Raw genomic sequence first — 922,746 nt, 5'->3', positions numbered from 1 at the left:
CCAGATGATTCCGTCCAACGACAAGACGCAAGGATGCGTCGCTACAACCTGCCAACTCCATTCCCTTTCAGCCCCAACCGGCGCGTGCCGGCCCTCGTTTTTGCATGAATAAAATTCGCGTACTCCCCGCTGCTTCCCTGGCGATTTTCCTGATAGCAATGCTGGCGGCCTGCACCGCTACCAAACCCGTAGCCAACCCCAAGCTGGTGGTGCTGGGCCACGCCGGCTCCGGTTTCTACACACCCATCAGCCCGTTCAATTTCCGGCCGCCGAGCAGCTGGCGCGGCATCCGGCGCGCCCTGCTGCGCGGGGCCGACGGCGTGGAAATCGACCTGCAAATGAGCCGCGATAGCGTGGTAATGCTCTACCACGACCAGCATTTGCAGGACGGCAGCACCGGCACCGGCTGCGTGAGCGAGCGCACGGCCGCCGAAATCACTCAGTTGCGCTACAAAGGCGGCTTTCCCTACGACCTCATTCAGAAGGAGCGGCCCATCACCTTCGATACCCTGCTGGCCCGCCTCAACCGCCGGCCCACGTTCCCATTCATCCACCTCGATTTGCACGAGGACGACCATTGCCTGCCCCCCGGCCGCCAGCACGAGCAGGTGCCGCTGCTGGTGCGCCAGATTGCCCGCACCCTCGCCCGCAACCACACACCGCTGGACAAAGTCCTGTTCATCACCCAGGAAGGCTCCACCGTACGGCTGGCCCGCGCTGCCATGCCGGGCGTCCGCATCGGCCTCGAAATTGCTTCCGACGAATTTGCCTTCGGCCTGAAAGTGGCTAAAACGGAAAAGGTGCACACCGTGGTGCTCGATGCCGACCGTGTGACGCCCGAGCAAAGTGCCCAGGCTCACGCCGCCGGCTTGAAAGTGGTGGTGTTCGGCGGCCGCTCGCCCAAAGACCTGCGCCGCGTACTGAAAACCCAGCCCGATGAGATTGAGGTAGATAACGTGAAGCGCCTGCTGATAATGCAGGGTCGGGGCCAGTAGCAGGGGAGCGTTGCAGAAGGCCGGCCATCAACCTGAAAAATGCGCGGGTTAAAGCTGTGTATTTGAGTGAGGCTTCTACCTTTACCGGCGTACTCCCACTCAAATCCTGCACTGCATGAAATCAACTCTTCTATTTGCCCTGATGCTTGGCGCGACGGCGGCCATCCCGGCGCTTGCCCAGCAGCCCGGCCCCGCGTACCCGGTATGGTCCGAGGTCGAAAAGGCCCGCTATGCTACTGTGATGGCCGATACGGCCTATATTCAGCAGCACTACAAAAAGACGGAGCACCAGGTGGCCATGCGCGATGGCGTGAAGCTCTACACCATCGTGTACGCGCCCAGCGATGCCGACAAGGTGCGCTACCCCGTCATGCTCAACCGCACGCCCTACGCCATCGGCCCCTACAAGTCGGCCAGCATGAAAAAGAGCCTGGGGCCGAGCAGCGAGATGATGCACGAGGGCTACGTCTTTGTGTATCAGGACGTGCGCGGGCGCTACATGAGCGAAGGCACCTTCGTGGATGTGCGCCCCGAAAAGGAAGTGCACAAGGGCAAAACCGACATCGATGAGGGCACCGACACTTTCGACACCATCGAGTGGCTGCTCAAGAACAAGCAGGCCCCCAAAAACAACGGCCGCGTGGGCCAGTGGGGCATCAGCTACCCCGGCTACTACACCGCCACCGGTCTGCTGGCCCGCCACCCGGCCCTGAAAGCCGCTTCGCCCCAGGCCCCCATCGCCGACTGGTTCTGGGACGATTTTCACCACAACGGCGCGTTCTTTCTGCCCCACGCGTTCAACTTCCTGGCCAGTTTCGGCCTGCCCCGGCCCGAGCCCACGCCCACCGGCAACCCCGGCTTCCAGCACGGCACCCCCGATGGCTACGACTTCTTCATGAAGATGGGCCCGCTGAAAAACGCCGATGCCCGCTACTACAAGGGCCAGGTCGCGTTCTGGAACGAGATGATGCAGCACCCGAATTACGACGAGTACTGGCAGGCCCGCGACCTGCGGCCGCACCTCAAAAACCTGCAAAAAGGCACCGCCGTGCTCACCGTGGGCGGCTTCAACGATGCCGAGGACCTGTTTGGCGCGCTCAATATCTACAAGAGCATTGAGAAGCAGAACCCGGGCATGCGCAATGGCCTCGTGATGGGCCCCTGGGTGCACGGCGGCTGGGCGCGCGGCTCGGGCGAGATAGTGGGTAATGTGGCCTACGGGGCTGCGCCGTCCATCTATTATCAGCAGAACATCGAAGCCCCGTTCTTCAAATCCTACCTGAAGGATGGCCAGACGGCCAACCTGCCCGAAGCCACCGTGTTCGAAAGCGGCACCAACCAGTGGCGCACCTTCGATGCCTGGCCGCCCCGGCAGACGCAGGAAAAAACGCTCTACTTCCAGCCGGGTGGCAAAATCGGTTTTGAGCAGCCCGCCGCCGGCTCCGAGTTCGACCAGTTCCTGAGCGACCCGGCCCACCCCGTGCCCTTCACCGAAGCCACCAACGTGGGCATGACCCGCGAGTACATGACCGACGACCAGCGCTTCGCCAGCCGCCGCCCCGACGTGCTCACCTACCAGACCGACGTGCTCACCGCGCCGCTCACCCTGGCCGGCCCCATCCAGGCGCTGCTGCAGGTGGCCACTACCGGCTCCGATGCCGACTGGGTCGTGAAAATCATCGACGTGTACCCCGACAACACCCCCGACAACCCGCGCCTGAACCCCAACGTGCACCTCGGCGGCTACCAGCAAATGGTGCGCTCCGAAGTAATGCGCGGCCGCTTCCGCAATAGCTTCAGTAAGCCCGAGCCCTTCACGCCCGGCCAGGTCACCGCCGTGCCCTTCACCGTGCAGGACCTCATGCACACTTTCCAGCCCGGCCACCGGCTGATGGTGCAGGTGCAAAGCACCTGGTTTCCGCTCGTCGACCGCAACCCGCAGAAATACGTCGATAATATCTACAACGCTGAAGAAGCTGATTTCCAGGTTGCCACGCACCAGTTGTACCACTCGCCCGCCCACGCCTCGCAGCTGGTGGTGAAGGTGCTGCCCTAGCGGTACAACGGCCCGAGTCCCTCACGAAGCCAGCACGCGCCGCCAGGGGAGGAGGCAATACATTGCGCCGGTCTGACCGCCTAGGGCGGTCCGACCGGTTGAAGTGGGCACGATATCGCAACAACGACAACCGGTCAGACTGCCTAGGGCGGTCAGACCGGCGCAATGACCCCAGGTTTGGAAAAGCCCGATTCCGCATGGAATCGGGCTTTTTGCCTTCTATGTAAGCAGGCTACACCCTGCTTTGGGGGAGAAATGAAAGACTTGCACGAAATCAGCGCTATTGCATAGGCGAAACTCTATGAATTTCAACTGTTTGATTTTCAATAATATATAACAATAAATATTTAATGATTATATTAACATAGTAAATCAATCTAACCTAACCCCAACTGCTATGAACGACCAAACCGCCCTGATTACCGGTGCCTCAAGTGGCATCGGTTTCGAACTGGCCCGTTGTTTTGCCCGCGACGATTATCGGGTAGTGCTCGTAGCCCGCCACCTCGCTGAGCTCAAAGAAGCGGCCCGACTGCTGCACCAGGAGTTTGAAGAAGTTGAAATTTTGCTGCTGCCCTTCGACCTCAGCCACCCCGAAACGCCCGCCCAGCTCTACGCCGAAACCACGGCGCGTGGCCTGCAAATTGACGCGCTGGTTAACGACGCCGGCTTTGGCGAAACCGGCTACTTCACCGATACCGACCTGACCACCGAGCTCGCCATCATTCAGGTAAACGCGGCGGCCCTCGTGCAGCTTACCAAGCTCTACCTGCGCGATATGGTGGCCCGCAACGACGGGCGGATTTTGCAGGTCGGCTCGCTGGCTTCCTTCACGCCCAGTCCGTACCAGGCCGTGTATGCCGCCACCAAGGCCTTTGTGCTCAGCTTCACCGAAGCGGTGCAGCACGAGCTTAAGCAGCAGAAATCGGCCGTGACCATGACCGTGCTCTGCCCGCCCCCCACCGATACCAACTTCTTCCAGGTTGCGCACGCCGAAAACACCCGCGCTGCCAACCACACCGTATCGGCACGCACCGTGGCCGAAGAGGGCTACGACGCTTTAATGGAAGGCGACGCTCGCAGCCTGCCCACCATGAGCGCCAAAGTCAACTTCTTCACCAGCCTCGTGCTTCCCGATTCCATGCTGGCTACTATCATGAACAACCAGCTGCATGCGGCGGAGAAATAGAAAAAAAGAAGGCCGCAGCACCAGTGCTGCGGCCTTCCATGGCTCGCTGATAGTCGGGTGGCTGCAACTTTCGCGAAAGTTGCTCCCTTGCCCTAATCAGGGTGCGGAGGGGATGCTTACTTACCCATTTTCTTCGCCTCTGCCATCAAATCCTCATTCATCTTCACGTACTCGCCGTTGGGCGGCGTGGCGGCCAGCGCGGCTTTCTTCGAAGCCTCAGCGGCTTTCGTAGCGCCGGCGTAGTCCTTCATTTTCAGGCGAATTTTGGCTTCCGTGTTCAGGTTCCAGAACTTGGTGGGCTCGGCGGCGTTGGCTTTTTCCATCCAGGTCAGGGCCTGCTTCAGGTCCTTGTTGTTTTCGTAGTAGTACACGGCAGCGGCGGCGAGGTCCGTCGAGGCGGGGTTGTCGTTTTTAGTGACTTTCTCCTCAATCTGGGCCATCACTTTGCTTTCTACGTCGGCCATTACCTTGAACTTGGCCCCGGTCATTTCCCACTCCATAGCCACGTTGGTAGTGGCGGGGGTGAGGTCGGTGAAGTTGATGGTGAACGTTTCAACCTTGCTGCCCAGCTTGTAGGGCTTGATGGTGAAGCGGGCCACATCCTGGTCGTCCTTAAAGCCGTCCACGTCGGCGCCCAGCTTGGTGTTTTTGTTGAGCACCACCATCCATTCGGTCTTGTTCGGGATGGTGTAGATGCCGTATTCGCCGGCCGCCACCTTCTTGCCCTCAATCGTCACATCATCCGAGAACTTGATGCTGGTAGTGGCATTTGCGCCCGTGCGCCAGCGCTTGCCAAACAGCACCACTGTGCCGAAAATTTGCCGAGCCTTCACGCCCGGCCGCGAGTAGGTGATGGTGATATCCGTGAGGCCCACGCGCTGCGAAACGGTGCTTTGGGGGCTGGCAGCGGGCGTCTTGATTTGGGCGTAGGCGGCCGGGGCGGCCAGCAGGGTAGCAGCCGCTGCAACAGCGACGGAGAAACTTGCGAAGTGCTTGCTCATCAGTAAGGAGAGAGTGAGGGAGAGTTGTTGAAGGGCTAAAAATACGAAACCCGCGCTTGGGGCGCGGGCTTTGGGGGATTCGCAACCTGCATTATTACGTAGCCCTGATAATAATTGGCCCCGGCGGCAGGTTGCCCGCTGCCAGCAGCACATTAATTTGAGCAGAGAGCTTCGTTAGTTCGGCGTAGGTATTGGAGTTGTTTAGAAAGTCACAAAAGGTACTCAAACGGTCATGCAGAGCGCAGCATCTTGCTCGCCTCGTTGAACGGGCCTGACGATGCGAGCAAGATGCTTCGCTGCGCGCTGCATGACCGTTCGGGGACTTTCTAAACAGCTTCATTGATAGGCGCATTCAATAAACCTTATTCGGATTGATTAGGGATTTTCGCGGGCGGGTGCAGGTTTTTATCAAACGTCAGCAGGGCATGGAAACCATCGGCCAGCATCAGTTCCAGCAGTTCGCCATCCTTGGTGCCATTCCACTGTTTCTACCACACTGTATATACTTCATGGGTGTGAAAATCCGACTTCAGGCGCTTCGGTAGGTTTTCATCAAGCAGCAGCCGCATATAGTTGGGCTACATTGGCGGAGGTAAGCAATTTGGTTGCGGTTTCGAGCAGCGCAATGGCCTGCGCTTTGGAAACACTCGGAAAGTCATCCAGAAACTCGTCCAGCGAAACGCCCGCCTCCAAATGGTCAAACAGCGTTTCGATGGGCACGCGGGTACCGGCAAAAACGGGCTGACCGCCGAGGATTTCGGGGTCAATGGTGATGATGGCGTGAAGGTCCATTGGAGAATGTGCCAGAGCTGAAAGTGTCGGGAAGACTAAAAATACGAAACCCGCGCTTGGGGCACGGGTTTCGTGGCATGGAAGAATGGCTATTGCTTCATTTTAAGCTCTTGCACCATCCAGTTTCCATCTTGCTTAATTAGCCTCGACTCAGCGTCGAAATTGCCTTTTGCGCCAATAATTGTGAAGAATAATTCGGTGCTTCCATCATCATTAGACTTGTTGCGAAGTGAGTGAAGTGCGGAATTTTCGACAAACTGTACTTACATTTAGAACATGAACTTTTCCGTAAAAAACCTCACTACTTCGCGTAAATGGCGTGCTGCCACGGGACTCACGGCGGAGCGTTTTGCGCAGCTTTTGGCGCATTTTAAGCAGGCGTATTTTCGGTTGAATGGAACAGATATGATTGAACGTGGGGCTTTTGCGCCGTATGAAGTAGCCCTTAAAACAGAAGAAGAATTACTGCTTTTCACCCTATTCAGCTTCAAAGCAAACTTGACGTATGATTTGTTGGGATTGGTCAGTGGGATGGACGGTTCCAACGCGAAACGCAACCAGGAATTAGGCATTACGGTGCTCCAAGAAGCGCTGGAGCAAACCGGGCATGCGCCAAAGCGGGAATTTACGACAGTGGCCGAATTTGAAGCCTATTTTCAGGAACACGAGACGTTATTGGTCGATGGAACGGAGCAACGCAAGCAACGACCAGGAAATAAAGAGATGCAAAAAGACTACTATAGCGGTAAAAAAAAATGCACGCCGTAAAAGAGATAGTTATTTCAACGACCATTCGCTGGATTGGTTTTATCAGCCGTTGTTACGGCGGAAGACACCACGACTATAGTGTACTAAAAAGCATTTTACCAGTTGATAAAGAGTGGTTTAAAAAGTTCAAGGTGCGGTTGGACCTGGGGTTTTTGGGCTTCGCGAAAGACTACATTTGCCGGAAATTTTTTATTCCTATCAAAAAGCCGAAAGGGAAAGAACTCACCGATGAACAACGAGAAATAAATACAAAACAAGCAAGTGAACGAATTACCGTAGAGCATAGCATTGGCGGATTGAAACGTTATCGAATTTTGGAAGACCGATTACGTTTGCATAATTTGAACCTGTACAATGACGTGCTGGGAGTGTGTGCGGGCTTGTGGAATTTCAGCTTAAATCTTTGATTAATAGCTCGCAACAAGTCTATTATGCATTCTAATATTTCCGCCAATTAAAGGAGAATAATACTTTATTCTTCCAGTATTTGAAAGGATACTACTGTTTGTTTCACAGTATTGTTGGGTTGCTATAAATGCATCTGAATTGCCAAAAATGCCAAACCCTAAGAATGAAATTCCTATCCAGAAAAGGGTGATAAGAGTCCAGAATTGTAGTAAATGACTAAATAGGAAACCTATCCCAAAGAATGGGTTTTTCGTCATGCCGCTGATAACCATACTAATAGTGTGCCCTATTCTGGGGTAATGTCCTCTGGTTTTATAATAATGCAGGACCCAACCAAATATTCCGACAACTATCAGAATAGGTGCAATAACTAGTCCAACGGTGGAGTAGGGTTGTAAGCCTGATTCTTCACAAAAAAATGAAGCGTACCAGAAAAAGCAACCAAAAGCAATGAGCCACTTATGTTTCAAGAGCTTTACTATTAAATTCTCAATAGCAATGAAAAACCCTACGTCAGCTCAAACTGCAGGCGCAGCAGGTTCGCATACAGCCCGCCTTCGCGCTCGCTCAACTCCTCGTGGGTGCCGGCCTCTACGATTCGGCCACCGTCAATCACCAGGATTTTATCAACCTTCCGGATGGTGGAGAGGCGGTGGGCGATGATGAGGCTGGTGCGGTGCTCCATTAGCTCATCGAGGGCGCCCTGCACCAGCTTTTCGCTTTCGCTGTCGAGGGAGGAGGTGGCTTCGTCCAGGATGAGGATGGCAGGGTTTTTCAGGATGGCGCGGGCAATGGCCACGCGCTGGCGCTGCCCGCCCGAAAGCTTGATGCCGCGGTCGCCCACCACCGTATCGAGCGCCTCGGGGAAGGCTTGGATGAACTGCCAGGCGTTGGCCCGCTGGGCCGATTCAATGATTTCGGCATCACTCGCGCCGGGCTTGCCGTAGGCGATGTTCTCGCGGATGGTGCCACCGAAGAGCAGTGTTTCCTGCGGCACAATGCCGATGTGGCGGCGCAGGCTGGTGAGGTCGTAGTCCTGCACGTCGTGGCCGTCCACGATGATGCGGCCGCCGCTGAGCGGGTAAAACTGCATCAGCAGGCCCGCAATGGTGCTTTTGCCCGCGCCGCTGGGGCCTACGAGGGCAATTTTCTCGCCCGCCGCGATGTGGAAGTTGATGTCCTTGAGCACCGCGATATCGGGCCGGGTGGGGTAGCGGAAAGCTACGTGCTCGTAGCGAATATCGCCCTGAATGCGGGCCGGCACCAGCCCCCGGGCCGGCTCAATGTGGGTGGGCTCGGGCGTTTCATCCAGAATTTCGAGGATGCGCTCCGATGCGCCCAGCGTACTCTGCACCTTGCCGTACATCTCGCCCAGACCGGCGATGGACGCGCCGATGAAGGCTGTGTAAAGCAGAAACGTAAGTAGCTGGCTTACTTCAAGATGGTCAGGGCCGGGGTTGTACACCAGCGTGGCAGCGCGCCACAGAATGAGGATGATGCCGCCGGTGAGGCCAATGATGACGAACGACACGAAGCCACCCCGGAACAGATTGCTGCGCAGCGCCGCCGCCACCACGCGGTCGAGCGCCGAGCCGTAGCGCTGGGCCTCAAACTGCTCGTTGGTAAAGGCTTTCACCGAGTTGATGGCCTGCAGGGTTTCCTCCACAATGGTGTTGGTGGTGGCCAGCTCCTGCTGCGTATTGCGGGCCAGCGTGCGGATTTTGCGCCCAAACAGCCCCGCCGCCAGGATGATGGGCGGAAACGTGAGCAACATGAACAGCGAGAGCTTCACCGACACCACCATGATGGCCGTGATACCAATAACGAGCGTAAAAATCTGGCGGAACAGCTCGGCGAGCGTCAGCGAAAACGTGTCCTGAATCTGGCCTACATCGGAAGTAATGCGCGAGGTGATGGCGCCCACGCGGTTCTGCTCGAAGAAGGGGATGGGCAGCTGCACGAATTTGGCGTAGAGCGCTTTGCGGATGTCGCGCACCGTGAACTCGCTCACCTGCGTGAAGAACCAGATGCGCCCAAATGAGAAAAAGCCCTGAAATACGATAATCGCAAACAGCAGCATGGCAATCCGGTCGATGCCCAGCTCGATGCCATTGGGCAGGATAACGGGCTTGTGGTTGGCCGCGTCGATGAGCTTGCCGGCCAGAAACGGAAACGCCATGAAGGTGCTGCTGCTGAGCAGCAACATCATCAGGCCCACGGAGAACAGGCCCTTATAAGGCAGCACATAGCGGAAAATCCGCAGGCTGCGCTTGAGTGATTCCTTGTTTACTTTCGGTTTGGGCAAGTCGGCGGTTGCGTCGTTGCCGCTGGTGTTGAGTCCACTACGGGCCATCGGGTCTTATCTAATTCTGCTAATTATAACACGGCAATTTCGGTCGCCGGGCATGAGGCGCGGGTGAAGCGCCCCTTGAAAGTCACGCTAGAACGTCATGCCGAGCGCAGCCGAGGCATCTCGCGTGCCATCACTAATCAATAACGCTTTCACGATTGAATTACTTCCTCACGCGAGATGCCTCGGCTGCGCTCGGCATGACGTTTATTTACTTATTGACGTTTTCCGTGCACCGGCTGGCGCTTCACCTGCTCCACGTGCATCACGCCGGCCGCGCCGAAGGGCACGGGCAACTGCACCAGCACCGGCAGCGGGCGGCTGCGCCGCATGGCCGGCTGCCAGCCCGCCAGCAGGCTCACCACGCGCAGGGCTTCGGCGTCGCACTCGGGCGATAGCGACTGGGCTACTACGGGGTTGCTGGTGGTGCCATCCTCATTCACCGTGGCATTCACTAGCACTTTGCCGGTGATACCGGCGGCTTTAGCCGCAGCGGGGTAGTTGATGTGTTCGAGGAAAAACAGGCCCATGGCCTGCTCGCCGCCTGGGTACACCGGGGCGCGGTCGGGCCGGTTGGCGGCGGGGTTGCGCTGCACCTGCATGTTGCCGGGCTTCAATATGATGGTCTGGCCGGTGGCCGGCGCGGCGGGCGTTTGGGCGTGGGCGGTGAAGGTGGCCAGCAGCGCGAGGGGAACAAATAAAGTCTTCATGAGCGACGAAATGCAAAGACGGGGCCGGATGCGCGTGGGCGCGGCCCGCCGGTTGGGCGATAGACGAATCAACCCCCGGAATACCTCAACCCCGGATTACGCCGTCAGGTTCGCGGCTTGGGGTACGGTATCGCCAGGGCGCGAAATCAGCAGCAGGCCGATATACACCAGCGCGCCGTTCAGCAGCAGGATTTCGAAGCCGAACTTATAGCCATTCAGCCACTCCACGGAGTGCGACACGATGAGCAGTGTGAGCAGTACGGCCGTCGTGCAGGTAGGCAGCACCAGGCGGTCGCGCAGCTGCCGCCCGGTGAGAATGCCGAAGGCGAACAGGCCTAAAAGTGGCCCGTAGGTGAAGCCGGCGGCTTTATACACCGCATCAATCAGGCTCTGCTCATTGAGGACGCGGAAGATGAGGATGATGACGATGAGCACCACCGACCAGCCCAGGTGCGTGAGCTGGCGCAGGCGCGTCTGCCGGGCTTCGGGGTACTGCTGAATATTCAGAAAGTCGACGCAGAACGAGGTGGTGAGGGCCGTCAGGGCCGAATCGGCCGAGGCGTAGGTAACGGCAATGATGCCCAGGATGAAGATGATGCCCGCCGTGAGCGAGAACTGTGTGGTAGCCAGGAAAGGGAAAACCTTGTCGGTATCGAGGGTGCCTCTGAGGTTGAGGAGCTGGGGCAGCTCGGCCAGCTTGAGGCCGCGAGCGGCGGCGTATTGGTACATGAGCACGCCCAGCGTGAGGAACAGGATGTTGACTCCCACGATGACCGGCGTGAACCAGAACAGGTTCTTCTGGGCCTCGCCGAGGTTGCGGCAGCTCAGGTTTTTCTGCATTAGGTCTTGGTCGAGGCCGGTCATCACAATAGTGATGAACATGCCCGAGGCGAACTGCTTCCAGAAGAATTTATCGTCCCGAAAATCAGCGAAATAGACCTGCGACATGGAGCTTTCGCGCACCGACGTGACCAATTGCTTGAAGGAATAATTCAGCGCATCCGACATGAAGTAGATGCTCAGGGCCACGCAGCTCAGCATGGCCAGGGTCTGGAAGGTATCGGTCCAGAGAATGGTTTTCAGCCCGCCCTTGAAGGTGTAGAGGTAGATGAACAGGATGCTGACCACCACGGTCACGGCAAAAGGCACGCCCATCGCATCAAATACCGCTAATTGCAGCACGCCCGCCACCAGGTACAGCCGCAGGGCCGAGCCTAGTGAGCGCGAAATCAAAAAGTACAGCGCCCCCGTCTTATAGCTCCAGTAGCCAAAGCGCTGCTCCAGATACGAATAGATGCTCACCAGTCGCAGCCGGTAGTAGAGCGGCAGCAGCACCGTGCCGATAACGACGTAGCCCGCCACAAAGCCCAGGGCAACAGCTAGATAGCTCCAGCTTTTGCCATACACGTTGCCCGGCACTGAGATGAAGGTGACGCCCGACAGCGAGGTGCCAATCATGGCAAATGCCACCATGTACCACGGCGCGTTGCGGTTGGCCACGAAAAAGCTTTCGCTGGTGGCACCCCGCGACGTGAGCATGGCAATGACGATGAGGACGAGGAAGTAGCCCGCAACCAGGCTCAGAACTAAAGTTGGCGACATTCAGAAGGGTTGAGTGTTGAATGTTGAGGGTTGATTGAGCTTGCTAAATTCCTCTCAATCCGAAATCAGGGTCAAAGCTACCCCGCAACGAAGCATTCCTCATTCAACCCTCAACATTCAACCCTCAAAACTTCCCTATTCCCAGTCCGGCCAGCGCAGTACTTTGCCCACGGCGGGGGCGTGCAGCTCGCCGCGCAGCATGCCGCCGGCCGCCACTTCCCGTAGCTGGCGCAGGGGTTCGGAGGCCGGCTCGTCGGCTAGGGCGAAGGTGCCGTAGTGCATGGGCACGACGTGGCCGGCGCGCAGCACGTTGGCAGCTTTGGCGGCTTCGTGGGGGTTGACGTGGCTTTTGGCCATCATGTAAGCCGGCTTGTAGGCTCCGATGGGCATCAGGGCAATGTCAATGGGGCCGAAGCGGGCTTCGATTTGTTCGAAATGGTCGGCGTAAGACGTATCGCCGGCGAAATAGATGAGCCGGTCCTGTACCCGAATCATAAAGCTCCCCCAGAGCACGCGGTTCACGTCGGCCAGGCCCCGGCGGTGCCAGTGGGAGGCCGGCAGGTAGGTGATTTCGAGCGGCGCGGCCGGGCCCAGGTCGTACTGCTGCCACCAGCCAGCCTCCTGCACCGGCAGGCCCGGCACCATGCCGTGCAGTAGTGGGGCCATGCGCAGCGAGGAGAGCACCTGCATCTGCGGGTTCTGGGTCGCCAGCAGCTTAATGGATTTCTCGTCGAGATGGTCGCGGTGGCCGTGCGAGAGCAGCAGGTAGTCGATGCTGCGCATGGCCTCGGGCGGGCAGGGCAGGGCATGGCGCGGCCGCAGCCCAACCGACGAAAACAACATGGGGTCGAAGAGCAGCGACACGCCCGCCACCCGCAGCAGAAAGCATGAGTGCCCCAGCCACACCAGCATGTCCTCCGTCGAGGAGAACGCCGCCGCGCAGTCCACCACTTCCGGGGCCCAGGTGTCGCGCTTCTTTGCCTCTTTTTGGGGGTTGGTTGAGAGCTGCCACCTCAGCAGATTAGCAAAGCTGGGCTCAAACAATTCCTCGCCGTTGGCGAATTCGTTGCCAAACAGCTTGTTGCCGGGGTAGCCGGGCCGCACGGTGGGCAGGGCCTCGTTGCGGAGATAAGAAATGCGTTGGGCCATGAGGCGAGAATCGGAGAAGCTTGAGGAGCCAAAGAAACGGGTAGAAGGCCCAAGTGTTTTGTGGTGATAGTGGGACGGTAGCCCCGGCGGGGCGACATATCGGTAGTAAACGGCATAAACAGAACAACAAAGCCCCGGCGGGGCGACATTCGGTGAACGAGTGTCGCCCCGCCGGGGCTTTGTTATAATAGAACCAGATATTGCTACCGACCTGTGCCCCACCGGGGCTGTTTCGCTGCCGCCGCTACTTCGGCAGCGTGAGCAGGTAGCCAATCGTGAAGTTAGCGTCCCAGTCGAACACGAACTGCTGACACCCGGTGGCCTCAGCAATTGACTTATAGATGTTCAGGCCGGCTTTCGACTTGGCGTTGTCGAGTTGGTAGGCGCTGGGCGCGTCGAGCACGGTGTAGCGCTCCTTGCCTTTACGCACCTTTTTGGCCATCTCAAACGGTACCCCGCCGATGATGAAGCAGGTGGCCCGCAAATCGGCCGGAACCTGGGTGGCTTTCTGCTTTACTTCGGCCGCTACGGCAGCATCAGCGGTTCCTTTTTCGAAGTATTTGGCCCCGTAAGTTTCCACCGAGCGGGGCTGGTTGCCGTCAAGCCACGAAATCTTGGTGTTGCCCGAGCCGATGTCGGCCACGAAGGCGCGGTCGGAAAAAGAAGCCGGCAGCACCGAGCGCAGGCCCAGCACGCCTTCCTTCTCCGGCGTCACGGTGTTCACCACGTAGCCCAGGCCCTTCAGTACCTTCACGATTTTGCCCGTGCCTTCGGCCTTTAGCGCGCCCGAGCTCACCACGAAATGAATGTCGCGTCCGCCCACGCCGAAGTCCAGCATCTGGGCAATGTAGGCCTTAAGCCCCCGGCGAATGTCATCGTCGGTGGCCATGTTTTCCATTACCAGGCTGTTGCCAAAATCGGCTTTCTCCAGCTTCCAGGTGCGGTTCTGGTCGATGCGGACGATGAAGGAGTTGAAGCCGCTGGCCCCCAGTTCCACCACGCCCTTCAGTTTGCCATCAACGGGCGCGGGGGCTTCGTAAGCAAAGGCCGGGCGAGTGCCGGTGCCCGTAGCAGACGTTTCGGAAGAGCCCGCAGGGGCATTCGAGCGGCTGGTGGTATCGGCAACGGGGTCGATGGCCGAGCGGCCCGATTGGGCCAGCTCCGGATTGGTGGCCGTGAAGCGGCGAATGCCGAAGTACAGGCCGATGAGGATGATGGCCGCGATAATGGCCTTGCTGGCGAAGGTGAGCCGCATGGTGAGGGCAGTTAAGGTGATGAAAAGGGGGAGAGTCTGGGGTGGTTTTATCGAGGCAATGTTACGCGGCGGGAATTTGGAAGCAGCGCAAAGCAGGGTTGTCATTCCGCCGCAGGAGGAATCTGATATTATTCGTCCAATGGGTGTACTCAGATTCCTCCTGCGGCGGAATGACAACCGCTAATCCAGCAGCTTGCCATAAGCGTCATCAGTGGCCTGTCGGGTGGTGGCGGCGCTCATGGGTACGGGCGGCTCATTGTTCATAATGGCGCTGAACTCGCCCTTCTGGTACTGGTCGAGCAGGTGCTGGCCCTTCTCGCTCATCACCCCGTTTTGGATGTCCATCTCCTTCACGAACTCCTGCGAGTAGCGCATGGCCTGCTTAATCTGACCCAGCTGCTGGGCCATGTCCTCGGCCACGCGGTCGGTGGCCAGGTCGAAGAAGTACTTCTTGTCGGGGTCGCCGCGCAGGATGTTCATGGCGGCGCGCATGCCCGAGCTGGTGCGTTTCACCAGGGCGTACTCATCCTTCAAGAGGTTGACTTTGAATTTGGAGTTGTCAATCTGGCGCAGGGCAGCTTTCAGAATCTGGCGCATTACCAGGCTCACGTTGGCCGTGGTGGTGGCCATGGGCTGCAGGCGGCGGTTGTAGTCCTCCAACTGGGCGGCACGACTGGCGTAGGAATCGGCCGAGTCTTTTTCGCCCTGGCGCTGGGCCGAGGCGGCCAGAGCCAGGTACTCTTTCATCTGAACGGTATTGGTCATTATCTTGCGCTTCACCAGCTCGTTGGCCCCTTCAATGTGGCCCACTTCGGCGTCCATGTTGCGGGCTTCCTTCTCGGTGTTCGAGATGTAGTCCTCCATGATGCCGATGGGGTTGGTGTTGACGAAAATGCTGGCTGCCGTCCGGAAAATACGCTGCCCCATGTACCATAGCCCGGTCTGAATCCGCTTGTTCGTCGCCAGCAGAAACAGCACGAACAGCACGCCCAGCCCAACCCCCAGCTTCACGGTATCAAAAACGATGTCAATCAGAAAAGGCAGGATTTTGCCCCAGTAATAAATGCCGGCCCCCACCAGCGCGGCCATGAAGACCCAAGCGGCAGCTTTCTCAGGTTTTTGCCAGGAGGGCAGGCCATCGGCCGGCGAGGGCGGGCCCAGTAACGGAGTGTTCATCAGCAGAAAAAAGAAAGAGATGGAAATTTTCGCCTAAGCTTTCGCTTGTCCATACATACGCATCGTTGGTAAGTATAAGCGGAAGCTTGTGCAACGAGACTACTTTGCGCCGTTCAGAAACGTTTCAGCAGCCTTGTGGTGGGTCTGCAATTCTGCCATCGCGGCCGCATTGGCCAGCTCGTAGGAGGCCAGCGCGCTCTGGGTTTTCTGGCGCTCCTCGCCCAGCTGCTGCTGCGTTTGCAGCAGCTGTTGCTGCTTGGCCTGCAGCTGGCGGGTGAGCTCGGCCAGGTCTTCGGCCAGCTTTTTTTCCTGCACCATGAGCAGCGCCACCGGGCCCGGTGCGGCCCCCGGGGCTGCGCCTTCTCCCATCTTTTCGCGGTGGCGGGCCAGCACTTTTGCGCGGTCATCAGCCAGGGTTTGCTCAAACTGGGTGGCCGAGGCCAGCAGCGCCGGCACGGTGCCGCCATTCACGGCCGAGAAGGCGTTGAAGGCCGTTTGGTAGAGCATGGGGCCATTCAGGCCGGCGGCGGCCATACTCTTTACCATTTTCATGTAGGCGGCGAAGTCCTTGCCATCGCCGGATAGCAGGCCGGTGATGTGGTCGAGGTGGCGCTGCTCAGCCTGGCCGGGAGCCGGGGCGGCAGGGGGCGTTGTATTGGACGTAGCGGGAGCAGCTGCCGGCGGGGCAGCGGCCCCGTACTGCGGGGTGGGCGGAGTCGGTGCGCCTGCCTCGGGCTCAATAAAAAAGTCCTTGGCAGCGTGGGCGAGCTTATCGAAAATTGCCATGACGAAACGGAAAAGGGAATGATGGAAAGGGCCGGGCTGATGCGCTGGTACCGCCGGAACGGCATAAAAACGGCCACCAACCGTCCAAAGGTAAAGATATTAGCCAATCAGCCGCCCGTGACCACCGCGCAGCAAAAAGCCCCGGCGACCCGGGCCGCGCTACGCGACTCCGGCCCGCCGGGGCTTTTTCCTTATTGGTTGGGCTTAGTTGGAGGCCTGGCTGGCCAGCCACGCTTCGCGGAGGACTTTTTGTGCAGGCAAATACACCATTTTGTCCACCGATTCTGCGGGTTTCACCTGCACGTTGGGGTCTTCAGACAGGATGAGCTGGGTGGTGCGCTCCACGCCGCCCCGGGTTTTCACCTTCACAAATACCACGTCGCTGGGCGAGTGCTTGTGCAGCACGCCGTCGAGGTCGCTGGAACTCTTAATGGTCTGGCCATCAAGCACCATTAGCTGGTCGCCCCGGTCAATGCCGGCCTTGTACAGGCCCGAGCCAATCTGGGTATTGTAGGCCACCAGGCAGCGGCCTTCTTCGTCAAACTCTACCTGGCTGGGCAGGGCCGCGCCCAGGGCGCGGGTCGGAATCACGGCTAGGCCAGCCACCAGCAGGTTCTCGCTGAAGCGTGGCTGCTCGCGGCCGTACACGTACTGCCGGAAGAAGCGGTCGGCAAACACGGTGTCCTTGCTCACCTCGCCCAGCACGCGCTGCAGGTCGCGGGTCGTGTAGGGGTTGGTGGGGGCGTAGCCCGCCTGCTTTTTACCGTACTGCTGCCACATGGCCTGCATAAACTTGTCGAGCGAGGAGCGGTGGTGCTGGCGCAGCTGCAAATCGAGCACCAGCGCAATGCCCGCGCCCTGGTCGTAATACGACAAGTTGGTGTTTACCAGGTTCATCGGGGCGCCGGTGCCGGCCCCATCGGTGTAGGCGGCTTGGCGGCTCATGTCGATGGCCGAGGCGTAGCGGGCACCGGGGCTGTTCTGGCGCAGGTTCACCCAGCGGCTGATGTCGTCGTAAAACTCCTCGTCCTCAATCAGCTTGGCGCGGCGCAGGGCCAGGCGGCCGTAGTACTGCGTGAAGCCTTCGGCAAACCAGAGGTTGTCACTCATGTTTACACGCTGGAAATCAAAGGGCTCCAGGTCTTTTGGGCGTAGGCGCTCCACGTTCCAGGCGTGGAAGAACTCGTGGGCCACGGTACCCAGGTTTTTGGTCGCGTCCTCGTCCTTCAGCGTGCGGGGGCTGGTTACGGAAGTGGAGTTGCGGTGTTCCATGCCGTCGCCGGAAGCCTGGCTCAGGTAGTCGGCCACGAAGGTGTAGCGGGCAAAGTCAAACGTGGGCAGCTCGCCAAAAATGGCCTTCTCCTCCTTCACCACCTTCTGGATTTTCTTGGCATAGGCATCAATTTCCGATACCGGACCCATATACAGCGTCGCCAGCTCAATGGTCTGGTCGCCCTCCTGCCACGACAGCACCTGCTGGGCACCCAACGACACCGGGCTATCCATCATGTACTGCATGTTGGGGGCGGTGTACACGGCCTTATCACTGCCCTGGCGCAGCTGCGAGGCCACTTTCCAGGTAGCGGGCAGGTCAAACTTGATTTCGGTGGCGCGGCCTTCCAGGCCGGTGGCGTAACATAGGGCCGCCGGTAGGTTGAGGTGGGCGTGCTGCTGGTCGATGCCCACGTTGGTACCATCCGTCTGGTCGCCGTACAGCGTGTAGCTGAAAATCACGGTGCCGTCGGCGGCGGGCATCACGTCCCAGCCGTAGGGGTCGGGGCGATTCAGCGGCAGGGGATGGTTGCTGCCATCGGTAGCCACCACGTAATACACGTTTTTGGCAAAATCATGAATCGAATAGCGGCCGGGCGAGCTGCGGGCCATGCGTACGTGCAGCGGTCCGCCGCCGGGCAGCCCCGAAAACGTCGCCGTCACCTTCGCCTCGTGGTGCACCGCGTTGGGAAACGCCATGGTGTAGCGCACGGCCGGGCCCGTATCGGCCTTGGCCTGAACCGGGGCGGGGGGCGCCGCCACGATGGGGGCCGCCGCCGGGGCCACTGGCGCAGCACTTACCGGGGCGGGCTTGGGGGCCGCAGGTTTGGCAGGTACTGGTTTGGCGGGTGCTGGTTTAAGAAGAACAGCTTTGGCTGGCGCGGGCTTGGCTAAGGCGGGCTTAGCTACGGCCGGAGCGGCCTTGGCCGGCACAGGTTTTACCTGCGCCAGCACCGGAAAAGCGCCCAGCCCTAAAGAAAATAAAATAGCGGTTGTGGCGGTGTGTTTCATGGGCAGAAATAATAAGGAAACAAGTAATGCAATAGAAAGTCGCGAACGATGTGGAATACAAAGTTGCAGAAAATTTACAATAAAATAAGGGTATTCATTGCAAAAAACGGTCTCGGTAATGATAAAGTCATGTTTCAACTATGTGAAACAGTGTTAGTAAATATCAAGGTTGGGCCGTAGCCGGGTTTTCCCTAAAAACCAGGGCTTCTATCGCTCCGCCAAAAAAAAGCTGCGGGTGTCCGGCCACTAGCCCCAACCGGCCTAGGGCCGTGCGCAGGTCGGGCATCTCCTGAGCGCGCAGCCCGGTCGTGAGCCAGAAAAACGTGTACATCGATTGGAGCAGCCAGTGCCGCCAGCCGCGCCGCGCCGGCCGGAAGTCTGCCACCAGCCACGGGGCTCCGGGGCCTTGGGCAGCGCGCAGTTGCGCCACGGCCGCCTCAAGGTCGGCCAGGGGCACGCAGTCCAGCACGAAAAAGGTGATGATGGCCCCAAACCGCTCGGCCGGTTGCAGGGCCGCCTGGGTGCCGTGCCGGAACTCAACCCGGCCCACCGCCTGCGGATGCTCGCGCACCAGCCGGGCGCGGGCGCGGGCCAGCATCCGGGGCGATGCTTCCAGGTACAGCACCGTGGCCGCCGGTGCCCGCCGCAGTACTTCGCCCAGTACCCAGCCCGTGCCCCCGCCCAATATGAGAACGTGCGGAGCCCCACCCGGCAGGCCGCGCAGGGCCGCCCGCTGGGCCGCCTGCTGCGAAGTCCCGAACACCAGAGCGGCCAGCGCATCATAAAACCAGGCGGCCCGGTCGAAGCCAACCAACTTTTCGGGGGCAATGAGGGCTGAAAAAGGGGCTGTGGGGGGTGAAGCCATCCGAAAATAACAGGTGCAGGAAAATAAATTAGGCCGGCAAGTAACTGAAAAACAATTGCCGGTGCTGTTTAGCACTCCTGCCAAAAGGAAAAAAACGGCCTATATGTTGCGTGGCGGCAAATCGGCACTGTATCTTTGCAGCATCAAAAGGCCACCATCCTTCTAGGATGAGCGGTTTTTTAGCCCAGCTTGCGCTTGTGGCGAAATTGGTAGACGCGCTGTCTTCAGGCGGCAGTTCCGCAAGGTGTGGGAGTTCGAGTCTCCCCGAGCGCACGTGTTAAAAAGCCAGCCCCACCGGGCTGGCTTTTTTATTTCCCGTATCTGGAAGCAGCTGCCGGCTTTTCTGTTATCAGCCTTTTTGCCCGCTATGAATCGGTTGACCTCCCGCTTGCTGGCCCTGGTTGGCTTGCTCACCGTCGAAGTGCTGTTTGGCCTAGTGCTGTTCATCGTGGCATTCGCGGTGTTCTTTTACCTGGCGCGGGTGGTGTTCGTGCATCATTCGGTGGCGCTCGACAACTGGGCTTCGGGCATCGTGGATGGCTGGCGGCTAGCCCACCCGGGCCTGACCGGGCCGGTGCGGATGGTCACGTTTTTCGCGGCGCTGCCGTTTCTGCTGCCGGCCAGCATTATCGCGCCGCTGCTCATCCGCCGGGCCGGCCACCCGCGCGGGGCCTTGGAAATGCTGCTGGCCATGGCCGGCAGCGTGCTGCTCAACCAGCTGCTTAAGCTATACTTCAACCGCCCCCGCCCTTCCAATGCCCTGCTGCACACATTCGGTCTGAGCTTCCCCAGCGGCCACGCCATGCTGGGCTTCACGTTCTACGGGTGCCTGGCGTGGCTGCTGGCACGGCATTTCAAGCGGCCGGGGTGGGTGGTCCCGCTGCTGCTGTGGGCGGGGCTCATTGGTCTCACGCGGGTGTATCTGCACGCGCACTACGCCACCGATGTGCTGGCGGGCTTCGCGGGCGGCGTGGCGTGGCTGGTGGCTTTCCGGGTCGGCCTAAAGCTGTTCTGGCGCGAGGAAGCGGCGGTGATGCAGCAGGAAAGAGCATCGTCCTGATGCACTTTTGCTTAGCCCGATGGCGTTGGACGCCGTGTTATTCTACCAGCCGCACCCGCACCCGCAGGGCCAGCAGGCCTTTCACGCCCTGCAGTTCTTCCAGCTCCAGCTCCTCCACCTCGGGCTCCAGCATGCCCCGGTCCTGGAGGTAGTCGATGTACTCGTAGTATTCCATGGCCTCCCGGGTCTGGGCGTACACCAGGGCCAGGGTGCCGGGCTGGGTCAGGCGCTCGCCGGTGCCCATCACGGTGGCTTTGTCAATTCGCTTTTTGATGATTTCGTAGCGAATGTTGTAGGCTCCGTCCACGTCGAACTGCCGCTCATCCTGCCGGAACCGGATGCTCAGCGACTGCCCGTGAATGAGGATAAGCTGCGTCGTTTCCAGCGGTACGGGCAGGGTTGCTTTCAGCACATGGGTGCGGCGCGTGATTTCTACCATCGTCAGCAGCTGCCACAGGCGCAGGTTTTTCAGGAATACCAGGTCGAACGGCTTGTCCTGCACCAGCGTGCTGCCCACGTAAATGTTGAACTCCACGCCATCGGTCTTGTTGCGCTGGAAGTAGTGCGGGAACATCAGCTGCGCCTTATCTTCCTCTTCATCAAGGTAGTCGCTCACGGCATCGTTGAGCGTCGTCACACTGATTTCGAAGTCCTGGCGGCGCTTGTAAAGAATGCCCAGCTTGGGGTCGATGTTGTTCCAGTAGCTGGTGATGATGGGACGCAGCTCGGGCGTGTGCGTGGCCAGGTACTCGAACAGCGGCTCCACTTCGCGCTTCAGCGAATCGTAAATGTTGGCCTCGTCGCCGGTGAGCATGCCCTCGCGCAGGCGCTTCAGGTTTTTGGTGACGTAAAATTTCAGCTCGTCCAGAATGGGCAGCTGCTGGCATTCAGAGGCCTTATTCAACACCTTGTTGGCCAGGGTAAGGTGCTCGATGAGGTCGCCCTGAATGGCCTCGTTGCGCACCGTGCTGCTGCCCCGAATGTCGCAGGAGCCGTGCAGCGGGTACACGTCCTCAAACACGATGGCTTCCATCTCGGCCGTGCGGTTGCCGGCATCCAGCTGGGTGAGCAGGTTGCGGGCCGCATCGGCAAAGCGCCACTCCATGGTGGGGTGAATGGCCGTGAATTTCTGCTGAATCACGGCTTGAATGCGGGATTGCAGGTCCTCGGCGTTGCGCTTCACGGCCACTGCAAACAGCGGCACAAACTGCGCCACCTTGTCCATATCAAACTCATCGAGGCCGTTCACATCGGGCGTGCCCAGCTCCAGCAGGCCCACCGTGTCGGTGCCATAAGGCAGCAGGGCCAGAATGGCCGACTTAATGCCCAGGGTGATGATTTGCTGGCGCAGGTCCTTCGGAATGTCCGAATTGGCTACGTCTTTGAGCACCAGCGGCTCGCGCTCGCGCAGCAGGCGCTCATAAATCTGGCGGAAGCTGCTGTTGGCCGACTGATTCTGCACCTGTTTGGCGAGAAAGCTGTGGTTGATTTTGCGTCCAAAATCCACAAAAGCCCGCTTCTTCTCATCGTAAGCCGCAATGCCCAGCTGCAGAGCCGGCATCGCAAACAGCACCCGCAGCTTCTCCTGAATCTGCTCGAAGCGGGCCGGGTTTTGCAGCACGTCGCGCTCCAGCAGGTCATACTTCAGCTCCGACAGAATTTCCTGGTCGGTCACATCCACCAGCTGCAACAGGTTGAATCCTTCCAGCTCGAAGTTCTCGGCCGGCAGCAGCTCGTGCCAAACCTCCGGCCGTTGGCGGTTATGCACCAGGAATTCAATTTGCTCGGGCGTGAGCGCGGGCAGCTCGCCTACCACCCGCACCGTCACAAAATCGGAGTTGAAATCGACCCCGTAGTGCCGGTACAGTCCAACTTTGTAATCGGGCACGGTGAACACAATGGTACCCAGCGCCGGCATTTCGGCTCCATACAGGCGGTGCAGTATCAGGTGGTAGGCCATCAGGCCCATCTGCCGCTCCATGGTTGGCATGTCGATGTTGAGCGGCTGCTTCACGGTGCGGTCCTTGTTTAGCAGCACCTCCTCAAACAGGGGCGTAGAGTAGAAGCTGTGCCGTTGGAAGGGGGCCACCACCCCGCTGATGTCGGTAGCGAACGAGGCCGGTGGAAAAATGGCCAGCATCAGCGTTTCCACCAGGTCGCAGTTGCACTCCAGCACCGAATAATCGGTGAGCAGTCCTCGGCACCACGCGGCCTGGGCCACCTGTTCGCCAATGGTGCGGGCCAGCAGCGCCACGCCGGCATTGCTGGCGCTTTCGCGCGCATGCCAGTAGGCAATCAGTGGCTCGAGGCTGAGCGTAGACCGAAACGGGAAAGCAGAAGAAGCAGGGGCGGCCGGCTGGGGTGCAACGGGCACCGCCGGAGCCACCGTGAGAGTAGGTTCAACAGCCATAGAAACGAAAACAGGAATGCCCGGCCAAACGTTGCAGCCCGACAATAGCTATACGCAAGCCAGTGCCAGGCGGGCTACTTGGTGATGATAAAGACGGGTTTGTCTTTGAGATTGGTTGTCTCGGCTGTAGCGATGCCGGCCGTGCTGTCCTTGCGCGTGGTGATGACCTTCTGCGTATTGGTGTAGCAGGTGCAGCAGCCGTTGCCATCCAGGTTTCCCTTCAGCGACACCTTATCGATAACTACCGCGAAGACCGGGCGTTTCTTGCGCGGGACCGGCAGCGCCGGGTAGTAGCGCACGTAATACTGGTACTGGTCGAGCTTGGCGGTGCTGACCTGGGAAAACGGTGTAGTATTGTTGATAACAATCGTGTCGTAAGCCTGGGCTGCGGAGCGAATCAGGGTCGCGGTTTCGGGCTTGGTGCCCGGGTTGGTGCCGCTGGCCGGAATGATTACCAACGGATAGCGCTGAATCACAATGCTATCCAGGTCGGTATTCGTGGGGAAGTCTTTGCTTGAAAAAACCAGCTTGATGGCATCGGCCTGGGATTCGCCCGGGCAGTCGCACACATTATTGGCGCAGCAGCCGGGCAGCAGCAGCCCAAGGCCCAACAACAGAATGGCAGAAAACCGGAAAGACAGGAGGTGGGTCATGGCAAGCCCAAAGATAAGGCCCGTAGCGCCCATCTGCCCGGAACCGGGAAGGAGGGGCACTACGGGCCTTTTATAGTAGTCAGAATGGGGGGGAGCTTGCGGTAGTCCGTGGTTAGCGGCTGCCCGTTACCACCGACGAGGCCGGTAGGGTGGGGTTTTCTACGGTGCCGCCGGCCATCAGCAGGGGGCGCAGGCGGGTGGTGGCGGTGTCGAGCTGGGGCCGAATCTTGGCCATGGCACCGCGCAGGGCGATAACATCGGCCAGGCGGGGCGCGGCCGTCTGCGAATAACCGTGGTACATGGCCACTTTCACCTCCGAAGTGCCCGTGCCGAGGTACGAGCCCAGCAGGTTGCCGGCTGCGTCGCTTACCTGCACTTCGGCTTGCAGCGTGGTCTTATACCATTCCAGGGGCACGCCCACTATGGCGGGAATCATAAATGTGAGCACCTGCAGGCCCTGCACGGCACGGCCGGTGCGCAGGGTGCGTACCTTCTTCACGATGAGCTTGGCGTAGCCGTACGTGGCCGAGTCGGTGGGCTCGGTCAGGTTTATGCGGCACTCCTGCTGAAATAATTTCAGTGGGTCCTCCGGCAGCGCGCCGTCGTTCATGGCCAACGGGCCCTGGTCGGCCAGGATTTCCAGCGGGGGCAGGCGCTTGGAAATGGCGGCCGACGGCGTGCCTTTCATCATGCTCTTGACCGATACACAAGCCGGAGCGAGCAGTAGCATCGGCGAAAGTGCCAGCAATGCGAGGGGACTAGCAATTTTCATAGGAGTAAGGTAGAAATTTGTATAGTAAAAACCAAATATTAAAACCAAAAAATGCCTTTTTAAAATCGGTAGCACTAACCTGCAGAGGATAGGTGTAAAATTAGATGATTTACATCAACCTGTTGGCATGTACTCGGTAAAAAGCCTGAAAAAGCCCCTAAATAGTAGAGGATTAACCGGCCAAGCTAACTATTGAGCTTGGCCGTTATTGAAAAAGTTCTATTGTGTGATAGCCGTAGGGTCGGGGCCCTGGTAGTCGTCCACAAACTCGCCTTCCCAACGGGCCACGACGGCTGATGCCAAACAGTTGCCGAGCACGTTGACGGCCGTGCGGGCCATATCCATCAGGGCATCAATGCCCAGGATGATGAACACCGGCCAGGCCGGCAGGTTGAACGACGCCACCGTGGCCAGCAAAATTACCAGCGAGGCGCGGGGCACGCCTGCCACGCCCTTGCTGGTGAGCATCAGCGTGAACACCATGAGCAATTGCTGGCCAAAGGTGAGGGGGATGCCTGCCGCCTGCGCCACAAATACGGCGGCCAATGAAAGGTACAGCGTGGTGCCGTCGAGGTTAAAAGAATAGCCGGTGGGCATCACGAAGGCGACGATGCGCCGCGGCACCCCGATGCTTTCCATGGCTTCCATGGCGCGCGGCAGCGCCGCTTCCGACGAGGTGGTGGCGAAGGCAATGCTAACCGGCTCGGCCACGGCCGCAATGAAGCGACGCAGCGGCAGGCGCGCCAGCAGCGCCACCGGCAGCAGCACCAGCAGCACGAAGGCAATGAGCGCCCCATAAAGAGTGAGCAGTAGCTGCAAGGCATTGAGCAGCGGGGCAAAGCCCATTTTGCCCACCGTGTAGGCCAGGGCTCCGCCCACGCCCAGCGGCGCGAAATACATCACCACATTGGTGAATTTGAACATGACTTCCGACAGGCTTTCGCAGACTTCCAGCATCACGCGGCGCGGGCGCTCCGGCGTCATGGCCAGCCCGATGGCGAATAGAATAGCGAAAATAACGACCTGCAGGACCTGGCCCTCGGCTACCGATTTGGCAATGTTTTCGGGGAAGATGTGCAGGATGATGTCGGCGGCGGTTTGGGGGCCGGCCACGGCCAGGGTTTTGGCTTCATCGGAGGTGTTGGCGGCGCGGGCAGCGGCCAGCACATTGGCATCCAGCCGGCCGGCGTGGGTGAAGTTGATGGCCGCCAGGCCGATGAACAGCGCAAACGTGGTCACAACTTCAAAGTAAACCAGCGCTTTGAGGCCCATGCGGCCCACCTGCTTGAGGTCGGCGTGGCCGGCGATGCCTACGACCAGCGTAGCAAATACCAGCGGCGCGATGATGGTTTTCACCAGGCGCAGGAAGGCGTCGCTCAGTACTTTAAGGCTGATGGCTACGGCGGGTGCATCGTGGCCCAGCTCAATGCCGACCAGCATGCTCACCACAATCCAAAGGGTGAGGGAGCGGCGGGGGGCCACCGCGGCGGCAATGGTCAGCAGGGCCAGCCAGCGGGCGGCCACGGGCACAGCGGGCGGCAGGACCAGCATTTGGTTGGCGACGAGCACGGTGAGCACACCAGCCAGCAGCACCATAATAGCAACGAGGAGTAAACGGGATTTTGCCATGCAACTAAAAAAGGCCGTGAATACGGAATGAGGCATCAAAGAACGGCATTATCCCGCCAGCAAGCCCGGTGCTCCGGAAAACGCGTTCGGGGCCGGCCATAAAAAAACGCCCCGTACCAATGGGCACGAGGCGGTAGAGGCAGGTAGCCGCCGATGGACTAGGGCAGCGAAAGCAGGTAGCCGATAGTGAAATTGGCATCGTAGCCGAATACGAACTGCTGGCAGCCAGTAGCCGCCGCCACGGCCTGGTAGATGTTGAGGCCGGACTTGATTTTGGCCCCCGAAAGCTGCGGATAAGCATCAGCAGCTTTCAGTACGGTGTAGGGCTCCTGGCCCTGGCGTACGGCTTTAGCCAACTCGTAGGGTATGCCGCCGATAACGAAGCAGGTGCTGCGCAACTTGCCCGGCACCTTTGCCGCTTTGGCCTTCACATCGGCGATTACGGTGGCATCGGGCACGTCTTTTTCGTAGTATTTTGAGCCGTAAGTGTCTTCTACGTGGGGCTGGCCGTCCGCCAGCCACGCAATTTTGCTGTTGGCCGAGCCCATGTCGAGCATAAAGGCCTTATCGGCAAAAGGCATCGGGAGGGCTGCTTTGAGGCCCAGGGTGCCTTCGCGCTCTGGCGTCACGGTGTTCACCACGTACTTGAGCGACTCCAGCGACTTCACAATGCGGCGCGTCACGTCCGACATAGCTGCGCCGGAGCTCACCATGAAGTGAATATCGCGCCCGGCTACTCCAAAATCGAGCATTTTGCCGATGTAGCTTTTCAGGCCGTTGCGCACATCTTCCTCCGTGGCCATGTTTTCCATCACCAGGCTGTTGCCGAACTCTGATTTTTCGAGTTTCCAGTTGTGCTGGTTATCGGCCCGAACAATAAACAGGTTGAAGCCACTGGCTCCGAGCTCTACCACGCCTTTCAGCTTGCCATCAACGGGCGCAGTGGGGCGGTAGGTGAAAGTCGGCGTAGCTGCCGGGGCCACGGTGGGCACCGGGGCCGAAACCGGGGCTGGCGCGGCGGCTGCCGGTGCGGCCGAGGCCGAAAGGGTAGCAGGTGCCGGAACTGCGGCAACTTCTGGTTGCGGAGCCGCGTTTTTCCGAATAAACTCGCCGTTCAGGCTTAGCATATCGCCTTCCTTGAGCTTCACGCGGTTGCCGTTGGTAAGCACGATGGAGCGCGAGAGATGTTCGATCCGAATTCCGTTCGGCAGCGTTACATCTTTATCCAGTGTCTTTGCTTTGTCGCCGGTTTGCACCACTATGGTGCTGTTCTTTACCGCAAACCACGGAATGACACTGACGGCTTTGGTTGTTTGGGCTTGTACCGGGGCGTGCTGAAATGGCGAAGTAACCAGCAGGGCACCAAGGAAAAGGGAGGTGATTAACGTTTTTTGCATGAAAAAGATGATGAGTAGAGGTAGAACATAATTGCGAAGAATTATGACGTGACAAAGCTCGGCTTATTTCCCATTTATCCCACTGTTTTTAGCCCAATGGCCTTAGAATCACGTTGAATTGTCATAATTATTCAGTCGGTCCTTATATGCTCGAATCATTCTGCCTGCTTTTATAGCCGGCTTATCCGGGCATTCCGTTATTTTATTCATGCCAAACTGGACTCTCACCCCGTACCTGCTTCCGCTTCGCTACGTGTGGAAAATATCCCGCAACGCCTCGGCCACTAAAACCAATCTGGTGTTGCGCGTAGCCGGGCACGGCCAGCACGGAACCGGCGAGGCCGCGCCCAATGTGCGCTACGGCGAGTCGCCCGAACTGCTTCGGCAGCAGTTTAATGAGCTGTTGGGCAATGGATTATCCGAAACAAATACGCTGCCGGAGCTGGATGCGCTACTGGCCACGCATCCCGTGGCCCATGCCCTGAGCTTTGCCCTTGAAGCCGCCCTCGTGCGGTGGCTGGCCGCCTGCGCCGGGCAGCCGGTGTGGCAATGGCTGGGCGTGCTGCCCCCTGCCGCCGCTGTGCCCACGGCTTTTTCCCTGCCCATTATGGCGCCGGGCGCGGTGGCGGACTTTCTGCGCGAGCAGGATGCTGCCCGCTTTCAGCTCTTGAAAATCAAGGTAAACCAAGCCGAAGGACTCGACCTATTGCGCGAAGTATCGCGCGCCCTGCCCGGCCACGCCCTGCTGGTGGATGGCAACGAAGCCTGGCCCGATGCCGACAGCGTGCTACGGTTTCTGGAAGAAACGGCCGCAGTGCCCGGCCTGCACCTGAAGCTGCTGGAGCAGCCCCTGCCCGCCGCCCTGGCCGATGACTACCGCTACCTGCGCCCCCGCAGCAGCGTGCCGCTCATCGCCGATGAATCGGTGACCGACGCGGCCGATTTTGCCGAAATCACCCAGCAGTTCCACGGCGTGAATGTGAAGCTGATGAAAGCCGGCGGCTTCCGGCGGGGCATCGACCTGCTGCACCGTACCCGCGCCCACGGCTTGCTGCCCATGCTGGGCTGCATGGTCGAAACCAGCGTGGGCATCGCGGCCGCCCTCGAAATCAGCGCCCTGGCCGATGTGCTGGACCTCGATGGCTTTCTCATTATCAAGGACGAGCCGTTTGGCCTGGTGCAGGAACAGGCGGGGCTGTTGCGGCGAGTGTAGCTGGCACTGCTCATGAACCCAAAAGCCCCAGCAAGGCGGCACTCATCAACCGAGTGCCGCCTTGCTGGGGCTATTCCGCCGCTTGGGGCTATTTCGGAGCGTTTAGCTGCGCGTCGAGCTGCGTGAGCTGGTCGTCGATGGCCTTGGTGTTGGGCAGCGTGGTTTGGCCCTGGCTGAGCGCCCGTATTTTCTGGTTGAGCAGCTCAACCTTTTTAGTGAGCAGCGATACCTGCATGGCGGGGTCGGAGAAGCCGGGGTCGTGCTGCACGTAGGTATCGTACTTGGTGCCGGGGGGCGTGGTGGGGGGCGTACCTTCGCCCCGGGCGGCGGCGGCGCTGGCCGGCGTGGCGAATACTACGCCCCCGTCGGGCCTCACGTAGTCGCCTTCCTGCAGGGTGATTTTTTTGCCCTTGGGGCTTATTTTGTCAGCGGGCATCTCTACGATGCCGTTTTTGTAGTTGATTTTCACACCGCCGAGCAGCTTCACGTTTTGGGTGAGGGGCATGGTTTGAGTGCCCTCGCGGCGCACTACTTCGCCGTTGGTCATCACAAACTGGGTGCGGCTGGTGGTTTGCACCGGAAAGCCACCGGCCTGGGCTGCGGCCAGGCGTGGAGCGCTGGTCAGGCAGCCGGCGGCGAATACGAGCAGGAAGAAACGAGTCATGGTAATAAAGAAAATGGTGAATGTGCGGGGATACGGATTTTAAGCCCCGGCGGTAGGGCGGAAGGGGAGGAGCACAGCTTTTTTCTAAAATACCGAGGAACAATGTTGTGACATTAAATGTATGTACATATATTTGTATCCGATTCCACTACCTGCCATCTATGCCTGCTATGCGCATCGAAGACGAAATCAAACAGCCCATTTTCCGCAACGAGTACCAGAAAGCCCATATCAACCTGATATACACGGCTGGCTGGTTGCAGTTGCGCCAGGCAGCAGCCTTCAAACCGTTCGGCCTCACCTCGCCGCAGTTCAATATTCTGCGCATTTTGCGCGGGCAGCACCCGCTGCCGGCCACCGTGGCCCTGCTCATCGACCGAATGCTGGACAAAACCAGCAACGCCTCGCGCATCGTGGACCGTCTCGAAGAGAAAAAGCTGGTGACCCGCACCGTGTGCCCGGCCAATCGCCGGGCCGTTGATATCCGGATTACCAAGGCTGGCCTGGAATTACTCGATAGCATTGAGGAAACCGGCATTCTGGACTCTAACGAAAACGCCCCGCTGAACGAGGACGAGATGCGCCAGCTGAACGACCTGCTCGATAAAATGCGAACGGTGGAATAAGCCATTTTCAATCTCTGCTGTTGCCCAGGTTCCGGCACGCTTTTTCGTTGCAGCCGGGCCATACCGCTTGTTTCAAATTATACTTCTTACCTTTTTTCCAATACTTGCTTAAGATGAAAAAAATCCTCTTGCCCGCCCTGTTTGCCATTGCCACCATTGGTGCAACTTTCGCTGCTTCGGCTCCTAAAGTGGCTACCGTGGCAGCTCCTGCCCCCGCCTACAAGCTGCAGCCGCAGCTGAGCACTCTGGGCTGGGAAGGCAAAGCCGTAACCCACGGCCACAATGGCACTATGCAATTTTCCGACGGCGAATTGCTCGTGAAGGGCAACTCCATCGTGGGCGGTACCGTGACCGTGAACATGAAAACCATGGTGGCCACCGACATCAAAGATGCCGAAAGCCAGGGCAAATTTGTGGGCCACATGAGCAGCGACGATTTCTTCGGCGTGGAGAAATTCCCCACCTCGACCTTCAAAATCGTCAGCGTAACGCCCATCAAAGGTGCCGCCGCCAATGCCGATAACGCGACCATCGCCGGCGACCTGACCATTAAGGGCGTGACGCAGCGCATCAGCTTCCCGGCTAAAGCCGGCGTGAAAGACGGTGTGGCCGCCGCTACCGGCAAAGTAACCATCGACCGTACCAAGTTTGGCCTGAAATACGGCTCGAAGTCGTTCTTCGACAGCATTGGCGACAAAGCCATCTACGACACGTTCGACTTGACTTTCAACGTCATCGCCAAGAAAGCCTAACTGCGGTTTTCAACCCGAATAAATAAAAAAGCCCGCCGATTCGGCGGGCTTTTTTATTTATTCGGGGATTTCAAATTTTCGGGGCAGGTTGAATTTTAGGTTGTGGCTCTTTTTGCGGCGGTGTAGCTCGCTCAGCACATCGTCTAATTCTGATTGGTATTCGACCCACAGGTCCTCGTGCAAGCTTTTGAGGACGAGGGCGGGCAGGCGGGCAGCCAGGCGCGCGGTGGCGTTGTAAAAGCCGTCCCACACGCTGTCGAACTGGCCCGAGTAATTATCGATGCACTGCCGCAGAATGTAGAGCAGCAGGTCGATTTCGAGCTGCTTATTTTTGGTGATGCGGCGGGCGCGGGCGGCTTCCTGCACGCCGGCGCGCACGGCCTTCACGAGGCTGCGGTTGAGTAGGCGGCCGGTCACAGCCACGGTAAACAGCTCGTGGATGCGGTCGGCGGTTTCTTCCTGAATCTGGTCCAGGGTTATATCGGCCAGCAGCTCGAAGCGGAAGGTTTCGTAGAGCTCGGCGTCGCGGCGCACGGCGCGGAGCAGGAGGGCTTCCTTTTCGGGTTCGGAGAGGCGTTTGAGGGCTTTTTTGAAATCGGCGGAGGGAACGGGCATGAGGGGCGGGGGCTAGGAGCAAAGTTCGCGCTACTCGTTCGCATAATGGCGGGGTAAGGTTTGCGTATTTGCCAGGATTTCACGAAACGAAACGGGCGGGTTTGGGGTTATCAGGAGCTGCCTCACACGGGCTTTCTGCGTAAATTTGCCTTATGAATACCCGTCCGCAAACCGACTACGATGAAGAGGTTCTACTGCTCGAAGAAGAAGCCGAGCTGCGCAACCTCGTCGTGTACAACGATGAAATTAACACTTTCGACCACGTCATTAAAACCCTGATGGACGTGTGTGGCCACCAGCCCGAGCAAGCCGAGCAATGTACCCTGCTCATCCACTACAAGGGAAAGTGCGCCGTCAAAATGGGTACTTACGAGGAGTTGGAGCCCCTTTGCACCGCCATTCACGACCGCGGCATTGCCGCCGATGTTATTTGATGTGGAAATGTGCTGATGTGAGAATGTGCTGAATTATACGATTAGCACACCTTTCATTTTGCATATTTTCACATCAGCACATTTTCACATTTTTTGAATGGAATTTCCCTCCAAACTGATTGAAAACGCCGTGGGCGAGCTGTCGCGCCTGCCCGGCATCGGCCGCAAAACGGCCCTGCGGCTGGCCCTGCACCTGCTGAAAGCCGAAATGGACACCACTGCCAGCCTAGCCGAGGCGTTGGCCAAGATGCGGTTTGAAATTACCTACTGCAAAACCTGCCACAGCATTTCCGACGCCGAAGAATGCGGCATTTGCGCCAACAAGCTGCGCGACCACAGCCTCGTCTGCGTAGTGTCGGACGTGCGCGACGTTATTGCCATCGAAAACACGGGCCAGTACAAGGGCGTGTACCACGTGCTGGGCGGCGTTATTTCGCCCATTGAAGGCATCGGGCCTTCCGATTTGCACATTGACTCGCTGGTGGAGCGGGCGGCGGGTGAAGACTCGGAAGTGCGCGAGGTTATTCTTGCCATCTCGCCCACCATGGAGGGCGACACCACGGCCTTCTACCTATCGCGCCGCCTGCGCGATTTGCCCAACGTGCACATCAGCACTATTGCCCGGGGTATTCCGATGGGCGGCGAGCTGGAATACGCCGACGAAATCACCCTCGGCCGCAGCATCGTGGACCGCCTGCGGCAGGTCCGGTAGTTTTTTAGCTGTTAGCCATTAGCTGTTAGCTTTGTCGGCACTTCCCGAGGAGCCGCTCGGTCGCCACAAAAAAGCTAACAGCTAACAGCTGATGGCTAACAGCTAAAAATTGAAGCTCTCCGTCGTCATTGTCAATTATAACGTCTGCTATTTCCTGGAGCAGGCGCTGCTTTCGGTGCGGCGGGCCGTGGAGAAGCTGGGGCAGCCGGTAGAAGTTTTCGTGGTCGATAATAACTCGGCCGACGGCTCGGTGGCCATGGTGCGGGCGCGGTTCCCGGAGGTTGTGCTCATTGCCAACCGCGACAACCCTGGCTTCTCGAAAGGCAACAACCAGGCCCTGCGCCGCGCCACCGGCCAGTACCAGCTGCTGCTGAACCCCGATACCGTGGTGGAGGAAGACACCTTCCGCGCTTGCTGCGACTTCATGGACGCGCACCCCGACTGCGGCGGCCTCGGCATAAAAATGCTGGATGGCCAGGGCAAATTTCTGCCCGAAAGCAAGCGCGCCCTGCCCACGCCGGCCGTGGCGTTCTATAAGATGTTCGGGCTGGCGGGCGTATTTCCGAAGTCGCGCACTTTCGGGCGCTACCATCTGGGCTTCCTCGACAAGGACGAAACCCACGAGATTGAGGTGCTGAGCGGGGCCTTCATGCTGCTGCGCAAGGCCGCGCTGGACCAGGTGGGCCTGCTCGACGAAGACTATTTCATGTACGGCGAGGACATCGACCTCTCGTACCGCCTCACCCAGGGCGGCTGGAAAAACTATTATTTTCCCGGCACCCGCATCATTCACTACAAGGGCGAAAGCACGAAGCGCACCAGCGTGAATTACGTGTTTGTGTTTTACCGGGCGATGGTGATTTTTGCTCAGAAACACTTCGCGCCGGGCCGGGCGGGCCTGTTTTCGCTGCTCATCAACGCGGCCATCTGGCTGCGGGCCGGCGTGGCCGTGGCCGAGCGCCTAGCAGTGCGCGCCGCCCCGCTGCTGCTGGATGCCGGCCTGATTTGGGGCGGCATGTACTTCCTGAAAACCTACTGGGAGCACAACCACAAGTTTGTGCCGGGCGCGTACCCGCCGCAGTACATGGCGGCGGCCGTGCCGGCCTACATCGCGGTCTGGCTCACGTCGACCTATCTCAGCGGGGGCTACGACCAGCCGGTGCGGACCTCGCGGGTGGTGCGCGGTATTTTCATTGGCACGCTGCTGATTTCGGCCGCCTCGAATTTTCTCGATGCCTGGCGGTTTTCCAAAGCCCTCATTATTCTGGGCGGGGCCTGGGCCGTGGCGGCGCTGGTGGGCCGGCAGCTGGTGGCGCACTTCATCAAGTATAAAAACCTGCACCTGAGCGAGCGCCGGCAGAAAAATATTGCCATCGTGGGCTCGGGGCCCGAGAGCCGCCGCGTGCGCCAGCTGCTCGAAGCCGCCCACGTATCGGCCCGCGTGATTGGCTACGTGAGCGTGGGGGAGGAGGAAGCCGTTTTAGAAGAAAATTCACCAATTCACCAATTCACCGATTCGCCACTGGGCGAGCTGCGCCAGCTGGATGACATTATCCGTCTATACGGGCTGAATGAACTGATATTCTGCGGTAAAGACCTGCCCGCGAGTCAGATTATCGCCCTCATGCTGGGCCTGCCCGCCGAGCCGCCCGTGGCCTACAAAATCCTGCCCGAAGACAGCCAGTACATCATCGGCAGCAGCAGTAAAGACTCGCCCGGCGACTACTACACCCTCGATATTGCCCTCAACCTCTACCAGCCCCAGCAGGCCCGCGCCAAGCGCCTGCTCGACCTGCTCACCAGCGCCGGCCTGCTGGTGCTGAGCCCGGTGCTGGTTTGGTTTCAGCCGAAAAAGGCCGGTTTCCTGCGCAACTGCGGGGCCGTGCTGCTGGGCCGCCGCACCTGGGTGGGCCTGCGCCACCTCGAAGGCCCGGCCCGCGCCGTGCCCGCCGTGCTCTCGCCCGCCGATGCCGCCCACACGGCCACCCCGCTCAATGAGGTGACGCTGCGAAGGCTGGAGATGCTTTATGCAAAGGATTATGAACCGGGCACCGACTTGAGCGTGCTCTGGCGCTGCTGGCGGCGGCTGGGGCAGTAGACCAGTACCGTGGACTCGGCAAGTCCGCGCTTTAAACAGTGCAAGAGCGGACTCGCCGAGTCCACGGTACAGCGTTACGCTGCCACTTCCGTAGCTTTACGCCGCCACTTCCGTAGCTTTACGCCTTCATTTACCGTTGCTCGATATGCCCGATACCACCACGCTCGCACCCGTTTCCCCGCTCTCGCACCGCCTGCTGGCGATGAACGAGTCGGCTACCATCGCCATGGCCAAGAAAGCCCGCGAGCTGATGGCCACGGGCATCGACGTCATCAACCTGAGCTTCGGCGAGCCCGATTTCCAGACCCCGCAGTACATCAAGGATGCCGCCAAGCAGGCCCTCGACGACGGCCATACCTTCTACACACCCGTGCCCGGCATCCCGGAATTGCGGCAGGCCATCTGCGATAAATTCAAGCGGGATAACCAGCTCGATTTTCAGCCCAACCAGATTGTGGTGAGCACCGGGGCTAAGCAGTCGCTGGCCAACGCCGTGCTCAGCCTGGTGAATCCCGGTGAGGAAGTCATCGTGTTTGCGCCCTATTGGGTGAGCTACGAGGAGATGGTGAAGCTGGCCGAGGGCGTACCCGTGACGCTGGTGGGTACCCTCGAAAACGAGTACAAGGTGACGGCCGCGCAGCTCGAAGCGGCCATCACGCCCCGCACCAAGCTCATCATGTATTCGTCGCCCTGCAACCCCACGGGCGCGGTTTTCAGCCGCGAGGAGCTGGGCGAAATTGCCGAAGTGCTGGCTCGTCACCCGCAGGTGTACGCCCTGGCCGATGAGATTTACGAGTACATCAACTTTGTGGGCGAGCACGCCAGCCTGGCCCATTTCGATGAGATAAAAGACCGGGTCATCACCGTCAACGGTTTCTCGAAGGGCTACGCCATGACGGGCTGGCGGCTGGGCTACCTGGCCGCCCGGGCCGACATCGCCTCGGCCTGCGAGAAGATGCAGAGCCAGATTACGTCGGGCACCTGCTCCATCACCCAGCGGGCGGGGCTGGCGGCTCTGCGCGGTGGCCGCGCCTCGGCCGATGAGATGGTGGCCGCCTACCGCCGCCGCCGCGATTTGGTACTGGATATCGTGAAGGACATTCCCGGCTTCAACACGCCCACGCCCAGCGGCGCGTTCTACATTTTTCCGGAAGTATCGGCCTATTTTAATCGTCTCGCGCCCGATGGCAGCACCATCCGGGACTCCTCAGACCTGGCTCTGTACCTACTGAACGACGCGCACGTTTCGGCCGTGTCGGGCGATGCCTTTGGTGCGCCGGAGTGCATGCGCTTCAGCACCGCCGCCGCCGATGACAAGCTGGTGGAAGCGTTCCGGCGCATCAAAGCCAGCCTGGCGAAGCTCTAAACTGTGCTGAAAAAGAACGTCATGCTGAGCGGAGCCGAAGCATCTCGCGTGCCGAAGTAATCCAATCGATTGAGTTACTGCCGCAAGCGAGATGCTTCGGCTCCGCTCAGCATGACGTTCTCTTAAATTGATCAATACCTTGCCTACTTCCGATTCTTCCCTGCAAACGCTGTTCAACGACTTCAATAACCTGCGCGTCCTCATCATCGGCGACGTGATGGTGGATGCATATGTGTGGGGCCGCGCCACGCGCCTCTCGCCCGAGGCTCCCGTGCCCGTGGTGCACGTAGCCCGCACCGAAAACCGCCTCGGCGGGGCCGCCAACGTGGCCCTGAACGTGCAGGCCCTTGGGGCTACGCCGCTACTATGCGCCGTGATTGGCAACGACGCGGGCGGCGACCAGCTGCTGCAATTGCTGCACGCTCACGACCTGCCCGCCGATGGCCTCATCCGCAGCGCGGCGCGGCCCACCACGGTGAAGCAGCGTATTCTGGCCCACGGCCAGCAGCTGCTGCGCATCGACTCGGAAATTGAAACCGACCTTAACGCCGAGGAGGCCGCCCAACTCCTGGCCGCCTACGACGACCTGCTGGCCCGCGCCGACGTGGTAATCTTCGAGGACTACGACAAAGGCGTGCTTACCGAGGCCATCATCACGGAGTGCATTGCCCGCGCCCGGCAGCGCGGCATCCCCACGGTGGTGGACCCCAAAAAGAAGAATTTCCTGGCCTACCGCCACTGCACCCTCTTCAAACCAAACCTAAAGGAGCTGCGCGAGGGCCTGAAATTGGAGTTCGGCGAGCCCAACGCCGACCGCGTCGGTTTCGAGGCCGCCGTGACCCGGCTGCGCGAGGTGCTAACGCCCGAAATCGTGCTGGTGACGCTATCGGAATACGGTGTGTTCGCCCAGCAGGAGGCCGAGAAAACCTATCTGCCGGCCCACCTGCGCACCATTTCCGACGTGTCGGGCGCGGGCGATACCGTTATCAGCATTGCCGCGCTGTGCGTGGCGCTGGGCCAACCGGCCGCTTTCACGGCGGCACTGGCCAACCTGGGCGGCGGGCTGGTGTGCGAGCAGGTGGGCGTGGTACCCGTGGAGAAGCAGCGGCTGCTGGAAGAAGCGGCAGAGGCGGGGCTGTAACCCTCGTTGCTGGCGCGAGTTTAGCGCAGCGTAACTCGTGCCTCGCATACGGTGGAGGCTGTGCCTCCCGTGGAACGATTCCGCCGGCGCGGTTCCAACTTACCGCTGGCGCGGCAGGGGAGGCACAGCCTCCCCATCATCATTTGTCACGAGTTACGCTGCGCTAAACTCGCGCCAGTGAAAGCGCTTTTTACTTTAGGCCTTCTTCAGAAACTCGGTCTTCAGCACCATGGTGCCGCCGCCGGCGCGGCCTTCGATTTCGGCGGTGCTGTTGGTGAGGCGGATGTTTTTGACCACTGTGCCGCGCTTGAGCGTGAGCGAGGAACCCTTCACTTTGAGGTCTTTGATGAGGGTGACAGAGTCGCCTTCGGCGAGCAGGGTGCCGTTGCTGTCTTTTACGTCCACGAGGAAAGGAGCTGTTTTAACGGATGCTGGTGCCTTGAGCCAGCATCAGGTAGAGTAGGAAAAATACCGGGGAGAGGCTGCCAATCGAAATCAGAACAACCAGAAAGGTTTCCACTTTGCTGCGCTCCGGTCGGCTTAGAAACCAGCGCCACATGAAAAACAGCAGGCCCAGCAGCAGCGCCAGCGTGAGGTAAAAGACGGGACCGAACATAGGGAATCGTTATAAAATTACCCCCGCCAAGCCTTCACCGTTTCCACAAATACCCGCACGTTGTCCGGATTTGTATCCGGGTAGACGCCGTGGCCAAGGTTGGCGATGTGGGGGCCGCCGGTGAACTGGCGGAGCATGGCTTCGGTGGCGGCTTTTACCTGCTCGGGGGTGCCGTAGAGGGCGCAGGGGTCGAGGTTGCCTTGCAGGGTTTTGCCGGCGGCTTGCAGGCGTACCTGGGCGGGGTCCTGGTTCCAGTCGAGTCCTATGGTGCGGCAGGGCATGGCGGCTAACTCGGGTACGGCCCACCAGGCACCTTTGGCGAACACGGTGACGGGTACGAGCGGGGCTAGGGCTTCGCAGATTTCGGCGATGTAGCGGGCCGAGAACTCGGTGTAGTGCGCGGGCGGCAGGATGCCGGCCCACGAGTCGAACACCTGCACGACCTGCGCGCCGGCCGCTACCTGGGCTTGCAGGTAAGCGATGGTGGTGGCGGTGATTTTGGCCAGCAGGCGGTGCGCTAACACTGGCTCTTTATACAAAAAGCCGCGCGCTTTGCTGAAGGTCTTGGAGCCGTGGCCCTCAATCATGTAGGCCAGGATGGTGAAGGGCGCGCCAGCGAAGCCGATGAGCGGCACGCGGCCGTTCAGGGCTTTCTTGGTGATGCGCAGGGCTTCGAGCACGTAGCCGAGGCCGTCTTCGGGGTCGGGGATGCGGAGCTTGTCAATATCCGCCGCCGACTTGATGGTGGTGGGAAACAGCGGGCCGCGGGCTTCCACCATTTCGTAGGGCAGGCCCATGGCGTCGGGCACCACCAGGATGTCGGAGAAGATGATGGCGGCATCCACGTCCAGCGCGTCGATGGGCTGGATGGTGACTTCGGCGGCCAGCGCGGGGGTTTCCACCAGCTCTTTGAAGCCGGAGAGGCGGGCGCGCAGGGCGCGGTATTCGGGCAGGATGCGGCCGGCCTGGCGCATGAGCCAGACGGGGGTGCGCTCGGTGGCTTCGCCCCGGGCGGCACGTAGGAAAAGGTCGTTTTTCAGCATAATGAAGCGCAAAGGTACGGCTTACGGCCGGTGCTTACCGCGTTAAACCAGGGAACAGCACGCCGATGGCCGAGGCCAGGAAGTTCACTCCAATGGCCAGCGTAATAAAGCCGATGATGCGTGCCATGGCCGCCATGCCGGGCTTGCCAAGCAGGCGCGTGAGCCGCAGGGAGAACAGCAAAATTAAAAATGCCGCCAGCGCCACTAGCGCAAACCCGGCAATGGTCATGGCCTTGTCCACGTAGGTAGGCCGAATCAGGCCAATGCAAATGGCCATCGAGCCCGGCCCGGAGAGCATGGGCATGGCCAGCGGCGTGAAGCTGATGTCGTCCTTCTGCTTGCTTTCTTCGAGGGCGGCGGGGCCCACGCGGTCGCGGTTGGCTCCGGGCGTGAGCAGCTCGAAGGCTGAGCGCATGAGCAGGATGCCGCCCGCAATGCGCAGGTGCTGGATATTGATGCCGAAAAAATTCAGAATGTACTGCCCGCCAAAGAACGCGACGCTCAGAATGCACACCATGTAGACGCAGGCGCGCAGGGCCGTGCGGGCCCGTTCGGGGGCGCGGTCGTCGGCCGTGAGGGTGAGAAAAACCGGCATCGCCCCGAAGGGATTCACGATGGAAAACAAGGTGGTGAAGGTGGTAAGTAGAATTTCCATAGGCAACAAAGGTAGGAGAAGGGGCGGACCGGATGGAAAAGCTCTATTTTGTCGCTTCAACGGCGGCCTTCGCTTCGCCCGGTGCCGGGATAGGCCGGCTTTTCGCTCTTCTCGTTCTTTTGCTGCATGATTCCTGACACTACTGCTGCCGCTCCGAGCGGAACCGACGACCGACCAACCACCGAAACGCCCCTGGTAGGCATTATCATGGGCTCAAAATTGGATTTGAAAATTATGGCGGCTGCTACCGAGGTGTGCCGCCAGTTTGGCGTACCCTACGAAATTACGCTCGTGTCGCCGCACCGTACGCCGCACCGCACGCCGCACCGCACGCCGCACCGCATGGTTGAATATGCCGAAAATGCCCGCAAGCGCGGCTTGCGCGTGCTGATTGCCGGCGGGGGCGGGGCGGCGCACCTGCCGGGCATGGTGGCCGCGTTCACCACGCTGCCCGTCATTGGGGTGCCCATCAATAGTACGCTGTCCATTTAGGAGCTCGATTCGATTCTGAGCATGATTCAGATGCCGGCCGGCACACCCGTGGCTACCGTGGGGCTCGATAATGCGACCAATGCGGCCATCCTGGCCATGCAGATGCTGGCCATTGGCAATGCCCGGCTGGCCGATGCGCTGGAAAAATACCGCACCATCCTCAAGGACCGGGTGATGCGGACGATTGAGGAGCTGCGCAAGGGCGGGTCTCAGGACGCGACGTATAGGGCGTGTCAATGCGCAATACAGCACGTCATGCAGAGCGCAGCGAAGCATGACGTGCTTTTGATGTCAATTGCCCTTTTACAAATCCCACCCGCCTCCTTTTTAGATGCCCACTTTTCTTTCTGCAATGCTAACCACCGGCCATTGGGTGGTATGGATAATCGGGAGCGCGGGCCTGCTCGTGACGCTGCTGCCCGTGTTCCGCCAAACCGCGTGGTGGATTCGCATCTGCGACTTTCCACGCCTGCAAATTGTGGCTGCCCTGCTCCTGAGCCTGGGCGCGGCGCTGGTGCTGCCCACGCCGCGCAGCTTCGGCAACAGCCTGTTTGTGGTGAGCCTGGGCGTGGCGGTGATGTACCAGTTCAGCCGCATCTGGCCCTACACGCCGCTGCACCGCAAGCAGGTATCCGATGCCAGCCGCCCAGACGATGATGATGCCCATCACCTGAGTATTATCGTGGCCAACGTGCTGATGTATAACCGCGACGCCTCGCGCCTGCTGGGCCACATCACGCACCAGCGGCCCGATGTGGTGCTGGCCGTGGAAACCGACGACTGGTGGCTGAGCCAGCTCAAGCGCATCGAAAAAGACTACCCCTACACCTGCCACGCCCCGCTGCCTAATACTTACGGCATGCTGGTGTTCTCGCGCCTGCCGCTGGTCGAGCCGCAGATTCGCTACATCCTCGACCCCGATATTCCGTCGTTTCACGGCTGCGTGCGGTTGCCCAGCGGCCTTACCGTCAACCTGCATTTTCTGCATCCCAAGCCGCCGGCCCCGCAGGAGTCGAAAACCAGCGCCCGCCGCGATGCCGAGCTGCTGGTGGTGGGCAAGCTCATTCAGCACCACGACGGGCCGACTATTGTGGCCGGAGACCTCAACGACGTGGCCTGGTCGCATACTTCGGAGCTGTTCCGGCGGCTCTCGCGCCTGCTCGACCCGCGCATCGGGCGCGGCCTGCTGCCCACCTTCCACGCCGACCACAAGCTGCTGCGCTGGCCCCTCGACCACGTTTTTCACTCGGCCCACTTCCGCCTGCAGGAAATCAAGCGCCTCACCCACATTGGCTCCGACCATTACCCCATCTACATCCGTCTCAGCTACGAGCCTAAGGGCTGGCAGGAGCAGGAAAATGAGCTCGAAGCCGCCGATGCCGACGACCACGACGAGGCCGAGGAAAAAATTGAGGAGGGCGTGGAGGATGTTGCCGCCGGCAACGAGTAGCGCGAACAGGTATTAGTAACAGGCAACAAAAAAGAACGTCATGCTTCGCTGCGCTCTGCATGACGTTCTGTTATAATTTGTTATCAGCAGCGCACGGTACTTGCGCGTTTCGCGTTACTTGGCCGCCGCTACTTTTTTCTTCGTCACCAGCTCTACGGTTTCAAAGTCAGTGGGCAGTACCTGGCGGCCGTTGGCACCCACGTACAGGGGCCGGATGCGCATGGTGAGGCGGCGGTTGGCAGCCGTGAAATCGGTGAGGCCGGCGGCGAAGGCGGCCGGGGTGCTGCCGGCCAGCTGGGCGGCCTTTACGTTGAGGTCCACTGTAACGGGCAGGGTTTCGATGGCGCTGAACTCCAGGGCAGTATTGGCACCGGTGGTACCGGCGGTCAACTCCTTGCCATCGAGCAACAGCTGGTAATCGAGCCGCTTGAGCTGGATGCTGGTGGTGGCGCTGGGGTTGCGGGCGTACACGCGCATTTTGAGGTGCAGGGGCAGGTTGCCTTTTTGCAGCGCGGTTTGGAGCTGGGCTTGCTGGGGCGAGGCAATGTCGGAAGCCTGGCGTACGAACAGGATGTCCTGGCCGCCGAGCGTGGCTTCATCCATAAAATTGAGGCGGTACTGCATCAGGCTGTACGCCTCGTTTTCGAGGGCTTCGGCCGATGCTTTTTTGCTGGTGGGCTTGTCTTTAACTTGTTCGCTCACGCTGCACGAATTGGCTGCAAGCAGCAATGCGCCCAAAGCCAGAGCGCGGGCGGGAAACAGAAGAGAAGAAACTTTCATGAGAATAAATGGAATGCGAGATAGAAAGCCGCGATAAGAGCAACGACTTTAAGGCAATGCGCTGCTTACGCGAATGGTAACGCAGGGTTAAAGGTAAAACCCCAACAATAAAAAAGGCCAGAAGCATAAGCTTCCGGCCTTTTCCAATCGTCCACAAAATCCGCGAAGTCCGAAAAAATCCGCGCTAATCCGTGGTCTATTTGCCGTCTACTTCTTCGTAGTCGACGTCGGTGACGTGGTCGCCGGCCGGCTGGCCCTGGCCGCCATCAGCCTGACCATCGCCGCCGGGGAAGCCCCCGCTGGGCTGGCCGCCTTCGGCCCCACCAGCAGCATACATCTCTTGCGAGGCAGCCTGCCAGGCGGTGTTGATGGCCTCCATAGCGGTGTCGATGCGGGCCAAATCTTTCGATTCGTGGGCCGATTTGAGGTCAGCCAGTGCGCCTTCGATGGCGGTTTTGTTGCCACCGCTCAGCTTCTCACCATACTCTTTCAGCTGCTTCTCGGTCTGGAAAATCATCGAGTCGGCCGAGTTCATCTTGCTGATGCGCTCGGTTTCGGCTTTGTCCGACTCAGCGTTTGCGGCGGCTTCATCACGCATGCGCTTGATGTCGTCATCGGTCAGGCCCGAGCTGGCTTCGATGCGGATTTTCTGCTCCTTGCCGGTGCCTTTGTCCTTGGCGGTTACGTTCAGGATGCCGTTGGCATCGATGTCGAAGATTACCTCAATCTGCGGCACGCCACGGGGCGACGGCGGGATGCTGTCGAGGTGGAACTTGCCGATGGTGCGGTTCTGGCTGGCCAGCGGCCGCTCGCCCTGCAGTACGTGGATTTCCACGGAAGGCTGGTTGTCCGAAGCCGTCGAGAAGGTTTCTGATTTCTTGGTCGGGATGGTCGTATTCGACTCGATGAGCTTGGTCATCACGCCGCCCATCGTTTCAATGCCCAGCGAAAGGGGAGTCACGTCGAGCAGGAGCACGTCCTTCACTTCGCCGGTCAGTACACCGCCCTGGATGGCGGCACCGATGGCTACTACTTCGTCGGGGTTCACACCTTTCGAAGGCTTCTTGCCGAAGAACTTTTCCACTTCCTCTTGGATGCGGGGAATACGGGTCGAACCACCCACGAGGATAACCTCGTCAATGTCCGAAGTGCTCAGGCCGGCGTCGGAGAGGGCTTTTTTCACCGGGTCCATCGAGCGGCGCACGAGTTCGTCGGCGAGCTGCTCAAATTTAGCGCGGCTCAGCTTCACCACCAGGTGCTTGGGGCCCGAGGCCGTAGCGGTGATGTAGGGCAGGTTGATTTCGGTTTCGGTCGAGCTGGAGAGCTCTACTTTGGCTTTCTCGGCAGCTTCCTTGAGGCGCTGGAGGGCCATGGGGTCGTTGCGCAGGTCGAGGCCTTCGTTGTCCGACTTAAACTGGTCGGCTAGGAAGTTGATGATGACCTGGTCGAAGTCGTCGCCGCCGAGGTGGGTGTCACCGTTGGTGCTCAGTACTTCAAACACGCCATCACCAAGCTCCAGAATGGATATATCGAACGTGCCACCACCGAGGTCGTACACGGCAATTTTCTGGTCCTTGTGCTTCTTGTCGAGGCCGTAGGCCAAAGCGGCGGCGGTGGGCTCGTTGATGATGCGCTTCACGTCGAGGCCGGCAATGGCACCGGCTTCTTTGGTGGCCTGACGCTGGGCGTCGTTGAAGTAAGCGGGCACCGTGATAACGGCTTCGGTTACGGGCTGGCCGAGGTAATCCTCAGCGGTTTGCTTCATTTTCTGGAGCACCATGGCCGAGATTTCCTGCGGCGTATAGTTGCGGTCGCCAATTTTCACGGCTACGGTGCTGTTGGCACCGGCTCCCAACGCGTAGGAAACGAGCTTCTGTTCGGCGGACACCTCGCTGAAGTTGCGGCCCATGAAGCGCTTGATGCTGGAGATGGTGTTCTGGGGGTTGGTCACGGCCTGGCGCTTGGCCGGGTCGCCCACTTTGCGCTCGCCCTTGCCCCCGTCGAGGAAAGCGACGATGCTGGGGGTGGTGCGGCGGCCTTCGCTGTTGGGGATGACAACGGGTTCGTTGCCTTCCATTACGGCCACGCACGAGTTGGTGGTGCCGAGGTCAATGCCGATTATTTTGCCCATGAGGAGGGTGTGTTGGTTAAGAAGAGTGGAATATGTCAGGTTCAAAGCAGCTTTCCAGCCGCTATCCAAGGATTACAAGCAACGTACCAGCGTCGTTTTGGTGACAGATTGTCACCGAATCAGGGGCCGGGCGGGGGTTTATCCGACGCGGTGGCTGGGTTTGGTGCGGACGGGTGTAGTTTCCCTGACAAGGGGACGGAAAGAGCGGCTGCTGAAGTTTCAGCAGCAACTCAAGCATTATTTCTTCTCTGGCGCAACTAAGAAAGTGCGAAGCATATTGTTCGGTGATTGATATACCGTAGGCTCCACTACATCTCCTACTTCAAAAGCGGGGCGCATATCAGAAAGGTTGGATGCTATCTGATTCAAAAGCTCCGCTTCTGCGTCTAGATTCCATTCATAGGAATTAGGAAGTAAAGGATTAGAAAGAGAGACAATTTTTAATGTTGACTCGGATACTACTCTACCCTACTATTTTTAGTAATTGATTTTTAGCAAGTTGCCTCGTAATCCAGTTCAGTAGCGTTTCAACCAAGCAGGCCAATGGGTCCTCGGGCAGGGTCAGCGGGCGGGCGAGTTGGCGGAGCAGATTGAGGCCGTGGCGGCTCAGGCTGGCGGCCCGGTAGCCGTGGTTTTTGCGGGCAATGGGCTGGCGGCCGCCGTGGGCGGCCGCGCCCACGCCCAGACAAAACGCGTAGGCCAGGCTGACCAGGGCCACGAGCTTGCGCAGCTTTTGGAAACAGCGCAAGTGGGTGGCTTCCAGGTTAAAGCCCCGCCCTTTCAGATTTTGAAAGCATTGCTCAATCGTCCAGCGCTTGGCATAGAGTTGCTCGAGGTGGTTCAGGCCGGCCGTGGCAAACAGGAAGACAAACGCGTCCGCCGCCACGGCCTTGACCCAGACCTGCCCCCAAACCCCGTCGACCTGCACGTGAGCGAAGCGGCGCACCTGCCCCGGCACCAGGCCCAGGTCGGCCACGGCCTGCCGCCGGCCGTCGGCGTGGGTCAGGCAGTGGTGCTTGGGCAGGCGCATGACAAAATTAAGCCCGTTGTCTTTGAGCCACTTGAACCACGCATGGCCGACAAATTCCCGGTCGCCCACGACCAGGCCGATGCGGTCTTTGCCCAGCAAGGCCACGCATTTTTCGAGCACGGCGATGCGGTCGGCGGCGTTGGAGTTGCCGCTGCGGTTGTCGAGTAGGTGCCAATAAAGGGGCACGTGGACCTCGCCCGTGCCGACGGTGACGAGCAGGATGTTCACCTGGCACTGGCCGAAGTCCCACTCCGTGCGGTCGAGGCATAAGCGCAGCTTGCCCTGCGCAGGCAACAAACTCAGTAAAAGTCTGGCCAACAGTACGTAATTGAGGTCTACTTCGCGGAAAAAGTCCTGAATGCGCGTTTCGTTCGAGGCGGGCTTGGCCGCGTCATTGAGGTGCTGGGCCACCTCGCCGAATTGCACGTTGCGGCTCTTTATCAGGCCAAGAATAAACTGGCCCACAAACTTTTGGCGGGACAAGTGGCCCACAAACGGGGCCTGTTGCAAAAGCGTCGTAATTTTGGCAGCGAAGTGTTGCTTCACGGGGCAGAACGGGTTTTTGGTGGTTGGAACCCCAAAGGTCGGGCTGCCCCGTTTTTATGCCCTAAAATTTAGTAGGGTAGAGTTCTCGGATACAACACTTGCATCAGCTTTTAACCACAATTGTCCTTTATGTGCAAGCATAGGGAGATGCAAAGGGTATGTAAATTCTGAGTCGATGAAGCTGTTTAGAAAGTCGGCTTTTGGTTGATTTTTCGCAAAAAGATGACGACAAAGGCGAGCCAGTGCCAGGCCAGCCAATTGCCGACGCTGGTTTCGTAGCGCACGAGCAACGTTTTAAAGCCGTCGAGCCAAGCGTTGGCGTGTTCGACCACGACGCGGCGGCGGTAGAGTTCGGGATCGAAAAAGGTGTCGTCGTCGGTCTGCCAGTCGGCGGCGCGGCGGTTGCGGGGAATGTTGGCCTCGATGTCGCGCCGGGCGCATTCCTGACGAAAGCCTTGGGTGTCAAAGGCTTTGTCGGCGTTCAGAAACAGCCCGGCGACGGGAATATTGGCCGCTTCGAGCGAGGCGCAGATTTCCCCGAACAAGGCGTTGAGCTGGTGGGTGTCGTGGTGGTTGCCCGCCTGCGGGCTGGCGCAGGCCAGCGGCTGTCCCCGGTTATCGGCCAAGAAGAGGGCTGTGGTGGTACGGGCTTTCTTGCGGCCCTGATAGCCGACGGCCTCCCCGCCGTTCTTGGCGGGCGTGTGGCTGCCGTCGAGTTGGACGCTGGAACAGTCCAGATGGGCCCCGTTTTCGCGCAACAAGCGGAGCCATACCCCTTGCCAGGACCCGTCCTTGCGCCACGCATTAAAGCGGGCGTACACGCCCTGCCAGGTCAGCGATGCGCCCGTAAAAAACTGTTTAACAGGCAATAATCGCCATTGACAGCCGCTTTTGAGTTTGTAGAGAATGGCTTCCACCAACTCGGCCGGCTCCACGATCGAGGGGCGGCCATGGGCGGAGAAGGTGAGCGCGGGCAGAATCCATTGGCGAATCATATCTTTGGACAGGACTTCCATTAAAATGCGAAAAAAGGAGTGTTACACCTCAAATTTCGCGCTTTTTTGGGAGTCCTTTGACTTTCTAAACAGCTTCGATATGTTCAGGTAAGAATTCGTCTAAGAAATAGGTCAGTATCTCCGAAAGATTCTCTGGCCCACCAATTCCATTGAAGCTTCCATCTTTAACAGTGCATCCAATCCAGTTTGTAGGGCTGCGCTCAATCAACTTGTACTCTAGTTGCGCATTGCGCAAACATGTGTCTTCCAAATTGATTTTGACATCCCATCCAGGGTTGTCTAAAGTTGAAATTGAAACTCCGTATTTGTGTTCCCAATCTCCGTCACAGTGAATAGTATACCAGCGTTGAAGGCGTTGTAATAATTCCATGCAGCGAATAACGACGAATCGGGTGACTTACCGCCCCAGAAACGCCCGCGTCTGCCGCTCCCAATCCGCTGGATAGCGTTTCCAGTACGGTTCGTGGCCCACGTTATGAAAGTCGTGGCGGGCTTTGGGGCCGGTGAGGTGGGTGAAGATGGCCTCGGTTTCGGTGCGGGTTACGCGCGGGTCGGCGGTGCCCCAGAGCAGGAGGGTAGGCGTGTGGATTTGGCTGGCGTAGTGCTCGGCGTTGAGGCCGAAGGCCCAGAACCCGTTTTGCACGCCGCCCCAGAACACCAGCAAATCGGCCATCGGAAAGCCGGGGACGTGCATGGATTCGAAGCGGTTGTAGGCCGTCTGGCGCATGTTGCCGTAGGGGCATTCCAGGATGTTGGCGGTGGGGCGGATGCCAAGTTCGGCTTCGGCGCGGAGGATGGCTACGGCGCCCATGCTCACGCCATATAAAATCACCTCACCTGACGTCGGAACCTCACCCCCGGCCCCTCTCCAAAAGAGAGGGGAGCCTGACGGTTTACTTGTGGAGTCTTTTAGCCAGTGGAATGTAGCCGCCACGTCATCAGCTTCGTGGTAGCCCACGGTGGTGCGGAAACCGGCTGAATTGCCATTGCCGGCCTGGTCCACGAGCAGCACGTTGTAGCCGAGGTGGCGGAAGTAGCCGGCCTCGTGGGTGAGGTGCGACTTGCTGCTGGTGTAGCCGTGAAACAGGGCCACGGTGCCGCGCGTCTGGCCACTGTCGGGGCGGGCCAGCCAGGCTTCGAGGGGGCCGTTGGGGCTGGCAATGGTTACGGTCTCGACCGGGAAGCTGGGTTTGGGGCCGTTGTGGGGCTTGGGGTTGCGGATGCCGGTGAGCAGCAGCCACACCTTCCGGCCGGGGCCGAGCTGCTCGGGGTTAGGCGAGTGCAGGCCGGGCTCGTTGGAGAAGTGGGTGAACCGCCAGGCGTGGAAGAAGGCTACGGCATTCATGGCTCCAAAAGCGGCGAAGAGGAGCAGGAGCAGGAGCAGGAGCAGCCAGCGGCGGCGGGATGGTTGACGTTGGCTCATAAGCGGAAAAATCGCCTAGTAACGGCGTGGCGCGCCCGATATTTTGCGCAGCTCAGCTACTTCCGCCGCTGTTAGCTCGCGCCACTGGCCGGGCTGTAATCCGCCTAATCCCAGCGGGCCGATGGCGGCCCGCACCAGGCGCAGGCAGGGTAGGCCCACGGCGGCGCACATCTTGCGTACCTGGCGGTTCATGCCCTGCGAAATGCGGATTTCCAGCCAGCTGGCGGGAATGCTGGCCCGGTAGCGAATCGGCGGGTTGCGGGCCCACAGGCCGGCCGGCTCGGGCATTTCGGTCGCCTCGCCAGGGGCGGTTAGGCCTTCTTTTATCGGCACGCCGCGCCGTAGCTGCTGTAAGGCTTCATCTGTAACGGTGCCTTCCACCTGCGCCCAGTAGGTTTTCGGGACTTTAAATTTAGGGTCGCTGAGGCGGTGTTGGAGCTGCTTGTCGTCGGTGAGCAGGAGCAGGCCCTCGCTATCGAAATCGAGCCGGCCCACGGGGTACACGTCGGGCACGGGCACGAAATCCTTGAGCGTGGCGCGGCCGTGCTCATCGGTAAACTGGGTGAGGACTTCGTAGGGCTTATTGAGGAGGATATAACGCATAGTAGCGCGGACTTTTAGTCCGCGAGTAAGAACGGTACGAAGGCGCGAACTGCCGGGAAATGCGGCGCGGTCGCGGACTAAAAGTCCGCGTTACTCCCACCACCGCGTCTGCGGCAGCGCAGCCCCCAAAGTTACCGGTTCGCCCAGGTGCGGGGTGGTCATCACCTGGCCCAGGCGCGTGGCCTCGGCGGTGGCACGGGTCACGGGTTCGTTCCAGGCGTGGAGCGATTCGGTGAACGCGCCCCAGTGCACGGGCAGCATCACGGCGGCGCGCACGTCGCGGGCGGCCTGCACGCTTTGCTCGGGCACCATGTGAATGTCGGCCCAACTCTCGTTGTACTGTCCGCATTCCACCAGGGCCAAATCGAACGGCCCATACTGCCGGCCGATGGCGGCAAAATGCGGCCCGTAGCCGCCATCGCCGGTATATAAAACCCGCTTGGTAGGCGTTTGCACCACCCAGGAGCACCAGAGCGTGGAGTTCCGATTGGTGAGGCCCCGGCCCGAAAAGTGCCGGCTGGGCGTGCAGCGCAGCGTGAGGCCGGGCAGCCGCACGCTGTCGCCCCAGTTCATTTCGGTGATGTGCGCCGGGGCCACGCCCCACGCCCGTAGGTGCGGCCCAATGCCCAGCGGCACGTAGAACCGGCCCACCTTGTCCTTGATTTTGCGAATGGTTTCGTAGTCGAGGTGGTCGTAATGGTCGTGCGAAATCAGGACGGCGGCGATGTAGGGCAGCTTCTCGGGCGTAATGGCCAGCGCGGGGTTGTAGCGCTTGGGCGTGGCCCAGCTCACGGGGCCCATTTTCACGCCGAGCATGGGGTCGAGCAGAATGTTCTGGCCCGCTATTTCGAGCAGGCTGGCCGAGTGGCCGAACCACGTGACGCGCACCATTTCGGGCGTTTTTTGGGTGATGGCCAGCGAATCGAGGGGCTGCTGGGGCAGCGGGCCGGGTGGGGCGGCCTGGGGTGATTTATGAAACAGGAATTTCCACATCACCGCCGGTATGCTGCTGCCCGTCATTTGCCGGGTCGGAATCAGGTTCACAAATTGGCCCGCTTGCGCATTGTAATGGCCCGATTTGGCGTAAATGGCCCGGTCGGCTTTGGTAGGCGTGCCGCCCAGCTGCGGGCTGAGGCCCGTGAACGCTACCACTGCCACTAGCAGGGTGCCGAGAATGCCGCCGGTTGTCACAAGGATTTTTTTTAGGGGTTTGGGCACAGGGAAAGTTAAAAGTTAGGTGTTAAGAGGGAAGAATTGGGGAAAGCCGCGCCATCCGGTTTCGACCCTTCACTTTCAACGCCTAATGCTTAACTGATTTGGCCTGGGCCAGCGCCACGATGTCGCGCACTTCGAGCACCGGTTTGGAGTAGCCGAAGTCGGCCGCGTTTATCATGGCCCGGCCCACCTCCTGCATGGTACTCACGAAGTTCGGGGCCAGCTTGCGGGCCATGGGATAGAGCCAGGCAATGGCCCCGTACCACTTGAGAATGTTTCGCTGGCCGGTAGTAGCTTTCATAAAGCCCGGCCGGAACATGTAAGCGGCGCGGAAGGGCAGGGCCAGTAGCTCGTTTTCGGTGCGGCCCTTCACGCGGGCCCAGTGCTGGCGGCTGGTTTGGCGGCTGTCGGTGCCCGCGCCGGATACGTATATGAACGTAATCTCCGGGTTGAGGCGCAGCAGGGTTTTGCCCACGGCCAGCGTCATGTCGTGGGTGATGCGCTCGTATTCTTCCTTCGAAATGCCCACCGATGACACGCCCGCGCAGAAAAAACAGGCATTGTAGCCCGTCAGCTGGCTTTCTACGGCGCTGAGGTTGGACAGGTCAGGCACCAGCAGCTCGGCCATTTTGGGGTGGGTGCGGCCAGTGGGCCTGCGCGTGAGCACCAGTACGTGCGCCACGACGGGGTTCTGCAGGCATTCGAGCAGAACGCCCTCGCCCACCATGCCGGTGGCTCCGGTGAGAATAACTCGTAGGTTCATGTTGGTTCGGTGATGTAGGAGGGAAGACGTAGCGGCAGCTGCTTTGCTTTATTGAATGTGCGGTAAGCTTTAGCTTGCCGTCTGTTTCATGCACTCAAACTCGCCACGGTAAGCTAAAGCTTACCGCACAGTTACACGCTGCCCGAATACTTCCGCACGGCCCATTCTACCGTCAAAAAGCCCAGAATCACGAAGAAAATCCACTTCAGATTGATTAAATCCTTCAAATCTTCCTCGGCCGTAATCACCGGCTTGTAGTTAGCCTTGATGATGTCCTGGGCCAGCTTGTCCATTTGCGCCGGGTAGTACAGCTGGGCGCCGCTGCGGCGCGCGATTTGCGCCAGCAGGTTGTGGTCGGCTTTCGACTCCAGGGCTTCCAGGGGCTGCGCCTGCACCAGCAGCTCGCCCGCATCCTGCTGGGGCTGGCCGCCCAGCGTAGCGCGGGCCTGGATGCGGTAGCGGCCGGCTGGCAGCGGCCCCAGGTGCAGGGGCGAGCCGTCCTCAGGGTTGGCGAAAGAAAAACGGCGGACTTGCTTTTTTTCGTCGGTTAAAACCAAGTCGATTTGCTGGTTGTAGAGGCGCTCGAAGACGGCATTGTAGGTTTCAGCCCCAAGGGTCACGTCGTCTTGGGTGCCGAATACGTCCTGCGTGGGGTACACGTCGAGGCGCTTTTTGTTGGCATTCTGGGTGAGGAGCTGGAGCGTCCGGATAACGAGGCGGTCGTAGGCTTCGGGCTTGTTGTCGTGCTCCACGGCTTCCTGCAAGCGCCATTGCCAGCTGCCATCGGTGAGCAGCGTGGCCTGGCGGCGGTCCGTTGGGCCTCCAAAAACCAGCAGGGGCTTTTGGGTGGGCACGCGGCCCACGCGCTGCCAGAGCGCGGCTTCGGCCCCGGCCCCAAGGCGGTAGTCGCCAAACGGCACCGGCGCGGGCGGGTACTGCGCAAAGCGGCGGGTCGATTCCTCGTCCGTCGCAAACCGGGCGAAGCCGGGATTGGGTACGGGCGTCACCTCATCGGTCTGCGCCCCGCGCGGCTGAATGGTGAGGCCCGCGCCCAGCTGGTTGTAGGCCGGTAGGTCCGACTGTGCGCCCAAAATGTAGAAAGCGGGCGTTTTGCGGGCTTTCACCTGGGCCAGAATCTCGTTGCCCAGCCCGCCCTGGGCCGGCAGCTGGTGCAGAATGGCCACGTCGAAATCGGCATCGGCCCTGAGCGGCTGCACGCCGGGCAGGGCCAGGGTGAGGTCGAAGTTGTCGTTGGCCAGAATGGCGGCGCGCAGGGCTTTCAGGTCGGGGTGCGGGGCCGCGCCGGCCAGCAGCACGCGCAGCTTGCCCTTCACGACTTCGATGAAGGCCGTGCGCTCGTTGTTCAGCTCGGTAAACTCGCCGGGCTGGGGCACAATGCGCACCTCGTAGCGACGCTTGCCGGGCGCGGGCGCGGTGAGCTGGAAGGTAGTGCGCACCCGCCGCCGGCCGGCGGGCAGGGCCACGCGGTGGCTGTCGAGCACGCGGCTGCCCTCGCGCAGCTCTATCGTGGCCGCGCCGCCGGCGTAGCCTTCGAAACCCAATTCAGCCTCAATGGGAAATTTATTGCCGCTGAAGGCCACGCGGTTGTAGGTGAGGCCGGTCAGGCGCAGGTCGCGCTTGGGCACGGTGTCGCCCACGGCCACGGTGTAAATCGGGAAGTTGAATTCCGAATAAGCGGGGCTGCGGCCCTGGTTCACGAGGCCGTCGCTGAGGAGCACCACGCCGGCCAGGTTGCGGCCGTCGTAGGCCTCGCGGGTGCTGCTGAGCAGCTGGTCGAGGTCGGAAGTGGCGGCGGAAAAGCGCAGCGAATCAGGCCGGTCCGGGCGGCCAGGCGCGGGCGTCAGCGTTCGGGTTTCGATGGTGAAGCCTTTGCCTCTTAGGGTTTCGGCCAGCCGGGCGAGGCCGGTGGTGGCCTGGCCCAGCACGTTTTTGGGGGTGAACAGCTCCACCGACTGCGAGTTATCGATGGCCAGCACCAGCGTGGGCGCTTCGGTACGCGTGGTGGTGGTTTTGATGAACGGGGCCAGCAGCAGGTAGCACAAAAAGCTCACTACAGCGAAGCGCAGGGCGGCCAGCGCGTAGTTGCGCTGCTTGCTCCACGGGGCTTTGGCCGAGTACTGCAGGGCCGCGTAGCCCGCGCCCACGGCCAGGCAGAGCAGGATAAACCAGGAAGAATAGGAAGTAGTCAGCAAACGAAAGTCGGATTGAATCAGGGCTAAAGGTCGGCCCGCGCCGCCAAAGTTTCGGCCAGTAGCCGGCAGCAGCGGAAGTAGCCGGGGGAGAAGGCGTGCAAAAAGAGCAAACTTACCCGACGAAATTACGGATTTCGGCCTGCTAAGCTTGAGCCGTTGTTTTCAAGTGTTAAAAAATAAATAATTGAACATTAATTCATATATATCGTAACTATGATTTTTCCCGTCAAAAACCAATTTTTGGCTGATACAATCATCTCGACTACTGCGTGTTATTCGGTTTGTCTGCCGTGAGCAGTCCGGTAAGCACCGTAGTGCGGTCGAAAGTGAAGTCGATTATTAGGTCCTGTTAAACAGGGTATTAGGTGGTGCCTTATTGCTGGTTTTTCACTCTTGAGCCCTTTTGTAGGACGAAAACCAACCAGCAACGAGCAACGAGCTGAAATACCTGGCATAAGAGCGACCGGTGTAAAATCAGTTACTAATTTGATTCCCATTCGATTGGGAAGGAGAATTGAAGTCTGCATAGATTCAATTTGCTAGTACGCACTACCTGCAGCCACCGGCAGGAACGGACCTGCCTGGCCCAGCTCTTTGCCGGGCAGTATGAAAAATCAGTTGTTAAATACTTGTCGGCTGCTCATGGGCGCAGTGCCCGGCAGGCTGTGTGCGGCTACTACTACCCCGCGTTTTTTCTGCTGTGCCGATTTGGCCTGGTTGTCAGAGCCCCACTGGCATGGGTATGCTCCTGCGCATCGGGTAGCCGGGTGGGCCACTTGAAGGGTGTCGGGGAATAGCTCGACCGGTCGTGCTCCGGCACGCGCCTGCCATGCGAGGCAGGGTATTTTATTGCCTGATGAATAGGTGCTTAACTGACTTTTTTACCTGTGATATGCTTTTGCTATGCTAGTCAACTTTCTCCCTCCGCGTTGCAGTACCTATTATCTGCTGAAGCTTTTGCTGGTTGTGGGCCTGCTGCTGCCCGCCGCGCCAGCATTGGCACAAACCCGCATTTTGTTTGTGGGCAACAGCTTTACGCACGGTAACCTTGCCCCGGTGCTGAACTACAACACCGCTGCCGTGACGGACGAAAACTACGGACTGCCCACCAGTTCTCCCCGACACGAAAGCGACGACTCGGGGCCTTGGGGCGGTGTACCGGGCATTTTCAAGAAGTTCACCGACGAGGCCGGGCTGGCCTATGAAGTGCACATCGAGGCCATCAGCGGGGTAGACCTGACCTACCACTACACCAATGCCCTCATGGTTATCCGGCAGGCCCAATGGGACAAAGTAGTGCTGCAGGAATTAAGTACGGGGCCGTTGCCGGCGAATAAAGGCGGCAATCCGGCCGATTTTTTTACCTATTCCACGCAGCTGGAGCAGGCCATTCATTCAGTGAATGCCGCCTCAAAAATCTACCTGTACCAAACTTGGGCGCGCGCCGACCTGACGTATCCCGCCGGCCAACCTTATTCGGGCCAGCCCATTACGGCCATGAGCACCGACCTGCACAATGCTTATTACCAGGCATTTGCGCAGAATGGGCGTTTCGAAGCGGTGGCTCCCGTGGGTGATGCCTGGCAGTTGGCCATGCAAACGGGCGTGGCCATGTCCAATCCCTACACGCCCACGGCCGGGCAGCTCGACTTGTGGTCCAGCTACTTCCACGCCAGCAAATGGGGCTCATACCTGAGCGCCTGTGTGTTGCTTCAACAAATTACGGGGGTTGACCCACGCTCCCTGGGGGCCGGGGAACTCGCCGCCGCCGACCTGGGCATTGCGCCGGCCGATGCCGTGGCCTTGCAGCAGGTGGCCTATAACCAGGTGAGCGGCAGCACTAATCCGACCACGTACTCGCTCACGGTCGCTGCCACCGGCAGCGGCACGGTGAGCAAGAGCCCGAACCAGGCGGCATATGCCAGCGGCAGCAGTGTGACGGTAACGGCCACCCCAGCGGCCGGCTTTCAGTTCAGCGGCTGGAGCGGCGACGCCTCTGGCACCACCAACCCCCTGACGGTGACGATGACGGCCAACAAGAACATAACCGCCACTTTCACCGCTGCCCCGGCCGCCAGCTACACGCTGACCACCAACACTACCGGCAGCGGCACGGTAGTGAAAAACCCGAATCAGGCCACTTACCCCAGCGGCAGTACGGTGAGCCTGACGGCCACGCCCGCTGCCGGCTTCACCTTCGCCAGCTGGAGCGGCGATGCCACGGGCAGCACCAATCCGCTCACGGTGACCATGACGGCCAACAAAAGCATCACGGCCACCTTCACCGCCGCACCGGCCGGGCAAAGCGTGACGAGCTACACCCTGGTGAATGCCGACACGGGGGGCGACATTCAGGCCCTGGCCCCCGGAACCACCCTCAACCTGGCTACCTTGCCAACTATTCGCCTGAACATTCGGGCCAATACCAACCCGGCCACGGTGGGCAGTGTCGTTCTCGTCCTCGGCGGGGCCGCGGCCCGGAACCAGACCGAGTCGGTAGCGCCCTACGCGCTGTTTGGTGACAACGGCGCTGGCGTTTATAATTCCTGGACGCCGGGAGTCGGCAACTATACCCTCACGGCTACGCCTTACACCGCTGGCGGTGGCGGGGGCACGGCTGGCACGCCCCTCAGCATCGGCTTCAGCGTCACAAACCAGACGGCCGCTGCCAGCTATACCCTCACCATCGGCACGGTGGGCAGTGGCACGGTAACGAAAAACCCGAATCAGGCCACTTACCCCAGTGGCAGCACAGTAAGCCTGACGGCCACGCCCGCCGCCGGCTACCAATTCAGCGGCTGGAGTGGCGATGCCTCGGGCACAGCCAATCCCTTATCGGTGCCAATGACCGGGAATAAAAACATCACGGCCACCTTTACCGCCACCCCAGCCACGACCTACACGCTGACGGTGACCACGGTGGGCAGTGGCACGGTAACAAAAAACCCGAATCAGGCCACTTACCCCAGCGGCAGCACGGTGAGCCTGACGGCCACAGCCGCTGCCAGCTTCACCTTCGCCAGCTGGAGTGGCGATGCCACGGGCAGCACCAATCCGCTCACGGTGACCATGACGGCCAACAAAAGCATCACGGCCACCTTCACGGCTATTAGCGGCACGGGCTTAGTGTTTTACCGGGCCTTAAATATCAACGGCAATGCACTAGTGCTCGACGGTCAGAATTGGGAAGCCGCCACGGGGGCGGCCAACTTCACCGTCACGGGCACTCGGTTTGCGAATCAAAATATCCCCCTTAATCCGGCCACCGATGCCCCACGGGCCAGCATGATTCGCTCGTCAGTGTATGGCCCCAGCCTCGATGCGACGCTGCGCAATGTGCCGGCGGGCACCTACGCCGTGTATGCCTACGTGTGGGAAGACAACAACCCGGAAATCTTCGATATTCGCGTGCAGGGCCAGCTGGTGCTGTCTAACTACAACAGCGGGCCGGCCGGCAGCTGGAGCCGGCTGGGGCCCTACACCACCACCGTTGCCAGCAATGGCACGTTGGTGGTGAGTACCGCCGGTGGCTATGCCAACCTCTCGGGAATTGAAGTGTGGCGTCAAAATGCCGTCGGCGCAGCCAGAACCACCCTGGCCCCTGATTCCGGTAGCCTGGCGCAGCCAGGCCCGGCAATCGGCAGCCGCCTGCCCGAAGACCGGTTGAGCGGCCCCGCAGGCGTTGCCACGCCCCAGGTATACCCCAACCCCACCAGCGATGGCCGGTTGTGGGTGCTGCTGCCCAATAATTTCCAGGGACCGGTAGCGTACTCGCTGGTGTCGGGCATAGGTGCAACGCTGGCGAGTGGCCAATTGGCAGGGCCTGCCCAGCAGCTCGATTTCTCCCGCCAGCTAACTGCTTCCGGCCTGTATTACCTGCTGCTAAAGGGCCAGAACCAGCGTGCCCAAATCAAGCTGGTGCGGCCTTAACGAGTCAGTACCGTCACCAGCTCGGGACTATTGAAAATGCTGACCGGCGAAATCACGGTTTCGTTCAGCGGCAAGCTGTCGTCGTACCGCTCGCGCAACTTGGCCTGCACGGCAGGGTGGCTCAGGTCGAAATCGCGCAGGTGCTGGAGCTGCCCCAGCCGCCGGCCGAGCCCGCGCTCATACACTTTCCAGATAAGCTCGGAGCAATAAATCCGGTCATCGGACCAGCCGAAATACAAGTCGTAATTGTGCCCCAGCATGGGCCGTCCGGCTGCTTTGAGACGGGCCAGCGCGGCGGGTGTGAGCACGGTGGCCGCATCGCGCAGCCGCTTAGTCACGAAGTGGCCGCCCTGGCCCCGCGCCACCCAGTCGGCCAGCGGCGTGCGCTTCACCGGCTGCACGGCTTCGAATACCTGCCAGCTTGCGCCATCTTTATACACGATGCCGCAGTGGCTCCAGGCCGAGTGCGTGGCCAACTGAATGGCCCGGCTCTGAGCCGAGAGGGAGGTGTGAAAAATCAGGTCGCCGTCGCGGAGCTGGGGCGCGATTTGGGCGGTGGCGGCTTCAGCGGCGCGGTGGCTCTGGTAGCGGAGCAGGCGGCGGTGCAGGCGCGGGTAGGCGGCGATGGCGAGGGCCGCTAAAATCAAAAGGTAGAAATAGTGCTTAATAGCTGATTTTGTTTAATTAGTTCATTGACTTGCTCAGGTGAAAAGCTGGCCGTTGAATTACTGCCATGAATATCAAGCGAACAGTTTGCAATCAACCCGTTATTTAGAATTTCAAGTAGCATTTCTTTCTCATGGACTGTGTATCTCATGTTATTTTTATCGCTTGAGTAATAGCAAGTATTGCTTTTAGAATACACTTCCACCTTCTTGATATCTGGAATGGCAAAAAAGAAGCGTTGAAGAAAGGAGAATGCTGATTTGTTAAGATTTGCTATTGAATTTAAATTAGAAAAATGTATTGCCGAATCGTATTTAGTTATTATTTTATTTATAATATCAATTTTGGCCTTTTCAGCCTGCGCGTGTTCGTGGTGCATACCTGATTCTTCAATCAAGCGCTTTTGTTCATAACCACTCGTGTAGCCTCTGTCTCTATAAAGAGATGAATTTAAGCTTACGTGACGTAAAAATCCATTTATCAAAAAATAAGGGTCTGATTCTAATCGGCTTGATAAAGACAAATCGACGCCCCAAGAGTCATCATCGCCCACTTTACAATTATACCATGCTCTTGGGGTAACGGATATTTCATTCAACTCTTTTTGTAAATCAAAAGAGTTGAAATACTCCTCAAAATTTGATATGGCCTTTAATAGACTTGTTGCGAAGTGAGTGAAGTGCGGAATTTTCGACAAACTGTACTTAAATTTAGAACATGAACTTTTCCGTAAAAAACCTCACTACTTCGCGTAAATGGCGTGCTGCCACGGGACTCACGGCGGAGCGTTTTGCGCAGCTTTTGGCGCATTTTAAGCAGGCGTATTTTCGGTTAAATGGAACAGATATGATTGAACGTGGGGCTTTTGCGCCGTATGAAGTAGCCCTTAAAACAGAAGAAGAATTACTGCTTTTCACCCTATTCAGCTTCAAAGCAAACTTGACGTATGATTTGTTGGGATTGGTCAGTGGGATGGACGGTTCCAACGCGAAACGCAACCAGGAATTAGGCATTACGGTGCTCCAAGAAGCGCTGGAGCAAACCGGGCATGCGCCAAAGCGGGAATTTGCGACAGTGGCCGAATTTGAAGCCTATTTTCAGGAACACGAGACGTTATTGGTCGATGGAACAGAGCAACGCAAGCAACGACCAGGAAATAAAGAGATGCAAAAAGACTACTATAGCGGTAAAAAAAAATACACGCCGTAAAAGAGATAGTTATTTCAACGACCATTCGCTGGATTGGTTTTATCAGCCGTTGTTACGGCGGAAGACACCACGACTACAGTGTGCTAAAAAGCATTTTACCAGTTGATAAAGAGTGGTTTAAAAAGTTCAAGGTGCGGTTGGACCTGGGGTTTTTGGGCTTCGCGAAAGACTACGTTTGCCGGAAAGTTTTTATTCCTATCAAAAAGCCGAAAGGGAAAGAACTCACCGATGAACAACGAGAAATAAATACAAAACAAGCAAGTGAACGAATTACCGTAGAGCATAGCATTGGCGGATTGAAACGTTATCGAATTTTGGAAGACCGATTACGTTTGCATAATTTGAACCTGTACAATGACGTGCTGGGAGTGTGTGCGGGCTTGTGGAATTTCAGCTTAAATCTGTGATTAATAGCTCGCAACAAGTCTAATATAAAATATTGCATATCGATTACGCTTTGTGGTAGATGAATACAATTCAGAAACATCTCTGCCATTAAGCAGAGATGTTTCTATGTAGTTCAGGAGCACTTACGTCAGCATCCCGCCATCCACCTGCAGCACTTGCCCGGTGATGTAGCTCGAATCATCCGAAGCCAAAAACGCCGTGGCCTTCGCCACGTCCTCCGGCCGGCCGCCGCGCTTCAAAGGAATTGCCTTGCGCCACTCATCCACCTGCTTGGGGTCGAGAGCATCGGTCATTTCGGTTTCGATGAAGCCGGGGGCTACGGCGTTGCAGCGAATGTTGCGCGAGCCCAGCTCCAGGGCCACCGATTTGGTGAAGCCGATGATGCCGGCCTTGCTGGCGGCGTAGTTGGCCTGCCCGGCGTTGCCCTTGATGCCCACCACGCTGGTCATGTTGATAATGGAGCCGGCTTTGGCGCGCATCATCGGCTTGGTGGCCGCTTTGGTGAGATTGAAAACTGACTTGAGGTTCACGTTCATCACGTTGTCCCACTGCTGCTCGCTCATGCGCATCAGCAGGCCGTCCTGCGTGATGCCGGCGTTGTTGACGAGAATATCGAGCTTGCCGAAATCGGCCACCACGTCCTCAATCAGCTTTTCGGCCTGGGCGTAGTCGGAGGCGTCGGAGCGGTAGCCTTTTACCTTGGTGCCGGCGGCCGACAGCTCGGTTTCGAGGGCCTGGCCCTTCTCCACCGAGGACAAATACGTGAAGGCGACATCGGCGCCAAGCTGGGCAAAATGCGCCGCGATGGCGCGGCCAATTCCTTTGGAAGCACCCGTTACGAGGGCTACTTTTCCGGTGAGTGTGTTGGTCATGGGGCGAAGGTAGCTATTGTCAGCTATTAGCTTTTAGCGGATAGCTGTTAGCTTTGATAACTGTTTGGCGTGGCTAGAAGGCTGATTTTAGAGAAAGCTAACAGCCAATAGCTTTCAGCTAACAGCTCCAAAATGATTGATATTTGCATCCTGGGCGCGGGCCCCGGCGGGGCCGCCGCCGCCCTGCACCTCGCCAACGCCGGCCAGCCTTGCCTGCTATTGGACCGCGCCGCGTTCCCGCGCGACAAAACCTGTGGCGATGCCCTCAGCGGCAAGGTCATCAATGAGTTGAAGCGCATCGAGCCCGGCCTGCACGCCAAGCTGGCCGCCGCGCCCATGCAGATTCCGAGCTGGGGCATCGACTTCATCGCGCCCAACGGCCGCAAGCTCAGCATCCCCTTCAAGCCCAAATTCGACAAAGCCGCCGATGCTACCGCCGGCCACGTCGCCAAGCGCATCGACTTCGATAATTTCCTGGTCGAAGAAGTGCGGCAGCGTCCGGAAATCGACTTTCGCGAAAACGTGGACGTGGCCCGCACCGAGCGCACGCCCACCGGCTGGCAGCTTTTCAACAAAGCCGGCCAGGAAATCGCCACCTGCCGCCTGCTGCTGGTGGCCAACGGCGCGCAATCCGAGTTTGCCCGCAAAGTGGCCGGCCATGCCTTGGAACCCGACCACCACTGCGCCGGCCTGCGCACCTACTACGACGGCGTGAGCGGCATGAGCCCCGATAATTTCATCGAGCTGCACTTCATCAAGGATTTCCTGCCCGGCTACCTCTGGGTGTTTCCGCTGCCCAACGGCCAGGCCAACGTGGGCGTGGGCATGCTCTCGAAAACCGTGGCGGCCAAGAAAATCAACCTGCGCCAGCGCCTCGATGAGATTCTGGCCACGCACCCCACGTTGGCCCCGCGCTTTGCCGGGGCCACGCGGCTGGGCTCGGTGAAAGGCTTCGGCCTGCCGCTGGGCTCGAAGCGGCGGTCGCTGTCGGGGGCCGGCTACTGCCTGCTCGGCGATGCCGGCTCGCTCATCGACCCGTTTTCGGGCGAAGGTATTTCGCACGCCATGGTGAGCGGCCGGCATGCGGCCATATGGGCCGTGGAGGCGGTGAAAAAGCAGGATTTCAGCCCCGAATTTCTAAAGAATTACGACAAGGCCGTGTACAACCGCCTGTGGCAGGAGCTGCGTATCAGCACCGTTATGCAGCGGCTGCTGAATTTTCCCAGCCTGTTCAATATCGTGGCCAACCGCGCCGCCCGCAACCCCACGCTGGCCGCTACGCTCTCCATGATGTTCATGGATTTGGACCTGCGCGAGCAGCTGCGGAAACCGAGCTTCTACTTCAAGCTGGTATTTGGCGGGAAGTAGGCAAGTGGAGAAAGAACAAAAAAAGAACGTCATGCTGAGCGGAGCCGAAGCAGCTCTACCGCAATAGTAAATCCTTTCGATTGGATTACTTGCGCGGTAGAGCTGCTTCGGCTCCGCTCAGTATGACGTCCAGGCTTGGGTCGTCAGCTGACAATAAACCGGCGCTAGTGCTGGCCGGGCCGGGGGTGGTAGCCCGTGCCGGGGCGCGCCACCGGGGCCGGCTTGATGGGCGCTTTGCCCTCCTCATTGCCCACGTAGCGCTTCAGGCTTTTGGCGGCTTCGGGGTTCAGCGTGGCGGCTTTCTCGAGGTCGCGGCGGGCCTCGGAGAGCTTATCAAATGACGAGTAGCTGATGCCCCGGTACTCCCAGGCATCGGCGTAGGTCGAATCGAGCTGGATGGCTTTGGTGAAATCAATTACCGCCGACTTGTACTGGTACATCTGCATCTTGGCCACGCCCCGGCCGAAGTATGATTCCTTGTCATCGGCGCGGTACTTGATGGCGCCCGAAAAGTCGCTGGTCGCTGACTTGTACTGCTTCATCATCAGGTGGTTAACGCCTCGGTTGTAATAGGCATCGGGGTTGTTGCGCTGGTATTTGATGGCCGTGGCATAGTCGGGCAGCGCCTGCGCGTAGTCCTTGAGGTAGCTTTTAGCCTTGGCCCGCTGCAGGTAGGCAGCCGAGTTTTTGGGCTCTACTTTGATGATGGCATCGGCGTTGGCCAGCATGTTGCGGTAGTCGAGGGCCGTCATTTTCTTCTCCTTTTCACGCTCGGCCGAGGCAGCCGAGGCCGACAGCGCATTCGGGTCGGGCCGGTCGGCGGCCAGCGCAGCGGCCGAGGCTACGGCCGTGGCGGGCGTGGCGGCAATGCCATTGGCCTCGCCGGTGGTGCGGGCATCGGGGGCCGAAGTGGCCGCGCCGGTCGAGTCGGGCCGGCGGGCGTCGGAGGCCGCCGGCATGTTCATCAGCTGGCTGGTGTTGGACGGCTTTTCCTTCTCGGTAACGGTCGTAGCACAGTTGGTGAGGAAAGCCAGCAGCCCGAGCGCCGCCATAGAAGGGCGAAAATGTATTTTCATAATATGCGGAATATGTAGCGCCGGCAAGCTGTGCCGTAGCCCGGCATTATACGGGGCAATCAGAAAATTGGCTGCCGGCCCGGTCCGCGCCAAAATCTTGTTGGTAAGATTACCCATCGGCAACAACAATCCCGACGCGGCGCGGCGGCTATCTTTACGACTTATAATGGGTGGGCCCCCCAGCCGGGCCCGGTATACATTTATCTTTCGCAGCATTCTATGGCATTGCAATTTGATTTGGTCGTGGTCGGCAGCGGCCCTGGTGGGTACGTAGCTGCCATTCGGGCGTCGCAACTGGGTTTGAAAGTGGGCGTTATCGAGCGCGAGTCGCTGGGTGGCATTTGCCTCAACTGGGGCTGCATCCCCACCAAAGCCCTGCTCAAATCGGCGCAGGTGTTCGAGTACCTCAACCACGCCGCCGATTACGGCCTGAAGGCTGAAGGCATTGGCTACGACTTCGGAGCCGTTATCGGCCGCAGCCGGGGCGTGGCCGACGGCATGAGCAAGGGCATCACCTTTCTGTTCAAAAAAAATAAAATCGAAACCGTGATGGGCACCGGCAAAGTGCTGGGCCCCGGCAAGGTGGAGGTGACCAGGGCCGACGGCAGCAAGGAAATGGTGGAAGCCAAATCCATCATTCTGGCCACCGGCACCCGCGCCCGCCAGCTGCCCACCATGCCCATCGATGACGTAAAAATCATTGGCTACCGCAAGGCCATGACCCTGGAGCAGCTGCCCAAGCGCCTTGTGGTGGTGGGTTCCGGTGCCATCGGGGTCGAGTTTGCCTACTTCTACCGCACCATGGGCTCGGAGGTGACGCTGGTGGAGTTTCTGCCCCGCATTGTGCCCGTGGAAGACGAAGAGATTTCGCGCCAGATGGAGAAGTCGTTCCGCAAAATCGGTGTCAACGTGCTCACCAGCGCCGAAGTAACCAACGTGGACACCAGCGGCGCCGGCTGCCACGTCACCATCAAAACCGCCAAGGGCGAGCAGGTAATTGAGTGCGACGTGGTGCTGAGCGCCGTGGGCGTGACCACCAACCTCGAAAACATCGGCATCGAGGAGCTGGGCATCAAGGTAGAGCGCGGCCGCCTGGTGGTCGATGACTTCTACCAGACCAACGTGCCCGGCATCTACGCCATCGGCGACATCGTGCCCGGCCCCGCGCTGGCCCACGTCGCCTCGGCCGAGGGCATTATCTGCGTGGAGAAAATCGCGGGCCATCACCCCGAGCCGCTCAACTACCAGAACATCCCCGGCTGCACCTACGCCTCGCCCGAAATTGCCAGCGTGGGCTACACCGAAGCCGAAGCCAAAGCCAAAGGCTACGACGTGCTGGTGGGCAAGTTTCCCTTCTCGGCCTCGGGCAAAGCCAGCGCCGCCGGTGCCAAAGATGGCTTCGTAAAAGTCATCTTCGACAAGAAGTACGGCGAGTGGCTCGGTGCCCACATGATTGGCATGAACGTGACCGAACTGATTGCCGAAGTAGTGGTGGCCCGCAAGCTGGAAACCACCGGCATGGAAATCATCAAGTCCGTGCACCCGCACCCCACCATGTCGGAAGCCATTATGGAAGCCGCTGCGGCTGCTTATGGCGAAGTGATTCACTTGTAGTTTTTTAGATTCTTACGAAGCAACGAGGCCCGGCTGATTCAGCCGGGCCTCGTTGCTTCGTAAGTTGCTGTCAACTGTCAAGTAATTCCTGACAGTTGTGCAATGCGTAACTAAAATGCAGTTGGTAAGAAATCCTTACTAACTGCCAAGGAAAAGCAGTTGTCCGGAAATACTGGATAACTGCCAGCGATGTATTCAGTTGTCAATGCACTGGTGGCCCTCACGCTGCTCATCGCCGAGAGCAAGCCCGAAGACAAGGCCACGATGGTGACCCTGCTGGTGAATCTGATTAACCAGGACAATTAGCTCAGGCACCAGGTCGGGAAAATCCCGAATTCCGGGGGACCTTTGTCGAACCGCGCCAAACGTTTTTCAGCGCTTGGCGGGTTCGGCAGCTTTCTCCACCGTCATCTATCCCATGCGTGTCCTTCACACCGCCGACTGGCACCTCGGCCAGCACTTCCTCACCGGCCAGGAGCGCACCACCGAGCAGCAGGCTTTCCTCGACTGGCTACTGCTGACCGTGCAGGCCCAGGGCATTGAGGTGCTGGTGGTGGCCGGCGATATTTTCGATACCCAAACGCCCTCCTACACGGCGCAGGAGCTGTATTATACCTTCCTGGTGAAGATGCAGGCCACCGGCTGCCGCGACATCGTGGTGGTGGGCGGCAACCACGACTCGCCTACCATGCTCAACGCCTCGCGGCAGCTGCTGCGGCAGCTGCGCATCCACGTAGTAGGCGGCGTGCCCACCGACCCGGCCGAGCAAATCCTGCACCTGAACGCGGCCGACGGCCGGCCGGGGCTGGTGGTGTGCGCCGTGCCCTTCCTGCGCGACCGCGATATCCGCCTGGCCGTGGCCGGCGAAACGCCCGACGACCGCCAACTCCGCATCCGCCAGAGCATTGCCGACCACTACGCCGCCCTGGCCGACCACGAGTCGGTGCTGCGCCAGCGCGAGCAGAATGTGCCCGTGCTGGCTACCGGCCATCTCTACGCGGCTGGCGGCGAGGCCCGCGAAGGGGCCGAGCGCGACGTGCACATCGGCGGGTTGGGCCTGATTGGGGCCGAGCACTTTCCGGCCGCATTCGACTACGTGGCCCTGGGCCACCTGCACCGCCCGCAGATGGTCGGCGGCCGGGCGCACATCCGCTACTCGGGCTCGCCGGTGCCACTGTCCTTCACCGAAGCCGATGATAAGCAGCAGGTGCTGCTACTGGAATTCAACGGGGCTGGTGCGCCGGCCATCACCAGTATTCCGGTGCCCGTGGCGCGGCGCTTGCAGCGCTTCCACGGCACGCTGGAGGAGGTGGAGGCCGATATTCTGGCTTTCGATAATGCCGCATTTCCGTTGGTGGCCTGGGCCGATGTGCTGGTGCGCTCCGACGAAACCCCCGCCGAAGTGCAGCGCCGTGTGCAGGCCGTGCTGCAGCTGCAAAAAGCCCAGGTGCTGGCCCCGCGCGGCGTGCGCCACCAGCGCGCCACCGATGCCGCCGACCTGGCCGAAAGCACGATACCACTGGCCCTACTGCACGAATTGACCGTGGATGAGGTGTTTGGCCGGCGCGTAGCCAGTCTGCCGCCCGAGCGGGCCGCCCTGCTCACCGCCACCTTTGGCGAGCTGCGCCAGCTGCTGGCCGAAGCCGACCCGCTGGCCTGGGGCGGCACCGCCGAATAAGGCCGGCGCAGTGACGTTTCGGCGGTACTTTTGGCCTTCACATTCATTCTACTCATGAAAAAGATACTACTGCCTGCCCTCGGCCTCGCTTTCCTGCTGGATACCACCACGGAATCCTGTGCCCAGGCCAACCTCATCCACGGCATTACGGCGGGCATTGGACTGGCCCGCATGGCGGCCAACAAAAAAGACGCTTCGGCGGCCAAAAAAGATGCCCCAGCTGCCGCCACGAGCACCTACCGGGGCCAGGTGTTTCCGATGCAGCGCACGCCGGCCGACCAGCTGCCCAAAAAAGGGGCCGAGCAGGTGACCGAGGTTGAAACCCAGCTCGACCGCTTTCACACGGCGCTGCTGGCCGACTCGGCCAGCGCCCTGTGCACGCCCGAGCAGCGCACGGCCATCCAGACCGCGCTGGTGGGCCTGGCCCGCGCCCAGTCGCGCTGGGACCTGCAGCCCTACCAGCAGGAGGCCACGTTTTACCTGGCGGAAGATGCCCGCCGCCAAAAAGCGGCCTCCACCAAATAGCCCGGCGCTTGCCGGCACCCCGTTTTCCGCCCGCCGCCGCCCGCTTACTGCCGGGGGCGGCGGGCGTAATTTTATGCTATGAAAATTATCAGCGTCCGCTTCGCTAACCTGAACTCGCTGCCCGGTCCGTTCCTCATTCGCTTCGATGAAACGCCGCTGGCCGACACGGGGCTTTTCGCCATCACCGGCCCCACCGGCGCGGGCAAAAGCACGCTGCTCGATGCCATTGCCGTGGGCCTCTACGGCCGCGTGCCGCGCCACGACCGCCAGGTGGGCGAGATGGTGAGCCGCCACGCCAAAGACGCTTTTTCGGAGGTTGAGTTTGAAGTGCACGAAACCAATCCCGATACCGGTGTGGTGGACCGCGTGCGCTACCGCTCGCGCTGGGAGGTGAAGCGCAAAGTGCGCGGCGACGACAAAGGTGCCCTCAATGCCGACGCTATGACGCTGGTTATGAGTCCCTCCAACGTGGCCGTTATCAGCGGCAAGGAGGCGGTGCCGAAGCGGGTGGGGGAGTTGTCGGGGCTGGATTTCGGGCAGTTCGAGCAGTCGGTGCTGCTGAGCCAGGGCAAATTTGCGCGCTTCCTGCATGCGCCGGAGAAGGAGCGGAGCGCCCTGCTGGAAAAGATGACCAACGTGGGCATCTACTCGCGGCTGTCGGTGGCGGCGTTTGAGAAGGCGAAGGAGGAGGAGCTGAAAACCAAGCTGCTGCGCGCCAAGCTGGATGCCACCAGGTTGCTGACGGACGAGGAGCGGGCGGCGCTGGAAACCCAGCTCGATGTGCTGCACCAGCAGGCCGAATGGCACCACCTGGAGCAGCAGGAGCTGACGGTGTGCCTGACCTGGCGCACCATCCTCGACCAGCTGGATAAGCAGCTATCCGAAACCGAACGCGAAGCCGAGCGCCTGCGCCGCCACGACGAAACCCTGCAACCTGAGTTTGCCCGGCTGGCCGGCCACATCCGCGCCGCCGCCGTGGATAAGCCGCTGGAGCTGGCTGCTGCCGCCGAAAAGGAAGTCGTCAGCGACGAAACCCAGCTGCGCGAACTGGCCGAAGCCCTTCCCCGCCTGCGCCTGGCCGCCGATGCTGCCACCACTGCCCACACCGCCGCCCACGCCACCCACGCCACCGCGCTGGCCGATGAAAACCGCCTGCGCCCCCTGCTCAGCAAAGCGCAGCAGCAGGATGCTGAGATTGCCGCCGCCCAGCATCAGCTCGATTTGAAGCGCGAAGCCCACGGCCAAAGCCGGAAGGCTTACGACCAGGCCGAAGCCGTCCTTAGCAGCGAGACGCAGCAGATTGAAGCCCTGCAAACCCGCAACGCGGCCCTGGACCACTGGCTCATCGAGCACAGCGTTGAAATCGACCTGAAAAACCAGGTGCTGGCGCTAGACCGCGAAATCATCGACCTGCAAAACGCGCAAAAGGAAATCGCCACCCGCGAAGCCAGCCGCGCCGAGTTGCGCAAAAGTCAGGACCAGACGGCCCTCGACCTGCGCCGCCAGCGCGGCCTCGAAACCGAGGCCCAGGCCCGACAGCAGTCCATTAAGGACGAAGGCCAGCCCTGCCGCACCGAGCGTGATGCCCTGCTGGCCGGCACAACTGCCGCCGCCCTGGCCCAGCGCGCCGACGACCTCACCGTCCACCGGCAAGCCCTGCAACAGCTGTTGCCCAAAGCCGAAGCCGCCCACGAGTACCAGACCCGCGCCGAGGCCCTGACCGCTGAAATCGACCAGCAGGCCCCGGCCCTCGCTACGGCCGAAACAGCCGCCGCTCACCTCGAAACCCGCCGTGCCGACGGCCAGAAGCTGCTCGACAGCTACCGCCGCGAGCTGCGCGCCCAGCAGGCCCTGGCTGACCTCAACGCCCACCGCCAGCACCTGGAGGCTGGCCAGCCCTGTCCGCTGTGCGGCGCGCTGGAACACGCCTTCGCCCCCGATTTTACGGCTGAAGCCGATGCCCAGGAGTTACGCGTGACCCAGCAGGAGCAGACCCTGGCTGCCCTCGACGAAGAGCTGCGCCACGCTACCACGGCCCTCACCCGCCACCAGACCGAGCAGCGCCAGCGCCAGCAGCTGCACCAGGAAGCCGTCACCGCCGCCGAAACCGCCCGCCAGCAAGCCGCAGCGCTCGGGGCGGCGCTGGTGCCCGCGCCCGCTCAGCTGGCCGACCCGTCTGCGGTGCGTGCGCTGCTGGAAGCAGCTGCTGGTGAGCAGGATGCTGCCGTTGCTGTCCGCCGCCGCCTGGCCGTGCTCGATGAAAAGCTGGCCGAGCTGCGCGAAAAATACCTGCAGGCCGGCGAGGCCATCACCGCCGCGCAGCGCGAAATTCCGCGCCTGCTGGACCGGCAAGCGACCACCGAGGCAGACTTAACCCGGCTGGCTGATGAGTTGGGATACTGGCAGGAGCAGGCCGGGATTTTCCAAAGCTCGATTCGGGATTTCCTGCAGCCGCACAAGTTGGAGCTGCCCGCCCGGCCGCCCTACGACGGCCTGCTGGCCACGCTGCGGGAGCGAGCCGACCACTACGAAGCCCAGGTTACCACGCTCAGCGAGCTGGGAAAACAGCTGCTGGAAAAAACCAGCCAGCGCACTGCCCACCAGCAGGCACTGCAGCGGCAGCAGGCACAGCTTGCTGCCGCTGCCGCTGTTTTGGTCGCCGACCAGGAGGCCCTGCAACAGCAGCAGCAGGCCCGCCAGAGCGCTTACGCCGGCCCCGACCCCGCTACCGAAGCCGAGCAGCTCCGCCAGAATACCCTACGCCTAGCCACTGCCCAGCAGCTCAGCCAAAACCAGCTGGCCGACCAGCAAAAAGCCTTCGAAATTCAGCAGAATCGGCGCGATGGCCTGCAAACCCAGCTGGCCACCCACCGCGCCACGCACGAGCAGCGGCAGGCCGAGCTAACCACGGCGCTGGAAACCGCCGGCCTGGATACCGCAGCCGAAGCCCGCGCCCTGCTGCTACCCGCCGCCGAGGCCCAGCGCCTCCAGCAGGTGCGTCAGGAGCACCTCACCAACCAGACTGCCGCTGCCCGCCGCCTCGCCGACCTCACCGCCGAGCTCAGCCACCACGCCGAGGCGGGCCTCACGCCGCATTCGGCGCCCGAGCTCACGGCCCAGCTCAACACCCTTTCGGCCGCCGATGATATTCTGCAGCAGAAGCTGGGGGCCGTGGGCAACCAGCTGAAGCTGGACGACGACGCCCGCACCCAGCAGGCCGCCGGCTTGCAGGAACTGTTGCTGCGCCAGCAGGAAGAGCAGCGCTGGCAGGACCTCAGCGACCAAATCGGCTCGGCGCGGGGCGACAAGTTCAGCCAGTTTGCCCAAGGGCTCACGCTCACGCACCTGGCGCGGCTGGCCAACCTGCGCCTGCGCCAGCTCACCGGCCGCTATACCATCCTCAAAACGCCCAACCGCAACCTGGAGCTGCAAATTATCGACCACGACCAGGCCGATACCGTGCGCCCCATGGCCTCGCTCTCGGGCGGCGAAAGCTTCCTGGTGAGCCTGGCCCTGGCGCTGGGCCTGAGCGAATTGGCCGGCCACAAAGCCCGCATCGAGTCACTATTTATTGACGAGGGCTTCGGTACCCTCGACCCCGAAGCCCTGAACACAGCCCTCGACGCGCTGGAGCGCCTGCAGCATTCGGGCAAGATGATTGGCATCATCTCCCACGTTTCCGACCTCAAGGACCGCATCGGCACCCAGATTCGGGTGCGGCCCGGCGCGGGCGGCAACAGCTCGGTGCACCTGGTAGACGTGCGCGGCGAAGAAACCGACTGCGCGGTGTAATTGTACCGTGGACTCTGCGAGTCCGCGCGTGGGAACGGTCAAACTCGCGGACTCGCAGAGTCCACGGTCGCTAAACAGCCTTCACTTCAGCCCAACTCCAGTAGCTCTTCGCCTCAACCCCGGCATACCCCGCCCGGAAAAACGCCACTACCTCCCGCTCCAGCACCTCCGGCGCGATGGACGACGCATAAATTGGCCGGCCGTCGGGGTCGGCGTAGCGCTCGGCTTTGCTGAGCTTTCGGCCGGTGAGGCGCAGCAGCGGGCCGGTATCGGTAATTCCGTCGGCGGCCCAGGTTTTGCCACTGGTTTCCAGCGCGTTGAGTTGGGCTGCGAGTGGGGCCAGCGGCAGGCGCGGTAGGGTAGGGCGGCTGGCCAGGTCAATCCAAGTCGTGTATTTGTATTCGAGCTCGTAGCGGTTGCCTTCGTACTGGCTCAGCACGATGTCGTAGCCGGCGGTGGGGCCGAACAGGGCGTAGTAGGGCAGCGGCGCGGGCGTGCGCACCACGGCCAGTCCGATTTCGGGGTAGTCCTGCCGCGTGGTTTGGTGGCTCCGAATAATGGCCGCCGCCCGCTGCACCCGGTCGTATTCGGGCTGCCAGGCGGCGCGGCCGGTTGCCAGGTTTTCCAGCACTGCGGCGAAGTGGGGCAGAAACCAGTCAAATTTCTCCGCCGAGGCCTCATCCTCGCGCCGGCGCCGGGCGGGCGCACCGAACGGCTCGTAGAACCGAGCCTTTTCTTCGGCATTCAGCCAGCACACCAGCTTTAGTGCATCATCAGCCAGCGGGTGGGCCAGGTCGATTTCGCGGAAGTCGCCCAGCACGGCCACCATGCGCAGTAGTTCTTCGTGCTTCATTGCCAGCCCTTTATTCAGCAGGCTCCATACGCCGATAAAGCCGTCGATATCAAAATGATTGGCCGTGACAGCTGCTGCCTCCAGGCCCGGCGTGGTGGGCTGGTGCAGCGCCCGCAGGGCCGAGCCGGCGCTGGTGTCGTCGCGCAGGGCTGGGGGCGTGGCCGCCCCGCGCCAGTGCGCCAGCGTGAGCACGGCCCCAAGGCCCACACTATCCACCACAATAGTAGGCTGCTGCCGAAGCTGCGCGAAAGGCACGAAATAGCGGTTCATCCGGCAAAGCTCCGTCAAAAATGCCGGGCGGGGCAATCCCGCCTACCGCCGCCCGCGCCGGTTGCTGATGCGCTCCACGCGCTGCCTCCGAATCCAGCGCAGGTAGGTTTGCAGCTCTTCGGCCGCCCGCAGCGCTTCCACCGAAGAATATTGCCGGGCCAGGGCGCGGTTGCTCAGAAAGCGGTGCACGCTGCTGTGGCAGGGCTGGCACAAGTCCACGGTGGGGCCGTACTTGCCGCCTTCTTCGCGCGGAACGAGGTGGTGGCGCGAGGTCGATTGCACCTCCCGCTCGCAGAGGCCGCAGCGGTGGCCGGTCGGGGCCGACATTGAATTATTGGGTGGCCATGAGACGGACCGCGAGCGTGGCCTGGGCATTGCGCAGATAGTAGTCAAGCTTGAACAGTTTGTCTTAAACCCCAACAGGATTCGCCCGCTGCAAGTTGCGGATTCGTTATCGGCGTACTATCTTAGCCAGTAATGTGCGGTGGTTTTGCATATTACTACCCGTTCTGTTCAGCCGCGTTTCACCATTTTTCTCCAAATCTTTTAACCGTGATGATAACTGTACCCTCATTTTTACAGCTCAAACAGTGGCCGCTGGCCGGCTGGCTGGGCGGTGCGCTGATGATGTTGCTGCTGCTGGGGCCGGCCCCGGCTGCCCACGCGCAAACCTGGATGGTGAGTACTACCGCCCAAATCAAGCTGGGCATCCTGGATAAATACGGCCAGCTTGGTCCTTACACGGCCAATTTTATTGTGCATAGCGAAAAAACCGGCAAAGACTATCTGCTGGTGAAGGAGTTGGCCAAAGGCCAGACCGGTGTAGACGTGCTTTTTCCCACCGACCCCTCCGACCCCGAATATTTCAAGGCTGAAACCGGGGAAGCAGCCAGCGCCATCCCCGGCCGCTACACCTGGGAATGCCGCGTGAAGGGCCTGAAAGCCGTGGGTGGCCGGTTCATGATTCCCGAAGTGGCCAATGATATGACGATTATTAACAAGTAGCTGAGCCGGTTCCGACCGCAAAATTCAAAAGCCCGGCCCCGCGCCGGGCTTTTTGCGTTATAGTCAGGTCAGAAGTCCTGAATTCTCGCTTAACCGTTACGCATCATGCCTCGCAAGTCTTTTCCCGAACTCATCAATAGCCCCGGAATGCCGGTGCTGGTCGATTTTTTTGCCACCTGGTGCGGCCCCTGCAAAACCATGGCCCCCATTCTGGAGCAGGTGGCGGCTCAGCACGGCGGCAAGGTGCGCATCATTAAAATTGATGTGGACCGCAACCAGGCCGTGGCCCAGCAATACCGCGTGCAGAGCATTCCCACGCTGATTCTGTTTCATCAGGGGCAGCCGGTGTGGCGGCAGGCGGGCGTGGTGCCGGCCACCCAGATTGCGCAGGCTTTGCAGCCGTTCGTGGGCAAGTAGGCCGGGCGCGCGCGGGCGCTAAACTATCCGGCGGATGCCGGCGTTGGGGAGGACGCTACCTTTGTGCGCTCTCCCATTGCTACCGTATGATTTTTAGATTTTCCCGGCGTTACTACTTATTACTGTTCATATTGGGACTGGCTTGGCCCCGGGCCGGCTGGTCCCAGACGGCGGCGCGGTTCACCATCAGCGGCACGGTGCGCGGCGGGCGGGGCGAAACCCTGCCCGGCGCCAGCGTGGCCGTGCCCGCCCTCGGAACTGGCGTGGCGGCCGACTCGCTCGGCCACTACTCGCTGAGCTTGCCGGCGGGCCGCCATCAGCTGGTAATCGCCTTCATCGGCTATCAGCAAATCACCCGCGAGGTGACTTTGACTAAAAACCAGCGCATCAGCCTCAACCTCGAAGAAAGCGGCAACGAGCTGGGCGAAGTGGTGGTGGAGGGCACCGTGACCCTGGCGCAGAAGCTCAAAACCACGCAAATGGGCGTCGAGCACCTCAGCATCAACGAGGCCAAGTTGCTGCCGGCCTTGTTTGGCGAGGTCGATATTCTGAAAACGCTGCAGCTAAAGCCCGGGGTGCAGAGTGGGGGCGAGGGCACCAGCGGCCTGTTTGTGCGCGGCGGCTCGGCCGACCAGAACCTGGTGCTGGTTGATAACACGTTGGTGTACAACCCCAATCACTTGTTCGGGCTGTTTTCGGTTTTTAACTCCGATGCCGTCCAGAGCGTGGACCTCTACAAATCGGGTTTCCCGGCGCAGTTTGGCGGGCGGCTGTCGTCGGTGGTAGATGTGAAGCTGCGCGAGGGCGACCGTCAGCACTACGTGGCCACCGGCGGCGTGGGCTTGATTTCGTCGCGCCTTACCTACGAGGGGCCAATTAATAAGGGCAAAGGTTCGTTCATCGTGAGTGGGCGGCGCACGTACTTCGACATTTTCACGCGGGCGCTCAACAAGGCCAACGAGGGCAAGGAGGACTACAGCCCCATTCCCGACTACTATTTCTATGACCTCAACGCCAAGGCCAATTATACCCTCGGCGAGAAAGACCAGGTGTTTCTAACCGGCTATCTGGGCCGCGACATCTTCGGCTTCAGCAGCCCGAACGGCTTCAAATTCAGCTTCCAGTGGGGCAATACCCTCGGCTCGCTGCGCTGGAACCACACTTTTTCGCCCAAGCTGTTCGTGAATACTACCGTGTCGGTGTCGGATTACAAATACACGCTTACCAACCAGTTGGCCAACGTGTTCAGCTTCAACCTGGGCTCGCAAATCACGGACTACACCGGGCGCACCGACTTCGAGTACATGCCCAACGACCGGCACCAGATTAAGACCGGGGCCATGTTTACGCAGCACCACTTCGGCGTGGGCCGCCTCAGCGCCAGCACCGGCGATGGCCGCCTCGACATCGGTTCCGACGTGCGGTACGATGCCCTCGATGGGGCCGTTTACGCCTCCGATAATTACAAGGCCACCGACAAGCTCCAGCTCGAAGGCGGCCTGCGCCTGACCGGTTTCCGCAGCGGCACCAACCAGTACGGCGGCCTGGAGCCCCGCGCCGCCGCCCGCTACGCCCTGAACGATAAGACGTCGTTCAAGCTCAACTACGCCATGATGTACCAGTACGTGCACCTGGTCACGAATTCGGGCGCGTCGCTGCCCACTGATATCTGGTACCCCTCGCGGCTGTCGGTGAAGCCGCAGCAGTCGCAGCAGGTGAGCGGGGGGGCAAGCTTCCTGCTGGGCGGTGGCAAGTACTTGCTCACCAATGAGGTGTATTATAAGTGGGGCCGCAATCAGGTCGATTTTCGGGATGGCGCGCAGCTGTTCGTGAACCCCGATTTGGACCAGGAATTCATTTTCGGTAAGAGCTGGGCCTATGGCAACGAGCTTTATCTGGAGAAGAAAACCGGCAAAACCACCGGCTGGATTGGCTACACCCTGGCCTGGAGCTGGCGCAATTTTCAGCCCCAGAATGGCACCAATGGCGTGAACGGCGGCCAGGATTTCCACCCCAACTACGACCGCCGCCACAATTTGACTGTGGTAGTAATACACAAGCTCAATACCCGTATCAGCCTCACAGCCAGCTTTATTTATACCTCGGGTAACCTGACCACGCTGCCGCTGGGCCGGTTTGGGGTGCAGGATATTCCGGGCTCCAGCGTAGGCATCGACCCGCGCCCGGTGCCCGTGTACCCCGACCGCAATTCCTACCGCCTCATCCCGTACCACCGCCTCGACCTCGGCGTGGTGTACAAAATCGGCGCCCGGCGCGACCAGGACCTCACCCTGAGCATCTACAACGCCTATAACCGTCGCAACGCCTACTTCGTGTTTTTTGATACCGTGAAGGACAATGCCAGCGGCCGCACCACGGGCTTCCAGGCTAAGCAGGTGTCGCTGTTTCCGGTCATCCCGTCGCTGACGTATAATTTCCGCTTCTGACCACGGATTAGCGCGGATTTTAGCGGATTCCACGGATTTTGTGGACGGTATTGCAGGGTTTTTTTATGAGTGTTTTTAACAGCATTTTTTATGAAAAGGAAGATGAACCGGCTTGTTTTTGGTAGTGTCCTGCTGGTGCTGGCCGGTTGCGGCAAGCTGCAAAACGACATCAACGTGCCGCTGCCGGCTTTCTCATCCGATTTGGTGGTGGAATGCTACCTGCAGCCGGGCAAGGTGCCGGAGCTGGTTGTCACCACGTCGGTGCCCTACATCAGCGTCGTGCTGCCGCAGGTGCCCACCGATGTCACCGTTACGCTCACCATGCCCAACGGCACGCTGGTGCCGCTGGCCTTCAACCCCAATTACCGGGCGCTGGTTGACACCACTTCGGGCGTGAAATTCCACTCCCACATCGGCCGCGACCCGCTGGTGGCCAAAGCCGGCGACGTATTCAAGCTCGACGTGGTGGACACCAAAGGCCGCCATGCCACCGCCACCACCACCATGCTGGCCCCCGTGCCCATCGACTCGGTGAGCTACCAGTTCAACGACAAAACCGGCTCCGAGCGCAAGGCCCTTTTCCTCACCAGCTTCCGCGACCCGGCCCCGCTCGACGACTGTTACCGCCTGCAGCTGCACAAGGGCAACCCCGCCAAGGGAGCCCTGCTCAAAAGCCCGGAAATGGACATGTCGGTAGAAGACCGGCTGCTCAACGGCCAGGAATTCGTGCTGGGCACCAGCTACCGCTTCCACCCCGGCGATACCGTTACGGCCACGCTCTACCACACCGAGCGGGCCATGTACCGCTTCCGGCAATCGGTGCGCGACGCGCGCCAGGCCAACGGCAACCCCTTTGCTCAGCCGTCCGCCATTTATGGCAACGTGCAGGGCGGCATCGGCATCTTCGGCGTGCTGAGCGGCGCCACCGCCCAGAAGATCATAGCGAAATAAGGACTTGTAGCATATGCTTCAGCTTGTGCCGGTAAGTGACCGGCCGTTCAACGACGCACAAGCTGAAGCATGTGCTACAAGCTACAAGCCCGCCACCACGGCCTTTATCAGGGCTGTGAGGCGGGGCTCGGCCGCGCCGGCGGCAGCGAAAATGTCGGCCAGCACCACGGGCTTGAGGTGGCCGGGGGCGCACAAATCGGTGATGACCGACACGGCCAGCACCGGCAGGCCCAGGTGGCGGGCAGCTATCACCTCCGGCACCGTGCTCATGCCCACGGCATCGGCCCCGATGGTGCGCAGGTAGCGGTATTCGGCGGGGGTTTCGAGCATGGGGCCGGGCACGCTGGCGTACACGCCGCGCCGGGTGGTGCCGGCCTGCCCCAGCGCCTGGGCGGCGGCTTCGGCCCGGCGGAGCAGGTCGGCATTGTAGGGCGCGAACATATCCGGGAAGCGCGGACCCATTTCGTCGAGGTTGGCCCCGATGAGCGGGTTGCCGGGTTGCAGGTTGATGTGGTCGTCAATTAGCATCAAATCAGCGAGATTGAAATCGGGGTTGAGGCCGCCGGCGGCGTTGCTCACCAGTAGGCGGGCAATGCCCAGCAGCTTGAGCACGCGCACGGGTATGGCCACCTGCTGCATGGTGTAGCCCTCGTAGTAGTGGAAACGGCCTTGCAGCACGGCTACTTTTTTGCCGCCCATGCGGCCCAGCAGCAGCCGGCCGGCGTGGCTTTCCACGGTGCTGAGGGGGAAATGCGGGATGTCAGCGTAGTTGATTTCGTATTCAACGTCGACTTCATTCGCCAGCGCGCCCAGCCCGGTACCGAGGATGATGCCCGTTTCGGGCTGGAAGGCCTGGGAGCTGGCTTTGATGTAGGCGGCGGCTTCTTGGAGGTGTTGGAGCATTGGTGGGGTAGGAAAAAAACGGTCACCCTGAGCATAGCGAAGGACCTTCTCACGGCTGAACAAAGTATTCTGGCGTGATAAGGTCCTTCGCTGCGCTCAGGATGACAGCCGAGTCAGGATGACAAATGATGAAATAAACTACTGGATATCCAGCGAATACGGCAGGCGGGCCTGCACGCCGCGCATCTGCATCAGTTGCTGGTACTGGGCGTAGGCGGGGTACAGCGGCCCCAGCTCGGTCTTGATGGCGCGGGTTTTGGCCGCATCGTCGTCGCTGAACATGGAAATGAAGCCTTCCAGCGCCGATTTCTGGCGGGGCAGGCGCTGCACGTAATAGTCGTCGGCTTTGAGGTGGGCGCGGGCGGCGGCAATGTTGAGCGCGTCCTGGTAGTCGCCGAGTACGTCCACGAGGCCGTTGTTTTTGGCTTCGAGGCCGCTCCAGACGCGGCCCGAGGCCAGGCGGCGCAGGCGCTCCAGGGGCATATGGCGGCCCAGGGCGGCCTTGCTGGTAAAGTCGGCGTAGATGCGGTTCACCTCCTCCTGCAAAGTGCGCTTCTCGAAGTCGGTGAGCGGGCGCGTGATGGTGGGCAGGTCCGAGAACTTGCCCGTCGTCACGCGGTCCACGGTGATGCCCAGCTTGTCGGCCAGCAGCGGCTGGATGTTGGGCAGCACGCCAAACACGCCAATGGAGCCCGTAATCGTGTTCGGGTGGGCCACGATGGTATCGCAGGCCATGGCAATGTAGTAGCCGCCGGAAGCCGCCACGTCGCTCATGCTGGCGATAATCGGCTTCACCTTTTTGGTTAGCAGCACTTCGCGGTAGATGATGTCCGAGGCCAGCGACGAGCCGCCCGGCGAGTTGATGCGCAGCACCACGGCCTTCACTTTCTCATCGAGCCGGGCCTTGCGGATGGCTTCGGCAAACTTGGTGCTGCCGATGTTATCGTCGGAGCCCTTGCCGGTCACGATGTCGCCCTCGGCGTAAATCACGGCAATGCGGTTGCTGGTGCTGCTGCTCACGCGCGCCTCCGCGTCGCCGTTGTCGACGTAGTCGGAGAGGCTCACCAGGCTGGGCTTTTTGTCTTTGGCCACACCCAGCTTGCCGCGCATATAATCCTGCACCTCATCGAAGTAGCCGATTTTGGTGACGAGCTTCAGGCGCAGGGCATCGGGGGCGTTGTGCACCAGCATCGAGTCGGAAATTACCTTGAGGCGGGCCGGGGCGATGCCCCGGGTTTTGGCCACCTCGCCAATCATATAGCCGTTGATGGAGTTCAGGAACGACACGGTCTGGTAGCGGGCCGAATCGGAGAAGTTCTCGCGGAAAAACGGCTCGACGGCACTTTTGAAGGAGCCCACCCGAAAAATATAGGGCTCGATGCCTGCCTTTTCGAAGAGGCGCTTGTAGAACATCACCTCTGTACTCAGGCCGTTGAATTCGAGCGTGCCCTGCGGGTTGAGGTAGATTTCATTGGCCATCGAAGAGAGGTAGAAGCTCTTTTCGGAGGCAATTTCATGGTAGGCTACCACGAATTTGCCGCTCTTTTTGAAGTCGAGCAGCGCGTTGCGCACTTCCTCCAGCGAAGCCATGCCGCCCTGCACAATGCCCAGGTTCAGCAGAATGCCCTTGATGTCGTCGTCGCCCTTGGCCCGGTAGATGGCCTCCTTCAGCTCAACCAGCCCGGTGCTGCCGCCCCCGCCCAGCCCGCCGAAACGGCCTTCGCGCCCGCGCTCATTGAGCGGGTCATTCAGCTTGAGCTCCAGCACCGAGTTGGCGGTGGTTTGCTTCGGGCCTTTGGAGCTGTTCACCGTGGCCCCGATGAAGATGGCCACCCCCACAAAACATAAGAACCCAAACGCAGCCAGCCCCACGATGGTAGCTAGCACATATTTCAAAAATTGTCGCATGAGACCACAGATTTAACGAATTGAACGGATTTTTTGTGGTTCCGTGCCACTCAGATTGTCTAATCAGCTGGCAAGTTACACGCGGCTGTATCGTTTGGCCTTCGTGGGCTGGCTGTGGACTGGCGCGAGTTTAGCGCAGCGTAACTCGTGACCGTTATTGTGGGGGAGGCTGCGCCTCCCTGCCGCGCCAGCGGCAAGCCATGTTCGCACCGTTCAGGCTAGCCGTTCTGATGTGAGGCAGAGCCTCGCCCGATAAGCAGTCACGAGTTACGCTGCGCTAAACTCGCGCCGGTTGCGCCAGTTGCGGGCCTATAACGCTAATATCCGTATTTCTCGCCCCACCAGCCGCGCAGGCGTTCCTGAATTTTGGCCTCGCTGGCGTTCAGGCCCGGGGCGTAGAAGCGGGTGCCGCTCAGGGCATCGGGCAGAAACTCCTGGGCCTCAAAATTGCCCTCTCCGTTGTGCGAGTAGGCGTATTCCTGGCCGTAGCCGAGCTGCTTGAGCAGGCGGGTGGGGGCGTTGCGCAGGGGCACCGGCACGGGGTACACGCCATTGGCCTTCACCTCGGCCTGCGCCGCGCGGATGGCCATGTAGGCGGCGTTGCTCTTGGGTGAGGTGGCGAGGTAGATGACGGTTTGGGCGAGAATCAAATCCGATTCGGGCAGGCCGATGACGGTGCAGGCCTGGAAGCAGCTGGTGGCCAGCATCAGGGCGTTGGGGTTGGCATTGCCGATGTCCTCGGAGGCCAGGATGAGCATGCGGCGGGCGATGAATTTCACGTCTTCGCCGCCTTCCAGCATCACGGCCAGGTAGTAGAGCGCGGCGTTGGGGTCGGAGCCGCGCATGGACTTGATGAAGGCCGAAATCACGTCGTAGTGCATTTCGCCGCCCTTGTCGTAGCGGGCCAGTGGGCGCTGGGCCACGGTTTGCACCACGGCATCGGTGATTTCGATGACGCCTTTTTTGTTGGGCGGCGTGCTTTGGACTACGATTTCTAAGAGGTTGAGCAGCTTGCGGGCATCGCCTCCGCTGAGGGCCAGCAGGGCGTGGTCCTCTTTCAGTACTACCTTTTTCTGCTTGAGCGCGGCATCTTCGGTCAGGGCTTTTTGCACGAGGCCGCGCAGGGTATCCGCGCTCAAGGCCTCCAATACATATACCTGGCAGCGCGAGAGCAAGGCCGGAATTACCTCGAAGGACGGGTTTTCCGTAGTGGCCCCAATCAGCGTCACGGTGCCGTGCTCCACCGCGCCCAGCAGCGCATCCTGCTGCGCCTTGCTGAAACGGTGTATTTCATCGATAAACAACACCGTTCCGCGCTGCCGCCTGGCCTTTTCAATCACGTCGCGCACGTCCTTCACACCGGCATTGATGGCGCTCAGGGCCGAAAACGGCTGTTTCAGCTCCGAGGCCAGCAGGTGGGCCAGGGTGGTTTTGCCCACGCCCGGCGGACCCCATAGGATGAGGCTGGGCAGACGCCCGGAATTCAAATAGCGGCGCAGCACGCCGGTTTCGCCCACCAGGTGCTGCTGGCCGGCGTAGTCGGCCAGGCGGCGGGGGCGCTGGCGCTCGGCCAGGGGCGCATCGGGGCCGGGCGCGGCGGCGGGGGTGAAGGCAGCGGGTTCGTCGTCGGGGAAGAGGTTCATGGTGCGGTAAGCTTTAGCTTGCCGTATCGGTAACAAGCCCGGCAAAGTTCGGTTGAATCACCGCAGCTTGCTTTGCTTTGTACGTAATGTCAAGCTAAAGCTTACCTCACTTTATGTCCAATCAATTCCGCGTCCACGCGGCCCTTTTCTTCGTCACGGTCATTTACGCGGCCAATTATTCCCTGTCGAAAGACGTGATGCCGCAGTACATGACCCCCTTTGGCATCGTCACGCTGCGGGTGCTGGGGGCGTCGAGCTTCTTCGCCCTCATCAAATACTTCGTGGCCCCGCAGGACAAAATCATCGGTTGGGCCGACAACTGGCGCTCCATTATCTGTGGCGTGTGCGGCATTGGGGTCAATCAGCTGCTGTTTTTTTCGGGGCTGAACCTGACTTCGCCCATCAGCGCCTCGCTGCTGCAAACCATCGCACCCATTGTGGTAGTCATCGCCTCGGCTGTTTTATTGAGCGAGAAAATCACCGTGCCGCGTGCGCTGGGCATTGCGGTGGGGGCAGTGGGCGCAGCCTCGCTCATCCTCAGCCGCAACGCGCAGGCGGCCATCTACCCGCACGCCACGCTGGGCAACCTGTTCATCCTGGCCAATGCCACGGTTTTTGGCCTCTACCTGGTACTGGTGCAGCCGTTGATGCGCAAGTATCACGCCTTCACGGTGTTGGCGCGGGTGTTTCTGGTGGGGGCCATCGTGGCGGTGCCCTTCGGCTGGCGCGAGGCGCTGGGTACCAATTATGCCAGCTTTCCGCTCAAAATCTGGCTCGAAGTGGGTTACATGGTAGTTTTTCTCACCATTGTGGCCTATTTGCTCAATAACTGGGCGCTGAAATATGCCTCGCCGGCCCTGCTGGGCGTCTACATTTATTTGCAGCCGGTGTTGGCGGTGCTCTTCGCCGTGGCCCTGGGCAAAGACCATCTCACCTGGAGCAAGGCTGGGCAGGCCATGCTCATTTTCGTGGGCGTGTGGCTGGTGAGCCAGAAGCCCAAAGGCGCACCAGCCGCGGCCGTGGTGCCGGAAACGGTGATGGACTGAGTGGGGGGAGCGAGCGTTTCATAAAACCAGAACGTCATGCTGAGCGGAGCCGAAGCATGACGTTCTTTTTTATTGTGATTTCCGGAAGCCAGTCGCTACGCTAATGCGCCTGCGGCTGAAACTCCGTAACCGCCTCGCCCAAATCCAAAACCTTCGCGTCTGGCAATGCCTGCTGCACAATACTGGTCCCTACGGCCGAGCGGTAGCCACCCGCGCAGTGAACCAGAATCGGCTTATCAGTGGGGATTTCGTGGGCGCGCTCGCGCAGCTCGGGCAGGGGAATGACCAGGGCATTCTGAAAAACCGGCGTTTGAGCTTCGGCCCGGTTGCGGATGTCGACGATGGTAAAGGCTTCGGGGTGCTCGCGCACGGCCGCTACGTCTACGGTGGGGGAGGTGGCGGGCAGGTCGGCCGGGGCCATTAGCGCGCCCTTGATGTTGCCTTCGTAGCCAATTTTGGCTGTTTTGCGGATGACCGTGTCCAGCGCGATTTTGGAATCGGCCAACAGGTAAAACGGCTCTTTGGGGCCAACGATAGAGCCCAGCCAGGTTTCGAATTTGCCACCATCCTGCAAGTTGAGGGCTCCCGGCAGATGGCCGGCCCGGAACTGGGCCGCCGGCCGCGTGTCGATGAGCAGTACGCCGGGTTCCAGCACCGCGCCGGTGTTCGGGTGTGGTACCGCCCGAATGCTGTCCTCGAAGCTGGGCGCGCCCTGCTTGTTCAGGGCCACGTTGTGGCCGAAATACTTGGGTACGAAGGGCTGGTCTGCGAGCAGCACCTTAATAAACTCATCCTGCGACATGGGTTGCAGGGCGTAGTTGGTTTTCAGCTCTTTGGCGATGGTGGAATCGAGGTCGGGGCTGGTGGTTGTGCCGCAGAGCGAGCCGGGGCCGTGGGCGGGGTACACCCTGGTGCTGCCGGGCAGGGTCATGAGCTTGTTGCGGGTGCTTTTATACAGCTGCGCGGCCAGCTCCTCGCGCTGGTGGCCGCCCACGGCTTCGTCCTCGCGCAGGTCGGGCCGGCCCACATCGCCCACAAACAGGGTGTCGCCGGTGAATACGGCGCGGCTCTGGGCTAGCTCATCCATCAGCAAAATGCTGATGGAGTCCGGCGAGTGGCCGGGGGTGTTGATGGCGTGCAGCTCGTAGCTGCCCAGCTTGATGCGGTCGCCGTCGTCGAAATTCTTGTGGGGATATTTGGCTCCTACCAATTTGCTGCAGTAGATGGTGGCCTCGGTTTCCTCAGCAATTTCCAGGTGCGACGACACAAAATCGGCGTGCGGGTGCGTCTCAATCACGGCGATGATGCGGGCCTCGTGCTCGTCGGCAAAGTCGTAGTACGGCTGCGGGTCGCGGGCCGGGTCGATGATGGCGACCTGGCGGCCGCAACGCACGGCGTAGCTGGCGTGGGCCAGGCCCTTGTCGTAAAACTGCTGGATTTGCACGGCCGAGGCTGTGCTACTGGGAAGGGGAGGCATGGGGGAACGAGGGGGGATGGTGAGGCGGGGCCTTTCTTGCCCGATGTGGGTGGGTAAGAATCCAAATATAAATGCTGGGGGTAGAACCTCCGTTGCTCTAGCCAGATTAGGGCAGGGCTATCTGTTCGAATTCGGAACGGGCACCGGCTGGCTTAACCGACCAGCTGACGCTCACGCGGTCGGCTTCGATACAGCGTACTGTGGGAATGGCATTGCGGGCGGGCGTAAGCGGCCGCAGCTGCTGGGTGGCAATGTCATAAGCCAGCACTTGGCGACTGGTATTCAATATTACGTGCTGATAGTCAGCACTGATTCCCCGAAAACGAAAGCTGGCTGGATAACTTGGAAGGGGACCTTCGAGGTTGAGAGCTGGGGCGGCATCGTTCACTATTTCCGGAACCGCCAGCTCGTGCACGCCTGCCAACTGGCCTGCATTGCCGAGCTGAGCCAAAATTAACCCTACTGGTTGCTCATTGCTGTAGCCACTCAGCGGAATTATACCCGTGCCGCCAGCTCCAATAATACCTATGCCAATCATACCCCGGACAATAGTGATTGCATTGGGTATGTTGCGGTAGGTTTCGCCAATTAGCTGGTAGCTGCCATCGGGTAGTTGGCCCGCCGACTGCCACCGGTAATGAGCCGGCCGGCCGGATAACGGCCATGCCAGACCGACCCCAAATTGGCGTTGGCCCACGGGGCTTAGCAGCAGGGCAAAGTCGCGCCGATACTCCCACGCTTTGCCTTGCTCGGCAGGTGCCGTGTAAGAAGTGCGGCGGTCTGAAGTGCCCAATAGCAGCAGCCCGGCTGGTACTACCGCCGCTACATCCAGCTCATCATTGGAAGCCAGCGGCTGGTTGCATTCGGCATCTCCGGTTGTCAGGCGGAAGCTCAACACGCGCGGCCGCATGGCCAGGGCCAAATACTCCCTGAGCACAAGCCATAGGTGGGTATCGCTGGCTACTATATGCTCAACAGTAGTTAAGCAGGCAGGGGTGAGCTGCTGCTCCCACAGCGGGGCCAGTGTCGGACTCAGCGCCCGTACCTCAAGGTTGGGCCGGCCCGATTTGCCCGAAGGGTAAATGAGCACGAAACCCTTTCCGTCTGGCAGGCCAAACAAGCGGGGCGGCACTAGCATTTTGGCGTCGCCACCCAGCTGAGGCATGTACTGTCGAGGCAGTTGCAGCGTCCGGCCCACCGAATCAGTGAGCAGCAGCATCACTGAGTCTTTTCCGGTTTTGCACAGCAGATACAAGTTGCGCGTTCCGCTTTGCGCTGCTGCTGCCAACTCAAAGCCTCGCGGTATTGCCGCAACGGGATGCGTTGCGGTGCCGTCGGTGCCGAGCACGCCTTGTTCCAGCACAAACCCCGCTCCCGGCTTTTTCATCGTCTGACAGCTCATGACGCGAAAGCTCGCCGCCGCCGATGACTGGGCAAATAGCGGTAGGCTTGGAGTAGCAGCCTGCAGCACAAAGCCGCTGATAAGCAGCCACAAAAAGCGTGATGCGTTTCGGTAGAACACGTTTCTATAAGGCCTTGAAAGTGGTTAGGAAAGGTTAGATTAATGCGAATTTGGGGCTACATGCCCGGATTGGTCCCGCCCGGGCCTCACGAAACAGCGTTTATTCTGGCATAATGGGGAAACAGGTGCATAAAAAAAGCTCCCGCCTCGAGGCGGGAGCTTTTTTTATGCGGCGGGCAGGGTATTACGCCTTGGTCTTCATTTTCATCTTGCCGCCATCACGGCCGTGGCCGTGGTGCTCGGCTTTCATCTTGTCCATCTTGGCGAATTGCTCGGGGGTGAGGATGGTCTTCATCTGGGCCTCATAGCGGTCGTGGGCGGCTTTCATTTCGGGGCGGCCGGCTTTTTTGTCGGTGCCGTACTTGGTTTTGAGGGCCGTCATTTCCTGCTGGCGGGCCAGCATCAGCTGCTCTACTTTGGCTTCCTGGTCGGCGTTGAGGCCGAGCTCTTTGGTCATTTTGCCGGCGCGGTGGTCGGCCATCTTGGCGGGGTCTTTCGGCCCCTGTTTGTCTTTGCTGTAGTGGCGGGCTGTCTGGTTGGCATCGGAGCCAGTGGTTTTCACGACGGTTTGGGCGAAGCTGGTGCCAGCGGTAGCAAAAGCGAGGGCGGCGAGCAGAAACAGGTTCTTCTTCATGGCGGTAATAAGCAAAAATGGGTTGGTTAAGGATGAGGGGAGCACCAGGCCCGGTGCGGGAGTGGCTTTGGTGCCTGCCGGGGTAATTACAAGCAGTATGCCAGCATTTCGCCAACCGGCTTCCAGAGCCAGTTCATCGACGCAAAGCCGCTTTTTATTGACGAAGCGCCATCTTATTCGGGCTGGGCAGCCGGGGCGTTGGCATTAGCAGCGCGGTGCTCGCGCATCTTCTCGCGCTGCTCGTCGCGCATCTGGCTGAATTTGGTGAATTGCTCCGGGGTAAGCACGGTTTTAATCTGCTCGTCGGTGCGGGTTTCGCTGGCTTTCAGGTCCTGGGCGGTGCCCAGTTTGCGGCCGCCGGTGGTGCGCTGCTCGCGCAACAGCTGCAGTTGCTGGCGCTGGGCCATGAGGATGGGGCCCAGGCGGGCCTGCTGGTTGGCAGTGAGGCCTAGTTCTTTGCCGAGGTACTGGGCGCGGCGCTGGGCCAGTTGGTCGGGGGCGGGGGTGGTACCGGCCTGGGCCGGAACGGTAGCAGTAGCGAGAGTCTGCGCAAGGCTGGTACCGGCCGTGGCCGCGCTGACAGCAATGATAAAAAGGAGCTTTTTCATGGTAGGCAGGGGGGGGGCTGATTAGGGTAACGAAAGTAATATCGACGCTGGAATGCACGCGGCTAAACCGGCTTGGGCGCGGGGATTTCGGCCGTGGGCCGGCCCGTAGAACCACGCTCACGCGGGGGCAGTGCCTCGGCGGTGGGAAAATGCTGCCTATATTTCGGCTCCGCCACTAGCGCCCGGGAGTATTTTCGTTGCTCAACGGGCCGGATGGGGATTTTTAATTCTTTCATTTATTTCAAACTTCTTCCTTCTTTACATCTAACACATGGCAAGTATTTTCGCCAAAAAACCACTGGCTGTGCTCTTGGGCGAGGCCAACTCGACCGGGCACGGCACCCTGAAACGGACGCTGGGCGCGGGCAACCTCGTGGCGCTGGGCGTGGGCGCCATCATCGGGGCGGGCCTGTTTGTGCGCACCGCCGCCGCTTCGGCGCAGGCCGCCGGGCCGGGCGTGACGCTGGCCTTCATTCTGGCCGCTTTCGGCTGCGTGTTTGCGGGCCTGTGCTACGCCGAGTTCGCGGCCATGATTCCCATTGCCGGCTCGGCCTACACCTATGCCTACACCACCATGGGTGAGTTTGTGGCCTGGGTAATCGGCTGGGCCCTGATTATGGAATACGCCCTGGGCGCGGCCACCGTGAGCATTGCCTGGAGCGAGTACCTCAACAAGCTGCTGGAGGTCTTTGGGACCAGTATGCCGTACAATCTTTCCCACTCACCTTTCGAGCACGCCATTATTAATGGCGTAGACCAGCACGGGGTTGTCAACCTGCCCGCGCTGTTCATTATTGTGATGCTCAGTCTGTTGCTGGTGAAAGGCACGCAGGAGTCGGCCATGTTCAACGCCGTGATTGTGGTGCTGAAAGTGCTGATTGTGGTCGTGTTCATCGCCGTGGGCTGGCAGTTCATCAACCCCGCCAACCACACGCCCTACCTCATTCCGGCCGATGCCGTGGTGAAAAACGCGGCCGGCGAAGTGGTGCGGACCTACGAAGGGTTCTTTAAGCACGGCATTGGCGGCATTATCGGTGGGGCGGGCATTGTATTCTTTGCCTTCATCGGTTTCGACGCCGTGAGCACGGCGGCGCAGGAAGCCCGCAACCCCAAGCGCGACATGCCCATCGGCATTCTGGGTTCGCTGGCTATTTGCACAGTGCTCTACATTCTGTTCGGACACGTACTGACGGGCGTAGCCAGCTGGCGCGAGTTTGCCGACCCGGCTTTAGGCGGCGAGGCGTCGGTAGCTTATGCCATTCGGGCGCACATGCCCGGCTACGGCTGGCTGGCCACGGGCGTGACGGTGGGCATCCTGCTCGGTTTCACGTCGGTTATCCTGGTGATGCTCATGGGCCAGAGCCGCGTATTCTTCTCGATGGCCAAGGACGGCCTCATGCCCAAGGCATTCTCGGAGCTGCACCCGCGCTTCAACACGCCCTACAAATCCAACCTGATGTTGATGGTGTTCGTGGGCTTGTTCGCGGCCTTCGTGCCCGGCTCGCTGGCCGGCGACCTCACCTCGTTCGGGACGCTGCTGGCCTTCGTGCTCGTAAGCCTGGGCGTGTGGATTATGCGCAAGTCGGACCCCGCCCAGCCGCGGCCTTTCCGTGCGCCGCTCTCGTCGCCCAGCTTCCCGCTGGTGCCCATCATGGGCGCGTTGGTGTGCACGCTGCTTATCGTGGGCCTCGATTCGTTCACGCTGCAAGTGGCAGTGGGCTGGATGCTGCTGGGCTTCATCGTGTACTTCCTCTACGGCCAGCGTAACTCCATGCTCCAGAAGGGCGTGGTAGTGGTGCCCTCCGAAATGGAAGAAGAAGCCTTCATCAAGCCCGATAAGAACAACCGGTAGTACTGAGTTAAGAGTTAAAGGTTGAGCGTTAGTCTTTTCAACTTTCAACTCTTAACTCAACAAAAAACCCGCTGGCATTAGCCAGCGGGTTTTTTTGTTGATGCTGCCTTCACCTCGCTTTTGAGCTTGAGCACCCGGTCGCCGTTTTCCTGCACGATGACGAAGGCGGGGTCATCGGCCGAACCGTTGCGGTGGATGACGCTGCCCTTGATGGTGCGGCTGATGGGCTCTTTGTGTGCCGATTCAATCTTGCCGGTGGCCGTGCCGGTGCCGTATTTCCAGGAGACTTGGGTGCCTTTGCGCATAAAACCAGGGAGAAAGTGCGGGAATTCAGTTACCAAAATGAGTTGAGAGTACGTGTACTGCCAACGGCAGGCTGTCGTTGCAGGGCGGGTTGGGGCGCGGGCACTGGGCCATTGGTGGCCCTACTCCGCCATTTCGCCGTTCTTTTGCGTAGTTCAACCATGCGTGCTGCCATTCTGCGCGCCCCCCATGATGTTTCGATTCCTGTCGCTGCTGCTGTTTCTGCCCTTCTTTGCCTCCGCCCAAACGCCCTTCGTGCCCGATGAGCGGGCTTATTACGGACTAATTGACCGGGGCAGCGGGCGCTGCCTTGATATTGCCAGCGCCAGCACGGCCAGCGGCGCGGCGGCCGTGCAGTGGGAGTTCACGCACGCCCCCAGCCAGCAATGGCGCTTCGTGCCCATTCGGACCGGCAGCGAATATTACCGCATCGAAGCCCGCCACAGCAGCCAGTGCCTGACCGTGGACAAGCCCGGCGAGGGCCTGGGCCTGGTGCAACGCCCCTTCCAGGGCAGCGAGCAGCAGCAGTGGCGGCTGGTGCCGGCCGGCCCTTTGGGGAGCTTTCAGCTCGAAAACCGCAGCGAAGCCCGCTGTGCCGCGCTGGCCGCAGCCGATAAATTCAACGGTACGCCCGTGGTGGCCCAGAAGAACAACGGCCGCGCCAGCCAGCAGTGGCGCCTGTTTCGGCTGCGCCTGAATGTGCTGGAAGGGCCGTCGCCCTTCGGAGCGCCGCTGCCGCTGGCCGGGGCCATCAACTCGCCCGGCAACGAGGTGCACCCCGTGCTGAGCCCCGATGGCAAGACATTGTACTTCGCCCGCACCAAGTTTGCCGGCAACACCGAGGGCAACACCGACTCCGGCGATGCCTGGCTGAGCCAGAGCCCCGACCAGGGCAAAACCTGGGGCGCGCCCACCCGCCTCGACGGCCTGAACACGCCCCAGAACAACGCCGTGGAAGCCACCACCGGCACCGGTGGCCAGCTCCTGGTGGTGCGCGGTACCTACGAGCGCGACGGCACCTTCCGCGACGAGGGCCTGAGCCGGGTGGCGCAATCTGCCGCCGTGGCCCCCGGCGCTACGCCCAAAACCACCCGGCCCGAGGCCCTGCGCATTGCCAATTTCTACTCGGCGGTGACGGGCACGGGGTTTTATATGTCGGCCGATGGGCAAACGCTGCTGCTCTCGCTGGAGCGCGGCGACTCCGAGGGCGGCAACGATATTTACCTGAGCCGCCCCGATGGCAGCAGCGGTTACACCGAGCCCAAAAGCCTGGGGCCGGTGCTCAACTCGCCCGGTTTCGACTTCGCGCCCTGGCTCACGCCCGATGGCAAAACGCTGTATTTTGCGTCGTACGGCCACATGGGCTACGGCTCGGCCGATATGTTCGTGAGCCAGCGCCTCGACGACAGCTGGACCCGCTGGAGCGAGCCCCGCAACCTGGGCCCGGCCCTGAACGGCCCCGGCTTCAACGCCTACCTGACGCTCACGCCCGACGGCAAAACGGCCTATTTCTCGTCCTCGGCCACGCCCAACGGCACCAAGGATATCCTGCGCACGGGCCGCGCCACACCGCCCGACTCGCTGCCCAAGCCCGCCGTGGTGGCCGAGGCCAATGAGAATTCGGGCCGTGCTTTCCTGAGCGGCCGCGTGCTGGATGCCCGCACCAAGCAGCCGGTAGCAGGCGCGGTGGTGAAGGCCAACCTGCTGGGTACCAGCAAAACCAGTCCGCAGTTCCTGGCCACCAGCACTGCCGACAACCAGGGCAACTACCAGATGTCGCTGCTGCCCGGCCGGTACTACCTCTCGGCCAACGGCGCGGGCCTGCTCACAATGGGCGACACGCTGGTAGCCGCTGGCTCGCCCCGGCGCGATATCCTGCTGCTGCCCGCCGCCGTGGGGGCCAAAGTAGACCTGCCCAGCATCATCTTCGCCCAGGGCAAAGCCACGCTGCTGGGCTCAGCCTACACCGAGCTGAACCGCCTCGCCATTGCCCTGCAAGCCGCCACCGCCACCGAAGTGCGCCTCGAAGGCCACACCGATAACGTGGGCCCGGCCGACAAAAACCAACAGCTTTCCGAAGACCGGGTAGCCGAAGTGAAGCGCTACCTCGTGGGCCGGGGCGTGGCTGAAAGCCGCATCACCACTGTAGGTTTCGGCGGCTCGAAGCCGAAATTCGGCAACGACCGCGAAGAAACCCGCCGCCTGAACCGCCGCGTGGAGCTGGTAATTGTGAAGTAGCGCACAGGTTGTTTCCCCTAATTAAACGTACATAGGACTTGCGCAAACCCCTGTTTACGAAGCCCTGCCGGGTACAACCCCGCTGGGGCTGGTAAAATGCACCCTTGCGTAAGTTCTATTGCGTAAAGCACCGTGATAATGCCCCGCCCAGCGGGCCAGTCAAGCTACATAAAATCGAACTCGACAAACCAGTTGAAATTAAACCGTTAGGCTTTTCTGCTCCGCAGGAGAGGGGGGCTGCGTTGATAATTTCTGCGTCAGGGCACAACCATCGAGGGGCGCCAGCAAACGCCCAAACGGATTATCCGAGAACAAGCGCATACTAGGCCTGCTAACGTACTGGTAGATATATAGAAAGCGCAATAATGGCTCAGCCTGATGATAATGGCTGCCCGAAACTGATTCAGGCAAGCAGGTATAATTTGTTGGACGGAGGCTGAGTAGATCGGTCCGGGCGTAATTTTGTCTGGTTCCGAAACCGCGCACTATCGCCGCTGGTATCGGGTGCCCCTCCCTTTTATGCCATTGCTGTCGCGCGCTCAGGAAACGCTGTTTTTTCAAAATACGGCCGGCAAGGTTTTTTACCAGCCGTCAGGCTTTGTGCGTTTGGTGTGGGCCCCCGAGCGGGCGGTGCTGGAAGCCATCCAGACCTTCTACGAGCAGGTGATGACGCTGATGCTGCGCACGGCCACCCGCAAGATTCTCTCCGAACACGGCCAGCGGGCGCCCCTCTCCGGTGCGGCCCAGGAGTGGCTCACCGGGCACTGGATTCCGCGGGCCATCAACGAGGTGCGGGCTCAGTACTGCGCCATCGTGGAAGGGGCCGACCCCATGCACCGGCTCTCCACGCAGTCGGTGGTGAGCGGCGCCCCGGCGGGCCTGATTTTCCAACGCTTCTCCACGATGGGAGATGCTGAAAAATGGCTGCAAGAGGCCGAGATGAGTCGTTAAACAGCTGTGCAGAAGAGGGTTTGTTGAAGCAAAGCAAGGAGCAGGAGCAGTTATTCGTGCCGTTTGCACGGCTACTCAGGCCGCCTCAATCTCCGGTACCGTATCCCCTTTTTCGGCGGCTATCACGCTCTTTTTGGCGGGGTTGATTTTGCGGCCGCGCGGGGTTTCTTCATCACCCAGCACCATGCCCCAGGGCTTGAGCGGCCCGATGCGGTCGAACACGATTTTGAGGATGGCGATGACCGGCAGGGCCAGAAACATGCCCGCCACGCCGCCAATGGCATTGCCCACTAGCACGCCCACAATGGCCACCAGGGCATTTACCCGAATTTTGGACGCTACGATGCGCGGAATCAGGTAGTGGTTGTCGATGAACTGAATGAGCATATAGGCTCCCAGCACCGCCAGGGCGTGGCCGTAGCCATCGTTGGCCACAAAGGCCATGAGCATGGGCAGGGCAATGGCAATGAGCCCGCCGATGTAGGGAATGAAGTTGAGCAGCGCGCCCATCACGCCCAGCAGCAGGCCGTAGGGCACCCCAATAATGAGCAGGGCCGTAACGTTGAGCGCGGCCACGATGCTGCCCTCAATCAGCAGGCCCACCATGTAGCTCTGAATGGCGGTTTTGCTTTCGCGCAGCACTTCGCTCACGCTGGTATCGCGGCGCCGGCCCGAAAAGGCCTGCACCAGGAAATCGACCAGCCGCTTCTGGTACAGAAACAGCAGGAAAATATAGACTGGAATGAGGGTGAACGTAACGAGCAGGCCCGATACCGCCGAGAGCGTGCCGCCCAGCAGGCCCTGGGCCTTGGTGCCGGCCTCGCTCATCCAGCCCTGTAGCTTCTGGTCGCTCAGGCCCACGCGCGATTGCAGCCACTCGTGCACCTGGGTTGCGGTTTCGGTGAATTTCTTCTTGAACATCGGCATCTGGTCCGATAGCTGGGCGGCCTCCACGCTGATGAAATACACCAGCCCCAGCACCGCCGCCACGCCCAGTACCACCGTAAGCAGGATGGCCAGCAGCGGCGGCACCCGGTGGCGCAGCAGCCACTGCTCCACCGGATGCAGCATGATGGCAAAAATGGCCGCGAAAAAGAGCGGAAATATGATGTCGCTGGCAATGTGCAGCGTGAACACCAGCAGCGCCAGCCCCAGCAGGATGAGCGGAGCTTTCACGTAGAGCGGAAACCGGAGCTCGCGGGGTTGGGAGTCGGAGGGGGAAGGCATCGAAAGGGTAAAAAAAGAGCCGGCTGGGGCAACATGCCGGCCGGTTTGCCCGCTTACGTGCCCTTGGCCGCCACGTTGTCGGGTTTCGGTGGGGGGAGCGGAATTCCCGGCCAGTGCATTGGTTGTCATTCCAACGAAGGCGGAATCTGAGAAAATCCATTTGAACGGTTTTCCCCAGATTCCTCCTTCGTCAGCATGTCGACCCGGCCTACCGCCCGAAATCCTCCGTCACCTGCAGGAACATGGGCGAGGGTACCTCCGTGCTCTGGCCGGTGGGCGTGAGCAGGCCCGATTGCGGGTCAACGTGGTAGCTGAAAATGTTGTTGGAGTTCTGGTTGGCCACCAGCAGCAGACGGCCGCTGGGGTCGAGGGTGAAATTGCGGGGCGTTTTGCCCTGCGTGTCCACATCCTGGATGGGCACCAGCGTACCGTTGCTGGTATCGATGGCAAATACCGCGATGCTGTTGTGGCCCCGGTTAGAAGCATAGAGAAACAGCCCGTTACGCGAAACATGAATGTCGGCGCAGGAATTTTCGCCCGTGTAGCCGGCCGGCAGCGCCGACAGCGTCTGGAGCTCGCGGAAGCGCCCGGCGGCCGCGTCATACGCCAGCGCCGTCACGGTGGAGTTCAGCTCGTTGATGAGGTAGGCGTGCTTGCCATCGGGGTGAAAAACCAGGTGGCGCGGCCCCGCGCCGGGCTTGGCCACGAAAGCTGGCTCGGCCGCGCGGGTGAGCTGGGCCCTGGCGGGGTCGAAGCGGTAGCCGTACACCCGGTCGGTGCCCAGGTTTACGGCGAAGGCAAACGTATTGGCGGGGTCGGGGAGGAGGCAGTGGGCGTGCGGACTGGTTTGGTTCTTGTGCGGGCCGCTGCCGGTGTGCTGGTCCGTAGTGGGGGCACCCAGCTGGCCGTCGGCGGCCACGGGGAGCGCGCTCACGTTGCCGCTCACGTAGTTGGCCACCAGGGCTGTATGGCCGGTGTGGTCGAGGCTGATGTAGCAGGGCGCGGCCCCGTTGGAAGGCTGCTGGTTGAGCAGGGTCAGGTCGCCGGTGCGCGGGGCCACGGCAAAGGCACTCACGCCGCCGCCCGGCGCACCCCGAAACGTCTGGGTTTCGCTCACCGCGTACAGGAAGCGGTGGTTGGCCGAGAGGGTGAGGTAGGTGGGGCTGGCGCCGCCGTGCTGCGCGCTCACCTTGGTGAAAGCGCCGGTAGCGGCATCCACGCGGTACAGGAAAATGGTGCTTGCCTGCTCATTGCCCACGTTGGTGCCCACGTACAGCCAGTAGTCCTTGGCGATAGCGCTACTGCTCCCGGCCGGCCGCGCACAGCCCGCCAACAGCGTGATGGAAAGCAGCCCCAGCCCGCTCAGGAAGCGCATCCGGCCGCGAAATACAGGAAAATTAGTCATAGAGAAGTCAAAATATAAGGTGCAAAAATGCACAAAACCCGCCGTGCCCAGCGTTCCGGACGTAAAAAATCGGCTCCAACCACGAAAAAAACTGCTTCACTACCAAAAATAAAAGTCCAGCAGGTGGGCCCACCGCCGGAAGCGCCCCGTCGCCGCGCCTCATAAAATATTCACCTGACGCGCCTTAATCTTGCAGAAAAAGCACCGCCGGCCCATCATTCAACGCCGCTTATATCTGTTGCTAATCAGACTGTTGCCCAGTACCTCATCATGCCTTTTTTCACCCGCCTCCCCACCGATACCAACCTGATTGAAGCCCGCCAGTGGTTTCCGGGCCTGCAAGTGGCCGGGGTGGCCGATGAGGTCCCAGCCTTTGCGGGCAACGACAGCCTGCTGCCCATGTCGCCACACGCCTACCTCACCAGCCGCAAGGGCCGCATCACCGTGTTTGCGGGCGACTGGGTCATCACGGAGCCCACCGGCGACCAGCACATTTGCCAGGACCGCCTGTTCCGGATGAGCTATACCCCGGCCGAAAACAAGTTTGCCCGGTTGCCACTCCCTGGCCTTGCGCCCGGCGAATAAGCCCCGCCGCGCTAAAAAGCCCAATACCGTTGGCCCCGCCGTGCGCCGTGGTCCTACCTTTGCCGCATGGAGTTTCAGAAAAAGAAGTACACGTTTCGCGGCATGGATGGCTACGCTGGTTTCCGCAACGGCCAGGAATACGAGCTTGAACTAGGCCTGAGCCCCGCCGACGATGAGCGCCCGGCTGAAATCATTATCATCAACCCCGTTTCCCGCCTGTGGATGCATTGCAGCAAGCAGGAGTTCGCTGTGAGGTGGGATAAGGGGTAGGGGACAGACCTTCCAAGAATCACCCCGTTTCGTTACTGTTGCATCGGATAAGGCCTTCTTTCTGTTTGCAAGCGACTGGCAATCTTTTGTAAATAAAAATACCAGAAACAGGGCCGACACCAAGTGTCTAAGCTCCATTTCTGGCGTTATTTTATCGAATGTACCCGGAGCCGGGGTAGCGTCCAGCCTCAAAAACGAGACGCTAACCCTTTGATTGACTGCCGGTAATCTTCAAATAAATTTGGTGCTATTTCAAACAGGTGGCACACCAGGGCGCATAACCCACTGAACTGCCTTTTCAACCCTGCAATAGGGGTCAGGCTACTTCAGCCGCAGCTGCTCTTCTGGCCGCGTCGTTACCCGGTCCATCAGTTCCAGCAGCCGCCCGCGCACATCATGGGAGTCCCGCGCCATCACCTCCAGCAGCCCCGCCACCCGCTCAAAAGCTTCTTCCTTGTTAGCCGGTACCCGCGTGGTTAGGATGCCGCGTACCTCCCAGATTTCCCAGATAGTTTCGCGGGGAATAATGTGCGGCGAGAAGTACGCGTTATCCGACAGCAGCTCCACTTCCTGGTCTTCGTCCTGAATCGGCCGCGGAATGCGCTTCACCATCATGTTTTCCTCAGTCACCACCACGTACACGTGGCGGGGCTTTACCATGCGCCAGTTGTCCACGCAGCGCGCCACCACCACGTCGCTGGTCCACAGCGTCGGCTCCATGCTGGAGCCTTCCACCTCAAACGCCCGGTGCGACTTGCCCGAAAATTGCGGCATGGTTAACATCTCCAGGTCCATTTCGGTCAGCACCTCCGGCCGCTCCCGCGACAGCTGGTAGCCAGCCTGCGCCGGCGTGGGCACCAGCATAATACCTTCCTGGCCCGACTTGTCCAGCGTGATAACCGCGGGAGCATGAAGACCCCCGTACCGGTGCCCCTCCTTGTGCTCGGGTTGGCTTTTAGGCTTGGCCATGCCCGGTTTCGCGTCGGTTGGAATGTCTAGCATGGCACCCTTGCCCAGCAGCAGCCAGCCCGGGTTCACCTCCGGGTAATGCTCCAGCACCTCCACCAGCGTGTCGAAGCCGGGCTTGAACTTATGTCCAATAAAGTTGTAGAGTTTAGTGGGTCGGTCGTGTCCAAGTTTCTTTGCGGCACCGTAGACAGAGTCGCCATAATGCTCAATTATAGACGCCAAACGGTCACCAATTTGCTTTTGCTGTTCCATTTTGTTTTACTTGTCTGTTAAAACTTATTTGGCAGTTCAAACTTGTTGTCGTAAAATTGCCCTGTCTCGAAAACAAAGTTAAACAACCGGCAAACAAAATGGAACACATAGCAAAGAAAATTTCAGAGCAGCGCCATCTTTTTGGCAAGCGCAGCAACTACGCCGCTCGTATCCTGACAAACTTAGAATGTAAGGGTAAGGCTTTTACGCGCCAGCAGGTCTACAATGTCGTGTCCGGCCGCTACTTCAACATGGACGTGGCAGAAGCCTTTTTTGAGGAACTGGATGCCGAAGTAAAGCGCCGGGCCGACCTCGAAGCCCTGGCCAACCGCCAAAACCTCGCCGCTGCCGCCATCCCAACCCCCGCCTAAGCCATGCAAATCGCCCTGCTAGTTCCCGAACAGGAGTGGCGGCAGCTGCTGGCCGACGTGCAGCGCCTCAAATCCACCGAAGCCGATGTTGCCCGCGCCCCGCAAGCTCTGCCGCCCCCGCCCGACCGCATCCACACGGTGCGCGAAGCGGCCCACTACATGCGCCTAAAGCCCGAAGGTGTCCGCAACGCTCGCCGCGCCGGCCGCCTGGTCGGCCTGCGCCTCAACGAGAAGGAGTGGGGCTTCCGCCAGTCGGAGCTCGACCGCTACCTGTCCCGCTACAACCGCCGTCCGCTCGACGGCCTCCCGCCCACGGCGTCCCCGACCATGAAGGTCGCCGCCTAATCATTTTCTCCCATGTCCCAGCTACTCCCCCTGGTTGGCCCTGCCGGGCACGGTCCTGCCGAGGCCGAACCCAACCCCGCCGCGGCCACCCGCTCCATCATTGCTATTCAAAAGGTGAGGCTCAAAGACCAGCACCTCACCTGCGAATTCACCGAGCAGCGTACCGACGATGCCCCGCCCCGCACCTTCGCGCTCACCTGCGCCGAGCACGTCCATCCCGACCTTACCCACCGCCTCAGCCGCCTGGTGCCGCACCTGTGCCTGCTCGCCGAGCAGCTGACCGAAACGCCCGACTATTGGCCCGACGCGGCCGAAGAGCTGCCGGCACTGTTCGGGCAATTCACCGTCACCGGCTTCTCGATGGGCCGCCACCAAAGCGGTGTCACGCTCATCGGCCAGCGCGAGCTAACCGGTGGCCGGGTGCTCAACCTCACCACGCCTTACCAATCCTTCGACGACGAGCAGGGCAACTACCCCTACGCGCCCTTGCTCGAAACAGAGCTGCTGGAGGCCCTGGCAGAGGTCGAAGCCGCCCTCCGCGGCAAATGCACCGACTACCGCCAGCTCGACTTGTTCGAGCAGCCGGCCGCCGGACTCCGCCTGGCCCAGTAGCCCCCGTCTACCCCGCCATGAACTTTATCCGTCACATCCGAACGGCCTTTGCGCTGCTGGCTCGGCACCCCGACGCCACCCCGTACCACGTCAGCCTGTACGTGGCCCTGTTTAGCCGGTGGAACGAGGAGCGGTTCCCCGAGTCGGTGATGCTGGTGCGGGCCGAAGTCATGCGCGCCGCCCACATCGGCAGCGCCAGCACCTACCTTAAATGCCTGCGCGAACTCTCTGCCTACGGCCTCATCACCTACCTGCCTTCTCGGTCCGAACACCGCCCCAGCAGCTGCCTTATGCACGAGCTGCAACCCGCCCAGCTTGCACCAGAAGTGGACCAAGCACTGTACTCAAATGAGTTCACCGCTCGCACCACATCTAGTGCAAGTACTAGCCCCACAAGTGGTGCAAGCACTGGTGCAAGCCGTGGTCAAGCCGTAGTCTCTTTGTATAAACAGGTAGAAACAGTAGTAAACAAAAACAAACCCGTTCTATCAATCAAACTAGATGAGGCGGCAGCTGAAAAAAAAATAGGGGAGGAGCATTCCTCGGATGAGGAGCTTTTAGGGCAGGAAGACTCTGAACTACCCGCTCAGGAGCCACCCCCCAATGCAAAAGTTGCGCGAAAAGGAAAGGGCCCCACTCGACACCAGCGCCCGGAAATTCCCTTTGCCGAATCTGAGCTGGCCGACCTCTCGGCTTTCATGACCGCCTTCGCCGGCACCGACTACGTCTTGGCCGACCTGTGCTTCTACCACGAGAAAATCCTGAACTGGCGGCAGAAGGGCGAAGTCCCGCTGCGCCGCGACTGGCTCGCCACCTCCAAGCAATTCTTCCTCAACGATGCCGCCGACAACCGCCTTAAGCTCGCCCCCGGTACCCAGTCCCACCAGCTTGGCGCCGACTCCTACGCCAACACCGGAATCCCAACTACTGGCTACCGTTCAAGCCGCTACGACTAGCGCCCTGGCCCGCAGCAGCACCCCCGAGCTGCGCGCCATGCTGGCCGACATCAGCATCGGCCTCACTTCGGCCCAAGCCCTGGCCGCCCCCAAGCTCTTCCAGCTCACCCACCGCCTCGGCGAGCGCGAAGTCGTCAAGCTGCTCGTCGTCATCCTGCGCGCCTTCGTCGACTCGCTCCGCGTCAAGGAGAAGCCCGACGCCGCCGACCTCATCGAGCTGGCCGGCACCCTGGCCCAAACCTACACCCACGACAGCCTCAAGGACATCATCCTGGCCCTGAAGGAAGCCCGTACCCAGGGCACCAATTTCTTCCAGGCCCTCGACGTGAGCACCCTTTACCGCCTGCTCACCGAGTACTTCGACCGCAAGGCCCGCTACCTTGAACACCGCCACCTCGACCAGAAAGCCACCGGCGCCAGCACCGAAGCCACCGCCGTGCAGCTACTCGGCCAGGCCGCCCCCCGCATGCTCGAGCACGTGGCCCAGCAAATCCCCTCCGACCACCCGAACGCTGCGGCCCTCCGCCAGAAGCTCTCCATCACCAAGGCCCGCGAGACTCGTGGCCTCATCACCCCCGAGCAAGCCGCTGAGCAACGCGCCGAGGCCCGCCAAGCTACCCAGCGCAAGGAGCGCGCAGACTGGTAGCACATCCATCATTCACGTTGAAGCTGTTTAGAAAGTCGGGTTGGCCGTCATTTTTCGCATGAGTTGAGCCACTGAAACGGGGCTGATGAAACCGGCCCCCGTTTTGAGGCAAATTTCGGGGGTACCAGCGGGGAATTAGGAAGGAATTGAAGCCGTCAAAACAGTTATTGGCGGCTTTTTGCAAAAAGTAACTGCCAATCCGACTTTCTAAACAGCTTCGTTGTTTCACGGATAAAATAAAGCTTCCTTGATGCTCAATACGTTAGATTTTTCTTTTACTTGCCCGTGCGAGGAGCCTTATCTTAGCAGAAAAAAGGAACTGCCATGTTGGGGGAAAAGCTTATTTTTCAGGGTCATAACACGTTCTTGTGTCGCCACGGGTGGTTGAAGAAGGGGTACGATTTTATCGAAGGCGAAGGGGGATTCAATGACGCCGATGCCGTCGTTAAACTTGGAGTTGGTAAAAACATGGTGGACGCTGTCCGTTATTGGATGCGTGCATTTGGCTTGATGAATGAGGCTGACGAGTTGCTGCCTGTTGCTCATCAGTTGCTAGGGGCCAACGGCTACGACCCCTATATTGAAGACAATGCCACCCTGTGGTATTTGCACTACCTACTCGTAAAAACGGGCCGAGCTTCAGTATACCACCTCGTATTTAACGAGCTTCGCAAGGAAGGCTTTTCCTTTAGTAGAGCGCAACTACAGCAATTCATAAATCGGCGTGCGATTGAGCTAGGTGCCAAATCGGCAGTAAATGCCACCACGTTGGATGCTGACTTAACCGTTTTGATTCGCAGCTATGCGCCTTCGGGCAAAGAGAAGGATAAATTCGACATTGAAGAAGAGTCGGCTGGCCTGCTACAAGACCTAGGATTGCTCATCGTTACCAAGACGGATGGTATTCGTTACTACATTGAGAACCTAGAGCGCCGAGAAATTCCGTGGCAGGTTGTTCTCCAGGTTATTTTAGAAAACGAGCATTTTGGTGAAGTAATCAGCTTCAACGATTTGGAGGTAGCACCTGATTCCCCGGGTTTGTTATTCGCTTTGAACGAGAAGGGAATATTTAATAAAATCGAGGAAATGCGGGAGCATTTGCCTGGTGCTATTATCTATTCTAGCACCGCTGGCAACCGTGTACTTACCATTAAGAAAGAATTAATCAACCTCGATGAGGTGATGCAGCAATACTATGGCCACCTCGTTTAGCCCATCCGTCAATATTGTGCGCGATGCGTCGCAGCAACTATTATACATACCCACGCAAAATGCACAGACGATTTATGGGCAAATAGTTGATAACTATCTGTCTGGCATTCATTGCTTCAACATTGTCGGTGCCTATGGTACAGGTAAATCTGCTTTTCTATGGGCATTTCAGCAGACACTAAATAAGCAAAAGGAATACTTTCACACTGAGGTTGGCTTCAAAAACGTCAAGGCATTTCGATTTCTGCATTTTGTAGGGCAATACGCTTCTTTGAAGCAAACTCTTGCGCAACATTTCTTGGGTGAGGCGGCAGTTGATGTTTCCTCAAAAGAGGTTATTGAAGCCATAGTTCAAGAATACCGGCCGCTGGCAAAAAAGCAGTTTGCGCTTGTGCTGGTAGTTGATGAATTTGGCAAGTTCCTGGAATATGCTGCCAAGGAAAATCCGGAAGAAGAACTCTACTTCATTCAGGAACTGGCAGAGTATATCAACGATGCCAGCAAGGATATTCTATTGCTGACCACTGTTCACCAGGACGTGAGCTCATATTCTGTCGGTTTAACCCGTACGCAGCGGCAGGAGTGGGAAAAGGTGAAGGGCCGGTTGAAGGAGCTGACTTTCAACGAACCCGTGGAGCAACTGCTTCACCTCGTGGCACAGCAACTAACCGAAGGAAATAAATTCGCCTCTATCCCGGCCGTGAACCAACAACTGTTCGCAGCCATAGAAGCAGCCCACGTTTTCCCATTGCGCGATTACGGTACTGCCGACATGCAGCAGCAATTGTGGCCAATGGACTTGCTCTCGGCCGGCGTACTGGTCCAATCGCTGCAGCGCTACGGGCAAAACGAGAGGTCACTTTTTTCCTTCCTGTGCTCCAACGATTACCTCGGTATTGAGCAGCATACAGGCCAGGGCACGTATTACAGCGTCAGCCAAGTCTACGACTACCTGAGCTACCATTTCTATTCGCTGCTAACCTCTCGTTACAATCCCAACTTCTTTCAATGGGGCATTCTAAAAAGTACCCTCGAACAGTTAGAGAAATACTTCGATAACGAAGCAGAATTGAATGCAGCTCGGCAACTAGTTAAAACCATAGGGTTGCTCTCCATCTTCGCGCCAGCTGGAGCTGAAATTAGTCCTGAGTTTTTGGAAACCTATGCTCAGCTGAGCCTCGGACTTCCCACAGCTAAAACGGCTTTGCAAACCCTGCAGCAGCACAAGCTAATTCGGTTTCAGCCCCACAAAAACAGCTTCATTCTGTTCGAAGGCACCGATTTAGATATCGAACTGGCTATTGACGAAGCGGGCAGCCTCGTAGAGCAGGTAACAGACGTAGCCACGCGTCTACGCGAGTTTTTCAGCTTTCCTTATATCGCGGCAAAGCAAGCTTCTTACGAAGTAGGCACACCGCGGGTATTCGAGGTCCGCATGACTGACGATGTGTTACTGGAGGAGCCCGAAGCTGAAATAGATGGTTTTGTAAATCTGATTTTTTCGGATACTATTTCGCTCGATAAACTGCACCAAACCGTGGGCGACCGCCACAATGCGGTTCTATATGGCATCTACCGCAAGTCGGGTGAAATCAAGCGGCTCATTCGGGAGATTGATAAAATCCGGAAGGTGCGCAAGGAGAATGTAAACGATAAAGTAGCTGTGCGCGAACTTGACGGTATCTATGACCACCAAGTAGCGCTACTCAATCACTATGTGCTGGATAGCTTGTACGAAGCTGACGGCAACATCACCTGGTATTTTAACGGCGCCGCCGAGGTTACATTCAACAATCGCCGGTCGTTCAACCGCTGCTTGTCAGCTATTGCTCGTGAGGTGTACGCTGCAACTCCAACCTATCGGAGTGAGTTGGCGAACCGCACCAAGCTTACTACGCCCATTGTTACGGCGCGTAAAAGCTTTATCCGGGCGCTGTTCGATAAGTGGCAATATCCAGACCTGGACTTCCCGGCCAAAAACTTCCCGCCCGAGAAAACTATCTACTTGTCCCTGTTGCAGGATACCGGCATACACCGTCGTTTCAACGGCGAATATGCCTTGATGCCGCCCACCGCGCCTACGTTTCAACTACTATGGGCGGCGTGCGACAACTTTCTGCAACAATCGCAGACGGGCAAGCTGAAGATTTCAGAGCTGATGAATCTGCTGTTGAGCAAGCCATTTAAGCTGAAGCAGGGCCTGATTGATTTTTGGGTACCCGTGTTTCTGTTCATTAGGCGGCATGAGTTTGCGCTTTATGGTGAGCAGGGTAAATACATTCCCGACCTGAACGCCGATGTGGTGGACCTGTTCACCAAAAGCCCCGGCCTGTACACAATAAAAGCGTTTGAGCTGCTGCCCGAAAAACTAGCGCTGTTCAATGAGTACCGCGACCTATTGCAGCTTGGAGCAACCGAGCGGCTTTCCAATAAGTCCTTTATTGAGTCCATCAAGCCATTCTTGACCTTCTACCGGCAGCTACCGGATTACGCACAACGCACCCGCAATCTGCCCGCTGCAGCACTCCGCCTGCGCGAAGGCATTGCCACAGCCAAAGACCCCCAGGCTGCGTTTTTTGAAACCTTCCCTGGTGCCCTAGGCTTCAATTTGCTCGAACTGCAGGGTGACACGGCAACGCGGGAACGGTATGTTCAAACGCTGCAACATAATATGAGTCTTATTCGGCAGGCCTATTCGGCTCTGCTGCTGCGTATGGAGCAAGCAATCAGCAGCCATATCTTGGGCCGAGCAGCCGATTTTGAACAATACCAACAGGCACTGCAAGAGCGGTTCCGAAGCCTTGAGCCTCACCAGTTGCCGAAGGAGCTTGTAGTATTTCGGGAGCGCATCATGTCAAAGCTAGACGACCGCGAAGCCTGGCTGAACTCCATGGCCAATGCAATGCTGAGTAAGAGCCTAAAAGACTTCGACGACAACGACGAGCGGATTTTCCAGGACCGGTTTCAGCAGCGCATTCACGAGTTGGACAACTTATGCGAACTGACCAAAACTGTCATCGACCCCGAAGCCGAAGACATCCTACGTGTGGGCATTTCAACGTTTGGCACCAAAGAGCGGGCCCGAGTCATTCGCCGTCCCAAGCAAGCCAGTGCCGCTGAAACAGGGTTGGCAAACGAAATTCGCAACTTGCTCGGCGACGACAAACCACGTAGCTTGTCTATCTTGGCTCGTCTACTACAGGAATACCTCTAAACTACCATGCAGAATAAGCCTCTCCGGCACGTAATGGGCATTTCTGGCGGCAAAGACAGCGCTGCCTTGGCCATCTATCTGCGCGACAAGCACCCTGAGCTTGACATTGAATACTATTTTTCCGATACAGGCAAGGAGCTGGATGAGACCTACGAGCTTATCAGCAACCTGGAAAACTATCTAGGCAAAACGATTACCCGTCTGGAAGCAGCCCCTGATAGTCCCGAAGATTCCTTCGACCATTTCGTAAAGGTGTACGGCGGCTACCTACCCTCATCTAGCGCCCGGTGGTGTACCAAAAAGCTAAAGCTGGAACCCTTCGAGCAGTTTGTGGGCAACGACCCAGTAGTATCCTACGTGGGCATTCGGGGCGACGAGGACCGCGAAGGTTACATCTCGCGCAAGCCCAACATTCAATCCATCTTCCCCTTCCGGCGCAACATCTGGAGCGAAGACGTGATACAGAAGGTGCTGCAAGCTGATGCCCTACCCCGCCTCCGCAGCCTTTACAGGGAATTGAGCGACCCAACCCAGCACGCACGCCTGCTGCCGCTAGTAGATGCCCCGTTGTCACGCGGTTTCAGTCAGACGCAAAAGCTCAACGCGCTACTCGATGCCGATGTGCGGCTGTTCAACCGCGTTGTATTTGCCTTCCTGCGCGATACAGCCTACCCATTGGCGCAAGCTGCCGAATTCTCACTGCTCGAAAACGACGAGAACCTAGTGCGAGCCGATATTTTCCATCTGCTGCGCAAAAGTGGGGTGGGCGTGCCGGCCTATTATGAAAAGATAACCTTTGAAGTAGATGGGCAGAAGGGCGAATACGCCCGCAGCCGTTCCGGCTGTTTCTTCTGCTTCTTCCAGCAAAAAATCGAATGGGTATGGCTCTATGAGCAACATCCTAAGAAATTTGCCCTTGCCCAAGCCTACGAAAAGGACGGCTACACTTGGATGGAAGAGTCGCTGAATGACCTCATCAAGCCTGAGCGCATCCGTCGCATAAAGCTGGACGCTTTAGCAAAACAACAGAAAAGCAGTTTCTCAACCAGCGCTTACCTACTTGATGTCCTTGATGATGAGGAAGAGGTTGGGTGTGCTTCGTGTTTTATTTAAAAAAGCATCATGGATTTTAATGTTGAATCTTGGCCAATAGAGAAACTTCTTGCTCTGTATAAAGAGAAGAAACTCAATCTTAATCCCCCATATCAACGCAATCCAATTTGGAGTAAAGGTGCGCAGAAATCATTGATTGAGTCAATAAAATCTAATGCCCCACTACCAACATTTTTTCTCTTGAAAAAAGGTAAAGAGAATTATGAAATGGTTGATGGTCAACAAAGGACTAGAGCGCTAATACTTTATAATAACACTAATGAGCTTGATGAAAAAGGCTCACTTGAACCTTTTAAGAGCACGGGTTTCCCGAAATACCCCTTAAACATCACAATAATCACGAGTCTCAGTAGTGGTGAACATATTGAAGACTACTATGCAAAAATCAATTCCTCAGGCCTGGCTTTGAATCGACCAGAGACATTCAAGGCTAGATACTTCAATACTAAATTCCTGGAACTAGTCGAAGGAATTGTTAAGCGCAATGATTTTGCGCTTCTTAAGCTGGTTCCAGAGAATTCTAAAAAGAGAATGCTTGACCGTGATTTAGTTGAAGAATTAGTTGCTTTGACAATACATAATATCACCGACAAAAAAGAGCAAGTCGAAAAGATGTATGAGTCAGACTTGTCAAAAGCTGAGATAGATAAAGCAACAACTTTATTTAATAAGGCAATGGATGTTGTCACTGAGTTTAATAAAATTAAACCAATATCTACTACCCGATATCGTCAGAGGAATGATTTCTACACCCTATTCGGTTTTATAACAGCGCACACAAATTATGATAATGCAACCTTTAAGCATTTTTACAATATTCTACTTGCAGTAGAGCTTGGTATTAAGCCTGATAGAACAGGCTGCCCCCCTCTTTATGAGTATGCGCTCAATTGTATTACTCAATCCAACTCTTCAGTTGCAAGAGAAAGAAGACTAAATAGACTTGTTGCGAAGTGAGTGAAGTGCGGAATTTTCGACAAACTGTACTTAAATTTAGAACATGAACTTTTCCGTAAAAAACCTCACTACTTCGCGTAAATGGCGTGCTGCCACGGGACTCACGGCGGAGCGTTTTGCGCAGCTTTTGGCGCATTTTAAGCAGGCGTATTTTCGGTTAAATGGAACAGATATGATTGAACGTGGGGCTTTTGCGCCGTATGAAGTAGCCCTTAAAACAGAAGAAGAATTACTGCTTTTCACCCTATTCAGCTTCAAAGCAAACTTGACGTATGATTTGTTGGGATTGGTCAGTGGGATGGACGGTTCCAACGCGAAACGCAACCAGGAATTAGGCATTACGGTGCTCCAAGAAGCGCTGGAGCAAACCGGGCATGCGCCAAAGCGGGAATTTGCGACAGTGGCCGAATTTGAAGCCTATTTTCAGGAACACGAGACGTTATTGGTCGATGGAACAGAGCAACGCAAGCAACGACCAGGAAATAAAGAGATGCAAAAAGACTACTATAGCGGTAAAAAAAAATACACGCCGTAAAAGAGATAGTTATTTCAACGACCATTCGCTGGATTGGTTTTATCAGCCGTTGTTACGGCGGAAGACACCACGACTACAGTGTGCTAAAAAGCATTTTACCAGTTGATAAAGAGTGGTTTAAAAAGTTCAAGGTGCGGTTGGACCTGGGGTTTTTGGGCTTCGCGAAAGACTACGTTTGCCGGAAAGTTTTTATTCCTATCAAAAAGCCGAAAGGGAAAGAACTCACCGATGAACAACGAGAAATAAATACAAAACAAGCAAGTGAACGAATTACCGTAGAGCATAGCATTGGCGGATTGAAACGTTATCGAATTTTGGAAGACCGATTACGTTTGCATAATTTGAACCTGTACAATGACGTGCTGGGAGTGTGTGCGGGCTTGTGGAATTTCAGCTTAAATCTGTGATTAATAGCTCGCAACAAGTCTAATATTATGCAAGGATTATTTGGAGACAATAATCCCAAGAAATTGTCAACTATACAATCTACTGTTGCGAAATACTATTCAGTGCCCAAAAGTGGATTAGAGGTCATAAATAACAACTTGACATTTACTCCATCAACACTCTCGTCAGCAGTAGTCGCTAAAGAAAAACCTTCCTTAGTTTCGCAAGCTGCAATATGAGGATTGGTGACAAAGGAAGCCCGACACTTTCACCAGGGGTAGATGATAATTTCGTTGACTTCTTGGATGAAAGATTTTTTGTTAGTTATCTATCTGGAGATAAAGCAGCCGAAGGGGGCAATGGGCTGGTATTTCAAATAAATAATCAAAATGGGGATGTGTATGCGCTAAAATTATCCAAAACTTCTCGTCAAGCTGCTTCGAGGGATGAAGAGAAAGAAAAAAGGTTAGCAAGATTTAACAGGGAAATTTCAGCGCTTAACGCCATTAAGTATGATTACAATGAAAATGTTGTAGGCCTTATTGGAACAGGCAATATAGTAATAGGCCGAAATACGTATGACTTTTTTGTGATGGAAAAGTGTGATTACTCTTTGAGCTCATACTTAAAATCGCAACCAGATTTAGCTCCATCGCAAAGAATAGCATTATTTTCAAAAATCCTTAATGGGATTAAATACCTTCATAGATACGGGATATATCATCGTGATATAAAGAGTGACAATATCTTAGTTCAGGATGATGAGCCTAAAATATGCGATTTAGGGCTATCCACCTTTAGAAATGATGACTTAGACCTAGATGATGTAGGTGAAAGGATTGGACCGACTGGATGGTTTTCTCCCGAAGCAACAAACAAATTTTTGGTTGAAACCACACTTAATCCTTTTAATCTTAATTGCGTAATTGGCGCAAAATCAGATGTTTTCCAACTCGGAAAATTATTCTGGTATATAATGCAAGGTAACCTTCCTTTGGGTCAAATTGCTAAATCTGACTTTGTCGCTTCGACTAACCCTTTGTTATATTCAATAATACGAAAGTGTTTGTTACATTCTAGTCAAAGGAGACCATCTGTAGATAAAGCTATTAAACTTATGGAAGATTTATTCTTTGAGTTTGGCTTGTAAACACTATTCTCCTAGCCCCTGCATCATTTCTTCCATTCCACCAAAATTCAGAATAAACTCCGAATAGAAGTTTTCAAACAAGTCCTTGATGTAGTCGGCTACGTCTATTAGGTCTTGTTCACCCGCTTTCATCTGAAACATCTGGTACTTACGGTTCTTGGTGATGCTGTAGAGAAAGAGTGTGTGCATATACACAGCCGTCCAGTATTTGCGGCCAGTAATTTCTAGCTGCTCTTCATTGATATTGCGGTACTTGGAGCGGAAATTCTTCAGCACCTTACTATCCATGTTGATGTAGATTTTCTCAAGGTTGTCGCCCGTAGCAAAAGGATGGACGATGGTGTCGTGGTTGACCGTCACTCCGACTCCTTCCATTTGCTCCCAAGTGGCAGCACCGTCTTTGTGCTCTCTGTACATAAATACGGGTTCTGGTAAACCTTGCAGTGGTTCTTCTTCAGGCTGAGGCATTGGTTTGGGCGGTGCGTCCTTATCGGAAATTTTCACCCAGAATATTTCCTCCAGCTCCTCGCCAGGCGCAGTTAGTGACACCTTCAGCTGCACAGCGTCGCCCACTTGCGCGTCTTTCTGCGGGTTCATCGTAATGCGGATGGTCCCATCCTGCGGGCTGCTCACGTTCACGTTCAGCACGTCTTCCACCGCCAACGCGGTGCCCTCGAAACTGCCTCCGTGGCCGTTGCTACTGCCATTGTTGTTTTTACCAGCTCGCTTCACGCTAAGCAGTGCAACCTTCAGCTCGCCAGGTTCTTCTACTCGGTTGAAATATTGGTTTTCAACGTCGGTATCGAAGCGTACCGTCTTCTCACCACCCAACGGAATACCGGTTAAAGCTTTGTCGCCATCATTGTGGCCTCTCACCTTCAAAAAAGTGGGAAAGCGTTGCGGCTTGAACGGGTCTGGTGCCGGTTTCGATGGCGTTTTCTTCTCCGGTTTTTCCTGCTTATCGGGTTGCGCCTTTTTCTCTTCCAGCTTGAACGTGCTACCCAGCAGCTTCAGCAGCTCTGGGTTCATCTGAATGTTTTTAGTGACGTTTTTCAGCAGCTCTTTGGAATCGCCGCCATCCACAGCAATGGCATCCTTGCGCTTCTTCTCAATCTCAGATAGTCGCCCGCCCGCCTTGCCCAGCTTCGAGGCCAGAAACTTGCGCAACTCTCGCGTTTCCTCACCATCCTTCAATCGGTCCCGCGAAGCCATGAACAGCTCCTTGCGGAATTCATAGCTCATGTGCGTGCAATCAATGTGCAGCAGCAAGTGGTTCTTCAGCAGGTTCAGCTTCAGCGAGCGGGTAATGAACTCGGAAGTGTAGTGCCCGTGCACCTGCCCGTTCATAGAGAAGAGCACGGTCATGTTGTTCTTGAAAAACTCGCGCTGAATCGAGTCCTTCGTATCCTTGGCCGACTTTCCACCGACCTTAGCATTGAATACATAGCCGGCCACGCGCATCTTGCCAAACAGCGCATCGGTGAAGTCCTCCACGAAATTCACCTCTACGTAGTCTTTATCATCCTGCTCCAGGCGTCGCTTCAGACCAAAAAGCGGGCGTTCCAGGTTTTTATCGTCAGGGTACCGCTCCTTTGTGTCTACCGTCAGAATGGGCAATGCTGGCTCGAACAGAAACTCGTTCAGGCTTTGATTCAAGTCGCGCGAAATAACCGAGCGCGACCCCGCCGGCAATCCATAGGAGTAAAGCTTGATAATGGTACCAGTCGTGAACATGCGACCTACCAACCCCAAATCCAATTCAGTTATTGGGAATGATGGAATCTTGCCATCTAGAACCAGAAACTCATACCACGTATTCTTGCGTGTACCCTGCTCTTCTTTCGTCAATGGGTGCTCCCGAATCAGTGTGAAGCCCATTGGGCCGCTACCATCGTAGCGCCGTGAAGCCACCAACTGATAACCCCGCTTCCCGCAGAACACGATGGCCCCACTGCCGCCCATGTTGTACTTGCCCTGGACGAAGTGGATTTCATTCTTGTTTCCCCGCAGCAACGATAGAAAAGTGTTTTCGAAATGCTCCGGGTGTTGGCCTTCGCCATTATCGTAAATGGTAAGCGACGTATTCATCCGTTGTCCCGAGGCCACAATCTGGATATTCTCGGCCTGCGCTTTTCGGTGCGAGCTTAAGTCCCAGTTTGACGCCTTGCCCGCGTAAAACTGCTTAACGGCATCTTCCATTGTTTTTGGTGCCTCTGCCCCTTTAGGGTCGACGCCGGCCTCGTAGCACTTACGCATGAGAGTGGCATCAATGGAGTTAGTTATTTTCTCTACCAGAGCCGCAATGGGCGAAGCCTGTTGGTTTTCGATAACCCCATACATATTCTCGCTCCCACCAAGAGGCTTCCAATTGCTAGTGGGCGTGAACACCGCCGGATACTGTTGGATGAGTTTATCTACAGCCTGCTCGTCGGGGCAGTTGAATAGCTGGAGATAAAGAGCTTTAAGGTCTGGCGTTTGGGTCGAGAACAGGTTCATGCAATAATGGAAAGGAGTATTCTTAATAACAATTGGGAAAGGTAGAGTCAGTACAGTAATAATTCAAACAATGAGATTGGCCCCAGATTGCTTTGAACCATACAATCCTCCCTAGCGCACTACAGAGGATGTTTTTGTAAACTATATCCTCCCCAATTTTCTAGTGTCTCATCAATTTTGCTCCTGCCATTTCTTTGGTATTGCCAAATCTGAACTACTTACTTTCTCAACTAAACGGCTATGGTTTCGCCGCTTCCTGTATTGTAGCACTCCAATAACAAAGCAGCCTCACTTCATCGCCCCAAACGCCCGCGTCCATCATTGCGCACCACAGCCCCGGGGGCAGGGGCTGAGGCCGTGCGCTTTGCCTGCTCCCGGAAATAGTCCTTTACATCGTAGTCATCGCCCTGGTCTACCGTCCAGTAATTATGCTCAAAACGGGCTTTGTGGCGCAAGTGCTGCAAATACGAATTGTAGCGCCCCTGCCGGAGAATAATTGAAATTTCCGTGCGCCCGTTGCGATACACATGCTGCACCGCGTCCACGTAATAAGTAGCCCAGCTGCGTCGGAGCACAAAGGGCAGCTCCACGGATTCGCCCACCTGCGGCGTAACTCCCAGGCGGCATCGAAACCAGACGCTTTGTTCTTCGCCATGCAGCTCAAACACGTGCTCCACGGACGAAAAATCCAGGAAGCCCGTGTCTTCGGCTTGGGCCAGCTCCCAGAAGTCCGCCGACCAAGTTTCCAGCCACCGCCGGTACACAGCGGAACTGATGCCCAGTTGCTGCTGCAGGGTCTTGCCCGTGGGCTGCTTGTCCGTGTCCGGTAGGGCCAGCATCAACCGCAACAGCGGCTCGTACACCTTGCTCATGGCCGCCAGTTTTTCCACGGCGGGCCGTTCGTGCATCAGGCTGTACAGCAGTTGGGTCGACGGCAGCGGTTCGTTGCGGGAAGAATCAGTTTTCATAGTCCACCTAAATTACCGTTCCCGCCCGAGAAGCAACCCGACCCAGCCTACCGCTTCCGCTGTCGCCGTCCCTTCAGCTGCTCATAGCACGACACCGCCGCCTCAAACGCCTCGGCCGTGAGCTGCACAATGGAGTACCGCGCCCGGTCCCGCAAAATGAAGTCGTCCACAGCGTCCCGGTGCCCGAGCCGGCGCAGCTCGGCCGCCTCGCCCGGGGCCAGCGCCTTGGCAATCTGTATCTGGTAGTCGCCCTCCGGCGTGATGAGCATCATGACGCGCCGGTTGTGCAGGCGCCGCACCACGCCGCGGCGGGTTTCATAATGGGGCAGGCTGCCGGGCAAGTGGGCCGGAGGAGTGGGATGAGCCATGAGAGTACGATTGGTTGAGTGAAAATCTGTTTTCTGGTTCTATTCAGCGGGCAGCGCCAGCCCCGCCGCCCGGTCGGTGGCCGCTTCGTCCGCTTCCATTAGCGCCGTCCGCACCAGCGCGTATATCGTTTCCCAGCCCAGCTTAATGCCCGCCGCCGGCACGTCCACCAGAAACTGCGCCGTCACAAAGTCCACCAGCGCCGCTGTCACCGGCACCTGGTCCAGCGCCGCCGGCAGCTCCAGCTGCCAGGGCTTGCTCCGCGGCCGCGTCAGCTCTATAGTCCGTGATTGTCCCACTTGCCCGGCTATCCGGACATTCATCAAGTAACGTGCATTTGCCATCTGCTTGTCTGGTATTAAGTTTTACCTGCTGCCATCAGCATTTCACGCCCCACAGCTCCACCCACTTCGTCGTAAACGCCGGGCTTTTCGCGTCCCGCTTCATGGCCCAGGGCTCCGGCTTGCCCGGCGCCGCCACCGCCGCGCCCACCTTCACCGCGCCCGCCCCGTACCGTCCGTTCAGCGCATCCAGCGCGGCCATCAGTTTCGCCCGCTCCGGTATCCGCTTCGCTTCCTCAAACAGCATGGCCTGTGGCCCGCTGCCCGCCCGCTCCAGCCCATCCAGCAGCACGCCCGCTTTCACGTAGCGCAGGCCCGGCCGCCAAATCCGCTCCAGCCCCCGCCGGGCTGCCCGCGTTAGCGTCAGCGTATCATCCGTGGCCATCGTCAACGTCAGCTGCGAAGAGTACGAGTAGGGCGGGGGAGTGCCGGCAAACCGGCTGGTTTCCACGAACACCGTCAGCAGCTGCGCCGCTAAGTTCTGGTCCCGTAGCTTCTCACTAGCCCGCGCCGCGTGGGTGGCCACCGCCCCGACCACGTCTTCAAACTCCGTCAGCACCTTCCCAAACGACCGCGAGCAGCACAACGACTTGCGCGCCTCGTCCTCTACCGTCACCCGCGAACAGGATATGCCGCGCAGCTCGTGTAGCAGCCGCGCCCCCACCACGCCGCCCAGGTTCTTGCGGGCCCAGGCATCGCCCACCCCCGCCAGCTGCGCGGCTGTACGTATCCCCACCGCGTAGAGCTTGCTGGCCGACTGCCGGCCCACGCCCCACACGTCTTCCACGGCCACCCGCGCCAGCGCCTCGCGCCGCTGCGCGTCATCTTCCAGCACCAACACCCCCGAGCCCGAACCGGCTATGGCCTCCTTCTTCGCCAGCCGATTCGCCACCTTGGCCAGCGTCTTGGTCGGAGCCACGCCCACGCACACCGGCAGGCCCGTCCGTTGGCGCACCGCCCCGCGCACGTCCCCGGCCCAATTGGCCAGGTTGAAATGCCGGGTCATGCCGTGCAAATCCAGAAAGGCCTCGTCCACCGAGTACACTTCCACCGCCGGTGCCACCTGCTGCAGATACCACATCAAGCGCCGGCTCAAATCCCCGTACAGCTCGTAATTCGAGGAACAAGCCACTCCGCCCTGACGCTCAAACTGCTCCCGCACCTGAAAGTAGGGCACCCCCATTTTCAGCCCCAGCACCTTGGCTTCCTGCGACCGGGCCACCACGCAGCCATCGTTATTCGAAAGCACGACCACCGGCCGCCCCTCCAATGCTGGTCGAAAAACCCGTTCGCACGAAGCGTAAAAATTATTAGCATCAACCAAGCCGAACATAAGGCAGTAGAGTAGCGGACTCCTTCGATGGAAGGGTACCCGGTCAGAATAATTCGTTAGTTATCAGACGTCCCTCACTTTTGGAGAGGGGTCCGCCCCGCAGGGGTCCCGTGGGGTTACCCGCGTTAGGTTACCGGGCCCGCACGTAACTCAGCCCTCGCCGCCCTTCCGACACCAGCGGGTGCAGCACCAGCACCACCACCCCAAAAATTCTGAGCTCATCGGGGTTGCTAACCACAATAGGTTTGTACCCCGGATTCTCCGCCTCCAGCACCACTGAGTCCAGCCGCTTGCGCAGCCGCTTCACCGTGTGCTCGCCTTCCACGCAGGCCACCACAATGTCCCCGTCCTGCGCCTGCATGCTGCGGTCCACCGCCAGCACGTCACCGTCGTGGATGCCGGCGCCCGTCATGCTGTCGCCGTGGGCCCGCGCCAGAAACGAGGCGTCCGGGTGCCGCAGCATCAGCTGGTTCAGGTCCACCAGCTCCGATTCATAGTCCGCCGCCGGCGAGGGAAACCCGCACGAAAGCAGCGTATTGATAAAGGGCAGCAGTACGGCTTCCATCCGGGCTTCACCAAGTAAAATCACATTTTCCATATGCTTGCGCCCTGTTTGGGGATGCAAGTATACGGCATTACTAATAATATTAGTTGTGTTTATGTCAATAATATTAGTAAAATGCCACAGACGCTGTCAAATTAGCTTGCCCATGTGCAAAGTTCTTCTCTGATTCCTATTGTCATCAACCCAATTTAGGGATAAAGCAGGTGAGATAAGCTTGACTTTAGCCCTTTGAGTAAACGCATTTTTTGAGTACCTGATTACTCGCTTTGCTCTGGAGCCTGTACGGGTAGTTTTGTCAGCGCTTGTTGCCGCTATGAAGCCGTGCAGTAACTCAGCAAGTGTTTTTGAGGGAGTCCTATCTGACTCGAACCTGTCAAAAGGGAATGGAAAAGGTCGCGTGTTTTCTCAAACGGTTAACACGCACTTTGTACGCCTAAGACACACATCCTGCTGTGCGCCAAAAGGGCTAAAGTCAAGATAAGGTACTACGGAAAATGCACCGCAGGCTTAGACAACTCCATGGCAATGCAGAGCTCAAGTCGTTTCTTGGAGGAAAAAATGGAAACTGTGGCAAACGGCTTGCTACCTTGCTCAAAGCATCGCTCTTACTCATCGCCAATCATGACGACCAATCAAATACTTAAGGAGGCCTGGGCTATTCTCAATGATGAAATTCCGCAGGGCCGCTTTACCGAGATTTCCGATACAGTCATAGATGCACTGGTCAAAAAGCATGGTCAAAGTGCTGTTGCACATTATGCGGGGAGCGAAGCTGATAGCGAAATAAACAACGTACTCACTCACATCATCGAGGTCGGCAGCGTGAAATGCCTTCATGAGGCCGGTTTGATAGTGCAAGGTGATGCGATGCCAGACCGCGCTTTCGCAGCTGTCTTCATTATGAATGTTAGTGTAGCTCTAGCTCTCAAGGCCAAAGGATTGTTTCCTCCATCTAGCGAAATTTATTTTGGAAATGCTGGTGTACAAACTATTGCCGGAAGAACATACGAATTGTGCCGTAACCACTTAGTTTATAGTCGACTACCCTCAGCGCTACAAGCGGAGACATTTACTGTGGACGAGCTATTTGAATTTTATCTAGGAGACTATTACCAGAAGGCTTATGTAGCCCCGTTCACCATAAATGCGCAGGTACTCATAACGTCTGTGAACAAAGGAAGCATTGTCGCGGAGCAACACCTTTTCGAAACTATGCAAGGCTGGAATAATTGCCATTTTGCCGTTACCAATAACGTCATGAAAGTGAATCAGCATGACCGTGTCATATTTGAGAGCAAAATGGAATTTGTTGAGCAAGATGCCATGTCTGACACTTTTATTTGCCGTTTAGGGAGTTTCCAAAAGTTCAGATTTGTGAAAACCAAAGATTCAGTGTCACCAATCTTGAAAGCAATGGGTGAAAATAACATGTTCACATTGGGCAGTATGTCTCCTAATGGCTTTGCCGTGACCTTTGAATACTAATGGAATGAAACCCGAATGCACCATCAGCTTTCTGGTTTACCTGACTTCGTTTACAAAAGGTCCATCCGGACTTTATCCACCAGGCTTTGTAGTAATCAACCAAGTGCGGTTGGAGGAGATAGAGTTGCCGTTTTCCAACATGCCGTACAATTCAGCCGTCTCTCAATTCAGCCAATGGGAGCAGTTTAACTCAGCAAAAGCTTCTTCAAGAATCTTTTTACTCGCCCAAACTATGCTTAGCTATTGTTGGAACTACTGGCTGATTCCTATAGAATTCTGCTCTAGCCATTATGGCGGCGATTGGTGGTATGACAGTGACACCTGCAGGTTTAGAACCATCGACTATGAACTGCAATGGCGGATGCTATTTACTGTCTCTCAATTATTAACCACTAGATGCGCCCCTCAAGGTTATCACTTACTGAATCCCTATAAAATTACCCTTGCGGAAGGTGCAAAGGTGGCAGCTGTAATGCTGATGCTGGGAGTTAATTTCGACCTAATTATTGATTATTTGTCGCGGGATGTTATTAAAGATGCCCTGAAGACTATACATAATAGCAGGACATATATTCGAGCGACAAATTATAAGGTAAATTACCGGACCACAATAAATAAACTAATCAGTTCAGAAACATCGGCTGATAATATCTATTTATTACAAAAGCTTGGTAATTTCTTTGAAGTGTATTCGGATATCTATAAATTTTATCAAATTATAAGCATTGAGCAGAAGGGGGTAGGCACCAGTTTTGCTCAATTGGACACGCTGAAAAATCATAATAAACATTTGAGGGACCATAGTATCTTTTCGCTTACTAAAGCCAATGAGGAAACATCATCGTGGTACATGCAACGTGAGTTATACTTGGGGCATAAGAAATACTACGGTTATCCTACTGAATAAGGGCTGAACGTGACACTGCTATTTGTATTGCAAAGCCTAATGGTTTTGCTTAAACTAAAACGAGCGGGCCAGATGGTCCGCTCGCATCGTTTACACCCTACACCTCAAAATGCGGCCGGTCCTTAAACCCCGGCCAGTCACCACCCCAATGCACCCGCGCATCGGCCGCCTTCATCAATCGCGCAAACTTGCTCAACAACAGTCCCGACCACGACACCGACCCATCCGCTAGCAGAAACGCCACGTCCAGCGCCGGGCAGGGGAGTCGGTTGTGTTTCGATTCCCCGCCGCGCTTGTACGTCACAATGGGCCCCGGCTTGCTGCGGCCCTGCTTGTATAGCTCATCCTGCCGCTCCGGGCTCCGGTAGCACTCCGTGATGAAGGGAACCCCGGCCAGCCGCAGGACCGGGTCGCCCAGCCACCGCGCTAATGCCTGCGCATACGCCGCGCCCAAACTCGGAACCACCTGCGCCAGTCGCGCCACCTGCACGCGCTGCTGCGTGCTGCTCAGTTTGGGCACCGCCCGCGGCCACGCTATCGGCCCAGCCGCGGGGCTACTTACCGTCGTGCCCATTGCTCGCACCGTCGTTACCAGTCCTTTCCACCGGTACCAACTCCACCGGCACCTTCACCACTTCTTCCGGCTTTTGCAAGGCCTTGCGCACCGTCGCCCAAATAGTAACCAGCGCCACCAGCGCCTGAATTATCAGGTGCCCGTAGTTCTCAATCGTCGTCGGGTCGGGCGGTGTCAACCCGCTGTTCACCACCTGACCCAGCAACGCCGTGCTCACAATATGGGTCATGTGTCCTGCTTTCGTGCTGCTGAATAAGGTCATGGCTGGCTTCGTTAAATTTATTTGCACAAAGGTATGATGTGTCAAGTTTATTTTACGAACCAGTTTGATAATTGGATGCCTCTAATTTTGCACTATCACAAGTAGCCTATTTATTGGGGGCTGCCCCTTGCCCTCCGCGCTGCTGCGGGCCGGGGTCGGGCTGTCCAGGGGTGCGCTGCGCTCCCGTGCTGCGCACCGCTTCCTTCGGTCGCGCCCTTCCCATCCCTCAGCTCAACGGCCGTTTCAGCTGATTCTCCAGCACCATCCACCCATGCTACCAGGCCACGTAGGGCCCGAAAAAGGCCCTACGCCGCCCGTCAGCTACCATGCCCGCCCGGGGCCGGCCGTTGCTTCCATTCCCTGCACTCCCTCCGCCCCGCGGCGCTCCGTTCAATCGTCGCTGCGCCCTGTTGCGCTCCTCATTCCCTGTGCTTGCTGAGCTTCACTCGCTTCAGTCATTACAGCCCCGTCCCGCCCCTTTCCCCACCGCACCGATTCCCAAGCCACCCCTGGCACCCAAGAACCGTCCCACGGCCAACCACCCGCACCGCCGCCGTGCCGCGCAAGGCCCGAAAAAAGCCATTACGCCGCCCGTCACCACCCCCTGATTCGGCAGCAGGCCACAGGCCGAAAAAGGCCTGCCACCCGCCCGTAAAGCTTGCGTTCCAGCCACGCAGGTAGAAGCAAGGCCCGCTTCGCGGAGGTTTTGTTAGGGAGCACCCCAAACCCCCACCATCATGCCCCGGCCGAAAAGGCCCGGTCATCCTCCTCGGCCTCCGCAGCTGAAAAAGCCGCTCCACCCTCAAGCGGTCGGCTCCGCCGAGTAACAGTTGGGGCCAGCCCCAAACCCCTCAAAAAGGATTTTAGTGGTTGTTCTGGCGCCTGCTCGGGGCCGTTGCCGGTCGGGTAGGGGCCGCCTTAGTCCAGGGGCAGCAGCTCCACCAGGCGGCCCAAGCGCCGGGCGGCTTTCAGTGTGCTCAGTGTGCCCTTGCTCCGGCCGTCCCACACCACCAGCACCAGGGCGGCCCGTTTTATTATCTCGGCGTTGCGCACGTGGGTAGCCGCCGTGGGGCCATGGGCGGCATAGTCGGGCCGCAGCTCGGTCAGGGGCACTCCGTGGGCTCTGGCCCAGTTGGCCGCCAGGGCATCCACGCCGGCAGCCCCGCCGCTCACCACTTCCGCCGGCGCCAGCTCGGCCAGCCGCCGGGCTAGGGCCGCGCAGCTTTTCACGCCCCGGCTGCCCACCACCGCCACCGCCTTGTTTTTGTGTTTTTCCATACTATAAGATACGACAAATAAAGTTGGCAAACAAGCATATTTATTTGTCAAAGTAGTTGTTATAGTTCAATTAAGTTTGTATCTTTGGTTTGTAGTCGGGAAGGACTTGACTACACGCCCACCCGGAGGCCTACGGCGCGGGCACCCCACGGCTAACCCTTACAGCCATGCAACCCAACCAACTTTTGCAGCTCGCCGCTGCCGCCTGGAAAGGCCCCGCCCTGTGTTCATTCTCGGGCATCTACATTTCACAGTCTGCCGCCAGCTACGGCAAGGGCCGCACCTCCTGGCACGTCATGCTCAGTCTGGCCGCCCGGCCGGAGTGCCAGCCCGCCGGTGGGTTTGCCGGCATGTCCCCCTGCCCGTTTGAGGCGTTGCGCCTGGCGTTTCGCGCCTTGCGGGCCGCACACCCGGCTTATGCCTTCGCCGCCGTGTGGGAGGTAATGAAGGCCGAGGATGAGTTTGCCGGGGTGCTGGCCCATGCTTAGCCTCGTCCTTGCCCCAGCCGCGCCCACCATGGGCGCGGCTGCTGGCCAAGTCGCTGGCAAGCTGGCCGCCTTGCAGGCCACCCTTGCCCGGCTGGCGGCCAAGTATCCGCCCCGGCCCGTGGCAGTTCTCACGCCCGCGTCGGCTCCCATCGACCCAGCCACCACAGCAGTTCGCCACGCGTTGGCCCGTGCTCATTCGGCCATGTTCGATGCCCGTGCCGCCAAACACGCGCTGCGCAAGGAGTACGGCCCCCAGGCCGGCCGCTTCTGCCGCATCCGCGCCGTCATCATGCGCTGCCGCGAGGCCCGCGCCGCTTACGCCGCCGCTGCCGCCGCTTTCCACGCCAGCCCCGCTGGTGCCGCTTTGCAGGTCGCCCGCGCCAAGTACCCCCGCTTTTAGTCACCAGGCCCGCGCCGCTACGGCACGGGCCCCAAAGCCCACCCGTCATGCACTATGAACCAACCGAGGCCGAGCTAAACGGCTTGAGCGGCGATGAAATGGCCGCTGATGAAGCTCAGGCCGCTTTCTCTGAGCAGCAAGCTGAATGGGAGCGCCAAGCCTACTACCACCACGAAGAAGACCAAGAAGGGTGGGAGGATGGCGAATACGAGCAGATGATGTTCGAAGTCGAAGGCTACTAACCCAATTATTCACCAGGGGCCGCCCAGCCGGGCGGCCCCACAACCCCGCCCTATCATGCCCAAAACTGCTACTGCCTATCAGCCCCACTTGCTCGACCCGCACAGCGCCCAGCCGCAGCCGGTCAGTCCCGCCAACGGCCGCAGCTTCAAGCTGGCCGAGTTGTACCAGCTGCTCGATTGCCAGCTGGTCGATGTCATCCGCCTCAGCCCCGAGCTGATTTTGATAATCGACGACGAGGGCAAGTTCCGCAACCCCGCCTACCTCAACCTGGTGGCCACCTATCTCTGGTACCACCACCAGCCGGCCGCCCGCGGCCAGGATTCCATCGTCGGCCGCGCCATTCTCTGCCACGATAAGCAATTCAAATAGCATTCGCACGGCGCAGGGGCCGGCCGCCAACAGGCCCCACCTTTTTCATTTCCAATCCCCAACCATTTCCCGTTATGTCCACCAAAGTAAAACCCCAGCGTAGCGCCACCACCGAAGCCGGTGCCGCATCCACCACCGCCCCCGAGGCTCTCGTGTTCACCCTCAGCGGCCCCATCACGGCCGTGCCCGCCTATCTCACCGAAAAGCTGGACGAGGCCACCGGCGAAGTCGTGCAGGTGTCCCGCTTTCGTTACCTGCCCGGCCACCCGCGCCAGGTTCGCTTCGATGCCAAGGCCGGCCAGTTCAACATTGGCGGCGTTACGCCCCTTGGCAACTCGCTTTCCTTCATTCCGCTGGCCTGGCGCATCTTCCAGGACGACATTCTGAACATGGGCCGCAAGCTGTGGGCCGAGCTGTTTTTTGCAGACGACAAGGGTGCCATCTGCGCCGTGCTCTTCCACGGCTACAGCGTCGAAAACCTGTACCGCCTGATTGAGCCGCTGTTTTACGACGACCTGACCCTGGCCGACGTCACGGTAAAAGTCACCGCTGAGAAAAAGGAGACGACCAAAGACGGCAAGAAGGCCACCTACTACATCGCCCAGTTCAGCTACGAAGCCGCCGACCCGGCCGAGGTAGCCGCCCGCCGCGACTTCGCCCGCGACTTCCCCATCTGGCGCGCCGAAACCTACACCGGCAACGCCGACCTGCGCATCCAGCACGCCTACACCGTGCCCGTCGAGGACGAGCCCATTAGCCCCGAGCCGGCCGCCGAGGCGCTGGCCCTGCCTCAGGCCGCCTGATGCCCCGGCCCCTACGGTGTCCGCCGTGGGGGCCATTTGGCTACTCACTTTCACAATGCCACGCCATGAATCCCGCCGACCCGCCCCAATTGCTCATCGAGCAGCCGCCCCACGACGCGGCCGAAGCCGCCTGCCTGGCCCAGCTCACCAACCTGGTGGCCACCACCGACCCCCGGCCCGACCTGCGCGACCTGGCCCCGGCCGTGCGCCAGCTCTTCCCCGAGCCCGCCTACCGGGTCGGCTGCGGTGGGGCCCACATCTGGCTGGCCCGCGCCAACGACCCCCAGCGCCTGGCCCTCATTTGCTAACTCTTTATTCCTCATCCTTCAATAAGCACCGCGTCATGTTTCACGCCCTCACCCATCGCCCCGCCCTGACCCAGGCCCAGCACCGGGCTTTGCCCCAGGTCAGCAACACCGACCTCTCCGAGCTCAAAGCCGGCATCATGGGCCAGCTCCGCCGGCTCAACCCCGTGGCCCTGGCCTACGGCAGCCACTTTCACGCCGCCGTACTAGAGCCGGCCACTTATGCCCGCACCGAGGAGCGCGGCATCAAATGGGCCGACCTGGAGACGTTGGCCCGTCAGGTGCGCCGCCAACGCTACTGCCGCGACCTGCTCTATCGGGGCCAGGCCGAGCAGTCCTACACCGCCACCCACACCGCCACGGGAGTAGGGGTGAAGCTGCGCCCCGATTTGCTAGTGCGCAGCCGCGCCGGCCGCCAGCTCACCCTCATCGACTTCAAAACCACCAGCAGCCCCGACCTGCCCCACTTCCTGGCCACCATCGAGAAGTACGACTACGACCGCCAGGCCGCCCTGTACCTCGACGTGCTCGGTGCCACGCGCTTCCTCATCATCGGGGTGCAAAAAAAGGCACCACACGAAGTGTGGCGCGTCGAGCTAACCGCCATGCCCGGCCTCATCGAGCAGGGCCGCAAGAAGTACGCAGCCCTGCTGCGCCATCATGCCCGGCAAGCCACCGGCTTGTCTATTCCCCTCACCATGTCCGCGCCGCTGGCGCAGGCCGCTTGATTTACTGACATTCATTTCACCATACCCCTATTGTTTCTCACCATGGCAACCTTCCAAATCTTCCAGAGCAGCGGCCAGTACTGGTACTACCTGCGCGCCGACAATGGCGAAATTGTCCAGTCCGGCGAAGGCTACACCAGCAAAGCCAGTTGCGAAAATGGCATTCAGAGCGTCAAAGCCAACTGCCAGCCCCACCGCTTCGAGTCGTTTTTTGAATCTGGCCAGTACGGTTTCAACCACGTGGCCGCCAATGGCGAAATCATCGGCCGCAGCGAAAAGTACACCACTGCTCAATCTCGTGATAATGGCATCCAAGTAGTGCTGCGCGAAGCTCCGGAGGCCCATATGCAAGACCTGAGTTAATCATGTTGTTGAATGCGAAAAAGCCCGCTGGCAATTTGCCAGCGGGCTTTTGGTTTTAAGAAGATGTACCACTAACTCTGATACAGTATGAGTACAGGTTTAACTCAACTTAGCTCGCTTATAGGCTGATACAAGTTTTTTGAAGGCAGTATAAGCTGGCTTTGCTTCGTCAATAATTTCCTCTATTAGCCTGGCTCGTTCTTCATCACTATTCGCCATGATGAACAATGTTTCAAGTGGCAGGGCCTCAAAAGCCGGTGACTTGATGAAGTTCTTCCAGCCTAACCACCAGCCATTACTCTTAAATTTTGGGTGTACCTCCTTTACAAGTGCAACAAAGGGAGCCAATGCTTTATCCCTGCAAACCTCTGTTGTATCGCCTTTGCTGGCAGTAAAACCGTAGTAACTACTGTGCTTCCAAAAGGTAATAGAGTAATTATCAAGCGGGCACAAATCACCTTTGAAGACCTTGCCCCATCTTTCATGTAATTCGCTGTTAAGTAGCGTCACGGTTTCAGCCTTTACCTCTTGTAGCATTTCTGCTAAATAAGCGGCACTCTCTATGTTCGCTCGGTCATGCAAGAGTAACCGCTTTACCTCCTCTTTCATAAAGTTGTCAGGTACATTTCCAACCAAGCTGGAAATCAGATTTAAGTATTGGCCAATAGTCTCACGTACTGTTGGGTAGGCGGCAGCTTCTTTATAGCATTTGTCTAGCCATTGACTTATCTCGACGCGGTACGAACATACAGTGTACTGCTCGGGTGCCAGCTCACCCGCACTCCAATCACTTGGGGCAGTTCCATCTAGTGTAAGATAGATGAGTTTGGCCCGTGGCTCATAATTATGATAGCGGGCAAGCTGATTCCGCTGGTCACCTGCGTGGATTTTGTTTTCTATGAAAATGAACTGGCCGGCCCGCCCCTTTAGATGAATATCAATTCGACCTCCCTCTAAATAATGCTCATCGATTGGTCCAGCATATTTCTCAATTTTAACGGCTGCATGCTCCGTGTCAAAGTCTTCTATTTTCAATGTTTCAAGAAACAAATACAAGAAACGACTCTTCAGGCCGTGGCACCCACGGGGGTTAAGCAATTCTCCAATAAAAGCTGAATGGGTACGAACCTCATTCGTATGTAAGCCAAGTATTTTAAATACGTTGAACTCGGCTCCGCCAAGAAGATTTAGTTTTTCCTGCGTTCGGTTGATTGCAGTGACTTGGTGCAGTAATTTCTTAACGGCCTGAATTTCCATGCATGAAGTAAATATCTAGGCAAGATAGAGGTTAAAGTAGATAGGTATTGTAATGGAGAATACGAGAGAAAAACCAAAAAGCCAACTGGCAAGTTGTCAGTGGGCTTTTTGGTTTAATTAAGGGTGCATTAGGTGCTAATTGCTCACTGTTTCCTGCAGGCTTGGTGCGGCTGAATCAGTCGTAGGCGCTTCAGTCGCTGGTAGCACTTCCAGTACGGGAGCTGTTTTTACAGCTAAAGCTTTTGCTGTTTGCTCAGGCGCAGTAATTGGCGTACTCGTCACCACCTCACCAAACAGTGGGTTCGCTGGCAGCAGTTGCCCGCCGTTGGCGTCCGGCACCTGATTGAAAATTACCGCCTCTTCGCCGGGCGTACTCTGCGCTAGGTGGTCTTTCAGCACTTCCTGCCCGCTGTTAGCGTGCAGCGCCTGCGTGAGCAGCGTGTAGGTGCTCACGTCCACGTTGTAGAGCTGGTTGAGCGCATTCATCTGGGTGGCTGCGTCCTCGGCCGCGCCGATGGCATCGGTCAGCAGTTGAGTGTAGCGCCGTGCCTTCCGGTCGGCTTTGGCCCGCAGGCTGATGGCGCGCTTCATGCGCTGCTTAAATTGGGTTTGATAGGCTGTAAGTGCCATAATGAGGGAAGAGTTGGAATGAAAAGAAAGACTTAATCCAGGTCAACATCGGGCGGCAGCATCACCCCGCCCGCGTTAACCGGCAGGTTGACGAACACGGCCGCCGGGGCCCCGCCCATGCTGGCCGCCGCCACCTGATTCAGCGCCACCGCCGTGCCGGCCAGCCGGTAGCCGTCCAACAGGTCCGTGCGCAAGCTCATGCTGGTCCCGTACAGCATGCTAATCCGCTCGATGCGGCCCGCCGCCGTTTCGCCCAGCGCCAGCACCGTGGCCAGCCGGGCCACCAGGAACCGGGCCTGCCGGTCGGCCTTGGCCCGCAGGGCCAGCGCCTTTTTCATGCGCCGCTTGTACTGCAGCTGATAGCCCGTGAGTGCCATTGAAAGGAGAGGGGGTGAGGTAAGAAAAAACGGCCAGCCGGTGATGGCTGGCCGTTTCGTGCCACTTGCTACGGCTTAGGCCACGTACTCAATCGCCAGCGGGTTGGTGCTGTTGTTGTTGAGGGGGTAGAACTTGCCGTTCACCTGCTGGTAGAAGTTGATGCCCACCACGCCCACCACCAGATTAGCCGCGGGCGGAGCCGTTGGGAAGCTAGCCACCACCGCTTGGTTGGCCAGGGCCACGCTGTTCACCGCTAGGATGCCGAGCGGGGCCGCTACCACGCCGTTCGTGTAGGTCAGTGTCTCCATGTCCAGCGACGACGCGGCGAACACCACTTCAAAGTGGGTCGTGCCCTGCGGAGCCGCGATGTCTGAAACCGGGTTCAGGGCCGGAATGGTCATCGTCACGTCCGCGCCGGCCCCCGTTACTTCGTAGGGGAAGTACATGGTCTGGCCGATGCCCGCGCCCGCGTTAAAGTTGAAGCCGAGCAGCGGAGCCGAGTTGGACGAGTCGAACACGCGCTGGCCCCGGTCGTTCGTGTCGTCGAGGCCGACGATGGCCCGCATCGTAGCCGTGAGGCGCGAGGCCACGCGGCTGTCGCTGGCCGCAGCAATGGCCACGCGCAACGAGTCGCGCAGCACCTTGCTGTAACTGGCCGCCAAGCCAAATTCCGAGGCGTTTTCACGAGTCCGTGCCATGCTGGCCGCGTTCATGAATTTGGCCTTGTTCGAGGCCGGCTTTTGCGCAACTGAGCCATCCTTTCGAAAGACCAGCCCGCCCACCATCCCCTGCAGGCCCAAGATACCAGTTTGTTGTGCCATTGTGAAAAGTAAATTGTTCGAACGCGCCTATTTGCCAATATCGGCCAACATCCTATCCCGCATTCATAGCCAGGGTGCTGTTTGTAATGCCGAAATACTTCAAGTAAATTTGACAATCCTATCGCAACGCCCCGTATAACCCGGTCTGCCCTTTCATACCCCGCTTAATTCACGTGCCTCGCATCTGCCTGTATCCGAAAGACGTAGCGACCCTCACCGGCCGCAGCTATGACGCTGCCAAGCGCTTGGTGCGCCGCGCCCGCCAGGCCGCCGGCAAACCCGCTGGGGCCCTCGTTACGGTGCAGGACTTTTGCCGTCTCACCGGCCTCGATGCCGCTGAGGTGAGCGCAGCTATAAACAGTCTCGCTTCTCGGTAACTCACACCGTACTCCAAGGCACCTCGGAGCGTACTCAAAGTCTACATGAAGGCAATTCTTCACAAAAAAAGCCCGGCTCAGAGGACTCTCTGGCCGGGCAATATTTGATACGAATTGGGTGCTACTCAATTCAGGGTCGTAAAAAAAGCATGACGATTAAGCCAACCAAGGCAGCTAGTATCAATGCCTGAATAATAAGCTGCTGTTGGCCAGACTTCTTATTTTGTGCGTTCATCATATCCAACGCAGTTTGAGTCTCAATCTGCTGTTTCTGTTGGCTTTCTTGTAGCTGTGCCAGTCCCTTGCTAAGGTCCGCCTGCTGTTGTTTCGATGAGCTTATAGCCTCTTGCCGAATTGCCTGCAAGCCGGATTCGAACAGCTTCTTTTGAGCCTCTGCTGCAGTCTCCAGCTTGCCGAAACTACCTGCCGTTGCTTTATTGCCAGCTGTGATGCCGCCCAAAACCTCCTGCTGACGGGATTCAATACCCTCCAACTTGGTCAGGAATTTCGCTGCATTCATGGCTTCGGCAAATGCCGTGATGCGGCCCGTGGCCACTTGCAGCTGATTGGTTACCGTACTTAGCTCATCATGCTGGCTCCGGGTATTCTTTTGCAGAGTCTCAATTGCTTGGTGCAGTAGCTTGAGTTCGGTCTGCATTTGCTGGTCGAGCAAAGTTGCCCAGGCCTGCGAAGCCTTATGCAGTATTTCCTGTTGTTCGCTCAAACCGCGCTTGTGCTGCTCACTTATTTCTGCTAGTAATAATGGCTGTCGCTTAAGAACCTTGTTTATAACTTCTTGAACATCAGTTCCAGCTTGTTTGAGGCTGCCGAGTTGACGGGTTGTTTCGCTACTGGTGCGCTGGGTAAGGTCGTCTAAATGGGTCTGAAGCAAGTTTGTCTGCTCTCCAAGGCTGGCTTGGTGCTGCTGGCCTAGTTGCTCAACCAGTTCCCGCTGGGCTTCTACTACATGCTTGCTGGCGTCAACGGCATCCGAAGCTGCCTGCTGATTTTGCTGGGAATTCTTGTGGGCCTTCTCAATCTCCTTAGAGCGTGAGGACAATTACCTTTGCTTTGGCAATCGTTTATAACGAAGAAATTATTTATGCGAAGACATGAGATTAGCGATGCTCAATGGCTGGCGGTGAGCCCCCTTTTGTCGGGCAAAGCCACTGATTGCGGGGTAACGGGCAAAGACAACCGCTTGTTTTTCAACGCGGTCGTGTGGATAATGCGCACCGGCTGCCCGTGGGCCGACCTACCCGAACGCTTCGGCAAATTCAACACCGTGTGCAAGCGCTTCCGGCGTATGGCGACCAAAGGGGTTTGGGAGCGGGCCTTCCAGGCCCTGCAAGCCCCCGAACTGGACTGGGTCATGCTCGATTCGACCGTCGTGCGGGCGCACCAGCATTCAGCAGGCCAAAAAAAAGTACCGCCGCCACCGAGTGCCTCGGACGCAGCCGCGGGGGCATCGGCACCAAAATTCACGCCTGCGTGGAGTCGCTGGGCAACGCCGTGCGGCTGATTGCGACCGAAGGCCAGGCGGGCGACAGCCCGCAGGCGCTGCCCTTGCTGGCGGACCTGCAGCCGGGCAAAGTGCTGGCCGACACGGCTTACGACAGCGACGCGACCCGCGCCTATTGCACCGAAAAGGGCATCGAAGCCGTCATTCCCAGCCATCCTAACCGGGTAGAACCCTTGGCAATGGACGAAGAAACCTACCGCGACCGCAACAAAGTCGAGCGCTTTTTTGGCCGCCTCAAGCAATACCGCCGCCTAGCCACCCGCTACGAAAAAACCGCCGTTTCCTTCCTCGCCTTTTGGCATATTGGTGCTACGCTAGATTGGCTTAGGTAAATAGATAAATCTTTGATTGTCCTCACGCTCTAGTGGCAGTATCTAATTTGCCCAGCTTCTCTTTAAGCTCTTCAAGCAGTGGTAGGGCAGCGGTAAATGCAGTTGACATTGAAAGGGGGTTACTACGCGAGCGTAGGTGATGTTGAAATATCGCAGAAGCGGGTGGTGAAGTCCGTTAACCAGCGGGTGTGTAGTTGGAGCTGTAAGGGCTCTTCTATGTTAGCCGTTACATAGTCTCCGATGCTTGTGTCGTAGCGCCCGGTTTCCTTGGCGAATTTTTGCACAAAAGCCACCAACTCCGTGAGCGTCATGGTACCCAATTTATCGTAGCTCAAAAACCCGTCGAATAATTGTTTCTGGGCTGACGCAATCAATGATTCCACCCGGTCTTCTGGGTGCTTGGTTAGTTCAAGAAACAGCGTTGAGAAGGCACCCAAAAGAAGGAAGGCACCATTGTGCGGTGAGGCAGCAAGCAGGCGGGAGCAGGCCCCACGCAGGTGCTTGATATTGTCACGTTCCTTTCCTGTATTGTCTGGTGGTCTCACCATGAAATCCAGGTATTTCCAAACAAGGTCTTGGTCGAAGTATTTGCCTTGTTGTGTATCGGTTGGTAGATATTGAATTCGGGCGTACTTCGAATTGAAATATAGGTCGAAGTACTCGCTTAGATTTTCATCGGGATTTAAGCCCGCGTCGCACGCTGCTCCCATTTCAATAATTGACCGCTCCCGCTTCGCCCTGATTTCGGTATCATTGAAAACGAGTAGCGCTCCGATGTATTTTTCAATGAGGCTATTTTCTTTTTGGTTTTCTACAACGGCCTGCGCCTGAGCTTTGGCGCTCTCCGGGGTGGTATATCGGGCCAGATACCGTTGAAAAGTGTAGCGCAGCTCCTCGGGCGTTTGCTTGGGCGCCAGCACTACACTGAATATTTTTTTGGTGTATTGGATGGTGTAGTCTTCAATAACTCCCAGCAAGCAAAGCCGGTGAATAGCGCGGGCGGTATCAGCTTCAAGTCGTATCCGGTCGTGTTTTTTAACGAATAGTTTAACTAACTCGGCAGGCATACCCCGCTGACCAGTTGGACCGGTAATATCCCGGCCAGCAGCATTGGCAAAACTAGCCCCACTAGTAGCACCGGCATGCTGCTCAAGCGCCTTCTCAGTAAAATGGACGTTAAATCTGGCTGCATCTTCACAGAGCTCCCAAATGGTACCGTTGCCAAAGCCGATGACTAACTCACCGGGTTTCTCACCATCCTTAACGCGTTCCAATCGCGGAAGAATACCCTCGACGCTGCCGGGAGCTACTCCGCCGCCCAGTGCCTCCACCAACGCTTCAGATGTGCTACGGGCCTCCGCTGGTAAGCTCATTAAAAAACTAACGGCGGTATTAACTACTCTTTTTAATAACGCAGAGTCAGCCGCTGGTTCCTTGTCTTCGATGTAGCCTAGTAGACTTTGGGGGTTTGAAACAACTATCCGACCATACTTTGCGCCCTCGGCAGTTTGCAGGTAGAGGGCTTCGGGACTTTTTGCTCCTTTCCGGGTATAGAGCCGCGCAGTAATTTCCTTTTCCGGGAAGGCTTCGCTTAAAAGGGCATTGAGCGCGCTGCACTCCCGCGAAGGAAAGGTAATTAGGGTCAGCAGCTCGTGTAGTACCTGCACTTCCTGGTTACGGGCTTTGAATGAGCGCTCGAAAAAGAAATTGTTCGTGTCGAAATCTACCGTGGGATGGTAGAGAATGTAATTGAGCGCAACTGCCCGGTCGCGCCCGGCTCGGCCTGCTTCCTGCACAAAGCTTTCAATGGAGCCAGGAAATCCGTAGTGCACGGTAAATCGCACGTTGGGCTTGTCGATTCCCATACCAAAGGCTTTGGTGGCGACCATCACATTTAGCTCGCTATTGACAAACTGCGTCTGCATTATCTGCATATTCAATTGGTCGTCATCTTTTGTGACGCTGTCATCATCGGAGCCCATAAAGTAGCCTGTTTCCAGTTTCAGACCTTTCTTGCTGAGCTCCTCCAAGTTCGTGTGTACTTGCCGGACTCCAATTACTCCCTTCTTGTGCGGGCAAAAAATGAGTCCCGCCTGCGCCAGTTTGTTGGTGCCAGGGGTTGGCGCATAGAACCCTGCTGGCCATGCCGCAAAGGGGGGTGGAGGCATAAATGGAGGCACAGAGTCCTTTTCGCGCGACTCATCAGCAACCGGAATAAAGGATGGCTGCCCATTCAACGCGAGCAAGGCAGCGGGCACCTCAGCCAATAGTTTTTCTAAACGCTCGTGCTTAGCGTTGCCAACGTCCTTACTGTTTACTCTTACTTGCTCTTCTTCCTCTTCCCCTGTATGATTCATTACCGGCACTATTCGCACATGTAGCTCGGGCCGGGCCATGGTTGCCGTGCGAATAATTGCCGACTGGTCTTCATCCAGATGTAACTCCCGTTGCACGTCGGCTAGCACATCAAACGAGGCCGTGGCGGTGAGTCCATATAGGGGCACTTCTTTTCCGGAATAGGTGCCGCAAAAGCGTCGGGCATTCTCGCCTAGCTTCAGGTAGGGCGTGCGGAAGTCGTGTCCCCATTCCGATACGCAGTGCGCTTCGTCAATCACGCAGTATGTAAAGCCCACTCGCGTAGAGCCCACTCGCGGGGTTGGTTTACTCATCGTAACAAGATGGTCTCGGAAGTCCTCCTTAATAACTAGGCGTTCAGGTGATACGAAGAGGAACAGTAGTTCTCCCTCGCGCAACTGGCGAAGCCGGTAGTCTTTTAGTTGACGCCCAATAACTGAGCTATTGAGGTAAGTGACACCATCTATCCAGTTGCGGACCAGGCCTTCGTACTGGTCCTGCATCAATGATTTAATAGGCGTTACAACAAGAGCAACGCCAGGCTGTAGCAGCACTGCCAACTGAAAGGTGAGAGATTTGCCACCGCCCGTTGGTAATAGGCCCAGAACGCTTTTCCCCTGCAGGCCCCGGCTGATAATCGGGAGCTGGCCCTGTCGCAGAGCCCGCTTACGAAAGATATCCTGCACCAGGGATTCCAGAATACGGCACCGTTCCTTTTGCTCATTCGTATTCGCTATGTACGACTCATTGGCCGGGTCGTAGTCTACCAGCGGAGGGTACTCAATTAGCGGAGCCGAGCGGAAGCGGCGAGCCCGGCGGGCACTGTGGGCCGTGCGTATTGTCAGGCTCTTAGTTCCGACGAGCACAGGGGCCTGCGAGAAACCAGGGCGTTGCAAAACCGATACATCGAGTAGTAAATCGTACCCATCGTCGGTATTCGGCGCAATACCGGGCTCCATGACGATAGTCCCCGGATGGGTTAGCTTCGTTGGCTGGGAAAATTCCGCAGTAGGAAAGATGTGAAGCTCGATGGTTGGCACCACTCGTAGCTTTCCTTCCAGCTTATAAAGCCTTTCAAGCAGCTCCAGTAGTAAGGCAACCCCTTGCTGCGCGCAAGGCACGTCACGTTCGATGACAGCCAGGCGTAGTGGCCGGGTTGAGTCTCCAGCAGTGGTGGGTAATCTCTGGGGAGAGATGGTGCCGTTCATCAGCGCCTCCAATAGGGTGCGTTGCACCCGGGCCACTGCTAAAGGCCCTAACGTGAGTTGCAAGGCAGATAGGCCTTCAACTGTTTGTAGTAACGACTCGTGATAATTAGCGCTGAGCTGGGCAAAATACGGGTGTTCGCTCACGACTTCGCGAAGGGGAGCCATACGATGCGTGGCGTCGGCAAATCCATTGTCTGCCACTGGCAGACGTATCGGAAACCAGCTAGCGGCCAGGGCCGCACTGTCGCGTCGATTATCCTTTTGCGCTTGCGCATCCTCGTTATGATGCGGACCGTCCACTTCCAGCACTACGCCCGCAACCCGGTTGGGCCACATATATCGGCTGCCCTCCGGTTTCAATCCGGCATTGTCGGGTTGCCATGGATAAGGAAAGGCAATGGTGAAATCGGCTGCCTGAGCCACGAAATCACCGAGCCGTACCTCTTTCTCCTTGCGCAGGTGTTCGACCTCGTTGGCGCTCCAATCCAATAGCCCAGAGAGCTGGGTTTGGGGGCGAAGCAGCTGCGTTAAGTACGCATCGCCGCCTTGGTCGGGTAACAGTAGCGCGGCGAAGTCCTGCTCCGCTTTGCTGTCAAGTAATCCATCGGTACGCCAGAGCCCTATCTGCCGATTTAAGGCTGGACCTGGTTGAAGCCTTGGGTCGAGGGGATGCAGAGCCCGCCAGAGTAGCCTAGCCTCTTTGGCTCGGTCGTCAATATCAGGCAGGATAAACCGCAGGCTTCCTTGTTTATGCTCATCAATTGTATCGAAATCTAGTTGACCAGACTCATTGAGCCAGTTTGTCTTAGCCGGCCAGTTTTCCGAAAGTATTGCAGCCGCCAGGCTTAGCGGGGCCCGGGTCGGTAGTCCACGCATCATCAGATTGGCCGCCACGGTCCAGACAGCATAGGGGGCTACAGCATCGTATTCAGGGGCTGCAGCGTTGAATGAGGTGCTGCCGTGCACCTCAAACCACGATAGCTCATGAAGTAGACTTTGTAATTCTGTCTTAGCCTGTTTGCTGTTAGTAGTTGCTCCTTCAAGTAGTATGGACTCTAATTCTTCAATAAAATAACCCGCTTGTAATTGCATAATAGGGGGTAAAGAGACGAGTAACTTGGCAGTCTGCAATATAAAATTTGTATTGCAGGCTGCCAAGTTACTCATCTGGTTCTAATTCAAAATCTAACTTTGAATTAAGCGGCCATTACCGTGCAAACCGCCCCGTCTAAGGTGGTGCTGGTCACCGCCATGGCCGGCCCATCCCAAGCCGCTCGCATGGCTTGGTGCTGAAGTTCTTCCACCACCTGCGCGTAGCGCATCGTATTCTGAATCTTGGCGTGGCCCATCACCCGCTGCAACACCGTCACCGGCATGCCCCGCAGTAGGCTTTGCACCGCAAACGTGTGGCGGGCCGTGTGCATCGTCACCAGCTCGTGCAACGGCACCGCCGTTTTTACCACTTGTCCGCCGGCTGTACTCACCACTTCCACCGGCCGCGACAACCCCGCCAGCTGCGTTATTTTCTTCAAATACCGATTCATCGGCTGGTTGGCCAGCACCGGCAGCAGCCGCGCCCCGTCAAATTGCCGTTCGGGCGTCGCGTACCGGTCCAGTATTTCAGCCGCCAGCTTGCTCAGGTAGATGCTTACCGTGGCCCGCGTCTTGGTTTGTATCAGCCGAAGCACCCGGTCCCCGTCGCCATTGGCCCCCAGCAAGTGCAGGTTGCCGGCGTGCAGCGCCGCCACGTCCGAGTAGCGCAGGCCCGTGTAGCAGCAAAATAAGAACACGTCCCGCGCCGGCTCCAACGTCTTCGAGAGCTTCACCGCCACCAGCGCCGCCAGGTCGGCCCCGGTCAGATACGTTTTTGCCTGGTCCGTGTACTTCACTTCCAGCCGCTTCAATTCTAGCCCCAGCGTCAGCCCCCGCTCGTCCTGCGCATGCCGCAAAAACGTCTTCAAGTCCTTCAGCAACGTATACACCCCGTTGGCCGATAAGCCGCATACCGTCCGCAAGTGGCTCACGTAGTCGTCGTGCACCGCCGAAGTGTAGCCGGCCAGCAGCAAACCCTTGCGCCGCGTCTTCTCCAAAAACGTCTCCAAGTGGTTACACGCCGTTTTGTAGTGCCGCAGCGTGTGAAAGGCATACCCCCGCCCAGCCAGCACGTCCCGAAACTCCGCGAACCGGGCCACGAGCGTAGGCTCTTCCTTCACCACCACAATCACCGGATTCACCACCTCGCGCATCAGGGTCACGTTCGGTGCCACGTTCGCCGTCCGCAGCTCCCGGTACTTGTCCTCCAGCCGCCGCACCAGGGCCACTAGCCCCAGGTTGGCCGAGGTGTAGCCCGGAAACGACCGCCGAAACTCCTGTTCCTTCTCGTTCCACTGCCGGGGCTCGCACCGCTCCTTCGTCGAGCAGCGCAGCCGCACCCCGTCAAAACAAGCCACTACATAGATGGGCACCGTGCCCGTCTTATCCTGTTTGTCATTCCGCAACTCAAATGAGATTTTCATGGGGGCTAGAAAAATAGGTGGCAGAGGAGGTGGCAGAAAGTCGTTGGTAAGTCCAGGTACTAGCGTTGGTAAATGCCATTTGGGCGGAACGCAAAAAAGCCTCAAAAACTGCATCTGCGAACAGATTTACAGTTTTTGAGGCTTAATTTATCGGCGTTCCTAGCGCCATTCAGTACCCGGAGCCGGAGTGTGACCGATTGCTATAAAGTGCTATAAATTAGGTGATAGGAGGGGAGATGCTAGGTGTTGGGGCCAGAAATGGGGCCGCTTTCCGCCAAATGCCGCCGCACCTCCCCCTTATCAAAGCCAAGCTGTTCAATCACCTCCCACAGCCGCTCAATGGTCACGTCGGGCGAGCTGGGCAGGTAGGAGGAAATGTAGCCCCGTACCCGCCACAGTTCGGTAATGTCGGCCGCGTCCATCGGGTAGGGCTTGCAGTGGTGGTTATCGGAGTAAAGAAGCACGGTCATGTCGCGCCCCGTTATCCGCTCCCGGATGCGCTTGAGCATGACGCTCTCGCTCGTCACCACCACGTACATTTCCCCAGGGTGCAGCAGCCGCCAGTTATCGACGTAGGAGGTCACCACAATGTCAGAATGATTTACAGTTGGCTCCATACTGTCACCAGATACCTCAAACGCCCGGAAGGTGCCACGCTCAAACCGAGGAATTCGATACTTCGGCAGTTCACGTACAAACACCGCTTCGTTATGCTGAAGAGTATAGCCGGCCTGCGCGTTGACCGGAACCAGTTCCGTGTTTTCTTGCCCGTCCAGGCCAACCGTCACCGCCAATACCTTACCGCTGTTGACCACGCCAGAACCGAATGACTCCGGTTTGCAAACTGCCACTGAACCGCGCAGCATCGGCCCCTCACCCAAAACCAACCAATCCAACGACAATTCGGGCCATTTGCGCTGAAAGTCTACCAGAGTAGGAAGCGAGGGCTCCGACCCCTGCAGGATTTTATACAACTTACTCGTGGTATTGTAGCCCAGGGCCTTCGTTGCGCTGCTGGCATTCAAGCCTAAGTGGTCAAACAGCTCTTGCACCCGCACCGTGACCGGCGGGAGTTTTTCTACTTCATTACTAAGCCGTTCCATAATTTTTCCGTCTTTGGTGCAATAATTATACCGAACTAGGGATATGTTTGTATAGCAAAGCAGATGCTTTGGTCCACAAGATACAACAAATACGGGAAAGAACATGGAACAAAACAGAAAAGATGGGGTACAAGCCGAAAAAGAGGCTACCCCGCTACAGCTCGTACTACAAAAACTCGGCGGCAACAACACCGTAGTGCAAGACACGTTGGCCCGCCTCATCGCCGCCGGCATCAAAACCAGCCGCAGCGCCTTGTACCAAGCCATTGCCGGTCGCAGTCACCGCAAGGAGCTGGTCGATACGTTCCTGGAAGTGGCAGAAGCCGAGTTTATCCGCCGCCGCCAAGTGGAGGACCGCGCCCGCCAGCTCGTAGCCAAAGCGTAGCCATGCAGCCCGCCGTCATCCTGCAGCCCGCCGACTTCGCCGAGCTGATGCAGCGCATTGCCCGACTCGAAGCCGCCGAGCAGGCCCGCATCCTGGCCAGCACCGCTACCCCCGACGAAACCCTGACCACCGCCCGCGCCGCTCAATACATCGGCCTGAGCACCGATGCCCTGCTACGCGCCCGGCGTGCCGGCCGCATCGTCGGCGTCCGGCTCAATGAAAAGGACTGGGGTTTTCGCCGCTCTGTCCTCGACAAATACCCCCGCCGCTGCCACCACGCAACCGCATGAGCCAGGTCGTAATTTCTCTTTTCGACCACTCCGGCCGATTTGTAGAGCCGTGGGCCGCCGCCGGCTACACTTGTTACTGTGTGGACGTGCAGCACCCCGCCGGCGAAACGTGGATGGGCAACGTCTGCCTGGTCGGCGGCGACGTGCGCCACTTCTCCCCGCCGCCCGGCCCCATCGCATTCGTCGCCGCTTTCCCGCCCTGTACCGACCTGAGCAACGCCGGCGCGCACCTGTTCCGGGTGAAAGGCCTGCGGGCGCTGGCCGCTGCCCTCGACCTGGTGGGCACGGCCGCCGACCTGTGCGAACGCCTGGGCGCGCCCTACTTCATCGAAAACCCCAAGGGCCAGCTGCGCCACTACTGGCGGGAGCCCGAGCACCGGTTCAGCCCCTGCGAATACGCCGGCTGGCTTACCAACCCCACCGACGAAGCCTACACCAAGCATACCTGCCTGTGGACCGGTCACGGTTTTCAGATGCCGGAGAAGCGCCCCGTTTTCCCCATTCACGGCTCCATGGTCGACAAGGTGCCCGGCTCAAAGAACCGCGCCAATATCCGCAGCCTCACCCCGCGAGGATTCGCCGCCGCGGTATTTACCACTCACCACCAAACAAGCCCAACCCCATGAGCACTGAGCTTACCCCCATTGTCGGGCCACAGGCCCTACCGGGTACGACCCATAAGTCCCTTCTCACCATCCAGAAGGCCACCGTCAAAAAGCAGCTGCTGGCCGCCGAGTTCAGCGAACAGGTGGACCTGCAGAGCAAACCCCGCGAGTTCACGATGCAGGGCACCGAACTCGTACACCCCGCCCTCGAACGCTGCTTTGCCCGACTCGTCCCACATTTCTGCCTCCTGACCGAGCAGCTGAGCGAGAGCGCCGACTTCTGGTCCAACGACGGAGCCACCGAGCCAATGCCCGAGCACTTCGACAGCTACGGCATCACCGGCCTAATCATCGGCAAGAAAGACGGCGTGACCCTCATGGGTTTCCGCAAGCTCGAAAGCGGCAAGGTCCTTAATCTGACCGGCCAGTACGTCAGTTTCGCCGAGCAGTCCGACGAGTTCGAAGAATCCAACGCCTGGCACTACCCGCATACCGACGACCTGAAAACGCTGGTGGATGAAGCCCTGGCCGAGATTGACGCCGCCCTACGTGGCAAGTGCAGCGAGGCCGGCCGCCAGCTCGATATGTTCCAGCAACCCCAAATCGGCGAAATGGAAATGGGCGAGGTCGTGCAATCGGAGCAGCCCGCAGCCCTGCCGGGTACGACCCTGCCAGGCGCGGCATCCAAGCGCAAAGCCAAACGTGTAGCCGCCGAGTAGTGAGCCCGCGCCTTGAATTACGTCCAGCACACCCGCGCCGCTCACGAGCAGCTGCTCACCCACCCCGAGAGCCGCCCGCACCACTTCACCCTGTATTGGGCGCTGTTCTTCGCATGGAACAGAGCCCGGTTTCCCGCTGCCCTCACCCTGAACCGGGACGAGCTGATGGCCGCCGCACGCATCGGCAACCGCGACACCTACACGGCCACGCTGCGAACCCTCGAAACCTTCGGCCTGCTCATCTACCAACCCAGCCACAGCACCAACGGCAGCCGGGTACTGATGACGGAACTAACCGGGGAGGTTGCAGCACAAGTGAGCCAACCCAAGGACGGCGGTTACCCCATAAATGAGGCAACCGCCGCCCCCGAGGTTGCCGCACAGGTGGGCCAACCGGTTGCCGCACAACCAGGGCAACCCAGCCCCGAAGTTGCCGCACAAGTGAGCCAACACTCCTTATTAAGTAAAACAGTTGATGTAAACGGTACTGTAAACAGCGCCGCCGCACCTGAAAAAAAAAGGGAGAGGGTCTTTTCCGACGACGGGCTTTTAAGTGCGGAAATTCTCGATGACAACCGAAGGACAGCGCCAGCTACCGCCCCGTCTGACGGTGCAGTACCGGACCCAGGCGCGGCCCCAAAGAAAAAAGTTGCGCCAAAAAAGAAAGGGGTGCAGGCCGAAGCCATCCGCGCAGCTGCCACCCCCCAGGCCACCGAGCTACCCGTGCCCGGCAGGGGCCGACAGAGCAGAGGTCGACAGACCCGGCCCGAAACCACCTTCCAGGAATCGGCCATCTACCACAAAGACAAGTTCATCGCTGCTTTCGAGGGCACCGACTACGCCCTGGCCGACCTCAACCACTACCACGAGGCCGTCAACCTCTGGCGCGACAAGCAAACCGGCGAACTACCCCGCCGCGCCGACTGGGTAGCCACCGCCAAACGCTTCATGTTCAACGATGCTACTGATAACCGCCTCAAACTTGCCCCAGGAGTCCAGCGCCACGAGCCAGGCAATGGAACCAGCTCCGGCACTGCTAACCCCGGAGCATCAACTACTGGCTACCGTTCGCGCCGCTGGGATTCGTGACCTAGCTCGCGCCACCACCCCCGACACCCGCGAACTGCTGGCCGAAATGTCCTTCGGCCTCACCAAACAGGTAGCCCTGGCCGCTCCCAAGATTTTCCAGCTCAACCAGCGCCTAGGGGAACAAACTGTGGTCAAGCTGCTGGTGGCCGTGCTCCGGGCCTTCGTCGACTCGCTCCGCGTGAAGGACAAGCCCGATGCCACCGACCTCATGGAACTGGCCGAAACCCTGGCCCAGACCTACACCCACGACAGCATCAAGGACATCATGCTGGCCCTGAAAGAAGCCCGCACCAGCGGCCACAACTTTTACCAGGCCCTTGATATCAGCACCGTTTTCGCCATCATCACCACCTACTTCGAAGCCAAAAGCAGCTACCTGCAGCACCGCCACCTCGACCGCAAAGCCACCGGCACCAGCACCCAGGCCGCCGACGTGCAGCTGCTCGGCGATGCCGCCCCCCGGATGCTCGAAAACGTGGCCCAGCAGATTCCCGACGACCATCCAAACGCCGCCGCCCTGCGCGAAAAGCTGTCCATCACCAACGCCAAAGCCCGTCGCGGCCTCATCACCCCAGACCAAGCGGCCCAGCAACGCGCCGAAGCCCGGGCCGCCGGCCAGCGCAAGGACCGCCACGACTGGAAAGCCAACCCCGAAGCTCAGCGCGCCATCGACCAGCGCCACGCCCAGCAAAACCGCGACATCATGGACCGCTACAGCACATGAGCACCACTCGCTACTACCGCGCCCGCTGCGGCAGCCTCTACCGTGTCACCCACACGCCCGCCCGGCCCGCCACCAAAACCAGCAAAGCAACCGCCACCAAAACCAGCAAAGCAACCGCCACCACCATCCAGGCACGCCGCAGCACCCGCGCCACCACGTTTAGGGGACCCCTCTGGGGCAAGTCTACCCTACTGAACCCGCGGAAGTCGCCCGCCTGGTTAGCATCGGCTCATTCACTGAAGTACCCGCCCCATGAAGCCCACCGCCCAAACCACACTCGACCTTTACGTCCTGAAAGCCGACGAGATGACCGCCCATATTCTCGGCTACCTCCGGGCAAAAGGCTACGTCGCCTGGGCCCAGGACAACCGCGGCCGCTACCACCCCAAAACCGGCCGCTGGTACCCGCACCCCAACAACCGCATCGGCGTACCCGATATTCTCGGTTACCGCAAGTCCGATGCCCGCTTCATCGGCGTGGAAGTGAAAGCCGGCCGCGACAGCCTCAGCAGCTTTCAAATCGACTTCCTGAACGAGTTGAAGGAGTACGGCGGCCTGCCATTCGTGGCCTATAGCTACGAGGGTTTCGTGCAGTCATTTGAGCGGCGCGGGCTGCACCTCGCGGGCACCCCAAACGCTGCTCCAGAAGCGCCCTACCTAACGAGCCTGCCAGGTCTCACCATCACCTCCGACGAGCCCGCCCCTTACCAGATGTTTAAGATTCCCAGCCTCGATACCTGCTTCGGCGGCGAAAAGTCCCAAGGCTATAACAGTGTGCCCGACATCATCGGCTTCCGCCTCGCGGACGGGATGTCTGTCGGTGTCGGAGGACCGCAAGATGAAAAGCCGGCCGCGACACCCTACGCGACGACCAGAAGCAGTTTCTAAACGAGCTGAAGCAGGCCGGCGGCGTGGCCTTCGTCGCTCACGATTTCGCCCAGTTCCAACAGTCATTCGATGGCAGAGGTCTACAGTTTCGCAACAACAGCTTAAATGCTCATTTGCAATAGCCTTTTAGCATTACACCTTGCAGTAAGTAGCGAAGGCTGACGGTTTGCGCCACATATTCTACTTTTGAGGGCTGTAGTAGACGAATATCTGATACAGTACACCATTATGTGGTTACCTTGACAGAACGAGGCTGCTAAGAATTCCGAGCTGAAAAATCGCCCTAGTTTCAATACATGACTATCATACACCAAGTCAACGACTTCCTATATAGCCTCTTCCCAGAGACCGAAGTCTTCGGTCAAAATCCTGACCGCCTGACCGAGTACCTGACCGATTTTTACACCTATGGGCCCTTCAGACCCAAAGTCACCATTGACAAGGATATAGTAACCGTACAGATTGACACCCAGGCCATCAGCAGCCAGCAGGGCGAATACAACAAGGTGCTCAAGATGTGCCAGGAAGGCCAGTTTCAGCAGGCCCTGCCGCGCCTTCGCAAGCTGATAGAGCAGAACCCCACTGTCTCCGAGTACCACCGCGTCCTAGGCCAGATTCTGTCCGAAACCGGGACCAGCGACGACGCCATCGACGCGCTGATTGATGCCCTCCGCTGGGAACCGCGCAATGGCTACGCCCTGATTATGCTCGGTAACATCTACGCCCGCACCAAGAACGACATCACGGCCGCCAACAAGTTCTACGACCAGGCCCTGGCCGTCAATCCCAAGGACTTTATTGCCATAAACAACATCGGCGGTAATCTCATGCAGCTCGGTCGGGCCCAGGAGGCCCAGCGCTACTTTGAGATTGCCCACGAAATCAACCCCGACTACCCCAACGTGCTCTACGCGCTGGCCATGACGCGCCAGCAGCAACGCGATTACACCGGTGCGTTCGGTTTCGCCTCGCAGGCCCTGCGCAACGCCGGTGCCGGCGACCCCATCCGTAAAGCATCCCTGGCCTTACTGCTGCAAACGGCCAAACAACAGACCGGTAGCACCAATACCTTCTCGCTGGCCGATGCGTACCAGGAGCGGTTGGAAGCCGCCTCGGGCAAGGAAATACGCGTCGACGCCGACGAGCACATCCCCACTGCTGCTAAGCTCGAGATAGCCGAGAATTACAGCCGGCTCTACCACCAAATCTGGTTCAAGCCTAGCTACCCGGCCGTTGACCACCTGGTCATGCACGAGATGGTGCACCTCGATTTCATGGTGCAAGCCCGCGAGGAAGGCAACAACCGGCTGTTCACCACCACGAACACCGCCAAGCAGTCCTTCATCAAGTTGGCCCTGCCGCAGCTCAAGAAGCTGGAGAAGTCCGGATACAGTGACAGCAACATCACCGGCTTCATTGAATCCATATTTGACGGAATGATGCGCCAGATTTACAACGCGCCCATCGACCTGTTCATTGAGGATTTCCTGTACCGCGAGTACGTGGAACTCCGGCCCACCCAATTCCTCTCCCTCCACAAGCTGCTGCTCGAGTACATCGATGCCGCCCGCAACAAGCAGGTAGCCACTTTCTCGCCGCCGTCCGTGCATCGGGCTAACACCGTCCTGAATATCGTGGCGGCCATTCACTTCAAAGAACTGTTCGGCTACGACCTGACCCGCGAGTTCCAAGCCTCCGTGGCCGACCTGAAGGAAGCCCAGCGCTTGTGGAAGGAGTACGAGGAGTACCGCGTCGACCGCCAGCCCGGCGAGGAATACGAACTGGTGCAGCACTGGGGTAAAGACCTGGGCATGGCTGCCTACTTCGAGTTGAAGGACGAAGCCAGCGTCCGCGGCGACATGGCCGCCGGCCGGGCCCAGCCCGAGGGTGCCCGCAACCAGCCTACTCCCAACGCCGACTACACCGCTGAGCCCAACGGCGAGCAGTCCCCCGAGGAGGTGCTGGCTGCCATTGAGCGCGACCCGCTTGGCTTCGATACACCGCCGCCAGCCGATGCCCTCAAGGAGCCGCTGACTTATGGCGACAGCCCCGCTGGCCAAATGGCTGTCATGTTCTACTGCCTCGATGCCCTGAAGTATTTCGCCGAGGTTGCCCGCGAACAGCTTCAGGCCGTCACCTTCGAAATTGCCTTGCTGGGCCGCTCCGGACTTGACCCTAACAACCGCACCAGCAAGTACAACCTCGCGTCCCTCCCCGGCAAGACGTTCTCGGCGCTACAGTTGCTGGCTTGGATGTACACAGGCTTTCAGGAGCTTGAGCCGGGCATGGATACCGGCCTCGATTTCGCTAAGGAGCTTCAGATGGCCCGTGCGATGGCCGGCGGCAAGTAATGAGTCCCGACTTCGAAGCCATCTTGGTGCAGCTGCGCCAGTTCCGCGACGAGCGGGACTGGGCGCAGTTCCACAATGCCAAGGATTTGGCGCTGGCCATTAGTATCGAAGCAGCCGAGTTGAATGAGCAGTTTCTGTGGAAGCAGGCGGACCAAGCAAACCCTGACCGGGTGCAGGAAGAATTAGCCGACGTGCTGCTTTATGCTTTTCAGTTGGCCGACCGCTACGGCTGGAACATTCCGCAGCTCATGCAGCAAAAAATAGCCCGTAACGCTGAGAAGTACCCCGCCGACAAAGCCCGTGGCAACGCCACTAAACATACCGAACTCTAGCTCTTTCAATGATTGTCTACCAGAAATCAAAGGCCGAATTCCGCGAAGATGTCTTCTCCAACAACGTCGAGAACATCATTCAGGCCCAAGTTCTCCAAAAGCTGGGTAAGCGTACCGCTCAGTCAGAAATCAACTCTTGGCGTAACTCCATGCAGTACATGGACCGCGTACTCAGCGACAGTCAGATTCCTGAAGACAGCGGTGTCAGTATTGAATACCAGCTACCATATTCGGGCTTGCGCATCGATTTCGTCCTAACTGGCCAAGACGACTCCGGCACCGACAAGGCAATTATTATTGAGCTAAAGCAGTGGTCCACCACTACTGCCACTGACCAGGATGGTGTAGTCGCAACCTTCCTTGGCCGTGGTATCCAAGAAGTCAACCATCCGTCCTATCAGGCTTGGTCCTACGCTGCCTACTTAGAAGGCTTCAACGAGACGGTTTACGAGGAAAATATAAAGCTGCTTCCCTGTGCCTACCTGCACAATCATTCCGATGATGGTGTGCTGACCAGTGGCCAGTATGCCGGTTACGTCGAGAAAGCACCCCTGTTTTTCAAGTCCGATGCCGCCAAGCTCCGCGACTTCATTCGGGAGCACGTCAAGCAGGGCGACCGCACCGGTATCATGTACCGCATCGACGGTGGCCGCATCAAGCCCAGCAAGCAACTGGCCGAAGCGTTGGCCGGCTTGCTGAAGGGGAAACAAGAGTTTATACTTCTTGATGAGCAGAAGGTCGTGTATGAAACGGCACGCAAGCTGGCTGCCAAGGCTACGAATGACAACAAGCAGGTCCTCATTGTGCGTGGCGGCCCTGGCACCGGCAAAACGGTGGTGGCCATCAACCTGCTGGTGGCTCTCACAAAACAACCACTGAACGCCAAGTACATCAGCAGGAACTCGGCACCGCGCCACGTCTACAAGCGAAAGCTTACAGGTACTATGCGCGGCTCCCGTTTCGATTCTTTGTTTGTGGGTTCTGGAGGCTTCACCAAAACGTCCGACAACACTTTTGATGCGTTGATTGTGGACGAAGCGCACCGTTTGAATGAGAAATCAGGCATTTACCGTAATCTGGGCGAAAACCAGATAAAGGAAATAATCACATCCGCTCGTTGCTCAATATTCTTCCTTGACGAAAATCAGCGTATTGCTGTGCAGGATATTGGCAGTGAGGATGAAATACGGCATTGGGCCGCTCAAGCTGGGGCAGAAGTGCATGTCAAAGATTTGCACTCACAGTTCCGCTGCAATGGTTCTGATGCTTACATGGCGTGGCTCGACAGCGTGCTGGATATTCGCGAAACAGCTAACCCGACACTTGATGCCACAGACTACGACTTTAAAGTTGTAGAAACGCCTGATGAGTTGCAGCAGCTTATCTATAAAAAAAACGCACTAAACAATCGTGCTCGAATGGCTGCCGGCTACTGTTGGAAATGGAACAGTAAGAAGGATGATAAGAAGATGGACTTTCAGCTTTCCCCAACTTTTCAGCATCGTTGGAACCTCAGCAAGTACGGTAATAACTGGATTGATGACCCTGGCTCTGTGACCGAGGTTGGCTGTATTCATACCACGCAGGGACTGGAGTTGGACTACATCGGCGTTATCATTGGCCCCGACCTAGTAGTGCGGGATGGACAGGTCATCACAGATGCAATGGCTCGGGCCGGAGCGGATAAAACAGTAGAGAAGAAGAGGGAACTCATGAAATCGGCTGAAGGGCGGACTCTGCTCGATGAGGTGATTAAAAACACCTATCGAACTTTGATGACGCGAGCCATGAAGGGCTGCTACGTGTACTGCACGGACCCTGAGACTGCAGCCTATTTACGCCGCCGCACCACTCAACCAAGTTAGGCTCCTCCACGCCAGGTCCATCCACGAGACTCTACGCCGGCTCTTCTACCGACTTCATCACGGCCACTGCCCACAATGCCATTGTAGGCCAGCTCAAAACGGCCTTCTTTGACTACTACCGCACCGAGCCCCAGCCCAACGAAGTTACATCTTGGCATAACTCGTTGAAGTGCGTCAGTCGGGTCTTTGAGCAGGCCCAGCTACTCGACCATGGTGTATTGCTCGAGTATCAGTTACCCTTGACTTCCAAGCGGCTCGATTGTCTCATTTGCGGCCACGATGCACAGCAGCAAAGCCAAGCTGTCATCATCGAGCTAAAGCAGTGGTCCGAAAGCCAACCCTCAGCTGGGACTAACGAAGTAGTCACTTGGCTAGGTGGCCAGCTGAGCGACGTACTACACCCATCTGCCCAGGTGGGCCAGTACAGCCAGTACCTGACTGACGTCCACACTGCTTTCAACGGCACAGATGCTGCCATAGGTCTCCACGCCTGTGCCTTTCTGCATAACTACATGTTTAAACCAGCTGATGCTATACTGGAGCCGAAGTTTGCTAACCTACTGCAGCAGTATCCAATCTATGGGGCACAACAGGAAGAGGAATTAGGGACGTACCTGCAGCAGCGTTTGGCTGGTGGCAACGGCCAGTCCATTCTTCAGCGAATTGACGCTGGCCGCTACCGCCCCAGCAAAAAGCTGCTCGAGCACGTCGACAACATCATGCGCAAGAAAAGCACTTATGTGCTGCTCGATGACCAGTTGCTCGTATACGACCGTGTCCGCACTGCGGTGCTCGATGCTCAAGAGAACCAGGTAAAAACGGCGATACTTATTCAGGGTGGTCCCGGGACTGGTAAGTCAGTTATAGCGCTGCACTTGCTTAACGACTTGTTGCGCCGCGATGTAAAGGCCCACTACGCTACCGGCTCCAAGGCCTTTACCGAGAACCTGCGTAGTCAGTTCAGTTCCCGCAGCAACGGCTTCTTCACCTACTTCAACGCCTACGGTCAGGCCATTCCTAATTCCCTCGACGTCGTCATCTGCGACGAGGCCCACCGTATCCGCAGCTCCAGCAACTCCCGCTTCACCCGCCCCGAACAGCGCAGCGAACTGCCCCAAGTGGAGGAGCTGCTTCAGGTGGCCTGGGTATCAGTATTCTTCATCGACGACTATCAGCGAGTGCGCCCCGGTGAGATTGGCTCCTACAGCTCACTCAAGCAGGCGGCCGAGCAGCAGGGTGTCATAATAGCGGAGTTCAAACTCGAGGCTCAGTTTCGGTGCGCCGGCTCCAGCGGCTTCATCAATTGGCTAAACAACACCTTGGGCATCCAGCGCACTGCCAACGTGCTTTGGGGCACCAGTCAGGGCTACGATTTTCAGATAATCTCGTCCCCCGTTCAGATTGAGGAAATACTTGAACAGCGCCGTCAGGAAGGCCACACCGCCCGCATGGTGGCCGGCTTCTGCTGGCCCTGGTCCGACCCATTGCCCGATGGCCAATTAGTCGAGAACATCACTATTGAAACCGACGAGTTCAGCTACCACCGTCCGTGGAATGCGAAGGACAACGCTGGCCGCCTCGCCCCTGGCATTCCTAAGACTTCGCTGTGGGCTACCGCTCCTGGCGGCATTAACCAAGTGGGCTGTATATACACTGCTCAGGGGTTTGAATTCGACTACGTCGGTGTCATCGTCGGCACCGATTTGGTCTACCGTCAGCAACAGGGAGGGTGGGTAGCGCAAGGAAGCGCTTCTTCCGATACTGCCATTAATAACTACCGTGTGCGGCCCCAGGAGCAATTGGAGTTCTTGCGCAACACATACAAGGTGTTAATGACCCGTGGGACCCAGGGATGCTACGTTTATTTCCAAGATGAAGAAACAGGCCGGTTCTTCCAGACCCGGATGGAGTAGTCGCGCATGTGTAAATACTGCAAGGTGCTCTAGGCCACTTGTAAATAGCCTCTTTCTGAAGTGGATTAATAGCTCTTTGCTCACGCCCGCTTGCGCTGCTGCTTCCCTTTCAGTTGCTCATAGCACCACGCCGCTGCTTCGAACGCCTACGCCGATAACGTCACGAACGTGTACCGTACTCGGTCCCGCGAGATGTAGTCTCTCATCGAGTCGCGCTGTCCATGCGCCCGCAGCTCGGCCGCTTCGCCTAGCGCCAGAGCCTTAGCAGTGTTCCTGTTGAAGACGTGTGGGGCATCGGCCACCAGTACGCTACCAAGCTCTACGCCCAGGGCATCACCGCTGCCGACCTAGCCAGCTGCTCCGAATGCTTACGCCCGCAAGCACCTCGGCGGCGTAGTGGGAGCAAGGCTGGTGCGCGAGCTGCAAGGTTTCCCCTGCCACCAAATAGCCCACAGCGAAGACGGCACCCTGAGCCGCCAAAGTATCGCCTGCACCCGCACCTTCGGCTGCCCCCTCACCAAACAGTCCGACCACCCCAACGCCGCCGCCCTACGCGAAAAACTCAGTATCACCAACGCCAAAGCCCGCCGCGGCCTCATCACCCCCGACCAGACCGTCAGCCTCGGCGGGTTAGCAGGTCGCCCAACTGACCCTCTATGATACCCTAGCGAGGAAATACCCAGCTCCCGGAACGAAGGGAGATGAGCGGACGTATTTCTTGATATGCTAGACGTCACGACTACACCCGCCCGGAGCTACAACATGTCCCAAGTGAAGGGCAAGAATACGAAGCCTGAAATGCTGGTAAGAAAATACCTCCACGCTCAGGGCCTACGATTCCGTTTGCATGGCAAAGACCTGCCTGGAAGTCCTGACATAGTATTCCCCAGCCGTAAAGCGGTGGTCTTCATTCAAGGGTGCTTCTGGCACGCTCACGGCGCGGAATGCCTAGTGAAGCCGCTCAAACCGAAGTCAAACGTACAGTTCTGGCAGGCCAAATTCGACCGCAACGTTAGCCGTGACGCTAGGCAGCAGGCCGAATTACAGGAGCTCGGTTGGCACGTGTTCGTCATATGGGAATGCTATCTAAAAAAGCAGGTCCGCGAAGCGACCCTTACGGACCTGCGTGATGCGCTGCTGTCCTTACCTAAATCCTGACGGAGCCGCTAAACCGGATTCAGGAAGAAAGCCGCTATTTCAGCGTCTCGCAGACTGCCGCCGTTCACATAATTAGCGAACGCCTTGTTCGCCGACACGGTCGCCATCATTATGCGCTTGTCTTTGAACGCTTGCAGGTCGTAGCTGATGAAACCCAGATGTGTCAGCGGAAAACCACCGCTTTCTTTATCTGTAGGAAACAAGAAGCAGTTGCGGATTTCAATCTCCTCTCCCTCCATCGCTTTGGCCACGGCGTCCTCATAGATGAACTGCTTCAGCACGTCCCCGATACCCGGCGCGCCTTTATATCGCAGCTTGGGCGCCGCCTGAGCCTTGACGTTATAGTATTTCGCGTCGATGATGATGATGGCCGGCTCGCTCTGACAACGGTAGATGGAATCGGGTATCAGCCTAGTAGCCTTATCCGTGTACGTATGAGCAGCGTAGTCATGCCAGAGAGGCTTTAACAGTTCACGCTTCCAAGCTCCACCGGCAGGAAGCAGCGCGGCGCATACTCTCTCCCACACCACATGGAAAAACCGTGTCCCGAACACGTTAGGTCGTGATTCGTCCGCGTTAACTTGTTCGATGAAGCTGATTAGATTACGTATGGTCCGCAGTCTGCTATCCACGTAGGTCTGATTCAACTCTTGGCGCAGCGTCTGCAAAAGCTCATCGTCATAGGTCCCCAACTCAACCGTCGACTCAAAGTCAGCGGTGATTTCGTAGTCGGATGCCCACCCGTAGCGTTCGACGCAGACGTTCAGTACGGCCTTATGTATTTCCGTCAGCTTAAGCGAGTCGATGCTACGCCGCGCCGCCGTATGAGTCACCGGATAGAACGCTCCGCTGGTGGATACGAGCGCGTACTCACGTTGAACGGTGGTCTCCCAATCTATCCGACCGGGGCCGTTCAGTTCGTTAAATCTTAATTCATGATTGAGCAGACCGTTCGCGAGATAGTCCGTAATCAAGTCGCGGCCCACCGTGAGCTCATCGAACAGCGGTGACCGGTCGGCAGTGAAGCCAGGCTCATCCGATGGGACACCTCTTTCCGTCACTGGACCATGCTTTTCCATCGTCTGTAGTAGTAGACGAGCTACTTCATCGGCGTTGACGGGAGGACCAGATGACCGGTGAAATTTCGGCAGTACGCAAATCAGGAGTCTTCCGAATGACAGGAAACCGACGAAATCGAACTTGAGCAGCGATGCGCCGTTCTTCTTAGGCCTTACTAGTAGTCGATTATCTTTAAGAAACGTTAACGAAGCGAATGGTAGTGCTTCGATAAGCTCCGCCACCGGATAACGGCGCCCTTCAACATAGTATGAAATGTTGCGTTTCATCGGCCTTATGGAAGACTATAGAGCGTTAATGAGAATTAGCCTTCATCTTGGCTCCCGTCTTCATCCTCCATCATTTCCCCTTCCTCGCTCGTTTCCTCATCCTCCGCCATGCCTTCATCGCCGGGGGCGCCCTCAGGTGCGGTGGGGGCTCCGCTAAGGGCATACTTATCGTTAAGTTCGATAAGGCTTTTTATAAAATCCATCTTAAAGAGCCCAGCGCCTCCTTTATCATACGCCTCAGCTATTTGAGAGAATGTTGGTCGTTCAAAAAGAGCTGTATGGTTGTGGCGTAGCACGTCCTCACGAAGGTAAAGCAACAGCTTATTCTTAATGGCGTCTGGGTCGCCTAGTTCGCTCTTCTTCATGTAGAAAGCTCCCAACAATTTGTCCTCGGAGACTTTAGCCCTATCCGTCAGAAAATCATTGAGGGCTTTCCTAAATGGCACCCAATAGTATTTCTGACCAAGGAACGTCACCTTCAGTTTACGCAAAAGGAAGTCCTGCTTCGGTTGGTTCAGCGGCAGGTATTCAAATGACCAACGGCGTTTGAAAGCGGAATCCATCGGAAACACGCCTTGGTCCGCGCTGTTCATCGTAGCCCAGATGTACATGTTAGCTGGTAGGCGCATTTTCCCCGAGAATCCCTCTATTGTCGCCTTTAGGAAGGCGCCGATTTCATGGTTCGGGGTCACGTCATACTCGCTTACTCCGCTGTCGTCTCGGTCCAGTAGTTGGAACACGTCCCCGAAGACTGCGGCCACGTTCGCTCTATTGATTTCCTCAATAATTAGCAGGTAATTCTTCGTCTTATCGTTCAACGCTTTAACGAGCACGTCCAGAAACGGCCCTGATGCCAGCGCGTAGTCGATTACTGGCTCCAACTGCGGCACGACCTTATCCCTTTTAGAGACATCGAATATCTTAACACCTTCAGCCAACGTCCGATAAAGAGTAGCCGGTCGATAGCCGCCAACGAACTGGCTATAGGTATAATCTGGATGAAACATGACCCGCGTTTCCTCAAACCCGAGCGCCTCCGTCTTCAGCTTATTGCTCTTTCCGGTACCAGGCGCGCCGTAGATGATTCTGTTTCTGGGGAAATCGGTCGCGTGGGCTTTCGGCTCATTCCCACCTTCGTCCTCGTCCTCTCCTTCAGATAGTTCTTTTAAAAGTGTTTCATAGGGGAAGGCATCAAACAGACTTTCTTCAGAAAACCAGCCGGCCCATTTATTAAAGTCCGTCCTCTCAATAAGGAACTCGGCGACCTCATCCGTAAGTACTGCTTTTAGTGCGGCGGTGATAACATCTTCCGTATCGCTTATCACCTCCTCAGCGAATACTACGTCTCTTAAGATGAATACGATGAGAGGCCCCAAGTCGGGATTGTCTACATCATACTCATCTAAGTTGCGGTTCTCTGCTAGTGATAACAGTCCCGTACTCCAATCGTCGACTTTTGACGCTTCCGTCTTATCGGCGCCTTTGCCCACTTCAAGAACAGCGGTGCCACGCTGCCCCCCAGGATATGACATTGGTTGTGCGGCTGTGCTCGCGGCCTTCACCTTTCCAGTCAAAAAATTGCTGCTTAAAACGCCTTTCGCGTCCTTATCTGACCAAGTAAGCCAGCCTAGCTCGCGCGCGAGCAAGTAACGTCTAGGAGTTTTGGAGGTGTCGAAAGTCATCAGCCCGCCGAAGACTTCTCCTAACTTTTTCCTCTCAGGGCCTTTATTTCTCAAATCCAATCCTGGTTTACCCAGTGACCGCTCAGTCATATCGAATGAAAGGAGTGTGCAGAGAATCGAGGTTAATTCTCCAGCTTTCTTTCCATCCTCTCTAAGATACCTTAACTTCTTATACTGCTCAATGAAAGCGGCCTTCGTGAATTGGTAACCCATAATGGTTTTAAGCTAAAGTAGCCAGCACGGCGGGACCGTCATAGAAAATCGGCAGGTCACTAGGACGCACCGGCTTTTTAGCTATGTCGAAGCTTGACGAATTCACCGGCACGATACGGTTCTTGCGCGTCTTGCCCTGCAGCACGACTTTTATTTCTTCACCCAACACTTGGGCCAGACGTGGCGGGACCGCGTTGCCTATCATCGCATACCTCGACTTTACGTTAGCGCCGTAGAAAATGAAGTCGTCCGGGAACGTCTGAATCCGCGCGATTTCCCGCACCGAGAAGACGCGTGATTCCACCGGGTGCCACACTCCGGCGTTTTCCGGTTTAAACGCGGCGGTGATTGTACCCGCGACTTCGTTGCGGTGGAACCGCCGGTAGAAGTTAGGCCAGCGGTACTTCTCCATATTGTCTCGAATCAGCTTCAGACGGTCGGGCAGATGCTCGGTAGGAATATTCTTCCATGAACCACCCTCAGGGACGAAGGTACCGAGCAGAACGGCCTGCGGGTTCAGCTGCATCAGCTCACTTTGGTTTGGAGCGTCAGCGGGAATATCCAATATGGTTGCCCCGAGCGTAAGGTCTACGTCCTTGACGAGCTGCGGGAAGCTGAAATGGCCTAATCGCACGTTCTGCAAGGTTCCGACGATGATGAGACGGATGCGGTGTTGCGGCACTCCGTAATCACTGGTCTTGACTAGCTTGAATTGGACTTCATAGCCGAGTTCTGATAGCTCCCGGCATACTGTCTCAATCAATAGTTCGTCGCCGTTCTTGAATGAAAGAAAGCCCCGGACGTTCTCGAACAGAATGACCTTCGGGTTTAGCGTTCTGATGAACCGCAAGCACTGGTGGTATAAATTTCCACGGTCATCATCCGTGCCCTTCCTCGAACCGGCGTTGGAAAATGGCTGGCACGGAAAGCCGGCGGTCAGCACGTCCAAGTCATTGATAAGCGGAACCGCGACATCACAGACGTCACCTTCTTCTATATGACCTATGTTTTTGCGATACGTGTCGCAGGCGTCTTTATTTAAATCATTAGCCCATAGCACCTCATAGCCGGCATCGATAAAGCCCTTATCCATCCCACCGCACCCGCTGAACATGCTGAGGACGGTATATTTATTCTTTCCCATTAGTAGGCCCGTTGTAAGATTTTGTCGACCTAAAGTTAGTCGGTTTGTAATCGCGTACAATCTACGGACCCTGGTTAAGGTCGTGCCGGCCTCCCTACCGATGCCCTGATGTTAGCCCTCAGCAGACGGCAATACCATAAAGCTTAACCAGGTAGCCTGACCCGAGTCGCTTTTAAAAGACTTGATTTTTTTTCTACCAGCCCACGAGCCAGCCCATTACTAAACTAAGAAAGTTAGCTTTCATATATGATTAGTACCGGCCCTGCTAACGTCTGGTCCTCGTCAGCGGCGTCGAAATCATGTCCGCTGATTTCAGCTACAGCCTCCATCGCCGCGAGGTTGACTTCACCTTCGAAGTCGAATATTGAAAACGCCACGTAATCAGGCCCGCTTGCTAACACGTCGACTAGAGCAGTTTCCAATTCAGTGTACATGATAGCCGCAATGGTCAAACCAGTTTTTGGCATCGTGCTCGCTTATCCATTCGGCCGCCGTGCGAATGGCTTCTTCCAGCGCATCACGGGTGCGGGCCTGGGCCTTGCGCAACCAGGTTTTAAGTTTGCTGAAAGCCAATTCAATCGGGTTAAAATCGGGGGAATATGGGGGCAGATATAGCAGCCGCGCCCCGTATTTTTGGACCACCTGCTCCAGCCCGTCTACCTTGTGCACGGACAGGTTATCGAGCACCACCACGTCGCCCGGCCGCAGTGTGGGACCCAGCACCTGGTCGAGGTAGGCCGTAAACACGTCCCCGTTGACGGCGCCGTTCACGCTTAACAGGGCCCCGAGTCCGTTGGGCGTGAGCGCGGCGATGAGCGTCACGTTGGGGCCGCCGTGCAAGGGCACGGCCTGGTCCACGCGCCGGCCCTGCGCGGCGCGGCCGTAGCGGCGGCAATAGGTCAGGTTGGTGCTGGTCTCGTCCACGAACACGAAGCGCGTCCAGTCTTCCGCTTGCACGGCCTCCACGAACGAGCGGCGCAAGGCTACGACCCGCTCCGTATCGCGTTCGGCGGCGTGAACGCTTTTTTTTTGCGGCCCCAGCGCATGCTTTCCACGGCCCGCCACACGGCCGTGCGACTCAGGGCCGGCCCGCCGGCCGCCGCCAGAGCCGCTCGCACCTCGTCGAGCGTCGCGTCGGGCTGCTGGCCCAGGCAGACGAGCAACTGCGCCCGGCCCGCCGGGTCCAGCCGTGGCGCAGGACCGCCGCTGGGCGGCAAGGCCGCCACCGAACCCGTGGTGCGCTGCCGGCACAAGAGTTTGTCCACAAAGGAGATGGATACCCTAAATTGGGCCGCCACCTGATAAATGCGGACCCCTGGCAGGGCACAGGCGGCCACCACGCGCTCCCGCAAATCAATCGAATAGGCTTTCATACCGAAAAATAGGTGAAAATCTGTACACGGAACAGGAAACCGCTCTAAGCTATGCGCGCACTCTAGTAACTCAGCCGCTTGGGGCGGAACACGGACCAAACCCGTAACAGGGTCGGGCATCGTGAATCCGGTTGCTTGTACAGACCGTTCAAGTTGGGACGGCAGGAATAATTTGGCGCGCATGAGTCGAAGGCGGTTGTTTGAACAAATATCGCTGCCGCTACGCGACAGGAAATGACCAATCGCACAAGACGACCGGCTACGGTGCTCCTGCTGATATATGGGCCGGCTAATTTGTGGCCCGTTCGTTATTTTTTATTAGCGGACCGCGCCGTGCCGGCTAGTTTGATTACCGCTTTGCCGGAGCCTTCGAAGCTGAAACTTCTGCACGACCCGCACCCCGATAAGGAGCACGATTAGCCCAGGAATCATCACCAGCAGTATCCAAGCGTTAGCCTCCGGATAAGAGGAACCGCTGATACGACCCAGATTCACCATGAAATCGACGCAATACCAGAAAATAGAGTCGGCTGCTTGGTTAGCCACGTGAGCCAGGGCGTTAAACATGATGGTGGAACGCCCCCATCTCACGGATTCTTCGAGCGTCCCGTAGTACCCCATAAGTCAGCCAGAGAAGCAAGACCGGAACCAAAATCACGAAAAAAACCAGATTCGCCGTCACGTACCATCTTCTGCCGCCCGCCGATAAGCCCCTGATGGTGGCCGCGTACACGGGCCGGAGCCGGAAGTACGCCGGACTATTCGCCCTGGTGGCGTGAGGACAGGCATGAAAGTAGCAGTAGCGCGTGCACCGGGACGCCGACCGCGTACGGGTGGGAGAGAGAAGAAATTGAGGCCGATACCGACCAGCAGCGGTAGCAGGGCAAGGAGCAAGGTCAGTCGCACGGGGCGCATTAGAGAAGGGTTAGTAGCAGCGGTAAAATAAGGGCGGGCAGCCACGAACGCAAGGAGCGTCAGTCCTCTGCTTTGCCCTTGCACGTGCCGGAGACGTCTCCGGCGACCGACCGCGCCGGCATGTCACGATTCTCTTCGAGTGAACGGGTGAACTATGGGGCCGGGGGGCGGCTCGCTCCCCATGAGCTCCCGCACGGCTACGCCAGCCGACCGAAGATTATTGGACGGCGAACGGCCCATTACAAAGAGCCCGAGAGTCTCCTTCGCTCTTTGGATTCGGCATCCAGCAACAGGTGGCGCAGGCGCCTGACCAAGTCGTAGACGCGAAGGTTGTCGCTGGCGCGTTTCGTGCATACCAGAATATGGTGCTGGTCCTCATACTTCGAAACATCCAGCACAAAGTTCGTCGTGCCAGATGAGGGGTCATGAATCGAGGGGCGATGGATGTCGTATAATAGCAGCAATTTGAGACCGTTCTGCTGGTCCACCACATGGTAGCGGTTAAAGTAAGGGTCCCGTTCATACGGGGTCAGGAGCCGGTAAAGGTCCTGCTCGTTGCGGATGAGCTTGGTGTTTTTTACCACGGTGATGGCAGGGGGGGCGCAGCGGATGAAACCGTTCTCCAGGATAATATCCCCGCGATTGGGAACAACGGGAGCTGTCTTCTCACCGCCTGCTTTCCCCTGCCGGGCCTGCCATCGCGGACGGCTGGCTACGAGTCGGCTGACATCACCGCGAGGGACGTGCCACTTGAGCATCTGTGCAAAAGACGGTCGGCCGTTATCATATTCCTCGCCGTCAATGAAGCAGCGCGCTCCCGGAACTGTCGTTATGCCCCGCCACTTGCCAAAGGTCACTTCATAGGCCATTCGCCGGGAGTTGGCGACCATCCAGATTTCTAAAGTGCGTAGCCTGCCGTCTACCTCGGGGCTGGGAGGCCGTTTCCAAATCACGTGGTAGACGGCGTAGCCAGAAGGCGGAAGCTCCAGCATCGGACGGGATATGAGGTCAATCTCACCGCAGTGCGTGCAAGTCATGTACCTGGAGAAGAGGATTTGGGATGACCCGGTGGGCAACGCCACTGAATCGACGGTGAAGAACCGGCAATCTTCTGTTCCGTAGCGGCAAAAATTCTCAATGACCAGCGTGCCGTCGGGGCGAATAATCCAAGGCTGGAAAGGGACGCTCATACTCTTGGGAAAAGCAAGGAGCGGACCAACCAGCGCTCCGGCCCGGCAAGATAACGGGGCGAGGCCGCTGAACGCTCAGTTCCGGGCAAAGGGGAAAACCGGACGTTGAAACGTGCCCGCCGTGCGTAGTTTCGCCCCTCATGTTCATCAGCTTTTCGTCCGAAGAAAATTACCTCCATCCGGAGCTATTGCTCACCGCGCTCGAGCACCTGCGGCCCGCCATCGGGCCCCTACGCTTCCGGGTGGAAGTACCGGGCGGCCTCAACGGCACGATACCGTTCCGCCGCCGCCGCGACGGGCAGGCGCTCAAAGGCGGCCTCGGGCTGCTGGTCGGGCTGCCCGGTCTCGATTGGGAAGCCTGGCAGACCCTGGCGCTTGACCCCGCGGAACCCAACCGCGCCCGCATCGCGGTGCGCTGCGCATCGGACTGGTACCCCACCCGGGGTTCCTGGCTCCTGGCCTGGGCGGTGCTCCAGGCCACGTTGCGGCTGTTGCTGGGGCCGGAGAGCGAGCCGCACCCCCTGCCCAAGACCTGCCTGAACCACGCCGACCCGACTGACCGCGTGGGCGCCTTCGCCCACATCCGGGGCGGCTACATCTGCAAAGGATGCTGCACGGCCCTGCAGGCGCGCGGCATCGACCCCTTCGCGATAGACCAGCTGCAGGAGGCGACCCAGCTCGTGCGCGCCGGCCTCATCCGCCCGCAGCACTACCGGCCCCGGCCCGGCCGATTCCGCCTGGTCGAGCAGCTGGGCAAGCTGGAGGCCGAGCTGCCCGACTACGGCCCTGAACGCTTAGGGCTGGAGCCGTTGCAGCTAGCGCTCTACGTGCTGCTGCTCACCTGCCCGGAAGGCCTGCCGATGACCCGCTCGCAGGCACAGACGGAGGCGTTGACTCAACGGCTGGCCGCTCTCTACCGGCGGGCCAACCCGAACGTGACGGCTGCGCAGGCCCGGGATAAGGCGCTGGCCGCCCTTAATTCAGCCCGGCTAAGCGAGCTGGTGTCCTTCATCAACGCCCACCTGGCCGAGCGCACCCCCTTGGCAGTCGTGACCCAGTACCAGATTGTCCGCCGCCGGTGCGAACGCACGGGCCAACAGGTGCGCCGCATCGACCTGCCGCGTGAGTTAGTGGAGGACAAAGCCGGCGCGCTCACGAGCTCTTGAGCGAAAGCGGAGATGTGGGGAAGGTAGTCAGCCACACGGGGTTTTAACGCCTTTTCCCAATCTTGGGATTGCGGTGTTTTCGCTTAGAGGGGCCGGTAGTTTTGTATCATGCAAGACGTTCACCCCACCTCCGTACCCTCTCCTGTTCTCCCTTTTGACCGCGCCTACTGGGTGATTCCCGGCCGCCTGCTCATGGGCTACGTGCCCGTCAAGCCGGAAGCCGGCGGCACCCGCCAACAGGTACGCGCCCTGCTCGAGCAGGGCATCCGCGTGTTCATCAATCTGATGCACGACGACGAAGAAAACCACGACGGGGCCATCATTCCCGGCTACGAGCAGGAGCTGCAGGAGGAAGCCGCGGCGATGGGTGTGGAAGCGCGGCACTACCGCCTCCCCATCGTGGACGTGAGCGTGCCCACCCCCGAGCACATGATTCGAATACTGGACAAGATTGACATGGCCGTGGGCGAAGGGCTGCCCGTGTACGTGCACTGCTGGGGCGGACGGGGGCGCACCGGCATGGTGGCCGGCTGCTACCTGGTCCGCCGCGGCTACGCCACGGGGCAGCGAGCCCTCGATTTCGTGCAACATCTACGGCGCACCGATGCCAAGGCCTTCGCCGATTCCCCCGAAACCTCCCGCCAGTGCCAAATGGTGCGCTGCTGGCCGGTCGGCTGCTGAAATCTTTTGCCGACGACTTCGATTGCTTCTCTTTTTTCTCCATTTCACGAACCCCCTTTCCCTTCATGCCTGAACCGACCATCCGACCTTCCTCTTTCAATCCTCCGGCCTTCCCTCACGCCCAGGCCCGCGCGCTGCTCTTGGGCGTTGCCCTCGGTGATGCCCTCGGCGTGCCGGTGGAGTTCCAGCCACGCACGGCCCGGCGACAGGACCCGGTGACGGGGATGCGGGCCTACGGCACCTACAATCAGCCGGCGGGCACGTGGTCGGATGACGCTTCGCTGACCTTCTGCCTCGCCGAGGCCATGACTGAGGGCGTGACGGGGGAGCTGTTCCTGTTATTCGTGGCCGAGAACTTCCTGCGCTGGTTTCGCCGGGGCTGGTGGACCGCGCACGGGCGGCTTTTTGACGTGGGCATCACCACCGCCGACAGCCTGAAGCGGGTGGAGCGCGCAGTAGCGCTGGCGGAGGCGGGCCTGCGCGGGGAGCGCGCAGCAGCGCTGACGGAGGCGAGCCTGCGCGGCGAGCGCGACAACGGCAACGGGGCGCTCATGCGCATCCTGCCGCTGCACCTTTGGCTGACCCACGCCCCCGAGCAGGAATCGGCAGAGTTCCTGCTCGTGCGGAACGTGGCCGGCATCACCCACGGCCACGTCCGTTCAACGGCGGCCTGCTGGCTGTACTTGACGATGGCCCACTGGTTGGCGCAGCGGCGTACCCCAGCCGGAGCCTACGCCCGCCTGTGCGAGGATGGCTCGGCCATGCTGGCCCGCCAGGGCGTGCCGCAGGAGGAAACCGACCACTTCGCCCCCCTGCTGGCCGGTGACCTGGCGGCCTGGCCCGAGGACCGGGTGCGGAGCAGCGGCTACGTACTCCACACGCTGGAAGCGGCGTTGTGGTGCCTGCTGCGTCACGATACATACGCCGCCACGGTGCTGGCGGCCGTGAACCTGGGCGAGGACACGGACACCACGGCGGCCGTGGCCGGTGGGCTCGCCGGCTTGTATTACGGCGAGTCCGGCTTCCCGGACGAGTGGTTGGAGACCCTGGTCCGCCGGGCTGACATTGAGGACCTGGCGGCCCGCCTGGCGACAACGTCAGGCCGGACAGAGGGCCCGCTGCAGACGTAATCCCGTTGGCGACCCGCGGCGCCCGGTCCGTAACCAAGAGCGTCAGAATACGCCCTTCACCTCTTCACCCCGTTTATCGCGTTTATGACCGAACCGTCAGCCTATTTAGCACCCGTTTCGTTGCCCTTCGCGCGCCGCCGTTGCCTGTCACCCGCCGGGTGGTCGTTGGCGGTGCCGATAATGTTGCTGGCCGCGCTGGGGGTTCTCGCGTCCAATCTGCGGTCTGTTTATCCGGCCTGGTTCTACCGGGTCAAATACTACACGGCCTTGGAAGGCCAGTCAGACCGGGTCGCCGCCGCCCGCCGCATCGTGCGGGCCAATCCCTTCTACGACCATCGGCACGCCCTGCTGCTGGACATGAGCCAGTCAGCCGCCCGTCCACGCCTGGGCTTGTACGACCTACGGCGTCAGCGCTGCCTGTTTCGCACCCAGGCGTTGCACGGGCGCGGCAGTGGCCAGGAGTTCGCCCGTTCATTCTCGAACCGGACGGACAGCCGCCAGAGCTCGCTCGGCCGGTACGTGGTAGTGGCGACTTACAAGGGTCGGTATGGCCGGGCGTACCGGCTGGCGGGCCTGGAGGCCTCCAACGACCACGCGCTGGCGCGCGGCATCGTGTTGCACTCTTCAGCCTACGTGCGGCCGGGCGGACTCGCTCGCAGCGAGGGATGCCCCGCCGTATCGGAAGCGGCGTTGCGGACCCTGCGTCCTTACCTGCGGGAGGGAACGCTGCTTTGGATTTACCGCTGAAGCACGCCACGGGTAGTCGACGTGCTTTCCTCAGGCCACTCGCAGCGGGCCATGTAAGGCCGGGGGTGAAGTACGTGCACGAGGCCGTCCGGTACCGTGAAGCGCAGCAGGCCCAGGTCCAGCACGGTGCGGGCCGCCGGCCGCGGGTCGAAGGCAATCCATTGGTAGATGACCACGCGGTGGGCCTCCCGCCGCAGCCGAAACGGGTTGAGGGCGTAGGACAGCCGCCAATCCTCCCGTTGCCGCAGCGTGACCACCGCCGTTTGGTCCAGGGGCAGGGCGGCGAGCCGCCGGCGCACCACCGGGGAACGGCGGATGTAGTCGCTCGCCAACTGCAGGTCCCGGCCCCCGCCGTGCAGGTAGTGGTCGATGACGGCGGCGCCCTCGGGGTAGCGCAGCCCGCCCAGCGTCACGATGCCGCCATACAACAGGCGGCACTGCCAGCGGTCCAGGGCCGTGTTGCGGTCCGCCAGCTGCCGGCGGTGCATGCCCGCCAGGTGCGCGTCGACGCCGCGCTCCACCAGCCGCCCCACCGGACTCCACAGCACCAGCAAAAGCAATAAAAAGAACAGCGCGACCCTTTTCAGATACCTCATGCCGAACCTGCGCTTATTCGATTACGGCCACCAGCGACCCGCCCTTGATGAGGGAGATGAGGCGGCCGTTCACGTCCGGGGCCGTCATGAAGCAGCCGGCCGAGTACGTGAGGCCCGGATGGAAGATGATGGCCCGCTGGCGTGCGTTGCCGTTCACGCCCGGGCTCAGGCCGCGCACGCGCAGCGAGGGCCCGTACCGGCCGGCGAAGGTTTCCTGAGTTAGGAATACCCCCGGTGAGGAACACCGGCTGCCGTTCACATCGGAGAAGCGCGTGGCGTACAGCAGGCCGGAGTTCCAGGCGTGCGACACCCGGGCCCGCAGCACCACGCGCCACGCGCCGCGCGTGTCCACCACGGCCAGCCGCCGCGCCAGGATGCTGCGGCGGTAGTCGATGAGCGTGACGTAGCGCGGGCGGCTCACCGGGTCGCGGTGCGCCTGCGCCACTTCCCGGGCCCGGAATATCAACTCCGCGTCAGAAGGCTGGCCAGCCAGCGTCAAAAAAAGACCGGCGGCCAGCGTCACGCCGGTCATCCCCACCAGTAACCGTTTCCACATGAAAAAAGAGCAGCGTAGAAATAAAACGTGGGGTGCGCCCCCGGGTCCGGCGGCAAGGATACGCACGGATGACGCTTCAGCGCGCGAACGCCCCGCGCCGCCGCTCGGTGTATGTCTGAATCGGGAGCAAGGTTTTGCGAAAGCGCGCCATCTGCTCCTTGTTCGGAGCGCGCGGCGAGGAGGTCAGCCGCACTACGAAGAAGTCGTTGAGGCAGCTCACGCTCACGAAGCGCAGGGTCGAGTCGCGCTGAGTGGCGTCGTGCGGCGGCGAACCGTGGAAGCGCGTCCAGATATAGCGAGCCAGCTCGCGCGGCTTGCCGCGGTAGGGGTCCATGTCCACCATGGAGCCGCACATTTCGGCGTAGCTGTAGCTGTTCATGTCATGGTAAATGCTGTCGCGCTGCTCCATCTCATAAGCGTGCAGAAAAGTCCCGGGCAGCAGGTGCGGGTCGACTCGGGCCAGCGGGGCACCCGGCTGCCGCTGCTGCCGCTTGTAGTTGAGCGCCAGCAGGTACTCCCGGTTGAGGGCGCTCAGGTCACAGGGCAGCTCCAGCTGGCTCATGGGAACGGAGCGAAAACGGCCGGTGGACGGTGCCTGTCCCGCCGGCATACTCCCCGTCAGCGCCCCGGCCAGCAGGACCGCAGCCAACCACCTTCGCGCGACCACATTTTGGCCGTGAGCGGCCTGCGCTGAACCTGTCTTTCCCTTTCGCATCTAAACTTAATTTTATGACCTACAGGTCCCGCAACGAACGTTTCCCCGCGATAGTATTTCGTCGATTAAAGCATTGGGCGCCCAGTCTGGGGCTGTCGCTGCTCATCGCCTGCACGCCCGCGCCCGGCAGCCCTGTGCGGGCCACGGAGGCGCTGGCCGCCGGCCGGTACGCGGCCGCTGAGGCCGCCCTCGATACCCTTATCCGAGCCGCGCCGGACTCTGCGGCCTTGTGGTTGCGGCTGCGCGGTTACTGCCGGATTCAGCGCGGACAGCCCCGGGCGGCGGTAGCCGACTACGACCAATCGCTGGCGCTGAATTCAACAGATGCTATCACCTGGCACAACCGCGGCATTGCCCACTACGAGTTGAACGAGCTGGCAGCCGCCGGCCGGGACTACGGCCAAGCCCTGAAGCTGGAGCCGCGCCGGGCCGCCACGTACCTGAGCCGGGGCCTGCTGTATGTGCGCGAGCAGCGGTATCGGCTGGCATTGGACAACCTGCGCCGCGCCCTGGTCTTGGGCGACACGGCCAACTCCAGCGCCTTCAACCTCAAAGGCTACTGCGAGCTGCAGGCGGGCGACCTGAACGCGGCGGTGGCCAGCTTCGACCGGGCTCTGGCCCTGGACGGCGACTACTCCGATGCCCGCGCTAACCGCGCTGAGGCGCTGTGGCTTCTCGCCAGGTAAGGCCCGGTTTCTTTCTGCTTTTTCCATTCCTCATCCACTCCTCATTCCATGTCCGACCGACCCGCCACCCGCTACAAAGTATTTCACCTCCTGCTGCTCGACGAGAGCGGCAGCATGAGCGCCATCCGACAGCCCGTCATCGATGGATTCAACGCTACGGCTCAAACCGTAATGGAGCTCGAACGACAGTTCCCCGACCAGGAACACCGCATCTGCCTGGTGACCTTTAAAGGGACCAGCGTCCGCATGCCGCTGTTCGATGAGACGGCCAGCGAACTTCCCCGCCTGAACGCGGAATCTTACCACCCCCGGGGCGCCACCCCGCTCCATGACGCCATGGGCCAGGCCATCACTCGCCTGCGGGTCCTGACGGACGGCCACGCCGACCACCGCGTGCTGGTCACCGTTCTCACGGACGGCATCGAGAACGCCTCGTGTGAATACAGTCAGGCGGACATCCAGGTCCTGGTGGAGGAGCTGACGGAAAAGAACTGGACGTTCACTTACTACGGAGCGAACCACGATGCCCGGCGCGCGGCTGACTCGCTATCCATCCGGATTTCGTTTGACTTCGCCGCCGCCCCGGAGGCGATGCCGGCCCTGTTCGCCCGGGACCGGGAGTCCCGTCTTGCTTACAGTCGCCGGTTGCAAGCCGGTAAGGACGTCTCCCGCGATTACTTCTCCACCGACCCATCCGCCAATTAGCCTCCCGCACAGGAGGCGTAAGCAGGCTCCGCCAAACCTGCCGAAGGCTGCCAAAACCCTGCTGGAACAGGAAATTTATTCCCCACTTTGTCTCCGACCACCATGTTCATGTTTCCGAATTACAATTTCCCGGGCCTGCTCCGAAAATATCCGCCTCTGTACCCCTACACGCGGCTTTTTGACCCGAGCCGACCCGTTTACAGCTACGACTTCGACGGCGTGCTGCACCTCGATATGGTGCCTGATGAACGGCAGCCCGGTCTGTACCACAACCGTGAGTTCTGGCAGCCCGACACCTGGCCCCCGTTCGAGGCCATTCACCGGCAGCTGCGCGAGCAGGCCGCGCACGCCACCATCGTGGTGGTGACGGCCCGTTGCCAGGACAACGCCTCGGAAGTGTGGGCCTTTCTCCGGCTGCACGACCTGCCGGTTCAGGCCGTGTTCTGCACGGATGACGGACCCAAGCGTGACGTGTTGGTGAGTATCGGCGCCGAGCGCCACTACGATGACCGGGACTACAGCCAGGAGCTTGCCGGCAGCGACGTGGAGTTCATCCGTGTCGACCCCGGCCCCCACCTGCCCGGCGCGCGTCCTTCCGACCCCTGACGCCTGCCTGCTCATTCGCCTGAATCATATCTAGTTCCTTTTTCCATCGCCATGCCCCATCCTGAGCTGACCACCTTCGAGAAATACGGCCGCTTCGGCCTTCGTCAATACGACCAAGTAGTGCTGGCCGCCGGTTTCGACAGCGTGTGGGAATTGGGCCACGGCTTTTGGGCGGCGCGGCGAAAACGGTATTACTGCGTGGTGGCCCCCGATGGGCGGCGCATCACGGACTGCGTCCTGCCGGCATACTTCATGGGTTATCAGATGCTTGAATGGCAGCTTCAGCAGTTCTTCGTGCAGCGCGGCGTGCGCGGCCTGGCCCATATGCTCGCCATGCACCGGGGCCTGCGCCAGTACCTGCGGATGCCATGCGTGCCCCGGCGCTGGCAGGCGGAGGAGGTACTGCCCTTCCTGTGGGAGCGCGACTGCGGCGAGGAGCTGAGGCTACCCGGTGGACGACAAGACCTGATACTGTATGAGAGCGGAACGTGGGAGTGGGAGCCGTGCCCGACAGTGCCGCCGGTCATCTGCTCCATGGAGCGACCAGGCGAGTACCGCCTGCTGGAGCCGCACGTGCTGCTGACGCCGGACACCGAGTCGCTGCTCTGGTGGCAACTGCGGTGCCAAAGACGCATGAGCCACGGCATCCTGTGGGGAAACGACTGGCCTTCCCCGCTACGACAGACCGTGTACGAAGGCCGGGAAGAAGCGTGGTACGAGCTAAGTATGCACGCGGTACTTCGGGCGGCAGGAGTCGCGTGCCCCCCGGAGATTCCCTTGTTGCCTTACGACGAGGAACGGTTGCCTGCGCCCGCTCGCGCGGCCTGCCATGCCTACCTCAGCCGCTATCTGGAACGCCCAGGCGCTTGCCCGTCTTCGGCGCGCCAGCTCATCAAGCTGGCTTGGTTATGGGCTCAGGGCTTTGTAAAGGTGGATTTGGATACCGGGTGGGCGTTGGTGGACGTGCGTTACCGCGCGACGGGTGATTTTGACCCGATTCGTCAGGAGCCCACTACTCCATTGGAGTTGTACCGCCGTTACAAGCTGCATCGACTAGTGGTGGAGCTACACGCCGAGCCAGGCCCACCCTCAGCTGGCCCTTCCGCACGATGAGTGTAGGTCATGGCTTTTGATTACCGGAACCCTCCCACCAATCGATTTTATGGATGCTGATTTCATCTTCTGATAAGCCTTCCCAATCGACGGTGTCTGCCATCAGATGAGCGTTGTTAGCGTTTATGACTTTGAAGACAGCGGCATATACCTCTCGGCTTTCAGGAATGGTACTGATTTCGCGGAGCACGTTCATGGGAATGTACGCGCCGTGCCGGTCATCAAAGCGTATGCGGCTGATGTAGTAAGCCTCGCTATCGGAGTTGGTCACGCTCATATGATTGGGTTAAGGCTTATATTTTTATGTTGGACGCACATTTGGCAGTGGCCACGATATAAAGCCACCGCCTGATTCAAGCTACAAAGACGGGGACAGCCAGTCGGACATCACGCCCGGCCAGCTGGCCCCGTTGTTTGTGGTGGTGCAGGTCTGGGCTACTTGCCTGCCCGGTCGCGCTTCTTGTCCACGAGCTGCAAAATCACATTGACGGCCGCGTGTACGAGTATCTGCCAGAGTTTCATAAGTGAAAATGGTTAAAAGGGTGAAGAGAAATAAAAGGTCCAGGCTTAGCCCAGCACCTCGAAATGCGGCCTGTCCTTGAACTTCGGCCAGTCGCCGCCCCAATGCACCCGCGCATCAGCCGCCTTCACCAACCGGGCAAACTTGCTCAGCAGCAGCCCCGACCACGACACCGACCCATCAGCCAGCAGAAACGCCACATCAATGGCCGGCGTCGGCGGCCCGATGTTGTGATTCGATTGCCCGCCCCGCTTGTAAGTCACCACCGGCCCCGACTTGCTGCGGCCCTGCGCATACAACTCGTTTTGCCGCTCCGGGCTCCGGTAGCACTCCGTCACGATGGGCAGCCCCAGCAGCAGCAACACCGGGTCACCCGACCACCGCCCCAACGCCTCAAGATACGCCGCCCGCAGGCAGGGTACCGCTTCGGCCAGGCGCGCAAACTGCGTAGCGGCCTGCTTGGGCGTGAGCTTCGGGGCCACCCGAACCGGCACCGCAGCAGCACCAGCGGCAGAACGCAGCGAGGTGTTAGCGGATTCCATCGGCGGGGTCGGAAGGGGTAGCGGCGGGCTGCTCTGTCACCGGCACGGCAAGAGCAGCAGTAACAACCACCGCGGCCGGCAGCTGCACCACCGTTTCAGGGTGCTGGTACATCTTGCGGACAGTGGCATAAATCGTCACCACGCCCACAATCACCTGCACCACGATGTGCACGAAGCTTTCAATCTCCCCCGCGGTCGGCGGCGTGAACGTGTTAATACCAATTTGCCCGAGGGCACCGGAGGCCAGTATCTGAACCGTTTGACCAAACTTTGAGCTACTGAAGAACATGGGATAAAATTTGTAGTGAAATAGAACAATACGCCAAACATAACCCACTACACTACAATCGAGTTAGTCAGTCGTCAAATTCAGACATCTTGCATTATTCTGGGCGCATCCCCCTCCGCTTCCGTTGGTCGCTCCGGGGGTCGGGCTGTCCAGGGGTCCGCTTCGCTCCCGTGCTGCGCACCGCTCCCGTTGGTCGCGCCCTTCCCATCCCTTGCGTTGCTACTACCGCGACGAGCAGCTACTCGTGAAGCCCGCAGCGCCAGGCCAGAAAGAGGCCCCGCGCTGCCCCGATTCGGTTTCGATACATGGCCGCCGTGCCTCCAAAAAGGCACCGCGCCCCGATACGGTAGCCACCGGTGATACAGCTCGCCCACGGGCCAAGCCGCGCCCCCAAAAGGCGCCACCAGTCCCTACCACCCCAGCGGCCCGCCTCACTCCGCGCCCTCCGCCCACGCTGCACTGCGCTCATTCGTCGCTGTCGTTCCTCCGCTCCTCATTCGCTACGCTTGCAGGGCTCCGGTTGCTCCGTTCTGCCAGCCTACCACACCCCGACGACAGACCCCGGCGGTGCGAACGCCAGCAATCGATACGGCAGTTACAAAGGCCGTTCAGGTATGGAAATGTGGAAAAGTGCCGCCGCAACCAAAGCGGCAACAGCGGCACAGCAACAGCGGCACTTTACCACATTCCCACACCACGGGCCGCCCAACGCTCCGGGGGCCAACTTATGCCTCCGGCAGCGCCCCCTCCGCTCACCGCCCCCTCCGCTCACCGCCCCCTCCGCTCACCGCTTCCCTCGCTACAAAAGATTCGGCACCAGCCGCAAGCCCCACGGCCCGGACGCAGGGCCGCCAGCGGCTTGAAGCGGCAACAGCAGCCACAGCAGCACAAGCGGCGGCAGCCCCCAAACGCTCAGCCAACCGCCCCCAAACGTAGGCTCCAGCTCACAGCCGGCGCGCCGATGCCGGCGCTTGGCATTCGGCTCATGTCGCTTCGCGCACATTTCCGCCTAGGGCGTCCCCTGCCGGGGGCTAAAAGTATTTAAGCATCCGCTGGTCCGGGGCCGGGCGGCAGGGTAGCCGTTTTTGCTGGCTGGCATCGTGCAGGCGGCACGTTCAGGCGGCAGGCAGGGCCCGCGTCGCACAGTTCGGCGGTCTGCGTTGCGTGGCGGGCCTTTTTTCGCGTGGGCCGCAGCTGCCACCAGCAGGCGCGGCGGTGGGGCTGCCATGCCCCAACCGCAGGCCCCGGCACTACAGGCCCAGCCCGCCAGGCACTGGGGCCGCGGTAGGAGCGGGGTGCGCCAGCCACTCCACCCGCTTGCCCAGCCGGGCCGCCTTGCGGGCCGCATCCAGCGTCCCACGGCTTTGCCCGTCCCACACCACTAGCACCAGGTCGGCAGCGGCCACTATCAGCCCGTTGCGCACCAGCGGCGCGCCGGCTCCGTGGGCGTGGTAGTCGGGCCGGTGCGCCGTGTGGGGCACCCCCGCCCGGTGCGCCCAGCAGGCCGCAAGCCAGTCAGCGCCCACGGCCCCACCGTGCACCACCCCGCCCAGGTCGCCGGCGGCGTGCAGCTCATTTAGCCGCTCAGTCAGCGCCGGGCACTTGGTGCAACTTCGGCTACCCACTACTGCTACCACTTTTTGCACATTTTCCATACCACAAGTTACCACTTTCTTTCCTGTTTTCCTACACTTATTTTCCTATATTTTTCTCATTTGGTATAGGTTATTAGTGTAGTTTGGTGTATCTTTGTTATGTAGCAAAGGGGGAGAGGCCCCCGGCGCGTTCAGCACCTAGCCCATACAGGTCATGTTCACCCCGCAGCAGTTCTCCACGCTTGCCGCCGCCGCTTGGCCGTCGGTCGCATTTGCCGCCACCACTTGCGCCACTTGCAGCGCACTGGGCCAGGTCAGCACCACCTACAAAGCGGGGTATTTCAGCGCAGAGCGTGAGCAGTGGGGCGGCAGCCCATACGAGTATTGCGGAGAGGGTGCCACCATTTTTGAGGCAGTTGCAAACGCCATCGGAGAGGCATGGGCCTGCAACGATATGCGCCCGCAAGCCTATTGGGCGGCGCTGGCCACCATTCAGCAGGCCGAGGAGCAGGCCAGCGGCGCAGCAGCGGCTTGCCACTTCTGCCAGTCCCCCATCGACGCGGCTAGCCGTTGCGCCTGTTTCGGTCCCGCTCCTGTTTGCCCCGCCACCCCGCCAGCCATATCCCGTGCCTTGGCATCGGCCCACCGCCGCACCGTCTGGGTCAGCTTCGCCTACCGCGCTGCCGGCCGCCGCCTAGGCGCTGTTGCCTCCATCCTTGCCGGCCGTGTCTACCATGCGTAGCCCCGCCACCTCCGCGCAGGCGGCGGCGCAGGCCCGCACCGCCGCCGCTTTCGCACGCTTGCAGGCCACCATCGCCGCGCTGGATGCCAGCACCGCCCGCATTAAGGCCGCCAACCTAGCCGCCGCCGCCGCGCAGCCGCCCCGCCCCGCCCGCACCCCCTCACCGCTTGCCCTGCTCGTCTGGGCCGCCCAGCAACCCAAGTAGCCATGCAAGCCCGCCGCATCAAAGTAGTCCCGCACTACAAGTCCCTCAGCCCCCGGCTCGCCATCACGTCCAAGCTCATGCTGCAAGGGGATTGGCTGGCCGCCGCCGGCTTCGCTCCCGGCACCGTCGCCGCCATCGAGGTGCAGGCCGGTCGCCTCATCATAACCGCCGCCCCCGTCCAGTAGCCACCCGGCCCGCGCCAGCTCACCAGCAGCGCGGGCCATAATATCCCCCGCCATGATTGCCCGCATCAGCCACACTTTCGAACAGGTAGCCGCCGCCATTTTCCCCTTCCCCGGATGCACCGTGCGCGGCTACAGCTTCGCCAAAGGCACCCGCTACAATATCACCATCGGCACCCCCGGTCTGGGCCTGCCCGCCGAGTACCACGCCATCGGAACCACCTGCCACCAAGCCCTTGCCGCCGCCGTGCAGCTATTCCACGACACGGCCCACGCCTACCCCGGCGCGATGGCCTACGCCCCCCAATAGTCTGCTTTTCAACTCTCAAAAATCCCTGACCCATGCCCCGCACCGCTACTACTTACCAGCCTCATTTGCTCGACCCGCACAGCGCCCAGCCGCAGCCGGTCAGTCCCGCCAACGGCCGCAGTTTCAAGCTGGCCGAATTGTACCGGCTGCTCGACTGCCAAACCGTTGACGTGGTACGCCTCAGCCCCGAGCTTATTCTCATCATCGACGACGAAGGCAAGTTCCGCAACCCGGCCTACCTCAATCTGCTGGCCACTTACCTGTGGTACCAGCACCAGCCCGAAGCACGGGGCCAGGATTCCATCGTGGGCCGCGCCATCCTGTGCCACGACAAGCAATTCAAATAATCAGTCACAACGGCCCAGGGGCCACGCCGCCAAGTGGCCCCACCTTTTTCACCCCCAACCCCAACCACCGCCCCAATGGCAACCACCACCAAAACCGCCGCCAGCGCCGCACCAGCCGCACCAGCCGCAACCGTTACCCCAACCCGCGCCTACCTCACCGCTACGGTGGACGAGGCCACCGGCGAAGTCACCGAGGCCAGCCGCTTCAAATACCTGCCCGGCCACCCCAAGCAAATCCGCGCCGACCTCAAAGCCGGCGTGTTCAACGTCAACGGTGATAAGGTGCTGGGCAAAACCATCAGCTTCATCCCCGTAGCCCTGCGCATTTTCAGCGATAACATCCTGAACATGGGCCGCAAGATTTGGGCAGAACTGTACTTCGTGGACGAGGCCGGGGCCGTGTGCGCCGTGCTGTTCCACGGCTACAGCGTCGAGAACCTGCAAAAGCTGAACGCCAGCCTGTTTTACGACGACCTAAAACTGACTGATGTAGTGCTCACGGTTACGCCCATCAAGAAGCAGACCGAGAAGGACGGCAAGCCCGCCACCTACTTCATTGCCGAATTTAGCTACGTAGCCGCCGACCCCGCCGAGGTACAGGCCCGCCAGGAGTTTGCCGAAGATTTCGACCTCTACCGCGAGGAAACGCTAACCGGCACCGCCGACATGCGAATTGTGCAAGGCTACCGCCTGCCGGCCGGCTACCACGCCGAACTGCCCGCCCAGCTCACCGCCGCCACCGAGTAGCCCAGCAGGCCCGCGCCGCCACCACGGCGCGGGCCTCAGCTGCCACAGCCATTCCCACCGATGTAACCCGGCCACCACCACCGCACCATGCAATCACTGCAAAACCCCGAAAAGAAGCGCCCAGCCAATCGCAAGGCCCCGCGCCGGCCCGCAGTCGCGCCAGCCGCAATAGCCGCAACAGCCGCCCCCCATTGCGCACGGCTCGACAAGTGCCCCACCGGCTCCTGCCACTATCCGCAGCCCTGCAACTACCAAACCCTGCAATTCAACCCCCCACGCTGATGGAAACGCCCGAACTCCGCCAGGAGCAGCCCGCCGCCGACGCGGCCGAGGACGCCCGCCTCACCGAGCTGGCCCAGCTGCTGGCCACCACCGCCCCGCTACCCGACCTGCGCGACCTGGCCCCCGCCGTGCGCCAGCTCTTTCCCGAACCCGCTTATCAGGTCGGCTGCGGCGGCTCCCACATCTGGCTGCACCGCGCCGACGAATCCGCCCGCCTGGCCTGCATCCTCGACGCGAACCAGTAGCCCCCAACTATTAACTCTTAACTCAAAATGTTCACCAACCTCCAGCACCACCCAACCATCACCCAAGCCGAACACCGCGCCCTGGCTGCCATCAGCAACACCGACCTGAGCACCCTGGCCGATGAATTGCTGGGCCGCCCGCGCCGCGACTGCACCGCCGCCTTCGCCTTCGGCTCCTATTTCCACAGCGCCATTCTGGAGCCCGACCAGTACGAGCAAATAGCCAGCGGTTTTCCGTTCGATGCCAGAGAGCACAGCCGCTGCGCGGAAGCCGGCAAGCTGGCCCGCACCGTCAAACGCCAACGCTACCCGCGCCACCTCATCTACTCCGCCCACGGCCAGGCCGAACAGTCCTACACCGCCACCCACGAGCCCACCGGCCTACTGGTCAAAGTGCGCCCCGACCTGCTCATCGACAGCCCCAAGCGTCAGCGCCGCACCGTGGTGGATTTCAAAACCACCAGCTGCCGCGACCTTGCCCAATTCCTGACAACCGTCGAGCAGTACGGCTACGACCGCCAGGGTGCTTTCTACGCCGACGTACTACAGGCGCAGCGCGTAGTGCTAATCGCCGTACAAAAGAAGCCACTCAAAGGCCAGGAGCCTCAGGTATGGGTAGTAGAGCTAACCGCCGGGCAAATGGATAGCGGCCGGAAAAAGTACGGCAAGCTGCTGCGGTGCGCCGCCGAGCAGCGCCAGCCACGCCAATCCGGCGGGCAGCTGGCCACCGCGTTGGCCCAGGATTTCGGCCGGGCCACGCTCACCCTCAACAAACCCACCCGGCACTTTGCAGCAGCGTAGCCATAAGCCCCCCCGCCCGCCCAAACCCAGCTGCAACAGCGGCAGGCGCGGCGGGGGCGGCTACCAGCTAGTAATATTGAACCCATGATTTTAGGATTCAAGCCCGACTTCGCACCCCTGATTATTTCCGGCACCAAAGTGCATACCATCCGCGCTAGCCGCCGGTGGGTAGCCGGCCAACTCATCAGCTTCTGTACTATCCTTGGCCCCGACAACTTCGCCAAGTTCCAGCCCGATGGAGTAGCGCGAACCGTCCAGACCATCCGGGCCACTCAAATTAACGGCACCTACCTTATCGAAATAGATGGCCGCCAGCTCCCAGGTTCCGAACTAGTCGAGTTTGTCCGCCGTGACGGATTCGAGTCGGCCGACCAGCTTTTCCACTTCCTGGCAGGCTACCACGGGCTGCCTTTCGTGGGCCAACTCATCCACTGGACGGACTTGGTTTACTAGCCCAAAACGTCCAGTGGGCTCAGATTGAGGAACTAGCCGCCGTACGCCGCCGCAGATGATACGGCCCTGACCAGAGCCACCGAGCTCCCGCACCGCTGGGAAGGCCTAAGGCACGACGGCCAGCCGATTGAGCCCGCCCTGACCACCGCTCCCTGCCTCATAGCCACCACCGCAGCCGGCGAGGACGCGGCGCCGCGCCCGCCACGTTGCCCATTTCTATAAGGCCTATCCCCGCAACTCTGGCAGCGAGAAACCGCCGTTCTGATTTTTGCACCGTTGCTACTGAGGAGCATCGCAAGCCTTGGCCAGCAACCTGCAGGCCTGGGCATTTCTGTTTACATCACTTAAGAAATAGCACTACTGTGGCAACTGCCACAGCACCAAGTGTAACCAATTGCCATAGGCGCTGCTGCTGTCCTGCTTGTGCTAGCTGTACCATCAACTGCTCTACTTGCCCTTGCAAACCATCCACGCGTTGCTCATAGGCCTCCCGATGCGAGTCGGCGGTATCGGCTGCCTCCTGCTGTCCACGTTGCAGTTCAGCTATAAAATCAGCTCCCTGCTTCTCATGAAGCTCAGTCATTCTCGCCGCTGTTGCTTGACTGTCTTTGCTGCTTTTTGCCAAATTAGCCAGCGTATCTTTCTGCTGTTGCTCGATGCTTTCCAGCCGAGCCGTGAACTTTGCCGCGTTCATCACCTCTGCGAAGGCTGTGACGCGACCCGCCACAACCTGTAGCTGATTAGCTACCGTGCTTAGCTCATCATGCTGTTGTAAGGTGTTTTTTTGTAGCGTTTCAATAGCCTGACGCAGAAGTTTTAGCTCAGTTTGCATCTGCTGATGCAGTGAGTCAGCCCAGGTCTGAACTCCTTTTTTTAGTGTTTCCTGCTGCTCATCTATGCCCCGCAGGTGTTGCTCCCAAATAGCTGTTAGTAGTTGTGGATGCTCTTGGAGTAGACTGTCGATAAGGACTTTAGTAGAAGTAGCGGCCTGTTTCAGGCCATCAAGCTGACGTGCAGTTTGTTCCGAAGTTTTATTTGACAACTCTTCTGCGTGGACGCGGAGCAATAATTCCTGCTCTCCCAACCCGACCTGTTGTTGCTGGCTTAGTTTCTCTACCAGCCCTTCCTGAGCTGTAACCATCCGCTTTGCTGCCCCTATGACTTCAGCCACTGTAGCTTGGTTTTGCTTCGCCACATTCTCATTTTGTTGAGCTGACGCTTTCGCTTTAGCAATTTCATCAGTGACTGATTTTAGTTTAGTTAGGTGGGTTTTCAGCTCTTCGATTAGGGGTAGAGCAGCGGTGAATGCTGTTGACATGTAGGGAGATTATGCGGCCGAAACCGGATGAGTGGAAATATCAATAAATCGAGTGTTGAAGTCTTTGAGCCAGCGCGTATGCAGTTTTAGCTGCAAAGGCTCCTCAATATTAGCTGTTACATAAGTCCCGATGCGACGGTCATATTTACCAACTACTTCCGCAAACCGCTGCACAAAGGCCACTAATACAGGTAACGGCATAGAATCGAGTTTGTCATAAGCCATGAACCCATCAAAAAGCTGTTGCTGTGCCGAGGCTATCAACTCGGGTATTTGGTCCTCTTTATCCTTGGTCAGTTCCAAATACAGCGTTGAAAAGGCTCCTAGCAGTAAAAAAGCCCCGTTACCCGTCTGAGCACTCAGTAGACGCGTACATGCCCCGCGTAAGTGCTTGATATTATCCCGTTCCATTCCTCTGCCGTCAGGCGGCGAGGTCATGAAGCCAAGGTATTTCCACACTATTTCCTCGTTGTATATCTTGCCGTCATTAGTATCAGTTGGCAGGTACTCCGTGCGGGCATACTTCGAGTTAAAATACAGGTCAAAGTAATTGCTAAGGTTCTCCTTCGGATTCATACCCCTTAGGCATGCATCGCGCATTGCCTCAATGCCTCGTCGCCGCTTTTCCTTTATCGTCTGCTCGTTAAAGTCCAACAACGCTCCAACGTACTTTTCAAGCAGTGAAGAGCCCTTCTCTCGTCCTGCCACGGCTGCAGCTTGGTCCCGCGCATTGTCGGGCGTTGTGTACCGGGCTAGGTAATCCTGATAGGTGGCTCGCAAGGCGGTGGCTTGCAAGTCCAAGGTTGTTTGCGGCGGGGCCAGAACCACCCGTACCGACGAAGCCGAATAGTCAATAGTGTAATCGGCAATCACGCCCAGTAGGCACAGCCGATGAATCGCCCGAAAAGTATCCTGCTCTAGTCTGATACCCGCGAACTTTTTCCTTAATACCTCGCCCAACTCTGCAGGCAAGTCCAGCCCAGTGTCTTTCCAAAACTTTTCGCTTACCGTACCCGCAAAGGCTTGACCGTCCATAGCTCCCTGGCAGCACCCCAGCAACCACTTTTCCGACAATTCGACGCCGGCCAATGTCGATGCCTCGCTCATATCACGTAGCGTTCCATTCCTAAACCCGATTTCAAACGCTTCATTTGGGGCACCCGCCCGGATGGCTTCAAGGCGGGGCAGAATTCCGTCGATGCTTCCAGGAGCCACGCCACCTCCTAGCGCATTGCCCAGCAACGCAGCACTTAGGCGCGCTTCAGTTGGCAGTTGAAGCAAGTAGTTCATAGCGAAACTAACGACTTTGCGCAGCACTGTTGGCGGCCCAGCTGGCTTTTTATGCTCCTCATACCCTTCCAGATTTGGCAGCTTTAAAAGAGTAATTCTGCCATAGCTCAAACCGTCGCTCCCATTCAAATACAAGGTTTCAGGCGCTGCGGCCCCCTTTTTTTTATGCAGACGCGCCCATACTTCCAATTCTGGAAATTGCTCTTCAAGCACTGCATTCAATACTCCGCATTCGCCCGCCGGAAATGTTATTCGCGTCAGCAACTCGTGCATCACTCTATCCTCCTGCTCCCGCGCTTTGAAAGTTTTATTGAAAAAAAACTCCTGAGTTTCCGCGTCGGTCTTATGGTACAAAATGTAATTCAGGGCCACTGCCCGGTCACGACCGGCCCGGCCAGCCTCTTGCACAAAACTCTCAATGGAGTCCGGATAGCCATAATGCACAGTAAAGCGCACGTTGGGTTTATCAATGCCCATCCCAAACGCTTTGGTGGCCACAAGTATATTGCTATCCCCTTCCACAAATTCAGTCTGCATCTTTCCCATTGCCACTTGATTTGTAGCCTGAGTGGCGCGGCTGTCGCCGTCGTCGGTACCCATGAAGAAGCCCGCTTGTAGCACCGGTCCTGGCCGGCCAGTAGCCGTAAGGAGCCTAAAAATCTCAGGCACCCCGATAACGCCTTTCGTATGCGGGCAGAACACCAACCCTGCTTGCTCCAGCTTACCAGTGGTCGCATTTGCTTCAAAGAAATTCTCCGCCGTCCATGCACCAAGTGATACCGGGAGTCGGGCCTTCTCGGGTAGCGGGTCCATCGAAGGCTTCCCATTTATTGCTAGTAGCGCACCTGGCACCTCTGCCAGCACCTGTTCCAACAACTCATGTTTTGCCCTGCCTACTGCATTACGCTCCTTCAGCTTTTCATCAACCGCCATAATTCGGACATGCAGTTCCGGCCTCGACATCGTTGCTGTTCGGATAATAGCTGCTTGGTCATTATCAATATCTAACTCCCTTTGTACATCAGCCAATACATCAAATGAGGCCGTGGCGGTAAGTCCGTACAAGGGCACTTCCTTGCCAGTATACGTATGGCAGAAGCGCCGGGCATTGGCCCCCAAACGTAAATAAGGCGTTCGGAAATTATGCCCCCACTCCGATACGCAGTGTGCCTCGTCAATTACGCAATAGCTGAACCCCACTCGCGGAAGGGCCGTTTGCTTTGCCTCCAACCGGCCTACTCGCGGCAAGGCCTTCTCCATTGCTTCCAGCCGGTCCCTGAAATCTTCCTTAATCACCAGTCGCTCCGGCGAAACGAACATAAAAAGGACTTCTCCCGCCTGCATTCGCGCCAGCCGTAGCTCCTTGCATGGCCGTCCCGGCACAGAGCTGTTGAGATAAGTGACGGCATCTATCCAGTTGCGCTGCAGTCCCTCAAATTGGTCCTGCATCAGTGATTTAATTGGGTCTACTACTAAAGCTATTCCAGGCTGTAGCAATACTGCCATCTGGTAAGTCAGCGACTTGCCTCCTCCTGTTGGCAGAAGCCCTAGCACGCTCAATCCTTGTAGCCCTCGGCTAATAATGGGTAGTTGCCCTTCCCGCAACCCGCGCTTGCGGAAAAGGTCCTGAACCAATTCTTCAAGCACTTGCGCACGACTCTCTTGGTTGTCATCAAGAAATTTGTATGTCTCGTGCGCTGGGTCGTACTCCACCAAGGGCGGGTAGGCAATCAATGGTGCCGACCGGAAACGACGTGCATTCTTTGGCATGGTTGCCGTCCGAATGGTCAGGCACTGCACTCCCGGTAATTCCACGGCTTTTGAAAAGCCTGGTCGCTGCAATACTGATATGTCTAGTACCAGATTGAATTTATCAGCCGGAGTAGGCATGCTACCAACAGGCATTACTTGCGCTTCCAAATGATTGAAATATGCCGGCTGCTCAAACTCACCGGTAGGATAGATAGTCAGCCCCACTACTGGTACTGTCCGCCCTTTTCCCTCTAGCGCATACAGTCGTCGCAGTTGCTCAAGTAAAGCAGTCACTCCCTGCTGCCCACAAGGCAAATCACGCTCGACTATTGCCAGCTTTACATGGATAGCCACTGGAGATATTGTCCCATTTAGCAAGGCCTCTAACAGCGTCCGTTGCACCCGCGCCACCGCTATCGGACCTAATGTGAGTTGCAATGCCTTTCGCCCTTCAGCATTTGCAAGCAGCGAATCATCATAATTTGCCTTCAACTGGGCAAAGTAAGAATGTACTTTCAGCAGTTGCCGTAAAGAATCTAATCGCTCCTCTGGCTCTCCAAAGTCATCCGTTGGCAACCGCACTGGCCACCATCCTACATCCCGAGCTGCCTTATCACGAGCTGCATCCTTCTGAATTTGAGGAGGTATTTTATGGTGCGGCCCGTCTACTTCCAGTATAACACCTCTTACGGCTATTCCACCCTTTACAGCTTGTGGCCAGGCCGGTACATTTCCCGCTGGTGCCGGGGCTTCAGGCCCAGGTTCCCAGGCGTATGGAAAGGCTAACGTGAAATCAGCATCTTGCTTTGCGAAATCAGCCACCGTGACCAATTTGGTTTTACGCAGCTGCTCTTCCTCTACTGCGTCCCAGCGCAGCAAATCCTCCAATGATGTTTGAGAATCAACCAACTGCGGTAAGTAATCTGCACCTCCGTATCTCGGCATTAGTACAGCTGCAAATTCAATTTCAGCCTCACTTACCGTTCCTGTCTTCCATGTTAAAAGCTGCTGGCGCAAATCTTGGCCGGGGCGTAATCGAGGGTCTAGCGGATGTAATGCCCGCCATAACAGTATAGACCAAGTTGAACTATCAGGAATTTCAGCTAGCGGAAACTTTAGACTTCCCTCATTATTCTTGTCAACCTTCTCGAAGTTTACTCCATCCTTAGCATCCAGCAGGTCTATCGCCCCCGGCCAATTTTCTGCTAGTACGGCAGCCGCCAAGTTGAGTGGTGCGCGAGTAGGCAGCCCCCGCGTTAGTAAATTGACCGCAACCGTCCATATCGCTTGGTGTGAGCTGGTAGAAATATCGTAGTCTGGTTCAGCTACTACAAAAGACTGTGAGCCTGATACTTCAAACCACGAAACGTGGTGCAGTAAGTCCCGGACCTGCTGCTCGTTTCCTCCAACTGCCGTGGCTCCCGCCACCAGCTCTGGCAATAGCTCCTCAATAAAGTAACCAGCCTGTAACTGTAATTTAAACATACGTAGGGTTGAAACGAGTACAGCAAAGTACATATTTCAAGACAGTGCTTGCCATTATCACTTGCGAAAGCCTGACGCTACCCTTCCTTCAGCAAAGAAAAAAACAAGCTTAGCTCATGGTCGCGCAGATGGGCCAGCCATCGCTCAGCCGCTTCTACACTGTCCATCTCCGATTGTGGCAGTGGAAATATCGGCAATATGTCACTGCCTTTTCCGAGCCGCATCCGCAGCCCGTAGCCGCCCATTTCAGGCGCTGGCACTACTTCAAACTTGCACCCGCGTTGCTCATACGCGCCATAAAACTCGGTGATGGATTCTGCGTCTGGGACAAAATGTGGCATTTCAATAAAGGAAAAAGGGTGTAGAAAATGGCCAGCCGCCGGCCGACCAGAAAGAAGTTATTTGACTATCATCAAGTCCTCCAGCCGCGTAGTGTAGGCCGGTGTGCGCCAGGCCGCCTGACCCTGCCACGGGGTGGGCCCGCCACCATTCGGCCCCAGCGCCGTCGCCAGCTGCACGGTCCCGCGCCCGAACCGCGCATTCAGCCCATCCAGCGCCGCCATCATCTGCGCACTACGGCCCTCCACCGCGGCCCATACCGGGCACTGCCCCGCCGCCAGCGGCGCAGCCTCCCCGAAAAGCCCCAGCTGCTGGTCGCCCGGCGCTTCCAGCCCGGCCATCACCACGCCCGCCTTCACGTACACCGCCCCCGGCTCCCAGAGCCGCCCCAGCAGTTGCGCGGCCCGCGCCGTCAGCTCCCGGGTGTCGCTGGTGGGCACCGGCAGCGTCAGCACCGCCGAGCGCGAATGCCCGCCCTCATCCGACCCAAACCGGCTTTTGCTGATGAATACCGTAAGGACGTGCGCCAGGTCACCCTGCCGCCGCAGCTTTTCCGCGGCCCGCGCCACGAACGCTGACACCGCCCCCAGCACCGAGGCCCGTTCCCGCAACGGCCGCCCGAACGTGCGCGTACAGCTGATGCTTTGCCGGCGCAGCGTCCCGTCCTCGCTCGGGGCCAGCCCCGCGCAGGGGTAGCCCTGCAGCTCGCGCACCAGCCGCGCCCCCACCACGCCGCCGAGGAACTTGCGCGCCCAGGCCTCCGACACCCGCGACAGGTCCGCCGCCGAGTCGATGCCCGCCGCCGTGAGCTTCTGCGCGTACTGCCGCCCTACGCCCCACACGTCGCCCACCGGCACCTGCCCCAGCGCCCAGACCCGCCGCGTGTCCGAATCCAGGTACAGCACCCCGCCCAGGCCGGCATCTTTCTTGGCCAACCGGTTGGCCAGCTTGGCCAGCGTCTTGGTCGGAGCCACACCCACGCACACCGGGATGCCCGTGCGCGCCTTCACGCCCACCCGCAGCCGTTGCGCCAGGTCGGTCAGGTTGCCGAGGTAGGGCGTCAAATGCTGCTCCAGCCCGCCCAGGTCCAGAAAGGCCTCGTCAATCGAATAGATTTCCACTGCCGGCACCGTCGCCCCCAGGTAGTGCATCACGCGCCGCGACATATCCCCATACAGCGTATAGTTCGAGCTGAACACCTGCACCGAGTCCCGCCGCAGCTGCTCTTTCACCTGAAAATACGGGTCACCCATTTTCAGCCCCAGCGCCTTCGCCTCGGCCGAGCGCGAAATGATGCACCCATCATTATTGCTTAAAATGACCACCGGCCGCCCTTCCAGCCGCGGCTGAAATACCCGCTCACAACTCACGTAGAAGTTGTTGCAATCTACCAGCCCGAACATCGCTAGTCGCGGCTGCGCAGCAGCGCCGTTAACCGGCCCGGCAGCAGCTCATGCACCACATGCGTCACAACGCCCCAGATGTGCAGTTCCTCCCCAGTCCGAATAGGGTAGGGCTCAAAGGCCGGATTAGACGGTACCAGCCACCACGATTCCCCCCGACGCTCCAATCGTTTCACCGTGCAGTCGCCATCCACCACCGCCACCACGATATGCCCATGGTCGGCCTCCAGGTGCTTATCCACCGCCAGCAGGTCGCCGGCATGAATCTCGGCCCCGCTCATCGACTCACCCGACACCCGCACCAAGTACGTGGCGTCCGGGTGCCGGAACAGCAGCCTGTTCAGGTCGAACAGCCCTTCCAGCTCATCGGTGGCCGGCGAAGGGAACCCCGCCGGCACCCGGCAGCTGAACACCGGCAAATAAGCTTCCATCGGTGCTTCTAACACCGGAATTAGCAGTACATCGTGCATAGGGGGATAACGATAAATGGAGCCCTCAAATAAACGACTGCTAATGTCATTAGTTTATATTTCCGCTAATAAAATTAGTGCTGTGTGCTGATGCTCAGCCTGAAAACTTTTCTACCATCCGTGTAATATCCTGATAATATAGTGGTATTGTAGTTGATAAAAAATGTAATGATTAGGAAGCACAAGTTTGTATTCGCAAAGGTCACTAGCTAGATTAGCAGTGTTTTTCGCTTGTTACCGCATTGCCTATCCTTATGAAAGTATCTAAAAGCGCCACCCGCACCGTGACCCTAGACCCTGTGCCAGCTCAAGAGCAAGACGGTGATACCGACTCCTATTCCAACGACTTGAGCCCCGACTACGAAGCCGAAACCGTTGCTGGCCTATGTCCCGTCTGTCACGACCTCCTGGCCTGGCACGAGCAGGCCTGCGAAGTTGCCGCTATCCCAACAGCTACCGCCGAGCCCGAATACGATACCCCCACCACGCCACCGCCGGCCCCGACGGCCACCTTTGCCTTCGCCATCGGCCACCGCGTGCAGCCCGCATACAGCGCCTCCGCCGCCATCACTTGGCGCGGCCAGCATAAGGAGCGCCACCCCGCCACTGGCCTGGTGCAGCGCATCAACGTCTACTACCTCGATAACGGCTACTGGGACTGCTACCGCGAGGAAGAGTTACAAGCCGCCTAACGCATCATCATTCACCGCACTACCTTCATTTTCCCCTCATGGCAACCTTCCAAATCTTCCAGAGCAGCGGCCAGTACTGGTACCACCTGCGCGCCGACAACGGCGAAATTGTCCAATCCGGCGAAGGCTACACGGCCAAAGCCAGTTGTGAAAACGGCATCCAGGCCGTGCAAGCCAATTGCCAGCCCCATCGCTTTCAATCCTTTTTAGAATCCGGCCAGTACGGCTTCAATCACGTCGCCGCCAACGGCGAAATTATTGGCCGCAGCGAGAAGTACACCACCGCCCAGTCCCGCGACCACGGCATACAGGTCGTGCTGCAGGAAGCACCCGAGGCCCCCACACAGGACCTGAGCTAACGTAGTCCATTTCCTCCATATTCTGATTATTGCCAGACCCCGCCCCAACGCTAAAACATTGGGGCTTTTTGCTGCCCTAATTATACCGGGACGTAACACGCTCTTCACAATTAGTACACCCACAAAAACATTTTTGCACCGCCGTTGCCGACCTTTGTAGCTACCTTATCAACTCCGATGCGAAAAATTTTTACTGTCCTCACCAGCAGCTTGCTCCTGGTCACCGGAGCCGCCCAGGCCCAAGCCCCGGTCACGTACCAATTCTATTACGGCAACCTGCACGCCCACACCGGCTACTCCGACGGAAACCAGGACTCCGTAGCTTCCGGCCGCAGCACCCCGCTGCTGAGCTACCAGTTTGCCGCCGCCAGCCAGCATTTCGATTTTCTTGGTATCTCCGAGCACAACCACAGCCAGGCCGGGATGCGTCTGGTCGATTACGCCCGTGGCCGGGCGCAGGCTACCCAGTCCACCACACCCGCGTTCGTGGCCCTGCACGGCACCGAGTGGGGCGTGATTTCCGGCGGCGGCCACATGCTGGTTTACGGCGTCAACAAGCTCTACGGGTGGGAATCCGGCAACTACGACGAGTTCGTAGCCCGCAACGACTACCAGGCACTGATGCGGAAAATCAATAAGGTGACGGGTGCGTTTGTCATCTTCGCTCATCCACAGTCCGGTGATTACGGTAACCTAGCCGGCACCGCCACTTTCAGCCCCACCGCCGACAGCGCCATCGTCGGCACCCCCTTTCGCAGCGGCCCGGCTACGTCTCCCAACGTTACCTACTCCAATCCTAGCACCGGCAACTACGAAAGCGTTTACCGAGCCATGCTGGCACGAGGCTACCATGTGGGCATTTCGCTCGACCACGACAACCACCTGACCACCTTCGGCCGCACAACCAATGCCCGCCTGGTCGTGCTGGCCCCCACGCTCACCGAAGCCAACCTCCTGACCGCGCTACGCGCCCGCCGCTTCTATGCGTCTGATGACTGGAACGCGCAGGTTTCCCTTACCTGCAACACCCAGCCAATGGGTAGCATCCTAACTAGCCCGGCCGCCGCGGCCCTCACTGTGAGCTACGCCGACGCCGACAACGAGCCCGCCGCCAGCATCACCCTGATGCGCGGCGTCCCCGGTTCCAGTACCCAGCCCGTGCAGGTCGCCACCGCCACCCCCGGTGCCGTCGCTCTCAGCTACAACGACCCCGCCGCCATCGGCACCGCCTACTATTACGCCCTCATCACCCAAACCGACGGCGACCGCATCATCACCTCGCCCATCTGGTACACCCGCTCGGGGGCCCTGGCCACCCAGCCCGCCACCGTGGCGTTGCAGCTCGACGTATTTCCTAACCCTGCCGATGCCGGCCGCCCCGTCACCCTGTCCTACTTCTTGCCCACCGCTACCACCGTCAGTGCCGAACTACTCGACGCGCTCGGTCGTCCCGTCCTCACCCTGGCCGCTGGCCAGCCACAGCCCGCCGGCCCGCACACGCTCGACGTGCCCACCCAGGGCCTAGCCGCCGGCCTCTACACCGTGCGCGTTCTCGCCACCGGTGCGCCCGTGTACCGTAAGCTGGTGGTGGGCCAGTAGCCAACATACTGGCTTTTCCAATTCCGCAACAAGCAAAAAGGCCGGCCCCATTATCTGGAGATTGTCCTTACCCAAATCTTTTCCAGCTTCCCCGAGGCAATGCCAAGGCCCTTTTGGGCTGGCTGGCTGGCTGGCTGCGCCCGAAAAGCGGCAAACCCAATAATCGCACAAAAACGCCCTTCCAGCCACACGGCCGGAAGGGCGTTTGAGTTTTGGATAAGGACAAGCTGCTGTGTGCTGGCGAGGCTTTTTTAATTTATTTGTTAGTAGGATGATTGCCCAACTGGCTTAACATCAAATCCGAGTTGTTCGTCATCATAAAATACATCCATTGCGCCGTCATTGTCTTCTAGACGAAGCGGCTGACTATGCTCACGCATGATTTTTATCACGCTAAACGGAATCAAAACCAAGAATTGCCGCATAACGTTTTTAAGTTCACTATCGCATGCGGCGACGGCTTCTGTTAGCTCGTTTACCTTGGCGAAGCGCACGAAGTCATTGCTCGAAAATGCCTGGAGATTTTTGAGTGTTTGAAGATATAGATTAATTTGTTCTTCAAGTTGGCCCTTTCTTGCCTTCGTTTGTAAGGCTTTTCGCGCAACAGAAGGCCAATTAGTTGTCTCTGGCACTATCGGTACTAATGGAAGGAGATTGCTGAGGTCAGTAGACATGTAATGTGGGGCTTGTTTGTTCAAAACGAATGTACAGTTATATTTTCTGCTTTATTCTACAATATCCTCAATGCGGGCTATACTCAGGAAAAACTCTTCGGCCAGGTGCGCGATGGCGCACTCGCGGCTGTGAAGTAGTGGCCGCGGCTTGTAAGTAAAGCGCGGATGAAAGGCATTGCGGATGCGTTCGTTGCGCTTCTGAACGTTAACAAGCCAGGTTTCGCTTTTGCTCATAAGAGGTACGAAAAAGCCCCGCCAGTAGCTGGCTTGTCCTTACCCAAAACTCAAACGCCCTTCCGGCCATCTGGCTGGAAGGGCGTTCTTGCGCGGTTGCCTATCCGGCTTACCACTTTTCAAGCGGGGACAGCCAGCAAAAAAAAAGACTTGGCGTTACCTCGGGGAAGTCGGAAAAGATTTGGGTAAGGACAAGCCCATTATCTGGAGCCGGGCTTTTGGTGCCGCAAAACTGTCTGCGCAGCTAATCCAGCAAGGCGTTGGCCGGGAGCACCGCACCGCCGTTGGTATCGGGCACCGTCACCAGCAACAGTACTTCCTCACCGGGCCCACTGTCCATAAGCATATTTTGTACGTTTTCCTGAAAAGCATTTTCCAGGGCCGTATGCACCAAAATGGTTTCGGTGCTGATGTCCTGATTGTACACCCGGTTGAGTTCGTCGCACACCCGCGCCGCCGCGTCCCCGGCCGCCATCGCTGCCTGCAGCTGCTCGGTGTAGCGCCGGACCTTACGGTCGGCATCTGCCCGCAGCTTGATAGCCCGCTTCATACGCCGGCGGTGTTGCAGCTGATAAGCCGTCAGAGTAGCCATAATTATCATTTTTAAAAAGGTGAAAGATTAATCCAGGTCGGCATCACCCGCCAGCCCGGCCCCGCCGTTGCCGTTGGCGATGTTCACGTACACAACGGCCGGCGTACCGTCCAGGCTGGCCGCCGCCACGCTCGTCAGCCCGGCCGACGTGCCAGCCGTTGAGAATCCGTTCAGCAAACCCGTGCGCGTACTCACGGTCATGCCATATAGCGTATTCAGGCGGCCAATATGCGCGGCGGCCGTGGTCCCATCGGCCAGGGTTGCCACCAGCCGGGCCGTCAGGGCGCGGGCGCGGCGGTCGGCGCGAGCCCGCAAAGCCAGCGCCTTTTTCATGCGCCGCTTGTATTGCAGTTGATAAACAGTAAGTGCCATTGTCAAAAGAGGGGTTGAAGGGACGAAGTAAAAAAAGAAAGGGCCGGCCGCTGCCGGCCGGCCCTAACATATCAAGGATGCCTAAGACTAGGCCACGTACTCAATCGCCAGCGGGTTGGTGCTGTTGTTGTTGAGCGCGTAAAACTTCCCGTTCACCTGCTGGTAGAAGTTGATGCCCACCACGCCCACCACCAGGTTGGCTGCGGCAGGAGCCACCGGGAAGCTGGCTACCACCGCCTGATTGGCAAGTGCCAGACTGTTCACCGCTAGGATGCCCAGCGGCGCGGCCACTACAGCATTCGTGTAGGTCAGCATCTCCATGTCCAGCGACGAAGCGGCGAATACCACTTCAAAGTGCGTAGTCCCTTGCGGGGCGGCGATATCCGAAGCCGGGTTCAGCGCCGGAATCGTCATCGTCACGTCAGCACCGGCTCCCGTCACCTCGTAGGGGAAGTACATGGTCTGGCCGATGCCGGCCCCCGCGTTGAAGTTGAAGCCGAGCAGCGGTGCCGAGTTGGTTGCGTCAAACACGCGCTGCCCCCGGTCGTTCGTGTCATCGAGGCCGATGACTTCGCGCATTTTCGCCGTGAGCCGCGACGTTACCCGGCTGTCGCTGGCGGCCGCAATGGCCACCCGTAGCGAGTCGCGGAGCAACTTGCTGTAGTTGGCGGCCAACCCAAATTCAGCCGCGTTTTCCCGCGTTCGCGCCCGGCTCGGGGCACTGGCAAAGGCGGCCTTGTTACTAGCCGGCTTCTGCGAGATGTTGCCGTTTTTGCTGAACACCAGGCCACCCACGGTGCCCTGAATGCCCAAAATACCTGTCTGACGTGCCATGACGTTATCGGGGTGAGGAGTGAATAATGAACTGTGCTGACTTGCATTAGCCGGCCTTGTTACCAGGTGCAGCTGCCCAGGTAACGCCGCTTATTTCGTGCATCGAAAGACCGCCACAACTTCGGCGAAACCGCTTGGCTGTCCCCGCATTTCCACAGGCCCCGGCCCCGCTGGGCCGCCTGAGCTTGCTGGACCGCCCATCCTGCCACCCGCCGGTCGGGGTCGTAGGCCCACGCCCACCCCCGCACCACCAGCAGCGAATCCAGTGATACCGGCCACCCCGCAGCTGCCACCGTCGATGTCGGCAGCAGCACCGCGCCCAGCGTCCGGCCGTACAGGTCCATCCCGGCTTTGGCCACCAGCACCACGCGGCCCACCGGCAGCAGCTTAGCCACCGAATCCGCCGCTTGCGGTCCAAACGCCTGGTCCGGCTCCGGAGCGTCCGCGCCCAGCAACCGCAGCCGGTACGTCGACCCACCGCTCAGCATGATGTACGTATCGGCATCAATCACCCGCACCACCCGGGCCGCTTCAGCAGCGGCCGCCGCACGAGCTGTAAACGAGGACATCGGCAGCTCGTCACTCCGCAATCCGGCACAACCCGTCAGCCAGGAACCAACAGCCAGCGCAGAAGCGACCCGAAAAAATGTAGCGAAGTAGAACATGCCACGAACCTACGGCTGGTCCGCAAGCGTTGTATCTTCGCATGTCCGTTTTACGCATTGCCAGCCCATTATGCAGCAGGTTTGCATCTACCCCAAAGAAGCCGCCGCCGTCACCGGCACCAAATACAGCACGGCCCGGGCCCTGCTGCAGCGCATCCGTGCCCACTACGCCAAGCCCGCCCGCGCCTACGTTTCCATTGCCGAGTTCTGCCAGTATACCCACTTGCCCGAAGCTGAAGTGACCCGCGCCCTTAACCGTAGCTAGAGCATAGCTGGAGTATGGCTGAAGCATACCTGGAGTACCACTGTTCCCACCCATCAAGGAATGTGTACTTTATTTGCTGTCGTTGCTAGCCAGTAGCGTTGCTCTTGTTCCCAGGATATCTCCTTAATGCGCCGAATTCTTATTGCCTCAATACTCTGCCTTGCTTTCGGCATTTCCACACAAGGAGTAGCCCAGCAGGTCAGGCGCGAGGCCGTTGTGGACTCGTTGACGGCGGAGTTGGAATCCATTCTACGACAAGGTCATTTCAACGGGTTTGGGGTGGCAGTCGTGAATGGACGAGGCGTCCTCTACCAGAACGGCTTTGGCTTTGCCGATGTGCAGGCCCGCAAAGCCTACGGCATCCACACCGTGCAAAGCGTCGCCTCGGTGTCCAAGACACTGGTGGGTCTGGCCTTGCTCAAGGCGCAGGAACAGGGCCTGCTCACCTTGGACGACCCCGTTAACAAGTATTTGCCCTTCCCGGTCGTCAACCCAGCGTTCCCTGACGTGCCGATTACGCTCCGGCACCTGGCCACCCACACGTCCAGCATCCGCGACAACGACTTCTACCTGAGCCATAACTATTTCCTCACGCCCGGTCAGCAGGAAAAGGGGCCGATGGCCTTCGAGGACATGCAGACGTTTATTCCCGCCGATTCGGCGGTGAGCCTGCCGGTGTTTCTGCAAAACGTGCTGACCCCGCAGGGCAAGTGGTACCAGGCAAAGGGCTATTTCGCCCGCCGGCCCGGCGAACTTTACGAGTACTCCAACGTGGGCGCGGCCCTGGCGGCGTACGTGGTGGAACGGGTCAGCAAGCAGCCGTTTCCAGCCTTCACGGCCCGCTACATCACCAAGCCGCTACGTATGCGAGATTCGGGCTGGCGCTTTGCCGATGTCGCTTTCTCCCAGGTTTCGCGGCTTTACCAATCCCCCACCGTACCGCTGCCTTACTACGGGCAGGCCACGTACCCCGACGGCGGCTTCCTTTCGTCCGTCGCCGACATGAGCCAGTATCTGCGCGAGCTGATTCGGGGCTACCAAGGCCAGGGCACCGTGCTGCGGCCGGAGAGCTACCGCGAATTGTTCCGGCCCCAACTGGCAGCCAGCAACTTTGAGGAGCGCAACGAGCGCAACCCCTACAGCGAATCCTACAACGTGGGCGTTTTCATGGGCTTCGGTTACACCGGCTTCATCGGTCACACAGGCGGCGACCCGGGCGTAGTGGCATTATTGTTTTTTGACCCGAAATCTGGCATCGGCCGACTCTTGGTGATGAAGCTGTTTAGAAAGTCGGCTTTTGATTAATTTTTCGCAAAAAGATGACGACGAAGGCGAGCCAGTGCCAGGCCAGCCAATTGCCGACGCTGGTTTCGTAGCGCACGAGCAAGGTTTTAAATCCGTCGAGCCAGGCGTTGGCGTGTTCGACCACGACGCGGCGGCGGTAGAGTTCGGGGTCGAAAAAGGTGTCGTCGTCGGTCTGCCAGTCGGCGGCGCGGCGGTTGCGGGGAATGTTGGCCTCGATGTCGCGCCGGGCGCATTCCTGACGAAAGCCTTGGGTGTCAAAGGCTTTGTCGGCGTTCAGAAACAGCCCGGCGACGGGAATATTAGCCGCTTCGAGCGAGGCGCAGATTTCCCCGAACAAGGCGTTGAGCTGGTGGGTGTCGTGGTGGTTGCCCGCCTGCGGGCTGGCGCAGGCCAGCGGTTGTCCCCGGTTATCGGCCACGAAGAGGGCTGTGGTGGTACGGGCTTTCTTGCGGCCCTGATAGCCGACGGCCTCCCCGCCGTTCTTGGCGGGCGTGTGGCTGCCGTCGAGTTGGACGCTGGAACAGTCCAGATGGGCCCCGTTTTCGCGCAACAAGCGGAGCCATACCCCTTGCCAGGACCCGTCCTTGCGCCACGCATTAAAGCGGGCGTACACGCCCTGCCAGGTCAGCGATGCGCCCGTAAAAAACTGTTTAACAGGCAATAATCGCCATTGACAGCCGCTTTTGAGTTTGTAGAGAATGGCTTCCACCAACTCGGCCGGCTCCACGACCGAGGGGCGGCCATGGGCGGAGAAGGTGAGCGCGGGCAGAATCCATTGGCGAATCATATCTTTGGACAGGACTTCCATTAAAATGCGAAAAAAGGAGTGTTACACCTCAAATTTCGCGCTTTTTTGGGAGTCCTTTGACTTTCTAAACAGCTTCGATGAATACCAGCCATTCTACCAGGGCCGGTGAGGTGGCGATGTATAAAATCTGGAACACGTTAGAAAAATACCAGCACCGAGTAGGCATCTGAAGGCTAAGCAGCCGGCCTGCTGAACGTAGAAGTGTAGAAGTAGCGCTCAGTTAAAAAACGCCCCGTTACAGTGAGAAACCTGTTGTCAGCCCCGCGTCTATTGTTGCTGGTAATAGCCACAGCCGCCCTCAGTTCCTCGACGACACCGCCAGAGCTGTCCGCCGCCAAGGCCGCCGCCCACCCCGGCCAGTACGTGCACGTCCGCGCCACCGTCGCCGCTACCCGCACCACCCGTACCGGCTACACCTTCATCAGCCTCCAACAGCATAGGCCAAAGTGCCCAATAGAGGTAGCCGTCAGGTCCGAACTGCTGCCCAACCTGACGCGCTACCTACAGCTGCAACCGCTTGAGTTGACGGGGCGCGTGGTGCTGGTGCAGGGCGTTCAGGCCACCGCCAACGGCTCCACCGCGCAAATTTGGCTTGACCGCGCCCCCGCGCTCTCCGTTACCCCGCTCTGACCGTCCCAAATCCGCCGCATCGTCTGATGCTGAAAGTCCTCCACAATCTTCGCGTAGATGAGCGTGGTCTTAATGTTGGCATGCCCCAGCACCTTCTGCAGCACCTCAACCGGCATGCCCCGCATCAGGCTCTGGGTCGCAAACGTGTGCCGCGCCGTGTGCATCGTCACCAGCTCCCACTTCGGTACCGGCCGCTTAAAAATGTGCCCGTCGATGGTTTCCACCACCTCTACCAGCCGGTCCACACCCGCCAGGCGGGCAATACGCTTCAGGTACCGGTTCATCACCGCGTTTTCAAACACCGGTAGCAGCCGCGCCCGCGTCCCGTCATACTTGGCCAGTAGTGCCAGCGCCGGCACGGTCAGATAGATACTCACGCCCGTTCGCGTCTTGGTTTGAGTGAGCCGCAGCACCTGCCCGCCGTCCCAATCGTACAAGTTGCCGCTGTGCAGGTCGTGTAGGTCTGAGTAGCGCAGGCCCGTGTAGCAGCAGAACACAAAGGCATCCCGCACCAGCGCCAGGTTATTCGGCAGCAACGCCCGCGCTATCTTCTCCAGTTCCTCAGCCGAAAGCCAGCACTTTTCAACGTCCTCCCATTCCACCGGCAACTTCCCAGGGTCCACGGCCAGTACTTGGTCCCGCTCATCCCGCGCCCAGCTAAGGAAAGGCTTTAACTGCTTCACAGCACCCGCAATGGTATTCTGGGCGTGCCCCATTTCCTCCCGCATCCACGATTGGAGCGAGTCGTGCGCCGGCAAGTCGTAGTCGACCACCGTCATGCCCGACGGGAGCGTAGCCACCCATTTTGCTACCGTGTTGCGCGTCGTCTTGTAACCCTTTACCGTGTTAGCCCGAAACCCACGCGCAATCAGTACAGCCCGATGCTCGTCAAGCAACTCAACCAATCCAGGTGCCGGACCAGCGGGCGCGTCCACAGCAGCCACCGCCGTCCGCAACGCTGCTCCAGATACTGGACCCGCTAGTTTCGTGCGCAAACCACTGTAGACATCTTCTACCTTCGTCCGCAAGGCCCGCAGCCGCAGCGTCGCATTGTCAATATCACCAAACGACTTTCTAAACCAGCCCGTTTTCTCGTTCCATTCCGAGGCCACGCACTTTTCACCAGTCGCAAATCGCAGCCGCTGGTTATCAAACGTCGCAACCAATCGGATAACACAGCGGCCATGCGCGTCGGGCCGTTCAATGCGTCGCTCAAAGCAAATATTCATGACAGCAGGGGAGGGGACAGGTGGGGACAGGTCTGGGGGCAGGATGGGGGCCAGAACTCACGCCGTGAAGTGCAAGAACACCATCGCGAAGGCATAAGAAAAGCCCCCAAGAAACCGCGTCAATTGCTTGATTCACGGCTTTTTGAGGGCTTAACTACACCCTCACATCGTGAAGGGTCGTACCCGGAGCCGGAGTCGAACCGGCACATCTTGCGATATTGGTGTTTGAGACCAACGCGTCTACCGGTTCCGCCATCCGGGCAGGATAAGCTTTTAGAACAATTCCGCTCTGCCGGTATCAGGAGCGGGTTGCAAAGGTAGCAACTTGCTGCTGGATGCGCAACAGATACCGCTTTTTTAGGTAGTAGGTGCGGATTTGCTGGAGCGCGGCCTGGTGGTGGTCGGTGGGGAGCTGCTCATAGCCAGCGAGAACGGGCTCGATGCCCGCGTCGAGGGTACCGGCCAGGGCGGTGACTTCGGCGGCCACTTTGGTGATGCCGGCCGGGTCGGCGTCCATTCCCAGCTCCATAAGCTCCTCGTTGAGGTCCATCATGTCCATTAGGAAATCGGGCGGGAGCTGCTCTTGCTTGCCTTCTTCGAGCAGGCCATTTTCGCGCAGCAGGTATGCCATGCGCTGGTCGGGGTCGGAAAGGGTGCGGTAGGCGTTGGTGTTGAGGGTGGCTTGGCGCAGCATCTCGGCCTGGTTTTCGGGCGAAGTGGTGGCGTGGAAATCGGGGTGCGTTTCGCGGCTTTTGGCGTAGTAGAGGCGTTTGAGGGCGGTCTCATCGGGCCGGAAGGAGTGGGGCAGGCCGTAGAAGGCGAAGTAATCGGGGGACATAGAAAACGAGAATTAGTCAGGGGGGAATACGGCTACAACACCGGATTCACCGAAAAGGCCACGGGCGGCGCGGCAAATAGCCGCTTGGTGGCCGGCCACACCTCGCCGAACAGGCCCGACTTACGGTAGGCATTGAGTGCGGCCGCATCGTCCCAGTGGCTGTGGGTGCAGTAGGTGGCCGGGTGGTCGGCATCCTGCCACAGCTCCAGGTAGCGGCAGCCGGGCTGTTGCCGGATGCGGTGCTCGGTGGCCCGGAAAAGGGCAAGAAAGGCCGGTACCTGTGCCGGTTCAAAACTCATGCGAACAATACGAATCAGCATTCGGAAAGTGAGAGGGTAAGCAACAAAAGTAAAAGACCCCGGCTCCGCAAAGCCAAACCAGCGCCCGAGGCGAATAGCTTCTAAAGCAGTTCTCAGGTCTGTCCAACGGCGGGCAATGAAGCATGATGTATTTTTCATCAGCCTGTAAAACCAATGGCGCACCATGTGCAGACGCTCCCGAAACGTGGTGCCACTATTTGACCACCTACGCCGGCAAAGAGTGACATTCTCTTATGAAGTGGGTAGAGCCTCATATTTGTCGATATTCGGGTGTTGATACTGAAGCTGTTTAGAAAGTCCCCGAACGGTCATGCAGCGCGCAGCAAAGCATTTTGCTCGCATCGTCAGGCCCGTTCAACGATGCGAGCAAAATGCTGCGCTGCGCGCTGCATGACCGTTTGAGTACCTTTTGTGACTTTCTAAACAACCCCACTGATTAATTACTTGATTATTAAAATAATAATATTGGTGTATTTGTATTATTTCTGATACCAGAATGCTGCATCAGGCGTCAAAACTCGGGCTTATACCAACTATGTGTACTGCTCAGCGTAGAACCTGCCGCAAACACCTGCTCTTTATACCGTCATACTTTACCTATTCTTTTCCATGAAAAATTTCTTCTCCCGTTCATCAGCATTTGCGTGGCTCACCGCTCCTGCTTTAGCTGGCGGCCTGCTATTTAGCAGCTGCAACAGCCAGCCCATCGCCACCGAAACCGACAAAACGGCCACGGTGGTTTCCGGCGAAACCAATGCTGTCTCCGATAGCTCGGCGGTAACGGCCATTGCCGATGGCATGAGTGCCGTGAAGCCAACCGGCCCCAATCCGGCTTGGGGTCCCAACCTCAAGCCCGAGATGGCAGCCGTGATTGAGCAGTTGATGAGCTTCAACCCGAAGCCATTGCCCTCGCTTACCGCCGCCCAGGCACGTAAGGGGCCTAATTTTGCCGATGCCCTTAAAAAGCAGATGCAGGTGAGCAACATCGCCATGCCCCCAATGAACTGCGACACGATGAGCGCAACGGTGGCTCCCGGCGTGAAAGCCCGTGTGTACACGCCCAAGAGCGGTACGGCCCCGTACCCCGTTATCGTGTACTACCACGGCGGCGGCTGGGTAATTGCCAACAATGATACCTACGCCGCATCGGCCCAGGCCATGTGCGAGCAGGTGGGTGCCGTACTGGTGTCGGTGGAGTATCGCAAGGGCCCGGAGTACAAGTTCCCCACCGCCCACGACGATGCCTTCGCCGCCTACCAGTACGTGCTGAAAAATGCCGCTTTGATGAAGGGCGACCCCGCCCGAGTGGCCGTGATGGGCGAAAGCGCTGGTGGCGGCCTGGCTTGTGCCGTGAGCATGATGGCCCGCGACCGCAAGGTGGCCCTCCCCAAGTACCAGGTGCTGGTGTACCCCATTGCGGGCTACGACATGACCACGCCTTCGTACCAGAAATTCACCGACACCGCGCCTCTAAACGCTCCGGCGATGGCCTGGTTCTTCAAAAACTACCTCCGCAGCCCCGCCGATGGCAAAGACCCGCGCGTGAACCTGGTGGCCGCCAACCTGAAAGGACTGGAGCCAACCACCGTCATCAGTGCTGAGTACGACCCGTTGATGAGCGAGGGCAAAACCCTGGCCGATAGGCTTACCGCCGCCGGCGTGAAAACCAATTATAAGCTCTACGATGGCACCACGCACGAATTCTTCGGCATGGGCGCCGTGGTGCCCGAGGCCAAAGAAGCCGAAGCCCTGGCCGCCAGCGACCTGAAAGGTGCCCTGAAGTAGGAGCATTGCTTTCTGAGTGAACCGAATTCTGTGGTTCAAGCCGTCATGCTGCGCGCAGCATGACGGCCTTTTTTTGCCTGTTACCTACTCTGTCTGAAACCGCACGTCCACCTGCGAGTCGAAATTTAACCCCAGCAGCTCCGAAGCGTTGCCTTGGCAAATACCCAGACACAAAAAATCCTGGCTGTTGAACACCACCACCGCCTCGCCGGGTGGCACGGCCGAGAAGTGCGGGTGCAGGTCGCGCACCACGTCGCGCCCGAAGTGGATGGCCAGCGGCCGGCCGTGGCCCACGGCTTCCACCGCCGTGCGCGAAATGTTGGTGACGAGGTTGCCGTAGTGGTCAACGTGCGCTACGTGGCCCGTGACGCGGTGGTCCTGCAGCCGCAGCTGGCGGTTATTGAGTTGATGCAGCGCGGTAACGGCCGGGCCGAGGTCGCTTAGCATAGCGCCCTGGGCCAGGGCTACGGCGGCGGGTAGCAGCACGTCGCGGGTGGGCGAGGCAGTGATGGCGGCCGGCAGGGCCACCATTTTTTCGGGGATGCCGTTGGCCAGCAGGGCCAGAATGCCGTTGTCGCCGGTCACGAAGTAGTGGCCGTCCAGCTCGGCGGCCAGCCAGTTGGGCTCGGGGCCCGCGCCGTGGTCGGCCACGCCGATAACGTGGACCGTGCCCAGCGGGAAATCCCGAAATACGCTTTGGAGAACGTGAACGGCGTGTGCGATGTTAAAGGATTCGACGCCGTGGCTGATGTCGACCACCGGAACTGCCGGGGCCAAGTGCAGCAGCCGCGCTTTCAGGGCTGCCACGTAATGGTCGCGGTAGCCAAAATCTGTGAGCAGCGTAATCAAACCCATGCTTGCGTTCCGTAGTTATTCGTAGTATTGTTCCAGCGTCCGAACCGGGGCAAAAGTAGCCGGTTCGGGTCGAAAACAGCCCGTTTTTCCTACCCCCTTTCTCTTTCCCCCTCTCTTCCAACTTGGTCGAAAAAATCATCACCCTCGAAAACATGTCTTTGGTCGATTTCCTCGGCCCCGACAATCAGAATATCCGCCAGCTGGCGGCCGCGTTTCCCGGCTCTAAAATCATTAGCCGCGGCAACGAAATCAAAATTCAGGGTCAGACGGAAGTCATCTCCCGCATCAATGACATCTTCTCCTCGCTCATCGAGCACTACCACCAATACGGTCAGATTACCGACAAAACGGTAAATCAGTACCTCTCAGCTACCTCTGAGGAGGCCGAAGGTCGGGTGCTGGCTGCCTCGCCCGACGTCATTTTGTTCGGGGCTAAGGGCGGCGTCATTAAGGCCAAAACGCCCAACCAGCAGAAGCTGGTGGACACCGTGATGTCGCATGACCTCACCTTCACCCTGGGCCCGGCCGGTACCGGCAAAACCTACATTTCGGTGGCGCTGGCCGTGCGGGCGCTCAAAAACAAGGAGGTCAAAAAAATCATTATCTCGCGCCCCGTAGTGGAGGCCGGCGAAAGCCTGGGCTTCCTGCCCGGCGACATGAAGGAGAAGGTCGACCCCTACCTGCGGCCGATTTACGATGCCCTGGAAGACATGATTCCGGCCGAAAAGCTGAAGTTTTACCAGGAAAATAAAATCATCGAAATCGCTCCGCTGGCCTACATGCGTGGCCGCACGCTTAACAATGCTTTCGTGCTTCTCGATGAAGCCCAGAACACCACGCCGAGCCAGATTAAGATGTTTCTGACCCGCATGGGCCCCACGGCCAAGGTGATGGTGAACGGCGACCGCAGCCAGATTGACCTGCCCACCCGCCAGAAATCGGGCCTGATGCAGGCCATGGACATCCTCAAAAATGTGCAAGGCATCGGCTACGTCGAGATGACCTCCGAAGACGTGGTGCGCCACCGCCTGGTGAAGGAAATCGTGGAGGCCTACGATAAATTCGACACCGAGGAAATGACCCGCACGGCCCAGGCCAACGGCACCCCGCGCCGCGACGAGCGCCACGAGCGCCGCTTGCGCGAGCAAGGTCTGGCCGAAGACGGCCAGCCTATTTCGGATGAGCCCGAACTGCCCGTAAACCACGAGCAGCCGCTGTAGTGGCTGCTGTCTGATATTTTCAACATCTGTCATCCTGAGCTTGCGAAGTACCTTATCACAGTCGAACGACAAGTTCACTCGTGGCAAGGTCCTTCACGGCGCTCAGTATGATAATTTTATAGCCTTGCCACCATGCCCGCCACCGCCTTCCGCATCACCGACCTGCGCGACCTGGACGCCGCCTTCACCATCCGCGAAAAAGTATTTGTGGAAGGTCAGGGCGTGCCCGCTACCCTCGAAAACGACCTCCACGACCGCACCGATGCCCGCCACTACCTCGCCCGCACCGACGACGGCACCCCCGCCGGCGCCGCCCGCTGGCGCGAAACCGAAAACGGCGTGAAGCTGGAGCGCTTCGCCGTGCTCGAAGGCTTCCGCAACCAAGAAGTAGGGGCCACTATTCTACATGCCGTACTGGCCGACGTACGCGCCGAGCTACCCGATGCCGAAGTGTACCTGAACGCGCAGCTGCGGGCCGTGCCGTTTTATGAGCGCCACGGGTTTCGGAAGGAAGGGGAGATGTTTGAGGAGGCTAATATCCAGCACCATAAAATGGTGCTGGAGTAGCTTAAATAAATTAATTTAACGGCAATGAATAGTGGAGACTTAGCGGCCTATGCGAAAAAATCGGCTATAACAATTATCACAATTGGCTTTTCACTTGTGATAATTGTTAGACTTGTTGCGAGTCAATGACGAATGAAAAATATCAATAGACCTCTTTCCTAAATACGTATAACTTTTTCAATATTAAGATTTATGAGTCCGCATACGATGAGCCAAATTTGCGCAACGTGATTCAATCGGTTCCGGTAGGTTTCTTTAACCATTCGAAAGCACTTGCACAGCCGGTTAACGTGTTCAATTTTGACTCGTTTGCTCCTAAAAGCCTTTTTTTGCCTCTTTTGCTTGATGGTCAATTCCCCGTTTTTCGGTTTTTTGTGCGGGATTTGGCTGCGGGCATGCACTTTTTGAATGCCAACGTATCCTAAATCGCCTTTCACCTTGATTTTCCGATGAATTTCCAGGGGCGTCTCCTGAAAAATGCGAATATCTAACTTGCGGCCTTCCAGTTCTACCCGGCAATGCTCAATCGTTTTATCCTTTTGACTAATAGACATCTTTCATGCATATATTTATAAAACAAACAAGTTATAACATGTAAATCACTGGTTATGAATGATAAATACAAACTACTTCAGGCTAACCCAACCATTTGCAAACGGCTTTTTGGGGTTGATTTTGTTCAACTGCAACAAGTGCTGGTGAAAGTGCAAAACCGGATTGACCAGTATTTGCGGGAAAATCCGCTCTCCAAACGTGGAATTGAGGCAGAATTGAGCGTTGCGAATCAACTGCTGCTGACATTCGAATACCTGCGGCAATACCCCACTTTTTTGAGCCTGGGGTTTTCGTACGGAATCTCGGAAAGCTATTGCCACAAGATTTTTCACAAGATGCGACCCATTCTAGCCGACGTAATCGGGCTCAAAAATCCGGAGAAATTAAAATATACCCACGTAAAAACAGTTGTCGTTGATGTTACCGTGCAGCCCATCGAACGACCGAAAAAGAATCAGGAAGTCTACTATAATGGCTCTAAAAAAACATATCATTAAGTCATAATTAATTATTAGTCAAAAGGATAAAACGATTGAGCATTGCCGGGTAGAACTGGAAGGCCGCAAGTCAGATATTCGCATTTTTCAGGAGACGCCCCTGGAAATTCATCGGAAAATCAAGGTGAAAGGCGATTTAGGATACGTTGGCATTCAAAAAGTGCATGCCCGCAGCCAAATCCCGCACAAAAAACCGAAAAACGGGGAATTGACCATCAAGCAAAAGAGGCAAAAAAAGGCTTTTAGGAGCAAACGAGTCAAAATTGAACACGTTAACCGGCTGTGCAAGTGCTTTCGAATGGTTAAAGAAACCTACCGGAACCGATTGAATCACGTTGCGCAAATTTGGCTCATCGTATGCGGACTCATAAATCTTAATATTGAAAAAGTTATACGTATTTAGGAAAGAGGTCTAATAATTAATTGTGACTTAATAAAACTTATGCGGCTTAATTAGCGGGATTCGCGCGCTCGTGTGCGAGATAAGCCCGGTGTGGCCTGCGGGCTGCATAACCTGCGCGTCCGCAGCCCACACCGGGCTTATCTCGCACACGAGCGCGCGAATCCCGCTAATTAAGCCGCATAAGTTTTAATATATTTCTGGTTGTCTGACAATTTTAATGGAGACGGTCTTTTTAGAGAAGGTTACGCTTAGTAATTACCTGTTTTTTTTAAGCAAGTAATTCATTGAGAAAACCACTTCTTCGGCTCCTTCATTAAAATTGTCAGACAACCTAAAAAATTAATTTAGAACCAGACGGCGCAGGTCGGTATTACCTGCGCTGCGGGTGCGGAGTAGGTATACACCGCTAGCCTGGCCGTGCAGGTCGATTGCCTGGCGAATGGTACTCGTGGAGTTAGCGGGTACACTCAGGTGCAGCACGGCTTGGCCGAGCACGTTCATCACATCAACTTCTACCGCCTTGGTGTAGCCCGTCAGCTCCAGCGTGAGGCGACCGTCGGGGGTAGGGTTGGGGTAGACCATGAGCGACGAGCCAGCCAGCGGGCGCAAGGCGTTCGTGACTATGGTAGCGGCCGAAGCCGGCGACACGCAGCCATTGGCGTTGGTCACGACTACGGAATAGCTGCCCAGTTGGGCCGTTGAGTTGGCTACGTAGGTGTTGGCGGTGGCACCTGCCACGGGCTGCCCGTTCTGGTACCACTGATTGCCGGCCGGGGCCGAGCTGGTGAGCGTGGTGGTTGAACCATTGCGCACCACTGTAACGATGGGTGCGGCCGGGGCGGTATTTACAATCAGCACGGTGGTGCCAGTGGTGGCGGCGCACCCATTGGCGGCGGCCACCGCATTGGTGATGGTGTAGGTGCCGGGCTGGCTTTGGGCCAGGTCCACGGTGCCGGTGCTGGCGCTCAGGCTCAGGCCCGCAGGTGAGGCCGTGAACGTACCGGCCGAGCTGCCCGAGGCCAGAGCAATGGGAGCCGTGGCCTGAGCACCCGCGCAGAAGCTGGGCGCGGCGTAGGCGAAGCTGGCCGAGGCCGGGTCCGTGACGGTCAGGGTAGTGGTGCCCGTGCTGGGGCAAGAACCCGGCACGCTGTAGGTCACAGTATATGTGCCGGGCTGGCTCTGGCCCAGGTCAATGGCCCCTGTGGCCGCATTCAGCGCCAAACCATTAGTGCTGCTAAATGCCCCGCCGGTCGTGCCGCTAACCGTGGGCGTGGGTATAGCCGCGCCGCCCTGGCAATAGGTGCTGCCAGCGTAGGCAAAGGTGGCTGTGGTCGCGGCGTTCACGACTACGCTAGTTGGTGCGGTGGTCATGGCAGTGCAGCCGCTGGCATTGGTTATCCTCACGGTGTAGCCGCCGGCCGCGGTGGGGCTGTAAGTAGTGCTGGTTGCGCCGGCAATAGCCGTGGCGTTCCGGAAAAATTGGTAGCTATAGCCCACACCAGTGGGTGCCGTGAGCGTAACAGTGCCGCCTTGGCAGAAAGTGAGCGGGCCGCTGGCCGTAAGCGTAGCGGTGGGTAGGGAATTGATTACCAACTGCGCCGAGGCCGAAGTTGGCGTGCAGCCGCTGCTAGTCGCGATGGAGTTGATGACGGTGTAGGTGCCGGGCTGGCTCTGGGCCAGGTCCACAGCACCGGTGCTGGCGTTCAGGCTCAGGCCCGCGGGCGAAGCTGTGAACGTGCCGGCCGAGCTGCCCGAGGCGAGTACGGGGGGCACGGCGCTGCCGCTGGCGCAATAGCTCGCGGCAGGATAGCTGAATGTGGCCTGCGCGGCCTGCGAAACAGTGAGGGTGGTGGTCGCCGTGCTGCCGCAGGTGCCGCTCACGCTGTAGGTAATAGTGTAGGAGCCGGGCTGGCTTTGGACCAGGTTGATGGTGCCGTTATAGGGGTTGATGTTGAGGCCGATGCCGCTGGTTGTGAATGTGCCACCTGCCGTACCGCTCACGTTAGGGGTGGGGTTGGCACCGCTCTGGCAGTAGGTGTTGGTGGCGTAGGCAAAGGCAGCCGACGTACCGGGGTTCACCGTCACCGTCACCGAGCCCGAAGTGCTGGTGCAGGCGCTGGTGGTAGTCACGGCCACGGTGTAATTGCCGCTGGTGGTGGCTGAATAAGTGCTGCCGGTAGCACCACTGATGGCCGACCCGTTGCGGTAAAACTGGTAGCTACCGACCGACGAGCCGCTGGTAGTCAAGCTCACCGCCCCCCCTTGGCAGAAGGTGGTGGCCCCACTGGTGGAGATAGACGCTGAAGGGGTGTTGTTGATGCTGGCTAGCGCGTAGCTGCGACTGCTTTCGCAACCTGCCGCGCTTACTGTACTCACGTAATAGTAGACCGAGCCGTAGAGGTACGGAGTGGTGAAGCTGCTGCCCGTAGCCAGCGCCGTGGTGCTGGTGGAGGAGCTGTACCAGCGATAGGAGCCGCCGCTGGGCGCGCCGCTGACCCCGAGCGTAACGGGGCCGGGGCCGCAGTTGCTGCCGTTGGTGGTGGTGGGCGCGGTGGGCGCGGCCGTCGTAGCTACCTGCACGGTGCGCGAAGTCACTGCGCAACTGCCGCTCGTCACGGTGAGGACGTAAGCTCCCGCGTTGCTCGCCGTGGCATAAAAAGCCGGGTTGCTATTGTAAGAAACGTAGCCGTTGGGGCCGGTCCAGTTGTAGGAGGCGCCACTGGGAATACCGCTCGCCGTGAGGTACACCGGCTGGCCCACGCAGTACGTGCCGTCGCCACCCACGGTCGGCGTGGTCAGGTTGCAGCCCACCGAAATGGTGTAGTCGCGGGTTTCGCCCGAGCCAAACGTCGTGCAGGCATCAGTCGAACTGTTGGGATTGCCGGCAGCGCGGGTTCTCACCCGCAACCGGGTGCTGCCCCGAACGGCTCCGCTCGGCACGTAAACGGTAGCGGTAGCGGCCGAGTAAGCCGTCGCATTTGCACTGAGCTGCGTGTACTCGCTGCTGCTGAACATGCCGTCCTGGTTCCAGTCGGCCCAGGCCGAAATAGACTCCCCTGAGATGTTGGTAGTCAGACCCATGGTATAGCTCTGGCCGGGCTGCACCGTCAGGCCCGAAGAATAGGCCGAGTAGTTGTTGCTGGAAGTGCCAGGGCAGCTACCGGCGGTGGAAGCTATCGTTGCGCCCGGCAGCTGCACCGAGTAGATGTCGCACGACCCGCCGCCGAGGCTGCTCGTGCAGTAGGTGCCGGTTCCGGTCGTGCTGCCGGTCAGAGTGTACGTATAGGCCTGAGTGCTAGTATATTGGCTAAAATTGGGGGCGAAGCCGGGGTTAGTTGTTGTCCCTGATTCCGGAATAAAGTCGGTGCTTACATAGCCTGAATTACCGCTGCCGTACAGTACGAAAACCCGCACCTGCTGGCCGGGCAATACTCCCAGGCTGGCCAGGTCGAGCTCCATTTCCCAGGCTTGCCCGGTATTATAGCTTACCAGATTGGGCGAAGGCACCGTGTAGGCCATCCGGGCACCGTAGAACCGGCTTTGTGCGGCCGAGCTGTAAAAAGTGCTGGGCGTGCCGCTGGGGTACATCGTGCCGAGCGCACCGGAAACGCCCGTGCTGGCACTTTGGGTATAGTCAACGTACTGCGCCGTAAGGGACCCGTTGCTGTTATATCCCAGCGCCAGGCCATAATCCGTTTGCATGTCCATAACCGTTCCGTTCATGGCGTCGAACGAAGTAGAGCCATAGGCCGCCGGCAGGGGATAGCCGGCCGACACGCCCGTGCGGTTGGGCAAGTCTAAGTACACCTGCATAAAATTACCGACAGGCGTAGTCCCACTCACCGGCTCGACCGACCCCCGGACACCGATAACGAGCTTGGTGGCACTGCTAGAGATATACGCCTGCTGCAGCCCCCAGTCGCCGAAGCCCGTTGAGCTGGAGTGGGGCCGCGTGTACTGGCCCATCGAGCCGTAATAGCCCGAGGTGCCGGCTCCCAATTCAGAGCTGGCCACCCGTCCGTCCACAACCACCTGGGCTTGCGCCTGGCCAGCCAGTACGGTCAGCAGTGAGGCTGCGGCCATGCGCGCCAAGCGGCGGGAGTCAGTGAAAAAAGTAGAAGTTTCTTTTAACATCAGAGAAGTGAAAATGAGAAAAATGAATTGAGTAAATGGGATAAACGAAAGCGTTATGAATGCGGCAGCTCCGGACAAAATCCAAACCGGCAGGGCGTTTTCCGAGCGGTTGTCGGCCGTTGAGCGGTGGGGCTTCACAAAGTGCCAGTAGTGTTTGGGTGGGCCGGCCGTGCGCAGGAGGCTGTAGCGGGCCGTTTCATCGGTCTTGGCTGTCGCTCTTTTCTGGAGCCCGGCAATGCTGGCGCAGGAAGCTCAAGCACGGAGCTGGCGTGCCGTGCCAGGTGTTTTTTAATGGTTCAAAGCCCTTGGTAGCGCCCGACTGAGCTGAGCCCCGGACCTATCCTTAAAGGCTTGGATTGCTGCATGGAAAGCAGGCGTAACTGCAGCGCTGTAAAAGAAACGGAAACCATGAGGGGGTATCAATAATGGAATCGCAAACGTACTCGGTGGGTCGATGCCTGCCCAAAGTTCAAAAAAATCTTTTATTTTCGCATTCCGATAATCCCTTTTCCACTATCTACCTTGCCCCGCTTACCGCTACCCTTACACGCCGCTCTGCGCGAAGCCGTCGCTACCCGCTTCGGCCAGCCGCTGCGCTACCCCAGCCACTGCGACGCCCTCGAAACCGAATTAGCCAAAACAGCCGGTTCCGGCGGCCGGCGGTTGAGCCCGAGCACGTTGCGCCGGTTTTTTGGGCTGGTTGAGAAAGAAGGCGGCTACCACCTGCACACCCTCGATACGCTGGCCCGCTACGCCGGCCACGCCGACTTTGCGGCCTTCGGGCAGGCCGTGGCGGGCTTCGCGCAAGCCGCTGCCGCTGCCCCCGATTTTCCCACTGACATTCCCGAGCTGCTGGCGATGGCACGGCTGGCCCCGCCCGAGCGCCTGCTGCTGGGCTACTTTCTGGGGCGCGTGACGCGGCCCGTTCAGCCCGGCGGCGCGGCGGCTCCGCTTGCCCTACGGCTGGCGGCCCACCCGGCCGGCCAGGAGTTTTTTGTGGAGTCATTTGTCGACCTGGCCCACCTCAACGGGGCCTACGGCGAAGTGCTGTGCGAATACCTGCGCCACAAGCCTACGCCCGAAGCCCAACTGTTCGGACACGGCACCTTGTTTCTGGGTGAGTTTCTGGCCGAAGACGAAGCGGCCTGGCGGGCGCGGCTACCGCAGCTGCTGGCCCTGCCCGTGCCGCCGGCCGTCCACGCCTTCCCGCGCGGACGGCGTGCGTTCGCCGAAATCGTGGCCGCCTGGCACGACGCGCCCGATGCCGCCTTGTCCCCCGAGTTGTTGCCACGCCTGCGGCGGGAAGCCGCTGCCGCGCCCTGCGCCACCGCCGCGCCCGCCCCGCCGCTGCCAGCGTTCTACAACTCGTTTCCGGCGGGCTACCACTTTTTCGTGGCCGAGGCGCTGTTTCTCACCGCTCAGTTCGAGGCGCTGGTTGAATGGATAGCCGAAACGAACACCGCCTTTCCCGAACTAGCCACGTTGGAGCTTAACGTATATAACGAGCTATTACGGGCGTTTCTGCGCGTGGCCCGGCTGCGCACCGGACGGGCGGCTCCCGGTTGCCCACCCGCCCAAACGCACCCGTTGGCGCAGTTCGAAACTCACCACTGGCTGCTCGATTACTACCAGGTTCATATCGATTTGGTCGACCTGCATCTGGCCGTGATGGCGGCCGATGCGCCCGCTGCCGCACAGGCCCAGCAGCGCGTGGTGCAGTATGCGACTACTCACCATACCCCGTTTTTTCGGCGCGTGGCCGAGCGGGTGCTCGCGGCCTGACAACCGCACTCGCCGCTAAAGCAGCGCCGGCCGCTGCGTGATTTCGTGGTAGCAGATGTGGCCCTGGCTGAAGTAGTGGAACACCATGCTCTTACGGGTTTGAAACTTGTCGAGGTGCGGTTCGCCACCGTGTATCAGGTTGGCGTGCCAGATGAATACGTCGCCCTTGCGGGCCAGGAAAACCTGCTTGGGAATGCCGGCTTCGAGGATTTTCTGGTTGATGTAAGCCTCGTATTCCGTGTAGGCTTTGTCGCCGATGAGCCACTCGGTGCCTTCGTTCTGGTAGTCGGCGTTGAGGTAGTAGGGCAGCTGGTGGCTGCCGGGGTAGTAGTGCAGCGGGCCATTATCGGGCGTGATGTCTTCCAGCGCTACCCAGGCCGCCGCCATGCCGCCCAATGGGAAGGTGCTCATGTGAATGCTGTCGGAATGGGTGCGCTGCTGGCTGCCGGTGAGGAAGTTGATGCTTTGGAAGAGCTTGGTTTCGTGGCCCAGCAGGGCAGCCACCAGCTCCCGGAGCGCGCCCTCGCCCGCCGCCCGGATGCGGGCCGACTTCCGAAACGCAAACATGAATTTATTGACATAGCGCACGCTGATTTCCTGGCTGGCAATAAGCTGGTGCAGCTCCTGGTTGATACCATCGACGGTATCGCTGCTGAAAAACCCCGGTAGAATAGCAAATCCCTGGTCCTCAAACGCTCGCAGGCTGGCCTGGCTGGCGGCGGGCTGCGCCGCGAAGGCTGGCGTAGCCGCTAGGCGCTCGGCCAGGGGCAGTACGGCGGGCAAGCCGGCATTAGTAGGCAAACCCGCAAAATCGCGGCTGCTGATGGGGGAGAAGTAGCGCTTGCTCAGCCCCAGCTTCTGGTAGATGGGCAGGTTGTGGGCCAGCCGGCGGCGCTGGAAAACGTTGTAGACGGCATAGCTGAGCTTGAGGCGGCGGAGCAGGGAAAGCATGAGTGGGGTAGGAGTTTTTCAGGGAGCCAAGATACGGCTGCGGGCAGGCGTGGCCGGGCCGCAGTTGGCTGTTTCGGCCCAAACCGCTACATTGCCAGCCCAATATCCTTTCCTTCTTCTACCCGTCTGATGATTGCCTGGGCTACCTTTCCCTTCGTGCGCTATACCCCCGCGCTCATTCTCGGCATCGTGGGCTACCTCTACCTCGGCGCTGGTTGGCCGGAGTTGTGGCCCGTGGCCGTGTCCCTGGCTGTGCTGAGCATGGGGCTGATTTTCTGGGCCGTGCGGCAGCGCACGCCGGCCGCCGCCGACATGGCCGGGGTTGTGTCGCTGCTCACTATCGTCGTGCTGGGGGCCACGCTCACCCAGCGCGCCACCGAAAGCCGCCGCGCCGACCACCTCTACCGCTTCGGTGATAAAGTAGAAAGCTACCAGGCCGTGGTGGACGAGGCTACCGTGGTGCGGGCCGCTACCTATGCCACCACCCTGAAAGTGCAGGCTGTGCGCGTGGCCGGCCGCTGGCGCCGTGCCACGGGCGGCGTGCGGGTATCGCTGCCCCGCGTGGCGGGCATCGCGCAGCCGCAGTACGGCGAGGTATGGCTCATTCGCGGCCACCCCGACCCCAGCAAGCCCCCGCTTAACCCCGGCGAGTTCGACTACGCCCGCTACCTGGAGTACCGGCAAGTCTATCACCAGCAATATATTCACCCCGACCAATACCGGATGCTGCGGTTGGCCCCGCCCAATATCCTGGTGGCCGTCAGCATGCGGGCGGCCACGCAGCTCGACGGCGTTTTTCGGCACTACATCAAGGCCAAACGCGAGTACGCCATTGCCTCGGCACTGGTGCTGGGCATTAAGGACGACGTGGATTTGGCCACCAAGCAGGCCTACACCGCCACCGGCACCACGCACATTATGGCCGTGAGCGGCTTGCAGGTGGGCTTGTTGTTCGCGGCCATGTCGTGGGTGCTGCGCAAGCTATTTGGGCGGGTGCGGGGCTTTTTGCTGTGGTCGTCGCTGGTGGGGCTGGCCGTTATCTGGAGCTACGCCTTTCTCACGGGGCTGTCGGCATCGGTGCTGCGGGCCACGGTGATGTTCACGGTCATCATCATCGGCCGGGCCCTGGGGCGGCAGGATTCCATCTTTAATACGCTGGGCGTGGCCGCGTTTGGCTTGCTGATGTGGAACCCGTTTCTGGTGGCCGACGTGGGCTTTCAGCTTTCGTTTCTGGCGGTGCTCAGCATCGTGTACGTGCAGCCGCGCATTGCCCGCTGGGTGGATGTTGAAGCATATTTCTATGCCCGCCGCCGGCCCTGGCAGCCCAAGGCCGTGCAGTGGGCCTGGCGCGGCAGCGGCTGGTTTCTGGATAAGGTGTGGCAGGCGGTGGCGCTGTCGCTGGCGGCGCAGGTGGCCACGTTTGGGCTGGGGCTGTATTACTTTCACCAGTTCCCGTTCAGCTTTTTGCTTTCCAACCTCGTGGCCGTGCCCATTTCCAGCGGGGCGGTGTATGTGGGGCTGGCCTTGCTGGCGGTGAAGGGCATTATGGCCACCATCAACCTGCTGTTGCCCGCCGGCGCGGCGTGGTGGCTCGATTTGCTGCCCCGGGCCGTGGCGCAGCTATTCGAATGGATGGTGTGGGCCTTCAACGAATACATCTTCCTGATAAGCCGCTACTTCTCCGGCTGGGTGGTGCGCGATATCCACGTTTCGGCGCTGCAAACGGTGCTACTATTTGGTATAATCGGGGCCGGCCTGGCCTGGCTGAACACCCGCCGGCTGGGCTGGCTGCGCGGCATGGCGTTGCTGCTACTCTGCTACGGCGGTAGCCGCGTGGCCGAAGCCCGCGCCGTGGCCCCCACCGAAGAATTCATTGTGTACAGCATTCCGCGCCGCTCGGTGGTGGGGTTCTGGCAGGGCGCGGCGGCCGAGTTTGTCACGCCCGACTCGCTGCCGCTCACCGAAACCGAGCGCACCTACCGTCTGCTGCCGGGCATCATCCGGCGGGCGGCGCGGCGCACGGCCTACCGCGTGGGCTGGCGCGGCTGCACCATCCCCGTGCAGCGCCTGGCCGACCCCGATAGTGCCAACTCAGCCCTATACTTCAAGCCCGGCCCCGTGGTGCTGGCCCGCTGGCACGGCTTGCGGGTGGCTTTCGTTTCCAACCGCATTTCGAGCGCTACCCGGCCCGCGCCCGTCGATGTGCTGGTGCTGCGCCGCAACGCCCGCCTGAAGCCCGAAACCGTGGCCGCCGTATTCGGCCCACAGGTGCAGGTGGTGTTCGACTCGAGCTGCAAAATCTGGTACGTGGCCCGGCAGGATTCCCTGCTGCGCGCCCAGGGTTTCCGCACCTGGGACGTCACGGCGCGGGGTGCTTTCTCCTGTGCGCCGCCGCTGGGGGGGGCGGTAGGCGGGGCCCGCGAAAGCCTGGCGCACAAAAAAAGTCGCGCCCGCTCCGGGTTGACCCCAGCGCCGCCAACGGACCGATAGCCAGCGTGTTTCGTCGTTTTGGTCGGGCGTTTAGTCGAGCGGGGCAGTCCATCCATCCACTTTTTGCGTTAATTGCCCCAAGAGATGCCACCATTGCCCCGCCGGCGGTATCCCTGCTGAAACCATCCGTCTGCGCCAAACCCGCCCCTATGGAAAACCTGCTCACGCCCGAACTCGAAGCCCTCCGCTACATTCAGTACGAAGCCCAGGACCGCATCGGCTACATCACCCTCAACCGTCCCGACAAGCGTAATGTCCTGAACGCCGACGTAATAACCGAGTTGAAACAGGCGTTCGAATTCGCCGAAGATGATGAGGAAACCAAGGTTATTGTGCTGCGCTCGGCCGGCGATGTGTTCTGCGTCGGGGCCGATTTGGCCTACATTCAGGAGCTGCAGGGCTACGGCTACACCGACAACCTGGAAGACAGCACGCACCTCATGCAGCTCTTCCACCAGATTTATACCCTCAAAAAAGTGGTGATTGCCCAGGTGCAGGGCCACGTCCTGGCCGGCGGCTGCGGCCTGGCCGCCATCTGCGACCTGAGCTTTGCCGTGCCCGAGGCCAAGTTTGGCTACACCGAAGTGAAAATTGGCTTCCTGCCGGCCATCGTGAGCGTGTTTCTGCTGCGCAAAATCGGCGAGTCGCGCACCAAGCAGCTGCTGCTCACCGGCGACCCCGTTTCGGCCCAGGCGGCCCTCGACATGGGCCTTATCACCTTTCTGGCCCCCAAAGAGGAGCTGGCCGCGAACGTGCACACCTTCGCCCAGCGCCTGTGCCGCGAAAACTCGGGCCAGAGCATGGAAGTAACCAAGGAGATGCTGGCCCACCTGCCCGAGCTCGACCTCGAAGAAGGCCTGCGCTATGCCGCCCAGCGCAACGCCGAAGCCCGGGGCTCGGAGGATTGCCGCAAAGGCATTGCCGCCTTCCTCAGCAAAGAAAAGATTGGCTGGTAGCTTGAATAAGCTGTTAGCTGATGAAGCTGTTTAGAAAGTCCCCGAACGGTCATGCTGCGCTGCGCTCTGCATGACCGTTTGAGCACATTTTGTGACTTTCTAAACAACTCCAATAGCTTTGCAACAACGCCGTTCCGTCCCGGAATTTATTGGGGACGGAACGGCGTTTCCGCGTTATTTCCAAACAACCCTTTTCCGGTTCCGGTTACTTCCACATGACAACACTGGCCGCCATTGGCATCACCCTCGCCACCTTCGGATTCATGGAATTCTGGGCGTGGTTTATGCACAAGTTTGTGCAGCACGGGCCGCTATGGTTTCTGCACCGCTCGCACCATGTGCGGCACCCGCACCCAGTGGAGCGCAACGACTTGTTTTTCCTCATTTACGGGGCCATTTCGGCCGTACTGTTCATTACCGGCGACAATGGCGGGCGCTGGTGGTTCTGGGTGGGCGTGGGCATTGCCTGCTACGGCACGGTGTACTTCTTCGTGCACGACGTACTGATTCACGGCCGGCTGCGCTTCTGGAAAAAATCGCAGAATACCTACCTGCGGGCCCTCAATATGGCCCACAAAACCCACCACAAAACCACGGGCCGCGATAGTTCGGCCGAGTTTGGCCTGCTGTGGGTTTCGCCAAAATACTTGCAGCTGGCGCGGAGGAAAAAAATAAAGACGGGAAATTAAAACATGACCAATAGAACATTGGTTTTAAACTGGAATAATTATAGGTTTTATCAGGTGATTCTCGATTTATAAGGTTATAATTTTTAATTAAAAAAATGGGCCAATTCTCTATCAGTGACTTAGAGCAGCTTTCGGGCATCAAAGCGCACACTATTCGCATGTGGGAACAGCGCTACGGCCTGCTGCATCCGGTACGCACGGCCACCAACATTCGCACGTATTGCGATGATGACTTGCGGCGGTTGCTCAACGTAACCACGCTCTGCGGCCGGGGCCAGCGCATCTCGCAGGTGGCCCGCCTTACGGATGCTGAAATCAGTGAAGCCGTGCTGGCCTGCTGCGATGACTCGCATGACTACCACCGCCAGGTAAACGACCTGCTGGCCGCCATGCTGGGCTTCGATGAGCCCCGCCTCGACCAGCTATTAAGCGAAGCCTCCGTCCGCCTTGGCTTCGAGAATACGATGCTGCGCGTGGCCTACCCGCTGCTGCAGCGCATTGGCCTAATGTGGCTGGCCGGTACCGTGGACCTGGGCCAGGAGCACATGCTGGCCCACTTGCTGCGCCAGAAGCTGCTGGCCGCCACCGATGCCCTGCCCAAGATACCCACTACGGCCCGCCGCTGGGTGCTGTTTTTGCCCGGCGATGAGCTGCACGAGCTGGCCCTGCTCTTTATGAACTACCTGCTGCGCGCCCGGGGCCAGCATACGCTCTACCTGGGTCAGAACCTGCCTACGGTCGGCCTCACCAATGTGAACGCGGCCTACCGGCCCTACGCCGTGGCTACGGTGCTTACTACCCAGCCCGAGCGCGGCCGGGTGGCCGAGTACACCCGCGAGCTGCGCACCCTGTTTCCCGAGGCCCAGCTGGTGCTATATGGCCCGCTGGCCCGGCAGGAAGGGCTGGAGCTGCCCGCCAACTGCGTGTCGCCGCTGCTGATGACCGATTTCCTGGCCCTGATTTCTGCCGAGGCGACCGAGTCCGAGGCGGCCTGAGTAGCAATTTGCCGTCCAGCAAATCCCGTAGGTGGGCGCAGCCTTCACAAAACGATAATAATAAAACCGGACCCGAACCGCTGCCAAAATGCTTGCCAGGTGTAATTTGCCGCTCCTACCCGAAAGAAGTAGGCGTGCCGAGTAAAATAATTTTGGCCGGAGCTGGTCGAATTTGCGGTTGGTACGTATATTTGTTTAACAATCGGCCACGAAAAGCTAAACAGTATGACTTCGCTAGAATTCACCTCGCAAGTGCAGAAGATTTCGCTCACCCTCCGGCCCGCCGCCATGAACTTGACGCGAGACGCTGATGATGCTAAAGACTTAGTGCAGGAAACCCTTCTCAAGGCCCTGCTTAACAAGGACAAGTTTAAGGCCGGTACCAACCTGAAGGCGTGGTTGTATACCATCATGCGCAACACCTTCATCAACAACTACAACAAGATTACCAAGCGCAGCTCCAACATCGATTCGACGGAGTATTTCCAGTATTTCAACACTGACCAGAACTACATCACCCACAACGGCGCTACGTCGGATTTCGTGGTGCGCGATATCAACGAGGCCATTTCCAGCCTCGGTACCGACTACCGCACGCCGTTCATGATGTACTACATCGGCTACAAGTACATGGAGATTGCCGAGAAGCTGCAAATCCCGATTGGTACCGTTAAAAACCGCATCCACATTGCCCGCAAGGACCTGAAAGCAGCCTTGCAGGTGTATGCCCCGGTGGGTGCCTCTGCCGCAACCGAAGCGGCTGAAGTTCTGGAAGACTAGCCAGTTTCTGCCCGTGCGATGGCCGCCGGCTCTGCTGCTGCACTTGCGGCGCTGGGCCGGCGGCTTCTTTTTTGGGCGTACTTCGCCCGTCCGTTCAACCAAATCTGTTCTTACCTGCCTTTGCCCTCCAACCCCACTATCCCGAAACAGGCCGTCGTAATCGGGGCCGGCTTTGCCGGACTGGCGGCCGCTACCACCCTGGCCCAGGCCGGCTGGCGCGTCACCCTCCTCGAAAAAAATGAGGGCCCCGGCGGGCGGGCCCGGGTTTTTCACGCCCAGGGCTTCACCTTCGACATGGGCCCGAGCTGGTACTGGATGCCCGACGTGTTTGAGAAGTACTTCGCCCGCTTCGGCCGCAAAGTGACGGATTACTATGAGCTGATACGCCTCGACCCATCATACCAGGTGATTTTTAAGGGGCCCGAGGCCGTGGATATTCCGGCTAAGATGAGCGAGCTGCGGGCGCTGTTCGAGCACTACGAGCCCGGCAGCGCCGCCCGCCTCGACGAGTTCCTGAAGCAGGCGGCGTATAAGTATGAGGTCGGCATCAACCGGCTGGTGTACGCGCCCAGCCGCTCGGTTTTCGAGTTTGCCGACCCGAAATTGCTGGTTGACATGGTGCGGATGGACGTGCTGCAAAGCATGCACAAGCACGTACGCCGTTTTTTCAAAGACCCGCGGCTGTTGGAGCTGGTGGAGTTTCCTATCCTCTTTCTCGGCGCGACTTCGGAAAACACGCCCGCGCTCTACTCGCTGATGAACTACGCCGACCTGGCGTTGGGCACTTGGTACCCCAAAGGCGGCATGCACAAGATTGTGGAAGGCATGGTGCGCCTGGCCGAAGAACTTGGCGTTGAAACCGAATACAACCAGGAAGTGACGGAAATTGTGGTCGAAAACGGCCTCAGCACCGGCGTACGCACGGCCAGCGGCTTTTTTGCGGCCGATGCCGTGGTGGCCGGTGCCGACTACCACCACATCGAGCAACAGGTGCTCAAACCGGAGTTCCGGCACTACGATGCCAAATATTGGGATTCGCGCACCATGGCCCCGTCCAGTCTGTTGTTCTACCTCGGCGTGAACCGCAAGCTCGACAAGCTGCGCCACCACAACCTATTCTTCGACGAGGACCTGACCCAGCACGCCCGCGAGATTTACGAGCAGCCGCAGTGGCCCACGCGGCCGCTCTACTACGCCTCGGTGCCCAGCAAAACAGACCCCACCGTAGCGCCCGAAGGCCAGGAAAACCTGTTCTTGCTCATTCCCGTGGCCCCCGACCTCACCGACGACGAGGCCACCCGCGAGCGCTACTACGACCTGCTGATGGACCGCCTGGAAAAGCATTGCGGCCACCCCATCCGCGAGCATGTGGTGTACAAGCGCAGCTACGCCCACCGCGACTTCATTGCCGACTACCACAGCTTCAAGGGCAACGCCTACGGCCTGGCCAACACCCTCAAGCAAACGGCTATTCTAAAGCCCACGCTCAAGAGTAAAAAAGTAGCAAATTTGTATTTCACCGGCCAGCTCACTGTGCCTGGTCCCGGCGTGCCGCCTTCGCTCATTTCGGGGCAGGTAGTGGCGGGGGAAGTATTGAAAGAGAATTAATAATTGATAATTAAGAATTAAAAATTGAGCTTGCCGGCAGGTTTCTGGTTATTCTTAATTAATAATTCTTAATTCTTAATTCATCAAATGGACCACGTTAAACTCTTTGCCGACACCAGTCTGGCATGTAGCAAGCTCATTACGGGGCGCTACAGCACCTCGTTTACGCTGGGCATTCGCACGCTCGACGAGCGGCTGCACCTGCCGGTGTATGCCGTGTATGGCTTCGTGCGCTGGGCCGATGAAATCGTGGATACTTTTCACGATCACGACAAGGCCGCGCTGCTGGCCGACTTTCGCCGGCAGACCTACGAGGCGCTCGATACCCGCCTGAGCTTCAATCCGGTGTTGCACGCGTTCCAGCACGTAGTGCACCGCTACGGCATCGACCGGGAGTTCATTGAGGCTTTTCTGCACAGCATGGCCCTCGATTTGGAGGACCAGAACTACCATCCCGGCCTGTATCAGGACTATATCTACGGCTCGGCCGAAGTGGTGGGGCTGATGTGCCTGCGCATTTTCTGCGATGGCGATGTGGCCATGTTTGAGCGGCTGCGCGAGCCGGCCCGGCGGCTGGGCTCGGCGTTTCAGAAGGTGAATTTTCTGCGCGATATTCGCTCCGACTACGAGGACCGGGGCCGCGTGTACTTCCCCGGCGTGGTGTACGCCCGCTTCAACGACGCTGCCAAAGCCGAAATTGAAGCTGATATTAAAGCCGATTTTGAGGCGGCCTACGCGGGCATTCAGCAGCTACCGCGCAGTGCCAAGCTGGGCGTGTACCTGGCTTACGTGTACTATCTCAAGCTGTTCTATAAAATTAAAAAGCTGTCGGCGGCCCGTATTCTGAGCGAGCGGGTGCGCGTGCCCGACAACACCAAGCTGCTGTTGCTGCTGGGCTCTTATTTCCGCTACCGACTCTCGCGCATTTGAGGCAATTTTGGGCCTGGCTTTTGCCTGAGAGCATCTGCATTGCGGCCTTACGCCGTAGTTTTGCTGATATGCGAATTCCCGGGTTCTTGTTTCTTGCGCTGGTTTTAGGGGTTGGCTCGTCGTCGTCGGCGGCCGGTTTGCGTAGTATTGCCGGGCGGGCCGCTGCAGTCGTTCGCCCCTTTTTCTTAAACTTCCCCATTCCTCCCGTGTCGTCGTCTCCTTACCATCCCGCCAACTTGCGCCGCCATTACGAGCTGGCGGCCGCCGATAAGTCGGCCGGCGAAAAATTCTACCAGTTACTGGCCGAATACAAAGACCGCGACGGCTTGGTGCTGGCCTATAAAGGTGCATCAGAGGCCATCAGGGCCCGCGATGCCTCAATGTTCAACAAGCTCACCTACGTGCAGGACGCGGCCAAAACGTTCGACCAGGCCGTGAGCATCGACCCGCAAAATCCCGAAATCCGCTTCCTCCGCTTCTCAGTCGAAAGCAACCTGCCCGCCTTCCTGGGCCTGAGCAAGCACGTGGATGAAGACAAGGGGCTGCTGCTCAACGCCGCGCTCAAACACCCCGGCACGGGGCTCGACGCGGAAGCCTTCCGCACGGTGCGCGGCTTCCTGGTGGGGCGTGGGCACGTGAGCGAGGAGGAGGCCCAGCGCCTGAACAAAGTAAAGGAGTAGCCAGCCGGCCTAATCCCTTGTATCACAAGCTTCAGCTTGTGACGAGCATAGCGAGTATTAGCGTTGGCACCGTTCAACAAATACCCCCGCTGCGCGCATAGTACAAGTTTAGGCATTTGCTTCATTTTGGTCCAGGTTGAACGCATATAAATGGAGTCATGGGCCTACATTGTCTCACAGGGTATTTTAGGTTTTAAAAAAGCGTCAGGTCCAAAATAAAAAAGTACCCTGGCAGGCTGGATTCAGTTCTCAAAATTTATATGCGTTCAACCTGATTTTGGTCTAAGGCAAACTGAATTAGGTAAGAATTACGTATTTTCGGCCATCCGGCCTTCTTTACGCAACCTTGCGGGTAGGTTACCGGTTACCGAGGTCCTATGCCGAACCTGTCGCTCAGCGTCCGAATTGACCCTAACTCCGGCTTTTGCTTTGGTGTTATATACGCCATTCAAATGGCCGAAGACCTGCTCGATGAGCAAGGCTACCTCTATTGCCTGGGCGATATCGTGCACAACGATGAAGAGGTGCAACGTCTGGAAGCGCGCGGCCTGCGCATTATCTGCCACGAGCAGCTGGCCGAGCTGCGCGACGAGGCCGTGCTCATCCGGGCCCACGGTGAGCCCCCGGCCACCTACCAGATGGCCCTGGAGAACAACCTGACCTTAATTGATGCCAGCTGTCCGGTGGTGCTCAAGCTGCAAAACCGCATCAAAACCAGCTACGATAAAAAAGAGCAGATTTTCATCTACGGCAAGCACGGCCACGCCGAAGTGCTGGGCCTGCTAGGCCAGACCAGCGGCAACGCCGTCGTTTTCGAAAGCCTCGACGAGCTGCTGAGCCATGAGCTGCCCGAGAATATCACCCTCTACAGCCAGACTACCAAGAGCACCAACAGCTTCTACAATATCAAGAACCAACTGGAAACCCGTGGCTACCAGGTGAATGCCAATGACACCATCTGCCGGCAGGTGAGCAACCGCGACAAGGACCTGCGCCGCTTCGCCGCGCAGTACGACCAGATTGTGTTTGTGTCGGGCACCAAAAGCTCCAACGGCAAGGTGCTCTACCAGGTCTGCAAGGAAACCAATGCGCAAACGCATTTCATCTCCAACTTGGGCGAAATCGACGCGGTCTGGTTTGCGCCGGGGCAGTCGGTGGGCATTTGTGGTGCTACCAGTACCCCCATGTGGCTAATGGAGCAGGTGCGCGACCGGCTGCTGAGCCTGTAGGGCTTTAACGGATTAACCATGCAGATACTGGACTTGCCTTTCGGCGTAACAGATTGGTCGACAGTAGCGGGGGTGGAGCATGCCGGCACTACTGGCGTGGCTACCTGGCGCACCCGGCAGTTTGGCCCGGTGCGGGTGCGCATGGTGGATTATAGCCCCAACTACCTGGCCGACCATTGGTGCCAGAAAGGGCATTTCCTGCTGGTAACGGCCGGCGAGCTACTGACCGAGCTAGCCGATGGCCGCACATTCTCCCTCACGCCGGGCATGAGCTACCAGGTAGCCGACGGTGCCGAGGCGCACCGCAGCCGCAGCCTGGGCGGGGCTTCACTTTTTATTGTCGACTGAATGGAGGCGCTGGCAACATCGGCCCCGGTGGCCGCCCGGCGTGTAGCCCCCACGCCCATTGGCACTACCGGCGCGGTCATTGGAGAGCTGATTCTGGTGCTGTGGGCGGCGCTGCTGGGCTTTCTGCTGGCGTGGTACGAGCCCGACTGGCACTCGCCCGCGCCCTACCTGCTGGCCCTGTTGCAAACGCACCTCTATACGGGCCTGTTCATTACGGCGCACGATGCCATGCACGGCGTAGTGAGCCCCAATAAGCGCCTCAATAACGCGCTGGGTACGCTGGCCGCCGGCTTGTTTGCCTTCAACTGGTTCCCTGGCATGCTGGCGAAGCACCACGCCCATCACCGCCACGTCGGCACCCAGGACGACCCCGATTTTCACGACGGTCGCCACCCTGGTTTCCTGCCCTGGTTCCTGCGCTTCGCCTGGAACTACGTGACCTGGTGGCAGGTGCTGCTGATGGCCGCGACCTACAACGTGCTGAAGCTGTTTTTCCCGCAGGCCAACGTCATCGCCTTCTGGATGATACCGGCGGTGCTGGCTACGCTTCAGCTGTTCTTTTTCGGTACCTACCTGCCGCACCGGGGCGAGCACGCGGTTGATAATCTGCACAAGTCGCGCAGCCAGTTTCGGCACCACCTATGGGCGTTTGTAAGCTGCTATTTCTTTGGTTATCACTACGAACACCACGACCAGCCCTATTTGCCATGGTGGCGGCTGTGGCGGACGAAGAACACGGATTAGCACGGATTTTAGCCGATTTCACGGATTTTGTGGACGGTAACTGTTGACTAAAAAAAGGCTTGCCATTTGGCAAGCCTTTTTTTGATACACAAGACGGCGGGGAACGTTCACAAAATCCGTGAAATCCGCTAAAATCCGTGCTAATCCGTGGTCTAGTGAGTTGGGTTGGTTTTCTTGCAGCAGTCGGGCAGGCGGTTGTAGGCGCGGGCATCGGCGGTGAGCTCGTCGGCATCGTAGCCGGTTTTCTGCACGGCGGTGCGCAGGGCGGCCGGAGTGGTTTTGTCGGCTTTGTACGTCACGGTGAGAACTTTGGTGGGCACGTCGAGCACGGCGCTTTGCACGCCTTTTTCATAGGCGAGGCTCTTTTCGATGCGGGCTTTGCACATGTCGCACACGGCCGAGGTTTTGAACTGGGCCGTGGCGGTGCCGTTAGTGGCGGCTTGTACGGCTGCGGGAACGGTTTGGGCTTGGGTCTGTGCGGTAGAAGTGAGGCTGAGGAGGGCGAAAAACGGGAGGGCGAGGAGGGATTTCATATGCAGGAATGAAGTAAAGTCGGGGTGATGGTCAGCTAACAAAATTGCTGCCGGAAAAATTGGTTATGCGGTGCCAGATAAAGCTTGCCGCACACTGCTATTCAATGCGATAGCGCAGGCCCGCGTAAGTCACGCGGCCATACACTGGCCCCCACACCATGGCGGCATCAAACGTGGGCCCGAAGGGGTTAGCCGCGCCTTCAATGGGGTTGGGCTGGCGGTAGTTGCTGATGTTTTCGACGCCCGCGTACACCTCCAGCCGCTTGAAGGCGCGCGTGAGCTGGGTGTTGAGCAGGGCGTAGCGCGGCGCGGTTTCGGGCGCGTATTCCTGGCCTGTGCCGTGGGCGTGCGTGCTGCCGATATGCGCCACTGGCCGCTGCCCAAACCACTGTACCGTGAAATCGGCCCGCCACTTATCGAAGGCACTGGCGTAGCCCAGGTTAAGGAAAGCGCGGTGGGCCGGGGTGAGGGGCTTGGGCAGCAACACGTTGTCGTAGGTCGTGCGAACGTCGAGGTACTTGTAGGCACCCTTCACCTGCAGACCTTTCAGCGGCTCCACCTGCAGCTCGGCCTGCATGCTGCGGGCGAAGGAGCGGCCGCCGGGCTGCAGGTTATCAAGGGCAATGATATCGGGCGAGGTGTACATATCTGCCACCACCTGGTTCGAGAATTCGGTGTGGTAGTAGTCGAGGATGAAGGTGGCCGGGTGGCCCAGCGCCGTGAAGTACTGCGTGGCGCTACCGCCCATGTTCCAGGCCTTTTCGGGCCGCAGATTGGGGCCGATGATGAACTCGCGGGCGCTGGCCAGCATGGCGGCATTGTCGGCAACGGGGTTGGCCACGCGGAAGCCGCTGCCTGCGGCGGCGCGCAATACCGTGTTTTTCAGCACGTCGTACTTCACGTTGAGGCGGGGCGTAATTTGCCAGCCGTAGAGGTTGTGGCGGTCGGCGCGCAGGCCGGCTACTACGGTCAGGTTGCGGCTGTTCTGGTAGGTGTATTCGGCAAAGGCCCCGGGCACCAGCTCACGGCGCAGGCGGTGCTCGCGGGCCTCGGTTTGGGCGGGCGTTTCGGTGCTGTAGCTACGGCCGGCGGTCAGGCGCTCATCGTAGTTGTCGTAGAGAAAGCTCAGCCCCGTGCGGTAGACGTGGGCCGTATTGCCGAGGGCGCTCTGGAACAGCAGCGTGGCCAGGCCGGTGCGCTGATTTCCATCGTAGGCCCGCGACGTACGGTTGCTGACGAAGTAGGCCGGCAGGCTGGGGTCGTGGTTGGTATGAAGCGTCTGGTAGCCGTAGGAGTAGCGCGAGGTGAAGTCGTGGTCGGTGCCGGTGAGCAGCAGGCCCAGGCTCTGGAAGGGGCGTGCGGGCCAGGTGTAGGACGTTTTGGCGTAGCCGGTGTAGCGGGTAGTGGCCTGCGTGGTGCCATAATTCTGCGTGAATGCGGCTTTGCCCGTATCGCGGAAATCAAGCTGCCCGCCCTGCCGGGTTTCGCGTAGCGCGCCCAGGCCCACCTCGCTCACAATGCCGTGGCCCGAGACGTACTTCCACTTATTGAAGGCGTTGAACTGCGTGGCCAGCGGCAAATCGAGGAAGCCGTCCTTGTTCCGGTCCAGGCGGTTGCCGAGGTGGTCGGTGTGCAGCAGCAGCACCGTGCTCCACTTCGGACTGATGCGGGCCGAGGCGTTCAGATTGACATCGAATTTGCCGAGGTCGTTGGCGTAGGCATTGAACAGCAGCTGGTCCGTCTTTTCCGGCTCTTTCAGCTTCACGTTCACCTGCCCCGAGATAGCCTCGTAGCCATTCACCACTGAGCCCGTGCCCTTAATGATTTCGATGTTCTCAATCCAGGGGCCGGCCAGGTAGCCCAGGCGGTAGGGAGCGGCCAGCCCGCGCAGGGCCGGCTGGTTGTCCACGGTCAGCAGCGAGTAGCTGCCATCGAGCCCGAGCAGCTGAATCTGCTTCGCCCCCGACACGGCATCGGAAGTTGTGACTTCCACCGAGGCGTTGGTTTCGAAGCTTTCGGCCAGGTTGCAGCAGGCCGATTTGGTGAGGTCGCGGCCCGAAATCATCTGCACATTGGCCGGCGTGAGGGACGAGTAGGTCGGGGCGCGGTCCGTCACCACTACTTCGCCCAGTTCGGCCCCAGCGCGCAGGCCCACCCGCAGGTAGGGCGCGCCGGTGGCGGGTACGGCCAGCGTATCCGGCCGGTAGCCCAGGGCCTGCACCACCAGCCGCGAGGTCGCCCGCGCCGGCCGCACCAGCGTAAAGTGTCCGCCCGCGTCCGAAGTGGTGGTGATAACCGGCGCACCGCCATCGGCCGCGTCGTAGAGCCAGCGCAGCACCGCGCCGGGTAGGGGAGTGGCCTTGCCGGCCTCGGTCACTTCGCCGCGCACCGGCGCAATGGCCGACGACTGCGCTGCGGCCTGCCCGGCCGGCAGCAGTACCAGCAACAGGGTCGAAAGCCGCAGATGCGGAATAATGCCGCCGATAAATATCATAATGTCTGGAAGTTAGATGTTTCTGATGAATCAACGCGATAGATGCCGCGACACCTCCCTTCGCCGTCAACGCAGCAAGGGAGTTGCTCAGAAAAAACCTAGACTTCCAACGTGCAGGCGAAGGTCAGCAGCGCCCGGCCCCCGAGGGGCGGGGGCGAGGCATCGGCTGCAAACCAGCGCGGGCCGGCATTGGCTCGCACGGCCCCGGCGGCCGGGGCTACCGGCCCGCCCAGGGGCGGCACGATACCCGTCAGCGCCGGAGCCGGCACCAGAGTTTTGGTGGCCAGCTCGTGCACCGGGCTGCTCAGCTTGTGCTCGAGCTTGCTAAAATCGCAGCAGCCATCCGAGGCTTTGGGGGTGGCCGGGGCCAGCTCGCCTACGCAGCCGCGCAGCTCGGCCCGACCAGCTACGGAAACGGCCACCATGCTCCGGCCGCTCATGCGGCAGGTCAGGCGCTGCACCGTGAGGCCCACCGAGGTGATGAGCACCAGCACGGCCAGCAGAACACTGGCGAGGCGAAGGGACAATGAATGAGGGCGCATAGCTACCCGCAAAGGTACGGTGGGAGCCCGACGACTGGGGCACCGGCTTCGGCTTGTTTATCGTGGCGCGGTCCCGGCACAAGCTGAAGGCGGTGCCCCAAGTCGCCGGGCTTCATCTGTTGCCCATAACCGCCCTGACATTCTGGTAAACACTCTGCAAACGCAGTCCCATAATGCCGGCAGCACCAGTTGAAGTATTCAAAAACTGCATTTAAACGCTCTAAAGGCAGTTTTGCATTTGTGGTAGGAAATGGTAAATCGTGGTTGGTTTTTGAGGGGGTTCCCGTACATTTGCTAATGTCGCCGCTTCTCCACCCGGCCACCCGTGCCCATGAACCTGCTCTCCGGCGAATACGAATGCAAGCTCGACCCGAAGGGGCGGCTGGTATTGCCGGCCAAAGTGAAGGGGAATCTGCCCGAGGAATCGGGCAACCAGCTGGTGCTGGTGCGGGGCTTCGAGCCCTGTCTGGTGCTGTATCCGCGGGCCGCCTGGGGCGTGATTCACGAAAAGGTGATGGCGCTGGACGAGTTCAACGAGGAATACCGGCAGTTTCAGCGCAATTTTTTCCGGGGTATGACCGAGGTAGAGCTCGACAGCATCAGCCGTTTTATGTTGCCGCGCAGCATGTTGCGCTACGCTGGTATTGAGAAGGAGGCCATTATCGTGGGCCTGGGCAACCGCTGCGAAATATGGGACCCGGCCCGCTACGACGAGTTCCTCATCAAGGACCAGCAAAGCTTTAGTAAGCTGGCCCAGAAGTTTTTATCTGTTGAAACCCCGCCGCTCGCCGGCCTGGCCGCATGAGCATGACCGAATACGATAACGACCAGGCCTATCACCGCCCCGTAATGCTGGCCCAGTGCCTGGCCGCCATGGACTTACAGCCTGATGGGCGCTATGTCGACGTGACCTTTGGCGGTGGCGGCCATTCGGCCCGCATCCTCGAAAAACTCACTACCGGCCATCTCTTCAGCTTCGACCAGGACGCCGATGCCGAAGCCGAGGCGGCCAAGCTGGCCCGCCCGCAGTTTACGTTTGTGAAAGCCAACTTCCGGGACTTATTCGCTGAGCTACAGCAGATTGGCGGGCTACCCGTGGATAGCCTGCTGGCCGACCTGGGGGTGAGCTCGCACCAGTTCGACACGCCCGAGCGCGGTTTCTCGACCCGCTTCGACGGCCCGCTGGATATGCGCATGGACCCCGATGGCCCGCTCACGGCCGCCGATATCCTCAACGATTATAAGGAAGCCGACCTGCACCGCATTTTTGGTATGTACGGCGAGGTGACCAACGCCCGTACGCTGGCCGCCACCGTGGGCGCGGCGCGGCGCGGCCGCCGCCTCGAAACCATTGCTGAGCTCAAGCAGGCCATTGTGCCCTGCACGCCGCGCGGCAAGGAAAACAAGTATCTGGCCCAGGTTTTCCAGGCCCTGCGCATCGAGGTTAACCAGGAAATGCAGGCCTTGCAGGAAATGCTGCTGCAAACGGCCGACGTGCTGCGCCCCGGTGGTCGGCTGGTGGTGATGAGCTACCATTCGCTGGAAGACCGACTGGTGAAAAACTTCATCGCGAAGGGTAAATTCTTCGGAACCGTCGATAAAGACTTCTTCGGCAATGAAAGCAAGCCCTTTGAAGCCGTGAACCGCAAACCTGAAGAAGCCGACCCGGCCGAAGTCGCGCTGAATAGCCGCGCCCGAAGTGCTAAATTGCGGGTTGCAATCCGGACAGAGAATTAAAAATTAAAAATGACCAATTAAAAATGGATTCAACCCTAGTCCTGTTGCCCATCAATTTTTAATTTTTAATTGAAGTCAATGGCCGCTAATACGCTCCGTCCCACCGATGCCCCGCGCCGCGCAAACGTGCCGCGTCCGGTAGCCGCGCCCGAGCCGGAGGAAGCCCCCGCGCCCCCCGTGGCCGAATACGTGGCCCCCGCGCCGGAGCCTGCCCCGGCCCCCGCTGCCCCAAAGCGTGAGAAGCCTCGCCGCGAGCCTGCTACCGAAATAGCCCCGCGCAGCTCATGGAGCCTGTTTTCGCTGCTCGACCGCGCCACGAGCGTGGACGGCCTGTTTCGGGAAGGCTTGCCCGTACGCTTCCTGCCGCATCTGCTGTTTGTGATGCTGCTGGTGCTGCTCTACATCGGCAACACGCACTACGGCAACCGCATGAACCGCAACATTCAGCGCCTCAAACAGGAAACTGAAGACCTGCGGGCCGACTACACTACCCTGAAATCGGATTACATGGAGGCCAGCAAGCAAAGCGAGGTGGCCCGCAAAGTGGCCGCCATCGGGCTGGTCGAAAGCTCGTCGCCGCCTTTCCGCATCACGGTTCCGGCCGGCCATCTCGACGCCGCCGAATTGGAGCTGATGCCCGTGCTCACGGCCGATACGCTGGCCGCCCGCGCCGCCCGCGACTCCACCGCCGCCCTGCGCGCCGACCAGCTGGCCGGCCGCCGCCGTCCGGTCGATGGCAGCGACGAGGATAGTGGTCCCGAAATCATTGCTCCGCCCCAGGCGCTGGACGGCGACTCGGTGCCGACCCTGGTAGCAGCGCCGCAAGCTTCGCACCGTGCTGTCATTAATAAGCCCGACCATAAGAATAAGGCACAAAAAAGCACAAGCTCGCACAAGAAACAATCGGCAGATAAGCAGGCCGTTAAAGCCCGTAACCGATGAAAGGTAGCGTTAAGAAGTCGATAGTTACGCGGGTGCGGCTGGCTTTTTTGGGGGTGGCCGTGTTTTCGTGCGCCATTTTCTGGAAGGCAACCAAAATTCAGTTTCAGGAGGGGGCCAAGTGGCGCGCTCTGGAGCAGGAGCGGCGCATCAGCTACCAGTCGGTGCCAGCCACGCGGGGTAATATTTACTCCGATAATGAGAGTATTATGGCGACTTCGCTGCCATTTTACCGCGTGGCCTGGGACCCGGGCGTGGTGGAGGACGGGGTGTTTCGGGCTGGAATTGACTCGTTGGCCTGGCACTTGTCGCATTTTTTCGGCGACCGCAGCGTGCAGGAATATCGCCGCCGGCTGGTGAACGCGCACTCGGCCAGGCAGCGCTACATCCGCCTCAACTCCCGGCAAATCAATTTTCAGGAGAAGAAGCTGATGGCCACCTGGCCGGTATTCCGTGAGCGGCGTAACCGGGGTGGAGCCATTTTTGAGAAGGTGGATAAGCGTTTTCGGCCATTTGGCGGGCTGGCGCAGCGCACCATCGGCTTCGTGAACGAGGACAAGCACGGCGCGGGCCTGGAGTACACCTTTGAGCAGAGCCTGGCCGGGAAGTCGGGCGAGGCGCTGTTTGAGCGTGTGCCCGGCGGCGTGAAGCCGGTGTACGACGGCACTGAAATCAAGCCCCTGCCGGGCTACGACGTGAAAACCACGCTCGACATCAACTTGCAGGACGTGGCCGAAAATGCTCTCTACAAGTCGCTGGTTGATAACAATGCCCAGTATGGCTGCGTGATTCTGATGGAAGTGGCCACCGGTGAAATCAAGGCCGTGGCTAACCTCGGTAAGGCGTCGGACGATACCTATAAGGAGGACTACAACTACGCCTTTGCCGACCAGGGCCGGACCGAGCCGGGCTCCACTTTTAAGCTGGCCTCGATGATGGCGCTGTTTGAGGCGCATCCGGAGCTCACGCTCGACGACATTGTGGACACCGGCAACGGCCGAATGTACGTGGGCGGGGCCGTGAAATCAGACTCGCACGGCTACGGCCGCATCACGGTGCAGCAAGTATTTGAGAAATCGAGTAATATCGGCGTGGCCAAGCTGGTCGATAAATACTTCTCGCGCAACCCCAGTGAGTACACCGATTACCTGAAGAAATTCGGCTTGGATAAGCCGCTGGGTTTCCAGATGACCGGTGAGGCGCTGCCCTACGTGAAGGACACCAAGGACCGCAGCTGGAGCCGCACCTCGCTCACCACCATGAGCATTGGCTACGAGCTGAAGCTGGCCCCGCTGCAAACGCTGGCCCTCTACAACGCCATTGCCAACGGCGGCGTGAAAGTGCAGCCCATGATTGTGCGCGAAATCAAGCAGGCCGACCAGGTGCTGATGCACAACGAAACCAAGGTGCTGAACCCCAAAATCTGCTCGGACGCTACGCTGATTAAGGTGAAGTCGATGATGGAAGGGGTGGTGACGGCCGGTACGGCCCGCAGCATCCGCCCCAAGGACTACAGCATTGCCGGCAAAACCGGCACGGCCTGGAAATTCAAGAACGGGCAGTACACCAAGACGTATTCGACCAGCTTCGTGGGCTATTTCCCGGCCGATAAGCCGAAGTACAGCTGCATCGTGGTGGTGGACTCGCCCCGCAACGGCCGCATCTACGGGGCCGACGTGGCCGCGCCGGTGTTCCGCGAGGTGGCCGACAAGTGCATGGCCCGCGACCTGCTCAGCCAGCGCCCGCTGCTGGCCAAGGCCCGCCTGAACAAGAGCCACGTGCCGCTGGTGCGCGCCGGTATGCAGGACGAACTGGCCCTCGTGTGTCAGCGGCTGGGCCTGGTGGGCAACACCCAGGCCACCGGCGGCGAGGAGTGGGTACGCGGCGCTTCCGACACCGCTTTCCACGCCCGCACTGTGACGTTGGTAGTGAATCCTGTGCGCCCCAACCGCGTGCCGCAGGCCCGGGGCCTGAGCCTGCGCGATGCTCTTTTCCTGCTCGAAAACCGGGGCCTGCACGTGCGGGCCGTGGGCTCGGGCCGGGTGCGTGAGCAGTCGCTGGCCCCGGGCTCGCCCATCAAGCGCGGCGACCTGATTACGCTGAAACTGGAAGAATCCGGCCCCCGCATCGCCGCGCCCGTAGCCCTGCCCGAGCCCGAGCACACCGACCTGGCCGAGAACAAGCTGCTGGTGCCCGTGGATATGGAGCCCGCCAAAGCCCGCCGTTCCTTCTCCGATGGCGAGAAGGCCCACGTGCAGGCCGCCGTGGCTGAACGCTCGGCCGGCGTGAAGCCCAATGCTAAAGCCGGCAAGCCCACGGCCAAGCCCGCCACTGTCTCGCCAGCTGCCCGGCCAGCAGCAACCGGAGGCGCAAAAGCTACCGATAAATCCAAAGATTCCCGCCAGTCCGCTGCGGGCAAAAACCCCAAAAAGCCCGCGCCGGCTAAACCCGCCGTGCGCCGCGCTTGAATCAGTTAAGAGTTAAAGGTCAAGAGTTAAAAGTTGAAAAAATCAAATCAGACAACCCATAACTCTTGACCTTTAACTCTTAACTCCTAACTCAAAGGATGATTTCTCTGCCGCTCTTTTCCCTGCTTACCGACGTGAACGTGCTCGCCCAGCACGGTTCCACCGACGTGCCCATCACCGGCCTCACCCTCGACTCGCGCGAAGCCGGGCCGGGCGTGGCCTTCTGCGCCCTGCGCGGCACGGCCACCGACGGCCACCGGTTCATCGAAGGCGCGGTGGCAAAAGGGCTGGCCGCCGTTATCTGCGAAGAGCTGCCGGCCGTGCTGAACCCCGCCACGACCTACGTGCTGGTAGCCGATTCGGCCGAGGCACTGGGCCATGTGGCGGCGGCGTTTCACGGCCATCCCTCGCGCCAGCTCACGCTGGTTGGCGTAACGGGTACCAACGGCAAAACCACCTGCGCCACGCTGCTGCACAAGCTATTCCGCGAGCTGGGCTACCACGCCGGCCTGCTGAGCACGGTGCAGAACCAGATTGACGAGGAAGTCATCCCGAGCACCCACACCACGCCCGATGCCATTCGGCTGAATGCGCTGCTGGCCCGCATGGTAGGGGCCGGCTGCACCCACGCCTGCATGGAGGTGAGCAGCCACGCCGTGGCGCAGCACCGCATCACGGGGCTGCGCTTCGCGGGCGGCGTCTTCACCAACCTCACCCACGACCATCTCGACTACCACGGCACGTTCGATAATTACCTGAAGGCTAAAAAGGGCTTCTTCGACGCGCTGCCCAAAACCGCCTTCGCCCTCACCAACGCCGACGACAAGCGCGGCCCGGTGATGCTGCAAAACACCGTGGCCCGCCGCGCCACCTACTCGCTGCGCGGGGCTGCCGATTTTCGCGCCAAGCTGGTGGCCAATGAAGTCCACGGCCTGCACCTCGAAGTCGACGGCCGCGAAATTCTTTTCCGCCTCATCGGCGTGTTCAATGCCTACAATTTGATGGCCGTGTACGGCGCGGCCGTGCTGCTGGGCGAGGACCCCACCGAGGTTCTCACCATCCTCTCGGGCCTGACCACCGCGCCCGGCCGCTTCGAGTCGGTGCTGTCGGGCCAGCAAAGCATCACGGGCATTATCGACTACGCCCACACGCCCGACGCGCTGGAGAACGTGCTGCAAACCCTGCACGAAATCCGCCAGCCCAGCCAGCACATCATCACGGTGGTGGGCTGCGGCGGCAACCGCGACGCGGCCAAGCGCCCCATCATGGCCAACCTGGCCGCCCGGCTTTCCAACAAAGTCATTCTCACCTCTGATAACCCCCGTTTCGAGGACCCCGCCGAAATCCTGGCCCAGATGGCGGCCGGTGTGACGGCCCCCGATTCGGCCAAAGTCCAGACCGTGCCCGACCGCCGCGCCGCCATCGAAGCCGCTGTGCGCCTGGCCGGTCCGCACGATATTGTACTGGTCGCCGGCAAGGGCCACGAAAATTATCAGGAGATTAGCGGCGTGAAAATGCCTTTTGATGACAAGCTGATTCTTGTCGAAGTTTTTGCTGAGCTGAATAAATAGCGCGCCGCTTGCCGGTCCGACCGCCCTAGGCGGTCGGACCGGTTGAAGCGTGAACAATTCCCGAACGACAACCCCCGGCCATCGTTCGCCCAATAATCGGTCCGACCGCCTAGGGCGGTCGGACCGGCAGACGACATCCGCCAAGAACCGCTTACCGAATGCTTTATTACCTCTTCCGTTACCTGCACGAACATTACCACCTGGCGGGAACCGGCGTGTTCCAGTACACCACATTCCGCGCCGGGCTGGCGGTTGTCATTTCCCTGCTCATCGCCCAGATTTTCGGGCACCGCCTGATTCGGGTGCTGCAAATGAAGCAGGTGGGCGAAAGCATCCGCGACCTCGGCCTGCAAGGTCAGAACGAGAAGAAAGGTACGCCCACGATGGGCGGCCTCATCATCATTCTGGCCATTCTGGTGCCGGTTATTTTGCTGTGCCGGCTCCGCAATATCTACATCATCCTCATGATTATGAGTACGGTGTGGCTGGGTCTGATTGGCTTCCTGGACGACTACATCAAGGTGTTTCGCAAGAACAAGGAGGGGCTGAGCGGCCGCTTCAAAGTGCTGGGGCAGGTGGGTTTGGGCATCACGGTGGGCTGGGTCCTGTTCTATAGCAACGAAATCACGGTGCGCGAGTATCTGCTGCCCAACGGCACTTTTTCGGCGATTGAATCCAGTAAAGTATTCAAAGACGTGCACCTGATGATTACCACGGTGCCGTTTATGAAGAACAACGAGCTGAATTACGGCGATTTATTCGCCTCAGCGGGCACAATTTTCAACGGCCTCTACGGACTGCTCTACATCCCCATCGTCATTTTCTTGATTACGGCCGTGAGCAACGGGGCCAACATTACCGACGGCCTCGACGGGCTGGCGGCAGGCACTTCGGCCATCATCGGTATCACGCTGGCTATTTTCGCTTTCGTGAGTGGCAATGCATTATTGGCTGATTATCTGGATGTTATGTTCATTCCCGATTCGGGCGAGCTGGTTATTTTCTGTACGGCTTTCGTGGGAGCCTGCATTGGGTTTCTTTGGTACAATAGCTACCCGGCGCAGGTTTTTATGGGCGACACGGGCTCGCTGGCGCTGGGCGGCATCATTGCCGTGCTGGCCCTCATCGTGCGCAAAGAGCTGCTGATTCCGATTCTGTGCGGAGTGTTTCTTGTTGAGAACCTGTCGGTTATTGTGCAGGTTGGGTATTTTAAATACACCCGTAAGAAATACGGCGAGGGCCGCCGCCTGCTGCGCATGTCGCCGCTGCATCACCACTACCAAAAGCTGGGCTACCACGAGTCGAAAATCGTGTCGCGCTTCTGGATTGTCGGCATCATGCTGGCAGTTATTACCCTGGTTACCTTGAAATTGCGCTAATTATCTTTCTCGCTGAGGTTCGCGGAGCTCGTCCACTGCGAACCTCAGCGAAACCCTCAGCGGACCTCAGCGAGAAATTACTTCCCCTATGCACATTGTCATTCTAGGAGCGGCCGAAAGCGGCGTGGGCGCGGCCCTGCTGGCCCAGGCCAAAGGCCACACCGTTTTCGTGTCGGACCGCGGCCCCATCCAGCCCGATTATAAGCAGCAGCTCACCGAAGCCGGCATCGAATTCGAGGAAAACCAGCACTCGCTGGATAAAATTCTGACGGCCGATGAAGTCGTGAAAAGCCCCGGCATTCCGGAGAAAGCACCGGTTATCCAGGCGCTGCGCGAGAAGAAAACCCCGATAATCTCCGAGATTGAGCTGGCTGGCCGCTACACCAGGGCCCGGTGCATCTGTATCACGGGCACCAACGGCAAAACCACCACCACGCTGCTCATCCATCACCTGCTGAAAAGCGCGGGCCTGAATGTGGGCCTGGCCGGTAACGTAGGTTACTCGCTGGCCGAGCAGGTGATTGAGGATAAGCACGACTACTACGTGGTGGAGCTCAGTAGCTTCCAGCTCGATGATACCCACGACTTCCAGCCCTGGATTGCCATCCTGCTCAATATCACGCCCGACCATCTCGACCGCTACGGCTACTCGCTGGAGCAGTATGCGCAGGCCAAGCTGCGCATCGTGCGCAATCAGGACAGCAGCGGCACGTTCATCTATAATGCTGATGATGAGAATATTCAGCGGTACTTTAAGTCGGCGTTGCGGCCGGTGCACCAAATGCCGTTCAGCCTGCACCACCGGCCCGATATTCACCTGGCAGCCTACTACGAAACCACCGACCTGATGTGCGTGGACATGCTGCCCGGCTACTACAGCAAAACCAATAAGGTAAGCACCGCCAACTCGCCCCTCATTGGCCAGCACAACCGCCAGAACACGCTGGCCGCCGTGCTCGCCGCCCGCGTGGCTGGCCTCGAAACCGCGCAGATTGAGGCTGCCCTGGCCACCTTCCACAACGCCGACCATCGCCTGCAGTCAGTGGGCGAAATCAACGGTGTGCGCTACATCAACGACAGTAAAGCGACCAACGTGGAAGCCGCCTGGTACGCCCTCGACGGCATTCAGCAGCCTATCGTCTGGATTGCCGGCGGCACCGACAAGGGCAACGACTACAGCAGCCTGCTCAACCTGGCCGAGCACCGCGTGAAAGCCCTTGTCTGCCTTGGCGTCGACAATGCCAAGCTCCGCGCCACCTTCGACCCCATCATCCCGCACGTCGAGGAAACCCAAAGCATGGCCGATGCCGTGGCCCGTGCCACCGCCCTCGCCGCCCCCGGCGACGTCGTGCTGCTCTCGCCCTGCTGCGCCAGCTTCGACCTGTTCAAAAACTACGAAGACCGCGGCCAGCAGTTTGCGGCGGCGGTTGCAGAACGGCTGAAATAGCACGTCATGCCGAGCGCAGCCGAGGCATCTCGCGTGCCATCACTAATCTAATCGTTGAACGATGCGAGCGAGGTGCTTCGGCTGCGCGGACGCCAGATAAAGCATGACGTTCTAAAATTACCCACCAGTTCACCACTCACCATTTTACTCATGAAAGACTGGCTGCAACGCAACCTCAAAGGCGACCCCATTCTGTGGGCCATCGTGCTGCTGTTCTCGTTCATCAGCATTGCCGTGGTGTATTCGGCCACCGGCACGCTGGCCTACAAGAAGATGAACGGCAATACCGAAGCCTTCCTCCTGAAGCACACGGGCCTGATATTGATGGGGCTGCTCTTCATGTGGCTGGCCCATCGCATCGATTACCGGCACTACTCGCGGCTGTCGCTCTACGCACTGCTGATTTCGGTGCCGCTGCTGCTGTTCACGTTTTTCATGGGCGGCGAAACTAACGGGGCCTCGCGCTGGATGACCATCCCGGTAATTAACCAGACCTTCCAGCCCTCCGATTTGGCCAAGCTGGCGCTGATTTCGCACCTGGCCAGCATGCTCAGCCGCCGCCAGCAGCACCTCGACGACTTCAAATCGACCCTGCTGCCGGTGATGCTGTGGGTGGGCACCATTTGCAGCCTCATCATTCTGAGTAATGCCTCCACGGCGCTGCTCCTGTTTGCCACCTGCATGCTGCTCATGTTCATCGGCCGGGTGCCGCTTCGGCACATGGCCGTGATGGTGGGCATTTTCGTGGTGCTGGGCGGAATTGGCCTGGCCGCCGGCCAGCGCCTGGGCACGGTGATGTCGCGCGTTACCAACTTCACCGACAAAACCAAGAAAACGCCCTTTCAGCTGGAACACAGCTACATCGCCATTGCCACGGGCGGCATCGTGGGCAAGGGCCCCGGCAAAAGCACCGAGCGCAATATCCTGCCGCACCCGTATTCCGACTTCATCTACGCCGTCATCATCGAAGAATATGGCCTGCTGGGCGGGTTCGTCATCCTGTTCCTCTACTTGGCCTTCCTCTATCGAGGGCTGAAAACGGTGATGAACAGCTACGGCGCGTTTGGCGGCCTGCTCTCGGCGGGCCTCAGTTTCAGCCTGGTTTTGCAGGCGCTGGTGAACATGGGCGTGGCCGTGGGCCTCGGGCCCATCACCGGTCTGCCGCTGCCGCTGCTGAGCATGGGCGGCACCTCGCTTATCTTCACCGGCATCAGCATCGGCATCATTTTGGCCGTGAGCCGGGGCGAACGCGAAATCCGCCCCATGACCGGCGAGCCGGAGGACACGGCCCGCATTCCCAAAGTATCGGTCAGCTACTAATGAAACCTCGGCAAGTGCTGGCCGCCGAGTACGGTGGAATAAGGTTTGAAATTGAGAATGACTCATCAGGGGTAGGGTCTTATTTGTACTGTTACCTCAACGGAAGTACTCAGTTTGATTACCTCCAAGACACCGAATTAGACGCTCAAGAATTTGCGTTGGAAATGTTTGGCGTACCGATGACACGCTGGAAACTTGAAGAATCAAATTATATGGCTGTGAATTCAACCGAACCGTTGCGCATTATTATCAGCGGCGGCGGCACAGGCGGGCACATTTTCCCGGCCGTGGCCATCGCCAATGAAATTCGGTTTCGTTACCCCAACGCCGAAATCCTTTTCGTCGGGGCCAACGGCCGCATGGAAATGACCCGCGTGCCCGATGCCGGCTATAAAATAGTGGGCCTCGACATTACCGGCCTGCAGCGCCGCCTCACGCCCCAGAACCTGATATTTCCGTTGCGGGTAATTCGCTCGGTGCGTAAGGCCGGGAGGCTGATTGAAGAGTTCCGGCCCGATGCCGTGGTCGGGGTGGGAGGGTACGCCTCGGCCCCGGTACTGCTGGCCGCTACTTCGCGGGCCATTCCCTCGCTCATTCAGGAACAGAACTCCTACGCCGGCCTCGTGAATAAGCTGCTGGCCAAGCGCGTAAATCGCATCTGCGTGGCCTACGATGGCATGGAGAAATTCTTTCCCGCCGATAAGCTCGTGCTCACCGGCAACCCCGTCCGCACCGAAATTTCCCGCGGCGACCGCGCCGAGGCCCAACACTTCTTCGGCCTCGACCCGAACAGGAAAACCATTTTGGTTGTCGGGGGCAGCCTCGGCGCGCGCACCCTCAACCAGGCTACGGCCGCCGCGCTGCCGCGCCTGCTCGAAGTCGGCATCCAACTGCTCTGGCAAACCGGCAAGCTCTACTTCCCCGAAGCCCAGCAGCAGGCCGACCAGGCCGCCGGCCTCCACGCCCTGGAGTTCATCCAACGCATGGACCTGGCCTACGCCGCCGCCGATATCGTCATCAGCCGCGCCGGGGCGCTGTCGGTGTCCGAGCTTTGCCTCACCGGCAAGGCCAGCATCCTGGTGCCCTCGCCCAACGTAGCCGAAGACCACCAGACCAAAAACGCGCTGGCCCTGGTCAGCAAAGGTGCCGCCGTGCTCATCACCGACGAGCACGCCCCCGCCCGTCTCTACGACGAAGCCCTGCGCCTGCTCGCCGACCCCGAGCGTCAGCAGCAGCTCAGCCTGCGCGTGCATGAGCTGGCCCGCCCCGATGCAACTGTGACGATTGTGGACGAGCTATTGAAGTTAATTAATAAGTAGAACGTCATGCTGAGCGTAGCCGAAGCATCTCGCGTGCAGCAGTAACTGAATCGTTGCAACGAAGCGAGCGAGATGCCTCGGCTGCGCTCGGCATGACGTTTCGACAAAATATAAAGCAACGAATTTGAACCAGTTTCCCTACGTTTTCTTCCTCGGTATCGGTGGCATCGGCATGTCGGCCCTGGCCCGCTGGTTCCGCGCCAACGGCCACCAGGTGAGCGGCTACGATAAAACCGAAACGCCCCTCACCCGCGCCCTCACTGCCGAAGGCATTGCCATTCACTACGCCGACGCGGTAGAAAATATTCCCGCCGAAATCCGCGAAAACCGCGCCCAGACGCTGGTCATCCTCACGCCCGCCATCCCGGCCGACAGCCTGGAATGGGCCTGGCTGCGGGCCGAGGGCTACGACATCCGCAAGCGCAGCCAGGTGCTGGGCGTGCTGACGCAGGGCCGCTACACCATCGCGGTGGCCGGCACCCACGGCAAAACCACCACCAGCAGTATGGTAGCCCATCTGCTGCACCACGCCGGCCTCGATGCCGGGGCCTTCCTCGGCGGCATTTCGGTGAACCTGGGCAGCAACCTGCTACTGCCCGCCACGCCCGAAGCCCCCATCGTGGTCGAAGCCGACGAGTACGACCGCAGCTTCCTGACCCTGTTCCCCGACGTGGCCATCGTGACCAGCACCGACGCTGACCACCTCGACATCTACGGCAACCAGGCGGCTCTCATTGATTCGTTCCGTCAGTTTGTGGCCCAGATTAAGCCCGGCGGCACGCTTCTCCTCAATCATACCGCCGATACCAGCGTGGCCGCCGCCGTGCCGCCCGGCACCCGCGTCATCCGCTACGGTCTCTCGCCCGAGCAGGGCCCCGAGCTGTACGCCGCCAACATCACCGCCGCGGGCCACCGCTTCCATTTCGACCTGCATCGCCCCGAAAGCACCGTGCCTGGCCTGGAACTTGCTGTTCCCGGCTTCCACAACGTCGAAAATATGCTGGCCGCCGCCGCCGTAGCCCAATTGCAGGGAGTAGGAGAGGAGCTGCTCCGCGCCGGCGTGGCCGCCTATCGGGGCGTGAAGCGCCGGTTCGAATTCGTGGTGACCGCGCCCGAAAACGTTTATTTAGATGATTATGCCCACCATCCACGCGAAATCGAAGCCTTCCTGCGTTCGGTGCGGGCACTCTACCCGAACAAGCGCCTGCGCGTCATTTTTCAACCTCATCTGTTCACTCGAACCCGCGACTTTGCCGCCGGCTTTTCCAAGAGCTTGAGTATTGCAGATGAGGTGTTTTTGTTGGATATTTACCCCGCCCGTGAGAAGCCGCTACCCGGCATAACTGCCGAAATGCTTCTGGCTGAAATTACCGCCCCCACCAAAGCCCTCGTGACCAAAGAACAAGTCCTTGCCGCCGCCCAAACCGACACGTCTTTCGATGTGCTGGCCACGGTAGGCGCGGGGGATATTGATACGCTGGTGCCGCAGCTGAAACTGATGCTTACGGAGCGCTGGAAGTAGTCAATGAACGGCTTATAGACCGTCATGCTGAGCGCAGCTGAAGCATGACGGTCAACCCACCAATCCATAACCCCACCACTCCACCATTTGGAACGCACCGTTAGAAACTTACTTGTTGCCGCCGCCTGCCTGCTGGTGCTGGGTGCCCTCGGCGCTTTTGCTGCCGTGCGCCAGTCCAACCGCTCGGTCAATGCCGTGAAGGTGAACATTGCCAACGAGTTCGATAACTATTTTATCTCCGAGCGCGGCGTCACAGCCCTGCTCACCAAGGGTGGCAAGGAGCCCGTGTTGGGCACCCAGCCCGAGGGCCCGCGCCTACGCGAGCTGGAGGCCCGCCTGAAGGCCCACCCCTTCGTGCGCGACGCCCAGGTGTACCGCGACCTGGCCGGCAACCTGCACGCCGACGTGCGCCAGAACCGCCCCATTGCCCGCCTCACGCACCCCGATACCCGCCTCGATACCTACGTTGATGCCGAAGGACACACCCTGCCGCTATCACCGCTGTTTACGGCCCGTGTGGCCACCGTGGCGCGGCCCGGCGGCGGCAGCCTGCCAACTGGATTTTTCCAGGATAGCACCGGGCAACGCTACCTGGAGTTTTTGCGCTACGTGGATGAGCACGAATTCTGGAAAGCGCAGGTCTCGGAGGTATTTGTTGAGCCCGGTGGTAAGATGTCGTTCACGCAGCAAGTAGGCGACCAACGTATTGAATTCGGGCTCCCCGAAAATATTTCGGAGAAATTCGCAAAGCTTATGGTATTTTACCGTCAAATTCCGTCAGTTTTGGGGTGGGACACGTACCACCGCGTAAACGTCGAATATCAAAATCAGATTATTTGCGAATAGCAATTCGCTGAAAAATAGGCCGTTAGGTCAAAAAAAGTTCACTTCCAATCCACCGCTTCTTCACTGCTCGCCAGCACCGCATCCTATGCAACAAGACAAAATCGTCGTCGGGCTCGACATTGGTACCACAAAAATCTGCGCCCTGGTGGGCCGCAAAAATGAGTTCGGCAAACTCGAAATCCTGGGCATGGGCAAAGCCGTTTCCGAAGGGGTTTCGCGGGGCATCGTGCTCAACATCGACAAGACCGTAGACGCCATCAAACGGGCCATTCGGCAGGCCGAAGAACAGTCCGGAATTAGCATTGGAGTGGTAAACGTCGGCATTGCCGGCCAGCACATCAAGAGCCTCCAGCACAACGGCAGCATCACGCGCAACTCGCACGACACCATCGGGCCGGATGACGTGGCGCGCCTCACGCAGGACATGTACCGCCTCGTGACCCAGCCCGGCTCGCAAATCATCCATGTGATGCCGCAGGACTACAAAGTGGACTACGAGGAAGGTATTTCCGACCCCGTGGGCTACGAAGGCGTGCGCCTGGAAGGCAACTTCCACATCATCACGGCCCAGAGCACGGCCATCAACAACATCAACAAGTGCGTGACCAAGGCCGGCCTCGAAATCGCCGACCTGATTCTCGAACCCCTCGCCAGTTCCATGTCCATCCTCTCGGAGGAGGAGAAGGAGGCCGGCGTGGCCCTGATTGACATTGGGGGCGGCACCACCGACTTGGCGGTGTTCAAGGACGGCATTATCCGCCACGCGGCGGTGCTGCCGTTCGGGGGCAATATCATCACGCAGGACATCAAAACCGGCTGCAACGTGGCTCCCGGCCAGGCCGAGCAGCTGAAGGTGAAGTTTGGCAAAGCCATTGCCCAGGAAGCCAGCGACTACGAAATCGTGAGCATTCCCGGCCTGCCCAACCGCCCGCCCAAGGAAGTTTCGCTGAAAAACCTGGCGTATATCATTGAGGCCCGCATGTCGGAAATCATGGAGCTGGTGTATGCCGAAATCTACCGCATGGGCCTGCACGACAAGCTGTCGGCGGGCATCGTGCTCACCGGCGGCGGCTCGCAGCTTCAGAACCTGGAGCAGCTCACTGAGTACATTACCGGTCTGGATACTCGTATCGGCTACCCCAACCAGCACCTCGGTAAGAGCCGCATCGAAGCCGTGAAATCGCCGATGTACGCCACTACTGTGGGCCTCGTGCTGTCGGGCTACCACTCGCTCGACGAGCGGCAGGTGACGCGCCCCAGCTACGAAGAGGAGCAGGCAGCCGTGCCGTCCTACTATGCCGCCGCCGCGCCCGTAGCCCAGGCCGCGCCCGCGCCGGTAGAAACCCGGGTGGCCGCTACGCCAGCGGCTCCGGCCCCCGCACCGCAGCCTGCCAAGGCCAAGGAGCCCGGTGCCGCCAGCCGCTTCTTTAAGGACATCATCTCCCGCACCAAAGGGCTGCTGATTGACGATTACGACGATAAATCCTACTAGGAAATAATTATAAATTATAAATTATGAATTATGAATTGGCCAAATGAACCAGGTCAACCCATGATTTATAATTTATAATTTATAATTTATAATTCAAAAATATGAATTACAAATTCGATATTCCCGCCCAGAGTAAGTCCATCATCAAGGTGATTGGGGTTGGTGGCGGTGGCTCCAATGCCGTGAAGCACATGCACAAGCAGGGCATCAAGGACGTGGAGTTTATCATCTGCAACACCGACCACCAGGCGCTGCAAAGCTCCACGGTGCCCAATAAGCTGCAAATTGGCGTCGACCTCACCGAAGGTCTCGGTGCGGGTGCCAAGCCCGAGCGCGGCCGCCAGGCGGCCATCGAGAGCAAGGAGCAAATCCGCGACCTGCTGAACCAGGGCACCAAAATGCTCTTCATCACGGCCGGCATGGGCGGTGGCACCGGTACGGGTGCTGCTCCTGTGATTGCGCAGGTGGCGCAGGAACTGGGCATTCTCACGGTAGGTATCGTGACGGCCCCGTTTATGTTTGAGGGCAAGAAGAAGCGCCAGCAGGCCGAAGAGGGCATCAAGGCGCTGAGCGAGCACTGCGATACGGTGCTGGTGATTCTCAACGACAAGCTGCCGCAGATTTACGGCAACCTGACGATGGGTGCCGCCTTCGCCAAAGCCGATACCGTGCTGACCACGGCCGCTAAGTCCATCGCTGAAATCATCACCGTAACGGCCGATGTGAACGTGGACTTTGAGGACGTGAAAACGGTGATGAAGGACAGCGGGGCCGCCGTGATGGGCAGCAGCGTGACCGAAGGCGAAAACCGCGCCCGCCGCGCCGCCGAGGAAGCCCTGAACTCGCCGCTGCTCAACAATACCGACATTCACGGTGCGCAGCGCATCCTCCTCTCCATCATGTCGGGCGTCGAGCACGAGTTGGAAATGGACGAGCTGACGGAAATCACAGAGTACATCCAGGAGAAAGCCGGACAGGACGCCGAAATGATTTTCGGCCACGGCATCGACGATACGCTGGGCCAGAGCATTCGCGTGACGGTGATTGCCACGGGTTTTGCCCGCGACGCGCACTCCATCACTACGCCCACCATGGGCGCTGCTAGCACCTCGCACGAGCCAATCGGGGCCCCGGTGGCCGAAACGCCTAAGCTGGAGGCGACATCGTACACATCGGCTACTTCGGCCCCGTTCGTGCCCAGCTTTGGCGCGCCGGAGCCGGCCCGCGTGATGCACGATTTGAACGGCCCTTCGGCGCACAATGTGCCGCCGCTGGCCGGCATCCCGGCCAGCGCGCCCACGGAGCCCGTGCTCACGTCGAGCGCTGCTGCGCCTGCGCCCGCCGCCGGCCCGGATTCTCACCGTCCCCGCCCGGCCATGGATGCCCAGGCGCTGGAGCGTCGGCGCCGCTTGCAGGAGCTGAGCAACGGCCTGCCGCCCGAGGCGGTGAGCCAATATGATACGCCCGCCTACCTGCGCCGCCAGGTGAAGCTGGAGAACGTGGAGCCTAGCTCGGCCCAGAATATCTCTCGCTTCAACTTGTCGGACGATAATGAGCTACTGGGTGATAACCGGTTTCTGCACGATAATGTGGACTAGGTAATTGGTCGAATGTCAATAAAAAGGCCGCCGCTGAAATTTCAGCGGCGGCCTTTTTATTGGTGTTAAATAGCCAAGCAGAAGCACCCGTAAGCTCCGGTCCGACCGCCCCAGGCGGTCGGACCGGAGCTTACGGGTGCTTCTGCGCAAGTACTTAATTATTGCTTTTAAGCACTGGGCGTGGCGTAGAAATCGAAGTGCTTGTATTTCAGCATTTCCTCCTTGCGCTTGATGGTGATGATTTCCGTGGTAGCGACAAAGTCGGTGAAATAGAACAGCGAATATCCCAGGGATTCCAGCAGGTTGAACTGCTCGAATTTCTCCTCGTCGGAATTCTTGCCGAAGCATTCGGAGATGATGACGGGCTTGTATTTGGTGATGAGGCTGGAAATGGAGCGGATAATTTCCTTGTCGTAGCCTTCGGTATCGATTTTAATCAGCGTGAGCTTTTGGAGGAAATCGGGGTATTGTTTTTCCAGAAAGCCTTCGAGATTAACGCCCTTTATCTTGGTGCTGAGGGAGTATTTGCCGTGTTTATTCGTTGGTGTTTTGGAGATGCCGCCGTTGTTGAAGGAAGCTTCGGAGGAGTTGTAGTAGAATTCGTCGTCCTGCTCGGAAATGGCCAGGTTGTGGGCTCCGATGCGAACCAGCTCGGGGTTGAGCGCGGCGTTGCGTTGCAGAATTTCGAAGACATAGAGATTGGGGTCGAAGCCGAGGGTGGGGCCGGTGGGGCCGGTAGCCAGGGCTATCTGCACGGTGGTGTGGCCGATGTTGGCCCCTATGTCGATGGCGAAGTCGCTGGGGTGGAGAAATTTCTTGAAAAAGTCGACCGTTTCTTTGGTGAACACCTTCTTCTCAATCAGCGGATTTTCCTGGTTGGCAAACTGCACCTGCCCGCTGCCGGTGCCGGGAATGGTGAACGTGTCGAGCACCATCGGGTGCTTTTGGGTGATGCGGCGGGCCATTTTCCGCTTGAAGGAATTGATGAGATAGTTGAGTATAGTAGTAGGAAATGGGCGGTGGAAGCAGAGAATAAGGCCGGGGCGCTGGGTTGGCAGGCCAAATGCAGGAGGTTTTATCGGGTCTTTTCGGGATGGCAACTGGCCAAAATGGAAGGCTGGAACCGGATAATTAAACGAAATACCGCCCGAAAAATGCGCGCTGAAGCGCTGGGCTATTAGTGAAGCTGTTTAGAAAGTCGGTCTGGCGATATATAGACACAAAGTGCGTCGCTACGCCTTCAATCGTAAGCCAGCCGGTTTTTCCAATGGTTGAGCGGGGTTTCGAGCCAGTGCCAGGAAGCGGCGGCCAGCAGCAGCATGGCGGGCAGTAGCAGCATCACCGTTGGCAGGGGGCTGAGCCAGAAACTACGGGTTTCGGGGGCGGCAAACAGGTGATAAATGGCCCGCTGGTAAAATACCGGCAGCATCAGGTGGTAGAGGTAGCAGCCGTAGCTGCGCTGGCCCACCCAGCGCAGGGCGGTGAGCACGGGCTTTTCGTGGGCGGGGCGTGTGGCCTGATGCACGGCCCAGTTGAGGGTGATTACGGCGGGCACGCAACCGGCGCTGCCATAGATGAGCAGCCAGACGTAGTGCAGTTCCGTGAGGTAGAGGATGCCCCAAAGGGCGCTCCAGGCCAGCCAGGACAGCGCTACCCAGCGGAAATGGGCAAACCGCCGCACCACCGGCAGCTGCTCGACGTGGCGCAGAATGGCTCCGGCCGCGAATAAATCGAGGCAGCCGGGAAGCAGCGCAAAAGCCAGCTTGGGCCGTACCCAGGTGCTCCAGGCAATGCGAAAAATCAGGCCACAGGCGGCTACCAGCAGCAGCCAGCGCGTTCGCTTGGGCACCACGGCCAGCAGCACCGGCCACAGCAGGTAAAACTGCTCATCGACGGCCATGGTCCAGTAGTGGCCCACGCCTTCGCCCCAGTGCTGCAACCGGTAGAACAGGAGGTTGGAAACCGGCACCAGAAACCAGCCGGGGTATTGGTGCAGCGTGACGAGCGGCAGCGCAAACCCCAGCGCCACCGACATATAGTAGGGGGGGAGGGTACGTATCAGGCGCCGGAGGAAAAATACGCCCAGCCGCCGCTCCCAGCGCCCGGGCGCGCCCACATACACCTCCTTTTTCCAGACGATACCCGAAATAAAATAGCCGCTCAGCACAAAAAACGTCATGCTGCCCATCAGGCTCATGGGGAAGGATGGCAGCGTCCAGTGGCCCACCACGACCAGCAGAATGGCCACGGCGCGCACGGCATCCAGCCCGGGACGGTAGGCAAGGGGGCGGGCGGGAGAGGACATGGCGGAGGAGGGAGGTTGATGGAGGGGGCCTGTCATGCTGAACGCAGTGAAGCATCTAGTGTAATCGTCCAATGACTTTTACCCAGATGCTTCACTGCGTTCAGCATGACAAACAGCCTTAGCCCACGGTGTGGTACACGGCCTGCACGTCCTCGTCGTCTTCGAACTTCTCGATGATGGTCATGATTTCCTCCAGCTGCTCGTCGTTGAGGGCAACGGTGGTGTTGGGCACGCGCTGCAGATTCACGCTTACTGCGTGGCGGCCCTGGGCTTCGAGGGCTTTCTGCATCTGGCCGAAATCGGTGAAGGCAGTCTCGACCACGATGAACTTGTGCTCGGCGCCGTGCTCGTCTTCCTCGGTGGTTTCGTACACGTCTTCGGCACCGAAGTCAATCAGCTCCAGCTCCAGCTCGTCGCGGTCGAGGCCCTCGGCGGCCAGCTTGAACACGCCCTTGCGGGTGAAAGTGTAGTCGCTGCTGCCGGCGGTGCCCAGGGTGCCGTCGTTGCGGTTGAAGATGAGGCGCACGTTGCTTACCGTGCGGGTAGGGTTGTCGGTGGCGGTTTCGATGACGATGGCCACGCCGTGGGGCAGGTAGCCTTCGTACACCACTTCGGCGTAATCTTTTTCCTCCTTGCTGCTGGCGCGCTTGATGGCGGCTTCTACCCGGTCCTTGGGCATGTTCACGCCCTTGGCGTTTTGCATGGCGGCGCGCAGGCGGGCGTTGGAATCGGGGTTGGGGCCGTTTTCCTTCACGGCCATCACGATTTCCTTGCCGATACGGGTAAAGTCCTTCGACATTTTATCCCACCGCTTCATTTTGCGGCCTTTGCGAAATTCGAATGCGCGTCCCATTTGCTGTGACTGAGTAACTGAATGAATGAGTGTTGGGGGTGCGAAGCCGTAGCTGCGCGGGCTTCGCCGAAACCTATCCCGGCGAAACGGGCCGCAAGTTAGCCAGAAGGCGCGGGGGGAGCCAAATGCGCGGGGCGCGATTGGCTTCAGGGGCGGCGCTTGCCGTGGGCTTTGGGGCGCGGAATGGGGGCAGGGGCAATTGGCTCCGTCGCCTCCAGCTCGTACACGCCCCGGTTGCCGGTCGGGTAGCCGAGGATGGTGATGGTGAGGTGCCGGGTGGCGGGGTCGAAGCGGAAGGTGCCGCGCTGCACATCGGCCCCCTTTTTATCCTCAAAGGCGAAGCTGATGCTATCGTCGGCCAGCGTGAAGGTGCCATCCTGCCGGAACAGCATCGGGCCATCATTGCCGGGGATGGTGAGGCGTTTTTCGTAGGTGCCGGCCGGGCGCAACGTGAGCGTGCCACCCACGCCGCCTACCAGGGTGGGCGGGTCGAGGCTGGTGGTATCGTGCACGGTATAAGCCGTGTAGCGATAGGTGGTGTAGAACGTGGGCGGAGACAATATGGCGGCCGGGGCCGGAGCCTGCGCCTGCGCTGGCAACGTTAGGAGCAGCCCAGTGGCAACGAGAAGCGGGTGCAGTGAGAAACGGAAAAGCATGGCGGCGGGGAAATAAGCAGCGTCCGAAAACGGAGGCCGAAGGTAGGAGCGAATGGGGTTTGGGCGGGCGGAGTGCGGTGGGCACTGGCAAAGACAGTGCCCGGGCGCGTTGCCAAGCCGGCCCATGCCGCAAACGGCACGGAGCACTGCTTTTGGCTTTATGCCAACGTTTCTCCGCGACCTCATCCGCCCCGCCGCCGAGCTGCCCAAAGCCGACGTGTGCCTCGTGGGCCTGCCCCTCGATTTCGGTACGGTGCTGGAAGGTGGACGGGCCGGTGCGGCTGGTGCGCCCGCCGCCATTCGGCGCGAGCTGCGCCGCTACCACAAAACCTATAATCTGGAGCACGACATAATCCTTGATAATCTGCGTATTGCCGATGCCGGTAATCTCGGCCTGCGCCACCCCGAGCACGCCCAAAACCATACCCACATCCGGGAGCGGCTGGGCCAGCTGCTGCGCCAGTACCCGCGCGTAGTGGTGCTGGGCGGCTCGCACGATGGGACCTACTCCACGGTGCGCGGCCTGTTTGATGCCAATTAGGGGCGGCCGGTGGGCGGCATCAACTTCGATGCTCACGCCGACGTGAAGGACAAGCCCGAAATCGGCAGCGGCACGCCGTTTGGGCGGCTGCTGCGGGAGGGGTTTTTATCGGGTGAGCGGTTCACGGAAATCGGCCTGCATTCCAACCTGAATACCCGGGAAGATATTGTATTTCTGCACCAGCAGCAGGCCCATATTGTGCCGCTGGCCCATGTGCAAGAGGCTGGCATGGAACTGTATGCCAGCCGCGCCCTGGCCCGCGCCACTGCCGCCGGGCCCGCCTTCGTGAGCTTCGATATTGATGGCTGCGCCGAGGCCTTTGCCCCGGCCGTATCGGCCCCGAGCGCCGACGGATTCACACCCCGCCAGGCAGTGGAAGCTGCGTTTCTGGCGGGCCAAAAAGAAGCGTTCCGGCTGTTCGAAATCGTCGAGCTAAACCCGCTCTACGACCGCGACAACCAGACCGCCCGCTTAGCCGCCACCATCATCACCGCCTATCTGACAGGAGTGGCGAGGGGAGAGTTAAGGGTTAGGAGTTAAGAGTTGATAGTATAGGAGTTGCAAATGAGCTTTCTTAACTCTTAACTCCTAACTCCTAACTATCAACTCCCCACCCCGCTCCGGTAGAGTGGTGGGGGGGGGGAGCGGCTGGTGCTTGCCGGATTTTTTGGCCGCTTTGTAGGCCTTCTTATAGGCTTTCGACTTCTTGATTTTGCGCCGGCCGCCGGTGAGTAGCCAGGCCGCGCCGGCTGCCAACAGGCTCCCGCCGATGATAGCGGCCTGTATTAGCAGCTTGTCTTTGGGGGCGGGTGGGAGGTGCTCTACGCCGCTGGCATCGGTGCGGGCGGGCTCGTGCACGTAGCGGCCGTGGGCGGGCACGGGGTAATTATCGGCTAGCTGGTGCAGGCCGGCGGCCGCTTCCGAGCCGATGATAACCGGGCCGTGGCCGCAGCCAATGGCCTTGGGCTCCAGCGCGGCCAGGGTTTGAACCGAGATGCGGGCCGCCTCCCAGTCGTAGTTGAACGGCGTGCCGGCCCGGCTGATTTTGGGAATGCCGAGCAATACGGCCGGTATAGAGTCGTGGTGCGTGGTGGCGAAGGCATCGGCCCCAATCAACACGCGGTCGGCTTCGCGGAAGAAGGCCAGCTGGCCGGGGGCGTGGCCGGGCACGTGTAGCCACTGCCAGGCCATGAGGTGGGGCGTGCTGGGGTCGTCGGGGTCGAGGGCCTGCACCCGGTTGCCGAGGTTGGGCAGCTGGGTGGGTAAGAAGCGGCTCATGAAGGCCAGTGAGCCGCCCACGGTGGGGTCGCGGGGCGGGTAGAGGGCCTGGGCCGGTCAGGTAGGGTAGCTCCAGCGGGTGCACGATGACGGGCACGTTCCAGTGGTCGGCCAGCTCTTTGGCCGCGCCCATATGGTCGAGGTGGCCGTGGGTGAGAATGATGGCCTCGGGGTGGGAGCCCGGATAGAACAGCTTATCGGCGGCGGCGAGAATGGCTTTCTTGCTGCTGGGCAGGCCGGTATCAATCAGCACTCATTCGTCGGGGGTGCCGGTTTCGACGAAGTAAACATTGACGAAGCGCTGAATGCGCAGCTGCGTGACGCCGGCGGCTAGGGTATCCATAGGGCAGGAAAAGGGTTGGTGGAACAAATCTGTACGCAGATTTGGCCGGCGAGATGCTCTTTACTCCACTTTGGCCCCCGGCGAATCGTGCCCGCCCTGGTGCAGAATCAGCTTCTCGACGGCCCCGCTGGCGTTTTTCACGAATTCAACTTCGGCCGGTACGCCTTGTTCCGTGAAGCGGGTGGGGGCTATGGTCACTAGCACAAACGGCGGCTGCCCGGTGGCCTGGGCCGAGAGCTGGCTGCCTTCGGCCTTCACGGTAATGAAAAACGTGGGCGACAGCTGGTATTTGCCCACGTAGGGTGCTACCGTGGCGGCGTCCACGGCTATGGGTTTGGGGGCCGGGGGTGCCGGTTTGGGGCCGGTGGTGGGGCGGTGGTAGAGTACGCGCAACAGGTCCAGACTCACTTCCTGTACGGCCGGGCCGCCCTCATTATCAAGCACTACCACCAGATTGTGTTCTTTGGGCGTGCGCAGCAGGTAGGTGCCAAAGCCGTTGACGTGGCCGCTGTGGCCCAGCAGCGCCACCGTGTCCGGGCCGATTACGGCCTTTGAGTTGGTCCAGGCGTAGGCGTAGTTGTTTTTATAAGCTTTGAACATCAGGGCTTTGCTGGCCTCGGATAGCAGCTGCGTGGTGTACAGCGCTTGGTCCCACTTATAGAGGTCGAGCACGGTGGAGTAGAGCGAGCGAGCCGCGTAGGGTACTGCCATATCGAGGTAGGAAGTATTGTAAATACCGGTTGGGCTGTGGTCGTAGCCGCTGGCGCGCCTGGGTAGGATGATATCGGACTGGTCGTAGCCGGTGTCCTGCATGTGTAGCGGCTGCAGGATATTTTCAGTCAGCACTTGGGCGTAGGGCTTGCCCGTTACTTTCTCAATAATGGCCCCGAGCAGGAAATAGCCGGAATTACTGTACCGAAATGCCGTGCCCGGCTCAAAATCGAGCGGTAGCTCGGCAAACGTGCGGACGAAGGCCGCCGGCGTAGTAGGCAGTATGCTGAGGGCCTTAAAACCAGGCTGGGCCGTGTAGTTCGGGATGCCCGAGGTGTGGGTGAGCAGGTGGTGCAGCGTGATTTTATCGCCGGTAGCTTTGGGGTAATCGGGCAGGTAGGTGCTGATGGGGGTATCGAGCCGGAGCTGGCTTTTTTCCACCAGCTGCATCACCAGCATCGAGGTGAACTGCTTGGTGAGCGAGCCCAGCCGGAACTTGGTATCGGCGGTGTTGGGCTGGTTCCACTCGCGGTTGGCCAGGCCGTAGCCTTTGGCAAACACCACTTTGCCGTGCTCGGCCACCAGCACTGTGCCGTTGAGCTGGCCGGCTTTGGCATATTGCGTGGCCAGCGCATCGAGCTGTTTGGAAACGTTCTGGGCCTGAGTGGCCGGCACCTGGAGCAGCAGCGAAGCCGCGAGAAACGAGCAGAAAAAAGGGGTTTTCATGAAAGGAGGCGGAAATATGGTGAGCGGAAAATTATGGGACAGCAGCAATCTGGCGGCAGATTCCTGGCGTTAGCCGTCGTCGGAGTGGGCAATGGGGCCGTCGCCGGGCACGTATTCCAGCAGGTCGCCGGGCTGGCAGTCCAGCGCCTGGCAAATGGCTTCGAGGGTGGAGAAGCGCATGGCCTTGGCCTTGTCGCTTTTGAGAATGGAGAGGTTGGCCAGGGTGATGTCGACGGCGGCGGCCAGGGCGCTGAGCGACATTTTGCGCCGGGCCAGCATAACGTCGAGGCGAACGATGATGGGCATGGTAGTCAGGGATTAAGTAGGTAGTCAGTAATAAGTAGTCAGTAGTCAGATTTCAGCTATCGAAGCTGTTTAGAAAGTCCCCGAACGGTCATGCTGCGCTGCGTGCTGCATGACCGTTTGAGTACCTTTTGTGACTTTCTAAACCACTCCATCTAAAAATCAGTCAATTGATTTCTGTCTGACTACCGATTACTGACTACTTGATAAGAAAATAAAGGTGGCCTCAGACCGTGAATTCGGCGTCTTCGGCCAGCTCCACGCCGCGCTGATAGCCGGCGGCTACCATCGGCAGCATCAGCCCAATGAGCCAGTTGGCCACCAGCGAAGCGCCGAAGGGCGACACCGGTTGCAGGCCCGCCAGCCCGGCCGGAGCCACGGCGGCCAGCTGCCGGGTCAGCCACCAGGTCAGGGTCTAGTGGTATACGTCGCAGCCAATCAGCAGCAGGCCAAGCCCGCGCAGTCGGCGCACGTTGGCCGGCGTGAAGGGCACTCCCGGCCGGACATCGCTCATAATCCGGTACACCAGCAGGCAAAAGAGCATGGTCGCCAGCACGTAAGGCACCGACTGTGGGCGCGAGGAAATGAGGCGTAGCGCAGGAGCTTGAGCAGGAAAATGGTGGAGCGGGTCATTGCAGTAAGGCTTGGTCTGTGGCGGGTGAAAGCGTGAGGCAAAAGAAGGAGATATTTATTGAATAACAATAAATATTATCTGTTTTAAGGAAAATTATTTTTGTTTATCAATCTAATGCCCCCCTTTGGATAGCATCCTCGAAACCTCGCTCTAAAAAAAGCAGAGCCGTGTAACGAATCAGCTCCAACCTGGTAACCCTCCCATGTCTACTCCCGGCATCTGCTCATTCCACTTCTCAAACCATTAACCCCTTGCCCCATGAAAACCCCGATTTCCACGCTGGCCCTGCTGGCTGCCGCCCTCAGCACCCAGGCCCAGACGGCCCCCAAGCCCACCTTCAAAACTACCTGCGATAACAATAGCTCCTGGAGCAAAGGCAAGGCCCTGAAGTAGTTATGCGAAACCCGCGACCTGGCCATGGCCGCCCCCGCCGGCCAGCCCCTCACCGTGAGCGCCGACCCCAACGGCGGCATCACCGTGCACGGCTGGGACGGGCCCAATGTCCGTATCCGCGCCAAAATTCAAACTTGGTCGAATACCGAAGCCGAGGCTGCCGCCCGGGCCCGGCGCCTGGTTGTGAGCGCCAGTAATAATAGTGTGCGCACTACCGACCCCGAAAAGGAAAACAACTGGAGCGTGAGCTATGAAATCTTCGTGCCCCGCACTACTGCGCTGGCCCTCAATACGGTGAATGGTGGCATCAGCCTCGATAACCTTCAGGCGGCTATCACCTTCGAAACCACTAACGGCGGCGTGAACCTCGCCAATCTGGGCGGCCACGTAAAGGGCGAAACCACCAACGGCGGCGTCAATATCACGCTCAGCGGCAGCAAGTGGGAGGGCAAGGGCCTCGACGTGGCCACTACCAACGGCGGCATTCGCTGGAAACTGCCCCGTACGTATTCGGCCCAGCTCTTCACCAGTACCGACATGGGGGGCATCCGCACCAGCCTGCCGGTCACAAAATCGGGCATGTTTCACAAGGAAGGGACGGCCAGCCTAGGCCAGGGTGGTGCCACCGTGAAGGCCGTGACCACGAACGGCGGCATTGATGTGAGCCAGGAACGGGATTAGTCGCGGCCGGTTGACCCGTAAAAAAAGAACGTCATGCCGAGCGTAGTCGAGGCATGACGTTCTTTTTTTGTTCTACGGAATCAACACCCGCAGCTGAAATCCGGATAATCCGCATACAGCGGCGCGGGCGTATCATCGAGCCGGATAATGTGGTCGAGCCGGATTTCCTCGCCCGATTTCAGCTGCATAAACTCCACTTTGTCGCGCACGAAAAAGGTGTGAATCACGCCCGAGCCTAGGCAGAGCTGGCGCAGGTCGTTGAAGTATTGCAGGGCTACGCGGCGGTGCTGGGTAGCGGCGGCTTCGAGCAGGTCGTAGAAATGGCAGTCGATGGGCGTGTAGTCGGGGCTCATGGGATGAGGGGAGTAAAGGTGTGAAGATGGCCGGGCGCGGGTCAGGTTGCGGCCGCGACGCGCGGGTTCATTACCCGAAACCAAAGCGGCGGCATGGTGGCCAGCAGCATCATGCCGGGGTAGCCGGTGGGCATTTGGGGGGCGGCGGGCTGGTGGCGCAGGCTGTGGTAGGGGCGGGCGGCTTGGTAGTGGTGGTCGGAGTGGCGGGTGAGCTCATAGAGCAGGATGCGGCCCAGCGCGTGTTCAGAGTTCCAGGAATGGTGGGGCTGCACCCGCTCGTAGGTGCCGGGGGCGGTTTGGCGGCGCAGCAGGCCGTAGTGCTCCACGTAGTTCACCAGCTGAAACAGCACGTAGCCCACGGCAGCGGCCGCCAGCCAGGCCAGTAGGCCCGCCGGCCCCACCCAGGCCAGCACCAGCGCGGCCAGTCCCGCCTGCGCCGCCAGCAGCTGCAGCAGCTCGTTGTGACCCGACCACGACGACTGCCCCACGCGGTGCAGGCGCGTGGCTTCCAGGGCCCAGGCCGAGCGCAGCTCGCCGACCACGGCGCGGGGTAGAAAGCGCCAGAAACCCTCGTGCAGGCGGGCCGTGGCGGGGTCGTGCGGCGTAGCTACGTGGCGGTGGTGGCCGCGGTTGTGCTCGATGAAAAAGTGCGGGTACCAGCTGCTCAGCAGCAGTGCCTGCGCCAGGCGCTGCTCCCAACTGCGGCTGCGGTGGCCCAGCTCGTGCGCTACATTAATGCCGAGCGCCCCGCAGCAGATGCCTACGCCGAACACTGCGCCGGCTATTTCGGCGGCCGAAAAGTTGCGGTGGGCCACCGAGTAGAAAAAGTAGGCCAATAGGGCATATTGCAGCGGCACGTTGAGGTAGAGCAGGCCGTCGAAGAAGGGATGCCGCTTGGCCTCGGAGGCAGCGGGCACTCCGGCGGGTATCAGGGCCCGGTTGGGCGGCCGCAGCCATTCGATTAGCGGGATTAGCCCAAACGTGTAGCCCAGGGTGAGCCAGGTAGCGGCTCCGCCCAGGGCCAGGCCCACTGCGGCTGTGAGGGGCAGGGTGTAGGCCACCAGGTAGCGCAAGTCGCGGTAGGTGAAGGACATGAGGACGGGGCCGGACGGGGAGAGTACTACCGCCACAAGCGCACCGTGAAGGTACGGGCTGGCAGTGGGTTGCGTGCTGGTCGGGCTGCGTGCCGGCGCACGGCCTTGCAGCGACCCTGCCGGGTACGACCACGGTACATTTTTCTATCTTCGCCGCCCACCCAAACTGCTTCCCACCCGATGATGCCCACAACCACGCCCGAGCTCAACCTCGAAGCCAATTCCCTCTCTACGCCCACCGGCGCGGCCCCGCAACAGACGGCCGGCCAGCGCCCGATGTTCTACGAGTTCAAGCCCGAAGAAACCGTGAAGGCGGCCCACGGCACCACCCTGCGCTGCAAAACCTGGGAGGCCGAAGCCGCCCTGCGCATGCTGGAAAATAACCTCGACCCCGCCGTGAGCCTCGTCTATGATGAGCTGATTGTGTGCGGTGGGGCCGGCCGCGCCGCCCGCAACTGGAAGGAATATCAGATTATCGTGAAAACCCTGAAGGAGCTGGAGGCCGACGAAACCATGCTGGTGCAGAGCGGTAAAGCCGTGGGCGTACTCAAAACCTGGCCCCACGCGCCCCGCGTGCTCATCGCCAACAGCAACATCGTGCCCGCTTGGAGTACCCAGTAATACTTCGACGAGCTGGACAAAATGGGCCTGATGATGTACGGACAGATGACGGCCGGCTCCTGGATTTACATCGCCACCCAGGGCATTTTGCAGGGCACGTACGAGACGTTTGCCGCGATGGCGGACAAGCATTTTGGCGGTAGCCTGCGCGGTACTATCACCGTCACGGCCGGCCTGGGCGGCATGAGCGGAGCCCAGCCCCTGGCCGTGACCATGAACGACGGCGTGTGCCTGGTCATCGAGCCGATTGCTGAGCGTATTTATCGGAAGGTGCGTGAAGGGTACTTGGACAAAGCCGCTGTCAGCTTGAACCATGCCTTAGAACTGTGTAATAAAGCCAAAGCCGAAGGCAATGCTTGGTCAATCGGCCTTGTTGGCAATGCGGCCACCATTCTGCCTAAGCTCGTAGAATTGGGCTTCCCGGCCGACATCGTGACCGACCAAACCTCGGCCCACGACCTGATGGATTACCTGCCCGAAGGCGAAATTGGGGAGGTGCTGGCCCTGCGCGAAGCCAACCCCGAGGAGTTCAAGAAGCAGGCCCTGGCCTCCATCGTAAAGCATGTAGAGGCTATTCTGGAGATACAGCGGCGCGGTGCCATCGCTGTGGACTACGGCAACAACCTGCGCGGCCAGGCCGAAAAAGGCGGCCTCACGGTGCGCGACGAAGCCGGCCAGTTCCTGTACCCCGGCTTCGTGCCCGGCTACATCCGCCCGCTGTTTTGCGAGGGCAAGGGGCCGTTCCGCTGGGCCGCCCTCAGCGGTGACCCGGCCGACATACTGCGAATCGACCGCGCCCTGCTCGAAACCTTCCCCGACAACAAGCTGCTGGCCCGCTGGATTGAAAAGGCCCCGGCCAAAGTCCCTTTTATCGGCCTGCCGGCCCGCGTGTGCTGGCTGGGCTACGGCGAGCGTGAGCAGTTCGGCCTCGTGATAAACGACCTTGTGGCGCGGGGCGAAGTATCGGCCCTCATCGTTATCGGCCGCGACCACCTCGACTGCGGCTCGGTGGTCTCGCCCAACCGCGAAACCGAAGGCATGAAGGATGGCTCCGACGCCGTAGCCGATTGGCCCCTGCTCAATGCCCTGGCCAACTGCGCCAGCGGGGCCGACTGGGTGAGCCTGCACAACGGCGGCGTGGGCATCGGCAACTCCACCCACTCCGGCATGGTGATAGTAGCGACAGGAACCCCCGAAAAAGCCGAACGTCTGAAATGGGTATTAACCACCGACCCCGGCATGGGCATCTTCCGCCACGCTGATGCTGGCTACGAGCTGGCGCAGGACGTGGCGCGGGAGCGCGGCGCGAAGATTCCGGGGCTGAAGTAGGGTAGCGTTAATTAAAAGCACGTCATGCCGAGCGGAGCCGAGGCATCTCGCGTGGGGTAGTAAACCAATCGCAATGATTAGTGACTGCATGCGAGATGCCTCGACTCCGCTCGGCATGACGTGCTTTTCCAGCGGTCCAACCCCCTTTGGCCCGCCGCCATCCCTAACAACTGTCCGCCGAACAAAAGCAACTGGCCGCCGTAGTTGTTAAGCTACTTGCGGCAGCGCATCGCCGCCGCGCAAACCCTAAACTTTCCCACTATGAACATTGGAATCATCGGCGCCGGTCACATCGGCAGCGCGCTTGCCGTGCGGCTCACCAGCCTCGGCCACTCAGTTAAAATCGCCAACTCCCGCGGCCCCGAAACGCTGACGGACGTGGCCCAGAAAACGGGCGCTACCCCCGTTACAGCCCGGGAAGCGGCCCAATACGGCGAAATTATCGTGGTGACCATTCCACTGAAAAACATTCCCGACCTGCCCAAAGACCTGTTCGAGGGTGTGGCCGCCGACGTGCCCGTCATCGACACGAGCAATTACTACCCCATGCTGCGCGACGGCCAGATGCCGGAGCTGGAAACCGGCGACCTCACCGAAAGCGAATGGGTGCAGCAGCACCTGGGCCGCCCGGTGGTGAAGGTGTTCAACAACATCTACGCCGACCACCTCGAAAATAAGGGGCAGGCCGCCGGAACCCCCGGCCGCATTGCGCTGCCCGTGGCCGGCGACGAGCCAGCCGCCAAGCAGAAAGTAATGGCCCTTGTAGAAGAGCTGGGTTTCGACGCCGTGGACGACGGCAGCCTGCACGAGTCGTGGCGGCAGCAGCCTGGCACCCCTTCGTACGGGGCCGACCTGCCCGCCGACAAGCTACGCGAGCACTTCGCCAGCCTGGGCACCAAACGCACCGAGGCCCAGCACGCCGAGTACCTGGCCAACCACGCCAAGGCGGAGCAGCAAATGGCCGACCAGGGCATCCAGCTGAAGTAGCCTACTGCTGCCGGATAGCCGGCAAACTAAGTAGTTAGTTATCAGTAATCGGTAGTCAGACAGAAATCAATTGACTGATTTTTAGATAGCTGAAATCTGATTGCTGACTACCTACTTAAAACGTCATGCCGGGCATAGCCCAGGCATGACGTTTTTTTGTGCCCTTTGCTATTGCCTCAAGCCAGTGCGGGGCTGCCGTTATTTCGAGTAGGTGGTTTCGGGGCTGGCTGGCCCGAAACCCAGGCGGTTTGGCGCGGGGGTAGCTACTTCGGCCCGCACGCGGGGCAGGCTACCGGGGTAATCGCGTTGCAGGAAGGCGACCAGCTGCTCGCGGATGTCGCAGCGCAGGTCCCAGGCGTCGCTGCCGTTGCGGGCGCTCACCAGGGCGCGCAGCTCCAGGGTGGTTTCCTTGGAATCGGTGACGTGGAGCTTGCACACGCGGCCGTCCCAGAGCGGGTGGTGGGCGGTGAGGCGTTCCAGTTCGGCACGCACCGCGCCTACCGGCACCGAGTAGTCGGTGTGGATGAATACCGAGCCCAGGAGCTCGGCGTTGCTGCGCGTCCAGTTCTGAAAAGGCTTCTCGATGAAGTAGTTGAGCGGCAGTACCAGCCGGCGCTGGTCCCAGATGTTGAGCACCACGTAGGTGAAGGTGATTTCCTCTACGCGGCCCCACTCGCCCTCCACCACCAGCACATCATCGATGCGAATGGGCTGGGTGAAAGCAATCTGGAAGCCCGCCAGAAGGTTGCTGATGGAGCGCTGGGCGGCAAAACCTACAATCACACTGGCAATACCGGCCGACGTGAGCAGGCCCGTGCCCAGGCGGCGTACCGTTTCGAAGCTCATAAGCACCAGGCCCACCCCGATGAAGGCAATGAGCGAAACGGCAATTTTTTTGATGAACTGAAGCTGTGTGAACAGCTTGCGTACCCGCAGGTTGTCGCTGCCGCTGAGTTGGTAATACTGCTGCACGAGGTCCTGCACCACGTCGAGGGTGCGGATGAGGCCCCAGGCGAAGGAGAGAATCAGGGTGAACTCCACCACGCGGCGTAGTACCTCAAAGGGCTTGGGCGGCAGTGGCACCAGCGGCAGCAGCAGTGAAATGGCCAGCACCGGAAAAAACCAGCTGCTGACGGAGCTCAGGTTGCTGCTCACGGAGCGGGCCAGGGCCGAGTCCTCGCGCCGGTTGTAGGCCCGCAACAGGGCAAAAACCATGAGCCGGGCCACCAGGCCGGCCGCCAGGCCGCCCAGCAACACGGCCAGCGTGGTCAGAATATCAGGAAAATTTGAGAAGATTGGGGCGAATTTTTCGGTCATAGCCAACGGCGGAGCAGCCCGTCGGGCCGCTGCAACATGAGCAAGGTGTACCTTCGATTGGCTGTAAAGGTTCGTTGCTTCGGTGCCTGCCCCGGGGGCGTGCAGCGGGCTGTTTGCAAAACGGAACGCCTGTTTGTGGTCTAACCCGGAGCTCTGCCGGCGCGGTGCTTTCAGTTTGCGGATGGCTGCTGGCGCGGGGTAGCGCGGCAACCGTTCCAGGTGCGCCAGCCGCTGCCGCCGCAACCAGCCGCAGATAAGGTACCGAACCGTTACCCAGCCCCACCGGCCGCGTACCTTGCGCCTCATGGTTGTATAAATGGTTGATTTACAGTTTTATGAAGCTTCGTCCTACGCTGTTCCTCGCCGGGGCGCTACTGCTGGGCTGCCGCCCGCCTGCCCGGGTCCAGCAGGCCACTTCGCCCTACACCACCCGCTTCGCCGTCGATGCCCCCATCACGGCCGGGCTGCTGGGGCTGAGCGCCGCCGGCCTGCTGCTGGTGCAGCACAAGCGCACCGCCACCGAGGCCGACCTGGCCGCTCTGGACCGGGCCAATATTCCCCGTATCGACCGGTTTTCGGCCGGCCGGTTCAGCAACCGGGCCCAGGTCGTGAGCGACGGTTTTTGCTACTGCACCCTGGCGCTGGTGCCCGCGCTGCTGGCTTTCCAGCCCAACGTGCACGGGCGCTACGGGCAGGTGGCCGGCCTCTATCTCGAAACCATGAGCAGCACGGCCGCCCTGTTCACGCTCACGGTGGGCACCGTATACCGCTACCGGCCCTACCTCTACGGCCCCGAGGGGGGCGCGCGCTGCGCCACGGCCCGGTGACCACCGATGCGTTTTTTGGCGGCCACACGGCGCATACGGCCACGGCCACGTTTTTCGCGGCTCAGGTTTTTCACGATTTTAACCCTGGCTCCCAAGCCGAGCCCTACGTGTGGGGTGTGGCCGCCGCCGTGCCCGCCGTGGTGGCCTACTTCCGCGTGCAGGCCGGCAAGCACTTCCTCTCCGATAACCTGGTGGGCTACGCCGTGGGGGCCACCGTGGGCGTGATGGTGCCGCGCCTGCACCGCAACGAAACCGTGTTTTACCCCGCCAACGTGCCGCCCCAGCGCTTCCTCGATTCGGCGGTGGGCGTGGGGGTGGGAGCGGCGGCGGGGCTGGTGACCTTGCATTTCTATAAAAAGCTGCACGGCACGGGTGTTTCGCTGGGGCCGGTGCAGGGGCAGAACATGAACGGCTATGCCTACGGCGGTGTGCGCTTTGCACGGGCGCTGTAGCGCAAACTTTGCGGCTCGTATCCCTGACTAAGACCAAACGGGCGAGGTTGGCCCGGTAGCTGGCGCGAGTTTAGCGCAGCGTAACTCGTGCCCGGTTTTGAGTGGAGGTTATACCTCCACTGCCGCGCCAGCGGCAAGGCGGAATTGCGCAAGATGGGTCGTTCTATGGGAGGCACAGCCTCCCCCGTAAGGCCGGTCACGAGTTACGCTGCGCTAAACTCGCGCCAGCAAGGGTTATGCTGCTCTAAACTGGCAGGCATGAGGGCCCGCGCCATTTGTTCAATACCCCGCAAATAGCCGCCCACCCGCCTGATTCCGTAAGCCCGATTTCCCGCCAACCCCGCCAGCCGCGCCCGCGCCGCGTTTGTCGCGCCCGGCCCCGCTCGCGTCCGTCCCTGTATGCAAGAACAAATCCGCCTCCTCGAAGCCCGCGCCAAAACCACCGACTGGAAACAATTTGGCCCCTATCTCACCGAGCGCCAGTGGGGTACTGTGCGCGAAGACTACAGCGCCAACGGCGACGCCTGGAACTACATCACCCACGACATGGCGCGCGCCTACGCCTACCGCTGGGGTGAGGAAGGCCTCGGCGGCATCAGCGACGACCAGCAGCGGCTGTGCTTCGGTATCGGCCTCTGGAACGGGGTCGATAACCAGCTGAAGGAGCGCCTCTTCGGCCTCACTAACGGCCAGGGCAACCACGGCGAGGACGTGAAGGAGCACTACTACTACCTCGACAGCACCCCCACGCACTCCTACATGCGGATGCTGTACAAGTACCCGCAGGCTGCTTTCCCTTACGATGAGCTGCGGGATGAAAATGCCGCCCGCACCCGCCAGGAGCCCGAATTCGAGCTGCTCGACACCGGTGTTTTCGCCGAAAGCCGCTACTTCGACGTGTTCATTGAGTATGCCAAAGCGGGCCCCCAGGACGTGCTCATTCAGCTCACCATCCACAACCGGGGTCCCGAGGCCGCGCCGCTCACGGTGCTGCCGCAGCTCTGGTTTCGCAATACCTGGACGCTGGGCTACGACGACCACCGGCCCGAAATCCGTCGTACCCAGGCCGCTGCGATGGAAGCCGAGCACCGCGACCTGGGTCGCTATCAGCTGTATTGCGACCGCGCCGAGGAGCTGCTGTTCTGCGAAAACGAAACCAGCCCCACGCTCTTTGGCAAGAAGCGCGAGAAGAAAAACAAGGCCGGCCGCTACTTCAAAGACGGCATCAATGAGTACATCGTACAGGGCCAGGCCACGGCCGTGAACCCCGCCGAAACCGGCACCAAGGCCGCCGCCCGCTACCAGTTCAACATTCCGGCCGGCGAAGCCCGCGTGCTGCGCCTGCGCCTCAGCCAGCCCACGCACGAAGCGCCGTTTGCCGATTTCGACCCCCTTTTCGCCACCCGCCGCGCCGAGGCCGACGAGTTCTACGACTGCATTCAGGAGGGCCTCCGCAATGCCGACGCCCGCAACGTGCAGCGCCAGGCCTTCGCCGGCATGCTCTGGAGCAAGCAATATTATTACTACGATGTGAGCCAGTGGCTCGACGGCGACCCTGGCCGCCCCGTGCCGCCGCCCGAGCGCCTCACCGGTCGCAACGCCGCCTGGCGGCACCTGCACAACGCCGACATCGTCTCGATGCCCGACAAGTGGGAATACCCCTGGTATGCGGCCTGGGACCTCGCCTTTCACTGCCTGCCGCTGGCCATGGTGGACGCCGACTTCGCCAAGCAGCAGCTCCGCCTGCTCTGCCAGGATGGCTACCTGCACCCCAACGGCCAGATGCCCGCCTACGAGTGGCATTTCAGCGACGTGAACGCGCCCGTGCACGCCTGGGCCACCTGGCGCGTGTACCAGATGGACCGCAAACTGCACGAGGGCCGGGGCGACACCGCCTTCCTCGAAGCCGTGTTCCAGAAGCTGGTGATGACTTTCACCTGGTGGGTGAACCGTAAGGACCGCGACGAGCGCAACATCTTCGAGGGCGGCTTCCTGGGCATGGACAATATTGGGGTTTTCGACCGCTCGTCACCATTGCCCACCGGCGGCAAAATCGAGCAGAGCGACGGCACCAGCTGGATGGCCATGTTCGCCCTCAACCTCATGCGCATGGCCCTGGAGCTGGCCCAAACCACGCCCGTGTACCAGGAAATGGCCAGCAAGTTCTTCGAGCATTTCCTGTACATCGCCGAAGCCATGACCCGCGGCGGCGGTGGCCACTTCAATCTCTGGGACGAAGAAGACCAGTTCTACTACGACGTCCTGCACGCCCCCGACGACTCGCGCACCCGCCTGCGCATCCGCTCCATGGTGGGCCTCATCCCGCTGTTTGCCATAGAGGTAATTGACGATGAGCTGCTGGCTACCGTGCCCGAGTTCCACGCCCGCGCCCTGGCCCTCATCCAGCGTCGCCCGCGCCTGGCCGAGCTGGTGAGCCGCTGGCAGGAGCCCGGCCAGGGCGCGCGCCACCTTATGGGCCTCATGCGCCAAAGCCGCCTGCGCAGCGTGCTTACCCGCATGTTGGATGAAACCGAATTCCTCTCCGAATTCGGCATCCGCTCGCTCTCGCGTTACCACCTCGACAACCCGTACTATTACCACATGGGCGAGGCCGACAGCTTCTCCGTGACTTACGTGGCCGGCGAGGCTGAGTCGGACATGTTTGGCGGCAACTCCAACTGGCGCGGGCCGGTGTGGTTACCCGTCAACTGCCTCATCATCGAGTCGCTGCAGCGCTACCATAGCTACTACGGCGATGCGTTTACCATTGAGTACCCCACCGGCTCGGGCCAGCTGCACACGCTGGCGCAGGTGGCCGATGCGCTTTCAGCCCGCCTCGCCCGCCTGTTTCTCAAGGATGAGAACGGCCGCCGCCCCGCCCTGGGCGATACCGAAATCCACCAGACCGACCCGCACTTTCGCGACAACCTGCTCTTTCACGAGTACTTCCACGGCGACGACGGCCACGGCCTCGGCGCCAGCCACCAAACCGGCTGGACCGGCTTGGTCGTGCGTCTGCTGGAAAAGGCGGGCGGGTAGATTGGGGAAGCTAAATCAGAACGTCATGCTCATCTGGCGTCCGCGCAGCCGCAGCGGCTGCGTAAAAGCACTAAGTACTTGAATAATTGCTTACGCGGCAGAGATGCTGCCGCTACGCGGACGCCAGATGAGCATGACATTTCCCGGCTCGTTTCTGCTTGTGCTACTGCGGCAAGGCCCGCAGCGCCGCCAATGCCTCCTCCGTTTCCGGCCGCTTTTTCTCCACCTTGCGTTCGGTTTTGGCGTCGCCGTGCTTGGTTTCCTGAGTTGGGGTGGGTACCCCCTTGGCGTAGTAGGCCAGCAGGGCCTGGCGCAGGGCGGGGGTGAGGTGCTCGAACTTACGCTTGTGCAGCTCGCGTAGCAGCTCGTTGTACGTTTGGTCGGCCAGGGCGTAAGTGATGGGGCGGGTGGGTTTGCCGGTGTCGAGGTTGGTGTCGGGCAGGGGCCGGGTGCGGGCGGTGTCGGTGGGCTGCTCGCGCACCAGCGTGGCGAAGCGCACCAGCACCGCCCGGTAGCTGGCGCGGAACTTCGCCTCGCCCGCCGCATCGGGCAGCTTGAAGGCATAGGTTTTCAGCGGGCCTATTTTGGGCAGCAGGTTGATGAAGAAGGCCATTACCCGCGCCCCGAAGCCGGGCCGCTCATACCCATCACCAAATTCCTTGCGAAACGCCCGGGGGCTGGCCTTGTAGCGATAGTCGCGCCGCCGGGCCTGGGGACTCATCTTCCTGATTGCCTTGCGTTGGCTGTGCCAGGCGGCGCGGGCCGTGGCCGGCAGCAGCTGGTTCACGGCGAAGCGAAAGGTGGCAATGCTCACATCCACGTTCAGAATTACCTGCCCCAGCTCCAGCCCGTAGGTTTGTTGAAAAGCGCGCTCCAGCACCGGGTTGCTCACCCGGAAGCCGATGAATTTGTGGTACTCCTGGCTGCGGTAGCGTCCGGCGGCCACCTGCACCACATCAAACGAAAATTCCAGCTCGGTGTGGCGCTTGGTGGCCTGCTCGTAGGTGACGACCGGTCCGAACTGCGCCCGCAAATCGGGGTACACGGTGGGCATAATCTGGTTGGTGCCCTCGGGGTGGCCCACATTGTCGGTGGCGTAGTGGGCCAGCGCGCCCAGGGCGTAGGCATACTCGTTGCGGTTGTGGGCCTGGCCCAGCAGGTTGCGCACAAAGTCGCCGGACCGCACGTAGTGCATGAGGTTGGTGAAGAGCGTGGAGCCCAGCGGGTAGTAGCCCATATCCTGCAAAATGGAGCCGCCGTAGGCGTAGCTTTTGGCCTCTTCGAGCTGCTCGGTGGTGGCCCCGGGGTAGTGGTGGCGCAGCAGCGGCACCAGAGTTTTGTCCCAGGTCGAGTCGATGACGGCCTGATGGGTGAGCACGGCATAGGCGGCGGCAGGGGCCAAAGGCGCGGCCAGCAGCAATAGAAGGAATAAGCGAAAAATCATAAGAAAGTTGGTGCAGAGCAAGCGCCTTCGTGGCAACGGGAAAAGCCGTCCGGCCGTTGCAAAGGCCCGGCGCCGTTCGGGCCGGTGCCAAAGGCGCAGGGAAGCAGCCCCAGCCTTTCGCGACCATCACCACCCCGAAACCCAGGGCGCAGAATTTCGTTTTGGGCCATATTACCCAGTTGCGGTTACGCAGGGCTTTCTGCGGTATGTGTTGCTGTTGCTGGTTTAACGCGTTTGAGCCGTTTTTAAGACGGGGACCAGCAACGAGAAACCAGTAACTAAAAACGAGTTAAACCACCTGACGCAAAAGTTGCCTGCGTAACCGCAGTCACCCAATTATTTACCTATGAAATTTTTTTCCGCGCTCGCTCTTGTGGGCTCCCTGCTTACCGGTGCCGCCCCCGTCGCCCAGGCGCAGCACTCAGCTTCGCCCTATCACACCCGCTTCGCCGTCGATGGCCCCATCATCCTGGGGCTGGGCGCGACCAGCGCTTTCGGTCTCTACCGCGTGCAGCAGAAAAGCGGCCTGAGCGATGCCGAGCTGGCCGCGCTCAACAAAAACGATATTCCAAAAATCGACCGCTTCTCGGCTGGCTGGTACAGCGACCGCGCCCAGACCGCCAGCGACTTGCTCTGCTACCCCACGCTGGTCATCGCGCCCGCCCTGCTGGCCCTCAACGACAACGTGCGCGGCCACTACGGCCAGGTAGTAGGCCTGTATATCGAAACAATGCTGGCCACCGATGCACTGTTCACTACCTCGGTGGGCAATATCTACCGCTACCGGCCCTATCTCTACGGCACCGAGGGCGGCGGTGGGCGCTCGGGCAAAATCGCCACCAATTCCTTCTTCGCCGGGCACACCGGCCACACAGCCACGGCCACCTTCTTCGCCGCCAAAGTCATGCACGATTTCAATCCCGGCTACGCCGGCGAGCCCTTCGTGTGGGGCGCGGCGGCCGTAATACCCGCCGCCGTGGCCTACTTCCGCATCGAAGCCGGCAAGCACTTCCTCACCGACAACCTCGTGGGCTACGCCGTGGGCGCAACCATGGGCGTGGTAGTTCCGCAGCTGCACAAAGTGGCCGGCCGCCGCGGCCTGTCATTGATGCCCTTGCAGGGGCTGAATGCCAACGGCTATGCGTATTCGGGCATGCTGCTGAGCAAGCGGCTGTAGCTTAAACTACTGCTAGCTTTATAGCAGCGCTTACTTAAACTGCGGCTGATAGCAGGACCGGGCTCGCCATAAGGCAAGCTCCTTTTGCTTGCAAATCGGCCTGCGCTGCTGCCCAGCCCTCGGCCGAGATAGCGCGGGTAGCATCGGTGACGACGGTGGTGGCAAAGCCGGCGGCCAGCGCGTCGAGGGCCGAGTAGTACACACAATAGTCGGCGGCCAGGCCGGCCACGAAAACTTCGGTCACGCCCCGGCCGCGCAGGTAGTCGGCCAGGCCGGTGCTTTTGCGGTGGCCATTGTCAAAAAATGCGCTATAGCTGTCAATTTCCGGGTGCATGCCCTTGCGGAAGATGGCTTCGATGCGTTCCGTATGCAGCGCGGGGGCCAGGGCCGCGCCGTTGCTGGCCTGGGTGCAGTGGTCGGGCCAGAGCACCTGCGGTAGGCCGTGCAAGTCAATCTGCTCGAACTGGCTGCGGCCGGCGTGGTTGCTGGCGAAGCTCTCGTGGCTGGCCGGGTGCCAGTCCTGGGTGGCCACCACCAGGTCGAAATGCGCTTGCAACGCATTCGCCAGCGGTATAATGGCGTCGCCCTCGGGCACGGCCAGCCGGCCGCCGGGCAGGAAATCGTTTTGAATATCGATGAGCAGGAGGACTTTCATGGGTAGGGGAGATGGGCAATGTGGTTTGAATAGGGAAGGGCACAAAAGAACGTCATGCCGAGCGGAGCCGAGGCATCTCGCTCGGGGTTATTTGGGGTCGTTCAACGACTCACGCGAGATGCCTCGGCTGCGCTCGGCATGACGTTCTTTTTGATTGCGACCGGAAATAAACCAAGCATTCTGGCCGGAGTTACGTTTACCCCAGAACAAACCTACGCTCATCCCTCATGCCCGACCTTCAAAATCAGATAATCCTCGTCACCGGAGCTACCTCCGGCATCGGCAAAGTCACGGCCACTGAGCTGGCCAAAAAGGGTGCTCACATCGTCATTCTGGCCCGCAGCGCCGAAAAAGCAGCCGATACTCAGCAGGAAATTAAAGCCGCCGCCGGCCACAACCATGTCGACATCCTGCTCGCCGACCTCGCCGACCTCGACCAGGTGCGCCGCGCCGCTGCCGAGTTCAACGCCCGCTACCCGCGCCTCGACGTGCTGGTGAATAACGCCGGGCTGATTTTCGGGGCCGAGCGCCAGCTCTCGCCCGATGGCAACGAGCTGGGGGTGGCCACCAACCACCTCGGCCCGTTCCTGCTCACGGCCCTGCTCTTCGATAAGCTCAAGGCCAGCCCCGCCGCCCGCGTGGTCAACGTAGCCTCCGAAGCGTACCGCATTGCCCGGCCGGATTTGGCTGACTTTCAGTCGGCCAGCGGCTACGGCGGCTTGCGCGTGTACGCCAACACCAAGCTCTACAACATCATGTTCACGCAGGAGCTGGCCCGCCGCCTGCGCACCCACGGCATTGCCAACATTACCACCAACGTGCTGCATCCCGGCGTGGTGGCCAGCGGCTTCGGCAACAGTTCGGGTGGGCTGATGGGCTTTCTCACGCAGCTGGGCCGGCCCTTCATGATTTCGGTGGAAAAAGGGGCCGAAACCAGCATTTTCCTGGCCTCCGCGCCCGAGGTGGGCACCGTCAGCGGTGGCTATTTCGACAAGAAAAAGGCCGAGCCCGTGAAAAGCTCCTTCAATACGCCCGAAAATGCCCAGCGGCTCTGGGCGCTGAGCGAGGTGCTCACGGGGGTGAAATTGCTGGATTAGGACACCGCAGGCTTGTCATTCCGACGAAGGAGGAATCTGGGTAAATTCCACCCTCAGATTTCTCCTTCGTCGGAATGAAAACGCCCTGTTCGGGTAACTACTAAACGGCATGAATTGCCGGGTACAGCGCCCGCCACTCATCCTCCAGAATGCCCATTTCGATGAGCGTCCAGTAGCCGTCGCCGTGGCGCACCACGTCGCGCATGCGGCCCTCCTCCTGGAAGCCGCACTTGAGGTAGCAGTTGATGGCCGCGTGGTTGAAATCGTAGACGCCCAGGCTGATGCGGTGCAATTTCAGGTCCTCGAACCCGAGGCGCAGCATGGCCTTCACCATGGCCTGGCAGATGCCCCGGCGGCGCTCGGTCGTGTTGCCCACCAGCACGCGGGTGATGCGCCCGGCCCGGTCGCGCTCGCTGATGCCGCCCAGTGAGATGTGCCCGACGGTGACGCTGGTTTTCGAATCCACTGCTTTGTAGATGAAGACGTTGGGGTCATTCATATCATTGGAGCCTTCGATGTACCAGCTCAGGCCGGCCTCGGTAAGAGGGAAGGAGAACATCGAGCCGCTCCACTCTTTCATCAGCCGCTCGTCGTCGACCCATTCCATGAGCTGAGCGAAATCGTCGGACCTGAAGGGTTCCAGTATAATCATATAAAAAAAGAGACGCACCGGGCCGATAAGCCCGGCAATAAGCCCGCAAGATAAGGCCCCGCGGGGGTGCTTTGCTAACCAACCGGGCGGCTGGCTTGTTAGCCGCCTGCTTCTCAAACCCTCTATTTTTCTCCATGAACTTAGCCACCAACACCATCCTGCTCACCGGCGGGGCCTCGGGCATTGGCTTGGCACTGGCCATCCGTTTTCTGCAGGCCGGCAGCACCGTCATTATCGTGGGCCGCCGGGCCGATAAGCTGGCCGAAGCCCAGCAGCGCTACCCCGGCCTGATTACGCGCCAGGGCGACATTGCCACCGCCGCCGAGCGCACCGAGCTGGTGTGCTGGGCCACCACCGAATACCCCGCCCTCAACGTGCTGGTGAACAACGCCGGCATCCAGAACCGCATTCAGCTGGCCGATGATGCCGCGGCCGACTGGGAAACCCGCCGCCAAGAGCTGGTTATCAACGTGGAAGCGCCCATTCATTTGGCTATGCTGCTGGTGCCGCACCTGCGCCAGCAGCCGGGCGCGGCCATTGTCAACGTCACGTCGGGGCTGTCGTTTGCGCCGGCGGCGTTCGTGCCCATCTACAGCGCCACCAAGGCGGCATTGCACTCGTTCACGCTCTCGCTGCGCCACCAGCTGGTGCCCACGGGCATTGCGGTGTTCGAAATTGTGCCGCCAGCTGTGAATACTGACCTCGGTGGTCCTGGTCTGCACACCTTTGGCGTGCCGGTTGATGACTTTGCCGATTCCGTAATGGCGCGGCTGGCGGCCGGCGAGCAGGAAGTGGGCTACGGCAGCTCCGAAAAGTCGCGCCTGGCCTCGCGGGCCGAGCTGGACGAGCAGTTTCGGGCGATGAATAACCGGTAGGCATTTCTACCATTAGGAGTTGTTTAGAAAATCCCCGAACGGTCATGCAGAGCGCAGCGCAGCATGACCGTTCGGGGACCTTTGTGACTTTCTAAACAACTCCTTATGCTGAACGCAGTGAAGCATCTGAGTACTCTACCCTACTATTTTTAGTAATTGATTTTTAGCAAGTTGCCTCGTAATCCAGTTCAGTAGCGTTTCAACCAAGCGGGCCAATGGGTCCTCGGGCAGGGTCAGCGGGCGGGCGAGTTGGCGGAGCAGATTGAGGCCGTGGCGGCTCAGGCTGGCGGCCCGGTAGCCGTGGTTTTTGCGGGCAATGGGCTGGCGGCCGCCGTGGGCGGCCGCGCCCACGCCCAGACAAAACGCGTAGGCCAGGCTGACCAGGGCCACGAGCTTGCGCAGCTTTTGGAAACAGCGCAAGTGGGTGGCTTCCAGGTTAAAGCCCCGCCCTTTCAGATTTTGAAAGCATTGCTCAATCGTCCAGCGCTTGGCATAGAGTTGCGCGAGGTGGTTCAGGCCGGCCGTGGCAAACAGGAAGACAAACGCGTCCGCCGCCACGGCCTTGACCCAGGCCTGTCCCCAGACCCCGTCGACCTGCACGTGGGCGAAGCGGCGCACCTGCCCCGGCACCAGGCCCAGGTCGGCCACGGCCTGCCGCCGGCCGTCGGCGTGGGTCAGGCAGTGGTGCTTGGGCACGCGCATGACAAAATTAAGCCCATTGTCTTTGAGCCACTTGAACCACGCATGGCCGACAAATTCCCGGTCGCCCACGACCAGGCCGATGCGGTCTTTGCCCAGCAAGGCCAGGCACTTTTCGAGCACCGCGATGCGGTCGGCGGCGTTGGAGTTGCCGCTGCGGTTGTCGAGCAGGTGCCAATAAAGGGGCACGTGGACCTCGCCCGTGCCGACGGTGACGAGCAGGATGTTCACCTGGCACTGGCCGAAGTCCCACTCCGTGCGGTCGAGGCATAAGCGCAGCTTGCCCTGCGCAGGCAACAAACTCAGTAAAAGCCTGGCCAACAGTACGTAATTGAGGTCTACTTCGCGGAAAAAGTCCTGAATGCGCGTTTCGTTCGAGGCGGGCTTGGCCGCGTCATTGAGGTGCTGGGCCACCTCGCCGAATTGCACGTTGCGGCTCTTTATCAGGCCAAGAATGAACTGGCCCACAAACTTTTGGCGGGACAAGTGGCCCACAAACGGGGCCTGTTGCAAAAGCGTCGTAATTTTAGCAGCGAAGTGTTGCTTCACGGGGCAGAACGGTTTTTTGGTGGTGTCGTAACCCCAAAGGTCGGGCTGCCCCGTTTTTGTACCTGAAAAATAGTAGGGTAGAGTAGCATCTGAGTAAAGTGCCTGGATAAGTTCCGGACGCTTTGCTTTACTCAGATGCTTCACTGCGTTCAGCATGACAGTTGGTTACTCCCGGCCGCGCAGCGGGTACTGCGCCGGAATGCCCTGCGACTTGGCCGGCTGCTTGGCCAGGTCCTGCAAAATCACCTCAATGGCTTTGGCCAGCTGCGGGTCGGCACCGTTCTGGGTGTCGGCGGGGCGCACGTCTACTTCGATGTCGGGGGCCACGCCTTCGTTCTCAATTTCCCACTTGCCATCGGGGCTGTACACGGCAAAGCTGGGCGAGGTTACGCTGCCGCCGTCGATGAGCGGCGGGTAGCCAGAAATACCCACCAGGCCGCCCCAGGTGCGCTTGCCGATGACCGTGCCCAGCCCGCGCTGCCGGAAAAACGCCGGCAGCGCATCGCCACCGGAGCCAGCAAACTCGTTCACCAGCATCACCTTGGGTCCGTAGATGGACGAGCCCGGCGAGGTAAACGGCCGGCCCTCCCGCGGGGCCCAGTAGCTGAGTAGGGGCCGGTTGAGCAGGTCCAAAATGTAGTCGGCCACGAAGCCGCCGCCATTGAACCGCTCGTCCACAATTACGGCCTGCTTATCGAGCTGGCTGAAATAGTAGCGGTTGAAAAACTCGTAGCCTTCGGCTCCGGTGTTGGGCAGGTACACGTAGGCCACCTTGCCACCCGTGAGCCGGTCTACGGTGCGGCGGTTATCCTCGACCCAGGCAATGCGGCGTAGGGTGGCTTCGCTGGCCACGGGCACCACGGTTACCTCGCGGGCTCCTTTGGGGCCGGGCTTATCGTTCACCAGCAGGGTAATCTGCTTGCCCACGGTGTTCTCGAAGAAGCTATACACGTTGTCGGTGCCGCGCAGCGGGCGGTTGTTCACGGCCAGCAGGTAGTCGCCGGCCCGCACGCCCACGCCGGGGCCGGTGAGGGGGGCGCGCAGGCTGGGGTTGAAGCTCTCGCCGTTGAATACCTTTTTGAAGCGGTAAACCCCGTCCACTACCTCGTAGTCGGCCCCGAGCAGACCCACGGGGTTGGCCGTGAGGCTGGGCATGTCGCCGCCGCTTACGTAGTTGTGGCCCACCACCATCTCGCCCATCATCTCGGCAAATAGGTAGTTGAGGTCGGCCCGGTGCGCCACGTAGGGCAGAAAGCCGGCGTACTTCTTTTTGGTGGCGGCCCAGTCGAGCCCGTGCATGCCGGGGTCGTAGAAGTAGTCGCGCTCCAGGCGCCACACTTCGTCGAACATCTGGGCCCATTCGTGGCGCGGGTCCACGTAGGCGTCGAGGCTCGTCAGCGCCATTTTGCCGTCGTTGGCCACTGGTTTGCCGGCCGCTTCCACAATGCCGTAGGCATCGTGCGGCGCCATGTAGAGCAGCTTGTTACCGTCGGTGCTCACGGCGTAGTCGTTCACTTCGGCCAGGTACAGCTCGCTTTTGCGCTCTTTCAAATCGTAGCGGTGCAGGCGGTGGTTGGGGGCAGTAGGCGTGGCATCGGGGCCGGCGGCCACGCTGGCGGGCACCTGCTCCAGGTAGAATATTTTGTCGCCGTCGGCCACCTGCACGTTGCTGAGCTCACCCACCACCGAGCCGGGCAGGGCCAGAATGCGCTGCCCCAGGCCCACGGTATCAATTACGATTTTGGCGGTGGCAACGGGCTTGCGCGGCTTCAAATCCTTCACGGCCACTTTGGGCGCGGGGCGGTTGCCCACCGGCTTGCCCACAATAATCGAGTCGGGCTTGCTGATGGCCTCTTTTTCCTCGTCGCTCTGCGGGGCGAAGGGCGAAGTGTCGCGGCGGTTGAGCACGGCCACATACAGCGTGCGCTTGCTGTTGCGGTCATACGACGACATGTCCAGCCAGGTAGCGCGCAGGGCCACGTCGTTGCTGGCCGTAAAAAACAGGTACTTGCCGTCGCGGCTGAAGGCGGGCGCGGTGGCGTCGCTGCGGCCGTCGCTCACGGCCACGCGGCGGCCGCTGGGCAGGTGGTACATCCACACGGTACGCATGTGGTTGGGCATCTGCTGGGCGTAGGCCAGCCACTGCCCGTCGGGCGACCAGGCCGGGTCGAGGGCCGGCTCGTCCAGCAGCGGGCCGTAGGTATCGGCGGCCACGCGGGTGGTTTTCTTCGAAGCCAGGTCGAGATACCATAGGTTCAGCTTCTTGTCGGTGTAGGCAATTTTCTTGCTGTCCGGCGACCACAGGGGGCGGAAGTAGAAGGAGTTCGGCCCCAGCGAATACGCCTGCGCCGGTTTCAGCCCGCGCTGGTCCTGCACCATCAGCTGGTACTCGCCTGAAGCGTCGGACAGGTAGGCGATGTGCGCGCCGTCGGGGGCCCAGGCCGGGTAGCGCTCGTGCGAGGTATCGGAATGGGTCAGGTTGCGGCTTTCGCCTTTTTTGGCCGGCACGGTGAACACATCGCCGCGCGCCTCCACCACGGCGCGCACGCCTGTGGGGGAGATGGCTGCCCCGTGCAGCATGCCGGCCACGCTGCGGTACTGCGGCCGCAGGGCCAGCACCTCGGGCGAGATACTGATTCTGAGGTCGGTCGTCTGGCCCGAGCCGGTATTCATTAGGTGCAGCCGGCCGGCCTGCTCATACACCAAATCGGTGCCGTTGCCGCTCAGCGCCTTCACGTCATAATCGGTGTGGCGGGTCAGCTGCTCCACTTTTTTGGTGGCCGGGTCATATACGAACACGTTGTTGGTACGGGCGCGGTCACTCAGGAAATAGACCTTGCCGCCCAGCCACAGCGGGCTGGTGTCGGTGGCGTTCTCGTGCGGAATCCCCTCGGTGGCTAGCGTCTGCAAATCCGTCAGCCAGATGGGGCCGGTCTGGCCGCCGCGGTAGTGCTTCCAGGTAGTGGTGGGGTTGGTAATATGCGTGTGGGCCAAGGTTTTGCCATCGGGCGAGTAGCTGCCCTTCTCACCCATCAGCAGGGGTAGGCGGGTGGGCAGCCCCCCGCTCATCGGCACGGTGAAGAGCTGCAACGAGCGCGCATAGGCTTCCTGCGAGCTGCTGAAGAGGATGCGCTGCCCGTCGGGCGTCCAGTCGCGCACCACCTCGGCCGAGGGGTGCCACGTCAGGCGGCGTGGCTGCCCGCCGCTCACTGCTACCACGTACACGTCGGCGTTGCGGTCGTAGTCGCCGGTGAAGGCAATGAACTGGCCATCGGGTGAGAAGTGGGGGTTGGTTTCCACACCCGCGCCCACAGTCAGGCGCTGCGGATTCGAGCCGTCGCGGTTGGCCAGCCAGATGTCGCCGGCGTAGCTGAAGGACAGCTTGTCGCGGCTCAGGGCCGGCTCGCGCAGCAGCAGGGTTTCGGGGGGTGGGGTTTGGGCTTGGGCCGCGCCGGCCAGCAGCAGCAGTGGCGCGAAGAAGTAGGTTTTCAGCATGTTTGCGCAGAATTGAGGTGTTGCGCAAAGCTAGCCGGATTTTGGGACTTTCGATGGGATAAATTGGATGAAAATCGAACAGTCATGCTTCGCTGCGCTCTGCATGACCGCCTTTTTATTATCGTTTAGGAAAGCGCTTTACGCCTCCAGCCGCAGCACCGCGCGGCTATGCTTGCGCACGGCGGCGGCCAGCGCTGGGTTATCGGCCAGCTTCTGGCCGAAGGAAGGCACCAGCTGCCGGAACCGGGCCTGCCATTCGGGCGAGGCGGCGCGGGCGGGGAAGCACTTCTGCACCAGCTCCAGCATGATGGCCACGGCCGTGCTGGCCCCCGGCGAAGCGCCCAGCAGCGCGGCGATGGAGCCATCGGCGGCCGTCACCATCTCGGTGCCGAATTCGAGCACTCCGCCTTCTTTCTTGTCCTTTTTGATGACCTGTACGCGTTGGCCGGCCACTTCGAGCTGCCAGTCGGCGGGGTTGGCTTTGGGGTAATACTCGCGTAGGGCGGCGGTCCGCTCCCGGGGCGTTTGCAGCACCTGGCCGATGAGGTATTTGGTGAGGCCCAGGTTGCGCGCCCCGGCATAAAGCAGCGGCCGGATGTTGCCCAGCTCGATGGATTTGAACAAGTCGGTGTACGAGCCCTGCTTCAAAAACTTGGTGCTGAAGCCGGCGTAGGGGCCGAACAGCAGCTCTTTGCGGCCGTTTATCTGGCGCGTGTCGAGGTGGGGCATCGACATGGGCGGCGAGCCCACTGCCGGCTTGCCATACACTTTGGCCTCGTGCCGGGCAATTATGTCCGGGTTCTGGCACTTCAGCCACTGCCCACTCACGGGGAAGCCGCCGAAGCCATTTGCCTCCGGAATGCCCGACTTTTCAAGCAGCGGCAGCGAGCCCCCGCCGGCCCCGATAAACACGAAGCGCGCGCGCTCGATGCGGCTCACATCGAGCCCCAGGTAATTGACTTTCAACCGCCAGATACCGTCGTCCTTTTGCCGAAAATCCTCAATCTCGTGGCCTAAATGAAACTCCACGCCTGGCTGCCCCTTCAAATAATCAAACAGCGCTCGGGTGAGGGCCCCAAAGTTCACGTCGGTGCCAATGGCCATGCGCGTGGCGGCCACGGGCGTGGCCGGGTCGCGCCCGTCCATCACCAGCGGAATCCACTGGGCAATCTGGGCCGGGTCGGTGCTGAATTCCATGCCCTGAAACAGGGGCGAGTACAGCAGCGCGGCGTGCCGCTTGCGCAGGTATTCCACGTTGCCGGCACCCCACACGAAGCTCATGTGCGGGATGGTGTGGACGAACGCCGTGGGGTCGGGCAGCTGCCCTTCCAGTACCAGCGTCGACCAGAACTGCTTGCTCAGTTCAAACTGCTCAGCAATTTTGTCGGCCTTGCTGATGTCGATGGAGCCATCGGGCCGCTCGGGCGTGTAGTTCAGCTCGCAGAAGGCCGAGTGGCCGGTGCCGGCGTTGTTCCAGGCGTCGGAGCTCTCGGCGCCCACGGCGTCGAGGCGCTCGAAGACCGAGATGGTCAGGCTGGGGTCTAGGGCCTTAAGCAGCACGCCAAGCGTGGCGCTCATAATGCCCGCGCCAATAAGGATGACGTCGGAAACGGGTTTGGCAGGGTTGGAAATAGCTGGGGTCATAGCGAAAAAGAGAAAATAGTCGCTGGCAATACGGGGGACAGTCGGCCAGGGCTGTTTGTTGGCGAAGAAAACTGCTCGGGCCTACCTTGCGCCCCCGAACTGGTGGGAGTAACCGACGCGTTGCCGTTTGGCCCGCTTCCCAACCCCACGCGTCGCTTCCCCCAATGCCCGACCTCAACCTGCCCCTGCTGCCCCTGCCCACCCGCGCCGATGCCACGGCCCCGCGTCTGCTCATCATCTACACGGGTGGCACGGTAGGCATGGCCCTGAACAGCAGTGGCGAGCTGGTGCCCATGGAATTTGGCCACCTCGACCGCCAGATGCCCGAGTTGGCCCACCTGCAGTTTCGCCTGGAACTGCTGAGCCTGCCCGCGCCCATCGACAGCAGCAACGTGACGCCCGCCGACTGGCTCTTTCTGGCCGGCCTCATTGACCAGCACTACCTCGATTTCGACGGCTTCGTGGTGCTGCACGGTACCGATACCATGGCCTATTCGGCGGCGGCGCTGAGCTACGTATTGGAGCATTTGGGCAAGGCCGTGGTATTCACCGGGGCGCAGGTGCCGGTGGGGGCCAACCGTTCCGACGCCCAGCGCAACCTCATCACGGCCCTGGAAATTGCGGCCGCCCGTCACCCCCGCGTCCACACTGTGCGCGTGCCCGAGGTGTGCGTGTTCTTCAACGATGTGCTCATTCGCGGTACCCGCGCTAAGAAGGTTGAAAGTCAGCAGTTTGCTGCTTTCAAAAGCGAGAATTACCCGCCCCTGGCCCGTGCTGGCATCAGCCTGGAATTCGACGACAATAGCATTCGCCTGCTGCCCGGCGCGCGCCTCAAGGTGCACGGCCAGCTCGAAACCGGCGTGGCCGTGCTGCGCCTGTTCCCGGGCATTACGGAGGCGGTGGTTTCGGCCATTCTGGGCGTTCCGGGCCTGCGCGGCTGCGTGCTCGAAACCTACGGCTCGGGCAATGCGCCCACCGCGCCGTGGTTTCTGGCCTGCCTGGCCGAGGCCCGCCAACGCGGCGTGTGGCTCCTGAATGTGAGCCAGTGCGAAGAAGGCCGCGTGGTGCAGGGCAAGTACGAAACCAGCGCCCGCTTTGCGGAAATGGGCATCGTGGGCGGCGAAGATATTACCACCGAGGCGGCCGTGACCAAGCTCATGTTCGTACTGGGCTTGGGCGTGAGCGAAGCCCGCACCCGCGAGCTGCTGGCCACCGACCTGCGCGGCGAGATAACGCTTTGAAAATGAGCTAAGAGTTAGGCATTAGGCGTTAAAAGTTAGCAGAACGGCAACTCTTAACTCCTAACTCTTCACTTTTAACTCAATTCTTCCCCTATCTTTGCCCCACGAACCACCATCCTTGAGGGGTGTCCGAGTGGTCGAAGGAGCACGCCTGGAAAGTGTGTATGGGTCTCAAGCTCATCGTGGGTTCGAATCCCACCCCCTCAACATAAGCAAACAAAAGCCCGTTTTCAGATTGGAAACGGGCTTTTGTTTGCCTTGATGCGAAGCTATTTTACTACTTCGAGCCAGCCTTTCCAGGTTTGGCCGGCGGCTACGTCGGGGGCGCTGCCCCAGTCCTGGGTGTAGTTGGCCTGCTCGAATACCTTGCGCTGCCTGCGAAACGACGAGCTGCTGGCGCGACTCTGCGATTTCGACCCGGCTCTTGTGGATTTGGAGAAGCTGATTAGCGTACGGCTCCGAGGAAAAGCTTCGCTGGCATATAATCCAAGCGACGCATGCGTATCAGCAGGCCGCCTTGGCCTCAGCCGAATACGCCGGTATGGTCCGCTTGCTCGTATCTGCTGCAACGCTAAAGCCTGAGCCGCCCTTCCTCAGCGTATCATCATATCCTTTAGCGAAATGATATATTCCTTGGTGCCGGCATCGTAGCGGATAGTGTAATTGGTGGGGAAGTACTTGCCCGTTACCTCATACACCGTGGTTCGCGGAATGGCCTTCACCACGTTCACGCTGGGTACCAACATGGCCTTGGTGAGCATCGGTTCCACGAAGGTGACGTGGCCATCGTAGGTGCCGTAGACGAAGGTGTGGGTGAAGGCCGTGCCCGGCGTGTATTCGGGGCTGGTGGGGTCTATCCAGTGGCGGCCCATCATGGGCATGGTGCGGCCGGGCACCACGTTGGGCGGCGTGCTGTAGCCGGCCAGCAGCTTGTTGGTGGCCGGGAAAATGTCGTCCTTGGGGTCGTCGAGGGTGATGGTATGCTGCGCGGCCATGGGCTGCATGTAGAAGTGCGCATCGAAGTGCGGCACGCCGTAGATGGGGATGGGGTCGTGGCCGTTGGGGTTCCAGCCAAAGGAGAGGTGGTCGAACGGCATTTGCGTGGCGGCGCTGCTGCCGGCGGGCAGGGTCATGTCGTATATCGTGCCCGTGGCCGGCGTGGCGGGCAGGCCGGTCAGGGCAGTTTCTGTGAGCGCCATGTCGATTTCCGTGGGCTTGCCACTGGCATCGGCCGAGATAAAGCTGCGGGCCGAGCCGCTGCCCACCTGCACGGTGGGGCCGTAGGTGATGGAGGGCTGGGCGGCAGGGCTGTCTTTGCTGCAAGCCAGCAGCAGCGGTAGGCCAAAGGCCAGCAGGGCCGCCGAGCGACACCAGCCGCTAAAGGAGATACAAGGGAGGTTTGCCATAGCCAGAGGAGTTGAGCGGGAGCGGAGTTGCCAGGGCTATGAAAATATAATAAAAAGTGAATATTTATCACCGTTCACCAAAATGCCCCTTCCGGGCAGGGGGTAAGTCCGGCCTGCCGGTGGCTGGCAGTGCCCCGCCGGCCGCCGGCATTGCCGCCCGGCCCAACCTGAGCCGTAAAAACCCGTTACCTTCCCCGGCGCAATCCCTCACCTTCCCGGCGCTCACTTATGACCCCAACTCCGACGCTTCCCGCTGCCGCCGCTGGCGCGGTCGAAAAAGACAACAAGCGCATCACCACCGGCTGGACCTTCTACGACTGGGCCAACTCGGTGTATCCGCTGGTGATTACCAGCTCAATTTTCCCGATTTACTGGGGCAGCATCACCAAGGCTATTAACCCCACCGACGTGGTCGATTTCCTGGGGTTTAAGGTGCCGGGCTCTTCGCTGCTCACTTATGCCATTTCGTTCGCCTTCCTGCTCATTGCCTTGGTCAGCCCGTTTCTCACGTCGCTGGCCGACTACTCGGGGCGTAAGAAGCTATTCCTGCAAATTTTCTGCTACATCGGGGCCATTAGCTGCGCGGCGCTGTACTTCTTCACCGAAGACAACCTCACGCTGAGCACCTTCATTTTTATTGCGGCCACGGTAGGCTTCAGCGGCAGCATCGTGTTCTACAATTCCTACCTGCCCGAAATTAGCTCCGAGGCGAATTTTGACTCGCTCTCGGCGCGGGGCTTTTCCATGGGCTACATCGGCTCGGTGCTGCTGCTGGTTATCTGCCTGGGCATCATCATGGGCCCGCACATCGCGGGCGGCCCCGAGGGCGTGGCCCTGTTTGGCATGAGCACCGGCAAGGCCACGCGGCTCAGTTTCCTGCTCACGGGCATCTGGTGGGTGGGCTTTGCCCAAATCCCGTTCTTCACCCTGCCGGCCGATGCCGGCCGCCCCGCCGATGCCCCCGTCAGCCAGGACGGCTGGCTGCTCAACGGCTTCCGCGAGCTGGGCAAGGTGTGGGACCAGCTCAAGCAGCAGCCCAACCTCAAGCGCTTCCTGCTGGCCTACTTCACCTACAACATGGGCGTGCAAACAGTGATGTACGTGGCCACCATCTTCGGCGACAAGGTGCTGAAGCTCGATAGCACCTCGCTCATCGTCACCATTCTGCTGCTCCAGATTGTGGGCATTCTCGGCGCCTGGATGTTTGCTAAAATCTCGGACCGCATCGGCAACACGCGGGCGTTGAGCATCGCGGTGTTTATCTGGATGCTGATTTGCGTGGCCGGCTATTTCGTGCAGGCCGGCTGGAGCTTCTACGCGCTGGCCTCCGTCATTGGCCTCACCATGGGGGCCGTGCAAAGCCTGTCGCGCAGCACCTATTCCAAGATTATACCCGAAAACACCCCGAATTCGGCCGCCTATTTCAGCTTTTTCGACGTGGTTGAGAAGCTCGGCATCGTTATCGGCACCCTCTCCTTCGGCCTGATTGCGCAAATCACGGGCTCGATGCGCAACAGCATTCTTTCGCTGATTGTGTTCTTCATTTTCGGCCTGGGCTTTCTGCTGACGTTGCGCGGCAAGAAGTTGCGCGAAGAATCCCTGGGGCCGATATCGCTGCCGCCGCCGCCGCCCGCCTCGGCCGGGGCCGAAATGGGCGCGCCCATGTCCCGGTAAAGTATTTCCGCCGCTGGAGCGTCCTGACCCTACGCGAGGGCCGCGCCCTCATCCGTTCACCTTCCATCTCCCCATCTTTCTTTATGAGCGACCCCACCACCGCCAATCCTTCCGTGCAAGCCCTCCTCAGCCAGGAGCTGAAGCGCGAGCTGGCCATCACCCGCCGCCTGCTGGAGCGGGTGCCCACCGAGCAGTTTGGCTGGCAGCCGCACGCCAAGAGCATGAAGCTCGGGACGCTGGCCTCGCACATGGCCAACCTCATTGGCTTCCTGCAAATGTCCCTCAGCGCCGATGCCACGGACATGGCCACCATGCAAATGCCCGAGTCGCCCACCACCACCGACGAGGTGCTCCGGCGCTTCGACGTGAACGCCGAGAACATCCACAAAGCCCTGGCCGACGTGGACGATGCCACTTTCAGCGCCATGTGGACCATGCGCCGCGGCGAACAAACCCTCATGGCCATGCCCCGCACCGCGGTGGCCCGCGTGCTCGTGCTCAACCACCTCATCCACCACCGCGGCCAGATGAGCGTGTACCTGCGCCTGCTCGACATTCCGGTGCCCGCCATCTACGGCGGCTCGGCCGACGAGGCCCCGCAGCGGTAGAAGTGGCCAGCTTCTAAGCCAGAAAGGCCTGCTGAACATTGTTCAGCAGGCCTTTCTGGCTTAGAAGCTGGCTATTTGCGGTCAAAAACCAGTTGCCCGCCAATCCAGGTTTGCAGCACGGCGGCACCGCGCAGCTGCTCCTTGGGCGCGGTCAGCAAGTCTGTATCCAGCACCACAAAATCGGCCAGCATGCCGGGCTTGATTTGCCCTTTGCGCTTCTCCTCGAAGCCGGCGTGGGCGGCCCAGGTGGTCATGCCGCGCAACGCCTGCTCGCGCGAAATGGCGTTTTCCATCTGGAAGCCGTCTTTGGGGAAGTTCTTGGCATCCTGCCGGGCCACGGCCGAGTGAAAGCCAAACAGCGGGTTGATGTCCTCCACCGGGAAATCGGAGCCCAGGGCCAGCTGGCCGTACTGCTTCAGCAATTCGGCGTAGGCGTAGGCCGTTTTCAGGCGCTCGGCTCCGAGGCGCTCGCCGGCCCAGTACATATCGGACGTGGCGTGGGTGGGCTGCACCGAGGGCACGATGCCGAACTGCCCGAACTTGGGCATGTCGGCCGGCGTGATGACCTGGGCGTGTTCAATGCGCCAGCGGCGGTCCTTTTGCCCCTTCAGCGCCTCGCCGTAGATGTTGAGGATGATGCGGTTGGCCGAGTCGCCGATGGCGTGGGTGTTCATCTGAAATTTCGACGCCGCCAATTCTTTGGCCAGGTCGCGGAACTGCTTTTCGGTAGAAAGCAGGAAGCCGGTTTCCTTGGGCTTGTCGGCATACGGCTTCACCAGGCAGGCCCCACGCGAGCCCAGCGCGCCATCGGCATACACCTTGAAGGAATTGATGGTGAGCTGGTCGGTGAAAACCGGGCCGTTTTTAAGGTAGTAGGCCCGGTTTTCGGGCGTGGGGGCCAGCATGGCGTAGAGGCGCAGCTTCAGCTTCTTTTGCTGCTGGAGGGCGGCCATCTGGTCGATGTCCGCTTTGTCGAGGCCGGCATCGGCGAGGCTGGTGAGGCCCACGGCCAGGCAGTTTTGCTGGGCCTGCAGCAGCAGCTGAGCGGCTTCGGCCGGGGCCGGGTCGGCGATTTTACTGCTCACCAGGCGCGTGGCATTGTCCACGAGCAGGCCGGTGAGGCGGCCCTGCGCGTCGCGCGTAATGGTGCCGCCGCTGATGGGCGTGCGGGCCGTGACGCCGGCCAAATCCAGGGCCTTCTGGTTCACGAGGGCGGCGTGGCCGTCTACACGGGTGATGAGCACGGGCACGTCGGGAAACAGCCGGTCAAGCGTGTCTTTGGTGGGGAACTGCTTGCTCGGCCAGTCGTTCTGGTCCCAGCCGCGGCCCGTGAGCCAGGCGGCCTGCGGGTATTTCTTCCGGTTCTCCTGCAGCTTCTCAATCACCGCTTTCCACGAGTTGGTGCCCACCAAATCGGCGCTCGGCAGGGCCAGCGCGTAGCGGTAGAAGTGGCAGTGCGCGTCGTAAAAGCCGGGGTAGATGAACTTGCCGCCCGCGTCTACTTCTTGCGCCGCCTGGTACTTCGCCTTGAGCTCGGCCGCCGAACCCACGGCCACGAATTTGCCATTCTTCACCGCAAAGGCTTCGGCTTTGGCGAAGGTCGAATCGACGGTGTAAACTGTGGCGTTGGTGACCAGCAAATCAACGGCTTCGCGGGGCGACTGGCAGCCGCTGAGCAGCGCGAGCAGCAGCAGGGGGGCGAAGAAATGGCGGAGCGAAGAATGGTTGGAACGAGACATTAATGAGTGAAGTGGGATGAAAAGAAAACGTCATGCTGAGCTTGTCGAAGCATCTCGCGTGCAATAGTAGTCAATTCGTTTGGGCGATTGAATTACTGCCTGATGTTACGCAGCCGGGTCGTTCTACTGTTCGCCTCACCCCCTAGCCCCCTCTCCTTTTCGGAGAGGGGGCTAGGGGGTGAGGCGAACGTGAGGCGCGAGGCTTGCTGCGTAACATCAGTTACTACTACATGCGAGCGGCTTCGGCAGCGCTCAACATGACGTTCTTTTTGTTGTGGACTTTCAGGATTATTCCACCACCACCTGCGTGCCCAGCTCAAAATGGAGGTGCGGGTTGAAGCGAACCGGGAATGGCTGGGCCTCATGGGCCTTGCCCTGCAGGAGCACGCGGCTGCGGCCGTATTCCATGCCATTGTTATCCAGCAGGCGCACCCGCACGGTATCACGGAAGGCCCGCTCGAAAATGACGTAGAGCGACAGCTGCGGCCGGCCGGCGCGCACGCTATCGTCGCCCGCCACAAACGACTTGCCCAGCCGCAGGCCCCGCGCCCGTAAGGCCGGGCTGAGGTTGGTTTGGGCCGTTTCGCGCCGGGCACCGGTGGCCAGCCCATCGGCCAGCGCCGTGGCCGATGGGCTGGCCGATGGGCTGGGTTTGCGCAATGTTTCTGTGGCCTCGTGCTTCGTCCGGTCGCAGCCCACAAGGCCGAGCGCCAGCATAAAAATTGCCCCGCCCCGCATCCGAAAATCAGTAAAGCTCCACATACGAAAGGGTCAGTTTGAATCTGCGAAATCCGTCAAATCCGTTAAAATCTGCGGTCCTTAGTCGAAGCGCATGTGCTTCACCGACTCGCCCGAAAACTGCAGCTCCTGCAGCGACTCGATGCCGATTTGCAGGTGGCGCTTCACGAAATCGGTGGTCACTTTCGAATCCGACTCCGAGGTTTTCACGCCCTCGGGCGTCATCGGGTTGTCGCTCACCAGCAGCAGGGCGCCGTGCGGGATGTCGTTCATGAAGCCGCACACGAAAATGGTGGCCGTTTCCATGTCCACGGCCAGGGCGCGCACGCGGCGCAGGTAGTCCTTGAACTCGGTATCGTGCTCCCACACGCGGCGGTTGGTGGTATATACCGTGCCGGTGTAGTAGTCCATCTCGTGCTTCTTAATCATCGACGACACGGCGCGCTGCAGGCGGAACGAGGGCAGGGCCGGAATTTCCTTGGGCAGGTAATCATCCGAAGTTCCTTCGCCGCGAATGGCCGCGATGGGCAGCACCAAATCGCCGAGCTTGGTCTTTTTCAGGCCGCCGCACTTGCCCAGAAACAGGGCTGCCTTGGGCTTGATGGCCGACAGCAAATCCATAACCGTGGCCGCCATGGGCGAGCCCATGCCGAAGTTGATGATGGTGATGCCGTTGGCCGTGGCTGACTGCATGGGCTTGTCCAACCCGTTCACCTTCACGTCGAACTGCTCGGCAAACATGTACACGTAGTTGCTGAAATTGGTCAGCAGAATGTACTGCCCAAAATCATCGAGGGCTACGCCCGTGTAGCGTGGCAACCAGTTATTTACAATCTCTTCTTTGGTCTTCATAAGCAAGTGCTTGGTTATTGGTGCTTAGTGCTTGGCTGTTTTGTACAGTAGACCTCCGTCCGCCGGTGCTTGGCTGGTGAGAATCCCGGCTTTTGAAACCCATTGGCACGAGGCGAAGAACACCAAGCACCAGGCACAAAGCACCAAGTACTATTTTTGGAGGTGATGCAAGCCTTGGACCTGCCGCCTTTCGAAGCCAAACTTACGCAATCGGCCACAAATCAGCCGCTCATCTGGGATGGGCTGCGGCGTAAGCACGTCGTGCTCACCCCCGAAGAGTGGGTGCGTCAGCACGTTGTTCATTATTTGATAAGCCACCTGGGCTACCCGCGCGGCCTGCTGGCCCTGGAGCGCGGCCTGCGCTATAACCAGCGCCGGAAGCGCACCGACCTGCTGGCCCTCGGCCCCACCGGCCAGCCGCTGCTGCTGGTGGAGTGCAAAGCGCCCTCCGTGGCCATCGACGCGGCCGTGGCCCGCCAAGCTACCACCTACAACCAAACCATCGGTGCGCCGCTGCTGCTGCTCACCAACGGCCTGGTGCACTACTGCTGGCGGGTCGATTTCGCGACGCGAACCAATGAGCGGCTGGAGGAGATTCCGGCGTTTTCGGTTGCAGTGGGGCTGTAGGTTCCCCGCTGCGCTGCGCGCCGGTTGCTTCCCCGGGGAATTCGTGAGCCGGTTTGGCCAAATCCGGCTGCACCCCTGGTTCCAGGCGTAGTGCGCCAGCCGGAAGCAGTATGCCGGCCGCTTCCGGCCGCATTCAAAAACGCGGAGGTTAGCTATGTGGAGCAATACGGGACATTTTTTTAGTGGCAGAAGCGCGGCGGTATTATTAATATATAAAATATAATATATTTAAATTACTGCTGGATAGCGCCCTAACAGGCCTGCAGTGGCCTGTTGGAGGAAAGCTGAGCATTAGGAGGATTTTTTCCACCTGAAAATAGCATTCTTATGCCACCTTAACTACACGTTTTCCCGAATTGAATCCATCATCAGGGACGAATAGCATATTTTTCATTCCCTGATGAGGCCGGAACCTCCCGGCCCCCAAAGCGGTAGCTTATTGCTTGCTGCATCCCGAAAACACCGCCGCGTAGCGCCCGCCAGCGGGGATGCTGAGCCAGCGTTGCACCCCCGCACGCAGCCCCTTAAGGATTGAAAGCCGCTCTCCCGGCTCTGCTTGGTAACTGGGGTTTCTGTTTCTGGTTGCTCGTTGCTGGTTTAACGCGATTGAGCCGGGTTGCCGGCCGAAAACCAACCAGCAACCCGCTTAAACCAGTAGAAACTTCTGGTTCAAAAGTTACTGGCGTAACAGTAGTTGGTAACCAATCCCCATTCCAGCTGGTGCTGCCCTGGTAGCGCCCCACGCGCTTGCGCCTGGCGGCCCCGCCGCCAGCCTGGCCGTGTATTGCGCCCAGGCAAGGGCGCACCCCCCTGACTCCGCATTTTAGAATGGTGTTGTGGCTACCGGCACCGCAACGGCTGCCGGGCACTTGCTCTATTCATCCACTATTTTTTGTCAGCTGCCATGAAAAACCATGAATCAATTATCTCATGTGCCGGTGCCCCGGATAAGCCTCGGGGCGGTGTCGTATTGCCTTGCCGGCACGAGCCAGCGAACCATGCACAAAGCCTGAAGACCACGGCCGGTTGGCAATGGCTTGTGCTGGCGGTGATGGCCGCCGTTTTCTCTTTTTCAACGGTGAGCTTTGGTCATGCCGCGCCCTTGGATATGGTGGCTGGCGCTGGCACAGGCGTCAGTGCCAGCCATTGCCCTTCGCCCCCGGTGCTTTCGAGCGCCAACGTTAAGGTGACGCAACCTACCTGCACCAATTCAACCGGTTATATACAAGTGCTCAATGCGCCGTTCAACAGCGTGGCCCAACTTACGCCGAACGCGCCCAAGCCTTCCGGGGGCAACCCCTATCTGTTCTCCTACCTGGTGCCCGGTACCTACCGCCTCACCCTGACGGTGAACGGCTGCACCTCGGCCCCGCGCACCATCGTCATCAATCCGGCTCCTGCACCGGTGCTCACGCTGGCCAATGTTAGGGTAACGCAACCTGCCTGCACCACCACTACCGGCTATATTCAGGTGCTGAATCCGCCGGCGGGCGCCACGGACCAGCTCACGCCGAATGCGCCCAGACCGTCCGGGGGCAACGCTTTTCTGTTCTCGTTCCTGCCGCCGGGCACCTACAGCCTCACGCTGACGGCGGCGAACGGCTGCACCTCCGCTCCGCTGTCGATAGTCATCAATCCGGCCGCGCAGGTCGTCACCAGCTTCACCTTAGTCAATGCCGATACCGATACCGACCCGCAGCCCTTGACCGACCGGATGGTGCTCAACCTGCCCACGCAGAACCTGAACGTCCGGGCCAATACCAGCCCGGCCAACGTTGGCAGTGTCGTATTTAGCCTTAATGGGCCCACCAGCCAGAACCAGACCGAGCTGGTAGCCCCGTACGCGCTGTTCGGCGACGACGGTGCGGGCGACTACTTCGGCCGGACCCTGACCCTGGGGCGTTACGTGTCCTTGTTGGCCCAGCCGTACTCCACCACCGGCTGCGCGGGTACCCCGTTGGAAATCACCTTCACCGTAGTCAATGAGCCAGTTACGGCAGGCAATATCGCCTACACCCTGGTCAATGCAAATACCGGCCTCGATATTCAGGCGCTTGTGAACGGGGCCACGCTCAACCTGTCTACGCTGCCCACGCGCAACCTGAACATCCGGGCCAACACAAATCCTGCTACGGTGGGCCGGGTCGAATTTGCCCTCTGCGGCGCCCAGACCTGGAGCCAGACCGAAATGGTGCCTCCATACGCACTGTTCGGCGACAATGGTGCGGGCAACTATTTCGCCTGGACTCCCACGGCCGGCGGCTATACCCTGACCGCGACATCCTACACGCCCGGCGGCATCGCGGGCACCCCGCGCTCCATCGTCTTCAGCGTGACCGATGGCGTGGCCCGTACCACCCTGGCTTCTGCGGCTGCCAGTCCGGCCACCGCTGCCCGCAAAGCAGCGGTCGGAACGGAGTTTACGGCGCTGGTGAAGGCGTATCCAAACCCCTCCGACGGGCAGGTAAGCCTGCTGTTGCCGGAGGCTTTGCAGGGCGAGGTTTCCTACACGCTGGTATCGGCGCTCGGGGCAAAAGTGAGCAGTGGCACCCTTTAGGCCGCCAACGGGACCACGGCCCTGCGGCTCGATTTCTCCCGGTAAATGCAGGCCAGCGGCGTTTACATGCTGCACCTAACCAGCGGGCACACCCAGGCCCACCTCAAATTGCTGCGCCGGTAGCGGTAGTATCTGACACGGGAATTACCTGCGCAACGCCGGCAACTACATCGAGAGCTGTTCAGCAAGTTGCTTTCTGAATAGCTTTATTGCAAAAAGCCCGGTCGCAACTGCATGCGGCCGGGCTTTTCAAGCTAAAAACGAGGGCTGAAAGCCCTGGTTTTTGGGTTTGATTTTCGTCTTGTTGCTCTTTTTCTTCACCTTGGTGTCGGCAGGAATTACGGTTTCGGCAGGGGCGGCCTGGACTACCGTGGTAGAGGCCGGGTCCGTGGTGGTCGTGGTCGACTCCGTGGTGGTTGAAGTAGCCGGGGCCGGTGTAGCGGTCGGATACGTGGCCGGTGCGGGCGTCACCGTGGTCTGGCGCGTGGTGGCGCGTGGTGGCGCTCTGGGCATTGGCCGAGAAACTGCACACGGTGAGGAATAAGGCGATAATGAGGGGTTACTTTTTCATAGGACCAAAAAATTGCGTGAAACAAATTGCCCGCGCTGGCTAGAGCACGGCCAATTGAGGTGGCTTTAATGAGGAAAAGCAATTCCGGGTTCTGATAAAGCGCAAATAGGTAGCCTGAAATCCTCCGAACAAGCATTTGCGCTCGTCGTTGTAATCCCGCTAAGCCACTATTTATAAAGCCTGTTATCCAGCAGCCCGTTCACGTAGAACTGCACGTTGGCCCGCAACTCATCACCGTATTGTTGAACCAGGGCCGGGTCGGGGTTGGCAACGGGTTCATTGGGAATAAAATGGGTCTGGTAGGGGTAGAGGCGCACTTCATTCTTGTTGGTGAGCTCGGTCACGAAGTCAGAATGCACGAGGAAGTACGAATCGCCGTCGCGGAATATGGCGCGGCCCGAAGCGGCGGGGTCGAACACCGACGCACCGAAGGGCAGCAGGGCCGGCTGCTCCTGCGCCAGGCCCAGCACGTCGAGCACTGAGGCGGGCACATCTACCTGCTGCGTGATGCGGTGCGGGTTGGCGGCCGGCAGCGGCGGGCCGGGCCGGAAAAATAGCAGTGGCGTTTTGTGCACGCCCAGCGGGTTCTGGTAGCCGGCGCGGTCCGACTGCGATGTGTGGTCGGCCGTGAGCACGAACAGCGTGTGCGCGTACCACGGCTCGCGGCTGGCCGCCGCAAAAAAGCGCCGCAACGCCATATCCGCGTAGGCAATGGTGGGGTGGATGGGCTGCGTGCCCACCGAAAATTTGCCCTGGTACTTGGCGGGCAGCGAGAACGGCTCGTGCGCGCTGAGCGTGAATACCGTGGCCATAAACGGCTGTTTGGTGGCTGTGAGCCGGCGGTTGAGATACTGCAGGTAGGGCTCATCAAAAATGCCCCAGTGGCCGTCGTAGTCGGGGCTGCCGGCCCCGCCGGGGTATTCATTCAGGCCGTAGTAGTGCTGCATGCCGGCAATGCCGGCAAACATATCGAAGCCCATGGTGCCGTTGGAGCCGGCGTGGTACATGGCCGTGTTGTAGCCGTGGCGGCCCAGAATTTCGCCCAGCCCGTGCAGCTCCGCCGTCTGAAAGCTGGAGGTGATAAACGGCTCATCCATGAGCGAAGGCAGACCCGAGAGCACGGCCGGCAGCGCCTCGATGGAGCGGCGGCCGTTGGCGTAGTTCTCCCGCATGAGCCGCGCCCCGGGAGCCACCGCCAGCGAATCGAAAAAGGGCGTGAAGCTAACCTGGCCCCCGTTTTCCACGCCGGTGTATTCCGAGCCGAAGCTTTCCAGCAGCAGCAGCACCACGTTGTCGGGCGGGGTGGGGGCGGCGGCGCGGGCGGGTAGCGGGGCAGCATTCAGGGCCGGCCGCAGCGCTGTGGTGGTGGGAAAATAGTTCACCCGGTCAATCTGCACTTCATCAAATGATTTCAGGACCGTGAACGCGCTGTTCAGGGCCAGGTGGCCGAGCACGGCGGGCTGCTGCTCGAAGGCAATGCCGGTGCGCAGCGGCTTCAGCTGCCAGCCGCCGCGCAGGCCCAGCACCACCAGGCCCACCACCAGCAGAAACTCCATGCCGCGCTGCACCCAGCGCCCGCGGCCGGCCGGTGCCGCCAGCTCGGCCCGCGTGGGCATGGGGCACAAGCGCCACAGCAAATACACCAGCCCCGCCAGCGGAATGGCCAGGTACCAGTAGTGCAGGCCAATCTGCCCGGCCTGTTGGGCAATGTCGTGGCCAATGGTGTTCCACTCGTTGCTCAGCCGCCGCCCAATGAACTTAAAGTATTCCCAGTCAATGATATTGAGCAGGATGCCCGGCACGTTTAGCAGCACAAACAGGCCGCGCAGCCACTGCTGCCCGCGCCGCGATGCTACCGGCATCAGCAGCGAAGGCAGTACCAGCAGCAGGTTAAGCCACAGCAGCGCGGCCACATCAAACCGCAGCCCGTGCACGAAAGCCGCCGCCACCGCCCCCGGTCCAATTCCCCGGAACGTGACCAGGTTGAGGCCGTAAAAACCCAGGCGGAGCAGCGTATAAACGGCCAGCAGCAGCGCAAAGCGACGCAGCAGTAGGCGGATGGCGGGAGAGGGAAGCAAGGTGGAGTTGAGAGTTAGGAGTTAAAAGTGAAGAGTTAAAACCAGCGCGAGAGCATCAACAAAGTAAAGCCTTCCCAACACATGGTCGGGAAGGCTTTTAACTTCTAACTCTTAACTTTTAACTCAAACAGCCGCCAGTTCCAGCACGGTTTCCACGTTCACCAGGGGCAGGCCCCAGGCATCGGCCACGCCTTTGTAAACCACCTCGCCGTGCACCACGTTCAGGCCGAGGCGCAGGGCCTCGTCGCGGCGGCAGGCTTCCTGCCAGCCCTGGTTGGCCAGTTTCACGGCGTAGGGCAGCGTGGCGTTGGTGAGGGCCAGGGTGCTGGTGTAGGGCACCGCGCCGGGCATGTTGGCCACGCAGTAGTGCACCACGTCGTCGATGATGAAGGTCGGATTTTCGTGGGTCGTGGGATGGCAGGTTTCAATGCAGCCGCCCTGGTCCACGGCCACGTCTACCACCACGGTGCCGGGGCGCATGGTCTTCAGCATGTCGCGGGTGATGAGGTGCGGAGCCTTCGCGCCGGGAATCAGCACCGCGCCCACAATCAGGTCGGCAGTTTTGATGGCTTCGCGGATGTTGTACTCGTTTGAGTACTGCGTCACCACATTCTTGGGCATGAAGTCGTCGAGTTCGCGCAGACGGTTCAGGTTGATGTCCATGATGGTAACCTGGGCACCGAGGCCGGCGGCTACTTTGGCCGCCTGCGTACCCACGATACCGGCCCCGAGCACGAGTACGTGCGCCGGCTTCACGCCGGGCACGCCGCCGAGCAGAATGCCACGGCCTTTCAGGGGTTTCTCCAGGTACTTGGCACCTTCCTGGGGGGCCATGCGGCCGGCCACTTCGCTCATCGGAATGAGCAGGGGCAGGGCACGGTTGCTGAGCTCCACCGTCTCATAAGCCAGGCAAATAGCCTTGCGCTCAATCATGGCGTGGGTCAGCTCCTCGCCGCTAGCGAAGTGGAAGTAGGTGAACAGCAGCTGGTTCTCCTTGATGAGCGGATACTCTTCCGCAATCGGCTCCTTCACTTTGATAATCATCTCCGCTTGCCCGTACACGTCGGCAATGGTGGGCAGCATGGTCGCACCGGCCGAAGTGTACTCCTCGTCCGAGAAGCCCGAGCCTTCGCCGGCAGTGCTTTGCACCAGCACGTTGTGGCCGTGCTTGCGCAGCTCGGCTACGCCGGCGGGCGTGAGGCCCACGCGGTTTTCGTTATTTTTAATCTCCTTAGGAACGCCAATAATCATGAGCGAAGGTGGGAATAAGAGGGATGAGGTGAGGTTAGACTTCGAGCCGCAAAGATAGGGCGCGGGGCTACTACCCGGCGCGTCAAGATTTGGTTCAGGCTACGCGGTTGCCAGCAGCGCATTCAGGTCGAGGGCGCGGGTGTACATCTGCACTTCGCCGTTGGCGGCCAGGGGCCACTGCGCGCGCGGCCGGTCCCAGTACAGCTCCACGCCGTTGCCATCGGGGTCGTCGAGGTAAATGGCTTCCGACACGCCGTGGTCGGCCGAGCCGGTGATGGGGTAATTGGCCGCTGCCAGCTGCCGGAGCGCGCCCGCCAGCTCGGCCCGCGTGGCGTACAGAATGGCCGTGTGGTACAGCCCCGCGCCGTGCTTGCGGGCGGGCGGCCCACCCAGGCTGTTCCAGGTATTGAGCCCAATGTGGTGGTGGTAGCCCCCGGCCGAAATAAAAGCCGCCTGATTGCCAAACCGCTGCATGACCTGGAAGCCCAGAATGTCGCGGTAAAAACCCAGGGCTTTGTCAATGTCCGTTACCTGCAGGTGAACGTGGCCGATGCGCGTCTGCGCCGGTGCTTCGTAAGAGGCGCTGGCTGCGGGAGCGGCACCGGAAACTGCGTTTTCCATAAGATTTCAGTTGATTGACAAGTTACCAATGTACCAACATCAATCCAAAAAAAGGAGCCCCGCCACAATGGCAGGGCTCCAAAAACAAACCGGCTACAAAATCCGTGAAATCCGCTAAAATCCGGGCTAATCCGTGGTCTTATTTGAAGGGCACGGCCGTGCCGCTCTCCTTCACCATGCTGTTGCCGCTGAGGTCGCGCACAATATTGGCCTTGAGCGTGATTTTGGCGTCGCCGCTCACGTCGTTGGACGTGATGGTGACCACGTCGCTCACCTGCCCGAGCTGGCGCTGGCTATATAGTAGCTCCACCATGGCGCTCTGGCCGGGCGCGATGGGGGCGGGGTTATTTTTGTAGCCCACGCAGTAGCAGCCCGACGACAGGGCCCCAAGCACGAGCTCGGTTTTGCCGGTGTTCTTCACCGTGAAGCGGGCGGTGGGCTGCTGGCCGGCTTCCATCTTGCCAAAATCGTGGGCGCTTTGGTCGAGTACCAGGTGGGGCGAGGCGGCCAGCTGGGCCGGCGTGAGCGTGGGCTTAATCTGGTCTTTGGTGAGTACCGTGCCTTTGATGCTGAGGACTTTGCTGGCCTCGGTGGCGTTGCTGGTTACGGTCACCGTTTTGTTGAACACGCCGGGGCGGCCGGCGCTGCTGTACATGGCTTTGATGACGCCCATTTTGCCGGGCAGCACCGGGGTTTTGGTCCAGTCCGGGGTGGTGCAGCCGCAGCTGGCCTGCACGTTGGAAATGATAACGGGCTGATTGCCGGTGTTTTTAAACTTGAACTCGTGGGTGGCCATTGTGCCCTCGGGCACGTTGCCGAAGTCGTGGCCGTCGGTCGTGAACTGCATCACGCCCTGGGCGTGGGCCGCGCCGGCCAGGGCCAGCAGGCAAATAGTAAGGAATTTCTTCATGATTTCTAAACCCTGAGCCGGTAATCAAAAGCCAGCGCGGGCGGTTTTGAAGGAGAAAAACAAAACCGGCAGTAACAGTGTCGGGCTGAGAATCAGCCCCCAAAGTCTGCCACCACCGTACCCCAAATATACGTCCAAACCCCACCACGCCACCTACCCGGCCCCGATTCCGTATTTTTGCATCACGGCTCCGGCCGTCCGCCCTTCCTGCTTCAAAATTCCTACGTATCCTGACCCCTATTATATGTCCGTAGCCGAAACCGTCGTGCCCGCGCTAGCCGCGCCCCTCACCAAGGCCGACTTTCTCACCGATTACCGCCTGGCCTGGGAAAGCCGCCACGCCTCGCTGGCCGGCCGTAAAGAAGTATTCATGGGCAAAGCCAAGTTTGGTATCTTCGGCGATGGCAAGGAGGTGCCACAGCTGGCCATGGCCCGCGCCTTTCAGGACGGCGATTTCCGCGCCGGCTACTACCGCGACCAGACGTTTATGGCCGCCATTGGCCAGCTCACCTGGGAGCAGTATTTCTCGCAGCTCTATGCCAACCCCGACGTGGAGGCCGAGCCCGCCACGGCCGGCCGCGCCATGAACGGCCACTTCGCCACCCGCATGCTGGATGAGGACGGCAACCTGACCGACCTCGCCCACACCAAGAATTCCTCGGCCGACATCTCGCCCACCGCCGGCCAGATGCCGCGCCTGCTGGGCCTGGCCTACGCCTCCAAGCTGTTCCGCCAGAACCCCGAGCTGCATCAGTTCGACACGCTTTCCACCAACGGCAACGAGGTGGCGTTCGGTACCATCGGTAATGCCAGCACCTCGGAGGGCATGTTTTTTGAGGCCCTGAATGCGGCCGGCGTGCTGCAGGTGCCCATGCTGGTGAGCGTGTGGGACGACCATTACGGCATCTCCGTACCGGCTGAATATCAGACTACCAAGCAGAGCATCAGTGAAATTATGATGGGCTTGCAGCGTGAGGGCGAAGGCCAGTCGGGCTTCGAGATTTACGTAGTGCGCGGCTGGGACTATGCCGGTTTGGTCGATACGTACCAGCGCGCCGCCGCCGTGTGCCGCGAGCAGCACGTGCCCGTGCTCATCCACGTCACCGAGCTCACGCAGCCGCAGGGCCACAGCACCAGCGGCTCGCACGAGCGCTACAAGAGCAAGGACCGCCTGACCTGGGAGGAGGACCACGACTGCCTGCACAAGCTGCGCGAGTGGCTGCTGGCCGAAGGCCACGCCACCGAGCTGGAACTCGACGAAATTGAGAAACAAGCCGCTGCCGTTATCAAAGCCGCCCGCACAGCCGCCTGGGCCGCCTTCTTCGACCCCATCAAAGCAGAGCGCGACGAGGCTGTGGCCCTGCTCGAAAAGCTGGTGGCCGACACCGGCACCGAAAACACGCTGCACGAGCAGGTGGAGCAGCTGAAAACCAACCCCACGCCCATCCGGGCCGACATTGTGCGGACCATGCGCCGCGTGCTGCGCCAGGTGCGCAACGAGAAGCGCAGCTTCGGCCGTCGCTCGGTGCAGCGCCACCTGGAGCAATTGCTGGCCGAAAACGCCGACCGCTACAACTCCAACCTGTTCAGTCAGAGCGAGCTGGCGGTGGGCAACATTGAGGAAGTGGCCGCCACCTACGCGCCCGATGCTCCCGTGGTGGACGGCCGCGAGGTGCTCCAAGCCTGCTTCGACGCCAACTTCCAGCGCGACCCCAAAATCTTCGCCATCGGCGAGGACGTGGGCAAGATTGGTGATGTGAACCAGGCCTTTGCAGGCTTGCAGGACAAGTTTGGCGAGCTGCGCGTGACCGATACCGGCATCCGCGAGTGCACCATTGTGGGGCAGGGGATTGGGGCGGCCCTGCGAGGCCTGCGGCCGATTACCGAAATCCAGTACCTTGATTATCTGCTATATGCCATCCAGATTCTGAGCGACGACCTGGCCTGCCTGCAATACCGCACCAAGGGCGGCCAGAAGGCCCCCCTCATCGTCCGGACGCGGGGGCACCGGCTGGAGGGCGTGTGGCACTCCGGCTCGCCCATGCAGATGATTCTGGGCAGCATCCGGGGCATTCATTTGTGCGTACCGCGCAACATGGTGCAGGCCGCCGGCTTCTACAACACGCTGCTGCGGAGCGACGAGCCCGCCATCGTGATTGAGTGCCTGAATGGCTACCGCCTGAAGGAAAAAACGCCCAGCAACGTGGGCGAATTTACCCTACCGTTGGGCCGCCCCGAGGTGCTGAAAAAAGGCACCGACGTAACGGTGGTCACCTACGGCTCGATGTGCCGCATCGTAATGGACGCCGCCAAGCAGCTGGCCGACGTGGGCATTTCCGTCGAGGTAATCGACGTGCAAACCCTGCTGCCCTTCGACACCGACCACCTCATCGCCGACAGTCTCCAGAAAACCAACCGCGTGCTGTTTGCCGATGAGGACGTACCCGGCGGCGGCACCGCCTTTATGATGCAACAGGTGCTGGACGAGCAGCAGGCCTACCGCTTTCTCGATGCGCAGCCGCGCTGCCTGGCCGCGCAGGCCCACCGCCCAGCCTACAGCTCCGACGGCGACTACTTCAGCAAGCCCAATGCCGAGGACGTGTTCGACACCATCTATGAGATGATGAGCGAGGACGCGCCGGAGCAGTTTCCAGCTATCTACTGAGGAGGTGACGCTGTAGGCCGGTCCGGCCTACAGCGTCACCTCGCTGGTGGTGATTTTGTTGCTCTCGTGCAGGCCCCGGTCCAGGATGCTGATTTCGAACCGGAAAACCTGGCCGGGCGCGAATACCGTGCCGTCGAGGGAAAGAGGCAGCTTATAGCGCAGCTCGCCTTTCAGTGGGGCGGCGCGGCCGTCGGCCCCGTTGAGGCGGGGGTACTGGCTGTCGTATTCGCCCGCGATACCGGCGGGAAAAGGCGGCTGGGCTGGCGTCACAAAAAAATCGAAATTCTTAGTAACGGCGTTCTTTTTGTAGGGCTGAATGAAGTAGTTGTAGCTGTAGCCCCGGTTGTTGTGCCCGCCGGTTTTGGTGTTGAAGGGGGCCATGGCGAGGTCTTCCGGGCCCAGGCCCAAGTCGCCGTCGCCATCGCGGAAGCCGAGCACGAATTCCAGCGTATCGCGGCCCACGTTGCCATTCACGGCAGGAATGCGTGTCACCTTAACATCCCGGAACTCAATTTCGGGCGTATTCGAGTAACTGGGAGCGCTGAGGCAGCCGCTGAGGCCCGCCCCGGCCAGGCCAAAGAAAGCAATTCCGCGCAGGGTACGAAACAGGTTCATAAAGACAGGAAGTGAGAAGTCAGAAGCACAACGGCCGAAGTGGCCCCAAAGTACGTTCTTCCCAACGAATAGCCAAGGTGGTTGGTTCGGGGGTATTCGCTAAACTGGTTATTGGCTCATGAGTTTCCGTTCTGATTTTTTGCAAGGCTTGCCTTCCGTTACGGTCGCCACCTTTGAGACGGCTGCGCTGGCGCTGTTCCGGTACCAGGCCGCGCACTGCCCGCCCTACACGGCCTACCTCGCGCAACTAGGGCGCGACCAGGCTGCCGTGACCCGGCTGACGGATATTCCGTTCCTGCCCATCGAGTTTTTCAAAACCCACGAAGTCTGCACCAACCCGGCCGCATGGGAGCCGCAGGAGCTGTTTCTGAGCAGCGGCACCACGCTCCAGCAGCGCAGCCGCCACCTCGTGCGCGAGCCGGCCCTGTACCGCGAAAACGCCGCCCGCATCTTCGAACAGTATTACGGCCCGCTCACGGACTGGACGTTTCTGGCGCTGCTGCCGTCGTATCTGGAGCAGGGCAATTCCTCACTGGTGGCGATGGTGGACTATTTCGCGCAGCAATCGGGTCAGGCGCAGCCGGCGTTTTTTCTGCACGACCACGCCGTCCTGCGCACCGCGCTGGCCGAGGCGAAGCAGGAACCCGGCCGCCGCGTAATGCTCATCGGTGTGAGCTACGCGCTGCTGGATTTCGCTCTGGAAGCCGGCCCCGCGCCGGAGCTGCAAGGCCTCACCGTGCTCGAAACCGGCGGCATGAAGGGTCGCCGCCGCGAGATGATTCGGGAAGAGCTGCACGCCGAATTGCAGCAGGCATTTGGGCCGGCCGGCATTCATTCCGAATACGGCATGACGGAATTACTCAGCCAGGCCTATTCGTTGGGCGATGGCCGCTTCCACAGCCCCGCACCGTTGCGGGTGCTGCTGCGCGACCCGTCGGACCCGTTCTCGATTGGCGGTAGGGGTGACGGGGCTGTTAATGTAATTGATTTGGCGAACGTGGATTCCTGCGCCTTTGTCGAGACAAAGGATTTAGCGCGGATGCACCCGGATGGGAGTTTTGAGGTGCTGGGCCGGATGGATAATTCGGATGTTCGCGGGTGTAATCAGATGGTGTAGAAAGTGACGTAAAAAAACTACATAGGCATTATCTTAGTCAAACAAAATTAATTTATATAAACTAAAAAAACTTTAGACTTGTTGCGAAGTGAGTGAAGTGCGGAATTTTCGACAAACTGTACTTAAATTTAGAACATGAACTTTTCCGTAAAAAACCTCACTACTTCGCGTAAATGGCGTGCTGCCACGGGACTCACGGCGGAGCGTTTTGCGCAGCTTTTGGCGCATTTTAAGCAGGCGTATTTTCGGTTAAATGGAACAGATATGATTGAACGTGGGGCTTTTGCGCCGTATGAAGTAGCCCTTAAAACAGAAGAAGAATTACTGCTTTTCACCCTATTCAGCTTCAAAGCAAACTTGACGTATGATTTGTTGGGATTGGTCAGTGGGATGGACGGTTCCAACGCGAAACGCAACCAGGAATTAGGCATTACGGTGCTCCAAGAAGCGCTGGAGCAAACCGGGCATGCGCCAAAGCGGGAATTTGCGACAGTGGCCGAATTTGAAGCCTATTTTCAGGAACACGAGACGTTATTGGTCGATGGAACAGAGCAACGCAAGCAACGACCAGGAAATAAAGAGATGCAAAAAGACTACTATAGCGGTAAAAAAAAATACACGCCGTAAAAGAGATAGTTATTTCAACGACCATTCGCTGGATTGGTTTTATCAGCCGTTGTTACGGCGGAAGACACCACGACTACAGTGTGCTAAAAAGCATTTTACCAGTTGATAAAGAGTGGTTTAAAAAGTTCAAGGTGCGGTTGGACCTGGGGTTTTTGGGCTTCGCGAAAGACTACGTTTGCCGGAAAGTTTTTATTCCTATCAAAAAGCCGAAAGGGAAAGAACTCACCGATGAACAACGAGAAATAAATACAAAACAAGCAAGTGAACGAATTACCGTAGAGCATAGCATTGGCGGATTGAAACGTTATCGAATTTTGGAAGACCGATTACGTTTGCATAATTTGAACCTGTACAATGACGTGCTGGGAGTGTGTGCGGGCTTGTGGAATTTCAGCTTAAATCTGTGATTAATAGCTCGCAACAAGTCTTTTGTTTTGATACAGCAAAAGTCATTTAGATTAATTGCAGTTGTTTCCTATCTGCTTATCATGCTAATGGGGCAAATGATGGCACTGCCATTTTTTCTTTGGCTGCTGTTTACAATGTTTGATGTTGGCAGTATTGACCAGCTATATGGACTTTTGGCTATTACAGGCCTTGTGACGATTTACATAAATCATAATAAAACACGAACATCAAGAATCTTGATACTTGACTTTTTGTGTTTCATTTTATTAGCGTCGCCTCTTGTAAGTAGAATGAACGCAGTGCCAATTGAACTCTTCAATTACTTTGCTTTCATTAGACTTGTTGCGAGCTATTAATCACAGATTTAAGCTGAAATTCCACAAGCCCGCACACACTCCCAGCACGTCATTGTACAGGTTCAAATTATGCAAACGTAATCGGTCTTCCAAAATTCGATAACGTTTCAATCCGCCAATGCTATGCTCTACGGTAATTCGTTCACTTGCTTGTTTTGTATTTATTTCTCGTTGTTCATCGGTGAGTTCTTTCCCTTTCGGCTTTTTGATAGGAATAAAAACTTTCCGGCAAACGTAGTCTTTCGCGAAGCCCAAAAACCCCAGGTCCAACCGCACCTTGAACTTTTTAAACCACTCTTTATCAACTGGTAAAATGCTTTTTAGCACACTGTAGTCGTGGTGTCTTCCGCCGTAACAACGGCTGATAAAACCAATCCAGCGAATGGTCGTTGAAATAACTATCTCTTTTACGGCGTGTATTTTTTTTTACCGCTATAGTAGTCTTTTTGCATCTCTTTATTTCCTGGTCGTTGCTTGCGTTGCTCTGTTCCATCGACCAATAACGTCTCGTGTTCCTGAAAATAGGCTTCAAATTCGGCCACTGTCGCAAATTCCCGCTTTGGCGCATGCCCGGTTTGCTCCAGCGCTTCTTGGAGCACCGTAATGCCTAATTCCTGGTTGCGTTTCGCGTTGGAACCGTCCATCCCACTGACCAATCCCAACAAATCATACGTCAAGTTTGCTTTGAAGCTGAATAGGGTGAAAAGCAGTAATTCTTCTTCTGTTTTAAGGGCTACTTCATACGGCGCAAAAGCCCCACGTTCAATCATATCTGTTCCATTTAACCGAAAATACGCCTGCTTAAAATGCGCCAAAAGCTGCGCAAAACGCTCCGCCGTGAGTCCCGTGGCAGCACGCCATTTACGCGAAGTAGTGAGGTTTTTTACGGAAAAGTTCATGTTCTAAATTTAAGTACAGTTTGTCGAAAATTCCGCACTTCACTCACTTCGCAACAAGTCTATTATTCCGACAGCATTGTTTGCTTTGTTTTATGCGGCTTCATTATTTCTTGGTTATAAACAATATTCACAAGTTGAGACAGACTGAATTTTCCATAATTTAGATATCAAATAAAAAAAGCAGCGCCAGAATCAACCGATTCTGGCGCTGCTTTTTTTATTTGCAAACAAACCCTGCTACTTCCCCGCAAATGCCTTCGCGTCGCCTTCCGTAATCGTGTCGTCGCTCATAATGACTAAGCGTTCCACCACGTTGCGCAGCTCGCGGATATTGCCGCGCCAGTCGAGGCCTTTCAAATACTCCAGCGCAGCAGCGTCGATTTTCTTGGGCTTGTTGCCGTAGTCGGCGGCGATGTCGTTGAGGAACTTCTGAATCAATTCCGGGATGTCTTCGCGGCGGTCATTCAGCGAAGGAACCTGGATTAGAATGACGGAGAGGCGGTGGTAGAGGTCTTCGCGGAAATTTTTGTCGGTGATTTCCTGCAGCAGGTCTTTGTTGGTGGCGGCGAGGACGCGCACGTTCACCGAGATTTCTTTTTCGCCGCCCACGCGGGTGATTTTGCTCTCCTGCAAGGCCCGTAGCACCTTGGCCTGGGCCGAGAGGCTCATGTCGCCGATTTCGTCCAGGAAAAGGGTGCCACCGTCGGCCTGCTCAAACTTGCCGATGCGCTGCTTCACGGCCGAGGTGAAGGAGCCTTTTTCGTGACCGAACAGCTCGCTCTCAATCAGCTCGGAGGGGATGGCGGCGCAGTTTACTTCCACCATGGGGCCGTTGGCGCGGTTGCTGAGCTCGTGGAGCTGGCGGGCCACCATCTCCTTGCCCGCGCCGTTGGGGCCGGTGATGAGGACGCGGGCATCCGTCGGGGCGACCTTTTCGATGGCTTTGCGCACGGCCCCAAGGGCGGCCGAGGACCCCACCATTTCCGAGCCTTTCGTGACGGAGAGCTTCTTTTTCAGCGTCTTGGTTTCGCTGACGAGTTTGGTGCGGTCGAGGGCGTTGCGCACCGTCAGGAGGAGGCGGTTGAGGTCCGGGGGCTTGGAAATGAAATCGTAGGCCCCTTTTTTGGTGGCATCGACGGCGGTTTCGATGTTGCCGTGGGCCGATACCATGATGAAGGCGGCGTCGGTGCCCATGGCCTGGGCGCGGGTCAGGACTTCGAGGCCGTCCATTTTGGGCATGCGGATGTCGCAGAGCACCACGTCGTATTTTTGCTGGATGAGCAGGTCGAGGCCGGCGGGGCCGTCTTCGGCCTGGTCTACTTTGTAGTTTTCAAATTCCAGAATCTCCTTCAGCGTGTTGCGGATGGCTTTTTCGTCGTCGATGATAAGGATGCGGGGCATGCGGGGCGGAATACAGATGGAATGCGAACAGCGAGCAGCGAAGGTAATGAAAAGCGCCGCGTGTAGTTTAAGGACGTAACAAACAACAACTGCGGCCAGCCGTTTCTACACCGAGCTGCAAACAGCTTTACCTTCGCTCAATCCAATCTAATTTCCTGCATGAAAAAATCGATAACCCGCCCGTTGCTGCTCACGGCAGCCCTGGCCGGCAGCTTCAGCCTCTACTCCCTCACCAGCAAGCCCACCGTGGCCCCCGACGCTGATAATGCTGGCCTGAAGCTGCCCGCCGGCTTCGGCGCGCTGGTGGTGGCCGAAACAGGCGGCCGCGCCCGGCACCTGGCCGTGACGCCGGAAGGCAATATTTTTGTAAAGTTGAACCGGCCCAAAGACGGCAAAGGCATTCTGGAGCTAAAGCCCACCGCCACCGGTAAGGCCACTGTTTCGGGCGGCTTCGGTAGCTACGGCGGCACGGGCATTTATGCTAAGGACGGCTATCTGTACGCCTCTTCGGATGAGGACGTGTACCGCTATAAGCTGGATGCGAAAGGGGAGGTGACCAACCCCGCGCAGCCCGAAAAAATCATCACCGGCCTGCTGAACCGGGGCGAGCACGAGAGCAAATCCATTGTGCTGGATAATGCCGGCAACGTCTATGTCAACGTCGGGGCGTATTCGAATTCCTGCCAGGTGAAGGACCGGGAGAAAGGCTCGATGGGCCGGCCCGACTGCCCGATTCTGGATTCGGCGGGCGGCATCTGGCAGTTCCGGGCCGATAAGGCCAACCAGACCTACGGCTCGGGCACGCGCTACGCCACCGGCCTGCGCAACGTGGTGGGCCTCGACTGGAACGCGCAGAACAACCAGCTTTTCGTGATGCAGCACGGCCGCGACCAGCTCCACGACATCTTCCCCGCGATGTACGACACCAAGGAGTCGGCGGAGCAGCCGGCCGAGTGCCTCTACGAAATCACGAAGGGCGCCAACGCCGGCTGGCCCTTCCTGTACTATAATGGCCTGACGCACCAGAAAATACTGGCCCCCGAGTACGGCGGCGACGGCAAGAAGCTGGCCGACCCCAAGTACCTGGAGCCCGCCGCCGCCTACCCCGCCCACATGGCCCCCGATGGCCTGCTGTTCTACACCGGCACCATGTTTCCGGCCAAGTACCGCAACGGCGCGTTCATCGCCTTCCACGGGTCCTGGAACCGGGCTCCCGAGCCCCAAAAAGGCTATTACGTGGTGTTTCAGCCCTTCAAAAACGGCAAGCCCAGCGGCCAGTGGGAAGTGTTTGCCGATAACTTCGCCGGCTCGGATGCCAAGGCGGCCGCCGGCCGCGCCGACCACAAGCCCTGCGGCTTGGCCCAGGGCCCCGATGGCTCGCTCTACGTGAGCGACGATAAGGCCGGCACCATCTACCGCATCGTATACAACCAGAAATAAGCGTGTTCGTGAAGAAGTCTTTTGTGATACTGGCCCTGCTGGCCCTGACCAGCGTCCCGGCCTTCGCCCAGAAAAAACCAGCCGCCAAAGCCCCGGCCAAAAAAGCCGTGTCCGGCGTTTCGGCCGCCACGCTGTTGCAGGGCAAGTCCATCTACACCCAATACTGCCTCACCTGCCACCAGGCCGATGGCCTCGGTGTGGACGGCATGAACCCGCCCCTAGCCAAAACCGACTACGTGCTGGGCGACAAAACCCGCCTGATAGGCGTACTGGTCAACGGCCTGAAAGGCGTGGACATCAACGGCGAGGAATACCACGGCGTGATGCCCTCGCAGAGCTACCTCAACGACCAGCAAATGGCCGACGTGCTGACGTACGTGCGCAATTCGTTTGGCAATAAAGCCAGCGCCGTGACGGTGAGCGAGGTGAAGGCCGTGCGGGCTACTAATAAGAAGTAGCCGTGCCGGTCCGACCGCCTAGGGCGGTCGGACCGGCACGGCATCAAAAAAGGCCACTCCCATACAGGAGTGGCCTTTTTTGATGATTGGTGATGGGTCTGTAAGCCGGGTTTTGTCCGTGGCCGAAGCCACTGCCTCACCATTTATCTAGGCCAGTCCTCGCGGAAAGGCTCAATCAACCTACCCGCTGGCGCCGGACGAGCCGCCCGGAGCCGATGCGGCCGAAGCCGCGCCGGCGTACCAGCTTATTTGGTCTTTCAACCCCTGAGGTTTACCCAGCCGGGACGGTTGCCCGCCCGCTGGTGCGCTCTTACCGCACCTTTTCACCCTTACCGGCACCGGCCCGAAGGCCAACACGTAGGCGGTAATTTTCTGTGGCACTCGCTGTCTTGGTTCGCATTATGCTTGCCAGTCCTTCCCGTTAGGAAGCAAGGTGCTCTGTGTTGCCCGGACTTTCCTCGTCGCCCGAAAGCGCCGCGGTGAGGCGACCCATCACTGCGGGCAAAGGTAGCACACGAATAAACTAGAACGTTATCCTGAGTGAAGTCGAAGCATCTCTACCGCGCAAAGATTCTCCCAAGTTTTGTTAGGAATAGCTCAAAGCCTGGAATCGGCGGGGCAAATTGGCAAGTTAAAAGTTGCTGGCTCCCATTGTAATTGTAGTCGGCAAACCAATAGTGGTAATCATCAATCTGATTAAATGTGACTTCTGACGGCATATCGTGCATTCTACTAAACTTTCGTTTCAGTGCAATGAATAATTCACAATCAGGAGGCCAGCCTGGGTTAGCTACTATTTCCATAATCTCATTACCAGCAGCCAATTCCTTTTTAAGTATGTGCCGCAGAGGAGGCGCTAGTTTGTCTAGAGGTGCCATTACTTCCCCTCCCACACATTATCCTTAGGGTAGCTATCCGGCACCAGCGTGCTGCCCAGCGTCACGCGTTTCAAGGGCTGCTTGGTGGCGACGGGGACGGTGACGGAATTGGCCCCGGTTTCCCAGACGCCGATGCTGCGGTGGATTTTTTGGGTGGTGTTGTCGGCGAAGGTGATGGTGAGGTCGACGGGGACGGGCTTGGTGCCTTTGGCCTGCACCTGCACGTCGTAGCCGGCGCTGCTTTTCGTGACGCGGGCGATGGCCAGGTCGGGGTAGCCGGCATCGAAGAACCAGCGCTGCCAGAACCAGTTGAGGTTGCGGCCCGCCCCGGCGTTCATGCTGTTGAAGAAGTCGTGGGGCAGGGGGTGCTTGCCGTTCCAGTTGCGGATGTAGGTGTGCAGGGCCTTCGTAAATAGCTCATCGCCGAGCATATCCTTGATGTAGAGGTAGCCCAGGCCGGGCTTGGGATAGGAGTTGAGGAAGAAGGGCAGGCCGGTTTGCTGGGTGCTGAGCGTGGTGATGGGCAGGTCGTTTTCGGTGGCGGCGTACTGCGCGTAGCGGGCAATGCCGTAGTCGTCGTCCAGCTTCGGGTCGATGATGCCCGATATCAACCACTCGCCGATGGTGGCCCAGCCCTCGTCCATCCAGCTGTATTTGGTTTCGTTGATGCCCATGTAGAAGGGGAACATCGTGTGGAAGATTTCGTGGTCGGTGAGGGTGATGGCGTCCTCGCGGGTGGCGGTGGGGTTGTCGTTCACCATCATGGGGTACTCCATCTGGTCGAGGCCGTCGAACACGGTTTCGTGGGCGTAGGGAAAGGGCCACTTCGGGAAGGTGTAGCTCATGGCCTCCACCGTTTTGCGGCTGAAGTTGATGACTTCCTTGTAGTCTTCGTGCTTGGGATTGTACACGGCATCGACGCGGGTGCGGCGCTTGGTGGCGGGGTCCACCACCAGGCTGGTGCTCTGCCACACGTAATGGTCGGCGGTGGCGAATACGAAATCGGTAACGTTTTTGGCCTCGAAACGCCAGGTATTCTGGTCGGTCTGGGCGGTGATGTCGCGGCGCTTCGCATCGTCCTCGCTGATGATGCTCACCACGGTGTCCTGCTGCTCGGCATCGCGCAGGCGCTGGGCGTACCTTGGGGCCAGCACTTCGGCGGCGTTGGTGAGGTCGCCGGTGGCCCAAACCACGAAATTCTTGGGCACGGTGATGGTGGCTTTGAAATTGGCGAAGTCGTTGTAGAACTCCTGGTCGCCGGTGTAGGGCACGCGGTTCCAGCCGTCGAGGTCGTCGTACACGGCGATGCGCGGGAAGAAGTAAGCCACGAAAGCGGCCCCCGGCTCAACTTCGCCGGTGCGCTGGTGCGAGCCCTTGTTGAGGGTGTAGGCGTAGGTGGCACGCACCGTGGCAATCTGGTGCGCCCTGAGGGCACGGCGCAGGGTTATGGGCAGGTTGGTGGCGTCGGGGGCCAGCTTGCTCACATCGAATTTTTCGCCGTTGATGCTGAGGTTGAATATTTTAACGCCGTCGCTCACGTCTTCCGGGGCAATGGCGCGGCTGCGGGGCGCCCCCTTCTGGTAGAGGTTGGGGTAGAGCTTGAACCAGAGCTGCTTGAGCGAATCGGGGCTGTTGTTGACGTACTTGATGTCTACCGTGCCCGACACGAGGCGGGTATCGGGGTTGAAATTCACGGCCAGGTCGTAGTCGGCGGTGTTTTGCCAATAGTTGGGGCCGGGCAGGCCGGTTTCGGCGCGGGTGCCTTTGGCGTAGGGGATTTGCAGGTTGCGCGGTACGGGCAGCGCGGGCTGGGCGCGGGCCACTGAGACCAGTAGAAAAAGGGCAGCGGCAATCCGACCAAATGGTTTCATAAGCAACAAAGTAGCAGCAGGCGCTGCGAAAGGAATAGGCACAAAGAAAATAGCAGCTACGAATTGGCCCGAACCAGGCCAGTTGGCGTCAGCGTCTGCTCCCCGTGCCAGCGGTAGGCCATCAGCTCACCGCCTTTTGCCACGCTGTAGTCGAGGCACACGGAGTGCGGTGTGAGCAGCTGGGGCTCGCCCCGCAGCCAGTAATGCCCGAAGAACACCGGCGTTTCGTCCTGGTAGTAGCTGGCGTTGGGCAAGGTGGCCACATCCACGGGCTGGTCGGCCAGCGCCTCAACGGATTCCAGGTAGTAGTTGTGGTAGGTGGAAATGGCCGGGTCGCGCCACCACGCGGTGCGCACCATGGTGCGGCGGTGGCCGTCTTTATCGAAGAAATGGTGGCCGCCGGGCAGCTTTGTTTCGTGGCCTTTCAGCGTGACTTCGATGGCATTGAACTCGTCGGAACCCACCCGGCTGGCCGCCAGTAGAAATTCCGGCGTGAGCCGGGCATCGGGCAGCCACCCGCGCAGCTGGGCAATGTAGCGGGCATCCCAGCAGGCGTGCACCACGCGTAAGCCCGGCAGCTCCAGAAACAGCGGCAGCGTGCGAAACCACGCCAGGCAGCCCTGCCATTCGGCAAATAGCTCCTTGGTGCTGAACTCCTGAATGGTGGCGAGGTGCTGCAAAATGTGATGCGGTCGGTGGGGCCGCAGGTGCCCGCCGGCGGGGTCGGAGGCCCAGAAGGCGAGGGCGTTGTACTCGTGGTTGCCCATCACGGCCAGGGCCGCGCCGCCGTCTACCATGGCGCGCACCACTTGCAGCGTCTCACGAATGGCCGGGCCACGGTCAATAAAATCACCAACGAAAATGACTTGCCGGCCCGCCGGGTGCCGGTAGGTCCCGAGGGCATCGGGCGCGTACCCAAGCTGCTGCAGAAGCTGGCGGAGCTCCGCCGCATGGCCATGAATATCGCCGATAAGGTCGTACATGGAATGTAGGAGTGGAATGGGTAGAAAATCAGAACGTCATGCTGAGCTTATCGGAGCATTTCTACCGCGCGACTAAATCTGATTAGTTGCGCGGTAGAGATGCTCCGACAAGCTCAGCATGACGTTCAAAACAGCCGTCACAAAACTTGAGAACCTACTTCAGCCGCACCAGCGTGGCACCGAAGCCGAACTTCTCCTTGCGGGCGTCCTCGAAGAACTTGATGTCCTTGTTCCGGCTCAGCTGGCGGTGGATTTCCTTGCGCAGTACCCCATTGCCCATGCCGTGAATAAACACGATTTCGTGCATGTTGGTGGCCAGGGCGCGGCTCAGCGCGTCCTCAAACGCATCGAGCTGCAGGCGCAGAATGGCGGTGTTGCTCAGCTCCTCGGTGTTATCGGGGCGCAGGGCTTCGAGGTGCAGGTCGAGCTCGTGGGGCGGGGCCACGATAGGGCCGGCCGGCTTGGCTGGCGTGGCGGCGGCTACCACAGCGGCCGGCTTGGCCGGTGCGTCGCCGCTGAGCTGGGCTTTGAGGGCGGCAATATCCACACCGGCGGGCTTGGCCGGGGCGGTGGGAGCCGGGGCAGGAGTTTCTTCGGCCAGCTGCTCGGGGGCGATGGCGGCGGCCGCTTTCTCGTCCAGCTGGAAGAGGTAGGCATCCTTGCCAATCACCGGCGCGGGCTTTTGGCTACCGTAGAACGTGCTGGCCTTGAAGGCCTGCCGCTTGGTGAGCAGCTCGTAGGCCGCGTCGCCATTCGGCTTGCTGGGCAGCAGCTGGAAGATGACCGCGGGCCAAGCCTCAAAATCCTTCATGTGCAGGAAGGAGAGGGGCTTGGTGCTGGTTTTGGGGCCAAGCTTGTCGGCGGCCAGGGCGCGGTAGGGGCGGGCGCTGGTTTCCTCGCCATAGGTGAAGAGCACGTCGGCCTCGGTGTTGTTGATGAGCGTGACGCCCAGCAGCTCCGGGGACTGGTGCACCAGGGCCAGGAACAGGCCTTTGGCCGCCGCCGGCTGCCTGGCCCCGGCGGCCGGCCCGCTGATTTTGGCCACGCCTTTGCCGCTCGAAGCCACGGCAGCCAGGGCCTCCTGCAACGAAGGCTGCACCGGCTTGGGCGCAGCCGGCGTAGCCGACGGCCGCTTGCTGTTGTCCTTCTTGCTGGCGTTGGCATTTTTGCCGGGCGTCTGGCCGGGGCCGTAGTCCACGGCGGCGCGGTCGAAGTTCTTGCCTTCTTCCTGGGCCACTACCACTACTTCGCGCCGAAGCACGGGAATGGTAAAATCGTTGTCAATAGCTACTTCTACCAGCTCACTGTCGAGCAGGCGGGTAACAATTCCTTCTTCGGTGCCGGTCAGGAGCCGGACTCTATCTCCTACGTTCATAAATCACGGATTTGGCAGATTTAAACGGATTTCACGGGTTTTGTGGACGATTATCGGCCGCCGGAAGTAGTCCGTTTTTCTTCATTTTGACCCGCCCGGATGGGCTGGGTCTACAAAAGTACGTTTTTGGCGTGCCGACAGATGCCTTACCTCTTTTTTAAGGTAGAAAGCCTCCCATCATGCCACACAAAAATGCCCACAAATACCAGTGATAATGTGCAGAATATCATTAGCATACTCACCTAAAAAATCCGTAAAACCCGCGTAATCCGTGATTTACATGTATAGGCCGTGAAAGCCAAAACCGTCGCGCCCGTTGTACTCCAGCGCCGGGGCTGGCAAGTGGAAAATGCTGAGGGTGTAGAATATCTTTTTCAGCAGCGGGCTACGGGTGGGAATGCGGCGCAAATCTACGTCGAGCGAAAGGTAAAACTGGCGGTAGGGGCGCAGGCCTTTTTCGGCGTTGGTGCCGTCGTCGTTATACACCATGTCCTGGCCGCCGTAGCCCACGGCGGGTTGCAGCCAGCGGGGCCAGCGGTTGCCGGGCTTTAGGAACGCGCCTACATCGGTGCAAAGCCAGTAGGTCTGGCCGTTGTAGTCCTTCAGCCAGCGCTCAGGCACGTTGCTGCCCAGCACGTTGGGGCGCATGGCGGCGTAGCTGGTGAGATGAAACGACCATTTGGGCATGATGCGGACATCGTGCCAGGCCAGCTGCTGGGCCAGCAGGGCCGAGGAGCCCAGGAAATTGGCCGCCAAATCGGTGGCCGACGCGCCGTAAGCCGGGTCGAAGCCGTCGAGGATTTCAATCGGGCTCTGCACCACGAAGCCCACAAACGAGCCGTACCAGATGGCCTTTTTCTCGCTCAGGCCGGCCCAGCGCAGCATATCCACCGCGCCCCGGCTTTCCTGAAACGCGCCCCAGAAATGCCCGCACTTGTCGAGCTGCTGCCACTCGGGCAGGTCGTTGAACCAGTGCAGCTGCACCCGCTCGCCGGTGTACCAGGCCGTGGTGAGGCCGGTGTAAATAACGCCGTAGCTCAGCGCCGTGCCGCTCACGAGTAGACGCAAGCGGCGCTTGCGCAGTGCCACCGAATCAACCGGAAAGTTGCTGCGTGAGGAGACATCAACCGAGCGAACCGGCGGGCCACTCGCACTGTCGGTACGGAGCGGCACCTGCCCGCGCCCGGCCAGTGGCACCGCCAGCGCACCGCCCATGGCCAGCCCGGCCAGACGCCCGCGCCCGAACAAATCTAAAATCAACGAGACAAGCGCCATGCAGGCTATAAATAGTGCCTAAAGGTATGCCCCATAAAGCCGGCTGCTGGCTCCAATGGCGTATCTTGCGACTTGGTTTGTCAACAAAAACAATTAATTACAGGCTTGGCAAACGTTTCCGCAAGCTTTTATTTCAGCTATCTAAGCAATTTTTAATCAACCACTTCCTTCTCATTTCGCATCCTAAAAATTCCCAATGCAAAAACTTCGACACCTCACCGCCCTGCTGTTGACCCTGCTGGCCTGGACCGCCCAGGCGCAGGTAACTACCTCGCCGGTTTTCTTCACCGATACCACGCCCGTCACCATCACCTACGATGCCAGTCAGGGCAACGGGGCGCTGGCCAATTTCACCGGCAACGTCTACATCTGGACCGGCACCGTGACCAACCTGAGCTCCAGCAACACCAACTGGCGCAACGTGCACAGCCCCAGCTTCGGCGTGGCCGACCCCTCGGCGCAGATGACCCGTAGCGCCAGCAACCCCAACATCTACACCATCACCTTCACGCCGCGCACGTTCTACCCCATTCCGGCGGCCGAAACGCTGCTGCGCCTGGGCATGATTTTCAAGAATGCCGACGGCTCCACGGTGGGCCGGGCCACCGGCGGCGGCGACATTTTCGTGGATGCGTCCACGACTGCCCTGTCGGTCCGCATCACCAACCCGACTTCCAACGCCAGCGGCAACCCGCTGTTCGTGGCCCTGGGCGCACAAGTAAGCGTAACGGGTACGGCCTCCGCCACGGCCAACCTGGCCTTCAGTCTCAATGGTACGCAGGTGGCCCAGCAGGCCAGCGCCACCACCCTCACCACCACCGTCACAGCGGCCACCGGCCGCAACGTGGTGCGCTTCAGCGCCGTCAGCGGTACCAACCAGGCGGTCGATTCGCTGATTTTTGTGGTGCGCCCCACCGTTACCGTTGCCGCGCTGCCCGCCGGGGCCAAGGACGGCGTTACGTACCTGAATGGCGGCACGTCGGTCATCCTCAACCTCACGGCCCCAAACAAGCAGTTTGCTTATGTCCTGGGCGAGTTCAACAACTGGCAGACAACCAACGCCAGCTACATGAACAAAACGCCCGACGGCAACCGCTGGTGGGTGCAAATCAACGGCCTCACCGCCGGCCGCGAATACGCCTACCAGTACCTCGTGGACGGCACCCTGCGCGTGGCCGACCCCTACTGCGAGAAAATCCTGGACCCGAACGACGACCAGTACATCCCGGCCGTGACCTACCCCGGCCTCAAGGCCTACCCCACGGGCCGCACCACGGGCATTGTGTCGGTGCTGCAAACCAACCAGACGCCCTACGTGTGGACAGCTACCACCTTCCAGCGCCCCAACCGCACCAACCTCGTGGTGTATGAGCTGCTGATGCGCGACTTCATCGCCCGCCACGACTACCAGACCCTGCGCGACACCCTGAACTACCTCTCGCGCCTCGGCGTGAATGCCATCGAGCTGATGCCCATCAATGAATTCGACGGCAACGACAACTGGGGCTACAGCCCCGATTTCTTCTTCGCGCCCGATAAATACTATGGCACCAAGCAGGCCTTCAAGCAGTTCATAGATGAATGCCACCGCCGCGGCATCGCCGTAATTCTGGACATGGTGCTCAACCACTCCACCGGCCAGAGCCCAATGGTGCAGCTATACGCCGGGGCTAACGGCGGCCCTTCGTCCGATAACCCGTGGTTCAACGTGACGGCCCCGCACCCGTATAGTGTGTACAACGACTTCAACCACGAAAGCGCCCTCACCAGGTCCTTCTCGAAGCAGGTGATGTCGTTCTGGCTTCAGGAATACCACATTGATGGCTACCGCTTTGACCTGGCTGGCGGCTTCACGCAGCAGCCCAGCACGGGCAACACCTACGGCAACTACGACCAATCGCGCATCAACATCTGGCTAGATTATTACCAACACATGATTGGCGTCGATGCTAACCTGTACCCCATTCTGGAGCATTTCCCCGAAAACCGCGAGGGTAAGGCCCTGGCCGACGCCGGCTTCATGATATGGGGCAACGCCGTTAATAACTACAACGAGGCCACGATGGGCTACCTGCCCAATTCGAACTTCAGCTACGGCTACTACGGCAGCACCGCCCAGGGTGGTCGCGGCTGGAACAGCCCCAACCTGGTAACCTACATGGAAAGCCACGACGAGGAGCGCCTGATGTACAAGAACCTCACCTTCGGCAATTCGGCCGGCACCTACAGCACCCGCGACCTCAACACCGCCCTGGCGCGCATCGAGCTGGCCTCGGCCTTCTTCTTCACCGTGCCCGGCCCCAAAATGGTGTGGCAGTTTGGCGAGCTGGGCTACGACAAGTCCATCTTCGCCTGCTCGAATGGCACCGTGCCCACGCCCTATGGCAACGACCAGTGCAAGCTGAGCGCCAAGCAGCCCGTGTGGGCCTACTACCAGGATGCCAACCGCCGCCAGCTCTACGATGTGCAGCGCGCCCTGATTGCCCTCAAAAAGCAGGAGTCCGCCTTTGCCAACCCCACCGGCTACACGCAGCAGCTGGCCGGCGCCGCCAAGTCCATCCACGTCAGCAACGCCACGCAGAACATCACCATCATCGGTAACTTCGACGTGACCAGCACCACCATCGACCCCGCCTTCCAGCGCACCGGCAAGTGGTACAACTACCTGTCCGGCGACAGCATCACCGTGACCAACGCCAATGCGCTCATCACGTTGGCTCCCGGCGCCTACGCCGTTTACACCACGCGCCGCCTCAAAAAGGCTGTTCTGCTGGGCACCAAAGCCAGCCGCACCGATGCCCTGCGCCTCGTGGCCGTGCCCAACCCCAGCAGCAGCACCGCCAGCCTGCAGTATGAGCTGGCCACGCCGGCTGTCGTCACCGTCACGGTGCACAACGTGCTCGGCGCTACCGTACGCACCATCAGCAGCCGCGCTACGCAGGCCGCCGGCGCGCACGAGCTCGCCCTGCCCGTGCAGGACCTGGCCAATGGCATTTATGTGGTGCGCCTCAGCACCGGCCAGCTTATGCAAACTACCCGCATTGTAGTGCAGCACTAACGCTGCCTAACCAGGGCCACGAAAAAGGCCGCTTCCAGTTGGAAGCGGCCTTTTTTTGTGAAGCGGTTATTCAGAACGTCATGCTGAGCGCAGCCGAAGCAGCTCGCGTGCCATAGTATCCAATCGATTGAGTTACTACCACACGCGAGCTGCTTCGGCTGCGCTCAGCATGACGTTCTGAGACGCATCTCAGTACTAACAAAACCAGCGTTTACCGCACCGGCAATTCGTCGTGGTACGCCACCAAATCGTCGATAGGGGAGCGGATAATCTTGCCCACTTCCATGCCGTGGGTTTTGGCCACCTGCGTCAGCACATCGCGGAAATTGTAGCCCACCGAGCCCACGCAGTTGAAGGTGTATTCCTGAAAGCGCGGGTAGTGCAGCACCAGGTTCTGGAAGAAGGTTTCGAAGCCTTCGAGTACGATTTCGCGGCAGTAGCTCACGTTGTTGTGGTCGTAGGCAAACTTGGCGAAATTGGCCAGGTAGCGGTTGGGCAGCGGCTGGTTGTAGAGGCGGTCCAGAATGTCGTTGCGCGAGCCCAGCGCGTATGTCTCCTTGAAAATCTCCTGCAGGCCATCGGGCAGCAGGCCACGTAGGTAGTCGCGCAGCAGCCGCTTGCCGAAGTACGAGCCCGAACCCTCATCGCCTAGGAAATACCCCAGCGAATCCACGTTGTACGTGATTTTCTCGCCATCATACAGGCAGGAGTTGGTGCCCGTGCCCAGAATGGCCGCGAAGCCGGGCTTGTGGCCCAGCAGGGCGCGGGCCGCGGCCAGCAGGTCTTCGGTTACGTGGGTCTTGGCCTTGGGAAATACCTGGCGCAGGGCCGCCGCAATCACCTCCGCCTTCTGCGCCGACGACACGCCCGCGCCGTAGAAATGCACGTCGGTCACCTCCTCGCGGGGCAGCGTACTGGGCAGGTGCTGGTTGAGCGAGGCCACAATGGCCGCCGTGTCCATGAAATCAGGGTTATAGCCCTCCGTGTTAAAGTACACGCGGTTGTGCGCGTCGTCGAGCTGGCACCAGCTGCATTTCGTTGAGCCGCCGTCGGCAATAAGTATCATAGGAGAGGGAATTATGAAGCAGACAACGAAAGTAGCAAGTAGTGTGGGAACCGGCTGAGTGGCCGAAAGCGAACAAACGATTGCAGAAAACTTTTTTTGAAAAAACCGTTGTTCTTGGTTTGAAAAAAGCCGGGATGACGCCAGATAACCTGTTTTGGCTGTGTCCTTCCCCGGCTGAAACCTTGGTCAGTTTCGCACTTGGGTGGGTAACATCCTCAATGCTTCCGAAATCTGAGCGGCTTCGGCCGGTAAGTAAGTAGGCCGTGGCTAGCTCGTCAGCTTTCACGGGGCTGGCTCCTCCATTTTGCTGAATCTGTGCACGGCCGATACGCCCTCTAAAATGCGTTTTTTCGTGGCCGGTGCCTGCCCGGTGCCTGCCCGGTGCATGTGCAGGAAGAAAGGCAGCAACATAGTGACTTCGCCACGCGAAGCATAGGCCGCATACTGGCGTAGCCATGCATCCGGCGGGACGTTGCCATTGCTTTCACGATTGGAATCACTTCCGTACGCACGATGCTGCGCCCGGAGCAGTATGCAGCCGCTTAGAGCGTATCCAAACAGGAGGTAATACTGAGCTTGTCGAAGCATGGCGCACTACTTTAATTACGAAACCGTTACTTACTCAAAAGGCTGTTTTCAATCCAGCGGCTGCCAGCATACGCTCTGCTTCGTTTCGGAATCGAACGGACATAGGACTTACGCACTTCAAAAGCTATGTAACCTGAAAATCAACGACTTGCATTCAAGACGCATATTTGTTATATTGCTGTTTTTCAGTTTGTTAGTGTTTCAACTGCGTAAGTCCTAGGACATAAAAAAGCCGCTGACATGGCCAGCGGCTTTTTTATGTCCGTTCGATTCCGAAACGAATGCTTTTAATTAGGGTGTGACGGTGAGCGTACCGGCCGTCACGTTGGCTCCGCTGCCGGTTATCGTCAGCTTCACCGTGTAGGTGCCGGCCACGGCAATTGACATGTCTTCGCCGTTAATCTTCAGCGTAGTGGCGGTGGCGCCGGGCATCAGGGGCTTGGTCAGCGCGCCCAGGTTGATGGCCCAGTCCTGGTTCTTGCGGAACTTGAAGTCGCCGACGTTGAGGGCCGAGCGCAGCACGTAGGCATTGGCCACACAGTCCCACTTCAGCATGCGGTCAGTGGCGGTAGCACCGGGCCAGCCATCGCCGGCCGGGCCCACCAGGCCCCAGGTGTCGGCGTTGGGGGCCGTGCACTCGTCGTAGGGGGTGGCCGTGAGCTGTTTCGTGGTGGAGTAGAGGGTAGGCAGGTTACCAGCCACGAAGGTTTTCAGGCGTACATCAACCAGGCCCGGCTGGCCAAACGGCAGGCCCAGAAACAGCAGGGCCGAGTTCAGGTCAATGGTTTTGATGGTCAGGGAAGAAGCCGTGCCCACGCCGCCGCTGATTTCCCGTACCGTGGCGAAGTTGGTGCCCGCCTTGGCAATCTGCAGGGTGTAGGTTACCGTGGAGGCTACTTTGGAATCGTCCGACGTCGTGATGGTGTAGGGCGTCCAGGTGTAGGTCACGGCCGTGTTCTGGGCATTGGCCTTCGCCAGGGCCCCGGCGTTGGTGGTGCTCGCCGTCAGCACCGGCGGGGCGCTGAACTCGGAATTAACCCGCACCTCGTCCTTCTTACAGGCTGTGAGGCTGAGGGCCAGCAGGCCGGCCAGGGCCGCCGTTTTGGAAAATAAGCGATACATAAGAATAAGTGAGTTGAGTGAGAACAAAGGATACTGCCTGCCCGGAGTTGCCGCCGGGCAGGCAGAAAAAGCTTAGTAGCCGGGGTTCTGCTTCAGGTTCGGGTTGGCCGTGAGGTCAGAGGCCGGAATCGGAAACAGCTTGTACTTGTCATCCACCGCTTTGCCTCCCGAAATGCCGCCTTTCCAGGGCCAGAGGTAGGCGCCGGTCACAAACTTGCTGTAGCGGATAAGGTCGGTGCGGCGGGTGCCTTCCCAGTGCAGCTCGCGGGCGCGCTCGTCGAGGATGAAGTCGGAGGTCAGCTGGGCATCGGTGATGTCGGCCGTGGCGCTGGCCGTGGTCGTGGGCAGGCCGAAGCCCCGACGACGAATCTGGTTCACGTAGCCCAGCGCCAGGGTGCGGTCACCGCTGCCACGGGTAGCGGCTTCGGCGTAGATGAGCATCATGTCGGCTAGGCGCAACATGGGGAAGTCCACGCTCGAAAAGTTGAGCGAAGCCCCCTGCGCCACGCCTGCCGAGTTCACGTTGCGGTACTTCACCACGCCCAGGCCTTGCGTGAACTGGCTCAGGTCGGTGATGGCCAGCGTCTGGCCCTTGGTGTAGAAGCGGCCCCGGCGGTCGCGGGTGGTGTCGCCGCCAGCCAGGAAAAACTTGTCGAACAAAGCACTAGTGGTACGCAGACCGCCCCAGCCGGTGGTTTGGCCTACCAGGCGCTGCCAGCTGGCATCAGCCCCACTTGTGGCACCGTTGATGAGGAACGTGGTGCCGCCGTAGCTCTGCACGCTGTTTACATCAAAAATGACGGGCCAGATGATTTCACTTTTGGCCGACGCCAAGTGATTGTCGGCCAGAAACAGGCGGCCGTAGGCTGAGGCAACCGCCGGCGCAGCCGTGGTGCTGAGCGTGTAGCCTGCGTCAATCACGGCCTTGGCTTCGGTGGCGGCCTTGGCGTACTGCGGGGTACCGGTATACACGCCGGCATTGAGGTAGAGGCGGGCCAGGAAGCCGTGCGCGGCGGCCTGGTCTACGCGGCCATACTCATTGGTGCGGGGGGTAGCCAGGTCGTTGGTGAGAGCGAGCAGCTCGCTTTCCACGAAGCTATAGAGCTGCTGGCGGGTGTTGTACACGGGCAGCGGGCCACCCACGGGGTCTTTCTCGGTCACGAACGGGCCGTTGCCGAACAGGTCGATGACGTGGTAGTAGGCTACGGCCCGCAGGAACCGGGCCTCGGCCCGGAACAGCTTGCCCTGTTCCTGCTCGCTGCTGCTCAGGCGGCTGCTGAGCTTGTCGTCGGTGGCTTCGCGCAGGAATTCGTTGCAGATGGCAATTTCGTAGTACAGGCGGCTGTAGAAACCCCGGGTCAGCGGGTCGCTGGCATCCCAGCTCAGCTTGTGCCACTCCTGCACGCCCGGGTCGTTCCAGGCAATCACGGCTTCGTCGGTGGTCAGCTCCTGGGCACTCCACCACTGGCGGATGTAGTCGGAAGTGCCGGCGTCGATACCGGTGATGTCGCCCGAGCCGGGGCCCGAAGCCCCGGTGAGGGCGAAGCCGCCGTAGAGCTTGGCCAGCACCTGCTTATAGCCGGCCAGCCCAACGTACACCTTGTCGCCGGTGAGCTCATACTTCGGCGTCTGGTCCAGGTCTTTGGTGCAGGACGTGCTGAAGCCCGCCAGGGCGGTGCTCAGCGTGAGGGCCGTTAGCCCCCGGTATAATGCGTTTTTCATGAGTACTGGTGGGAATTAAATGCCGAGGGCGAGGCCGAGGGTGAAAGTACGGGCACGCGGGTAAAAGTTGCTGTCGATGCCACCGGATACTTCGGGGTCAACCCCTTTGTACTTGGTCACGAGGAAAGCATTTTGCACGTTGGCCGTTACGCGGAGCGATGAAGCGCCGAGCACCTTGCCAACGTTGTAGCCCAGCGAGATGTTTTCGGCCCGCAGGAACGAAGCATTCTGGACGTAATAGTCCGAAAACAGCTGCTGACGGGTGAAGCCGGTGTTCAGCACGTCGGGGCTCAGGTTACTTACGAAAAGAGTGGAGCCTTGGGCGTTGGCATAGGTACCAAAGTTTGCGGCGTTGGCATTATACACGTAGTTGCCCAGGTTGCTGCGCAGGGTGAAGGCAAAAACCAGCTTCTTGTACGTCAGGTTCGAGCTGAAGCCCAGCGTAACGAGCGGCGCGGACTGCTTGTAGGAAACGTAGTCGGCGTCGTTGATGATGCCGTTGCCGTCTTTGTCTACATACAGCCCTTCCACGGGGCGGCCATCGGCACCGTACACCTGCTTAGCCACGAAGAAAGAGTTGATGGGCTGGCCCACGCCCTGAATCTGGATGGTGTTGCCGGTGCCGCCGCCAATGCCGCCCACCTTGTAGCCGTTGAAGTTTTCGGCCTGCTGGCCGAGGTCAGTGATTTTGTTCACGTTGTAGGCGCCGTTCAGGTTCACGTTCCAGTTCAGGTCAGAACCCTGCAGGATGCCGTAGTTCAGGCCTACCTCGATGCCGCGGTTGCGCAGCGAGCCGATGTTGGCGTCGAGCTGGTTGGTAAGGTTGGAGCCGGCCGAGAAGTTCACGCGGGCCAGCAGGTTGCTGGCGCGGCGCTCATACACGTCTACCGTAGCCGTCAGGCGGTTATCCAGGAAGCCCAGGTCCAGGCCGGCGTTGTAGGTGTTGGTGGTTTCCCAGGTTAGGATGGCGTTGTAGCCCTGGGGGCTATAGGTCGGCACGGTCGTGCTGCCCGTGTTGCCGAGCGGGTAGGTCGTCGACGAGCCGCTGAGTACGTAGCGCGGTTGCGTGTCGTAGTAGCCCTGGCCCAGGTCCTGCTGGCCCGTGCGGCCGTAGCCGGCCCGCAGCTTCAACTCCGAAAACAGGTTGTTATCTTTCAGGAAATCCTCGTTCTTCACGCGCCAGGCCAGGCCTACGGCCGGGAACAAGCCGCTGCGGTAGCCCGGACGGAAGCGCGAGGTCTGGTCATTACGCAGGGTAGCCGTCAGCAGGTACTTATCCTTCACGTTCATCGTGGCGCGGCCGAAGTACGAGAGCATCACCAGCTTGCCGTAGTAGTTCGGCACAGTCAGGGTATCGCTCGAGTTCACCTTGGTCTTGCGGTCGTAGCGGTAGTCCAGGAAGTTAGGGCCCTGGTACACGAAGGTTTGGTAGGCATAGCCGCCCTGCACGTCGAATTTGGTGCCGCCCACTTGCTTGCCGTAAGCCAGGTAGGCTTCGAGCAGCTTCATGTCCTTGTCCTGGGCGTACTGAGTATAGCGGCCGTTAATACCGGCGTTGGTGGCGGCGGCGGCGGCCGTGTTGTAGTTACCGAAGTCCGTGGGCTGAATGATGTTGCTGCCGCGTCCGCGCGACACATCCAGGCCCAGGTTCAGGTTGGCGCGCAGGCCGTCAATGCCGTGGACTTTGTAGTCGAACTGCACGTTGCCGATGAGGCGCTTCACCTGACTGGTGTTGTTGGAGTTGTTGAGGGCGGCCACCGGGTTGCCGGGGGCGTTGCCCAAGGGCTGGCCCACCGAGTTGGTGAACTGGGAGTAGCCGCCGTAGCGCGTAAAGCGCGACTCGGTCGACGTAACCGATTGGGTGGGGTCGTAGAGCGCAGCCCCGGACACGGTGCCGTAGTCCACAAAGCGGTTATCCACAACCGAACCTTTGGCGTTCACGTCGATGCGCAGGTGGTTGTCGAGCAGCGTGGGCGATAGGCTCACCGAGCCCGAGTTCCGCTTCAGCAGGTTGGTGATGATGATGCCCTCCTGGTAGAGGTTGCCGTACGAAACCCGGAACGGCACCTTGGCCACCGAGCCAATCAGGCTCACCGTGTTGTCGTAGGTGGCGGCAGTGCGGGAAATTTCCTTCTGCCAGTTGGTGTCGCCTTTGCCCAGCGTGGCAAACTGCGAAGCCGCGCCATTGGTCTGAATCAGGCTGCGGAACTGGTCGGTGCTCAGCGTCTCGTAGCGGCGGGCCACGGTCGAAACGCCCACTTGCGAGTTCAGCTCCACGCGGAGCTTTTCGCCCTGCAGGCCTTTTTTGGTGGTGATGAGGATAACGCCGCCCGAAGCTCGGTTGCCGTAGATGGCGGTGGCCGAAGCGTCTTTCAGCACCGTGAAGGTCGCAATGTCGCTGGGGTTAATCAGGGAGAGCGGGTTGGAGGCGCCGCTGATGCCTTCCTTGTCTACGGGCACGCCGTCAATCACGTACAGCGGGTCGCTGTTAGCGTTCAGCGACGAGTTGCCCCGGATGCGGATAACGCTGCCCGTGCCGGGCGCGCCGCCGGCCGTGGTGATGCTCACACCGGCCACTTTGCCCTGGATGAGCTGCTCGGGGTTGGTTACCTGGCCCTGCACAAACTGCTTGGCATCAACCGTGGCCACAGCCCCGGTCACGTCCTGGCGGCGCTGGGTGCCGTAGCCTACTACCACGGCCTCGGCCAGCTGGGTCGTATTCTCGCTCAGGCCGGCCGATACTTCGGCGTTCTGGCCAGCAACTACCGTCACGGCACGGCGAACGGGGTTGTAGCCCACAAACGAAATCACGACTGTGTGCGGTCCGGCGGGCACGCTCTGGATGCTGTAAGTTCCGTCTATGTTTGAAGAGCTGCCCAGCGAAGTGCCCTCGATGAGGACCGTAGCGCCGGGAATGCCTTCGTTTTTGCTATCGGTGACCCGGCCGCTGACCGAACCGGTCGACTGAGCAAATGCAGTCGAGGGGAGGAAGCCAAATCCTGCTAATAATAGCAGAAACAGGAGCTTCGCTAAATAAGGTTGTCTCATGGGAAACTTCTTAAATGTGTTGGTGGTGGGAAATTTTTAAAAGAATTGGGGCTGCAAGTTACCAAAAACTTGCGTTACAGAAGGTTTAAAGGCATTTTTGGAAAAATTCCAGCACATCTTAAAATCGAAAAAACGTTTGCTCAAATTCGGCGACTTTTTGTCGATATTTAAGTAGGAAGTAGTTTAAAAATCATATTAATTTTGTGAGCTATGTATTGTTTAATAAGTCTTTAACTGGTGTGGTGGCATGCCTACCAACCGGGTGCGCAATGCAAACGATTCGGATATGGTGCGCATAACGCGTTGGAATGAGGCTTTTTTAAAGATTTTTCAGCAAAAAATAAGTTTAAAAGGCCCGTATTTTTTGGGTGTGTGTTTACTCATCGGGGGTGTGTAGTTACTCATTAGGTGCGTTTTTGGGGTGCCGTGTGCTTTCCTTTGTCCTGGGCTGCCGCGGGCAAAAAAACAGCGGCTGGGCAAGTGCCCGAAGGCTCGGGGCGCGGTCGGCAATTCCGGATTAACCACCTTTGCCCTTACCACATTTCGGTATGGCTCGGCTGATAATGGTACTGTTGTTCGTTAATTACCGCAGTAATTGCCTTGCCGGGCCATATTCTCCTAGCTAATTTTGGCTTTTCCTTAGAAAATGAAAAAGCACCTACCATTACTCGCGTTGTTGCTGGCCGGTACCGTAACCGGTGCCACGGCCCAGTCCCGGCCTGGCTCGCGCAAGCCGGCCCCCAAGCCCGCGCCCGGTGCCCGTGGAGTGGTGAAGCCGCCGCCGGTGTACACGCCCATCACCACCCAGCGTGTCAGCGATACCGAGGACGCGCCGACGCCCCTGGTCGTGAGCAAGATGAAGCTGAAGAAGCCTGTGCTGGTGTATTATGAGGAGCCGGCCCCCGGCAAATCGGTGCAGCAGCTCATCCTGTCCGAAGAAAACCTGGGCCTGCTCAAAACCCTGGACCTGGAGCACCTCATGGCCCGCCGCGAAATATTTGTGGATGGTCTGGGCAACCTGACCCTGCCGGGGAGCGACGTGGCCAAATTCCGGCTGCTGGGTACCAGCGCCGTGGCCGAAACCACGCGCCGCCCCGCCGGCGATGGCCGCAGCTTCTTCTCCCGCCTGAAAGTGCCGTCGCCGGGCGTGTTGTACGTGGTGCGCGAGTCGGCCGAAGAATACCGGCATTTTGTGAAAGGCCCCCAGAAGAAGGGCGCGCTGCTCGACTTCCAGGCCAACGGCCTGCCGGGCGTCGATTCGGTGCGGGCCGTGTACACGCTGCGCAAAACGGATTCATCTGAACGCGGCGCCGGCAGCGGCGAAACCATTCGATAACTGATGAGCCAACGATTCTTGCTGAAACGCCCGGCGCTGCTGGCCAGTGTCCTGGCCTTGGCGTGGGGAACTGCCAACGCCCAGGTTATCCTGAAAATAACCCAGGTGCCGGCTGCCACGCCGCCCCGGGATTCCCTCTTCGTGGCGGGCTCTTTCAATGACTGGAACCCCCGCAGCCCCCGCTATGTCCTGCAGAAGCAAGCCGACGGCACGTACCAAATCAGCCTGCCGCCCAGCCTGGGCAGCATCGAATACAAGTTTACCCGCGGCAGCTGGCCAACGGTGGAGGTAGACGGCAAAAACCAGCAGATTGCCAACCGCAAAGCTGACCTGACCATGGCCCGCGAAATCGCCAGTCAGGTGCTGGCCTGGGACGACCAGAGCGGCGCAGTAGCGGCTCCCAAAAAGCATACTGCTACGCCGCAGGTACGCCTGCTGTCTGCCGCGTTTGCCATGCCGCAGCTGGGGCGGCAGCGGCGCATCTGGCTGTACCTGCCCGCCGACTACGTGGCCAACCCCGCCCGGCGCTACCCCGTGCTATACCTGCACGATGGCCAGAACGTATTCGACGACGCCACCAGCTTCGGCGGCGAGTGGGGCGTAGACGAAACCCTCGACCGTCTGCGCCAGGCCGGCCAGGATGCCACCGGCAGCATTGTGGTGGCCGTGGACAACGGCGACCAGTTCCGGTCCGACGAGTACATTCCCTGGCCCAGCGCCGCGCTCAAAGACCAGCCCCACCCGGGTGGCCAGGGCGGAGCCTACGTCGACTTTCTGGCCCTCACGCTCAAGCCTTATATCGACGCGCACTACCGCACCCGGCCCGAGGCGGCGCACACCGGCATCGCCGGCTCCAGCCTGGGCGGGCTGATATCGGTGTACGCAGCCCTGAAATACCCGAAGGTTTTCGGGGAAGTAGGGGCGTTTTCGCCGGCCTTCTGGGTCTGCAACGACTCGTTGCGAGCCTATGCCAAAACCCACCCGGCGGCGCGCACGGCGCGCTTCTATTTCGTGTGCGGCCCGAAGGAATCAGAAACCATGCTGCCCCTGATGGCGCAGTGGCGCGACGAGCTGCGGGCCGAGGGTGTGCCGGCGGCCAACCTGGCTTTTTCGGCTCCGGCCGATGGCCAGCACCGGGAATGGTTCTGGCGGCGGGAGTTTCCAGCGGCTTATCGGTTTCTGTTTAGTTCGGCGGTGAAAACCAGAGACTTTGCGCCGCATAAATAGTGATATGGGGGTGCTCATGATGGTTGGGGTGGTTGTGAAATTGGTGGCGTTTGCAACAACCAGTTGACAGGCTCGTATAGTTTTTTGTCTGCGGTTGCCGGAGTTTTAAAAATGCAGCCTTATCTTTGCGTCGCGTTTCAAGAAAAGCGCTTGCTCAACATGAATTCACATCGTACTTCCCAGGCTTGGTGGTGGCAGCTCCGAAACATCGGACCGGCCTGCCTGTGCGCCTAGTGAAGTCATCCTGATTTTGCTATTAGTCACAAAAAGCCCGGCCCACAGCCGGGCTTTTTTTGTTTCTGTTTTTCTCTGAGGCAACCCATCCGCCTCATTTGCTCCCTTTTGAATCTCGTGCCTTACCAACTCATCACCCGCTCCCGCCGCCTGCTCGCCGATACTGTGACGCCCGTGGGCCTGTTTCTGCGGTTGCGCGACCAGTACGCCAACTGCCTGCTGCTGGAAAGCGCCGACTACCACGGCCAGCAAAACGCCTTCAGCTACCTGGTGTGCGAGCCGCTGGCCACGTTTGAGCTGCGGCGCGGCGGGGTGCTGCGCCAGCTGCTACCCGGCGCGCCCGAAACCATCGAAACCCTGGCCCACCCGCGTGAGGCGCTGGGCCGGCTGCGTGACTTTGCCGCCGCCGGCACGCCCGATGCGGCATCGGCCAAGCTGCCCTTCATCAATACCGGCCTGTTTGGCTACATGGGCTACGAGGCCGTGCAAAGCTTCGAAGACGTGCAGCTGGACCCGGCGAAAGTGCCGGCCGGCGATATTCCGCTGATTCGCTACGGCGTGTACCGTTATGTTATTGCCTTCAACCACTTCCGGCAGGAGCTGCATTTGTTTGAGCACAGCGTGGCCGGTGAAGCCCCGGTAGAGAATGACGGCCTCGACCGCCTCGAAAACCTGGTGCGCCACCCGAGCGTGCCCGCGTTCGATTTTGCCACGGTAGGCGAGGAGCAGACCAACCAGACCGACGAGGAATTTCTGGCCCGCCTCACCCAGGGCCAGGCCCACTGCCTGCGCGGCGACGTGTTTCAGATTGTGCTGTCGCGCCGGTTTCAGCAGGGCTTTTCGGGCGATGAGTTCAATGTGTACCGCGCCTTGCGGTCCATCAACCCCTCGCCCTACCTGTTTTATTTCGACTACGGCGACTACAAAATCTTCGGCTCCTCGCCCGAAGCGCAGGTACTGGTGCAGGGCCGCGAGGCCACGCTGTTCCCCATCGCGGGCACCTACCGCCGCACCGGCGACGACGCCGCCGATGCCGCCGCCGCCCAGCGCCTGGCCGCCGACCCCAAAGAAAACGCCGAGCACGTAATGCTGGTGGACCTGGCCCGCAATGACCTTGCCCGCCACGGCACCAAAGTAGAAGTGCGCACGCTGCGCGAAATCCAGTTCTACTCGCACGTCATTCACCTTGTGAGCAAAGTCACGGCCGAACTGGCCGAGGGCACCGATACCCTGCAAGTGGTGGCCGATACCTTCCCAGCCGGCACGCTCTCCGGCGCCCCCAAGTTCCGCGCCCTCCAACTCATTGATGGACTGGAGCCTACCGCGCGCGGCTACTATGGCGGCTGCCTGGGCCACCTGGGTTTCGATGGCAGCTTCAACCACGCCATCATGATTCGCTCGTTTCTGAGCACCGGCAATCAGCTTTATTTCCAGGCCGGCGCGGGCGTGGTGGCGGCATCAAAAGTGCAGTCGGAGCTGGAGGAGGTGCACCACAAGCTGGGCGCGCTGCGGGCCGCCCTGAAAGCGGCAGCGGAGGTGCGGTAGTCATATTAGAACGTCATGTCGAGCGCAGCCGAGACATCTCGCGTGCTATCACTAACTCAGTAGTTGCAACGAAGCGGGCGAGATGTCTCGGCTGCCCTCGACATGACGGTCCTTCTCAAGTTCAAAGTCAAATGAAAATCCTCGTTCTCGATAACTACGACTCCTTCACCTACAACCTGGTGCACCTGCTGCGCGACCTCGGCCACGGCCCCAACCTGACGGTTACGCGCAACGACCAGCTCACCCTCGAAGCCGTAGACGCTTACGATGCCATTCTGCTTTCGCCCGGCCCCGGCATTCCGCTGGAGGCGGGCCTGATGCCGGCCATCATTCAGAAATACGCGCCCACCAAGCGCATTCTGGGCGTGTGCCTGGGCCATCAGGGCCTGGCCGAAAGCTTTGGCGCGGAGCTATACAACATCCCCGCCGTGCTGCACGGCGTAGCCAACGAAGCCGAAGTGACGGTGCCCGGTGAACGCCTGTTCGCGGGCCTGCCGACGCGGTTTCAGGTGGGGCGCTACCATTCGTGGGCGGTGCGGCCCGAGTCGATGCCCGCGACGCTGGAAGTAACGGCCCGCGACGCCAACGGCGAAGTGCTGGCCTTCCGCCACCGCGAGTACGACGTGCGCGGCGTGCAGTTCCATCCCGAAAGCATCCTCACCGAGCACGGCGCGCAAATGCTGGAAAACTGGCTGAAGTAGGGGCGGGGCTTGTCCCCGCCCGGATATCTGGCCCGTTGAAAAAGCGGCTTCCATAATAATACAATCAAAAACAAACCCGTTCAACGACGGGCGGGGACAAGCCCCGCACCCTACCTCAACTTGAAACAGATTCTCACTAAGCTTTTCGACCACCAGCCCCTGACGCATGCCGAGGCCCACGCCGCTATGCGCCAGCTGGGCGAGGGCGGGGCCAACCCGGCCGAAACGGCGGCGTTCCTGGCCGTGTACCGCATGCGGCCCATCACGGTGGTCGAGCTGGCCGGCTTCCGCCAAGCCTTGCTCGACCTCAGCCGCGACCCCGAGTTGGGCACGCACGAATTGGTGGACATTGTGGGCACGGGTGGCGATGGTAAGAACACGCTCAACATCTCCACGCTGGCCTGTTTCATTGTGGCCGGGGCGGGCACGCTGGTGGCCAAGCACGGCAATTTCGGCGTGTCGTCGGTGTCGGGCGCTTCGAATGTGCTGGCACATTTTGGCTACAATTTCGAAGCCAGCTCCGACCAGCTGCGGCGGCAGCACGACCGCGCAGGCATCTGCTTTCTGCACGCGCCGGCTTTTCATCCGGCCATGCGGCACGCGGGGCCAATCCGGCGCGAGTTGGGCCTGCGCACCTTCTTCAACATCCTCGGCCCGCTGGTGAACCCGGCCCGGCCGGCGGCTCAGCTGCTGGGTGTGTTCAGCCTGGAGCTGCAACGCATCTATCACTACCTCATGCAGCCCACCGGCGCACGTTACGCCGTGGTGCACGCCCTTGATGGCTACGACGAGCTGGCCCTCACCGGCCTGGCCAAAGTGGTGTCGTCGTTCGAAGGCGAGCGCCTCTTTACCGCCGACACGCTGGGCTTGCCCGCTTGCACCGCCGGCGACCTGGCCGGTGGTAGCACCGTAGCCGCTTCGGCCGAGCTGTTCAAGCACGTCCTCGACGGGTACGGCACAGCCGCCCAACGCAACGTAACCACCGCAAACGCCGCCCTGGCCCTGCAGTGCGCTCGCCCCGGCCTGGGCTGGGAAGAGGCCCTGGGCCTCAGCCGCGAGTCACTGGACTCGGGCGCGGCCCGGCGGGCGTTTGAAACCATGTTAAATACTCAATAAATTTTCTGCATGGCGCGAAGCAAATCCTGCGCGCTGTTGTTTTTCAAGTCATGTCTCAATCAACGATTCTCGATACCATCGTCGCCTACAAGCGCAAGGAAGTAGCCAGCCGCCGTGAGCTGGTACCCACCAAGCTGCTCGAAACCAGCTTGTATTTCAACTCGCAGCCGCTGTCGCTGCGGAAGTACCTGCTGCGCGAAGGCGGCAGCGGGCTCATTGCAGAGTTTAAGCGCAAGTCGCCCTCCAAGGGCTGGATAAACCAGTATGCGCCGGTAGAGCGCACCACGCTGGGCTACATGCAGGCTGGGGCGGCGGCCCTGTCCATCCTCACCGATACCGAATTCTTTGGTGGCAAAAATGAGGATTTGACCACGGCGCGCAAATTCAATTTCTGCCCCATTCTGCGCAAGGACTTTGTGGTGGATGAGTACCAGATTCTCGAAGCCAAGGGCATGGGGGCCGATGCCGTACTGCTGATTGCGGCCGTGCTCACGCCCCAGGAAATCGATTCGCTGGGCCGTCTGGCCCGTTCGCTGGGCCTCGAAGTGCTGCTCGAAGTGCACGATGGCGAAGAGCTGGCCCGCTCGGCTAATACCGAAGCCGTGAACCTTATCGGCGTGAACAACCGCAACCTGCACGACTTCAGCCTGAGCCTCGATACGTCGATGACCTTGGCCGAAGCCATTCCGAATGAGTTCGTGAAGGTGTCGGAGAGCGGTATTTCGACTGCCACGGCCATTGGCCAGCTGCGCGAGGTGGGCTACCGGGGCTTCCTGTTGGGCGAGGCTTTTATGCGCCACGCCCGGCCCGAGCGGGCCTGCGCCGCATTGGTGCAGGAAATCGCCGCGCTGTCGAAAATCGAATCGGTTGTTGCCTAGTTGTCGGATATGAAAACGCCCCGCCCCAACCTGCCTGCGCTGGCCCTGGCCGCCGGTGTGCCCGGTGCCACGGCCCCCGAGCCAGCGGCTGCCGCTCCGGCGCGGTTGCTGGTGAAGGTGTGCGGCATGCGCGACGCGGCCGCACTGGCTGCAATCGCCGCGTTGGGGCCGGATTTCCTGGGGTTCATCTTCGCACCCAAATCGCCCCGCTTTGTGGGCGACGTGCTGGCCCCCGAGCTGGTGCGGGCCCTGCCGCCCACCATTTGGAAAGTAGGGGTGTTTGTGAATGAAACCACTGAAAACATCCTTGCCACGGCGCACCGCTTTAGCCTTGCCGCCGTGCAGCTGCACGGAAAAGAAACTCCCGCCCAGTGCGAGGAGCTAAACGAGGCCGGCCTGCTGGTAATGAAGGCATTTTCGGTAGGGGAGGCGGTCGATTTTAACGCGTTGCTGCCCTACGTACCGTATTGCGACTTCTTTCTTTTTGATACAAAAGGGGCTGCGCCCGGCGGCAACGGGGCCATTTTCGACTGGAATTTGTTATTAGCCTACAACCTGCCCGTGCCCTATTTTCTGGCCGGCGGGCTGGGCCTGGAACACGCCGCCGAGCTGGCGGCGCTGCGCCTGCCCGGCCTGGTTGGGGTTGACCTTAACAGCAGCTTCGAAACCGCGCCGGGCGTGAAAGATGTCGGGCGGCTGGGCGAAATGCTAAGGGCATTGCATTTGAACCGTGTAAACGAATAAAAAAGAAAGCCATGCTTCCGCAAGCTCAGCATGACAAGCCGATACAAATCAAAACAGAAACTGATATGACCCCCACAATCTCCTATCAAAAGCCCACGGCCCGCGGCTACTACGGCCAGTTCGGCGGCGCATTCGTGCCCGAAATGCTTTATCCCAACGTGGAGGAGCTGCGCACGCAATACCTGGAAATCATGGCCGAGCCGGATTTTCAAATCGAGATGCAGGCGCTGCTGCGCGACTACGTGGGTCGGCCCACGCCGTTGTTTGAGGCCAAACGCTTGTCGGCCAAGTACAACACGCGCATTTTTCTCAAGCGCGAGGACCTTTGCCACACCGGCGCCCACAAAATCAACAACACCGTGGGGCAGATTCTGCTGGCCAAGCGGTTGGGTAAAACGCGCATCATCGCCGAAACCGGGGCCGGGCAGCACGGCGTGGCCACCGCCACCGTGTGCGCCCTGATGGGCCTGCCCTGCGTGGTGTACATGGGCGCGGTCGACATCGAGCGCCAGGCACCCAACGTAGCCCGCATGCGCCTGCTCGGGGCCGAGGTGCGTCGCGCCGAAAGCGGCAGCCAGACCCTGAAAGACGCCACCAACGAGGCCATCCGCGACTGGATTGCCAACCCGATTGATACCCACTACATCATCGGCTCGGTGGTGGGCCCGCACCCGTACCCCGATTTGGTGGCCCGGCTGCAGGCCGTTATCAGCGAAGAGATGCGGAAGCAGCTATTGGAAAAAACCGGCTCCGAGCTGCCCGATTTTGTGGTGGCCTGCGTAGGCGGCGGCTCCAACGCGGCCGGCGCGTTCTACCACTTCCTGGATGAGCCCTCGGTGCGCCTGATTGCGGTGGAAGCGGCCGGACACGGCATCAATTCCGGCCACTCGGCGGCCACGTCGGTGCTGGGCACGCCGGGCATCATCCACGGCAGCCGCACCCTGCTGATGCAGGACAAGCACGGCCAGATTACCGAGCCCTACTCGCTGAGCGCGGGCCTCGACTACCCCGGCATCGGTCCGCTGCACGCCTATTTGGGTGAAGTAGGCCGGTCCGAGTTCATTGCCATCACCGACGACGACGCGCTGGCGGCCGTGAGCGAATGCAGCCGCCTCGAAGGCATCATCCCGGCCCTGGAAACGGCCCACGCGCTGGCTGCCCTTGGCCAGCTGGGGGCGGGCCCGGACGATATAGTGGTGGTGAACCTGTCGGGTCGCGGCGATAAGGACCTCGATACCTACCTCAAGAATATGGATAAGCTCGTTTAAAAATTTTAGCCTGCAGAGGGCGCGGAGGGTTGCGCAGAAGACGCTGAACGTTCTGCGACTTCTGCGCAACCCTCCGCGCCCTCCGCGAGAAACCAACTCATGAACCGAATAGCCAACGCCTTCGCGAGCAAAACCAACCTGCTCAATACCTATTTCACCGCCGGCTACCCCAGCCTGCACGACACTATTCCGCTGGCCAAAGCCCTGGTTGAGGCCGGGGCCGACATCCTCGAAATCGGGATGCCGTTCTCCGACCCGCTGGCCGATGGCCCGGTCATCCAGGGCAGCAGCTCGGTGGCGCTGGCTAATGGCATGAGCATCCCTGTGCTGTTCGAGCAGTTGCAGGGCTTGCGCGCCGCCGTGCCCGAAACGCCGGTATTTCTCATGGGCTACCTCAACCCGGTGATGCAGTTTGGGGTGGAAGAGTTCTGCCGCCAGGCGGCCGCCGTGGGCGTCGATGGCGTCATTCTGCCCGACCTGCCGCTTGCTGAGTACGAAGAGTTCTACCTGGAAACCTTCAAAAAGCACGGCCTGAAAGCAGTTTTCCTCATCACGCCGCAAACTTCAGCGGAACGGATTCGCCACCTCGATAGCCTCTCCGACGCCTTCCTCTACCTCGTGTCGGGCCCTGGCACCACCGGCGGCACTACCCAGCCCGATGCCGTGACCCAGGCCCAGTATTTCGAGCGCATTACCGCGCTGAAGCTGCGCAACCCCCGCCTCATTGGCTTCGGCATTGCCGATAAAGCTGGTTTCGACCGCGCCTGCGAGCATGCTGAGGGGGCCATCATCGGCTCGGCCCTCATCCGCGCGCTGGAGGATGTGGACGATGCGCCGGCCGCCGCCGGGCGCTTTGTGCGGGGCATTAAGGCGTAACCTCACCCCCCGGCCCCTGCCGGGCACGGCCCCTCTCCTTATGGGAGAGGGGGAGCCAGACGATTTCACTTAACGAGATTTATAATGACCGCGCCGCCGTGGCTCCCCCTCTCCCAAAGGAGAGGGGGCCGGGGGGTGAGGTGACCCCCGAAACGATGATAATCCAACTCGAAAAAAATGCCTCGGTAGCCACCATTACCGAGCACCTGAAGCAGCAGGGCTACAAAGCCACCGAAGTCACTACCCAGCACGCCCATTACCTGGTGGCGATTGGGAAGAAGGAGTTCGACATTCGCACCATCGGCCAGCTGCCGGGCGTGCGCGACGTGCACCGCGTGAGCGACGACTACAAGCTCGTGAGCCGCAAATGGCGCGTGAAGCCCACCGTGCTCGACCTCGGCGACGGCGTGAGTATCGGCGGCAGCTCGCTGGCCATCTGCGCCGGCCCGTGCAGCATCGAGAGCGAAGCCCAGATGGAAAAGGTGATGGACCACCTCGTAGCCAACGGCGTGCGCCTGATGCGCGGCGGCGTATTCAAGCCCCGCTCGTCGCCCTATGCCTTTCGCGGTCTGGGCCTCGAAGGCCTGCGCGATTTCCACCGCATGGCCCGGGCGCGCGGCCTCAAAATCGTGACTGAGGTGATGCAGGTATCGCAGGTAGAGGAAATGTACGATTTCGTGGACGTGTTCCAGGTGGGTGCCCGCAACACCCAGAACTTCAACCTGCTCGATGCCTTGGGCGGCGTGGATAAGCCGGTACTGCTGAAGCGGGGTATCTCGGGCTCGATTGAAGAATTGCTGTCCTCAGCCGAATATGTGTTTTCGGGCGGTAACGAGAAGCTTATTCTTTGTGAGCGCGGCATTCGCACGTTTGAAACGGCCAGCCGCAATACGCTGGATTTGAACGCCGTGCCTATTCTCAAAGCCAAGAGCCACCTGCCCGTGATTGTGGACCCCTCACACGGCATCGGCATTCGCGAGTACGTGCCCACGATGGCGCTGGCCGGCGTAATGGCCGGGGCCGACGGCATCGTGTACGAGACGCACGAAACGCCCGAAACCGCCGCTTCGGATGGCGCGCAGACGCTGGATTTCGACGAGTCGGGCCGGCTGATTCGCAACCTGCGGCGCGTGTACCAGCTGCGCCAGGAGCTGGAGTAAAGAAAAATTAATGTAGGCAAATGCTTGCATTTCCAAAATCGGTTCTTAAATTCGTCTCACTCATGCGCCACCAACTCGTCAATTGCATTAACATCCTAATGACTGCCCCCAAACAGGGTGGGTACGGGCTGCGATTGGCGCTAACGGAAGACGAGGCATGAAACCCGAACTTCTCTAGAAACTTTCAAAAGCCCGAATCCGCCAGGATGTCGGGCTTTTTTTTCGCCCTGTTTTAACCACACTTTCCCCAATCGTTACGCTATGTTTACCACGCCCAACTCCGTCAGCCAGGACCAACTCATTTGGAAAATGTTGTTTGACCGCCAGACCGCGCTGCTGCATCGGCGGGCGGCCCCGGCTTTCAGCCAGGGCCTGGCCCGGTTGGGTTTGCGGCGCGAGGCCATCCCCGACATCCGGGAGCTGAGCGCCGTGGTGGAGGCCGAAACCGGCTGGCAGCTGGCCCCGGTGGGCCGGCCGTTCGAACCGGCCGCATTTTTCGCCCTCCTGGCCGAGCGGAAGTTCCCGATTGTGACGCGCATCCGGTCCATGCAGGCGTTCGATTTCAGTCCCGAGCCCGACTTGTTCCACGATTTGTTCGGGCATGTGCCCATGCTGCTCGATGAGGGCCTGGCCAACTTTCTGCACGAGTTGGGGCAAGCGTACATAGCCCAGCCCGCCGGCTCGCCGGCCCGCGAGCAGCTCTGGGCGCTCTACTTCTTCACGGCCGAGTTTGGCATGGTGCAGCACGAGGGCAAGCCGTGCCTCTACGGGGCGGGCCTGCTGTCGTCGGCTGGCGAAATCCACCACTGCGTGAACGAGTTCACCCCGCGCCCGGCCTTCGACCTTGCTACTGTATTGGGCACGCCCGTTACCGGTGCCCGCTACCAGAACCAGTATTTCATGCTGCCCGTCTGGGAGCAGCTGACCGAGTGCGTGGAGGAATTGGCGGGGATGCTGGCTGGAGTGCGGTAGTGGGAGCTGGATTTTCCAAAACATCATGCTTCGCTGCGCTCTGCATGATGTTCATTTTCTGTTCGTTATTAGCATAATAAGGAGCGTTAATACTCCCAGCCCAGCCGGCGGTACACGAAATGCAGCAGCCACAGCGGCCCGATAAGTAGAAACTGCAGGTCCTTGAGGAAGCTGGGTTTCTTGCCCTCCACCTTGTGGCCCCAGAACTGGCCCACCCAGGCCAGCGCGAAAATGATGAGGCAAATAGACCACAGCGGCAGCACCGCCGCACCCGCCACCACCCGCAGGGCCAGCGCCATGGCCACCCACACCAGCACCATGCCCAGGGCCAGCCGCCCGCTCAGCCGCACGTAGTAGAGCAGGGCCAGGGCCATGACCAGCGTGCCCCAGTTCAGCCACGGGCTGATGCGCTGCACGAAATCGGGTACGGGAATGGACCAAAGCAGGCCGATGAGTGAGAACATAATCAGCGGTACGCACACCCAGTGCACCAGCTTGTTGGTGGAGTTTTGGTGGCTTTCGCCGTATTCGGACAGCAGGGCGGTGAGCGGGGCCATGGGATGAAAGTAGCGCGGGCTTTTAGTCCGTGAGTGAGAAGGATGCCGGCGCGGACAAAAAGTCCGTGCTACAGGCCGGAATTCAAGCTCACCAAAGTAGCAAAAAAAACGCCTCCCCGAGCGGGGAGGCGTTTTCGTTTGATGCGAATAACTGCAGCTTAAGCTTTCAGCTTGAAGCGGCCGCGCAGGTAGTTCAGCGCCTGGCCGTGGGCTTTGGCAGCGTATTCCTTGTTGAATTTGGGGTTGGACGGGTTGGCGAAGGCGTGGTCGGCATCGTAGCTTTCGATGGTGACGCTTTTGCCGGCGGCCACCATGTCCTTCTTGAACTGGCCCACCACCTCGGGGTTAATCCACTTATCCTGGCTGGCGAAGATGCCCAGCACGTCGGTGTTCAGGGTTTTGAGCTTGGTCACGTCCTTTTCGGGCATGCCGTAGTACATCACGCAGCCCACGGTCTGCTTGCCGCCGAGCAGGGCTTCCTGCAGGCTCCAGCCGCCGCCGAAGCACCAGCCGATGCTGGCCAATTGGGCCTTGGGGCCAGCGTACATTTCCACCCCTTTGAGGATGGCCGTGGCGCGGTCGGTTTTCACCTCGCCCATATATTTGCCGGCTTCCTCGGGCGTGGTGGCAATTTTACCATCGTAGAGGTCGACGGCGATGACGTTGACACCGGGCATTTCGGCGGCGAAAGTGGCGGCTTCCTTCTTGATGTAATCGTTCAGGCCCCACCACTCGTGAATTACGAACAGGTACTTGTTGGAGGGCTTGGCGCTCTTGATTTCGAAGCCCTTGCCGGTGCTGCCATCGGGGGTTTTGAACTCAATCATTTTGCCTTCGCCTTTGAATTCGTAGGGCAGGGGCGCGTCGTGGCCGCCCGAAAAATCCTTATCGGCGGCGAGTTTGGCGAAAACCTCGGTGGCCGAAGCCGAGAGGTTGCCGGCTGGGCGGGCGCAGCAGCTGGCCATCTGTTGGGCCGAAGCCGAGAACGAGAGGCTGAACAGCGCCGCACCGAGGGTAAGAAACTTTTTCATTAGTTGGGGAGGAAAAATAGATTGAACTCATGTACCAACAGCTAATTGGCAAAATGTTCCCGTATCAAGCGACGAAGTTCGGGTAGTTCCCGGCTGGCCCGGCTGTGTAGGGTAGCTGAATGACTGGTAGCAAGGGCATTATCAGCTACAAGAATTAATTCGGCCGCTAGTTCCGGATAGGGGGTCGCCAGGCGTGCCGCAGCAGTAAGGGCATAGGCGCGAATGGCGACCGGCTCGCTGGGCGCATGCAGCAATGCCAGGCAGGTATCGAAGGCCAGGGCCTGCCACTCTGCGGGCACGGGCACGAATTGCAGCACCCGCGCCACGGCCCGCCGCACGGCCGGGTGTTGTCCGGGCGCGGGCTGGGCGGCGGCCAGCAGGCCCGGCAGGTGCGGCACCAGCCACCTGGGTCGGCGCTGGCCCACCCAGTCCAGTACATCGGCGGCCAGCTGGCGCTCGCGCTCCGCGCCGTACCAGAACAGCTGAAGCAACTCGGCCAGAGCCTTGGGGTGGGCGCAGGTGTAGTCGGCCAGCCGCTGAGTCTGGCGGGCCGAGTGTTCCCGCAGTAGCTCTTGGCGGAGGTTCACAGGGCCGAAATGTAGCACACGCTTCAGTCTGTGCCTGCCGGAACGACCAGCCGGGCACAAGCTAAAGCATGTGCTACATGATACCGGTCTGAATTGAAGCGCCCAACTCCGTGAGCAGCGCAAACAGCCCCACGTAAGTCCGGTTCAGGTATATGAAGTGCTCGGAGCCGCGTGGCTCGCGCTGCTTGCGCAGCTCGGGGTCGGCCATCAGGTCGTCGCCGAGGGCGTAGAGGGCGGCCATGTAGGCGGGGTCGCCGAAATCGAAAGTGGCCTGACGGAAGGGGCGGCCCACAAGCTCCAGCGACACGCGCATGGTGCGCATATACAGCGCCCGCATGGCCGGGGCATCGGTGGCGCGAAGCACGCCGCCTTGAGTGAGCAGGGCGGCGAGGCGGTTTTCGTCAGTAAAGGTTTCGGCGGCCAGCAGGTCTTTGAACAGCTGGTACACGTCCATCGGCACGTCTTTCACGCAGCCGAAATCGAGTACGCCGAGGGTGCCGCCGTTGTCGGCCCGCATCAGGAAATTGCCGGGGTGCGGGTCGGCGTGCAGCTGGTGCAGCTCGTTGAACTGAAACTGGTAGAAATCCCACAGCGCCTGGCCGATTTGGTTGCGGATTTCCTGCGATGGGTTGGTGGCCAGAAACTCCTTCAGGTGCTGGCCGGGGAGCCAGTCCATGGTCAGAATGCGGGCCGTGGAGAACTCCGGATAGTAGGTTGCGAACTCCAGGTTGTGTAATTCCTGGCATTTGGCGGCGATTTCCTGGCCGCGCCGCAGCTCCAGCTTGTAGTCGGTTTCTTCGAGCAGGCGCGTTTCTACTTCCTCCAGGTAGGGACGCACCTGAGCTTCGTTCAGGCCCATCACGCGCAGGGCAATGGGCTTAACGAGGCGGATATCGGACTTGATGCTGTCGGCCACGCCGGGGTATTGCACCTTCACAGCCAGCTCCTTCCCATCCTTGCGGGCAAAGTGCACCTGCCCGATGCTGGCCGCCTGCCGCGCCTCGGGCTCAAACGCATCGAATAATTGGTAAGGCGACTTCCCAAAAGCATCGCGGAAAGCCTTGGTTACCAGCGGGCCGGAGAGGGGCGGGGTCGAATACTGGGCTTTGGCAAACTGGTCGGCGTAGGCCGTGGGCAGCATGTTTTTCTCCATGGCCAGCATCTGGGCCACTTTCAACACGGAGCCTTTCATCTCGCTCAGCGTGCCGTAGAGCTCGGCGGCGTTGGCGGCATGCAGGCTTTCGGTGGTCGACTCTGCGCCAACGGCCTTTTTGGCGTAGTGCTTAATGTAGTTGGTGCCCACATTGAAGCCGGTTTTGGCAAAGCGGGCAGCACGGGCCACTTTGGTGGTCGGCAGGGAGGTTTGGGGTTCGTCCATCTGTGAGGTAAGCTTTAGCTTGCCGTGATGTATAGTGTAATGAGATACAAATAATTACAGCTGACGGCCCTGCGGTGCCAGCTAACGCTTACCTCACAAGCTACCGCCGCACCAGAAACCGCACGAAATCCACGGCCGCGTCCAGTGTATTGCGGCCCACCAAATTGAAGCTCAGGGTCACGGCTTTTTCCACGGCGGCGTCGGTGCGCTCGAAGTTCACGGTATCGTCTTTGGCAAAAAAGCCGAGTACAAATAGCACCTGCTGCCAGAAGAAGCGGGGGTAGCCCTCCTGTACTAGCGGGCGGTTGGCGATTTCGCCCGTTACGCGGCCATCGCGCAGCAAGTCGCTCACGAATAGCTCGAAATCCTGCCGGAAATCGTCGAGTACGCGGGGCGATAGCGCCGGGATGCGGTGCTGCGAGCGGCGCAGGCTCATCAGGGCGTAAGAGCGATTGCCCTTGAGGATTTCGAGCAGCGTGTAGTAGAAGGCCAGTAGCTTTTCGCGGCTGCCGTAGCCCTCCCACACGGGCTCGGAGGCGGCGGTTTCGCGCGCCTGCCGGCCGAAATCAGCCCATATCTCGCGGTCGATGGACTCGAAATTGGGGTAGTGCTGGTAGAATTCGGCTTCGGCCATGCCCAGCTGCTGGGTGAGCTTGAACACCGATTGCGGCGGGTGGCCTTCGTTGCGCACGAAGTCGAGATAGGCTTGTTTGATGCGGTCCTTTTCCATGCCGGTATAACCGCTTCGGGGGGGGTACGGTTCGGCCGTAGTGCGGACTTTTAGTCCGCGAGAGAACTTGTTGAAACTTGTTTCCTCGTGGACTAAAAGTCCGCGCTACGAAGCCGCAATGCGCGCCGCCCGAATGGCCTCCACAGCCCGCTCGCGCCCAAACTTGTGCTCTACTATCGGGGCCGGGTATTTCGAGGTTCCCACTTCGGGCACCCAGCGCTTCACGTACTTCATCTCGGGGTCTACTTTTTCGAGCTGACTCTCGGGGCTGTACACCCGGAACCAGGGGGCCGAGATGGCGCCGGTGCCGGCCATCCACTGCCAGTTGCCCACGTTATTGGCCATGTCGTAGTCGAGGAGCTTATCGGCGAAATACCGTTCGCCCCAGCGCCAGTCGATGAACAGGTGCTTGGTGAGAAAGCCGGCCACGGTCATACGCACGCGGTTGGGTAGGTAGCCGGTTTCGTTGAGCTCGCGCATGCCGGCATCTACCAGCGGGTAGCCGGTGCGGCCCTCGCACCAGGCCCGAAATTCGTCCTCGTTGTTGCGGTAGTCGATGTGCCGCATCTTGGGGTCGTAGCTCTCGGTGGCCGTGTTGGGGAAATGCCAGAGCAGCATCATAAAAAAGTCGCGCCAGATAATTTCGGCCAGCAGCTTTTGATTCAGGGCTTTGGCCTGGCGCAGCACCTCGCGCACACTCAGGGTTCCGAAGCGCAGGTTCAGCGATTCGCGGGTGGTGCCGTGCTCGTCGGCGGGCGTATTGCGGGTTTGGTGGTAGTGGCGCACAATGCTTTCCGCCGGCAGCTGCACCGGCGGGAAGTATTGCTCTTTGGGCTCGAACCCCATGCTTTCCAGCGTGGGCCGCTCACCGGCTTTGGCAGCAGAAACGTGGTGCAGATTTTCCCGCTTGAAATCGCCTTGCGAGCCGTAGGGCAGCAGCAGCTCATCCGTCAGCTTCGCGGTGTAGGCCTTCAAATAAGCGCCAAAAACCTTGGGCACCGTGCCCGATTTGGTCATAATCTCCTCCTTGGCGAAAATGACCTGGTCCTTGTATAAGTAGAAATCTGCTCCGTGCTTTTGCAGCAGCTCACCCACGGCGGCATCGCGCTTCGTGGCGTAAGGCTCGTAGTCCTCGTTGGTGTGCACGGCCGCCACTTCGAAGTCCTTAACTAGTTGCTCCAGCACCGCCAGCGGCGTGCCGTAGCGGGCCAGAAAAGTGCCGCCCGCCGCTTCGGTTTCCTTGGCCAGCTTCTCCACCTCATCAAAAATGAAGGTGAGCCGGGCATCGGCTTTTTCCGGCAGATGGTCGAGAATGTCCTTGTCGTAGATGAATAGCGGCAGCACCGGCAGGCCGCTGGCCAGCGCGGCCGCCAGCCCGGCATTGTCGTGAACGCGCAGGTCGCGCCGGTGCCAGAAAATGCAGATTTTCATAGTAGATGATTTGCGTATCGCCCTCCGCGTCAACCTCACCCCCTGACCCCCTCTTTTTTGGAGAGGGGGTCAGGGGGTGAGGTTGACGCGGAGGGCGGCGTCCAGAGAAAACTTACTTCAATTTCCCCATTCCGCCGTCCACGGCCAGCACCTGGCCGGTCACAAACGAGCTGTGGTCCGATAGCAGGAACGAGGCCGTGTAGGCCAAATCCTCGGGCTGGCCTATACGCTGCAAGGGGTGGCGCTTGCCACCGGCTTCCATCTTTTCGGGCGAGTTGAGCAGGGCGGCGGCCAGGGGCGTGTTGGTGAGCGAAGGGGCAATGCAGTTCACGCGCACGCCGGTGGCGGCGTACTCGGCGGCCAGGGCGCGGGTGAGGCCTTCCACGGCCGCCTTGGCGGTGGCAATACTGGCGTGGAAACTCATGCCCGTATCGGCCGCCACGGTGCTGAATAGTACGACGGAGGCCGTGCCTTCAGCCTTCTTCAGCCGCTTGATGGTGGCCTGAATTACGCGCACCGCGCCCAGCACGTTCAGGTCGAAATCGGCGGCGAAATCGGCCACCGGAATGCGCTCGAAGGGCCGCAGCTTGATGCTGCCGGGGCAGTATATCACGCCGTGCAGCACGTCGGGCAGGGCATCAAAGGTGTTGTCCACGGCCTGGGTGGCATCGTAGTCGAAATGGGTGGTTTGCAGGGCTTCCAGCTCGGGCGACTGGTGGCGCGAAGCGGTGAATAGGTTGGCTCCCAGGCCGTGCAGCAACGTGGCCGTGGCCAGGCCAATGCCGGAGGAGGCCCCGATGATGAGAATGTTTTTGTCGGAAAACTGCATGGTCCGCGAGATAATAAGTGAGTGCTGCCATAACGCTGTTTTGGCCTACTTGTTTGCCCGGGGCGGTGCCAAGGGCTGCATTTTGAGTGGTTTTACGGGCGTGAGTAGGTCCCCACGTACTCCGTCTTCGGGCCTGGGGGCGGGTGATTTCTGTGGATTGATATGTTTCGGTCGATTCGCAAGATTGCCCGGCACATTCATCATAGCCGATTATTTGGGATGCCAACGCGGACATGGCGCCGTGATTAATCAGGTAATAAATTGATAACATACCAGCTTCTCAACTGGTCTGGTGGCAATTGCAACAGGTGCAAACGATTGTTTAAAAAAATACACAGCCTTTGGCGTAGTTTCGCCGTATCCGCGCCAAATGGATTCCTGCTTCTATGAACATAACTAAACTTCTGGTCGCCAACCGTGGCGAAATTGCGATTCGCGTAATGCGCGCCTCCAACGAGCTCAATATTCCCACGGTGGCCGTGTACACCTACGAGGACCGATACTCGCAGCACCGCTACAAGGCCGACGAAGCCTATCAGATTGGCCGCGACGATGAGCCCCTGAAGCCCTACCTCGACATCGAGGGCATCATCCGCGTGGCCAAAGAGAACGGGGCCAATGCCATCCACCCCGGCTACGGCTTTCTCTCCGAAAACGCTACCCTTTCGCGCCGCTGCGCCGAAGAAGGCATCGTTTTCATCGGCCCCCGGCCAGAGGTGATGGAAGCTCTCGGCGACAAAGTGCGCGCCAAGGTCGTGGCCCAGCAGTGCCAGGTGCCCCAGATTGAAAGCAGCGAGGCCGATTTGGTCGACTTCGAAACTGCCCAGGCCGAGGCCCACCGCATTGGCTACCCCGTGATGCTGAAGGCGGCCAGCGGCGGCGGCGGGCGCGGCATGCGCATCATCCGCGACGATGAGCAGATGGAAAAGGGCTTTTTTGAGGCCCGCAACGAGGCGCTGAATGCCTTCGGCGACGACACGGTGTTCCTCGAAAAATTCGTGGAGCGCCCCAAGCATATCGAGATTCAGCTCGTGGGCGACCATTACGGCAACCTCGTGCACCTCTACGAGCGCGACTGCTCGGTGCAGCGCCGCTTCCAGAAAGTGGTGGAGGTAGCGCCCGCTATGGACCTGCCCGACCACCAGCGCCACCTTTTGTATGAGTATGCCCTGCGCATCGGCCGGGCCGTGGGCTACGACAACGTGGGCACCGTGGAATTTCTGGTAAACCCCGAGCACGACCGCATCTACTTCATCGAGGTGAACCCCCGCATTCAGGTGGAACACACGGTGACCGAGATGATTACGGGCGTGGATTTGATTAAAACCCAGATTTACATTGCCGCCGGCTTCAACCTGGCCGACCCCGAAATCGGCCTCGGGCCCGATGTGGTGCCGCTGCGCACGGGCTTCGCGGTGCAGTGCCGCGTAACCACCGAAAACCCGGCCAACGACTTCAAGCCCGACTACGGCACCATCGTGGCTTACCGCTCGGCCGGCGGCTTTGGCATCCGGCTCGATGAGGGCTCCGTGTACCAGGGCGCGGTGGTTTCGCCGTTTTTCGACTCGATGCTGGTCAAAATCTCGGCCCACGCCCCCACGCTGCACGGCGCGGCCCAGAAAATGCTGCGCGCCCTCGACGAGTTCCGGATTCGCGGCGTGAAAACCAACATTCCGTTCCTAAAGAATATCGTTGGCAACAAGGAGTTTCAGGAGGGCCACGCCACCGTCGATTTCATCAAGGACCACCCCGAGCTGTTTGAGTTCGAGAAGCGCCAGGACCGGGCTACGCGCCTGCTCGGCTTCATCGGCGATACGGTGGTGAACGGCAACCCCGATGTGCGCGACCTGCTCGACCCGCGCGCCAACCCGCGCCAGCCGCGCATTCCCGCCTTCGAGTACACCGCGCCCACCCCCGGCACCAAGCAGAAGCTCGACGAGCTGGGCCCCGAGAAGTTTGCCGAGTGGCTTCGCAACGAGCCCCTCATTCACTACACCGACACCACCCTGCGCGATGCTCACCAAAGCCTGCTGGCTACCCGCATGCGCACCTGGGACATGCTGAAAGTGGCCCGCGCCTACGCCCAGCAGCATCCCCAGACCTTCTCGCTCGAAGTCTGGGGCGGGGCCACGTTCGACGTGGCCCTGCGCTTCCTGCACGAAGACCCCTGGGAGCGCCTCGCCAAGCTGCGCGAAGCCATCCCAAACATCCTCCTGCAAATGCTCATTCGCGGGGCCAACGGCGTGGGCTACAAGGCATATCCGGACAACCTGACGGAGCGGTTCGTGATGCAGGCCGCCGAAACCGGCGTCGATGTGTTCCGCATTTTCGACTCGCTGAACTGGATGAAGGGGCTGGAGGCCTGCATCGGCTTCGTGCGCAACAAAACCGACCGGCTGGCCGAAGCCAGCATCTGCTACACCGGGGACATCATGGACCCGAACCGCACCAAATACACCCTCGACTACTACCTCAAGCTGGCCAAGCAGCTAGAGGATGCCGGGGCGCACATCCTCTGCATCAAGGACATGGCCGGGTTGCTGAAACCCTATGCCGCTACCGAGCTCATTGCCGGCCTGCGCGATACCGTGAAGCTGCCCATCCACCTGCACACCCACGACACCTCGTCGCTGCAGTCCGCCACCTACCTGCAAGCCGTGGAAGCCGGCGTCAACGTCATCGACGTGGCGATGGGCTCGCTCTCGGGCCTCACCTCGCAGCCCAACTTCAACTCGGTGGTCGAAATGCTGCGCCACACGCCGCGCCACCGCGAGTTCAACCAGCATTCTCTCAACGAGTTCAGTAACTACTGGGAGGCAGTGCGCGAGATGTATTATCCGTTTGAGTCGGGCCTGAAAGCCGGTACTTCGGAGGTTTTTCAGCACGAGATTCCGGGCGGGCAGTATTCCAACCTGCGCCCGCAGGCGGCCTCGCTGGGCCTGCTCGATAAGTTTGAGGAAGTGAAGCAGCGCTTCGCCGATGTGAACCAGATGTTTGGCGACATCGTGAAGGTGACGCCCAGCAGTAAAGTAGTGGGCGATATGGCCCTGTTTATGGTCAGCAACAGCCTCACGCCCCAGGACGTGATGGAAAAGGGCGAAACCCTGAACTTCCCGGAGTCGGTGCGCGAGCTGTTTCGCGGCGACATCGGCCAGCCCGAGGGCGGCTGGCCCGCCGAGCTGCAAAAGCTCATTCTCAAGAACGAAACGCCCTTCACCGACCGGCCCAACGAGCATCTGGCCCCGATTGACTTCGATGAGGAGTGGACGGCGTTTCAGGAGAAATTCCCCGGCGGCAAGTTCACCGATATGCTGTCGTCGCTGCTCTACCCCAAGGTATTTGAGGACTATTGGGCCTTCCGCCAGAAGTTCGGCAACGTGAGCAAGGTGCCCACTTCGGCCTTCTTCTACGGCCTGAAATCGGGGCAGGAAACCATCATTGAAATAGCCCGGGGCAAGTCGGTTATCGTGCGTCTGGAGTCGGTGGGCGACATCAACGAAGATGGCTGCCGCACCATCTTCTTCACCCTCAACGGCCAGACCCGCAACCTGCAGGTGCGCGACCAATCGGTGGAAGTCACCAAAATCAGCAACGCCAAAGCCGACAAGGCCAACCCGCACCAGCTGGGGGCCCCGTTGCAGGGCATGCTGAGCAAAGTGCTGGTGAAACCCGGCCAGGCCGTGCCCAAAAACACCCCGCTCTTCGTCATCGAAGCCATGAAGATGGAAACCACCATCACCGCCCCGCAAGACCTGACCGTGGCCGATGTGGTGCTGGCCGAAGGTGCCCGCGTGAGTGCCGATGACCTGGTCCTGACGCTGAACTAGCTTTTGCCTTGAAAAACCTGCTTCTCGCCGGCTGCCTGCTGGCGGCGCTGCCCGTAGCCGCGCAATCCAAATTCAAAGTTAAAGTGAAGCCCGGCCGGGCGGCCGAAACCGAAGTTTCGGCCGCCACGGTAAGCCGCGTCATGCGCACGCTCGCTTCGGACGATATGCAGGGGCGCGGCACCGGCCAGCCCGGCGGCCTGCGGGCGGCGCAGTTTCTGGCCGGCGAGTTTGCGCGCATTGGTCTGCAGCCGCTGCCGGGCCTCAGCGGCTTCGAGCAAACGTTTAAGGTGTACCAGACCAAGCCCGGCGCAGCCACGGCCGTGCTCAATGAGAAAGCCTTGCCGCCAACCCAAGTGGCGGTTATTTCCGGCGCGCCGGCCCTGAGCTGGACGAGTGATGACGCTACGCCCGTTGCAGTCGTAACAATAGGGCCGGACCAGACGGAGCGGTGCAAGCTGCTCGCGCTTCGGCGGCCTACTGCCAATACGCTTGTTTTTGTTGATACCGCTCACACCAAACTATTCGGCCAAATTGCCCAATACGCGGCGCGCCCCAAAATAAGCCCGGAGCAGGCGGGGCCATATTCTACCGTGTACGTGCTGGGAGCCAGGCCCTCAACCCTCACTTATCGCATCAGCGCCAGCACTGTCGGGCAGCCCATTGAGCTTCGCAACGTGGTGGGCGTGCTGCCCGGCCGCGACCCGCAGCGCAGCAAAGAAAACGTGGTTTTTTCGGGCCACTACGACCATCTAGGCATCGTGAAGTCTTCGGCCGAAGGCGATTCCATTGCCAACGGGGCCGACGACGATGCCAGCGGCACCACCGCCGTAGTAGCGCTGGCCGAGTATTTCAAGAAGAAAAACGACAACGCCCGCCCGCTCATGTTCGTGGCCTTCGCGGCCGAGGAAGTGGGCGGCTTCGGCTCACAATTCTTCTCGAAGCAGCTCGACCCGCAGCAGGTGACGGCCATATTCAACATTGAGATGATTGGCAAGGAAGCCAAATTCGGCCCCAACACCGCTTTCATCACTGGCTACGACCGTTCCGATTTCGGCCCGCTGCTGCAAGCCAACCTGGCCGGCAGCAAGTTCCGCTTCGAGCCCGACCCGTACCCCGAGCAGAACCTGTTCTACCGCTCCGATAACGCCACCCTCGCCCGCCTGGGCGTGCCCGCCCACAGCATCAGCACCGACCAGATTCCGACCGACAAGCTCTACCATTCCGTTGATGACGAAGTGGAAAGCCTCAATTTGCAGAACATGACGGCCGTCATTCAGGCCATCGCGCAAAGCGCCTCCGGCCTCGCTTCGGGCCGGCAAACGCCCACCCGCATTGCGCCCGAAAGCACCAGCGGCAAGTAGCGGCTACCGCAGGTACACGGCCTCCAGCCGGACTACGGCCGCCCCGGTGGCATCCAGCATCCGCAGCGTATCGCCGCATGCGGTAAGTGCTGGCCTGCCCCAGGGCGCGGGTAAAGGCATTTTCCGTGTCAATCGCCGGGCAGGTCATCCGTGTACTCATCAGCGGCGTGAATTTCAGCTCACTGGGATTTTCGCTGAAAAAACTGCCCCGGAAGCGGTTGCAGCTGCCATTGTCCTCGGCCGTGCCATCGGCGCGGAGTAGCAGGTAAGGCTCCCTGGTATCGGCTGGCACGGTGATGGGCTGGCCAGCCAGCTGGCTACCCAGTGCGTTTCGCGCAGTGGTGCGTCGGGCGCGGCGCGGGCGGGTGGGGGAGTGGTGGCGGCCGTTTCCGCAGCGGTGCGGGTTTGGCAACCGGCGGCCAGCAGGGCCAAGGGCAAAAAGGAAAGGTGCATAGCAAACGCGTTGAAAGACTGATTTTATGCAAAAAGGCCTGCGTTACTACGCAGGCCTTTTGCTGAACGTTATTTGCGTAGCGCTTGCCGCCGGTTCTACTTGCCCACTTTAAACGTGAGCCCGGCCCCAATAGTGGACGTGCCGGCCGCCAGTCCGCTCATGGCCTGGCCGGCCGTGATATCGAGGCGCATGGCCGGAATGGGACGGAAATACATCCCCGCCGTGGTGCCGGTAGTAAGGGCCTGGCGGCCATAGCCGTAGGCTTCCACAAAGAAGCCGGCCTTCTCGCTCAGGGGGCCATTGAGGGCCAGCGTGCCTAGGAACTGGCCTTTTTCGATGTCTTTGGTAGTGAGGCCGCGTTGGCTGAAGCCGAAGTTGGCTTCGAGGCCGAACCGCTCGCCCAGCTGCTCGCTCACCAGTAGGCGGCCGCCGGGGCCCCAAGTGGTGCCGCGCAGGCCCGGGCTGCCCGTGCCGGGCACCGCCGACTCTACCAGAATGGCTACCTGCGTGCGGGTGTCGTAGTTGGGCGACAGCATGAACTTGGCCCCCACCATCACCGGAGCCCAGCCGCTGGAATCGACGCGGCCGGCTTCGGCCACCCGCGCCGGGCTGTTGTGGAAATAGGGCTGGCTCACGCGCAGCTCCATGCTGTTGAAAAAGCCGATGCGCAGGGTGGCGGCGCTCAGGCTCTGGGCCAGGCCCACGCCGCCAAACTGGCGCTGGAAGCCCGTTTCGAGCTGAAAGCGGCCGGGGCGAAGGACCTGGGCGGTGATGGTTTGGCCGGGCCGGTCGGCGCGAATGTTGCGCACGAACGGGGCATCCACATTGGGGTTGTTTTCGTCCGGCGTGTTCTGGGCCAGGGTGAGGCCGGGGCTGCCCAGCAGGGCGGCGGCGGCCAGCAGAGTGGTCTTGCGCATTGCCATAAAGACCTTCGAGGCTACGGAATAATTCAAATCGGGTTGCGCTTACATAAATTTCTTCCGATAGTACCACGAGCTTGTTTAATAATGCCACCATATGGCTGCATGACGTACTTTTGCGTAGAATACTTCGACGTATGAAAATAACCGCTACTATTGCCTTTGTGGGACTTCTGCTGGCCGCCGGGCCTTTGTTTGCGCAGCAGACTTTCCCGATTTACACGGGCACCGTGCCCGATTCGCAGCCCAGTGCGGTGCAGGAAACCAGCATTACGCTGGCCAACGGCGGCGTGCGAATTTCCAACGTGGTGCAGCCCAGCCTCACGGCTTTTTTGCCGGCGGCGGGCACGGCCAACGGCACGGCAGTCATCATTTGCCCCGGCGGCGGCTATGCCCGGCTATCCATCGACAGTGAGGGCTACGATGTAGCCAAGCGGCTGAATGAGTTCGGCGTGACGGCCTTCGTGCTGAAATACCGCTTGCCCAACGACCAAAGCCAGCCCGATAAGTCTATCGCCCCGCTGCTCGATGCCCAGCAGGCGCTACGCCTCGTGCGCCAGCAAGCCGTCAAATACAGCATCAACCCCGAGCGCATTGGCCTGATGGGCTTTTCGGCGGGTGGGCACCTGGCGGCGTGGGCGGGCACCCAGTTTGCCAAGCCGGTGGGCGATAATGTGGGGCCGACCTCGGTGCGGCCCGCGTTTCTGGTGCTCATGTACCCGGTCATCAGTTTCAGCGATACGCTCCGGCACCCGGCGTCGCGGGATAATTTGCTGGGTAAAATGCCTTCGGCCGAGCAAATCCGGCAGTATTCCAACGAGCTGCAGGTGACGGCCCAGACGCCGCCCACCTTCCTGGTGCACGCTGAGGACGACAAAACGGTGCCCGTCAACAACAGCATCGTGTTTTATCAGGCCTGCCTGCGCCACGGCGTGCCAGCCGAAATGCACCTCTACCCCAAGGGCGGCCACGGCTTTGGCCTCAACAATAAAACCACCAAAGACCTCTGGACCGACCGCCTACGCAACTGGCTCGACGCCAACGGTTGGCTCTCAAAATAATGCGCAATATCGTTGCCGTTGGGCTGCTGGCACTGCTGGCGGGCTGCGAGCAGAAACTTCATTCTACCAGGTCGGATGCGCGGGCGATGCCCAGCGTGGCAGTCGCGCCTGCGCCGGAACCGCCGCCCGCCGCCCTGCCGCCCGTGGCCAAACCCAAGCCGCCGCCCGAAATTCCCGGCTGGGCGCTGCCCGCTGCCGCCGATACGCTTGTGCTGCTCAACGGCCAGCCCTACCACCTGCTGCTGGCCGCCGAAACTGACTCGACCCACCGCCTCACGGCCACCTACGAGGAAACCCCCGGCCACCCCCGGCGGGTGCGCGGCTTCGAAGGGTACTATACCGTGACGCTGCGTGAGAAAACCGGCCGCCAGATTTTCAGCCGTAAGCTGCGCAAAGCCGCTTTTTTCAAAAAGGCCGGGATTGATGTCGTGACCGAGAGCGAAGCCTACCTGCCGCAGTTTCTGGGCTACAGCCGGCCGCTGGGCGCGCTGGTTTTCACCCTCGATTTTATGGTGCCCGACAGCGACGTGGGCGGCCAGGTAGTGCTGCTGCTGGACCTGGCCGGCAACGTGCTGCGCCTGAGCGAAGGCCGGGGCCCCGGCGGCGGCCCCGAGTGCGAGCCCGCGCTCTCGCCCGATGGCTGGGCCCTGCTCACGGCCTCGGAGCTGCTGCGGCCCGGCCGCCCGCCCATGCGCCTGGAGCGGCCCGATGCCGAACTGGTGGGGGCTTCTTTTCTTAGCGATAGTACTGTGCTGGTGGTGTATGCGCCTGGCAAGGCGCACCTCATCCGCTTTGCCGATGGCCTGGAGGGCTACGGCCGCACGCCTACCGTGCAGCAGCTGCGCGCCCCCAATGCCTTCGTGCGCAATATCCGGACCGGGCGCGTGCTGCGCCGCTTCCACTACCACGGCTTCTACGAGGAAATGGGCTACACCATCCCTCGCTTCCAGCTGCGGGCCACCGCCACGCAGTATTTGCTCGATGACAAGCGCGGCCTGTACCTGCTGCCGCTGGGCGGCACGGGCGTGCCCGTCGAAATGCGCTTCGCCGCCATGCCGCGCTTCACCCCGCCCAAACGGCTGGCCGAAGTGCGCTTCGAAATCAACAGCGCCGAAACCACCTTTGCTTTCTACGTGGACACCAGCAGCGTGCAGCCGCGCATCCGCTACCAGCGCCTGGCAGAGTAATGTAGCGCGGACTTTTAGTCCGCGTGTGTAGTCCGCGTGTGCGCCATCCACTCGCGGACTAAAAGTCCGCGCTACAACCCAGCCAGCACCTTTTCTATCTCCCCAAACAACGGCCGCGCCCCCGTTTCCGGCTGCCCGCAGCGCCGCTGCAAGTCCCAGAGCGCCGCGACCGCTGCCGGAGCTTTATCAGCCTCATCACAATGCGTCAATAATTCTTCCAGCAGGCAGCCGAAGGCCCGCACCTCCAACCGCTGCAAGGCCTGGGCAGTAGCAATGTCCTCGAAATTAAAGAAGCTGGCCGCGCCGAAATCGCCCAGCAAGGCATTTCCTTCGGCCGTATTCAGAATATTGTGAGCGTATAAATCGCCGTGCATGATGCCCTTTGCGTGCAGGTGCCCGGCGGAAGCCGCAATGCCCTGCGCGATGTTGAGGGCCGCTTCCAGGCTGAATGCAGTACCTGGCTTGTACACGTCGCGGGTGCAGGTGGCCAGGCTGGGCGGCCCGGCCAGGTTGCCAAACACGTCGTCAATCAGCTCCAGTACCAGGCCTTCGGCCCCGGTAGGGTGCCCGCTCACTTTGCCTTCCACCGCAATCAGGTTGGGGTGGGCCCCGGCCGCGATGCAGGCCAGCATTTCGCAGTGGGGGAGGCCGTCGCTGGTCACCGCGCCCTTGAATAGCTTCACGGCCACTTCCGTGTCTCCCACGTTGGGCCGCGTCCAACTAGCGCGGTAAATGACGCCGGAGGCCCCTTCACCCAGCTTTTCTTCCACCGCCAGCGTGTCCCAGGCAATGGGGCCGATGCGCTGCTGCGCTTCCACGCGGGCTTCGGCCACCGCGCTAAAGGGGTTGCCCGCGTAGGCCAGCCATGAGAGGCGCGGCAGGGCCAGCAGCCACTGCGGTAGTTCCCGCAGCTCATTGGCGGCAATGCGCAGCAGCTCCAGATTGGTGCACCGGGCCAGGGCTTTGGGCAGTGCGGTGAGGCGGTTTCCCGCCAGCATCAGCTTTTGCAGGTGCTGGCAATTACCAATTTCGGCAGGCAATTCCTCCAGCTGATTATCAGTAAGGATGAGCCAGCGCAGGGCCGGAGTGAGAGCCGCCGCCGGCAGCGTGCGTATCCGGTTGGCCTTGAAGCCCACCATGCTCAGCCGGGGGCATTGGCCCAGCACGGCGGGCACTTCGGTAAACTGGTTATCGGAGCAGAAAAGCACCTGCAATTTGTGCAGTCGCCCGAGGTCGTCGGGCAGCGCCGAAAGGGCGTTGCCGGTCAGGTTGAGGGCTTCGAGCGTATCGGCCAGGGCGAAGATTTCGTGGGGAAATTCGGTGAGGCCTTCGGCTAAATCTAAGCGCTTGAGGCCGTGGAGCTGGCCGGCGCGCAGTTGGGCAAGGGTGTGCATGGGCACAAAGGTCGGTGTACCGTGGACTCTGCGAGTCCGCGCGTGGGTGGAATCGTTCAAATTTCACTCACGTGTGGGCTTTCCATAATCCACGTTAACCGTACGCGGCATGCCCAGGCCACTTTCGGAGTTGCACTCCGAAAGTGGCCTGGGCGGGGACTTGCAGTCCGTAAGCGTGGCGCGGCATCTCTCACATTGGGGGCTGCAAGCCCCCAGCAGTGCGGCTTTCGGAGTGCAATTCCGAAAGAGCAGCGCCATCCGCTGGCCCCGCTGGCGCGTGTCTGCGACGCGCTACCGCTTGGCTGCGAGCCTCTGGCTCGGGGTCGAAACGGAACCGGACTGCGGGTTCAGCCGGTGCGCGAAGCCCGAGCCACAGGCTCGAACCCAGTGGGCAGCGCGTCGCAGACGCGCGCCAGCGGGATAACGCAGGCCACAAAAAATCAGAAACGCATCATTGTTTTTATCATTTCAAAATCATCAAATGACCTTGAAATGATATACAGATGTTCAATTTTATTTTTATTTAAAACAGTTAGTTTGTAAACGTCACCCACCTGTTTAAAAAAACTGACTTCAAGTCTTTTTAACTCTATAAGAGTAGATGTGTGAAAACTGACTTCCTTATTTAAAAACCACTTTAAAGTGATAAATATGAATTCTTTTTCATTGATAATGCATTTGTCAACAAGCCGATTCATGAATTTTGCATCTGCAAATAGAGTTCCATAATAGACAAAAGTGAAAAAGGCCGCATAAGATGCTATTAAGCATGCCATGAAATTTAAGGTAAATCCTAGTATATTAGACTTGTCGCGAGCTATTAATCAAAGATTTAAGCTGAAATTCCACAAGCCCGCACACACTCCCAGCACGTCATTGTACAGGTTCAAATTATGCAAACGTAATCGGTCTTCCAAAATTCGATAACGTTTCAATCCGCCAATGCTATGCTCTACGGTAATTCGTTCACTTGCTTGTTTTGTATTTATTTCTCGTTGTTCATCGGTGAGTTCTTTCCCTTTCGGCTTTTTGATAGGAATAAAAACTTTCCGGCAAACGTAGTCTTTCGCGAAGCCCAAAAACCCCAGGTCCAACCGCACCTTGAACTTTTTAAACCACTCTTTATCAACTGGTAAAATGCTTTTTAGTACACTATAGTCGTGGTGTCTTCCGCCGTAACAACGGCTGATAAAACCAATCCAGCGAATGGTCTTTGAAATAACTATCTCTTTTACGGCGTGCATTTTTTTTTACCGCTATAGTAGTCTTTTTGCATCTCTTTATTTCCTGGTCGTTGCTTGCGTTGCTCCGTTCCATCGACCAATAACGTCTCGTGTTCCTGAAAATAGGCTTCAAATTCGGCCACTGTCGTAAATTCCCGCTTTGGCGCATGCCCGGTTTGCTCCAGCGCTTCTTGGAGCACCGTAATGCCTAATTCCTGGTTGCGTTTCGCGTTGGAACCGTCCATCCCACTGACCAATCCCAACAAATCATACGTCAAGTTTGCTTTGAAGCTGAATAGGGTGAAAAGCAGTAATTCTTCTTCTGTTTTAAGGGCTACTTCATACGGCGCAAAAGCCCCACGTTCAATCATATCTGTTCCATTCAACCGAAAATACGCCTGCTTAAAATGCGCCAAAAGCTGCGCAAAACGCTCCGCCGTGAGTCCCGTGGCAGCACGCCATTTACGCGAAGTAGTGAGGTTTTTTACGGAAAAGTTCATGTTCTAAATTTAAGTACAGTTTGTCGAAAATTCCGCACTTCACTCACTTCGCAACAAGTCTATTGAACAGCCAGTAAAAAATTAAATATGCACCTAATGGGCCAAGCCACATCAATTTCTTGGCATTCGTTCTCTGTTTTTCATAATATGCTTTAAGTAATGCATTGGATTCAAATTTCATAGATTATCTATTAAAAAGTTTTCGTTGAACTGGGATTTTTGAGTGATTTACCAAGACTACACAAAATGGATTAGGTGAGTAGAAATGAATTAATCCTTCATACCTCCACCACTTCCCCCGTCCCGAAATAATAAATAACCCCGCGCACCTCTGCGTACCCTAATTGCTCGAATAGCGTAGCGTAGTTCCGCAACAGCCGCTTATGTTTATCCTGCGGCGGGGGCAGGCGGAAATCCATCAGCGTGACCCGGCCGCCCAGGCGGTGGTGGGCTTCGAGGGAGGGTTCGAGCACCACGCGGTCGGGCTTGTAGTCGCGCAGCTTCACGCCGCCCACCAATATTTCGCGCTCCGTTTCCACGCTCAGGTGTGGGGCGAAATAGGGGGCCAGGCGCGGGTCAAGTACTAGTCGTTCCAGGCTGGCCACCAGCTCCGGCCGCTCGCGGGCGCTGAGGATGCCCTCGGCCACGAGCTGGCTGGCCACCCGGCCCACATCGGCGGCCGTGAGCAGGCGGCGCAGGGCGAAGTGCAGCTTGCGGTTCCACTCGCCCTGGGCCTTTTGTTCGTCAAAATCGAAGAGCGTGGTGGCGTGGCGGCGCAGCTTCAGGCGGTCTTCCCAGGGCGCGGCGGCGAGGTTCGTTAAGTTGTAATTGTTAGTTGTTAGTTGTTTGCTATTAGGTTTTTGGATGGCTGGGGTGCCTTGTGATACTACAAAGGATACTTGCTCATCTTGCCATTCGCCCCGGCCCAGCAGGTAGCCATGCAGCAGGTCGGCCACGGTGCGGGCGGCGGCCATGGGGGCCGCTGCGTCGGTTTCTTCCGTCGTCTTGGCGCTTTTCTTGTCCTCAGGTTTTTTGCTGATGATGTAGAGGCGGTGGCGCGGCCGGGTGAGGGCCACGTACAGCGTATTTAGCCCTTCGAGAAAGGTTTTTTCGCGCTCCTCGTCGTACTGCGTTCCCAGAGCTGTTTGCTGCATGGTCTGGCTTAGGCGCACCACTGCTACTTCGGGCATATTTTCCAGCGGCTTTTGGTCGGTTTCGAGATGGCCCCAGAGCAGGGTGCCCCGGTGCGGCTCCAGGCTCCAGTCGGCAAACGGCACAATCACCACCCCATACGCCAGGCCCTTGGCTTTGTGCACCGTGGTGATGGTAATAGCCGCCCGCCCGCCCGGCGCGTTGATGCTAATTCGCCCCTTGCGTTCCTCCCAGTGCGTGAGGAAATTGCCCAAATTGTTGCCGAATTTCAGGCTGTATTCCAGCGTCAAATCCAGGAAGCGGAACAGGTACTCGCTCTCCCCATTCCGCCCCAGCAGCCCGAACAAGTTCAGCAGCCGCTCGGCAAGCTCATAGAGGCCGAGGTTGCCGGTTTCCTTCTCGTTCACATCGTAGCCCAGCTCGCGCAGCTCATCAAAAAACGACGTGCCGCCCGCCGCATTCGCCACCGTGGCAATGTGCCGGGCGCGCGCCGGCGTGGGGGCCAGCCCGCGCACCACCTTATCCACCAGCAGCAGGGCTTCGGCCCGCGCCAGCGTGTCGGCCGGCTGATGCAGCACCCGCAAAATACTCACCAGCAGGTTCACCACCTCCGCAAATTCCAGCGCCAGCGAATCGGCCGAAATAATGGCATAGCCCCGCTCTTTCAGGAACTTGGCAATAATTTTACTGGCGTAGCGCGTGCGGCACAGTACCGATATATCCTGGAGCTCATACCCGTCGCGCAGGACCTGTTCCACCAACTGCAGGGTGAGGTAGCAGGTGCTTTCGTCGTAGCCCAGCAGCGCCTCCGGGGCGTGGCCGGGGAGGGGCGAGGTGGTATAGATGCCGGTGCTCGGGTCATAGATGAGGGCCGGGGCGTCCTTTTGGGTGAATAATAGCTCCACATGCCCGCTCACGCCCCCCGCCGGAACCTCACCCCCTGACCCCCTCTCCAAAAGAGAGGGGGCACCGGAAATGCTTCCAGCGGAATCGTCCTCACGAGCCGGTGCCCCCTCTTTTTTGGAGAGGGGGTCAGGGGGTGAGGTTGACGTGGGCGCGGCTCCGGGCGCCTCCTGCCCAAAATGCGCATCATAAATCCCCGTCACCAGCCCCAGCGCCTCGTGCCGCGCGCTTACCGCCTCAAAAAACGAGTTGTTAAACGCAATAATCTCCCGCGCCGACCGGTAATTTACCTGCAAGGCCTTCGCATCTAGCTTGCCCGCGAAAGACGCATACCGCCCCCGCAGCAGCTCGCGCATCTCCGGTTCCCGGGCCCGCGCCGCCAGCGCCTCCGTGTTGCCCTGATGCAACCGCAGAATCTGCTCCATCTCGCCCCCACGCCAGCGGTAAATAGCCTGCTTGGCATCGCCTACCGCCAGGCTGCTGTGCCCATTCGCCAGTGTATTTTCCACCAGCGGCAGCAGGTTATTCCATTGCAAGACCGACGTATCCTGAAACTCGTCAATCAGAATATGCTCGTATTTCTCGCCCAGCCGCTCGTACAAAAATGGCACCGGTTCCGTTAGCACAATGCTGGCAATGCGCCGGTTAAATTCCGAAATCAACACCACGTTGCGCTCGCGGCTGATTTGTTCCACTATTTTATTTAATTCACTCAGCAGCGAAGCGTGAAATAAATACGGCTGCATTGCTGCCAGCAACGTGTAATTCGGCAGGTATTCGGCCCGCATTTTGTCCAGCGTGGTTACCAGCGCCGTCAGCGGCTCGCGCACCGCATCTACGCGGGCTTTGTCGGCGGGCGATTTAATTTTCCCGCCGTGCCATTTATCCTCGGCCAGCGTTTTGCGCACGTAGCTGTTCGGCCCCGCGTCGGCCTGCAGCAGCGCCACGCCCTTCTGCACGTACTGGCCGATGCCGCTTTTGCCGTAATAAAGGTCATCCACGCTCACATCGGCCTGCTCCAGAATTGCCGCGCCCACCTCCTGCGTCTGCGCAAATGCCGCCTCAATCTCCCCCCGCCGCGTCCGGATTTCCTTGTCCAGCCGCCGGAAATCGGCTAGGCTCAGCTTGTCCAGTTGCGCCACCGCCTCCTGCACCGTCTCATTAAATAGCACCCGGCCAAACCCCGCCAGCTCCTCGGGCAGGCGGCTCCAGCTTTTGCCCTCCTCGGCCTGCCCCAGCGCATATTCCGCCAGCGTCTGCGACAGTAGCTTGCTGTTCGGGTCGCGGTTCACCTTGTCCAGCAGCGCGGCCACCGCGCTTTGCAGCACGCTGTCCGTATCCAGCTCTACCTCAAACGTGGCCGGCAAGCCCAGCTCCCGGGTAAACGCCGTCACAATCCGCTGCACAAACGAGTCAATCGTGCTCACCCCAAAATCGGCATAGTGGTACAGCACCAGCCGGAACGTGGCTGCCGCCCGCCGCCGCACCTCCGCCGCCGGCAGCTTCAGTTCGGCCGCAATGTCGGCCAGCAGCGTATCTGTTTTGCCCTCCCTGGGGTAGGCAAAATCCCGCAGCGCATCCACAATGCGGTGCTTCATTTCCCCCGCCGCATCGTTGGTAAACGTAATGGCCAGCACCCGCTTGAAATACGCCGGGTCGTCGGCCCCCAGCGCCAGCAGCAGGTATTCTTTCGTTAATTGGTACGTCTTGCCGGAGCCGGCCGAAGAGGAGTAGATGCGGAAGGAGGGAGGCATATGTATTTTGTTTGATTCAAGCATCAACTTGATGAACCAGATAAAGCGAATGAAAAACTTTCAGACAATAGTCGTAATTCTTGTCCTGCTACTTATCGGTAGTAACTCCTTCGCGTGCTCTTGTACAGGCAAATCGAGTGTAAAAGAAGCAGTGCGTAATTCCGATATAGTTTTTGGAGGCAAAGTATTATTTGTAAAACGGGTAGATTATTTGAGATGGCAAGGCATTCCAATGGTTGGAAAGCTGGTGACTTTGTTGGTGCAAGAACAAGCAAAAGGGATACTGCATTCTGATACTGTAGTAATAGCAACAGGAAGCGGAGGCGCTGATTGTGGCGTACAGTTTCAAGAGGGACATTCTTACTTAGTGTATGCTAAGTCTACTCTACCCTACTATTTTTCAGGTACAAAAACGGGGCAGCCCGACCTTTGGGGTTCCAACCACCAAAAACCCGTTCTGCCCCGTGAAGCAACACTTCGCTGCTAAAATTACGACGCTTTTGCAACAGGCCCCGTTTGTGGGCCACTTGTCCCGCCAAAAGTTTGTGGGCCAGTTCATTCTTGGCCTGATAAAGAGCCGCAACGTGCAATTCGGCGAGGTGGCCCAGCACCTCAATGACGCGGCCAAGCCCGCCTCGAACGAAACGCGCATTCAGGACTTTTTCCGCGAAGTCGACCTCAATTACATGCTGGTGGCCAGGCTTTTGCTTAGTTTGTTGCCTGCGCAGGGCAAGCTGCGTTTGTGCCTGGACCGCACGGAGTGGGACTTCGGCCAGTGCCAAGTCAACGTGCTGCTCGTCACCGTCGGCACGGGCGAGGTCCACGTGCCGCTCTACTGGCAGCTGCTCGACAACCGCAGCGGCAACTCCAACGCCGCCGACCGCATCGCGGTGCTCGAAAAGTGCGTGGCTTTGCTGGGGAAAGACCGCATCGGCCTGGTCGTAGGCGACCGGGAATTTGTCGGCCATGCGTGGTTCAAGTGGCTCAAAGACAACGGACTGAATTTTGTCATGCGCGTGCCCAAGCACCACTGCCTGACCCACGCCGACGGCCGCCGGCAGGCCGTGGCCGACCTGGGCCTGGTGCCGGGGCAGGTGCGCCGCTTCGCCCACGTGCAGGTCGACGGGGTCTGGGGACAGGCCTGGGTCAAGGCCGTGGCGGCGGGCGAGTTCGTCTACCTGTTTGCCACGGCCGGTCTGAACCACCTCGCGCAACGCTACGCCAAGCGGTGGACGATTGAGCAGTGCTTCCAAAACCTGAAAGGCCGGGGTTTCAACCTGGAAGCCACCCACTTGCGCTGCTTGCAAAAGCTGCGCAAACTCGTGGCCCTCGTCAGCCTGGCCTACGCCTTCTGCCTGGGCGTGGGCGCAGCCGCCCACGGCGGCCGCCACCACATTGCCCGCAAGAAGCACGGCTACCGGGCCGCGAGCCTGGCTCGTCACGGCCTCAACCTCCTCCGCCAACTCACCCGTCCGCTAACCCGGCCCGATGACCCGGCCCGATGACCCGGCCCGATGACCCGGCCCGATGACCCGTTGGCCCGCCTGGTTGAAACGCTGCTAAACTGCACTACGAGACAACTTGCTCGAAATCAACTACTAAAAATAGTAGGGTAGAGTATGCTAAGTCTTATTCTTTTTCAAATAGGATTAATAATGATAGTGTGCGCTGGTTCTATGCAGGTCTATGCTCTAGAACAGGTATTTATAAAAAAGCTGAGCTTAAGAAAGCGTCACGCTACTCAAAGAAACTGAGTGAAAGAGAAGCTAAATTAGGGCGTGTCAGTTTTCAGCCAGCTTACCATCTCCGCCGTCACGCGTACCGGCCTGCCGCTCTTGGGGTCGAGCAGCACCCAGGTCGTTTCCGCCTCGCACAGCAGCACGCCATCGGCGGCGCGGGTGAGGCGGGTGTAGCGCAGCGACGTGGCCCCGCTGGTTTCGCCCACCCAGGTGCTGGCCCGCAGCGTCTCGCCCGCGAAGGCCGATTGCAGGTAGCGGATGCGATGTTCGCGCACTACCCAAATAATCTGGTCGTGCAGCTCGGCGGGGCAAATGCTCAGCCAGTGCGCGCCGGCCACATCCTGTACCCAGCGCACGTATTCGACATTATTGGCGTGGCCCAGCGCATCAATGGCACTGGTCGGAACTTGAAAATCGTGCGAAAAAGCGTGGGCGGGCGCGTCGGGCATACTGTATGTATATAGGGGAGCGCGCAAAGGTCGACATTCATTAAAAAAAAATACCTATGGACTTGGTCATTTGGAAATTATGCCTATCTTTGATGCAACCTAAGAAACCAAGCCACGGTGGCCCAAAAGCTTAGGGAAACCCACAACACAACCACCATGCCCACCGGAACGGTAAAATTCTTTAATGAGACCAAAGGCTTTGGTTTCATCAAAAACGACGAAACTGGCGATGACATTTTCGTACACATCAGCGACTTGCAAGTAAGCTCGATTCGCGAAAATGACAAAGTTCAATTCGAAGTGGCTCAGGGCAAAAAAGGCCCGAACGCTGTGAAAGTGACGCTGGTTTAGTCCTGTCCTAGCTTTGTTCTTAATAAGAAAGCCCGCCTCCTGGCGGGCTTTTTTTATGCCCGTTTGGTGACATTGAACAAATCCAGAACGTCATGCTGAGCGTAGCCGAAGCATCTCGCGTGTGGTAGTGACTCAATCGTTAAAAGGATTAGTGGCGGCACGCGAGATGCTTCGGCTACGCTCAGCATGACGTTCCAACAGGGGTTCTAAAATTCATTTCAGCTATTGTCTAGCTTTTCCAAAAAATAAATCCTACCTTTGCACCCGCATTTGAGGATGGCCCAAGTCCGCGCAAGCCCGAGAGAGGCGCTAACGCATTGGCCGCGTAGTTTTTTGGTTGTTTTTTCCCGCCTGATTGTGACAAGGTAGAAGGAGGGGAAACGTCGCTGAGTACGGCTGTTTTCAGAGCTGAGTCTCTTTTTTCCCCCCCCCCTTATCAACTCCAATCATGGAAGCTGAAAAAATTGTAGTTCGCTTTGACGAACTGAACCTCTCTGAGGAAGTACAACGCGCCATCACCGAGATGGGCTACGAGGAAGCTTCGGCCATTCAGGCCGCTGCTATTCCCGTGCTGCTCGCTGGCAAAGACGTTATCGGCCAGGCCCAGACGGGTACCGGCAAAACCGCTGCCTTCTCCATTCCCGCCATCGATAATATCGATACCGAGAGCAAAGACGTGCAGGTATTGGTGCTCTGCCCCACCCGCGAACTCGCGGTGCAGGTTTCGGGCGAAATCCAGAAGCTGGGCAAGTATAAGCGTGGCCTGATGGTGGTGCCCATCTACGGCGGCAGCCCCTACGACCGTCAGCTCCGCGCCCTGGAGCGTGGTGTGCAGATTGTTATCGGCACGCCCGGCCGCATCATGGACCACATCGAGCGTGGCACCCTGAAGCTGGAAAACACCACCAAAATCATTCTGGATGAAGCCGACGAAATGCTCGACATGGGCTTCCGAGACGACATCGAGTTCATCCTGAGCAAGATGCCCAAGGAGCGCCAGACGGTGTTCTTCTCGGCCACGATGAGCAAGCCCATCATGGAGCTCACCAAGAAGTACCAGCGCGACCCGCAGGTAGTGAAGGTGAACCATAAGACGATGACGGTGACCAACATCGAGCAGAGCTACTTCGAGGTGCGCGGTCCCCAGAAAAAGGACGTCCTGACCCGCATCCTCGACATGTACAACCTGAAGTCGACCATCGTTTTCGCTAACACGAAGCGGATGGTGGACGAAATTGTGGCCGACCTGCAAGCCAAAGGCTACTTCGCCGAAGGTCTGCACGGCGACATGGGCCAGCAGCAGCGCCAGAACACGCTCGATAAATTCCGCAAGTCGACCATCGAAGTGCTGGTTGCGACCGACGTAGCCGCCCGCGGCATCGACGTAGATAACGTGGAAGCCGTATTCAACTACGACCTGCCGGCCGACGAAGAATATTACGTACACCGCATTGGCCGCACGGGCCGCGCTGGCAAGTCGGGCAAAGCCTTCACGTTCGTGAGCGGCCGCGACATTTACAAGCTGCGCGACATCATGCGCTTCACCAAGGCCGACATCAAGTTGGCGCAGGTGCCGTCGTTTGCCGATGTTTCGGAAGTGAAAACCACGCTGTTCCTGAACCAGATTAAGGAAATCGTGGAGAAAGGTAACCTGGAGAAGTACGTGGGCCGCGTGCAGCGTCTGCTCGACCAGAGCGAGGAAATCACTTCGCTCGACATCGCCGCCGCGCTGCTGAAAATGACCATGAAGGAGGATAAGAGTGCTCAGCAGAGCCTCGACGCCAGCAAGGCCGCCGGCCAGGCGCGCCCCGGCTACACCCGCCTGTTCGTGACGATGGGCAAGAAAGACCGGATTCACCCCCGCGACATCGTGGACCTGATTTCGGAATCGAGCAACCTGACCGGTGCCAAAGTAGGCGATATCGCCCTCTACGACAAGTTCAGCTTCGTGGAAGTACCGTCGGAATACGCCGATGAGATTGTGGGTAAACTGGGCCGCACCAGCATCCAGGGCACTCCGGTTAGCTTCAGCATCGCTACTCCCGTGCAGGAAGGCGCCGCTAAAGAGGAAGGTTTCAACCGCACGGGCGGCACGGGTGGTCCCGGCGGCTTCGGCGGCGACCGCGAGCGTCGTCCCTTCAACGGCGGTGAGCGTCGTGAGGGTGGCAGCGGCTACGGCGGCGGCTACAAAGGCGGTAACCGTGGTGGTGGCAGCTTCGGCGGTGGCGAGCGTCGCGAAGGTGGCAGCGGCTACGGTGGTGGCTACAAAGGCAACCGCGACGGTGGCAGCGGCTACGGCAACAAGCCCAGCTACGGCGGTGGCGAGCGTCGCGAAGGCGGCAGCAGCTACGGTAACAAGCCGGCCTACGGCAACAAAGCCAGCTACGGCGACAAGCCCAGCTATGGCAACAAGCCGAGCTACGGTACGCCCCGCGAGTATGATACCCGTCCGGCACCCCGTACTCCCCGCAACGAGAGCTTCGACGAATAAAGACTGCAGATTCTAAAGAATCAGTCGGACAAGTACGGATTCGGTCGGGTTATTGCAACCCGGCCGATATCCACCAGTTTAGGTAGTTGTTCGTTATATGTTTATTGTTTGTTGGTGATAGTTAGGATACCTGTATTGTTAACGTCAGTGCTATAAAAAAGGCCCCTCGATTATTCGAGGGGCCTTTTTTCATTTATTCGGAGCAATTATAAGGACCTTTTGAAAAGAACAATTTGAATCCGTTCTTATCCGTCCAATCCGTTAAAATCTGCGGTCCTTATTTCGACGCATCACGCAGGGCTTTGATTTTGTCGTGGCCTTCAACCACACCCTGGTACTGCTTTTCGATGACCGATTTCAGGGTAGCTGGTAGGCCATCGGCCTTCAGCGCGGTTTGGTAAGCTTTCTTGGCGTAGTCTTCGCCGCGCTCGCACTCGACGAGAATGCTGTGACGGTCTTTGCCGGTTACGGCCGATTTCAGGTCAATCCAGGCGCGGTGCACGGCACCGGTGATGGAGCCCTGGGCACCTTCATTGGTGTCGGGCTTGAGGTCCAGCTTGAACATTTGGTCCTCAATTTCATTAAGGTAGCTCGAGCGCTGGGCGGCAAAATGCTTGAACGTGTCCTTCAGGTCGGCATCTTGCACATCGACCATGGCTTCGGCGTAGCCTTTCTGACCGTCTTTGAGGGTTTCAACCAATTCGTTGAGCAGGGCTTGGGTGGCTTTGGCTTCCATGAGGAAAGGTGAATTTGAGGTGAAAGATTATGAATATCTTTACTGCCTGCCCGCTCGTAAGGTTACACTACCACGGCCAACGGTTTGGCCATAGCTCGTCCGGCTAAAAAGCCAGTAGTCCAGGCCGCCTGAAAGTTGAAGCCGCCGGTAATGCCATCAATATCGAGTACCTCGCCGGCAAAATATAGGCCGGGTACGCGGCGGCTCTGCATGGTTTTTAGGTCGACTTCATCGAGCACGATGCCGCCGCAGGTCACAAATTCCTCTTTATAAGTGGTTTTGCCGCGCACGGCTAGCGGCATTCGGAGCAATAATTCAAGCAGACGGTTCTGGGCCTTGGCGGGCAGGTCGCTCCAGCGAATTTCGGCGGTGATGCCGGCTTGCTCGGTCAGGTTGCGCCATAGGCGCTGCGGTAGGCCGAATTGCGGGTTGCTGGCTACTGTTTTCCGGCCATTGTCCTGCCGGAACTGTTGCAGCCAGGGGCGCAGAGTTTCTTCGCTAAAGGCTGGTATCCAGTTGATAAGGGCGGTGCCCACGTAGCCAAGCTCGCTGAGGCGGCGCGCACCCCAAGCCGAGAGCTTGAGCACGGCCGGACCGCTCACGCCCCAGTGCGTGACCAGCAGTGGGCCTTCGTACTGGAGCTTTTCGCCGGCCAGCACCACGCGGGCTTGGGGCACGCTCACACCCATCAGCTCGCTCAGGGGCGAATTGGGCACGTTGAAGGTGAATAGCGAGGGCACCGGCGCGGCAATGTGATGGCCGAGGGCGCGCAGCCAGTCGTAGTTAGCCGATTTGGGGTTGCCCCCGGTGGCGATGAGCAGCTGCGAAACCTGCAACGATGCGCCCAGCTGCGCAGTACCCGAACCGCTGATTCTCAGGTTGAAACCACCCTGCGCCAAGGGCAGTATTTCATCGACGCTGGCATTGGTCACGATGCGGACGCCGGCCTGGCGGGCAGCCTCCTCCAGGGCGCGGGCAATGGTTTCGCTCGAATCGGTGGTGGGGAACATGCGGCCGTCGGCTTCCGTTTTCAGCGCCACGCCGCGTTTGGCAAACCAGGCGATGGTTTCGGCCACGCCAAATTGCTGAAAGGCAGCCTTGAGCTGTCTGCTGCCGCGCGGGTAGTGCGCCACCAGCTGCGCGGGCGTGTCGCAGGCGTGGGTCACGTTGCAGCGGCCACCGCCCGAAACACGCACTTTGGCGAGGAGCTTCCCCGTCTTTTCCAATAAAATGACAGCTATGTCAGGGTTGGCTTCGGCGCAGGCAATGGCACCAAAAAAGCCGGCCGCTCCGCCGCCGAGTACGGCCACGAGGGGTTGGGCAGCATCTTTTTTCACGGGACAAAGGTACGGCCGGCATGTAGCATTAAGCGTTAGCTTGTGCTACACGCCGGAACGTCCACCGCCGCACAAGCTAATGCTATACCAAATCTAGCAGTACGCCAGCGCCGCCAGCACATCATCGTGCTTGAACTGGTAGGGCACGATGCTGCGCACCAGACTGCTGTCAATGGTTTTGCCGCTCACGCCCTGCTCGTCCTTGAAGGTTGGTGCGGCCAGGTTAAGAAACTGTGCGGCAGCGGGGTAGAAGTCGCGCCGGCGCGGGTGCTGGTCGGCGCACACGTTGAAGGTGTGGCCCCAGGTCCCACGCTCGATGATGCAGGACAGCACGCCCACTACATCAGTCAGGTGCACGAGGTTGACGGGCGCATTGCCTTGTTCGAGGTCCTGGCGGCCCGCCAGGAAGCGGCCGGGGGCACGCTCCGGACCAATAAGGCCACCCAGCCGCACCACGGTGCTTTTCCACTGGCTGTAGCGCGGCACGAAATGACCTTCGGCCCGCAACACATCCGAAGCCGCGTCGCGAGTGCTGATGGCATCGGCTTCGCGCATGAGGCGGGGCTCGTTTGGATACACGCCCGTCGAGCTTACAAATAATACGTGCGGCGTGCCGGCGGCGGCCACGGCTCGGTGAATGGGTCGTAGTAGGGTGGGGTAGGCCCCGGCAGCGGCGGCGCGGGGCGGCACGTTCAGCACCAGCACATCGGCAGCGCTGAGCAGGCGGTGCAGGAGGGCTTCGGTTGGCGCGCCAAAATCAGACCCAAGCCGCAGCAAATGGCCTTCTATGCCGGCGGCAGCCATCAGCGGCAGGGTGTCGGGGGTGGTGGTGGTGCCAAGCACGGGGTGGCCCGAGGTCGCCAGCTGCCGGGCCAGGGCCATGCCCAGCCAGCCGCAGCCCAGCACTAATACTGTAGGGAGCCCCGCTCCCGAAGCCGGGCTAGTGGAGCCCCAGGAATTGGAACTAGTCATGCAGTGTCAGTGCCTTTTAATGCCTTCAAGCTGCGAAGGTGGGAAAAAAATGCGAAACACTATATTCGGCAATGAAAATAAATATTCTGGCTCCTGAGCCGAGCTTGGTTAATATTCGCACCAGCAGCTTAGTACCTTCGGGCGGCGGACCGACCCGCATTCCCACCCTTATTGACTTTCACTCGAATGGATGCACCCTACACCCAGCCCATGCTGCGCGATAACGCCCTGGCTGGCAAAACCATCATCGTAACTGGCGGCGGCACTGGCCTGGGCCGGGCCATGACCACCTATTTCCTCCAGCTGGGGGCCAACGTCACCATTACCAGCCGCAAGCTGGACGTGCTGGAAAAAACGGCCGACGAGCTTCGCCAGCAAACCGGGGGCAAGGTGCTGGCCATTGCCTGCGACGTGCGCAAGTACGACGAAGTGGAAGCCATGCTGGCGCGTACCATTCAGGAATTTGGCGGTGTAGATGTGCTGCTGAACAACGCGGCCGGCAATTTCATCAGCCCCACCGAGCGCCTGAGCCACAAGGCGTTCGATGTGATTGTGGACATTGTACTGCGCGGCTCCTACAACTGCACGCTGGCCGTGGGCAAGCGTTGGATTGCTGATAAGAAGCCCGGCACCATCCTCAATATCGTGACTACCTATGCCTCGGTAGGTTCGGCCTTTGTGGTGCCCTCGGCTACGGCCAAGGCCGGCGTGCTGGCCATGACGCGCTCATTAGCAGTCGAATGGGCCAAGTACGGCATTCGCTCCAACGCCATTGCGCCCGGCCCATTCCCGACGGAGGGTGCCTGGAGCCGCCTTTTCCCCGAGCCGCTGGCCAGTAAGCTGGACCCTGCCGCCAGCGTACCGCTCAAGCGCGTGGGCCAGTACCAGGAGCTGGCCAACCTGGCGGCCTACTTAGTGTCGGATTTCTCGGCCTATGTGAATGGCGAAGTGGTGACCATTGACGGCGGCGAGTGGCTGAACGGTGCGGGCGAATTCAATAAGCTCGAAATGCTGACGCCCGATATGTGGGATACCATCGAAAAAACCATGCGCCGCTAAATCACGGATTACGCGGATTTTAGCGGATTTCACGAATTTTGTGGACGTACTCATAGTTCGTTATAGGCTGGCATAATTGGCTGGCATAAAAGGAAAAAGGCTTGCCTACTGGCAAGCCTTTTTCCTTTTCCTTAAGAATCCAACGCCGTCCACAAAATTCGTGAAATCCGCTAAAATCCGTGCTCATCCGTGGTCTATAGTTTGTAGCCTTTGTAATCTTTGCTGAATTCATCCAGTGGAATGGGCTGATTGGGGATTACATCGGAGAATTCAAACTTCTCAAACAAGCCTTTTTCGTCATTCACCTGCACCATGGTGGGGAGGAACGTTTTAGGGTCGACGCAGAGCGTGGTGCGGCGGCCGTAGGAATTAGGCACTTGCAGCACTTTGCCTTCGGGGATTTTATCGCCGATGCTCAGGCCGTTGCGCTCGATGACGCGGAACTCGCCGCAGCTAAACCGCTCAGCGACAGTGCCAATTGTTTCGTTCTTGCCGGCTTTGTAGCTCACATAACGGTATTGCGGGTAGTCGGAGCGAAGCACGTGGTTGGTACGGCCCTGCAGCGTAGTGTCGCCCACGTAGCGGAACGAGCGGCTGTAGGAATTATCCTGGCGCAGGGCGGTGGAGCGCAGCAAGTCCGAAATAGTGCCGAAACCAGCCTGCAATGCCGTGTGGTGCTGGGCACCGCGCATGAGCTTGCCATTGGGGTCCAGGCTGAGGGTGACGTAGGGGAAAGATGCCGGGTTTACCCAGGCATCGCCCCCGTTCTGGCCCGCCAGCCAAAGCACTTCGACACCCTTTTGATTTTTAATGTAAATGCGCAAGGGGTTGTAAGTCAGCTTCATGATGCTGCGCGCCTGGTGGATGCTGCCGTCTATGCGCTCCTGCGCCTTCACGGTGCAGCGCAGGTATTTCAGGCTTTCGATGGCCGAGTTCATGCGCGTGGCAAGCTGCTCCGTAGTGATGGCGGGCGCGTCGGTGGGAGCGGTGGCGGCCATTAAAGCCAACAGGCCTCCCGGAATAGCAAAGCGCAGCGCAGTAGAAGCAGTGATGGAAAAAGCGGGCATAAAAAGGGTTAGCGTTAGCGGCCGGCTGCCCCAGAATTGCGGAGCAAAAGCCGGGAATTAATTGAGATTGATATGGGGAAAGCGCGAGGCCGCGCTGTCGAAGATAAACAGCTCATCAATTTCCACGCCACGCAGAAAACGATAGAGTGGAAACTGTTCGACAAGGGCCTGAACAGCGGCGGCATCAGCTCCGTTCATGGTGACCCAGCCCCGACTCCGGTCGCTGCTAATGGCGTAGGATTCCACAATTTTCTCGTTCAGCAGCCGATTAATGAAATCGCGGTGGCGTGGAATAACGGCAATAAACTCCTCCTTAAAAACATCGGGCAGGCGGAGGGAAACAACGAAAGTTGGCATACAAACAAGCGAAACGCCACAGTGGCGGAGGGCGAGTCTCGCTAAAAATAAAGAGAAGCGGGCGGCCGGAATCTGGCTGGGGTGGGCAGCAGTAAAAACAGTCGGCTTGGTGAGCGGAGCAACAAAAAAAGCCCCAGCCGAAGCTGAGGCTCCAATAGCAACGCGTAATTTACGAATGCCCGAGCTCGGCTACGCTGGCCTGGGTCTGGTCGCCCTGGGCAGGCTCGGCGGCTTCATCGGGGCCAGTGGTGGCAACGGCGGCGCGGTGCCCGGTTTGCTCCCACTCGCGGAAACGGGTGATTTCGCCCTGAAACTTACCTAAAAACCAGCTTATCAGGCTCAAATCATCAAGAAAGCCGATAACCGGAATGAAATCGGGAACTAAGTCGATGGGCGACAGCACATAAAGCAGCACGGCCAGGCCCGAAATAACGGTGTTGGTAGAAATGTCCCGGTACTCACCGCTGATGAAGGCGCGCACCAGCCGCACCAGCGTCAGGGCCACGTCGAACAGCTGCTTGAACTTGTTGTCCTTATTATCCTTACTGGCCAGCTTGTCAGCCGTTTCATTCAGGATGGTAACTACCTTGAACGGCTTACCCAGGAGCTTGGTCGCGCGAACAATGAAGACGTTGAAAAGTGCATTTTTAGAAATTTTGAGGCCTTTTTCGGCCAGCGGAGACATGGGCATAGCAATGCGGGTGAAGGGGTTTTGGGCGGGCTTTACGCGCAATGGCCCCTCGTTTTTTTCGCCGGCTTCCCCCCACACCTGTGGTCTTAGCGCTCAAACAGGGGCGTAGTGCCGCCTACCCAATCCTTGTTCTTATTGAAATCGACGCCAATCATCTCGCCCCGGCTCAGGCGGCTCAGGCCACAAAGTAGTGTCGGCCGTGCCTGGTCAGGGTGCCAGATATAAAGCAAGCGAATTTCGCTTTTCACCAGGCCGTCAGGTGATTGTACTGCGGGCTCGTATTGCACTTTGCGCTGCAATAAATAGTTTTCCTTGTTCGTGATGGCATCCAGGTCGGCGGCCGTGACGTGCAGCCGCACGCCGGCTCCCGCAAAAGAAAAGAGTGGCTTGAGCACGTAGTTTTCCAGGTCTTCCGGATAAGCAGTTAATTCGTGCAGGTAATAGCTGGGCGGCACAAACGGCCCGCTGAGCAGCGGCAGCGTGTATTTGCTCACGCGAAAAAACCAGTTGGGATGGCCCACCCAGGTTACGTCCACCTCATCGGTGAGGTGAAACTCGCCGGGTAAATCCGGGTACCGCGCTAACTCGTCAAAAATAACGCGGTTGTAAATACGCTTAATTGGAATTTGTCGGCCATCTTTTTCATAGAATAATTGACGACCATTTTTACGAATTTTGGTGAGACAAACGATATTAATTCCCCAGAATTCTTTCGTCAAAATAAAGTCAATTCGGGTTTTTTGTGTGTCCGGATATATTTCCAGTAGAATGACGTTTTCCGGCGCTTCATCACCCAGTAAAAAGCGCCGCATCTCTTCCCGGTAATCTACTGCATTCGGAGAATTTATAAAAGCCGAAACGGAGCTGGGAATAGGGAAATGCCGCTCAAAAATGCCTGGTAACCATGACTGAAAGGCATAGAGAGAAGGAAAGCCCTGCATCTCGATAAGCTGGGGTTCCAGCTCGCCGTTTGCATTTCGGCACACGGCAAAATCAAACGTTAAAAAATCCGGCCGGCCTTCGTTGCCGGGCACGCGCTGGTGTGCTGGAATAGCCGCTTCAGTTAATTCTTTGAAATTACCCTGCTGAATAACATCAATAATTGAGCTGCCGGCCGCAATTAATTTATCACGCAAATCAGCCGGGATAAATACCGGTGTTTCGGCCACCCGAAATTCTAATTGCCCGGGAAATTTCTGGTCGATATCGGCCAGCATTTCCTGGTATTTCGCGGGGGTGAAAGCGGCGTTGTAGCGGTGGCGGTACTCAGGAATCATAAGGCAGGGAGCGGCTGAATACAGGCAGGAGTTAAGCGGCAGTGAGTTGGCCTAGCTGAGCTAATGCGCGCCGTAAAAAAGTAGGCAGGATGATGGACTCGGTGTATTCAATCGTGTCCGGGTCGGCTAGCAGGCGCACCATTTCGTGGTATTTGGCTTCGCCGTATGTGGTGATTACCTGGTGTTTGCGCTCATCAGTGAGCATGTAGCGCAGCATGCCCTCGCCATCGGCCTCGGGGTGGAACTGGGTGCCTAGTACTTCCGGCGTGAAGCGAATGGCCATTACGGCGCGGGCCAGCGGCACATGGGGGCGCTCTTTTTCTAAGCACAAAATTTTGGCTCCTAATTCCTCGATGCGTTGCGTATTAAGGTCTGCCAATTGATAATCGCGCGAATCGACCACGTAAAATGGGTCGGCTAGTCCGCGTAGGGTGGGCTCTGCCTTGCCGGCCGGAGTGAAATGCACCGGCAGCACGCCAAACGAGGTGGATTTGCGTCGGCTAATAGTGCCCACGCCCAGGTGGCGGCTCACCAGCTGAAACGAGTGGCAAATCAGTAGCAAGTGTTTCTTCTGCTCACTGGTTTTATTATGAGCAAGTATCGCGTCAATTAATCGAAAATAACGGGGTTCCCACAGCTCACCGGAGGGGAGTGGACTGCCGGGGCCACCGCTCGAAACGTAAATGTCGTAATCCAGGCCGGGTAGCTCATTTTCGGCCCGTACATTAAAGGTGTCGACGCGAAACCGGGCCCCGTTTTCTTCAGCGCTACGGGCCAGTAGCTGCCGGATGCAGCGCATGCCTTCGTTGCGCGCGTTGTCATACATATCTAAAATAGCAATGCGAATAGCTTTCATATATTACTTGATGAATAGGCTGTTATGGCCAAAAAATAGAAAAAAGCCAAGCCGGAGCCAGGCGTAAAATAAACAACGCCAACCGGGAGGCTGGCGTTGCGAAGGCAAAGATAATTCCGCTACAGGCCGAATGTGGTTTCGGCCAGAATATAGTCGACTACCTTGGTTAGGTCGCCGGTTTCGCGGAAAACCTTGAGCTGACGGTCGGCGCCAGTACCCATTTCCATCATTTTCAGCACGTATTCTACTTCGTGGCGGCTCCCGAGGTCGTCCACCACATCGTCGATGAAGTCGAGTAGCTCCAAAATAAGCTTGCGGGTAGGCACCTCCTCCTGAATGCCGAAATCAATCATGTTGCCATCGAGTCCATAGCGGGCGGCGCGCCACTTATTTTCCTTGATAAGGGCGCTCCGGTAAACGCGAAAATTCAGGTTCTGGGTTTTGAGCTTATAGATTTTGGCTACCAGCGCCTGCATAATAGCGGCTACGGCGATGGTTTCATCGGCGCGCATCATCATGTCGCAGATGCGGTACTCGATGGTGTCGAAGAAGGGGTGCAGGCGCACGTCCCACCATATTTTCTTACCGTTGTCGATGCAGCCAGTTTTTATCAGCAGCGCGATAAACTCGTCGTAGTCGCTGGCGCTGTGGAAAAAGCCCGGGATACCCGTGCGCGGAAAACGTTCGAAAACCTTGGTTCTGAATGATTTATAACCAGTTTCGCGGCCTTCCCAGAAAGGAGAGTTGGTGCTGAGTGCAAACAGGTGCGGCAGGAAATACCGCAGCGTATTCATCATGTACACGCCCATTTCCCTGTTTTCGATGCCGACGTGGACGTGCATGCCAAAAACGAGATTGGAGCGCGCAGCTTCCTGCAATTCCTCCACAATTTTGTCGTAGCGCACATCGGGCGTGATGGGCTGGTCCTGCCAGCGCGAAAATGGGTGCGTGCCGGCCGCCCCAATTTTCAGGCCCTGCCGGTCGGCCAGCTCAATTACCTGGCGGCGCAGATGCAGCACTTCGGTGCGCGCCTCGCCGATATTCTGGCAGATATTGGTGCCCACTTCCACCACAGACTCGTGCATTTCGGCCTTCACTTGCTCATGGAGCGTGATTTTGCCGTTTTCAACGATTTGTGAGAGGTGTGAGCGAAGCTCCCGGGTTTCCGGGTCGATGGTCTGAAATTCTTCCTCGATGCCGAGGGTAAACACGGGAGTTGGCATGGACGGGACGAATAAAATCGAAAAGGATAAGCGCCGCCGTACCCATCACGTCGGGATGACGCAGATAGGTACGGCGATGCTTAAAAAGGCTATTTGGCCTTCGTGGGTGCAGCTTTTTTGGCGGCCGGCGCTTTGGGCGTGGCGGCTTTCTTAGCGGCCGGGGCTTTTACGGGTACTTCGCCGATGGGCGGCTCGGGCCGGGGAGCGCTGGCTGCTTTTTTTGGCGCGACTTTTTTGGCGGCGGGCTTGGGGGCGCCGGTGGCACCCAGGTCGTTGGTTTCGTTCACGGCGCTGCCTACCGGCATGTCGGCTTTGCTGGCGGATTTCTTTGGGAAAGCACCCACCGAATCGTGCACAAAGCTGCCCCAGGTGAGGTTGGTTTTACCGGCCTGGTTGGCCTGGGCGCGCTCAATGGCCAGCTGGGCCGCGTGCTCTACCACCCACTCAAAGTTTTCAGCACCAACGGAGTTTACATCGGCATCGGGGGCGGGGTTGCCGAAGTCGATGGCTATGGGCACCCCGTCGCGCACGGCAAATTCCACCGTGTTGAAGTCGTAGCCCAGGCCCTGGCACAGCCGCAGGGTGTAGTCCTTAATGGTATCGAGGAGCTGCTGGCCGGCTTCGCCCTGGGTTTTCATCGTGGTTTGGTAGCGCTGGTGGGGCGCGTTGCGCGGCTCGTAGGGCATAATGAGCACATGCTTGCCGCCCAGGCAGTAGCACCGGAAGTAGTCGTCAAACTCAATGGCTTCCTGGTAGAGCATCACCAGCTGGCCGGTTTCATCGTAGGCGCGCCAGGCTTCCTCGGGGTTGTCTACTTTATACACGCTTTTCCAGCCGCCGCCGGAATGAGGCTTCATAAAAGCCGGGAAGCCAATGCGCTCGAACGCCCGCTCCCAGTTGAACATGGACAAGTTGCGAAACGAGTTTTCGGAGGTGTCGTCGGGGCGGGCCTTGCTGGGCAGCAGCAGCGTTTTGGGTACTGGCACGCCCAGCTGCACGGCCAGGGCGTTGTTGAAAAACTTTTCGTCGGCGCTCCACCAGAAGGCGTTGTTGATAACGGCCGTGCCGGTCAGGGCGGCGTTTTTCAGGTAGGCGCGGTAGAATGGAACGTCCTGCGAAATCCGGTCGATGATGACGTCGTAGCCGCAGGGCACGGCCTGCTCCACTTGCTCAATGTTCACAAACTCGGCCGTAATGCCGTCCACGGCTTTCTCATTCACGCGGTCGACGAAGGCCTGGGGGAAAGTATTTTCTTGTCCGAAGAGGATGCCAATTTTTTTCATGGGTAAAGAGGTGTTTGTGGGGCAGTAGGGGGTACGGATTAGGAAGCGGCTTAGCCGATGGTGGCGAGGTATTGGGGGAACATTTCGCGCCATACGGGCCAGTCGTGGTTGCCGAACGGCTTCACATCCAGGGTATAATGAATGCCTTTTTCGCTGAGCAGGCGGGCCATCTGGAAGTTGGATTCCTTGCAGAAGTCATGCTCGGCAGTGCCCAGAATGATGTTCATCCACTGGAAATGCTCGTTGTAGGCCCCGGGCAGGTACTCGGGCGGGTTGTTGTAGTATACGTTGTCGTCGTGGTAGCCGTCCATAAACTGACGGATGTCGAAGGCCGCGCCCATCGTGAATAAGTGGGCCACTTGGTCGGGGTGGCGGAAGGCAAAATTGAGCGCGTGGAAGCCGCCGAAGCTGCAGCCTGCCACGGCAATTTTGTCAACGTTGCACTCCTGCTGGAGCATTGGCACGAGCTCCTCGCTCAGAAACTGGTCGTAAAAAACGTGGTTCTGAATCCGGATGCGGGGCTCCAAGTGCTTGGCATACCAGGAGTGCTGGTCGATGCTGTTGATGCAGAACAGCTTAACTCGTCCGGCATCTATCAGCGGGCGCACCGCCTCGATGAGCTTGAAGTCGCGGGCCTCATACTCGCGGCCGCCGGAGGTTGGGAAGATGACCACCGGGTAGCCCCAGGTGCCGAAAACCAGCATATCGATGTCCTGGCCGAGGTGATGCGAATAAAAGCGGCGATGTTGTTCCTGCACGGGGTGGGGGGAAGGGGGGGGCGGAGAATTAGTTGTGGAGCGGTGCGGCAAACTAGTGAAGAAATCATGGACCGGCTGCATTTATCCGGTTTTAATTTGATTCCGAAGCGCATTCCAGCCGGGTAGCGTTACTTTGTTTGATGCTCGCAGACCCAATCAGCCCCGTCATGTCATCCGTTGGCACCCGCCTTTGCCGGGAAGTGCTGGCGTCCAGCTTTCTGGCGCGTGAGGTCGAGCTGAGTATTCTGTTGCCCCCGGCGGACCTGGCCGTGCCGGCTCGTTACCCGGTGCTGTACCTCAACGATGGGCAGGATTTTGAGCGGCTGCACCTGCAAGCCACGCTCGATGCGCTGTATGCCCGGGGGGCGGTGCGGCCCTTTATACTAGTAGGCGTGCACGCCAACGAGCTGCGGGTGCAGGAGTACGGCACGGCCGGTTATCCCGATTTCAACGGTCGGGGCAGTCTGGCCGGCGTGTATGCCCAGTTTGTGCTCGAAGAGCTATTGCCCTTTGCCCAAGCGCATTACCAGGCTTCGGCCAACCCGGATGAGGCGGTAATGGCGGGGTTTTCACTCGGCGGATTATCGGCGTTCGATTTGGTATGGCACCACCCGGAGGCGTTTGCGCGGGCCGGGGCATTTTCGGGCTCGTTCTGGTGGCGGCAGCGGGCCGTGGGGGCCGGCTACACGCCCGCCGACCGCATTATGCACGGCTTGGTGCGGGCCGGCAGCCTGCATCCCAACCATCGTTTCTGGCTGCAGGTGGGCACGCTCGACGAGCGCGGCGACCGCAATGAAAACGGCGTCATCGACTCGATTGAGGATTGCCTCGATTTGGTGGAAGCATTGATTGCCTGTGGCTTAGATGTGCAAAATGCCCTGCGCTACGTGCAGGTAGAAGGCGGCCACCACCACCCCGATACTTGGGGCCGGGTGATGCCCGATTTCCTGATTTGGGCATTTGGGGCGGCGGAAGGCCCCGTCACGTTGCCCGCTCCATTGCCGATAGTGCGCCTGCAGCTCGACCCGCACCTGGCCCCGGCCATTCTGCTGCCGTCGGCTTTGCCGGTCGCGCCGGTTGCCGCGCTGCTGCTGCTGCCGGATGCTGAAAGTGCCGCCGGGCAACACCATCCGGCTGCGTTAGTCCTTGATAATCACCTAATTTTTAATTCTATGTCCCTGACTCGTCCTATCGATGGCGACTTCTTGCCGTACGCCGCCGGCTATATTAACCTGGTACCGGCCGATGCCGACCCGCGCGAGGTATTGCGCTCCCAACCCGCCGAAATCCGCGCCGTATTTGCGGGTCTGAGCGAAGAGCAGGCCGAAAAAGCCTATGCTCCCGGCAAGTGGAGCCTGAAGGAAATGCTGCTGCATCAGATTGATTCTGAGCGGGTATTCACCTACCGCGCCATGCGCTTCGCCCGCGGCGATGGCCAGGATCTGCTCGGTTTCGAGCAGGATGACTACGTGGCGCACAGCGGGGCCAATGCCCGCTCCATTGCCAGCCTGCTGGCCGAGTACGATGCCACCCGCGCCGCTACGGTAGCTTTGTTCGATACGTTCACCGAAGAGCAGCTCGACCGGCGAGGCACGGCCAACGGCGGCCCCAACACGGTGCGGGCGTTGCTCTTTATTGTGCCCGGCCACGAGCGGCACCATCTCAACATCATCCGCGAGTGGTATTTGCCCATTTTGTAGCGGCTTTTCGGTAAAGTTTCTACCTTCGCCCCTTACAACACAGCGGCCCGGCCGTGCGTTGAAACCACCGAAACCTAATCCCTCACCTAAACTTCTTTTCAATAATGGCCAAAGCGCAAGATGCTCGCAAAGAGAAAAAGAAAGAACCCGTAAAAACCACCAAAGAAAAAAAGGCGGAAAAAGACGAGAAAAAAGTAGCCCGCGCCCGCAAGCAGGAATAGTTTCCAAAACAGAACAGCCTGCTCATCGAGCAGGCTGTTCTGTTTTAAGTAGTCGTATAAAATGCTTTGTACAAACCGCGCGACTATACGCCTTATCCCTCGGCTCCCTTGCCGAAAAGGAGAGGGGAGGCGGCATTAGCAGGGCCGGTGTCCTCTCTCTTTTTTGGAGAGGGGGGCGACGACAGTAGAACTTAATGGCTCTGGGGGCAGGGGGTGAGGCGCTCGCCAGAATGAGACACTCAGGCCTTGCAACTACCTGAAAGACCATAAAACCTGTAGTTCAGGCAGTGTAGTATGGTTCCTTCTCCTTGTCGTGGTGGCGGATGTAGCCGTGGAGCACCAGCTTTATTAGGGTTTGGTAGGCGCGGCGCTTGCCAAAATTTACCAATTTCATGAACTGGGCCAAGGTGATGCGGGGGTGGGACTTTAGGTAGTCGATAACGGCCAGCTCCTGCTTGTTGAGTGGGATTTGCTCGAAGCGGGATTCGGGCTGCTGGCGTTCCAGCACTTTCTCGGTGAGGCCGCTGGTTTGCACGCTGGCATCGCGCACGCGCACAAAGCCGCGCCAGTCGTTGGGTGCTACCTGGGCGCGGTGGGGCTTTTGAGCACTCTCGGGTACGGTCACGATGAGCACCGTGCGGCCGTCTTCCTCAATTTCCTGGTAGCGAAGGGTGGTCAGCGGCGGCTCGACATAGTGCTCCGCCGCTTCGCGCAGCACAAATAATTCTTCCTCGGCATCGCGCACGCCCAAAATGCGGCCGGCATCATCGACGCCCACCAGCACCTGCCCGCCCCGCGTGTTGGCCAGCGAAACCAAAGTGCGCGAAATGCGGTGCGGGTGTGTGGTTTTTTGCTTGAATTCTAGCTCCTCGCCCTCGCCCCGCGCTATCAGCTCGTGTATATCCATAGCCTAATCATACGAAAAAACAGACACAAAAAATGCCGCTCCTGATTATCAGGAGCGGCATTTTTCTTTCTTCAGCTAACAGCTAACAGCTAACAGCTAACAGCTAACAGCTAACAGCTAACTAGAAGGGCAGGTCGTTGTCGTCGTCGCTGGCGATGGGTGCGGCCGAGGGCTGGGCGCGCAGCGTGGGGTTCTGGTTCTGAGCAGCAGCGGGGCGGGGAGCCGCTTGCTGCTGGCCACCACCACCACCGTAGTTGGCAGCGCCGGCGGGCTCAATTTTCCAGGCCTCCAGATTGGTGAAGTACAGCATCTGGCCATTTTTGTTGAAGCCACGGCCGCGCAGGTTGAAGGTCACCTTCACTTCGTCGCCCATTTTGAAAGGGTCGATGAGGCTGGTTTTGTCCTGAACCATCTGAAACTTAATATGCTCGGGATACTGGCCGTCCTGGACTTCCAGCACGAACTCGCGCTTGCGAAACTTTTCGCTTACCTGCTGTTCGTCAAATATTTCGTGCAGCCGGCCGGTTACGTCGTATGCCATAAAAATGGGGTGTTTTTTGATTTGTAGACTTGAACATCAAACCTACGAAAAAAAACGCAAGCGGCCCCTTCGCCGTTCCCTCCGGCTACCTTTGCGGACGCTTTTCTCCTGATTTCTTTCGGGCTTTTTTACTCCTTATATATATGTTCGCCCTTGCCATCCACGGCGGTGCCGGTACCATTGCCCGCGCCTCGCTTTCTCCCGCCGATGAACAGCTCTACCGCGCAGCCCTCGAAGCGGCCCTCAGCACCGGCTATGAGCTGCTCCGCGAAGGCGCCGCCGCCCTCGATGCCGTAGAAGCGGCCGTGCGCAGCCTCGAAGACTGCCCCCTGTTCAACGCCGGGCGCGGGGCCGTGTTCACCCACGACGGCCACCACGAAATGGACGCCGCCCTCATGAGCGGCCACAACAAGCTGGCCGGAGCCGTGGCCGGCGTGCGCCAGGTACAAAACCCCATCCGGGCCGCCCGCCTCGTGATGGAGCACACCGAGCACGTACTGCTAAGCTACCCCGGCGCCGACGAGCTGGCCCGCGAGCACGGCCTGCCACTGCAACCGGTGGAGTATTTCTTCACCCAAAAGCGCTTCGACCAGCTCCAGGATGCCATTGCCTCGGGCAAAATGCAGCTAGACCACGCCGCCGACCCAAACTGGAAAAAGGGCACCGTAGGAGCCGTGGCCCGCGACCAGCATGGCCACTTGGCCGCTGCCACCAGCACCGGCGGCATGACCAACAAGCGCTACTCCCGCATCGGCGACACGCCGCTCATCGGAGCCGGCACCTGGGCCGATGCCCGCTGCGCCATCAGCTGCACCGGTAACGGGGAGTATTTTATCCGGGCCGTGGCGGCTTACGATATAGCTTGTTTAATGGAATACAAGGAATTATCTCTGGAAGAGGCGGCCCGTATCGTGGTGCAGGACAAGCTGGCCCCCGTGGGTGGCGAAGGCGGGCTGATTGCCGTGGACGCGGCCGGGAATATCACCCTGCCTTTCAATTCGGAAGGTATGTACCGCGCCAGCCGCGTGGAGGGCGGCAAAGCGCAGGTGGCTATCTATAAGGAGTAGCCCGAGTGCTGGGAGCATAAAAAGAACGTCATGCTTCGGCTGCGCTCAGCATGACGTTCTTTTTTCTGAGAGAATAATCTTACCAGCTGTAATGCACCAGCGGTCGAATCCGCTCGTTGTAGATATCCCGCACGGCCTGTATCTGCTCCGGCGATAGCGCGAGCAGGTCGGCGGCTTGCAGGTTCGAGAGAATCTGTTCGGGGCGGGAAGCGCCGGGGATAACGCAGCTCACTTCCTCGAACATCAGAATCCAGCGCAGGGCCTGGGCGGCGAGGGGCATTTGAGGCCCGAAAACACGTTTCAATTCTTCCACGGCAGCCAGGCCGGTTTCGTAATCCACGCCGGCGAAGGTTTCGCCTTTGTCGAAGGCCTCGCCGTGTCGGTTGAAATTGCGGTGGTCGTCGGCCGCGAAATGGGTTTGCGGCGAAAACTTGCCGGTGAGCAGGCCGCTGGCCAGGGGCACCCGCACAATCAGACCAATGTTGCGCCGGGCAGCTTCTTTGAACAGCAGCTCCGGCGGCCGCTGGCGGAACAGGTTGAAAATCAACTGCACCGTAGTCACGTTGGGAAATTCGATGGCTTTCAGGCCTTCTTCCACTTTCTCGATGCTCACGCCAAGGTGTCGGATTTTGCCTTCCTCGCGCAGACGGTCAAACTCCCCAAAAATCTCGGGGCGGTAGTACACCTCGGTGGGCGGGCAATGTAATTGGATTAAGTCGATGGTTTCCAGCTGCATGTTGCGCAGGCTGTCTTCCACAAACCGGCGGAGCACGGCGGGCTGGTAGGCCTCGGCCGTGTGGGGCTGCAGGCGCCGGCCGCACTTCGTGGCCACAAAAATGCGCTCGGAGCGGGAGCGGACCAGCCGGCCCACAGCTTTTTCGCTCTCGCCGTCGCCGTACACATCGGCCGTGTCGATGAAGTTGATGCCGGCATCGACGGCAGCATTAAGGATTTTATCGGCGTTGGCGTGGCTGAATGGGTCGCCCCACTTGCCGCCCACCTGCCAGGTGCCCAGGCTGATTTCAGAAACGGAAAATTCGGTTTTACCAAGCTTGCGGTAGTTCATATACGGTTGATGTTGGGTTGAGAGGAAGTGGTGAATTCGGCTTCGCGAAGTGATAATAGCTAAACCTGCGTACGGCAAAAGTGCTGCAACGGGAACAAAAAAGCCCGCTCATTTACATAATGAGCGGGCTTCCTTTAGTAAAATACCGTCAGGTTTTATTTGCCGGGCGAAACATCAATGGCCACGCTTGGGGTTATGACAGGGGCCAATACGTCTTTGCTGGGATAGAATTTCCGCTCCCGCATGTCGTATACATTGCCCTTGGCTAGGATGTGCATGGTCACGTTTTCGATGGAAAGCACCGTGCCTTTTTTGGCGGCGGCGGCGTTGTTGTGCTGGATATTATGGCCGTCGAGGATGATAACGAGGTTAGAGCCAATGGTTTCGACCAGATTGCCTTGGGTGATGAGCACGCCGGTGTCCTCGCCCAGTCCAATGCCGATGAGCTTGGGGTGCAGCGCTACCGCCTCGATGAGCCGGCCAAAGCGGCCGCGCTTCACAAAGTGTGAGTCGATGATGGCGGCGGGTAGCAGACTCAGGCCAACGCCCATTTTCACGGCTCCTTTCAGCAGGGCATCGGGCACCGAGCCGCCCCGAATCATGGAATGCGACATGGCCACGGCCCCGGCACTGGTGCCGGCAATCACGAAATTCGGCTCGGCGTAGTAGCGCTGCGTCATGCGGTCGAGAAAGTCGGTTTCGCCGAACATCTCCCGCAGGCGCGACTGGTTGCCGCCCGAAAACATGACCACATCGGCGGCCATCAGGCGCTCCAGAAACTCGGGCTGGCGGGCATCTTCGGGCGTGCGAATGTCCATGATGCCGACGTTCAGGCAGTTAAGCATGGCGAAGGAGCCGATATAAATCGGGCCTACTTCCTCCGGAATCATGGAGGCGGTGGTGATGACTTCGATGCGCGGGTCGGTTTTGCCGCTTTCGAGCACAATCCGCTTTAGGATGCCCAACTCGAAAAAGTTGAGGTAATACTTGCGGCGGGTTCGAGGGTTGGGGTACGTGCCCTTGTCCTCGTTGCCGCCCACGGCGATGAGTTTGCCTAGCGGGATGATGGTTTTCAACGGATGGGGGATATAACGGAGTGATGCAAAAACGAAAATACTTGGCGGCAGCCGGGCCGGGGCTGAACCCGGGGCAAAGTTCGGGCCGGATGGGAATTAATCACGCGCGGGCCGGGCGGCGAGTAAAGAATCAAGCGTACTGGTCGTCACGGAATGGTAGTTCGGCCGTGCTTCGGCGTAGATGGCGCGGGCCCGCGCCAGTCCGTCGGGCGTAGCCAGCAGGGCCTGGTAGAGCGGCACCACAAATTTGCGACGGCCCACGTGAAGTAGAAATTTTTTCACCGCTCCATCGGCCGCCGCGTAGCCGGCCCGGATGGTGTGCGGAAACCAGGCGGCCAGAATTTCGGCATTACCGGAAGTGGTGAAGTGGAAGGAATCATCGAGTGCCGCCAGCTGCTCAGCCGCCAGGGTCGGGGAGAGACCGTGCAGAAAATGAACCCACTCGTGGCTGCCCCATTCGGTAGCGAGTGGGAGCAGAGCCGTCGGCGCGGTGCCCGCCTGCAGGCCGGCCAGCGCCTGGTCGACCTCGGCGAAACGGCGGGAAGTTGGTGTCGGCGCGTTGGGTGGGAGGCCGGGGCCATCGACCCAGGCGGCCAGGTTCAGGCGGGCTTCGAGGCCGGTCTCCCGGTCCAGTAGTTCGGCGCGGAGGTAGTGCAGGAAGGTGGCCGTGTCCATCGCCTGAAAACTGAAGCGGGCGAAGTACTCCTTAATAAAGGCATCGAGCCGGGGCCGGCTGATGAGCGACTCCAATGTCAGGAGCAGGGCGCAGCCTTTCTCGTAGGCAATCTCAGTGAGGCCTTCGTCGGGGTCGCGGCCGGCCAGGGCCAAGTGCAAATGGGTGTCGGGGCTGGCCGCACCAATTTCTTCAATGGTATGATGCAGCGCGGTGCGGCCCAGCACCTGGAGCATGTCGGCATATTCGCGCCCATACAAATGTTCCATGATGCGGCGCTCGAAATACACCGTAAACCCTTCATTCAGCCAGAAATCATTCCACGTTCCATTTGTAACCAGGTTGCCCGACCAGGAGTGGGCCAGCTCGTGCGCCACCAAGCTGGTCAGGCTGCGGTCGCCGGCCAGAATGGTTGGTGTTACAAATGTTAACCGAGGGTTTTCCATGCCGCCGAAGGGGAAGGAGGGAGGCAGCACCAGCAAATCGTAGCGCTCCCAGCGGTAGGGGCCGTACAGCTGCTCGGCGGCGGCCACCATGTTCTCCAGGTCGGCAAATTCGTGGGTTGCTGCCGGTAGCGTAGCCGGCTCGGCGTAGATGCCCGTGCGGTTGCTGAGCGGGGCAAAAGCCAGGTCGCCCACGGCCAGCGCCATGAGGTAGGCCGGAATGGGCTGGGCCATGCGGAAGTGGTACTCGCCGCTCGGGTCCAGCGCCTGCGGGTTCTCGGCGCTCATCAGGGCCAGCAGATGCGCGGGCACGTGCACTGTGGCCTCGTAGGTAAAGCGGATGCCCGGCGAGTCCTGGCACGGCAGCCAGGTGCGCGCCAGAATGGCCTGCGACTGCGTGAAGAGGAACGGCTCGGTGCCGGCCGTTTGCTCCGGGGCCAGCCACTGCAAGGCTGCCGCGTGCGGAGCCGTGCGGTAGCGAATGTGCACAGCCGTAGCGGTGGGCGGCAGTGCCACGCGCAGGGCTTGGCCCAGTATAGCATCGGGCGGGCCCAGCGTGAATGCGGTGGGCGTAGCCCGTCCGGTGGCATCAAGGGTTTCCACGGCTTCGATGCTCAGGTCGCGGGTGTCGAGCACAAGCGCGGTTGCCGCCCCGGGATTGGCGAGGTGCCAGGTGACGGTGCCAGCCAGCGTATGCTGGTCGAAGTCGACGGCCAGGGCCAGGGCGAGGTGGCGCACCCGCACGGGGCTGTCGCCGGCGTAGCTGTGCGGGTCGGCGGGCAGGGTGGCGGCGGTGGGGTCGAAAGCAGAAGGAGTCATATAGGGAAGCGAAGAGGAGGGAAGCGAAGAGGTTACCGAAAATGCGTAGGTGGGCCCAGCGGGTTGCGCCGCGCCGGCCCGTATTAAAGTGCCGGTCCGAAATAACAGCCAGCCCGGCGGTTTGGCCCCGGTGGAAGGAATAGTGTGTGCCAGCGAGCGAGCGCCGGAAGCCTACTATACCCCGTTAAATACGGCTGTTTGAGCCAGCCCGATAATGGGAGTATTTTTTTTGCGCTGGATTTGGTACGATTCCGGCCCTGTGGCAACACGCTGTGGCCCGCAATGGCGTACTTTGCAACCGGACTGCCTGCGGGTGGCCCGGTGCAACCCCGCCAGCAGCTTGGCAGTACAACGCACATTCCCCGGTCCCGGCCAGGGCTACTTTCCGCCCGCTTTATTCCCTTTAATGAATTTTATTCTCCGAACTACTTCCCTGCTGTGGCTGCTCCTGTTGGCAGCCCTCGGCAGCACTACCTTTGCTTCCTGCGGCTCCGATTCGCAGACCCAGACCGCCGGTCAAACGGCGACCGACTCGTCGGAGGTTACCACCGTGGCCGGCCCCCAGCTGCTGCTCGACAGTATGGCGTTTATCAAGGCCTTCCAGGCCGAACCCAAATTCACGGCGCAGCTGCTTCCGGCGCGCCGCTTCTACCGGGAAAGGGGCTTCAGGCTAGGCTGGTTTAAGGACCACAAACCCGTAGAACGGGTGAAGACCTTGCAGGACATCATTGCTAAAGCTGGCAATGAGGGGCTAAACCCTAAAGACTACCAGATTAAGGACATATCCCAGATGCTGGCTGAGCTGGAAAAGGTTCAGAGCGACTCCGTGCGCCGCAATACGCTGGAGCGCCAGGCAGATATTGCCCTGACAGGCACGTACATGAAATGGGCCAACGACTACTATCGGGGCATCGCCAATCCGCACGATAAGAAGGACACTTCGTGGATGGTCAAACCCAATAAAATCAAGCTTAATAAGGCGCTGTTCACCTTCCTGGGCGAGCGCAAAAGCCGTTACAACTACTACGAGTTTGCCCCCCTGCACCCCGAGTACGACCAGTTGAAACAGGCCCTTGCCACTTACCGGGCCCAGGAGCGGGCCGGTGGCTGGCCCACCCTGCCCGCCACCCTCAACCTGAAGCCCGGAGCCGCCTCGCCGGCGGTAGCTGCCCTGCGCAAGCGCCTGCTCGATAGCGTTGGCGGGGCCGATGCCAGTACGCCCGCGCCCGCTGCTGCCAAGCCTGGAGCCCCGGCTGTTGCAGCTCCCAATGCCCAGGTTTACGACCCCGAATTGGTGCAGGCCGTTAAGTTATTTCAGCAGGATGCTGGCTTGAAGCCAACCGGCATTGTCAGCGGTGAGACGCTAAAGCAGCTTAACGTTCCCATTGGCTCGCGTATCGACCAGCTCATTTTGAACATGGAGCGCTGGCGCTGGCTGCCCAAAAAGTTCGAGCCGGACTACCTGCTCGTGAATATTCCGGAGTACACGCTGCACGTAATCGAAGCCGACAAGGAGGTGTTCAATATGCGCGTCATCGTGGGTAAGGTGCTGCACGAAACGCCGGTGTTCAGCGATAAAATGGAATATGTAGTGCTGGCTCCTTACTGGAACGTGCCGTTCAGCATCATCGCAAATGAGCTGCGCAGCAAGCTGGTGGCCAACCCCAACTACCTTGACCGCCTCGATATGGAGGTGGTGAAGGGCTATGGCCGTAAGGCGACCGCCGTCAACCCGGCCTCCGTGGACTGGGCCAACGTGACGCAGTCGACATTCAAATACACGCTGCGCCGCCGTCCTGGTCCCAAGAATGACCTGGGTGACGTGAAGTTTATCTTCCCCAACTCGAACGATATTTACCTGCACGACACGCCCCACGACGAGCTGTTTTCGCAGAGCAACCGCAGCTTCAGCCACGGCTGCGTGCGGGTTTCCGAGCCCATTAAACTGGCCACCTACCTGCTGCGCAATCGGCCCGAATGGGACCAGGCCACCATCCTGGATACCATTGCCAAGCACCGCGAAAAGTATATTACGCTGAAGAAAAAGTTGCCCGTTTACCTGGTCTATTTCACGGCCTGGGCTGATGCCGCCGGCCATCCTCACTTCCGCGACGACATCTACGGGCTGGACAAAAAGCTCGCCCGCGAGTACTTCGACTAGCCCCAATCCTATCCGTGCCCCTGCTCCCGGGCCAGCGGCAAAGACTACTGAAAAGGCCCGGCAACCGAGAGGTTGCCGGGCCTTTTTTCGCACCTGTATTCGGATAAGCCATGCGAAAGCCAGGGCTTAATTCGGGCTGAAAAAGATGCGCTACCGCTTGGTATTGGTACTAGCGGAACTCTGGTAAAAGGGAAGATTTGCCGAGCACGTAGCCCCGGACGGGAAGCAAAATTACGCGTGTCTGGCCGCGCCAAAAACAGGGAAAAGGAGTACTCCATGGCTGATTACATTTGTTTGAAAGTGTGCTAAAGGAGTATGCACTGCATGCTATTAACAGATGTAAACACATAGGACTTAGCTGTATTGATACAATTGTAATCTGCACAGTATAAGTAATAATATCCGCCCTCTTGATTCTAAGCGCTACATTTGTAACCAAAATACCAACTATGGTTGAGCGCATCAGAGAAATACTAGAAAGCCGACAGCTCACGCCCACGCAGTTTGCAGACCTTATTGGCGTGGCCCGGCCTATTGTCAGCCACATTCTCTCGGGCCGCAACAAGCCTAGTCTGGAAGTCGTCCAACGCATTCTGGCCGCTATGCCCGATTTGGCCATGCCGTGGCTGCTGAACGGTGCCGGACCCATGCTGGCCCCAGCGGCCGCCATGCCTGCGATGTCGCCGGAGGCCGCCAGTGGGGCGGCTGCCCCAACTACCCCCAGCCCAGTGTCCGTAGTGGACGATGAGCGCGCTCAAGCCCCTGTGTTGGCTACTGTGGAGGCGCCCCAAGCTCCTGAATTAAGTGCTCAAATGGTTGGTAGTAAGTTGTTAAATACTGCGGCCCTTCCAGTCGCCCCGCTACGTGCCAGTATACCGACTCCGGCCCGTAGCCTGGTTGTAACCAAGCGTTTTATAGCTAGTGCAGCCCCCTTGGATGCATTGCCAACGGCTTCGGATACCAGCCAGGCCCCACCTCCGCCCCCCACTTTAGAAGCGGAGTTGCCGCCGACGATGATGCCGATGCAGGAGGCTATCACTGGCCCTTCCGCCTCCCTGCTCACGCATGTGGTAGAGGTACCGGCTACGGCTGCTCCATTCCAGCCGCTGCCGGCCCCTGCTACGCCGGGCGATGCTCTGGCTTCGGCGCTGTTTGCGGGCGGCGACAAGCCCATCCGCCGGATTGTGATTTTCTACCGCGACGGCTCCTTTGCCGATTATCAACCCGAGTAATTTGCGGGTTGAGCGGCCGTGATATTTGCTGCTATGCCACTCCCTTGTCAGGTGACTGTTGTCAGACCATGGCCGGGTATGAAGCGGCAATCTGCCAGCCTTAGTCTGGCGTATATCATAGAGAATGTATGCTGGTACAGCCGTTTCACGCATGCTGCGTAACGGTGCAGATTCCGGGATTTGGCTCACTCTTCCCAACCTGGCGCTACTGTCAAAGCCCCGCCTGTATCTTGATTTCAGGCTTCCCTTTATAGAGCTGTAATACTGCTGCCTGTATAAAAAATATTCAACTTGTCAGGTCTTTTAGTGAGGCTTTTAGCAGCTTCCCGTGGTATCGTTCCAATGTCGTGATGCCCTATGAATATAACGATATTATATTGCACCAAATGCTAATTTTTGTGGTCTGACTTCGTGTTGTCTATATGGAAGCTATTTGAGTTCATAAAACGTTTTTTTTCAATGATTTGCATTAAGCTAACGAAAGTGCTGGTTTGGTTTAATATACGAGGTTGCCACGGCTTTGGCTTGTAGTTGATACGCTTGATAATCCCAGCTATTTGAGTAGTAAAATATCGGGTGTTACACTAGCATTAGCTGTCTGCTGCTAACGAATTTGACATGTCAGGCAGCTTAAGCAACGTTGTTAAATGCTATGAGTGTTTTTGTGGCAGTACAAGGGCTACTAACATAATGAGCCCGGTTTTGAGACCATTGGCTTGTCATTGCAGGCCAACACATCAGTCGATTCATGTTCTTTTAAAGGCTTGGGGCTAGGTCAGATGCAACGGGGGAATCTTGCTAGGCATCAGGGCTGAAAAATGCTTGTATTGTCAATTGTAAATGACCGTAAATAAGTGTGTGCGGCTTTGCTGGCGTGGCCTTATGGCGGCGCGATAATGGCATTCGGCGCTGTGATGATTGCGCGCTTGCTTGTCTGGTCGGGTTGTTCGTTTGGCGGCCGTTGGCTACCTTCGTAGCATGAAACTGACCCGCACGAATCTTTGGTTGGCCGCCGCCGCGGCAATGCTCCTGACGGCCTCTTGCGCCCAGGCCCCCGATGCCGCTGAGGCTGAGAAAGACCCTTCCGCTGATGCCGCCTACAAGCGTGGCCACCGCGCCGAAGGCTACCGCGAAGCTCAACGCTCCAACGTGACCCGCAACTAAGGCCAGCGGCTGGCTTAGCAGCCGCGCCTGATAAAACACAGAAAAAGCCCCCGCCAGATTTTTGGCGGGGGCTTTTTCTGTGTCGTCAGCTTTTGTCCATCGGGGCCGGGTGGCCCGACCGGCTTAGTAAACGGCAACCAGTACCGGTGTGGGTACCGGCGCAGCGTCGAAGTTCGGCAGGGTGATGCCGGCCAGCAGGTCGCGCTCCAGCAGGTCGGCCCAGGTGCGGAGGTAGAGCACTACATCGTCGCGCTGGTTGTGGCGCAGGGTGTCGCGGCGCTCGAAAGGAATGGCGGCCCGGATGGTGGCGTCCGAGATGCGTTCGAGGTGCGTGAGGTCGGAGCGGGTGAAGCCGAGGGCCAGCATCTCGTCAATGGTCTGGTCGATGGGCAGGCCGCTGGTGGGGCAATAGTCGATAATCTGACGCTCCCAGTCGCCGTAGCGCTGCATGGCGCGGGCGTGGATTTCGGCTTTGGTCAGCTGTGTAATGGTCTGGGCGAGGTGGCCGCAGTTGCAGCTGCCCATGTGGCCCCACTGGTAGGGGGCCTGGGTGGCGAGGCGCTGGGCCGTGTCGCGCAGGGCCTGAATGACGGGAAGCGTAGGCTGAGCCATAAAGAAGCAAAAAGTTAGTTGCGAAGCAGCAAGTAATCTGCCCTAAAAAGCAGCAGGCCCCGGAAAAAGTTTTCCGGGGCCTGCTGCTTTTTGATAAATCGGTTGTCAATAAAAAAGGTTGTCATGCTGAGCGCAGCCGAAGCATCTCTACCGCAATGGTAAGTCCAATCAAAAGGATTAGAACAAACTCAAGGTCCGTGTACACGATATAGAGACGCAATAGTTGGAGTTTCGTCGTTGCTGATGTTGTTATAACTGCGCAGGTTTGTGCGGTCCCGGTCGTTCAACGACGAGACGCAAATGTTGCGTCTCTACATCGTGTACGTAGACTCCGAAACATCTCTAGTTACGCGGTAGAGATGCTTCGGCTGCGCTCAGCATGACTCCTTTCCGACTGCTCTGGCTAAAAGTGTTTAGAACGAGCCGCGGCGGGTGCCACCGGCATCGCCGCGACGACGGCCGCCCTGGTCACCGCCTTCGCGGCTACCGCCCACGTTCACGCGGGCCCCGCCGCTGCCGAAGCGACGCGCGGTATCGGACTGGCCACCGCCGGCTGGCGCGGCCGGCCGGCTGCGCTCGCCGCTCGGGCGACCACCGCCCTGACCGCCGCTGGGACGCCCGCCGCCCTGGCCACCGCCCGAACGACCGCCGCCACCCTGGCCACCCTCGCGGGGACCACGGGCCGGACGACCAGCCGGGCCCTTAGGCCGGATGATGCGCTCGTTGCCGTGCAGCATCACGGGTTTGATGCGGCCCGATACGAACGGATGCACGGCTTCCACGTCAATCTGGCGGCTGATGAGCTTCTGGATATCCTGCAGGTAGGCGCGCTCCTCGTCTTCCACGAAGGAGAAGGCAGTGCCGAACGCGCCGGCCCGGCCGGTGCGGCCGATGCGGTGCACGTAGGTTTCGGGCTCGTTAGGAATTTCGTAGTTGATAACGTGGGTCAGCTCGTCCACGTCGATGCCGCGGGCAGCGATGTCGGTAGCAACCAGCACGCGGGTGCTGCCGGCTTTGAAGTTCGAGAGGGCGCGCTGCCGGTGGTTCTGGCTTTTGTTGCCGTGGATGGCTTCGGCCTGAATCTGGTTGGCGGCCAGGGCTTTAACAACCTTATCGGCGCCGTGCTTGGTGCGGGTGAACACGAGTACGCGCTTGATGGCTTTGTCCTCCAGAATGTGGCGGAGCAGGGCGGGCTTGTCGTTGTTCTCCACCAGATACACCGATTGGGTCACGGTATCGGCGGTGCTGCTGACGGGCGTGACGGCTACGCGCACCGGGTTGGGGCGCAGGATGGTGCTGGCGAGCTCCTGAATCTGGCCGGGCATGGTGGCCGAGAAGAACAGGGTCTGGCGCTTGGCGGGCAGCTTGGGCAGAATGCGCTTAATGTCGTTGATGAAGCCCATGTCGAGCATGCGGTCGGCTTCGTCAAGCACAAACACTTCTACCTGGCGCAGGTCCACGAAGCCCTGGTTCATGAGGTCGAGCAGGCGGCCGGGGGTGGCAATAAGCACCTCCACGCCGCGCTTGAGCTGCGCAACCTGCGAGCCCTGGCTCACGCCACCGAAAATAACGGTGTGGCGAATCTGGCTCAGGTGGCGGCCGTAGGCGCCGAAGCTTTCGTTAATCTGGATGGCCAGCTCGCGGGTTGGCGTGAGCACGAGGCAGCGGATGGCACCCCGCGCTTGGCTGGCCACCTGGGCCGTGCGGTGCAGTACCTGCAGGATGGGCACGGTGAAGGCCGCCGTTTTGCCGGTGCCGGTCTGGGCCACGCCGAGCAGGTCTTTGCCTTCGAGCACGTGGGGAATGGCCTGCTCCTGGATAGGAGTAGGGGTGGTGTAGCCTTCTTCTTTGAGGGCTTTGAGGATGGGGTCAATTAAATTTAACTCGTCAAACGTCATGTTGAGGGGAAATTGGGCGCACTGGAATCAAACCTTTCGGTTCGTCATGCTGAGCGTAGCCGAAGCATCTCGCGTGGGGTAGTAATCCTTTTCTTACGATTGAATCACGGCCCCGAGCGAGATGCTTCGACTGCGCTCAGCATGACGGACTGGTAAAAGCAGGCCCATTGTGCTGAAGTAAAATAGTGGTGGACAGTCGTCCACGGAATGAGTGGTTGAGCCTGTGGCGTAGCACAGGCGGGCATGGCCACGCCGGACGAGGCCAAGCGTGGGCGGGGTTGGCGGCTCGTCGGAGGCCGTCAGATTCCCTGTCTGAAGAGAAGTTGGGGTGAGGTGCGCTTACTTGCGGAGGCAGCCGAGGCGCGGGGCTTTGCCCGACGCGGCCGGGCAGCGGGCTGCTCCGACGGCGGCCCTGGTGGGCACAAAGGTACAACACAGATGCGCGAATGCCCGTCTGAGCTACTGCCGGACCAGCGGCCTGGCCCGGGAAGGGCCCGCCAGCCCCTCCGGGTAGTGGGCTCCGCGGCCGGTTTTCATCGTTCCACAGCTCGTCCTTCAACTTCCGGCCGGGCCAATACCCTTACCCGCATTCATGCTACTGCCCGCCGAAAAATCCGCGCTACCCACCCGCCTGACCACCGTTCTCTTCGATTTGGATGATACCTTATTCGACCATATTGCCACGGCGCGGGCGTCGCTGCGGGCCAGTGCCGCCCCGCTGGCCTTCTTTCAAGCCATTGATTTCGAAGGATTCTACCAGCTCTACAGTGAGCTGCTGGAAGAATACCACGCCCTGCTGATGGCCGGCCGCTACTCCTATGAGGAGGCGCGGCGCCTGCGGTTTGAGCGGCTGCTAGCCCCGTACTGGCCCCGGGCCACTGCCGCCGAAATCGACCAGTTTGTGCAGGCCAACCAGGTGCATTATCCCCGGCTGCGCCAGCCCATGGCCGGGGCGCTGGCCCTGCTACAAGCCTTGAAACCGCACTACCGCATTGGGATAGTGACCAACAACCGCACAGCGGAACAGGAAGAAAAGCTCCGCTTTTTGGGAATGACGGGCCTGGTGGATGCCCTTATCACCTCCGAAGACGTGGGTGTGCCCAAGCCCAGCCCCCGCATTTTTGAGGTGGCCCTGCAGCGCCTGTCGGCCCGGCCCGAGGAAACCGTATTGGTGGGCGACAACTGGCAGGCCGACGTGCTGGGCGCGCTGGCCATGAGCATCCGGCCAGTGTGGCTCAACCGGTTGGGGACCGCACGGCCCCTGCCTCACATAGCCGAAATCACCAGCTTCGAGCCCCTGGCCGATGCCCTGCGCATTATTGTTGCCCCTAGCTAGGGAGTGCCAGGGTCGATTTCTTGTTCCGCTGCCCGTTCTTTGACCGCACCAACATTCACCTTTCCCTTCCGCCACCATGCATATTATCGAGCGTACCCGCGTTTTCAACGGCCACTACAAAGTCAACCAGCTCCTGGTGCAGGACGGCGACGCGCAGCTCAAGCGCGAGCAGTTTGCGCCCGGCAAGGCCGTGGCCGCGCTGGTCTACGACACGGCCCGGCAGGTGTACGTGCTCACCCGCCAGTTCCGCATCGGCCCGGAAGCGGAGCTGCTGGAAATTGCCGCCGGCATGATTGATGGCGACGAAGCGCCCGAAACGGCTGTGCGCCGCGAGATTCACGAGGAGCTTGGCTACGAGGTCGATAAGCTGGAGGAAATCGTGTGTATCTGGCCCTCGCCGGGCACCAGTTCCGAGGAAATCACGGTGTACTACGCCGAAGTGAGCCACCGCACCGGCGAAGGCGGCGGGCTGGCTGAGGAAAACGAGAACATCGAAATGGTGGAGTTGAACTGGGAAGCGCTGGTAGCGGAGCCGCTGCGCGATGCGAAGACGGTGATTGCTGTGCAGTGGGTGAAGCTGCGGGGGTGAGGTAGCGTGAGGTAAGCTTTTACTTTGGGCTGGCCTACTTTCTGCTTTCAGAGGAAGCGTACAAAGTCACTTAGCGGCTGAAGTGCTCCTCGGTTGCTTGATAGAATGCATCCCCAGCGGGATAGTGAACTCCATTAGCTAGTCGGGTGCGGCGGGAGAAAAGCGTAAGTGTATGCGTTGTCAGCTCTTTGAGGGCTTTGGCTGACTGGCTGGGTAGGATGCGAAGGGTATCACCGTCGCGGGTATAAGTGTAGACCAGGGTGAAGGGATACGTGTTTTGGCCGATTAGATAGTACATCTGCGAATCCTCAATTTTGAGGTAGTCAGGAGAAGCGGGGGTGGTAGTTTGGGCCACGGCTTTCATATCCCAGCCGTAGTAGAAAGTGGTGGCTTCACCAATACTCCATTTGCCTTGTAAGGGCACGACCGGCTTGACCTCATCTGCCGGAGTAGTGTTGTGGCATGCACTTGCTCCGGCCAGCAGTAGCAAAGCGAAGATGAAATGGAAATGCTGCATGGGTAGAAAGAGAAAGGTGCTGTATTGTTAGGTGGTCTGACTGTAGCGGCCGTGCAGTGTAGCGGAAAGGCCGAGAAAAAGACTTGCCCACAAGGCAAGTACAATACACTACTGCTTTGGGAGCGCTAAGTACCAGGAAAAACCTGAGCTTCTTGCATATCTAGAGCAGTTTTCAAGTTAGTGTACAGGCCGGGCAGTAGCGCGAACTTTGTAGTTCGCGTCCCCGCGCCGTTAAAACCGGTTGATCGGCGCGGGGACGCGAACTACAAAGTTCGCGCTACGGTACAGCGTCCTGGAAACTGCTCTAAAATATTGATTGTAAAAATGCAAAAAATGCTTCCGTTGCCAGGAAATTCTTTCTGCCCTGTCTACGCCGCACACTATGTCAGATTTGACTTGTACGCTTCCTCTAAAAGTAGGCCAGTCGAAATCAGCGCTACGGCAGCGCTACTGCGCCGCCGGCAGTTCCAGCATGTAGTCAAACGTCTGGTACAGCTTCGCGTCGCGGATGCTCACGTTGAGTTCCTGCGGGTCCATTTTGGGGAAGGGGATGACGGCTTTGCCCTGGTAGAGGTCGCGGCCGAAGAAGCGGCCGGTGGCGGGGGCCAGGGTTTGGGCGAAAACTTCCTTGCCGGCTTTGTCGGTGGCGGTGAGGGTGAGGTTGGCCATTTCCACGCCTTTGGGGCCCTGGCGGTGCACGATAACCACCAGCGTGCCGCCGGCCGGAATGGCGGCCACGCGGCGCTGGTAGGTGGTATCGGCCCAGTCGTGCAGCTTTTTGAGGTGGGTGATTTCCGTGAGGATGTCGGTGTAGGAGCGGTAGCCGAGGCGGGTGAAGGAGCCGTCGACGTCCTGCTCGTCGTCGGTGTTTTTGGTTACGTTTTTCACGTAGGGCGACTCCTCGTCCTTCTGGGCGAAGGTGTAGCGCTTACGGCCTTTTGCGGCCTTGCCGGTGGGCTGGGCCAGGGCGGCCCCGGCGCACAGCAGGAGCAGGCTGATGGTGAGGAAATGACGGGCCAGGCGGGGTAGAAACTGCATCAGAAAAATTAAAATATGAAGTTTAAGAGGACGGATTCGTATTATGAATAATTGGGGCTGCAAAGAAACGAAGGCCCCGCCGGAATCCCCTGCATCACCCCCTGGAAAATTGGACTGGTCCCACCGGGTACTTGTTGATTTAAGCGTAATCCGGTCGTAATGCAGGCTTCACAGGCATGGACGAACTTTGAAAGCAGGATTTTCACCGGTTATCAACTTTCCTGCTATGTACTTTCCGGCTTTGATTTCGGGGCTGCGCCGTCTGGGGCGCTGGCTCGTGTACGAGGTGTTTCGGCTGGCCTTGTGGTGTGCGTATGCCCTGCACACGCTGGGTAGCTTGCGCTCGGCCCTGGGCGGCGGGTTTGGCCGCCGGTCGACGGGGCCAGCCATCCGGCCGCGTCGGCAGGCGGGGCCGGCGCGTGGGGGGCGGTTCATTCAACCGGCGGCGGCATGAGGATAGCCCCCGCGCCTTCGTCCGGATTGGGGAAATGCCCCCGGTGATTGTGCCCAGGCCTAAAGCCCGCCGCAAGCGCCGCGTGCAGGTGGCCGTCATCAGCGACGTGCACCTGGGTACCTATGGCTGCCACGCCACCGAACTGCTGCGCTACCTCAAGAGCATCCGGCCGCAGGTGCTGGTACTAAACGGCGACATCGTGGACATCTGGCAGTTCAGCAAAAACTACTGGCCGCCGGCCCACATGCGGGTGGTGCGCTACCTGACCGGCCTGGCCGCCAAGGGCGTCAAAATCCATTACCTGACCGGCAACCACGACGAGCTGCTGCGCAAGTTTGCCGGCCTGAAGCTGGGCAATTTCCGCCTCGACAACAAGCTGGTGCTCGACCTGCCCCACGGCCGCACTTGGCTGTTTCACGGCGACGTGTTTGACGTGACCATGCGGCACTCGCGCTGGCTGGCCCGGCTGGGTGGCCACGGCTACGATTTGCTGATTCTCATCAACCGCTGCGTGAACTACCTGCTGGCCAGGCTGGGCCGGCCCCGCGTGGCCCTGAGCAAGCTGGTGAAGGAGCGGGTGAAATCGGCGGTTTCGGCGGTGAGCAACTTCGAGGAAACGGCCGCTGCCATTGCCGCCGATGGGGGCTACCGCTACGTGGCCTGCGGGCACATTCATCAGCCCGAAATCAAGCCCCTGCCCACCGAAAAAGGGGAGGTAGTTTACCTGAATTCCGGCGATTGGGTGGAAAATCTGACGGCCCTCGAATACACGGCTGAGGCCGGCTGGCAGCTCTATTATTACAACGACGACCCCCGCATGCAGCAGGCCGCCGATGCCGACGCGGCCGATGCCGCCGAGGAACTCGCCGATGCCAACCCGGCGCAGCTGCTGGAAGTGTTGTTGGCCGAGTTTAAGATTAAGGCGTAAACGGTGGTGTTGAACAGTAATAAAGCACGTCATGCTGAGCGCAGTCGAAGCATCTCTACCGCGAGAGTAATTAATTGCTCCCATAACGAAGCGGTAGAGATGCTTCGACTACGCTCAGCATGACGTTCAGTTTATTACGCTACTATTCAGTCTGAAACAATCTGAAACTATTAAATGTCCCGAATCCTCTACGCCATCCAGGGCACCGGCAACGGCCATCTTAGCCGCGCCCTCGATGTGGTGCCGCTGCTGCAAAGCCGCTGCCAGCAGCTCGACCTGCTTGTGAGCGGCCCGCCCGCCGATTTGCCCCTGCCTTTTGAGGTGAAGTACAGGGCGCAGGGCATGGGGTTTGTGTTTGGTAAAAAGGGCGGCATCAACTTCGTGAAGACGTTTTTGCAGTTCAACTCGGCCAAATTTCTGCACGAAGTCCGGCACCTGCCGGTGGAGGAATACGATTTGGTTATCAGTGATTTTGAGCCGGTGAGTAGCTGGGCCTGCAAGCTGCGGCAAGTGCCCTGCGTGGCCCTCAGCCACCAAAGTGCCGTGCTCAATCCGGCCTCGCCGCGCCCCGATGCTGAAGACCCCGCCGGCCGCGCCGTGCTGAAGCACTACGCTCCCAATACGGCGCAGTACGGCTTTCATTTTCAGTCGTATGCGCCGGAGATTTCTACGCCCGTTATCCGCCAGCAGGTGCGCGAGCTGAGCCCCACCAACGAAGGCCACTACACCGTTTATCTGCCGGCCTACGAGGAGGAAATACTGGTGGAGCGCCTGCAGCACCTGAGCCACCGCGTGCGCTGGGAGGTGTTCAGCAAGCACAGCCAGACGCCTGCCACCTACGGCAACGTGCAGGTGTGGCCCGTGAGCGGCCCGGCCTTTCTCGACAGCCTGGCCCGCTCGGCCGGCGTGCTCTGCGGGGCCGGTTTCGAAACCCCCGCCGAGGCGCTGTACCTGGGCAAAAAGCTGCTGGTGATGCCCATGAAGCAGCAATACGAGCAGCAATGCAACGCCGCCGCGCTGGCCCAGATGGGCGTGCCCGTCATCAAAAACTTCAAAGACAAGAACCTGGACAAGGTGGACCAGTGGCTGAACCGCGACGAAACCATCCCCGTGGATTACCCCGACCAAACGGCCGCCGTGATTGATAAGCTGCTGCGGGAGCAATTGTATGGAAGTGGTGTTGGGACGGTTGTGGGCCAGTAAAAAGCGAAAAAGAACGTCATGCAGAGCGCAGCGAAGCATGACGTCCAGTCTGCATGACTCACTATTAATAAATTCTCCGCGCCCCGCGCATGATTAAACTGCCGCCTAACTACTCCGAGCCGCTGCCCGCCGCATTCTACCCGGCCTCCGCTCCGTTACCCTTTTCCCGGGCCGATTTTGGTCCCGATTTCCAGTGGGGTGCCTCGGCCGCCGCTTACCAGACGGAGGGCGCGTGGCAGCACCAGGGCAAAGGCCCCAGCATCTGGGACGATTTTACGCGCCGCAAGGGCACCATCCGGCGCAACGAGCACGGGCGCGTGGCCGCCGATTTCTACAACCGTTACGAAACCGACCTGGACCTGGCCAGCGGCATGGGCCTGACCGATTTCCGGTTCTCGGCCGCGTGGTCGCGGGTGCTGCCCGAGGGCACCGGGGCCGTGAACCGCCGCGGCCTCGACTACTACGACCGGCTGGTGGATGCCTGTCTGGAGCGCGACCTGCGGCCCCTGCTCACGCTCTACCACTGGGATTTGCCCAGCGCCCTGCAGGCCAAAGGCGGCTGGGCGAATCGCAGCATCGTGGGCTGGTTTTCGGAGTATGCCCAGCTCATGGCCCGTCGCCTCGGCGACCGGGTGCCGCAATGGGCCGTGCTGAATGAGCCCATGGTATTTGTGGGCGCGGGCCACCTGCTGGGGGTGCACGCGCCCGGCCGGCGGCACCTTGGGGCCTTCCTGTCGGCGGCCCACCATGCCACGCTGGCCCAGGCCGAGGGCGGCCGCGCCCTGCGCGCCATGCTACCGGACTCGGCCCGGATTGGCACCACGTTTTCGTGCTCGCACCTCACGCCGCACCGCCCCGGCAATGCCTATGACGAAGCCGCCACCCGCCGCGCCGATGCCCTGCTGAACCGCTTTTTCGTGGAGCCCACCCTGGGCCTGGGCTACCCCGTGGCCGAGCTGCCAGCCCTGCGCTGGCTGCTGGACCGCTACCAGAAACCCGGTGACGAGCAGCGCATGGCCTTCGATTTCGACTTCTGGGGCATCCAGAACTACACTCGTGAGGTGGTGAAATTTTCGCCCTGGCTGCCGCTGCAATGGGCGGCGCTGGTATCCGCCAGGCAGCGCGGCGTGCCTTATACCGACATGGGTTGGGAGGTATATCCCGAGTCGGTTTACCAAATGTTGAAACAGTTTGCTGCTTATCCAAATGCACCAATGTTGATGATAACTGAAAGTGGCTCAGCGTTTCCGGATGTGGCAGCGGAGGGTCGGGTGTCCGATGCTGCTCGCCGGGCATATCTGCAGGCGGCCATCGGGCAGGTGCTGCGGGCCCGGCGCGATGGCGTGGACGTGAGCGGCTACTTCGCCTGGAGCCTCACCGATAACTTCGAATGGGCCGAGGGCTACGGGCCGCGCTTCGGGTTGATTCACGTCGATTACGAAACGCAGGAGCGGATTGTGAAGGACTCGGGGCGCTGGTACCAGGCGTTTCTGGGCGGGCAGGCGGTAGAAAGTAACGTGGACTTTGTAGTCCGTGGCTCGCACAACTTGGGCCGGTAAGCGGCCACTCGCGCACTACGCGGACTAAAAGTCCGTGCTACAGCAGCATATCGCGGCAGTTCAGAAACTTCTCAATCAACAGCTCTGGTTGCTGCTCATCAAACTCCCCAAAGCCCAGTACGAAAGCCGGCTTGGGCTGCACAAATTTGAGGGCAGCATTCACCGTTTTCAGGTAAGGATTGATGCGGGCCTGGTTGCTCTCGGCGGCGGCAAATTCGGCATCCCAGCGCAATAATTCGGGGTCTTTGCGGACCAGGAAGGGAATAACGAAGGGCACGAAGCGGCCGAAAATGGGGTTTTCATCGGTGGTGAGGCGGGTATCGGGCCAGATGTGAAATTTGGCGAACGAGGCCGGCGGCTCCACCACGAAAGAAGCCTTTTCGACGGTCATTTCGGCAAATAGCTCGAGCCGGTTGGGCTGGGAGTAGAGCTGCGCGTAGGCCGCGTACCACACCGTAATACCGGCCTGATTGACCAGCTGGTAAGGGTGGAAGGAGCTGGCGATGCCCAGGCCGCCATGCGCCCCGATAACCTGCTGGTACAGCTCGCCAAACATCCCCAAATCAGCCGATTGCTGGTAGGGCTGGTTGGTGAGGCCGTAGAGGTAGAAGCTGGCGAAATCGGTGAGGGACGGGCCGATGGGGGCGGAAGCGGGAGGGGAGTCGGGCACGGGAAGCAGCGGTAACGGGAAAAACGGGGCCGGGAAACGGCTTAGCAGTCCGCAAACCTACTTCTCAACTTGTAACCTCACCCTGCGCTGGCCACGTCCGTGCTACATTCGGGCCCCTGAATTTCTGCCTGTCGCCCATGCTCCTCACTATCTCCACCACCTGCCAGCCCGCCACCTACCAGCCCGCCACCGACCTGGGCTACCTGCTGCACAAGAACCCGGCGCGCCTACAAGGATTGAAGTAGCCGGCGGCCAGGCCCACGTTTTCTATCCCGAAGCCACCGCCGAGCACTGTACTGCCGCCCTGCTCCTCGACCTCGACCCCATCGGTCTGGTGCGCGGCCGGAGCGGCGGCCGCGCACCAGGCTTTGCCCTGGAGCAATACGTGAACGACCGGCCCTACGTGGCCTCGTCCTTCCTGAGCGCGGCCCTGAGCAAAGCCTTCGGCACGGCTATGAACGGCACCTGCAAAGACAAGTCCGACCTGCCCAACGAAGCGATGCCGCTGGCCATTAAAGTGGCCGTCGTCTCCGCGCCCGGTCCCGACTGGCCCCTCCGCCTCTTCGAGCCGCTGGGCTACGAGGTGTACATCAAAACTACTCTACCCTACTATTTTAGTTAATTGATAAAGAGTTAGTTGGCAAATAATCTATCGAAATACGGCGTTCATGCTAGCGATGAAGGCCGGGTCAGTGCTGCGGCCGGGCCGCGTGTATTGCCGCAGAGCGTTGAGGCCGTGGCGGCTGAAACTGGCGCGTTTGTAGCCGTTGTTTTTGGTTTTGATGGGTTGCACCTTTTCGTGGAGCCAGGTGCCCACGCTGACACACAGCGCGTAGGCCAGGCTCACGAGGCCAACGAGTTTTTTGAGCTTGCCGCGGCACTGCAAATGCGTCCCGCGCAAGGCAAAGCCGCGCCCTTTCAGGTTCTGAAAACAGGCTTCGATGGTCCAGCGCTTGCGGTAGAACTGGCCCAAAAAAGCGACGTTGGCCGTGCCGAAAAGGAATAGGTACCCGCCCCCGTCAGGGCTGTGACCTGCGCCCCGCCCCAGACCCCGTCGACCTGGCACGCGGCCAGTTGGCGGCACTGGCCCGGGTGCAGGCCCCAGTCGGCCACGGCGTGACGGCGGCCGTGGCGGGGCGCAGGTCAAGGCGCTGGCCGGCGGCGAGTTTCTTTTTCTCTTTGGCACCTCGGGCTTGCAGCAGTTGGGCCAGCTCTACGCCAAGCGCTGGACCATCGAGCAGTGCTTCCAGAATCTGAAAGGCCGGGGGTTTAACCTGGAAAATAGTCACTTGGCCTGCCACCACAAGCTGCGTAAACTCCTGGCCCTGGTCAGTCTGGCCTACGCCTTTTGTCTGGCCGTGGGGCACGCCGCAGACCGACGCCAGCCCATCGCCCGCAAAAAACACGGGTACCGGGCCACGAGCCTGAGCCGCCACGGCTTGAACATCGTGCGCCAACTCACCCGTCCGACGACGGGCGCGCAAACAACAGTCAATCAGTTGGTTGAACGGCTACTGGATTGGGTTATCAAACAAGTACCTCATTATCAAATATCTGTGAAAATCATAGGGTAGAGTAAGCCGTCAGTTCGCCCTTTGAGCTGGCCGGCCCGCTCACCGAAGCCCTGCTCATGGCCAACCTCGCCATTCGCGGCTACGATATTCAGCGGCCCAAAACCATCGGCACGGGCTTCGACTACCCCGGCCGCGGCATCGAGCTGCTTTGGGACCCGCAGCAGCTGCGCGTCACCAATTTCGAGGAGGCCAACCAGTTTGTGAAGCGCACGTATCAGCCGGGCTGGTAGAAGCGGGGCAGGTCTAGGACCCGTGGATATCAGGCAAAATGCTGTCATGCAGCGCGCAGCGAAGCATCTTTACCGCAATGGTGATTGATTGCGTTGAGCGGTAAAGATGCTTCGCTGCGCGCTGCATGACGGTCAGTTTATTACTGCCCGCATACCCTAAAACGGGTCGTCGTTCACCTCCACCCAGTAATTATCCGGGTCCTGCAGATATACTTGTTTTACCCCATCGGGCCGGGCGGTCGATTCCTTGGCCAGCCCGGCCCAGCTGCCGTAGGTGGTGGCGAGCTGGTCGAGGTGGGCGGTGAATTTCTTCAGGTCTTTCACGCTGAAAGCCAGGTGCAGGTTCTTATCGTGCGGCTCCACTTTGGCCGAGCCCTGAATGATGTGCAGCTGGCTGTGCGGCCCCATCCGAAACCAGACGTGCCGGCCGTCCTTAAACGGCTCCGGAATCTGCTGCAACTCCAGCACCTTGCCGTAGAAATCCACGCTCTTCTGCAGGTCGAAGACGTATAGCGCGACGTGGCTGACCGCCGGGGTGCTTTGGGCGAAAGCAGGTTTCGCGCTGCTGAGCGCCATTAGCAGGCTCAATGAGACGCTGAAAAGCGTTTTCTTCATGGTTTACGAAGTGAATTAGCCGTGCAAACTGGCCGGTGAAAGCTGCCGCAAGGTGCAATTATTTTGCGAGTTGCCCGTGCCTCATCTTTCTGGTTTGCAGTGGCTTGGATTGCCGAATGTGCATGGGTAGAATGGCTAAATCTGTTCGGGCTGCTCATTGCGCGTGGCATAAGCGCCGACGATACCCGGTAGCGGGTGGCAGAGCGCGCCGGGCGGGCGGCGCTATTTTTGGGTAGTCACATTTTTCAGCCATCCATTTCTTGCCGCATGAACAGTAATTCCGCCTTCAGCCTGACCGGAAAAATTGCGCTGGTAACCGGCTGTAACAAAGGTATTGGCCAGGCCATGGTCCTGGGGCTGGCCAATACCGGGGCCGACATCATCGGTGTATCGGCCACGCTGGCGGCCGATGGCGGTGACACCGGCCGCTAGGTGCGGGCGCTGGGTCGCGCTTTCCACGCCTACCAGGCCGATTTCAGCCAGCGTACCGCCACCGATGCCTTCATCGCACGGGTGCAGCAGGATTTCCCGCGCATCGACATCTTCATCAACAACGCCGACACTATCCGTCGCGCCCCCGCCGCCGAACATTCGGACCAGGACGACATGCTGGCCATTAACCTCGACGCGCCGTTTCGCCAGGCCCGCGCCATTGGCGGCCAGATGCTGCGGCAGGGCAGCGGCAAAATCATCTTCACGGCTTCGCTGCTCACCTTCCAGGGCGGCCTCAACGTGCCCGGCTACACGGCCAGCAAGGGTGCCCTTGGCAGCCTGGTGAAGGCGCTGGCCAACGAATGGGTCGGCCAGGGAGTGCACGTAAATGCCATTGCCCCCGGCTACATCGCCACCGACAATACCACTGCCCTGCGCCAGGACGCAGAGCGTAGCCAGACCATTCTGGGCCGCATTCCGGCCGGCCGCTGGGGCACCCCGGCGGATTTTAAAGGCCCCACCGTGTTCCTCACCTCGGCCGCTTCCGATTACGTGCACGGCACCATCCTCACCGTGGATGGCGGCTGGATGGGGCGGTAATTGCAGGCTGATTTCTTTTATGAAGTAGTGGTCCAAAAACTTTAATTGGTCGTGTCGGATTAAGGGTGACTAAGTCCTTCGTTATGACCCTTTATCGCCTTTACCTGACCGCCGACGAACGCCAGACCCTAGAGGGGTGGCAGAAGAAGTATAAAGCCCATTCGGCTAAACTTCGGGACATTCAAATTTTGTTGAACAGCGACGAGCAGACCGGGCGCCGCCCGGCCCTGGAACTGGCTGCCGTGCTGGGCATCTGCACGCGCACGGTGGAACGGGTACGCCGTCAGTTCTGCGAGGAAGGCCTGAAGATGTTCGAGCCGAAAGTACGTAAAACGCGCTCTGACAAGAAGATAGATGGTCGGGTAGAAGCCCATCTGACGGTCTTGCTCTGCCAAAGTCCCCCCGACGACCACCCGCGCTGGCAGTTGGGGATGCTGGCCAACCGGCTGGTGGAGTTGCAGGTGGTCGAGCATATTTCGACCACAATGGTGGCGCGGCTGCTAAAAAAAAACGAACTTAAGCCTTTTCAGGGCCCCATGCAATGGGTGATTCCGGCCGAAGAGAACGCGGCCTTTGTGTGCCAGATGGAGCAGGTGCTCGACGTGTACGAGCAGCCCTACGACGCGGATTTTCCCGTCGTGTGCCTGGACGAATCGCCTAAACAACTACTCGATTACCAAGAATTTACTGCTTCCAACGGGCAGCCACACCGCGATTCGGAATACGTGCGCCGGGGCGTGGTGGAGTTGTTCGTCGCCCGCGAACCGTTGCGCGGTTGGCGCGAGTTGACCGTGGAGAACGACCACAAAGCCGCCACGTGGGTGCAGTTCGTGGCCCGGCTAATGGACACGACCTCTCGGGAAGCGAAAAAAGTGCGCTGGGTGATGGACAACCTGAGTACGCACCGAATCAGCAACTTCTACGCCCACTTCCCACCGGAAGTCGCCCGGGCCTATGTGCAGCGGATGGAAATCATTTACCCCCCCGTCCACGGGTCGTGGCTGAATATGGCCGAAATTGAATTCTCCGTCCTCACGCGCCAAGTGCTTGACCGCTCCTTTTCGAGCAAAGAAGCCGTGCAGGCGGTCGTCGAACGGTGGAAAAACAAGCAAAATGCCAACCTAAAACCGCGCAACTGGCAATTCAAAACCGCTGATGCCCGCATTAAATTAAGCCGATTATACCCGACTATTTAATGTTTTTTGACCAGTAGTGGGGGTTTTGTGCGTTAGGAAGCTGCTGAATACGCTTTCACCTCCTGCCGCGAAGTGCCCAGGCCGTCGATGCCCAACTCCACCACATCGCCGGGCCGGAGGTACACGGGCGGCTGCATGCCCAGGCCCACGCCGGCCGGCGTACCGGTCGAGATGATGTCGCCGGGCAGCAGCGTCATAAACTGGCTGAGATAGGAAATCAGGAAGGGAATCTTGAAAATGAGGTTGGCGGTGGTGCCGTCCTGCATCATTTGGCCGTTCACCGAGAGCCAGAGGCGTAGGTTGTCGACATCGCCAATCTCATCGGGCGTGGCCAGGAACGGGCCGACCGGCGCAAAGGTGTCGCAGCCCTTGCCCTTGTCCCAGGTGCCGCTGCGCTCCAGCTGGAACTCACGCTCCGACACGTCGTTGTGCAGCGCGTAGCCGGCGATGTAAGCGGGCGCATCAGCCTCCGTGATGTAGGAAGCGCGTTTGCCGATAACCACGGCCAGCTCCACTTCCCAGTCGGTTTTCACCGAGTTTTTGGGGATGATGAGGTCGTCGTTCGGCCCTACGTAGGCCGTGGTCGACTTCATGAACAGTACCGGCTCGGGCGGGGGCGTGGCGCCGGTTTCGCGGGCATGGTCGGCGTAGTTCAGGCCGATGCACAGGATTTTGGAAGGCCGGGCCACGGGCGGGCCGAGCCGTTCGTCAGCGGCGATGGGCGCGAGTTGGCCTTCGTTGGCCAGCAGGAATTCCCGGAGTCGTTGCAGGCCGTGGGAGGCGAAAAACGTCTCGTTGTAATCTTCTCCGAAGGCCGAAACGTCGAATTGTTGGTCCTGGATGATGACGCCCGGCTTCTCGTGGCCGGGCTGGCCGTAGCGGATGAGTTTCATTTGGTGGTGCAGATGAGGCAAATAGAAGCTGCAAGAACGTACTGCCATAGGGATTGCCAAAAAAAGAGCCATGACCTTCGCCACGGCTCTTTTCATAACGTTTTATCCATCAGCTGACTATTCGGCCGAAGAAGACTGCTGAAACTGCTTCATCATTTCCTTTCCCTGCTTGGCGTGGTTGGCCAGGAATTCGGCGTGCTGCTCCGGCGTACGCTGAGTGCCCAGACTGGCCAGGTGCTCGCGCAGCTTATCGGCGGGCATATCGGCCCCATAGTACGGCGTGCCGGGCTGCTGCCGCCACGACTCGTGCAGGCTGCCATCGTCCACGGCATCAAAGCCCAGTTCATCCACCAGGGCCATTACCTGTTGCTTGGCGGCGGCATCATCGCCGGCCACGGGCAGGGAAATGCGGCCAGGCGTGCCAGCGGGCTGGCCCTTTTTTTCGAGGTGGTCGGCGTAGATGTTGTTGAACACCGTCACCACGGGGCGGCCCAGGTGCTGCTGCACCCATTCGCTTTCGGTCAGGTCGCTGCTTTCCAGCTCGGGTATCCGGCCATCGCGCAGCAGGGGGTAATAGTTGCTCGTATCAATAATCGGCACATCAGCTGGCACACCCTCAAACAGGTCTTTGGGCAGGTCGGGGATGTTTTTCAGCGGAATGGTTACCACGATAATTTCACCGTAGTGGGCCGCTTCCTGAGCCGTGGCGGGTGTTGCGCCGGTTTTCTGGGCCACACCCTTTAGTGTTTCGGGGCCGCGGGAGTTGGCAATGAGGACCGAGTGACCGAGACTTGTGAGCCGCACGGCAAGGGCGCTGCCGATGTGGCCGGCTCCAATGATTCCAATTTTCATGCGAGTACTTGGTTAAATAGGACTTACGCATTTTGGGGTACTTTAAGCAAAACCGCCCGCTCATGCTGACCCAAACCGCTTACATCGAGTACCTGCTCAGTACGCCCACGAACTACACCTGCACGCATTTGACAGCCCATCTGCCCGATGTAAGCCACGACCAGGTAAATCAGTTTTTGCGCACGAGCACACTGCCAATCAATTAGTTGCGCGAATTAGTTCAGCCCTTGCTCCACGATTCGCCTGCGGTTTTTCTGCTCGTCGACGACAGCGTACAAGACCAACGCCACAACCGCTTTATCGCCCTGACCAAGCGGCTGTATTCGGGCAACGCGCACGGCATGGTCACCGGCATTGGGCTGGTCAATTTGGGGCATAGTAGCGGCGAAGCCGGGGATTTCCTACCCCTGGATTACCGCACCTACGCGCACCTGCGCGCCCGACCAAGAAGACCAAGACGAACAGACGAAAAACGACCATTTTCTGGCCATGTTTGACCAGGTTGCGGCGGAGGGCAAACTACTGGCACGCACCATTTTATTTGATTTCTGGTATGCGGGCAGCACGAATTTGAAACGCATTCATCGTGCCGGTTGGACGTTTTTCACGACCCTGAAAAGCAACCGGTTGGTGAGCCTGGCCAAAGAAAGCGGCTACCAAGGCCTGACTACGCTGGAGCCGCCGCCCGGCGGTTGGAGTCAGGGCGTGGAAGTGCGCCTGAAAGAAGTGCCCTTTGGCGTAAAACGCTTCAAGCTAGTGGCCACGAACGGCGACATTGAATGGGTTATTACCAACCACTTGGCTGCTCATCTGACCCGCGAAATGGTGATTGAAGCCGTGCAGGTGCGTTGGCAGGTAGAGGAGTTTCACCGCAGCTTCAAACAGTTGACGGGGTCAGAGAAGTGCCAGTGCCGGAAGGAGATGGCGCAACGCAACCACTTGGCCTGTTGTTACTTGGCCTGGGTATCGCTGCGTCAACACGCCCGCCGCATGGGGCAAACTATTTATCAGGCGTAACAACAGCAATGGGCACCCTACCTGCGGGATTTGCTCCAAAAACCACTCATTCAAGCACTTGTATAGTCGAGTGCGTAAGTCCTATTAAAGGGTTTTCGCAACAGCAATTGGTTGCTGCAAGCAGCTAAACAGTTTCGGCAGCCAATTGCTTTTTTAGAAGTGGGCAGCCGGCTGTTGGTAAATAGCCGCCGTTTCATTACCAGACGGTTGCTATTGTTTTGCGCGCAGCTAGCTGGCCACCCTGCTCACAAAGCGGGTGGAAGCGTAGTGGGACCACCTGATATCGTTCGGCCCACTTGTTCGTCAAGGTAGCTATCGGGAAGTGCCAGCAGGTGGTTGTGGGCGTCGCAGGCCCGGGAGAGCCTGTTGCACCAGATGCGAACAGACAGAAACCTGCGGGGCCTGCTTTCACAAACCTGAAGAATACAGGTATTTGCATTGTCGGTACTGGCTTGGGCGCGTTGCCCTATCCGCTTTTCACCGGCTCCACTCAACCTATCAATAACTTATGGCACCACGGTCAGCGCCGTTAACCCCGCCGTCACTTACACCACTACCATCTTTCAGTAATGAGCCCCCGTATGGCCTGCACAGTATTCCATTTTTACGCCCACGGCACGGGTCTGGGCCATGCTCTTGATGGCGGTATGGCCTGCACAGTATTCCATTTTTACGCTACCAAAAGGCCAGGCTGTCACTGAAAAAACAAAAAGGCCCTTCACTGCAAGTGAAGGGCCTTTTTAGCAAACGGTAGCGGTCTGGACGGGACTATAGGACGCTTGACGCCGCTTAATAGAGCTTAACTAAAGTGCCCTCACGCACTAGGAACGGCATTTTAGGTGGTTGGACTGCGCTATGCTAAGCGACGTCTGGCAGCGGTTTGCCACTGGTTTTTGCCACTGAGCGGGCCGTTTTGCGGAAAGTCTCGACTAATTCGTGCTCCACCACGCCCAGGTAGCGGTTGAAGCTGGCCTCGGTGCGGTGACCGGTGGCTTGCATGACTTGGGCGCGGGGCACACCCTGGGCAATCTTGAGGGTGACGAAGGTTTTGCGGCCTACCTTGCTCGTGAGCTTGAAGCGGGTGAGGTCGGCGAGCGCCTGGACGTGGGGCAGGTAGTCGGAGAGGCCATATACCACGGGTAGGCAGGTGGGCAGGTGCTGCGCGGCGTATTTCTCGACCAGAGCCACGGGCTTGAACACGTCGTCGTCGAAGTAGGGGATGAAGCACTCCTTGCGAGTCTTGCTGGCCTTCAGGCGCACGAGCTGTCCGTGAATCTGCCGACGGCTGAGCTTGTCGGCGTCGGATATGCGCAGGCCGAAATAGCAGCACTCCAATAGTTTGTCGCGGGAGAGCTCCAGCATGCGCAGGCGCTCGGCCACGCGCAGTGGGTCGGCCTGGCTGCGGCGCATACCTTTCTTCTGGCCGGCTAGCGCCTGCAGGGCCGGGTCGAGCTGCTCGAACTGCTGGTGCACGTAGGCGCGGGCGGCCTCGGTACGGAAATCCACGGCGGCCAAGCGCAGCAGCTCGGCCTCGGTGAGGGCATCGGCCCCGATGTACTCGTCGGGGGCTTCGAAGCGACGGTACTTGCGATTCACAGGCAGCTCCCTGTCCTCGGCCCAAGCCAGGAAGGATTTGAGGTGGCGCACATGCTTCCCAAAGGTGTTCACCGACTCGCCCCATTCACCCTCGAAGAAGAACTCGCTGAAGCGGGCGTACCAGGCGTGGTCGAGGATGGGGAAGGCTAGAGGCGCATCCTTTTCTGCGAAGTCGGCCAGCACATCGCGGGAGTTAGCTAGGCTGGCTAAGTAGGACTTGCTCAGGCCCTGACCCGACTTGTTGGATGTTTTTCGGGTCTGCTCGCCCAGCCATTGGTCGTAGTAGTCAAGCACGCCGGGCGGGGCGGCTTCCACCTGCGGTAGGGGAGCTATTTCCTCGCTGGTGGCTTGGGCTTCGTCGCCGGCGGCGAGCAGAGAGTAGCGGCGGTTGATTTCGGCGCTCATCTGCGCCTTGTCGAGCTTTTGGCGGGTGAGGATGGCCGCGTGCTCAGCAGCCTGCGCGGCCTGGGTGTAGCGCTCCAGTACTAGGTTGGTGTCGGCGGCGAAATTGCCGGGTGTGGGCTTCACTTCCTCGCGCTTGGCATTCCAGTGCTTGGGGTCGCACTTTTCGCCCGAGCCCTTGCGCAGACGCTGGCCCTCCCAGCAGAAGGTGAGCTGGATGGGAGCCAAGCCCTTTTTAGTAAGTAGGTCGAGGCGGAGCTGACGGGTTACTTCCATGCTAAGCTAGAGCAAGGGGCATTGATTTTAAGGAGTTATCATCCCAGATGATGGTGAGCTGTATAGGGGTGTTGCCATCAGCGACCAGAACGTCGAGGCGGAAATGGAGAATGGTTTTCATGTCGAATTATTGCTCGCTTGCCGGTTCAACTGTTTTTGCCTCTGATTTCGGTGGAGTCTCTGGGTCAGTCATTAGCCCTCTTGCCTTGAGGCCAGCAAGCGAAGGTAATTTTGGGAAAGGGTTAGTTAAGAATATGCCCTTGGCAAAAGCCGCAGCATTGTCCGCAGCACTCATTCTATCTGCAACATTCTCAAACTTATTCTTGTCGCCGGGAGATAAATTGGCATTCTTAATAATCTCTTTAAGTTCTGCTATTTGCTGGTCTTTCTCTAGCTCTAAGGCTTTAAATTCCCATTGAGATTCCTTGATGTAAAGATTCAGTTCTTGTATAAAACTGCTCATTTCGTCTGCGTTCCCAGCTAGTCGATTAAGCATCATTAGCATATCGTTGACTAATTGATTGTCAGTATTATTTGGGTAGCGAATTCTGTGGTCTACTTCGCTCCAACCTTCTTCAAAAATAGTCCTGACTTGAATTTCAACGTACTTTTTTTCCTTGGTAGTTGAGGTTTCGATAACATAATGTACTGAGCGATAAGCAGCGGGATGAACACGTAAATCGCAGCCTTGCTTAGAAAATCTATCGAGCATAGTGGGGGAGTCGCCAGTGCGATAATATGCAATGGGCTGTTCCTTTAGAGTCCACGTTTGGGTAATGTATTTGTGAATTCTTTCCCAACCGCCTTTAAATAGATGTAATACCCTAACACCTGCTAAATCATTGATTTCCAATTCGTAATTAGATAATGTAATATTTCTGTTTGGAAGTGCTTTTTTCTTTCTAATGATTTTGTTAAATAAATTTTTTGGGTCTTTCACTCTGTACCTGGCTGAGTGCACACCTTTAACTTTTAACAGAAAATTAGTTATAGACTGTGCTACTTGTTCATATTCAGATATCTTTTTCTCGAACGCTTCCTTAACTGACTGTGCTTCCCTTATAGTAGACTTGTTGCGAAGTGAGTGAAGTGCGGAATTTTCGACAAACTGTACTTAAATTTAGAACATGAACTTTTCCGTAAAAAACCTCACTACTTCGCGTAAATGGCGTGCTGCCACGGGACTCACGGCGGAGCGTTTTGCGCAGCTTTTGGCGCATTTTAAGCAGGCGTATTTTCGGTTAAATGGAACAGATATGATTGAACGTGGGGCTTTTGCGCCGTATGAAGTAGCCCTTAAAACAGAAGAAGAATTACTGCTTTTCACCCTATTCAGCTTCAAAGCAAACTTGACGTATGATTTGTTGGGATTGGTCAGTGGGATGGACGGTTCCAACGCGAAACGCAACCAGGAATTAGGCATTACGGTGCTCCAAGAAGCGCTGGAGCAAACCGGGCATGCGCCAAAGCGGGAATTTGCGACAGTGGCCGAATTTGAAGCCTATTTTCAGGAACACGAGACGTTATTGGTCGATGGAACAGAGCAACGCAAGCAACGACCAGGAAATAAAGAGATGCAAAAAGACTACTATAGCGGTAAAAAAAAATACACGCCGTAAAAGAGATAGTTATTTCAACGACCATTCGCTGGATTGGTTTTATCAGCCGTTGTTACGGCGGAAGACACCACGACTACAGTGTGCTAAAAAGCATTTTACCAGTTGATAAAGAGTGGTTTAAAAAGTTCAAGGTGCGGTTGGACCTGGGGTTTTTGGGCTTCGCGAAAGACTACGTTTGCCGGAAAGTTTTTATTCCTATCAAAAAGCCGAAAGGGAAAGAACTCACCGATGAACAACGAGAAATAAATACAAAACAAGCAAGTGAACGAATTACCGTAGAGCATAGCATTGGCGGATTGAAACGTTATCGAATTTTGGAAGACCGATTACGTTTGCATAATTTGAACCTGTACAATGACGTGCTGGGAGTGTGTGCGGGCTTGTGGAATTTCAGCTTAAATCTGTGATTAATAGCTCGCAACAAGTCTACTAAAGTTGATTCGTTCTACATCCCCATTACTATCGTAGTCCACATCAAGGGTGTAGTCGCTTTGCGTACCCGTATTGGGGTTGCTGTAGTGCACATCATCGCTACTACTATAGGATGATGGTGCTTCGGTCTGTTGCTCACTGGTACTGTAGTTGGAGTCAGAAGCATCAATTGTAGTAGCGGAGCTAGATTCTTCTGATGAGTTTGATGTACAGCTTGCAAAAGCAAAAATGCCTAATGCAAGCGGTATGTAAAGTTTTTTCATCTCGGTAGATATTGTGATGTGGAATACTTAAGATTTCGCGAGCCAGCCTTGGAATTGCGTACTGAGTGAACAACGCAGATTGGGGTGGTCTAGGTAAAACGGACAGTGAGCTAAGGTAGGGTTGATTTGAGTTCCTGTTCAAATTGGTGGGGCGAGCGATAGCCCAAGGCGGAGTGGCGGCGGTCGAGATTGAAGTAGGTGTCGAGGTAGTGGGCCACTTCCAAGCGGGCTTCTTCCAGGGAGGCGAAAGCGGTACCGTGGGGCAGCAGTTCGGTTTTAAGCGTGCTCCAGCCCGCTTCGGCCTGGGCGTTGTCGTAGGGGTTGCCCGGCCGACTGAAGCTGGGCACGGCCTGGCCCGCTCAATGAGGGCGCGGCAGGCGGCGCTGGTGTACTGGCTGCCGCAGTCGGCGTGAATAAGCAGGCCGGGGGCAGGCTGGCGTAAGGTCAGGGCCTGTTCCAGGGCCAGCAGTACGAGTTCGGTGGGCATTTGCGCAGCTAGGTGCCAGCCCACGACCCGGCGCGAGCAGGCGTCGCGCCAGGTGGGCAGGTAGCACCAGCGTCCACCCACCAGGGACAAATAGGTGATGTCCCCGACCCAGACCTGGTCGGGGGCCGTGGGGGCAGCGCGGCCGAGCAACCGGTTCTCGGCCACCACAGCCGCCGGGTCCGCTACCGTCGTGCCAGGGTGTTGCGGGCGGGTGCTCAGCGCCCGCAGCCCGTTGCGGTGCAGCCACGAGCGAAGCGCGTAGCGGCTCACGGCGTGGCCTTCGGCGCGTAATTCCGCCCGCAAGCGCCGCGTCCCGTACCGGCGGGCATGACGTGTGAAGGCTGTCTGCGCCACGGCCTGCCACGGCGCCACGGGTGGGGCCGGGCGCTACCGCCACTGGTAGTAGCCGGCCGAACTGACCGTCAACAGGCAGCAGAGTACCTGCACGGGCCAGGGCTCGGTGCAGGCTGCGATAAAGGCGTAGCGGCTCATCACTGAGGGGGCTGGGAGAAGATGGTCACGACTTTTTTTAAAATGTCGCGCTCCATTTCCACGCGTTTGAGCGCGGCGCGCAGCTGCCGGATTTCGTCGCGCTCCGCGCTGCTGGGCACAGCTGTTTCCAACGCTTGGCGTTGCCAGCGTCCCAGCAACGCGGGCGAGATGCCTTGGGCACGGGCCACGTCGCTTTGCCGGGCACCGGCGGCTACTTGGCGGACGTACTCCGCTTTGAAGGCCGGCGTATATTTCTTGCGGGTAGCGGCTAGGCCGCCAGAATTTAGTTTCTCGGTCATGGGCAGTGAAAGTTAAGACTTTGCACTGTCCGTTTTACCTAGACCACCTCAGTCCCATATATTCGTGCGAAATCCCAGCCCGGAAAATACACCACCACGCCTTGGGACTATACACCTAGGTGAAGGCTGCGTGCTCCAAATAACAATCGGTGTGAGGATGATGAAAACAAACTGAGGGCGTGAGGGCAATTTGATAGCAGGCGGACGTCCGAATGGGGTATTGTATGTTGGCTGAAGCCTTTATATTCTCGACCCGGTCTGCCACTGAAAATGCCACTGAAAAAACAAAAAGGCCATTTCCGGTGAGGAAATGGCCTTTTTAGCAAACGGTAGCGGTCTGGACGGGACTCGAACCCGCGACCTCCGCCGTGACAGGGCGGCATTCTAACCAACTGAACTACCAAACCGTTTGCCTTGGTGGAGAAGCCGTGTGCTTTTCCGTTTTGGTGATACAAAGGTAGGGTAAGAAAACTGCGCCCTGCAAGTATGGGGCCAATATTTCTTTAAAAAAAGGGCTGTTTGGGAGCTTGGAGGTTGTTTCTCAGGAACATTAATTTTTGCGCCTTGCCGCAACGGCAGATGTTTTACCTTTGCCATCCGCCTTCGCAGCGGCATTTGGGGGCGCAGATAGTAGGGCCAATCCCCTTTTTAACTGTGCCGCCCGCTATTTTCGCTTTCCCACTCCACGCAAACACGCTTCGCAGTCCATGCTTCTTGATTTTGAACAACCTATTGCTGCCCTCGAAGGCAAGCTTCTTGAAATGCAGAAACTCGCTGCCGACAGCGACGTGGAAGTAGGCGAAGCCGTCGCGGCGCTGGAAAAACGTATTAAAGACCTCAAAAAGGAAACCTACGCCAACCTCACGCGCTGGCAGCGGGTGCAGCTGTCGCGCCATCCGGAGCGGCCCTATACCCTGGACTATATAGATGGCATGGCCGATAAGTTCGTGGAACTGCACGGCGACCGCACCGTGGGCGACGACAAGGCCATGGTGGGCGGCTTCGGCGAGATTAACGGGCAGGCCGTTATGTTTATTGGCCAGCAGAAGGGGCACAACACCAAGCAGCGGCAGTTTCGCAACTTCGGCATGCCCAACCCCGAGGGCTACCGCAAGGCCCTGCGCCTGATGAAGCTGGCCGAAAAGTTCAACGTGCCGGTGGTGACATTGATTGATACGCCCGGTGCATTTCCGGGCCTGGAGGCCGAAGAGCGGGGGCAGGGTGAGGCCATTGCCCGCAACCTCAAGGAAATGTTTATGCTGAAGGTGCCGGTTATCTGCGTTGTTATTGGGGAGGGAGCGAGCGGCGGGGCCCTGGGTATTGCCATCGGCGACCGGGTGCTGATGCTGGAAAATACTTGGTATTCAGTTATTTCGCCGGAATCGTGCAGCAGCATTCTGTGGCGCTCCTGGGATTATAAAGAGCAGGCGGCCGAGGCACTCAAGCTTACGGCCACGGATATGAAATCGGCCGGGCTGGTCGATGGCATCGTGAAGGAGCCGCTGGGCGGGGCACATACTGCGCCCGAGGTGATGATTGAAACGCTGAAAAACACCCTGCTTAAGACGCTGAAAGAACTGAGCGCGATTTCGGTGGAGGACCGGATTTCACAGCGGATTGATAAGTTTTCGGCGATGGGCGTGGTGGTGGAGTAGTTTTTTAAGCCGTTAGCTTATAGCAATTAGCTGTCAGCAGCTCTTGTTATTTGAAAAAGCTAACAGCTAATAGCCAGCAGCTAACAGCTAAAATAATGAAAGTTCATACCATTGATACCGGCCTTTTCAAGCTCGATGGCGGCGCCATGTTTGGCGTGGTGCCCAAGAGCATGTGGCAGAAGCTGAATCCGCCCGATGCCAATAACATGTGCACCTGGGCCATGCGCTGCCTGCTGATTGAGGACGGCGGCCGGTTGCTGCTCATCGACAACGGCATTGGCGATAAGCAGGACGACAAGTTTCGGGGGCATTTTTACCTGCATGGCGACGACACGCTGGAGAAATCCCTGCGTAAGCTGGGCTTCACCAGCGCCGATATTACCGATGTTTTTCTCACGCACCTGCACTTCGACCACTGCGGCGGCTCGGTGCAGCGCCGGCCCAATGGGGTGTTGCAGCTGGCTTTCCCCAACGCTACCTATTGGAGCAACGAGGCGCACTGGGACTGGGCCGTGACGCCCAACCCGCGCGAAAAGGCCAGCTTTCTGAAGGAGAATATTCTGCCGATTCAGGAAAGCGGGCATTTGAAGTTTGTCGACCTGCAGAAGGGCGTGCCTGATGCGCTGCCGCAGTTCCGCGAAATTATTGTGGCCGACGGGCACACCGAGAAGATGATGGTGCCGGTGATGGACTACAAAGGCCACACGCTGGCCTTTATGGCCGATTTGCTGCCCAGTGCCGCCCATATTCCGTTGCCCTACGTGATGAGCTACGACGTGCGCCCGCTCATTACCATGCCCGAAAAAGAAGCCGTGCTGCGCCGCGCTGCGGTCGAAAATTGGGTGCTGCTGCTGGAGCACGATCCCACCAACGAAGCCTGCACCGTGACCCTCACCGACAAAGGCGTGCGCCTGGACCAGACCCTGCGAGTGGCGGATTTGTGAGTTGGCGGAGTGGCGGATGGATGAGAAAGCCGTATCTAGCTAACTACCAATAGATAACAACGTGCAGGTTCCTCAACAATCCGTCAATCCACCAATCCATCAACCCACCAGTCCGCAGCTTGGGTTGGCATTATCGGGAGGCGGCGCGCGCGGAATTGCGCATCTGGGCGTGCTGGCGGCCCTCGATGAGCTGCAGCTGCCGGTGGCGCGGCTGGCCGGCGTGAGCTCGGGGGCCATTGCCAGCGTGTTTTATGCGGCGGGCTTTGCGCCGCGCGAGATTTTGCGGCTGTTGTTGAGCACCAATGTCTTTCGGCTCACACGGCCGGCGTTTAGCCGGTTTGGGCTGCTGCATCTCGATGCGGTGGAGCAGCTGCTGGCCCGGCACCTGGGCAGCACGGTCAACTTTGAGGATTTGAGCCGGCCTCTGACTTTGGTGGCGACGGATTTGATGGTGGGCGAGTCGGTGTATTTCAGCGCCGGGCCGTTGCTGCCGCCGCTGCTGGCTTCGTCGGCGGTGCCCATTATCTACCGGCCGGTGGAGTACCAGGGCCGGCAGCTGGTGGACGGCGGCCTGCTCAATAACCTGCCCGTAGAGCCGCTGCTGGGCCAGCCCAACCTGCGCGTGGTGGGCGTGCACTGCAACCCCATCAACCCCGAAGCCCGCATCCCCACCTTCCGCCGCCTGGTTGAGCGGACCCTGCACCTGGCCATCAACGCCAACACGGCGGCCCGCAAAAGCCAGTGCCACCTGCTGCTGGAGCCGCCCGAGCTGCGCCACTACCGGCCCCTGAGCTACAAGCGCGGCCCCGAGCTGTTCGAAATTGGCTACCGCTACGCCATGGGCCAAGCCGAGGCTTTACAGGCGCTGCTGTGAATGGGCGGCAGGCACTGGCCGCCTCCGGAAGGCTAATATTCGTCCTTTTCGGCCGGGCCGGGCATCCATAAGTTACTTCAAACGCCTAGTTTTACCAGTTGCTTCGGGGCCCTGTTGGGTTCCGAAGAGCCAACCCATCCCTTATTACCCGTATTCCTCGACAATGTCTCCTCGCGAAAAATCTCCCTTCTGGCATTCCATGGCCACGCTCGTGTTCAAAGTAGCCGGCTGGCACCTGGGCGAGATTCAAAATCCCGAAATCAGGAAGAGCATGATAATTGCGGCCCCGCACACCAGCAACTGGGACATTATCATAGCCCGGGCCGCCTTCTACCTGATGGGCGTGCCGGTGCGCTTCACCGTGAAAAAGGAGTGGACCGAAAACTGGGCGCTGGGCTGGCTGGTGAAGGCCATTGGGGGCCTGGCCGTGGACCGCAGCCGCAACAACAGCCTCGTGGATGGCATGGTGAAGCTGTTTGATACGCACGAAGACCTGGTGATTCTCATCACGCCGGAAGGCACGCGCGCCTACCAGCCGCGCTGGCGCAAGGGCTACTATTTTGCTGCCCTGGGCGCGCACGTGCCCATTCGGCTGGGGTATCTGGACTATGCTGAAAAGGAAGCCGGCATCGGCGAAGCCGTATGGCCTACGGGCGACTACGAGGCCGACGAAGCCCGAATTAAAGCGTTTTACCGCACTAAGTCGGGGCGCTTCCCCGCGCAGGGCGTGCGCTGAAACCAAAACTGTCATTCCGACGCAGGAGGAATCTGAGATGAGCTGTCGGTCAGGCTTATTTCAGATTCCTCCTGCGTCGGAATGACAACGTTGAATGCTAGCAATGGCCGCCCTCGCCGTGCAGAAATACCCGGAATACCGTGCCTTGGCCTTCCTCACTTTCGACGGCGATGTGGCCGCCCTCGGAATGCACCAGCCGGTTGACGAGGAACAGGCCCACGCCCGTGCCTTCGCCTGCCTGCGGGTGAAACCGCCGGAACAGCTGGAATAGCTCGGAGCCGTAGCGGTCCAGGTTCATGCCCAGGCCGTTGTCGCGCACTTCGAGTACCGGGCAGCCACTGTCCTGATAGGTACGAACCTGAATATGAGGCACCCGGGCCGGATGCCGGTATTTGAGGGCATTGCCCAGCAAGTTGATGAGGATGGTGCGCAGGTTGCTGCGCACGTAGCTCAGGGCGGGCAAACCGGCAAAATCGGTGTCGACGCGGGCTTCGGTGGCTGTTAGCTGCGGGCGCAGGGTCTTTAGCACGTCGGCCACGAGGCTGGTCAGGGCAACCTCCTCGGCGGCCTGCTTGCCGGGGCTGCGCTGCTCCTGCACCACGGCGGCCAGGTCGGTGATGGTGGTGGACAGGCTGTGCAGCGATTCTTCCAGCAGGCGCAGCACTACGGCCTCCTCGGGGTCCTGGAAGGTGGCACTGCGGCGAAGCTCGTCGAAGAGGCCGCGCAGGTTGTTGAGGGGCTGGCGCAGGTCGTGGCTGGCCGCGTACACGAAGTTGTCGAGGTCCTGATTGGTGCGGGCCAGGAGGCGGTTGCGCGCCCCGATTTCCTGGTTGGCGGCGCTGAGCTGGGTGTTTTTCTCGTGGAGCTCCTGCCGGGTTTCGGTGAGCGCGGCCAGGGAGTCGCGCAGCTCGCGGTTCACGTCCTGCAGCTCGCCGTGGTAGCGGGCCACGTACTGGCGCCACTCGTTTTTCTCGATGGCGTACAGCACGGTTTTATTGAGCAGCTCGCGGTCGAACTGCTGTTTCACCAGGTAGTCGAGGGCGCCGGAGTTGAGGGCGCGCACGGCCAGGGCTTCGTTGCCGCCGCCGGTTATCATCACCACGCATAGCGTATCGGGTGGGGCCAGCTCGTTCAGGGCATCGAGCAGGTCGAGGCCGTCGGTGTCGGGTAGGTTGTAATCGAGCAGAACGCAGTCGGGCTGCTGCAGCTGAAATTGCTCCAGGCCCTCGGCCCCCGAAGAAGCCTCTATGATTTCAATACGCTGAAATCCAGCGTTCTGTCCCAGGAAGCGCCGGTACAGCATTCGGTCCTCCGGGTTGTCGTCAATCAGTAAAATTCGCTTCACAGAGGTTTAGCCAGCCAGCGGAAGCTCGGAAGCCTCCAGCCAATAATGAATAATAAGCCGCACTTTTTCTTCCAGCTCGGGGTAGCCAATGGGCTTGGTGAGGTAGCTGTTGGCCCCCAGGCGGTAGCACTCGGCAATATCGGTGCTATTAGACGAAGTAGTGAATACGATAACCGGAATACTCTGCAGGGCCGGGTCATTTTTCAGTGCGTCGAGCACGGCGCGGCCATCGGTGCCGGGCATATTGAGGTCGAGCAGGATGATGACGGGCAGCTGGCTGGGCCAGTTCGGGTGCTTGCCGTAGCCCTTGAGGTATTCGAGGGCTTGGTCGCCGTCTTCGCAGCGCAGCACGGGGTTGGTCACCGCGTTTTTGTAGAAGGCCCGGCTCAGGGCCGTAAAGTCTTCGATGCTGTCTTCCACCACGAGGATGGGGATGAGGGCGGTGGGATTCATTGATTTACAGGTTGTTGGCCAGCGAAAAATAAAAGGTGGCACCATGGCCGAGTGTGGAATCAACCCATAACTCGCCGCCGTGTTTTTCCACCATCTTCCGGGCAATGGCCAGGCCCGCGCCGGTCCCTCCACCGTACTTGTCCTGCGCGTGCAGGCGCTTGAATATTTTGAAAATATTGTCGTGGTGCTTCGGGTCGATGCCGATGCCGTTATCGTGTACGTAAATAACGGTAAAACCGGCCGGGTCACCGGTGCCTTTGGGGCCGCGAATTGCGGGCGGGGCCACGCCAATGATAACGTGCTTATCGGGGTGGTTATTGTAGCGCAGGGCGTTGGTCAGCAAGTTGTTGAATACCTCGTGCAGCGAGGTGCGGTTGCCGCGCACGGTGGGTAGGGAAACGGGCACCGTCACCGTGGTGCAGGTTTGCTCCAGGCGGGGGTGCAGCAGGTCGATAATGTCGGCCAGGGCATTGTTCAGGTTCACGGCCTCCACTGCCATTTCAACCCGGCTCACACGCGAGAGCTGCAGCAGCGCCTCAATCAGCGCCTCCATGCGCTGGCTGAGGCGCACCAGGGTCTGGAGCTTGCTCACGCCCTCATTATCAAGCTTGTCGGCGTAGTCTTCCAGCAAAAACAGCGAGTAGTTATGAATGCCGCGCAACGGTTCCTTGAGGTCGTGCGAGGCCACGTAGGCAAACGAGTCCAGCTCGTCGTTGCTGCGCTCCAGCTCGGCGTTGAGGCGGGCCAGGCTGATGGCCTTGGCTTGCAGCTCGTTAAATATTTTTAGCCGGATGTCGGAAATATGCAGGCGAATTTCTTTGGCCGCCTCAATTTCCAGGGGCCGCCACGGGGCCGACGTTTCCTCCACGGTTTGCTTCCAGGCCTCAAACGACTGCCGGGGCGAGAGGAAAATCTGCCCATCCACGATGGTCTGGTTTTTTTCGTGGCGGCCGGCCCAGGTCACGGTTTGCAGCTGCTCGGGCCGAAACCAGAAGATGTACTCCCCCGCCTCGCGGGCCAGCGCCACGGCCAGAATGCCGCTGGCCGTGCTCCGGATGACCTTACCGGCCGGGTTCAGCCGTGCGTAGGAATCGGTCACGAAAATATCGTGCGGGTTGTGGGTGCGCAGCCATTCCACCAGCTCCGTAATCTGGGCGGGCGTGGGCGTGTGGCCGAGGGTAATGATTTCACCAGCGAAGCAAATGGCCGCGCCGCCGCAGTCCAGCACATCCAGCAGGCTGGGGGTGAAGCGGTGCAGGCCATCCAGAAAATTCACCTGCGTGCTCACCAAATCGAACAGCCGCACCTGGGCCTCGCGCATGCGCAGGCGGTAGGCCTGCTCGTCCTGCTGCTCCTTGCTTTTGAGTAGCGCTGACACCGCTTTGCCCAGAAACTGGCACAGGTCGCGCAGCTCGTAGCTCACCAGGCGCGGGGTTTGGTGGTGGCAGGTTATCATGCCCCACAGCTGCCCTTCCTGAATGAGCGAAATGGTCATGGTCGCCTCCGAGCCCAGGTTATGCAGGTATTCGAGGTGAATGGGCGACACGCTGCGCAGCACCGAATACGTCATGTCGGGCGGGCGGCTGGCCCCGGGTGCCACGGCGGGCACCAGCGGCACCGGCTGGTACCGGGCATCGGGGATGAAGCGGAGCCAGTTTTTGAGGTACATGGCCCGCGCCTGCTTCGGAATGTCGGTGGCCGGGTAGTGCATGCCCAGCCAGGGGGGCAGGTCTTCGCGCACGGCCTCGGCAATTACTTCGCCGCTGTCGTCGGGCGCGAAACGGTAGATGGCCACCCGGTCGAACCCGGTGATGGCCCGCACCTGCTCGGCCGTTAGCTGGCAGCAGTCGAGCACGGTTTCGGCCGCGAGCAGGCTGCCCAGGCTCATGTTGAGCGCCGACAGGTCGAAGGCGCTGACCGTGGTATCGGCCACCGGCTCGCCTTCCACCCACAGCAGGCCATCGTAGCGATGCAGGATGAGCTTGTAGGCCGGCTGGCCTACCACCCGCCCCAGGCGAATGCCCAGCAGCCGCGCCTCCGGCCCCAGCGTGGCCCACAGGCGCTCTACTGCCACCAGCTGCTCGGGCTCCAGCAAAATGCCTAAGCCGGCCCCGATAATGTTTTCGGGAATTATGCCCAGCAGCGCCAGCGTGTTGGCGCTGGCCTGCACCACGCGGCGGCTCTGCTCATCGAGGCACAGCAAAAAGCCGTAGGGCTGAATCAGGCCGGGGAGGTGAATGGGCTCCCGGTCGCAGTTGCTAAGCGTGATGGACTGGCCAAGCAGGCTTTCATCGGTAAGGGTTAGCGCTGATTCAGCCATGCGGATAGTGCTTGGAACGTATGAACGGCCGAGGCCACGATGGCCGCTGGCTCTTCGGAGCCGGTTTCGGCGGCTTCGGTCAGGTGCTGGCAGAAGCCTTTCCAGAGTGGCCCGGTGCGCTCGGCCCGGCCCGTGAAAAAGGCGTGCGGGGCAATGCCCGCCTTATCGAGCTGCCGCGCAATGACCTGCCCGCCCAGCGTCGAGCCTTCGAGCACGTACATGGCCCCCAGCAGCTGGGCGCGGGTGCCGAGCGGCGGCAGCCCGGGGTAGAGCGGCGGCGCGGCATCGTGGCCCAGTCGAGCCAAATCTTTCAGGATGAGGGGCGCGCGGTAGCGCTGGTCGAGCTGCCAGGCTGGCCCGAAAAAAGTAGCGTGGGCGTGCAGCTGCGCCTCGTACGGTGCCAGAAAGCCGTACATCTTGGCCAGGAACCGGGCGGTATCGGCTGCCGTTACCGTGCCTGCCGCCAAGGCCAGGTTAAATGGGTTTTGCTCCACTGCATCGTGGAAGGGTCTGGTTTCGTGACGAAGACGCGGCAGAATAGCCGGGCTTTCCGGAGGGTTGGGCATAAAATAGAACAACGTTAGCTGGGCGAAAGTAGGCCATTGAGCGCGGCGCGGTGGCTTTTATTCAGTCCTGGGTCAGGGCGTAGCTCACCAGGTTGGCCCCCATGCGCAGGGCGGCATCGTGCGTGGCGGGCGAGTCTTCGGGGTAGGTGCCCACGTCTTCCCAGCCGTTGCCGAGGTCGCACTCATAAGAGTAGAAGCACACCAGCCGGCCTTTGTACACCAGCCCGAAACCTTGGGCCCGCTTGCCATCGTGCTCGTGCACCTTGGGCAGGCCCCGGGGAAACTGGTATTTCTGATGATAAATAGGATGCGAGAAGGGCAATTCCACAAATTCGAGCTCGGGAAACACCTTCTTCATCTCGGGCCGTATAAATTTATCGAGCCCGTAATTGTCGTCAATGTGCAGAAAGCCGCCGCCGATGAGGTACTGGCGCAGGTTTTTGGCCTCCACGGCGGTAAAGCTTACGTTGCCGTGCCCGGTCATGTGAATGAAGGGATAGGAGAGCAATTCGGGCGCGTCGAGCTCCACGGTTGCTTCGTCGGGCGCGATATTGGTTTTCAGGGCCTGATTGCAGAAGCTGATGAGGTTGGGCAGCGAGGTTTTGTTGGCGTACCAGTCGCCGCCGCCGCCGTAGTGCAGCTTGGCAATTCGGAAGCTGGGGGCGGGCGCGGCGGCCGTGAGGGTGAGCAGAATGGCAACGGATAGCAGCAGGGATTTCAGCATAGCGACGGATAAACAGGAGCAGCTTATTGAGCGCTATAATTAAGCGAGGCGTGGGAAAGTTCGGCCGTGGCCGTTACTAATTTCGCAATGAGGCTGGCTCCGGATACCTGCAAAGTAAATCATGCCCGCTACCTTGTGGCGCAACTGGCCCATGTCGGTAGCGAAACTTTGGTGCAGTAGGGCCAGGCTGCTGCTCATTGTTAAGGGTACACTGCGCGAGCAGCCGTGGCCGCTGGCCGTGCGAAAGTCTGCGTTCTTGCAGCGCCGGCCAACAAGCTGGCCAACATCAACCACCAACCAATGGTAACGGGAAACGACTTGCTAAACCTGGGCCTCAAGCCCGGCAAATGATTTAAAGACGCGCTGGAGCACATCAATGCCCACGCCTTTGAGGGCGATGCCCTGCACGCCTACCTCGACACCGTGAAGCCCGCGCCGGAAATCCCGCTGCTGGCCCAGCCGGTGCCTTTCCACGAGAATATCCGGGCCGAAACCGTGGTGGAGCAGCAGAATATCGACTACGTGAAGCAGTCGATGGACCTGCTCATGCGCACGCCCACGGTGGTAGCCGGCGCCATTATGCCTGATGCCTGCCCGGCCGGGCCGCTGGGCACCATTCCGGTGGGTGGTGTGGTGGCCACGCACCGGGCCATTCACCCCGGTATGCACTCGGCCGATATCTGCTGCTCGGTGATGCTAACCAACCTCGGCAAAGTGGACCCCAAAATCGTGCTCGATGTGGCCCAGGGCATCACGCACTTCGGCCCGGGCGGCCGGCCGGCGGAAAGTCAATTTGCACTGCCCGCTGAAATTCTGGCCGAGATGCAGGCCAACCCGTTTCTGAACTCCGAGCGCAGCCTGAAAATGGCTCGCGAGCACCTCGGCACGCAGGGCGATGGCAACCACTTTCTCTACGTGGGCGTGTCGGCCGCCACCGGCGATACCATGCTCGTGACGCACCACGGCTCGCGGGGAGTGGGCGCGGTGCTGTATGGCAACGGGATGAAAATAGCCGAGTTTTTCCGCCGTGAGATTTCGCCCGAAACCCACCCGGCCAACGCCTGGATTCCCAGCGATACCCTGGAGGGCGAAAATTACTGGCGCGCCCTGCAAACCGTGCGCAAGTGGACCAAGCGCAACCACGAGGTGCTACACGAAGCCATTGCTGCCCAGCTGGGAACGGCCGTGCTGCAGCGCTACTGGAACGAGCACAACTTCGTGTTTCGCGATGGCGACGTGTTCTACCACGCCAAAGGCGCGACGCCGCTCGACCCCAAGTTTATGCCCGACATCACCGGCCCGCGCATTATTCCGCTCAACATGGCCCAGCCCATCCTCATTGTGGAAGGTGCCACCACCGCCAATAACCTCGGCTTCGCCCCGCACGGCGCGGGCCGCAACCTCAGCCGCACCCGCCACAAATTCAGCAAAATCGGCCAGACCAACGAGCAGATTTTCGCCGAGGAAACCCAGGGCATCGACGCCCGCTTCTTCTTCAACCGCATCGATATTTCCGAGCTGCCCAGCGCCTACAAAAACGCCGAGGACGTGAAGCAGCAAATCACGGGTTTCAACCTAGCCACCGTCATTGATGAAATCCAGCCCTATGGCTGCATCATGGCCGGCGATTGGGAGCAGGACGCCCCCTGGCGCAAAAAGAAGCTGGCGAAAGCCGCCGCTGCTTTAGAAGCGCAGGCCGCAGCCGATTCGCAGGTGGATATGTCGGCACTGTAGGGTGCGGGGCTTGTCCCCGCCCGTCGTTGAACGATTTAATCGGGTCCCGTTCAAAGGCGGGCGGGGGCAAGCTACACCACTGCCAATTGCGCCGTGAACACAGCCGCCAGCGCCGCCGTTTCCGTCCGCAGCCGCGAGTTGCCCAGTGTCACCGGTCGAATTCCGCGCCCCAACGCCAGCGCAATTTCCTGCGGCGTGAAATCGCCCTCCGGTCCGATGAGTACGCAGCAGCCCGGCCCGTTGCCCACCACCTGCGCCAGCGCCATGCGCTCGCCCGCTTCCAGGTGCGCGATGAAGGTGGTTTCTGGCGTCACGCCCGCCACAAACGCCCCAAAATCGGTCAGCTCATCCAGCTGCGGCAGCCACGCCTGCCCCGACTGCTTTAGGGCGCTGATGGCGATTTTCTCCAGCCGCTCCAGCTTCAGCTCGCGGCGCTCGGAGCGGGCGCAGCGCAGGAAGCTGATGCGCTCCACGCCAATTTCCACGGCTTTTTCCACGAACCACTCCATGCGGTCGAGGTTTTTGGTGGGGGCCACGGCTACGTGGGTGAAGTAGGGGCGGGGCGCTACCGCTTCGTGGTGCGTGATGCGCAACTGGCAGCGCTTGGGGTTGGCATCGGCCACGGCCGCCTTATAGAGGCCGCCCCGGCCGTCGAGTAGTTCCACTTCGTCGCCGATGCCCAGGCGCAGCACGCGGATGGCGTGCTTGCTTTCGTCTTCGGGGAGTGTGTAGGTGGGGCCGGCAAGGTCGGGGGCGAAAAAGGTATGCATAGGGGCAAAGAACGGAGTCGAAGTGTATTGGCAGTTGCATTCGGGCCGCTACGGCTCCGGGTTGGCGGCAGAATAAGAGGATTCAAGTACAACGCAAAAGCCCCGTCGGCTGCAACCGACGGGGCTTTCTGGTGAGTGAACTGCTCTGAAGCTTACGCTTCTACCGCCACGCGCGGCGCACCGGCCAGAATTTCCTCGTTGGCAAATTCGGCGTATTTCTTAAAGTTCACCACGAACTTCTCGGCCAGGTCCGAAGCCGTTTTGTCATAGGCCTCTTTGTCGGCCCAGGTGTTGCGCGGGTCCAGAATTTCGGTGGGCACGCCGGGCACCGCGCCGGGCACCATCATGCCAAACACAGGGTGCTTGGTGAATTTCACCTCGTCGAGCTGGCCGTTGAGAGCCGCCGTAATCATGGCGCGGGTATAGTGCAGTTTCATGCGGTGGCCGGTGCCGTAGCTACCGCCCGTCCAGCCCGTGTTGATGAGCCACACATTGATATCGGGGTTCTCGTCCATCTTTTTGCCCAGCATCTCGGCGTATTTGGCGGGATGCAACGGCAGAAATACCGCGCCGAAACAGGCCGAAAACGTCGTCTGCGGTTCGGTAACGCCCATTTCAGTGCCGGCCACCTTGGCCGTGTAGCCCGACATGAACAAGTACATGGCGTGGCTCTTGTCGAGCTTGCTGATGGGCGGAATTACGCCAAAGGCATCGGCCGTGAGGAAGAAAATGTTCTTCGGCGCATCGGCTACGCCGGGCTCAATGGCGTTGGGGATGAAGTTGATGGGGTAGGCGGTGCGCGTGTTTTCGGTCACCGACTTGTTGGCATAGTCCACCGTGTGCGTGCCGGGGATGAAGCGCGTGTTCTCCACGATGGAGCCGAAGCGGATGGCATCGAAAATCTCGGGCTCTTTCTCCTTGCTCAGGTCAATCACCTTGGCGTAGCAGCCGCCTTCAAAGTTGAAGATGCCGGCATCGGGCGTCCAGCCGTGCTCGTCGTCGCCGATGAGGCCGCGGTTGGGGTCGGCCGAAAGGGTGGTTTTGCCGGTGCCGGAGAGGCCGAAGAAAATGGCGGTGTCGCCCTTTTTGCCCACGTTGGCCGAGCAGTGCATGCTCAGCGTTTCGTGCTCGTGGGGCAGCAGGTAGTTCAGCACCCCAAAAATGCCTTTTTTCATCTCGCCGGCGTAGCCCGTGCCGCCAATCAGAATCATCTTCTTGGTGAAGTTGATGATGGCGAAGTTGGGCTGGCGGGTGCCGTCCACGGCCGGGTCGGCCTCAAAGCCGGGGGCACAGATGATGCTGAAATCGGGCGTCCAGGACGTATCCGCACCTTCTTCGGGGCGCAGAAACATATTGTAGCAGAACAGGTTGTGCCAAGCCTGCTCGTTCACGATGCGCAGCTTGAGCTGGTAGTTGGGGTTGGCCCCGGCGTAGGCTTCGCGCACGTATAACTCCTTATCGGCCAGGTAAGCCACCATTTTCTGGTGCAGCTGGTCGAACTTATCGGTATCGAAAGGGATGTTGATATCGCCCCACCACACGCTGTTTTCGGTGTTGGCATCCTTCACCACAAACCGGTCTTTGGGCGAGCGGCCGGTAAACTTGCCGGTGTCGGCCATCAGCGCGCCGGTGTCGGTGAGGTGGCCTTCGCCGTTGCGCAGGGCGTACTCAATGAGCTCGGCCGGCGTGGGATTGAGGTGAACGGTGGCGGTTTTTTCGAAGCCGAGGGCCTGCAAACGATTGCGGGTGTCGGCGGCAAGGGTGGAGGCTTCTTGCATGGCTATGAAAGTGTTGGGTGGGAATTCTCTTGACTTCTGGTACAAAGGTAGAATATCGCCGCTTGGGAGCAGTGAAACAAACCCTTTCTTTAATGGGACAAATCAAACTGCATCAGGCCCAAATTGTTCCGCTGGTGAAAGTATACGGCTCAGGGCCGCACAAGGGTGGGAGTAATGCAACGCACGCTTATCTTTAGGTTTGCTTTGTCCCAGTCTTTCGCATCTTTGTCCATGGCCATCGAAATTGCTCGCTACAACGGAATCTACGGCGACCATAAGGCCCGGATTTCGCACGACTACCTGCAAAGCCAGCTCATCGTGCCCCGTCAGCGCTTCACCGACTGGGGCCTGAAGCCGCACCTGCACGAAAACCTGTTTCAGCTGTTTTTTCTCGAAGCCGGCCGCGCCGCCTTCGAGGCCACCGAGCTGGTGGAGCTGCGCACGCCCTGCCTGGTCATCATTCCGGCCAATACCGTGCACGGCTTCACCTTCAGCCCGCAGGTGAAGGGCCGCACCCTCACCTTATCAGAAGCGCTGCTCGATACCATTTTGCAAGCCACGCCCGGCGTACTGGTCGAAATCAACGCGCTACATATTCTATCCGAATTCAACTCCGAAGTCAGCTTCGCCGATTTATCGGCCCTGGAGCAGCAGATTCACGAGGAAATCAATTCGGAGCTGCCCGGCAAGCAGCTCGCGTTGAATGGCTATTTCAAGCTGTTGTTCGTGAAAATATTCCGGCTGCTGCACCACCGCCGGGGCCAGGAAGAAAGCCCCAACCGCGCCCTGCACTACTTCCGCGAGTTCCAGAAAGCCATTGAGCGCACGGCCCCCTTCGAGAAGAAAATATCTGACTTTGCCCAGGAGTTGAAAATTACGCCGGTGCACCTCAACCGCATCTGTCAGGCCGTGAAGGGCAAAACGGCCCAGCAGATTGTGCAGGCCCACACCATCCGGCGGGCGCACAATTACCTATTATATACCTCGCTCTCGGTGGCCGAAATTGCCTACGAGCTGCAATTTGTGGACCCTGGCTATTTCACGCGGTTCTTCCGCAAGCAAACCGGGCTCTCGCCGGGGGCTTATCGCGCCAAGGCGTACCGGAGTGATTCGGCTGGGAAGCCGTAGCGCGGACTTTTAGTCCGCGACCCGCCCTAATATGCCCATGGCTGGTGCGGGCCGCGGACTAAAAGTCCGCGCTACATGCCGAAACTTTCCTAGATTTACCGTGCCCGTATTGCAGCGCTTGCGCAGCGGGCCGCTTTTCAACTGCTTTCCTCTTATTTCTCACCCCTAGTTTCTTTCAATGCAAACCATTCCTGCTCCTCTAGAGCAATCTGCGGAATCCACGAGCCACCCGCGCGGCCTGTACCTGCTCTTCGCCACCGAAATGTGGGAGCGGTTCAGCTACTACGGCATGCGTGCTGTGCTGGTGCTGTTCCTCACCAAGGCCATGATGATGGACAAGGCCTTCGCGTCGAAGTTCTACGGCGGCTACACCAGCCTGGTATATCTCACGCCGCTCATCGGCGGCTTCATTGCCGACCGGTACTGGGGCAACCGGCGCTCTATCCTCACGGGTGGCCTGATGATGGCACTGGGGCAGTTTACGCTATTTGCTGCCGCTTCCGACTATGGGCCGCAAAGCACCCATGTCCTGAGCCACTGGCTCCTTTACCTGGGCTTGGGCGTGATGATTGTGGGTAACGGTTTCTTCAAGCCTAATATTTCGAGCATGGTAGGCTCGCTGTATTCGCCCACCGACAAACGCAAAGATGCTGCTTATACCATTTTCTACATGGGCATCAACCTGGGTTCGTTTCTGGGCAATACCATTACCAGCCTTATAGGCGACAAAGAGGGCCATCCCGAGGCCTTCCGTTGGGCGTTCCTTGCCTGCGGTATTGCCATGCTGCTGGGCACGGGTGTATTCAACTGGGGCAAAGGCAAGTACCTGCATACGCCCACCGGCGAACAGGTGGGTACCACGCCCGTAGCCTCGGGCGGCATCATGGGCGTGTATGCCCTACTGCCCGTTTTGCTGGCCCTGATTCTGGGCATTCTGTGGCTCGACTCCAATAAGCTATCCGTCATTGCCCCACTGCTGGGCATTGCAGTCGTCGGCATTGCCTTTATGATTTTCAGCGATAAATCCCTCAGTGGTGCCGATATCAAGGGCATTATGGTGATTTTCATTGTGTCATTCTTCGTGGTGTTCTTTTGGGCGGCCTTCGAGCAGGCCCCGGCCTCGCTCACCTTCTTCGCCGATGAGCAGATGAACCGCACCATCTTTGGCTTCACGCTGCCAGCCAGTATCTTCCAGAACCTCAACGCCATCTTCGTGGTGGTGGGCGCGCCACTCATGGCCATGGTCTGGACGGCCCTGGGCCGTCGCGGCGCCGAGCCGCCGTCCCCCCTCAAAATGGCCATTGGCCTGGCCTTCCTGGCCGCCGGCTACCTCGTGATGTGCTTCGGTGTGCACGACCTGCAGCCCGGTGTGAAGGTGAGCATGTTCTTCCTGGTGGCGCTCTATTTCCTGCACTCCGTGGGTGAGCTCTGCCTGTCGCCCATCGGCCTGTCGCTGGTAAACAAGCTGGCCCCCGCCAAATTTGCCTCCCTGCTGATGGCCGTGTGGTTCCTCGCCAACGCCGCCGCCAACTACCTGGCCGGCTACATGAGCAGCCTCTACCCCGACCCCAAATCGACGGCCCCCGCTCCGCAAATTCTGGGCTACCACATCACCAGCCTCTACGATTTCTTCATGGTGTTCGTGGTTTCGGCCGCTGCCGCCGCCATCATCCTGTTCCTTATAAGCGGCAAGCTAGCCAAGATGATGGACGCCCGCAACTACCCCGCGCCCGTCGTGCAGGCGTAAGGCAGCGTCTTTTTTAGCTCCTGAAAAAGCCTCCGATGCTGCTGCATCGGAGGCTTTTTCGCGTAGTGTTCCGCTGGCCGCTGGCCGCTGGCCGCTGGCCGCTGGCCGCTGGCCGCAGTTTAGCGCGAAGCACGTAACTGCTGGCCTTGGGTAAGGCGAGTTTGCAACTCGCCGTTGGTTTGGCAACCGCCAGCATTATGCGCCTATACCTGGTGGCCCTTGCGTTGTGAGTCATAGACTCACGGCTAGCGGGTAAGCCGTGAGGTTAGATAAGTATTACATAAAAAAGTCCCGCCGGCACTGCCAGCGGGACTTTTCAGGCTAATAGCTAAGGGCTAAAAGCTGGGAGCTAATGCAAAATTACATCATGCCGCCCATGCCACCCATACCGCCCATGCCGCCATCGCCGTGGCCATGACCAGCATCCTTGGGCTCGGGCTCGTCCGAAATCACGGCCTCAGTCGTCAGCAGCAGGCCAGCGATGGAAGCGGCGTTTTCGAGGGCCAAACGGGTTACCTTGGTGGGGTCGATGATGCCGGCGGCCACCAGGTTCTCGAAACGGTCCTCACGGGCGTTGTAGCCGAAGTCACCGCTGCCTTCGCGCACTTTCTGCACGATGACCGAGCCTTCGCCGCCAGCGTTCTGCACGATGCAGCGCAGTGGCGCCTCCAGGGCGGTGCGGATGATGTTCACGCCGGTGCGCTCGTCAGCATTGTGGGTATCCACTGCGGCCAGGGCCTCAATGGCCCGCACCAGGGCTACGCCACCGCCGGGTACCACGCCTTCCTCAACGGCAGCGCGGGTAGCGTGCAGGGCATCGTCAACCCGGTCTTTCTTCTCTTTCATCTCTACTTCGGTGCTGGCACCGATGTAGAGAATTGCCACGCCGCCGCTCAATTTAGCGAGGCGCTCCTGCAATTTCTCCTTATCGTAGTCCGACGTCGTGGTTTCCATCTGGGCCTTAATCTGGCTGATGCGGCTGGTGATGGCCTCTTTCGAGCCCTTGCCGTTCACAATGGTCGTATTGTCCTTGTCGATGATGATTTTCTCGGCCGTGCCCAAGTATTCCAGGGTGGCGTTTTCGAGCTTGTAGCCCTGCTCTTCGCTGATAACGGTACCACCCGTGAGGGTAGCAATGTCCTCCAGCATGGCCTTGCGGCGGTCGCCGAAGCCGGGAGCCTTCACGGCAGCGATTTTCAGCGAGCCGCGCAGCTTGTTTACTACGAGCGTAGCAAGGGCCTCACCGTCAACATCTTCGGAGATGATAACCAAGGGCTTGCCAGTCTGCAGAACCTGCTCCAACACGGGCAGCAGCTCCTTCATGGTGCTCACCTTTTTGTCGTAGATGAGAACGTAGGGCGACTCGAACTCAACCTCCATTTTCTCGGGGTTGGTCACGAAGTAGGGCGACAGGTAGCCGCGGTCAAACTGCATGCCTTCCACCGTCTTTACTTCGGTTTCGGTGCCGCGAGCTTCCTCCACGGTGATAACGCCTTCCTTACCAACTTTGTCCATGGCATCGGCAATCATTTTGCCGATTTCCGCATCGTTGTTGGCCGAAATCGTACCCACCTGGGCAATTTCCGAGTTGTTCTCGATTTTCTTCGACTGCGACTTCAGGTTGGCAACTACGGCGATAACTGCCTTGTCGATGCCGCGCTTCAGGTCCATCGGGTTGGCCCCGGCGGCCACGTTTTTCGAGCCGGCGGTGTAGATGGCCTGGGCCAAAACCGTAGCCGTGGTGGTGCCGTCGCCAGCCTGGTCGGCCGTTTTCGACGCTACTTCTTTCACGAGCTGAGCGCCCATGTTCTCAATCGGGTCGCGCAGCTCAATTTCCTTGGCTACGGTCACACCGTCCTTGGTGATGGTGGGCGCACCAAATTTCTTGTCGATGATGACGTTACGGCCTTTGGGGCCGAGGGTCACTTTCACGGCGTTCGCCAGTTTGTTCACACCGGCCTGCAAGCGGGCGCGGCCTTCGGTGTCGAATTGGATGTTCTTAGCCACGTTGGGAAGAATTATGAGTTATGAATTATGAGTTATAAATTTTCGGCGGGCCTAAAGCACAGCGAAAATGTCCGACTCGCGCATGATGAGCAGGTCCTCACCGTCAACGGTGATTTCGGTGCCGGCGTACTTACCGTACAGCACCTGGTCGCCCACATTCACCTGGGGCTTGATGATGGTGCCGCTGTCAGCGGTTTTGCCTTCGCCCACGGCCACTACTTCGCCACGCTGGGGCTTCTCCTTGGCCGTATCGGGGATGATGATGCCGGATTTGGTTTTCTCCTCGGCGGCGGCGGCGCGAACAATTACGCGGTCGGCCAGCGGTTTCATGCTAAGTGCCATTTTGGGTGTATTTGGGTTGAATTAAGTTGAAATACTAGGTGTCTGGTATTGTCTCATTTCCCGTGCCAGCGCCACAAACCTGACAAAATGGGCAGATTTTATCAACGAAATGTGGCAGAAGTGGCGGATGCGCCGGTGCCAATGGCTGGTTCCGCCGTGCAATACGACCGCATCGGCCCAGTGTTGCGCGCAACAAAAAAGCCGGTGCCTCTCGCTAGAGAAGCACCGGCTTTTGCAGGTTCAGAACGGGAGCCGCGACTACGGAGCAGGCGTGTTGGCCGGCGCTGGCGTGGTAGTGCCAGCGGGAGCAGTAGCCGGTGCAGTTGCGTCGGGGGTAGTAGCCGGCGCGGTAGCGTCGGGGGCAGCGGGGGCCGTAGGAGCCGTAGGAGCCGTAGGAGCCGTAGGAGCCGGCAGCTTGGTTTCGAGGGCGCGCTGCTGGTTCACGCTGCGCACCGTGCCACCGCCGGTGGAGGTAAGCATATGTGAGCCGAGCGACAGCACTACCAGACCAATGGCGAAGCCCCAGGTGAGTTTTTCGAGCAGGTCGCCGGTGCGTTTCACGCCCATCATGCTGGCCGCGCCGCCGGCGCTAAACTGGCTGGAAATTCCACCCCCTTTGGGGTTTTGGGCCAGTACCACGAGGGCCAGCAGGAAACACACCAGGAGAATGAGGATGATTAGAGCAGTGTACATGAGGGGTAAAAAAGCTGAAAAAGCAAATTACGCTGAAGGTTGCAATGATTGAATCTGGGCTGCAAAGTACGCCATTTTTTCCGGCTGCTTCACCATGAGCTTTTCATAAATCTCAATGGCCCGGGCCGTTTTGCCCTGCCGCACGAAGATGCGGGCCAGATTTTCGGAAACCAGGTCGGGTTCGGCGCGGGTGCTGCGCACGCTCAGGTCGGGCTGGCCGCCGGGCGCGGGCGGTAGCATGCCGGGCCGCGTGAGGCGCGGCTGGCGCTTGAGGAAGTTGTTGATGAGGTCAGCCTTATTGGGCAGCTCGGGCGGTACCGGGCAGTGCGTGGCCCAGTGGTCGAGCAGCAGCGGGTCGGGCTCGAAGAAGGTACCGGTGGGCGGAAGCGGCACGGCCGGCGGCTGGGCGGCCGCTTCCACAGCGGTGGAGGTTTCGGCGGCTTCGGCCTTGGAAATCAGCAAGTCGAGTAGCTGCATGGACAGTCCCAGGCGGCTGCTTTCCCCGAAAGCATAGCCCACCATGGCATCGCCGGTGAAGGCGGCCGGGGTGAACACCGGCGCGGTCGGAACTGGTGCCGCCAAGGGCGATGCCGCGGGGCTAACCAGGCTGCGGGTAACGGCCGAGGCAGCCCATTCGTCAACCAGGCCCGGTAGCTGATAGGTTGGCACGATGACCGGTGACGCATCGGCCAAACCAAACTCAAACCGGGCTTCGCCCACCTCTACCGGTGGCCGAATGGCGGGGGCCTGGGCCGGCAGCTCGTCGGCTGCTTCAGCTAATTTGAGTGCTTCGGTGGGCAGCGCGGCGGGCGTTTCTACTGTTTCGGCCAAGGTGGTTACCATGATGGTAGCTTCTTCCAGGTCGACCAATAGAGGTAAATCCACCAAGGCTGGCTCCACCGGAATCACCTCCATCAACGGTATTACTGCTTCCGGCTTAGCCACTAGCGAAGGGCTTTCGGGTATTGCTGGCAACGCCACCACCGGCACTTCCGGAACCACTGGCACTGGCACCGGTTCCGGCTCAATAAATGGAACTACGGCGGGGAGGACTTCAATGATAGCTGCCGGAGCTACCGGAATGGCAGGAGCGGCGGGCAGCGGAGCAGCGAGTATTAACGAGTATTCAGCATCGACAGCGGCTGGAACTGTAACTGCTGGCTGCGCTTCCGCAGCTGTCGCAACCGGTTCGGGTATTACCTCCGGGATAACGGCTGCCAGTGGTGGTGCGGGTGCTGCTACCGGTTCGGGCGTCACTTCAATTGCCACGGGTGCTGGCGGTGGCGCGGGTGCTGCTACTGGTTCGGGTATTACCTCAATTGCTTCAATTACCACTGCTGGCAGCGGTGGCGCGGCAATTTCGGCGGCGGCTGATGCTACCGGCTGCGGGAGGATAACCGGCGCGGCTTCGGCGGCCGGGGCCGGGGCCGGGGCTTCAATAGCGGCCGCAGCTTCGGGCGCCGTAATAACGGCGGGGAGGGGCTCCGGCTCTACCAGCTCGATGAGGCGGCGCAGCAGGCTGCGGTCGGCGGCGTAGGTGGCGGCACGGCGCAGGCGCTGGCTGGCCAGCATGGTGCCCTGGTCGTGGGCGGCTTTGGCCAGCAGCAGGTGGGCCGTCTGGCAGTAGGGAAATGCCTGAGCCAGCTGCTCAAGCTCGCGCACTTCGGCCGGACCCAGGGAAGTGGGGCGGTCGAGAACGTGCAGGAGCGTAGCGCGGGTCACGGATGAAACAGGCAGTGAAAGCGGTGAAAAAATAACGACTGGTGTTCGGGATAAAACCGTTAATCAGCGTATTCGGACCCACTAAATGGGGGTGCAACATTACGCTAATTTACGCAGATACCCCGGCTGCTACGGTGCTGCTAATTAATATTTCCCGGAAAATTAAGCACGTAATTTCTCCCCCGCCTCACTACTTCAGCACCCAATTTCTTCGCCGACTACCAGTTAGCTACCGACTTATTGAAAATGTCGGTAATGATTTTATCCGTGGTGGTGCGCACGGCGGTAGGGTCGTTGTTGATGGTCGAAATATTGCGGTTGGCCGCGTAGTCGTCGAAATTCTGGAACACCTGCTCGAAGCTCTGCTTGTCGTCCTTGGTGTTGGTGAAGCGCATTTTGACCTGAATGGTGAGCCGGTTCGAGCCGGCCTGCGATACGCCGTTGACCTGCTGAATGGAGGCCGGGGCAAAGTCGTAGGCCACAATGTTGCCGTCGAATTGCAGGTCGCCGTCGCGGGGCACGAGTTTCAGGTTGGTGTTGCGCTGGAAATAGTCCTTCAAATCCTCGGTGAAGCGTTGCGTCAGAAAGGCCGGCCCCGAGGGCGAGTTATTCTGAATAGTGGCAATGGAAATGGTACGCACCGCCGGGTCGATGTTGGTGCCGTTGAACGAGTACACGCCGCAGCCGCTCAGGCCCAGCAGCCCGCAAAGCACTACTACCGAATAAAAAGCGGCTTTACACTTGCTCCAGGTCATATTGCTTGAGTTTGCGGTACAGCGTGCGTTCCGAGATGCCCAGGTCGTGGGCGGCGTATTTGCGCTTGTTGTTGTGCTTCTTCAACGCCTTGAGAATCATCTCGCGTTCCTTAATGTCGAGCGAGAGCGTTTCCTCCTCGGTTTCGTGCGAAATATCCTCCACCGGAGTTTCGTCGTCGTAGCTCGTCGTCGGCTCGTTTTTATACGGGTTAGGGGCGGTGGGCAGAAAATACTCGGCGGCTTCTCGGTTGTCAAACGCGCCGGAAGGTGCCGTATTGTTATTGCTGAAGAGGTGGCTGTTCTGGCGCAGCAACTCCTGGGCCTCGTGGGGGCGCTGACCGGTGGCTAGCTCCAGCACCATTTTCTTGAGGTCCGTCATGTCGCGGCGCATGTCGAACAGGATTTTGTAGAGCAGGTCCCGCTCCGAATAGCCGGCCGCCCCATCGGGCGCGCTGGAGCCCAACAGCATGGGCAGTCGGCTGGTCTGCTCCTGCGGCAGGTAGGGAGCCAGGCGGTGGGCATCAATGTCGCGCTCGGTTTCGAGCACCGACATCTGCTCGGCGATGTTCTTGAGCTGGCGAATGTTGCCGGGGAAGCGGAAGCGCGTGAGCACCGGCACGGCATCGGGTAGCAGTGTGATGGGCCGGGTGCGGTAGCGCTCGGCCGCATCCGAAGCAAACTTGCGGAACAGCAGGTAGATATCGTCGCCGCGCTCGCGCAGCGGCGGCACCGTAATCGGCACCGTGTTGAGGCGGTAGTACAGGTCTTCGCGAAAGGTGCCGGCCTGCACACGGTCGAGCAGATTCACGTTGGTGGCAGCCACCACGCGCACGTCGGTTTTCTGCACCTTGCTGGAACCTACCCGAATAAACTCGCCATTCTCCAGCACGCGCAGCAGGCGGGCCTGGGTGCCGAGCGGCATCTCGCCGATTTCGTCCAGGAAAATGGTGCCGCCGTTGGTTACCTCGAAGTAGCCCTTGCGGGCCTCATTGGCGCCGGTGAAGGACCCTTTTTCGTGGCCAAACAGCTCGGAGTCAATCGTGCCCTCCGGAATCGCGCCGCAGTTGATGGCAATAAACTGCCCATGCTTGCGCGGCGAAAGGGCATGGATAATCTTGGAAAACGACTCCTTGCCCGACCCGCTTTCGCCGGTAATGAGCACCGTCATGTCAGTCGGCGCGACCTGCGCGGCCACCTGAATGGCGTAGTTCAGCGTCGGCGCATTGCCGATGATGCCGAACCGGAGCTTGATGGATTGGATTTCTTGTGTGGTCAAGGCGATGGATGTCTACTAGGTCGAGGATTTAATTCACTTAACTATTTCGTTAAAGCGAGGATAGGTAGGCGCATATTTTATTTTGACTACATCACCAACCTTATATTTTGAGTCAAGACTGTTGCCAGTATATTTTTTGCACTCGACAACAAACTCATAGGAATAAGTGAACCTGCCCCGAATATTACGATTTCCCAAATAGTTTTTGTCGTCAATCACAACTCCTTTCGTCATTAGGCCTTCGGTTCGTAAATAATAGCTGCGCAGTGAGGAGTAGAAAACAAGCCCAACTGGAAAAGCAGCAATGACAGATAACAGAAGCAAAAAGCTTCCCACCACCTTAAGCAGCTGAATCTTCTTCCTCCGTTTGTACTCAGGTGCTAACTCGCGGTATTTATTTCGAGCCATTCGGAAAACGGATTACGAAACCGCTTCGCCTAATAAAGTGCTGGCTGAAGAAGAATGCACGAGCACATTCACGTAATCACCTTTCTTGAAATCGCCTTTCGGAAAAATGACAACCTGGTTCTGGCTGTTGCGGCCGCTCAGGTCGTCTTTGGAACGCTTTGAGAAGTTCTCAACCAAGACTCTATGTACCTGGCCCACAGAGCGGGCATTGCGCTTGGCACTGTAAACCTGCTGAATATCAATTAACTCCTGCAAGCGGCGCTTCTTGGTTTCGAGCGGAATATCGTCCTCCAGCTTGCGGGCGGCCAGTGTGCCTGGGCGCTCCGAATAGAAGAATTGGTAGGCCATGTCATACTGCACGAAGTGCATCAGGCTCTTGGTGTCCTCGTGCTCCTCCTCGGTTTCGGAGCAGAAGCCGGCAATCATATCCGTCGAGATGGCGCAGTCGTCGCCCAGAATTTCGCGGATGCGGTTCACCCGCGCCTCGTACCAGGGGCGGTCGTAGGTGCGGTTCATCAGGGCCAGCACGCGGGAGTTGCCGCTCTGGGCCGGCAGGTGAATGTACTTGCAGATGTTCTCGTAGCGTGCCATGGTGTGCAGCACCTCGTCGGTGATGTCCTTGGGGTGCGAGGTGGAAAAGCGCACCCGCAGCTCGGGGCTGATGAGGGCTACGCGCTCCAGCAGCTGGGCGAAATTGGCGTGCTCGGTGCCGTCGGCCGAAGCCCACTTGTAGGAGTCCACGTTCTGGCCCAGCAGGGTCACTTCCTTATAGCCGGCCGCCACCAAATCGGTGGCTTCCTGAATGATGCTGTGGGCATCGCGGCTGCGCTCGCGGCCGCGGGTGAAGGGCACCACGCAGAACGAGCACATGTTGTCGCAGCCGCGCATGATGCTGATGAAGGCCGACACACCGTTGCTGTTCAGGCGCACGGGCGTGATGTCGGCGTAGGTTTCCTCGCGGCTCAGCAGCACGTTCACGCCCCGTTGCCCGCCATCGACCTGGCTGATGAGGGCGGGTAGGTCGCGGTAGGCATCGGGGCCGACTACGAGGTCCACAATTTTGTCTTCTTCCAGAAACTTGCTTTTCAGGCGCTCGGCCATGCAGCCGAGCACGCCCACCAGCATGCCGGGCTTGCGCTTTTTGTGGGCGTTTATCTGCTTGAGGCGCATTCGCACGGTCTGCTCGGCCTTCTCACGGATGGAGCAGGTATTGAGCAGCACGAGGTCGGCGTTGGCAAGGTCGTCGGTGGTGTCGAAGCCTTCGTCGAACAGGATGCTCGACACGATTTCGGAGTCCGAGAAGTTCATCTGGCAGCCGTAGCTTTCGATGTAGAGCTTGCGCTGGCGGCCGGTGCGGGTGGCGGCCGTTACCCGCACCTCGCCGCTGGGGGTAGCCTCGGCGGTGGGGGCGGTTTTATCTAAAAAATCAAGGGTTAGCAGGGGTTGGGCCATATTCTAAACGCTTTTCGGCGGGAGGGCAAAGATACGTTAATTGGGGTTAAAATGACAGAATGGCAGAACAACGTAGGGGCGGGGCTCGTCCCCGCCCGTCGTTGAACGACACCCATTCGATTCGTTTAACGACGGGCGGGGACGAGCCCCGCCCCTAGGCAATACTCGTCCCCAGTACTTCCAGTAAAGCCCTGGCTTTTAGCAGACACTCTTCATACTCGCGCTCCGGGTCGGAGTCGTAGGTGATGGCGGAACCGACCTGGAAACTGAGGTAGCCGGTATCCTGCCGGTATTGCAGCGAGCGGATAACAACGTTGAAATCGAAACTTCCATCGGCTCCCACGTAGCCGATGCTGCCGCTGTAGAGGCCGCGCCGACTGCTTTCGTAGTGCTCGATGAGCTGCATGGCCCTGATTTTCGGCGCACCCGTCATCGAGCCCATGGGGAAAGTGGCGCGGAGGATTTCGGCCAGGCTGATGCCGGGGCGCAGGTCGGCGGTGACGGTCGAAATCATCTGCCAGAGGTGGCGGAAGGGGTAGAGGCCGAAGAGCTCGGGCACGCGCACGGTGCCGGTACGGGCCACGCGGGCGAGGTCGTTGCGCACGAGGTCCACAATCATCAGGTTTTCGGCCCGCTCCTTTTCGTCGTGCAGCAGGGTCTGGCGCTGCTGCTCATCGGCCGCCGGTGTGGCCCCGCGCCGGATGGTGCCCTTGATGGGCTGGGAAACCAACCGCCCATCGTGGTGCGATAGAAACCGCTCGGGCGAGGCGCAGAGCAGGAAATGCTCGTGCCAGCGCACGAAGCCCGCAAACGGCGCGGGCGAGGCCTGCATGAGCTGCCAGAAAACCTCCACGGGGCTCAGCGTCACGTTCTCGGCGTAGAACTCCTGGCAGAGGTTCAGCTCGTACACTTCGCCGTTGAGAATATCTTCCCGAATGGCTTCCACGGCCCGCAGGTAATCGGCCTTGGGCAGGCGCGGGCGCAGCACGGGAACGGCTGGCACCGCAGCGGGCGGCACGGGCTGTGCCAGAATCTGTTCTAAAATCCCATCCGTTTGCCCGTGAATCTCTAGCGTATCGGCCCGCCATACCAGCCAGGTTTCCGGCGTGAAAAAATGCAGGCGTGGCCAGGTAAACCCCGCGAAGTTCGCGCTTTGCAGGGCTTCGATGTCGTTTTTTAAATCGTAGGTCAGGAACCCAAAGCGCGGCGTTTCCGTCGCCAGCAGTCCGGATAAATCAGCCAGCGAATCAGGGCTTCTGTTCCCCGCAGCGGCCACCGCCAGCAGGCGCTCAAATGCGCCGTGCGGATATTCCAGGTCATTGGGCTCGAAGTAGGTGCAGTGCGAAAAGGCCGCGCCCCAGCGCAGGGCCCGCACCCGAAAATTGGCGGGCAGCGCATGTAGCGGAACGGTCACGGGAGAGGTTGCAGGCACAGCTAGAGAGACGGTTGATGCGGCATTTTTCGACGGTAAAGGTCGGGCCGGGCTACTTCAACTCCCGCAGGGCCAATTTGGCTTTGGCATCGGTGCTGTTTTTGTATTCGTGCCAGGGGTAACGCAGCGCCCGCTGAAAATAAAGGCGCGCCGTGGGCTTGTTACCCACGCTTTGGGCCATGTAGCCCTGTTGCAGAGCGGCCTGGGGGGCGTAGTAATAAGGGGCTTTGGGGCCCGCCTCGGTCTGGGTTTGTTCGAAATAGAACCAAGCCGAATCGAGCCGGCCCAGACCCTGATAGGCGCGGGCCCGGCGGTAGGGGGCCTCAATGCGGTCGCGCCAAAGCGTGGTCTGATTGGCGTGGAAGGCCCACAGCGTACTGAGTGCCTCCCGGTCGTAGCCGCCGTCGGATTGCAGCCGGGCTTTGGTGAGGATGGGGTTGAGGGCTGTGGCCTCCTGGTAGTAATGCTGGGCGTACACGTCCTCCTCCACATCGGCCGGGCCGGCCTGGTTGATGAGCGCACGATACTTGGCGGCTGCCACCGGTTGCCCACTCAGCCACATGGCCAGGTAGAGCTTAAAGGCCGCATCCTTGCGGTAGTGATGGCCCCGAAACTCGTGCAGAAACGCCAGGTTTTCGCGCTCCGAAGCGGCGTATTCGCCCCGGTAGAGCAACAGGTCGGCGGCCATGTGGTGCAGGTAGGCCGTGGGCAGGTAGCCGGGGCCGGTGGGCCGGGCGCGGTAGGCGGCCAGGGCCGCCGCACCGTGGTGCTGGCGCTTCTCCACGCTGGTGCGCAGGTAGGTAAATAACAGATTATCAGGCTGTTGGGTGGTGAGCTGCTCGGCCAGGCGCAAGGCCTCAGCGGGCTTTTTATAGTAGCTCTCCCGAATCAGGGCCAGAAAAATCTGGCTTTCGAGTTGGAAATCATTTGGCTGAGCGGCGGCCTGGCCCAGGCGTTGCAGGCCCGTATCCGAGTTGGCCGTGAGGCCCAGCAGGCGCAGCAGCCAGTGGTAGCCCTCGGGCAGCGAGCCCACTGCAAACTCACAAACACCCAGCGTTTTGCGTGCCGGCAGGAAGGTGGGATACTGCTTCACCACGTCCTGCATCTGGTGGTAGCCGCTGCGCAGGTGGTAGCCCCCCACCACCAGGTGTTTGAATAGCAATTGGCTCAGTCCCAGGTGTAGCGTGATTTCGGCCCGGGCATAATCGCGCAACGCGCTGGCCGGCGCATCATCCAGCGCGTCGAGGCGGGCTGTCTGCGTGGCCGTCAGCGCATCGTAACGGCTGGCATCCTGGGTGATGAGCAGCTCCACAAAATCGGCACAGTTGGCCACCAGCAGGGGGGCGGGGGCGGTGGGCGCACTGGCCAGCTCAGTCCGGAGCAGGGCGCGGCCCGCGTCGAGGCGCAGCTTCATAACTTCCGCGTAGGCGCGGCGGCTGTTGGTGCTCAGGGCGTCAGGTTTTTGATTCTGATTTTCGAGCTGTTCAACGTTATCAGGGAGGTGCTGAATTTCGACGGCTTCGGGGAGGTTCAGGCAACGCGCCGGGGCCAGCAGCGGGCCGCCCGCCAACGCCAGCACCAGCCCGACCCGGCGGGCGCAGATGCAAAACGCAGCAACGGATAACAATCGACTAGCCATAAAACCGCAAAGACCCAAAACCCGGCAACAAAAAAGGAACGGCACTGCCGTTCCTTTTTTCAATTCATAAAGCAACCGAAAGCTACGCAACACGAGCTTCCACGTCGGCCAGAATCCGGCCGCAGTGCTCGCACACGATAATTTTCTTGTGCGAGATGATATCGGCCTGGCGCTGGGGCGGCACCGTGTTGAAGCAGCCACCGCAGGCGTCGCGGCGCACCAGCACCACGGCCAGGCCGTTGCGCACGTTGCCGCGAATGCGGGTGTAAGCCGTCAACAGGCGCTCTTCTACCGGCTTGGTAGCTTCCTCGCGCTGGGCCATGATGTTGCGCTCTTCCTCTTCGTTTTCCGAAATAATGGTGTCGAGCTCGCTCTTTTTGGTGTCGAGGTCCTTGCGGCGCTCGTCCAGTTTCGACTTCGTACCGCTGATTTCGGCGTTTTTCACGTCAATCTGGTACTGCGACTCCTTGATTTTCTTGTCGGCAATCTGGATTTCCAGGCGCTGCAGCTCAATTTCCTTGGCAATGGCTTCGAACTCGCGATTATTGCGTACGTTCTGCTGCTGCTCGTCGTACTTCTTGATGAGCGTTTCGGCATCCTTGCTGGCTTGCTTGCGGCTCTTGATAAAGTCGTTCAGGCCCTGAATGTCTTCGTCGAATTTCTTCACACGCACCTCATAGCCAGCAATTTCGTCTTCCAAGTCGCTCACTTCCTCGGGCAAATCGCCCCGCACGCGCCGAATTTCGTCGAGCTGCGAATCGAGGTGCTGCAAGGTGAGCATGGCTTCGAGCTTGGCGGCTACGGGAACGTCGGCGGGAGCCACGGCGGCACTTTTAGCAGTCATATTGAACGGGGTTCGTAGGGGTTTCAGCGATTAAGACCGCAAAAGTACGTTCAAATCCGGCCGTTAGCAAATCCCGGAATACTTCGCCGGTGAACTGTTCGCTCTCAAAATGGCCCACGTCGCAGAGCATCAGCTGGCCCTCGGCCCCAAAAAACTCGTGGTATTTCACATCGCCGGTCACGTAGGCATCGGCCCCCGCGGCCCGCGCCGCGCCAATGAGAAACGCGCCCGCCCCGCCGCAGATGGCCACCGTTTTAATTAGTTTATCAAACGCCGTGTGGCGCACCACGGGTACCAGCAGCTGCCGCTTCAGTAGTTGCCGGAACGCGGCCGGGGCCAGCGCCTCAGGCAGCTCGCCCACCAGGCCCGCACCTATTTCCTGATGCGTGTTTTCGAGCTTAATCAGCTCATAGGCAACTTCTTCATAAGGATGAGCGGCCCGCAAGGCCCGCAGCACGGCCGCCTGCCGGTGCAGCGGTAGCAGCACTTCGAGGCGCAATTCGGCCACGGTTTCGGGCTGGTTTTGGATACCGATGGCGGGCTGTGTGCCCGCGCCGGGCGTGAAGGTGCCGGTGCCTTCGGTGCGGAAGCTGCAGTCGGAATACTGGCCCACCTGGCCGGCCCCGGCGGCGTAGAGCGCGGCCAGCACGCGGCCGGCTAAGTCGGTTTGCTGGTCTTCGGGCCGGTTGGGCACGTAGGTGATGAGGCGGGCCAGGGTGCCGCTTTGCGGAGCCAGCACGCGGGTTTTTAGCAGGCCAAGTTTTTCGGCGAGCTTGTCATTGACGCCGCCGCGCACGTTGTCGAGGTTGGTGTGGGCGGCGTAGATGGCCACGTCGTTTTTGAGGGCCGCGATGATGGTTTGCTCCACTTCATTGGCCCCGGTGAGGCGCTTGAGGGGCCGGAAAATAACCGGATGGTGGGCCACCACCACGTTGCAGCCGCGCCGTACGGCCTCGGCTACGATGGCCGGGGTGCAGTCCAGCGTTATCAGTACGCCGGTTATTTCGGCCTGCGGGTCGCCGCATTGCAGGCCGGCGTTGTCGTAGCTTTCCTGGTAGGCGAGGGGCGCGGCGGCTTCCAGCAGGCGGGCAAGGTCTTGAACGGTGGGCACTTTGGGGGAAGGGTTGAGTTTTGAATGTTGAGTTATGAGCAGGGCAGGCAGCGGCCCAGCATCTCTACATAGTGGGCTACGTTCGCGGCTTCGCCCCGGCTTTTGTACTGCATGAGGTAGTGCGGGTGGTCGAGCACGATGATTTTATCGAATAAGCTCAGCTCGGCATTGAGGCGCTTGAAGAATTCGCCGTTGCGCTTGCCCAGGCTCACGGCCACATCGCGGCGCAAACCTAACGATTCTACCTGCTGGCGCAGCGAAAGCTGGATATACGGCCACAGGGCTTTGGTGAGAACGGGGGAGTCGTAGTAATTGTAGTTCAGACCATTTTTCAGCAGCACCAGTGGGTCTAATGAGCCCACATAAAAGTGCTGATAAAATGCTGCCGGTCCACCCATTTCCGCAATGACTTTATACACGAACTGGGTGGAGGTTTCGGGCCGCTGCCGGGGTAGGTCGTGTTCGATGCCGCAAAGGTCGGTCAGGGCGGTGGGGTCGGTGAAGGCCACGCCGGTAAGGCCCATGCCCAGCCGGCCGGGGTTGATGCCTAGCACGGCCACGCGGGGTGGCGCTTCGGGGTAGAATTTATGGGTAAACTGGCTCAGCAGGTCGAATACGGCCGGCTCGCGGAACGGGCTTCTACCCCCGCCGGTAGGGCCGTGGGCAGGGGAAAGGTGCGCAGAAGGCGCGGAAGGGAAGTAGCCAGGTTTGGCATGGATTATTAAGGCTTTATTGGGAAATAACCGGGGTGACCGTTCGATGCCCCGAGACGCCCAGAGGCCATGTCAGGGCCACCGCGCCGGGGCCGATGCTAATCCGACTTAGCAATGGGTAGAGGGCCCGAGCGCCGTGCTGGTGGTGGGCTGCAAACTGCAACCCATCGAACAAAAGTAGGAATCCGCCTTGCAGCAGCAGCGACTGCCCGTAGCCCCGCCAGCGCTCAGGGGAGCCTGAGGCGGTGGGATTGCGGCCTTTTTCGAGCAGGTAAAAGCCCGTGGCCAGGTAGGCCACGTCGAGGCCGGCGTTGAACAGGTAGAGGTTTTCGGTACGCAGCTGGGCGCGCACGTTGGTGGCGCGGTCGGCAGCCGGCGGCCGATTGGCCCGCCGGGCGGCCAGGTAGCCGGTGCCCGCCAGGGCCAGGTTAACGGCGCCCCAGCCAACATTCATCTGATGAAAATAGTGGGCCGAGCCTTCCGTTTGGCTCGTAGCAATGCCGCTGACCACTAAATTGCCCACGGCCCAGCCGCCCAATACTGCCAGCGCCCGCTGGTCGAGCCGGGTGCGCTCGGCAGCAAAAGCAGTTAGTCCAGTCGAAGAGGCAGGCAGCTGCCGGGGCAACGAATCGGCGGGGACCTGAGCCCATGCGGGCACTATTGGGGCCACGGCCAACAGGCAGCCAAGCAGGAACAACGAGCGCATGGAAATGGTAAATAGCGTGAGGTGACGGGTTGGGTGCAACCGCTTCGGGGCTTAGTTGTGCGGGTGGCTCGGCAACCGCCGTACTTTTGCGGGCCTTTGCTCCGGTAATAGTTCGCGCGTGCAGTCCGTTATAACCTTTTTAGTGTTGCCGTTTTCCTGGCTTTATGCCGCCGTGCTGGCCGTGCGCAATTGGCTCTACGACATCGGCTGGAAACGGACTGAAACTTTCGCCGTGCCGCTGCTCAATGTGGGCAACCTGCGCGTAGGCGGCACCGGCAAAACGCCGCACGTAATATGGCTGGTGGAAGAATTGCTGCGCCAGGGGCATCGCCCGGCCATCCTCAGCCGAGGCTACGGCCGCCAGACCAAAGGCCCGCGCCTGGCCGGCCCCCAGGATTCGGCCGCGACCGTGGGCGACGAGCCTTGGCAGTATTTCGAGCAGTTTGCGGCCCGTAGCGTGGTGGTGGCCGTGGCCGAGGAGCGCCGGCTGGGTGCGCACTTGTTGCTGCGCGAACACCCGGAAATTACCGTCATCGTGCTCGACGACGCTTACCAGCACCGCGCCGTGCGCCCGGCGCTCAATATTCTTCTCACGGAGCTGGCCCGGCCTTTTTATGCGGACTACGTGCTGCCCGCTGGCCGCCTGCGCGAAAGCCGCGCCGGGGCCGCCCGCGCCGATATCATCATCGTAACCAAGTGCCCGCTCATCCTTTCAGCCGCTGACCAGCAGGCCGTAGCGCAGCAGGTTCGGCGCTACAGTCGGCCCGGTGCGCCCGTACTTTTCTCCGCTTACGACTACGCCGCGCCCCAGGCGCTACCAGGTGCACCAGCCACCGTTTTGCCCGCCACACCCGCCGGCCCGGCCCTGCTGCTGACGGGTATTGCCCAGCCTGGCCCGCTGCGCGAATACCTGGAAAACCAGGGTTATGGCATCCGGCACCACGCTAATTTCCCCGACCATCACGCCTTCACGCCGGAGGATGTCGCGGCGCTGCGGGCGCATTGGCAGCCGGGCTGGCCTATTTTTACGACGGAAAAGGACGCCACGCGCCTGCTGGCTCCCGAATTGTGGGCCGCCCGGGCCGGCCTGCCGCTCTATACCATTCCGGTACGGGCGGCGTTTCTGGGCGATGGTGGCGTGGCTCTGCGCCAGCTGTTGCCGCCCGTGCCCGCTGCGGGTGCTTGATTTACATTGACTTGACTAGCGGCAATATTGCACGCCATTCTATTTTGTTTCTTCCTTGAAGGCTCTGCAATCTCCTTTTTTACGCTCCTGGTCGCGCCTGTGGCCCCTTATCTGCCTGCTGCTGCTGCTGGCCGCGCCCTGTGCCCGGGCCCAGGTAGTCGATGACTCTACCAAGGTACTGTACGGCCCCAAAACGACCCGCGTCATCTACGAGGCCGAGGTGCTGCGCGACTCCACTTCCGGCACCCCGCTCGATACCACGCTCACCAAGTGGCCGCAGGCGCGGTTCTGGTTTCACGATACCACTTTCCAGCAGGATTTGGGTACGGTGGGCTCGGCCTCGCGGCCGCTGCTTTATCAGCCCAATCTGGAGCTGGGGGCCCGCTTCGGGCGCAACGCGTTCGACAAATATGCCCGCGATGCCCGCACGGTGCCGTACTACGACTCCCGCTCGCCGTATTCGTTTTTCCGGGTGGTGCAGTCGGGGGCGGGCGAACAGGTTTTTGAAATCAGCTACAGCCGCAGCCTGAAAAAGAACTTCAGCGTGGGTGTGGCCTACGAGCGAATTGCCTCGAACAAGGTGCTGGCGCCCGCCAAGGGCTCCCGCGATGGCCTGGTGGAACATTCCAACCTGCTGTTTTTCGGCCGGTATCAAAATGATAACGAGCGGTACCACCTGTTGTTCAACTTCAGCAACGTGCGCCACCGGGCCCTGGAGCAGGGCGGCATCAAGCCGCTGGAAGGCGAAAACACGCCGCAGGACCTCTTCAAGTACCGCGAGCAGCAGGTGTGGCTCACCCAGGCGGCCAACAACGAGGACCGCGACGAGCTCTACCTCACCCAAACCTACCGCCTGCTCGGGCGCGGCCTCACCGTCTACCACACCTTCGACGCCAAGCGCCAGTACAACAGCTTTGCCGACCTGGGCCTGGAAACGGTCCGCGCCTCCGATGGCTCGCTGGAGCGCTCGTTTTTCCCCAGCTCCTTCAACAGCCCCACCGCCACCATCGACCGGGCCGAGTACCGCCAGGTCGAAAACACCATTGGGGTGCTGGGCCGCACCAAAGCCGTCGAATACCGCCTCTACGCCCGCGACCGCGATGCTTCCCTGGTCAGCCAGACGCTGCTCACCGGCTCTACTACTGCCAACCTGATGCTGCGCCAGCCCGTTCCGTCGCGGCTGTTCAACCAATTCTTTGTTGGGGGCACGGCTGCGTTCAACTACCGCACCATTTACGCCGTGGAAACGGCCGGCGAAGTGTACCTGCTGCCCCTGAGTGGCCTTAGCTCGAGTAATTTCAGCCCCGAATACTGGTTTCGGGGCAATGTGCGTACCGGCCCGCTTTCGGCCGAGGTGCTGGTGAATTCCTACTCGCCCACGCTCACCCAGCAGGAGTTCATCGGCAACCACTATGCCTGGAGCCACTGGAGCGGCAACTATATCAGCCCCGCCACCAATGCCGTCGATGGCACGTTTGATAAAAACATCAGTACCCAGCAGTTCACCGGCCGCCTGCAGCTGAAGTTGCCCAGTCTGGGCCTCCTCACCGGCCAGCGCTTCGAGGCCAGCGTGAGCGGCGTAAACATCGCCAATCTGGTGTATTATGGCACCACGGGAGCCCCGCAGCAGCTCGGCACCAACCGTAATCTGGTTATTGTCTTCGCCCGCCACCGCACCATGCTGGGCCGCGTGGGCTTCGATAACCAGGTCACCTACACCAAGGGCGATAATGACTCTGAAGGCCTGCGTATTCCCAGTCTGGTAACCAATTCGCGAGTGTTTTTCGAAAGCTACATCTTCCACAAAGCGCTGTTCAACCAGATTGGGGCCGAAGTATATTACCAGTCTGCATTCCGGGGCTACACCTACAATCCCACGGCCCAGCAATTCTACCAGCAGGACCATTTCACCATCGGTGCTCACGCCATTGCCGACGTGTTTTTTGTGGCCGATATCAAGACGGTTTCGATATTTCTGAAAATTGCTTACGTCAACCAGGGACTCAATTACAACGGCTATTACGCTTCGCCTTTCTACACCGGCTATCCGCGTCGGCTTCAGCTGGGCGTAAAGTGGAATTTCTTCAATTAGAATGACGATGATAAAGGAAAAGACCATTCTCAAATTAAAGCTCAATACCGACCCGCGCTGGGTAAATATCGCGGAGAAAAATATCGAAGATATTCTGGTTGACCACGCCTGGTGCGAGCAGAAAGCCGCCAGCACCGGCATCAGCATGATTATCCATTATCCCGAGAAAACCCGCCTCGTGGATGAGCTGACCGACCTGGTAGCCGAGGAGTGGAGCCACTTCGAACGAGTGCTCCTGGAGCTGCGTAAACGCGGTTTTGCCCTGGGCCGTCCCCGCAAAGACGAGTACGTGGTGCAGCTGCTGGCCCATGTGCGCAAAGGCGGTGCCCGCGAGCGCCAGCTCATGGACCAACTCTTGGTTTCGGCCCTGATTGAGGCGCGCAGCTGCGAGCGGTTCAAATTACTGTGGCAAAATATCGCCGACCAGGAATTAAGTAAATTCTATTACGAATTGATGGTGTCCGAAGCCGCGCATTTCGTGAGCTACGTCGACCTGGCCAAAGAATATTGCGACCCGAAACTGGTAGAAGAGCGGTTGCAGGAATTGCTGGTAATTGAAGGCGAAATCGTGACAAATTTGCCGGTGCGCGACGACCGTATGCACTAAGAAGGGTTGAATTTTGAGGGTTGAGTTTTGAATGGACTCTCAAAACTCAACTCTCAAAACTTCTTACAGCGCTGGCAGCACCGTGCCGCTTACTTCGCCAAAGCCAATGCGAACACCATCCTTCTCCGCGTAGCCGCGCATGGTCACGGTGTCGCCGTCGAGCAGGAAGCTCCGTTCCGAGCCATCGGCCAGGGGCACGGGGCGGGTGCCGCGCCAGCTCAGCTCCAGCATGGAGCCCAGCGAATCGGGCGTGGCACCGGAGATGGTGCCGGAGGCGTAGAGGTCGCCGGCTTCGAGGTTGCAGCCGTTGGAGGCGTGGTGGGTGAGCTGCTGCGCCATGCTCCAGTACATGAGCCCGAAATTGGCCCGGCTGATGGTGGTTTCGGGGCCATTGGCGGGCGTCAGGGCTACTTCGAGGTGCACGTCGAAGTTGTGCGCGCCGCTTTGGCTCAGGTAGGGCAGGGGCTGGGGTTCCTGCGTGGGGCCAGCTATGCGGAAGGGCTCCAACGCATCCAGCGTCACTACCCACGGGGCCATGCTACTGCCGAAATTCTTGCCCAGAAAAGGCCCTAGTGGCACGTATTCCCAGCTTTGCAGGTCGCGGGCGCTCCAGTCGTTGAACAGGCACAGACCGAAGATGTGGTTTTCAGCTTCGTCGATGGATACCGTCGTGCCCAGCTCGGTGCCGGTGCCTACTACAAAGGCCATTTCCAACTCAAAGTCGAGCTGGCGGCTGGGGCCGAAGGTAGGCGCGTCCTCGGTCGGAGCCTTGCGCTGGCCATTGGGCCGGCGGATATCGGTGCCCGAGGCCACGATGCTGCTAGTGCGCCCGTGGTAGCCAATGGGCAAGTGCCGCCAGTTGGGCAGCAGCGCGTTGGCGGGGTCGCGGAACATGGTGCCCACGTTGGTGGCGTGCTCGATGCTGCTGTAAAAATCGGTGTAGTTGGCCGGCTTCACGGGGCGCAGCATGCGCACTTCGGTTTGGCGCAGGAGGCAGTCGCGCACGGCCAGCTCGTTGTCGCGCAGGCGGGGCTCGTCGTGACGCAGCAGCTCGCTCACGCGCTGGCGCACGGCCCGCCAGGCCGGCCGGCCCAGCCGCAGAAATGCATTCAGCGACTTCCGCCGAAATACCTTGGGCTGGGCATCGCCCAACTCATCCAAATCCTGAAAAAAACCAAACTGGCTGGCGGCATATAAATCAAGCACATAGCCGCCAATTGCCACGCCCAGGTGCGGCCCCCGCTCATCGGTTTCAAATACGCCGAAGGGTAGGTTCTGGATTGGAAAGTCACTTTCGGGGTGAATATCAATCCAGGAGTGAAGCGAAGGTGCGTTGAGTTCGTTGGGCATACGGGGGTGGTGAGGTTGGGGGGATATGGAAGGGAGTCGAATCAAAAAACGTCATGCAGCTCGCAGCGACGCATCTTTACCGCAATAGTAGCCCAATCGAAAGGATTACTTGCTGCGGTAAAGATGCGTCGCTGCGAGCTGCATGACGATGGTCTTTTGACCTGAGGATAATGAGAAAAGCCCTACCGTGCCTCGACGGCCGTGATTTCGGGTACGGCTTTTTTCACCGTGTCTTCCAGGCCGGCGCGGGTCATTGGCGACATGGGGCAGGCCCCGCAGGCACCTTCCCATTCCAGTTGCAGCACGCCCTCGGGGGTGATGTTGGCCACGCGCACGTTGCCGCCGTCGGTGGCCAGGTAGGGGCGCAGGCTGTCCAGCGCAGCCTCTACGCGGGGCATGAGCGGATGGTCGAAAATGGGGGAGGCAGCTTGGTTTTCCACAGGTAGTTAGGGGTTCATTTGCACGACGGCCGTTTTGGGGGCCACGTTGTTGCGGATGCTCACCTGGCGGGCTACGGCCTCGGCCAGGTCGGCGAACATTTTGCCCACCACCGATTTCGGGTCGAGTACGGCCGGCCGGCCCTGGTCGCCGTTTTCGCGGATGCTCTGCACCAGCGGCAGCTGGCCCAGCAACGGTACATCGTGCTGCGCGGCGAGGCGTTGGCCGCCGTTTTCACCAAAAATAAAGTATTTGCTATCGGGCAGCTCAGCTGGGGTAAACCAGGCCATGTTCTCCACCACGCCCAGCACGGGCACGTTGATTTGGGGCTGGCGGAACATCTGCAAACCCTTCTGGGCATCGGCCAGCGCCACTTTTTGCGGCGTTGTTACGATAACGGCCCCGGTCACGGGCACGGTTTGCACCAGGGTGAGGTGAATGTCGGAAGTGCCGGGCGGCAGGTCGAGCAGCAGGTAATCGAGCTCGCCCCAATCTACTTCGGTAATGAACTGCTTGAGCGCCGACGAGGCCATGGGACCGCGCCACACAATGGCGCTTTCGGCCGGCGCCAGAAAGCCGATGCTCATCAGCTTCACGCCGTATTTCTCGATGGGCTGAATCAGGTTTTTGCCGTTCGGCCCCTGAAATACGTGCGGCGCCTGGTCTTCCACGTCAAACATGACGGGCATGCTGGGGCCGGAAATGTCGGCATCAACCAGGCCCACTTTGGCCCCGGTAGCGGCCAGCGCCACCGCCAGGTTGGCCGTGACGGTGCTTTTGCCCACGCCGCCCTTGCCCGAGGCAATGGCGATGATGTTTTTGACGCCGGGCAGCAGGTCGCCGCGGTTGTTGCGCAGGGTGGTCACGCGCGAGGTCATGGTAATCACCACGTTGGCGTCCTTATCCACCATCGTGTGGATAGCGCGCTCGCAGGCATCGTGAATGAGCTGCTTGAGCGGGCAGGCGGGGGTGGTGAGCACCACGGTAAACGCGACGGTGAGGCCGTCAATCTCAATGTTCTCAATCATGTTGAGCGTCACGAGGTCTTGGCCCAGGTCGGGCTCTTCCACGTAGCTCAGCGCTTTGAGAACGGCTTCTTTGGTTATGGTCATGGAGGAGGCAATGCGCCAAATGGCAGCGTACCGCAAAGATAACCCCCGAAAGGTCGGCGTGGTTCGGAAACCGGCCGCTACCCCGCCGCTAGCGGCAGAATGAGCAGTGAATTATTGAGATAGTATTAAAAAAATAATTAAAATAGTTTTTCATAGATTTTGATTTTCTGGCTGATAGATATCATATTTACAGAAAAAATATTTTCCTTACTTTCCGGCCTGTCATCCATTCACCTTTTACCTGTAACTCTTATGCAACATCGTGACCAAGAATCCGGAACCGACGGTCTGCAGCCTGTATGCTGCGCGCCATGTGAAGAAGACCAAGAGCAAGTAGTCGTATTTGAGCTGATTGTGCCCAGGGCGGCAAAAATAGCTTTGCCACGCCAGCAGCCGGAAATTGGCCCGTTGATTTTGCAGGAGAACTCCGTGACGACTACCGTGCCGGCCCGGCTATGTGTGCAGCGACAGGCCAGCAATACCGCCACGCGGGTCGGCTGGTGCATGACGGCAACCTTAGCGGCGGCTTCCCCAACGAGCCTTCGCGCTAACCGGCGCTAGCTGGTCGGCGGCGGGGGCTTGTACCGGTTGCGGCGGCACCTGGTGCGAGTTTAGCAAGCCGGCGGGCACGCTTAGCGCACCGGTATGCGGGTCGAGCAAGCCGTTGCGCTCGTCTTCGATGTTGGTGGCCTGGGTGTACACGTCGCTGGCAATGGGCCGCTGGCGCAGCTCCTGCTTGAAGGCGCGAATGGTGTTGGTGCGGGCTCCCGCATCCTGCGGCCCGCCGTAGTCGGGAAAGCCAAAACCGCCCCATTCGCTCACAATGAGCGGCACCTGGCGGCGGTAGAAAAACGGGTCGCCCACCACCAGCGGGAAGGCGGCGGTTCCCTCCAGCTCGCCGCCCACCAGGCGGTCGAGCAGCTCCTGCCACCGGCTCAGGTCGGGGGTGTAGAGGTGGGCGGTGAGCAGGTCCGACTTCAGGCGGCCGGTGTAGGAAACGTGGTGCCAGCCGTCGTTATCCACCACCAGAAACTGCGGGTAGGCAAGTTGCATAAAGTGATAAGTATCGACGATATACTGCCGGGTTTCGGGGTTGGTGGCAATGTCCTGGGCTCCCCAGTCCTCGTTGTACAGGCTCCAGATGACGATGCTGGGGTGAGTTTCGCTGAGCGTGACCAGGCGCAGGAGCTCGGCCCGGTGGTTTTGGCGGCTGCGGGCGGTAGAGCTGTGCGGGCTGGGCACTTCCACCCACAGCAGCAGGCCCAGCTCGTCGGCCAGGTTGTAGATGCGTGGGTCGATGCCGGCAATGTGCACCCGCACCAAGTTGCAGCCCAGGGCCTTCATGGCGTGCATGTGGCGCTGCATTTCCTGGTAGGTGGTCTGCCCGGGCTGGTACAGAATGCCATCGAGGTACACCGGCTCGTTGTTGAGGTACACGTAGCGGCCCCGGGCTTCAATTTTGCGCAAGCCAAACAGCGTTTCAATCTGGGCCGCGTAGCCATCGGCATGAATAAGCTGCGCTACCAGCCGGTAGCGGTGCGGCGCTTCCGGCGACCACAGCCGGGCTCCCGGCACTTCGAGCACCAGCCGCTGCTGCCACTGCCCGGCTACCAGCAGCAGGGGGAAGTCGGAGGTGGCCAGGGGCGTAGTGCGGTCTTTGGTATCGGATTCAAAAGCCTGTAGGCGAATGGTATAAGCACCAGTATCGTGAATGCGAAGGGTGAGGTTGAAGCGCACCAGCCGGTCTTCCACCACGCTCACCACGCCTACCCGGGAGCGCAGCCGGTTGCGCTCCACCATTTCGAGCCACACGCTGCGCACGGCCCCGGTGTAGGTTTGGTACCAGATGCCGCCCCGCTTGTAAACGTGCGATTCCTGCTTGCCGCGGGGCACCTCGGCGTCCATGGTATCGGCAATGCGGACCGTGAGGCGGTTGACGAGATGCAGGTATTCTTCGTCCAGCTCATAAGAAAACGACGTGTATTCGCCCAGGTGAATTTCTTCGCCTTCAATGGTTTTCAGCGGCTTGCCGTTGAGCCACACCCGGGTGTCGTAGCCGCAGGCCCCAAACGTGAGCTGGAGCATCAACCGCTTTTGCGATTCGCCTACTTCGGGCAGGTAGAATTCCCGCTCGTACCACACCACCACCTGGTCTTGCCACGCCGGGCCGTTCTGGTGGCCCCGCGCCTGGGCTAGGTGCTCTTCGACCGAGCCGGGCCACTGGGCGGTGTGCTCGTAGGCGTGGCCCAGGGCCCAGTTCTCGCGCAGGCCCACGTCTTCGGCGTCTTCGGCGAAGTGCCAGGTGCCGTCGAGCAGCATGTGGCCGTTCATCCGAAGCACGGCCCGGGGCAGGGGGGTGGCGGCTTCTTCGGTAGCGGCGGCTTCGGGCTGGCTGGCGGAAAGTGAGTAGTTTACCTGATGCAGTTCGTCCATACGAATAGGAAACGTAAAGACTGCTGGAGCCATCGGCGGCTGGCAACGTGCTGCTTACCAAACGAAAACAAGACGAATAATGATACAGCAGAAGCCGGCCCGCGCGCTCAAAAAAAGCCGGCCCACTTTCTGATTCGAAAGGAGTCGGCTTCTGCAAACGATGAATGCCGGGCTACGGCCGGAAGGCCAGCGCGGCCCCCGCGCCCGCGCCGGGCATGTAGGTGGGCACCAGCAGTAGTCGGTGGGCCAGGCGAGGCGGCAGCATTTTGGTGAGCGCGGGATAGAGGTGCCACACGGTTTCGGCCGAAAGAAAGCCGATGGCGGCGCCGGCCAGCACGTCGGTGGCCCAGTGCTTGTTGCCCATCAGGCGCATGGCCCCGGTGGCGGTGGCCACGGCGTAGCCGCTCACGCTTACCCACGGGTACTGGCGGCCGTATTGCTCGTGCAGCAGCGTGGCCGTAAGAAAGGCCTGCGACGTGTGCGACGACGGGAATGAGCTCAAATCCTGGGCGTTGTAGGGGCGGGGTTCGGCGGTGATGCGCTTGAGGTTGCTCACGATGCCTTCGTTCAGCTCGTGGGCGGCCAGGTAAATGAGCGTGAAGGCCACGGCCGAGCGTTCGCCTTGGTGGCCGGTGGCCATCAGGCCGTAGGCAATCGCCAAGGGCGCATGGCGCGAGTAGTCGTCGATGCCATGGGCATCGAAACCCCCAAAAACTTCCTGGGTTTTGGCCTGCATGTCCTGCTTAGCTTGGCACAGCACCGTGCTGTAGGTGGGGCTGTGGGCCATCACGCCCAAGGCCACCAGCGCCGACGGCACGGCAATGCGCATGGCCACAGCGCGGCCCTTGTGCATGGGCCGCAGTGCCTGCACCGCCGAGTCAGTAGGGAAATGCGTGGGCTGGCGAGCCTGGGCCGTACGGGCTGCCAAGCCACTCAGAACAAACAGGAACAAGCTTAAGCGTAGCAGCAAAGCGCAAGGATATTAATGTGGTCCTGAAAGTTAAGCCATAAGTGCCCTCATCATGAGCGCGAAACCGGTGAATGACGCGCTGCGTGGGGCGAACAGCGGGTAAACTCCCGCCAAGGCGAGTTGCCGGGCGCTGCATAAAGCCATTGGGGTCCGCCTGCCGGAGGTTTCAGGACAAAAAAAGCCCCAATCGGTGAAGGTTGGGGATTGGCGCGGGGGGAGCGAAGCTTCTTAGGTTTTCTGCTTCTTCTTTTTGGCCGCCGGGAATAGGATGTTGTTCAATATCAGTCGGTAGCCGGGCGAGTTGGGGTGCAGGGCCAAATCGGTGGGCTCTTCACCCACCAGGTGCTGGTAGTCTTCGGGGTCGTGGCCGCCGTAGAACGTCCAGGTGCCCTTGCCCAGCGTGCCGTGGATGTAGCGGGCCTCGCCGGTCTGCTTGGTTTCGCCCATCACGATGACGTCGGGCTTGATGAGGCTTTTGCGGAAGGCCGTGGTCTGGCCCATGAAGCCGTGGATGGTTTTGTCGTGGTTCTGGCAGAGCATGGTGGGCACCGGGTCGTACTTGGCCGAGTAGGTGAAGAGCGAGAAATAGTCGTTCTGCTCGCCCAGGCCGCGCTCGTTGGGTTGCATGTCGATGTTGGAGTACTCGTAGAAGTACGGGTCGCGCACCAGCTGGAAATTCTGGAAGGCCAGGCAGCGGTTGAAGTTGAGCTTGGATTGCGCGGCCGGGTCGGCCGGGTCGCCGTCGTACATACTTTCCACCATATCGATGCCTAGGCCGGCCAGCGCAATGTCGTAGCTGTCGGTGGCCGAGCACATGGCGAACAGAAACCCGCCGCCGGCGATGAATTCCTGCATTTTGGTGGCCACCGTGCCTTTCATCTGGCTCACTTTGGCAAAGCCGTTACGCTTGGCGGCCGCTTCGGCGTCGCGCACTTGCTGCTGGTACCAGGGGTAGTTGCGGTAGGTGGCGTAAAACTTGCCGTACTCGCCCGTGAAGTCTTCGTGGTGCAGGTGCAGCCAGTCGTACTTGGGCAGCTCGCCCTTCAGCACCTCGTCGTCGTAAATCTGGGTGTAGGGAATTTCGGCGTAGGCCAGCACCATGGTCACGGCATCGTCCCAGGGCTGCTTGCCCTTGGGCGTGTACACCGCTATTTTGGGCACCTTCTCCAGCTTCATCACGTCCATGTTGGCGTTGGGGTCGGCTATTTCCTGGAGAATGCCGGTGTACTGCGCCTCACTGATTACCTGGAAGCTGACGCCGCGCACGGCCAGCTCGTTCTCGGCCCCCGGCGTGCTTTCGAAGGCAAAGGAGCCGCCCCGGTAGTTGAGCAGCCAATCGACCGGTACTTCGCGCTGGAGCAGCCAGAAAGCCACGCCGTAGGCCTTCAGACACTCCTTCTGGGTATTATCCATGGGGATGAACACGTGGTTGGCGCGGGCCGCCAGCGGGGCCACGGCCACGAGCAAAAGCAACAAAAAACGCTTGAGCAGCATAGTTTTTGGGGGAAAGAAACGCAGCAAACCAACGAGGTTGCCGCGCCAGTGGTTCAAGTTAAGCGTCGGCCGCCGAACTTTGACTCAGTAGCACATGCTTTAGCTTGTGCCTTCCTGAGTGCACAAGCTATAGCATGTGCTACAAATCCCTGCCCATGAGTCCTTTCGAAAACGTCCGCGAAGCCTTCCGCTCCATCCGCGCCAACCTGCTGCGCACCATTCTCACGGCCCTTATTCTCAGCATCGGGCTGTTTGCGCTGGTGGGCATCCTCACGGGCATCGACGCGATGAAGAATTCGCTGTCCGAAACCTTCGCCAGCCTCGGGGCCAACTCCTTCGAACTGCACGCCAAGGGCTACAGCAACCGCGGGCGGCGCGGCGGCGTGCAGTCCAGGCAGTATCCGCCCATCAGCTTCCTGCAAGCCAAGCAGTATAAAAAAGCCATGGGCGACGATGCCCAGGTTGGCGTGTCGGCTTTCATTGCCGGGGCCGTGGAAATGAAAGCCAACGGCACCAAAACCAACCCTAACATGCAGGTGGTGGCCGGCGATGAAAATTACCTGCGAATAGAAGGCTACAACCTAGCCAATGGCCGCACCTTCTCGCAAGCCGAGCTCAACAGCGGGGCAAATGTGATGATAGTGGGCGACGAAATTCGTTCCAAGTTATTTCCGAAGCAGAGCCCGGTGGGCAAGTACGTGGCCGCCATGGGTCGCCGCTTCCTGATTGTGGGCCTGCTCGAAAAGAGTGGGAGTGGAGCTGGTGGCGGCGGCGGGGCCGACCGCGTGGCCCTGCTACCCCTCGAAACCGGCAACCAGATGCCCCGCCAGCGCGCCCTCAGCTACGACGTGAAAACGGCCACCGCCGAGCACAGCACCCTCAACTTCGTCATGGGCCAGGCCACCGGCATCATGCGCGCCGTGCGGCACGACAAGCTGGGTAAAGAAGAGAGCTTCGTGGTCGAGAGCAGCACGTCGCTGGCCAATGACCTGGATGCGATTTCGGGCAAGATGAAAGCCGGCGGCAGCATCATTGCCTTCGTCACGCTGCTCGGGGCCAGCATTGCCCTTATGAATATCATGCTGGTGTCGGTAACGGAGCGGACCCGTGAAATTGGCATTCGCAAGGCGCTGGGCGCGACGGCCCGCCAAATCCGGTTTCAGTTTCTGATGGAAGCCATTGTGATTTGCCTCATGGGCGGCGGCATGGGTATTCTGCTCGGTGTGCTCGGTGGCAACCTGGTGGCCAAGTTCGTGGGCTCGGGCTCCTTCCTGGTGCCGTGGGGGTGGATGGCGGCGGGCCTGGTTATCTGCGTAGGGGTGGGCATGGCCTCGGGCTACTACCCCGCTAGTAAAGCCGCCGCGCTCGACCCGATTGATTCGCTGCGCTACGAATAGCCAAAACGCAAAGCGGGGCTGATAAGCGGCTTTTTTATACATTTGCACAACTACTCATTTGTGTAAGTGTATGGCTGTGCCCGTTTCTGTTCCCATCGACCAGCGCTTTGCGCAACTCATTCAGCAGTTTGGGTTGACCAAAAACAGCTTTGCCATCTCCCTGGGCAAGACGGCCAGCGTGGTGCAGCACCTCATCGACGGCCGCAATAAACCCGGCTATGACCTGTTGTGTAAGGTGTTTGAAATTTATCCAAATGTGTCCAGAGACTGGCTTTTGTTAGGCCGTGGTCCGATGTTGGTGAGTGGAGAGCACGCACCAAAAGCAGTAACGCCACCCGCCGCGCCACTCGCATCCGTAGCGCCGGAAGCCGCATTCGAACCCATCGATTTGTCCGATGTAGAGGTGCATGCGGCGCGGCGTTCCGGGCCGGGCGTGGCCGGCTCCCGACTTCAGCCAGCCGAAATAGCGGCTACGCTGGCATTGGCTGCCGCCGCCAATCAGCCGGTGCGCGCCAACGGAGCCTCCGCTCCTGGTGAGGCCGAAGTGCCCCAGCCCGCGGCAGCTCCCGCTGCGCCTGTCGTGGCAGAAAATCCCGTGGCAACCCATGTTGCTGCCGCTGCCGAAGCCCCCGCTGCGCCCGTTGCCCCGGCAGCCCCAGGCGCCCCGCTGATTCAGGAGCCGGTGCCGGTGTTGGCGGCTCCGCATCCCACGCCTGCACCAGCCCCGGCAGTGCCCGCGCCGGCTCCCAGCGCATCCGCACCCGAAGTTTATGTGGCGGCGGCATTGCATGCGCAACACTTACAGCACCAGCTGGCCCTCGCCGAAATGCGCAACCAGCACCTGCTGGAGCAGCAAAATATGCTGCGCGAAATGCTGGCCATGGCCCGACAAAGCATGGTCTAGACCGCAGATTCTGCCGATTAAATGGATTGAACAGATTTTGGCATCCGGTTGAGAAACCGTAAAACAGCGAGGGCTGCCCAATGGGCAGCCCTCGCTGTTTTACGGTTTCGGAAAGGCGTTTTCTAATAGCCTAAGTGAGAATCCGTTCAATCCGTTTAATCAGCAGAATCTGCGGTTCAGACGAGAATACCCATTTCCTCGGCTTCCATCAGCCCGAAGGCATTCACGCTGGTGAGGCGTAGCGGCTTCATTTCGCCTACCAGCAGCGGGTCGTACTTGGCGGCCACGCGGATGTAGTTGGGCGTGAAGCCCTCCATCTGGCCATTGGTCACATCGTCTTCAAAAAGCACTTCGGTTTCGAGGCCGAGGTGTTCTTCGTAGAAAAACCGCTTTTTCTTCTCCGAGAGGCTGCGCAATTGCGTGGTGCGCTCGTGCCGCACCCGGTCCTGCACCCGGCCGGGCAGGGTGGGGGCCAGCGTATCGGCCCGCTCCGAGTACGGGAAAACGTGCAGGTAGCTAATCGGTAGCTCGTTCAGGAAATTATAGGTGTCCAGAAAATCCGCGTCCGTCTCGCCGGGAAAGCCCACGATGACATCGACTCCAATGCAGGCGTGTGGCATCAGCTCCTTGATGCGGGCCACGCGCTGGGTGTAGAGGGCCCGGCGGTAGCGGCGGCGCATGAGGCCCAGAATCTTGTCCGAGCCACTTTGCAGCGGGATGTGGAAGTGCGGCATAAAGTGCTCCGACGCGGCCACGGTGGTCAGAATCTGGTCGGTGAGCAGGTTGGGCTCGCAGCTGCTGATGCGAAAGCGGCGGATACCGGTCACGGCATCGAGGGCCTGCACCAGCTGGGTAAAATCTTCGCGGCGCTCGCGCTCGGGGCCCTGCAGACCAAAATCGCCGAGGTTGACGCCGGTGAGCACGATTTCCTTCACGCCGTTCTCAGCTAACTTCTCCACGCGCTCCACCACACTGGCTATGCTGCCCGAGCGGCTGCCGCCCCGCGCCAGCGGAATGGTGCAGAACGAGCAGGTATAGTCGCAGCCGTCCTGCACCTTCATAAAGGTCCGGGTGCGGTCGCCGAAGGAGTGCGCGGCTACAAACTCGGTGGCTGCTGAGATGGGCGAGGCATGCACCGCGCCGGGCTGCCCGGCGGCCGGCTTCTGAAAATCGGCCAGAATATCGACCAGCATAAATTTCTCGGCCGCGCCCAGCACGGCGCTCACGCCGGGAATGGCCGCGATTTCCTGCGGCTTGAGCTGGGCGTAGCAGCCCACAATGGCCACAAAGGCCTCCGGATTATGTTTCAGGGCCTGCTGCACTACTTTGCGGCACTTGCGGTCGGCGTGGTCCGTGACGGAGCAGGTATTGATAACGTAGAGGTCGGCCCCGGCCTCAAAAGGAATTTTCTGGAAGCCCTTTTCCTCAAACTGCCGGCCGATGGCCGACGTTTCGGAGAAGTTCAGCTTGCAGCCGAGGGTATAAAAAGCAACGGATTGGGGGGTAGGCATAGTCTGGCAAAGGTACGGCCCGGGCGCGTTCTACTTGCGCGCAAAGTCTTCCATCGATACCTGCTCCATGGCCTGGCCCAGCTTCAGCTGGCTGTTGGGGGTGCCGGGGTCGCGGTCCATAATGTGGCTACCCACGTTATCGAAGGTGATGGTACCCTGCGGCGAAACGGCGCCAAAACCATTATTAAAGCAGTAGTACACGAAGGGCGGGTTATGCTGAGCCAGCAGGTTGCGGCTCCAGACGAAATGTTGAGCCGGTAATTGCAGCTGGTGCAGCAGGGTAGCGGCCACGTCGGTTTGCGAACCCAGCGCACTTATTACCCGGCCACGGGCTTCGGGCCGCAGCGCGCCGCCAGCCAGCAGCAGCGGAATCTGGAATTTATTGGGGCTTTGGTTGGCGGAGTTGCCGGGCTGCTGGTGACCGTGGTCGGCTACCAGTACCAATAGCGTATGGGCGTACCAGGGCTGTTTCTTGGCCTCCCGCAGGAATTTACCCAGCGTATAATCGGTGTAGTAAACCGAGTTGCGAAACTGCTCTACCTCGCTGGTGCCGGAGAAATGCGGCTTCATGGGCACCTCAAAGGGCTCATGGCTGCTGAGGGTGAAGGCCGTGACGAAGAACGGCTGCGGCTGCTTACTCAAGTCGCCCAGAATACGGTCGAAAAGCACCCCGTCGTGTGCGCCCCATTTCGAGTTCTGGTCGGCCGCTGCAAAGTCGTTGCGCTCCGTAAACTTCTGATATCCGCCCGCTTGCAGGTAGCTGCGCATGTTGGCAAACGCCAGCTCGCCCCCGTAGTAATAGTGCGAGCTGTAGCCCACCGAGGCCAGCGACTGACACAAATGGGGCAGGCGCTCCGTTTTGCGCGGGAACTTGATGATGCTGGTCGTGGGCTGATTGGGGTAGCCCGAAAGCAGCGAAACCAGCCCTTTCTGGCTGCGGTCGCCGGCCGCGAAAATGTTGTTGAACAGGATGCCGGTTCGGGCCAGGCTGTCGAGGTTGGGCGTCACGCCCTTTTCGCCGCCCACGCTGCCCACAAACTTGGAGGTGAAGCTTTCGAGGATGATAAACAGCACGTTGGGCCGGGGCTCGCTCAGCACCAGCGCCGACGAATCGGGCGGAGCCGGGGTACCCACAGCCAGTGGGTACAGGCCCGCCACCAGGCGGCGAGCTGTGCTGTCGGGCATAAAGGGCTTAATGGGCTGCTCGGCCGCGCGCAGTACCAACGCACTTATCATGTTCCACGGCGCATTGAGGGCCGCATGGTTGGCGAAAGCAATGCTGGAAAAATAAACGTCGCTCTGGTTCACCGGAATCTGCTGGGTGCCGCCCCGCAGCGGCACCACCAGCAGCGCGGCGTAGAGCAAGCTGGCTAGTGCTGCCCGGCCCCGCCCAAACCATGCGGGCAGCGGCACCAGCCGCCCTATCACTACCTTATATAAGTAGGTGCCCGCGCCTAGCAGGCCCAGCAGCAACACCAGCAGCAGGCCAATGGGCGCACTGCCCGCCGAGGCCGCCATTTCCTGCGGCGAGTTCAGGTATTGGATGGGCGTATCATCGAGCCGGAAACCCCACACGCGGTACAGCTCCAGGTCGGCCGTGACCAACACGGCCAGCACAATGCCGATAACGGCCGAATACCCCGTTATCAGCCGCTGCAATTGAAAACGGGGCAGCAGGCTGCCAATTACAAACAATAGGAACGGAATCAGGCAGACATAGGCCGCCGCCGAAGCGTCCAGCCGCAGGCCGTGCCCCATGCTTCCCAATACCTCCGCCACCGACAGTTGAGCCGTGGCCTTGTATTGGTATCCCAGAAACAAGCCCCGGCACAGCTCAAAAAATACCAGCCAGAAAAAAAAGTAGCGCGGCTGGAACGCAAAGCGGTTTTTCACGCCCTAAAGATATAGCCCGCCGATACGCCCCAAAACATTAGGCCGTAATCGGCTTTGTCTTTATGAAGACCGAATTTTAAAAATCAGGTTAAAAAAAGAAGCATATTACCGGAAAATATGAGCGTATTTGAGAAAAAGCCTCAATAATTTAGGGTGGTTTGCTACGGTTTGTGATTCATGTTTTATCTTTGCCCCCAGAATACGAACTCATCCGCCTCACTATTTTTCCGTTTGGTAGTCAATTCCTATGGCCATCCTCCGCTTTAAAGCTTTAGAACTCGTCAATCTGCGCCGCCCCATTACTGTGGCACCCGCTGCCGCCCGTCGCTCCGACAGCTTTGGGCAAAGCGTGTTCAATCTGGAAGCCATGCGGGCTACCATGCCCGGTGACTATTTCAAAAAGCTGCAGGCTGCCATCAAGCAGGGCGCGACCGTGGAGCGCAACGTGGCCGATGCCGTGGCCTCGGCCATGAAAACCTGGGCCATGGCCAAGGGTGCCACGCACTACACCCACTGGTTTCAGCCCCTGACCGGCGCTACCGCCGAAAAGCACGACTCCTTCTTCGACCTCAATTCCGACGGCCGGCCGATTGAGAACTTCAAGGGCTCGGCCCTCGTGCAGCAGGAGCCCGATGCCTCGTCGTTTCCCAACGGCGGCATCCGCAACACGTTTGAGGCCCGTGGCTACACCGCCTGGGACCCCACCTCGCCCGCTTTCATCATCGAAACGGTAGGCGCTAAGACGCTGTGCATTCCCACGATTTTCGTGGCTTACACCGGCGAAGCCCTCGACTATAAAGCTCCGCTGTTGAAGTCGCTGGCCCTGCTGGAAAAGTCGGCCCTGGACGTTTGCCACTATTTCGACAAAGACGTAAACCGTGTGAACACCACGCTCGGTATCGAGCAGGAGTACTTCCTGGTTGATAAGGCGTTGTACGACGCCCGCCCCGACCTCGTGCTCACCGGCCGCACGCTGTTCGGTCACATTCCCGCCAAAGGCCAGCAGCTCGACGACCATTATTTTGGCTCGATTCCGGCCCGCGTGCACGGCTTCATGCTGGAGTTTGAGGAAGAGGCCAATCTGCTCGGTATTCCGCTGCGCACCCGCCACAACGAGGTGGCCCCCAACCAGTTTGAGTGCGCCCCCACGTTTGAGGATGCCAACCTGGCTGTCGACCACAACCAGCTCCTGATGGACGTGATGGCCCGCGTTGGTGAGCGTCACAATTTCAAAGTGCTGTTGCACGAGAAACCTTTTGCCGGTGTAAACGGCAGCGGCAAGCACAACAACTGGGCAATGAGCACCGATACCGGTGTGAACCTGCTCGCCCCCGGCCGCCGTCCCAAGGAGAACCTGCAGTTCCTGGCCTTCCTCATCACCACCATCAAAGCGGTGCACCGCTACGCCGACCTGCTGCGTTCGAGCATCGCCTCGGCCAGCAACGACCACCGCCTGGGTGCCAACGAGGCCCCGCCGGCCATCATGTCGGTGTTCCTGGGTTCGATGCTGGACGGCGTACTCGATGAGCTGGAGCGCACCGCCAAACTGCCGCTCGACAAAGGCGACAACATTTACCTGAAGCTGGGCATCGACAAGATTCCAGCCATCCTGCTCGACAACACTGACCGCAACCGGACCTCGCCGTTCGCCTTCACCGGCAACAAGTTCGAGCTGCGCGCCGTGGGCTCGTCGGCCAATTGCTCGTCGGCCATGACGGTGCTCAACACCATCGTTGCCACGCAGCTCATCGATTTTAAGCAGTCGGTTGATGCCCTGATTGAGGAAGGCAAGAAGAAAGAAGTGGCTATTGTGGAGATTCTCCGCGAGTATGTAATATCTTCGAAGAATATTCGTTTCGAGGGGAACGGTTACTCCGATGAGTGGAAAGACGAAGCCGAAAAGCGTGGCCTCAGCAATATTGCTACCACGCCCCAGGCTTTGGATGCCCTGATTCGCGAGGACGCCGCCGACCTGTTTGCCCGCCACAACATCTTCTCGGAAGTGGAGCTTCATGCCCGCCACGAGATTTTGCTGGAGGAATACCAGAAGAAAATCCAGATTGAAAGCCGCGTAATGGGCGATTTGGCCATCAACCACATCATTCCGACCGCGCTTTCGTATCAGACCAAGCTGGTGAACAACGTGCGTGGCCTTCGTGAGCTCGGCCTCGACGACGAGCACAGCCAGGTAACGCTGGAAATGATTAAAGCTATTTCCCGCTACGTTTCAACCATCAAAACCAACGCCGACGCTATGACGGAGGCGCGTAAGCAAGCCAACAAAATCGGAGATGCCCGCGAGAAGGCGGTAGCATACTGCGAAGAAGTGAAACCAAAATTCGACCCCATCCGCCGCGCCGTTGATAAGCTGGAGCAGATGGTGGCCGACGAGGACTGGCCTCTGGTGAAGTACCGCGAACTATTGTTCAGCCGGTAATTCGTCAGCGGACGGAATCGGGTCCGGTGTTGGGTGGGAATTCTCGCCGCGCCCCGGTTTTGAAAGAGCCATCTCGGGTGAGGTGGCTTTTTTTGGTGACCGACCACAATCGTTTGCAGCCGATATTTGGGCGTATTTATGCCGAAATTATATCTGCCTGGGGTATTTTGGGCGTTTTTGGAGATTTAGGAGCCGGGGCGGCCAGCAGCAGGGGCAGGCGGGGCGTTTTCGCATCGTCGGCCTCGTTGGCCAGCACCTCGGCGCTGCTGCCGGGGTCGGGTACCAGCATTTTCCAGGTGGCGCTGCGCAGCTCGTCGAGCTTGTTCAAGGCTTCGCTGATGGTGGGATTGGCCTTCAGCTTGTCGAATAAGCCGCTTTTGTTGCCCACCATGATTAGCTTCTCGATGACGAAGGGCAGCACCCAGCCCACCACGTTGGACGCCAGCGCCCCGCGCAGGCCCAGGCGCAGCAGCAGGCGCACGGTCATTTGCTCGATGAGCAGGACACGGGCGGCGGGCAGCGCCTTATCGGCCAGGAAATCGGCCACCAGCTTGAGGTTGCCTTTTTCTACTTCGGCGCGCAGCACGTCCTGCACGCTGTCGAGGGCGCGGGCGGCCAGCTGGCGAAACAGGCGGCCGGTTTGCCAGGCCGCGAGGCCAGTGAGGCGAGCAGCCCCAAGTATAGCAGGCAGGAAACGCGGTTTTTTCATGATTTGATAACAAAATAGTGGGCCTGGGTGCCTTGCACAAGGAACGTAGCGATGCCCAAATGGGTTAGAAGTCCGGGTGAGTGGTGATTGAAGAGGACAACGGAAATTTCGAAATTATCGCTAATTTCTATTGCAATTTTAGCCCCCCACTTAATGGAGTTGTTTAGAAAGTCACAAAAGGTCCCCGAACGGTCATGCAGCGCGCAGCGAAGCATGACCGTTCGGGGACTTTCTAAACAGCTTCAATAACTTTCTGCCTAAGAGTGGTGCTTTTTCTTCTGTATATCTGATTTGCTGCTGGATATAAACTTACAACATCTGCCGGATGACTATCTGGGGGGCGAATGGCGGGTAGCCAGCCGGGTGCTGAACCGCAACGACCCCGGCAGCCCGCTGGCCCTGGCCGAGCAGCTGGCGCTCATGCCGGGCCATTTGGAAACCACGCCCGCGCCGCCCGGCCCCGGCCAGACCGGCAATTGGGCGGTGCTGCGCGACGAGCTCATGAACCGGCCATACCTCAACTTCGAGTTGACCAATGAAGCAACGCGTGCCCTTGTCACGCGCATGCGCCGCTCGGCCGATGGCTTGCATAGCCAACTGAACCTGTACTTTGCGTCGGGTATGGAAATGCAGCTCGACCGCGCTTAGTATATTCTTATTTTGGTTTTTAAGCTTCTCTACTCGTGAGCACTCCGCAAGCAGTTACCCCGTTGCCCGCCATCGCCCAAAACGGGCTGGTTGGGTCCGAGTAGTTCACTTTTTTGGCTGATGTGATTCCGCAACTGGTCTGGATTACCGACCAGAATGGGTTCCATATCTATTTCAATCAGCGCTGGACGGCCTTTACGGGCTACGTGCTGGCCGACAGCGTGGGGCCGGATATGTGGACCTACTGTACCCCGACGACCGCTCCCGCGCCCGGGAGGTGTGGGGCCACTCGTTGGCCACCGGCGACGACTACAACATAGAGTACCGTTTCAAAGCCAAGGATGGCTCGTACCGCTGGTTTTTGGGGCAGGCTCTGCCGCGCTGGGGCGACGACCGCCAGATTATCGCCTGGTTTGGCACCTGCACCGATATTCAGGAGCAGCGCCAGATGCGCGAGCAACTGGAAGCCGCCTATTCGGACCTCGAAGCCAAGATGATGTTCCGGACGCTGGATTTGGAGCGCGAGGTGAAGGAGCTGCGCGAAGCGGCTGGTAAGCAGTAGATTATCGAATAAGTAGTATTTGAAACGTCTCCTCGGAGCCGTTTTTCGTTAGTAGACGTGGCACTTGCCAATTCACCGGGCCGCTCAGGCTGCCCCAGCGTTTCCTACTTATGAATGCCATTATTATTCAGCAGGTCGGCGGGCCTGAGGTTCTGCAGCTTCGGCCGCAGCCCAAACCTACGCCTGCCGCCCACGAAGTGCTTATCCGGGTGCATGCCGCCGGCGTGAACCGGCCCGATGTGCTGATGCGCCAGGGTAAGTATGCCGGCAGCGGCGACGTAACCGGCCTGGTACCCGGCCTGGAAATAGCCGGCACCATCGAAACCACCGGTACCGAGGTGACGCGCTGGCACCCCGGCGATGCCGTGTGCGCCCTGTTGCCCGCCGGTGGCTACGCCGAATATGCCGTGGTGGATGCCCGCCACTGCCTGCCCGTGCCCACCGGTCTGAGCATGACCGAAGCCGCCGCCCTGCCCGAAACCGTGTTCACGGTATGGCACAACGTGTTTCAGCGCGGCAACCTGCAGCCCGGCGAAACGCTGCTGGTGCACGGCGGCAGCAGCGGCATTGGCACCACAGCCATTCAGCTGGCGCGGGCGCTGGGCAGCCCCGTGGCCATCACGGCCGGGGATGAGGTCAAGTGCAGCGCTTGCCGGGAACTAGGTGCCGACTGGGCCATCAATTACAAAACCGAAGACTTTGAAGAAGTGCTGAATGCCGAAGGCGTGGACGTGGTGCTCGACATGATTGGTGGCGACTACATCGCCAAAAACCTGCGCCTGCTGAAGGACGACGGCCGGTTGGTTTTTATCAATGCCATGCAGGGTGCCAAGGGCGAATTCAACGCGCTGGAGGTGATGCGGCGGCGGCTGAGCATCACGGGCAGTACGCTGCGGCCCCGCTCAGCCGATTTTAAAGCGGCGCTGGCGGCGGAGGTAGAAAAGCACGTCTGGCCATTGGTTGTGGCGGGCAAGTTCCGGCCGGTTATCTACAAAACCTTCCCATTAGCCGAAGCGGCGGCGGCGCACGAGCTAATGGAAAGCAGCGCCCACATCGGTAAGATTGTGTTGGAAATGGGCGGGGAGAAGGTCTGATAAAAAAGCCAAGCTCATCCAGCGTCCGCGCAGCCGGAGTAGGGTTGCGCTACTCCCCGTGCAGCGGTGGTGCGGGCAGCCGGAATATATCGCGCAGGGCGCGGCGGGCCGCGTAGTAGCCGCACATGCCGTGCACGCCGCCGCCGGGAGGCGTGGCCGAAGAACAGAGGTACAGCCCCCGCTGCGAGGTACGGTAGGGTGAGGCCCGCAGGGCCGGACGGGTGAATAGCTGGCCGATATCGAGCAGGCCGCCGTTGATGTCGCCGCCCACGTAGTTGGGGTTGTACGCCTCCATCTGGGCGGTGTCGAAGGTGTGGCGGGCCAGAATGCGGTCGCGAAAGCCGGGCGCAAACCGTTCGACCTGGCGCTCGATGGCGGCCGTCATGTCCACGCGCGAGCCGTTGGGGACGTGGCAGTAGGCCCAGGCGGTGTGCTGCCCGGCCGGGGCGCGGGTGGCGTCGAAGAGGCTTTGCTGGGCCAGCAGCACGAAGGGCTGCGCCGCGTGCTGGCCCCGTGCCGAGGCTTGCTCACTGGCGGCAATTTCGGCCAGCGTATTGCCCAGGTGTATGGTGCCGGCTTGGGCACATTCGGGGGCGGTGAAAGGAATGGGCGCGGCCAGCGCCCAATCAATTTTGAATACGCCCATGCCGTAGCGGTAGCGCCGCAGCTGCCATTGGTAAATGTTTGACAGGCTGTGCCCGGCAATCTGGAGCAGCTGCGCCGGCGTGACGTCGAGCAGCACGGCCCGTGCCGCCGGCAGCTGCGCCAGCGAAAGCACGTAAGTCCCGGTTTCGACCTGCCCGCCCAGGGCGATGAAATGCGCCAGCAGCGCATCGGCAATGGCCTGCGAGCCACCTTTGGGCAGGGGCCAGCCGCCGCGGTGGGCCGCAATGAGCAGCACCAGGGCAGCGGCCGACGTGGTGAGGTTACTCAGCGGCTGAATGGCGTGGGCGGCCATGCCGGCCAGTAGGCCTTTGGCTTTTTCGTGGGTGAAGCATCGCGCCAGCACCGTGGCTGGGAGCAGCGCCGAGAGGCCAAATCGGGCCATATCGAGCGGGTGCCGGGGGAAATGCAGCGGGGCCAGCACGTCGTTGGCAATGTTGGGCCACTGGGCCACGAGCGGGCCAAGCAGGCGCTGATAGGCCTCGGCATCGAGGCCGAGGCTGCGGGCGGTATCGGCCAGCGACGCGGCCACGGCGGCGGTACCGTCATCGAACGGGTGGGCGGCGGCCACGGGCGGCGTGAGGTATTCCAGCCCGTAGCGGGCCAGTGGCAGCGTCTGGAAATAGGGCGAGGCCGCCGCCAGTGGGTGAATGGCGGAGCAGATGTCGTGGCGAAAGCCGGGCAGAGTCAGCTCAGCCGTGCGCAGGCCGCCACCGATTTCCCGCTTGCCTTCGAGCAGTAGGACCGACAAGCCCGCCTGCTGCATTACAATGGCCGCCGCCAGCCCATTGGGGCCGGAACCGACGACGACGGCATCATAGCTGGGCGTACGCATGTGGGGTGGGGTTTAGGTATAGTTTGATGTAAAAGAACGTTAGCATGACCTCATTTCAAGCGGCCCAGCCAGCGGCAGCATTCAAGCGCGACAAGTAGGATGTACGGCCCGAGGGTTAAGGGAACTCGCTCAGGCGCGGGCCGGGCCATCCGCAGTCCAAGGGTAAAGATGGGCCAGCCATAGCTCAGCCAGCCAATGGAATCGCGCAATTGCCATACGGTGCCGGCCGCTCCCGCTTTACCTTTGTAGAAGGGCGCAACTTTCGCCTACCGCCCCTGGTTTTTGGATTATGAATAAAACGTATTGCCCCAGCCTCACTGAATACAAGCGCCGCGTGTCCCGCGTGGTCAACATTGGCGGCGTGCCGATGGGCGGCGACTACCCCATCCGCGTGCAGAGCATGACCACCGTGGATACGATGGATACGATGGGCTCGGTGGAACAGACGCTGCGCATGGTAGAGGCCGGCTGCGAATACGTGCGCATCACCGCGCCCAGTATGAAGGAGGCCCAAAACCTGCTGGAAATCAGGAAAGAGCTGCGCAAGCGGGGCTGCAACGTGCCGCTCATCGCCGACATTCACTTCACGCCCAATGCCGCCGAGTTGGCCGCCCGCATCGTGGAGAAGGTGCGCGTGAACCCCGGCAACTACGCCGATAAAAAGAAATTCGAGGAAATTGAATACACCGACGCCACCTACGCGGCCGAGGTGGAACGCATCCGCGAGCGGTTCCGGCCGCTGGTCCAGATTTGCAAGCAGCACGGCACCGCTATGCGCATCGGCACCAACCACGGCTCGCTGAGTGACCGGATTCTGAGCCGCTACGGCGACACGCCGCTGGGCATGGTGGAGTCGGCGCTGGAGTTCCTGCGCCTCTGCGAGGAAGAGAATTACTACGACGTGGTGCTGAGCATGAAGGCCAGCAACACCCAGGTGATGGTGCAGGCCTACCGCCTGCTGGTGCAGAAGCTCGACGAGGAAGGCCTGCAGCCCTACCCGCTGCACCTGGGCGTGACCGAGGCCGGCGAGGCCGAAGACGGCCGCATCAAGAGCGCCGTGGGCATTGGTACGCTGCTCGAAGACGGCCTCGGCGATACTGTGCGCGTGTCGCTCACCGAAGCCCCCGAAGCCGAAGCCCCGGTGGCCCGCATGCTGATTGACCGCTACACGGGGCGGGCGGCCACGGCCCGGCCCATCAAGCCGCTGGTGGGCGAGGAGCCGATTAATCCATTCCAGTATTTCCGCCGGCACACGCACGAAGTGGTCAATTTCGGCGGGCAGAACGTGCCCCGCGTCGTAGCCGATTTATCGCGCCTGCCACACCTAGAGTATGGCGACCTGCGCGCCGCTGGCCACCTGTATTCGCCCTTCCTCGATAAGTTTCAGATGGGCGACCTGGGGGCCGACTACATCTATACCGGCGAGCGGCCCGTGCCCTACATGCTGCCCAACGGCTTGAAGGAAATCGTGACCTTCACGGCTTGGCGCGACGCCGGCCACCGCCCCGAGCACTACCCGCTGATGACGCCTGACGCCTACCTGGCCACCAAGCCCGCGCAGCGCCACCCACAGCTCAATTTCCTGCTGGCCGACCTGGCGGCGCTCACTTCCGAAATGCTCCAGCACCTGCGCATCGACCAAACGGTGGTGCTCACCCTCGAAACCAGTAACGCCCACGCCATGCCGGAGCTGCGCCGGGCCTTTTTCGATTTGATAAACGCTGGCATCACCTGCCCGGTGGTGGTGCGCCGCTGCTATACCATCGAGAACCCCGCCCAAACCCAGCTCGATGCCGCTACCGACGTGGGCGGCCTGCTCATCGACGGTCTCGGCGACGGTATATCGCTCTGCACCGATGCCCTGCCCAACCAGGAGCAGGACGCTTGGCTGCGCGATATCGACACCCTGAACCAGCTCAGCTTCGGCATCCTGCAGGCGGCCCGCACCCGCATGAGCAAAACCGAATACATCAGCTGCCCCAGCTGCGGCCGCACCCTGTTCGACCTACAGGAAACCACGGCCATGATTCGCAAGCGCACCGACCACCTCAAGGGCATCAAAATCGGCATCATGGGCTGCATCGTGAACGGTCCCGGCGAAATGGCCGATGCCGACTATGGCTACGTGGGCGTGGGCAAGGGCAAAATTGCCCTCTACCGTGGCCAGGAAGTCATCAAGAAATCGGTGCCCGAGGAGAGGGCCGTGGACGACCTGATTGAGCTGATGCGCGAGGACGGAAGGTGGATTGAGAAGGAGGTGTTGGGGGAGCCGGTGGGAAGTTAAATAATTCTTTTGCGAATGAAAATCCAGCTATTTGCAGGCCCAATTGCCCTTGGGGTAATTGAATCAAAAGTTATTGATGATTCAATGGGCGTAGTAGGAGGGGTCTTACAGCCTTCAACTGCTTACTTAACGGAGTTTCAATCCTTCTTTCGCAGGCATATACAACAGCCCAATTGGCGAGCATTGGCAGGTTTAGAATTAATCGGAGTACTTCCGACTAATGAAATTCTGGAATGTGTCGGTGGTATTTGCCTCACTGATATTGAAGAATGTGCTGAAATTAATGTAGAATTCTGTGGACTGAATCAGCGTGTAATAAGCCTGATTTAATAAGGCGTAGGCTACGGTGGCTAATCAAGAATCTATTTGCACTTCTCTTTCCTTCGCGTGTCTATAATATGCGCAATTTTCCAGCCGTCGGCCAGCTTCACCAACTGGAACGAGTCGTAGCCGCAGTGGCTGAAATGGCTGCCCCGGTAGAACTCGTAGGGCGCCCACACGCTGGCCAGGTTAGCATCGATTAACACCCGCTCGAACTGCACCCGTTCGTCCCAGCTTTCGGAGTGGGGCGTGCCCACGGCTTTCAGAAAGCCGTTGATGGATTCGATTTCCAGCGTGGGCGGCTGGCCGGGCTGGCCGCCGAACCCGTGGAATACGGCCGCCGGGGCCAGCGTGCGGCGCACGGCGGTGCTGTCGCCGCGCCGCATGCCGTCGAAAAAGGCGGTGATGGTTTGTTTCACGGCGGCGGTTTCGGCAGCGGCTTTTTGGGCGTGGGCGACGGGCGTGGCGGCGGCCACCAGCAGCAGGACGGGAATCAGCTTCATCTACTTGGTTTTATTGGATTCAGCGACGAAGGAAAGCATGCCGCGTCACAAATCTTTCTGGCGCTTCTGATGTTGTCTTTAAGCAACTAAACCCGCCCCGCCATGAACGGTAAAAACCTCTTCAATTTCGGTCCTGTACTCGGCTATTACTTCCGTGGTAAAGACCCCAGCCGCAAGAATAACTTCAACATGAAGACCATGCACTTCATCAATAAGCTCAGCCTGGCCATGTTCCTGGTGTGCCTGGTGGTGATGCTGTTCCGCTACGTATTGTAGCGTTTGGAGTGCTATGAACATTGAGGATTTTCGCGACTACTGCCTGCTAAAATCCGGCGTGACCGAGCACACACCGTTCGGGCCCGATACCTTGGTGTTTAAAGTGGGCGGCAAAATGTTCGCCCTGACCGACATCAACACCTTTGCCAGCATCAACCTGAAGTGCGACCCCGAGCGGGCCGTGGAACTGCGCGAGGCGCACGATTACGTGCTGCCCGGCTACCACATGAACAAGCAGCTCTGGAATACCGTGCTCATCGGAGCCGGCGCGCCCGATAGCCAGCTGCGGGAGCTGATTGACCACTCATATGATTTGGTGCGGACCTCGCTCCCCAAGGGCGTAAAGGCTGCGTTGGAGCAATAGTAGCTTGGACTCTGCGAGCGTGAGCGTAGCGAGCATCTTGCATTGGAGACCGTTTGGTTCCGCATGCTCGCTGCGCTCACGCTCGGACTCGCAGAGTCCAAGCTACTGTGCTACTGTCCCACCAGGAACACGGCGTTGCCGAATAGCAGCTTGCCGCCCTGCCAGAAGGCGCGGAACAGCGGGTTATCGCCCAGGTACACCACTTCGCCGCGTCCCAAATCCTGGGTGCCGAGCACGAAGGTATCGGCCAGCTGCTTGCGGGCCTTGGTGCCGATGAAGCCGGCCGAGTAGCTATTCTTTTTGATGACGCCTACGTTCCAGCCGCCCTTGCCTAGGAAGCTGTAGTTGAGCGGGTTGCGCACCAGGGCGTAGTACGTGTCGCTGTAGCCAAAGGCCAGCGGGTGGGTGTTGTCGAGCTGCACGCGGTACACGCTGCCCTGCACGGCATCTTCGGCTTCTTCGCGCTCCGAGTCGCCGTAGCGGCGCAGCAGCTGGTAGGGGTTGTCCTTGGCGGCTTTTTTGATGGCCACGCTGTCGGCAACCTTGGTTTTCAGGAGGAAATCCTTTTTGTTGGCCAGGAACTTGGCCGCGCCTTCGAGGGCGATGAGGCGGCCACCGTCGCGCACCCAGGCCTTGAGGCTTTCCAGCGATTTATCCGAATACAGGTCGGTATAGTTGCCGTTGGGCAGGATGAGGACGTCGTATTTCTGCATCGAAACCCGGTTCAGATAATCGGACCCCAGCACCGTGAGCGGGTAGCTCAGCTGCTGCTCGAAGAAGTGCCACACCTCGCCAAAGGCCGTGGCATCGATGCCGGGACCGGCCACCACGGCCACGTTGGGCGTCTTCACGAAGTGCACCGAGCCGGAGCCCAAGTCGCGGCCCGTGGTGGAGAAGCCTGATTTCACGGCCATAACCGTGGTGCCGGCCGAGTCGGCCTGGGCACGTACCAGCTGGTCGAACCGAGCCCCGAGGCCCTCGTTGCCGGTGCGGGTGATGATGAGCGTGCCGGGCGCGTACTGCTGGCCTTCCGACTCGAACGCCTTTTCGGCGTACCGCACCTTCACTTTCTGCTGCAGCAGGCGGCTGAGGAAGCGCACGTCCTGTAGGCTGTTCCAGCGGGCCAGGTAGGCGTAGGGACGGGCATCGGTAGCGGCGCTGCCCTTCACGGCCGGCGCGGAGGCGGCGGCACCCGAGTCATCGAGGCGGCCGGCCACGGCGTAGGCTTTCAGGCCAAACGCGTAGGGCAGGGCCCAGGAGGTGATGTCGTAGGTGAGGGAGTCTTCGAGCTGCGGGCGCGGCTCGAACAGCACCTTTACCAGCGTCGACTTGGGCTGGTACATGCTGATAACCACATCCTGCGGCTCGATGGTGACGTCGCCGTTTTTGCCGGTGGTGTAGTTGAAGCCGCGCGTTTTGGTGCGCTTGGGCGCGTAGCCGTAGCGAATCTGGTTGCGGTCGAGGTACTGGGTGAAGGCGTGGAGCTGGCCGGGGTCGTTGCCGGCGGCCATCACGTAGCTTTTGTACTCGCCCTGGGGCTTGCTGGCGGCGTTGGCGAAGTAGCTCTGGAACTCGCGCAGCAGGTCGTCGTGCCGCTCGGCGGTGGCCTGAATGGTGGCGCGGCTGGCGGCGTGGTGGTGCGCGATGCGCTGAGCTAGCGTCAGGGTGTCGCCGTCGAGGCGGGCGTAGGCCACGCCGGCGGGGCCACCGCCGCCCTGCTCATACGTCATGCCGATGGCGCCGTTGAAGCTGGGCCAGGTGTCGCCGTAGGTAGGAGCGTAGAGGTCGTAGACTTCGCGGGTGAAATACAGCCAGTTATTCTTGTCGAAAGCCACCTTGTTGTAGTCGCCCAGCACGCCCTGGAACTTGCGCTGCCATGCCGTGAGGTCGGCGTGGTAGGGCTTGGCGGCGGGCGAGAAGTAGTAGGTGTTGTTGGGGCCCATCTCGTGGAAGTCGGCGTGCACGGCCGGCAGCCACTGGTTGTAGAGGGCAATGCGCTGCTTGGTTTCCTGCTGGGTTTGCCAGGCCCAGTCGCGGTTCAGGTCGAAGTAGTAGTGGTTGAAGCGGCCGCCGGGCCAGGGCTCGTGGTGCTCCCAGGAGTCGGGGCTGGTGTTGGGCGATTGGTTGCGCACGCGGTTGTACCAGTTCACGTACCGGTCGTGGCCGTCGGGGTTGATGCAGGGGTCGACGATGACCACGGTATTTTTCAGCCAGTTCTGCATCTGCTGGTCCTGGGGGTTGGCCAGGTCGTAGAGCACCTGCATCACGGCTTCCGAGCTCACGGCTTCGTTGCCGTGCACGTTGTAGCTCAGCCAGCACACGGCCGGCTCCTGGCGTTTGGCGCTGCCGCTTTCGAGGCCGGCGAGGCGCAGGTTGTTGTGACGCACCTCGTCGAGGCGGCCGAAGGATTCGGCGCTGGCAATCTGAACCACTTCGAGCGGGCGCTTCTCGTAGGTGCTGCCGTAGCGCACCAGCTTCATGCGGCCGGGCGTGTGGGCGGTGATGTGGGCCACGTAGCGCAGCAGCTCGGCGTGGGGCGTGAACTGCGCGCCCAGTCTGTAGCCCAGGAACTGCTCGGGGGTGAGCAGCGGGCCGATGGCGTCGGTAGTAGGCGTCTGGGCGCGGGTGGGGTTACAGGCCAACACCGCGACTAATAAGGCCGCCAGACGCAGGAAACTGGAGATTTGAAAAGGGAATGCCCTTTTCAAGCGGGAGCAATACGCGAACATCGAAAACGAAATAGTGGTTTTGAAGCCACAAGGTAGGGCACAAAATCAGGTGCGAGTGGGTTATTTCTGAATGCGGCAATCGCGGCATTCCGCCATCGGTAACTTTGCCTGTACCCCTTAACTTTGAGCTATGGACCTGATTGTAACCGTACTCGACGACCGGGTGAATTTCGTGAAGAAGCTTCTGCGGGAGCTTAACCTCTCTGTCAAGCCGGCTAAAGCCGCGAAGTAGAGGCCTTCTGCGTTGTCAGTCGCGCAACAACAACTGGCTAAAGCTCTAGAACACTCACTGCACCAAGTTGAACTTCATCAGCAAGGAAAGATAACACTGCCTTCAGCTTACGATTCGCTTGATGAAGTATAGCATTATTTTTACCGGTGATTTCAAGCGTCAGTTCAAGGCGCTAAAGAAAATAGACTTGTTCCTCAATAAGAAATCGGATATTCCCCAAGCCATATTCGGAGCCAGAAACGGGCGCTGTTCAAAGAATCCGAGGATACGGGCTTAGCCAAGCAAAACACGCTGCCTTGTTGCCCGAAGTAGCGAAAATTTTCAGGCATTTCTTATTCGGGAACAAGTCTAAAGTATAACTCAGCGGCAGCAGATTTATCTGTTCTGCTGGCAGAGTTGTAGGACAACCTGTAAGCAGGCGAATCTCTGGGACGCAACTGCTACAAAGTCCGGGTTAAAATAAAAGCCAAGAATACCGGCAAAAGCGGAGGAGCGCGGGCAATCACCTGTGTAAAGCTCGTCGATGACGTAATTTATTTGCTCGCTATTTATGATAAGTCCGACCAAGCAACAATTTCAGATAAAGCAATAGATGCTATTCTGACGAGTATCAGAATTAAATGAAAACGGCCCGCTGCAATTGCAGCGGGCCGTTTGCTTGTGCGGTAAGCTTCAGCTTGCCGTTATGTATTGGCGACTATAATACGGCAAGCTAAAGCTTGCCGCACAACTCACTACACCACTACGTTAATCATCCGGCCTTTCACCACAATCACCTTCTTGGCGGCTTTTCCCTCGCCGTGCTTGGCCAGGAAATCCGACGCCAGCACGGCGGCTTCAATCTCGGCGGGAGTAGCGGCGGCGGCAAACTCCATTTGCTCGCGCACTTTCCCGTTGATGGCCAGCGGGTACATCACCGAGTCTTCCACTAGGTATTCTTCGCGGAACTCGGGGTAGCCGGCGTGGCTGATGCTGCCGGCCGCGTGGTCCAGCTCCTGCCACAGCTCCTCGGCGAGGTGCGGGGCATAGGGCGACACCAGCAGCACGAGCGGCTCCAGGATGGTGCGCTTGTGGCACTTGAGGGCCGTGAGCTCGTTCACGGTAATCATGAACAGGCTGACGGAGGTGTTGAAGCTGAACTTCTCAATGTCTTCCTGCACCTTCTGGATGGCGCGATGCAGCACCTTCAGCTCGGCGGGCGTGGCGGGCTCATCGGTTACGGCCAGGTCACCGTCTTCGGGGTGGAAGAGGCGCCAGAGCTTCTTGAGGAAGCCGCTCACGCCGCTGATGCCGTTGGTGTTCCAGGGCTTGTACTGCTCCAGCGGGCCGAGGAACATCTCGTAGAGGCGCAGGGCGTCCGCGCCGTATTTGTCGATAAGAATGTTGGGGTTAACAACATTGTATTTTGACTTCGACATTTTCTCAATCTCAAAGCCGCAGTGGTATTTGCCGTCGTCTTCGAGTAGAAACTTGGGATTTTCTAAATCAGGAAAAGCCTTTTTGTATTCTTTGGTTTCAACGAATTTAGCGACATCAAGAATATCATTATCAACTAAAATTACATCTACATACCTTTTCCAAAAGGCTGTACGATTAGCTAAGGTTGCGATATTTTCATCATAATATTGTTGACCGAATTGAGCGATTATTGCGTCAGAAAAGGCTTGTCCAGGACCGTCTTCGTTTGGCCATCTTTGCGTGACGAATAAATCTGATTCGCCATATCGATAAACGAAATTCGACCGGCCCAGAATCATCCCCTGATTAATCAGTTTCTGGAACGGCTCGCCGCTGCTGACGAGGCCCAAATCCTTCAGGAACAGGTACCAGAAGCGGGCGTAGAGCAGGTGGCCGGTTGCGTGCTCGGCCCCGCCCATGTATAGGTCCACGCTGCCCCAGTAGTGCTCGGCCTCCTCCGACACGAAGCGGGCTTCGTTGGTGGGGTCCATGTAGCGGAGGTAGTACCACGATGAGCCGGCCCAGCCGGGCATGGTGCTCAGCTCGTAGGGGTATTTGTCCTTATAAAGCCAGTTCTGGGCGCGGCCCAGAGGCGGCTCGCCGGACTCGGTGGGCTTGTATTCGTCGATTTCGGGCAGTACGAGGGGCAGGTCGGCCTCGGCAATGCCATAGGCGGTGCCGTCCTTGTAGTAAATCGGAATGGGCTCGCCCCAGTAGCGCTGGCGGCCGAAAATGGCGTCGCGCTGACGGAAATTCACCTTGCCTTTGCCCAGGCCCTTTTCTTCGAGGAAGGCAATGAGCTTGGGCGTAGCCTCCCTATAGGTGAGGCCGTTGATGATGCCAGAGTTGATGTAGCGGCCTTCCTTGGTGGGGTCGGCCTGCTGGTCGAGGTCCTTTTGGGCGTCGGAAATGGCCGGAATCGGGAGGTCGAAGTGCTTGGCGAAGAGGTAGTCGCGCTGGTCGCCGCTGGGCACGGCCATCACGGCGCCGGTGCCGTAGCCGGCCAGCACGTAGTCGGCCAGCCAGATTTGCACGGGCTCGTTGTTCACCGGGTTCAGGGCGTAGGCCCCGGTGAACACGCCGGACACGGCCTTCACGTCGGTCATGCGGTCGCGCTCCGAGCGGCGCTTGGTGGCGGCGATGTACTCGTCCACCGCCGCGCGCTGCTCGGGCGTGGTGAGGGTGTCCACCAACTCGTGCTCGGGGGCTAGCACCAGGAAGGTGGCCCCGTAAATGGTGTCGACGCGGGTGGTGTATACCTTGATTTGGGCGTTTTCGTGGTCCTGCACCGGGAAGGTGACTTCGGCCCCGATGCTCTTGCCAATCCAGTTGCGCTGCATCTCTTTCACGGCATCGGGCCAGTCGAGTTGGTCGAGGCCCTGCAGAAGGCGGTCGGCGTAGGCGGTGATGCGCAGGTTCCACTGCGGCATGAGGCGGCGCTCGACAGGGTAGCCGCCGCGCTCGCTCAGACCGTCTTTCACTTCATCATTCGAGAGCACTGTGCCCAAGCCGGGGCACCAGTTCACGTAGGTATCCTGCTGGTAGGCGAGGCGGTAGGGGAGCACGGCGGCCAGCTTCTGCTTTTCGCTGAATAACTGCCACTGGCCGGCCGAGAAGCTGAGGCGGTCACCATCGTCCCCGGCGGCGCGGATGCCCTCGCTGCCGGTGGCGGCAAAGCGGGCGGTGAGGTCGGTGAGGGGTTCGGCTTTGTTGGTGGCGAGGTTGTACCAGGAGTTGAACAGCTTGAGGAAAATCCACTGCGTCCACTTGTAATAGGAGGCATCGGAGGTGCGCACTTCGCGGCTCCAGTCGTAGCTGAAACCCAGGCTGCTGAGCTGCTGCACGTAGGTTTCGATGTTCTTCTCGGTGGTGAGCGCTGGGTGCTGGCCGGTCTGGATGGCGTACTGCTCGGCGGGCAGGCCGAAGGAGTCGAAGCCCATGGGATGCAGCACGTTGAAGCCGCGCAGGCGCTTGTAGCGCGTCACGATATCGGAGGCAATGTAGCCCAGTGGGTGCCCTACGTGCAGGCCCGCCCCGCTGGGGTAGGGAAACATGTCGAGTACGTAGTACTTGGGCTTGGCGGAGTGGTTGTGGGCCTGGAAGGTGTGGTGGGCTTTCCAGTGGGCCTGCCACTTCTTTTCAATTTCTTCGGGACGGTATGCGGGCATCTTGCGCGGAGTTTATTCCGGACAAAGGTAGGACGTAGGAGAAAGTAGGGCGAAATTTGTTGTGACGACTGTTGTAATAGTACGCAACCGGCAGCGCCTCACCCCTGGCCCCTCTCCGAAAAGGAGAGGGGAGCCAGCCGACTTTGTAGGGAGCATAACCGGTACTCCCTCTCCTTTTCGGAGAGGGGGTCAGGGGGTGAGGCGCTCCCGACTACCTGACGCCCCCATTTGCCCCCGATATTCCGCCACCCATGGCCCGCATCCCCAAAGAATTAGTTGACCAGATTATCCAGACCGCCGACATCGTGGAAGTCGTCGGCGACTTTGTGCAGCTCAAGCGCAAGGGCCAGAATCTATGGGCCAACTGTCCGTTTCATAACGAGAAATCGCCCTCGTTTTCTGTTACGCCAGCCAAAGGCTTCTTCAAATGTTTTGGCTGCGGCAAGTCCGGCGATGCGGTGCGATTCATCATGGAAATTGAGGGGAGTAGCTACCCCGAAGCGTTAAAATACCTCGCCCGCAAATACGGGATTACCGTTCAGGAAGAAGAAAAGACCCCGCAACAGCAACTGGAGCAGAACGAGCGGGACTCCCAGTTCATTGTTTCGGACTTCGCCAAAAATCACTTCCACCGCCTGCTGCAAAACTCGGAGGAGGGCATGAGTATCGGCTATGGCTACCTAAAGGAGCGGGGACTGAACCTGAGCACCATTCAGACCTTTGAGCTGGGCTACTCGCTCGACGCGTGGGACGACCTGATGAAGGCCGCCGAAACGGCGGGCTACGACAAGAAATACCTCGAAAAAACCGGCCTCACAGTCATTCGTACCGATGACCAAGGGGCTGATACTGGGCGGCGCTACGACCGGTTTCGGGGCCGGGTGATGTTCCCGATTCACAACATCGGCGGTCGGGTGGTAGGCTTCGGTGCGCGTACCCTGAAGCGCGACGACAAGATGGCGAAGTACCTGAACTCGCCGGAGTCGGAAATTTACCACAAGTCAGACGTGCTGTATGGCCTGTTTCAGGCCCGGCAGGCAATTCGGACAGAAGAAGTCTGCTACCTAGTGGAAGGATACCTGGATGTACTCTCGCTGTATCAGGGCGGCATTAAGAATGTAGTAGCCTCGTCGGGTACTTCACTCACCGAAGGCCAGATTCGACTTATCAAGCGGTATTCTGATAACGTGACGGTGCTATATGACGGCGATGCGGCCGGCATAAAGGCCTCGCTACGCGGCACCGATTTGTTGCTCGAAGGCGGCCTGAACGTGCGCGTTGTGCTCTTCCCCGACGGCGACGACCCCGATAGCTACATCCGCAAAGTGGGCGACCAGCGCTTCACCGAGTATATCGAAACTAAGAGCCAGGACTTCATCTCATTTAAGACAACGCTAGTGGCCCGCGAGGCCTCCGGCGACCCGGTGAAGAAGGCGGAAGCCATTCGCGATGTGCTACACAGCATCGCCAAAGTGCCTGATGCCATTAAGCGGCAAGTGTTTTTGCAGCAAACAGCGACGGTATTCGGTATTGATGAGCAGGTGCTTATCACCGAATACAACAAAGTGGCGCGGAAGCCCGCGCCGCGCCCTGGCGTCGTGAGTAACGGCCAGCAGCCCGGCCAGCCAGCCGCACCGCGTGGCATGACCCACGAAGAGGAAATACAAGCTCTCATGTATGGAGCTGACCCATCGGAACTGCAAAGCGCGGGCATTAACAATACCGCTGAGGATTTTGGGGAGTTTGATACGGTACCGGACGTGCTCCAGACCTGCGAGCGCGAGGTACTGCGGCTGATGGTGTTGTATGCGCCGCGTGAAGTTGAGCCAGAAATTAGCGTCGCGGCCTATTTTATGAGTCAGCTCGATGATGCACCATTTAAAACGCCACTCTTTGCAGAAATGTGGGAGGCTTGTCGGCAGGAACTGCTTGCTGGCCGTTTCCCCGAAGTGCGTACACTGGTTCAGACGGAGCGAGAGGAAATTCGCTCCCTAATCACGGATTTGGCTACGGAGCGTTACGAAATTAGTCCCAACTGGCGTACAAAAGAAATATACGTATTTAACGAAGTAGACCTAATGGGTCAAGCTTGTGAGAATGCGCTTCGACGGCTAAATAAGTGCAATGTCCAACGGGAAATCATTGCCTGCCGAGATGCCCTAGCAAAACCAATGGAGTGGGATGAAATGGTGATGATAATGCGCCGTAAAATGGAGCTTGAGACAATTGACAAAGAGTTGGCAAAACAGTTAGGTACAATCATACCTCGTGGTAATTAAGTGGTTACATTAACAGGACTTACGCACTTCAAAAGCTATGTAACCTGAAAATCAACGACTTGCATTCAAGACGTATATTTGTTATATTGCTGTTTTTCAGTTGGTTAGTGTTTCAACTGCGTAAGTCCTAATTAAACTAGAATGCTCCAACGCCTCAACATCAATCGCCTGATTCTGGCCGTCATCCTCACTATGATGAGCCTGATTATTGGCATGACCGGCTTCACCTACATCGAGCATTACGGGCCCATCGATGCGTTTTACATGACGGTGACTACCGTGGCCACGGTGGGCTTTGGCGAAATTCACACATTTTCGGAGATGGGGCGGCTGTTCGTATCCATCTACATCCTCTACAATCTGGTGGTGGTGGCCTACCTCGTGTCGGTTTTCTCTTCTTTTATCTTTGACGGCGAGCTGCGCAAAATTTACAAAATGATTCGAACCGACCAGGAGATAAAGCGTTTCAGCGGCCACGTCATTGTGTGCGGCTTTGGCCGCAACGGCCGCCGCGCCTACCAGGAGCTGCGGGCCAGCGGGGCCCGCGTGGTGGTGATTGAATCCAATCAGGAGCTGATGAAAAACATCACCGGGGGCCATACCGGCGAGGATTACGACGGCGATGGCGTGCCCGGCGGCAGCATCTTCACCGTCTTTGGCGATGCCACCACCGACTTGGTGCTGAAGCAGGCCGGCGTGGAGCGGGCCTCGGCCCTCATCACCTCGCTGCCCAAGGATGCCGACAACGTGTTCGTCGCCCTCTCGGCCCGCGCCCTGAACCCGCGCATGAAAATCATCGCCCGCGCCTCGCTCAAAACCTCGGAAAGCAAGCTCCTCTCGGCCGGGGCCGACTCGGTGGTGATGCCCGACGAAATCGGCGGCTCGCATATGGCCAAGCTGGTGGTGCGGCCCGAAGTAATCCGCTTTCTGGACCTGATTTCGGGCCTCAGCGCCGACAAGCTGCGCCTTGAGGAAATGACGTTTCAGCAAATCCGGCGCGATTTGCACGGCCGCACCATCCGCGAGCTTGATGTGCGCTCCATCACCGGGGCCACCATTATCGGCCTGCGCCAGGCCAATGGCTCGCTGCTGGTGAGCCCGCCCGTGGACTACGTACCCATTGCCGGCGATGTGCTGCTCGTACTCGGCAGCGAGGAGCAGATTGAAAACTTCGAAGTGCGCTTCCGGCAGCTGTAATTGAGTTAAGGGTTAGGAGTTAAAAGTTAAGAGTTGGGATGATGAATCAGCCAGTTCTCATAACCCTTAACCCTTAACCCTTAACTCCTAACCCATCTAAATGCACATTCTTCAACTCTGCCCGCGCGTTCCTTACCCGCTCACTACCGGCGGGGCCATTGCGATGTATGACGTGGCCGCCGGCCTCGTGCAGGCAGGCCACCGCGTGACCATGCTGGCCATCAACACGCCCAAGCACCACCAGCCGGCGGATGCGCTGGCCCACCTCGGACCGAATTTTCGGTTGGTGACCGTGGATGTGGATACGGATATTACCCCCCTGCGGGCCCTGAAAAACTTGCTTCTGAGCCGCCAACCCTACATTGTGGAGCGGTTTATCAGTCCGGCCGTGGCGGCGAAGTTTAAGGAGCTGCTCACCACTCAATCCTTCGACGTGGTGCAGCTGGAAGGAACATTTACCGCCTGGTACGCGGGTTTTTTGACCGCGCAGGGCGCGAAGAGCAACCGGCCGACTGCGCAAAACCTGCCGCCAATTGTGCTGCGGGCGCACAATGTTGAGTACTCCATTTGGGAAATGCTGGCGGGCCGAAGCGGTAACCCATTGAAAAAATGGTATCTGGGAGACATGGCCGCCCGCCTCAAGAAATTTGAAAAGTGGATGCTGCATCGGGTCGATGCCGTGGCCGCCATCACCGACGATGATGCGCAGCGGCTGCAAGCCATGGGCTGCCCCGAGCCGGTGGTTTTCATTCCGGCCGGCGTCGATTTTGCCCGCTTTCAGCCCGACCCGCTGGTCAAGCCCAAACCGCGTACCCTCTTCATGATTGGCTCGCTGAACTGGCTGCCCAACCTGGAGGGCCTGCACTGGCTGCTGCGCGAAGTCTGGCCCATCCTCCACGCCGAAATGCCCGATGTGGAGCTGCACATTGCCGGCAGCGGCACCCCCGACGACCTGCTGCGCCCGCGCACTGACAACGTGTTCGTGCACGGCTTTGTAGCGTCGGCCCCGGCTTTTATGCAGCAATACGAGCTGATGCTGGTTCCGCTGCTCAGCGGGGGCGGCATGCGCATAAAAATCATCGAGGCCATGGCCCTGGGCAAGGCCGTGCTGAGCACCACGCTGGGCGCCGAAGGCATTGCCGTGCGCGACGGCCACGACATTGTGCTGCGCGACACCGCCGCTGAGTGGCTGGATGCGCTCCGCGCATGGGGCCGCCAGGAGCTGCCCGTAGCTGCCATCGGCGCGGCCGCCGCCCACACCGCCACCCATACCTACGACCGCCGCCGGGTAACCGGGCAGTTTGTGGACCTTTACGAGCGGCTGCGGCCGGTGCCGGCCGCATGATAACGGCCGCGCTCCTGCTCGTGTTTTGGGGCTGCCTGCTGCTGGTGGCGCATACCTACGTGCTGTTTCCGGTGCTGCTGGGCCGGCTGGCCCGGGGCCGCCGGCAAAACCCGGACGTGTACGCGGCCGACGCCTCCGACCTGCCGGCCGTGGATATCCTGCTGGCTGCGCACAACGAGGAAGCCGTGATTGCCGAAAAAATCCGCTCCACGTTCGCCACCACGTATCCGCTCGACCGGCTGCGGCTGCTGGTAGGCTCCGATAATTCCTCGGACCAGACCAATGCCCTGCTGGCCGATTTGGCCGCAAAACACCCGCAGCTGCACGTCGAAGCCTACGGCCAGCGCACCGGCAAGCCCGGCGTGATTGACCGGCTGGCCCGGCAGGCCACCGCTCCGGTGCTGGTGCTCACGGATGCGAACGTGTTTTTCGAGCCTGACACGCTGTTTGAGCTCGTCAAGCACTTTCATAATCCCGCCATCGGCCTGGTGGGCGGCAATATTCTCAACCCCGACCATCGGGCCGAAGGTATTTCGGGCCAGGAGAAAGCCTACCTAGAGCGGGAAAACCTGATGAAATACCAGGAGGGCATGGTGTGGGGCGCGATGATGGGCGCTTTCGGCGGCTGCTTTGCCGTGCGGCGCGCCTGCTACCACCCCGCCCCGGCCGAGTTTCTAGTCGACGATTTTTACATCACCATGGCCGTGCTGCGTGATGGCTACCAGGCCATCAACGAGCTGGACGCTATTTGCTACGAGGACGTGTCGGACCACCTGCCCGAGGAGTTCCGGCGGAAGGCCCGTATTTCGGCTGGCAACTTCCAGAACCTGCGTGAGTTTCGCCGCTTGCTGTGGCCGCCGTGGCGCGGCGTGGCGTTTGCGTGGTGGTCGCACAAGGTGCTGCGCTGGTGCACGCCGCAGCTGCTGCTGCTGCTGCTGGCCGCCACGGTGGGCCTGGTAGCGCGCGGGACGGGGTGGTTTTTCTGGCTGGCGCTGGTCGGCCAGGTGGGCCTGCCGCTGCTGCTGCTGCTCGATGCCGCGCTGCAACGCACCGGCCGGCACCCCCGGCTGCTGCGCTTCATCACGCACTTTTATAGCATGAACGCGGCGCTGCTGCTGGGCTACTGGCGCTACCTGCGGGGCATTAAAACCACCGTTTGGCAGCCTACGCAACGTTTTCAGCAGGCGAAGTAAAGTAGCGCGGACTTTTAGTCCGTGCCCCCGTGCCGTTAAAGTCATTCAAGCGGCGCGGGGATGCGGACTAAAAGTCCGCACTACTGCCAGGTGCTAAACGGGGACGCAGCCAGACGGGGCTAACTTTGCACCGGCCCCCGCTGTTATGGCCCGAAATACCCCACCCCATGCTTGACTCCATCGAATCCGCCATTGCCGACATCCGGGCTGGCAAAGTTGTCATCGTAGTTGACGACGAAGACCGCGAAAACGAAGGCGACTTCATTTGCGCTGCCGAGTGCGCTACGCCCGGAATTATCAACTTCATGGCCACCCACGGCAGGGGCCTGGTATGCGCCTCGCTGCCCGAAGAGCGCTGCGAAGCCCTGGGGCTTGACTTGATGGTGGGCCACAACACGGCCCTGCACGCCACGCCGTTTACGGTATCGGTCGATTTGCTGAAAAACGGCGTGACCACCGGCATCTCGGCCTCCGACCGCAGCAAGACCATTCTGGCCCTCATCGACCCCACCACCAAGCCCGAAGAGCTGGGCAAGCCCGGTCACATCTTCCCCCTAAAGGCCCGTAAGGAAGGCGTGCTACGCCGTGCCGGTCACACCGAAGCGGCCGTGGATTTGGCCCGCCTTGCCGGGCTGGCTCCGGCCGGGGTGCTGGTCGAAATTCTGAAGGAGGACGGCGAGATGGCCCGCCTGCCCGACCTCGAAATTGTGGCCAAAAAATGGGACCTGAAGCTGGTTTCGGTGCAGGACCTCATCAAGTACCGCCTCGCCACCGAAAGCCTCATTACCCGCGAAATTTCGGTGCGCATGCCCACCGAGGATGGCGACTTCGACCTCTACGCCTTCACCCAGAACTCGAACGGGGCCAAGCACCTGGCTCTGGTAAAGGGCGACATCAGCGGCCCCGAGCCGGTGCTGGTGCGCGTGCACAGCTCGTGCGTGACGGGCGATATCTTCGGTTCGTGCCGCTGCGACTGCGGCCCGCAGCTGCGCCAGGCCATGCGCCAGATTGAGCGCGAAGGCCGAGGCGTTATCGTGTACATGAACCAGGAGGGCCGGGGCATCGGCCTGCTCAACAAGCTCAAAGCCTACAAGCTCCAGGAGCAGGGCCGCGACACCGTGGAGGCCAACGAAGACCTGGGCTTCCAGGGCGACGAGCGCGACTACGGCGTGGGGGCCAGCATCCTGCGCGACCTTGGCGTGCGCCAGATGCGCCTGCTCACCAACAACCCCAAGAAGCGCACCGGCCTTATCGGCTACGGCCTCGAAATCGTGGAAACGCTGCCCATCGAAATCGACTCGAACCCGCATAATGAGGTTTACCTCACCACCAAGCGCGACAAAATGGGCCACGAGATTATGCGCGTGGTGTCGGCCGAAACGCCGGCAGCATAGCACAGTAGCGCGAACTTTGTAGTTCGCGTCCCCGAGCCATGACAACGAGTGTTGTTCCGGGACGCGAACTACAAAGTTCGCGCTACACCTTCCAGCAGGGCCTGCCCGATACTCAGTCGCTGCTCGATGCCCGCCACAACGCCAACGCCACCTACGAGGAAGTGCATGAGGCCCAGATGACCCAGATTTACGAGATGGACAAGGCCATGAGCATCTTTGAGACGGTGAACCCGGACCTGTTCAAGGGCTGTAAGTCGGCCCGGGCGCTGCTGGATTCGGGCGCGGGCAAGGCGGCTTAAGGTATTGTCTCGCTTGCGCGTATTGAAAGGTGTGTACTAGCGGGAAAACACCATGAAATCAAGCAAATATTTGGCCTTTCAATGCCCTGATTGAATCTAGTATGAATCTACTAGCACTACTTCCCTTAGCTGGGGTCCTCTTCTTCACAAATCCAACTGCGGTGGTGAAAAGAAGTGCTTTCACAAACATTGAGATACTTTATAAAAACAACGGTTTTGAGCGTCATGTCAAATTTCAACTCGAAGCGTATATCGGGAATAAATGGGTTTTGATTGACGACGATGTAACGTGCAAGGAGCTGCAATCGAGTATTATCATTTCTTGCTCTCCCATCGCGGTGCAACGAGAAAAACTCCTCGCCTTTTCCCTAAAGGATTGTGAACTAGTTTACGCATACCCTTTTGAAGATTATCAAAAGCTATTAATTAGACTGAAAACTGTAACCTATCACAATACAAAAACCAGCTATTATTCGGATAAGCCAATTTATTTTGAGCCCTTCTGGATTAAGAAATAACCCACTTGACTGGTACTCGTCGCAGATGAGCACCAGTCAAGTGGGTTATTTGCTATGTGTCCTACCCCACTATCTTAAACGCCCGCCAGCTGCTGCCGCAGCAGCGTAAGCACCGACTGCGCGGCGTATTCTGTGTTCAGGGCGCGGCCCCGGTCCAGCACGTACTCGCGGCTGATGGTTTGGGTGGCATCGGCGTAAGCGAGGCACACGGTTCCCACTTTCTTGGTTTCCGTGGCGCCGGTGGGACCGGCAATGCCGCTGGTGGCCACGGCCACGTCCACGCCCAGGCGGCGACGGGCGCTCTCGGCCATCTCGCGCACCGTGGCCTCGCTCACGGCTCCGAATTCGGCCAGGGTTTCGGTTTTCACGCCCAGCTCCTGCTGCTTGATGTCGTTGTGGTAGGCCACGATGCTACCCCGGAAATAAGCCGAGCTACCCGAAACGCTGGTCAGGCGCTGGGCCACCAGACCGCCGGTGCAGCTTTCGGCGGTGCCAATGGTGAGGTTTTTGGCGAGCAGCAGCTTGCCGATGGCGGCTTCGAGGGTGGTTTCTTCTTCGGCAAAAATGTATTCGCCGATGCGTTCGCGCAAGGCGGGCAGCAGGGCCAGCATGCGGCCGCGCAGGTCGGGCCAGCCGTCGTCGGAGCCGGTCAGGCGCAGGCGCACGGCCCCGAAGCTGGGCAGGTAGGCCAGCTTGATGTTGGCAGGCAGGGCATCTTCCCAATCCTCGATTCTCTGGGCCAGAAACGACTCGCCAAGGCCGGCCGTCATCACTACCACATGCTCGATAGGGGCGATATTAAACTGGGCCTGCAGGCGCGGCAGGACGTGGTCGGTCATCAGGCGCTTCATTTCGAAGGGCACGCCGGGCATGCTCACGAAAATGGTGCCCTGGTCCAGAAACCACATGCCGGGCGCCGTGCCCACGGCGTTGTGCAGCACCTCGCAGTTGGCCGGTACCAGGGCCTGCTGGCGGTTCACGTCCAGCATGGGCCGCTGGAAGCGCTTGAATATTTCCTCCACATGGTGCAGCGTGGGCTCGTGCATCACCAGCCCGGTGCCGAAGTAGCGGGCGAGGACGTGCTTGGTGAGGTCGTCCTTGGTGGGGCCGAGGCCGCCGGTGATGAGCACTACCTGCGCCCGTTGCCGGGCTAGGTCCAGGGCAGCCACAATCTCATCGGCCCGGTCCGAAACCGACGAAATCTGCCGCACGCGCAGACCGATTTTGCCTAGCTCCTGGCCCATAAAGGCCGAGTTGGTATCGATAACCTGCCCGTACAGCAGCTCGTCGCCGATGGTCATGATTTCGACATCGGGCGGCGCGGCGTGGGTAGTCGATAAGGGGCTGGATTTGGGGGTTAGCTGTGCCGTGGGCATGTGTTGGGCGAAAAAAATAGGTTTGGCCGCAAATTTGTCTTCAATTTGCACAAGCGGCGGTCCAAGGACAGCCATAGGGGCCATCCGGTTTTCCCGTCGCGTCAGTTTATTTCATGTTTACTCGCATTGCCAGTGCCTTGCTCGTAGCCGGCCTGCTGGCCGCTTCGGCCCCCGCCGCCCACGCCCAGACCACCGCTGCCAAGAAAGCTGCCGCCGCCAAAGCTGCCGCCGCCAAGACGGCCGCCGCGAAAAAAGCCGCTGCTGCCAAAGCTGCCGCCGCCAAAACCGCCGCTACCAAAGCGCCGGCCCCCGTGGCCGCGCCCGTTGCGCCCCTCACCGAAGCCCAGGCCAGCGCCGGCATCAAAGAAGCCCTGAATAAAGGCATTGTGAAGGCCGTGCAGTTTGCCTCCGAGCCCGACGGCTTCAACCTGAACGACGACATTCACATTCCCGTGCCGCCCGACCTGGAAATCGTGAAAAGCACCGTGGGCCGCCTGCCGGGCATGAGTCTGGTGTTCACCCAGCTCGAAACGCAGCTCAACCGCGCCGCCGAGGCTGCCGCGCCCAAAGCCAAGGATATTTTCCTCAATGCCCTGGCTAACATCAGCATCACCGACGCCCTCACGCTGGTAACCAGCAGCTCGACCGATGCGGCCACGCAGTTCCTGCGCAAGTCGACTCAGCAGCAGCTGATTATGGCCTTCCACCCCGACATTGAAACCGCCATCGACCAGGTGGGTGCCGGCCGCGCCTACGCCACCGTGACCGACAAATACAACAAGATTCCGCTCATGACGCCCGTCAACCTCAGCCTGGCCGACTACACCACCCAGAAAGCCGTGAATGGCCTGTTCATCCTGCTGGCCAATGAGGAAGCCAAAATCCGCAAGAACCCCGCCGCTCGCACCAGCGACATTCTTAAGTCGGTATTTGGCCGATAAAAAGTTGCTGGTTTCTGGTTCATAAAAATGCCCCGACTGAATTTTCAGTCGGGGCATTTTTATGAACCAGAAACCAGTTTAATAGTCGTCGCTGTCGAAGCTGCTGCCGCTGCGGCTGCCCCGGCCACTGCTGTAGCCTTCGTCCTCATCATCGTTGTCGTCGGCAAAATCGTCGTCGTCATCGTCGAGGCTGGTGAAGCCGCCGCGGTCGGAGTTTTCGGCGCGCTCGGCTTCCACAAATTCTTCTTCGCTCATGTTGGCCAGGTCCAGGGCCTCGTCGTGCGACGAGCCCGTGTCGGTCCACATCAGGTAATCGGCGTATTTGGCCGAGAGGCGGTCTTCGGTATTGCCAATGGCGGCAGCGCCGCCTTTCTTGGCGTAGGAGTCTAGGTTATCGTCGTCGTCGAGCAAGTCGTCGTCCAGGTCGTCGTCATCAATCATGGCCGGGGCGGATTAGGTTGAAGTGAGAAATGATGCTTGAATAGGCCGCAAAGATACGGCCGTGGCGGATTTTCGGTTCCATTTCCGCCTCTTTGGTGTGGAGAAAAAAGATAAGCTCAGGCTTGGGAATGGAACTTCTACCGGCCCGCCAAGATATTATTCCGGGCAAGAAATCAGGTAGTTAAAAGCCCGCAATTGAAGATTATTGCCCGCGTACCGGTTGGAAATCTGTTACCACTAATTGCTCGTCGCAAAAGCTGTACTCGGCCGGTACATTGGAGCTGAGCAGCAGCGTGCGTCCGGCGCGGGTGGCCTGCACATGCTCCTGGTACCAGGCCACGCCGGTGGTATCGAGGTTGGTGGTGGGCTCGTCGAGCAGGAGCAGGGGCGCATCGGCATACAGCGCCAACCCCAGCTTCAGCCGCTGCTTCATGCCCGACGAAAACTCGCGCACCAGTTGGTGCCGCGCCTTTTCGAGGTACATGATGCCGATAAGCTGGTCAATCGTTACGCCGGGCCGCAGCGGCTTGAACTGCGTGTGAAACTGTAGCATCTCCAGCAGCGTCAGCTCCTCCAGTAGCTCCAGGTAGGGCGCGGCGTAGGCCAGGTGCCGGGGCACGTCTTCCACGGTCAGGGCGCGGCCGGCCAGCGAGTAGGTCAGCGTACCCTCGGTGGTTAGTAGCTGCCCCGAAAAAGTGTTCAGCAGCGTGCTCTTGCCCGCGCCGTTGGGTCCAAGGACGGCCGTAGCGCTGCCCGGCCGAAACGTGTGTGTCAGGCCCCTGAAAATCCAGTCGCGCTGGAAGCGCTTACCCAGGCCGGTGGCGGTGATTTGCAAAGCGGGAATGTTGATTTTTTAACAAGAGAACGTCATGCTGAGCGTAGTCGAAGCAGCTCTGCTGCGCAACTAATCCAATCGACTGGGATTACTGCTGTGGCAGAACTGCTTCGACTACGCTCAGCATGACGTTCTTTTTTGTCTCAATGCCAAGGCAAGAAGTAACTACTCCGACTCGCTGCCGTCGGCCCGGCCGCGCTTGGGGCCTTTAATAATGCCCCGCGTGGCGGCCCGCACAAATTCCAGGGCCAGGTCGCGCTCGGGCGTAGCGGGCAGCTCGCGTTCAATCTGCGTTAGCGCATCGTGGTTGTTCAGGCCGCCCAGAAAAAGCGTGCGGTATAGCTGCTGCACCATGTTGATGGATTCTTCGGAGAAGCCCCGGCGGCGTAGGCCCACCGAGTTGGCCCCGGCGTAGGAGAGGGGCTCGCGGCCCGCTTTCACATACGGCGGCACGTCCTTGCGCACCAGCGAGCCGCCCGATACCATGGCGTGTGCCCCGATTTTAACAAACTGGTGCACCGCCGACGACCCGCCCACAATGGCGTAGTCGCCAATTTCGACGTGGCCCGCCACCTGCACGGTATTGGCCAGAATGCAGTGATTACCAATGATACAGTCGTGGGCGATGTGCACGTAGGCCATCAGCAGGCAGTAACTGCCCACGCGGGTTTCGCCCCGGTCCACGGTGCCGCGGTTCACGGTCACGCACTCCCGAACCACGGTGTAGTCGCCGATAACGGCGGTGGTTTGCTCGCCGTCAAACTTCAGGTCCTGCGGCACGGCCCCAATCACGGCCCCGGGGAATATCTGGCAGTTGGCCCCGATGCGCGTCCCGTCCATGATGGTCACATTCGGCCCAATCCAGGAGCCCTCCCCGATTTCGACATCGGCCGCAATGGTTGTAAACGGCTCAACGGTGACGCCCGCCGCGAGGCGAGCAGAAGGGTGAATATAGGCGAGGGGGGAAAGCATTCTTCAGTTGAGAGTTAAGAGATAAAAGTTAAGAGTTATGAGGTTTCATTGGAAAGAGTCAACAATTGGATTGCAAGCGTGCGGTTCAATTCTTAACTCTTAACTCTTAACTTTTAACTGTCCTTGCGGACAATGGCGGCGCTCATTTCGGCTTCGCACACCACTTTGCCATTCACGAAAGCCTGGCCGCGCATTTTGGCAATGCCGCGCTTGATGGGGGCCAGCAGCTGGCAATGATACACGATGGTATCGCCGGGCAGTACCTTTTTGCGGAAGCGGGCATTCTCGATGCCCAGGAAATACTGCCAGTAGTTTTCGGGGTCCGACACGGTGTTCATGACCAGAATGCCGCCGGTCTGGGCCAGGCCTTCAATCTGGAGCACGCCGGGCATCACCGGGTTGCCGGGGAAGTGGCCCTGGAAGAACGGCTCGTTAATCGACACGTTTTTGACGGCCGTTACCACCTGGTCGTCCAGATGAATGACCTTGTCAATCATCACAAACGGGTAGCGGTGGGGCAGCACCTGCATGATGCGGTTGATGTCCATCACCGGCTCGCGGTTGGGGTCGTACATGGGCACCGGGTTGGTGCGCGACTCCAGCATCTTTTTCTTGATTTTCTTGGCGAAGGCCACGTTGGCGGCGTGGCCGGGGCGGGCGGCCAGAATCTGGCCTTTCAGCGGGCGGCCTACCAGGGCGAGGTCGCCCACGAGGTCGAGCAGCTTGTGGCGGGCGGGCTCGTTTTTGTGGCGCAGGTCCACGTTGTTCAGAATGCCCTCTTTCTTGACCGATACGCGGGGCTTGCCCAGCATTTTGGCTAGGTCCGAGAGCTCATCATCGCTCACCACGCGGTCCACAACCACGATGGCATTGCTCAAATCGCCGCCGCGAATGAGGTTGTTTTTGTAGAGCATTTCCAGCTCGTGCAAGAAGCAGAAGGTGCGCGACGACGCAATTTCTTCGCTGAACTTGCCAATGTCGTCCAGCGTGGCGTGCTGCGAGCCCAGCACCGGCGAGTTGTAGTCCACCATCACCGTGAGGCGATAGTCGGTGAGGGGCAGGGCGGCAATTTCCACGCCGCGCGCATTGTCCACGTACCGAATGCTTTCCGGGATTTCGTAGTAGTTGCGCAGCGCGTTCTGCTCTTCAAAGCCTACCGAAGTGAGGGCTTTGATGAACTCGGCCGACGACCCGTCCATGATGGGCGGCTCGGGGCCGCTGAGCTGAATGAGCACGTTGTCGAGCTGCAGGCCCACGAGGGCCGCCAGGGTGTGCTCCACGGTGTTGACGCGGGCGCCGTTCTGCTCGATGGTGGTGCCGCGGCTCAGGTCCACCACGTTGTCCACGTCGGCATCCACGATGGGCTGCCCGGGCAAATCGACCCGTTGAAACTTATAGCCGTGGCCCACCGGAGCGGGGCAAAACGTCATGGTGGCCTCTACGCCGGTGTGCAGTCCGATGCCGCGCACCGTCACGGGTGCCTGAATGGTGTGTTGCTTGTCGTTCATTTAATTAGCTGTTAGCCATTAGCTTTTAGCTTTTAGCTTCACAATGACCAGTAGAGATGCTAATAGCTAAAAGCTAATGGCTAACAGCTCAACTGAGTGCAAAGCTAGGGCTTTTCCGTCGCGTTTTTCACCTTCTCCAGCGAGGCCACGCGTTGTTCGAGTTCGGGCAGGCGGCGGAAAACGATTTGGGCGCGTTGGTTCTGCTTGAAGTCGAAGGCCGTGGAGCCTTGCAGGAAGGTGCCTTCCTGCTTCACATTCTTGCCGATGCCGGACTGCGCGGTAACGGTGGTTTTGTTGGCCAGCGTGACGTGGCCGGCCATGCCCACCTGGCCCGCCAGCACGCAATAGTCGCCGATTTTGGCCGAGCCGGCAATGCCCGTTTGTGAGGCAATGACGGTGTGCTGGCCAATTTCGACGTTGTGGGCCAGCTGCACGAGGTTGTCAATCTTGCTGCCCCGGCCGATGCGCGTGGAGCCCAGCGTGGCGCAGTCGATGGTGGCATTGGCTCCGATGCTCACGTAATCTTCGAGCACCACGTTGCCGATTTGCGGAATGGCTTTGTAGGAGCCGTCGGGCTGCGGGGCGAAGCCGAAGCCATCGGAACCGACCACGGCCCCGGCCTTAACGACGCAAAACTGGCCAATGACGGTATCCGAGTAAATTTTGGCCCCGGCGTGGATAACGCTGCCCGCGCCAATCGTGACCCGGTCGCCGATGTAGGCGTGGGGGAACACCAGCACGTTTTCGCCCAGCTTGCAACTCTCGCCGATGTAGGAAAACGCGCCCCGGTAGTGGCCAGCCCCAATCTCGGAGCTTTCCCCAATAAACGACGGCTGCTCCACGCCGCGCTTGCCGGTGCGGGTGGCCTGCGCGTAAAATTCCAGCAGCTGGCTGAAGGCAGTGTACGGGTTTTCGACCCGAATCAGGGCAGGCGTGATGGCGTGTTTCAGCTCCAGAGCCTGGCCCACAATGACGGCCGAAGCGCCGGTTTCGTAGAGAAACGGCTCGTATTTGCTATTCGAGAGGAAGGTGAGGGAGCCGGCCCGGGCTTCTTCAATCTTGGCCAGGCTGAAGATGCGCAGGGTAGCGTCGCCTTCCACGGTGCCGCCGAGGACTTCGGCAATTTGCTGAATGGTAAATTCCATAGTAAGGGGCAAAAATAAGAGTCAGAACGGTCATGCAGAGCGCAGCATCTTGCCCGCCACCACTAATTTTTAATCTTGCGATTGGATTACTTATTGCGGGCAAGATGCTTCGCTGCGCTCTGCATGACGTTCTTTTTTACACAATCTCCTTCGGGTAGCAGATGTAGAATTTCTCCACGCGCTGGCTCAGGGCGCGGATGTTGGGCAGGTCGGAGGCTTCCATTACGTTCACCACGTCGCCTTTTTTGGTCAGGATTTCGATGGGCTCTTGGCTTTCGGCGTTGTAGGCGCTGTTGCTGAGGCGGCCGGATATCATGAGAAGCGCGGCTTCATTCATGGGTAGGCCGAACTTGGCAGCGATGAGCTCCTGGATGCCGAGGCGGAATTCCTCGTCGAACGGTTCGGGGGCGAGCACGATTTTGAGCAGGTTGCGGTGCAGAATGCTCTTGGCGAGGTAGCTGAGCACCACATCGGGGTGGCCGGCCCAGGCCTTGATGGCCGACCAGATGTCGTAATCATCAAGCTCGACGAAATGGCTGAGAATTTTCTCGTCTTTCTCAAACTCGCCCAGGCTCACGGCGCGGCCCAGGAAGTAGCCCAGGCAGCTGTTGGCGGGCACTTCCACGCCCCGGCGGGCCAGGTCGCGGGCGCGCTGCACCACCCGAATCACCATCTGCTCGGCCGACGTCACGGTTTTGTGCAGGTACACCTGCCAGTACATCAGCCGGCGGCTCACCAGGAAATTCTCGACTGAATACACGGCTTTTTCTTCGAGCACCAGCCGCTCTTCGTGCACGCGCAGCATCTTGATGAGGCGGTCGGCGCCGGGGCGGCCTTCCTCCACGCCGGTATAGAAGGAGTCGCGGTTGAGGTAATCGAGGCGGTCCATGTCGAGCTGGCTGCTCACCAGCTGATGGAAAAACGGCCGGCCGTAGGTGCCCTTAAATATTTCAATGGCCAAATCGAGCTTGCCGTGAAATTCCTTGTTCAGGCGCTCCATCAGGAAAAGCGAGAGCTGCTCGTGCGGCACATCCTGGAAAATGGCGGTTTCCAGCGCGTGGGAGAGGGGGCCGTGGCCCACGTCGTGCAGTAGGATGGCCGCCAGCGCCGCCTCGCCCTCCGCGGCCGAAATCTTCACGCCCTTGTCCTTGAGCGTGCGCAGGGCCAGCGACATCAGGTGCATGGCTCCCAGCGCGTGGTGAAAGCGCGTGTGCAGCGCCCCGGGGTACACAAAGCCGGTGAGGCCGAGCTGCTGAATGCGCCGCAGCCGCTGAAAATACGGGTGCTCAATCAGGTCAAACAGGAACTCCGTCGGGATGGTGACGAAGCCGTAAACCGGGTCGTTGAAGATTTTTTTCTTGTTCACGGAACGGGCGGGGAGGGGATGACGGGCAGAAATCAGAACAGGATAAATACGCCGCGAATGGGCAAAAACAAGCAACATTTGCACGGCTCACCCGTCAATAACTGAACGCGAAGCTACGGCAGGCCGTTTGGGCAAGCTCAACCCTTTGTGCGAAGTCGGCAGTGCCAACGTGGTAAGCCGGCTATATATCCATTCGGGACGTCTTACGTTAGCTATACTAACCAAGACGCTAAAGTCCCCAAGACCTCAAGTCCCTACTATGCAACAAACCACCATTCTCTGGGCCGACGACGAAATCGACCTGCTCAAGCCGCACCTGCTGTTTCTCAAGGAGAAAGGCTACGACGTAACGCCCGTCAACAGCGGCGCCGATGCCATTGAGGAGATTCAGGAGAAGAGCTACGACCTCGTGTTTCTCGATGAGAACATGCCCGGGCTGACTGGCTTACAGACGCTTACCGAAATAAAGGCCATCCGGCCCACCGTGCCCGTGGTAATGATTACCAAGAGCGAGGAAGAGCACATCATGGAGTCGGCCATCGGCGCGAAAATTGCTGATTATCTGATTAAGCCGGTGAATCCCAGTCAGATACTACTGTCGGTGAAAAAGGTGCTCGACAACAAGCGCCTCGTGAGTGAGGCCACCAACTCGGGCTACCAGCGCGATTTCCGCCAGCTCGGCATGCAGCTTTCCGACCGCCTCACGCCCGTCGAATGGGCCGAAGTATACAAGAAGCTGGTATACTGGGAGTTGGAAATAAATGAAACCGAGGGCAAAAGCATGGCCGAGGTCTTCAATATGCAGAAGGACGAGGCCAATACCTACTTCGGCCGCTTCATCACTGAGAATTACGAAGATTGGGTGGACGGTAGCGATAAGGACGCGCCGCTCATGTCGCACCAGTTGTTCAAGGAGCGCGTGTTTCCCACGCTGAAGGCCACCGGCGACACGCCCGTGTACTTCGTGCTCATCGATAACCTGCGCTACGACCAGTGGAAAGTGCTGGAGCCCATTATCACCGAAATGTTTACGGTGGACAGCGAGGAGATGTACTATGCCATTCTGCCGACCACCACGGCGTATGCGCGCAATGCTATTTTCTCGGGCATGATGCCGAGCGATATTCAGAAGAAATACCCCAACCTGTGGGTGACCGACGACGACGACGAGGGCAAAAACCTGCACGAGGCGGAGTTCATGGAAATTAACTTCCAGAAGAACAATCAGAAGGCCAAGCACAGCTACCACAAGGTAACCAACCTGCAGGCCGGCAAGGACTTGCTGGGTAAGATGAGCAACCTGCACAACAACTATAAGTGCAACGTCATCGTGTACAACTTCGTGGACATGCTCTCGCACGCCCGCACCGATATGGCCATGATTCGGGAGCTGGCCGCCGATGAATCGGCCTACCGCAGCATCACCCGCTCGTGGTTCCTGCACTCGCCGCTCTATGAGATGATGCAGACCATTGCCGACAAAAAAGGCAAGCTCATCATCACCACCGACCACGGCACCATCCGCTGTAAGCGCCCGTATAAGATTGTGGGCGACCGTAATACGAATACCAACCTGCGCTACAAGCACGGCAAAAACCTGGGCTTCGAGGACTCGCGCGATGTGTACGTGGTGCGCAAGCCGGAATCCATTTTTCTGCCCCGCGAGAATGTGAGCACCGCGTATGTATTTACGATTGGCGACTACTTCTTCGCTTATCCCAACAACTACAACTATTACGTGAACTACTACAAGGACACGTTCCAGCACGGCGGTATTTCGCTGGAGGAATGCATTATTCCTTACGTGACGCTCACGGCAAAAGGGTAGTCAGAACAGCCGGAATTAAACGTAAAAATGCCGCCTCAATTGAGGCGGCATTTTTCGTGATTAGCCTTGCTGGAGCTCCCCGGTTGTGGTGGGTTTGAGTAGCACGAGTACTTAAACGCGCCCAAAGTGCACCCGAAAGGTGGCACCCTCGCCCACCTGGCTTTCTACTGCCAGGTGGCCGCCCTGCACCTGCACCAGGCGATTGACGAGGTACACACCCACACCGGTTGCCTCGGTGTGGGTGTGGAAGCGGCGAAACAGCTGGAACAGCTCGGCCCCGTAGCGCGCCGCATCAAACCCCCAGGTCATTGTCCTTCACCCAGAGCACGGGTTGGCCGTTTTCGAGCCAGAGCGAGCAGTGCACGCGGGACGGGCGGGCGGGGTCGGTGTAATTGAAGGCGTTGCTGAGCAGGTTGAGCAGAATGGTCCGCAGGCTGGCCCGGGGGTAGAAGAGGATGGGCCGGCCGCTAAAATCGGTGGTGATGCGGGCGCGGGTGGCGCGCACCTGCGGCTCCAGGGTCTGGAGCACGTCCAGCACCAGGGCCTGCAGGTCCACGGGTTCGGGCGGGAGCAGGGCTACTTGCTGGGCCTGGCCCAGAGCCGCCAGGTCGTCAATATTGGTACTGAGCTGGCGCAACGCGTCAGGAATGAGGGGCAACAGAAGCTGCTCTTCGGCGGGGTCGGCAAAGGTGACGCTGCGGCGGAGCTCATCAATGAGGCCGGCCAGATTGTTGACGGGCTGTTTGAGGTTGTGGCTGGAGGCATACACGAAGCTGTAAAGGTCCTGATTGGTGCGGGTGAGCTGCTGGTTGCTCAGGAGCAGGGCAGTATTGGCGCGCTCGATATCGTGCAGGGCCACTTGCAGCTGGCCGGTGCGCTCGGCCACGCGGGCTTCGAGCTGCTGGTTGAGCTTGCGCACGGCCAGGTGCGACTTGTGCAGCTCCCGGGCCTGCTGCTGAATGCTGATATTGGACGTTCGGAGGCGCTCATTGGCGGTGGCCAGCTCCTGGTTGGTGGCGGCCAGGTGGTTGCTGGCATCCAGCTCCTCGTAGCTCACCGACAGCTCCTCGTTGGCAATGGCCAGCTGATGCGCCGTGGCCGGCGGCCGGTCATCGGCCTCGGCCAGCTGGCGGGTCCGGACGTGCGTGCTCACGTTGTAGGCAAACAGCAGCATGCCCATAACCCGGCTCAGGGCGTCGCGCACGGGTTGGCCGCTGAAGTTGAAATAGATGGGCCGGTCCAGGCCGGCGTAGGTGTGGCGCTGGCGTAGGCCCCGGCTTCGTAGCCGTAGCACGGCTCGCCGGTGCGGCAGGCTTCGTCCAGCAAGTCTAGGACTTACGCACTCGACTATACAAGTGCTTGAATGATTGGCTTTTGGAGCAACTGCCGCAGGTAGGGTGCCCATTGCTGTTGGTGCGCCTGATAAATAGTTTGCCCCATGCGGCGGGCGTGTTGACGCAGCGATACCCAGGCCAAGTAACAACAGGCCAAGTGGTTGCGTTGCGCCATCTCCTTCCGGCACTGGCACTTCTCTGACCCCGTCAACTGTTTGAAGCTGCGGTGAAACTCCTCTACCTGCCAACGCACCTGCACGGCTTCAATCACCATTTCGCGGGTCAGATGAGCAGCCAAGTGGTTGGTAATAACCCATTCAATGTCGCCGTTCGTGGCCACTAGCTTGAAGCGTTTTACGCCAAAGGGCACTTCTTTCAGGCGCACTTCCACGCCCTGACTCCAACCGCCGGGCGGCGGCTCCAGCGTAGTCAGGCCTTGGTAGCCGCTTTCTTTGGCCAGGCTCACCAACCGGTTGCTTTTCAGGGTCGTAAAAAACGTCCAACCGGCACGATGAATGCGTTTCAAATTCGTGCTGCCCGCATACCAGGAATCAAATAAAATGGTGCGTGCCAGTAGTTTGCCCTCCGCCACAACCTGGTCAAACATGGCCAGAAAATGGTCGTTTTTCGTCTGTTCGTCTTGGTCGGGCGCGTAGATGCGGTAATCCAGGGGGAGGAAATCCCCGGCTTCGCCGCTGCTATGCACCAAATTGACCAGCCCAATGCCGGTGACCATGCCGTGCACGTTGCCCGAATACTGCCGCTTGGCCAGGGCGATAAAGCGGCTGTAGCGTTTGTCTTGTACGCTGTCGTCGACGAGCAGAAAAGCCTCCGGCGAATCGTGGAGCAAGGGCTGAACTAATTCGCGCAACTGATTGACTGGCAGTGTGCTCATGCGCAAAAATCGATTCACCTGGTCGTGGCTTACATCGGGCAGATGGGCGGCCAAATGCGTGCAGGTGTAGTTCGTGGGCGTACTGAGCAGGTACTCGATGTAAGCGGTTTGGGTCAGCATGAGCGGGCGGTTTTGCTTAAAGTACCCCAAAATGCGTAAGTCCTAAAGTCAAAAAAAGGCTGCCCAACCAGCTCCGGAAGGGCCTCGCGCAGGGGCAGGCCGATGAGCTGCCGCTCGCCAAACAGCTGCCGGAAGAGCTCATTGGTCACGGTCACCATATACTCGGGCCCAGCCAGGCTGGCCATGCACGCCGGCACCTGATGCAGGATGGTGCGCAGGCGGTGCTCCTCGGCAGGGGCGCGCAGGGGCTGCTCCAAAGTCTGCTGGGGCTGCTCCAACGGCTGGAGTGGCGCAGTGGAAACAGGAAGTGGCTCATAATCAGGCATCACGAAGGGTAGAGCGTTCAGGAAAGGTACGCACCAGCCAAGATACAAACGCTGAGCTTTCCCTGATTTCGGGGCCGAAAGCCGTGTTTTCTCCCGTGTTTCGGTTCTCATAGAACGGCCGCGCCGTGCGGCGGTACTTCCGCCTTGGCCGAAAGCTGGAAGTCGCCGCTAAAGAATTCGGATGGCCGAATGGGGGCGCGTCCCGCTTTTTTGCCGGCTGGTCGGTTTTGGCGGCTTCTTGAAAAAACGGTTTGGCTACCTCGGGCTGCTACCGGCTACCGAACAGCACCGCGCGTCAACGAAAAGCCGGAAGCGGTTTTCCATTGACGCGCATCATAAGTGGCTGGATAATATAAATTTGTGTCAACATTCTGATGCCCCGGGATGCCTATTGCACCCCGAAGCTGGCCGTCAGGAAGCGGCCGTTGGCCAGGCGCAGGCGGGCCAGGTACCAGCCGTGAAGCAGCCGGGCGGTGTCAATGCTGCCCGTTGCGCCGGCTGCCAGCACGTGCGTCGCCAGGCATTGGCCGGTGAGGGTGTAGATGAGGAGCCCGGCCCCGGTGGCTTGCGCGGCCACGGCCTCGCCCAGGGCGTAGTGCAGGGGCTCGCCCGGGGCCAGTAAGCTGGGGTAGACGGCAAAGGCTTCGGTAGTTCCGCTAACTGCGACCGTGCGTACGGCCGAGAACTGACTGCTACCGTTTGCGTCTGCCTGCCGCAGGCGGTAGTACACCAGCTTAGCGCCGTAGTTGGCGAGCTGCTCATCGGTGAAGCTGTACGTGTGGGCCACGGTGCTGGAGCCGTGGCCCGGCACCCGCTTCATAGTCTTAAATGCCTGGCTATCAGTTGAAAATTCCACGTCAAAATGTTCGTTGTTTACCTCCTGGGCCGTGGTCCAGGTGAGCAGGGCTGCCTGCCCGCGCGCCACGGCCTGAAACGAAACCAGGGTAACCGGCAGGGGCGCGAAGGACTTGGCCTGCCCCAGGCCAAACTGGCCGAAGGTGCGCAAGCTGCTGCGTAGGGTATAGCCATCGGCCACGAGGCGGCCCGCGCCGTTGCCGGGGCTGAGGCTTCCGCCGCCGGCGCTCCAGTCGGTGGCACTGAGGCTGGTGTCCGGACGCCGAAGCAGGCCGAACTCATTATCAACCAGGTTGGCAAACGGCATCAGGGAGGCCTGCAAGGCATACGTGCCGCTGGCCGGCTGCGCATCGGGCGTCAGCGTCCAGATGCCGGCCGGGTAAACGGCCAGGTAGCGCAGGGCGCTGGGCGTAGTTTCGGTGCAGCTCAGGCCGGCATCGGAGTCGGTTTTGAGGCTGAACCGGGCATCGAGAAAGCTGGTGCCCGCGAGCTGGCTGCTGAGCAGGTCGAGGCGGGCATACTGGCCCGCCGTGCCCACGGGGAAAGCGTAGGTGGCGCTCACGCCATCGGCAATGCTGCGGCGCAGGTTACCCACCACATAGCTGCCGCTGCCGCTGGTGGTGAGGCTGGTGGCCGCCGAATTGGTATGCAGCCATTTGTACGAGCCCGTGGTGATGAGTCCGGCCGTGAGCGTGAGGCTGGTGGCCGTGCCGGCATCGGTTTGCAGCACGAGGCCGGCGGGGTTGTTTACCACGGCGCGGCCAAAAGCGCTGCCGGCCAGCGCTTGGGCACTGCTGCCAACGAACGATACCTGGCTGGCGGGGTCCAGGGTGGTGGTGCCGGTATTCAGCCAGTCGCCGGTTATGGCGAGCTCGGCGGCGCTGCCCAGGGTTAGCTGGCCACCGGGCAGCACGCGCAGGGTGGCCACGGCTGCCCCGGGGCTGTTCAGTACGGGCATCAGCGGGCTGGCGGCCACCGTCACGTTGGTGGTGGCGGTGGGCACGGTGCCGCTGGCCCAGTTCTGGCAATCGAGCCAGTCGGGGCCGGTACCGGCCCCGGTCCACTGTCCGGCCGGGCCATTCAGGGGCCCATCGGTCACCACCGGGAACGTGCCGGTATTAATCAGGGAGCTGCAGCTGGCGCTGTTGGTGGCCACGCTTATCACCTGGTAGTTGGTAGTGGCCGTGCTGTTGGGCATCGGAAGGTCGTAGGTGGCGTAGGGTACGGAAATCGTCTGGTTGGTGCCGGCCGTGAGGTTGCGCAGCACCACCGTGAGTGGGAACTGGGCCGCCGCCAGGACAGTGGGCTGCTGGGTGAGCCGGTCGAGGCCCGTGAACGTGAAGCGCAACGTATGCGCCCCAAGCTGCGGACATACCTGCTGGCTGCGGGATATGGCCTGCGGTAGGGTAGCAAAGCTCCAGCCGCTGGTATTGCCTTGGTTGTTAGCCTGCTGGCCAGTTTCGAAATAAGCGCCGCCCTGGGCCTGGCTGTCGCGCAGGTAGATGAAGCTGGCGCACACCGTGCCGGCGGGAGTGGCACTCGCCGGCTTGCTCCAGATGAAGGCCTGGCCATTGATGGTGCTTTGCAGGGTGATAACCCGGGTGCCCGTGCCGCTGGCCTGCACGTTGGCCGCCGCGGCAAACGTGGTGGTGGTGCCCGCCCCAAACCGGAAGGTTGAGCCCGGCTCCAGGGTTAGTTGGCTGGTGATGGTGTTGCTGCCGGTGAGAAGATTGACGCCGGCCAGCAGCAGGGTGGCAATGGTACTGTTGCCGCCCATCACGTGCAGAATGCCAGGCCCCAGCTGCACGGTATTGTAAGTGAAGCCGTTGCCGTTGAAAAATGTGCCGGTGCTGAGGAAAATGGTCGAGGTGCCCGCATCAAAAGTGAGCGACGCTGGCTGGGTAATGGTCCAGTTGCCGGCCGTGATTTCTACGGTGGAGCTGCCCAGGCGCAGGGCGCGGGCGGCAGGGGCGGTGCCGGGCAGGGGGTTGCTTAGCAGATTGCGCAACCGCACCGGCTGGTTGTTGGTAAGGAAGGTGCCGGCCAGCAGGGTCAGGCCAGCGCCCGCCGTGCGGGGCTGCTGCAACGCATCGGCCAGCCCCACGGTGGCCCCGGGCGCATTGATGGTGAGGGCCCCGCCGAAGGCCTGCCCCGCGCTGGTAATGGTGGCCGCCCCCAGTATCAGGGTTTCGCCCAGCAGCTGCTGGCTCATGGCCGGGCTCCAGGTGAGGGAGCCATGCACGCTGAGCTTGTTGGTGCTGATGCCGCTGAACGTGGGGGTATTGGTGGCAGCGGCCCAATTGAGGCTACGGCAGGCTGCCTGCACCGCATCGAGCGTCACCACTTGGTTGGGAGCGGTGAACGACTGCCCGTCGAAAAGGGCATCGTCCAGCTGGTTGGGGGCACAGTTGCCGCCCGCGCCGCCGCTGCTCAGGGCCCAGTGGCTCTGGGCGCTCCACGGGCCGGTGCCCCCCACCCAATACAGCGTGCGGGCCACCGGGGGGCTGGTAAACACGAGCCCGGTAGTGCCGCCGTTGTTGAGGCTTTGGCTGGCCGTCCAGGTGCTTCCGCCCGTGAAAGCGACATCGCGCAGCGCGGTGAACTGCAGCACCATATTGGGCAGGATGCCGCCGGCGGGCTTGCTGAATGTGGCCCCGGCGGTGGCACTGGTGCCGCTAATGCTTAGAAAGCCGCCGCAGCCTCCCACGGCGTTGAGCTGCGCGTTGCGGGCAAAGGTCTGGGTGGTGCTGTTGAACGTGTAGGCGTGGCCCGGGGCCAGCACTAGCTGCTGGGTAAAGACATTGCTGGAATTGATATCGGCCGAGCCGGCGAAGATGAGCTCATCAAAAGTGGCCGGCGCGCCGCCGCCCGATACCAGCCAGGGCAGCGACAGCGCTGCGGGGTCGGTGAAGGCCACCGTGTGGTATTGCTGGCCCAGCCCCGCCACAAAGTAGGCCGGCTGGTTGTTGGTGGCGTTGGTGCCAATGCGAATGGTGCTGGTGCCGGCGTTGAGCACCGCCCCGGCCGCTACGTCCCAGGTATAGGTAGCGCGCGTGCCCACGTCGCCCAGGGCGGAGGCGGGCGTCAGGGTCAGCGTGCTGTTGCCCAGGTTCACCACCACCGGCGCTGCGCTGACCGGGCCACCCCCCGCCGTGCCCGTGCTGAACACGGACGACGTGGCGGCGTAGCCACTGGTGAAGCCCTGCGCGGCAACGTCCTGACTGTTGGTATCAAGGGTGCCGGCTTCTACGTAGATGCGGCCGTTGGGCGAGGTAATGCCGGGTGCCAGCGTCAGGGCATCGAGCAGTGTGTAGGTGCTGCCCGGGGCCCGGAAGTAGAGGTTGGCCGTCAGTACCTGTTTGGCCATTAGCACCGTGGGGTTCGGTGCGCCAGCTTCGTAGCCGTAAAAAACCAGGTCGGTGGCCAGCGCCAGCGTCATCGTGGTGTTGAGCGTCAGTGAGCCCCCGATGCCCAGTTGCTGGAGGCCCGGGTTGGCCGCGTCGCGGCTGAAAACCGGGGCATTGGCGTCCGTCCAGTCCAGGTCGCGGCAAAAGGCATTGGCACCGTCCAGGGTCACTACCTGGCCGCTGGCGGTAAAGGAATTCGCGTCGAAATGCACGTTGGTGGCCAGCGAAGGCAGGCAGCTGTTGCCGCTGGCACTGCCGCCGCTGACCGATGCCCAGTGGCTGGCATCGTGCCAGGCACCCGTGCCGCCCACCCAGTACAGGTCGCTCACTGCCAGGGTGCTGAATGCTGCTCCCTGGGTGTTGCCCCGGTCCAGGCAGGCCGTTGCCGGCAGTGGCACGCCGCTCCCGCTAAAGACAACGTCCTGCACCGCCGCGTAGGTGAGCGCGGTACTGCCCCAGCCCCCGGTCCGGTTAAAAACCGCTGCCTTGCCCGGCACGCTCGATTGCAGGCTGGCTAGGCCGGCGCAGCTGCCGCCCGATACTACTTGTGCCGTACCGGCAAAGGACAATGCTTGCCCGGCCGCCGCCCGCAATACCACATCGCGGCCCACGGCCAGCGTGCCGCCAATGGCGGCCGCGCTGGTCAGGGTAGTATTGCCATTGATGAGGAGCTTCGTAAAAGCCGAGCCCGCTACGCTAAAGGTAGCCGTGGTTCCGGCTGCTACTTCCACCACGTTGTAAACCTGCTCGGTGCTGATGAAGGAGTACCCGTTGGCCGTGGCCCGCACCGTAGTTCCCAGCCGCAGGATGCTGGCACCCGCATCAAAAATCAGGTTCGTGCCCGACAACTCCCAGGTATTAACGGGCGACAGCAGGTTGAACGTGCTGTTATTCAAAAGGATGGTTCGATACAGATTGCCCGTGCTGCGCACGCCATAGCACGATACCTGGGCGCTGCCAAAGTCGATGGAGCCCGTATTGAGCAGTAGGCTGGGCGTCGCGCCGTACTGCACCAGGTTGGCATCGCTGGTAAACAGCCAGCCGCCGAGCTTGCTATCGAAGCTCAGCCAGCCGTTGATGGGCACGGCCTGCAAATCAAGGACGTGCCCCGTCGAGGTGGCCAGCAGGCTGACGTTGGCGTCCTGTTGGCCCAGGCCAGTGGCCAGGCGCAGGTCGCCGTTCACCTCAACGGTGCCGCTGCCCACGAGGCGCGCGCCGCCGGTGGTGCCGCCCCGGCCCACCGCGTGCACGGCTCCGGTCCAGTCCATATCGAAGCAGGTGACGGTGGCATCGATGGTTATGGTCTGGTTGCTGGCCGTGAAGGAATTAGCATCGAAATAAACGTTGTCGGTGCTTTGAGGTACCTGGTCGTGGGTGGCGCTGCCGCCGCTGCTGCTGGCCCAGTGGTCCAGGTCGTTCCAGAGGCCGGTGCCGCCCACCCAATAGTAGTTGGCGGCGTGCGTGGCGGGGGCAAAGCCCAGCAGAAGCAGCAACAGCAACAGCCCGCGCCCGGCCCGGCCCGGTCGGGTTGGTGCGACAATAGAGGATAATAGCATCGGAATGAAGGTGTGGTATTTAGGAAGGAAAATGATGGCGTGGCCGGCTAGCAGGCCCACCGGTAAAGGCAAGCAGACGCGGGTGCTCAGTAGCACGGTCCGCAAGGCCCACAAAAGATTCATAATCCAGTAGTTGGCAGTGCCGGGCGCAGCGCGGCCGGATAGTACCGTGCCGGCATCGGCAGTACTTCGTGCTGGGTGGCCACCAGCGGCGCCGGAAGCGGCACCAGCAGGCGCGGCCCGAGCCCGGCCCGCGCCGGGATGGTGGCTACCGCCGGCGGCAATGCCGTGCGGCTCCAGCGGCCCAGCGGCAGCAGGCTAAACAACAGGCCCACCTGCCACAGCCACTTGCGCGAAGTGCTGGGGCGGAAATTTGGGCTGGCGGGGGTTTCTTCGAGCAGTATAGTTGGAGGCATAGCAGGGCTTTTTCCTGTCTGTAGCCACTGCTATACCAATTTTTATTAATGCCGCCAAATAGCTTATAGTATGATAGTTATAGGTGTAAACTCAGGCCTGAAGCTCCGTTTTTCAGAATAAATGTCTGAAAAACGGAGCATGTACTTCCGGACTCAGGCGCCGCCGGTGCGGCGGGCTTCCAACTCGGCCGACATTGCGAAGATGACCTCGCGCAATTGCAGGTCCACGACTTCGACTATGGGCTGCAGGTCGTCGTAGGAAAAAAGACCGGCCCAGTTTTCTATTGTATCCATTAGCTCGATGGCCGGCTGAATGTGCAGGTGCCGCAGGCTGGGGCACATCTTATGGGCGGCGGCCTGCAAGCTGGCCAGGTTGCCCACGGCCAGCGCCGCGTGCAGGTCGCGAAGCGCCGTGCCGGTGCTGCTGATAAAGGTTTGCAGCATCGACGCGATAAACTTCTGGTCGCCCTGGCCCATGCTCTCCAGCAGCCGCAGGTCGTAGAGCTGGCGCTGGGGCACGGGGGCCACCTTTGGGGGGGCAGCGGGGGGCAGCGGGCGGCCGGGCGGCCGGAGCACCCAGTCGTAGACGAGTTGCAGGAGCTCGTCCTCGTAAAACGGCTTGGTGAGGTAGTCGTCCATGCCGGCGGCCAGGCATTTTTCCTTCTCGCCGCTGGTGGCCGATGCCGTGAGGGCGATGATGGGCGTGGTCTGCCCCATTTGCTCGCGCAGGTAGCGCGTGGCTTCGAAGCCGTCCATCACCGGCATCTGCACGTCCATCAGAATCAGGTCGAAGCGCTGTTCGCGGACACACGCAATGGCAAATTCACCATTTTCTGCTTCGGTTACTTTGATATGGGCATTGAGGAGCAGTGTCTTGGCCATCAAGCGGTTGTACTCGTTGTCTTCCACTAGCAGGATGTGCTTGCCACGCAGCTCCTGCGCGTTGGGGCTGGTGGCCGACCGGCGCGGCGGCAGGTCATCGACGGTGCCAATGGGCAGCGCCAGGGCGAAGTGAATGGTGGTGCCCTGGTTTTTCTCGCTCTCAATCACGATTTCGCTGCCCATCAGCCGGGCCAGGCTGCGACAGATGCTTAGGCCCAGGCCCGTACCGCCAAATTTGCGGGTAATGGATACGTCCTCCTGGCTGAATTCCTGAAAAATGTACTTCAGGTACGACGGGTCGATGCCGATGCCGGTGTCGCGCACCGTAAACGCCAGCCATACGGCCCCGCTTTCAACACCGGCTACCTCGCACTCAATGGTTACGGCGCCTTTGCTGGTGAATTTTACGGCATTGCCGGCCAGATTCAGCAAAATCTGGGTGATGCGGTACGGGTCGCCGAGCACCACGTCCGGCACCAGCGAATCGATGACGGTGTTCAGTGCCAGCCCCTTTTCCTCCGCTTTGTAGAGCAGGGTTTTTTCCACCTGGGCGCAAAGGCGGGTCACGTTGAAGCCTACCTGCTCGATGGTCATCTGGCCGGCATCGAGCTTGGTCAGGTCCAGGATGTCGTTGATGATAACCAGCAGGTTCTCGGCCGAGGTGGTGATGGCGTGCAGGTAATTGCTCTGGCGCGTGGCCAGCGGGGTTTTGGCCAGCAGCTGGCTCATGCCCAGGATGGCGTTCATGGGTGTGCGGATTTCGTGGCTCATGTTGGCCAGGAACAGCTCCTTGGTTTTGGCCGAATACTCGGCCTGCTGCTTGGCTTCGCGCAGGTTTTGTTCCAGCTGTTTCATGTGCGTGATGTCGAGGCTGATGCCAATGGTGCCCATCACGGCATGTTCCTGGTCGTAGAGCGGGGCAGCTCCGGTAAAAAGCCATTTCGTCTTGCCGTCCTTGGTCACGATGGGCATCTCATAAGAGCTGCTCACCCCTTGTTCCCGCAGCTGGTATTGCTGCTCGATGTGCGGCAGGCTGCCGTAGGGCATCAGCAACGAAGGCAGCGGGTTGCCGAGCAGCTCTTCGTTGGTGTAGCCAATAAAGTTGCAGTAGTTCGGGTTGGCATAGAGCACGCGCTTCTCCAGGTCCGTCTCCACCAGCCCCAGCTGCATGTTGTCGATGATGGTGCGGTACTTGGCCTCGCGGAGCTGCAGGCCCTTTTTGGCTTTGTAGCTCTCGGTAATGTCCTCAAATTTCCAAAGAAACCCGATATCCGTATCCCCGTCCCAAACCGGCCCGAACTCGCGCTCTACCACGCGCCCATTACTCATGTGAAACAGGTTGAGGCGCTCTTCCAGCCGGCGTACTACCTGGGTGGCCATGTCCGGCGCGTCGGCCACCGGCCGCGCAATGCAGCTTTATATCTGCGCTTCCACCTGGTGATAGTCGGTGCCGATGAGCTCCTCGGGCGCAGCCGTGAGCTCGAAGAGCTGGCAAAAGGCATTGTTGGTCAGCACCACCTTGTGATTTTCGTCCACCAGCAGCACCCCGCGCTTCAGCTCTTTAAACGTAGTAGTGAGGCGCAGCGCCGTGGTAGCCAGGGCATTCTGGGCTTCCCGGCGCGCCGAAATATCCCCGATGATGCCTGTGAAAATAAGTGGCGTGCCCAGCGCATTGCGCTTGGTCACCATGCCCCGGTTCAGCACCCATTTGTAGCTTCCATCGTGGCAGCGCACGCGGTGCTCGCAGGCAAACAGCTCCTTTTCGCCGCTCTGGCAGGAAGTCCACTCCTGGTTCACCAGGGCAATCTCATCCAGATGCACGTAGTCGAGGAGGGTGATGCTCTCGTCGTCCCAGACCTGGTCGTCGTAGCCGAGCATGTTCAGCCATTCGTGCGATACCGACGTGTGTTTTGTGGTGTAGTGGTATTCCCAGGTGCCCATGCCCAGGCCTTCCATCATGAGCAGCCCGCGCAGAATGCTGCGGCGCGCTTCCTCCTCGGCCAGCTTGCTGAGGGTAATGTCCTCGATGCTGCCGCTGAAGTCCCGGCCGTAGTCGTCCTGGCCCGACATAGCCGAGCTGAGGCGGCACCAGCGCAAGGGCTGTCCCGGTACCACCAGGCGGCACTCCAGCATCACCGGCACGTTGGCCGCGATGGCCGCCTGGTAGATGGCCCAATTGGCCGGGTGGTCATCGGGATGCACGAAGTCGCTCAGGTGCTCCATGTCATCAATCCCGAAAAGTTCCTTCAGCCTGGGGCTGCAGTACGTGAACCGGCGCGGGTCATCGTTGTCCTGCCGCACGCGGTAGAGCACGCACGGCGCACTTTCGGCCAGGATGCGGAACCGGGCTTCGCTTTCGGCCAATACCTGCTGGGCCTTCCGCTTAAGCGAAAGGTCCTCCAGCAGGCCCAGAAACAGTTCAAACTCTCCCTGCGACGTTTTGTGCAGGGGATGCATATCCAGGCGCAGCCGCTTGCCTTCCTGCGCGGGGTGGTCTGGCAATTCAAACTGAAACGCCTCCTGCCGGGCCAGGCTGGCCGCCACCGTGGCCTGCACCTCGGCGCTGGACTGCATGTCGGGGGGCAGGTCGGAGAGCGGCCGGCCTATCAGGTGGGCCAGCGTGCAGCGGCACATGGCCAGCAATGCCGGGTTGGCCCAGATGATGCAGCCCCGCGAATCGCTGAGCAGGAGCCCGGAGTAGCTGGTTTGCAGCTGCTCCTGCAACTCGGCCGGGCTGCCCTCACCCAAAGGAGCCGCGTCGGAGACGGCCGCCAGCTGAGCGCGCAATTCGGCGATTTCGGCATCACGCTGGCGCAGCGTGTGCTCGAGCGTGGCACGGGTAGTGTTGGGGGTCATGGGCACGGTCAGAGAAGTGGAAACGCCGGCCGGTTATATTTCGCCGTCCTGTATCATCTTGTAAATCGTGGACTTGCCCACGTCCAGGGTTTGGGCCACCTGCGGCACATTGCCGTCGTACTTCTCTAGGTAGTGCCGCACAATGGCGCAGGTGTAGGCCCGCAGGGTCTTTTCCGAGCTCAGGAAACTGGTGTCGCGCCCGGCCGGGGCAAACATCACATCGGCGGGCGAAATCTCCGGCCCGTTGCTGAGCACGGCGGCCAACTCCACAATGGTTTTCAGCTCGCGCACGTTGCCGGGGTAGGCGTAGGCCCGCAGCTTAGCCAGCGTGTCGGGGGCCAGCACCAGGGCGGGCTTGCCATACTCGCGGCAAAACTCGTCCACGAAGTATTTGGCTAGGTACAGCGTGTCCTGGCCGCGCTCGCGCAGGGGCGGCAGCAGCAGTGGCAGGCCCATGATGCGGTAGTACAGGTCTTCGCGAAACGTGCTTTTCTGCACTTCATCGGCCAGGTTCTTGTGCGTGGCCGTGATGAGGCGCACGTCGAGCTTGATGCGCTCGTTGCCGCCCACGCGCTGCAATTCGCGCTCCTGCAGCACGCGCAGTAGCTTGCTCTGAATGGCGGGGTTCAGGTCCCCGATTTCGTCCAGAAACAGCGTGCCGCCGTTGGCCTCCTCAAACTTGCCGATTTTGCGGGCCACCGCGCTGGTGAACGCGCCCTTCTCGTGCCCAAACAGCTCGCTTTCCAGCAGCTCGGTGGGAATAGCGGCCATGTTTACGGCCACAAAGGGCTTGCGGTGCCGCCCCGAGTTCATGTGAATGGCCTTGGCCACCAGCTCCTTGCCCGTACCCGTTTCGCCGGTGATGGAAACGTTGACCGGCGTTTGGGCCGCTTTCTCCATCAGCCCAAAAATGCGCTTGATGGCCGGGCTGTTGCCCTTCATGATTTTGCTGAAATCGTACTTGGCCTGGAGCTGGCTTTCGAGGCTTTTCACGCGTTGGCGCAGGCCATTGGTTTCGCGCAGCTTCTGCACGGTATTCCAGAGAAAATCCTTGGTGTTGTCGTCTTTCACCAGGTAGTCGGACGCGCCCATCTTGAGCAAGTGCACAGCCGTCGCGATTTTATCTTGCGCACTGATGACGATGAGCGGCACCTCGGGCCAGCGCTGCCGCAGGGTGCTCAGCAGCTTGTCGCCGCTGATGTCGGGCAGCGAAAAGTCGATGGTTACCACATCGGGCAGCAAGTGCATGTTGTCCAGGCATTCCTGCCCCGACGTCCAGAGGTGAACCGTATTTTCCGGATTAAGGGACAGGTGGTAGTGCAGCAGTTGCCCGTACCAGGGGTCATCCTCAACGATGAAGATGATGAAAGGTGATTCCATAGTTGACTTTGCCGGCTCAGTAAGGTGGCGCGATACGCCTTAAGGACTAGTTAGCTGCGGTATACACTAACCAGCCGGGCCGATACCCCCCAACCTTATAAAAAGGCCGGTACAGATGAAAGGTTGAAAGTATGTAATAAATCTCAGGTAACTGAATGATAAAAGTTGGTATTATTTATATTTTATTTATGTTTTAATATAAAAATATACATTTAAGGTATGCACGATTAACCAGTCAATAAAGACGATGAATGAGCTATATTACTCGTTAAATGAAAAACAATCATTTTTGTTTAAAAAATGGTTTATGTGTTTTGTTTAAACAGGCAATATTGAAGCTGTTTAGAAAGTCCCCGAACGGTCATGCTTCGCTGCGCGCTGCATGACCGGTTGAGTACCTTTTGTGACTTTCTAAACAACTCCATTGGTTGGGAAAGGGCGAATGCAGGTGGCCTGCGCTGTTGAAGCCCTACACTTCGTCGTCATAGAACATCTTCAGGGCCGCGTACTGGCCCAGCTGGTTGGCCACCAGGTCGGCGGGCGGCAGCTGGCTCAGTTGGGAGTGAAGGCCGGCTTTGGCGTTCTTGCGCACCATGCCGGCCACTTTGAGGATGAGGTAGTTGTACTTGCGGGCGATGACGGCCCAGTTGTAGCGGCGGTTGGCCACGCTCTGCATCTGCTGGCCCAGCTCCAGCCAGGTCACCATGCTGGTTTCTTTGATTTGCTGTATCAGCTCCGCTTTGGTGGCGAAGTAGATGGCCTTGTTCTCGGTGGTGGCCTTGTTGAACGAGGCGTGGAAGGCCAGCACCGGCCGGCCCAGGCTCATGGCCTCCACCAGTGAGGGATTAGTGCCGCCGGCGCTGTGGCCGTGCACGTACACGGCGCAGTTGCTGCGCAGCACGTCGAGCTGCTGCTGGTTGTAGATGGGGTCGAGCAGGTGCAGGTTGGGGTAGGCCCCGTTGCCGAACTCGGCAAAAATGCGCCGGCCGTAGACGCTGTTCTTCCAATTGCCCACGATGACGAAGGTGTAGCTGTGCAGGGCAGCAAAGGCCTCCAGCACCATGCTCACGTTGTTTTCGGGCTCGATGCGGCATACCTTGAAGGCATAGGGCTTGGCCAGAAACGGGTACTGCGCCCGGGCCTCGTCGGTGATGGGCTGCGGGCGGGCGTGGTCGCCGCCGTATTCGATGACGCGGCTTCTCGTGCTGTAGGCGCGGGCCGTGTAGTCCTGAATGGCGTCGTTGTCGGAAATATCGGCGTGCGAGTACTTCACCGCCAGGTTCTCGGACCAGCGCAGAAACCGCTTGGCAAAGGGGCTCCACTTCTCGCGCCGCCACTCGATGCCATCGATGGAAACAATGACTTTCTTGTTGGTGAACCAGCGCACGAAGGGCAGCATCAGCGCCCCCGGCACGCCCAGCACCAGCAGCACATCGGCAAACAGCACGGCGTGCAGAATAGACAGGCAATCGTAGATAATACTCTGCATACCATTGGCTTGCAGGGGTAGGTATACTAGCTTGGCGCCTTCGTAGTGCGAGCGACGCTCGGCCTTGGGGTAGGTTTTGCCGCTGCAATACACCGTGAGGTCGTGCTGCTCGTGCAGGTACTTGACGAGGTAGGCCGTCAGGGTTTCGAAGCCGCCGTAGCAGGCCGGCAGCCCCACGGTGCCGATAATGGCAACTTTCTTGTGCGTGTTGGTGGACATCAGTAAAATTCGAACGGAGGAGGTAGGTAAAAGGACTTGCGATAGAAAAGCGGGGCCGTGCGGCCCCGGTCAGGCCCCGGTCAGGCCCCGGCCAGCGCGTCCGGGGCCATGGGCACCGGTGTGGGAGCCGGGGCAGTGGCCCCGGGCTGTTCGGCGCGGAACGTGGCGAGCACCTGCCCGGCAAAGCGGCTGGGGGCAAAGCTGGCGGCCCGCTGCCGGGCGGCGGTGGCCATGCGCACGTAGCAGGCGCTGTTGTGGGCCAGCAGCCCCAGGGCCTGCTGCAGGGCCTCCAGGTGCCGGCCATTGATGGCAAAGCCGGTGTGGGTGTGCACGTTCACCTCGGCCACGCCGCCCACGGGCGGCACAATCACAGGCCGGCCGTAACTCATGGCCTCCAGAATGGTCATGCCGAAGGTTTCGACCCATTCATCGGGCCGCGAGAGGTTTAAGACCACGGCGGCGCGCTGGTAGTGCGGGTGCATGTCGTGCGCCGCCGGGAAAAGCGTGAGGTTGTTCGGCACCAAAATCTGGTTCCGGTAGCTGGCCACGGCGGCGGGCGCGGCGTTCAGCACCAGCTCGAACCGCAGCGCGGGCATGGCTCGGGCCAGGGCAACGAATTCGGGAATGCCTTTGTAGTCGCGCAGCGAGCAGGCCATGAGCACCACGAAGGGCTCGGGACTGCGATTGGGCAGGGGCGTCTGGTTGGCTTTGGCAACGAAGGCGGGCGCGAGGGCATTGTGCACCACGGCCTGCCGGGCCACCGGCAGCGCCAGCGCCGTGCGCACATGCTCCGACACGCACAGCACCTGGTGGGCCGTGCGGGCGGCCACTGTGCATAGCAGCCGCCGCAGCAGCGCGGGCCGCAGCGACACTTCGTGCAGGTGGTACACCACCCGCGTGCCCCGGCAGCGGGCCGCCAGCGCCGCCCCGGCCGGCAGCAGGGTGTTCACATACACGGTGCTGTCGGCGGTGGCCAGCCGCAGCACTTTCCAGAACAGCAGCCACTGCACCAGCCCAAAGTTGAGCAGCGTGCGCCACGCGCTGGCCGACCAGCGGTAGGCCAGCGCGTGGGTGGTCACGCCGGGCAGGTCGCTCAGGAACCCCGGTGCGCCGGGCGTGGCCGTGAGCAGGTCGATGGCATAGCCGGCCTCGGCCAGCACTTCCAGCGACTGGCGCAGCACCAGCGGGCTGCCGCTGCGGTCGTTGAGCAGGTGAACGGCGAGGATGTGGGGCTTTTTCATGCGGCTAGCACTTGTTGGTACACGCTGTGAAGCTGGAGGCCGCGCCGCTCCCAGGTGTGGTGCTGCGCCACGTGGCGGCGGGCCAGGTCGGCCTCGGCGGCTTGCAGCAGGGGGGAGTGGTGCAGGCGCGTGAGCTGGGCGGCAAAGTCCTCCACATTGGCCGCGAAGGAGCGGTAGGGCACTTTGAGGGTGGAGGCAGCCGGGGTAAGCTCGCCGGGGCCGTCGTTCTCGTAGCAGAGCACGGGCACGCCGTAGCTCATGGCCTCGGCCACCACCATGCCGGCCCCCTCGTGCGAGGGAAAAAAGAACACCGACGCCTGCTGGTACAGCGTGAGCAGCTCCTCGCGGGCCAGCCAGGGCCGGATTACCACGCAGTCAGTCAGCTGATTATAGGCGAGCAGCTCTTTCAGGCGGCCTTCTTCTGGGCCGCTGCCGATGAGCAGCAGCCGGGCCTCGGCGCGGGTGGCGGCGGGCAGGGCGTGGTAGAATCTGGCGAAGGCCAGAACCACCATGTCAAAGCCCTTGAGCGGCACCATGCGGGCCGCAATCATGGCCGTGAAGCCGGTTTTGACCGTTGTTTCGGCGTTCAGCTCCCCTGCGGTGGCCGGCAAGTCAATGGCCACCGAGGGCATGATTTCAAAAGCCGAAGCGGGGCGGCCCAGGCGGTGGCCGGCGGTCGAGTTCATGCACAGCACGCGGTGGGCGGTGCGGCGCGTCAGCCACAAAAATGGGTCGAGGTGCCAGAAAAAATGTTTCAGGCTGCCAATGAGGCGGTCTTTGCAGAAGGCCACCGCGCCGTAGCGGGCCAAGTGGCTGGCCGGAATGGGCGGGTGGTGCCCGATGGGGCCCCACACCAGCGGCCGGCCCAGCAGCCAGAGGAAGCTGGGCGTCCAGTCGTTGTGGAAGTTGAGGTTGTGCACCACGTCCACGGCCGGGCGGCGGGCGCGCAGCCACAGCGCCAGGCCCAGCTGCCACATGTAGAAGTAGATTAGCGAGAGCAGCGGGCCTTTTTTCCACCAGCGCGTCCAGGCGGGCAGGTCGAAGTAGAGAAACTCGACGCGGGCGGCCTGGGCGGCCACGGCGGGGTTTTCGGCCAGGTAGCGCACGATGTGCGGGCCGTTGTTGCGGCGCGTCACGGCCACCACTTTCTGGAAGCGGGCGGCCTGGAGGATGAAATTCCAGCCCATGCCGTCTTCCGAGCCTTTGTAGGGATTGACGGCGTAGGCGGTGATTAATACGGTGTTCATGCGAGTGCGTTGATTAATTCTGCGGCGGCGGTTTCGGCTGGTTCGCGGTAGGCGATGATGCGGGCCGGCACGCCTGCTACCACGCAGCCGGCCGGCACCGGGCGCGTGACCACGGCTCCGGCGGCCACCACGCAGCCTGCGCCAATGGTCACACCGTCGAGTACGGTTACTTTGCTGCCAATCCAGCAGTTGGCCCCGATGCTGATGCCCTGGCGAACCACGCCCTGCAGGCGGATGAGCGTGTCGAACTCGGCGTGCCTGTGGTTTTCGGGGTGGCAGCTGAAGTACTGGCCGATGATGCAGTCGTCGCCGATGCTGAGGCCGCCGCCGCCGCCCAGGTAGGCAAACTCGCCGATGCCCACCCGGCTGCCCACCCGGATAAACCGGCCCGGCTCGCTGAGCGAAGTCGAGACAATGACCTGACTGAAAGCGCCGATGCTCACGTTGTCGCCCAGTGTCAGCCCATCAGTACCCAGGCCGCTGAAGCGTACGTTATCGCCCGTTTTCAGGAACTTCCCAAAGCGAATGAGCCCCAGGTACTGAAACCGGACGCCCTGGCCCAGCATGGCCCCGCCCGATGCCCGTCCGCGCAGCCACAGTTGGCTGCCGCGCAGCAGGCTCAGGGCCGTCTGGAAGCCGAAGCCCAGCAGTACGGCGGTGCTCACGCTGGGGTGCAGGGCAAAGTGCGGGTTGCGCCGGCGCACCCATTTTTCGAGGAGAGATTTCATGGTGGCCGCTTAAATTTCCTGCTGGATGTACTGGCCAATCAGGGCCAGCGTGGTGTCTAAATCCTGGTTTTCGATGGGCACATAGCGGGAGTCGCGGTAGCGGGCTCCAAGTTGCCCAAACAGTATTTTGTACTGCTGCGTGAGCTGGGTGATGGTGCTGGCTGAAAGCTCCTGCTTGCGGCGCAGAATCTCCTGCGGGTCGGCGTAGAGAAAGAAGTTGAGCCGGGGCTTATTCACGAGGGCGTAGAGCGCCTGTGTGAGGCGGACGGGCAGGTCGATGTTGCTGCGCCGGCCGTCGTTGATGAAGTCGAAATAATACCGGTCGTAGAGCACGACGTGGCCGCGCCGGGTGTGCCTGAGCCAGATGACGGCCTGGCCAAAAACATAATCGACATAGTAGTAGGCAAAGCGTGCCAGCGAAGAGCCCAGGCCGTAGTTCTGCCCCTGGCGGGGAAGGTTCTGCACGCTGCGCGCCTCGGCACCCTGCTTGCCATACTTCCAGGCGCTGATGATGGGCAGCACCGACGGACGGTGGCGGATGACCACCACGCGCTTGCGCCACTTCTTTTCGAGCCGCTCCTTCACGTGCTCAATCACCGTGGACTTGCCCGCGCCATCGACCCCGCTGAAGGTGATGATGAGGCCGCCCGGCCGCCCAAACTCCACCGCCGTGCTCAGCAGGTAGCGCAGGCCGCGCGCCCAGCGGTGGAGCCGGCGGTTGACCGGGGCCTGGCGCAAGGTGAAGGCCAAATGCTCGGCCTTGGCCGGCACGTACACGCTGGCTTCGGCCAGGCTGTGGAAGGTGAGGCCGTAGGCGGCGGTGAGGTGGGCCAGCAGCGCCGCCTGCTGCCCGGCGGCCAGCTGCTGGAAGTGCCGCAAGTGGTTCAGCGGCAAGTTGCTCTGGTTGAGCCAGTAAAACAGCCAGGTGTACACAAAATCGTCGCGCAGGCTGGGTACGGGCACGCCGGCCACGGCCCGCTCGGCCTGGCTCAGCACAGCCTCGGTATCGAGCAGGCGCAGCTCCATGCGCTCGAGCTGGTGCAGCAAGTCGACGGACAGCAGGGAGCCGTCTAGGAACAAGCAATCGACGGACTGCATGTGCGCGGCCGGCCGCAGCACCGCCGATTGCGCCAGCGGATAATGGCGCAGGAAGTGCACGCCCGCTTCCATATCGGCTTCCTCCAGCAGCAGGTCGAGGTCGGAAGATGGGGCGGGGTAGTAGGCGTTGGCGGCGCGGGGCTTGAGCACCACGCCCGGCCGGGTCAGCAGCTGCACGAAGTCGAGCAGGTCGAAAATGGCCAGCTGGCGGTGCTCCATCGTGGGGGCCAGCTCCAGGGTGAGCAGGGCATTCCAGCCGTTCAGCAGCCAGCTCACCTGCGGGTGCCAGGCCGTTTGGGCGTGGTAGAGCAGCGCTCCGGTTGCCACCTGGTGCAGCAGATACAGCTGCCAGGCCACGCCCAGCTCGGCCGCCGGCACCGTGGCAAAGTGCAGCTGGGCCGTGGTCAGCGCCTGTGTCCGGATATCAACCGCCGACCGGTGCGTGGTGAGCAGGGCCTGCTGCACCTCAAAATGGAACAGGTCGTAGAGCAGCGAGGCCTCGGGCAGGGCCAGCTCTAGGTCGTAGATGGCCAGCTTCTCGGGCCCCAGCCAGCAGTTCCAGGGCGTGAAGTCGCCGTGGGCAAAACCGACCGAGATTTCCTGGTTGGGGTCGAGGGTTGCGAGCAGGTGCTGGAGTTTGGTGCGCAAGCCGAAGGGCACCCGCGTTTCGCTCAGCTCCTGCAGCTCGGCTACCTGCCCGGCAATGCTTTCCCAGCAGTTGCTGGCGGCCAGGGGCTGCCGCGTGCCCGTGGTGGCCAGCAGCTCCTGGAGGCAGCTGGCGTGGGCCGGCCCGAAGCGCGTGGCGCGCCGCGCGCCGGGCACCTGCACGCTGCTTTGCAGCAGATGGCCGGGCTCGTAGTCGAGCACCCGGGGCAGGTCGAACCCGGTGAAGCCGCGCTGGTTCAGGTCGAGCAGGGTAGTGGTTTCGGCCTGCACTTTTTCGGCCGCAACGGGGCCCAGCGGCAGCTTGGCAAACACCAGCTGGCCGGGGGCTAATGCGTAGCAGCATACCGCCTTGCGGTTGGGGCCGGGCGTGCCGGTAAACAAGGCGAAATCGGCCCGGGGCCACACCTGCTGGCCGGTTGCCGCAAACCGGCCCGGCAAACGCCGAAAAAACACCCCCTGCAGCCGGCAGAAGAACACCAGCTGCACGAAGGCGCTAAATAGCCGCGCCTTGGGCGACGCCGCATTATACAGCTCTAGGAACAGGGGCTGCCGCAGGGTGGTGGGCCACAGCCAGCGCAGGCTGCCGTCGGGGTTGGGGCAGCTCCGCAGGCGCACCCCGCCAGTGGCTACCGGAGCGTAGCCCAGGCGGGCCAGCAGCGCGGGCAAATCGGCCGGGTTGGTAGTGTGGTCGGAAACGGGTAGCGAATGAGTCATGCCAGCCCCAGGGCGAATGGGGTGCCAAAGAAAATATAATTTTTAAATAATTGAATATTAATGCTTTATTAATGGTGCTCTTGGCCTTATCTCCACCTCGTGGAGTGGCTTTCCAGCATCTGGAGTGGTAGTCTGGCGCGCTTCTTTTGCAACAAAGCAGGATGGGAAAGGCGGGCCTGACGATGGCGGACCTCATGCGATAGCAGATGAGTGCAACAGGGGAGCCCTGAAGCGGGACCAGAAACGCGTGCGTTTCAGACGGCTTTTTTGCGGGTGGGCAGCCTGCTGTTGGCGGCGAGGTGTCGGTGGTGAAATCTGGGGATTATTAATTTTCGAAGCCCGGTTGGAGCGGTGCCTGGTCAACGAGTGTTGCCCCAACCGGGCTTGAGCGTGCTGTCTTCCCGGTTCTGTTATTGATACGTTACCACTCCGTGGCTGCCGGTCAACGGTCTGCCATGTGGGTTTGGTAAGCTGTGCGACCACTACTCGCAGCAAAGCGAGGATGCCAATTGCCCACACTCCAGATGTTGGATGCTTACTCTATAAGGTGGAGTGTTTGCAGGGCTTGTTTATTTATAATTAATTGATTTTGAAATATATATTAAATAAAAATCTTTTGGCACCCCATTAGCTTTGCAGCCGGTAACCCAGGCCCGATGCTTCAGACCGGGGCAGGCGTTGGCTGCCCGCCCCAGGCACTTTCTCTTGGTATATCCCCCTCACTACTACAGCTGAACATGCAAACCCAGGCCCTCTTCCAAACCGCTCCCCCGAACCCTGGTCATCTTATGGCTGCTGAAATAATGCCCCCGGCAGCGCGGCCGCTATATGATTTTTCCGGGCTGGGTAAGCTGGCTAATAACTCCGCGTTTGTGCGGGAAATGCAGTCGATGTTTGTGAACCAGGTGCCCGGGCAGATTGCGCAGCTCAAAGCTACTATCGAAGGTGAGGACTGGGTGACCATTGCCTACCATGCCCACAGCCTGAAATCCACCTTCGGCAACCTGCGCATCGAGCCCAGCACCGGCCTGCTGAAAGAGATGGAGCGCATTGCCTTCCAGCACCGCGACAAGCTGGAGCTGCTAGCCATTCTGCAGGTGGTGGCCACGACGACCGACGTGGTGGTGCGGCTTTTTGAACAGGAGCTGCGCCTGGCGGCCTAACCGTATGAACCAGGAAAACATCATCATGCTGTGCCAGCAGGACTGGGACCTGAAGCTGGGGACCAACGCCCGCAACCTGGCCCGGGAGTTTGCCCGGCACAACAGGGTGCTATACGTAAATATGCCCCTGGATGTCAGTGCATTGGTGTTGGGTTTTCGGCGGCCGGCGGTGCGCCAGCGCTTTCGGGTGCTGCTGGGTTGGGCCCAGGGGCTTACTTACGTCGAACCCAACGTGTGGCTGTGCACCCCCGATTGCCTGGTGCTTTCCATCAACTGGCTGACCTCGGCCCGCTTGTTTTCGATGGGTAATAAGCTGAACGCGTGGCTGCTGGCACGTAGCATTCGCAAAGCTGCCCGCACCCTGGGCTTCGATGCGCCCTACCTGTTGCAGGACGGCCTCATCTTCCAGGGCACCGAGTTGAGGCGGCTCCTCAAGCCTCGTAAGTTCATTTATTACCTGCGCGACTACATGGTGACGGTGCCGTATTTCCGGCGGCACGGGCCGGCGGCGGAGGCGCGGCTGTTGCAGCAGGCCGACGTGGTGGCGGCCAACTCGGCCTACCTGACCGACTACGCCCACCAGGCCAACCCGCACAGCTACGACATCGGTCAGGGCTGCGTGCTGGCCCTGTACCAGGCCGAAACCTGGCACGAAGTGCCCGCCGACCTGGCCGCTGTGCCGCTGCCCCGCATCGGCTACACCGGGTTTCTGACCACCGTGCGGCTCGACCTGGAATTGCTGCTGGCCCTGGCCCGCAAGCGCCCCGACTACCACTTGGTGCTGGTGGGCCCCGAGGACGCGGACTTCCGGCAAAGCGCCCTGCACGAGCTACCCAACGTGCATTTTCTGGGCAATAAAACGCCCGCGCAGCTGCCGGCCTACGTGCAGCATTTCGATGTGTGCATCAATCCGCAGGCCGTGAACGACGTGACCCAGGGCAATTACCCGCTCAAAATTGATGAGTACTTGGCCATGGGCCGGCCCGTGGTGGCCACCCGCACCCGCACCATGGAAGTGTTTGCCGACTACGCCTACCTGGCGGGCAACCAGTACGAATGGCTGGCCCAGCTGGCGCAGGTGCTGGTAGCGCCCGACCCCGGGCGCGCCGCCCGTGGCGTGGCCCTGGCCCAAAGTCATACCTGGGCGGCCAGCGTGGCCAAGCTCTACGCCGCCGTGCGGGCCGTGAGCCCGGCCCCGGCGGCGCTGGTGCCGGCCCTGGCCCCGGCGCGCTAACCAATCTTTCCCCAACGCTTACCACCTCCCCCTACCCCCTTATGCCACGCAAAATACGAGTACTGGAAACCATTCGGCAGGGGCAGATTGGGGGCGGCGAAACGCACGTCCTGGACTTGGTGCATGCCCTGGATAAGTCGCAGTTTGAGCCCGTGGTGCTCTCGTTCACGCCCGGCCCCATGATTGACCGGCTCATGGCCATGGGTGTCAGAACCCACGTCATCCACACCGAGCGGCCCTTCAACGTTGCCACCTGGCGGCGGGTAAAACGGCTGCTGCGCGAGGAGCGGATTGACCTGGTGCACGCACACGGTACGCGGGCGCATTCCAACACCTTTTGGGCCGCTAAGCAGCTGGGCCTGCCCGTTATCTACACGGTGCACGGCTGGTCGTTTCACCTCGACCAGAAGCCGCTGGTCCGCAAAGCCTATCAGCTGGCCGAAAAGCTGCTGATGCGGCAGGCCGGAACCACCATCTGCGTATCGGAAAGCAACCGGCGCGATGGTCTGGAATTCAGCGATATGCGCCACGCCGTGGTCATCAAAAATGGCATCAACCTGCACCGCTTCAACCCCAGCCTGCGTACCTACAACGTGCGCGCCGAGCTGGGCATTGCCGCCGACGTGGTGCTGGTGGGCTACATCGCCCGCATGACGGCGCAGAAGGACCCGTTCACCATGCTGCGGGCCGTGGCAGCCCTGCCGGCGGGCCTCAACGTGAAGTTTTTGCTGGTGGGCAACGGCGACCTGAAGGCCGGGGCGCAGCAGCTGGCCCGGGAGCTGGGCATTGAAGCGAAGGTCATTTTTACCGACTTCCGCCAGGACATTCCCGACGTGCTGCAGGCGCTGGATATCTACTGTTTGCCTTCGCTGTGGGAAGGCCTGCCCATTGGCATTCTGGAGGCGATGGCGATGGGTAAACCAGTTATTGCCAGCACTATTGAGGCCACCAAGGAAATTGTTGAGCACGGCGTGAACGGGCTGCTCGTGCCCGTTAAAGCGCCCGAGCTGCTGGCCGCTGCCATCCAGCGGCTGGTCGCCAGCCAGGAGCTGCGCCGCACGCTGGGCGCGCACGCCTACCAGACCATTCAGGCGGGCTTCACGGCCGAGGCCATGACCCGGCAGGTCGAGCAGCTCTACCACCAGCAGGTGCCGCGCAGCACGGCGGCACCCCGCAAACTGCGCCACCACCCGGTAGCGGAGCTGGCCATCGAATACCAGCAGTAACCCCGGGCGGGCCGGCCAATCCTCGATTTTCTAAAGTTAAATCAGCATGAAAAAAACCTTACTGGTCGTCGACGACGAGCCTACTATCCAACGTATCCTGAAGCGCTACTTTGAGGATGAGTACTTGGTAGTGCCGCAGCCTAACGGCCAGGCCGCAATGCAATGGCTGGACGACGGCAACGACGTGGACGCCATTGTGGCCGACTACGAGATGCCCGTGATGAACGGCCCGGCCTTTATTAAGCGCCTGCGAACCAGTATTTTGCACCGGCACGTTCCCCTCATCATGCTTTCGGGCAAGGAAGAAAGTAGTAGCAAAATCCAGTGCCTGCGCCACGGGGCCGACGACTACATGGTGAAGCCCTTCAACCCCGAAGAGCTGGCCCTGCGCCTGAAAAACATGATGCGCAAGCTCAGCTTTTAAGCCCCGCGACTCATGACCAAGGCCCTAAAAACCGTCGTTTACCTCTCGGCCGATGCTGCGGAAGCGGCTCGCTTTCAGCAGACCTACGCCGACGACCTGGCGGTGCTGCACATCGACAGCGCCGCCCGCATGGTAGCCCTGTGCCAGCAGCCCGAACGCGCTTTTGAGGCCATCATCGACGTCGCGCCCCTCACCTCCCGCCTGGGGCTGGAGCTGATGCGGCTGCTGAAAAAGGAGCTGGCCGTGGCGTGCCCCATTTTCTGGCTGGCCAACGCCGACCTGATTCCGGCCGCCCGGGCACTGCTGCTGGGCATTGCGGAGGTATTGCCCCCGAATATGGCCCGCAAGGAGCTGCTGGCGCGCATTTATTTCGTGAACCGGCCCGCCGCGCCCGAAGCGGCCAGCCAGTATGCCTTCCGCAAAACGCCGGGCAAGCGGGCCTTCGACATAGTGTGCGCCGCCACGGCGCTGGTGCTGCTTTCGCCACTGCTGCTGGTGGTGGCCGCGCTGGTGCGGCTCGAATCGAAGGGCCCGGTGTTTTACTTTTCGTACCGGGTGGGCACGGGTTATAAGGTGTTTAAATTCTGGAAGTTCCGCTCGATGCGCCCGGATGCCGACCAGCTGCTGGCCTCGATGAAAAACCTGAACCAGTACGCTGCGGCCCCGGCTGCGGCCCCGGCTGCGGCCCCGGCTGCGGCCCCGGCTGGGCTGTGCGCGGCCTGCGTGCTTGGCGGCACGGGCCGGTGCCAAAGCCTGCTCTTCAACGACACGGGCACGGCGATTTGCGAGAAGCAGTACTGGCTCGATAAAAAGGTGCAGGGCGGCGCGGCCTTCGTGAAAATTGCCAACGACCCACGCATTACCCGCGTGGGGCATTTCATCCGCAATACCAGCATTGACGAGCTGCCGCAGCTCTGGAACGTGCTGCGCGGCGATATGGCCATTGTGGGCAACCGTCCGCTGCCGCTGTATGAGGCCGAAAAGCTGATGACGGACCAGTTTGCGGCCCGGTTTATTGCGCCGGCGGGCATCACGGGCCTGTGGCAGGTGATGAAGCGCGGCAAGGGCGGCACAATGTCGGAAGACGAGCGCAAAAGCCTTGATAATGAGTATGCCCAGCATCATTCGTTGCGCAAAGACCTGGAGATTCTACTGCGCACCATTCCGGCGCTGTTCCAAAAGGAGAACGTGTGATGAAGGTACTCGTGCTGCTGTTGCTGGGCCTGCTGGGGCTGGTGCTGCCGGGCCTGGGCCAGGCAGCCGCACCACTGCCGGAGGCGTGGCAAGCCACTTTTTTTGAGGCTCCGGCGGTGGCGCTGCCGCTGCTGGTGGCGGCAGCCGTGCAGCACTCGGCCGCGCTCGAAGCCATCAAAACCGACCAGCGCATTACGCACGAAGACCTACAAATGGCCCGCAAGGCCATTCTGAGCAGTATTATACTCTCAAATAATTTCGGCTACGGCAACATTGCCAGCGTGACCGTGGCCGACCAAAGCCTGCTGCCCAATGTCGGCACCACTTCGTCGCATACGCACTATTCCACGGCCATCAACCTGAACCTGCCGCTGGACCGGCTCCTGAGCCGGCGCAACCAGATAAACCGGCAGCAGCTGCAATGCCAGAAGCTGGAGCACTTGCAGCAGGCCCAGGAAGACGGCCTGCGCCAGTCTATCATTGAGCTGTACCAGACCGTGCTGCTCGACCGCAAAGTGCTGGCCCTGCGCCAGCAGGCCTACTACTCGGCCCAGGTAAACTATCAGCTGGCCGAGAAGCAGTTCAAAGCCGGCGAAATGCTGCTTGGCGAGGTGTCGCAGCTGAATGACCGATACATCAACGCCGCCATCGAGCAGCAAAATGCTCACAGCCGGTACGAAACTGCCTTCATGGTCCTCGAAGAATTCGTCGGCGGCAAAATCTCCGTCCTGATGACCGCCACCGCTAAATGAGTCCCACCGATATCCTGCGCCTCCTGTTGAAAAACTGGAAACTGCTGCTCGCGGTGCCGTTGGCGCTGGGCGGCTCGCTGTTTTATTTTACCCGCCATGAGGCCAAATCCTACGCTTCGGAAACCACTATTTACACGGGCATTGCCTCGGGCTATTCGCTCACGGGCAACTCGGAAAGCGACTATTTCCGGACCAGCAACGCCTTCGATAACCTGCTCTCGCTGATAAAATCGCGCGAAACCAAGGAGCATGCCGCCTGCTACCTGCTGGCCAGCCACCTGCAATTGAAAGAGCTGGATGCCAATCAATTGAGCTGGGCCTCGCTCTCGCGGATGCGGGCGCTGCTGCCGGCCGCGCTGCGCCGGCAGCTCACCGGCCCCACGCTGGCCGCTACCCAGCGCAACGTGACGGCCTACGCCAGCGCCAACGATACCAACGAGCTGTACCGCCTGCTGAACTCGCACGACCCTGTGTACTCGGTGGAGGCACTGGGTAAGGTGAATGCCACCCGTATCAACAGCAGCGACCTGATAAAGCTGGAGCTGGAAACCGAGGACGCCGCCATTTGCCGGGCCACGCTGGCGCTTACCACGCAGGTATTTCTGGCCGAGTACCGCAGCCTGCGCATGAGCCAGACGGCCGTCGTAATCCGCTATTACAAGGTGGAAGCCGAAAAGGCCCTGAAGCGTTTGAACGATGCGGAAGAGAAATTCCTGGTTTTCAACCGCGACAACAACATCATCAACTATTACGAGCAGACGAAGTACATCGCCGGCGAACGGGAGTACCTGTACTCCGACATCAACAAGATTGAGATGCAGTACGCAGGGGCCCTGGCCGCCCTGGCGGCCGTGGACAAGAAGCTGGCCGGCCGGGGCGCGTCGCTGCTCAGCAGTGCCGAATTGCTGCGCCAGCGCAAGCACCTGGAAAACCTCAATACGGAAATAGCTAACCAGCAGCTGTTTGCCCGGCAGCAGGAAACTGATGCCGCCCCGCGCACTCAGCAATTGCAGGTGCAGGCCGCCGAAACCGTGCTGGCCATCCGCACCACCCTCAACGACCATTATGCCCAGCTCAACTCCGTGGAGGGCATTCCCAGTAAGGGCCTGCTCGATGAATGGGTGAAAAACATGCTGGAAGCCACCGAAAACAAGGCCAAGCTGGAGGTGATGGGCCGCCGCAAGGGCGAGTTTATGGCAGAATATCACAAAATGGCCCCCCTCGGGGCCATGCTCAAGCGCATCGAGCGGGAAATCGACCTGACCCAGAAAACCTATTTCGCCCTGTTCACCAGCCTCAACGACAGCAAGGCCTCGCAGCAAAACAATGAGCTGACCACCAATCTCAAGATTGTGGCGCCGCCTTTTCTGCCCTCGCAGGCCAGGGGCGGCAAGCGCCTGGTGCTGGTGGCGGGCGGGGCGTTTGGCGGCTTTTTCTTCGTGGCGGCCACCCTGCTGGGCATGGGTCTGCTGGATAAATCGCTGCGGATGCCCTCGGTGGCGCAGGCGCAAACCGGCCTGCCGGTGCTGGGCCTGCTCCCGGCGCACCCCATCCACCCCTTCAAAAAAACCAAAAAGCCCGCCAAAGCCCCCAAGCCCCGCGACCACAGCTACGAGCACGCCGCCGCCGAGCACCTGGCCCGGCAAGTGCTGCGCCGGGTGAGCGCCGCGCCCGCCCGGCCCTTTGTGGCCGGCGTGCTGAGCCCGTTGCGCCAAGAGGGTAAAACCACTGTCGTTCAGTCATTGGCCCAAAGCTGCAATGCCGGCGGCCTGCCCACGCTGGCCCTCTACCCCGAAGGCACCGACGCCGGCCCGGCCAACGACTACACCCGCTACTACTCGCCCGCGCAAGCCACCCTGCACCGCTGGAACCTGGCCGAGCTCACCCAGCCCCGCGCCGCCGATGTGCAGCTGGTGCTCATCGAATTCCCGGCCCTGCTCGAAGCCACCTACCCCGTCACCCTGCTCCCGGAATTGAGCCTGGTATTGCTTACCCTCAAAGCCAGCCGCAGCTGGAAACTCACCGACCAGCAAGCCGTGGCCGACCTCCGCGCCGCCACCGCCGCGCCGGTCGAAATCGTGCTCTGCGGCGTGGCCCGCTATGATAGTACGGACTTGGTTATTCCAGCCGCGAAAGAGGCCTGAAAGCAGAATGCGCTGCACAACGGTCAATTAAGCTAGCCTTCCCCAATCCCCCATGAAATCCCTGTCCCTCCCCATATCCTTCAGCCCCGCCCTGGGCAGCCTGCTGCTGCTGCCGGGGGCCGTGCTGCTGGCGTTGGGCACCGGCTGGCTGGCTAGTCGGATGGGTATTATGATACCCGGCCTGCTGGTGGGCCTGCCCATTGCGGTGTTGTGTCTGGCGCTGCTGTTTCAGCATCCGAGGCTGGGCGTGGTGGCTTTCATTGGGTATTGCTTTTTGGTGATGACCATCAACCGGCACCTGAAGGGCGCGCCGTTTGGGCTGGGCATGGATGCTATTCTGGTGCTGGTGTGGCTGGCCGTTATCTTCCACCGCAACCGGGAAGTGGCCGACTGGTCGCGGGTGAACAACGACCTGTGCAAGCTGGGGCTGGCCTGGTTCGTCATCACGGTGCTCGAAATAGTGAACCCCGCCGGGGCCAGCATTCTGGGCTGGTATTATGAGATGCGCGGCACCACGTTCTACTGGTTTTTGAGCGTGCCGCTGGCCATGATGCTGTTTTACCGGGCCAAAGACCTCAAGCTTTTCCTGACGCTGGTCATCTTCTTTTCGGTGGCTGGGGCGCTTTATGGGCTCAAGCAAAAGGCCTTCGGGCCGGATGCGGCCGAGCAATTCTGGCTCGATTCGGGCGCGGCCAAAACGCACATCCTGTTTGGGGTGCTGCGGGTGTTTTCGTACTACAGCGAGGCGGCGCAGTTCGGGGCTTCGCAGGCGCACATCTGCGTGGTGTGCCTGGTGCTGGCGCTGGGCCCGTTCAAGTGGTGGAAGCGGGTGATTTTTGGTCTTGCCAGCGCCCTCTGCCTGGAAGGCATGCTGATTTCGGGTACGCGCGGGGCCATGTTCGTGCTCATCGCGGGCGTGTTTATGTACCTCGTGCTCAGCAAGCAGGTGAAGGTGCTGGTGCTGGGCGGCGCGCTGGCCGTGGGCGCGTTTGGTGTGCTCAAGTATACCACCATCGGCAACGCCAGCCCCAGCGTGGCCCGCATGCGCACCTCTCTCGACCCCAACGACCCCTCGCTGCAAGTGCGCTTGCGCAACCAGGCCCGGCTGCGCGAGTACCTGGGGCCCCGGCCTTTCGGCGGCGGCGTGGGTGTGATTGGCATGTGGGGCGAGAAGTACAACGCCGATAAATACCTTTCCACCATTGCGCCCGACAGCTATTTCGTGAAAGTGTGGGCCATGTACGGCATCGTGGGCTTCCTCATCTGGTTCGGCATGATGCTCTACATCCTGGGCAAAAGCTGCGGCATCGTCTGGCGCATCCGCGACCCGCTGCTGCGGCAAAAGCTGCTGGCCCTCACGGCCGGGTTCATGGGCATTCTGATGGGCAGCTACGGCAACGAAGTCATGAATCAGATGCCCTCGGCCATGATTGTGTACATCGGCTGGGCCTTCGTTTTTCTGGGGCCGGCACTGGATAAGGGATATGCAGAGCGTGATGCTGAACAGCCCGTCATGCAGAGCGCAGCGAAGCATCTCGCGTGCAATGGTGACTCAATTAGTAGAATTAGTGGCAGCACGCGAGATGCTTCGCTGCGCTCTGCATGACGGCTTTTTACCCGACATCACTCCCACTTCCTCCCTATGCAGCCGCTCGTTTCCATCATCACCGTCAACTACAACCAGCCCGGCATCACCTGCGAGCTACTGGCCTCGCTGCGGCTGCTGACCTATTCCAACTACGAAGTGATTGTGGTCGATAACGGCTCGCCTACGGAGGACCCCGCGCCCATTGCCGCGCGGTTTCCGGAGGTGCAGCTCATCCGCTCGGCGCAAAACCGGGGCTTCGCGGGGGGCAACAACCTGGGCGTGGCAGCGGCTCGGGGCAAGTACGTTTTCTTCCTCAACAACGACACCGAAGTGGCCCCCGGCTTGCTGGAACCGCTGGTGGCACTGTTCGAAACCAACCCGCACGCCGGCATTGCTTCCCCCAAAATCCGCTATTACCATTCCGCCGGTCTCATCCAGTACGCCGGCTGCGCGGGCATAAACCCCTGGACTGGCCGGGGCCACACCATTGGCAGTCAGGAGCCAGATGCGGGCCAGCACAACGGCTCCTTCGCCACCGGCCTGGCCCACGGCGCGGCCATGATGCTGCCCATGCGCGTCATCCGCGAGGTGGGGCTGATGCCGGAGCTGTACTTCCTCTACTACGAGGAGCACGACTGGTGCCAGATGGTGCGGCGCGCCGGCTACGAATGCCATTACGTGGGCGCGGCCACGGTTTTGCACAAGGAATCGGTGTCGGTGGGCAAGACTTCGGTGCTCAAAACCCACTACATGTACCGCAACCGGCTGCTGTTTATGCGCCGCAACGTGCGGGGCTGGCAGCTCTGGAGCGGGGTGCTGTTTTTCCTGCTGGTGGCTGTGCCTAGGCATTCGCTCACCTTCCTGCTCAGTGCCCGGCACGACCACCTGCGGGCCCTGTGGCGCGGCCTGCGCTGGCACTTGCAGCCGCACAATGTTCATCACAACCACTTTCTTTCCGTCCGAACGCCATGACTGTGGTATCTGACTTTCGGCCGCTGCTGGTGCAGCGGCTGGCCCTGCTCCAGCAGCAGCAACCCGGCTTGAGCAAGCTGGGCCTGGCTTTCGGCGTGGTGCGCGACCTCGGCGCGGGCCTGCTGAAGATGGCGGCGGCCCGCTTCTACCTGAATAATACCCAGCTCGGCAAGCGGGTCTCGGTGAAGGGCCGGCCGCTGTTTCGCAACGCGGGCCGCGTCATTCTGGGCGACCAGGTACGCATATGGTCTGATATTCAGCGGGCTAAAATCTTCGTGAGCCGGGGCGCTACCCTGCGCGTGGGCGACAATTCACGCATCAACGGCGCGCATATTTCCGTCAGCATCGGGGTGGATATCGGCCGCAACGTCCGCATCGGGCCCAATGTCGTCATCATGGACGACGATTTTCACGATGCCGCCAGCCACTTTTCGGCCGGTAAAACCGGGGCCATCCGCATTCACGACAACGTCTGGATTGCCATGGGCGCCATGGTCCTCAAGGGCGTGACGATAGGAGAGGGGGCGGCCGTGGCCGCCGGCGCAGTGGTCACCAAAGACGTGGCACCCTACACGCTGGTAGGCGGCGTGCCGGCTAAACCCATCAAAAACCTGCGGCATGAATAGCCTGCTTTTCTGGGCCGGCCTGCCGCTGTACGTGGCCGCCGCCTACTTGCTGCTGAACGTGGTATACCTACTGGCTTTCGCGCTGGCGGGGCACCTGCCCGCCCGCCCGCGCCCTGCCCGCGCCGCAAGCGGCCCGCCGCGCCGCATGTGCGTGCTAATGCCCGCCTACCACGCCGATGCCGTGATTCGGGAAACCGCCCCCGCCGCCCTGGCCCACGCTTATGCCGTTCCCGTCGATGTCTGCGTTATCGCCGACGGCCTGCAAGCCAATACGGTAGCAGCGCTGAAGGCTGAGGGCGTGAACGTGGTCGAAGTCAACTTCGCCCAAAGCACCAAGGGCAAGGCCTTGCTCGTCGCCCTCACCGCCCTGCCCGCCGACCAGTACGACGTGGCCGTAATTCTGGACGTGGACAATGTGATGGGGGCTGATTTCCTGACGCAGGTGAACAACGCTTTCGCGGCCGGCTACCGGGTGGTGCAGGGCCACCGCACCGCCAAAAACCTGGACTCGCCGTTTGCCGTGCTCGATGCCTGCAACGAGGAAATCAACAACCACATTTTCCGGTTGGGCCACGCCCGGCTGGGTATGTCGCCGTCGCTCATCGGCTCGGGCATGGCCTTTGAATACGACTACCTCAAACGCCTACTGCAGGACATCGGCGACACGCCCGGCGAGGACAAGGAGCTGGACTTTCGCATCCTGCGCGACCGGGTGAAAATTGCCTACCTGCCGGCCGCGTTGGTCTACGACGAAAAGATTGGCAGCGCCGCTGTGTTCGGCACCCAGCGCACCCGCTGGATGGCCGCCCAGTGGGAATTCCTTGGGAAGTATTCCGGCGAGGGTTTCCGGCAGCTAGGGCGCGGCAACTGGGAGTTTTTCGACAAAATAGTGCAGACTGCCCTGCTGCCCCGGGTGCTGCTGCTGGGCCTGCTCACCCTGCTAGTGCTCATATCGTGGGTGCTGCCTTTTGGCCCCACGCCGGGGTTCTGGGCGGCGCTGCTGGGCGGCACGGGCGCGGCGCTGCTGCTGGCGCTGCCCCGCCGCCTCTACAGCCGGCAGGTGGCGCGAGCCGCCGCGCACCTGCCGGTGGCGCTGGGGGCCATGGCGCTGGCGCTGCTCCAACTCAAAAAAGCCAAAACGTCCTTCCTGCCTACGCCGCACGCTGCCAAAGCCAGCAGCGTCCTCTAGCCCGCCTCATGCCCTGGGACATCATCGCCCTGCCCGCCCTGCTTTGCCTCGGCTATGGCTTCTGGAAAGGCCTGCGTGCTAGTGAGAACGCGTAACCCCGGTCTGACCGTCCCAGGCGGTCTGACCGGTTGCCGCCAGCACGTTCCGCTAAACAACTACGGCAACCGGTCGCATAAACAACGACAACCGGTCTGACCGCCTGGGGCGGTCAGACCGGGGTTACGCCTCCCGCTATCCCACCATTCCCAACCAATCCAATGGCCGCAATTCTTACCCAAGCCAGCTCGGCTGCCAGCATCGCTGAGCCGCAAAAAAGCAGCTTCGCCCGCCGCATCAAAAGCGACCCGCGCCTGAAAAAGCTGGCCGCGTACCTGCTGTTTCAGCCGCGGCGGGCGCGGCCCCGTTGGTGGGTGAAGTGGCTTGCCAACCCCTTCGTGCATACCTATGGGCGCGGCTCGCTGCTGCGCCGCGTGCGCCGCGATTTGATTCCCTTTAACGCCTTCGTGCTGGGGGCCGATTCCATTATTGAAGACTACACCACGGTGGCCAACGGCATGGGTGGCATCGTGATTGGGGCGCGTACCCTGGTGGGTATCGCCAACGTGCTGATTGGCCCGCTGCGCATCGGCAACGACGTGATTATTGCCCAGAACGTGGTGTTTTCGGGCATGAACCACGGCTACGCGGACGTGACCAAACCCATCCGCTATCAGCAATGCACGGCGGCCGAAATCGTGGTGGAAGACGATGTCTGGATTGGGGCCAACGCCGTGATTACGGCCGGTGTGCGCATCGGCAAGCACGCCGTGGTGGCCGGCGGCAGCGTGGTCACCAAAGACGTGCCGCCCTATTCTGTGGTGGGCGGCAATCCGGCGCGCATTCTGCGCCAGTACAGCGCCGCTTCCGGCAACTGGGAAAGGCCTCCGGCCTAGCGCGCCGCTCCCCGGCCGCTGAGCGGCACCGCACAATCAATCACTTCAATGAAAATCCCTACACGATGCTAACCTTGCTTTTCTGGCTGTTTCTGGCCGTGGTGCTGTACACCTATTTGGGCTACGGCCTGATAGTCTGGGCCTGGGCGAAGCTGGCGCGGGGCCGCCGGCCAGCCCTGCAGCCTGCTTTCGAGCCCGAGGTCACGCTGGTAGTGCCGGCGTATAACGAGGCCGATATTCTGGCTGCCAAAGTCCAGAACTGCCTGGCCCTGGATTACCCGGCCGATAAGCTCCAGCTGCTGTTCATCACCGACGGCTCCGACGATAATTCGGGCGAGGTACTGGCGCGCTATCCCACCGTGCGGCACCTGCACCTGCCGGCGCGGGGTGGCAAGTCGATGGCCGAAAACCGCGCCATTCGCTACGTGAGCACGCCCTGCGTGGTCTTCACCGACTGCAACACCCTGCTCAACCCCGAGGCCGTGCGCGAGCTGGTGAAGCATTATGCCGACCCGCAAGTGGGGGCCGTGTCAGGCGAGAAGCGGGTGCAGGCCGACGGCAGCCCGTCGGGCGCGGGGGAGGGCCTGTACTGGAAATACGAGTCGCTGCTCAAGCGCTGCGACTCGGACATTTACAGCCTGATGGGCGCGGCGGGCGAGCTGGTTTCCTTCCGCACCGAGCTGTTCAAACCGCTGGAGGCCGATACCATTCTGGACGATTTCGTGCAGTCGATGCGCATCGTGAATGCCGGCTACCGCGTGGTGTACGAGCCCCGGGCCTACGCCATGGAGCCGCCGTCCTTTTCGCTGGGGGAGGAGATGAAGCGCAAGGTGCGCATCTGCGCGGGCGGCTGGCAGGCCATAAGCCGGCTGCCGGCGCTGCTCAACCCGCTGCGGCAGCCGGTGGTGGCGTTTCTGTACGTGTCGCACCGGGTGCTGCGCTGGAGCCTCACGCCGCTGCTGCTGGCGCTGCTGCTGCCGCTCAATGGCTTGCTGGCCGTGGCCGAGGGCGGCTGGTACACGCTCATGCTGGCGGCGCAGCTGGGGTTTTATGCGGCGGCCGGGCTGGGCTGGCGGCTGGCGGCGCGGGGCCGGGCGGCGGGCCCGCTGCTGGTGCCACTCTACTTCACGATGATGAACGTGGCTGTGTTCCAGGGTTTTTGGCGCTTCGTGCGCAAGGCCCAGCCGGCCGCCTGGGATAAGGCCCAGCGCGCCGCTGTAGCCACCGCGCAATAGGCACCCAAACAGGAGGTCATGCTTCAAGCAGCGGCCCCCGCTTATCACCGACCCAAAGCACGCCGCCTGGGTTTGCATCAACTATAAACAATTGAAATAATGTAAGATAGCCCGAATTTGGCTCGGACGCGGAAGCCGTGCTCCTGGTTGCCATCGTTGTTGCCCTCACCACAATTTTCTAAATGAATTCACACTTTCCCTATCCAACCATGCGTACCCTCACCATCATTCTCGCCATCCTGTTCTTCGCGCCAACTGCTAACGCCATCAATATTTTAGGCTTCGGAAAGCCTTCGGCCTATCAAAAGCATGTTCGTAGCTACATGAAGAACGGCCGCAGCATGCATCGTCCGGCGGCCCACTAAGCCACCGATAAATAAGCTGCCCCAATCAATCGACTTTCCCTGGGCTGACAGGCTTATGGCGCTCCAACGCGGTAAGCCTGTCAGCCCAGGGAAAGTTTCGGTCCGACCCAGATAGCCGCTAAGCACTTTTTGCTCTGATTTCCTGCCGCATGAAAATTCCCTTCCTCAACAAGCTCAGGCCATTGCTGCGCAACAACCAGGCGCTGTCGCTGGCCGGCAATCTGGTGGCGTCGGGGCTCACGGTAGTGTCGGTTTCGCTGTTGTTTCGGGCCTTGTCGGTGCAGGAAATCGGGGCCTGGGTGTTTTTTGTTTCCATCCTGGGCCTGGGCGATGCGTTGCGCGCCGGGGGCATCACCACGGCGTTTATTCGCTCGTATTCGGGCGCGTCGCGGGTCCGAGCGGCCGAGGTAGTGGGCTCGACTTGGGTGCTGGCGCTGCTCATCACCGGCACTTTGATTGCGCTGGCGCTGCTGGCTCGGCTGTGGCCCAGCCCGGTGGCCAATATCAGCCTGGCGCTGTTTATTAAGTGGTTTCCGGTCACGTTTGTGCTCACGCTGCCGTCGTTTCTGGCGGCGTGCGTGCTGCAGGCCCAGCTGCGGTTCGACAAGCTGCTCTACCTGCGGCTGCTCACGCAGGGCACCTTTATCCTGGGCATTATCACGCTCATGCTGCTGCACCAAACCACGCTGGAACGGGTGCTGTACTGCAATCTTGTGGCTGCCGCGCTCACCAGCCTCGTGGCCCTGCTCATGGGCTGGACGCGCATCGGCGACCTGCCGGCCCGCACCGCCGCCTGCGTGCGGGAGCTGAGCCACTTCGGCAAGTATAGCGTGGGCAGCTACATCGGCTCCAGCCTGCTGCGCAGCTCCGATACGTTCATCATCAACTTCCTGCTAGGGCCGGCCCCGCTGGCGGTGTACAACCTGGCCCAGCGCTTCATGGAAATCATCGAAATTCCGCTGCGCAGCTTTATGGCCACGGCCATGCCCTCGCTCTCGGCCGCTTTCAACCAGGGCAATACGCCGGAAATGGCCCGCATTATCCGGCGCAACGCGGGCCTGCTCACCTGGCTGCTGCTGCCCGTGATAGTGGCCACCGTGCTACTGGCCGATGTGCCGATTCGCCTCATCGGGGGCAGCAAATATGCCGGTACCGAGGCCGCCAACCTGCTCCGTATTGCCATCGCCATGGCCGTGCTCTTTCCCATCGACCGTTTCAGCGGCGTGGCCCTCGACGTGCTGAACAAGCCCCGCCTGAACCTGCTGAAGGTGCTGCTGATGCTGGCCGTGAATGTGGCTGGCGACTTCATCGGCATTCATTTTTGCCACAACATCTACGGCGTGGCGCTGGCCAGCCTGCCCACCATCGTGTCCGGGTTTGTGTTCGGCTACTTTCTGCTGAATAAGTCCTTGCCCATTGCCATCCCGGAAATCCTGCGGGATGGGCTGCTGGAAATCCAACGCCTGTTCCGGCACCTGACGGGCCGGGCCATGTTGGCACCCGCCCACGACGCAGCGGCCTGGAATATGAGCCGCCCAACGCCAAAACCCAACCGCTAACCGACTCTCCAAATGCGCATTGCCCACCTTATCCTCACGCACCAGGGCCCCGCGCAGCTGGCGCGCCTGCTCGCTGCCCTGGCGCACCCCAATGCTGATTGCTACATCCACATCGATAAAAAAGCCGATTTGTCGCCCTTCGCCCGCCTGCAAGACCGGGCCGGGGTGTTCTTCACCCGCACGCGCCTCGACGTGCAATGGGGCGGCTACAGCCTGACCAACGTGGTTCTGGCGGGCAGCCGCGAAATCCTGGCCCATTCCGCCCACTACGACTTCATCAACGTGCTGAGCGGCCAGGACTACCCGCTGAAATCGGCCGAGCAGATTCATCGGTTTTTTCAGCAGCAGGTGGGGCAGTCCTTCATTGAGTGCGAGCCGCTGGGCTCGGCCTGGTGGCAGGCCAATGCGCGCCGCGTGGAGCGCTACCACCTCACGGAATTTCCGTTTGCCGGGAGCCACGCCGTGCAGAAAGTTCTGAATGCCCTGCTGCCCAAACGCCGGTTTCCCTTGCCCTACGTGCTGCACGGCGGCAACATGGGCGGCTGGTACACGCTCAGCCGCGCCGCCGCTACCTACCTGCTCGCCTTCTTGGACCGCCAGCCACGGCTACGACGTTTCGCCCGCCTCACCTGGGGCTCCGACGAGTTTCTGATTCACACTATTCTGTATAATTCGCCGCTCCGCCCCAGCATCGTCAACGACAACCTGCGCTACATCGACTGGGCCGGCGGCGGCCCCAGCCCCCGCACCCTCACCCGCGCCGACCTGCCGGCCCTGCTGGCCTCGCCCAAGCTCTGGGCCCGCAAGTTTGCGCCGAATCCGGATGCCGCTGTACTAGACGCGCTGGATGCCGCGCACCGCACTTCCGCAGAAATAAAGCCGATGGGCCAATGCCTGATATCCACCGCGCAGGCTTCAGCTGTGCGCTGAAGGATTGTTCTTTGCCGTTCCGTTTTTTTCCTGCCAATGCCTTTTACCCTGTTTCACGTTGCGGCGGTGCTGCCGCTGCTGCGCCACCACAAAACCCGGCTTTCGGCTACGGGGCTGATTATAAGCAGCATTTCCCCCGATTTTGAGAAGTTTCTGCGGCTGGGTCTGTACAACGGGCACAGCCATACCTTGGCCAGTATTCTGTATTTCAGCTGCCCCGTTTCGCTGGGGCTGGCGTTTCTGTTTCACGGGGTGGTGCGCGACCCGCTCATTGCGCACCTGCCCCGGTTCCTGCGGCAGCGGCTGGCGCGGTTTCAGGACGCGGATTGGGGGCGCTACTTCCGCCGGCACTACGCGGTGGTGCTACTGAGCATTATCATCGGGGCCGCCACGCATCTTATCTGGGACAGCTTCACGCACCGCCGGGGCCAGCTGGTGCCATACTTCCCGTGGCTGAAAGCGCACCTGCACATCGGGCCGTTTTCGCCGGCGGTATTCGTGGTACTCGCGGTATTCACTTCCACCTTTGGGGCCGCGCTGCTGCTGCGGTTTGTGTGGCGGCTGCCCCAGCTGGTAGTAGCCGCCGTGCCGGCCGGCACCATTGGGCGCTACTGGCTGCTGGCCAGCGGCACGGCCCTGACGCTGCTGCTGCTGCGCCTGCTGTTGGCCGATTTTGCCCTCGATAATTTCGAGATTGTGGTCACCGCGCTATCGGCGGCCATGGCGGGGGTGGTGGTGGCGTCCGGGGTTGCGATGCGGCGGCCGCGTGCGGGCCTGCGCAACGTGGCCTGACCCTTCGCTTATTTCTTGCCGGCGGCCAGCTCAATGGCCATCGTATAGGTGCTGGCTTTGCCGAACGACTCATTGATTTCGTCCATGGCGGCGCGGCTGCTCAGGCGCTTGGGCCTGATATTGAGAAAGGTGCCGTCTTCGCCCACTAGCAGGTAGGTTGGCACGTCCTGTAAGGCATAGACCTGCGCCAGGGCCGAGCGCAGGCCACCGCTGAGGTGCAGCTGCACGCCGGGCAGCTTCTTGGCTCGTTGAGCAGGCCGGGCTCGCGCAGGAAGCTGTAGTAGTCGGGGGCCATTTTCAGGCGGCCTTCGGTGTTCACCACCTGTTCGCGCAGGTCCTGAAACGTCAGCTTGTCGTTGGCATAGGCGTACACCACTTCGGCGTGGGCGTAGTTGTAGAAATCCTGCGTGAACGACTGCCTGGCCGCGTGGTCTTCCAGAAACTCGAACTCGTGCTTGCGGCGGTACTCCAGAAATGACAGAAACGGCGCTTCGTAGAGCTGAATGTTATCGGGTAGTACCTGGAAGTCATCGTTTTCCACAAACTGGGCATCGGCTTCTACCAGGTAGTTGTTGGCGTTGGCGGCCTGTTGGCGCTGCTCGTCGGTCAGGTTGGCGCCGTTGCGCAGCTTGGTGGCCAGGCCGGTGGGCACGTCGTTGGCTTTAAATTTCAAGGTGCCCGCCATGTCGCTGCCCCTGAAGCGCACGTCCATATCGGTGCCGGGGTCCAGAAACAGCGGTGCCACGTCGTCGCCGTACACCAAATCGGCCTTGGTGGGGCCGCTCACGGGCACGGCCAGCCGGAACTCGCCCTTGCTGCTCAGGCGCGTGCGGAATAGCTTTTCCGCCGGCTCAAGCAGGTTCTCGCGCAGCGACACCACCACCGAATCGGTGGTGGCGCCGTTCACCCGGCCGGTGAGCACGGCCAGGCCGGCTACGGGTTTGCCTGCCTGCCCATAGCTCAGCAGCGGAGTAGTCAATATATAACTGATATTACGCAGTCGTTGAGTTGGTTGGCCGGTTAACACTGCTTATGATGACTTGCACGCTGGACCTGTACACAGATTATTTGCTAAGTTCGACGGGCCCGACCACGGCCACGGGCTTGTCGCGGCTGCTGGACGGGGCGTTGAGCCACGACCACGTCACGCGCTGGCTGAGCCAGACTACCTACGGCCCGGCCGACATCTGGCGGCAGGCCAAGCCCCTGATTCGCCAGGCCGAGGCCCGGCGACCGGCCGACGAGTTCGCGGTGCTCATCGTGGACGATTCGGTGCTGGAGAAGGCGCACACCGATGCCAACGAGCTGATTTGCAAGCATTGGGACCACAGTCAGCAGCGCTACGTCAAGGGCCTCAACTTTGTCAGCCTACTCTATCAGGCCGGCGAACTGGCCCTGCCCATTGCCGTCGAGCTGGTGCGCAAAACCGTGCCCGTTTACCAGCCCAAGACCCAGAAAACCAGCTACCAGAGTCCATTCACCAAGAATGAGTGCCTGCAGCAAATGCTGCGCGTGGCTCAGCAACAGGTGGCCTACCGCTACTTGCTGGCCGACAGCTGGTACGCCTCGGCCGAGAATATGAGCCTGGTGCGGGCGCTGGGCCACCACTTTGTTTTTGCCCTTGAAAGCAGCCGCACCGTGGCTTTGAGCGCGGCCGCGCGGGCCGCCGGCCAGCTCCAGGCCGTGCAGTCGCTGGTGTTTCCCGATACGCAGCCTTTGCGCGTCTATTTGTGGTCCGTCCAAGAGGCGGTGCTCGTAACTAAGCAAGTCTTCACAAACCAAGACGGTAGTCAGGGCATTCTGTATTTGGTCAGCAGCGACACCGACCTGGACCAGGCCCAACTGACCACGATTTACCAGAGACGGTGGAAAAGCGCATCAAGCTTTTTGTGTGGAAGAATACCACAAGTCGCTCAAACAGAACGCCTCGATGGGCAAATCACCCACCAAAACCCTGGCCACGCAGGCCACCCATTTCTTCGCCGCCGTGCTGGCCTACACCAAACTGGAAGTGCTTAAGCTCAAGTGCGGCATCGGGCATTTCCGCCTCAAAGCCCAGCTCTATACCGTCGGCCTGAAAGCCATGTACCACCAACTCGGCCAACTCCGTGCGTAACATCAGTATATAAGTAATCAGTGCTAAAAATGTACGTAAATGTATAAATGCAGCCATGGAAATAGGGTGATAAGAAGAAAGGGGGTGGGGCATAAAGTAGCGGCCCGGCTTCCAATCGGAGGATTATGCGAACCCGCGACAGGTAGCGCTAATGCTGGCCGGCGGCGGCCTTGGATTCGGGGTGCCCGCCGGTGGTCACGACCGGGCCGGCGGCCAGCAGCAGCGGCCGCAGGCGGGTGGCCGCCGTGTCGAGCTGCTGCCGAATCTGGGCCAGGGCCATGCGCAGGGCCAGGGCATCGGACAGGCCGGGGGCGTGCCGCTGCGAGTAGCCGTAGTACATCGCCACCTGCACCCTGGCCTGCCCGTGGCCCTCGTATTCGCCCAGCACTTTGCCTTGCAGGTCCCGGATTTGTACCCGGGCCGTGAGGGTGGTTTGGTAGGTTTCCAGCGGCAGACCCACGAGGCTGGGCGTGAGCATCGTAAGCAGCTGAACTACTTGCAGCATGCGGCCGGTACGCTTCACCTCAACTTCGGGCACCTGCAGCAGGGCCGAGCCCAGGCTGGTCATGCTGGTTGGCTCCGCCACATTGCGGTAAATTTCGTTTTGGAACAAGCGCAGCCGGTCATCGTGCGATGCGCTGTCGATGTTGTTCAGCGCATCCGTTGCTACGGTGGGCTCCAGGGGCGGTAGCAGATGGTTATTGACGGCCGAAGGCAGGTGCTGCAGCACGTGGCCGGGTGCCACGCAGGCCGCAGTGGCAAAGGCTAGCAAGCTGCAACGAAGAAAAGCAGTGATTTTCATGGAAGGAGGTGACAAATCCGAAAGCATCGTGATGAGCCAGTGCTGGGTTTATCCAGTGTTAGCAGCTAAAATTCAGCGTATTAGTAGCGCAGCAGCTTCAGGAGCTTGGTGTAGAGCTCGGCTTCTTCGAAGGGCTTGGCCAGGCAGTCGTTCATGCCGGCGGCGCGGTAGCGCTCGTGGTCGGCGTGGAAGGCGTTGGCCGTGAGGGCCAGGATGGGTACGGCGGCCCGCGCCGGCTCGGGATGGGCCCGAATGATGGCCGTGGCGTCCAGGCCGCTCATGCCGGGCATCTGAATGTCCATCAGCACTAGGTCGAAGGGCTCCTGGGCAAACCGGGCCACCCCGCTGGCGCCATCTTCGGCTTCGGTCACCACCACGCCCCACTCCTGCATGGTGCACCGGGCCACGAAGCGGTTGATGTCGTTGTCTTCCACCAGCAGCACCCGCAAGCCGGCCAGCACGCCGGTATCGAAGGCTTCCGCCAGGCTTTCTGCGGCCGGCACCACGGCCTTGGCCAGCGTGAGGCTGAAGGCAAAGGAGCTGCCCACGTGGGGGGCGCTGGTTACCGTCAGCTCACCGCCCATCTGCTCTACCAGGCCTCGGCTGATGCTCAGGCCCAGGCCCGTGCCCCCAAAGTGCCGCGCTGTATCGGCGTAGGCCTGGGTGAAGCTTTCGAAGATGCGTGCCTGCACTTCGGGGAGCATGCCCAGGCCCGTGTCGGTCACGCGAAACCGCACGGTGAGCGTGTCGGCGGTTTCGCCCAGTAGCTCGCTCTGCACTTTCACCCGCCCGCCCGCCGGCGTGAATTTGATGGCGTTGCTCACCAGGTTCAGCATAATCTGGTTCAGGCGGTGGGCATCGGCCTGCACCATGGGGTAGGGGCAGGTGGCGCTCAGCGGCGTGCCCTCGAAGCGCAGGCCCTTTTCCAGGGCCTGCAAGGCCAGCGGCTGTAAAGCATGCGTCACCGAATCACACAGATTAAATGATTCCAGATTCAGCTCCAGCTTGCCGGAGGCGATTTTGGCCATGTCGAGCACATCGTTGAGCACCGCCAGCAGGTGCTGCCCCGAGCGGCGGATGATGCGCAGGTACTCCTGCTGCTCGGGGCTGAGGGATGTTTTAGCTAGCAAATTGGCCACGCCCAGCACTCCGTTCATGGGCGTGCGGATTTCGTGACTCATGTTGGCCAGGAAGTTTTCGCGGGCCCGCACGGCGGCTTCAGCAGCTTCCTTGGCCCGCTTTAGCTCCTTGCTGGCCAATACCCGCCCGGTAATATCGTGGCTGTGCGATACAATGTAGGGTTCCTGGCCAGGCTCGCGCACCACATAGTTGTGGTAGTGCAGGTAGCGCAGCTGGTCGCTGCCGCGCGGATGCACCGGTAACACCCCCGCTGCCTCACCAGTGCGGGCAATCTGCTCCAGGTAAAATGAAAAGCCCTCGCGGTCTTCCTCCGTCATGTGCACGGTTACCGACGTGCCGACCATCTTGGCCGCATCTTCGTGCAGCAGGCGGGCCAGGGCCGGACTCGCGTTGATGACGATGCCCTGCATGTCACAGGTGCCAATGAGGGCTTGGCTGTACATCACCATGACGCGGTACTGCTTTTCGCTGCGCTCCAGGGTTTGCCGGCTCTGCTTCAGGGCCGTGATGTCGGTGCTCACGCCCAGTACGTGCACCGTGCCATCGGGCCGGTGCAGGGGGCGCTTCACGGTATAGAACCAGTGCGTGGTGCCGTCGAGCAAGGTGTGGGGCTCTTCGACGGTTATTTCCTGGTCTGTGGCCAGCACCTGCGCATCGACGGCCGCGTACCCGGCCAGCTCCCGGGCCTGCACGCTATCCGGGGCCACGGCGTCGGGCCGTACCATGCCGGAGTTGGCCATCAGGCCTCGCATAGCCGGGTTCTGGAAAACCAGCTCCTGCTTCGTATCGCGCACAAAAACCAGGGCGGGAATGGTATCGAGCACCTGCTGGGTAAACTGCTGATGCTCGGCAAACTGCCGGCGCATGGCTTCGCGCTCCGAGATGTCGGAGAAATACAGATTGACGTAGCCTTCCTGCGGGAATGGCATCACGGCCACGCTGTATAGCAGCTCACCCATCGATACTTCGAGCTGCTGGGCCGTGGCCTGCGCCAGGGCGGCGGCGGCGGCGCAGCGCAGCTGCTTTTGCAGCCGCACCTGCTCGGACCGCGTCAGGCGCAGGCCCACGCGCTTGGCCGCCGGGTTGGCATAAAGCTGCTGCCGGTTAGCCCCGATGCGCACAATGGGGCTGGGGTTTTCGTAAGGAATATTGGAAATCGATTTTAGTGCCGCCAGGTACTGCTGCTGCTCACTCACGTCGCGTAGCAGTACCAGCCAGGTGCCCGCCGGGCCGGCATCAGCCGCTGCCGGCATTATCTCGCAGGCCAGCACGGGGCCGCAGTGAAGCCGGAGCAATTCCGGCCGGCCCTGCTGCAGCTTGTGCGGCTCGTGCTCGGCCCAGCGCACCAGCTCGGCGGGCGCGGCCACCAGCGGCTGCACCAGGGCTGCCAGGCATTGCAAGGGCTGGCCGTGCCAGGAATCCGGCTCATCGGACAAGCCCAGTAAGCTGAAAAAGCGCTGGTTGGCCAGCACAATGGTGCCCGTGGCATCCAGCAGCAGCAGGCCTTCGAGCAGCCCCTTGGAGACGTGTTCCACCATCTTCTCTGCTTTCCGGGCCTGCGCCAGGGCCGCGGTGAGCTGCTGGATGCGCTGCTCGGCAGCTGCCAGTGCCATTTGGAAAGGTAAGGCCGCGACCGGGGGGCAGAAAGCTGTTTTCATGGAACAAAAAATCGGGTTAGTGAACGCACCATTAGCCCGGAGTTACCGCCGGTAAGCAGGTGGCCGATGATGGTGCACAGGGCGGCCCTGCCCAGGATGAGGCAGGGGAAAAGCGGAGGAAAAATTCGTGGATAATGCAGCGGGGCCACTGGCCCGGCGGCCGATAAACGCCTGGAGCAGCGTTTGCAAGCGGGTATTGACGATGGAGAACGCGGGCAGCCGCGGGCAGTGGATGCTGGGTCTTAATCGCGCCGAGCACCCGTTCCACTTCGGGCGCTTCGGCCAGGTCAAAGTCCATGCTCCATTCGGCAAACTTGCGCTTGGGTAGGAGGCTTTCGCTCACCGTTTCTACCTGCGTGTGCCGGGAGTCGCACTGAATGCGGGCGTACAGCTCCCGAATCTCGGCTGCGGGCCCTTCTATCATCTGCACAAAAATGCCCTCGCTGTAGAGCAGCAGCCCCGTAATCTGCTTGCGGGAGTTGTGGAGGCGGGCCAGCGCGAGCATCTCCCGCAGCTGCGCCTCGCTGGGGCGATACGTGGACCGGCTGCGGTACAGGCGCTGGTATACATTGGTTTCCAGCCGCGCCACAAGCTGGGCGAAGGTGATGTCGCCCCGTTGGTAGCGTGCCAGCTGCTGCCGCGCGTAGCGGTGCGATGCCGGCGCGGAATGTTGGCCGTGAGGGCTACTATCCAGGCCAGCGCGCGGCGGTGCTGGTCGGCGCTATCATCAAAGTCGGAGGACGAATCAGGTATGCGGAGCAGGGGCAAAGGGGGTGTTTTCGAATGGCAGGAGCGGGGGTTAAGTGATATATACTGGTGGAAACAGTAACGGTTGGGTAATTGAATGCGCCTGGGGTCGGCTCAGGCCACGGCCAATGCCAGGGCCAGCTCGGGGCGGCGGCGGTGCAGCCACTGCTGCTCGCCGGGCGAGAGCCGGGCGTGGTAGTGCAGGCTACCGAAAAAGATAAGGAATTGATAGAACAGGATGCCGTAGTTCGTCATGCCAAAAATGCCGAACTCGGTGAAGGAATTGATGAGAATGGGGATGAGCAGGCCCGCCCCCAGCAGCCGCACCTGCGGGTCGGCCTGCTGTACGAAGGCCCGGATGGTGCAGCCCAGCTGGAGCATGGCAATGGTGAAGCCCACTAGCCCCAGGTTCAGCAGCACCTGAATGAAGGTGTTGTGGGCCATCTGGGCGGCGTAGGTGTGCACGCTCTGGAAGTACTCGCCGTAGCTGATGCGCATGAAGCCGTAGCCCAGCAGCGGCTCACGGGGCAGCGCCTCCGTGAGCAGCGCGTGCCAGAAGGGCAGCCGGCCGGTCATGCTCAGCACTTCCTCCAGCCCGCCCTGCTTGATGAAGAGCAGCGGCACCAGGGCCACCACGCCCAGCAGCACGGCCGCATTGGCGGCCCATTTAATACGCGGGTTGCCCGCCTGCCGGATGTGAAAGAACAGCACCAGCACAAACCCCACCAGCGACGACCGCGACCCGGTGAGCACCAGCGCCAGCAGCAGCAACCCAATTTTGACCACCGTGAATCCCGTGCGGTGATGGCGCTGCAAGTCAAACATGAGGCAGGCAATGCCCACCACGCAAAGCATGCCCAGCTCGTTGGGGTTCATGAGGTAGCCGCCCAGGCGGGCCTCCTCACCGCCGTGGGTGAGGCGGTAAAACACGTCGGGGGCCACCAGCGCGCCCACCAGAAATACCAGCAGAATCACGAACACGGCATTGCCCAGCACATGGTAAAAGCGCACCTGGCTATCCGGGAAAAACTCCTTGAGCAGCAAAAAGCACTTCACGAAGTAGTAGGCAAACACGAGGCTTTCCATGTCCATCATCCACTGCAGAAACGAGTAGCCGGGGTTGCGCGACCAGAGCAGCGAGGCCAGGCCCAGCGCCAGGTAGGCCCCGTAGAGCAGCGGCACCGGGCTGTTGCGCCAGCGAAACGAGTCCACCGCGCCCCGGCGAATTATCAGCGAATACGCGCCGATGACGGCGGCCGTCATGCCCAGGCGGGTCACCAGTTTGAGGATACGGGTGACGCCAATGTCGTCGTTCCAGGCAAAAAAGCCGGCGAGCTTGATGAGCACAATCAGGGTGAGCAGCCCGCCCATGGTGCGCAGAAATACCCGGTGCGGCGCGGCGGCGGAAGGTAGCAGTTTGGCCATAAATAAGTTAGGCCGCAAGGGCTTCCTGATACATTTGTTCGTAGGCCGGCAGCAGGTTGGGCCAGCTGAAGGCGGTGCGCACCATGCGGCGGCAGCGCAGGGCCAGCGCCTCGGTTTCGGCCGGGGCAGCGGTCCATTGGGCGTAAAGGCGGTGCAGGGCATCGGTGAGCAGGGCCGGGCTGGCGGTGGCCAGCACCTCGCCGCAGCCAAACTCGCGCACGTAGCTGCCCAGGTTGGTGGCCTCGGTCACCACGCACGGAATGCCCAGGGCCACGGCTTCGAGCACGGCGGTGGGCAGGCCCTCGTAGTGGGAGGTGTGGGCAAATACATCGAGTTGGCCCAGCAGAGCAATTTTCTCATCGCCGTAGCGGCTGCCCAGCAGCTGCACCGAGCCCTCGGGCGCTTCGGCGGCCCAGTCGGCCACCAGCTGGCGGTCGGGGCCGTCGCCAATTACCCACAGCTCGGCCTCCGGCACCAGCCGGGCAAATTCGGCAAAGCCGGCCAGCAGGCAGTCCAGTCCCTTGTGGTTGTCATCGAGCCGGCCGCAGAAGCCCACCCGGAAGCGGCCCCGCGCGGCCGGCACCAGGGGCAGCACTGCCTGGGGCGGTTCAAAGCCGTACGGCATCAGGTTGGTGCGCACGGTGTGGCTCATGTGCTCCACGCCCGTTACCTCGCTCAGGCCCAGGCAGTGTACCCGTGCCGAGTGCCGCAGCAGGTAGCCCTCAAACAAAAACGCGTAGGCCAGCTTGGTGAGCCAGCTTTTGCGCCGGGCCGCCGGGCTGTAGCTGCCGTGCGGCGTGAGCACATACGGGATGTCGAGCGCCGTGAGCCGCCGCGCCAGCGTATAAAACGCCGGAATAAATGCCCCGTGCAAATGCACCACCGCCGAGCGGCAGCTCAGCTCGTCCAGGGCCGCCAGCAGCGCTTTGGCCACCCCAAATGGGTTGCGCTGCGCCGGAAACAGCCGGGTCGCAAACTCGCGGGCCGGGTAGTTTTCGCTGAGGTCGGCGGTGATGCCCCACACGGCCACATCGGCCCCGGCGCGCTGCTGCTGGGTGGCCAGCGCGTGCACCACCTTGTTCACCCCGTTCATGCGTTCGGGGTTGGCTTTGCCGAGGATTAAGTGAATGATTTTCATGGCAGTTAGTAAGTGGCGAGCAGTAGGCTTGGGTGCGTGCAGTTCGGCGTGGCAATTCGTTTGGCAGAGGCTAAGGCCAACGCAGTGCCAGAACTTGATAATAAACTTAAAATACTGATTTTCAGTATGTATTGATATGAATTAGATTGAAATGGCTCCACTTTTCAGAGTATCGTCTGAAAAGTGGAGCCATTTCAATCAGTCCCCACAATTGTTGTTTTGTCAGGAATTACACGAAGCATATTCACTGAGCTCCAGCGGGGTCGTACCCAGAGGGTAGCATATTGGTGGTAAATAACTGTTAGTAAGGGGTATAGAAATGAAAAGTGTCGTATTTCTATACCCCTTACTACTTATCACCTGACCACCGGCGCGGCGCGGCGCAGGGCCAGCGCCCAGTAGCCGCCCAGCACCAGCTGGGCCAGCAGCCAGCCCAGTACCACGCCGCTGGCTTGGTAGTGCCCCGTAAGCCAGCGTACCGACAGCAGCGAAACCACGATACTGAGCATGTAGCCCACGAAATAATGGCGCGAATCGGCCTGCAGGCGGATGGTGAGCCGGAGCGGGTACACCAGCAGAATTACCACGTAGAGCAAACAGCACAAGCGCAGCAAATCAGCGTACTGGCTGCCGCCCGCCGGGCCAAAGCGCGCCACCAGCGGCCCGGCCGCCAGGGCCAGCAGCGCCAGTACCGGCATGGCCGCCAGCAGCATTTTGCGGGCCAGCGCCGCCCGCTGCTTGCCAAACAGCTGGGGCGCGTGGTAGAAGCTCTGGCTGAGGCGCGGCAACGCATAATTCTCCACCGCCTGCAGCCCCAGGTTGAAGATGCCCATGGCCGTTTGGGCCAGCCGCAGCACGCCCAGCATGGCCGGCGAGCCCGCCCAGCCCGCAAACACCAGCAGCACGTTGGCCGAGCCCCACTGGAGCAGCGACGTGGGCAGCAGCCAGCGCGCCTGCCGCCAGTGCCGTCGCCCAAAGCGACGCAGGCCGCGCAGGTTGGGCCACGCGCCCAGCGCCCGCCCGCCCAGCAGCAGCGCCGGCACGGTAGTAAGGCCCACGGCCCACATCACCTGGGCCAGCGTGGCCGGTTGGGGGCGGAGCGCCAGGACCAGCAGCACCAGCAGTTGCCCGCCGGCCGAGAGCACGTCGCTGGCCAGGGCCGCCTGCACTTTGCCATCGGCCAGCAGCAGCTTGCGAAGCGTATCCTGCCCCCCGGCGGTGGCCAGCAGTACCACAAAAGCCGGCAGCACCGCGGCGGCCTGGGGCAGCATGCGGGCGCCCGCCACCACACCCACCACCGCCAGCAGGCTAAAAATCAGCTGCAATGCCAGCAGCAGTTGCTGGTAGGCAGCCCGGCGGGTGGCGGGCAGCGAGCCCACCACCACCTGCATGGGCTGCGTGATAACGGCCCCCTGCACCGCCAGCAGCAGCAGCAGCACCAGCTGCCAGGCGCTGTACTCGCCAAAGGTGGCCAGGCCGAATAGCTTGGCAATGAAGATGTTGGTCAGAAAGCTGGTGGCGCTCACCGTGGCCTGGCCCGCCACCACCCAGTAGCGCGGCGACAGCCGAAGCCGCTCCAGGCGCAGGGCCCGGAGCGGCTTCGGTAGCATCGTGTTCAGGGTTGGGTTCATGCCTGCAGGTCGAGGCCGGCGGGCAGGGACAGGCCCGTGGATTCGGCGGCGGCTTGCGGGGCGCGGCGGGTCCAGCGGCGCAGGCAGCGGGCCGCGATGCGCAGGAAGCCGGGGTCGTAGCCGTCGCGGTTCAGGCAGAGCTGCACGTTGGGCAGTTGGTATTCGGCCACCAGCAGGTCCAGCTCGGCGAGGCGGGCGGTGGGCGTGGTGCGGCTGTCGATGACGAACAAGTTGGCCTGCGCACCGGTCATCACGGCCAGGGCGTGGCTGTCCTGGGCCAGGGTCAGGTTTTGAATGAGCAGCAGCTCATCGGGCTGGGCGTCGGGGTCCGGCGACGTTGCATCGCGCAGCACCAGGGCGCGCACTTTCAGGCCCTGCAGGACCAAAGCCTGCTGCAGGTGCTCAAAGAAAAATGACTGCCCTTCCTTGTCCGAGAAAGCACTCACTACCAGCTTGCTGCCGGGCACGAAGAAGCCCTTGAGCGCCAGCCGCGTGGCTAGCTGCTTGAAGAAGGCCAGCTGGCCTTCCAGGTCTTCGCCCAAATGCGGAATAGTGGCCGCCAGCGGCGTAGAAGCTTCTTTTTGCACCGAGTAAGCATCGCCCGGCGTCGCGCTCACTCCCGCAATCAGGTAGGCCAGCAACGAGCCTACCAGCAGGCCCAAAAAGCCGGACACCAGCAGCACGAAGCCCCGGTGCGGGGAGGTGGGCTCGGTGGGCACCAGGCCATCGGCAATCACGCGGTGGTAGGAAATGGGCGTGGCCTTGGCAATCTCCGCCTCGGTTTCCTTTTCCCGCAGGAAGGTATACAGCTTCTCATTCAGCTGAAAATCACGCTCCAGAATGGCCAAATCCTTCTCACGGGTGGGCAGGCCCGCAAATACGCCCTGCGACTGCCGAATGGTGCGGTCGATGTCGCGGGCGCGAATGGTGAGGCTGGTGCGCGTGTTCCGGATGCTTTCCAGCAGGTAGCTGTTGAGGTCGGCCAGCTTCAGGTCCACGGTCTGCACCTGGGCATCTTCGGGCGTGAAGCGGAGCAGCAGGTCGTGTTTTTCCGCCTGCAGGTCTTTGATTTTCTTGATGATATCCGTTGAGAGCATGTCGTTGAACGCCTCGAAGTTGGGGGCCAGCGCTAGGGCGTGGTCCTTGCCGTTGGTCATGTAGCGGTAGAGGTCGTTGGCGGCGGCCAGGCTCATCTGGATGTTGGCGCGTTGGATTTTCAGCTCCGCAATCTTGTGCAGGTCGGTTTCGGTTTCCTGCTTGATGTTGACGATGCTCTTCTTGTCGCGGTATTGCTCCACGGTGTCTTCCGAGTGCGAGAGCGTGCGGCGCACGGTCTTCAGCTGCTCGGCAATCGACTGCGAGGTGGCATTCACTACCTTGTACTTCGTGGCCAGGTAATCATCCAGATACACGGCCGTGAGGGCATTCACCAAATCGGCGGCCTTCTGGGGCACCGGGCTCTGGTAGCTGATGCGCAGCACGGGCACGTTGTGGTCGGTGCTGCTCACGTCGAGCTGGCTGCCGAGGGCCTCAATCAGCTGGCCACGGTCGTGCTGCACCAGGCGGTAGTGGTCGGCGAGGGGCACGTCGGGGCGGTTTTTCAGCTGCTCCTCGTTGCGGGTAATGGTCACTTCCGCGCCGGTTAGCTGCATGGGCTGGCCCAGGCGGCCGTTCACCACTTCGCCCGAAGGCGCGGTCAGCGTCAGGGCCCCGGCGGCGTCGATGCGCAGGTCGATGGCCTTCTCGGTCCATTTTGGATTGCGCAGCGTCAGTGCCACCCGAAAAGGGCTGGCGCGGTACATTTCGGTGGTGCGCAGCTTGCCCACGCGGTAGGTGCTCAGGTCGAAGGGCAGACGGTCCAGGGCGCGGCCCAGCAGCAGGGGCGAGCGCACCAGCTCGGCTTCGGCGCTGCTGCGGTCGGTGCCCGAGAAGGCGTCCAGGTTCTTAATCAGGGTCGTGTTCATGGCCCCTTCGTTCACATCGGCCAGCTTGATTTTGGCCGTGCTTTCGTACATCGGCGTGGCGTAGCGCAGGTATTGCCAGGCGGCAGCCAGGCTCAGGCTCAGGCACAGCAGCACCACGGGTAGGCCCCGCCACAAGGGGCGCAGCAGGCGGGAAGTTTGTTTCAATTCGCTCATTGTAATGAGATTATAAAAAGAAGCGGGTGAGAATGAGAATGGTGCTCACGATGGAAGCAATGCCCAGCACCGACGGCGCTTTGCGGTCAAACTGCTTGCCGTTTTTGGCCGGTACGTACACCACATCACCGGGCAAAATCACCAGGTTGTTGCGCTCGAAGTTGCTGAGCTGGGTCAGGTCGACTTCTGTGGTTTTGGTGCCGGTGGCATCCTGGCGCAGCACTTTCACATGGCGCTTGTCGGCGTAGGCGCCAAAGTCGCCGGCCTTGCCCAGCACCTCCACCAGGGTGTTGCGCTCCTTCTCAAAGCGCTGCTTGCCGGGAATGCCCACTTCACCGAGCACGGTGGCTTCCATGTTCAGTACTTTCAGAGTCAGCTGCGGGTTCACAATCCACTTGCTCAGCACTTTCTCCAGCATTTCCTCCGCCTCGGGCACCGTAAGGCCCTCCACGTGGTAGGAGCCCACCTTGGGCACGTTCAGGCCGCCGGTAGCGTCCACTAGCAGCCATTTGCCCTCTATTTCGTTCACGCTGTAGTGCCCGTAGATGGAGCCCACGCTCAGCTCCTCGTGGTCCCACACGCTGAGGCTGACTTTATCGTCCCTGCGCAGGTGGTACTGGTAGGCCGGGCCCACGTCGAGGGTGCTGGGTGCCGGCAGCGCCTTTTTAGTAGTGAACAGGTTTTGGGTGCAGCTGCTCAGCAAGCCAAGTACGAGCAAGAGACTCAGACCCAGTGGGCCGCGAAGGTGTACTAGTTGAATCATGAGGGGCATTGGAAAGGGAAGGCGCACCCACCACGGGTGCCGGCTTGGAAAAGGAAGAGAAAAAGGCCTTGAGCCGCGAGGGCTGGGGCGCCTGGCGCTGGGCCAGCAGCTGGCTCACCGCGCCAATTTTGTCGAGTACCGTGATGAGCCGGGTGGTGAGATGGTCGTCCTTCACCACGTAGTCGAACGCCCCGAGCTTGAGCGAGTCCACGGCTACCTGCACGTGGCGCTGCCCACTCACGAGCACCACATAGGTGTCAGGGTTGAAGCGCTTAATGGCCCGCAGGGCGTCGGTGCCTGACACGCTGCCCATGCTCTGGTCCAGAAAAATGATGTCTGGTTCCTCGATGAGCGCATCCAGGCAGGCCCCGCCGCTTTCAAACAGGTGCACGTCACTAAAGCCGTGGCTGCGCACCGCGTGCTCTATCAAACAGCGGCAATAAGGGTCGTCGTCGACCAGGAATATTTTTTCGGTTTTGTTAAGCATGGTAGTTCGTTTGGCCGGGGCAAGGCCAAGGAAGTGCCAAAAGATAAAACAGTTATTATGTAATTGATAATCAGTATATTGTGAAAAATTGAAAACCATCAGCACTCTATTTGTTAGACGATAATCTGAAAAATGGAGTCGTTGAATTCCCGGTTTATTGAGCTGTCGCGACGTAACTGTGTTGTCCGGAAAACGGCGTTTTAGAGCGGCTTCCAAGCTGGTGTACAGGGCCGGACAGTAGCGCGAAAACTGCTGTATGCAGTTGTGCCGAAGTAGTCGTACGCTCCGGTCCGACCGCCCTAGGCGGTCCGACCGGTCGAAGCACCCCCGATTTCGTCCGCACGACAACCGGTTGGACCGCCTAGGGCGGTCGAACCGGAGCATACGACTATTTCTGTGTAAGTCCTATTAAACCAGCAACCAGCAACCAGCAACCAGCACCAAGCAACCAGCACCAAGCAACCAGCACCAAGCAACCAGCACCAAGCACCAAGCAACAACAACACAAGCCGCCAAAACCCACGCAGCCCCGCCAGGGCCCCTGAAAGGCGTCCCGGCGGGGCTGCGTGGGTTTTGGCGGCAGGCATCTCAAAGCGGCACCGTACCTCCTTTTTATATCCCTGATTTTAGCGGGGAAGGGGCTTCCTTTTGGCAATGGCTCAAAAGCAGATGGTGCGACGAATTGCCCACCGGGCTTCGTCGCACCATTTCGTGTCATACTACCGCTCTTTTAGCCGGCAATAAGCTACTTCAACTTATCCAACGCCGCCTTCAAACGTGGCAACGCCGACGTAATCGAATCCACCGTCTCAGCGCCCACCGAGGCGCGGAACCACGGCTCGGTGGCCGGCGAGCCAAAGGCCGAGAACGGCACTAGCGCCAGCTTGGCCTCGGCGATGAGGTAGGAGGTGAGCTCGGCGGTGGTGGTGAGCACGGTGCCGTCGGGGGCGGTGCGGCCCAGCACGTCGATTTTGGCGGTGAGGTAGATGGCCCCGGCGGGAACCACGGCATCGACGGGGTAGCCCTGAGCTTTCAGCTCCTTCAAGCCTTCGAACAGCGCGGTCAGGGAGCTTTGCAGGCGGTCTTTAATGCTGGTCAGGAACTCATCAACGGCGGCGGTCTGGGGCAGGAATTTACCCATGGCCACCTGTTCGGCTTTAGGAGCCCAGGCCCCAACGTGGCCCAGGATGGACTTCATCTTCTCGATAATGCCGGTTGGCCCGAAGCTATAGCCCACGCGTACGCCAGTGGCGGCAAAGCACTTGGAAGTACCGTCGATGTAGATGACGTAATCGCGCAGCTCGGGGCGCAGGCTTACGGGGTCGAAGTGCTTAGCATCGCCAAAGGTGAGGAGCCAGTAAATCTGGTCGTAGAGGATGTAGAGCGGCTTTTCGTCGGGACCACGGCGCTTGTTTTCAGCAATCACCAGGTCGCATATCTCTTCCAGGCCTTCCTTGGTGAATAAGGTGCCGGTGGGATTCAGCGGCGAGCACAGGGCCAGCAGCGTGGCACCGGCCACGTGCGGGGCCAGGTCGGCGGCCGTGGGCATGAAGTCGTTTTCGGGCAGCGTGGGTACGGCGACCGGCGTGGCTCCTACAAGGTGGCAGTAGTGGTTGTTGTTCCAGCTGGGCAGCGGGAAAATAGCTTTGTCGCCTTCGTCCAGCAAAGCACGGTAGGTGGCGTAGATGAGCGGCCGCGAGCCGCCGGCAATCAGAATGTCATTGGGGCCGTACTCCAGGCCCTGGCGGATTTTCAGGAAGGCCGATACGCTGTCGCGCAGCTCGCCCATGCCGGCGGCGGGCGGGTAGTTGGTCATGCCGGCCTGGTAGGCCGCGATAATGCCAGCGGTGAGACCGGCCGGAATCGGAAAAATTTTGGAGTCAAAATCACCAATGGTCAGGTTGCAGATGTTCGCGCCCTGGCGCACCTGCTCGCTTACCTGGTTGCCAATTCGAATAATTTCGGAGCCGATAAGGCCGGCTGCCATCTTGGATACTTGCATAGGGGAAAACGGAGAAATGAATGCCGCTTCGGCCCACGAAGGTAAAAGACGTTGCGCTTAATAAAATGAAGAACCTGGATAGCGGCTCGATGTGCTCGCACTTTCTTCTTTTTATTCAGCCGCAGGCGCTACTGTCCGGCGGCGCGGCGCAGCTCCTCGTCGGCCCCGGCGGCGCGCTTGCGGGCGGCCGTCACGCTGCTGCTGCCTAAACGGTAGGTGAGGGCCGCCGTAACCACCCGCGAGTCCTGTCGGGTAAAAAAGGTTTCGGTGAAGCTGGCGTAGGTGGAGGTGATGTGCAGGGGCGTGGTGTAGAAAATATCGGCCGCGTTCAGGCGCAGGGTGCCCTGTTTTTTCCAGATGCTTTTTTGCAGCCCCGCCGCTACCTGGCCGCGTGGCCGGATGGCCTCAAAACCATACACTTCCCGTGACTCGTAGAGCCCGCTCACGTCGGCCGACCAGCCGTTGGGCATCGTGAAGCTGTTGTTGGCAGTGAGGGTGCAGGCCAGCTGGCCCCGGTCGAGGGCAGTGCCGGCCAGGTAGCCCACGTAGCGCGCGTAGTAGAAGGTGCCGTTGGCGTAGAGCGTCCACCATTTGCTGAGCTCCAGGGGTGCGGTGAGGGTGAGGCTGTAGTTGTGCAGGGTGCTCAGGTTCACGTTGCGGTTCACCACCAGGCGGCCGCCGTCGGGGGCGGGCAGCACCACGTTCACAATGGGTTGGTCGGTGCGGGCGTAGGCCAGGGCGCTGATGAACTTCTGGCGGTAGGTGTGCGTCAGCTCGACCGAATAGCTGGTCTGGGCCACCAAATCGGGGTTGCCGGCGCTATAGGAAGTTGCGTCGAGGTAAGTCCGCAACGGGTTCAGCTGCGTGTAGTTGGGCCGGTCGATGCGCCGGGCCACGGCCAGGCCCAGCGCGTGCCGGGCGCTGAGCGTGCGCTGCACCGTGGCGCTGGGAAACAGGTTGAGGTAGTGCCGCTCACGGCTGGTTTCGCCCGTGAAATCGGCCTGCGTATTGGTCTGCTCGGCGCGCAGGCCCGCCTGCCAGGTGGTTTGGGCGGCAGTACCCTTCAGGCTGACATACGCGGCATTCACGTTTTCGCGGTACTGAAAGCTGCTCGAAAGAGCCGGGCTGAATGCGCCATTGTACCAAAAAACGGCGTCGTTATCGGTTTTTACCCGGGTCACTTTCGCGCCGGTTTCCAGGCGCGCTCGGTGGGGCAGGGGCAGGCTGAAATCAACCTTCGCCGCCCCAATGCTCAGGTTGTTGCGCTGGTCGCCGGTGAGCAGGGTGGAAGGCAGCGCGGGCGCGTCGAAATACGTATTCAGCGCCATCAGGCGGGTGGTGTGGTAGCGGGCGTAGTCGGCGTCGGCGGTGAGGACGGCGGCCGTGGCCGAGTCGGCGAAGGCGTGGCGCAGGTTCAGGTTGGCGCTGCCGTTGGGCCGGTTAATGTCCTGCGCTACCGCCGCAGAATAATGGTCGGCCGCCTCGCCGGCCGCGTTGTAGAGCTGGGTCTGATTGGTGGTCGTGTTGGTGGTCTGGCTGGCCAGCGCGGTGGCCGAAACGCCGAGCTGCGTGCGTTTGGAAAGCGTCAAATCCAGCCCAACTTTCCCGCTGTGCGAGCGCAGCCACGACAGCTGCTCGTTGGCCTGCACGCTGCTGGCTGCCGGCAGCAGCGCCGTAGTGCCAAACTGCCGGTTGAAATCGACCCGCACAAACCCGTGCCGGTCGGTGTAAGCATAGTTGCCGTACAGGTTCAGGCGTTTGCGCCGGTGGTTGAGTCCGAAGCCCCCCGTAAATTTGCCGTACTCCCCCCGCCCGTAGCTGGCGTTGGCGCTGCCGTTGGTGCCCAGGCGCTGGTCCTTTTTCAGGTGGATGTCAATCACGCCCGCGCCGCCCTGGGCGTCGTACTGCGCCGGCGGGTTGGTAATCAGGTCAATGCTTTGCAGCTGCTCGGCGGGCAGAGCCCTGAGGTAGTCGGCCAGCTCCGCGCCGGTGAGGGGCACGCGCTTGCCATCGATGACCACCAACAGGCCCAGCCGGCCGCGCAGGCTCATGATATTATCCCCGGCCATGGTCACGCCCGGCGCGCGGGTCAGCACCTCTAGCGTGGTGGCCCTGGCCGTGAGCGGGCTGTCGGCTACGTTCACCACGGTGCGGTCGGCCAGGTGCTCAAACAGGGGCTTGCGGGCCGTTACGGTCACTTCCTTCAGGGTAGTAGCCTTGCTGGTTGCCAGGCGGATAACCGGCACGGCCAGGCCGGCCACCGGCAGGGCATACACCGGGCTCCAGTACCGGGCAAAGCCCACCTGCGCCACCGAAACCCGGTAGGAGCCACCCGTAGCCGCCTCCAGCTGGAACCGGCCCTGCACGTCGCTGAGCTCCGATTTTACGGCCACCGAATCGGTGGCGCGGTGCAGGGTCACGGTGGCAAATTCCACGGGCGAGCCCGCAGCGCTGCTCACGGTCCCGCTCAGCGTGGAGCGGCTCTGGGCCTGGGCGGCTAATGGTGCGAAACAACTGATTCCGGCGAGCATCAACGGGTAAAAACCAGTTGTGCCTTTGCCAGACCAGCGCGGGTAAAAGTGGGGCATCGGGTAGCGATTGGGTAGAAATCTGAGGAAGGAGTTGGGAAGCAGAATCTCCCGGTCGATTGCCGGCGGGCACCAGGCCCGCATTGCGAAAGCTAGGGATATAGTCTTTGGGATGAACTGCTTAGCGGCCCCGCCAAAGTGTAAAGGTGTAGTTGAGCCGGCGATATTCCAAAAAAAGCTAGCCATTTCTGCCTTTACGGCGGTATTTTCGCCCAATGCATCCCCTTATCCTCACCGTTCCTTCGCTGGCGGCCCTGCCCGCCGCCGCTACCCGCCTGCAGGCGGCCATTGCCGAAGCCGGCTGCCCGGTGGTGGCCTTTCAGGGCGAGATGGGGGCGGGCAAAACCACCCTCATTCGGGCGCTGGCTGGCGCGCTGGGCGTCGTCGATGACGTCAGCAGCCCCACATTCTCCCTGGTAAACGAGTACCGCGATGCCCGCGACACGCCTATTTACCACTTCGACTTCTACCGGATTGACTCCATCGCCGAAGCCGAGCAGATGGGCGCAACGGAGTACCTCGATTCCGGGTATCTTTGTTTGGTAGAATGGCCAGTCCGCGTGGCGGCTCTTTTGCCCGTGCCCTACCTCGAAGTGCGCGTGTTGGTATTGCCGGATGAAACCCGGGAAATTGAATTAAAAATTATAAATTAATAATTAAAAATGGCTTCCAGTTCGCTTAGCTATTATTGATTGTTGGTAACTTTTAATTCTTGATTTATAATTTTTAATTTTCAGTAATGCCCGAGCAGCTACCCTCCGGTTTTGAGTCCTTGGCCACCAGCCGTGCCTATTTCACGCAGGAATCGATGCTGGCCGTGGAAACGCGCAAGCGGAAGCTCTTCATCGGGATGCCGCGCGAAACCTCGCTCCAGGAAAACCGCCTCGGCCTCACGCCCGAAGCCGTGCATCACCTTGTTTCGGCCGGCCACGAGGTAGTGATGGAAGCCGGTGCGGGCGAGCCCAGCAAGTACGCCGACCACGACTACTCCGAAGCCGGAGCGCAGATTGCCTACTCCACCGAGGAGGTGTTCAAAGCCGATATTCTGCTGAAAGTGGCCCCGCCCACGCTCGAAGAAATTGAGCTGCTGCACTCCGGCCAAACCCTGATTTCGGCCCTCCAGATGGGCTCCATGACGCAGGAATACATTTCGGCCCTCTCGCGCAAAAAAATCAACGCCATCGGCTTCGAGCTGATGAAAGACCCCAGCGGCGCCCGCCCCGTGGTACGCGCCATGAGCGAAATCGCAGGCTCGACGGTGATGCTGATTGCGGCCGAATACCTGGCCCGTTCCAACGAGGGCAAGGGCATTATTCTGGGTGGCATCACGGGCGTGCCGCCGTCGCAGGTGGTCATTCTCGGGGCCGGCACGGTGGCCGAGTATGCCGCCCGCGCCGCCACCGGCCTCGGGGCCGAAGTGAAGGTGTTCGACAACCACCTCTACAAGCTGCGCCGCCTCAAGCACAACCTGGGCATGCAGCTCTACACCAGTACGTTAGATACCTTCGCGCTCAGTCAGCAAATCCGCCGGGCCGACGTGGTCATCGGCGCGCTGGCGGTGGAAGACGGCCGCATTCCCTTCATGGTGCCCGAGGAAATGGTGGCCAGCATGGCCTCCGGCTCCGTCATCATCGACGTGAGCATCGACCAGGGCGGCTGCTTCGAAACCAGCGAGATGACCAGCCACAGCAGCCCCATCTTCCGCAAATACGACGTGGTGCACTACTGCGTGCCCAACATCGCCTCCCGCGTGCCCCGCACCGCCACCAACGCGCTGAGCAACATCTTCACGCCCATCCTCCAGGAAATCAGCCAGCACGGCGGCATCAACGAAGTGCTGTTCACCAACGAGCATTTCCGCAGCGGCGTGTATATCTACCGAGGCTCGCTGACGAATGCGATGATTGCGAAGAAATTTAATTTGCGGTATAAGGAGTTGGGGTTGTTGATTGCGGTGCGCAATTAATTCGTTGCGGAATGAAAGCTAATAGTAAAGCGCTTTTTTCGTTGATTTTTCTTGGCTTATGTATCTCGCTACTTGGCTGTGGGGAAAGTAAGAAAGACGATTCTAAGCAAGCCCCAGTAGATTCTGCTGATAGTTTGACGGATTATAGCACAGCATTACGTGCAAAAGAAACAGCTTATTCAAAAAGGCAAACTAATGGTTATGGGGAGTTACTTAATAACATCTCCTTCGAAGTTAGAACTGACGATAAAAAGGAATTTGCAAATGGCCTGATTCCTTGGGCCAGTATCGAAAATCCCGAAAGTGAAATCTCAAAACTTGTTGATGCAAACAAAATAGTTATTCCTGAAAAAAAGGTCACAATTGTGATTGATTATCCATTGGCAAAGGAATTTCGATTTGATGCAGAATCAAAAATAGGGTTCACCAGAGCGCAGCTTTTACGAGATATCAGCAGGGCTTACTACAAGATTTACGAGGAGGAAGAGCGTACTGCTACCACTAAAACAATTCCTGCTGAAAAGCGAACCACGACCTATAATAGGAACCATACTAATGGAACCTACGGCATTTGGGGCCATGACATTGCCGATTTAGTTTTAGCAGAAGTTTTGGTTTACAAGGAAAGCGGCGTTAAGATTATTCTGTCGCTGAACATTGAATCTTAAGGCATTCTAAGCCGCCACTTCATACCGCAGCCAAATAACCCCATGCGGCCGCTGCTCCACGCTAATTAATTTCAATTGCGCCGCCGGCCCCGGGTTTTCACCCTGCTCAAAAATGGTGGCCGAAGTGGCCGCCCCATCAATGACGGGGAAATGCAGCAGGCTGAGTTCGTCAATCAGCCCAGCTTTGAGCATTGAGCCGTTGATATGGCCGCCGCCTTCCAGCAGGATAGTTTTGATGGGAAAGAGGCGGCCCAGCTTGTCGAGCACCAGCGCCAAGTCAAGCTCTTTTGTGCCGCCGAAGAGGTAGGAAACGCCCTGGTTGCGCAGGTAGGCCAGGTATTCGTCGCTCACCTGCTCGCTGAGGATACTGATGAGGTGGTCGTCATCGATGGAGCCGGATTTCCAGCCCAGCTTGCCGTGGGCGTCCACGGCAATGGCGAAGGAATCGGCGGTGTAGTCGGCCACGAAATCCTGGCGGTCGAGCGGGTGGCTCACGGGTTGCAGGTCGGGGGCGAGGGCTTTGGTGAAATCCTTTTCCATGGTCACGCGGCCGCACATCCAGGCATCGGCCCCGAAGGTGGCGGCGGTGGTTTCGTACTCCTTGGTATCGGGCGACTGGCCCCAGCGGCTGAGAATGGTACGCCCGTCGAGCGAGCTCATCATGTGGCAGATAACGCGGGGTCTGGTGGTTTTGGGCATGGTGGACGGGATGGCGATGGTTGGGGAAATGTCCCGGTTTACGGAAACGGCAGGGCTGCCGGCCAATCAGGCCGGCGGCCCTACCGGCAACCGCTGGGCCTACGACAACCCCGTAATCACTCCGCTGTCGTCTATTTCCATGCCGGTGGACGCGGGCACGGGCGGCAGGCCCGGCATGCGCAGCAGCGTGCCGAGGATGGGGATGAGGAAGCCCGCGCCGGCCGCCAGCTCACACTCGCGCACGGTGACGCGGAAGCCTTCGGGCCGGCCGATGAGCTTCTCGTTGTCGGAAAACGACTTTTGGGTTTTGGCCATGCAAATGGGCAGCCCGGCCAGGCCCAGGCGGTCGATGCGGCGTAGGTCGGCTTCGGCCTGGGCCGTGTAGTCGACCCCGACCGCGCCGTACACCTCGCGGGCGATGGTTTCAATTTTAGCTTTCACCGGTTGGTCCCAGGCATAGAGGGGGCGCAGGTGGTTGGTGCCTTGGGCGATGTTGGCCAGCACGGCCTCGGCCAGGGCGGTGGCGCCGGCGCCGCCGTCGGCCCAGCTGGTGCTGAGGACGGCCTCCACGCCGCGGGCCTGGCACAGCTGCTGCACCAGGGCCACTTCTTCGGGCGTGTCGGTTACGAAGTGGTTGATGGCCACCACGGGCTGGTAGCCGAACTTCTGGGTGTTTTCGATGTGCCGGGCCAGGTTGGCAAAGCCCCGCTCGCAGCGGGCCAGGTCGGGGGTGTTGAGCTCGGCGGCGGGGGCACCGCCGTGGTGGCGCAGGGCCCGCACGGTGGCTACCAGCACCACGGCAGCGGGGGCTAGGCCCGCGTAGCCGCACTTGATGTTGAGAAACTTCTCGGCCCCGAGGTCGGCTCCGAAACCGGCTTCCGTCACCACGTAGTCGCCCAGCGAGAGGCCCATGCGGGTGGCCAGCACCGTGTTGGTGCCCTGGGCAATGTTGGCGAAGGGGCCGCCGTGCACCAGGGCGGGGGTTTGCTCCAGGGTTTGCACCAGGTTGGGCTTCAGCGCGTCGCGCAGCAGAATGGCCATGGCGTCCTCGGCCTGCAGCTGGCGGGCGTAAATGGGCTTGTTATCGTAGCTGAACGCCACCAGGATGTTGCCGAGCTTGGCCTTGAGGTCGGGCAGGCTGGTGGCCAGGCACAGGATGGCCATGACCTCGGAGGCGGCCGTGATGTTGAAGCCGTCGGAGCGCATTACCCCGTTGGCCTTGCCGCCCAGCCCGATGATGATTTGGCGCAGGCTGCGGTCGTTCAGGTCGAGGCAGCGTTTCCAGAGCACGGTGCGCGGGTCGATGTTGAGCGGGTGGTTGGGCGTCTGGATGGCGTTATCGAGCAGGGCGGCCAGCAGGTTATTGGCCTTTTCCACGGCATTGAAGTCGCCGGTGAAGTGCAGGTTGATGTCCACCATCGGGCTCACCTGCGAGCGGCCGCCGCCGGTAGCCCCGCCTTTGGCTCCGAATACGGGCCCCAGCGAGGGCTCGCGCAGTACCACCACGGCCTTTTTGCCCAGCTTGTGCAGCCCGTCGCCCAAGCCGATGGATACCGTGGTTTTGCCTTCGCCGGCTGGCGTGGGAGTAATGGCCGTGACGAGAATCAGCTTGGCGGCAGCTACTTTTCCCGGGTCAATCAGGTGTAGCGGGAGCTTGGCCTTGTGGCGGCCATAGGGCTCCAGGTCGTCCTCGGAAATGCCCAGGCGGGCGGCCACCTCTTTAATGGGCGGTAGGACTACGGATTCGGCAATGGAAATGTCGGACATGCGGCGGGGGTGAGTGTTTTGAGTAGGGCAACAGAAAAGGTCGCCTTTTGTATTGCCCACCCGGGCCTCAATTTTGAGTCAGCTCCCGGATGGCTTCCCAATCGGGGCCATCATCAGCTTTTGAGCAGCAGCGCTTGCCACGCCTCCACCAGCCGCCCTTCGGCCAGCAGCTGGCGGCCCAGCTGCAGCAGTTGCCGCGTCAGCTCCGGGGCATCGTCGCGGTGCTTGTTGAGGAGGTAAGCCACCATGGGCTCGGTTTTGAATTCCTCGACTTGTTCAGGCGTAGGCAGGGCATCGCGCTCGATGTTGGCGAGGCGGCCCAGTTCATTGCCGGTGAGCACGTCGGAAGTGCGCAGGTGCTCGGGCAGCTGGTCGATGCCGATGCCGATGTGGCGGTTGGGCTTGGGCACTTCAAAGAGGCTGCTGCCGCTGGCGCGGCAGTACCAGTCGCCACCGAGGCGGGCCACGGCGTCGAGTTTAAACGGGTCGATGCCGGTGGCGTCGGCTAGCAGAATGTCCTGGCGGAAGTGGGCCCGCACCACCCGGCAGATGATGAGGTTGCCGGCTCCGTTGTTCTGGCCCAGTTCAATAATCTGCTCCACCACGCACTCGAAGGCGGCCGGCGCTTCGGCCACGCGGGGCGGGCGCACCAGCTCAGAGGCCAGCTCGGTGAGGCCGGCTTTGGTGAATTCGTTCACGCCCTTGCCATACTCGGTGCTGGACAAGGACATCTGCTCCACCAGGGCGTAATCGCAGATGTTGATGACGACTTCGGGCACTTCGCGCACGTTTTGCAGGGTGTGCTTCTGGCTGTTGTCGCGCACGCGGTTGGCGGGCGAGAACACCAGGATGGGCGGGTTCGAGCTGAAGACGTTGAAGAAGCTGTAGGGGCTCAGGTTCACGCGGCCCTCGGCGTCGATGGTGCTGGCGAAGGCCACCGGGCGCGGGGCCACGGCCCCCACCAGGAAGGGGTGCCACTGGGCAGGGGTGAGGTCGGAAGGAGTGAGGGAATGGAAAGCGGGCTTGGGCGCGAGCATGAGCGTAGGGCGGTGGGTTGAGTGACCAAAGCTACTGCGGTTATCAGGTTCGTAGTGCCCTCGTTCAGCGGTGCGCCTCACCCCCGGCCCCTCTCCGAAAAGGAGAGGGGAGCCAATTTTTACGAATAATCAGAAGCGCGGGAAGTAGTCCAAGTTGCGAACGACCTTAGCCCCGTAGGGGCGGCATATCGGTAGTAGAACCCTTGGTGAGTCGTTTTTGAGCCCCATCGGGGCGACACTCGTTCAATAAATGAAGCTGTTTAGAATATCGTGTTGCTCCGGTCCGACCGCCCTAGGCGGTCGGACCGGAGCAACGAACCAGAACGGACTTCCTAAACAGCTTTAATGCCACCCCGGTGGGGCTCTGGCGTCTTTTTTGTAGATTTTTCTGCCGGTATGTCGTCCCAACGGGGCTTGCGTATACACTCCGTAATTTACGTTAAGTAGCTTGCTGGCATGAAAATTATTCTGCCAACGCTGCTGCTGCTGCTGCTGCTGCTGCTGCTGCTGTTGCCGGGGCGGTCAGCGCTGGCCCAAGTGGTGGTGCCCCGCTCCGTAGCTGTCGCCGACACCGCCCGGCTGCGCCAGCACCTCACGTATCTCACCACCACGCCGCAGCCGCGCAACTACGCGCACCCGGCCGTGCTCGATTCGGTGGCTGCCTACGTGGCAGACCGGCTGCGGGCGGCCGGCGCGCGCGAAGTGGGGGAGCAGCCCTACCAGGTGCAGGGCCGTGCCTACCGCAACGTGCTGGGCACCTTCGGTCCGGCGGCTGGCCCGCGGCTGGTAATCGGGGCGCACTACGACGTGTGCGGCGAGCAGCCGGGGGCCGACGATAACGGCACCGGCGTGGCCGCCCTGCTGGAGCTGGCCCGCCTGCTGGGCCAGCAAGCCAATCTGCCGTACCGCATCGAGCTGGTAGCTTACACGCTGGAGGAGCCGCCGTTTTTCCGCACGGCCCACATGGGTAGCTACGTGCACGCTGCCGCCCTCAAGGCCGCCGGGGTGCCGGTGCGCGGCATGGTGGCGCTCGAAATGCTGGGCTACTACGACGACCGCCGGGGCTCGCAGCAGTACCCCATCGGGCCGCTGAAACTCATTTATGGCAGCCGGGGCAACTACGTAACGGTGGCCCAGAAATTCGGCAACGGGCCTTTTGGGCGGCGCTTTGCCCGGCGGTACCGGCAGGTGGCCGGGCTGCCCGTGAAACGCTTCAAGGCCCCGGCCTGGCTGCCGGGTATCGACTTTTCCGACCACCTCAACTACTGGAAGTTCGGTTACCCGGCGGTGTTGCTCACGGACACGGCTTTTTATCGCAACCAGAGCTACCACCAAACTACCGACACCCTGGCCCGGCTCGATATCCGCCGGCTGGCCCTGGCCGTGGATGCGCTGCTGGCAACGGTGTTGGCGGGGAGTTGAGCGGGCGGAAGGGGCTATATTTTTGCTAAACTAATATATATTTGCTAAATAGCTGTAGCTTTGGCCTTCACCCCAAACGATTGTGCCTGATGAATACGCCTGCTTGCCCAAAGTGTGATTCGGACGAAGCCACCAAAAGTGGCGTTATCAGCGGACGGCAACGGTTTAAATGTCGGGCATGCGGCTACCACTATACGGTGGCCAAGGTAGGCCGCGAGGTAGATAGCTACTACGTCATCAAGGCGTTGCAGCTCTACATCGAGGGCGTGAGCTACCGCGAGATTGAGCGCCTGCTGGGCGTGAGTCACGTGAGCGTGATGAACTGGGTGAAGAAATACGGCGTGAAAGCCCCGCGCCAGCCCGACTACCACCCGACCTATAAAATACTCAATCACAAGGAGCTGGCAGAGTTTTTTCAACAGCCCGGCAACCTGAAAGGTGCTGGTATGATGGTAACGGAGCTGGGCGACAAGTTTATGGTGATTCGTTGGGAACGGTTCCGGGGGAGCTGAGCTATAGCAGCGGGGCGCAACTATAGCCCGCGCGGCGTCATCGGGCCGGGAATGTATAGGTTTGGGGAAACTGATTGGCGACTTCCAAAAGGCTGCGCTGGTTTTGCTGCTCTCTTTTCTAACTATTCCCACAAATCCATGCAATTTTCTCGCTACGCGCTGACCATTACTGCGCTGCTGGCCGCCGAAGCGGTGTCGGCCCAGGTGCAGTCGCCACCCGTCGGCAATCCAACCTCGCCGCCGCCGGCCGCCCCGGCACCGGCTCCCGCGCCGGCCGCGCCCACCAAGTCAGCTCCCTATGGCGGGGGCCTGAAGATGAACCTCTCGCCCGACGGCTCCAAATACGTGCGAATCCTGCTCTGGACGCAGGTTTACGCCCGCTACACCGAGAATAATACCGGTACGCTGCGCGCCCCCGGCGTACCCAAATCGAGCCAGGTCGACTTCGGCCTGCGCCGCTCGCGCATGGTGATAATGGCCCAGCTGAACCCCCGGTTCCTGGTGTACACGCACCTGGGCATCAACAATCAGAACGCCGTGAGCGGCGGCGTGGCCCCCACCACCGACGGCAAAAAGCCGCAGCTCTTCATTCACGAAGCCGTGACGGAGTACAAGGTGAACAAGTACCTGAGCCTGGGCGCGGGCCTGCACTACTACAACGGCATCTCGCGCCTCACCAACGCCAGCACCACCAGCATTCTGCCGATGGACCTGCCGCTCACTAACTTCCCCACCATTGAGCAAACCGACCAGTTTGCGCGCTGGCTGGGCATCTACGCCAAGGGCCGCATCGGCAAGTTCGACTACCGCGTGGCGATGGATGACGCTTTCCTGACCAACCAGACCAGCAACCCGCTCAGCCTGGGCACCACCACGGCAGGGGTGAGCACCGGCACCGGTGTGGCCGCTTACAATCCCCAGAATACCAGCCACGTGTACCAGGGCTACTTCAGCTATAACTTCCTGGAGCCCGAGGCTAACCTGCTGCCCTATACTCAGGGCACTTACCTGGGTACGAAGCGAGTTTTCAGCATCGGCACAGGCTTTTTGTATAACAAGGACGCCATGTACTCGCGCACGGCCGGCAGCGCCGTTGCGGTGACGCCCGGCGTGGCGGCCGACCCGTTTGGCACCATCGCTACCAATAAGCACGACATGGTGATGCTGGGCTTCGATGCCTTTTACGACGTGCCGCTCGATACGGCTTCCCGCACGGCCATCACGCTCTACGGCGTGTATTACAACTACAATATGGGCCCAAACCACGTGCGCTTTGTGGGGGCTGAGAACCCCGGTTACGGTGCCAGCGCCCTGCGTGGCAACGCCGTGCCACTGTCGGGCACGGGGGGCATTTTCTACGGGCAGGTGGGCTTCCTGCTGCCTAAGAATACGCTCGGTGCCAAGGCCCGCCTGCAACCCTACATTGCTTACCAGCACGCCAACTACGAGGGGCTGAAAAACAGTGCCGGCGATACCCAGGGCGTGAACATCACCGATGCGGGCCTGAACGTGCTGCTCGACGGGCACAACGCCAAAGTGACCCTCAACTACCGCGCCCGCCCCGACTTCACCAACCTGAACGACGTGCAGTACCGCCCCGAAATCTCGCTGCAAACGCAGGTATTCCTGTAGGCCCCGGCTTGTTGTTTCTTCTTACTTAGCTAACCCTTTTTCTTGACTAAATAGCATGGAACAGAGTCTAAACCCGCCCTACGTGGCTGACACTGCGGTTGCGCACGACAACAACACCACCTCCACCAGCGTCATCTGGAAGGTTATCACCGCCTCGTCGGTGGGCACGGTCATCGAGTGGTACGACTTCTACATTTTTGGCGCATTGGCAGCCATTATCGGGCCGGTATTGTTTGGCTCGAAGGGCAAGATTGAGGACACGCTGCTCGGGGCACTGGCCGTATTTGGGGCCGGTTTTGTGGTGCGGCCGTTCGGGGCCATGTTCTTTGGCCGGCTCGGCGACATGATTGGTCGCAAGTACACCTTCCTCGTTACGCTGCTGATTATGGGCGGGGCCACGTTCATCACCGGCCTAGTGCCGAGCTACGACAAAATCGGGCTCGCGGCCCCGGCCATTGTGGTGGTGCTGCGCCTGTTGCAGGGCTTGGCCCTGGGCGGCGAATACGGCGGTGCCGCGACCTACGTGGCCGAGTATGCACCCGATGCCAAGCGGGGGTATTTCACCAGCTTCATCCAGATAACGGCCACTGGCGGCTTCATCCTCAGTATTTCGGTTATTCTGATTACGCGCAAGCTGCTGGGTGAGGATGCGTTCAAGGAGTGGGGCTGGCGCATTCCGTTCCTGCTCTCGGGCTTCCTGCTGGTTGCTTCGTACTACATCCGCCGCCAGCTGCACGAGTCGCCGCTGTTTGCCAAGGCCAAGGCCACCGGCACCACCAGCAAAAGCCCCCTGCGCGACTCGTTCATGAACCCCGTGAACCGCCGCCTCGTCCTCATTGCGTTGTTTGGCGTGACCATGGGCCAGGGCGTAATTTTCTACACCAGTCAGTTTCAGGCCTTCACGTTCATGAATGCCACGCTTAAGCTCGACATCGTGCACTCCAGCATCATCATGGTGGTGGCCATGCTGCTGGGCACGCCGCTGTTCGTGTACTTTGGCTCGCTGTCTGACCGCATTGGCCGCAAGCGTATTATTATGACCGGCATGATTTGCGGGGCCCTGTTCACCGTTCCGCTTTTTTATGGCCTGAAGGCGTTTGCCGGCCCCCTCACGGAAATCACGCCCGCCACGGTAGATGCCGCCGGCAAAGCCGTGCCCGCCGTGATGAAGGCCCTCACGCCCAACATCCCGGCCATGATTGCGATGGTGTTCTTCCTTGTAACGTTCGTGACGATGGTGTACGGCCCCATTGCGGCTTATCTGGTTGAGCTGTTCCCCACCAGCGTGCGCTACACCTCACTGTCGGTACCGTATCACATTGGCAACGGCGTGTTTGGGGGCTTTGTGCCGCTTATTGCCACGGCCATTGGCGTGTGGGCCGCCGCCCAGCCGGCCGGCACCTTCGCCAAAGAGCATAGCAGTCTGTTAGGCCTGGTTTACCCGGTTACCATTGCCCTCATCTGTTTCATCATTGGTATGGCCCTGATGAAGGACGTGCGCAACGTGAAGCTGATTGACGAGCAGCAGCCCGCCGCTTAACCTGTTCGCGCGCTGCGACCAGGTGAAAGTCCGCCGGGCCCCGTGCCCGGCGGACTTTTTCTTAGATTGGCCGTCCCAAGCCGCCCCACTATCATGCCCGACGCTCCCGATAACTCTCTGCCCAATCTCGTGCCCGCCGACCGCCCCGCGCCGCGTCAGGAGCCGCGCCTGCTGTTCATCGCGGTGCTGTTCGGGGTGCTGCTCAATTACCCGCTGCTGGCCTTGTTCGACCACGACGGGCGAGTGGGCGGCGTGCCGGTACTATATCTCTACGTGCTGCTGACCTGGATTGCGCTGGTGACCTTGACCGGCCTGCTGGTGCGCAAGCGCAGAAGTTAGCTCAGGATGACAGCCGATTAACACCCTAATTCATTAAGTCAGCCCATTCTTTCACCCATGTCCAAGCTGCTCGTCATCGGCTTTTCCTTCGGCTACCTGGTCCTGCTTTTCGGTGTGGCCTACGCCGCCGAGCGCCGTTCGGCCGCCCGGAAAAGCCTGGTGAGCAATCCCTACGTGTACGCCCTGAGCATGGCCGTATACTGCACGGCCTGGACGTACTACGGCTCGGTGGGCCGGGCCGCGCACAACGGGCTGGAGTTTGTGGGCATCTACCTGGGGCCCACGCTGCTGGCCCCGGTGTGGTGGCTGGTGCTGCGCAAGATTATCCGCGTGAGCCGGCAGCAGCGGCTCACCTCTATTGCCGATTTTATTTCGGCCCGCTATGGTAAGAACGCGGCGCTGGGCGCGCTGGTTACGGCGGTGTGCGTGCTGGGCATTGTGCCCTACATCGCCCTGCAAATCAAAGCAATTGCGGCTTCGTTCGTAACCCTTACCGGGAGCGGCGCGGGCGTGGGCGGCCCGGCCGATACCACGGCTCTCTACACCACGAGCGCGCTGGCGGTGTTCACCATCCTGTTCGGGGTGCGTTCGGTAGAGGCTACCGAGCGGCACGAGGGCATTGTGCTGGCCGTGGCCGTGGAGAGCGTGCTCAAGCTGGTGGCGTTTCTGGTGCTGGGGGCTTTCGTCACGTTTGGGCTGTTTCACGGCTTCACCGACGTATTCGACCAGGCGGCGGCCGTGCCGGCCCTGCGGCAGCTGTTCACGCTGCGCGGCTCGGGCACGGGCGGGGCCGAGTGGTTCACGCTGCTCGTGCTCAGCATGTCGGCCATTCTGCTGCTGCCCCGGCAGTTTCAGGTGGCGGTGGTGGAGAATGTGGATGAAAACCACCTGCGCAAGGCCATGTGGCTGTTTCCGCTCTACCTCATCATCATCAACCTGTTTGTGCTGCCGGTGGCCTTTGGTGGCATGCTGAAGCTGGGCCACACGGGCATCGATGCCGATACCTACGTGCTGGCCCTGCCGCTGGCGGCGGGCCATTCGTGGCTGGCGCTGCTCACGTACCTGGGGGGCTTGTCGGCGGCTAGCAGCATGATTATCGTCGAAACCATTGCCCTGAGCGTGATGATGAGCAACCACCTGCTCATGCCGCTGCTGGTGCGTGTGTCCTCGGTCCGGCCCGAAGGCCAGACGCGTTGGTTTGCCTACCTGGGCCGCGTGGCCCTCGAAAGCCGCCGCCTGGCCGTGGTGCTGGTGCTGCTGCTGGCCTACGGCTACTACGCCGCGGTGGGCAAAACCCTGCCGCTGGTGAATACCGGTCTGGTGTCGTTCGCGGCAGTGGCGCAGTTTGTGCCCGCCGTGCTGGGCGGGCTGTACTGGAAGGGCGGCTCGCGGCGCGGGGCCACGGTGGGGCTGTTGGCGGGGTTTGCGGTGTGGTTTTTCACGCTGGTGCTGCCCATGCTGGTAGGGCCGGGGCGGCTGCCCGAGTCCATTCTGACCGAGGGCCTGGGCGGAATCAGCGGCTTGCGGCCGTTTTCACTCTTTGGGCTCGATGGGCTCGATTACCTCTCGCACGGGCTGTTCTGGAGCTGGTTTTTCAACATCGGCCTCTACGTGGGCCTCTCGCTGGCCTGGCCGCCCACGGCGCTGGAGCTGCGGCAGGCCGACGTGTTTGTGGACGTATTCACGCGCCGCAGCCTGGCCGAGGAAGTGGCCGGCTGGCAGGGCCGCACCCCGTTCCCCGACGTGCGCGCCCTATTGCTGGGCTTCCTCGGGAAGAAGCGCACCAACCAGGCCCTGCTCACCTTCGCCACCCGCTTCCCCGACGCGATGCCGCCTTCACCTTCGGAGGAACTCACCACTTCACCACTTCACCACCTCACCACTGCCGACCCGCGCCTGCTCACCTACGCCGAGAAGCTGCTGGCCGGCAGCCTCGGCCCGGCCAGCGCCCGCATGCTGGTGGCCTCGGTGGCCGGGGCCGAGCAAATCAGCTACGACAGCGTGGTGGGCATTCTCAAGGAAAGCCAGCAACTACTCGAAGCCAACCGCCAGCTCCAGCGCCTCACCGACGAGCTGCGCGCCGCCTACGACCAGCTTCAGGCTCTCGACAACCGCAAGGACGAATTCCTTTATACCGTGACGCACGAGCTGCGCACGCCGCTCACCAGCATCCGTGCCCTGGCCGAAATCCTGGCCGACAACCCCGATTTGGAAGAGGAAGAGCGCCTGCGCTTTCAACTCACCATCGGCCGCGAGGCCGAGCGCCTCACCCGGCTCATTTCCCTGGTGCTCGATTTGGAGAAGTTCGAATCCGGCCAGGCCACCCTGGACCGTGCCCCAATAGCGGTGAATGAGCTGGTGGCCGAAGCCCTCGACGCCGTGGGCCAGCTGCTGCGCGACAAGCACATTGCCCTGCACGTCGACGTGCCTGCCGACCTAATCCTCCATGCCGACCGCGACCGCCTCATGCAGGTCCTCGTCAACCTGCTTTCCAACGCCATCAAAGCCTGCCGGCCCGAGGGCCAGGGCCGCATCGCGGTACTGGCCTGGCCCACCGCCGATGTGCTCCTGCTTTGCGTGGAAGACAACGGCCGGGGCATCTCGCCCGCCGCCCAGCACCTCATCTTCGACAAGTTTTACCAGGCCCAGCACCAGACCACCCGCAAGCCCGAAGGCACCGGCCTGGGCCTGGCCATCACCCGCAAAATCGTAGAGCTGCACCACGGCCGCATCTGGGTCGAAAGCAGCTTGGAGCAGGGGGCCCGCTTCTTCATCGAGCTGCCGCTGGCGGGAAGCAGTCCGGAAGAAACGGAGTACGACCCGAAACGTCATGCAGAGCGTAGCGAAGCATGACCGTTTACTACCCTTGCCCATCCCGTGCCTATTGGTCTCTTTCCTGCCTCACCACCCATGAAAACGCCCCACATTCTTATTGTCGATGATGAGCCCAACATTGTCATGTCGCTCGAATTTCTGATGCGCAAGAATGGCTTCCAGGTCGGCATTGCCCGCAACGGCACCGAAGCCCTGGCCGCTATCGACCAGACCGCCTACGACCTCATTCTGCTGGACATCATGATGCCCGATGTTGATGGCCTGCAGGTATGCCGCCAGCTGCGCCAGCAACCCGACCGCGCCGGTACCAAGGTCATTTTCCTCTCGGCCAAAAGTCGCGAGGCCGATGTGCAGCAGGGCTATGAAGTCGGGGCCGATTTATACATTCCCAAGCCGTTTAGCACCCGCCAGCTCATGGAGAAAGTGCGGGAGCTGCTGGGCGTGGCGACGTAACGTTCCCGTAGCACATGCTTTAGCTTGTGCTCGCGTGCTGAATCCGTTCACCGCCGCCCAAGCTAAATCATGGCCCACATCCCACCACTCCCAAATCCCACCCGCTATGAAACCAGCCTGCTCTTACGCCGCCACCCACGCAGCCAGTCTGGCCGACCCGGCCGGGTTCTGGACTGCCCATGCCGCCCACCTGCACTGGGATAAAAAGCCCACCGAGCCTCTCAGCCAGGATGCCAACGGCTTCTACCGCTGGTTCAAAGGCGGCGAGTTGAATACCAGCTTTCTCTGCCTCGACTGGCAGGTGGAGCAGGGCCGCGCCGACCAGCCGGCCCTGATTTTCGACTCGCCCGTGACCCATACCCAGCGTACCTACACCTACGCCGAGCTGCTGGACCTTACGGCCCGCCTGGCCGGCGGCCTGCGCGCGCTGGGCGTGGAAATGGGCGACCGCGTCCTCATCTACATGCCCAATATGCCCGAGGCCGTGGTGGCCATGCTGGCCTGCGCCCGCCTTGGGGCCGTGCATTCGGTGGTGTTTGGAGGGTTCGCGCCGCACGAGCTGGCAGTCCGAATCGATGATGCCCGGCCCCGCGTTATCATCTGCGCCTCGGGCGGCATGGAGTTCGACCGCGTGATTCCCTACAAGCCGCTGGTGGAGGAAGCCCTGGCCAAAGCCACCTTCCAGCCAGACCATGTCGTGGTGTGTCAGCGCGATTTCGGGACCGCCGAAATGCAGCCCGGCCGCGACATCGACTACCAGGAATTACTGCGCGCCGCCCCCGTTCCCGCCGTGTCCGTGCCCGCCACGCACCCGCTCTACATCTTGTATACCAGCGGCACTACCGGTCGGCCCAAGGGCGTGGTGCGCGACCACGGCGGCCACGCCGTGGCCCTGTTCTTCAGTATGAAAACCGTGTATGACCTCGCGCCCGGCGAGGTCATCTTCTCCGCTTCTGATATTGGCTGGGCCGTGGGGCATTCCTACATCGTGTACGGGCCGCTGCTGCGGGGCTGTACCACCGTGCTCTTCGAAGGCAAGCCCGTACGCACGCCCGATGCCGGCACCTTCTGGCGCATCGTAGCGCAATACCGCGTCAACGCGATGTTCACGGCGCCCACCGCCATCCGGGCCATCAAGAAGGAAGACCCGGAGGGGCTGCTGGCCAAAAAGTACGACCTGAGCAGCCTGCGCCACCTGTTCCTGGCCGGCGAGCGCTGCGATCCCGCCACCTACGCCTGGGCCAGCCACCTGCTGGACGTGCCGGTAGTCGACCATTGGTGGCAAACCGAAAGCGGCTGGCCCATGCTGGCCACCCTGGCCGGGCTGGAAGAAATGCCCGCCCCCCGCGCCGGTAGCGCCGGCCATCCCGTGCCCGGCTATGATGTGCATATTCTGGACGAGGCCGGTCAGTCCGTGCCCGCCGGCACCACCGGCCTGGTGGCCGTGAAGCTGCCGCTGCCCCCCGGCTGCTTCCCCACGCTCTGGAACGACGATGCCCGCTTCCGCGAAGCCTACCTCAGTGCCTACCCCGGCTACTACCTCAGCGGCGACGGTGGCTACCGCGACGACGATGGCTACACCTACATCATGGGCCGCGTCGATGACGTTATCAACGTGGCCGGCCACCGCCTCAGCACCGGCGAGATTGAGGAAATCCTGGCCGCCCATCCGGCCGTGGCCGAATGCGCCGTATTGGGCATCGCCGACCAGCTGCGTGGCCAGGTGCCCGTGGGCCTGGTAGTGCTGAAAGACGGCCAGACGATAGGAGAGGAGCAGCTCGAAAAAGAATTGGTGGCCAACGTGCGCGCCCAAATCGGGGCGCTGGCCTGCTTCCGCGCCGCGCTGGTGGTGAAGCGCCTGCCCAAAACCCGCTCCGGCAAAATCCTCCGCAAAACCATGCGCCAGCTCGCCGATGGCGAAGGCTTCACCCTGCCCGCCACCATTGACGACCCCCTGATTCTGGACGAAATCCGCGCCGACCTGCAGCGGCGCGGCCTGGGGGCGGCTTTCGAGGCCAAAGCTTCCGCGTAGCGCACCGTGCCAAGCCGAGGGCAAGCCCCAGTCTGTTGCCCTTTGGCAACTCATAACTCTTAACTCCTAACCCATAACTCAAAAAAATGTCTGCAATCCGAATCCGTACCCTCGAGGAATACCACGCCGACTACCAGCAGTCCGTGGCCGACCCCGATGCCTTCTGGGCCGCCGCTGCGGAGCCCTTCACCTGGCGCAAAAAGTGGGATACCGTGCGTAGCGGCGAGTTTTCGCCCGCCGGCGAAAGCCGTTGGTTTGATGGGGCTACCCTCAACCTCACCGAAAACTGCCTCGACCGCCACCTGGAGCAGCGTGCCAACAAGCTCGCTATCATCTTCGAGCCCAACGACCCCAAAACCCGCCACCTGCGCCTCACTTACCGCGAGCTGCATGGGCAGGTGTGCCAGTTTGCCAACGTATTGAAGAAAAACGGCGTGCAGAAGGGCGACCGCGTGGTGCTCTACATGCCCATGATTCCGAGCTTGGCCATTGCCGTGCTGGCCTGCGCCCGCATCGGGGCGGTGCACGGCGTCATTTTCGCCGGTTTCTCAGCCACCGCCATCGCCGACCGCATCAACGATTCCCAGGCGGGCTTCGTCCTCACCGCCGATGCCCTGGAGCGCGGGCCCAAGCAAATTCCTGTCAAGAGCATGGTCGATGAGGCCCTGGAGTTCTGCCCCAGCGTGCGCCGCGTTATCGTGGTAGAGCACACCGGCTGGCCCGTGCAGCTGAAGGAAGGCCGCGACGTGTGGTACCACGACGAGGTGAAGGACGTGTCCAAGGACTGCCCCGCCGAGGAAATGGCCGCCGAAGACCCCCTCTTCATCCTCTACACCAGCGGCAGCACCGGCAAGCCCAAGGGTGTGGTGCACAGCCAGGCCGGCTACATGGTCTGGGCCGATTACACCTTCCGCAACGTGTTTCAGGTGGAGGAAAACGACGTGTACTGGTGCACGGCCGACATCGGCTGGGTCACGGGCCACACCTATGGCCTCTATGGTCCGCTGCTGGCCGGCAGCACCACGCTGCTGTTTGAGGGCGTACCCACGTTCCCGTCGGCGGGCCGCTTCTGGGAGGTGATTGATAAGCACCACGTTACCATTTTCTACACCGCGCCCACGGCCATCCGCAGCCTCATGGCCACGCCGATTGATAACGTGCTGTCGTACTCGCTCAGCAGCCTGCGCATCCTCGGCTCGGTGGGCGAGCCCATCAACGAAGAGGCCTGGCACTGGTACCACCAGCACGTCGGCAAAGGCCGCTGCCCCATCGTGGACACCTGGTGGCAGACCGAAACCGGCGGCATCATGATTTCGGCCATGGCCGGCATCACGCCCTCGGTGCCCGCCCGCGCCGGCCTGCCGCTGCCCGGCGTGCAGCCCGTGCTCCTGAACCAGGACGGCACCGAAATCGAAGGCAACGACCAGGAAGGCTACCTCGCCATCAAAGGCAGTTGGCCGGGCGTCATCCGCACCACCTGGGGCGACCACGAGCGTGCCCGCCAAACGTATTTCACGCCCTATCCGGGCTATTACTTCACCGGCGACGGCGCCCGGCGCGACGAAAACGGCCTCTACCGCATCATCGGCCGCGTCGATGACGTCATCAACGTTTCGGGCCACCGCTTTGGCACCGCCGAAATCGAAAACGCCATCAACCAGAGCGACTACGTAGTGGAAAGCGCCGTGGTGGGCTACCCGCACGACGTGAAAGGCCAGGGCATCTATGCCTACGTCATCTGTAAAAACGGCGTCCCTACCACCGACCTCGACCTGCAAATGACCGAAGCCAGCATCATCGAAGCCGTGGTGGCCGAAATCGGCCGTATTGCCAAGCCCGATAAGATTCAAATCGTATCGGGCCTGCCCAAAACCCGCTCCGGCAAAATTATGCGCCGCATCCTGCGCAAAGTGGCCGAAGGTGAAACCAGCAACCTCGGCGATATAACCACGCTGCTCGACCCGCTGGTGGTGGAGGAGATTCTGGCGGGGAAGAAATAAATCCTCCACTACATTTGAATCGGGCCGCTGAACCAGTTTCGGCGGCTCGTTTTTTTGATTGTTGGTTTCTGGCGATTTCGTTTTTTTGCCGCTTCTATCCTTTGCCCGGCGCTTTAGCGCCGGGTTAGCGCCGGGTTAGCCAGCAATATTTTCTCGGCCTTTAGCCCTACCCATCGCCTGCTATGCCTTACACCGCTATCTGGATTCATGCGGTTTGGGCCACCCATCAGCGTCATCCCTGGTTTACTGCTGCCATTCGCACTGCCTTGTTTCAGCATATGCGCGAGCAGGCTAACCGCCAGAATATTCGCCTTACCGATGTGAATGGCTTCGCCGACCACGTCCACATCCTCTTCGCCCTCGCTCCCGACCAAACCCTGGCTAAAGTCATTCAATTGCTCAAGGGAGAGTCCAGCCATTGGCTAAATCAGTAGGGCTTTATCGCATCCGGGCCATTTCGCTGGCAGTCAGAATACTGGGCCGGCTCTGTCAGCCCTTCCGGGCTGGCGCGGGTACGGACATACATTGCCGGCCAGGAAACGCACCATCAATCCATGAGCTTTGCTGAAGAATGCGAGCTTCTTTTTAAAGGGCTGGGAATTGCGCCGGACGTAACTGGCTCGGAATCCAGCAAGGGCTAAAGCCCCGTAAAAAGAAAATGCCTCAATCCCGGCGCTAAAGCGCCGGGCAAAGCGTGGGGCCGAATGCAAATCGGAGCTTCGTATAACACTGGCCTATCCTACCGTGTAACAACTCAGCTCACCCAAACACCTTCACCCGCTCACCCTTGCGCTTGGTGCGCAGGTGCTGCCGGATAATTTGCTGCACGTCCTTGTTATCGGTATACACTTTAATTACATCCCGGAAATCGGCCAGCTTGCGCGCCGAGAACGTCTCATCTACGTAGCCGAAGCCGCAGTAGCGGCCATTTTCCACCAGCACGATGCTCTTTTCCAGCTCCGTGCGGCCCGGGCCGATGACTACGAACGATTCGTGCTCGTAGCTGATGCTGTCGATGGCCTCGTCCACGCGCAGGTTGTAGCTCTCCGGGGGTTCCTGGCCCACGCAGGCTCCCAGGCAGCGGTGCACCTGGTAGTCGAAGCACGCGCCCGGCGTCTTGTACAGGCCGCACAGCTTCTGGCAAAGGTTGTACTTGGCCACTTTGTGGTATAGAAATCCCTGCGCCTTGTACTGGTTGCCGAGCGCGATAATGGGAATTTCGGCGTTGCGGGCATCGGCGCGGCCGTAGGCCAGCACCTTGTAGCCTTCCTCGTTGGTGCGCAGGTAGATGCCCGCCGGAAATACCGAGCGCCGCTGCGCCCGGTTGTAGGCCGGTTTCATCTGCTTAATCAGGTGCGACTCATACAGCAGCGCTACCAGCTCCGAGCCGGTCAGCTCCCAAGTAATGTCGGCAATGGAATTCTTGAATTCCAGGCTCTTGCGCGACTTCACATCAATGGCAAAATGCTGCTGAATGCGCTTGTAGATGTTGATGGACTTACCCACGTAAATCACCTCGCCCGCCTCGTTGTGGAAGTAGTACACGCCCGTGGCCTGCGGCAGGCTGGCTACTACCGCCGCCGGCAGCAGCGGCGGCATCAGCGCCTCGCGGATGGCCGTTTGCACGGCGGCCACGCGCTTGGGCGAGGGCTTTTTGGTGCTGGCCGCCTGGCCGGAAGGGGCTAGGGCATCTACGCGGGCCAGGGTGTGGCTGGTGTCGGTGCCGTGGGGGAGGTCCTCGGTTTCAGTGGTGATTTTGAGGAGCTTGCCGAAGAGCAGGGCGGTGGCGTGAGCATCGCCGGCGGCGCGGTGCCGCCCTTCGAGCGGGATGCCGATGTTCTGGCACAGCTTGCCCAGGCTGTAGCTGGGCTGGCCCGGAATGAGGCTGCGCGAAAGGCGCACCGTGCACAGCGTTTTGCGCGAGTAGTTGTAGCCGAGGTCGGCAAACTCCTTCTTCAGAAACGAGTAGTCGAAGCGCACGTTGTGGGCCACGAACACGCAGCCTTCGGTCATTTCCACCACCTTGCGGGCCACTTCGTGGAACTTGGGCGCGTCACTCACCATGTCGTTGGTGATGCCCGTGAGCTGGGTGATGAACGGCGGAATGCTCCGGCCGGGGTTGAGCAGCGTAGCGTACTCGTCCACAATCTTCTCCCCGTCGTGAATGTAGATGGCTATTTCGGTGATGCGGTCCTGGGTGGGCTGCCCGCCGGTGGTTTCAAGGTCGATGATGGCGTACAAAGCGCGGCACGGAAGGTGGTCAGAAAGGAAAGCTAACAAGTTTAGCCCGGTAGAAGGTTGCATGTGCCGTAGCAGCGCTGTCATCCTGAGCGCAGCGAAGGACCTTGTTCCCGAAGAACGGTCTGCAATAATACAGTTGGTGCATAAGTAATCAGGCCTTTCGCCGCGCTCAGGATGACAGCGCCTCTGACCACTACATCCGCTTTATTATGCGCCAGGCCTTCGCAAAAAAGCCCGGCTTGTCGTCCGAGGTGTCGTTTTGCGTGTCCTCGCCATCGGTCACATCGCCGAGCAGAAAGCCCCAGGGTTCGGTGGCTTTGCTGGCATCGAACACCACTTTGAGCACCGCTACCAGCGGAATGCTCAGAATCATGCCCGGCGTGCCCCACAGCTCGCCGCCCAGAATGAGGGCGATGATGGCGGCCATGGGATTAATGCTCACTTTCGAGCCCGTAATCATGGGCGTGATGAAGTTGCCTTCCAGAAACTGCACGAACATAAACACGCCCACCACGGCCGCCGCCTTGCCCGGCGAGCCGGTTTCGACCAGCGTTACCAGCGCCGGAATGGCCGAGCCCACCATGATGCCGATGTAGGGAATAACGGCCAGCACCGAGGCAAACACGGCGAAGAAAATGGCGAATTTCACCCCCAGCAGCAGCAGCCCGGTGGCATTGAGCACCGATACCACCACAATTACCGTGAGCAGCCCCTGGATATAGGCCTGCACCACGGTCTGAATGCTGTCCATGGTATGCAGCACGGTGGTGCGCTTGTCGGGGGCCACGAAGCGGAACATAAACTGCCGCATGTGGTCGCGGTAATACAAAAAGCAGAAAATATAAATCGGAATCAGCGTGGTTACGCTCAGCACGGCGGCCGTCATGCTAAGCGTGGAGCCCAGATAGCCGCCCGCCGATTTCTTCACCGATTTCATCGACGAGTCAATCAATTCGACCTTGCTCATGGGGTGGTAGCCAAACTTCTCGCTGGCCCATTGCTGAATCTGGTCGAAGTACACCAGTGATTTTGCCTGGAGCTTGGGCAGCTCGTCGCGCAGCGTCATGAGCTGCGTGCCAAACAAATAGAACAGGCCCGTGAGCGCCGCCGTCAGCAGCAGCAGCGTAGCGATGATGGCCCAGATGCGCGAGAATTTCCGCTTTTCCAGCCGCAGCACCAGCGGCAGCAGCAGCACCGCCAGCAGCCCGGCAAACAGGATGGGCAGCAGCACGCCATCCAGCTTATGCAGCACATACACCAGCAGCGACAACCCAATCAGGAGAAAAGTATAATGGATTACCGGCGACTGCTTCACCTCGGCCGGTGCCTGGTTTTGGGCGGGCGTGGGCAGGTTGCGCGGCTGGTTGATGAGGTTGGGGCGGGGAAACATATTCGTTGGGCAACAAGCAGTAGGAGAGAAGCAGAAAACCGGGCGACTGGCCCCCCGGCCCGTGAACCGGGACGGCAGCAGTGCTGTTGAAAACTAAATAATTTGGCGGGACTGGCTAAGCTTACTGGCAGCAGTGGGCTTGCCATGCCGCTGTTTTCTGCGTTATTTTACCCCAGAACTGCCCTCCTTACGGATTTTTTTAGATGAACGACGAACAATTGCCGCTCGCCCCGGCCGCCGCCGACCACGGCTACAACGAAGACAGTATTCGCTCGCTGGACTGGCGCGAGCACATTCGCCTGCGGCCCGGCATGTACATCGGCAAGCTCGGCGATGGCTCGGCGTACGACGACGGCATTTATGTGCTGGTGAAGGAAGTCGTTGATAACTGCATCGATGAATACGTGATGGGCCACGGCCGCACCATCGACATTAAGATTTCCGACAGCCGGGTGCAGGTGCGCGACTACGGTCGGGGCATTCCGCTGGGCAAGGTGGTCGATGTGGTGAGCAAAATCAATACCGGCGGCAAGTACGACAGCAAGGTGTTTCAGAAGTCGGTGGGCCTCAACGGCGTGGGCACTAAGGCCGTGAACGCCCTCAGCGGCTACTTCCTGGTGCAGAGCGTGCGCGAGGGCATCCTCAAGGCCGCCGAGTTTGCCCAGGGCAACCTGGTGAGCGACCCCAAGCCCACCAAAACCAGCCAGCGCAACGGTACGCTCGTCACGTTCCAGCCCGATGACACGATTTTCAAGAACTACCGCTTCATCCCGGAATACCTCGAAAATCAAATCTGGAACTACGTTTACCTGAACGCGGGCCTTACCATCAACTTCAACGGCCAGAAGTATTACTCCGAAAACGGCCTGCTCGACCTGCTGGCCCGCAAGGCCGACGTCGAGCACCTGCGCTACCCCATCATTCATCTCAAAGCCCCCGATATTGAGATGGCCATGACCCACGGCAACGACTACGGTGAGGAGTATTATTCCTTCGTGAACGGCCAGTATACCACGCAGGGCGGCACGCACTTAGCTGCCTTCCGCGAGGCCGTTGTGAAAGCCGTGCGCGAGTTCTACAAGAAGGACTACGACGCGGCCGATATCCGGGCCAGCATCATCGCCGCCATTTCGGTGCGGGTGCAGGAGCCGGTGTTCGAGTCCCAGACCAAAACCAAGCTCGGCAGTGTAAACATGGGCGAGGACGGCCCCACCGTGCGCGGCTTCATCCTCGATTTTGTTAAGGAGCACCTCGATAACTACCTGCATAAAAATCAGTTGGTAGCCGAGGCCCTGCGCAAGCGCATCGAGCAGAGCGAGCGGGAGCGCAAGGACATGGCCGGCGTGAAAAAACTGGCCAACCAGCGCGCCAAAAAAGCCAACCTGCACAACCGCAAGCTGCGCGACTGCCGCTTCCACCTGGGCGAAAACGCCAAGGATGGGGCCGAAAAAGAGCTTTTGACCACGCTCTTTATCACCGAGGGCGACTCCGCGTCGGGCAGCATCACCAAGAGCCGCAACGTGGAGCTGGAGGCCGTATTCAGCCTGCGTGGTAAGCCGTTGAACTGCTTCGGGCTGAAAAAGAAAATCGTGTACGAGAACGAGGAGCTGAACCTGCTCCAGCACGCGCTCAACATCGAAGAAGGCATTGAGCACCTGCGCTACAACCGCGTGGTGGTGGCCACCGATGCCGACGTCGATGGCATGCACATTCGCCTGCTGCTGCTCACGTTCTTCCTGCAGTTCTTCCCCGATTTGGTGCGCAACGGCCACGTTTTCATCCTCGAAACGCCGCTTTTCCGCGTCCGCAACAAGAAGGAAACCATCTATTGCTACAACGAAAGCGAGAAGCAGGCCGCCATGCGCAAGCTGGGCAAAAACCCCGAAATCACCCGTTTTAAGGGCCTGGGCGAGATTTCGCCGGACGAGTTTGGCAGGTTCATCGGCGAAAACATCAAGCTGGAGCCCGTCATTTTGCAATCCGACCGCAGCATTCAGCAGGTGCTCACCTACTACATGGGCAAGAACACGCCCGCCCGCCAGGAATTCATCATCGAAAACCTGCGCCTAGAAAAAGACCTGATAACGTCCGATGTGCTGCCCGTGGCCGAGGTTGCCGAAGCTGATTTGGCCTGAACACCAAATGCGCTAGCTGTCCCATTTCTGGAAAAACGCTCGATAAGCACAACTATTAGCTCAGTAAAATTTCCCTGAATGAGTACTTGATGTTTGGGAATAATTATTTTGTGTGTACGTTTGCCTTGTCGGCTAGGGGTAGACTAGTCGACACATTCCACGGAAAAGCCCGAGCCCTTGGTTCGGGCTTTTTTCTTTTTGTGTTAGCCGGCCCCGATGCAGGCACCCACCAACCTGGGGAAAAGACAGCCGTTGGCTAGTTTATTTAGTTTGCTTTCCGGCGATAAAAAGCCGAAATTTGGCTTTTTGGGTGCGTTACTATTCGATGGAGCGTATCCCTGGTGGCCCTGGTTCGCTAAGAATCTTGGGAACTTTTCGGCTCTGGCCGGAATTGTAATTTATTGCGCTCCGCGCTGATTCCGGTATTTTTGACGGCAGTACGCCGACCTCATTCGCTTCCCCCCGTGGCTTCTCTCGATACTCCCAACTCCGACGCTCCCGACCAGGATTTTTTACAACCCGGCGACTCGGTGAATTTTGACCTGTCGGCTTTTTCGCCGGCCGCCGATGCCGATGCCGAAGAGCCCACCAGCTTCGCCGCGCAGGATGCTGCCGGGGGCACCACTGCCGACGATGCGCCGTCCGCGCCCGCCGATTTATTCGGTGGCCTCGTGCCAGAGCCAACTGCCGCCGTAGCCATCCCCACAGAGGAGCAAACCGAGGAGGAGCCCAAATTCGCCCCGGGCGAAACCATTCACGACGTGGCCACCGTGCGCGGCATGTACCAGAACTGGTTTCTGGACTACGCCTCCTACGTAATTCTGGAGCGGGCCGTGCCCGCCATCGAGGACGGCCTCAAGCCCGTGCAGCGCCGCATCCTGCACGCCATGAAGGAGATGGACGACGGCCGCTTCAACAAAGTGGCCAACGTCATCGGGCAGACTATGCAGTACCACCCGCATGGCGACGCCAGCATCGGCGATGCCATCGTGAACCTGGGCCAGAAAGACCTGCTCATCGAAACCCAGGGCAACTGGGGCGACGTGCGTACCGGCGACGGTGCCGCCGCCGCCCGCTACATTGAGGCTCGGCTCTCGAAGTTTGCCATCGACGTGGTGTTCAACCCGGATACCACCGAGTGGCAGCTCAGCTACGACGGCCGCAAGCGCGAGCCCACCACGCTGCCCGTGAAGTTCCCGCTGCTGCTCGCGCAGGGCGTGGAGGGCATTGCCGTGGGCCTGAGCACCAAGATTATGCCCCACAACTTCCGCGAGCTGTGCAAGGCCAGCATCGACGTGCTGCGGGGCCGCGAGGTGCAGCTGTTCCCGGACTTCTCGACCGGCGGCCTGTGCGACGTGACCAATTACAACTCGGGTATGCGCGGGGCCAAAATCCGGCTGCGCGCCACCATCGAGAAGGTCGATAAAACTCTGCTCATCATCCGCGACATTCCCTACGGCTCCACCACCACGGCGCTGATGGAGAGCATCGTGAAGGCCTCGGAAGCCAATAAAATCAAGATTAAGAAGGTGGTCGACAACACGGCGGCCAACGTGGAGATTCAGGTGCAGCTGCCTACTGGCGTGTCGCCCGATCTTACCATGGACGCGCTGTACGCCTTCACCGATTGCGAAATCAGCATCTCGCCCAACACCTGCGTCATCATCGACGACAAGCCCCGCTTCGTGGGCGTGGAAGATGTACTGCGCCAGAGCACCAAGGCCACCGTGCGCCTGCTGGAGCGCGAGCTCGAAATCCGCCAGGATGAGCTATGGGAGCGTTGGCACAACGCTTCGCTGGAAAAAATCTTCATCGAAAACCGCATCTACCGCAAGATTGAGGAGTGCGAAACCTGGGCCGAAATCCTCGAAACGATTGATAAGGGCCTGAAGAAATTCGTGCGCATAGAAGGGGAGAAGGCCAAAGCGGAGGACACCCGCATTGTGCTCCGCCGTCCGATTGAGGAGGACGACCTCACGCGCCTCACCGAAATCCGCATCAAGCGCATCTCAAAATTCGACGCCTTCAAGGCCGACGAATACCTGCAAAAGCTGGAAGCCGAGCTGGCCGAAGTAGCCGACCACCTGGCCAACCTCACGCGTTACGCCATCAACTACTTCGAGGGCCTGCTGAAAAAGTACGGCGCGGGCCGCGAGCGCAAAACCCAGCTCCGCACCTTCGACGTGGTAACGGCTCAGAAAGTGGCCATCGCCAACCAGAAGCTTTACGTGAACCGTGTAGACGGTTTCGTGGGCTACGGCCTAAAAAAGGACGAATTTGTGTGCGACTGCTCCGATTTGGACGATATCATCGCCATCAAGCGCGACGGCACGTTCATGGTAACCAAAATCGGTGATAAGACCTTCGTGGGCAAGGATATCCTGCACGTCGGGGTCTACAACAAGAACGATGACCGGCTGGTGTACAACATGGTGTACCTCGACGGCGCGTCGGGCATCAGCTTTGCCAAGCGCTTTCTCGTTTCGGGCATCACCCGCGACAAAACCTACGACCTGACCAAGGGCACCAAGGGCACCAAAACCCTCTACCTCACGGCCAACCCCAACTCGGAATCCGAGATTGTCAACATCCTGCTTTCCGACAAAGCCCCGGCGCGGGTGAAGCAGTTCGACTTCGATTTTGCCGAGCTCAGCATCAAGGGCAAGGGCTCGATGGGCAACATCGTGACCAAGCAGCCCATCAAAAAAATCACCCAGAAAACCCTGGGCGACTCCACGTTGGGCGGCCGCGAAATGTTCTTCGACAGCGTGGTGGGCCGCCTCAACACCGCCGGCCACGGCCGCTACCTGGGCACCTTCGACACCGAAAATGCCCTGCTGGTAGTGCACAAGGACGGCAGCTACGAGCTGACCGCGCCCGACCCCGCCATTCATTTCGATGTGCCCAACATGGTGCTGCTGCGCAAACTAGAACCCGACACGGTGCTCTCGACGGTGTACCTCGATGGGGAAAGCAAAGTGCACTACGTCAAGCGGTTCAGGATTGAAACTAGTACGCTGGCCAAGCGCTTTCTGTTTATTTCCGAAGCCAAAGGCTCGAAAATGCTGGCCGTGACGGCCAACCCCGAGCCGCTGGTGGAAGTCAAAATTCAGAAGGACAAGAAAGCCGAAAAGGAAACCGAAAATATTGTCCTGCACGACTTTATCGACGTAAAAGGCTGGAAGGCGATGGGCAACAAGCTCAACTACTACAAAATCCACGCCCTCGCGCTGCTCACCGACGAAGGCCCCGAGCCGCAACGCCGCGAAGTGAAAAAGCGCGCCGCTGCCCCCCGGCCCGGCGAAAATCCCGCCGGGGCCGAAGCCCAACCCGAGCCTGCCGGCCCCGTCGACGTAACCGCCGAGGAAGTGGCCCGCGCCCAGGAGCTGCTGAAGCGGCCCAAGGCACAGCTGGGGCTGTTTTAAAACCAGCCGCCGGGTAGTGAAGTGATGCCGGGCGGCTGGCCGTTGAATTTTAAGCGACTGATTCTGGTGCTCAGCAATCCTTTTGCGCTATTTATTTGCGTTTATGCTTGTGTTGTTTCGGTGGTGGTCGTGCTTGCTATTGGTAGCCCGGTGGGGGTATGGCGGGTTGGGTCGCGCCTTGCTGTTCTGCATCCTGGCGTTGCTGCCGGCGGCTGGCCAAATTCGGCCGCTCCCCACTAAACCCATTGTCCTCCCCGTGCTGGTAACTGCCCCACCCGCCGACCCGCCGGCTGTGCGCGTCAAGCTATTCCAGGCCGCTGCGCTCGCCAATAGCTTCAAGGATTCCGAAGCCCTGGCCGTGTACCAGGAAATTCTGAAAGGGGTACCTACCCACTACCTGGCCCTGTGGCAGGCCGCCGTGCTGAGCGTAGAAATCGGTGCCCGTTACTCCGATGAAACCCGCAAATCGGCTTATTTCAACCTCGGCCGACAGTACGCCGACCGCGCCCTGCTGCTCCGGCCCGAAGGCGGCGAGAGCAACTACGCCGTGGCGTTGGCGCTATTCAACCAAGCCACGCTGTACCGCGCCGGTGCTCGATTGAGAGCCTTTAGCGACCTGCGCTCGCACGTATATCTGGCCACCGAGCGCCGGCCCGACCTGCCCGAAGCCTGGCAGCTGCGCGGCCGCTGGCAGTACCGCGTGGCGCACTACAACATAATAGAACGCCTGTACAGTAAAATCGTGCTCGGTGGGGTGCCGCCCGGCGGCGACAGCAAAGAAGCCATGGCCGACTTGGAAAAAGCCCGCGAGCTGGCTCCCCAAAACCTGCAATTTTGCTACGATTTGGCCCGAATGTACGTCTACCAGGGCCGCCGCCGCCGCGCAATTGCCTTGCTGCGCAAGGCCGAGCGCCTGCCCACCTTCACCAGCGAAGACTTGGTGGTAAGCCGCCTGTGCCGCAAAATGCTGCCCCCGCTGGTGCGTGCCGATGCGCGCCGCCAGAAACGCCGTGCGCGCGAAGGCAAAAAACCTAAACCCGCTATTCTGGCTCCCGCTGATTCCAGCCGGGCGCGCCGCGATACCCTCAGCCGCAAGCAGTAGCAACTAGCTTTGCATTTACATGACCATGCGCTTTTCGGTTTCGATACGGTTTTCTTCGCGTTGGCTACCGCTGGTGGGCTCCCTGGCCGTGGCTGCCTGCCAGTCCGCGCCCTCCGAGCAGCCCGACACCCTGGTGAACCTGAAAACAGTGCAGAGCGGCCCCCGCGTGCAGGCCGATGAGCTCAACGGGGCCATCGCTCGCGAGCCCCGCAATACGGCCCTGCTGGCCCGCCGCGCCACCCTGCGCCTGGCTGCCGGCCAGCCCACCGCCGCCCTCACCGACGTAGCCGCCGCTCTGGAAATAGACGATTCCGACAGCAACCTCTACTTCATTCAGGCCAAAGCCTACCGTGCGCTGGGGCAGCTGCCCGCCGCCCTGGCCGCCGCCCGCCAGGCTGCCGACCTTGGCTTTTCGGGTCCCGAACTACCGCTATTCGTGGGCGAAACCCACCTCGCCGCCCGCAACTACCCCGCCGCCCTCGACAACCTCGACCGCACCCTGCGCCTCGACCCCGACCAGCCCGCCGCGCTCTTCTACAAAGGCCTCGCCTACGCCGCCACCGCCGATACCAGCACCGCCGTGCAGTACCTGCAGGATGCCCTGGCCCGCGACTCCCGCGAGCCCGAAATCCTGCACCAGCTGGCCTTTCTGCTTAATGCCTGGCGCATACCCGCCGATGCGGCCCGCTACGCCGCCCTCGGGATGAAGCTCGATACCGCTTCCGGTTTGTTGCGCTACGACTACGGCCGTCAGCTGGAGCTGCAAGGCCGTCCGGATAGTGCCCTGTGGTACTATCGCCGCGCCCTGACCCTCGATACCAGCGTGTACCGGGCCGATTATCGTCTGGGCCTGGCCGCCGTTAAAGCCCGCCAGCCCGTTACCGTCATCAAGCACCTTACCCGTGCCTTGCGCCGCAACCCGCGCCTGCCCGAAGCCCGCTCGCTGCTTGCTGAAGCCCTCGAAACGCAGGGCCGCCTCTCCGAGGCCCTGGTCCAGTACCGCCTGCTCGTGGCCGAAAATCCCGGCAACCCGCACTGGACGTTTAAAGTGTGGAAGACGAATGGCATGGTGCAGGCCACTTTGCCCGATAGCCTGCGCACCGCGCCGCGCTACTTTTACCGCCGCCCCATGGCTCGGCCCCGCATCGAGCCCGTCGCGCCGGTTTCTCCGCTGAATTCAGCAACGGGGAATCAATAGCCCAGAATACTGATTAGAGGCAAGCGTTGGAATTTCCCAGCCGCCGCTTGTCCGAAAAAAATACCGCCCCTCCCGGCACAAGTGCTAACTTGCGCCTTGCTTGGCCCTCCCGGCCGCTTTTACCCCATTCTCATGCTCAACATCACCCTCCCCGACGGCTCCCAGCGCCAGCTGCCCGACGGCGCTACCGGCTACGACGTCGCCGCCAGCATCTCCGAAGGCCTTGCCCGCAATGCCCTCGCCGTCACCGTCAACGGTGACGTGCGCGACCTCCACCGCCCCCTGCCTGACAATGCGCAGGTTAGCATCCTCACCTGGAACGACACCGCCGGCAAATCCACCTACTGGCACTCCTCGGCCCACCTCATGGCCGAGGCCCTCGAAGCGCTGTACCCCGGCGTGAAGCTGGCCATCGGCCCGGCCATCGAAAACGGCTTTTACTACGATGTCGACCTCGGCGACGGCCGCAGCATCAGCAGCGAAGACTTCCCCGAAATCGAGAAGAAGATGCTCGAGCTGGCCAAAACGAAAAGCCGCTACGAGCGCAGGGACGTTTCCAAAGCCGATGCCATTGCCTACTTCACCGACAAGCAGGACCCCTACAAGCTGGAGCTGATTGACGGCCTCGAAGACGGTCAAATTACCTTCTACACGCAGGGCGGCTTCACCGACCTCTGTCGCGGCCCGCACATCCCCGACACCAGCACCATCAAGGCGGCCAAGCTCATGAACGTAGCCGGTGCCTACTGGCGCGGCGACGAGAAGAACAAGCAGCTCACGCGCCTCTACGGTATCACTTTCCCCAAGGCCAAGGACCTCACCGAGTACCTCGAACGTCTCGAGGAAGCCAAGCGGCGCGACCATCGCAAGCTGGGCAAAGAGCTGAAGCTGTTTGCTTTCTCCGAGAAAGTAGGAGCGGGGCTGCCCCTGTGGCTGCCCAAAGGCACCGCCCTGCGCGAGCGCCTCGAACAGTTCCTGCGCAAAGCCCAGGTGAAGGCCGGCTACCAGCCCGTCGTCACGCCCCACATCGGCTCCAAGGAGCTGTACGTTACCAGCGGCCACTACGAGAAATACGGTGCCGACTCGTTCCAGCCCATCAAAACGCCCAACCCCGGCGAGGAATTCTTCCTCAAGCCGATGAACTGCCCCCACCACTGCGAAATATATAAAACCGAGCCCCGCAGCTACCGCGACCTACCCGTGCGCTACGCCGAATTCGGCACCGTGTACCGCTACGAGCAGTCGGGCGAGCTGCACGGCCTCACCCGCGTGCGCGGTTTCACGCAGGACGACGCCCACATCTTCTGCCGCCCCGACCAGGTGAAGGAGGAGTTCAAAAAGGTGATTGACCTGGTGCTCTATGTCTTCAAAAACCTCGGTTTTGAAGACTATACGGCCCAAATCAGCCTGCGCGACCCCGAGAACAAAACCAAGTACATCGGCACCGATGAAAACTGGGTTCTGGCCGAAAGCGCCATCATTGAGGCTGCCGCCGAAAAAGGCCTTTCCACCACCACCGAATTGGGCGAAGCCGCCTTCTACGGTCCCAAGCTCGACTTCATGGTGCGCGACGCCCTCGGCCGCCGCTGGCAGCTTGGCACCATTCAGGTCGATTACAACCTGCCCGAGCGCTTCGACCTCGAATACGTGGCCTCCGACAACACCAAGCAGCGTCCCGTGATGCTGCACCGCGCGCCCTTCGGCTCGCTGGAGCGTTTCGTGGCCGTGCTCATCGAGCACTGCGCCGGCAACTTCCCGCTTTGGCTCACCCCCGAGCAGTTCATCGTGCTGCCCATCTCGGACAAGTACATCGACTACGCCAACGAGGTGAAAGCCCAACTGGAGCAGCGCGACCTGCGCGGCACCGTGGATGCCCGCGACGAGCGCATCGGCCGCAAAATCCGCGATGCCGAGATGAGCAAGCTGCCTTATCTGCTAGTGGTAGGGGAGAAGGAAGCCCAGGACAACATCATCAGTGTGCGCAAGCATGGCGAAGGTGACCTCGGCTCGATGCCGATTGAGGATTTCGTGAAAAGCGTGCAAAGTCAGATTGTAGAAGCCTACTAATCAGGCTATAATCTGGATAGGTGGAACGTCATGCAGAGCGGAGCGAAGCATCTTTACCGCAATACCATTTCTTTTAACCAGGATTACGTATTGCGGTAAAGATGCTTCGCTCCGCTTTGCATGACGTTCTTTAATTACGCAGGCTGTCAAATTGATTAGGCAATCCCCTTGCCTTTCCATTAAAAATGACGATATTTGCCCCTTGATACCCAGGTCTTACCCGGCCTAAACCACGCAGACTCTCATTCCCCGCCACTTTTTTAGCAGGAGGACCAAACCATAGCAGCTCCGAATCGTCGGTACGTGCCCCGCCAGCAGGTGGAAGAGCCGTTCAAAATCAATCAGAAAATCCTGGCCCGCGAGGTACGACTCGTCGGCGACAACGTCGAACAGGGTGTTTATCCAACAGACCAAGCCCGGAAAATGGCGCAGGAGCAGAATCTCGACCTCGTTGAGATTTCGCCTACCGCCACCCCGCCCGTCTGCCGCGTCATCGACTACTCGAAATTTAAGTACGAGCAGAAGAAGAAGACCCGCGAGCTGAAAGCCAAGCAGACCAAGGTCGTGCTCAAGGAAATCCGCTTCGGTCCCAACACCGACGAGCACGACTTCGCCTTTAAGGTAAAGCATGCTCAGGACTTTCTGCGCGAAGGCGCGAAAATCAAGAGCTACGTGCACTTCGTTGGTCGTAGCATCGTGTTCAAGGAGCGGGGCGAAATCCTGTTGCTCAAGTTTGCCCAGGCCCTCGAGGACCTCGCCAAAGTGGAGCAGCTGCCCAAGCTTGAAGGCAAGCGCATGTTCCTCTACCTGGCCCCGAAAGCGGCTGCCGTAGTGAAGCCCGCCGCCAAGCCCGCTGCTGCTTCCGATGCCAAGCCCAAAGCCCCGAAGCCCGCCGAGCCCAAGGCAGAGGTCATCGAAAAGCCCTCCGAAACGGCACCAGCACCCGCTGCCGACGCCGCCGAATAGATTTTACCCGGTTGAAGATGGCTTCCCGACCACTGGTCAGTCAGCAATCAACAATCAACAACCAACCCTCCAATACTTACTACAATGCCGAAAGTAAAGACGAAATCCGGTGCCAAGAAGCGCTTTGCGCTCACCGGAACGGGCAAGGTGAAGCGGAAGCACGCCTTCAAATCACACATCCTCACGAAGAAGACGACCAAGCAGAAGCGCGGCCTGACCCACACCGGCCTCGTGAGCAGCGCCGACATGAACCGCGTGCGCCAGATGCTGAATATCTAGGTAGTAAATGAGTAATTGGGTAAATGAGTAATTTATGACTCGCTTACCCAACAAACTTTACGCACTTATTCATTTACTCAATTACCATAAACCAGGCTTCCGGCCTTAAGACCTTCATCCGTCGCCGGCTGCCAAAAACTCTCTAGGTTATGCCAAGAAGTGTCAACCATGTGGCCTCGCGCCACCGCCGCAAGAAAATTATGCGTTTGGCGAAAGGCTATTATGGCCGTCGCAAAAACGTGTGGACCGTAGCCAAGAACGCCGTTGAAAAAGGCCTTCTCTACGCTTACCGCGACCGTAAAGTAAAGAAGCGCGAATTTCGTGCTTTGTGGATTCAGCGTATCAACGCCGGTGCTCGTGAGCACGGTCTGTCGTACTCGCAGCTGATGGGCGGCCTGAAAAAGGCTGGCATCGAGCTCAACCGCAAAGTGCTGGCTGATTTGGCCCTCAACCACCCCGAAGCCTTCAAAGGCATCGTGGAGAAGGCAAAATAACTGCCCCTGCGCGCTATCCACCAAGAAAACGCTGGCCCTTGGGTTCAGCGTTTTCTTGTTTTATCCCTTGTTGGTCTGGCCAGCTTGTCGGGTTGTTTCCGCTCCGTATCTGGTCAGGTAAGTCACTGACTAAAAGTACTGGAAACAAAAAACCGCTCCAGTACTAGACTGAAACGGTTTTCGACGTAGCGGGAGGCGGGCTCGAACCGCCGACCTCAGGGTTATGAATCCTGTGCTCTAACCAGCTGAGCTACCCCGCCGGGTTTTTTGTGGGTGCAAAGGTAACGTTACAAAAGGCCCCAAAGCAAGGTGCTGGGCCAAATAAAACTGTATTTCTTCTGTGTTCCGCTCGTTTTATCATTGCGGCGCTCAGCTTCCTTCGTCCTAGTCCTATGGCATTGCCTGATACTCAAACCAAAACGCGTTTTGTGGTAGAATTTCCCATCAACGCATCACCCAAAATTCTTTTTCCCTACCTGGCTACTGCCTCGGGCCTTTCGCAGTGGTTTTGCGACGATGTGCGCTACGTGGAGGGCCAGCGCCTCAATTTTATCTGGGATAATGACAATCATTACGCCGAAATATCAGGCCAGCGCTTGAATAAGGCAGTGCGCTTCGTATTTCTCGATGACCACCGCCAGTCGGTGCTCGATGCCAATTCCCTGGAGTTTACCCTCGATTCGTCGCAGGTGACCGACGAAGTGTACCTGCGGGTAGTTGACTACTCCGCCGGCCACGATGCCGCCGAGCAGCATGAGATGTGGGAAGGCCTCGTGGCCAAGCTGCGGGAGCAGGTGGGCGGCTAAGCGGCCCAATCCTTTCACAACGGTACTGCGGTACTTTTTTCTCTGAACTTTCGTTTCTGCGCTGGCGCACCTTTTGCGCCCTCAAGCGTCGCTCACCATGCTCAAAAAGCTCGATAAGCTTATTCTGAAGGCCTTTGCCGGCCCGTTTCTGCTCACCTTCGCGGTGGTGCAGTTTATTCTGCTCACGCACACCCTGCTCAAGTATCTGGACGATATCATCGGCAAGGATTTGGGTACGGGGGTGCTGTTGCAGCTGCTCTTCTATTTCAGCGTGCTTATCGTGCCCGTGTCGCTGCCGCTGGCCGTGCTGCTGTCCTCATTGATGACTTACGGTAACCTGGGCGAGCACCACGAGCTCACGGCCATCAAGGCGTCGGGTATTGCGCTCACGCGCATTCTGCGGCCGGTGCTGCTGCTCACGACGGGGCTGGCCATCGGCGCGTTCTGGTTCAACGAAACCATTGTGCCCAAGGCCAATCTCAAAGCCTACAGCCTGCTGTGGGACGTGCGCCAGCAAAAGCTGGCTCTGGACATCCGCGAAGGCGTGTTCTACAGCGGCATTCCCGGCTACACCATCAAGGTGGATAAGAAAACCGGCGAAAACGGCGACCGGCTGCACGGCGTCATGATTTACGACCACACCCAGAAGTCGGGCAACGCCACGGTGATGCTGGCCGATTCCGGCCGTATGTTCACCACGCTCAACGGCGGTTATCTGAACCTGGAGCTATTTCACGGCCACAACTATATTGAGCAGCCCGATTCCCGCGACCGCGCCGGGGCTAGCTTCGTGCGCCAGGGATTCGACCACAACGTCATCACTTTTTCGCTGGCTTCGTTCAGCCTGGGCCGCACCAAGGAAGACCTGTTCAAGGAAAACCGAATGATGCTCAATATTACGCAGCTCCGTTCCGCCACCGATTCGGTGCAGAAGAAAATGCATGCTGAGCAGCGTCAGCTTCCCCAGCAGATGAATGCGTACTACACCTTCGCACGATTTGATACCACCGGACGGCGGGCCAACCAGAAGGTGGCAAACCTCCAGGTACCCGCTACGAAGCTGGCCCCGGTTACCGTCTCCATTCTCCAGCAGGCAGGCAACCGCGCCCGCAACCTTCAGGCATTCGCCAATTCTACTTCCGAACGGCTCAATGACTACGCCCGCAACTCAGCCTTGTTCCGGATTGAGGTTTACCGGAAATACTCGCAGTCGGTGGCCGTACTGCTCATGTTTCTGATTGGGGCGCCGCTGGGTTCCATCATCAAGAAAGGTGGCTTGGGCGTGCCCATTCTCATTTCCATTCTCTTCTTCATCGTGTACTACGTGCTCAGCATCATGGGCGAGAAGTACGGCCGCGAGTTCGTGATGCCGGTAGGAGTGGGCATGTGGATGTCGAACTTGGTGCTGCTGCCGGCTGGCCTGTTCTTCCTCTACCAGGCCTACAACGACTCCGGCTTGCTGGAGATGGACTTCTGGCGGCGGCTGCCGCGGCGCCTAGGCATCCCGGCCCTGCGCAAAATCACGGAGCCCGAGGAAGAATTTGTAGCATAAGCAAGCTTATGCTACAAATTCCGCCGGCTCGCTTTCATCCTGTTTTTAAATTTCGTACCTTTGCGGCACCCCAATGTGTGGGGTAGTCAAATTTCTTTTTTCATCCTAAAATCTAAGACGGGGTAAGACCTATCAGCCGATGATTTTAAATACCGAAGCAAAACAGGCCATTTTCGAAAAGAACAGCCTGCAGAAAGTGAAAACCGATACCGGTTCGGCCGAGTCGCAAATTGCGCTCTTCACCCACCGCATCACTCACCTCACCGAGCACCTGAAGGTGAACAAGAAGGACCACAGCACCCGCCTGGGCCTTCTGAAGCTGGTAGGTAAGCGTCGCAGCATGCTGGACTACCTGCAGCACCGCGAAATCAACCGCTACCGCGCCATCATCAAGGAGCTGGGCATCCGTAAGTAATTTCGGAATCTGAGAGTAGGGAGCCTTCCAACGAAGGTTCCCTACTCTTTTTTTGTTCGGGTTGGTTTGGTGCCGAGGCCACCCCGAAAAGCTGTTTTACCATCGGCATACTGTTGTGTTTACCCTGAGTAACGAGGGCCGTGCGCGGTACTCGTTTTTGGCTGCTCGCCCGCTGTCGCTTTTCCAAGCAAATCCCGCTGATGTCCCATCCCCACGCCATTACCAAAACCCTGGCGCTGCCCGACGGCCGCGTTATCTCCATCGAAACCGGCAAGCTGGCCAAATTCGCCGACGGTGCCGTCGTGGTTCGCCTCGGCGATACCATGCTGCTCGCCACGGTGGTTTCGGCCCCGAGCCAGCGCGAAGGCGTTGATTTTCTGCCGCTGTCGGTTGATTATCAGGAGAAATTCGGCTCGGCCGGCAAGATTCCAGGTTCGTTCCAGCGCCGCGAAGGCCGCCTGAGTGACTACGAAATCCTGGTGTGCCGCCTCGTCGACCGCATCCTGCGGCCGATGTTCCCCAAAGACTACCACTACGAGGTGCAGGTGATGATTACCCTCATCTCGGCCGATAAAGAAGTTCAGCCTGATGCTTTGGCCGCCCTGGCCGCCTCGGCTGCGCTGTCGATTTCCGACATTCCGTTTGCTGGTCCGATTTCCGAAGTGCGCGTGGCGCGCATCGACGGTCAGTTCCAGATTAACCCCAAAACCTCCGACCTGGCCCGCGCCGACATGGACCTCATGGTAGGTGCCACCGCCGACTCCGTGGCCATGGTGGAAGGTGCCATGAAGGAAGTGAGCGAAGAGGAAATGGTGGCGGCCATTGCCTTCGGCCACGAAGCCATCAAGGCCCAGTGCCAGCTGCAGAAGGACTTGGCCGAGGCCGTGGGCCGCACCGCCGATTCGCCCACCCGCGAGTACCCCAAGTACGAGGAGAACGAGGAGCTGAAAAAGACCATTCTGGACGCCGTATACCAAGGCGCTTACGACGTGGCTCGCAGCGGCAACACCAGCAAAGGCGGCCGCAAGGAAGGCTTTGGCAAGGTGAAAAAGGCTGTGCTGGAGCACTTGCTGGCCGTAGATGCCGAGCTGAACATGAAGATGTTCAGCCGCTATTATGGTTCGGCCGAGAAGAAGGCTATCCGGGACATGATGGTGAAGGAGCGGGTTCGTCTCGATGGCCGTCAGCTCACCGAAATTCGTCCTATCTGGTCGGAAATCAACTACCTGCCCGGTGCTCACGGCTCGGCTATTTTCACCCGTGGCGAGACGCAAAGCCTGACCACTGCCACGCTCGGCACCAAACTCGATGAGCAAATCATCGACCAGCCGCTGGCCAAGGGCTACTCGAAGTTTATGCTGCACTACAACTTCCCCGGTTTCTCGACCGGCGAAGTGAAGCCGAACCGTGGCGCTGGTCGCCGCGAAATCGGCCACGGCAACCTGGCTCTGCGCTCGCTGAAGCAGGTGCTGCCCCCCGAAGACGAAAACCCCTACACCATCCGCATCGTGTCGGACATCCTGGAGTCGAACGGTTCCAGCTCGATGGCCACGGTATGCGCCGGCTCGCTGGCGCTGATGGACGCGGGCGTGAAAATCACGGGTGCCGTGTCGGGCATCGCCATGGGCCTCGTGCAGGATAAGGAAACCGGCGAATACGCGGTGTTGAGTGACATTCTTGGCGACGAGGACCACCTCGGCGACATGGACTTCAAAGTAACCGGCACCGAGAAAGGCATTTGCGCCTGCCAGATGGACATCAAAATCCAGGGCCTGAGCAATGAGATTCTGACTGCCGCGCTGCACCAGGCCCGCGCCGGCCGCCTGCACATCCTGGCCGAAATGGCCAAGACCATTGCTGCTCCGGCCGCTGAGTTGAAGGCTCATACGCCGCGCTCGCACAAGATGCTGATTGACAAAGAATTCATCGGTGCCATCATTGGGCCGGGCGGCAAGGTAATTCAGCAGATTCAGAAGGATACCAACGCTACGGTTATCATCGAGGAGAAGGACGAGAAGGGCCACGTAAGCATCTATGCCTCCAACCAGGAGGATATGCAGGGCGCCATCGACCGGATTCGCGCTATCGCGGCGCAGCCCGAAGTGGGCGAGGTGTACAAAGGCAAAGTGCGCAGCATTCAGCCCTACGGCGCTTTCGTGGAGATTATGCCTGGCAAAGACGGCCTGCTGCACATCTCGGAAGTGACGCACGAGCGGATTCAGACGCTGGAAGGCTTGTTGGAAGTGGGGCAGGATATTGACGTGAAACTGGTGGAAATCGATAAGAAAACTGGCAAGTACCGCTTGTCGCGCAAGGTGTTGCTGCCCAAGCCGGAAACGGCCGCCGCCAGCAACGGCGAAGCTCAAGCGTAGTCAGGCGGATAGTCCGAACTAATGTCGGAGGAAGCCTGTTGGCTACCTCTGACTTAGGGGACTGTCCGAACGGCTTTTTCTTTCGTATAACCCCATCAGATATCGTTCTTACCTAGTCCCCAATGAGACAGCTAAAAATTAGTAAGCAGATTACCAACCGCGAAAGCCAGTCGCTGGATAAATACCTCCAGGAGATTGGCAAGGTTGATTTGCTCACGCCCGATGAGGAGGTGACGCTTGCGCAGCGCATCCGCGACGGGGACCAGCAAGCACTGGAAAAATTGACTAAAGCCAATCTGCGTTTTGTTGTGTCGGTTGCAAAACAGTATCAGAATCAAGGTCTTAGCCTAGGTGACCTCATCAACGAGGGCAACCTCGGTCTCATCAAAGCCGCCAAGCGCTTTGACGAAACCCGGGGCTTTAAATTTATCTCGTACGCCGTTTGGTGGATTCGCCAGTCGATTCTGCAGGCCCTGGCTGAGCAGAGCCGCATCGTGCGTCTGCCCTTGAACCGGGTGGGTTCGCTGAATAAAATCAGTAAATCCTTCTCGGAGCTGGAGCAGAAATTCGAGCGTGAGCCTTCGCCCGAGGAAATTGCCGAGGTTTTGGAGCTGACTACTTCGGAAGTAGTGGATACCCTGAAAATCTCGGGCCGCCACGTATCGGTGGATGCTCCGTTTGTGCAAGGTGAGGAAAACCGCCTGCTCGACGTGCTCGAAAACGAGGACGAGGATTCGCCAGACATGGCCCTGATGAACGACTCGCTCCGCAAGGAGGTGCAGCGCGCCCTGAGCACGCTCACCAAGCGCGAAGCGGACGTGATTACGCTCTACTTCGGTTTGAACGGCGAAGCCGCTTTGACATTGGAAGAAATCGGCGAGAAATTTAACCTGACCCGCGAGCGGGTGCGTCAGATTAAGGAGAAGGCGATTCGTCGGTTGCGGCACACGTCGCGCTCGAAGGCGCTGAAGCCTTATCTGGGCTAATCAATTAGTTTTGCAGAATGGAAAACCCCGACCGTCAGGTTGGGGTTTTTTGTAAAACATGCGCGGCACGCTTTGGCTTGCTGTAAGAATTCTATTTTGAAAATCACATTCACAGACGGCAAGCCAACACTTACCGCACAATGCAATGTCTGAACACATCAAATGCCTGATTATCGGCTCCGGCCCAGCCGGCTACACCGCCGCCATCTATGCCGCCCGTGCCAATATGGCCCCCGTTATGTATATGGGTTTACAGCCGGGGGGGCAACTCACCATCACGAATGACGTGGAGAACTTTCCTGGCTACGCCGATGGCGTGATGGGTCCGGAAATGATGGAGGACCTGAAAAAGCAGGCCTCGCGCTTTGGAACTGATATCCGCTACGGCATTGCCACGGCGGTGGACTTCTCGGTGACGCCACGCAAAATTACGATTGACGAAAGCCTGGAGTTGACTGCCGATACCGTGATTATTGCCACGGGCGCTTCGGCCAAGTGGCTGGGCATCCCGTCGGAAGCGCGGCTGAATGGCTCGGGTGTTTCGGCCTGCGCCGTGTGCGATGGGTTCTTTTATCGCGGGCAGGAAGTGGCCATTGTAGGCGCGGGCGACACAGCGGCGGAGGAGGCAACTTACTTGGCCAACCTGTGCAGCAAGGTGACCATGATTGTGCGCAAGAGCGAGATGAAAGCCTCAAAAATCATGCAGCAGCGCGTGCTCGACAACCCCAAGATTGAGGTGCTGTTCGATACCGTGACGGATGAGATTCTGGGCGAGCACGCGGTAGAAGGGGTACGCGTGAAAAACGTGCTGACCCACGAAACCCGCGAAATTGCGCTCACGGGCTTCTTCATAGCCATTGGCCACGATCCGAATTCCACCATTTTCCAGCCCTACCTGCACCACGATGAGCAGGGCTACCTGAAAACCATTCCCGGCACCAGCAAAACCAACGTGGATGGCATCTTTGCCTGCGGCGATGTGCAGGACTTCACCTATCGCCAGGCCGTGACGGCCGCCGGTACCGGCTGCATGGCCGCACTGGATGCCGAGCGCTACCTGGCCGCCATGGGCATACACTAAATTCGTTCTTTGGGCGTCGTGATGGATGCAGTGAGGCATCTTTACCGCAGTAGTAAATTCTGTTGATTGAATTACTTGTGCGGTAGAGGTGCTTCCTCTCTGCTTTTATGTGCAGAATATTGAGCATGACGTTCAGTAATCAAGCAAAAAAACCTGCTTTTGACTTTCCTGAAAACAACTTTTTGGCGCCCGGCGCTGCTCCTGCTGGCGCTCCTTTGCCTGCTGGCGGGGCTGAGCCCGGCCCAGGCGCAGAAGCGCAAGGCTCCGCGCACCAAGGCCAAAGCCGGCAGTACAACTGGCAAATCAGACTTTTTCCGCATCAAAACGCCCCGCATGCGCTATGTGCGGCCGGATACTACTACGGTTATTGAAACTGAGGAAATCCCCGACGATAATTCGGACGCCGCGAAATCCATTTATTTCAACCCGGCCAAAAAGCTCAGCATTGTGAGCGAAGACACCACGACGCTGAACGAAGGCGGCCAGGAAATCGTGGAGATGTCGGATGAAGTGCTCATTGATTCGTCGTGGGTGAAGGTGGCCGGCTACTATTCTATCTGGGACACGCACCGCGTGAACCCGTACCGCGTGGACGGCCGCAGCTACCGCGACTCGCTGAGGCTGCACCTCACCGACCCCAACCGCCAGCGCTACGCTAAAATGCCGCTTTTGTCTACGCCCATTACCTCGGGCTTTGCCTTCCGGGGCTACCGCTGGCACTACGGCATGGACCTGGACCTGGAAACCGGCGACTCGGTGAAAACGGTGTTCGACGGTGTGGTTCGTATTCAGGCCTGGGACGGCGGCGGCTACGGCAACTACATTCTGGTGCGTCACTACAACGGCCTCGAAACCGTGTACGGGCACCTGAGCAAGGCGCTGGTAACGGTGGGCACCTTTGTGAAAGCCGGCCAGCTTATTGGCTACGGCGGCAGCACAGGGCGCAGCACGGGCTCGCACCTGCACTTTGAGGTGCGCTACCAAGGCAACCCCATCAACCCGGTGCTGATGTATGACTTTCCCGGCTACAAGCTACGGAAGGACAATTTTACAATTACCGCAGCCCTGTTTAACTACTACAGCCGGGCCGTGGGGCATCGCAGCAGCGGAAGCCACAGCAGTGCGCCCTCGCGCGCCCGGCAGGTGGTTACGCACAAAGTGCGCTCCGGCGATACCCTGTCGGAAGTGGCTGAGCGGTACGGAGTACGTGTCAGTACCCTGAAAAAGCTGAACCCGGGATTGAAAACGTTGCAGCTCGGCAAAAAGCTGCGGGTCAAGTAGATAGCGGGTTTTGTGGGCTAACTGTGACTTTGCTGATTTCTTTTGGCGATGCAGCTAATTGTGGGGATAGAAGGAGGTCGTTTCAATTCGTATGCTGTAATCAGCGGCATCAATTTAATTAGCGTAAATCAGTAATGAAACTAGATGTCTTAGCCCTCGGCGCGCATCCCGATGATGTGGAAATGTCCTGCACTGGCACGCTGCTGGCCAGCATGGCGGCCGGCAAGAAAGTGGGCATTGTCGACTTCACGCGGGGCGAGCTGGGCACGCGCGGCACGCCCGCCATTCGGGCGGCTGAAGCCGCTGCTTCCAATAAAATTCTGGGCATTGACATCCGCGAAAACCTGGGCATGGCCGATGGCTTCTTTCGCAACGACCGGGAGCACCAGCTGCCGCTTATCGCCGTCATCCGGCGCTACCAGCCTGAGGTAGTGCTCTGTAATGCCATTGTTGACCGGCATCCCGACCACGGTCGCGCTGCGCAACTAGCCGTGGAGGCCTGCTTTCTGGCCGGTTTACGCATGATTGAAACCATCGGTGATGATGGCCAGCCGCAGGAAGCCTGGCGGCCTAAAAACGTGTATCACTACATCCAGGACCGTCAGCTGACGCCCGCATTCGTGGTCGATATCACGCCCTATTGGGAGAAGAAGTGGGAGGCCATTCAAGCCTTCAAAACCCAGTTTTTCAACCCGGATTTAGATGCCCCGCAAACTTACCTTTCCAGCCAGGCCTTTGGCCGGTTTATGGAGGCGCGGGCGCGGGAATTTGGCCATATCATTGGCGTCGAGTTCGGCGAAGGCTTCACGGTAGCGCGGCCGGTGGGCGTGCGCGAGATAGGGGATTTGCTGTAGCAGCGGCGCAATGGGCCGGGGATGATGGTGGAAAGGACATTTGAGGTTGAATTCCCACCATGAAAACAATTCTACTCGCCGGTTTTCTTTGGCTTTTATTCCTCCAGCCTGCTGCGGCCCAGTGGCAATGGCTTAACCCTAAGCCCAATACCTATCCGGGAAAAGTGGTGCGCTTTGTGAGCGCCAACCGGGGCTTCGTGCTCCAGGGAATTGGTTCGCTGCTGCGCACCGATGATGCCGGGGCCACCTGGCAGGAAGTGAAGCGCTACCCCGATGCCGCTGACCTGGACTTTTCGCCGGATGGAATCGGCTATTTGCTCACGCATCCCGGCGTGCTGTGGCGCAGCACCGACGGCGGCACTAGCTGGGCGCGGGTGTCTGGCGCGCCCCAAACGGCCCCGCAGTATGGCGGCTATAGCCAGCCCTTGTTACAGAACTATTACACCCGGCTTCACGCCATCAGTGCTGAATACGGTGGTGGAGCTGACGAACAACGGCCTCGTGCGCCGCTCCGTTGATGGTGGCCGCCATTGGCAGGAATCGAGCAGCGGCGTCCCGGTATTGAGCAGCTTTTTCGTGTCGGGGAAAGTGGGGTTTTTAGGTTCGTGGGGTGGGAAAGTTTACAAAACCATTAACGGCGGCGCCACCTGGACCAAACTGTCGGAGGTCAATTATTTCCCCTCCGAAATCACCATGCTCCACTTCATCTCGTCGCGGGTGGGGTTTGCGCACCGTGAGCACAGCGACCTGTTGCGAACCGCCGATGGCGGCCTGACCTGGACGCTGGTATCGAATAGTATGCAGGATATTGCCGACATGCACTTTCTGTCGGCCACGGTCGGCTTTGCGGTGGGCGATTACGGAACCATCTACTCCACCACCAATGCAGGGCTGACCTGGACTGCTATTGGTCCGGCTGCAAACTCCGGCTTCATCAACGGCAACTACTGGAGCAGCGTCCGCTTCACCTCGGCCAGTACGGGCTATGTGACCGGCCGGGGCAACAAAGGCCCCATCATGCGCACCACCGATGGCGGCCAGACCTGGCAGCCGCTTGGCCCGCTTATGGGCAATATTCAGGCAGTCGCGTTTCCGGGCAATGGGGCATTGGGCTATGCCCTGAGCACCAGCGGCCTGCTGCGCACCACCGATAGTGGCGATAACTGGGCGCTGCGCTCCCAAATGGCGGGAACCCAACTGGCCTGCCTCGACGCCAATACGTTGCTGGCGGTGAATGGCAACATCGCCCGCTCAGTTGATGGCGGCCAAACCTGGACCACCATCACAATTCCAGCCCGCTACTACGGCACTACTGTCGTCTCAACCCTGAGCATGGTGAACGCCCAAGTAGGCTACGCGGGCGGGCTCGATGGCAATGGGTACGTTATTGCCCGCACTACCGATGGCGGCCAGACGTGGCAGCTGCTCAACGGAACCTATACGCAGGGCATTCGCAAGCTCAACTTTGTGTCGGCCACCACCGGCTTTGCCACCGCCTTCGGCGACCTGTTCAAAACTTCCGATAGCGGCCTGACCTGGCAGCCCGTTCGGCTTAACCAATATGGCACTCCGAGCGACGTGCAATTCCTCGACCAGCAGGTTGGGTATGTGCTCGATGAATACGCCGTGGTGTACAAGACCACGGACGGCGGCGCTACCTGGACGCCCCTCGAAATCAACCGCTCGCGAGGGTATTCAACCGGCCACACCCTGCGCCTACACTTCGTCGACCGCGACAATGGCTGCGTGCAGGACGATGCCGGTTCTATTTTCCGCACTGCCGATGGCGGCCGTACCTGGATTTGGGAGCGTAACCTGGGCTCGCAGGCGATGGGGTACACCCACGGTGGGCAGTCGCTGGTGCTGGGCGGGGGCAACGGCATGCTGGTGCGGCGCTCACTGGCTGTCAGTCCGCTGCCGTTTCGGGCCGAAGCCCTGCCGCCGGTGGCCCTCACCGACAGCAGCGCCGTGCTGGCGGGCACGCTCACAAGCACTAACTGTATTGTTGATAGTGCCCGCTTCGAGTTTGGCCCGGCCAATGTACCCGGCCACAGCCAAGTGGCCTTGGCCTACCCCGCCCTGTGGTACGGCAGCGACTCGCTGCGCGCCCGCGTGCCCAGCGGCCTGCTGCCCGCCACAGCCTACCGTATGCGCATCCGGTTCCTTCACAACGGCACCTACTATTACAGCGCCGAATCGAGCTTTACCACCCCGGCACCGCCCGTTCTGCCCGAGCCCGAGCTGACGGCCTACCCCAACCCCACCAGCGGCTATCTGCGGGTGCTGGCCCCGGGCGGCAAGGGTACTGCCCACCTGGAGCTATTCTCGCTGCAAGGCAACCGCGTGGCCGAAGCCACCGGCACGGGGTTGGACCTGCGCGCTGTGCATAGCGGTATCTATGTGCTGCGCGTCAGTCTGGGCGAAAAAGTGTACCGCCGCCGCATCATGAAGCTGTAACTAACCAGAAAAACCCGGCCGGCGCGGTGGGCGCGCATGAGTGGCTGTTGCGCACTTCGAGGTCTGTCAGGCACATTGATAGCAGGTGAGAGCGGGATGGATATCAAATCGGCAAGCGCTTGATGACTGGGGCATATTGAGCTGGGCTTTCGCGCAGAATGGCTTGCCCCGTCGGAAACTAATGGGAAATATTTCCCGTTAATAAAGAAATATTTCCCACATTTGAGGAAAGAACTAATTCCCAATACATATGGCTGCCTTTGCCACTCCTCCCGTCGCCATTTATTCGCCTGCCCTGCGGAGCCTGCAAGCCACCGTGGCCGATTCCTTCGCCCTCGTGATGGAAGCCCGCACCGGCGTGCCGGCCAAAACGGCTTTCGACGTGGCCTCGCTGTTAAAGCTGAGCGCCGATGAGCTGGCTGCTCTCCTGCATACCACCACCAAAACCTTGCGCGCTTACCGCGAGGGCAAAAAGCGCCTTGGCCCCGCCGCCAGCGAGCAAATCCTGAAACTACTGGCCCTGGCCCGTCAGGGAGAAGAGTCCTTTGGTGCGCTGCCGGCCTTCCGCCGCTGGCTCGATAAGCCCGCCTACGGCCTCGACAACCAGCCGCCGCTGGCCCTGCTCGAAACGAGCGGCGGTATCGACCTAGTGGCCGCCGAAGTCGCCCGCATCGCCTATGGGGATTTTGCCTAACAGAACGTTATGCTGCGCCCCGCGAAGCACGACGTTCGATTAACTTCTCCCAGTGGAAATCTACCGCATCTGCCTGGCCAAATACGCCGGCGAGCTCGTCGCTTCCGGCAACCCCGGCCGCTGGAACCTGCGCGGCCAGCTGGTCATCTACGCCGCCGGCAGCCGCGCCCTGGCCTGCCTCGAAAACGTGGTGCACCGCAGCGGCGAGGGCCTCAACAGCCTCTTCAAAGTCATCCGCATTGAGGTGCCGGATACGTTAGCCGTCGAAGAACTGACGCTGGACCAGATGCCGACCGAGTGGCAGCTGCCGCGCCATTACGCCCGCTGCCAGCCCTTGGGAGCAGCCTGGTACCAGCGCCAGAAGGCGGCCGTGCTGCGGGTGCCGTCCTCCATCATCGCTCACGAGCACAACTACGTGCTCAATACCCAGCACCCGGATTTTGGGCAGGTGAATATCGTGGGCTGGGAGGACTTTGAGTTTGACCCTCGGATTAAAGAGGCGTAAAGAACCCGACTACTTCAACTGTCTTATCGATAAATGGATTTAAAAACGTTAGAAGAAGCACTGATAGCAGGAAGGTTTCGCGGCTGGTACCTAAATGGTGGCTTACCTAACGAAACCTACACTATTGGCAAAACAACTCGTGGATGGGAGGTTTACTATAGCGAAAGGGGCCAGAAATCTAATTTGAAAATCTTTACTAGCGAATCTGAAGCGTGCAAATACTTTTGGGATACTATCGGTGGTGACAGCGAAGCTGTTTAGAAAGTCCCCGAACGGTCATGCAGCGCGCAGCATCTTGCTCGCATCGTCAGGCCCGTTCAACGATGCGAGCAAGATGCTGCGCTGCGCTCTGCATGACCGGTTGAGTACCTTTTGTGACTTTCTAAACAACTCCGGCTTAACGAAGCTGTAGGCGCAATAAAAAAGGGAAGCCCGGCGTCAGCCATGTTTCCCTTTTCTTTTAAAATTGAGGGCGTTACCGCACCCCCAACCGGTTCCGCCGCCAGCCCGAAACCTCCGCGCCACCAGTTTCACCAGTTGCGGCAGTTGTTTTAGGTTTCTTATCACTGAGCAGCATCGCACCCAGGGCGGCGGCTACTTTGGCCGTGGCTTCATCCGGCGTGATGGGGGCGAGGTCGGCGGGGGAGAAATGGTCCTTGATGAAGTTGGTATCGAAGTCGCCGCTCACGAAGGCGGGGTGGCGCATTACGTAGGCTCCGAAGGGCAGCGTAGTTTCGATGCCGGTGATTTTATACTCCTCAATGGCACGCAGCATGCGGGCGATGGCCTCGGCGCGGTCGGCCCCGAAGGTAACCAGCTTGGCAATCATCGGGTCGTAGTAAATTGGGATTTCCATGCCCTGCTCGAAGCCATCGTCGACGCGCACGCCGGGGCCCTGGGGGCGCACGTAGGTGGTTAGGGTTCCGATGTCGGGCAGGAAGTTGTTTTGCGGGTCTTCGGCGTACACGCGCAGCTCCATGGCGTGGCCGGTAATGGTGAGGTCGTCCTGCGAGAAGGCGAGGGGCTCGCCCTGGGCTACTTTTATCTGCTCTTTCACCAGGTCGAGGCCGGTGATTTGCTCGGTCACGGGGTGCTCTACCTGCAGGCGCGTGTTCATCTCCAGGAAGTAGAAGTTGCGCTGGTCATCGAGCAGGAATTCCACGGTGCCGGCGCCCGCGTAGTTGCAGGCGCGGGCCACGTCCACGGCGCAGCGGCCCATTTCGGCGCGCAGCTCGGGCGTGAGCACCGACGAGGGCGCTTCCTCAATTACCTTCTGGTGGCGGCGCTGGATGCTGCACTCGCGCTCGAATAGGTGCACGATGTTGCCGTGCTCATCCCCCAAAACCTGAATTTCGATGTGGCGGGGGCCGGTCACGAATTTCTCGATGAATACCGCGCCGTCGCCGAAGGCCGACACGGCCTCGTTGACGGCCAGCTGCATTTGCTCCTCGAACTCATCGGCCCCGTTCACGATGCGCATGCCCTTGCCACCGCCGCCGGCCGAGGCCTTGATTAGGATGGGAAAGCCGACTTCCTTCGCAATCTCCTTGGCGGCGGCTACGTCCGAAATGGCTTCGTCGGTGCCGGGCACCAGCGGGATGTTGTAGGCTTTCACGGCTTGCTTGGCCGAGAGCTTGTCGCCCATCATTTCCATGGCCTCGGGGCTGGGGCCCACGAAAATCAAGCCTGCCGCGCGCACCATGCGGGCAAAGCCGGCATTCTCGGAGAGGAAACCGTAGCCGGGGTGAATGGCATCAACCCCTAATTCCTTGCAGACTTCAATGATTTTATCGCCGCGCAGGTAGCTGTCTTTCGAGGCGGGCGGGCCTACGCATACGGCCTCATCGGCGTAGCGCACATGCAGGGCATTGCGGTCGGCCTCCGAGTAGATGGCCACGGTGGCAATGCCCATTTCCTTGGCGGAACGGAGGACGCGGAGGGCAATTTCGCCCCGGTTGGCGACGAGCAGCTTGGTGATTTTTTTCATGTGGGTGGGAGGGGAGCAATTCAATCAGTAGAGTTATGCTGAGCGCGGCTAGCGCAACGCGGCCGCATTGGCAATTCAATGGTGGTAACGAAGCCGTGAAGCTGCTTCGTGGGGCGCTGCACGACGGGCCACAGGGGCAATCGAGGCAAAGCGCCCACAAAGAAACTGCGAAACCACGCCCCGCCGGCAAACCCTCGGGCCATTACGCGGTTATTAAGCCCAAATTATATACATCCGCGAAGCGGTGGTTACCTTTGTGGTTAGCCTCGTTTTGGGTTGTAAAAACAATAGTAATTCCCAAAGCGGCAGTTCCCCCGCCTTTTCTCACCCTATTACCATTTTTTCAGTGGATATTTTTGACCGGGTTTCGGCCAACCGTGGGCCTCTGGGTTCGCATTCAAGCTATGCGCACGGCTACTTTGCTTTCCCCAAGCTGGAAGGTGAAATTAAGCCTCGCATGATTTTCCGGGGCAAAGAAGTGCTGACCTGGAGTCTGAACAATTACCTCGGGCTGGCCAACCACCCCGAGGTGCGCAAGGCCGATGCCGACGCGGCCGCCGACTACGGCATGGCCCTGCCCATGGGCGCGCGCATGATGAGCGGCAACTCCACGCTGCACGAGCAGCTGGAAGACGAGCTGGCCGAGATAGTGATGAAGCCCACCGCCACGCTGCTCAACTTCGGCTATCAGGGCGTTGTGTCCATCATCGATGCGCTGGTGAATCGCCACGACGTGATTGTGTACGACGCCGAGTCGCATGCCTGCATCATCGACGGGGTGCGCCTCCACGCCGGCAAGCGCTTTGTGTACAACCACAACAACATGGCCAGCCTGGAAAAGCAGCTGGAGCGCGCCAAGCGCCTGACCGATGAAACCGGCGGTGGCATTCTCGTTATCACCGAGGGCGTATTCGGCATGTCGGGCAACCAGGGCGACCTGCGCGGCGTGGTGGCACTGAAGGAAAAATTCGACTTCCGCCTCTTTGTTGACGATGCTCATGGCTTTGGCACGATGGGCGCCAAAGGGGCCGGAACGGGCGAAGAACAGGGCGTACAGGACGATATCGACCTTTATTTTTCGACCTTTGCTAAGAGCATGGCCAGCATCGGCGCGTTCGTGGCCGGGCCGGAAAGCGTAATTGACTATTTGCGTTACAACATGCGCAGCCAAATTTTCGCCAAATCGCTCCCCATGCCCCTCGTAGCGGGTGCGCTAAAGCGGTTGGAGTTGCTGCGCACCCAGCCGCAGCTCAAGGAAAACCTCTGGACCATTGTGCGCGCCATGCAGAGCGGCTTGCGCGAAAAAGGCTTCAATCTGGGCACGACCACCTCGCCGGTAACGCCCGTGCTGTTGGAGGGCACCGTGGCCGATGCAACGCAGGTAACGCTGGATTTGCGTGAGAATCACGGTATTTTCTGCTCTATAGTGGTGTATCCGGTGGTGCCGAAGGGCGTGATTATGCTGCGCATCATCCCCACGGCCGCTCATACGCTTGCGGATGTGGAGGAAACGATTGTGGCCTTTACCGCCGTGGCCGATAAGCTCAAAAAGGGCCTCTACAGCCGTACTACTGCGATTCCGGAGGCAGTTTAAAACGGCACTGCCAACTACCCACGCGGGCTGCCTGTAGAGGTAGCCCGCGTTCTTATTTTTGGACTATTCTAATGACAAGGCCGTTTGCGCAGATTGCGCAAACGGCCTTTTTTTTGGCGAAATCTGCCTTTGAAAGCCGGGAAGGGCGTTTTAAAAAAAAAGTGAAAAACTTGCTTGCATTTGAAATCCCTGTATATTAGGGCCGGCTTAACACCACCACAAACTTATTTTTCACCCCAACCCCAACTTCCAATGAACAATTTTGGCAAACTGAAGGACCTCGTGATGTCGCTCGAAGACGATTTCTCGAAATTCTACGACAAGCAGAACGCCGCTGCCGGTACCCGCGTACGCAAAGGCATGCAGGAGCTGAAAACGATGGCTCAGGCATTCCGCACCGAAGTGCAGAACACCAAAAACACCGGTGCGGCTGCGGCTGCTCCCGCTGCCAAGGCTCCGGCTGCCAAGAAGGCCGCCCCCGCCAAGGCTGCTCCGGCTAAGAAAGCCCCCGCTAAGAAGTAATTCTGAACCACGGGTTCGTGCGGATTCTTCGGATTTCGCGGATTCTGTGGACGAAAAAAAGGCCCCTCCGCTTGGTGGGGCCTTTTTTGTTGGTAGCTGGGCATCCGGCATGCCGGGCGTAGCCGAAGATTCTTGCTTGCAACAGTAATCCTATCCTTCAACGGCAAAGAAGCGCGAAAGCATGCGTGATATCTCGGCTGCGCCCGGCAGGACGTTGTTTTTACACCAACTCGACCAGGAAGTAGTTCTTTTTGCCCTTCTGCACCACCAGGTATTTGCTGGCCAGATGCTGCAGCGCGGCCACTGACGCATCGGGGGAGGCTACTTTCTCGCGGTTGATGCTCACGCCGCCGGCCTGAATCATCTTGCGGGCTTCGCCTTTGGAAGGGAAGATTTTGTGCAGGGTGAAATCGCTGAGGAAGGTAGTGGTGTTGAGCTCGGTCATCTCAGCGCGGAGCACGCGCAGGTGCGGCACGCCGGCGAATACATCGAGCAAGGTCGCTTCATCGAGCGAGGCGAGGTCGCCGCCGCCAAACAGGACCTGCGAGGCGGCAATGGCAGCTTCGGTGGCTTCGGCGGAATGCACGCGGGTGGTTACGTCGGCCGCCAGGGCCTTTTGCAGGGTGCGCAGGTGCGGGGCGGCCGCATGCTCGGCTTCGATGGCCAGAATCTCGGGCTCGCTGAGCAGCGTGAACACGCGGATGAGGCGCGGGGCGTCCACATCGGCCGAGTTGAGGAAGAATTGGTAGAACTGGTAGGGCGAGGTGAGGGCGGGGTCGAGCCAGACGGTGCCGGTTTCGGACTTGCCGTACTTGGTGCCATCGGCTTTGGTGATGAGCTGGCCGGTGAGGGCGTAGGCTTTCGCTTCGCGGTCCTCGGCGTTGGAAAGGCGGCGGATGAGCTCGGTGCCGGTCGTGATGTTGCCCCACTGGTCGCTGGCGCCCATTTGCAGGGTGCAGTTCAGCGTTTTGTTGAGGTGCACGAAATCGTAGCCCTGCAGTAGCTGGTAGCTGAATTCGGTGTAGCTGATGCCGTCGGAGCCGCTGTCCTCGTTGCCACTGATGCGGCGCTTTACCGAGTCCTTGGCCATCATGTAGTTCACTGTGAGGTGCTTGCCGACTTCGCGCAGGAAGCCCAGAAAGCCAATTTCCTTGAACCAGTCGTAGTTGTTCACCACCAGTGCGCCGGTGGGGCCTGCGCTGAAATCCAGGAATTTTTCCAGCTGTGCCTGAATACCAGCCTGGTTGTGGCGTAGGGTGGCTTCGTCGAGCAGGTTGCGCTCGGCTGATTTGCCGCTGGGGTCGCCAATCATGCCGGTGGCCCCGCCTACCAGGGCCACGGGGCGGTGGCCGGCGCGCTGCAAATGCACGAGTAACATGATGGTGGCTAGGTTGCCGATGTGCAGTGAGGCCGCCGTGGGGTCGAAGCCAATGTAGCCGGTGATGGGGGCGTTGGCCGCGAGGTGTTCGGCGGTGCCGGGCATGGCGTCGTGAAACATGCCGCGCCAGGTCAGTTCTTCAATGAGATTCAATGAGTAAATGAGTAAATGAGTAAATGAGTAAAGTGGCGTATTCGGCAGGCGAGAGCCATAACCCGAAATAGCGCCGTAGCGCCCTTGCCCGCAAAGGTACTAGGCAGCTTTACCTTTGTCAGGAGCGAAGCTGGTGCCTACGGCATACGCCACTTTGCTCATTTACTCACTTACTCATTTACCACTTGATACAGGAAGCCGACGCGATACTTAAGCAGCTCCAGCAGCGGCAGTTTCAGCCCGTATATTTTTTGCAGGGCGAGGAGCCGTACTACATTGATGTGGTGGCCGATTTGATTGAGAAAACCGTGCTGGCCGAGCATGAGCGCAGCTTCAACCAGGTGGTGGTGTATGGCAAGGATGTGGACGTGACGGCCATTCTGGGCCAGGCCAAGCGCTTCCCCATGATGGCCGAACGCTCGGTCGTCATCGTGAAAGAAGCCCAGACCGTGGCCGACCTGGAGCAGGAGCGGAGCTGGCCTTTTCTGGAGGCCTACCTGAAAAATCCGCTGCCGAGTACCGTGTTGGTGTTCTGCTACAAGCACAAAACGCTGGACAGCCGCAAGAAGCTGGGCAAGTTGCTTTCGGGCAAAGACTCGTCGGCCGTGCTCATGACCAGCAAGAAGCTCTACGACAATCAGGTGCCGCAGTGGCTCACGGCCAACGTGCGCAGCCGGGGCCAGCAGATTACCGGTCAGGCCACGGCCATGTTGGCTGAGTACATCGGGGCCGACCTGGGCCGGCTGGCCAATGAAGTGGACAAGCTGGTGCTAAACCTCAAGCCCGGCCAGCCGATTGATGAGGAACTGGTGCAGCGCATGGTGGGCATCAGCAAGGACTACAATATTTTTGAGATGCAAAAGGCACTGGTGCAGCGCGATGTGCTCAAAGCCAACCGTATTCTGGCCTACTTCGCGGCCAACCCCAAGGCCAACCCGCTCATTCCGAATCTCACGCTGCTGTTCAACTTCTTCACCAAGCTGCTGGTGCTGCACCAGGCCGGCCCGAACCCGCCCGATGGCGTATTCAAGAGCCTGGGCATCCTCAACAGCTTCGCCCAAAAGGAATACCAGCAGGCCCTGCGCGTGTTCCCGCCCGAGCGGGTGGTGGGCCTCATCCACAACATCCGGCGGGCCGATGCGCAGAGCAAGGGCATCGAAAGCGGCTCGATGGACGATGCCGAGATTCTCCGGGAGCTGGTGTGGCTGATTCTGCACAACGTACCGGCCGGCGTGCTGGGGTAACAACAGCCCAATCATGGCCGTAACGGGAGTGTATCTCACCTTAAACTGATTTCACTCATGAGCGATAACCAACCTAGCGGCTCCCTCGGGGGCCTGATTTCCGGCCTGTTCGGCAGCTGAACCAACGAAGAAGGCACCCGTACCGGCGGCTCCAATTCCGGCAAACTGGTAAAAGGTGCCCTGCTGGCCGCTGGTGCGGCTTACCTCTACAAGCGCTATAAAAGCGGCAATATGAACGTGCCGGGCATTACGCCCAAATTCAAATAGTCGGTCGGCTGCGGTACGCTCAACACTTGAAATCGTCCCGTCGGCAATTGTCGGCGGGGCTTTTTTTATGGCTTGCTGGAATTGATAGTGATAAATGAGGTTGTTAGAAGGCTTTACAGCTGCCGCAGTTTATTAGCTGTCGTCTATGGGCGTGGGCCCAAACATAGCTAGGCCGCCGCCTTCGAAGCCAATTACAAGCCAGCCGCCGTTGGCAAGTGTATGGGTTGCCAATTGCCAAGGTTCTCCGGAATCTACGCAACGGCCTTGTACGGTAAACCGATAGCCATTTTGAAAAGTGAGTGCCAGTGACCCATCCGTAAGATATTCTAATGCAGTTATCGGCTGAAGATTGATTTTGTAGAAAAACAGCAACGCCGTCTCTTCAGCACTTCTTGCATCGTGAGTCAAGTCGGGCTCAAAAAGCAGTTTACTATCAATGGAGAGCATGATATCATCATGACCATTGCGGAATTCAATGCACAAAACCTGATGATAAATGCCAAAGCTTTCCACGCACGCACCAAGCAGTTGTTGCTGTAAAAAGACAACGGTAAGTGCCTGATTGTAGCCAGGCGACTCTGAGGTGTTGGATGTAGGGGAGACCATGGGCACAAGGTAAGTGGAGGTGCAGTAATGTTTCAAGCGCGTTCATCCGGCAATGAAATCTGCCTTTCCGCGTTAGATGGGCAACCTACGGGCATTTATCGCTACTTTTGGCGAGTTCCCGGGCCCGGTGCGGCCCCTCCACGACAGGTATTTACATGAAGCTATTTCCCCGGCTGGCGCTGGCCGCCACCCTGAGTGCCGCGGCACCCATGGTAGCCCAGGCCCAGCAAACCCAGGTTTTCGCCTCCGATGAGCGGCACTTTCAGGAAGGGTTGGAGTTGTTTGACCGCGGCCAGTATGGCGCGGCCCAGGAGGCCTTTCGACAGTATCTGGCCATTGTGCCGGTGCACAGCAGCCAGGCCGGCCCCGCCGCCGGCGACCGCACCGCCGATGCCGAGTACTACTACGCCGTGAGCGGCCTCTACCTCTCGCACCCCGATGCCGAGGGCCTCATTCTGGATTTCGCGGCTAGGCACCCGGCCCACCCGCAGGCCGCCGCAGCCTACTTCGAGTTGGGCAAGTTTTACTTCGACCAGAAAAACTATGAGTCGGCCATCCGCTACTTCACCAAGGTAGCGCCCGATAACCTGAGCAACGACCAGCGCGCCGAGTCTGATTTCAAGCTCGGCTATAGCTATTTCGAGCAGAAGGACTACGAGAAAGCCCGCTTGCTGTTCGACCGCAACAAGCAGGTGCAAAGTCAGTATAAGTACGCCAGCTCCTACTATGCCGGCTACCTCGGCTACCGCGCTGGCGACTATGCCGCCGCCCGCGCCGACCTCGGTGTGGCCGAGCAGAACGACGCCTACAAGCCGGTAGTGCCGGCCATCATCACCCAGATTTACTACAAGGAGGGCAACTATGATGGCCTGATTGGCTACGCCACCAAGGCGCTGCAAAACACGCCCCCGCCCCAGAATTCCGACGAAATACAGCTGCTGGTGGGCGATGCGCACTACCAGAAGGAACAGTACAAGGAGGCCGCCGAGTATTACGATAAGTACGCCGCCGTGCACCAGAACCGGATTGAGCCGGCGCTGCAATACAAGATTGGCTACGCCAATTACAAGATGGGCGACTTCAAGGGTGCCATTGCCAACCTGAAGAACGTGGCCGTGCGCCGCGATTCGCTGGGCCAGAATGCGGCCTACCACCTCGGCCTGAGCTACGTGCAGGCCAACCAGAAGCCCCAGGCCGTAACGGCTTTTGAGGCCGCCCGCCAGGGCACGTTCGATAAGAATATTGCCGAAAACGCCACCCTCAAGCTGGGCCAGGTGCAATACGAACAGGGCAACCTGCCCGAGGTTATCAACGTGCTACGCGACTTCCGCAAGAAATTTCCGCGCTCGAAAAATCAGCCCATCGTCGATGACCTGCTGAGCAATAGCTTCCTGTCGTCGACCGACTACCCGCAGGCCCTGACCTATCTCGAAAGCATCGACGACCGCAGCGAGAAGCTGGATGCTACCTACCAGCGCGTGGCCTATTCCCAGGCCGCCTTGCTGTATAACAACGGCAACTACGCCCAAGCGCTGCCACTGCTGGACAAGTCCCTGAAATTCCCGTCCGACGATGGCCTGCGGGCGGCGGCGCAGGTGCTGCGGGGCGAGATTTTCAGCGTAGGCCAGCAGTATCCCGATGCCATTACTGCCTATGCCGCCGCGGCGCGTTCGGTCCGACGGGGCGGGGTGAGCCCTGAAGAGGCTGATTTTGAGCAGAAAGCCCGCTACGGGCTGGGGTATGCCTACTACAATACCAAGCAGTACGACAAGGCCCGCCCGCAGTTCGCCGCCTTCCTGAACGATACCGACGCCAAGCCCGCCGACCCCAACTACTACGACGTCACCCTGCGGCTGGGCGATACGTACTACGTGTCGAAAAACTACCAGCAGGCCCTAGACCTCTACGACAAGGTTATCAAAGCCAACGCGGCCGATAAGGACTACGCCTACTACCAGAAGGGCCGCACACTGGGCCTGATGGGCCGCCGCGAGGAGGCCACCAGTACGCTGGCCGCGCTGCTCAAAACTAACCCCGACTCGCGCTATGCCGAGGAAGCCGTATTCCAGCAGGCGCAGCTGGCGTTTGAGGCCGGCGAGTACCAGCCGGCCGTTGCCGGCTTCTCGCGCCTGATTGAGGGCCGTCCCAACAGTCCCCTGATGCCGCAGGCCCTGCAAAAGCGCGGCGTGGCCTACGCCAACCTCCAGCAGCAGGACAAAGCCGTAGTCGATTTCCAGCAGGTGCTGACCGGCTACCCGCGCAGCGAGGCCGCCGCCCAGGCACTCTACAACTTGCAGGAAAGCCTCACGGCGTTGGGCCGCACCGAAGAGTTTGACTCGGCGCTGGCTGCTTTTAAAGTCCAGAACCCCGACAGCAAGGCCACCGAGAGCGTAGAGTTTGAAGCGGCGAAGTCATTATATCTAGCTGAGAAATACAAGCCTGCTATCCTGCGCATTGAGTCCTACTTGAAGCAGTACCCCGAATCTTCTCTCGGAGCCGATGCCCGGTTCTTCCTGGCGGATTCATACCTGAAAACCGGCGACAAGCAGCAAGGCCTTACCCGCCTGCGCGCCGTGGTAGCCGAGGGCAAAAGCGAGTTTCTGAACCGGGCCGTGGGCCGGCTCGCCGACCTCGAATTCGAAAACAAGAGCTACCTCGAAGCGGCTAAGCTCTACGAGCGCCTGCGGGGGGGCAGCACCAACCGCCGCGAAGTGGCCAATGCCACTCTCGGTCAGATGCGCAGCCTGTATGAGAGCGGCGACTACCCCGGCACCCGCCGCGTGGCCGAGGAGCTGCGTACCCAGGCCGGAGCCACCGCCAACGCGACCAATGCCGCGTTGCTCTACTTAGGCAAGGCCAGCCTGCGTGCCGAAAGCTATGACCAGGCCGCTACCGAGCTGGCAACAGCTGTCACCGCCGCCCCGAACGACATCAACGGAGCCGAAGCCCAGTATTACCTGGCCGAAACGCTGTTCAAGCAGAAAAAGAACGAGGAAGCCAAAGCTGCGGCTCTGAAAGTCAACGCCGACTTCAGCAGCTACTCGCTGTGGCTAGGCCGGGCTTTCCTACTGATTGCCGACATCTACGCCTCGGAAGGCGACAACTTCCAGGCGCGCGGCACCCTGAATTCGCTCATCGACAATAACTTCCCGGTGCCGGAAGTGCTGGAAACGGCCCGGCAGCGCCTCAAAACGCTGGGTGCCGACCAGGTCGAGGAAACCACTCCGCCCACCAAAGCCCCGGTGAAAGCGCCCACCAAAGCGCCGGCCAAAACCCCGGCCGCTCCGGCCGGCACGCCCACCAAGCCCACCACCGCGCCCCCCAAAGGCAAAGCCCCGGCCCCGCGTACCAACCTGCGCGGCACCACCACCGCCCCGGCCGATACTACCCAGCGTTAGGAACGGCGCATTTACTTCAAAGAAAACCAGTTGCTGATGAAGCGTTTGACGATAAATAAAAGCCGTTCTACCAAATCCTCCGGCGGGCGGCTGGCCACCGGGCTGGCCCTGGCTGCCGTGCTGGCTGGCGGCGTAGTGCCCGCGGCCTCCGCGCAGGCCCAGCCCACTAAAGGCAAGTACAAGGGCAATATTGAGGAGGCCGAGATTGAGATTGTGAAAGAGCGGGTGAACCAGCTGCCCGAGGCCACCCGCAACTTCGATAAAATCAAGCTCCCGACGCCGCCCAAAGTGGAGCGCAAGGTGGCCTACACCTTCTCCGATTTCCGCCTGCCCGCCGACCGCCTCACGCCTTCGGTGAAGGTGCTCACCATTCGGGCCGAGGAGCCTACGCCCCTCACCGGCAATTTCGTAAAAGCCGCCATTGGCAACTACGGTACGTTCTACGGGCGCGGCTACTTCCACAGTACCCGCAATACCGACCATGCTTATGGGTTGGATATCAAACATGTAAGTTCCATTCAGGGGCCCGTGGATGGGAAGAACTCCCGGATGTCGGAAACCAGCGCCCACGCCATGGGCGAAATCTATCGGGGCACCGCCGCCATTGGCGCTACCTTGGACTTTGGCCGCGAGCGTTACAATTTTTACGGCTACGAGAAAGCGGCCAATGGCGGCCCGGTGGCAACGCCCGAATCCGGCGATATCAAGCAGACCTTCAACCGTTTTGCTGTAAAAGCCTACGCCCACAACCGCGACCCCGAGCAGCAGTTGACATACGATGCCGGCGTCGGCTACCGCTATTGGGCCGACAATTTTGCTGCCTCTGAAAGCGATGTGCGCCTGAATGCTAAAGTTGGCTATGCCCTGGGCGAATCCAGCCGCATCACCGTGGCCGCCGATGCGTCCTTCATCTCGGATAAGGACCAAGCGGCGACTTCCCTTAAAACGCCCAACCCACTGCAAACCAGCCGTACCCGCACCTTCGTGCAGGCCACACCGGCCTATGAGTTTCTGCGCAACAACATTGCCTTCTCGGTGGGAGCCACGCTGGGCTATTCCTCGGATACTACCACCAACGTAAGCAAGGGTGTGGTGTACCCGGCCGTGCGCCTCGGCTATACCATTGAGCCCGAAAAATTCATGGTGTACGCCGGCCTCGGCGGCGCTCTGCAACGCGTGACCCGCTACGACCTGAGTACCGAAAACCCCTGGCTGAACCGGGGCCTGAACGTGGCCGATACCCACCGTGGCCCCACTGTTTACGCCGGCTTCACGTCCACGCCTGCCCGGGGCCTGGAGTTCAATGTGAAAGCCACCTACGCCCGCGACCGCAACCTGTACTTCTATCTCAATAATCCTGTCGACCCTACTAAGTTCGACCTCGTGTACGACCAGAACGCCACCGGCGTGCTCAATATCCACGGCGAGCTGCTGTATAATGCGGCCGAAAAATTCCGCCTCGGCACCCGGGTTGACTATAATAAGTATGCGCTCAAAAACCTGCCCCAGCCGTTTCACCGCCCCGAATTCCAGGCCTCGGTGTTTGGCACCTACAATGTTTTCGACAAGCTGATGGTGGGGGTGGAAGGCTACTTCTTCGCGGCCAGCTACGGCATCAGCTACCGGCCGGCCGTTACCGCCGGGGCCGCGCGGGTAGCCGATTTCTACCGCGCCACCGACCCGATTATCGACCTGAATCTGCGCGCCGACTACCGCATTACGCCAAAAATATCCATCTTTGTAATGGGTAATAACCTTGTAAACCGGCAGTACCAGCGTTTCTACGGATATCCCGTGAAAGGTATTAACGTATTGGGGGGAGCTACCTACACGTTTTGATTGGGAACTTAGGGTCTTAGGGTCTTGGGAACTTGAATGTTAGGGATTGAAGCCGTCCGGTCCGGTGCTGCTGCTGCTCATTTCAGATATTCATTTTTCCGAATGCTACCAAGGCTGAGTTTCCATGTTTCAGAATTCTCAAGTCCCGCATATGCACCTCGCCGACCACATTCGCCCCCTTCTCCGTGACCACGATTGCGTGATTATTCCGGACTTCGGGGGGCTTGTGGCCGATGTGTCGCCGGCCCGGGCGCAGCCCGGCCGCCAGGCCCTGAGCCCACCCACCAAACTGGTCGCCTTCAACCAGGCCCTTACCCGTAACGACGGTCTGTTGGTTGATGCCCTGAGCCAGCACCTGGGCTTATCCATCGCGCAGGCCCGGGAGGCCGTGCGCGCCGCCGTAGCCGGCCTGCAGCAGGAGCTCGACGACACGAACCGGACCGAACTGCCGGGCATCGGCATTTTCCGCCGGGCGGCGGGTCGGGGCCTCGCTTTTGAATACACCGGAACCGATAATCTGCTGGCGGCCGCCTTTGGCCTGCCGGAGCTGGCTGCCCGCCCCGTGCGCGCTGCCGATGCCCGCGTCAAAGGCCCGCAGCCTATTCTGCGCAGCGGGGGTGCCCGCCGCACCATGTTGGTGCGGCTGCTGCCGGCCAGCATCATCGCCATGGCCGCCGGCCTGCTGCTACTGGCCAACTACCAGGTAGCGATGAAAGCCGGCTACCTGCCCGTGAGCTGGCAGGGCACCATGCCCCGGTGGGAGTGGGCGCAGCGCCAGCCCGGCATTGCCACGCCAATCATCACCGAGCCCCAGCAGGCTACGCTCAGCCAGCAGGACTTTCGGATCCGTGCCACCGAAGGCATGACGCCGGTTGAAAGCACTCCTGCGCTGCCCGCGCCGGAAATGGCAGCGGAAAATAGCGCGCCCATCAGCCCGTCGCTCAAAGTGGAAACGCCGGAAGTAACCGTCAGCGCCGCAGCAACCCCGGTAGTTGAAGCAGCTCCGGTCGCTTCCAAAGTAGTTGCCAGCAGCGCCCCGGTGGTGGCCGCTGCCACACCGGTAGCCCCAGCCGCCGCCCCCGTGGTGGCAAAAGCCCCGGTCGCTATGGGCAGCACCATTACAATTAAAAGCCGCACTGGTCGTTGCTACGTCATTGCTGGGGCCTACCGCAGCCTGGCTGGTGCCGAGCAGGGCCGCAAGCTGCTGGCCAAAAGCGGCCACGCCTCGCACATCATTCTGCCCCCCTTCGGCAGCCGGTTGTTCCGCCTCACGGCCGCCGACTACTCCGACATGGCCTCGGCCCAGCGCGAAGCCCAGCGCCTACGCATGAGCACGCACTGTGACTATAATACCTTGAAATTTTAATCGTCCGCATGTCCGTATTCCTCCTGCAAGTGGTTCCCGCCGCTGCCGATACTATTAGTACTGCCGCCGTCGCTGCTGCCCCCCTTGCCGATACCAGTGTCCCAGTCATCGACCTGCTGCTGCGCGGCGGACTGATAATGATTCCGTTGGTAGCGCTTTCCATTCTCTCGGTTTACATCATCATCGAGCGCTACTTCACCATTCGCCGGGCCGCCGGCAATCCGGAGGCTTTCATGGCGGGAATCCGCTCGCTCATGGTGAAGGGCGATTTGGCCGGCGCCAAGCTCTACTGCGCCCAGAATGCCTCGCCACTAGCCCGCATGGTAGAAAAAGGCCTGCGCCGCATTGGCCTGCCGCTGAAGGAAATCGAAACCAGCGTGGAGAATGTGGGCAAGATTGAAATTGCGCGCCTCGAAAAAAACATCAGCATCCTGGGCATCATCGCCGGTATCGCGCCCATGATTGGCTTCGTGGGTACCATCATAGGCGTTATCAAGATTTTCTATTCCATCGCGGCCACCAAGGAGTTTGGTATTCCACAAGTAGCCGACGGTCTGTATGTCAAGCTGGTAACCTCGGCCACCGGCCTCATCGTCGGCATTATTGCCCACGTGGGCTACCACTGGCTGAGCATATTGGTTGAGCGCATGGTATTCCGCATGGAAAACTCGGCCATCGAGTTCATGGACATTCTGCAGGACAACTAATTGAGTTAAGAGTTCGGAGTTAAGAGTTGGCGTTGCCTGAATCTATAGATAGGTTATGCAGAACGAAAAACCCTTAACTCCGAACTCTTAACTCATAACTTAAAAGTTATGAACCTTTCCCGCCGTCACCGCCTCACTTCGCACGTCGAAACCGGGGCCATGAACGATATCATGTTCTTTCTGATGTTGTTCTTTTTGATTGCTTCAACGCTGGTTAACCCCAACGTAATTAAGCTCTTGCTGCCGAATGCTAAATCCAGCAAGCAAGTGATGAAGCAGCCCATTACCATTTCGGTGGATGCGGCCGGGCAGTACTTCGTAAACAAAAAGCCCGTTGCGCCCGCCAACGTCGAGCCCGAGCTTGTGGCGCTAATCGGCAATGCTCCAACTACTGAGCAGCCCACCGTGGTACTGCGCGTCGATGCCTCATTGAACGTTCAGAAGCTGGTTGATATTTTGGAGGTTGGCAACCGCCTCAAGCTGAAAATGGTGATGGCCACTCAGGCCCAGCAGGCTGCCGGTAAATAAGCCGATTTTAGCTGGTAAAGCGTACACTGCATCATGGCTATCGACTATCAAGAACCGCACCGCCGCGAGGGCCTGATTGGCACTCTGGTAGTGCACGGGGTGTTGTTGCTGTTCTTTATTTTCTCCGTATTTAAAGGTCCGAACCCGCCACTGGCCGCCCTGGGCGGTGGCGACGGTGTGGAGCTGAACTACGGCATCGACGAGGCCGGCTCGGGCAATGTGCAGAGCATGGCCACGGCCAACAAATCGCTTAACCGCGAAGACAGCCGCCCGCCCCAGGCCAGCCCCGACCCGCAGCCGCGCCCCGTGGCCGTGGCTACGCCAACTCCCACGCCGCCTTCGCAGGAGAAGATAATTACCAGCGAAGCCGAGGAAAGCCCCGTGTCGGCGGCGCCGGTTGAAACGCCCGCGCCGCCCAAGGAGGAAGTGAAAGCCGCGCCCAAGGCGCCCCGCAAAGTAGCCGTGACGTTTGCTCCCAAAGGCAGCGCCACCGGCGGCGGCAACGGCGTGAATGGCACCAGCAATACCCCCACGGGCAACAACAATGGCGACCGGCCCGGTACCGTGGGCGACCAGGGCGACCCGAATGGTACCCTCGATGCTACGGCGCTCTACGGGGCCCCCGGCCGGGGCGGAAGCGGCAGCAGCCCCGGAAGTGGTGGCTTGGAAATGAGCGGCTGGCGTTTTGAAAGCAAGCCGGTGGTAGAGTCAGTAGACGACAATTCGGGCGTGATTCGCTTCAAAATCAAGATTGCGGCCGACGGAGAGGTAGAATCGGTAACCAAGGTTTCGGGGAACGTGTCGCCATCGCAGGAAAAGCTGTGCCGCGACAAGCTGCTCGATACCAACTTTATCAAGACCAACTCTGCCCCCGGGGGCGCAACCGGTTTTTACACGTTCAAATTCTCGGTCAAGTAGCCTTCCGGCCAACTTATTCAAGTCCCGCCGCCTGTTAGCAGACGGCGGGGCTTTTGCGTTGGTATCAGCTCGAAATACTGTTAATTTGTGCTTTCTCCCCCATTTTCGCTATCCCGTGACTTATCAGGAAACCCTTACTTACCTCTACGAGCAGCTCCCTATGTTTCAGCGGGTGGGCGCGGCCGGCTACAAAAAAGGCCTTGGTAATACCTTAGCCCTGGCTGAGGCGCTGGGACATCCGGAGCGTAAGTTTCGGAGCGTGCACGTGGCCGGCACCAATGGCAAAGGCAGTAGCTCGCACCTGCTGGCAGCAGTGCTCCAGGCGGCTGGTTATAAAGTAGGCCTGTACACTTCGCCGCACCTGCGCGAATTCACGGAGCGCATTAAGGTGAATGGGCAGGAGCTGGTTCCGGCGTATCTGGTGGAGTGGGTGGCGTGCTGGCAGCCGCTGTTTGCCGAAATCAAGCCGTCGTTTTTTGAGATGTGTGTGGCGCTGGCGTTCGACTACTTTGCTCAGCAGCGGGTTGATATTGCCATAGTTGAGGTTGGCCTCGGCGGCCGGTTCGATTCCACGAACATCATCACGCCGCTGGTGTCGCTCATCACCAACATCAGCTTCGACCATCAGGCCCTTTTAGGAAACACGCTGCCTGAAATTGCCGGCGAGAAAGCAGGCATTATCAAACCCGGCGTACCGGCCGTGGTAAGCCAGACCCAGCCCGAAGTAGCGGATGTGTTCCGGAGCGAAGCCGCCGTGAAGCTCGCGCACCTCGTTTTTGCGGACCAAATCTATCAGGCCACGTTTGCCGCCGAGCCCTCGCCCGAAACGGGCCTGCGCCCGATTGCCGTGAGCCAGCACGGCCGGCCCTACCTGCCCAATGCTGAGCTGGGCCTGCCCGGCGACTACCAGCAGCATAACCTGCCCGGCGTACTCGCTACCCTGGATGAGCTGCGGGCCCAGGGCTTCCGCATCACGGAGGCGGCCGTGCGGACCGGCCTGCGTCAGGTCACGACGCTTACCGGCCTGCGCGGGCGTTGGAGCATCATTGGCCGGCAGCCGCTGGTGGTGTGTGATACGGGGCATAACGCGGCCGGTCTGCAGGCCGTAATGGCTCAATTACAACGTGTTCCGCATGAGTGTTTACATTTGGTAATAGGTACCGTGAACGATAAGGACGTGGCTGCCATGCTGGCACTGCTGCCGAAAGAGGCCACTTACTACTTCTGCGCGGCTACCATCCCGCGGGCTTTGCCGGCTGCCGAGCTGGCGGAGCAGGGGGCCGGGCTGGGCTTGCACGGGCAAGCCTATGGTTCGGTGGCAGCGGCGGTAGCAGCGGCCCGCAACGCGGCTGGCCCCCGCGACGTGGTTTTTATTGGCGGCAGCACCTTTGTGGTGGCCGAGGTGGAGGAACTATACGCCCCGACCTGACCAACCCGCTTTACCTTTGTACATCAACAAAGACCTACTGATTTGCCCCGAGTTAAGCTTCAGCGTTTTACCGATAACGCCTCCCGTCCCGATATCATTGAGCCGGGCAAACCTGAATACGAACAGCTGGGTGGCCGCTGGCGTACCGATTTTTTTGCTGCGCCTCACCCGCTGACACTGGAAGTGGGCTGTGGCAAAGGCGAATACACCGTGGGCCTGGCCCAGCGCCATCCCGGCCGCAATTTCCTCGGGCTTGATATCAAAGGGGAGCGCATCTGGCGGGGCAGTACCCGCGCCGCCGAAATGGGGCTGACCAACGTCGGCTTCGTGCGGATGCGGGCTGAGGCGATGGCCGCTCAGTTTGGTCCCGGCGAGTTGGATGAAATCTGGATAACCTTTCCCGACCCCCGGCCCCGCGACCGCGACATCAAGCGCCGGCTGACTTCGCCACGCTTCCTGGGGCTGTATGAACAATTGTTAACTCCGGGTGGGATGCTGCACTTGAAGACTGATAATGAGGGGCTTTTCGAATTCACCCTGGAAATGCTGTCGGCTCGTCCCGGCGCTACCGTGGAGCGTTTTACCCGGGATTTATATTCGGAAACCGACCCGGAGTTCTCCGAAGCCCAGGCCATTCAGACCAACTTTGAGGGGAAGTACCGCGCCATTGGCGTGCCCATCAAATACGTGCAGTTTCGGCTGACGTAAACCAATGCTGTCTGGCTTCGGGCCAAACGAAACGCCCACGCAGGTGGCCATTACTACATGGTCCTGCGTGGGCGTCGCACTTATCAGGCAGGCCGATTTAGTCGATTTCCAGGGCCTCAAATACGGCTTCCAACTGGTCGAAATCGCGCAGGCCCGGCTTCACTTCATCGCCGGAGGGGAACACCAGACCTGCCAATGGGAGGGACGTGGCTAGCGTGCGGGCGCGGTCAGGATGCAGGCCGGGGCCGAGCCACAGGGGCTTTAGGGCGCTGATTTGTTGCAGGGCCACACGGGTTTCGGGCGTTTCGGACGTTGGCAATTCCAGCACGAAACCGATGGGCGAAGTGGGTAGCGACTGGCTCAGGGCGGCGAAATCCGCTGGTAGCTCCAGGTACACCGGCGGGGCTATTTCGGCTAGCTCCTCGCTGGTGCGGGGGGTGCGGAGCAGGATGGCATCCAGGCTGCATTCGGCGGATATAGCGTTAATTTCATGGGCACTAAGCTGGTCGAATTCACCTATTAGTTCAACCCCGGCAATCCAGCCGGCCAACTCTTTTACGGCCTTGGTATCGAGGTGCCCGGGCAGGCTGGGGTCGAGCACAAAGGTCAGTTTATCGGCACCCATGCCGGCACAGTAGCGGGCATCGGAAAGGTTATTGATGCCGCGAATAAGAATAGGAACGAGGTGGGGCACAGCGGAGGCGAGGAGATGAAAAGAAGCCGCCCGGCAAGTACGGCGCGGGCAACGGACGCAGGCCCGATGGGCCCGCCACAAAAGTAGCGCCGAAGCGGGAGCCCGGCCGTATTTGAGGAGTGCGCGGCCGCCGTATCTTCGCTGCCATGAATGGAACCCGCCGCACGCCCTTGCTAGCCCCCTCATTTCTGGCCGCCGACCTGGCCAATCTGCAGGCCGAAACCGAGCGCCTTGCCACCAGTGCCGCCGACTGGCTGCACTTTGATGTGATGGACGGCCGGTTTGTGCCCAATATTTCTTTCGGCCTGCCCGTGCTGCAAGCCGTGGCCCGCTACGCCAAACAGCCGATTGATGTGCACCTTATGATTGAGGAGCCGCAGCATTACCTGGCTGCTTTCCGCGACGCGGGGGCCAGCAGCATCACGGTGCATTACGAGGCCTGCCCGCACCTGCACCGCGTGGTGCAGCAAATCAAGCAGCTCGGTTGCCGGGTTGGGGTGGCATTGAACCCGGCCACGCCGGTGGCACTGCTCGAAGACATTGCCGCCGACCTCGACGTGGTGCTGGTGATGTCGGTGAACCCGGGCTTCGGCGGGCAGGCATTCATTCCGAATACGCTGAAAAAAGTGGCCATGCTAAAGGAGCTGCTGCTGAATACCGGTTCGGAGGCGCTGATTGAAGTGGATGGCGGGGTGAACATGGACAACGCCGGCTCGCTCGTGGAAGCCGGCGCCGACGTGCTGGTGGCGGGCAACTTCGTGTTCAGCGCGCCCGAGGGGCCGGTGGCCACGCTGGCCCGCCTGCGCGACCACCTGGCCGGCCTGGGGATGGATGCCACGGCCGCCGGCCGCCGGCAATAGTTGGGCCGTCTGCTCGTTCTCAGCCCCGTGAAACAACCCTCTACGCCGCCGTTGTCGTCAGTGCCAGTTATTAGGAATGTTGAGTGCCGCCTGGTATTGCTGGGCGTGCTGGCCCTGGGGCCGTTGCAAATAACCACGGTTTGGGCGCAGGCTATCAGCTCGGAACAAACCAAGTCCGGCACGGTCGTGACCCTCACCGGGACGCTCCGCGACGCCAGCGGGCAGCCACTGGAGCTGGCTGCGGTGGGAGTGGAGGGCCAGCCCGGCGGTACAAACACCAACGTCGATGGTGCGTTCGTGCTGCCTGTGCGTGTACCGGTCACGGACCAGAATGTAGTGCTGGTGGTGCGCCGCCTGGGCTTTATCACACTACGGCAGCCTTTGCGGCTGCCTGCTGAGGCCGGCAAACCCCTGCGATTAACCATGCGCCTCGATACCAAGGCGCTGAGCAATGTGCGCGTCACGGGCCGCTCCAACCAGGCTGATACCCGCGAGCAGGTCAGCGTTACGCGCATTGACCCGCGCTCGGCCAAGGAAATTCCCTCACCGTTTGGCGATTTCAACGCCATTCTCAAGACGCTGCCCGGCGTGGTGTCGAATAACGAGTTGAGCAGTACGTACAATGTGCGGGGCGGCAACTACGATGAGAACCTGGTGTACGTCAACGGCTTCGAGATTTATCGGCCGTTTCTCGTTACCTCGGCCCAGCAGGAGGGCCTGAGCTTCATCAACCCCGATTTGGTGAAGCAGGTGGAGTTCAGCAGCGGAGGCTGGCAGCCGAAGTATGGCGACAAGCTGGCATCGGTGCTGAGCGTGGATTACAAGACACCTGAGAAATTTGCCGCCTCGCTCACGGCCAGCTTGGTGGGGGGCGCGGCCCACGCCGAAGCCCGCTCGGCGAATGGCCGCGTGAGCTACCTGGCCGGCGTGCGCTACAAGAACGCACAGTACGTGTTGAGCTCCCTGAAACAGGCGCAGGGCGGCTACAATCCCACTTTTTACGACGCGCAGGCGTTCGTGAACATCGGCCTGGGCAAGAAGGAGGACATGCAGCGCACCACGCTGGGCCTGCTGGGGGTGGTGGCGCACAACGACTACCGCTTCTCGCCCGAAACCGGCCAGGCCACGTTCTCGACCGGCACCAACCAGTTCACCCGCGTGTTCATCGCCTACGATGGGCGCGAGCGGATGCAGTTCGACACCTACCAAACGGGCCTGAACCTGAAGCATGACTTCTCCTCGAAGCTGCAGATGGAGCTGCTGGGCTCGGCCCTGATTTCGCGTGAGTTTGAGTACCGCGACGTGGAAGCGGCCTACACCTTCGCTGAAATCAACCGCGACCCGACCTCGCCCGATTTCAACCAGACCGTGCGCCAGCGCAACATCGGCTCGCAGTTCAAGCACTCGCGCAATAACCTCACGGCGCAGATTTTCACGGCCGAAACCCGGGGCCGCTGGGCTCCCGCCGCCAACCACACTGTGCGCTGGGGCGCTAAAATCGGCCGCGAAAAAATCACCGATAAGCTCGACGAGTACAGCTTTGCCGACTCGGCCGATTACGTGCCCGATGCCCGCCGTACCCGTCTGCTGTCGGACCTGAGCCTGCAAAGCACCCGCACCCAGGGCTTTGTGCAGGACACTTGGAACCTCGATTCGCTAACCGCCCTCACCTACGGGGCCCGGGCCCACTACTGGACCACCAACGGCCAGCTGGTTATCAGCCCCCGGGTGCAGTTCTCGCAAATCAGCCGCTCGCACCCCAACCGCTCGTTTAAGGCGGCCGTGGGCGTGTACTACCAGCCGCCGTTCTACCGCGAGCTGCGCAATCAGGCCGGCGACCGTACCGACCCCAGCCAGCCTCTGATTCAAACCGCCAACCTAAACGTGGAGCTGCGCGCCCAGAAATCCTACCACTTTATCGTGGGCAAGGAAATCAACTTCCGGCAGTATGGCCGGCCTTTCAAGTTTTCGGCCGAAGCCTACTACAAGTATCTCACCGACGTGGTGCCTTATGACGTTGATAACGTGCGCCTGCGCTACTTCGCCAAGAACAATGCCCGTGCCTACGCCGCTGGCTTCGATACCCGCATCAGCGGCGAGTTTGTGAAGGGGGCCGAATCCTGGTTCAGCCTCGGTGTGCTTACCACCCGCGAAAACGTGGATGGCGACTCGCTGAACGTGGTGGATGCCAGCGGCAAAGTGACCGGCCGTGAGCCCAAAGGCTATATTCGCCGCCCGCAGGACCAGCGTCTGAACGTGGGCATCTTCTTCCAGGACCACCTGCCGGATAACCCTTCGGTGCGTGGCTACGTCAACTTCGTGTTCGGCACGGGCCTGCCGTTCAGCCCGCCCAACCTGCCCGACCTGCGCGGCACCGCCGACCTCACCCGTAGCTACAACCGTGTCGATTTGGGCTTCTCCAAAGTGGTGGGCCTCAAAAATAACAACGCCCCCAAAGACCATTTCTACAGCTTCGAGAGCCTCTGGCTGGGCCTGGAAATCCTCAACGTGTTTGCCGCCAATAACGTAGCCGGCTACAGCTATCTGCAGGATGTGAACGGCGTGACGTACTCGGTGCCCAGCTACCTCTCGCAGCGCATTGTGAACTTGCGGCTGATTGCGCGGTTTTGAACTTCAGGCTGGCTTATTTTCGGGGGTAGGCCTTGATTTGGAACTGCCGATGGTCGCTGTGCTGTAAGGCCACCCGCTGAAATACCGTGGGGAAGTCGCGCAGCAGTAGTTCGTAGCGTTCGGCCGCCGTGCGCGAGCGCAGGTTCTGGGTCCGTTGCTCGCTGAGTACGTAATACTTTTCAACCAGCTTTCGTCCTACGTAGTTGAACTCCGGAAAATCGTGGTACAGCTGTTGCAACTCGTTATGAGTAATGGAATGCACCACGGCGGGCTCCAGTAATTCGAGGTTTTCGGCTGAAGGCTGCTGTGTGAAGAAGCTCAGAATAGAAATCACGAAGTCGCCGGTCTGCATAAACCACGACGAAACCTCTCGGCCGTGCAGCAGCGTATAGCCCCGTACCAGTCCGGTTTCTAAAAAGTACACGCGCCGGGCCACCTCGCCTGGCTGCAGCAACAGGTGCCGGGCCGGCAGTATTTCCCGCTTGACTACAGCCGTCAGGACCTGCGTCAATGCAGGACTAACTGGCTGAATAGCATCAATAAAAGCAAGGAATTGGGCCATTTGCTGCGGATTTTGCGGTAAGTGCGCTGGTAGGCTGAAAAATATCTTTTGATCCGTGCCAAACCTTTCGGCCCGTTCCATGGTAGTGGCAGCAGAAACAAAATAAGGCCGGTTTGTGCGAACCGATACTGTTTTCGTTTTACCTTTGTGCCCGATGACCATTTTCACCGCCCTTCTTTGCGCTGTTGCCGCTGCCCCGCTCACGGGCCGTCGGGCAGTTGCGGGCGTGCATCATGACCACCATCTGTGGGAGGCCGGGCTGTGTGCCGGGTGCTAGCTTAGCACCGGTTGCCCGAGTCTCCACCGCCGCGTTCGGGGTGTGTACCCCGGGCTTCACTGTTTCATTTTGCGGGAAGTTCAGCCTTGCGCCACCTTGGTTGCGTTGGGGCGATATCCAATGTCTGTGCCCCATTTGGGCCGCGCCCGCCAGTTACCCCATTTCATGCTCCGTTTAGCTATTCAAAAGTCCGGCCGTCTGAGCGAGGATTCCCTTGCCCTCATCCGCGAGTGCGGCATCAATTTCCTGAGCACTTCCTACAAGCTCAAGACCGAAGCCACCAATTTTCCGCTCGAAATCCTGTTTCTGCGCGATGATGACATTCCCGGCTACGTAAAAGATGGCGTGGCCGACCTCGGCATCGTAGGCCAGAACGTGCTGGTGGAAGCCGGCTACCCCAATCTGGAAGTCGAAACCCTTGGTTTCAGCAAGTGCCGTCTGAGCTTGGCCGTGCCCCGCGCCGATGCTTACCCGTCCATTGAGGTACTGCAGGGCAAGAATATCGCCACCTCATACCCCAATATCCTTGGCCGCTACCTGGCCGAGCATGGTGTGCAGGCCAACCTGCACACCATCAGCGGCTCGGTCGAAATTGCGCCCAGTATCGGGCTGGCCGAGGCTATTTGTGATATCGTGAGCAGCGGCTCAACCTTGCTCGGCAACGGCCTGCGCGAAGTCGAAACCGTTTTCCGCTCTGAGGCCGTGCTCATCGCCCAGCCCAATCTCACGGCCGAGCAGCAGGACCTGCTGGAGCAGCTCCTGTTCCGGATGCAGGCCGTGCGCCGCGCCAAGCGCAGCAAATACATTGTGCTGAACGCCCCCGTGTCGGCCCTGGAGGAAGTGCGCCGGTTGCTGCCGGGCATCAAGTCGCCCACCATCACGCCGCTGGCCGAGGCCGGCTGGGTGTCGGTGCAGTCGGTGGTGCAGGAGGATGAGTTCTGGCACATCACCAGCCAACTCAAAGCCGTGGGTGCCGAGGGCATCCTCGTGTTACCCATTGAGAAGATGATTGCCTAACCCGGTTCGCCATGCAGCTATATTCCTATCCCGACCCCAGCCTGTGGGCCACGCTCCAGCAGCGCCCCGCCGCCGCCGAAGCCCCCCAGGTTGCCGCCCGCGTCCGGGCCATTTTTGAGCAGGTACGCGCTGGCGGCGATGCCGCGCTGCTGACCTTAGCCGCTGAGCTCGACAAAGCCACGCTGACCAGCCTGCTGGTTTCCGAAGCTGAATTCGCTGCCGCCGCCGCGCAGGTTCCGGCCGAATTACAAGCCGCCATCCGCCAGGCCAAAACCAATATTGAAGCATTCCACACGGCCCAGCGCGAACCCGAATTGCGGGTTGAAACCATGCCGGGCGTGATGTGCTCGCGCCGGGCCGTGCCGGTGCAGCGCGTGGGTCTGTACGTGCCCGGCGGTTCGGCTCCGCTCTTCAGTACGCTGCTGATGCTGGGCGTGCCGGCCCGCCTGGTTGGTTGCCCCGAGGTAGTGGTGTGCACTCCGCCGCAGGCCGATGGCTCGGTGAGCCCGGTTATTCTATTCGTGGCGCAGCTGCTGGGCATCGATAAAGTGGTGAAAGCCGGTGGGGCGCAAGCCGTAGCGGCCCTGGCGCTGGGTACGGCCAGCGTGCCGGCTGTCGATAAGATTTTTGGTCCCGGCAACCGCTACGTGACCGCCGCCAAGCAGCTGGCCGCTGCCGAGTTCGGCGTAGCCATCGACATGCCCGCCGGCCCCTCGGAGGTGTTGGTTATCGCCGATGCCAGCGCTAACCCGGCCTTCGTGGCCGCCGACTTGCTGTCGCAGGCCGAGCACGGTCCCGATTCGCAGGTGGTGGTGCTGAGTGATTCCAGCGCGGTATTGGAGCAGGTGCAGGCCGAAGTGGCCCGCCAGCTGGCCCTGCTGCCCCGGCGCGACGTAGCCGCCCAGGCTTTGGAAAGTAGCCGTGCCATTTTGCTGGCCGATGCCAACCGCATGCTGGAGTTTTCCAACCAGTACGCCCCCGAGCACCTTATTCTGGCCACCGACAACGCCGACGCGCTGGCCGCCCAGGTCACCAACGCGGGCTCCGTTTTCCTGGGGCACCTCACGCCCGAAGCCGTGGGCGACTACGCCTCCGGCACCAATCACACGCTGCCCACCAGCGGCTACGCCCGCCAGTACAGCGGCGTGTCGCTCGATTCATTCGTAAAGAAAATTACCTTCCAGCGCCTCTCAGCCGAAGGCCTGCAAGCCATCGGCCCGGTAGTGGAGACCATGGCCGAAGCCGAAGGCCTGGCCGCGCACGCCCGCGCCGTAACCCTGCGGCTGGCATCGCTGGATGCCAACAATCCAACCACTGCTCCCGCCAATCCCTACGCCGGCCTCATTCGCCCCAGCGTAGAGCGGATGCAGCCGTATTCCTCGGCCCGCGATGAGTTTGAGGGCATGGCCCCGGTCATGCTCGATGCTAATGAGAACAGCCTGGGCTCCGTGGGTCCCGACGATTTCAGCCGCTACCCCGACCCGCACCAGCGCGCCATCAAGGCCGATTTGGCTCGGCTGAAAGGGGTGATGCCGAACCAGATTTTCCTCGGCAACGGCTCCGACGAAGCCATCGACCTGCTCGTGCGCCTCACCTGTATGCCGGGCCAGGATGCCATCGTCATCTGCCCGCCCACCTACGGCATGTACGAGGTGGCCGCCAACCTCAACGACGTGCGCGTGGAGCGCCTGCCGCTGACCGCCGATTTTCAGCTGCCCGCCGATGCCGCCGAAAAACTCGCGGCTTCCAATGCCAAGCTGGTTTTCCTGTGCTCGCCGAATAACCCCACCGGCAATTTGCTCGCGCAGGAAGCCGTTGAAACCATTCTGCGCAGCTTCCGGGGTCTGGTGATTGTCGATGAAGCCTACGCCGACTTTGCCGATGCGCCCAGCTGGATTACCCGCCTGGCCGAGTTTCCGCGCCTGGTCGTGATGCAGACCTTCTCCAAAGCCTGGGGCCTGGCCGGTTTGCGGCTGGGTGTAGCGTACGCCTCGGCCGAGCTCATTGCCTATCTTGATAAAATCAAGCCGCCCTATAACATCTCGGCCGCTACCCAGCAGCACGCGCTGGCGGCCCTGGCCGCCGCGCCGCGCCTGCCCGAAATGCGGACGGAGCTACTGGAAGGCCGGCGCTGGCTGTTTGCGCAGTTGGCCGAAGTAGCCATCGTGGAGCATATTTTTTCTTCCGATGCCAACTTCCTGCTGGTGCGCTTCACGGTTGATGCCACTGCCGTGTACGACCAGCTCCGCAGCCGCGGCATCGTGGTGCGCAACCGTACCACGCAGCCCGGCTGTGCCGGCTGCCTCCGCCTCACGGTGGGCACCACGGCCGAAAATAGCCAGCTCGTACAGGCGCTCGCAGAAATCGGGGCCGAAACCCAGGTTTCGATTGCCGCGTCCAATATCCAATAAGTACCGGGCTGACCCCCGTTTTTCTTGTACCTCGTTAATCCCATTGAGTTGAAAAAGGCGCTTTTTATCGACCGCGACGGCACTATCCTCGTCGAGCCCCAGCCCAGTCAGCAAATCGACGGCCTCACGCCCGATAAGTTTCAGTTCCTGCCCGGGGCTATCAGTGCGCTGGCGCGCATTGCCCGCGATTTACCCGAGTACGAGTTGGTGCTGGTAACCAACCAGGATGGGCTGGGCACCGCCAGCTTCTCGGAAGACACCTTCTGGCCGGCCCATCAGCTCATGCGCGATATTCTGGCCACCGAAGGCGTTCATTTCGCCGCCGAGCACGTCGACCGCAGCTTTCCGCACGAAGGCCTGCCCACCCGCAAGCCCGGCACGGGCCTGCTCGGTGAGTACCTCGACCCCGCCAACGACTACGACCTGCCCAATTCCTATGTTATCGGCGACCGGCTGACCGATGTCCAGTTGGCCGAGAACCTCGGCAGCCAGGCCATTCTGATAGGAGAGGAGCCCGACCCCCGCGCCGCCCTCACCACCACCAGCTGGGATGCCATCTACCATTTCCTGCGCTACCCGGCCCGCATCGCCGTTATCGAGCGCAACACCAACGAAACCCAGATTGCCATCCGCCTAAACCTGGACGGTACCGGCCAGACGGATATCCACACCGGTCTCGGTTTCTTCGACCACATGCTGGAGCAGCTCGGCCGGCACAGCGGAGTCGACTTACACATAAGTGTAAAAGGCGATTTACATATTGATGAACATCACACCGTTGAGGATACGGCTCTGGCTCTTGGCACCGCCTTCTCTCAGGCCCTGGGCGACAAGCGCGGTCTGGCCCGCTATGGTTTCCTGCTGCCCATGGACGAAGCCCTGGCCCAGGCGGCCATCGACTTCGCCGGACGGCCCTGGCTGGTGTGGGACGCTGAATTTAAGCGCGAGCGGGTAGGGGACTTGCCTACCGAGCTGTTCTTCCACTTTTTCAAGTCCTTTACCGACAACTCCCGGGCTACGCTCAACATTTCCTGCCAGGGCGATAATGAGCATCATAAGATTGAAGCTATTTTCAAAGCTGTAGCCAAGGCCATTAAAATGGCGTTGGTGCGTGATGCCTCTACGGCTATTCCCAGCACTAAGGGAATATTGTAGCACCGCATAGCTAGGCAATTTATTGTATATCCAAATGAGTAATAAAAAGTATTATTCATTTGGGTTAATCAGGAATCGATTATGGAAATCGCAGTAGTAGATTACAAAGGGGGCAACGTGCAATCAGTACTCTTTGCTTTGGAGCGGTTGGGTGCGCAACCTATTCTTACCGCCGACCCCGAAGTATTGCGGCGCGCCGATAAGGTGCTTTTTCCGGGCGAAGGGGAAGCCTCATCGGCTATGCAGGCCTTGCAGGAGTCGGGCCTCGACTTGGTGCTGCCCACCCTCACCCAGCCGTTCCTGGGCATCTGTCTGGGCATGCAGCTGCTGGGCACGCACAGCGATGAGAACGATACGCCCATGCTCGGGCTGCTGCCTTTTCAGGTGCAGCGGTTCGTCGCCGACGCGGACCACAAAGTCCCCCATATGGGTTGGAACAACCTGCAGGATTTACGCGGGCCATTGCTGGCTGGGCTTACCGAGGCCGACCACGTGTACTTTGTGCACAGCTATTATGCCCCCGTGGGGCCATATACCATTGCGCAGGCCGAGCATCCCGCCCCATTTAGCGCGGCGGTACAACACCGCAACTTCTACGGCGTGCAGTTTCACACCGAGAAAAGCGGGGGCGTGGGCACGCGCATCCTGGCCAATTTTCTGGCGCTGTAGCATTCGTTCATCCTCAAACAAGAACCTACCCAGTGGAGATTATCCCTGCTATCGACCTCATCAACGGCCAGTGCGTCCGGCTGAGTGCCGGCGATTTTGCCCGGCAAACCACCTATGATGCCGACCCCGTAGCCGTTGCCCGGCGTTTTGCCGATGCGGGGCTGCGCCGCCTGCACTTAGTCGACCTCGACGGTGCCCGCGCCGGCCAGCCGGTCAACCTAGCCGTACTGGAAGCCATTGCCAGCCAAACCAGCCTCGATATTGACGCCGGCGGGGGAATTCAAACGGCGGCGGCTTTGGTGCAGGTGCTGGGTGCCGGGGCTGCCCACGCTACCGCTGGCAGCTTGGCCGTTCGCGAGCCTGCCATCGTGCAGGCCTGGCTGGCACAGTACGGGTCCGATACTATTTTTCTCGGAGCCGACTACAAAGGTGCCCACATCGTTATCAATGCCTGGGTTGACCAGAGCGACCTGACGCTGACCGGCTTCGTGGCCGATTACCTGGCGGCCGGCGGCACCACCTTTATCTGCACCGACGTGAGCAAAGACGGCCTGCTGCAAGGCCCATCGCTGCCCACCTACCGTTTGCTGGTGGAGCAGTTTCCTACGGCGCGCTTTATTGCCAGCGGCGGCGTGACCACCATTGGCGACCTGGAACTCCTTGTGGAGGCCGGTATGCACGGAGCCATCATCGGCAAGGCGCTCTACGAGGGCACCATTGCGTTGGCCGATTTGCAGCGGTTCCTGTAGTAGATTTTGATGCCTAGCATTTAGTAAATATCCCTCTCTGTGGTTAAGAAAAGACTTATTCCCTGCCTTGATGTCCGCGACGGTCGTACCGTAAAGGGCATTCAATTTGAAGGCCTGCGTGATGCCGGAGACCCTGTGGCGCTGGCGGCCCGCTACGCTCTCGAAGGAGCCGATGAGCTGGTATTTCTCGACATCACGGCCACCAATCAGCGTCGGCAGCCGCTGACGGAGCTGGTGCGCGACATCGCCCGCGTGCTGGATATTCCTTTCACCGTGGGCGGCGGCATCAGTACCGTGGCCGACGTGGAAGCCCTGCTGCTGAGCGGTGCCGATAAGGTTTCCATCAACTCCGCCGCCTTGGCTCGTCCCGCTTTCATATCGGATTTAGCCCGGCGTTTCGGTTCCCAGTGCGTAGTAGTGGCAGTCGATGCCCGGTTGGTGGACCAAGAGTGGCAGGTAATGACCCGCGCCGGAACTACGCCCACAGGCCGCCAGGCCGTAGACTGGTGCCGCATGGCCGCCGATTTGGGGGCCGGTGAGCTGCTGCTCACGTCAATGAGCCACGACGGCACCAAGGCCGGTTTCGCGCTGGAACTGACCCGGGCGGTCAGCGACGCCGTATCCGTTCCTGTCATTGCCTCCGGTGGTGCTGGCCAGCCTTCTGATTTTACCGCTGTTTTCGAAGCTGGCGGGGCGGATGCGGCATTGGCGGCCAGCATTTTCCACTTTAACGAAACCGCTTTGCCGGCGCTGAAGCAATATCTGCACACGGCAGGAATTGCCGTGCGCCTGTAACATTTGTGTATATAATATTTTCTAACTTCTTGTTTATGTCTGCTGCTTCCACCTCGCCCACTAGTCTTCAGTTTGATGCATCTACCGGTTTGGCCCCGGCCATTATTCAGGATGCTGATACCGGGCAGGTGCTGATGCTTGGGTACTTCAACGCCGAAGCCTGGGCCAAAACGCAGCAGGAGGGACGTGTCACGTTCTTTTCAAGGTCGAAAAACCGCCTTTGGACCAAAGGCGAATCCAGCGGTAATTATCTCACGGTAGTTAGCACGCATATCGACTGCGATGCGGATACTGTGCTGGTTCGGGCCCTGCCGGCTGGTCCGACGTGCCATCGTGGTACGGTGAGTTGCTTTGTGCAGCCGGAACAACTGCAGGCACCAGCCGCGCCAATCGGCTTTCTGGGCGCGTTGGAACGGTTGATTGTGGAGCGGCAGCAGTTTCCGGAGCGTGCCCCCACGTCCTATACTGTTTCACTCTTCAACAAAGGCCTGCCCAAAATTGCCCAAAAAGTAGGAGAGGAGGCCGTTGAAACGGTTATTGATGCCGTAGCCGGCCATCGCGAAACCCTGCCGGGCGAAGTAGCTGATTTGCTTTACCATCTGCTCGTGCTGCTCGTGGCCTCGGGCGTTTCCATGGCTGAAGTTATCGAGGTGCTGCAGGAGCGCCACCGCCTGCCCAACACCCGGCATTTGACGGAAGGATAAACGCAGAAGGTTTATAAAACGGCTACCCGTGTTACCTGTCGCTTGCCGGTTCCCAACAGTTGCAGGTAATAGACCCCTGGTGCCAAGGCATTGCGCGACCACGTGAGTCGATGCTACCTGGCGGCGGCGGGACCATCATAGTTGAGGTAAACAGGTGGGTTACTTTTTGGCCCATGGCGTTAAGCATCTGCAATTGAACGGTGGCCGCGCTGGGTAGCGAGAACAATACTTTCGTGCTTTCCTCGAAGGGATTGGGATTCACGGGAAACAGGGTGGTCACAGTGCTCAGGGTTGGGTACAGCACTTAGGTGCCCACCAGCACCTGGTGGTGGGTATAGAACTGCAGGGAGAGGCTGTCGGCTTGGCATTGATGAGCATGGCCCCCCAAAGTCCGCGTTGAACGTGGTTTTGCTCTGGGGTAGGCGCTGCATGGTTACGCGGTAAATGTTGCGGGCACCCAGGCCATTCACTACGTAGGGCGTTTTGTCCACCAAAATCTGTTCGTAGTGATGGTCGTGTCCTGCCAGCATCACGGAGCCTCCCCATTGGCTTAAGGGCCATTTTAGACCAAACCTTTGCGCAATCCTGGTCACAGCTGTAACCACTGCAGCGAATGGAACTCGTTTCTATCTAAATCCCGCCAGTGACTATCTGATAATTGATTCAGCAGGAGCGGGATGCACCGTTAGCATCAGAAACTCACAAGGCAAGGAGGTGCTGATTACCGTGTCAATAACGAGCCAGAATAAGGTAGCTATTTGCCAATTGAGTAAAGGACTTTACATAGAAGCCGTCTAGAAAGTCACAAAAGGTACTCAACCGGTCATGCAGCGCGCAGCGCAGCATCTTGCTCGCATCGTTGAACGTGAGGATGCGAGCAAGATGCTGCGCTGCGCGCTGCATGACTGTTCGGGGACTTTCTAAATAGCTTTATTATAGCGATTGAAACAATTAATTCTATTAGTACATCCAATACTGCTGATTAATTAATCTGCTTTCTTCACAATTTCTTAAGCTGGGATGGATCGAATTGCATCTTCTGCGATTCGGACCATCCCAGCTTCTGGTTTTTTAGCTGTCGTCTTATTTTCTCCAGCAGCGCCATGGCTATGGCGACGTCTTCTTCCTCTGTAATTGAGAGCACTGTGTTTATCCCAGGGCCGCTAACTTGTAATTGGTATTCTTTATGGTCGGTAATCGGCAAAGCGGCTATTGGAGGTGTTACGTGGACTTCTGGTGATTGGCGCCGCACATTTTTGCGCATATCATCAGGTTCTTCCAGCTTTTTTATTTTGAGGGTCGTCTCCTGTTTTGGCGTTGGCTCAAAGAATCCAAATAGGCTAGCAACTGCATCTGCGCCTTCATGGTTGTTTGTTTTATTATTGGTGCTTTCGTTTGGTATGATGTCGGATTTCCTAACGTTCTGCAATGCGTCTGTATCAATCGTTGTTGCAGCGTTCAAATCTGAGTCTCCGTTAGTTTGTTCTTGGAGCATTAGGTTGTCGATTCCCGATAACCCTCGGAATACGTTGGTTTGGGGTTGCGGGCTAGCTAACTCACGTCTGGAATTCTGTGCTGCTTTAAAAGCATCGATATCGGCGATGATGTTTCGTTCATCGAGAATACCTACCATGTGGCAGCCGTCCACAAATGCTTTGGCTACTCCTGGTGCATTTATTTCTTCCACACCAAATTCCCGGATTAGCATCACATCCAACATCTGTACCGGCAGCTCTCTTGAGCGGAATTTGCGGCAGATTTGCGTGAATAGGGGCGGGGTAAGGAATGCTTCGCGGTGAAAGGTTAATTCCTCCTCTTTGTCATAGGCATGCTTGATTCTCTTGAACAGTGTGGTTGTGGTTAGCAGTTCGCGTTTGCTAGTTATTAGTCCAAACTTTACTGCGGAGCCTATTATGGCTTTGAATGACCCACTGACCTTCCTGTTCAGTTTTCTCGCCGCGTTTTCTATTGTGCACTTTCCGCCCGTGTCATCGGTAATCTCTGCTAGTTCCCACGCACCGGTGTAGTTAGTCCTTGGGTAGTCTATTAGTTTTGGCATATTGGGGCGAAGAGGGTTTGTTATATGATCTACAAAACTAGTCAAAAAAAGTATATAAAATCCCTTATTTTATATACTTTTATAAGCTTTTGATGGGGAGTTTTTATTTTGAACTTTTATCCAATGCGTATGGTACATGGGTTTAATTACCATATTCTAGTACATACGTAGTGTAGAATTCTCTGTTTCATTAGTTTCTTTAGGAGCTCAGATTCTTTAGAAACTTTCTTGAGCATAATGTTTCGGTGTATCTATAATATATTAGACGAACCTGTTGTATAATAAAGTTTGCACAGTTTAAATAATAATAGGAGAGGGAGATAATATTATTAGTAATTATAAGTATATAAAATACAGTATTTTCTACTTTTTTATACTTTATATTATCAATTATTTATCAAGCATGTTCACATTGGAGAGGTTCCAACTCAGCACATAACGCGAATCCCAGTCCAAAATCGAAACCAAATAGATGACCACGTGGGTGATGTCCGTGCTACCAGAACTCATTCGGAGCGGTGACCGAGCCATCTCGCAGCAGATAGGAACCGGTGCACGCACTTGGCATTGACAGCGTACCCGTCCAGGCGCAGGTGGTCACGCAGGACCAGCACGCCCTTGAAGTTATGGGCGGTGAACTCCTCATCGAGCAAACGCATGAGATGGAGCTTTCCCCACAGGGATGATAGTAAAAGCTACTACGCGGAAGGCCCAGAACCTGACACCAGGCCTGTACCGAATGCCACCCGTCGCCCTGAACGGCCAGAACGCGTTGCTGGAATACTGACATGACCCCAGCGTTTTTTAACAGCGCGTTCTCCATCTGCAGCCGGCCGATGGCGGCGTAAAGGGACTCCACATCCGGCACCGCTGCAACGGAAACGGGCGCTTCGGCAAAGACCTAAACGGCTTGATGGCGCAGTTGCAGGTTCCAGCGTGTGATTTGGGTAGTGGCCAGTTGGTAATGGGCGGCCAACTCGGCCAACGGCCTACGCTCGATGAGGGCGGCAAGTACCACCTCGGCTTTGAACTCAACCGTGTAGCGACGACGGGTGCGTGTTGGGGTCATAATCGAGCAAAACAAACCCGCTTAACCTATCCAGCTTTTGGGGAGTACTACAAGCTAACTGTGCATTTGGTGCAATGACCCTAAATCTGCTGTACAATTAAAAGTAGAATATGCTCAGGGTGCACTCTATTAATAGCACCAACGCAAGGCGTACTTCATAAAAGCCAGTCAACACAAAACAAAAATCACTTAAGCCAAAAGAGTATTAGATAACCTTCCAGAGCGAACCTAACTACACAATACAATTTGTCTTATAATTTATATTATGTTAAGTAGAGTATTCGGAAACGAAAAGGCCCACTTTCAAGCGGGCCTTTTCGATCATCATAACAGCAAGCCTGACCCCTACTTCGTCAGAGTCTTAAGCTTTGCATTAAGCTTCTCCGAATCAGCATTACGACCCAAACGGAAGTAAACTTTTTGCAAAGAAACCAGCGTATTACGGTCGTCGGGCTGCAACTGAAGCGCCTTTTCAAAATAAGGAACCGAGGCTTCAAAATACTTTTTGCCCTCAGTCTCAAATTTCTTACCTGAAACCTGGTAAGTTTTCAAATCCATCTTGCTAGCCTTGGTGTAGGCATCAGCGGCTTTATTGTAATTGTAGACGCCAAGGTTAAACTGCGCGTCGAAATTGTTGGGCTCCAACTCAACTGCTTTCTTATAGTCAGCAACAGCCAGCTCGTTTTTCTTTTGCTGGTCATACATCGAACCACGCACTGCATAAAGGTTCGAATTGCCGGGGTCAGCAATGATGGCCTTGTTGATTTTGGCAAGAGCATCTTCCCCTTTACCGCTGGCGAGCGACATGTTCAAATCCTCCAGCATGAAGGATTTATTGTTGGGATAAGCAGCCAGTGCCTGCTGCACGACTTTAGCGGCTTCAGCGTTATCGTTCTGCTGCTTGGCCATTTGAAGCAAGCGCGAATACAAAGTCACCGACTTGTAGTTCATACCCAGCAACTGATTGTAGCTGGCTTTTGCGCCCGCAAAATCCTGCTTAGCTTCGGAAGCATAGGCCGAATAAAGCACTGCCGTAGTATCCTGTGGCTTGATTCTCGAAGCCAGTTTATAGCTCTCAATTGCCTTATCGTATTCTTTGGCATTGTAGCTATTCACGGCGTCGTTGAAAGCACGACCATATAGGCCATCCATTCTGGCAACGGCCTGCTTGCCGAATTCACCATCTTTGGTATCCAGTTCAACGGTCTTATTATAAGACTCATACGATTTCTGGAGGCCCTCGCCCGGCTGCAGCTGCTTGCCGTAGATGGGGCTTTCCAGCATGCCTTCGTAAACCTGACCACGGGTAAACCAGGTTTTGGCTTTGCCGCTGGTTTTTTCGTTTACAATGGCTTTGTCAATGTCCGTGCGAGCTTTATCCAACAAGCCGGAACGCTGGTTCAGAATGGCGTTGGTGACGGCTGAAGTTTGGGCGAAAGCCAGCGAGGGCAACCCACCGGCCAAAGCAACGGCGACGGCAATCGTCAGAAAGGTCTTCTTCATGAGTTCGGGAATTGGCCGGGATTCAAGTCTGAGTAAAAATCACCCGACTTGATAACGGCGGGAAAAATGAAAAAAGTGAATTTTTGGGGTAAGGACCGAAACCGGAAACGATGGGTTATGGCCTTGGGTTCGTCAAAAATAAACGGGACGGCCCAAATGGACCGCCCCGCTACTACTTCAGCAATTATGCCAAGTCGTCGGATTCGGGTTCATCTTCCGAATCTGCTTCATCTTCGCTGTCGTCCTCCAACTCATTGTCGGTTTCGACAGCCTCGCCGGCGTCATCGGCAAGCGATTCGTTTTCAGCACCATGAAGAGCAACTACCACCTGCGCCCCACCTTCTTCGGTGGTCGTGACGAGTACGGCTTCGGTTTCCTCCTCCTTTTCTTCGGCGGCCACTTTAGCTACCGAAGATATTTCATCGTTGGCGCTGATTTTAATCAACCGCACGCCTTGAGTAGCGCGGCCAATCGTGCGCAAATCGCTCATGCGAAGACGGATGGTAATACCGGACTTGTTGATAATCATCAAGTCGTCAGTATCATTAACATCCTTGATGGCTACCAGATTACCCGTTTTTTCGGTAATCTTCATGGCCCGAACGCCCTTGCCGCCCCGGTTGGTCACGCGGTACTCATCGAGCGAGCTGCGCTTGCCATAGCCATTCTCGGTCACCACCAGTAATTCCTGGGTGGGGTCGGCGAGGCAGACCATGCCCACAACCCGGTCGCCGGGCGTGTCGGACAGGCTGATGCCGCGCACACCGGCGGCGGCCCGACCCATCGAGCGAACCTTGCCTTCGTTGAAACGAACGGCGCGGCCCGAACGGAGCGCGAGCACCACTTCCGAGTTCGGCGCGAGCAGCTGAACATCGAGAATGCGGTCGCCTTCGTTGATGGTGATGGCGTTGATGCCAGCCGTACGGGGGCGCGAGTATGCTTCGAGGGGGGTTTTCTTGACGGTGCCCTGCTCAGTGCAGAACATCAGGAAGGTGTTTTCCAGATAATCCGGGTCTTTGAGGCCCCGCACATTGAGCACGGAACGCACTTTGTCTTCACGCGGAATCTCGATAAGGTTTTGCAGGGGCAGGCCCTTGGTGGCCTTCCCTCCTTCCGGCACTTCGTACACCTTGAGCCAGAACACGCGGCCAAGCTCGGTGAAGAACAGCAGGTACTCGTGGGTGGTGGCCACGAAGAGATGCTCCGTGAAATCGTCCTTCTTGGAGATGGCCCCACGCGAACCAGCCCCGCCCCGGCCCTGAGCCCGGTATTCGTCTAGGTTAGTACGCTTGATGTAGCCTTCGCGCGAAATGGTGATAACCATGGCCTCGTCGGCAATCATGTCTTCGGTCGAGAAATCACCACCGATATAGTTAATTTCCGTGCGGCGGGCATCGCCGTAGCGCTCCCGGATATCAAGCAGCTCGGTTTTGATGATGCCGCGCTGCAGTACATCCGATTCGAGCACCGACTTCAGGTAGTCGACGAGCTTCATCAGCTCGTTGTATTCGGCCACGATTTTGTCGCGCTCCAGGCCGGTGAGGCGCTGCAGACGCATGTCCAGGATGGCGCGGGCCTGCACTTCGCTCAGCGCGAAACGCGAGATGAGCTGGCCACGGGCCACCTCAGGGTCGCGCGAGCTGCGAATGAGGGCAATCACCTCGTCGAGGTGGTCGAGGGCAATGAGCAGGCCTTCAAGAATGTGGGCCCGCTTCTGGGCTTCGGCCAGCTCGTAGCGCGTGCGGCGCACGATGACTTCGGCGCGGTGCTCGACAAAGTACTGGATGAGCTGCTGGAGGTTCAGCGTCATCGGGCGACCTTTGACCAGGCACACGTTGTTGACGCCGAAGGAGCTTTGCAGCTGGGTGTACTTGTAGAGGTTGTTGAGCACCACGCTGGGCATGGCATCACGCTTGAGGTCGTAAACGATGCGCATGCCGTCGCGGTCCGACTCGTCGCGCATGTCGGAAATGCCCTCAATCTTCTTATCGTTGATGAGCGCGGCCGTCTTCTCAATCATCGACGCCTTGTTCACCATGTAGGGAATCTCGGTGACGACGATTTGCTCTTTGCCGGTTTTGGAGGTTTCGAACGAGGCTTTGGCGCGCATGACCACGCGGCCCCGGCCGGTTTCAAACGCCTGCTTCACGCCCTCGTAGCCGTAGATGATGCCACCGGTGGGGAAGTCGGGCGCCGTAACGTACTGCATGAGCTCGGCCACCGTGATGTCGGGGTTTTCGAGGTAAGCAATGATGCCGCTCACGACTTCCGTCATGTTGTGCGGGGCCATGTTGGTGGCCATGCCCACGGCGATGCCCGTCGTACCGTTCACCAACAGGTTGGGGAACTTGGCGGGCATCACGCTGGGCTCTTCAAGCGAGTCGTCGAAGTTGGGCTGAAAATCGACGGTGTCCTTGTCCAGGTCGCCGAGCATTTCATCCGAAAGGCGCTTGAGGCGGGCTTCGGTGTAACGCATAGCCGCCGGCGAGTCGCCATCGACAGAGCCGAAGTTGCCCTGGCCGTCTACCAGGGGATAGCGCAGGCTCCAGTCCTGGGCCATGCGCACCATGGTGTCATACACCGAAGAGTCGCCGTGCGGGTGGTATTTACCCAGCACCTCGCCCACGATACGGGCCGATTTTTTGTAGGATTTATTGTAGCCCACGCCCAGCTCGCTCATGCCGTAGAGCACGCGCCGGTGCACGGGCTTCAAGCCGTCGCGGACATCGGGCAGGGCCCGGGAGATGATAACCGACATCGAGTAATCGATGTAGGCGCCCCGCATCTCGTCTTCGATGTTAATCGGAATGATTTTTTCGCCTTCCGCCATTGAGGGGGTTGATAGGCGACTTGAAAAAACCCAAATAAGGTGGTTTTAAGCCGCAGGGTGAATGGTTCTTTATATGCGTGCGAAGATACAATAAAAAGGCCGCAACGACAAGCGCTGCGGCCTTTTATAGACTTATTGAAGCAACTATCGAAAGGTAGCCGACGGCCGGTACCAACCCTCAAAACCACCAAACCAGGGCCTTCCCTCCCACCGCCGCCGCCGGCTTAGCGAATGGACTTGCTGCGGTCGTTGTCATGCTGCGCGGGTTTGGAATTCGTGGTCTTGATTTTCTCGCCGATGGCGGGGTTCTGCTTCTTCCAGAGCGGCTGGCCCCGGTACTTCACCCCGCTGTGCAGGTGCACCTTGCGCACGTGGCACGATTCGATGGGACAGGTACGGCAGCTGGCTAAGGCCACGAGCAGCGTACAGAATATCGAGCGAAAAAGCAGCTTCATGGCACAAAGGTAACGCATAGGAAAGGCGGCAACAGCCCACATTGGGCCACACGGCGGCTAGCCGATTTTAGTCCTCGCCGTCCCACTCGGCCAGAAAGCGGGCCACGTAGGCTTCCATAAACGCATGGCGCCCGCGGGCCACGGCGCGGGCACCATCCGTATTTAGCCGGTCCTGAAGGTGGAAGAGCTTTTCGTAGAAGTGGTTGAGCGTAGGGGCCGTATTCTTCTGGTAGCTGGCAAAACTGTCGTGCACCATCGGCGCAATGGCCGGGTCGTGCAGCGGCCGGCCGGCGTGCCCACCGTAGGCAAACGCCCGCGCAATGCCAATGGCCCCGATGGCATCTAGCCGGTCGGCGTCCTGCACCAGGGCAGCTTCGATGCTCGAAACCGGCGTGGCTACGCCCGAGCCTTTGAAGGAAACCTCCCGAATAACGGTTTCGACGCGCGCAACAACTTCTTCGGCTACCTGCTGGCTGTGCAGCCAGGCGCGGGCGGCGCGGGGACCGGCTTCGTAGTCGCCGCCGTGGAATTTCCAGTCGGCGATGTCGTGGAGCAGGGCAGCCAGCTCGGTCACCAGCGCATCGGCCTCGGGATGAGCGGCGGCGAGGCGACGGGCCATCAGCCAGACGCGGCGGATGTGTGCCCAGTCGTGCCCACTGCCTTCGTTGGCAAACTTATCTTCGATAAAGCGGGCGGTGGTGGCGATTACGTCCAAGAGAACTGTCAAAATGAGGTATTAAAAAAAGCGGCCGCAACCCATGAGGAGCGGCCGCCGGGAAGCGGGCAAAAGTACGGGCTTATTTCTGCTCATTAAGGTCCCAGTCATACTTCAGGTAGGTCAGGGGCACATCGGGCTTGATTTTTTGCGTGGCGTAGCGGTTCACAAAATCCTGGATGGAAGTGCTGCCGTTTTTGGTGAAGTCCTTGGGGTAGAAGCTGAAGATGGAGGAGAGCTGCGGCTTATCGGCGGGCGTCAGCTTGTTTTTGGCGGGGTTGTTCACAAAGTCGCGGCCCTGCTCGTCGAGCTGCGCATTCAGGCGCGGACCGACGTAGGCCTCGTTGCGCAGGCGGGGGCACGACATGGCAGCGCACACCAGCGCCACATGGATGCGGTTGTCCTCAAAGTTCTTGCGGATGATACGGTGCTCGATATCATTGAGGGAATAATCTTTGCCGTCGAGCTTGATGAAATGCTGGTCCCAGGGCGTATCAACGAAGATTTTAGTACCGCCCAGGTCCTTGATGCTCTTAACCGGATAGGCGCGCAGAATGCGCTGCACGGTAAAGGCATTGTAGGCGTTTATCCAGTAGGCCAGCTCATTGTTGGAAGTCCAGCTCTTGCTGGGCAGGTGCGCAGACAGGTCTTGCAAATAAGCATTGAGCGCGAGGCTGTCGCCCTGCCACGCTTTGTAATCGACCAGTCCCTGGTTGTTGACGTATTTTTTCAGCTGGCTATCCCAGGCGGCGTGGGTGGGCGGCGTGGTTGCCGTTTTGGCCGTGGGATTGAGGGGAATAAGGTAGCGGATATAGCCGCAGCCAGAGGTGAAAGCCGTAACCAGCGCAAACAGGCACAGGAACGTAAAACGGGGAATTAAGCGCATGAAGCAGATTCGTAAAAGAGTGGTGATGTCGGGCTTGATGCCCTGACAAAAAGCACTTACGCAGCCAGACACGATTTAAACAGTTTCATACGCTGTTTAGCGACATACCCGGTGCGTCATCCTGCGCGTGATGTCAAATGACTACACTTCGGATTACTCAACAGCCCCACGGTACGTACCGGGGCGTACCGGGGCGTACCGGGGCGTACCGGGGCGTACCGGGGCGTACCGGGGCGTACCGGGGCGTACCGGGGCGTACCGGGGCGTACCGGGGCGTACCGGAAGAAATCAGAATAAGTTGGTTCATTTACCATTTCTGCTACGCGAGCGGAGTATCGGCATACCACCCGGGCAGCGGGCCCGCTCCCGATGGGTTCAACCCAAGAAATTCACTGCGATTACAGTTAGCTGCCGTTTCTTCGCCTTATAAAGCTCCATTTCTATGATTTCCCGTTATCTCCTTTCGGCGGCCCTGCTCCTGCCACTGGCGTCGGCACCGCAGCTGGCGGCCGCGCAGGTGCCCCTGGCCACCCCCGCGCCAGCAGATACCACGCACAAGTACCAGAACCCCGCCGGGGTGTCCTCACTGATTAAAAAGTCTTTTTTCAAAAGCAAAGGGTTTCGGGCCAGCATTGTGCCGGCGGTGCTGATTAGCTACGGCATCAGCACCATCAACGGCAATGGCTTTTACAGCTCCTACGATGCCAAGAGTGACATTCACCACACGTTTGGCGACTACAGCAACCACATTGATGACTTCCTACAATGGGCGCCCTACCTAGAGATTCCCGTGGTGCTGCTGGCCGGCGTGGAGTCGCGCAGCGACCGGATAAACCTCGGGCTCGTCATCGTGAAAAGTGAGCTGATTATGCTTTCCTCAGTGTATGTGGTGAAAACCCTTACCCGCATCGAGCGACCCGATGGCTCCAATAGTCTATCGTTTCCATCGGGGCACACGGCGCAGGCCTTTCTGGCCGCCAGCATTGTGCACACCGAGTTCCGCGACAAAAGCCAGTGGTACGGCATCGGGGCTTATACGCTGGCTACGAGCGTGGCTGCCTTCCGCATGATAAATAACAAGCACTGGGAGTCGGACGTGGTAGCCGGGGCGGGCTTCGGCATTCTCTCGGCCCACGTGGCCTACCTGACCCATCGCGACCGCTGGGGCCACAAGCCCACGGGCCGCGGCATCGGCGACACCAGCTTCATGCCCATGTGGACCCCGGCGGGCGGCACGGGCCTGTGCTTCACCTGGCGGCCGAAATAGCAGCCGAAGAGCCTCTGGATAAACGTCATTCGGCCCGTCGAAACAATATGTTCCGGCGAGCCGAATGACGTTTGAGCGGGCTTTATGCGTTAGACTATCGGAAGTTCGGCACGCTCCGCATTATCGGTGCCAGTATCTGCCTGCTCATCCAATGCTTCCAGCTCGACTTCACGCTGCCAGATTTGGGCTGGGTTGAAAAGACCGGTGGCGGCAACCAGGTCTTCGAGCAGGTGGTCGAGCAGGTGGTCGTCGGGAGCGGATTGCTCTTCCGGATTGGGAGGCGTTTGATTCGGGTCCATGTATCGCCTACGCTAACTGGTGACCTGACGGCTATTATTTTGGGTAACCGCCAGCAATACTCCGGTGAAATGCATTATACTGCACGCCCCCGGTGGTCAGTGTGGCGGTACCGCCCCTACTTCAACAGCATGATTTTAGAATTTCAAACCGATTTCATTCCGCTAATCACTACGGGCGTGAAAGTCCATACCATCCGCTTCGGCAACCGCTGGAGCGCCGGCCAGTCTATTAAATTTTACGTGAACGTGGGGCAGGACGGCATGCGTAAGTTCTGGCCCGACGGGGTGGCGCAGAATGTTCAGAACATTCGAGTGGAAGTAAGTCACGGAACCCCGGTAATCGAAATAAACGGCCGCCAACTGTCGGCCCCGGAACTCACCGAGTTTACCCACCGCGACGGGTTCGAATCGCCCGGGCTGCTGCTGCAATTCCTGGACGGCTACCACGGGCTGCCTTTCGTGGGCCAGCTCATTCACTGGAGCAGTCTTCGCTACTAAAGGCCGGCCACAAAAAAACCCCATGCAAACACTTGATTTGCATGGGGTCTAATACACGATTAGCCGCCTGTCGGACTTGCCAGTACCACTACTTAGTATGTGGGGATGCGCAGAAGCCCCCTGCGGGGCCTTTTACGCCCACCGATGAGCTAGGGGGGTTTACAGTTAGAGCCACGTTAGCGCGGCAGTCAAGCAACAGGTGGCAAAATAATTGGGGGCCCGCTTATCAAAGCGGGTTGCCACGGCCCGAAAACGTTTTAAGCCATTGATGGCTCGTTCAATCTGGTTTCGTTCTATACATTTCAGCATCGTGTTCGAGGGATAATGTCCAGTTTTTCTTGCTGGGAATCCCGGCCCCGGCTTGTCCTATCTGGACGCGCACGTAGTCCGCGTCGTAGGCGCTGTCGGCCAAGACGACCTGCCCCGCCCGCAGGTGGCTCCGCAACAGCCCCGGGACTTGCGGGCAATCGCCGGCTTGGCCACCGCGGTCAGGGCCAGGGCGCAAATCCGGCCGTGGGCGTCGCAACTCAGGTGGTGCTTGGTTGTGAAACCACCCCGGCTAAGGCCGAGCGCCTGGCCGACGGGACTATCTTTTTTTGCCCCGGCCGCCACCTGGTGCGCGCGTACGGCCGTCGAGGCGTACAGGGCCGGTAGCCGTAGCGCCGGTCCTGGCGGATGGTATTTCCGTAGTAGCGAAGGAAGGCTTGCCGCCCACCCGGCCCAGCCGTGTGCTTGCTTTCGCACTATTTATTTACCCATGACCCTAATCCTTCGCCCCGTTACCCCGGCCAGCCTGGCCGCGCGGCTGCCCCTTGGCCGACTTCTACCAGCACTTCGGCTACGCCCACGACGCGGCCGCGCAGCAGGCGCTGGCCGCATCGTGGGCGTAGCCCATCCCGAGTGGGGGGCGCTGTATCTGCTCGATGATGCCGGCCAGGCCGTGGGCTACGCTGGCATCACCTACTTCACCTTCGAGCGGGGCGGGCGCTACGCCCTCGTCGATGAACTGTACATGGCCGGCGCGGCCCGCAGCCGGGGCGTGGGCCGCGCCGCGCTGCTCCTGTTGCAGCAGCAGGCCCGGGCCGCAGGCCTAGTGGCCTTGTACCTGCAAACCGAGCCCTACAATGCCCGCGCCCAGTGCCTCTACGAGTCCGTGGGCTTCGTGGACGATGAGCGGCGCAACCTGGCCTGGCTGAGCGGGGCGGTTCCGGGCAAGGAATGAGTACGCCTGGAAAAAGGTCGGAGTGGGTAGCCGCCTTTCGTGGCGCTGGACCTGGGCATCGATACGTCCACGGACGGCCGGCAGCTCGTCGGGAGTAGCCGTGTCGGTCTGGATAACCAAGGCCGTGCCGCCCGCCTTTTCAATTGCCGCCACCACCGCGTTGCCTTCCGACCGGATGCGGCTCAGGGTGGCCACTTTGCCGCCCTTCGCAGCCAGCCACAACGAGGTCGTCTTGCCGATGTCCAAGCTACCGCCCGTAACCAGACAGTTTTTTTGAATCGGGTTATGGCGCGCTGTCAATGAAAAGCAAAAAAGCCAATGGCTGCCTTGGGGCAGCCATTGGCTAGTATATCTATCGGATGCAAACCGGGAGAATAAAGCGGGCCTAGGACCTACCGGTGGGCGCGTAGGAGCCGTAGAGCTTATCGACCTGCGCGGCGGGTGGGCCCTGCTTAGCCTCGTTGGCGGCAGCCGTGGGCGGCTCGGTCCAGGGCATCTTGCCCACAATCAGCTTGGGCAGGTTGATGAACACGTCGGTACCGCTACGCCGCACCACGGCGTCGAAGGGAATGTAGACGTCGCTCTTGAGCAGCCCCTGCTTGACTACCATATACCCCGGTCCGTCCCCGTCGTTCACCACTTTATCGACCGTGCCAATCTTGCCGTCGCCAGAGCCATGCACCGTGTCGCCGACTGCCACCGCGGGCACGGGCGGGTGCTCGATGCTCGCCAGAAAGTCGTCGACGGTGATGACGCCGTTAGCAATCAGGGGAAAGTTGATGTGGATGGCTGCCTCGTATTCGGGCAGGCCGGCCGCGCCGATGGCGTCGGAAATGAAGGTAACGTCGTAGCCGGCTTCGGTGCCGTGGCGGCCGGTGCTCTCGCAGCAGAGGTTGGCCGTCATTCCGGCGATGACCAGGTGGGTGATGCCGCGGCTTTCCAGGTGCTCGGCCAGGTCGGTCTGGAACACGTCGCAGCTTTTGTGGGGTAGCAGCACGATGTCGCTGGCCTGAGGCTGCAGCTCGGGGTGGAAGTCGGCGCCCCAGCTACCGGCCAGAAACATCTTGTTCTCAAACATGAGGCGGTTGATGCCGCTGCGCTTCTGCAGGCTGTGCTGGGCGTAATCCTCCTCAGTGTAGGCCATGGGCCCGAACAGCACCTGGATGCCCTGGGCGCGGGCGCCATCGATGGCCCGCTTCAGGTTGGGGATGACGTTGTTCTTTTCCACCGTGCCCTTGGTCATCTCCCACGCCGCGCCGCCTTCGGAGAGAAAGTCGTTCACGGGGTCAATCACCAGCAGCACGGTGCGGTCGGCGGGCAAACTGCGACCGGTTTCGCCCTTGGGCAAATAGGTTGCGGCGGATTGGGGGCGGGGAGTATTTTCCATAGCGGGCGTTGGGTTAAGAGAAACAGAACGGGTCGAGTCGGCGGGCCGGCCTCCGCTTGGCGTTGGCATGTCCAGCCCCAGTACAGGACTTGTACTTACTACGCTCCCCTACTACCAATCGTTGTATAATAAAAGGCAGGGCATACCCCCTGTTCAAGGCGTTATCAGGTGCGTTATGAGGTTCCAGCAGCGCCTTAATCCTGTCTTTATGGGTTATAAGCCATTGTACTGGCAGTGCAGGAGTGTCCGGGAAGCAGGAGCTAACACGCTTTAATACCGGCGGGGAAAAACAGCGTTTTGTCTTGGTCCACTTGGTGAGGGGCGCCGGGGTGCTTTCCCCTGAACCATGCCGAACTACCTCATCCACCGGGGAATCGAGCAACGGCCCAGCCCTGTGACTTTGAGAGTGCTCATCAAGTCTAAGGCCGGGAATGGCGCTATTCACCGATAACGTACACCGGCACGGCCTGCGCATCGACGCCCCGACCAGTCGCCTTCCTGACTTTTCTGCCATTCAGCAAGCAGCATGGAGCAGGCAATTTCCGAGGCTGCCGTGCCCCCATCGATGCTGACCAGGATAGTCAGGTTGTCGCCCTGCTTCATGGTGCGCTCGAATCATGCTTGTTGGTGAGCATGAAAGTGTAGGTCAGCTCGTAGTAATGGCCCTGGTTAAAAGTTATTGATTTTTAGCGCTAAAGGCGATGAGTCAGTTCTCGTTTTCGAAGAGGGGCCAGGGGGTAAGGCGAACGGGGAGGGCGGCAAGCACTGCGTAACATAACTCACCAGGTCGGCCGCCCCCAGCAGCCCAGCCAGCTTGCACACCCGTTTCAGATACTTATTCATCACCTGATTCGGATGCACCGACAGCAGCTTTAGCCGTTCCGCATCGGCGTACTTGTCAATGATAGCCGCCGCCGCCGGAGCAGTCAGGTAGATGCTCACCCCCGCCCGCGTCTTGCTCATCATCAGCCGCAGTACCCGCCCCCCGTTCCATTCGTGCAGGTTGCCCCGGTGCAGCCCCAATACGTCTGAGTAGCGCAGCCCCGTGTAGCAGCAGAACAGAAAAATATCCCGCGTCGGCACCAGGTTGGCCGGCAGCATCGCCGTTTCCATCCTGCCCAGGTCCTCCGCCGACAAGTAAAGCTTCGGCACATCAAACCCCTTAATCGTGATTTTACGGATTTCCAGCCCCAGCGTCACTCCTCGCTCATCGCGCAGCCACCGCAAAAACGCCTTCAAATCCTTCAGCGCCGTAGCTACCGAGTTTGGCCCGAGCTTGCGCTCCTCCCGCAAATACACCATCAGCCGGTCATGCAGCTCCAGACTATAGGTCGTTGGGTCCAGTAGCACCCCGGCCCACTTCTCAAAGCCCACCATCCAGTTCCGCGTCACCAAGTGGTGCCGCAACGTTTCCTTGGCATAGCCCCGCGCCAGCATCGACTTGCGGTAGTCGTCATACCACACCGTCACCGATTCCTACTCGACCACCACCGCCTCGGGCACCGAGGCCGGCCGCAGCGCCACCCGCAGGCCGGCCACCGTCGGGGCCTCCCCTTCAGCCCGCAGCTTCCGCCACCACGCCAGCGCATCATTCGTTAGCCGGGCCAGCAGGGCGTTGGCATCATCCGGCAGCGGATACGACTTCCGGAATTCCTGCCGGCTCGCGTTCCAGTCCGCCGGCTTACATTTCTCCCCGGTGGCGCATTTGAGGCGAACCCCATCAAAATAAACGACCAGGTGCACGGGGCACCGGCCCACGCTGTCTTTCTTGTCGGTGCGAAGAACGAATTGGGTAACCATAAAAAAGGGGGGCGTAACGGGGGGCGTCTGTCCCACCGTAAAGTGAAAGATTCGCACCCAGGAGTACCGATTCCCCCAGACGCAAAAAACCCGGAAAACGGCCTCCACGACGTGTGAAGCAGTTTTCCGGGTGTTCCGGTAAAGGATATGTGAGCCGCCTGTCGGACTCGAACCAACGACCCTCTGATTACAAGTCAGAAGCTCTACCAACTGAGCTAAGGCGGCGGGTTGGTGGTGCAAAAGTAAACAGCCAACACCGTATTCCCAGCAATTGGGCCACATTTAGCAAAAAAAGCGGGCCGGCATCATCGAAGCCGGCCCGCTTAGCCTTGGTTAGAAGAGCTAATTAGCTGCGAATCATCCGCAACTGCTTCTTCAGGGCTTCGATGCGCTTCTGGCCTTCGGCGATGCGGCCCTGGTACTCCTCGCGGAGCTGGGAAGCATTTTTGGAGCGGGCGAAGAAATCGAGGTTGGTTTGCAGGGTCGAGTGGTCGTTTTCCAGCTCGTTAATTTCCTTGCGCAGGGCCATTTCCTTGCGCGTGAGCTGCTGCTGAGCCTGCGGGCGGGCTTTGAGGCGCGCTACTTCGGTCTGGAACAATAAATCGGTACGGTCGGCGTAGCCCAGGCCGGGAACGTGGTCGAGGTACTTGCCTAGCAGCGACAACAGCTGCTCTTCGCTGCGGTCGGCGGTGCCGCGGCCGGGCTGCTCGTCGTTGGCATCAAACTCGGTGGCCCAGCCGGCCAGGATGGCACGGAAGCCTTCGAGCGAGCCCGGTGCATCAACGCTGAGAGCATTAACCTGCTCGGCGATGGTATCGAGGTGCGCGGTCTGCTCAGCCGACGACTGCTGCACCTTCTCCTCGCGGAAGCGGGATTCCTGCTTGGGACGCTCAAACACGGCATCGCAAGCGGCGCGGAACCGGTGCCAGAGCTTATCGGCCAGCTTATCGGGCACGCGGCCTACGTCCTTCCACTCCTTCTGCACCCGAATGATTACCTGACGGGCAGCGTCGCCGTCGGCGTTGTTGGCAGCTTCTTCGGCCTGGTCGATGAGGGCCTGCTTGGCTTTCACGTTCGCCGACTTCTCGTTGTCGAGCGACTTAAAGAAGTCGTTCTTCCGGTTGAAGAAAGCCTTGTAGGCCGCCCAGTATTGCTTGTTCAGGGCATCGGCCTGGGCGCGGGGCACAAGGCCGGCAGCTTCCCACTCGGTCTTGATTTCCTGAAGCTCATCGGTCTTCGAGCGCCACAGGTTTACGCGATCAGTTTCGAAGGTAGCGAAGGGCAGCACGCGCTCCAACAGGGCCTGCTTCACCACAAGGTTGGCTTTCTCCACGGTCGAGCGCTGGTCCACGAACTCCTTGCGGCGCTGGTGCAGCACATCCGAAGCAGCAATGAAGCGCTGCCACAGCGGCTCGCGCTGGTCGTTGGGCACGGGGCCGATGTTCTTCCAGTCCTCGTGCAGCTTGGTGAGCTCATCGAGGGCTTTATTGATGCCGGAAGCCGAGCCGAGGGCTTCGGCGCGCTTGATGAGGGCCTCTTTGGCCTCCAGGTTGCGGCGGCGGTCCAGGTCCTTCATCTGCAGGAACTGGCCCTGCTTGCTGTAATAGATGTCGAGCAGGCCGTGGTATGTATCCCAGATACCCTGGCTGTCGCCCTGGGGCACCGCACCGGTGGCTTTCCACTCGGCCTGCAGGGCCTTCAGCTTGCCGGAGCTGTCTTTGGTTTCGGCGGCGTCAACCAGCGTACGGAGCTGGTCGAGCAGGGCTTTTTTCCGGCTGAGGTTGTCGCCACGGCTGGCGTCCTCGGCTTTGGCATCTTTGGCGCGGCTCTCGCGGAACTCCTGCAGGGCTTTGTTCAACTCCTGCTGGCCTTCGGGCTGCTGGAAAGCAAAGGCTTCGGCACCTTCGCCACCGGCGGCGAATTTCTCGCGGGCGGCGGTGCGGACCAGACCCACGTTGGTTTCGTACTGGCGGGTGAGGTCTGAAATCTGCTTGCGATTTTTGCCAGCGTTGGGGCTGCGCAACAGACCCACCAAGTAGCTGGCCTGGGCCGGCAGGTCGAGGCCAGTGAAATCAGGAGCAGCGGTTTCAGTAACTGCTTCACCTTCCACGCCGGTTGCTTCTTCGCCAGCATAAATAGCCGCAACATCGGCCGGGGCCGCATTCAGCGGGGTTTCCGACGAGGTGGGCAGCGTGGCCAACGGCTCCTGCGCGGCTTCCAGCTCCGGGGCATCGTGCAGGTCCACAGTGGGCAGCGCGGGAGCCTGGTCTTCGACGGTGGCAGCCGTGTCTGGGGCGCTCAGCGTTTCGGGGTCGGCAATGGGCGCGGGCGTGGCACTGTTGATGTGCTCGGCAGCGGGCAGGGCTTCGGGATTGGGTGTAGTGGCCATTACTTCGCCGTAGTGCTCAATGGCGCGGGCCTGCGGAGCCGAAACATCGCTGCCATCCACGCTTACGGGATGGGAAACGTGCTGGGCAGTTTCGGCGGCGGCGGCGGCTTCGGGCGTGCCGGGCGTGGGCACGACTGGGCCGAGGTCGGTGGCGATAACGGCGGCCCCGGGTGTTTCGGCTGTGCCAGCACCCTCGGGCTGGCCGGCGGCCAAATCGGGGGTGCCCTGGGCGGGCAGCTCTACCTGCGTTTCGCCGGCCGCGTTGGGCGTGGCCGTAGTGGAAGGCGCAGCATCATCGGCCGGGGACGATTTGCCCTGAATTTCGGCCAGACGGCGTTGCAAAATGGTCATCCGGTCTTCGCCGGCCGGGTCGTTGCCGCCCGCGAGCGGAGCAGTGGGGTTTTCTTCAGCAGCCATAAATCTTCGTAAAAGCCAGCCCGGAGCAGGGGGCCAGAGGGGAGAGCAAAAAAAAGTGGGAATAAAACAAAGGTCCGGACAAAAACCTCATTAGTTGAGCCGGGGGTCGACGGGATAGTTGGCCAGGACTTTAAACTTGCCGCCCTTCTCCCGCAGAATTTCCCGCCAGAACGCATCAGATGCCAAAGTAAACACTTTCCCAGCGCTTGCGGGGTGCCGTATCCAACTCTGCCCCTGCATTTCGCCGGCCAGCTGGCCCGCCGACCACCCCGAATATCCAGCAAATAGCCGCACATCACCGGCTTCGAGGGCCCCACTGCCGAGTAAGCCGAGCAGGGTTTCAAAATCGCCACCCCAATACACGCCCTGACCCAAATCGGTAGCCCCGGGCAGGTCAGCCCGGCGGTGCAGGTAGTGCAGCGTGTTGGGCTCGACGGGCCCACCCACGTAGATGGGCACCATGGCGGCGGCCGTGGCCTCGGGCGGCAAGTCGAGCACGTCGTCGAGCACGAGGCTGGTGAGACGGTTCAGCACGAGGCCGAAGGAGCCATCGGCAGGCTCATCGCGGCAGAGCAGCACCACGCTGCGCTCGAAATTGGGGTCGCCGAGGAAGGGCTTGGAAATGAGCAGAGTACCGGGCCGCATGGGAAGAGAAATTATAAATTATTTTTTGAATTATAAATGGCATTGCGAACCGCTGTGAGAAAGTCAGCAAGACGGACTTTACAGATGGTAGTACCTTGCACCGCCAAGGCCATTTAGCTTCCAAAGTATGGTGCAATAAGACTGCATCAGCCGCAAAATTGTTCCCCAGTACCGTGTTCCGGCCCTGGCAGCAATGACGCCTATTTATAATTCTCTCAAATTCCCCTAATGACTGACCTGCACCTTGCCGACCTGCGCAAAACGTACGCCCAGCGCACCCTTTCCGAAGCCGATGTGCTGCCAGAGGCCGTGCCCCAGTTTCGGGCGTGGCTGGAAGAAGCCATAGCTGCCCGGCTCGACGAGCCCACGGCCATGACCGTGAGTACTGTAGCGGCCGCCACGGGGCAGCCATCGTCGCGGGTGGTGCTGTTGAAAGGCCTGCCCGATGACGCCGGCTTTCTGTTTTATACAAATTACGACTCGCGTAAGGGCCAGGAGCTGACCGCGCAGCCACTGGCGGCGCTCAACTTCTTCTGGCCCGGCCTGGAGCGGCAGGTGCGCGTGGAAGGCCGCGTAGAAAAGGCTCCGAACACGATGTCGACCGAATATTTCCAAAGCCGGCCGCGCAGCAGCCAGCTCGGAGCCTGGGCTTCGCCCCAAAGCCAGGTCATCGGCAGCCGCGAAGAGCTTGAAGCCCGCGAAGAAGCCGTAGCCGAGGAGTTTGGGGAGCAAAACCCGCTGCCGCGCCCCGACAACTGGGGCGGCTACATTCTACGGCCCACGCGGCTGGAGCTGTGGCAGGGCCGCCCCAGCCGCCTGCACGACCGCATTGTGTACGAGTGGGATGGCGCCGCCTGGAAGCGCAGCCGCCTGGCCCCGTGAGATTTCATTTAACATTTATCATTTATCATTTAACAATCGAAACTGCGTGAAACATGCATCGAGCGAAAATGTAAATAATGATTGTTAGCATGTTAAATGATAATTGTTAAATGAAAAGTTTTGGCTGAAATTCAACCCCTGCGCGGCTGGCGCTACAATGCGGCGCTGAGCGCCAACATCGATGCCTATGTTTCACCGCTGTTCGATGTCGTATCGGCGAAGCAGCGGGAGGCGCTTTACCGTAATCCACTCAACTCCATCCATTTGTCGGTGCCCCGGGGCGATGACCCAACCGAGGCGGCGCTGTTGCAGTTGCGCGAATGGCAGGCCAGCGGCGTACTGCGGCAGGACGAACTGCCGGGCATTTATGCCTACTACCAGTATTTCCAGCTGCCCGGAAGCCCCCGCAAATATTGCCGCAAGGGGTTCATATGCCACATTCGGGCCTATGACTGGGACGAAAACGTGGTGCTACGCCACGAGAACACGCTGCCCGCCTCGGTGAACGACCGGGCCGAGCTACTGGCCCGCACCCAGTTTCAGACCAGCGCCACGCACGGGCTGTATCGCGACGAGGATTTTGAGCTGGAAACCTACCTGGACGAGGCCATGCGCTCGCCACTGCTCGAAACCGAGGAAGACTACCAGGGTGCGCGCGACGTACTGGCCGTGATTCAGGATGCGGCCATTATTCGGCGGTTTCAGGAGGTGCTGGCCAAGCGGGAGGTAATTCTGGCCGATGGCCACCACCGCTACGAAGGCTCCCTGGCCTACCGCCAGGCCCGCGAACTGGCCGCCGACGGCCGCGCTACCGGCCGCGAGCCCTGGAACTACCACCTCATGTACCTCACCAACGGGGCGGCCGACGACCTGCGCATTCTACCCACCCACCGCCTGCTGCTGGACCTACCCGCCGAACTAAACACCGGCGAGCTGCTGGACCGGCTGGCCCCCTACTTCACCGTTTTACCCACTGATGATGCCAGCGACCTGCCCGAAATCATCACCGGAAAACAGTGGGCATTCGGCCTGTACGTGGATGGGCAGTCGTTCAAAATCCGGCTCCGGCCCGAAGTACATGGACAGCTGGACTGGGACACGACCGAGGAAGTAAAAGCACTGGACCTTACGGTGCTGCACTTTTTTGTATTGGAAAAGGTGCTGGGCATTGTGGGGCCGGACGCACAACGGGCGTGGCCGGGCGTGGCCTACGTGCGCAATTTCACCGAATGTCTCCAGCGCGTGGACCGGGGCGAGGCCAGGGCGGCCTTCATCGTAAACGAGGTGACCATGGCCGAAGTGGAAGCCGTGTGCCATTCCGGGGCCGTGATGCCGCCCAAATCAACTTTTTTCTATCCCAAAACCATCGGCGGTTTTCTCTTCAGCAGCATTGCCGATGAAGAAGCCGGCAACGCTTTCGCCGAGCTTTTCCAGGCCAACCCCAAGTGAAACTCATTTTAGCTTCCAACTCGCCCCGCCGCCGCCAGCTGCTGACGGATATGGGCCTGCCCTACGAAATCCGGCTGCGCGAAGTAGACGAGGACTTCCCCGCCCACCTGCGCCGGGGCGAAGTGGCCGAATACCTCGCCGCCTACAAAGCCGCCGCCTACGCCCCCGACCTGGCCCCCGATGAGCTGGTGATAACCGCCGACACCATCGTGTGCCTCGAAAACGACGTGCTGAACAAGCCCGCCGACCGCGCCGAAGCCACCGCCATGCTCACCCGCCTGCAGGGCCGCGCCCACGACGTTTTCACGGGCGTGTGCCTGCGCGCCGGCGACGGCCGCCAGGTCGTGTTCTCGGACCAGACCACCGTGCATTTCCGTTCGCTGAACCCGGCCGAAATTGGCTACTACATCGACACCTGCCAGCCCTATGACAAGGCCGGCTCCTATGGCGCGCAGGACTGGCTGGGCATGGCTGCCATCACCCGGCTCGAAGGCTCCTACTTCAACGTGATGGGCCTGCCCACGCACCGTGTGTGGGCCGAGCTGGAAGCCCTCGGAGCATTGCCCGGCAGCACTCAGCCGCGATGAGCCCGGTGGTAAAGCTACCGGGAGTGCGCTTTTTCGGCATTCTATCGGTTGGGCTATTGGCCCTTTGCGCAGGCTACGCGGCGCTCATGCTGCACAGCGCCACCTGGGCCGAAGCGCGGCAGCTGGATGCTATTTTCCCCTTTTATAAATGGCGCATCCGGCTATTTTCCGCCGCTGAGTTTGCCCAGGCCGGGCAGCTGCTAACGGGCTTAGCCGTAGTTCTAGCCCTGCCGGCCGTTATCCTGATTGCCGCGCCCGCCGGTCGCGCCGAGTGCCACCAGTGGGGCAGCGAATTGCGCGCCGTGCTGCGGGGCCTTAGCAGTGCCTTTAGAGCCTTGCCCACAGCGCAGCAACGCGGCGCGGTTCTGCTCCTGCTCGCCCTCACCGCCTTCCGGCTGGTAGCCAGTATTCCGGCCGTGACGCCGGGGTATGATGACGTGCCGTCGTACGAAATGTTTGCCAGCAAGAGCCTGCTGGCAGTTTCGGCTTACTATCCGGTGCCTAATAACCATGTGCTGTCCAATACCATCGACTGGGTATTCTATCAGGTGAACCCGGGGTTCTGGTTCACCATGCGGCTGCCCGTGGTGCTGGCCGCCACGATGGCCACGGGGCTGCTGTTTCTGGGCCTTCTGTGGGCACGGGCCAGCTTTCGGGTGGCATGGCTGAGCACGTTGCTGTTCAGCCTGGCGCAGCTGAGCCTGTACCATGTGGCCGTGGGCCGTGGCTACTGGCTGCTGACGCTGATGGGGGTAATGGCCTTCTTTGGGTCATTGGCCCTGGCAGATGGCACCCGGCAGCCCCGCGCCGCCTGGACGGGGCTGGTGGTAGGTGGCGTGCTGGGCCTTTACACCGTACCCACTTTTGCGCTGGTGTTGGGGTCCGCTTTTTCGTGGCTAGGGCTGGGCTACTTGCGACGGCACGACTGGCGGGCCATTGCGTGGCTGGCGGTGCTGGGGGCGGTGATAGCCGCGGGCAGCCTAGTGCTCTATACGCCGCTGATATTCGTATCGGGGCCGGCCATTTTCTTCAGCAATGGTTTCGTCGCCCCGCAACCATTAGGAGTGTTCTGGCGGGGCCTGCCGGCCTATCTGTGGGAAACGGAAGGCTTTCTGGCGGGTCAGGGCAAAGTAGGCGGATTGCTGGTACTCGCGGTATTGGCGGCGGTCCTGCTGCTGTGGCGGCGCGGGACGCAGTGGCCGACGACGCAGCGGTTGCCCTTGCAACGGCTGGTTCCGGCGGCGCTCTGGTTCATGGCTTTTCCCTACGCCATGATGGCCGCGCAGCGGGTATTTGCTCCCAGCCGTGCGGTACTGTATAAAGCATTTTTCTTCTTTCTACTGCTGGCTTTGGTGGTCGACTGGCTCCTGCAGGCGGCCCCCAAACGCTGGCAGCGCGGCCTGCACGCGGCGCTGAGCCTGATGGGAATAATCTGGCTGGGCTACGAAGTGAACAGCCTGTGGCGCGACAACCAGCGCCCGCGCCATCGCAACGCGGCCCTGTACCAAGCCTTTCAATGGCTCGACCAGCACCCCAAGGCCCGCACGCTTATGCCCGAATCAACCCACAGCCTGTTTGTGCGAATGTACCTGCACTCGGAGCACCCCGGCCAGCGCTGGCCCATCGACCATATTCCCCAGCCGGGTATCAGCTACACGTACGTGCTGGCTTTTCCCGATTTGCACGGTTGGTTTCAACCGGGGTTCACCTTCCCACCCGTTTTTCATAACGAGCTGGTTGAAATCTACCAACTAAATCCTGCCGTGGCCGATTCGGCCAGCGCGGCAGGGGCGCTTCCCTCCTATTGGCACTTGATGGAATAATGTCATTCCGACGCAGGAGGAATCTGAGCACGATTTATCTCAGATTACTCCTGCGTCGGGATGACCGTTAATGCCCCCGCGCCAGCAGAGCAATACCGGCCACAATCAGCAGCAAGCCCCCGGCCTGAGGCAGCGTCAGGGCCTCGCGCAGCACTACCAGACCTAATATGGCCGTGAGCAGCACCGAGCCGCCCACAATCACAGGCGTACCCACGGAGGAATTCACGCCCCGCTGAAACACCACGAAAGTGAGGATTTCAGCCAGGCCCACGCCCAGCCCGGCGAGCACCGCCCAGGCCAGGCCCTTGCCAGAAACGACCAGCGGCTGGCCCTGCAGCTTCAGTTTCAGCAGCCACGCGGCCCCAAGGGCGGCAGCGACCAGCTGTAGCACCACCGCGCCCACGGCCGGCGACACATGGTCGGCGGCGAGCTTGATGAAAAAGTTGTAGAGCGCCAGGCACAGGGCCGTGAGAAGCGCCAGCGGCAGCCAGTTCATCATCGCCTTATACGAGCTTGTAGTTGCGGTACTCGCCAATTCGGTAGCCCGTCAGCAGCTCCAAGGCACGCTTGAAACGGTCTTTCAGCCGGTGCTGGTTGCGGCTCATGTCGTGCTCGTAGCGCCAGTTTTGCTGCCGGATGCGGGCCAGCATTACCTGCGGGTGCGTGCCGGTAAAGCGCTGCAGAGAGTCAACCTGGCTGTAATCAAAATCCTCGGCCGGGGCCACGTTCTGGGCCACCCACTCGTCGGAATACCACAGCTTATTGAAGGTTTCCTGCTTGCGCTGCATGGCGGCGGGCGTTTTCACCCAGCCGTAGTGGTGCACGGTGGCATCGAGCAGCTTTACGCGCAGCTTGCTGTTATCGGCCAGCCGAAAGCCCTGCGCGTCGCGGTAAGAAGCCACGCCAATATCGGGCCGCACAATGCGGATTTCGCGCCGGTACCAGCGGTAGGAATCGCCCACGTAGTCGTAAGAGCCGTAGAAATGCCGGTAGTTCAGCAGCAGGCCTTGCACGGATTTATCATCTTTCCAGCGCTCCATTCCGACCCGGATGGCCGCGTAATCGGCCTCGTGCAGCACCTCATCGGCTTGCAAATAGATGGCCCAGTCGGCATCGGCCGGCACGGCGGCCAGGGCCTTATCGGTTTCCACGGCCAGCACCCGGCCGCCCTCGCGCAGGGAATCGTCCCACACGGTTTCGATGACACGGATTTTTGGGGAGTTGATTCGTTGAATCAGCCCCAGCGTATCATCGTCTGAATTACCTACGGCTACTACTAATTCATCGCAAAGTGGCAGTAGGGAATTGATGCTTTCGAGCACGGGGTAATCGTACTTGATGGCATTGCGGACGAAGGTGAAACCGACTACTTTCATACCTGGCCCAGTCGTTTCAACAGTCCTTCCTGCACCTGTTGCCATTCGTTAGGCTCACCGCCTTCCTGCCATAGTTCTTGAAGTTCCGATTCCCGCAGTACTTGCTTGACAGCTTTTCGAGCTTTTTTTAACATTTTATCGTCAACTGTCAACCCTATTTTTTGGATTGAAGCTGGCAACTCTTCCGGCACATCAGTAGCAGCCTGGCCCAAAGCAGCAGCGACAATCTCTGCTGCTGCTAACGCTGCTGAAGCCTCATCTACTTCAATGTATTCTTCCTCCGCACCCGCCTCGATAACGACCGAAAGCGCCTCATTGATAACGTCAAGATTCGGCGATTCTATGAATTCACCGACAAAATCCATTGCCGAATCATTTTCAAAATTCTGATGTCCCCAAGCTCCCATAAACGCTGTATCTTAATTAGTTAAATGCAGATTATTTACCGCAACTTCTCCTTCAAAATCTCTAACTCCACGGCCGGCGAAATCCGCTCATACAAAATATTGAACGCCGCATCCGTTATCGGCATGTTCACTTTGAGCTTCTTGTTTAACTCGTGGATAGATTTCACGGCGTAGTAGCCTTCGGCCACCATATTCATCTCCAGCTGGGCCGATTTCACCGAATAGCCGCGCCCCACCATGCTGCCGAAGGTGCGGTTGCGCGAGAACTGCGAGTAAGCTGTCACCAGCAAATCGCCGAGGTAGGCCGAGGCCGAAAGGTCGCGCGGCTGCGGGTTGATAGCCTGCAAAAAGCGACGGATTTCCTGCACGGCGTTGCTCACCAGCACGGCCAGGAAGTTGTCGCCGTAGCCCAGGCCGTGGGCGATGCCGCCGGTGAGGGCGATGATGTTTTTCATCACCGCGCAGTACTCGATGCCGTCGAGGTCGGTAGCGGGGTGGGCGCTCACGAAACGGTTGCGCAGCAGCTCACAAAAAGCCAGCGCCAGCGCCGCATCGGGCGAGCCGATGGTGAGGTAGCTCTGCTTTTCGAGGGCCACTTCCTCGGCGTGGCACGGCCCGGCAATCACGCCAAGCTGCGTGCGCGGCAGCCGGAACCGCTCAGCCACGTAGTCGGTCACGAGCTGGTTTTTGCCCGGAATCATCCCCTTGATGGCCGAAATCACCTTTTTATGTTTCAGCACATCGCGGTCCAGCTTGTCAAGCACGGGCTGCACGAAGGCAGCCGGCACGGCCAGCACCAGCCAGTCGGCTTCCTCAATGGCTTCTTCCAAGTCGGTGGTGGGGTACACGCGGTTCAGGTCGAGCTGCACGGCCGAGAGGTAGCGCGGGTTGTGGCGGGTGCGCAACAGGTGTTGCACATCGTCTTTCGAGCGCAGCCACCAATCCACGCGGGAGCCGTTTTCGCTGAGGATTTTGGTGAGTGCGGTGGCCCAGGAGCCGCCGCCGAGCATGGCAATTTTTTCCAAAATGGGTGACTGAATAGTGTTGCGGTGGGAAGTTGAAGCGTCAAAGAACGGAAACTCCCCTCCTTTTTTAAGGAGGGGACATTTTGCAGAAAAAAAATTGGGGTGGTGAACCCGTTGAACGATGCGGGAACGACTCGCGCAAGGCATCGTTCGGGTATCGTTCAACGAGGCCAGCCACCCCAATTTCAGCTTTACTGAAAAGAACCTTCCTTAAAAAGGGAGGGGGATTTTCGTGCTTACTTACCCGCTTCAGGGTCGTCCTTCAGCGCTTCTTTATTGAGCGATTTGGCATCCTTGATTTCCACGACGGAGCCGTCTTTCAGGGTTTTGGCCACGGCCCGGAACGGCCCGGTCACCACCTGCGCCCCGGCCGGCACGCCGCTCAGAATCTCAATGTTCTGGAAGTCGCTGATGCCGGTTTTCACTGGCGTCATCACCGCCTTGCCGTCCTTAATCACGAAAACCACTTCCTGGATATCGACCTTTTTCGCGTTTGCACTCGGGTCCACGGCGGTGGCAGAGCCGCTGACCCGGCCGCCCATGCGGGGGCCGTTTTTGGTATCATCGGTTTTGGCCGAGTCCGAGCGGGTGGTTACGGCGGCCAGCGGCACGCTCAATACACCGCCCTTGCGTTCGGTGATGATGTCGACGGAGGCCGTCATGCCCGGACGAAACGGCACCACAATGTGGCCGCGCACGTTACGCAGCAGGTGCTGGTAGCTCTCGGGCAGCAGCCGGATACGCACTTCAAACTCGGTCACGGCTTCGGCCGTGAGGGCATCCTTGGCCGTATTGGCAATGTTGGTCACGAGGCCCCGGAACTTCTCGTCCTTGTTGCTGTACGCGTCTACTTCAACTTCCACCGAATCGCCGATGCTCACGTTGTTCACGTCGTTCTCGTTCACGTTCACGCGCACCTCCATGTTGTTGAGGTTGGCAATGCGCATGATTTCGGTGCCGGCCATCTGAGTGGTGCCCACCACGCGCTCGCCCTTCTTCACGTTGAGCTTGCTCACGGTGCCGCTCACGGGCGCGTAAATCGTGGTTTTGTTGAGGTTTTTGCGGGCTTCCTCCAGCGAGGCCGAGGCCGCGCTCACGGTGCTTTGCGAAGCCCGGATGGTTTGGCGGGCGCTGTTAATTTCCTCCTGCGAGGCATTGTAGGCGGCCTGGCTGGCTTCGTAGTCGGCCTGCGAAATCACCTTCTGCTTATACAGCGAGGAATTGCGACGGAACGTGAGCTCCGTTTGCTTGGCCGAGGCCAGGAGCTGCTGGAGGCGGGCCTGGGCCTGGCCCACGTTGGCGCGCTGGGTGCCCACCTGGGCACTTTGCACCGCTACCTGGGCCTGGTAGTTATCGGGCCGAATGCGGAGCAGCAGCTGGCCCTTGCGAACAGAATCGCCTTCCTGCACATAGAGCTCAATGATTTCGCCGGACACGTCGGGCGATATTTTCACTTCGGTTTCGGGCTGCACCTTGCCCGAGGCGCTCACTTTCTCTACAATATTAGTGGGGCCGGCCTTGGCCATCAGCACTTCCACGCCGGGGGTTTTGCCTACCCAGCCTTTTTTCTTTGCCACAATGTAGCCCCCGATGAGCACGAGCACCAAACCCAGCAGAATATACAGTAAACGGTTGTTTTTCATAAGGTTTCATTTAACATTTATCAATTAATACTTAACAATTCACGTGTAATCGCGCAGCTGTTAAATGACAAATGTTACTTGTTAGATGATTAGAGAGTCAGCGGCTTGCCCTGATAGAAATCGAGCACTTTACGGCGGAAGAAAAATTCGTACTTGGCCTGAATCATGTCCGACTCGGCGGCCGTGAGATTGTTGCGGGCGATGTTGAAATCGGTTCCGTTCAGCAAGCCGTTGTTGAAGCGGATTTCGGCATTGCGAAAGGCCAGGGCCAACGCATCTACCTGCCGCGAGCTGGCCGCGAACCGGCGCTGGGCCGCCAGCGCATCGGCGTAGCTCTGCTCGATGGACTGACGCAGCTGCAGCCGGACCTGCTCGGCCCGCACCTCGCTTTGCTGAATATTGATTTGGGCCCGCTGCACACCCACCCGCGTTTGCAGGCCGTTGAGGAGGGGGACGGTGAGGTTAAACTGCAGAAACTCGCCCCGGTTGTCGCGTAGCTGGTCCAGAAATTTGTAGGGCAGTACATCAAATGCGGGTTGCACCGTCACGAAGTTCGAGGGCACAATTCCGGTCGGGGACGAAGGCGAAAGCTCAAAAACCGGCACCTTCGTAAACTGGTCGGTGCGCAGCGTCTGCTGGTTCCGTACCGACGAGAAGCCCGTCGAAACGCCCCCGGCCATAGTCAGGCGCGGATAGTAAGCGCCCCGGGCAATTTCGAGGTTGCGCTGGGAGCTAAGCACGCGCAGCTCGGCCGCCTTTATTTCGGGCAGCTTCTGGCGGGCCATTTCGTAGGTCGCGTTAGGGTCCAGCTCGGCATCGGAAATGGCCAGCTGGGCGGGGTCGGGCAGGGTGGGCACCACCACTTCAAAGCGGCGGGCGTTGGCCGGGTCGAGGTTCATTTGCTGCACCAGGGCCAGCTGGGCCAGGGCCAGCTGGTTTTGGGCCGTCACGAGGGTGCGTTCCTCGCCGGCCTGCTGGGCGCGGCTGTCAAGCAGGTTGCCTTCGGCCACGGCCCCGGCTTTCAGCAGCTTTTCGCTGCGGCTCACCTGCTGGCGCACGGTGCCCATGCGCGCCTCAGAGGCCCGGATGAGCTCCTGTGCCAGCAGCAGCTGCAGAAACGACGAGGCCACGTTCAGCGACAAGTCGTTGCGCGCCTTCTCCACGTCGGCCCGCGTAGCCTGCGCGTCGAGCTGCCCCTGCTTGATGGTATTGCGCAGCTGAAAGCCCGAAAACAGCGTGACCTGCCCCTGGGCCGAGAAGTTGTTGGCCCGCACATTCACGGCCTGAAACTGGTTGGTGAAGGGGTCTTTGTTGGTGCCGAAGCTAAAGCTCTGGCTACCGTTGAGAGCGGCCGTGGGCAGCAGGGCGGCGCGGTTCAGGCGCGTCACGGCCACCTGCTGCTGGGCGGTCAGCTCGCTTTGGCGCACGGTCAGGTTGTGCGTCACGGCGTATTCGACGGCCGCTTGCAGCGTCCAGGGGCCACTGGGGGCCGCCGCAGGCTGGCCCAGGGCCGGCGGTGGCGCGGGCGTGGTCTGGGCCTGGGCCTGGGCACTGGCCGTGGCCAGCACCACGCCGACCATCAGCGCCAGCGGCCGGGGCCGCACCCGATGAAAAAATGGCGTATTCCTTCGTTTCATTGCGCAGAAAAATTGGTGCTTCTGTGGAGGTGGTATAATCGGTGGGCCGGGCATTTTATTACATGCCCCAGCCTTATTCCAGCGTTGGAATGTAGGTGATGCCCTGCACCCAGCTTAATTGACGCAGATAGGCCAGGGTTATTTCTTTAATGGGACTGTCCATTTCGATGAACTGCCGGGCGGCATCGTTGCGGCCCTTGCGGCTCACCATCATGGTGGCAATGTTGCACTGGTCGTGGGCGATAACCGAGGCGATGAAGGCAATGGAACCGGGCACGTCGTTGGCATCGATAATGAGCGTGTGCAGCGCTCCCGAAAAATCGGCCGGAAAGCCGTCCACCTCCACAATGCGAATCACGCCCCCGCCCCGGCTCTGGCCCACCACTTCCACGCGGTAGCCGGTGGCACCATCCAGCAAATTCAGCTTAATGGTATTGGGATGCATGGTAGAGGCATTGCCCACGCTCTGAAAGGTATAGTGCAAGCCAGCCGCCTCGGCATGGTCGAACGCGGTGCGGATGCGGGTATCGTCGGGCGCGTAGCCCAGCAGGCCGGCCACAATGGCGCGGTCCGAGCCGTGGCCCTCGTAGGTACGGGCAAACGAGTTGTAGAACGTGACCACCGCCTCGGTAGGCACGGCCCCCAGGATGCGAATGGCGGCCCGGGCAATACGCACCACGCCGGCCGTGTGCGACGAGCTGGGCCCAATCATCACGGGGCCAATCATATCAAAAATGCTGGATTTTTCAGCCATGGGCAGATGCCTTCGGTGCGGTTTGGAAAGCTAAAAGTAGCGGTTGCGCAGTGGACCACGCCGTTATTCAGCCTGGTGCTTGGCGCGCAGAAATTTTCCGGCGCAAATTCTTTTCTTCCGAAACTCAGCGACAAAGATGCGCTTCAGCCGTTTTGGTTGCGAATGGTTCGGCCCGCCACCTGAAATCGCGCTTTGCAAACTCAGTATTTTAACGATATTTGTTGCGGGCCCACCCAGCCTTTTCCCACCATCCCACTCACTCCCCTCTTCATGTCCCCCTCTCCCACCCAGGAGGATTTTTCTCCCGCCGTGCTGGCGCAGCTGCACCGACTTCAGGAGAAATACGCCCCCGACGGCCAAGACCTGGCCGCCTACCTCGAAGGTCTCTACCACGCTAAATACATTAACTACTGGGATTACATCAAACTAGACACCCTACTCTCTCTCCAGCGCCCCCTCACCAACATCCCCGACGAGCGGATTTTCATCATGTATCACCAGATTTCAGAGCTGTATTTCAAGCTCTGCCTCTGTGAATACGAACAGATTGGCAACCTCCCGCAACCGACTTTGAGTGAAGTTGTGCTGCGCCTGGGCCGCATCAACCGCTATTTCGACAACCTCATTGACTCGTTCGATGTCATGGTGGATGGCATGGACAAGCAGCAGTTTCTCGATTTCCGCATGGCCCTGATGCCCGCCTCAGGCTTCCAGAGCGTGCAGTACCGCATGATTGAGATTGCCAGCACCAGCCTCGAAAACCTCACCGACGAGGCCAAGCGCCAGGCCCTGGGCAAGGCCTCGGCCTACGACTACGACGAGCTGCTGGGCTGCATTTACTGGAAGGCCGGGGCCACCGTCGAAGCCAGCGGAGCCAAGGCCCTCACCCTCATCGAATTCGAGCGCAAATACACCGCCGACCTCGTGCGCCACGCCGAGGCCTACCACCACCGCAACGTGTGGGCCGTGGTACAGCGCCTGCCCGCAGAAGAACGCCAACACCCGCGCCTGCTGCGCGCCCTGCGCCAGCTCGACATCAGCGTGAACGTGAACTGGCCGCTGATGCACTTCAAATCCGCGGTGCGCTACCTGCAGCGCAACCCCACCGACGTGGCCGCCACCGGTGGCACCAACTGGCGCAGCTACCTGCCCCCCAAGTTTCAGCGCCGCATTTTCTACCCCCAGCTCTGGACCAAGCAGGAGCTGGAGGACTGGGGCAAAGCCTGGGTGGATAGTGTGCTGGAGGAAACGGGTATAGACGTTTAGCCCTCCCGCTAAAAATTGCAAAGGAGCGGACCAGCCACGAGGTGATTGGCCCACTCCTTTTTTCATTAGGCACTTGCCGATGGGTAAAATATCGGGGCCAACCCTGCGTCATCGCCAATGAAGGATTCAACAGTCCTGGCTTTACCATGAGAATCCCGACCCTGACCGGCCTCATCGACCGCCGAATTCTTCTGAATTTCAGGGCCGACGAAGCCGTGGTGAGCAAACTGCTTCCGGCTCCTTTCCGGCCGCAACTAGTCCTAGGCCATGCCATGGTGGGCATCTGCCTGATTCGCTTGAAGGAGGCACGGCCCAAGGGACTGCCAGCCGCATTTGGGCTGACATCCGAAAACGGCGCGCATCGTATTGCCATGGAATGGGATGTCGAAAGCAAATTGCGCACCGGCGTATATATCCCCCGTCGAGATACTTCGTCCCGGCTCAATTATGTGCTCGGTAACCAACTGCTAGGCCAGCACTACCACAGCAATTTTCGGGTGAAGGAGCGAGCCGGTAATTATGCCATTGCTTTCCACGCCCCCGATGGCAATAACCTCGCCGTTGAAGCCAGCGAAACGACCGAGTGGCCAGCCTCAAGCATTTTTTCCAGCCCGTCCCAAGCTTCCGATTTTTATCGGCAGGGCTCAGCGGGTTATTCACCGAAAGCTAATGGCGAAGGGTGCGATGGCGTAGAGCTGACTACAAGCGAATGGCAGGTATCGCCGCTGGCAGTTGAGCAGATTTATTCCAGCTATTTCGCCGATGAAGCACTTTTCCCCGCCGGCTCGGTGGTATTTGACAATGCGCTTTTGATGCGCAACATTGCCCACGAATGGCACCGACTCGCGCCCCTCTAATCCACCATCCGGCCCTTCTCGGCCCGCGTTTCGCCCATGCGCCAGCACACCAGCAGCGAGAGTAGCGCGCAGCCCGTTACGTACCAGTAGAACCATTCTTCCACGCCGTGCTGCTTGGCGAACAGGGCCACGTACTCGGCCGTGCCGCCAAAAATGGCCACCGTGAGGGCAAACGGCAGGCCCACGCCCAGCGCCCGGATTTCGGTGGGGAACAGCTCCGCCTTCACCACCGCGCTGATGAACGTGTAGCCGCTCACCACAAACAGCGCCGCGATGAGCAGGCCCGCCGCCACCCACGCATCCTATGTGTGGGCCAGCTGCCGCAGCAGCAGCACTGTGCCCAGCGTGGCCCCAATGCCAAACATGAGCAGCACCGGCCGCCGCCCCACCTTATCAGAAATAGCGCCCAGCAACGGCTGAAATAATAGCGCTACGGCCATAACCCCAAACGAAATTATAGTGGCCTGCTCTTTAGAAAAGCCTGAGGTATTAACCAGGAATTTCTGGGCATAAGTGGTGAAGGTGTAGAACACCAGCGTGCCGCCCAGCGTGAGGCCCACCACCGTAAGCACAGCCTGCGGATGCTGCATCAATAGGCGAACCTGACTGGGCGAGGGGGCTCGGCCTTCGCCTTCGGGACTGGCCGAAACGGCGTATTGCTGCTGCTCGAAAGCGGCGGTTTCGCCCATGTGCGTGCGCAGGTAAAGGGCACCCAGCGCCGCCAGCGCCCCAATCACAAACGGTACGCGCCAGCCTCAGGCTCCGAGCTGCGCTGGGCTGAGCACCTGCTGCAAACCCAGCTGCACCACCAGCGCCAGCAACTGCCCACCCATCAGGGTGAGGTATTGAAAACTGGACCAAAAGCCCCGGTACTTCGCGCCGGCCATCTCACTCAGGTAGGTGGCCGACGTGCCGTACTCGCCCCCCACGCTGATGCCCTGCACCAGCCGGGCCAGCAGCAGCAGCACCGGCGCAAGCACTCCAATAGTAGCGTAGCCCGGGGCGACCGCAATCAGCAGCGAGCCTCCCGCCATGAGCCGCACCGAGAGCAACAGCGCCGCCCGCCGGCCGTGGCGGTCGGCATACGCGCCCAGTACCCAGGCACCCAGCGGCCGCATCAGAAACCCCACCGCGAAAATCGCGGCCGTGTTCAGGAGCTGCGCCGTGGCACTGCCCTGCGGGAAGAACACGGGAGCGAAGTAGAGGGCAAAAGCTGAGTAAGCATACCAGTCGTACCACTCGACAAGGTTGCCAATGGAGCCGCTGACAATGGAGCGCAACCGCGACACCGGCGCGGAGAGGGTAGTTGTAGTCATGGGGCAAATAAACGATTCGCGGCCCGCGATGGCTGAGGCCGCCTGATTTTTTGTGTGCCGGCGACGCTGCTCCGGCGGCCGTAACTTTGCAGCCATGCCGGGCAATAACAAGCCTATACCCAAAAGGATAGCCACCTTTCATATTACACAAATGTTAAAACAAGAACTAGAAGTACTGCTTGCCCCCGAAGTTGCGTTTGATGAGCTGGCCCGCTACGAAGCCATTTTACAACAGGCCGGCCTGGCCCCGGGCGAAGCCGATTTTGTGCATTTACGCCGGCGTTCTATTGATGCCCGGGGCCGGCAACCCCTGGTACGACTACGCGCCGACATCTACCGGAGCGCCCCACCGAGTGAGCTATTTGGACCATGGTTTGTTTATCCAAATGTGAAAGTAAATAGCCCCCGGGTTCTCATCATCGGGGCGGGCCCAGCGGGGTTATTTGCGGCGTTGCGTTGCCTGGAGTTGGGTCTGAAACCGATTGTGCTGGAGCGCGGGCGAGACGTGCGCGCCCGCCGCCGCGACCTCGCTGCCATCAACAAAGACCAGCTGGTAAACTCCGATTCCAATTACTGTTTTGGCGAAGGCGGGGCCGGCACGTATTCCGATGGCAAGCTGTATACCCGCGCCACCAAGCGCGGCGATGTGGGCAGCGTGCTCCGCCGCCTGGTGCAGCACGGCGCGACACCCGACATTCTAGTGGACGCTCACCCCCACATCGGCACCAACAAATTGCCGGCTGTGGTGCAGGCCCTGCGCGAGGCCATCATCGAAGCCGGCGGCGAGGTGCATTTCGAAACCCGCGTGACCGACCTGCTGCTCGATAATAACCAGCTGCGCGGCGTGGTCACGGCTACCGGCGTGACCATCGAGGCGGAGGCCACCATTCTGGCCACCGGCCATTCGGCCCGCGACATTTACGAGCTGCTGCACCGGCGCGGCGTGCTCATCGAGGCCAAGCCCTTTGCGCTGGGCGTGCGCGTCGAGCATCCGCAGGAGCTGATTGACCAGGCCCAGTACCGCCGGATTGACCGCGGCCTGCTACCGGCCGCCTCCTACTCGCTCGTGCACCAAACGGAGGTGCGCGGCGAGCAGCGCGGCGTGTTCTCCTTTTGCATGTGCCCGGGCGGCTTCATAGTGCCGGCGGCCACGGCCCCGGGCGAGGTAGTGGTGAACGGCATGAGCCCGAGCCGCCGCGACTCGCGCTTTGCCAACTCCGGCATTGTGGCCGCCGTGGAGCTGGCCGACATGGACGTGAAGCAGCACGGCCCGCTGGCCGGCCTGCACTTTCAGCAGCAGATTGAGCAGCTGGCCTGCCGGGCGGCGGGCGGCACGCAGCGGGCCCCGGCCCAGCTGCTCGGCGACTTTCTCAAAAACAAACAGTCCGGCAGCCTGCTCGAAACGTCGTACCAGCCCGGCCTGGTGTCGGTGCAGATGGACGACGTGCTGGGGCCGGTGCTGGCCGAGCGCCTGCGCCAGGGCTTCCGCGACTTTGGCCGGAAGATTCCCGGCTACGCCACCAACGCCGCCCAGATTGTGGGCGTGGAAAGCCGGACCTCGGCCCCCATCCGCATCCCGCGCGACAAGGATACGCTGCGGCACCCGGTGGTGGCGGGGCTGTACCCGTGCGGCGAGGGCGCGGGCTACGCGGGTGGCATCGTGTCGGCGGCCATGGACGGCGAGCGCTGCGCCGAGGCCGTGCGGGCGGCGGTGCGCCGCTAGCCTTTATTGCTCAGCCAAACGGGCACCCTTCGGCGGGCCCGCGCGTTAGGCTGGCCGATGCGGTGGCCTTTTCGTACTACTGAACTTACCTCAACAATCCGCACCCGCCCGCCGGGTGCCCGTTACTATCCAATTATGAAAAAGACTCTTGTTCTCGGCGCCTCCGATAATCCGGCCCGCTACTCGTACCGGGCGGCGCACATGCTCAAAAACCACGGCCACGAGGTAGTGCCCGTCGGCATTCGCAAAGGCCAGGTGGCCGGGCTCGACATTCACACCGACCGGCCCCAAGAAACGGATATCGATACCGTGACGCTCTACGTGGGCCCGCAAAACCAGCCCACCTGGTACGACTACATTCTGGACCTGAAGCCCAAGCGCATCCTCTTCAACCCCGGCACCGAAAACCCCGAGCTGGAACGCCTGGCCCAGCAGCGCGGCATCCAGACGGAGGAAGCCTGCACGTTGGTACTGCTCTCGATTGGGCAGTATTAGAGTGGTCATGGCACGGGGCCGGACCTACATGTGGGGCACTGGCCCCGTGCCATGCTCTGCCAATAACAGGAACGGCCGAAAACGCGGCTCCACCATCTGCTTGATATGGTTCGACAGCCCAAAGCAGCACACCAGCGCCAGACTGTAGCACCCCGGCAACGCCAACCAATACCGACCCCGAAACGCCCAAACCGGAAACCGACCAAAGGCCACCAGCGCCAGCAGCAACAAATGCAATGGCAGCAAAAACCGTACTTCCATACTCATGGGCAGCACGGCCAAGCAGGGTAGCAGCAGGCCTGCCAGGGTCAGCATTGTGCGCAGCGTAGGCCGACTATTCAGGGCTACCAGCGCCGCCCAGCACCAGATGGTGTAGTTCAAAAACTGTAACCAGATCGATGGGCTCCAGCGCCTGAGGTAGGGCGTGGGATGACTTATATCGAGGCCTGCGAACAGGTGCCGGGCATACACGCCGGCCACGGTGAACGGGTGCCGTGCTACCGTGCGCAGGTATTCGCTGAAGGAACTGAACTCAGCTACCTGCTCCGTTTTGAGCACGGCGTCCCCCTGAGCATCCAGAAAAAGCAGCTGGCCGGTAGGCAGTTCACGCCCTACGGAAGACTCGTACTTTTCGTGAATGAGGCCATACCACAGCTTTTGCAGGTACAGGTTGTGGATGTGCAACTCTTTCGACTGTGAAAGTACCAACGGGCTGCTGGCCCCAAAATGGCGGCGGTTGATAAGCCATTGCGGCGTAAGAATAAGCGTAGCACCCACACCAAACAGCAGCAGCCGGGGTAGCCACACCGGCCGGGAAAAGCCCAGCAATAGCAGCCCGCCAACCGGCAGCACCGAGGCCAGGTAAACCGGCCGCACATTTACGGCCAACGCCAACGCCGCCCCCGCCCATAAAGCCGCTTCCAAGCGGTGGCGCTGGGCTTGCCAAAGCGCCACGCCCAGCGCCAGCAGTGCCGGAAAATCCGACAGTGAGAAGTTGAAATAGCCCCGCCAGAAGACAAATCCCAACCCCGCCCAAAGCAGGCGGCGGCCTACAGAGGGTAGCTCCGCAGCACCAGTAGCCAGCCGATAAACCCTCGGCCCTACCACGCCGAAGAGCACCCCGGCCAGTGCGGCATTCAGGCATTTTACGACCGTCACAGCTTCCCAATGCACAGCTTTGCGGAAAAGCAGACAGGCGAAATTAAGCAGCGGGTAACTGTAGCCGCGTAGCGCATCATCGTAAGCCAGCAAGCTGAACCGGCCCTGCTGATAGAAGCGGTGCCCCAGCTGCCAATAATCCTCCGCATCATAATAGAGATTATGATATTCGGACGTGAAGAGATAGAGCGCAAAAACGGCCGCAATACCAATGGCTACTGCCCCCTCCGGCCGCCAGCCAATCATTCGGGCAGATGAAACGGGAGCGGATTCAGTAGGCATGCAGCGGGTGGCTAATTAACTAATGTTACGCAGGCAGCTACCGAAGCTGGCGTTTTTGTTGCTTGTTATAGTTTTTTGTTGCTTGTTCTGTGCTACTCCCCAAAAACTGGACAGTTTAGCGGGGCTTGTTAAGTAATATTGTTATGATTGAATGTTGTGTTGGTTTGGTGGACGTGGGCGGGCGTTTGGCCCCCGAGACTTTGATGGGGTCGGCGATGATTGTAGTAGGCAAAGTACGCGGTTAATTGCTGGTGCAGGTGCTGGCCGTCATCGGCCGGGTTAAGATAGTAGGACTTACGCACTCGACTATACAAGTGCTTGAATGATTGGCTTTTGGAGCAACTGCCGCAGGTAGGGTGCCCATTGCTGTTGGTGCGCCTGATAAATAGTTTGCCCCATGCGGCGGGCGTGTTGACGCAGCGATACCCAGGCCAAGTAACAACAGGCCAAGTGGTTGCGTTGTGCCATCTCCTTCCGGCACTGGCACTTCTCCGACCCCGTCAACTGTTTGAAGCTGCGGTGAAACTCCTCGACCTGCCAACGCACCTGCACGGCTTCAATCACCATTTCGCGGGTCAGATGAGCAGCCAAGTGGTTGGTAATGACCCATTCAATATCGCCGTTCGTGGCCACTAGCTTGAAGCGTTTTACGCCAAAGGGCACTTCTTTCAGGCGCACTTCCACGCCCTGACTCCAACCGCCGGGCGGCGGCTCCAGCGTAGTCAGGCCTTGGTAGCCGCTTTCTTTGGCCAGGCTCACCAACCGGTTGCTTTTCAGGGTCGTAAAAAACGTCCAACCGGCACGATGAATGCGTTTCAAATTCGTGCTGCCCGCATACCAGGAATCAAATAAAATGGTGCGTGCCAGTAGTTTGCCCTCCGCCACAACCTGGTCAAACATGGCCAGAAAATGGTCGTTTTTCGTCTGTTCGTCTTGGTCGGGCGCGTAGATGCGGTAATCCAGGGGGAGGAAATCCCCGGCTTCGCCGCTGCTATGCACCAAATTGACCAGCCCAATGCCGGTGACCATGCCGTGCACGTTGCCCGAATACTGCCGCTTGGCCAGGGCGATAAAGCGGCTGTAGCGTTTGTCTTGTACGCTGTCGTCGACGAGCAGAAAAGCCTCCGGCGAATCGTGGAGCAAGGGCTGAACTAATTCGCGCAACTGATTGACTGGCAGTGTGCTCATGCGCAAAAATCGATTCACCTGGTCGTGGCTTACATCGGGCAGATGGGCGGCCAAATGCGTGCAGGTGTAGTTCGTGGGCGTACTGAGCAGGTACTCGATGTAAGCGGTTTGGGTCAGCATGAGCGGGCGGTTTTGCTTAAAGTACCCCAAAATGCGTAAGTCCTAGATAGATATGTTCCCATTTGACCGTGCGCCAGAGGCGTTCGATGAAAGCATTGTCGGTGGCGCGGCCGCGGCCGTCGCGGCTGATGCGGCAGCCGGCGTCCAGCTAAGCTTGTTCGTAGGCGAGGCTGGTGAACTGGCTGCCCTGGTCGGAGTTGAAGATGTAGGGAGCCGGAGCATGGCGCAACGCATCGCCCAGGGCTTGCAGGCAAAAGCCCACGTCGAGCGTGTTGGAGAGCTGCCAGCTGAGCACGTAGCGCGAGTGCCAGTCGAGCACGGCGGCCAGATAGAGAAAGCCCTTGGCCATGGGCACGTACGTGATGTCGGTACTCCATACCTCATTCGGGGCGGTGGCCGGGCGGTCCCGCAGTAGGTACGGGTAGGGCGTAACGCCTTGACCAGGAATGGACAAGCGCGGTTTGGGATAAATCGGCTCGTGGCCCATCAGGCGCACGAGGCGGCGCACGCGCTTGGCATTGACGGCGTGGCCGGCCAGGCGCAGGTGGTCGCGCAGGCCGAGCACTCCTTTGAAGTTGTGGTCGGTAAACTCCTCATCGAGCAGGCGCATGAGCTCCAGGTTGTAAGCACTTTCTCCGCAGGGCTGGTAGTAGAAGCTGCTGCGGGCCAGGCCCAGGGCCTGGCAGCGAGCGGCGACCGAGCTACCGGCCGGGTCCGAGGCCTGAACCAGGACCCGTTGTTGGGCCGTGCTCATCGGGGTAGCGTTTTTTTTAGCAGCGCGTTTTCCATTTGCAACCGACCGATGGCCGCGTAGAGGGGCTCGACGTCGGGTAAGGGCGTGCCGGCCGCAGGCGCTTCGGTGAAAACCTGGGTGGCCTGCTCACGCAGTTGCAGCTTCCAACGGGTGATTTGAGCGGTAGCCAATTGGTAGTGAGCGGCCAGCTCGGCCAATGGCTGGCGCTCGGTGAGGGCGGCTAGCGCCACCTCCGCTTTGAACTCGGCCGTATAGCGACGGCGGGTGCGTTTTGGGATCATAATCGAGCTAAGCTAGCCCGCTTAACCTGTCCAGCTTTTGGGGAGTACTACAGATTACGTATCGTAGCCGGGGCTATTGCGCCCGAATTTTGTACCGTCAAACTGAGGCTATCCGAAATGCCGGCAGCCCGCGCAGATACCTATTCCTCATAGTTAAATAGTACATCGTACTCCAGGGTGGTTGGCCTGCCAAGCAGTATAGCTCCCAAACAGCGTAAGTGCCTACGATTAATCAACCCTGCCAACTCACTCTATTTATGAAACCGCTTCTTCTCACTTCTTTGGGCCTGTTGCTGGGCACTTCGGCCTTTGCTCAGCACACCAACATGCCGGGCATGGATATGTCGACGCCGATGCCCGCACCCAAGGCAAAGGCCAAGTCGGCCGCGCCGGCCATGCCGGAAATGAATATGCCCGGCATGAACATACCCGCCCCGACCGCCACGCCGACTACTCCACCCGCGCCGGCCATGTCTGCAATGCCAAGCATGAACATGGGCACGGCCGCCGACAGCAGCGGCGACACGATGATGGACATGCGCAACTCGTTCTCTAAAAACCTGCCGATGACGCGCCAGGGCTCGGGCACGAGCTGGCACCCCGATTCCTCGCCCATGTACATGCAGATGTACCAATCGAAGGGTTGGGACGTGATGCTGATGTACTCCGCATTCCTACGCTACACCAGTCAGAATTTCAACCATAGCCAGCTACGTGGCGATGCTAATTTCCGCGCTAACACCTACGTAATGGGCATGGCCAACCACCTGGTGGGCCAGCGCGGGCTGTTCAGCATCCAGGCCATGGTGTCGGCCGATGCGCTGACGGTGGGCGGCGCGGGCTACCCGCTGCTGTTCCAGACCGGCGAGTCGTGGAAGGGGGAGAAGCTGCACGACCACCAGCACCCGCACGACCTCGTGAGCGCCCTGGCCGTGGGCTACACCTACGCCGCCAGCACCGACGTGGACCTGACCGCCTACCTGGGCTACCCCGGCGAGCCGGCCATTGGGCCGCCCGTGTTCATGCACCGGCCCTCGGCGGCCAACCTGCCGGCGGCCCCGCTGGGCCACCACTGGCAGGATGCCACCCACATTCAGTTCGGCGTGGCCACGCTGGGCGTGCGCTACCGCAACGCCAAGCTCGAAGGCTCGCTCTTCACCGGCCGCGAGCCCAACGAAAACCGCTATAGCTTCGATAAGCCGCGCTTCGACTCCTACAGCGGGCGCCTCTCGGTGAACCCTTCGGATAATCTGGCGCTGCAGGTTTCGGCCGCCCACCTCCAGAGCCCCGAGGAGCTGGAACCCAACGACAACGTGGACCGCACCACGGCCTCGGTGCTGCACAATGCGAATGTGGGCAAGGGGAGCATCCTGTCCTCCACCTTCGTGTGGGGCATGAACCGGCACGACGGCAGTGGCGAGGAAACGACGTATTCCAATTCCTTCCTACTGGAAAGCAACCTGCAGGCCCGCCAGTTCAATCTGTTCACCCGCCTCGAAACCCTCCAGCTGAATTATGGCGAGCTGCTGCTGCCGGCCGCCACCGACGAAGCCGGGCACGCGAACCGGCAGGTATCGGCCTTCACCCTCGGCGCGTCCAAATACATCGCCAAAACTAAAGCCGGCTGGCTCGACCTCGGCCTCACCGGCACCCTCAATACCTATAATACCGACAACACCGCGCTGCTAAATGCCTATGGCAAAAACCCGCTCTCCTTTGAAGTATACCTGCGCTTCATCGCTCCGCGCATGAGCATGAACATGGGCCACGGCGGCATGAAGCACGGCGGCATGAAGGGCATGAAGGGCATGAAAATGTAGCGCTGATAACCGGTCAGAATCTAAAAGCAGCGCCCGAGTCCTGGCGCTGCTTTTTTGTTTACTCCGAGGCCAATGCAATGCCGACAAACGCCGTTTATATTTGCCCCCAGAATACGGTGATGGATTGCCACCGCGAACCGCCGGAGCCCCGCGCCCCGCGCTGATGATTCCTACGAAACGGGCGGCCACCGGGGCCGCGCCGCATAGCTCATCATACCGTTCGCCCCCGTGACCCCACGCTTTGCCCTCGCCCGCCTGCGCACCCTCGGCACCACCGCCACCCTCCTTTTCCTACTGCGATGGCTGCTGATTTGCGGCCTGATTGGCGCAATGGCCGGCACCGCCTCGGCGGGGTTTCTGGTGGCCCTCGACTGGGCCACGCGCTGGCGCGAAGCGCATCTCTGGGTTTTGGCGCTGCTGCCGGTAGCGGGTCTACTCATCGGCGGGGCCTACCACTATTTCGGCAATAGCGTGGTGCGCGGCAACAACCTTATTCTGGATGAAATCCACCGCCCCAGCCAGCGGCTGCCGCTGCGCATGGTGCCGCTGGTGCTGGGCGGCACGCTGGCTACGCATCTGTTTGGCGGGTCGGCGGGCCGCGAGGGCACGGCCGTGCAGATGGGCGCGGCCCTGGCCGACCAGCTCACCCGTTGGCTGGGACTGCGCCCCCGCGACCGCCGCCTGCTGCTCATCGCGGGCATGAGCGCGGGGTTTGCTTCCGTGTTTGGCACGCCGCTGGCCGGGGCCGTATTCGGGCTTGAAGTTTTTCTGCTAGGCTCCATTCGCTACGAAGCCGTGCTACCCAGCTTCCTGGCGGCTGTCATGGCTGACTTTGTGACGCGGGCCTGGGGCGTGGGCCACACCCACTACCCCACCCTGGACGAGCTACCGCTCACGCCACTCCTATTAGGCTGCACCCTGGTGGCGGGCGCGCTGTTTGGGCTGGCGGCCAGGTCATTTGCCACGCTCACGCACACAATCAGCAAGGTTTTTAGCCGCATTGCCTACCCGCCGCTGCGGCCGGTGGTGGGCGGCGTGCTGGTGGCCGGGCTGCTGTGGGCCGTGGGACCGGTGCGCTTTGGCGGGCTGGGCGTGCCGGTTATCGTCGAAGCCTTTCAGCACCCGCTCGCGCCCACCGACTGGGCCCTCAAGCTGGTGCTCACGGCCCTCACGCTCGGCTGCGGCTTCAAGGGGGGCGAGGTCACGCCGCTGTTTTTTATTGGCGCGGCGCTGGGCAGCGCGCTGGCCGTGGTGCTGCCGCTGCCGGTGGCGCTGCTGGCGGCCATGGGCTTCGTGGGCGTGTTTGCCGGCGCGGCCAACACGCCCCTGGCCTGCACGCTCATGGGGCTGGAGTTATTCGGGGCGCATGCTGGCGTGTACCTGGCGCTGGCCTGCGTGGTGGCTTATTTATTTTCAGGCCACCACGGTATTTATGGGTCGCAAGTGGTGGGGCAGGCCAAGCATTTGCGCCTGGGACGGCAGCAAGGCCGCCCGCTAAACGAGCTGCCCTAAACGGGCCTACAGCAGAATATCAAACGTAAGGGCGGGCATCACGAGCAGCTTCCGACGCACGACGCGCATATCATCGGCTTGATAATCAGCTACGAATCCGTTGGTAAACAACACGTTGATACCTGCCCGAAAGTCATTGCTGAAGCGCAGGTTCAGGCCCATGCCACCGCCCACGTTGAAGTCCGTCAGGGTGCCTTTGTTGTAGCCAAGGTCCCAATGGTAGAGCGAATAAGCGCTACCGATTCCAATCACCGGTTCCAGACGCGGGTTTTTTAGGGGAATATAATAAGTGAGCAGGCCGATGCCCCCGGCGCTAAATTCGTTTTGCCGGCATGAATCAAACACCTGCGTGGCCACCAGCCGCCCGCCAAAATGCTACCCAAAACGACCTTCCGCCTGCACGCCCAGCACTTTGGGGTTGGCCAAAATGCCCAGCGCAACGGTATATTTTCGGTAGATAGCCGGCTTAATGGGGATTTCCTACGCCGCAAGGCGTGAAACCGTCATCGAGAACAGGAGGAATGGTAGCAGTTTTTGCACAATAGTATTGATTAGCGCTTGCGAAACTACTGATTCGAATCAAACAAACGGGGTGCGGCAAAAAACTTCCTCCTCCAGGCAACCTTTCCCGCACTTTCCGCATCTGCCGCCCTAACTCACCATCCTTTCTGCTCCCGTGCCCACCCTTACCGTGACGACCGAAGCCGACCTCATCGCTGCTTGTGTGCAGGGCGAGCACCGGGCCCAGCGCCAGCTCTACGACCAGCTGGCCGGGCTGATGCTCACCGTGTGCCGCCGCTACCTCAAGCGCCGCGAAGATGCCGAAGAAGCCCTGATACTGGGTTTTGCCAAAATGTTCCGGGCCCTGCCCAACTACCGCTTCGAAGGCAGCTTCGAGGGCTGGGTGCGCCGCATCATGGTGAACGAGGCCCTGATGCAGCTGCGCCAGCGCGAGTTGATGACCGTGTCGTTTGAGGACTTTGCCCAACCCGAAAACCTGGCCACCACGGCCGCCACCGCCGATACCCAACTACAGGCCGAAGACCTGATGAACCTGCTGGCCACCCTGCCTACCGGCTACCGCACTGTTTTCAACCTCTACGCCCTGGAAGGCTACGGACACCAGGAAATTGCCGAGCTGCTGGGCATCAGCGAAGGCACCAGCAAATCGCAGCTCAGCAAGGCCCGGGCCATGCTCCAGCGGCGCGTTCAGTTTTCTACTATAACGACCAACTAGCCTTATGCTACCCGAAAATATTGACGATTTATTCCGCGACAAACTGGACGGCCATGAAACGCCGCCCGGCCACGACCTGTGGGCCCGCCTGCAAGCCGGCCCCACCGCGCCCGACGCCCAGCCGGAGCCCGAAGCCAACCGCCTCGACCAGCTTTTCCAAAACCGGTTACACGCCCACGCCACCCCGCCCGGCCGCGAGCTCTGGGAACGCCTCGAAGACGAGCACCTGCACCCGCGCAAGCGCCGCGCCGCCGCGTGGTGGCCCATGACGCTGGCCGCGGCCGTAGTGCTATTTCTACTGGTGGGCGGCGCGGGCCTGTGGCTGGGCTTTCCGACTGGCAATATTCAACAAACCACCGTTGCTTCGAACCCGGCACAGCACCCCAACGCTGACGCCGACCGTAAAGCCCGCAGTGGCTCGCCCCAATCTGCTACGCCTGACGGTACCACCGGCCCAGATAACAATAGCATAGCCGCCGATAAGCAGCAACCGGCAGTTGCTTCAGCTTCTGATAAAGCGGCTCCCGACGCTGCCGCCCCGCGCATGCCAGGCACTTCGGCAGCGGTAGCTGAAAAAAAACATTTTTTGCAGGCAACCCGCCCCGATGCCCTGGCATCTACCGCACCAAAGGCCAGGATGACCGCCGCCGAGCAGTCGCCGCGCCACCTGCTGGGAAGCCATCGGCAGCCGGACGCTGCTGCCGCCTCGCTCCCGCTCGTGGCCCACGCGCCGGCCCGGCCCACCGCTGCTGACGAGCAGCATCTCACCCCGGCCCCTACTGCCCCCACGGTGGCCACCGCCACTCCTCAACCGGCACCGGATATCATCCGCGCCATTCAGAATCCTGCCCTGGCCCACGCCACCGAGCTCATAACGGTGGATGTACGCAATGGCGCAGCCCCCACCAGTCGGCCCGCGCGCTTCGTTTCCTCGGCCCTGGCGGCAGTGGAGGGCCCCGAAGAACAACGCCGCCTGGGTGGCCGCCTGCTGCAGCAGGCCGGCCGCCTGGTGCGGGGCGAGCGGGTGAGCCTGGCCGAAGTAACCGGCCTACCCGAAAACGTGACGCTCCGGGCCACCTTTGCCGGCCATAGCGTCAGCAAATCCATTCAATTATAATTCACCCTTTTCTGTTTAGAAATCATGCAACGCGCTTTTCTCCCCTTTTTTCTGCTGATGCTGATGCTAGTGGGCAGGTTGAACGTGGCCCGCGCCACGGGCCTGCGCATCCCTGCCACGGTGAAAGACACCATAGTGGTACGGCTGCCCAACCGCGCTACCCTCACCCTGACGGTACGCGACGCAGCCCAGTTGCGCCAACTCAAGAACTACCATCTCGACTCCCTTACCTCGCAGCTGGCCACCTACATCACGCGGGCCGAAACGGCGGCCAAAACCGCCTCGACCGACCAGGTGACCATGGAATTTTACCCCGACAAAGACCAGCCCGGCAAAAACCTCCCCGAGCAGGTACGCATCACCACCCATAAGAAAACAGAGAACTCCAGCAAAGTGGACGTTGTGCTGAACAAGGCCTTCGGCCTGACCGTCACTACCGACGAAAAGGGCGTAAAGTCCTACAATACGGCCAATACCAAAACCCAGGAGCAGCGGCAGGCCAAGCGCGACTCGACCCGCCTAAAGGAGCTTGAACGGAAGAGCATCAGCACCAGCTTGGTGTTTGATTTGGGCCTGAATTCCCTTGTCAACCAAAAGCAATATTTCACAGCCGAAGGCAAGCCTGAAACCGTTGACCTACGCCCCGGGGGCTCGCGCTACGTCAGCATTGGACTCATCACCTATGCCCGTCTTTTTGGCAAGCGTAGCCCGATGCTTTTCTCTATCGGCCCGGAGTTTTCCTTCAACAACTACATGCTGAATGGCAATGACAAGTGGGTGAGTGCCAATGGCCGTACCGACGTCGTGCGCGAAATCAGCGGCCGCCAGTTTGAGAAAACCAAGTTGGCTACATCCAGCATCAATGTACCACTCATGATTAACCTCCAGCTGCGCGACGCGCACTACAAACCGACCTTCACCCTAGGTGCGGGGGGCTTCGTAGGCTATCGGCTCTCGTCTTGGACCAAACTCAAGTATACCACCGAGGGCACGACTTACAAAGACAAAAACCACGACAACTACAACCTGGAAAATTTCCAGTATGGCCTGCAAGGCACCATCGGCTATCGGGGGCTAGAGTTCTTTGGGAAGTATAACATGAATGGCCTGTTTAAGGCGGGCGCTGGACCCGACACTCAGGTGCTCAGCTTCGGTATACGCATCTTCGGCCTCAACTAAAGCAACGCGCATCACAGCCATAGAAGCTGTTTAGAAAGTCTCCGAACGGTCATGCTGCGCTGCGCGCTGCATGACCGTTCGCATCGTTGAACGGGCCTGACGATGCGAGCAAGATGCTGCGCTGCGCGCTGCATCACCGTTTGAGTACCTTTTGTGACTTTCTAAACAGCTTCATAAGCTATCAGCTAATCATCCTAATATAAGTATTTTTCCAACGAAGCTCTTTAAGAAATCAATAGAACGTCAAGCTGAGCTTGTCGGAGCATCTCTAGCGCTTCATACGAACCGTCAATGAAGCGCTAGAAATGCTCCGACAAGCTCAGCTTGACGTTCCAGCAGGTTTAACTAACTTCCTAAATATATTCAACCTCGCGCAAGAAGGCTGCTACTGATTCCGAAAGAAATTATCCAGCAGAATAGCCGCTGAAATGGCCACGTTCAGGCTTTCGGCCTGCCCGCCGGCCCCGCGCGGAATGTGCAGCCGGCGCGTGAGGGCCGCCCCAACGCCCGGCGTAAGGCCGTGCGATTCAGAGCCCATCACGAGCACGCCGGCGGGGCGCAGGGTGAGGCGGTGCACGTTGTCGCCCGCCAAATCGGCTCCGAAGATGCCCACGGCGGGGGCCAGCGTGGGCAGCCACTCGGTGAGGTCGCGCTCCCAGACGCGCACCCGGGCGAAGGCGCCCATGCTGGCGGCCACGGTTTTGGGGGCGTAGGCATCGGCGCAGCCGGGGCTGAGCACCACGCCGGGCAGGCCGTACCAGTCGGCCAGCCGCAGCAGGGTGCCGAGATTGCCGGGGTCGCGCACTTCGTCGAGGGCAAGCAACAAACCGGTTTCGGGCAGCGTTAGGGGCAGCGGGGTTTGGGCGGGCAGACGCACCACGGCCAGGGCGGTGGTGTTGGTGGCCAGCGTGCCAAGCTGGGTGAGCTCGGTTTCGGTGGCGGGGCTGAGCAGCAGCCGGGCGGGCAGGTGGGCACGGTTTTGGTCGATAAATTCGGCCGTGGCCAGTACGTGTTCGACTTCCAGGTCGGAACTTAGCAGCTCTAACACACTTTTGCCCCCTTCCACCAGGAACGCCCCGTGGCGGTGCCGGTACTTCTTCTGGTGCAGCGACTGCACGTATTTGCCAAGTGCTTTTGAAACCATTACTCGTTACTTGTTTGCCAAAACTACGGCCTGCGCACCGGCTCGGACCGCTACTCATGCTGCTGGGGCTGGCGGCGTGCTCACCGTTTGGGCTGTTGCGGCCCAACCAGCGCCTGCTCAGCCGCGTCGAAATCAAGGGCGTAGAGCAGGCCGACAAAGAACGGCTGACCGCGCTGGCCCAGCAAAAGCCCAACACCCGAATTCCGCCCAAGCTGGACATCTACCACCTAGGCTTTGGCTTTTATGATTCGGCGCGCATCAAAAGCAAGCTGCGCGCAATTGAAACGACTTACGCGGCCAAGATGCAGGCCGCCGGCACCGACTCGGCCCAGCTGGGCAAGCTGCTGGCCCAGCGCGAGCGCAAAATCAAGCGCAAGCAGCTGGTGCTCGACAAGGGCAACGCCATCATGCGCCTGGGCGAGCCGCCCGTTATCTACGACTCGGCCCTTACCAGCCGCTCGGTAGAGCAGATGACCACCTACCTGCGCTCGCAGGGCTTTTTCCGGGCGCGGGTGTCGGCCACCGACACGGCCCGCTTCCAGCGCAGCATCTTGTTTCGGGCGCTGAATGCGGTGGGGTCGGTTTTTTCCGGCAAGTCCGATTCGCTCGATGCTGTCAAGCAATACCGCCGCGTAACGGTGACCTATAACATCACCGAAAACCAGCCTTTTCTGTATCGCCTTCAGGCCCCCAGCATTCCCGACTCGGGCGTGGCGGCCATGGTGCGCCAGGGCCAGTCGGCCACGCTGCTGCACGAAAACGACCGGTACAACGAGGCCCTCATCGGCCAGGAGCGCACCCGCCTCGAAACCCTGCTGAAAAACGCGGGCTACTTTGATTTCCGCCAGCAGTACATCACCCTCGAAGCCGATACCAGCTACGAGAAATTCACGGTGCGGCTGCGCACCTTCATCGCCAACCCCGGGCCGGACCAGGGCCACCGGCTGTACACGCTGCGCCAGGTGCGCTTCATCACCGATGCCGGCGTGGGCCGCACCCTGCGCAGCGCCACCGGCGACACCCTGCGCCGCGCTGGCACGCCCGGCGCGCTGCGCGCCCGCCCCAGCCTGGGCGTGCGGATGGATACCGTGGTCACGGACTCGATTCGCTTTGCCGCCTATCAGCAGAAATTCAGTACCGACCTGCTGGCCAACAAGGTGAGGGTGCGCCCCGAGCAGCACTACAGCCTGGCCAACACCCTGCAAACCCAGCGCCTGCTGGCCGACCTGGATATGTTCCGGTTCAATACCGTGAACTACCGCAAGCTGCCCGACCCACCCACCACCGACAGCACCAGCCGCACCCCCAGCACCGGCGAGCTAGTAGCCGTCATCAACGCCTCGCCCGCGCCCAAATTCTCGCAGACCGTGGAAGTGGGCGCTACCTACGTGGCCTACCTGCCGGGGCCATTTTTGAATTATCGCCTGAAAATCCGCAATCCCTTCGGGGGGGCCGAGGTGCTGGAATTTGGCGTGCGGGCCGGCTTCGAGGGCCAGCTCACCCGCGTGGCCAGTATTAGCGACACCACGGGCAACACCACGGACAATGTGTACACGACCCAGCTGGGGGCCACGGCAGCGCTGGTACTGCCGCAGTTTCTGGTGCCCTTCCGCACCAACTACTTCCTCACCCGCTACAATCCCAAAACCCGTTTCTCGCTCTCCGAAACCTACGTAAAGCGCCCGGAATACATCCGGTCCAACTTCGAGTTTGCCTGGGACTATATCTGGCAGCGCTCGCCGTTCCATCAATACGTGTTTTCGCCGGTGGTTATCACCCTGGTTAATACGCCCTATACCAGCCCGGCCTTCGAGGCGCGTCTCAAAGCGCTTCAGCTCACGGAGGGGTCCTCGCTCTACCGGTCGTTCAGCAAGCAGGTCGAGCCGAGCTTCAGCTTCACGTCGCTCTATAACTCCAACGATTTCAACGAAACCCGCAATGCTTACTACCTGCGGCTGTTTGCCGAAGTCGGAGGCCTCACGCGTGGGCTCTATCAGAAAGCCCTTTTCGAGAGCACGCGTCTGAACGTGTATGACTTTGCCCGCATTAGTGTCGATTACCGGCGCTACTACCGCCTCACGCCCCAAACATACTTCGTGTGGCGCCTCAACGGCGGGGCCGTGCACGCCCTGAACCGCACCAACGACCCTACTACCCCCGAAAACGACCCGCAGTATATTGTGCCCTACGATAAGTCGTTTTTTGCCGGGGGCTCTACCAGCCTTCGGGCCTGGCAGCCGCGCCGCCTGGGGCCGGGCGGCTACACGCCCCTGCGCCCCAGCAACGGCCAGCTGGTGCGCGACTACCTCACCGAGCAGCCCGGCGAGCTGCTGCTGGAAGGCAGCGCCGAATACCGCTTCCCGATATACGGCTTCTTCAAAGGGGCGCTGTTCACTGATTTTGGCAACGTGTGGGGCCTGCAGGAAAGAAAAGACCCCAGTACTGGCGACTACCTCCGCCCCGGCGCACAGTTTCAAATCAACAATTTCTACCGCCAGATTGCCGTGGGTTCGGGCTTTGGCCTGCGCTTCGATTTCACGTTCCTGATTTTGCGCCTCGACATCGCCACCAAAATCTACGACCCCACGGCACCTACCACCGCCGATAAATGGGCGCTGCGCAACTTCGACACCAGCGCCAACCCCGTTTCCTTCAATCTGGGCATCGGTTACCCGTTCTAGTGGAGTGGTGGGTTGGTGGGTTGGTGGAGTAGACAAACTGTTGCTTGTAGATTGAACACTCCACGGCTAGCCGCTGGCCCCGCTGGCCGCAGTTTAGCGCTCCGCGCTAAACTGCGGCCAGCGGTGGGTTGGGCGAATCGCTGGTTACAAATTGACCACTCCACTAATCCACTTAATACCCCAGCAATTCGCCCAGCGCCACCGCTACTTTGGCCGCGCTCGGCAGCATTTGCTTCTCCAGCTCCACGTTGAGGGCAATGGCCGGCAGGTTGGCCGCGCCGAGGGTGAACACCGGCGCATCCAGCGCCGTGAAGCAGTGGCGCTGAATACGCCCGGCCAGGCTTTCGGCAAAGCTGTTCATGAGCGGTTCTTCGGTGAGGACGAGCACCTTGCCATGGCGGCGGGTGGCGGCCGTCACGGCATCAAAGTCAAGCGGGTTGAGGGTGCGCAGGTCGAGGATTTCGATTTGGCCGGGGAAGTCGCGGCTGGCGGCTTTGGCCCAGTGCACGCCCATGCCGTAGGTCACGACCAGGGCCGTGTTGCCCCGGGCGAGCTGCTCGGCATCGGCGGCCTGCGCGATGGCGGCCACGCCCAGCGGAATGACGTAGCCAGCGGCCGGCTCCACGGTTTTGGCTTCCTCGGTGCCGGGCACCTTGCTCCAGTACAGGCCCTTATGCTCCAGCATGATAACCGGGTTGGGGTCGAGAAAGGCAGCGCGCATGAGGCCCTTCATGTCGGCCGCATTGCTGGGGTACACCACTTTAATGCCTCGAATGGTAAGCAGCGTGCTTTCGATGGAGCCCGAATGGTACGGCCCACCTCCGCCATATGCCCCAATGGGCAGGCGGATAAGGGCCGGAATCGGAAACTTGCCCATGGTGAGGTAGCAAGATTTGCTGAGCTCCTCCACCAATTGGTTCAGGGCGGGCCAGATGTAGTCGGCAAACTGAATTTCGACGATGGGCCGGGCACCCACGGCCGCCATGCCCGCCGTGCTGCCCACAATGTAGGCTTCCTGAATGGGCGTGTTGAAGACCCGGGCTTCGCCGTATTTCTTAGCCAGCAGCGCGGCCTCGCGGAACACGCCGCCCAGCTCGCCACCCACGTCTTGCCCGTAGAACAGCGCTTCGGGGAATTCCTGCAGGATGTCGTCCACCGCGTGCAGGGCGGCATCCACCATCAGGGCTTTTTCGGCCCCGGCGGGGCTGCGCTCGCCGGCCTCCTCGGTCACGGCGGGCGGGGCAAACTCGTGGTCGGCGAAAGTGGCGGGGTCGGGGTTGGGCGCGGCCAGGGCTGCGGCCCAGTCGGCGCGCACCGTAGTGCAGGCTTCAGCCCGCAGTCCGTCCAATTCCTCCTCTGAAACCCCGAGCGCCAGCAGGCGCTGGTGCAGGCGCGGCAGCGGGTCCTGCTCCTGGTGGGTGCTCAAATCATTGCGGTACCACTCGCGGCGCACGCCGCTGGTGTGGTGGCCCAGCAGCGGGCACTTAGCATGCACCAGCACCGGCCCGCGCCGGGCGCGGACGTGGGCAAACGCCTCGGCCAGCCCGGTGTGCGACGACTCAAAATCGGCCCCGTCCACCTGCATCCGGCGCAGGCCCGGGAAGCCGGCGGCAAACTCGTAGGCATTCATGGCGCGCATCTCCCGGCCGGTGGCCGAGATGCCCCAGTCGTTATCCTGCACCAGGTACACGATGGGCAGCTGGTGCAGAATGGCCATTTGCAGGGCCTCCGCCACTTCGCCCTCCGTCATGGCCCCGTCGCCGATGGAACACAGCACCAGCGGTTTCTCGGCCAGCCAGCCCGCCGATTTATTCAACGACACAATCGCCAACCCCTGCTTCTCGAAGTAGCTGATGGCGTGGGCCATGCCCGTAGCCGGTATGGCCTGCATGCCCGTGGCCGAGCTTTGGTGGGGAATAACCGGGATGCCCGCCCGCCGCAGCGAGGGGTGCGAATAATACGTGCGCCCGCCGCTGAACGGGTCATCGGCCTTGGCCAATAGCTGGAGCATAAGCTCATACGGGCGCAGCCCCAGGCCCAGCAGCAGGGCGTCGTCGCGGTAGTAGGGGGCGGCGTAATCGTTGCCGGTGAGCAGGAAGGCGGCGGCCAGCTGCACGGCCTCGTGGCCACGGGCGGTGGCATGCACATAACGCGAGGCGGTGGCCTTTTCTTCTTCGAAGAGCGTGGCCATTTCGGCGGCCGTGTGCATCAGGCGGTAGGTACGGCGCAGTAAGTTGGCATCGTGCGCGGGCACGGCGGTGGCGGGCGCAGTGAAAGCTTCGGCGGCGGCCGCAGCCGCAGCGGCTACGCGGGGGTTGGCAAAGTCAGTGGTATCGGAAGCGGCGGGAGCAGCAAAATCGGACATTGGGAGCAGGGCGGAGTGAGACTGCAAAAGTACGCCCCGCGCCCTCGTCCGTATCTTTGGGCAGTTGTGAGTTAAGAGTTAGGAGTTAAAAGTTATGAGTTGATAATTACGAACTGCTCACTAATACCTTTTAATTCATAACTCTTAACTCCCAACTCCTAACTGCCAACTCACACAATGCCCTCTCCCACCATCCGCCCCGAAATTGAAGCCTGGCTGGCTGATTTCCAGCTTCGCCTCTGCCAGCAGCTCGAAACCGCCGACGGCGGCCCCGCCACTTTTCTCACCGATGCCTGGCAGCGCGAGGGCGGCGGCGGCGGCCGCTCCAAAGTGCTGGAGCACGGCGCTGTCCTTGAAAAAGGCGGCGTGGGGTTTTCGGCCGTGTGGGGCGAGATGAGCGAGGCCGCCGCCCGGCAGCTGCACATGCCCGACCCGCATTTCTACGCCACTGGCGTGAGCGTGGTGCTGCACCCGCGCAGCCCGCGCATCCCCATCATCCACATGAATGTGCGGTATTTTGAGGCCGGCAACGGCGAAGCCTGGTTTGGCGGCGGCATCGACTTGACCCCGATTTATGTGGATGAAGCCCAGGCCCGCCGCTTCCACGCGCAGCTGAAAGCCGTGTGCGACCGCCACAACCCGGCTTACTACCCCAAGTTCACGCGCTGGGCCGACGACTATTTCTACCTCCCGCACCGCCAGGAAACGCGCGGCGTGGGCGGCATTTTCTACGACCGGCTGACCATAGGCCAGGACGGCACCGTTGAGGAATTATTCGCCTTTATGCGCGATGTGGCCGAGCTTTTCGGTCCCTTCTATACCCAGCTCATGGCCGAAAACCACGCCCTGCCCTTCACCGAGCGCGAAGAAGCCTGGCAAAGCCAGCGCCGCGCCCGCTATGCCGAATTCAACCTGGCTTTCGACCGGGGCACGCGCTTCGGCCTCGAAACCGGCGGCCGCACCGAGTCCATCCTCATGAGCCTGCCTCCGCGCACCGGCTGGGCCTACAACCCCGCGCTGCCCGCCCCCGGCACCCCCGAGGCCAGCACCCTGGCCTGGCTCCGCAAGGGCGTAGACTGGCTGGCCGATGCTTGAAGCCATCCAATACCTTGACCGGCAGCTGCTACTGGCCATCAACCACGCCCACCACCCCGTGCTGGATGCAGTGATGGCTTTTGCCTCCAACCGCCTGGTTTGGTTCCCGGTGTACGCCGTGCTCATTGGCTGGCTGATGTATCATTTCCGGTGGCGGGCGGCCCTGCTGCTACCACTCGTAATTGCCGCCGTGGGCCTGGCCGACAGCATCACCAGCCGGCTGTTCAAGCCGTATTTCGGGCGGCCCCGCCCCTGCCACGATGCCTCCCTGGCCCACCTGCTGCACCTGCCCGATGGCTGCGGCGGGCAATTCGGCTTCCTGTCGTCGCACGCCGCTAATTCCATGGCGCTGGCGGTTTTCCTGGCTGTGGTGCTGCCGCCGAGGCGTTTTCGCGGGCTCAAAATCGTGGTTTTTGGCTGGTTTGCCTTGTTATCCTACAGCCGCATGTATCTTGGCGCTCACTACCCCACCGACGTGCTGGGCGGAGCTGCCGTAGGGGCGCTGATGGGCTGGCTGGCGGCCGTGGCCTACCGGCGCTGGATGCTGCGCTGGTGGCCCGCCCAGGCGTAATTCACCTCTACTATGAGCCACTCAAAACGGCGCTTTCTTTTCCTGCTGTGCAGCACCCGCCGGCTGGGCAACAGCGAGCAGCTGGCCTACTGCGCCGCGCACCCGCTGCCCCCGGGCACCGAGCAGCAATGGCGGCACCTGCTCGATTTTCCCCTGTCTGACTTCTTGGACCTGCGCCACAGTGGCTCATTCGAGCCGCCTACCGGCAATGCCCAGCTGCTGCTCGAAGCCACGCTCCATGCCACCGACCTGGTGCTGGTGGCCCCGCTCTACTGGTACAGCCTGCCCGCGCCCGCCAAGCTGTACCTCGACCACTGGAGTGCCTGGCTGCGCACCCCAAGCATCAATTTTCGCGAGCGCATGAAGGGCAAGACCCTGTGGGCCATCACCGTGAGCAGCGGCGAACGCGCCGAAGCCCAGCCCCTCGAAGACTCGCTGACCCTGACGGCCAACTACCTGCACATGCACTGGGGCGGTCTGCTGTTCGGCACCGGCTCACGGCCTAATGACATTCAATTAGATGGGCTGGCCCAGCACCGAGCCAAATCTTTTTTCACCGGGGCAGAAGTCACAGCCCCGACCGGCCCGACCGTTGACCAGCTAATCAGCTGCCCTCCCAAATAAACCAGCAGCTTGTCATTCAGCCAAAGGAGAAACCTGAGAACTGTACGTTAAAGAGTACACCTGGATTCCTCCTTCGGCGGAATGACAACACCCTCAGGCCCTGCCCCCGCCTACCGGCCTAGCAGCTTCGCCACGTACTTACCCACGATGTCGAACTCCAGGTTCACCGTTTCGCCAGCCTTCAACTGCTGAAAGCTGGTGTGCTCGTAGGTATAGGGAATGATGGCCACCGTGAAACCCGCATCGATGCTCTCGAAGCAGGTGAGGCTGGTGCCGTTCACGCAAATGGACCCTTTCTCGACGGTTAGGCGGCCGGGACCGGCTTCGTGCCCAAACCGGAACAGCCAGGAGCCGTCCTGGTCGGTCACGCTCAGGCAAGTAGCCGTGGCATCGACGTGGCCCTGCACGATGTGGCCGTCGAAGCGGCCGTTGGCGGCCAGGCAGCGCTCCAGGTTTACGTGGCGGCCGGGCTGCCACTGGCTCAGGTTGGTCACGCGCATGGTTTCATCGATGGCCGTGACAACGTGAGTACCGGCCGCCGCGTCCACGGCTACCACGGTGAGACACACGCCGTCATGAGCCACGCTTTGGTCGATTTTCAATTCCGCCGCAAAGGGCGAGGCCACGGTAAAATGGCGGTTGCTGCCCTGGTCTTCAACGGCGGTAATGGTCCCCAGGGCTTCAATAATTCCAGTAAACATGAATCGCGGATTTAGTCGGTTTTTCGGAGTTCGCGCAGGCCAATGCTGCGCCCATAATGCAAAGAACGGCTCCACCACGCGGTAGGGCCGTTCTGCTTGTAACCGCCCGGTACGGGGCGGGGTTATGCGCAGCGCTTATTTATCACCTTTCTCGAAGGGCCGCCAGTCGAGCTCACCGGGCAGGCCGCCGGTCTTTTTGCGCAGGAATACAGTCTGGTCGTCGTCCTCCCGCTTGCCGAAGGTTACGTCGGCCCGGCACTCCAGGCAGCGCACCGAAGTGTACTTGAACTTGCCCTGGGCCACGCGGCTGGTGAGGTCCAGATTGTCGGACCCGCAGATGCCGCAGGCCGCCACGTCGGCGAAGCTCAAACGCTCGTATTCGGCCACCGTTTCGTGAAAGTTATTGCCCTGCACGGTAAAGTGAAACTGGCGGCGCCCGATGCGCTTAGTCGTCATCATTTGCAACATTCTACTGCAATAAAAGGGGTTAATTAATGCTTTAAAATTACGAATTATCACCCTCAAAAACAAGTCGATATCCTGAGAAAACCGCACAAAAAAAGGTGCCGCGAAGCACCTTTTTTTAGTAGCTGAGAATCTGCCTATTGCTGCACAAATTTTACCGTGCGGCGGGTGCTGCCCGTGCTCACTTCGCAGCTGTAATTGCCTTTGGCCAGCGGCGCGAGGCGGAGCGATGCTTCGTCGCCATCGGCGGCCGGCAGCTGCTGTTGCGCCACTACCGCGCCCCGGGCGTCGAGCACGCGCACCTTCAGCGGCTGGCCGCGCAGCGCAGCCGGCAGCACCAGCGTGAGCAGGCCGCTCCCAATGGGGTTGGGGTACAGGCGGAGGGCATCGGTGGCACCGGTCGCCGCCGGACTGGTGGCCAGCGGAGCCATGGGATGCAGGGCATTATAGGCCATCACAAAATTCGGAATGCCGTAGCCCAGCGTGTTATCGGGAGCAATGGCCTGGGTGGCGGTGCTGCGCAGGGCCACAATCACATGCTGGGCCGTGAGCGTGGGATTGGCCTGCCAGAAGCCGGCCGCCATGCCCGCCAGCACGGGACAAGCAAAGGAGGTGCCATTGCCCCGGTAAGCGCCGCCATTGGGCGAGAGTACCGCCGTGGCCTGCCCCATGGCCGACAGCGTGGGCTTGATGCGGCCATCAGCCGTGGGGCCGTAGGAGCTGAAAAGCGCGTGGTTACCCAGCGAATCCACGGCCCCAACGGACATAATGGAATCGGCATCGGCGGGGGCCGAAACGTAGCGCCAGGCGTGGTTGCCCTCGTTGCCGGCGGCGCTCACCACCAGCATGCCCACGCGGGCGGCCATGGTAGCGGCCCGCGAGCTGATGGCGTTGCGGCCGGTCAGGTCGGCGTAGGTGTAGGACACCGACGGCGCATCGAAATCCGTGTAGCCCAGCGAGGAGCTGATGACGTCCACGCCCACCGAGTCGGCGTATTCGGCGGCGGCCAGCCAGTTGGCTTCTTCGATGGGATGCTCGGAATACACATCCTCCGTGATGCAGAGGTGGAACGTGGCCTTGGGCGCGGTACCAATAAAGAAGCCCGGCTTATTGGCCGCCATCGTCGATAAGCAATTGGTACCGTGGTCGCTGCGGCCATACACGCTGGTGCCGCCGTCCACAAAGTTGCGGGTGCTGGCCAGGCGCTGCTCCTGGAACAGGGGGCGCAGAGCCGAAATAGTATCGGTACCGGGAAAGCCGGCGTCGAATACGGCGATTTGCATGCCGTCGCCCCGGAAACCGGCATCGTGCATGGCCAGCGCGCCAATCTGCTGGTTCTGACGGTAGGCCGGGCCGTAGAGGGCGCGGGTGGCCAAGGTGCCCCGGGCGGCCGGCTCGGGCAGCTGCGCGGGCGTGGTGAACGGGGCCGGTGCCCGGTAGCTTCGGTTGAGGGTGCTGGCGCGGCTCACCTTGGGCAGGGCCATAATGCGGGTCAGCGTGAGGGAATCACAGGAAACCACGGCCGCGTTGAACCAGCGGGACGTGTAGAGCACCTGCGGCCCACCACTCACGGCCCGAATCTGGGCCACGTAGGCGGGATTCACGGGCAGGTCGCGGGGCAGCACGGCGATGCCCTGCCGGGTGCGCCGCGCCAGCGACCGGGCCGACAGAAACGCTTGCGGCTGCGCCACCGAAAAGGGCGTACCCGCCTTATCCCGAAAATACACCAGATGGCGGCGCACAGTGCCTTGCGCCGCCGCCGGAGCGGCGGCCAGGGCGTTCAGCGCGCCGGCCACCAAGGCCAGGCTTACCCATTTGAACGAAAGTGGCACCATAGGTTGCGAGGAACAGCGAGGGGAATAAAATCAGCCGCGGGTGGCTTAATTCACTTTGTATTCAATCAGGGTTTCGCGGCGCGAATAGCCGAAAGTGTATGACTTGGGCACGAAGACGACATTGCCCCCGGAACCGACATAATAGAAGTTGGAAAAGCGTCTCTTCCGTCGGAATACCGGCCCCACGCCTTTCGCGAACACCTGCTGGTAGGTGTTCACATAGTAAGCGTCGTCGGCCTGGGCCAGGCCCTCGTTGGTGGTAGTGGCCGTGGCCGGGTAGGTTTTCGAGGTACCATTGGCGGCGGTGCTGAACGGCTCCCCCACGCGGCGGTAGCGGCGGGTTTCGGCCGTCACCGTATCTGCGGAATTGTTGTTGTAGGCGTTGAAATTCCAGAGGCGGCCTTCGCGCACCGGAAATATTAGCTCCAGCGTGCGCCGGTTGTCGCGGTTGAGAATGACCGACTGCGCCGACGGGCTCAGGGTGAACACGCTGTCGTCGACCCAGGCGGCGGCGGCCGTCAGGCGCTTGGAGCGCACCAGCCGGTAGGATGTTTTGCCGGCCGCATCGGCGAATGCGCTGGCAATGGTTTCCTTAAATTGGAAAGCACTAACTGTGGGCACGCTGAGCGTAACCTGAGAGCCCTGGCCGTTGGCCCGGCTCCAGGTAGTGTCAGATACGGCGTAAATCCAGTAGTTGCCCACGGCCACCGGGTAGTAGCCCAGGCCCGCATCGGGCAGGGCCTCCACCGTATTTTTGCAGCCGCCGAAACCCATTGCCAGGGCACCCGCAGCCAAGGCCAGACCAGCCCGGCGGGTAGCCACCGGCAAATTCCAGGAAGAAAACAGTCGTTGCATGAGCAGTGCGCAGCGGGTGATTAGAAAGGAAATAAGTAGGTAGTTAGTAATAAGTAGTCAGCAATCAGATTTCAGCTGTTTAAAAATCAGTCAATTGATTTCTGTCTGACTACCGATTACTGATGACTGACTACTTAGAGGCCAGCGGTGGCCGTGGCGGCAAAAGGTAAGGGGAATTCGCCGATGACGTGGCGCTCAATCCAGCCGCCGCCCAGCACGTCGTTGCCGTCGTAGAACACAGCAGCCTGCCCGGGCGTAATGGCGTGCACGGGCTCCTCGAAGTACACGCGGATTTTGCCATCCACTTCTTCCAGGAAAGCCGCTGCACCGTCGTGGTTGTAGCGCACTTTCACCACGGCTGGCACCAGGCCACGCCCCAGCAGGGTGGCTTCTTTGCCCATGTTGAGCTTGCCCACCACGGTAGCCGTACTGGCCAGCTCTTCGTAGTTGCCCAGCACCACCTCATTGGTATCGGGGCGAATTTCGAGCACGAACGCGGGGTAGCCCAGGGCCACGCCCAGCCCCTTGCGCTGTCCGATGGTGTAGAACGGATAGCCCTCGTGCTTGCCGATAACGCGGCCGTTTTTGGTCACGAAGTTGCCGCCGGCCACGCGCGCCTCCAGGCCCGGCACGCGGCGGCGCAGGAAGCCCCGGTAGTCGTTGTCGGGAATGAAGCAGATTTCGTAGCTCTCGGGCTTGTTCACCAGCTCGGTGAAGCCGCGCCGGCGGGCTTCGTCATAAATTTCGGTTTTGCGCATGCCGCCCAGCGGAAACAGCGTGCGGCTCAGGCTCGCCTGGCTCACGCCCCAGAGGGCATAGCTTTGGTCCTTGTTTTCGTCGAGGCCTTTGCTCACCACGAAGCGGCCGGTTTCGGCATCCTTGCGGATATTGGCGTAGTGGCCCGTGGCAATGAACTCGCAGCCGAGCTGGTCGGCGCGGCGCAGCAGGGCATCCCACTTAATGTGCGTGTTGCAGAGCACGCAGGGGTTGGGCGTGCGGCCGGCCAGGTATTCTTCGGTGAAGTTATCAATCACGAAATCGCCGAACTCGTTGCGGATATCGATGATATAGTGCGGAAAGCCGAGCTGCACGGCAATGTCGCGGGCGTCGTTGATGCTGTCGAGCGAGCAGCAGCCGGTTTCCTTTTTGGAGCCGCCGGCGCTGGCGTAATCCCAGGTTTTCATGGTCATCCCCACCACTTCATAGCCTTGCTCGTGCAGGAGCACGGCGGCCACGCTGCTATCAATTCCGCCGCTCATCGCGACGAGGACTCTTCCTTTTACTTCGATATTCATAGTGGTTTGCAATTCACCCGGAGCTTGAAAGGTTCCGGCCGGCAACTACAAAGGTACGAGCGGTGAGATGGTGAGGTGTGAACTGGTGAGTTTGATGTTCCAATTGCGCATTTAGCGCAGTCCAAACATCAAACTCACCAGTTCACACCTCACCTTACTTCCCCCGCCCTTCCACAATAATCTTGAGCGTGTAGAGCAGCACCCGAAAATCCATGGCCAGGCTCATGTTCTCGATGTAGAGAATGTCGAATTTGAGCCGCTCCACCATCTGGGCCACGGTTTCGGCGTAGCCATATTTTACCTGACCCAGCGAGGTGAGGCCCGGGCGCACGCGGTGCAGGTGCCGGTAGTGGGGCGCTATTTTCACAATCTGGTCGATGAAAAACTGGCGTTCCGGGCGCGGGCCTACGATGCTCATATCGCCTTTCAGCACGTTCCAGAACTGGGGCAGCTCGTCGAGGCGCACCTTGCGCATGAAACGGCCCCACTTGGTGATGCGCGGGTCGTGGTCGGAGCTCAGGGCCGGGCCCATTTTCTCGGCATCGGTGAACATCGACCGGAACTTGATGATGCGGAACGGGTGGCCGTCGCGCCCGATGCGCTCCTGCCGGTAAAATACCGGCCCGGGCGACGACAGCTTCACCATGACGGCCGTGAAGGCGTAGACCCAGCAGGCCAGCAGCATAAACAGCGCCGAGCCCACCACATCAATCACCCGCTTGAGCACCACCTGCCACACGGGCAGCAGGTCCTGCTTGATTTCGATGAGCGGCGTGCCGAATAAGTGATTGACTTTCACCGAGCCCAGCAGCATTTGGTACAGGTCGGGCAGGATGCTCACGCGGGCCGGCGTGCCCTCCAGCAGGGCCAGAATATCCTGAATGAGCAGGTGCTCGCTGGGCTCGATGGCAATGACAATCTGCTCGATTTTGAGGGCGCGCACCAGGGCCGGCAGGCGCTGGTAGGAGCCCCGCGCGGGCAGCTCGGCGGCCAGGGTCTCATCAATGGTATCGCCCACCGGCGCAAAGCCCACCAGGCGCAGACCCAGGTGCCGGCTGGTGCGCGAGAGCTCATAAAACGTGTTCAAGGCCAGGGCATTGGAGCCCACCAACAGCGTGGGGAAGAAAATCCGCTGCTTGCGAATCTGGCGCTGCACGCTGCTCACAGCTAAGGTGCGCAAAATGGCCGTGATGAAAAAATGCAGCAGGTAGTAGGCCGTAAATGTCTTGTAGTAAGCTCGGTAGTTCACCACGCCCTGGTCGTCGAGCAACAGGGTGAAGAAGATAACCACTGCGCCCAGCATGGCCACGCGGGCCAGCCGCAGAATTTCGCCGAGGCGCGACTTGCGGTAAATGTCGCGGTACTCGCCCACCAGCGTGTAAAGCACCGTCCAGAAGATGGCGATGAATATGGCCGACCCGGTGAGGTCAAACAGCACGCCTTCGGTGAAGTGATAGCCGGTCAGCTCGTTGAGCAAATATTTGCGCACGAGATAAAAACACATCCAGGCAAACAGCGCCGCGCCAAAATCGGCGGCCACTAGCTTGATATATTGAAAGCGACGAATTAACTGCAAAACGGTGGGCGGGGTAGTATTTTCGCGGCCTGTGGAGACATACCGCTCCCGGCAAAGGTAGGGAAAGCCGGTAGTTGTCCGGCGGCTTCTTTTTGGGTTGGCAAATGTGCCTCCGGACCCCTACGTCCGGCTTTTATTCATTTTTTTCAGTCTTTTATCATCTCACCGCTTCAGGATTCATATCGCCACCAGGGACAGCGGCGGGCGCTGGCCCGCGAGCTGCGGCTGCGCGGCATTCACGACGAACGGGTGCTGCAGGCCCTGGCTACCGTGCCGCGTCACCTCTTTTTTGCGCCCGCCTTCGAGGCCCACGCCTACCAGGACAAGGCGTTTCCCATTGGCGAGGGCCAGACGATTTCACAGCCCTACACCGTGGCTTACCAGACCCAGCTGCTCAACCTGCAGCCCACCGACCGGGTACTGGAAGTGGGTACCGGCTCGGGCTACCAGTGCGCCGTGCTGCTCCAGCTCACGCCCCACGTCGACAGCATAGAGTTTAACGAAGTGCTGTTTGCCCGCACCCGGCAGCTGCTGGCTACACTGGGGGCCGGCGGGGCCGGGCTGCATTGCGGCGACGGCTCGGTGGGCCTGCCCGACCGCGCCCCGTTCGATGCCATCCTCGTTACGGCCGGTGCGCCGGGGCTGCCCCCGGCCCTGCTGCGCCAGCTGCGCGTGGGTGGCCGCCTCGTGATACCCGTGGGCGACAGCCAAACCCAACGCATGGTGCGCGTGACCCGCGAAGGGGCCGAGGCCTTTGTGCGCGAAGAATTTGAGGAGTTCCGGTTCGTGCCGCTGCTCGGGGCCGGGGGCTGGCGCTCGTAGGAGTTCGCTTCGTTCTTTTCCCAGTTTCCCGGGTGTAATTTGCCTGCGATTATTCCCCGGCGCTCTTGCTCCCCCAGCGGCAAGGTCGCCGGGGGTATTTTTTTCTCACCCCCGCTTTCCCGCTTCTCCAATTTTCTGCTTATGATAAAAATGTTACGCTCTTTTACAAGTGGGCTGCTGGCTGTGGCCTTTGCCCTCGGCGGTGGCTTCGTGGCCCTGGCCCAAACGCCCGAAGGCGTGGTGCGCCAATACCCCGAGCACCAAACCGGCTACCGCTGCGCGTTCGACAGCGCCCAGCAGGCGGCGTTTGCGCGGCAGCCGGGCGCGGCCGCCGCCTACCGCGCCTTTCTGCAGGACGTGGCCCGCATGCCCACCGCCACCCAGGCGCGCCTGCTGGCCACCCCCGACGTGACGGTGCCCGTGGTGATTCACATCATCCACACCGGCGGCAGCAATAATATTTCGGACGCGCAGGTGAATGATGCCCTCCGGGTTATTAACGAAGACTACAGCAAAACCAACCGCGATACGGCCGACGTGATTCCGGCCTTCCAGGCGCTGTATGCCAACATTGGCTTTCGGATGAAGCTGGCCCGCCGCGACCCCAGCGGCAACTGCACCACGGGCATCACCCGCACGTATTCGACGGATACCAACATTGGCGACGACCGGGTGAAAAGCCTGATTACCTGGCCGCAGGATAAGTACCTCAACATCTGGGTGTGCACCAGCGCCAACGGGGCCGGCGGCTACGCCTACCTGCCGTGCTCGGGCGGCGCGGCCGATGGCATTGTGATTCGGAATGCTCAGTTTGGCAGCGTTGGCACATCTGGCGGCAGCAACCTAGCGGTGCGCTCCCTCACCCACGAAATCGGCCATTACTTTGGCCTGCCCCATACCTGGGGCGGCAGCAACACGCCGGGCCTGGCCAGCAATTGCAGCCTCGACGACGGCATTGCCGACACGCCCAATACCACGGGCTCGCAAACCAGCTGCTCGGCGGCCTACGGTACGGGCACGGTGCTCACCAGCTTCAACCCCTGCGGCCCGCTGGCCAACGTGCAAAACTACATGGACTATTCCTCGTGCACGCGGATGTTCACGCTGGGCCAGCGCGCCGTGATGCGCGCCTCGCTGCAGCTGAGCTGCCGGCAGGTGCTCACCAGCGCCGCCAACCTGCTGGCCACCGGCACCAACGATGGCTACGCGGCCCCCAACTGCGCCCCGATAGTGGCGTTCCAGTCCTCGGCCACCACCGTCTGCGATGGCTCGACGGTGACTTTTACCGATTATTCCTACAACGCCAGCCTGACGGCGGCTACCTACGCGTGGCAGTTTCCGGGCGGCGTGCCCGGCACTTCTACCCTGCGCAACCCGGTGGTGACGTACCCCACGGGCGGCCTGTACAACGCCACGCTGGCCGTGACGGCCGGCGGCGCCATGGGCATGACCACGCGCACGGGCCTGGTGCAGGTAGTGGGGCCTGGCTCTGCCCTGGTGGGCGCGGTAGCGGAGTCGTTTGAAGCCGCCGGCTTTCCGGCCAACTTCACGGCCCCCGACCTGCGCAACTGGACTAATTCCTCGAACACTGCCTCGACGGCGGCGCGGTGGATTCGGCGGGCCGGCTCGCCCGGCGGCCTAACCGTGAGCGACGGCGCGGCCTGCGTGCTGGTGGCCAGCTCGGTGCTGACGGCCGGCACCCAGACCATGCTTACCTCGCCCAACATCAACCTGAGCGGCCTCACGGTGGCCGACCAGCCGGCCGTGACCTTCGACCGGGCCTACGCCCTGCGGGCGGGCCAAGCCAATGAGTCGCTGGCTGTGCAGTTCAGCAACGACTGCGGCCAGACCTGGGCCACGCAGCGCAGCTTCTTCTCGCTCGTACTTAATACCCGCGACACGCTGCGCACCTACGGCTACACGCCGCTGGCCGCTTCGGAGTGGAAAAGCCTGCGGGTAGATATCCCGGCCGGCTACCTGACCGGCCACTTCCAGGTGCGCCTCACATTGCAGAGCAACGGCGGCAACTACTTCTACCTCGACCACCTGGCTGTGGGGGCGGCGCCGCTCCTGGCCACGCGCCTGAGGGCCGGCAGCCTGCCGGCACGGGTGTACCCCAACCCGCTCACCGCCGAATCGGTGGTGGAGTTTACCCTGGCCGTTCCCGGCCCGGTTGAGCTGCGGCTGACCGACTTGCTGGGTCGACCGGTGGGCGCGGCTACGCGGGCTACCGGCCGGGCCGGCCTGCAAACGCTGCCGCTGCTGCCGACCGGAGCGGCCCGCCCGGCCCCCGGCATTTATCTGGTTGAACTGCGAACCAGCGTTGGGCGTTCGACCAGCAAAATCGTAATCCCCTAATTAATAACTCACCCGTTCTACCACTGGAACGTGTTGGATTCAGGGTTTTTAGGTAAATTTGAAAGTCCAGTCATCGGCTTGTTTTTTTATGTGGCCCCAGCCGCACGTTTTCTCCCCTCTTTTCTAATAAACCTACGCTTTCTCCTAAATTTTCTCATGTTGAAAAAACTATTACCCACGGCGCTGACCCTGGCATTGGCCCTGACGGGACTGCGTGCCAGCGCCCAAAACTTAATTAGCGAACGCAGCCCCAACTGGTGCGGGGCCGTGGCCGAGCAGGAGCGCTACTTCGCCGAGCACCCCGGTGCCCGCGAAGCCCAGCGCGCCATGTACAAGCAGATGGAAGCGCTGGCCGCCACGCAGCAAAACCGAGTGTCGTACGTAACCGATGTGACCATTCCCGTGGTCGTGCACATCATTCATGCCGGCGGCCCTGAGAACATCAGCGACCGGCAGATTAACAGCGCCATCGACCAGCTCAATACCGACTACCAGAAGCTGAACCCGGATACGGCCAACACGGTACCGGTTTTCCGGGCGCGCGCGGCCTCCATCGGCTTCCGGTTTCGGCTGGCCAAGAAGGACCCCAACGGCAACTGCACCACAGGCATCACCCGCCACTACGCCCCCAGCCTGATTAATGACGACCAGAGCGGTTCGGTGCAGTCCCTGGTTATCTGGGACCGTCAGCGCTACCTCAACATCTGGATTGTGAGCAGCATCGGTACGTCCACGTCGGGGGGCGGCATTGTGCTAGGCTACTCCAACCTGCCGCAGAACTCCACGGCCCAGCGCGACGGCTTTGTGGCCCGTGGCGACTGGTTCGGCAACCAGGGCACCAGCTCGCCCGCCCGCGCCCAGAGCCGCACCGCCACCCACGAAATCGGCCACTACTTCGGCCTGAGCCACCCCTGGGGCCAGACCAACAACCCCGGCACCGGCAACTGCAGCGGCGACGACGGCGTGGCCGATACCCCCACCACCGACGGCACCTTCAACTGCGACCTGACGTACTCGCCCTGCACCGACCCGGCTACCGGCCAGCGCATTCTGGCCAACGTGCAGAATATCATGGACTACGCGTCGTGCCCCACCATGTTCACGCAGGGCCAGAAGACCCTGATGCGCAACGTGCTGGCCCTGCGCCCCGAGCGTACCGGTCTCACCACCCAGGCCAACCTGGTGGCCACCGGCACCAACGACGGCTACATCGCCCCCGCCAGCTGCGCCCCCGTGGCCGCTTTTGCCCCCGCCGCCGGCGTGAGCACCAGCGTGTGCATCAACACGCCCGTCACGCTGAACGACTACTCCTACAACTTCTCGTCGGGCGGCGGTGCAATCACCTACGCCTGGTCGTTCCCCGGCGGCACGCCTGCTACGGCAACCGGAGCTTCGGTTTCGGTATCGTACGCGGCGGCCGGCTTCTACCCCGTAACAGAAACGGTAAGCAACACCTCGGGTAGCAGCACCAGCAGCGTGACCAACTACATTCGGGTAGAAGGCCCGACGGGCGGCGAAGTGGCCCCCTACGCGGAGTCGTTTGAAGATGCCAACTTCCCGAACTTGTTTGCCGACCCCACCCTGCGCAACTACATCACTTCGGGCTTTACCAGCACCGGGGTTGCGGCCCCAAACTACCGCTGGGTACGGCAGGCCAACGTGCCCGCCGCCACCGGCACCGGCTACCTCATTGTGCAGGACCGGGTGATTCCGGTGGGTGCTACCTCCCAGCTCATCACGCCCAACATCAACCTGGCCTCGGTGCCCCGCCCGGCTTCGCTGAGCTTCTCGCGGGCCTTTGCCCTGCGCACGATTGCCAGCAACGAGCAGCTGCGCATTTCGTTCAGCAGCGACTGCGGCGTAACCTGGTCGACGCCCACCGTGCTCGACGTCACGGCGCTCACCACCCAGGGCCTCACCCCCATCGACGGTTACGTGCCCACCAGCAGCGCCAGCTGGCAGACCACCACGGTGGCCATTCCGGCCCAGTTCCAGGGCAGCGGCTTGTTCAAAGTGCGCTTCCAGATGGTGAACGGCACCACCGCCGGCAACAACTTCTACTTCGATAACCTGCGCATTGCCGGCCCGCTGGCTACCAAGGCCGATGCCCTGGCCAGCCGCGGCATCAGCGTGTACCCCAACCCGATGACCAACGAAACGGCTGTGCACCTCAACCTCACGACCGCCACGCAGGTGCAGGTGCGCCTGACCGACGTGCTGGGTCGCAACGTGGTATCGCTGCCCGCCAAAATGTATGGCGCCGGCCAGCAGAGCGTATCGCTACAAAGCGGCGGCCAGACCCTCAAGGCTGGTATGTACGTGGTGCACATCTCGCTCGATGGCGAAACCTTCACTAGCAAGCTCAACGTGGAATAGTCCCGCGCCCGGCAGCTTCTTGCTGATTCAAAATACCCCGTCCGAAATCGGACGGGGTATTTTTTGGGCCTACCCGCAGGCCTTCGCGTCCTGCAGGCCGTACCTTTATGCCACTATTTTCAGCCTCCTGCAGGCCGTTTTACTTTTTCTCCATGCGCAAGCAAAAACCCGTTTCCGACTCGTTCGTCATCATGACCGAGCTGGTACTGCCCAACGATACCAACACCCTCAACAACCTCATGGGGGGGCGCATGATGCACCTCATGGACATTGCCGCCGCCATTGCGGCCCAGAAGCACTCCAATCGCATCGTGGTCACGGCTTCGGTCGATAACGTGTCGTTCCGCGACAGCATCCGGCTGGGTAACGTGGTCACGCTCCAGGCCCAGGTGACGCGCGCATTCAACTCCAGCATGGAAGTGCACATCGATGTGTGGGCCGAGGACATTCCCAACGGCACCAAGCTCAAAACCAACGAAGCGTTTTTCACCTTCGTGGCCGTGGACCAGAGCGGCCGGCCCATCGACGTACCCGATGCCGTGCCCGAAACCGAGGAGGAAATCCGGCTTTTCGACGGGGCTCTGCGCCGCCGGCAACTGCGCCTGGTGCTGGCCGGCCGCATGCAGCCCGCCGAAGCCCAGGAGCTCAAAGCCCTCTTCGATTTGAAATAGCGGGCATAATTGCCCAATCAGCTTGTTTTTTCTCACCCCAACCACCGCGCCATGTCTGCCGAAAAGCTGGCCTTTCTGCAAAACTTCTACACTGATGTGACGCTCTACGTGCCCGCCGAGCCGGCTGCCGAAGCGCCCGTTGCCGCCGCGCCGATTGCGCCGGCAGTTGCCGCCCAGCCCGCGCTCGCGCCACCGCCGGCCCCAAAACCCGAGCCGCCCGCGCCAACCCGCACCTCCAGCATGCCGCCCATGGCTTACAGTAAGCCCTCGGCCGGCCTGGAGCGGCTCACGTCCAGCGCCCTGCACCCGGTAGCGGCGGCGGGGCCGCCCGCGCCGGAAACACCGCGCCCGGCCCCGGCTGCTTCGGCCGTGCCGCCGGTTATGCGCACGCCGTTCACGGTGATGGGCGATAATGCGCAGGGCGTAATCCTGCTGTTCCGCCTGCCGTCGGACCAGTTTCTCAAGATGCACCGCAACGTGTTTCTAAACAAGATGCTTCAGGCCCTGAGCCTAGTGATGGCCGACGTGCTGCTGGTGAACGTAGAGTCGGACCTGCCCGTGGCGCTGGTGAACCTGCGCCGGGAGCTGGCCGCCACGCGCATCGTGGCCTTCGGCAAAAACCTGCTCGATACCACTATCCGCAACACCCAGATTTACGAGCCGGTGCAGTTTCCCAGCTTGGGCCTCTCCTATCTCGCATCGGCTACCGTCGATTTGGTGGAGTACGATGTCAGCCTGAAAAAGCGCCTTTGGCCCGGCTTGCAGCGCATGTTTCTGGGGTGATTTCTGTTTTATTTTCAACTAAAGACCAAGGTGGCAGAGTGGAGATTGCCGTCGTGCGTAAGCCCGCCGGAGGAAGCTTTTAGCGGTTCCTCCGGCGGTTCGAATCCTACCCCTGGTCCAACAAAAACGGCCCGTCTGAAATCAGACGGGCCGTTTTTGTTGGTTGCTAATATGCCTATTTCAGCACCTCAGCCAGCTTGGCCGACAGGGCTTCGCCGCGCAGGTTTTTGGCGATGATTTTCCCCTGCGGGTCAATCAGGAACGACTGCGGGATAGCCTTCACGCCGTAGGCCGCGCCGGCTACGCTTTGCCAGCCGGCCAGGTCCGAAACGTGGTGCCAGGTGAGGCCGTCGGTGGCAATGGCTTTTTCCCACTTGCCCTTCTCCTGGTCCAGCGATACGGAGTAGATGGTAAAGCCTTTGCCCTTGTCCTTGAACTGGTTGTAGGAACGTACCACGTTGGGGTTTTCCTGGCGGCAGGGGCCGCACCAGCTCGCCCAGAAATCAATAAGGACGTATTTGCCACGCAGGCTGCTCAAGGCCAGCTTGGAGCCGTCGGGCTGGGGCAGGTTGATTTCGGGGGCCATGGCGCCCTGGGCGGTGGCGCGCATCGGCTCGAGGCGGGCCGTGAGCTCCTTGGTGAAGGGCGAATTGGGGTTGGCCTTGCGCTGAATGGTTGCCACGGAGTCGGCAAACATGAACTCCTCTTCGGGATTGATGAAAGCGCCCACCGCAAAGCCGCCCACTACAGACGTCACGTTGCGCCGGACAAGGGCCTTAATCTTGGCCGTATTACTGCCCTGAATGGCGTAATACTCCTTCTCGATGGCCTTCATCTCCTCGGTTTTGCCGGCCTGCCCGGCCGCGCCGTAGCGCTTGCTGATGTCTTCAAGCTGGCCCTTGCTGCCCTCCATCACCTGCGTGAGCTGGCGCAGTACTTCGGCATCTTTGCTGCCCTTTACGCTGTAGGTGGTGGGCAGGCTTTTGGCGTCGCCGCTGAGCTCTACGCGGGTTTTATTATCGAGCAGCAGCAGCACCTGGTTGGCATCGTCCAGCTTGAGCTGGTAGATACCGGGGGTCGCGGTGGCACCTTTCAGGGTAAACTTACCGGCGGCATCGGTTTTGGCGGTGACCTTCTCTACAAACTGGTTGGAGTTGAGCTCCGAAAGGTGCAGCACGGTACCGGCCGGGGCGTTTTTCAGCTGGCCCGAAATCTCGTAGCCATCGGCGGCGGCGGCATTCTGGCAGGCGTTGGCCATGCCCAGCACGGTGGCAGCCAGGAAAACAGATTTTATCATTGGGTGAGGCATGTGCGTGAACTTGTGAATCAGAATGGCCAACGCGAGGCCGTGGATGGTTTGTTCCTCTCTGTCATCCTTCGCAAGCTCAGGATGACAGAGAGGCTCTGGATAACAAAAGCTTGCTTACCCGTCCAGCCCGGCGCGCAGCAGCTGGTTGGCCAGCTTGGGGTCGGCCTTGCCGCCGGTGAGCTTCATGAGCTCGCCCATGAACATACCGGTGAGCGACTTTTTGCCGGCGCGGTACTCGGCCACTTTGGCGGGGTTGGCATCTAGCACCTGCTGCACCAGACCGGCCAGCTCGCCGTTGTCGGCCTGCGTGAGCAGGCCCAGGCTTTCGGCCGCGCCGGTCGCGTTGGCCGTCGGATGGTCGAGCAAATGCGGAAACAGTTGCTTGCTGGCCACCGAATAGTTGATTTTTCCGGCGTCAATCAGCTCGATGATACCGGCCAGCTGCGCGGCGTCGAGCGGAAAATCCGCCATGGTGAGGGCCCGCTCGTTGAGGTAGGACTTCACGGGGCCCATCACCCAGTTGGCAGCCGCTTTGGCGTTGGGCGTGAGGCGCGCGAGGTCGTCGAAGAACAGGGCCACCTCCTTCTGGTCGATGAGGACGGAGGCGTCATAGTCGTTCAGGCCCAGCTCGCCCACGAAGCGCGAGTAGAGTTGCTGCGGCAGCGCCGGCAATTCGGCGGCCACGCGGTGCAGCCACTCGTCAGAAATCACCAGCGGGGGCAGGTCCGGCTCGGGGAAGTAGCGGTAGTCGTTGAGGGTTTCCTTGCTGCGCTGGCCGTTGGTGGTACCGCTGGGGGCGTCGAAGCCCCGGGTTTCGCTGTCCACTTCGCCGCCGGCTTCGATGATGGCAATCTGCCGCTCGATTTCGTAGGCAATGGCGCGCTGCACGTTGCGGAAGGAGTTCATGTTCTTCACCTCCACCTTCATGCCGAACTGCGCGGCCCCGTGCAGCATCACCGAGATGTTGGCATCGCAGCGCAGCGAGCCTTCCTCCATGTTGCCGTCGCAGATGCCGAGGTACTCCACCAGCTTCTTAATTTCGGTGAGGTAGGCGTAGGCTTCGTCGCCGGTCCGGATGTCGGGCTCACTCACGATTTCGATGAGCGGCACGCCGGCGCGGTTCAGGTCCACGAGGGTTTCGGTTTCACCGGCCAGGTGCATCGACTTCCCGGCGTCTTCCTCCATGTGAATGCGGGTGATGCCGATGCGCTTCACCTCCTCACCCACGCGCACGTCGAGGTGGCCGTCGTAGCAAATCGGGGTTTTGTCCTGCGTAATCTGGTAGCCCTTAGGCAGGTCGGGGTAGAAGTAGTTTTTGCGGGCAAACAGGTTGTCGCGCCGAATCTGGCAGTTGGTAGCCAGGCCCATTTTCATGGCAAATTCCACGGCCGTGCGGTTCACTTTGGGCAAGGTGCCGGGGTGGCCGAGGGTGATGACTGACAGATTGGTGTTGGGGGCAACGCCGTACTCGTTCTCATCGGAAGAGTACATTTTGCTGTGCGTGAGCAGCTGGGCGTGAACTTCCAGGCCGATAACGGGCTGGTATTTGGCAAGGGTGGCTTCGTCCATATTCTGAAAAAACGCGGGGTCTTACTAGGTATTCAGCCTTAAAGGTAACGGGTAGGCGGAAGCTGGCCCGCATAGCGGGGTAGCCCAGCCCCGATTTCTCGGCATAACGGCAACCGGCCGGCCCATTTTCTAGCGCTGTCGTATTCGGTAGCCGCCGTAATACGGCTGGCGCGTGGGGGCCTCGAGGGTGTAAAAAAGGGGCACGGTGAGGTAGCTGGTCATCACCTGCCCATCGCGCCGGCCGGGCACAAACTGCCGCTGGAGGCTGGCCACCGCCCGCAGCACGGCACTATTGAGGAACCCGGCCGTGGACTGCACCACGCGGGCGTGGGAAATGCGGCCGTCGGGGGCCACGGCCAGCTCTACGTCTACTTCGCGCCGCCAGCCATACTGCACCATGTCCGGCAGGTGGCCCACGGCGCGGCGCGCGGCGGCCAGCTCCTGCCTATTAAGGCGCACCGCCTTGGTGAGTTCCTTTAGCAGGCGCTCTTCGCCGCCGGGGTACAACGGCAATTGCTCGTAGGCGAAGTAGGGCACGGGGTAGCCGTTGGCATCGTAGCAGGTACCCACGCCGCAACGGCCGTCCTGGCAATGCTCGCGGCGCTTGAGGGTGCCGTCGGGATAATACGTAAGCAGGTCGCCGTGGCGCACGCCGCGCACGTAGTCCTCCTTGGTGCACATCTGGCCGCTCTCGTACCAGGTGGTGACGCAGCCGTAGCGCACGCCCCGCGCCACGTTGGCGTAAGGAATGTATTGCTTCAGATTGCCCGAAGGATAATACAGCCGCGTGGTGCCGCTGAGGCTGTCGCGGAACGTCGTTTCGGCGCATATGGCCGTGGTATCAGAGGAATTGGCGGGCTGGTAGTCGGGCGTGAAAAAGCTACTGATGGGGCTGGGCGTAGCTGCCCGGGGCGCTTGCGCCCGGCCGGCCAGCGACCCCGCCAGCAAAAGGCTCAGATAAAATAACCGTGTATTCACCAGACAAGAAAAAAAGGAGCTGAGAACCCGGGAAACACTACTTGTCCTTGCCCAAAACCGTTGCGCGGGTCTGACCGCCCCAGGCGGGCTGAGCGGTTGTCGGCAGGGCGAAATCGTGCTCACTACAACCGGTCAGACCGCCTGGGGCGGTCAGACCCGCGCACCAGCTCGCCATTAAACAGTAGACAAATAGATTTGGGTAAGGACGAAAAAGCAGTGCCGGACTCTCAACTCTCCGAAATTACATACTGGTCGGCAAAACGCCAGCAGCTACTTAACTCAGCGGCTGCTGAAGTAGTTGTCACTGTTTCCTTTTTCCCATACGAATAGCTTACTCGGCCGCCAGGAAGGTGACTTTGGGGGCATCGTCGTAAGCGTTAGTCATGGCCCAGCCATTTACAGGGTGTCCAATTTTAATGGGCAGGTAATACAACACCGAAACCGGCTCCTGGTCCACCATTCCAGCGGCGACAAAAGGCTTTATTGCTTTCACCGCATCCAGCACGGCCTGGCCCATGCGGGCAGTTGGAGCGCGCACCACGGTAGTCCCGATGATGGTGGCTTCGGCATCAACCAACAGTTTGATGACAACGGTCCCGAAACCATGTCTGAGCACCTCTTCGGTGGGGAGCACGGCGGCTTGCTCAATCGCCGCAATCAGCCCGGCGGTACCCCTCGGGTACTGTGGCAGCTGTTTATCGGGTTGGCATTCCCTGGTCAGCCCGGCGGCGGTGAAGCATTGCTGGCTTACTTTCTTATCATGGGCGTACACAATGGTCCGGCTCAAGGCACCAGTGGCGTCAAAGAGCTGTAGCTCGCCCTGCCGCTGCCCGCCAGAGAAATCTTCCCGCCGGTACAACTTTCCGGCCTCGTCATAGCTCAACACTACGCCATGCCGGATACCCAGCCGAACATTGGCAAACGGGATAACCCGCCAGAGCTTGCCCGAGGGATAATATTCGCGCATAATACCGCTCACGCTGTCACGCATGGCTATCTGGGCCCAATGGTCGGCACCAACCGAGTTTGGCAGTTGTTTGCCAGTAGCCGTCAGGTAAATGGCTGCTTTCGGCGGGGCCGCCGGAGGAGGAGTTTGGCCAGATGCGCCAAAAGCCCCACCTACCAAAGCGGCAGTTACAACAAACCCTTCTTGTCAAACAACAACATACGGCAGCTACAGCGGGAGAAAACGGGTAGATTCAGGACCGCAGCCGCTTACTTCAGCGGCCGCGGCAGCTGCTGCATGGCCATCATCTGCTGCAGGCTTTTATTCATGCCTTCGTTCGAGCCGTCGAGGAAAATGACGTTGCCCTGGCCCTGCTCCGCGAAGTGCTTGATGGCTTCGGTCCACATCGAGAAATAGACCATCGCCGGGTCGAGGTTGTTTTTGGTCATTTCCTCCACGGCGTGGGCCAGGCCCTTGGTTACTTCCTCGCGGAACAGGGCCACACCCTGGCCGCGCAGCTGGGCCGCGATTTTCTCGGCTTCGGCCGCGATTTTGATGGCGTTGCCCTCGGCTTCGGCCGCTTTGGTTTTGGTGATGAGCAGGGCCTGGCCTTCGTTTTCGGCGGCGGCTTTCAGGTTGTTGGAGGCCACCACTTTGGCCATCGAGCGCATGATTTCCTCGTCGAAGGCAATATCATTGAGCTGCAAATCAATGAGATGGTATCCCCAGCTTTCGAGCGTGGCATCGAGCTGGTCCTTCACGTGGAGCACGATTTCGCCGCGCAGGCTGAGCACCGCCGCCTGCCGCTGCGTGGCCACAAAGGCCCGGATGCTACCCTCCACGGTCCGCACCAGCGCCTGCATCAGGCTTTGCTCATCCACGAACTTGAAGGCCACGTTCTTGATTGCTTCCTCGCTCTGGTCGAAGGCCGCGTACACCAGCATGGCCTTGAAATTCACATTGGCCTGGTCGATGGTAATGGCCTGGAAATTAAGTTCCAGCGAGCGGTTCTGGATGGAAATCCGCTTGTACACCGCCTCAATAAACGGCAGTTTGAAATTCAGTCCCGGCGACATAATGCGCCGGTACTTGCCGAATACCGTGACCACCGCCACCGTGCCCTGCGGCACAATGACGTAGCAGAGAAACAGCGTGAGGGCAATAAGCCCGAGCAGAATGAGGGCGAAGGTGGACATGAGGCTGAAGAGTCAGTTTAGACGCTTGAAAAGTATTGCTTTTTTCCTACTGAATCGAAAAAGTTATCGGAACAGTGAAAAACACGTCCACCGTATCGCCGGAAATCTCGCCCGGCGTGAGGCGTCCCAGCGAGGCCACTGATTGCAGAACAGTGGCATTCAGAAGCGGGGAAGGTGATGTGACTATTTGGGAATTGCGAATAAAACCCGCATCATCCACCATAAAATTCACAAATACCCTGCCCTGTACCTGCGCCCTTAATGCCGCTGCCGGATAGCGTACTCCTTGTTGAATAGCCGCCACAATAGCATCGCTGCCGCCGCCCCGGTAGGTGGGCATTTTTTCCGGCACTGCCGTGCTCTCCGTTGCCGGCGTACCATCTGGCAAATACCCCTCACTATTGACGGCTTTGCCAGTTGAGTCGCCAGCCAGATAGATACGCGAGCGAATTTTACCATCGCGGTAAAACTGTTCGTAGGCACCCACTGGCAAAACTCTGTATTCGCACCGGCTCTTCACTTCGCCCGTTTCGTAGAAGCTGGTTTCTACGCCGTACTTCACGCCCCGCCCGAAGTGCAGATAAGGGACCACCCGGCGCAAGTTACCCGACGGATAGTAAACGCGCAGGTTGCCCCCGATGCTGTCGCGATACACCAGTTCTTCGCGGTGGTCGGCCTTCTCCGCCGAGGCAACCTTCTGACCTTTGGCCCCAATGTACGATACGCGCTTAGGCGGGATTGCCCCGAGCGCACTCTCTCGGGTGGGGCCGGTCGCCGAGGTGGGGCTGGTCTGGCCCAACGCCAGGCCAGCCCCCAACAACTGCCCCGCAACACAGCAGGCAATCCATTTAAATTTCATTGCTTACGGAGTTTAGTTGCTCACTATTTCGCGGCAATCAACCCTTCTGCCTTGGCAATCGCCGCTGCCAGCCCGGCCGCGTTCTTGCCGCCGGCCGTGGCGAAGAACGGCTGCCCGCCGCCGCCGCCCTGGATTTCCTTGGCCAGCTCGCGCACCAGCGTGGTGGCGTTGAGCTTGCCGGCCTGGGCAATTTCATCGGCCAGCATCACGGCTAGTTGGGGCTTGCCGTCGATTTCAGCGCCGAGGATGGCCACCAGGTTCGGCACGGCCTGACGCAGGTTGAAAGCCAGGGTTTTGAGGGATTCAGCCGAGCCGGCCTGCACTTGCGCGGCCAGGAAATTCACGCCGTTCAGCTCCTTCACCTGGCCCACCAGCTGGTCCTTTTGCTGATTGATGCTTTGCTGGGCAAACTGCTCAATTTGCTTGCGCAAGGTGGCAATTTCCTCGTTCTGCTTCTCCAGACTGGTGAGCAGATGCTGGGGGTTGCCGAGGGTTTCGCGCACCTGGTTGAGCAGGTCGAGCTGCTGGTCGACGTAGGCTTCGGCCCCGAGGCCGGTCACGGCTTCGATGCGGCGCACGCCCGCACCCACGGCACTTTCGGCCGTGATTTTGAGGTAGCCGATGGTGCCCGTGTTGGGTACGTGCAGGCCACCGCAGAGCTCCACCGAAAAGTCGCGGTCGAAGGTGATGACGCGCACGAACTCACCGTACTTCTCGCCGAACAGGGCCATGGCGCCCAGGTCTTTGGCCTCGGCGATGGGCACGTTGCGGCGCTCCACCAGCGGAATTTGCTGGCGGATGCGGGCATTCACCAGCTGCTCAATCTCGCGCAGCTGGGCCTCGGTCACTTTCGTAAAGTGCGAGAAGTCGAAGCGCAGCAGCTTCTCGTTCACCAGCGAACCTTTCTGCTGCACGTGGCTGCCCAACACCTCGCGCAGAGCGGCCTGCAGCAGGTGCGTGGCCGAGTGGTTCTGGCGAATCTGGGTGCGGCGGGCAGCGTCAGGAATGGTCAGGAAGTCGGCCGTCAGGTCCTGCGGCAGTTCCAGCACGGTGTGCACGATGAGGTCGTTTTCCTTCTTCGTATCAATCACGCGCACCTTGCTCAGCGGCGATTCGAGGTAGCCGGTATCGCCAATTTGCCCGCCGCTTTCGGCGTAGAAGGCAGTTTGGTCGAGCACCAGCTGATACTCGGTTTTGCCCTTGGCGGTGGTCTTGCGGTAGCGCAGGATGCGGGCCGGGGCCTCGTCCAAATCGTAGCCCACGAAGGCGGGCTGCTCCTCCGAATCGGCCACCGTTACCCAGTCGCTCTGCTCGGTTTCCTGGGCATTGCGGCTGCGGTTTTTCTGCTGGGCCAGCTCCTTCTGGAAGCCTTCCTCGTCCACGGTCAGGCCTTTTTCGCGGGCGATGAGGGCGGTGAGGTCGAGCGGGAAGCCGAACGTATCGGACAGCTCGAAGGCGGTTTTACCGTCGATAATGCCGCCGTTGGCGCGGGCTGCTTCTTCCAGCGCGTCGAGGCGGCGCAGGCCGGTTTCCAGCGTTTTCAGGAAGGCAATTTCCTCCTCCTCAATCACGCGCTGCACGAAAGCCGTCTGGGCTTTCAGCTCGGGGAAGATGTTGCGCATCTGCTCGGCCAGCACGGGTACGAGCTTGAACAGGAAGGGCTGCTTTTGATTCAACGACGAGAAGGAATAGCGCACGGCCCGGCGCAGAATGCGGCGAATGACGTAGCCGGCCTTCACGTTGCTGGGCAGCTGACCGTCGGCAATGGTGAAGGCGATGGTACGGATGTGGTCGGCAATTACCCGAATGGCGATGTCGGTTTTCTCATTTTCGGTGGTCGGCTGGTCGGTCACTTTAGCCGGGGCCGTGCCGTGGTACTCCACCCCTACTTCCTTGGCAATGAACTGAATGAGGGGCTGAAAAACGTCGGTATCGTAGTTAGACTTCACGCCCGACACCGCCATCATCAGCCGCTCGAAGCCCATGCCGGTATCAACGTGCTGGGCCGGCAGCTTCACCAGGCTCTTATCGGCCAGGCGCTGAAACTCCATGAATACGTTGTTCCACACCTCCACTACCTGCGGGTGGTCGGCGTTCACAAGGTCGCGGCCGGGCGTGGCCGCCCGCTCCTCATCGGAGCGCAGGTCGATGTGAATTTCGGTACAGGGGCCGCAGGGGCCAGTGTCGCCCATCTCCCAGAAGTTGTCCTTCTTATTGCCGGGCAAAATCCGGTCGTCGGTGGTGTATTGCCGCCAAAGATTTTGCGTTTCCGAATCAGCGGCGAGCTTATCACCCTCATCGCCTTCGAAATAGGTTACATAAAGCCGGTCTTTGTCAAGCTTATAAACGTCAGTGAGCAGCTCCCAGGCCCAGGCAATAGCATCGGTTTTGAAGTAATCGCCAAACGACCAGTTGCCGAGCATCTCAAACATGGTGTGGTGATACGTATCGTAGCCTACTTCCTCCAGGTCGTTGTGCTTACCACTCACGCGCAGGCACTTCTGCGTATCAGCGATGCGCTTATAAGGAGCAGGCTTATTGCCCAGGAAATAGTCCTTGAACGGAGCCATGCCCGAGTTGATAAACAGCAGCGTGGGGTCGTCCTTCACTACAATCGGGGCCGATGGCACAATGTGGTGGCCTTTGGAAGCGAAGAAGTCCAAAAACTGCTGGCGGACGTGGGAAGCGGTGGGAAGTGACATATTATGGAGGAGCACAGCGGCCGAAATAGCGGCAGATGCGGTTTTTTTAGGTACTTTTCGGCTGAATAGCAAAGGTAGCCATATGCCGTATAAAGAGCGCAGCATCGAGAAACAGTACTTTACCATTGGCGAGGTCGCCGCCCAGTTTAAGGTGGCCGAGTCGCTGGTGCGCTTCTGGGAAACCGAATTCGACGAGCTGCATCCCCGCCGCAGCAAGAAGGGCAACCGCCTCTACACGCCGCAGGATATTGAGATTTTTCGTACCATCTACCACCTTGTGAAGGAGCGCGGCTACACCATTCCTGGTGCCCGCGACATGCTCAAGCAAAAAGGCCCGCAGCTGAAGGAGAAGATTGATGTGGTGCAGAGCCTGGAAAAGGTGCGGGCCTTTCTGGTGAGTTTGAAGAAGGAGCTCGACGTGGCCCGGCCCGAGTAAGGTTACCCGATGACCAACGATACCCTTTTCCACGAGCTGGCCCTCACGCTGCTACCCGGCATTGGCCCACAGCTCACGCGGCAATTGATGAGCTACGGAGGCGCGGCCAAAACCGTGCTTACCATGCCGCCGGGCAAGTTGCGCCGCATTCCTGGTGTGGGCGCGGCCACCGTGGCTATCCTCACAGGCAATGCACGCGAAGCAGCCTTCCGCAAGGCCGAAATGGACTTGCGAAAGGCCCAAAAAGAAGGCGTAGAAATTCTGTTCTACACCAGCAAGCGCTTCCCCAGCCGCCTCAAGCAGATTGCCGATGCGCCTGCCATTCTCTACTACCAGGGCACGGCCGACCTAAACGCGCCCAAAATTGTGGCCCTCGTGGGCACCCGCCAGGCCACCGACTACGGGCGCGAGCAAACTGAGCGCATCGTGAGAGGACTGCTCCCCCATCAGCCACTGGTAGTAAGCGGCCTTGCCTACGGCATCGACATCATGGCCCACCGCGCCGCCCTGCAAGAAGGGTTGGAAACCGTGGGCGTAATGGCCACCGGCCTGGATATCATCTATCCTGCCGTGCACCGCAAAACCGCCGAGAAAATGCGCGAGCAAGGCGGCCTGCTCACCGAATTCCCCTTCGGCACCCCGCCCGACCGCTACAATTTCCCGGCCCGCAACCGCATCATTGCCGGGCTATCCGATGGCACGGTGGTAGTGGAAGCGGCCATAAAGGGCGGCGCCCTCATCACCGCCGAGCTGGCCCTGAGCTACGACCGCGACGTGCTGGCCGTGCCCGGCAATCTGGGCTCGGCCGCCTCCGAAGGCTGCAATGCCCTTATCAAGAGCAACAAAGCAGCGCTTTATCAGGAGCCGCTCGATTTGGAGCAGCTCCTGAACTGGGACGCGGCCCTGCACCAGTCCGGCAAGTTTAAGCCGGCGCCTTCTTACTCGGCCGATGACTTTACGGTCGAGGAATTTGCCCTCATCAGCGTGTTGGCTGCGGCCACGGGCCGCGAAGCCCAGATGGACGACCTGGCCTGGAAAGCCCAGCTGGCCATTCACGCCGTGGCTTCGCTGCTGCTGGGGCTGGAGTTTCGGGGCGTGGTGCGGGCGCTGCCGGGCAAGAAGTTTGCGTTGGTGTAATAAAGCTTCTTAGAAAGTCAATATTATGGGCATCCTGAGCGCGGCGAAGGACCTTATCGCGGCTGCATAGCCTCATTTAAGTGTAAGAAAGTCCTTCGCCGCGCTCAGAATGACAGACCCGCAAAAGACCCGACTTTCTAAACAGCTTCAATACAATTCATCGAAGCTGTTTAGAAAGTCCCCGAACGGTCATGCAGCGCGCAGCGCAGCATGACCGGTTGAGTACCTTTTGTGACTTTCTAAACAACCCCATCTACTTAACCTTAATCGAGTCTATAAACTGCTCAATAAATTATATAAGGTCATTGCACCAAATGCGTAGTTAGCGTTGCTATGGTTGAGCTTAAAAAACATGTGTCGATTGCTGAATCGGAAGGCCCTTTCCAGCGCCAGGATTCAGTGAAATGATTTACTGGCTGCTCAAATAGTTACAACAGCCTCCTCATAACGTGCCTTGTTCAAAGCATGTTATTGGTCAATGCGTTGTGAATATTAGCTCAACTATAGCAACGCTAACTGTGCATTTGGTGCAATGGCTCTATTATGGCAGCCGGTGACAGCCCAAACCGTGGACCCTGTATTTACGCCAGCAGGTATTTACAATTCCGGTGATGTGTACTCGTCATTGCAGCAGGCCGATGGCAAGCTCGTTGTATCGGGCGCTTACAGCCGGGTCAATGGCACTACTACGAGCTCCGTAGTGCGCTTAAATACCAATGGTACGCTGGATGCAGCATTTCAGCAGAACCTGGGTACGGGAGTGACTACTCGCGGCGTAGAGGCGCTTAGCAATGGACAATTGATGCTGGTTTCTTACTTAGGAGTTGGCAACCCGATAATAGCCAATGGCGTGACACGCACCGGGCTACTACGCCTGAACGCAACCGGTACGGCCGACGCCACCTTTGATGCAGGCACTGGCCCGGCGGGAGGGAACATTAACCATGCGGCCCAGCTTGCCAATGGCCAATTCATTGTAGTGGGCTCGTTTAGTGCTTTCAATGGCGTTACTACAGGCAACATCGTGCGGCTCAACGCCTCAGGGACAGTTGATTCCACCTTTAATGCTGGCAGCGGTAGCACTGATGAAATTGAGGGTATCACGGTTTTACCCACCGGTAAAATTCTCATCAACGGCTATTTTTTCAGCTATAACGGAAATCCAGCTAATGGACTTGCACGGCTGAACACCGACGGTAGCTTCGACCCCACTTTTGCGGCCGCCCTGCGTACCAACGAAGAAGCGGCCCAAATAGCCGTGCAGGCCGATGGCCGGATTCTGGTAGCCGGTGGCAGCTACGATAACTTGTTGCGCCTCATGCCCGATGGCAGCCTCGACAACACCTTCGCGTATACGCCTACCGCACCGTACCCTAATTACATCTACTCCGGCTTTGCCTCGCCTTTTGCGCTGCAGTCCGATGGGAAGATTCTGGTACTGAGTGCTCCTATCAATGCCTCGACTCTGCCGTCGCTGGCCCGCCTCAACCCCAACGGCACGGTCGATGCCACTTTCCAGATGGGCACCGGCCCCAACGGCAATTCCCGCACCGTGAGGGTACTGGCCAACAACAATATTCTGGTCGGGGGCTCCTTTACCAGTTTTAATGGCGTAACAGACCGGCAATTGCTGCAACTCACCAGCACCGGTGCAGTTGACCCGGCTTTTCAACCCATTTTCCAAAATAATGGCATCGTAGCTGCCGTGGTGCGCCAGCCGGATGGTAAACTCGTGATTGGGGGCTCATTTTACGAGGTCGGGGGCCAGGTCAGCCGGAGCATGGCTCGCCTGAATGTAAACGGAACGCTGGACGCAACTTTCAGCTCTTCGGTGGGCATCTCTACTCCCGTTGTTGACCTCGCATTGCAGCCCGATGGACGTATTGTGGCGGCTACGCGTGCTTCGGTCCAACGCTTCCTGGCCACGGGCATCCCCGATAATACCTTCACTGCCCCCAGCCTGACTGGCAGCACCCTCACCCGGCTGCTGCTGCAGGCCGATGGCCGCATTCTGGTTGGTGGGTCAGCTTATAGCCTCAATGGTGCACCCGCTAATACGCAGGGCCTGTTTCGGCTAATGCCAACCGGTGCGCCCGATAATTCCTTTGTGCTGAACACCACCGGCTCGGGACGTCTGACGGCCTTTCAGGCCATGGCCCAGCAACCCAACGGCAAGCTGCTGGTTGCCGGCTCGGCGATTCCGGCAGGCGGCACAACTGCCATTCGGACATTGGTGCGCCTCGAGAGCACCGGCGCAATCGATGCAAGTTTCACCGGTAGCGCCTTCACAAGTACCAGCGCTACGCTTCGCAGCCTAGCCGTGCAGCCCGATGGCAACGTGCTGGTAGGTGGCAGCTTTACGGCCTATGCCGGTACTGCCCGTGCCAATATTGTCCGCCTGAACCCCGGCGGCACCCTCGATGCCGGCTTTGTGCCCCCTACTTCTACTGGCACCATCTACTCGGTGCTGCTGCAGCCCAATAATCGCATTTTGCTAGGCGGCAGCTTCTCTAGTGCAAATTTGCCCAGCAACCTGGCCCGGTTGCTCAGCACTGGTGCCGCCGATGGCACGTACGCGGCCACTGCTACACCTAACAGCACCGTAAACACGCTGCTGGTGCAGCCTGATGGCGCCATTGTGGCGGGCGGTACGTTTTCCAGCCTGAGCGGGGCACCAAGCATTGCGGCAGCTCGCATCGTTGCTACGGGTGCAACCCAAATTGTCGCTTCCACCCTTCGGCAATGGTGCCGGATTTACGTTGTTATCGGCCCAGGCACCAACGGTGGCCCATTCAGCGCTACGCGCAGGGCTGACAATACGACAATTTGGGTTGCACCCGTTGCTACCAACGTGCTGCACGCGGCTGCTCCTAAGGCTGTAGCCGACCGTACTTTAGCCTGGCCCGTGCCTGCCCATGGCACGCTTACCGTGGCTCCCGATGGCAGCTCGCATCCGCAGGCCCTCGACCTGCTCGATGTGCTCGGCCGCACCGTACGCCATCAACCCATCAGCGGCGCGGCCCCGGCCACGCTGGCCCTCGAAGGCTTGCCTACCGGTACGTACCTGTTGCGCGTGAGCTACACCGAAGGAGCAGTTACGCGCCGCATTCAGGTGCAGTAATTGCCAATAGGCTTCTTTGAAAAAAAGGCAAACCTGCAGGTTTGCCCTTTTTTTGTGTCCGGGCAGCAGCTGTCCTACCTTGCACCTATGCTCTTGTTGAATGATATCCTGCTGCCCACCGCCACCCTGCCCCTGCCCAACCGCGGCCTGGCTTTTGGCGATGGCTTTTTCGAAACCCTGATTTTTGCCGAAGGCCGCCTGCACCTCGCCGCCGACCACCACACCCGCATGCAACAGGCCGCCGCCGCCCTGTACCTCACGCTGCCCGCCGCCCTGGCCACCCCCGAAGCGTTAGAAGCGACCCTGACCCGCCTCGCTACCGCCAACCAGCTACCCGCCGCCCGCCTGCGCCTGCAGCTTTGGCGCACCGGCGGCGGCCGCTACACCCCCACCACCGACGCCGCCGAATGGCTGGCCACCGCCGAAGCTTTCTTGCCTGAGGACTCAGCCATCGCGAATGCTGATTTTGCCGTCGAAAACCACTCTATTCATTCGCCGCTAAGCTTTTGCAAAGGCCCGCAGTCGTGGCTATACGTGCGGGCCGCGCACGAACGGCAGCAGCGCGGGCTCGATGAAATCATCCTCTGCGATGCGGCCGGGCATGTGGCAGAGGCGGGCGCGGCGGCTATTTTTTGGCTGAAAGATGAGGTGCTGTTTACGCCTTCGCTCGAAACGGGCTGCGTGGCGGGCGTGCGCCGGGCGCAGGTGCTGCGGGCAGCGCGGGCGGCGGGTATGGAGTGCCGGGAAGGGTTGTTTTTTAGAGAAGAGCTATTGGCCGCCGACGCCGTTTTCACGGCTAATGTGGCGGCGGTGAGAATAGTACATTCAGTAGCTGGCACAGCCTACAAACCTATTCACAATGGACTGATTACCATTTTGATGAATTTGGGTCAGGCTACTGAATAAAGTACCCCATTGGCACAGTAACCGTGTCGGCCCCGTTGGCTTTAGGTTCAAATTTCATCGACTTAATCACTCGTATTGATTCCGCATCCAACAAACTCAATGATTCTTCAGAAGCTCCGGCAGTCATATTTCGCTTAACGACCTCAATTTTTGCCGGTATTCCATCGGCCGAAATGATGGCCCTGACAAAAATGCGCCCTTCCGTCTGAGCACGTAGCGCCGGAACCGGGTACTTGGTCAGATGCTGAATCGTACGAATAAACTGAGCATATCCTGCCTGCCGGGCTCCCGAATCTGTTTCGTGCCAAAAACGAGCTAGTATGGGTGAAGCTTTCGGCACCGAATGGAGTCGTTCTGCAGCGGCTGTCTTCCTTATGGACCGCGCTGGCACTACTGGCACGCCGTGCTGCAAATGCAGCGGCATTCCCGGCGCAGAATATGAGTTGCCGCTGCTCTGCGCCTGCACAGTAAAGCTCCAAATCAGACAAAAAAGTAACAGTAGCTTAATCAGATATATTTCACTGCCATTCGAGGCCGCGCCTAAACTCCTAACGCTCACTGCGCGATAAACCGTATGGGTACCACCAGCGAATCCTGCACCGACTTAGACCGTACGAACCGCAAAGCCCCGAGCACCCGTTGCGCCTCCGCGTCGAGGGCCTGAATGGCACTAGGCGGGTAAGCGCTTTCGGGCAGCGCCAGCTCGCGCTTGGTGATACGCGGCGGCTGGCGCACCGAGCCGTCGGGCCGCACCAGTACGCGCACCAGCAGCCGGCCGGTGGGCAGCGGGACTTCGGGATGGTTGGGCGTGGGCCGGGCGGCCTCCGGAAATTTGGCGTGTTCCGATACAAATTCGAAAAACTGCGTGCGGCCCGCCGCCAGCTTGCCCGGGTCGGCTTCGTGCCAGAAACGGGGCAGAATGGGCGACTGTAGCTTCGCTACCGCTTTGGTCACGGGCAGGCGGCCCTGCGGCAGCATGGGAAAGCCCGGCGCGGCGTATTGGGCATGCGCCGTGCCGGCCGCCAACAGCGCGCTACCCAGCCATGCCAACCTTAGCGCGCGGTTTCTCATGCCGCCTATACGGCTACCGGCGCTTTTATCGCCGGCCAGGGCTCATAATTCTCCAGCTTGAAGTCCTCATATTGAAAGCCGAAAATATCCGTTACGTCGGGGTTTATCAGCATCCGGGGCAGCGGTTTGGGCTCGCGCTCCAGCTGTAGGCGGGCCTGCTCCAGGTGGTTGCTGTAGAGGTGGGTGTCGCCGCCGGTCCAGATGAACTCGCCGGGTTGCAGGCCCACTACCTGGGCCACCATGAGGGTGAGCAGCGCATAGCTGGCAATGTTGAACGGCACGCCCAGAAACACGTCGGCCGAGCGCTGGTAGAGCTGGCACGAGAGCTTGCCATCGGCTACGTAAAACTGGAACAGGGCGTGGCAAGCGGGCAGTTTCATGGCCGGCAGGTCGGCCACGTTCCAGGCCGAAACCACCATGCGGCGCGAGTTGGGATTGGTGCGGAGCTGCTGAACAATCTGCGAAATCTGGTCGATGTGACCGCCGTGGCCGTCGGGCCAGGAGCGCCACTGGTAACCGTACACGGGGCCGAGGTCACCATTGGCATCGGCCCATTCATTCCAAATTTTTACGCCATTCTGCTGCAAATAGGCAATGTTGGTATCTCCTTTCAAAAACCAGAGTAGTTCATGGATGATACTTTTAAGATGTACCTTCTTGGTAGTGACCAGCGGGAAGCCGTCAGCCAGATTGAACCGCATTTGATGCCCAAAAATAGACATTGTGCAAGTGTCAGTTCGGTCCGTCTTAAGAGTGCCGGTATCGAGAATCTGGCGGAGGAGGGCTTGGTATTGAATCATGGGGAGGCAAAGATAAAACGCGGACGGGGGCGGACGGCGGGCGGACGGCGGGCGGACGGCGGGCGAATGCCGGCCGGCTCCTACTTAGTCATTTTTTTGCGCTACGATTCTTCGTTCCAGGCGTCCAATTGCGCCAGAAAGGCCTCCGCATGGGCTAAGTGGGCGTCCCGCTTTGCTTCGCTCATCTTGTCGAACATCTTCACCAGCATACCCAGCCGAGGATTAGTGGTAAAAAAGTCGCGGTTGACGTGCATGAAGCGCCAGAACAGGCCGTCCCAGGTGGCCTGCCAGTCGCCCTTGGGCCAGTCGCCCATCTTCAGCAGGTAGTTGCTACCGCTGATGTACGGCTTGGTGGTCATCAGGCCGCCATCGGCAAATTGGGTCATGCCGTACACGTTGGGCACCATCACCCAATCGTAGGCATCGATGTACATTTCCATAAACCAGCGGTGCACTTCGTCGGGGTCGAACTCGCAGAGCAGCATGAAGTTGCCCATCACCATCAGCCGCTCGATGTGGTGGTTATAGGCACCGGCCAGTACTTTCTTTATCACGATATCGACCGGCCCGATACCCGTGGTGCCGGTCCAGAACGCGGGCGGAATCCGGCGCTCGAAGCCCCAGAAGTTGCGGGTGCGCTGCTTGCGCCCCTCCCGCTCATACACGAGGCGGATGAACTCGCGCCAGCCCACTATCTGCCGTAGAAAGCCTTCCAGCGAGTTCAGGGGCACGTCGTGGCGGGCGGCGTGGGCGAGCGTCGCATCAATAATCTGCTGCGGGTTGAGCAGACCAATGTTCAGCATGGGCGTGAGCAGGGCGTGGTAGAGCACCGGCTCGCGGGCCACCTGGGCATCTTCGTACACGCCAAACTTGGCCAGCCGGTGCGCCAGAAAATTAGCCAGCCAGGCCTGGGCGGCTTCGTGGGTGGTGGGGTAGCGGAAATCGGCGGCTCGGCCGTAGTGGTCCGCAAAGTGGGTTTCAACGTAAGTAATAGCCTCGCTCACCTCGGCCGTGGGCGCGGGCCAGGGCAGCGCGGGCACGGTTTCGGTTTTGGGAAACTTCTCGCGGTTGTCGGTATCAAACGTCCATTTGCCGCCGGTGGGCTGCCCGTCGGGTTCCAGCAGCAGGCGGCGCTGCTTGCGTTGGGCCACGTAGAAATCGGTCTGGAAATACTTCTTACGCCCCGCGAAAAAAGCATCACCGTCCGCCCGCTCATTCAGGAAATTGGGGTTAGGATGCACCGTAAGGTCGATTCCAACCCGTTGGACTGCCTTTTTGATGCGCCGCCCCAGCCAGTCGTCCACCGGGTCGATGACGTGCAGCTCGCGCAATCCGGCGGCCGAGGCCTGGGCAATCCACTGGCGCACATCGGCGGCGGGCTGCCGCGCCTCCACGTACTGGCAGGTAAACCCGCGCGCTTCCAGCCGCCGCCAGTAGGCCTGCATACTGGCCCGGTGCAGCACCAGCTTCTGCTGATGAAACCGAAAGTGGGTGAAAAACAGGGGTTCTTCAAGGAGCACCACCGGGCGGCTGGATTGCAGAGCCGGGTGCTCGTCGTAGAGTTGATGGGGGAAAAGCAGGAGGGTTTCGGCCGGCGAGAGAGACATATAGCAACGTTATTGGCCCTATTGCTACAAACCTTCGGGGCGATGGTTCAGAAGCGCCATTGGTGGCCGTGCGCGAAGAGCGGATATATGTTAAAAACACTTACTCAAGGAGCTTCTCCGGCATTTGCAGCTACATTTAGCATCACTCAACGGTTCATTACTTCCAATGCACATGAGCGCACCACACTTGGGTATCGATGACGAAGACTTTAGCTTTGACCTCATTCCAGCTATAGAAAAGTCATTTGGCATCCGTTTCGGGCAAACCGACTTCGAACAAATCAAAACGTACGGCGAGTTTTGCACGCTCGTGTATTCCAAACTACCGTTGGCATGCGCATCCGACTGCACCTTGCAACAGGCCTTTTATAAATTGCGAAAAGTGCTGCCAACCGGTACGGCGGCTATCGAACCCAATTCCTTGTTGGCCGATATTCTTCCAGCGCAACGGGTACAACGACGCTTAGCCGCACAAGCCATCGAACGGGCACTAAACATGAAACTAGACATCTTGGGTATGCCTTCTCTGGCGCAGAACGTCTGCATCGGCCTGCTCATTGGCTCAATCTTCGGCCTGCCAGTGGCAGCGTTGATAGGACACATCACCAACTCGACCATCGGCTGGTGGGCTTGTCTGGCGAGTTTCACGGTTTCCATCATTGGCCTGGATATAGGTACCCGGCTGGGTACGACCATTCAATTTGCCACTGTCGGCGAAGTCGTAAACGCCATGAGCTCCCGCTTTTATCGGCAGTCCCGACGCGACCCCAGCACGGCTAACAAATCAGAGCTTGCTCGTCAACTGAATATTTTATTCAGTCATCACACCGGCATCGAACCAGCTGCATTAACTCCAGATGCCATCTTAGTTTAAGAAACCAAAAAGCCGCCTCGTTCCCGAGGCGGCTTTTTGGTTTTCAGCGGCGGCCGAAGCCGACAGCAACTACAGCTTAACGACAGCCACCGGCTTGGCGACGGGCTTCACGGCGGCGGTTTTGGCGCCTTTCATGCAGCACGACGAGCCGGCGGCCATGCCGCCTTTCATGGCGCAGGCTTCTTTCTTATTTTTCTTTTCGGCTTTGGCTGGGCCTTCTTGGGCAAAAGCGGTGCTGCCGGCGAAGGCAAACAGGGCGAGGGCAAGCAGGGTCTTTTTCATGGAAAACGAAATGGGGTGAGGGAAACAAAAAGGGAAAACGCACGGTTTTCAACCCTAAGATACACACCCGCCGCCTGTTTTCAAGGGCGGGGCGGGTGGAAGTTTTTTCTCCTGTTGCTCACTAGTTGCCGCCCGCCTGGGTCCCGCCCGGCGGGGCCGGGGCGCGAGGCCCACCGATGTCCCTTCGCCGCTACGCCCACATCACCCTGCTCGCATTGGGCCTGCTCACGGCCCTGAGCGCGTTCTTCGTTGCCCAGCTGCGGTTCAACTACAATTTCAACGACTTCTACCCCGCCGGCGACCCCGACCTGGACTACTACCAGGGCTACACCCAGCGCTTCGGCAACGACAACGACTACCTGCTGCTGGGCGTGGAAGCCCCCGCCGGCCGCACCGTGTTCGACCCCGCTTTCCTGGCCCAGGTCGATTCCCTGACCCGCCTGGCCGCCCGGCAAAAGGATGTGCGGCACGTCACCTCTCCCACCACCCTGGCCAACACCGTAGTCGAGGGCCTCGGCGTGTTCAGCGTGCCCTACCTGCACCCCGAAACCTACCGCGCCGACCCCGCCCGCCGCGCCGCCGACTCTACCCTGATTTATCGCACGCCGGGCCTCATCGGTAACGTGTTCAGCCCCGATGCCCGCGCCCTGACGCTGGTGCTTCAGCTCACCCCCGACCTCGAAAAGCCGCCCGGCGACTCCCTCTTCACGGCCCTGCGCAGCGGCCTGGCCCGCCTGCACATTCCCGACGCGCAGGTGCATTTCGCGGGCCGCATAGTGGCCCAATCCGTGTTTGTGGATAGGCTGAAGTGGGAGCTGGTGGTGTTCATGTCGCTGTCGGTACTGCTCGTCACCGGGCTGCTCTGGCTCACGTTCCGAACGTGGTGGGGCGTGGTGCTGCCGCTGGTGGTGGTGCTGGGGGCCATTTTATGGGGCCTGGGCATCATGGCCGCATTCGGGGTCAGCATTGACTTGATGACGGCCCTGCTCCCGCTCATGCTCTTCGTGGTGGGCATGAGCGACACCATCCACATTATCAGCCGCTACGTGAGCGAGCTGGGCTACGGGGCCAGCAAGAGGGATGCCCTGCGCATCACCATCAAGGAATCAGGGTTTGGGTCGGGGCTATCGGCGCTCACCACCAGCCTGGGCTTTTTTACGCTGATGACCAGCACCATCCGGCCCATTCACAACTTCGGGCTGTTCACGGGCGTGGCCGTTATTCTGGCCTTCATCCTCAGCTTCACGCTGCTGCCGGCCATGCTGGTGCTGCTGGGGAAGCCCCAGTTGCGCGAGCCGCGCCGCCAGGGCCACAGCTGGGACGGCGTGCTCTCTCGCCTGTTCCGGCAGGTGCTGGTACGGCGGCGGCTGATTTTCACGGTGAGCGGGCTGGTGCTGGCGGTTTCCATCGGGCTGGCCACGCGGGTGCACATCAATTCCTCGCTGCTCGATGACCTTTCCAAGAGCGACCCTGTGCGGCAGGATTTTGCTTTTTTCGACCGGCAGTTTGCCGGCGTGCGGCCCTTTGAGCTGGAGCTGAAACCAGCCCCCGGCCGCGATATCTACGACCTGGCCGTGCTGCGCCAGACCGAGCAAATCGAAGGCTACCTGGCCAGTACCTACGGCCTGCGCTTCGCCGCCTCGCCCGTCACGCTGGTGAAATCAGTGCGGAAGGCCTTAAATGGTGGCGGCCTGGCCGAATACCGCCTCCCTACCGATACGCTCGAGCTGAAAAGCCTGCGCAGCAAGCTCCGCCAGTTCCGCAAAAAGCCTGAATTCAGCGCCCTGGCCCTACCCGATGGCTCGGCCGGCCGCCTCACCGGCCGCATGGCCGACGTGGGCAGCATCCGGGCCGATAAGCTGAACGCTGCCCTGCGCCGCTACCTGCGCACCAGCACCGACACCACCGTGCTACGCACCCGCCTCACGGGCTCGTCCAACCTTATCGACAAGAACAACGAGAACCTGACGCTCAACATGATTCAGGGCATGGCCATCGACATTGCCATGGTCACGCTCATTGTGCTGGCGCTGTTCAAATCCTTCCGCATGACCCTGGTGGTGCTCATTCCCAACCTGCTGCCCATCATCATCGTGGCCGGCGTGATGGGCCTGGCCGGCGTGAACATGAAGGTGAGCACGAGTATCATTTTCACCATCGCCTTCGGCATTGCGGTTGACGATACCATTCACTTTATCAGCAAGCTACGACTTACGCTGGGTAAGGAGCCGGATATTTTCAAGGCCGTGCGCTACACGTACCTGCTGGCCGGCAAAGCCGTTATCACCACCTCGCTGATTTTGGTGGGCGGGTTCTCCACGCTGCTGTTCTCGAAGTTCGACGGCACGTTCTACGTCGGCCTGCTCATTGGCCTCACGCTGCTCTTCGGCGTGGTGGCCGAGCTGACGCTCCTGCCCCTGCTGATACTGTATTTCTACAAGCGGCCGAAGGTGGCGACGGCAAAACAACCGCTACCGGACCTGCTTAATAGGTAACGCGGTGCTCATAAGTAGCACCCGGTGCCAGCCTGACGGTGTCGTGCACGGTCACCAATTGGCCGTTCACCTGCTTGTACGTTTTCAAGTCAACGGGCTGGTTGGCCGCTACCTCAATATCGGAAACAGGCAAATGATTGAAGGTAAACACCACGCCGTACGTGAAGCGACTGCCTCTCTGGTAACTGCCCGTTGCAAAGGAATACTCCCCCCAATAGTCCCCTATAATCTGCGCCGCGTTTGTGATGACGGGATGCACGAAGGCTTTGCGCGGCAGCAGCCAATTACTGATGATTGTCGTATCACGGCTTAGTTCAAGCCACGAGGCCCCTATCTGGTCGCGTCCCACCACGTATTTGCCAGCATCGGCTGAATAGACAATTTCAAAATATCCGTCTGTCAGTTCATCGTCCTGAAGATAGAAATTGAGCCGGTAATCGCCTTGGCCATTCGTGGTTGTGTGAGCCTTAGTGCGGGTTTTGGCCGAAAATGCGCCGGTCCACTTCACCCAGATTATCTGCACCGGGAGGCCGGCGATGGGTGCAGTCCGGTTATCGGTAGTGAAGCGGCCGCTAATGGTGGTACAGTGGTCATTGCAAGCAGGCTCCGCAATTTCATCTTTTTTGCAACCAGCACACAAAATGGCGGCGGCACATAGCAGCGAGGGGAAAGTGCGCTTCATAGGTTGCGGACGGTTGGCTTGCCTGTATGAAAAGGAATACTCAAAAATATGCGTAGGCCACATCATTCTCAAACCAATCCTTCACACAATCAGACTTTTCACACTTGTTTTTTAGTGGAGTTGTTTAGAAATACGATATGAATCACTTCGTAGCCCCCAATTCCATCGTGCGCCGCATCTGGGGTACGGCCGATACGGTGCTGTTCATCTTTGCCGGGGCAGCGGCCGAGTTCGCGCTCAACAAGGCCGTGGACTGGCTCTACTTCACCGGCCGCCTGCCCGCCGACCCGCTGGCGCGGCTCTTTTCCACGGTTGACTATGCCCGCCGCATCGTGTTTGCTGACCGGGCCGGGGCCGAGCGGGCCATCGACAGCATTGCCGCCATCCACGCGGCTGTGGAGGCGCGGCGCGGCCAGGCCATCCCGGCCTGGGCCTACCGCGACGTGCTGTTTATGCTCATCGGCTATTCCATGCGGGCGTTTGAAGTGCTGGAACGGCCCATGACCGATGCCGAGCGCGAGGAAATTGTGACGGTGTTCTACCGCGTGGGGCAGCGCATGGGCGTGCCCGATTTGCCCACATCCTACCCGGAATGGCGGGTGGCCCGCCAGCAGCACCTTGCCCGCGACACAGCCGCCAGCCACTACACAGCCGCCAGCCACTACACCGCCGACTTGTACGTGCAATACCGCAGGCACCTGGGCGGCCCGCGCTATCACCTGCTACGCCTGGTGCAGGGCCTGGTGGCACCGGCCGGAGTACGGCAGCTCTTGCAGCTGCCCGCCGGCTTTTATATAGCCCCAGCCGTGGCTTTCTACCGCCATACGCGGCACTGGCGGGTGAGCCAGTGGGCCCGGAATGCCATGCTGCCGGCGGCGTATCGGGCCCGGATTCAGGCCCTGGATGCCGCGCCGGTGGCGCTGGCCGAACCAGCGATGGCATTCCAACCCACCCGCCGCTGCCCGGTGCACTTAGCGACTATCCGACCAGGCGGGCTGCTGGCTGTTCGTCGGCAGCCCGCTCAAATGGTACGGCACCAGCCTTGTACCCAGCCCATGATTCGCATCCAAAAGCACTATTTATTGGTCGCCAGCTTATTATTCCTGCTGGAAATTCTTATCGCCCTGTTTGCACACGATAAAATCATCCGGCCGTACGCCGGCGATTTTCTGGCCACCATTTTTCTCTATTGTCTTGCCCGGGGCCTGCTTTCCGCCCCGCCGAAGAAAGTGGCGCTGGGCGTTCTGCTTATATCCTATTTGATTGAATCACTGCAATATGCAGTGCTGCCTGCCTGGCTGGGCTGGCAGCACTGGCGGCTGACACGCATCGTGCTGGGCAGCCATTTTGAGTGGGCCGACCTGCTGGCCTACACGCTGGGAATAGGGCTGATGCTGGGCATTGAGCGCCTAATCGGCCCAATCTGCCGGCAGAGACGGCGGCAGCCCGCCGCTTTGCCGCGCTAAAAAACACGAACACCGAAAAACTATCCCGTGTTGTGCCGACCATTAATGCGTTATTTTTACTCCAAAAATCAGCCTATGAAACCTTATTTTTCCGCCGTACTAACGCGCCTTTTCTTCATCACCCTGCTGGCCTCGGCTGGCTTGTTTACCACCGCGTGCAAGAAAGACGACCCCGCGATGAAGGACTACAGCGGCATCGACCAGGACATTATCACCCAATACCTGGCCACCAACAACATCACAACTGCTCAGAAACAGCCTTCCGGCGTGTACTTTCTGCCCATTAGAACGAATACGGCGGCACCCAAAGTCACCTCCGGCTCGTCGGTAGCGGTACTCTACACCGGCCATTTGCTGGATGCGGCCGGCACGGTGTTCGATGCTTCTTCCAAGCACAGCAACCCGCTGCTGACCTTCGTGCAAGGGGTTGGCCAAATTATCCCGGGCTTCGATGAGGGTGTTTCGTTGATGCACGTTGGAGATAAGGCGGAGTTCCTGATTCCTTCCGCGCGGGGCTATGGCTCGACGGAAAGGGGCAGCATTCCGGCAAACTCAGTACTGCGCTTCGAGGTGGAGGTAGTGGACGTACCGACGTACGATGACAACCTGATTAAGAGCTACCTGACTACCAAAAACATCACCACTGCTCAAAAACAGGCCTCCGGGCTCTACTTTTTGCCCGTTACGACCAACGCCAATGCGGTGCGGCCAGCCATTGGCAACACGGTAACGGTGCTCTATACCGGGCATTTGATGGATGCGACCGGCACGGTGTTCGACGCCTCTTCCCTCAACGGCAACACGCCGCTGAGCTTCACTTTTGGGCGCGGCCAGCTGATTACGGGCTTCGAAGAAGGCATTGCCCTGATGCACAAAGGCGACAAGGCCGAGCTGCTGCTGCCCTCGGCGCTGGCCTACGGGGTGCAGGGCGCTTCCACCATCGGGCCCAATACGGCCCTGCGCTTTGAGGTGGAAGTGGTAGACATCAAGTAATTCAGATTGCGGGGGTGAACGACAGCCTCAGTGGGGTCATTCACTCCCGCAATCTGGCGATAGAACGAAAAAAGAACGCGGAGCCGCGCTACCGCACCCGGGCCAGCAGGGCCGCGTGGTGGGGGGCGCGGCTCAGCATTTCCGCGTTGCCGAGCAGCACCAACTGCTGGCGGGCGCGGGTGAGGGCCACGTTGAGCTTGCGGTCGACCTGCCCGGTTTCGTCGGGCGACACCATGAGCTCCAGTTGGTGCTCGTGGTGGCAGCAGAAGCTCACGATGATGACCTCGCGCTGGCTGCCCTGGTAGCGCTCCACGGTATCGACGCTGATTTGGGCCAGGGCCGGCAGGCTCAACTCCACGGCCAGCTGGGCCAGCCGGGCCCGGATGCGCGCCGCCTGGTTGCGGTAGCTGGCGATGATGCCGAGCGTGGTTTCGGGGTTGAAAGCCAGGCCGTAGCCTTGGGCCACGTAGGCGGCGGCGCGAGCGGCCAGCTCGGCTTCCTGGGCCGATTCCTTCATGGACAAGTCCTCGGGCTGACGCAGGGTGGGTACAAAAACCACGCGTTGGCGGCGGAGCGCAGCGGTAAAATCATCGGCAGCGGCGGGCCAGGCGGCGCGGTCGAGCGGAGCGGCCTGCCAGGGCATTGGGCAACGCAGCTGGCCTTCATAAAAGTCCTGGTTGACGAGCACGGCCAGCTCTTCGTGCATCCGGTACTGGTCGGCGAGGGTGCCGTGGGCGTGCGGCCAGTGGGCTTCGGCCCGCCGGAACAGGCGCTCGAAGTAGGAATTGCGCAGGTTGGTGAGGCCGAGGTTTTCGCGCAGTAAATCGGCCACCTCGGCGGCTACGGCGCTGGTTTCGGGCTCCTGGGCCACCACGGCGGGCAGCTGGCGGTGGTCGCCAATCAGGATGAACTTCTTCACCTTGGCCAGCAGGGCCAGCATCGGCGATTCCAGCACCTGGCTGGCCTCGTCCACCACGGCCACATCGAACTGCTTGAGCATGAACAGCTCGGGCTTGCCCAGCAGGCTGGCCACCGTGCCCACGTAGAACGGCGTACCCGTGAGGCGGGCGCGCACGGTCTGGCGGCTGGCGCAGTCGGCAATCATGGCATCGAGCAGGTACGGCCGGTACTGCGGCGACGTGCCCAGCCGCGAGCCCACCCGAATAAACGGCAGGCCCGCATCGACCAGCTGCTCGCAGATTTCGTCCACGGCGCGGTTGGTATAGGCCGCCAGCAGCACCTGCTTATCTTCTTTGTAAAGTTTTTCGGCCAGCTCACGCAGCACACTGCGGGTTTTGCCAGTGCCGGGCGGGCCGCAGAGCACAAACCAGTCGGGCGCGGCCAGGGCGCGGGCCACCACTTCGGTGGCCGTGGTAGCGGGCGCGGCGGCGGGGTTCCAGTCCTCGGGCTCGCGCGGGCCGGTGCGGGCCAGCAGGCGCTTCCGCCGCTCGGGGCTCAGGCCAAGGAAGGACGAAAGGCCGGCCCATTCGCGCCGGAAGGTGTCGTAAGTATCGGGCTCCAGCGCCCAGTGCGAGTGGCCCAGCAGGTAGCGCGGGGCCATGCGGCGGTTGCGCACGCTGAGCACCACGCGGCCATCGGCCCCGAGGTCTTCGGCCAGCACGACTTTGACTACCTGAGCATCGAGAACCGTTAAGCTATTAGCTAATAGCTGCTGGCTATTAGCTTCGTTACCTAAGGAGCTAACAGCTTTTCTACGCGGGTAAAGAATGAGCGTATCACCGGCCCGGAAGTTTACTTCGCGGCCACCGGCGAGGCGTTGGAAAATGAGGTGCGGGCCGAGGCCGTTGCGGGCATCATCGGGGGCGCCGCTGTGGTCTTCGATGAGTTCCAAATCATCGAGCAGGCTGAAATTTTGATACTTGCGGGCCTGGGGCAGCAGCCAGAGGCCGGCCTGGCCGCCGGCATCGCCGGGGCGGGCTTCGTCGCCGAGCAGGGTGAGGCGCATTTCGCGGGCCGAAAAGCGGGCCAGCTCCAGGCAGTAGGCGCGCTCCACGGGGTCGGCGGCGGCCCAGGCGTTGGCTACTTTTTCGGCCTTGGCTTTGCCGAAGGACGGCAAGGCCATGAGGTTGGGGTGCAGCACGGGGGCCAGCAGCACGGCTGTTTGGCGGGGACCGGTGGCGCGGGCCAGCTGCAATTCGGTGCCCACGAGCTGGTTGCGGGCTGACAGCAGGCGGTCAATCAGGTCCTGGTCCTGGTCGACGCGGCGCACGGCGGGCTGGCCGCTGGCCGCGTTGGAGTACAAAATGCTGGTGCGGCCCCGGCCGGCCGTTTCCCCATCGGCCCCAAACACCGATTCGAGCAGCAAACGGTAGAGCTGGGCCTGGGCGGCGTGGTTGGTCCAGGGCTCGGCGTGGGGTACTTTGGTCGAGCTTTTGAGCTCAATGAGGTCGTAGCCGGTGCTGCTTTCGTGCAGCAAATCGAGCCGGCCCTGTAGGCCGTAGGTGGCCGACAGAAAGGTGGGTTCGAGGAAGCAGTCGGCCAGACGCAGGGGTTCCTGCTGGTAGCCGGTGCGGCTGGCGGCCACAAAGCCCAGGGCGCGGGTTTCGCGCAGGGTGCGGTGATGGCGGCGCAGGTCGTTCAGCAGCTCGGGCACGCCGGTGCGGGTCTGGAACTCGGGCAGCGTGCTGAGCGAGAGCGGTGCCGAGCGAAAAAGCCGGCCCTTAAAGAAGGCTTCCAGGTCGAAGTCCTTGGCTGTCAGCTGCTCATTATCAGCAGTAAGCTCGAATTGGGGAGCATCGACGGCTTCCGGCAAGGCGGTAGCACTATCGTGGCCGGCCAGCTTCGCCAGTCGCTCCAACTGCTGTTTGCGGGCAGCTTCTTCGTGCTTAATTCTTATTTCTTCATTCCTCCCCGCGTGGCTTACTTCCTCATCCAGCAGCAGGTTCACCAGGTTTCCGAGCACCAGCGGGCGCGAGGTTTCATCGGGCAAAAACGCATTCAGCAGCGCCCATTCGGGGATGGTGCCGTCGCGCTGGGCGCACTCGGCAATGGTGGTGACGCTGATGAGGTAGTCGGGTTCCAGCACCACGCGGCGGGCGCGCACGCTGCCATCGGCCAGCAGCACCGGGCCGATGAGGTGCAGCGTGGGATGCAGCGTGGCGGCCAGCAGCAGCACGTTTTCGTAGGCGGCGGGCAGCACCAGGCCGAAGGGGCCGGCGGGGCGGCCATCGGCGGGCGCGGCCATCTCGACGGTGAGGGTACCGGTGGCCAGGTCGGCGTGCAGCACCCGCACGCGCCAGGTAGTGCTGGCAGCAGCCTCGGGAATATGGGCAGCGGTGGCTATCTCAACGGTTTCGGCGGGCCCGTTGGCGGCTTCGGCCAGGGGCTGGGGTAGCGCGGGGCCGGCGTAGGCCGCACCGGTGAGGTGCAGCACCAGCGCCGCCACGGCTGCAAAGCCACTGGCGACTTCTGCGGGCGTACCGGGGTAGCTTTCGTGCACCACCAGGTTGGCGGCCAGGCGCAGGGCCTGGAGCTGCTGGCGCAGGGCGGCGGGCAGCTCGTGCGTGTAGGCGGCCTGACCGATGGCCTGGCTGAGGTCGATGAACGGGGACTCCCGGGCCTTGCAGTCGTCGCGCAGCACGGCTTCGAGCAGCTTGCGCAGCTTGGGGAGCTGGTCAGCGGGCGCAGCGGCGGGGTCGGCGGCCAGGGCGGCGAGGCGGGAGTAGTAGCGGGTGGGCATCGGGAGGTAGAGAATTTGCGGCCGGGCCTGTAAAAGTAGCGGTTTTCTGGGTCCGGCTGGCCCGCTGCGGGCCGGGTTAGCGGGCGGTGCTCAGGCCCACGGGCGCTGTCAGTGTGCCTTCCTCGTACATATTCAGATAGAGCTTGAGGGGCTGCTGCTGGCCTTTCCACGTCAGCGAATACACGTCGAGCTGGCCTTCGTTGTCGATGCCGACTTCGGCAATTTTGAAAGCGCAGCAACTGCCTTCATGCTCATACTTAAGCGTTTCGCCCCGGGGCCCGAGCAGGGCATTGAGGTAGCGCTGCTGGTTGCGCAGGCCGGCTTCGCGGCCGCCTCCCACCCGCACCGGGTTGTTTGCCGTAAAGCCGTAGGTTGCGTCCTGGCTAATGGCCTGAATCAGGAAGGGCAGTACGCCGCTGCCCCCTTTTTCGTACAGGCCCTGCGATACCGCGCCGCCGTAGGTGGGCGGCGTTTTTGGCCGGGCCGTTTCGCAGCTCCACAGGCTCAGCACCCCGAACATCAGGAGGCTACCTTTTATCATTTGTTGTTTTTTATTCATGCGTACGCACTTCTTTTCCTGGGTTGACAGTTTGCAAATATCCGCCGCCCGCCCCGTTTTTCGCGCCCTGGCCCTGAGTGGCGGGCTGCTGTGCGGGTTGGCCACGGCCGCCCAGACGCCAGCCATCACCGCCGATTCGCCCCTCCCCGGCCTGCTGGCCGAGCGTAAATCCCTGACCGACCGCTACCGCGAGGCCAGCGCCCAGCGCCATAGCCTGTTCGGCAACAAGCCCTCCAAAAAAGACCTCCAGGAAGTGGTGGATGCCCTGCAGGGCATCGTGGACAAGGACCAGCAGATTGTGGACGTGCTCAACCGCACTGCACAGGCGGCCCAGACCAATTCCGTGCGCCTGGCCGCCACCACTACCCACCTCGAAACCAGCTCGCGCGACGACCGCAACCTCACCGCCCAGCGCCTCTCGGAGCTCACCAACGAAACCGAAAACATGCGCCAGCGCGAAAAGCAGCAGCTGGCTAAAATGCGCGACCTCGAAGCCGAAGTAGCCGAGGCCAAGCAGGGCCATTTCGTGCGCGACGCCCTGATTGCGGGGCTGGCGCTGGCCTGCGTGGGCATGGTGGTGGCACTGCGCCGGCGCCGGTAGCCCAAGGTTTTTTGCGGGCCAGCGGGAAGTCTGCCCGCGTTGCGTGTTAGCCTACTACACTCGCCCAAAAACCTGCATGACTGTTCTCTACTGGCTGCGCAACGACCTGCGCCTGCACGACAATGAGGCGCTGGCCGCGCTACCGGCCGGCACCACCGCCCTACTGCCCGTGTATTGCTTCGACCCGGTATCGCTGGGTTCTGATGCCTACCTGGGCCTGCCACGCACCGGCTCGCACCGCCTAGCCTTCCTGCTCGAAACCCTGGCCGACCTGCGGCAGCGCTACGCCGCGCTGGGCTCCGCCATTCACTTCGCGGTGGGCCGCCCCGAAGAAGTGCTGCCCGCCTTAGCCCGGCAGCTGAACGCGGGGGCCGTGCACGCCAGCACCGAGCACACCACCGAGGAGGAAGAGGCCGAAGAAGCCCTTCGCGCCGCTCTTGGCCCGCAAGTGTCCCTGCGCTGTTTTGAAACCCTGACGCTGCTGCACCCCGATGACCTACCTATTCCCATTGGGCGGCTGCCGCTCTCGTTCAGCAAGTTTCGGTTTGATGTGGCTGCGAAAGTGCGGGTACGGCCGCCGCTGCCCGCACCGCGCCAGCTGCCACCATTGCCGTCGGGCTTCGTACCCACGCCGTTGCCCACTGCCGATGCGCTAGCCGCCGCGCTGGGCCTGCCGGCATCGGCGCGGCACCTGCCCGACCACCGCTCGGCCCTGCCCGCACTGGGCGGGGGCGAAACCGCCGGCCTGGCCCGCCTGCACGACTACGCGGTAGCGCGCCACCTCATTGGCCGCTACGATGACACACGGAATGAAATGCTGGGCGAGGCCTTCAGCACCAAGTTTTCGCCCTGGCTGGCCAACGGGAGCCTTTCGGCCCGCCAGATTTGGGCGGCCATTGATGGGTACGATGCCACCCACGGCGCGCGCAGCAAAGGAGCCATGCAGCTGCGGCTGGAGCTGCTGTGGCGCGACTACTTCCGCCTGCTGGCGCACCGCGCCGGGCCGGATTTCTTCCGTTGGCGCGGCCTGCGCGACCAGCTGCCCAAGCCCGCTCAGTCCGACAAAACCGTGTTTGCCAACTGGGCCGCCGGCCGTACCGGCAATGCCTTTGTGGATGCCAACATGCGCGAGCTGGCATCCACCGGCTTCATGAGCAACCGGGGACGGCAAAACGTGGCGAGCTACCTCATTCACGACCTGCACCAGGACTGGCGCTGGGGGGCGGCCTGGTTCGAGCACCAGCTCATCGACCACGACGCAGCTTCGAACTGGGGCAACTGGAAGTACATCGCCGGGACCGGCACCGACGTGCGCGACACGGCCTTCGACGTACCCCAGCAGGCCCGGCGCTACGACCCGCAGGGCCGTTACGTGCGCACTTGGCGCTTGTAGTGCGGACTGTTCGCCTGCACTACACCAAGGCGGCGCTACGCCCGGCCGTACCTTTGGCGCATGTCCGCAACGTTTCCTTTTCAACTAACGGCCGCCCCCGTGCCCGTTTCGCCCGAGTACCAAGTATTGATTTTTGCCGATGTGGGCGGGCTGGAGGACTATTACGCCCTATTTCAGCATTTCGGCTTCGGCGGTACGGCCGCTTCCTGGGCTGAGCACCTCGAAACCATCGTGGAAGAGCATTGCCCCGCCCTGCTCGATGAGATGGAGTTCACCGAAAGCGGCACCGCCTTCGTGGCCTACGTCAGCAGCCCGGCCCTGGCCGACCAGTTTCTGGCCTGCGTACTCCCCTATTTCGGCACGCTGCCGCAGCTGCGCAAGTACCTGAACCAGGCCGACCCGGACGACTTTTTTCAATAGCCTGAAGTAGGGCACGGGGTCGCACCTTACTACTTTTCCGCAAATTACTTCAACACGAGGAGCCTCGTTTGAAAAAAAGCCGCACCGCAGTGACAGAAGCACTAAAGCAATCTGTCACCGCAGCGCGGCGCTATCGTTCAGGTGGCATGTTCCTATAAACGTGTCACCGCTACGCGGCTGCGCAGCAATCAGGCCAGATTAATGCTTGGGCATCAATTCAGAAGCGCTGAGCTGGTACACGTCGGAACGGCGATTGCGCAGGTTTTGCACGCTGCCGCTGTGGCGGAGCTTGTCCAGAATCGACAGGTCCACGTCGGTTACCAGAATCATCTCGGTGTTGGGCGTGGCCTCGCTTTTCACGCCGGTGTTGGGAAAGGCGAAATCGCAGGGCGTGAGCACGGCCGACTGGGCGTATTGAATGTCCATGTTTTTCACGCGGGGCAGGTTGCCCACCGACCCGGCCATGGCCACGTAGCATTCATTTTCGATGGCCCGGGCCTGGGCGCAATGGCGCACCCGCGAGTAGGCCGTCTGGGTGTCGGTGAGGAATGGGATAAACAGGATGTTCATGCCTTGGTCCGCCAGCAGGCGGGCCAGCTCGGGAAACTCAGCGTCATAACAAATCAGCACGCCGATGGGGCCGCAGTCGGTTTCGAAGGTTTGCAGGCGCTTGCCGCCGGTCAGGGCCCAGTATTTGGCCTCGTTCGGCGTGACGTGGATTTTCTCGTAGCGCTCCGTCGAGCCGTTGCGACGGCAGAGGTAGCCAACGTTCATCAGCTTGCCGTCGGCGGCCACCTCAGGCATCGAGCCGGTGATGATGTTGATGTGATACTTCACGGCCAGCGCCGTGAAGCGGGCCAGAATTTCTTCGGAATAGCGGCTCAACTTGCGAATGGCATCTATTTCGGACAGCTCATTGGCCTCGGCCATCAGCGGGCCGTGGAAAAGCTCGGGGAACAGGGCAAAGTCGGCGCGGTAGGCCGCCAACGCATCCACGAAGTATTCTACCTGCTGAAACATGTCGTCGAGACCTTCATACAGGCGCATCTGCCACTGCACCAAGCCCAGGCGCACCTGGGTTTTGCGGGCCACGGCCTGCACCGGACTGGTGTCGTAGAGCATGTTGTCCCACTCCATGAGCAGGGCATAGTCGCCCGAGGCCGCGTCGCCGGGCAGGTAGCCCTTGAGCACCCGCACGGGGTGGAAGTCGTTGGCCAGTTGGAAATTCAGCGAAGGGTCCACGATTTCGCGGTCCTTCACCTTCTGCACGTACTGCTTGGGCGTGAGCGTATCCAAGTATTCGTGATAGCCCGGAATGCGGGCCCCGAAAGCAATAGAGCGCAGGTTGAGCCGCTCGCAGAGTTCCTTGCGGGCATCGTAGAGACGGCGGGCCAGCCGGCGGCCGCGCATGGCCGGCACCACGAATACCTCGATGCCGTAGAGCGTATCGCCGGCGGCGCTGTGGGTGCGGAAGGTGTAGTCGCCGGTCACGTCCTGAAAGGTGTGCACCTCGCCAAACTGGTCGTGCGTCACAATCAGGGCCAGGGCGGCGGCCACAATTTCCTCGTTCACCGTCACCACAAACTGGCCCTCGGGAAATAGGTCGACCAGTAGCTCAACCTGCTCACGCCGCCAGTAGCTCTGCATGCGCGGGTAGGCCAGCAGCATGGCGGCTTTCAGGGCTTCGTAGTCGGATTTGAGGAGGTGGCGTATCTCAATAAGTTCATTCATAAAGGGCAGTAAGGGGTAATTGCGGAGCTAACGGGCGGCCCTTGGGGCGGCTGTTGGCTCCGATTGGTAACGGAGTGGTCCTTCTATTCCTACGCAGGAAAATGAACGGTGGCCGGATTTGCGCCCAGCTCGCCGCCACCTTGGCCGCTGCGTTCACAAGCCCTGCTGCTGTCGTTGCGAGTGGGGCACTATTCACAACGCGGGCAGCACCAATCCTTTACCAGTCGCCCGCTTCCCAATCCGGGAAGTAGCAGTTATCTTTGCCAATAATTGCGTATCCTTAGCAAATCCACTCTCCGGACGTTCTGGGAAAAATATCCCGCCGCCGAACTCCCCTTGCGCACGTGGTTTAAGGATGTTTCGGCGGCCAATTGGGCCACACCCAACGACGTAAAAGCGCAGTATGGCACGGCCAGCATTATTGCCAACAATCGCCTCGTTTTCAACATAAAAGGCAACGATTTTCGGCTGATTGTCAAAATAAACTACGAATTCTCCGTCATCTACATTCGCTTTGTTGGCACTTATACCGAATACGACCATATTAATGCCGCAACTATATGAATACTATCAAACCCATCCGTACCGAAGCCGATTATCAGGCGGCCCTGGCCCGAGTTGATGCCATTTTCGATTCCAAGCCCGGCGACCCCACTGCAGACGAATTCGAAATTCTAATTACCCTCATTGAAGCCTACGAAGCCCAGCATCACCCCATCCCTGAGCCCGACCCCATCGAATACATCAAGTACAAGATGCAGGAACGCGGCCTGTTGCAACGCGATGTGGCCCAGTGGTTTGGGGGCGAAAACCGGGTGAGTGAGGTGCTAAACCGCAAGCGCAAGCTCACCGCCAAAATGATGAAGGCGCTACACGACAACCTGGGGATTTCGGCCGAAGTGCTGCTGGCAGCGGCTTAAGATGCTTCGGTAACAATTCGATTCAGAATTTCCATCAACTGCGGTCGGTATCTAGTCGTTATTCGCTCGAGTTTCTCATCTAACTTTTCCAGTTTATCCGGTGCCCAGGCAAGCCGCTCTTCCTCTATCGGAAGCTCTCTTATTCGGTCATAATAATCATTTACTATTTTCAGCTCATCAGTGGTCAGCGGGTTAATATCGCACCCTTTTAGCCAAAACAAGTTCTTCTCTAATCGTAAGATTCCCAACGACAAATCAACTTGTCCGGTAGTAATGGAGCGGGCTGTCGAAATAAACTTTCGTAATAAGCCAACTTCTTTTGGCGGGTTTTTGGCCATACAAATGTTATCATAAACCAACTCTGGGACGTACAGAACGCGGCCAAGTTAGCCGTCATGCCGCCCTTTTTCCGTTTGCGCTGTTATTGCGTCTTCAAAATAGCTATTCTCTCTTGTCCGATACCATCCCCACTTTCGCCCCCGTCGACCCTTACGCCATCGAAAAGGAACTGCGCCAGGTGCAGGCCCTTATGAAGCTGGAGCAGCAGGAAGACCTGGTGCAGTTCAAGCTCAAAAACGCCAAGGCCAGCATATCAGAGCGCCAGCAGCGCGGCCTCACCTGGTACCCCGTCACCATCACGCAGGAAGACATTGGTTTCGGCGGCAAGGTGGTGCTGGAGCTGGAACGGCCGGCTGGCCAACAGGGCCTTCACCTGTTTCAGGTGGGCAAGAATGCCGCTCTGTTTGGCAACGTACCCGGCCGCTCGGCCACCGACCGGCCCACGCTTAATGGCGTCATCATCAGCGTGCGACGCAACAAGCTGCGGCTCGCCACCACCAAGGAGGACCTACCCGATTGGGTGACCGAGGGCAATAAAATGGGCATCGACCTCACGTTTGATGAGGTGAGCTACCGCGAGATGGATTACGCCTTGGGCAAGGTGATGGGCGCCTACGGCGACCGCCTCGCCGAACTGCGTGACATCCTGCTGGGGGCCAAGGAAGCCCGTTTCCGCGAGGAAAAGGCCACCGACCTTTTCTACCCCAGCCCGCTGAATGAATCCCAGCTGGCCGCCGTGAAGCACGTTTTGGCGGCCAAGGACGTGGCCATCATCCACGGCCCACCCGGTACCGGCAAAACCACCACGCTGGTACAGGCCATTCTGGAAACCATCCGGCGCGAGCGGCGCGTCCTGGTGTGCGCACCCAGCAACACAGCCGTCGATTTGCTGACCGAAAAGCTGGCCGAGCGTGGCGTCAACGTCATTCGCATGGGCAACCCCTCGCGGGTTTCCGACTTGCTCTTGGAGCACACCCTGGATGCCCAGGTGATGAACCATAAGAGCTACAACGAGATGCGCTCGATGCGCCAGACCGCCGACCAGTACCGCGAAACCGCCAGCAAACACGTGCGCAACTTCGGCTACGAGGAGCAGCAGCAGCGCCGGATGCTGAAGGAGGAAGCGCGGATGCTTTTTCAGCAGGCCGACGACTTGGAGCGCTACATCACGGAAGATTTGTTGGAGTCGGTGCAGGTGATAACGTGCACGCTGGTGGGCGCCAGCAACCGCAATATCCGCCACCTGACCTACGAAACGGTGTTTATTGACGAGGCTGCCCAGGCGCTGGAGCCGGGCTGCTGGATTCCGATTTCCAAGGGCCAGCGCGTGATTCTGGCCGGCGACCACCACCAGCTGCCGCCCACCGTAAAGAGCGACAAGGCTGGGGCCCTGCGCGAAACGCTGTTCGAGAAGGCCATTAAGCGCCAGCCCGCCACCGCCCGAATGCTCACGGTGCAGTACCGCATGCACGAGCAAATCATGCAGTTCAGCTCCGACCAGTTCTACGACAGCCAGCTGGTGGCCTACGAAACCGTGGCCCACGCCGGCCTCGATGCCTACGACCTGCGCTTCGCCCCCGACCTGCCCGTGGAATTCCTCGACACGGCCGGCTTCGGCTTCCAGGAAATCACCATCCCCGAAAGCCGTTCCACCGCCAACCCCGAAGAAGCCGACCTGCTCCTCAAGCGCCTCGCGCAGTTGCTGGAACCCTACGACCCCGCCGACCACGAGGAAGACCCCCTCAGCATTGGCGTGATAGCCCCCTACCGTGCCCAAATCAACTATTTGAAGGACGCCATCGAGGAAAATGACGAGCTCAGCGGCTTCATGTTGCACCGCCAGCTCAGCGTGGGCACTGTAGACTCGTTCCAGGGCCAGGAGCGCGACATCATCGCCATCACCCTCACCCGCAGCAACAACCACGGCGAAATCGGCTTTCTGAGCGACATCCGCCGCATGAACGTGGGCATGACGCGGGCAAGGAAAAAGCTACTGCTCGTGGGCGATTCTTCGACGCTCAGTGCGAACCCATTTTTCAAGGCGCTGATTGAGTACGTGGAGAGCATTGGGGGGTACCGCACCGCCTGGGAGTTGCAGGAGTAACTTCGCGGGTCACCTCACCCCCGGCCCCTCACCTGCGGAGAGGAGAGCCTGACGAGGGTTAACAAAAAGAGCCAATTGCTAGACGCAATTGGCTCTTTTTCATTCAGGGTTGGTTAACAGCAGCACGGAACTGTCTCCCCTCTCCGCAGGAGAGGGGTTAGGGGTGAGGTGACGACTACGGCAAGTCAATCACCGACTCCGTGTGCGGCGCGTCCGACTTCGTATTCACAAAATGCTTCGCCGGGTTGTCGTAGTTTGAAATGTACAGGCGCTTGCCTTTGAGCAGCACCTCGGCGGACTGGTCGAGCTTGCCGCCGGTGCCGTCGGTATCGGAATTTTGGACCAGCGTCATCACGCTGTTATCCTTTAGGTTGATGACGAAGATGGCATTCTGGCGCGCGCCGGTTACGTAGGCTTTGTCGGTGGCGCGGTCAATCACGAAGCCGTCGATGCAGGTAATTTTGTCGCCGGTCAGTTGCACGGCTTCCTGCTTGGCGAAGATGCAGTCGGGCTTGAGGGTGACTTTGTAGAAGCTGCCGTCGCCGAAGGGACCGGTGTAGAGGTTGCCTTTGCTGTCGTAGTCGATGCCGTCGGCCCCGTTGTCCACGCCGGTTTCGTTCGTTGGTCGTGAACATGGCCAGTACGTGCGGGTCCTTGGTTTTGGGCTTGAGGTGCAGCGGGCCATTGGACCTTTTCAGCTCATCGAGGGTGAAGCGCAGGATGGCACTGCCCTTGTCGTTGCCGGGCATATCCCATTGGCTATCGGTGATATACAGCAAATTGCCCTTCCACACCAGGCCGTTGGATAGCGCGAAGCTGTCCACCACGGTTTCGATGTTGCCAGGCTTGCCGTTTTTCATGTTGATGCGCATAAGGCGCGACACGAATTTCTTGCTGTTTTCGTACTGGTTTTCGGTGTAGTACACGTTACCATCGGGGCCGAAAGCCAGGTCCATCGGGGCGGCTTTTTTGGTGATGGGCTCCAGGGGGAGGTTGGGGGCGAAAGGCTGGTAGGCATTGCCCACAATCTCGATAATGGCGGCTGGCTGGCTGGCTGTTATCGGCAATGTTGGGCACCGAGAGCAGGATGTGGCCGTCGGGGCTCCGGGCGAGGCCGTCGGGGGTGTTGTGCGTATCCGGCAGCGTGAAGAGCAGCTGCGGGCTGCCAATGGTGGGAATGGAGCCGGCGGGCACGCCCATGGTATCGGCAGAGGCCGTTTTCAGGGTCGCCGAATCGGTATTCACCACTGCTTCTTTGTTCACAGCCTGGTCCTGGATGGCCAGTGAGTTTGAATTATAACCGGCTAGCAACATACCGCTTAGTAGCAAGGAAACCAGTGGTTTATAAGTTTATTTAGGCATTGGAAAGGATTGAAATACGTTGGTTCGGTTATGAGAAATCGTGTTTAGTCGGTACGCACAGCGCCTGGGACAGGTTGTTGGCCGGAAACTATTGGCAGACTGGTACCAACCTAGAGCTGAGGTTAAAAACCACGCAGGCTAAACGCATACAGAACCCTTAGAGCGAGCAGCCGATAAATTGAACCGTCATGCGAAGCGCCGCCGAAACCTTACTCTAATAAGAAAGAATTACTTGCGCGGCAGACATGCTTCGACCTCGCTCAACATGACGTTTTTATTTTCCTGGATTTGCCCGCCGTTCCCGGCAGAACTCCCTTTCTTTGTGCATCAGCCGTCCGGGCTGGCGCTAACTTCTCCCCCATTCCCCAATTTAATCCCATGGCTGCCATCAGCGATAAAAAAGTCGTCACCATTACTTACGACCTCAGCGTAACCGACGAAAACCAGGAAAAAGTATTGGTCGAATCGGCCGAAGCCGACGCGCCCATGGTTTTTCTCTTCGGCCACAGCGGCCTGCCCGAAGAGTTTGAAACGCAGCTCGACGGCAAAAATCCGGGCGACTCCTTCGAGTTCAGCCTCACCCCCGAGCAGGCCTACGGCGAGTACGACGAGCAGGCGCTGGTCGAAATTCCCAAGGAAGTCTTCCTCATCGACGGCAAACTGGACGAGGAAATGCTCCAGCCCGGCAACTTTCTGCCCATGGCCGACAACGAAGGCAACCACATGCAGGCCAAGGTCATCAGCATCGGCGAAACCGCCGTGCAAATGGACTTCAACCACCCCCTGGCCGGCATGGTGATGCACTTTACCGGCAAAGTGGCCGACGTGCGCGACGCCACCGCCGATGAGCTGGCCCACGGCCACGCGCACGGCGAAGGCGGCCACCAGCACTAAGACCCTATCCAAATAGGGCGTCACGCAGAGCAGAGCGAAGCATGACGTGCTTTTTAGTGCCTATTTTGAATAGGCTCCAAGGCTATGTTGAGTTCTTCTAGAACGTCATGCTGCGCGCAATGCAGCATGACGTTCTGTTTTTCACCCGTCCAGCATTCCCGCTACATACTGCTGCAGCTCTGGAAAAAACGCCCGGAAGTCTGCTTCGTATTCCTCGTAATTAGCAACCAGCTCCGTGGCGGCCGTTTCCATGCCCGAGCCCGCTGAGGCCCGGCGGCTCAGGCCACTCAGGGCGCGGCTGATGCCTTCGGTTTCGGCATAGGTCAGCAGCCAGTTTTGCTGGGCCATGTAGGGAAAGAAGTGCTGCACGCGGGGCGGCATTTCGGCTTCGCGAGCGGCGAGCAGGGCATAGACGCGGCGGGTGAAATCGGGCAGGCTTTCGGCGGAGAACTCCCTGAAATTGCGGGCCAGTAAATGGTCCAGAAACATATCTGAAATCACCCCGGCATACTTGCCGTAGCCGGCGGCGCGCAGGCGCTGGGTGCTGCGGCGCACCACGGGATGCTGGTCAGTGAACGTGTCGATGGCCCGGTGCAGGCGGATGCCGATTTGCACGGCGGGCGGGTAGTTTTCGAACTGGCGGCCGGGCACCGAATCGGCGATGAAGTTGCCAAGCAGCACATCGGCATACGGGGCCGAACCGGGCGCGCCGGAGAGAAAAAGATGGGCCAGAAAGTTCATTGTGGCAGGAAGGTACGGGCGGGGCCAGAGTTTTATTCAACCCCGGCCCTCTGGCTGACGTAAACCAATATGCCGCCGGCCCAGTTTGGGCACGGCCTATTCTTTCACCTTCCCAACAACCTCCCCCATGTCCGATAAGTCGCCCGTAACCCACGACCTGACCCAGCTATTCGGTAAAATCAAAGAAGTGCGCATGGCTATGCTCACCACCACCGACGAGCACGGCAACCTCCACAGCCGCCCCATGGCCACCATCAACCCCGGCAAAGACGAGGCCCTGTATTTTCTCACCGATGTGAATTCGGCCAAAGTGTACGAGGTAAAGAAAGACAGCCAGGTAAACCTGAGCTACTCCAACCCCGAAAGCAACGTGTACGCCTCCGTTTCGGGCAAGGCCAATGCCTACCGCGACGAAGCAAAAATTGCCGAGCTCTGGAGCGAGCCGTTGCGCGCCTGGTTCCCCAAGGGCAAAGAAGACCCCAGCATCAGCATCCTGAAAGTGACCATTGACAAGGCAGAATACTGGGATTCGCCCAGCAGCATCTTGTCTCGCGCCTACGGCTACGTGCGGGCAATAGTGACCGGCGAAGGCAGCAAGGACGACGACGTGAACCAGCACGCCCAGGTGCAGGTGAAGTAAGTTTGAAGCTGTGATTCTTAAAGGCCGGAAGCAATTTCGGCCTTTTTTTGTTAACTCAATTACAAGGAAGCCCCCCTCTACATGCAGAGTTTTTTTGCTATTCTGATTTCCTCAGCCCTGTTTTCTTTGGGGTTAAGTATTGCGGATAAAGCTAAAGAACAAGGCTTTTGGCTGGGTACCAGTGTTGATAATACAAGCCAATCCTTCCGAGACTTTTTCAAATAGAAGGTTGTAAGAAGGTGGTCAATCGGAGCTTTAGTTATCGGCACAACCGGTTTGATTTTATCCTTTTAAGCTTACCTCACTTTGCACACCACCCTTACCGTTTTCACGCTAAAACCCGGCCATCGGCGCTGGGGCCTGGCCCAGATGGGCACCTCGCCCCCCACCCTGAAAAAGGTACCGGGCCTGAAGTTCTTCAAGCTGCTGGGCAGCGGGGCCGCCAACGGCTTCGGCGTGTGGCCCAACTTCGACCGCTACGGCTTCATGGCTGTATGGCAAGATGTGGCTTCGGCCGCCGCATTTTTCAGTCGCCACCCACTGTGGGCGGCCTACCAGCAGCGCAGCGCCGAACAGTGGACCGTGCGCCTTGCCCCCATCAAAGCCCAGGGCCTCTGGGACGGCCAAAACCCTTTTGAATACAGCTCCAATACCCTTTCAGCCCCGGCCGATACGCCCATAGCCGTGCTGACCCGGGCCAGCATTCGCTGGCGCAAAACCCCACGCTTCTGGAAATTCGTAGAGCCCACCAGTGCGGCGCTGGCCCACGCGGTTGGCGTGCGCGCCGCCATCGGGCTGGGCGAATTGCCACTGGTGCGGCAGGCCACGTTCAGCGTGTGGGAATCGGCCAAAGCCATGCGGGAATATGCCTATAAAGACGCCACGCACCGCGAGGCAATCAAGCTTACGCGCCGCGAAAACTGGTACGCTGAGGAGCTGTTTGCCCGCTTCCAGGTGCTGAGCAGCGAGGGCACCCTCGATGGCCGGGAGCCACTGGCAGGCCTGCTGGCGGCCCCGGGCTAGTCGCTCAAATTATAGCGGTGCAGCCAGGCGCGGCCGTTGGCCGTGAGCTCGGGGTGCGGGTCGGCTTCTATCTGCACTCCGGCCGGCCGCGAAGTAAGCCGCTCGCCGGGGCCCGTGTACCAGGTTACGTCGCCCGGCGTGGCCCCCGGGGTAGTGATGACCTGGTTGCGGCCCGCCCCATCATAGAAGTGCACGGCAATGCCCTGCGGCAAGGTGCCGCGCAGCTCAAATACGTCGTCGCCGCCCAGGCCGTACAGATCGAGCCGGGGGGTGATTTTACGGTTGTAGGTGCGCTCCACCACGAGGCTATCAGGCCGGCCGGGGCGCCGGGCCAGCAGCTGCACGCGCAGGCTGCCGCCGGCTTCGCTCAGAATAAAGCGCTCGGCCTGGTCGGTGCCAATCAGCCAGGCCTGCTTGTTCAATAGCGCGTAATACTGCTGGGCCACGGCGGGCAGCTGCTCGCGCCGGGCGCGCAGCATGGGCACAAACCGCGCCGCCAGGCGGGCCCGCGTTTCCGGCGGCCCCGCGTTGAAGGCCCGCACCAGCGCCGCATCGCTCAGGCTGGCCCGCACGGAATCGGCCACTTCCCGAAAGTCATTCGCGCTCAAGCTGGTGAGCAGGGTGCGGTCGAGGGCACGGGCAGTGGTGGTCAGGCCATCCACGTTTTCCAGGCCAATGGTGGCCCGGAAGGTCTGGTATTTGGGCGCAAACCACGACACCAGCCGCGTCACTAGCCCGTCATCAAACAGAAAAAAAGCCTGGTCGCGGTCGCGCGGCACGGGCCGATAAGCCACCCGGCCAGCCTGCGAAAACGTGGCCCAGCGCCACTGGTCTTCGCGGCGGCTCCAGTCGCCCACCAGCAAGTCGAGCAGGCGGGCGCGGAGGAAGGCGCGGGCGGGCACATGGGCACCGGGCCAGCGGCGCAGGGCAGCCAGCATATGCGCCGAATTTACCACGCGGAGCGAATGGCCGAAGCTGGCCACCAGGCGCTGGTCGCCGTCGGGCCGCTCCTCAAACAGGTAAAGCGCATTGGCATAGGCGGCTTTAAACTTGCCCAGGCCGGCATCTGGCCCCACGAATACCAGGCGCGGGTTGGCGTGCAGCACCCCGGCCGCCTCGGCCAGCTGGGCAGCCGGATACGCCCCGAAGGGCTGCGTGGCGCTGGTCTGGTCCTTGAGCAGGCCGCGCAGCAGGTTTCTTTTCCAGCCGGGGCTGAGCGCGGCACTCATATCCTTGTCCACGGAGCGTAGCACGTACTCCCGACCGTCGGGCGCGTGCAGGCGCAGGGTGTGGCTCTGGTAGCTGCCGCCTGCCTGCATGGGCACCAGGCCGCCGGGCACGGCGGTGGCCAGCCGCAGCACCGGCACCGTAACCGGCGTGGCCCAGATGCTGCGGTAGTGGGTGCCAAAGAAGAACTGCCAGGCAGTACTGCGGGCGTATTGCGGCCCGGCGGCCATGCGCACCGTGGTCGAGTCGGTGCTCCATCGCGGAGCGGCCCCGGCCGGGGCCGTGTGCTCGGCGCAGCTTGCTAAGAGCACGGCTGCCGCCCCGGTGCACCAGCCCCGCGCCCACGGTTTCCATTCAGCAGTCAAGCCCGGCATAAGCAGCAGTTTTCCAAAACCAGGAAAAGCCCTTCAGGGCCAAAAAACAAGTAGTTGTCGACGAAAGTGCGAGTGAAATACATAGCCGAAGCCATTCGCTGACCACCTTTACGGGAAAGTTGCGTTAAAGGCTCATTCGCGCTTGCCTGCCTTTACCGAATGCCTCACCCTTTTGTTCGCTACCCCGGTTTTTGCCCGCGCCTGCTGGTGCTGCTGGGCCTGGGGCTGGCCGCCAGCGGCTGCGCCCGCCGCCATTATTTTCAGCCTGATGCCCACGTGGGCCCGGGCAGTGCCGCCGCCCTGCCGGGCCACGCCGATTCGGTACTGGCCACGGCCGGCCGCCAATATGACCGTCACTCGGGTTTCTACCGGTTTTTTCTGGGCCGCCACTACCGCCGCGTATGGGCCGCTCCCGCCAAAGTAGCGGTGCTGAACCTAGCCACGGCCGCCCCCGGCGGCCTCACGGCAGGCAAGGCCGGCGGCGGCTACCAAAGCATCAGCATGACACTGGAAGGCCATCAGCAGCGCGAATACGCCCTGCGTGCCCTCGATAAAGAGCCCTATAAAACCCTGCCGCCGGTGCTGCGCAACACCTTCTTGCTCAACGTGGTGCGCGATGCCACCTCGGCCGCCATTCCCTACGGTGCGCTCACGGTGCCGCCGCTGGCGCAGGCGGCCGGCGTGCCCCACACCCACCCGCGCCTCGTGTACATCCGGCCCGATGAAACCGGCCTGGGCACGTCCTCCGCCCAGTTTCAGGGCAAGCTGGCGCTGCTCGAAGAGAAGTATAACTCCCCGGCCGCCCGCACCCTCGACCTGGCCAAGGCCGTTGATTTTGACGGGGGCGAGGCCATGCTCAAAAAGGTGTACCACCATCCCTCCCATTTCATCGACCAGCCCGCCTTCCTGCGCGCCCGCCTGCTCGATGTATGGCTCGGCGACTGGGACCGGCACGAGGGGCAGTGGAGCTGGGCCGCGTTTGAGGAAGCCGGGGGCCGGGTGCGCTACCTCGGCATTCCGAAAGACCGCGACCAAGTGTATTTTCGGTTCGATGACGGCATCATTCCCTGGCTGGCGGCACGGCCGTTCATCGCCCCGCAGTTCCAAACGTTTCGCAACGAGTACAACAACATGGCCGCGCTGGTATTCCAGGCGAAGTTTATTGACCAGCGCGGCCTCTCGGCCATGACGCGGGCCGATTTCCAGCGCACCGCCCGCGACCTGCAGCGCCGCCTGCCCGATTCCGTGATTGAGCGGGCCATGCGCCGCCTGCCGCCCGCCGTGTATGCCCTGGAAGGCACCCGCCTCGGCAATGCCCTCAAGGCCCGGCGCGAAACCCTGCCCCAGGCCGCCGAAAAATTTTACCTCACCCTGGCCCACGAGCCCACGCTGGGCGGCACCGCCCAGGCCGAGCGGTTTGTGGTACATCGCTACGCCGATTCCACCACCGTACGCGTGTTCTCACAGGCCCTCAGCCAGCTTTCGGCCGGCGACTCACTCCGGTTCCGCCGCACCTACTACGCCGCCGAAACCAAGGAGCTGAGCCTCGACGGCCTGGGGGGCGATGACATCTTTGAGGTAACCACCAGCGCCACCCGCCGGCCCATACCCGTGCTGCTCTACGGCGGCGAGGGCCACGACCAGCTGGTGCTGCAAGGCAGCAGCCGGCGGCTCAAGCTCTTCGACGAAGCCTCCGACGTGACGGCCGCCAGCCACCTGCGCCCCAGCCTGCCCAAAAAGAAACATCGCGCCTACAACCGGCTTAATGATGATTAGCTGATGTTACACGCATAGGCTTTTCGCGTTCGCCTCACCCCCTGGCCCCCTCTCCGATAAGGAGAGGGGGAATTAGCCCTAGCAATGCAATCTAAATTATTGATTACCAGAACTAAGCACTACAAAATAGCCCCCTCTCCTTTTCGGAGAGGGGGCTAGGGGGTGAGGCGAACGCGGAGGGCGACATTCGCTACTTATTCGGAATAACCATGGCCCCCAGCCAGCCTTTTCTGCCTTCTTGCCGTTCAAAGCTCAACCATAATTACCCTGCCTGCTTTTGATGTTCCTCCGTTTGCGTTTTTATACATTGATGGGAGGCGCACTGGCTGGGCTACTCGGTACCGGCTGCGTTCGCAGGCAGTTTTTTCAGTCCGATGCCCGGCTCGCTGCCACCACGCCCCTACCCGCCTCGGCCGATAGCGTGCGCGGGGCCACCGCCGGCCGGCAATATGCCCGGCACGGGAGCCTCTACAACGCGTTGGTGGGCCGGCACCACCGCCCCACCTGGGCGGCCCCGGTAGCGGCCCCGGTGCTGCACCTGGGCACCGTGCGGCACGGCGGCCTGCGCCCCGGCAAAGTAGGCGGCGGCTTCAATAGCACCAGCCTGAACCTAACGGACCCCGACGGCCGCACCTACGTGGTTCGCACCGTGGATAAAGACCCTATTCGGGCCACGCCGGAGCTATTGCGGGGCAGCTTTCTGGTGAATGTGCTGCGCGATAATATCTCCTCCACCAACCCCTACGCCGCCCTAGTGGTGCCGCCGCTGGCCGCTGCCGCCGGGGTGCCGCACGCTTCGCCGCGCCTGTTCTACGTGCGGGCCGACGACCCGGCTTTCCAGACCGATTCGCTGCGGCACTTCCGGGGCCAGCTGGCCTACCTGGAAGAAAAAGTGGCCCCGATTACCCCGCCGCCCGCCGCCGTGCTCAACAGCACCAAGGCATTTGCCGCCGCATTCGCCAGCCCCGAGCAGCGCTTTGCCCCGGCCGACCTGCTGCGCGCCCGCCTGCTGGACGGCTGGCTGGGCGACTGGGACCGCCACCCCGGCCAGTGGAGCTGGGCCGTAACCAGCCCCACCGAAGCCAGCCCCGCCACCCTCGTGCCCCTACCCAAAGACCGCGACATGGTGCTCTACCGCCTCGATGATGGCGTACTCGGCTGGCTCATTGGCCACGTATTTCTGCGCCATTGGGCCACGTTTGCCCCCCGGTATAAGAATCCCTCGGGCCTGATGTCGTCCGGCCACTACCTCGACCAGCGCATCCTCAATGGCCTGAGCCGCGCCCAGTTTCAGGCCGCCGCCGGGGCTATGCAGCAGCGCCTGCCCGATACCGTGATTACCCGGGCAGTACACCAGCTGCCCCCCGCCGCCTTCACCCTCGAAGGCCCGCGCACCATTGCGGCTCTGCAAGCCCGCCGCGCCGCCCTCCCCGCCCTGGCCGATGAATTTTACGAGATGCTGGCCAAACGTCCCCGCATCGGCGGCACGGCGCTGGCCGAGCGGTTCACCATCCGGCGCTACGCCGATTCGACGGTGGTAATCGTCGAATCATTGGCGGCCGATACTCCAGCCGCACCGTTATTACGCCGCACCTTTTTGCCCGCCGAAACCAGGCTCATTCAACTGGAAGGCTTGGCAGGCGACGATGTGTTCATGGTTGAGGAGCGCGACCCTAACGCGGCCGGCAAACCTGCCATCCGCATCTACGGCGGCGCGGGCCACGACGAGTTTCAAGCATCCGGTAGTGGCCGGGGCATTCGCTTCTCGCAAAAGAGCGTGCCGGCCAAGCGGGCTTATGACAAGCCGCCGGAAGAGTAGCGGTGAGGCGCGTAAGGATGCGCCTCACCGCTGCCAACTCACGCCTGGACCAGCATTTTCAGCACCAGCCGCTCCACTGGCGTTAGCGGGTCGTTGGCCTGGGCCTGGGCGTCGTGTTCGCGCAGGCAGTCAATCAGCTGACCCGATTTGAACAGCTCTACTACCTGCGGGTGAATGTAGTATTTTGAGCACACCGTGGGCGTATTACCCAGGCCGGTTGCCACTTCCTTCACGGCTTTCTTGATGACTTTTTCGGGGGCCAGCTCCGGCTCTTCGTTCAGCACGGCTTCCAGGCAGCTCACCATTTTCACGGTGCCGCCCCAGGTGCGAAAATCCTTCGCCGACAGCTGCAGGCCCGTGTGCCGGTGCAGATAGTCGTTCACGTCACCCGATTCCAGGGCGTGGCGCTGCCCATCGGCCGAGTAGAACTAGAATAGGTGCTGGCCCGGAATTTCCTTGCACTTGCGCACCAGCCGAGCCAGCCGGGCATCGTGCAGGGTCACATCGTGCGGCACCCCTTTTTTGCCCACAAAGCTGAAATTGACCTTGGCTCCTTCGATGGCGACGTGCTTATCCTGCAAGGTGCTAAGGCCGTAGCTGGGCTTCGACTTGCCGTTTTTCTTCGCGTACTCCTTGTTGCCGACGCGAATAAAAGATTGGTCCATGAGCGTGAGCACCAGGGCCACCACTTTTTCACGGTCTAGGGCGGGGCGGCGCAGGTCTTTGCTGAGCTGCTCGCGCAACGGCCCCAGCTTTTCGCCGAAGGTGCGCAGGCGCGAGAACTTGGTGAGGCTGCGCACTTCGTCCCAGGCCGGGTGGTAGCTGGTACTGCTTGCGGCCGAGGGTGTCATGGCTCGTTACCTGGAGGTGCGTGGTGGCCGAGGGCGAAATCCAGACCTGCGTCCAGGCCGGCGGAATCACGAAGCTGGCGATGCGGTCCAGCGTTTTCGGGTCGCTTACTTTCTGGCCTTTCGCGTCGTGGTAGGTGAAGTGGCCGGCGCGGGTAGGCTTGCGGGTCAAGCCGGGGCCCTGGTCGGTGGCGTAGCGCAGGCCGGCCATTTCGGCCTGCCGGGCGGGGTCTTTGTACACAATATGCGCTTCTTCCTGCGGCTGAAGCAACTTTTTGCGGGTTTTGGGGTGGGCAGCGGTGGACATGGATAGCAGTGTAGGAGCCTTGGATTTGGGCGTCGGGTTTTTACGAAAAAAGGCAATTCGCGGCCATGCCGCCGTAGCGCGAACTTTTGGTCCGCGTCGCCCGCGCCGTTCAATTGTCGTGCGGCCACGCGGACTAAAATTCCGCGCTACAGCTATCCGCCGTAGGTTTGCCCCATGAAGCTGCCTGTTGCCCTTTCCAGTCTCACCGAGTGGACCGACCATTTATTCACCCGCTTTTCGGCCCGGCGCGGCTGGCTGCGGCCCCTCCAGATTGACGCTTACCGCAGCTATGGCACCGCCGCGAAGTTCTATATCAAAGGCCGCCTCCTGGCCGACCCCGGCCTGACCGCCGCCACCGCCACCGACTCGCGCTGGCGCAATTTCCGCAGCATGGTACGGCGCTTCAACAGCCGCGAAGTAGCCGGGGCCGACCTCGTCGCCGAACTGCCCGACGGCAGCCAACACCTCGTCACCACCGACGACGAAGGCTATTTCACCCTCGTTATCGAGCCGCACACGCTGCCCGCGCCCCTGGCCTACCTCTGGTACCCGGTGCCGGTGCGGGTGGCACGGCTGCCCCAATTCCTGAAGCTGCCACCCGAGGCCATTGCCACCGAGGCCGCCGTGCTGGTGCCGCCCGCCAGCGCCGAGTTTGGCGTGATTTCCGACCTCGACGACACGGTATTCGAAACAAGTGCCACCAATATTTTTAAAATGCTGGGCCGGGTGCTGTTCAGCAATGCGCAGTCGAAACAGCCGTTTGAGGGAGTGGCCGAGTTCTACCGCCGGCTCCAGCGGGGCCGCAATGGCCAGCCCGACAACCCGTTTTTCTTCGTCAGCAGCAGCCCGTGGAACCTCTACGACCTGCTGGCTGAGTTCCTGCGGCTGCACGAAATCCCCACTGGCCCGCTCCTGCTGCGCGACCTGAGTATTGCCCGCCCCAAAACCACGCCCCCGCCCGGCGTCACGGGCTCGGCCGCCATCCATTTCGCCCACAAGCTGCACGAAATCGACAACCTGCTCACCACCTACCCCCAGCTGCCCTTCGTGCTCCTCGGCGACAGCGGCCAGGAAGACGCCCGCATCTACCGCGAAGTAGTGCGGCGGCACCCCAGCCGCATTCTGGCCATTTACATCCGGGATGTGCAGGTGCCAGCGCGGGCCCTGCTGGTGGGGCCAATTGTGGAGGAGCTGGGCCGGGAGAACGTGCCCATGCTGCTGGTAGCGGAATACGCCGCGGCCGCGGCGCACGCGGCGGCGCTGGGGCTGGTGGTGTAGCAACACAGCCGAGCACGTCGATACAAGCAGGCCGCCTATTGGCTGTTCGTGTGGTCGGCCACTACCACCCATTTCCCGCCAATCTGCCGCAACACCAACAGGAAATACCCCTGCAAATCGCCCAGCGCCGCTGGCCGTGCCAGGTGCCAGTGCCCCACCACCTGCGCGGCGCTCGGTGCTAGCAGCGACACCCGCAGGCCGCTGAAATCCAGCTTGCCCATGGCGGCGGCATCGGGGTAGTTTTTCTGATAATTGGCCAGGGTGGGCTGCCAGCCATACGTGGGGCCCTTGCGGCCGATGAACACCAGCGAATCAGACTGCCAGTACCCCTGCATAAAGCCGGGGATATCGCCCCGGTTCCAAGCCGCCGTTTGGGTGGTGAGCACCTGCACAATGGCCCGGCGGGCCGCCTCCGGGCTGGTTTTGGGGGGTGTGTGGGCGGCGGCGCAGTGCGTACCGGCCAGACAGGCCAGCAGGCCGAGTATCGTGTTTGGAGTTGCCATTGGGTTATTGAATGCGTGAAGCTACGCTGATAAATGATGTCCCAATCTCGCAAAAAACCTGAATTAATTGCTCCGGCACATAGCCAAAACGGCGCAACGACTGTTCTACTGATGTCTCAGCCAGTGCTTAAACGACCTCCATTACAAAACGTCCACCCCATGCCTGAACCAACCTTAACCGACCAAGACATCGACCGCATTATCGAAATGGCCTGGGAAGACCGGACGCCTTTTGAAGCCATTGAGGCGCAGTTCGGACTCGCCGAAGAAGCCGTTATCAAGCTGATGCGCCGCGAGTTGAAGGCGTCATCCTGGCGCATGTGGCGCGCTCGTGTGCAGGGCCGCGCCACCAAGCACCAGGCCAAAAGCCGGGTCACTGATGCGCGCTTCAAATCGACGTTGCAGCGCAGCATCACCTTCAACAAAATTTCCAAACGCGGCTAAGCGAGCAGCCAACGGCTCATTTCAGCATTTCGGCCACGTAGCGCGTGCCGCCCAGGCGGCGCATGTTGCGCAGCACCCGCAGCTGCTTGGCCCGCGCTACGGGCCCGGGGTTCGAGGCCCGGAAGCGGAGCGGGTTGGGCAGCACCCCCGCCAGCAGCGCGGCCTCGGCGGGGCTTACCTGGCTGGCGGGCTTGCCAAAGTAGCGCTGGCTGGCGGCCTCCACCCCAAAGGTGCAATCGCCCATTTCGGCCACGCTGAGATACATTTCCATGATGCGGCGCTTGCTCCAGAGCGTCTCAATCAGAACCGTAAAATACGCTTCGGCGGCCTTGCGCACGTAGCTGCGGCCCTGCCACAGAAACACGTTTTTGGCCACCTGCTGCGAAATGGTGCTGCCGCCCACGATGTGCTTGCCGTCGCCGTTCCAGTTGCGTTTGGCCGCGCTGGTCAGGGCATCGAGGTCGAAGCCGTGGTGAATGAGGAAGCGCTGGTCTTCGGCCGCCACCAGGGCCAGGGGCACGCTGGGCGACACCTCATCCAGGGTGCGGAAGCGGTAGCGAATGTGCCGGGGCTCCTCCTGAATGCCATAGTAGCCCAGCCCCACGGGCGCGTGGGCGCGGCGGTCCAGCATCAGCCAGGTGGCGGGCGGGGCCACCCAGCGGTAAATCAGCACCCAGGCCAACGAAGTTAGAAACAGTGCCGCCGCTACTTGGAGCAGCAGGCGGCCGGTTTTTTTGAGCAGTACGGAAACGTCGGGAATCAGCTTGGCAGATGGCATGGAGCACAAAAGTAGCGGGGCCGGCGGGGTTTCGGCTTTCGCCCCTACCTTGCCGGTGGCTTCATCAGCCGTGGGCTCCGGCCCGCTGCCCAAAACCCAACCACCGGTTCCGATTGTTGAGCCGGTAGTTACATCCCTTATCCGTTTCGCTACTCATGGCTCGCCTGATTCCGCTGTTTCCCCTAAATCTGGTCGTTTTTCCGGGCGAAAAACTGAACCTGCACATCTTCGAGCCCCGCTACCGACAGCTGGTGCGCGAGTGCATCGAGCAGAATACCACCTTTGGCATCTCGCCCTATCTCGACAATTCCCTGAGCGAGTTGGGCACCGAAATGCGCCTCATCAGCGTGGAGCAAACCTACGCCAGCGGCGAGCTCGACATTCGGACCAAAGCCGTGGGCGTGTTCCGCATCAACAAATTCTACCGCCAGACCCCCGGCAAGCTCTACGCCGGCGGCCTCGTCGAAGACGTGGTGCAGGACGAAGTACCCGACCCGGTTCTGCGCGAAATAATCACCAAGCAGGTGCGCCAGCTCTACGAAGCCCTCGGCCTGCGCAAGCTCCTGCTGGAGCTGGCCCCCGACTACTGCATCTTCGACGTAGCCCACCACATCGGCTTCAGCACCGAGCAGGAATACCAGCTCCTGGCCACCACCAGCGAGCAGGAACGCCAGGAGATGGTGCGCGAGCACCTCGATACCATCCTGCCCGTCGTGCTCGAAACCGAGCGCCTCAAAGACCGGGTGCGCCTCAACGGCCACTTCAAAAACCTAACACCACCTAACTTCTAAATCACCGATTAATCGGTGATTTATTGCTTGAGGCCAGCTGGCACGCCCTGCGGATATTCTGCCGCAATCTCCTTTTCCAGCTCGCCGATGCGGTTGCCTGGGTTGGGGTGCGTACTCAGGAATTCGGGGGTTGAGCTGCGGCCGCCCTGCTGCTCCAGCATCTTCATTACCTGAATCATGGCGCGGGGGTCATAGCCGGCTTTGGGCGTGAAGTCCACGGCCAGCTTATCGGCTTCCAGCTCATCGTTTCGGCCAAAGCGCAGGCCGATAACCTTGGCAATTGCGGCGGCTACGGCCGCCTTGGCCACCGAGCTACCGGGGCTATTGGGGCTATTGGGGCTATTGGGGCTATTGGGGTCATAAGAAGCAATGGTAGCAGCTCCCGCCAGGCCCTGGGTCAGGTTCGATTTGGCCACTTGGGCTGCCGAGTGACGACCTACCACGTGGCCGATTTCATGCGCCAGCACCCCCGCCAGCTGCCCTTCCGAAGTCAGGTTTTTGAGCAAGCCCTGGGTGATGAACACCTGCCCGCCCGGCAGGGCAAAGGCATTAATGGTCTGGTCATCAGCCAGCAGGTGGAACTGGAAGCGGTAGGGCGTCTGGCCCGCCTTCGTGCTGCTGATAATTTTCTGGCCCACGGCCTGCACGGCAGCGGTGGCGCGGGCATCGGGGCTTTCGCCGCCGTACTGGGCGGCCATTTCGGGCGCGGCCTGCACCCCCAGGGCAATTTCCTGGGCGGCGCTCATATTAACATGTTGGGTTTCGCCGGTCACTTCATTTTTGGAGGTGTTGAAGAAGTAGCCGAACAGAGATACCGCCGCCACGATAATAGACTTGTTGCGAGCTATTAATCACAGATTTAAGCTGAAATTCCACAAGCCCGCACACACTCCCAGCACGTCATTGTACAGGTTCAAATTATGCAAACGTAATCGGTCTTCCAAAATTCGATAACGTTTCAATCCGCCAATGCTATGCTCTACGGTAATTCGTTCACTTGCTTGTTTTGTATTTATTTCTCGTTGTTCATCGGTGAGTTCTTTCCCTTTCGGCTTTTTGATAGGAATAAAAACTTTCCGGCAAACGTAGTCTTTCGCGAAGCCCAAAAACCCCAGGTCCAACCGCACCTTGAACTTTTTAAACCACTCTTTATCAACTGGTAAAATGCTTTTTAGCACACTGTAGTCGTGGTGTCTTCCGCCGTAACAACGGCTGATAAAACCAATCCAGCGAATGGTCGTTGAAATAACTATCTCTTTTACGGCGTGTATTTTTTTTTACCGCTATAGTAGTCTTTTTGCATCTCTTTATTTCCTGGTCGTTGCTTGCGTTGCTCTGTTCCATCGACCAATAACGTCTCGTGTTCCTGAAAATAGGCTTCAAATTCGGCCACTGTCGCAAATTCCCGCTTTGGCGCATGCCCGGTTTGCTCCAGCGCTTCTTGGAGCACCGTAATGCCTAATTCCTGGTTGCGTTTCGCGTTGGAACCGTCCATCCCACTGACCAATCCCAACAAATCATACGTCAAGTTTGCTTTGAAGCTGAATAGGGTGAAAAGCAGTAATTCTTCTTCTGTTTTAAGGGCTACTTCATACGGCGCAAAAGCCCCACGTTCAATCATATCTGTTCCATTTAACCGAAAATACGCCTGCTTAAAATGCGCCAAAAGCTGCGCAAAACGCTCCGCCGTGAGTCCCGTGGCAGCACGCCATTTACGCGAAGTAGTGAGGTTTTTTACGGAAAAGTTCATGTTCTAAATTTAAGTACAGTTTGTCGAAAATTCCGCACTTCACTCACTTCGCAACAAGTCTAATAGCAATGATGAAGCGGAGATTTAAGCGCCTGGAACAGGAAATAAAAAGGGTGAAAAAGAAACGGGCGCAGCCATAGCTCACTGCTACGGGCCACGCCCGATGCGCTTTAAACGCACCCTTCGAATTCTGGTTATTCTATTGCTCCATTCGCCCCGCGCCGAGCTGGCTGGCAAATACCGAAGCCGCCGTGTCCACGTTCAGCCACTGCGACCGGTAGCCCGCGCCCGCCGGCCCGTGCAGGTAAATCACGCTGCCTCCCCGAATGGTTTTCACAATGGCTTCCGTTTCAGCCACTGGCAGGGCCGGGCAGCCCTGGCTGCGCCCCAGGCGGCCGTGCGCCTTCACAAAATCCTCGCACACATACTCGGCCCCGTGCACCACCACCGCCCGGCTTGCCGCGTTGGAATTGAAGCCCGGGTCCATGCCCGCTATTTTCAGCGACAGGCCGTGCTTGCCCACGTAAGTAGTTGGGGCCGTGCGATAAAAGCCCAGGCTGCTCATCTCCGAGCCGTCTTTGTTTGAAAACGCCAGGGGCCGGTCTTCGCCGCTGGCCTTGCCGTGCGCCACCAGCGTATGAAACAGCACTTTGCATTTCTCCACGTTGATTACCCACAGCCGCTTTTGCTGGCTGGATTGGCTAAAGTCAATCAGGGTGAGTACCGGCGGGGTAGCGGCGTAGTTGCCCGACGCGCGCAGGTTGTAGTACCCCACCAGCCCCTCCCTGAACACTGGCAACGGCAGCCCCGAAGCTCCCAGATGCATTTTGGCATACATTGCCACCGCCTGCTGCATGAAAGCTACCTGGTAATAGGCCCGACGCGCCGGAGCTGGCAGCGTCTCGACGGCTACCTTTCGGTCCTGTGCCGCCACCGGATTAGCGGCAGCAAACAGACCCAATAGCGCAATAGCAGAAAAAAACTTTCTGGTCATCAAATAATTAAAGCTATATGAGATTTGAATAATTTTAATACGAGCCTCTATACACAACCAAGCCAAAAATAGTGCTTAGTTTCGCTAAGTCTCTATTAACTCCAAACGTTTATTCAGCTTTTTTTCTGATGTCAGCCGCTTTTTTTTCTTCTTTTTTCAAGCAACTGGCCGGCGCTGCTCTGTGCAGCGCCCTCTTAGCTGGCTGCGGCCATGCGCTGCCCCAGGTGCCCGGCTTCGATGCCGCTACCTGGCGCGCCGACCCCTACGCCTGCAAAAACCAGCGCCGAGCGGCCGTGCCCGCCCTCACCAAGGCCAAAGAGCAGCTCTACGAAGCCCGGGCCGATGACGTAAACGCCCTGCTCGGCCCGCCCGATGAGGAGGAGCTGCGCGCCGGTACCGAGAAAGTGTACTACTACTACCTGGAGCCCGGCTCCCAGTGCGACGCCGGCCACGCCCGCTCGGGGGCCGCCTGCATCAGCCTGCGCTTCGGGCCGCTGGGCACCGTCACCGAAGTACTCACCGACCCGCTATCGTCGAAATAAAAAAAGGGCCCGCCAGAAATCTGGCGGGCCCTTTTCGTTTAATAGTTTTTTTTAGCCGAGGCCGTTACCGGCATTGGAAGGGCCATCATTGGGCTGCCCGTTTTGCTGCTGCAGCTGGCTGAGCTGCGAAGGCGTCAGAATACGGCTGCATTCCTGCTCAAACTGCGCCTCCAGCTCGGCGACTTTGGCGGCGCGGGTGGGCTCATCGGCCCGGTATTGCTGGTCGATGTTGTGCATGCCGGCCAGCCTGGTGCGGTTCAGGGGCAATAGCTTCAGAAACTGGCCTTCGTTGAGATGGAGCCGATTGGTCATCTCCCGGGTTTCGGCAATGGCGGCGGCTTCGGTCGAGGACTTCCGGGCTACGGTCATTTTTGCAGTCGGATGCTCGGCAAGCCGGTCTGACATCTGAGCGTGGGCCGAAAAGAAAGCTAAAACAAAGACGATGATGAGAGAATGCTTGAACATAATAAATATCTTTTTGTCAGTAACCAAGAGCTGATTTCCCCCGAAACGTCTGCAAGATATTATTCGGTTTCTGCTTTGCCTAATTTATTTTATAAAATATAAAAAATGTAATACTACTTAGCTCAAAAAAATGCCCTTAACAGGGCCTTTTTTTATAATCATGCTGTAAAATCCGGTTACTCCATACTCACTTTTGCCTGATGCTCAGAAGCTTTGAAATACTGCATGGCAACGAGTGACGTTACCATCCCGGTCATGGTGCCCAGCAAAATGATGCCTAGGCCGCCAATGAGTACTCCGAGTTCTGCACCGAACAAGTTCCGAGCCTGAATTTGCTGCATGGCAGACTGACTGATGCCGCCCAGCAGCCAGAAAAAGGCACCCAGCAGCACCGAGGCCGCCAAGGCCGTGATGATGCCCGTACTAAAGCCCTGGAAATACGACATGTGCCGCCCTTTGGCCCGCTTGAGGCGACGAATGGAGAGCACCACGCCTGCCGCCAGAATTACGATATCGAGCGTACCTGCTTCGATTTGACCCAAAAATCCGGCTGCAGCGGCAATACCGGTATAAACTGCCAGCACGACGGCCGTGAACGCGCCCATGCGGATGCCATTGCTTTCGGAAGTCAATTGATTGTCTGCCATGCCCGTAAGAGGTAAAAATGAGAAATCAGCCGGCGCGCCGGCCACAAATACTATACTACCTATACTTGCCCCGGTGGCGGAGGGTTATCCTTTGCTGGGTGGGGCCGGGTGCGGCAGCGACCGTTGCGGGTAGCTGCGGGCACTAATTGCCCTGCTAGTTAGTTATTTTCGGGAGGCTTGGCAACTACTTTTTTCGCAACGATTCCAACGGAGGTCCTGTTGCGTAATTTTGCCGGGCTGCCGCGTGCCAATGCGCGGCTTTTGTGAGCTACTATTTTCTGACTGAATGATTTCGACCACCAATGTGAGCCTGCGCTACGGCAAGCGCATCCTGTTTGAAGACGTTACCGTTAAATTCCTGCCGGGCAACTGCTATGGCCTCATCGGGGCCAATGGGGCGGGCAAGTCCACGTTCCTGAAAATCCTGTCGGGTGAGCTGGAGCCGAACACCGGCTCGGTGGAGATGCCGGCCGGCCAACGACTGGCCGTGCTGAAGCAGAACCAGTTTGCCTACGACGACCAGCCCGTGCTGCAGACCGTGATTCAGGGCCACCAGCGCCTGTATGCGGTGATGAGCGAGAAGGATGCCCTCTACGCCAAGGCCGACTTCACGGACGCCGACGGCGAGCGCGCCGCCATTCTGGAAGGCGAATTTGCCGACCTCGAAGGCTGGAACGCCGACTACGAGGCAGCCGAGCTGCTCTCCGGCCTCGGCATCACCGAAGACAAGCACTACTCGCTGATGTCGGACCTCGGCGCCAGCGAAAAGGTACGCGTGCTGCTGGCCCAGGCCCTGTTTGGCAACCCCGACGTGCTGCTGCTCGACGAACCGACCAACAACCTGGACGCGGAGAGCGTGCTCTGGCTGGAAAACTTCCTCGACTCGTTTCAGAACACGGTGATTGTGGTGAGCCACGACCGCCACTTCCTCGACGCCGTGTGTAACTACATGGCCGATTTGGACTTCTCGAAAATCACGATGTACCCCGGCAACTACAACTTCTGGTACGAGAGCAGCCAGCTGGCCCTGCGCCAACGCCAGGACGTGAACAAGAAAACGGAGGACAAGCGCAAGGAGCTCGAAGAGTTTGTGCGCCGCTTCTCGGCCAACGCCTCAAAATCGAAGCAGGCTACCAGCCGCCAAAAGCTGCTGCAAAAGCTCACGCTGGAGGAAATCAAACCGTCGTCGCGCCGCTACCCCTACATTGCTTTCAAGCCCGAGCGCGAAGCCGGCAACCAGCTGCTGGAAGTGAATGGCGTAGCCAAGACCGTAGACGGCCAGTCGGTACTGAAAAACGTGTCGTTCACGCTGGATAAGGGCGATAAGGTGGCCATCGTGGGCCGCGACGACCGGGCGGCCTCCCTCCTGTTCGATATTATTTTTGGTGAGGCCACGCCCGACAAGGGCGAGTATAAGTGGGGGACCACCATCACCCCCAGCTATTTCCCCAAGGAAAACAGCTCCTTCTTCCAGGCCGACAACATGAACCTGGTGGACTGGCTGCGCCAGTACTCGGTGGAGAAGGACGAGAGCTTTGTGCGCGGCTGGCTGGGCCGGATGCTTTTTTCGGGCGAGGAGTCGCAGAAAAAGCCCAACGTGCTGAGCGGCGGCGAGAAAGTTCGCTGCATGCTCTCCAAAATGATGTTGGAAAGCGGCAACGTGCTGGTACTGGATGACCCGACGAACCACTTGGACCTGGAAAGTATTCAGGCCCTGAACAACGGCCTGAAGGAATTCTCCGGCTCGCTCATTTTCGCCTCGCACGACTTGCAGTTTATCGAAACTGTGGCCAACCGCATCATCGAGCTCACGCCCGATGGCATCATCGACCGCCGGATGAACTACGAAGAGTATCTGGCCGATGAAACGCTGAAAGCCCAGCGCCAGAAAATGTACCAATTGGCTTAATCAATCGACGAATGGCGGCCGGAAAATGAATAATTTTCCGGCCGCTTTCGTTATCCGGCTACGCCCCGTCACCCTACTTACCTTCTTTTTTAATCCTTCGCATGAAACGTCATTTGTTTCCGGTACTGCTGGTAGTTGCGGCGGCTGGGCTGCCCGCTTTCCGGGCCCAGGCCCAGGACAAGCCCGTGCTGAACACGGCCCCGCCCGCGCCGCAGCCGGCCCCACCCCGGCCCACGCCGGTGCCCGCCACCCCAGCCCCCGAATCCACTCCCGAGCCGACTTTCAGCGCCCCGGTACAATCGACGCCTGACGCCCCTTCGGGCCTGGATTTCCCCAACCGCAAGGCCACGAAGGCCGGCGGCGCCGAAGACAAGCCGCCAACGAAGAAGTTCATTTACACCAACTTCGGACTGGGCTTCAGCTCCTACAACGGCCTGAGCCAGTTCAATGTGAGTGCGGCTCCGGCCATCGGCTTCCGCATCACGGATAAGTTTGCAGTTGGCCCCGGCATTTCGTATGCCTACAGCAGCTTCAGCCTACCCAACAACTCGCAATATGTTCTTACGGCCAACGGCGACAAGAGCATCAACACCAGCAGCCTGGGCTTTAAAGCATTCGCGCAGTACATCGTGTACAAGGAGTTTTTCGTGCACGCCGAATACGAGGTAACGAACGCGCAGCTTATTGACCAGGATGCCAACCTGTATTTCTATAAATACAAGCGCACGGTGGCAACGCCCCTCGCTGGCATTGGCTACCGCTCGTATCTGGGGCAGAATGCAGCGGTTGATATTGTCGGCCTATACAATTTCGACAACACTATTTCTTCGTTATATCCACCGCTGGTAATTCGCTTTAGCTTCCTGTTTAATTTCGGAAAATAACGCTGAAATTGATTTTCGAAAACACAGAAAAGCCGCACTGGAAATCCAGTGCGGCTTTTCTGTGTTTTATAAGTTACCCTTTTCGGGTTGCGCTAGATGGCGCTTCGGCCGCTAATAACGCGGAGGAGGATGGCGATGATGGCAATGACCAGCAGGACGTGAATAATACCGCCGGTGAAGAAGTTGCCGAAGAAGCTTACAGCCCAGATGATAACCAGAATTACGGCGATGATATACAGGAGATTGCCCATGGCTTTGTAAAATTAAAGAAGGATAAGGAGAGGTGAAAAATGTTAGAGAAGTGTCTCTGGGGCATTGTACGGGGGGGTTATTTAAAAGGATATGGTAATCGAAAAAATATTTTCCAGACCTCAAACAAAAAGTCGGGTAGCCAATGCTGCCGTAGCTTTGTTGTAGCAGGCTATCTGGCCGCTCAACTTATCCCACCCACTCTTTTTCCGCTACTTATGAACGTCGCCGTTATTGGCTCCGGCACCATGGGCAATGGCATTGCCCATGTATTTGCCCAGCACGGTTTTTCTGTCTCGCTGATTGATATCAACCAGCCGGCCCTGGACCGCGCCCTGGGCACCATCACCAAAAACCTCGACCGTCAGGTAACTAAAGCCACCCTGAGCGAGGATGATAAAATGGCCACCCTGGGCCGCCTGAAAACCTTCACCTCCATTCAGGAAGGCGTGGCCGGCGTGGGCCTGGTGGTGGAAGCCGCCACCGAAAACGTGGACCTGAAGCTCCAGATTTTCCGCGACCTCGACCAGTACGCGCCCGCCGAGGCCATTCTGGCCTCGAATACGTCGTCGATTTCCATCACCAAAATCGCGGCCGTCACCAAGCGCCCGCAACAGGTCATTGGCATGCACTTCATGAACCCAGTGCCGGTGATGAAGCTGGTGGAGGTGATTCGCGGCTATGCCACTTCCGATGCCGTGACGCAGCAGGTGATGGAGCTGTCGCGCCAGCTGGGCAAAACGCCCACCGAGGTGAACGACTACCCCGGTTTCGTGGCCAACCGGATTCTGATGCCCATGATTAACGAGGCCATTATCACACTGTTTGAGGGTGTGGCCGGCGTGGAGGAAATCGACACGGTGATGAAGCTGGGCATGGCCCACCCCATGGGCCCGCTGCAGCTGGCCGATTTCATCGGGCTGGATGTGTGCCTGGCCATTCTGCGGGTACTGCACGAGGGCTTGGGCAACCCCAAATACGCCCCCTGCCCCCTGCTGGTAAACATGGTAATGGCCGGCCGCCTGGGCGTGAAGTCGGGCGAAGGCTTCTACCAATACACCGCCGGTTCGAAAGACCTAGTGGTGGCGGAGCGGCTGCGGAAGTAGGACCGCGCCGTAAGGTATAGAAATAGGACTTACGCAGTTGAAACACTAACAAACTGAAAAACAGCAATATAACAAATATACGTCTTGAATGCAAGTCGTTGATTTTCAGGTTACATAGCTTTTGAAGTGCGTAAGGTATAGAAAGAACGTCACGCCTCGGCTGCGCTCGGCGTGACGTTCTTTCTATACCTTACGGATGTAAGGAAATAACCTGCGCTACGTCTACCGCGTTGTTACCACAACCAACGAATCAATTTCCTACCCATGCAAAAAGCAACATTTGGCGCCGGCTGCTTCTGGTGCGTCGAAGCCGTATTTCAGAACCTGAACGGGGTTGAAAAAGTGGTTTCCGGCTACGCCGGTGGCCGCATTGCCAACCCAACTTATAAAGAAGTTTGCAGCGGCCTCACCGGCCACAACGAGGTTATCGACATCACGTTCGACCCGGCCGTTATCAGCTACAAGGAGCTGCTCGAAATCTTCTGGAAAACCCACGACCCGACCACCCTCAACCGCCAGGGCAACGACGTGGGCACGCAATACCGCTCGGGTATCTACTACCACAACGACGAGCAAAAGCAGCTCGCTGAAGAGTACAAGCAGAAACTAAACGACGGCCACGCCTTCCCCAACCCCGTGGTGACGGAGATTCTGCCCGTTCCTAATTTCTACCCCGCCGAGGACTACCACCAGAACTACTTCAACCTGCACGGCCACGAGCCCTACTGCCAGTTTGTGGCCCGCCCCAAGGTGGATAAGGTGAAAGCGCTGTTTGGCGAAAAGCTGAAGGCGGGTGTCTGAACCGCGGATTTATCGGATTGGTCGGATTCACCGGATTTTGTGGCCGACTTTCGCACCAGTATTCAAAGCAAAAAGGCTGCCCACTGGGCAGCCTTTTTTAGTACATCAACGTCAGGAGTAATCGGCTACGAAATCCGGTAAATCCGCGGTTCAGACACTCACACCAAAATCCCGCAGCGCGTCATTGAGGCTCGTCTTCAAATCCGTGCTCGGCTTGCGCTGACCGATGATAAGTGCGCAGGGCACCTGGTATTCCCCGGCGGGGAATTGCTTGGGAATGGTGCCGGGAATGACCACCGAGCGCGGCGGCACGTAGCCACGGTACTCCTTGGGCTCGGGGCCCGTGACGTCGATAATTTTGGTGCTGCCGGTGATGGTGACGCCCGCGCCAATCACAGCTTCCTTACCAATGCGGCAGCCTTCTACCAGAATGCAGCGCGAGCCGATGAAGGCGCCGTCTTCGATGATGACGGGGGCCGCCTGCACGGGCTCCAGCACGCCGCCGAGGCCGACGCCGCCGCTTAGGTGCACGCCCTTGCCCACCTGGGCACAGCTGCCCACGGTGGCCCAGGTGTCCACCATGGTGCCTTCGCCTACGTAGGCGCCGATGTTGGTGTAGCTGGGCATGAGGATGACGCCAGGGGCCAGAAACGCGCCGTAGCGAGCCACGGCGGGCGGCACCACGCGCACCTGCTGGCCGGCGTAGTCGGTTTTGAGCAGCATTTTATCGTGAAACTCGAAGGGACCGACTTCCTGGGTGCTCATCTGGCGGACGGGGAAGTAGAGAATCACGGCCTTTTTCACCCACTCGTTGATGGTCCACTCGCCGCCGTCTTCGGTGGGCGGGGTGGCCACGCGCAGACGGCCCTTATCGAGTTCCTCGATGACGTGCTCGATGGCGGCTTTGGTTTCGGGGGTCTGGAGCAGGGCGCGGTCGGCCCAGGCGGCTTCAATTTGGGTTTGCAGGTCAGCCATTTAATGAGGCGAAAGGATTAATGGGCAAAGCCGCCGGAGAATGCCAGCGCGCTTTAGAAGCTGCAAAAATAGCATCTTTGGGCCGTGCATGGTTCCGGAACACCCCAATTCGTTATTCTACTGGCCTCGGTGTTGAAGCCGGTGGACGATACCCGTATGCGGGGAAAGTTCGCCGAAACCCTCGCGGAACGGGCCGGAACCCGGGTGCACATTGCCGGGCGGGCCACGACCGGTGCAGGCGCTAACCCCGCAAATAACAGCCTCCACCCTATTTTCAGTGGTACTCGCCTCAGCCTGGGCCGGCTGGCCGCGCAGTGGCGCTACGGGCAACTCCTGCACCGGCTCAAACCCGGGGTAGTCATCGTGCATGCGCCGGAACTGCTGCCGCTCACGCTGCTCTGGCAGGCGCTGGGCCAGGGCCGGAAGTTCCTCTACGACATCCGCGAAAACTACGCCCTCAATGTTTCGACGCAGCGCGTGTACCAGGGGTTCACGCGGCGCGGGCTGGCAGCCGGGCTGCGCTGGGTGGAGGGGCTGGCGGCGCGGCGGGCCGCCGGCGTTATTCTGGCCGAAGCCAGCTACGCTGCCGAGCTGCCATTTCTGAATGAGCTACCACCGGGCCGCATTGTGGTGCTCGAAAACAAATACCAGCCCCAGCCCGGCGAAAAGCTGCGGCCTCAGCCCATCGCGCTGCCACCACCCACAGAGCCGCTGCGCCTGCTGTACTCCGGCACCATTTCCGAGCTCAACGGCGTGTGGGAGGCCCTTGCCCTGGCCGGGCAGCTGCGCGCCGCGTGGCCCGGCGGGGTGCGGCTCACCATCATCGGCTTCTGCCAGCAGCCCGAGCTGCTACGGCAGCTGCTGGCAGAAGCCGCGCAGCACCCCGCCTGGCTCTCGCTCATTGGCGGGGCCGAGCCTGTGCCCCACGCCCGCATTGTGGCCGAAATAGGCTGCAGCCACCTCGGCCTGCTGCCCTACCGACCGCATACCAGCACCGAACGCTGCCGGCCTACCAAGCTGTTTGAGTACCTGGCGCACGGGCTGCCGGTGCTGGCCGCGCCCAACCCGCTGTGGCAGGAATTGCTGACGGCCCACGGCGCGGGCCTGCCGCTCACCTTCGGGCAGCCCATCGATGGGCCAGCGCTGGCCGCACGGCTGCAAGGCTACTCCTTTTACCCCCACGGCATTCCCGGCGACGTACTCTGGGCCGGTGAAGGCAAAAAATTGTGGCATTTGCTGGATACTGTGATTTAACCTGCCACCTTTGCGCCCCAATTTGCCCGTAGCACATAGTCACTTTACTGTATTTATTAACGCCCCTGCGGCGGTTACTTCTCCTCCAGCCCAACTTTATGCTCCCACCATCCATGGCAACTTTACGTCACTCATTCATCGCCGGGGTCGGCCACTATGTTCCGAGCCGCGTGGTGAAAAACGCCGAGCTGGAACCAATGATGAACACCTCCGATGCCTGGATTCAGGAGCGCACTGGTATTCAGGAGCGCCGCTGGTTCGAGGAAGGCAAGGATACCACCGCCAATATGGGCGCTAACGCGGCCCGCAAGGCCCTCGAAATGGCCGGCGTAGAAGCCAACGACGTGCAGCTGATTGTGTTCGCCACGCTCTCGCCCGATTATTTCTTCCCCGGCTCCGGCGTACTCATGCAGCGCGAGCTGGGCATGACCAACAACTGCCCCGCCCTCGACGTGCGCAACCAGTGCTCGGGCTTCATCTACGCCCTCTCGGTGGCTGACCAGTTCATCCGCACCGGCATGTACGACACGGTGCTCGTAGTGGGCTCCGAAATTCATTCCTCGGGCCTCGACAAGACGCCTGAAGGGCGCGGCGTTTCTGTCATTTTCGGTGACGGAGCGGGTGCCATGCTGCTTCGCCCCAGCACTTCCGATGAGCACGTCCTGCTCAGCACTCACCTGCACGCCCAGGGCGAGCATGCCGAGGAGCTCATCGTGAAGGAGCCCAGCTCAAACCGCGAAAACCGCGTGGACTACATCATGGCCAACAAAGCCGAGCTCTTCCCCTACATGAACGGCCAGAACGTGTTCAAGCACGCCGTGGTGCGCTTTCCGCAGGTCATCAAGGAGGCGCTGGACCAGAACGGCATGCAGGCGTCGGATATCGACATGCTTATCCCGCACCAGGCCAACCTGCGCATCACCCAGTACGTGCAGCAGAAAATGGGCCTCAGCGACGATAAGGTGTTCAGCAACATCCAGCGCTATGGCAACACCACGGCCGCCTCGGTGCCGCTGGCCTTCAGCGAAGCCGTGCAGGAAGGCAAAATCAAGCGCGGCGACCTCGTATGCCTGGCCGCCTTTGGCTCGGGCTTCACCTGGGCCTCGGCGCTGTTGAAATTTTAAGTAGTTTTTATTAGCGGGCAGTTCGGGCCGGTGTGAAGCGCGCATTTTTACATGCAGCTTTGCACTGGCCTTCCTGTTCCGCCCCTGTCAGTATGAGCGACTCCCCGTCCAGCCCCCAACCGCCCAAACTCCCAAGCCAAACCGAGGAAAATTACCTCAAAGCCGTTTTTAAGCTGGCCGAGGCCGAGCCCGAAACGCCCGGCGTGAGCACCAATCGCATCGCGGCTGCCCTCGATACCCGCGCCGCGTCCGTGACCGATATGCTGCGCCGCCTGGCCGACAAAGGCCTGCTGAATTACGAAAAGTACCGAGGCGTGCAGCTCACGGCCGAGGGCCGCCGGCTGGCGCTGCTCACCATTCGCAAGCACCGGCTCTGGGAGGTTTTTCTGGTGCAGCAGCTCGGCTTCAGCTGGGACGAGGTGCACGAGGTGGCCGAGGAGCTGGAGCACGTGCAGTCGCCGCTGCTCATGCGCCGGCTCGACGCCTTCCTGGGCTACCCCGTGCTCGACCCGCACGGCGACCCCATTCCCACCGAGGACGGGGCCATGCGCCGCCCCGCCCACCGCCTCCTGGCCGACCTCAACGCCGGGGAGCGCGGCACGTTATCGGCCGTTAAAAACACCTCGCCGCCCTTCCTGCAATACCTCGACAAGGTGGGCTTGCAGCTGGGTGCCGAGGTTGAAGTGCTGGACAAGGTGGCCTTTGACAACTCCTTCGAGCTGAGGATAAACCGGGAGCGTACCACGCTGATATCAGCCGAAGTGAGCCGCAACCTGTTTGTAACGGCATAAGCAGGAATTCCATACAACCGGGGCACTCCGACTAAACCGAAAAATCCGTGGCTCAGACCATTTTCTCCGATACCATCGTGGCGCTGTCCACGCCGCCGGGCGCGGGTGCGCTGGCCGTTATCCGCCTGTCCGGGCCGGCGGCCGTGGCCATTACGGCGACCGTGTTTTCTAAAAAAAGCTTCGCCGAAGCAGCCGGCAATACTCTGCACTACGGCACCCTGCGCGACCCCAACGGCAGCGAAATCCTCGACGAAGTAGTGGTCGGGCTCTTCCGCGCCCCAAAGTCTTTCACCCGCGAAGATGTGGTCGAAATCAGCTGCCACGGCTCCGACTACGTGGTGCGCCAGGTGCTGGCCCTGCTCCTGCGCCACGGCGTCCGCCTGGCCGAAGCCGGCGAGTTCACGAAGCGCGCCTTCCTGAGCGGGGCCATGGACCTGGCCCAGGCCGAAGCCGTGGCCGACCTCATCGCCGCCGACTCCGCCTTGAGCCACAAAGTAGCGTTGAACCAGCTGCGCGGCGGCTTCTCGCAGGAGCTGCGCGAGCTACGGGCCCGCCTCATCAAATTCGCCGCGCTGCTGGAGCTGGAGCTCGACTTTGGCGAAGAAGACGTGGAATTTGCCGACCGCACCGGCCTGGCCGCGCTGCTGGCCGAAGTGCGCGGCGTGGTGCGGGGCCTGTTGCGCTCGTTTGAGTTGGGCAACGTCATCAAAAACGGCATTACCACCGTCATCGCCGGCCGGCCCAACGCCGGCAAATCCACCCTGCTCAACGCACTGCTGCGCGAGGAACGGGCAATTGTGTCGGCCATTCCCGGCACCACCCGCGACTTTATTGAGGATGAGGTGAGCATCGACGGCCTGCGTTTCCGCTTCGTGGACACGGCCGGTCTGCGCGACAATACGGCCGACGAAGTGGAAGCCATTGGCGTGGCCCGCACCCGGGAGCGCGTGCGCCAGGCCTCGCTGCTGCTCTATCTGTTCGATTTGGCGGAGCTAACCCCAGCAGCAGTGCGCGCCGAAATCCAGGAGCTCACCACCGGGCTGCAATTGCCCGTGCTGGCCGTGGGCAATAAAACCGACCTGGCGTCGGCCGAAGCCCTGGCGGCTTTCGAAACAGCGTTTCGGGCCAGCCCCGCCGACCACGCCCAACCCATTCCGCTGGTGCTGCTGGCCGCCGCGCAAAACCAGGGCCTCGAAGCCCTCCAAACGGCCCTATTGAAGCAGGTGCGCGGCTCGGCGCTCGAAAACAACGCTTCGGCTACCATCGTCACCAACGTGCGCCACGCCCGCGCCCTCGAAACCGCCGCCGCCCACCTCGCCGCCGTACAAACCGGCCTCGATACCGGCTTTGGCACCGAACTGCTGGCCGCCGACCTGCGCCATGCCCTGGCGGCGCTGGGCGAAATCACCGGCGAAATTTCATCCGAAGACTTGCTCACGAGCATTTTCACCCAGTTCTGCATCGGTAAATAATTTTTTTTACTGCTTTTCCTCTCAATGTCCCGCCCGAAATCAATGCAAAGGTTGCCAGGCGGCTTCTGCGCACTTTTTAGGGTCGTTTATCGAAACCTCACGGTCCTTTTAGTTGTAATGAATGTTCGTACTAAGCCGAGAAAATTTCCCGGCTTAACCCGTATGGCTTAGTTTCGCACTCTATTTCCCTCACACCCCTCCCGCCCATGGCAGAAACTGCTGAACTCATCCTCGACGGCAAGTCCATCACCTTGCCCGTTATCGAAGGCACCGAACACGAAAAGGCATTTGACATTGGCAAGCTGCGCGACCAGACCGGCTATGTCACCCTCGATTCGGGCTACAAAAACACCGGCGCTACCAAAAGCGCCATCACGTTCCTCGACGGTGAGGAAGGCATCCTCCGCTACCGCGGCTATCCCATTGAGCAGCTGGCCGAAAAGTCGAGCTTCCTGGAAGTGGCCTACCTGCTGATTTATGGTGCGCTGCCCACGGAGGCTGAGTTGGCGCACTTCAACGGCCAAATCACCAAGCACACGCTGGTACACGAGGACATGCGGAAGATTTTCGACGGTTTCCCGTCGGCTACGCACCCCATGGCCATCCTCTCGTCGCTCATCTGCGCCCTCACCGGCTTCTATCCGCAGAGCGTGTCGCCCGACCTCAGCCCCGAGGAGATGGAGCTCAACATCATTCGCCTGCTGGCGAAGATGCCGACCATCGCGGCCTGGACCTATAAGAACAACATGGGTCATCCGTTGAACTACCCGCGCAACGACATGGACTATTGCGCCAACTTCCTCTACATGATGTTCAGCTTCCCCACCGAGAAGTATGAAATCAACCCCGTCGTGGTGAGCGCCCTCAACAAGCTGCTCATCCTGCACGCCGACCACGAGCAGAACTGCTCCACCAGCACGGTGCGCCTCGTGGGCTCGGCCAACGCCAGCCTCTACGGCTCGGTTTCGGCCGGCATCAACGCCCTGTGGGGTCCGCTGCACGGCGGTGCCAACCAGGAAGTTGTGGAAATGCTGGAAGCCATCGAAAAAGACAGCGGCGACACCAGCAAGTTCATCAACAAAGCCAAGGACAAGAACGACCCGTTCCGCCTCATGGGTTTTGGCCACCGCGTGTACAAGAACTTCGACCCGCGTGCCAAAATCATCAAAGTAGCCGCCGACGAAGTATTGCAGGCCCTCGGCATGCAGGACAGCCCGCTGCTGAAAATCGCGCAGGAGCTGGAGCAGGCCGCCCTCACCGACGACTACTTCATCGAGCGCAAGCTGTACCCGAACGTAGACTTCTACTCCGGCATCATCTACAAAGCGCTGGGCATCCCCACCGAGATGTTCACCGTGATGTTTGCCCTGGGCCGCCTGCCCGGCTGGATTGCCCAGTGGAAAGAAATGCGCGAGAACAAAGAGCCCATCGGCCGTCCCCGCCAGATTTACACCGGCGAGCTGGAGCGCGACTACACGGCCATTGCCGCCCGCTAGTCCCGGCCAATCGGCCGGACACGAAAAAGCCCGCTCTATGGAGCGGGCTTTTTCGTGTCCGGCCGGGAAGGTTGCCCTCCCCTATTTCAAGCGGTGCGCGGTAAAATTGGTGCGGAGGTTCTGGTAAGCCAGCAGCTGCTGGGGCTGCAGGATGCCGGCCAGCTCGGTTTCGTAGCGCTGCTGGGCCTGGGACAACTGATTATCAAGCTCTTCCGCGCTTGCGCCGTTGAGCATAATCTCCAGGTCGCGCCGCTCGGTGAGCATATTCAGGTGCAGCTGCTTCACCGAGAGGTATTGGGCCTCGTTGAAATGTACGTGCTGCGCCAGCGCCCGGGTGAGCGTGGTAGCCCGCGCCATCATGGCGTATGAGTAAGAGCCGTCGCCGGGGCCGGCTACAGCCACTGGGGTAACGGTAACACCCGCAGCAAAGCAAGTAGCCAGGAATAAGTTTTTCATGGAATGTGGGGGTTATGGTGATGAGATAAGGCAAGTGCCCTGCTGGAGTGCAATTAGGCTCATCAAACGTAGACAAATTATCAATTTGAATAAAAAATACTTTTTCTGGCACTTTTTTAATTTCAAGGTTTTTATATTATTCAATAACAATCTGATTTGCAGTCAAATAGCTTATTTAAAAAAATCAGTCGCTGAGGCCGGAAAAAAAATTACCAGTGGGCAAACCATATATTTTTCCTTACGAATGCAATTATATTTCACCTGACCTAAAGCCTTACTTTAAGTAAAAAGCCCTTGTAGGGCTATTCTCTCAATTGTTGGTTTAAGTTGCTATCCAGGCCGGCCTGTGCGGGTACGGTGGCTTTTCAGCAGCCATGGCACCCGTAAATGAGTGATTTTCGGGCTGGTGTGCGGGCTTTGAATGGTGTGGTGCGACGAATTGGGGCAGCAACGGTAGCACCATCAAGGCTACCGTGCCATAAGCACCTCTCCGAACAGGGGGGCTACCGGCGAAAAAGCCGGCAGCCCACAATCATCCCAGTGGCACTGATGCGCGGAATGGGTAACCCCGCCCTTACAAAATGTGCAGTTCTATGCGGCGGTTGAGCTGGCGATGGTCTTCGGTATCGTTGGCGGCCAGGGGGTGGCCTGCGCCGTAGCCTTTGGAGCGCAGCCGGGTGGTGGAAATGCCGTGGTCAGACAGGTATTCAACCACTGCCTGGGCGCGGCGCTGCGAGAGCTGAATGTTAGACTCGGGGGCACCTACGTTGTCGGTATAGCCGGATACTTCAATCTGCACGTCGCGGTACTGCCGCAGGAACTCAATCAGGCGGTTGAGCTCGGTGCGGGACTGCGGCTTCAGGTCGTACTTATTAGTATCGAAAAACAGATTATTCAACACCACGCTGCGGCCGGCGCGCACGGGTTCAAGGTAAATATCCAGCGCCGTGGGACTGAACGGGTGCTGGCTGGAATAGTCGAAGCTGAGGCTTTTGAGCAGGTATTTATCGGCCGCGGCGTACATGGCGTAGTGGTGGCCTTCGTTGAGCACCACCGTGTAGTCGCCGTACTCGGGGTCGGAAGTCACGAACTGCGTGAGCACGTCGGTGTCGAGGTCGTAGAGCTTTACTTCTGCTTTGAGCGGCTTTTTGGTGTTGGCATCAAATACGCGGCCCTGGGTGTAGGTGCTGGTTTCGCGGGCCTTCACGGCCGGCGGCACCGCAAAGCCGAACAGCTCCACCGGCCGCTCGCGCGACAGCCGGTAGCCCCCGGGCGGCTCCTCTGATGCCCGGCTGCGCGAGCAGAATCCCTTCTGGTTGTCGGAAGTGATAAAAAGGGAGGCTTCGTTCTCGAAGGTATTGAGTGGGTAGCCCAGGTTGCGGGGTTTGCTCCAATTGCTGGCCCCCTGCTTTTCGCACCGAAAAGCGTCGAGGCCACCCATGCCGACCAGGCCATCGGTAACATAATAAAGCGTGGTGCCGCTGGCGTGGATGAATGGGGCCATGTCCTTACCGGCGGTGTTCACGGGCGTGCCCACGTTTTGGGCGGGGCTCCAGTTGCCATCGGGCTGTAGGGTGGTCACGTAAATATCCTCCTGGCCCTGGCCGCCGCGCCGCGTCGAGGTGAAGTACAGCGTTCGGCCGTCGGCCGAGAGCGAGGGTTGCGAGTCCCACTCCGTAGAATTCACGTTGAGGCCCAGGTTAATGGGCGGGCTCCAGTTGTTGCCGGTGCGGCGCGAAATGTACAGGTCGCAGTTGCCAATGGCCTTGGGCCGGTCACAGGACGCAAAAACCAGCGTTTTGCCATCGCCCGAAATCGAGCCCGCGCCTTCGTTGTAGCTGGAGTTGATGGCCGGCGAAATCGGCACGGGCGCGCCCATAGAGCCGTCTTTGTTCTGGCGGCTCACGTACAGGTCTTCGCCACTGCTGGCCGCCGGCCGGCCCGTGAAGAGCAGGAACCGGTTATCCGCCGTAAGAGCCGGGAAATACTGAAACTTAAAGCTGTTCAGCGGGGCGGGCAGCGGCAGCGGCGCTTCACCCATGGGGTGCTTCATGGCATCGAGCGCAAACTCACAGGTGAGGAGCTGCCGCTGCGATTTGGCCAGGTTTTTCTGAGCTTTGGGGGCCACTTTCATCAGCTGCCGGTAGGCATCGAGGGCAGTCTGGTAGTCGCCGTAGCTTAGGGCCAGGTCGCCCAGCAGCTGGTATTCGGAGGCATGAATCGGCTCGGGGGCTACTTTGGACAGGCCGTCGCGATAGGCGGCCAGCGCCCCCCGGTTGTCGCCCATGGCTTTCAGCAGGGAGCCCTTCAGCAGGAAGGCTTCGCCGAAGGATGGGAACTTCTGGTTGAGCTGGTTCAGGGTCTCAACGGCCTTGACAAAGTCCCGTTCCTTGGTTTGCTGCTGCGCTTTTTCGAGTAGACTGCGGGCCTTCGTGTTGGTGGGCATCTGCACTTTGGGCGGTAGCTGCGCCCAGGCCATTTCGGCAGAGGCCAGGCCCAGCAGACACATCATTCCGAGGCGCACGGCCCCCAACACTGAAATGCAACGCATACGGTAAGCTAGGGAATGTCGAGGTATTTATGAGTCTGGAGCGACACCTGCCAGCGCGGGTGCTGCTTCACGTAGTCAACCAGCTCGGGCGTCATGCGCGCGGCGCGGCTCCACTCGGGCTGCAAGTATAGGCGCGTGGTGGCCGGAACCAACGCCGCGTGTTCCTCAGCCCATGCAAAATCGTGCCCATTAAATACAACTACCTTCAATTCGTGGGCAGCAGCCAACACTTCGGGCAGCGGGGCCTTGAATTTTTTGGGCGAAAGGCACACCCAGTCCCAGGTGCCGGAGAGCGGGTGCGCGCCCGAGGTTTCGAGCCAGGTGCGGCAACCAGCCGCCTGCAATGCGGCCGTAAGGAGCTCCAGATTATGCATCAGCGGCTCGCCGCCAGTAATGACCACATCGCGGCCGGGATAAGCCAGCACGGCTTCTACGAGCTGCGCTACCGACTGGCGGGGGTGCGCGTCGGCATCCCACGATTCCTTCACGTCGCACCATACGCAGCCCACGTCGCAACCGCCCAGCCGGATAAAATAGGCGGCCCGGCCGGTGTTATACCCTTCGCCCTGAATGGTATAGAACTGCTCCATTACGGGCAGCAGCGTTCCGGCGGGCACAGCCGTCACATCATCGGAAGATGCAATTAATTCAGAAGTAAGTAACGTCACGGGTATTATTACAAAAAACCTCAGGAAGCAAAGCAACCCGAACACCAACTATAGGACACGCCGTTCCCAAGGCCGGACTTTAAAAGTACGCCAGGAGCTAATTATAACCAAATATTCCTAAAAATCAGCCGGCTGGGTGCGGGTATATTTCGCCCTTCGCGGCCCGTAGCGTGTTCAGCAAAAGCATGGCGATGGTCATGGGGCCCACGCCGCCGGGCACTGGCGTGATGGCCGAAGCCAGCGGGGCCACCTCGGCAAAGTTCACGTCGCCCTTCAGGGTATAGCCGCTTTTTTTGCTGGCGTCGGGCACGCGGGTGGTGCCCACGTCAATCACCACTGCGCCGGGCTGCACCATGTCGGCGGTCACGAACTCGGGGCGGCCGATGGCGGCCACCACGATGTCGGCCGTCCGGCATATTTCAGCCAGGTTTTGAGTGCGCGAATGGCATAAAGTAACCGTGCAGTTAGCCGTATCCAGGTTCTTGGCCAGCAGTATACTAACCGGAGTACCAACGATATTGGAACGACCGATAACCACGGCGTGCTTGCCGCTGGTTTTGATACCCTGGCGCGCCAGCAGCTCCACAATGCCCGAGGGCGTGGCGGGCAGCAGAGCCGGCAAACCGGCCACCATCCGGCCGATATTCATGGGGTGAAAACCATCGACATCCTTCTCGGGGCGGATGGCTTCAATGACCTTTTCGGGGTTGATGTGGGCCGGCAGCGGGAGCTGCACAATGAAACCGTCAATCTCGGGGTCGCGGTTCAGCTCATCTACTTTGGCCAGCAGGTCGGCCTCGGTAATATCATCTTCGTAGCGCAGCAGCGTGGACGCAAAGCCGACCCGCTCGCAGGCCAGCACCTTGTTGCGCACGTAGGTTTCGGAGCCGCCGTCGTGGCCCACGAGGATGGCGGCGAGGTGCGGCACCTTCTGGCCGGCGGCTTTCAGGGCGGCCACTTCGATGGCGATTTCGGCTTTGATGTCCTCGGCGGTCTGCTTGCCGTCGATGAGATTGGAGGTTGTTACGGAAGTCATAAGGGGATTATGTGTCATCCTGAGCACAGCGAAGGACCTTATCACGCCTTGCACCGCATGTTGTTAGCAATTCTGACGAAAGCGGCCGTGATAAGATGCTTCCTTCGTCAGCATGACAGGCATAAAAAAGGCGGCCCGAAAGCCGCCTTTTCAAATCAATCAATCTTAAGCACTGCCAGAAAGGCTTCCTGCGGGATTTCGACGGAACCCACGGAGCGCATCCGCTTCTTGCCTTCTTTCTGCTTTTCGAGCAGCTTGCGCTTCCGCGAAATGTCGCCGCCGTAGCACTTAGCAATTACGTTTTTGCGCAGGGCCTTCACGGTTTCGCGGGCGATGATTTTCTGGCCAATCGAGGCCTGAATGGCGATGTCGAACATCTGGCGGGGCAGCAGCTCGCGCAGCTTTTCGCAGAGGCGGCTACCCCACTGGTAGCTCTTGGAGCGGTGCACGATGGCCGACAGGGCATCGACCTTTTCGCCGTTCAGCATCACGTCGAGCTTCACCATGTCGGCTTCGCGGAAGCCAATCAGCTCATAATCAAGCGAAGCATAGCCACGGCTGATGGTTTTGAGCTTGTCGAAGAAATCAAATACGATTTCGGACAGCGGCAGCTCGAAGGTCATCTCTACCCGCTCGGAAGTGAGGTAGGACTGGCCCTTGATGATACCGCGCTTGTCCATACACAGCGTGATAATGGGGCCTACATACTCCGCCGCCGTAATAATCTGCGCCTTGATGAAGGGCTCTTCAATGAGCTTAATCAGGTTGGGCTCCGGCATTTCCGACGGGGCGTTGATGGTCAGGAGCTGGTCCTTGGTGCCGATGGCGTGGAACTGCACGCTGGGCACGGTGGTGATGACCGTCATGTTGAACTCGCGCTCCAGGCGTTCCTGCACGATTTCCATGTGCAGCATGCCCAGGAAGCCGCAACGGAAGCCAAAGCCCAGGGCCACCGACGTTTCGGGTTCCCAGACCAGCGAGGCATCGTTGAGCTGCAGCTTCTCCATACATGAGCGCAGTTCCTCGTACTCGGTGGTTTCTACGGGGTAGATACCGGCGAATACCATCGGCTTCACATCAGCAAAGCCCTTAATAACTTCGGTGGTGGGCCGCGCCACATGGGTAATCGTGTCGCCTACCTTCACCTCGCGGGCTTCCTTGATGCCCGAGATGAGGTAGCCCACGTTGCCGGCGCTCATTTCCTGGCGCGGCTCCTGGTTCAGGCCCAGGATGCCAATTTCGTCGGCGCCGTACTCTTTGCCCGTGGCCATAAACTTCACCTTGTCGCCTTTGCGCATGGTGCCGTTTTTGATGCGGAACAAGACTTCGATGCCGCGGTAGGAATTGAAGACGGAATCAAAAATCAGGGCTTGCAGGGGGGCTTCCGGGTCGCCTTTCGGGGCCGGAATGCGGTCGCAGATGGCATTGAGGATGGCTTCGATGCCGATGCCGGTTTTGCCGGAAGCGTGCAGAATATCGCCGGGCTCGCAGCCAATGAGGTCCACGATTTCGTCGGTCACTTCCTCGGGCATGGCGTGCGGGAGGTCGATTTTGTTGAGTACGGGGATGATTTCCAAATCGGCCCCGATGGCGAGGTAGAGGTTGGAAATCGTCTGGGCTTCGATGCCTTGGGAAGCATCCACAATCAGCAGTGCGCCTTCGCAGGCGGCGATGCTGCGGCTTACTTCGTAGCTAAAGTCGACGTGGCCGGGCGTGTCAATCAGATTCAGCGTGTAGATTTCCCCTTTGTAGGGGTACTGCATCTGGATGGCGTGGCTCTTGATGGTGATGCCGCGCTCGCGCTCCAGGTCCATGTTGTCGAGCAGCTGGGCCTGCATGTCGCGCTTGGCCACGGTGCTGGTGAATTCCAACAGGCGGTCGGCCAGGGTACTTTTACCGTGGTCGATGTGGGCAATGATGCAAAAGTTGCGGATATTCTTCACAGATATTTCTTAAGCTGGGCTGCTGGCGGGGCGGTTGAAACTCGGGGAAGCTGACTGGCCGTTGCCCGGCTTTCCGCTACCCTAGTACCCGTTTTACTAGCTTGAGCCTGCAAATTACGACCAGAATAACTAGTCTGCACGATTTGGCCTGGCGAGGGACAAATTCCGGGGCAGCTGCCGGCTTCGGGACTCGTTTTGGAGCGCGGATTTTGCGCGGCGCAATGCATCGCGGCAGCCGGGCTGGCCAGATGAGAAATCTCATGCCTTGCTATGACGTTCATCACAGCATTGCGGGGGCGGACCCACCACCTTTACCAGCGGTCATCCTCACCCTACCCCCCTGAATATGCGCCCGTTAAAGTCCATGCTGCTGGCGGCTTCACTGACGGCCATTCTTTTCGGGCTGACCAACGCCGACCGGCTGGCCGCGCCCCGTGCCCCGGCAACCAATTACCCGGCCGACTCGCTGACCGGCCGCATCCAGCGCCTGCTGGCGGTGCCGGCGGCCGAGCGGGCCTTACCGCTGGCGTTGGCCGATGAACCAGCCGTGCAGGCATTTTATACCCAGCGCCAGCACTCGGCAGCCTGGTGCGCAGATGCCGGGGCCGGGCCGAAAGGCCGGGCGGCGCTGGCGTTGCTGACCCAGGCCGGCGACTACGGCCTGACGCCGGCGATGTACCATGTGCCCCTACTGAAGGTGCTGGCCGATTCGCTGGCGCAGCCGGCCGGCACGGCGGGCCAGGTGGCCCGGCAGGCCCGGTTCGACGTATTGCTGACCGATGGCGTGGTGCTGTTTGCGCGGCATTTGCGGCGGGGGCAGCTGCACGCCTTCACGCCTTCGCCGCTGGAAAAAGCCGGGGCTCCGTTTGAGCCGGCGGCCTGGGTGGCCCGGGCGCTGGCTGCGCCGGGCTTTGCGGCGGCCCTGGTGCGCTGCCAGCCGCCGCAGCGCGAGTACCAGGAGCTTCAGCAGGCGCTGGCACGCTGGCGGCGGCAGCCCGCCACTGGTAAAGATGCCCCGGCCCACAGCCGGCGCAGCCAGCAAATGGCCCTGACGCTGGAGCGGTGGCGCTGGGAAGCCATTCCCGGCAGCGAATACCTGCTGGTGAACCTGCCAGCTTATCAGCTAGAAGTGGTGCGCAAGGGCCGCGTGCAGCTCAGCCAGCGGATTATAATTGGGCGGCCCGACCGGCCCACTCCTACGCTGAACAGTCGGGTTACGTCTTTCACGATTGCGCCCGAGTGGAACGTGCCCCACGGCGTAGCAGTGCGCCACATTCTGCCCTACCTGAAGGCCAATGCCCGCTACGCGCCGGAGCAGGATTTCTTGGCCAACAACAACTACCGGCTCTTCGATGCCCAAGGCAAAGCCGTGAACCCGGCCACCGTGAACTGGCAGCGCGTTACGGTGACGAACTTCCCTTACACCATTCGCCAAAGCCCGGGCTGCGGCAACCTGCTGGGCAACATCATCTTTCGATTTCCGAACCCCTACGACCTGTACCTCAGCGATGCCCCCGAGCCCGGCCAGTTTGCGCACGCCTACCGGGCGCTGGAGGAAGGCTGCATGAAGCTGGCGCGCCCCATGCACCTGGCGGCCTACCTGCTGGGGCCCGACAGCACCAGCGCCGCGCTGCCCACCGAAGCCCAGTGCACCGCCAATCCGCAGCCGCGCACCATCTTTCTGAAGCGCCCCCTGCCGCTGCACGTGCGCTACGCCACCTGCGCGGTGGTGGCGGGTCAGCTGCGCTTCTACCCCGACGTATATGGCCAGGATGCTACCCTGCGCCGACAGCTGCTGGCCATGCAGGCCGCCACCCAGCGCAGCGTTCAGACCAGCCTGCGCTAGCGGAAGGACGCGGCAGAAAACCAGCCCCCGGGCACCACCCTGGCCGGGCAACGGGAGTAGCGGTAGCTGTGTAGGGCCTTCGGTGATTTTGTTGCTGGCTGAACGCTTCTGAGCCGTTTTTTAGCATGTATGGGGTGTAGAGACACGATACTCTACCCTACTAAATTTTAGGGCATAAAAACGGGGCAGCCCGACCTTTGGGGTTCCAACCACCAAAAACCCGTTCTGCCCCGTGAAGCAACACTTCGCTGCCAAAATTACGACGCTTTTGCAACAGGCCCCGTTTGTGGGCCACTTATCTCGCCAAAAGTTTGTGGGCCAGTTCATTCTTGGCCTGATAAAGAGCCGCAACGTGCAATTTAGCGAAGTGGCCCAGCACCTCAACGACGCCGCTAAGCCCGCCTCGAACGAAACGCGCATTCAGGACTTTTTCCGCGAAGTCGACCTCAATTACGTGCTGGTGGCCAGGCTTTTGCTTAGTTTGTTGCCTGCGCAGGGCAAGCTGCGTTTGTGCCTGGACCGCACGGAGTGGGACTTCGGCCAGTGCCAGGTCAACGTGCTGCTCGTCACCGTCGGCACGGGCGAGGTCCACGTGCCGCTCTACTGGCAGCTGCTCGACAACCGCAGCGGCAACTCCAACGCCGCCGACCGCATCGCGGTGCTCGAAAAGTGCGTGGCTTTGCTGGGGAAAGACCGCATCGGCCTGGTCGTGGGCGACCGGGAATTTGTCGGCCATGCGTAGTTCAAGTGGCTCAAAGACAACGGACTGAATTTTGTCATGCGCGTGCCCAAGCACCACTGCCTGACCCACGCCGACGGCCGCCGGCAGGCCGTGGCCGACCTGGGCCTGGTGCCGGGGCAGGTGCGCCGCTTCGCCCACGTACAGGTCGACGGGGTCTGGGGACAGGCCTGGGTCAAGGCCGTGGCGGCGGGCGAGTTCGTCTACCTGTTTGCCACGGCCGGTCTGAACCACCTCGCGCAACGCTACGCCAAGCGGTGGACGATTGAGCAGTGCTTCCAAAACCTGAAAGGCCGGGGTTTCAACCTGGAAGCCACCCACTTGCGCTGCTTGCAAAAGCTGCGCAAACTCGTGGCCCTCGTCAGCCTGGCCTACGCCTTCTGCCTGGGCGTGGGCGCAGCCGCCCACGGCGGCCGCCACCCCATTGCCCGCAAGAAGCACGGCTACCGGGCCGCGAGCCTGGCTCGTCACGGCCTCAACCTCCTCCGCCAACTTACCCGCCCGCTAATCCGGCCCGATGACCCGTTAGCCCGCCTAGTTGAAACGCTACTGAACTGGATTACGAGACAACTTGCTCGAAATCAAACAATAAAAATAGTAGGGTAGAGTAGAGACACGACACTTCGCGTCTCTACACCCCATACATGTATATGTGAATAGCTTCAGCAACCGATTGAAAACCAAGACCCAATATTTTCCGGCGTAACAAAGTAACGGGCCGCAGCCGTGCCGGGGTTTATCAGCCCAAATATTTCCCGATGTGCCTGAGGCGCTGACCAGGGCCCAAATTAGTGCTTAGCAGCGGGGAACGTGGGGTGCCACTGGCTTGGTGGCAGGCGGGAAACCATCGAAGTTTTATAATTATTATTAAAATTATATATATATATATTGCATTAATAATTATTAGCCGGTATCGTGAATTCATTTGTCCCACATCCCCCCCCGGATTGCCGCCACTGGGCCGATGCCCTACTGGCCAGCAACCAGCACATGGCACTAATTGAGGCCGCGAAAACGACTCATCATTATCAGCGCGGGCAGGTATTGTTTCGGGAAGGCGACCACGCGGCGGGGCTCTACAGCATCAACTCGGGCCATGTGAAGGTGACGAAAGTGGGCGGCGATGGCAAGGAGCAAATCATCCGGCTGGCCAGAGACGGCAACATTCTGGGCTATCGGGGACTGCTGGCCGGCACTGGCCACGCCGCCAATGCCCTGGCCCTCGACGAGGCCGAGGTGTGCTTTATTCCCAAATCGGTGTTTTTTCAGCTCATCGAGCACAATCCGGGCTTTGCTTTCTCACTGATGAAGCTGATGGCCAACGAGCTGGCCGAAACCGAGGAACGCATGCTGCACCTGGCCTACAAGCCCGTGCGCGAGCGCCTGGCAGAGGCCCTGCTGCTGCTGCTGCGCACCTACCAGCAACCGGCCGATGGCCCGCCCAGCTTCACGATTTCGCGCGAAGACCTGGCCGCGCTGGTGGGCACCGTGCGCGAAACCGTGAGCCGGTTCATGGCCGAGCTGAAGGCGGAAGGCGTGCTCAGCACCAAAGGCAGCAGCATCACCATCCTGGATATTAAGCGGCTAATCGAGATTTCGACCCTTTACGACTAGGCCCAGCCAGGGCCAGATGCCGCTGCCGTTGCCGAGGCGGGCCGCCACCACCAACCGCTAGACCAGGATATTATCGGCCGCGTGGTGGGCCTCGTGGCGGGGAGCCGCCGTGGATTCGGCGGCGGGCACGATGAGCACGGGCACGGGGCTACGGCGCAGCACTTCGGCCGTCACGCTGTGCGGGAACACCTCGCCGAGGTAGCTCCGCGGGCGGGCCAGCAGCAGCACGAGGTCGGCCCCCACATCGTGGATGGCGGCCAGAATGCCATCGGCCGGGCGGGCATACTGGTAGCCGCGCGACGCTACATCGGGCAGGCCCGTGGTCAGGCCGCTAAGCTCCACGGCGTGCTTGGCCCGGGCATAGTTTTCATCGGCTTCGGTGCCCGATATGTGCACGATGGTGACGTGAGGGGCCAGCTGGTGCAGCAGCCGCTTCACCCCATTAATGGCTGGGGGCAGCGCAAAGGGCTCGCTGTCGGCGGCTATCAGCACGCGCTGGGGCGGGGCGGGGGCGGTCGTATGGGGCACCAGCAGCAGGGGCAGCTGCACGGCACGCAGCAGCTCCAGCAGCATCAGGCTCACCTGGTCGGGGGGGGCGGCATCGGCGGCGGGCCGCTCCACCACCACCAGCGCCGGGCGGTGCTGCCGGGTGAGGGCCCGGGCCGCCGCCGGCAGCAGGTGCGGGAGGAGCGCCACCGTAGCCGGGGCGCGGAGCTGCCCGGCCAGCTGGGTCAGCCGGGCCTTAATGCCGGGCGCATCGGCCAGCTCCTGCGGCCGCCAGCTTTCTCCGGTAAAAATATGGGGGTCGCAGAAGGAGCCGTGGTTGGCGTGCAGCAGCAGCAGGTGGGCCCCTACGCCGCCGGCCAGCTCGTCGGCATACAGCACGGCGCGCTGCGCCTCGGAATAAACGCTGGTCAGGACAATAAAGGAGAGTTGCCGGGGCGCTTTCATTGCGGGATGGGTTATTGAAGCTGTTCAGGGAGCCAAAAAGCTGGTCGTCCTGCGCTTGCTCAAAATGATAAACGGCAAAAATTCAACTTCCCGGGCAGCTTCATCACCACCGGATTTATCGGCTTAAAAAGAGCCGGCGTAAGCGCCCAGCGCGCCCGGATTGCGGGCCATGCCGGCCGCTTCGGTCAGCGTATCGTCGAGGCCATAGTCGATTTCGGTCAGGGGACGGGGCTCGCGGTAGCGCTCCGGGACCGGGTAGCTGGACGTAGCGGGGCTGCCGGCGGTGGGCGATTCGGTGGGGTGAGGGGACTGCACAGTGAATGAAAAAGCAGAGATTGGGATTGGGATTGGCGGCGACATGATTTGAAACGGGTTTGATAGTACGTTGATTAGCAAGTCATAGTCATGTCATCATACGCTTATATTTATCGGTTGATAATTGGTCAGCAGCCTTCAGTGCAGCGGCCGTAAGTGGTTGTTTACCTCGCGGGCTCCGCAGTCGCGGGCATCGGTGGCGGCGCGCTGGCGCTCCAGCCACGTATCCACGGGGCCGGTGAGGGTGGCACGGCCGTTGGCCACACGCACCTCAATTTCCTGGTCGTGCAGCAGCGCCGACCAGTAGAAATGCAGCCGGATGCGCTGCTCCAGGGCCAGGTCGGCGGCGGGGCCGGTGAGGTCGGCCGCATCATCGTCTTCATCGTCGGGTTGCGCCCGCCCCGGAACCACCCGCACGTGGTTTTCCAGGGCCACTACGCCGTTGATGCCGCTGGCCACTTCCGCCGTGCGCTGCTGGTCGAAATGCGAATCGACCGCGCCGCCCACCTGCACCCGGCCGTGGTGGCCGCTCACCTGCAAGTCGTAGCCGGCCAGGTAGGCATCGGCGGCCAGGGCCTCTCTCACCTGGTGCTCCATCACATCATCGGCTACGGGCGCGGCGGGGCTTACTTGCAGCAGGTTGCACACCTCCTTCACACCCAATACATTGCGGGCATCCTGGCCGGCGGCGCGGCGGGCGCGCAAGTTGCCCACCGTGCCGGTCAGGGTCACGGTGCCCTGCTCAACCTGCACGGTGGGCGCATCGGGCTGGCAGCGCGGGTCGTAGCGCAAGGCATCGCGCACGGCCTGGGCCACGGCTTCGTCCGGTTTCGGAGCAAACCGCTGGTGGCGTAGCGCCTTATCCAATGCCCACGGGGCTACCTGTAGCTGCGCGGCCTCCACGCTGGTGGCCCCGGCCCGGTAGGCGGTGGCCAGCACGTGGTCGAACTCGGCCGCCGTGCCCACGGTGCCGCTCAGGTGTACCACGCCGTGGTCGACGACGATATTCACGAGCGGGCTTTTCACGCGCAGGTCCCAGGCCAGACAATTGCGAATGTGGGCGGCGATGTCCTCATCGGCGGCCGTTTCCGGGCCGCCGCGCACCAACAGGCGGTTGTGCACATGGCGCACGCCGGGCACGCCGCGCAGGGCCCGCAGCACCAGCAGCTCTTCGGCCCAGGTCTGAACAGTGCCCTGCAGCACGATTTCGCCGTCGCTGGCGTAGCTGTGTACGTGGTAGCGGCGTACGGCGGGGTCGTTTTGCAAGGCCCGCACTACCCGGCGCTGCAGCTCGGCACTGGGCACATCGGGGGTGCGAATGGCCAGCTCGTTTACCACGCCGCGCACGCCGCGCACGGCTTTGGCCACTTCGGCCGCCCGCTCCCGCGCCAGCAGGTTGTCGGTGAAGCCGCTAAGCACCACAATGCCTTCGTGCGTGGCCACCTCCACCAGGTGCGACGTGACGCCTTTCTTGAGCATAAACAACAGCTCGATGGCCGCCGTGATGTCGGCATCGGCCAAATGCTCTTCCGTGCTAATCGTTGCGGGGGGACTTTTCATGGCGAAGAGATAGGAAAAGGGCAAATGGATTACCAGCTATGCGAGCAGGCGGGCTGCCGGCTTTTTTGCCAGCTGTCCGCCTGCTCGCATAGCCTCTCAATAGGCACCGGAGCGGGCCGGGGTACCACGACGCAGGCCAATGGCCAGCAGGCCAAGCACCAGTAGCAGGGAAAAAAACAGCGAGGGCGTAACCATAACAGGGGGCGTTAAAGGCCAGTAAAACAGAATTACCCGTAGGTTTTCTGACTACTGCAAGATGCACCCGGCGCCCCCTTCAATGCCGTGACAACTATCATATATTGCCATGATTTTAGTTATTGCGGCCCGCTGCCTGCGGTGGGCACCAGGCGGCTTTTTCGGTCCTGGCCGGGGCTTATTTAGCCGGGCAGCGGAGTGCGGCTGCGCAATTGCAGCCCAGCAGCTTAGTTTTGCTGATTCCCCAATTTTGCCCGCGTCAGTAAAGCTGCCCATGCACCCGGAAACTGCTACTACTTCCCTCAAAACCGACCCTCGCAAGTTTTACATCGTGGCCGCCAACGGCACAGCCCTGTATGTGCTGGCCTATTATTTTGTGTGGGGCCTGCACCAGGCGGCCAAGGTGGCCGTGTCGCACCACTTCCAGCTACACGGAATCTGGGACCCCAGCGACGTGCGCTATACCCTGGCCGATAACGAGTGGTGGCGCACGGCCATCGTTGGGGTATACGGCAGCGGGCCGGTGGTGTGCCTCGTGCTGGGGCTGGTGGCATTTCGCTGGTATTGGCGGGGCGAGCGGGCGCGACGGGGGCAGTTTAAGCTATTGCTGCTGTGGGTGGCTTTCCACGCCTGCAACGCCGTATTCGGGGCTTTGCTGGCCGATACGTTCACGCAATCGGGCTTCTGGTACGTGCCCGACTGGCTCCTACGCCTGGGCAATGTGATGAACGTGCTGCTGGCGCTGCTGGCCGGACTGGTGCAGCTGGGCCTGGGCTATTTCGGGGCCATTGCCTTCCTGCAGGCCCACGACTCGCACACGGTGATGCGCTACGCCAACCGCCGGCTCATGGTGGTGAGCACGCTCATCGTGCCCTGGGTGGCCGGAGGAATCTTCATTGCCCTCGCCAAAGTGCCCTACCTCACCGTGCAGGAAACACTGCACCTGGCCATGATGGGCCTGCTGGTGACCCCGCTGGCCCTGGGCTGCCTCAACGAAGTATTTTCCGAAACTGTGAAGCGCCCCCAGGCCACGCGCGTGGCCTGGGGCCTGGTGGGAGTGACCATTGTCGTGGCCTTGACCTGGCGCCTGGCCCTAAGCCCACCGCTGACGTTTGGCTAAACGATAACTGCGTAACGAATGGCAGGTCCTGCCCTGCCGGTTTAAAAACTGGTGTTAACACACGCCAACCGGCGGGCCAGCGGCTCAGGCCAGGGCCAGCGTGCGGTATTCGGTAGGCGTCATGCCTTCGAGTTGCCGGAACATGCGGGTGAAATAGGCCGGGTTGTTGAAGCCGGCTTTGAAGCAGATGTCGGTGATGCTGAGGGTGGGGTTGCGAAGGCAGCGCTTGGCCACGCGCATGCGCTCCTTGATGATGTAATCCATGGGCGAGAGGCCGAACTCCTGCTTGAAGGCGCGGAAGAAATTGGGCTTGCTCATGTAGGCCTGGGCGCTCAGGTCCTCGATGCTGAGCTTCTCGGCAATGTTTTCCCGGATGTAGCTCAGGGTGTAGGCAAAGCGGTTGGAGGTGGCCAGCACCGCCACGTTGCTTTCGATAGCGTGCAGACTTTGCAGCTGCATGAGGCGGAGTAGCAGCTCTTTCACGGCAAAGTCGGCCAGAATATCCTTGTTCTGCGAGTTATCGAACCCGATGCGGACCAGCTTGTAGATGAGGGCCGTAATCTCTTCGTTGTTATAGAAGTGGTAATTCGTGAAGCTGAAACTCCAGCTGTCCTCGGTTTTGGGGTAAAACTCGTTCAGGTAGTTCACCGTGTCGATGATTTGCAGCCGGTCGATGGCCAGGGCCACGCACTGCGTCGGGTTTTCGTCCGACGCCTCGGGAAAGTCAATCATCATCTTCAGATTGGGCGGCACCACCATCGTGTTGCCGGGCAGGTAGTGGAAGGCCTGCTGGTCGAGCAGGTGCATCACCTTCTTGCCGCGCAGCATGTTAGTGAGCACCAGGTCGCTGAAGGACTGCGCCACCTGGTCGCCGGGCACCAGTGTTTCGAGGATGCTCAGCTCGTACTTTTCCAGGGTTTGCACCCGGCGGTGGTCAATGAGGGTCGTCAGGTCCGACGAGTGGGTGAGCGGAATGTCGGGCAGCAGGTGGGTTGGCAGCATGAATATTGGTATCGGCTAAGACGGACGCTAACAGCTGAGCGGCCCGAATGGCTGCTGCTTTGATGAAGAAGCTGCTTCGCAAGTCGACTGCAGCCGACCTACCAGGCAGCTTCGAAACGACATAAGGGCCGACTACTCTACCCTACTATTTTTAGTAGTTGATTTCGAGCAAGTTGTCTCGTAGTGCAGTTTAGCAGCGTTTCAACCAGGCGGGCCAACGGGTCATCGGGCCGGGTTAGCGGACGGGTGAGTTGGCGGAGGAGGTTGAGGCCGTGACGAGCCAGGCTCGCGGCCCGGTAGCCGTGCTTCTTGCGGGCAATGGGGTGGCGGCCGCCGTGGGCGGCTGCGCCCACGCCCAGGCAGAAGGCGTAGGCCAGGCTGACGAGGGCCACGAGTTTGCGCAGCTTTTGCAAGCAGCGCAAGTGGGTGGCTTCCAGGTTGAAACCCCGGCCTTTCAGGTTTTGGAAGCACTGCTCAATCGTCCACCGCTTGGCGTAGCGTTGCGCGAGGTGGTTCAGACCGGCCGTGGCAAACAGGTAGACGAACTCGCCCGCCGCCACGGCCTTGACCCAGGCCTGTCCCCAGACCCCGTCGACCTGTACGTGGGCGAAGCGGCGCACCTGCCCCGGCACCAGGCCCAGGTCGGCCACGGCCTGCCGGCGGCCGTCGGCGTGGGTCAGGCAGTGGTGCTTGGGCACGCGCATGACAAAATTCAGTCCGTTGTCTTTGAGCCACTTGAACCACGCATGGCCGACAAATTCCCGGTCGCCCACGACCAGGCCGATGCGGTCTTTCCCCAGCAAAGCCACGCACTTTTCGAGCACCGCGATGCGGTCGGCGGCGTTGGAGTTGCCGCTGCGGTTGTCGAGCAGCTGCCAGTAGAGCGGCACGTGGACCTCGCCCGTGCCGACGGTGACGAGCAGCACGTTGACCTGGCACTGGCCGAAGTCCCACTCCGTGCGGTCCAGGCACAAACGCAGCTTGCCCTGCGCAGGCAATAAACTAAGCAAAAGCCTGGCCACCAGCATGTAATTGAGGTCGACTTCGCGGAAAAAGTCCTGAATGCGCGTTTCGTTCGAGGCGGGCTTAGCGGCGTCGTTGAGGTGCTGGGCCACTTCGCCAAATTGCACGTTGCGGCTCTTTATCAGGCCAAGAATGAACTGGCCCACAAACTTTTGGCGAGATAAGTGGCCCACAAACGGGGCCTGTTGCAAAAGCGTCGTAATTTTGGCAGCGAAGTGTTGCTTCACGGGGCAGAACGGGTTGAGCGTGTAGGAACCCCAAAGGTCGGGCTGCCCCGTTTTTGTACCTGAAAAATAGTAGGGTAGAGTAAGGGCCGACAACGCCTTTTGCTCCACTACGGAGCAATTCCGATGGGCAAAACCGGCATTTGATAGGATACTGACAGGGCAGGGCTATGAATTGCTATGATTCTGCAAACCCTCGTTTTGGGGCAACTCTACCTTTGTGCTACCCTTTCCGGACCGCCGAACCTGCGGATTATCCACGCCAAAAAGTAGCCAAACAACTCCGATGAGCGAACCCCAAGCCGAGCAGCTGAGCCAGGACCTGAAGCAGAACCTGCAGCTGCTCATCACCGAAAACCAGCAGCTCGCCGAGCGCATCGACTGGACGGCCGCCGCCGCCCTCGTCCCGCTCATTCGGCAGGCCGAACGGGTTTTTGTGGTGGGCGCAGGGCGCACCGGCCTGGCGCTGCAGGCCGCCGCCATGCGCCTGATGCACCTGGGCCTTAGGGTGTTTGTGGTGGGCGAAACCACTACCCCCGCCATCGGGGCCGGCGACCTGCTGCTGGCCGGCTCGGGCTCGGGTACCACCAGCACCATTGTGAAGGCGGCGGAGAAGGCCGTAGCCGCCGGAGCCCGGGTGGCCGCCATTTCCACCACGGCGGAGTCGCCGCTGGCCACGCTGGCCGATTTGGTCGTGCTGGTGCCCGCAGCCCAGAAGCAGGACCACGGCGGCAGCCTCTCGCAACAGTACGCGGGCAGCCTGTTCGAGCAGGCGGTACTGCTGCTCACCGATGCCCTTTTCCAAACGCTGTGGACCCTGGACGGCACGCCCGCCCCGGAGCTCTGGAAACGTCACGCCAACCTCGAATAACTATTCAATTTCCTTTCAATCACCTGTTAAACAACCTATTAAACCAGACGTTCACCATGGCTAAATTACAAGTTGCAATCGACCTCCTGACCACCAAAGAAGCCCTTGAGCTGGCAGCAAAAGTGGCTCCCTACGTAGACATCATCGAGCTGGGCACCCCGCTCATCAAGAGCGAAGGCCTCGCCGTTATCAAGGCCATGAAGGCTGCCCACCCCGACAAGCTGGTGTTTGCCGATTTCAAAACCGCCGACACCGGTGAGCTGGAAGCCGGCATGGCCTTCGGCGCGGGTGCCGACCTCGTGACCATTCTGGGCTCGGTGGATGATGCCACCATTATCGGCGCGGTGAAGGCCGCCAAAGAGCACGGCAAAGGCGTGGTGGTGGATACCATCGGCGTGAAGGACCGGGTGAAGCGCGCGCAGGAAGTGAGCAAGCTCGGCGTGGAATTCGTGGAGCTGCACGCCGGCCTCGACGAGCAGGCCCTGCCCGGCTACTCCATCCAGGTGCTCATCGATGAGGCCAAGCGTGCCGGCGTGCCCGTTTCCATCGCGGGCGGTGTGAACATCGACACCATTGCCGCCGTGAAGCAGGCCGGTGTGGCCGTAGCCGTAGCCGGTGGCGCCATCTACGGCGCCGCCGACCCCGCCGCCGCCGCCAAGGCGCTGCGCGAGGCACTGGACGCCGCGTAAGGCGGCTGCCTGACACAGGCATGAAAAGGCCCTGGCAAGTTGCCAGGGCCTTTTTTCGTACCTTGCCCGCTGAATTTTTCCCTTACTGCCCGTATGCTCCCCCCCTACCAACAAGCGTTTGTCGATACCCTTGACTTCGTACCTCCCAAAGAATATCTGGGCTATTTATTCACCACAGACAGCGGCTATGAATTTGGCGGGGCCTACTTGGTTGAGGCCGATGAATTGCTGCCATTCAATGCCGAATATAGTGCGAATGAGCATTATCCCGGCTATTTTCTCATTGGCTCGGATGGGGCCGGTGAGGCATTTGCCATTGCTAAAACCACCAGCAACTTCGTGCAGACACCTTTTATTGGCCACGATGCCGAAACGCCGGCCGTAGTCGGCCGAACGTGGCCGGAGTTTCTGGACTATCTGCAAACGGAATACTGCTAACCCGGCTGGAGACTTGCCCCGGCCGACCCCGCCGGGGCGTTTCCCGTACCTTCGTCTACGTTTTTCACCCTTATGGTCGCGGACTGAGAGTTCGCGCTACTCCTTAATTATGCACCCCGCTCCCACCGCGCCCTACAAACCGAAGAATCACGTTCGCATCGTTACCGCCGCCGCTTTGTTCGACGGGCACGACGCGGCCATCAACATCATGCGCCGCATTATCCAGAGCAGCGGCGCGGAGGTAATTCACCTCGGCCACAACCGCTCGGCGCAGGAAATCGTGGATTGCGCCATTCAGGAAGATGCCCAGGCCATTGCCATTACCAGCTACCAGGGCGGGCACAACGAGTATTTCAAGTACATTTTTGACCTGCTAAAGGAGCGCGGCGCGGGCCACATCAAAATCTTCGGCGGCGGCGGCGGCGTGATTCTGCCCACGGAAATTGCGGAGCTGCAGGGCTACGGCATCACCCGCATCTACTCGCCCGACGACGGCCGCGCCATGGGCCTGCAAGGCATGATTAATAACCTGCTGGAGCAGGCCGATTTTCCGACGGGCCAAAATTTGAACGGTGAGGCCGGCCACGTTAAGGAGAAAGACGCGCGCAGCATTGGCCGCTTGATTTCGGCCGCAGAGAACTTTCCCGAAGAGTTTGAGCGGGTAAAGTCGCAGTTGGTTTCCGATTTTCAGTTGGAAGAGAAAAATCAGAACCAAGTACTAGGCACCAAGCATCAGGCACCAATCTTAGGCATTACGGGCACGGGAGGCGCGGGCAAGTCCTCGCTGGTGGATGAGTTGGTGCGGCGCTTTCTGATGGATTTCCCCGACAAGACCATCGCCATTATATCCGTGGACCCCAGCAAGCGCAAGACCGGCGGCGCGCTGCTCGGCGACCGGATTCGGATGAACGCCATCAACTCGCCGCGGGTGTACATGCGCAGCCTGGCTACACGCCAGAGCAACCTGGCCCTCAGCAAATACGTGCAGGATGCCGTGGACGTGGTGAAGGCCGCCAACTACGATTTGATTATCCTCGAAACTTCCGGCATCGGCCAGTCCGACACCGAAATCATCGAGCACTCCGACGCCAGCCTGTACGTGATGACGCCGGAGTACGGCGCGGCCACGCAGCTGGAGAAAATCGACATGCTCGATTTCGCCGATGTCATTGCGCTCAACAAATTCGACAAGCGCGGGGCGCTGGATGCGCTGCGCGACGTGCGCAAGCAGTACCAGCGCAACCACGGCCTGTGGGACACCCCTACCGACCAGATGCCGGTATTCGGCACCATTGCCTCGCAGTTCAACGACCCGGGCATGAACCGCCTCTACCGCGCGGTGCTGAAGATGCTGGAAACTAAAACCGGGGCCACCTTCGCCTCGCACTTGGAAACCAGCGGCGAGGACTCAGAGAAGATTTACATCATCCCACCGCACCGCACCCGCTACCTCTCCGAGATTGCCGAGACCAACCGCGCCTACGACCAGCGCGTGCGCGAGCAGGCCAACATTGCGGAAGTAGCCGGCGCGTTTGCCAAGCTCGAAGAGCACTACGGCGCCGACAAAGTCAGCCCGGCCGGCACCGTGGAGGAGTTCAGCAAGAACAAGCAAACCCAGCTCCGCCGCCTCGATGCCGACAGCCAGGCCATTCTGGAAAACTGGGAAGCCACGCTGCAAAACTACCGCGACCCGGAGTACGTGTATTCGGTGCGGGGTAAGGAAATTCGGGTACAGACGCACACCAAGTCACTGTCGGGCAATATGATACCCAAGGTATCGGTGCCGCGCTACACCGGCTGGGGCGACCGCCTGCGCTGGGCCATGCAGGAAAACTTCCCCGGCGAATTCCCCTACACGGCCGGCGTGTTCCCCTTCAAGCGCGAAGGCGAAGACCCGACGCGCATGTTTGCCGGCGAGGGCGGGCCGGAGCGCACCAACCGCCGCTTCCACTACGTGAGCATGGGCCTGCCCGCCAAGCGCCTGAGCACGGCCTTCGACTCGGTGACGCTCTACGGCGAAGACCCTGATTTGCGGCCCGATATCTATGGTAAAATCGGCAATGCGGGCGTGAGCATTGCCTGCCTCGACGATGCCAAGAAGCTCTACTCGGGCTTCAACCTGGCCAACCCCAGCACGTCGGTTTCAATGACCATCAACGGCCCAGCAGCCACGCTGGCGGCGTTTTTCATGAACGCGGCCATCGACCAGCAGTGCGAGTTCTACATTCAGGAAAACGGCCTGGAAACGGAAACGGACGCTAAAATCGACGCAATTTACGCGGCGCTGGGCCAGGCCCGCCCCCGCTACCAGGGCGAATTGCCGGCCGGAAACGACGGCCTGGGCCTGCGCCTGCTGGGCGTGACCGGCGACCAGGTGCTGCCCGCCGACGTGTACGCCAACATCAAGGCTAAGACCCTGACGCAGGTGCGCGGCACCGTGCAGGCCGACATCCTGAAGGAAGACCAGGCCCAGAATACCTGCATTTTCAGCACCGAGTTTGCCCTGCGCCTGATGGGCGACGTGCAGCAGTACTTCATCACGGAGAAGGTGCGGAATTTCTACTCGGTGTCGATTTCGGGCTACCACATTGCCGAGGCCGGGGCCAACCCCATCACCCAATTGGCCCTTACGCTGAGCAACGGCTTCACGTTCGTGGAATACTACGTGAGCCGGGGCATGAGCGTGAACGACTTCGCGCCGAACCTGAGCTTCTTCTTCTCCAACGGCATCGACCCGGAGTACGCCGTGATTGGGCGGGTGGCGCGCCGCATCTGGGCCAAGGCCATGAAGCTGAAGTACGGCGCCGACGCCCGCAGCCAGATGCTGAAGTACCACATCCAGACCTCGGGCCGCAGCCTGCACGCCCAGGAAATCGACTTCAACGACATCCGCACCACGCTGCAGGCCCTGTACGCCATCTACGACAACTGCAACTCGCTGCACACCAACGCCTACGACGAGGCCATCACCACGCCCACCGAGGAATCGGTGCGCCGGGCCATGGCCATTCAGCTCATCATCAACCGCGAGCTGGGGCTGGCCAAGAACGAAAATCCGCTGCAAGGCTCCTTCATCATCGAGGAGCTGACGGAGCTGGTAGAAGAGGCAGTGCTGCTCGAATTCGACCGCATCACGGAGCGCGGCGGCGTGCTCGGGGCCATGGAAACCATGTACCAGCGCGGCAAAATCCAGGAGGAAAGCATGCACTACGAGATGCTGAAGCACACCGGCGAGTACCCCATCATCGGGGTAAATACCTTCCTCTCGTCGAAGGGCTCGCCCACGGTGGTGCCGGCCGAAGTCATCCGCGCCACGGAGGAGGAAAAGCAGTACCAAATCGATATGCTCCAGCTGCTGCACCAGCGCAACGCCGACCAGGCCCCGGCGCGCCTCAAGCAGCTCCAGCAAATCGCCGTGGCCAACGGGAATCTATTTGCCGAGCTGATGGAAACGGTGAAGTATTGCTCGCTGGGCCAGATTACGAACGCGCTGTTTGAGGTTGGGGGCCAGTATCGGCGGAATATGTAGAAGAACACATCTAATGCAAAAAAGCGCGCCTTGCTTAGCTAGCAAGGCGCGCTTTTTTGCATTAGATGTGTTCTTCTAAATCAAAATCCTCATCTTCAATAAGGTCATTTTCAATAATCTCCAATAGTCTGTCGACCATTGCTTGGTCTTTCCTTCCTTTCTGAGTAACACTTTCTTTATCGCCTTCCATTTGAAGAATTGCAAAACCTTTTAAGAATAGATTATTGAATCTATACTTGTTAGAGTTTTCATCAAACACTAAAATTTCGCTCCTTTTAATAGAACATAATTCTATCAAGTGCTTTTCCACGTCCTCTTTTCTCGCTCTAATATTATTTATATTGAACAATATATCATCAAACGAGAAGTCATCTTTGTTAGTGCTAATTGCTGAATTAATAATATCCTTATAAGGATTACCCTTCACATGGTTTGGCACTTTAACTGCCTTATCATATTCTGACTTCAATGTATCTGACTTCTCATCAACGTATTTTTCAATAGCATAATCCAACTCCTGCATATCAATAGGAACACGTAGTGGCTGAGTTTCTCGAATATCATTGTTAAAACAGATATTCAAGCAAAGTTGATGGCATATTGATGGCAGTCCGCATGAGTATTTAACAATCTTATCCTTAGCCTTTGATGTAAATTTCAGGTTCAAAAGCTTTTCTCCATTTTCTATTATTGAGAGTATTTCTTTCTCATCCATATAAGGAATAAAAATTTCAGACACCCTGTTATTCATTTCTTTATCATATTCTATTACATGGCGGGCTGTGCCAACAGCTCCAATAGCAATAAGCTTTAAGTCAGGAAAATCAACTGACATATCCATAAACACTTTCATTAATTGAGACGTCTTCGTTTTCTCTGCTCCTTTGATTTTATGGAAATCCTCTAGAATCCAGCATGCGCTTATTTCACCGAAGAACATTGCAAGCCTTTGTGGAGTTAGCTGCGGTGGCACAAAGCTCTTATGGGTAATTGATGTTGACCTATTTATTTCACCAATAGACATCTTTCATGCATATATTTATAAAACAAACAAGTTATAACATGTAAATCACTGGTTATGAATGATAAATACAAACTACTTCAGGCTAACCCAACCATTTGCAAACGGCTTTTTGGGGTTGATTTTGTTCAACTGCAACAAGTGCTGGTGAAAGTGCAAAACCGGATTGACCAGTATTTGCGGGAAAATCCGCTCTCCAAACGTGGAATTGAGGCAGAATTGAGCGTTGCGAATCAACTGCTGCTGACATTCGAATACCTGCGGCAATACCCCACTTTTTTGAGCCTGGGGTTTTCGTACGGAATCTCGGAAAGCTATTGCCACAAGATTTTTCACAAGATGCGACCCATTCTAGCCGACGTAATCGGGCTCAAAAATCCGGAGAAATTAAAATATACCCACGTAAAAACAGTTGTCGTTGATGTTACCGTGCAGCCCATCGAACGACCGAAAAAGAATCAGGAAGTCTACTATAATGGCTCTAAAAAAAACATATCATTAAGTCACAATTAATTATTAGTCAAAAGGATAAAACGATTGAGCATTGCCGGGTAGAACTGGAAGGCCGCAAGTCAGATATTCGCATTTTTCAGGAGACGCCCCTGGAAATTCATCGGAAAATTAAGGTGAAAGGCGATTTAGGATACGTTGGCATTCAAAAAGTGCATGCCCGCAGCCAAATCCCGCACAAAAAACCGAAAAACGGGGAATTGACCATCAAGCAAAAGAGGCAAAACAAGGCTTTTAGGAGCAAACGAGTCAAAATTGAACACGTTAACCGGCTGTGCAAGTGCTTTCGAATGGTTAAAGAAACCTACCGGAACCGATTGAATCACATTGCGCAAATTTGGCTCATCGTATGCGGACTCATAAATCTTAATATTGAAAAAGTTATACGTATTTAGGAAAGAGGTCTAATATTTAAGCTTGCTTTTATATCATTATAATTAATAGTGAAAGAAGGAGCGAACTTAAAACCTTCTACCTTAACTTCTTCTTTATAAAATTCACCCAACTGGTCAAAGCCATTTAATATTATGCTTTCATATGTCATTCCTTCTATACACCTTGTAGTAACTGTGTTTTCATAGGTTTGCTTGAGCTTATTAGACTTGTTGCGAAGTGAGTGAAGTGCGGAATTTTCGACAAACTGTACTTAAATTTAGAACATGAACTTTTCCGTAAAAAACCTCACTACTTCGCGTAAATGGCGTGCTGCCACGGGACTCACGGCGGAGCGTTTTGCGCAGCTTTTGGCGCATTTTAAGCAGGCGTATTTTCGGTTAAATGGAACAGATATGATTGAACGTGGGGCTTTTGCGCCGTATGAAGTAGCCCTTAAAACAGAAGAAGAATTACTGCTTTTCACCCTATTCAGCTTCAAAGCAAACTTGACGTATGATTTGTTGGGATTGGTCAGTGGGATGGACGGTTCCAACGCGAAACGCAACCAGGAATTAGGCATTACGGTGCTCCAAGAAGCGCTGGAGCAAACCGGGCATGCGCCAAAGCGGGAATTTGCGACAGTGGCCGAATTTGAAGCCTATTTTCAGGAACACGAGACGTTATTGGTCGATGGAACAGAGCAACGCAAGCAACGACCAGGAAATAAAGAGATGCAAAAAGACTACTATAGCGGTAAAAAAAAATACACGCCGTAAAAGAGATAGTTATTTCAACGACCATTCGCTGGATTGGTTTTATCAGCCGTTGTTACGGCGGAAGACACCACGACTACAGTGTGCTAAAAAGCATTTTACCAGTTGATAAAGAGTGGTTTAAAAAGTTCAAGGTGCGGTTGGACCTGGGGTTTTTGGGCTTCGCGAAAGACTACGTTTGCCGGAAAGTTTTTATTCCTATCAAAAAGCCGAAAGGGAAAGAACTCACCGATGAACAACGAGAAATAAATACAAAACAAGCAAGTGAACGAATTACCGTAGAGCATAGCATTGGCGGATTGAAACGTTATCGAATTTTGGAAGACCGATTACGTTTGCATAATTTGAACCTGTACAATGACGTGCTGGGAGTGTGTGCGGGCTTGTGGAATTTCAGCTTAAATCTGTGATTAATAGCTCGCAACAAGTCTATTAGTTAAGAGTGTTGTTTTACCGCACCCAGAATGACCATATAACACAATTTGTTTACCAGGGGTATCTAGAGCGTCAACCAGATGGCTATTGATTTTATTAGTTCTTTCCACGAAGGAGTATACTGCTGGAGAAGTAGGAGTAAAAACTCTGTTTGCTTTATATTTTTCCATTTTAGTAGTTGAATGAGTTACGGGTTTCATTGTGTTCTAAAACTACTTATAATTACTAGACTTGTTGCGAAGTGAGTGAAGTGCGGAATTTTCGACAAACTGTACTTAAATTTAGAACATGAACTTTTCCGTAAAAAACCTCACTACTTCGCGTAAATGGCGTGCTGCCACGGGACTCACGGCGGAGCGTTTTGCGCAGCTTTTGGCGCATTTTAAGCAGGCGTATTTTCGGTTAAATGGAACAGATATGATTGAACGTGGGGCTTTTGCGCCGTATGAAGTAGCCCTTAAAACAGAAGAAGAATTACTGCTTTTCACCCTATTCAGCTTCAAAGCAAACTTGACGTATGATTTGTTGGGATTGGTCAGTGGGATGGACGGTTCCAACGCGAAACGCAACCAGGAATTAGGCATTACGGTGCTCCAAGAAGCGCTGGAGCAAACCGGGCATGCGCCAAAGCGGGAATTTGCGACAGTGGCCGAATTTGAAGCCTATTTTCAGGAACACGAGACGTTATTGGTCGATGGAACAGAGCAACGCAAGCAACGACCAGGAAATAAAGAGATGCAAAAAGACTACTATAACGGTAAAAAAAAATACACGCCGTAAAAGAGATAGTTATTTCAACGACCATTCGCTGGATTGGTTTTATCAGCCGTTGTTACGGCGGAAGACACCACGACTACAGTGTGCTAAAAAGCATTTTACCAGTTGATAAAGAGTGGTTTAAAAAGTTCAAGGTGCGGTTGGACCTGGGGTTTTTGGGCTTCGCGAAAGACTACGTTTGCCGGAAAGTTTTTATTCCTATCAAAAAGCCGAAAGGGAAAGAACTCACCGATGAACAACGAGAAATAAATACAAAACAAGCAAGTGAACGAATTACCGTAGAGCATAGCATTGGCGGATTGAAACGTTATCGAATTTTGGAAGACCGATTACGTTTGCATAATTTGAACCTGTACAATGACGTGCTGGGAGTGTGTGCGGGCTTGTGGAATTTCAGCTTAAATCTGTGATTAATAGCTCGCAACAAGTCTACTTTAAAAACAAGTTTCCGCCGCCTCTCTCAGCCACTCAAGAGGCGGCGGGGGCGCGGGGGGCAGTTGCAGTTCCCAGACACTCCCAGCTTCCCCAGCGGCTTTGAGAGGCGCCAAGGGAACTGGGACGGGCGCATTGGCTCCCCTACCGCTACTCCAAGCCGCTCCAAGCTCCGGCAGCGGCGGTAGGGGGCGCGGGGACTATAGTAGCGCTACCCGCTCGTATCGCACCGTATCTGGGGCGACGGGCGGTGCGTACCTGAAGCCCGTTTGTAACCCTGCGCCTGCCGGGCTAGTATGCCGCAGCTAGCTCCTTGTAGGGGTCAATACAACCCATCTCCACGGCCATTGCCTCATGATTACCCATTTCACCGAATTAGACAGAACCAAGCTTTTTCTGCTGTACCACCTCAACCCGGTGCATCCCAAAGCCCCGCCGGTTCCCAAAGGGCCCTTGCTCCAGATTGTCATCATCCGGCACGGCGAAAAGCCTACGGAGGGCGACAATCTTTCGGCCGCCGGTTTTGAACGGGCGCTGGCCCTGCCCGAAGTGCTCAACAGCCTGCTGCCCCGGCCACCCCATTTCACCTACGTGCCGTGCATCGGCACCGATAAGGAGGAAACCACCCGCGTGCGGATGATGCAAACCGTGCTGCCCTACGCCGTACAGCACAACCTGACCATCAACAGCGACTACGCCCCCGACGAAATCAAGGGCCTCGTGAAGGAGCTTCGGCACCACCGCGGCACCGTGCTGCTGGTATGGGAGCATCACAACATTGTGAAAATTGCCGAGGCCCTGGGTATCATAGAACCCCTGGAATGGCCCGATAATGATTATGACAGCATCTGGACCATCACGTTCAGGAAAGGCCGGGCCAAGGGCAAAGCCAAACTACCGGTGCTAATCAAGACCCAGCAAGGTATTCAACCCGCGGGCTCGGTAGCCTAAGCAGACGCCTCTCCCCAACCTTTCGGGAGCCGGATTGGTACAACCAAGCTGGCTGCGCGCATACCATTCCGGCAGCCTGGCCCGATGGAACTAGCAAACAAGAAAGTATTTATAACCGGCGGCAGCGCCGGAATAGGAAAAGCATTGCTGGCCGAATTCATCCGGCGTGGCGTGCGCGACCTTGCCGTGATGGGCCGCAAACAGGCGGCCCTCGATGCCCTGAAGCAGGGATTCCCCGAGGCCCGGCTGCTGCTCATTGCCGGCGATGTGGGCCAGCCCGCCGACCTCGACCGCGCCGTGGCCACCATTACCCGCGAGTGGGGCGGGCTCGACATCCTGGTGAACAACGCCGGGGTAGTGAGCGCCGGCCTGCTCGCCGACCAGCCCGACGGCGATATCATCAGCCAAATCAACATCAACCTGACCGGCCTGATTCTGCTCACTAAGAAAGCCCTGCCCCTACTGCTGCAGAGCCCGGATGGCGCACTGATGAATATTTCTTCCGGCTATGGCTATCTGGCCATGCCTTTCTACAGCGTGTATGCCGCCACCAAAGCCGCCATCCGCCAGTTTTCCGATGCCATGCGCCGCGAGCTTTTTCAGCACCCGCTGCACGTGATGACCGTGTACCCCTCCGCCACCGATACCGACATGATGAAAACCGCCGTGGTGAAGGGCATGGACTCGGCCGAAGACGTGGCCAAAGCATCCATTGAGGGCCTGCTGGCCGGCGAAATCAACGTCATCATGGGCGGGGCCGAGCGCGAGGCGCAAATCAAAACCAACTTCCTGGAACCGCGCAAAATCGACGCCGTGGCCGCCGCCAACTACGAAGCCCTGCGCAAACGCACGGCCCAGCATCGTTCCATGTAGCACGCTGGCTATTTGGCCATCGAGAATCAAAATACCACCCAAAAAAGCCGGATATATTATCCGGCTTTTTTGTGCTACAATGGGGATGAATACGGTGTCTGCATTCTGCTGGCGTGGCCAATAATCTAAACTGAAGCGAGCTAGCGCTAAACTTGATTCTGCGCCTAGTACCTTGCTATTCCTTAGTTAGCCCAACGACTGTGAATAAACGCCTACTCGCCGCCGCTCTATTGGGCTGGCACACTGCAAATGCCCAAACCCTCACTACTACCGAGCGCAGGATTGTAGCCTCGGTGCAGCAGCACATGCCGCAGACAGAGCAGCTGCTGGAACAGGTCGTCAATATCAACAGCGGCACGCTCAATGTGGCGGGCGTGCGCCAGGTGGGCGCAGTATTCCAGAAAGAGTTCGACGCGCTGGGGTTTAAAACCGAGTGGGTGGCTATGCCCGCCAGTATGCAGCGAGCCGGCCACCTAGTAGCCCGGCACAGCGGCACCAAGGGCAAGAAGCTCTTTCTGATTGGTCACCTCGACACGGTATTTGAGTTGGATATGCCCTTCACCAAGTTCACGCGGCTCAACGACTCGACGGCCACCGGCCAGGGCGTAAACGACATGAAAGGCGGCGACGTAGTGATAGTGGCCGCGCTGCAGGCGCTGCAAGCCAACGGCCTGCTTAAAAACACCAGCATCACGGCCTACTTTACGGGCGACGAAGAGCGGGGCGGCCAAGGGCCGGAAAGCCGCGCCGACTTCATTGCCAAAGCCCGGGAAGCGCAGGTAGCCCTGGCCTTCGAAACGGCCACCAACCTGAACATCGTGGCCACTGCCCGCCGTGGCGCGAGTACCTGGCAGCTCAAAACCTTTGGCAAGGCTGCCCACTCGTCGGGCATTTTTAAGCCGTCCGTGGGCTACGGGGCCATTTACGAAGCGGCCCGCATCCTCAATTCCTTCCGCGAAAACCTGAGCCAGGAGCAGAACCTGACGTTCAACCCGGGCCTGATGGTGGGTGGCTCCGAAGTGAGCTACGACGAAACCAGAGCGCGGGGCGAGGTAGTGGGCAAAGCCAATATTATTGCGCCCACCACCACGGTCATCGGTGATTTACGCTTCCTGACCGAAGCCCAGAAAGAAGCCGCCCGCGACAAGATGCGCGCTATCGTGGCGCAGAGCCTGGCCGGTACCCGGGCCGAAATCACCTTCACCGACGGGCTGCCCGGCATGGCCCCCACCCTCGGCAACCAAAAGCTGGCCGCTCTGGCCGACCAGGCCAGCCGCGACCTGGGCTTTGGGCCGGTTACGACCAGCGACCCCGGCTCCCGGGGGGCCGGCGATATTTCCTACGTGGCCCAGTACCTCGATTGCCTCGACGGTTTGGGCGCATCGGGCAAGGGTGCCCATGCCGCGGGCGAAACCATTAATATGAGGGACTTTCCGAAGCTGGTGGAGCGGGCAGCCCTCATGATTTATCGGCTTACCCGGTAGCCGACCGGTGAAGGTGCAAGCCGGGTGCCAAGGCTGAAAAGCCTCGCTGCAGACCTTTCGCCACTTTATCGAAACAAAACAGCCCGTCAAACGTCTGTGGTAGCATGCAAATCACCATCGCCCGGCACTCCACCAATCGGCTCACCGTTAACCGCTTTGGCTACGGCACCATGCGCCTCACCGGCACTGATATTTGGGGCGAGCCCGCCGACCGGCCTCAAGCACTCGAAATCCTGAAAACCGCCGTGTCCAGTGGCGTCAACTTTCTCGACACAGCCGACTACTACGGCGAGGACGTAACCAACCGCCTCATTGCCGAAGCCCTGCACCCCTACCCGACCGACTTGGTTATCTGCACCAAAGTAGGTGCTACCCGTCGGCCCGACAAAAGCTGGGTGCCCTTCAACACCCCCGAAAACCTCCGCACCAGCATCGACAACAACCTGCGCACCCTGAAGCAGGAGCAGATTCAGCTGGTGCACCTGCGACTGATGGGCCACGGCGCAGTACCGCTCGATGAGCAGCTCGGGGCCATGTTTGAGATGCAGCGCGAGGGCAAAATCCTGCATGTAGGCCTGAGCAACGTGACCCGCGAGGACCTGGAAGCCGGGCTGAAAATCGGCGAGATTGCCACCGTCGAAAACATGTACAGCTATGCCCAGCGCACCACCGTGGTGCTCCCCTACGGCACCAACCCCGGCGGTGAAGAAGTGCTGGACCTGTGCGAGCAGCACGGCATTCCGCTCATCCCCTTCTTCTCGCTGGTGCACGGCCTGCCCAACGCCGGCCAGAAGCTAACCGAGCTGGCCCGCCGGCGCGGCGTGACAGACGCCCAGCTCAACATTGCCTGGCTGCTGCACCGCTCACCCTGGCTGCTGCCCATTCCGGGCACGTCGTCGCTGGCGCACCTTGAGGAAAACCTCAAGGCGGCCGATATTGAGCTGAGCGCCGAGGAAATGGCCTATCTGGGGTAGTAGTTTGTTTCGTTTCCTTCGTCCCGACCTTAATTTGGGGGAATGAAACGTTGGTTCACTTTACTTTTTCTACTTCTTGCTTTTGCAGCCCCCTGCCTCGCTCAGGACTTATCCGGCATTTGGCAAGGCGCTGCTACTAACCTGCCCAGGCGGGTCGTAAGCCCGATAGCTATGCAGATTTACAAGCAAAGTGCCGCCCCACTTTCAGGATGTTTCTATCAGGAATTTGAATACGGAAAGTATTGTGTTATCTACCAGCTAACGGGCACGCTATCAGCTAAGACGCTGGTTATTGCATTCGATAGCATTTTACAAGAACGTCGCCCTTCCAACCCAAACTTCAGTTGGGATGCCGCACCCATTACGTTTTCCTATGATGAACGGCAGGAGATGCTTGTTGGAAAGAACTCTCCAGGGAGGTATACCCGGAGTATGGACTACACCTTCACCTTTTTTCGGGTAAAGCTGAAATCAAGTTTGGTTGTGCCTGCTGCAGCTTCAACTACCCTGCGCGTCTCGGGGCGCGATGTGCGCTGGTTTTCGAACCCAGCACTCAAACGCCCTGTTGCTCAGGGCAACACGTTCAGCACCCGTCTGCAAAAAACCACCACTTTCTACCTAACACAGGGGTTCTATCCTTCGCGCAAAAGCACCGCCACCGCCGTAACCATACGGGTAAGGCCTGCTTTAAAATCTGTTGCTAAGCAGCGTCCGTCTACCTCCGCACCTGCAATTGTTGTTCCGGTACTATTGCCCACGGTACTCTTCTTTGTGGGTACGGCCACGCTGCTGCCTACCGCCACTCCTGCCCTGGAGCAGCTCACGGCTGACCTGAAAGCCCGGCCCGCCATGCGCATTCGCATAGCCGGCCATACCGACCGGATAGGCGAAACCGACAAAAATCAGGTACTATCCACGCAACGGGCGGCAGCGGTAATGGCCTTTCTTGTGAAATCGGGCATTGCTCCTGCGCGCCTGGCAGCCATTGGCTACGGCGATAGCCACCAGCGCTACCCTACCCCCGATGCTCGCAACCGGCGCGTAGAAATAGAGGTACTGTCGTAATCAGGCTACACATTTTGCTGCTTTGGCCCCATAGTTTTTTTCCTCCTTCTGGTTAGCCGTCAAACTTCTGACGAACGAATTATTACCCTATGAAATGAAAAGCAACTTTTGCTTTGGTATCGGGGCCCTGCTGTTCGCGGTTCCGGCACCGGCCCAATCCCTGACGGGTATATGGCAGGGAGTTGAAACGGATACTGGCCAGCCGGGGGCCTTCTGGCCCACGGTCCTGCGCCTGCAAAAAAGCAAGGGCAGCAATGTGTTCGGCATTCTCTACGAAGAAACCGATACCAACCCGGGCATCACGGTCACGTTCGGCATGCGCGGCACCCGCACCGCCACCGGCCTGCGCCTCGAACACGGCGAGAAGCTGAACGAAACCGGCCGCACCCTCACCCAATACTGGTGCGACGGCTCCATTACGTTCACCTACGACCCTGCCCTCGAAAAGCTCACCGGCCACGCCACCTACCGCCCCGTGGGCGGCTGCAGCGTGGGCACGTTCATGCTCTACCGCATCAGGTTAAAATCGGCCGCCACGGTGCCGGCCGGGGCCGAAAGCAGCTTGCGCGTATCGGGCCGCAATGTGCTTTGGTTTGCCGATGCCGAGCTGAAGAAGCCCGTGAACTCGGGCAATACCTACCGCACCAGGCTCAGCAAAACCACCACGTTCTATCTCAAGCAGGCTTATTATCCTACCGACCAAAGCCCGGTGGTGCCCATCACCATTCAGGTGAGCGGGGCCAGACCTGCGCCGCCGGCTCCGGCGCCGAGGCCCGTGCCTGCTCCTGCCCCTCCGCCAGTCGACTCGGTTGCCAAGGCCCCGGCCGCGCCCCTGTTACCCGCCACGCCGGCCCCGGTGGTGCTGCCCACCGTATTGTTTAAAGTGGGCACCTCCGAGCTGATGCCCACCGCCGCCCCGGCCCTCGACCAGCTGGCGGCCGAGCTCAAGGCCCGCCCGGCCTTGCGGCTGCGCATTGCCGGCTACACCGATAAAGTAGGCGAGCCCGATAAAAACCAGGCCCTCTCCGAGCAGCGCGCCGAGGCCGTGAAAACCTGCCTGTTAAAAGCCGGAATTGCGCCCGAGCGCCTCCGCACCATCGGCTACGGCGACTCCCGCCCGCTCTACCACTCGCCCGATGCCCGCAACCGGCGGGTGGAAGTGGAGGAAGTGAGATAGCCGGGGACTTGTAGCAGCCCGTTGCAGTATTGGAGTTGTTTAGAAAGTCACAAAAGGTACTCAAACGGTCATGCTTCGCTGCGCGCTACATGACCATTCGGGGACTTTCTAAACAGCTTCATTAGCGCCTCATTTGGCATGTCGCTCGAAAAAACCGCGAAACTACTCTCCAAAGCAACAGACCAGGCACTTACTTTACCCCGTGAAAACGGCTGCAATGTATAGCTTGCTCTGGGTGCTGCTGCTGGGCGGCCGCCTTCAGGCCCAGGACTTGTCGGGCGCTTGGCAGGGCGTTGAAATCCACTTACCCCTGCAAGGCTACTGGCCAGCCCTGCTCACCCTGCAAACCGATACCGGCTCAACCATGACCGGAGTGCTGTTTCAGGAAGTAGGTGACCATCCCGATGCCACCGGGACCTTTGCCATGCGCGGCACCCGCACCCGCACCGGAATGCAGCTGGATTACACCAAAATATTGGCTGAAAACCACATGAGCGCGAGCTGGTGCCTGGGCACCATCACCTTCAGCTACGATGCGGCACAGGAGAAGCTTACCGGGCGCTCCAGGTTTAAGCCTGTTCCGGCTGGCAACTGCAGCACCAGTACATTTGAGCTGTTTCGGGTACGGCTCAAGTCTGCTTCTGCCGTTGCGCCCGGCGTGTGGAGCACCGTGCGGGTTTCGGGACGCGAGGTACGCTGGTTTGCCGACCCTGCCCTGCTGAAGCCCCTGGCCACCGGCAACAGCTACCACGTAGCCCTTAGGCAGACTACGATTTTCTATATTGTCCAGAACTTTTACCCGAACGCCCACCGCCCGGTCACCCCAATTACGATAAGCGTGAAGGGGCCATTACGCCCAAAAGCCGCCGCGAAACCGCCCCGAGTAGCTGGCCATACGGTACCCATGGTGCTACCCACCGTATTGTTTAAAGTGGGCACCTCCGAGCTGATGCCCACCGCCGCCCCGGCCCTCGACCAGCTGGCGGCCGAGCTCAAAGCCCGCCCGGCCTTGCGGCTGCGCATTGCCGGCTACACCGATAAAGTAGGCGAGCCCGATAAAAACCAGGCGCTCTCCGAGCAGCGCGCCGAGGCCGTGAAAACCTGCCTGTTAAAAGCCGGAATTGCGCCCGAGCGCCTCCGCACCATCGGCTACGGCGACTCCCGCCCGCTCTACCACTCGCCCGATGCCCGCAACCGGCGGGTGGAAGTGGAGGAGCTGCAATAATCCCCTGCTGTTTTCACAGCTTTGCGTAGGCCGCCAGCAAGGGAGAAGCCCGACCTTTGCCGCCCGCGCCGCTCCCCGCCGCGTGCCAGCAATAAGCCCATTCCTCCCCGTATGTCCCATCGCCACTTTCTTATTCATAAGCCCTACGGCTGCCTCAGCCAGTTCACCAGCCAGTTTTCGGGCGAGGCGAAAAAGACCATGCTGGGCAAATTCCATGACTTTCCGGCGGGCACCATGTCCATTGGCCGGCTCGATGAGGACAGCGAAGGCCTGCTCCTGCTCACCACCGATGGCAAGGTGAGCGAAGCCATCCGGAGCCGGCACGTCGAAAAAGAATATTACGCCCAGGTTGATGGGCTCATGGACGAGCCTGCCCTGGCCCGGCTGCGGGCCGGAGTCGAAATCGGAGTGCACAGCGAAAAGGTTATCACCAGCCCCTGCGCCGCCCACCGCCTGGACTCCGCCCCCGCCTTTGCTCCGCGCACCCGCAAAATCCGCGACGACCGGCATGGGCCCACTTCCTGGGTGGCGATTACGGTGCGGGAAGGAAAATTCCGCCAGGTGCGCAAAATGACGGCGGCCGTGGGTTTCCCCACCCTGCGGCTGGTGCGCGTGCGGGTGGGCGGTATCTGGCTGGGCGACATGGCCCCGGGAGCCGTAGTGGAAGTACCGGATTTTGGGTTGTAGGCAGTTGATGTGGGGGGCAGAGTGGGCTCCCGCACCCCACATATCACCATTATTTAAATCGTTATTTCATGCTGCATGCATAACATTTATCGGGTTGTGCCGTATCTTTACCTTAGCATTAACCACTAGGCCTGTGCGCACTATCGATATGAAAAAAACCGCTGCTTTCTCGTTCTCCTCGCTGCTGCTGTTGGGCGGCGTGAGCTACCTGGCTGCCAAACTGGCTGGCCTCGACCTGACGTTCTTCTTCCACGGCGACGACGACCACCAGTACTACTGCTAATCCCTATTGTATCGCTACACAGCACCCTATCCGCATTATTATCTGAAAAAGCCTGGCTATTAGCCGGGCTTTTTTGTTGTGACATCGGCCAATGCGGCGGACCCGGGCGGTTCGGCGCGGCTTTTGGAACCTTGCCCCCGCAACGGCGTGCCCCGTAGCAGTTCTTTTTCACGGCGGCGGGCGGCCATGCGTTGCCGCTTCCGCCGCTTCACCAATTCCCCTCCTGGTTTTATGAACCTCGATTCCCACCAAGCTCAGGTGAGCTACATCATTGGCCGCGACCTGGCCCGCAACTTTGCCCAGCAGGGCCTCGAACTGGACGTTGATACCCTGGCCGGCGCGCTGAAGGAAGGCCTGCAGGGCCTCCCCAGCCGCCTCACCCAGGAGCAGATGCAGGCCGCCATGCAGCAGATGCAGGAGCAGATGGGCGGCGCCGACCAAGACGATAATTCCCAAGACCCCGAATCCATGAACAACAACAAAGCCGAAGGCGAAGCCTTCCTCGCCGAAAATGCCAGCAAAGCCGGCGTTACCACCCTGCCCAGCGGCCTCCAGTACGAGGTAATCACGCAGGGCACGGGTGCCAAACCCAGCCTGAAATCGTCGGTGACGACGCACTACCACGGCACCCTGATTAACGGCACCGTGTTCGACAGCAGCTACCAGCGCGGCCAGCCCGCCACCTTCCCCGTCAACGGCGTAATTGCCGGCTGGACAGAAGCCCTGCAGCTCATGCCCGAAGGCTCGAAGTACCGCCTCTACATCCCCTCCGACCTGGCCTATGGCAAGCGCGGCGCGGGCCGCGACATTCCCGGCGATACCGCGCTCATCTTCGATGTGGAGCTGCTGAAAGTGAACAACTGAGCGAGCGTAGCGGCGGGAAATATTCCCGCCGCTACCCGCACGGCGGCCCCTGCCTGGAGCCGCCCTACCAGCACCATTCCGGCTGTTTCCAAGACCATGAATCCCTTCGAAGCCCAGCCGCCCGCTGACCAGCCCAAAGAGGCCCCGGAACAACCTTCCGGGGCCTCTTTGCTGCCTACGCCCGGTTCGGCAGCGGTTCCTGCCCCCGCCGCGCCCCACTACCAGCCCGCCCCGCTCATCGAGCCGCTGCCGGAGCTGCCGCCCCTGCCCGAAGTACGGTCCGACGACGGCCGCGTGGTGCTCTCCGGTAGTACCGTAACGGTGCAGGGCCGGCAGTTCTCGCTGCGCGAGCTGGAGCGGGCCGAAATCACGCCCGTGAAGTGGATACTCTGGTACCTGCTCGGGGGCCTGGGGCTAGCCTTCGTTATGATAGCCTTTTTGCAAAACCAGCTCCGCACCGGCCCGGCCATGCTGGGCATGGTGGCCACGGCGCTGCTGCTGGCCTACGGGCATCGCGGAACCAACCGCCTGCGCCTGCACCGCTTGGGCCGCGAGATGGTCAACTTTGCCCTGCCCGGCGACACCGCGCCCTGGCTGCGCCTCACCGCCGAGCTGAACCGCCGCATCTACCGCGTGCACGATTACGATGCCCGCGTGGCCGCCGCCGCACTAGCCGCGCACGACGAAGCCGTGCGCCTGGCGGCCCAGCTCGCGGCCGAAGCGGCGACCCTGGCCGACCAGACCCAGGCCCAGGCGGCCACCGACGAAAATGACCAGTGCTGATTTCAGCCCCATGCTGGCGTGCGGCCGTAAGGCTGCTGGCCGGAGCGCATCCGCTACCTTCGCGCCCCGTAAACCATTCCCCGCTTAGCCCCCGATACCTCACCTTTACTTTATGAGTTCCGATACTAAACATTCGCACACCGCCATTTCCGGGGCGGGGCTGCTGATTGCCTTGGGCATCATTTATGGCGACATCGGCACCTCGCCGCTCTACGTGATGTCGTCCATCCTGAGAAGCGGCCGCGTGCCCGATTTGATTGATGCACACCTCGTATTAGGCGGCATTTCCTGCGTTATCTGGACGCTCACGCTCCAGACTACCATCAAGTATGTACTGCTTACGCTGAACGCGGATAACAACGGCGAGGGTGGCATTTTCTCGCTCTACGCCCTGGTGCGGCGGCGGGGAGCCTGGCTCTCGGCCGTGGCCATCATTGGCGGTTCCGCCCTGCTGGCGGATGGGGTGATTACGCCGCCTATTTCAGTATCATCGGCGGTCGAAGGCCTTAAAAACGTATTTCCAACGCTGACCCAGGACATTGTTGTTTATATCGTTATCGGTATTATTGCGGGGCTTTTCTTACTACAAAGCTTTGGTACACAGATTGTTGGTAAAGCATTCGGGCCGATTATGTTCCTGTGGTTCACCATGCTGGGTGTGTTGGGCACAAGTTGGATTATCCAAAACCCGGTAATTCTGAAGGCGGTCAACCCGTACTACGCCTACGACCTGCTGGTGCATTACCCCGGCGGTTTCTGGCTGCTGGGCTCGGTATTTCTGTGCACCACCGGGGCCGAGGCCCTGTATTCGGACCTGGGCCACTGCGGCAAGGGCAACATCCGCATCAGCTGGACTTTCGTGAAAACCTCGCTGCTGCTCAACTACCTGGGGCAGGGAGCCTGGCTGCTGGCCCACCAGGGCGAGATGCTGAACGGTAAAAACCCGTTCTATGCCCTTATGCCACAATGGTTTTTACTTATCGGCATCAGCGTGGCAACCATTGCGGCCATCATTGCTTCGCAGGCGCTCATCACGGGTTCGTTTACGTTGGTGGCCGAGGCTATCCGCCTGAATATGTGGCCCAAAGTGAAGCTCAACTACCCCACCGACGTGAAGGGCCAGCTCTTTGTGCCCAGCATGAACCGGCTGTTGCTGCTGGGGTGCATCGGCGTGGTGCTGTACTTCCGCGAGTCGACCAATATGGAAGCCGCCTACGGGCTGGCCATCACCCTCACCATGCTGATGACGACCGTCCTGCTCACCATGTGGCTGAAGATGAAGAAGGTAGCCATGCCGCTCATCGTCCTGTTTGCAGTGGTGTACGGCATCATCGAAGGCTCGTTCCTGATTGCCAACATGATTAAGTTTCCGCACGGCGGCTGGGTGTCGCTGGCCATCGGCGGCACGCTCATGGCCGTGATGTACGTGTGGCTCAAGGCATTCTACATCAAGCGCCGCCTCACGGAATTTGTGCGGCTGGAACCTTACGTGGACGCCCTCAAGCAACTCAGCGACGACGAATCCATCCCGAAATACTCAACCCACCTCGTGTTCCTGACCTCGGCCGAGCGCAGCACCGAGATTGAGCAGAAAATCATCTACTCCATCTTCCAGAAGCGACCCAAGCGGGCGGATATCTACTGGTTCATCCACGTCGACACCACCGACGAGCCCTACACGATGGAGTATAAAGTGACCGAAGTGGCCAAGGACGACGTATTCCGCATCAATTTCCGGCTGGGCTTTCGGGTGCAGCAGCGCATCAACCTCTACTTCCGCAAAGTGATTGAGGACCTGGTGCGCAACAAGGAAGTAGACATCACCTCGCGCTACGAGTCGCTGAGCAAGCAGCACGTCACCGGCGATTTCCGCTTCGTGGTGCTGGAGAAATTCCTCAGCATCGAGAACGACTTCCCCACCGTAGAGAAGCTCGTGATGCAGGCCTACTTCTACATCCGCCAGTTTATCGCCTCCGAAGACCAGTATTTTGGCCTCGACACCTCCTCGGTGAAGGTAGAAAAGGTGCCGCTGGTAATTGCGCCGGTGCGCGAAGTGGCGCTGAAGCGAATTAAATAATAAATTACGGTTTGAACTGCTGTTTTAGCGGGGCTGCAACCAAGCAGCCCCGCTTTTTTATGCCCGGTGCTGTACATAATCTGGGAGTTACTCAATCTGGTCGCACTGGGTTTGCTTCTCTGGGCAAGCTATAAAGCAGTAAAGATTCTGGCTCGCGAATGGGGAATCCTCAAAACCGGACTGTTCACATTATTGCTACTTGCCATGACGGGCGGTAAACAAAAGGCCTCGGTGCCAATGCGCACAGCAGTAAGCAATACCAATGCGCTCCGTCCCGGCATCTATTTGCCTGTTATAAGCGACAAGTTTATCAACCGCCTTTCGCTCGTTATTATCAAGAGTTCGGGCACTGATACGACGGCCGCTACCGTTGCGCAAGATTTTTCCGGCCTGGGAGTTGGTCACAAATGGGAGCCGATAGGTCCTGGCATCTATCGTTTTCAGCACGGCCAGCTGGCCTACAACATCCCGCAGCTTTTGCGCTGGAACCTACTGGGAATAAACGTCTTCACGCAATTGAAACAATTGAAAGGCACCACTACCCTGCATAACTAAAGAGGCCCCGCTCAAATTTGAGCGGGGCCTCTTTAGTTATGCAGGGTAGCCGGAAATTACTTCCCCAGCCACTTGGCCAGCACTTTCTGCTGGGCGGCGGTAGGGCTCGCCACAGGCTGAATGGTGAACTTGCGGTCGGGGTTGGGCAGGGCGCGCAGGGTGATGTCGCGGGTGAGGCCGTCGCGGCGCACCTGCAGCTTCACATCGGCACCTACGGGGCTGCTGATGAGGGCTTTCACGGTTTCGTCGCTCGGCGCGGCATCGTTGATGAGCAGGACTTCGTCGGTGGCGCTGAGGCCGGTGTTCCAGGCGGCACCGTCGCGCACTACGCTGGCCACGAGCAGCTTGCCGGTACGGTTCGAGAAGTTGGCCCCGAGGGTGCCGTCGGTGCTCAGCGGTGCGCTGGTGAGCGTGAGTCCGGCGTAGCCGAGGGCAGTGGCGAAATCGATGGGCTTGGTGTCGTACACGTTATTCAGAAAGAATTCGTCGAAGCGGCGGCCGGCCACGGTAGCCACGGCATCCTGGTATTCCTGGTCGGTGAAGCCCCGGCCGGCCTTCTTGTAATACGTGTCGTAGAGCAGGCGCATCACGTCGTCGAGGTGCTTGGTACCGTTGGTGACCTGGGCAATGTTCAGGTCGAGCCAGGTGCCAATCAGGTCACCCTTGGGGTAGTAGCTGATTTGGGTATTGCTGGAGTTTTCATTCGGCCGGTACGACTTAATCCAGGCATCAAAGCTGGACTCGGCCGCCGACTGAACGCGGTTGCCGGGCGTATTCTCCACCTCCGTGATAGTATTTCCCAGCTTACCCAGGTACTCCTCACGGCTGAGGATGCCGGCACGCGCCAGAATCTGCTTCGAGTAGTATTCCGTCATGCCCTCGCTCACCCACAGCATGTGGGTGTAGTTTTCCTGGTCGTAGTTGAACGGCCCCAGCGCCACCGGCCGGATGCGCTTCACGTTCCAGAGGTGGAAGTACTCGTGCGCCACCAAGCCCAGGAAGGACTTCAGCCCGGCATCGGTGCCGTAGGCGGCGCGGCTCACCTCCAGCGTGGTCGAATACAGGTGCTCCAGGCCACCGCCACCGCGCTCCAGGTTGTGCACGATGAACAGGTAGTGGTCGAGCGGATTCTGGCCCACCACGCGGTGCGCTTCCTCGCACACGCGCTTCATATCGGCCACCAGCTTGGTGTCGTCGGCGGTGTACTGCCCGTACATGGCTACCTGGTGCGGGGTGCCGTTGGCGGTGAATTCCAGTATTTTTTGATTGCCGATTTCAATCGGCGAATCAGCCAGCTCGTCGTAGCTCGCGGCTTTGTAGGTGAACTTGCCGGGGCCGGGGCGCAGGGCCGTGCTCACCTTCTCCCAGCCGGCGGCGGGCTGCACGGTCAGCGAGCTGTTCAGCATCTTGTTATCGGCCGGGTACATGAACACGCTGCTGCCGTTGAGGTAGCCGTGGTCGGCGTCGATAAACGACGTGCGTACGCTCAGCTCGAACGCGTACACCCGGTAGCTCACCCGGAAGCTGGCCTGCTTGGGGTGGCGTACCCGCCAGGTATTCTTGTTAATTTTCTCCGCTACCAGGGCCTGTCCGCCGCTGGTCTGGGCCTGGAAGCCCTCCACGTTTTTGGCATACTCGCGCACCAGGTACGAGCCGGGGGCCCACACGGGCATTTTCACGTCAGTATAATCGGCCGAAAAGCCGCCCAGCTCCATCTTCACCTCGAAGTAGTGGGACTGGGGCTGCGGCATGGCCAGCGTATAGCGCAGCGTGGGCACCACGGCGGCTGTTGGGCGGGCATTCACACCCTCAGCTGCTAACACAAGTCCCGCTAAAGCAGCAGTGCGCAGGAATACGTTTGAGTTTCTAAGCATTCGAAAATTAACTAAATTGGAAGCAAGGGCACAAAGTAAGCCCCGCAGGTTGCCTCCAACCTAGCAGGCGGCCCCGCCGTTAGGACCTAGCGCGGCGCTTACCCGACAGCCACGCGCCTTTTGCCGGACTTTTGTATGCGCTATATCTGGATAATTTTTGTGGGGCTGCTGATGGCGATGGTGGCCATTCTGCCGCGCCTGGGGAAGCACAAACCCGCTCCACCCATGGCGGAAACCAGCCCGTCCGACGCCGCCCTGCGTGCCCGGCCGGCATCCCTGCGCACGGCCCCCGGCGCTGCCCTCCCGCCCCGCGCCGATAGCGTGGTGGCCTTCGGGCTGGCCCAGCGCGGCACGCCCTACGTGTACGCGGGCACCTCACCGCTCACGGGCTTCGACTGCTCGGGGTTCATCATGTACACGTTTGCCCATTTCGGGGTGCCGGTACCGCATTCCACCGCCCTGCTCATCGACGTGGGCCGACCCGTGGCCCGCACCGAGGCCCAGCCCGGCGACATCATCGTGTTTACCGGCACTGCTGCCACCAACACCACGCCGGGCCACGCCGGCATTGTGATATCGCCCCGGGGCGAGCTGCCGCTGCGTTTCGTGCACGCCTCATCGTCGCGCCGCGAGCCGTTTGTGAAAGTGAACCAGGTGGAGAATTCCGACTATGAGCGGCGCTTCATGCAGGTGCGGCGGGTGCTGGGACCGGACACGGGCATTGCCGCCTCGGCGCGGCCGAAGCTGATAGCGGCCCCCGCCAGCACGCCGCCCGTGGCCGCGCTGCCTGCCCGTCGGGTGGCCGTGGCAGCAGTGGCCGCGCCTATTCCTGCGCTCCCCAAGCGGCTCGCGACGAAGAAATACCCGACAGCCGCGATTACCGCTAAGAAGAAATCGGCAGCTAAAAAGAAGTCGGCGTCTATTCCCAAGCGCAAGCGGCCGGCCACCAAGGCCAAGTAAGCCCTTCAAAACCGCTTAAACGCAACGATGCCCGGCCTGCCTTTGCCGTCCCACTAAAGGGCGGCTGGGCAAACCGGGCATCTAATCCTTCAAATCTTACCAAGCGGCGAAACTGGGGTGCAGTTCCGGCGTCTTTCAGATAAGACCTGGCCGAATGTGGGTAGCCTTAGGAGCTACCCCACGAAGCTGTTGTTAGGCGTGTACTGCGGTGAAGCGTACGACATTCGACAGGCTTGGCAGGATTTGTTTGGGACTACTAGACATTTTGTACCTCCTTTCTTTACGTTCGACATTGCCTCATTATCGCGGCCCAATAATTTAGGGATTCTCAAATGGGGTCGTAGCACTCACTACTGGCCCGTAAAGTTAATAGCAAGGGCTAAAGTTCAAAATCTGCCCGGCTTTTTCGGGGCTGCGCTGCTCAAAAAGCGGCTTTACGGCTGATTTACAGCTATATTAATTTTGCTATTGCCGCCGTATTTTTTTCTGATTGGCCCGGCGCGTAAACTTGGCTGTAAACTTGCAATAGGGGCAATAGCCAGCGTGCTGGCTTAGCTCTGAAATTTTTGCTTACCTTTTCCCCTCAAACCCACCTCATCCAATCTTCAGAAATGAAAAAAACCTTGCTCTTACTGGTTGCCCTCGTGCTGGGCCTCGCTGGCATGGCCTCCGCCCAAACCATGTCGCCGCTTGGTGTCTGGACCAATACGGAGAAGAAAGCCACCTTCGAAATCTACAAGTGCGGCGACAAGCTGTGCGGCAAAATCGTGAGCCTGACCATTCCCAACGACCCCGCCACCGGCAAACCCAAAACCGACTCGCAGAACCCCGATGCCAAGCTGCGCAGCCGCCCTCGTCTAGGCCTGGTATTTATGCAGGGCTTTAAGTATGACGACAATAACAAGTGGGACGATGGCAAAATCTACGACCCCGAAACCGGCAAAACCTACTCCTGCTACATGAAGATGGAAAGCCAGAACACGATGGAAGTGAAAGGCTACATCGGCTTCTCGCTCATCGGCAAATCGCAGACCTGGACGCGGGTAAAATAACCCCGGCACCTGCCCCTGCTTAGCTCGTGCTACGGCCGGCTCTCTACCCCGAGGGCCGGCCGCTTTTTGTGGCACGGTATCGGTAAGACGGCAGCTAATTGGGCTTATATGGGCATATTTGAAGGTTAAAGTTGCATGCCGCTCTTAAACTATTTGTCCGAGCCGGTGTTCTGACTCCACTAAAGCATCTTGTTTTGTTCAATTTCATTCAGCAGTTATTTCGCCCTGAAGAGGCCGCCCCGGCTGCCTGGCACGCCGTGGCACTCACGGCGGCGCAGGTTCGGCGACACGCCCGCTGGGTAGAGCAGCATGTGTTTTTGAACTGGCTGGAGCCCTACTACAAGGCCTACCACCTGCGCAAGGGCGGAGCCGGCGGCAGCCGCGGCCTGCAAGTGCAGCAGCTACACGAACAGGGCCGCCAGGGAGCCATATTTTTCTTCGACCCCACCATCGGGCCGGGCAATTTCCGACATTTCTACGAGCACCTGGGCGAGCGCCTGCTCGGGCTGGGCTACCACCGCGCCTGCGCCGACCAGTGCACCCAACGCAAGCAGCACCTGCGCGAAACCGTGCTCAAGCAACTCTTCAAGCCCAACCCTACCGACTGCCCCGATACCGGCCACTGCAACCAGCGCTTCGGCCTGGTTACCATCGATTTGGTAGTAGTAAACGGTCAGCCCATGTTTATCCGCCTCACCAACAACGCGGTGCTGCAACCCGGTTTCACACCCGCCGGCTCGTTTGATGAGCTGCTCCGGCACCTGCTGGATGCCCCGCCGCCCACGCCGGCCACCCAAGCCCTGATAGCCGAATACCACAACCAGTTCTAACGGCTCATTACCAATATATTAACCAAAATAAAGGCCGCTCCCGGATTGGGAGTGGCCTTTATTTTGGGTGACGAAGCAGGGCGCTATTCCCGCACAAACTGCGCCCGGCCCAGCATATTGCCATCGAGGCCCAGCAGGCGCAGGTAGTACAGGCCCGATGCCAAGCTGTGAGTATCAATCTGAGGATGTGCTGCTTGCAGAGCCTGGCGCAGCACTACGCGGCCGGTGGCATCTACTACTTCGGCCCGCGCGGTGGTAGCGGGCACGGCGGCGAGCTGCAACTGGTTGTGGCAGGGTACCGGAAAGAGGGTGAGTGGGGTCACGCCGGCCGTGGCGCGGGTGGCGAGCACGAGGGTGTTGTCGCGCACGGGCGCGGCGGCGGGCAGGTCCAGAATCCACTGGTCGGGGTCGACGGTGATGCTGGAAACTGTGCCGGTGGCCGCAAACTGAAACGTTTGGGTGGCCTGCGTCTGGCGCAGGCGCACCGTTTGCGTGGTGCCGTTGGTGAAGGTGAGGCGGTAGTCGACTTCGGTATCGAAGAATGACGTGACGGTGGGCACCGAGGCCGTTTCGGTCACGCGCAGCACGACGATGCTGCCCACCTGGTTCCACCGGCCGTTGAAGGTAGGGTAGCCATTGCCCCGGAACCACTGCTGAAAGAAGTAGGTGAGCGAGCGGCCGGCTTCGGCCTCGAAGATGCGCTGCAAGTCGGCGGTATGGGCCGTGGAGGCGCGGTAGGTGGTCTGGTACGTGCGCAGGGCGCGGAAAAACTTTACGTCATCGTTCAGCAGATAGCGCAGCATGTGGATAACGGCCGCGCCCTTCTTATAGGTCAGAGCGGTGCTGAAAATGCGGTTCACGTTGGTGGTATCGGCCACGTACACGCTGCCGGAATTCTGCTGGGCCGTGCCGTGCGCATTGTCCATCCAGGTGCGGGCACTGGCGGGAGTGGCAAAGGCCTGATACGAAAGGTATTCGCCGTAGGAAGCAAAGCCCTCGTTCAGCCAGATATCCTCCCAGGAGGCGCAGGTCACGTTGTCGCCGAACCACTGGTGGAACAGCTCATGGGCGGTGAGGTTGAAGAAAAACCCGTCCTGCGTGGTCATGGTCTGGTGTTCCATGCCACCGCCCAGGCCCAGCGGGGCCATGCTGTGGCCGTACTTCTCGTTGGCAAACGGGTAGAGGCCCACCAGACTGGAGTAGTTTTCGATGAAGCCCGGCGTGCGGTCAATCTCGCTCTGATAATAAGTCAGAGCCGCCTGGTTGTAGAGGTAGTTGACGATGGGCACCGTGGGCCCGCCCGCCGGGTGCGCGTAGTTCACGTATTCCACATACGGAGCCACCGCTACCGAAATCAGGTAATAATCAATCGGATAACGTGATTTCCACTCGTAGCGCACCTTGTTATTGGGCAGCGTGACGGTGCGCGTGAGCACGCCGTTGGAGCCCACTTTATTGGGCAGCGTGGTGGTCACCCACACGTCGCAGGAATCAGCTTTATCCGTGAGCACCTGCTTGCAGGGAAACCACTCGTGGGCTGAGAATGGCTCCGACAGGCTGTAAGTGATGTTGTACGGGATGGTGATGTTGTAGCCAATCTGGCCCTGGGTACGGTTGCTCAAGCCGTTGCCGATGGCGGCGGAGTTGCCGCTCGGGGCCGTGCCATGGTAGTAGATGCGGGCATCGGCCAGGGCATTGGCGGGAGCCACCTGGGCCAGCCGGGCCGTCACGTCCTGCCCCACGCGCCGGATGCCGGGCGAGCGTTTCCCGTTCACCACCACCGAATCGATGAGCAGCGTGGCTGTGCCGGCGGGCGAGCCTGCCGGGGCCTGGTAGAGCTCAAACGCGAGCGAATCGAGGGCCTGGCTGCCCACCCGCACGCGCATCAGCACCGAGCCGGCCACGTTCAGCGAGGTGTTTTCCAGGGCCAGGTCGAGCTTGTAGTATTTGACATCGTAGTGGTTCATGCGGGCGCGGTGGGTCACCGATGAGGTAGCAGTGCGCTGGGCGCTGGCAATGCGGCCCGCCGCGCAGACCAGGCCGGCATCTGGCCCAGCTGCAATCTGCTGCGACGCCGATGGCGTAGATTGGGCCAGCAGCAACCCGGGAGCGCTGAGCAAGGCACTGACAAATAGCGCGTAGAGACGACGATGCATAAAAAGAAATCGTGGAAAGGTGAGGAGGTTGAATCCAGGCCGCGGCGGTTGAAAAATCAGCATCCGAAGGTACGGTGGCGAAGGTAAAAGTGGCTAGGCCGGCAGTGGTAGCCACGCGCCCCAGATGCCCGCAGCGGGCGGGCTTATATGTTGGCGGGGCTGGTCGTATATTTCGGCTTTATCACAATTTAATTCGCTTTTTCTCTTTTGGCATGCCCTACCGCTTCCGCCTGCCTCACCCCTTCCTGCTTGGTTTTCTGTTGTTTATAACAGGTTGGCTGGGCGTAGCGGGGCCAGCGAATGCTACGCACATCGTGGGGGGTGAAATGGAGCTGGTGCACAATTCCGGTGACTCGTACACGCTGCTGCTCAACCTCTACTTTGATGCCTACAACGGCAGCCCCAGTGCCCTCGATGCCGACCTGACGGCCAGCATTTTCGACAAAGCTACCAACGACCGGATGATGAACGTGCTGCTGCCCCTCACCAGCAACACCTTCGTAAGCTACACCAACCCAGCCTGCGCCAAGCCCACGCTCAGCACCCGCCGGCTGGTGTACAGCAAGCTGATTACGCTGCCGCCCGGCACCTACAACGGGCCCCAGGGCTACTACGCGGCCGTGGAGCGCTGCTGCCGCAACAACTCCATCAGCAACATTGTGGACCCCGGCGCGGCGGCCCAAACCTTCTACCTCGAATTTCCGGCCGTGGTACGGCGCGGCCAGCCTTTTTACGATTCCACGCCCCGCATTTTCCCGCCCTTGGCCGACTATGCCTGCCGCAACGAGCTGTTTTACTACGACTTCGGGGGCAAGGATGCCGACCAGGACTCGCTGGTCTACGAGCTGATGACCCCGCTCAACGGGCATTCCAGCACCAGCACGCCCAAGCCGGCTGCGGCTTCGCCGGGGCCCTACTCCCCCATCACCTGGCAGCTGCCCGCCCCGGCACTGCCCGGCCAGCCGGCGCTGCCGCCCCTGGGCCCGCTCAACCAGATTCCGGGCACGCCTACGCTGCAAATCAACCGCTTCACGGGGCGGCTCACGGTGCGGCCCAGCAACCTGGGCCTGTTTGTGTTCGGAGTGAGCTGCTCGGAATACCGGAAGGGCGAAAAAATCGGGGAATGCCGCCGCGATTTTCAGCTCATGGTCCTCAACTGCCCCACCAACACCAAGCCCAGCATGGTACTGCTGCCTGCCACCACCGGCAATGTGCCCTACCGGCCGGGCCGCGATACCCTGCGCCTGGTGCCGGGCGGCAACCACTGCGTGCGCCTGCGCTTCACCGACCCCGACCCCAACTCGCGCCTGTCGCTGTCGCTGAGTCCGGTTAATTTTTCGGGCCTGCTGCCGGCGTTCACCACGGCCACCAGCGGCGCGGTGCGCAGCCCCGGCCAGCCCGATACGCTCACGGCCACCCTCTGCTTTCCCGCCTGCATCGACACCCAGGGCAAGGTATTTCTGTTGGATGTGGTGGTGGGCGACGACGGCTGCAGCTTGCCCAAGCGCGATACCGTGCGCGTGGCCTTCACGTCGGTGCCACCGCCTAACTCGCTCCCTACGCTTACTACCACGGCCGGTCCGGGCCTGCCCCTGCACGTGCGCGTGGGCGACCTGGTCACCTTCAACCTGACGGGCACCGACCCCGATAATGACCCCATTCAACTGGAAATGAGCGGGCGAGGATTTTCTCCCGCCAGCCTGGACGCCACGCTCACGCAGGCATCGGCCGGCAACCAGCAGCTGGGCCGCTTCAGCTGGCGCGTCGACTGCCGGGCGGTGGGGCCGGATTCGGTGCTGGTGTTTCAGTTTGAAGCGGCCACTTCGCCTTGCGCCAAGCGACAGGCGACGATGATTTCGGTGCCCATCGTGGTGCGCTACACCAATACGCCACCGGTGCTCACGGCCAGCCCGCTTTTCCCGCTGCCCACGGGCGCGGGGCTGCTGCCCGTGGTACGCCTGCCACTGGGAGCCACGTTCACCGCCACGCTGGCTGGCGTAGATGCCGACCGCGACGACCTGACAATGACGGCTACCAGCGAAAATTTCTCATTGGCCGAAGCCGGGATGAGCTTCAAGGCCCAGAATGGTGTGGGCGTGGCCGCCGGCCAGTTTCGCTGGGACGTGAGCTGCGATGCCGTGGCACTGCGCCGCCCGTTGGACGTAACCTTCCAGCTGGTAGACGCCACCTGCCGGCCCGTCGCCCAGCGGCAGACCGTACGCTTCGAAATCATCCGGCCCGACTCGCCGGAGCTGAAGCTCTACAACATCATCACCCCAAACGGCGACCAGGTAAACGACGAGTTCCGCCTGCCAGGGCTGCCGCTAAACTTCTGCGATGAGCAGTTTGCCAGCGTCCGGATTTTCTCGCGCTGGGGGCAGTTGCTCTTCGAGTCGAAGGACCGGGGATTCCGCTGGCCCGGCGAAGGCAGCGCCAGTATGTACTACTACTTCGTGACGTACACCGATGGCCGCTCTTTCAAAGGTTGGCTGGAGGTGAAACCTTAGCCGAGCTTAAGTATTTGGTTACCGCCCGGCCCCGGTCCGACCGCCTAGGGCGGTCGGACCGGGGCCGGTTCACTGCACGATTTTCAACGCAAAGGGCCGCTCCAGATGGAGCGGCCCTTTGCGTTGAAAATCAATAACTAATATTCGATTTCAATACATAAAAAGAAAGACGGCGAACAGTGCCACCCACAACACATCGATGAAGTGCCAGTAGGCACCCAGGAGCTGTAACTGCCGCCGGTAATACGGGTTTCGGATAAAGACGAGCGCGCGCACGGCGTCGCGGTCGGCGTGGGTCACGCGGAGCAGCAATGCCAGCAAGAAGAGCATTCCGCCCAGCAGGTGGGCCACGTGCAGCGCCGATATCAGGTAGATGAACTGGCCGCTGCTGGTGCTGGTACTACCCTGGAAGAGCACGCCCTGCGTCATCAAATCGCGCCAGCCCAGCAGTTGCAGGCCGGCAAATATGCAGCCCAGCAGCAGCGTGGCCCCGAGGCAGCGGGCCAGACTGCCCAAGTCGTCCTGCGCGTAGAGGCGCCGGGCCTGGCCCATGGTGTAGCTGCTCACCAGCAGCACAATGGTGCTGAGTGAGAAGTAGCGGGGTAGCGAGTGAAGCCCGGTGGGCACCCCGCTGCGCACACGGGTGGACACGTAGGCCGCCACCAGCATGACAAACATGATGGTGATGGCCACCATGGCCAAGTAGCCAGCCATCAGCAGCGGAGGCATTCGTTCGATACGGCCAAACGACGACGAGTTGCGCCGGGCTCCTACCTGATTATTACGTTCGTATTCGGAGTTCATGGGGTAGCACCAAGGGGGTGTACTATGAAAACTAACCCGGTGGTAATTAGTTGCACAGCCCCTCAGAATTGCCCGAAAGTTGCGCTACTTGAAGAACGACCCAATTTTACCCAGCACGGCGTTGAGGGTAATTTTTGGAGTGCGCTGCACGCCAAAAGTCACGTAGGTTTTGCCGCCCACGCGCAGGTCGAGCACCCAGCCCAACTGCCGGGCCAGGTCGTTGATTTGCTGGAGCGGATCGGGGCCGGTGGATTTGGGAGCTTTAGGAATTCCCGGCGGCTTGGGCGGGCCCGCCGTGAGCTGGTCGAGCACCTGCTGACTCGGAATGTTCAGGATGAGGTAGGTACCGGAAGCAGCCAGCTGCAACGCATGGCCGTTCCAGGTGATGACCAGCTGAGCATCGATTTCGAGCGTGCTAGGCACCGGGGGTGGGGTTGGTACTGGTGGGCAATTGGGGCGCGCCCGGCTGCTCGCCCCGCGTTCGGATGCGCAGGGAGCCGTTCAGCTTCCAAGTGGCGGCGGGGGCACTGGGGTTTTGCGGGTTGGGCACTTGCAACTCAATCTGGTCGAAGGCGCAGCTAAGCTCAACGCCGCCCGAGAGCTTACCGAGCAGCGAGGCGGCCATGTCGGCCCAGTTGGAAGAGGAAGAATCAGGCATAAAAACAGGAAAGTGATGGTGAAAACCAAGCGGCCAAAATGCCCGCGAAAACGAGCCAGCCGGCCGCAAAGTACGACCTTTGCCCCTGCTAACGCAATGCGCAGGCCAGAGTTGCAGCTTCATCCGCCGGGGCGTAATCCTGCGTACAGCCTCTGTAATCGCATTTATTGATTCTTGCTCAATGCCCTTCCCTGCTTTACGCTTCCTCGGCGCGGCAGCCTGCCTGCTCTTTATTTCGCCCCCCGCCCAGGCGCAGCCCTCGGCCGATGCCAGGCGCTTTCCCCGCATTTCCGACCTCGCCGACCTCAACTTTGAGCCCAGCAACCCACCGCCACCTGCTGCCAGCCACGACCGTCCCTTCGGCCTGCGCAAAGGCTACTCCCCACCACCCGCCGGGCTATTTTATTGGGAGGAAATGGCCGGGCCGGATGCCCGCCCAGCAGCATCCAACTACCAGACCATCAATCTCGAAGCCAAAGAATGGCCCAGCCGGTTTCGCCCTGCGGGCCTCGCAGCAGGCTATATTGGGCCGCCTGCCCCAGCACCACCACGGGAGTACGGGCCGCCAGTGCCCCCCAGGCCGGCGCGGCGCGTTCCGGCCCCACCAGCAGGTCGGTAGCCACGGGTAGCGACAGTCGGCGCAAGGGCGCGGCCACTGCCGCTTCCACGGCCTTGGCAGTCACGCAGCCAATCTGGCCGGTGGGGGTTTGCACCCGTAGCACGGCTCCTTGCTGACCGAGTATCAGTAAGGAGCCGTGCTACGGGGCTTTTATTAGCTGTTGAATAGCAATATTTTGGCCGGATTCCGGCGATGGACGGAGCACAGCTTCCGTCCGCAACCGCACGAACTCGCCCCGGCGGTCGGGGCCGGCGGGGGTACTGAGCGGGCGGGCGGCGCGGCGTACAAACGGCAGCGGGTCGAGCGCCCCCTGGCCACTACGGTAGATACCAAAATGCAGGTGCGGCACGGTGGTACGGGCATTGCCGGTGTTGCCCACCAGGCCCAGCGTGTCGCCGGCGCGCACGTGCTGGCCGGGCACCACCAGCTGCTTGTCGAGGTGGGCATAATAGAGGTGTTCGCCGTGCTCGGCATCGGCCAGCCACACCACGCGGCCACCCAGCGGGGTTTCGCCGGTGCGGCTGATATAGCCCGCCGTGGCGGCCACGGCGGGTGTGCCGCGCGGGGCAAAAATATCGATGCCCTCGTGGCGGCGGGCTCCGCCATCGCGGTCGGCGCCCCAGAAGCTGCCGGCGGCGGCATCGCGGCGGCCCAGCACCGGGAATATGCTCAGACTGGGCTCGCGGCGCAAGCGCAGGGTGTAGCGGCCGGCGGATAGCAGTTCGGGCTGCACCCGCAGCAGGTGCTGGCCAATGGTTTCGGCCCGGTAGCGGAAGTCGAGGGTGAGCGTATCGGCATTGGCCAGGGGGGCGGGGGGCGGCCGGGCACCATTTCAAACGCATCCAGAAGCACGCGGGCATTGGTGCCCGGGGCCAGGGCGAGGCTCACGTGTGCCTGCCCGCTGGCCTGCACGGCATAGCGGTAGCTGGCAGCGGCGGGGCGCTCGGGGCGGAAATAGCCGGTTTCGGCAAAGGGCAAAGCGACCACCAGCGAGTCGCGCAGGGCCTGGACGGCGGCCGTGAGCCAGGCGCGGCCCGCCGGGCGCTGATCGAGGCCGGCCTGATGCAGCTGGCGGGCGTAGGCCTGGTGCGGGGTCGATTTTCGAAACAGCGCCTGCAGGGTTTGCTGCTTGCTGCAGCCGGCGCTGAAAAGCAGGGCGGCCCCGAACAGCAGGAGCCATAAGAATCCGAAGAGTAGCCGGGCAATCAGCCGCCCCGGGTAGCAAACCACTTATTGTGCATGCCTCCCAACACGACAGTCCGGCGGGTAGTTCGGCCCACAGCGGCGCGGGCTGCTACCTTTGGGACATTCACCCCGGCCCCCTCACACCCCTGCCCATGAAGCTTATTGAATGCCCCCGCGATGCCATGCAGGGCCTGCCCGACTTCATTCCCACGGCCACCAAAACCGCCTACCTCAATACCCTACTGCAAGTGGGTTTTGATACGCTGGACTTTGGCTCCTTCGTATCACCTAAATCCATTCCGCAGCTGCGCGATACGGCCGAAGTGCTGGCCGGTCTCGACCTGAGCACCACCCGCACCAAGCTCCTGGCCATCGTGGCCAACCTGCGCGGGGCCGAAGCGGCCCTGCAACACCCCGAAATCAGCTACCTGGGCTTTCCGCTCTCGGTATCGGAAACCTTCCAGCGGCGCAACACCAACCAGAGCCCGACCGAAGCCCTGGCCGACGTGGCCGCCATGCACGAGCGCTGCGAGCAGCACGGCAAAACCCTGGTTACCTACCTGTCCATGGGCTTCGGCAACCCCTACGGCGATGCCTGGAACCCGGAAATCGTAACCGATTTCACGGCGCGGCTAGCGGCGCTGGGTATCCACATCGTGGCGCTGTCCGATACCATTGGGGCCTCCATAGCGGCCACCATCGAGCCGCTGTTTGCGGCCCTGATTCCGGCTTTCCCGACCATTGAGTTTGGGGCGCACCTGCACACCACGCCCACCACCTGGCACGAGAAAGTGGCCGCCGCCTACGCGGCCGGCTGCCGCCGCTTCGACGGGGCCATTGGCGGCATTGGCGGCTGCCCCATGGCCACCGATGAGCTGACGGGCAACATGGCTACTGAGAATTTATTGGCTTTTCTAGCCGAAAAGGAAGTAGATTCGGGACTGAACCCGGTGGCGTTCGGACAGGCCCGGGTGGCGGCGGGCCAGATTTTTAGGTTTCACTAATACTTTGTGCTGATGCCGACTACCGTCGATATTTTCATCCCCTGCTTCGTCGACCAGCTTTACCCGGCCACGGCCATGCACATGGTGCGCGTGCTGGAGCGGGTGGGCGTAAAAGCCAACTACAACCCCAACCAAACCTGCTGCGGCCAGCCGGCCTACAACGCCGGCTACGTAGACCAGAGCCGGGCAGTGGCCGATAAGTTCCTGACCGATTTTGCCGCGCCGGCTACCGATACCCAGCGCTACATCGTGAGCCCGTCGGCCTCGTGCGTGGGCATGGTGCGCAACAGCTATACCGATTTGTATACGGACCAACCCGGGCGCGCCGCCTGCCAGACCGTGCAGGGCCGCGTGCACGAGCTAACCGAATTCCTGGTGGATGTGCTGGGAATCACGGCCATACCCGGGGCGCGCCTGGATGGCAAGTACACCTACCACGACTCCTGCTCAGGCCTGCGCGAGTGCCACATCCGGGCGCAGCCGCGCCAGCTGCTGGATGCCGTGGCCGGCCTGGAGCGCATTGAAATGGCCGAAACCACCACCTGCTGCGGCTTCGGTGGCACGTTTGCGGTAAAGTTTGAAGCCATTTCCGTGGCCATGGCCCAGCAGAAAGCAGAGTACGCCCTCGATACCGGTGCCGATTTCATCGTGAGCACCGACGTGAGCTGCCTCATGCACCTCGAATCCTATATTAAAAAGGAGAAGCTGCCGTTGAAGTGCCTGCACGTGGCCGACGTACTGGCCAGCGGCTGGTAGCAGTGAGCAGTGAGCAGTGAGCAGTGAGCAGTGAGCAGTGAGCAGTGAGCAGTGAGCAAAAGAACGTCATGCTGAGCGCAGCCGAAGCATCTCTAACGCAGTAGTAATTAGTTGCTATTGCAGTAGAGATGCTTCGGCTGCGCTCAGCATGACGTTCTGTGCCATCGTTTTTTCAAACCTAAAATACCATCCCCTTCTTTTTCGTGCAGCATTATTTATCCGGCCGGCTTTCGCAGTATCTGCTGCTGCTGGCTTGTCTGGCGGGCATTGCGGGCCTGCTGGCTTCGCGGGCGCTCATTGCCATTGCGCCCATCGTGGGCGTGGTGGCAGCCCTGGCCAACCCGCAGCTGCGGCACGCCATTCTGGGGTATTTCCGTAACGGGGCAGCGATGCGGGCGGCAGCCGTAGTAGTTTTTCTGCTGGTTAGTGGCTTATACACCACTGATTTGCTGGTGTGGCGGCACGAATTATTCCGCGACCTGACCTGGCTGGCGGTGCCGCTGGCCTTCACGCTGGCCGTGCCCCTCACGCGGGGGCAGCGCCTGGCGGTGGGCAGCGGGTTTGTGCTGAGCGTGGCCGCCGTGGGACTAATTACCCTGGCACAATACTGGCAAGACCCCACGGCGGCCAACGAGGATATCCTTTTGGGTCGGAACATGCCGGTAGCCACCCACATTTTTCATATCACCTTCGGGGTGATGCTGGCCCTGGGGGCCTTCTGGGGCATGATGCTGCGGCGGCACGAGCTGGCGCGCCCGTGGCTGCGGGCGGCCCTGCTGGGGGCGGCAGCCGTGGCGGCGCTCACGCTGCACGTACTGGCATACCGCACCGGGCTGCTGGTGTTTTACGCGGCCCTGCTGGCGGTGGTGGTGCGCCTGCTCATGCGCCGTAATCTGGTGCTGGGCCTGGCGCTGCTCGTGCTGTTGATGGTGGGCCCATGGGCGGCCTATCGGGGGCTCGAATCGGTGCGCAAACGGGTAGATTCGTCCTTATGGGACGTGAGGCAGTTCACGAATGAGCATGACATCAACGAAACTTCCCTGTCACGGCGTTTGGTCGCCATCGAAACCGCCCGGCAGGTCATTGCCCAGCATTGGCTGGTGGGCGTAGCCCCGGCCGATGCCCGGGCGGCCATGATGCACCAGTACGACTGGCAGGGATTTGGCCTGCGAACCGAAAACCGCATTGAGGTGCACAACCAGTTCCTGCAGGCCATGGTGGGCGGCGGTGTGCTGGGCCTGACCCTGCTGCTGGCGCTAATGTTCTGGCCACTTACCCGGCCCTGGGCGCGGCGGCAGCCAGCCATCGGACTTTTCCTGCTGGTACAGGCCGCCAGCATGCTGGTCGATGCGCCGCTGGACCTGCAGCTGGGTCTGAACCTCTTCGTGTTCGGCTACGGCTTCCTGATAGTGGCCGGCGAGCGCCAGGCCACCCAGGAGCTGGCAGCCTAGCGCATTCGGCTTTGCCGGAGCGCTCTACAGCGCCTTCCGAATCCGGTCTTTCAGGCCCTCGGTAGCTTCGAGCAGCGGCAGGCGTACGGCCGCGCCGCACACGCCCAGGACTTCGAGCACGGCTTTCACGCCCACGGGGTTGCTTTCCTCATACATCATCGGGTTGAGGGGCAGCAGGTGAAACAGGCCTTCGCGGGCAGTGGCGAAATCGCCGGCCAGCGCGGCGCGGGTGAGCTCGGCAAAGCGCTTGGGGTAGGCATTGGCCATTACCGAAATAATGCCTTCGCCGCCGCAGGCAATGAGGGCGGGCGTGAGCATGTCATCGCCCGAAATCAGCAGGAAATCCTTCGGCTTATTGGCCGCGATGACCAGGCACTGCTCCATAAAGCCGCTGGCTTCCTTGATGCCGATGATGTTGGGGTGCTGGGCCAAGCGCAGCGTGGTTTCGGCGGTGAGGTTGGAGGCCGTGCGGCCGGGCACGTTGTAGAGGATAATGGGCAGCGGGCTGCCATCGGCCAGGCGGGTGTAGTGGGCAATGATGCCGGCCTGGCTGGGCTTGTTGTAGGCGGGGCTGGCCGACAGGATGGCGGCCACGCCGCTGAGGTCGGTGGTGCGCAGGGCTTCTTCGGCGGCGGCCGTGTCGTTGCTGCCAATGCCGTAGACGAGCGGCACGCGCCCGGCCACGTGCTCCTTGGCTACGCGCAGCAGCTCGGTTTTCTCGTCGGCCGTGGTGGTGGGCGACTCGCCGGTGGTGCCGTTCACCACGAGGTAATCGACCCCGCCATCGATGCAGAAATCGAGCAGGCGGCGCCAGCCATCGTAATCCACGGCCTGTTCCGGGGTGAATGGGGTGACCAGGGCCACGCCCGTACCATGAAACGCGGGCAGACGGGAGGCGGATTTGTTCATGCCGGGAGTTTGAGAGTTAGTTTTGTGGGTTACAAAAGTAGCAGGTAGGTCCGCTTTGCGCGGGCCTTTTGTTCGCCCGTCTTTATTCATCACCCATTCCCCCGGTTGCGAAGCCCGGCTTCGCGCGTGTTTCAATGAAATTTTCCTCTGCTTCCCTCCTGCTGGGTGCCCTTGCCATGGCCGCCTGCGACACTAAAACCGCCACCACCGGTGAAACGGCCAACAGCAGCGTTACTGTAGAGGCTGCCCCACCCGCCGCCGCCGAAACGTCTGGCACCCAGGCCACCGCCACCGATGAGGCCAACGCCACGCCCGCCCCGGCCCCCGGCAGCATCCCAGCCAGCAAAACCGGCGACGCGGCCGCCATTCTGGCCCGCCCGCAGGTGCCCATTCTGTGCTACCACCAGATTCGCGACTGGACGGCCCGCGACTCGAAGGGTGCCAAGGACTATATCATTCCCATCGCACAATTCAAGGCCCAGATTAAAATGCTGGCCGACTCGGGCTACCACACCATCTCGCCCGACCAGCTCTACGCCTACATGACCACCGGGGCCAAGCTGCCGAGCAAGCCCATCATGCTCACCTTTGATGACACCGACCTCGACCAGTTCACCATTGCCCGGCCCACGCTGGAGCAGTACGGCTACAAGGCCATGTACTTCGTGATGACCGTGAGCCTGGGCCGCCCCCATTACATGACCAAAGCCATGGTGAAGCAGCTATCTGACGAAGGCAACATCATCGGCTCGCACACCTGGGACCACCACAACGTGAAGAAGTACCAGGGCAAGGACTGGGAAACCCAAATCGACAAGCCCACCAAAACGCTGGAAGAAATCACGGGCAAGAAAATCAACTACTTCGCCTACCCCTTCGGCCTCTGGAATACCCAGGCCTTCCCCGAGCTGAAAAAGCGCGGCTTCGTGGCTGCCTTCTCGCTGGCCGAAAAGCGCGACCAGCAGGACCCGCTCTTCACCATCCGCCGCATCATCGCCAGCGGCTACTGGACCCCCAAAACGCTGCGCAACAACATCTTGCAGTCGTTCTAAGCCAATTGCTACCAAGCAAAAAGTCCCCGCTGCAATCGCAGCGGGGACTTTTTGCTTGGTAGCAATTGGGGGGGGGGGGGAATATTACGGGGCTTTCACGCCGCCGGTACCGCTGGCGGCGGGCGGCATGCCGGGCGGCACCTGGTGCACCACTACTACGTAGGGAAATTCGCCCTTCATCTGGCTGTAAATGGTGGCTTCGAAGTCGGGGCCCTGGTAGCGCACGGCTTCGCAGCTGGGGCAGGTCACGGGCTGAGCCGTGAGCTTGCGGCTTTTAAGTTCACGGCCCAAGTCGCGCAAGCAGCTGGCCTGGGTGGTTTTCAGCACCACGTCCTGGCCGGGGCGTTGGGCGCGCATTTGCAGGCGGGCCGTGGGCGTGGTGCTGCCGGCGGGCACGTACGTCCAGGCTGCCTCGCGCACGGTGGCCGTGGGGCCCATATACGTCCACTCAAAGGTGAGATGGTCCGTCACCACTTTAGGGGTTGCGAGGGCTGTGGGCTCGGCCCCGATGGCCAGCAGGTCGGCTAGGGCGATACACTGCGCCTGCAACGCAGGGGCCCACAGGGCTTGGCCAATCAGGAATGCAAGAAGAAGAAATGCGCGCATGGGTGGGAAAATGGAGGTCAAAGGTCGGGATTTCAGTCCATAGACAAAAACTTAGCCGAACTATTTGCGCAGAACTTAATAAATCTTCAAAGTTTCTCGCCTTTTCCTCTATTATCGGAATATTCCAGCGGCACACCTAGAATAGGTTTCCCTGCCGGCCCGGCCCCGGCATAACGGGCGCAGGCAGCACGGCGGCGGCAGCTTCGGCGGGCGCACCGGCATCGGCGGTGGGCAGCATGCCCATCAGGTCGGTTTCGGAGATAATGGGCACCTTGAAGCCCAGGGCTTTTTCGCGCTTGGCGGGGCCCATGTTATCGCCGGCCACCAGATAGCTCAGCTTTTTGCTGATGGAACCCGTGATTTTACCCCCGTTGGAAGTAATGAGGTGCTGCAGCTCCTCGCGGCTATGCTGCTCAAACACCCCCGAAATAACGAACGTGAGGCCGGCCAACCGGTCGGAAGCAGGCACGGGCGCTTCGCCGGTCACTTCCAGCTGCACGCCGGCCTGGCGCAGGCGCTCCACCAGCGCGCGGTTTTCGGGTTGCTGAAACCAGTGCGCGGCGGCCACGGCAATCACGCCACCCACTTCGGGCACGGCGGCCATTTCCTCGGCGGTGGCGGCCATCAGCGCGTCAATGCCGCGGTAATGGGCAGCCAGCTTCTGGGCCACCGTCTCGCCCACGTACCGAATACCCATGCCAAACAGCACGCGCGGAAACGGCACCTGTTTGCTGGCCTCAATGCCGGTGATGAGGTTGTCGATGCTCTTTTCGCCGAGGCGCTCCAGCGTCACCAGCTCGGGCCGGCGGGCGGGCAGGTCGTAGATGTCGGCGGGCGTGACAACCATTTTCAGGTCGAACAGGCGGCCCACGGTTTCGGCCCCGAGACCGTCGATATTTAGCGCTTTGCGGCTCACGTAATGCTCCAGACGGGCCTTGAGCTGGGGCGGACAGCCGCGCTCGTTGGGGCAGCGGAAATGCGCCTCACCCTCGGGCCGCACCAGCGGCGTGCCGCAGGCCGGGCACGCCGTGGGGTACTGGATGGGCACCGCATCAGCGGGCCGGGCGGTCAGGTCCACACCCGTAATTTTGGGGATGATTTCGCCGCCCTTTTCTACGTACACCAGGTCGCCGAGGCGCAGGTCGAGCAGCTCTATCTGGTTGGCGTTGTGCAGAGTGGCGCGCTTTACCACGGTGCCGGCCAGCGGTACGGGCGTGAGCACAGCCACGGGCGTGACGGCCCCGGTACGGCCCACGTTGTAGAGCACGTCGTTGAGGCGGGTGCGGGCGGCTTCGGCGGGGTACTTGTAGGCAATGGCCCAGCGCGGGCTTTTGGCGGTGTAGCCCAGCTGGTCCTGCTGGCGCAGGTCGTCGACCTTGATGACAATGCCATCGGTGGCCACGGGCAGGTCGAAGCGTTTTTTGGCCCAGTAATGCACGAATCCGAGTACTTCATCGATAGTGGAAGCCCGCCGCCAGGTATCCGAAACCGGCAGGCCGTACTGGCTCAGGGCTTCGAGAGCGGCGCTGTGGCTGGCGAAGTGCCGGCCCGGCGTGAGCAGCGAATAGGCGTAAAAACGCAGCTTGCGGGCCGCCACCTGAGCCGAATTCTGAAGCTTGAGGGTGCCGCTGGCGGCGTTGCGGGGGTTGGCCAGCAGGGCTTCGCCGTTCTGCTCGCGCTCGGCGTTTAGCTCCTCAAACACCGGCAGCGGCAGGAATACCTCGCCGCGCACCTCAAAATCTTCGGGCTGGTCGGGGCCGGGGCGCAGGGCCAGCGGCAGAGTTTTGATGGTGCGCACGTTGGCCGTCACCACGTCGCCACGGGTGCCGTCGCCACGGGTCACGCCCTGGGTGAGCTGGCCGTGCTCGTAGCGCAGGCTCATGGCCACGCCGTCAATTTTCAACTCACAGACGTAAGCATACGGCGCGCCCTCCAGCCCTTTTTGCACCCGCTCATCGAACTCGCGCAGGTCGTCTTCGGAATAGGTGTTGCCCAGGCTGAGCATGGGAAAGCGGTGCACCGACGTGGGAAACTGCTTGGTGATGGTGCCGCCCACGCGGCGGGTGGGCGAGTTGGGCAGGGCCAGGTCGGGGTGCGCGGATTCGAGCTGCTGCAGCTCGGCCAATAGCTTATCGAATTCCTGGTCGGAAATTTCCGAGATATCGAGCTGATAATATTGGTGATTGAGGTGGTGCAACTGCTCGGTGAGGGCCTGAATGCGGTGCTGAATGGCGGGAGTATCGGGCATGGCGGGAGTATAGCGTCGGTAAGAGGCGACAAAAAAACGTCATGCTGAGCGAAGTCGAAGCATCCCTGCCGCGATAGTAAATAGATTACTTGTGCGGTAGCGATGCTTCGACTTCGCTCAGCATGACGTGGTATGTATTCCGGTTGCTGGCGAGTGATGTTAGTTCTGCACCAGCACGCCATCGGCCAGAAAATTCAGCTCCTGCCGGGGCTGGGTAATGGCGGCAATTTCCGGCTCGGGCTTACCGGCGTCGCGCAGGTAGTGCTGCTGCTCGGCCACGCTCACGGTCTGGCGGTGCGCCCAGCCGCTCACTACCACGGTATGGCCGCTGAGGTCTTTGGGCACAAAAAAGGCATAATCGCGGAAGCTCACGCGCATGTCCTGGCCGTCGGCGGTGGGCAGGGTCATCCAGCAGCCTCTGGCCTGGCACACGGCGGTGGCTTTGCCCACCAGCTTCACCTGGGCCGAATCGCGGCTGCCCAGGGCGGTGACCAGGGCGCTCATGGGCAGGGCCCCGGCGGGCGTGATGGCCGCGCCGTAGGTCTGGCCGGGGGCGGCTGGGGCAATGCTGGTGTTGCCAAGCGTCTCGCCTTCTTCTTCTTCACCGTCGGCATTGGCACCCGCGCCTTTGGGTACTTCAGAATCGTGGCCATTCACTTCCTGCTGGCCCTGGGGCAACGGCAGCACGGGGTTGATGGGGGCCGAAGGAACAAACTTCAACAGGAGCAGAATGGCGACTAATACGCCAGCGAAAGAGAGCAGGAATTTCATGATTCAAAAACAGAAAGTGGAAGCGACTGAATGGCGACCGGGCTAATTAACTTGGTCATCGACTTAAAGTCAAACATCAACCAAATTCAGACTACTGGCTGATTACTATGGTCTTGCGCAGCTTGCGGGCATAGGCCATGCGGCGCTCGGACCCACCCGCGCCGGGATAATCGAAGCCCACAGTAGTGGGGTCTTCGCGCAGGGCCGACCAGGTTTTGGCGTCTACCTCGGCGGGCTGCTCGGTACCGGGCGGAATGGCCGGCTGCATGAAATGGGTGTCGGCAAAGAAGTTATTCATGCCCTGCAAAATGGCAATTTCCTGTTCGCGTACGCTCGCCGACTGCGGGTCGGCGATATCGGTGTGGCTGAGCAGGGCGCGGGCGGGCAGCACTTCGTGGCGCAGGGTATCGCCGGTGCTGCTTGTCACGATGAGGTGGGCCTGGGCCGTGAGCACGCGGGGGCCGCGCAGCTGCAAAATGAAATTATCCCGGGTGGCCGGGTCCGAGAACGAGTGGGTAGCACTCACGGTGTTGAGCACCGTTTTGCCGCTCACGCGCACACGGCTGCCGGCGGGCGGCGGCGTATACGTAGAGCGAGGGTCGGTGGAAGAGCTGCTTACTTCGCGCTCGGTGCTCACGCAGGAGGCCAGTTGCAGCGTGAGCCCGGCAGCCAGCAGGATTTGGGCAGAAAGTCGTAGGTGTTTAGTTTTCATAAAAAAGCAAGGCCAAAGGAAGGCTCAATGCACGAAGGTAAGGCGAGGAATGAGGCCGATACTATATAAAAACCTACTAGCTTGGAGAAGCCGGCCCGGGGATTTTACGGCAAAAGCCCAACAATGGGTTTGAGCCCGGCCCGCTGGCCCACTCAGAACAAGCCCACTTCGACCCCCAGCATCCAGCGGGGCAGCTCGGGCCAGGACCCGTAGCCGGACGCAAATACCGGCGACAGCCGGTAGCGCGCCGTAAGGGCATAGCGGTCGACGCCCACGCGCGCCCCAACCAACCCTGACCAGCGGCGCAAATAAGGCAAGCCCCGCTCGGTGGTTTCGACGGAGGTGATGCCCGGCGCGGGGTCGTCTTCGGTGATGTGGGAGGTGGCGGCCACCCAGCCGCTACCAGCCAGCAGGTCGACGTAGCGGCCCACGGCGTTGCCCCGACGGCCGTAGTTCAGCCGCAGGCTGAGCTCGGAATACAGCTGGTGCAGGGCCAAGCTTTCGCTGCGATGCAGGGTAGAAGCCGGCACGAGTTTTTGGCCGTTTTGGGCCAGATTATAGCGCTGGTAGGCATAGCCCAAGTCAGCATTGAGCGCCAGCGCCTGGCTGAACCGGACCTTGAGCCGCCCGCCGCCGCGCAACTCCGCCGAGCCCAGCCCATAGCGCACGGCCGCGCCGCTGCCCGCCGGGCCGGCCAGCAGCCCATAGCCAAAATAAGCGTGCCCGAAATAGCGCCGATTGGGGCCGAAAGTCGTTTTTACGGTGTCATCGGCCACGTTGGCCTGCACCAGCACCTGCTGGGCACGAGCAGCGGGCAGGGCTCCGGCCAGCAGGCCCAGCAGCACCAGCCCCCGGCGCATAGCCCCGGCCAGCCCCCCTTGCCTGTTCAGTTCCGCAGGTTTCATTACTCTGAAAATGTGGCCGTGTAGCCTTTGAAATAAATGCGCAGCACGTTACCCCCGCCCAGGAAGCGGCGCGGCACCTGCACTACCAGCCGCTGCGTCACGGCGCGGGTTTCGTAGCGACGCAGCACGCCGCGCCGGTCCGCCAGGTTCCAGTAGAGATAGGCCGGGTAGCTGGGCTCGGGCAGCGGCGCGGGGCTGGGGCCCACGGGCTGCTCGCGGCCTACGTGCGGGACGTTGTCGGCGGGGCTTTTCGCTTCCGGGGCGGGCAGGGCGGCGGGCAGAGCGGGCTCGCTCTGGTCGGCCATGAGCGGCAGCGTTTCGGCGGGCCGCAGGGCAGCTTCGGGGCGGATGACGACGGCAATCAGGCTGTCGTGGGGCACAAAATCGAACGTAGGCCCGGCCGCAACCGCCGGCACCGAAAGCGCAAAGTGCGCGAAGCGGGGCCGCCCGTAGCCGTGGGCATAGTCGAAGTACGGGTACAGCTCCGCCGATTTTTCGAGCCCCCGAAACACCTGCATGGCCGTGAGCTCCCGGTGCTGCTGCCACAGGCAGGCCGCGAAGCCCGCCACCAGCGGCGAGGCAAAGGAAGTGCCCTCCAGCCGCTCGTAGCCGCCGCCCGGCGTGGTGGTGAGTACAATGCCGAACGCCACCAGGTTGGGCTTGGGCCGGCGGTCGGCGGTGGGGCCGTAGGAGCTGAAAGCGACGTGAAGGCCGGTTTCGGGGTCGAGCCCGCCAATGGCCAGCGCCGAGTCGGCATCGGCGGGCGTGCCGATACGAACCCAGTCGTCGTCGCCGTCGTTGCCGGCGGCGCTCACCACCAGCACGCCCTTGCGGGCGGCCAGGTTGGCGGCGCGGGCAATGAGGCTGCGGTGCCCGTCCATCTGCTCGGGGAAATAGCGCTGCTCGGTATAAGCCAGCGAGGAATTGATAATGTCGGCCCCGAGGCGGTCGGCCCATTCCACGGCGGCCAGCCAGGCTTCCTCCTCGGCGTAGCGTTCGCGGTGCAGCTGCTCGGTGCGGGCCAGCAGGTACTCGGCATCGGGCGCGAGGCCCAGGGCCGGGCCCGACGTGCCGCCGGGACCACCGGGCAAGCGGCCGGCCAGGCAGCCCATCACCTCGGTGCCGTGGCTGCCGCCGATGAATACGTCGTCGCGGTTGCGCAGAAAGTCGTGGGTGGCCACGATGCGCCGGCCCGCCACCAACTCCCGAAACGCCGGGTGCTCGGGCAGCCCCCTAAAGCCCACATCGAACACGGCAATACGCATGCCCTGCCCGGCAAGTCCGGCCGCCCGCAGCGCGGCCCCGTCGAGGTAGGCTGTTTGGCGGCGGGCCAGCAGGTAGTCGTTGGCGGAAATAGGCTTGGGTGCGCTGGCAGGTTCGTAGCGTACTGGTTTGGTTGCCTGATGAGCGGCTGCTTCAGCGGTGCGCTGCGGCCACGCTTCGACCTGGGCCACGCCGGGCAGCGCCCGGAGCGCGGCGGCCTGGGCCGGAGTGGCCCGGCAGGCCACGGCATTGAACCAGCGGCTGACCAGCGTTATGGTGTCGACCCGCGCCGCGATGGCGGCCACGTAATCGGACCGCACGGGCAGGTCGGTGGCATCAAACGCCGGGAGGTGCTGGCGAACGCGACGGGCCTGCGCGGCGGGCGAAAAATAGTGCTTCGGACTAAAATGTGCGCCCGCCTTATCGGCCAGCGATACCCAGTAGCGCGCAGGAGCTTGCTGATTTGCGGGCAATGCACTCCCAGAATGCCCCTGAGCAGCACTTGGGCCGGCTGCGCCCAGCAGAGCCACGGCTAGTCCGGTGGCCCGGCACGCCGGCCCCATGCGCTTCCAAACGGTGCTAAGTAGAGGAGAAACGTGCATAGAATTTCGCCAAAGGTAACCCCTGCGGGTGGGCTCCGTTTCAAGGCTGGACCATTTCGAGGTCTAATCGACTTCTTTACTTCTCTTTCACACTTATGAATTTCCGCCTCCTCCCCACCATGCTGCTAGGTGCCACGCTGCTGGCACTGCCCGGCTGCAACCAGAAAGAAATCGCGGCCCTGCAACAGCAGAACTCCGACCTCACCAAATCGCGCGACCAGCTGGCGCTGGAAAAAAATGCCCTGGCCTCGGCCAAAGCCCGCAACGAGGATGAGCTACGCAACTCGATTCTCAATAAAAACCAGCAGGTTAGCCAGCTGAATCAGAATCTGGGCGATGCCGAAACAGACATCAAGAACAAGAATGCCGACCTGCAAAATAAAAACGCCCGCATCGCCGACCTGCAAAATGCCCTGGCCCAGAAAGATGCCGCTACCAAAGCCCTCCGCCAGCGCGTTTCGGATGCCCTGCTGGGCTTTAACGCCCAGGATTTGCAGGTGAGCGTGAAAAACGGCAAGGTGTACGTGTCGCTTTCCGAGCAGCTGCTCTTCAAATCGGGCTCGACCAAAGTAGACCCCAAAGGCCAGGATGCCCTGCGCAAGCTGGCCACCGCCCTCAAAGACAACAAGGACGTGAACGTGCTGGTAGAAGGCCACACCGACAACGTGCCCATCAAAGGCACCACGGCCAGCGGGGCTAAGGACAACTGGGACCTGAGCGTGATGCGGGCCACGGAAATCACCCGCCTGCTCACCACGGCCGGCATGGACCCCGCCCAGGTTACGCCCTCGGGCCGCTCGATGTACATGCCCGTGGTGGCCAACGACTCCCCCGCCAACAAGGCCCTGAACCGCCGCACCGACATCATCCTCACGCCCAAGCTCGACGAGCTGTTCTCGATTCTGGGCCAGAACTAAATCACTGATTTTCGCGGATTAACCGTAATTTCGCTGATTCGCTAACGGAGTCTTCCGGCGATTCCGAACACGAGCCCGCTATGAAACAGAACGGCCCCACCCGCGCAAGCAGGTGGGGCCGTTTCTACGGAAAAGAAATCAGCGAAATCACGGTTAATCCGCGAAAATCAGTGATTTACAAGCCATACTTGCTCAGCAGGTAAATCAGCGACGCCATGCTGGCCCCGCCCAGCTCCAGCTCGCGGCGGTTCACTTTGTCGAAGGTGTCGGCGGCGGTGTGGTGAATGTCGAAATAGCGTTGCGAGTCGCACTTGTAGCCGATGAGGGCTTTGGGGTGCACAGCGGCTTGCAGGGGCTCGATATCGGTGCCGGAGTGGCCGGCCGTTACGTCGGCGGCGTGGTAGGGCCGCAGCAGCGGGGCAAAGCGGGCCAGCTTGGCCACCGTGGCGGGGTCGCCCTCCACGGTGAAGCCGCGCGGCGTGAACCCGCCCCCGTCCGACTCGATGGCGGCGAGGTGCGTTTCCTGATTCTGGGCGGCCAGGCGGGCGTATTCGTTGCCGCCCCGGGTGCCGTTTTCTTCATTCATGAAGAGCACGGCGCGTACCGTGCGCTCGGGCTTGAAGCCGGCGGCGCGCAGCAGGCGCAGGGCCTCCATGCTTTGCACGCAGCCGGTGCCGTCGTCGTGGGCGCCCTGGGCCAGGTCCCAGGAATCGAGGTGGCCACCCACGGTGATGATTTCCTGCGGGAATTTGCTACCCTTGATTTCGCCTACCACGTTGTAGCTTTTTTCGTCGGGCAGGGTAATGCACTCCATTTCCAGCTCAAACTGCAGGTCGGGGTTGGCCTTGAGGAGTTGGCTGAGCCGGTCGGCGGCATTGGTGCTAAGGGCGGCGCCGGGCACCTTGGCTACGCCCTCGGCGTAGCGCATTGTGCCGGTGTGCGGGTTATCGTCGCGGGCGCTGGTCATGGAGCGCACCAGGGCCCCCACGGCCCCGCGTTTGGCGGCTTCGATGGCCCCGTTGGCGCGCTGGTCCACGGCCCCGCCGTAGGCCGCGCCCGGCTCAATGAGGACATCGTTGAAGGGCCGGTTATAGAATATGAACTTGCCTTTCACGGCCGCTTCGGGCAGATTTTTCACTTCTTCCAGGCTGTGCACTTCCACCACGCCGGCCTTCAGCTTGCCGCCGGTGCTCACCGAGCCGCCCAGGGCGCACACCGGCACCCGCACGCCTTTGTCCTTATTCCCAATGATTTCGCCGCGCTCCTTGCTGCCGCGCACCCAGTGTGGCACCATCACCTCCTGCAGGTACACGCGGTCGAACCCGGCTTTTTCCATGGTGGCCTTGCCCCACTCCACGGCCTGCTGGGCCTGCGGCGAGCCCGACAAGCGGGGCCCGATGGTGCCGGTGAGGTAGCGCAGGTTGTCGTAGCTCTCGCCGCGCAGCAGGGCTTCATCGAAAATTTTGCGCAGGGCCAGCGAGTCGGTCTGGTCGGCTTGGGCCGCAGCGACGGGCGCGGGCGTGCCCTTGGCTTTTTTGCGCGACTGGGCCTCAGCCGGAGCGTTGATGACCAATAGGGTGCCGGCCAAAACCAGCATTTTTTTTACGGAACAAGGCATAAAGCGACAAGCTGAAATCCGCGACCGTAGTGGCCGGGCGTGGGCGAAAGTACGGCGGCGGGCCATTGCGGGGTGCGGCCCCGGCCAGCAGCAGGCCCGGAAGTTGCCGGAGCAGCTACTGGTGCAGGGCCTCAAAAGATAAGGCCGCCGCCCCTCACGCAGAGCAGAGAGAAGCGGCAGCCTTGGGCATCTTTACCGGCTTTGGCAAGCCGCAGCGGCTACTTCATGGGCGCAGTCTGAACCATGGGTGCAGCCTTGCCTGGTTTGGGGCTCTGCCGGCGCTCGGGGCCATAGCCGCGCATGTCGACGGTGGGCATGGCTCCTTCCACCAAGCGCACGGTGAAGAGGTATTCGTAGTCGTTTTCGCCGATTTCTTCCACCGGCGGGGTAGCCCCAAAATCGTCGATGAGCGAGAGCACGTTGTTGGAATGACCCACGATAACCACCGATTTTCCGGCGTATTCTTTCAGAATGCGGTCGGTCAGGTCACGGCCCCGTTTCGGGTCGTACACCTGCGGCTCCAGCTTCAGGGCCTCGGCCAGGGGGGCCAGGGTGGCGCGGGTGCGCTTGGTTTCGGTGGTGAAAAGGGCCGCCGGGTGGTAGCCCATCAGGGTTTTGCGCAGAGCCAGGGCGCGGGTCTGGCCCAGGGCCGAGAGCGTAGGGTCGGTGCGGTCGGTGGTCGAATCTTTTTCGGCGTGGCGCACAATGTACACCGTCGTGACAATGGGCTTGGCTTTGGATTTGGATTTGACCGGGGCCTGGGCGGCGGCGCTGTTGGCCAGCGTGACCAGGGCCGCCAACAGCAGCGGCCAGAATAGAAAGCAGTGTTTCATCAGAAAAGCAGGAAGAAAACGTGGCAAGATGTTGCTGGGAAAGATACGCCACAAAGTTTGAGGGGGCTGAATCGTTGGCCCGGCCCGGAATGAAAACCGTCCTTCATGTCCCGTTCAGATGCACATGTCGTATGTTGTACCCGAAAGCCTCACCCGTCACCCTCTTTTTTGCCCCATGCACGTTCTGCTCATCGAAGACGAAAAAAGCCTGCACCAAGAAATGCGGCAGTTTCTGCTGCAAGCCCAGTACCTGGTCGATTCGGCCTACACCTACGCCGAGGCCTCGGAAAAGCTCTACGTGAGCAGCTACGACTTCGTGCTGCTCGACCTGGGCCTGCCCGGCGGCGATGGCCTCGACCTGCTCCGGGAAGCCCGCCTGAATGAAAACCAGGAGGCCTCGTTCATCATCCTCACCGCGCGCGGCGCGCTCGATGACCGCATTCGCGGCCTCGACCTCGGGGCCGACGACTACCTACCCAAGCCGTTCTCGCTGCTGGAACTCACCAGCCGCATGCAGGCCATCACGCGCCGCAAGTTCAACCTTAAGCGACCAGAAATCACTTTCGGCCAAGGCTTTAGCATGGACCCCAACGCCCGCATCGTGCGGCACGGCGGCCAGGAAGTGCCCCTCACCAAAAAGGAGTTCGACCTGCTGCACTACCTGCTGCTGCACCGGGGCCGCGTCCTCACGCGCCTGCAGCTGGGCGAGCACCTGTGGGGCAACGTGCTCGAAGACGATTCCGACTCGAACTACATCGACGTGCACATCAAAAACGTGCGCAAGAAGCTGGCCCAGTTCGCCTCCTCCGACTTTCTGGAGACGGTGCGCGGCATCGGCTACCGGGCGGCGGAGTAGCGGCAAAATGGCAAGTGAGTAAGTAAGTGAATGGGAGTTGCACGCTGGTAGTACCGAGTAAATTTGCTGGTGCTTCCTTCTTACCAGCAGCATTGCCGCTCTCGGCCTTACTCATTTACTCACTGGAGTTGTTTAGAAAGTCACAAAAGGTACTCAAACGGTCATGCTTCGCTGCGCGCTGCATGACCGTTTGAGTACCTTTTGTGACTTTCTAAACAGCTTCACTTACTCATTTACCAAAATGCGTCTCGAAGCCAAGCTTGCCCTCTTCAATGCCCTGTCCAAGCTGCTGCTGGTGCTGCTGGGGGCCCTGGTGATTCCGCCCATTGTGCAGCGCGTGGCCGTGGCCCACACCGACCTGTACCTGCGGGCCAAAAAGCAGCAGGTGCTGGCCCTCATTGCCCGCGATGGCCTGCAGGCGTTCGAGCGCGGCGAGCGGGTCGAGACCTACGCCGACTACAACATCTTCAAGCAGGAATACATTACGCTCACGCCGCTAGCCGCCGGCAAGGCCCTGCCGCCCGAGCACATCTTTGAAGAGCCCCGGCAGGTAGACCAGCAAGTGGAGGATTTTCGGATTCTGAGTTTTGCGCGGCCGGCCCAGGCGGCGGGCCAGCCAGCATTTCGGGTCGAGATTGGCTCCTCCCTGGAAACGGTGGAGCTGCTGACCGGGACGCTGCGCAACCTGGCCCTGTGGGTGCTGGTGGCGGCCTCGCTACTCACCGTATTTTCCGATGCAGCCTTTGCGCACTACCTGCTAGAGCCCCTGCGCGAGCTGACTATACGCAAGCTGCGGGGCATCCGGCAGCCGTCGGATTTTCAGTTTGAACCCATTGATACCGATACCACTGACTTCCGTCGCCTCGACGACCGGTTGAACTCGCTGATGCGGCAGGTGCAGTCGGCTTTTGCCAAGGAGCGGGAGTTCATGAGCAACGTGAGCCACGAGCTACTCACCCCGGCCAGCATCCTGCAATCGCGCTTCGAAAACATGCTGCAGGACCCCACCCTGCCCGAGCAGCACGCCCAGCAAATCGTGGAATCGCAGCGCACGCTCTACCGCCTGCGCAACACTGTGCGCACCCTGCTGCTCATCGCCAACATCGAAAACGAGCAGTACCTGCGCAACGAATCGGTGCGCCTGAGCACCGCCGTGGCCGAGGTGGCCGAGGAGCTGGACGACCGCCGCCAGCAGCGCGACATTACCCTGGAAGTAGACATTACCGGCGACGACACCCGCCCCCTCGCCAACGCCAGCCTGCTGCACACGCTGGTGCGCAACCTGCTCTCCAACGCCATTAAGTACAACCGCGAGGGCGGTAGCATCCGGGTACTGGGCCGCCCCCTGCCCACCGGCGGCTACACGCTGCGCGTGGAGGATTCCGGCCCCGGCATCGCCCCGGAAAACATCCCGTACCTTTTCGACCGGTTTCGGCGCTTCAACTCCAACGCGCCCGGTTCGCCGGAGGGCTACGGGCTGGGGCTGCCCATTGCCCAGACCATTGCGGGCTTTCACGGGGCCACGCTGCGGGCCGAGTCGGAGGTGGGCCGGGGCACGGCATTTATCCTGGATTTTCAGCCGGCCACCAAATTATTGGTGGGATTCATGCCGGCTTCATAGGGGTACTGGTAGTTTCGGAAAGTCATTCTACTTTCCGTGCGTACTCTGCTGAAAATCCTGCTTGGTAGCCTGTTGCTGTTGCTGCTGGTGGCCCTGGGCACCGAGGTAGTGGCCCTGCACCGCAGCGCCCTGCCCCTGCCCGGCCTGACGGCCCCGCCCATGGTGGTGCGCAAATCGACCACGGCCCCCATGCCGCCCAAAACGGTGCGGCTGGTAGTGGCGCACCACTCTTCGCCAATTAAAACGCGCGAATCCGCGCTTCCTGCCCACAACAAAGCGCCGGCTAACTAGCCAAGTTTTTTTAAGCTTGTCATCCTGCGCATTCTGTTTTAATCGCAGAATGCGCAGGGTGACAAGCTTAACAGAATTATTCCTGGTTGGCTACCCCGTAATCTTCCGAGGACACGGGCTGGGGTGGGATGGCCACTTCCTGCGCTTCGGGCAGGGGCAGCTGCCACTGCTGGCTGAGGTGGGCCAGGCCTTGCATGGCAGTGAGGTCGAACTTGCAGGGCACGATGGACACGTAGTTGTGGGCCAGCGCCCACTCGTCGGTATCGGTGCCGGGGTCGAGGTTTACGAACTGGCCCACCAGCCAGTAATACGGGCGCTGGTAGGGGTCGAGGCGGCGGTCGAACTCCTCCTGCCACTTGGCACGGGCCTGACGGGCCAGACGCAAACCGGCAATGGGCGTTTCGGATTTCTTGGGGATATTCACGTTGAGGGCCGTGCCGGCGGGGATGCCGTGGTCGAGGGCGTGGCGGCACACCTGGGTCACCCACTCGGCCGCGTGCGAGAAATCGGCGTTCGGGCCGTACTCGCAGAGGGAGAAGCCCACGGCGGGCAGACCTTCAATGGCTGCTTCAATAGCCGCCGACATAGTGCCTGAGTACAGCACGTTTACCGAGGCGTTGGAGCCGTGGTTGATGCCGGACACCACGAGGTCGGGGGTACGGTCTTTGAGCACGTAGTGCTTGGCGATTTTCACGCAATCGGCCGGGGTGCCGGAGCATTCGTAGGCAGCCACCTCGGGGCCGAACACCGGGTTTTTGGTGAGGCGCAGCGGGTGGCCGATGGTGATGGCGTGGCCCATTCCGGACTGCGGCGAATCGGGGGCGACAACCACGACTTCAGCCCCGAGGGCCACCATGGCTTCAACGAGGTGGCGGATGCCGGGGGCAGTGATGCCGTCGTCGTTGGAAACGAGAATAAGGGGGCGCGGGAGGGCGGCGGACATGGGCTAAGGATGTTTAGGGTTGGGCAAAGGTAGGCGGAGGCAGAAACTCCCCTCCTTTTTTAAGGAGGGGATGTTCGCGCGAAGCGCGGACGGGGGTGGTTAGGGCGTTGAACAGCTTAGGGCGGGTTTCGTTCGGGATTATCCCAACTGCCAGCCAATGCTACCTAACGCTACCTACCGCCATCCAACGCCAACAACCACCCCAGCCGGCGCTGCGCGCCGGCGTCCCCTCCTTAGCTTCGCTGACCTTCGGTTGGTAAGAAGGTGAGTTTCTCGCCGGGCATCTTCTTCCCTGCCGTTCCTTTGCAGCTATGTTCATCCTGCTCCTTGCTTCGCTCATGGCCCTTGCTCCCACCCTGCCCGCCCCGGCCCCGGCCTGGCGCACGCCCTTCGAAAACGACCCAGCCGGCAACACCACGGCTACCTACGCCGAGTGCATCGCCTACTACCAGAAGCTGGCCGCCGCCTACCCCACGCACCTGCACCTGGCCGAGGCCGGCCCCACCGATGCCGGTCGGCCGTTGCACGAAGTGGTGCTGAGTAGTGCGGTAAGCTTTAGCTTGCCGTCGAAGGAAAGCCCGGACGGCAAGCTAAAGCTTACCGCACGCAAACCGGTGGTCTTCATCCAGAACGGTATCCATCCCGGCGAGCCGGAGGGCATCGACGCGAGCATGATGCTGGCGCGCGACCTGATGCAGCAGCCCCGGCTGCAAAAGCTGCTGGCGCAGGTCACGGTCGTCATCGTGCCCGTTTATAATATCGACGGGATGCTGAACCGCAACTCGACGACCCGCGTGAACCAGAATGGGCCGGCGGCCTACGGCTTCCGGGGCAATGCCCGGCACCTGGATTTGAACCGCGACTACATTAAGCAGGAGTCGCGCAATGCCCGGTCCTTCGCGGCGCTGTTCCAGAAGTGGCAGCCCGATGTATTTGTGGAAACGCACACCTCCAACGGGGCCGATTATCAATATACCATGACACTCATTGCCACCCAGCACAGCAAGCTGGCCCCGGCGCTGGGCACCTACCTGCAGGGCCAGCTGCTGCCGACGCTTTACAAGCGCATGGAGCAGAAGAAGTGGCCGATGACACCCTACGTGGACTTTGAGGGCCAGACGCCGGAGAGCGGCCTGCGCGCTTTTCTGGAATCGCCGCGCTACTCCACCGGCTACGCGGCGTTGTTCAACACCATTGGCTTTATGCCCGAGACGCACATGCTAAAGGCCTTCGCGCCCCGCGTGCACGCCACCTATGACTTCCTGCTCACCATGCTCGAAACCGTGGGCCAGCAGGCCCCCGCGCTGGCAGCCGCCCGCACCCAGGCCGCCGCCGACATGGCCGCCCAAACCACCTTCCCCCTCGTCTGGGCGCTGGACGAAACCCAGCACGAAACCGTGCAGTTCCGGGGCTACGAGGGCCGGATGAAGCCCAGCGAAGTGAGCGGCCAGCCCCGCCTCTACTACGACCGTGCCGCGCCCTTCACCCGGCCCGTGCAATATTTCAATACTTTCAAACCAACCGCCACCGCCGGCCGGCCCACGGCCTACATCATTCCCAAAGCCTGGACGGAGGTGGCCGATATCCTGCGCCGCAACGGGGCCACGCTGGAGCCGCTGACCCGCAAGGTGACCGCGCCGGTGGAAGCGTATTATTTCGAGGATTTCAAGACCACGCCCAAGCCCTTCGAGGGCCACTACGTGCACAGCCAAGTGCGCCTGCAAACCCGCCCGGAAACCACCACTTTCCTCCCCGGCGACCTGGTGGTGTACCTGAACGATGCCGCCCCCATCCGCTACCTGATGGAAACGCTGGAGCCGCAGGCCACCGACTCCTTCTTCGCCTGGGGCTTTTTCGACAGCGTGCTTCAGCAGAAGGAGCATTTCTCCGACTACGTGTTTGAGGACCTGGCCACCGACCTGCTCCGCCGCGACCCGAAGCTGCGCGAGCGGCTGGAGAAACTCAAGCAGGACAACGCCGCTTTTGCCGCCAACGGCCCTGCTCAGCTCGAATGGGTGTACCAAAGCTCGGCCTACCACGAGCCCGGCCACAACCGCTACCCGGTGGCGCGCTGGCTGGGCCCGGGCAAGCTGGGCGAGTAGGGCCAGCACCGCCCGCCGGGCCGCAGCACTTACCACCCGGGCAGCCCGGCACCGCCGGAGCCGGATATGTTGAAAATATTTTAAACAAGGCCCATGTTTTGGGCAAACTTTTGCATTATTTAATTTTTTTAGATATTATTTTTATGATATTATCATGCTAAATCGTTGCGCTTTGGAGTGAAATACAATTTTCGGCATCGATTGTGGGGGTAAATTAGCAGGAGTGCAAATGCCAAAGTCCTATACTTTAATAGGGTTTAGCCGGCGCTGTGCCTTTCGGCTTCACACTCCAATTCCCACCACTTTATGACACAATTTCTCCGCAGGGCAGCCTGCGTATCGCTCGCTGCTGCCCTGTTGCTGACCGGCTGCGCGAAAGAAACCCTCACGCCGGGCGCAGACGCGCCCACCGCTGTGCCCCCCGGCTACCTCCAACGCCACCGTGGTAAATGGGGTGATGATGCAGGGCTTCTACTGGGACGTGCCCACCAGCACACCCGCCGACCTGGTGGCAGAACCTGGGCAGCAAAGCCACCGAGCTGAGCCAGGCCGGCATTACAGCCGTGTGGCTACCGCCGGCATACAAGGGCTCGGGCGCGCTGGACATGGGCTACGGCGTATATGACCGTTACGACCTGGGCGAGTTCAACCAGAAGGGCACCGTGGCCACGCGCTACGGCACCATCGGGCAGCTGCGAAGTGCCATTGGGGCGCTGCACGGCCAAGACGTGCAGGTGTACGAGGACATGGTGATGAACCACTTTCCTCGGCCGATGCCCAGGAGCTGGCCAACGGCCAGTACAACGTGTACACGAGCTTCACCTACCCCGGCCGCAACAATACCTACAGCAACGACCAGTGGCACTGGGGCAATTTTACGGCAACCCAGCAGGCCCTCAACAACGGCTGGTACCAATGGAAAGCCTACGATTTCCAGCCCTACGCCAACGGCGACGCCTACGATAATCTACTCGGCTCCGAGATTCAGTACAACAACAACCCTTCGAACGTCAACGAAACCATCGGCTGGGGCAACTGGATTACCACCAAGCTCAGCCTCGACGGCTACCGCCTCGATGCCACCAAGCACATGTACACGCCCTTCGTGAACCAGTGGCTGGGGATGCGGTGAAGGGCACTTCGGGCCGCTTCGCGGTGAGCGAGGCCTGGTTCCGCAACCTAGGCGACATGAACAACTACGCCGCCAGCACCGGCGGCCGCACCAGCCTGTTCGACGTGCCGCTGCATTACCTGTTCAACGACATGAGCAACGGCAATGGCAGCTGGGACATGCGCGGCCTGCAGTTCGCCGGCTTCACCGAGGCCAACGGGGCGTTGTCGGTTTCGTTCGTCGATAACCACGATACCGACCAGACCGGCGGCGCGCTGTTCTCGCCGGTTTCCAACCTGAAAATGCTGGCCTACGCCTACATCCTCACCCGCGACAAGGGCTACCATTGCGTGTTCTACCGCGACTATTACGAGTACGGCCTGGGCGCGCAGATTAAGAAGCTCATCGCCATTCGCAAAGCCAACGGCTACGGCGCGGCCGCCGAATACACCAGTGTGAATGATGCCAACGTGTACGCCTACTCCCGCGCCGGCGACACCTCGCACAAGGGCCTGATGGAGCTGCTGAATGACGGTGGCAGCGCCGCCAGCAAGGGCATCACCACCCCCTTCAAGAGCGCCTCGCTCACCGATGCCACCGGCAACAACGCCGGCACCATCACCACCGATGCCAACGGCTACGCGGTGTTCCCGGTGGGGGCCCGCTCCTACGCCGTATGGGTGCCCACCAGCGGCACCACCACCCCGCCCCCCACGGGAGGCACCACGGCCGTGGCTTTCAACGTGACCTACAGCGGCACCGTGAGCGGCCAGGATGTGTACGTGCTGGGCAGCACCGCCCAGCTCGGGGCCTGGAATACGGCCAACGCCATCAAGCTCAGCGGCGCGGCCTACCCCGTCTGGAAAGGCACCATCAACCTGACCAGCGGCACTTCGGTTAGCTTTAAATACATCCGCAAGGACGCGGCCGGCAACGTGCTGTACGAGGGCGGCGCCAACCGCACCTTCACCCCCAGCGGCACCAGCCAGACGCGCAACGACACCTGGCAGTAAGGCCTGGCTTTTGCGACACATTAGAAAGGCGGACCCATTCGGTCCGCCTTTTTTTGGAGTTGTTTAGAAAGTCACAAAAGGTGCTCAAACGGTCATGCTCCGCTGCGCGCTGCATGACCGTTTGAGTACCTTTTGTGACTTTCTAAACAGCTTCGGTATTTCAGGAGTATAACTGCATTATTGCGTCGGCAGCGGCGGCGGCCCCGACAGCCGGACGCGGGCAATTTTGTAGTAGTGCGCCAGAAACAAATTATTCTTCTGCCCAGCATCCTCAAACAACTCTACGTGGACATCTGCGCGCTGCCGAGCCGATGGAATGGGGGCGAGCAAGCCCATAGCTCGCGGCAACTGCAAAGGCGGCAGCACCGCTTCGGCCCCACCTCGGCGGCTGACAGCCGCCAGCCGCTCGTAGCGAGCCTGCATTTGCAACGCATAGTCGGGGGCCATGAACAGCAGTTCCTGCCAGGCGCGGCGGGCTTGGCCCGTGAGCAGTAGTACCAGCGCCAGCCCCGTAAGCGTGAGCGTAGCGGCCTGCCCACGCAGCCGACCGGGCCCGGCCGATGCCCACTGCCGGACCCACATTGCCAGCACCTTAGTCGACACTAGCAACTGCACCACCAGCACATTAACTACCCGGTCGGGCATGGCTTCCACCCATTTATCGTGCATAAAAAATGCCTTCAGGAAGGCTACTCCGGCGCAGTTCAACAGGATGTAACCCGCCAGCACCAGTACCAACTCCCGCCGCCGGGGACGCGGGCGAACCTGCCCGGCCGAAGTGAGCAGCACGGCAGCAGCCAGCACCAACGCGGCCCCGGCCACCGGTGGGCGAGCCGTCATGCGTGCCGCCGCGAGGGCCGTGCGCGGAGCCAGCAGTACCCAGCGGTGATAAGGCCCGGCCGCATCGGGGGCGGCCATGCCGTGGCGCTGCCGGTTGCCGGGAGCGCCGACAAGCAGCCCCGCCGTAAGGAGAAACGCGCCGCCCCATACCATCCACAGCCCCCGAAAACCGACTGGCGCAGGCATACCGCTGGCCCAGGGCCAAGCCCCCAGCCCAGCCAGCAGCACGCCGCAGCATAGCATGGCCACTTCGCCACCGCCCACGGCCCCTACCAAACACACCGTAGCCACGCTGGCCCAGCGCCGCCGATAAGGTGCCCCCGGGAGCAACTGCCTCGCCCGGAGCGCGGCGGCGGCAAAACCCAACGTAAGCACTAGCGGGAGCATATAATTTACCGCCCCGCTGTACCAGAAAAGTAGCGTAAACGGCTCGGGCAGCGCATTCAGCGCCAATACGCCCACGGCCATAGCTAGCGCCCAGCTCATTCCACGGGCGGGCCCATCTGCGCGGGGGCTAGAGCCAGTTCCACGGCCCGCAACAGCTTCTGCAAGGCACCTATTAAGGCTAGCCCTAGCGCCAGCAACACCCCACGTAACGCCCATAGCCCCGCCGGCGCAGCCCCATGGCGCGGTCCATATGACAACGGATTGAGCAGCGTAGATACGCCAATAGCTACAAAGCGTCCCGACCAGTGCGAGTACCAGTACCAGTACCGCTGCGCTCCCCAACGCCCCAGCTTGGCGACAGTGGCAGCGTTGTCGAAGTCATCGATGGCGGGCTGGGCAAATAGCATTAGCCCCAGAAAGGGCAGCAGCGCCAGCAGCAACAGGCCCATCATCACCGGACGGGAGCAAAAAAGTCGGGAGGGAGGCCTCATAAACACCGTAAAGATGCACCCTTCTTGGCATCAGCGCGAAGACTCGACACGCAAAAACGCCCCGCGCACCAATTGGTACGCGGGGCGTTTTCGTATTTCGGCGCGAACTGAAAGTCCGCGCTACGGCGGGGATTACCGGCGCTTGCGCGGCTTTTCCTCCTCGTCCTCGTCGTCCTCATCCTCGCCGAAGGTGGGCATGGTGAACATCGACGACAGCAAATCCTTGAACTGCGCGCCGGCCGTGAGGCGGTTGCGCGAAATCAGGCTGTGCTCGCTCAGGCCGTGGAGCAGGAATTCCATGAGGAAATAAGTGTGCTCGGGCGTTTCGTTGGGGTGCAGCTCGGTCACGATGTCGCGCAGGCCGGGCACCAGGTCGAGCGCGTGCTTGTAGTCCTCGGTGCTGGCGTCGTGCAGCAAATCCAGCGTGTGACCGTTGCCGAACCACTCCTGAATGGCCTTGTAGGGCGAGGGGCGGTTCTTGAGCTTCTTGCTCTTGTCGGGGTCGGGGAAGTAGTTCAGGAACAGCGTGCGGATGGCCTTACCCATCAGCTTCTCGGCCACTATGCCCGCACCCTCCTGCTCGCCTTCGTACACCAGCTCCACCTTACCCGTCACGGCGGGCACGGCCGAAATGAAGTCGCCCAGGCGCACGTAGGTGTTGGCTTCGCCATTCACCAAGGCGCGGCGCTCAGCCCCGGCAATCACCTGCTCGTAGGCCGAGATGGTGAGGCGGGCCGACACGCCCGACTTGGCGTCCACGAACTCGGAGCCGCGGGCCTCTACGGCCACCTGCTCCACGAGGTCGTGGATTACCTCGTTGCTGGTCACCATGCCCTTCTGCTCATCTTTAATGCGGGCTTCCTGCTTGGTGATGCGCTTGCCGATTTCAATCGACTTGGGGTAGTGGGTGATAATCTGGGCATCAATCCGGTCCTTGAGCGGCGTCACGATGCTGCCCCGGTTGGTGTAGTCCTCCGGGTTGGCGGTGAACACGAACTGGATATCGAGCGGCAGCCGCACCTTGAAACCGCGAATCTGAATATCGCCCTCCTGCAGAATATTGAACAGCGACACCTGAATGCGCGCCTGCAAATCGGGCAATTCGTTAATCACGAAAATGCCCCGGTGCGCCCGCGGAATCAGGCCGAAGTGAATCACCCGCTCATCGCTGTAAGGTAGTTTCAGCGTGGCGGCTTTGATGGGGTCGGCGTCGCCGATGAGGTCGGCCACCGATACGTCGGGCGTGGCCAGCTTCTCGGTGTACCGGTCGTTGCGGTGCATCCAGGTCACGGGCGTGTCGTCGCCGTGCTCAGCAATCAGGTTTTTGGCGAACACCGACAACGGCTGCAGCGGGTCGTCGTTCAGCTCAGAGCCGGCCACCACGGGCATGTACTCATCAAGCAAATTGATGAGCAGACGCGCAATGCGGGTTTTGGCCTGGCCGCGCAGGCCAAGCAGGTTGATATGGTGCCCGGCCAGAATGGCGCGCTGCAACTCTGGAATCACGGTTTCATCGTAGCCGAAAATGCCGGGAAACACGTCCTCCTTCAGGCGGAGCTTGCGGATGAGGTTTTCCCGCAGCTCGGCTTTCACGGTGCGGGGCTTGTAGCCAGATTTTTTCAGCTGGCCGAGGGTGGTGATGTGGGCGGAGTGGTTGGTTGGAAGCTGGTCGTGGGACATGAAGGGGGATAATTGTCATCCTGAGCCGCGCGAAAGACCTTATCACGTCCGCGCCGTTTGAAATAGTATAAGCTGACAAAAGCAACCGTGATAAGATGCCTCCTTCGTCAGCACAACAAAAAAGATGATTTTACAGCGTCTTGCGCCGGTTTTTCTTGTAGTCTTCGAACACCAGGTGGCCCAACCCTTTCAGGCCCGAATAATACGCCTTGCCCTGGTTAACCTCCGTGAATTCCTCCACGAACTTCTGCAAGTACGGGTCGGAGGTAATCATGAACGTAGTGATGGGGATTTTGACGCGGCGGGCGGCGGCAGCCAGGTTCAGGGTCTTGTTCACCACTTTGCGGTCGAGGCCGAAGCTATTTTTATAATAGCCGCCGGCTTCTTTCAGGCAAGTGGGCTTGCCGTCGGTAATCATGAAAATCTGCTTATTGGGCGTTTTGCGCTTGCGGAGCAGGTCCATGGCCAGCTCCAGGCCAGCCACGGTATTGGTGTGGTACGGCCCAACTTGCAGGTACGGCAGGTCCTTAATTTCAATCTGCCAGGCATCGTTGCCGAACACAATTACATCGAGAAAATCCTTGGGATACTTCTGCTTCACGAGCTCGGCCAGGGCCATGGCCACCTTCTTGGCCGGCGTGATGCGGTCCTCGCCGTAGAGAATCATCGAGTGCGAGATATCAATCATCAGCACGGTGCTGGTCTGGGACTTATGCTCGTTTTCGCGCACTTCGAGGTCGCCTTCGGTCAGCATAAACTCGTCGCTTTCCATGCCGTGGTTCAGCTGGGCATTGCGGATAGACTCGGTCATCTGAATCGACTCCATCGAATCGCCGAAGCGGAACTCGCGCAGGTCGGTGCTCTGCTCGTCGCCCTGCCCGGTGTGGGGCGTGCGGTGGTTGCCGGTACTGCTCTTTTTGAGCTTGCCAAAAATCTCCTCCAGCGCGCTCTTACGGATGCCCTGCTCGGTTTTGGGCGTAATCTTGAATTCGCCCTTAGCTTGTTCATTTTCATCAATGTAGCCTTTTTTCTTCAGGTCATCGATGAAATTACCCATGCCGTAGTTGTCGTCGGTGAGGCCGTACTGCTTGTCGAGCTCATTGAGCCATTGCAGGGCCTCGCCTACGTCGCCGGAGGTGATGGTAACGAGCTGCATGAACAGCTTAAATAACGACTCAAAGCCCTTTTCGGGCTGGTCTTCGGGAACAAAATCGCGGAAGCGGAAGCCAACCATGTCATTTAACAATTAACATTTATCATTTAGCAATCGTATGGCGTGGACCATTCGAGTAGTAGTTTGCAAACACCTGAGCGAGCGTGGATGTTCATTAGTAGCACCGCTGGGCCATCTATCAGCTCAGCGTTTGCCACCAGCCGATACCAGTCAGGTGCTAAATGATAAATCTTAATTGTTAAATGAAATGAAAGCAATCTGGAACAACACCGTTGTGGCCGAGAGCGACAACACCGTAGTGGTCGAAAACAACCACTATTTCCCCGCCGATTCCATCAAAAAGGAGTTTTTTGAGGACAGCGTGGCCCAAACCAGCTGCCCCTGGAAAGGCCGCGCCAGCTACTACTCGCTGAGCGTGAACGGTGAGAAGAACAAAGACGCCGCCTGGTATTACCCCGAGCCGAAGGACGCCGCCAAGGAAATTGCCGGCCGCGTCGCCTTCTGGAAAGGCGTGAAAGTGGAGAAATAATCGCCGCCAACACTACTCTGAACACCAGAACCTCGGGCCAATGCTGGCTTTGATTTAGGTTTTGGGGCAGCTATCGCCAAATGATAAAAGCCGCTTCCCAACAGGGAAAGCGGCTTTTTTTGATTTTCAGGCAGTAGCGCGATGCTACGAAATCCACTTGAACTTGTACTCAAGCTTGGGCACGGCCATGCGGTCGCTCACGCGGCGCAGGCGGTTGGGCAGGGCCATCACGTAGTCGCGGGCTTTTTCGGCCTCGCCGGTGAGGCCGCCGAGGTGCTCAATATCCCAGTCGGCAATGAGCGAATCGAGGATATCGGTGTAGTCGGCGCTGGTGTACACGCCCAGACGCTGGGCGGCATCGGTGAAGTGGCCGAAGGTTTTACCCATCTCCACGCCCATTTCGCGCATGTAGTGGGCGGGCATCACAATTTTCTTGCGCATCATGTCCTCGAAGGCCAGCATCATTTCCGAGGGGTCGTACTTGAAAATCTCGGTCACGAAGGACTTGTACACGCGGGCGTGGCGGTTTTCGTCGCCGGCAATCATGCCGCAGATTTTGGAGAGCTGGTCGTCGCCGGCGGTGCGGGCCAGCTGGCCCACGCGGCGGTGCGAAATGTTAGTGGCCTGCTCCTGGTAGCTGGTGTACACGAAGGCACGGTACGGGTCGTTGGCCGTGCCGAGGTCGAAGGCGTCATTGATGAGAAACTGGGTGCTCACCTCAAACTCGCGCATGTTCACGCGGCCGCTGAGGTAGAGGTAGCGGTTGAGGAGGTCGCCGTGGCGGTTTTCCTCGGCCGTCCAGCCCCGAATCCACTCGGCCCAGCCGTTGTTGCGGTCGCGGTTAATGTTATCAAGCTCGTAGAACCAGGCTTCGTAGTTGGGCAGGGCTTCCTCGGTGATGGTGTCGCCGATAAGCACGGCCAGCAGGTCGTAGCTGAGGCTACCGGCTTTTTCGCGCAGCTCCTTTACTTCGTCAAAAAACGTGTCACGGCGCGAATCAGGCAGGAAATCGGCGGGCTGCCAGCTTTCTTCCACACTTTTGAGGAAGGTGCTCATGTTCGATTTCACGAAGCCTTCCATCTGTTGCAGGACTTCGCTGCGGGTAGTCGATATGGAGGTTTGCATGGAAATGGGGCAAAAAAGCGTGAGGGGTTAATTAAAGAAACGCTTTTCGCGCAACAAAGGTCTTACCCAACCGTAGGGGGGCGGGTATAAGATTATGGCATTTTGACCGATTCGGCACCTAAAAAGCGCCTTTTCAGCCTCAATATCACGGATTATCCGGCCCCTGAAAGTGGTACACCCGTACCCACGAGTCGGGACCGCAGGGTATTGCGGCCGCTTCGGGGTAGAGCAGCAGGCGCGGCCCGTCCAGGCCGAAGCGGCGGCTGAGCCAGTGCGCCGTTTCGGGGCTGAGCACCCACAGCGCTTGGGGCGACACACCAAAAGTAGGCCGCCGGGCCAGCCGACGGAGGCATTCGGTCTGGTCGGTGGTGCCGGTAAGGGCCTGGCGCAGGCGGGCCTGGGACGCATCGTGCGAAGACCAGCCGGTGAGCAGCAGCACCGGGCCGGGGCCGAGGGAATAACCGCGAAAGGGCGAGAGACTTTTCAGCAAATCGTTGGTGCCGGCCAATATGCGAACCGAGCCGCCACTCCGGGCCTGAATGTAACGCAGGCCGCTTTCGTGCTGGCGCCTCTCCTGGCTCAGGACCTGGTGGCGGTGCCAGGTTTTGGCCCCGTAGAGCAGCCCCGCCACCACACCGGCCAAGGCGAAGGCCGGCCACACGAACGCCGGCATCGCCCGGCGCGCCGAAGTCTCGGTTGGCTTCAGCAGAAACGCTCCATTGGCCAGCAACCAGAAATCGAGAATGGGCAGCTCCAGTCGCGGGGGCAGCTTGAGCCAGCCCGCCAAAAAAACCAGCATCCCGGCAAAGGCCGCCTGCACCAGCCAGAAGCCCACCGCGAACCCGGGCCGACGCCCGGCGGCAAAAGCCGTGGCCGCCAGGGCCAGCAACAGCGGGAAATAGTCGCGCAGCAGCAGGCCGGCGCGCAGGTACAGCTTGGCCGGCACTTCCCGGGTGAGAAAATCGCGCACGTCGAACTGGTAAGCCCGCTGGCACATTTCCTCGTTCACCACGGTCGCGTCGCCCATCAGCCACAGGCTCAGGGCAGCCGTGCCGAGGCTATCGGCCGGCGTGCGCGGCTGGGGCCGGAGCTGGTCGAAATCGAGAATACGGGCAAAATAACGGTCCCGGGCCTGGGTGTGGGCCTCGTTGGGCGTTTGAGCTGCGGCGGCCAGCAGGGTGGCCAGCACCAGCACAGCAACGCTGCCAGCCAACGTTGCCAGCGCCTGCCGCCAGCTGCCGGCCAGCCATACCACCGCCGGCAGGGCAACCGCCAGCCCCATTACGGCTAGGCTGGGCCGCATGCACCACGCGGCCAGCAGCCCCACAAGACCCACTGCCAGGGCCTTCCGGCTTCCCGGCCGCTGCGCCGCGAACAGCACCGCCGCGCCGGCCAGTAGCAGCGCCACCCGCACGTAGCTAAACCACAGCCAGTGCTCGACCCAGGCCAGCCCAAAAAACACAACCAGCGCCAGGGTTACGACCTCGGCCCGCCACCGCGGCCGCAGCAGCTTATCGAGCACCGCGAAAGTCAGCACCGTGGCCAACAGCAGGCCTCCCCCCAGCAACAGGCCAAACCACGGCACGGTGGGGACGGCCGTGTAGGCGGCCGCCAGCGCATGCCCAAACCCGTGGAAATATAGCGGCACCGAAGGCACCGGCCGCAGTGCAATGACGCCCGAAAACAGCCATGCCAGCAGCAAGTCATCGCTGGCTTCGAAGTAGCTGCCCAGGCCGGCCACCGTTGCGGCCACCAGCGCCAAAGGGAGCAGCGCTACGCGAATAAAAACGGTGAATCGGGCGGAATGCGGCACGGCGGCAAAGTGAATGAAGCCGCTAAGAAAGCTGGTTCGGCGGCATCAGGCGGGCCAGAAGCGCATTTCGAGCGACACCCGGGTGGCATCGGCGTTGAGGTTGGCGGCGGCCCCGTGCAGGAGGTAGGGCGAAAACACCAGCACCTCGTCGGGGCCGGGGTTGGGGCGCAGGGGGTGCAGCGGGCGCACCGGGCGTAGCACGCCGGGCACCGTGTAGGCCACGCCGTGGTAAATGGCCCCGCCGGCCGTGCGCTCCACGGCGCTTTCGGGCCAGTGGTGGCTGCCGGGCACCAGCACCAGCGACGACTGCGCGGTGCTGCCCGCCACGGGCAGGTAAATGTTCAGGGCGTTGCGGTAGCGCGGCAGCCAGGCGTCACGGTGCAGAGGATTTTGGTCGGAGCGGTAGGGCCGCACTATGCGCAGGTGGAACACGGCCTCGTTCACGTTCGGGTTGTGCGCCCGCACTTGTTGGCCGCAGGCCGCGCTCACCAGCTGCTCCAGCAGGGCCGGGGCCACGGGCAGGCGGGCCAGGTCGTAGGCTTTGGTTTGGGCGATGACGGCCAGGTGGCGGGCAGCGTCGTCGCCCACGGCGTGGTGGTATTGCGTGATGTCGAAATCGGGGGCAACGGGGCAGCCGGCGGCCCGCAGGGCTTCGCGCAACAGCTCGGCCAGGCCCGCTTGCAGCTGCCGTTGGGCGGCACCGGACAGGCCCGGCACCACGGCAAAGCCTGCCGCCGCCCACGGTGCGCGGGCACTCAGGTCGGTGTCGTGGGCCAGCAGCACCTGCTCGCTGGCCACGGCCACGGGCGCCCCCTCTACCCGGTAGGCCAGAGGCTGCCCATCGAGGTGCAGATGGTCGAAGGGCATGGCATCGGCGGCCGGGTCGGTCGGATTCATGGCGGGGTAGGGCTCGCGGTAGAAGTTTGGATTGGAATCGTCAAAATTAACAGGGAATCTACGCCAACAGCCTACTCCACGCGGCCAGTGCGCGGTCGAGGAGCGTGAGGCGGATGGTTTGGCCCAGCAGCTGGCTCAGGGTACGCGCTTCGGCGTAGCGGTGGCGGCGCACGGCCTGGCGCAGCTCCCAGCGCAGGCGCACGGCCAGGGCGGCACGCTCGGCGGGGGTGCGGGCCAGGGCCAGGGCTTTGGTGCAGACGCGGATGGTGGAGGCCAGGTAGGGGTCGTGGCGCTGGTAGGCCTTGGCGCTCATGCTCCGCGGGTGCCTGCGCTTGCGGGTGGTCACTTCGTCGAGGTACAGAAACTGCCAGTCGCGGCTGGCCCGCACCCAGAAATCGAAGTCCTCGTAGGCCAGGGTGTCGTCGTAGCCACCCAGGCTTTGGAGGCAGGCGCGGCGCATCATCATGGTGGGCGTGCTGATGAAGTAGCGCCGCAGCACCTCGGCAAAGACCCAGCCGCTGGCGGGCGCGGGGCGCAGCTGGTTGGGGCCGTTGGGCCGGTGGTGCAGGCCCAGCGAGCGGCCGGCTTCGTCAATCAGCTCGCAATTGGAATACACCATGCCTACTACTGCGGCGGCGGCCTGAAACTGCGCTACCTGCAGTGCCACCCGCGCCGGCAGCAGCACGTCATCGGTGGCAAAGTCAATCACGAGCTCGCCTTCACTTTGAAAAAAGGCGGTGTTGAAGGCGCGGCAGTTGCCCACGTTTTCGGATAGTAGCAGCAGGTGCCAGGTGGGGTGGCGGGCGGCGTATTCGCGCAGGATGTCGGGACTGCCATCGGTGCTGGCATCGTCCACGAGCCATACATCCAGGTGCGGATAGGTTTGGGCCAGAACGGAATCAAGCGCCTCGCGCAGAAACGGCGCGTGGTTGTGGCTCAGCGCGATAATGCTGACGCCGGGCGCTTCGCTTAATGGAGAATGAGGAATGAAGAATGAGGAATTGGGCATGAAAAGACAGGCGGCAAACGGAAGCACAAGATTAATTCACCAACGACTTACAAAGTCAATGGCCGGCCGGCACATCGACGTATAAGACTTGAGTAGGTAGTCAGTAATAAGTAATCAGCAATGGGATTTCATCTATCTAAAAATCAGTCAATTTATTTCTGTCTTACTACCGATTACTGATGACTGACTACTTATTTCCCTTCATCAGGTGCAGCATGCCGCACGCCAGCAGCAGCAACCCATACCGCACTGCGTGCGCCCACACCACGCCGGCCAGGCCCAGGCGCGGCAGCAGCAGCACCAGCAGCACCGCAAACACCGCCGCCGAGCCCGCCTGCACCGCCACGTACGGCCCCGTACGCGCCCGGGCCGTGAGCTGGAAAATGAACAGCCAGCTCAGCAGCTTGGCCCAGTCGCCGAGCAGCTGCGGGGCCAGAAACACCCGCGCCTCCAGCAGCCGGGGCGCAAACAGCAGCGGCAGCAGCCAGTCGCGGCACAAGTATATCAGCCCCAGGCCCACGGCCAGTACGGGAGCCAGCAGCGCCAGCACGCCGCGCAGGTAGCGCCGCGCCGCCAGCGGCTGGCCCGCCATAGCCGCCAGCCGGGGATAGAATACACTGCTCATCACCGCCCCAAATACCATGGTGTAGTTGTCCGACAGCTTGGCCACGGCCTGCCACAAATCGGTGCGGGCCGGGCCGAAGGTGGCCAGCAGGTAGTCGCGCAGCATGTAGTCCACGGCCTTGCCGAAGAGTAGCGTGCTCACGGCCATCAGCAGGAACTGGCTGAGCCGCCGCAGCGCCAGCCGGCTGACGGGCGCTGCCGGCCGCAAGTGCCGCAGCAGCCCGGCCCGCGCCGCCAGTCCCAGCGCCGGCAGCAGCGTGAGGCCCTGCGCCACCAGGTAAGCCAGCAGCACCACCCGCAGCGGCCAGCCGCCCAGCAGCGTGGCAGCTGTAGCGGCAGTGCCCAGCACGGCCAGCGTCACCGAAAGGCCGATATAAGCCCGCAACCGCCCCGCCGCCAGCAGCGCCGAGCCCAGCAGCGCCTGGCCGGTAATCAACGAAATACCCAGCATGAACACCACCAGGCTGCCCCACCCCCAGCCCAGCAGGCCCCGCGCAGCCAGCACCCCGCCCCCGGCCAGCAGCGCCGCCGCGTTCAGCACGGTGGCCGCGCCCAGCCAGGCACGGTAGCGCGGACTGCCCGGCCGCAGCGGCGCGAGGTACTTCACCAGGCCCACCTGCACGCCATCGTAAGGCAGGGTGGTGAGCAGGGCCATCAGGTTCTGAAACTGGGCCAGCAGGGTGAGCCCGCCGGCCGGCGCATACGTGGCAAACAGCTTGTTGACGATGAGTGAGCCCGCCGCCCGCGCCGCCACCGCCACGCCCGTGCCCAGCGAGCCCCGCACAAAGTGCCGGATGGGAGATTTAATGGGAGCATTAGTGGGCATAGAAGCGCAAAGAACGGAAACTACTCCCCTCCTTACTCCCTACAGCTCCCGCGCCCAGCTCAGCCGCAACCCCGCCACGCCGCCCAAATGCCGCTTGAACCGCAGCAGCGAGACATTCGGCCCGGTATCCAGCGTAGAAGTACCGAGGTCGAGCACCGCCATGTCGCTGGCCCGGGCGAAGGCGTGCAGGCCCTCATTCAGCAGCACGACGGGGCTGAAGGAATTGCAGCGCAGCGGGCTGGCCGGGTAGAAATTATACAGCACCTGCTTATCAACCTGAATAGCAACGGTGAGGGCCGCCCACTCCCCATCGGCCTGACGCACCGAGAATAGGAAATGCTCCTTTGGGAAGCGCCGAAACAGCTCCTGCACCCGCGCCAGGGGCAGCGACAGCTCCTGTCCCCGCTCCTGCCGGCAGGCCTGGATAAACGCGTAGGCCGCCGGCAGCAGAAACGGCGGCTCCTGCTCGAAGTGCAGGCCGGCACGGCGGCACTTGTGCAACCGTCGGCGCTCGGAAGGGTGCAGGTGGGCTTCGTAGTCGCGGGTGGGGTCGAGGTAGTAGTTCTGCTCGGCCAGGGCCACGCGGTAGTGGCGCTGGCGCAGGGCCTCGGCCAGCGTAGCGGCCCCGGCGGGGTCGTAGGCAAAGGGGTAGCCGCGCAGGGCCAGCCGGCGCACGCTCCGTTGGCGCAGCGCGGTTTCGGCGGCATTCAGCAACAGGTGCAGGGCGGCCAGCGGCAGGCCGGGAGCCAGCTGCATGGCGCCAAAAGGGGCCTGCGCGGGGCTGTGGGCCGCGCCCGCGGCTGCGTCGAAGGCTACGTGCAGCTGCGCCACGGTGCGGCCGGCGGCGGGGTCTTCAAGGTAAAAGCTGAGCACTGGGCCGGCCGCCGCCTGCAGGGCCTGGTGCGCGGGCCGCAGGTACAGAAACGACTCGAAGGCCAGCGGCAGCCGGGGCTCGGCCGGGCCGAAGGGGCCGCTTTCGGCCACGGCTACAACCAGCGCCGCCGCGCGGCCCATCGCACCCGCTTCCATTGCAACCAGAGAATCCGTACTTTTCAACGCTTAAACGTGTGGCTTTCCCGGCAAAGTACGGCACAGAATGAGTGTACCCGGCACTGCCCCACGCTTCGCCTACGCGCCTGCTGCCGGCCCAATGAAGACATCTTCATCGCATCGCCACGCGTAAGGGCCGAAATTGCGCCTTGCTTTCGCTTCTTCCCCGCTGCATGAATCCTCTCAGCTCTTCTCCCCAGGCCGCGCCCAACCGCTCGCCGGCGCTCACCGAGCCCGCCGGGGCAGCCCCGTACAGTATCGCCGACCGGGAGGCCACCCGGCTGGCCCGCGAGCAGCAGGTGGGCCAGCGCCCCGGCACGCTCAACATTCGTCCCGGGGCCCTCAAGCCACGCCTATTTCTGATGTCGTACAGCGACGGCAACTTCACCGAAGCCGAATACACCGACCGCTACGACGAGCTGCTCGACCAGCTGCGCCAACACTCCGAGCTCAAGCACTGGATTGACGTGCGCGGCTACGGCAATTTAGCCCTCATTGAGCGCATGATGCAGGATTTCGGCCTGCACCCGCTGCAGATGGAAGATGTACTGAACGATTACCAAAGGGCCAAAATCGACGTTTTCGACGATAACCGCCTGTTCATGGTGTCGCGCATGACCGACTTCACCCGCAGCCTGGAAATCGACGACGACCAGCTTTCCATCTTCACCGGCCCGAACTACGTGCTCACGTTTCAGGACGACTACGACGATTGCCTCGACTCGCTGCGCACCCGCATCCGGGCCAATTTCAGCAACCTGCGTCGCCAGCCGGTGCTCTACCTGGCCTACGCCCTCACCGACGTGGTGCTCGACCACTACTACCCTACCATGGCCGCCATCGGCGACTACATTGAGGACCTGGAGGAAGCCATTTTTGCCGACCAGCGCCCGCGCCGCCTACTCAACCGCATCCTGCGCATTAAGAAGGATGTGGTGCGCTTCCGCCGGCTGGTGTACCCGGAGCGCGATAAAATCGCGGAAATCCTGCGCCTGCCCGAGGAAATCATGCCCGAAACCCTCAAAATGTTCTACCGCGACGCCTACGACCACGCCATTCAGGCCCTGGACCTGGCCGAAAGCTACCGCGACAACATCTCTTCGCTCACCGACCTGTATATGTCGGACCAAGGCAACCGCATGAACGAGGTAATGAAGGTGCTCACCATCATCAGCACCATTTTCATTCCCCTCAGCTTCGTGGTAGGCCTTTATGGCATGAACTTCCAGCACGTAGACGAGCACGGCCATATACTGCCCCGCAACATGCCCGAGCTCTACAGCCCCTGGGGCTACCCCATGGTGCTGCTGGTGATGTTTAGCGTAGTGGCCATGCAGCTCTACTACTTCTACCGCAAGGGCTGGCTGACGAATCGGTAGGTTTTCATTTAACATTTATCAATTAACATTTAACAGCCGTTCAACGAGTCAGAAACGCTCAGTTGAACGGCTGTTAAATGTTAATTGATAAATGACTCCGCACCTGCGCCACCCTTTCCGCTACCGTCCCTTCCACCAGCGTGTAAGCGATGCCCAAGTAGTCCAGCTGCATCAGTATCATGCCGTGCTGGAAGCTGCGGAGTGCCTCGGGGCCGCGCCAGCCGTCCTGCTCGAAGGGCACGGTGGGGGTGCACACGAAGGTGTGGGCATAGCGCTGCCCGCACACGGCCGCCATGGCTTGCAGGGCCGGGTCGCAACGGTGGAAATAGTAGTAGGAATACAGTGCCGTGGTGGCCGCATTGGTATCGCAGAATAGCACGCCGTGGGCCTGGACGGCAGCTTCGTCCTCCAGCTCGGCGTGGCGGCGGGCAATGTAGAGCAGGTCCTCGTAATCAAGATTGCCGGTTTTCTCCTCGTGCAGGGTGCGACCGTATTCGGGCACCCACACGGTACCGCAGGCCTCGGCCAGCGCCGCGCACAATGTCGATTTGCCGCTGCTTTCGGCTCCCAGAAATACCACGCGCGGCACCTCAGTGGGCGGCACCACGCCCAGCTGCGCGGCTACTAATGGGTGCAGGTGACGGGCATATGCTACCGGATTGTTGCGTACCAGCGTGCCCGATACGGGCACCAGCTGGCGGGCATTATCCACGGCGACGTGGGCCACGCCCAAATACGCGGCGAAGCCCGGCCCGTAGTTCTCGCTGCTGAAAACCACATCCACTGCCAGGCCCTGCCGGGCCAGCCACTGGCGCACAAACTCGCGCTGGGTAGTATCGTCGGCGGCATCGGGCGGCACCCCGTCGGCCTCGGCGGTGAGAGCGAAGATGCGCAATGGCGTACTGCCGATACGCGGCCCATCAACCAGCTTATCGCCCCGATACAGCTCGCGCAGCCACTGGGCGCGCACGGGCGCGGGCATCGCTTCAGAATCTGGGCGGGCATATACCAGCACCAACAACTCGGCGACCTGGGCGGCAGCGATTTCAAGCAGTAGCTGGTGGCCCCGGTGGGGCGGCCAGAACTTGCCGACCACAAGGCCGGTGCGGGCGGAAGAAGTCATGCTTTTTTATTTACCAAAACGTCATGCTGAGCTTGTCGAAGCATCTCTACCGTAGCAGTAAATCAATTTTAGTATTGAGGTAGAGATGCTTCGGCAAGCTCAGCATGACGTTCTGCTTCATTTGCCCCCGCACCCTACTGCGCCAGTTTCAGCTCGGTGCGGCGCAGCTCACGGCCCACAATGCGGACCAGCTGGTACGCATCCGTGGTGGCGTCGTAGCTGAGGCCTATGCCGGTGCCGGTGCTGGGTAGCGGCGCATCGCCCAGCAGCCGGCCCTTACCATTGTAGAGGTACACCTGGCCCGGACCGGGCTCCGTAACGGCCACCAGCCGCCGGCCATTGCCAAAATCAAAGAGCTGCACCGGCATCTCGCCCGAGGTTACGAAGCGCTGGGTGAGCAGCGGGGCCGCCTGATTGGGCAGATACACATCGAGCTGGTTGCCATCTTCGCGGGTAACCACGAAGCTGCGGCCCCGGGCATCGGGCACCAAGTGAAAGCGCGCCGTGCGGCTCCAGGTAGCCACCCGGCGGCGGGTCAGGATGTCGCCGCTGAGCGTGAACGTAACCAACTCGCCGTGCTGGTTTACGGCGGTGAGGTGGGTGCGGCCCAGGGTGGTGCCGGCCTGCACCAGCAGGTTGCCGGCCAGCCGCGCCCCCAGGCTCAGCGGAAAGCCCGGGAACAGGTTGCCCTGACCATCGAAGGCGTACACGTAGCCGTTCTGGAGCGGGGCCACCACCACATCGCGCCCGCTCACGCTGAGCAGCGCGGGCTCGCCGGCCAGCGGGAAATCGAGGCGCTTGGGCTGCCAGCCGGGGAAGAGGTGGCCCCGGGCATCGAGCAGCCGCAGCTCGTGGCCGGCGGTGCGGGCCAGCAGGCGGGCGGGCGCATCGGGGCCGGCGGGGGCGGCCAGCAGCGCGGCGATGTGCACGGTATCGGGCAGGTTGAGGGGAAAGGGTAATACTTCGCGGCCATCGTTGGCCAGCAGGTGCAGGCGGTGGCCAGCCCCCAGCAGCAGCCCGCCCGGCACGCCACCGCCGCTGGGTAGCAGCGCCAGTCCCACGGCCGGCCCGGCCAGGGTATCGGACCACAGCACCGTATTATCAGCACTTACAAAGTGCAGTGTATTAGCCGAATCCTGCACTACCACGGCCGGAATGCGGGTACCCAGGGCGGGCAGCACCGTGGGCATTCCCACCAATTCATGCTGAAAGGCCAGCACCCGGCCATTGGCCGCCACGCCGCCGGCCTGCGCCCTGGCCGGGCCCAGGTCGGGGTGGCGCAGCAGCAGCTGGGTAAAGTACTGCGCATCGGGCGCGGCCTCGTTCTCGGCCGGCATCAGCTGGAAGGCGAACTGCGGGAAGCGCTTGAACAGGGCTTCGTTGCGCAGCAGGCCGGCCCGGCGGTCTTCGGTGAGGATGCCCAGCAGGGCGTTCCAACTATTGCGCGTGTCCACGAAAATGCTCAGGCGGGCACGGGGCAATGTTTCCTGCAGGAAAGATACCTGGGCCGGGGTCTGGGCCCAGGTGCGGCCGGCCATCACGTCGGCCAGGTAGCCGTTCAGGGTCAGCTCATCGGAGAGCACGAGGTAGCTGCCCACCAGCACGCCGGCGCTGGCCGCCACTTCTACCGCGCCGGGGCGGGACGGGGCCAGCAGCGGCCCCAGCACCTCCGCTTCGGTGAAGCCGACGGGGTGAATTTCGTAAGGCCCCACTTTGGTGAAGGCGGGCGAGCTGCTCTCGATGCGGCGCAGGCGGGCCAGCCACTGGGCCGTGCGCGCCGGCGCCGGGCAGCGCACCAGCGCCAGCCGCCCCGGCCGGCTGCCCGCCGCCACGGCGGCCAGGTAGCCAATGGCCATCTCACCCCCAAAAGTGGCCCGCAGACTGTCCAGCGCCGCATTGCGCCCCAGCGAGTCGACCAGCGGCGTGCCGGCCCGGGGCCAGGTGCGGGCTGGCTGGGCGGCCAGGTACAGCAGCAGTGCCGTGCGCGTGCTAATGAACTCGCTGAGCCGCAACGGCTGCGCCGGCTGGCCGCTCAGGCGCTGCTGGAGCGCCCCCCGGGCCGTTTCGGGGTTCGAAAACCCCTGAAGCTGCGCCCGGCTGCCATCCAGCTTCAGGCCCAGCAGGCCCTGCGACACCAGCCCGGCGAGCTGGTCGACCTGCCCGTGGGCATCGCGCCGAAATAGCACGTCGAGAAACTGCGGCAGGCGGCGGTAGTTAATCAGCAGCGAGCCATCCACGCCGCGCTGCTTCAGCAAATCGGTGGTGCCAAAGCTGGCCAGCACGGTGGGCGCATCGGGGTGGGCCAGGCGGCGCACCACCGCTTCTACCAGACCGGCGTTAGTGCTGATGAGCAGGTGGTTGCGGTAGTTGAAAACGGTGAGGCTCAGCTCGCTGCGCCGCTCGGTGAGTACGGTCAGCTCCTGGCCTTCGTAGTCGCGGGTGGCGAGGCGGTAGCGGGCGTCGCGGCCCAGGGTTTCGAGCAGGCCGCGCACCTGCCGGTACTCGCTCACGCGGCTCAGCGGCACCTGGTAGAGCACGTCGAACTCCCCCGGCCCCGTTACGTGCACCGAGGTGATGACCAGCTTGCGGCCCAGCAGGTTGAGCAGGCCATTGCGGCGGCGGGAGTTGCCGCCGGCCAGGCTGTCGGCCAGGGCCAGGTGGCCGGCCGCCTGCTGGAAGTAGCGCACGGCCGTGAGGTTGTCCCACAGCTCGGTTTCCTGCAGGTGGCGCACCAGCGTGGGGTGGTCGTGGGTGCTGAAGACCAGCACGGCATCGTCGGGCACCAGGGCGTAGGGGTCGACGGGCACGGCCGCCAGCGTGCGCCGGTAGTAGACGTACGTGGCCAGCGTGAGCAGCAACAGCAGCGTGGTAAGTAACGCCAGAAGCTTTCGGGACATGCAGGGGACAGCGGATGACGGGCGACGAAAGTACGGCGGGATGCGGTTTGGCCGATGGGCGGCCCCGCGCCGGCTTGTTTTTAGAACGCCCTGCACCGCGTATCTTTCTGGTGAATACCTCTCCCCTGCTTCATTATGCATAATTGGCCCAAGGCATTAACCGGCAACGCGGCCCGCCTCCTGGGCAGGTTGGGCCTGCTGGCGCTGCCGGCCTGCTTCCAGCTGCGCGAGCCCGAGCCCGCAGCAACGGCCAGCGAGTGGATTCAGCCCACCCAGATTGGTATTCTGCTGGCCAACTTCACCACGGCCGTGCAAAGCGTGAACGTGGGCAACTACGAGCGCACCTTCAGCGGGCCCGACTACCGCTTCGTGCCCGACCCCACCAGCGCCGGGTCCTCGCCCGCCCTGTTTGCCAACTGGAGCGTGCCCGAAGAAACCACTTACTTCAGTAGCCTGCGCCGTCGCACGGCTACCGGCACCGCCAACACGCTCACTCTCATCGGCCGCCGCGACCAGCTCTACACCACCGATTCAGCTGAGGTTTCGGCCCTGTACCAACTCAAAATCACGCAGCAGGATACGGCCTTCCGTGCCGGCCTTTTGCAGGGCAACATCCGCCTCATCCTGCGCCGCCGCAACAACGAGTGGCGCATCGTATCCTGGCGCGACCAGCGCACCACCCCCGGCCTGTGCTGGACGGATTTGAAAAAATACTTCAGCTCGCATTGAGGGGAATGACCGTTTCCATCTTCGTTCAACGAAGCGTATATTTCGCCTCATGAAATTACCGTCCCGCCCCACTGTGCTGCTCTCGGGCATTGTGCTCATGCTGACGGTGCCCGCGTGCAACCCTTTCGCCCCGGCCCTCGACGAGGTGCCCGCCGACCAGAACGAGCTGCTGGGCAACCCCGTGTACGTGCGCGGTTTCTTCGACCGGTTCCGGTCGGCCTACCAATTACGCGATTCCACCCTCTACGGCCAGCTGCTTTCGCCGAAGTTCAAGTTCACCTACCGCGACTTCGCCGCCAACCTCGACCGCTCCTGGACCCGCGACGTGGACGCCAACACCACCTACCGCCTCTTCCGGGCCGCCCGCTCTATCAACCTGCAGTGGACGCAGTACCTGCCCAGCTCCGACACGCTGGCCTCCGACACGCTGGCCAGCGTGGAACGCTCCTTCCTGCTCACCATTGAGCAGCGCGATAACGAGCGGTTTTCGGGCTCGGGCACGGCCCGGCTGGTGCTGACGCGCAAGAATCGGAACGACCCGTGGCGCATGCGCAGCTGGTACGACCGCAGCGAATTTTAACGCTTTTCCGGCTTTTAATTGCTAGGCCCGCCTTCCACGGCGGGCCTTTTCGTTTTCTTTGACAAAAATCCCTGCTTTTTTATGACCGAACCTCAACCTGACCAACCGCATTTCAAGCGGGCCATTAATCTTTTCGACGCCATTATGCTGGTCACCGGCAGCATGATAGGCTCCGGTATCTTCATTGTTTCGGCCGACATTGCGCGGCAAGTGGGCAGCGCTGGCTGGCTGCTGGTGGTGTGGCTGCTCACCGGTTTCATCACCATGGCCGGGGCCATCAGCTACGGCGAGCTGGCCAGCATGTTCCCCAAGGTGGGCGGGCAGTACGTGTACCTGCGCGAAGCCTTCGGCCGCCTCACCGCCTTCCTGTATGGCTGGACGCTGTTCTTGGTCATTCAGACCGGTGTGATTGCGGCCGTGGCCGTGGCATTTGCCAAGTTCACGGGTGTGCTCCGGCCCTGGTTCAGCGTGAAGAACCTGCTTTTTAAAGCTGGCAGCTTCGAGTTTAGCAGCGTGCAGCTGCTGGCTATCATCCTCATCATCGGCATCACGGCCCTCAATGCGCAGGGCGTGCGCACCGGCAAGATTATCCAGAACGTGCTGGGTAGCACCAAGCTGGTGGCGCTGGCCTTGCTCATCATCTTTGGGGTGGCGCTGGGCCTGAACCACGAGGCCATCGCCGCCAACTTCGCCGACCTCTGGACGGCCACCCGCTACCCGGCCCCCGGCGTGAGCGCCGCGCCGCTGCCCATCAGCGGCTATTCGCTGGTTATTGCCATCGGCATGGCCATGACGGGCTCGCTGTTTTCTTCCGATTCGTGGAACAACATCGGCTTCGCGGGCGAGGAAATCCAGAACCCAGAGCGCACGCTGGTGCGCAGCATGGCCATCGGCACGGCCATCGTCACGGCCCTCTACATCCTCATCAACATCGTGTACCTGCTGGTGCTGCCCCTGCACGGCGCGCCCGAGGCCGCCACCCTGGCCGGCCGCGGCATTCAGTACGCCACCGACGACCGCGTGGCCACCGCCGTGGCCGAATCGGTACTGGGCAAAGCCGGCGCCTATGTCATGGCCGTGCTCATCATGCTCAGCACGTTCGGGGCCAATAACGGCATCATTCTCAGCGGCTCCCGCGCCTACTTTGCCATGGCCAAGGACGGCCTGTTCTTCCCCGGCCTGGCCCAATTGAACGCGGCCGGCGTGCCCGGCCGCGCCCTGTGGGCGCAGTGCCTGTGGGCCTGCCTGCTCTGCCTCAGCGGCTCCTACGGCCAGCTGCTCAACTACGTGATGTTCGCCGTAATTCTGTTCTACGTCGTCACCATCATCGGCATTTTCGTGCTGCGCCGCACCCGGCCCGAGGCCCCGCGCCCCTACCGCGCCTGGGGCTACCCGCTGGTGCCGGGTCTCTATGTGCTGCTGGCCTCGACCTTCTGCATCATTCTGCTCATCGCCCCCGACACCGCCGAATTCTCACGCCGGGGCCTGGGCCTGGTGGCGCTGGGCCTGCCGGTATACTTCCTGTTTGGCCGCCGCTTCGGAGGCAAGGCCGGGGCTTAGCACCGGTTCTGTCATTCCGACGCGGGAGGAATCTGAGGAAGACACGTTATTTTTTCACCCCGATTCCTCCCGCGTCGGAATGACAAACCGCTATTTCGTTGGCACAAAAAAAGGCCTCCCGCACTGGGAGGCCTTTTTTCATACTGATAACTTGCCCGGAAGCTTAGCGGCGCTTGCGGCCGGTTTTGGCCCGGGGCGTGAGGGTCACGTTCACGGGCTTACTGCCGCTGTTGCGCAGCACTTCGTCGTCGTAGCCGCCGTAGCCATAGATGAGCGTGTTGTCGCCGCTGGGCACTTCCATGGTATAGTTGCCGTTGGCGTCGGTGCTGCTGCCTTTGCTGCTGCCTTTCAGCAGCACGGTGGCACCCACCAGCGGCCGGCCGTTCTCATCCTCAATCTTGCCCGAGATGGTGACGGTAGTGGGCGCGGCCGGCTCAGGAGCAGCCACGGGCGCGGGGGCCGGGGCATCTTCCACGGGCGCGGCCGCAGCGGTTACTACGGGCGCAGCAGCGGCCATGGCAGCCGGGGCGGCAGTGGTCGTTTTGGTGGTCGTTTTGGTGGTCGTTTTAGCGGTATTTTCTTCTTCGGCAACTACCGGGGTGGCTTTGAGACCGGCGGCAATGCTGTCGGCCGCAGTGGGGGCCGTGGCGGTCACGGCCGCATCATCGAGCATAAAGGTGGGCGTGACCGAAGCCATGCCGCTGCCGCCGCCTTTGGGCAGGGCCACATAGCCCAGCACCAGCGCCAGAATTACGCCTACCAGAATATAGGTGAGCTTGTTATTACCCCCCGACATAACATCCTCATCCTGAGCATCAAAATTTGGATTATAGGGCTCATCATCAACCTTGGGTAGATTTTCTGAATTCATCGTAAAAAAGTAAACTGTGGATTAAAACTTGCGCAGATTTTTTTATTGGTCAAAGACACCCTGGAGTTGTTTAGGAAGTCACAAAAGGTACTCAAACGGTCATGCTTCGCTGCGCTCTGCATGACCGTTTGAGTACCTTTCTAAACAGCTTCCCTTCCAAATTAGGCTGCGCAAGTTAAGCTTTGTGCGGCGTTAACTACCCCGGCTTCCCTTTTTTTGGGGCAGTAAATTAACGCCGTGGCCTGGATGCGACTGTCAATGGCCCATGCCCGCCTAGTGCATTAGTGGCTAAGGCATAAGCAAGCCGGGCCGGAGCCGCCCGACCGTAGTCGTAGCGGGCTACGGCCCGGCTGTTCATTTTTTGCATGTACGCGTCTGATAACGCCTTACTCGCCGGAAGCTTCGCCGTCGCTGACGGACTTAGCGGGGCCGCTGGGGGCTTTTTCGCCAAATTTCTGCTCCTTTGTGCGCAACTTATCGAGTGCGTAACTGCCTTCGGCCTCAAAGCCGGGGCCCTGGGCCTGCTCGCCGGCGGTGGTGTGGTTATTGCCGCCCTGCGGGGTGGTTTCGGAGCCGCCAATGTGGAGGTTTTCCAGCTGGTCCTTCTGGTTGTTGCGCTGGGTGTAGCCGTTGGGGCCCACGTTGCGGGCGGCAGTTGGGTCATTACTGGCTTTGCCGTTGCTCTCTTCCTGCTGGTATTCTTTTTGTTTTTCCAGCTCTTCGTTTTTCGGAAACTTCTTGTTTTCAGCAATATCGGCGTGTTCGCCTTCGTTGGGGTCGGTGCCGTCGCCGGAGATATTATCGGGAATCATAAGCTGGGAAGACAGAGGATGAAGTGTCTCTGGCTTACGCAGTCCCCGGCAATGCGTTACGCCGGGCGGGGCTTATTTGCTGGCCACGGTCTCGGCGTCGGTGCGCTTCTGGTCGTTCAGCATCCAGTTGTAGGGGTAGTATTCGGCGGTATACAAGGTGGGAATACGACCATTTTTAACGGAACTGATTCACATACATCACCCCCGTTTTGCCGTTGGTGCTGAAGCCACTATCATACCGCTGGAATATTTCGGGCAGCTGCACGATTTTCTCCGCATCGGCCTCCTTCACGTAAGTGAGGCAGGTTGCTTCCACGCTGCTTCTGCCCGAGCCGAAGACACCGGGCCGCCGCCCGGCCTACCTTGTCGCTACATTTGACACCTGACTTTTTTACCTCCCCGCCCATGCACCTCGTCATTCTCGGCAACGGCATTACCGGCGTGACGTGCGCCCTCACCGTGCGCCGGCTCCAGCCCGAGGCCCGCATCACGCTGGTATCGAGCGAAAGCGCCCACCACTACTCCCGCACCGCGCTCATGTACGTGTACATGGGCCACCTGCGCGCGCAGGACATCAAGCCCTACGAGGACTGGTTTTGGGAGGAAAACCGGCTCGCCCTGGTGCACGCCACCGCCACCGCCCTCCATACGGCCGAAAAGCAGCTCCTCCTCGACGACGGCACCACCCTCGCCTACGACCAGCTGCTGCTGGCCACCGGCTCCGAAAGTAAGCTGTTTGACTGGCCCGGGCAGGAGCTGGCCGGCGTGCAGGGCCTCTATAACCTCCCCGATTTGGAAGCCATGACCCGCGACACCCACGGCATCAGCCGGGGCGTGGTGGTGGGCGGCGGCCTCATTGGCGTAGAGCTGGCCGAAATGCTGCACACCCGGGGCATCGAGCCCGTGGTGCTGGTGCGCGACGCCCGCTACTGGGGCGCGGTGCTGCCGCCCGAAGAGGCCCACCTGGTGGACCGCCAGTTCCAGGAAAACCACATCTCGGTGCGCTACCAGACCGAGCTACGCGAGATTCTGGGCGATGCCCAGGGCCGCGTGCGCGCCGTAGTCACCACGGCCGGCGAGGAAATCCCCTGCCAGTGGGTGGGCCTGGCCACCGGCGTCACACCCAACCTCGCGCTGGCCAGCACCTCGAACGTGGAAACCGACCGGGGCATTCTGGTCGATGAATTCCTGCGCACCAACGTGCCCAACGTATTCGCGGCCGGCGACTGCGCCCAGCACCGCCAGCCCGGCGCGGGCGAGGTGCCCATCGAGCAGCTCTGGTACACCGGTCGGATGCAGGGCGAAACCGTGGCCCACACCATTGCCGGGCAGGCCACGTCCTACCGGCGTGGCATCTGGTTCAACTCGGCCAAGTTCTTCAACCTCGAATACCAGACCTACGGCCAGGCTCCGGCCGGCCCCACGCCCGGCCTCGCCAGCTTTTACTGGGAGCACCCCGGCAGCCGGGCGGCAGTGCGCGTATACTTCAGGAGCGAGGCCCCGCACGCCGTGGTGGGCTTCAACGCGCTGGGCCTGCGCCTGCGCCACGCCGTATGCGAGCAGTGGATTGCCGGGCGCACGCCCGTGGCCACGGTCATGAGCCAGTTTGGGGCGGCCAACTTCGACCCCGAGTTTTTTCCGCAGCACGAAAAAGCCATTGTGGCCGACTTCAACCGGCAGTTTCCCGGGCAGCCCGTGGCCCTAAAGCAGCGCAAAGGACTTTTTTCAATTAAAAATTAAAAATGAAGAGTTAAAAATTCTGTTTCCGGCGGTTCGTCGCCCTAGCGCTGATGAAGCTGCTGTAGGAATTCCAACAATAACAGAACGTCATTCCGAGCGCAGCCGAGGAATCTCGCTCGGGGTTATTTGGGTGTCGTTCAACGATTCACGCGAGATTCCTCGGCTGCGCTCGGAATGACGTTCTTTCTGTTTTCGGGTACTTCCTAAACAACTTCGATGCATCCATTTTTAATTCTTCATTTTTAATTTTCAATTTCTCCCTCCGTGGATTTCTCCAAGCTATACCGTCCCTCGGCCCTCAACAGCTTCCAGTTCATCGCCCTCACGGGCCTGCTGATGAGCGCCGGCGCGCACTTGATTCTGCACTTCTTCGTGGGCTACCGACCGGCCGGCTTCAACTGGCTCTACGTATGCTGGGCTGGCTTTTACCTCGTAGGTACGCTCATCAACATCTTCGGTAAGCCCGACGAGCCGCACCACCATCATTAAAAGTTGGCCGTCATGCTGAGCGCAGTCGAAGCATCTCTACCGCGATAGTAACTCAGTTTAGTATTGCGGTAGAGATGCTTCGACTGCGCTCAGCATGACGACCTGATATCATTACGTTCTACTTTTTCCATAATGACGCCTACTCTCTCCCCGCCCCTGCCCGCGACTTCGCCCGCCGAAAAGCTCACGCTGGCCGTAGTGGCCGGCGGCCTGCTGGCCCTGCTCCTGGCCTGGGCCGATGCCGACCCCGCGCGCCGCACTACCTGGTTCTGGCTGGCCCTGGGCCTGGTGAGCGCCGGCACCCTGGCCTGGAGCTGGCTGAAATACGGCCAGCACCCGGCGGGCGTACAGCAGGACAACCTTTGGCTACGAGCCAGCACCGGGCGCGGCGCCATTGCCTGGATTACCGGGCTGGTACTCACCGGCTTCTACGTGGTGCTATACTGGTACAGCGGCGATGATGGCAAGGGCAATTTTGGCCTGCTCAACAACCTGGTGCATCCGCTCGACAGCTTCAGCCAGGCGCTGCGGGGCAAGCCAGCCGACCAATGGTTTCTCTATGGCACGTTCTACACGCTGGCGATACTGCTGATGGGCGGCCGGGCGCTGTGGAAATACCGCCACTCGCGCTACCAGGTTATCCGCACCGCTTCGGTGATGTTTTTCCAGTTGGGCTTTGCGTTTCTGATTCCGGGGCTGCTCCAGTTTTTTCAGCAGCCGGAGTTTTATTTCACCTACTTCTGGCCGCTGCACTACCAGTACCTGTGGCCCAGTGATGTGCATAACCTCACCCAGAATGGGCAGGCGCTGGGCGTGTTCATGGTATTCTGGGGCGCGGTGATGTCGTTCGTGGCCACGCCGGTGCTCACCTATTTCTACGGCAAGCGCTGGTACTGCTCGTGGGTGTGCGGCTGCGGCGGCCTGGCCGAAACTGCCGGCGACCCCTACCGCCACCTCGCCGATACCAGCCGCACCGCCTGGCGCTGGGAGGTCCGCATTATCTACACCGTGCTGGGGCTGATAATTGCCATTACGGCGCTGCTGTGGGTGCACTTCGCCACCGGCGGCACGCTGCTGGGCGAGGCCGGCAACGTGGGGGCCAAGTGGTACGGCTTTGCCATTGGGGCCGTTTTTTCGGGGGTCATTGGGGTGGGCTTCTACCCCTTGATGGGCTCGCGGGTGTGGTGCCGCTTCGGCTGCCCCATGGCCGCCTACCTGGGCCTGCTGCAAAAGCATTTCTCGCGCTTCCGCATCAGCACCAACGGCGCGCAGTGCATCTCGTGCGGCAACTGCTCCAACGTGTGCGAAATGGGCATCGACGTGCAGCAATACGCCCAGCGCGGCGAGCCCATCATCCGGGCCTCGTGCGTGGGCTGCGGCATGTGCAGCACCGCCTGCCCCCGCGGCGTGCTCAACCTGGAAAATGGCCCGCGCGAAGGCCGGTATCAGGCGTCGCAATTGATTCACGCAGATTCATTGCGGATTTTGAGCTAGCTGATTCAGAATAGAACAGCGTTGTATGGGTTTGGGGTGCGGCGTTTACGAAACTCATGGCTTAGCGAGATTTCCTGAACTTTGAAAGGTGAACGAGTTTCTTAAACTCACCGTGCGTTGTAGAGGCTTGCTGCAAGCTTTTTTTCAGTTAACTGGTAAATCTTCACTCTTTGGACACGCTTCCTTCCACAAGCAGTGGCCCCTTGGCGTGGGTCCAACCCAAGCTTTCACGCCCGGGCAAGCGATTGTCTGCCTCCGCCCCTAACATGGAAACCCGCCGAATCCGGTATTGGCTGCTGCTACTGCTGTGTGGGGCCGGTGCGTGCTCTCCCCCGCAAGCGCGCCTGTTGCTTCCCCCTGACAGCGGCGCAGTGACGCTGGCGGTGGACAGCGTCCAACTGCCGGAATTGGCGTCCTTTCCTGTTCGGCTCACGCTCACCAATTATACCCGCCATCCCGTGGTGCTGGTCTTTGCTTCTCCCACCCCGCAAGGCCAAGCCGACAACTTCTATTTGGTAGCCGGCTCCGACACTTTTTACTTGGGCGTGAAGAGTCCAGACCACCGCTTGGTCTTTCCGGGAAAGACGGCAACCTCTTTTGTGTGTGACGGGTACTTCCTGCGCGGCAAAGGCCATTTTGATTCCTTCGGGCGCATTGACTCCGCGTTCAAAGAGGGAAAGGTGGTCTACGAACTCGCGGGTCTGGAATCTCGCGACAGTGGCTTTCCGCACACATCCCCGCCGGTTGACACGGTACTACTGCCCACAAAAGTGGAGGCACTAGCGCACGCGTGGGTGGGCCATGAGTTCTTGCCTGGCTCGTATAGATGGCGAGAACAACGGCTTGTTCAGCACTAGCGGCTCCGCCGCAATTGCCCGTGTAAGCGCTCAAAGTGGAATAGTCAATGACTACGGACCGCCATCTGCATCCACAAAAACGGTAGTTCGAGTATAATCGAAAGTTTATTTACATACCATAAAAACAGTTCTCAACACTTAACCCTATCCCAAAAACCCAAGCAGCGACTTGTAAAACTGCGCCGGAGCTTCCAGATGCGGAATGTGCCCCACGTTCGGAATCTCCACCAGTTTCGCGCCCTTGATTTGGGCGGCGGCGTTACGGCCCAGCGCGGGGTACTGGCCCATTTGGGCCAGGATTTTGGGGTCTTTTATCAGGCCTTTACCTACCACAGTACGGTCATCCTGGCCGATGATGAGTAGCGTAGGCACCGTTATTCGGCTGAATTCGTAGCTCACCGGCTGCTGGTGAATTATGTCGAAAGTGAGGGCGTTGGCACGGGCTACTTTGGGAAAGTCGGGGCTGTGGGTTTGGGCGGCCAGGGGCAGCAGCCACTGGTCGTGGGCCGCCGGGTAGCCGTTGGGATAATAGGTCGCGTGGTATTTGCGGATGCTGGCTTCGGTGCTTTTCAGTTCGGTGGCTTCGGCCTGGTCCACGGTCTGGAAGGGCACGCCCACGCGGTAATCCTCAAGGCCGATGGGGTTTTCGAGGACCAGCTTTTCGGTGGCTTCGGGGTAAAGGAGGGCGAAACGGGTAGCCAGCATCCCGCCCATACTGTGCCCCACAATGACAGCTTTTTTCACGCCCAGCGTGTCGAGCAACTGCCTGGTATTGCGGGCCCGCTGATGAAACGAGTAATGAATGTCGGCCTTATCCGATTTGCCGAAACCAATTTGGTCGGGTACTACTACGCGGAAACCAACGGCGGACAGCGTTTTTATCGTCTCGTGCCAGTAGGCTCCGAAAAAGTTTTTGCCGTGGAGCAGCACCACCGTGCGGCCATTGGGCCGGGCAGTGGACGGCTCGTCCATGTAGGCCATGCGCAGAGCCTGGCCTTCCAGCTTCAGGGGCAGGTAGCGCACCGAGAAGGGGTATTCGTAGCCGTCGAGCGTGGCGTTGAGCGGTGCAGTCTGGGCCGGAGCAATGGTGGCGGCCAGCAGCAGGGACAGCCAGAGAAACAGTAGGAAACTGGGCATGTTGCTCTTTACGCAAAACCCATTATTCCGCTGGTGTTTCTCGCACAGAGTTACACAGAGGCTGGCTCTGTGCAACTCTGTGCGAAATACTCTTTGCTGAGGTTACGCAGGCAGCCCTTTCAGCACTTTCTTGGCATTGCTCACATGGTCTGTCGCGCCACTCAATGAGTTGAAAATGTACTGAATAACGCCATTCTTATCAATCACAAACGTAACGCGGCCGGGCAGCAGGCCCAGCAGGGCGCGGGGCACTTCGTAGAGCTTGCGCACTTTCCCGTCGGTATCGGCCAGCAGCTCGAAGGGCAGGCGGTGTTTCTGGGTGAATTTCTGATGCGACTTCTCGCTATCGGAGCTGATGCCGATGACCTCGGCCCCGAGGTCTTTGAAATCCTCGTACTGGTCGCGGAACGAGCAGGCCTCGGCCGTGCAGCCGGGGGTGTCGTCCTTCGGATAGAAGTACAGCACCAGATGCCGGCCACGTTGGTCGGCCAGGCGAAAAGTTTCGCCGGAGGTGGTGGTGAGCGTGAAATCGGGAGCGGGCTGGCCTACCTGGAGCATATTACTGGGGGTTGAAAAACAGCCGCAAGGTAGCGGCACGGTGCGGCTTTACGGCGGCGGCGGCATCTTTGTGGCCCGTTATACCATTTGCTTCATGCCCCAGCCCCGCGTCAGCGTTATCATTCCCGCCCACAACGAGGCCGGGGCCATTGGCCTGGTGCTGACCGAAATCCCGGCTGGTTTGGCGCAGGAGGTGATTGTGGTCGATAACAACTCGACCGACAACACCGGCGAAATGGCCCGGGCCGGCGGGGCCACCGTGTTGCGCGAGCCGCGCCCCGGCTACGGCTACGCCTGCCTGGCCGGCATGGCCCACGCCTTTGGCCGGCCCCAATCCGAACAGCCCGACATCGTCGTATTTCTCGATGGCGACCATTCCGACTTCCCCGAACAAATGCCCGAACTACTGGCCCCGCTCCTGCGCGGGGAGGCCGACCTGGTCATCGGCTCGCGGGCCCTGGGCGTGCGCGAAAAAGGCTCCCTCCTGCCCCAGCAGCGCTTTGGCAACTGGCTGGCTGCCCGCCTGCTCAACCTGCGCTACGGCGGCACCGTCACCGATTTGGGACCGTTTCGGGCGGTTACGGCCCCGGCCCTGCTGCGCATCGGCATGGAAGACAAAACTTACGGCTGGACCGTAGAAATGCAGGTGAAGGCCGCCCGCCTGGGCCTGCGCACCGTGGAAGTGCCCGTGCGCTACCGCAAGCGCATCGGCACGAGCAAGGTATCGGGCACGGTGCGCGGCACCCTTGGGGCGGGCTACAAGATTCTGTGGACGATTTTTAAGTACTGGTAATTTTTCCCGGTCGGTAAGTTTCCGGCCCGGCCCGCGTCTACCCGGTCGGTGGAGCTGTCTTTTTGGTTGTGTTGCAAATCTTTATTCTTTGTTTCTGATGGCGGTACTGCCCCTTTTGCTGGTGGTGCTGTACACCCTGTGCCTGCTGTTCATCCTGGGGTTTAGCGCGGGGCAGTGGCAGCTCACGCGGCTGGCCCTGCGGGCTTACGCCAAGGGACTAGCTCCGGCCCCGCCCGCCCCGTCCCACTGGCCCCGCGTGCTGGTGCAGCTGCCGCTCTACAACGAGCAGAATGTGGTGGAGCGCGTCATCGACGCCGCCGCCGCCCTCGACTACCCCGCCGACCGCCTGCACATCCAGGTGCTCGACGACTCCACCGATGCCACCGTGGCCCTGGCCGCCGCCCGCGTGGCCCACTACGCCGCTCAGGGCCTGCGCATCAGCCACGTGTGCCGGCCCAACCGGGAAGGCTACAAAGCCGGCGCGCTGCGCTATGGCCTCGAAGAAAATGAGGATGAATTCGTAGCCATTTTTGATGCTGATTTCGTACCCGACCCGGATTTTCTGCGGCGCACCATCCCCTACTTTTTGCAGGATAAAAAAGTGGGCGTGGTGCAAACCCGTTGGGGTCATCTGAACGAGGACGAGTCGCTGCTGACGCGCCTGCAGGCCTTTGGGCTGAACGCGCATTTTCTCATCGAGCAGGTGGGACGCACGGCGGCGGGCTTTTTCATCAATTTCAACGGCACGGGCGGCGTGTGGCGGCGCGCCTGCATTGACGATGCCGGCGGCTGGCACACCGACACCCTCACCGAAGACCTCGACCTGAGCTACCGCGCCCAGCTGCGCGGCTGGCGCTTCATCTACCGCCCCGAAATAGTGGCCCCCGCCGAGCTGCCCGCCGTGATGGACGCCCTCAAATCGCAGCAGTTCCGCTGGACCAAGGGCGCGGCCGAAACTGCCCACAAGCACCTCGGCAACATGTGGCGCTCCCAGCAGCCGCTGCCGGTGAAGCTCCAGGCCACTTTCCACTTACTGAACAGCAGCGTCTACATCGTCATCATGCTCATGGCGCTGCTGAGCGTGCCATTGGTGTTTGTGCGGGCGCAACACCAGGAGTTTAAGGGCGTATTTCGATTGGCTTCGGTATTTCTGATTGGGTTTACGCCGCTCATTTATTACTACTACACTGCCTGGCGGCTGGCCCACCCCACCAAGCCACTGTGGCGCTACCCAGTGTTTTTCCTGCTGTTTTTATCGGTTTCGATGGGCCTGTCGCTGCACAATGCCCGGGCCGTGGTGCTGGGCTGGTGGGGCAAGCGCACCCCATTTGTGCGTACACCCAAGGCCGGCACCGGCAGCCTCGCCCGCAAGCGGCGCTACCGCACCGGCGGCGTGGGCGGCCTCGTAATTCTGGAAGGCGTATTGGCGGTGTACTTCGCGTTTGGCCTCGCGGCCGGCCTTTACCTCAACGACTTCGGCCTGCTGCCGTTTCACTCGCTGCTCACCATTGGCTTCGCGGCGATTTGCTACTATTCCATCCGCGACGACAAATAAGTAGTCAGTCATAAGTAATCGGTAGTCAGACAGAAATCAATTGAGTGATTTTTTAGATAGATGAAACCTGATTACTGATTACTAACTACTGACTACCTACTTAACAGAACGCTGAAACCCTTGTCTCTCAAGCTGCCTTCCGGTTCTCAGGTTGCGGCGCTGCTGCTGGCCGGCGCGGCGTACACGGGCCTGGCCTTTGCCACGCCACGGGCTGATTTTGGCCAGCTGGCGGGCTTGTTTGCGGTGGCACTGGGGGCGTATGCGTGGCTGCTGCACAGCCGGTTACCGCTGCGCTGGGGGCTGGGCACGGCGCTGGTGTTCCGGCTGCTGTGGCTGCCGGCCACGCCGGCTTTTTCCGACGATATTTTCCGCTTTCGCTGGGATGGCCTGCTGGTAGCGCACGGCGTGAACCCGTTCCGGTTTCGGCCCGATGAAATAATTGCCGACGGTGCCCGCACCGCCCTGCCCGATGCCAGCGTGCGCAACACGGTATTGCCCGAGCTTCAGCAGCTGTACCGGCAGCTCAACTCGCCGCACTACTACTCGGTATATCCGCCGGTGTGCCAGGCGATATTCGGGGGTGCGGCCCGCCTGTTTCCGGCTTCCGAGCGCGGGTTTGTCACCTGCCTGCGCCTGGTAATGCTAGCCGCCGAAGCCGGCACGGCCTGGCTCCTGCTGGCGTTGCTGGCCGCCATGGGCTGGCCCCGGGTTCGGGCGCTGCGCTACCTGCTGCACCCGCTGCCCATCATGGAGCTCACTGGCAATCTGCACTTTGAGGCGCTGGCTCTGTGCTTTCTACTCCTGGCCATCTGGCTGCTGAGCCGGCAGCAATGGGCCAAGTCGGCCGGAGCGCTGGCCCTGGGCGTGGCCGCCAAGCTAATACCGCTGCTGGTGCTGCCCTTGCTCATCAGGCGACTGGGCTGGCGGCGGTTTCTGGCATACGCGGGTATGGTGGCGGGCACGCTGCTGGTGTTGTTCAGCCCGTTCCTGTCGGTGGCGCTGGTCGTCAACATCAGCCGCAGCCTGAACCTATATTTCCGCAGCTTCGAATTCAATGCCAGCATCTACTACGTGGTACGGGCCATTGGCTACCAACTCACTACGTACAACAAAATTGCCCAAATCGGCCCGGCGCTGGCGCTCACCGGCGGCCTGCTTGGGCTGGCGCTGGCGTGGCGCGAGCGCCGCCTCACCGTGGCCTCGCTGGCCCAAACGCTGCTGCTGATGCTCACTGCGTATTATGCCCTGGCCACTACCGTGCATCCGTGGTATCTCGCGCTGCTCATCGGGCTGGGGGCGCTGTCGCGCTTCCGCTTTCCGTTGGTGTGGGGCGGGCTGGCGGTGCTTTCCTACGCCGCCTACCGCAGCAGCGCCTACACCGAAAACCTGTGGCTGGTAGCGCTGGAATACGTAGTTACGCTCGGGGTGCTGGTGTGGGAGCTGACGCTGGGCTTACGCAATCGGATAGCAGAATGATAACAGAAAAGCGAGGCAGACCAAACGCAGCACCCTTTTTTACAGTGCTTTATCACCAAGTTACTGCCCCTTTGAAGCTTGTAAACGGCGCATCTAAGTTTCTATAAACCTGCCGCCGCTATGCGGCTATCACTCCACAACTGAGGGTTACTTAGGCCAATAGGCATAGCGGCGCACTGATTTCAGGCGCAGGGTGCGGCCATCCCAGGTAGCTTGGCGGAGCAGTATATTGGGATATTTTTTGGCGAACCAGTACACGCTTTCCTTGCCGGGAGCCAGCACCAGGGCCACGCGCCAGGCGGGCTCGGCCGCATCGGCGGCGGGGGCTTCGGCGGTGGTGAGGCGGGCCTGATAGTAGACCGGCGGCGTAGCCTTGTTGGTTTGCTGCAAATCCAGCACCGTCAGGTTGAAGCTGGGCTTTTGGTCAAATCTCAGGGCGCGGAGCGTGTACGGCAGGGCATCTTCGAGAATGATATCGCGGCGCAGGTCGCGGTTGTTATCGCCCTGGCCATCCCAGTAAGAGTGAAACCACATCTCGAAATTCACCCCATCGTCGATGATGGACTTGAAGGTATTACCGCACCATTCCTGCGACGACGACGACATTTTGAACAGCGACACCGGCTGGTCGCGCCGGAAGAATAGCGACGTGAGGTAGTGGTACGGGTATTGGTCGGTCTGAATGCTACAAAACTGGTTGATTTTCATCACCGGAAACAGGTCATCCCGCTTGTAGTCGTCCGTTTTCACGTTGAACTGCTGGTTGAACGCCTCCTTCACCGTAATCTGGGTGTACTCAAACAGCCGCTTCTTCTTATAAATCACCCGTTCGGCATCGTAGGTTGCTACTTCGGCCAAGCCGTCCTCCCACAGCTTGCGCATGGCCCATTGCTGGTCGAAAGCAGGCATCACGGCTTGCAAGGCCTGAGCCGAAACCGGCGTTCGCGCTTTCGCCGGCTTGTCTTCGGCCGGCGTGCAGCCGCTCAGGAGCAAGCCGGCAAGCAGCAAGGGCATCAAACGGCGTAGCAGCGGGCAGCTCATCATATCGGGCAGGCTTTGGAGAGGTGAATAAAGGAGCCGTAAGATACTAACGGGCCTGCGACACTGGCAAAGCAAGCCGGTCAAAACAGGCCTAGCTTCCGCTCGCAGCGCGCCAGACGGCCAGGTCGTCGGCGTTGTCCACGTCGCGCAAGGCAGGCAAAAAGGCTGCCCGCAAGCCCAGCCGGGTGGCATCGGCCAGCGTATCGGTCAAAACCGAATCGGTGCTCCAGGTTTTGTTCAGAAACAGCTCGGGCTGGGGCTGGCGCAGGCCGAGCAGGTAGTAGCCGCCATCGGTGGCAGGTCCCAACACCAGGTCGTTGGTTTCGAGCAGCGCAAAAGCCTCGTTCAGGTGCGTGGCGCGCAGGCCCGGGCAATCGGTTCCGATGATGGCCACGCGAGCTGCCCCAGCGGCAAAGGCCGCTGCAAACGCGGTGGTCATGCGCGCGCCGAGGTCGCCCTCGGGCTGGCATTTGGCGTGGTGGGCTGCCCACTCGCGGGTTTCGGCCGTGGTGGGCTCCGGCCCGGCAGTATCGGCCAGCCACACAGTGGCCGGCACGCCGGCGGTCACCACGGCGGTGTTGGTTATGGCCAGCAGCTCGTGGTAGACGGCCAGCGCGGCGGGCGCTCCCACCCCGGCCGCAAGCCGGCTTTTTACCCGGCCCAGGGCCGGAACACGGGCGAATACCAGCAAATGGGAGTCGCTATCTGATTGCGCAGCGTGGGCCGCAAGGTCTTCACTCATAAACTTTTCGGCCCCGCTTCAGCCAGGGGCTCCAGAATGTGGAATAAGGATGCACATTGTTGGTGGGGCCGGCGGAGTCTACCACGGGGTGACCTTCGTTCACCCACTCAAACAGCCCGCCGTAGAGGTTGCGCACGTTGCGAAACCCCAGGGCGTGCAGGCGCTCGCCCAGCCGCTCGCTCCGCACGCCCACCGAGCAGTACACCACCACGGGCTGGCTGCGGTCGATGCCGGCAAGCTGCACGGTGGCAACGGAGTCGAAGGGCACGAAGCGGGCCCCGCGCAGGTGGCTCACCTGGTATTCAATGGGTGTGCGCACGTCAAGCAGCAGCGGCGGAGTGGGCTTGGCCAGCTCCGTTGCCAGGGCAGCGGCGGGCACCGTGGGCACGGTGTTGTGATACAGCGTGCGTAGTAGCTGCTTGTAGAGCATGCCGGGACCGGCCGTTTCGTCACCGGCTCCGCTCCCGCAGGCCCCCAGCGCAAGTAATCCGGCACTCAGGCTAATGCGAACGAGACGGGGCCAGCTCATGGGGAGAAGATTTAAAGTTCGATTTGCCACTAAGCTGTAGCCCCGCCGCAGCTGGAGCCCGCGCCGGCGGTGCAGCCATAACAGTGCTGGTTCACCACGATGTTCCGGTTTTGCAGCGCATCGAGGTCAAAATCGCGGATGTGCCGGGCCGAAGCGGTGGCAACCGGCAGGTCCAGCATCTGGTTGAAGTCGCAGTCGTAGAGCAGGCCGTCCCAGCCCACCGAGATGGTGCTGCGGCACATTACATTGGCGGCGGCTACGGGATTGTATGCCTGCACCAGCTTGTCCATGTAGCCGTCGTAGTTGCCGCTTTCAATTAAATAATCAAGAAAGCGACTAACGGGCAGGTTGGTGATAGCCAGCAGGTTATTGAAGCTCACGCCGTGGTCGCGGGTCAGGCGTTGCTTGAACTCGCGCTCCAGACTAACCTGGTTGCCGGGCAGGAATGCCCCCGACGGGTTATACACCAAATCCAGCGTCAGGCCGGAGCCTTCCACGCCGTAGCCCACGGCGTTGAGCATGTGCAGGGCCCGCATCGAGCGGTCGAACACGCCTTCGCCGCGCTGGGCGTCGGTGCGGCCGGCCGCGAAGTGCGGCAGCGACGACACCACCTGTACGCCGTGCTTGACGAAAAACTCGGGCAGGTCGTTATACTTCTTGTTGGCTACGATGATGGTCAGGTTGCAGCGCACGATAACCTGGCGGCCCAGGGCCGAAATGCCCTCCACGAACCAACGAAAGTCCGGGTTCATCTCGGGTGCGCCGCCGGTGAGGTCTACCACCTGAATATCAGTTTGAGCCAGCGCATCCAGGCACTGCTGCATGGTTTCGCGGGTCATGATTTCGGTGCGGTCGGGGCCGGCATCTACGTGGCAGTGCTTGCACACCTGGTTGCACATTTTGCCCACGTTTATTTGCATCACCTTCATTTCGGTGGGCCGCAAGGGCAGCAGGCCGGTTTCGCGCAGCTTGGCGGCGAAGGCAGGAAAGCGGGCACCCACCGTCTGCGCCGGGTTGAGGACGTCGAGCTGGTAAGTGGAATCAGCCAGCGCGTGATGCTGGGCGTGGAGAGATTTCATGAATTTAATTTACAGGAGGATATAAGGCACGATGATGCTAAGCACAAATAGGTTATCGCAAAACTGAGGCAGGCCTTTCGAACTACTTAGACAGCGCACCGCCCCAATCCTTACATCGACAGTTCTTTGGCTTTGTTCATCATCATGGTGGCGTGCACCAGCGTGGCACCGCCTTTAATGGCCGCCCCAACATGCACGGCTTCCATCATCTGGGCTTCGTCGGCCCCTTTCTGGAGCGAGTCGGCCGTGTAGGCGTCGATGCAGTACGGGCATTGCACCACATGGGCTACTGCCAGGGCAATCAGCGCTTTCTCGCGCTCGCTCAGCGCGCCTTCTTTAAATACCTCGCCGTAATAATCGAAAAACTTACGGCCCATTTCGGGCTGCCATTCGGAGATTTTTCCAAATTTAGCCAGGTCGGCCGGGTTGTAGTACGAAGCGTCGCTCATGGATTGAAAAATAAATGAAGGAAATTGAATCAGAGAAAGATAAGCTAGTACCGACGTACGTGAATCCGGACCCGCTCGCCGTCTTTGATGGTAGTAGGCATCACGTCGATGCGGTCGGCTTCGTCGTAATACGCGGCCAGGCCACGCACGATGCCCACCGCCAGCCCGCTCATGCGACGCGGCGACACGTAATCAATCATCAGCTCGTTGGGCCCGAGGCGGCTGACTGCGAGCATGGGCGGCGAATTTTCGGTGTGCTCCTGGCGCACTTGCTTGTGCATGGTTAGGTCGGTATGCTCCAGCATATCCAGCATTTTCCACTCGGGCTTGAGCAGGCGCTGATACATATACATGAGGTCGGGCACGAGGTATTCGCCAAATTTTTCGTGCAATTCCCCGGCCGAGAGGTCGGTCGTCTCGGCCGCGTGGCCCACGAGGGCATAAATATGCTCGTCGGGATAAACGGTTTTGTGGTTGAACGCTACTTTATCGAGGCCCGCAAGCTCTACCAGCTTCACCCAGGTACTGTGGTCGTACTGAGTTTACATATAGCGCTTTAGCATGGTCAGAATGGTGCCGTGCATAGACATTGAAGCTGCTTTTTTTAAGTGGCAAACAATGCCGCCTGCCAGCCCAAACGGACAGCAGGCAGCATTGTTCATTTTCGACGAACCCAGATGCTGTCTTTTTTCACTGACTGAATAGCTGATGTTACGCTGGTAACGCTTGTACCGCAAATTTCAACTGGTACATCGTTGCTGATTTCTCATCCTGAAAAACGGCTCAAAAGCATTAAACCAGCAACGAGAAACCAGCAACAAAACCAGATGCTGCACAAGTCACTATGCAACAGCAATGAAACTAAATTTGGGGCGGGCTAAATATTACCTACCACCGTCATCGTGCTCAGGGTGGGGCCGGCGCTACCGCCAGCGGGCTCAATGGTCATGGCAAAGGTTTGGGCGCTGGCAATATCCTTCATGTGCTGGAGGCCTTCGCCCGAGGCCGTGGCCACGGTGAGCACCCCGGCATCAATCGGCTTGCCATTGTCGAGGGCCCAGAGCTGGTACTGCTTGTCGGCGGGCAGCGGCGGCAGGCTGCGCACGTCTACGTACACCTTGTGGGTGGCGACATTGAACAGCACCCGGGCGTGAGCCGAGGGCGCGGTTTTGGTGCCGGCCAGAGCCACAGCGCGGAACTCGTCGTTGCGTAGCACCTGGTTTTCCTGTTGCAGCGCGCCCAGCTTCTCGTTCACGACCTGCGTGGTAGCGGCAAAGCGGGACTGGTCATTTTGCAGGGCTACCAGCTCCGAGCTGGCGTTTTTCCAGTTCGAATACAGCAGCATATTGCCGCCCAGGCTCAGCAGCAGGGCTACCGAGGCGGCAATGGCCCAACCCGAGCGGCTGGCCGACGCCTGCACGGGCGCGGAGGACATGGGCCGCACCACGGCTTCGGGCGCGGCGGCCACCGGCTGCGGAGCACTGGCTACGGGGCCGGGGCGGCTGGTGGTCTGGGCTACGGCATCCACATCGGCGCGGAGGCTGGCATTGGCAGCGGGGCCCGCAATCTGGGCCAGTACGTTGCTCAGTACCCGCTCGCGCATGGCGGCGGGGGGCGCAATGGCGTGGGCTTCGGCGTAGAAACCCAACGCTGCCTGAACCTGCTCCAGCTCGGCCCGAATGGCGGGCTGGCTGGCGGCCTGGGCTTCCACTGCCGCCTGCTCGGCGGCCGAGAGCTCGCCCAGCGCGTATTGCTCCAGGATGCCCGATTCTATATAGTCTTGGAAGTTTTCCACGGTTGGTTCAGCGAATAAGTTTGCTTAGGACTTTGATAGCGGTGCGGGCGCGGGTTTTCACCGTCCCCAAAGGGATGTTGAGCTCCTCGGCCACCTCACTTTGGGTGAAGCCCTCGAAATAGAGCATGTCGATAATCTGGCGCTGCTCAGGAATAAGCTTTTGAGTAATCTCCTGCAGGCCAATGTGCTCGGGGCGGAAGGTTGTGGGCGCGGCTTGGCGCTGCGCCGTCAAACTATCGTCCAGCCCCGTTGTTTTACTACCTACGCGGTGCTGTCGTGAGCGGATTTTATCGATGCTCAGATTCCGGCAAATGTTCAGTACCCAGGTGAAAAGCCGGCCCTTGGTGGGGTCGTAGCTGGCAAAGGCATTCCAGATTTTCACCAGGGCTTCCTGCAACACGTCCTCAGCCTCGTCCTCGGCCTTCACAATGCGGAAGATGACGCCGTAGAGCGTGGCCGAATACCGGTCGTAGAACAGCGTCATAGCCGATTGGTCGCGGGCCTGCAGGCGCCGGACCAGGTCCTCCTCGGCGGCAGGTGGGAGGGAAATTAACGAATTATCGGACACGGGAGTGACTGAAAGTGAGTAATAAAGCGGAAAGGCGGGGCCTTGCGGAGCACACGAAAATACGGTATGCCGCGTAATTGCCCGTATACGACCTTACACGGGCCGCAACTAAAGCCGGCAACCGCTATTTTGGTTGCCGCCGCCACCACAACCCACGCCAGGGCTATGATGTTGAAGAGCTACTTATCTACGGTTTGTGGCCGCCGCTTTTTGCGGCAGCAATAGCCCGTGCACACTCCTTATTTTCCTGGTTTTCTTTATTCACAATGCCCATCGAGTCCTACAACCCCTACACCAACCGCGTCCTGCGCCGCTTCACGGCCTTCAGCTGGACCAAAACCGAGCGCATTCTCGGGCAGGCCCACCGGGCGGCGACTACCTGGCCCGCCACCACGTTTGCCCACCGCGCCGGGGTGCTGCGCCGCGCCGCAGCCCTGCTGCGCGAGCGCCAGGACGAACTGGCCCGCCTCATGGCCCTGGAAATGGGCAAACCAATTGCCGACGGTCGCGCCGAGGCCCTGAAATGCGCCACCTGCTGCGACTACTACGCCGAGCACGCCGAGGAATTTCTCAGCGACGAGCTCATCAAAACCGACGCCGGCCGCAGCTTCATCAGCTACCAGCCCATTGGCGTGGTGCTGGCCGTGATGCCCTGGAATTTTCCCTTCTGGCAGGTGGTGCGCTTTGCCGCGCCGGCCCTCATGGCCGGCAATGTAGGCCTGCTCAAGCACGCCTCCAACGTGCCGCAGTGCGCCCTGGCACTGGAAAAAATATTTCACGACGCGGGCCTGCCGCCGGCCTGCTTTCGCACGCTGCTCATCGGGTCCGATTTGGTGGAGAAGCTCATTGCCGATGACCGGGTGATGGCCGTGACGCTCACGGGCAGCGAGGGCGCGGGCGCGGCCGTGGCGGCCACGGCCGGGCAGCACATCAAGAAAACCGTGCTGGAGCTGGGCGGGTCCGACCCGTTTATCGTGCTGGCCGATGCCGACGTGGCCCTGGCCGCCAAAGCCGCCTCCCAAAGCCGCATGATAAACAGCGGCCAGAGCTGCATTGCCGCTAAGCGGTTCATCGTGGAAAAAAAGGTGATTAAGGAATTCATCAGCCACCTCAAAACCCACCTGCTGGCCCTGCGCCCCGGCGACCCGCTCGACGAGGCTACCCAATACGGTCCCATGGCCCGCCCCGACCTGGCCGACGAGCTCAGCGAGCAGGTGAATGACTCGGTGGCCCAGGGTGCCAAAGTGGAGCTGTACGGCGGGCAGGCCAAGCCCGGCACGGCCCTATTCCGCCCCATGATTCTGTCGAACATCAAGCCCGGCCAGCGTGCTTACGCTGAGGAATTATTCGGCCCCGTGGCGCTGGTGCTGGAAGCCAAAAACGCCGACGATGCCGTGCGCCTCGCCAACGACTCCCGCTTCGGCCTGGGGGCCGCCGTGTGGACCGGGGACCCGAAAAAGGGCGAGGCCATGGCCCGCCAGATTGAAAGCGGGGCCGTATTTGTGAACGGCCTGGTGAAGTCGATGTCCGAAATGCCGTTTGGCGGTGTGAAGAAGTCGGGCTACGGCCGCGAACTTTCGTATTTGGGCATCCGCGAATTCGTTAACCAGAAGTCGATTTGGATTGGCAAGGAGGTGGTACCGGTAGCGAAAACGGAGTAGTATAATTCGAATATACAGAACGTCATGCTTCATCTGGCGTCCGCGCAGCCGAAGCATGACGTTCTGTGTATTCCCTTGCCAACCTCCTACTTTCGCTACAAATACCCCAACACTTTATACGTCAACCAGCCCGTAATTTCGTGCACCAGCAGGCTGATATTAACCATTGCCTCGGGGCTGGGCACCAGCCAGGCATCGGGCGATAAGCGGCGGTCGGCGCTGCGGTAGCCGGCCGGGAAGCTGATGGGGTGCAGCCCGACTTTGGCAAAGCAGCCCATGGCCCGCCGCTGGTGAAAGGCAGAGGTGACGAGAATGAGCGTATCCAACTCGGGCCGGGCCACCACCAGCTTTTGCGTGAACAGTGCGTTTTCGCGGGTGTTGCGGCTCTGGTCTTCGAGCAGAATGGCAGAGTTGGGCACACCCGCCAGGCGCAGCAGCGTGGCCAGGTCGCTGGCCTCGGTGTGGGCGGCCGTTTTTACGGTACCCGAGCCGCCGGAAATGATGATGCGGCGCACCCGGCCGGCCCGGTACAGCCACAGCGCGTTGGTGAGGCGGTCGGCCCCGGGGCCGAGATACACCCGGTCGTGGGGCGACTTGTTGACGCTGGTGATACCGGTGAGCAGCACGGCGGCATCGGCGTGGCGGGGCAGGGCGGCCAGGGCTACGGGCGGTTGCTCCCAGGCCAGCAGCAGCTCATTGGCCAGGAATGGATTGGTGCTGAGCAGCGTGAGCACCAGCGCGGCCACCAGCCAGCGCCGCTGGCGCGGCGGCCGCGCTACCAATGCCGCAATTAGCAGCGCCACCAGCCACACGGTGGGCAGCAGCGCAAAGTCGAGAACCTTCGAGAGCAGAAAAAACATGTTCAAAGGTAGCGGGCCGGCCGGCGGGCTGGTTGTAGCGCGAACTTTTCGCTTGCGAGGCTGCGAGCCAACTAATTCGCGTACTATAAGTCCGCGCTACTGCAACGCTATTTGCGCAGCATCAGCTCCCGGATGTATTTCACCGGGGCGCTGCCGTAGCTGAGGAATTTTTCGTTGAATGCCTTCAGGTCAAAGGCTTTGCCTTCTTTCTGCTTCAGCTCTTGGCGCAGGGCGCAGATTTCGGAGTAGCCGGTGAAATAGCTGCTGAGCTGCACCTGGCTGAGGGTGGCGCGCAGCCACTTGCCCCGGGCCTCGGCTTCTTCCTGGAAGCCCTCGCGGCGGAGCATGGCCACCACGGCAGCTTCGCTCATGTTTTCGGCCTGAATGGCGTGGTCGATAACGGCGTTCAGGGTCGAGCGCATGTTCCATTTGTCCCACATCAGCCACATTTCGTCGGAGTTGTTGCCGTAGCCGCTTTCCAGCATCATGCGCTCCGAATACACGGCCCAGCCCTCCACCATCGCCCCGTTGCCAAAAATGCTTTTCACCAGCGAGGGCGAGCGGTTGGCGTACACGAGCTGCGTGTAGTGGCCTGGAATAGCTTCGTGAATATTGAGAATCTGGAGGGTGTAGTCGTTGTATTCGCGCAGGTAGCTCTCGGCCTGGGCGGGCGTCCACTCGGCGGGCAGGGGCTCCACGTTGTAGTAGGTATTCGCGCCCTTGTCGTAGGGGCCGGGGGCCGATACGCTGGCGCCCGCGCCGCTGCCGCGCATGTAGAGCGGAGTTTCGCGCACCACAAGGGGCTTGCTGGGGTCCTGGGTCAATAATTTATGCTCGTTCACGAAGGCCACGAGGGTCGGAATCTGGCGCTTCACGGCATCCACGAAACCGTCGCGCGGGGCGTGCTTCAGGGTGAGCTGGTTGATGACGGCCGTGATGAGGGCCAGGGTATCGGCCGGGGCTTTCTGGCCGGGGAAATACTTGGGGTAGAGCCGGGCGGCGCGGTGGCCCATGTCGTGCAGCAGCTCGGCCTTGTGCTTCAGGGCCTGCTCATATACTTCGGCGGCGGTGAAGCGCGACTGGATGTCGTAGGCAAATTTCTGGTCGAACAGCTCCTTGCCGATGCGGAACGGGCGGAACGAGCCCTTGGTCAGCACGTCGTTTTTGAGGAAATCCATGTAGCCCTGCATGGCCTTGCTGGCGGCGGCCACGCGGTCGGTCAGTGTCTTTTTTTCGGTTTCGGTCAGGCTTGATTTCCGCACCGAATCGGCCAGCGCGGAACCGAAAACGGCCAGGCCGCCCGCGTTTTGCTTGATGCCCAATTGCGTATGCTCCTTCGTCGGGTTGCTGATGTTGGCGCGGGCGGCGGCATAGAACTCGGCCGCGTGGCTGATTTTATCTGAAATATTGCGCAGGCGGCGGTTGAGCGGGAAATAACGGCCATTGAGCAGGTCACCCACCGAGGCCCCTAGGTTGTAGGTGGCCGGGTTCCACTGCCAGTTTTTGAGGGTGTCGGCGTACCAGCGCTCGGCGCGCAGCTCGTTGCGGAGCAGGCGCAGGTCAATCTGGTTGTTGGGCGAGAGGCTATCGAGGGTGAATTTGCCCAGCGCCGCCAGGTTATTCTGGGCGAACGCAGCATCGGCCTGCCGCTGGGCGGCGTTGGGGATGAGCAGCAGCGAGTCATATTTATGGTAGCCCATGCCGGAGGCATAATCCGGATTCTGCTTCCACAGGGCTTCGATAAACTGGCCTTTGAAAGCATCGAAACGGGCATCGGGGCCGGTGGCGGTGGCCGATTTATCGGCCTGGGAACAACTGGCGAGGGCCAGGGCCAGGATGGGCAGGTAGCGGAATTTCATGGGTGGGGTTTGAACGATGAAAAAAGACCGTCATGCAGAGCGCAGCGAAGCATCTTTACCTCAATAGTAATTAGCACGAATGTAACGAAGCGGTAAAGATGCTTCGCTGCGCTCTGCATGACGTGCGACAAACCCACACACACGCAAAAAACCGCCACGTTGCAATGCGCCGCCGTAGGTTTGTCCCGCCATCCGGCCATTCCATACCAGGTCCATCGTCCCACCCCAAAATTCCCACATGTCCAATTCCCGCATCGAACACGACTTCCTCGGCGAACGCAGCCTGCCCGACACTTCTTACTACGGCATCCAGACCCTACGAGCGCTTGAAAACTTTGATATCACTGGCATTCCCATTAAGAACGAGCCGCTGTTTGTGCAGGCCCTGGCATACGTGAAAAAAGGCGCGGCACTGGCTAATAAAGAACTCGGCGTGCTGCCCGCCAACATCGCCGATGCCATTGCCGCCGCCTGTGACCGCGTGGCCACCGGCGAGTTCGACAACCAGTTCCTGACCGACATGATTCAGGGCGGCGCGGGCACCTCGGTGAACATGAACGCCAACGAAGTCATTGCGAATGTCGCGTTGGAAATCATGGGCCACGCCAAGGGCGAGTACCAGTTCTGCCATCCCAACAACCACGTCAACTGCTCGCAAAGCACCAACGACGCCTACCCCACCGCCTTCCGCATCGCCCTCAACAACAAGCTGGTGGGCTACCGCGAAACCCTGAAAATGCTGGCCGATGCCTTCGCCCAGAAGGGCGAGGAATTTCGCGACATCCTCAAAATGGGCCGAACCCAGCTCCAAGACGCCGTGCCGATGAGCATGGGCGACGAGTTCCGCGCCTTCGCCACCAACCTGCGCGAAGAGCTGCTGCGCATCGACGACTCCCGCCGGCTGATTGACGAAATCAACATGGGGGCCACCGCCATCGGCTCACGCATCAACGCCCCCAGCGGCTACCCCGAACTGGTGACCGAGCACCTGCGCACCATTACCGGCCTCAACCTGCTACTGGCCGGCGACTTGTTTGAGGCAACTTACGATACGGGCGCTTACGTGCAGCTCTCCGGCGTGCTGAAGCGTACGGCCGTGAAGCTCTCCAAAATCTGCAACGATTTGCGCCTGCTCTCCTCCGGCCCGCGCACGGGCTTCAACGAAATCAACCTCCCCGCCTTGCAGCCCGGCTCCAGCATCATGCCGGGCAAGGTGAACCCGGTGGTACCCGAGGTGGTGAACCAGACCGCGTTCTACGTCATCGGAGCCGACCTCACGGTGACTATGGCCGCCGAGGCCGGTCAGCTCCAGCTCAATGTTATGGAGCCGGTTATCAGCTTCGCGCTGTTCACCTCGATTTCTTACATGACTAACGCCTGCCGCACCCTGCGCGACAAATGCGTCATCGGCATCACGGCCAACAAGGCCCACGCGGAGAACCTAGTGCGCAACAGCATCGGCATCGTGACGCAGCTCAACCCGGTCATCGGCTACGAGGCTTCAGCCGAGATTGCCAAAGAAGCCTTGAAAACCGGCAAGTCGGTGCACGACATCGCCGTGACCGAACGCGGATTATTGACCCAGGAGAAATGGGACGAGATTTTCACGTTTGAGAATCTGATTCGACCGGTGTTTATGAAGTAGAGACGCATAATTGCGTCTCGTCGTTGAACATCAATAAATAAGAACGTCATGCCTATCTGGCGTCCGCGCAGTCGAAGCATCTCGCGTGCAATGGTAATTCTTTCGTCAAACGATTGATTTACTACCACACGCGAGATGCTTCGACTGCGCGGACGCCAGATAGGCATGACGTTCTTTTGGGTTCTCCGCCGCGCTTACCGCTCCACCACCAGCCGCTGCATAGCAACGGCAGTGCCCGATTGCACTCGCACGAAATAAGTACCCGCAGCCCAGCCACTGGTTTCCAGCGCGTAGCTACTGCCGCTGAAGCTGCACTTTTGCAGTAGCCGGCCGGTGAGGTCGAATACCTGCAGCTGGCTTTGGGCGGCCGGGGCGACTGCCAAGACCAGGCGCACCGCGCCGGCCGTGGGGTTCGGGTAGAGCGTTACGGCGAAGGCGGGCTGGGCGCTGGCCGTGCCGGTGGCCGTGGTGGAGCGCAGGCGCAGTACCCAGGTCTGATTAGCGGCCAGGGCCGGCAGCGTCGTGGTAAAGCTGCTGAAACCGCCCTGGGCGTTCACCGTGACGGTGCCGGCGGCCAGGCCGCTGTACAGTTCGGTTACCTGGTAGGTGCCGGGGGCAAGCGTGGACATAGTGAGCGAAAGCGTGGAGCTGGTTACCGCCGTGCTGCCCAGGTTGGCGGCAATCAGCGTGGCTTCCTGATTGAAAACGCGGGCGTAGGCCAGTACTGACGCGGCCGACGAGATGGCGGGCAGGTAGTAGCCCTTGCGCAGGGTTTCGTTGGCCGTGCGCAGGCCAATGAGCTTCTTGTAGTGACTGAGTAGCGAGTTGGCATCGGCCTGCTCTGTGGCTACGTTGTAGGTGCTGTAGTTGGAGTTGATGGTACGCCAGGGCGTGCCGGCGGTGAAGCCCGACTGGATGCCGGCCGACCACTGCATGGGGCGGCGCTTGTCCTCGTCGGGACCGGTGCCGGCCATGCCCACTTCCTCACCGTAATAGAGGAAGGGCACGCCGGGCATGGTGAGGTAGAGCGCGGCCGCCTGCTTCATGCGGGCCACGTTGCTGCCCAAGCCGTCGAACACGCGGTTCTGGTCATGATTGGTGAGGAAGGTGGCGTACTGCAGGCGCGGGTAGAGGCTGGTGACGACGTTGAGCTGGGTGCGCAGCGCGTTGGGGTTGCCCTGGCTCACGGCCCCGATAATGCTGCTGGCCAAGTCGAATTCAAAACAAAGGTCGAGCCGGCGATTGCTGACGTAGGGTATCACGGCGCTGGTGTTGGTCCAGGCCTCGCCCACCGATAGCGCGGCGGGGTTCACGGCCTTCAGCGAGTCGTGAAACTCTCCCAGAATACCAAGGGTTTCGGGCGTATCGGCCGTGTTACTGCCGGTTTCCACCAGGTAGCGCACGGCATCGAGCCGGAAGCCGTCCACGCCCTTGCGCAGCCAGAACCGGTCGGCGTCCCACATGGCAGCCTTCAGCTGCGGGTTGCGCCAGTTCAAATCGGGCATGCCTTCCCAAAATGCGCCGTAGAAATAATTGCCGTTGCGCGGGTGCCAGCCGCTGCCGCCAAATGGCCCGTAGCCCAAGTCGGTGGGCGACCACAAATACCAGTTGCGGTAGGGGCTGGTGGTGCTGGCCGCCGCCTGCGTGAACCACGGATGCTGGCTGGACGAGTGGTTAAGCACCATGTCTAATATCACCTTGATGCCGCGCCGGTGGGCGGCGGCCAGGAAGGCATCGAAGTCGACCATGGTACCGTAATCGGGCTCCACGGCCTTGTAGTCGCTAATGTCGTAGCCGTGGTAGCTGGGCGAATCCATGATGGGCATCAGCCAGAGGCCGGTCACGCCCAGGTCGGTGGTGGTGGCGGGGTTGCCGTCGTTGAGGTAGTCGAGTTTCTGGGTAAGGCCGGCGAAGTCGCCCTTGCCGTCGCCGTTGCTGTCATAAAAGCTGCGCACGAAGACTTCGTAGAACACGGCATCGTTCCACCAATACGTGGGATAATTGGTGAGCGTGGCCCCATTGCAGGCCGCGCAGGTGCCGAAGCAGTAGCTGGGCGTGGTGTTCACGGCGGCCGTGGCGCTCACCACGCGGGTGAGGGTGCCGGTGGCATCGGCGGTGCCGCAGGCGGCGGGCACGGTTTCGGCCCCGGCCAGGGTGTTGCCGTTCACGAAGCGGTACTGGAACATGCCAGGGGCCGGCAGCGAAATCGTCACCTCATAAATACCGTCGTTGTTATCATCGGTCAGCGGCAGCGCGGTGGCGTCGTTATTCGCGCCGTAGCCGGCCAGGGCCTGGAAGTTGCCCACAACGTGCACGCCGGTGCGGGCCACAGTCTGGCCGGTCATGTCCACGGCAAAGCGCAGCTGCGGGGCGCAGTCGGCGAAGGCCACGATGGGCAGGCGCACGGCCGAGCCGGCCACTACTACCTGCCGGTTCACGTTGCCGCCGCCGTCGGTGATGCCGCAGGTGGCGGGCACCAATTCGGAAACGCCCCAGGCGTTGCCGTTCACGAATTTGTAGAGGTAGGTACCGGGTGGCACGTTAACGGTGGCTTCCCAGACGTGGTCGCCGTCGGGGTCGGTCAGGGCGGTGGTAGCGGGGTTCCAGTCGGCCGGAAAGCCGGCAGCGGCCTGGAAATTACCGGCTACGTGCACGCCACCAGCGGGCACAGCCGTGGTGCCCATATCAACCCGAAAGGTGAGCTGATTCGCCTGGGCGCTACCCATACCGACCAGCAGGGCAATAAGTAGTAAGCGGAATTTCATTATGCTATTTGCTAAAAATCGAGGGGTAAAGTTACGCCCGCTGATGAGTGCCCGTTATGCCGAGCGCAGCTGAGGCATTGCGCATGCGGTAGTAATCATTTTAGCCAACGATTGAATTACTATTGCAAGCGAGATGCCTCGCCTGCGCGCGGCATGACGTTCCTTTTTTCCCTTCATCCACTCCACCCATGCGTTCCCTCCTAATGGCCCTGCTCCTGCTGGCCACCGCCACTGCGGCCCGCGCCGCTCGCGTCGATACCCTGGATATTCCGAGTGCGGCCATGCACAAAACCTACCGGGCCGCCGTGGTGCTCCCGGCTTCCTACGCGAAGAATAAAAAGGCGAATTACCCGGTACTCTACCTGCTGCACGGGGCATGGGGCCATTTTGGCGACTGGCTGAACAAGACACCCGACAAGCAGCTGCTGCACCGCCTGGCCGACCAGTACAACCTGATTATCGTGAACCCCGAGGGCGAAACCTTCAGCTTCTACCTCAACAGTCCCGTGAGCCCCAATAGCCAGTTCGAAACCTACCTGACCCAGGAAGTCATCCCGAAAATCGACCAGACCTACCGCACCGTGGCCAACCGCAAGGGCCGCGTCATCGCCGGCCTGAGCATGGGCGGACACGGCGCACTCTTCCTCTCGGCCCGCCACCCCGACCTGTATTGCGCCGCCGGCAGCATGAGCGGCACCCTCGACCTGCGCACCTGGAACCGCAAGCTGGCACCCGCCGAGGCCGCCGACCGCGCCAGACTCTGGGCCCCCATCCTCGGCTCCGAAGCCGATAATCCCGAGCGGTTCGCCGACAATTCAGTGCTGACCCTGGTCGAACAAATGCACCGCAACGGCCTGCCCCTCATCATCGATTGCGGAGTAGATGATGGCCTCATCGACATCAACCGCGAGCTGCACCGCCGCCTCGTGTACAACCACACCCCGCACGACTACACCGAGCGCCCCGGGGCCCACACCTGGGAATACTGGCAGACCGCGCTGCCCTACCAGGTGCTATTTTTGCAACAGGTACTGAAAGCCAATGGAGCAGCCGTTGAGTAGCTGCTGGTTGAAGCTATTTAGAGAGTCAGTCTGCCGATGTAGCGACGCATCCTTGCGTTTCGTCGTTGAACAATAACGGCGGGTTTCGTTCAGCGACGAGACGCAAGGATGCGTCGCTACGCTGTTTTGCAAATAGCCACAACCAGCAACCATGACGCTTGCTACACTGGCAACTGCGTAATAGCAGTGCCACCCCGCCAAGCTAATTTTGCGACCCTCACGACCCAGCCACGCCCCTGCCATGTTTACCCGTCAATCCCTACGCCAGCTGGCCAACGCCACCAGCTACACTCGCGGCCAGAGCTATTACAACAACGGCTCCGTAACCAAGCTGCGCCGCGAGGGCGATACCTTCCACGCCGTGGTGCAGGGCAGCCGCAGCTACCGCGTGACGCTGCGCCTGGCCCCGGCCGGACCGGAATGTACCTGCACCTGCCCTTACGATTGGGACGGCATCTGCAAGCACAGCGTGGCCCTGGGCCTGGCCGTGCTCGACGGCTACCAGGCCACGGACCTGCAGCCCGCCCCGCCCGCGCTAGCGCCGGCTGCGGCGAGCGAGCTGGCCACCGAGGTGAAAGCCGCCTGGGCCGAACGCAAGAAGGGCGACAAGCTACGCTTCCTCAAGCAGGCCCTGGCCAAGAGCGACGACCTGGCCCGGCAGTTTCTGGGCTACGGCCGCCAGCCCGTAGTCGCGTCCGACGAGGACCTGCTCGCCGACCTGCCCGCCCGCCTCACCGAGACGTTGGAAACGCTGGAATTCGACGAGGAGCTGTGGGAAAACAGCGAGAGCTACTACGAGGACGATGAAGGCGAAGGCCTGCAGGAAGCCGCCGATGAACTGCTGCGCGAAACGCTGGCTCCCTTCGTGGCCGAGCTGCTGCGGGTGGCCCGCGCCGGCCAGCTCACCACCGCCCTGCGCTACTGGACCACGGCCAATGTCGCCATCTACCAGCTTGATGAGCCGGCCAGCGACGACTACGGCACCTTCGGCCACTACGGCACCGACGTGCTGCGGCGCTGGTACGACGACCTGGCCACTGCCGGCTGGCCCACCGTGCTGCTGGCAGCCGTGCTGCCCCCCGCCGAGCTCAAAGCCGCCCTGAAGTGGCTGGGTCAGCACCTAGCCAACCCCGCCGATACCTGGGACGGTTTCGAGGACAGCTGGCGGCCCCTGCTGCTGACCCTGGCCGCCGACCCCGCCGCCGCGCCCCTGCTTAATGAGGCGCTAGCCAAAGCCCTGCTGAGCCCCGATACCCGCGCCCACCTGCACCTCCAGCTGGCCCGTACCCTGCCCAACGACGCGGCCTGGGCCCAGGCTGCCGAAACCCTGCTACCCACCGACCCCGCCGTGGCCCAGCAGCTGCTCCACTTTTACCTTACCCAGGCCGACCGGCCCCGGCTGCTGCGCGCCGCCACCACGGCCTTCACCACCTGGCCCGACCGTTTCGGCGGCTTCGTGCTGGGCACCTTCACGGCCGCCCAGGCCCCCGACCTGTTCCGGGCCGCCCTGCGCCACCGCGCCCTGGCCAACTCCAGCCGGGAAGATTTTGCCCGCCTGCGACCGTTGCTCACACCGGCCGCCATTCAGGCTTTCGTGCGGGAGGCCGTGGCCGCCGCCCAAAAGCGGCGCGGCAGCGTAGCCTTCGCCGCCGAACTGCTGGCCACCGAAACCGACACTGCCGCCCTGCGCGAGTTCGTGCTGGGCCTCGAATGGCTATTCATCAGCCCCGCTCAGGAGATGGAGACTGCCCTTGCCCTGCTGGCTGCCGCCGACCCCACCGCCCTCATGGTGGCGCTTGAAACCCACAGCCGCGCCTACCTCAACGGCCACGCCGGGGCCAAGCGCGGCGGCCCGCTCTACGGGGCCATTGGCCGCTGGCTGGCCCTGGCCCACGCCGCCAGCCCGCGCCTTGTGGAGCCGGCCCTGCGCCTGGCCCAAGAGCTGCGCGAGGAATTCCCCACGCTGAACATGCTCAAAGACGCACTGCGCCAGCAGAAGCTGTTGCCGGATAAGGCCGTAGTAGCCAAAGAGCCTGCCAAGCGCGGCCGCAAGCCAAACCCGAAGTAGCCTGGGGACTGTAAGTCGGCGCCTTGGTATACCGTTGTTATCTAACGCTTTTACAACAGTACAGCTCCTTCCGCGAGCCCACTTCGGTAAGTGGATTTGCAGAAGGAGCCGTTGCGCAAGGGTACTCGCGAACTTCCGAAAGTTGTATTTGCGCCTACCGCCGCCGGCCAAAAATGCGCAGCAAAAACAGGAACAGGTTCACGAAATCGAGGTATAGCGTGAGCGCACCCAGGATGGACGCCTTGTTGCTCGTTTCCTCGCCTTCCGTCACGCCCAGCAGCGCCAGCTGCTTCAGCTTTTGGGTATCGTAGGCGGTGAGGGCGGTGAAAATCAGCACCCCGATGAAGGAAGTTACGATTTCCAGCACCGAGTTGTTGAGGAAAATATTAACCACCATGGCAATGACCAGCCCGATAACGGCCATGCTCAGGAGCTTGCCCCAGCCCGACAAATCGGCTTTGGTGAAATAGCCAAAGAGGCTCATCACCCCAAACGTGCCCGCCGTAACGAAGAACGTGGAGGCGATGGACGCGGAAGTGTAGGCCAAAAATACGCAGCTCAGCGTCACGCCATTCAGCACGGCGTAGCCCACGAAAGCGGCCTGCACCTTGCCCAGGCTCCAGTCGAAAATGCGGGCCGAAAGAAAGCCCACGATGACCAGCTCCAGAATAATCAGCCCCATAAACACGAAACGGGTGCCGAAAACGAAGTTTATCAGTTCCGGCGACGTGGAGGCAAACATGGCGATGCCGCCCGTGAGGCCCAGGCCGGCGGCCATCCAGCCATACACCTGCGCAAAAAAGCGGGATTGGATTTCGGCGGCTTCTTCGGCCGAGATTTGAATTTGTCGGGGCTGTGGCGTGAATTGATTGTCTTCCATAAAAAGGATGAGGCAAAAAGGTGGAAAGCTGAATAAGCGAGGCGAAGCTACGCACTGGTTTTCCACGAAGCCCGCCGGGGCCGAGCCGGCGCATATCTTCGCCTCATGCACGCTTCCGCTTACCTCACCCTCGCCACATTTGGCCTCCTGGCCTGCTCCCAGCAGCCCCCCGAAACGGCCACTGCCACCCGCGCCCCGCAAGCCTCCACCGCCCAGCAGCCCGCCCCCGCTCCGTTCCCCGAAACCTTCGAGGCCGGCAGCAAGGGCGCGTATGAGGAAGCTGATGAGCCACTGGCTACCGGGGTCTGGCATTTTCAAGACGCCCTCATCGGCAGCAGCCCGCAGGACCATAAATCCGGTGAGCGGGCAGCCCGCCTGCGCAACCTAGGCCGCCTGTCCATGCGCTTCGATGCCGCGGCCGGCGTGCGCCGCATCACTATTTCGGCCGCCGCCTACGGCCAGGACGGCCCCAGCACCTGGGAGCTTTGGGTGAGCCGCGACGGTGGCCGCACCTACGCCCGCACCGGTGCGCCCGTAGTCACGAGCGGCCCGGGCCTTGAGCCGCACGTATTCGCGGGGCTGGCCAATGAGCCGCTGCGTCTGGAAATTCGCAAGACCAGCGGCCCGAAGAACCGGCTCGATATCGACGACATCGTGCTCGAAACCGCCGCTGGCCCCGCTGTGGCCTTGGGTACTGGAGCCACAGGCGGCTACTTCGAAAACCGGAACAACCCGCAGACTCCTGCCACTTCGGCACCTGCTCCCACGCAGTACCCGACCGGCGCTGGTACGGGCACGGCCCAGGACCCCAACGATGCCAACCTGACCCTCGGCAACCCCAGCGGGGCAACATCCGACCCCGCCAACGCCAGCAACTACCTGCTCGTGCACCCCGAATTCACCATTGGCTACAACGCCCCGCGCGGCATCCCCACCTGGGTAAGCTGGCATATCGACAAGGCCGACCTCGGCCAATCGCCCCGCCAGAACAATTTCCGCCCCGATGCCGCCCTACCCCGCCAGTTTTACCAGGTCTCGCCCGCCAGCTACGCCCGCTCCGGCTTCGACAAAGGCCACAACTGCCCCAGCGGCGACCGCACCGCCGACCTCGACGCCAACGCCAACACCTTCCTGATGACCAATATGGTGCCCCAGGCCCCCAAAAACAACCAGCAAACCTGGGCCCACCTTGAGGAATACGGCCGCTCGCAAATCCAGCGCGGCCAGGAAATCTACGTCATCATGGGCTGCTACGGACGCGGCGGCACTGGTGCCAACGGCTTCGTGCAAACCCTAGACCAGGGCCGCGTGACGGTACCGGCCCGCATCTGGAAAATCATGGTGATTCTACCTGACGGCACCAACGACCTCCAGCGCATCGCCACCGACCCCACGGTCCGCATCCTAGCCATCGACACGCCCAACGACAACAACACCGTAAGCCCCGATTGGAAGCAATACCTCACGTCGGTGGATAAAATCGAAGCCGCCACCGGCCTCGATTTATTGAGTGCCCTGCCCCGCGACGCCCAGGCCCGCCTGCAAAAGCTGGTGGACACCGGCCGGGCCGAATAGCTGTAGCGCGGACTCTACGAGTCTGCGGATGGTATATCCCCTTGCGAACTAAACCCCGCGCCGCTTCCCAGCCAGAAAGCGCGTCACCTCCCGCACGTACTTGTCGCCGTATTCCCCCTCACTCAACTTGTAAAACCCCTCCAGGTGTCCGCCCTCGAAGCAGAGCACCTGTCGCCGCTGCCGCCACCGGGCCTGCCGCGCCACCATTACCGAATCGGCCAGGGGCGTGTTTTTGTCCGCAGTGCCTCCTATCAGCAGCCAGGGGCAGTACACGCGGCGCGCTACTTGCGGGTAGTCGGCGGCGGCATCGGGCAGGGTCACCACCTTCTGGCTTCGCTGAAAAATAGCGGCCACCAACTGTTGCGGATTAGCCACGTAGCCCTCGGCAATGAGAAAGTCGCACTTGCTGGTAGCCGCTACCTCCGAGCCCATAATGATGCCCATCGAAAAGCCGATGATGCCCGTGCGGCTATGCGGATAGCGCTGGCGGGCATCTGCCAGCACGGTGCGCAGGTCGGTGGTGAATTCGGGGTAGTACAGCTGCTGCTGGTCGATGGCAAAGTCGCTGCTGTGCCCGAAGCCCCGGTAGTCGAATAGGTACACCCGGTAGCCGCTTTGGCTCAGCGCCCGCGCCTGCCAGAGGAAGTACGACATGTTGTTCATGTCGCCGTAGGCCATGACCATGGTGGTGTGCCGGTCGGGCACGTTGCCGGCGGGTTCCACTATCCAGCCGGTCAGTTGGGCGTGGTCGGGCGTGGCGAGGGCGGTGGTCTGATAGGTCAGGCCCCGCGAATCGGGGGTGGCTATCCATTCGGGGCTAGGCTTGAGGGCCCAGACGGCGGACGTCAGCAACAGGAAAAAACTTACCAGTAGAAGGCGGTACATGGTCAGGAAATAGAAAAGGAGCGAAGGGTTGTCGCTACAGACAGCCCTCCGCTCCTATCGTTGCAGCCGGCGCAATAGATGCGAGCTCAACCTGCACCTATCACGTTTCCGTCAGCACCGTTTTGAAGCCGGCCAGGGTGCCGTCCATCATTCGACCCAGGGCATAGGCGTGGATTTGCGGGCCCTTGCCCACGCGGTATACCTGCACACCGTCCATGTCCTGCTTCATAAACATTTGCAGGCTCTTGTAGCGATTTGAAAGCGCTACGTCGTTCAGCACGCCGTCGTCGGCGGTGTGGTTGCGCAGGAACTGGGTCAGCTCCAAGGTTTCTACGTTGGCATCGGCGGGCTCGCCCAGCAGCTTTAGCAACGCGGCGTTGGGGAGTTCGCCGCCCGGCGCGGCGTAGGCCACGGCTTCGAGCGGCGCGTCCGATTCGCTCAGGAAATGCAGGCCGGCCACCTGTTTCTGCAGCTCGGCGGGAACGGCGGCGCTGGCATCGGCCCCAGCAGGTTTAGCTTCGGCCAGGCCGCTGCCGCCTTCCACTTTGACGGCGATGGCGGCGGCCAGCTCCTTCATCCGCTCCTCGGGCACCTTGATTTTAGGGTTGGCGAAGTTCATGTCCGACACCTTATTCATCGGAATGAGATGAATGTGAGCGTGCGGCACTTCCAGCCCAATCACGGCCACGCCAATGCGCTTGCACGGCACGGCCGCCTGTACCGCCTTGGCCACGCGCTGGGCAAACACGTGCAGCGCCGCCAGCTCATCGGCCGGCATGTCAAAAATATAGTCGACTTCTTTCTTGGGAATCACCAGCGTGTGGCCTTCCACCAGCGGGGTGATGTCAAGAAACGCCAGGTGGCGGCCGTCCTCGGCCACTTTATAGGCCGGCAATTCGCCGGAAACGATGCGGGAGAAAATCGAAGGCATGTATTTTAGCTGTTAGCTGATGGCTTATAGCTGTTAGCTTTTCATTGCCCACGGCTCAAAAACATCTTGAATGAGGGAAAGATAACGCGAATAACGATAAAAGGCCCCTGCATTCCAGCAGAGGCCTTTCATTGAAAAAAAGCTAATAGCTATCAGCTAAACGCTAACAGCTTAAAACAGCTACCGCGAAATCTCCAGAATCTCGAATTGCAGCTTGCCGGCGGGCACGGTGATTTCGGCCGTATCGCCGGCCGATTTGCCCAGCAGGCCCTTGCCAATCGGCGACTTCACCGAGATTTTGCCGGCGGCCAGGTTGGCTTCCTCCTCGGCCACCAGGGTGTAGTCGAGCACCATGTTATTTTTCAGATTTTTCAGCTTTACCTTACTCATAATAAGCACTTTGCTGAAATCCATGTTGGTTTCGTCGATGACGCGGGCATTGCCCAGCACTTCTTCGAGCTTGGAAATTTTGAGCTCCAGCAGGCCTTGGGCATCCTTGGCAGCATCGTATTCGGCATTCTCGCTCAGGTCACCTTTGTCGCGGGCTTCGCGCAGGTCTTCGGCAGCCTTGGCCCGGCCCCGAACTTTGAAGTCCTGGAGGTCATCCTTCAGTTTTTGCAGGCCCTCGGGGGTGTAATAATTGATGGTGGTGGCCATGGGAGTAGATACTTGACGGTTTGGCTAAAAAGCAAGGAGAACGGCTGGCACTGCCAACCGTTCTCCCTTCTTAGGTTCCTGGCAAAGATACGCAAAACGAATTAGCTCCCCGCGTTTGCCCCCAACGCCCCGGCCCGAAAAGCCCGAATTTTCTCCACCAGCACCTCGTTGATGCGGGCGTAGCTCTCGAAGCTCCAGCCGCCCACGTGCGGCGTGAACACCACATTAGGGGCCGTTTTCAGGAAATCGAACGTGGCCTGCTGCGCCGGGCTGAGGGTCTGGAGCTTCTCATTGTCGAGTACATCCAGCGCTGCACCGCGCACCGTGCCCGCCTGCAGCGCGTGCACTAGCGCCCCTTGGTCTACTACTTCGCCCCGGGCGGTATTCATCACCCAGATTGGTTTTTCGAAACCCGCCAGCAGCGCCTCGTTTACAAAATGGTGGTTAGCCGCCGAGTACGGGATGTGCAGGCTAAGCACGTCGGCGCGGGCCTGCAGCTCGGCCAGCGGCACCAGCGTGGCGTGGCCATCAGTGGTCACGGCCGGGTCACTATCATGCGCCAGCACGGTGCAGCCAAACGCCCGCAGCCGCTGCGCAAATGCCCGGCCCATGTGCCCATAGCCCAGCAGCCCAATGGTTTTGCCGCCGATTTCGGTGCCCCGGTTGGCCTCGCGCTGCCATACGCCCTGACGCACCTCATAGTCGGCGCGGGCGATATTGCGCAGCAGCGCCAGCAGCAGCCCCACGGCAAACTCGCCCACCGCGTCGCGGTTGCCTTCGGGCGCATTCAGCAGGATTACGCCGGCCGTCGCCATCGCAGCCGTGTCAATATTATCGGTGCCGGCCCCGGCGCGGGCCACGTAGCGCAGCTCCGGGCCGTGGGCCAGTAGCTCGGCTGTCACGCGCAGCTTGCTACGAACCACCAGGCCCTCATAGGGCCGGGCGGCAAGGGCAGCGGGCACCTCGGCGGCGGTGAGCATCGGGCGGTAGTCCATCGCCACGCCGATGCTTTCCAGCATGGCGGGCAGCGAGGGGTGCATTTCGTCAATTACTAAACAGGTGCTCATAGACTTTTTTTGGTCAGATTATCATCGAATCGCAGCGAATCGTCCCCGCAAATTCTTTTCAGCTCCGTGTCAAACTGCTGCTTCGTGAATGACCCGCGAATGCCATGCCGCGCTACTTTCCGGTCTTGCGTCGCGGTTATTGGCAAGAGGTAGAACTGTGGATTGGTGCAAACTGCGCGCATAATAATGCACCGTTCATTGTAGCCAGCTTCCACAACCTGACAGTTAATTAGCGCATCAGCCAAACCGGATTTCTCATCTTCAAAATGCAGGTACCACGCACCAGAATTAGGCTCGACTTCGTCCAGATAATAATGCCCAACCAGATGCCTGGTCCTGTATTCATCACCCCAGAAACAGCCGGCCAGGAGCAACAACAGCAGCGGCAGCAGCTTCGTGATTCCCGAAACGTTCATCGTTAAGTCTCTGGCTTGGGTTACTCGGTTACGTCATTAATATCCAAATCTGGCAGGGCCGTGCCCGCAGCCTGATGCTGCGAAACCCGCTGCGTCAGCCCCACAAATTCGGCCACGCCCAACTGCTCGGCACGCTTGTCAAAAATTGGGTCGGTGGTCGCCTCCGCCGGCATGCCAAAGGGCTTCAGCGCGTTACGCAGCGTCTTGCGGCGCGTCTGGAATGCCTGCTTCACGACCCGGAAAAACAGCTTCTCGTCGCAGTCCAGCTGCAGCGTGCCGTTGCGCGTGAGGCGCACCACGGCCGACTCTACCTTGGGCGGCGGGTTGAAGACGTGCGGCGGCACCGTAAACAGGTATTCAATGGTGTAGAATGCCTGCAAAAGCACGCTCAGGATACCGTAGGTTTTCGAGCCGGGCGGCTCGGCCAGGCGCTGGGCTACTTCCTTCTGAATCATGCCCACCACTTCGCGCACCTGCTGGCGGTTATTGAGCACGGCAAAGAAAATCTGGCTGCTGATGTTGTAGGGAAAGTTACCGATGATAGCCAGCGGCTGGTCCGGGAACATCGTGGCCAGGCTCTGCTTCAGAAAGTCCGTAGCGTAAATGCGGTCGGCCAGCGCCGGGTAATGCACTTTCAGGTAGGCCACCGACTCGGTATCAATCTCCACCACGCTGGTTTGGTAGGCCGGGTTCTGGAGCAGGTACTGCGTGAGCACGCCCATGCCAGGCCCGATTTCGAGGACTTCTTTCACCTCATCGGGCAGTTGCAGTGCGCCCACGATGTTGCGGGCAATATTTGGGTCGGCCAGAAAGTGCTGGCCCAGGTGCTTTTTGGGGCGAACGGTATTCACGAGGTTTGGGCGTAAGGAAATAACAGAACGTCATGCTGAGCGCAGCCGCAGCATCTCTACCACTTCGTTGCATCAGTAATAGTTACTTGCGCGGTAGAGATGCTTCGGCTGCGCTCAGCATGACGTTCCAATTAACAACGCCAAAAAAACCTCGCTACCTAAACAGTACCTTGCGGCCTCAAATCTACGGCCTTCATCCCCGCTTATGTTCTTAGCCCTCGCTCACGCGGCCGCCGCGCCGGCCCAGTCCACGCAGGTTTTCATCCTGCCCACTGGCACCACCACCCTGCCCAAAGCCGCTGCCGGCGACTTGCCCACCGCCGCCCTGCAGTACGTGGAGGCCGCCCTGGCCAACGACCAGAAACTCGTTCACCTCAATCATTTCAGCCATCACCACTACTTCGTGGTGCTCGCCGATAAGCCCACCGCCCCCCAGGTAGCCGAGCAGCTGCGCCGCGCCGGCCACACCCTGCACGGCCAGCTGAAAGCCGAAAAAGTCGCTGAGGTTTTCATCGAAAATCTCAGCACCACCGCCAACGCCGCGCTACTACTAGCCGAAGGCCTGGCCCTGACCGCCTATCAGTTCGAAGGCTACAAAACCGACGAGAAGTCGCGCAAAGCTCCCGAATTGAAAGAAGTTTACCTGGTCGATAAATCCGCCACTGCGGCCCAGATTCACGAGCTCGATGGCCTGCTGCAAGGCGTGCTCCTGGCCCGCGACCTCGTCAACGCCCCGCTCAATAAGCTGAACGCCGTGCAGTTTGCCGAGCGCATGGCCCAGGCCGGCGACGAAGCCGGCTACACCACCGACATCCTCGACCTGGCCAAAATTGAAGCCCTGCGTATGGGCGGCCTGCTGGCCGTCAACCTCGGTTCGCCCGAGCCGCCCACGTTCAGCATCCTCGAATACAAGCCCAAAAACGCCCAGAACGAGAAGCCTTATGTCCTCGTCGGCAAAGGCGTGGTGTTCGATACCGGTGGCCTCAGCCTCAAGCCCACGCCCAACAGCATGGACATGATGAAGTGCGACATGGCGGGCGGCGCGGCCGTGGCCGGCACGCTCTTCGCCCTCGCCAAAAACCAGGTGCCATTGTACGTCATCGGCTTGGTGCCCGCCACCGATAACCGCCCCGGCGGCCTCGCCTACGCCCCCGGCGATGTTATCACGATGCACTCCGGCCTCACCGTCGAAGTAAAAAACACCGATGCCGAAGGCCGCCTGCTCCTCGCCGACGCCCTCAGCTTCGCCAAGCGCTACGAGCCCGAGCTGGTTATCGACCTCGCCACCCTCACCGGGGCCGCCGTGCGCGCCCTCGCCACCGAAGCCAGCGCTTCAATGGGCACCGCCGAACCCGCCACCCTGCAAAAGCTCAGCGAAGCCGGCTACGCCGTGCATGAGCGCCTGGTAGAATTCCCCCTCTGGGACGAGTACGCCGACCACATTAAATCCGACATCGCCGACCTCAGCAACCTGGGCAAGGGCGAAGCCGGCCACATTTCGGCCGCCAAGTTCCTGGAGCGCTTCGCCGTCGGCTACCCCTGGATTCACCTCGACATCGCCGGCCCCGCGTACCTGACGGCTGCCGAAAGCTACCGTGGCAAAGGCGGCACCGGCACCGGCGTACGCCTGCTGTATGAGTTCCTGACCAAGCAGCTCGCTTAACAGAACGTCATGCAGAGCGCAGCGAAGCATCTCGCGTGCCACCACTAATTCAATTGATTGAGTCACAATTGCACGCGAGATGCTTCGCTGCGCTCTGCATGACGTTCCTCTCATAGCAATGCCCCACAACCTTCCCCGCCTCGGCTTTTCCGTGGGCGACCTCGCCGGCATCGGCCCCGAAGTCATCTACAAAACCCTGCTCGATGAGCGCCTGCTCAAAATCTGCACGCCCGTCATCTACGGCACGGCTACGGCGCTGTTCGACGACTTCCCCACCCCCGCCGATTCCGAGCATCTTCAGTTTCGCCAGCTGCGCGACGTGGCCGACATCGCCCCTGGCCGTCTTAATGCCGTAACCTGCTGGGACGAAGATTTCGCCCTCGCGCCCGGCCAGCCCTCCCCCGCCACCGGTGCGGCCGCCCGAGAAAGCCTCCTCGCCGCCGCCCGCGACCTTAAGGCCGGCAAGCTCGACGGCATCGTGACGGCCCCCATCAGCAAGGACAACACCCAGGCCGACAACTTCCGCTACCCCGGCCACACCGAGTTTCTCACCAGCTTTTTCGAAGCTCCGGAAAGCCTCATGTTTCTGGTAGACGAGGATGTCGCCCTGCGCATTGCCACCGTCACTGGTCACATTCCGCTCAAGGACGTGCCCGCTAAGCTCACCGCCGAGCTGCTACGCACCAAAATCACGCTGTTGCTCAATTCACTCAAAAATGATTTTGGCATCCTCAAGCCGCGCATTGCCGTGCTCGGCCTAAACCCCCACGCCGGCGAAAACGGCCTGCTGGGCAAGGAAGAAGGCGAAACCGTTTCCCCCGTCATCCAGCAGTTCGCCCACGATGGCCACCTCGTATTCGGCCCCTTCCCGGCCGATGGCTTCTTCGGCACCCAGCAGTTCCGCCAGTTCGACGCCACCCTGGCCCTCTATCACGACCAGGGCCTGATTCCTTTCAAACTCATGGCCTTCGAGCGCGGCGTGAATTTCACCGCCGGATTAAACGTGGTACGCACCTCGCCCGACCACGGCACCGCCTACGGCCTGGCCGGCCAGTACAAGGCCGACGAATCGTCCTTCCGCGCCGCTGTGTACCTGGCCTGCGATATCTGGAAACAGCGGCGGGAAAATGCGGAGCCCCGTTCGGCAAGGTAGTTTCTTATCGGAAACGAAATTTTCTTTCTAATTTTGAAACGCGGCTGGCAACAGCCGCGTTTCTGGTTTCAATTCGTTCACGGTAATTATTAGCCGCGCCGTGCTGCGTGCTTTTGTACTTGCGCATCCCGATGCCGAAGCGGCTATAGAAGAATGGTATCATCATGTACGAACCATTGAATGGGCTAACGGTGCCGCCGTGCGTCAATCGTTTCGCACTGCCGACCATGTGGGCAACGAGCGTTTCGTTTTCAATATCAAAGGCAACCGCTACCGCCTGATAGCCTCCATTTCTTTCACTACCCGAACCATTTACATCAAGTTCGTGGCACGCATCGCCAATACGGCGCTATTGATGCAGCCACCGTTGAATTCATAAAGCCATGATTATTAATACCGCCGAGGAATTACGCGAGGCTTTTCGCCGATATGATACCTTGGAGGCCCAGGGCATCGATGCCCATCCCGAAATTCAGCCCGAGGCCCGGGCGCTGGCGGAAGCTATTGAGGAATATGAGATTCGGATGGAATGTTTCCCCCTTCCCCCCAAGCCCACCACCCTGCCGGCCATGATTGAGCTAAAGCGCCAGCAGCAGCACCTCAAGCAAAAGGAGCTGGCCGCCCTGCTTGAAGTGCCGCCCGGCCGCCTCTCCCAAATCCTGAGCGGCAAGCGCCGCGTGACCATGGACCTGGCCAAAAAACTCTACGAACGCCTGCACATCAGCCCCGAATTCATCCTCAAAACTGCCTGAACGACGGGGAAAATAGCCCGAACTTTTGGCAAAAAGCCGGATTTTCACTACTTTTGCCCCCTGCTATCCAGCCGACCGTGAAAAAAGAAAGCAAATACGACCTCAACTTAGCCAGACTGGCGCTAAAAACGCACCACTTTGAATTTGAGCTGGGTCCCGAATTCTTCGCCTTATTCGACCAGCCCCTGGTGGAGCAAGGCAATCTGCACGCCGACGTGGAGCTCATCAAGACCGAACGGCTGATGACGCTGAACTTCCACATCACCGGCACCGTGCAGCTCGCCTGCGACCGGAGCCTCGATGAATTCGACCAGCCGCTGGACATTGAGGAACAACTACTGGTGCGCTTCGGCGACGAGGCCAAAGAGCTGGACGACAACGTGCTGCAAATCACGCCCGAAACCCAAACCCTGCCCCTCGCTCAGCATCTCTACGACTACATTGGTCTGGCCCTGCCCATGAAGAAGCTGCACCCGCGCTTCCAGGACGAGGCCGACGAAAACCCCGACGCGCCGACCAAGCTCATCTTCAGCACCCGTCCTGCCGATGATGCGCCCGACGACGACGAGCCGGCCGACCCGCGCTGGGCCGCGCTGCGCAACCTGAATTAATCCGTCAGTGCCCCGAGTCGCTTCCCACTCGTTAACCGCAACTTCAATCCCCTAATTTCAACTAAACCATGGCACATCCTAAGCGCCGCACCTCCACCGCCGTTCGCGACAAGCGTCGTACCCACTACAAGCTGACCCCTAAGGCTGTGACCCTTTGCCCCAACACGGGCGAACTGCACCTGCGTCACAAGGCGTATGTGGTAGACGGCGACCTGTATCACAACGGCCAGCTGGCCATCAAAAACTACACGAAAACCAACGCTGCCCCCGCAGCCGACGTTGCCGAAGACGACGAATAGCGCGTTTGGTTGTTACTTCGCGGCACCACATGGTCCGGCTTCGCTCCTTTTTTAAGCCAGCGGGGCCGGATTTTTGGTACTTTTGCTTTCCGCTGACCTCCCTCCAAACACCTCTTTCATGAAAATAGCCCTCGACGCAATGGGCGGCGATTTCGCCCCCCAAGCCGCCGTGGCAGGTGCCCTTCTGGCTGCCGAGCAACTCGCCGGCCGGGCCACCATTGTCCTTATCGGCCAGGAAGACGCTGTGCGTCCCCTGCTTCAGGCTGCCGGCCCCGCTGGCACCGCGCTCGAGTTCGTTCCTGCTTCGCAGGTTATCGACATGGGTGAACACCCCGCCAAAGCCTTCCAGCAGAAGCAAGATTCGAGTATTGCCGTAGGCTACAAGATGCTTCTCGCGGGCACAGTCGACGCCTTCTGCTCGGCGGGCAACACGGGCGCAATGCTGGTTGGGGCCATGCTCACGGTGAAAGCCGTGCCCGGCGTAATTCGCCCCGCCATCGCCAACTTCGTTCCCAAACTAACGGGCCAATTCGGCATTCTGCTCGATGTAGGGGCCAACGCCGAATGCAAGCCCGAAATGCTGGAGCAGTTCGGCGAGCTCGGCTCGCTCTATGCGCAGTACGTGCTGGGCATTGCGCAGCCCAAGGTGGGCCTCGTGAATCTGGGTGAGGAAGAGGGCAAAGGCACGCCCATCACCCAGGCCGCGCACCAGCTGCTGAAAGCCAACCCGCACATTCATTTTGTGGGCAATATCGAAGGCCGCGACATGTTCAACGAGAAGGCCGACGTGGTGGTATGCGACGGCTTCACGGGCAATATCCTGCTGAAAATGGCCGAATCCATCTATGAGATGATGGAGGAAAAGCACATTCACGACCCGTTCTTCGACAAATTCAACTACGAGGCCGTGGGCGGCTCGCCTATTTTGGGTATTAATGACAATGCCATCATCGGGCATGGGCGGAGCACACCTTTGGCCATCGGCAATATGCTGGTGCAGGGCTTCAATATGGCCGACTCCGGGATTGTTGACCAAATAAAGGCTACTTTTAAGTCCTAGCCCCGGCTCCCGGCGGTGAAAAACCTCCGGCTTCGGCCGGATTTTTTTTAGATGCTTGGGCGCTCATTGCCGGAGCGTTGGGTGGCCGTACCCGGCCGCGCCGCCGCCCGCATTCCTATTTTACGCTTGCCCCGCCTACTTTTGCCCGTATGAAGATTACTGCCGCCATCACTGGTGTGGGTTCTTATGTGCCCGACTATGTGCTAACCAATGCCGAGCTTGAAAAGCTGGTGGATACCAACGACGAGTGGATTATGTCGCGCACCGGCATCCGCGAGCGTCGCATTCTGAAGGGAGAAAACCAGGGTACTTCCGTGATGGGCATCAAGGCAGTACAGCGATTGTTGGAGAAAACCGGCACCAACCCCGACGATGTGGAGCTGCTGATTTGCGCTACCACCACGCCCGACCTGCTGTTTCCGGCCACTGCCAACATTATTTCCAACGGTGTGGGTATCACCAAGGCCTTCAGCTTCGATATGAATGCGGCCTGCTCGACCTTTCTGTTTGCGCTGGCCACGGGCGCGCAATACATTCAGGCGGGCACGCACAAGAAGGTGATTGTGGTGGGAGCCGATAAGATGTCGGCCATCGTGGACTACACCGACCGCGCCAACTGCATCCTGTTTGGCGATGCGGCCGCTGCGGTACTGCTCGAACCCAGCACCGACGGCTTCGGCATTCTCGACCAGGTGCTGCGCACCGATGGCTCAGGCGAAGCCTACCTGCACCAGAAATCCGGCGGCAGCCGCCGCCCCCCAACGCACGCTACGATAGATGCCAAGGAGCACTACATCTACCAGGAGGGTGCCACGGTATTCAAATTTGCCGTGAAGAGCATGGCCGATGTGGCCGCCCAGGTAATGGAGCGCAACCACCTCAGCAAGGACGACGTGGCTTTTCTGGTACCCCACCAGGCCAATAAGCGCATCATCGACGCCACGGCCAACCGCATGGGCGTGGGGCCGGAGAAGGTAATGCTCAACATTGACCGCTACGGCAACACCACCAACGCCACCATTCCGCTGTGCCTGTCAGACTACGAAAGCCAACTGCGCCGCGGCGACAACCTGATTCTTGCAGCCTTCGGCGGCGGCTTCACCTGGGGCTCCATTTACATTAAATGGGCGTATGATGGCGATAAGGTAGCCAGTGTATAGCTGTTAGCTAATGGATATTAGCTGTTAGCTTTGTCCCTCATTTGGATTTCCGGTTGTTCAATAGCCAATGGCTTTTACCCAACCGCTCTCAAAAACACCCACAAAAAGGCTAATAGCTAACGACTATCAGCTAAAAGCTTAAAAACCATGGCATCAACCGCCGACTTCCGCAACGGGCTCGTGCTCAATTACAACAACGAGCTGCACGTCATCACCGAGTTTCAGCACGTGAAGCCCGGCAAAGGCCCCGCCTTTGTGCGCACCAAGATGCGCAACATCAAAACCGGTCGCACCATCGACAACACCTTCAACGCTGGGGTGAAAGTGGAAACCGCCCGCGTGGAGCAGCGCCCGCACCAGTTTCTGTACAAGGACGACTACGGCTATAACTTCATGGACAACTCCACCTTCGAGCAGATAGTGCTGCCCGAGGGACTGGTGCCTTTCGCCGACATCATGAAGGAAGGCCAGGAGGTAACCATCCTCATGCACGCCGAAACCGAGCAGCCCCTCACGGCCGAGCTGCCCACTACCGTTGACCTGGTGGTGACGTACACCGAGCCCGGCCTGCGTGGCGACACCGCCACCAACACCCTGAAGCCCGCCACGGTAGAAACCGGGGCCCGCATCCAGGTGCCGCTGTTTGTTGATGTGGACACCAAAATCCGCATCAAGACCAGCGACTACAGCTACGTTGAGCGCGTGAAGTAACCTCAAGCCGTGCGTTGCTGGCTGTTGGCCAGCAACGCACGGCCAATAGCTATCCATATGTCAAATTCGCCCAAAAAGGAAAAGGACGCTGCAATGAAAGCCAAAGAACTACAGGAACTGCTCGATTTTATCGCTAAATCGGGTTTGAACAAGGTCAACATCGAAACCGAAGAATTTAAAATCTCGGTGCAGCGCGACCCCAATACCAAGCACATGACGACGATTGCCGCCCCGATGGCCCATGCCCCGGCTCCGGCAGCCGCTCCGGCCGCCGCTCCCGCCTCGGCAGCTGCTACCGAAACGCCCGCCGGCAACTACAAGCCGTTGAAGGCTCCCATGATTGGCACGTTCTACCGCAGCAACGGCCCCGATTCGCCGGCATTCGTGCAAGTGGGCGACATGGTGGAGAAGGGCCAGGTTATCTGCATCATTGAGGCGATGAAGCTGTTTAATGAGATTGAAGCCGAGGAAAGCGGCCGCATCGTGAAGGCGCTGGTGGACAATGCCACGCCCGTAGAATACGACCAGCCGCTGTTCCTGATTGAGTAGTTAACTGGCACTTTCGTAGGGGCGGGGCTTGCCCCCGCCCGCTGTTGCACCATGCCGTTGTGGCGGCGCAAACGGCGGGCGGGGACAGGCCCCGCCCCTACTGAACTTTTACCTCATCCCACCCCCATGTTCAAGAAAATACTCATCGCTAACCGGGGCGAAATTGCCCTGCGCATTATCCGTACCTGCAAGGAAATGGGCATCAAAACGGTGGCCGTGTACTCGACTGCCGATAAGGAAAGCCTGCACGTAAAGTTTGCCGATGAAGCCGTGTGTATCGGCCCGCCCGCCTCGGCCCTCTCCTACCTGAGCATGCCCAACCTGATTGCGGCAGCCGAAATCACCAACGCCGACGCCATTCACCCCGGCTATGGCTTTCTGTCGGAGAATGCGGAATTCTCGCGCATCTGCGCCGAGAATGGCATCAAGTTCATCGGGGCCTCGCCCGAGATGATTAACCAGATGGGCGACAAGGCCACGGCCAAAGCGACCATGATTAAGGCCGGCGTGCCGGTGGTACCGGGCTCGGTGGGCCTGCTCGAATCGGTGGAGCAGGGCAAGAAGCTGGCGAACAAAATCAAGTACCCCGTTATCATCAAGGCCACGGCCGGCGGCGGTGGGCGCGGCATGCGCATCATTCATGGCGACGACGAATTCCAGAAAGCCTGGGACGATGCGCGTACGGAATCGAAGGCGGCATTCGGCAACGATGGCATGTATCTCGAGAAGTACGTGGTACAGCCCCGCCACATTGAGGTGCAGATTGTGGGCGACCAGTTCGGGCACGTAGCGCACCTTTCGGAGCGAGACTGCAGCATCCAGCGCCGCCACCAGAAACTGGTGGAGGAAGCTCCTTCGCCGTTTATGACGGATGCGCTGCGTGAGAAAATGGGTAAGGCAGCCATTACCGGCGCGGCGGCCATTGGCTACGAGGGCGTGGGCACGATTGAGTTTCTGGTGGATGCCAACCGGGATTTCTACTTCATGGAGATGAACACCCGCATTCAGGTGGAACACCCGGTGACGGAGGAAATCATCAACTACGACCTCATTAAGGAGCAAATCAAGGTAGCGGCGGGCATCCCGATTTCGGGTAAGAACTACTATCCCAAGATGCACGCCATGGAGTGCCGCATCAACGCCGAGGACCCACGCAACAATTTCCGCCCGGCTCCCGGCAAAATCACGACCCTGCACATTCCCGGCGGCCACGGCGTGCGCGTCGATACGCACGTGTATGCGGGCTACACCATCCCGCCCAACTACGATTCGATGATTGCCAAGCTCATTACCGTAGCTCAGACCCGGGAGGAGTGCATCGTAAAAATGAAGCGCGCCCTAAGCGAGTTTGTGGTGGAAGGCGTGAAAACGACCATCCCCTTTCACCTGGCGCTGATGGATAACGAGGACTTTAAAGCCGGAAATTTCACGACGGCTTTCCTGGATTCGTTCGATTTCTCGACGATTTAAGCTTTCAGTTTAACTAACAAAAAAGGGCCAGCTTCTTCACTGGCCCTTTTTTGCGCCCCACCCGAACGGCAACCTGACCTGGTATGTTATCTTACCACTATGAAATACACCATTCAGCTTGACGATGAGCAGCAATACCTGCGCTTGCTGCAACTGGCCCAGGCGCTGGGCATGGGTGCGACAATACCGGTTACTCCGATGTCGGATGAGGAGCGGCAACACCACTTGCGCATCGTCGCGAAAGGGGGCAGCGGCGTCAGCATCACCGACCCGGTAACGTGGCAGCGCGAAGTCAGGGCCGACCGCCCACTGCCGGGCCGCAACTAATGGCCTACTTGCTCGACAGCAACCTGCTGGTTTATTCGGCGATAGAAGCCCACAAGTTTCTACGCCCGCTGGCGCTGAATACGCAGAATTTTGTTTCGGCTATTTCCAAAGTTGAAACACTGGGCTTTCACAAGCTGGAAGCGGCTGATGAAGTCTATTTCAATTCGCTGTTTGCTCTTGTTACTCTTTTGCCCGTCACACCCAATATCATCGAAACGGCGATTCTCTTGCGACAGCAACGGCGCATGTCGCTGGGTGATTCGTTGATTGCGGCAACAGCTATAGAATTTGATTTGACACTGGCCACGCGCAACGTGTCCGATTTTACTTCAATTTCCAAGCTGACCGTTTACGACCCTTTTCAATCCTGATTTAACGCATGGTTTATTCCTATCGGCAAATACTAGCCTGTCTGGCCCTTCCTCTCGCCCTCACCTCCTGTGCCGATTCCTGCAACGGCAGCATCGAAACCACGGTGCTTTTTGCCAAGCCTGGGCCGAAGGGCGTGGGCCGCAACATCTACGTGGATGTGGTGAATAAGCCGGGTTTGGGCATCAAAAAAACCCTGATGTACGAGGGCAAGGAATTCGGCACGTTCGAGCACGTCGTCATCATCAACGACCCTACCAGCCGCTTTGCGTCGAACCGCAGCATCTGCTTCTCGAAGTTTGAGAAGAACGCGGCGGAAACGGGCGGGGATTTGACGGAAGAAGGACTGCCGGAAATCACGGTGGAATAAGCCCCGCCCATGCAACCTGCTACGGTGGCCACGAGTCCTGAACGGGAATTGTGGCCACTTTTGCTTTCTACCCTGATGCGTTTTACTGATTTTACCGGCGGACTGCTGGCTGCTGCTACTTGCCCTGCTTTGGTTCGGAACAGTCCAGAAGACTTCCCTCTCACTTGCGCCACTTTAATGCGTGTCATTTTTCTATTAAACTTTCTGGCCGTTTTTCCTTTCGGAAGCGCACTCGCGCAAGCATCCCCGAAGCCGGAACTTGGCTCGGCACAATCGTTTCATCTAAGGCCGGCAAGGACTGGTATAGCGCTCGACACGACGGGCTGGCGGTTTATAACCCGGCCGGTTGTGGACGCAGTGGATGATAATTCGGGGGAGGTGCGCTTTAAGATTGTGATTGATAGCGAGGGCGTAATTGAATCGGTGCTCCCGGTCAGCAGCACGGTTTCGGCCAGGCAGGAAGCGCTTTGCCGGCAGGTGTTGCTGCGGTGCCGGTTCGAGCATATTGGGACAAAACCGGGCGGGGCAGTTGGGTATTACACCTTTAAATTCATGGTCAGGTGATACAGTTGATGGTCGTTTCGGGTTTGTTCCGAAGGTGTTAGCAGCGTTAAAAGCCATTATCCGACACCCTTAACGCGCCCGTGCAGCGGGGGCGTTCGGCTTTCTGGCTACCTTTGCGGCACGAAAATCCCACCCCACCCTCACTTACCCCAAAATATCCCTCCTTACCTATGGCACGAGTGGAAATGACGATGCCCAAGATGGGCGAAAGCATCATGGAAGGCACCGTCCTGAAGTGGCTCAAACAAGTTGGCGACTCCATTGAGCAGGACGAATCAGTGCTGGAAGTAGCCACCGACAAGGTTGATACCGAAGTACCCGCCATCTACGCCGGTGTGCTGACGGAGATTCTGGTGCAGGAAGGCCAGGTTGTGGCCGTAGGCGCGCCCATCGCCGTGATGGAAACCGATGCCGCCGCTGCGGGTGCCGCTGCCCCAGTCAGTACCCCGGCCGCTCCGCAGGCTGCTCCTGCTCCTTCAAGCAACGGCAGCGCCGTGCCATATCTGCCCGAGCCGCACGACCCGCAGGCTGCCCAGACTGCCGCCAGCGCCGAACACCAGCCCGGCCGCTTCCTTTCGCCGTTGGTCCTGAGCATTGCCCGCGAAGAAGGCGTGAGCATGACGGACCTGGAGTATCTGCCCGGCACCGGCAAAGAGAACCGCGTGACTAAGAAGGATATTCTCGATTACGTGGCCGCCGGCAAGCCTTCACTGACCGGAACGGCCGCTGCTAATACTTCGGTGCAGGCTCCGGCCGTAGCTCCGCAGCCGCAAGTAGCCCCGGCAACCCCAGCGCCGGCCCCGGTTGCTTCGGCACCCTCGGCCAGCGTTAAGCCGGTGCCCAGCGTTAAGCCGGTGCCCAGCGTGAGCGGTGGCCAGGAGCTGATTGAAATGGACCGTATGCGCAAGATGATTGCGCAGCGCATGGTGGATTCGGTGCGCATTTCGCCCCACGTCACCAGCTTCGTGGAGGCCGACGTGACCAATGTTGTGAACTGGCGCAACAAGCACAAGGACGCCTACAAGAAGCGCGAGGGCGAAAACCTGACGTTCACGCCTATCTTTATCCAAGCTGTGGCCCGCGCCATCCAGGATTTCCCGCTGATTAACGTGTCGATTGATGGCGACTACATCATCAAGAAGCGCGACATCAACATTGGCGTAGCCGTGGCCCTGCCCAGTGGCAACCTGATTGTACCGGTTATTCACAACGCCGACCAGCTCAACCTTAATGGCCTGAGCAAAAAGCTGAACGACCTGGCCGCTCGTGCCCGCATCAACAAGCTGACGCCCGCCGACCTCGAAGGCGGCACTTACACGCTCAGCAACGTGGGCTCGTTTGGCAACGTGATGGGCACGCCCATCATCATGCAGCCGCAGGTGGCCATTATGGCAGTGGGCGCCATCAAGAAGAAGCCGGCCGTGATTGAGACGCCGCAGGGCGACCTCATCGGTATCCGCCACTTCATGTTCCTGAGCCACAGCTACGACCACCGCGTGGTGGACGGTTCGCTCGGCGGCATGTTTGTGCGCAAGGTGGCCGATTACCTGGAGCAGTTCGACCCGAACACGGCGATTTAGCGCATTAGCGCATTTCTGAATTATATAGAACGTCATGCTGAGCGCAGCCGAAGCATCTCGCGTGCAATAGTAATTCAATCGACAGGATTTACTACTACATGCGAGATGCTTCGGCTGCGCTCAGCATGACGTTCTGTTTTACCCCTTTATTTTGATGAAAAACCTTGTTTTCCTCGGGGCGCTGGTACTGGCGCTGGGCCTCATCGGTTATTTATACCAGCAGCTTTCAGCCAGCGAAAAAGCCCTGCAACTAGCTGAAAAGCGCTTTGCCGACTGCGAAAAAGTCACGTTTCAGCTCCAGAACCAACTCGCTCCGCTGCAGAAAAAGCAGACGGGCGGCATCCCGCAGTAAGGTGCCCTTAGCTAAGTAAAAAAAGCCCGCCTCCTAAATCAGAAAGCGGGCTTTTTTGCATCAAATCGAATTTGACATTATAGTCCTTTCAATGCCTGCTCCAGCGCGGCGATTTTGGCTTCGGCATCGGCCAGTTTCTGGCGCTCCTTTTCCAGCACTTCGGGCTTGGCATTCTGGGCGAACTTCTCGTTGCCGAGCTTTTTCTGCACCGAGTCGCGGAAGCCCTGGGCGTATTCCAGCTCTTTTTCGAGGCGGGTGCGCTCGGCGGCTAGGTCAATATGGCCTTCGAGCGGGATGAAGAACTCGCCGGTACCGAGCACAAAGCTCACCGAGGCGGCGGGGCCGGCATCGGCGAAGCTCACTTCCATGATGCTGCCCAGCTTGCGAATGATGCCGTCGTAATCGGTCACCAGTTGCGGGTCGTCGGTTTTGGCGACCAGCGTGAGGGGCTTGTTGGGGCCGAGATTCTTCTGGTTGCGCACGGCCCGGATGCCGGCCACGATGGCCAGGGCCTTATCCATGCTGGTCAGGGTTTCGGCGCTGTTAGCGGGGGCAGTGGCGCGGGGCCAGGGGGCCACGGTTACGTAGTCGCGGGGGCCGCGCTCGGCCAACTCGTGCCACAGCTCTTCGGTGATGAAGGGCATGAAGGGGTGCAGCAGTTTGAGCAGCGTTTCGAGGTAGGCCGTGGTGTGGCGCAGGCTTTCGGCGTCGATGGGATGCTGGTAGGCGGGCTTCACCATTTCCAGGTACAGGGCGCAGAAATCGTCCCACACCAGCTTATAAATGGTCATGAGCGCATCCGACATCCGGAACTTCTCGAAATGGTCGTCCATCTCGACAATGGCGGCCTGCAGCCGGGCGTTGAACCAGGTCACGGCCTTCTCATTCACGAAGGGCAGCGAGGCATCGGCTTCCCATCCTTTCACGAGGCGGAAGGCGTTCCAGAGCTTGTTGCTGAAGTTACGGCCCTGTTCCACCAGCTTCACGTCGTAGAGCAGGTCGTTGCCGGCCGGGGCCGAGAACAGCATGCCGGTGCGTACGCCGTCGGCCCCGTACTGGGCGATGAGGTCGAGCGGGTCGGGCGAGTTGCCGAGCTGCTTGCTCATCTTGCGGCCCTGCGCGTCGCGCACGATGCCGGTGAGGTACACGTTTTTAAACGGCACTTCCTGGCGGTATTCGATGCCGGCCATAATCATGCGGGCCACCCAGAAAAACAGGATGTCCGGCCCCGTAACCAGGTCATTGGTCGGGTAGAAATAGTTGATATCGGCGTTGTCGGGGTCTTTGAAGCCGTCAAACACTGAAATGGGCCATAGCCACGACGAGAACCAGGTATCGAGCACGTCCTCGTCCTGGCGCAGGTCGCTCAGCTGCAGGTCGGCCCTGCCGGTCTGGGCAATGGCCTGCTGCAAGGCATCCTCGGCGGTGAGGGCGACTACGAAGGTGCCATCGGGCAGGTAGTAGGCCGGAATCTGCTGGCCCCACCAGAGCTGGCGCGAGATGCACCAGTCGCGCACGTTCTCCATCCAGGCCCGGTACATGTTCTTGAACTTGGGCGGATGCAGGCGCACGGTATCGTTTTCCACGGCGTCGAGCGCGGGCTTGGCCATGTGCTCCATTTTCATGAACCACTGCAGGCTGAGCTTGGGCTCAATCACAGCCTTGGTGCGCTCCGAGGTTTGCACGATGCTGGCGTATTCTTCGATTTTCTCGAGCAGGCCAGCTTCCTGCAAATCCTTGGCAATCTGCCTACGCACGGCGAACCGGTCCTGCCCCACGTAGAGAATGGCCTTCTCGTTCAGCGTGCCGTTATCGGCCAGAATATCGATGACCGGCAGGTTATGCTTCACGCCCAGCTCGTAGTCGTTCAGGTCGTGAGCAGGCGTCACTTTTAGCGCACCGGTACCGAAGTCGATGGAAACGTACTCATCGAAAATTACCGGGATTTCGCGGCCCAGCAGCGGAATGCGCAGCTTAGCACCGGCCAGGTGGCTGAAGCGCGGGTCGTTCGGATTCACGGCCACGGCCACGTCGGCCATAATCGTTTCGGGGCGCGAGGTGGCCACCAGAATATAGCTGCTAGCTGCTAGCTGTTGGCTGTTAGCTTCGTCCGAAGAGGAGCTAACAGCTAACGGCTGAAAGCTATCAGCTAAATAATATTTCAGGTAATACATTTTGGCCTGCACGTCCTTGGCAATCACCTCCTCGTCGGAGATGGCGGTGCGGCCTTCGGGGTCCCAGTTCACCATGCGCACGCCGCGGTAAATCAGGCCTTTATTATAAAGGTCGACGAATACACGGAGCACGGCGTCCGTCAAATCCGGCTCCATGGTGAAGCGCGTACGGTCCCAGTCGCAGGAGGCGCCAAGCTGCTTGAGCTGCTCCAGAATAATGCCGCCGTACTTATCCTTCCATTGGAATGCGTGGGCCAGGAATTCCTCGCGGGTAAGGTCGGTTTTGCTGATGCCCTGCTCCTTGAGCAAGGCCACTACCTTAGCCTCGGTAGCAATGCTGGCGTGGTCGGTGCCGGGCACCCAGCAAGCTTCCTTGCCCTGCATGCGGGCACGGCGCACCAGCACGTCCTGAATCGTATTGTTGAGCATGTGACCCATGTGGAGCACGCCCGTCACGTTTGGCGGCGGGATAACAACGGTGTAGGGCTGCTTTTTAGGGTTGGGTTTGGCTTTGAAAAAGCCCTGCTCCTGCCAGCGTTGGTACCATTTGGCTTCAACGTCGGTGGGCGAGTAGGTGGTGGCGAGCGACATGGGGATTTGTGCGAGTAGCAGAAGCAACAAAAATAGGCATTAGAACTGCGGCAAAACAGGTCGTTCGGCCCCAATCACCGCACGATGTGGTCGGAGGTCCGAACGACTTCACCTAATCTACATAAATTTCAGGGCTGGCAACCGACTGATACCGCTACTGCTATCCTCCATGAAGCCTTGCCAAAGGCTATTACGCGTTATCTTATTCATTCTGTATTTCAATAATATACATTATTTATAATATTATTATTGTTAAAAAATACCAGTATTCAAACCTATTGAATATCTGCTTTTTGGAACGCCGTCGACAGTATTCGGGGCTTAAAGTTTAATCCGCTGTTTGTACCTTCCGAATGATTCGGTCTGCTTCTCCGTAATAATTCATGGCTTCGCTCTTTTCTTTTCGCAAACCTGCACCTCCGGCTCCTGTATTGCCCGAAGTGCCGGCCCCGATTGGCACGCTGCGCATTGGCCTGGGGCAATTGCTGGTAGAAGGCGGCGAGCCTGCCCGCAACCTCGCCCGGGCCGTGGAGCAGATTGCCCAGGCGGCCGCCCAGCAGTGCGAGCTGGTGTTGTTGCCGGAAACCCTGGATTTTGCCTGGACGCACCCCAGCGCCCTCTACGAGGCCCAGCCCATTCCCGGCCTGTACAGCGACATGCTGTGCGAGGCGGCGGCCCGCCACCAGATTTACGTGTGCGCCGGCCTCACCGAGCGCGCGGCCGATGGCCGCAACTTCAACGCGGCAATCCTCATCGACCCGCAGGGCAATATCATCGTCAAATATCACAAGATAAACCTCTTGGACATCGAGCAGCCCTACTACGCCGTGGGCCAGACGCTGAATGTAGTGGATACACCAATGGGTAAAATCGGGGTAAATATCTGCGCCGATAACTACCTCGACGGGTTGCCCATTGGCCACACCCTGGCGCGCATGGGAGCCGAATTCATTATTGCACCGGCATCGTGGACGGTGGACTACTCCATCACCGAGGAGAACGACCCCTACCAGGAAAAATGGGTAAAGCCTTTTTCAATCCTTGCTCAGCTCTACAACGTAGTGGTAGTGAGCGTTACCTCCGTCGGCTACATCGTGGGCGGGCCCTATGAGGGCAAGAAAAGTGTGGGCTGCTCGCTGGCCGTTGATGCCCACGGCGTGCGGGCGCAGGGGGCCTTCAATGAGTTTGCCGGCCAGCTGGTTGTGGCCGACCTCGCCCGGCCGCATCGCCCGGAGCGCGGCACCGATATCGGCCTGATGCTTCAGCGCAAAGGCTACCGCTTCGACCAGCTGCCGTAAACGTATTATTTCCTTTCGTAATCCTTCCCTTCCATTTAACTACCAACCACCTCTAGTGCCCCACAATCTGCCCTTGCTGCCCACCCCAATTTCTTTATGCAGCCCCTTTATCTCCACCGCCATTGCTAACTCAATTACGCTCTCCAACTTCCCAGACTACAACAAATTCACCGGCTGATTATCAGCAGTGTGTCCGGTGCGTAATGGATACTACCGCGCCGGGAATTACGTTTGACTCGAAGGGCACCTGCTCCTTCTGTGACGTCCACGACCGGATGGAAACGGCCTTTCCGCTCGGCAAAATCGGCCGCGAAACGGTGCGGCAGCAGGCCAATGAAATGCGTCGGGCCGGCCGTAACCGCCGCTACGACTGCGTGGTGGGCCTGAGCGGCGGCCGCGACAGCACCTATACCCTCTGGTACTGCGTCACCCAGCTCAAGCTGCGCCCGCTGGCAGTGCATTTCAACGACGGCTTTGGCAACCCCGTGGCCGGCGAAAACATGGTACGCACCTGCCAGCGCCTGGGCGTGGAGCTGCGCACCATCACATCGGACTGGCGCGAGTCGAAAGACCTGAAAATCGCCTTTTTGAAGGCTTCGGTGCCCGATATGGAGGAAGGCACCGACCTGGGTATTGCCACGGCCCTGTATGGGGTGGCGGCCAAAGAAGGCATTCAGCACCTGATTATCGGTCAGTCATTCCGGACCGAGGGCATTGCCCCGCTCAGCTGGAATTTTCTGGATGGCCGCTACCTGCGGGCCGTGCACAAGCAGTTTGGCACGGTGCCGCTGCGGCGCTGGCAGCCCGCCGACCCGGGCTTTAATCTGGGCGTCAAAGAGATGTTTTACTATGCCTTCGTGCGGCGCATCAAGACCATAACGCTATTGTATCACCTTGACTATGTGCGCACTGAAGTTGACGAAATACTGGTGCGCGAGCTGGCCTGGAAAAGCCCCGGCGCGCATTATTCCGACGACCTTTACCAGAGCCTGATTTACTACCTCAACCGCATCAAGTTCAATATTGACCGGCGGCTGTTCAATTATTCGGCACTGGTGCGTTCGGGTCAGATGAGCCGCGAGGTGGCACTACACCGCATTTCCAGCGTCAATTCCATCGAAGACGAATCGATTATTTCGCTCTGCATCAAGCGCTTGGGCCTAACGCGGGCCGAGTTCGAGGCCATTGTGGCCGCTCCGGTGAAAACCTTTCACGACTACCCCAATAATTACGCGTTGCTGAAGCTGCTGCGCGGCCCCATTAAGCTCATGAGCCGGTTGAACCTGATTCCCGAATCGGCTTACGATAAATACTTTAACTGCGGCACCTGAGCCGGGAGCTCAAAAAGGAAGGCCGGTTCATGAGTAGGAGCCGGCCTTCCTTTTTGAGCAATAGCTACCCGCCTTTTGGCTAGGCAGCGATATGCAGCCACTCTTTCTTTTCGAGCAGGCGCTCGCGGGTTTCGCGGTAGTCGGGGTCGTCCACGCAGCAATCGACGGGGCACACGGCGGCGCACTGCGGCTCCTCGTGGAAGCCCACGCACTCGGTGCATTTATCCGATACGATATAGTAGTACTCGTCTGAAACCGGGATTTGCGGGGCGGTGCCCGCTACTACGGTGCCATCGGGGGCAGCCACTTCCTTCAGCGAGGTGCCATCGGCCCAGCGCCACTGCGCGCCGCCTTCGTAAATAGCGTTGTTGGGGCATTCCGGCTCGCAGGCACCACAATTGATGCACTCGTCGGTTATCATGATGGCCATGGGGCGTCGGGGTTCGGGAGGTGAAGTGAGGAAACCAAAGCAGAACGAGGGGGCTTTACGTAAAACGCCCGCCCCGCGCCGTTCTTTGAGCCTGCAAAATTAACCAACAACGACGGGGTTTGCACAGTTTCAGCCAATTTTGCCGGGTAATCTTCCGCGCGCGTCCATTTGTGGCCTGCGCCCTCCTCTTTTCTTATGAATCATTCCGAACGCTTAGCGGCTTTTGTGGCCCTCGGCCAGCGCCTCACCTCCCTCAATTCTGACGAACTGACCGCACTGGCGGCCCGCGCCCGCAACCAGAACGCCTGGTTCGACCGGTCCAACGTGACGGCTGCCGTAGCCGGCATTGCGCACCTGCTGGCCGAAGCGCCGCTGCGCCACTGGGCCGCCCGCTACCCCACCGAGCCCACCACCGTGCGCCAGGTGGGCGTGGTGATGGCCGGTAATATTCCCATGGTGGGCTTCCACGACCTGCTGTGCGTGCTGCTCAGCGGCCATGTGCTGCTGGCCAAGCTCAGCGCCGACGACACGACTCTGATGACCTGGCTGATGGAAGAGCTGGTGAACATCGAGCCCCGCTTTGCGGACTTTATGAAAGTGCTGCCGCGCCTGAACGCAGCCGATGCCTTCATCGCCACCGGCTCGGATAATACGGCCCGCTACTTTGAATTCTATTTTGGCCAGCGGCCGCACCTCATTCGCCGCAACCGGACTAGCGTGGCCGTGCTCACGGGCCAGGAAACCAGCGCGGAGCTGGCCCTGCTGGGACCCGATATTTTCCAGTACTACGGCCTGGGCTGCCGCAATGTGAGCAAGCTGTTCGTGCCCGAAAGCTACGACTTTGTGCCCCTGCTCGATGCGCTGCATGGCTTTGAGACCATTCTGCATCATCACAAATACAACAACAACTACGACTACAACAAGAGCATTCTGCTGGTGAATGCCGTGCCGCACTACGACACGGGTTTCCTGCTGCTCACGCGCAGCGCGGCGCTGGTATCGCCCATTTCGGTGGTGCATTACACCGAGTATGCCAGCGAAATCGACCTGGTGGACCAGCTCACCGACGTGGCAACCCAGACGCAGTGCGTGGTATCGGCCAGCGGGCGGTTTGCAGGCAGCGTGCCGTTTGGCAAGGCCCAGGCTCCGGGCGTAGAGGAGTATGCCGACCGCGTGGACACCATGGAATTTCTGGCGCAGCTAACTTAGAGATTTCATCTAACCCATCAGACACCGGCGGGTAGTTTATCATTTGCATAGAGCAAGGGCGGCATTTTGCGTACCTCTCCTCAACCCATTCGCTTTTCATTTACCGTCATGTCTTTCACCTATTCCGCTGATACTGTTGAAATTGTTGAGAAGGAAGAAATAGCCGATATGAACTTCGGCCCGGCCGACGTACTGCCCACCGAAGCCGACCGCCAGCGCCGCCGCGCCGATGCCGACCGCCCCGTGACACTGGGCAATGCCTACCACGGCAAGCTCGACATCTATTTCCAGACCACTGACGGGGCTACCAAGCGCGTGGGCACCACCATCTGGGCCGCCGATGCGGAGCATCTCACGCTGAAATCGGGCGCTTCGCTGCCGTTGCGCGCCATACTTGGGTTTGATTTTTATTAGCCTATAAGAGAGCTAGAAAAACGGTCATGCTTCGGCTACGCTCAGCATGACCGTGCTTGTTTATTCTGGCTGGTTTCGCGCTTACTGTGCTACCAAGTGCTGGAGCGTGCGCTCAATCATGGCATCAACCACGGCACCGGCGTTTTCGGCGAATTCGCCGTTGGCGCGGTTGGCCACAATGGCGTTCAACGACAATACTTCGTGGCCCAGCAGGCGGCCCAGGGAATAATAACCGGCCGTTTCCATCTCGAAATTGCTGAGGCGGAATTCGCCTTCGCCGCTCTGGTGGCGGAAGTTCTGCAGGCGGGAGATGTAGTCGGGCTGGCGCAGGGGCAGGCGCAGGCTGCGGCCCTGCGGACCGTAGAAACCGGGGCAGGTGAGCGTGTTGCCCATCGTCATGCCGGCCCCCAGCTGCTCGCGGAGCAAATCGGACCCGCGCACTACGTAGGGCGCAAACGGCAGGCCCAGTGAGCGCTGCAGCTCGGTGGCTATTTCGGTTTCAAGGCCGGTTTCCATCAGCGGGTAAAACTGCATGAGGCTGTCGAGGCCCACGGCGTGCTCGGTGGCCAGCATCGTACCGATGGGCACATCGGCCTGCAAGCTGCCGCTGGTACCCAGCCGGATGATGCGCAGGCTCAGCCGCTCCTCCACGGGGCGCACCTCGCGGGCCATGAAGTCGATGTTAACCAACGCATCAAGCTCGTTCATCACGATGTCGATGTTATCGGTGCCCATGCCGGTGCTGAGTACCGTGAGGCGCTTGCCGCGGTAGTAGCCTACGTGGGTCACGAACTCGCGGTGCGTGGTTTCAAACTCTATCGAATCGAAATGCCGGCTCACCTGGGCCACCCGCGCCGGGTCGCCCACGGTGAGGATGGTATCGGAAATGTGGTCGGGCAGCAGATTGAGGTGGTAAATGCTCCCGTCGGGGTTGAGGATGAGTTCGGAGGAGGGAATCATAGGAAGGAATTAAAAATGAAGAATTAAAAATTAACAATGGAGTTGTTAAGAAAGTCACAAAAGGTACTCAAACGGTCATGCAGCGCGCAGCGTAGCATCTTGCTCGCATCGTTGAACGGACCTGAGGATGCGAGCAAGATGCTTCGCTGCGCGCTGCATGACCGTTCGGGGACTTTCTAAACAGCTTCAATCAAAACTGTCGGGGCACAAGGCTGTGGCCGGGCATTTTTAATTCTTAATTTTTAATTCCTCACTTAGCGTAGGAGGCCAGGCCCTGGGCGGGGTTATAGTGGTTACTGAGCTTGGGGTAGGTACCGGTACCATCGTATACGCGCTTGTCGGGGTGCTGGGCGCAGGCTTCGGAGCAGGCCCCTTGCAGGTTATTGCCGCAGGCTTCGCAGAGCGGCAGGTGGACGTTGCAGTGCGGATTGGCGCAGTTGATGAGGCGGGCGCTGGGCTGCTGGCAGTGGTGGCAGCGCGAAATCACGGTAGGGTTCACGCGGTTCACATCCACGGCCACGCGGTTGTCGAACACGTAGCACTGGCCGTCGAAATCCTCGCCCCCGGCCTCAATGCCGTACTTGATGATGCCGCCATGCAGCTGGTACACGTTCTCGAAACCCTGCTCCAGAAGGTAGGCGCTGGCTTTTTCGCACTTCACGCCGCCGGTGCAGTAGGTCAGGATTTTCTTGTCCTTGAATTCCTTGAGGCGCTCGACGCGGTCGGGGAAATCGCGGAAGTTTTCGATATCCAGCGTCATGGCGTTTTTGAAGCGGCCGAGGTTGTACTCGTAGTCCGAGCGCACATCAACCACCAGTACGTCGTCGCGGTCCTTCAGCGCCTTGAATTCTTCGGGCGAAAGGTGCTGGCCGGTTTTCTCGTGGGGCCGCACATGGTGCAAGCTGCTGTGCACGATTTCGGACTTCACCCGTACGTGCAGCTTCTGGAAGGTGTGGGTTTCCACCTCGTCTATCTTAAACTCCAGTGCGGCAAAGCGTGGGTCGGCTTTCACGGCGGCCATGTAGGCCGCGCAGCTTTCGTGCGTGCCCGATACCGTGCCATTCAGCCCCTCGGCGGCCACGATGATGCGCCCGCGCAAATCCAGCGCCAGGCACAAGCGGTGGTGCTCGTCGCGAAACTGCTCGGGGTTGTCGAGCGGGGTGTAGCAGTAATAAAGAAGAACCTGATACATTTTTGAGTTATGAGTTAAAAGTTATGAGTTCAGAGTTGTGGCCAGGAGAAACGCCAGGGAACGAGCGAAAAATCCTAACTCTGAACTCATAACTCCTTTAGACTTTCACCGCCGGGTTGCCGAATACCGTTTGGCCGTTGGCCACGTCGGCCACTACAACGGAGCCAGCGCCAACACGGGCCTTGTCGCCGATTTTTACGCCGGCTACCACTACCGCACCGGCCCCGATGAAGGCTTGTTCGCCCACTTTCACATCGGCCCCGAGCAGGGCACCGCTGCCCAGCTGGGCGTAGTCGCCCACGGTGGCGCGGGCCTCTACTACGGCGTTGGCCCCCACCAGGCAGCCATCGCCGAGGGTGGCAGTGGCGGCTACCACGGCGTTGGGGCCAATGTAGTTGCCATGGCCCAGCGTGGCGTGGTTCGATACGCTGGCCCGCTCGTGAATGGCATTTACGGGCACGGCTTCGTACTCGGTACGCAGCATTTGGGTGAGGCTGCGGCGGCTGGCGGGGTCTTCGGTGGCCACAAAAACTTCGCACTTTTTGCCCAGCAGCTTCAGCAGCTCGCCGTCGTCGGTGTTGCCCATTACGGGCACGTCGAGCAGCTCTGTGCCTTGCAGCTTCTTATCGTCGTCGAGCATGCAATACACGACCACGTCGTTGGAGAGAAAGGCGTCGAGGGCGGCGGTGCCCACGGTTTGGGCACCAAGAATGATAACGGGATTTTCCATGGAGGGAATTCGGATGAAAGTGGCCCGGCCCGCCGGCCGCAAATTGCGCCGCTGCCAGGCCCGGCCGTGCAAAGGTACGGCACGCGCCGCAGGGGTAATTTCGGCAGGATGCCAGGGCTGAACCAACGGTTATATATCCCGAAAACCCAGCCGGCGCAGGGCCGCTGCCGCGTAGTCGTTTTGCAGCAGCAGCAGCACCAGATACGGCATCAGGTCGCTGCGGTAGCGATGCAGCGAGCCCAGGTTGGGCGTAGTCAGCCCCATCAGAGCGGCCAGCACCAGGCAGAAAATCACCAGCCCCAGCCCCAATACAAACGGCAAACGGCCCGCCCGACCCCGCACCGCGCTCACGGCCGCAGCTACCAACAGAACCAGCAGGAGTAGGTTTTCGGCGCCAGCGGCGGCCAGCCGTGGTTCACTGGCCTCGCCCAGGTAGGGGCGCATGAGGGTATTGGCTACCGCCTGTGGAGCATAGCTAAGCACGCTTTCTAGCGTGGGACGCAAGTCTGAGTACTCGAAATGGGGCCGTCCCACCAGGTTGGGCAGGAAGGAGGTGTACACGCGCACCACCTGGCTGGTGAATTTATTCACGCTGAAGGCCACGCTCATCTGCTGAGCCAGCCACAGGCCGGAGCCCAGCACCGCCAGCAGTGCCACCGCCTGCGCCCAGCGGGGCCGCGCCAGCCCGTGCAGCTGCAGCCCTCGCACCAGCGCAATGCCCACCAGCACAGCCAGCAGCGGCGCGGCAAAAAAGTAGCGCATTTTGAAGTGGACAAACGCCAGTACTCCCACCGCCAGCCACCAGCCGGCCCGGCCCCACCAGGTGGAGCGCAGTCGCCCTTCCGGCTCGCCGTACAATTGGTCCAGCACCAGGGCCGTCAGCCATGCCCCGCTGCTTACCAGCAACGCTTCCTTGCTCAGCCCCGTGGCCCAGAACCACACCGACGGCCACAGCAAAAAAGCCACCGCACCCGCCCCAACCGGCGTGGCCGGGAATACCCGGGCCAATACCCGCACCAGCTGCCAACTGCCCAAAAAAGCGAACATGCTCAGATACAAGCCATTCAGCCAGCCGATTCCGCCCGAGGCCAGATTCAAAAACACCAGGACTTTGACAAAGAACCACGTATTGGAAAACCCTTGGAAAACAGCCGTATTATGCGCGGATTGAATAAGGGTTACGGCCTGCGTAAGCGTGTGCCACGCCTGACCCGGATGCACCCACAGCTTCGCCGTAATGGGCTGGCTCAGATTGCTCATAGCCTTGGCATCGAGCTGCAAATGCCAGTTCCGCGCCAGGCCAACGGCCACGCGCACGCCCAGCCCCACCACCAAGGCGGCCCGCCACCAGCCCGCCGGGGCCTCGCGCCACTGCCGCAGCAGCCACGGAAATAACCCAGCCAGCAGGGCCGCATTGAGCAAAATGGCCAGCGCTACTTTCACCGTACTACGCGGGGTTGTTGCACCAGTCGGCTACCAATGGAGCAGTACAGGCAGCGGCGCGGCGCGCAATAATTCTTGTGCAGCGCTAGTAGCCCCTGCGAGTCGGCGGCCGTGCGGTGCGCGAAGCCCAGGGCCTCGTACACATCGGTGTACTGGTTGTGCTCGGCCGGCAGCTCCGACAGCAGGGCCACGCTGCTTTCGACCAGCGCGGGCTGGCCTACGTACCGGGCGTACGCCACGCGCAGTGGCACTACTACATTGGTAATGAGTAAGTCGATGCTGCTTTTGCCCAGGCCCGGCACCTTGCCCGGCCGACCGGGCCGGAAGTGCGCCCGCCAATACGCCGGCGCGGGGGCCTGAAAAAACTCCGCCAGCGCGGCCACGCTATGGGCCGTGAGCAAGGCATCGAACAAGGCCGGGCGGGCGTGGAGCAAGCCCGCCAGCTGGCCCAGCCGCACGGGCGGAAAGTTGGCCGGTCGCAGGCGCAGGTAGTTCCATTCGTGCACGGCCAGCGCGACGTCGGCCAGGCTGTATTTATGCCGCAGAAACTCGTATTCCTGCCTCAGGTCCCGGATGTATTCATCGGTAGTAGTCTCCTCATTTTCAACCAGAAATCCAGCCTGTCCGAATAACAGGGCTTCGAGCTGGCGCTGGTCGTGGCGATGGCGGCGCAGCACGATTAGCGGCAGGGCTTTGGCGAGGCGGGCCAGCGGCTCGCTGTTCTTCTGGAAGCCGAAGGCGGCCATCAGCGCGTGGTAGGCGGTGGCTTCCCAGTCCTGCCCGAGGTGCTGGTGCAGCGCCATCACGTCGTCGGCCTTGCGCTCGACGCGTTCAAGCAGGGCGCGCTCGGCCATCATCGTGCGGGTTATTTCGGGCACCAGATTCAGCAGCGGGGCGCAGGGCAAGGGCGCGGCGGCGGGCGCATCTACCAAGGCCTGGTAGCGGGCCAGCAGCTCGGGGGCGAGGCGGGTTTGCAGGGCCAGCGCGGGAATCAGACTGCCGTTGGTGCGGGCCACGTCGGCATCGTGCTGGCCGACTACATGCAGAATTACCTGGTCGTATTTGGGGTCGGTCTGGTGCTGGTGGCGGGCCCAGTCGGAGGCGCGGAGGTGAATTTCCACGGCCCCGTTCCACTCCACTTCGCCGATGCGCAGGCGGGCGTTCAGGAAGTCGGGGCCGGCATCGGCATTGCGGTGGCCGGGTTTCAGCACCTGTATTACCTCGCCTGCGGCCGTGCGCAGGTCGACCTTATCAAAATACTGGTGCTGCCAGACGTAGTGGAGAAAATCTTCGCGCATGGGACAAATGTAAAACGGCCCGCCTCTTTCGAAGCGGGCCGTTTCATAAATTATGCTATTCCTAAAAACTAGCGCAGGTCTACCACCTTCACGCCTTTGTACTTGGCCTTGTCGAAGGCAAACGTACCGGCATCAGTGGGCGGATTGGGCTTGAAGTTTCTGATGAGGAACGTGTACTGGTTGCCGTTTTTCTTAAACATCTGCCAGCTTTTCACCGAAGCATCCTTCTTGCGCACCTTTAAACGCACTTTAAACACGTCATTCTGGCGGTTTTCGGGGGCCAGCTCAATCACATCGAGCGGCTCACCGCCTTCGGTCACCTGCTGCACGTAGGTGTACTTGTAGCCCTTTTTATACATCGTATAAATCTGCGAGGGCGACATATCCTGCGAATCCGGGTCCGAATCGGAGATGTTCACCTCGTTTTCGTTCTTCAGATAGGTCCAGGTAGTTTTACCATCGTTGATGACTTCCTGGCCGCTAATTTTGAGGCGGAATTTCTGGCCGCTCACCACGATATCGCCGTTGATGTTCTGCTTCACTTTGGCGCTGGGGTTTTCCAGCGTCTGGGTAAAGGTAGCCTGGAAGGCTTTAAGCGCCTGATATTTGGCGCTCATCTGGTCGAGGATTTTACCGGCTTTGGGGTCCTGCTGGGCAGCGGCGGGCAGTGCCAGCGAAACCGCGAGGAGCAGGAAGGGGATTGATTTTTTCATTATAAATAGGGAGGTCAAGAAGCGCTTGTGCGGGGCTTGGAAAGCCTGATACGTGTTTCGTTTAACAAACGTCCGGCCAAAATCCCAATGAAGTGCCGATGAAGAGAAAAAAGTAGCATAAGCTTCAGCTTGTGCACGAGCAGAGCGAGTAAAATCGTTGAACGGCGCGGCCACCGATACTCGCTCTGCTCGTGCACAAGCTAAAGCGTATGCTACTTCATGCTGTTCAGCAATTGCTCCAGCTGGTACTCATCGGGAATGAGCACGTCGCGGGCCTTGCTGCCCTCGAACGGGCCCACGATGCCGGCGTGCTGAAGCTGGTCAATCAGGCGGCCGGCCCGGTTATAGCCGAGCTTCAGCTTGCGCTGGAGCAGGCTGGTGCTGCCCTGCTGGTGCAGCACGATGCAGCGGGCGGCATCCTCAAACATGGAGTCGCGCTCGGAGGGGTCCATTTCTTCGTTGCCGCTGCCGGCGTCGCCGTCGGCCCCGGCCACTTCGGGCAGCAGGTAGGCATCGGAATAGCCCTGCTGCTCGCCGATGAAGTCGCAGACGCGGTCCACCTCGGGCGTGTCGATGAAGGCGCACTGCACGCGAATCAGGTCCGAGCCGGCTGAGAAGAGCATATCGCCCTGGCCGATGAGCTGGTCGGCCCCGCCGGTATCCAGAATGGTGCGCGAGTCAATTTTGCTGGTCACCTTAAAGGAAATCCGGCAGGGGAAGTTGGCCTTGATGATGCCGGTAATCACGTTCACCGAGGGGCGCTGCGTGGCCACGATGAGGTGAATACCGATGGCGCGGGCCAGCTGGGCGAGGCGGGCAATGGGGGTTTCCACCTCCTTGCCGGCCGTCATCATCAGGTCGGCCAGCTCGTCAATTACCAGCACGATGAAGGGCAGGAAGCGGTGGCCTTTCTTGGGGTTGAGGCGGCGCTCGATGAACTTGGCGTTGTATTCCTTCAGGTTGCGGCAGCCGGCTTCCTTGAGCAGGTCGTAGCGCCGGTCCATCTCCATGCACAGCGAATTCAGCGTGTTCACCACCTTTTTGGTGTCGGTGATAATGGCCTCGTCGGTATCGGGCAGCTTGGCCAGGTAGTGGCGCTCAATCTTGTTGAAGATGCTCAATTCCACCTTTTTGGGGTCAACGAGCACAAACTTCAGCGTGGCCGGGTGGCGCTTGTAGAGCAGCGAGGCCAGAATCACGTTCAAACCCACCGACTTGCCCTGGCCCGTGGCGCCGGCCATCAGCAAGTGGGGCATCTTGGCCAAATCAGCCACAAAAACCTCGTTGGTGATGGTGCGGCCGAAGGCAATGGGCAGGTCCATTTCGGTCTTGGCGAACTTCTCCGAACCCAGCACCGAGCGAATGCTCACCATCTCCTTCTTGGTGTTTGGCACCTCGATGCCAATGGTACCCTTGCCGGGAATTGGCGCGATGATACGAATACCCAACGCGGCCAGGCTCAGCGCAATATCGTCTTCCAGGGCCTTGATTTTGGAGATACGAACGCCGGCCTCGGGCACAATCTCATAGAGCGTGACCGTGGGCCCAATGGTGGCCTTGATGCTGGCGATGCTGATGCCGTAGTGGCCCAGCGTCTCCACGATGCGGTCCTTATTGGCTTCGAGCTCCTCCTTGGTTACCTGCGCTTTGGCGATGCCGTAGTCGTTGAGCAGCTCCAGCGTGGGGAACTGGAAGCGCGAGAGCTCCAGCGTGGGGTCGTAGTTGCCGGCGGGCATGGCGTCGGGGTCCTCGTCCTCATCGGCCACGGCCGCAATGTCGGCCCCGGCGTTGGGGTCGAGGTCGTCGCGGCCGGGCACGGTAATTTCAAGGGACTTCGGGACCTGGAGACCGGGGGACTTGGATGCGGGCAGCGGGGCGTCGCCATCGGCCAAGTCGGCCAGCGAGAGCGGCGTGGGAATGGTGGACGCGGGTAAGCTCGGCACCACAGAAAATTCCTCCTCCGCCGTGGGCATTTCGATAGAAAACGACGGGCCGGAAACAGCCAATGGCAGTGCGGCGGCAGCTGTTGAGGCAGCCGAAGTAGCCGCGCTAGTAGCGGCCACAACGGCCGGGGCAACCATCGCACCGGCTACGGCCAGCGGCAGGCCCGCGCCGAGCCGGGGGGCCGGCTCGTATTCTTTTACGGGTGCCGGAGCCTCCTCTATCTCATCATCAGCATCGAACTCCAGCGCCAGACCGGTGGCCTGGGCCCCGCCAGCGGCAACCATGGCGGAGGATGTAACCGTAGCCTCTGGCGCGGCCGGGCGGGTTTTCAGGGTCATGGCGGCGGCGGCGGGCGCTACCGGGGCTACCGGCTGGACGGCAGCCGCCTGCTCGGCGGCAATTTCAGCTTCCAGCTCGGCGTCTTCGTCGGCATCGTCCTCGGTGCTGAGGCTGCGGAAACGGCCCAGGTTGAGGCTGGTAACGTTGAAGAAGAACACCACGAACGAAATCAGGGCGAAGGCCAGCAGCAGCACCGTGCCCCAGCCAATGAGGCTATCGAGCCAGGAAGCAGCTTCAAAACCCACGCCGCCACACAGGAAATCGAGTCGGTGGGCCAGCACGGGGTCGGCCCCTGGCGCAGCCAGCGACACCACCACGTAGCCCAGCAAAATGCTCAGCCAGACCATGCTGAACAGGCCCAACGCCAGCACGTAGCTCACCGAAACCGGCGCGGTGCGGAACACAATCTTATATCCCAGAAAAAATACGATGGGAATGAGGGCAAATGCCGCCACGCCAAACAGCTTGTAAATCAGCAGCTCGGCGGCCCAGGCCCCGAGCAGACCCAGCCAGTTGTGCGACTCTGCTCCGGCTTCCTTCACCGTCAGGGTGCTCATGGCGCCCACCACGCTCTGGTCGGCGTGGCCAGTGAATAGGAAGGACGTGAAGGCAATGGTGAGGTAGAGGCTGCCCAGCAACAGCCCGAAGCCCACGAAGAGGTGAAAGCGGCGGTCGCGCAGCAGGGGCAGCAGGTTGCCCACCCCGGGCAGGGGGCCGCGCGGGGCGCGGGGTGGCTTGGCGGGTTTCGCCGCCGGGGCCTGGGCGGCGCG

General features: G+C 60.2%; 816 protein-coding genes, 6 tRNA genes, 1 other RNA gene, 21 pseudogenes and 1 riboswitch (1 of these 845 running past the window's edge). Of the genes and pseudogenes, 430 read left to right on the top strand and 414 right to left on the bottom strand.

Translation table 11 applies throughout. The features are described 5' to 3' along the window. Positions 1–104 precede the first annotated feature (104 nt). The 3 genes from KQ661_RS16355 (at position 105) to KQ661_RS16345 (ending at position 4,240) form a co-directional block, all read left to right on the top strand. Positions 105–995 (top strand): glycerophosphodiester phosphodiesterase, encoded by an 891-nt coding sequence (locus KQ661_RS16355; protein WP_216727513.1) that lies wholly within the window; start codon positions 105–107, stop codon positions 993–995. 115 nt (positions 996–1,110) lie between these two features. Next, positions 1,111–3,051 (top strand): CocE/NonD family hydrolase, encoded by a 1,941-nt coding sequence (locus KQ661_RS16350; protein WP_216727512.1) that lies wholly within the window; start codon positions 1,111–1,113, stop codon positions 3,049–3,051. Positions 3,052–3,448: 397 nt separating this feature from the next. Continuing rightward, the gene (locus KQ661_RS16345; RefSeq protein ID WP_216727511.1) at positions 3,449–4,240 is read left to right on the top strand and encodes an SDR family NAD(P)-dependent oxidoreductase; all 792 of its coding nucleotides are present in this window, start codon (positions 3,449–3,451) and stop codon (positions 4,238–4,240) included. Between the two features lie 116 nt (positions 4,241–4,356). On the opposite strand, the gene KQ661_RS16340 is transcribed toward KQ661_RS16345, so the two are convergent. Both KQ661_RS16340 and KQ661_RS16335 read right to left on the bottom strand, forming a co-directional pair. Further along, positions 4,357–5,241: a DUF2911 domain-containing protein gene (locus KQ661_RS16340; protein WP_216727510.1), complete on the bottom strand. Its 885-nt coding sequence runs from the start codon at positions 5,239–5,241 to the stop codon at positions 4,357–4,359. A gap of 552 nt (positions 5,242–5,793) precedes the next feature. Next, positions 5,794–6,033 carry a DUF433 domain-containing protein gene (locus KQ661_RS16335; protein WP_216689298.1) on the bottom strand — a complete coding sequence of 80 codons (240 nt, stop codon included), beginning with the start codon at positions 6,031–6,033 and terminating at the stop codon, positions 5,794–5,796. A gap of 276 nt (positions 6,034–6,309) precedes the next feature. Here KQ661_RS16335 and KQ661_RS16330 point away from each other — a divergent pair, with 276 nt between their 5' ends. Then, positions 6,310–6,801: a transposase family protein gene (locus KQ661_RS16330; protein ID WP_216680531.1), complete on the top strand. Its 492-nt coding sequence runs from the start codon at positions 6,310–6,312 to the stop codon at positions 6,799–6,801. Next, entirely contained in the window at positions 6,789–7,208 is a 420-nt protein-coding gene (locus tag KQ661_RS16325) for a transposase family protein (RefSeq protein ID WP_216726484.1), read from the top strand. The genes KQ661_RS16330 and KQ661_RS16325 overlap by 13 nt, the downstream gene beginning before the upstream one ends. A gap of 509 nt (positions 7,209–7,717) precedes the next feature. On the opposite strand, the gene KQ661_RS16320 is transcribed toward KQ661_RS16325, so the two are convergent. From KQ661_RS16320 to KQ661_RS16280, 9 genes are all read right to left on the bottom strand, one after another. Next, on the bottom strand, positions 7,718–9,562 hold the full coding sequence (locus tag KQ661_RS16320) for an ABC transporter ATP-binding protein (protein ID WP_216726482.1): 1,845 nt from the start codon (positions 9,560–9,562) through the stop codon (positions 7,718–7,720). A 212-nt stretch (positions 9,563–9,774) separates the two neighbouring features. After that, a complete protein-coding gene (locus tag KQ661_RS16315) occupies positions 9,775–10,269 on the bottom strand; it encodes an energy transducer TonB (protein ID WP_216726481.1) in 495 nt (164 codons plus the stop codon). 96 nt (positions 10,270–10,365) lie between these two features. Next, positions 10,366–11,871, bottom strand: coding sequence for a sodium:solute symporter (locus tag KQ661_RS16310; RefSeq protein WP_216727509.1), 1,506 nt, complete (start codon positions 11,869–11,871; stop codon positions 10,366–10,368). A gap of 135 nt (positions 11,872–12,006) precedes the next feature. Beyond that, positions 12,007–13,020, bottom strand: coding sequence for an MBL fold metallo-hydrolase (locus KQ661_RS16305; protein WP_216727508.1), 1,014 nt, complete (start codon positions 13,018–13,020; stop codon positions 12,007–12,009). 244 nt (positions 13,021–13,264) lie between these two features. Beyond that, positions 13,265–14,275 carry a hypothetical protein gene (locus KQ661_RS16300; protein ID WP_216689292.1) on the bottom strand — a complete coding sequence of 337 codons (1,011 nt, stop codon included), beginning with the start codon at positions 14,273–14,275 and terminating at the stop codon, positions 13,265–13,267. Between the two features lie 180 nt (positions 14,276–14,455). Continuing rightward, positions 14,456–15,451, bottom strand: coding sequence for a hypothetical protein (locus KQ661_RS16295; RefSeq protein ID WP_216727507.1), 996 nt, complete (start codon positions 15,449–15,451; stop codon positions 14,456–14,458). Positions 15,452–15,550: 99 nt separating this feature from the next. Further along, entirely contained in the window at positions 15,551–16,237 is a 687-nt protein-coding gene (locus KQ661_RS16290; RefSeq protein ID WP_216727506.1) for a hypothetical protein, read from the bottom strand. Between the two features lie 204 nt (positions 16,238–16,441). Beyond that, positions 16,442–18,520, bottom strand: a complete 2,079-nt coding sequence (locus tag KQ661_RS16285) for a M61 family metallopeptidase (protein ID WP_216727505.1) — start codon at positions 18,518–18,520, stop codon at positions 16,442–16,444. A 163-nt stretch (positions 18,521–18,683) separates the two neighbouring features. Next, on the bottom strand, positions 18,684–19,385 hold the full coding sequence (locus tag KQ661_RS16280) for a class I SAM-dependent methyltransferase (RefSeq protein WP_216689288.1): 702 nt from the start codon (positions 19,383–19,385) through the stop codon (positions 18,684–18,686). Between the two features lie 191 nt (positions 19,386–19,576). On the opposite strand from KQ661_RS16280, the gene KQ661_RS16275 reads away from it, so the two are divergent. Together KQ661_RS16275 and KQ661_RS16270 are read left to right on the top strand one after the other, a co-directional pair. Then, positions 19,577–19,658 (top strand) — tRNA-Leu (locus KQ661_RS16275). Positions 19,659–19,752: 94 nt separating this feature from the next. Beyond that, positions 19,753–20,445 (top strand): phosphatase PAP2 family protein, encoded by a 693-nt coding sequence (locus tag KQ661_RS16270; protein WP_216689287.1) that lies wholly within the window; start codon positions 19,753–19,755, stop codon positions 20,443–20,445. Between the two features lie 37 nt (positions 20,446–20,482). On the opposite strand, the gene KQ661_RS16265 is transcribed toward KQ661_RS16270, so the two are convergent. From KQ661_RS16265 to KQ661_RS16245, 5 genes are all read right to left on the bottom strand, one after another. Then, on the bottom strand, positions 20,483–22,855 hold the full coding sequence (locus KQ661_RS16265; RefSeq protein WP_216726476.1) for a GAF domain-containing protein: 2,373 nt from the start codon (positions 22,853–22,855) through the stop codon (positions 20,483–20,485). A gap of 74 nt (positions 22,856–22,929) precedes the next feature. Continuing rightward, positions 22,930–23,508, bottom strand: a complete 579-nt coding sequence (locus tag KQ661_RS16260) for a hypothetical protein (RefSeq protein WP_216689285.1) — start codon at positions 23,506–23,508, stop codon at positions 22,930–22,932. A 112-nt stretch (positions 23,509–23,620) separates the two neighbouring features. Continuing rightward, positions 23,621–24,280 (bottom strand): hypothetical protein, encoded by a 660-nt coding sequence (locus KQ661_RS16255; RefSeq protein ID WP_216726475.1) that lies wholly within the window; start codon positions 24,278–24,280, stop codon positions 23,621–23,623. Between the two features lie 219 nt (positions 24,281–24,499). Then, positions 24,500–25,909, bottom strand: a complete 1,410-nt coding sequence (locus KQ661_RS16250) for a dicarboxylate/amino acid:cation symporter (RefSeq protein WP_216689283.1) — start codon at positions 25,907–25,909, stop codon at positions 24,500–24,502. Positions 25,910–26,067: 158 nt separating this feature from the next. Continuing rightward, positions 26,068–27,306 carry a DUF6799 domain-containing protein gene (locus KQ661_RS16245; RefSeq protein WP_216726473.1) on the bottom strand — a complete coding sequence of 413 codons (1,239 nt, stop codon included), beginning with the start codon at positions 27,304–27,306 and terminating at the stop codon, positions 26,068–26,070. Between the two features lie 208 nt (positions 27,307–27,514). On the opposite strand from KQ661_RS16245, the gene KQ661_RS16240 reads away from it, so the two are divergent. After that, positions 27,515–28,519, top strand: a complete 1,005-nt coding sequence (locus KQ661_RS16240; RefSeq protein WP_216727504.1) for a dipeptide epimerase — start codon at positions 27,515–27,517, stop codon at positions 28,517–28,519. A gap of 88 nt (positions 28,520–28,607) precedes the next feature. On the opposite strand, the gene KQ661_RS16235 is transcribed toward KQ661_RS16240, so the two are convergent. Next, the gene (locus KQ661_RS16235) at positions 28,608–29,183 is read right to left on the bottom strand and encodes a DUF6799 domain-containing protein (RefSeq protein WP_216727503.1); all 576 of its coding nucleotides are present in this window, start codon (positions 29,181–29,183) and stop codon (positions 28,608–28,610) included. Positions 29,184–29,353: 170 nt separating this feature from the next. Between KQ661_RS16235 and KQ661_RS16230 the strand changes: the two genes are divergently transcribed. Both KQ661_RS16230 and KQ661_RS16225 read left to right on the top strand, forming a co-directional pair. Further along, positions 29,354–29,809, top strand: coding sequence for a MarR family winged helix-turn-helix transcriptional regulator (locus KQ661_RS16230; RefSeq protein ID WP_216690723.1), 456 nt, complete (start codon positions 29,354–29,356; stop codon positions 29,807–29,809). A 113-nt stretch (positions 29,810–29,922) separates the two neighbouring features. Next, a complete protein-coding gene (locus tag KQ661_RS16225; RefSeq protein ID WP_216689278.1) occupies positions 29,923–30,561 on the top strand; it encodes a YceI family protein in 639 nt (212 codons plus the stop codon). 57 nt (positions 30,562–30,618) lie between these two features. On the opposite strand, the gene KQ661_RS16220 is transcribed toward KQ661_RS16225, so the two are convergent. After that, complete coding sequence (locus KQ661_RS16220) at positions 30,619–31,176, bottom strand: hypothetical protein (protein ID WP_216689277.1); 558 nt, start codon at positions 31,174–31,176, stop codon at positions 30,619–30,621. 152 nt (positions 31,177–31,328) lie between these two features. On the opposite strand from KQ661_RS16220, the gene KQ661_RS16215 reads away from it, so the two are divergent. The 5 genes from KQ661_RS16215 (at position 31,329) to KQ661_RS16195 (ending at position 36,927) form a co-directional block, all read left to right on the top strand. Beyond that, positions 31,329–31,610, top strand: coding sequence for an ATP-dependent Clp protease adaptor ClpS (locus KQ661_RS16215; RefSeq protein ID WP_216689276.1), 282 nt, complete (start codon positions 31,329–31,331; stop codon positions 31,608–31,610). A 97-nt stretch (positions 31,611–31,707) separates the two neighbouring features. After that, the gene (gene recR / locus KQ661_RS16210; protein WP_216727502.1) at positions 31,708–32,322 is read left to right on the top strand and encodes a recombination mediator RecR; all 615 of its coding nucleotides are present in this window, start codon (positions 31,708–31,710) and stop codon (positions 32,320–32,322) included. Positions 32,323–32,431: 109 nt separating this feature from the next. Beyond that, positions 32,432–34,420 carry a glycosyltransferase family 2 protein gene (locus KQ661_RS16205; protein WP_216727501.1) on the top strand — a complete coding sequence of 663 codons (1,989 nt, stop codon included), beginning with the start codon at positions 32,432–32,434 and terminating at the stop codon, positions 34,418–34,420. A gap of 145 nt (positions 34,421–34,565) precedes the next feature. Beyond that, positions 34,566–35,786: a pyridoxal phosphate-dependent aminotransferase gene (locus KQ661_RS16200; RefSeq protein ID WP_216689273.1), complete on the top strand. Its 1,221-nt coding sequence runs from the start codon at positions 34,566–34,568 to the stop codon at positions 35,784–35,786. Between the two features lie 139 nt (positions 35,787–35,925). Then, positions 35,926–36,927: a bifunctional heptose 7-phosphate kinase/heptose 1-phosphate adenyltransferase gene (locus tag KQ661_RS16195; RefSeq protein ID WP_226929883.1), complete on the top strand. Its 1,002-nt coding sequence runs from the start codon at positions 35,926–35,928 to the stop codon at positions 36,925–36,927. Between the two features lie 195 nt (positions 36,928–37,122). Here the strand turns inward: KQ661_RS16195 and KQ661_RS16190 are convergent, their stop codons facing one another. The 4 genes from KQ661_RS16190 to KQ661_RS16175 are packed head-to-tail and all read right to left on the bottom strand — an operon-like array spanning position 37,123 to position 39,241. Next, positions 37,123–37,332, bottom strand: coding sequence for a zinc ribbon domain-containing protein YjdM (locus KQ661_RS16190; protein WP_216689272.1), 210 nt, complete (start codon positions 37,330–37,332; stop codon positions 37,123–37,125). Between the two features lie 16 nt (positions 37,333–37,348). After that, positions 37,349–37,543 carry a hypothetical protein gene (locus KQ661_RS16185; protein WP_216689271.1) on the bottom strand — a complete coding sequence of 65 codons (195 nt, stop codon included), beginning with the start codon at positions 37,541–37,543 and terminating at the stop codon, positions 37,349–37,351. A 17-nt stretch (positions 37,544–37,560) separates the two neighbouring features. Continuing rightward, positions 37,561–38,589, bottom strand: coding sequence for a uroporphyrinogen decarboxylase (hemE, locus tag KQ661_RS16180; RefSeq protein WP_216690721.1), 1,029 nt, complete (start codon positions 38,587–38,589; stop codon positions 37,561–37,563). 31 nt (positions 38,590–38,620) lie between these two features. Further along, positions 38,621–39,241 (bottom strand): MarC family protein, encoded by a 621-nt coding sequence (locus tag KQ661_RS16175; protein ID WP_216689269.1) that lies wholly within the window; start codon positions 39,239–39,241, stop codon positions 38,621–38,623. A 207-nt stretch (positions 39,242–39,448) separates the two neighbouring features. On the opposite strand from KQ661_RS16175, the pseudogene purE reads away from it, so the two are divergent. Next, positions 39,449–39,940, top strand: a pseudogene (gene purE / locus KQ661_RS22300) (5-(carboxyamino)imidazole ribonucleotide mutase); the annotation flags it as partial. Positions 39,941–40,085: 145 nt separating this feature from the next. Then, the gene (locus KQ661_RS22295) at positions 40,086–41,183 is read left to right on the top strand and encodes an endonuclease/exonuclease/phosphatase family protein (RefSeq protein WP_226915608.1); all 1,098 of its coding nucleotides are present in this window, start codon (positions 40,086–40,088) and stop codon (positions 41,181–41,183) included. Between the two features lie 114 nt (positions 41,184–41,297). Here the strand turns inward: KQ661_RS22295 and KQ661_RS16165 are convergent, their stop codons facing one another. The 10 genes from KQ661_RS16165 to KQ661_RS16120 form a co-directional block, all read right to left on the bottom strand. Next, positions 41,298–41,963: a hypothetical protein gene (locus KQ661_RS16165; protein WP_216727500.1), complete on the bottom strand. Its 666-nt coding sequence runs from the start codon at positions 41,961–41,963 to the stop codon at positions 41,298–41,300. 196 nt (positions 41,964–42,159) lie between these two features. After that, positions 42,160–44,094, bottom strand: a complete 1,935-nt coding sequence (gene dnaK, locus KQ661_RS16160) for a molecular chaperone DnaK (protein WP_216727499.1) — start codon at positions 44,092–44,094, stop codon at positions 42,160–42,162. Between the two features lie 463 nt (positions 44,095–44,557). Then, positions 44,558–45,670 carry an IS4 family transposase gene (locus tag KQ661_RS16155; RefSeq protein WP_216727498.1) on the bottom strand — a complete coding sequence of 371 codons (1,113 nt, stop codon included), beginning with the start codon at positions 45,668–45,670 and terminating at the stop codon, positions 44,558–44,560. A gap of 185 nt (positions 45,671–45,855) precedes the next feature. After that, positions 45,856–46,686: an IS5 family transposase gene (locus KQ661_RS16150; RefSeq protein WP_216685353.1), complete on the bottom strand. Its 831-nt coding sequence runs from the start codon at positions 46,684–46,686 to the stop codon at positions 45,856–45,858. A 64-nt stretch (positions 46,687–46,750) separates the two neighbouring features. Then, positions 46,751–47,056, bottom strand: a complete 306-nt coding sequence (locus KQ661_RS16145) for an immunity 53 family protein (RefSeq protein WP_216727497.1) — start codon at positions 47,054–47,056, stop codon at positions 46,751–46,753. 27 nt (positions 47,057–47,083) lie between these two features. Continuing rightward, on the bottom strand, positions 47,084–48,109 hold the full coding sequence (locus KQ661_RS16140; RefSeq protein WP_216727496.1) for an alpha/beta hydrolase: 1,026 nt from the start codon (positions 48,107–48,109) through the stop codon (positions 47,084–47,086). Between the two features lie 15 nt (positions 48,110–48,124). Then, positions 48,125–48,712: a pseudouridine synthase gene (locus tag KQ661_RS16135; protein ID WP_216727495.1), complete on the bottom strand. Its 588-nt coding sequence runs from the start codon at positions 48,710–48,712 to the stop codon at positions 48,125–48,127. Positions 48,713–48,802: 90 nt separating this feature from the next. Beyond that, positions 48,803–49,930 (bottom strand): MBL fold metallo-hydrolase, encoded by a 1,128-nt coding sequence (locus KQ661_RS16130; protein ID WP_216727494.1) that lies wholly within the window; start codon positions 49,928–49,930, stop codon positions 48,803–48,805. An 82-nt stretch (positions 49,931–50,012) separates the two neighbouring features. Continuing rightward, positions 50,013–50,690, bottom strand: coding sequence for an NAD-dependent epimerase/dehydratase family protein (locus tag KQ661_RS16125; protein WP_216727493.1), 678 nt, complete (start codon positions 50,688–50,690; stop codon positions 50,013–50,015). Positions 50,691–50,821: 131 nt separating this feature from the next. After that, the gene (locus tag KQ661_RS16120) at positions 50,822–52,903 is read right to left on the bottom strand and encodes a VWA domain-containing protein (RefSeq protein ID WP_235726996.1); all 2,082 of its coding nucleotides are present in this window, start codon (positions 52,901–52,903) and stop codon (positions 50,822–50,824) included. Positions 52,904–53,806: 903 nt separating this feature from the next. Here KQ661_RS16120 and KQ661_RS16115 point away from each other — a divergent pair. Further along, positions 53,807–56,833, top strand: coding sequence for an InlB B-repeat-containing protein (locus KQ661_RS16115; protein ID WP_216727492.1), 3,027 nt, complete (start codon positions 53,807–53,809; stop codon positions 56,831–56,833). Here KQ661_RS16115 and KQ661_RS16110 read toward each other — a convergent pair. Together KQ661_RS16110 and KQ661_RS16105 are read right to left on the bottom strand one after the other, a co-directional pair. Next, positions 56,830–57,480: a YiiX family permuted papain-like enzyme gene (locus tag KQ661_RS16110; protein WP_235726995.1), complete on the bottom strand. Its 651-nt coding sequence runs from the start codon at positions 57,478–57,480 to the stop codon at positions 56,830–56,832. The genes KQ661_RS16115 and KQ661_RS16110 overlap by 4 nt on opposite strands. Then, complete coding sequence (locus KQ661_RS16105) at positions 57,477–58,196, bottom strand: hypothetical protein (protein ID WP_216727491.1); 720 nt, start codon at positions 58,194–58,196, stop codon at positions 57,477–57,479. Before KQ661_RS16105 ends, KQ661_RS16110 begins: the two co-directional genes overlap by 4 nt. Before the next feature lie 20 nt (positions 58,197–58,216). Here KQ661_RS16105 and KQ661_RS16100 point away from each other — a divergent pair, with 20 nt between their 5' ends. Both KQ661_RS16100 and KQ661_RS16095 read left to right on the top strand, forming a co-directional pair. Next, a complete protein-coding gene (locus KQ661_RS16100) occupies positions 58,217–58,708 on the top strand; it encodes a transposase family protein (protein ID WP_216686216.1) in 492 nt (163 codons plus the stop codon). Further along, the gene (locus tag KQ661_RS16095; protein ID WP_216680677.1) at positions 58,696–59,115 is read left to right on the top strand and encodes a transposase family protein; all 420 of its coding nucleotides are present in this window, start codon (positions 58,696–58,698) and stop codon (positions 59,113–59,115) included. The genes KQ661_RS16100 and KQ661_RS16095 overlap by 13 nt, the downstream gene beginning before the upstream one ends. Positions 59,116–59,238: 123 nt before the next feature. Here the strand turns inward: KQ661_RS16095 and fabG are convergent, their stop codons facing one another. Next, a complete protein-coding gene (fabG, locus tag KQ661_RS16090) occupies positions 59,239–59,988 on the bottom strand; it encodes a 3-oxoacyl-[acyl-carrier-protein] reductase (protein WP_216727490.1) in 750 nt (249 codons plus the stop codon). A gap of 132 nt (positions 59,989–60,120) precedes the next feature. On the opposite strand from fabG, the gene KQ661_RS16085 reads away from it, so the two are divergent. Further along, positions 60,121–61,356 carry an NAD(P)/FAD-dependent oxidoreductase gene (locus tag KQ661_RS16085; RefSeq protein WP_216726461.1) on the top strand — a complete coding sequence of 412 codons (1,236 nt, stop codon included), beginning with the start codon at positions 60,121–60,123 and terminating at the stop codon, positions 61,354–61,356. A gap of 164 nt (positions 61,357–61,520) precedes the next feature. Here the strand turns inward: KQ661_RS16085 and KQ661_RS16080 are convergent, their stop codons facing one another. Then, entirely contained in the window at positions 61,521–62,432 is a 912-nt protein-coding gene (locus KQ661_RS16080; protein ID WP_216689255.1) for a tetratricopeptide repeat protein, read from the bottom strand. A gap of 219 nt (positions 62,433–62,651) precedes the next feature. On the opposite strand from KQ661_RS16080, the gene lpdA reads away from it, so the two are divergent. From lpdA to KQ661_RS16060, 4 genes are all read left to right on the top strand, one after another. Then, positions 62,652–64,046 (top strand): dihydrolipoyl dehydrogenase, encoded by a 1,395-nt coding sequence (gene lpdA, locus KQ661_RS16075; RefSeq protein ID WP_216689254.1) that lies wholly within the window; start codon positions 62,652–62,654, stop codon positions 64,044–64,046. A 418-nt stretch (positions 64,047–64,464) separates the two neighbouring features. Beyond that, the gene (gene sbcD, locus KQ661_RS16070; protein WP_216727489.1) at positions 64,465–65,724 is read left to right on the top strand and encodes an exonuclease subunit SbcD; all 1,260 of its coding nucleotides are present in this window, start codon (positions 64,465–64,467) and stop codon (positions 65,722–65,724) included. A gap of 54 nt (positions 65,725–65,778) precedes the next feature. Beyond that, positions 65,779–66,249 (top strand): hypothetical protein, encoded by a 471-nt coding sequence (locus tag KQ661_RS16065; RefSeq protein ID WP_216727488.1) that lies wholly within the window; start codon positions 65,779–65,781, stop codon positions 66,247–66,249. A gap of 78 nt (positions 66,250–66,327) precedes the next feature. Then, positions 66,328–70,041: an AAA family ATPase gene (locus KQ661_RS16060; protein WP_216727487.1), complete on the top strand. Its 3,714-nt coding sequence runs from the start codon at positions 66,328–66,330 to the stop codon at positions 70,039–70,041. 70 nt (positions 70,042–70,111) lie between these two features. Here KQ661_RS16060 and KQ661_RS16055 read toward each other — a convergent pair whose 3' ends face one another. Together KQ661_RS16055 and KQ661_RS16050 are read right to left on the bottom strand one after the other, a co-directional pair. Then, positions 70,112–71,164 carry a DUF6687 family protein gene (locus KQ661_RS16055; RefSeq protein WP_216689250.1) on the bottom strand — a complete coding sequence of 351 codons (1,053 nt, stop codon included), beginning with the start codon at positions 71,162–71,164 and terminating at the stop codon, positions 70,112–70,114. Positions 71,165–71,206: 42 nt separating this feature from the next. Next, positions 71,207–71,491 (bottom strand): HNH endonuclease, encoded by a 285-nt coding sequence (locus tag KQ661_RS16050; protein WP_216689249.1) that lies wholly within the window; start codon positions 71,489–71,491, stop codon positions 71,207–71,209. A gap of 228 nt (positions 71,492–71,719) precedes the next feature. On the opposite strand from KQ661_RS16050, the gene KQ661_RS16045 reads away from it, so the two are divergent. The 4 genes from KQ661_RS16045 to KQ661_RS16030 all read left to right on the top strand — a co-directional run bounded on the left by KQ661_RS16045 (position 71,720) and on the right by KQ661_RS16030 (position 75,984). After that, positions 71,720–72,169 (top strand): hypothetical protein, encoded by a 450-nt coding sequence (locus tag KQ661_RS16045; RefSeq protein ID WP_216689248.1) that lies wholly within the window; start codon positions 71,720–71,722, stop codon positions 72,167–72,169. A gap of 105 nt (positions 72,170–72,274) precedes the next feature. Continuing rightward, positions 72,275–72,586, top strand: a complete 312-nt coding sequence (trxA, locus tag KQ661_RS16040) for a thioredoxin (RefSeq protein WP_168674075.1) — start codon at positions 72,275–72,277, stop codon at positions 72,584–72,586. 131 nt (positions 72,587–72,717) lie between these two features. Further along, a complete protein-coding gene (locus KQ661_RS16035) occupies positions 72,718–75,033 on the top strand; it encodes a TonB-dependent receptor (protein WP_235726994.1) in 2,316 nt (771 codons plus the stop codon). A gap of 102 nt (positions 75,034–75,135) precedes the next feature. Next, positions 75,136–75,984: a DUF4249 domain-containing protein gene (locus KQ661_RS16030; protein WP_216689246.1), complete on the top strand. Its 849-nt coding sequence runs from the start codon at positions 75,136–75,138 to the stop codon at positions 75,982–75,984. Between the two features lie 81 nt (positions 75,985–76,065). Here KQ661_RS16030 and KQ661_RS16025 read toward each other — a convergent pair whose 3' ends face one another. From KQ661_RS16025 to KQ661_RS16015, 3 genes are all read right to left on the bottom strand, one after another. Next, on the bottom strand, positions 76,066–76,887 hold the full coding sequence (locus KQ661_RS16025) for a purine-nucleoside phosphorylase (protein WP_216727485.1): 822 nt from the start codon (positions 76,885–76,887) through the stop codon (positions 76,066–76,068). A 138-nt stretch (positions 76,888–77,025) separates the two neighbouring features. Next, on the bottom strand, positions 77,026–78,774 hold the full coding sequence (gene sppA / locus KQ661_RS16020) for a signal peptide peptidase SppA (protein ID WP_317196123.1): 1,749 nt from the start codon (positions 78,772–78,774) through the stop codon (positions 77,026–77,028). Positions 78,775–79,112: 338 nt separating this feature from the next. Further along, positions 79,113–80,438, bottom strand: a complete 1,326-nt coding sequence (locus KQ661_RS16015) for a replication-associated recombination protein A (protein WP_216727484.1) — start codon at positions 80,436–80,438, stop codon at positions 79,113–79,115. Between the two features lie 113 nt (positions 80,439–80,551). Between KQ661_RS16015 and KQ661_RS16010 the strand changes: the two genes are divergently transcribed. Beyond that, positions 80,552–81,484 (top strand): DMT family transporter, encoded by a 933-nt coding sequence (locus tag KQ661_RS16010; protein WP_216689242.1) that lies wholly within the window; start codon positions 80,552–80,554, stop codon positions 81,482–81,484. 100 nt (positions 81,485–81,584) lie between these two features. Here KQ661_RS16010 and KQ661_RS16005 read toward each other — a convergent pair whose 3' ends face one another. From KQ661_RS16005 to KQ661_RS15990, 4 genes are all read right to left on the bottom strand, one after another. Beyond that, the gene (locus tag KQ661_RS16005; RefSeq protein WP_226915606.1) at positions 81,585–82,961 is read right to left on the bottom strand and encodes an MBL fold metallo-hydrolase; all 1,377 of its coding nucleotides are present in this window, start codon (positions 82,959–82,961) and stop codon (positions 81,585–81,587) included. Between the two features lie 106 nt (positions 82,962–83,067). Then, positions 83,068–84,183: a hypothetical protein gene (locus KQ661_RS16000; protein ID WP_216727483.1), complete on the bottom strand. Its 1,116-nt coding sequence runs from the start codon at positions 84,181–84,183 to the stop codon at positions 83,068–83,070. A 484-nt stretch (positions 84,184–84,667) separates the two neighbouring features. Continuing rightward, a complete protein-coding gene (locus tag KQ661_RS15995; protein ID WP_216727482.1) occupies positions 84,668–85,132 on the bottom strand; it encodes a DUF4890 domain-containing protein in 465 nt (154 codons plus the stop codon). Between the two features lie 158 nt (positions 85,133–85,290). Next, positions 85,291–85,725, bottom strand: a complete 435-nt coding sequence (locus tag KQ661_RS15990; protein WP_216727481.1) for a hypothetical protein — start codon at positions 85,723–85,725, stop codon at positions 85,291–85,293. 271 nt (positions 85,726–85,996) lie between these two features. Between KQ661_RS15990 and KQ661_RS15985 the strand changes: the two genes are divergently transcribed. Continuing rightward, positions 85,997–87,577 carry an amino acid permease gene (locus tag KQ661_RS15985; protein WP_216726446.1) on the top strand — a complete coding sequence of 527 codons (1,581 nt, stop codon included), beginning with the start codon at positions 85,997–85,999 and terminating at the stop codon, positions 87,575–87,577. Positions 87,578–87,654: 77 nt separating this feature from the next. On the opposite strand, the gene KQ661_RS15980 is transcribed toward KQ661_RS15985, so the two are convergent. Beyond that, a complete protein-coding gene (locus tag KQ661_RS15980; RefSeq protein ID WP_216689234.1) occupies positions 87,655–87,882 on the bottom strand; it encodes a hypervirulence associated TUDOR domain-containing protein in 228 nt (75 codons plus the stop codon). A 187-nt stretch (positions 87,883–88,069) separates the two neighbouring features. Between KQ661_RS15980 and KQ661_RS15975 the strand changes: the two genes are divergently transcribed. Together KQ661_RS15975 and KQ661_RS15970 are read left to right on the top strand one after the other, a co-directional pair. Then, on the top strand, positions 88,070–90,118 hold the full coding sequence (locus KQ661_RS15975; protein WP_216727480.1) for an RICIN domain-containing protein: 2,049 nt from the start codon (positions 88,070–88,072) through the stop codon (positions 90,116–90,118). 519 nt (positions 90,119–90,637) lie between these two features. Beyond that, positions 90,638–91,069, top strand: a complete 432-nt coding sequence (locus KQ661_RS15970; protein WP_216726443.1) for a hypothetical protein — start codon at positions 90,638–90,640, stop codon at positions 91,067–91,069. A gap of 75 nt (positions 91,070–91,144) precedes the next feature. On the opposite strand, the gene KQ661_RS15965 is transcribed toward KQ661_RS15970, so the two are convergent. Next, on the bottom strand, positions 91,145–92,296 hold the full coding sequence (locus KQ661_RS15965; protein WP_216726442.1) for an AI-2E family transporter: 1,152 nt from the start codon (positions 92,294–92,296) through the stop codon (positions 91,145–91,147). Between the two features lie 208 nt (positions 92,297–92,504). Further along, entirely contained in the window at positions 92,505–93,701 is a 1,197-nt protein-coding gene (locus KQ661_RS15960; RefSeq protein WP_216727479.1) for a lactonase family protein, read from the bottom strand. Positions 93,702–93,971: 270 nt separating this feature from the next. Between KQ661_RS15960 and KQ661_RS15955 the strand changes: the two genes are divergently transcribed. Both KQ661_RS15955 and KQ661_RS15950 read left to right on the top strand, forming a co-directional pair. Next, on the top strand, positions 93,972–94,286 hold the full coding sequence (locus KQ661_RS15955; protein WP_216727478.1) for a hypothetical protein: 315 nt from the start codon (positions 93,972–93,974) through the stop codon (positions 94,284–94,286). Positions 94,287–94,352: 66 nt separating this feature from the next. Continuing rightward, positions 94,353–94,556, top strand: coding sequence for a hypothetical protein (locus KQ661_RS15950; RefSeq protein ID WP_168674057.1), 204 nt, complete (start codon positions 94,353–94,355; stop codon positions 94,554–94,556). 321 nt (positions 94,557–94,877) lie between these two features. Here the strand turns inward: KQ661_RS15950 and KQ661_RS15945 are convergent, their stop codons facing one another. Continuing rightward, positions 94,878–95,747, bottom strand: a complete 870-nt coding sequence (locus KQ661_RS15945) for a S24 family peptidase (RefSeq protein ID WP_216726439.1) — start codon at positions 95,745–95,747, stop codon at positions 94,878–94,880. A gap of 128 nt (positions 95,748–95,875) precedes the next feature. Here KQ661_RS15945 and KQ661_RS15940 point away from each other — a divergent pair, with 128 nt between their 5' ends. The 12 genes from KQ661_RS15940 to KQ661_RS15885 all read left to right on the top strand — a co-directional run bounded on the left by KQ661_RS15940 (position 95,876) and on the right by KQ661_RS15885 (position 107,275). Beyond that, the gene (locus KQ661_RS15940; protein ID WP_216726438.1) at positions 95,876–96,148 is read left to right on the top strand and encodes a hypothetical protein; all 273 of its coding nucleotides are present in this window, start codon (positions 95,876–95,878) and stop codon (positions 96,146–96,148) included. Between the two features lie 3 nt (positions 96,149–96,151). Then, positions 96,152–96,493 carry a helix-turn-helix domain-containing protein gene (locus tag KQ661_RS15935; protein WP_216726437.1) on the top strand — a complete coding sequence of 114 codons (342 nt, stop codon included), beginning with the start codon at positions 96,152–96,154 and terminating at the stop codon, positions 96,491–96,493. A 12-nt stretch (positions 96,494–96,505) separates the two neighbouring features. After that, on the top strand, positions 96,506–97,105 hold the full coding sequence (locus KQ661_RS15930; protein WP_216726436.1) for a hypothetical protein: 600 nt from the start codon (positions 96,506–96,508) through the stop codon (positions 97,103–97,105). A gap of 17 nt (positions 97,106–97,122) precedes the next feature. Further along, positions 97,123–98,061: a hypothetical protein gene (locus KQ661_RS15925; RefSeq protein WP_216726435.1), complete on the top strand. Its 939-nt coding sequence runs from the start codon at positions 97,123–97,125 to the stop codon at positions 98,059–98,061. Further along, positions 97,994–98,707 (top strand): hypothetical protein, encoded by a 714-nt coding sequence (locus KQ661_RS15920; protein ID WP_216726434.1) that lies wholly within the window; start codon positions 97,994–97,996, stop codon positions 98,705–98,707. Before KQ661_RS15925 ends, KQ661_RS15920 begins: the two co-directional genes overlap by 68 nt. 324 nt (positions 98,708–99,031) lie before the next feature. Next, complete coding sequence (locus KQ661_RS15915) at positions 99,032–99,919, top strand: DUF4007 family protein (RefSeq protein WP_216726433.1); 888 nt, start codon at positions 99,032–99,034, stop codon at positions 99,917–99,919. After that, positions 99,903–103,133: a hypothetical protein gene (locus tag KQ661_RS15910; protein WP_216726432.1), complete on the top strand. Its 3,231-nt coding sequence runs from the start codon at positions 99,903–99,905 to the stop codon at positions 103,131–103,133. Before KQ661_RS15915 ends, KQ661_RS15910 begins: the two co-directional genes overlap by 17 nt. Before the next feature lie 33 nt (positions 103,134–103,166). Beyond that, a complete protein-coding gene (locus KQ661_RS15905; protein ID WP_235726993.1) occupies positions 103,167–104,246 on the top strand; it encodes a phosphoadenosine phosphosulfate reductase family protein in 1,080 nt (359 codons plus the stop codon). A 9-nt stretch (positions 104,247–104,255) separates the two neighbouring features. Beyond that, positions 104,256–105,203, top strand: a complete 948-nt coding sequence (locus KQ661_RS15900) for a DUF262 domain-containing protein (RefSeq protein ID WP_216727477.1) — start codon at positions 104,256–104,258, stop codon at positions 105,201–105,203. 43 nt (positions 105,204–105,246) lie between these two features. Beyond that, entirely contained in the window at positions 105,247–105,738 is a 492-nt protein-coding gene (locus KQ661_RS15895) for a transposase family protein (RefSeq protein ID WP_216686216.1), read from the top strand. Further along, the gene (locus tag KQ661_RS15890) at positions 105,726–106,145 is read left to right on the top strand and encodes a transposase family protein (protein WP_216680677.1); all 420 of its coding nucleotides are present in this window, start codon (positions 105,726–105,728) and stop codon (positions 106,143–106,145) included. Before KQ661_RS15895 ends, KQ661_RS15890 begins: the two co-directional genes overlap by 13 nt. 215 nt (positions 106,146–106,360) lie before the next feature. After that, on the top strand, positions 106,361–107,275 hold the full coding sequence (locus KQ661_RS15885; protein ID WP_216726429.1) for a protein kinase family protein: 915 nt from the start codon (positions 106,361–106,363) through the stop codon (positions 107,273–107,275). 3 nt (positions 107,276–107,278) lie between these two features. Here KQ661_RS15885 and KQ661_RS15880 read toward each other — a convergent pair whose 3' ends face one another. From KQ661_RS15880 to umuD, 6 genes are all read right to left on the bottom strand, one after another. Beyond that, a complete protein-coding gene (locus KQ661_RS15880; RefSeq protein ID WP_216727476.1) occupies positions 107,279–109,771 on the bottom strand; it encodes a hypothetical protein in 2,493 nt (830 codons plus the stop codon). A 293-nt stretch (positions 109,772–110,064) separates the two neighbouring features. Further along, positions 110,065–110,739 carry a hypothetical protein gene (locus KQ661_RS15875; protein WP_216726427.1) on the bottom strand — a complete coding sequence of 225 codons (675 nt, stop codon included), beginning with the start codon at positions 110,737–110,739 and terminating at the stop codon, positions 110,065–110,067. 47 nt (positions 110,740–110,786) lie between these two features. Next, positions 110,787–111,107, bottom strand: a complete 321-nt coding sequence (locus KQ661_RS15870) for a PIN domain-containing protein (RefSeq protein ID WP_216726426.1) — start codon at positions 111,105–111,107, stop codon at positions 110,787–110,789. Between the two features lie 39 nt (positions 111,108–111,146). Beyond that, positions 111,147–111,404: a hypothetical protein gene (locus KQ661_RS15865; RefSeq protein ID WP_216726425.1), complete on the bottom strand. Its 258-nt coding sequence runs from the start codon at positions 111,402–111,404 to the stop codon at positions 111,147–111,149. Between the two features lie 79 nt (positions 111,405–111,483). Next, positions 111,484–112,779 (bottom strand): Y-family DNA polymerase, encoded by a 1,296-nt coding sequence (locus KQ661_RS15860; protein ID WP_216726424.1) that lies wholly within the window; start codon positions 112,777–112,779, stop codon positions 111,484–111,486. Positions 112,780–112,909: 130 nt separating this feature from the next. Then, on the bottom strand, positions 112,910–113,344 hold the full coding sequence (gene umuD / locus KQ661_RS15855) for a translesion error-prone DNA polymerase V autoproteolytic subunit (RefSeq protein ID WP_216726423.1): 435 nt from the start codon (positions 113,342–113,344) through the stop codon (positions 112,910–112,912). Positions 113,345–113,965: 621 nt separating this feature from the next. Between umuD and KQ661_RS15850 the strand changes: the two genes are divergently transcribed. Continuing rightward, a complete protein-coding gene (locus KQ661_RS15850; RefSeq protein ID WP_216726422.1) occupies positions 113,966–114,829 on the top strand; it encodes a hypothetical protein in 864 nt (287 codons plus the stop codon). Between the two features lie 4 nt (positions 114,830–114,833). After that, complete coding sequence (locus tag KQ661_RS15845; protein ID WP_216727475.1) at positions 114,834–115,736, top strand: hypothetical protein; 903 nt, start codon at positions 114,834–114,836, stop codon at positions 115,734–115,736. A 97-nt stretch (positions 115,737–115,833) separates the two neighbouring features. On the opposite strand, the gene KQ661_RS15840 is transcribed toward KQ661_RS15845, so the two are convergent. The 3 genes from KQ661_RS15840 to KQ661_RS15830 form a co-directional block, all read right to left on the bottom strand. Then, entirely contained in the window at positions 115,834–116,256 is a 423-nt protein-coding gene (locus tag KQ661_RS15840) for a M15 family metallopeptidase (protein ID WP_226915604.1), read from the bottom strand. A 34-nt stretch (positions 116,257–116,290) separates the two neighbouring features. Then, positions 116,291–116,539 (bottom strand): hypothetical protein, encoded by a 249-nt coding sequence (locus KQ661_RS15835; protein WP_216726419.1) that lies wholly within the window; start codon positions 116,537–116,539, stop codon positions 116,291–116,293. A 951-nt stretch (positions 116,540–117,490) separates the two neighbouring features. Beyond that, complete coding sequence (locus tag KQ661_RS15830; protein WP_216727474.1) at positions 117,491–117,850, bottom strand: SLOG family protein; 360 nt, start codon at positions 117,848–117,850, stop codon at positions 117,491–117,493. 167 nt (positions 117,851–118,017) lie between these two features. On the opposite strand from KQ661_RS15830, the gene KQ661_RS15825 reads away from it, so the two are divergent. The 8 genes from KQ661_RS15825 to KQ661_RS15790 all read left to right on the top strand — a co-directional run bounded on the left by KQ661_RS15825 (position 118,018) and on the right by KQ661_RS15790 (position 121,549). Then, the gene (locus KQ661_RS15825; RefSeq protein WP_216726417.1) at positions 118,018–118,338 is read left to right on the top strand and encodes a hypothetical protein; all 321 of its coding nucleotides are present in this window, start codon (positions 118,018–118,020) and stop codon (positions 118,336–118,338) included. Continuing rightward, positions 118,331–118,738 (top strand): hypothetical protein, encoded by a 408-nt coding sequence (locus KQ661_RS15820; RefSeq protein WP_216726416.1) that lies wholly within the window; start codon positions 118,331–118,333, stop codon positions 118,736–118,738. Before KQ661_RS15825 ends, KQ661_RS15820 begins: the two co-directional genes overlap by 8 nt. Positions 118,739–118,785: 47 nt before the next feature. Then, positions 118,786–118,980 carry a hypothetical protein gene (locus tag KQ661_RS15815; protein ID WP_216726415.1) on the top strand — a complete coding sequence of 65 codons (195 nt, stop codon included), beginning with the start codon at positions 118,786–118,788 and terminating at the stop codon, positions 118,978–118,980. Between the two features lie 55 nt (positions 118,981–119,035). After that, positions 119,036–119,350: a DUF3846 domain-containing protein gene (locus KQ661_RS15810; RefSeq protein ID WP_216726414.1), complete on the top strand. Its 315-nt coding sequence runs from the start codon at positions 119,036–119,038 to the stop codon at positions 119,348–119,350. 74 nt (positions 119,351–119,424) lie between these two features. Then, positions 119,425–120,153 (top strand): hypothetical protein, encoded by a 729-nt coding sequence (locus tag KQ661_RS15805; protein ID WP_216726413.1) that lies wholly within the window; start codon positions 119,425–119,427, stop codon positions 120,151–120,153. 65 nt (positions 120,154–120,218) lie between these two features. Beyond that, positions 120,219–120,461 carry a hypothetical protein gene (locus KQ661_RS15800; protein ID WP_216726412.1) on the top strand — a complete coding sequence of 81 codons (243 nt, stop codon included), beginning with the start codon at positions 120,219–120,221 and terminating at the stop codon, positions 120,459–120,461. Between the two features lie 35 nt (positions 120,462–120,496). Next, positions 120,497–121,186: a PD-(D/E)XK nuclease-like domain-containing protein gene (locus KQ661_RS15795; protein ID WP_216726411.1), complete on the top strand. Its 690-nt coding sequence runs from the start codon at positions 120,497–120,499 to the stop codon at positions 121,184–121,186. A gap of 42 nt (positions 121,187–121,228) precedes the next feature. After that, complete coding sequence (locus tag KQ661_RS15790) at positions 121,229–121,549, top strand: YegP family protein (RefSeq protein WP_216727473.1); 321 nt, start codon at positions 121,229–121,231, stop codon at positions 121,547–121,549. Between the two features lie 99 nt (positions 121,550–121,648). Here the strand turns inward: KQ661_RS15790 and KQ661_RS15785 are convergent, their stop codons facing one another. The 4 genes from KQ661_RS15785 to KQ661_RS15770 form a co-directional block, all read right to left on the bottom strand. Beyond that, positions 121,649–122,806, bottom strand: coding sequence for a PDDEXK-like family protein (locus tag KQ661_RS15785; protein ID WP_216726409.1), 1,158 nt, complete (start codon positions 122,804–122,806; stop codon positions 121,649–121,651). Between the two features lie 135 nt (positions 122,807–122,941). Continuing rightward, on the bottom strand, positions 122,942–123,397 hold the full coding sequence (locus tag KQ661_RS15780; protein WP_216727472.1) for a hypothetical protein: 456 nt from the start codon (positions 123,395–123,397) through the stop codon (positions 122,942–122,944). A 71-nt stretch (positions 123,398–123,468) separates the two neighbouring features. Next, positions 123,469–123,813, bottom strand: coding sequence for a hypothetical protein (locus KQ661_RS15775; protein ID WP_216726407.1), 345 nt, complete (start codon positions 123,811–123,813; stop codon positions 123,469–123,471). Between the two features lie 75 nt (positions 123,814–123,888). Then, positions 123,889–124,635 carry a hypothetical protein gene (locus KQ661_RS15770; RefSeq protein WP_216726406.1) on the bottom strand — a complete coding sequence of 249 codons (747 nt, stop codon included), beginning with the start codon at positions 124,633–124,635 and terminating at the stop codon, positions 123,889–123,891. Positions 124,636–124,808: 173 nt separating this feature from the next. Between KQ661_RS15770 and KQ661_RS15765 the strand changes: the two genes are divergently transcribed. Continuing rightward, positions 124,809–125,012, top strand: a complete 204-nt coding sequence (locus KQ661_RS15765; protein ID WP_216726405.1) for a hypothetical protein — start codon at positions 124,809–124,811, stop codon at positions 125,010–125,012. A gap of 130 nt (positions 125,013–125,142) precedes the next feature. Here the strand turns inward: KQ661_RS15765 and KQ661_RS15760 are convergent, their stop codons facing one another. Beyond that, entirely contained in the window at positions 125,143–126,072 is a 930-nt protein-coding gene (locus KQ661_RS15760; protein WP_216727471.1) for a hypothetical protein, read from the bottom strand. Between the two features lie 69 nt (positions 126,073–126,141). Between KQ661_RS15760 and KQ661_RS23115 the strand changes: the two are divergent. Then, a pseudogene (locus KQ661_RS23115) lies at positions 126,142–126,866 on the top strand (IS5 family transposase); the annotation flags it as partial. Positions 126,867–126,988: 122 nt separating this feature from the next. Here KQ661_RS23115 and KQ661_RS22610 read toward each other — a convergent pair. The 3 genes from KQ661_RS22610 to KQ661_RS15740 form a co-directional block, all read right to left on the bottom strand. Beyond that, complete coding sequence (locus KQ661_RS22610; protein WP_216726403.1) at positions 126,989–131,521, bottom strand: DEAD/DEAH box helicase; 4,533 nt, start codon at positions 131,519–131,521, stop codon at positions 126,989–126,991. Between the two features lie 104 nt (positions 131,522–131,625). Next, positions 131,626–132,945, bottom strand: coding sequence for a site-specific integrase (locus tag KQ661_RS15745; protein ID WP_216726402.1), 1,320 nt, complete (start codon positions 132,943–132,945; stop codon positions 131,626–131,628). A gap of 239 nt (positions 132,946–133,184) precedes the next feature. Beyond that, positions 133,185–134,153, bottom strand: a complete 969-nt coding sequence (locus KQ661_RS15740; protein WP_235726992.1) for a S24 family peptidase — start codon at positions 134,151–134,153, stop codon at positions 133,185–133,187. On the opposite strand from KQ661_RS15740, the gene KQ661_RS15735 reads away from it, so the two are divergent. The 13 genes from KQ661_RS15735 to KQ661_RS15675 all read left to right on the top strand — a co-directional run bounded on the left by KQ661_RS15735 (position 134,152) and on the right by KQ661_RS15675 (position 146,367). After that, the gene (locus KQ661_RS15735) at positions 134,152–134,433 is read left to right on the top strand and encodes a hypothetical protein (RefSeq protein ID WP_216727470.1); all 282 of its coding nucleotides are present in this window, start codon (positions 134,152–134,154) and stop codon (positions 134,431–134,433) included. The genes KQ661_RS15740 and KQ661_RS15735 overlap by 2 nt on opposite strands. Before the next feature lie 2 nt (positions 134,434–134,435). Then, on the top strand, positions 134,436–134,723 hold the full coding sequence (locus KQ661_RS15730) for a helix-turn-helix domain-containing protein (RefSeq protein WP_216727469.1): 288 nt from the start codon (positions 134,436–134,438) through the stop codon (positions 134,721–134,723). Next, positions 134,720–135,349 (top strand): hypothetical protein, encoded by a 630-nt coding sequence (locus KQ661_RS15725; protein WP_216727468.1) that lies wholly within the window; start codon positions 134,720–134,722, stop codon positions 135,347–135,349. The genes KQ661_RS15730 and KQ661_RS15725 overlap by 4 nt, the downstream gene beginning before the upstream one ends. After that, a complete protein-coding gene (locus KQ661_RS15720) occupies positions 135,346–136,047 on the top strand; it encodes a hypothetical protein (protein ID WP_216727467.1) in 702 nt (233 codons plus the stop codon). The genes KQ661_RS15725 and KQ661_RS15720 overlap by 4 nt, the downstream gene beginning before the upstream one ends. Positions 136,048–136,059: 12 nt before the next feature. Continuing rightward, positions 136,060–137,136, top strand: coding sequence for a hypothetical protein (locus KQ661_RS15715; RefSeq protein WP_216727466.1), 1,077 nt, complete (start codon positions 136,060–136,062; stop codon positions 137,134–137,136). After that, positions 137,030–137,860, top strand: coding sequence for a hypothetical protein (locus KQ661_RS15710; RefSeq protein ID WP_235726991.1), 831 nt, complete (start codon positions 137,030–137,032; stop codon positions 137,858–137,860). The genes KQ661_RS15715 and KQ661_RS15710 overlap by 107 nt, the downstream gene beginning before the upstream one ends. Positions 137,861–138,112: 252 nt before the next feature. Continuing rightward, positions 138,113–138,748 carry a VRR-NUC domain-containing protein gene (locus KQ661_RS15705; protein ID WP_216727464.1) on the top strand — a complete coding sequence of 212 codons (636 nt, stop codon included), beginning with the start codon at positions 138,113–138,115 and terminating at the stop codon, positions 138,746–138,748. Between the two features lie 296 nt (positions 138,749–139,044). Further along, positions 139,045–141,099: a tetratricopeptide repeat protein gene (locus KQ661_RS15700; protein ID WP_216727463.1), complete on the top strand. Its 2,055-nt coding sequence runs from the start codon at positions 139,045–139,047 to the stop codon at positions 141,097–141,099. After that, positions 141,099–141,431, top strand: a complete 333-nt coding sequence (locus tag KQ661_RS15695; protein ID WP_216727462.1) for a nucleotide pyrophosphohydrolase — start codon at positions 141,099–141,101, stop codon at positions 141,429–141,431. The genes KQ661_RS15700 and KQ661_RS15695 overlap by 1 nt, the downstream gene beginning before the upstream one ends. An 8-nt stretch (positions 141,432–141,439) precedes the next feature. Next, positions 141,440–143,296, top strand: coding sequence for a DUF2075 domain-containing protein (locus tag KQ661_RS15690; protein ID WP_216727461.1), 1,857 nt, complete (start codon positions 141,440–141,442; stop codon positions 143,294–143,296). A gap of 239 nt (positions 143,297–143,535) precedes the next feature. After that, the gene (locus KQ661_RS15685; RefSeq protein ID WP_216727460.1) at positions 143,536–145,209 is read left to right on the top strand and encodes a DUF2075 domain-containing protein; all 1,674 of its coding nucleotides are present in this window, start codon (positions 143,536–143,538) and stop codon (positions 145,207–145,209) included. A gap of 396 nt (positions 145,210–145,605) precedes the next feature. Further along, a complete protein-coding gene (locus KQ661_RS15680; RefSeq protein WP_216727459.1) occupies positions 145,606–145,869 on the top strand; it encodes a hypothetical protein in 264 nt (87 codons plus the stop codon). A gap of 63 nt (positions 145,870–145,932) precedes the next feature. After that, entirely contained in the window at positions 145,933–146,367 is a 435-nt protein-coding gene (locus KQ661_RS15675) for a very short patch repair endonuclease (protein ID WP_216727458.1), read from the top strand. An 8-nt stretch (positions 146,368–146,375) separates the two neighbouring features. Here KQ661_RS15675 and KQ661_RS15670 read toward each other — a convergent pair whose 3' ends face one another. The 7 genes from KQ661_RS15670 to KQ661_RS15640 form a co-directional block, all read right to left on the bottom strand. Beyond that, positions 146,376–147,713, bottom strand: a complete 1,338-nt coding sequence (locus tag KQ661_RS15670; protein WP_216727457.1) for an LlaJI family restriction endonuclease — start codon at positions 147,711–147,713, stop codon at positions 146,376–146,378. 35 nt (positions 147,714–147,748) lie between these two features. Next, complete coding sequence (locus tag KQ661_RS15665) at positions 147,749–149,608, bottom strand: AAA family ATPase (RefSeq protein WP_216727456.1); 1,860 nt, start codon at positions 149,606–149,608, stop codon at positions 147,749–147,751. Positions 149,609–149,615: 7 nt separating this feature from the next. Then, entirely contained in the window at positions 149,616–150,752 is a 1,137-nt protein-coding gene (locus tag KQ661_RS15660) for a DNA cytosine methyltransferase (protein WP_216727455.1), read from the bottom strand. 233 nt (positions 150,753–150,985) lie between these two features. Beyond that, positions 150,986–151,186 carry a hypothetical protein gene (locus tag KQ661_RS15655; RefSeq protein ID WP_216727454.1) on the bottom strand — a complete coding sequence of 67 codons (201 nt, stop codon included), beginning with the start codon at positions 151,184–151,186 and terminating at the stop codon, positions 150,986–150,988. After that, positions 151,176–151,817 carry an IS630 family transposase gene (locus KQ661_RS15650; protein WP_216690425.1) on the bottom strand — a complete coding sequence of 214 codons (642 nt, stop codon included), beginning with the start codon at positions 151,815–151,817 and terminating at the stop codon, positions 151,176–151,178. The genes KQ661_RS15655 and KQ661_RS15650 overlap by 11 nt, the downstream gene beginning before the upstream one ends. Next, on the bottom strand, positions 151,736–152,125 hold the full coding sequence (locus KQ661_RS15645) for a COG3415 family protein (protein WP_216690426.1): 390 nt from the start codon (positions 152,123–152,125) through the stop codon (positions 151,736–151,738). The genes KQ661_RS15650 and KQ661_RS15645 overlap by 82 nt, the downstream gene beginning before the upstream one ends. 1,154 nt (positions 152,126–153,279) lie before the next feature. Next, a complete protein-coding gene (locus tag KQ661_RS15640; protein WP_216727453.1) occupies positions 153,280–154,230 on the bottom strand; it encodes a hypothetical protein in 951 nt (316 codons plus the stop codon). Between the two features lie 140 nt (positions 154,231–154,370). On the opposite strand from KQ661_RS15640, the gene KQ661_RS15635 reads away from it, so the two are divergent. The 4 genes from KQ661_RS15635 (at position 154,371) to KQ661_RS15620 (ending at position 157,954) form a co-directional block, all read left to right on the top strand. Further along, complete coding sequence (locus KQ661_RS15635; RefSeq protein ID WP_216727452.1) at positions 154,371–155,396, top strand: hypothetical protein; 1,026 nt, start codon at positions 154,371–154,373, stop codon at positions 155,394–155,396. Positions 155,397–155,504: 108 nt separating this feature from the next. After that, a complete protein-coding gene (locus KQ661_RS15630; RefSeq protein WP_216727451.1) occupies positions 155,505–156,077 on the top strand; it encodes a protein-tyrosine phosphatase family protein in 573 nt (190 codons plus the stop codon). Beyond that, a complete protein-coding gene (locus tag KQ661_RS15625; RefSeq protein WP_216727450.1) occupies positions 156,041–157,207 on the top strand; it encodes an ADP-ribosylglycohydrolase family protein in 1,167 nt (388 codons plus the stop codon). The genes KQ661_RS15630 and KQ661_RS15625 overlap by 37 nt, the downstream gene beginning before the upstream one ends. A 309-nt stretch (positions 157,208–157,516) precedes the next feature. After that, entirely contained in the window at positions 157,517–157,954 is a 438-nt protein-coding gene (locus KQ661_RS15620; protein WP_216727449.1) for a murein L,D-transpeptidase catalytic domain-containing protein, read from the top strand. Here the strand turns inward: KQ661_RS15620 and KQ661_RS15615 are convergent. The 3 genes from KQ661_RS15615 to KQ661_RS15605 form a co-directional block, all read right to left on the bottom strand. After that, positions 157,945–158,508, bottom strand: a complete 564-nt coding sequence (locus KQ661_RS15615; protein WP_216727448.1) for a hypothetical protein — start codon at positions 158,506–158,508, stop codon at positions 157,945–157,947. The two genes, KQ661_RS15620 and KQ661_RS15615, sit on opposite strands and share 10 nt — an antisense overlap. 55 nt (positions 158,509–158,563) lie before the next feature. Beyond that, the gene (locus tag KQ661_RS15610) at positions 158,564–159,106 is read right to left on the bottom strand and encodes a murein L,D-transpeptidase catalytic domain-containing protein (protein ID WP_216727447.1); all 543 of its coding nucleotides are present in this window, start codon (positions 159,104–159,106) and stop codon (positions 158,564–158,566) included. Between the two features lie 76 nt (positions 159,107–159,182). Then, on the bottom strand, positions 159,183–159,668 hold the full coding sequence (locus KQ661_RS15605) for a hypothetical protein (RefSeq protein ID WP_216727446.1): 486 nt from the start codon (positions 159,666–159,668) through the stop codon (positions 159,183–159,185). Between the two features lie 167 nt (positions 159,669–159,835). Between KQ661_RS15605 and KQ661_RS15600 the strand changes: the two genes are divergently transcribed. The 4 genes from KQ661_RS15600 to KQ661_RS15585 all read left to right on the top strand — a co-directional run bounded on the left by KQ661_RS15600 (position 159,836) and on the right by KQ661_RS15585 (position 162,931). Beyond that, positions 159,836–160,507 (top strand): tetratricopeptide repeat protein, encoded by a 672-nt coding sequence (locus tag KQ661_RS15600; RefSeq protein WP_216727445.1) that lies wholly within the window; start codon positions 159,836–159,838, stop codon positions 160,505–160,507. Positions 160,508–160,555: 48 nt separating this feature from the next. After that, on the top strand, positions 160,556–161,212 hold the full coding sequence (locus KQ661_RS15595; RefSeq protein WP_216727444.1) for a vWA domain-containing protein: 657 nt from the start codon (positions 160,556–160,558) through the stop codon (positions 161,210–161,212). A gap of 87 nt (positions 161,213–161,299) precedes the next feature. Continuing rightward, a complete protein-coding gene (locus KQ661_RS15590) occupies positions 161,300–161,818 on the top strand; it encodes a hypothetical protein (protein ID WP_216727443.1) in 519 nt (172 codons plus the stop codon). 51 nt (positions 161,819–161,869) lie between these two features. Beyond that, positions 161,870–162,931 carry a hypothetical protein gene (locus KQ661_RS15585; RefSeq protein WP_216727442.1) on the top strand — a complete coding sequence of 354 codons (1,062 nt, stop codon included), beginning with the start codon at positions 161,870–161,872 and terminating at the stop codon, positions 162,929–162,931. A 7-nt stretch (positions 162,932–162,938) separates the two neighbouring features. Here the strand turns inward: KQ661_RS15585 and KQ661_RS15580 are convergent, their stop codons facing one another. The 4 genes from KQ661_RS15580 to KQ661_RS15565 all read right to left on the bottom strand — a co-directional run bounded on the left by KQ661_RS15580 (position 162,939) and on the right by KQ661_RS15565 (position 165,937). Then, positions 162,939–163,208, bottom strand: a complete 270-nt coding sequence (locus KQ661_RS15580; protein WP_216727441.1) for a hypothetical protein — start codon at positions 163,206–163,208, stop codon at positions 162,939–162,941. A 290-nt stretch (positions 163,209–163,498) separates the two neighbouring features. After that, positions 163,499–163,993 carry a M15 family metallopeptidase gene (locus tag KQ661_RS15575; RefSeq protein WP_216727440.1) on the bottom strand — a complete coding sequence of 165 codons (495 nt, stop codon included), beginning with the start codon at positions 163,991–163,993 and terminating at the stop codon, positions 163,499–163,501. Continuing rightward, positions 163,980–164,282 carry a hypothetical protein gene (locus KQ661_RS15570; protein WP_216727439.1) on the bottom strand — a complete coding sequence of 101 codons (303 nt, stop codon included), beginning with the start codon at positions 164,280–164,282 and terminating at the stop codon, positions 163,980–163,982. The genes KQ661_RS15575 and KQ661_RS15570 overlap by 14 nt, the downstream gene beginning before the upstream one ends. A gap of 1,250 nt (positions 164,283–165,532) precedes the next feature. Further along, positions 165,533–165,937: an SLOG family protein gene (locus tag KQ661_RS15565; protein WP_216727438.1), complete on the bottom strand. Its 405-nt coding sequence runs from the start codon at positions 165,935–165,937 to the stop codon at positions 165,533–165,535. Positions 165,938–166,331: 394 nt separating this feature from the next. On the opposite strand from KQ661_RS15565, the gene KQ661_RS15560 reads away from it, so the two are divergent. The 9 genes from KQ661_RS15560 (at position 166,332) to KQ661_RS15520 (ending at position 170,191) form a co-directional block, all read left to right on the top strand. Next, positions 166,332–166,619 (top strand): hypothetical protein, encoded by a 288-nt coding sequence (locus KQ661_RS15560; RefSeq protein ID WP_216727437.1) that lies wholly within the window; start codon positions 166,332–166,334, stop codon positions 166,617–166,619. Next, the gene (locus KQ661_RS15555; RefSeq protein WP_216727436.1) at positions 166,612–166,824 is read left to right on the top strand and encodes a hypothetical protein; all 213 of its coding nucleotides are present in this window, start codon (positions 166,612–166,614) and stop codon (positions 166,822–166,824) included. The genes KQ661_RS15560 and KQ661_RS15555 overlap by 8 nt, the downstream gene beginning before the upstream one ends. A 2-nt stretch (positions 166,825–166,826) precedes the next feature. Next, on the top strand, positions 166,827–167,009 hold the full coding sequence (locus tag KQ661_RS15550) for a SymE family type I addiction module toxin (protein ID WP_216727435.1): 183 nt from the start codon (positions 166,827–166,829) through the stop codon (positions 167,007–167,009). Positions 167,010–167,061: 52 nt separating this feature from the next. Continuing rightward, complete coding sequence (locus KQ661_RS15545) at positions 167,062–167,316, top strand: hypothetical protein (RefSeq protein WP_216727434.1); 255 nt, start codon at positions 167,062–167,064, stop codon at positions 167,314–167,316. A gap of 32 nt (positions 167,317–167,348) precedes the next feature. Beyond that, the gene (locus KQ661_RS15540) at positions 167,349–167,663 is read left to right on the top strand and encodes a DUF3846 domain-containing protein (RefSeq protein ID WP_216727433.1); all 315 of its coding nucleotides are present in this window, start codon (positions 167,349–167,351) and stop codon (positions 167,661–167,663) included. 75 nt (positions 167,664–167,738) lie between these two features. Next, positions 167,739–168,410 carry a hypothetical protein gene (locus KQ661_RS15535; RefSeq protein ID WP_216727432.1) on the top strand — a complete coding sequence of 224 codons (672 nt, stop codon included), beginning with the start codon at positions 167,739–167,741 and terminating at the stop codon, positions 168,408–168,410. Between the two features lie 281 nt (positions 168,411–168,691). Then, positions 168,692–168,937 carry a hypothetical protein gene (locus KQ661_RS15530; RefSeq protein ID WP_216727431.1) on the top strand — a complete coding sequence of 82 codons (246 nt, stop codon included), beginning with the start codon at positions 168,692–168,694 and terminating at the stop codon, positions 168,935–168,937. A gap of 27 nt (positions 168,938–168,964) precedes the next feature. Next, a complete protein-coding gene (locus tag KQ661_RS15525; protein ID WP_216727430.1) occupies positions 168,965–169,738 on the top strand; it encodes a PD-(D/E)XK nuclease-like domain-containing protein in 774 nt (257 codons plus the stop codon). Positions 169,739–169,822: 84 nt separating this feature from the next. Then, a complete protein-coding gene (locus tag KQ661_RS15520; RefSeq protein WP_216727429.1) occupies positions 169,823–170,191 on the top strand; it encodes an ASCH domain-containing protein in 369 nt (122 codons plus the stop codon). A gap of 340 nt (positions 170,192–170,531) precedes the next feature. On the opposite strand, the gene KQ661_RS15515 is transcribed toward KQ661_RS15520, so the two are convergent. From KQ661_RS15515 to KQ661_RS15495, 5 genes are all read right to left on the bottom strand, one after another. Then, complete coding sequence (locus KQ661_RS15515; RefSeq protein ID WP_216727428.1) at positions 170,532–171,509, bottom strand: hypothetical protein; 978 nt, start codon at positions 171,507–171,509, stop codon at positions 170,532–170,534. Positions 171,510–171,518: 9 nt separating this feature from the next. Next, positions 171,519–176,036, bottom strand: a complete 4,518-nt coding sequence (locus KQ661_RS15510; RefSeq protein ID WP_216727427.1) for a helicase-related protein — start codon at positions 176,034–176,036, stop codon at positions 171,519–171,521. Positions 176,037–176,113: 77 nt separating this feature from the next. Continuing rightward, positions 176,114–176,377 (bottom strand): hypothetical protein, encoded by a 264-nt coding sequence (locus KQ661_RS15505; RefSeq protein ID WP_216727426.1) that lies wholly within the window; start codon positions 176,375–176,377, stop codon positions 176,114–176,116. A 57-nt stretch (positions 176,378–176,434) separates the two neighbouring features. Continuing rightward, entirely contained in the window at positions 176,435–177,778 is a 1,344-nt protein-coding gene (locus tag KQ661_RS15500) for a Y-family DNA polymerase (RefSeq protein WP_216727425.1), read from the bottom strand. A 2-nt stretch (positions 177,779–177,780) separates the two neighbouring features. Then, a complete protein-coding gene (locus KQ661_RS15495; protein ID WP_216727424.1) occupies positions 177,781–178,248 on the bottom strand; it encodes a LexA family protein in 468 nt (155 codons plus the stop codon). A gap of 254 nt (positions 178,249–178,502) precedes the next feature. Between KQ661_RS15495 and KQ661_RS15490 the strand changes: the two genes are divergently transcribed. From KQ661_RS15490 to KQ661_RS15480, 3 genes are all read left to right on the top strand, one after another. After that, positions 178,503–178,940 carry a hypothetical protein gene (locus KQ661_RS15490; protein ID WP_216727423.1) on the top strand — a complete coding sequence of 146 codons (438 nt, stop codon included), beginning with the start codon at positions 178,503–178,505 and terminating at the stop codon, positions 178,938–178,940. A 38-nt stretch (positions 178,941–178,978) separates the two neighbouring features. Continuing rightward, positions 178,979–179,299: a YegP family protein gene (locus tag KQ661_RS15485; RefSeq protein WP_216727422.1), complete on the top strand. Its 321-nt coding sequence runs from the start codon at positions 178,979–178,981 to the stop codon at positions 179,297–179,299. Positions 179,300–179,476: 177 nt separating this feature from the next. Beyond that, positions 179,477–180,898, top strand: a complete 1,422-nt coding sequence (locus tag KQ661_RS15480; protein ID WP_216727421.1) for a CehA/McbA family metallohydrolase — start codon at positions 179,477–179,479, stop codon at positions 180,896–180,898. Between the two features lie 263 nt (positions 180,899–181,161). Here KQ661_RS15480 and KQ661_RS15475 read toward each other — a convergent pair whose 3' ends face one another. From KQ661_RS15475 to KQ661_RS15450, 6 genes are all read right to left on the bottom strand, one after another. After that, entirely contained in the window at positions 181,162–181,572 is a 411-nt protein-coding gene (locus KQ661_RS15475) for a hypothetical protein (protein WP_216727420.1), read from the bottom strand. A 51-nt stretch (positions 181,573–181,623) separates the two neighbouring features. Then, positions 181,624–181,806 (bottom strand): hypothetical protein, encoded by a 183-nt coding sequence (locus KQ661_RS15470; RefSeq protein ID WP_216727419.1) that lies wholly within the window; start codon positions 181,804–181,806, stop codon positions 181,624–181,626. Between the two features lie 244 nt (positions 181,807–182,050). After that, the gene (locus tag KQ661_RS15465; RefSeq protein ID WP_216727418.1) at positions 182,051–182,398 is read right to left on the bottom strand and encodes a hypothetical protein; all 348 of its coding nucleotides are present in this window, start codon (positions 182,396–182,398) and stop codon (positions 182,051–182,053) included. A gap of 27 nt (positions 182,399–182,425) precedes the next feature. Further along, positions 182,426–182,770 carry a hypothetical protein gene (locus KQ661_RS15460; protein ID WP_216727417.1) on the bottom strand — a complete coding sequence of 115 codons (345 nt, stop codon included), beginning with the start codon at positions 182,768–182,770 and terminating at the stop codon, positions 182,426–182,428. An 87-nt stretch (positions 182,771–182,857) separates the two neighbouring features. Next, positions 182,858–183,604, bottom strand: coding sequence for a hypothetical protein (locus KQ661_RS15455; RefSeq protein WP_216727416.1), 747 nt, complete (start codon positions 183,602–183,604; stop codon positions 182,858–182,860). 59 nt (positions 183,605–183,663) lie between these two features. Continuing rightward, the gene (locus tag KQ661_RS15450) at positions 183,664–184,269 is read right to left on the bottom strand and encodes a thermonuclease family protein (RefSeq protein WP_235726990.1); all 606 of its coding nucleotides are present in this window, start codon (positions 184,267–184,269) and stop codon (positions 183,664–183,666) included. A 70-nt stretch (positions 184,270–184,339) separates the two neighbouring features. Here KQ661_RS15450 and KQ661_RS15445 point away from each other — a divergent pair, with 70 nt between their 5' ends. Both KQ661_RS15445 and KQ661_RS15440 read left to right on the top strand, forming a co-directional pair. After that, positions 184,340–184,534, top strand: a complete 195-nt coding sequence (locus tag KQ661_RS15445; protein ID WP_216727415.1) for a hypothetical protein — start codon at positions 184,340–184,342, stop codon at positions 184,532–184,534. A gap of 126 nt (positions 184,535–184,660) precedes the next feature. After that, positions 184,661–185,839 (top strand): serine hydrolase domain-containing protein, encoded by a 1,179-nt coding sequence (locus tag KQ661_RS15440; protein WP_235726989.1) that lies wholly within the window; start codon positions 184,661–184,663, stop codon positions 185,837–185,839. Here the strand turns inward: KQ661_RS15440 and KQ661_RS15435 are convergent. After that, positions 185,817–186,647 carry an IS5 family transposase gene (locus tag KQ661_RS15435; RefSeq protein WP_216727413.1) on the bottom strand — a complete coding sequence of 277 codons (831 nt, stop codon included), beginning with the start codon at positions 186,645–186,647 and terminating at the stop codon, positions 185,817–185,819. The genes KQ661_RS15440 and KQ661_RS15435 overlap by 23 nt on opposite strands. 240 nt (positions 186,648–186,887) lie before the next feature. Here KQ661_RS15435 and KQ661_RS15430 point away from each other — a divergent pair, with 240 nt between their 5' ends. Continuing rightward, positions 186,888–187,277 carry a hypothetical protein gene (locus KQ661_RS15430; protein ID WP_216727412.1) on the top strand — a complete coding sequence of 130 codons (390 nt, stop codon included), beginning with the start codon at positions 186,888–186,890 and terminating at the stop codon, positions 187,275–187,277. On the opposite strand, the gene KQ661_RS22275 is transcribed toward KQ661_RS15430, so the two are convergent. The 4 genes from KQ661_RS22275 to KQ661_RS15410 form a co-directional block, all read right to left on the bottom strand. Continuing rightward, positions 187,202–188,077 carry a site-specific integrase gene (locus KQ661_RS22275; RefSeq protein WP_317196122.1) on the bottom strand — a complete coding sequence of 292 codons (876 nt, stop codon included), beginning with the start codon at positions 188,075–188,077 and terminating at the stop codon, positions 187,202–187,204. The genes KQ661_RS15430 and KQ661_RS22275 overlap by 76 nt on opposite strands. 609 nt (positions 188,078–188,686) lie before the next feature. After that, positions 188,687–188,768, bottom strand: a tRNA-Leu gene (locus tag KQ661_RS15420). A gap of 36 nt (positions 188,769–188,804) precedes the next feature. Then, the gene (locus KQ661_RS15415; RefSeq protein WP_216689189.1) at positions 188,805–189,344 is read right to left on the bottom strand and encodes an iron-sulfur cluster co-chaperone HscB C-terminal domain-containing protein; all 540 of its coding nucleotides are present in this window, start codon (positions 189,342–189,344) and stop codon (positions 188,805–188,807) included. Between the two features lie 32 nt (positions 189,345–189,376). Then, on the bottom strand, positions 189,377–189,664 hold the full coding sequence (locus KQ661_RS15410) for a putative quinol monooxygenase (protein ID WP_216689188.1): 288 nt from the start codon (positions 189,662–189,664) through the stop codon (positions 189,377–189,379). 609 nt (positions 189,665–190,273) lie between these two features. Between KQ661_RS15410 and KQ661_RS15405 the strand changes: the two genes are divergently transcribed. Further along, positions 190,274–191,449 (top strand): alpha/beta hydrolase, encoded by a 1,176-nt coding sequence (locus tag KQ661_RS15405; protein WP_216689187.1) that lies wholly within the window; start codon positions 190,274–190,276, stop codon positions 191,447–191,449. Between the two features lie 84 nt (positions 191,450–191,533). Here the strand turns inward: KQ661_RS15405 and KQ661_RS15400 are convergent, their stop codons facing one another. Then, positions 191,534–192,304, bottom strand: coding sequence for an SAM hydrolase/SAM-dependent halogenase family protein (locus KQ661_RS15400; protein ID WP_216689186.1), 771 nt, complete (start codon positions 192,302–192,304; stop codon positions 191,534–191,536). A gap of 122 nt (positions 192,305–192,426) precedes the next feature. Here KQ661_RS15400 and KQ661_RS15395 point away from each other — a divergent pair, with 122 nt between their 5' ends. Beyond that, positions 192,427–193,524: a PhoH family protein gene (locus tag KQ661_RS15395; RefSeq protein WP_216727410.1), complete on the top strand. Its 1,098-nt coding sequence runs from the start codon at positions 192,427–192,429 to the stop codon at positions 193,522–193,524. Between the two features lie 132 nt (positions 193,525–193,656). Then, positions 193,657–194,091 carry a GNAT family N-acetyltransferase gene (locus tag KQ661_RS15390; RefSeq protein WP_216727409.1) on the top strand — a complete coding sequence of 145 codons (435 nt, stop codon included), beginning with the start codon at positions 193,657–193,659 and terminating at the stop codon, positions 194,089–194,091. A 158-nt stretch (positions 194,092–194,249) separates the two neighbouring features. On the opposite strand, the gene KQ661_RS15385 is transcribed toward KQ661_RS15390, so the two are convergent. Further along, entirely contained in the window at positions 194,250–194,645 is a 396-nt protein-coding gene (locus KQ661_RS15385) for a transposase family protein (protein WP_216727408.1), read from the bottom strand. A 54-nt stretch (positions 194,646–194,699) separates the two neighbouring features. Between KQ661_RS15385 and KQ661_RS15380 the strand changes: the two genes are divergently transcribed. Together KQ661_RS15380 and KQ661_RS23110 are read left to right on the top strand one after the other, a co-directional pair. Then, a complete protein-coding gene (locus KQ661_RS15380) occupies positions 194,700–195,143 on the top strand; it encodes a helix-turn-helix domain-containing protein (protein WP_216727407.1) in 444 nt (147 codons plus the stop codon). A gap of 10 nt (positions 195,144–195,153) precedes the next feature. Next, entirely contained in the window at positions 195,154–195,546 is a 393-nt protein-coding gene (locus tag KQ661_RS23110) for a transposase family protein (RefSeq protein WP_216727992.1), read from the top strand. Between the two features lie 339 nt (positions 195,547–195,885). Here KQ661_RS23110 and KQ661_RS15370 read toward each other — a convergent pair whose 3' ends face one another. Beyond that, entirely contained in the window at positions 195,886–199,629 is a 3,744-nt protein-coding gene (locus KQ661_RS15370) for an Ig-like domain-containing protein (RefSeq protein WP_216727406.1), read from the bottom strand. Positions 199,630–200,202: 573 nt separating this feature from the next. On the opposite strand from KQ661_RS15370, the gene KQ661_RS15365 reads away from it, so the two are divergent. Next, a complete protein-coding gene (locus KQ661_RS15365) occupies positions 200,203–201,462 on the top strand; it encodes a hypothetical protein (RefSeq protein WP_216727405.1) in 1,260 nt (419 codons plus the stop codon). Positions 201,463–201,477: 15 nt separating this feature from the next. Here the strand turns inward: KQ661_RS15365 and KQ661_RS15360 are convergent, their stop codons facing one another. Next, positions 201,478–202,413 carry a phytanoyl-CoA dioxygenase family protein gene (locus KQ661_RS15360; protein ID WP_216727404.1) on the bottom strand — a complete coding sequence of 312 codons (936 nt, stop codon included), beginning with the start codon at positions 202,411–202,413 and terminating at the stop codon, positions 201,478–201,480. A 129-nt stretch (positions 202,414–202,542) separates the two neighbouring features. Here KQ661_RS15360 and KQ661_RS15355 point away from each other — a divergent pair, with 129 nt between their 5' ends. The 11 genes from KQ661_RS15355 (at position 202,543) to KQ661_RS15305 (ending at position 213,862) form a co-directional block, all read left to right on the top strand. Beyond that, the gene (locus tag KQ661_RS15355) at positions 202,543–204,903 is read left to right on the top strand and encodes a ComEC/Rec2 family competence protein (RefSeq protein WP_216727403.1); all 2,361 of its coding nucleotides are present in this window, start codon (positions 202,543–202,545) and stop codon (positions 204,901–204,903) included. A 149-nt stretch (positions 204,904–205,052) separates the two neighbouring features. Next, entirely contained in the window at positions 205,053–205,859 is an 807-nt protein-coding gene (locus KQ661_RS15350; protein WP_216727402.1) for an enoyl-CoA hydratase/isomerase family protein, read from the top strand. A 215-nt stretch (positions 205,860–206,074) separates the two neighbouring features. Next, the gene (locus KQ661_RS15345; RefSeq protein WP_216689176.1) at positions 206,075–206,548 is read left to right on the top strand and encodes a sterol desaturase family protein; all 474 of its coding nucleotides are present in this window, start codon (positions 206,075–206,077) and stop codon (positions 206,546–206,548) included. Positions 206,549–206,643: 95 nt separating this feature from the next. Further along, the gene (locus KQ661_RS15340; RefSeq protein ID WP_216689175.1) at positions 206,644–207,543 is read left to right on the top strand and encodes a MerR family transcriptional regulator; all 900 of its coding nucleotides are present in this window, start codon (positions 206,644–206,646) and stop codon (positions 207,541–207,543) included. Between the two features lie 225 nt (positions 207,544–207,768). Continuing rightward, a complete protein-coding gene (locus KQ661_RS15335; RefSeq protein ID WP_168674046.1) occupies positions 207,769–208,323 on the top strand; it encodes a sigma-70 family RNA polymerase sigma factor in 555 nt (184 codons plus the stop codon). Between the two features lie 138 nt (positions 208,324–208,461). Then, complete coding sequence (locus KQ661_RS15330) at positions 208,462–209,931, top strand: phytoene desaturase family protein (protein ID WP_216727991.1); 1,470 nt, start codon at positions 208,462–208,464, stop codon at positions 209,929–209,931. Positions 209,932–210,018: 87 nt separating this feature from the next. Beyond that, entirely contained in the window at positions 210,019–210,861 is an 843-nt protein-coding gene (locus KQ661_RS15325) for a phytoene/squalene synthase family protein (protein WP_216726395.1), read from the top strand. 206 nt (positions 210,862–211,067) lie between these two features. After that, complete coding sequence (locus KQ661_RS15320) at positions 211,068–211,541, top strand: hypothetical protein (RefSeq protein ID WP_168674043.1); 474 nt, start codon at positions 211,068–211,070, stop codon at positions 211,539–211,541. A 377-nt stretch (positions 211,542–211,918) separates the two neighbouring features. Continuing rightward, the gene (locus KQ661_RS15315) at positions 211,919–212,770 is read left to right on the top strand and encodes a 4-hydroxy-3-methylbut-2-enyl diphosphate reductase (protein WP_216689173.1); all 852 of its coding nucleotides are present in this window, start codon (positions 211,919–211,921) and stop codon (positions 212,768–212,770) included. Positions 212,771–212,788: 18 nt separating this feature from the next. Next, entirely contained in the window at positions 212,789–213,118 is a 330-nt protein-coding gene (locus tag KQ661_RS15310; RefSeq protein WP_216689172.1) for a DHCW motif cupin fold protein, read from the top strand. After that, positions 213,119–213,862: a fatty acid desaturase gene (locus tag KQ661_RS15305; protein ID WP_216689171.1), complete on the top strand. Its 744-nt coding sequence runs from the start codon at positions 213,119–213,121 to the stop codon at positions 213,860–213,862. A 152-nt stretch (positions 213,863–214,014) separates the two neighbouring features. On the opposite strand, the gene KQ661_RS15300 is transcribed toward KQ661_RS15305, so the two are convergent. The 3 genes from KQ661_RS15300 to KQ661_RS15290 form a co-directional block, all read right to left on the bottom strand. Next, positions 214,015–214,395, bottom strand: coding sequence for a heavy-metal-associated domain-containing protein (locus KQ661_RS15300; RefSeq protein ID WP_216727401.1), 381 nt, complete (start codon positions 214,393–214,395; stop codon positions 214,015–214,017). Between the two features lie 97 nt (positions 214,396–214,492). After that, positions 214,493–216,889: a TonB-dependent receptor gene (locus KQ661_RS15295; protein ID WP_216727400.1), complete on the bottom strand. Its 2,397-nt coding sequence runs from the start codon at positions 216,887–216,889 to the stop codon at positions 214,493–214,495. Positions 216,890–216,987: 98 nt separating this feature from the next. After that, positions 216,988–217,416: a hypothetical protein gene (locus tag KQ661_RS15290; protein WP_216689168.1), complete on the bottom strand. Its 429-nt coding sequence runs from the start codon at positions 217,414–217,416 to the stop codon at positions 216,988–216,990. A gap of 346 nt (positions 217,417–217,762) precedes the next feature. On the opposite strand from KQ661_RS15290, the gene mraZ reads away from it, so the two are divergent. From mraZ to ftsZ, 13 genes are all read left to right on the top strand, one after another. Next, complete coding sequence (mraZ, locus tag KQ661_RS15285) at positions 217,763–218,236, top strand: division/cell wall cluster transcriptional repressor MraZ (protein WP_168674036.1); 474 nt, start codon at positions 217,763–217,765, stop codon at positions 218,234–218,236. Positions 218,237–218,238: 2 nt separating this feature from the next. Further along, positions 218,239–219,168: a 16S rRNA (cytosine(1402)-N(4))-methyltransferase RsmH gene (gene rsmH / locus KQ661_RS15280; protein ID WP_216690716.1), complete on the top strand. Its 930-nt coding sequence runs from the start codon at positions 218,239–218,241 to the stop codon at positions 219,166–219,168. A gap of 78 nt (positions 219,169–219,246) precedes the next feature. Further along, positions 219,247–220,110, top strand: coding sequence for an FtsL-like putative cell division protein (locus KQ661_RS15275; protein ID WP_216726392.1), 864 nt, complete (start codon positions 219,247–219,249; stop codon positions 220,108–220,110). After that, positions 220,107–222,575, top strand: a complete 2,469-nt coding sequence (locus KQ661_RS15270; protein WP_216727399.1) for a penicillin-binding protein — start codon at positions 220,107–220,109, stop codon at positions 222,573–222,575. Before KQ661_RS15275 ends, KQ661_RS15270 begins: the two co-directional genes overlap by 4 nt. Positions 222,576–222,673: 98 nt before the next feature. Next, a complete protein-coding gene (locus tag KQ661_RS15265) occupies positions 222,674–224,146 on the top strand; it encodes a UDP-N-acetylmuramoyl-L-alanyl-D-glutamate--2,6-diaminopimelate ligase (RefSeq protein ID WP_216727398.1) in 1,473 nt (490 codons plus the stop codon). Between the two features lie 158 nt (positions 224,147–224,304). After that, entirely contained in the window at positions 224,305–225,525 is a 1,221-nt protein-coding gene (mraY, locus tag KQ661_RS15260; protein ID WP_216689164.1) for a phospho-N-acetylmuramoyl-pentapeptide-transferase, read from the top strand. Between the two features lie 88 nt (positions 225,526–225,613). Continuing rightward, the gene (gene murD, locus KQ661_RS15255) at positions 225,614–226,972 is read left to right on the top strand and encodes a UDP-N-acetylmuramoyl-L-alanine--D-glutamate ligase (protein ID WP_216727397.1); all 1,359 of its coding nucleotides are present in this window, start codon (positions 225,614–225,616) and stop codon (positions 226,970–226,972) included. 150 nt (positions 226,973–227,122) lie between these two features. Beyond that, positions 227,123–228,292: an FtsW/RodA/SpoVE family cell cycle protein gene (locus KQ661_RS15250; RefSeq protein WP_168674032.1), complete on the top strand. Its 1,170-nt coding sequence runs from the start codon at positions 227,123–227,125 to the stop codon at positions 228,290–228,292. A 212-nt stretch (positions 228,293–228,504) separates the two neighbouring features. Further along, entirely contained in the window at positions 228,505–229,611 is a 1,107-nt protein-coding gene (gene murG, locus KQ661_RS15245; RefSeq protein WP_216727396.1) for an undecaprenyldiphospho-muramoylpentapeptide beta-N-acetylglucosaminyltransferase, read from the top strand. A gap of 124 nt (positions 229,612–229,735) precedes the next feature. Beyond that, positions 229,736–231,133 (top strand): UDP-N-acetylmuramate--L-alanine ligase, encoded by a 1,398-nt coding sequence (gene murC, locus KQ661_RS15240; RefSeq protein ID WP_216726389.1) that lies wholly within the window; start codon positions 229,736–229,738, stop codon positions 231,131–231,133. An 87-nt stretch (positions 231,134–231,220) separates the two neighbouring features. Further along, entirely contained in the window at positions 231,221–231,979 is a 759-nt protein-coding gene (locus KQ661_RS15235) for a cell division protein FtsQ/DivIB (RefSeq protein WP_216727395.1), read from the top strand. A gap of 85 nt (positions 231,980–232,064) precedes the next feature. Next, positions 232,065–233,471 carry a cell division protein FtsA gene (ftsA, locus tag KQ661_RS15230; RefSeq protein WP_216727394.1) on the top strand — a complete coding sequence of 469 codons (1,407 nt, stop codon included), beginning with the start codon at positions 232,065–232,067 and terminating at the stop codon, positions 233,469–233,471. A gap of 101 nt (positions 233,472–233,572) precedes the next feature. Further along, entirely contained in the window at positions 233,573–235,069 is a 1,497-nt protein-coding gene (gene ftsZ, locus KQ661_RS15225) for a cell division protein FtsZ (protein WP_216727393.1), read from the top strand. Between the two features lie 167 nt (positions 235,070–235,236). Here the strand turns inward: ftsZ and KQ661_RS15220 are convergent, their stop codons facing one another. From KQ661_RS15220 to KQ661_RS15205, 4 genes are all read right to left on the bottom strand, one after another. After that, positions 235,237–236,034: an FkbM family methyltransferase gene (locus KQ661_RS15220; protein ID WP_216727392.1), complete on the bottom strand. Its 798-nt coding sequence runs from the start codon at positions 236,032–236,034 to the stop codon at positions 235,237–235,239. 275 nt (positions 236,035–236,309) lie between these two features. Further along, positions 236,310–237,374, bottom strand: a complete 1,065-nt coding sequence (locus tag KQ661_RS15215) for an acyltransferase family protein (RefSeq protein WP_216689155.1) — start codon at positions 237,372–237,374, stop codon at positions 236,310–236,312. 118 nt (positions 237,375–237,492) lie between these two features. Continuing rightward, entirely contained in the window at positions 237,493–238,227 is a 735-nt protein-coding gene (locus KQ661_RS15210) for a YebC/PmpR family DNA-binding transcriptional regulator (protein ID WP_216689154.1), read from the bottom strand. Between the two features lie 146 nt (positions 238,228–238,373). Next, positions 238,374–238,883: a hypothetical protein gene (locus KQ661_RS15205; protein ID WP_216727391.1), complete on the bottom strand. Its 510-nt coding sequence runs from the start codon at positions 238,881–238,883 to the stop codon at positions 238,374–238,376. 52 nt (positions 238,884–238,935) lie between these two features. Between KQ661_RS15205 and KQ661_RS22270 the strand changes: the two are divergent. After that, positions 238,936–239,964: pseudogene (locus KQ661_RS22270) on the top strand (arginase family protein). 48 nt (positions 239,965–240,012) lie between these two features. On the opposite strand, the gene KQ661_RS15190 reads toward KQ661_RS22270, so the two are convergent. The 6 genes and pseudogenes from KQ661_RS15190 to KQ661_RS15165 form a co-directional block, all read right to left on the bottom strand. Then, the gene (locus KQ661_RS15190; protein ID WP_216727388.1) at positions 240,013–240,702 is read right to left on the bottom strand and encodes an MBL fold metallo-hydrolase; all 690 of its coding nucleotides are present in this window, start codon (positions 240,700–240,702) and stop codon (positions 240,013–240,015) included. Between the two features lie 13 nt (positions 240,703–240,715). After that, positions 240,716–240,955: pseudogene (locus KQ661_RS23105) on the bottom strand (MBL fold metallo-hydrolase); the annotation flags it as partial. 150 nt (positions 240,956–241,105) lie between these two features. Then, positions 241,106–242,482: a serine hydrolase gene (locus tag KQ661_RS15180; RefSeq protein ID WP_216727387.1), complete on the bottom strand. Its 1,377-nt coding sequence runs from the start codon at positions 242,480–242,482 to the stop codon at positions 241,106–241,108. A gap of 69 nt (positions 242,483–242,551) precedes the next feature. Further along, entirely contained in the window at positions 242,552–242,788 is a 237-nt protein-coding gene (locus tag KQ661_RS15175; RefSeq protein WP_216689148.1) for a helix-turn-helix domain-containing protein, read from the bottom strand. Between the two features lie 223 nt (positions 242,789–243,011). Continuing rightward, positions 243,012–243,164: a hypothetical protein gene (locus KQ661_RS15170; protein WP_216689147.1), complete on the bottom strand. Its 153-nt coding sequence runs from the start codon at positions 243,162–243,164 to the stop codon at positions 243,012–243,014. A gap of 36 nt (positions 243,165–243,200) precedes the next feature. Beyond that, on the bottom strand, positions 243,201–243,350 hold the full coding sequence (locus KQ661_RS15165; protein ID WP_216727386.1) for a hypothetical protein: 150 nt from the start codon (positions 243,348–243,350) through the stop codon (positions 243,201–243,203). A 327-nt stretch (positions 243,351–243,677) separates the two neighbouring features. On the opposite strand from KQ661_RS15165, the gene KQ661_RS22605 reads away from it, so the two are divergent. After that, complete coding sequence (locus KQ661_RS22605) at positions 243,678–243,812, top strand: hypothetical protein (RefSeq protein WP_262898303.1); 135 nt, start codon at positions 243,678–243,680, stop codon at positions 243,810–243,812. 24 nt (positions 243,813–243,836) lie between these two features. Further along, the gene (locus tag KQ661_RS15160) at positions 243,837–244,493 is read left to right on the top strand and encodes a DUF4097 family beta strand repeat-containing protein (RefSeq protein WP_216727385.1); all 657 of its coding nucleotides are present in this window, start codon (positions 243,837–243,839) and stop codon (positions 244,491–244,493) included. 80 nt (positions 244,494–244,573) lie between these two features. Here the strand turns inward: KQ661_RS15160 and KQ661_RS15155 are convergent, their stop codons facing one another. Next, a complete protein-coding gene (locus KQ661_RS15155) occupies positions 244,574–244,846 on the bottom strand; it encodes a hypothetical protein (protein ID WP_216689144.1) in 273 nt (90 codons plus the stop codon). Between the two features lie 41 nt (positions 244,847–244,887). Continuing rightward, positions 244,888–245,940: an alkane 1-monooxygenase gene (locus KQ661_RS15150; protein WP_216689143.1), complete on the bottom strand. Its 1,053-nt coding sequence runs from the start codon at positions 245,938–245,940 to the stop codon at positions 244,888–244,890. Positions 245,941–246,120: 180 nt separating this feature from the next. Here KQ661_RS15150 and hutU point away from each other — a divergent pair. Both hutU and KQ661_RS15140 read left to right on the top strand, forming a co-directional pair. Then, positions 246,121–247,890, top strand: a pseudogene (hutU, locus tag KQ661_RS15145) (urocanate hydratase). A gap of 204 nt (positions 247,891–248,094) precedes the next feature. Then, positions 248,095–248,877, top strand: a complete 783-nt coding sequence (locus KQ661_RS15140) for an NADPH-dependent F420 reductase (protein WP_394369628.1) — start codon at positions 248,095–248,097, stop codon at positions 248,875–248,877. Positions 248,878–249,075: 198 nt separating this feature from the next. Here KQ661_RS15140 and KQ661_RS15135 read toward each other — a convergent pair whose 3' ends face one another. Next, positions 249,076–250,194: a mechanosensitive ion channel family protein gene (locus KQ661_RS15135; protein ID WP_216726383.1), complete on the bottom strand. Its 1,119-nt coding sequence runs from the start codon at positions 250,192–250,194 to the stop codon at positions 249,076–249,078. 335 nt (positions 250,195–250,529) lie between these two features. On the opposite strand from KQ661_RS15135, the gene KQ661_RS15130 reads away from it, so the two are divergent. The 3 genes from KQ661_RS15130 to KQ661_RS15120 all read left to right on the top strand — a co-directional run bounded on the left by KQ661_RS15130 (position 250,530) and on the right by KQ661_RS15120 (position 254,512). After that, positions 250,530–251,021: a hypothetical protein gene (locus tag KQ661_RS15130; protein ID WP_216689140.1), complete on the top strand. Its 492-nt coding sequence runs from the start codon at positions 250,530–250,532 to the stop codon at positions 251,019–251,021. Continuing rightward, positions 251,018–251,473, top strand: coding sequence for a phosphatase PAP2 family protein (locus tag KQ661_RS15125; protein WP_216689139.1), 456 nt, complete (start codon positions 251,018–251,020; stop codon positions 251,471–251,473). Before KQ661_RS15130 ends, KQ661_RS15125 begins: the two co-directional genes overlap by 4 nt. A 399-nt stretch (positions 251,474–251,872) precedes the next feature. Then, entirely contained in the window at positions 251,873–254,512 is a 2,640-nt protein-coding gene (locus tag KQ661_RS15120) for an MGH1-like glycoside hydrolase domain-containing protein (protein WP_216727384.1), read from the top strand. Positions 254,513–254,675: 163 nt separating this feature from the next. Here KQ661_RS15120 and KQ661_RS22600 read toward each other — a convergent pair whose 3' ends face one another. Further along, on the bottom strand, positions 254,676–255,956 hold the full coding sequence (locus KQ661_RS22600; protein ID WP_216689137.1) for a zinc dependent phospholipase C family protein: 1,281 nt from the start codon (positions 255,954–255,956) through the stop codon (positions 254,676–254,678). Positions 255,957–256,302: 346 nt separating this feature from the next. Between KQ661_RS22600 and KQ661_RS15110 the strand changes: the two genes are divergently transcribed. Further along, positions 256,303–257,133, top strand: a complete 831-nt coding sequence (locus tag KQ661_RS15110; protein WP_216726380.1) for a phosphatase PAP2 family protein — start codon at positions 256,303–256,305, stop codon at positions 257,131–257,133. A 34-nt stretch (positions 257,134–257,167) separates the two neighbouring features. Here the strand turns inward: KQ661_RS15110 and pncA are convergent, their stop codons facing one another. Beyond that, positions 257,168–257,788 carry a bifunctional nicotinamidase/pyrazinamidase gene (pncA, locus tag KQ661_RS15105; protein WP_216727383.1) on the bottom strand — a complete coding sequence of 207 codons (621 nt, stop codon included), beginning with the start codon at positions 257,786–257,788 and terminating at the stop codon, positions 257,168–257,170. Positions 257,789–258,015: 227 nt separating this feature from the next. Between pncA and KQ661_RS15100 the strand changes: the two genes are divergently transcribed. Then, entirely contained in the window at positions 258,016–258,885 is an 870-nt protein-coding gene (locus tag KQ661_RS15100) for an SDR family oxidoreductase (RefSeq protein WP_216689134.1), read from the top strand. A 100-nt stretch (positions 258,886–258,985) separates the two neighbouring features. Here KQ661_RS15100 and KQ661_RS15095 read toward each other — a convergent pair whose 3' ends face one another. After that, positions 258,986–259,537 carry a GNAT family N-acetyltransferase gene (locus KQ661_RS15095; protein WP_216689133.1) on the bottom strand — a complete coding sequence of 184 codons (552 nt, stop codon included), beginning with the start codon at positions 259,535–259,537 and terminating at the stop codon, positions 258,986–258,988. A 134-nt stretch (positions 259,538–259,671) separates the two neighbouring features. On the opposite strand from KQ661_RS15095, the gene KQ661_RS15090 reads away from it, so the two are divergent. Then, positions 259,672–260,412 carry an SDR family oxidoreductase gene (locus KQ661_RS15090; RefSeq protein ID WP_216727382.1) on the top strand — a complete coding sequence of 247 codons (741 nt, stop codon included), beginning with the start codon at positions 259,672–259,674 and terminating at the stop codon, positions 260,410–260,412. Positions 260,413–260,547: 135 nt separating this feature from the next. Here the strand turns inward: KQ661_RS15090 and KQ661_RS15085 are convergent, their stop codons facing one another. From KQ661_RS15085 to mqo, 3 genes are all read right to left on the bottom strand, one after another. Then, on the bottom strand, positions 260,548–261,660 hold the full coding sequence (locus KQ661_RS15085) for an IS4 family transposase (protein ID WP_216686426.1): 1,113 nt from the start codon (positions 261,658–261,660) through the stop codon (positions 260,548–260,550). Positions 261,661–261,825: 165 nt separating this feature from the next. After that, the gene (locus tag KQ661_RS15080) at positions 261,826–265,155 is read right to left on the bottom strand and encodes a S41 family peptidase (protein WP_216727381.1); all 3,330 of its coding nucleotides are present in this window, start codon (positions 265,153–265,155) and stop codon (positions 261,826–261,828) included. A gap of 138 nt (positions 265,156–265,293) precedes the next feature. Further along, a complete protein-coding gene (mqo, locus tag KQ661_RS15075) occupies positions 265,294–266,799 on the bottom strand; it encodes a malate dehydrogenase (quinone) (RefSeq protein ID WP_216726375.1) in 1,506 nt (501 codons plus the stop codon). A 164-nt stretch (positions 266,800–266,963) separates the two neighbouring features. Between mqo and KQ661_RS15070 the strand changes: the two genes are divergently transcribed. Together KQ661_RS15070 and KQ661_RS15065 are read left to right on the top strand one after the other, a co-directional pair. Continuing rightward, positions 266,964–268,040 carry an asparaginase gene (locus KQ661_RS15070; protein ID WP_216689129.1) on the top strand — a complete coding sequence of 359 codons (1,077 nt, stop codon included), beginning with the start codon at positions 266,964–266,966 and terminating at the stop codon, positions 268,038–268,040. Positions 268,041–268,159: 119 nt separating this feature from the next. Continuing rightward, positions 268,160–268,247: transfer RNA gene (locus tag KQ661_RS15065), tRNA-Ser, on the top strand. Between the two features lie 386 nt (positions 268,248–268,633). On the opposite strand, the gene KQ661_RS15060 is transcribed toward KQ661_RS15065, so the two are convergent. Then, on the bottom strand, positions 268,634–269,446 hold the full coding sequence (locus KQ661_RS15060; protein WP_216689128.1) for a DUF5602 domain-containing protein: 813 nt from the start codon (positions 269,444–269,446) through the stop codon (positions 268,634–268,636). Between the two features lie 228 nt (positions 269,447–269,674). On the opposite strand from KQ661_RS15060, the gene KQ661_RS15055 reads away from it, so the two are divergent. Beyond that, positions 269,675–271,120 carry an MFS transporter gene (locus tag KQ661_RS15055; protein ID WP_226915601.1) on the top strand — a complete coding sequence of 482 codons (1,446 nt, stop codon included), beginning with the start codon at positions 269,675–269,677 and terminating at the stop codon, positions 271,118–271,120. 83 nt (positions 271,121–271,203) lie between these two features. Then, on the top strand, positions 271,204–271,728 hold the full coding sequence (locus KQ661_RS15050) for a DinB family protein (RefSeq protein ID WP_216689127.1): 525 nt from the start codon (positions 271,204–271,206) through the stop codon (positions 271,726–271,728). 71 nt (positions 271,729–271,799) lie between these two features. Here KQ661_RS15050 and KQ661_RS15045 read toward each other — a convergent pair whose 3' ends face one another. The 3 genes from KQ661_RS15045 to KQ661_RS15035 form a co-directional block, all read right to left on the bottom strand. Beyond that, a complete protein-coding gene (locus KQ661_RS15045; protein ID WP_216689126.1) occupies positions 271,800–273,467 on the bottom strand; it encodes an amidohydrolase in 1,668 nt (555 codons plus the stop codon). Positions 273,468–273,755: 288 nt separating this feature from the next. Further along, positions 273,756–274,184, bottom strand: coding sequence for a hypothetical protein (locus tag KQ661_RS15040; RefSeq protein ID WP_216727380.1), 429 nt, complete (start codon positions 274,182–274,184; stop codon positions 273,756–273,758). Positions 274,185–274,286: 102 nt separating this feature from the next. Further along, the gene (locus KQ661_RS15035; RefSeq protein WP_216689124.1) at positions 274,287–275,057 is read right to left on the bottom strand and encodes an AMP nucleosidase; all 771 of its coding nucleotides are present in this window, start codon (positions 275,055–275,057) and stop codon (positions 274,287–274,289) included. Positions 275,058–275,222: 165 nt separating this feature from the next. On the opposite strand from KQ661_RS15035, the gene KQ661_RS15030 reads away from it, so the two are divergent. Then, entirely contained in the window at positions 275,223–275,684 is a 462-nt protein-coding gene (locus KQ661_RS15030) for a type I restriction enzyme HsdR N-terminal domain-containing protein (protein WP_216690715.1), read from the top strand. A 1,228-nt stretch (positions 275,685–276,912) separates the two neighbouring features. Next, positions 276,913–278,241 (top strand): hypothetical protein, encoded by a 1,329-nt coding sequence (locus KQ661_RS15025; RefSeq protein ID WP_216727379.1) that lies wholly within the window; start codon positions 276,913–276,915, stop codon positions 278,239–278,241. Between the two features lie 249 nt (positions 278,242–278,490). Here the strand turns inward: KQ661_RS15025 and KQ661_RS15020 are convergent, their stop codons facing one another. The 5 genes from KQ661_RS15020 to KQ661_RS15000 all read right to left on the bottom strand — a co-directional run bounded on the left by KQ661_RS15020 (position 278,491) and on the right by KQ661_RS15000 (position 283,672). Further along, positions 278,491–278,754, bottom strand: coding sequence for a hypothetical protein (locus tag KQ661_RS15020; RefSeq protein WP_216727378.1), 264 nt, complete (start codon positions 278,752–278,754; stop codon positions 278,491–278,493). A 225-nt stretch (positions 278,755–278,979) separates the two neighbouring features. Then, positions 278,980–280,890 carry an LTA synthase family protein gene (locus KQ661_RS15015; RefSeq protein WP_216689122.1) on the bottom strand — a complete coding sequence of 637 codons (1,911 nt, stop codon included), beginning with the start codon at positions 280,888–280,890 and terminating at the stop codon, positions 278,980–278,982. A 123-nt stretch (positions 280,891–281,013) separates the two neighbouring features. Further along, on the bottom strand, positions 281,014–282,141 hold the full coding sequence (gene ald, locus KQ661_RS15010) for an alanine dehydrogenase (RefSeq protein ID WP_216689121.1): 1,128 nt from the start codon (positions 282,139–282,141) through the stop codon (positions 281,014–281,016). 99 nt (positions 282,142–282,240) lie between these two features. Beyond that, complete coding sequence (locus tag KQ661_RS15005; RefSeq protein WP_216726368.1) at positions 282,241–282,762, bottom strand: VOC family protein; 522 nt, start codon at positions 282,760–282,762, stop codon at positions 282,241–282,243. Between the two features lie 139 nt (positions 282,763–282,901). Further along, positions 282,902–283,672, bottom strand: a complete 771-nt coding sequence (locus KQ661_RS15000) for a DUF1573 domain-containing protein (protein WP_216726367.1) — start codon at positions 283,670–283,672, stop codon at positions 282,902–282,904. A gap of 244 nt (positions 283,673–283,916) precedes the next feature. Between KQ661_RS15000 and KQ661_RS14995 the strand changes: the two genes are divergently transcribed. Continuing rightward, positions 283,917–286,337: an alpha-ketoacid dehydrogenase subunit alpha/beta gene (locus tag KQ661_RS14995; protein WP_216727377.1), complete on the top strand. Its 2,421-nt coding sequence runs from the start codon at positions 283,917–283,919 to the stop codon at positions 286,335–286,337. A 27-nt stretch (positions 286,338–286,364) separates the two neighbouring features. On the opposite strand, the gene KQ661_RS14990 is transcribed toward KQ661_RS14995, so the two are convergent. Continuing rightward, complete coding sequence (locus KQ661_RS14990) at positions 286,365–286,952, bottom strand: hypothetical protein (protein ID WP_216726365.1); 588 nt, start codon at positions 286,950–286,952, stop codon at positions 286,365–286,367. Positions 286,953–287,100: 148 nt separating this feature from the next. Between KQ661_RS14990 and KQ661_RS14985 the strand changes: the two genes are divergently transcribed. From KQ661_RS14985 to KQ661_RS14975, 3 genes are all read left to right on the top strand, one after another. Further along, entirely contained in the window at positions 287,101–288,069 is a 969-nt protein-coding gene (locus KQ661_RS14985; RefSeq protein WP_235726984.1) for an acyl-CoA synthetase family protein, read from the top strand. Between the two features lie 135 nt (positions 288,070–288,204). Next, positions 288,205–288,696 carry a transposase family protein gene (locus tag KQ661_RS14980; RefSeq protein WP_216686216.1) on the top strand — a complete coding sequence of 164 codons (492 nt, stop codon included), beginning with the start codon at positions 288,205–288,207 and terminating at the stop codon, positions 288,694–288,696. Next, positions 288,684–289,103 (top strand): transposase family protein, encoded by a 420-nt coding sequence (locus KQ661_RS14975; RefSeq protein ID WP_216680677.1) that lies wholly within the window; start codon positions 288,684–288,686, stop codon positions 289,101–289,103. Before KQ661_RS14980 ends, KQ661_RS14975 begins: the two co-directional genes overlap by 13 nt. Positions 289,104–289,460: 357 nt before the next feature. Here KQ661_RS14975 and KQ661_RS14970 read toward each other — a convergent pair whose 3' ends face one another. From KQ661_RS14970 to KQ661_RS14960, 3 genes are all read right to left on the bottom strand, one after another. Continuing rightward, positions 289,461–289,826: a transposase family protein gene (locus KQ661_RS14970; RefSeq protein WP_317196152.1), complete on the bottom strand. Its 366-nt coding sequence runs from the start codon at positions 289,824–289,826 to the stop codon at positions 289,461–289,463. 41 nt (positions 289,827–289,867) lie between these two features. Then, positions 289,868–290,359, bottom strand: a complete 492-nt coding sequence (locus KQ661_RS14965) for a transposase family protein (protein ID WP_216686216.1) — start codon at positions 290,357–290,359, stop codon at positions 289,868–289,870. A gap of 237 nt (positions 290,360–290,596) precedes the next feature. Then, positions 290,597–291,760 carry a sigma-54-dependent transcriptional regulator gene (locus KQ661_RS14960; RefSeq protein WP_216689114.1) on the bottom strand — a complete coding sequence of 388 codons (1,164 nt, stop codon included), beginning with the start codon at positions 291,758–291,760 and terminating at the stop codon, positions 290,597–290,599. 159 nt (positions 291,761–291,919) lie between these two features. Here KQ661_RS14960 and KQ661_RS14955 point away from each other — a divergent pair, with 159 nt between their 5' ends. Next, positions 291,920–293,200 carry a PQQ-dependent sugar dehydrogenase gene (locus KQ661_RS14955; RefSeq protein ID WP_216689113.1) on the top strand — a complete coding sequence of 427 codons (1,281 nt, stop codon included), beginning with the start codon at positions 291,920–291,922 and terminating at the stop codon, positions 293,198–293,200. Between the two features lie 8 nt (positions 293,201–293,208). Further along, positions 293,209–293,658 (top strand): c-type cytochrome, encoded by a 450-nt coding sequence (locus tag KQ661_RS14950; RefSeq protein ID WP_317196119.1) that lies wholly within the window; start codon positions 293,209–293,211, stop codon positions 293,656–293,658. Positions 293,659–293,743: 85 nt separating this feature from the next. On the opposite strand, the gene rnpB is transcribed toward KQ661_RS14950, so the two are convergent. The 5 genes from rnpB to KQ661_RS14925 form a co-directional block, all read right to left on the bottom strand. Continuing rightward, an RNA gene (rnpB, locus tag KQ661_RS14945) (RNase P RNA component class A) lies at positions 293,744–294,154 on the bottom strand. 381 nt (positions 294,155–294,535) lie between these two features. Then, on the bottom strand, positions 294,536–296,407 hold the full coding sequence (locus tag KQ661_RS14940; RefSeq protein ID WP_216727376.1) for a M1 family metallopeptidase: 1,872 nt from the start codon (positions 296,405–296,407) through the stop codon (positions 294,536–294,538). A gap of 56 nt (positions 296,408–296,463) precedes the next feature. Next, the gene (locus KQ661_RS14935; protein ID WP_216727375.1) at positions 296,464–297,390 is read right to left on the bottom strand and encodes a metallophosphoesterase; all 927 of its coding nucleotides are present in this window, start codon (positions 297,388–297,390) and stop codon (positions 296,464–296,466) included. Between the two features lie 154 nt (positions 297,391–297,544). Further along, positions 297,545–298,765: a Smr/MutS family protein gene (locus KQ661_RS14930; RefSeq protein WP_216689110.1), complete on the bottom strand. Its 1,221-nt coding sequence runs from the start codon at positions 298,763–298,765 to the stop codon at positions 297,545–297,547. Between the two features lie 276 nt (positions 298,766–299,041). Next, positions 299,042–300,040 carry a DUF2279 domain-containing protein gene (locus KQ661_RS14925; protein WP_226915599.1) on the bottom strand — a complete coding sequence of 333 codons (999 nt, stop codon included), beginning with the start codon at positions 300,038–300,040 and terminating at the stop codon, positions 299,042–299,044. A 196-nt stretch (positions 300,041–300,236) separates the two neighbouring features. Here KQ661_RS14925 and KQ661_RS14920 point away from each other — a divergent pair, with 196 nt between their 5' ends. Further along, on the top strand, positions 300,237–303,098 hold the full coding sequence (locus KQ661_RS14920; protein WP_216727374.1) for a DUF4961 domain-containing protein: 2,862 nt from the start codon (positions 300,237–300,239) through the stop codon (positions 303,096–303,098). A 211-nt stretch (positions 303,099–303,309) separates the two neighbouring features. Here KQ661_RS14920 and KQ661_RS14915 read toward each other — a convergent pair whose 3' ends face one another. The 4 genes from KQ661_RS14915 to KQ661_RS14900 all read right to left on the bottom strand — a co-directional run bounded on the left by KQ661_RS14915 (position 303,310) and on the right by KQ661_RS14900 (position 310,644). Beyond that, positions 303,310–304,164 carry an N-acetylglucosamine kinase gene (locus tag KQ661_RS14915; RefSeq protein ID WP_216689108.1) on the bottom strand — a complete coding sequence of 285 codons (855 nt, stop codon included), beginning with the start codon at positions 304,162–304,164 and terminating at the stop codon, positions 303,310–303,312. A gap of 879 nt (positions 304,165–305,043) precedes the next feature. Then, complete coding sequence (locus tag KQ661_RS14910; RefSeq protein WP_216727373.1) at positions 305,044–305,874, bottom strand: SusE domain-containing protein; 831 nt, start codon at positions 305,872–305,874, stop codon at positions 305,044–305,046. A 72-nt stretch (positions 305,875–305,946) separates the two neighbouring features. Next, positions 305,947–307,596 (bottom strand): RagB/SusD family nutrient uptake outer membrane protein, encoded by a 1,650-nt coding sequence (locus KQ661_RS14905; RefSeq protein WP_216689106.1) that lies wholly within the window; start codon positions 307,594–307,596, stop codon positions 305,947–305,949. Between the two features lie 15 nt (positions 307,597–307,611). Beyond that, positions 307,612–310,644: a SusC/RagA family TonB-linked outer membrane protein gene (locus KQ661_RS14900; protein ID WP_216689105.1), complete on the bottom strand. Its 3,033-nt coding sequence runs from the start codon at positions 310,642–310,644 to the stop codon at positions 307,612–307,614. Between the two features lie 646 nt (positions 310,645–311,290). On the opposite strand from KQ661_RS14900, the gene KQ661_RS14895 reads away from it, so the two are divergent. From KQ661_RS14895 to KQ661_RS14845, 11 genes are all read left to right on the top strand, one after another. Then, the gene (locus tag KQ661_RS14895) at positions 311,291–311,980 is read left to right on the top strand and encodes a hypothetical protein (protein WP_216689104.1); all 690 of its coding nucleotides are present in this window, start codon (positions 311,291–311,293) and stop codon (positions 311,978–311,980) included. Between the two features lie 3 nt (positions 311,981–311,983). Continuing rightward, entirely contained in the window at positions 311,984–313,207 is a 1,224-nt protein-coding gene (locus KQ661_RS14890) for an alpha/beta hydrolase-fold protein (protein ID WP_216727372.1), read from the top strand. A gap of 351 nt (positions 313,208–313,558) precedes the next feature. After that, complete coding sequence (locus KQ661_RS14885) at positions 313,559–314,986, top strand: anthranilate synthase component I family protein (RefSeq protein WP_216726927.1); 1,428 nt, start codon at positions 313,559–313,561, stop codon at positions 314,984–314,986. 131 nt (positions 314,987–315,117) lie between these two features. Continuing rightward, entirely contained in the window at positions 315,118–315,687 is a 570-nt protein-coding gene (locus tag KQ661_RS14880; RefSeq protein ID WP_216689101.1) for an anthranilate synthase component II, read from the top strand. 120 nt (positions 315,688–315,807) lie between these two features. Beyond that, positions 315,808–316,803, top strand: coding sequence for an anthranilate phosphoribosyltransferase (trpD, locus tag KQ661_RS14875; RefSeq protein WP_216727371.1), 996 nt, complete (start codon positions 315,808–315,810; stop codon positions 316,801–316,803). Between the two features lie 50 nt (positions 316,804–316,853). Next, complete coding sequence (trpC, locus tag KQ661_RS14870; protein ID WP_216689099.1) at positions 316,854–317,681, top strand: indole-3-glycerol phosphate synthase TrpC; 828 nt, start codon at positions 316,854–316,856, stop codon at positions 317,679–317,681. 9 nt (positions 317,682–317,690) lie between these two features. Beyond that, positions 317,691–318,425 (top strand): phosphoribosylanthranilate isomerase, encoded by a 735-nt coding sequence (locus KQ661_RS14865; protein WP_226915597.1) that lies wholly within the window; start codon positions 317,691–317,693, stop codon positions 318,423–318,425. Positions 318,426–318,490: 65 nt separating this feature from the next. Then, a complete protein-coding gene (gene trpB, locus KQ661_RS14860) occupies positions 318,491–319,693 on the top strand; it encodes a tryptophan synthase subunit beta (protein WP_216689098.1) in 1,203 nt (400 codons plus the stop codon). A gap of 99 nt (positions 319,694–319,792) precedes the next feature. Continuing rightward, positions 319,793–320,569: a tryptophan synthase subunit alpha gene (gene trpA, locus KQ661_RS14855; protein WP_216689097.1), complete on the top strand. Its 777-nt coding sequence runs from the start codon at positions 319,793–319,795 to the stop codon at positions 320,567–320,569. 155 nt (positions 320,570–320,724) lie between these two features. Beyond that, positions 320,725–321,729 carry a 3-deoxy-7-phosphoheptulonate synthase gene (gene aroF / locus KQ661_RS14850; RefSeq protein WP_216727370.1) on the top strand — a complete coding sequence of 335 codons (1,005 nt, stop codon included), beginning with the start codon at positions 320,725–320,727 and terminating at the stop codon, positions 321,727–321,729. Between the two features lie 261 nt (positions 321,730–321,990). After that, entirely contained in the window at positions 321,991–322,701 is a 711-nt protein-coding gene (locus KQ661_RS14845) for a phenylalanine-4-hydroxylase (RefSeq protein WP_216689095.1), read from the top strand. Positions 322,702–322,787: 86 nt separating this feature from the next. Here the strand turns inward: KQ661_RS14845 and KQ661_RS14840 are convergent, their stop codons facing one another. From KQ661_RS14840 to KQ661_RS14810, 7 genes are all read right to left on the bottom strand, one after another. Continuing rightward, complete coding sequence (locus KQ661_RS14840) at positions 322,788–323,258, bottom strand: Mpo1 family 2-hydroxy fatty acid dioxygenase (RefSeq protein ID WP_216727369.1); 471 nt, start codon at positions 323,256–323,258, stop codon at positions 322,788–322,790. Between the two features lie 158 nt (positions 323,259–323,416). Beyond that, positions 323,417–324,289, bottom strand: a complete 873-nt coding sequence (locus KQ661_RS14835; protein WP_216689093.1) for a dienelactone hydrolase family protein — start codon at positions 324,287–324,289, stop codon at positions 323,417–323,419. Positions 324,290–324,330: 41 nt separating this feature from the next. After that, positions 324,331–324,876, bottom strand: coding sequence for a hypothetical protein (locus KQ661_RS14830; protein WP_216727368.1), 546 nt, complete (start codon positions 324,874–324,876; stop codon positions 324,331–324,333). Between the two features lie 73 nt (positions 324,877–324,949). Beyond that, positions 324,950–326,254, bottom strand: a complete 1,305-nt coding sequence (locus KQ661_RS14825; RefSeq protein WP_216689091.1) for an ABC1 kinase family protein — start codon at positions 326,252–326,254, stop codon at positions 324,950–324,952. 100 nt (positions 326,255–326,354) lie between these two features. Further along, positions 326,355–326,984 (bottom strand): TetR family transcriptional regulator C-terminal domain-containing protein, encoded by a 630-nt coding sequence (locus KQ661_RS14820; protein ID WP_216689090.1) that lies wholly within the window; start codon positions 326,982–326,984, stop codon positions 326,355–326,357. A 105-nt stretch (positions 326,985–327,089) separates the two neighbouring features. Further along, positions 327,090–328,415, bottom strand: a complete 1,326-nt coding sequence (locus KQ661_RS14815; RefSeq protein ID WP_216689089.1) for a cryptochrome/photolyase family protein — start codon at positions 328,413–328,415, stop codon at positions 327,090–327,092. A 112-nt stretch (positions 328,416–328,527) separates the two neighbouring features. Next, positions 328,528–329,244: an SDR family NAD(P)-dependent oxidoreductase gene (locus KQ661_RS14810; protein WP_216689088.1), complete on the bottom strand. Its 717-nt coding sequence runs from the start codon at positions 329,242–329,244 to the stop codon at positions 328,528–328,530. A 386-nt stretch (positions 329,245–329,630) separates the two neighbouring features. Here KQ661_RS14810 and KQ661_RS14805 point away from each other — a divergent pair, with 386 nt between their 5' ends. After that, positions 329,631–333,071, top strand: a complete 3,441-nt coding sequence (locus KQ661_RS14805) for a pyruvate carboxylase (RefSeq protein ID WP_216727367.1) — start codon at positions 329,631–329,633, stop codon at positions 333,069–333,071. Positions 333,072–333,079: 8 nt separating this feature from the next. Further along, positions 333,080–334,432 carry a M20/M25/M40 family metallo-hydrolase gene (locus KQ661_RS14800; protein WP_216727366.1) on the top strand — a complete coding sequence of 451 codons (1,353 nt, stop codon included), beginning with the start codon at positions 333,080–333,082 and terminating at the stop codon, positions 334,430–334,432. Here the strand turns inward: KQ661_RS14800 and KQ661_RS23100 are convergent. Both KQ661_RS23100 and KQ661_RS14790 read right to left on the bottom strand, forming a co-directional pair. Next, complete coding sequence (locus KQ661_RS23100) at positions 334,341–334,844, bottom strand: META domain-containing protein (protein ID WP_216727365.1); 504 nt, start codon at positions 334,842–334,844, stop codon at positions 334,341–334,343. The two genes, KQ661_RS14800 and KQ661_RS23100, sit on opposite strands and share 92 nt — an antisense overlap. A gap of 137 nt (positions 334,845–334,981) precedes the next feature. Next, entirely contained in the window at positions 334,982–335,803 is an 822-nt protein-coding gene (locus tag KQ661_RS14790) for a transporter (RefSeq protein WP_216689084.1), read from the bottom strand. Positions 335,804–335,943: 140 nt separating this feature from the next. Between KQ661_RS14790 and KQ661_RS14785 the strand changes: the two genes are divergently transcribed. Further along, positions 335,944–336,867: an alpha/beta hydrolase gene (locus KQ661_RS14785; RefSeq protein WP_216727364.1), complete on the top strand. Its 924-nt coding sequence runs from the start codon at positions 335,944–335,946 to the stop codon at positions 336,865–336,867. Next, positions 336,867–338,054, top strand: a complete 1,188-nt coding sequence (locus KQ661_RS14780) for a hypothetical protein (RefSeq protein WP_216727363.1) — start codon at positions 336,867–336,869, stop codon at positions 338,052–338,054. The genes KQ661_RS14785 and KQ661_RS14780 overlap by 1 nt, the downstream gene beginning before the upstream one ends. 71 nt (positions 338,055–338,125) lie before the next feature. On the opposite strand, the gene KQ661_RS14775 is transcribed toward KQ661_RS14780, so the two are convergent. From KQ661_RS14775 to KQ661_RS14760, 4 genes are all read right to left on the bottom strand, one after another. Beyond that, positions 338,126–339,448 carry a leucine-rich repeat-containing protein kinase family protein gene (locus tag KQ661_RS14775; protein WP_216727362.1) on the bottom strand — a complete coding sequence of 441 codons (1,323 nt, stop codon included), beginning with the start codon at positions 339,446–339,448 and terminating at the stop codon, positions 338,126–338,128. Positions 339,449–340,272: 824 nt separating this feature from the next. Continuing rightward, a complete protein-coding gene (locus tag KQ661_RS14770) occupies positions 340,273–340,692 on the bottom strand; it encodes a transposase family protein (RefSeq protein ID WP_216727361.1) in 420 nt (139 codons plus the stop codon). After that, on the bottom strand, positions 340,680–341,171 hold the full coding sequence (locus tag KQ661_RS14765) for a transposase family protein (RefSeq protein ID WP_216680531.1): 492 nt from the start codon (positions 341,169–341,171) through the stop codon (positions 340,680–340,682). Before KQ661_RS14765 ends, KQ661_RS14770 begins: the two co-directional genes overlap by 13 nt. A 278-nt stretch (positions 341,172–341,449) precedes the next feature. Further along, on the bottom strand, positions 341,450–344,980 hold the full coding sequence (locus KQ661_RS14760; RefSeq protein WP_216727360.1) for a UvrD-helicase domain-containing protein: 3,531 nt from the start codon (positions 344,978–344,980) through the stop codon (positions 341,450–341,452). Between the two features lie 464 nt (positions 344,981–345,444). Here KQ661_RS14760 and KQ661_RS14755 point away from each other — a divergent pair, with 464 nt between their 5' ends. After that, positions 345,445–346,485, top strand: a complete 1,041-nt coding sequence (locus KQ661_RS14755; RefSeq protein ID WP_216727359.1) for an IS4 family transposase — start codon at positions 345,445–345,447, stop codon at positions 346,483–346,485. A gap of 266 nt (positions 346,486–346,751) precedes the next feature. Here KQ661_RS14755 and KQ661_RS14750 read toward each other — a convergent pair whose 3' ends face one another. Further along, the gene (locus KQ661_RS14750) at positions 346,752–347,168 is read right to left on the bottom strand and encodes an acyl-CoA thioesterase (RefSeq protein ID WP_216727358.1); all 417 of its coding nucleotides are present in this window, start codon (positions 347,166–347,168) and stop codon (positions 346,752–346,754) included. A 156-nt stretch (positions 347,169–347,324) separates the two neighbouring features. On the opposite strand from KQ661_RS14750, the gene KQ661_RS14745 reads away from it, so the two are divergent. After that, positions 347,325–347,519, top strand: coding sequence for a cold-shock protein (locus tag KQ661_RS14745; protein WP_168673032.1), 195 nt, complete (start codon positions 347,325–347,327; stop codon positions 347,517–347,519). Between the two features lie 448 nt (positions 347,520–347,967). Continuing rightward, positions 347,968–350,010, top strand: a complete 2,043-nt coding sequence (locus KQ661_RS14740) for a DEAD/DEAH box helicase (protein WP_216689076.1) — start codon at positions 347,968–347,970, stop codon at positions 350,008–350,010. Positions 350,011–350,287: 277 nt separating this feature from the next. Here KQ661_RS14740 and KQ661_RS14735 read toward each other — a convergent pair whose 3' ends face one another. From KQ661_RS14735 to KQ661_RS14725, 3 genes are all read right to left on the bottom strand, one after another. Next, positions 350,288–350,746, bottom strand: a complete 459-nt coding sequence (locus KQ661_RS14735) for a PA2169 family four-helix-bundle protein (RefSeq protein WP_216689075.1) — start codon at positions 350,744–350,746, stop codon at positions 350,288–350,290. 62 nt (positions 350,747–350,808) lie between these two features. Next, positions 350,809–352,083 (bottom strand): BaiN/RdsA family NAD(P)/FAD-dependent oxidoreductase, encoded by a 1,275-nt coding sequence (locus KQ661_RS14730; RefSeq protein WP_317196118.1) that lies wholly within the window; start codon positions 352,081–352,083, stop codon positions 350,809–350,811. Positions 352,084–352,176: 93 nt separating this feature from the next. Continuing rightward, on the bottom strand, positions 352,177–353,055 hold the full coding sequence (locus tag KQ661_RS14725; RefSeq protein WP_216689074.1) for a Rossmann-fold NAD(P)-binding domain-containing protein: 879 nt from the start codon (positions 353,053–353,055) through the stop codon (positions 352,177–352,179). Between the two features lie 186 nt (positions 353,056–353,241). Between KQ661_RS14725 and KQ661_RS14720 the strand changes: the two genes are divergently transcribed. Then, positions 353,242–354,114, top strand: a complete 873-nt coding sequence (locus KQ661_RS14720; protein WP_168673036.1) for an SDR family oxidoreductase — start codon at positions 353,242–353,244, stop codon at positions 354,112–354,114. Between the two features lie 194 nt (positions 354,115–354,308). Here KQ661_RS14720 and KQ661_RS14715 read toward each other — a convergent pair whose 3' ends face one another. The 8 genes from KQ661_RS14715 to KQ661_RS14680 all read right to left on the bottom strand — a co-directional run bounded on the left by KQ661_RS14715 (position 354,309) and on the right by KQ661_RS14680 (position 361,626). Continuing rightward, the gene (locus tag KQ661_RS14715; RefSeq protein WP_216689073.1) at positions 354,309–355,181 is read right to left on the bottom strand and encodes a DUF1571 domain-containing protein; all 873 of its coding nucleotides are present in this window, start codon (positions 355,179–355,181) and stop codon (positions 354,309–354,311) included. A 57-nt stretch (positions 355,182–355,238) separates the two neighbouring features. Beyond that, positions 355,239–355,538, bottom strand: coding sequence for a YciI family protein (locus KQ661_RS14710; protein ID WP_216727357.1), 300 nt, complete (start codon positions 355,536–355,538; stop codon positions 355,239–355,241). Positions 355,539–355,707: 169 nt separating this feature from the next. Beyond that, complete coding sequence (locus KQ661_RS23095) at positions 355,708–356,223, bottom strand: YkvA family protein (protein ID WP_394369627.1); 516 nt, start codon at positions 356,221–356,223, stop codon at positions 355,708–355,710. Between the two features lie 92 nt (positions 356,224–356,315). Beyond that, entirely contained in the window at positions 356,316–357,506 is a 1,191-nt protein-coding gene (locus KQ661_RS14700; RefSeq protein ID WP_216727355.1) for a hypothetical protein, read from the bottom strand. A gap of 31 nt (positions 357,507–357,537) precedes the next feature. Then, on the bottom strand, positions 357,538–358,362 hold the full coding sequence (locus tag KQ661_RS14695) for a type 1 glutamine amidotransferase (RefSeq protein WP_216727354.1): 825 nt from the start codon (positions 358,360–358,362) through the stop codon (positions 357,538–357,540). A gap of 119 nt (positions 358,363–358,481) precedes the next feature. Next, positions 358,482–359,585, bottom strand: a complete 1,104-nt coding sequence (locus KQ661_RS14690) for a carboxylate-amine ligase (protein ID WP_216689068.1) — start codon at positions 359,583–359,585, stop codon at positions 358,482–358,484. 89 nt (positions 359,586–359,674) lie between these two features. Continuing rightward, positions 359,675–360,868: an ATP-grasp domain-containing protein gene (locus tag KQ661_RS14685; RefSeq protein WP_216689067.1), complete on the bottom strand. Its 1,194-nt coding sequence runs from the start codon at positions 360,866–360,868 to the stop codon at positions 359,675–359,677. A 50-nt stretch (positions 360,869–360,918) separates the two neighbouring features. Continuing rightward, positions 360,919–361,626 carry an esterase family protein gene (locus tag KQ661_RS14680; RefSeq protein WP_216689066.1) on the bottom strand — a complete coding sequence of 236 codons (708 nt, stop codon included), beginning with the start codon at positions 361,624–361,626 and terminating at the stop codon, positions 360,919–360,921. Between the two features lie 167 nt (positions 361,627–361,793). Between KQ661_RS14680 and KQ661_RS22245 the strand changes: the two genes are divergently transcribed. After that, positions 361,794–363,326 (top strand): alpha/beta hydrolase-fold protein, encoded by a 1,533-nt coding sequence (locus tag KQ661_RS22245; RefSeq protein ID WP_226929907.1) that lies wholly within the window; start codon positions 361,794–361,796, stop codon positions 363,324–363,326. 501 nt (positions 363,327–363,827) lie between these two features. Here the strand turns inward: KQ661_RS22245 and KQ661_RS14665 are convergent. Both KQ661_RS14665 and KQ661_RS14660 read right to left on the bottom strand, forming a co-directional pair. Continuing rightward, a complete protein-coding gene (locus KQ661_RS14665; protein WP_216689065.1) occupies positions 363,828–364,454 on the bottom strand; it encodes an AlbA family DNA-binding domain-containing protein in 627 nt (208 codons plus the stop codon). Positions 364,455–364,575: 121 nt separating this feature from the next. Then, positions 364,576–364,995, bottom strand: a complete 420-nt coding sequence (locus KQ661_RS14660; RefSeq protein WP_168673046.1) for a DUF3127 domain-containing protein — start codon at positions 364,993–364,995, stop codon at positions 364,576–364,578. 143 nt (positions 364,996–365,138) lie between these two features. Between KQ661_RS14660 and KQ661_RS14655 the strand changes: the two genes are divergently transcribed. Beyond that, on the top strand, positions 365,139–366,062 hold the full coding sequence (locus tag KQ661_RS14655; protein ID WP_216689064.1) for an isoaspartyl peptidase/L-asparaginase family protein: 924 nt from the start codon (positions 365,139–365,141) through the stop codon (positions 366,060–366,062). A 79-nt stretch (positions 366,063–366,141) separates the two neighbouring features. On the opposite strand, the gene KQ661_RS14650 is transcribed toward KQ661_RS14655, so the two are convergent. The 3 genes from KQ661_RS14650 to KQ661_RS14640 all read right to left on the bottom strand — a co-directional run bounded on the left by KQ661_RS14650 (position 366,142) and on the right by KQ661_RS14640 (position 370,139). Continuing rightward, positions 366,142–367,128, bottom strand: coding sequence for an aldo/keto reductase (locus tag KQ661_RS14650; protein ID WP_216689063.1), 987 nt, complete (start codon positions 367,126–367,128; stop codon positions 366,142–366,144). 155 nt (positions 367,129–367,283) lie between these two features. Continuing rightward, positions 367,284–368,204: a cyanophycinase gene (locus KQ661_RS14645; protein ID WP_216727353.1), complete on the bottom strand. Its 921-nt coding sequence runs from the start codon at positions 368,202–368,204 to the stop codon at positions 367,284–367,286. Between the two features lie 96 nt (positions 368,205–368,300). Further along, the gene (locus KQ661_RS14640) at positions 368,301–370,139 is read right to left on the bottom strand and encodes a M1 family metallopeptidase (RefSeq protein ID WP_216727352.1); all 1,839 of its coding nucleotides are present in this window, start codon (positions 370,137–370,139) and stop codon (positions 368,301–368,303) included. 406 nt (positions 370,140–370,545) lie between these two features. On the opposite strand from KQ661_RS14640, the gene KQ661_RS14635 reads away from it, so the two are divergent. The 4 genes and pseudogenes from KQ661_RS14635 (at position 370,546) to KQ661_RS14625 (ending at position 374,696) form a co-directional block, all read left to right on the top strand. Continuing rightward, positions 370,546–372,300 (top strand): L,D-transpeptidase family protein, encoded by a 1,755-nt coding sequence (locus KQ661_RS14635; RefSeq protein ID WP_216727351.1) that lies wholly within the window; start codon positions 370,546–370,548, stop codon positions 372,298–372,300. A 449-nt stretch (positions 372,301–372,749) separates the two neighbouring features. Beyond that, positions 372,750–372,893: pseudogene (locus tag KQ661_RS23090) on the top strand (helix-turn-helix transcriptional regulator); the annotation flags it as partial. A gap of 339 nt (positions 372,894–373,232) precedes the next feature. After that, positions 373,233–373,532, top strand: a complete 300-nt coding sequence (locus KQ661_RS22240; RefSeq protein ID WP_235726982.1) for a hypothetical protein — start codon at positions 373,233–373,235, stop codon at positions 373,530–373,532. 978 nt (positions 373,533–374,510) lie between these two features. Further along, positions 374,511–374,696, top strand: coding sequence for a hypothetical protein (locus KQ661_RS14625; protein WP_216689058.1), 186 nt, complete (start codon positions 374,511–374,513; stop codon positions 374,694–374,696). A 123-nt stretch (positions 374,697–374,819) separates the two neighbouring features. Here the strand turns inward: KQ661_RS14625 and KQ661_RS14620 are convergent, their stop codons facing one another. After that, positions 374,820–375,308, bottom strand: a complete 489-nt coding sequence (locus KQ661_RS14620; protein WP_216689057.1) for a hypothetical protein — start codon at positions 375,306–375,308, stop codon at positions 374,820–374,822. 413 nt (positions 375,309–375,721) lie between these two features. Further along, positions 375,722–377,206: a DEAD/DEAH box helicase gene (locus KQ661_RS14615; protein ID WP_216689056.1), complete on the bottom strand. Its 1,485-nt coding sequence runs from the start codon at positions 377,204–377,206 to the stop codon at positions 375,722–375,724. A gap of 592 nt (positions 377,207–377,798) precedes the next feature. Between KQ661_RS14615 and KQ661_RS14610 the strand changes: the two genes are divergently transcribed. Beyond that, on the top strand, positions 377,799–378,542 hold the full coding sequence (locus KQ661_RS14610; protein WP_216689055.1) for an HAD family hydrolase: 744 nt from the start codon (positions 377,799–377,801) through the stop codon (positions 378,540–378,542). A 76-nt stretch (positions 378,543–378,618) separates the two neighbouring features. Then, on the top strand, positions 378,619–379,131 hold the full coding sequence (locus KQ661_RS14605; protein ID WP_216727350.1) for an NUDIX domain-containing protein: 513 nt from the start codon (positions 378,619–378,621) through the stop codon (positions 379,129–379,131). A 70-nt stretch (positions 379,132–379,201) separates the two neighbouring features. Here the strand turns inward: KQ661_RS14605 and KQ661_RS14600 are convergent, their stop codons facing one another. Continuing rightward, positions 379,202–379,648, bottom strand: coding sequence for a hypothetical protein (locus KQ661_RS14600; RefSeq protein WP_216727349.1), 447 nt, complete (start codon positions 379,646–379,648; stop codon positions 379,202–379,204). Between the two features lie 447 nt (positions 379,649–380,095). Next, the gene (locus KQ661_RS14595; RefSeq protein WP_216727348.1) at positions 380,096–380,686 is read right to left on the bottom strand and encodes a hypothetical protein; all 591 of its coding nucleotides are present in this window, start codon (positions 380,684–380,686) and stop codon (positions 380,096–380,098) included. Between the two features lie 226 nt (positions 380,687–380,912). On the opposite strand from KQ661_RS14595, the gene KQ661_RS14590 reads away from it, so the two are divergent. From KQ661_RS14590 to KQ661_RS14575, 4 genes are all read left to right on the top strand, one after another. Then, positions 380,913–381,140 carry a hypothetical protein gene (locus KQ661_RS14590; protein WP_216727347.1) on the top strand — a complete coding sequence of 76 codons (228 nt, stop codon included), beginning with the start codon at positions 380,913–380,915 and terminating at the stop codon, positions 381,138–381,140. 49 nt (positions 381,141–381,189) lie between these two features. Continuing rightward, a complete protein-coding gene (locus KQ661_RS14585; RefSeq protein WP_226929908.1) occupies positions 381,190–382,068 on the top strand; it encodes a UDP-2,3-diacylglucosamine diphosphatase in 879 nt (292 codons plus the stop codon). A gap of 174 nt (positions 382,069–382,242) precedes the next feature. After that, a complete protein-coding gene (locus tag KQ661_RS14580) occupies positions 382,243–383,271 on the top strand; it encodes a glycosyltransferase family protein (RefSeq protein WP_216727346.1) in 1,029 nt (342 codons plus the stop codon). 89 nt (positions 383,272–383,360) lie between these two features. Then, positions 383,361–384,830 carry a GH1 family beta-glucosidase gene (locus KQ661_RS14575; RefSeq protein WP_216727345.1) on the top strand — a complete coding sequence of 490 codons (1,470 nt, stop codon included), beginning with the start codon at positions 383,361–383,363 and terminating at the stop codon, positions 384,828–384,830. Positions 384,831–384,867: 37 nt separating this feature from the next. Here the strand turns inward: KQ661_RS14575 and KQ661_RS14570 are convergent, their stop codons facing one another. Continuing rightward, positions 384,868–385,500, bottom strand: coding sequence for a hypothetical protein (locus KQ661_RS14570; RefSeq protein WP_216727344.1), 633 nt, complete (start codon positions 385,498–385,500; stop codon positions 384,868–384,870). 137 nt (positions 385,501–385,637) lie between these two features. Here KQ661_RS14570 and KQ661_RS14565 point away from each other — a divergent pair. Then, positions 385,638–386,122: pseudogene (locus KQ661_RS14565) on the top strand (hypothetical protein). Positions 386,123–386,149: 27 nt separating this feature from the next. Here the strand turns inward: KQ661_RS14565 and KQ661_RS14560 are convergent. Next, positions 386,150–386,473, bottom strand: coding sequence for a hypothetical protein (locus KQ661_RS14560; protein WP_216727343.1), 324 nt, complete (start codon positions 386,471–386,473; stop codon positions 386,150–386,152). Positions 386,474–386,693: 220 nt separating this feature from the next. On the opposite strand from KQ661_RS14560, the gene KQ661_RS14555 reads away from it, so the two are divergent. Beyond that, the gene (locus tag KQ661_RS14555) at positions 386,694–387,074 is read left to right on the top strand and encodes a transposase (RefSeq protein WP_216726325.1); all 381 of its coding nucleotides are present in this window, start codon (positions 386,694–386,696) and stop codon (positions 387,072–387,074) included. 8 nt (positions 387,075–387,082) lie between these two features. After that, a pseudogene (locus tag KQ661_RS14550) lies at positions 387,083–387,304 on the top strand (gfo/Idh/MocA family oxidoreductase); the annotation flags it as partial. A 156-nt stretch (positions 387,305–387,460) separates the two neighbouring features. Here KQ661_RS14550 and KQ661_RS14545 read toward each other — a convergent pair. Then, positions 387,461–387,919, bottom strand: a complete 459-nt coding sequence (locus KQ661_RS14545) for a VOC family protein (RefSeq protein WP_216727342.1) — start codon at positions 387,917–387,919, stop codon at positions 387,461–387,463. A 267-nt stretch (positions 387,920–388,186) separates the two neighbouring features. Here KQ661_RS14545 and KQ661_RS14540 point away from each other — a divergent pair. Next, positions 388,187–388,951 (top strand): annotated as a pseudogene (locus tag KQ661_RS14540) (SDR family oxidoreductase). A gap of 83 nt (positions 388,952–389,034) precedes the next feature. Continuing rightward, the gene (locus KQ661_RS14535; protein ID WP_216727341.1) at positions 389,035–390,147 is read left to right on the top strand and encodes an IS630 family transposase; all 1,113 of its coding nucleotides are present in this window, start codon (positions 389,035–389,037) and stop codon (positions 390,145–390,147) included. 32 nt (positions 390,148–390,179) lie between these two features. Here KQ661_RS14535 and KQ661_RS14530 read toward each other — a convergent pair whose 3' ends face one another. Both KQ661_RS14530 and KQ661_RS14525 read right to left on the bottom strand, forming a co-directional pair. Continuing rightward, positions 390,180–391,040, bottom strand: coding sequence for a fumarylacetoacetate hydrolase family protein (locus KQ661_RS14530; RefSeq protein WP_216689041.1), 861 nt, complete (start codon positions 391,038–391,040; stop codon positions 390,180–390,182). A 117-nt stretch (positions 391,041–391,157) separates the two neighbouring features. Further along, positions 391,158–391,892 carry an NADPH-dependent F420 reductase gene (locus tag KQ661_RS14525; RefSeq protein WP_216727340.1) on the bottom strand — a complete coding sequence of 245 codons (735 nt, stop codon included), beginning with the start codon at positions 391,890–391,892 and terminating at the stop codon, positions 391,158–391,160. A gap of 62 nt (positions 391,893–391,954) precedes the next feature. Here KQ661_RS14525 and KQ661_RS23275 point away from each other — a divergent pair. Continuing rightward, a pseudogene (locus KQ661_RS23275) lies at positions 391,955–392,975 on the top strand (IS701 family transposase). Positions 392,976–393,767: 792 nt separating this feature from the next. Here the strand turns inward: KQ661_RS23275 and KQ661_RS14505 are convergent. Both KQ661_RS14505 and KQ661_RS14500 read right to left on the bottom strand, forming a co-directional pair. Next, positions 393,768–395,183 carry a phage integrase SAM-like domain-containing protein gene (locus KQ661_RS14505; RefSeq protein WP_216727337.1) on the bottom strand — a complete coding sequence of 472 codons (1,416 nt, stop codon included), beginning with the start codon at positions 395,181–395,183 and terminating at the stop codon, positions 393,768–393,770. 127 nt (positions 395,184–395,310) lie between these two features. Then, on the bottom strand, positions 395,311–396,123 hold the full coding sequence (locus tag KQ661_RS14500; protein ID WP_216727336.1) for a RelA/SpoT domain-containing protein: 813 nt from the start codon (positions 396,121–396,123) through the stop codon (positions 395,311–395,313). A gap of 187 nt (positions 396,124–396,310) precedes the next feature. On the opposite strand from KQ661_RS14500, the gene KQ661_RS14495 reads away from it, so the two are divergent. Together KQ661_RS14495 and KQ661_RS14490 are read left to right on the top strand one after the other, a co-directional pair. After that, positions 396,311–396,802 carry a transposase family protein gene (locus KQ661_RS14495; protein WP_216686216.1) on the top strand — a complete coding sequence of 164 codons (492 nt, stop codon included), beginning with the start codon at positions 396,311–396,313 and terminating at the stop codon, positions 396,800–396,802. Next, a complete protein-coding gene (locus KQ661_RS14490; RefSeq protein ID WP_216680677.1) occupies positions 396,790–397,209 on the top strand; it encodes a transposase family protein in 420 nt (139 codons plus the stop codon). Before KQ661_RS14495 ends, KQ661_RS14490 begins: the two co-directional genes overlap by 13 nt. On the opposite strand, the gene KQ661_RS14485 is transcribed toward KQ661_RS14490, so the two are convergent. From KQ661_RS14485 to KQ661_RS14465, 5 genes and pseudogenes are all read right to left on the bottom strand, one after another. Next, on the bottom strand, positions 397,210–397,497 hold the full coding sequence (locus KQ661_RS14485) for a hypothetical protein (RefSeq protein ID WP_216727335.1): 288 nt from the start codon (positions 397,495–397,497) through the stop codon (positions 397,210–397,212). 110 nt (positions 397,498–397,607) lie between these two features. Beyond that, positions 397,608–397,844, bottom strand: a complete 237-nt coding sequence (locus tag KQ661_RS14480) for an integrase core domain-containing protein (RefSeq protein WP_216727334.1) — start codon at positions 397,842–397,844, stop codon at positions 397,608–397,610. A gap of 20 nt (positions 397,845–397,864) precedes the next feature. Further along, positions 397,865–398,338: pseudogene (locus KQ661_RS23085) on the bottom strand (DDE-type integrase/transposase/recombinase); the annotation flags it as partial. A 137-nt stretch (positions 398,339–398,475) separates the two neighbouring features. Further along, the gene (locus tag KQ661_RS14470) at positions 398,476–398,775 is read right to left on the bottom strand and encodes a transposase (RefSeq protein ID WP_216727333.1); all 300 of its coding nucleotides are present in this window, start codon (positions 398,773–398,775) and stop codon (positions 398,476–398,478) included. 333 nt (positions 398,776–399,108) lie between these two features. Further along, positions 399,109–399,182: transfer RNA gene (locus KQ661_RS14465), tRNA-Asp, on the bottom strand. A 300-nt stretch (positions 399,183–399,482) separates the two neighbouring features. Here KQ661_RS14465 and KQ661_RS14460 point away from each other — a divergent pair. The 4 genes from KQ661_RS14460 (at position 399,483) to KQ661_RS14445 (ending at position 402,984) form a co-directional block, all read left to right on the top strand. After that, positions 399,483–400,430, top strand: coding sequence for an acetyl-CoA carboxylase carboxyltransferase subunit alpha (locus KQ661_RS14460; protein ID WP_216688996.1), 948 nt, complete (start codon positions 399,483–399,485; stop codon positions 400,428–400,430). Between the two features lie 95 nt (positions 400,431–400,525). After that, positions 400,526–401,374: an MBL fold metallo-hydrolase gene (locus tag KQ661_RS14455; RefSeq protein WP_216688995.1), complete on the top strand. Its 849-nt coding sequence runs from the start codon at positions 400,526–400,528 to the stop codon at positions 401,372–401,374. 124 nt (positions 401,375–401,498) lie between these two features. Next, positions 401,499–402,248, top strand: coding sequence for a patatin-like phospholipase family protein (locus KQ661_RS14450; protein ID WP_226915579.1), 750 nt, complete (start codon positions 401,499–401,501; stop codon positions 402,246–402,248). 163 nt (positions 402,249–402,411) lie between these two features. Next, a complete protein-coding gene (locus KQ661_RS14445) occupies positions 402,412–402,984 on the top strand; it encodes a 1-acyl-sn-glycerol-3-phosphate acyltransferase (RefSeq protein ID WP_216688994.1) in 573 nt (190 codons plus the stop codon). 97 nt (positions 402,985–403,081) lie between these two features. Here the strand turns inward: KQ661_RS14445 and KQ661_RS14440 are convergent, their stop codons facing one another. From KQ661_RS14440 to KQ661_RS14420, 5 genes are all read right to left on the bottom strand, one after another. Next, positions 403,082–404,329, bottom strand: coding sequence for a sensor histidine kinase (locus KQ661_RS14440; RefSeq protein WP_216688993.1), 1,248 nt, complete (start codon positions 404,327–404,329; stop codon positions 403,082–403,084). 6 nt (positions 404,330–404,335) lie between these two features. Then, the gene (locus tag KQ661_RS14435) at positions 404,336–404,782 is read right to left on the bottom strand and encodes a response regulator (protein ID WP_216688992.1); all 447 of its coding nucleotides are present in this window, start codon (positions 404,780–404,782) and stop codon (positions 404,336–404,338) included. Positions 404,783–404,786: 4 nt separating this feature from the next. After that, a complete protein-coding gene (locus tag KQ661_RS14430) occupies positions 404,787–407,102 on the bottom strand; it encodes an ATP-binding protein (protein WP_216727332.1) in 2,316 nt (771 codons plus the stop codon). Further along, complete coding sequence (locus tag KQ661_RS14425; RefSeq protein WP_216688990.1) at positions 407,084–407,668, bottom strand: biliverdin-producing heme oxygenase; 585 nt, start codon at positions 407,666–407,668, stop codon at positions 407,084–407,086. The genes KQ661_RS14430 and KQ661_RS14425 overlap by 19 nt, the downstream gene beginning before the upstream one ends. 61 nt (positions 407,669–407,729) lie before the next feature. After that, positions 407,730–408,392 carry a DUF4159 domain-containing protein gene (locus KQ661_RS14420; protein WP_216688989.1) on the bottom strand — a complete coding sequence of 221 codons (663 nt, stop codon included), beginning with the start codon at positions 408,390–408,392 and terminating at the stop codon, positions 407,730–407,732. 423 nt (positions 408,393–408,815) lie between these two features. Between KQ661_RS14420 and KQ661_RS22230 the strand changes: the two genes are divergently transcribed. Further along, the gene (locus KQ661_RS22230; protein WP_317196117.1) at positions 408,816–410,126 is read left to right on the top strand and encodes an RtcB family protein; all 1,311 of its coding nucleotides are present in this window, start codon (positions 408,816–408,818) and stop codon (positions 410,124–410,126) included. Between the two features lie 71 nt (positions 410,127–410,197). Here KQ661_RS22230 and KQ661_RS14410 read toward each other — a convergent pair whose 3' ends face one another. After that, positions 410,198–410,896, bottom strand: coding sequence for a 16S rRNA (uracil(1498)-N(3))-methyltransferase (locus tag KQ661_RS14410; RefSeq protein WP_216688987.1), 699 nt, complete (start codon positions 410,894–410,896; stop codon positions 410,198–410,200). A gap of 152 nt (positions 410,897–411,048) precedes the next feature. Then, entirely contained in the window at positions 411,049–412,674 is a 1,626-nt protein-coding gene (gene pckA / locus KQ661_RS14405; protein WP_216688986.1) for a phosphoenolpyruvate carboxykinase (ATP), read from the bottom strand. A gap of 231 nt (positions 412,675–412,905) precedes the next feature. Between pckA and KQ661_RS14400 the strand changes: the two genes are divergently transcribed. Further along, positions 412,906–413,802 (top strand): helix-turn-helix domain-containing protein, encoded by an 897-nt coding sequence (locus tag KQ661_RS14400; protein WP_216688985.1) that lies wholly within the window; start codon positions 412,906–412,908, stop codon positions 413,800–413,802. A gap of 178 nt (positions 413,803–413,980) precedes the next feature. Beyond that, positions 413,981–415,549: a peptide MFS transporter gene (locus KQ661_RS14395; protein ID WP_216688984.1), complete on the top strand. Its 1,569-nt coding sequence runs from the start codon at positions 413,981–413,983 to the stop codon at positions 415,547–415,549. 360 nt (positions 415,550–415,909) lie between these two features. Here KQ661_RS14395 and groL read toward each other — a convergent pair whose 3' ends face one another. The 14 genes from groL to KQ661_RS14325 form a co-directional block, all read right to left on the bottom strand. Continuing rightward, complete coding sequence (gene groL / locus KQ661_RS14390; RefSeq protein ID WP_216688983.1) at positions 415,910–417,556, bottom strand: chaperonin GroEL; 1,647 nt, start codon at positions 417,554–417,556, stop codon at positions 415,910–415,912. 51 nt (positions 417,557–417,607) lie between these two features. Continuing rightward, positions 417,608–417,898, bottom strand: a complete 291-nt coding sequence (gene groES, locus KQ661_RS14385; RefSeq protein WP_216688982.1) for a co-chaperone GroES — start codon at positions 417,896–417,898, stop codon at positions 417,608–417,610. A gap of 258 nt (positions 417,899–418,156) precedes the next feature. Then, positions 418,157–418,591, bottom strand: coding sequence for a preprotein translocase subunit SecG (gene secG / locus KQ661_RS14380; RefSeq protein ID WP_216726272.1), 435 nt, complete (start codon positions 418,589–418,591; stop codon positions 418,157–418,159). 27 nt (positions 418,592–418,618) lie between these two features. Continuing rightward, positions 418,619–420,313 (bottom strand): hypothetical protein, encoded by a 1,695-nt coding sequence (locus KQ661_RS14375; RefSeq protein WP_216727331.1) that lies wholly within the window; start codon positions 420,311–420,313, stop codon positions 418,619–418,621. A gap of 218 nt (positions 420,314–420,531) precedes the next feature. Then, positions 420,532–421,026 carry an LptE family protein gene (locus tag KQ661_RS14370; RefSeq protein ID WP_226915576.1) on the bottom strand — a complete coding sequence of 165 codons (495 nt, stop codon included), beginning with the start codon at positions 421,024–421,026 and terminating at the stop codon, positions 420,532–420,534. A gap of 22 nt (positions 421,027–421,048) precedes the next feature. Continuing rightward, positions 421,049–422,344 carry a sigma-54 interaction domain-containing protein gene (locus KQ661_RS14365; protein WP_216688979.1) on the bottom strand — a complete coding sequence of 432 codons (1,296 nt, stop codon included), beginning with the start codon at positions 422,342–422,344 and terminating at the stop codon, positions 421,049–421,051. 33 nt (positions 422,345–422,377) lie between these two features. Then, positions 422,378–422,752: a hypothetical protein gene (locus tag KQ661_RS14360; RefSeq protein ID WP_216688978.1), complete on the bottom strand. Its 375-nt coding sequence runs from the start codon at positions 422,750–422,752 to the stop codon at positions 422,378–422,380. Between the two features lie 12 nt (positions 422,753–422,764). Then, positions 422,765–424,204 (bottom strand): tRNA (N6-isopentenyl adenosine(37)-C2)-methylthiotransferase MiaB, encoded by a 1,440-nt coding sequence (gene miaB / locus KQ661_RS14355; RefSeq protein WP_216727330.1) that lies wholly within the window; start codon positions 424,202–424,204, stop codon positions 422,765–422,767. A 154-nt stretch (positions 424,205–424,358) separates the two neighbouring features. Then, positions 424,359–425,618: an anthranilate synthase component I family protein gene (locus tag KQ661_RS14350; RefSeq protein ID WP_317196116.1), complete on the bottom strand. Its 1,260-nt coding sequence runs from the start codon at positions 425,616–425,618 to the stop codon at positions 424,359–424,361. Positions 425,619–425,688: 70 nt separating this feature from the next. After that, positions 425,689–427,275 (bottom strand): DUF3808 domain-containing protein, encoded by a 1,587-nt coding sequence (locus tag KQ661_RS14345; protein ID WP_216727329.1) that lies wholly within the window; start codon positions 427,273–427,275, stop codon positions 425,689–425,691. Positions 427,276–427,357: 82 nt separating this feature from the next. After that, the gene (locus KQ661_RS14340) at positions 427,358–428,119 is read right to left on the bottom strand and encodes a zinc ribbon domain-containing protein (RefSeq protein WP_168673163.1); all 762 of its coding nucleotides are present in this window, start codon (positions 428,117–428,119) and stop codon (positions 427,358–427,360) included. Next, positions 428,109–429,230 (bottom strand): Nif3-like dinuclear metal center hexameric protein, encoded by a 1,122-nt coding sequence (locus KQ661_RS14335; RefSeq protein WP_216727328.1) that lies wholly within the window; start codon positions 429,228–429,230, stop codon positions 428,109–428,111. Before KQ661_RS14335 ends, KQ661_RS14340 begins: the two co-directional genes overlap by 11 nt. 32 nt (positions 429,231–429,262) lie before the next feature. After that, positions 429,263–429,835 carry a uracil-DNA glycosylase family protein gene (locus KQ661_RS14330; RefSeq protein WP_235727266.1) on the bottom strand — a complete coding sequence of 191 codons (573 nt, stop codon included), beginning with the start codon at positions 429,833–429,835 and terminating at the stop codon, positions 429,263–429,265. 124 nt (positions 429,836–429,959) lie between these two features. Next, a complete protein-coding gene (locus KQ661_RS14325; protein WP_216726268.1) occupies positions 429,960–430,649 on the bottom strand; it encodes a DUF6992 family protein in 690 nt (229 codons plus the stop codon). 142 nt (positions 430,650–430,791) lie between these two features. Between KQ661_RS14325 and lpxK the strand changes: the two genes are divergently transcribed. From lpxK to miaE, 3 genes are read left to right on the top strand one after another with little or no spacing between them, the layout of a single operon-like run. After that, entirely contained in the window at positions 430,792–431,835 is a 1,044-nt protein-coding gene (gene lpxK / locus KQ661_RS14320; protein WP_317196115.1) for a tetraacyldisaccharide 4'-kinase, read from the top strand. Between the two features lie 55 nt (positions 431,836–431,890). Continuing rightward, entirely contained in the window at positions 431,891–433,927 is a 2,037-nt protein-coding gene (locus KQ661_RS14315; RefSeq protein WP_216727327.1) for a putative porin, read from the top strand. 7 nt (positions 433,928–433,934) lie between these two features. After that, positions 433,935–434,534, top strand: coding sequence for a tRNA-(ms[2]io[6]A)-hydroxylase (gene miaE, locus KQ661_RS14310; RefSeq protein WP_216726267.1), 600 nt, complete (start codon positions 433,935–433,937; stop codon positions 434,532–434,534). A gap of 63 nt (positions 434,535–434,597) precedes the next feature. Here the strand turns inward: miaE and fahA are convergent, their stop codons facing one another. The 3 genes from fahA to KQ661_RS14295 all read right to left on the bottom strand — a co-directional run bounded on the left by fahA (position 434,598) and on the right by KQ661_RS14295 (position 437,434). Continuing rightward, positions 434,598–435,884, bottom strand: coding sequence for a fumarylacetoacetase (gene fahA, locus KQ661_RS14305; protein WP_216688970.1), 1,287 nt, complete (start codon positions 435,882–435,884; stop codon positions 434,598–434,600). A 182-nt stretch (positions 435,885–436,066) separates the two neighbouring features. Continuing rightward, on the bottom strand, positions 436,067–436,282 hold the full coding sequence (locus KQ661_RS14300) for a NifU family protein (RefSeq protein WP_216690704.1): 216 nt from the start codon (positions 436,280–436,282) through the stop codon (positions 436,067–436,069). A 48-nt stretch (positions 436,283–436,330) separates the two neighbouring features. Continuing rightward, complete coding sequence (locus KQ661_RS14295; protein ID WP_216688969.1) at positions 436,331–437,434, bottom strand: Mrp/NBP35 family ATP-binding protein; 1,104 nt, start codon at positions 437,432–437,434, stop codon at positions 436,331–436,333. 159 nt (positions 437,435–437,593) lie between these two features. Here KQ661_RS14295 and KQ661_RS14290 point away from each other — a divergent pair, with 159 nt between their 5' ends. Further along, entirely contained in the window at positions 437,594–437,995 is a 402-nt protein-coding gene (locus KQ661_RS14290; RefSeq protein ID WP_216688968.1) for a hypothetical protein, read from the top strand. Here the strand turns inward: KQ661_RS14290 and KQ661_RS14285 are convergent. The 3 genes from KQ661_RS14285 to KQ661_RS14275 form a co-directional block, all read right to left on the bottom strand. Then, on the bottom strand, positions 437,951–439,867 hold the full coding sequence (locus tag KQ661_RS14285) for a glycoside hydrolase family 2 TIM barrel-domain containing protein (protein ID WP_216688967.1): 1,917 nt from the start codon (positions 439,865–439,867) through the stop codon (positions 437,951–437,953). The genes KQ661_RS14290 and KQ661_RS14285 overlap by 45 nt on opposite strands. Before the next feature lie 172 nt (positions 439,868–440,039). Continuing rightward, positions 440,040–440,837, bottom strand: coding sequence for a phosphatase PAP2 family protein (locus tag KQ661_RS14280; protein WP_216688966.1), 798 nt, complete (start codon positions 440,835–440,837; stop codon positions 440,040–440,042). Positions 440,838–441,065: 228 nt separating this feature from the next. Further along, positions 441,066–442,331, bottom strand: a complete 1,266-nt coding sequence (locus KQ661_RS14275; protein ID WP_216727326.1) for an asparagine synthetase B — start codon at positions 442,329–442,331, stop codon at positions 441,066–441,068. Positions 442,332–442,486: 155 nt separating this feature from the next. On the opposite strand from KQ661_RS14275, the gene KQ661_RS14270 reads away from it, so the two are divergent. Both KQ661_RS14270 and KQ661_RS14265 read left to right on the top strand, forming a co-directional pair. Beyond that, on the top strand, positions 442,487–443,728 hold the full coding sequence (locus tag KQ661_RS14270) for an ABC transporter permease (protein ID WP_216688964.1): 1,242 nt from the start codon (positions 442,487–442,489) through the stop codon (positions 443,726–443,728). Between the two features lie 76 nt (positions 443,729–443,804). Further along, a complete protein-coding gene (locus tag KQ661_RS14265) occupies positions 443,805–444,632 on the top strand; it encodes a helix-turn-helix transcriptional regulator (protein ID WP_216727325.1) in 828 nt (275 codons plus the stop codon). Between the two features lie 176 nt (positions 444,633–444,808). Here the strand turns inward: KQ661_RS14265 and mtaB are convergent, their stop codons facing one another. Both mtaB and KQ661_RS22905 read right to left on the bottom strand, forming a co-directional pair. Continuing rightward, positions 444,809–446,143, bottom strand: coding sequence for a tRNA (N(6)-L-threonylcarbamoyladenosine(37)-C(2))-methylthiotransferase MtaB (gene mtaB / locus KQ661_RS14260; RefSeq protein ID WP_216727324.1), 1,335 nt, complete (start codon positions 446,141–446,143; stop codon positions 444,809–444,811). Positions 446,144–446,173: 30 nt separating this feature from the next. Next, positions 446,174–448,036, bottom strand: coding sequence for an LTA synthase family protein (locus KQ661_RS22905; RefSeq protein WP_216727323.1), 1,863 nt, complete (start codon positions 448,034–448,036; stop codon positions 446,174–446,176). A 247-nt stretch (positions 448,037–448,283) separates the two neighbouring features. Between KQ661_RS22905 and KQ661_RS14250 the strand changes: the two genes are divergently transcribed. After that, the gene (locus tag KQ661_RS14250; RefSeq protein WP_216688960.1) at positions 448,284–450,473 is read left to right on the top strand and encodes a glutamine synthetase III family protein; all 2,190 of its coding nucleotides are present in this window, start codon (positions 448,284–448,286) and stop codon (positions 450,471–450,473) included. Positions 450,474–450,609: 136 nt separating this feature from the next. On the opposite strand, the gene KQ661_RS14245 is transcribed toward KQ661_RS14250, so the two are convergent. Next, on the bottom strand, positions 450,610–451,182 hold the full coding sequence (locus KQ661_RS14245) for a hypothetical protein (protein WP_216688959.1): 573 nt from the start codon (positions 451,180–451,182) through the stop codon (positions 450,610–450,612). A 291-nt stretch (positions 451,183–451,473) separates the two neighbouring features. Here KQ661_RS14245 and KQ661_RS14240 point away from each other — a divergent pair, with 291 nt between their 5' ends. From KQ661_RS14240 to KQ661_RS14230, 3 genes are all read left to right on the top strand, one after another. Continuing rightward, positions 451,474–451,830: a hypothetical protein gene (locus KQ661_RS14240; protein WP_216688958.1), complete on the top strand. Its 357-nt coding sequence runs from the start codon at positions 451,474–451,476 to the stop codon at positions 451,828–451,830. Between the two features lie 139 nt (positions 451,831–451,969). After that, entirely contained in the window at positions 451,970–452,392 is a 423-nt protein-coding gene (locus KQ661_RS14235) for a PAS domain-containing protein (RefSeq protein WP_216726913.1), read from the top strand. 110 nt (positions 452,393–452,502) lie between these two features. Continuing rightward, complete coding sequence (locus tag KQ661_RS14230) at positions 452,503–453,486, top strand: NAD(P)H-quinone oxidoreductase (RefSeq protein WP_216727322.1); 984 nt, start codon at positions 452,503–452,505, stop codon at positions 453,484–453,486. A gap of 49 nt (positions 453,487–453,535) precedes the next feature. Here the strand turns inward: KQ661_RS14230 and KQ661_RS14225 are convergent, their stop codons facing one another. Beyond that, positions 453,536–454,984 carry a phytoene desaturase family protein gene (locus KQ661_RS14225; RefSeq protein WP_216727321.1) on the bottom strand — a complete coding sequence of 483 codons (1,449 nt, stop codon included), beginning with the start codon at positions 454,982–454,984 and terminating at the stop codon, positions 453,536–453,538. Between the two features lie 289 nt (positions 454,985–455,273). Here KQ661_RS14225 and ispG point away from each other — a divergent pair, with 289 nt between their 5' ends. Both ispG and KQ661_RS14215 read left to right on the top strand, forming a co-directional pair. Continuing rightward, the gene (gene ispG, locus KQ661_RS14220; protein ID WP_216726262.1) at positions 455,274–457,268 is read left to right on the top strand and encodes a (E)-4-hydroxy-3-methylbut-2-enyl-diphosphate synthase; all 1,995 of its coding nucleotides are present in this window, start codon (positions 455,274–455,276) and stop codon (positions 457,266–457,268) included. A 15-nt stretch (positions 457,269–457,283) separates the two neighbouring features. Beyond that, positions 457,284–457,598 (top strand): hypothetical protein, encoded by a 315-nt coding sequence (locus tag KQ661_RS14215; RefSeq protein WP_216688953.1) that lies wholly within the window; start codon positions 457,284–457,286, stop codon positions 457,596–457,598. A gap of 32 nt (positions 457,599–457,630) precedes the next feature. Here the strand turns inward: KQ661_RS14215 and KQ661_RS14210 are convergent, their stop codons facing one another. Further along, a complete protein-coding gene (locus KQ661_RS14210; protein WP_216688952.1) occupies positions 457,631–458,092 on the bottom strand; it encodes a nuclear transport factor 2 family protein in 462 nt (153 codons plus the stop codon). Between the two features lie 102 nt (positions 458,093–458,194). Between KQ661_RS14210 and KQ661_RS14205 the strand changes: the two genes are divergently transcribed. Both KQ661_RS14205 and KQ661_RS14200 read left to right on the top strand, forming a co-directional pair. Next, on the top strand, positions 458,195–458,368 hold the full coding sequence (locus KQ661_RS14205) for a DUF6728 family protein (protein WP_216688951.1): 174 nt from the start codon (positions 458,195–458,197) through the stop codon (positions 458,366–458,368). A 13-nt stretch (positions 458,369–458,381) separates the two neighbouring features. After that, the gene (locus KQ661_RS14200; protein ID WP_216688950.1) at positions 458,382–458,732 is read left to right on the top strand and encodes an MmcQ/YjbR family DNA-binding protein; all 351 of its coding nucleotides are present in this window, start codon (positions 458,382–458,384) and stop codon (positions 458,730–458,732) included. A gap of 110 nt (positions 458,733–458,842) precedes the next feature. Here the strand turns inward: KQ661_RS14200 and KQ661_RS14195 are convergent, their stop codons facing one another. Beyond that, positions 458,843–461,377 (bottom strand): M14 family metallopeptidase, encoded by a 2,535-nt coding sequence (locus KQ661_RS14195; protein ID WP_317196114.1) that lies wholly within the window; start codon positions 461,375–461,377, stop codon positions 458,843–458,845. A 742-nt stretch (positions 461,378–462,119) separates the two neighbouring features. On the opposite strand from KQ661_RS14195, the gene KQ661_RS14190 reads away from it, so the two are divergent. Continuing rightward, positions 462,120–462,317, top strand: coding sequence for a type II toxin-antitoxin system RelE/ParE family toxin (locus KQ661_RS14190; protein WP_216727986.1), 198 nt, complete (start codon positions 462,120–462,122; stop codon positions 462,315–462,317). 110 nt (positions 462,318–462,427) lie between these two features. Here KQ661_RS14190 and KQ661_RS14185 read toward each other — a convergent pair whose 3' ends face one another. Next, on the bottom strand, positions 462,428–465,319 hold the full coding sequence (locus KQ661_RS14185; RefSeq protein WP_216727319.1) for a leucine--tRNA ligase: 2,892 nt from the start codon (positions 465,317–465,319) through the stop codon (positions 462,428–462,430). Positions 465,320–465,570: 251 nt separating this feature from the next. Here KQ661_RS14185 and dnaG point away from each other — a divergent pair, with 251 nt between their 5' ends. The 6 genes from dnaG (at position 465,571) to KQ661_RS14155 (ending at position 473,026) form a co-directional block, all read left to right on the top strand. After that, a complete protein-coding gene (gene dnaG, locus KQ661_RS14180; protein WP_216688946.1) occupies positions 465,571–467,598 on the top strand; it encodes a DNA primase in 2,028 nt (675 codons plus the stop codon). 141 nt (positions 467,599–467,739) lie between these two features. Then, positions 467,740–468,795: a potassium channel family protein gene (locus KQ661_RS14175; RefSeq protein ID WP_216688945.1), complete on the top strand. Its 1,056-nt coding sequence runs from the start codon at positions 467,740–467,742 to the stop codon at positions 468,793–468,795. Between the two features lie 100 nt (positions 468,796–468,895). Then, positions 468,896–470,140 carry a glycosyltransferase family 4 protein gene (locus tag KQ661_RS14170; protein ID WP_216726259.1) on the top strand — a complete coding sequence of 415 codons (1,245 nt, stop codon included), beginning with the start codon at positions 468,896–468,898 and terminating at the stop codon, positions 470,138–470,140. Further along, positions 470,137–471,333 (top strand): glycosyltransferase, encoded by a 1,197-nt coding sequence (locus KQ661_RS14165; RefSeq protein ID WP_216727318.1) that lies wholly within the window; start codon positions 470,137–470,139, stop codon positions 471,331–471,333. Before KQ661_RS14170 ends, KQ661_RS14165 begins: the two co-directional genes overlap by 4 nt. Positions 471,334–471,500: 167 nt before the next feature. Beyond that, entirely contained in the window at positions 471,501–472,727 is a 1,227-nt protein-coding gene (locus KQ661_RS14160) for a bifunctional 3,4-dihydroxy-2-butanone-4-phosphate synthase/GTP cyclohydrolase II (protein ID WP_216727317.1), read from the top strand. Between the two features lie 38 nt (positions 472,728–472,765). Next, on the top strand, positions 472,766–473,026 hold the full coding sequence (locus KQ661_RS14155) for a hypothetical protein (RefSeq protein WP_216727316.1): 261 nt from the start codon (positions 472,766–472,768) through the stop codon (positions 473,024–473,026). Positions 473,027–473,618: 592 nt separating this feature from the next. Here KQ661_RS14155 and KQ661_RS14150 read toward each other — a convergent pair. Then, a complete protein-coding gene (locus KQ661_RS14150; RefSeq protein ID WP_216727315.1) occupies positions 473,619–474,920 on the bottom strand; it encodes a competence/damage-inducible protein A in 1,302 nt (433 codons plus the stop codon). A gap of 113 nt (positions 474,921–475,033) precedes the next feature. Here KQ661_RS14150 and KQ661_RS14145 point away from each other — a divergent pair, with 113 nt between their 5' ends. Next, positions 475,034–475,861 carry a DUF4197 domain-containing protein gene (locus KQ661_RS14145; RefSeq protein WP_216688940.1) on the top strand — a complete coding sequence of 276 codons (828 nt, stop codon included), beginning with the start codon at positions 475,034–475,036 and terminating at the stop codon, positions 475,859–475,861. Positions 475,862–475,939: 78 nt separating this feature from the next. Here KQ661_RS14145 and KQ661_RS14140 read toward each other — a convergent pair whose 3' ends face one another. The 6 genes from KQ661_RS14140 to KQ661_RS14115 form a co-directional block, all read right to left on the bottom strand. Beyond that, on the bottom strand, positions 475,940–476,302 hold the full coding sequence (locus KQ661_RS14140; protein WP_216688939.1) for a hypothetical protein: 363 nt from the start codon (positions 476,300–476,302) through the stop codon (positions 475,940–475,942). Positions 476,303–476,504: 202 nt separating this feature from the next. Next, positions 476,505–477,137, bottom strand: a complete 633-nt coding sequence (locus KQ661_RS14135) for an ABC transporter ATP-binding protein (protein ID WP_216688938.1) — start codon at positions 477,135–477,137, stop codon at positions 476,505–476,507. A gap of 165 nt (positions 477,138–477,302) precedes the next feature. Further along, the gene (gene lpxA, locus KQ661_RS14130; RefSeq protein WP_216727314.1) at positions 477,303–478,109 is read right to left on the bottom strand and encodes an acyl-ACP--UDP-N-acetylglucosamine O-acyltransferase; all 807 of its coding nucleotides are present in this window, start codon (positions 478,107–478,109) and stop codon (positions 477,303–477,305) included. A gap of 113 nt (positions 478,110–478,222) precedes the next feature. Beyond that, positions 478,223–479,617, bottom strand: a complete 1,395-nt coding sequence (locus tag KQ661_RS14125) for a bifunctional UDP-3-O-[3-hydroxymyristoyl] N-acetylglucosamine deacetylase/3-hydroxyacyl-ACP dehydratase (RefSeq protein ID WP_216688936.1) — start codon at positions 479,615–479,617, stop codon at positions 478,223–478,225. Positions 479,618–479,721: 104 nt separating this feature from the next. Next, positions 479,722–480,762: a UDP-3-O-(3-hydroxymyristoyl)glucosamine N-acyltransferase gene (gene lpxD, locus KQ661_RS14120; RefSeq protein ID WP_216727313.1), complete on the bottom strand. Its 1,041-nt coding sequence runs from the start codon at positions 480,760–480,762 to the stop codon at positions 479,722–479,724. A gap of 136 nt (positions 480,763–480,898) precedes the next feature. Beyond that, positions 480,899–482,128, bottom strand: a complete 1,230-nt coding sequence (locus KQ661_RS14115; RefSeq protein ID WP_216688934.1) for an HD domain-containing protein — start codon at positions 482,126–482,128, stop codon at positions 480,899–480,901. 259 nt (positions 482,129–482,387) lie between these two features. Between KQ661_RS14115 and porX the strand changes: the two genes are divergently transcribed. Then, positions 482,388–483,956 carry a T9SS response regulator signal transducer PorX gene (gene porX / locus KQ661_RS14110; protein WP_216688933.1) on the top strand — a complete coding sequence of 523 codons (1,569 nt, stop codon included), beginning with the start codon at positions 482,388–482,390 and terminating at the stop codon, positions 483,954–483,956. A 111-nt stretch (positions 483,957–484,067) separates the two neighbouring features. On the opposite strand, the gene KQ661_RS14105 is transcribed toward porX, so the two are convergent. The 14 genes from KQ661_RS14105 to KQ661_RS14040 all read right to left on the bottom strand — a co-directional run bounded on the left by KQ661_RS14105 (position 484,068) and on the right by KQ661_RS14040 (position 505,385). Then, positions 484,068–484,265, bottom strand: a complete 198-nt coding sequence (locus KQ661_RS14105; protein ID WP_216727312.1) for an ATP-binding protein — start codon at positions 484,263–484,265, stop codon at positions 484,068–484,070. Continuing rightward, positions 484,249–485,250, bottom strand: a complete 1,002-nt coding sequence (locus KQ661_RS14100) for a sensor histidine kinase (RefSeq protein ID WP_216727311.1) — start codon at positions 485,248–485,250, stop codon at positions 484,249–484,251. Before KQ661_RS14100 ends, KQ661_RS14105 begins: the two co-directional genes overlap by 17 nt. 53 nt (positions 485,251–485,303) lie before the next feature. After that, positions 485,304–486,305: an IS701 family transposase gene (locus KQ661_RS14095; RefSeq protein WP_235726976.1), complete on the bottom strand. Its 1,002-nt coding sequence runs from the start codon at positions 486,303–486,305 to the stop codon at positions 485,304–485,306. Next, a complete protein-coding gene (locus tag KQ661_RS14090; protein ID WP_216727310.1) occupies positions 486,299–486,631 on the bottom strand; it encodes a hypothetical protein in 333 nt (110 codons plus the stop codon). Before KQ661_RS14090 ends, KQ661_RS14095 begins: the two co-directional genes overlap by 7 nt. Positions 486,632–487,019: 388 nt before the next feature. Beyond that, positions 487,020–492,572, bottom strand: coding sequence for a beta strand repeat-containing protein (locus KQ661_RS14085; protein WP_216727309.1), 5,553 nt, complete (start codon positions 492,570–492,572; stop codon positions 487,020–487,022). After that, positions 492,569–492,865, bottom strand: coding sequence for a hypothetical protein (locus KQ661_RS14080; protein WP_216688927.1), 297 nt, complete (start codon positions 492,863–492,865; stop codon positions 492,569–492,571). Before KQ661_RS14080 ends, KQ661_RS14085 begins: the two co-directional genes overlap by 4 nt. A gap of 153 nt (positions 492,866–493,018) precedes the next feature. Further along, entirely contained in the window at positions 493,019–495,145 is a 2,127-nt protein-coding gene (locus KQ661_RS14075; RefSeq protein ID WP_216727308.1) for a response regulator, read from the bottom strand. An 18-nt stretch (positions 495,146–495,163) separates the two neighbouring features. Beyond that, entirely contained in the window at positions 495,164–496,603 is a 1,440-nt protein-coding gene (locus KQ661_RS14070) for a PAS domain-containing protein (RefSeq protein WP_216727307.1), read from the bottom strand. Between the two features lie 33 nt (positions 496,604–496,636). Then, positions 496,637–497,983, bottom strand: a complete 1,347-nt coding sequence (locus KQ661_RS14065; RefSeq protein WP_216688925.1) for a sigma-54-dependent transcriptional regulator — start codon at positions 497,981–497,983, stop codon at positions 496,637–496,639. 469 nt (positions 497,984–498,452) lie between these two features. Then, positions 498,453–499,691 (bottom strand): DUF1972 domain-containing protein, encoded by a 1,239-nt coding sequence (locus tag KQ661_RS14060; RefSeq protein WP_216688924.1) that lies wholly within the window; start codon positions 499,689–499,691, stop codon positions 498,453–498,455. A gap of 80 nt (positions 499,692–499,771) precedes the next feature. Beyond that, a complete protein-coding gene (locus tag KQ661_RS14055; RefSeq protein ID WP_216727306.1) occupies positions 499,772–500,932 on the bottom strand; it encodes a glycosyltransferase family 4 protein in 1,161 nt (386 codons plus the stop codon). Then, on the bottom strand, positions 500,929–502,179 hold the full coding sequence (locus KQ661_RS14050) for a glycosyltransferase family 4 protein (protein WP_216726251.1): 1,251 nt from the start codon (positions 502,177–502,179) through the stop codon (positions 500,929–500,931). The genes KQ661_RS14055 and KQ661_RS14050 overlap by 4 nt, the downstream gene beginning before the upstream one ends. Further along, positions 502,176–502,907, bottom strand: coding sequence for an acyltransferase (locus KQ661_RS14045; protein ID WP_216727305.1), 732 nt, complete (start codon positions 502,905–502,907; stop codon positions 502,176–502,178). Before KQ661_RS14045 ends, KQ661_RS14050 begins: the two co-directional genes overlap by 4 nt. Before the next feature lie 9 nt (positions 502,908–502,916). After that, positions 502,917–505,385: a nucleoside/nucleotide kinase family protein gene (locus KQ661_RS14040; protein WP_216727304.1), complete on the bottom strand. Its 2,469-nt coding sequence runs from the start codon at positions 505,383–505,385 to the stop codon at positions 502,917–502,919. A 788-nt stretch (positions 505,386–506,173) separates the two neighbouring features. Here KQ661_RS14040 and KQ661_RS14035 point away from each other — a divergent pair. The 17 genes from KQ661_RS14035 (at position 506,174) to KQ661_RS13955 (ending at position 523,710) form a co-directional block, all read left to right on the top strand. Next, positions 506,174–506,548, top strand: coding sequence for an Hpt domain-containing protein (locus tag KQ661_RS14035; RefSeq protein ID WP_216688919.1), 375 nt, complete (start codon positions 506,174–506,176; stop codon positions 506,546–506,548). A gap of 4 nt (positions 506,549–506,552) precedes the next feature. Further along, positions 506,553–507,782 (top strand): glycosyltransferase, encoded by a 1,230-nt coding sequence (locus KQ661_RS14030; RefSeq protein ID WP_216726250.1) that lies wholly within the window; start codon positions 506,553–506,555, stop codon positions 507,780–507,782. A gap of 41 nt (positions 507,783–507,823) precedes the next feature. Further along, entirely contained in the window at positions 507,824–509,008 is a 1,185-nt protein-coding gene (locus KQ661_RS14025) for a glycosyltransferase family 4 protein (protein ID WP_216726249.1), read from the top strand. A gap of 46 nt (positions 509,009–509,054) precedes the next feature. Further along, positions 509,055–509,432, top strand: coding sequence for a response regulator transcription factor (locus KQ661_RS14020; RefSeq protein ID WP_216727303.1), 378 nt, complete (start codon positions 509,055–509,057; stop codon positions 509,430–509,432). A gap of 12 nt (positions 509,433–509,444) precedes the next feature. Further along, entirely contained in the window at positions 509,445–510,626 is a 1,182-nt protein-coding gene (locus tag KQ661_RS14015; protein ID WP_216727302.1) for a sugar transferase, read from the top strand. After that, a complete protein-coding gene (locus tag KQ661_RS14010; protein ID WP_235727259.1) occupies positions 510,626–511,378 on the top strand; it encodes a TolC family protein in 753 nt (250 codons plus the stop codon). Before KQ661_RS14015 ends, KQ661_RS14010 begins: the two co-directional genes overlap by 1 nt. Further along, complete coding sequence (locus tag KQ661_RS14005) at positions 511,375–513,522, top strand: GumC domain-containing protein (RefSeq protein WP_216727300.1); 2,148 nt, start codon at positions 511,375–511,377, stop codon at positions 513,520–513,522. The genes KQ661_RS14010 and KQ661_RS14005 overlap by 4 nt, the downstream gene beginning before the upstream one ends. Before the next feature lie 52 nt (positions 513,523–513,574). Then, positions 513,575–515,128, top strand: coding sequence for an O-antigen ligase family protein (locus tag KQ661_RS14000; RefSeq protein WP_216727299.1), 1,554 nt, complete (start codon positions 513,575–513,577; stop codon positions 515,126–515,128). 36 nt (positions 515,129–515,164) lie between these two features. Continuing rightward, entirely contained in the window at positions 515,165–516,082 is a 918-nt protein-coding gene (locus KQ661_RS13995) for a glycosyltransferase family 2 protein (RefSeq protein WP_216688912.1), read from the top strand. Then, complete coding sequence (locus KQ661_RS13990) at positions 516,079–516,708, top strand: acyltransferase (RefSeq protein ID WP_216688911.1); 630 nt, start codon at positions 516,079–516,081, stop codon at positions 516,706–516,708. The genes KQ661_RS13995 and KQ661_RS13990 overlap by 4 nt, the downstream gene beginning before the upstream one ends. Next, a complete protein-coding gene (locus KQ661_RS13985; RefSeq protein WP_216726245.1) occupies positions 516,701–517,897 on the top strand; it encodes a glycosyltransferase in 1,197 nt (398 codons plus the stop codon). The genes KQ661_RS13990 and KQ661_RS13985 overlap by 8 nt, the downstream gene beginning before the upstream one ends. Before the next feature lie 257 nt (positions 517,898–518,154). Beyond that, positions 518,155–518,829, top strand: coding sequence for an acyltransferase (locus tag KQ661_RS13980; protein ID WP_216727298.1), 675 nt, complete (start codon positions 518,155–518,157; stop codon positions 518,827–518,829). Between the two features lie 65 nt (positions 518,830–518,894). Next, positions 518,895–520,064, top strand: coding sequence for a glycosyltransferase family 2 protein (locus KQ661_RS13975; RefSeq protein WP_216727297.1), 1,170 nt, complete (start codon positions 518,895–518,897; stop codon positions 520,062–520,064). Between the two features lie 209 nt (positions 520,065–520,273). Beyond that, the gene (locus KQ661_RS13970; protein ID WP_216688907.1) at positions 520,274–520,429 is read left to right on the top strand and encodes a hypothetical protein; all 156 of its coding nucleotides are present in this window, start codon (positions 520,274–520,276) and stop codon (positions 520,427–520,429) included. Positions 520,430–520,578: 149 nt separating this feature from the next. Next, positions 520,579–521,988: a lipopolysaccharide biosynthesis protein gene (locus tag KQ661_RS13965; protein ID WP_216688906.1), complete on the top strand. Its 1,410-nt coding sequence runs from the start codon at positions 520,579–520,581 to the stop codon at positions 521,986–521,988. Between the two features lie 12 nt (positions 521,989–522,000). Next, complete coding sequence (locus KQ661_RS13960) at positions 522,001–522,918, top strand: beta-1,6-N-acetylglucosaminyltransferase (protein WP_216726244.1); 918 nt, start codon at positions 522,001–522,003, stop codon at positions 522,916–522,918. A gap of 36 nt (positions 522,919–522,954) precedes the next feature. Further along, positions 522,955–523,710, top strand: coding sequence for a DUF4184 family protein (locus KQ661_RS13955; RefSeq protein ID WP_216727296.1), 756 nt, complete (start codon positions 522,955–522,957; stop codon positions 523,708–523,710). A gap of 8 nt (positions 523,711–523,718) precedes the next feature. Here KQ661_RS13955 and KQ661_RS13950 read toward each other — a convergent pair whose 3' ends face one another. Both KQ661_RS13950 and KQ661_RS13945 read right to left on the bottom strand, forming a co-directional pair. After that, complete coding sequence (locus KQ661_RS13950) at positions 523,719–523,874, bottom strand: hypothetical protein (RefSeq protein ID WP_216688903.1); 156 nt, start codon at positions 523,872–523,874, stop codon at positions 523,719–523,721. Then, positions 523,856–524,689 carry a hypothetical protein gene (locus KQ661_RS13945; RefSeq protein WP_216727295.1) on the bottom strand — a complete coding sequence of 278 codons (834 nt, stop codon included), beginning with the start codon at positions 524,687–524,689 and terminating at the stop codon, positions 523,856–523,858. The genes KQ661_RS13950 and KQ661_RS13945 overlap by 19 nt, the downstream gene beginning before the upstream one ends. A gap of 53 nt (positions 524,690–524,742) precedes the next feature. Between KQ661_RS13945 and KQ661_RS13940 the strand changes: the two are divergent. Beyond that, positions 524,743–525,826 (top strand): annotated as a pseudogene (locus tag KQ661_RS13940) (IS701 family transposase). Positions 525,827–525,974: 148 nt separating this feature from the next. Here KQ661_RS13940 and KQ661_RS13935 read toward each other — a convergent pair. The 11 genes from KQ661_RS13935 to KQ661_RS13885 form a co-directional block, all read right to left on the bottom strand. Continuing rightward, positions 525,975–526,628, bottom strand: coding sequence for a hypothetical protein (locus KQ661_RS13935; RefSeq protein ID WP_216688899.1), 654 nt, complete (start codon positions 526,626–526,628; stop codon positions 525,975–525,977). A gap of 80 nt (positions 526,629–526,708) precedes the next feature. Continuing rightward, entirely contained in the window at positions 526,709–529,381 is a 2,673-nt protein-coding gene (locus KQ661_RS13930) for a hybrid sensor histidine kinase/response regulator (RefSeq protein WP_216726239.1), read from the bottom strand. 76 nt (positions 529,382–529,457) lie between these two features. After that, on the bottom strand, positions 529,458–530,015 hold the full coding sequence (locus KQ661_RS13925; protein ID WP_216688897.1) for a BLUF domain-containing protein: 558 nt from the start codon (positions 530,013–530,015) through the stop codon (positions 529,458–529,460). Positions 530,016–530,287: 272 nt separating this feature from the next. Continuing rightward, the gene (locus KQ661_RS13920; RefSeq protein ID WP_216726238.1) at positions 530,288–531,598 is read right to left on the bottom strand and encodes an O-antigen ligase family protein; all 1,311 of its coding nucleotides are present in this window, start codon (positions 531,596–531,598) and stop codon (positions 530,288–530,290) included. Positions 531,599–531,605: 7 nt separating this feature from the next. Beyond that, positions 531,606–532,736: a glycosyltransferase family 4 protein gene (locus KQ661_RS13915; RefSeq protein WP_216688895.1), complete on the bottom strand. Its 1,131-nt coding sequence runs from the start codon at positions 532,734–532,736 to the stop codon at positions 531,606–531,608. 356 nt (positions 532,737–533,092) lie between these two features. Beyond that, on the bottom strand, positions 533,093–534,367 hold the full coding sequence (locus KQ661_RS13910; protein WP_216727293.1) for an MATE family efflux transporter: 1,275 nt from the start codon (positions 534,365–534,367) through the stop codon (positions 533,093–533,095). Beyond that, positions 534,364–536,496: a GNVR domain-containing protein gene (locus tag KQ661_RS13905; RefSeq protein ID WP_216727292.1), complete on the bottom strand. Its 2,133-nt coding sequence runs from the start codon at positions 536,494–536,496 to the stop codon at positions 534,364–534,366. Before KQ661_RS13905 ends, KQ661_RS13910 begins: the two co-directional genes overlap by 4 nt. Before the next feature lie 19 nt (positions 536,497–536,515). Then, positions 536,516–537,223, bottom strand: a complete 708-nt coding sequence (locus KQ661_RS13900) for a polysaccharide biosynthesis/export family protein (RefSeq protein ID WP_216688892.1) — start codon at positions 537,221–537,223, stop codon at positions 536,516–536,518. After that, positions 537,171–537,755, bottom strand: a complete 585-nt coding sequence (locus KQ661_RS13895; protein ID WP_216688891.1) for a response regulator — start codon at positions 537,753–537,755, stop codon at positions 537,171–537,173. The genes KQ661_RS13900 and KQ661_RS13895 overlap by 53 nt, the downstream gene beginning before the upstream one ends. Positions 537,756–538,500: 745 nt before the next feature. Next, positions 538,501–539,757: a pyridoxal phosphate-dependent aminotransferase gene (locus tag KQ661_RS13890; RefSeq protein ID WP_235726980.1), complete on the bottom strand. Its 1,257-nt coding sequence runs from the start codon at positions 539,755–539,757 to the stop codon at positions 538,501–538,503. 128 nt (positions 539,758–539,885) lie between these two features. Beyond that, positions 539,886–542,288 carry an outer membrane beta-barrel protein gene (locus tag KQ661_RS13885; protein WP_216727291.1) on the bottom strand — a complete coding sequence of 801 codons (2,403 nt, stop codon included), beginning with the start codon at positions 542,286–542,288 and terminating at the stop codon, positions 539,886–539,888. 272 nt (positions 542,289–542,560) lie between these two features. On the opposite strand from KQ661_RS13885, the gene tsaE reads away from it, so the two are divergent. From tsaE to KQ661_RS13870, 3 genes are all read left to right on the top strand, one after another. Beyond that, on the top strand, positions 542,561–542,998 hold the full coding sequence (gene tsaE / locus KQ661_RS13880; RefSeq protein WP_216727290.1) for a tRNA (adenosine(37)-N6)-threonylcarbamoyltransferase complex ATPase subunit type 1 TsaE: 438 nt from the start codon (positions 542,561–542,563) through the stop codon (positions 542,996–542,998). Positions 542,999–543,084: 86 nt separating this feature from the next. Beyond that, positions 543,085–544,311, top strand: a complete 1,227-nt coding sequence (locus KQ661_RS13875; RefSeq protein ID WP_216688888.1) for an alanine dehydrogenase — start codon at positions 543,085–543,087, stop codon at positions 544,309–544,311. Positions 544,312–544,322: 11 nt separating this feature from the next. Then, positions 544,323–544,979, top strand: a complete 657-nt coding sequence (locus KQ661_RS13870; protein WP_216727289.1) for a hypothetical protein — start codon at positions 544,323–544,325, stop codon at positions 544,977–544,979. Positions 544,980–544,985: 6 nt separating this feature from the next. Here KQ661_RS13870 and KQ661_RS13865 read toward each other — a convergent pair whose 3' ends face one another. The 3 genes from KQ661_RS13865 to KQ661_RS13855 all read right to left on the bottom strand — a co-directional run bounded on the left by KQ661_RS13865 (position 544,986) and on the right by KQ661_RS13855 (position 548,482). After that, positions 544,986–545,678, bottom strand: a complete 693-nt coding sequence (locus tag KQ661_RS13865) for a RibD family protein (RefSeq protein WP_216688886.1) — start codon at positions 545,676–545,678, stop codon at positions 544,986–544,988. A gap of 99 nt (positions 545,679–545,777) precedes the next feature. Further along, a complete protein-coding gene (locus tag KQ661_RS13860; RefSeq protein ID WP_216688885.1) occupies positions 545,778–547,445 on the bottom strand; it encodes a formate--tetrahydrofolate ligase in 1,668 nt (555 codons plus the stop codon). A 113-nt stretch (positions 547,446–547,558) separates the two neighbouring features. Then, a complete protein-coding gene (locus KQ661_RS13855; RefSeq protein ID WP_216688884.1) occupies positions 547,559–548,482 on the bottom strand; it encodes a flavin reductase family protein in 924 nt (307 codons plus the stop codon). Between the two features lie 456 nt (positions 548,483–548,938). On the opposite strand from KQ661_RS13855, the gene KQ661_RS13850 reads away from it, so the two are divergent. From KQ661_RS13850 to tnpA, 11 genes and pseudogenes are all read left to right on the top strand, one after another. Continuing rightward, entirely contained in the window at positions 548,939–549,904 is a 966-nt protein-coding gene (locus KQ661_RS13850) for a M28 family peptidase (RefSeq protein ID WP_216688883.1), read from the top strand. An 89-nt stretch (positions 549,905–549,993) separates the two neighbouring features. After that, a pseudogene (locus KQ661_RS23270) lies at positions 549,994–550,089 on the top strand (transposase-like zinc-binding domain-containing protein); the annotation flags it as partial. Positions 550,090–550,101: 12 nt separating this feature from the next. After that, positions 550,102–550,416 carry a helix-turn-helix domain-containing protein gene (locus KQ661_RS13840; protein ID WP_216690829.1) on the top strand — a complete coding sequence of 105 codons (315 nt, stop codon included), beginning with the start codon at positions 550,102–550,104 and terminating at the stop codon, positions 550,414–550,416. A gap of 138 nt (positions 550,417–550,554) precedes the next feature. After that, positions 550,555–552,048, top strand: a complete 1,494-nt coding sequence (locus KQ661_RS13835; RefSeq protein WP_226915570.1) for a hypothetical protein — start codon at positions 550,555–550,557, stop codon at positions 552,046–552,048. 55 nt (positions 552,049–552,103) lie between these two features. Continuing rightward, positions 552,104–553,588: an MFS transporter gene (locus KQ661_RS13830; RefSeq protein ID WP_216727288.1), complete on the top strand. Its 1,485-nt coding sequence runs from the start codon at positions 552,104–552,106 to the stop codon at positions 553,586–553,588. Between the two features lie 93 nt (positions 553,589–553,681). Continuing rightward, the gene (locus tag KQ661_RS13825) at positions 553,682–553,927 is read left to right on the top strand and encodes a hypothetical protein (RefSeq protein ID WP_226915569.1); all 246 of its coding nucleotides are present in this window, start codon (positions 553,682–553,684) and stop codon (positions 553,925–553,927) included. Positions 553,928–553,984: 57 nt separating this feature from the next. Then, complete coding sequence (locus tag KQ661_RS13820) at positions 553,985–556,780, top strand: sensor histidine kinase (RefSeq protein WP_216726230.1); 2,796 nt, start codon at positions 553,985–553,987, stop codon at positions 556,778–556,780. A gap of 57 nt (positions 556,781–556,837) precedes the next feature. Then, positions 556,838–557,215: a response regulator transcription factor gene (locus KQ661_RS13815; protein ID WP_216688880.1), complete on the top strand. Its 378-nt coding sequence runs from the start codon at positions 556,838–556,840 to the stop codon at positions 557,213–557,215. Positions 557,216–557,321: 106 nt separating this feature from the next. Next, positions 557,322–559,247, top strand: coding sequence for an AMP-binding protein (locus tag KQ661_RS13810; protein WP_216727287.1), 1,926 nt, complete (start codon positions 557,322–557,324; stop codon positions 559,245–559,247). A gap of 86 nt (positions 559,248–559,333) precedes the next feature. After that, positions 559,334–561,247 (top strand): acetate--CoA ligase, encoded by a 1,914-nt coding sequence (gene acs, locus KQ661_RS13805; RefSeq protein ID WP_216688878.1) that lies wholly within the window; start codon positions 559,334–559,336, stop codon positions 561,245–561,247. 182 nt (positions 561,248–561,429) lie between these two features. Next, positions 561,430–561,681, top strand: a complete 252-nt coding sequence (tnpA, locus tag KQ661_RS13800; RefSeq protein ID WP_216688877.1) for an IS200/IS605 family transposase — start codon at positions 561,430–561,432, stop codon at positions 561,679–561,681. 325 nt (positions 561,682–562,006) lie between these two features. Here the strand turns inward: tnpA and KQ661_RS13795 are convergent, their stop codons facing one another. Then, positions 562,007–563,488 carry an exonuclease domain-containing protein gene (locus tag KQ661_RS13795; RefSeq protein WP_216688876.1) on the bottom strand — a complete coding sequence of 494 codons (1,482 nt, stop codon included), beginning with the start codon at positions 563,486–563,488 and terminating at the stop codon, positions 562,007–562,009. 193 nt (positions 563,489–563,681) lie between these two features. Further along, complete coding sequence (locus KQ661_RS13790; RefSeq protein ID WP_216727286.1) at positions 563,682–564,878, bottom strand: AI-2E family transporter; 1,197 nt, start codon at positions 564,876–564,878, stop codon at positions 563,682–563,684. A 203-nt stretch (positions 564,879–565,081) separates the two neighbouring features. On the opposite strand from KQ661_RS13790, the gene KQ661_RS13785 reads away from it, so the two are divergent. From KQ661_RS13785 to rplT, 8 genes and pseudogenes are all read left to right on the top strand, one after another. After that, positions 565,082–567,013 (top strand): DNA topoisomerase IV subunit B, encoded by a 1,932-nt coding sequence (locus KQ661_RS13785; protein ID WP_216688874.1) that lies wholly within the window; start codon positions 565,082–565,084, stop codon positions 567,011–567,013. A 698-nt stretch (positions 567,014–567,711) separates the two neighbouring features. After that, positions 567,712–570,438: a DNA gyrase/topoisomerase IV subunit A gene (locus KQ661_RS13780; RefSeq protein ID WP_394369647.1), complete on the top strand. Its 2,727-nt coding sequence runs from the start codon at positions 567,712–567,714 to the stop codon at positions 570,436–570,438. A 103-nt stretch (positions 570,439–570,541) separates the two neighbouring features. After that, positions 570,542–571,540: a tetratricopeptide repeat protein gene (locus tag KQ661_RS13775; RefSeq protein WP_216727285.1), complete on the top strand. Its 999-nt coding sequence runs from the start codon at positions 570,542–570,544 to the stop codon at positions 571,538–571,540. A 25-nt stretch (positions 571,541–571,565) separates the two neighbouring features. Next, positions 571,566–572,738, top strand: coding sequence for a tetratricopeptide repeat protein (locus tag KQ661_RS13770; protein ID WP_216727284.1), 1,173 nt, complete (start codon positions 571,566–571,568; stop codon positions 572,736–572,738). A gap of 132 nt (positions 572,739–572,870) precedes the next feature. Then, positions 572,871–574,805, top strand: a complete 1,935-nt coding sequence (thrS, locus tag KQ661_RS13765; RefSeq protein ID WP_216688871.1) for a threonine--tRNA ligase — start codon at positions 572,871–572,873, stop codon at positions 574,803–574,805. Positions 574,806–575,084: 279 nt separating this feature from the next. After that, positions 575,085–575,642 (top strand): annotated as a pseudogene (gene infC / locus KQ661_RS13760) (translation initiation factor IF-3); the annotation flags it as partial. A 213-nt stretch (positions 575,643–575,855) separates the two neighbouring features. Further along, positions 575,856–576,050, top strand: coding sequence for a 50S ribosomal protein L35 (gene rpmI, locus KQ661_RS13755; protein WP_046242504.1), 195 nt, complete (start codon positions 575,856–575,858; stop codon positions 576,048–576,050). 149 nt (positions 576,051–576,199) lie between these two features. Then, positions 576,200–576,544, top strand: a complete 345-nt coding sequence (gene rplT / locus KQ661_RS13750; RefSeq protein WP_168672944.1) for a 50S ribosomal protein L20 — start codon at positions 576,200–576,202, stop codon at positions 576,542–576,544. A gap of 186 nt (positions 576,545–576,730) precedes the next feature. On the opposite strand, the gene KQ661_RS13745 is transcribed toward rplT, so the two are convergent. Further along, positions 576,731–576,804 (bottom strand) — tRNA-Met (locus KQ661_RS13745). Positions 576,805–576,942: 138 nt separating this feature from the next. Between KQ661_RS13745 and KQ661_RS13740 the strand changes: the two genes are divergently transcribed. From KQ661_RS13740 to KQ661_RS13680, 13 genes are all read left to right on the top strand, one after another. Further along, a complete protein-coding gene (locus KQ661_RS13740; RefSeq protein WP_235726979.1) occupies positions 576,943–577,350 on the top strand; it encodes an START-like domain-containing protein in 408 nt (135 codons plus the stop codon). A 73-nt stretch (positions 577,351–577,423) separates the two neighbouring features. Further along, the gene (locus KQ661_RS13735; protein ID WP_235726978.1) at positions 577,424–578,902 is read left to right on the top strand and encodes an LptF/LptG family permease; all 1,479 of its coding nucleotides are present in this window, start codon (positions 577,424–577,426) and stop codon (positions 578,900–578,902) included. A gap of 139 nt (positions 578,903–579,041) precedes the next feature. Continuing rightward, positions 579,042–579,317: a 30S ribosomal protein S15 gene (gene rpsO, locus KQ661_RS13730; RefSeq protein WP_208172960.1), complete on the top strand. Its 276-nt coding sequence runs from the start codon at positions 579,042–579,044 to the stop codon at positions 579,315–579,317. A 200-nt stretch (positions 579,318–579,517) separates the two neighbouring features. Beyond that, the gene (gene pnp / locus KQ661_RS13725) at positions 579,518–581,689 is read left to right on the top strand and encodes a polyribonucleotide nucleotidyltransferase (RefSeq protein ID WP_216688868.1); all 2,172 of its coding nucleotides are present in this window, start codon (positions 579,518–579,520) and stop codon (positions 581,687–581,689) included. A 122-nt stretch (positions 581,690–581,811) separates the two neighbouring features. Further along, complete coding sequence (locus tag KQ661_RS13720; RefSeq protein WP_216688867.1) at positions 581,812–582,675, top strand: sigma-70 family RNA polymerase sigma factor; 864 nt, start codon at positions 581,812–581,814, stop codon at positions 582,673–582,675. Positions 582,676–582,820: 145 nt separating this feature from the next. Next, positions 582,821–583,756, top strand: coding sequence for a thioredoxin-disulfide reductase (gene trxB / locus KQ661_RS13715; protein WP_216727283.1), 936 nt, complete (start codon positions 582,821–582,823; stop codon positions 583,754–583,756). 159 nt (positions 583,757–583,915) lie between these two features. Then, positions 583,916–585,037: a M23 family metallopeptidase gene (locus tag KQ661_RS22900; protein WP_317196113.1), complete on the top strand. Its 1,122-nt coding sequence runs from the start codon at positions 583,916–583,918 to the stop codon at positions 585,035–585,037. Positions 585,038–585,171: 134 nt separating this feature from the next. Next, positions 585,172–585,891, top strand: coding sequence for a bacillithiol biosynthesis deacetylase BshB1 (bshB1, locus tag KQ661_RS13705; RefSeq protein WP_216688865.1), 720 nt, complete (start codon positions 585,172–585,174; stop codon positions 585,889–585,891). A 59-nt stretch (positions 585,892–585,950) separates the two neighbouring features. Next, a complete protein-coding gene (locus KQ661_RS13700) occupies positions 585,951–586,409 on the top strand; it encodes a WD40/YVTN/BNR-like repeat-containing protein (protein WP_216727282.1) in 459 nt (152 codons plus the stop codon). After that, positions 586,354–588,348, top strand: a complete 1,995-nt coding sequence (locus KQ661_RS13695; protein ID WP_216727281.1) for a YCF48-related protein — start codon at positions 586,354–586,356, stop codon at positions 588,346–588,348. Before KQ661_RS13700 ends, KQ661_RS13695 begins: the two co-directional genes overlap by 56 nt. A 250-nt stretch (positions 588,349–588,598) precedes the next feature. Beyond that, the gene (gene parS, locus KQ661_RS13690) at positions 588,599–589,042 is read left to right on the top strand and encodes a type II RES/Xre toxin-antitoxin system antitoxin (protein WP_216688863.1); all 444 of its coding nucleotides are present in this window, start codon (positions 588,599–588,601) and stop codon (positions 589,040–589,042) included. Positions 589,043–589,094: 52 nt separating this feature from the next. Next, positions 589,095–589,547: an RES family NAD+ phosphorylase gene (locus tag KQ661_RS13685; RefSeq protein WP_216688862.1), complete on the top strand. Its 453-nt coding sequence runs from the start codon at positions 589,095–589,097 to the stop codon at positions 589,545–589,547. 33 nt (positions 589,548–589,580) lie between these two features. After that, on the top strand, positions 589,581–589,808 hold the full coding sequence (locus KQ661_RS13680; protein WP_216688861.1) for a hypothetical protein: 228 nt from the start codon (positions 589,581–589,583) through the stop codon (positions 589,806–589,808). A gap of 214 nt (positions 589,809–590,022) precedes the next feature. Here KQ661_RS13680 and accC (KQ661_RS13675) read toward each other — a convergent pair whose 3' ends face one another. Beyond that, complete coding sequence (gene accC, locus KQ661_RS13675; RefSeq protein ID WP_216726224.1) at positions 590,023–591,534, bottom strand: acetyl-CoA carboxylase biotin carboxylase subunit; 1,512 nt, start codon at positions 591,532–591,534, stop codon at positions 590,023–590,025. 346 nt (positions 591,535–591,880) lie between these two features. Between accC (KQ661_RS13675) and KQ661_RS13670 the strand changes: the two genes are divergently transcribed. Continuing rightward, entirely contained in the window at positions 591,881–593,128 is a 1,248-nt protein-coding gene (locus KQ661_RS13670; protein WP_216726223.1) for an aminotransferase class I/II-fold pyridoxal phosphate-dependent enzyme, read from the top strand. A 252-nt stretch (positions 593,129–593,380) separates the two neighbouring features. Beyond that, positions 593,381–593,551 (top strand): annotated as a pseudogene (locus KQ661_RS22895) (histone H1); the annotation flags it as partial. Positions 593,552–593,870: 319 nt separating this feature from the next. Here KQ661_RS22895 and tyrS read toward each other — a convergent pair. Next, on the bottom strand, positions 593,871–595,181 hold the full coding sequence (tyrS, locus tag KQ661_RS13660) for a tyrosine--tRNA ligase (protein ID WP_216727280.1): 1,311 nt from the start codon (positions 595,179–595,181) through the stop codon (positions 593,871–593,873). 185 nt (positions 595,182–595,366) lie between these two features. Between tyrS and holA the strand changes: the two genes are divergently transcribed. Next, positions 595,367–596,425 (top strand): DNA polymerase III subunit delta, encoded by a 1,059-nt coding sequence (holA, locus tag KQ661_RS13655; RefSeq protein WP_216727279.1) that lies wholly within the window; start codon positions 595,367–595,369, stop codon positions 596,423–596,425. Between the two features lie 399 nt (positions 596,426–596,824). On the opposite strand, the gene KQ661_RS13650 is transcribed toward holA, so the two are convergent. Beyond that, entirely contained in the window at positions 596,825–597,298 is a 474-nt protein-coding gene (locus KQ661_RS13650) for a hypothetical protein (RefSeq protein ID WP_216727278.1), read from the bottom strand. Positions 597,299–597,453: 155 nt separating this feature from the next. Between KQ661_RS13650 and KQ661_RS13645 the strand changes: the two genes are divergently transcribed. The 8 genes from KQ661_RS13645 (at position 597,454) to trmB (ending at position 608,191) form a co-directional block, all read left to right on the top strand. After that, positions 597,454–600,696 carry a tetratricopeptide repeat protein gene (locus KQ661_RS13645; protein ID WP_216727277.1) on the top strand — a complete coding sequence of 1,081 codons (3,243 nt, stop codon included), beginning with the start codon at positions 597,454–597,456 and terminating at the stop codon, positions 600,694–600,696. A 36-nt stretch (positions 600,697–600,732) separates the two neighbouring features. After that, positions 600,733–602,535 carry a TonB-dependent receptor gene (locus KQ661_RS13640; protein ID WP_216726217.1) on the top strand — a complete coding sequence of 601 codons (1,803 nt, stop codon included), beginning with the start codon at positions 600,733–600,735 and terminating at the stop codon, positions 602,533–602,535. Positions 602,536–602,686: 151 nt separating this feature from the next. Continuing rightward, complete coding sequence (locus KQ661_RS13635; protein ID WP_216726216.1) at positions 602,687–603,901, top strand: HU domain-containing protein; 1,215 nt, start codon at positions 602,687–602,689, stop codon at positions 603,899–603,901. 8 nt (positions 603,902–603,909) lie between these two features. Next, positions 603,910–604,608 (top strand): MotA/TolQ/ExbB proton channel family protein, encoded by a 699-nt coding sequence (locus tag KQ661_RS13630; protein ID WP_168672923.1) that lies wholly within the window; start codon positions 603,910–603,912, stop codon positions 604,606–604,608. A gap of 108 nt (positions 604,609–604,716) precedes the next feature. Continuing rightward, positions 604,717–605,136: an ExbD/TolR family protein gene (locus KQ661_RS13625; protein ID WP_216688852.1), complete on the top strand. Its 420-nt coding sequence runs from the start codon at positions 604,717–604,719 to the stop codon at positions 605,134–605,136. 33 nt (positions 605,137–605,169) lie between these two features. Continuing rightward, entirely contained in the window at positions 605,170–606,054 is an 885-nt protein-coding gene (locus KQ661_RS13620) for a hypothetical protein (protein ID WP_216688851.1), read from the top strand. 85 nt (positions 606,055–606,139) lie between these two features. Further along, positions 606,140–607,483 (top strand): bifunctional folylpolyglutamate synthase/dihydrofolate synthase, encoded by a 1,344-nt coding sequence (locus KQ661_RS13615; protein WP_317196112.1) that lies wholly within the window; start codon positions 606,140–606,142, stop codon positions 607,481–607,483. A gap of 42 nt (positions 607,484–607,525) precedes the next feature. Then, positions 607,526–608,191: a tRNA (guanosine(46)-N7)-methyltransferase TrmB gene (gene trmB / locus KQ661_RS13610; protein WP_216727276.1), complete on the top strand. Its 666-nt coding sequence runs from the start codon at positions 607,526–607,528 to the stop codon at positions 608,189–608,191. A gap of 97 nt (positions 608,192–608,288) precedes the next feature. On the opposite strand, the gene KQ661_RS13605 is transcribed toward trmB, so the two are convergent. Beyond that, positions 608,289–608,885, bottom strand: a complete 597-nt coding sequence (locus KQ661_RS13605; protein ID WP_216727275.1) for a beta/alpha barrel domain-containing protein — start codon at positions 608,883–608,885, stop codon at positions 608,289–608,291. A 146-nt stretch (positions 608,886–609,031) separates the two neighbouring features. On the opposite strand from KQ661_RS13605, the gene rpe reads away from it, so the two are divergent. Both rpe and KQ661_RS13595 read left to right on the top strand, forming a co-directional pair. After that, positions 609,032–609,745, top strand: coding sequence for a ribulose-phosphate 3-epimerase (gene rpe / locus KQ661_RS13600; RefSeq protein ID WP_216688848.1), 714 nt, complete (start codon positions 609,032–609,034; stop codon positions 609,743–609,745). Positions 609,746–609,772: 27 nt separating this feature from the next. Then, positions 609,773–612,376, top strand: coding sequence for a TonB-dependent receptor (locus tag KQ661_RS13595; RefSeq protein WP_216688847.1), 2,604 nt, complete (start codon positions 609,773–609,775; stop codon positions 612,374–612,376). A gap of 13 nt (positions 612,377–612,389) precedes the next feature. Here KQ661_RS13595 and KQ661_RS13590 read toward each other — a convergent pair whose 3' ends face one another. Further along, positions 612,390–612,938, bottom strand: coding sequence for a Crp/Fnr family transcriptional regulator (locus KQ661_RS13590; RefSeq protein WP_216727274.1), 549 nt, complete (start codon positions 612,936–612,938; stop codon positions 612,390–612,392). Between the two features lie 442 nt (positions 612,939–613,380). On the opposite strand from KQ661_RS13590, the gene hisG reads away from it, so the two are divergent. The 7 genes from hisG to hisIE all read left to right on the top strand — a co-directional run bounded on the left by hisG (position 613,381) and on the right by hisIE (position 620,715). Beyond that, a complete protein-coding gene (gene hisG, locus KQ661_RS13585; RefSeq protein ID WP_216688844.1) occupies positions 613,381–614,232 on the top strand; it encodes an ATP phosphoribosyltransferase in 852 nt (283 codons plus the stop codon). An 11-nt stretch (positions 614,233–614,243) separates the two neighbouring features. After that, positions 614,244–616,643, top strand: coding sequence for a histidinol dehydrogenase (gene hisD / locus KQ661_RS22890; protein WP_317196111.1), 2,400 nt, complete (start codon positions 614,244–614,246; stop codon positions 616,641–616,643). Positions 616,644–616,691: 48 nt separating this feature from the next. Then, positions 616,692–617,798 (top strand): bifunctional histidinol-phosphatase/imidazoleglycerol-phosphate dehydratase HisB, encoded by a 1,107-nt coding sequence (gene hisB / locus KQ661_RS13575; protein WP_216727980.1) that lies wholly within the window; start codon positions 616,692–616,694, stop codon positions 617,796–617,798. A gap of 81 nt (positions 617,799–617,879) precedes the next feature. After that, positions 617,880–618,467, top strand: a complete 588-nt coding sequence (gene hisH / locus KQ661_RS13570) for an imidazole glycerol phosphate synthase subunit HisH (protein WP_216726213.1) — start codon at positions 617,880–617,882, stop codon at positions 618,465–618,467. 32 nt (positions 618,468–618,499) lie between these two features. Beyond that, entirely contained in the window at positions 618,500–619,216 is a 717-nt protein-coding gene (locus KQ661_RS13565) for a 1-(5-phosphoribosyl)-5-[(5-phosphoribosylamino)methylideneamino]imidazole-4-carboxamide isomerase (protein WP_216727273.1), read from the top strand. Positions 619,217–619,255: 39 nt separating this feature from the next. After that, on the top strand, positions 619,256–620,011 hold the full coding sequence (gene hisF, locus KQ661_RS13560; protein WP_216688840.1) for an imidazole glycerol phosphate synthase subunit HisF: 756 nt from the start codon (positions 619,256–619,258) through the stop codon (positions 620,009–620,011). Between the two features lie 35 nt (positions 620,012–620,046). After that, a complete protein-coding gene (hisIE, locus tag KQ661_RS13555) occupies positions 620,047–620,715 on the top strand; it encodes a bifunctional phosphoribosyl-AMP cyclohydrolase/phosphoribosyl-ATP diphosphatase HisIE (protein WP_216688839.1) in 669 nt (222 codons plus the stop codon). A gap of 1,000 nt (positions 620,716–621,715) precedes the next feature. Here hisIE and KQ661_RS13550 read toward each other — a convergent pair. The 7 genes from KQ661_RS13550 to KQ661_RS13520 form a co-directional block, all read right to left on the bottom strand. Beyond that, positions 621,716–622,819: a hypothetical protein gene (locus KQ661_RS13550; RefSeq protein WP_216727272.1), complete on the bottom strand. Its 1,104-nt coding sequence runs from the start codon at positions 622,817–622,819 to the stop codon at positions 621,716–621,718. A gap of 856 nt (positions 622,820–623,675) precedes the next feature. After that, positions 623,676–623,843, bottom strand: coding sequence for a hypothetical protein (locus tag KQ661_RS13545; protein WP_216727271.1), 168 nt, complete (start codon positions 623,841–623,843; stop codon positions 623,676–623,678). A gap of 345 nt (positions 623,844–624,188) precedes the next feature. Next, positions 624,189–625,346, bottom strand: coding sequence for a tetratricopeptide repeat protein (locus KQ661_RS13540; protein WP_216688836.1), 1,158 nt, complete (start codon positions 625,344–625,346; stop codon positions 624,189–624,191). Between the two features lie 184 nt (positions 625,347–625,530). After that, entirely contained in the window at positions 625,531–628,176 is a 2,646-nt protein-coding gene (gyrA, locus tag KQ661_RS13535; RefSeq protein WP_216727270.1) for a DNA gyrase subunit A, read from the bottom strand. 224 nt (positions 628,177–628,400) lie between these two features. Next, positions 628,401–628,631 (bottom strand): hypothetical protein, encoded by a 231-nt coding sequence (locus KQ661_RS13530; protein WP_216688834.1) that lies wholly within the window; start codon positions 628,629–628,631, stop codon positions 628,401–628,403. A 67-nt stretch (positions 628,632–628,698) separates the two neighbouring features. Beyond that, positions 628,699–629,358, bottom strand: coding sequence for an HD domain-containing protein (locus tag KQ661_RS13525; RefSeq protein ID WP_226915567.1), 660 nt, complete (start codon positions 629,356–629,358; stop codon positions 628,699–628,701). 70 nt (positions 629,359–629,428) lie between these two features. After that, positions 629,429–630,232, bottom strand: a complete 804-nt coding sequence (locus KQ661_RS13520; protein ID WP_216688833.1) for a DUF547 domain-containing protein — start codon at positions 630,230–630,232, stop codon at positions 629,429–629,431. Between the two features lie 442 nt (positions 630,233–630,674). On the opposite strand from KQ661_RS13520, the gene KQ661_RS13515 reads away from it, so the two are divergent. Beyond that, positions 630,675–631,499, top strand: a complete 825-nt coding sequence (locus KQ661_RS13515) for a phosphatase PAP2 family protein (protein WP_216727269.1) — start codon at positions 630,675–630,677, stop codon at positions 631,497–631,499. Positions 631,500–631,588: 89 nt separating this feature from the next. Here KQ661_RS13515 and KQ661_RS13510 read toward each other — a convergent pair whose 3' ends face one another. Continuing rightward, entirely contained in the window at positions 631,589–631,798 is a 210-nt protein-coding gene (locus KQ661_RS13510; protein WP_216688831.1) for a hypothetical protein, read from the bottom strand. A gap of 129 nt (positions 631,799–631,927) precedes the next feature. Here KQ661_RS13510 and KQ661_RS13505 point away from each other — a divergent pair, with 129 nt between their 5' ends. Further along, positions 631,928–632,296, top strand: a complete 369-nt coding sequence (locus tag KQ661_RS13505) for a hypothetical protein (protein WP_216688830.1) — start codon at positions 631,928–631,930, stop codon at positions 632,294–632,296. Positions 632,297–633,053: 757 nt separating this feature from the next. Next, positions 633,054–633,518, top strand: coding sequence for a GNAT family N-acetyltransferase (locus KQ661_RS13495; protein ID WP_216727268.1), 465 nt, complete (start codon positions 633,054–633,056; stop codon positions 633,516–633,518). Between the two features lie 57 nt (positions 633,519–633,575). On the opposite strand, the pseudogene KQ661_RS23080 reads toward KQ661_RS13495, so the two are convergent. From KQ661_RS23080 to KQ661_RS13465, 7 genes and pseudogenes are all read right to left on the bottom strand, one after another. Continuing rightward, positions 633,576–633,818, bottom strand: a pseudogene (locus tag KQ661_RS23080) (SDR family NAD(P)-dependent oxidoreductase); the annotation flags it as partial. A gap of 85 nt (positions 633,819–633,903) precedes the next feature. Then, positions 633,904–634,905, bottom strand: a complete 1,002-nt coding sequence (locus KQ661_RS13490; protein WP_216688827.1) for a cysteine hydrolase family protein — start codon at positions 634,903–634,905, stop codon at positions 633,904–633,906. A gap of 669 nt (positions 634,906–635,574) precedes the next feature. Continuing rightward, complete coding sequence (locus KQ661_RS13485) at positions 635,575–636,375, bottom strand: tyrosine-type recombinase/integrase (RefSeq protein WP_216727267.1); 801 nt, start codon at positions 636,373–636,375, stop codon at positions 635,575–635,577. 6 nt (positions 636,376–636,381) lie between these two features. Continuing rightward, positions 636,382–636,705 carry an Arm DNA-binding domain-containing protein gene (locus tag KQ661_RS13480; RefSeq protein WP_216727266.1) on the bottom strand — a complete coding sequence of 108 codons (324 nt, stop codon included), beginning with the start codon at positions 636,703–636,705 and terminating at the stop codon, positions 636,382–636,384. Between the two features lie 152 nt (positions 636,706–636,857). Next, a tRNA-Thr gene (locus tag KQ661_RS13475) sits at positions 636,858–636,930 on the bottom strand. A 121-nt stretch (positions 636,931–637,051) separates the two neighbouring features. Continuing rightward, positions 637,052–639,511, bottom strand: a complete 2,460-nt coding sequence (locus KQ661_RS13470) for a DUF349 domain-containing protein (RefSeq protein ID WP_216727265.1) — start codon at positions 639,509–639,511, stop codon at positions 637,052–637,054. Between the two features lie 90 nt (positions 639,512–639,601). Then, the gene (locus tag KQ661_RS13465) at positions 639,602–640,156 is read right to left on the bottom strand and encodes a YqgE/AlgH family protein (RefSeq protein ID WP_216688823.1); all 555 of its coding nucleotides are present in this window, start codon (positions 640,154–640,156) and stop codon (positions 639,602–639,604) included. Positions 640,157–640,384: 228 nt separating this feature from the next. On the opposite strand from KQ661_RS13465, the gene pdxH reads away from it, so the two are divergent. From pdxH to KQ661_RS13445, 4 genes are all read left to right on the top strand, one after another. Continuing rightward, a complete protein-coding gene (pdxH, locus tag KQ661_RS13460) occupies positions 640,385–641,038 on the top strand; it encodes a pyridoxamine 5'-phosphate oxidase (RefSeq protein WP_216688822.1) in 654 nt (217 codons plus the stop codon). A gap of 120 nt (positions 641,039–641,158) precedes the next feature. Beyond that, positions 641,159–642,487 carry a DUF1015 domain-containing protein gene (locus tag KQ661_RS13455; RefSeq protein ID WP_216727264.1) on the top strand — a complete coding sequence of 443 codons (1,329 nt, stop codon included), beginning with the start codon at positions 641,159–641,161 and terminating at the stop codon, positions 642,485–642,487. Continuing rightward, positions 642,484–643,074: a Maf family protein gene (locus KQ661_RS13450; protein ID WP_216726203.1), complete on the top strand. Its 591-nt coding sequence runs from the start codon at positions 642,484–642,486 to the stop codon at positions 643,072–643,074. The genes KQ661_RS13455 and KQ661_RS13450 overlap by 4 nt, the downstream gene beginning before the upstream one ends. A gap of 56 nt (positions 643,075–643,130) precedes the next feature. Further along, positions 643,131–644,897: a hypothetical protein gene (locus KQ661_RS13445; protein ID WP_216688819.1), complete on the top strand. Its 1,767-nt coding sequence runs from the start codon at positions 643,131–643,133 to the stop codon at positions 644,895–644,897. 67 nt (positions 644,898–644,964) lie between these two features. On the opposite strand, the gene KQ661_RS13440 is transcribed toward KQ661_RS13445, so the two are convergent. The 7 genes from KQ661_RS13440 to sdaAB all read right to left on the bottom strand — a co-directional run bounded on the left by KQ661_RS13440 (position 644,965) and on the right by sdaAB (position 651,739). Further along, complete coding sequence (locus KQ661_RS13440) at positions 644,965–645,396, bottom strand: EamA family transporter (RefSeq protein WP_216688818.1); 432 nt, start codon at positions 645,394–645,396, stop codon at positions 644,965–644,967. Positions 645,397–645,400: 4 nt separating this feature from the next. Then, positions 645,401–646,273: a glycosyltransferase family protein gene (locus tag KQ661_RS13435; protein WP_216688817.1), complete on the bottom strand. Its 873-nt coding sequence runs from the start codon at positions 646,271–646,273 to the stop codon at positions 645,401–645,403. Beyond that, the gene (locus KQ661_RS13430; RefSeq protein ID WP_216688816.1) at positions 646,270–646,680 is read right to left on the bottom strand and encodes a DUF4259 domain-containing protein; all 411 of its coding nucleotides are present in this window, start codon (positions 646,678–646,680) and stop codon (positions 646,270–646,272) included. Before KQ661_RS13430 ends, KQ661_RS13435 begins: the two co-directional genes overlap by 4 nt. Before the next feature lie 35 nt (positions 646,681–646,715). Next, entirely contained in the window at positions 646,716–647,705 is a 990-nt protein-coding gene (locus KQ661_RS13425) for an NAD(P)H-dependent glycerol-3-phosphate dehydrogenase (protein WP_226915566.1), read from the bottom strand. A gap of 236 nt (positions 647,706–647,941) precedes the next feature. Beyond that, a complete protein-coding gene (locus KQ661_RS13420; protein WP_216727263.1) occupies positions 647,942–649,348 on the bottom strand; it encodes an efflux RND transporter periplasmic adaptor subunit in 1,407 nt (468 codons plus the stop codon). A gap of 89 nt (positions 649,349–649,437) precedes the next feature. Further along, positions 649,438–650,985, bottom strand: a complete 1,548-nt coding sequence (locus KQ661_RS13415) for a TolC family protein (RefSeq protein WP_216727262.1) — start codon at positions 650,983–650,985, stop codon at positions 649,438–649,440. A gap of 73 nt (positions 650,986–651,058) precedes the next feature. Continuing rightward, on the bottom strand, positions 651,059–651,739 hold the full coding sequence (gene sdaAB / locus KQ661_RS13410; protein WP_216727261.1) for an L-serine ammonia-lyase, iron-sulfur-dependent subunit beta: 681 nt from the start codon (positions 651,737–651,739) through the stop codon (positions 651,059–651,061). Positions 651,740–652,009: 270 nt separating this feature from the next. Between sdaAB and KQ661_RS13405 the strand changes: the two genes are divergently transcribed. Together KQ661_RS13405 and KQ661_RS13400 are read left to right on the top strand one after the other, a co-directional pair. Then, positions 652,010–653,005: a tryptophan 2,3-dioxygenase family protein gene (locus tag KQ661_RS13405; RefSeq protein WP_216727260.1), complete on the top strand. Its 996-nt coding sequence runs from the start codon at positions 652,010–652,012 to the stop codon at positions 653,003–653,005. A 146-nt stretch (positions 653,006–653,151) separates the two neighbouring features. Continuing rightward, positions 653,152–653,862 carry a DUF2071 domain-containing protein gene (locus KQ661_RS13400; protein ID WP_216727259.1) on the top strand — a complete coding sequence of 237 codons (711 nt, stop codon included), beginning with the start codon at positions 653,152–653,154 and terminating at the stop codon, positions 653,860–653,862. Here KQ661_RS13400 and KQ661_RS22210 read toward each other — a convergent pair. From KQ661_RS22210 to KQ661_RS22200, 3 genes and pseudogenes are all read right to left on the bottom strand, one after another. Next, positions 653,859–654,155 carry an MFS transporter gene (locus KQ661_RS22210; protein ID WP_235726977.1) on the bottom strand — a complete coding sequence of 99 codons (297 nt, stop codon included), beginning with the start codon at positions 654,153–654,155 and terminating at the stop codon, positions 653,859–653,861. The two genes, KQ661_RS13400 and KQ661_RS22210, sit on opposite strands and share 4 nt — an antisense overlap. Positions 654,156–654,164: 9 nt before the next feature. Continuing rightward, positions 654,165–654,605, bottom strand: a pseudogene (locus tag KQ661_RS22205) (MFS transporter); the annotation flags it as partial. 12 nt (positions 654,606–654,617) lie between these two features. Continuing rightward, positions 654,618–655,178, bottom strand: a complete 561-nt coding sequence (locus tag KQ661_RS22200; protein ID WP_226915564.1) for an MFS transporter — start codon at positions 655,176–655,178, stop codon at positions 654,618–654,620. Positions 655,179–655,329: 151 nt separating this feature from the next. On the opposite strand from KQ661_RS22200, the gene KQ661_RS13390 reads away from it, so the two are divergent. Then, a complete protein-coding gene (locus KQ661_RS13390) occupies positions 655,330–656,901 on the top strand; it encodes an NAD(P)/FAD-dependent oxidoreductase (protein WP_216688811.1) in 1,572 nt (523 codons plus the stop codon). Between the two features lie 135 nt (positions 656,902–657,036). Beyond that, the gene (locus tag KQ661_RS13385; RefSeq protein WP_216688810.1) at positions 657,037–657,396 is read left to right on the top strand and encodes a CoA-binding protein; all 360 of its coding nucleotides are present in this window, start codon (positions 657,037–657,039) and stop codon (positions 657,394–657,396) included. A gap of 24 nt (positions 657,397–657,420) precedes the next feature. On the opposite strand, the gene KQ661_RS13380 is transcribed toward KQ661_RS13385, so the two are convergent. The 5 genes from KQ661_RS13380 to KQ661_RS13360 form a co-directional block, all read right to left on the bottom strand. Beyond that, positions 657,421–658,836: a hypothetical protein gene (locus tag KQ661_RS13380; RefSeq protein WP_216727258.1), complete on the bottom strand. Its 1,416-nt coding sequence runs from the start codon at positions 658,834–658,836 to the stop codon at positions 657,421–657,423. 128 nt (positions 658,837–658,964) lie between these two features. Next, positions 658,965–659,138 carry an integrase core domain-containing protein gene (locus KQ661_RS23075; protein ID WP_216727257.1) on the bottom strand — a complete coding sequence of 58 codons (174 nt, stop codon included), beginning with the start codon at positions 659,136–659,138 and terminating at the stop codon, positions 658,965–658,967. A gap of 4 nt (positions 659,139–659,142) precedes the next feature. Next, positions 659,143–660,144 carry an IS701 family transposase gene (locus KQ661_RS13370; RefSeq protein WP_235726976.1) on the bottom strand — a complete coding sequence of 334 codons (1,002 nt, stop codon included), beginning with the start codon at positions 660,142–660,144 and terminating at the stop codon, positions 659,143–659,145. A 148-nt stretch (positions 660,145–660,292) separates the two neighbouring features. Further along, a complete protein-coding gene (locus KQ661_RS13365) occupies positions 660,293–660,898 on the bottom strand; it encodes a DDE-type integrase/transposase/recombinase (protein ID WP_216727256.1) in 606 nt (201 codons plus the stop codon). Beyond that, a complete protein-coding gene (locus KQ661_RS13360; protein WP_216727255.1) occupies positions 660,895–661,179 on the bottom strand; it encodes a transposase in 285 nt (94 codons plus the stop codon). Before KQ661_RS13360 ends, KQ661_RS13365 begins: the two co-directional genes overlap by 4 nt. Before the next feature lie 257 nt (positions 661,180–661,436). Here KQ661_RS13360 and KQ661_RS13355 point away from each other — a divergent pair, with 257 nt between their 5' ends. Further along, on the top strand, positions 661,437–662,999 hold the full coding sequence (locus KQ661_RS13355; RefSeq protein WP_216727254.1) for a hypothetical protein: 1,563 nt from the start codon (positions 661,437–661,439) through the stop codon (positions 662,997–662,999). A 106-nt stretch (positions 663,000–663,105) separates the two neighbouring features. Further along, positions 663,106–663,179, top strand: a riboswitch (Fluoride riboswitch). Between the two features lie 48 nt (positions 663,180–663,227). Then, the gene (locus KQ661_RS13350; protein WP_317196109.1) at positions 663,228–664,511 is read left to right on the top strand and encodes a voltage-gated chloride channel family protein; all 1,284 of its coding nucleotides are present in this window, start codon (positions 663,228–663,230) and stop codon (positions 664,509–664,511) included. Positions 664,512–664,517: 6 nt separating this feature from the next. Here KQ661_RS13350 and KQ661_RS13345 read toward each other — a convergent pair whose 3' ends face one another. Next, positions 664,518–664,763 carry a hypothetical protein gene (locus KQ661_RS13345; RefSeq protein WP_216727253.1) on the bottom strand — a complete coding sequence of 82 codons (246 nt, stop codon included), beginning with the start codon at positions 664,761–664,763 and terminating at the stop codon, positions 664,518–664,520. A gap of 424 nt (positions 664,764–665,187) precedes the next feature. Between KQ661_RS13345 and KQ661_RS13340 the strand changes: the two genes are divergently transcribed. From KQ661_RS13340 to KQ661_RS13330, 3 genes are read left to right on the top strand one after another with little or no spacing between them, the layout of a single operon-like run. Further along, positions 665,188–665,748: an RNA polymerase sigma factor gene (locus tag KQ661_RS13340; RefSeq protein WP_216688807.1), complete on the top strand. Its 561-nt coding sequence runs from the start codon at positions 665,188–665,190 to the stop codon at positions 665,746–665,748. Positions 665,749–665,752: 4 nt separating this feature from the next. After that, entirely contained in the window at positions 665,753–666,865 is a 1,113-nt protein-coding gene (locus tag KQ661_RS13335; protein WP_216727252.1) for a hypothetical protein, read from the top strand. 24 nt (positions 666,866–666,889) lie between these two features. Then, on the top strand, positions 666,890–668,044 hold the full coding sequence (locus tag KQ661_RS13330) for an outer membrane beta-barrel protein (protein WP_216727251.1): 1,155 nt from the start codon (positions 666,890–666,892) through the stop codon (positions 668,042–668,044). A gap of 385 nt (positions 668,045–668,429) precedes the next feature. Here the strand turns inward: KQ661_RS13330 and KQ661_RS13325 are convergent, their stop codons facing one another. After that, a complete protein-coding gene (locus KQ661_RS13325; RefSeq protein WP_216688802.1) occupies positions 668,430–669,188 on the bottom strand; it encodes an RNA methyltransferase in 759 nt (252 codons plus the stop codon). 56 nt (positions 669,189–669,244) lie between these two features. Here KQ661_RS13325 and tamL point away from each other — a divergent pair, with 56 nt between their 5' ends. Further along, a complete protein-coding gene (gene tamL, locus KQ661_RS13320) occupies positions 669,245–671,869 on the top strand; it encodes a translocation and assembly module lipoprotein TamL (protein WP_216727250.1) in 2,625 nt (874 codons plus the stop codon). Between the two features lie 172 nt (positions 671,870–672,041). Here the strand turns inward: tamL and KQ661_RS13315 are convergent, their stop codons facing one another. Beyond that, the gene (locus tag KQ661_RS13315; RefSeq protein WP_216727249.1) at positions 672,042–674,234 is read right to left on the bottom strand and encodes an alpha-ketoacid dehydrogenase subunit alpha/beta; all 2,193 of its coding nucleotides are present in this window, start codon (positions 674,232–674,234) and stop codon (positions 672,042–672,044) included. Positions 674,235–674,411: 177 nt separating this feature from the next. On the opposite strand from KQ661_RS13315, the gene hemF reads away from it, so the two are divergent. The 3 genes from hemF to KQ661_RS13300 are packed head-to-tail and all read left to right on the top strand — an operon-like array spanning position 674,412 to position 676,524. Continuing rightward, positions 674,412–675,329, top strand: coding sequence for an oxygen-dependent coproporphyrinogen oxidase (gene hemF, locus KQ661_RS13310; RefSeq protein WP_216727248.1), 918 nt, complete (start codon positions 674,412–674,414; stop codon positions 675,327–675,329). Continuing rightward, on the top strand, positions 675,322–675,900 hold the full coding sequence (locus KQ661_RS13305; RefSeq protein ID WP_216688798.1) for a phosphatase PAP2 family protein: 579 nt from the start codon (positions 675,322–675,324) through the stop codon (positions 675,898–675,900). The genes hemF and KQ661_RS13305 overlap by 8 nt, the downstream gene beginning before the upstream one ends. A 12-nt stretch (positions 675,901–675,912) precedes the next feature. After that, positions 675,913–676,524 (top strand): flavodoxin family protein, encoded by a 612-nt coding sequence (locus tag KQ661_RS13300; RefSeq protein ID WP_216688797.1) that lies wholly within the window; start codon positions 675,913–675,915, stop codon positions 676,522–676,524. Positions 676,525–676,634: 110 nt separating this feature from the next. Here KQ661_RS13300 and KQ661_RS13295 read toward each other — a convergent pair whose 3' ends face one another. From KQ661_RS13295 to KQ661_RS13270, 6 genes are all read right to left on the bottom strand, one after another. Next, positions 676,635–677,225, bottom strand: a complete 591-nt coding sequence (locus KQ661_RS13295; RefSeq protein WP_216688796.1) for a riboflavin synthase — start codon at positions 677,223–677,225, stop codon at positions 676,635–676,637. A 135-nt stretch (positions 677,226–677,360) separates the two neighbouring features. Further along, positions 677,361–677,684 carry a hypothetical protein gene (locus KQ661_RS13290; protein ID WP_216688795.1) on the bottom strand — a complete coding sequence of 108 codons (324 nt, stop codon included), beginning with the start codon at positions 677,682–677,684 and terminating at the stop codon, positions 677,361–677,363. 143 nt (positions 677,685–677,827) lie between these two features. After that, positions 677,828–679,525, bottom strand: coding sequence for a S8 family serine peptidase (locus tag KQ661_RS13285; protein ID WP_216727247.1), 1,698 nt, complete (start codon positions 679,523–679,525; stop codon positions 677,828–677,830). Positions 679,526–679,570: 45 nt separating this feature from the next. After that, entirely contained in the window at positions 679,571–680,380 is an 810-nt protein-coding gene (locus KQ661_RS13280) for a hypothetical protein (RefSeq protein WP_216688793.1), read from the bottom strand. A gap of 134 nt (positions 680,381–680,514) precedes the next feature. Beyond that, the gene (gene mnmA / locus KQ661_RS13275; protein WP_216690692.1) at positions 680,515–681,669 is read right to left on the bottom strand and encodes a tRNA 2-thiouridine(34) synthase MnmA; all 1,155 of its coding nucleotides are present in this window, start codon (positions 681,667–681,669) and stop codon (positions 680,515–680,517) included. A 160-nt stretch (positions 681,670–681,829) separates the two neighbouring features. Next, positions 681,830–683,215, bottom strand: coding sequence for a sugar transferase (locus tag KQ661_RS13270; protein WP_317196108.1), 1,386 nt, complete (start codon positions 683,213–683,215; stop codon positions 681,830–681,832). Between the two features lie 195 nt (positions 683,216–683,410). On the opposite strand from KQ661_RS13270, the gene KQ661_RS13265 reads away from it, so the two are divergent. The 5 genes from KQ661_RS13265 to KQ661_RS13245 all read left to right on the top strand — a co-directional run bounded on the left by KQ661_RS13265 (position 683,411) and on the right by KQ661_RS13245 (position 690,261). After that, positions 683,411–684,073, top strand: a complete 663-nt coding sequence (locus KQ661_RS13265; protein WP_216690690.1) for a protein-L-isoaspartate(D-aspartate) O-methyltransferase — start codon at positions 683,411–683,413, stop codon at positions 684,071–684,073. Between the two features lie 150 nt (positions 684,074–684,223). Beyond that, on the top strand, positions 684,224–686,431 hold the full coding sequence (locus tag KQ661_RS13260; RefSeq protein WP_216727246.1) for a M43 family zinc metalloprotease: 2,208 nt from the start codon (positions 684,224–684,226) through the stop codon (positions 686,429–686,431). A 156-nt stretch (positions 686,432–686,587) separates the two neighbouring features. After that, the gene (locus KQ661_RS13255; RefSeq protein WP_216727245.1) at positions 686,588–688,807 is read left to right on the top strand and encodes a M43 family zinc metalloprotease; all 2,220 of its coding nucleotides are present in this window, start codon (positions 686,588–686,590) and stop codon (positions 688,805–688,807) included. A gap of 152 nt (positions 688,808–688,959) precedes the next feature. Beyond that, on the top strand, positions 688,960–689,478 hold the full coding sequence (locus KQ661_RS13250) for an acyl-CoA thioesterase (protein ID WP_216688790.1): 519 nt from the start codon (positions 688,960–688,962) through the stop codon (positions 689,476–689,478). Positions 689,479–689,529: 51 nt separating this feature from the next. Further along, entirely contained in the window at positions 689,530–690,261 is a 732-nt protein-coding gene (locus KQ661_RS13245) for a hypothetical protein (protein WP_216726189.1), read from the top strand. A gap of 175 nt (positions 690,262–690,436) precedes the next feature. Here KQ661_RS13245 and KQ661_RS13240 read toward each other — a convergent pair whose 3' ends face one another. From KQ661_RS13240 to alaS, 7 genes are all read right to left on the bottom strand, one after another. Further along, positions 690,437–691,558 (bottom strand): TlpA disulfide reductase family protein, encoded by a 1,122-nt coding sequence (locus KQ661_RS13240; RefSeq protein ID WP_216727244.1) that lies wholly within the window; start codon positions 691,556–691,558, stop codon positions 690,437–690,439. 126 nt (positions 691,559–691,684) lie between these two features. After that, positions 691,685–693,139 carry an Asp-tRNA(Asn)/Glu-tRNA(Gln) amidotransferase subunit GatB gene (gene gatB / locus KQ661_RS13235; protein ID WP_216688787.1) on the bottom strand — a complete coding sequence of 485 codons (1,455 nt, stop codon included), beginning with the start codon at positions 693,137–693,139 and terminating at the stop codon, positions 691,685–691,687. 129 nt (positions 693,140–693,268) lie between these two features. Then, positions 693,269–694,117, bottom strand: a complete 849-nt coding sequence (locus tag KQ661_RS13230) for an energy transducer TonB (RefSeq protein ID WP_216727243.1) — start codon at positions 694,115–694,117, stop codon at positions 693,269–693,271. 331 nt (positions 694,118–694,448) lie between these two features. After that, on the bottom strand, positions 694,449–695,108 hold the full coding sequence (locus KQ661_RS13225) for a hypothetical protein (protein WP_216727242.1): 660 nt from the start codon (positions 695,106–695,108) through the stop codon (positions 694,449–694,451). Positions 695,109–695,332: 224 nt separating this feature from the next. Further along, on the bottom strand, positions 695,333–696,259 hold the full coding sequence (locus tag KQ661_RS13220; RefSeq protein WP_216727241.1) for an SPFH domain-containing protein: 927 nt from the start codon (positions 696,257–696,259) through the stop codon (positions 695,333–695,335). A gap of 46 nt (positions 696,260–696,305) precedes the next feature. Beyond that, positions 696,306–697,118, bottom strand: coding sequence for an energy transducer TonB (locus KQ661_RS13215; RefSeq protein WP_216727240.1), 813 nt, complete (start codon positions 697,116–697,118; stop codon positions 696,306–696,308). 23 nt (positions 697,119–697,141) lie between these two features. After that, on the bottom strand, positions 697,142–699,820 hold the full coding sequence (gene alaS / locus KQ661_RS13210; RefSeq protein WP_216727239.1) for an alanine--tRNA ligase: 2,679 nt from the start codon (positions 699,818–699,820) through the stop codon (positions 697,142–697,144). 82 nt (positions 699,821–699,902) lie between these two features. On the opposite strand from alaS, the gene KQ661_RS13205 reads away from it, so the two are divergent. From KQ661_RS13205 to KQ661_RS13190, 4 genes are all read left to right on the top strand, one after another. Next, positions 699,903–700,256: a MerR family transcriptional regulator gene (locus KQ661_RS13205; RefSeq protein ID WP_216688781.1), complete on the top strand. Its 354-nt coding sequence runs from the start codon at positions 699,903–699,905 to the stop codon at positions 700,254–700,256. 9 nt (positions 700,257–700,265) lie between these two features. Next, complete coding sequence (gene dprA / locus KQ661_RS13200) at positions 700,266–701,393, top strand: DNA-processing protein DprA (RefSeq protein WP_216727238.1); 1,128 nt, start codon at positions 700,266–700,268, stop codon at positions 701,391–701,393. Positions 701,394–701,961: 568 nt separating this feature from the next. Further along, a complete protein-coding gene (locus KQ661_RS13195) occupies positions 701,962–704,514 on the top strand; it encodes a T9SS type A sorting domain-containing protein (protein WP_216727237.1) in 2,553 nt (850 codons plus the stop codon). A gap of 87 nt (positions 704,515–704,601) precedes the next feature. Beyond that, a complete protein-coding gene (locus tag KQ661_RS13190; protein ID WP_216688777.1) occupies positions 704,602–705,420 on the top strand; it encodes an aminotransferase class IV in 819 nt (272 codons plus the stop codon). Here KQ661_RS13190 and KQ661_RS13185 read toward each other — a convergent pair. The 4 genes from KQ661_RS13185 to KQ661_RS13170 form a co-directional block, all read right to left on the bottom strand. After that, on the bottom strand, positions 705,410–705,844 hold the full coding sequence (locus KQ661_RS13185; RefSeq protein WP_216688776.1) for an energy transducer TonB: 435 nt from the start codon (positions 705,842–705,844) through the stop codon (positions 705,410–705,412). The two genes, KQ661_RS13190 and KQ661_RS13185, sit on opposite strands and share 11 nt — an antisense overlap. Before the next feature lie 131 nt (positions 705,845–705,975). After that, a complete protein-coding gene (locus KQ661_RS13180; RefSeq protein WP_216688775.1) occupies positions 705,976–706,470 on the bottom strand; it encodes a hypothetical protein in 495 nt (164 codons plus the stop codon). Positions 706,471–706,496: 26 nt separating this feature from the next. Further along, positions 706,497–707,291, bottom strand: a complete 795-nt coding sequence (locus KQ661_RS13175; RefSeq protein WP_216726178.1) for a thymidylate synthase — start codon at positions 707,289–707,291, stop codon at positions 706,497–706,499. Positions 707,292–707,392: 101 nt separating this feature from the next. Beyond that, positions 707,393–708,898, bottom strand: coding sequence for a cryptochrome/photolyase family protein (locus tag KQ661_RS13170; protein WP_216727236.1), 1,506 nt, complete (start codon positions 708,896–708,898; stop codon positions 707,393–707,395). A 172-nt stretch (positions 708,899–709,070) separates the two neighbouring features. Here KQ661_RS13170 and KQ661_RS13165 point away from each other — a divergent pair, with 172 nt between their 5' ends. Next, positions 709,071–709,772, top strand: a complete 702-nt coding sequence (locus KQ661_RS13165; RefSeq protein ID WP_216727235.1) for an acyl carrier protein — start codon at positions 709,071–709,073, stop codon at positions 709,770–709,772. Between the two features lie 69 nt (positions 709,773–709,841). On the opposite strand, the gene KQ661_RS13160 is transcribed toward KQ661_RS13165, so the two are convergent. Then, positions 709,842–710,054: a hypothetical protein gene (locus KQ661_RS13160; protein WP_216688771.1), complete on the bottom strand. Its 213-nt coding sequence runs from the start codon at positions 710,052–710,054 to the stop codon at positions 709,842–709,844. A 176-nt stretch (positions 710,055–710,230) separates the two neighbouring features. Between KQ661_RS13160 and KQ661_RS13155 the strand changes: the two genes are divergently transcribed. After that, positions 710,231–712,549 carry an efflux RND transporter permease subunit gene (locus KQ661_RS13155; protein WP_216727234.1) on the top strand — a complete coding sequence of 773 codons (2,319 nt, stop codon included), beginning with the start codon at positions 710,231–710,233 and terminating at the stop codon, positions 712,547–712,549. On the opposite strand, the gene KQ661_RS13150 is transcribed toward KQ661_RS13155, so the two are convergent. After that, positions 712,539–713,231: a hypothetical protein gene (locus KQ661_RS13150; RefSeq protein ID WP_216726174.1), complete on the bottom strand. Its 693-nt coding sequence runs from the start codon at positions 713,229–713,231 to the stop codon at positions 712,539–712,541. The two genes, KQ661_RS13155 and KQ661_RS13150, sit on opposite strands and share 11 nt — an antisense overlap. Positions 713,232–713,368: 137 nt before the next feature. Between KQ661_RS13150 and KQ661_RS22885 the strand changes: the two genes are divergently transcribed. Both KQ661_RS22885 and KQ661_RS13140 read left to right on the top strand, forming a co-directional pair. After that, complete coding sequence (locus KQ661_RS22885; RefSeq protein ID WP_216727233.1) at positions 713,369–714,697, top strand: DUF2809 domain-containing protein; 1,329 nt, start codon at positions 713,369–713,371, stop codon at positions 714,695–714,697. 75 nt (positions 714,698–714,772) lie between these two features. Next, a complete protein-coding gene (locus tag KQ661_RS13140) occupies positions 714,773–715,690 on the top strand; it encodes an FKBP-type peptidyl-prolyl cis-trans isomerase (protein WP_216688767.1) in 918 nt (305 codons plus the stop codon). An 88-nt stretch (positions 715,691–715,778) separates the two neighbouring features. Here KQ661_RS13140 and KQ661_RS13135 read toward each other — a convergent pair whose 3' ends face one another. Then, the gene (locus tag KQ661_RS13135; protein ID WP_216727232.1) at positions 715,779–719,390 is read right to left on the bottom strand and encodes a DEAD/DEAH box helicase; all 3,612 of its coding nucleotides are present in this window, start codon (positions 719,388–719,390) and stop codon (positions 715,779–715,781) included. Positions 719,391–719,466: 76 nt separating this feature from the next. Then, positions 719,467–719,931, bottom strand: coding sequence for a hypothetical protein (locus tag KQ661_RS13130; RefSeq protein WP_216688765.1), 465 nt, complete (start codon positions 719,929–719,931; stop codon positions 719,467–719,469). A 49-nt stretch (positions 719,932–719,980) separates the two neighbouring features. On the opposite strand from KQ661_RS13130, the gene KQ661_RS13125 reads away from it, so the two are divergent. The 3 genes from KQ661_RS13125 (at position 719,981) to KQ661_RS13115 (ending at position 722,363) form a co-directional block, all read left to right on the top strand. After that, positions 719,981–720,550 (top strand): hypothetical protein, encoded by a 570-nt coding sequence (locus tag KQ661_RS13125; protein ID WP_216688764.1) that lies wholly within the window; start codon positions 719,981–719,983, stop codon positions 720,548–720,550. A 76-nt stretch (positions 720,551–720,626) separates the two neighbouring features. Then, on the top strand, positions 720,627–721,943 hold the full coding sequence (locus KQ661_RS13120; RefSeq protein WP_216688763.1) for a DASH family cryptochrome: 1,317 nt from the start codon (positions 720,627–720,629) through the stop codon (positions 721,941–721,943). A 60-nt stretch (positions 721,944–722,003) separates the two neighbouring features. Further along, positions 722,004–722,363, top strand: coding sequence for a hypothetical protein (locus tag KQ661_RS13115; protein ID WP_216727231.1), 360 nt, complete (start codon positions 722,004–722,006; stop codon positions 722,361–722,363). Positions 722,364–722,561: 198 nt separating this feature from the next. On the opposite strand, the gene KQ661_RS13110 is transcribed toward KQ661_RS13115, so the two are convergent. Next, positions 722,562–724,094, bottom strand: coding sequence for a carbon-nitrogen hydrolase family protein (locus KQ661_RS13110; protein ID WP_216726169.1), 1,533 nt, complete (start codon positions 724,092–724,094; stop codon positions 722,562–722,564). 270 nt (positions 724,095–724,364) lie between these two features. Here KQ661_RS13110 and KQ661_RS13105 point away from each other — a divergent pair, with 270 nt between their 5' ends. Beyond that, positions 724,365–724,658, top strand: a complete 294-nt coding sequence (locus tag KQ661_RS13105; protein WP_216726168.1) for a type II toxin-antitoxin system HigB family toxin — start codon at positions 724,365–724,367, stop codon at positions 724,656–724,658. Then, positions 724,655–725,014, top strand: a complete 360-nt coding sequence (locus KQ661_RS13100; RefSeq protein WP_216688759.1) for a helix-turn-helix domain-containing protein — start codon at positions 724,655–724,657, stop codon at positions 725,012–725,014. Before KQ661_RS13105 ends, KQ661_RS13100 begins: the two co-directional genes overlap by 4 nt. Here the strand turns inward: KQ661_RS13100 and KQ661_RS13095 are convergent. Then, the gene (locus tag KQ661_RS13095; protein WP_216726167.1) at positions 725,011–725,352 is read right to left on the bottom strand and encodes a DUF2489 domain-containing protein; all 342 of its coding nucleotides are present in this window, start codon (positions 725,350–725,352) and stop codon (positions 725,011–725,013) included. The two genes, KQ661_RS13100 and KQ661_RS13095, sit on opposite strands and share 4 nt — an antisense overlap. Before the next feature lie 113 nt (positions 725,353–725,465). Here KQ661_RS13095 and KQ661_RS13090 point away from each other — a divergent pair, with 113 nt between their 5' ends. Further along, complete coding sequence (locus KQ661_RS13090; RefSeq protein ID WP_235726973.1) at positions 725,466–727,457, top strand: AAA domain-containing protein; 1,992 nt, start codon at positions 725,466–725,468, stop codon at positions 727,455–727,457. 175 nt (positions 727,458–727,632) lie between these two features. Here KQ661_RS13090 and KQ661_RS13085 read toward each other — a convergent pair whose 3' ends face one another. Both KQ661_RS13085 and KQ661_RS13080 read right to left on the bottom strand, forming a co-directional pair. Next, the gene (locus KQ661_RS13085; protein ID WP_216727230.1) at positions 727,633–728,064 is read right to left on the bottom strand and encodes a hypothetical protein; all 432 of its coding nucleotides are present in this window, start codon (positions 728,062–728,064) and stop codon (positions 727,633–727,635) included. 320 nt (positions 728,065–728,384) lie between these two features. Further along, on the bottom strand, positions 728,385–728,771 hold the full coding sequence (locus KQ661_RS13080; RefSeq protein WP_216727229.1) for a hypothetical protein: 387 nt from the start codon (positions 728,769–728,771) through the stop codon (positions 728,385–728,387). Positions 728,772–729,197: 426 nt separating this feature from the next. Here KQ661_RS13080 and KQ661_RS13075 point away from each other — a divergent pair, with 426 nt between their 5' ends. After that, complete coding sequence (locus KQ661_RS13075; protein ID WP_216688755.1) at positions 729,198–729,713, top strand: FKBP-type peptidyl-prolyl cis-trans isomerase; 516 nt, start codon at positions 729,198–729,200, stop codon at positions 729,711–729,713. 141 nt (positions 729,714–729,854) lie between these two features. Here the strand turns inward: KQ661_RS13075 and KQ661_RS13070 are convergent, their stop codons facing one another. After that, positions 729,855–730,454, bottom strand: coding sequence for an acyl carrier protein phosphodiesterase (locus KQ661_RS13070; protein WP_216726166.1), 600 nt, complete (start codon positions 730,452–730,454; stop codon positions 729,855–729,857). Between the two features lie 127 nt (positions 730,455–730,581). On the opposite strand from KQ661_RS13070, the gene KQ661_RS13065 reads away from it, so the two are divergent. Together KQ661_RS13065 and KQ661_RS13060 are read left to right on the top strand one after the other, a co-directional pair. Continuing rightward, entirely contained in the window at positions 730,582–731,094 is a 513-nt protein-coding gene (locus tag KQ661_RS13065) for a pyridoxamine 5'-phosphate oxidase family protein (RefSeq protein WP_216688753.1), read from the top strand. Between the two features lie 306 nt (positions 731,095–731,400). Further along, complete coding sequence (locus KQ661_RS13060) at positions 731,401–732,117, top strand: spheroidene monooxygenase (RefSeq protein ID WP_216726165.1); 717 nt, start codon at positions 731,401–731,403, stop codon at positions 732,115–732,117. Here the strand turns inward: KQ661_RS13060 and KQ661_RS13055 are convergent. After that, positions 732,114–733,655: a hypothetical protein gene (locus KQ661_RS13055; RefSeq protein WP_216726164.1), complete on the bottom strand. Its 1,542-nt coding sequence runs from the start codon at positions 733,653–733,655 to the stop codon at positions 732,114–732,116. The two genes, KQ661_RS13060 and KQ661_RS13055, sit on opposite strands and share 4 nt — an antisense overlap. Before the next feature lie 222 nt (positions 733,656–733,877). On the opposite strand from KQ661_RS13055, the gene KQ661_RS13050 reads away from it, so the two are divergent. Further along, the gene (locus tag KQ661_RS13050; protein ID WP_216727228.1) at positions 733,878–735,494 is read left to right on the top strand and encodes a hypothetical protein; all 1,617 of its coding nucleotides are present in this window, start codon (positions 733,878–733,880) and stop codon (positions 735,492–735,494) included. 310 nt (positions 735,495–735,804) lie between these two features. Beyond that, the gene (locus KQ661_RS13045) at positions 735,805–737,313 is read left to right on the top strand and encodes a hypothetical protein (protein ID WP_216727227.1); all 1,509 of its coding nucleotides are present in this window, start codon (positions 735,805–735,807) and stop codon (positions 737,311–737,313) included. Between the two features lie 38 nt (positions 737,314–737,351). Here KQ661_RS13045 and KQ661_RS13040 read toward each other — a convergent pair. Next, positions 737,352–738,113, bottom strand: a pseudogene (locus tag KQ661_RS13040) (DNA topoisomerase IB). Beyond that, the gene (locus tag KQ661_RS23070) at positions 738,007–738,372 is read right to left on the bottom strand and encodes a hypothetical protein (RefSeq protein ID WP_394369646.1); all 366 of its coding nucleotides are present in this window, start codon (positions 738,370–738,372) and stop codon (positions 738,007–738,009) included. The pseudogene KQ661_RS13040 and the gene KQ661_RS23070 overlap by 107 nt, the downstream one beginning before the upstream one ends. A 270-nt stretch (positions 738,373–738,642) precedes the next feature. Here KQ661_RS23070 and KQ661_RS13035 point away from each other — a divergent pair, with 270 nt between their 5' ends. Continuing rightward, positions 738,643–739,746, top strand: coding sequence for an App1 family protein (locus KQ661_RS13035; protein WP_216688748.1), 1,104 nt, complete (start codon positions 738,643–738,645; stop codon positions 739,744–739,746). 35 nt (positions 739,747–739,781) lie between these two features. On the opposite strand, the gene KQ661_RS13030 is transcribed toward KQ661_RS13035, so the two are convergent. Continuing rightward, positions 739,782–740,249: a YybH family protein gene (locus tag KQ661_RS13030; RefSeq protein ID WP_216688747.1), complete on the bottom strand. Its 468-nt coding sequence runs from the start codon at positions 740,247–740,249 to the stop codon at positions 739,782–739,784. Positions 740,250–740,408: 159 nt separating this feature from the next. Here KQ661_RS13030 and KQ661_RS13025 point away from each other — a divergent pair, with 159 nt between their 5' ends. After that, positions 740,409–740,693 (top strand): TIGR03643 family protein, encoded by a 285-nt coding sequence (locus KQ661_RS13025; RefSeq protein WP_216726161.1) that lies wholly within the window; start codon positions 740,409–740,411, stop codon positions 740,691–740,693. Positions 740,694–740,709: 16 nt separating this feature from the next. Here the strand turns inward: KQ661_RS13025 and mtgA are convergent, their stop codons facing one another. Then, entirely contained in the window at positions 740,710–741,471 is a 762-nt protein-coding gene (mtgA, locus tag KQ661_RS13020) for a monofunctional biosynthetic peptidoglycan transglycosylase (protein WP_216688745.1), read from the bottom strand. 155 nt (positions 741,472–741,626) lie between these two features. Between mtgA and KQ661_RS13015 the strand changes: the two genes are divergently transcribed. Then, positions 741,627–742,262 carry an LON peptidase substrate-binding domain-containing protein gene (locus tag KQ661_RS13015; protein WP_216688744.1) on the top strand — a complete coding sequence of 212 codons (636 nt, stop codon included), beginning with the start codon at positions 741,627–741,629 and terminating at the stop codon, positions 742,260–742,262. Between the two features lie 20 nt (positions 742,263–742,282). On the opposite strand, the gene KQ661_RS13010 is transcribed toward KQ661_RS13015, so the two are convergent. The 4 genes from KQ661_RS13010 to KQ661_RS12995 all read right to left on the bottom strand — a co-directional run bounded on the left by KQ661_RS13010 (position 742,283) and on the right by KQ661_RS12995 (position 745,006). Next, entirely contained in the window at positions 742,283–743,086 is an 804-nt protein-coding gene (locus KQ661_RS13010; protein ID WP_317196107.1) for a M48 family metalloprotease, read from the bottom strand. A 27-nt stretch (positions 743,087–743,113) separates the two neighbouring features. Beyond that, entirely contained in the window at positions 743,114–743,479 is a 366-nt protein-coding gene (locus KQ661_RS13005) for a transposase family protein (RefSeq protein WP_317196152.1), read from the bottom strand. Between the two features lie 41 nt (positions 743,480–743,520). Further along, a complete protein-coding gene (locus tag KQ661_RS13000; protein ID WP_216686216.1) occupies positions 743,521–744,012 on the bottom strand; it encodes a transposase family protein in 492 nt (163 codons plus the stop codon). Positions 744,013–744,211: 199 nt separating this feature from the next. Continuing rightward, a complete protein-coding gene (locus KQ661_RS12995) occupies positions 744,212–745,006 on the bottom strand; it encodes a murein L,D-transpeptidase catalytic domain family protein (protein WP_216727226.1) in 795 nt (264 codons plus the stop codon). 128 nt (positions 745,007–745,134) lie between these two features. Here KQ661_RS12995 and KQ661_RS12990 point away from each other — a divergent pair, with 128 nt between their 5' ends. Then, on the top strand, positions 745,135–745,548 hold the full coding sequence (locus tag KQ661_RS12990; RefSeq protein WP_216688742.1) for a hypothetical protein: 414 nt from the start codon (positions 745,135–745,137) through the stop codon (positions 745,546–745,548). Between the two features lie 51 nt (positions 745,549–745,599). Here KQ661_RS12990 and KQ661_RS12985 read toward each other — a convergent pair whose 3' ends face one another. Continuing rightward, the gene (locus KQ661_RS12985) at positions 745,600–746,013 is read right to left on the bottom strand and encodes a hypothetical protein (protein WP_216688741.1); all 414 of its coding nucleotides are present in this window, start codon (positions 746,011–746,013) and stop codon (positions 745,600–745,602) included. A gap of 176 nt (positions 746,014–746,189) precedes the next feature. After that, positions 746,190–746,660: a hypothetical protein gene (locus KQ661_RS12980; RefSeq protein WP_216688740.1), complete on the bottom strand. Its 471-nt coding sequence runs from the start codon at positions 746,658–746,660 to the stop codon at positions 746,190–746,192. A 286-nt stretch (positions 746,661–746,946) separates the two neighbouring features. On the opposite strand from KQ661_RS12980, the gene KQ661_RS12975 reads away from it, so the two are divergent. Both KQ661_RS12975 and KQ661_RS12970 read left to right on the top strand, forming a co-directional pair. After that, positions 746,947–748,569, top strand: a complete 1,623-nt coding sequence (locus KQ661_RS12975; RefSeq protein WP_216688739.1) for an ABC-F family ATP-binding cassette domain-containing protein — start codon at positions 746,947–746,949, stop codon at positions 748,567–748,569. A gap of 101 nt (positions 748,570–748,670) precedes the next feature. Beyond that, complete coding sequence (locus KQ661_RS12970) at positions 748,671–749,453, top strand: hypothetical protein (RefSeq protein WP_216688738.1); 783 nt, start codon at positions 748,671–748,673, stop codon at positions 749,451–749,453. A 92-nt stretch (positions 749,454–749,545) separates the two neighbouring features. Here KQ661_RS12970 and KQ661_RS12965 read toward each other — a convergent pair whose 3' ends face one another. Next, entirely contained in the window at positions 749,546–749,704 is a 159-nt protein-coding gene (locus tag KQ661_RS12965) for a lmo0937 family membrane protein (protein WP_216688737.1), read from the bottom strand. A 216-nt stretch (positions 749,705–749,920) separates the two neighbouring features. On the opposite strand from KQ661_RS12965, the gene KQ661_RS12960 reads away from it, so the two are divergent. Then, a complete protein-coding gene (locus KQ661_RS12960) occupies positions 749,921–750,808 on the top strand; it encodes a 3-hydroxybutyryl-CoA dehydrogenase (RefSeq protein WP_216688736.1) in 888 nt (295 codons plus the stop codon). A gap of 264 nt (positions 750,809–751,072) precedes the next feature. Beyond that, complete coding sequence (msrA, locus tag KQ661_RS12955) at positions 751,073–751,609, top strand: peptide-methionine (S)-S-oxide reductase MsrA (RefSeq protein WP_168672810.1); 537 nt, start codon at positions 751,073–751,075, stop codon at positions 751,607–751,609. A gap of 150 nt (positions 751,610–751,759) precedes the next feature. Here msrA and KQ661_RS12950 read toward each other — a convergent pair whose 3' ends face one another. Next, positions 751,760–752,584 (bottom strand): 2,3,4,5-tetrahydropyridine-2,6-dicarboxylate N-succinyltransferase, encoded by an 825-nt coding sequence (locus KQ661_RS12950; RefSeq protein WP_216688735.1) that lies wholly within the window; start codon positions 752,582–752,584, stop codon positions 751,760–751,762. A 156-nt stretch (positions 752,585–752,740) separates the two neighbouring features. On the opposite strand from KQ661_RS12950, the gene KQ661_RS12945 reads away from it, so the two are divergent. The 5 genes from KQ661_RS12945 to KQ661_RS12925 all read left to right on the top strand — a co-directional run bounded on the left by KQ661_RS12945 (position 752,741) and on the right by KQ661_RS12925 (position 758,721). Continuing rightward, complete coding sequence (locus KQ661_RS12945; protein WP_216727225.1) at positions 752,741–753,838, top strand: glycosyltransferase; 1,098 nt, start codon at positions 752,741–752,743, stop codon at positions 753,836–753,838. 113 nt (positions 753,839–753,951) lie between these two features. After that, a complete protein-coding gene (locus tag KQ661_RS12940; RefSeq protein ID WP_216688733.1) occupies positions 753,952–754,962 on the top strand; it encodes a 3-oxoacyl-ACP synthase III family protein in 1,011 nt (336 codons plus the stop codon). Between the two features lie 92 nt (positions 754,963–755,054). Next, on the top strand, positions 755,055–755,753 hold the full coding sequence (locus KQ661_RS12935) for a metal-dependent transcriptional regulator (RefSeq protein WP_216688732.1): 699 nt from the start codon (positions 755,055–755,057) through the stop codon (positions 755,751–755,753). Positions 755,754–755,800: 47 nt separating this feature from the next. Beyond that, the gene (gene mnmE / locus KQ661_RS12930; protein WP_216727224.1) at positions 755,801–757,225 is read left to right on the top strand and encodes a tRNA uridine-5-carboxymethylaminomethyl(34) synthesis GTPase MnmE; all 1,425 of its coding nucleotides are present in this window, start codon (positions 755,801–755,803) and stop codon (positions 757,223–757,225) included. A 206-nt stretch (positions 757,226–757,431) separates the two neighbouring features. Then, entirely contained in the window at positions 757,432–758,721 is a 1,290-nt protein-coding gene (locus tag KQ661_RS12925) for a citrate synthase (protein WP_216688730.1), read from the top strand. Positions 758,722–758,802: 81 nt separating this feature from the next. Here the strand turns inward: KQ661_RS12925 and KQ661_RS12920 are convergent, their stop codons facing one another. The 5 genes from KQ661_RS12920 to lepA form a co-directional block, all read right to left on the bottom strand. Beyond that, positions 758,803–759,177, bottom strand: a complete 375-nt coding sequence (locus KQ661_RS12920; protein ID WP_216727223.1) for a hypothetical protein — start codon at positions 759,175–759,177, stop codon at positions 758,803–758,805. Between the two features lie 574 nt (positions 759,178–759,751). Continuing rightward, entirely contained in the window at positions 759,752–761,728 is a 1,977-nt protein-coding gene (locus KQ661_RS12915; protein ID WP_235726972.1) for an OmpA family protein, read from the bottom strand. Positions 761,729–761,736: 8 nt separating this feature from the next. Beyond that, positions 761,737–762,318, bottom strand: coding sequence for a 7-carboxy-7-deazaguanine synthase QueE (locus KQ661_RS12910; protein WP_216690687.1), 582 nt, complete (start codon positions 762,316–762,318; stop codon positions 761,737–761,739). Positions 762,319–762,520: 202 nt separating this feature from the next. Further along, entirely contained in the window at positions 762,521–763,432 is a 912-nt protein-coding gene (locus KQ661_RS12905) for a bifunctional 5,10-methylenetetrahydrofolate dehydrogenase/5,10-methenyltetrahydrofolate cyclohydrolase (protein WP_216688728.1), read from the bottom strand. Positions 763,433–763,587: 155 nt separating this feature from the next. Further along, positions 763,588–765,375: a translation elongation factor 4 gene (gene lepA / locus KQ661_RS12900; protein ID WP_216688727.1), complete on the bottom strand. Its 1,788-nt coding sequence runs from the start codon at positions 765,373–765,375 to the stop codon at positions 763,588–763,590. 346 nt (positions 765,376–765,721) lie between these two features. Between lepA and KQ661_RS12895 the strand changes: the two genes are divergently transcribed. The 4 genes and pseudogenes from KQ661_RS12895 to KQ661_RS12880 all read left to right on the top strand — a co-directional run bounded on the left by KQ661_RS12895 (position 765,722) and on the right by KQ661_RS12880 (position 769,574). Next, positions 765,722–767,221: a L,D-transpeptidase scaffold domain-containing protein gene (locus tag KQ661_RS12895; RefSeq protein WP_216727222.1), complete on the top strand. Its 1,500-nt coding sequence runs from the start codon at positions 765,722–765,724 to the stop codon at positions 767,219–767,221. Positions 767,222–767,453: 232 nt separating this feature from the next. Beyond that, the gene (locus tag KQ661_RS12890) at positions 767,454–767,963 is read left to right on the top strand and encodes a hypothetical protein (protein WP_216727221.1); all 510 of its coding nucleotides are present in this window, start codon (positions 767,454–767,456) and stop codon (positions 767,961–767,963) included. Between the two features lie 15 nt (positions 767,964–767,978). Further along, positions 767,979–768,566: pseudogene (locus tag KQ661_RS12885) on the top strand (transposase); the annotation flags it as partial. Positions 768,567–768,875: 309 nt separating this feature from the next. Next, entirely contained in the window at positions 768,876–769,574 is a 699-nt protein-coding gene (locus tag KQ661_RS12880; protein WP_168672799.1) for a Crp/Fnr family transcriptional regulator, read from the top strand. Between the two features lie 57 nt (positions 769,575–769,631). Here KQ661_RS12880 and KQ661_RS12875 read toward each other — a convergent pair whose 3' ends face one another. The 3 genes from KQ661_RS12875 to KQ661_RS12865 form a co-directional block, all read right to left on the bottom strand. Further along, on the bottom strand, positions 769,632–770,525 hold the full coding sequence (locus tag KQ661_RS12875) for a universal stress protein (RefSeq protein ID WP_216727219.1): 894 nt from the start codon (positions 770,523–770,525) through the stop codon (positions 769,632–769,634). 123 nt (positions 770,526–770,648) lie between these two features. After that, positions 770,649–770,840, bottom strand: coding sequence for a hypothetical protein (locus KQ661_RS12870; RefSeq protein ID WP_216727218.1), 192 nt, complete (start codon positions 770,838–770,840; stop codon positions 770,649–770,651). Between the two features lie 138 nt (positions 770,841–770,978). Next, positions 770,979–772,400, bottom strand: coding sequence for a BON domain-containing protein (locus KQ661_RS12865; protein ID WP_216727217.1), 1,422 nt, complete (start codon positions 772,398–772,400; stop codon positions 770,979–770,981). Positions 772,401–772,869: 469 nt separating this feature from the next. On the opposite strand from KQ661_RS12865, the gene KQ661_RS12860 reads away from it, so the two are divergent. Then, the gene (locus KQ661_RS12860; protein ID WP_216727216.1) at positions 772,870–773,715 is read left to right on the top strand and encodes a hypothetical protein; all 846 of its coding nucleotides are present in this window, start codon (positions 772,870–772,872) and stop codon (positions 773,713–773,715) included. Between the two features lie 84 nt (positions 773,716–773,799). On the opposite strand, the gene KQ661_RS12855 is transcribed toward KQ661_RS12860, so the two are convergent. Together KQ661_RS12855 and KQ661_RS12850 are read right to left on the bottom strand one after the other, a co-directional pair. Beyond that, positions 773,800–774,717, bottom strand: a complete 918-nt coding sequence (locus KQ661_RS12855; protein WP_216688721.1) for an AraC family transcriptional regulator — start codon at positions 774,715–774,717, stop codon at positions 773,800–773,802. 137 nt (positions 774,718–774,854) lie between these two features. Further along, positions 774,855–775,967, bottom strand: coding sequence for an IS4 family transposase (locus tag KQ661_RS12850; RefSeq protein WP_216727215.1), 1,113 nt, complete (start codon positions 775,965–775,967; stop codon positions 774,855–774,857). Positions 775,968–776,250: 283 nt separating this feature from the next. On the opposite strand from KQ661_RS12850, the gene hxlB reads away from it, so the two are divergent. The 4 genes from hxlB (at position 776,251) to KQ661_RS12830 (ending at position 781,491) form a co-directional block, all read left to right on the top strand. Next, a complete protein-coding gene (gene hxlB / locus KQ661_RS12845) occupies positions 776,251–776,835 on the top strand; it encodes a 6-phospho-3-hexuloisomerase (protein WP_216688720.1) in 585 nt (194 codons plus the stop codon). A 56-nt stretch (positions 776,836–776,891) separates the two neighbouring features. Continuing rightward, complete coding sequence (gene hxlA / locus KQ661_RS12840) at positions 776,892–777,524, top strand: 3-hexulose-6-phosphate synthase (protein ID WP_216688719.1); 633 nt, start codon at positions 776,892–776,894, stop codon at positions 777,522–777,524. A gap of 93 nt (positions 777,525–777,617) precedes the next feature. Beyond that, positions 777,618–777,962: a hypothetical protein gene (locus tag KQ661_RS12835; protein WP_216688718.1), complete on the top strand. Its 345-nt coding sequence runs from the start codon at positions 777,618–777,620 to the stop codon at positions 777,960–777,962. 109 nt (positions 777,963–778,071) lie between these two features. Then, positions 778,072–781,491: a methylmalonyl-CoA mutase family protein gene (locus tag KQ661_RS12830; protein ID WP_216727214.1), complete on the top strand. Its 3,420-nt coding sequence runs from the start codon at positions 778,072–778,074 to the stop codon at positions 781,489–781,491. Positions 781,492–781,552: 61 nt separating this feature from the next. Here KQ661_RS12830 and KQ661_RS12825 read toward each other — a convergent pair whose 3' ends face one another. Then, positions 781,553–782,515, bottom strand: a complete 963-nt coding sequence (locus tag KQ661_RS12825; protein ID WP_216727213.1) for a hypothetical protein — start codon at positions 782,513–782,515, stop codon at positions 781,553–781,555. 54 nt (positions 782,516–782,569) lie between these two features. Here KQ661_RS12825 and KQ661_RS12820 point away from each other — a divergent pair, with 54 nt between their 5' ends. The 19 genes from KQ661_RS12820 (at position 782,570) to KQ661_RS12735 (ending at position 798,812) form a co-directional block, all read left to right on the top strand. Beyond that, entirely contained in the window at positions 782,570–783,025 is a 456-nt protein-coding gene (locus KQ661_RS12820; protein WP_216686116.1) for a helix-turn-helix domain-containing protein, read from the top strand. Beyond that, positions 783,007–783,417: a transposase family protein gene (locus tag KQ661_RS23065; protein WP_216727948.1), complete on the top strand. Its 411-nt coding sequence runs from the start codon at positions 783,007–783,009 to the stop codon at positions 783,415–783,417. The genes KQ661_RS12820 and KQ661_RS23065 overlap by 19 nt, the downstream gene beginning before the upstream one ends. A 264-nt stretch (positions 783,418–783,681) precedes the next feature. After that, on the top strand, positions 783,682–784,173 hold the full coding sequence (locus KQ661_RS12810; RefSeq protein WP_216686216.1) for a transposase family protein: 492 nt from the start codon (positions 783,682–783,684) through the stop codon (positions 784,171–784,173). Next, a complete protein-coding gene (locus tag KQ661_RS12805; protein WP_216680677.1) occupies positions 784,161–784,580 on the top strand; it encodes a transposase family protein in 420 nt (139 codons plus the stop codon). Before KQ661_RS12810 ends, KQ661_RS12805 begins: the two co-directional genes overlap by 13 nt. Before the next feature lie 313 nt (positions 784,581–784,893). After that, complete coding sequence (locus tag KQ661_RS12800; protein WP_216727212.1) at positions 784,894–785,385, top strand: transposase family protein; 492 nt, start codon at positions 784,894–784,896, stop codon at positions 785,383–785,385. Then, positions 785,373–785,792: a transposase family protein gene (locus tag KQ661_RS12795; protein WP_216680677.1), complete on the top strand. Its 420-nt coding sequence runs from the start codon at positions 785,373–785,375 to the stop codon at positions 785,790–785,792. Before KQ661_RS12800 ends, KQ661_RS12795 begins: the two co-directional genes overlap by 13 nt. A 376-nt stretch (positions 785,793–786,168) precedes the next feature. After that, positions 786,169–786,765, top strand: a complete 597-nt coding sequence (locus KQ661_RS12790) for a histidine phosphatase family protein (protein ID WP_216727211.1) — start codon at positions 786,169–786,171, stop codon at positions 786,763–786,765. An 84-nt stretch (positions 786,766–786,849) separates the two neighbouring features. Continuing rightward, positions 786,850–787,638 carry an SDR family NAD(P)-dependent oxidoreductase gene (locus tag KQ661_RS12785; protein WP_216727210.1) on the top strand — a complete coding sequence of 263 codons (789 nt, stop codon included), beginning with the start codon at positions 786,850–786,852 and terminating at the stop codon, positions 787,636–787,638. 200 nt (positions 787,639–787,838) lie between these two features. Then, complete coding sequence (locus KQ661_RS12780) at positions 787,839–789,122, top strand: M20/M25/M40 family metallo-hydrolase (protein WP_317196106.1); 1,284 nt, start codon at positions 787,839–787,841, stop codon at positions 789,120–789,122. 104 nt (positions 789,123–789,226) lie between these two features. After that, positions 789,227–790,096, top strand: a complete 870-nt coding sequence (locus tag KQ661_RS12775) for an aldo/keto reductase (protein ID WP_216688711.1) — start codon at positions 789,227–789,229, stop codon at positions 790,094–790,096. A 42-nt stretch (positions 790,097–790,138) separates the two neighbouring features. Beyond that, the gene (locus KQ661_RS12770; RefSeq protein WP_216727209.1) at positions 790,139–791,161 is read left to right on the top strand and encodes an OmpA family protein; all 1,023 of its coding nucleotides are present in this window, start codon (positions 790,139–790,141) and stop codon (positions 791,159–791,161) included. A gap of 94 nt (positions 791,162–791,255) precedes the next feature. Continuing rightward, positions 791,256–792,338, top strand: a complete 1,083-nt coding sequence (locus tag KQ661_RS12765) for an OmpA family protein (RefSeq protein ID WP_216727208.1) — start codon at positions 791,256–791,258, stop codon at positions 792,336–792,338. Between the two features lie 202 nt (positions 792,339–792,540). Continuing rightward, entirely contained in the window at positions 792,541–793,563 is a 1,023-nt protein-coding gene (locus KQ661_RS22880) for an OmpA family protein (protein WP_216727207.1), read from the top strand. Between the two features lie 111 nt (positions 793,564–793,674). Beyond that, a complete protein-coding gene (locus KQ661_RS12755; RefSeq protein ID WP_216688708.1) occupies positions 793,675–794,250 on the top strand; it encodes a pseudouridine synthase in 576 nt (191 codons plus the stop codon). A 148-nt stretch (positions 794,251–794,398) separates the two neighbouring features. Then, the gene (locus KQ661_RS22590) at positions 794,399–794,533 is read left to right on the top strand and encodes a hypothetical protein (protein WP_262898300.1); all 135 of its coding nucleotides are present in this window, start codon (positions 794,399–794,401) and stop codon (positions 794,531–794,533) included. Positions 794,534–794,764: 231 nt separating this feature from the next. Continuing rightward, positions 794,765–795,397 carry an FKBP-type peptidyl-prolyl cis-trans isomerase gene (locus KQ661_RS12750; protein ID WP_216688707.1) on the top strand — a complete coding sequence of 211 codons (633 nt, stop codon included), beginning with the start codon at positions 794,765–794,767 and terminating at the stop codon, positions 795,395–795,397. A gap of 96 nt (positions 795,398–795,493) precedes the next feature. Beyond that, positions 795,494–796,180 carry a hypothetical protein gene (locus KQ661_RS12745; RefSeq protein WP_216727206.1) on the top strand — a complete coding sequence of 229 codons (687 nt, stop codon included), beginning with the start codon at positions 795,494–795,496 and terminating at the stop codon, positions 796,178–796,180. A 112-nt stretch (positions 796,181–796,292) separates the two neighbouring features. After that, positions 796,293–798,257 carry a KUP/HAK/KT family potassium transporter gene (locus tag KQ661_RS12740; protein ID WP_216688705.1) on the top strand — a complete coding sequence of 655 codons (1,965 nt, stop codon included), beginning with the start codon at positions 796,293–796,295 and terminating at the stop codon, positions 798,255–798,257. A gap of 66 nt (positions 798,258–798,323) precedes the next feature. Continuing rightward, complete coding sequence (locus KQ661_RS12735; RefSeq protein WP_216727205.1) at positions 798,324–798,812, top strand: hypothetical protein; 489 nt, start codon at positions 798,324–798,326, stop codon at positions 798,810–798,812. A gap of 56 nt (positions 798,813–798,868) precedes the next feature. Here KQ661_RS12735 and KQ661_RS12730 read toward each other — a convergent pair whose 3' ends face one another. Then, positions 798,869–800,635: a M61 family metallopeptidase gene (locus tag KQ661_RS12730; RefSeq protein ID WP_317196105.1), complete on the bottom strand. Its 1,767-nt coding sequence runs from the start codon at positions 800,633–800,635 to the stop codon at positions 798,869–798,871. A gap of 186 nt (positions 800,636–800,821) precedes the next feature. Between KQ661_RS12730 and KQ661_RS12725 the strand changes: the two genes are divergently transcribed. The 3 genes from KQ661_RS12725 (at position 800,822) to KQ661_RS12715 (ending at position 803,528) form a co-directional block, all read left to right on the top strand. Beyond that, positions 800,822–801,646: a C40 family peptidase gene (locus KQ661_RS12725; RefSeq protein ID WP_216688703.1), complete on the top strand. Its 825-nt coding sequence runs from the start codon at positions 800,822–800,824 to the stop codon at positions 801,644–801,646. A gap of 611 nt (positions 801,647–802,257) precedes the next feature. After that, the gene (locus KQ661_RS12720; RefSeq protein ID WP_216688702.1) at positions 802,258–802,698 is read left to right on the top strand and encodes a DUF2147 domain-containing protein; all 441 of its coding nucleotides are present in this window, start codon (positions 802,258–802,260) and stop codon (positions 802,696–802,698) included. A gap of 194 nt (positions 802,699–802,892) precedes the next feature. Further along, positions 802,893–803,528 (top strand): hypothetical protein, encoded by a 636-nt coding sequence (locus KQ661_RS12715; RefSeq protein WP_216727204.1) that lies wholly within the window; start codon positions 802,893–802,895, stop codon positions 803,526–803,528. Positions 803,529–803,611: 83 nt separating this feature from the next. On the opposite strand, the gene KQ661_RS12710 is transcribed toward KQ661_RS12715, so the two are convergent. After that, positions 803,612–805,684 carry a M1 family metallopeptidase gene (locus KQ661_RS12710; protein ID WP_216727203.1) on the bottom strand — a complete coding sequence of 691 codons (2,073 nt, stop codon included), beginning with the start codon at positions 805,682–805,684 and terminating at the stop codon, positions 803,612–803,614. A gap of 212 nt (positions 805,685–805,896) precedes the next feature. On the opposite strand from KQ661_RS12710, the gene KQ661_RS12705 reads away from it, so the two are divergent. Continuing rightward, a complete protein-coding gene (locus tag KQ661_RS12705) occupies positions 805,897–808,191 on the top strand; it encodes a T9SS type B sorting domain-containing protein (protein WP_216727202.1) in 2,295 nt (764 codons plus the stop codon). A gap of 150 nt (positions 808,192–808,341) precedes the next feature. On the opposite strand, the gene KQ661_RS12700 is transcribed toward KQ661_RS12705, so the two are convergent. The 6 genes from KQ661_RS12700 to KQ661_RS12675 all read right to left on the bottom strand — a co-directional run bounded on the left by KQ661_RS12700 (position 808,342) and on the right by KQ661_RS12675 (position 811,502). Beyond that, positions 808,342–808,995, bottom strand: a complete 654-nt coding sequence (locus KQ661_RS12700; protein ID WP_216688698.1) for a cytochrome c oxidase subunit 3 — start codon at positions 808,993–808,995, stop codon at positions 808,342–808,344. 84 nt (positions 808,996–809,079) lie between these two features. Further along, positions 809,080–809,418 (bottom strand): hypothetical protein, encoded by a 339-nt coding sequence (locus KQ661_RS12695; RefSeq protein WP_216688697.1) that lies wholly within the window; start codon positions 809,416–809,418, stop codon positions 809,080–809,082. Then, the gene (locus tag KQ661_RS12690; RefSeq protein WP_168672771.1) at positions 809,411–809,653 is read right to left on the bottom strand and encodes a hypothetical protein; all 243 of its coding nucleotides are present in this window, start codon (positions 809,651–809,653) and stop codon (positions 809,411–809,413) included. The genes KQ661_RS12695 and KQ661_RS12690 overlap by 8 nt, the downstream gene beginning before the upstream one ends. 461 nt (positions 809,654–810,114) lie before the next feature. Further along, positions 810,115–810,366, bottom strand: coding sequence for a hypothetical protein (locus KQ661_RS12685; RefSeq protein ID WP_216727201.1), 252 nt, complete (start codon positions 810,364–810,366; stop codon positions 810,115–810,117). Between the two features lie 45 nt (positions 810,367–810,411). Then, on the bottom strand, positions 810,412–811,005 hold the full coding sequence (locus tag KQ661_RS12680) for a M23 family metallopeptidase (protein WP_216727200.1): 594 nt from the start codon (positions 811,003–811,005) through the stop codon (positions 810,412–810,414). Beyond that, entirely contained in the window at positions 810,942–811,502 is a 561-nt protein-coding gene (locus KQ661_RS12675; protein WP_216727199.1) for a hypothetical protein, read from the bottom strand. The genes KQ661_RS12680 and KQ661_RS12675 overlap by 64 nt, the downstream gene beginning before the upstream one ends. Positions 811,503–811,609: 107 nt before the next feature. Here KQ661_RS12675 and KQ661_RS12670 point away from each other — a divergent pair, with 107 nt between their 5' ends. The 3 genes from KQ661_RS12670 to KQ661_RS22875 all read left to right on the top strand — a co-directional run bounded on the left by KQ661_RS12670 (position 811,610) and on the right by KQ661_RS22875 (position 814,668). Continuing rightward, complete coding sequence (locus KQ661_RS12670; RefSeq protein WP_216727973.1) at positions 811,610–812,461, top strand: hydroxymethylglutaryl-CoA lyase; 852 nt, start codon at positions 811,610–811,612, stop codon at positions 812,459–812,461. A gap of 12 nt (positions 812,462–812,473) precedes the next feature. Then, positions 812,474–813,217 carry a (Fe-S)-binding protein gene (locus KQ661_RS12665; RefSeq protein WP_216727198.1) on the top strand — a complete coding sequence of 248 codons (744 nt, stop codon included), beginning with the start codon at positions 812,474–812,476 and terminating at the stop codon, positions 813,215–813,217. 203 nt (positions 813,218–813,420) lie between these two features. Then, complete coding sequence (locus KQ661_RS22875) at positions 813,421–814,668, top strand: O-antigen ligase family protein (protein ID WP_216726023.1); 1,248 nt, start codon at positions 813,421–813,423, stop codon at positions 814,666–814,668. Positions 814,669–814,692: 24 nt separating this feature from the next. On the opposite strand, the gene dapA is transcribed toward KQ661_RS22875, so the two are convergent. After that, positions 814,693–815,577, bottom strand: coding sequence for a 4-hydroxy-tetrahydrodipicolinate synthase (gene dapA, locus KQ661_RS12655; RefSeq protein ID WP_216688691.1), 885 nt, complete (start codon positions 815,575–815,577; stop codon positions 814,693–814,695). Positions 815,578–815,711: 134 nt separating this feature from the next. Between dapA and KQ661_RS12650 the strand changes: the two genes are divergently transcribed. Next, positions 815,712–816,629: a polysaccharide deacetylase family protein gene (locus KQ661_RS12650; RefSeq protein WP_226915551.1), complete on the top strand. Its 918-nt coding sequence runs from the start codon at positions 815,712–815,714 to the stop codon at positions 816,627–816,629. An 84-nt stretch (positions 816,630–816,713) separates the two neighbouring features. Here KQ661_RS12650 and KQ661_RS12645 read toward each other — a convergent pair whose 3' ends face one another. The 6 genes from KQ661_RS12645 to KQ661_RS12620 all read right to left on the bottom strand — a co-directional run bounded on the left by KQ661_RS12645 (position 816,714) and on the right by KQ661_RS12620 (position 823,736). Next, positions 816,714–817,235, bottom strand: coding sequence for a hypothetical protein (locus tag KQ661_RS12645; protein ID WP_216727197.1), 522 nt, complete (start codon positions 817,233–817,235; stop codon positions 816,714–816,716). A gap of 136 nt (positions 817,236–817,371) precedes the next feature. Beyond that, positions 817,372–819,483, bottom strand: a complete 2,112-nt coding sequence (ligA, locus tag KQ661_RS12640; protein ID WP_216727196.1) for an NAD-dependent DNA ligase LigA — start codon at positions 819,481–819,483, stop codon at positions 817,372–817,374. 159 nt (positions 819,484–819,642) lie between these two features. Beyond that, entirely contained in the window at positions 819,643–820,254 is a 612-nt protein-coding gene (locus KQ661_RS12635; protein ID WP_216688688.1) for a DUF4920 domain-containing protein, read from the bottom strand. Between the two features lie 91 nt (positions 820,255–820,345). After that, the gene (locus KQ661_RS12630) at positions 820,346–820,966 is read right to left on the bottom strand and encodes a hypothetical protein (RefSeq protein WP_216727195.1); all 621 of its coding nucleotides are present in this window, start codon (positions 820,964–820,966) and stop codon (positions 820,346–820,348) included. A gap of 152 nt (positions 820,967–821,118) precedes the next feature. Next, positions 821,119–821,871 carry a hypothetical protein gene (locus KQ661_RS12625; RefSeq protein ID WP_216727194.1) on the bottom strand — a complete coding sequence of 251 codons (753 nt, stop codon included), beginning with the start codon at positions 821,869–821,871 and terminating at the stop codon, positions 821,119–821,121. Beyond that, the gene (locus KQ661_RS12620; protein WP_216727193.1) at positions 821,871–823,736 is read right to left on the bottom strand and encodes a S8 family serine peptidase; all 1,866 of its coding nucleotides are present in this window, start codon (positions 823,734–823,736) and stop codon (positions 821,871–821,873) included. Before KQ661_RS12620 ends, KQ661_RS12625 begins: the two co-directional genes overlap by 1 nt. Positions 823,737–823,831: 95 nt before the next feature. Here KQ661_RS12620 and KQ661_RS12615 point away from each other — a divergent pair, with 95 nt between their 5' ends. Continuing rightward, positions 823,832–824,653 carry an OmpA family protein gene (locus KQ661_RS12615; protein WP_226915550.1) on the top strand — a complete coding sequence of 274 codons (822 nt, stop codon included), beginning with the start codon at positions 823,832–823,834 and terminating at the stop codon, positions 824,651–824,653. Positions 824,654–824,828: 175 nt separating this feature from the next. Here KQ661_RS12615 and KQ661_RS12610 read toward each other — a convergent pair whose 3' ends face one another. Next, positions 824,829–826,271: a M20/M25/M40 family metallo-hydrolase gene (locus tag KQ661_RS12610; protein WP_216726019.1), complete on the bottom strand. Its 1,443-nt coding sequence runs from the start codon at positions 826,269–826,271 to the stop codon at positions 824,829–824,831. A gap of 218 nt (positions 826,272–826,489) precedes the next feature. Next, positions 826,490–827,104 carry a phosphoglycerate mutase family protein gene (locus tag KQ661_RS12605; protein ID WP_216688683.1) on the bottom strand — a complete coding sequence of 205 codons (615 nt, stop codon included), beginning with the start codon at positions 827,102–827,104 and terminating at the stop codon, positions 826,490–826,492. Positions 827,105–827,279: 175 nt separating this feature from the next. On the opposite strand from KQ661_RS12605, the gene KQ661_RS12600 reads away from it, so the two are divergent. The 3 genes from KQ661_RS12600 (at position 827,280) to KQ661_RS12590 (ending at position 829,872) form a co-directional block, all read left to right on the top strand. After that, complete coding sequence (locus KQ661_RS12600; RefSeq protein WP_216688682.1) at positions 827,280–827,960, top strand: response regulator transcription factor; 681 nt, start codon at positions 827,280–827,282, stop codon at positions 827,958–827,960. 241 nt (positions 827,961–828,201) lie between these two features. Beyond that, positions 828,202–829,581: a sensor histidine kinase gene (locus KQ661_RS12595; RefSeq protein WP_216688681.1), complete on the top strand. Its 1,380-nt coding sequence runs from the start codon at positions 828,202–828,204 to the stop codon at positions 829,579–829,581. A 36-nt stretch (positions 829,582–829,617) separates the two neighbouring features. Further along, positions 829,618–829,872, top strand: a complete 255-nt coding sequence (locus KQ661_RS12590) for a hypothetical protein (RefSeq protein ID WP_216688680.1) — start codon at positions 829,618–829,620, stop codon at positions 829,870–829,872. A 76-nt stretch (positions 829,873–829,948) separates the two neighbouring features. Here the strand turns inward: KQ661_RS12590 and surE are convergent, their stop codons facing one another. Continuing rightward, the gene (surE, locus tag KQ661_RS12585) at positions 829,949–830,815 is read right to left on the bottom strand and encodes a 5'/3'-nucleotidase SurE (protein ID WP_216688679.1); all 867 of its coding nucleotides are present in this window, start codon (positions 830,813–830,815) and stop codon (positions 829,949–829,951) included. A gap of 311 nt (positions 830,816–831,126) precedes the next feature. Between surE and KQ661_RS12580 the strand changes: the two genes are divergently transcribed. The 4 genes and pseudogenes from KQ661_RS12580 to KQ661_RS22860 all read left to right on the top strand — a co-directional run bounded on the left by KQ661_RS12580 (position 831,127) and on the right by KQ661_RS22860 (position 835,041). Then, positions 831,127–832,917: a M14 family metallopeptidase gene (locus KQ661_RS12580; protein ID WP_216688678.1), complete on the top strand. Its 1,791-nt coding sequence runs from the start codon at positions 831,127–831,129 to the stop codon at positions 832,915–832,917. Between the two features lie 563 nt (positions 832,918–833,480). Further along, positions 833,481–833,621 (top strand): annotated as a pseudogene (locus KQ661_RS22870) (alpha-amylase); the annotation flags it as partial. 101 nt (positions 833,622–833,722) lie between these two features. Further along, a complete protein-coding gene (locus KQ661_RS22865) occupies positions 833,723–834,049 on the top strand; it encodes an alpha-amylase family protein (protein ID WP_317196160.1) in 327 nt (108 codons plus the stop codon). Further along, entirely contained in the window at positions 834,031–835,041 is a 1,011-nt protein-coding gene (locus KQ661_RS22860; protein WP_317196104.1) for an alpha-amylase domain-containing protein, read from the top strand. Before KQ661_RS22865 ends, KQ661_RS22860 begins: the two co-directional genes overlap by 19 nt. 177 nt (positions 835,042–835,218) lie before the next feature. Here the strand turns inward: KQ661_RS22860 and KQ661_RS12570 are convergent, their stop codons facing one another. The 4 genes from KQ661_RS12570 to KQ661_RS12555 all read right to left on the bottom strand — a co-directional run bounded on the left by KQ661_RS12570 (position 835,219) and on the right by KQ661_RS12555 (position 839,673). After that, positions 835,219–836,367, bottom strand: coding sequence for a DUF6056 family protein (locus tag KQ661_RS12570; protein WP_216727192.1), 1,149 nt, complete (start codon positions 836,365–836,367; stop codon positions 835,219–835,221). Further along, on the bottom strand, positions 836,364–836,720 hold the full coding sequence (locus tag KQ661_RS12565; RefSeq protein WP_216727191.1) for a hypothetical protein: 357 nt from the start codon (positions 836,718–836,720) through the stop codon (positions 836,364–836,366). The genes KQ661_RS12570 and KQ661_RS12565 overlap by 4 nt, the downstream gene beginning before the upstream one ends. A 171-nt stretch (positions 836,721–836,891) precedes the next feature. Continuing rightward, positions 836,892–838,439, bottom strand: a complete 1,548-nt coding sequence (locus KQ661_RS12560; protein ID WP_216726016.1) for a sigma 54-interacting transcriptional regulator — start codon at positions 838,437–838,439, stop codon at positions 836,892–836,894. 130 nt (positions 838,440–838,569) lie between these two features. Continuing rightward, positions 838,570–839,673: a vWA domain-containing protein gene (locus tag KQ661_RS12555; protein ID WP_216688672.1), complete on the bottom strand. Its 1,104-nt coding sequence runs from the start codon at positions 839,671–839,673 to the stop codon at positions 838,570–838,572. Between the two features lie 187 nt (positions 839,674–839,860). Here KQ661_RS12555 and KQ661_RS12550 point away from each other — a divergent pair, with 187 nt between their 5' ends. After that, on the top strand, positions 839,861–840,142 hold the full coding sequence (locus KQ661_RS12550) for a DUF427 domain-containing protein (protein WP_216688671.1): 282 nt from the start codon (positions 839,861–839,863) through the stop codon (positions 840,140–840,142). A 144-nt stretch (positions 840,143–840,286) separates the two neighbouring features. Here the strand turns inward: KQ661_RS12550 and KQ661_RS12545 are convergent, their stop codons facing one another. From KQ661_RS12545 to KQ661_RS12520, 6 genes are all read right to left on the bottom strand, one after another. Next, a complete protein-coding gene (locus tag KQ661_RS12545; RefSeq protein ID WP_216727190.1) occupies positions 840,287–841,267 on the bottom strand; it encodes an acyl-ACP desaturase in 981 nt (326 codons plus the stop codon). Between the two features lie 145 nt (positions 841,268–841,412). Then, positions 841,413–843,080, bottom strand: a complete 1,668-nt coding sequence (locus KQ661_RS12540; protein ID WP_216727189.1) for a hypothetical protein — start codon at positions 843,078–843,080, stop codon at positions 841,413–841,415. 45 nt (positions 843,081–843,125) lie between these two features. Continuing rightward, entirely contained in the window at positions 843,126–843,977 is an 852-nt protein-coding gene (locus KQ661_RS12535; RefSeq protein ID WP_216727188.1) for a phytanoyl-CoA dioxygenase family protein, read from the bottom strand. Between the two features lie 58 nt (positions 843,978–844,035). Then, positions 844,036–844,986, bottom strand: a complete 951-nt coding sequence (locus tag KQ661_RS12530) for a glycosyltransferase (RefSeq protein ID WP_216688667.1) — start codon at positions 844,984–844,986, stop codon at positions 844,036–844,038. Positions 844,987–845,173: 187 nt separating this feature from the next. Next, positions 845,174–846,436, bottom strand: coding sequence for an MATE family efflux transporter (locus KQ661_RS12525; RefSeq protein WP_216727187.1), 1,263 nt, complete (start codon positions 846,434–846,436; stop codon positions 845,174–845,176). 39 nt (positions 846,437–846,475) lie between these two features. After that, the gene (locus tag KQ661_RS12520) at positions 846,476–847,465 is read right to left on the bottom strand and encodes a hypothetical protein (protein WP_216688665.1); all 990 of its coding nucleotides are present in this window, start codon (positions 847,463–847,465) and stop codon (positions 846,476–846,478) included. A 194-nt stretch (positions 847,466–847,659) separates the two neighbouring features. Here KQ661_RS12520 and corA point away from each other — a divergent pair, with 194 nt between their 5' ends. Next, the gene (gene corA, locus KQ661_RS12515) at positions 847,660–848,865 is read left to right on the top strand and encodes a magnesium/cobalt transporter CorA (RefSeq protein WP_216727186.1); all 1,206 of its coding nucleotides are present in this window, start codon (positions 847,660–847,662) and stop codon (positions 848,863–848,865) included. A 73-nt stretch (positions 848,866–848,938) separates the two neighbouring features. On the opposite strand, the gene KQ661_RS12510 is transcribed toward corA, so the two are convergent. Continuing rightward, positions 848,939–849,988: an AAA family ATPase gene (locus KQ661_RS12510; RefSeq protein WP_216727185.1), complete on the bottom strand. Its 1,050-nt coding sequence runs from the start codon at positions 849,986–849,988 to the stop codon at positions 848,939–848,941. A 134-nt stretch (positions 849,989–850,122) separates the two neighbouring features. After that, positions 850,123–852,885 (bottom strand): hypothetical protein, encoded by a 2,763-nt coding sequence (locus tag KQ661_RS12505; RefSeq protein WP_216727184.1) that lies wholly within the window; start codon positions 852,883–852,885, stop codon positions 850,123–850,125. A 135-nt stretch (positions 852,886–853,020) separates the two neighbouring features. Here KQ661_RS12505 and KQ661_RS12500 point away from each other — a divergent pair, with 135 nt between their 5' ends. The 3 genes from KQ661_RS12500 to KQ661_RS12490 all read left to right on the top strand — a co-directional run bounded on the left by KQ661_RS12500 (position 853,021) and on the right by KQ661_RS12490 (position 855,754). Next, on the top strand, positions 853,021–853,614 hold the full coding sequence (locus tag KQ661_RS12500) for a hypothetical protein (RefSeq protein ID WP_216727183.1): 594 nt from the start codon (positions 853,021–853,023) through the stop codon (positions 853,612–853,614). A 49-nt stretch (positions 853,615–853,663) separates the two neighbouring features. Then, positions 853,664–854,194 carry a hypothetical protein gene (locus KQ661_RS12495; protein WP_216688660.1) on the top strand — a complete coding sequence of 177 codons (531 nt, stop codon included), beginning with the start codon at positions 853,664–853,666 and terminating at the stop codon, positions 854,192–854,194. A gap of 81 nt (positions 854,195–854,275) precedes the next feature. Next, a complete protein-coding gene (locus tag KQ661_RS12490) occupies positions 854,276–855,754 on the top strand; it encodes an APC family permease (protein ID WP_216688659.1) in 1,479 nt (492 codons plus the stop codon). Positions 855,755–855,917: 163 nt separating this feature from the next. On the opposite strand, the gene KQ661_RS12485 is transcribed toward KQ661_RS12490, so the two are convergent. From KQ661_RS12485 to KQ661_RS12475, 3 genes are all read right to left on the bottom strand, one after another. Then, positions 855,918–856,625, bottom strand: coding sequence for a carboxypeptidase-like regulatory domain-containing protein (locus KQ661_RS12485; RefSeq protein WP_216727182.1), 708 nt, complete (start codon positions 856,623–856,625; stop codon positions 855,918–855,920). 386 nt (positions 856,626–857,011) lie between these two features. Beyond that, positions 857,012–857,437 carry a hypothetical protein gene (locus tag KQ661_RS12480; RefSeq protein ID WP_235726971.1) on the bottom strand — a complete coding sequence of 142 codons (426 nt, stop codon included), beginning with the start codon at positions 857,435–857,437 and terminating at the stop codon, positions 857,012–857,014. A 175-nt stretch (positions 857,438–857,612) separates the two neighbouring features. Further along, positions 857,613–857,753 (bottom strand): hypothetical protein, encoded by a 141-nt coding sequence (locus KQ661_RS12475; protein WP_216688657.1) that lies wholly within the window; start codon positions 857,751–857,753, stop codon positions 857,613–857,615. 89 nt (positions 857,754–857,842) lie between these two features. Between KQ661_RS12475 and KQ661_RS12470 the strand changes: the two genes are divergently transcribed. From KQ661_RS12470 to KQ661_RS12455, 4 genes are all read left to right on the top strand, one after another. Beyond that, positions 857,843–859,177 (top strand): NAD(P)/FAD-dependent oxidoreductase, encoded by a 1,335-nt coding sequence (locus KQ661_RS12470; RefSeq protein WP_216727181.1) that lies wholly within the window; start codon positions 857,843–857,845, stop codon positions 859,175–859,177. A gap of 264 nt (positions 859,178–859,441) precedes the next feature. Continuing rightward, positions 859,442–859,666 carry a hypothetical protein gene (locus tag KQ661_RS12465; protein WP_216726012.1) on the top strand — a complete coding sequence of 75 codons (225 nt, stop codon included), beginning with the start codon at positions 859,442–859,444 and terminating at the stop codon, positions 859,664–859,666. 132 nt (positions 859,667–859,798) lie between these two features. Beyond that, positions 859,799–861,160: a 4Fe-4S binding protein gene (locus tag KQ661_RS12460; protein WP_216726011.1), complete on the top strand. Its 1,362-nt coding sequence runs from the start codon at positions 859,799–859,801 to the stop codon at positions 861,158–861,160. A 266-nt stretch (positions 861,161–861,426) separates the two neighbouring features. After that, positions 861,427–862,017: a hypothetical protein gene (locus KQ661_RS12455; RefSeq protein ID WP_216688653.1), complete on the top strand. Its 591-nt coding sequence runs from the start codon at positions 861,427–861,429 to the stop codon at positions 862,015–862,017. Between the two features lie 144 nt (positions 862,018–862,161). Here the strand turns inward: KQ661_RS12455 and KQ661_RS12450 are convergent, their stop codons facing one another. Together KQ661_RS12450 and KQ661_RS12445 are read right to left on the bottom strand one after the other, a co-directional pair. Beyond that, positions 862,162–863,154, bottom strand: coding sequence for an alpha/beta fold hydrolase (locus KQ661_RS12450; RefSeq protein WP_216727180.1), 993 nt, complete (start codon positions 863,152–863,154; stop codon positions 862,162–862,164). Between the two features lie 102 nt (positions 863,155–863,256). Further along, on the bottom strand, positions 863,257–863,712 hold the full coding sequence (locus KQ661_RS12445; RefSeq protein WP_216727179.1) for a peroxiredoxin: 456 nt from the start codon (positions 863,710–863,712) through the stop codon (positions 863,257–863,259). Positions 863,713–863,806: 94 nt separating this feature from the next. Here KQ661_RS12445 and KQ661_RS12440 point away from each other — a divergent pair, with 94 nt between their 5' ends. From KQ661_RS12440 to KQ661_RS12430, 3 genes are all read left to right on the top strand, one after another. Then, entirely contained in the window at positions 863,807–864,505 is a 699-nt protein-coding gene (locus KQ661_RS12440; protein ID WP_216727178.1) for a glycosyltransferase family 2 protein, read from the top strand. A gap of 97 nt (positions 864,506–864,602) precedes the next feature. Then, the gene (locus KQ661_RS12435; protein ID WP_216727177.1) at positions 864,603–866,060 is read left to right on the top strand and encodes a cellulose synthase family protein; all 1,458 of its coding nucleotides are present in this window, start codon (positions 864,603–864,605) and stop codon (positions 866,058–866,060) included. Positions 866,061–866,180: 120 nt separating this feature from the next. Then, positions 866,181–867,536 (top strand): hypothetical protein, encoded by a 1,356-nt coding sequence (locus KQ661_RS12430; RefSeq protein WP_216727176.1) that lies wholly within the window; start codon positions 866,181–866,183, stop codon positions 867,534–867,536. 147 nt (positions 867,537–867,683) lie between these two features. On the opposite strand, the gene KQ661_RS12425 is transcribed toward KQ661_RS12430, so the two are convergent. The 8 genes and pseudogenes from KQ661_RS12425 to KQ661_RS12390 form a co-directional block, all read right to left on the bottom strand. After that, positions 867,684–868,550 (bottom strand): hypothetical protein, encoded by an 867-nt coding sequence (locus KQ661_RS12425; protein WP_216688647.1) that lies wholly within the window; start codon positions 868,548–868,550, stop codon positions 867,684–867,686. Positions 868,551–868,668: 118 nt separating this feature from the next. Next, positions 868,669–869,319: a TIGR04282 family arsenosugar biosynthesis glycosyltransferase gene (locus KQ661_RS12420; RefSeq protein WP_216688646.1), complete on the bottom strand. Its 651-nt coding sequence runs from the start codon at positions 869,317–869,319 to the stop codon at positions 868,669–868,671. Next, the gene (locus KQ661_RS12415) at positions 869,312–869,848 is read right to left on the bottom strand and encodes a rhodanese-like domain-containing protein (RefSeq protein ID WP_226915546.1); all 537 of its coding nucleotides are present in this window, start codon (positions 869,846–869,848) and stop codon (positions 869,312–869,314) included. Before KQ661_RS12415 ends, KQ661_RS12420 begins: the two co-directional genes overlap by 8 nt. Positions 869,849–869,877: 29 nt before the next feature. Continuing rightward, the gene (gene arsS / locus KQ661_RS12410) at positions 869,878–870,927 is read right to left on the bottom strand and encodes an arsenosugar biosynthesis radical SAM (seleno)protein ArsS (RefSeq protein ID WP_216688645.1); all 1,050 of its coding nucleotides are present in this window, start codon (positions 870,925–870,927) and stop codon (positions 869,878–869,880) included. Between the two features lie 110 nt (positions 870,928–871,037). Further along, entirely contained in the window at positions 871,038–871,376 is a 339-nt protein-coding gene (locus KQ661_RS12405; protein ID WP_168672718.1) for an arsenosugar biosynthesis-associated peroxidase-like protein, read from the bottom strand. Positions 871,377–871,420: 44 nt separating this feature from the next. Next, positions 871,421–871,903, bottom strand: a pseudogene (locus KQ661_RS12400) (heme NO-binding domain-containing protein); the annotation flags it as partial. 350 nt (positions 871,904–872,253) lie between these two features. Beyond that, positions 872,254–873,171 (bottom strand): anti-sigma factor domain-containing protein, encoded by a 918-nt coding sequence (locus tag KQ661_RS12395; RefSeq protein WP_216688643.1) that lies wholly within the window; start codon positions 873,169–873,171, stop codon positions 872,254–872,256. Between the two features lie 7 nt (positions 873,172–873,178). Beyond that, positions 873,179–873,739: an RNA polymerase sigma factor gene (locus KQ661_RS12390; protein WP_226915545.1), complete on the bottom strand. Its 561-nt coding sequence runs from the start codon at positions 873,737–873,739 to the stop codon at positions 873,179–873,181. Positions 873,740–874,005: 266 nt separating this feature from the next. On the opposite strand from KQ661_RS12390, the gene KQ661_RS12385 reads away from it, so the two are divergent. Beyond that, positions 874,006–875,400 (top strand): NAD-dependent succinate-semialdehyde dehydrogenase, encoded by a 1,395-nt coding sequence (locus KQ661_RS12385; protein WP_216688642.1) that lies wholly within the window; start codon positions 874,006–874,008, stop codon positions 875,398–875,400. A 95-nt stretch (positions 875,401–875,495) separates the two neighbouring features. On the opposite strand, the gene KQ661_RS12380 is transcribed toward KQ661_RS12385, so the two are convergent. Both KQ661_RS12380 and KQ661_RS12375 read right to left on the bottom strand, forming a co-directional pair. Next, on the bottom strand, positions 875,496–876,260 hold the full coding sequence (locus KQ661_RS12380; protein ID WP_216727174.1) for a YdcF family protein: 765 nt from the start codon (positions 876,258–876,260) through the stop codon (positions 875,496–875,498). A gap of 107 nt (positions 876,261–876,367) precedes the next feature. Continuing rightward, a complete protein-coding gene (locus KQ661_RS12375; protein ID WP_216688640.1) occupies positions 876,368–878,119 on the bottom strand; it encodes a DUF885 domain-containing protein in 1,752 nt (583 codons plus the stop codon). 238 nt (positions 878,120–878,357) lie between these two features. Here KQ661_RS12375 and aspA point away from each other — a divergent pair, with 238 nt between their 5' ends. Then, positions 878,358–879,764, top strand: a complete 1,407-nt coding sequence (gene aspA / locus KQ661_RS12370) for an aspartate ammonia-lyase (protein ID WP_216727173.1) — start codon at positions 878,358–878,360, stop codon at positions 879,762–879,764. A gap of 194 nt (positions 879,765–879,958) precedes the next feature. Here the strand turns inward: aspA and KQ661_RS12365 are convergent, their stop codons facing one another. Next, positions 879,959–882,529 (bottom strand): alpha-amylase family glycosyl hydrolase, encoded by a 2,571-nt coding sequence (locus KQ661_RS12365; protein WP_216727172.1) that lies wholly within the window; start codon positions 882,527–882,529, stop codon positions 879,959–879,961. 188 nt (positions 882,530–882,717) lie between these two features. Between KQ661_RS12365 and KQ661_RS12360 the strand changes: the two genes are divergently transcribed. Then, positions 882,718–883,590, top strand: coding sequence for an alpha/beta hydrolase (locus tag KQ661_RS12360; protein ID WP_216727171.1), 873 nt, complete (start codon positions 882,718–882,720; stop codon positions 883,588–883,590). 241 nt (positions 883,591–883,831) lie between these two features. Then, the gene (locus KQ661_RS12355) at positions 883,832–885,658 is read left to right on the top strand and encodes an SWIM zinc finger family protein (protein ID WP_216727170.1); all 1,827 of its coding nucleotides are present in this window, start codon (positions 883,832–883,834) and stop codon (positions 885,656–885,658) included. A 154-nt stretch (positions 885,659–885,812) separates the two neighbouring features. Here the strand turns inward: KQ661_RS12355 and KQ661_RS12350 are convergent, their stop codons facing one another. After that, the gene (locus KQ661_RS12350) at positions 885,813–886,538 is read right to left on the bottom strand and encodes a Bax inhibitor-1/YccA family protein (RefSeq protein WP_216726004.1); all 726 of its coding nucleotides are present in this window, start codon (positions 886,536–886,538) and stop codon (positions 885,813–885,815) included. A 105-nt stretch (positions 886,539–886,643) separates the two neighbouring features. Here KQ661_RS12350 and KQ661_RS12345 point away from each other — a divergent pair, with 105 nt between their 5' ends. Then, the gene (locus tag KQ661_RS12345) at positions 886,644–888,113 is read left to right on the top strand and encodes a DNA/RNA non-specific endonuclease (protein ID WP_235726970.1); all 1,470 of its coding nucleotides are present in this window, start codon (positions 886,644–886,646) and stop codon (positions 888,111–888,113) included. Positions 888,114–888,161: 48 nt separating this feature from the next. Here the strand turns inward: KQ661_RS12345 and KQ661_RS12340 are convergent, their stop codons facing one another. The 6 genes from KQ661_RS12340 to rsmA form a co-directional block, all read right to left on the bottom strand. Beyond that, positions 888,162–888,998 (bottom strand): alpha/beta hydrolase family protein, encoded by an 837-nt coding sequence (locus tag KQ661_RS12340; RefSeq protein WP_216727169.1) that lies wholly within the window; start codon positions 888,996–888,998, stop codon positions 888,162–888,164. Positions 888,999–889,098: 100 nt separating this feature from the next. Then, a complete protein-coding gene (locus tag KQ661_RS22855; protein WP_216688632.1) occupies positions 889,099–889,929 on the bottom strand; it encodes a nuclease A inhibitor family protein in 831 nt (276 codons plus the stop codon). Between the two features lie 180 nt (positions 889,930–890,109). Then, positions 890,110–890,586, bottom strand: a complete 477-nt coding sequence (greA, locus tag KQ661_RS12330) for a transcription elongation factor GreA (RefSeq protein WP_216688631.1) — start codon at positions 890,584–890,586, stop codon at positions 890,110–890,112. A 101-nt stretch (positions 890,587–890,687) separates the two neighbouring features. Next, on the bottom strand, positions 890,688–891,653 hold the full coding sequence (locus tag KQ661_RS12325) for an NAD(P)-dependent oxidoreductase (RefSeq protein WP_216727168.1): 966 nt from the start codon (positions 891,651–891,653) through the stop codon (positions 890,688–890,690). Next, positions 891,650–892,069, bottom strand: coding sequence for a hypothetical protein (locus tag KQ661_RS12320; RefSeq protein WP_216726003.1), 420 nt, complete (start codon positions 892,067–892,069; stop codon positions 891,650–891,652). Before KQ661_RS12320 ends, KQ661_RS12325 begins: the two co-directional genes overlap by 4 nt. Before the next feature lie 20 nt (positions 892,070–892,089). Beyond that, positions 892,090–892,920, bottom strand: coding sequence for a 16S rRNA (adenine(1518)-N(6)/adenine(1519)-N(6))-dimethyltransferase RsmA (rsmA, locus tag KQ661_RS12315; RefSeq protein ID WP_216688628.1), 831 nt, complete (start codon positions 892,918–892,920; stop codon positions 892,090–892,092). Positions 892,921–893,125: 205 nt separating this feature from the next. Between rsmA and KQ661_RS12310 the strand changes: the two genes are divergently transcribed. The 17 genes from KQ661_RS12310 to KQ661_RS12230 all read left to right on the top strand — a co-directional run bounded on the left by KQ661_RS12310 (position 893,126) and on the right by KQ661_RS12230 (position 905,910). Next, positions 893,126–894,583: a leucyl aminopeptidase family protein gene (locus KQ661_RS12310; protein WP_216688627.1), complete on the top strand. Its 1,458-nt coding sequence runs from the start codon at positions 893,126–893,128 to the stop codon at positions 894,581–894,583. Positions 894,584–894,701: 118 nt separating this feature from the next. Further along, entirely contained in the window at positions 894,702–895,736 is a 1,035-nt protein-coding gene (pdxA, locus tag KQ661_RS12305) for a 4-hydroxythreonine-4-phosphate dehydrogenase PdxA (RefSeq protein ID WP_216688626.1), read from the top strand. Positions 895,737–895,836: 100 nt separating this feature from the next. Continuing rightward, positions 895,837–896,115, top strand: coding sequence for a type II toxin-antitoxin system HigB family toxin (locus tag KQ661_RS12300; RefSeq protein WP_317196102.1), 279 nt, complete (start codon positions 895,837–895,839; stop codon positions 896,113–896,115). Between the two features lie 4 nt (positions 896,116–896,119). Next, complete coding sequence (locus tag KQ661_RS12295) at positions 896,120–896,488, top strand: helix-turn-helix domain-containing protein (RefSeq protein WP_216727167.1); 369 nt, start codon at positions 896,120–896,122, stop codon at positions 896,486–896,488. A gap of 77 nt (positions 896,489–896,565) precedes the next feature. Beyond that, a complete protein-coding gene (locus tag KQ661_RS12290) occupies positions 896,566–897,099 on the top strand; it encodes a YceD family protein (RefSeq protein WP_216688624.1) in 534 nt (177 codons plus the stop codon). Positions 897,100–897,167: 68 nt separating this feature from the next. Then, a complete protein-coding gene (gene rpmF, locus KQ661_RS12285) occupies positions 897,168–897,398 on the top strand; it encodes a 50S ribosomal protein L32 (RefSeq protein WP_168674306.1) in 231 nt (76 codons plus the stop codon). A 118-nt stretch (positions 897,399–897,516) separates the two neighbouring features. Further along, positions 897,517–898,458, top strand: a complete 942-nt coding sequence (gene plsX, locus KQ661_RS12280; protein ID WP_216688623.1) for a phosphate acyltransferase PlsX — start codon at positions 897,517–897,519, stop codon at positions 898,456–898,458. A gap of 149 nt (positions 898,459–898,607) precedes the next feature. Further along, a complete protein-coding gene (locus KQ661_RS12275; protein WP_216727166.1) occupies positions 898,608–899,618 on the top strand; it encodes a beta-ketoacyl-ACP synthase III in 1,011 nt (336 codons plus the stop codon). 147 nt (positions 899,619–899,765) lie between these two features. Next, entirely contained in the window at positions 899,766–900,329 is a 564-nt protein-coding gene (gene efp / locus KQ661_RS12270; RefSeq protein ID WP_216726002.1) for an elongation factor P, read from the top strand. 93 nt (positions 900,330–900,422) lie between these two features. Then, positions 900,423–900,878 carry an acetyl-CoA carboxylase biotin carboxyl carrier protein gene (gene accB / locus KQ661_RS12265; RefSeq protein ID WP_216726900.1) on the top strand — a complete coding sequence of 152 codons (456 nt, stop codon included), beginning with the start codon at positions 900,423–900,425 and terminating at the stop codon, positions 900,876–900,878. 126 nt (positions 900,879–901,004) lie between these two features. Then, positions 901,005–902,348, top strand: a complete 1,344-nt coding sequence (gene accC / locus KQ661_RS12260) for an acetyl-CoA carboxylase biotin carboxylase subunit (protein WP_216726001.1) — start codon at positions 901,005–901,007, stop codon at positions 902,346–902,348. 99 nt (positions 902,349–902,447) lie between these two features. Beyond that, positions 902,448–902,675: a hypothetical protein gene (locus KQ661_RS12255; RefSeq protein ID WP_216726000.1), complete on the top strand. Its 228-nt coding sequence runs from the start codon at positions 902,448–902,450 to the stop codon at positions 902,673–902,675. Beyond that, the gene (locus tag KQ661_RS12250; RefSeq protein ID WP_216725999.1) at positions 902,675–903,046 is read left to right on the top strand and encodes a type II toxin-antitoxin system VapC family toxin; all 372 of its coding nucleotides are present in this window, start codon (positions 902,675–902,677) and stop codon (positions 903,044–903,046) included. The genes KQ661_RS12255 and KQ661_RS12250 overlap by 1 nt, the downstream gene beginning before the upstream one ends. 8 nt (positions 903,047–903,054) lie before the next feature. Continuing rightward, on the top strand, positions 903,055–903,414 hold the full coding sequence (locus KQ661_RS12245; RefSeq protein ID WP_216727165.1) for a hypothetical protein: 360 nt from the start codon (positions 903,055–903,057) through the stop codon (positions 903,412–903,414). A 9-nt stretch (positions 903,415–903,423) separates the two neighbouring features. Further along, positions 903,424–903,978 carry a hypothetical protein gene (locus KQ661_RS12240; protein WP_216727164.1) on the top strand — a complete coding sequence of 185 codons (555 nt, stop codon included), beginning with the start codon at positions 903,424–903,426 and terminating at the stop codon, positions 903,976–903,978. Positions 903,979–904,148: 170 nt separating this feature from the next. Then, positions 904,149–905,558: a dihydrolipoamide acetyltransferase family protein gene (locus tag KQ661_RS12235; RefSeq protein ID WP_216727163.1), complete on the top strand. Its 1,410-nt coding sequence runs from the start codon at positions 904,149–904,151 to the stop codon at positions 905,556–905,558. A gap of 154 nt (positions 905,559–905,712) precedes the next feature. Then, positions 905,713–905,910 (top strand): hypothetical protein, encoded by a 198-nt coding sequence (locus tag KQ661_RS12230; protein WP_168674296.1) that lies wholly within the window; start codon positions 905,713–905,715, stop codon positions 905,908–905,910. A 77-nt stretch (positions 905,911–905,987) separates the two neighbouring features. Here the strand turns inward: KQ661_RS12230 and KQ661_RS12225 are convergent, their stop codons facing one another. Further along, positions 905,988–908,675 carry a valine--tRNA ligase gene (locus tag KQ661_RS12225; protein ID WP_216727162.1) on the bottom strand — a complete coding sequence of 896 codons (2,688 nt, stop codon included), beginning with the start codon at positions 908,673–908,675 and terminating at the stop codon, positions 905,988–905,990. Between the two features lie 383 nt (positions 908,676–909,058). Here KQ661_RS12225 and KQ661_RS12220 point away from each other — a divergent pair, with 383 nt between their 5' ends. Together KQ661_RS12220 and KQ661_RS12215 are read left to right on the top strand one after the other, a co-directional pair. Beyond that, a complete protein-coding gene (locus KQ661_RS12220; RefSeq protein ID WP_216727161.1) occupies positions 909,059–909,973 on the top strand; it encodes a carbon-nitrogen hydrolase family protein in 915 nt (304 codons plus the stop codon). Between the two features lie 203 nt (positions 909,974–910,176). Then, positions 910,177–911,304 (top strand): adenine nucleotide alpha hydrolase family protein, encoded by a 1,128-nt coding sequence (locus KQ661_RS12215; RefSeq protein ID WP_216727160.1) that lies wholly within the window; start codon positions 910,177–910,179, stop codon positions 911,302–911,304. A 79-nt stretch (positions 911,305–911,383) separates the two neighbouring features. Here the strand turns inward: KQ661_RS12215 and KQ661_RS12210 are convergent, their stop codons facing one another. Further along, positions 911,384–911,734 (bottom strand): 4Fe-4S dicluster domain-containing protein, encoded by a 351-nt coding sequence (locus tag KQ661_RS12210; RefSeq protein ID WP_216725995.1) that lies wholly within the window; start codon positions 911,732–911,734, stop codon positions 911,384–911,386. A 195-nt stretch (positions 911,735–911,929) separates the two neighbouring features. Between KQ661_RS12210 and KQ661_RS12205 the strand changes: the two genes are divergently transcribed. After that, positions 911,930–912,943 (top strand): acyl-CoA reductase, encoded by a 1,014-nt coding sequence (locus tag KQ661_RS12205; RefSeq protein WP_216688610.1) that lies wholly within the window; start codon positions 911,930–911,932, stop codon positions 912,941–912,943. A gap of 108 nt (positions 912,944–913,051) precedes the next feature. Then, positions 913,052–913,357: a hypothetical protein gene (locus KQ661_RS12200; RefSeq protein ID WP_216727159.1), complete on the top strand. Its 306-nt coding sequence runs from the start codon at positions 913,052–913,054 to the stop codon at positions 913,355–913,357. Positions 913,358–913,438: 81 nt separating this feature from the next. Here KQ661_RS12200 and KQ661_RS12195 read toward each other — a convergent pair whose 3' ends face one another. From KQ661_RS12195 to KQ661_RS12165, 7 genes are all read right to left on the bottom strand, one after another. Beyond that, the gene (locus tag KQ661_RS12195) at positions 913,439–914,317 is read right to left on the bottom strand and encodes a nucleoside phosphorylase (RefSeq protein WP_216725994.1); all 879 of its coding nucleotides are present in this window, start codon (positions 914,315–914,317) and stop codon (positions 913,439–913,441) included. Between the two features lie 250 nt (positions 914,318–914,567). Further along, on the bottom strand, positions 914,568–915,509 hold the full coding sequence (gene trhO, locus KQ661_RS12190; protein ID WP_216727158.1) for an oxygen-dependent tRNA uridine(34) hydroxylase TrhO: 942 nt from the start codon (positions 915,507–915,509) through the stop codon (positions 914,568–914,570). Between the two features lie 97 nt (positions 915,510–915,606). Then, positions 915,607–916,239 (bottom strand): NeuD/PglB/VioB family sugar acetyltransferase, encoded by a 633-nt coding sequence (locus tag KQ661_RS12185; protein WP_216727157.1) that lies wholly within the window; start codon positions 916,237–916,239, stop codon positions 915,607–915,609. 129 nt (positions 916,240–916,368) lie between these two features. After that, positions 916,369–917,682 carry a hypothetical protein gene (locus tag KQ661_RS12180; RefSeq protein WP_216727156.1) on the bottom strand — a complete coding sequence of 438 codons (1,314 nt, stop codon included), beginning with the start codon at positions 917,680–917,682 and terminating at the stop codon, positions 916,369–916,371. Then, the gene (locus tag KQ661_RS12175) at positions 917,679–918,980 is read right to left on the bottom strand and encodes a DUF2851 family protein (protein WP_216727155.1); all 1,302 of its coding nucleotides are present in this window, start codon (positions 918,978–918,980) and stop codon (positions 917,679–917,681) included. Before KQ661_RS12175 ends, KQ661_RS12180 begins: the two co-directional genes overlap by 4 nt. A gap of 68 nt (positions 918,981–919,048) precedes the next feature. Further along, entirely contained in the window at positions 919,049–919,693 is a 645-nt protein-coding gene (locus KQ661_RS12170; protein ID WP_168674284.1) for a LolA family protein, read from the bottom strand. Between the two features lie 212 nt (positions 919,694–919,905). After that, positions 919,906–922,746, bottom strand: partial view of an FtsK/SpoIIIE family DNA translocase gene (locus KQ661_RS12165; protein WP_216727154.1) — the 3' portion only. 171 nt of this gene lie beyond the right edge of the window; the window shows 2,841 of its 3,012 coding nt (coding positions 172–3,012); its start codon lies off the right edge, out of view; the stop codon is at positions 919,906–919,908.

The sequence above is a fragment of the Hymenobacter siberiensis genome, assembly GCF_018967845.1.
Taxonomy (GTDB): domain Bacteria; phylum Bacteroidota; class Bacteroidia; order Cytophagales; family Hymenobacteraceae; genus Hymenobacter; species Hymenobacter siberiensis.
The sequence above is the reverse complement of the archived record's forward strand: the minus strand, read 5'-3'. Positions and strand labels throughout refer to the sequence as shown.

Excerpts from the sequence above, each read along its gene's own strand:
- KQ661_RS16355 (WP_216727513.1), top strand. The coding sequence starts at position 105 with ATGAATAAAATTCGCGTACTCCCCGCTGCTTCCCTGGCGATTTTCCTG.
- KQ661_RS16350 (WP_216727512.1), top strand. The coding sequence starts at position 1,111 with ATGAAATCAACTCTTCTATTTGCCCTGATGCTTGGCGCGACGGCGGCC.
- KQ661_RS16345 (WP_216727511.1), top strand. The coding sequence starts at position 3,449 with ATGAACGACCAAACCGCCCTGATTACCGGTGCCTCAAGTGGCATCGGT.
- KQ661_RS16340 (WP_216727510.1), bottom strand. The coding sequence starts at position 5,241 with ATGAGCAAGCACTTCGCAAGTTTCTCCGTCGCTGTTGCAGCGGCTGCT.
- KQ661_RS16335 (WP_216689298.1), bottom strand. The coding sequence starts at position 6,033 with ATGGACCTTCACGCCATCATCACCATTGACCCCGAAATCCTCGGCGGT.
- KQ661_RS16330 (WP_216680531.1), top strand. The coding sequence starts at position 6,310 with ATGAACTTTTCCGTAAAAAACCTCACTACTTCGCGTAAATGGCGTGCT.
- KQ661_RS16325 (WP_216726484.1), top strand. The coding sequence starts at position 6,789 with ATGCACGCCGTAAAAGAGATAGTTATTTCAACGACCATTCGCTGGATT.
- KQ661_RS16320 (WP_216726482.1), bottom strand. The coding sequence starts at position 9,562 with ATGGCCCGTAGTGGACTCAACACCAGCGGCAACGACGCAACCGCCGAC.
- KQ661_RS16315 (WP_216726481.1), bottom strand. The coding sequence starts at position 10,269 with ATGAAGACTTTATTTGTTCCCCTCGCGCTGCTGGCCACCTTCACCGCC.
- KQ661_RS16310 (WP_216727509.1), bottom strand. The coding sequence starts at position 11,871 with ATGTCGCCAACTTTAGTTCTGAGCCTGGTTGCGGGCTACTTCCTCGTC.
- KQ661_RS16305 (WP_216727508.1), bottom strand. The coding sequence starts at position 13,020 with ATGGCCCAACGCATTTCTTATCTCCGCAACGAGGCCCTGCCCACCGTG.
- KQ661_RS16300 (WP_216689292.1), bottom strand. The coding sequence starts at position 14,275 with ATGCGGCTCACCTTCGCCAGCAAGGCCATTATCGCGGCCATCATCCTC.
- KQ661_RS16295 (WP_216727507.1), bottom strand. The coding sequence starts at position 15,451 with ATGAACACTCCGTTACTGGGCCCGCCCTCGCCGGCCGATGGCCTGCCC.
- KQ661_RS16290 (WP_216727506.1), bottom strand. The coding sequence starts at position 16,237 with ATGGCAATTTTCGATAAGCTCGCCCACGCTGCCAAGGACTTTTTTATT.
- KQ661_RS16285 (WP_216727505.1), bottom strand. The coding sequence starts at position 18,520 with ATGAAACACACCGCCACAACCGCTATTTTATTTTCTTTAGGGCTGGGC.
- KQ661_RS16280 (WP_216689288.1), bottom strand. The coding sequence starts at position 19,385 with ATGGCTTCACCCCCCACAGCCCCTTTTTCAGCCCTCATTGCCCCCGAA.
- KQ661_RS16270 (WP_216689287.1), top strand. The coding sequence starts at position 19,753 with ATGAATCGGTTGACCTCCCGCTTGCTGGCCCTGGTTGGCTTGCTCACC.
- KQ661_RS16265 (WP_216726476.1), bottom strand. The coding sequence starts at position 22,855 with ATGGCTGTTGAACCTACTCTCACGGTGGCTCCGGCGGTGCCCGTTGCA.
- KQ661_RS16260 (WP_216689285.1), bottom strand. The coding sequence starts at position 23,508 with ATGACCCACCTCCTGTCTTTCCGGTTTTCTGCCATTCTGTTGTTGGGC.
- KQ661_RS16255 (WP_216726475.1), bottom strand. The coding sequence starts at position 24,280 with ATGAAAATTGCTAGTCCCCTCGCATTGCTGGCACTTTCGCCGATGCTA.
- KQ661_RS16250 (WP_216689283.1), bottom strand. The coding sequence starts at position 25,909 with ATGGCAAAATCCCGTTTACTCCTCGTTGCTATTATGGTGCTGCTGGCT.
- KQ661_RS16245 (WP_216726473.1), bottom strand. The coding sequence starts at position 27,306 with ATGCAAAAAACGTTAATCACCTCCCTTTTCCTTGGTGCCCTGCTGGTT.
- KQ661_RS16240 (WP_216727504.1), top strand. The coding sequence starts at position 27,515 with ATGCCAAACTGGACTCTCACCCCGTACCTGCTTCCGCTTCGCTACGTG.
- KQ661_RS16235 (WP_216727503.1), bottom strand. The coding sequence starts at position 29,183 with ATGACTCGTTTCTTCCTGCTCGTATTCGCCGCCGGCTGCCTGACCAGC.
- KQ661_RS16230 (WP_216690723.1), top strand. The coding sequence starts at position 29,354 with ATGCGCATCGAAGACGAAATCAAACAGCCCATTTTCCGCAACGAGTAC.
- KQ661_RS16225 (WP_216689278.1), top strand. The coding sequence starts at position 29,923 with ATGAAAAAAATCCTCTTGCCCGCCCTGTTTGCCATTGCCACCATTGGT.
- KQ661_RS16220 (WP_216689277.1), bottom strand. The coding sequence starts at position 31,176 with ATGCCCGTTCCCTCCGCCGATTTCAAAAAAGCCCTCAAACGCCTCTCC.
- KQ661_RS16215 (WP_216689276.1), top strand. The coding sequence starts at position 31,329 with ATGAATACCCGTCCGCAAACCGACTACGATGAAGAGGTTCTACTGCTC.
- recR (WP_216727502.1), top strand. The coding sequence starts at position 31,708 with ATGGAATTTCCCTCCAAACTGATTGAAAACGCCGTGGGCGAGCTGTCG.
- KQ661_RS16200 (WP_216689273.1), top strand. The coding sequence starts at position 34,566 with ATGCCCGATACCACCACGCTCGCACCCGTTTCCCCGCTCTCGCACCGC.
- KQ661_RS16185 (WP_216689271.1), bottom strand. The coding sequence starts at position 37,543 with ATGTTCGGTCCCGTCTTTTACCTCACGCTGGCGCTGCTGCTGGGCCTG.
- KQ661_RS16175 (WP_216689269.1), bottom strand. The coding sequence starts at position 39,241 with ATGGAAATTCTACTTACCACCTTCACCACCTTGTTTTCCATCGTGAAT.
- KQ661_RS22295 (WP_226915608.1), top strand. The coding sequence starts at position 40,086 with ATGCTAACCACCGGCCATTGGGTGGTATGGATAATCGGGAGCGCGGGC.
- KQ661_RS16165 (WP_216727500.1), bottom strand. The coding sequence starts at position 41,963 with ATGAAAGTTTCTTCTCTTCTGTTTCCCGCCCGCGCTCTGGCTTTGGGC.
- dnaK (WP_216727499.1), bottom strand. The coding sequence starts at position 44,094 with ATGGGCAAAATAATCGGCATTGACCTCGGCACCACCAACTCGTGCGTG.
- KQ661_RS16150 (WP_216685353.1), bottom strand. The coding sequence starts at position 46,686 with ATGGAAGTCCTGTCCAAAGATATGATTCGCCAATGGATTCTGCCCGCG.
- KQ661_RS16145 (WP_216727497.1), bottom strand. The coding sequence starts at position 47,056 with ATGGAATTATTACAACGCCTTCAACGCTGGTATACTATTCACTGTGAC.
- KQ661_RS16140 (WP_216727496.1), bottom strand. The coding sequence starts at position 48,109 with ATGAGCCAACGTCAACCATCCCGCCGCCGCTGGCTGCTCCTGCTCCTG.
- KQ661_RS16135 (WP_216727495.1), bottom strand. The coding sequence starts at position 48,712 with ATGCGTTATATCCTCCTCAATAAGCCCTACGAAGTCCTCACCCAGTTT.
- KQ661_RS16125 (WP_216727493.1), bottom strand. The coding sequence starts at position 50,690 with ATGAACCTACGAGTTATTCTCACCGGAGCCACCGGCATGGTGGGCGAG.
- KQ661_RS16115 (WP_216727492.1), top strand. The coding sequence starts at position 53,807 with ATGCTAGTCAACTTTCTCCCTCCGCGTTGCAGTACCTATTATCTGCTG.
- KQ661_RS16100 (WP_216686216.1), top strand. The coding sequence starts at position 58,217 with ATGAACTTTTCCGTAAAAAACCTCACTACTTCGCGTAAATGGCGTGCT.
- fabG (WP_216727490.1), bottom strand. The coding sequence starts at position 59,988 with ATGACCAACACACTCACCGGAAAAGTAGCCCTCGTAACGGGTGCTTCC.
- KQ661_RS16085 (WP_216726461.1), top strand. The coding sequence starts at position 60,121 with ATGATTGATATTTGCATCCTGGGCGCGGGCCCCGGCGGGGCCGCCGCC.
- KQ661_RS16080 (WP_216689255.1), bottom strand. The coding sequence starts at position 62,432 with ATGAAAATACATTTTCGCCCTTCTATGGCGGCGCTCGGGCTGCTGGCT.
- lpdA (WP_216689254.1), top strand. The coding sequence starts at position 62,652 with ATGGCATTGCAATTTGATTTGGTCGTGGTCGGCAGCGGCCCTGGTGGG.
- sbcD (WP_216727489.1), top strand. The coding sequence starts at position 64,465 with ATGCGTGTCCTTCACACCGCCGACTGGCACCTCGGCCAGCACTTCCTC.
- KQ661_RS16065 (WP_216727488.1), top strand. The coding sequence starts at position 65,779 with ATGAAAAAGATACTACTGCCTGCCCTCGGCCTCGCTTTCCTGCTGGAT.
- KQ661_RS16060 (WP_216727487.1), top strand. The coding sequence starts at position 66,328 with ATGAAAATTATCAGCGTCCGCTTCGCTAACCTGAACTCGCTGCCCGGT.
- KQ661_RS16055 (WP_216689250.1), bottom strand. The coding sequence starts at position 71,164 with ATGAACCGCTATTTCGTGCCTTTCGCGCAGCTTCGGCAGCAGCCTACT.
- KQ661_RS16050 (WP_216689249.1), bottom strand. The coding sequence starts at position 71,491 with ATGTCGGCCCCGACCGGCCACCGCTGCGGCCTCTGCGAGCGGGAGGTG.
- KQ661_RS16045 (WP_216689248.1), top strand. The coding sequence starts at position 71,720 with ATGATAACTGTACCCTCATTTTTACAGCTCAAACAGTGGCCGCTGGCC.
- trxA (WP_168674075.1), top strand. The coding sequence starts at position 72,275 with ATGCCTCGCAAGTCTTTTCCCGAACTCATCAATAGCCCCGGAATGCCG.
- KQ661_RS16030 (WP_216689246.1), top strand. The coding sequence starts at position 75,136 with ATGAACCGGCTTGTTTTTGGTAGTGTCCTGCTGGTGCTGGCCGGTTGC.
- KQ661_RS16025 (WP_216727485.1), bottom strand. The coding sequence starts at position 76,887 with ATGCTCCAACACCTCCAAGAAGCCGCCGCCTACATCAAAGCCAGCTCC.
- KQ661_RS16015 (WP_216727484.1), bottom strand. The coding sequence starts at position 80,438 with ATGAACCTCTTCCCCGACGACGAACCCGCTGCCTTCACCCCCGCCGCC.
- KQ661_RS16010 (WP_216689242.1), top strand. The coding sequence starts at position 80,552 with ATGTCCAATCAATTCCGCGTCCACGCGGCCCTTTTCTTCGTCACGGTC.
- KQ661_RS16005 (WP_226915606.1), bottom strand. The coding sequence starts at position 82,961 with ATGCCTCCCCTTCCCAGTAGCACAGCCTCGGCCGTGCAAATCCAGCAG.
- KQ661_RS15990 (WP_216727481.1), bottom strand. The coding sequence starts at position 85,725 with ATGAAAAAGCTCCTTTTTATCATTGCTGTCAGCGCGGCCACGGCCGGT.
- KQ661_RS15985 (WP_216726446.1), top strand. The coding sequence starts at position 85,997 with ATGGCAAGTATTTTCGCCAAAAAACCACTGGCTGTGCTCTTGGGCGAG.
- KQ661_RS15980 (WP_216689234.1), bottom strand. The coding sequence starts at position 87,882 with ATGCGCAAAGGCACCCAAGTCTCCTGGAAATACGGCACCGGCACGGCC.
- KQ661_RS15975 (WP_216727480.1), top strand. The coding sequence starts at position 88,070 with ATGATGTTTCGATTCCTGTCGCTGCTGCTGTTTCTGCCCTTCTTTGCC.
- KQ661_RS15970 (WP_216726443.1), top strand. The coding sequence starts at position 90,638 with ATGCCATTGCTGTCGCGCGCTCAGGAAACGCTGTTTTTTCAAAATACG.
- KQ661_RS15965 (WP_216726442.1), bottom strand. The coding sequence starts at position 92,296 with ATGCCTTCCCCCTCCGACTCCCAACCCCGCGAGCTCCGGTTTCCGCTC.
- KQ661_RS15960 (WP_216727479.1), bottom strand. The coding sequence starts at position 93,701 with ATGACTAATTTTCCTGTATTTCGCGGCCGGATGCGCTTCCTGAGCGGG.
- KQ661_RS15955 (WP_216727478.1), top strand. The coding sequence starts at position 93,972 with ATGCCTTTTTTCACCCGCCTCCCCACCGATACCAACCTGATTGAAGCC.
- KQ661_RS15950 (WP_168674057.1), top strand. The coding sequence starts at position 94,353 with ATGGAGTTTCAGAAAAAGAAGTACACGTTTCGCGGCATGGATGGCTAC.
- KQ661_RS15940 (WP_216726438.1), top strand. The coding sequence starts at position 95,876 with ATGGAACACATAGCAAAGAAAATTTCAGAGCAGCGCCATCTTTTTGGC.
- KQ661_RS15935 (WP_216726437.1), top strand. The coding sequence starts at position 96,152 with ATGCAAATCGCCCTGCTAGTTCCCGAACAGGAGTGGCGGCAGCTGCTG.
- KQ661_RS15930 (WP_216726436.1), top strand. The coding sequence starts at position 96,506 with ATGTCCCAGCTACTCCCCCTGGTTGGCCCTGCCGGGCACGGTCCTGCC.
- KQ661_RS15925 (WP_216726435.1), top strand. The coding sequence starts at position 97,123 with ATGAACTTTATCCGTCACATCCGAACGGCCTTTGCGCTGCTGGCTCGG.
- KQ661_RS15915 (WP_216726433.1), top strand. The coding sequence starts at position 99,032 with ATGTTGGGGGAAAAGCTTATTTTTCAGGGTCATAACACGTTCTTGTGT.
- KQ661_RS15910 (WP_216726432.1), top strand. The coding sequence starts at position 99,903 with ATGGCCACCTCGTTTAGCCCATCCGTCAATATTGTGCGCGATGCGTCG.
- KQ661_RS15905 (WP_235726993.1), top strand. The coding sequence starts at position 103,167 with ATGGGCATTTCTGGCGGCAAAGACAGCGCTGCCTTGGCCATCTATCTG.
- KQ661_RS15900 (WP_216727477.1), top strand. The coding sequence starts at position 104,256 with ATGGATTTTAATGTTGAATCTTGGCCAATAGAGAAACTTCTTGCTCTG.
- KQ661_RS15895 (WP_216686216.1), top strand. The coding sequence starts at position 105,247 with ATGAACTTTTCCGTAAAAAACCTCACTACTTCGCGTAAATGGCGTGCT.
- KQ661_RS15885 (WP_216726429.1), top strand. The coding sequence starts at position 106,361 with ATGAGGATTGGTGACAAAGGAAGCCCGACACTTTCACCAGGGGTAGAT.
- KQ661_RS15880 (WP_216727476.1), bottom strand. The coding sequence starts at position 109,771 with ATGAACCTGTTCTCGACCCAAACGCCAGACCTTAAAGCTCTTTATCTC.
- KQ661_RS15875 (WP_216726427.1), bottom strand. The coding sequence starts at position 110,739 with ATGAAAACTGATTCTTCCCGCAACGAACCGCTGCCGTCGACCCAACTG.
- KQ661_RS15870 (WP_216726426.1), bottom strand. The coding sequence starts at position 111,107 with ATGGCTCATCCCACTCCTCCGGCCCACTTGCCCGGCAGCCTGCCCCAT.
- KQ661_RS15860 (WP_216726424.1), bottom strand. The coding sequence starts at position 112,779 with ATGTTCGGCTTGGTTGATGCTAATAATTTTTACGCTTCGTGCGAACGG.
- umuD (WP_216726423.1), bottom strand. The coding sequence starts at position 113,344 with ATGGAAGCCGTACTGCTGCCCTTTATCAATACGCTGCTTTCGTGCGGG.
- KQ661_RS15850 (WP_216726422.1), top strand. The coding sequence starts at position 113,966 with ATGACGACCAATCAAATACTTAAGGAGGCCTGGGCTATTCTCAATGAT.
- KQ661_RS15845 (WP_216727475.1), top strand. The coding sequence starts at position 114,834 with ATGAAACCCGAATGCACCATCAGCTTTCTGGTTTACCTGACTTCGTTT.
- KQ661_RS15835 (WP_216726419.1), bottom strand. The coding sequence starts at position 116,539 with ATGACCCATATTGTGAGCACGGCGTTGCTGGGTCAGGTGGTGAACAGC.
- KQ661_RS15830 (WP_216727474.1), bottom strand. The coding sequence starts at position 117,850 with ATGGAAAAACACAAAAACAAGGCGGTGGCGGTGGTGGGCAGCCGGGGC.
- KQ661_RS15825 (WP_216726417.1), top strand. The coding sequence starts at position 118,018 with ATGCAACCCAACCAACTTTTGCAGCTCGCCGCTGCCGCCTGGAAAGGC.
- KQ661_RS15820 (WP_216726416.1), top strand. The coding sequence starts at position 118,331 with ATGCTTAGCCTCGTCCTTGCCCCAGCCGCGCCCACCATGGGCGCGGCT.
- KQ661_RS15815 (WP_216726415.1), top strand. The coding sequence starts at position 118,786 with ATGCACTATGAACCAACCGAGGCCGAGCTAAACGGCTTGAGCGGCGAT.
- KQ661_RS15810 (WP_216726414.1), top strand. The coding sequence starts at position 119,036 with ATGCCCAAAACTGCTACTGCCTATCAGCCCCACTTGCTCGACCCGCAC.
- KQ661_RS15805 (WP_216726413.1), top strand. The coding sequence starts at position 119,425 with ATGTCCACCAAAGTAAAACCCCAGCGTAGCGCCACCACCGAAGCCGGT.
- KQ661_RS15800 (WP_216726412.1), top strand. The coding sequence starts at position 120,219 with ATGAATCCCGCCGACCCGCCCCAATTGCTCATCGAGCAGCCGCCCCAC.
- KQ661_RS15795 (WP_216726411.1), top strand. The coding sequence starts at position 120,497 with ATGTTTCACGCCCTCACCCATCGCCCCGCCCTGACCCAGGCCCAGCAC.
- KQ661_RS15790 (WP_216727473.1), top strand. The coding sequence starts at position 121,229 with ATGGCAACCTTCCAAATCTTCCAGAGCAGCGGCCAGTACTGGTACTAC.
- KQ661_RS15785 (WP_216726409.1), bottom strand. The coding sequence starts at position 122,806 with ATGGAAATTCAGGCCGTTAAGAAATTACTGCACCAAGTCACTGCAATC.
- KQ661_RS15780 (WP_216727472.1), bottom strand. The coding sequence starts at position 123,397 with ATGAAGCGCGCCATCAGCCTGCGGGCCAAAGCCGACCGGAAGGCACGG.
- KQ661_RS15775 (WP_216726407.1), bottom strand. The coding sequence starts at position 123,813 with ATGGCACTCACGGGCTATCAGCTGCAGTACAAGCGGCGCATGAAAAAG.
- KQ661_RS15770 (WP_216726406.1), bottom strand. The coding sequence starts at position 124,635 with ATGGCACAACAAACTGGTATCTTGGGCCTGCAGGGGATGGTGGGCGGG.
- KQ661_RS22610 (WP_216726403.1), bottom strand. The coding sequence starts at position 131,521 with ATGCAATTACAAGCGGGTTATTTTATTGAAGAATTAGAGTCCATACTA.
- KQ661_RS15745 (WP_216726402.1), bottom strand. The coding sequence starts at position 132,945 with ATGAAAATCTCATTTGAGTTGCGGAATGACAAACAGGATAAGACGGGC.
- KQ661_RS15735 (WP_216727470.1), top strand. The coding sequence starts at position 134,152 with ATGGAACAAAACAGAAAAGATGGGGTACAAGCCGAAAAAGAGGCTACC.
- KQ661_RS15740 (WP_235726992.1), bottom strand. The coding sequence starts at position 134,153 with ATGTTCTTTCCCGTATTTGTTGTATCTTGTGGACCAAAGCATCTGCTT.
- KQ661_RS15730 (WP_216727469.1), top strand. The coding sequence starts at position 134,436 with ATGCAGCCCGCCGTCATCCTGCAGCCCGCCGACTTCGCCGAGCTGATG.
- KQ661_RS15725 (WP_216727468.1), top strand. The coding sequence starts at position 134,720 with ATGAGCCAGGTCGTAATTTCTCTTTTCGACCACTCCGGCCGATTTGTA.
- KQ661_RS15720 (WP_216727467.1), top strand. The coding sequence starts at position 135,346 with ATGAGCACTGAGCTTACCCCCATTGTCGGGCCACAGGCCCTACCGGGT.
- KQ661_RS15705 (WP_216727464.1), top strand. The coding sequence starts at position 138,113 with ATGAAGCCCACCGCCCAAACCACACTCGACCTTTACGTCCTGAAAGCC.
- KQ661_RS15700 (WP_216727463.1), top strand. The coding sequence starts at position 139,045 with ATGACTATCATACACCAAGTCAACGACTTCCTATATAGCCTCTTCCCA.
- KQ661_RS15695 (WP_216727462.1), top strand. The coding sequence starts at position 141,099 with ATGAGTCCCGACTTCGAAGCCATCTTGGTGCAGCTGCGCCAGTTCCGC.
- KQ661_RS15690 (WP_216727461.1), top strand. The coding sequence starts at position 141,440 with ATGATTGTCTACCAGAAATCAAAGGCCGAATTCCGCGAAGATGTCTTC.
- KQ661_RS15675 (WP_216727458.1), top strand. The coding sequence starts at position 145,933 with ATGCTAGACGTCACGACTACACCCGCCCGGAGCTACAACATGTCCCAA.
- KQ661_RS15670 (WP_216727457.1), bottom strand. The coding sequence starts at position 147,713 with ATGAAACGCAACATTTCATACTATGTTGAAGGGCGCCGTTATCCGGTG.
- KQ661_RS15665 (WP_216727456.1), bottom strand. The coding sequence starts at position 149,608 with ATGGGTTACCAATTCACGAAGGCCGCTTTCATTGAGCAGTATAAGAAG.
- KQ661_RS15660 (WP_216727455.1), bottom strand. The coding sequence starts at position 150,752 with ATGGGAAAGAATAAATATACCGTCCTCAGCATGTTCAGCGGGTGCGGT.
- KQ661_RS15655 (WP_216727454.1), bottom strand. The coding sequence starts at position 151,186 with ATGTACACTGAATTGGAAACTGCTCTAGTCGACGTGTTAGCAAGCGGG.
- KQ661_RS15645 (WP_216690426.1), bottom strand. The coding sequence starts at position 152,125 with ATGAAAGCCTATTCGATTGATTTGCGGGAGCGCGTGGTGGCCGCCTGT.
- KQ661_RS15640 (WP_216727453.1), bottom strand. The coding sequence starts at position 154,230 with ATGAGCGTCCCTTTCCAGCCTTGGATTATTCGCCCCGACGGCACGCTG.
- KQ661_RS15635 (WP_216727452.1), top strand. The coding sequence starts at position 154,371 with ATGTTCATCAGCTTTTCGTCCGAAGAAAATTACCTCCATCCGGAGCTA.
- KQ661_RS15630 (WP_216727451.1), top strand. The coding sequence starts at position 155,505 with ATGCAAGACGTTCACCCCACCTCCGTACCCTCTCCTGTTCTCCCTTTT.
- KQ661_RS15610 (WP_216727447.1), bottom strand. The coding sequence starts at position 159,106 with ATGTGGAAACGGTTACTGGTGGGGATGACCGGCGTGACGCTGGCCGCC.
- KQ661_RS15605 (WP_216727446.1), bottom strand. The coding sequence starts at position 159,668 with ATGAGCCAGCTGGAGCTGCCCTGTGACCTGAGCGCCCTCAACCGGGAG.
- KQ661_RS15600 (WP_216727445.1), top strand. The coding sequence starts at position 159,836 with ATGACCTACAGGTCCCGCAACGAACGTTTCCCCGCGATAGTATTTCGT.
- KQ661_RS15595 (WP_216727444.1), top strand. The coding sequence starts at position 160,556 with ATGTCCGACCGACCCGCCACCCGCTACAAAGTATTTCACCTCCTGCTG.
- KQ661_RS15585 (WP_216727442.1), top strand. The coding sequence starts at position 161,870 with ATGCCCCATCCTGAGCTGACCACCTTCGAGAAATACGGCCGCTTCGGC.
- KQ661_RS15580 (WP_216727441.1), bottom strand. The coding sequence starts at position 163,208 with ATGAGCGTGACCAACTCCGATAGCGAGGCTTACTACATCAGCCGCATA.
- KQ661_RS15575 (WP_216727440.1), bottom strand. The coding sequence starts at position 163,993 with ATGGAATCCGCTAACACCTCGCTGCGTTCTGCCGCTGGTGCTGCTGCG.
- KQ661_RS15570 (WP_216727439.1), bottom strand. The coding sequence starts at position 164,282 with ATGTTCTTCAGTAGCTCAAAGTTTGGTCAAACGGTTCAGATACTGGCC.
- KQ661_RS15565 (WP_216727438.1), bottom strand. The coding sequence starts at position 165,937 with ATGGAAAATGTGCAAAAAGTGGTAGCAGTAGTGGGTAGCCGAAGTTGC.
- KQ661_RS15560 (WP_216727437.1), top strand. The coding sequence starts at position 166,332 with ATGCGCCCGCAAGCCTATTGGGCGGCGCTGGCCACCATTCAGCAGGCC.
- KQ661_RS15555 (WP_216727436.1), top strand. The coding sequence starts at position 166,612 with ATGCGTAGCCCCGCCACCTCCGCGCAGGCGGCGGCGCAGGCCCGCACC.
- KQ661_RS15550 (WP_216727435.1), top strand. The coding sequence starts at position 166,827 with ATGCAAGCCCGCCGCATCAAAGTAGTCCCGCACTACAAGTCCCTCAGC.
- KQ661_RS15545 (WP_216727434.1), top strand. The coding sequence starts at position 167,062 with ATGATTGCCCGCATCAGCCACACTTTCGAACAGGTAGCCGCCGCCATT.
- KQ661_RS15540 (WP_216727433.1), top strand. The coding sequence starts at position 167,349 with ATGCCCCGCACCGCTACTACTTACCAGCCTCATTTGCTCGACCCGCAC.
- KQ661_RS15535 (WP_216727432.1), top strand. The coding sequence starts at position 167,739 with ATGGCAACCACCACCAAAACCGCCGCCAGCGCCGCACCAGCCGCACCA.
- KQ661_RS15530 (WP_216727431.1), top strand. The coding sequence starts at position 168,692 with ATGGAAACGCCCGAACTCCGCCAGGAGCAGCCCGCCGCCGACGCGGCC.
- KQ661_RS15525 (WP_216727430.1), top strand. The coding sequence starts at position 168,965 with ATGTTCACCAACCTCCAGCACCACCCAACCATCACCCAAGCCGAACAC.
- KQ661_RS15520 (WP_216727429.1), top strand. The coding sequence starts at position 169,823 with ATGATTTTAGGATTCAAGCCCGACTTCGCACCCCTGATTATTTCCGGC.
- KQ661_RS15515 (WP_216727428.1), bottom strand. The coding sequence starts at position 171,509 with ATGTCAACAGCATTCACCGCTGCTCTACCCCTAATCGAAGAGCTGAAA.
- KQ661_RS15510 (WP_216727427.1), bottom strand. The coding sequence starts at position 176,036 with ATGTTTAAATTACAGTTACAGGCTGGTTACTTTATTGAGGAGCTATTG.
- KQ661_RS15505 (WP_216727426.1), bottom strand. The coding sequence starts at position 176,377 with ATGCCACATTTTGTCCCAGACGCAGAATCCATCACCGAGTTTTATGGC.
- KQ661_RS15500 (WP_216727425.1), bottom strand. The coding sequence starts at position 177,778 with ATGTTCGGGCTGGTAGATTGCAACAACTTCTACGTGAGTTGTGAGCGG.
- KQ661_RS15495 (WP_216727424.1), bottom strand. The coding sequence starts at position 178,248 with ATGCACGATGTACTGCTAATTCCGGTGTTAGAAGCACCGATGGAAGCT.
- KQ661_RS15490 (WP_216727423.1), top strand. The coding sequence starts at position 178,503 with ATGAAAGTATCTAAAAGCGCCACCCGCACCGTGACCCTAGACCCTGTG.
- KQ661_RS15485 (WP_216727422.1), top strand. The coding sequence starts at position 178,979 with ATGGCAACCTTCCAAATCTTCCAGAGCAGCGGCCAGTACTGGTACCAC.
- KQ661_RS15480 (WP_216727421.1), top strand. The coding sequence starts at position 179,477 with ATGCGAAAAATTTTTACTGTCCTCACCAGCAGCTTGCTCCTGGTCACC.
- KQ661_RS15475 (WP_216727420.1), bottom strand. The coding sequence starts at position 181,572 with ATGTCTACTGACCTCAGCAATCTCCTTCCATTAGTACCGATAGTGCCA.
- KQ661_RS15470 (WP_216727419.1), bottom strand. The coding sequence starts at position 181,806 with ATGAGCAAAAGCGAAACCTGGCTTGTTAACGTTCAGAAGCGCAACGAA.
- KQ661_RS15465 (WP_216727418.1), bottom strand. The coding sequence starts at position 182,398 with ATGGCTACTCTGACGGCTTATCAGCTGCAACACCGCCGGCGTATGAAG.
- KQ661_RS15460 (WP_216727417.1), bottom strand. The coding sequence starts at position 182,770 with ATGGCACTTACTGTTTATCAACTGCAATACAAGCGGCGCATGAAAAAG.
- KQ661_RS15455 (WP_216727416.1), bottom strand. The coding sequence starts at position 183,604 with ATGGCACGTCAGACAGGTATTTTGGGCATTCAGGGCACCGTGGGTGGC.
- KQ661_RS15450 (WP_235726990.1), bottom strand. The coding sequence starts at position 184,269 with ATGTTCTACTTCGCTACATTTTTTCGGGTCGCTTCTGCGCTGGCTGTT.
- KQ661_RS15445 (WP_216727415.1), top strand. The coding sequence starts at position 184,340 with ATGCAGCAGGTTTGCATCTACCCCAAAGAAGCCGCCGCCGTCACCGGC.
- KQ661_RS15440 (WP_235726989.1), top strand. The coding sequence starts at position 184,661 with ATGCGCCGAATTCTTATTGCCTCAATACTCTGCCTTGCTTTCGGCATT.
- KQ661_RS15435 (WP_216727413.1), bottom strand. The coding sequence starts at position 186,647 with ATGGAAGTCCTGTCCAAAGATATGATTCGCCAATGGATTCTGCCCGCG.
- KQ661_RS15415 (WP_216689189.1), bottom strand. The coding sequence starts at position 189,344 with ATGTCCCCCGATTACTTCGCCTTCTACGGCCTGCCCCACTCCTTCCGG.
- KQ661_RS15410 (WP_216689188.1), bottom strand. The coding sequence starts at position 189,664 with ATGCTGATTCGTATTGTTCGCATGAGTTTTGAACCGGCACAGGTACCG.
- KQ661_RS15405 (WP_216689187.1), top strand. The coding sequence starts at position 190,274 with ATGAAAAATTTCTTCTCCCGTTCATCAGCATTTGCGTGGCTCACCGCT.
- KQ661_RS15400 (WP_216689186.1), bottom strand. The coding sequence starts at position 192,304 with ATGGGTTTGATTACGCTGCTCACAGATTTTGGCTACCGCGACCATTAC.
- KQ661_RS15390 (WP_216727409.1), top strand. The coding sequence starts at position 193,657 with ATGCCCGCCACCGCCTTCCGCATCACCGACCTGCGCGACCTGGACGCC.
- KQ661_RS15385 (WP_216727408.1), bottom strand. The coding sequence starts at position 194,645 with ATGTCTATTAGTCAAAAGGATAAAACGATTGAGCATTGCCGGGTAGAA.
- KQ661_RS15380 (WP_216727407.1), top strand. The coding sequence starts at position 194,700 with ATGAATGATAAATACAAACTACTTCAGGCTAACCCAACCATTTGCAAA.
- KQ661_RS15370 (WP_216727406.1), bottom strand. The coding sequence starts at position 199,629 with ATGGCCGCAGCCTCACTGCTGACCGTACTGGCTGGCCAGGCGCAAGCC.
- KQ661_RS15360 (WP_216727404.1), bottom strand. The coding sequence starts at position 202,413 with ATGCTTTCCCTGCTCCGCCGCCTCAAGCTCAGCTATGCCGTCTACAAC.
- KQ661_RS15355 (WP_216727403.1), top strand. The coding sequence starts at position 202,543 with ATGATTGCCTGGGCTACCTTTCCCTTCGTGCGCTATACCCCCGCGCTC.
- KQ661_RS15350 (WP_216727402.1), top strand. The coding sequence starts at position 205,053 with ATGGAAAACCTGCTCACGCCCGAACTCGAAGCCCTCCGCTACATTCAG.
- KQ661_RS15345 (WP_216689176.1), top strand. The coding sequence starts at position 206,075 with ATGACAACACTGGCCGCCATTGGCATCACCCTCGCCACCTTCGGATTC.
- KQ661_RS15340 (WP_216689175.1), top strand. The coding sequence starts at position 206,644 with ATGGGCCAATTCTCTATCAGTGACTTAGAGCAGCTTTCGGGCATCAAA.
- KQ661_RS15335 (WP_168674046.1), top strand. The coding sequence starts at position 207,769 with ATGACTTCGCTAGAATTCACCTCGCAAGTGCAGAAGATTTCGCTCACC.
- KQ661_RS15325 (WP_216726395.1), top strand. The coding sequence starts at position 210,019 with ATGGACCACGTTAAACTCTTTGCCGACACCAGTCTGGCATGTAGCAAG.
- KQ661_RS15315 (WP_216689173.1), top strand. The coding sequence starts at position 211,919 with ATGCCGAACCTGTCGCTCAGCGTCCGAATTGACCCTAACTCCGGCTTT.
- KQ661_RS15310 (WP_216689172.1), top strand. The coding sequence starts at position 212,789 with ATGCAGATACTGGACTTGCCTTTCGGCGTAACAGATTGGTCGACAGTA.
- KQ661_RS15305 (WP_216689171.1), top strand. The coding sequence starts at position 213,119 with ATGGAGGCGCTGGCAACATCGGCCCCGGTGGCCGCCCGGCGTGTAGCC.
- KQ661_RS15300 (WP_216727401.1), bottom strand. The coding sequence starts at position 214,395 with ATGAAATCCCTCCTCGCCCTCCCGTTTTTCGCCCTCCTCAGCCTCACT.
- KQ661_RS15295 (WP_216727400.1), bottom strand. The coding sequence starts at position 216,889 with ATGATATTTATCGGCGGCATTATTCCGCATCTGCGGCTTTCGACCCTG.
- mraZ (WP_168674036.1), top strand. The coding sequence starts at position 217,763 with ATGAACCTGCTCTCCGGCGAATACGAATGCAAGCTCGACCCGAAGGGG.
- rsmH (WP_216690716.1), top strand. The coding sequence starts at position 218,239 with ATGACCGAATACGATAACGACCAGGCCTATCACCGCCCCGTAATGCTG.
- KQ661_RS15275 (WP_216726392.1), top strand. The coding sequence starts at position 219,247 with ATGGCCGCTAATACGCTCCGTCCCACCGATGCCCCGCGCCGCGCAAAC.
- KQ661_RS15270 (WP_216727399.1), top strand. The coding sequence starts at position 220,107 with ATGAAAGGTAGCGTTAAGAAGTCGATAGTTACGCGGGTGCGGCTGGCT.
- KQ661_RS15265 (WP_216727398.1), top strand. The coding sequence starts at position 222,674 with ATGATTTCTCTGCCGCTCTTTTCCCTGCTTACCGACGTGAACGTGCTC.
- mraY (WP_216689164.1), top strand. The coding sequence starts at position 224,305 with ATGCTTTATTACCTCTTCCGTTACCTGCACGAACATTACCACCTGGCG.
- murD (WP_216727397.1), top strand. The coding sequence starts at position 225,614 with ATGCACATTGTCATTCTAGGAGCGGCCGAAAGCGGCGTGGGCGCGGCC.
- KQ661_RS15250 (WP_168674032.1), top strand. The coding sequence starts at position 227,123 with ATGAAAGACTGGCTGCAACGCAACCTCAAAGGCGACCCCATTCTGTGG.
- murG (WP_216727396.1), top strand. The coding sequence starts at position 228,505 with ATGGCTGTGAATTCAACCGAACCGTTGCGCATTATTATCAGCGGCGGC.
- ftsA (WP_216727394.1), top strand. The coding sequence starts at position 232,065 with ATGCAACAAGACAAAATCGTCGTCGGGCTCGACATTGGTACCACAAAA.
- ftsZ (WP_216727393.1), top strand. The coding sequence starts at position 233,573 with ATGAATTACAAATTCGATATTCCCGCCCAGAGTAAGTCCATCATCAAG.
- KQ661_RS15220 (WP_216727392.1), bottom strand. The coding sequence starts at position 236,034 with ATGGCCCGCCGCATCACCCAAAAGCACCCGATGGTGCTCGACACGTTC.
- KQ661_RS15215 (WP_216689155.1), bottom strand. The coding sequence starts at position 237,374 with ATGTCCTCTCCCGCCCGCCCCCTTGCCTACCGTCCCGGGCTGGATGCC.
- KQ661_RS15210 (WP_216689154.1), bottom strand. The coding sequence starts at position 238,227 with ATGGGACGCGCATTCGAATTTCGCAAAGGCCGCAAAATGAAGCGGTGG.
- KQ661_RS15205 (WP_216727391.1), bottom strand. The coding sequence starts at position 238,883 with ATGCTTTTCCGTTTCTCACTGCACCCGCTTCTCGTTGCCACTGGGCTG.
- KQ661_RS15190 (WP_216727388.1), bottom strand. The coding sequence starts at position 240,702 with ATGAGCCGCTTCTTACCCACCCAGCTGCCCAACCTCGGCAACCGGGTG.
- KQ661_RS15180 (WP_216727387.1), bottom strand. The coding sequence starts at position 242,482 with ATGAAAACCCCTTTTTTCTGCTCGTTTCTCGCGGCTTCGCTGCTGCTC.
- KQ661_RS15175 (WP_216689148.1), bottom strand. The coding sequence starts at position 242,788 with ATGCCCATCATCGTTCGCCTCGACGTTATGCTGGCCCGGCGCAAAATG.
- KQ661_RS22605 (WP_262898303.1), top strand. The coding sequence starts at position 243,678 with ATGAAAACCCCGATTTCCACGCTGGCCCTGCTGGCTGCCGCCCTCAGC.
- KQ661_RS15160 (WP_216727385.1), top strand. The coding sequence starts at position 243,837 with ATGGCCGCCCCCGCCGGCCAGCCCCTCACCGTGAGCGCCGACCCCAAC.
- KQ661_RS15155 (WP_216689144.1), bottom strand. The coding sequence starts at position 244,846 with ATGAGCCCCGACTACACGCCCATCGACTGCCATTTCTACGACCTGCTC.
- KQ661_RS15150 (WP_216689143.1), bottom strand. The coding sequence starts at position 245,940 with ATGTCCTTCACCTACCGCGACTTGCGCTACCTGGTGGCCTACACCCTG.
- KQ661_RS15135 (WP_216726383.1), bottom strand. The coding sequence starts at position 250,194 with ATGACCGAAAAATTCGCCCCAATCTTCTCAAATTTTCCTGATATTCTG.
- KQ661_RS15130 (WP_216689140.1), top strand. The coding sequence starts at position 250,530 with ATGAAGCTTCGTCCTACGCTGTTCCTCGCCGGGGCGCTACTGCTGGGC.
- KQ661_RS15120 (WP_216727384.1), top strand. The coding sequence starts at position 251,873 with ATGCAAGAACAAATCCGCCTCCTCGAAGCCCGCGCCAAAACCACCGAC.
- KQ661_RS22600 (WP_216689137.1), bottom strand. The coding sequence starts at position 255,956 with ATGATTTTTCGCTTATTCCTTCTATTGCTGCTGGCCGCGCCTTTGGCC.
- KQ661_RS15110 (WP_216726380.1), top strand. The coding sequence starts at position 256,303 with ATGAAATTTTTTTCCGCGCTCGCTCTTGTGGGCTCCCTGCTTACCGGT.
- pncA (WP_216727383.1), bottom strand. The coding sequence starts at position 257,788 with ATGAAAGTCCTCCTGCTCATCGATATTCAAAACGATTTCCTGCCCGGC.
- KQ661_RS15100 (WP_216689134.1), top strand. The coding sequence starts at position 258,016 with ATGCCCGACCTTCAAAATCAGATAATCCTCGTCACCGGAGCTACCTCC.
- KQ661_RS15095 (WP_216689133.1), bottom strand. The coding sequence starts at position 259,537 with ATGATTATACTGGAACCCTTCAGGTCCGACGATTTCGCTCAGCTCATG.
- KQ661_RS15090 (WP_216727382.1), top strand. The coding sequence starts at position 259,672 with ATGAACTTAGCCACCAACACCATCCTGCTCACCGGCGGGGCCTCGGGC.
- KQ661_RS15080 (WP_216727381.1), bottom strand. The coding sequence starts at position 265,155 with ATGCTGAAAACCTACTTCTTCGCGCCACTGCTGCTGCTGGCCGGCGCG.
- mqo (WP_216726375.1), bottom strand. The coding sequence starts at position 266,799 with ATGACCCCAGCTATTTCCAACCCTGCCAAACCCGTTTCCGACGTCATC.
- KQ661_RS15070 (WP_216689129.1), top strand. The coding sequence starts at position 266,964 with ATGCCCGACCTCAACCTGCCCCTGCTGCCCCTGCCCACCCGCGCCGAT.
- KQ661_RS15060 (WP_216689128.1), bottom strand. The coding sequence starts at position 269,446 with ATGGCAAACCTCCCTTGTATCTCCTTTAGCGGCTGGTGTCGCTCGGCG.
- KQ661_RS15055 (WP_226915601.1), top strand. The coding sequence starts at position 269,675 with ATGACCCCAACTCCGACGCTTCCCGCTGCCGCCGCTGGCGCGGTCGAA.
- KQ661_RS15050 (WP_216689127.1), top strand. The coding sequence starts at position 271,204 with ATGAGCGACCCCACCACCGCCAATCCTTCCGTGCAAGCCCTCCTCAGC.
- KQ661_RS15045 (WP_216689126.1), bottom strand. The coding sequence starts at position 273,467 with ATGTCTCGTTCCAACCATTCTTCGCTCCGCCATTTCTTCGCCCCCCTG.
- KQ661_RS15040 (WP_216727380.1), bottom strand. The coding sequence starts at position 274,184 with ATGCTGGCGCTCGGCCTTGTGGGCTGCGACCGGACGAAGCACGAGGCC.
- KQ661_RS15035 (WP_216689124.1), bottom strand. The coding sequence starts at position 275,057 with ATGAAGACCAAAGAAGAGATTGTAAATAACTGGTTGCCACGCTACACG.
- KQ661_RS15030 (WP_216690715.1), top strand. The coding sequence starts at position 275,223 with ATGCAAGCCTTGGACCTGCCGCCTTTCGAAGCCAAACTTACGCAATCG.
- KQ661_RS15020 (WP_216727378.1), bottom strand. The coding sequence starts at position 278,754 with ATGCCCAGAGCGCCACCACGCGCCACCACGCGCCAGACCACGGTGACG.
- ald (WP_216689121.1), bottom strand. The coding sequence starts at position 282,141 with ATGATTATTGGCGTTCCTAAGGAGATTAAAAATAACGAAAACCGCGTG.
- KQ661_RS15005 (WP_216726368.1), bottom strand. The coding sequence starts at position 282,762 with ATGGAAAACGCAGTTTCCGGTGCCGCTCCCGCAGCCAGCGCCTCTTAC.
- KQ661_RS15000 (WP_216726367.1), bottom strand. The coding sequence starts at position 283,672 with ATGAAGAAATTCCTTACTATTTGCCTGCTGGCCCTGGCCGGCGCGGCC.
- KQ661_RS14995 (WP_216727377.1), top strand. The coding sequence starts at position 283,917 with ATGTCCGTAGCCGAAACCGTCGTGCCCGCGCTAGCCGCGCCCCTCACC.
- KQ661_RS14990 (WP_216726365.1), bottom strand. The coding sequence starts at position 286,952 with ATGAACCTGTTTCGTACCCTGCGCGGAATTGCTTTCTTTGGCCTGGCC.
- KQ661_RS14980 (WP_216686216.1), top strand. The coding sequence starts at position 288,205 with ATGAACTTTTCCGTAAAAAACCTCACTACTTCGCGTAAATGGCGTGCT.
- KQ661_RS14965 (WP_216686216.1), bottom strand. The coding sequence starts at position 290,359 with ATGAACTTTTCCGTAAAAAACCTCACTACTTCGCGTAAATGGCGTGCT.
- KQ661_RS14960 (WP_216689114.1), bottom strand. The coding sequence starts at position 291,760 with ATGCCCCGCATCCTTATCATCGACGACGAAAAAGCCATCCGCAACACG.
- KQ661_RS14955 (WP_216689113.1), top strand. The coding sequence starts at position 291,920 with ATGAAAAAATCGATAACCCGCCCGTTGCTGCTCACGGCAGCCCTGGCC.
- KQ661_RS14940 (WP_216727376.1), bottom strand. The coding sequence starts at position 296,407 with ATGAAACCATTTGGTCGGATTGCCGCTGCCCTTTTTCTACTGGTCTCA.
- KQ661_RS14935 (WP_216727375.1), bottom strand. The coding sequence starts at position 297,390 with ATGTACGACCTTATCGGCGATATTCATGGCCATGCGGCGGAGCTCCGC.
- KQ661_RS14930 (WP_216689110.1), bottom strand. The coding sequence starts at position 298,765 with ATGAACGTAGGAGATAGAGTCCGGCTCCTGACCGGCACCGAAGAAGGA.
- KQ661_RS14925 (WP_226915599.1), bottom strand. The coding sequence starts at position 300,040 with ATGGCGCTTGTCTCGTTGATTTTAGATTTGTTCGGGCGCGGGCGTCTG.
- KQ661_RS14920 (WP_216727374.1), top strand. The coding sequence starts at position 300,237 with ATGCAAAAACTTCGACACCTCACCGCCCTGCTGTTGACCCTGCTGGCC.
- KQ661_RS14915 (WP_216689108.1), bottom strand. The coding sequence starts at position 304,164 with ATGATACTTATTGCCGACGGCGGCTCAACGAAATGCAGCTGGTGCCAG.
- KQ661_RS14910 (WP_216727373.1), bottom strand. The coding sequence starts at position 305,874 with ATGTATCGCTTATTTTCCAAAACGGCGGCCCTGGCCGGCCTGCTGGCC.
- KQ661_RS14905 (WP_216689106.1), bottom strand. The coding sequence starts at position 307,596 with ATGAAAAACGCATTATACCGGGGGCTAACGGCCCTCACGCTGAGCACC.
- KQ661_RS14900 (WP_216689105.1), bottom strand. The coding sequence starts at position 310,644 with ATGAGACAACCTTATTTAGCGAAGCTCCTGTTTCTGCTATTATTAGCA.
- KQ661_RS14895 (WP_216689104.1), top strand. The coding sequence starts at position 311,291 with ATGAAAAAGCACCTACCATTACTCGCGTTGTTGCTGGCCGGTACCGTA.
- KQ661_RS14890 (WP_216727372.1), top strand. The coding sequence starts at position 311,984 with ATGAGCCAACGATTCTTGCTGAAACGCCCGGCGCTGCTGGCCAGTGTC.
- KQ661_RS14880 (WP_216689101.1), top strand. The coding sequence starts at position 315,118 with ATGAAAATCCTCGTTCTCGATAACTACGACTCCTTCACCTACAACCTG.
- trpC (WP_216689099.1), top strand. The coding sequence starts at position 316,854 with ATGTCTCAATCAACGATTCTCGATACCATCGTCGCCTACAAGCGCAAG.
- KQ661_RS14865 (WP_226915597.1), top strand. The coding sequence starts at position 317,691 with ATGAAAACGCCCCGCCCCAACCTGCCTGCGCTGGCCCTGGCCGCCGGT.
- trpB (WP_216689098.1), top strand. The coding sequence starts at position 318,491 with ATGACCCCCACAATCTCCTATCAAAAGCCCACGGCCCGCGGCTACTAC.
- trpA (WP_216689097.1), top strand. The coding sequence starts at position 319,793 with ATGAACCGAATAGCCAACGCCTTCGCGAGCAAAACCAACCTGCTCAAT.
- aroF (WP_216727370.1), top strand. The coding sequence starts at position 320,725 with ATGATAATCCAACTCGAAAAAAATGCCTCGGTAGCCACCATTACCGAG.
- KQ661_RS14845 (WP_216689095.1), top strand. The coding sequence starts at position 321,991 with ATGTTTACCACGCCCAACTCCGTCAGCCAGGACCAACTCATTTGGAAA.
- KQ661_RS14840 (WP_216727369.1), bottom strand. The coding sequence starts at position 323,258 with ATGGCCCCGCTCACCGCCCTGCTGTCCGAATACGGCGAAAGCCACCAA.
- KQ661_RS14835 (WP_216689093.1), bottom strand. The coding sequence starts at position 324,289 with ATGAAAAAGTTTCTTACCCTCGGTGCGGCGCTGTTCAGCCTCTCGTTC.
- KQ661_RS14825 (WP_216689091.1), bottom strand. The coding sequence starts at position 326,254 with ATGGACGAACCCCAAACCTCCCTGCCGACCACCAAAGTGGCCCGTGCT.
- KQ661_RS14820 (WP_216689090.1), bottom strand. The coding sequence starts at position 326,984 with ATGGAAAAGGACCGCATCAAACAAGCCTATCTCGACTTCGTGCGCAAC.
- KQ661_RS14815 (WP_216689089.1), bottom strand. The coding sequence starts at position 328,415 with ATGAAAATCTGCATTTTCTGGCACCGGCGCGACCTGCGCGTTCACGAC.
- KQ661_RS14810 (WP_216689088.1), bottom strand. The coding sequence starts at position 329,244 with ATGCAGTTTTCCGACAAAAACATTCTCATCATCGGGGCCTCCTCCGGC.
- KQ661_RS14805 (WP_216727367.1), top strand. The coding sequence starts at position 329,631 with ATGAACATAACTAAACTTCTGGTCGCCAACCGTGGCGAAATTGCGATT.
- KQ661_RS14790 (WP_216689084.1), bottom strand. The coding sequence starts at position 335,803 with ATGCGCAAGACCACTCTGCTGGCCGCCGCCGCCCTGCTGGGCAGCCCC.
- KQ661_RS14785 (WP_216727364.1), top strand. The coding sequence starts at position 335,944 with ATGAAAATAACCGCTACTATTGCCTTTGTGGGACTTCTGCTGGCCGCC.
- KQ661_RS14780 (WP_216727363.1), top strand. The coding sequence starts at position 336,867 with ATGCGCAATATCGTTGCCGTTGGGCTGCTGGCACTGCTGGCGGGCTGC.
- KQ661_RS14775 (WP_216727362.1), bottom strand. The coding sequence starts at position 339,448 with ATGCACACCCTTGCCCAACTGCGCGCCGGCCAGCTCCACGGCCTCAAG.
- KQ661_RS14770 (WP_216727361.1), bottom strand. The coding sequence starts at position 340,692 with ATGCACGCCGTAAAAGAGATAGTTATTTCAAAGACCATTCGCTGGATT.
- KQ661_RS14765 (WP_216680531.1), bottom strand. The coding sequence starts at position 341,171 with ATGAACTTTTCCGTAAAAAACCTCACTACTTCGCGTAAATGGCGTGCT.
- KQ661_RS14760 (WP_216727360.1), bottom strand. The coding sequence starts at position 344,980 with ATGCCTCCCTCCTTCCGCATCTACTCCTCTTCGGCCGGCTCCGGCAAG.
- KQ661_RS14750 (WP_216727358.1), bottom strand. The coding sequence starts at position 347,168 with ATGCCCGACGCGCCCGCCCACGCTTTTTCGCACGATTTTCAAGTTCCG.
- KQ661_RS14745 (WP_168673032.1), top strand. The coding sequence starts at position 347,325 with ATGCCCACCGGAACGGTAAAATTCTTTAATGAGACCAAAGGCTTTGGT.
- KQ661_RS14740 (WP_216689076.1), top strand. The coding sequence starts at position 347,968 with ATGGAAGCTGAAAAAATTGTAGTTCGCTTTGACGAACTGAACCTCTCT.
- KQ661_RS14735 (WP_216689075.1), bottom strand. The coding sequence starts at position 350,746 with ATGGAAGCCAAAGCCACCCAAGCCCTGCTCAACGAATTGGTTGAAACC.
- KQ661_RS14725 (WP_216689074.1), bottom strand. The coding sequence starts at position 353,055 with ATGACTAGTTCCAATTCCTGGGGCTCCACTAGCCCGGCTTCGGGAGCG.
- KQ661_RS14720 (WP_168673036.1), top strand. The coding sequence starts at position 353,242 with ATGGATGCACCCTACACCCAGCCCATGCTGCGCGATAACGCCCTGGCT.
- KQ661_RS14715 (WP_216689073.1), bottom strand. The coding sequence starts at position 355,181 with ATGCCCGCTTTTTCCATCACTGCTTCTACTGCGCTGCGCTTTGCTATT.
- KQ661_RS14710 (WP_216727357.1), bottom strand. The coding sequence starts at position 355,538 with ATGCCAACTTTCGTTGTTTCCCTCCGCCTGCCCGATGTTTTTAAGGAG.
- KQ661_RS23095 (WP_394369627.1), bottom strand. The coding sequence starts at position 356,223 with ATGTCTCCGCTGGCCGAAAAAGGCCTCAAAATTTCTAAAAATGCACTT.
- KQ661_RS14700 (WP_216727355.1), bottom strand. The coding sequence starts at position 357,506 with ATGATTCCTGAGTACCGCCACCGCTACAACGCCGCTTTCACCCCCGCG.
- KQ661_RS14695 (WP_216727354.1), bottom strand. The coding sequence starts at position 358,362 with ATGAAAGCTATTCGCATTGCTATTTTAGATATGTATGACAACGCGCGC.
- KQ661_RS14690 (WP_216689068.1), bottom strand. The coding sequence starts at position 359,585 with ATGCCAACTCCCGTGTTTACCCTCGGCATCGAGGAAGAATTTCAGACC.
- KQ661_RS14685 (WP_216689067.1), bottom strand. The coding sequence starts at position 360,868 with ATGAAAAAAATTGGCATCCTCTTCGGACAAGAAAATACTTTCCCCCAG.
- KQ661_RS22245 (WP_226929907.1), top strand. The coding sequence starts at position 361,794 with ATGTCATCCGTTGGCACCCGCCTTTGCCGGGAAGTGCTGGCGTCCAGC.
- KQ661_RS14665 (WP_216689065.1), bottom strand. The coding sequence starts at position 364,454 with ATGGATATACACGAGCTGATAGCGCGGGGCGAGGGCGAGGAGCTAGAA.
- KQ661_RS14660 (WP_168673046.1), bottom strand. The coding sequence starts at position 364,995 with ATGGCATACGACGTAACCGGCCGGCTGCACGAAATATTTGACGAACAG.
- KQ661_RS14655 (WP_216689064.1), top strand. The coding sequence starts at position 365,139 with ATGTTCGCCCTTGCCATCCACGGCGGTGCCGGTACCATTGCCCGCGCC.
- KQ661_RS14650 (WP_216689063.1), bottom strand. The coding sequence starts at position 367,128 with ATGAACTACCGCAAGCTTGGTAAAACCGAATTTTCCGTTTCTGAAATC.
- KQ661_RS14640 (WP_216727352.1), bottom strand. The coding sequence starts at position 370,139 with ATGACTCCTTCTGCTTTCGACCCCACCGCCGCCACCCTGCCCGCCGAC.
- KQ661_RS14635 (WP_216727351.1), top strand. The coding sequence starts at position 370,546 with ATGAATTTTATTCTCCGAACTACTTCCCTGCTGTGGCTGCTCCTGTTG.
- KQ661_RS14625 (WP_216689058.1), top strand. The coding sequence starts at position 374,511 with ATGAAACTGACCCGCACGAATCTTTGGTTGGCCGCCGCCGCGGCAATG.
- KQ661_RS14620 (WP_216689057.1), bottom strand. The coding sequence starts at position 375,308 with ATGGCTCAGCCTACGCTTCCCGTCATTCAGGCCCTGCGCGACACGGCC.
- KQ661_RS14615 (WP_216689056.1), bottom strand. The coding sequence starts at position 377,206 with ATGACGTTTGACGAGTTAAATTTAATTGACCCCATCCTCAAAGCCCTC.
- KQ661_RS14610 (WP_216689055.1), top strand. The coding sequence starts at position 377,799 with ATGCTACTGCCCGCCGAAAAATCCGCGCTACCCACCCGCCTGACCACC.
- KQ661_RS14605 (WP_216727350.1), top strand. The coding sequence starts at position 378,619 with ATGCATATTATCGAGCGTACCCGCGTTTTCAACGGCCACTACAAAGTC.
- KQ661_RS14600 (WP_216727349.1), bottom strand. The coding sequence starts at position 379,648 with ATGCAGCATTTCCATTTCATCTTCGCTTTGCTACTGCTGGCCGGAGCA.
- KQ661_RS14595 (WP_216727348.1), bottom strand. The coding sequence starts at position 380,686 with ATGCAGTTTCTACCCCGCCTGGCCCGTCATTTCCTCACCATCAGCCTG.
- KQ661_RS14590 (WP_216727347.1), top strand. The coding sequence starts at position 380,913 with ATGTACTTTCCGGCTTTGATTTCGGGGCTGCGCCGTCTGGGGCGCTGG.
- KQ661_RS14580 (WP_216727346.1), top strand. The coding sequence starts at position 382,243 with ATGTCCCGAATCCTCTACGCCATCCAGGGCACCGGCAACGGCCATCTT.
- KQ661_RS14575 (WP_216727345.1), top strand. The coding sequence starts at position 383,361 with ATGATTAAACTGCCGCCTAACTACTCCGAGCCGCTGCCCGCCGCATTC.
- KQ661_RS14545 (WP_216727342.1), bottom strand. The coding sequence starts at position 387,919 with ATGAAGAAAACGCTTTTCAGCGTCTCATTGAGCCTGCTAATGGCGCTC.
- KQ661_RS14535 (WP_216727341.1), top strand. The coding sequence starts at position 389,035 with ATGACCCTTTATCGCCTTTACCTGACCGCCGACGAACGCCAGACCCTA.
- KQ661_RS14530 (WP_216689041.1), bottom strand. The coding sequence starts at position 391,040 with ATGAAACTCATCCGCTACGGCCAGCCCGGCCACGAGAAGCCGGGCGTC.
- KQ661_RS14525 (WP_216727340.1), bottom strand. The coding sequence starts at position 391,892 with ATGAAAATTGGAATCATTGGAGCCGGCCACATCGGCAGCGCCCTTGCC.
- KQ661_RS14505 (WP_216727337.1), bottom strand. The coding sequence starts at position 395,183 with ATGGAAGTAACCCGTCAGCTCCGCCTCGACCTACTTACTAAAAAGGGC.
- KQ661_RS14495 (WP_216686216.1), top strand. The coding sequence starts at position 396,311 with ATGAACTTTTCCGTAAAAAACCTCACTACTTCGCGTAAATGGCGTGCT.
- KQ661_RS14485 (WP_216727335.1), bottom strand. The coding sequence starts at position 397,497 with ATGAAAAAACTTTACATACCGCTTGCATTAGGCATTTTTGCTTTTGCA.
- KQ661_RS14470 (WP_216727333.1), bottom strand. The coding sequence starts at position 398,775 with ATGACCGAGAAACTAAATTCTGGCGGCCTAGCCGCTACCCGCAAGAAA.
- KQ661_RS14460 (WP_216688996.1), top strand. The coding sequence starts at position 399,483 with ATGCTTCTTGATTTTGAACAACCTATTGCTGCCCTCGAAGGCAAGCTT.
- KQ661_RS14455 (WP_216688995.1), top strand. The coding sequence starts at position 400,526 with ATGAAAGTTCATACCATTGATACCGGCCTTTTCAAGCTCGATGGCGGC.
- KQ661_RS14445 (WP_216688994.1), top strand. The coding sequence starts at position 402,412 with ATGTCTCCTCGCGAAAAATCTCCCTTCTGGCATTCCATGGCCACGCTC.
- KQ661_RS14435 (WP_216688992.1), bottom strand. The coding sequence starts at position 404,782 with ATGAATCCCACCGCCCTCATCCCCATCCTCGTGGTGGAAGACAGCATC.
- KQ661_RS14430 (WP_216727332.1), bottom strand. The coding sequence starts at position 407,102 with ATGGCTGAATCAGCGCTAACCCTTACCGATGAAAGCCTGCTTGGCCAG.
- KQ661_RS14425 (WP_216688990.1), bottom strand. The coding sequence starts at position 407,668 with ATGCCCAACCCTCCGGAAAGCCCGGCTATTCTGCCGCGTCTTCGTCAC.
- KQ661_RS14420 (WP_216688989.1), bottom strand. The coding sequence starts at position 408,392 with ATGCTGAAATCCCTGCTGCTATCCGTTGCCATTCTGCTCACCCTCACG.
- KQ661_RS14410 (WP_216688987.1), bottom strand. The coding sequence starts at position 410,896 with ATGCATACCTTTTTCGCCCCCGACCTTGCCGGCCCCACCTACACACTC.
- pckA (WP_216688986.1), bottom strand. The coding sequence starts at position 412,674 with ATGCAAGAAGCCTCCACCCTTGCCGCCGACACCCGCAATCGTTTGCAG.
- KQ661_RS14400 (WP_216688985.1), top strand. The coding sequence starts at position 412,906 with ATGGCCATCGAAATTGCTCGCTACAACGGAATCTACGGCGACCATAAG.
- KQ661_RS14395 (WP_216688984.1), top strand. The coding sequence starts at position 413,981 with ATGCAAACCATTCCTGCTCCTCTAGAGCAATCTGCGGAATCCACGAGC.
- groES (WP_216688982.1), bottom strand. The coding sequence starts at position 417,898 with ATGGCACTTAGCATGAAACCGCTGGCCGACCGCGTAATTGTTCGCGCC.
- secG (WP_216726272.1), bottom strand. The coding sequence starts at position 418,591 with ATGTACACTGCTCTAATCATCCTCATTCTCCTGGTGTGTTTCCTGCTG.
- KQ661_RS14360 (WP_216688978.1), bottom strand. The coding sequence starts at position 422,752 with ATGGCTCGAAATAAATACCGCGAGTTAGCACCTGAGTACAAACGGAGG.
- miaB (WP_216727330.1), bottom strand. The coding sequence starts at position 424,204 with ATGGCCCAACCCCTGCTAACCCTTGATTTTTTAGATAAAACCGCCCCC.
- KQ661_RS14345 (WP_216727329.1), bottom strand. The coding sequence starts at position 427,275 with ATGGCTAGTCGATTGTTATCCGTTGCTGCGTTTTGCATCTGCGCCCGC.
- KQ661_RS14340 (WP_168673163.1), bottom strand. The coding sequence starts at position 428,119 with ATGACTGCTAAAAGTGCCGCCGTGGCTCCCGCCGACGTTCCCGTAGCC.
- KQ661_RS14325 (WP_216726268.1), bottom strand. The coding sequence starts at position 430,649 with ATGCGCTCGTTGTTCCTGCTTGGCTGCCTGTTGGCCGTGGCCCCAATA.
- miaE (WP_216726267.1), top strand. The coding sequence starts at position 433,935 with ATGATAAAGGAAAAGACCATTCTCAAATTAAAGCTCAATACCGACCCG.
- fahA (WP_216688970.1), bottom strand. The coding sequence starts at position 435,884 with ATGCCCAACGAACTCAACGCACCTTCGCTTCACTCCTGGATTGATATT.
- KQ661_RS14300 (WP_216690704.1), bottom strand. The coding sequence starts at position 436,282 with ATGCCCCGCGTAGAGGCTGCGCTGGACAGCCTGCGCCCCTACCTGGCC.
- KQ661_RS14295 (WP_216688969.1), bottom strand. The coding sequence starts at position 437,434 with ATGACCATAACCAAAGAAGCCGTTCTCAAAGCGCTGAGCTACGTGGAA.
- KQ661_RS14285 (WP_216688967.1), bottom strand. The coding sequence starts at position 439,867 with ATGGACGAACTGCATCAGGTAAACTACTCACTTTCCGCCAGCCAGCCC.
- KQ661_RS14275 (WP_216727326.1), bottom strand. The coding sequence starts at position 442,331 with ATGCTGCTCAAGCGTTTTTTGTTGCTTTTGCTCGTGGCCGTGGCCCCG.
- KQ661_RS14270 (WP_216688964.1), top strand. The coding sequence starts at position 442,487 with ATGAGTCCTTTCGAAAACGTCCGCGAAGCCTTCCGCTCCATCCGCGCC.
- mtaB (WP_216727324.1), bottom strand. The coding sequence starts at position 446,143 with ATGCCTACCCCCCAATCCGTTGCTTTTTATACCCTCGGCTGCAAGCTG.
- KQ661_RS14250 (WP_216688960.1), top strand. The coding sequence starts at position 448,284 with ATGGCCATCCTCCGCTTTAAAGCTTTAGAACTCGTCAATCTGCGCCGC.
- KQ661_RS14245 (WP_216688959.1), bottom strand. The coding sequence starts at position 451,182 with ATGAAAAAACCGCGTTTCCTGCCTGCTATACTTGGGGCTGCTCGCCTC.
- KQ661_RS14230 (WP_216727322.1), top strand. The coding sequence starts at position 452,503 with ATGAATGCCATTATTATTCAGCAGGTCGGCGGGCCTGAGGTTCTGCAG.
- KQ661_RS14225 (WP_216727321.1), bottom strand. The coding sequence starts at position 454,984 with ATGCGTACGCCCAGCTATGATGCCGTCGTCGTCGGTTCCGGCCCCAAT.
- ispG (WP_216726262.1), top strand. The coding sequence starts at position 455,274 with ATGAATAAAACGTATTGCCCCAGCCTCACTGAATACAAGCGCCGCGTG.
- KQ661_RS14215 (WP_216688953.1), top strand. The coding sequence starts at position 457,284 with ATGAAAATCCAGCTATTTGCAGGCCCAATTGCCCTTGGGGTAATTGAA.
- KQ661_RS14210 (WP_216688952.1), bottom strand. The coding sequence starts at position 458,092 with ATGAAGCTGATTCCCGTCCTGCTGCTGGTGGCCGCCGCCACGCCCGTC.
- KQ661_RS14205 (WP_216688951.1), top strand. The coding sequence starts at position 458,195 with ATGAACGGTAAAAACCTCTTCAATTTCGGTCCTGTACTCGGCTATTAC.
- KQ661_RS14200 (WP_216688950.1), top strand. The coding sequence starts at position 458,382 with ATGAACATTGAGGATTTTCGCGACTACTGCCTGCTAAAATCCGGCGTG.
- KQ661_RS14185 (WP_216727319.1), bottom strand. The coding sequence starts at position 465,319 with ATGCCCGCATACCGTCCCGAAGAAATTGAAAAGAAGTGGCAGGCCCAC.
- dnaG (WP_216688946.1), top strand. The coding sequence starts at position 465,571 with ATGGCCCGCATCCCCAAAGAATTAGTTGACCAGATTATCCAGACCGCC.
- KQ661_RS14175 (WP_216688945.1), top strand. The coding sequence starts at position 467,740 with ATGCTCCAACGCCTCAACATCAATCGCCTGATTCTGGCCGTCATCCTC.
- KQ661_RS14170 (WP_216726259.1), top strand. The coding sequence starts at position 468,896 with ATGCACATTCTTCAACTCTGCCCGCGCGTTCCTTACCCGCTCACTACC.
- KQ661_RS14165 (WP_216727318.1), top strand. The coding sequence starts at position 470,137 with ATGATAACGGCCGCGCTCCTGCTCGTGTTTTGGGGCTGCCTGCTGCTG.
- KQ661_RS14160 (WP_216727317.1), top strand. The coding sequence starts at position 471,501 with ATGCTTGACTCCATCGAATCCGCCATTGCCGACATCCGGGCTGGCAAA.
- KQ661_RS14155 (WP_216727316.1), top strand. The coding sequence starts at position 472,766 with ATGACAACGAGTGTTGTTCCGGGACGCGAACTACAAAGTTCGCGCTAC.
- KQ661_RS14150 (WP_216727315.1), bottom strand. The coding sequence starts at position 474,920 with ATGCCCACGGCACAGCTAACCCCCAAATCCAGCCCCTTATCGACTACC.
- KQ661_RS14145 (WP_216688940.1), top strand. The coding sequence starts at position 475,034 with ATGTTTACTCGCATTGCCAGTGCCTTGCTCGTAGCCGGCCTGCTGGCC.
- KQ661_RS14140 (WP_216688939.1), bottom strand. The coding sequence starts at position 476,302 with ATGATTGATGACGACGACCTGGACGACGACTTGCTCGACGACGACGAT.
- lpxA (WP_216727314.1), bottom strand. The coding sequence starts at position 478,109 with ATGCTTTCCCCCCTCGCCTATATTCACCCTTCTGCTCGCCTCGCGGCG.
- KQ661_RS14125 (WP_216688936.1), bottom strand. The coding sequence starts at position 479,617 with ATGAACGACAAGCAACACACCATTCAGGCACCCGTGACGGTGCGCGGC.
- lpxD (WP_216727313.1), bottom strand. The coding sequence starts at position 480,762 with ATGGAATTTACCATTCAGCAAATTGCCGAAGTCCTCGGCGGCACCGTG.
- porX (WP_216688933.1), top strand. The coding sequence starts at position 482,388 with ATGCAACAAACCACCATTCTCTGGGCCGACGACGAAATCGACCTGCTC.
- KQ661_RS14105 (WP_216727312.1), bottom strand. The coding sequence starts at position 484,265 with ATGACCTGGGGGTTTGATGCGGCGCGCTACGGGGCCGAGCTGTTCCAG.
- KQ661_RS14095 (WP_235726976.1), bottom strand. The coding sequence starts at position 486,305 with ATGCTGACCCAAACCGCTTACATCGAGTACCTGCTCAGTACGCCCACG.
- KQ661_RS14090 (WP_216727310.1), bottom strand. The coding sequence starts at position 486,631 with ATGCCTGATTATGAGCCACTTCCTGTTTCCACTGCGCCACTCCAGCCG.
- KQ661_RS14085 (WP_216727309.1), bottom strand. The coding sequence starts at position 492,572 with ATGAATCTTTTGTGGGCCTTGCGGACCGTGCTACTGAGCACCCGCGTC.
- KQ661_RS14080 (WP_216688927.1), bottom strand. The coding sequence starts at position 492,865 with ATGCCTCCAACTATACTGCTCGAAGAAACCCCCGCCAGCCCAAATTTC.
- KQ661_RS14070 (WP_216727307.1), bottom strand. The coding sequence starts at position 496,603 with ATGACCCCCAACACTACCCGTGCCACGCTCGAGCACACGCTGCGCCAG.
- KQ661_RS14065 (WP_216688925.1), bottom strand. The coding sequence starts at position 497,983 with ATGGAATCACCTTTCATCATCTTCATCGTTGAGGATGACCCCTGGTAC.
- KQ661_RS14060 (WP_216688924.1), bottom strand. The coding sequence starts at position 499,691 with ATGTCCACCAACACGCACAAGAAAGTTGCCATTATCGGCACCGTGGGG.
- KQ661_RS14055 (WP_216727306.1), bottom strand. The coding sequence starts at position 500,932 with ATGAAAAAGCCCCACATCCTCGCCGTTCACCTGCTCAACGACCGCAGC.
- KQ661_RS14050 (WP_216726251.1), bottom strand. The coding sequence starts at position 502,179 with ATGAACACCGTATTAATCACCGCCTACGCCGTCAATCCCTACAAAGGC.
- KQ661_RS14045 (WP_216727305.1), bottom strand. The coding sequence starts at position 502,907 with ATGAAATCTCTCCTCGAAAAATGGGTGCGCCGGCGCAACCCGCACTTT.
- KQ661_RS14040 (WP_216727304.1), bottom strand. The coding sequence starts at position 505,385 with ATGACTCATTCGCTACCCGTTTCCGACCACACTACCAACCCGGCCGAT.
- KQ661_RS14035 (WP_216688919.1), top strand. The coding sequence starts at position 506,174 with ATGGCTGCTGAAATAATGCCCCCGGCAGCGCGGCCGCTATATGATTTT.
- KQ661_RS14030 (WP_216726250.1), top strand. The coding sequence starts at position 506,553 with ATGAACCAGGAAAACATCATCATGCTGTGCCAGCAGGACTGGGACCTG.
- KQ661_RS14025 (WP_216726249.1), top strand. The coding sequence starts at position 507,824 with ATGCCACGCAAAATACGAGTACTGGAAACCATTCGGCAGGGGCAGATT.
- KQ661_RS14020 (WP_216727303.1), top strand. The coding sequence starts at position 509,055 with ATGAAAAAAACCTTACTGGTCGTCGACGACGAGCCTACTATCCAACGT.
- KQ661_RS14015 (WP_216727302.1), top strand. The coding sequence starts at position 509,445 with ATGACCAAGGCCCTAAAAACCGTCGTTTACCTCTCGGCCGATGCTGCG.
- KQ661_RS14010 (WP_235727259.1), top strand. The coding sequence starts at position 510,626 with ATGAAGGTACTCGTGCTGCTGTTGCTGGGCCTGCTGGGGCTGGTGCTG.
- KQ661_RS14005 (WP_216727300.1), top strand. The coding sequence starts at position 511,375 with ATGAGTCCCACCGATATCCTGCGCCTCCTGTTGAAAAACTGGAAACTG.
- KQ661_RS14000 (WP_216727299.1), top strand. The coding sequence starts at position 513,575 with ATGAAATCCCTGTCCCTCCCCATATCCTTCAGCCCCGCCCTGGGCAGC.
- KQ661_RS13995 (WP_216688912.1), top strand. The coding sequence starts at position 515,165 with ATGCAGCCGCTCGTTTCCATCATCACCGTCAACTACAACCAGCCCGGC.
- KQ661_RS13990 (WP_216688911.1), top strand. The coding sequence starts at position 516,079 with ATGACTGTGGTATCTGACTTTCGGCCGCTGCTGGTGCAGCGGCTGGCC.
- KQ661_RS13985 (WP_216726245.1), top strand. The coding sequence starts at position 516,701 with ATGAATAGCCTGCTTTTCTGGGCCGGCCTGCCGCTGTACGTGGCCGCC.
- KQ661_RS13980 (WP_216727298.1), top strand. The coding sequence starts at position 518,155 with ATGGCCGCAATTCTTACCCAAGCCAGCTCGGCTGCCAGCATCGCTGAG.
- KQ661_RS13975 (WP_216727297.1), top strand. The coding sequence starts at position 518,895 with ATGCTAACCTTGCTTTTCTGGCTGTTTCTGGCCGTGGTGCTGTACACC.
- KQ661_RS13970 (WP_216688907.1), top strand. The coding sequence starts at position 520,274 with ATGCGTACCCTCACCATCATTCTCGCCATCCTGTTCTTCGCGCCAACT.
- KQ661_RS13965 (WP_216688906.1), top strand. The coding sequence starts at position 520,579 with ATGAAAATTCCCTTCCTCAACAAGCTCAGGCCATTGCTGCGCAACAAC.
- KQ661_RS13960 (WP_216726244.1), top strand. The coding sequence starts at position 522,001 with ATGCGCATTGCCCACCTTATCCTCACGCACCAGGGCCCCGCGCAGCTG.
- KQ661_RS13955 (WP_216727296.1), top strand. The coding sequence starts at position 522,955 with ATGCCTTTTACCCTGTTTCACGTTGCGGCGGTGCTGCCGCTGCTGCGC.
- KQ661_RS13935 (WP_216688899.1), bottom strand. The coding sequence starts at position 526,628 with ATGAAAATCACTGCTTTTCTTCGTTGCAGCTTGCTAGCCTTTGCCACT.
- KQ661_RS13930 (WP_216726239.1), bottom strand. The coding sequence starts at position 529,381 with ATGGCACTGGCAGCTGCCGAGCAGCGCATCCAGCAGCTCACCGCGGCC.
- KQ661_RS13920 (WP_216726238.1), bottom strand. The coding sequence starts at position 531,598 with ATGGCCAAACTGCTACCTTCCGCCGCCGCGCCGCACCGGGTATTTCTG.
- KQ661_RS13915 (WP_216688895.1), bottom strand. The coding sequence starts at position 532,736 with ATGAAAATCATTCACTTAATCCTCGGCAAAGCCAACCCCGAACGCATG.
- KQ661_RS13910 (WP_216727293.1), bottom strand. The coding sequence starts at position 534,367 with ATGAACCCAACCCTGAACACGATGCTACCGAAGCCGCTCCGGGCCCTG.
- KQ661_RS13895 (WP_216688891.1), bottom strand. The coding sequence starts at position 537,755 with ATGCTTAACAAAACCGAAAAAATATTCCTGGTCGACGACGACCCTTAT.
- KQ661_RS13890 (WP_235726980.1), bottom strand. The coding sequence starts at position 539,757 with ATGCAAGTATCCAAGATGGCAGCCGGCCTTATCGGCTCCGAAATTATT.
- KQ661_RS13885 (WP_216727291.1), bottom strand. The coding sequence starts at position 542,288 with ATGCTCGCCGGAATCAGTTGTTTCGCACCATTAGCCGCCCAGGCCCAG.
- tsaE (WP_216727290.1), top strand. The coding sequence starts at position 542,561 with ATGCATCCCCTTATCCTCACCGTTCCTTCGCTGGCGGCCCTGCCCGCC.
- KQ661_RS13875 (WP_216688888.1), top strand. The coding sequence starts at position 543,085 with ATGCCCGAGCAGCTACCCTCCGGTTTTGAGTCCTTGGCCACCAGCCGT.
- KQ661_RS13870 (WP_216727289.1), top strand. The coding sequence starts at position 544,323 with ATGAAAGCTAATAGTAAAGCGCTTTTTTCGTTGATTTTTCTTGGCTTA.
- KQ661_RS13865 (WP_216688886.1), bottom strand. The coding sequence starts at position 545,678 with ATGCCCAAAACCACCAGACCCCGCGTTATCTGCCACATGATGAGCTCG.
- KQ661_RS13860 (WP_216688885.1), bottom strand. The coding sequence starts at position 547,445 with ATGTCCGACATTTCCATTGCCGAATCCGTAGTCCTACCGCCCATTAAA.
- KQ661_RS13855 (WP_216688884.1), bottom strand. The coding sequence starts at position 548,482 with ATGCTCGCGCCCAAGCCCGCTTTCCATTCCCTCACTCCTTCCGACCTC.
- KQ661_RS13850 (WP_216688883.1), top strand. The coding sequence starts at position 548,939 with ATGAAAATTATTCTGCCAACGCTGCTGCTGCTGCTGCTGCTGCTGCTG.
- KQ661_RS13835 (WP_226915570.1), top strand. The coding sequence starts at position 550,555 with ATGCAATTTTCTCGCTACGCGCTGACCATTACTGCGCTGCTGGCCGCC.
- KQ661_RS13830 (WP_216727288.1), top strand. The coding sequence starts at position 552,104 with ATGGAACAGAGTCTAAACCCGCCCTACGTGGCTGACACTGCGGTTGCG.
- KQ661_RS13825 (WP_226915569.1), top strand. The coding sequence starts at position 553,682 with ATGCCCGACGCTCCCGATAACTCTCTGCCCAATCTCGTGCCCGCCGAC.
- KQ661_RS13820 (WP_216726230.1), top strand. The coding sequence starts at position 553,985 with ATGTCCAAGCTGCTCGTCATCGGCTTTTCCTTCGGCTACCTGGTCCTG.
- KQ661_RS13815 (WP_216688880.1), top strand. The coding sequence starts at position 556,838 with ATGAAAACGCCCCACATTCTTATTGTCGATGATGAGCCCAACATTGTC.
- KQ661_RS13810 (WP_216727287.1), top strand. The coding sequence starts at position 557,322 with ATGAAACCAGCCTGCTCTTACGCCGCCACCCACGCAGCCAGTCTGGCC.
- acs (WP_216688878.1), top strand. The coding sequence starts at position 559,334 with ATGTCTGCAATCCGAATCCGTACCCTCGAGGAATACCACGCCGACTAC.
- tnpA (WP_216688877.1), top strand. The coding sequence starts at position 561,430 with ATGCCTTACACCGCTATCTGGATTCATGCGGTTTGGGCCACCCATCAG.
- KQ661_RS13790 (WP_216727286.1), bottom strand. The coding sequence starts at position 564,878 with ATGTTTCCCCGCCCCAACCTCATCAACCAGCCGCGCAACCTGCCCACG.
- KQ661_RS13785 (WP_216688874.1), top strand. The coding sequence starts at position 565,082 with ATGAACGACGAACAATTGCCGCTCGCCCCGGCCGCCGCCGACCACGGC.
- KQ661_RS13775 (WP_216727285.1), top strand. The coding sequence starts at position 570,542 with ATGCTTGTGTTGTTTCGGTGGTGGTCGTGCTTGCTATTGGTAGCCCGG.
- KQ661_RS13770 (WP_216727284.1), top strand. The coding sequence starts at position 571,566 with ATGCGCTTTTCGGTTTCGATACGGTTTTCTTCGCGTTGGCTACCGCTG.
- thrS (WP_216688871.1), top strand. The coding sequence starts at position 572,871 with ATGCTCAACATCACCCTCCCCGACGGCTCCCAGCGCCAGCTGCCCGAC.
- rpmI (WP_046242504.1), top strand. The coding sequence starts at position 575,856 with ATGCCGAAAGTAAAGACGAAATCCGGTGCCAAGAAGCGCTTTGCGCTC.
- rplT (WP_168672944.1), top strand. The coding sequence starts at position 576,200 with ATGCCAAGAAGTGTCAACCATGTGGCCTCGCGCCACCGCCGCAAGAAA.
- rpsO (WP_208172960.1), top strand. The coding sequence starts at position 579,042 with ATGATTTTAAATACCGAAGCAAAACAGGCCATTTTCGAAAAGAACAGC.
- pnp (WP_216688868.1), top strand. The coding sequence starts at position 579,518 with ATGTCCCATCCCCACGCCATTACCAAAACCCTGGCGCTGCCCGACGGC.
- KQ661_RS13720 (WP_216688867.1), top strand. The coding sequence starts at position 581,812 with ATGAGACAGCTAAAAATTAGTAAGCAGATTACCAACCGCGAAAGCCAG.
- trxB (WP_216727283.1), top strand. The coding sequence starts at position 582,821 with ATGTCTGAACACATCAAATGCCTGATTATCGGCTCCGGCCCAGCCGGC.
- bshB1 (WP_216688865.1), top strand. The coding sequence starts at position 585,172 with ATGAAACTAGATGTCTTAGCCCTCGGCGCGCATCCCGATGATGTGGAA.
- KQ661_RS13700 (WP_216727282.1), top strand. The coding sequence starts at position 585,951 with ATGAAAACAATTCTACTCGCCGGTTTTCTTTGGCTTTTATTCCTCCAG.
- parS (WP_216688863.1), top strand. The coding sequence starts at position 588,599 with ATGGCTGCCTTTGCCACTCCTCCCGTCGCCATTTATTCGCCTGCCCTG.
- KQ661_RS13680 (WP_216688861.1), top strand. The coding sequence starts at position 589,581 with ATGGATTTAAAAACGTTAGAAGAAGCACTGATAGCAGGAAGGTTTCGC.
- accC (WP_216726224.1), bottom strand. The coding sequence starts at position 591,534 with ATGAAAAAAATCACCAAGCTGCTCGTCGCCAACCGGGGCGAAATTGCC.
- KQ661_RS13650 (WP_216727278.1), bottom strand. The coding sequence starts at position 597,298 with ATGGTCTCCCCTACATCCAACACCTCAGAGTCGCCTGGCTACAATCAG.
- KQ661_RS13645 (WP_216727277.1), top strand. The coding sequence starts at position 597,454 with ATGAAGCTATTTCCCCGGCTGGCGCTGGCCGCCACCCTGAGTGCCGCG.
- KQ661_RS13640 (WP_216726217.1), top strand. The coding sequence starts at position 600,733 with ATGAAGCGTTTGACGATAAATAAAAGCCGTTCTACCAAATCCTCCGGC.
- KQ661_RS13635 (WP_216726216.1), top strand. The coding sequence starts at position 602,687 with ATGCACCTCGCCGACCACATTCGCCCCCTTCTCCGTGACCACGATTGC.
- KQ661_RS13630 (WP_168672923.1), top strand. The coding sequence starts at position 603,910 with ATGTCCGTATTCCTCCTGCAAGTGGTTCCCGCCGCTGCCGATACTATT.
- KQ661_RS13625 (WP_216688852.1), top strand. The coding sequence starts at position 604,717 with ATGAACCTTTCCCGCCGTCACCGCCTCACTTCGCACGTCGAAACCGGG.
- KQ661_RS13620 (WP_216688851.1), top strand. The coding sequence starts at position 605,170 with ATGGCTATCGACTATCAAGAACCGCACCGCCGCGAGGGCCTGATTGGC.
- rpe (WP_216688848.1), top strand. The coding sequence starts at position 609,032 with ATGAATGGAACCCGCCGCACGCCCTTGCTAGCCCCCTCATTTCTGGCC.
- KQ661_RS13590 (WP_216727274.1), bottom strand. The coding sequence starts at position 612,938 with ATGGCCCAATTCCTTGCTTTTATTGATGCTATTCAGCCAGTTAGTCCT.
- hisG (WP_216688844.1), top strand. The coding sequence starts at position 613,381 with ATGCTCCGTTTAGCTATTCAAAAGTCCGGCCGTCTGAGCGAGGATTCC.
- hisD (WP_317196111.1), top strand. The coding sequence starts at position 614,244 with ATGCAGCTATATTCCTATCCCGACCCCAGCCTGTGGGCCACGCTCCAG.
- hisH (WP_216726213.1), top strand. The coding sequence starts at position 617,880 with ATGGAAATCGCAGTAGTAGATTACAAAGGGGGCAACGTGCAATCAGTA.
- hisIE (WP_216688839.1), top strand. The coding sequence starts at position 620,047 with ATGTCTGCTGCTTCCACCTCGCCCACTAGTCTTCAGTTTGATGCATCT.
- KQ661_RS13545 (WP_216727271.1), bottom strand. The coding sequence starts at position 623,843 with ATGACCCCAACACGCACCCGTCGTCGCTACACGGTTGAGTTCAAAGCC.
- KQ661_RS13540 (WP_216688836.1), bottom strand. The coding sequence starts at position 625,346 with ATGAAGAAGACCTTTCTGACGATTGCCGTCGCCGTTGCTTTGGCCGGT.
- gyrA (WP_216727270.1), bottom strand. The coding sequence starts at position 628,176 with ATGGCGGAAGGCGAAAAAATCATTCCGATTAACATCGAAGACGAGATG.
- KQ661_RS13530 (WP_216688834.1), bottom strand. The coding sequence starts at position 628,631 with ATGAAGCTGCTTTTTCGCTCGATATTCTGTACGCTGCTCGTGGCCTTA.
- KQ661_RS13520 (WP_216688833.1), bottom strand. The coding sequence starts at position 630,232 with ATGCGCTTAATTCCCCGTTTTACGTTCCTGTGCCTGTTTGCGCTGGTT.
- KQ661_RS13515 (WP_216727269.1), top strand. The coding sequence starts at position 630,675 with ATGATTTCCCGTTATCTCCTTTCGGCGGCCCTGCTCCTGCCACTGGCG.
- KQ661_RS13510 (WP_216688831.1), bottom strand. The coding sequence starts at position 631,798 with ATGGACCCGAATCAAACGCCTCCCAATCCGGAAGAGCAATCCGCTCCC.
- KQ661_RS13505 (WP_216688830.1), top strand. The coding sequence starts at position 631,928 with ATGATTTTAGAATTTCAAACCGATTTCATTCCGCTAATCACTACGGGC.
- KQ661_RS13495 (WP_216727268.1), top strand. The coding sequence starts at position 633,054 with ATGACCCTAATCCTTCGCCCCGTTACCCCGGCCAGCCTGGCCGCGCGG.
- KQ661_RS13490 (WP_216688827.1), bottom strand. The coding sequence starts at position 634,905 with ATGGAAAATACTCCCCGCCCCCAATCCGCCGCAACCTATTTGCCCAAG.
- KQ661_RS13480 (WP_216727266.1), bottom strand. The coding sequence starts at position 636,705 with ATGGTTACCCAATTCGTTCTTCGCACCGACAAGAAAGACAGCGTGGGC.
- KQ661_RS13470 (WP_216727265.1), bottom strand. The coding sequence starts at position 639,511 with ATGGCTGCTGAAGAAAACCCCACTGCTCCGCTCGCGGGCGGCAACGAC.
- KQ661_RS13465 (WP_216688823.1), bottom strand. The coding sequence starts at position 640,156 with ATGCGGCCCGGTACTCTGCTCATTTCCAAGCCCTTCCTCGGCGACCCC.
- pdxH (WP_216688822.1), top strand. The coding sequence starts at position 640,385 with ATGACTGACCTGCACCTTGCCGACCTGCGCAAAACGTACGCCCAGCGC.
- KQ661_RS13440 (WP_216688818.1), bottom strand. The coding sequence starts at position 645,396 with ATGATGAACTGGCTGCCGCTGGCGCTTCTCACGGCCCTGTGCCTGGCG.
- KQ661_RS13435 (WP_216688817.1), bottom strand. The coding sequence starts at position 646,273 with ATGAAAGTAGTCGGTTTCACCTTCGTCCGCAATGCCATCAAGTACGAT.
- KQ661_RS13430 (WP_216688816.1), bottom strand. The coding sequence starts at position 646,680 with ATGGGAGCTTGGGGACATCAGAATTTTGAAAATGATTCGGCAATGGAT.
- KQ661_RS13420 (WP_216727263.1), bottom strand. The coding sequence starts at position 649,348 with ATGAAAAACAACCGTTTACTGTATATTCTGCTGGGTTTGGTGCTCGTG.
- KQ661_RS13415 (WP_216727262.1), bottom strand. The coding sequence starts at position 650,985 with ATGAAACGAAGGAATACGCCATTTTTTCATCGGGTGCGGCCCCGGCCG.
- sdaAB (WP_216727261.1), bottom strand. The coding sequence starts at position 651,739 with ATGGCTGAAAAATCCAGCATTTTTGATATGATTGGCCCCGTGATGATT.
- KQ661_RS13405 (WP_216727260.1), top strand. The coding sequence starts at position 652,010 with ATGTCCCCCTCTCCCACCCAGGAGGATTTTTCTCCCGCCGTGCTGGCG.
- KQ661_RS13400 (WP_216727259.1), top strand. The coding sequence starts at position 653,152 with ATGAGAATCCCGACCCTGACCGGCCTCATCGACCGCCGAATTCTTCTG.
- KQ661_RS22200 (WP_226915564.1), bottom strand. The coding sequence starts at position 655,178 with ATGACTACAACTACCCTCTCCGCGCCGGTGTCGCGGTTGCGCTCCATT.
- KQ661_RS13390 (WP_216688811.1), top strand. The coding sequence starts at position 655,330 with ATGTTAAAACAAGAACTAGAAGTACTGCTTGCCCCCGAAGTTGCGTTT.
- KQ661_RS13385 (WP_216688810.1), top strand. The coding sequence starts at position 657,037 with ATGAAAAAGACTCTTGTTCTCGGCGCCTCCGATAATCCGGCCCGCTAC.
- KQ661_RS13380 (WP_216727258.1), bottom strand. The coding sequence starts at position 658,836 with ATGCCTACTGAATCCGCTCCCGTTTCATCTGCCCGAATGATTGGCTGG.
- KQ661_RS13370 (WP_235726976.1), bottom strand. The coding sequence starts at position 660,144 with ATGCTGACCCAAACCGCTTACATCGAGTACCTGCTCAGTACGCCCACG.
- KQ661_RS13365 (WP_216727256.1), bottom strand. The coding sequence starts at position 660,898 with ATGAGCACGGCCCAACAACGGGTCCTGGTTCAGGCCTCGGACCCGGCC.
- KQ661_RS13360 (WP_216727255.1), bottom strand. The coding sequence starts at position 661,179 with ATGATCCCAAAACGCACCCGCCGTCGCTATACGGCCGAGTTCAAAGCG.
- KQ661_RS13355 (WP_216727254.1), top strand. The coding sequence starts at position 661,437 with ATGAAACCGCTTCTTCTCACTTCTTTGGGCCTGTTGCTGGGCACTTCG.
- KQ661_RS13335 (WP_216727252.1), top strand. The coding sequence starts at position 665,753 with ATGCTACCCGAAAATATTGACGATTTATTCCGCGACAAACTGGACGGC.
- KQ661_RS13330 (WP_216727251.1), top strand. The coding sequence starts at position 666,890 with ATGCAACGCGCTTTTCTCCCCTTTTTTCTGCTGATGCTGATGCTAGTG.
- KQ661_RS13325 (WP_216688802.1), bottom strand. The coding sequence starts at position 669,188 with ATGGTTTCAAAAGCACTTGGCAAATACGTGCAGTCGCTGCACCAGAAG.
- tamL (WP_216727250.1), top strand. The coding sequence starts at position 669,245 with ATGCTGCTGGGGCTGGCGGCGTGCTCACCGTTTGGGCTGTTGCGGCCC.
- KQ661_RS13315 (WP_216727249.1), bottom strand. The coding sequence starts at position 674,234 with ATGTCCGATTTTGCTGCTCCCGCCGCTTCCGATACCACTGACTTTGCC.
- hemF (WP_216727248.1), top strand. The coding sequence starts at position 674,412 with ATGCCCTCTCCCACCATCCGCCCCGAAATTGAAGCCTGGCTGGCTGAT.
- KQ661_RS13305 (WP_216688798.1), top strand. The coding sequence starts at position 675,322 with ATGCTTGAAGCCATCCAATACCTTGACCGGCAGCTGCTACTGGCCATC.
- KQ661_RS13300 (WP_216688797.1), top strand. The coding sequence starts at position 675,913 with ATGAGCCACTCAAAACGGCGCTTTCTTTTCCTGCTGTGCAGCACCCGC.
- KQ661_RS13295 (WP_216688796.1), bottom strand. The coding sequence starts at position 677,225 with ATGTTTACTGGAATTATTGAAGCCCTGGGGACCATTACCGCCGTTGAA.
- KQ661_RS13290 (WP_216688795.1), bottom strand. The coding sequence starts at position 677,684 with ATGATGACGACTAAGCGCATCGGGCGCCGCCAGTTTCACTTTACCGTG.
- KQ661_RS13285 (WP_216727247.1), bottom strand. The coding sequence starts at position 679,525 with ATGGTGCCACTTTCGTTCAAATGGGTAAGCCTGGCCTTGGTGGCCGGC.
- KQ661_RS13280 (WP_216688793.1), bottom strand. The coding sequence starts at position 680,380 with ATGCAACGACTGTTTTCTTCCTGGAATTTGCCGGTGGCTACCCGCCGG.
- KQ661_RS13260 (WP_216727246.1), top strand. The coding sequence starts at position 684,224 with ATGTTACGCTCTTTTACAAGTGGGCTGCTGGCTGTGGCCTTTGCCCTC.
- KQ661_RS13255 (WP_216727245.1), top strand. The coding sequence starts at position 686,588 with ATGTTGAAAAAACTATTACCCACGGCGCTGACCCTGGCATTGGCCCTG.
- KQ661_RS13250 (WP_216688790.1), top strand. The coding sequence starts at position 688,960 with ATGCGCAAGCAAAAACCCGTTTCCGACTCGTTCGTCATCATGACCGAG.
- KQ661_RS13245 (WP_216726189.1), top strand. The coding sequence starts at position 689,530 with ATGTCTGCCGAAAAGCTGGCCTTTCTGCAAAACTTCTACACTGATGTG.
- KQ661_RS13240 (WP_216727244.1), bottom strand. The coding sequence starts at position 691,558 with ATGATAAAATCTGTTTTCCTGGCTGCCACCGTGCTGGGCATGGCCAAC.
- gatB (WP_216688787.1), bottom strand. The coding sequence starts at position 693,139 with ATGGACGAAGCCACCCTTGCCAAATACCAGCCCGTTATCGGCCTGGAA.
- KQ661_RS13225 (WP_216727242.1), bottom strand. The coding sequence starts at position 695,108 with ATGCGTGACAGCGTGAGCGGTATTATGCGCGAATATTATCCCTCGGGC.
- KQ661_RS13220 (WP_216727241.1), bottom strand. The coding sequence starts at position 696,259 with ATGTCCACCTTCGCCCTCATTCTGCTCGGGCTTATTGCCCTCACGCTG.
- KQ661_RS13215 (WP_216727240.1), bottom strand. The coding sequence starts at position 697,118 with ATGAAATTTAAATGGATTGCCTGCTGTGTTGCGGGGCAGTTGTTGGGG.
- alaS (WP_216727239.1), bottom strand. The coding sequence starts at position 699,820 with ATGTCACTTCCCACCGCTTCCCACGTCCGCCAGCAGTTTTTGGACTTC.
- KQ661_RS13205 (WP_216688781.1), top strand. The coding sequence starts at position 699,903 with ATGCCGTATAAAGAGCGCAGCATCGAGAAACAGTACTTTACCATTGGC.
- dprA (WP_216727238.1), top strand. The coding sequence starts at position 700,266 with ATGACCAACGATACCCTTTTCCACGAGCTGGCCCTCACGCTGCTACCC.
- KQ661_RS13190 (WP_216688777.1), top strand. The coding sequence starts at position 704,602 with ATGCTCTTGTTGAATGATATCCTGCTGCCCACCGCCACCCTGCCCCTG.
- KQ661_RS13185 (WP_216688776.1), bottom strand. The coding sequence starts at position 705,844 with ATGCCGCTGCATTTGCAGCACGGCGTGCCAGTAGTGCCAGCGCGGTCC.
- KQ661_RS13175 (WP_216726178.1), bottom strand. The coding sequence starts at position 707,291 with ATGATTCAATACCAAGCCCTCCTCCGCCAGATTCTCGATACCGGCACT.
- KQ661_RS13170 (WP_216727236.1), bottom strand. The coding sequence starts at position 708,898 with ATGTCTCTCTCGCCGGCCGAAACCCTCCTGCTTTTCCCCCATCAACTC.
- KQ661_RS13165 (WP_216727235.1), top strand. The coding sequence starts at position 709,071 with ATGAGCGCACCACACTTGGGTATCGATGACGAAGACTTTAGCTTTGAC.
- KQ661_RS13160 (WP_216688771.1), bottom strand. The coding sequence starts at position 710,054 with ATGAAAAAGACCCTGCTTGCCCTCGCCCTGTTTGCCTTCGCCGGCAGC.
- KQ661_RS13155 (WP_216727234.1), top strand. The coding sequence starts at position 710,231 with ATGTCCCTTCGCCGCTACGCCCACATCACCCTGCTCGCATTGGGCCTG.
- KQ661_RS13150 (WP_216726174.1), bottom strand. The coding sequence starts at position 713,231 with ATGAAGCGCACTTTCCCCTCGCTGCTATGTGCCGCCGCCATTTTGTGT.
- KQ661_RS22885 (WP_216727233.1), top strand. The coding sequence starts at position 713,369 with ATGAATCACTTCGTAGCCCCCAATTCCATCGTGCGCCGCATCTGGGGT.
- KQ661_RS13140 (WP_216688767.1), top strand. The coding sequence starts at position 714,773 with ATGAAACCTTATTTTTCCGCCGTACTAACGCGCCTTTTCTTCATCACC.
- KQ661_RS13135 (WP_216727232.1), bottom strand. The coding sequence starts at position 719,390 with ATGCCCACCCGCTACTACTCCCGCCTCGCCGCCCTGGCCGCCGACCCC.
- KQ661_RS13130 (WP_216688765.1), bottom strand. The coding sequence starts at position 719,931 with ATGATAAAAGGTAGCCTCCTGATGTTCGGGGTGCTGAGCCTGTGGAGC.
- KQ661_RS13120 (WP_216688763.1), top strand. The coding sequence starts at position 720,627 with ATGACTGTTCTCTACTGGCTGCGCAACGACCTGCGCCTGCACGACAAT.
- KQ661_RS13115 (WP_216727231.1), top strand. The coding sequence starts at position 722,004 with ATGTCCGCAACGTTTCCTTTTCAACTAACGGCCGCCCCCGTGCCCGTT.
- KQ661_RS13110 (WP_216726169.1), bottom strand. The coding sequence starts at position 724,094 with ATGAATGAACTTATTGAGATACGCCACCTCCTCAAATCCGACTACGAA.
- KQ661_RS13100 (WP_216688759.1), top strand. The coding sequence starts at position 724,655 with ATGAATACTATCAAACCCATCCGTACCGAAGCCGATTATCAGGCGGCC.
- KQ661_RS13095 (WP_216726167.1), bottom strand. The coding sequence starts at position 725,352 with ATGGCCAAAAACCCGCCAAAAGAAGTTGGCTTATTACGAAAGTTTATT.
- KQ661_RS13080 (WP_216727229.1), bottom strand. The coding sequence starts at position 728,771 with ATGTTGCTAGCCGGTTATAATTCAAACTCACTGGCCATCCAGGACCAG.
- KQ661_RS13075 (WP_216688755.1), top strand. The coding sequence starts at position 729,198 with ATGGCTGCCATCAGCGATAAAAAAGTCGTCACCATTACTTACGACCTC.
- KQ661_RS13070 (WP_216726166.1), bottom strand. The coding sequence starts at position 730,454 with ATGAACTTTCTGGCCCATCTTTTTCTCTCCGGCGCGCCCGGTTCGGCC.
- KQ661_RS13065 (WP_216688753.1), top strand. The coding sequence starts at position 730,582 with ATGTCCGATAAGTCGCCCGTAACCCACGACCTGACCCAGCTATTCGGT.
- KQ661_RS13050 (WP_216727228.1), top strand. The coding sequence starts at position 733,878 with ATGCCTCACCCTTTTGTTCGCTACCCCGGTTTTTGCCCGCGCCTGCTG.
- KQ661_RS13045 (WP_216727227.1), top strand. The coding sequence starts at position 735,805 with ATGGGAGGCGCACTGGCTGGGCTACTCGGTACCGGCTGCGTTCGCAGG.
- KQ661_RS23070 (WP_394369646.1), bottom strand. The coding sequence starts at position 738,372 with ATGGCCGGCCTGCGCTACGCCACCGACCAGGGCCCCGGCTTGACCCGC.
- KQ661_RS13035 (WP_216688748.1), top strand. The coding sequence starts at position 738,643 with ATGAAGCTGCCTGTTGCCCTTTCCAGTCTCACCGAGTGGACCGACCAT.
- KQ661_RS13030 (WP_216688747.1), bottom strand. The coding sequence starts at position 740,249 with ATGGCAACTCCAAACACGATACTCGGCCTGCTGGCCTGTCTGGCCGGT.
- KQ661_RS13025 (WP_216726161.1), top strand. The coding sequence starts at position 740,409 with ATGCCTGAACCAACCTTAACCGACCAAGACATCGACCGCATTATCGAA.
- mtgA (WP_216688745.1), bottom strand. The coding sequence starts at position 741,471 with ATGCCATCTGCCAAGCTGATTCCCGACGTTTCCGTACTGCTCAAAAAA.
- KQ661_RS13015 (WP_216688744.1), top strand. The coding sequence starts at position 741,627 with ATGGCTCGCCTGATTCCGCTGTTTCCCCTAAATCTGGTCGTTTTTCCG.
- KQ661_RS13000 (WP_216686216.1), bottom strand. The coding sequence starts at position 744,012 with ATGAACTTTTCCGTAAAAAACCTCACTACTTCGCGTAAATGGCGTGCT.
- KQ661_RS12995 (WP_216727226.1), bottom strand. The coding sequence starts at position 745,006 with ATGACCAGAAAGTTTTTTTCTGCTATTGCGCTATTGGGTCTGTTTGCT.
- KQ661_RS12990 (WP_216688742.1), top strand. The coding sequence starts at position 745,135 with ATGTCAGCCGCTTTTTTTTCTTCTTTTTTCAAGCAACTGGCCGGCGCT.
- KQ661_RS12985 (WP_216688741.1), bottom strand. The coding sequence starts at position 746,013 with ATGTTCAAGCATTCTCTCATCATCGTCTTTGTTTTAGCTTTCTTTTCG.
- KQ661_RS12980 (WP_216688740.1), bottom strand. The coding sequence starts at position 746,660 with ATGGCAGACAATCAATTGACTTCCGAAAGCAATGGCATCCGCATGGGC.
- KQ661_RS12975 (WP_216688739.1), top strand. The coding sequence starts at position 746,947 with ATGATTTCGACCACCAATGTGAGCCTGCGCTACGGCAAGCGCATCCTG.
- KQ661_RS12970 (WP_216688738.1), top strand. The coding sequence starts at position 748,671 with ATGAAACGTCATTTGTTTCCGGTACTGCTGGTAGTTGCGGCGGCTGGG.
- KQ661_RS12965 (WP_216688737.1), bottom strand. The coding sequence starts at position 749,704 with ATGGGCAATCTCCTGTATATCATCGCCGTAATTCTGGTTATCATCTGG.
- KQ661_RS12960 (WP_216688736.1), top strand. The coding sequence starts at position 749,921 with ATGAACGTCGCCGTTATTGGCTCCGGCACCATGGGCAATGGCATTGCC.
- msrA (WP_168672810.1), top strand. The coding sequence starts at position 751,073 with ATGCAAAAAGCAACATTTGGCGCCGGCTGCTTCTGGTGCGTCGAAGCC.
- KQ661_RS12950 (WP_216688735.1), bottom strand. The coding sequence starts at position 752,584 with ATGGCTGACCTGCAAACCCAAATTGAAGCCGCCTGGGCCGACCGCGCC.
- KQ661_RS12945 (WP_216727225.1), top strand. The coding sequence starts at position 752,741 with ATGCGGGGAAAGTTCGCCGAAACCCTCGCGGAACGGGCCGGAACCCGG.
- KQ661_RS12940 (WP_216688733.1), top strand. The coding sequence starts at position 753,952 with ATGGCAACTTTACGTCACTCATTCATCGCCGGGGTCGGCCACTATGTT.
- KQ661_RS12935 (WP_216688732.1), top strand. The coding sequence starts at position 755,055 with ATGAGCGACTCCCCGTCCAGCCCCCAACCGCCCAAACTCCCAAGCCAA.
- KQ661_RS12925 (WP_216688730.1), top strand. The coding sequence starts at position 757,432 with ATGGCAGAAACTGCTGAACTCATCCTCGACGGCAAGTCCATCACCTTG.
- KQ661_RS12920 (WP_216727223.1), bottom strand. The coding sequence starts at position 759,177 with ATGAAAAACTTATTCCTGGCTACTTGCTTTGCTGCGGGTGTTACCGTT.
- KQ661_RS12915 (WP_235726972.1), bottom strand. The coding sequence starts at position 761,728 with ATGCGTTGCATTTCAGTGTTGGGGGCCGTGCGCCTCGGAATGATGTGT.
- KQ661_RS12910 (WP_216690687.1), bottom strand. The coding sequence starts at position 762,318 with ATGGAGCAGTTCTATACCATTCAGGGCGAAGGGTATAACACCGGCCGG.
- KQ661_RS12905 (WP_216688728.1), bottom strand. The coding sequence starts at position 763,432 with ATGACTTCCGTAACAACCTCCAATCTCATCGACGGCAAGCAGACCGCC.
- KQ661_RS12895 (WP_216727222.1), top strand. The coding sequence starts at position 765,722 with ATGCGCCCGTTAAAGTCCATGCTGCTGGCGGCTTCACTGACGGCCATT.
- KQ661_RS12875 (WP_216727219.1), bottom strand. The coding sequence starts at position 770,525 with ATGAAAGCGCCCCGGCAACTCTCCTTTATTGTCCTGACCAGCGTTTAT.
- KQ661_RS12865 (WP_216727217.1), bottom strand. The coding sequence starts at position 772,400 with ATGAAAAGTCCCCCCGCAACGATTAGCACGGAAGAGCATTTGGCCGAT.
- KQ661_RS12860 (WP_216727216.1), top strand. The coding sequence starts at position 772,870 with ATGCACCCGGAAACTGCTACTACTTCCCTCAAAACCGACCCTCGCAAG.
- KQ661_RS12855 (WP_216688721.1), bottom strand. The coding sequence starts at position 774,717 with ATGCTGCCAACCCACCTGCTGCCCGACATTCCGCTCACCCACTCGTCG.
- hxlB (WP_216688720.1), top strand. The coding sequence starts at position 776,251 with ATGAGCGAACCCCAAGCCGAGCAGCTGAGCCAGGACCTGAAGCAGAAC.
- hxlA (WP_216688719.1), top strand. The coding sequence starts at position 776,892 with ATGGCTAAATTACAAGTTGCAATCGACCTCCTGACCACCAAAGAAGCC.
- KQ661_RS12835 (WP_216688718.1), top strand. The coding sequence starts at position 777,618 with ATGCTCCCCCCCTACCAACAAGCGTTTGTCGATACCCTTGACTTCGTA.
- KQ661_RS12830 (WP_216727214.1), top strand. The coding sequence starts at position 778,072 with ATGCACCCCGCTCCCACCGCGCCCTACAAACCGAAGAATCACGTTCGC.
- KQ661_RS12825 (WP_216727213.1), bottom strand. The coding sequence starts at position 782,515 with ATGTCTATTGGTGAAATAAATAGGTCAACATCAATTACCCATAAGAGC.
- KQ661_RS12820 (WP_216686116.1), top strand. The coding sequence starts at position 782,570 with ATGAATGATAAATACAAACTACTTCAGGCTAACCCAACCATTTGCAAA.
- KQ661_RS12810 (WP_216686216.1), top strand. The coding sequence starts at position 783,682 with ATGAACTTTTCCGTAAAAAACCTCACTACTTCGCGTAAATGGCGTGCT.
- KQ661_RS12800 (WP_216727212.1), top strand. The coding sequence starts at position 784,894 with ATGAACTTTTCCGTAAAAAACCTCACTACTTCGCGTAAATGGCGTGCT.
- KQ661_RS12790 (WP_216727211.1), top strand. The coding sequence starts at position 786,169 with ATGATTACCCATTTCACCGAATTAGACAGAACCAAGCTTTTTCTGCTG.
- KQ661_RS12785 (WP_216727210.1), top strand. The coding sequence starts at position 786,850 with ATGGAACTAGCAAACAAGAAAGTATTTATAACCGGCGGCAGCGCCGGA.
- KQ661_RS12775 (WP_216688711.1), top strand. The coding sequence starts at position 789,227 with ATGCAAATCACCATCGCCCGGCACTCCACCAATCGGCTCACCGTTAAC.
- KQ661_RS12770 (WP_216727209.1), top strand. The coding sequence starts at position 790,139 with ATGAAACGTTGGTTCACTTTACTTTTTCTACTTCTTGCTTTTGCAGCC.
- KQ661_RS12765 (WP_216727208.1), top strand. The coding sequence starts at position 791,256 with ATGAAAAGCAACTTTTGCTTTGGTATCGGGGCCCTGCTGTTCGCGGTT.
- KQ661_RS12755 (WP_216688708.1), top strand. The coding sequence starts at position 793,675 with ATGTCCCATCGCCACTTTCTTATTCATAAGCCCTACGGCTGCCTCAGC.
- KQ661_RS22590 (WP_262898300.1), top strand. The coding sequence starts at position 794,399 with ATGAAAAAAACCGCTGCTTTCTCGTTCTCCTCGCTGCTGCTGTTGGGC.
- KQ661_RS12750 (WP_216688707.1), top strand. The coding sequence starts at position 794,765 with ATGAACCTCGATTCCCACCAAGCTCAGGTGAGCTACATCATTGGCCGC.
- KQ661_RS12745 (WP_216727206.1), top strand. The coding sequence starts at position 795,494 with ATGAATCCCTTCGAAGCCCAGCCGCCCGCTGACCAGCCCAAAGAGGCC.
- KQ661_RS12740 (WP_216688705.1), top strand. The coding sequence starts at position 796,293 with ATGAGTTCCGATACTAAACATTCGCACACCGCCATTTCCGGGGCGGGG.
- KQ661_RS12725 (WP_216688703.1), top strand. The coding sequence starts at position 800,822 with ATGCGCTATATCTGGATAATTTTTGTGGGGCTGCTGATGGCGATGGTG.
- KQ661_RS12720 (WP_216688702.1), top strand. The coding sequence starts at position 802,258 with ATGAAAAAAACCTTGCTCTTACTGGTTGCCCTCGTGCTGGGCCTCGCT.
- KQ661_RS12710 (WP_216727203.1), bottom strand. The coding sequence starts at position 805,684 with ATGCATCGTCGTCTCTACGCGCTATTTGTCAGTGCCTTGCTCAGCGCT.
- KQ661_RS12705 (WP_216727202.1), top strand. The coding sequence starts at position 805,897 with ATGCCCTACCGCTTCCGCCTGCCTCACCCCTTCCTGCTTGGTTTTCTG.
- KQ661_RS12700 (WP_216688698.1), bottom strand. The coding sequence starts at position 808,995 with ATGAACTCCGAATACGAACGTAATAATCAGGTAGGAGCCCGGCGCAAC.
- KQ661_RS12690 (WP_168672771.1), bottom strand. The coding sequence starts at position 809,653 with ATGCCTGATTCTTCCTCTTCCAACTGGGCCGACATGGCCGCCTCGCTG.
- KQ661_RS12670 (WP_216727973.1), top strand. The coding sequence starts at position 811,610 with ATGAAGCTTATTGAATGCCCCCGCGATGCCATGCAGGGCCTGCCCGAC.
- KQ661_RS12665 (WP_216727198.1), top strand. The coding sequence starts at position 812,474 with ATGCCGACTACCGTCGATATTTTCATCCCCTGCTTCGTCGACCAGCTT.
- dapA (WP_216688691.1), bottom strand. The coding sequence starts at position 815,577 with ATGAACAAATCCGCCTCCCGTCTGCCCGCGTTTCATGGTACGGGCGTG.
- KQ661_RS12650 (WP_226915551.1), top strand. The coding sequence starts at position 815,712 with ATGAAATTTTCCTCTGCTTCCCTCCTGCTGGGTGCCCTTGCCATGGCC.
- KQ661_RS12645 (WP_216727197.1), bottom strand. The coding sequence starts at position 817,235 with ATGCGCGCATTTCTTCTTCTTGCATTCCTGATTGGCCAAGCCCTGTGG.
- ligA (WP_216727196.1), bottom strand. The coding sequence starts at position 819,483 with ATGCCCGATACTCCCGCCATTCAGCACCGCATTCAGGCCCTCACCGAG.
- KQ661_RS12635 (WP_216688688.1), bottom strand. The coding sequence starts at position 820,254 with ATGAAATTCCTGCTCTCTTTCGCTGGCGTATTAGTCGCCATTCTGCTC.
- KQ661_RS12630 (WP_216727195.1), bottom strand. The coding sequence starts at position 820,966 with ATGAAAACTAAACACCTACGACTTTCTGCCCAAATCCTGCTGGCTGCC.
- KQ661_RS12625 (WP_216727194.1), bottom strand. The coding sequence starts at position 821,871 with ATGAAACCTGCGGAACTGAACAGGCAAGGGGGGCTGGCCGGGGCTATG.
- KQ661_RS12620 (WP_216727193.1), bottom strand. The coding sequence starts at position 823,736 with ATGCACGTTTCTCCTCTACTTAGCACCGTTTGGAAGCGCATGGGGCCG.
- KQ661_RS12615 (WP_226915550.1), top strand. The coding sequence starts at position 823,832 with ATGAATTTCCGCCTCCTCCCCACCATGCTGCTAGGTGCCACGCTGCTG.
- KQ661_RS12610 (WP_216726019.1), bottom strand. The coding sequence starts at position 826,271 with ATGCCTTGTTCCGTAAAAAAAATGCTGGTTTTGGCCGGCACCCTATTG.
- KQ661_RS12605 (WP_216688683.1), bottom strand. The coding sequence starts at position 827,104 with ATGAAACACTGCTTTCTATTCTGGCCGCTGCTGTTGGCGGCCCTGGTC.
- KQ661_RS12600 (WP_216688682.1), top strand. The coding sequence starts at position 827,280 with ATGCACGTTCTGCTCATCGAAGACGAAAAAAGCCTGCACCAAGAAATG.
- KQ661_RS12595 (WP_216688681.1), top strand. The coding sequence starts at position 828,202 with ATGCGTCTCGAAGCCAAGCTTGCCCTCTTCAATGCCCTGTCCAAGCTG.
- surE (WP_216688679.1), bottom strand. The coding sequence starts at position 830,815 with ATGTCCGCCGCCCTCCCGCGCCCCCTTATTCTCGTTTCCAACGACGAC.
- KQ661_RS12580 (WP_216688678.1), top strand. The coding sequence starts at position 831,127 with ATGTTCATCCTGCTCCTTGCTTCGCTCATGGCCCTTGCTCCCACCCTG.
- KQ661_RS12570 (WP_216727192.1), bottom strand. The coding sequence starts at position 836,367 with ATGAGCTGGGCGCTAGCTATGGCCGTGGGCGTATTGGCGCTGAATGCG.
- KQ661_RS12565 (WP_216727191.1), bottom strand. The coding sequence starts at position 836,720 with ATGATGGGCCTGTTGCTGCTGGCGCTGCTGCCCTTTCTGGGGCTAATG.
- KQ661_RS12560 (WP_216726016.1), bottom strand. The coding sequence starts at position 838,439 with ATGTCCCACGACCAGCTTCCAACCAACCACTCCGCCCACATCACCACC.
- KQ661_RS12555 (WP_216688672.1), bottom strand. The coding sequence starts at position 839,673 with ATGGTTGGCTTCCGCTTCCGCGATTTTGTTCCCGAAGACCAGCCCGAA.
- KQ661_RS12550 (WP_216688671.1), top strand. The coding sequence starts at position 839,861 with ATGAAAGCAATCTGGAACAACACCGTTGTGGCCGAGAGCGACAACACC.
- KQ661_RS12545 (WP_216727190.1), bottom strand. The coding sequence starts at position 841,267 with ATGCAAACCTCCATATCGACTACCCGCAGCGAAGTCCTGCAACAGATG.
- KQ661_RS12535 (WP_216727188.1), bottom strand. The coding sequence starts at position 843,977 with ATGAATCCGACCGACCCGGCCGCCGATGCCATGCCCTTCGACCATCTG.
- KQ661_RS12530 (WP_216688667.1), bottom strand. The coding sequence starts at position 844,986 with ATGCCCAATTCCTCATTCTTCATTCCTCATTCTCCATTAAGCGAAGCG.
- KQ661_RS12525 (WP_216727187.1), bottom strand. The coding sequence starts at position 846,436 with ATGCCCACTAATGCTCCCATTAAATCTCCCATCCGGCACTTTGTGCGG.
- KQ661_RS12520 (WP_216688665.1), bottom strand. The coding sequence starts at position 847,465 with ATGGAAGCGGGTGCGATGGGCCGCGCGGCGGCGCTGGTTGTAGCCGTG.
- corA (WP_216727186.1), top strand. The coding sequence starts at position 847,660 with ATGAATCCTCTCAGCTCTTCTCCCCAGGCCGCGCCCAACCGCTCGCCG.
- KQ661_RS12510 (WP_216727185.1), bottom strand. The coding sequence starts at position 849,988 with ATGACTTCTTCCGCCCGCACCGGCCTTGTGGTCGGCAAGTTCTGGCCG.
- KQ661_RS12505 (WP_216727184.1), bottom strand. The coding sequence starts at position 852,885 with ATGTCCCGAAAGCTTCTGGCGTTACTTACCACGCTGCTGTTGCTGCTC.
- KQ661_RS12500 (WP_216727183.1), top strand. The coding sequence starts at position 853,021 with ATGCATAATTGGCCCAAGGCATTAACCGGCAACGCGGCCCGCCTCCTG.
- KQ661_RS12495 (WP_216688660.1), top strand. The coding sequence starts at position 853,664 with ATGAAATTACCGTCCCGCCCCACTGTGCTGCTCTCGGGCATTGTGCTC.
- KQ661_RS12490 (WP_216688659.1), top strand. The coding sequence starts at position 854,276 with ATGACCGAACCTCAACCTGACCAACCGCATTTCAAGCGGGCCATTAAT.
- KQ661_RS12485 (WP_216727182.1), bottom strand. The coding sequence starts at position 856,625 with ATGAATTCAGAAAATCTACCCAAGGTTGATGATGAGCCCTATAATCCA.
- KQ661_RS12480 (WP_235726971.1), bottom strand. The coding sequence starts at position 857,437 with ATGATTCCCGATAATATCTCCGGCGACGGCACCGACCCCAACGAAGGC.
- KQ661_RS12470 (WP_216727181.1), top strand. The coding sequence starts at position 857,843 with ATGCACCTCGTCATTCTCGGCAACGGCATTACCGGCGTGACGTGCGCC.
- KQ661_RS12460 (WP_216726011.1), top strand. The coding sequence starts at position 859,799 with ATGACGCCTACTCTCTCCCCGCCCCTGCCCGCGACTTCGCCCGCCGAA.
- KQ661_RS12455 (WP_216688653.1), top strand. The coding sequence starts at position 861,427 with ATGGAAACCCGCCGAATCCGGTATTGGCTGCTGCTACTGCTGTGTGGG.
- KQ661_RS12450 (WP_216727180.1), bottom strand. The coding sequence starts at position 863,154 with ATGCCCAGTTTCCTACTGTTTCTCTGGCTGTCCCTGCTGCTGGCCGCC.
- KQ661_RS12445 (WP_216727179.1), bottom strand. The coding sequence starts at position 863,712 with ATGCTCCAGGTAGGCCAGCCCGCTCCCGATTTCACGCTCACCACCACC.
- KQ661_RS12440 (WP_216727178.1), top strand. The coding sequence starts at position 863,807 with ATGCCCCAGCCCCGCGTCAGCGTTATCATTCCCGCCCACAACGAGGCC.
- KQ661_RS12435 (WP_216727177.1), top strand. The coding sequence starts at position 864,603 with ATGGCGGTACTGCCCCTTTTGCTGGTGGTGCTGTACACCCTGTGCCTG.
- KQ661_RS12425 (WP_216688647.1), bottom strand. The coding sequence starts at position 868,550 with ATGCCCTTGCTGCTTGCCGGCTTGCTCCTGAGCGGCTGCACGCCGGCC.
- KQ661_RS12420 (WP_216688646.1), bottom strand. The coding sequence starts at position 869,319 with ATGAGTGAAGACCTTGCGGCCCACGCTGCGCAATCAGATAGCGACTCC.
- KQ661_RS12415 (WP_226915546.1), bottom strand. The coding sequence starts at position 869,848 with ATGAGCTGGCCCCGTCTCGTTCGCATTAGCCTGAGTGCCGGATTACTT.
- arsS (WP_216688645.1), bottom strand. The coding sequence starts at position 870,927 with ATGAAATCTCTCCACGCCCAGCATCACGCGCTGGCTGATTCCACTTAC.
- KQ661_RS12405 (WP_168672718.1), bottom strand. The coding sequence starts at position 871,376 with ATGAGCGACGCTTCGTACTACAACCCGGCCGACCTGGCTAAATTTGGA.
- KQ661_RS12385 (WP_216688642.1), top strand. The coding sequence starts at position 874,006 with ATGCCCATCGAGTCCTACAACCCCTACACCAACCGCGTCCTGCGCCGC.
- KQ661_RS12380 (WP_216727174.1), bottom strand. The coding sequence starts at position 876,260 with ATGTTTTTTCTGCTCTCGAAGGTTCTCGACTTTGCGCTGCTGCCCACC.
- KQ661_RS12375 (WP_216688640.1), bottom strand. The coding sequence starts at position 878,119 with ATGAAATTCCGCTACCTGCCCATCCTGGCCCTGGCCCTCGCCAGTTGT.
- aspA (WP_216727173.1), top strand. The coding sequence starts at position 878,358 with ATGTCCAATTCCCGCATCGAACACGACTTCCTCGGCGAACGCAGCCTG.
- KQ661_RS12365 (WP_216727172.1), bottom strand. The coding sequence starts at position 882,529 with ATGAAATTCCGCTTACTACTTATTGCCCTGCTGGTCGGTATGGGTAGC.
- KQ661_RS12360 (WP_216727171.1), top strand. The coding sequence starts at position 882,718 with ATGCGTTCCCTCCTAATGGCCCTGCTCCTGCTGGCCACCGCCACTGCG.
- KQ661_RS12355 (WP_216727170.1), top strand. The coding sequence starts at position 883,832 with ATGTTTACCCGTCAATCCCTACGCCAGCTGGCCAACGCCACCAGCTAC.
- KQ661_RS12350 (WP_216726004.1), bottom strand. The coding sequence starts at position 886,538 with ATGGAAGACAATCAATTCACGCCACAGCCCCGACAAATTCAAATCTCG.
- KQ661_RS12345 (WP_235726970.1), top strand. The coding sequence starts at position 886,644 with ATGCACGCTTCCGCTTACCTCACCCTCGCCACATTTGGCCTCCTGGCC.
- KQ661_RS12340 (WP_216727169.1), bottom strand. The coding sequence starts at position 888,998 with ATGTACCGCCTTCTACTGGTAAGTTTTTTCCTGTTGCTGACGTCCGCC.
- KQ661_RS22855 (WP_216688632.1), bottom strand. The coding sequence starts at position 889,929 with ATGCCTTCGATTTTCTCCCGCATCGTTTCCGGCGAATTGCCGGCCTAT.
- greA (WP_216688631.1), bottom strand. The coding sequence starts at position 890,586 with ATGGCCACCACCATCAATTATTACACCCCCGAGGGCCTGCAAAAACTG.
- KQ661_RS12325 (WP_216727168.1), bottom strand. The coding sequence starts at position 891,653 with ATGAGCACCTGTTTAGTAATTGACGAAATGCACCCCTCGCTGCCCGCC.
- KQ661_RS12320 (WP_216726003.1), bottom strand. The coding sequence starts at position 892,069 with ATGAACGTTTCGGGAATCACGAAGCTGCTGCCGCTGCTGTTGTTGCTC.
- KQ661_RS12310 (WP_216688627.1), top strand. The coding sequence starts at position 893,126 with ATGTTCTTAGCCCTCGCTCACGCGGCCGCCGCGCCGGCCCAGTCCACG.
- pdxA (WP_216688626.1), top strand. The coding sequence starts at position 894,702 with ATGCCCCACAACCTTCCCCGCCTCGGCTTTTCCGTGGGCGACCTCGCC.
- KQ661_RS12295 (WP_216727167.1), top strand. The coding sequence starts at position 896,120 with ATGATTATTAATACCGCCGAGGAATTACGCGAGGCTTTTCGCCGATAT.
- rpmF (WP_168674306.1), top strand. The coding sequence starts at position 897,168 with ATGGCACATCCTAAGCGCCGCACCTCCACCGCCGTTCGCGACAAGCGT.
- plsX (WP_216688623.1), top strand. The coding sequence starts at position 897,517 with ATGAAAATAGCCCTCGACGCAATGGGCGGCGATTTCGCCCCCCAAGCC.
- KQ661_RS12275 (WP_216727166.1), top strand. The coding sequence starts at position 898,608 with ATGAAGATTACTGCCGCCATCACTGGTGTGGGTTCTTATGTGCCCGAC.
- efp (WP_216726002.1), top strand. The coding sequence starts at position 899,766 with ATGGCATCAACCGCCGACTTCCGCAACGGGCTCGTGCTCAATTACAAC.
- accB (WP_216726900.1), top strand. The coding sequence starts at position 900,423 with ATGAAAGCCAAAGAACTACAGGAACTGCTCGATTTTATCGCTAAATCG.
- accC (WP_216726001.1), top strand. The coding sequence starts at position 901,005 with ATGTTCAAGAAAATACTCATCGCTAACCGGGGCGAAATTGCCCTGCGC.
- KQ661_RS12255 (WP_216726000.1), top strand. The coding sequence starts at position 902,448 with ATGAAATACACCATTCAGCTTGACGATGAGCAGCAATACCTGCGCTTG.
- KQ661_RS12250 (WP_216725999.1), top strand. The coding sequence starts at position 902,675 with ATGGCCTACTTGCTCGACAGCAACCTGCTGGTTTATTCGGCGATAGAA.
- KQ661_RS12245 (WP_216727165.1), top strand. The coding sequence starts at position 903,055 with ATGGTTTATTCCTATCGGCAAATACTAGCCTGTCTGGCCCTTCCTCTC.
- KQ661_RS12240 (WP_216727164.1), top strand. The coding sequence starts at position 903,424 with ATGCAACCTGCTACGGTGGCCACGAGTCCTGAACGGGAATTGTGGCCA.
- KQ661_RS12235 (WP_216727163.1), top strand. The coding sequence starts at position 904,149 with ATGGCACGAGTGGAAATGACGATGCCCAAGATGGGCGAAAGCATCATG.
- KQ661_RS12230 (WP_168674296.1), top strand. The coding sequence starts at position 905,713 with ATGAAAAACCTTGTTTTCCTCGGGGCGCTGGTACTGGCGCTGGGCCTC.
- KQ661_RS12225 (WP_216727162.1), bottom strand. The coding sequence starts at position 908,675 with ATGTCGCTCGCCACCACCTACTCGCCCACCGACGTTGAAGCCAAATGG.
- KQ661_RS12220 (WP_216727161.1), top strand. The coding sequence starts at position 909,059 with ATGGCTTCGCTCTTTTCTTTTCGCAAACCTGCACCTCCGGCTCCTGTA.
- KQ661_RS12215 (WP_216727160.1), top strand. The coding sequence starts at position 910,177 with ATGGATACTACCGCGCCGGGAATTACGTTTGACTCGAAGGGCACCTGC.
- KQ661_RS12210 (WP_216725995.1), bottom strand. The coding sequence starts at position 911,734 with ATGGCCATCATGATAACCGACGAGTGCATCAATTGTGGTGCCTGCGAG.
- KQ661_RS12205 (WP_216688610.1), top strand. The coding sequence starts at position 911,930 with ATGAATCATTCCGAACGCTTAGCGGCTTTTGTGGCCCTCGGCCAGCGC.
- KQ661_RS12200 (WP_216727159.1), top strand. The coding sequence starts at position 913,052 with ATGTCTTTCACCTATTCCGCTGATACTGTTGAAATTGTTGAGAAGGAA.
- KQ661_RS12195 (WP_216725994.1), bottom strand. The coding sequence starts at position 914,317 with ATGATTCCCTCCTCCGAACTCATCCTCAACCCCGACGGGAGCATTTAC.
- trhO (WP_216727158.1), bottom strand. The coding sequence starts at position 915,509 with ATGTATCAGGTTCTTCTTTATTACTGCTACACCCCGCTCGACAACCCC.
- KQ661_RS12185 (WP_216727157.1), bottom strand. The coding sequence starts at position 916,239 with ATGGAAAATCCCGTTATCATTCTTGGTGCCCAAACCGTGGGCACCGCC.
- KQ661_RS12175 (WP_216727155.1), bottom strand. The coding sequence starts at position 918,980 with ATGCGCGAAGATTTTCTCCACTACGTCTGGCAGCACCAGTATTTTGAT.
- KQ661_RS12170 (WP_168674284.1), bottom strand. The coding sequence starts at position 919,693 with ATGAAAAAATCAATCCCCTTCCTGCTCCTCGCGGTTTCGCTGGCACTG.